The sequence below is a fragment of the Pseudoxanthomonas sp. genome (genome assembly GCF_027498035.1).
Classification (GTDB): Bacteria; Pseudomonadota; Gammaproteobacteria; order Xanthomonadales; family Xanthomonadaceae; genus Pseudoxanthomonas_A.
Window position 1 is genome coordinate 345,367 of the sequence record NZ_CP114978.1, and the last position, 922,746, is coordinate 1,268,112.

General features: G+C 65.7%; 747 protein-coding genes, 9 tRNA genes, 1 other RNA gene, 29 pseudogenes and 1 riboswitch (2 of these 787 cut by a window edge). Of the genes and pseudogenes, 346 read left to right on the forward strand and 440 right to left on the reverse strand.

What is annotated here, in order from left to right; translation table 11 throughout:
* A protein-coding gene (locus tag O8I58_RS01605; RefSeq protein WP_298320105.1) for a LysR family transcriptional regulator crosses the window boundary here: on the reverse strand, positions 1-721 show its 5' portion. Its footprint begins 248 nt before the window's first position; the window shows 721 of its 969 coding nt (coding positions 1-721); it begins with the start codon at positions 719-721; the stop codon falls past the left edge of the window.
* 122 nt (positions 722-843) lie between these two features.
* On the opposite strand from O8I58_RS01605, the gene O8I58_RS01610 reads away from it, so the two are divergent.
* From O8I58_RS01610 to O8I58_RS01655, 10 genes and pseudogenes are all read left to right on the forward strand, one after another.
* Entirely contained in the window at positions 844-1,902 is a 1,059-nt protein-coding gene (locus O8I58_RS01610) for a Rieske 2Fe-2S domain-containing protein (protein WP_298320107.1), read from the forward strand.
* Positions 1,899-2,879, forward strand: coding sequence for a PDR/VanB family oxidoreductase (locus O8I58_RS01615; RefSeq protein ID WP_298320109.1), 981 nt, complete (start codon positions 1,899-1,901; stop codon positions 2,877-2,879). The genes O8I58_RS01610 and O8I58_RS01615 overlap by 4 nt, the downstream gene beginning before the upstream one ends.
* 340 nt (positions 2,880-3,219) lie before the next feature.
* Positions 3,220-4,668, forward strand: coding sequence for an AtzE family amidohydrolase (locus O8I58_RS01620; RefSeq protein WP_298320111.1), 1,449 nt, complete (start codon positions 3,220-3,222; stop codon positions 4,666-4,668).
* The gene (locus O8I58_RS01625) at positions 4,668-6,248 is read left to right on the forward strand and encodes a gamma-glutamyltransferase family protein (protein WP_298320113.1); all 1,581 of its coding nucleotides are present in this window, start codon (positions 4,668-4,670) and stop codon (positions 6,246-6,248) included. Before O8I58_RS01620 ends, O8I58_RS01625 begins: the two co-directional genes overlap by 1 nt.
* Positions 6,242-7,579: pseudogene (locus O8I58_RS01630) on the forward strand (Zn-dependent hydrolase); the annotation flags it as partial. The gene O8I58_RS01625 and the pseudogene O8I58_RS01630, both read left to right, overlap by 7 nt.
* A 42-nt stretch (positions 7,580-7,621) precedes the next feature.
* A pseudogene (locus O8I58_RS01635) lies at positions 7,622-8,900 on the forward strand (alanine--glyoxylate aminotransferase family protein).
* A 14-nt stretch (positions 8,901-8,914) separates the two neighbouring features.
* Positions 8,915-9,295 (forward strand): oxalurate catabolism protein HpxZ, encoded by a 381-nt coding sequence (gene hpxZ / locus O8I58_RS01640; protein ID WP_298322634.1) that lies wholly within the window; start codon positions 8,915-8,917, stop codon positions 9,293-9,295.
* Positions 9,292-10,713, forward strand: coding sequence for an FAD/NAD(P)-binding protein (locus O8I58_RS01645; RefSeq protein WP_298320115.1), 1,422 nt, complete (start codon positions 9,292-9,294; stop codon positions 10,711-10,713). Before hpxZ ends, O8I58_RS01645 begins: the two co-directional genes overlap by 4 nt.
* Complete coding sequence (gene uraH, locus O8I58_RS01650) at positions 10,710-11,045, forward strand: hydroxyisourate hydrolase (RefSeq protein WP_298320117.1); 336 nt, start codon at positions 10,710-10,712, stop codon at positions 11,043-11,045. The genes O8I58_RS01645 and uraH overlap by 4 nt, the downstream gene beginning before the upstream one ends.
* 106 nt (positions 11,046-11,151) lie before the next feature.
* On the forward strand, positions 11,152-11,640 hold the full coding sequence (locus tag O8I58_RS01655; RefSeq protein ID WP_298320119.1) for a hypothetical protein: 489 nt from the start codon (positions 11,152-11,154) through the stop codon (positions 11,638-11,640).
* Positions 11,641-11,851: 211 nt separating this feature from the next.
* Here O8I58_RS01655 and mtnC read toward each other — a convergent pair whose 3' ends face one another.
* The 5 genes from mtnC to O8I58_RS01680 all read right to left on the reverse strand — a co-directional run bounded on the left by mtnC (position 11,852) and on the right by O8I58_RS01680 (position 16,934).
* A complete protein-coding gene (gene mtnC / locus O8I58_RS01660; protein WP_298320121.1) occupies positions 11,852-12,559 on the reverse strand; it encodes an acireductone synthase in 708 nt (235 codons plus the stop codon).
* Positions 12,559-13,116, reverse strand: a complete 558-nt coding sequence (locus O8I58_RS01665; protein ID WP_298320123.1) for a 1,2-dihydroxy-3-keto-5-methylthiopentene dioxygenase — start codon at positions 13,114-13,116, stop codon at positions 12,559-12,561. Before O8I58_RS01665 ends, mtnC begins: the two co-directional genes overlap by 1 nt.
* A gap of 110 nt (positions 13,117-13,226) precedes the next feature.
* A complete protein-coding gene (locus O8I58_RS01670) occupies positions 13,227-13,868 on the reverse strand; it encodes a methylthioribulose 1-phosphate dehydratase (RefSeq protein WP_298320125.1) in 642 nt (213 codons plus the stop codon).
* Between the two features lie 36 nt (positions 13,869-13,904).
* The gene (locus tag O8I58_RS01675; RefSeq protein WP_298320126.1) at positions 13,905-15,332 is read right to left on the reverse strand and encodes an amino acid permease; all 1,428 of its coding nucleotides are present in this window, start codon (positions 15,330-15,332) and stop codon (positions 13,905-13,907) included.
* 84 nt (positions 15,333-15,416) lie between these two features.
* On the reverse strand, positions 15,417-16,934 hold the full coding sequence (locus O8I58_RS01680; RefSeq protein ID WP_298320128.1) for an amino acid permease: 1,518 nt from the start codon (positions 16,932-16,934) through the stop codon (positions 15,417-15,419).
* Positions 16,935-17,097: 163 nt separating this feature from the next.
* Between O8I58_RS01680 and O8I58_RS01685 the strand changes: the two genes are divergently transcribed.
* Positions 17,098-17,658 (forward strand): NUDIX hydrolase, encoded by a 561-nt coding sequence (locus tag O8I58_RS01685; RefSeq protein ID WP_298320130.1) that lies wholly within the window; start codon positions 17,098-17,100, stop codon positions 17,656-17,658.
* Positions 17,659-17,821: 163 nt separating this feature from the next.
* Here the strand turns inward: O8I58_RS01685 and serA are convergent, their stop codons facing one another.
* Entirely contained in the window at positions 17,822-19,063 is a 1,242-nt protein-coding gene (gene serA, locus O8I58_RS01690) for a phosphoglycerate dehydrogenase (RefSeq protein ID WP_298322638.1), read from the reverse strand.
* Positions 19,064-19,202: 139 nt separating this feature from the next.
* Between serA and O8I58_RS01695 the strand changes: the two genes are divergently transcribed.
* The 3 genes from O8I58_RS01695 to O8I58_RS01705 all read left to right on the forward strand — a co-directional run bounded on the left by O8I58_RS01695 (position 19,203) and on the right by O8I58_RS01705 (position 22,848).
* On the forward strand, positions 19,203-20,591 hold the full coding sequence (locus O8I58_RS01695; protein WP_298320132.1) for a D-2-hydroxyglutarate dehydrogenase: 1,389 nt from the start codon (positions 19,203-19,205) through the stop codon (positions 20,589-20,591).
* An 83-nt stretch (positions 20,592-20,674) separates the two neighbouring features.
* Positions 20,675-20,986, forward strand: coding sequence for a DUF2388 domain-containing protein (locus O8I58_RS01700; protein ID WP_298322641.1), 312 nt, complete (start codon positions 20,675-20,677; stop codon positions 20,984-20,986).
* A complete protein-coding gene (locus tag O8I58_RS01705) occupies positions 20,983-22,848 on the forward strand; it encodes a DUF7844 domain-containing protein (RefSeq protein ID WP_298320134.1) in 1,866 nt (621 codons plus the stop codon). The genes O8I58_RS01700 and O8I58_RS01705 overlap by 4 nt, the downstream gene beginning before the upstream one ends.
* A gap of 134 nt (positions 22,849-22,982) precedes the next feature.
* Here O8I58_RS01705 and yeiP read toward each other — a convergent pair whose 3' ends face one another.
* The 3 genes from yeiP to O8I58_RS01720 all read right to left on the reverse strand — a co-directional run bounded on the left by yeiP (position 22,983) and on the right by O8I58_RS01720 (position 24,964).
* Positions 22,983-23,549: an elongation factor P-like protein YeiP gene (gene yeiP / locus O8I58_RS01710; RefSeq protein ID WP_298320136.1), complete on the reverse strand. Its 567-nt coding sequence runs from the start codon at positions 23,547-23,549 to the stop codon at positions 22,983-22,985.
* Between the two features lie 54 nt (positions 23,550-23,603).
* Positions 23,604-24,374: an SDR family NAD(P)-dependent oxidoreductase gene (locus O8I58_RS01715; protein ID WP_298320138.1), complete on the reverse strand. Its 771-nt coding sequence runs from the start codon at positions 24,372-24,374 to the stop codon at positions 23,604-23,606.
* Positions 24,375-24,475: 101 nt separating this feature from the next.
* Positions 24,476-24,964 (reverse strand): GNAT family N-acetyltransferase, encoded by a 489-nt coding sequence (locus tag O8I58_RS01720; protein WP_298320139.1) that lies wholly within the window; start codon positions 24,962-24,964, stop codon positions 24,476-24,478.
* A 137-nt stretch (positions 24,965-25,101) separates the two neighbouring features.
* On the opposite strand from O8I58_RS01720, the gene O8I58_RS01725 reads away from it, so the two are divergent.
* From O8I58_RS01725 to O8I58_RS01735, 3 genes are read left to right on the forward strand one after another with little or no spacing between them, the layout of a single operon-like run.
* Entirely contained in the window at positions 25,102-25,347 is a 246-nt protein-coding gene (locus O8I58_RS01725; RefSeq protein WP_298320141.1) for a FeoA family protein, read from the forward strand.
* Entirely contained in the window at positions 25,344-27,200 is a 1,857-nt protein-coding gene (locus tag O8I58_RS01730; RefSeq protein WP_298320142.1) for a ferrous iron transporter B, read from the forward strand. Before O8I58_RS01725 ends, O8I58_RS01730 begins: the two co-directional genes overlap by 4 nt.
* On the forward strand, positions 27,200-27,460 hold the full coding sequence (locus tag O8I58_RS01735; protein ID WP_298320144.1) for a DUF6587 family protein: 261 nt from the start codon (positions 27,200-27,202) through the stop codon (positions 27,458-27,460). The genes O8I58_RS01730 and O8I58_RS01735 overlap by 1 nt, the downstream gene beginning before the upstream one ends.
* A gap of 66 nt (positions 27,461-27,526) precedes the next feature.
* Here the strand turns inward: O8I58_RS01735 and O8I58_RS01740 are convergent, their stop codons facing one another.
* The 5 genes from O8I58_RS01740 to O8I58_RS01760 form a co-directional block, all read right to left on the reverse strand.
* A complete protein-coding gene (locus O8I58_RS01740) occupies positions 27,527-27,907 on the reverse strand; it encodes a hypothetical protein (protein WP_298320146.1) in 381 nt (126 codons plus the stop codon).
* Positions 27,904-28,425, reverse strand: coding sequence for a bactofilin family protein (locus tag O8I58_RS01745; RefSeq protein ID WP_298320148.1), 522 nt, complete (start codon positions 28,423-28,425; stop codon positions 27,904-27,906). The genes O8I58_RS01740 and O8I58_RS01745 overlap by 4 nt, the downstream gene beginning before the upstream one ends.
* Before the next feature lie 261 nt (positions 28,426-28,686).
* Positions 28,687-29,028 carry a hypothetical protein gene (locus tag O8I58_RS01750; RefSeq protein WP_298320150.1) on the reverse strand — a complete coding sequence of 114 codons (342 nt, stop codon included), beginning with the start codon at positions 29,026-29,028 and terminating at the stop codon, positions 28,687-28,689.
* A 210-nt stretch (positions 29,029-29,238) separates the two neighbouring features.
* Entirely contained in the window at positions 29,239-29,589 is a 351-nt protein-coding gene (locus O8I58_RS01755) for a hypothetical protein (protein ID WP_298320152.1), read from the reverse strand.
* Between the two features lie 138 nt (positions 29,590-29,727).
* Positions 29,728-30,903, reverse strand: a complete 1,176-nt coding sequence (locus O8I58_RS01760) for a thiolase family protein (protein WP_298320154.1) — start codon at positions 30,901-30,903, stop codon at positions 29,728-29,730.
* A 273-nt stretch (positions 30,904-31,176) separates the two neighbouring features.
* Between O8I58_RS01760 and O8I58_RS01765 the strand changes: the two genes are divergently transcribed.
* Positions 31,177-33,990, forward strand: a complete 2,814-nt coding sequence (locus tag O8I58_RS01765) for an autotransporter serine protease (protein ID WP_298320156.1) — start codon at positions 31,177-31,179, stop codon at positions 33,988-33,990.
* Between the two features lie 82 nt (positions 33,991-34,072).
* On the opposite strand, the gene O8I58_RS01770 is transcribed toward O8I58_RS01765, so the two are convergent.
* The 3 genes from O8I58_RS01770 to O8I58_RS01780 form a co-directional block, all read right to left on the reverse strand.
* Positions 34,073-35,173, reverse strand: a complete 1,101-nt coding sequence (locus tag O8I58_RS01770) for a Glu/Leu/Phe/Val dehydrogenase dimerization domain-containing protein (RefSeq protein WP_298320158.1) — start codon at positions 35,171-35,173, stop codon at positions 34,073-34,075.
* 274 nt (positions 35,174-35,447) lie between these two features.
* On the reverse strand, positions 35,448-35,672 hold the full coding sequence (locus O8I58_RS01775) for a hypothetical protein (RefSeq protein WP_298320160.1): 225 nt from the start codon (positions 35,670-35,672) through the stop codon (positions 35,448-35,450).
* 196 nt (positions 35,673-35,868) lie between these two features.
* The gene (locus O8I58_RS01780; RefSeq protein WP_298320162.1) at positions 35,869-37,092 is read right to left on the reverse strand and encodes an MFS transporter; all 1,224 of its coding nucleotides are present in this window, start codon (positions 37,090-37,092) and stop codon (positions 35,869-35,871) included.
* Positions 37,093-37,190: 98 nt separating this feature from the next.
* Between O8I58_RS01780 and O8I58_RS01785 the strand changes: the two genes are divergently transcribed.
* Positions 37,191-38,153, forward strand: coding sequence for a LysR family transcriptional regulator (locus O8I58_RS01785; RefSeq protein WP_298320164.1), 963 nt, complete (start codon positions 37,191-37,193; stop codon positions 38,151-38,153).
* A 136-nt stretch (positions 38,154-38,289) separates the two neighbouring features.
* Here the strand turns inward: O8I58_RS01785 and O8I58_RS01790 are convergent, their stop codons facing one another.
* Positions 38,290-39,483, reverse strand: coding sequence for a cation:proton antiporter (locus O8I58_RS01790; protein ID WP_298320166.1), 1,194 nt, complete (start codon positions 39,481-39,483; stop codon positions 38,290-38,292).
* 250 nt (positions 39,484-39,733) lie between these two features.
* Between O8I58_RS01790 and O8I58_RS01795 the strand changes: the two genes are divergently transcribed.
* The 3 genes and pseudogenes from O8I58_RS01795 to O8I58_RS01805 form a co-directional block, all read left to right on the forward strand.
* The gene (locus tag O8I58_RS01795; RefSeq protein WP_298320168.1) at positions 39,734-40,591 is read left to right on the forward strand and encodes a PA4780 family RIO1-like protein kinase; all 858 of its coding nucleotides are present in this window, start codon (positions 39,734-39,736) and stop codon (positions 40,589-40,591) included.
* Positions 40,592-40,808: 217 nt separating this feature from the next.
* Positions 40,809-42,557, forward strand: coding sequence for a M1 family metallopeptidase (locus tag O8I58_RS01800; RefSeq protein WP_298320170.1), 1,749 nt, complete (start codon positions 40,809-40,811; stop codon positions 42,555-42,557).
* A 172-nt stretch (positions 42,558-42,729) separates the two neighbouring features.
* Positions 42,730-43,386: pseudogene (locus O8I58_RS01805) on the forward strand (SGNH/GDSL hydrolase family protein); the annotation flags it as partial.
* A 7-nt stretch (positions 43,387-43,393) separates the two neighbouring features.
* On the opposite strand, the gene O8I58_RS01810 reads toward O8I58_RS01805, so the two are convergent.
* On the reverse strand, positions 43,394-43,639 hold the full coding sequence (locus tag O8I58_RS01810; RefSeq protein ID WP_298320172.1) for a DUF2789 domain-containing protein: 246 nt from the start codon (positions 43,637-43,639) through the stop codon (positions 43,394-43,396).
* A gap of 53 nt (positions 43,640-43,692) precedes the next feature.
* Positions 43,693-44,697 carry a cupin-like domain-containing protein gene (locus O8I58_RS01815; protein ID WP_298320174.1) on the reverse strand — a complete coding sequence of 335 codons (1,005 nt, stop codon included), beginning with the start codon at positions 44,695-44,697 and terminating at the stop codon, positions 43,693-43,695.
* Positions 44,698-44,848: 151 nt separating this feature from the next.
* Here O8I58_RS01815 and O8I58_RS01820 point away from each other — a divergent pair, with 151 nt between their 5' ends.
* Positions 44,849-45,118, forward strand: coding sequence for a DksA/TraR family C4-type zinc finger protein (locus O8I58_RS01820; protein WP_298320175.1), 270 nt, complete (start codon positions 44,849-44,851; stop codon positions 45,116-45,118).
* Positions 45,119-45,127: 9 nt separating this feature from the next.
* Here O8I58_RS01820 and O8I58_RS01825 read toward each other — a convergent pair whose 3' ends face one another.
* Both O8I58_RS01825 and O8I58_RS01830 read right to left on the reverse strand, forming a co-directional pair.
* A complete protein-coding gene (locus O8I58_RS01825) occupies positions 45,128-45,697 on the reverse strand; it encodes a mechanosensitive ion channel family protein (protein ID WP_298320176.1) in 570 nt (189 codons plus the stop codon).
* Positions 45,698-45,842: 145 nt separating this feature from the next.
* Entirely contained in the window at positions 45,843-46,367 is a 525-nt protein-coding gene (locus O8I58_RS01830; protein WP_298320178.1) for a DUF1993 domain-containing protein, read from the reverse strand.
* Between the two features lie 169 nt (positions 46,368-46,536).
* Here O8I58_RS01830 and O8I58_RS01835 point away from each other — a divergent pair, with 169 nt between their 5' ends.
* The 5 genes from O8I58_RS01835 (at position 46,537) to O8I58_RS01855 (ending at position 49,911) form a co-directional block, all read left to right on the forward strand.
* Positions 46,537-46,812: a hypothetical protein gene (locus O8I58_RS01835; protein ID WP_298320179.1), complete on the forward strand. Its 276-nt coding sequence runs from the start codon at positions 46,537-46,539 to the stop codon at positions 46,810-46,812.
* 131 nt (positions 46,813-46,943) lie between these two features.
* Positions 46,944-48,464, forward strand: a complete 1,521-nt coding sequence (locus tag O8I58_RS01840; protein WP_298322644.1) for a fumarate hydratase — start codon at positions 46,944-46,946, stop codon at positions 48,462-48,464.
* A gap of 79 nt (positions 48,465-48,543) precedes the next feature.
* Entirely contained in the window at positions 48,544-48,831 is a 288-nt protein-coding gene (locus O8I58_RS01845; RefSeq protein WP_298320182.1) for a hypothetical protein, read from the forward strand.
* 37 nt (positions 48,832-48,868) lie between these two features.
* Positions 48,869-49,504, forward strand: coding sequence for a glutathione S-transferase family protein (locus O8I58_RS01850; RefSeq protein ID WP_298320184.1), 636 nt, complete (start codon positions 48,869-48,871; stop codon positions 49,502-49,504).
* A 29-nt stretch (positions 49,505-49,533) separates the two neighbouring features.
* Positions 49,534-49,911 (forward strand): hypothetical protein, encoded by a 378-nt coding sequence (locus O8I58_RS01855; protein WP_298320185.1) that lies wholly within the window; start codon positions 49,534-49,536, stop codon positions 49,909-49,911.
* A 15-nt stretch (positions 49,912-49,926) separates the two neighbouring features.
* Here O8I58_RS01855 and arsC read toward each other — a convergent pair whose 3' ends face one another.
* From arsC to O8I58_RS01870, 3 genes are all read right to left on the reverse strand, one after another.
* Positions 49,927-50,283: an arsenate reductase (glutaredoxin) gene (gene arsC, locus O8I58_RS01860; RefSeq protein WP_298320186.1), complete on the reverse strand. Its 357-nt coding sequence runs from the start codon at positions 50,281-50,283 to the stop codon at positions 49,927-49,929.
* Positions 50,283-51,449 carry a phospholipase A gene (locus O8I58_RS01865; protein WP_298320188.1) on the reverse strand — a complete coding sequence of 389 codons (1,167 nt, stop codon included), beginning with the start codon at positions 51,447-51,449 and terminating at the stop codon, positions 50,283-50,285. The genes arsC and O8I58_RS01865 overlap by 1 nt, the downstream gene beginning before the upstream one ends.
* 177 nt (positions 51,450-51,626) lie before the next feature.
* Positions 51,627-52,112 (reverse strand): DUF456 domain-containing protein, encoded by a 486-nt coding sequence (locus tag O8I58_RS01870; protein ID WP_298320190.1) that lies wholly within the window; start codon positions 52,110-52,112, stop codon positions 51,627-51,629.
* 232 nt (positions 52,113-52,344) lie between these two features.
* Here O8I58_RS01870 and O8I58_RS01875 point away from each other — a divergent pair, with 232 nt between their 5' ends.
* Complete coding sequence (locus O8I58_RS01875) at positions 52,345-52,554, forward strand: cold-shock protein (protein ID WP_298320191.1); 210 nt, start codon at positions 52,345-52,347, stop codon at positions 52,552-52,554.
* Between the two features lie 112 nt (positions 52,555-52,666).
* On the opposite strand, the gene O8I58_RS01880 is transcribed toward O8I58_RS01875, so the two are convergent.
* Together O8I58_RS01880 and O8I58_RS01885 are read right to left on the reverse strand one after the other, a co-directional pair.
* Positions 52,667-53,149, reverse strand: coding sequence for a glycine zipper 2TM domain-containing protein (locus tag O8I58_RS01880; RefSeq protein WP_298320192.1), 483 nt, complete (start codon positions 53,147-53,149; stop codon positions 52,667-52,669).
* Positions 53,150-53,300: 151 nt separating this feature from the next.
* Positions 53,301-53,717 carry a hypothetical protein gene (locus O8I58_RS01885; RefSeq protein WP_298320193.1) on the reverse strand — a complete coding sequence of 139 codons (417 nt, stop codon included), beginning with the start codon at positions 53,715-53,717 and terminating at the stop codon, positions 53,301-53,303.
* 106 nt (positions 53,718-53,823) lie between these two features.
* Between O8I58_RS01885 and O8I58_RS01890 the strand changes: the two genes are divergently transcribed.
* Entirely contained in the window at positions 53,824-54,648 is an 825-nt protein-coding gene (locus O8I58_RS01890) for a tRNA threonylcarbamoyladenosine dehydratase (RefSeq protein WP_298322646.1), read from the forward strand.
* On the opposite strand, the gene O8I58_RS01895 is transcribed toward O8I58_RS01890, so the two are convergent.
* Both O8I58_RS01895 and O8I58_RS01900 read right to left on the reverse strand, forming a co-directional pair.
* On the reverse strand, positions 54,637-55,401 hold the full coding sequence (locus O8I58_RS01895; RefSeq protein WP_298320196.1) for a TatD family hydrolase: 765 nt from the start codon (positions 55,399-55,401) through the stop codon (positions 54,637-54,639). The two genes, O8I58_RS01890 and O8I58_RS01895, sit on opposite strands and share 12 nt — an antisense overlap.
* Before the next feature lie 5 nt (positions 55,402-55,406).
* Positions 55,407-55,631, reverse strand: a complete 225-nt coding sequence (locus tag O8I58_RS01900) for a DUF6116 family protein (RefSeq protein WP_298320198.1) — start codon at positions 55,629-55,631, stop codon at positions 55,407-55,409.
* A gap of 174 nt (positions 55,632-55,805) precedes the next feature.
* Between O8I58_RS01900 and O8I58_RS01905 the strand changes: the two genes are divergently transcribed.
* From O8I58_RS01905 to O8I58_RS01920, 4 genes are all read left to right on the forward strand, one after another.
* The gene (locus O8I58_RS01905; protein WP_298320200.1) at positions 55,806-56,627 is read left to right on the forward strand and encodes a glycine zipper 2TM domain-containing protein; all 822 of its coding nucleotides are present in this window, start codon (positions 55,806-55,808) and stop codon (positions 56,625-56,627) included.
* A gap of 314 nt (positions 56,628-56,941) precedes the next feature.
* Positions 56,942-59,602: a DUF3857 domain-containing protein gene (locus O8I58_RS01910; RefSeq protein ID WP_298320201.1), complete on the forward strand. Its 2,661-nt coding sequence runs from the start codon at positions 56,942-56,944 to the stop codon at positions 59,600-59,602.
* A gap of 23 nt (positions 59,603-59,625) precedes the next feature.
* Positions 59,626-60,174: a GNAT family N-acetyltransferase gene (locus O8I58_RS01915; protein ID WP_298320203.1), complete on the forward strand. Its 549-nt coding sequence runs from the start codon at positions 59,626-59,628 to the stop codon at positions 60,172-60,174.
* Positions 60,171-60,797: a glutathione S-transferase family protein gene (locus O8I58_RS01920; RefSeq protein ID WP_298320204.1), complete on the forward strand. Its 627-nt coding sequence runs from the start codon at positions 60,171-60,173 to the stop codon at positions 60,795-60,797. Before O8I58_RS01915 ends, O8I58_RS01920 begins: the two co-directional genes overlap by 4 nt.
* Before the next feature lie 21 nt (positions 60,798-60,818).
* Here the strand turns inward: O8I58_RS01920 and O8I58_RS01925 are convergent, their stop codons facing one another.
* Positions 60,819-61,682, reverse strand: a complete 864-nt coding sequence (locus tag O8I58_RS01925; protein ID WP_298322649.1) for a CAF17-like 4Fe-4S cluster assembly/insertion protein YgfZ — start codon at positions 61,680-61,682, stop codon at positions 60,819-60,821.
* A 39-nt stretch (positions 61,683-61,721) separates the two neighbouring features.
* Between O8I58_RS01925 and O8I58_RS01930 the strand changes: the two genes are divergently transcribed.
* From O8I58_RS01930 to O8I58_RS01975, 10 genes and pseudogenes are all read left to right on the forward strand, one after another.
* Positions 61,722-61,874 carry a DUF1674 domain-containing protein gene (locus tag O8I58_RS01930; RefSeq protein WP_298320205.1) on the forward strand — a complete coding sequence of 51 codons (153 nt, stop codon included), beginning with the start codon at positions 61,722-61,724 and terminating at the stop codon, positions 61,872-61,874.
* 72 nt (positions 61,875-61,946) lie between these two features.
* Positions 61,947-62,342, forward strand: coding sequence for a succinate dehydrogenase, cytochrome b556 subunit (gene sdhC / locus O8I58_RS01935; RefSeq protein WP_298320207.1), 396 nt, complete (start codon positions 61,947-61,949; stop codon positions 62,340-62,342).
* Positions 62,339-62,732, forward strand: a pseudogene (gene sdhD, locus O8I58_RS01940) (succinate dehydrogenase, hydrophobic membrane anchor protein). Before sdhC ends, sdhD begins: the two are co-directional and overlap by 4 nt.
* Positions 62,733-62,738: 6 nt before the next feature.
* Positions 62,739-64,532, forward strand: coding sequence for a succinate dehydrogenase flavoprotein subunit (sdhA, locus tag O8I58_RS01945; RefSeq protein ID WP_298320209.1), 1,794 nt, complete (start codon positions 62,739-62,741; stop codon positions 64,530-64,532).
* Positions 64,533-64,603: 71 nt separating this feature from the next.
* Positions 64,604-65,383 (forward strand): succinate dehydrogenase iron-sulfur subunit, encoded by a 780-nt coding sequence (locus tag O8I58_RS01950; protein WP_298320211.1) that lies wholly within the window; start codon positions 64,604-64,606, stop codon positions 65,381-65,383.
* Positions 65,384-65,457: 74 nt separating this feature from the next.
* Positions 65,458-65,724 carry an FAD assembly factor SdhE gene (locus O8I58_RS01955; protein WP_298320213.1) on the forward strand — a complete coding sequence of 89 codons (267 nt, stop codon included), beginning with the start codon at positions 65,458-65,460 and terminating at the stop codon, positions 65,722-65,724.
* 28 nt (positions 65,725-65,752) lie between these two features.
* Entirely contained in the window at positions 65,753-66,127 is a 375-nt protein-coding gene (locus tag O8I58_RS01960; RefSeq protein WP_298320215.1) for a hypothetical protein, read from the forward strand.
* A 48-nt stretch (positions 66,128-66,175) separates the two neighbouring features.
* Positions 66,176-67,438: a lipoprotein-releasing ABC transporter permease subunit gene (locus tag O8I58_RS01965; protein ID WP_298320216.1), complete on the forward strand. Its 1,263-nt coding sequence runs from the start codon at positions 66,176-66,178 to the stop codon at positions 67,436-67,438.
* Positions 67,431-68,138, forward strand: a complete 708-nt coding sequence (gene lolD, locus O8I58_RS01970; RefSeq protein WP_298320218.1) for a lipoprotein-releasing ABC transporter ATP-binding protein LolD — start codon at positions 67,431-67,433, stop codon at positions 68,136-68,138. The genes O8I58_RS01965 and lolD overlap by 8 nt, the downstream gene beginning before the upstream one ends.
* Positions 68,139-68,195: 57 nt before the next feature.
* A tRNA-Ala gene (locus tag O8I58_RS01975) sits at positions 68,196-68,271 on the forward strand.
* A gap of 46 nt (positions 68,272-68,317) precedes the next feature.
* On the opposite strand, the gene O8I58_RS01980 is transcribed toward O8I58_RS01975, so the two are convergent.
* From O8I58_RS01980 to rnd, 3 genes are all read right to left on the reverse strand, one after another.
* On the reverse strand, positions 68,318-68,857 hold the full coding sequence (locus tag O8I58_RS01980) for an Lrp/AsnC family transcriptional regulator (protein ID WP_298320220.1): 540 nt from the start codon (positions 68,855-68,857) through the stop codon (positions 68,318-68,320).
* 120 nt (positions 68,858-68,977) lie between these two features.
* Positions 68,978-70,936 carry a CocE/NonD family hydrolase gene (locus tag O8I58_RS01985; protein ID WP_298320222.1) on the reverse strand — a complete coding sequence of 653 codons (1,959 nt, stop codon included), beginning with the start codon at positions 70,934-70,936 and terminating at the stop codon, positions 68,978-68,980.
* 191 nt (positions 70,937-71,127) lie between these two features.
* Positions 71,128-72,207: a ribonuclease D gene (gene rnd / locus O8I58_RS01990; RefSeq protein WP_298320224.1), complete on the reverse strand. Its 1,080-nt coding sequence runs from the start codon at positions 72,205-72,207 to the stop codon at positions 71,128-71,130.
* A gap of 112 nt (positions 72,208-72,319) precedes the next feature.
* Between rnd and O8I58_RS01995 the strand changes: the two genes are divergently transcribed.
* Both O8I58_RS01995 and O8I58_RS02000 read left to right on the forward strand, forming a co-directional pair.
* Positions 72,320-74,182, forward strand: coding sequence for a formylglycine-generating enzyme family protein (locus O8I58_RS01995; protein ID WP_298320226.1), 1,863 nt, complete (start codon positions 72,320-72,322; stop codon positions 74,180-74,182).
* Positions 74,183-74,205: 23 nt separating this feature from the next.
* Positions 74,206-75,114: a M48 family metallopeptidase gene (locus O8I58_RS02000; RefSeq protein WP_298320228.1), complete on the forward strand. Its 909-nt coding sequence runs from the start codon at positions 74,206-74,208 to the stop codon at positions 75,112-75,114.
* Between the two features lie 65 nt (positions 75,115-75,179).
* On the opposite strand, the gene O8I58_RS02005 is transcribed toward O8I58_RS02000, so the two are convergent.
* The gene (locus O8I58_RS02005; RefSeq protein WP_298320229.1) at positions 75,180-75,917 is read right to left on the reverse strand and encodes a beta-ketoacyl-ACP reductase; all 738 of its coding nucleotides are present in this window, start codon (positions 75,915-75,917) and stop codon (positions 75,180-75,182) included.
* Positions 75,918-76,077: 160 nt separating this feature from the next.
* Positions 76,078-76,692, reverse strand: coding sequence for a TetR/AcrR family transcriptional regulator (locus O8I58_RS02010; protein WP_298320230.1), 615 nt, complete (start codon positions 76,690-76,692; stop codon positions 76,078-76,080).
* Between the two features lie 56 nt (positions 76,693-76,748).
* On the opposite strand from O8I58_RS02010, the gene O8I58_RS02015 reads away from it, so the two are divergent.
* Together O8I58_RS02015 and O8I58_RS02020 are read left to right on the forward strand one after the other, a co-directional pair.
* Positions 76,749-77,051, forward strand: coding sequence for a putative quinol monooxygenase (locus tag O8I58_RS02015; protein ID WP_298320232.1), 303 nt, complete (start codon positions 76,749-76,751; stop codon positions 77,049-77,051).
* Positions 77,052-77,117: 66 nt separating this feature from the next.
* Positions 77,118-77,495 carry a hypothetical protein gene (locus tag O8I58_RS02020; protein ID WP_298320234.1) on the forward strand — a complete coding sequence of 126 codons (378 nt, stop codon included), beginning with the start codon at positions 77,118-77,120 and terminating at the stop codon, positions 77,493-77,495.
* 177 nt (positions 77,496-77,672) lie between these two features.
* Here O8I58_RS02020 and phaR read toward each other — a convergent pair whose 3' ends face one another.
* The 3 genes from phaR to gluQRS all read right to left on the reverse strand — a co-directional run bounded on the left by phaR (position 77,673) and on the right by gluQRS (position 80,026).
* Complete coding sequence (gene phaR / locus O8I58_RS02025) at positions 77,673-78,197, reverse strand: polyhydroxyalkanoate synthesis repressor PhaR (protein WP_298320235.1); 525 nt, start codon at positions 78,195-78,197, stop codon at positions 77,673-77,675.
* Positions 78,198-78,336: 139 nt separating this feature from the next.
* The gene (gene phbB, locus O8I58_RS02030; protein WP_298320237.1) at positions 78,337-79,077 is read right to left on the reverse strand and encodes an acetoacetyl-CoA reductase; all 741 of its coding nucleotides are present in this window, start codon (positions 79,075-79,077) and stop codon (positions 78,337-78,339) included.
* 43 nt (positions 79,078-79,120) lie between these two features.
* Positions 79,121-80,026 (reverse strand): tRNA glutamyl-Q(34) synthetase GluQRS, encoded by a 906-nt coding sequence (gene gluQRS, locus O8I58_RS02035; RefSeq protein WP_298320239.1) that lies wholly within the window; start codon positions 80,024-80,026, stop codon positions 79,121-79,123.
* Between the two features lie 123 nt (positions 80,027-80,149).
* Here gluQRS and htpX point away from each other — a divergent pair, with 123 nt between their 5' ends.
* Complete coding sequence (gene htpX, locus O8I58_RS02040) at positions 80,150-81,040, forward strand: protease HtpX (RefSeq protein WP_298320241.1); 891 nt, start codon at positions 80,150-80,152, stop codon at positions 81,038-81,040.
* 85 nt (positions 81,041-81,125) lie between these two features.
* Here the strand turns inward: htpX and O8I58_RS02045 are convergent, their stop codons facing one another.
* Together O8I58_RS02045 and epmB are read right to left on the reverse strand one after the other, a co-directional pair.
* On the reverse strand, positions 81,126-83,207 hold the full coding sequence (locus O8I58_RS02045; protein ID WP_298320244.1) for an EAL domain-containing response regulator: 2,082 nt from the start codon (positions 83,205-83,207) through the stop codon (positions 81,126-81,128).
* 105 nt (positions 83,208-83,312) lie between these two features.
* Positions 83,313-84,359 carry an EF-P beta-lysylation protein EpmB gene (gene epmB, locus O8I58_RS02050; protein WP_298320246.1) on the reverse strand — a complete coding sequence of 349 codons (1,047 nt, stop codon included), beginning with the start codon at positions 84,357-84,359 and terminating at the stop codon, positions 83,313-83,315.
* Between the two features lie 104 nt (positions 84,360-84,463).
* Here epmB and efp point away from each other — a divergent pair, with 104 nt between their 5' ends.
* From efp to O8I58_RS02080, 6 genes are all read left to right on the forward strand, one after another.
* Positions 84,464-85,030, forward strand: a complete 567-nt coding sequence (gene efp / locus O8I58_RS02055) for an elongation factor P (RefSeq protein WP_298320248.1) — start codon at positions 84,464-84,466, stop codon at positions 85,028-85,030.
* Between the two features lie 4 nt (positions 85,031-85,034).
* Positions 85,035-85,706, forward strand: coding sequence for a TMEM175 family protein (locus tag O8I58_RS02060; RefSeq protein ID WP_298320250.1), 672 nt, complete (start codon positions 85,035-85,037; stop codon positions 85,704-85,706).
* A gap of 54 nt (positions 85,707-85,760) precedes the next feature.
* Positions 85,761-87,101 (forward strand): TRZ/ATZ family hydrolase, encoded by a 1,341-nt coding sequence (locus tag O8I58_RS02065; protein ID WP_298320251.1) that lies wholly within the window; start codon positions 85,761-85,763, stop codon positions 87,099-87,101.
* Positions 87,102-87,178: 77 nt separating this feature from the next.
* Positions 87,179-87,901 (forward strand): bifunctional 2-polyprenyl-6-hydroxyphenol methylase/3-demethylubiquinol 3-O-methyltransferase UbiG, encoded by a 723-nt coding sequence (gene ubiG, locus O8I58_RS02070; protein ID WP_298320254.1) that lies wholly within the window; start codon positions 87,179-87,181, stop codon positions 87,899-87,901.
* Between the two features lie 34 nt (positions 87,902-87,935).
* Complete coding sequence (locus tag O8I58_RS02075) at positions 87,936-88,619, forward strand: phosphoglycolate phosphatase (protein ID WP_298320256.1); 684 nt, start codon at positions 87,936-87,938, stop codon at positions 88,617-88,619.
* Positions 88,619-89,302 carry a phytoene/squalene synthase family protein gene (locus tag O8I58_RS02080; protein WP_298320258.1) on the forward strand — a complete coding sequence of 228 codons (684 nt, stop codon included), beginning with the start codon at positions 88,619-88,621 and terminating at the stop codon, positions 89,300-89,302. The genes O8I58_RS02075 and O8I58_RS02080 overlap by 1 nt, the downstream gene beginning before the upstream one ends.
* A gap of 103 nt (positions 89,303-89,405) precedes the next feature.
* Here O8I58_RS02080 and O8I58_RS02085 read toward each other — a convergent pair whose 3' ends face one another.
* From O8I58_RS02085 to yidD, 3 genes are read right to left on the reverse strand one after another with little or no spacing between them, the layout of a single operon-like run.
* Entirely contained in the window at positions 89,406-90,203 is a 798-nt protein-coding gene (locus O8I58_RS02085; protein WP_298322652.1) for a M23 family metallopeptidase, read from the reverse strand.
* A 47-nt stretch (positions 90,204-90,250) separates the two neighbouring features.
* A complete protein-coding gene (locus O8I58_RS02090; RefSeq protein WP_298320260.1) occupies positions 90,251-91,600 on the reverse strand; it encodes a dihydroorotase in 1,350 nt (449 codons plus the stop codon).
* Entirely contained in the window at positions 91,585-91,866 is a 282-nt protein-coding gene (gene yidD, locus O8I58_RS02095) for a membrane protein insertion efficiency factor YidD (RefSeq protein WP_298322655.1), read from the reverse strand. Before yidD ends, O8I58_RS02090 begins: the two co-directional genes overlap by 16 nt.
* 86 nt (positions 91,867-91,952) lie before the next feature.
* Between yidD and dksA the strand changes: the two genes are divergently transcribed.
* Positions 91,953-92,972: an RNA polymerase-binding protein DksA gene (dksA, locus tag O8I58_RS02100; RefSeq protein WP_298320262.1), complete on the forward strand. Its 1,020-nt coding sequence runs from the start codon at positions 91,953-91,955 to the stop codon at positions 92,970-92,972.
* Positions 92,973-93,055: 83 nt separating this feature from the next.
* Here the strand turns inward: dksA and metH are convergent, their stop codons facing one another.
* From metH to O8I58_RS02115, 3 genes are all read right to left on the reverse strand, one after another.
* Complete coding sequence (gene metH, locus O8I58_RS02105) at positions 93,056-95,743, reverse strand: methionine synthase (protein ID WP_298320264.1); 2,688 nt, start codon at positions 95,741-95,743, stop codon at positions 93,056-93,058.
* 155 nt (positions 95,744-95,898) lie between these two features.
* On the reverse strand, positions 95,899-97,011 hold the full coding sequence (locus O8I58_RS02110; protein ID WP_298320266.1) for a homocysteine S-methyltransferase family protein: 1,113 nt from the start codon (positions 97,009-97,011) through the stop codon (positions 95,899-95,901).
* A 10-nt stretch (positions 97,012-97,021) separates the two neighbouring features.
* Complete coding sequence (locus O8I58_RS02115; RefSeq protein ID WP_298320268.1) at positions 97,022-97,951, reverse strand: ArsR/SmtB family transcription factor; 930 nt, start codon at positions 97,949-97,951, stop codon at positions 97,022-97,024.
* A 123-nt stretch (positions 97,952-98,074) separates the two neighbouring features.
* On the opposite strand from O8I58_RS02115, the gene O8I58_RS02120 reads away from it, so the two are divergent.
* The gene (locus O8I58_RS02120; RefSeq protein WP_298320270.1) at positions 98,075-99,223 is read left to right on the forward strand and encodes an acyl-CoA dehydrogenase family protein; all 1,149 of its coding nucleotides are present in this window, start codon (positions 98,075-98,077) and stop codon (positions 99,221-99,223) included.
* 144 nt (positions 99,224-99,367) lie between these two features.
* Entirely contained in the window at positions 99,368-101,134 is a 1,767-nt protein-coding gene (locus tag O8I58_RS02125) for an endonuclease (protein ID WP_298320272.1), read from the forward strand.
* A 77-nt stretch (positions 101,135-101,211) separates the two neighbouring features.
* Here O8I58_RS02125 and O8I58_RS02130 read toward each other — a convergent pair whose 3' ends face one another.
* From O8I58_RS02130 to O8I58_RS02140, 3 genes are all read right to left on the reverse strand, one after another.
* Positions 101,212-104,406 (reverse strand): multidrug efflux RND transporter permease subunit, encoded by a 3,195-nt coding sequence (locus tag O8I58_RS02130; RefSeq protein ID WP_298320274.1) that lies wholly within the window; start codon positions 104,404-104,406, stop codon positions 101,212-101,214.
* A 12-nt stretch (positions 104,407-104,418) separates the two neighbouring features.
* Entirely contained in the window at positions 104,419-105,687 is a 1,269-nt protein-coding gene (locus tag O8I58_RS02135; protein WP_298320276.1) for an efflux RND transporter periplasmic adaptor subunit, read from the reverse strand.
* A gap of 81 nt (positions 105,688-105,768) precedes the next feature.
* Positions 105,769-106,389 (reverse strand): TetR/AcrR family transcriptional regulator, encoded by a 621-nt coding sequence (locus O8I58_RS02140; RefSeq protein ID WP_298320277.1) that lies wholly within the window; start codon positions 106,387-106,389, stop codon positions 105,769-105,771.
* 296 nt (positions 106,390-106,685) lie between these two features.
* Between O8I58_RS02140 and O8I58_RS02145 the strand changes: the two genes are divergently transcribed.
* The 4 genes from O8I58_RS02145 (at position 106,686) to O8I58_RS02160 (ending at position 113,968) form a co-directional block, all read left to right on the forward strand.
* Positions 106,686-111,755 carry an NAD-glutamate dehydrogenase gene (locus O8I58_RS02145; protein ID WP_298320279.1) on the forward strand — a complete coding sequence of 1,690 codons (5,070 nt, stop codon included), beginning with the start codon at positions 106,686-106,688 and terminating at the stop codon, positions 111,753-111,755.
* Positions 111,756-111,869: 114 nt separating this feature from the next.
* Complete coding sequence (locus O8I58_RS02150) at positions 111,870-112,637, forward strand: NAD kinase (RefSeq protein ID WP_298320281.1); 768 nt, start codon at positions 111,870-111,872, stop codon at positions 112,635-112,637.
* A gap of 2 nt (positions 112,638-112,639) precedes the next feature.
* A complete protein-coding gene (locus tag O8I58_RS02155) occupies positions 112,640-113,590 on the forward strand; it encodes a 5'-nucleotidase (protein ID WP_298320282.1) in 951 nt (316 codons plus the stop codon).
* A 6-nt stretch (positions 113,591-113,596) separates the two neighbouring features.
* Positions 113,597-113,968, forward strand: coding sequence for a hypothetical protein (locus O8I58_RS02160; RefSeq protein ID WP_298320284.1), 372 nt, complete (start codon positions 113,597-113,599; stop codon positions 113,966-113,968).
* A gap of 211 nt (positions 113,969-114,179) precedes the next feature.
* Here O8I58_RS02160 and O8I58_RS02165 read toward each other — a convergent pair whose 3' ends face one another.
* The 9 genes and pseudogenes from O8I58_RS02165 to ptsP all read right to left on the reverse strand — a co-directional run bounded on the left by O8I58_RS02165 (position 114,180) and on the right by ptsP (position 126,843).
* The gene (locus tag O8I58_RS02165; RefSeq protein WP_298320286.1) at positions 114,180-114,716 is read right to left on the reverse strand and encodes a DUF2939 domain-containing protein; all 537 of its coding nucleotides are present in this window, start codon (positions 114,714-114,716) and stop codon (positions 114,180-114,182) included.
* Positions 114,717-114,808: 92 nt separating this feature from the next.
* On the reverse strand, positions 114,809-115,411 hold the full coding sequence (locus tag O8I58_RS02170) for a biliverdin-producing heme oxygenase (protein WP_298320289.1): 603 nt from the start codon (positions 115,409-115,411) through the stop codon (positions 114,809-114,811).
* 61 nt (positions 115,412-115,472) lie between these two features.
* Positions 115,473-117,764 carry a TonB-dependent hemoglobin/transferrin/lactoferrin family receptor gene (locus O8I58_RS02175; protein WP_298320291.1) on the reverse strand — a complete coding sequence of 764 codons (2,292 nt, stop codon included), beginning with the start codon at positions 117,762-117,764 and terminating at the stop codon, positions 115,473-115,475.
* Positions 117,765-118,008: 244 nt separating this feature from the next.
* Positions 118,009-118,695: a DUF2461 domain-containing protein gene (locus tag O8I58_RS02180; protein WP_298320292.1), complete on the reverse strand. Its 687-nt coding sequence runs from the start codon at positions 118,693-118,695 to the stop codon at positions 118,009-118,011.
* A gap of 69 nt (positions 118,696-118,764) precedes the next feature.
* A complete protein-coding gene (gene sbcB, locus O8I58_RS02185; RefSeq protein WP_298320293.1) occupies positions 118,765-120,207 on the reverse strand; it encodes an exodeoxyribonuclease I in 1,443 nt (480 codons plus the stop codon).
* 49 nt (positions 120,208-120,256) lie between these two features.
* A complete protein-coding gene (locus O8I58_RS02190) occupies positions 120,257-121,507 on the reverse strand; it encodes a carbohydrate porin (RefSeq protein ID WP_298320294.1) in 1,251 nt (416 codons plus the stop codon).
* A 90-nt stretch (positions 121,508-121,597) separates the two neighbouring features.
* Positions 121,598-123,296: pseudogene (locus tag O8I58_RS02195) on the reverse strand (fructose-specific PTS transporter subunit EIIC).
* A 59-nt stretch (positions 123,297-123,355) separates the two neighbouring features.
* Positions 123,356-124,312: a 1-phosphofructokinase gene (gene pfkB / locus O8I58_RS02200; RefSeq protein WP_298320296.1), complete on the reverse strand. Its 957-nt coding sequence runs from the start codon at positions 124,310-124,312 to the stop codon at positions 123,356-123,358.
* Complete coding sequence (gene ptsP, locus O8I58_RS02205; protein ID WP_298320298.1) at positions 124,309-126,843, reverse strand: phosphoenolpyruvate--protein phosphotransferase; 2,535 nt, start codon at positions 126,841-126,843, stop codon at positions 124,309-124,311. Before ptsP ends, pfkB begins: the two co-directional genes overlap by 4 nt.
* 134 nt (positions 126,844-126,977) lie before the next feature.
* Between ptsP and O8I58_RS02210 the strand changes: the two genes are divergently transcribed.
* Entirely contained in the window at positions 126,978-127,964 is a 987-nt protein-coding gene (locus O8I58_RS02210) for a LacI family DNA-binding transcriptional regulator (RefSeq protein ID WP_298320300.1), read from the forward strand.
* A 12-nt stretch (positions 127,965-127,976) separates the two neighbouring features.
* Here O8I58_RS02210 and O8I58_RS02215 read toward each other — a convergent pair whose 3' ends face one another.
* From O8I58_RS02215 to asnS, 13 genes are all read right to left on the reverse strand, one after another.
* Complete coding sequence (locus O8I58_RS02215) at positions 127,977-129,338, reverse strand: FAD-dependent oxidoreductase (RefSeq protein WP_298320302.1); 1,362 nt, start codon at positions 129,336-129,338, stop codon at positions 127,977-127,979.
* A 33-nt stretch (positions 129,339-129,371) separates the two neighbouring features.
* The gene (gene kynU, locus O8I58_RS02220; protein ID WP_298320304.1) at positions 129,372-130,646 is read right to left on the reverse strand and encodes a kynureninase; all 1,275 of its coding nucleotides are present in this window, start codon (positions 130,644-130,646) and stop codon (positions 129,372-129,374) included.
* A 72-nt stretch (positions 130,647-130,718) separates the two neighbouring features.
* Positions 130,719-132,836 carry an FUSC family protein gene (locus tag O8I58_RS02225; protein WP_298322658.1) on the reverse strand — a complete coding sequence of 706 codons (2,118 nt, stop codon included), beginning with the start codon at positions 132,834-132,836 and terminating at the stop codon, positions 130,719-130,721.
* A gap of 19 nt (positions 132,837-132,855) precedes the next feature.
* Positions 132,856-133,386, reverse strand: a complete 531-nt coding sequence (locus O8I58_RS02230; protein ID WP_298320306.1) for a 3-hydroxyanthranilate 3,4-dioxygenase — start codon at positions 133,384-133,386, stop codon at positions 132,856-132,858.
* A 41-nt stretch (positions 133,387-133,427) separates the two neighbouring features.
* On the reverse strand, positions 133,428-134,093 hold the full coding sequence (gene can / locus O8I58_RS02235; protein WP_298320308.1) for a carbonate dehydratase: 666 nt from the start codon (positions 134,091-134,093) through the stop codon (positions 133,428-133,430).
* Between the two features lie 36 nt (positions 134,094-134,129).
* Positions 134,130-134,942 (reverse strand): endonuclease VIII, encoded by an 813-nt coding sequence (gene nei / locus O8I58_RS02240; RefSeq protein WP_298320310.1) that lies wholly within the window; start codon positions 134,940-134,942, stop codon positions 134,130-134,132.
* 65 nt (positions 134,943-135,007) lie between these two features.
* A complete protein-coding gene (locus tag O8I58_RS02245; RefSeq protein WP_298320312.1) occupies positions 135,008-135,511 on the reverse strand; it encodes a GNAT family N-acetyltransferase in 504 nt (167 codons plus the stop codon).
* Positions 135,512-135,558: 47 nt separating this feature from the next.
* On the reverse strand, positions 135,559-136,347 hold the full coding sequence (locus O8I58_RS02250; RefSeq protein ID WP_298320314.1) for an SDR family oxidoreductase: 789 nt from the start codon (positions 136,345-136,347) through the stop codon (positions 135,559-135,561).
* A 19-nt stretch (positions 136,348-136,366) separates the two neighbouring features.
* Positions 136,367-136,996, reverse strand: a complete 630-nt coding sequence (locus O8I58_RS02255) for an FMN-binding negative transcriptional regulator (RefSeq protein ID WP_298320315.1) — start codon at positions 136,994-136,996, stop codon at positions 136,367-136,369.
* 6 nt (positions 136,997-137,002) lie between these two features.
* The gene (locus O8I58_RS02260; protein ID WP_298320317.1) at positions 137,003-137,314 is read right to left on the reverse strand and encodes a hypothetical protein; all 312 of its coding nucleotides are present in this window, start codon (positions 137,312-137,314) and stop codon (positions 137,003-137,005) included.
* Positions 137,311-137,616 (reverse strand): hypothetical protein, encoded by a 306-nt coding sequence (locus O8I58_RS02265; RefSeq protein ID WP_298320319.1) that lies wholly within the window; start codon positions 137,614-137,616, stop codon positions 137,311-137,313. The genes O8I58_RS02260 and O8I58_RS02265 overlap by 4 nt, the downstream gene beginning before the upstream one ends.
* Positions 137,613-137,879, reverse strand: coding sequence for a hypothetical protein (locus O8I58_RS02270; protein ID WP_298320321.1), 267 nt, complete (start codon positions 137,877-137,879; stop codon positions 137,613-137,615). Before O8I58_RS02270 ends, O8I58_RS02265 begins: the two co-directional genes overlap by 4 nt.
* A 2-nt stretch (positions 137,880-137,881) precedes the next feature.
* Complete coding sequence (gene asnS, locus O8I58_RS02275) at positions 137,882-139,282, reverse strand: asparagine--tRNA ligase (RefSeq protein WP_298320322.1); 1,401 nt, start codon at positions 139,280-139,282, stop codon at positions 137,882-137,884.
* Between the two features lie 148 nt (positions 139,283-139,430).
* On the opposite strand from asnS, the gene O8I58_RS02280 reads away from it, so the two are divergent.
* From O8I58_RS02280 to O8I58_RS02330, 11 genes are all read left to right on the forward strand, one after another.
* Positions 139,431-139,769 (forward strand): HesB/IscA family protein, encoded by a 339-nt coding sequence (locus tag O8I58_RS02280; RefSeq protein WP_298320324.1) that lies wholly within the window; start codon positions 139,431-139,433, stop codon positions 139,767-139,769.
* A gap of 268 nt (positions 139,770-140,037) precedes the next feature.
* Positions 140,038-140,466: a 30S ribosomal protein S6 gene (gene rpsF / locus O8I58_RS02285; protein WP_298320325.1), complete on the forward strand. Its 429-nt coding sequence runs from the start codon at positions 140,038-140,040 to the stop codon at positions 140,464-140,466.
* An 11-nt stretch (positions 140,467-140,477) separates the two neighbouring features.
* The gene (rpsR, locus tag O8I58_RS02290; RefSeq protein ID WP_093137332.1) at positions 140,478-140,708 is read left to right on the forward strand and encodes a 30S ribosomal protein S18; all 231 of its coding nucleotides are present in this window, start codon (positions 140,478-140,480) and stop codon (positions 140,706-140,708) included.
* A gap of 129 nt (positions 140,709-140,837) precedes the next feature.
* The gene (gene rplI / locus O8I58_RS02295) at positions 140,838-141,287 is read left to right on the forward strand and encodes a 50S ribosomal protein L9 (RefSeq protein WP_298320334.1); all 450 of its coding nucleotides are present in this window, start codon (positions 140,838-140,840) and stop codon (positions 141,285-141,287) included.
* A 200-nt stretch (positions 141,288-141,487) separates the two neighbouring features.
* Positions 141,488-142,912: a replicative DNA helicase gene (locus O8I58_RS02300; protein ID WP_298320336.1), complete on the forward strand. Its 1,425-nt coding sequence runs from the start codon at positions 141,488-141,490 to the stop codon at positions 142,910-142,912.
* Between the two features lie 142 nt (positions 142,913-143,054).
* Positions 143,055-143,267 carry a hypothetical protein gene (locus tag O8I58_RS02305; RefSeq protein WP_298320338.1) on the forward strand — a complete coding sequence of 71 codons (213 nt, stop codon included), beginning with the start codon at positions 143,055-143,057 and terminating at the stop codon, positions 143,265-143,267.
* A 96-nt stretch (positions 143,268-143,363) separates the two neighbouring features.
* Positions 143,364-144,779: a cryptochrome/photolyase family protein gene (locus tag O8I58_RS02310; RefSeq protein ID WP_298320340.1), complete on the forward strand. Its 1,416-nt coding sequence runs from the start codon at positions 143,364-143,366 to the stop codon at positions 144,777-144,779.
* 197 nt (positions 144,780-144,976) lie between these two features.
* A complete protein-coding gene (locus O8I58_RS02315) occupies positions 144,977-145,633 on the forward strand; it encodes a YiaD family glycine zipper/OmpA-like lipoprotein (protein WP_298322663.1) in 657 nt (218 codons plus the stop codon).
* A 194-nt stretch (positions 145,634-145,827) separates the two neighbouring features.
* Positions 145,828-147,033, forward strand: a complete 1,206-nt coding sequence (locus tag O8I58_RS02320) for an MFS transporter (RefSeq protein WP_298322664.1) — start codon at positions 145,828-145,830, stop codon at positions 147,031-147,033.
* 264 nt (positions 147,034-147,297) lie between these two features.
* A complete protein-coding gene (locus tag O8I58_RS02325; RefSeq protein WP_298320342.1) occupies positions 147,298-148,317 on the forward strand; it encodes a carbohydrate kinase family protein in 1,020 nt (339 codons plus the stop codon).
* Complete coding sequence (locus O8I58_RS02330; protein WP_298320344.1) at positions 148,301-149,509, forward strand: AGE family epimerase/isomerase; 1,209 nt, start codon at positions 148,301-148,303, stop codon at positions 149,507-149,509. The genes O8I58_RS02325 and O8I58_RS02330 overlap by 17 nt, the downstream gene beginning before the upstream one ends.
* Positions 149,510-149,766: 257 nt before the next feature.
* Here the strand turns inward: O8I58_RS02330 and ssrA are convergent.
* Positions 149,767-150,167: a transfer-messenger RNA gene (gene ssrA, locus O8I58_RS02335) on the reverse strand.
* 335 nt (positions 150,168-150,502) lie between these two features.
* Here ssrA and O8I58_RS02340 point away from each other — a divergent pair.
* On the forward strand, positions 150,503-152,824 hold the full coding sequence (locus O8I58_RS02340) for a S8 family peptidase (protein WP_298320346.1): 2,322 nt from the start codon (positions 150,503-150,505) through the stop codon (positions 152,822-152,824).
* Between the two features lie 36 nt (positions 152,825-152,860).
* Here the strand turns inward: O8I58_RS02340 and smpB are convergent, their stop codons facing one another.
* Positions 152,861-153,355 (reverse strand): SsrA-binding protein SmpB, encoded by a 495-nt coding sequence (gene smpB, locus O8I58_RS02345; RefSeq protein WP_298320348.1) that lies wholly within the window; start codon positions 153,353-153,355, stop codon positions 152,861-152,863.
* 69 nt (positions 153,356-153,424) lie between these two features.
* Here smpB and O8I58_RS02350 point away from each other — a divergent pair, with 69 nt between their 5' ends.
* Together O8I58_RS02350 and O8I58_RS02355 are read left to right on the forward strand one after the other, a co-directional pair.
* Positions 153,425-153,853, forward strand: coding sequence for a type II toxin-antitoxin system RatA family toxin (locus O8I58_RS02350; RefSeq protein WP_298320350.1), 429 nt, complete (start codon positions 153,425-153,427; stop codon positions 153,851-153,853).
* A 5-nt stretch (positions 153,854-153,858) separates the two neighbouring features.
* Positions 153,859-154,113 carry an RnfH family protein gene (locus tag O8I58_RS02355; RefSeq protein ID WP_298322667.1) on the forward strand — a complete coding sequence of 85 codons (255 nt, stop codon included), beginning with the start codon at positions 153,859-153,861 and terminating at the stop codon, positions 154,111-154,113.
* 22 nt (positions 154,114-154,135) lie between these two features.
* On the opposite strand, the gene bamE is transcribed toward O8I58_RS02355, so the two are convergent.
* On the reverse strand, positions 154,136-154,534 hold the full coding sequence (gene bamE / locus O8I58_RS02360; RefSeq protein ID WP_298320352.1) for an outer membrane protein assembly factor BamE: 399 nt from the start codon (positions 154,532-154,534) through the stop codon (positions 154,136-154,138).
* Between the two features lie 116 nt (positions 154,535-154,650).
* On the opposite strand from bamE, the gene fur reads away from it, so the two are divergent.
* The gene (fur, locus tag O8I58_RS02365) at positions 154,651-155,055 is read left to right on the forward strand and encodes a ferric iron uptake transcriptional regulator (RefSeq protein ID WP_298320354.1); all 405 of its coding nucleotides are present in this window, start codon (positions 154,651-154,653) and stop codon (positions 155,053-155,055) included.
* 54 nt (positions 155,056-155,109) lie between these two features.
* Here fur and recN read toward each other — a convergent pair whose 3' ends face one another.
* Positions 155,110-156,777 (reverse strand): DNA repair protein RecN, encoded by a 1,668-nt coding sequence (gene recN / locus O8I58_RS02370; protein ID WP_298320356.1) that lies wholly within the window; start codon positions 156,775-156,777, stop codon positions 155,110-155,112.
* A 91-nt stretch (positions 156,778-156,868) separates the two neighbouring features.
* On the opposite strand from recN, the gene hrcA reads away from it, so the two are divergent.
* The 14 genes and pseudogenes from hrcA (at position 156,869) to recJ (ending at position 175,612) form a co-directional block, all read left to right on the forward strand.
* On the forward strand, positions 156,869-157,939 hold the full coding sequence (gene hrcA / locus O8I58_RS02375; RefSeq protein WP_298320358.1) for a heat-inducible transcriptional repressor HrcA: 1,071 nt from the start codon (positions 156,869-156,871) through the stop codon (positions 157,937-157,939).
* 44 nt (positions 157,940-157,983) lie between these two features.
* On the forward strand, positions 157,984-158,505 hold the full coding sequence (gene grpE, locus O8I58_RS02380; RefSeq protein ID WP_298320360.1) for a nucleotide exchange factor GrpE: 522 nt from the start codon (positions 157,984-157,986) through the stop codon (positions 158,503-158,505).
* Between the two features lie 155 nt (positions 158,506-158,660).
* Entirely contained in the window at positions 158,661-160,580 is a 1,920-nt protein-coding gene (gene dnaK, locus O8I58_RS02385; protein WP_298320362.1) for a molecular chaperone DnaK, read from the forward strand.
* A gap of 145 nt (positions 160,581-160,725) precedes the next feature.
* Entirely contained in the window at positions 160,726-161,865 is a 1,140-nt protein-coding gene (dnaJ, locus tag O8I58_RS02390; protein WP_298320364.1) for a molecular chaperone DnaJ, read from the forward strand.
* A gap of 182 nt (positions 161,866-162,047) precedes the next feature.
* Positions 162,048-163,907 carry a DUF3857 domain-containing transglutaminase family protein gene (locus O8I58_RS02395; protein ID WP_298320366.1) on the forward strand — a complete coding sequence of 620 codons (1,860 nt, stop codon included), beginning with the start codon at positions 162,048-162,050 and terminating at the stop codon, positions 163,905-163,907.
* An 88-nt stretch (positions 163,908-163,995) separates the two neighbouring features.
* Positions 163,996-165,102, forward strand: a pseudogene (locus O8I58_RS02400) (prephenate dehydrogenase); the annotation flags it as partial.
* A gap of 171 nt (positions 165,103-165,273) precedes the next feature.
* Positions 165,274-165,591, forward strand: coding sequence for a GNAT family N-acetyltransferase (locus O8I58_RS02405; RefSeq protein WP_298322670.1), 318 nt, complete (start codon positions 165,274-165,276; stop codon positions 165,589-165,591).
* A gap of 281 nt (positions 165,592-165,872) precedes the next feature.
* A complete protein-coding gene (locus tag O8I58_RS02410) occupies positions 165,873-167,078 on the forward strand; it encodes an aminotransferase-like domain-containing protein (protein ID WP_298320368.1) in 1,206 nt (401 codons plus the stop codon).
* A 10-nt stretch (positions 167,079-167,088) separates the two neighbouring features.
* Positions 167,089-167,802: a 4-hydroxy-tetrahydrodipicolinate reductase gene (gene dapB / locus O8I58_RS02415; protein WP_298320370.1), complete on the forward strand. Its 714-nt coding sequence runs from the start codon at positions 167,089-167,091 to the stop codon at positions 167,800-167,802.
* Positions 167,803-167,986: 184 nt separating this feature from the next.
* Complete coding sequence (gene carA, locus O8I58_RS02420) at positions 167,987-169,114, forward strand: glutamine-hydrolyzing carbamoyl-phosphate synthase small subunit (RefSeq protein WP_298320372.1); 1,128 nt, start codon at positions 167,987-167,989, stop codon at positions 169,112-169,114.
* Between the two features lie 127 nt (positions 169,115-169,241).
* Complete coding sequence (gene carB / locus O8I58_RS02425; protein ID WP_298320374.1) at positions 169,242-172,484, forward strand: carbamoyl-phosphate synthase large subunit; 3,243 nt, start codon at positions 169,242-169,244, stop codon at positions 172,482-172,484.
* Positions 172,481-172,957 carry a transcription elongation factor GreA gene (gene greA, locus O8I58_RS02430; protein ID WP_298320376.1) on the forward strand — a complete coding sequence of 159 codons (477 nt, stop codon included), beginning with the start codon at positions 172,481-172,483 and terminating at the stop codon, positions 172,955-172,957. The genes carB and greA overlap by 4 nt, the downstream gene beginning before the upstream one ends.
* A gap of 13 nt (positions 172,958-172,970) precedes the next feature.
* The gene (locus O8I58_RS02435) at positions 172,971-173,888 is read left to right on the forward strand and encodes a phosphoglycerate mutase (protein WP_298320378.1); all 918 of its coding nucleotides are present in this window, start codon (positions 172,971-172,973) and stop codon (positions 173,886-173,888) included.
* Positions 173,885-175,612: a single-stranded-DNA-specific exonuclease RecJ gene (gene recJ, locus O8I58_RS02440; RefSeq protein ID WP_298320380.1), complete on the forward strand. Its 1,728-nt coding sequence runs from the start codon at positions 173,885-173,887 to the stop codon at positions 175,610-175,612. The genes O8I58_RS02435 and recJ overlap by 4 nt, the downstream gene beginning before the upstream one ends.
* 140 nt (positions 175,613-175,752) lie before the next feature.
* Here recJ and O8I58_RS02445 read toward each other — a convergent pair whose 3' ends face one another.
* Together O8I58_RS02445 and O8I58_RS02450 are read right to left on the reverse strand one after the other, a co-directional pair.
* Complete coding sequence (locus O8I58_RS02445) at positions 175,753-177,264, reverse strand: glycosyltransferase family 39 protein (protein ID WP_298320382.1); 1,512 nt, start codon at positions 177,262-177,264, stop codon at positions 175,753-175,755.
* A 14-nt stretch (positions 177,265-177,278) separates the two neighbouring features.
* Positions 177,279-178,547 carry an acyltransferase family protein gene (locus O8I58_RS02450; RefSeq protein WP_298320384.1) on the reverse strand — a complete coding sequence of 423 codons (1,269 nt, stop codon included), beginning with the start codon at positions 178,545-178,547 and terminating at the stop codon, positions 177,279-177,281.
* A gap of 255 nt (positions 178,548-178,802) precedes the next feature.
* On the opposite strand from O8I58_RS02450, the gene O8I58_RS02455 reads away from it, so the two are divergent.
* From O8I58_RS02455 to O8I58_RS02475, 5 genes are all read left to right on the forward strand, one after another.
* Positions 178,803-179,678, forward strand: coding sequence for a LytTR family DNA-binding domain-containing protein (locus O8I58_RS02455; RefSeq protein ID WP_298320386.1), 876 nt, complete (start codon positions 178,803-178,805; stop codon positions 179,676-179,678).
* Between the two features lie 92 nt (positions 179,679-179,770).
* Positions 179,771-180,896, forward strand: a protein-coding gene (gene prfB, locus O8I58_RS02460) for a peptide chain release factor 2 (protein ID WP_298320388.1) whose coding sequence is annotated in 2 segments (ribosomal slippage) — positions 179,771-179,845 and positions 179,847-180,896 — 1,125 coding nt in all. Because the reading frame shifts where the segments join, the coding sequence is not laid out codon by codon here.
* 72 nt (positions 180,897-180,968) lie between these two features.
* Positions 180,969-182,492 (forward strand): lysine--tRNA ligase, encoded by a 1,524-nt coding sequence (lysS, locus tag O8I58_RS02465; RefSeq protein ID WP_298320390.1) that lies wholly within the window; start codon positions 180,969-180,971, stop codon positions 182,490-182,492.
* A gap of 430 nt (positions 182,493-182,922) precedes the next feature.
* Complete coding sequence (locus O8I58_RS02470) at positions 182,923-183,939, forward strand: HD-GYP domain-containing protein (RefSeq protein WP_298322673.1); 1,017 nt, start codon at positions 182,923-182,925, stop codon at positions 183,937-183,939.
* A gap of 3 nt (positions 183,940-183,942) precedes the next feature.
* On the forward strand, positions 183,943-186,132 hold the full coding sequence (locus tag O8I58_RS02475; RefSeq protein WP_298320392.1) for an ATP-binding protein: 2,190 nt from the start codon (positions 183,943-183,945) through the stop codon (positions 186,130-186,132).
* A 33-nt stretch (positions 186,133-186,165) separates the two neighbouring features.
* Here O8I58_RS02475 and O8I58_RS02480 read toward each other — a convergent pair whose 3' ends face one another.
* Positions 186,166-187,038, reverse strand: a complete 873-nt coding sequence (locus tag O8I58_RS02480; RefSeq protein WP_298320394.1) for a crotonase/enoyl-CoA hydratase family protein — start codon at positions 187,036-187,038, stop codon at positions 186,166-186,168.
* A 261-nt stretch (positions 187,039-187,299) separates the two neighbouring features.
* Positions 187,300-188,989 (reverse strand): annotated as a pseudogene (locus O8I58_RS02485) (long-chain fatty acid--CoA ligase).
* Positions 188,990-189,113: 124 nt separating this feature from the next.
* Here O8I58_RS02485 and O8I58_RS02490 point away from each other — a divergent pair.
* Positions 189,114-189,527: a nuclear transport factor 2 family protein gene (locus O8I58_RS02490; RefSeq protein ID WP_298320396.1), complete on the forward strand. Its 414-nt coding sequence runs from the start codon at positions 189,114-189,116 to the stop codon at positions 189,525-189,527.
* A gap of 57 nt (positions 189,528-189,584) precedes the next feature.
* On the opposite strand, the gene acnA is transcribed toward O8I58_RS02490, so the two are convergent.
* Positions 189,585-192,353 (reverse strand): aconitate hydratase AcnA, encoded by a 2,769-nt coding sequence (gene acnA / locus O8I58_RS02495; protein ID WP_298320398.1) that lies wholly within the window; start codon positions 192,351-192,353, stop codon positions 189,585-189,587.
* Between the two features lie 204 nt (positions 192,354-192,557).
* Between acnA and O8I58_RS02500 the strand changes: the two genes are divergently transcribed.
* The 3 genes from O8I58_RS02500 to acnB are packed head-to-tail and all read left to right on the forward strand — an operon-like array spanning position 192,558 to position 195,823.
* Complete coding sequence (locus tag O8I58_RS02500) at positions 192,558-192,776, forward strand: AbrB/MazE/SpoVT family DNA-binding domain-containing protein (protein ID WP_298320400.1); 219 nt, start codon at positions 192,558-192,560, stop codon at positions 192,774-192,776.
* Between the two features lie 15 nt (positions 192,777-192,791).
* The gene (locus O8I58_RS02505; protein ID WP_298320402.1) at positions 192,792-193,190 is read left to right on the forward strand and encodes a type II toxin-antitoxin system VapC family toxin; all 399 of its coding nucleotides are present in this window, start codon (positions 192,792-192,794) and stop codon (positions 193,188-193,190) included.
* A gap of 44 nt (positions 193,191-193,234) precedes the next feature.
* Positions 193,235-195,823: a bifunctional aconitate hydratase 2/2-methylisocitrate dehydratase gene (gene acnB, locus O8I58_RS02510; RefSeq protein ID WP_298320404.1), complete on the forward strand. Its 2,589-nt coding sequence runs from the start codon at positions 193,235-193,237 to the stop codon at positions 195,821-195,823.
* Positions 195,824-195,922: 99 nt separating this feature from the next.
* Here acnB and O8I58_RS02515 read toward each other — a convergent pair whose 3' ends face one another.
* The 59 genes and pseudogenes from O8I58_RS02515 to flgB form a co-directional block, all read right to left on the reverse strand.
* Positions 195,923-198,220, reverse strand: a complete 2,298-nt coding sequence (locus O8I58_RS02515; protein ID WP_298320406.1) for a sensor domain-containing protein — start codon at positions 198,218-198,220, stop codon at positions 195,923-195,925.
* Positions 198,221-198,222: 2 nt separating this feature from the next.
* Positions 198,223-199,293 carry a protein-glutamate methylesterase/protein-glutamine glutaminase gene (locus O8I58_RS02520; protein ID WP_298320407.1) on the reverse strand — a complete coding sequence of 357 codons (1,071 nt, stop codon included), beginning with the start codon at positions 199,291-199,293 and terminating at the stop codon, positions 198,223-198,225.
* Positions 199,290-199,889: a chemoreceptor glutamine deamidase CheD gene (gene cheD / locus O8I58_RS02525; protein WP_298320408.1), complete on the reverse strand. Its 600-nt coding sequence runs from the start codon at positions 199,887-199,889 to the stop codon at positions 199,290-199,292. Before cheD ends, O8I58_RS02520 begins: the two co-directional genes overlap by 4 nt.
* Entirely contained in the window at positions 199,886-200,740 is an 855-nt protein-coding gene (locus O8I58_RS02530; protein ID WP_298320410.1) for a CheR family methyltransferase, read from the reverse strand. The genes cheD and O8I58_RS02530 overlap by 4 nt, the downstream gene beginning before the upstream one ends.
* A 159-nt stretch (positions 200,741-200,899) precedes the next feature.
* Positions 200,900-203,257 (reverse strand): methyl-accepting chemotaxis protein, encoded by a 2,358-nt coding sequence (locus O8I58_RS02535; protein WP_298320411.1) that lies wholly within the window; start codon positions 203,255-203,257, stop codon positions 200,900-200,902.
* A gap of 93 nt (positions 203,258-203,350) precedes the next feature.
* Entirely contained in the window at positions 203,351-203,734 is a 384-nt protein-coding gene (locus tag O8I58_RS02540) for a hypothetical protein (RefSeq protein ID WP_298320412.1), read from the reverse strand.
* Positions 203,735-203,913: 179 nt separating this feature from the next.
* Entirely contained in the window at positions 203,914-204,393 is a 480-nt protein-coding gene (locus tag O8I58_RS02545; protein ID WP_298320414.1) for a chemotaxis protein CheW, read from the reverse strand.
* Positions 204,394-204,503: 110 nt separating this feature from the next.
* Positions 204,504-205,295 carry a flagellar brake protein gene (locus tag O8I58_RS02550; protein WP_298320415.1) on the reverse strand — a complete coding sequence of 264 codons (792 nt, stop codon included), beginning with the start codon at positions 205,293-205,295 and terminating at the stop codon, positions 204,504-204,506.
* Positions 205,296-205,583: 288 nt separating this feature from the next.
* Positions 205,584-208,238, reverse strand: coding sequence for a methyl-accepting chemotaxis protein (locus tag O8I58_RS02555; protein WP_298320416.1), 2,655 nt, complete (start codon positions 208,236-208,238; stop codon positions 205,584-205,586).
* A 108-nt stretch (positions 208,239-208,346) separates the two neighbouring features.
* On the reverse strand, positions 208,347-210,548 hold the full coding sequence (locus O8I58_RS02560; RefSeq protein WP_298320418.1) for a methyl-accepting chemotaxis protein: 2,202 nt from the start codon (positions 210,546-210,548) through the stop codon (positions 208,347-208,349).
* Between the two features lie 228 nt (positions 210,549-210,776).
* Positions 210,777-212,771: a chemotaxis protein CheA gene (locus O8I58_RS02565; RefSeq protein WP_298320420.1), complete on the reverse strand. Its 1,995-nt coding sequence runs from the start codon at positions 212,769-212,771 to the stop codon at positions 210,777-210,779.
* 34 nt (positions 212,772-212,805) lie between these two features.
* Positions 212,806-213,171 carry a response regulator gene (locus O8I58_RS02570; protein WP_298320422.1) on the reverse strand — a complete coding sequence of 122 codons (366 nt, stop codon included), beginning with the start codon at positions 213,169-213,171 and terminating at the stop codon, positions 212,806-212,808.
* On the reverse strand, positions 213,168-213,476 hold the full coding sequence (locus tag O8I58_RS02575) for an STAS domain-containing protein (protein WP_298322676.1): 309 nt from the start codon (positions 213,474-213,476) through the stop codon (positions 213,168-213,170). Before O8I58_RS02575 ends, O8I58_RS02570 begins: the two co-directional genes overlap by 4 nt.
* Before the next feature lie 371 nt (positions 213,477-213,847).
* On the reverse strand, positions 213,848-215,086 hold the full coding sequence (locus O8I58_RS02580; RefSeq protein WP_298320425.1) for a chemotaxis protein CheW: 1,239 nt from the start codon (positions 215,084-215,086) through the stop codon (positions 213,848-213,850).
* Complete coding sequence (locus O8I58_RS02585; protein WP_298320427.1) at positions 215,083-215,865, reverse strand: ParA family protein; 783 nt, start codon at positions 215,863-215,865, stop codon at positions 215,083-215,085. Before O8I58_RS02585 ends, O8I58_RS02580 begins: the two co-directional genes overlap by 4 nt.
* Before the next feature lie 122 nt (positions 215,866-215,987).
* Positions 215,988-216,797 (reverse strand): annotated as a pseudogene (gene motD / locus O8I58_RS02590) (flagellar motor protein MotD); the annotation flags it as partial.
* 10 nt (positions 216,798-216,807) lie between these two features.
* Entirely contained in the window at positions 216,808-217,548 is a 741-nt protein-coding gene (locus tag O8I58_RS02595) for a flagellar motor protein (protein ID WP_298320430.1), read from the reverse strand.
* A 152-nt stretch (positions 217,549-217,700) separates the two neighbouring features.
* The gene (locus tag O8I58_RS02600) at positions 217,701-219,443 is read right to left on the reverse strand and encodes a chemotaxis protein CheA (RefSeq protein WP_298320432.1); all 1,743 of its coding nucleotides are present in this window, start codon (positions 219,441-219,443) and stop codon (positions 217,701-217,703) included.
* A 4-nt stretch (positions 219,444-219,447) separates the two neighbouring features.
* A complete protein-coding gene (locus O8I58_RS02605; RefSeq protein ID WP_298320434.1) occupies positions 219,448-220,059 on the reverse strand; it encodes a protein phosphatase CheZ in 612 nt (203 codons plus the stop codon).
* Positions 220,059-220,451, reverse strand: coding sequence for a chemotaxis response regulator CheY (gene cheY / locus O8I58_RS02610; RefSeq protein WP_298320435.1), 393 nt, complete (start codon positions 220,449-220,451; stop codon positions 220,059-220,061). The genes O8I58_RS02605 and cheY overlap by 1 nt, the downstream gene beginning before the upstream one ends.
* A gap of 18 nt (positions 220,452-220,469) precedes the next feature.
* A complete protein-coding gene (locus tag O8I58_RS02615) occupies positions 220,470-221,219 on the reverse strand; it encodes an RNA polymerase sigma factor FliA (RefSeq protein ID WP_298320438.1) in 750 nt (249 codons plus the stop codon).
* Positions 221,216-222,100, reverse strand: a complete 885-nt coding sequence (locus O8I58_RS02620; RefSeq protein WP_298320440.1) for a MinD/ParA family ATP-binding protein — start codon at positions 222,098-222,100, stop codon at positions 221,216-221,218. Before O8I58_RS02620 ends, O8I58_RS02615 begins: the two co-directional genes overlap by 4 nt.
* On the reverse strand, positions 222,087-223,697 hold the full coding sequence (gene flhF / locus O8I58_RS02625; RefSeq protein ID WP_298320442.1) for a flagellar biosynthesis GTPase FlhF: 1,611 nt from the start codon (positions 223,695-223,697) through the stop codon (positions 222,087-222,089). Before flhF ends, O8I58_RS02620 begins: the two co-directional genes overlap by 14 nt.
* Before the next feature lie 133 nt (positions 223,698-223,830).
* A complete protein-coding gene (flhA, locus tag O8I58_RS02630) occupies positions 223,831-225,894 on the reverse strand; it encodes a flagellar biosynthesis protein FlhA (RefSeq protein WP_298322679.1) in 2,064 nt (687 codons plus the stop codon).
* Positions 225,895-225,911: 17 nt separating this feature from the next.
* The gene (flhB, locus tag O8I58_RS02635) at positions 225,912-227,042 is read right to left on the reverse strand and encodes a flagellar biosynthesis protein FlhB (protein WP_298320444.1); all 1,131 of its coding nucleotides are present in this window, start codon (positions 227,040-227,042) and stop codon (positions 225,912-225,914) included.
* Positions 227,043-227,108: 66 nt separating this feature from the next.
* A pseudogene (fliR, locus tag O8I58_RS02640) lies at positions 227,109-227,904 on the reverse strand (flagellar biosynthetic protein FliR).
* Between the two features lie 7 nt (positions 227,905-227,911).
* On the reverse strand, positions 227,912-228,181 hold the full coding sequence (locus O8I58_RS02645; protein WP_298320446.1) for a flagellar biosynthetic protein FliQ: 270 nt from the start codon (positions 228,179-228,181) through the stop codon (positions 227,912-227,914).
* Positions 228,182-228,185: 4 nt separating this feature from the next.
* A complete protein-coding gene (gene fliP, locus O8I58_RS02650) occupies positions 228,186-228,950 on the reverse strand; it encodes a flagellar type III secretion system pore protein FliP (protein WP_298320448.1) in 765 nt (254 codons plus the stop codon).
* A gap of 97 nt (positions 228,951-229,047) precedes the next feature.
* Positions 229,048-229,437, reverse strand: a complete 390-nt coding sequence (gene fliO, locus O8I58_RS02655) for a flagellar biosynthetic protein FliO (RefSeq protein ID WP_298322681.1) — start codon at positions 229,435-229,437, stop codon at positions 229,048-229,050.
* Positions 229,438-229,460: 23 nt separating this feature from the next.
* The gene (gene fliN / locus O8I58_RS02660) at positions 229,461-229,799 is read right to left on the reverse strand and encodes a flagellar motor switch protein FliN (RefSeq protein ID WP_298320450.1); all 339 of its coding nucleotides are present in this window, start codon (positions 229,797-229,799) and stop codon (positions 229,461-229,463) included.
* A complete protein-coding gene (gene fliM / locus O8I58_RS02665; protein WP_298320452.1) occupies positions 229,796-230,803 on the reverse strand; it encodes a flagellar motor switch protein FliM in 1,008 nt (335 codons plus the stop codon). The genes fliN and fliM overlap by 4 nt, the downstream gene beginning before the upstream one ends.
* Before the next feature lie 12 nt (positions 230,804-230,815).
* Positions 230,816-231,334 (reverse strand): flagellar basal body-associated FliL family protein, encoded by a 519-nt coding sequence (locus tag O8I58_RS02670; RefSeq protein ID WP_298320453.1) that lies wholly within the window; start codon positions 231,332-231,334, stop codon positions 230,816-230,818.
* Between the two features lie 296 nt (positions 231,335-231,630).
* Positions 231,631-232,926, reverse strand: coding sequence for a flagellar hook-length control protein FliK (locus tag O8I58_RS02675; RefSeq protein WP_298320454.1), 1,296 nt, complete (start codon positions 232,924-232,926; stop codon positions 231,631-231,633).
* A complete protein-coding gene (fliJ, locus tag O8I58_RS02680; protein ID WP_298320456.1) occupies positions 232,923-233,384 on the reverse strand; it encodes a flagellar export protein FliJ in 462 nt (153 codons plus the stop codon). Before fliJ ends, O8I58_RS02675 begins: the two co-directional genes overlap by 4 nt.
* Before the next feature lie 10 nt (positions 233,385-233,394).
* Positions 233,395-234,774, reverse strand: a complete 1,380-nt coding sequence (fliI, locus tag O8I58_RS02685; RefSeq protein ID WP_298320458.1) for a flagellar protein export ATPase FliI — start codon at positions 234,772-234,774, stop codon at positions 233,395-233,397.
* Between the two features lie 421 nt (positions 234,775-235,195).
* Entirely contained in the window at positions 235,196-235,801 is a 606-nt protein-coding gene (locus O8I58_RS02690) for a FliH/SctL family protein (RefSeq protein ID WP_298320460.1), read from the reverse strand.
* Positions 235,798-236,787 carry a flagellar motor switch protein FliG gene (fliG, locus tag O8I58_RS02695; RefSeq protein ID WP_298322683.1) on the reverse strand — a complete coding sequence of 330 codons (990 nt, stop codon included), beginning with the start codon at positions 236,785-236,787 and terminating at the stop codon, positions 235,798-235,800. The genes O8I58_RS02690 and fliG overlap by 4 nt, the downstream gene beginning before the upstream one ends.
* Before the next feature lie 10 nt (positions 236,788-236,797).
* A pseudogene (fliF, locus tag O8I58_RS02700) lies at positions 236,798-238,490 on the reverse strand (flagellar basal-body MS-ring/collar protein FliF).
* A gap of 15 nt (positions 238,491-238,505) precedes the next feature.
* Positions 238,506-238,877 carry a flagellar hook-basal body complex protein FliE gene (gene fliE, locus O8I58_RS02705; protein WP_298320461.1) on the reverse strand — a complete coding sequence of 124 codons (372 nt, stop codon included), beginning with the start codon at positions 238,875-238,877 and terminating at the stop codon, positions 238,506-238,508.
* A gap of 215 nt (positions 238,878-239,092) precedes the next feature.
* Complete coding sequence (locus O8I58_RS02710; RefSeq protein ID WP_298320463.1) at positions 239,093-240,538, reverse strand: sigma-54 dependent transcriptional regulator; 1,446 nt, start codon at positions 240,536-240,538, stop codon at positions 239,093-239,095.
* Positions 240,531-240,911 (reverse strand): response regulator, encoded by a 381-nt coding sequence (locus O8I58_RS02715; RefSeq protein WP_298320465.1) that lies wholly within the window; start codon positions 240,909-240,911, stop codon positions 240,531-240,533. The genes O8I58_RS02710 and O8I58_RS02715 overlap by 8 nt, the downstream gene beginning before the upstream one ends.
* 8 nt (positions 240,912-240,919) lie before the next feature.
* On the reverse strand, positions 240,920-242,320 hold the full coding sequence (gene rpoN / locus O8I58_RS02720) for an RNA polymerase factor sigma-54 (protein WP_298320468.1): 1,401 nt from the start codon (positions 242,318-242,320) through the stop codon (positions 240,920-240,922).
* Positions 242,321-242,518: 198 nt separating this feature from the next.
* Positions 242,519-243,151 carry a response regulator transcription factor gene (locus tag O8I58_RS02725; protein WP_298320470.1) on the reverse strand — a complete coding sequence of 211 codons (633 nt, stop codon included), beginning with the start codon at positions 243,149-243,151 and terminating at the stop codon, positions 242,519-242,521.
* A 148-nt stretch (positions 243,152-243,299) separates the two neighbouring features.
* Positions 243,300-243,890 carry a PilZ domain-containing protein gene (locus O8I58_RS02730; protein ID WP_298320472.1) on the reverse strand — a complete coding sequence of 197 codons (591 nt, stop codon included), beginning with the start codon at positions 243,888-243,890 and terminating at the stop codon, positions 243,300-243,302.
* A gap of 110 nt (positions 243,891-244,000) precedes the next feature.
* Positions 244,001-244,291 carry a hypothetical protein gene (locus tag O8I58_RS02735; protein ID WP_298320474.1) on the reverse strand — a complete coding sequence of 97 codons (291 nt, stop codon included), beginning with the start codon at positions 244,289-244,291 and terminating at the stop codon, positions 244,001-244,003.
* Entirely contained in the window at positions 244,291-244,716 is a 426-nt protein-coding gene (gene fliS, locus O8I58_RS02740; protein WP_298320476.1) for a flagellar export chaperone FliS, read from the reverse strand. The genes O8I58_RS02735 and fliS overlap by 1 nt, the downstream gene beginning before the upstream one ends.
* 24 nt (positions 244,717-244,740) lie before the next feature.
* A complete protein-coding gene (gene fliD, locus O8I58_RS02745) occupies positions 244,741-246,144 on the reverse strand; it encodes a flagellar filament capping protein FliD (protein ID WP_298320477.1) in 1,404 nt (467 codons plus the stop codon).
* 132 nt (positions 246,145-246,276) lie between these two features.
* Positions 246,277-247,482, reverse strand: a complete 1,206-nt coding sequence (locus tag O8I58_RS02750) for a flagellin (protein WP_298320478.1) — start codon at positions 247,480-247,482, stop codon at positions 246,277-246,279.
* 251 nt (positions 247,483-247,733) lie between these two features.
* On the reverse strand, positions 247,734-248,936 hold the full coding sequence (gene flgL, locus O8I58_RS02755) for a flagellar hook-associated protein FlgL (protein ID WP_298320479.1): 1,203 nt from the start codon (positions 248,934-248,936) through the stop codon (positions 247,734-247,736).
* A 2-nt stretch (positions 248,937-248,938) separates the two neighbouring features.
* Positions 248,939-250,783, reverse strand: a complete 1,845-nt coding sequence (gene flgK, locus O8I58_RS02760; RefSeq protein ID WP_298320481.1) for a flagellar hook-associated protein FlgK — start codon at positions 250,781-250,783, stop codon at positions 248,939-248,941.
* Between the two features lie 14 nt (positions 250,784-250,797).
* Positions 250,798-251,706, reverse strand: coding sequence for a flagellar assembly peptidoglycan hydrolase FlgJ (flgJ, locus tag O8I58_RS02765; protein WP_345781337.1), 909 nt, complete (start codon positions 251,704-251,706; stop codon positions 250,798-250,800).
* Positions 251,707-251,726: 20 nt separating this feature from the next.
* Positions 251,727-252,839, reverse strand: a complete 1,113-nt coding sequence (locus O8I58_RS02770; protein WP_298320483.1) for a flagellar basal body P-ring protein FlgI — start codon at positions 252,837-252,839, stop codon at positions 251,727-251,729.
* 75 nt (positions 252,840-252,914) lie between these two features.
* The gene (gene flgH / locus O8I58_RS02775) at positions 252,915-253,631 is read right to left on the reverse strand and encodes a flagellar basal body L-ring protein FlgH (protein ID WP_298320485.1); all 717 of its coding nucleotides are present in this window, start codon (positions 253,629-253,631) and stop codon (positions 252,915-252,917) included.
* A gap of 11 nt (positions 253,632-253,642) precedes the next feature.
* Complete coding sequence (gene flgG, locus O8I58_RS02780; protein WP_298320487.1) at positions 253,643-254,428, reverse strand: flagellar basal-body rod protein FlgG; 786 nt, start codon at positions 254,426-254,428, stop codon at positions 253,643-253,645.
* 161 nt (positions 254,429-254,589) lie between these two features.
* Positions 254,590-255,336 carry a flagellar basal-body rod protein FlgF gene (locus O8I58_RS02785; RefSeq protein WP_298320489.1) on the reverse strand — a complete coding sequence of 249 codons (747 nt, stop codon included), beginning with the start codon at positions 255,334-255,336 and terminating at the stop codon, positions 254,590-254,592.
* Between the two features lie 37 nt (positions 255,337-255,373).
* On the reverse strand, positions 255,374-256,600 hold the full coding sequence (gene flgE / locus O8I58_RS02790; RefSeq protein WP_298320491.1) for a flagellar hook protein FlgE: 1,227 nt from the start codon (positions 256,598-256,600) through the stop codon (positions 255,374-255,376).
* 46 nt (positions 256,601-256,646) lie between these two features.
* Entirely contained in the window at positions 256,647-257,342 is a 696-nt protein-coding gene (locus tag O8I58_RS02795; RefSeq protein ID WP_298320493.1) for a flagellar hook capping FlgD N-terminal domain-containing protein, read from the reverse strand.
* 20 nt (positions 257,343-257,362) lie between these two features.
* The gene (gene flgC / locus O8I58_RS02800) at positions 257,363-257,770 is read right to left on the reverse strand and encodes a flagellar basal body rod protein FlgC (RefSeq protein ID WP_298320495.1); all 408 of its coding nucleotides are present in this window, start codon (positions 257,768-257,770) and stop codon (positions 257,363-257,365) included.
* Between the two features lie 11 nt (positions 257,771-257,781).
* Positions 257,782-258,174, reverse strand: coding sequence for a flagellar basal body rod protein FlgB (gene flgB / locus O8I58_RS02805; protein ID WP_298320497.1), 393 nt, complete (start codon positions 258,172-258,174; stop codon positions 257,782-257,784).
* Between the two features lie 226 nt (positions 258,175-258,400).
* On the opposite strand from flgB, the gene O8I58_RS02810 reads away from it, so the two are divergent.
* Positions 258,401-258,616, forward strand: a complete 216-nt coding sequence (locus O8I58_RS02810) for a hypothetical protein (protein ID WP_298320499.1) — start codon at positions 258,401-258,403, stop codon at positions 258,614-258,616.
* A gap of 105 nt (positions 258,617-258,721) precedes the next feature.
* On the opposite strand, the gene O8I58_RS02815 is transcribed toward O8I58_RS02810, so the two are convergent.
* Entirely contained in the window at positions 258,722-259,666 is a 945-nt protein-coding gene (locus O8I58_RS02815) for a chemotaxis protein (protein ID WP_298320501.1), read from the reverse strand.
* 161 nt (positions 259,667-259,827) lie between these two features.
* On the opposite strand from O8I58_RS02815, the gene flgA reads away from it, so the two are divergent.
* From flgA to O8I58_RS02835, 4 genes are all read left to right on the forward strand, one after another.
* Positions 259,828-260,475 carry a flagellar basal body P-ring formation chaperone FlgA gene (flgA, locus tag O8I58_RS02820; RefSeq protein WP_298320505.1) on the forward strand — a complete coding sequence of 216 codons (648 nt, stop codon included), beginning with the start codon at positions 259,828-259,830 and terminating at the stop codon, positions 260,473-260,475.
* Positions 260,476-260,541: 66 nt separating this feature from the next.
* Entirely contained in the window at positions 260,542-260,865 is a 324-nt protein-coding gene (gene flgM, locus O8I58_RS02825) for a flagellar biosynthesis anti-sigma factor FlgM (protein WP_298320507.1), read from the forward strand.
* Positions 260,862-261,188: a flagellar protein FlgN gene (locus O8I58_RS02830; RefSeq protein WP_298320509.1), complete on the forward strand. Its 327-nt coding sequence runs from the start codon at positions 260,862-260,864 to the stop codon at positions 261,186-261,188. Before flgM ends, O8I58_RS02830 begins: the two co-directional genes overlap by 4 nt.
* A gap of 119 nt (positions 261,189-261,307) precedes the next feature.
* Complete coding sequence (locus O8I58_RS02835) at positions 261,308-262,519, forward strand: ATP-binding protein (protein WP_298320510.1); 1,212 nt, start codon at positions 261,308-261,310, stop codon at positions 262,517-262,519.
* A 62-nt stretch (positions 262,520-262,581) separates the two neighbouring features.
* Here O8I58_RS02835 and O8I58_RS02840 read toward each other — a convergent pair whose 3' ends face one another.
* From O8I58_RS02840 to O8I58_RS02845, 3 genes are read right to left on the reverse strand one after another with little or no spacing between them, the layout of a single operon-like run.
* A complete protein-coding gene (locus O8I58_RS02840) occupies positions 262,582-264,318 on the reverse strand; it encodes an EAL domain-containing protein (protein WP_298320512.1) in 1,737 nt (578 codons plus the stop codon).
* 4 nt (positions 264,319-264,322) lie between these two features.
* Positions 264,323-264,607 carry an ATP-binding protein gene (locus O8I58_RS19265; RefSeq protein ID WP_345781338.1) on the reverse strand — a complete coding sequence of 95 codons (285 nt, stop codon included), beginning with the start codon at positions 264,605-264,607 and terminating at the stop codon, positions 264,323-264,325.
* Positions 264,534-266,426 carry a PAS domain-containing sensor histidine kinase gene (locus O8I58_RS02845; protein WP_345781321.1) on the reverse strand — a complete coding sequence of 631 codons (1,893 nt, stop codon included), beginning with the start codon at positions 266,424-266,426 and terminating at the stop codon, positions 264,534-264,536. Before O8I58_RS02845 ends, O8I58_RS19265 begins: the two co-directional genes overlap by 74 nt.
* Positions 266,427-266,578: 152 nt before the next feature.
* On the opposite strand from O8I58_RS02845, the gene O8I58_RS02850 reads away from it, so the two are divergent.
* Complete coding sequence (locus tag O8I58_RS02850) at positions 266,579-269,368, forward strand: bifunctional diguanylate cyclase/phosphodiesterase (RefSeq protein WP_298320513.1); 2,790 nt, start codon at positions 266,579-266,581, stop codon at positions 269,366-269,368.
* 252 nt (positions 269,369-269,620) lie between these two features.
* Here O8I58_RS02850 and O8I58_RS02855 read toward each other — a convergent pair whose 3' ends face one another.
* From O8I58_RS02855 to O8I58_RS02875, 5 genes are all read right to left on the reverse strand, one after another.
* Positions 269,621-269,917 carry a hypothetical protein gene (locus O8I58_RS02855; RefSeq protein ID WP_298320514.1) on the reverse strand — a complete coding sequence of 99 codons (297 nt, stop codon included), beginning with the start codon at positions 269,915-269,917 and terminating at the stop codon, positions 269,621-269,623.
* Between the two features lie 95 nt (positions 269,918-270,012).
* A complete protein-coding gene (locus O8I58_RS02860) occupies positions 270,013-271,203 on the reverse strand; it encodes a methyl-accepting chemotaxis protein (RefSeq protein ID WP_298320515.1) in 1,191 nt (396 codons plus the stop codon).
* A gap of 165 nt (positions 271,204-271,368) precedes the next feature.
* The gene (hflD, locus tag O8I58_RS02865) at positions 271,369-271,983 is read right to left on the reverse strand and encodes a high frequency lysogenization protein HflD (protein ID WP_298320517.1); all 615 of its coding nucleotides are present in this window, start codon (positions 271,981-271,983) and stop codon (positions 271,369-271,371) included.
* Positions 271,980-273,101 (reverse strand): tRNA 2-thiouridine(34) synthase MnmA, encoded by a 1,122-nt coding sequence (gene mnmA, locus O8I58_RS02870; protein WP_298320519.1) that lies wholly within the window; start codon positions 273,099-273,101, stop codon positions 271,980-271,982. The genes hflD and mnmA overlap by 4 nt, the downstream gene beginning before the upstream one ends.
* Positions 273,098-273,559, reverse strand: a complete 462-nt coding sequence (locus O8I58_RS02875) for an NUDIX hydrolase (RefSeq protein WP_298320521.1) — start codon at positions 273,557-273,559, stop codon at positions 273,098-273,100. The genes mnmA and O8I58_RS02875 overlap by 4 nt, the downstream gene beginning before the upstream one ends.
* A gap of 142 nt (positions 273,560-273,701) precedes the next feature.
* On the opposite strand from O8I58_RS02875, the gene clpS reads away from it, so the two are divergent.
* A complete protein-coding gene (gene clpS / locus O8I58_RS02880; protein ID WP_298320523.1) occupies positions 273,702-274,022 on the forward strand; it encodes an ATP-dependent Clp protease adapter ClpS in 321 nt (106 codons plus the stop codon).
* Positions 274,023-274,131: 109 nt separating this feature from the next.
* A complete protein-coding gene (gene clpA / locus O8I58_RS02885) occupies positions 274,132-276,417 on the forward strand; it encodes an ATP-dependent Clp protease ATP-binding subunit ClpA (RefSeq protein ID WP_298320525.1) in 2,286 nt (761 codons plus the stop codon).
* A 159-nt stretch (positions 276,418-276,576) separates the two neighbouring features.
* On the opposite strand, the gene infA is transcribed toward clpA, so the two are convergent.
* The 4 genes from infA to trxB all read right to left on the reverse strand — a co-directional run bounded on the left by infA (position 276,577) and on the right by trxB (position 279,888).
* Complete coding sequence (gene infA, locus O8I58_RS02890) at positions 276,577-276,795, reverse strand: translation initiation factor IF-1 (RefSeq protein ID WP_014160711.1); 219 nt, start codon at positions 276,793-276,795, stop codon at positions 276,577-276,579.
* An 86-nt stretch (positions 276,796-276,881) separates the two neighbouring features.
* Positions 276,882-277,622 carry a leucyl/phenylalanyl-tRNA--protein transferase gene (gene aat, locus O8I58_RS02895; protein ID WP_298320530.1) on the reverse strand — a complete coding sequence of 247 codons (741 nt, stop codon included), beginning with the start codon at positions 277,620-277,622 and terminating at the stop codon, positions 276,882-276,884.
* The gene (locus O8I58_RS02900; RefSeq protein WP_298320532.1) at positions 277,619-278,797 is read right to left on the reverse strand and encodes a GNAT family N-acetyltransferase; all 1,179 of its coding nucleotides are present in this window, start codon (positions 278,795-278,797) and stop codon (positions 277,619-277,621) included. Before O8I58_RS02900 ends, aat begins: the two co-directional genes overlap by 4 nt.
* A gap of 137 nt (positions 278,798-278,934) precedes the next feature.
* On the reverse strand, positions 278,935-279,888 hold the full coding sequence (gene trxB / locus O8I58_RS02905) for a thioredoxin-disulfide reductase (protein WP_298320534.1): 954 nt from the start codon (positions 279,886-279,888) through the stop codon (positions 278,935-278,937).
* 254 nt (positions 279,889-280,142) lie between these two features.
* On the opposite strand from trxB, the gene O8I58_RS02910 reads away from it, so the two are divergent.
* The 5 genes from O8I58_RS02910 to crcB all read left to right on the forward strand — a co-directional run bounded on the left by O8I58_RS02910 (position 280,143) and on the right by crcB (position 287,074).
* Positions 280,143-282,509, forward strand: coding sequence for a DNA translocase FtsK (locus O8I58_RS02910; protein WP_298320535.1), 2,367 nt, complete (start codon positions 280,143-280,145; stop codon positions 282,507-282,509).
* Positions 282,510-282,601: 92 nt separating this feature from the next.
* Positions 282,602-284,530 (forward strand): DUF3857 domain-containing protein, encoded by a 1,929-nt coding sequence (locus tag O8I58_RS02915; RefSeq protein WP_298320537.1) that lies wholly within the window; start codon positions 282,602-282,604, stop codon positions 284,528-284,530.
* Between the two features lie 107 nt (positions 284,531-284,637).
* Positions 284,638-285,267 carry an outer membrane lipoprotein periplasmic chaperone LolA gene (lolA, locus tag O8I58_RS02920; RefSeq protein ID WP_298320539.1) on the forward strand — a complete coding sequence of 210 codons (630 nt, stop codon included), beginning with the start codon at positions 284,638-284,640 and terminating at the stop codon, positions 285,265-285,267.
* 41 nt (positions 285,268-285,308) lie between these two features.
* Positions 285,309-286,673, forward strand: a complete 1,365-nt coding sequence (locus tag O8I58_RS02925) for a replication-associated recombination protein A (protein WP_298320541.1) — start codon at positions 285,309-285,311, stop codon at positions 286,671-286,673.
* Positions 286,670-287,074 (forward strand): fluoride efflux transporter CrcB, encoded by a 405-nt coding sequence (gene crcB / locus O8I58_RS02930; protein WP_298320543.1) that lies wholly within the window; start codon positions 286,670-286,672, stop codon positions 287,072-287,074. Before O8I58_RS02925 ends, crcB begins: the two co-directional genes overlap by 4 nt.
* Positions 287,075-287,207: 133 nt before the next feature.
* On the opposite strand, the gene O8I58_RS02935 is transcribed toward crcB, so the two are convergent.
* Positions 287,208-288,251: an SAM-dependent methyltransferase gene (locus O8I58_RS02935; protein ID WP_298322686.1), complete on the reverse strand. Its 1,044-nt coding sequence runs from the start codon at positions 288,249-288,251 to the stop codon at positions 287,208-287,210.
* A gap of 346 nt (positions 288,252-288,597) precedes the next feature.
* Between O8I58_RS02935 and O8I58_RS02940 the strand changes: the two genes are divergently transcribed.
* From O8I58_RS02940 to O8I58_RS02955, 4 genes are all read left to right on the forward strand, one after another.
* A complete protein-coding gene (locus O8I58_RS02940) occupies positions 288,598-289,002 on the forward strand; it encodes a DUF4124 domain-containing protein (protein WP_298320545.1) in 405 nt (134 codons plus the stop codon).
* 246 nt (positions 289,003-289,248) lie between these two features.
* Entirely contained in the window at positions 289,249-291,864 is a 2,616-nt protein-coding gene (acnD, locus tag O8I58_RS02945) for a Fe/S-dependent 2-methylisocitrate dehydratase AcnD (RefSeq protein WP_298320547.1), read from the forward strand.
* Positions 291,865-291,875: 11 nt separating this feature from the next.
* Positions 291,876-293,057 (forward strand): 2-methylaconitate cis-trans isomerase PrpF, encoded by a 1,182-nt coding sequence (gene prpF, locus O8I58_RS02950; RefSeq protein ID WP_298320549.1) that lies wholly within the window; start codon positions 291,876-291,878, stop codon positions 293,055-293,057.
* 112 nt (positions 293,058-293,169) lie between these two features.
* A complete protein-coding gene (locus O8I58_RS02955) occupies positions 293,170-294,090 on the forward strand; it encodes a M14 family metallopeptidase (RefSeq protein WP_298320550.1) in 921 nt (306 codons plus the stop codon).
* Positions 294,091-294,105: 15 nt separating this feature from the next.
* Here the strand turns inward: O8I58_RS02955 and O8I58_RS02960 are convergent, their stop codons facing one another.
* Positions 294,106-294,693, reverse strand: coding sequence for a histidine phosphatase family protein (locus tag O8I58_RS02960; RefSeq protein WP_298320553.1), 588 nt, complete (start codon positions 294,691-294,693; stop codon positions 294,106-294,108).
* Between the two features lie 335 nt (positions 294,694-295,028).
* Positions 295,029-295,232, reverse strand: a complete 204-nt coding sequence (locus O8I58_RS02965; RefSeq protein WP_298320555.1) for a hypothetical protein — start codon at positions 295,230-295,232, stop codon at positions 295,029-295,031.
* A 265-nt stretch (positions 295,233-295,497) separates the two neighbouring features.
* Between O8I58_RS02965 and O8I58_RS02970 the strand changes: the two genes are divergently transcribed.
* From O8I58_RS02970 to O8I58_RS03030, 13 genes are all read left to right on the forward strand, one after another.
* Positions 295,498-296,940 (forward strand): Wadjet anti-phage system protein JetA family protein, encoded by a 1,443-nt coding sequence (locus tag O8I58_RS02970; protein WP_298320556.1) that lies wholly within the window; start codon positions 295,498-295,500, stop codon positions 296,938-296,940.
* Positions 296,937-297,575 (forward strand): DUF4194 domain-containing protein, encoded by a 639-nt coding sequence (locus O8I58_RS02975; protein WP_298320557.1) that lies wholly within the window; start codon positions 296,937-296,939, stop codon positions 297,573-297,575. The genes O8I58_RS02970 and O8I58_RS02975 overlap by 4 nt, the downstream gene beginning before the upstream one ends.
* Positions 297,562-300,987, forward strand: coding sequence for an SbcC/MukB-like Walker B domain-containing protein (locus O8I58_RS02980; protein WP_298320558.1), 3,426 nt, complete (start codon positions 297,562-297,564; stop codon positions 300,985-300,987). The genes O8I58_RS02975 and O8I58_RS02980 overlap by 14 nt, the downstream gene beginning before the upstream one ends.
* Positions 300,988-301,524: 537 nt before the next feature.
* The gene (tviB, locus tag O8I58_RS02985; protein WP_298320560.1) at positions 301,525-302,802 is read left to right on the forward strand and encodes a Vi polysaccharide biosynthesis UDP-N-acetylglucosamine C-6 dehydrogenase TviB; all 1,278 of its coding nucleotides are present in this window, start codon (positions 301,525-301,527) and stop codon (positions 302,800-302,802) included.
* A complete protein-coding gene (locus O8I58_RS02990) occupies positions 302,802-303,863 on the forward strand; it encodes an SDR family oxidoreductase (RefSeq protein WP_298320562.1) in 1,062 nt (353 codons plus the stop codon). Before tviB ends, O8I58_RS02990 begins: the two co-directional genes overlap by 1 nt.
* The gene (locus O8I58_RS02995) at positions 303,856-304,632 is read left to right on the forward strand and encodes a 4'-phosphopantetheinyl transferase family protein (RefSeq protein ID WP_298320564.1); all 777 of its coding nucleotides are present in this window, start codon (positions 303,856-303,858) and stop codon (positions 304,630-304,632) included. Before O8I58_RS02990 ends, O8I58_RS02995 begins: the two co-directional genes overlap by 8 nt.
* 168 nt (positions 304,633-304,800) lie before the next feature.
* Complete coding sequence (locus O8I58_RS03000) at positions 304,801-306,198, forward strand: TIGR03013 family XrtA/PEP-CTERM system glycosyltransferase (protein ID WP_298320566.1); 1,398 nt, start codon at positions 304,801-304,803, stop codon at positions 306,196-306,198.
* 37 nt (positions 306,199-306,235) lie between these two features.
* A complete protein-coding gene (locus O8I58_RS03005) occupies positions 306,236-307,141 on the forward strand; it encodes a TIGR04325 family methyltransferase (RefSeq protein ID WP_298320568.1) in 906 nt (301 codons plus the stop codon).
* 80 nt (positions 307,142-307,221) lie between these two features.
* A complete protein-coding gene (locus O8I58_RS03010) occupies positions 307,222-308,019 on the forward strand; it encodes a hypothetical protein (protein WP_298320569.1) in 798 nt (265 codons plus the stop codon).
* Between the two features lie 136 nt (positions 308,020-308,155).
* Complete coding sequence (locus O8I58_RS03015; RefSeq protein WP_298320571.1) at positions 308,156-309,076, forward strand: cupin-like domain-containing protein; 921 nt, start codon at positions 308,156-308,158, stop codon at positions 309,074-309,076.
* A 33-nt stretch (positions 309,077-309,109) separates the two neighbouring features.
* Positions 309,110-311,683, forward strand: a complete 2,574-nt coding sequence (locus O8I58_RS03020; RefSeq protein ID WP_298320572.1) for a non-ribosomal peptide synthetase — start codon at positions 309,110-309,112, stop codon at positions 311,681-311,683.
* 40 nt (positions 311,684-311,723) lie between these two features.
* Positions 311,724-316,367, forward strand: coding sequence for a type I polyketide synthase (locus tag O8I58_RS03025; RefSeq protein ID WP_298320573.1), 4,644 nt, complete (start codon positions 311,724-311,726; stop codon positions 316,365-316,367).
* A complete protein-coding gene (locus O8I58_RS03030) occupies positions 316,364-322,822 on the forward strand; it encodes a non-ribosomal peptide synthetase (protein ID WP_298320575.1) in 6,459 nt (2,152 codons plus the stop codon). The genes O8I58_RS03025 and O8I58_RS03030 overlap by 4 nt, the downstream gene beginning before the upstream one ends.
* Positions 322,823-322,862: 40 nt before the next feature.
* Here the strand turns inward: O8I58_RS03030 and O8I58_RS03035 are convergent, their stop codons facing one another.
* The 3 genes from O8I58_RS03035 to O8I58_RS03045 are packed head-to-tail and all read right to left on the reverse strand — an operon-like array spanning position 322,863 to position 327,351.
* Positions 322,863-324,050 carry a glycosyltransferase gene (locus O8I58_RS03035; RefSeq protein ID WP_298320577.1) on the reverse strand — a complete coding sequence of 396 codons (1,188 nt, stop codon included), beginning with the start codon at positions 324,048-324,050 and terminating at the stop codon, positions 322,863-322,865.
* A 5-nt stretch (positions 324,051-324,055) separates the two neighbouring features.
* Positions 324,056-326,164, reverse strand: a complete 2,109-nt coding sequence (locus O8I58_RS03040) for an NAD-dependent epimerase/dehydratase family protein (RefSeq protein ID WP_298320579.1) — start codon at positions 326,162-326,164, stop codon at positions 324,056-324,058.
* Positions 326,161-327,351: a glycosyltransferase gene (locus tag O8I58_RS03045; protein WP_298320581.1), complete on the reverse strand. Its 1,191-nt coding sequence runs from the start codon at positions 327,349-327,351 to the stop codon at positions 326,161-326,163. The genes O8I58_RS03040 and O8I58_RS03045 overlap by 4 nt, the downstream gene beginning before the upstream one ends.
* A gap of 534 nt (positions 327,352-327,885) precedes the next feature.
* Here O8I58_RS03045 and O8I58_RS03050 point away from each other — a divergent pair.
* The 8 genes from O8I58_RS03050 to O8I58_RS03085 all read left to right on the forward strand — a co-directional run bounded on the left by O8I58_RS03050 (position 327,886) and on the right by O8I58_RS03085 (position 337,424).
* Entirely contained in the window at positions 327,886-328,884 is a 999-nt protein-coding gene (locus O8I58_RS03050) for a polysaccharide deacetylase family protein (protein ID WP_298320583.1), read from the forward strand.
* Between the two features lie 60 nt (positions 328,885-328,944).
* Complete coding sequence (locus O8I58_RS03055) at positions 328,945-330,189, forward strand: O-antigen ligase family protein (RefSeq protein WP_298320585.1); 1,245 nt, start codon at positions 328,945-328,947, stop codon at positions 330,187-330,189.
* Positions 330,186-331,727 (forward strand): oligosaccharide flippase family protein, encoded by a 1,542-nt coding sequence (locus O8I58_RS03060; protein ID WP_298320587.1) that lies wholly within the window; start codon positions 330,186-330,188, stop codon positions 331,725-331,727. The genes O8I58_RS03055 and O8I58_RS03060 overlap by 4 nt, the downstream gene beginning before the upstream one ends.
* Positions 331,728-331,814: 87 nt before the next feature.
* The gene (locus tag O8I58_RS03065) at positions 331,815-332,906 is read left to right on the forward strand and encodes a glycosyltransferase (protein WP_298320589.1); all 1,092 of its coding nucleotides are present in this window, start codon (positions 331,815-331,817) and stop codon (positions 332,904-332,906) included.
* 91 nt (positions 332,907-332,997) lie between these two features.
* Positions 332,998-333,663, forward strand: coding sequence for a polysaccharide deacetylase family protein (locus O8I58_RS03070; RefSeq protein WP_298320590.1), 666 nt, complete (start codon positions 332,998-333,000; stop codon positions 333,661-333,663).
* A 42-nt stretch (positions 333,664-333,705) separates the two neighbouring features.
* On the forward strand, positions 333,706-334,932 hold the full coding sequence (locus tag O8I58_RS03075; protein WP_298320591.1) for a hypothetical protein: 1,227 nt from the start codon (positions 333,706-333,708) through the stop codon (positions 334,930-334,932).
* Positions 334,933-334,935: 3 nt separating this feature from the next.
* On the forward strand, positions 334,936-335,694 hold the full coding sequence (locus tag O8I58_RS03080; protein WP_298320592.1) for a glycosyltransferase family 2 protein: 759 nt from the start codon (positions 334,936-334,938) through the stop codon (positions 335,692-335,694).
* 53 nt (positions 335,695-335,747) lie between these two features.
* Positions 335,748-337,424, forward strand: a complete 1,677-nt coding sequence (locus tag O8I58_RS03085) for a hypothetical protein (protein WP_298320593.1) — start codon at positions 335,748-335,750, stop codon at positions 337,422-337,424.
* Here the strand turns inward: O8I58_RS03085 and O8I58_RS03090 are convergent.
* From O8I58_RS03090 to O8I58_RS03115, 6 genes are all read right to left on the reverse strand, one after another.
* Complete coding sequence (locus O8I58_RS03090) at positions 337,421-338,302, reverse strand: alpha/beta hydrolase family protein (RefSeq protein ID WP_298320595.1); 882 nt, start codon at positions 338,300-338,302, stop codon at positions 337,421-337,423. The genes O8I58_RS03085 and O8I58_RS03090 overlap by 4 nt on opposite strands.
* Positions 338,295-339,077, reverse strand: coding sequence for an alpha/beta fold hydrolase (locus O8I58_RS03095; protein ID WP_298320597.1), 783 nt, complete (start codon positions 339,075-339,077; stop codon positions 338,295-338,297). The genes O8I58_RS03090 and O8I58_RS03095 overlap by 8 nt, the downstream gene beginning before the upstream one ends.
* A 2-nt stretch (positions 339,078-339,079) precedes the next feature.
* Positions 339,080-340,393, reverse strand: coding sequence for an outer membrane beta-barrel protein (locus tag O8I58_RS03100; RefSeq protein WP_298320598.1), 1,314 nt, complete (start codon positions 340,391-340,393; stop codon positions 339,080-339,082).
* Positions 340,394-340,550: 157 nt separating this feature from the next.
* On the reverse strand, positions 340,551-341,192 hold the full coding sequence (locus O8I58_RS03105; RefSeq protein ID WP_298320600.1) for a P-loop NTPase family protein: 642 nt from the start codon (positions 341,190-341,192) through the stop codon (positions 340,551-340,553).
* Positions 341,193-341,323: 131 nt separating this feature from the next.
* A complete protein-coding gene (locus O8I58_RS03110; protein WP_298320601.1) occupies positions 341,324-342,874 on the reverse strand; it encodes an XrtA system polysaccharide chain length determinant in 1,551 nt (516 codons plus the stop codon).
* A gap of 29 nt (positions 342,875-342,903) precedes the next feature.
* Positions 342,904-343,527: an XrtA/PEP-CTERM system exopolysaccharide export protein gene (locus O8I58_RS03115; protein WP_298320602.1), complete on the reverse strand. Its 624-nt coding sequence runs from the start codon at positions 343,525-343,527 to the stop codon at positions 342,904-342,906.
* A gap of 370 nt (positions 343,528-343,897) precedes the next feature.
* Here O8I58_RS03115 and O8I58_RS03120 point away from each other — a divergent pair, with 370 nt between their 5' ends.
* A complete protein-coding gene (locus tag O8I58_RS03120; RefSeq protein ID WP_298320603.1) occupies positions 343,898-345,550 on the forward strand; it encodes a GMC oxidoreductase in 1,653 nt (550 codons plus the stop codon).
* Between the two features lie 20 nt (positions 345,551-345,570).
* Here the strand turns inward: O8I58_RS03120 and O8I58_RS03125 are convergent.
* The 3 genes and pseudogenes from O8I58_RS03125 to O8I58_RS03135 form a co-directional block, all read right to left on the reverse strand.
* Positions 345,571-345,714, reverse strand: a pseudogene (locus O8I58_RS03125) (transposase); the annotation flags it as partial.
* 310 nt (positions 345,715-346,024) lie between these two features.
* Positions 346,025-347,764 carry an amidohydrolase gene (locus tag O8I58_RS03130; RefSeq protein WP_298320604.1) on the reverse strand — a complete coding sequence of 580 codons (1,740 nt, stop codon included), beginning with the start codon at positions 347,762-347,764 and terminating at the stop codon, positions 346,025-346,027.
* 1,010 nt (positions 347,765-348,774) lie between these two features.
* Entirely contained in the window at positions 348,775-349,233 is a 459-nt protein-coding gene (locus tag O8I58_RS03135; protein WP_298320605.1) for a hypothetical protein, read from the reverse strand.
* 1,097 nt (positions 349,234-350,330) lie between these two features.
* Between O8I58_RS03135 and O8I58_RS03140 the strand changes: the two genes are divergently transcribed.
* Both O8I58_RS03140 and O8I58_RS03145 read left to right on the forward strand, forming a co-directional pair.
* Positions 350,331-352,301, forward strand: coding sequence for a TnsB C-terminal domain-containing protein (locus tag O8I58_RS03140; protein WP_298320606.1), 1,971 nt, complete (start codon positions 350,331-350,333; stop codon positions 352,299-352,301).
* Positions 352,298-353,179, forward strand: coding sequence for a TniB family NTP-binding protein (locus tag O8I58_RS03145; RefSeq protein ID WP_298320607.1), 882 nt, complete (start codon positions 352,298-352,300; stop codon positions 353,177-353,179). Before O8I58_RS03140 ends, O8I58_RS03145 begins: the two co-directional genes overlap by 4 nt.
* Before the next feature lie 1,036 nt (positions 353,180-354,215).
* On the opposite strand, the gene O8I58_RS03150 is transcribed toward O8I58_RS03145, so the two are convergent.
* Entirely contained in the window at positions 354,216-354,995 is a 780-nt protein-coding gene (locus O8I58_RS03150; RefSeq protein WP_298320609.1) for a hypothetical protein, read from the reverse strand.
* Positions 354,996-355,112: 117 nt separating this feature from the next.
* On the opposite strand from O8I58_RS03150, the gene O8I58_RS03155 reads away from it, so the two are divergent.
* Both O8I58_RS03155 and O8I58_RS03160 read left to right on the forward strand, forming a co-directional pair.
* Complete coding sequence (locus tag O8I58_RS03155; RefSeq protein WP_298320610.1) at positions 355,113-355,352, forward strand: type II toxin-antitoxin system RelB family anti-toxin; 240 nt, start codon at positions 355,113-355,115, stop codon at positions 355,350-355,352.
* 100 nt (positions 355,353-355,452) lie between these two features.
* Positions 355,453-356,890, forward strand: a pseudogene (locus tag O8I58_RS03160) (IS1182 family transposase).
* A 150-nt stretch (positions 356,891-357,040) separates the two neighbouring features.
* On the opposite strand, the pseudogene O8I58_RS03165 reads toward O8I58_RS03160, so the two are convergent.
* The 8 genes and pseudogenes from O8I58_RS03165 to O8I58_RS03200 form a co-directional block, all read right to left on the reverse strand.
* A pseudogene (locus tag O8I58_RS03165) lies at positions 357,041-358,697 on the reverse strand (electron transfer flavoprotein-ubiquinone oxidoreductase).
* 70 nt (positions 358,698-358,767) lie between these two features.
* The gene (locus O8I58_RS03170) at positions 358,768-359,676 is read right to left on the reverse strand and encodes a hydroxymethylglutaryl-CoA lyase (RefSeq protein WP_298322688.1); all 909 of its coding nucleotides are present in this window, start codon (positions 359,674-359,676) and stop codon (positions 358,768-358,770) included.
* A 5-nt stretch (positions 359,677-359,681) separates the two neighbouring features.
* Positions 359,682-361,652 carry an acetyl/propionyl/methylcrotonyl-CoA carboxylase subunit alpha gene (locus O8I58_RS03175; protein WP_298320611.1) on the reverse strand — a complete coding sequence of 657 codons (1,971 nt, stop codon included), beginning with the start codon at positions 361,650-361,652 and terminating at the stop codon, positions 359,682-359,684.
* 1 nt (position 361,653) lies between these two features.
* On the reverse strand, positions 361,654-362,439 hold the full coding sequence (locus O8I58_RS03180) for an enoyl-CoA hydratase/isomerase family protein (protein WP_298320613.1): 786 nt from the start codon (positions 362,437-362,439) through the stop codon (positions 361,654-361,656).
* 7 nt (positions 362,440-362,446) lie between these two features.
* Entirely contained in the window at positions 362,447-364,051 is a 1,605-nt protein-coding gene (locus O8I58_RS03185) for a carboxyl transferase domain-containing protein (RefSeq protein ID WP_298320614.1), read from the reverse strand.
* Complete coding sequence (locus O8I58_RS03190; RefSeq protein WP_298320615.1) at positions 364,051-365,214, reverse strand: isovaleryl-CoA dehydrogenase; 1,164 nt, start codon at positions 365,212-365,214, stop codon at positions 364,051-364,053. The genes O8I58_RS03185 and O8I58_RS03190 overlap by 1 nt, the downstream gene beginning before the upstream one ends.
* Before the next feature lie 76 nt (positions 365,215-365,290).
* Positions 365,291-366,112 carry an enoyl-CoA hydratase/isomerase family protein gene (locus O8I58_RS03195; protein WP_298320617.1) on the reverse strand — a complete coding sequence of 274 codons (822 nt, stop codon included), beginning with the start codon at positions 366,110-366,112 and terminating at the stop codon, positions 365,291-365,293.
* Positions 366,113-366,317: 205 nt separating this feature from the next.
* Positions 366,318-367,157, reverse strand: coding sequence for a helix-turn-helix transcriptional regulator (locus tag O8I58_RS03200; protein ID WP_298320619.1), 840 nt, complete (start codon positions 367,155-367,157; stop codon positions 366,318-366,320).
* A 323-nt stretch (positions 367,158-367,480) separates the two neighbouring features.
* Between O8I58_RS03200 and O8I58_RS03205 the strand changes: the two genes are divergently transcribed.
* Positions 367,481-368,293: a TetR/AcrR family transcriptional regulator gene (locus O8I58_RS03205; RefSeq protein WP_298320621.1), complete on the forward strand. Its 813-nt coding sequence runs from the start codon at positions 367,481-367,483 to the stop codon at positions 368,291-368,293.
* Here O8I58_RS03205 and O8I58_RS03210 read toward each other — a convergent pair whose 3' ends face one another.
* The 3 genes from O8I58_RS03210 to O8I58_RS03220 all read right to left on the reverse strand — a co-directional run bounded on the left by O8I58_RS03210 (position 368,294) and on the right by O8I58_RS03220 (position 373,193).
* Positions 368,294-369,466 carry an acyl-CoA dehydrogenase family protein gene (locus O8I58_RS03210; protein ID WP_298320623.1) on the reverse strand — a complete coding sequence of 391 codons (1,173 nt, stop codon included), beginning with the start codon at positions 369,464-369,466 and terminating at the stop codon, positions 368,294-368,296.
* Positions 369,467-369,549: 83 nt separating this feature from the next.
* Positions 369,550-371,580 (reverse strand): acetyl/propionyl/methylcrotonyl-CoA carboxylase subunit alpha, encoded by a 2,031-nt coding sequence (locus tag O8I58_RS03215; RefSeq protein ID WP_298320624.1) that lies wholly within the window; start codon positions 371,578-371,580, stop codon positions 369,550-369,552.
* Positions 371,577-373,193, reverse strand: a complete 1,617-nt coding sequence (locus tag O8I58_RS03220) for an acyl-CoA carboxylase subunit beta (RefSeq protein WP_298320625.1) — start codon at positions 373,191-373,193, stop codon at positions 371,577-371,579. The genes O8I58_RS03215 and O8I58_RS03220 overlap by 4 nt, the downstream gene beginning before the upstream one ends.
* Positions 373,194-373,463: 270 nt before the next feature.
* On the opposite strand from O8I58_RS03220, the gene O8I58_RS03225 reads away from it, so the two are divergent.
* Positions 373,464-374,447, forward strand: coding sequence for an amidohydrolase family protein (locus O8I58_RS03225; protein WP_298320627.1), 984 nt, complete (start codon positions 373,464-373,466; stop codon positions 374,445-374,447).
* Positions 374,448-374,601: 154 nt separating this feature from the next.
* Here the strand turns inward: O8I58_RS03225 and O8I58_RS03230 are convergent, their stop codons facing one another.
* The 3 genes from O8I58_RS03230 to O8I58_RS03240 are packed head-to-tail and all read right to left on the reverse strand — an operon-like array spanning position 374,602 to position 378,029.
* Complete coding sequence (locus O8I58_RS03230) at positions 374,602-376,743, reverse strand: flavin-containing monooxygenase (RefSeq protein ID WP_298320630.1); 2,142 nt, start codon at positions 376,741-376,743, stop codon at positions 374,602-374,604.
* A complete protein-coding gene (locus tag O8I58_RS03235; RefSeq protein WP_298320631.1) occupies positions 376,638-377,129 on the reverse strand; it encodes a nuclear transport factor 2 family protein in 492 nt (163 codons plus the stop codon). The genes O8I58_RS03230 and O8I58_RS03235 overlap by 106 nt, the downstream gene beginning before the upstream one ends.
* A 54-nt stretch (positions 377,130-377,183) precedes the next feature.
* The gene (locus tag O8I58_RS03240; protein WP_298320633.1) at positions 377,184-378,029 is read right to left on the reverse strand and encodes an SDR family oxidoreductase; all 846 of its coding nucleotides are present in this window, start codon (positions 378,027-378,029) and stop codon (positions 377,184-377,186) included.
* Positions 378,030-378,203: 174 nt separating this feature from the next.
* On the opposite strand from O8I58_RS03240, the gene O8I58_RS03245 reads away from it, so the two are divergent.
* From O8I58_RS03245 to O8I58_RS03345, 21 genes are all read left to right on the forward strand, one after another.
* Positions 378,204-379,052 carry an enoyl-CoA hydratase/isomerase family protein gene (locus O8I58_RS03245; RefSeq protein WP_298320634.1) on the forward strand — a complete coding sequence of 283 codons (849 nt, stop codon included), beginning with the start codon at positions 378,204-378,206 and terminating at the stop codon, positions 379,050-379,052.
* A gap of 53 nt (positions 379,053-379,105) precedes the next feature.
* Complete coding sequence (locus tag O8I58_RS03250; RefSeq protein ID WP_298320636.1) at positions 379,106-380,272, forward strand: acyl-CoA dehydrogenase family protein; 1,167 nt, start codon at positions 379,106-379,108, stop codon at positions 380,270-380,272.
* A 63-nt stretch (positions 380,273-380,335) separates the two neighbouring features.
* Positions 380,336-381,277, forward strand: a complete 942-nt coding sequence (locus O8I58_RS03255) for an acyl-CoA thioesterase (RefSeq protein ID WP_298320638.1) — start codon at positions 380,336-380,338, stop codon at positions 381,275-381,277.
* Between the two features lie 139 nt (positions 381,278-381,416).
* Positions 381,417-382,220 carry an enoyl-CoA hydratase/isomerase family protein gene (locus O8I58_RS03260; RefSeq protein WP_298320640.1) on the forward strand — a complete coding sequence of 268 codons (804 nt, stop codon included), beginning with the start codon at positions 381,417-381,419 and terminating at the stop codon, positions 382,218-382,220.
* The gene (locus O8I58_RS03265) at positions 382,174-384,111 is read left to right on the forward strand and encodes an acyclic terpene utilization AtuA family protein (RefSeq protein WP_298320642.1); all 1,938 of its coding nucleotides are present in this window, start codon (positions 382,174-382,176) and stop codon (positions 384,109-384,111) included. Before O8I58_RS03260 ends, O8I58_RS03265 begins: the two co-directional genes overlap by 47 nt.
* A gap of 16 nt (positions 384,112-384,127) precedes the next feature.
* Positions 384,128-384,922, forward strand: coding sequence for an enoyl-CoA hydratase/isomerase family protein (locus O8I58_RS03270; RefSeq protein WP_298320644.1), 795 nt, complete (start codon positions 384,128-384,130; stop codon positions 384,920-384,922).
* 14 nt (positions 384,923-384,936) lie between these two features.
* The gene (locus O8I58_RS03275; protein ID WP_298320646.1) at positions 384,937-386,832 is read left to right on the forward strand and encodes an AMP-dependent synthetase/ligase; all 1,896 of its coding nucleotides are present in this window, start codon (positions 384,937-384,939) and stop codon (positions 386,830-386,832) included.
* 10 nt (positions 386,833-386,842) lie between these two features.
* Entirely contained in the window at positions 386,843-389,062 is a 2,220-nt protein-coding gene (locus tag O8I58_RS03280; protein WP_298320648.1) for a 3-hydroxyacyl-CoA dehydrogenase NAD-binding domain-containing protein, read from the forward strand.
* Positions 389,059-390,237, forward strand: a complete 1,179-nt coding sequence (locus tag O8I58_RS03285) for an acetyl-CoA C-acyltransferase (protein ID WP_298320651.1) — start codon at positions 389,059-389,061, stop codon at positions 390,235-390,237. Before O8I58_RS03280 ends, O8I58_RS03285 begins: the two co-directional genes overlap by 4 nt.
* Positions 390,234-390,428, forward strand: coding sequence for a hypothetical protein (locus tag O8I58_RS03290; protein ID WP_298320653.1), 195 nt, complete (start codon positions 390,234-390,236; stop codon positions 390,426-390,428). The genes O8I58_RS03285 and O8I58_RS03290 overlap by 4 nt, the downstream gene beginning before the upstream one ends.
* A complete protein-coding gene (locus tag O8I58_RS03295; protein ID WP_298320655.1) occupies positions 390,425-391,585 on the forward strand; it encodes an acyl-CoA dehydrogenase family protein in 1,161 nt (386 codons plus the stop codon). Before O8I58_RS03290 ends, O8I58_RS03295 begins: the two co-directional genes overlap by 4 nt.
* Positions 391,586-391,641: 56 nt before the next feature.
* Positions 391,642-392,418, forward strand: coding sequence for an SDR family NAD(P)-dependent oxidoreductase (locus O8I58_RS03300; RefSeq protein WP_298320656.1), 777 nt, complete (start codon positions 391,642-391,644; stop codon positions 392,416-392,418).
* A gap of 42 nt (positions 392,419-392,460) precedes the next feature.
* Positions 392,461-393,213, forward strand: coding sequence for an electron transfer flavoprotein subunit beta/FixA family protein (locus O8I58_RS03305; protein ID WP_298320658.1), 753 nt, complete (start codon positions 392,461-392,463; stop codon positions 393,211-393,213).
* Between the two features lie 16 nt (positions 393,214-393,229).
* The gene (locus O8I58_RS03310; RefSeq protein ID WP_298320660.1) at positions 393,230-394,168 is read left to right on the forward strand and encodes an electron transfer flavoprotein subunit alpha/FixB family protein; all 939 of its coding nucleotides are present in this window, start codon (positions 393,230-393,232) and stop codon (positions 394,166-394,168) included.
* A gap of 146 nt (positions 394,169-394,314) precedes the next feature.
* Positions 394,315-395,691, forward strand: coding sequence for a carbohydrate porin (locus O8I58_RS03315; protein WP_298320662.1), 1,377 nt, complete (start codon positions 394,315-394,317; stop codon positions 395,689-395,691).
* A 160-nt stretch (positions 395,692-395,851) separates the two neighbouring features.
* The gene (locus O8I58_RS03320; protein WP_298320664.1) at positions 395,852-397,828 is read left to right on the forward strand and encodes a flavin-containing monooxygenase; all 1,977 of its coding nucleotides are present in this window, start codon (positions 395,852-395,854) and stop codon (positions 397,826-397,828) included.
* Between the two features lie 63 nt (positions 397,829-397,891).
* Entirely contained in the window at positions 397,892-398,857 is a 966-nt protein-coding gene (locus O8I58_RS03325) for an alpha/beta hydrolase (RefSeq protein WP_298320666.1), read from the forward strand.
* 44 nt (positions 398,858-398,901) lie between these two features.
* Positions 398,902-399,681 (forward strand): SDR family oxidoreductase, encoded by a 780-nt coding sequence (locus O8I58_RS03330; RefSeq protein ID WP_298320669.1) that lies wholly within the window; start codon positions 398,902-398,904, stop codon positions 399,679-399,681.
* Positions 399,682-399,908: 227 nt separating this feature from the next.
* Positions 399,909-400,631, forward strand: coding sequence for a CoA transferase subunit A (locus O8I58_RS03335; protein WP_298320671.1), 723 nt, complete (start codon positions 399,909-399,911; stop codon positions 400,629-400,631).
* Positions 400,631-401,320, forward strand: a complete 690-nt coding sequence (locus O8I58_RS03340) for a CoA transferase subunit B (RefSeq protein WP_298320675.1) — start codon at positions 400,631-400,633, stop codon at positions 401,318-401,320. The genes O8I58_RS03335 and O8I58_RS03340 overlap by 1 nt, the downstream gene beginning before the upstream one ends.
* A 250-nt stretch (positions 401,321-401,570) precedes the next feature.
* Positions 401,571-403,007 carry an IS1182 family transposase gene (locus O8I58_RS03345; protein WP_298318979.1) on the forward strand — a complete coding sequence of 479 codons (1,437 nt, stop codon included), beginning with the start codon at positions 401,571-401,573 and terminating at the stop codon, positions 403,005-403,007.
* 194 nt (positions 403,008-403,201) lie between these two features.
* Here O8I58_RS03345 and O8I58_RS03350 read toward each other — a convergent pair whose 3' ends face one another.
* The 5 genes from O8I58_RS03350 to O8I58_RS03370 form a co-directional block, all read right to left on the reverse strand.
* Positions 403,202-404,107, reverse strand: coding sequence for a hypothetical protein (locus tag O8I58_RS03350; RefSeq protein ID WP_298320677.1), 906 nt, complete (start codon positions 404,105-404,107; stop codon positions 403,202-403,204).
* Positions 404,108-404,324: 217 nt separating this feature from the next.
* Positions 404,325-406,967 (reverse strand): AAA family ATPase, encoded by a 2,643-nt coding sequence (locus O8I58_RS03355; protein ID WP_180312837.1) that lies wholly within the window; start codon positions 406,965-406,967, stop codon positions 404,325-404,327.
* The gene (locus O8I58_RS03360) at positions 406,964-408,091 is read right to left on the reverse strand and encodes a metallophosphoesterase family protein (RefSeq protein ID WP_102584495.1); all 1,128 of its coding nucleotides are present in this window, start codon (positions 408,089-408,091) and stop codon (positions 406,964-406,966) included. Before O8I58_RS03360 ends, O8I58_RS03355 begins: the two co-directional genes overlap by 4 nt.
* A 114-nt stretch (positions 408,092-408,205) precedes the next feature.
* On the reverse strand, positions 408,206-413,095 hold the full coding sequence (locus O8I58_RS03365) for a PDDEXK-like endonuclease domain-containing protein (RefSeq protein WP_298320686.1): 4,890 nt from the start codon (positions 413,093-413,095) through the stop codon (positions 408,206-408,208).
* A 129-nt stretch (positions 413,096-413,224) separates the two neighbouring features.
* Positions 413,225-414,304 carry a site-specific integrase gene (locus O8I58_RS03370; RefSeq protein WP_102584493.1) on the reverse strand — a complete coding sequence of 360 codons (1,080 nt, stop codon included), beginning with the start codon at positions 414,302-414,304 and terminating at the stop codon, positions 413,225-413,227.
* 105 nt (positions 414,305-414,409) lie between these two features.
* Here O8I58_RS03370 and O8I58_RS03375 point away from each other — a divergent pair, with 105 nt between their 5' ends.
* A complete protein-coding gene (locus O8I58_RS03375) occupies positions 414,410-415,357 on the forward strand; it encodes a DNA-binding protein (RefSeq protein WP_298320689.1) in 948 nt (315 codons plus the stop codon).
* A gap of 438 nt (positions 415,358-415,795) precedes the next feature.
* Here the strand turns inward: O8I58_RS03375 and O8I58_RS03380 are convergent, their stop codons facing one another.
* Positions 415,796-416,101, reverse strand: coding sequence for a hypothetical protein (locus tag O8I58_RS03380; RefSeq protein ID WP_298320691.1), 306 nt, complete (start codon positions 416,099-416,101; stop codon positions 415,796-415,798).
* A 420-nt stretch (positions 416,102-416,521) separates the two neighbouring features.
* On the opposite strand from O8I58_RS03380, the gene O8I58_RS03385 reads away from it, so the two are divergent.
* The gene (locus O8I58_RS03385; protein ID WP_298320693.1) at positions 416,522-416,785 is read left to right on the forward strand and encodes a DUF3653 domain-containing protein; all 264 of its coding nucleotides are present in this window, start codon (positions 416,522-416,524) and stop codon (positions 416,783-416,785) included.
* A gap of 63 nt (positions 416,786-416,848) precedes the next feature.
* The gene (locus tag O8I58_RS03390) at positions 416,849-417,193 is read left to right on the forward strand and encodes a chloride channel protein (protein ID WP_298320695.1); all 345 of its coding nucleotides are present in this window, start codon (positions 416,849-416,851) and stop codon (positions 417,191-417,193) included.
* Between the two features lies 1 nt (position 417,194).
* Here O8I58_RS03390 and O8I58_RS03395 read toward each other — a convergent pair whose 3' ends face one another.
* The 9 genes from O8I58_RS03395 to O8I58_RS03435 form a co-directional block, all read right to left on the reverse strand.
* A complete protein-coding gene (locus tag O8I58_RS03395; RefSeq protein WP_298320697.1) occupies positions 417,195-418,433 on the reverse strand; it encodes a zonular occludens toxin domain-containing protein in 1,239 nt (412 codons plus the stop codon).
* Position 418,434: 1 nt separating this feature from the next.
* A complete protein-coding gene (locus O8I58_RS03400; protein WP_298320699.1) occupies positions 418,435-418,779 on the reverse strand; it encodes a DUF2523 family protein in 345 nt (114 codons plus the stop codon).
* A gap of 2 nt (positions 418,780-418,781) precedes the next feature.
* Positions 418,782-419,456, reverse strand: a complete 675-nt coding sequence (locus O8I58_RS03405) for a virulence factor TspB C-terminal domain-related protein (RefSeq protein ID WP_298320701.1) — start codon at positions 419,454-419,456, stop codon at positions 418,782-418,784.
* An 894-nt stretch (positions 419,457-420,350) separates the two neighbouring features.
* Positions 420,351-420,560 carry a major capsid protein gene (locus O8I58_RS03410; RefSeq protein ID WP_298320703.1) on the reverse strand — a complete coding sequence of 70 codons (210 nt, stop codon included), beginning with the start codon at positions 420,558-420,560 and terminating at the stop codon, positions 420,351-420,353.
* A gap of 35 nt (positions 420,561-420,595) precedes the next feature.
* The gene (locus O8I58_RS03415) at positions 420,596-420,802 is read right to left on the reverse strand and encodes a hypothetical protein (protein WP_298320705.1); all 207 of its coding nucleotides are present in this window, start codon (positions 420,800-420,802) and stop codon (positions 420,596-420,598) included.
* A gap of 3 nt (positions 420,803-420,805) precedes the next feature.
* A complete protein-coding gene (locus tag O8I58_RS03420) occupies positions 420,806-421,078 on the reverse strand; it encodes a single-stranded DNA-binding protein (protein ID WP_298320707.1) in 273 nt (90 codons plus the stop codon).
* Complete coding sequence (locus tag O8I58_RS03425) at positions 421,060-422,148, reverse strand: replication initiation factor domain-containing protein (protein WP_298320710.1); 1,089 nt, start codon at positions 422,146-422,148, stop codon at positions 421,060-421,062. Before O8I58_RS03425 ends, O8I58_RS03420 begins: the two co-directional genes overlap by 19 nt.
* Positions 422,141-422,755 (reverse strand): hypothetical protein, encoded by a 615-nt coding sequence (locus O8I58_RS03430; protein ID WP_298320712.1) that lies wholly within the window; start codon positions 422,753-422,755, stop codon positions 422,141-422,143. Before O8I58_RS03430 ends, O8I58_RS03425 begins: the two co-directional genes overlap by 8 nt.
* Complete coding sequence (locus O8I58_RS03435; RefSeq protein ID WP_298320714.1) at positions 422,748-422,936, reverse strand: hypothetical protein; 189 nt, start codon at positions 422,934-422,936, stop codon at positions 422,748-422,750. The genes O8I58_RS03430 and O8I58_RS03435 overlap by 8 nt, the downstream gene beginning before the upstream one ends.
* 292 nt (positions 422,937-423,228) lie before the next feature.
* On the opposite strand from O8I58_RS03435, the gene O8I58_RS03440 reads away from it, so the two are divergent.
* The 3 genes from O8I58_RS03440 (at position 423,229) to O8I58_RS03450 (ending at position 426,811) form a co-directional block, all read left to right on the forward strand.
* Positions 423,229-423,615, forward strand: a complete 387-nt coding sequence (locus O8I58_RS03440) for a DUF3693 domain-containing protein (protein WP_298320716.1) — start codon at positions 423,229-423,231, stop codon at positions 423,613-423,615.
* A gap of 166 nt (positions 423,616-423,781) precedes the next feature.
* Positions 423,782-425,626: a copper resistance system multicopper oxidase gene (locus O8I58_RS03445; RefSeq protein ID WP_298322691.1), complete on the forward strand. Its 1,845-nt coding sequence runs from the start codon at positions 423,782-423,784 to the stop codon at positions 425,624-425,626.
* Positions 425,627-425,719: 93 nt separating this feature from the next.
* Entirely contained in the window at positions 425,720-426,811 is a 1,092-nt protein-coding gene (locus tag O8I58_RS03450) for a copper resistance protein B (RefSeq protein ID WP_298320717.1), read from the forward strand.
* 108 nt (positions 426,812-426,919) lie between these two features.
* On the opposite strand, the gene O8I58_RS03455 is transcribed toward O8I58_RS03450, so the two are convergent.
* From O8I58_RS03455 to O8I58_RS03475, 5 genes are all read right to left on the reverse strand, one after another.
* Positions 426,920-427,927: a bestrophin family protein gene (locus tag O8I58_RS03455; protein ID WP_298320718.1), complete on the reverse strand. Its 1,008-nt coding sequence runs from the start codon at positions 427,925-427,927 to the stop codon at positions 426,920-426,922.
* Between the two features lie 88 nt (positions 427,928-428,015).
* The gene (locus O8I58_RS03460; protein ID WP_298320719.1) at positions 428,016-428,642 is read right to left on the reverse strand and encodes a glutathione S-transferase family protein; all 627 of its coding nucleotides are present in this window, start codon (positions 428,640-428,642) and stop codon (positions 428,016-428,018) included.
* Between the two features lie 76 nt (positions 428,643-428,718).
* Positions 428,719-429,489 (reverse strand): SDR family oxidoreductase, encoded by a 771-nt coding sequence (locus O8I58_RS03465; RefSeq protein ID WP_298320721.1) that lies wholly within the window; start codon positions 429,487-429,489, stop codon positions 428,719-428,721.
* A gap of 163 nt (positions 429,490-429,652) precedes the next feature.
* A complete protein-coding gene (locus O8I58_RS03470) occupies positions 429,653-430,669 on the reverse strand; it encodes a LysR family transcriptional regulator (RefSeq protein WP_298320723.1) in 1,017 nt (338 codons plus the stop codon).
* Positions 430,666-430,935 carry a sigma-70 region 4 domain-containing protein gene (locus O8I58_RS03475; RefSeq protein ID WP_298320725.1) on the reverse strand — a complete coding sequence of 90 codons (270 nt, stop codon included), beginning with the start codon at positions 430,933-430,935 and terminating at the stop codon, positions 430,666-430,668. Before O8I58_RS03475 ends, O8I58_RS03470 begins: the two co-directional genes overlap by 4 nt.
* 174 nt (positions 430,936-431,109) lie before the next feature.
* On the opposite strand from O8I58_RS03475, the gene O8I58_RS03480 reads away from it, so the two are divergent.
* The 10 genes from O8I58_RS03480 to O8I58_RS03525 all read left to right on the forward strand — a co-directional run bounded on the left by O8I58_RS03480 (position 431,110) and on the right by O8I58_RS03525 (position 437,270).
* Positions 431,110-431,589 (forward strand): carboxymuconolactone decarboxylase family protein, encoded by a 480-nt coding sequence (locus O8I58_RS03480; protein ID WP_298320727.1) that lies wholly within the window; start codon positions 431,110-431,112, stop codon positions 431,587-431,589.
* A 62-nt stretch (positions 431,590-431,651) separates the two neighbouring features.
* Positions 431,652-432,086 (forward strand): cupin domain-containing protein, encoded by a 435-nt coding sequence (locus tag O8I58_RS03485; RefSeq protein WP_298320729.1) that lies wholly within the window; start codon positions 431,652-431,654, stop codon positions 432,084-432,086.
* A gap of 147 nt (positions 432,087-432,233) precedes the next feature.
* The gene (locus O8I58_RS03490; RefSeq protein WP_298320733.1) at positions 432,234-433,058 is read left to right on the forward strand and encodes a sigma-70 family RNA polymerase sigma factor; all 825 of its coding nucleotides are present in this window, start codon (positions 432,234-432,236) and stop codon (positions 433,056-433,058) included.
* Between the two features lie 203 nt (positions 433,059-433,261).
* Positions 433,262-433,654, forward strand: coding sequence for a MerR family transcriptional regulator (locus O8I58_RS03495; protein ID WP_298320734.1), 393 nt, complete (start codon positions 433,262-433,264; stop codon positions 433,652-433,654).
* A 100-nt stretch (positions 433,655-433,754) separates the two neighbouring features.
* Positions 433,755-436,025 carry a heavy metal translocating P-type ATPase gene (locus tag O8I58_RS03500; protein WP_298320735.1) on the forward strand — a complete coding sequence of 757 codons (2,271 nt, stop codon included), beginning with the start codon at positions 433,755-433,757 and terminating at the stop codon, positions 436,023-436,025.
* Between the two features lie 90 nt (positions 436,026-436,115).
* Positions 436,116-436,191 (forward strand) — tRNA-Ala (locus O8I58_RS03505).
* Positions 436,192-436,245: 54 nt separating this feature from the next.
* Positions 436,246-436,321 (forward strand) — tRNA-Glu (locus O8I58_RS03510).
* A gap of 55 nt (positions 436,322-436,376) precedes the next feature.
* Positions 436,377-436,452 (forward strand) — tRNA-Ala (locus O8I58_RS03515).
* Between the two features lie 54 nt (positions 436,453-436,506).
* Positions 436,507-436,582 (forward strand) — tRNA-Glu (locus O8I58_RS03520).
* A gap of 211 nt (positions 436,583-436,793) precedes the next feature.
* Entirely contained in the window at positions 436,794-437,270 is a 477-nt protein-coding gene (locus tag O8I58_RS03525) for a hypothetical protein (RefSeq protein ID WP_298320737.1), read from the forward strand.
* Positions 437,271-437,299: 29 nt separating this feature from the next.
* On the opposite strand, the gene O8I58_RS03530 is transcribed toward O8I58_RS03525, so the two are convergent.
* Together O8I58_RS03530 and O8I58_RS03535 are read right to left on the reverse strand one after the other, a co-directional pair.
* The gene (locus O8I58_RS03530) at positions 437,300-437,806 is read right to left on the reverse strand and encodes a DUF1249 domain-containing protein (protein ID WP_298320738.1); all 507 of its coding nucleotides are present in this window, start codon (positions 437,804-437,806) and stop codon (positions 437,300-437,302) included.
* A gap of 127 nt (positions 437,807-437,933) precedes the next feature.
* The gene (locus O8I58_RS03535) at positions 437,934-438,755 is read right to left on the reverse strand and encodes a posphoenolpyruvate synthetase regulatory kinase/phosphorylase PpsR (RefSeq protein ID WP_298320739.1); all 822 of its coding nucleotides are present in this window, start codon (positions 438,753-438,755) and stop codon (positions 437,934-437,936) included.
* Between the two features lie 161 nt (positions 438,756-438,916).
* Here O8I58_RS03535 and ppsA point away from each other — a divergent pair, with 161 nt between their 5' ends.
* Positions 438,917-441,292 carry a phosphoenolpyruvate synthase gene (ppsA, locus tag O8I58_RS03540; protein WP_298320741.1) on the forward strand — a complete coding sequence of 792 codons (2,376 nt, stop codon included), beginning with the start codon at positions 438,917-438,919 and terminating at the stop codon, positions 441,290-441,292.
* On the forward strand, positions 441,292-442,278 hold the full coding sequence (locus tag O8I58_RS03545) for a mechanosensitive ion channel family protein (protein WP_298320743.1): 987 nt from the start codon (positions 441,292-441,294) through the stop codon (positions 442,276-442,278). Before ppsA ends, O8I58_RS03545 begins: the two co-directional genes overlap by 1 nt.
* A 51-nt stretch (positions 442,279-442,329) precedes the next feature.
* Here the strand turns inward: O8I58_RS03545 and orn are convergent, their stop codons facing one another.
* Complete coding sequence (gene orn / locus O8I58_RS03550; RefSeq protein WP_298320745.1) at positions 442,330-442,902, reverse strand: oligoribonuclease; 573 nt, start codon at positions 442,900-442,902, stop codon at positions 442,330-442,332.
* Positions 442,903-443,195: 293 nt separating this feature from the next.
* Here orn and O8I58_RS03555 point away from each other — a divergent pair, with 293 nt between their 5' ends.
* The gene (locus O8I58_RS03555) at positions 443,196-444,248 is read left to right on the forward strand and encodes an acyltransferase family protein (protein ID WP_298320747.1); all 1,053 of its coding nucleotides are present in this window, start codon (positions 443,196-443,198) and stop codon (positions 444,246-444,248) included.
* Between the two features lies 1 nt (position 444,249).
* Here the strand turns inward: O8I58_RS03555 and tadA are convergent, their stop codons facing one another.
* Positions 444,250-444,774 (reverse strand): tRNA adenosine(34) deaminase TadA, encoded by a 525-nt coding sequence (gene tadA / locus O8I58_RS03560; protein ID WP_298320749.1) that lies wholly within the window; start codon positions 444,772-444,774, stop codon positions 444,250-444,252.
* A gap of 234 nt (positions 444,775-445,008) precedes the next feature.
* Between tadA and O8I58_RS03565 the strand changes: the two genes are divergently transcribed.
* The gene (locus O8I58_RS03565) at positions 445,009-445,446 is read left to right on the forward strand and encodes a DUF2753 family protein (protein ID WP_298320751.1); all 438 of its coding nucleotides are present in this window, start codon (positions 445,009-445,011) and stop codon (positions 445,444-445,446) included.
* Positions 445,447-445,459: 13 nt separating this feature from the next.
* Positions 445,460-446,071, forward strand: coding sequence for a superoxide dismutase (locus O8I58_RS03570; protein ID WP_298320753.1), 612 nt, complete (start codon positions 445,460-445,462; stop codon positions 446,069-446,071).
* A 131-nt stretch (positions 446,072-446,202) separates the two neighbouring features.
* Here the strand turns inward: O8I58_RS03570 and O8I58_RS03575 are convergent, their stop codons facing one another.
* The 6 genes from O8I58_RS03575 to O8I58_RS03600 form a co-directional block, all read right to left on the reverse strand.
* The gene (locus O8I58_RS03575) at positions 446,203-447,645 is read right to left on the reverse strand and encodes a TlpA family protein disulfide reductase (protein ID WP_298320755.1); all 1,443 of its coding nucleotides are present in this window, start codon (positions 447,643-447,645) and stop codon (positions 446,203-446,205) included.
* Positions 447,646-447,922: 277 nt separating this feature from the next.
* Complete coding sequence (locus tag O8I58_RS03580; RefSeq protein ID WP_298320757.1) at positions 447,923-449,371, reverse strand: hypothetical protein; 1,449 nt, start codon at positions 449,369-449,371, stop codon at positions 447,923-447,925.
* 40 nt (positions 449,372-449,411) lie between these two features.
* The gene (locus O8I58_RS03585) at positions 449,412-449,876 is read right to left on the reverse strand and encodes a c-type cytochrome (protein WP_298320760.1); all 465 of its coding nucleotides are present in this window, start codon (positions 449,874-449,876) and stop codon (positions 449,412-449,414) included.
* 5 nt (positions 449,877-449,881) lie between these two features.
* Positions 449,882-450,304 (reverse strand): hypothetical protein, encoded by a 423-nt coding sequence (locus O8I58_RS03590; RefSeq protein WP_298320761.1) that lies wholly within the window; start codon positions 450,302-450,304, stop codon positions 449,882-449,884.
* Positions 450,301-450,825 (reverse strand): cytochrome b, encoded by a 525-nt coding sequence (locus O8I58_RS03595; RefSeq protein ID WP_298320762.1) that lies wholly within the window; start codon positions 450,823-450,825, stop codon positions 450,301-450,303. The genes O8I58_RS03590 and O8I58_RS03595 overlap by 4 nt, the downstream gene beginning before the upstream one ends.
* A gap of 189 nt (positions 450,826-451,014) precedes the next feature.
* Entirely contained in the window at positions 451,015-452,097 is a 1,083-nt protein-coding gene (locus O8I58_RS03600; RefSeq protein ID WP_298320763.1) for a LysR substrate-binding domain-containing protein, read from the reverse strand.
* 549 nt (positions 452,098-452,646) lie between these two features.
* Here O8I58_RS03600 and O8I58_RS03605 point away from each other — a divergent pair.
* From O8I58_RS03605 to O8I58_RS03620, 4 genes are all read left to right on the forward strand, one after another.
* On the forward strand, positions 452,647-453,228 hold the full coding sequence (locus O8I58_RS03605; protein WP_298320765.1) for a YceI family protein: 582 nt from the start codon (positions 452,647-452,649) through the stop codon (positions 453,226-453,228).
* The gene (locus tag O8I58_RS03610) at positions 453,225-453,692 is read left to right on the forward strand and encodes a protein-disulfide reductase DsbD domain-containing protein (protein WP_298320767.1); all 468 of its coding nucleotides are present in this window, start codon (positions 453,225-453,227) and stop codon (positions 453,690-453,692) included. Before O8I58_RS03605 ends, O8I58_RS03610 begins: the two co-directional genes overlap by 4 nt.
* Positions 453,693-453,768: 76 nt before the next feature.
* Positions 453,769-454,305 carry a TlpA family protein disulfide reductase gene (locus tag O8I58_RS03615; protein WP_298320769.1) on the forward strand — a complete coding sequence of 179 codons (537 nt, stop codon included), beginning with the start codon at positions 453,769-453,771 and terminating at the stop codon, positions 454,303-454,305.
* A complete protein-coding gene (locus O8I58_RS03620) occupies positions 454,302-456,044 on the forward strand; it encodes a protein-disulfide reductase DsbD family protein (RefSeq protein ID WP_298320770.1) in 1,743 nt (580 codons plus the stop codon). Before O8I58_RS03615 ends, O8I58_RS03620 begins: the two co-directional genes overlap by 4 nt.
* A gap of 67 nt (positions 456,045-456,111) precedes the next feature.
* On the opposite strand, the gene O8I58_RS03625 is transcribed toward O8I58_RS03620, so the two are convergent.
* Both O8I58_RS03625 and O8I58_RS03630 read right to left on the reverse strand, forming a co-directional pair.
* The gene (locus O8I58_RS03625; RefSeq protein WP_298320771.1) at positions 456,112-457,233 is read right to left on the reverse strand and encodes an MFS transporter; all 1,122 of its coding nucleotides are present in this window, start codon (positions 457,231-457,233) and stop codon (positions 456,112-456,114) included.
* A gap of 19 nt (positions 457,234-457,252) precedes the next feature.
* Entirely contained in the window at positions 457,253-459,835 is a 2,583-nt protein-coding gene (locus O8I58_RS03630) for a TonB-dependent receptor plug domain-containing protein (protein ID WP_298320772.1), read from the reverse strand.
* Positions 459,836-460,868: 1,033 nt separating this feature from the next.
* Here O8I58_RS03630 and O8I58_RS03635 point away from each other — a divergent pair.
* Both O8I58_RS03635 and O8I58_RS03640 read left to right on the forward strand, forming a co-directional pair.
* Entirely contained in the window at positions 460,869-461,846 is a 978-nt protein-coding gene (locus O8I58_RS03635) for a hypothetical protein (RefSeq protein WP_298320774.1), read from the forward strand.
* 11 nt (positions 461,847-461,857) lie between these two features.
* Entirely contained in the window at positions 461,858-462,772 is a 915-nt protein-coding gene (locus O8I58_RS03640) for a hypothetical protein (protein ID WP_298320776.1), read from the forward strand.
* A 188-nt stretch (positions 462,773-462,960) separates the two neighbouring features.
* Here O8I58_RS03640 and O8I58_RS03645 read toward each other — a convergent pair whose 3' ends face one another.
* The 3 genes from O8I58_RS03645 to O8I58_RS03655 are packed head-to-tail and all read right to left on the reverse strand — an operon-like array spanning position 462,961 to position 464,412.
* Positions 462,961-463,434, reverse strand: coding sequence for a DUF6644 family protein (locus O8I58_RS03645; RefSeq protein ID WP_298320778.1), 474 nt, complete (start codon positions 463,432-463,434; stop codon positions 462,961-462,963).
* Positions 463,435-463,442: 8 nt separating this feature from the next.
* A complete protein-coding gene (locus O8I58_RS03650; protein ID WP_298320780.1) occupies positions 463,443-463,949 on the reverse strand; it encodes a DUF6644 family protein in 507 nt (168 codons plus the stop codon).
* 16 nt (positions 463,950-463,965) lie between these two features.
* On the reverse strand, positions 463,966-464,412 hold the full coding sequence (locus O8I58_RS03655; RefSeq protein WP_298320782.1) for a DUF6152 family protein: 447 nt from the start codon (positions 464,410-464,412) through the stop codon (positions 463,966-463,968).
* Positions 464,413-464,581: 169 nt separating this feature from the next.
* Here O8I58_RS03655 and O8I58_RS03660 point away from each other — a divergent pair, with 169 nt between their 5' ends.
* Entirely contained in the window at positions 464,582-465,202 is a 621-nt protein-coding gene (locus O8I58_RS03660) for a hypothetical protein (RefSeq protein WP_298320784.1), read from the forward strand.
* Between the two features lie 78 nt (positions 465,203-465,280).
* Here O8I58_RS03660 and O8I58_RS03665 read toward each other — a convergent pair whose 3' ends face one another.
* Positions 465,281-466,168 carry a LysR family transcriptional regulator gene (locus O8I58_RS03665; protein WP_298320786.1) on the reverse strand — a complete coding sequence of 296 codons (888 nt, stop codon included), beginning with the start codon at positions 466,166-466,168 and terminating at the stop codon, positions 465,281-465,283.
* 90 nt (positions 466,169-466,258) lie between these two features.
* On the opposite strand from O8I58_RS03665, the gene O8I58_RS03670 reads away from it, so the two are divergent.
* A complete protein-coding gene (locus O8I58_RS03670; RefSeq protein ID WP_298320788.1) occupies positions 466,259-467,254 on the forward strand; it encodes an NAD(P)H-binding protein in 996 nt (331 codons plus the stop codon).
* A gap of 51 nt (positions 467,255-467,305) precedes the next feature.
* Here the strand turns inward: O8I58_RS03670 and O8I58_RS03675 are convergent, their stop codons facing one another.
* Positions 467,306-468,058: a hypothetical protein gene (locus O8I58_RS03675; RefSeq protein ID WP_298320789.1), complete on the reverse strand. Its 753-nt coding sequence runs from the start codon at positions 468,056-468,058 to the stop codon at positions 467,306-467,308.
* 19 nt (positions 468,059-468,077) lie between these two features.
* A complete protein-coding gene (locus tag O8I58_RS03680) occupies positions 468,078-470,216 on the reverse strand; it encodes a TonB-dependent siderophore receptor (RefSeq protein WP_298320791.1) in 2,139 nt (712 codons plus the stop codon).
* Positions 470,217-470,387: 171 nt separating this feature from the next.
* Here O8I58_RS03680 and O8I58_RS03685 point away from each other — a divergent pair, with 171 nt between their 5' ends.
* Entirely contained in the window at positions 470,388-472,910 is a 2,523-nt protein-coding gene (locus tag O8I58_RS03685) for a PepSY domain-containing protein (RefSeq protein ID WP_298320793.1), read from the forward strand.
* 64 nt (positions 472,911-472,974) lie between these two features.
* Here O8I58_RS03685 and O8I58_RS03690 read toward each other — a convergent pair whose 3' ends face one another.
* Both O8I58_RS03690 and O8I58_RS03695 read right to left on the reverse strand, forming a co-directional pair.
* Positions 472,975-474,018 (reverse strand): aldo/keto reductase, encoded by a 1,044-nt coding sequence (locus tag O8I58_RS03690; RefSeq protein ID WP_298320795.1) that lies wholly within the window; start codon positions 474,016-474,018, stop codon positions 472,975-472,977.
* A 25-nt stretch (positions 474,019-474,043) separates the two neighbouring features.
* Positions 474,044-475,252, reverse strand: coding sequence for an MFS transporter (locus tag O8I58_RS03695; RefSeq protein WP_298320797.1), 1,209 nt, complete (start codon positions 475,250-475,252; stop codon positions 474,044-474,046).
* Positions 475,253-475,360: 108 nt separating this feature from the next.
* Between O8I58_RS03695 and O8I58_RS03700 the strand changes: the two genes are divergently transcribed.
* Positions 475,361-476,281 (forward strand): LysR family transcriptional regulator, encoded by a 921-nt coding sequence (locus O8I58_RS03700; RefSeq protein ID WP_298320798.1) that lies wholly within the window; start codon positions 475,361-475,363, stop codon positions 476,279-476,281.
* Between the two features lie 169 nt (positions 476,282-476,450).
* Here O8I58_RS03700 and O8I58_RS03705 read toward each other — a convergent pair.
* From O8I58_RS03705 to O8I58_RS03750, 10 genes and pseudogenes are all read right to left on the reverse strand, one after another.
* A pseudogene (locus O8I58_RS03705) lies at positions 476,451-477,441 on the reverse strand (XdhC family protein).
* Positions 477,438-479,646: pseudogene (gene paoC / locus O8I58_RS03710) on the reverse strand (aldehyde oxidoreductase molybdenum-binding subunit PaoC). Before paoC ends, O8I58_RS03705 begins: the two co-directional pseudogenes overlap by 4 nt.
* A gap of 2 nt (positions 479,647-479,648) precedes the next feature.
* Positions 479,649-480,599: an FAD binding domain-containing protein gene (locus O8I58_RS03715; protein WP_298320799.1), complete on the reverse strand. Its 951-nt coding sequence runs from the start codon at positions 480,597-480,599 to the stop codon at positions 479,649-479,651.
* Entirely contained in the window at positions 480,596-481,240 is a 645-nt protein-coding gene (gene paoA, locus O8I58_RS03720) for an aldehyde dehydrogenase iron-sulfur subunit PaoA (RefSeq protein WP_298322694.1), read from the reverse strand. The genes O8I58_RS03715 and paoA overlap by 4 nt, the downstream gene beginning before the upstream one ends.
* Positions 481,241-482,027: 787 nt before the next feature.
* On the reverse strand, positions 482,028-483,131 hold the full coding sequence (locus O8I58_RS03725) for a carbohydrate porin (protein WP_298320802.1): 1,104 nt from the start codon (positions 483,129-483,131) through the stop codon (positions 482,028-482,030).
* A gap of 171 nt (positions 483,132-483,302) precedes the next feature.
* On the reverse strand, positions 483,303-484,700 hold the full coding sequence (locus tag O8I58_RS03730) for a c-type cytochrome (protein ID WP_298320803.1): 1,398 nt from the start codon (positions 484,698-484,700) through the stop codon (positions 483,303-483,305).
* Positions 484,697-486,337 carry a GMC family oxidoreductase gene (locus O8I58_RS03735; protein WP_298320805.1) on the reverse strand — a complete coding sequence of 547 codons (1,641 nt, stop codon included), beginning with the start codon at positions 486,335-486,337 and terminating at the stop codon, positions 484,697-484,699. Before O8I58_RS03735 ends, O8I58_RS03730 begins: the two co-directional genes overlap by 4 nt.
* Before the next feature lie 77 nt (positions 486,338-486,414).
* The gene (locus O8I58_RS03740) at positions 486,415-486,954 is read right to left on the reverse strand and encodes a sugar dehydrogenase complex small subunit (RefSeq protein WP_298320807.1); all 540 of its coding nucleotides are present in this window, start codon (positions 486,952-486,954) and stop codon (positions 486,415-486,417) included.
* Positions 486,955-487,149: 195 nt separating this feature from the next.
* Positions 487,150-488,319: an L-dopachrome tautomerase-related protein gene (locus O8I58_RS03745; protein ID WP_298320808.1), complete on the reverse strand. Its 1,170-nt coding sequence runs from the start codon at positions 488,317-488,319 to the stop codon at positions 487,150-487,152.
* Between the two features lie 305 nt (positions 488,320-488,624).
* On the reverse strand, positions 488,625-489,587 hold the full coding sequence (locus O8I58_RS03750) for an SDR family NAD(P)-dependent oxidoreductase (protein WP_298320810.1): 963 nt from the start codon (positions 489,585-489,587) through the stop codon (positions 488,625-488,627).
* A 497-nt stretch (positions 489,588-490,084) separates the two neighbouring features.
* Here O8I58_RS03750 and O8I58_RS03755 point away from each other — a divergent pair, with 497 nt between their 5' ends.
* The gene (locus O8I58_RS03755; protein ID WP_298320812.1) at positions 490,085-490,564 is read left to right on the forward strand and encodes a TetR/AcrR family transcriptional regulator; all 480 of its coding nucleotides are present in this window, start codon (positions 490,085-490,087) and stop codon (positions 490,562-490,564) included.
* A gap of 207 nt (positions 490,565-490,771) precedes the next feature.
* Here the strand turns inward: O8I58_RS03755 and guaA are convergent, their stop codons facing one another.
* From guaA to folD, 3 genes are all read right to left on the reverse strand, one after another.
* A complete protein-coding gene (gene guaA, locus O8I58_RS03760; RefSeq protein ID WP_298320814.1) occupies positions 490,772-492,337 on the reverse strand; it encodes a glutamine-hydrolyzing GMP synthase in 1,566 nt (521 codons plus the stop codon).
* A 185-nt stretch (positions 492,338-492,522) separates the two neighbouring features.
* Complete coding sequence (guaB, locus tag O8I58_RS03765; protein WP_298320815.1) at positions 492,523-493,980, reverse strand: IMP dehydrogenase; 1,458 nt, start codon at positions 493,978-493,980, stop codon at positions 492,523-492,525.
* A 123-nt stretch (positions 493,981-494,103) separates the two neighbouring features.
* The gene (gene folD / locus O8I58_RS03770; RefSeq protein WP_298320817.1) at positions 494,104-494,979 is read right to left on the reverse strand and encodes a bifunctional methylenetetrahydrofolate dehydrogenase/methenyltetrahydrofolate cyclohydrolase FolD; all 876 of its coding nucleotides are present in this window, start codon (positions 494,977-494,979) and stop codon (positions 494,104-494,106) included.
* Positions 494,980-495,028: 49 nt separating this feature from the next.
* Here folD and O8I58_RS03775 point away from each other — a divergent pair, with 49 nt between their 5' ends.
* Together O8I58_RS03775 and O8I58_RS03780 are read left to right on the forward strand one after the other, a co-directional pair.
* The gene (locus tag O8I58_RS03775; protein ID WP_298320820.1) at positions 495,029-495,325 is read left to right on the forward strand and encodes a DUF1244 domain-containing protein; all 297 of its coding nucleotides are present in this window, start codon (positions 495,029-495,031) and stop codon (positions 495,323-495,325) included.
* A gap of 14 nt (positions 495,326-495,339) precedes the next feature.
* Entirely contained in the window at positions 495,340-496,134 is a 795-nt protein-coding gene (locus tag O8I58_RS03780; RefSeq protein ID WP_298322697.1) for an alpha/beta hydrolase, read from the forward strand.
* Between the two features lie 66 nt (positions 496,135-496,200).
* Here O8I58_RS03780 and O8I58_RS03785 read toward each other — a convergent pair.
* From O8I58_RS03785 to ndk, 12 genes and pseudogenes are all read right to left on the reverse strand, one after another.
* Positions 496,201-497,532: pseudogene (locus tag O8I58_RS03785) on the reverse strand (FAD/NAD(P)-binding protein); the annotation flags it as partial.
* A gap of 177 nt (positions 497,533-497,709) precedes the next feature.
* Positions 497,710-499,551 carry a monovalent cation:proton antiporter-2 (CPA2) family protein gene (locus tag O8I58_RS03790; protein ID WP_298320822.1) on the reverse strand — a complete coding sequence of 614 codons (1,842 nt, stop codon included), beginning with the start codon at positions 499,549-499,551 and terminating at the stop codon, positions 497,710-497,712.
* 177 nt (positions 499,552-499,728) lie between these two features.
* Entirely contained in the window at positions 499,729-499,974 is a 246-nt protein-coding gene (locus O8I58_RS03795) for a hypothetical protein (protein ID WP_298320824.1), read from the reverse strand.
* A 78-nt stretch (positions 499,975-500,052) separates the two neighbouring features.
* On the reverse strand, positions 500,053-501,153 hold the full coding sequence (gene moeB / locus O8I58_RS03800) for a molybdopterin-synthase adenylyltransferase MoeB (RefSeq protein ID WP_298320826.1): 1,101 nt from the start codon (positions 501,151-501,153) through the stop codon (positions 500,053-500,055).
* 27 nt (positions 501,154-501,180) lie between these two features.
* Positions 501,181-502,398, reverse strand: a complete 1,218-nt coding sequence (glp, locus tag O8I58_RS03805) for a molybdopterin molybdotransferase MoeA (protein ID WP_298320828.1) — start codon at positions 502,396-502,398, stop codon at positions 501,181-501,183.
* A 3-nt stretch (positions 502,399-502,401) separates the two neighbouring features.
* A pseudogene (gene der / locus O8I58_RS03810) lies at positions 502,402-503,806 on the reverse strand (ribosome biogenesis GTPase Der).
* Positions 503,807-503,967: 161 nt separating this feature from the next.
* Positions 503,968-505,155, reverse strand: a complete 1,188-nt coding sequence (gene bamB / locus O8I58_RS03815; RefSeq protein ID WP_298320830.1) for an outer membrane protein assembly factor BamB — start codon at positions 505,153-505,155, stop codon at positions 503,968-503,970.
* A complete protein-coding gene (locus O8I58_RS03820) occupies positions 505,155-505,793 on the reverse strand; it encodes a YfgM family protein (RefSeq protein WP_298322700.1) in 639 nt (212 codons plus the stop codon). Before O8I58_RS03820 ends, bamB begins: the two co-directional genes overlap by 1 nt.
* Before the next feature lie 63 nt (positions 505,794-505,856).
* On the reverse strand, positions 505,857-506,717 hold the full coding sequence (locus tag O8I58_RS03825) for a helix-turn-helix domain-containing protein (RefSeq protein WP_298320832.1): 861 nt from the start codon (positions 506,715-506,717) through the stop codon (positions 505,857-505,859).
* A gap of 11 nt (positions 506,718-506,728) precedes the next feature.
* Positions 506,729-507,481, reverse strand: coding sequence for a type IV pilus biogenesis/stability protein PilW (gene pilW / locus O8I58_RS03830; protein ID WP_298320834.1), 753 nt, complete (start codon positions 507,479-507,481; stop codon positions 506,729-506,731).
* Between the two features lie 52 nt (positions 507,482-507,533).
* Entirely contained in the window at positions 507,534-508,736 is a 1,203-nt protein-coding gene (gene rlmN / locus O8I58_RS03835; RefSeq protein WP_298322707.1) for a dual-specificity RNA methyltransferase RlmN, read from the reverse strand.
* 21 nt (positions 508,737-508,757) lie between these two features.
* Positions 508,758-509,183, reverse strand: coding sequence for a nucleoside-diphosphate kinase (gene ndk, locus O8I58_RS03840; RefSeq protein WP_298320836.1), 426 nt, complete (start codon positions 509,181-509,183; stop codon positions 508,758-508,760).
* Positions 509,184-509,400: 217 nt separating this feature from the next.
* On the opposite strand from ndk, the gene O8I58_RS03845 reads away from it, so the two are divergent.
* From O8I58_RS03845 to O8I58_RS03855, 3 genes are all read left to right on the forward strand, one after another.
* Positions 509,401-510,036: a TetR/AcrR family transcriptional regulator gene (locus tag O8I58_RS03845; protein WP_298320838.1), complete on the forward strand. Its 636-nt coding sequence runs from the start codon at positions 509,401-509,403 to the stop codon at positions 510,034-510,036.
* A gap of 28 nt (positions 510,037-510,064) precedes the next feature.
* A complete protein-coding gene (locus tag O8I58_RS03850; protein WP_298320840.1) occupies positions 510,065-512,437 on the forward strand; it encodes a 3-hydroxyacyl-CoA dehydrogenase/enoyl-CoA hydratase family protein in 2,373 nt (790 codons plus the stop codon).
* A gap of 97 nt (positions 512,438-512,534) precedes the next feature.
* The gene (locus tag O8I58_RS03855; protein WP_298320841.1) at positions 512,535-513,743 is read left to right on the forward strand and encodes an acetyl-CoA C-acyltransferase; all 1,209 of its coding nucleotides are present in this window, start codon (positions 512,535-512,537) and stop codon (positions 513,741-513,743) included.
* Positions 513,744-513,837: 94 nt separating this feature from the next.
* On the opposite strand, the gene galU is transcribed toward O8I58_RS03855, so the two are convergent.
* From galU to cmk, 8 genes are all read right to left on the reverse strand, one after another.
* A complete protein-coding gene (galU, locus tag O8I58_RS03860) occupies positions 513,838-514,740 on the reverse strand; it encodes a UTP--glucose-1-phosphate uridylyltransferase GalU (RefSeq protein WP_298320842.1) in 903 nt (300 codons plus the stop codon).
* Positions 514,737-516,644: a polysaccharide biosynthesis protein gene (locus O8I58_RS03865; RefSeq protein ID WP_298320844.1), complete on the reverse strand. Its 1,908-nt coding sequence runs from the start codon at positions 516,642-516,644 to the stop codon at positions 514,737-514,739. Before O8I58_RS03865 ends, galU begins: the two co-directional genes overlap by 4 nt.
* A 10-nt stretch (positions 516,645-516,654) precedes the next feature.
* On the reverse strand, positions 516,655-517,686 hold the full coding sequence (locus O8I58_RS03870) for an MraY family glycosyltransferase (protein ID WP_298320845.1): 1,032 nt from the start codon (positions 517,684-517,686) through the stop codon (positions 516,655-516,657).
* Complete coding sequence (lapB, locus tag O8I58_RS03875) at positions 517,626-518,804, reverse strand: lipopolysaccharide assembly protein LapB (protein ID WP_298320846.1); 1,179 nt, start codon at positions 518,802-518,804, stop codon at positions 517,626-517,628. Before lapB ends, O8I58_RS03870 begins: the two co-directional genes overlap by 61 nt.
* Before the next feature lie 4 nt (positions 518,805-518,808).
* On the reverse strand, positions 518,809-519,105 hold the full coding sequence (locus O8I58_RS03880) for a LapA family protein (protein ID WP_298320848.1): 297 nt from the start codon (positions 519,103-519,105) through the stop codon (positions 518,809-518,811).
* Positions 519,106-519,210: 105 nt separating this feature from the next.
* Positions 519,211-519,519 carry an integration host factor subunit beta gene (locus tag O8I58_RS03885; protein ID WP_298320850.1) on the reverse strand — a complete coding sequence of 103 codons (309 nt, stop codon included), beginning with the start codon at positions 519,517-519,519 and terminating at the stop codon, positions 519,211-519,213.
* An 85-nt stretch (positions 519,520-519,604) separates the two neighbouring features.
* Positions 519,605-521,296: a 30S ribosomal protein S1 gene (gene rpsA, locus O8I58_RS03890; protein WP_298320852.1), complete on the reverse strand. Its 1,692-nt coding sequence runs from the start codon at positions 521,294-521,296 to the stop codon at positions 519,605-519,607.
* Positions 521,297-521,452: 156 nt separating this feature from the next.
* Positions 521,453-522,133, reverse strand: coding sequence for a (d)CMP kinase (gene cmk, locus O8I58_RS03895; RefSeq protein ID WP_298320854.1), 681 nt, complete (start codon positions 522,131-522,133; stop codon positions 521,453-521,455).
* 175 nt (positions 522,134-522,308) lie between these two features.
* On the opposite strand from cmk, the gene ykgO reads away from it, so the two are divergent.
* The 6 genes from ykgO to O8I58_RS03925 all read left to right on the forward strand — a co-directional run bounded on the left by ykgO (position 522,309) and on the right by O8I58_RS03925 (position 526,900).
* A complete protein-coding gene (gene ykgO, locus O8I58_RS03900; protein WP_036206164.1) occupies positions 522,309-522,434 on the forward strand; it encodes a type B 50S ribosomal protein L36 in 126 nt (41 codons plus the stop codon).
* A gap of 177 nt (positions 522,435-522,611) precedes the next feature.
* Entirely contained in the window at positions 522,612-522,938 is a 327-nt protein-coding gene (locus O8I58_RS03905) for a hypothetical protein (protein WP_298320860.1), read from the forward strand.
* 121 nt (positions 522,939-523,059) lie between these two features.
* The gene (locus O8I58_RS03910) at positions 523,060-524,091 is read left to right on the forward strand and encodes an agmatine deiminase family protein (RefSeq protein ID WP_298320861.1); all 1,032 of its coding nucleotides are present in this window, start codon (positions 523,060-523,062) and stop codon (positions 524,089-524,091) included.
* Positions 524,092-524,203: 112 nt separating this feature from the next.
* Positions 524,204-525,088, forward strand: coding sequence for a carbon-nitrogen hydrolase (locus tag O8I58_RS03915; RefSeq protein ID WP_298320863.1), 885 nt, complete (start codon positions 524,204-524,206; stop codon positions 525,086-525,088).
* Positions 525,089-525,155: 67 nt separating this feature from the next.
* Positions 525,156-525,656, forward strand: a complete 501-nt coding sequence (locus O8I58_RS03920; RefSeq protein WP_298320864.1) for a GNAT family N-acetyltransferase — start codon at positions 525,156-525,158, stop codon at positions 525,654-525,656.
* A complete protein-coding gene (locus tag O8I58_RS03925; protein ID WP_298320865.1) occupies positions 525,656-526,900 on the forward strand; it encodes a TraB/GumN family protein in 1,245 nt (414 codons plus the stop codon). Before O8I58_RS03920 ends, O8I58_RS03925 begins: the two co-directional genes overlap by 1 nt.
* 110 nt (positions 526,901-527,010) lie before the next feature.
* Here the strand turns inward: O8I58_RS03925 and O8I58_RS03930 are convergent, their stop codons facing one another.
* The 3 genes and pseudogenes from O8I58_RS03930 to O8I58_RS03940 form a co-directional block, all read right to left on the reverse strand.
* Entirely contained in the window at positions 527,011-530,094 is a 3,084-nt protein-coding gene (locus O8I58_RS03930; RefSeq protein WP_298320866.1) for an efflux RND transporter permease subunit, read from the reverse strand.
* A 68-nt stretch (positions 530,095-530,162) separates the two neighbouring features.
* Positions 530,163-533,558 (reverse strand): annotated as a pseudogene (locus O8I58_RS03935) (efflux RND transporter permease subunit); the annotation flags it as partial.
* 10 nt (positions 533,559-533,568) lie between these two features.
* Positions 533,569-534,702, reverse strand: a complete 1,134-nt coding sequence (locus O8I58_RS03940; protein ID WP_298320869.1) for an efflux RND transporter periplasmic adaptor subunit — start codon at positions 534,700-534,702, stop codon at positions 533,569-533,571.
* 273 nt (positions 534,703-534,975) lie between these two features.
* Between O8I58_RS03940 and O8I58_RS03945 the strand changes: the two genes are divergently transcribed.
* Together O8I58_RS03945 and O8I58_RS03950 are read left to right on the forward strand one after the other, a co-directional pair.
* Positions 534,976-535,374 (forward strand): c-type cytochrome, encoded by a 399-nt coding sequence (locus O8I58_RS03945; RefSeq protein WP_298320871.1) that lies wholly within the window; start codon positions 534,976-534,978, stop codon positions 535,372-535,374.
* Positions 535,375-535,381: 7 nt separating this feature from the next.
* Entirely contained in the window at positions 535,382-535,837 is a 456-nt protein-coding gene (locus tag O8I58_RS03950) for a c-type cytochrome (protein WP_298320873.1), read from the forward strand.
* Between the two features lie 100 nt (positions 535,838-535,937).
* Here O8I58_RS03950 and O8I58_RS03955 read toward each other — a convergent pair whose 3' ends face one another.
* A complete protein-coding gene (locus O8I58_RS03955; protein WP_298320875.1) occupies positions 535,938-537,704 on the reverse strand; it encodes a hypothetical protein in 1,767 nt (588 codons plus the stop codon).
* Positions 537,705-537,719: 15 nt separating this feature from the next.
* A complete protein-coding gene (locus O8I58_RS03960) occupies positions 537,720-538,313 on the reverse strand; it encodes an NfuA family Fe-S biogenesis protein (RefSeq protein ID WP_298320876.1) in 594 nt (197 codons plus the stop codon).
* 115 nt (positions 538,314-538,428) lie between these two features.
* Between O8I58_RS03960 and O8I58_RS03965 the strand changes: the two genes are divergently transcribed.
* Both O8I58_RS03965 and O8I58_RS03970 read left to right on the forward strand, forming a co-directional pair.
* On the forward strand, positions 538,429-538,776 hold the full coding sequence (locus tag O8I58_RS03965; RefSeq protein ID WP_298320878.1) for a 4a-hydroxytetrahydrobiopterin dehydratase: 348 nt from the start codon (positions 538,429-538,431) through the stop codon (positions 538,774-538,776).
* Complete coding sequence (locus O8I58_RS03970; RefSeq protein WP_298320880.1) at positions 538,773-539,213, forward strand: energy transducer TonB; 441 nt, start codon at positions 538,773-538,775, stop codon at positions 539,211-539,213. Before O8I58_RS03965 ends, O8I58_RS03970 begins: the two co-directional genes overlap by 4 nt.
* A 24-nt stretch (positions 539,214-539,237) precedes the next feature.
* On the opposite strand, the gene O8I58_RS03975 is transcribed toward O8I58_RS03970, so the two are convergent.
* Positions 539,238-540,218: an RluA family pseudouridine synthase gene (locus tag O8I58_RS03975; protein ID WP_298320882.1), complete on the reverse strand. Its 981-nt coding sequence runs from the start codon at positions 540,216-540,218 to the stop codon at positions 539,238-539,240.
* 408 nt (positions 540,219-540,626) lie between these two features.
* Here O8I58_RS03975 and O8I58_RS03980 point away from each other — a divergent pair, with 408 nt between their 5' ends.
* A complete protein-coding gene (locus tag O8I58_RS03980; protein ID WP_298320884.1) occupies positions 540,627-543,959 on the forward strand; it encodes an Rne/Rng family ribonuclease in 3,333 nt (1,110 codons plus the stop codon).
* Positions 543,960-544,115: 156 nt separating this feature from the next.
* Here the strand turns inward: O8I58_RS03980 and O8I58_RS03985 are convergent, their stop codons facing one another.
* Positions 544,116-544,763 carry a response regulator gene (locus O8I58_RS03985; RefSeq protein WP_298320886.1) on the reverse strand — a complete coding sequence of 216 codons (648 nt, stop codon included), beginning with the start codon at positions 544,761-544,763 and terminating at the stop codon, positions 544,116-544,118.
* Positions 544,764-544,842: 79 nt separating this feature from the next.
* Entirely contained in the window at positions 544,843-545,322 is a 480-nt protein-coding gene (locus tag O8I58_RS03990; protein ID WP_298322710.1) for a DUF421 domain-containing protein, read from the reverse strand.
* A gap of 580 nt (positions 545,323-545,902) precedes the next feature.
* Between O8I58_RS03990 and O8I58_RS03995 the strand changes: the two are divergent.
* From O8I58_RS03995 to O8I58_RS04010, 4 genes and pseudogenes are all read left to right on the forward strand, one after another.
* Positions 545,903-546,319 (forward strand): annotated as a pseudogene (locus O8I58_RS03995) (TonB-dependent receptor plug domain-containing protein); the annotation flags it as partial.
* An 871-nt stretch (positions 546,320-547,190) separates the two neighbouring features.
* A complete protein-coding gene (locus O8I58_RS04000) occupies positions 547,191-548,246 on the forward strand; it encodes a TonB-dependent receptor domain-containing protein (RefSeq protein WP_298322713.1) in 1,056 nt (351 codons plus the stop codon).
* Between the two features lie 60 nt (positions 548,247-548,306).
* Positions 548,307-550,550, forward strand: coding sequence for a M28 family peptidase (locus tag O8I58_RS04005; RefSeq protein WP_298320888.1), 2,244 nt, complete (start codon positions 548,307-548,309; stop codon positions 550,548-550,550).
* Complete coding sequence (locus O8I58_RS04010) at positions 550,543-552,354, forward strand: amidohydrolase family protein (protein WP_298320890.1); 1,812 nt, start codon at positions 550,543-550,545, stop codon at positions 552,352-552,354. The genes O8I58_RS04005 and O8I58_RS04010 overlap by 8 nt, the downstream gene beginning before the upstream one ends.
* A gap of 180 nt (positions 552,355-552,534) precedes the next feature.
* On the opposite strand, the gene O8I58_RS04015 is transcribed toward O8I58_RS04010, so the two are convergent.
* The 3 genes from O8I58_RS04015 to serS form a co-directional block, all read right to left on the reverse strand.
* A tRNA-Ser gene (locus O8I58_RS04015) sits at positions 552,535-552,624 on the reverse strand.
* Positions 552,625-552,742: 118 nt separating this feature from the next.
* Complete coding sequence (locus O8I58_RS04020; protein WP_298320892.1) at positions 552,743-553,714, reverse strand: LysR substrate-binding domain-containing protein; 972 nt, start codon at positions 553,712-553,714, stop codon at positions 552,743-552,745.
* A gap of 119 nt (positions 553,715-553,833) precedes the next feature.
* Positions 553,834-555,114: a serine--tRNA ligase gene (serS, locus tag O8I58_RS04025; RefSeq protein ID WP_298320894.1), complete on the reverse strand. Its 1,281-nt coding sequence runs from the start codon at positions 555,112-555,114 to the stop codon at positions 553,834-553,836.
* A gap of 142 nt (positions 555,115-555,256) precedes the next feature.
* Between serS and O8I58_RS04030 the strand changes: the two genes are divergently transcribed.
* Entirely contained in the window at positions 555,257-555,925 is a 669-nt protein-coding gene (locus O8I58_RS04030; RefSeq protein ID WP_298320895.1) for an energy transducer TonB, read from the forward strand.
* A 148-nt stretch (positions 555,926-556,073) separates the two neighbouring features.
* Positions 556,074-556,631: an energy transducer TonB gene (locus O8I58_RS04035; RefSeq protein WP_298320897.1), complete on the forward strand. Its 558-nt coding sequence runs from the start codon at positions 556,074-556,076 to the stop codon at positions 556,629-556,631.
* Between the two features lie 177 nt (positions 556,632-556,808).
* On the opposite strand, the gene O8I58_RS04040 is transcribed toward O8I58_RS04035, so the two are convergent.
* The 16 genes from O8I58_RS04040 to O8I58_RS04115 form a co-directional block, all read right to left on the reverse strand.
* Positions 556,809-558,731, reverse strand: a complete 1,923-nt coding sequence (locus O8I58_RS04040; RefSeq protein ID WP_298320899.1) for a CocE/NonD family hydrolase — start codon at positions 558,729-558,731, stop codon at positions 556,809-556,811.
* 140 nt (positions 558,732-558,871) lie between these two features.
* Complete coding sequence (locus tag O8I58_RS04045) at positions 558,872-559,783, reverse strand: hypothetical protein (protein ID WP_298320901.1); 912 nt, start codon at positions 559,781-559,783, stop codon at positions 558,872-558,874.
* A complete protein-coding gene (locus tag O8I58_RS04050) occupies positions 559,783-561,075 on the reverse strand; it encodes a glycosyltransferase family 2 protein (protein ID WP_298320903.1) in 1,293 nt (430 codons plus the stop codon). Before O8I58_RS04050 ends, O8I58_RS04045 begins: the two co-directional genes overlap by 1 nt.
* A 332-nt stretch (positions 561,076-561,407) precedes the next feature.
* Positions 561,408-562,661 (reverse strand): glutamate-5-semialdehyde dehydrogenase, encoded by a 1,254-nt coding sequence (locus O8I58_RS04055; protein ID WP_298320904.1) that lies wholly within the window; start codon positions 562,659-562,661, stop codon positions 561,408-561,410.
* A 75-nt stretch (positions 562,662-562,736) separates the two neighbouring features.
* Positions 562,737-565,487, reverse strand: coding sequence for a serine/threonine-protein kinase (locus O8I58_RS04060; protein ID WP_298320905.1), 2,751 nt, complete (start codon positions 565,485-565,487; stop codon positions 562,737-562,739).
* 58 nt (positions 565,488-565,545) lie between these two features.
* Complete coding sequence (proB, locus tag O8I58_RS04065; protein WP_298320906.1) at positions 565,546-566,709, reverse strand: glutamate 5-kinase; 1,164 nt, start codon at positions 566,707-566,709, stop codon at positions 565,546-565,548.
* A gap of 40 nt (positions 566,710-566,749) precedes the next feature.
* Positions 566,750-567,010: a YciI family protein gene (locus O8I58_RS04070; protein WP_298320907.1), complete on the reverse strand. Its 261-nt coding sequence runs from the start codon at positions 567,008-567,010 to the stop codon at positions 566,750-566,752.
* A gap of 448 nt (positions 567,011-567,458) precedes the next feature.
* Positions 567,459-568,757 carry an argininosuccinate lyase gene (locus tag O8I58_RS04075; RefSeq protein ID WP_298320909.1) on the reverse strand — a complete coding sequence of 433 codons (1,299 nt, stop codon included), beginning with the start codon at positions 568,755-568,757 and terminating at the stop codon, positions 567,459-567,461.
* A 160-nt stretch (positions 568,758-568,917) separates the two neighbouring features.
* Positions 568,918-569,874 carry an N-acetyl-gamma-glutamyl-phosphate reductase gene (gene argC / locus O8I58_RS04080; RefSeq protein ID WP_298320911.1) on the reverse strand — a complete coding sequence of 319 codons (957 nt, stop codon included), beginning with the start codon at positions 569,872-569,874 and terminating at the stop codon, positions 568,918-568,920.
* Positions 569,871-570,482 carry a GNAT family N-acetyltransferase gene (locus O8I58_RS04085; RefSeq protein ID WP_298320912.1) on the reverse strand — a complete coding sequence of 204 codons (612 nt, stop codon included), beginning with the start codon at positions 570,480-570,482 and terminating at the stop codon, positions 569,871-569,873. Before O8I58_RS04085 ends, argC begins: the two co-directional genes overlap by 4 nt.
* Before the next feature lie 2 nt (positions 570,483-570,484).
* Positions 570,485-571,750, reverse strand: coding sequence for an acetylglutamate kinase (locus O8I58_RS04090; protein ID WP_298322716.1), 1,266 nt, complete (start codon positions 571,748-571,750; stop codon positions 570,485-570,487).
* A gap of 150 nt (positions 571,751-571,900) precedes the next feature.
* Entirely contained in the window at positions 571,901-572,998 is a 1,098-nt protein-coding gene (locus O8I58_RS04095; protein ID WP_298320913.1) for an acetylornithine deacetylase, read from the reverse strand.
* Between the two features lie 27 nt (positions 572,999-573,025).
* On the reverse strand, positions 573,026-573,469 hold the full coding sequence (locus O8I58_RS04100; RefSeq protein ID WP_298322719.1) for a GNAT family N-acetyltransferase: 444 nt from the start codon (positions 573,467-573,469) through the stop codon (positions 573,026-573,028).
* On the reverse strand, positions 573,469-574,665 hold the full coding sequence (locus O8I58_RS04105) for an argininosuccinate synthase (protein ID WP_298320915.1): 1,197 nt from the start codon (positions 574,663-574,665) through the stop codon (positions 573,469-573,471). Before O8I58_RS04105 ends, O8I58_RS04100 begins: the two co-directional genes overlap by 1 nt.
* A 27-nt stretch (positions 574,666-574,692) precedes the next feature.
* Positions 574,693-575,703 carry an N-acetylornithine carbamoyltransferase gene (locus O8I58_RS04110; RefSeq protein WP_298320917.1) on the reverse strand — a complete coding sequence of 337 codons (1,011 nt, stop codon included), beginning with the start codon at positions 575,701-575,703 and terminating at the stop codon, positions 574,693-574,695.
* Positions 575,704-576,001: 298 nt separating this feature from the next.
* Positions 576,002-576,535, reverse strand: a complete 534-nt coding sequence (locus O8I58_RS04115) for a hypothetical protein (protein ID WP_298320919.1) — start codon at positions 576,533-576,535, stop codon at positions 576,002-576,004.
* A gap of 140 nt (positions 576,536-576,675) precedes the next feature.
* Between O8I58_RS04115 and cysS the strand changes: the two genes are divergently transcribed.
* From cysS to O8I58_RS04130, 3 genes are all read left to right on the forward strand, one after another.
* The gene (gene cysS, locus O8I58_RS04120; RefSeq protein WP_298320921.1) at positions 576,676-578,043 is read left to right on the forward strand and encodes a cysteine--tRNA ligase; all 1,368 of its coding nucleotides are present in this window, start codon (positions 576,676-576,678) and stop codon (positions 578,041-578,043) included.
* Between the two features lie 137 nt (positions 578,044-578,180).
* On the forward strand, positions 578,181-578,621 hold the full coding sequence (locus O8I58_RS04125; protein WP_298320923.1) for a SufE family protein: 441 nt from the start codon (positions 578,181-578,183) through the stop codon (positions 578,619-578,621).
* Positions 578,618-579,871 carry an MFS transporter gene (locus O8I58_RS04130; protein ID WP_298320925.1) on the forward strand — a complete coding sequence of 418 codons (1,254 nt, stop codon included), beginning with the start codon at positions 578,618-578,620 and terminating at the stop codon, positions 579,869-579,871. The genes O8I58_RS04125 and O8I58_RS04130 overlap by 4 nt, the downstream gene beginning before the upstream one ends.
* Before the next feature lie 76 nt (positions 579,872-579,947).
* Here the strand turns inward: O8I58_RS04130 and O8I58_RS04135 are convergent, their stop codons facing one another.
* The 4 genes from O8I58_RS04135 to O8I58_RS04150 all read right to left on the reverse strand — a co-directional run bounded on the left by O8I58_RS04135 (position 579,948) and on the right by O8I58_RS04150 (position 582,132).
* Positions 579,948-580,157 carry a hypothetical protein gene (locus O8I58_RS04135; RefSeq protein WP_298320926.1) on the reverse strand — a complete coding sequence of 70 codons (210 nt, stop codon included), beginning with the start codon at positions 580,155-580,157 and terminating at the stop codon, positions 579,948-579,950.
* A gap of 100 nt (positions 580,158-580,257) precedes the next feature.
* Positions 580,258-580,956 (reverse strand): DUF2058 domain-containing protein, encoded by a 699-nt coding sequence (locus O8I58_RS04140; protein WP_298320928.1) that lies wholly within the window; start codon positions 580,954-580,956, stop codon positions 580,258-580,260.
* A 10-nt stretch (positions 580,957-580,966) separates the two neighbouring features.
* A complete protein-coding gene (locus O8I58_RS04145; RefSeq protein ID WP_298320930.1) occupies positions 580,967-581,203 on the reverse strand; it encodes a SlyX family protein in 237 nt (78 codons plus the stop codon).
* The gene (locus O8I58_RS04150) at positions 581,203-582,132 is read right to left on the reverse strand and encodes an FKBP-type peptidyl-prolyl cis-trans isomerase (protein ID WP_298320932.1); all 930 of its coding nucleotides are present in this window, start codon (positions 582,130-582,132) and stop codon (positions 581,203-581,205) included. The genes O8I58_RS04145 and O8I58_RS04150 overlap by 1 nt, the downstream gene beginning before the upstream one ends.
* A 327-nt stretch (positions 582,133-582,459) precedes the next feature.
* Here O8I58_RS04150 and O8I58_RS04155 point away from each other — a divergent pair, with 327 nt between their 5' ends.
* The 7 genes from O8I58_RS04155 (at position 582,460) to O8I58_RS04185 (ending at position 586,976) form a co-directional block, all read left to right on the forward strand.
* Positions 582,460-582,735: a hypothetical protein gene (locus O8I58_RS04155; RefSeq protein ID WP_298320934.1), complete on the forward strand. Its 276-nt coding sequence runs from the start codon at positions 582,460-582,462 to the stop codon at positions 582,733-582,735.
* A gap of 4 nt (positions 582,736-582,739) precedes the next feature.
* Complete coding sequence (locus O8I58_RS04160) at positions 582,740-583,099, forward strand: GntR family transcriptional regulator (RefSeq protein WP_298320935.1); 360 nt, start codon at positions 582,740-582,742, stop codon at positions 583,097-583,099.
* Positions 583,100-583,134: 35 nt separating this feature from the next.
* Positions 583,135-583,998, forward strand: a complete 864-nt coding sequence (locus O8I58_RS04165) for an ABC transporter ATP-binding protein (protein ID WP_298322722.1) — start codon at positions 583,135-583,137, stop codon at positions 583,996-583,998.
* Positions 583,995-584,990, forward strand: a complete 996-nt coding sequence (locus O8I58_RS04170) for an ABC transporter permease (RefSeq protein ID WP_298320937.1) — start codon at positions 583,995-583,997, stop codon at positions 584,988-584,990. The genes O8I58_RS04165 and O8I58_RS04170 overlap by 4 nt, the downstream gene beginning before the upstream one ends.
* Before the next feature lie 21 nt (positions 584,991-585,011).
* The gene (locus tag O8I58_RS04175; protein WP_298320939.1) at positions 585,012-585,803 is read left to right on the forward strand and encodes a DUF4097 family beta strand repeat-containing protein; all 792 of its coding nucleotides are present in this window, start codon (positions 585,012-585,014) and stop codon (positions 585,801-585,803) included.
* Positions 585,804-585,838: 35 nt separating this feature from the next.
* Positions 585,839-586,471, forward strand: coding sequence for a YggN family protein (locus O8I58_RS04180; RefSeq protein WP_298320941.1), 633 nt, complete (start codon positions 585,839-585,841; stop codon positions 586,469-586,471).
* A gap of 67 nt (positions 586,472-586,538) precedes the next feature.
* Positions 586,539-586,976, forward strand: coding sequence for a hypothetical protein (locus O8I58_RS04185; RefSeq protein ID WP_298320942.1), 438 nt, complete (start codon positions 586,539-586,541; stop codon positions 586,974-586,976).
* Positions 586,977-587,110: 134 nt separating this feature from the next.
* On the opposite strand, the gene O8I58_RS04190 is transcribed toward O8I58_RS04185, so the two are convergent.
* Entirely contained in the window at positions 587,111-587,992 is an 882-nt protein-coding gene (locus tag O8I58_RS04190; RefSeq protein ID WP_298320944.1) for a LysR family transcriptional regulator, read from the reverse strand.
* Positions 587,993-588,117: 125 nt separating this feature from the next.
* Between O8I58_RS04190 and O8I58_RS04195 the strand changes: the two genes are divergently transcribed.
* On the forward strand, positions 588,118-588,879 hold the full coding sequence (locus O8I58_RS04195; RefSeq protein ID WP_298320947.1) for an alpha/beta fold hydrolase: 762 nt from the start codon (positions 588,118-588,120) through the stop codon (positions 588,877-588,879).
* Positions 588,880-588,939: 60 nt separating this feature from the next.
* On the forward strand, positions 588,940-589,752 hold the full coding sequence (locus O8I58_RS04200; protein WP_298320949.1) for a hypothetical protein: 813 nt from the start codon (positions 588,940-588,942) through the stop codon (positions 589,750-589,752).
* Here O8I58_RS04200 and O8I58_RS04205 read toward each other — a convergent pair whose 3' ends face one another.
* Together O8I58_RS04205 and O8I58_RS04210 are read right to left on the reverse strand one after the other, a co-directional pair.
* A complete protein-coding gene (locus O8I58_RS04205; RefSeq protein ID WP_298320951.1) occupies positions 589,753-590,466 on the reverse strand; it encodes a Crp/Fnr family transcriptional regulator in 714 nt (237 codons plus the stop codon).
* A gap of 183 nt (positions 590,467-590,649) precedes the next feature.
* The gene (locus O8I58_RS04210; RefSeq protein WP_298320952.1) at positions 590,650-592,068 is read right to left on the reverse strand and encodes a class II fumarate hydratase; all 1,419 of its coding nucleotides are present in this window, start codon (positions 592,066-592,068) and stop codon (positions 590,650-590,652) included.
* A gap of 199 nt (positions 592,069-592,267) precedes the next feature.
* Between O8I58_RS04210 and purB the strand changes: the two genes are divergently transcribed.
* The 10 genes from purB to pilH all read left to right on the forward strand — a co-directional run bounded on the left by purB (position 592,268) and on the right by pilH (position 603,488).
* Positions 592,268-593,635, forward strand: coding sequence for an adenylosuccinate lyase (purB, locus tag O8I58_RS04215; protein ID WP_298320954.1), 1,368 nt, complete (start codon positions 592,268-592,270; stop codon positions 593,633-593,635).
* 222 nt (positions 593,636-593,857) lie between these two features.
* Positions 593,858-595,009, forward strand: a complete 1,152-nt coding sequence (locus O8I58_RS04220) for a ribosomal protein uL16 3-hydroxylase (RefSeq protein WP_298322725.1) — start codon at positions 593,858-593,860, stop codon at positions 595,007-595,009.
* The gene (locus tag O8I58_RS04225) at positions 594,990-595,433 is read left to right on the forward strand and encodes a GNAT family N-acetyltransferase (RefSeq protein ID WP_298320956.1); all 444 of its coding nucleotides are present in this window, start codon (positions 594,990-594,992) and stop codon (positions 595,431-595,433) included. The genes O8I58_RS04220 and O8I58_RS04225 overlap by 20 nt, the downstream gene beginning before the upstream one ends.
* 1 nt (position 595,434) lies before the next feature.
* Complete coding sequence (locus O8I58_RS04230) at positions 595,435-595,905, forward strand: DUF7931 domain-containing protein (protein WP_298320957.1); 471 nt, start codon at positions 595,435-595,437, stop codon at positions 595,903-595,905.
* Positions 595,906-596,103: 198 nt separating this feature from the next.
* Positions 596,104-598,932 (forward strand): 2-oxoglutarate dehydrogenase E1 component, encoded by a 2,829-nt coding sequence (locus O8I58_RS04235; RefSeq protein WP_298320959.1) that lies wholly within the window; start codon positions 596,104-596,106, stop codon positions 598,930-598,932.
* Positions 598,933-598,976: 44 nt separating this feature from the next.
* Positions 598,977-600,188, forward strand: a complete 1,212-nt coding sequence (sucB, locus tag O8I58_RS04240) for a dihydrolipoyllysine-residue succinyltransferase (RefSeq protein ID WP_298320961.1) — start codon at positions 598,977-598,979, stop codon at positions 600,186-600,188.
* A gap of 163 nt (positions 600,189-600,351) precedes the next feature.
* Positions 600,352-601,788, forward strand: a complete 1,437-nt coding sequence (gene lpdA, locus O8I58_RS04245) for a dihydrolipoyl dehydrogenase (protein ID WP_298320963.1) — start codon at positions 600,352-600,354, stop codon at positions 601,786-601,788.
* Positions 601,789-601,875: 87 nt separating this feature from the next.
* Positions 601,876-602,052, forward strand: a complete 177-nt coding sequence (locus tag O8I58_RS04250) for a hypothetical protein (protein WP_298320965.1) — start codon at positions 601,876-601,878, stop codon at positions 602,050-602,052.
* A gap of 40 nt (positions 602,053-602,092) precedes the next feature.
* The gene (locus O8I58_RS04255) at positions 602,093-602,686 is read left to right on the forward strand and encodes an LOG family protein (protein ID WP_298320967.1); all 594 of its coding nucleotides are present in this window, start codon (positions 602,093-602,095) and stop codon (positions 602,684-602,686) included.
* Between the two features lie 412 nt (positions 602,687-603,098).
* A complete protein-coding gene (pilH, locus tag O8I58_RS04260) occupies positions 603,099-603,488 on the forward strand; it encodes a twitching motility response regulator PilH (RefSeq protein ID WP_298320968.1) in 390 nt (129 codons plus the stop codon).
* A gap of 85 nt (positions 603,489-603,573) precedes the next feature.
* Here the strand turns inward: pilH and O8I58_RS04265 are convergent, their stop codons facing one another.
* Together O8I58_RS04265 and O8I58_RS04270 are read right to left on the reverse strand one after the other, a co-directional pair.
* Positions 603,574-604,461: a DnaJ C-terminal domain-containing protein gene (locus O8I58_RS04265; protein ID WP_298320970.1), complete on the reverse strand. Its 888-nt coding sequence runs from the start codon at positions 604,459-604,461 to the stop codon at positions 603,574-603,576.
* A gap of 119 nt (positions 604,462-604,580) precedes the next feature.
* The gene (locus O8I58_RS04270) at positions 604,581-605,024 is read right to left on the reverse strand and encodes an Hsp20/alpha crystallin family protein (protein WP_298320972.1); all 444 of its coding nucleotides are present in this window, start codon (positions 605,022-605,024) and stop codon (positions 604,581-604,583) included.
* A gap of 191 nt (positions 605,025-605,215) precedes the next feature.
* Between O8I58_RS04270 and O8I58_RS04275 the strand changes: the two genes are divergently transcribed.
* On the forward strand, positions 605,216-605,698 hold the full coding sequence (locus O8I58_RS04275) for a peroxiredoxin (protein ID WP_298320975.1): 483 nt from the start codon (positions 605,216-605,218) through the stop codon (positions 605,696-605,698).
* Positions 605,699-606,001: 303 nt separating this feature from the next.
* Here O8I58_RS04275 and pbpC read toward each other — a convergent pair whose 3' ends face one another.
* From pbpC to ligA, 7 genes are all read right to left on the reverse strand, one after another.
* Positions 606,002-608,332 (reverse strand): penicillin-binding protein 1C, encoded by a 2,331-nt coding sequence (gene pbpC, locus O8I58_RS04280; RefSeq protein ID WP_298322728.1) that lies wholly within the window; start codon positions 608,330-608,332, stop codon positions 606,002-606,004.
* A gap of 55 nt (positions 608,333-608,387) precedes the next feature.
* Positions 608,388-613,397, reverse strand: a complete 5,010-nt coding sequence (locus tag O8I58_RS04285) for an alpha-2-macroglobulin family protein (RefSeq protein WP_298320977.1) — start codon at positions 613,395-613,397, stop codon at positions 608,388-608,390.
* A gap of 128 nt (positions 613,398-613,525) precedes the next feature.
* A complete protein-coding gene (gene gyrA / locus O8I58_RS04290; RefSeq protein ID WP_298320978.1) occupies positions 613,526-616,228 on the reverse strand; it encodes a DNA gyrase subunit A in 2,703 nt (900 codons plus the stop codon).
* A gap of 314 nt (positions 616,229-616,542) precedes the next feature.
* The gene (gene mtnA, locus O8I58_RS04295; RefSeq protein ID WP_298320980.1) at positions 616,543-617,598 is read right to left on the reverse strand and encodes an S-methyl-5-thioribose-1-phosphate isomerase; all 1,056 of its coding nucleotides are present in this window, start codon (positions 617,596-617,598) and stop codon (positions 616,543-616,545) included.
* Between the two features lie 49 nt (positions 617,599-617,647).
* Positions 617,648-618,127, reverse strand: coding sequence for a DUF3011 domain-containing protein (locus O8I58_RS04300; protein ID WP_298320982.1), 480 nt, complete (start codon positions 618,125-618,127; stop codon positions 617,648-617,650).
* 146 nt (positions 618,128-618,273) lie between these two features.
* Complete coding sequence (gene epmA / locus O8I58_RS04305) at positions 618,274-619,245, reverse strand: EF-P lysine aminoacylase EpmA (protein WP_298320984.1); 972 nt, start codon at positions 619,243-619,245, stop codon at positions 618,274-618,276.
* Positions 619,242-621,725 (reverse strand): NAD-dependent DNA ligase LigA, encoded by a 2,484-nt coding sequence (gene ligA / locus O8I58_RS04310; RefSeq protein ID WP_298320986.1) that lies wholly within the window; start codon positions 621,723-621,725, stop codon positions 619,242-619,244. The genes epmA and ligA overlap by 4 nt, the downstream gene beginning before the upstream one ends.
* A 223-nt stretch (positions 621,726-621,948) precedes the next feature.
* Here ligA and opgC point away from each other — a divergent pair, with 223 nt between their 5' ends.
* Positions 621,949-623,070, forward strand: a complete 1,122-nt coding sequence (opgC, locus tag O8I58_RS04315; protein WP_298320988.1) for an OpgC domain-containing protein — start codon at positions 621,949-621,951, stop codon at positions 623,068-623,070.
* Positions 623,071-623,083: 13 nt separating this feature from the next.
* On the opposite strand, the gene zipA is transcribed toward opgC, so the two are convergent.
* From zipA to ugpC, 4 genes and pseudogenes are all read right to left on the reverse strand, one after another.
* The gene (gene zipA / locus O8I58_RS04320; RefSeq protein ID WP_298320989.1) at positions 623,084-623,812 is read right to left on the reverse strand and encodes a cell division protein ZipA; all 729 of its coding nucleotides are present in this window, start codon (positions 623,810-623,812) and stop codon (positions 623,084-623,086) included.
* Between the two features lie 140 nt (positions 623,813-623,952).
* Positions 623,953-627,456 carry a chromosome segregation protein SMC gene (gene smc / locus O8I58_RS04325; RefSeq protein ID WP_298320991.1) on the reverse strand — a complete coding sequence of 1,168 codons (3,504 nt, stop codon included), beginning with the start codon at positions 627,454-627,456 and terminating at the stop codon, positions 623,953-623,955.
* Positions 627,457-627,631: 175 nt separating this feature from the next.
* Positions 627,632-630,529, reverse strand: a complete 2,898-nt coding sequence (locus O8I58_RS04330) for a DUF748 domain-containing protein (RefSeq protein WP_298320993.1) — start codon at positions 630,527-630,529, stop codon at positions 627,632-627,634.
* A 74-nt stretch (positions 630,530-630,603) separates the two neighbouring features.
* A pseudogene (ugpC, locus tag O8I58_RS04335) lies at positions 630,604-631,697 on the reverse strand (sn-glycerol-3-phosphate ABC transporter ATP-binding protein UgpC).
* Between the two features lie 313 nt (positions 631,698-632,010).
* Here ugpC and glk point away from each other — a divergent pair.
* The 3 genes from glk (at position 632,011) to eda (ending at position 635,820) form a co-directional block, all read left to right on the forward strand.
* Positions 632,011-633,039 carry a glucokinase gene (gene glk / locus O8I58_RS04340; RefSeq protein ID WP_298320995.1) on the forward strand — a complete coding sequence of 343 codons (1,029 nt, stop codon included), beginning with the start codon at positions 632,011-632,013 and terminating at the stop codon, positions 633,037-633,039.
* 169 nt (positions 633,040-633,208) lie between these two features.
* Positions 633,209-635,119 (forward strand): phosphogluconate dehydratase, encoded by a 1,911-nt coding sequence (gene edd / locus O8I58_RS04345; RefSeq protein ID WP_298320997.1) that lies wholly within the window; start codon positions 633,209-633,211, stop codon positions 635,117-635,119.
* A gap of 41 nt (positions 635,120-635,160) precedes the next feature.
* Positions 635,161-635,820, forward strand: coding sequence for a bifunctional 4-hydroxy-2-oxoglutarate aldolase/2-dehydro-3-deoxy-phosphogluconate aldolase (gene eda / locus O8I58_RS04350; protein ID WP_298320999.1), 660 nt, complete (start codon positions 635,161-635,163; stop codon positions 635,818-635,820).
* 96 nt (positions 635,821-635,916) lie between these two features.
* Here eda and O8I58_RS04355 read toward each other — a convergent pair whose 3' ends face one another.
* A complete protein-coding gene (locus tag O8I58_RS04355; protein WP_298321001.1) occupies positions 635,917-637,521 on the reverse strand; it encodes a glycoside hydrolase family 68 protein in 1,605 nt (534 codons plus the stop codon).
* 374 nt (positions 637,522-637,895) lie between these two features.
* On the opposite strand from O8I58_RS04355, the gene O8I58_RS04360 reads away from it, so the two are divergent.
* Positions 637,896-639,350, forward strand: coding sequence for a glycoside hydrolase family 32 protein (locus O8I58_RS04360; RefSeq protein ID WP_298321003.1), 1,455 nt, complete (start codon positions 637,896-637,898; stop codon positions 639,348-639,350).
* Positions 639,351-639,357: 7 nt separating this feature from the next.
* Here O8I58_RS04360 and O8I58_RS04365 read toward each other — a convergent pair whose 3' ends face one another.
* The 9 genes from O8I58_RS04365 to O8I58_RS04405 all read right to left on the reverse strand — a co-directional run bounded on the left by O8I58_RS04365 (position 639,358) and on the right by O8I58_RS04405 (position 652,965).
* The gene (locus tag O8I58_RS04365) at positions 639,358-642,489 is read right to left on the reverse strand and encodes a discoidin domain-containing protein (RefSeq protein ID WP_298322731.1); all 3,132 of its coding nucleotides are present in this window, start codon (positions 642,487-642,489) and stop codon (positions 639,358-639,360) included.
* Positions 642,490-642,590: 101 nt separating this feature from the next.
* On the reverse strand, positions 642,591-645,584 hold the full coding sequence (locus O8I58_RS04370; protein ID WP_298321005.1) for a TonB-dependent receptor: 2,994 nt from the start codon (positions 645,582-645,584) through the stop codon (positions 642,591-642,593).
* Positions 645,585-645,993: 409 nt separating this feature from the next.
* Positions 645,994-646,830: a carbohydrate ABC transporter permease gene (locus tag O8I58_RS04375; protein ID WP_298321007.1), complete on the reverse strand. Its 837-nt coding sequence runs from the start codon at positions 646,828-646,830 to the stop codon at positions 645,994-645,996.
* Positions 646,827-647,708: a carbohydrate ABC transporter permease gene (locus tag O8I58_RS04380; protein WP_298321009.1), complete on the reverse strand. Its 882-nt coding sequence runs from the start codon at positions 647,706-647,708 to the stop codon at positions 646,827-646,829. The genes O8I58_RS04375 and O8I58_RS04380 overlap by 4 nt, the downstream gene beginning before the upstream one ends.
* On the reverse strand, positions 647,705-648,985 hold the full coding sequence (locus O8I58_RS04385) for a sugar ABC transporter substrate-binding protein (protein ID WP_298322733.1): 1,281 nt from the start codon (positions 648,983-648,985) through the stop codon (positions 647,705-647,707). The genes O8I58_RS04380 and O8I58_RS04385 overlap by 4 nt, the downstream gene beginning before the upstream one ends.
* 81 nt (positions 648,986-649,066) lie before the next feature.
* A complete protein-coding gene (locus O8I58_RS04390) occupies positions 649,067-650,713 on the reverse strand; it encodes a glucoamylase family protein (RefSeq protein ID WP_298321011.1) in 1,647 nt (548 codons plus the stop codon).
* Between the two features lie 481 nt (positions 650,714-651,194).
* Positions 651,195-652,214, reverse strand: a complete 1,020-nt coding sequence (locus O8I58_RS04395) for a LacI family DNA-binding transcriptional regulator (protein ID WP_298321013.1) — start codon at positions 652,212-652,214, stop codon at positions 651,195-651,197.
* Between the two features lie 173 nt (positions 652,215-652,387).
* The gene (locus O8I58_RS04400; protein ID WP_298322736.1) at positions 652,388-652,657 is read right to left on the reverse strand and encodes a BolA family protein; all 270 of its coding nucleotides are present in this window, start codon (positions 652,655-652,657) and stop codon (positions 652,388-652,390) included.
* A gap of 8 nt (positions 652,658-652,665) precedes the next feature.
* The gene (locus tag O8I58_RS04405; RefSeq protein WP_298321015.1) at positions 652,666-652,965 is read right to left on the reverse strand and encodes a YciI family protein; all 300 of its coding nucleotides are present in this window, start codon (positions 652,963-652,965) and stop codon (positions 652,666-652,668) included.
* A gap of 401 nt (positions 652,966-653,366) precedes the next feature.
* Between O8I58_RS04405 and O8I58_RS04410 the strand changes: the two genes are divergently transcribed.
* From O8I58_RS04410 to O8I58_RS04425, 4 genes and pseudogenes are all read left to right on the forward strand, one after another.
* Complete coding sequence (locus O8I58_RS04410) at positions 653,367-654,275, forward strand: segregation and condensation protein A (RefSeq protein WP_298321017.1); 909 nt, start codon at positions 653,367-653,369, stop codon at positions 654,273-654,275.
* Between the two features lie 59 nt (positions 654,276-654,334).
* Positions 654,335-655,243 (forward strand): annotated as a pseudogene (scpB, locus tag O8I58_RS04415) (SMC-Scp complex subunit ScpB); the annotation flags it as partial.
* Between the two features lie 41 nt (positions 655,244-655,284).
* A complete protein-coding gene (locus O8I58_RS04420) occupies positions 655,285-656,862 on the forward strand; it encodes a pseudouridine synthase (RefSeq protein ID WP_298321019.1) in 1,578 nt (525 codons plus the stop codon).
* 194 nt (positions 656,863-657,056) lie between these two features.
* Positions 657,057-657,836 (forward strand): ferredoxin--NADP reductase, encoded by a 780-nt coding sequence (locus tag O8I58_RS04425; RefSeq protein ID WP_298321020.1) that lies wholly within the window; start codon positions 657,057-657,059, stop codon positions 657,834-657,836.
* A 98-nt stretch (positions 657,837-657,934) separates the two neighbouring features.
* Here the strand turns inward: O8I58_RS04425 and O8I58_RS04430 are convergent, their stop codons facing one another.
* On the reverse strand, positions 657,935-658,417 hold the full coding sequence (locus tag O8I58_RS04430) for a glutathione peroxidase (RefSeq protein WP_298321022.1): 483 nt from the start codon (positions 658,415-658,417) through the stop codon (positions 657,935-657,937).
* Positions 658,418-658,626: 209 nt separating this feature from the next.
* On the opposite strand from O8I58_RS04430, the gene O8I58_RS04435 reads away from it, so the two are divergent.
* Positions 658,627-660,786: a M3 family metallopeptidase gene (locus tag O8I58_RS04435; RefSeq protein WP_298321025.1), complete on the forward strand. Its 2,160-nt coding sequence runs from the start codon at positions 658,627-658,629 to the stop codon at positions 660,784-660,786.
* A 103-nt stretch (positions 660,787-660,889) separates the two neighbouring features.
* On the opposite strand, the gene O8I58_RS04440 is transcribed toward O8I58_RS04435, so the two are convergent.
* The 3 genes from O8I58_RS04440 to O8I58_RS04450 form a co-directional block, all read right to left on the reverse strand.
* Positions 660,890-661,327 carry a hypothetical protein gene (locus O8I58_RS04440; RefSeq protein WP_298321026.1) on the reverse strand — a complete coding sequence of 146 codons (438 nt, stop codon included), beginning with the start codon at positions 661,325-661,327 and terminating at the stop codon, positions 660,890-660,892.
* A gap of 140 nt (positions 661,328-661,467) precedes the next feature.
* Positions 661,468-662,634 carry a fatty acid desaturase family protein gene (locus tag O8I58_RS04445; protein ID WP_298321028.1) on the reverse strand — a complete coding sequence of 389 codons (1,167 nt, stop codon included), beginning with the start codon at positions 662,632-662,634 and terminating at the stop codon, positions 661,468-661,470.
* Complete coding sequence (locus O8I58_RS04450; RefSeq protein ID WP_298321029.1) at positions 662,634-663,731, reverse strand: ferredoxin reductase; 1,098 nt, start codon at positions 663,729-663,731, stop codon at positions 662,634-662,636. Before O8I58_RS04450 ends, O8I58_RS04445 begins: the two co-directional genes overlap by 1 nt.
* Positions 663,732-663,835: 104 nt before the next feature.
* On the opposite strand from O8I58_RS04450, the gene fabR reads away from it, so the two are divergent.
* Positions 663,836-664,507: an HTH-type transcriptional repressor FabR gene (fabR, locus tag O8I58_RS04455; RefSeq protein ID WP_298321031.1), complete on the forward strand. Its 672-nt coding sequence runs from the start codon at positions 663,836-663,838 to the stop codon at positions 664,505-664,507.
* 217 nt (positions 664,508-664,724) lie between these two features.
* Here fabR and O8I58_RS04460 read toward each other — a convergent pair whose 3' ends face one another.
* From O8I58_RS04460 to O8I58_RS04520, 13 genes and pseudogenes are all read right to left on the reverse strand, one after another.
* Positions 664,725-666,365: an acyl-CoA dehydrogenase family protein gene (locus O8I58_RS04460; RefSeq protein WP_298321032.1), complete on the reverse strand. Its 1,641-nt coding sequence runs from the start codon at positions 666,363-666,365 to the stop codon at positions 664,725-664,727.
* Positions 666,366-666,420: 55 nt separating this feature from the next.
* A complete protein-coding gene (locus O8I58_RS04465; protein ID WP_298321034.1) occupies positions 666,421-666,978 on the reverse strand; it encodes a hypothetical protein in 558 nt (185 codons plus the stop codon).
* A gap of 199 nt (positions 666,979-667,177) precedes the next feature.
* A complete protein-coding gene (locus tag O8I58_RS04470; RefSeq protein ID WP_298321036.1) occupies positions 667,178-668,539 on the reverse strand; it encodes an NAD-dependent succinate-semialdehyde dehydrogenase in 1,362 nt (453 codons plus the stop codon).
* Between the two features lie 107 nt (positions 668,540-668,646).
* Entirely contained in the window at positions 668,647-670,197 is a 1,551-nt protein-coding gene (locus O8I58_RS04475; RefSeq protein WP_298321037.1) for an efflux transporter outer membrane subunit, read from the reverse strand.
* On the reverse strand, positions 670,184-671,764 hold the full coding sequence (locus O8I58_RS04480; protein ID WP_298321038.1) for an MDR family MFS transporter: 1,581 nt from the start codon (positions 671,762-671,764) through the stop codon (positions 670,184-670,186). The genes O8I58_RS04475 and O8I58_RS04480 overlap by 14 nt, the downstream gene beginning before the upstream one ends.
* Positions 671,761-672,957 carry an HlyD family secretion protein gene (locus tag O8I58_RS04485; protein ID WP_298321039.1) on the reverse strand — a complete coding sequence of 399 codons (1,197 nt, stop codon included), beginning with the start codon at positions 672,955-672,957 and terminating at the stop codon, positions 671,761-671,763. Before O8I58_RS04485 ends, O8I58_RS04480 begins: the two co-directional genes overlap by 4 nt.
* Before the next feature lie 139 nt (positions 672,958-673,096).
* Positions 673,097-673,942, reverse strand: a complete 846-nt coding sequence (locus O8I58_RS04490) for an ABC transporter permease subunit (protein ID WP_298321040.1) — start codon at positions 673,940-673,942, stop codon at positions 673,097-673,099.
* A pseudogene (locus O8I58_RS04495) lies at positions 673,939-674,890 on the reverse strand (ABC transporter permease subunit). The gene O8I58_RS04490 and the pseudogene O8I58_RS04495 overlap by 4 nt, the downstream one beginning before the upstream one ends.
* Complete coding sequence (gene potA, locus O8I58_RS04500) at positions 674,887-676,035, reverse strand: ABC transporter ATP-binding protein (protein ID WP_298321041.1); 1,149 nt, start codon at positions 676,033-676,035, stop codon at positions 674,887-674,889. Before potA ends, O8I58_RS04495 begins: the two are co-directional and overlap by 4 nt.
* Before the next feature lie 152 nt (positions 676,036-676,187).
* A pseudogene (locus tag O8I58_RS04505) lies at positions 676,188-677,321 on the reverse strand (polyamine ABC transporter substrate-binding protein); the annotation flags it as partial.
* Positions 677,322-677,419: 98 nt separating this feature from the next.
* Positions 677,420-678,784: an aspartate aminotransferase family protein gene (locus tag O8I58_RS04510; RefSeq protein ID WP_298321042.1), complete on the reverse strand. Its 1,365-nt coding sequence runs from the start codon at positions 678,782-678,784 to the stop codon at positions 677,420-677,422.
* Between the two features lie 311 nt (positions 678,785-679,095).
* Positions 679,096-680,481, reverse strand: coding sequence for a glutamine synthetase family protein (locus tag O8I58_RS04515; protein WP_298321044.1), 1,386 nt, complete (start codon positions 680,479-680,481; stop codon positions 679,096-679,098).
* On the reverse strand, positions 680,478-681,242 hold the full coding sequence (locus tag O8I58_RS04520) for a gamma-glutamyl-gamma-aminobutyrate hydrolase family protein (RefSeq protein WP_298321046.1): 765 nt from the start codon (positions 681,240-681,242) through the stop codon (positions 680,478-680,480). The genes O8I58_RS04515 and O8I58_RS04520 overlap by 4 nt, the downstream gene beginning before the upstream one ends.
* A 189-nt stretch (positions 681,243-681,431) precedes the next feature.
* Between O8I58_RS04520 and O8I58_RS04525 the strand changes: the two are divergent.
* The 3 genes and pseudogenes from O8I58_RS04525 to O8I58_RS04535 all read left to right on the forward strand — a co-directional run bounded on the left by O8I58_RS04525 (position 681,432) and on the right by O8I58_RS04535 (position 684,690).
* Positions 681,432-682,818: pseudogene (locus O8I58_RS04525) on the forward strand (glutamine synthetase family protein).
* Complete coding sequence (locus O8I58_RS04530; RefSeq protein WP_298321048.1) at positions 682,808-684,100, forward strand: NAD(P)/FAD-dependent oxidoreductase; 1,293 nt, start codon at positions 682,808-682,810, stop codon at positions 684,098-684,100. Before O8I58_RS04525 ends, O8I58_RS04530 begins: the two are co-directional and overlap by 11 nt.
* A gap of 128 nt (positions 684,101-684,228) precedes the next feature.
* Complete coding sequence (locus O8I58_RS04535; RefSeq protein ID WP_298321050.1) at positions 684,229-684,690, forward strand: bacteriohemerythrin; 462 nt, start codon at positions 684,229-684,231, stop codon at positions 684,688-684,690.
* A 31-nt stretch (positions 684,691-684,721) separates the two neighbouring features.
* Here O8I58_RS04535 and O8I58_RS04540 read toward each other — a convergent pair whose 3' ends face one another.
* From O8I58_RS04540 to O8I58_RS04570, 7 genes are all read right to left on the reverse strand, one after another.
* A complete protein-coding gene (locus O8I58_RS04540) occupies positions 684,722-686,005 on the reverse strand; it encodes an MFS transporter (RefSeq protein WP_298321052.1) in 1,284 nt (427 codons plus the stop codon).
* 200 nt (positions 686,006-686,205) lie between these two features.
* Positions 686,206-686,436 carry a formate dehydrogenase subunit delta gene (locus O8I58_RS04545; RefSeq protein ID WP_298321054.1) on the reverse strand — a complete coding sequence of 77 codons (231 nt, stop codon included), beginning with the start codon at positions 686,434-686,436 and terminating at the stop codon, positions 686,206-686,208.
* Positions 686,433-687,275 carry a formate dehydrogenase accessory sulfurtransferase FdhD gene (gene fdhD, locus O8I58_RS04550; RefSeq protein ID WP_298321056.1) on the reverse strand — a complete coding sequence of 281 codons (843 nt, stop codon included), beginning with the start codon at positions 687,273-687,275 and terminating at the stop codon, positions 686,433-686,435. The genes O8I58_RS04545 and fdhD overlap by 4 nt, the downstream gene beginning before the upstream one ends.
* Positions 687,276-687,279: 4 nt before the next feature.
* The gene (gene fdhF, locus O8I58_RS04555) at positions 687,280-690,168 is read right to left on the reverse strand and encodes a formate dehydrogenase subunit alpha (protein ID WP_298321058.1); all 2,889 of its coding nucleotides are present in this window, start codon (positions 690,166-690,168) and stop codon (positions 687,280-687,282) included.
* A gap of 9 nt (positions 690,169-690,177) precedes the next feature.
* Positions 690,178-691,728, reverse strand: coding sequence for a formate dehydrogenase beta subunit (locus tag O8I58_RS04560; protein WP_298321059.1), 1,551 nt, complete (start codon positions 691,726-691,728; stop codon positions 690,178-690,180).
* On the reverse strand, positions 691,725-692,261 hold the full coding sequence (locus O8I58_RS04565) for a formate dehydrogenase subunit gamma (RefSeq protein WP_298321060.1): 537 nt from the start codon (positions 692,259-692,261) through the stop codon (positions 691,725-691,727). Before O8I58_RS04565 ends, O8I58_RS04560 begins: the two co-directional genes overlap by 4 nt.
* 25 nt (positions 692,262-692,286) lie before the next feature.
* A complete protein-coding gene (locus O8I58_RS04570; RefSeq protein WP_298321061.1) occupies positions 692,287-693,945 on the reverse strand; it encodes an OFA family MFS transporter in 1,659 nt (552 codons plus the stop codon).
* Positions 693,946-694,129: 184 nt separating this feature from the next.
* On the opposite strand from O8I58_RS04570, the gene O8I58_RS04575 reads away from it, so the two are divergent.
* A complete protein-coding gene (locus O8I58_RS04575; protein WP_298321062.1) occupies positions 694,130-695,269 on the forward strand; it encodes a substrate-binding domain-containing protein in 1,140 nt (379 codons plus the stop codon).
* A gap of 136 nt (positions 695,270-695,405) precedes the next feature.
* Here O8I58_RS04575 and dapA read toward each other — a convergent pair.
* A pseudogene (gene dapA, locus O8I58_RS04580) lies at positions 695,406-696,306 on the reverse strand (4-hydroxy-tetrahydrodipicolinate synthase).
* Positions 696,307-696,581: 275 nt separating this feature from the next.
* Here dapA and O8I58_RS04585 point away from each other — a divergent pair.
* Entirely contained in the window at positions 696,582-697,061 is a 480-nt protein-coding gene (locus O8I58_RS04585; RefSeq protein WP_298321064.1) for a VOC family protein, read from the forward strand.
* A 319-nt stretch (positions 697,062-697,380) separates the two neighbouring features.
* Positions 697,381-699,357, forward strand: coding sequence for a TonB-dependent siderophore receptor (locus tag O8I58_RS04590; RefSeq protein ID WP_298321065.1), 1,977 nt, complete (start codon positions 697,381-697,383; stop codon positions 699,355-699,357).
* Between the two features lie 78 nt (positions 699,358-699,435).
* Here the strand turns inward: O8I58_RS04590 and O8I58_RS04595 are convergent, their stop codons facing one another.
* Together O8I58_RS04595 and O8I58_RS04600 are read right to left on the reverse strand one after the other, a co-directional pair.
* Entirely contained in the window at positions 699,436-700,932 is a 1,497-nt protein-coding gene (locus O8I58_RS04595) for an aldehyde dehydrogenase (RefSeq protein WP_298321066.1), read from the reverse strand.
* Positions 700,933-701,023: 91 nt separating this feature from the next.
* Complete coding sequence (locus O8I58_RS04600) at positions 701,024-701,572, reverse strand: type II toxin-antitoxin system RelB family anti-toxin (RefSeq protein WP_298322739.1); 549 nt, start codon at positions 701,570-701,572, stop codon at positions 701,024-701,026.
* Positions 701,573-701,788: 216 nt separating this feature from the next.
* Here O8I58_RS04600 and O8I58_RS04605 point away from each other — a divergent pair, with 216 nt between their 5' ends.
* Positions 701,789-703,087 (forward strand): omega-aminotransferase AptA, encoded by a 1,299-nt coding sequence (locus tag O8I58_RS04605; protein ID WP_298322742.1) that lies wholly within the window; start codon positions 701,789-701,791, stop codon positions 703,085-703,087.
* 577 nt (positions 703,088-703,664) lie between these two features.
* On the opposite strand, the gene creC is transcribed toward O8I58_RS04605, so the two are convergent.
* Entirely contained in the window at positions 703,665-705,101 is a 1,437-nt protein-coding gene (gene creC, locus O8I58_RS04610; RefSeq protein WP_298321067.1) for a two-component system sensor histidine kinase CreC, read from the reverse strand.
* A 3-nt stretch (positions 705,102-705,104) separates the two neighbouring features.
* Positions 705,105-705,791 carry a two-component system response regulator CreB gene (creB, locus tag O8I58_RS04615; protein ID WP_298321068.1) on the reverse strand — a complete coding sequence of 229 codons (687 nt, stop codon included), beginning with the start codon at positions 705,789-705,791 and terminating at the stop codon, positions 705,105-705,107.
* Between the two features lie 34 nt (positions 705,792-705,825).
* Here creB and rlmJ point away from each other — a divergent pair, with 34 nt between their 5' ends.
* The 7 genes from rlmJ to O8I58_RS04650 all read left to right on the forward strand — a co-directional run bounded on the left by rlmJ (position 705,826) and on the right by O8I58_RS04650 (position 713,232).
* Positions 705,826-706,683 carry a 23S rRNA (adenine(2030)-N(6))-methyltransferase RlmJ gene (gene rlmJ, locus O8I58_RS04620; RefSeq protein ID WP_298321069.1) on the forward strand — a complete coding sequence of 286 codons (858 nt, stop codon included), beginning with the start codon at positions 705,826-705,828 and terminating at the stop codon, positions 706,681-706,683.
* Between the two features lie 82 nt (positions 706,684-706,765).
* Entirely contained in the window at positions 706,766-707,350 is a 585-nt protein-coding gene (locus O8I58_RS04625; protein ID WP_298321070.1) for a GNAT family N-acetyltransferase, read from the forward strand.
* 86 nt (positions 707,351-707,436) lie between these two features.
* Positions 707,437-710,910, forward strand: a complete 3,474-nt coding sequence (gene mfd, locus O8I58_RS04630; protein ID WP_298321071.1) for a transcription-repair coupling factor — start codon at positions 707,437-707,439, stop codon at positions 710,908-710,910.
* Between the two features lie 67 nt (positions 710,911-710,977).
* A complete protein-coding gene (locus tag O8I58_RS04635) occupies positions 710,978-711,277 on the forward strand; it encodes a hypothetical protein (RefSeq protein ID WP_298321072.1) in 300 nt (99 codons plus the stop codon).
* Positions 711,278-711,422: 145 nt separating this feature from the next.
* Entirely contained in the window at positions 711,423-711,827 is a 405-nt protein-coding gene (locus tag O8I58_RS04640; RefSeq protein WP_298321073.1) for a VOC family protein, read from the forward strand.
* A gap of 234 nt (positions 711,828-712,061) precedes the next feature.
* On the forward strand, positions 712,062-712,475 hold the full coding sequence (locus O8I58_RS04645) for an MAPEG family protein (protein WP_298321074.1): 414 nt from the start codon (positions 712,062-712,064) through the stop codon (positions 712,473-712,475).
* 436 nt (positions 712,476-712,911) lie between these two features.
* Positions 712,912-713,232 carry a DUF3175 domain-containing protein gene (locus O8I58_RS04650; protein WP_298321075.1) on the forward strand — a complete coding sequence of 107 codons (321 nt, stop codon included), beginning with the start codon at positions 712,912-712,914 and terminating at the stop codon, positions 713,230-713,232.
* Positions 713,233-713,327: 95 nt separating this feature from the next.
* On the opposite strand, the gene O8I58_RS04655 is transcribed toward O8I58_RS04650, so the two are convergent.
* Together O8I58_RS04655 and O8I58_RS04660 are read right to left on the reverse strand one after the other, a co-directional pair.
* A complete protein-coding gene (locus tag O8I58_RS04655; RefSeq protein ID WP_298321076.1) occupies positions 713,328-714,167 on the reverse strand; it encodes a PdaC/RsiV family protein in 840 nt (279 codons plus the stop codon).
* A 36-nt stretch (positions 714,168-714,203) separates the two neighbouring features.
* A complete protein-coding gene (locus O8I58_RS04660; RefSeq protein ID WP_345781323.1) occupies positions 714,204-714,428 on the reverse strand; it encodes a GNAT family N-acetyltransferase in 225 nt (74 codons plus the stop codon).
* A 258-nt stretch (positions 714,429-714,686) separates the two neighbouring features.
* On the opposite strand from O8I58_RS04660, the gene O8I58_RS04665 reads away from it, so the two are divergent.
* Complete coding sequence (locus O8I58_RS04665) at positions 714,687-714,902, forward strand: hypothetical protein (RefSeq protein WP_298321078.1); 216 nt, start codon at positions 714,687-714,689, stop codon at positions 714,900-714,902.
* Between the two features lie 225 nt (positions 714,903-715,127).
* Here the strand turns inward: O8I58_RS04665 and O8I58_RS04670 are convergent, their stop codons facing one another.
* Both O8I58_RS04670 and O8I58_RS04675 read right to left on the reverse strand, forming a co-directional pair.
* Positions 715,128-715,733, reverse strand: a complete 606-nt coding sequence (locus O8I58_RS04670) for a rhomboid family intramembrane serine protease (RefSeq protein WP_298321079.1) — start codon at positions 715,731-715,733, stop codon at positions 715,128-715,130.
* Between the two features lie 39 nt (positions 715,734-715,772).
* A complete protein-coding gene (locus O8I58_RS04675; protein ID WP_298321080.1) occupies positions 715,773-717,350 on the reverse strand; it encodes a POT-type proton-dependent oligopeptide transporter in 1,578 nt (525 codons plus the stop codon).
* A gap of 272 nt (positions 717,351-717,622) precedes the next feature.
* Between O8I58_RS04675 and O8I58_RS04680 the strand changes: the two genes are divergently transcribed.
* From O8I58_RS04680 to dbpA, 4 genes are all read left to right on the forward strand, one after another.
* Entirely contained in the window at positions 717,623-719,839 is a 2,217-nt protein-coding gene (locus O8I58_RS04680; RefSeq protein ID WP_298321081.1) for a beta-glucosidase family protein, read from the forward strand.
* Positions 719,840-719,985: 146 nt separating this feature from the next.
* Positions 719,986-720,453, forward strand: coding sequence for a guanyl-specific ribonuclease (locus O8I58_RS19270; RefSeq protein ID WP_345781324.1), 468 nt, complete (start codon positions 719,986-719,988; stop codon positions 720,451-720,453).
* A complete protein-coding gene (locus O8I58_RS04690) occupies positions 720,450-720,881 on the forward strand; it encodes a barstar family protein (RefSeq protein ID WP_298321082.1) in 432 nt (143 codons plus the stop codon). The genes O8I58_RS19270 and O8I58_RS04690 overlap by 4 nt, the downstream gene beginning before the upstream one ends.
* A gap of 61 nt (positions 720,882-720,942) precedes the next feature.
* Complete coding sequence (dbpA, locus tag O8I58_RS04695) at positions 720,943-722,319, forward strand: ATP-dependent RNA helicase DbpA (protein ID WP_298321083.1); 1,377 nt, start codon at positions 720,943-720,945, stop codon at positions 722,317-722,319.
* Positions 722,320-722,511: 192 nt separating this feature from the next.
* Here dbpA and O8I58_RS04700 read toward each other — a convergent pair whose 3' ends face one another.
* From O8I58_RS04700 to O8I58_RS04715, 4 genes are all read right to left on the reverse strand, one after another.
* Positions 722,512-723,042, reverse strand: a complete 531-nt coding sequence (locus tag O8I58_RS04700) for an adenine phosphoribosyltransferase (RefSeq protein ID WP_298321084.1) — start codon at positions 723,040-723,042, stop codon at positions 722,512-722,514.
* 81 nt (positions 723,043-723,123) lie between these two features.
* Complete coding sequence (locus O8I58_RS04705) at positions 723,124-724,680, reverse strand: protein adenylyltransferase SelO (protein WP_298321085.1); 1,557 nt, start codon at positions 724,678-724,680, stop codon at positions 723,124-723,126.
* Between the two features lie 147 nt (positions 724,681-724,827).
* Positions 724,828-725,037, reverse strand: a complete 210-nt coding sequence (locus tag O8I58_RS04710) for a cold-shock protein (RefSeq protein ID WP_298321086.1) — start codon at positions 725,035-725,037, stop codon at positions 724,828-724,830.
* A 318-nt stretch (positions 725,038-725,355) separates the two neighbouring features.
* A complete protein-coding gene (locus O8I58_RS04715; RefSeq protein ID WP_298321088.1) occupies positions 725,356-726,246 on the reverse strand; it encodes a pseudouridine synthase in 891 nt (296 codons plus the stop codon).
* 74 nt (positions 726,247-726,320) lie between these two features.
* Here O8I58_RS04715 and O8I58_RS04720 point away from each other — a divergent pair, with 74 nt between their 5' ends.
* From O8I58_RS04720 to O8I58_RS04730, 3 genes and pseudogenes are all read left to right on the forward strand, one after another.
* Positions 726,321-726,869, forward strand: coding sequence for a YaeQ family protein (locus O8I58_RS04720; RefSeq protein WP_298321090.1), 549 nt, complete (start codon positions 726,321-726,323; stop codon positions 726,867-726,869).
* Positions 726,869-728,060: pseudogene (locus O8I58_RS04725) on the forward strand (NAD(P)/FAD-dependent oxidoreductase). Before O8I58_RS04720 ends, O8I58_RS04725 begins: the two are co-directional and overlap by 1 nt.
* Before the next feature lie 74 nt (positions 728,061-728,134).
* Positions 728,135-729,181 carry a LacI family DNA-binding transcriptional regulator gene (locus tag O8I58_RS04730; protein WP_298321091.1) on the forward strand — a complete coding sequence of 349 codons (1,047 nt, stop codon included), beginning with the start codon at positions 728,135-728,137 and terminating at the stop codon, positions 729,179-729,181.
* A 98-nt stretch (positions 729,182-729,279) separates the two neighbouring features.
* Here the strand turns inward: O8I58_RS04730 and O8I58_RS04735 are convergent, their stop codons facing one another.
* Positions 729,280-730,920 carry an alpha-amylase family glycosyl hydrolase gene (locus tag O8I58_RS04735; RefSeq protein ID WP_298322745.1) on the reverse strand — a complete coding sequence of 547 codons (1,641 nt, stop codon included), beginning with the start codon at positions 730,918-730,920 and terminating at the stop codon, positions 729,280-729,282.
* A gap of 44 nt (positions 730,921-730,964) precedes the next feature.
* A complete protein-coding gene (locus O8I58_RS04740) occupies positions 730,965-732,443 on the reverse strand; it encodes an MFS transporter (RefSeq protein WP_298321092.1) in 1,479 nt (492 codons plus the stop codon).
* 390 nt (positions 732,444-732,833) lie between these two features.
* Between O8I58_RS04740 and O8I58_RS04745 the strand changes: the two genes are divergently transcribed.
* The gene (locus O8I58_RS04745; protein ID WP_298321093.1) at positions 732,834-734,441 is read left to right on the forward strand and encodes an alpha-glucosidase family protein; all 1,608 of its coding nucleotides are present in this window, start codon (positions 732,834-732,836) and stop codon (positions 734,439-734,441) included.
* A gap of 490 nt (positions 734,442-734,931) precedes the next feature.
* Positions 734,932-737,703, forward strand: a complete 2,772-nt coding sequence (locus O8I58_RS04750) for a TonB-dependent receptor (protein WP_298321095.1) — start codon at positions 734,932-734,934, stop codon at positions 737,701-737,703.
* Between the two features lie 177 nt (positions 737,704-737,880).
* On the opposite strand, the gene O8I58_RS04755 is transcribed toward O8I58_RS04750, so the two are convergent.
* The gene (locus O8I58_RS04755; RefSeq protein WP_298321097.1) at positions 737,881-739,131 is read right to left on the reverse strand and encodes a multidrug effflux MFS transporter; all 1,251 of its coding nucleotides are present in this window, start codon (positions 739,129-739,131) and stop codon (positions 737,881-737,883) included.
* A 321-nt stretch (positions 739,132-739,452) separates the two neighbouring features.
* A riboswitch (glycine riboswitch) is annotated at positions 739,453-739,567 on the forward strand.
* 151 nt (positions 739,568-739,718) lie between these two features.
* Between O8I58_RS04755 and gcvP the strand changes: the two genes are divergently transcribed.
* The 3 genes from gcvP (at position 739,719) to O8I58_RS04770 (ending at position 747,446) form a co-directional block, all read left to right on the forward strand.
* Entirely contained in the window at positions 739,719-742,592 is a 2,874-nt protein-coding gene (gcvP, locus tag O8I58_RS04760) for an aminomethyl-transferring glycine dehydrogenase (RefSeq protein WP_298321099.1), read from the forward strand.
* 355 nt (positions 742,593-742,947) lie between these two features.
* Positions 742,948-744,867 carry a putative bifunctional diguanylate cyclase/phosphodiesterase gene (locus O8I58_RS04765; RefSeq protein WP_298321100.1) on the forward strand — a complete coding sequence of 640 codons (1,920 nt, stop codon included), beginning with the start codon at positions 742,948-742,950 and terminating at the stop codon, positions 744,865-744,867.
* Positions 744,868-745,070: 203 nt separating this feature from the next.
* Complete coding sequence (locus tag O8I58_RS04770) at positions 745,071-747,446, forward strand: GH92 family glycosyl hydrolase (protein WP_298321101.1); 2,376 nt, start codon at positions 745,071-745,073, stop codon at positions 747,444-747,446.
* A 113-nt stretch (positions 747,447-747,559) separates the two neighbouring features.
* Here O8I58_RS04770 and O8I58_RS04775 read toward each other — a convergent pair whose 3' ends face one another.
* The 6 genes from O8I58_RS04775 to lexA form a co-directional block, all read right to left on the reverse strand.
* Positions 747,560-748,324: a restriction endonuclease gene (locus tag O8I58_RS04775; protein WP_298321102.1), complete on the reverse strand. Its 765-nt coding sequence runs from the start codon at positions 748,322-748,324 to the stop codon at positions 747,560-747,562.
* Between the two features lie 114 nt (positions 748,325-748,438).
* Positions 748,439-749,017: an alpha-ketoglutarate-dependent dioxygenase AlkB family protein gene (locus tag O8I58_RS04780; RefSeq protein ID WP_298321104.1), complete on the reverse strand. Its 579-nt coding sequence runs from the start codon at positions 749,015-749,017 to the stop codon at positions 748,439-748,441.
* Between the two features lie 2 nt (positions 749,018-749,019).
* A complete protein-coding gene (locus O8I58_RS04785) occupies positions 749,020-752,286 on the reverse strand; it encodes an error-prone DNA polymerase (protein WP_298321106.1) in 3,267 nt (1,088 codons plus the stop codon).
* Complete coding sequence (locus O8I58_RS04790) at positions 752,283-753,710, reverse strand: Y-family DNA polymerase (RefSeq protein ID WP_298321108.1); 1,428 nt, start codon at positions 753,708-753,710, stop codon at positions 752,283-752,285. The genes O8I58_RS04785 and O8I58_RS04790 overlap by 4 nt, the downstream gene beginning before the upstream one ends.
* 104 nt (positions 753,711-753,814) lie before the next feature.
* The gene (gene imuA / locus O8I58_RS04795; protein ID WP_298321110.1) at positions 753,815-754,474 is read right to left on the reverse strand and encodes a translesion DNA synthesis-associated protein ImuA; all 660 of its coding nucleotides are present in this window, start codon (positions 754,472-754,474) and stop codon (positions 753,815-753,817) included.
* Position 754,475: 1 nt separating this feature from the next.
* Complete coding sequence (gene lexA / locus O8I58_RS04800) at positions 754,476-755,081, reverse strand: transcriptional repressor LexA (protein WP_298321112.1); 606 nt, start codon at positions 755,079-755,081, stop codon at positions 754,476-754,478.
* Positions 755,082-755,372: 291 nt separating this feature from the next.
* Between lexA and O8I58_RS04805 the strand changes: the two genes are divergently transcribed.
* On the forward strand, positions 755,373-756,308 hold the full coding sequence (locus O8I58_RS04805; protein WP_298321113.1) for an alpha/beta hydrolase: 936 nt from the start codon (positions 755,373-755,375) through the stop codon (positions 756,306-756,308).
* A gap of 35 nt (positions 756,309-756,343) precedes the next feature.
* On the opposite strand, the gene O8I58_RS04810 is transcribed toward O8I58_RS04805, so the two are convergent.
* Both O8I58_RS04810 and O8I58_RS04815 read right to left on the reverse strand, forming a co-directional pair.
* Entirely contained in the window at positions 756,344-757,774 is a 1,431-nt protein-coding gene (locus O8I58_RS04810; RefSeq protein ID WP_298321115.1) for an MFS transporter, read from the reverse strand.
* 149 nt (positions 757,775-757,923) lie between these two features.
* Entirely contained in the window at positions 757,924-758,832 is a 909-nt protein-coding gene (locus tag O8I58_RS04815) for a LysR family transcriptional regulator (protein WP_298321117.1), read from the reverse strand.
* A gap of 101 nt (positions 758,833-758,933) precedes the next feature.
* On the opposite strand from O8I58_RS04815, the gene O8I58_RS04820 reads away from it, so the two are divergent.
* Positions 758,934-759,770: an oxidoreductase gene (locus O8I58_RS04820; RefSeq protein WP_298321119.1), complete on the forward strand. Its 837-nt coding sequence runs from the start codon at positions 758,934-758,936 to the stop codon at positions 759,768-759,770.
* A 15-nt stretch (positions 759,771-759,785) separates the two neighbouring features.
* Here the strand turns inward: O8I58_RS04820 and O8I58_RS04825 are convergent, their stop codons facing one another.
* The 16 genes and pseudogenes from O8I58_RS04825 to hflK form a co-directional block, all read right to left on the reverse strand.
* Entirely contained in the window at positions 759,786-760,088 is a 303-nt protein-coding gene (locus tag O8I58_RS04825) for a UBP-type zinc finger domain-containing protein (RefSeq protein WP_298321121.1), read from the reverse strand.
* Positions 760,089-760,097: 9 nt separating this feature from the next.
* A pseudogene (locus O8I58_RS04830) lies at positions 760,098-761,772 on the reverse strand (FAD-dependent oxidoreductase).
* Between the two features lie 230 nt (positions 761,773-762,002).
* Positions 762,003-763,316, reverse strand: coding sequence for a glycoside hydrolase family 30 protein (locus O8I58_RS04835; protein WP_298322747.1), 1,314 nt, complete (start codon positions 763,314-763,316; stop codon positions 762,003-762,005).
* Between the two features lie 378 nt (positions 763,317-763,694).
* Positions 763,695-764,624 carry an alpha/beta hydrolase gene (locus tag O8I58_RS04840; protein ID WP_298321123.1) on the reverse strand — a complete coding sequence of 310 codons (930 nt, stop codon included), beginning with the start codon at positions 764,622-764,624 and terminating at the stop codon, positions 763,695-763,697.
* A gap of 334 nt (positions 764,625-764,958) precedes the next feature.
* A complete protein-coding gene (locus O8I58_RS04845; protein ID WP_298321125.1) occupies positions 764,959-765,417 on the reverse strand; it encodes a hypothetical protein in 459 nt (152 codons plus the stop codon).
* A gap of 666 nt (positions 765,418-766,083) precedes the next feature.
* A complete protein-coding gene (locus O8I58_RS04850) occupies positions 766,084-768,417 on the reverse strand; it encodes an EcoAI/FtnUII family type I restriction enzme subunit R (RefSeq protein WP_298321127.1) in 2,334 nt (777 codons plus the stop codon).
* Positions 768,418-768,430: 13 nt separating this feature from the next.
* A complete protein-coding gene (locus tag O8I58_RS04855; RefSeq protein ID WP_298321129.1) occupies positions 768,431-769,618 on the reverse strand; it encodes a restriction endonuclease subunit S in 1,188 nt (395 codons plus the stop codon).
* A complete protein-coding gene (locus tag O8I58_RS04860) occupies positions 769,615-771,063 on the reverse strand; it encodes a class I SAM-dependent DNA methyltransferase (RefSeq protein WP_298321131.1) in 1,449 nt (482 codons plus the stop codon). The genes O8I58_RS04855 and O8I58_RS04860 overlap by 4 nt, the downstream gene beginning before the upstream one ends.
* Complete coding sequence (locus tag O8I58_RS04865; RefSeq protein ID WP_298321133.1) at positions 771,064-771,771, reverse strand: hypothetical protein; 708 nt, start codon at positions 771,769-771,771, stop codon at positions 771,064-771,066. It lies immediately after the preceding gene.
* Positions 771,758-772,288: a MarR family transcriptional regulator gene (locus O8I58_RS04870; protein WP_298321136.1), complete on the reverse strand. Its 531-nt coding sequence runs from the start codon at positions 772,286-772,288 to the stop codon at positions 771,758-771,760. Before O8I58_RS04870 ends, O8I58_RS04865 begins: the two co-directional genes overlap by 14 nt.
* A 442-nt stretch (positions 772,289-772,730) precedes the next feature.
* A complete protein-coding gene (locus tag O8I58_RS04875; protein ID WP_298321139.1) occupies positions 772,731-775,403 on the reverse strand; it encodes a M1 family metallopeptidase in 2,673 nt (890 codons plus the stop codon).
* Between the two features lie 354 nt (positions 775,404-775,757).
* Complete coding sequence (locus tag O8I58_RS04880) at positions 775,758-776,924, reverse strand: pyridoxal phosphate-dependent aminotransferase (protein WP_298321141.1); 1,167 nt, start codon at positions 776,922-776,924, stop codon at positions 775,758-775,760.
* A 144-nt stretch (positions 776,925-777,068) separates the two neighbouring features.
* Positions 777,069-777,701, reverse strand: a complete 633-nt coding sequence (locus O8I58_RS04885) for a hypothetical protein (RefSeq protein WP_298321143.1) — start codon at positions 777,699-777,701, stop codon at positions 777,069-777,071.
* A gap of 210 nt (positions 777,702-777,911) precedes the next feature.
* Positions 777,912-779,204, reverse strand: a complete 1,293-nt coding sequence (locus O8I58_RS04890; protein WP_298321145.1) for an adenylosuccinate synthase — start codon at positions 779,202-779,204, stop codon at positions 777,912-777,914.
* A gap of 426 nt (positions 779,205-779,630) precedes the next feature.
* Positions 779,631-780,494, reverse strand: coding sequence for a protease modulator HflC (locus tag O8I58_RS04895; protein ID WP_298321147.1), 864 nt, complete (start codon positions 780,492-780,494; stop codon positions 779,631-779,633).
* Positions 780,491-781,633, reverse strand: a complete 1,143-nt coding sequence (gene hflK, locus O8I58_RS04900; RefSeq protein ID WP_298321149.1) for an FtsH protease activity modulator HflK — start codon at positions 781,631-781,633, stop codon at positions 780,491-780,493. Before hflK ends, O8I58_RS04895 begins: the two co-directional genes overlap by 4 nt.
* A 254-nt stretch (positions 781,634-781,887) precedes the next feature.
* Here hflK and O8I58_RS04905 point away from each other — a divergent pair, with 254 nt between their 5' ends.
* From O8I58_RS04905 to O8I58_RS04915, 3 genes are read left to right on the forward strand one after another with little or no spacing between them, the layout of a single operon-like run.
* On the forward strand, positions 781,888-783,690 hold the full coding sequence (locus O8I58_RS04905; protein WP_298321151.1) for a glycoside hydrolase family 15 protein: 1,803 nt from the start codon (positions 781,888-781,890) through the stop codon (positions 783,688-783,690).
* Positions 783,687-785,444 carry a glucose-6-phosphate dehydrogenase gene (zwf, locus tag O8I58_RS04910; RefSeq protein WP_298321153.1) on the forward strand — a complete coding sequence of 586 codons (1,758 nt, stop codon included), beginning with the start codon at positions 783,687-783,689 and terminating at the stop codon, positions 785,442-785,444. Before O8I58_RS04905 ends, zwf begins: the two co-directional genes overlap by 4 nt.
* A gap of 54 nt (positions 785,445-785,498) precedes the next feature.
* Positions 785,499-786,011 (forward strand): gluconokinase, encoded by a 513-nt coding sequence (locus O8I58_RS04915; protein WP_298321155.1) that lies wholly within the window; start codon positions 785,499-785,501, stop codon positions 786,009-786,011.
* A 231-nt stretch (positions 786,012-786,242) separates the two neighbouring features.
* Here O8I58_RS04915 and folP read toward each other — a convergent pair whose 3' ends face one another.
* From folP to rlmE, 4 genes are all read right to left on the reverse strand, one after another.
* Positions 786,243-787,142, reverse strand: a complete 900-nt coding sequence (gene folP / locus O8I58_RS04920) for a dihydropteroate synthase (RefSeq protein ID WP_298321157.1) — start codon at positions 787,140-787,142, stop codon at positions 786,243-786,245.
* A 152-nt stretch (positions 787,143-787,294) separates the two neighbouring features.
* Complete coding sequence (locus tag O8I58_RS04925; protein WP_298321159.1) at positions 787,295-787,465, reverse strand: glycine zipper domain-containing protein; 171 nt, start codon at positions 787,463-787,465, stop codon at positions 787,295-787,297.
* A gap of 95 nt (positions 787,466-787,560) precedes the next feature.
* Entirely contained in the window at positions 787,561-789,507 is a 1,947-nt protein-coding gene (ftsH, locus tag O8I58_RS04930; RefSeq protein ID WP_298321161.1) for an ATP-dependent zinc metalloprotease FtsH, read from the reverse strand.
* A 73-nt stretch (positions 789,508-789,580) separates the two neighbouring features.
* The gene (rlmE, locus tag O8I58_RS04935; protein ID WP_298321163.1) at positions 789,581-790,213 is read right to left on the reverse strand and encodes a 23S rRNA (uridine(2552)-2'-O)-methyltransferase RlmE; all 633 of its coding nucleotides are present in this window, start codon (positions 790,211-790,213) and stop codon (positions 789,581-789,583) included.
* Between the two features lie 101 nt (positions 790,214-790,314).
* On the opposite strand from rlmE, the gene yhbY reads away from it, so the two are divergent.
* Complete coding sequence (gene yhbY / locus O8I58_RS04940) at positions 790,315-790,620, forward strand: ribosome assembly RNA-binding protein YhbY (protein WP_298321165.1); 306 nt, start codon at positions 790,315-790,317, stop codon at positions 790,618-790,620.
* Positions 790,621-790,725: 105 nt separating this feature from the next.
* Complete coding sequence (locus O8I58_RS04945; RefSeq protein ID WP_298322750.1) at positions 790,726-791,058, forward strand: Mth938-like domain-containing protein; 333 nt, start codon at positions 790,726-790,728, stop codon at positions 791,056-791,058.
* A gap of 140 nt (positions 791,059-791,198) precedes the next feature.
* Here O8I58_RS04945 and O8I58_RS04950 read toward each other — a convergent pair whose 3' ends face one another.
* The 4 genes from O8I58_RS04950 to surE are packed head-to-tail and all read right to left on the reverse strand — an operon-like array spanning position 791,199 to position 794,063.
* Complete coding sequence (locus O8I58_RS04950) at positions 791,199-791,981, reverse strand: peptidoglycan DD-metalloendopeptidase family protein (protein ID WP_298321167.1); 783 nt, start codon at positions 791,979-791,981, stop codon at positions 791,199-791,201.
* A gap of 8 nt (positions 791,982-791,989) precedes the next feature.
* A complete protein-coding gene (locus O8I58_RS04955) occupies positions 791,990-792,604 on the reverse strand; it encodes a YqaA family protein (protein WP_298321169.1) in 615 nt (204 codons plus the stop codon).
* Positions 792,604-793,287: a protein-L-isoaspartate(D-aspartate) O-methyltransferase gene (locus O8I58_RS04960; RefSeq protein ID WP_298321171.1), complete on the reverse strand. Its 684-nt coding sequence runs from the start codon at positions 793,285-793,287 to the stop codon at positions 792,604-792,606. The genes O8I58_RS04955 and O8I58_RS04960 overlap by 1 nt, the downstream gene beginning before the upstream one ends.
* A complete protein-coding gene (gene surE / locus O8I58_RS04965; RefSeq protein ID WP_298321172.1) occupies positions 793,284-794,063 on the reverse strand; it encodes a 5'/3'-nucleotidase SurE in 780 nt (259 codons plus the stop codon). Before surE ends, O8I58_RS04960 begins: the two co-directional genes overlap by 4 nt.
* Before the next feature lie 94 nt (positions 794,064-794,157).
* Here surE and O8I58_RS04970 point away from each other — a divergent pair, with 94 nt between their 5' ends.
* On the forward strand, positions 794,158-794,694 hold the full coding sequence (locus O8I58_RS04970; protein WP_298321174.1) for a Smr/MutS family protein: 537 nt from the start codon (positions 794,158-794,160) through the stop codon (positions 794,692-794,694).
* A 109-nt stretch (positions 794,695-794,803) separates the two neighbouring features.
* Entirely contained in the window at positions 794,804-795,463 is a 660-nt protein-coding gene (locus O8I58_RS04975; protein ID WP_298322753.1) for a trimeric intracellular cation channel family protein, read from the forward strand.
* Positions 795,464-795,478: 15 nt separating this feature from the next.
* On the opposite strand, the gene truD is transcribed toward O8I58_RS04975, so the two are convergent.
* From truD to O8I58_RS05025, 10 genes are all read right to left on the reverse strand, one after another.
* Positions 795,479-796,516: a tRNA pseudouridine(13) synthase TruD gene (gene truD, locus O8I58_RS04980; RefSeq protein WP_298321175.1), complete on the reverse strand. Its 1,038-nt coding sequence runs from the start codon at positions 796,514-796,516 to the stop codon at positions 795,479-795,481.
* A complete protein-coding gene (gene ispF / locus O8I58_RS04985) occupies positions 796,513-797,004 on the reverse strand; it encodes a 2-C-methyl-D-erythritol 2,4-cyclodiphosphate synthase (protein WP_298321177.1) in 492 nt (163 codons plus the stop codon). The genes truD and ispF overlap by 4 nt, the downstream gene beginning before the upstream one ends.
* 4 nt (positions 797,005-797,008) lie before the next feature.
* Entirely contained in the window at positions 797,009-797,719 is a 711-nt protein-coding gene (ispD, locus tag O8I58_RS04990; RefSeq protein ID WP_298322756.1) for a 2-C-methyl-D-erythritol 4-phosphate cytidylyltransferase, read from the reverse strand.
* Positions 797,716-798,090, reverse strand: a complete 375-nt coding sequence (gene ftsB, locus O8I58_RS04995) for a cell division protein FtsB (protein WP_298321179.1) — start codon at positions 798,088-798,090, stop codon at positions 797,716-797,718. The genes ispD and ftsB overlap by 4 nt, the downstream gene beginning before the upstream one ends.
* A 45-nt stretch (positions 798,091-798,135) precedes the next feature.
* Entirely contained in the window at positions 798,136-799,428 is a 1,293-nt protein-coding gene (gene eno / locus O8I58_RS05000) for a phosphopyruvate hydratase (protein ID WP_298321181.1), read from the reverse strand.
* A gap of 468 nt (positions 799,429-799,896) precedes the next feature.
* Complete coding sequence (locus O8I58_RS05005; RefSeq protein ID WP_298321183.1) at positions 799,897-801,555, reverse strand: CTP synthase; 1,659 nt, start codon at positions 801,553-801,555, stop codon at positions 799,897-799,899.
* A 159-nt stretch (positions 801,556-801,714) separates the two neighbouring features.
* On the reverse strand, positions 801,715-801,981 hold the full coding sequence (locus O8I58_RS05010) for a hypothetical protein (RefSeq protein ID WP_298321185.1): 267 nt from the start codon (positions 801,979-801,981) through the stop codon (positions 801,715-801,717).
* 119 nt (positions 801,982-802,100) lie between these two features.
* On the reverse strand, positions 802,101-802,835 hold the full coding sequence (locus tag O8I58_RS05015) for a copper homeostasis protein CutC (protein WP_298322759.1): 735 nt from the start codon (positions 802,833-802,835) through the stop codon (positions 802,101-802,103).
* 5 nt (positions 802,836-802,840) lie between these two features.
* Entirely contained in the window at positions 802,841-803,842 is a 1,002-nt protein-coding gene (locus O8I58_RS05020) for a glycosylasparaginase (RefSeq protein ID WP_298321187.1), read from the reverse strand.
* A 33-nt stretch (positions 803,843-803,875) separates the two neighbouring features.
* Positions 803,876-804,985 (reverse strand): glucokinase, encoded by a 1,110-nt coding sequence (locus O8I58_RS05025; RefSeq protein WP_298321189.1) that lies wholly within the window; start codon positions 804,983-804,985, stop codon positions 803,876-803,878.
* Between the two features lie 181 nt (positions 804,986-805,166).
* Here O8I58_RS05025 and parE point away from each other — a divergent pair, with 181 nt between their 5' ends.
* The 14 genes from parE to O8I58_RS05095 all read left to right on the forward strand — a co-directional run bounded on the left by parE (position 805,167) and on the right by O8I58_RS05095 (position 820,715).
* Positions 805,167-807,056, forward strand: a complete 1,890-nt coding sequence (parE, locus tag O8I58_RS05030; protein WP_298321191.1) for a DNA topoisomerase IV subunit B — start codon at positions 805,167-805,169, stop codon at positions 807,054-807,056.
* A 206-nt stretch (positions 807,057-807,262) separates the two neighbouring features.
* On the forward strand, positions 807,263-807,988 hold the full coding sequence (pyrH, locus tag O8I58_RS05035) for a UMP kinase (protein ID WP_298321193.1): 726 nt from the start codon (positions 807,263-807,265) through the stop codon (positions 807,986-807,988).
* A gap of 66 nt (positions 807,989-808,054) precedes the next feature.
* Positions 808,055-809,071 carry a cation diffusion facilitator family transporter gene (locus O8I58_RS05040; protein WP_298321195.1) on the forward strand — a complete coding sequence of 339 codons (1,017 nt, stop codon included), beginning with the start codon at positions 808,055-808,057 and terminating at the stop codon, positions 809,069-809,071.
* Between the two features lie 82 nt (positions 809,072-809,153).
* Positions 809,154-809,711 carry a ribosome recycling factor gene (gene frr, locus O8I58_RS05045; protein ID WP_298321197.1) on the forward strand — a complete coding sequence of 186 codons (558 nt, stop codon included), beginning with the start codon at positions 809,154-809,156 and terminating at the stop codon, positions 809,709-809,711.
* Between the two features lie 27 nt (positions 809,712-809,738).
* Positions 809,739-810,485 carry a polyprenyl diphosphate synthase gene (gene uppS, locus O8I58_RS05050; RefSeq protein ID WP_298321199.1) on the forward strand — a complete coding sequence of 249 codons (747 nt, stop codon included), beginning with the start codon at positions 809,739-809,741 and terminating at the stop codon, positions 810,483-810,485.
* A complete protein-coding gene (locus O8I58_RS05055; protein ID WP_298321201.1) occupies positions 810,482-811,336 on the forward strand; it encodes a phosphatidate cytidylyltransferase in 855 nt (284 codons plus the stop codon). The genes uppS and O8I58_RS05055 overlap by 4 nt, the downstream gene beginning before the upstream one ends.
* Before the next feature lie 3 nt (positions 811,337-811,339).
* Positions 811,340-812,548: a 1-deoxy-D-xylulose-5-phosphate reductoisomerase gene (locus O8I58_RS05060; protein ID WP_298321204.1), complete on the forward strand. Its 1,209-nt coding sequence runs from the start codon at positions 811,340-811,342 to the stop codon at positions 812,546-812,548.
* A complete protein-coding gene (gene rseP / locus O8I58_RS05065) occupies positions 812,545-813,903 on the forward strand; it encodes an RIP metalloprotease RseP (protein ID WP_298321206.1) in 1,359 nt (452 codons plus the stop codon). The genes O8I58_RS05060 and rseP overlap by 4 nt, the downstream gene beginning before the upstream one ends.
* A gap of 89 nt (positions 813,904-813,992) precedes the next feature.
* Positions 813,993-816,488, forward strand: a complete 2,496-nt coding sequence (bamA, locus tag O8I58_RS05070) for an outer membrane protein assembly factor BamA (protein ID WP_298321210.1) — start codon at positions 813,993-813,995, stop codon at positions 816,486-816,488.
* An 86-nt stretch (positions 816,489-816,574) separates the two neighbouring features.
* A complete protein-coding gene (gene lpxD, locus O8I58_RS05075; RefSeq protein WP_298321212.1) occupies positions 816,575-817,594 on the forward strand; it encodes a UDP-3-O-(3-hydroxymyristoyl)glucosamine N-acyltransferase in 1,020 nt (339 codons plus the stop codon).
* Between the two features lie 14 nt (positions 817,595-817,608).
* Entirely contained in the window at positions 817,609-818,070 is a 462-nt protein-coding gene (gene fabZ / locus O8I58_RS05080) for a 3-hydroxyacyl-ACP dehydratase FabZ (protein ID WP_298321214.1), read from the forward strand.
* A gap of 3 nt (positions 818,071-818,073) precedes the next feature.
* A complete protein-coding gene (gene lpxA, locus O8I58_RS05085) occupies positions 818,074-818,859 on the forward strand; it encodes an acyl-ACP--UDP-N-acetylglucosamine O-acyltransferase (RefSeq protein WP_298321216.1) in 786 nt (261 codons plus the stop codon).
* Positions 818,860-818,877: 18 nt separating this feature from the next.
* Positions 818,878-820,098, forward strand: coding sequence for a lipid-A-disaccharide synthase (gene lpxB / locus O8I58_RS05090; protein ID WP_345781325.1), 1,221 nt, complete (start codon positions 818,878-818,880; stop codon positions 820,096-820,098).
* Positions 820,095-820,715 (forward strand): ribonuclease HII, encoded by a 621-nt coding sequence (locus O8I58_RS05095; protein ID WP_298321218.1) that lies wholly within the window; start codon positions 820,095-820,097, stop codon positions 820,713-820,715. The genes lpxB and O8I58_RS05095 overlap by 4 nt, the downstream gene beginning before the upstream one ends.
* An 83-nt stretch (positions 820,716-820,798) precedes the next feature.
* On the opposite strand, the gene O8I58_RS05100 is transcribed toward O8I58_RS05095, so the two are convergent.
* Complete coding sequence (locus O8I58_RS05100; RefSeq protein ID WP_298321220.1) at positions 820,799-821,137, reverse strand: hypothetical protein; 339 nt, start codon at positions 821,135-821,137, stop codon at positions 820,799-820,801.
* Position 821,138: 1 nt separating this feature from the next.
* Positions 821,139-823,388, reverse strand: coding sequence for a tetratricopeptide repeat protein (locus O8I58_RS05105; RefSeq protein WP_298321221.1), 2,250 nt, complete (start codon positions 823,386-823,388; stop codon positions 821,139-821,141).
* A 144-nt stretch (positions 823,389-823,532) separates the two neighbouring features.
* On the opposite strand from O8I58_RS05105, the gene O8I58_RS05110 reads away from it, so the two are divergent.
* The 5 genes from O8I58_RS05110 to O8I58_RS05130 all read left to right on the forward strand — a co-directional run bounded on the left by O8I58_RS05110 (position 823,533) and on the right by O8I58_RS05130 (position 830,937).
* Positions 823,533-824,177: a hypothetical protein gene (locus tag O8I58_RS05110; protein ID WP_298321223.1), complete on the forward strand. Its 645-nt coding sequence runs from the start codon at positions 823,533-823,535 to the stop codon at positions 824,175-824,177.
* A gap of 276 nt (positions 824,178-824,453) precedes the next feature.
* Entirely contained in the window at positions 824,454-828,023 is a 3,570-nt protein-coding gene (gene dnaE, locus O8I58_RS05115) for a DNA polymerase III subunit alpha (protein ID WP_298321225.1), read from the forward strand.
* A gap of 68 nt (positions 828,024-828,091) precedes the next feature.
* A complete protein-coding gene (locus O8I58_RS05120) occupies positions 828,092-828,958 on the forward strand; it encodes a hypothetical protein (protein WP_298321227.1) in 867 nt (288 codons plus the stop codon).
* A gap of 84 nt (positions 828,959-829,042) precedes the next feature.
* A complete protein-coding gene (locus O8I58_RS05125; RefSeq protein WP_298321229.1) occupies positions 829,043-830,002 on the forward strand; it encodes an acetyl-CoA carboxylase carboxyltransferase subunit alpha in 960 nt (319 codons plus the stop codon).
* 185 nt (positions 830,003-830,187) lie between these two features.
* Positions 830,188-830,937, forward strand: a complete 750-nt coding sequence (locus O8I58_RS05130; RefSeq protein ID WP_298321231.1) for a tetratricopeptide repeat protein — start codon at positions 830,188-830,190, stop codon at positions 830,935-830,937.
* Between the two features lie 264 nt (positions 830,938-831,201).
* On the opposite strand, the gene O8I58_RS05135 is transcribed toward O8I58_RS05130, so the two are convergent.
* The 11 genes and pseudogenes from O8I58_RS05135 to murJ all read right to left on the reverse strand — a co-directional run bounded on the left by O8I58_RS05135 (position 831,202) and on the right by murJ (position 844,848).
* Complete coding sequence (locus O8I58_RS05135) at positions 831,202-833,097, reverse strand: M61 family metallopeptidase (RefSeq protein ID WP_298321233.1); 1,896 nt, start codon at positions 833,095-833,097, stop codon at positions 831,202-831,204.
* Between the two features lie 181 nt (positions 833,098-833,278).
* A complete protein-coding gene (gene cyoD / locus O8I58_RS05140; protein ID WP_298322762.1) occupies positions 833,279-833,593 on the reverse strand; it encodes a cytochrome o ubiquinol oxidase subunit IV in 315 nt (104 codons plus the stop codon).
* A gap of 44 nt (positions 833,594-833,637) precedes the next feature.
* Entirely contained in the window at positions 833,638-834,258 is a 621-nt protein-coding gene (gene cyoC, locus O8I58_RS05145) for a cytochrome o ubiquinol oxidase subunit III (RefSeq protein WP_298321235.1), read from the reverse strand.
* A gap of 1 nt (position 834,259) precedes the next feature.
* The gene (gene cyoB / locus O8I58_RS05150; RefSeq protein ID WP_298322765.1) at positions 834,260-836,257 is read right to left on the reverse strand and encodes a cytochrome o ubiquinol oxidase subunit I; all 1,998 of its coding nucleotides are present in this window, start codon (positions 836,255-836,257) and stop codon (positions 834,260-834,262) included.
* Positions 836,258-836,499: 242 nt separating this feature from the next.
* Positions 836,500-837,342, reverse strand: a pseudogene (cyoA, locus tag O8I58_RS05155) (ubiquinol oxidase subunit II); the annotation flags it as partial.
* Positions 837,343-837,740: 398 nt separating this feature from the next.
* A tRNA-Thr gene (locus O8I58_RS05160) sits at positions 837,741-837,816 on the reverse strand.
* A 35-nt stretch (positions 837,817-837,851) separates the two neighbouring features.
* Positions 837,852-838,802, reverse strand: coding sequence for a 4-hydroxy-3-methylbut-2-enyl diphosphate reductase (ispH, locus tag O8I58_RS05165; protein ID WP_298321236.1), 951 nt, complete (start codon positions 838,800-838,802; stop codon positions 837,852-837,854).
* Positions 838,803-838,810: 8 nt separating this feature from the next.
* On the reverse strand, positions 838,811-839,314 hold the full coding sequence (gene lspA / locus O8I58_RS05170; protein WP_298322767.1) for a signal peptidase II: 504 nt from the start codon (positions 839,312-839,314) through the stop codon (positions 838,811-838,813).
* Positions 839,311-842,142: an isoleucine--tRNA ligase gene (ileS, locus tag O8I58_RS05175; RefSeq protein WP_298321238.1), complete on the reverse strand. Its 2,832-nt coding sequence runs from the start codon at positions 842,140-842,142 to the stop codon at positions 839,311-839,313. Before ileS ends, lspA begins: the two co-directional genes overlap by 4 nt.
* Positions 842,143-842,196: 54 nt before the next feature.
* Complete coding sequence (locus O8I58_RS05180) at positions 842,197-843,147, reverse strand: bifunctional riboflavin kinase/FAD synthetase (protein ID WP_298321240.1); 951 nt, start codon at positions 843,145-843,147, stop codon at positions 842,197-842,199.
* Between the two features lie 108 nt (positions 843,148-843,255).
* Complete coding sequence (gene murJ / locus O8I58_RS05185) at positions 843,256-844,848, reverse strand: murein biosynthesis integral membrane protein MurJ (protein WP_298322769.1); 1,593 nt, start codon at positions 844,846-844,848, stop codon at positions 843,256-843,258.
* A gap of 152 nt (positions 844,849-845,000) precedes the next feature.
* Here murJ and rpsT point away from each other — a divergent pair, with 152 nt between their 5' ends.
* Positions 845,001-845,270 (forward strand): 30S ribosomal protein S20, encoded by a 270-nt coding sequence (gene rpsT, locus O8I58_RS05190; protein ID WP_129469225.1) that lies wholly within the window; start codon positions 845,001-845,003, stop codon positions 845,268-845,270.
* Between the two features lie 170 nt (positions 845,271-845,440).
* Here rpsT and obgE read toward each other — a convergent pair whose 3' ends face one another.
* The 3 genes from obgE to rplU form a co-directional block, all read right to left on the reverse strand.
* Positions 845,441-846,508, reverse strand: coding sequence for a GTPase ObgE (gene obgE / locus O8I58_RS05195; protein WP_298321246.1), 1,068 nt, complete (start codon positions 846,506-846,508; stop codon positions 845,441-845,443).
* A gap of 171 nt (positions 846,509-846,679) precedes the next feature.
* Positions 846,680-846,940: a 50S ribosomal protein L27 gene (gene rpmA / locus O8I58_RS05200; protein ID WP_093138994.1), complete on the reverse strand. Its 261-nt coding sequence runs from the start codon at positions 846,938-846,940 to the stop codon at positions 846,680-846,682.
* A gap of 16 nt (positions 846,941-846,956) precedes the next feature.
* Entirely contained in the window at positions 846,957-847,274 is a 318-nt protein-coding gene (rplU, locus tag O8I58_RS05205) for a 50S ribosomal protein L21 (RefSeq protein WP_298321251.1), read from the reverse strand.
* A 297-nt stretch (positions 847,275-847,571) separates the two neighbouring features.
* Here rplU and uvrA point away from each other — a divergent pair, with 297 nt between their 5' ends.
* The 3 genes from uvrA (at position 847,572) to O8I58_RS05220 (ending at position 852,021) form a co-directional block, all read left to right on the forward strand.
* Positions 847,572-850,523 carry an excinuclease ABC subunit UvrA gene (gene uvrA / locus O8I58_RS05210; protein ID WP_298321252.1) on the forward strand — a complete coding sequence of 984 codons (2,952 nt, stop codon included), beginning with the start codon at positions 847,572-847,574 and terminating at the stop codon, positions 850,521-850,523.
* Complete coding sequence (locus O8I58_RS05215) at positions 850,520-850,957, forward strand: acyl-CoA thioesterase (protein WP_298321253.1); 438 nt, start codon at positions 850,520-850,522, stop codon at positions 850,955-850,957. Before uvrA ends, O8I58_RS05215 begins: the two co-directional genes overlap by 4 nt.
* Before the next feature lie 287 nt (positions 850,958-851,244).
* On the forward strand, positions 851,245-852,021 hold the full coding sequence (locus O8I58_RS05220; RefSeq protein ID WP_298321254.1) for an enoyl-CoA hydratase/isomerase family protein: 777 nt from the start codon (positions 851,245-851,247) through the stop codon (positions 852,019-852,021).
* Positions 852,022-852,126: 105 nt separating this feature from the next.
* On the opposite strand, the gene O8I58_RS05225 is transcribed toward O8I58_RS05220, so the two are convergent.
* The 3 genes from O8I58_RS05225 to O8I58_RS05235 all read right to left on the reverse strand — a co-directional run bounded on the left by O8I58_RS05225 (position 852,127) and on the right by O8I58_RS05235 (position 854,611).
* Entirely contained in the window at positions 852,127-852,984 is an 858-nt protein-coding gene (locus O8I58_RS05225) for a sulfurtransferase (protein ID WP_298321256.1), read from the reverse strand.
* The gene (locus tag O8I58_RS05230; RefSeq protein ID WP_298321257.1) at positions 852,981-853,781 is read right to left on the reverse strand and encodes a CoA pyrophosphatase; all 801 of its coding nucleotides are present in this window, start codon (positions 853,779-853,781) and stop codon (positions 852,981-852,983) included. The genes O8I58_RS05225 and O8I58_RS05230 overlap by 4 nt, the downstream gene beginning before the upstream one ends.
* A gap of 95 nt (positions 853,782-853,876) precedes the next feature.
* Positions 853,877-854,611 (reverse strand): FKBP-type peptidyl-prolyl cis-trans isomerase, encoded by a 735-nt coding sequence (locus tag O8I58_RS05235; protein WP_298321258.1) that lies wholly within the window; start codon positions 854,609-854,611, stop codon positions 853,877-853,879.
* A gap of 171 nt (positions 854,612-854,782) precedes the next feature.
* On the opposite strand from O8I58_RS05235, the gene O8I58_RS05240 reads away from it, so the two are divergent.
* The 3 genes from O8I58_RS05240 to nth are packed head-to-tail and all read left to right on the forward strand — an operon-like array spanning position 854,783 to position 856,631.
* Positions 854,783-855,565, forward strand: coding sequence for an enoyl-CoA hydratase/isomerase family protein (locus O8I58_RS05240; protein ID WP_298321259.1), 783 nt, complete (start codon positions 854,783-854,785; stop codon positions 855,563-855,565).
* Complete coding sequence (locus O8I58_RS05245) at positions 855,565-855,951, forward strand: hypothetical protein (RefSeq protein ID WP_298321261.1); 387 nt, start codon at positions 855,565-855,567, stop codon at positions 855,949-855,951. Before O8I58_RS05240 ends, O8I58_RS05245 begins: the two co-directional genes overlap by 1 nt.
* Complete coding sequence (nth, locus tag O8I58_RS05250; protein ID WP_298321263.1) at positions 855,948-856,631, forward strand: endonuclease III; 684 nt, start codon at positions 855,948-855,950, stop codon at positions 856,629-856,631. Before O8I58_RS05245 ends, nth begins: the two co-directional genes overlap by 4 nt.
* Positions 856,632-856,899: 268 nt before the next feature.
* Here the strand turns inward: nth and O8I58_RS05255 are convergent, their stop codons facing one another.
* The gene (locus O8I58_RS05255) at positions 856,900-858,144 is read right to left on the reverse strand and encodes a porin (protein ID WP_298321265.1); all 1,245 of its coding nucleotides are present in this window, start codon (positions 858,142-858,144) and stop codon (positions 856,900-856,902) included.
* 268 nt (positions 858,145-858,412) lie between these two features.
* Between O8I58_RS05255 and pstS (O8I58_RS05260) the strand changes: the two genes are divergently transcribed.
* Positions 858,413-859,429, forward strand: a complete 1,017-nt coding sequence (gene pstS / locus O8I58_RS05260; protein ID WP_298321268.1) for a phosphate ABC transporter substrate-binding protein PstS — start codon at positions 858,413-858,415, stop codon at positions 859,427-859,429.
* A 123-nt stretch (positions 859,430-859,552) separates the two neighbouring features.
* Here pstS (O8I58_RS05260) and O8I58_RS05265 read toward each other — a convergent pair whose 3' ends face one another.
* Positions 859,553-861,283, reverse strand: a complete 1,731-nt coding sequence (locus O8I58_RS05265; RefSeq protein ID WP_298322770.1) for a M14 family metallopeptidase — start codon at positions 861,281-861,283, stop codon at positions 859,553-859,555.
* Between the two features lie 561 nt (positions 861,284-861,844).
* On the opposite strand from O8I58_RS05265, the gene pstS (O8I58_RS05270) reads away from it, so the two are divergent.
* The 6 genes from pstS (O8I58_RS05270) (at position 861,845) to rnt (ending at position 867,747) form a co-directional block, all read left to right on the forward strand.
* Positions 861,845-862,942 (forward strand): phosphate ABC transporter substrate-binding protein PstS, encoded by a 1,098-nt coding sequence (gene pstS, locus O8I58_RS05270; RefSeq protein WP_298321270.1) that lies wholly within the window; start codon positions 861,845-861,847, stop codon positions 862,940-862,942.
* Positions 862,943-863,189: 247 nt separating this feature from the next.
* The gene (pstC, locus tag O8I58_RS05275) at positions 863,190-864,158 is read left to right on the forward strand and encodes a phosphate ABC transporter permease subunit PstC (protein WP_298321272.1); all 969 of its coding nucleotides are present in this window, start codon (positions 863,190-863,192) and stop codon (positions 864,156-864,158) included.
* Positions 864,158-865,009 (forward strand): phosphate ABC transporter permease PstA, encoded by an 852-nt coding sequence (gene pstA / locus O8I58_RS05280; RefSeq protein ID WP_298321274.1) that lies wholly within the window; start codon positions 864,158-864,160, stop codon positions 865,007-865,009. Before pstC ends, pstA begins: the two co-directional genes overlap by 1 nt.
* A gap of 19 nt (positions 865,010-865,028) precedes the next feature.
* Positions 865,029-865,859: a phosphate ABC transporter ATP-binding protein PstB gene (gene pstB, locus O8I58_RS05285; RefSeq protein ID WP_298321276.1), complete on the forward strand. Its 831-nt coding sequence runs from the start codon at positions 865,029-865,031 to the stop codon at positions 865,857-865,859.
* 214 nt (positions 865,860-866,073) lie between these two features.
* Positions 866,074-866,784, forward strand: a complete 711-nt coding sequence (gene phoU / locus O8I58_RS05290) for a phosphate signaling complex protein PhoU (RefSeq protein WP_298321278.1) — start codon at positions 866,074-866,076, stop codon at positions 866,782-866,784.
* Between the two features lie 306 nt (positions 866,785-867,090).
* Positions 867,091-867,747, forward strand: coding sequence for a ribonuclease T (rnt, locus tag O8I58_RS05295; protein WP_298321280.1), 657 nt, complete (start codon positions 867,091-867,093; stop codon positions 867,745-867,747).
* Between the two features lie 9 nt (positions 867,748-867,756).
* Here rnt and rhtA read toward each other — a convergent pair whose 3' ends face one another.
* The gene (gene rhtA / locus O8I58_RS05300) at positions 867,757-868,644 is read right to left on the reverse strand and encodes a threonine/homoserine exporter RhtA (protein ID WP_298321282.1); all 888 of its coding nucleotides are present in this window, start codon (positions 868,642-868,644) and stop codon (positions 867,757-867,759) included.
* Between the two features lie 101 nt (positions 868,645-868,745).
* Between rhtA and O8I58_RS05305 the strand changes: the two genes are divergently transcribed.
* Positions 868,746-869,288, forward strand: a complete 543-nt coding sequence (locus tag O8I58_RS05305; protein WP_298321284.1) for a type II toxin-antitoxin system RelB family anti-toxin — start codon at positions 868,746-868,748, stop codon at positions 869,286-869,288.
* Positions 869,289-869,332: 44 nt separating this feature from the next.
* On the opposite strand, the gene O8I58_RS05310 is transcribed toward O8I58_RS05305, so the two are convergent.
* From O8I58_RS05310 to rnr, 3 genes are all read right to left on the reverse strand, one after another.
* Positions 869,333-872,356: a ligand-binding sensor domain-containing diguanylate cyclase gene (locus tag O8I58_RS05310; RefSeq protein WP_298321286.1), complete on the reverse strand. Its 3,024-nt coding sequence runs from the start codon at positions 872,354-872,356 to the stop codon at positions 869,333-869,335.
* A gap of 21 nt (positions 872,357-872,377) precedes the next feature.
* Positions 872,378-873,127, reverse strand: coding sequence for a 23S rRNA (guanosine(2251)-2'-O)-methyltransferase RlmB (rlmB, locus tag O8I58_RS05315; RefSeq protein WP_298321288.1), 750 nt, complete (start codon positions 873,125-873,127; stop codon positions 872,378-872,380).
* A gap of 78 nt (positions 873,128-873,205) precedes the next feature.
* Positions 873,206-875,776: a ribonuclease R gene (rnr, locus tag O8I58_RS05320; protein WP_298321290.1), complete on the reverse strand. Its 2,571-nt coding sequence runs from the start codon at positions 875,774-875,776 to the stop codon at positions 873,206-873,208.
* A gap of 90 nt (positions 875,777-875,866) precedes the next feature.
* On the opposite strand from rnr, the gene O8I58_RS05325 reads away from it, so the two are divergent.
* From O8I58_RS05325 to O8I58_RS05370, 10 genes are all read left to right on the forward strand, one after another.
* Positions 875,867-875,953 (forward strand) — tRNA-Leu (locus O8I58_RS05325).
* 229 nt (positions 875,954-876,182) lie between these two features.
* A tRNA-Leu gene (locus O8I58_RS05330) sits at positions 876,183-876,270 on the forward strand.
* Positions 876,271-876,478: 208 nt separating this feature from the next.
* The gene (locus O8I58_RS05335) at positions 876,479-878,308 is read left to right on the forward strand and encodes an SLC13 family permease (RefSeq protein ID WP_298321292.1); all 1,830 of its coding nucleotides are present in this window, start codon (positions 876,479-876,481) and stop codon (positions 878,306-878,308) included.
* 74 nt (positions 878,309-878,382) lie between these two features.
* Positions 878,383-879,306, forward strand: a complete 924-nt coding sequence (locus O8I58_RS05340) for a LysR family transcriptional regulator (protein ID WP_298321294.1) — start codon at positions 878,383-878,385, stop codon at positions 879,304-879,306.
* Positions 879,307-879,767: 461 nt separating this feature from the next.
* Positions 879,768-880,331 (forward strand): sugar dehydrogenase complex small subunit, encoded by a 564-nt coding sequence (locus tag O8I58_RS05345; RefSeq protein ID WP_298321297.1) that lies wholly within the window; start codon positions 879,768-879,770, stop codon positions 880,329-880,331.
* Positions 880,324-881,949 carry a GMC family oxidoreductase gene (locus tag O8I58_RS05350; protein WP_298321299.1) on the forward strand — a complete coding sequence of 542 codons (1,626 nt, stop codon included), beginning with the start codon at positions 880,324-880,326 and terminating at the stop codon, positions 881,947-881,949. Before O8I58_RS05345 ends, O8I58_RS05350 begins: the two co-directional genes overlap by 8 nt.
* Positions 881,950-881,993: 44 nt before the next feature.
* Positions 881,994-883,322, forward strand: coding sequence for a cytochrome c (locus tag O8I58_RS05355; RefSeq protein ID WP_298321301.1), 1,329 nt, complete (start codon positions 881,994-881,996; stop codon positions 883,320-883,322).
* 43 nt (positions 883,323-883,365) lie between these two features.
* The gene (locus tag O8I58_RS05360) at positions 883,366-883,854 is read left to right on the forward strand and encodes a GlcG/HbpS family heme-binding protein (protein ID WP_298321303.1); all 489 of its coding nucleotides are present in this window, start codon (positions 883,366-883,368) and stop codon (positions 883,852-883,854) included.
* A 201-nt stretch (positions 883,855-884,055) separates the two neighbouring features.
* Positions 884,056-886,302 (forward strand): DNA topoisomerase IV subunit A, encoded by a 2,247-nt coding sequence (gene parC / locus O8I58_RS05365; protein ID WP_298321305.1) that lies wholly within the window; start codon positions 884,056-884,058, stop codon positions 886,300-886,302.
* A gap of 18 nt (positions 886,303-886,320) precedes the next feature.
* A complete protein-coding gene (locus tag O8I58_RS05370; RefSeq protein ID WP_298321307.1) occupies positions 886,321-886,980 on the forward strand; it encodes a thiopurine S-methyltransferase in 660 nt (219 codons plus the stop codon).
* Positions 886,981-887,236: 256 nt separating this feature from the next.
* On the opposite strand, the gene bfr is transcribed toward O8I58_RS05370, so the two are convergent.
* Positions 887,237-887,725 carry a bacterioferritin gene (bfr, locus tag O8I58_RS05375; protein WP_298321309.1) on the reverse strand — a complete coding sequence of 163 codons (489 nt, stop codon included), beginning with the start codon at positions 887,723-887,725 and terminating at the stop codon, positions 887,237-887,239.
* Positions 887,726-887,888: 163 nt separating this feature from the next.
* Between bfr and O8I58_RS05380 the strand changes: the two genes are divergently transcribed.
* On the forward strand, positions 887,889-890,324 hold the full coding sequence (locus O8I58_RS05380) for a penicillin acylase family protein (RefSeq protein ID WP_298321310.1): 2,436 nt from the start codon (positions 887,889-887,891) through the stop codon (positions 890,322-890,324).
* 17 nt (positions 890,325-890,341) lie between these two features.
* On the opposite strand, the gene O8I58_RS05385 is transcribed toward O8I58_RS05380, so the two are convergent.
* Positions 890,342-890,710 (reverse strand): response regulator, encoded by a 369-nt coding sequence (locus O8I58_RS05385; RefSeq protein ID WP_298321312.1) that lies wholly within the window; start codon positions 890,708-890,710, stop codon positions 890,342-890,344.
* A 240-nt stretch (positions 890,711-890,950) separates the two neighbouring features.
* Between O8I58_RS05385 and O8I58_RS05390 the strand changes: the two genes are divergently transcribed.
* On the forward strand, positions 890,951-892,012 hold the full coding sequence (locus tag O8I58_RS05390) for a right-handed parallel beta-helix repeat-containing protein (RefSeq protein ID WP_298321314.1): 1,062 nt from the start codon (positions 890,951-890,953) through the stop codon (positions 892,010-892,012).
* Between the two features lie 16 nt (positions 892,013-892,028).
* On the opposite strand, the gene O8I58_RS05395 is transcribed toward O8I58_RS05390, so the two are convergent.
* The 7 genes from O8I58_RS05395 to map all read right to left on the reverse strand — a co-directional run bounded on the left by O8I58_RS05395 (position 892,029) and on the right by map (position 900,701).
* Positions 892,029-892,652: a LysE family translocator gene (locus tag O8I58_RS05395; RefSeq protein WP_298321316.1), complete on the reverse strand. Its 624-nt coding sequence runs from the start codon at positions 892,650-892,652 to the stop codon at positions 892,029-892,031.
* Positions 892,649-894,343 carry an asparagine synthase B gene (gene asnB / locus O8I58_RS05400; RefSeq protein ID WP_298321318.1) on the reverse strand — a complete coding sequence of 565 codons (1,695 nt, stop codon included), beginning with the start codon at positions 894,341-894,343 and terminating at the stop codon, positions 892,649-892,651. The genes O8I58_RS05395 and asnB overlap by 4 nt, the downstream gene beginning before the upstream one ends.
* 264 nt (positions 894,344-894,607) lie before the next feature.
* A complete protein-coding gene (dapE, locus tag O8I58_RS05405) occupies positions 894,608-895,750 on the reverse strand; it encodes a succinyl-diaminopimelate desuccinylase (protein ID WP_298321320.1) in 1,143 nt (380 codons plus the stop codon).
* On the reverse strand, positions 895,747-896,109 hold the full coding sequence (locus tag O8I58_RS05410) for an arsenate reductase (RefSeq protein ID WP_298321322.1): 363 nt from the start codon (positions 896,107-896,109) through the stop codon (positions 895,747-895,749). Before O8I58_RS05410 ends, dapE begins: the two co-directional genes overlap by 4 nt.
* A 305-nt stretch (positions 896,110-896,414) precedes the next feature.
* A complete protein-coding gene (gene dapD, locus O8I58_RS05415; RefSeq protein WP_298321324.1) occupies positions 896,415-897,260 on the reverse strand; it encodes a 2,3,4,5-tetrahydropyridine-2,6-dicarboxylate N-succinyltransferase in 846 nt (281 codons plus the stop codon).
* A gap of 37 nt (positions 897,261-897,297) precedes the next feature.
* Positions 897,298-899,898, reverse strand: coding sequence for a [protein-PII] uridylyltransferase (glnD, locus tag O8I58_RS05420; protein WP_298321325.1), 2,601 nt, complete (start codon positions 899,896-899,898; stop codon positions 897,298-897,300).
* A gap of 26 nt (positions 899,899-899,924) precedes the next feature.
* A complete protein-coding gene (map, locus tag O8I58_RS05425; RefSeq protein WP_298321327.1) occupies positions 899,925-900,701 on the reverse strand; it encodes a type I methionyl aminopeptidase in 777 nt (258 codons plus the stop codon).
* A 651-nt stretch (positions 900,702-901,352) separates the two neighbouring features.
* Here map and rpsB point away from each other — a divergent pair.
* Positions 901,353-902,135, forward strand: a complete 783-nt coding sequence (rpsB, locus tag O8I58_RS05430) for a 30S ribosomal protein S2 (protein WP_298321328.1) — start codon at positions 901,353-901,355, stop codon at positions 902,133-902,135.
* 139 nt (positions 902,136-902,274) lie between these two features.
* The gene (gene tsf / locus O8I58_RS05435; protein WP_298321330.1) at positions 902,275-903,153 is read left to right on the forward strand and encodes a translation elongation factor Ts; all 879 of its coding nucleotides are present in this window, start codon (positions 902,275-902,277) and stop codon (positions 903,151-903,153) included.
* Between the two features lie 109 nt (positions 903,154-903,262).
* On the opposite strand, the gene O8I58_RS05440 is transcribed toward tsf, so the two are convergent.
* The 3 genes and pseudogenes from O8I58_RS05440 to radA form a co-directional block, all read right to left on the reverse strand.
* Positions 903,263-903,874 (reverse strand): HI_0983 family protein, encoded by a 612-nt coding sequence (locus tag O8I58_RS05440; RefSeq protein WP_298321331.1) that lies wholly within the window; start codon positions 903,872-903,874, stop codon positions 903,263-903,265.
* Positions 903,875-903,998: 124 nt separating this feature from the next.
* Positions 903,999-904,382, reverse strand: coding sequence for a DUF805 domain-containing protein (locus O8I58_RS05445; protein WP_298321333.1), 384 nt, complete (start codon positions 904,380-904,382; stop codon positions 903,999-904,001).
* 174 nt (positions 904,383-904,556) lie between these two features.
* A pseudogene (gene radA / locus O8I58_RS05450) lies at positions 904,557-905,949 on the reverse strand (DNA repair protein RadA).
* A 126-nt stretch (positions 905,950-906,075) separates the two neighbouring features.
* Here radA and O8I58_RS05455 point away from each other — a divergent pair.
* From O8I58_RS05455 to O8I58_RS05470, 4 genes are read left to right on the forward strand one after another with little or no spacing between them, the layout of a single operon-like run.
* Positions 906,076-907,005, forward strand: a complete 930-nt coding sequence (locus O8I58_RS05455) for an ankyrin repeat domain-containing protein (protein ID WP_298321336.1) — start codon at positions 906,076-906,078, stop codon at positions 907,003-907,005.
* Positions 907,006-907,037: 32 nt separating this feature from the next.
* Positions 907,038-908,345 (forward strand): tRNA lysidine(34) synthetase TilS, encoded by a 1,308-nt coding sequence (gene tilS, locus O8I58_RS05460; protein ID WP_298321338.1) that lies wholly within the window; start codon positions 907,038-907,040, stop codon positions 908,343-908,345.
* 31 nt (positions 908,346-908,376) lie between these two features.
* Positions 908,377-908,637 carry an exodeoxyribonuclease VII small subunit gene (locus O8I58_RS05465; RefSeq protein ID WP_298321340.1) on the forward strand — a complete coding sequence of 87 codons (261 nt, stop codon included), beginning with the start codon at positions 908,377-908,379 and terminating at the stop codon, positions 908,635-908,637.
* Complete coding sequence (locus O8I58_RS05470) at positions 908,627-909,505, forward strand: polyprenyl synthetase family protein (protein WP_298321342.1); 879 nt, start codon at positions 908,627-908,629, stop codon at positions 909,503-909,505. The genes O8I58_RS05465 and O8I58_RS05470 overlap by 11 nt, the downstream gene beginning before the upstream one ends.
* 58 nt (positions 909,506-909,563) lie before the next feature.
* On the opposite strand, the gene O8I58_RS05475 is transcribed toward O8I58_RS05470, so the two are convergent.
* From O8I58_RS05475 to pmbA, 4 genes are all read right to left on the reverse strand, one after another.
* A complete protein-coding gene (locus O8I58_RS05475) occupies positions 909,564-910,436 on the reverse strand; it encodes a DUF2971 domain-containing protein (protein WP_298321344.1) in 873 nt (290 codons plus the stop codon).
* A gap of 82 nt (positions 910,437-910,518) precedes the next feature.
* A complete protein-coding gene (locus O8I58_RS05480) occupies positions 910,519-910,698 on the reverse strand; it encodes a hypothetical protein (protein ID WP_298321346.1) in 180 nt (59 codons plus the stop codon).
* A 421-nt stretch (positions 910,699-911,119) separates the two neighbouring features.
* On the reverse strand, positions 911,120-911,497 hold the full coding sequence (locus O8I58_RS05485) for a DUF4870 domain-containing protein (RefSeq protein WP_298321349.1): 378 nt from the start codon (positions 911,495-911,497) through the stop codon (positions 911,120-911,122).
* A 119-nt stretch (positions 911,498-911,616) separates the two neighbouring features.
* The gene (gene pmbA, locus O8I58_RS05490) at positions 911,617-912,978 is read right to left on the reverse strand and encodes a metalloprotease PmbA (RefSeq protein WP_298321351.1); all 1,362 of its coding nucleotides are present in this window, start codon (positions 912,976-912,978) and stop codon (positions 911,617-911,619) included.
* A 75-nt stretch (positions 912,979-913,053) separates the two neighbouring features.
* Between pmbA and yjgA the strand changes: the two genes are divergently transcribed.
* Positions 913,054-913,614, forward strand: coding sequence for a ribosome biogenesis factor YjgA (gene yjgA, locus O8I58_RS05495; protein WP_298321354.1), 561 nt, complete (start codon positions 913,054-913,056; stop codon positions 913,612-913,614).
* Between the two features lie 38 nt (positions 913,615-913,652).
* Here the strand turns inward: yjgA and tldD are convergent, their stop codons facing one another.
* From tldD to O8I58_RS05515, 4 genes are all read right to left on the reverse strand, one after another.
* Positions 913,653-915,098 (reverse strand): metalloprotease TldD, encoded by a 1,446-nt coding sequence (tldD, locus tag O8I58_RS05500; protein WP_298321355.1) that lies wholly within the window; start codon positions 915,096-915,098, stop codon positions 913,653-913,655.
* Between the two features lie 45 nt (positions 915,099-915,143).
* Positions 915,144-919,145: a YhdP family protein gene (locus O8I58_RS05505; RefSeq protein WP_298321357.1), complete on the reverse strand. Its 4,002-nt coding sequence runs from the start codon at positions 919,143-919,145 to the stop codon at positions 915,144-915,146.
* Positions 919,146-919,253: 108 nt separating this feature from the next.
* Entirely contained in the window at positions 919,254-920,750 is a 1,497-nt protein-coding gene (rng, locus tag O8I58_RS05510) for a ribonuclease G (RefSeq protein ID WP_298321359.1), read from the reverse strand.
* Entirely contained in the window at positions 920,750-921,316 is a 567-nt protein-coding gene (locus tag O8I58_RS05515) for a Maf family protein (protein ID WP_298321361.1), read from the reverse strand. Before O8I58_RS05515 ends, rng begins: the two co-directional genes overlap by 1 nt.
* A 135-nt stretch (positions 921,317-921,451) precedes the next feature.
* Between O8I58_RS05515 and O8I58_RS05520 the strand changes: the two genes are divergently transcribed.
* Together O8I58_RS05520 and O8I58_RS05525 are read left to right on the forward strand one after the other, a co-directional pair.
* Positions 921,452-922,183 carry an SIMPL domain-containing protein gene (locus O8I58_RS05520; RefSeq protein WP_298321363.1) on the forward strand — a complete coding sequence of 244 codons (732 nt, stop codon included), beginning with the start codon at positions 921,452-921,454 and terminating at the stop codon, positions 922,181-922,183.
* 242 nt (positions 922,184-922,425) lie between these two features.
* A protein-coding gene (locus O8I58_RS05525) for a TonB-dependent receptor (protein WP_298321365.1) crosses the window boundary here: on the forward strand, positions 922,426-922,746 show its 5' end (the start). It continues 2,757 nt past the right edge of the window; the window shows 321 of its 3,078 coding nt (coding positions 1-321); it begins with the start codon at positions 922,426-922,428; the stop codon falls past the right edge of the window.

Genomic DNA, 922,746 nt, shown 5'->3' on the forward strand with positions numbered 1-922,746 from the left:
CGCCGACACCGCCACCGTCGCGGATCAGCGAGCGGATCAGGCGCGTGTCGTTGCAGGTGGTCACCCGGCGTGGATCGACGCCGTGGCGCACGTACAGGCTGCGGGTGCGTTCCTCGATCACCAGCGGCGCGGCCGGGACCAGCAGGCGCTCGTCCAGCAGCCGGCTCATGGCCAGGGTGCGTTCGCCGGCCAGCGCATGTCCCGGCGGCAGGACCGCGCCAACCGGGATGTCGATGGCCGCGCGGACTTCCAGGTTGCCGTGTTCGACCGGGTCCAGCAGCAGGCCGAAATCGACCTCGGCTGTGGCGACCAGCTCGCTGGCCAGACGGTTCTTGACCACGCGCAGATCAAAGGAGAAGCCCGGGTATTCGTTGGTGAGTTCGGCCAGCAGGCGCGGGATGAAGCCTTCGCCCAATGCATCGATCAGGGCGATGCTCACATGGCCGCGACGCAGGCCGCGCAGGTCGCCGACGCGCTCCAGCGTGCGGGTGTGCTCCTTGCGCCAGCGATGCAGGTCGCCCAGCAGCAGTTCACCGGCGGCGGTGAGCTTCATGCCGGTGGGCAGGCGCTCGAACAGCTCGGTTTCCAGCTGCTGCTCGGCATTGATGATCTGCCGGTGGATGGCCGACGCCGAGACATGCAGCACCTCGGCCGCCTTGCGCAGGTTGCCCTGGCGCGCGACCTCGATGAAGTAGCTGGCGAAGCGGGAGAAGGGGAGCATCCATCAGGCCTGTTCTGTTTTTCGCAACGCATGATTGAAAATTCTCTGATGGACTGCAACAGGCCCGGGTTCCAAGGTGAAGGCGTCTTCCCGATCCAACGCCTTCGCAGGCCGCCCGCACCATGCCAGCCACTGCCGCTTACGCTTCCAATCCCCACAGCCCGCTGCCGCCTGGCTGCACCTTCACCGAGTCCGACTGGCAGCTGCTGGCGCGGCAGTGGCATCCAGTGGCTAACGCCTCGGAAATCACGGGCGCCCCGCACAAGGCGGTGCTGCTGGACGAGACCCTGGTGGTGTACCGCGTCGATGGCGAAGTGGTGGTGGCGCGCGATGTCTGCCCGCACCGCGGCGTGCCGCTGAGCATGGGCACGCATGATGGCCAGGGCGTGGTCTGCCCGTATCACGGGCTGCGCTTTGGCGCCGGCGGACGTTGCAACCGGATTCCCTCCAGCCCCGGCCAGGCCATTCCGGCCAAGCTGCACCTGACCACCTATCCGGCGGTCGAGCGCTACGGCCTGGTCTGGACCTGCCTGGTGCCCGATGCGCAGGCCCCGGCGGCGTTGCCGACCATGCCGCACTGGGACGATGCCGGCTTCCAGCAGATCAACTGCCCGGCGTTTGACATCAACGGGTTTGCCGGGCGCCAGGTGGAAGGCTTCCTGGACGTGGCGCATTTCGCCTGGATCCACACCGACACCTTCGCCGACCCGGACAATCAGCTGGTGCCGGATTACACGCCGGTGGAAACCGAACACGGCTTCCGCGCCGACTACATCAGCAATGTCAGCAATTACGGTGTTGGCTTCCGCCACCTGGCACCGCCGGATTTCGCCTGGCTGCGCCGGTTCGAAACGCACCTGCCGTTCACCGCCTCGCTGACGATTCATTTCCCGGGCGAAGAACGCCTGGTGATCTTCAACGCGGCCTCGCCGGTGTCGGCGCGCAAGACGCGGCTGTTCGTGCCGATCGCGCGCAACTTCAACCTGCAGCAGCCGGTGGAGGAGGTGCACGCGTTCAACCTGCGCGTGTTCGAGGAAGACCGCGCCATGGTCGAGTTGCAGAAGCCCGAGCGCCTGCCGCTGGACATGGCCCTGGAAGCGCATATCCCGGCCGATCGCAGCTCGATTGCCTATCGACGCGGGCTGAAGAAGATGGGCTTCGGCGAGTTCTTCCTGGCATGAGCGGCGCCTCTCCATTGCTGGACGTGCAGGTCGATGCGATGAGTGCGCAGGGCGCCGGCAACCTGGCGCTGGAACTGGTCTCGACCAATGGCGATCCGTTGCCTGCGTTCGCGGCCGGTGCGCACGTCGACGTGCACCTGCCCAACGGGCTGGTGCGTCAGTATTCGATTGCGAGCACGCCGGCCGATCGCCTGCGCTACCTCCTGTGCGTGCGACGGGGGGCGGCCTCGCGCGGCGGCTCGGCCTTCGTGCACGAGCGCCTACGGGTCGGTGACCGGCTGCGGATCTCGGCGCCGCGCAATCTATTCGCCTTGCGCGAGGGCCGGCACCACGTGCTGGTCGCTGGCGGGATCGGCATTACCCCGCTGATGGCGATGGCCCATCGCCTGCGTGCCGATGGTTGCTCGTTTGAGCTGCATTACTACGCGCGCAGCCTGGATGAAGTCGCATTCCGTCGCCAGTTGCAAGCAGGCCTGGGGCAGGGCGCGGTGCACCTGCACTGTGCCGACCAGGGTCGCGATGCGCGCCAGGTGCTGCCAGAGGTCCTGGCCAACGGCCATCCCGCGCATCATCTTTATCTATGTGGGCCAGCTGCATTCATGGCGCATCTGTCCTCGGCGGCGCTGGCGCGTGGCTGGCCGGCGGACAATATCCATAGCGAGGCCTTCGCGCCGGTCGCGGCGGCATCGGCCGATGCTGACGCAGGCGAAACTGGTTTCGAGGTCGCACTGGCCTCATCCGGCCAGGTATTCACCGTCGCACCCGGGCGCAGCATCGCCTCGGTGTTGTCCGAGTGCGGCGTGGACATCAGCCTGTCGTGCGAAATGGGAATGTGCGGTGCCTGCCTGACCGATGTGGTGGACGGGATTCCCGACCATCGCGATACCGTGCAGAGCGAACAGGAAAAACTGAGCAACCGGCAGATGACGCTGTGCTGCTCTCGCAGCCACAGCCCGCGCCTGACCCTGGCGCTGTGAGCATGCCGCTGCAATCCGGCGCCATGAAAAAACGGCAGGACAGCCGTTTTTCACGGCCCAGCCGCCCGCAGGGTGGCGCACAAGGCAATGCTCCCAACTTGGCCGCCTGGCGTATTTGCCGTCATTCCCGCGAGAGCGGGAATCCAGGGGCGTTGACGTTGCTTCCTGTCCGTTTTCCGTCATCTGAACGAAAGTCCCTGGGTTCCCGCTTTCGCGGGAATGACGAGCAAGCGCGGCTAAGTCAGGCCCATTGGCGCACAGGGAGGTGCGCCATGAAAAAGCGCACCACAGCGGTCATGATGCATGGGCACCCAGCAGCGTACCCGCGGAGATTTTTTGCATGAGTGTCATTGAACGAGCGCCCGTGGGCGTAGGGCATGCCGACCCCGCAACGCGGCCTGGCGTCATCCAGAACCTGGCGCTGTTGGCCGATTACGGTGCCGCCCTGGCGGCGTTCGATGGGGATGGGCCGGTTGCGTCTGCCCCTGGCGTGGCCTCGCCACGCGCCAATACGGTGGGCGCTGGACATGCACCACTGATTGCCCGCATTCGGCAGGACAACCCGCGCTATCTGGCCTTTACCCGGATCTTCGATGTGGCCGCGGATGGCCAGCCGCCGGTTGTTCCTGCGATGCCCGCTCCGGCCTTGGCGGACGTGCCGTTCGCGGTCAAGGACCTGTTCGACGTGCAGGGCCTGCCAACCACGGCCGGTGCGGCCATGCGCGTGGACGCCGCACCGGCGTCGCGCGATGCCGAAGTCGTACGCCGCCTGAAGGCCGCTGGCGCCGTGCTGGTCGGCACCACCAACATGGATGAGTTCGCCTACGGCTTCGCCACGGTCAATGCGCACTTCGGTACCACCTGCAATCCGCATGACGTGTCCCGGCTTGCGGGTGGTTCCTCCGGTGGCTCTGCCGCGGCGGTGGCAGCGGGGCTGGTGCCGTTCGCACTGGGCTCGGATACCAACGGCTCGATCCGCGTGCCGGCCGCGCTGTGCGGTATCTATGGACTGCGCAGTAGCCACGGCCAGGTGCCGCTGGATGGCGTGTTTCCCTTCGTCGAGGCGCTGGACGTGGCCGGGCCATTCGCCCGTTCGCTCGACCTGCTACAGACCGTGCACGAGGTGATGGCCGATGCTTCGCTGGCGCCGGTTGACGTGGCCGCGCTGCGCATCGGGCGGTTGGGAGGTTGGTTCGATGCGAACCTCGATCCGGAACTGCGCACCGGCCTGCTCCAGGTTGCCGATGCGCTCGGCGCGAATGGTTTGATCGAACTTCCGCAGGCCCGGGCCTCGCGCATGGCGGCGTTCGTGATGACCGCGATCGAAGGCGCGCACCTGCATCGCGCGACGCTGCGTACGCAGCCTGATGCCTTCGACCCGGCGGTGCGCGATCGCCTGCTGGCAGGCCTGCTGCAACCGGCCGAGGTGCTGCTGGATGTGCAGCGCTTCGCGGCCTGGTTCCGCGCTGCGATGACGCAGCTGTGGGAACAGGTGGATGTGTTGATCGCCCCGGCCGTGCCCTGCGTGGCACCGCGGATCGACCAGGCCACCATCGAGATCGACGGCCAGCCGGTGTCGGCACGCGCCAATCTTGGCATCTTCACCCAGCCGCTCGGGCTGGCCGGTTGCCCGGTGCTGGCGGTGCCGTTGTGGCGGTCGGGCCAGCTGCCGCTGGGCGTGCAGTTGGTGGCCGCCCCCGGACGCGAAGATCGACTGTTCGCCGTGGCACGGCGCTTGGAAGCGCTGGGCCTGACCGGCGCACATCCGCCTGAAGAGGGTCACCCCTGATGCTGCACACCTTGCGTGCGCGCCGCGGCATCGCGGTCGCTCCCCATCATCTTGCCGCGCAGGCCGGGCGCGACGTGTTGCGCGATGGCGGCAGTGCGGTCGAAGCCGCGGTGGCCATCGCCGCGACGCTGGCGGTGGTCTATCCGCACATGACCGGGTTGGGCGGCGATGGCTTCTGGCTGATCCGCGAACCCGACGGCCGCGTGCATGCCATCGACGCCTGCGGCCGCAGCGCGCAGGCCGCGACGCTGGACTATTACGCGGGCCAGGACGCGATTGCCTGGCGCGGACCGGGCGCGGCCAATACCGTGGCCGGCACGGTGTCGGGCTGGGCCCAGGCGCTGGCGGGCGAGGGCAACGCGCTGCCACTGTCGCGGCTGCTCGAAGACGCGATTCACCATGCACAGGCCGGCGTGCCGGTCACCGCGGGCGGCGCGCAGATTGCCGCGTCCAAGGGTGCCGAACTGCGCGTGCAGCCCGGCGCGTATGCACGCATCTTCGAACCCGAAGGTCGCCCGCTGGGCGAGGGCGAATTGCTGCGCCAGCCGCTGCTGGCCGCAACGCTGCGACGCCTGGCCGAAGCCGGGCTGGATGATTTCTACCGTGGCGACCTCGCCAACGCGCTGGCCTCGGACCTGCAGGCGCTGGGCAGCCCGCTGGCCCTGGCGGATCTGCAGGCACATCGCGCGCATGCCAGTACGCCACTGTCGGTGCGCCTGCGCGAGGCCACGCTCTACAACCACGCGCCGCCGACGCAAGGCCTGGCCTCGCTGCTGATCCTGGCCTTGTTCGAGCGCCTGCAGGTCGGGCAGGGCGAAGGCTTCGCGCATCTGCACGGGCTGATCGAAGCGACCAAGCAGGCTTTCCTGATCCGCGACCGCGAGGTCGGCGACCCAGCCTGGATGTCGCTCGATCCGCAGGCGCTGCTGGACGATCACGCAGCGCTCGATGCGCTGGCCGCACGCATCGACCCGCAGCGCGCATTGCCCTGGCCGCAGCCTTCGCAGGCCGGCGATACCTGCTGGTTCGGTGCGATCGATGCGCGTGGGCAGGCAGTGAGCTGCATCCAGTCCACCTATTTCGAATTCGGCTCCGGGCTGGTGCTGCCTTCAACCGGCATCACCTGGCAGAACCGCGGCTGCAGCTTCCGGCTGGCGCCTGATGGCTGGAATGCCTTGCAGCCCGGGCGCAAGCCTTTCCACACGCTCAATCCGGCGCTGGCGGTGTTCGACGATGGCCGGGTGATGAGCTACGGCACCATGGGCGGCGAAGGCCAGCCGCAAACGCAGGCGGCGATCTTCAGCCGCTATGCGCGCTTCGGCATGCCGCTGCAGCAGGCCGTGTCTGCGCCACGCTGGCTGCTGGGCCGCACCTGGGGCGAGGATAGTACTTCATTGAAACTGGAAAGCCGCTTCGATCCCGCGATGATCGAAGCCCTCCGCGCCGCGGGCCACGCGGTCGAACTGCTGCCGGAATACACCGCGGTGATGGGCCACGCCGGCGCGCTGGTGCGCGAAGCCGACGGCACGCTCAGCGGTGCCAGCGATCCACGCAGCGATGGTGCGGTGGCCGGATGGTAAGCCCGCAGACTGCCGCGACTGGCGAGCGTGCCATCGCCCGCTGTGATGCCCTGGGCGTCGCGCCGTATTCCGATTCGGACACCGGTCTGTACCGGGCGTGGCTGAGTCCGGCCCACGCGGCCGCGCAGGAACAGTTGGCCGACTGGATGCGGCATGCCGGCATGGACACGCGGGTGGATGCGGCCAGCAACCTGATTGGCCGCTATGAAGGCACGTCCGCTGGCCTGCCGGCACTGCTGATCGGCAGCCATATCGACAGTGTGCGTGACGCTGGCCGCTACGACGGGCCGCTGGGCATCATGCTAGGCATCGAATGCGTGGCGGCGCTACATGCGGCTGGCCGGCGCCTGCCATTCGCTATCGAAGTGATCGCCTTCGGTGACGAGGAGGGTTCGCGCTTTCCTGCGTCGATGTTCACCAGCCGGGCTGTGGCCGGCACGTTGGGCGAGGACGCGCTGGATGGCGTGGCCGATGCCAACGGCATCAGCGTGGCCGAGGCGCTGCAGGACTGGGGCCTGGCGGCCTCGACGGTCCAGCAGGCAGCGCGTCCGCGCGAGGAAGTCTTCGCTTACCTGGAAGCCCATATCGAGCAGGGCCCGGTGCTGGAAGCCGAAGGCCTGCCGCTGGGCGTGGTCACCGGCATCGCCGCGCAGCTGCGGTTCGAGGTCTGCGTGCGCGGGCGCGCCGGTCATGCCGGCACCTCGCCGATGCCGCTACGCCATGACGCGCTCACTGCGGCGGCCGAGTGCGTGCTGGCGGTCGAAGCGGTCGCACGTGAGGCAGGGGGCTGGGACGGTGGAAACGCCCGAGGCGAAAGCCCCGCCGCGCGAGGCCAGATTCGTGACGATTCGCAGCCCCATGGCGGCCCCCATGGGGCAAGAAGCGGCGCGGATATGGACCGCGCAGCGGGGCTTGCAGCCCGGGCGGCTTCCGCCATCCCAGCCCCAAATGACCTGGTCGCCACGGTGGGCCGCATGCAGGTGCTGCCCGGCGCGACCAATGTCGTGCCCGGTCGGGTGCTGTTTTCGCTGGACGTGCGTGCAGGCGACAACGCCACGCGTGATGCCGGGGCCGCGGCGATCCTGCAGCGCTTCGAATCCATCGCTCTCAATCGCGGAGTGAACGTGCAGGCCGAGCAGGTCCAGGACCTGGCGGCCAGCCCCTGCGATCCGCAGCTCATCGACCTGCTGGAACAGGCGGTGGTCGCGCAGGACATCGCGCCGCGAAGGCTGGTCTCCGGCGCCGGGCACGATGCGATGGTGATGCGCGCCCTGTGCCCGACCGCGATGCTGTTCATCCGCTGCGACGGCGGCATTTCACACAACCCGGCCGAACGCGCAAGCGCGGCCGATGCTGGCGTGGCCGTGGCGGCCATGCTGGATTTCATCGAACGATTGGGAGCAGTCTACGTGGTCAGTGAAGTTTTTGGCGAGATCGATCCCCCACAGCGCCTGCTGATGGGCCCTGGCCCGGTCAACGCGCATCCGCGCGTGCTGCGTGCGATGTCGGCCGACCTGCTTGGCCAGTTCGACCCGGAAATGACCGCCTACATGAACGAGGTCATGGCGCTGTACCGGCCGATCTTCGGCACGCGGAATCCGTGGACCTTCCTGGTCGATGGCACCGCGCGTGCGGGCATCGAAGCGGCGCTGGTCTCGCTGGTGGCGCCGGGCGACACCGTGCTGGTGGTCAACTTCGGCCGCTTCGGCCTGCTGCTGACCGAGATCCTGGGCCGCATCGGCGCGAAGATGGAAACGGTCGATGCGCCATGGGGCGAGGTCGTCGCGCTGGATGCCATCGAGGATGCGCTCAAGCGCGTGCGTCCCTCGCTGGTGGCGACCATCCACGGCGATACCTCCACCACCATGGCCCAGCCGCTGGAAGGCTTCGGTGCGCTGTGTCGCCAGTACGGCGCGCTCTCATATGTCGATGCCACCGCGACCATCGGCGGCATGGAACTGGCGGCCGACCGCTGGGGCGTGGACGTGGTCACCGGTGGCCTGCAGAAATGCCTGGGGGGCCCTTCGGGTTCGGCGCCGATCACCGTGTCCGAAGCCGCTGCCGAGCGCATCTTCGCGCGCCGCCATGTCGAGCGCGGCATTTTGCGTGATGACATTGATGACGGCGACGGCCCGCGCATCCTGTCCAACTATTTCGACCTGTCCATGGTCATGGACTACTGGTCCGACAAGCGCCTGAACCACCATACCGAAGCCACCTCCATGCTCTACGGCGCCCGCGAGTGCGCGCGCATCGTGCTGCAGGAAGGGCTGGAACGCCGCTACGCACGCCATCGTGCCGCGGGCCGCGCAGTGACCGCAGGCGCACGCGCGCTGGGGCTGGAGGTGTTCGGCGACGACCGCTATCGCATGAGCAACGTCACCGGCATCGTGATCCCGGCCAGCGGTGGATGGCGAGGCCGTGCGCCGGCGCATGCGCGAGGATTTCGAGATCGAGATCGGCACCGCGTTCGGCCCGCTGCAGGGCAAGGTCTGGCGCATCGGTGCGATGGGCTACAACGCTGCCAAGCACAAGGTGCTGATCACCCTGGGCGCGCTGGAAACGGTCCTGCGCGCACAGGGTTTTGCCTGCGCCCCCGGTGCTGGTGTCGAGGCGGCGCTGGCGGCCTGGAACGCGGAACTCGGCGCATGACTGCAGGGCAGGGCATGGTGCTCAACGATGCCGCCGTGGTGGCCGAGGTCCGTGCGGCCTTCGACGCCTATGAACATGCATTGATGACAGACGATGTGGAGGCGATGGATCGGCTGTTCCACAGCGCGCCGACCACGGTGCGTTACGGCGTGGGCGAGGTGCTGTACGGCATCGACGCGATCCGCGCGTTCCGGGTCGGCCGTGGTGGTTCGCCGCAACGCACGTTGGCGCGGGTGGAGATCACCACCTTCGGTAGCGCGTTCGCCACCGCCAATGCCGAATTCTTCCGCGAAGGCGCCACCCGCCGCGGCCGCCAGAGCCAGAGCTGGGTGCGCTTTGCCGATGGCTGGAAAGTGGTTTCCGCGCATGTCTCGCTGGAAGGCACGCACGCATGAGCCTGGTCGAACTTGAAGCACGGCTGGCCCACGACCTGGCTTGGCTGGATCATGGCAAGCCGGACTGGGCGCGCCCGCGCACCCACGACGATGGGCATGTCTTCGATGTGGTGATCGTCGGCGGTGGGCAGAGCGGTCTGGGCGCAGCCTTCGCGCTGATGCGTGAGCGCGTCGCCAACCTGTTGGTCATCGACGAGAACGACGAAGGGCAGGAAGGCCCGTGGATCAGTTACGCGCGCATGGTCACCCTGCGCACGCCCAAGCAGATCACCTCGATCGACCTGGGCCTGCCGTCGTTGACCTTCCGTGCCTGGTGGGAAGCGCAGCACGGCGCGGCTGGCTGGGCGGCACTGGACAAAATCCCGCGCGAGGAATGGATGGCGTACCTGCGCTGGTATCGCCGCGTGCTGGTCATTCCCGTGCGCAACAACACCCGTTTGGCGCGGGTCGAGCCTGCGCCTGCGCTTGGCCTGCATCGCCTACACCTGAACAACGGCGAGGTGCTGCTGGCGCGCAAGGTGATCCTGGCGACCGGAATCCAGGGCGGCGGCCAATGGGCGGTGCCTAAACTGGTTTCCGAACGCCTGCCGCCATCGCTGTACGCGCATACATCTGGCCCGCTGGATTACGACGCGCTGGCGGGCAAGCGCATCGGCATCCTCGGCGGTGGTGCGTCCTCGTTCGACAATGCCCAGTACGCGCTGCAACGTGGCGTGGCGCAGGCGCATGTGTTCGTACGCCGGCCCGAGCTGCCGCGGGTCAATCCGATCCGGCACATGGAGCAGGTGGGGATCATCGCGCGTTTCCCGTCGCTGCCCGATGCGGACAAGTACCGGCTGATGGCCAGCTTCTTCGCCCGCAACCAACCGCCGACCAACGACACCTTTGCCCGCGCCGTGGCGATGCCCGGCTTCCACCTGCACCTGGGTGCGCCGTGGCTGGACGTGGCCGAACGCGATGGCCGGGTGCTAGTGGTCACGCCGCAGGGCGAGCATGTGTTCGATTTCCTCGCCATCGCCACCGGCCTAGTGACCGACCCGGACCTGCGCCCCGAGTTGCGCGAGATCGCCGGCGGCATCGCGCGTTGGCGCGACCGTTACCTGCCGCCTTCGGAGCTTGCCAATCCGTTGCTCGATGCGCATCCCTATCTGGGCCCGGGCTTCGAGCTGCAGCCGCGCACGGTCGAAAACAGCGCGTCATTGCACGGCCTGTTCGCCTTCAACTATTCGGCCCTGATCAACCTGGGGCTGTCTGCCTCGGCGCTGTCGGGCCTGAAGTACGCCTTGCCGCGCCTGGCCCAGGCCGTGGCCAACCAATTGTTCGTCGATGACCGGGAGTCGGTGCTGCACGACTTCCTGGCCTTCGACGAAGAGGAATTCACCGGCCAGTGGCCGCTGCAACAGGAATCGGCCGCATGACCAGTCTCTCCACCCATGTCCTCGACACCAGTCGTGGCCAGCCAGCGGCCGGCATCGCGGTCGCACTGTTCGACGAAGCCGGTGACGTGCTGTGGCAGGGCATCACCGATGCGGATGGCCGCTGCCCGGCGTTGCGCGAGTTGGCGCTGGAGTCGGGGCGCTATCGGCTGATCTTCGCGGTGGCTGCGTACTTCAGTGCGGCCGGTGTCGCGTTGCCGGAACCACCGTTCCTGGATGAGGTGCCGCTGGATTTCGGGGTTGCCGGGCAGGGGCATTACCACGTGCCGCTATTGGTGTCGCCGTTCGGATATTCGACCTACCGCGGTAGCTGAGCCAGCCCGCGAAGCGTAGGCCGGTGTTTCAGGCATCGATACAATGGGCGGCATGGCAGATCGTGCGCGGCGCGGCGGGCCGTTTCGAATCCCAGCGGTGTTCCCCATGATCAGCCTCCACGATGCGTCCCCCCTGGCCCGATGGCTGCTGCCGGCTGTGTGGATCGTGGTGGCGTTGTTGCTGGCCTGCTTCGGCTGGCGCTGGCGTCGTGGTCGGCGCAGCTGGGCATTGCCTTTGATTGGCGGTGTTCTGGTCGTGGCGTCGCTGGTCTGGATGTCGGCCGCGTCCCGTGTGCCGCCTGACGTGGGCCTTCAACCACAGGCCGTCGCCAAGCCGCCGCTGTCGCCGGAAGCGCAGCAGGTCTGGTCCATCGTCGTCCAGCGCTGCCAGGCCTGCCATTCGGACCACGCCACCCGGATGACCTGGGCCAGGTTCGGCCTGAGCCTCGACTCCATGGACGATGTCGAGAACAGCGCGCCGCGGATCTACAAGCAGGTGGTCGAACTGCAGGCCATGCCAATGGGCAACAACACGCAGATGACCCCTGAGGAGCGCGCGATCATCGCGCATTGGTACCAGGCGCGACCGAAATGACGGCTCTGGTCGACTGAGTCGGCACCAAGGCCCAGAAACACGAAACGCCCCTTGCGGGGCGTTTTTCGGTCTGCTGGCTTGCGAAGGCTGGCTGGCGGTGACCGGTGCACGTCGTCGCTGGCTTGAGCGGGCTGACGGCGTGGGCGCAGTCTAGCCAGCCAGGAAAATCCATGGCGAAATGCGAATCACTCTTGCTTGGGCCTGGGTTGGCTCAGGTTGCCGGGGTGATCTGGGCGAAGCTGGTCACGCGCGGATGGCCATTGGCTTCCGCGGTCGTGCGCGGCTGCGCGTAGTCATCCAGCCGATCGACCAGGATGGTCTGCAATCCGGCATCGCGTGCCGCATCCAGCTCGGCCACCACGTCGGACAGGAACAGGATTTCCGCCGGAGCCATGCCGATCCGCGCGACGATCTGCGCATAGCTGGGAGATTCGCGCTTGCCGCCGACCTCGGTGTCGAACCAGCCTGAAAACAGTGGCGTCAGGTCACCCACGTCGGTGTGGCCGAACAGCAGCTTCTGCGCCGGCACCGAGCCGGAGGAATACACGTACAGCGCCAGGCCATCGGCGTACCAGCGCTGCAGCGCCTTGGCTGCGTCGGGATACATGTGCGAGGTGAAGTCGGCATCGCGATAGCCGGCTTCCCAGATCAGGCCTTGCAGCGCCTTGAGCACGGTGTGCTTGCGGTCCTGGTCGATCCAGCCCCGCAGCATTTCGACGATGACCTCGTCCGAGCAGATGCCGCCGGCCTCGGTGGCCACGGTATCCAGCAGCTGGCGGATCTCGGGCTCGGCTCCACGTGCGGCGACGAAGCCCGGCAGCTCGCGGCGGGCGTAGGGGAACAGCACATCCTTGACGAACGAAATGCTGCTGGTGGTGCCCTCGATGTCGGTGAGGATCGCCTGGATGACGGTGCCCATCAGTGCGACTGGCTCGGCGTGTAGCGCGGGAAGCGCGCTGCAATCGTCTCGCCGGTGAAGTGACCGACCCAGCCATCCGGCTCGGTGAAGAAGCGGATTGCCACGAAGCTGGGTTCCTCGCCCATGTCGAACCAGTGCCGGGTGCCGTCGGGCACGGCGATCAGGTCGTCCTGTACGCACTCGATCTCGTAGACCTTGTCGTCCACGTGCAGGGTGAACAGGCCGGAGCCGGCGACGAAGAAGCGCACTTCGTCTTCCTTGTGGAAGTGCTCGTCCAGGAATTTGGCCCGCATCTCGGCGCGCGCGGGATGGTCTGGCGCGATGCTGACCACGTCCACCGACTTGAAGCCACGGTCGGCGACCAGCCGGTCGATGTCGGCGCGATACGCGTCCATGACCTCTTCGGGCGCGGCGCCCGGGGCGATGTCCTTGCCGGCTTTCCAACGTTCGAACAGCACGCCAATCCTGTGCAGCTCGGTGGCGATGAAATCGGGATCGAAGCTGGCGAACAGCGGGGTGTCCGGGTCAGCGTGATCGAAAATGCGAAGACGGCTCATGGCAGGGCTCCTGGCGGGGGGGCGAAGGCCGGGCGGGAAAGGGTAACAAGTGCGGGTTGGCGCCAGCGTTGCCGGGGTGCAACGCTGCGGGCAGATTCAACGGGCCTGGATCAGCCGCGACAACCCAGTTTGCGCAGTTCCAGTTCGCAGTGGAGCAGGAACTCGAAGGCTTCCAGGTGGCGGCGGGCTTCGGCCATCGTCCGGCCCCACGCGTACAGGCCGTGGCCGTCGATCAGGTAGCCCCACAGTGGACGCTCGTCGAGCAGGGCATCCACCTGCGCGGCCAGCACGTTCATGTTCTGGGTGTTGGCGAAGACCGGCACGTTCACTGCCATCTCGTGGGTGCTGTTGCCGCGGAAGGCCTTGAGCAGCTCGTAGCCTTCCAGCCGGATGTGGCCGGCGCCGGCATACAGGCGCGAGGCGATGGTCTGCACTGGCGAATGCGTATGCAGCACGCAGCCTATTTCCGGGAAGCGCTTGTACAGCTGGGTATGCAGCAGGGTCTCGGCCGACGGGCGCTTGTCGGTGGCCACCGGTGCGCCGTCGAAGTCCACGACCATGATGTGTTCGCGGCCCATGCGGCCCTTGTCCGCGCCGGAAACGGTGATCGCGGCATGGCGATCGTCCAGGCGCTCGGAGAAGTTGCTGCTGGTGGCCGGCGTCCAGCCAAGCGCGGCCAGTTCGGCCACGTTGGCGGTGATCTCGTCGGCCAGCAGGGCCAGGCGTGCGGAATCGTAGGGCAGGGCGTTCATCCTGCAATTCTAACGCGGACGCCTGGCCGTGAGGTTTCAGCCTGGGTTGCGCAGCCGACTGTGGCGGTAGCCGTAGGCGCCGTAGATCACGAAGCCCAGCACGGTCCAGATGATCATCAGCATCCAGTTGTGCCGGGTCATGGTCGACAGCAGCGTCATGCAGCTGGCAATGCCGGCCAGACAGATGATCCAGGCGAACGGAATCCGGAACGGGCGCGGCAGGTCGGGCTGGGTGCGGCGCAGGATCAGCACGCCGCCGCAGACCGCGGCGAAGGCGATCAACGTGCCCATCGAGGTCAGCTCGCCCAGGATGTCCAGCGGGAACACTGCCGCCAGCAGCGCGATGCCGATGCCGGTGATGACCGTATTGATGTGCGGCGTGCGGTACTTGGGATGGATCCGGGTGAACACCTCGGGCAGCAGGCCGTCGCGCGCCATGATCATGAAGATGCGCGGCTGGCCGATGATCATCACCAGCACCACCGACGACAGGCCGATCAGCGCGCCGATCTCCACGATCAGGCGCAGCCAGCCCAGTTCGGGATGTGCGGCCACCGCGGTCACCACCGGTTCGTTGGTGCCCAGCTGCGCGAACGGCACCAGCCCGGTCATGACCGCGGCCATGGCGATGTACAGCACCGTGCAGATCACCAGCGACAGCAGCATGCCGACGGGCAGGTCGCGTTGCGGCTTGGTCGATTCCTGCGCGGCCACCGAAACGGCCTCGAAACCGATGTAGGCAAAGAACACGATCGCCGCACCGCGCAGCACGCCGCTCCAGCCGAACTTGCCTGGGCCTTCGTTGGCGGGGATGAACGGGTGCCAATGGCTGGTGTCCACGTATTTCCAGCCGGCGAAGATCACCAGCAGGATCAGCAGCGTTTTCAGGATCACCATGGCCATGTTGATGGCCGACGACTTGCGGATGCCCACGTAGCAAAGCCAGGTCAGCAGCAGCACGATGCCGGCCGCCGGGAGATTGGCGATGGCGCCGGTTGGCTGCAGGCTGCCGTCCAGCGGTGCGTTGACCAGCGCCGCCGGCAGATGGATGCCGAACTGGTCGAGCAGGCTCAGGAAGTAGCCGGTCCAGCTCACCGCCACCGCTGAGGCGGATACGCCGTATTCGAGCACCAGCATCCAGCCGATGAACCAGGCCGCCGCCTCGCCCAGGGTCGCGTAGGTGTAGGTATAGGCCGATCCGGAGACCGGCACCATCGCGGCGAATTCGGCATAGGCCAGCGCACAGAAGGTGCAGCACAACGCCGCCAGGACGAAGGACAGCATGATCGCCGGGCCGGCGTGTTCGGCCGCGGCCTGGCCGGTGATGACGAAGATGCCGCCGCCGATGACCGCACCGATGCCCAGCGCGGTCAGGCCCCAGGGCCCCAGCGTGCGATGCAGTTCCAGCTGGCTTGCGTCCTGGGTGAGCTGGCCGGGATTCTTGATGCGGAGCAACTGCTTCATGACGTGATCCGTTGCGCGGGTTGGAAGAAACAACGGCCGTCTAGCGGCCGTTGTTCACAAGGCGAAGGAAAGGGCCGGGCCTTCTCAGGACTGGCTGTTGCCTGGCGCCAGGTGGCTGCGATTGCGGCTGTACAGGCCGTAGATGACCAGGCCGATCACCGCCCAGCCCGCGAACACCAGCTTGGCGACCATGCTCAGGTTGACGAACAGCAGCAGGCAGCCGGCCACGGCGAGCGGGCACACGATCCAGGCGAACGGGGTGCGGAACGGACGCGGGCGATTCGGCTGCTGCCTGCGCAGCACCAGCACGCCGATGGAGACCATGGCGAAGGCCAGCAGCGTGCCCGAGTTGGAGGTGTCGGCCAGCTTGCCCACCGGGAAGAAGGCACCGCACAGGGCCACGATCAGGCCGGTGGCCAGGGTGATGACGTGGGGCGTGCGGAAACGCGGGTGCACCCGCGACAGGCGTTCCGGCAGTAGGCCATCACGCGACATGGTGAAGAAGATGCGGGTCTGGCCGAACATCATCATCAGGATCACCGACGGCAGCGCCAGGATGGCAGCGACGCCGATCCAGTTGCCCAGGTTCGGCCAGCCGATCAGGCGCAGCACGTGGGCCAGCGGCTCCCTGCTGCAGACCAGTGCCTCGGAGCCGGCGCAGGCGGTCGCAAACGCAGCGCTGCCCGGCTCCAGTGGAATGCCGTCCGCACCCATGATCGGTTGTGCGCCGACCGCACCCACTGCGCCGTAGCCGACCAGCAGATAGAAGATGGTGCACACGGTCAGCGAGGCGATCAGGCCGATCGGGATGTTGCGGTTGGGGTTCTTGGTTTCCTCGGCGGCCGTGGAAATCGCATCGAAACCCACGTAGGCGAAGAAGATTGAAGCCGCCGCGCCCAGCACGCCGACGCCGCCCAGCGGGCTGCCCCAGCCGCCCGGCAGGAACGGGGTGAAGTTGGTGGTGTTGGAGGTCGCCACCGGCAGCGCGATCACCACGAACAGGGTCAGGGCCACGATCTTGATCGCGACCAGCACCGCGTTGACCTTGGCGCTCTTGGAAGTACCGATGACCAGCAGCCAGGTCACCAGCAGCGCGACCAGGAAGGCCAGCAGGTTGAAGCCACCGCCAGCGAAGAAGCCGGTCTGCAGATAAGCCGGCAGCGCCAGCGCGCCAGGCTCGACCAGGCCAAAGAGCGTGCTGTGCGCGAGCAGGCCATTCATGTAACCGGACCAGCCCACCGTCACGACCGCCGCGCCGATGCCGTATTCCAGGCCCAGCGCCCAACCCACGATCCAGGCGATGAGTTCGCCCAGCACGCCATAGGTGTAGGTGTAGGCCGACCCGGAGACCGGGATCATCGAGGCCAGTTCTGAGTAGGCCAGTGCGGCCAGTCCGCAGACGACGGCGGCGATGACGAAGGCGATCATCATGCCGGGGCCGGCTTTCTGGCCGGCTTCGGCGGTCAGCACGAAGATGCCGGTGCCGATGACTGCACCGATGCCCAGCATGGTCAACTGGAAGGCGCCGAGCTGACGATGCAGCGATTTTTTCTCGGCGGTTTCGAGGATTTTCTCAAGCGGCTTGACGCGCCAGAACAGCATTCGGTGTTCCCCAGGGTCGGTGAGACGGAAAGGACCCGCTTGCCCCCTTGGCGCGCGGATACGACCGCCGAACCTTACCCGGCATACTGTCTGTTGCACAAGTTACCTTGTGCCCTTGTCCGGCCGGTGACAATGACCCGACCGATCCACTTGTGAGTTTCCGATGCATGACCTGCTGCGCGCGCGCCTGGCGACGCAATTTGATGACTATTTTCGTCGCTGGCCGGCAGAAAAGCCGGCCGATGCAGGCTTTTCCGAATTGCTGTCAGATCCCGACCCGTTCGTGCGGGATCGACTGGAGGGTCACTTCACCGGTTCGGCCTGGCTGGTGTCGGCCGATGGGCAGCGCACGCTGCTGACCCACCACCGCAAGCTGGATCGCTGGCTGCAGCCCGGTGGCCATGCCGATGGCGACGCCGATCTGGCGAACGTGGCCTTGAAGGAGGCGTTGGAAGAATCCGGCGTCACCGGCCTGCGCGTGGACGGCGCGGCGATCTTCGACCTGGACCATCACTGGATTCCCGAGCGCAAGGGCGTGCTGGGGCATTGGCATTTCGACGTTCGCTACGTGGTCCATGCGGTGGGCAGCGAGGACTACGTGGTTGGCGAGGAGTCGCACGACCTGGCCTGGCGGCCGGTCAGCGAGGTGGCGCTTGAGCCCGATGAATCACTGCGCCGCATGGCCCGCAAGTGGCTGATGCAGCGGGACCAATTGGGCGATTGAAGCCTGGGCTTTGGCTTTTTGTAGAGCGGAGCTTGTTGCAATCCCCTTTTGGGGACTCCGCTGGGGCTTTCCCCAGCAACCTGCCCGAACAGCAGCGGAGTCCCCAAAAGGGGATTGCAACAAGCTCCGCTCTACAAGGAGCGCCGCTCCTTCATTGCATCGATCAATACAGCGTGCGCACCCGCAGGGTGCCGTCGACCGCGGCCAGTGCGTCCTTCAGGACCGTGGTCTGCGCTTCCGAGGCGGTCACGTCGATCACGACGTAGCCGACCTGCGGGTCGGTGCGCAGGAACTGGCCGTCGATGTTGATGCCCTGGCCACGGAACACGTCGTTGATCTGCGACAGCACGCCCGGCACGTTGCGGTGGATGTGCAGGATGCGACGGCTGCCTTCATGGCCGGGCAGGGTGACTTCGGGGAAGTTCACTGCCGACAGGGTGCTGCCGTTGTCGCTGTAGCGGACCAGCTTGGCCGCGACCTCGATGCCGATGTTGTCCTGTGCTTCCAGGGTGCTGCCACCGACGTGCGGGGTCAGGATCACCTGGTCCAGGCCGGCCAGCGGCGAGACGAACGCATCGCCGTTGCCCTTGGGTTCGACCGGGAACACGTCCACCGCGGCGCCGCCGACGTGGCCGGACTTCAGCGCTTCGGCCAGTGCGTCGATGTCGACCACGGTGCCGCGCGAGGCATTGATCAGGTGCGCGCCCTTCTTCATGCCGGCGATCTGCGCGGCGCCGAACATGTCCTTGGTCGACGCGGTTTCCGGCACGTGCAGGGTGACCACGTCCGAGTGCTCCAGCAGCTCTTCCAGGCTGGTCGCCGGGGTGGCGTTGCCCAGCGAGAGCTTGGTTTCGATGTCGTGGAAGATGACCTTCATGCCCATCGCTTCGGCCAGCACGCCAACCTGGGTGCCGATATGGCCGTAGCCGATGATGCCCAGGGTCTTGCCGCGCACTTCATGGCTGCCCAGTGCGGATTTTGACCAGCCGCCGCGATGGCACTGCGCGCTCTTCTGCGGGATGCCACGCATCAGCATGATCGACTGGGCGATGACCAGTTCGGCCACGCTGCGGGTGTTGGAATAAGGCGCGTTGAAGACCGGGATGCCGGCCAGTTCGGCCGCCTCGGTGTCCACCTGGTTGGTGCCGATGCAGAAGCAGCCCACCGCGATCAGGCGGCGCGCGTGCGACAGCACCTCTTCGGTCAGCTGGGTGCGCGAGCGGATGCCGATGATGTGGGCTTCGGCGATGCGCGCCTTGAGCTCGTCTTCCGGCAGCGACTTGGTGTGGAATTCGATCTGGCTGTAACCGGCCGCCTGGAACACATCGACGGCGGACTGGCTGACGCCTTCCAGCAGCAGGACGCGGATGTCTTCCTTCGGGAACGAGGTCTTCTTCGACATGATTGCAGGTAGGGGCAGGCCAAGCGGGGCGTCACTATGCCACGGCCCTTCTGAAGCTGCGCGGTGCGCCGGCTGGACGTGGCGTTGCGCTGCTGGCACGCTGGCGCACCTTCGATTTCCAGCGGTTTCACGCGCAACTTGTATGAGCGATTCCCTGCTTGATTCCCTGCATGCGGCGATGCCGGAGCTGCGCCTGAAAACCGATGCCGGCGACCTGGAACACTACGGCCGCGACTGGACCCGGCGCTGGACGCCGAACCCGCTGGCCATCGCGCTGCCGGGCAGCGTCGAGGAAGTGCAGGCGGTGATGCGCTGGGCCAGCGAACACGCGGTCAAGGTCGTGCCCTCGGGCGGCCGCACCGGGCTTTCCGGTGGCGCGGTGGCCGCCGACGGCGAACTGGTGCTCAGCCTGGAACGCATGAACAAGCCGCTGTCCTTCGATCGCGTGGACCGCACGCTGACCGTGCAGGCCGGCATGCCGCTGGAAGCCATCCACAACGCGGCGCGCGACGAAGGCTTGGTGTATCCAGTGGATTTCGCGGCGCGTGGCTCGTGTTCGATCGGCGGCAACATCGCCACCAATGCCGGTGGCATCCGCGTGATCCGCTACGGCAATACCCGCGAGTGGATCGCCGGGTTGAAGGTGGTTACCGCCAACGGCGAACTGCTCGATCTCAATCGCGCCCTGGTCAAGAACTCCAGCGGTTACGACCTGCGCCAGCTGATGATCGGTTCGGAAGGCACGCTCGGCATCGTGGTCGAAGCCACCCTGCGCCTGACCGATCCGCCGCCGCCGACCAACGTGATGTTGCTGGCGCTGCCGTCGTTTGAAGTGCTGATGGAAGTGTTTGCTGCGTTCCGCGAACGCCTGCAGCTGGAGGCGTTCGAATTCTTCACCGACATCGCACTCAAGCACGTGCTGGCCCACGGTGCGGTCAAGCCGTTCGACGAGGTCTATCCGTATTACGTGGTCACCGAGTTCGCCACCGGCGACGAGGCGAAGGAGGCTGCCGCGATGGCCGCGTTCGAGGACTGCATGGAACACGGCTGGGTCGCCGACGGCGTGATCAGCCAGTCCGATGCACAGGCCCAGCAGCTGTGGCGCCTGCGCGAAGGCATCACCGAGTCGCTGGCGCCGCACGTGCCGTACAAGAACGACGTGTCGGTGCGGATCTCGGCGATGCCGGCGTTCCTGCAGGAAACCATGAAGCTCCTGGGCGACGCCTATCCGCAGTTCGAAGTGGTGTGGTTCGGCCATATCGGCGACGGCAACCTGCATATCAACGTGCTCAAGCCGGCGGACATGGCGCAGGCGGATTTCGTCCGCGATTGCGAGCAGGTGACCAAGCTGCTGGCAAAGGCGCTCAAGGCGCACGAAGGCAGCATCTCGGCCGAACATGGCATAGGTCTGGTCAAGAAGGCCTACCTGGACAGCACCCGGAGTCCGGCGGAAATCGCGCTGATGCGGGGTATTCGCAAGGCACTTGATCCGGCCGGCCTGCTGAATCCGGGCAAGCTGTTCGACGCCTGAGCCCGGTCGCCGCAGTGCCGGCGGCCGGTCGGATGCAGTAGCCTTGACGGCAACTGTCCCTTGAGTCGAATGGAGCCATGAAGATGCGTCTACGCGTTGCAACTGTTTTGCTGCTGGCCTGCAGCGCGCCAGCTTGGGCTTCTTCGAGTGCTGGCGGAACTTCTGCTGCTGGATCCTCGGCTGGTTCCGCCGGCTCGTCCGCGTCGTCGGACAGCTCTTCGGGCAGCGACAAGTTGGTCCTGGAAGCGCGCGTGGACGCAGCGAGCTTCGTCGCCAGCAATGGCCAGATCCGCGGCGCGCGCCTTGAAGCCGCACTGCGCAATCTGCGCGAACGTGACGTCGCCACGCGCGACGCTTCCGACCTGCAGCTGGCACAGGCCATCCTGGCCCTGTGAGTCGTACGCGCCGGCTGCCGCGCTGGCGGTGGCTGGTGGCGTTGCTGTGTTTCGGCCTGTTGCCTTCGGCGCAGGCCGCGTTGCGCTGGCAGCTTGATCCGGCTGGACTGGACGATCGGCAACGTGCTGCAAGCCAGGCGTTGCTCGATGATGTTGCTTCGGGTTTGCCCTCTGTTTGGCGTGTAGCGCTGGGCGATGTGCCCGTGCAGTGGCGCGATGATCTACCCGAGCGCGTCCATGGGCGTGCGACCGGCAGCGGTCGGATCCTGTTACCGCGGCAGCTGCTGATCGATGGGATGCAGGGTGCTTCCCGCGATGCAGGTCCCGAGGCGCCTGCCTGGTCGGCAGCACGCGCCGCGCTGATCCATGAGCTGGCGCATCTGCTGGATCGCAGTGCGTCTGGTGGTTTTTCGCGGGATTCGCGCCTGCTGGATCTTGCAGGCTGGCAGGTCGGCACCTGGCCGCGGCTGTGGTTGCGCCAGCAGCGCAATCCGTTCACCGACCGTTCGCCGGACCGCTACGAACTGCATTCGCCGCGCGAGTACGTGGCGGTGAACCTTGAGCATTTCCTGCTGGATGCCGACTACGCGTGCCGTCGGCCTGCGTTGGCGGCGTACTTCGCACAACGCCTGGACATGCCGCTGAAGGTTGGCGGGTGTGCGCCTGGCCTGCCGTTCTTCGAGGATGAATCGGCCCAGCCGCTGCAGGTGCTGGACCCGGCGCGCATCTACGCGGTGGACTACCTGCTGGCCGATAGCGACAGCGAAGCGATGAGCCGTTGGGGCCACAGCATGTTGCGGCTGGTGATCTGCGCGCCCGGTCGGCCGCGCGGGCCGGATTGCCGGCTGGATCTGCAGTACCAGCGCGTGTTGTCGTTCCGCGCGTTCATTGACGACGTGCAACTGTCCAGTTGGGGAGGACTGACCGGTCGCTATCCTGCACGCCTGTACCTGCTGCCGCTGTCGCAGGTCATCGACGAATACACCCAGGTGCAGTTGCGCGGGTTGCGTTCGGTACCGCTGGCGCTGGATCAGGATGAAATCACCACGTTGCTGCAGCGCGCCGCACAGGTGCACTGGAGCTATGACGGTGGCTATCGCTTCATCACCAACAACTGCGCAGTGGAAACCTACAAGCTGCTGCACGATGGCGTGCCGAGACTGGTCGATACGCAGCTGTCAGGCATCACGCCGAAAGGCCTGCTGCGCAGGCTTGAGCGCACCGGCCTTGCCGATCCATCGGTGCTGGACGACCTGCCGCAGGCCGAGCGCGTGGGCTATTTCTTTCCTGCCGCCAGCAGCCATTACCAGGCGATGTTCGATGTGCTGCGCCAGGCGCTTCCATTGCCGGAAACTTCGGTGCGGGCCTGGTTGAAACTGCCGCCGGCGCAGCGCGCGGCGTGGATCGCACGGGCGGATCTTCGCAGTAGTGCGGCATTGCTGGTGCTGGAACAGGCCGCGCGTCGCCAGCAGGAACAGGCTGCACGCGATGCGCTCAAGCACCGGTTTCTTTCGGACAGGAAAGATGCCGCCGTCCGCGAGGGCGGCGTGCGCCTGCAGGCGCTGCTGGACGAAGAAGGATTCTTCGCACAACCGGCGCTGCTGCTGGCTGGCCAGCCGGGCTATGGATTGCCGCAGCAGGCCGAGCGCGCGGCCCTGGCATTGGACGCTGGTGCGCGTGCGACCAGGCAGCGCCAGGCGCGCCAGTCGTTGCAGGAAGATGCCAAACAGTGGTTGCCGCAAGCGCTGCGGGCAGACATCGATGGGACCGAAGCCAATCTGGAAGCACTGGGCGAACGTTTGCGCCGGCTCAATCGGGAATCAGGCGGGATCGAGCTGAAGCGCCAAGCGCCGCTTCCGTAGCCCGGGCAAGGCCAGAGGCCCCACCCGGGTCAGTATTGCCAGCGATGCATCCGCGGCTTTCATCCCAGCGCATCCCGGGTGCTCCGCTTACCCGGGCAATCGCAGCGCGTCATGCCGATGCAGCCAGGGCGGGCTCAGTCCGCGCGACCGCCGAACTCGCCGGTGGTGGTGTTGATCAGGATGCGCTCACCGTTGACGATGTACTCCGGGACCATGATCTCGATGCCGGTGTTGAGCTTGGCCGGCTTCGGCCGCTTGGTGGCGGTACCGCCCTTGAGTTCCGGCGGGGTCTCGACCACTTCCAGGGTCACATGCTGGGGCAGCTGCACGGCCACCGGCTGCTCGTCGATGACCTGCACATAGAGGCCGCTCAGGCCTTCGGTGATGTAGCCGGCGTCATCGCCGATCACCGCTGCGTCCAGCGTGTACGGGGTGTAGTCCTCGTCATCCAGGAACACGAATGCTTCGCCATCCATGTACGAAAACGTGGCCTGGCGGCGCAGCAGTTCGACTTCCGGCAGGTTGTCGTCGGCATCGAAGCTGGCATCGAGCTTGTTGCCGCCCGGCACGCTGTACATGATGAAACGGAAGCGCACGTTGCCGCCGCGACCCTGCGGGGACGAGCGTTCGATGTCGCGGATCTGGTAGACGCCGTTGTTGTACTCGACGACGTTGCCTTTCTTGATTTCGCCAGCCTTCATGGTGGTGGACCGTTTGCGTGTGGATTGGAAGGAAAGTGGGGTGTTGCGCGTGGGTTACTTGGGCGCCAGCCGCACCGCGCCATCCAGGCGGATGGTCTCGCCGTTGAGATAGCGCGAGGCCAGGATGAAAGCGACCGTGTCGGCGTATTCGTCCGGCTGGCCCAGGCGCGAAGGGAAGGGGATCGAAGCCGACAGCGACTGCTGCACCGCTTCGGGCATGCCATCGACCATCGGTGTCCAGAAGATGCCGGGCGCGATGGTCATCACCCGCACCCCGAAGCGGGCCAGTTCACGCGCCATCGGCAAGGTCATGCCGACCACGCCGCCCTTGGACGCCGCGTAGGCAGCCTGGCCGATCTGGCCTTCATAGGCGGCCACGCTGGCGGTGTTGATGATCACGCCGCGCTCGCCGTCATCGCCGGCGTCGTTGTGCTGCATCACGTTGGCCGCGGCCTTGGCCACGTTGAAACTGCCAACCAGGTTGACCAGCACCGTGGTGCGGAAGGTATCCAGCGCCATCGGGCCGTCCTTGCCCAGCACGCGGCCAGCGCCGAGGATGCCGGCGCAGTTCACTGCCACGTTGACCGTGCCCATGAATTCGCGCGCGGCGGCGATGGCCGCGGCGACCACGGTTTCGTCGGTGACATCGGTACGCACATAGCGCGCGTTGGCACTGCCGAGCGCGGCGATGGCGGCATCGCCCTTGGCGTCATTGACGTCCAGCAGAGTGACCTTGCCGCCGCCGGCGACGATGCGCTGCGCGGTGGCAAATCCCAGCCCGGAGACGCCGCCGGTGATCACGGCGCGGGTGTCGGTCAACTGCATGGAAGCTCCTGCGGCGAAGATGAAGCGGACATTTTACGGGATGCCCGCATCGCGCCTAGCGCGCTGCGGCATGGCTATCGTCGGCGGCAGGCGCCTGTGGGCTAGAGCTGCAGCAGGTACCAGCGGTCGCAGCCGCCATGTCCGGTGGCGCCCAGTGGCGCGTCCAGGCGGACGAAGCCGGTCTTCTCGTACAGGCGCATCGCTGCGTCCATGCCGTCGAGGGTTTCGATGTAGCACTGGGCAAAGCCGAAGCCACGCGCAGCGGCCAGGCAGGCGCGCATCATCGCCGCGCCGGCACCCAGGCCGCGCGCGGCGGGCAGGAAATACATCTTGCGTAGTTCGCAGATCGTGCCATCGCCGCCTTCCAGCGGGGCCACGCCGCCGCCGCCCAGCACCACGCCATCACGTTCGACCACGAAGTAGGCACTGCATGGCTGTGCGTAGGCGCGGCTGAGCCAGTCCACTTCCGGGTCGTTGATGGCGAAGCCCGCGCCGCCGGCGCCGAACTCGGGCATCACGCTGCGGATGATCGCGGCCATGGCGGCATTGTCATCGGCGCGGATGGGGCGGATCTGGAAGGCCAGGGACATCGTGGCGGGCGACAGGGGCGGGCGCGCATCGTACGCCAACCGTGGCCCGCAGCGTCCTGCGTGCTGGCGTGGTTGACAGGCGCTGGGCCATGGCGCAGTGCTAATATTGAGAACTGTTTTCATTTGAGTCCGCTCGCGTGATGTTGTCCGAACTGCCCAGGCGCACCCAGGCCTTTGTCGAAACAGTCGAAGACCACGGCCCCAATGACGCCATCGCCCGTCGTCTGCGCGAACTGGGCTTCGTGTCCGGCGAGCAGGTCGAAGTGGTCGCCCGCGGACCGATCGGCGCCGATCCGATCCTGGTCCAGGTCGGTTTCACCAGGTTCGCGCTGCGCCGGACCGAGGCCGCCCGCGTGCGCCTGCGCAACGGGGATGCGACTTGAACGCCACGTCCGCGCCGCATCGCCTGGCCCTGATCGGCAATCCGAACTGCGGCAAGACCGCATTGTTCAACCTGCTGACCGGCAGCCGCCAGAAGGTGGCCAACTACGCCGGCGTCACCGTCGAGCGCAAGGAGGGTCGCTTCCAGGGTGCCAACGGGCAGCACTACGCGCTGCTGGACCTGCCTGGCGCCTACAGCCTCAATGCTGCCAGCCTGGACGAGGCGATCACCCGCGACCTGTGTCGCGGCTTCCTGCCCGGCGAACCGGCGCCGGATGCGCTGGTCTGCGTGGTCGATGCCACCAACCTGCGCCTGAACCTGCGATTCGTGCTGGAACTGCTGCGCCTGGGCCGCCCGGTGATCCTGGCGATCAACATGGCCGACGCCGCGCGCCGGCGCGGGATCAGCATCGACCTGGGCGTGCTGCAGCGCGAGCTGGGCATCCCGGTGGTGGAGACGGTCGCGGTGCGTTCCAACGGCGCGCAGGCGTTGCTGGAACAGATCGACCGCCTCATCGCCAATCCACAGCCGCCGGCGCACGTGCTGCCCGACGATGCCGACCTGCACGCCGAGACATGGCGCCTGCTGTCGCTGGCGGTGACCATGCCCACGCGCACCGCGCATATCGACGACACGCTGGACCGCTGGCTGCTGCATCCGGTGTTCGGCCTGGTGGCGCTGGCGGTGGTGATGTTCCTGATCTTCCAGGCCGTCTATGCCTGGGCCACGCCGCTGATGGACGGCATTGATGCCGGCACCGCCTGGCTGGGGGCGTGGGTGGGTGGCGTGCTGCCCGAAGGCCCGCTCAACAGCCTGCTGACCGACGGCATCATCGCCGGCCTGGGCGGGGTGATCGTGTTCCTGCCGCAGATCCTGATCCTGTTCGCCTTCATCCTGGCGCTTGAGGAATCGGGCTACCTGCCGCGCGCGGCATTCCTGCTGGACCGGCTGATGTCCAAGGCCGGGCTGTCGGGGCGTTCTTTCATCCCGCTGTTGTCCAGCTTTGCCTGCGCCATTCCCGGGATCATGGCGACCCGTTCCATCCAGGATCCACGCGATCGCCTGGCCACGATCCTGGTCGCGCCACTGATGACGTGTTCGGCGCGGTTGCCGGTGTATGCGCTGCTGATCGGCGCGTTCATCCCGCAACGGGAAGTCTGGGGCGTGCTGAACCTGCAGGGCCTGGTGCTGTTTAGCCTGTATTTCGTGGCCATCGTCAGCGCGCTGGCGGTGTCGTGGGTGATGAAGCGCTGGCGCCGTGACAAGAGCGAGCACCCGCTGTTGCTGGAGCTGCCGTCCTATCGCATTCCACACCTGCGCGATCTGGCCATCGGCCTGTCCGAGCGCGCGGTGATCTTCCTCAAGCGCGTGGGCGGCATCATCCTGGCCCTGACCGTGCTGCTGTGGGTGCTGCTGTCCTTCCCGGGCGCACCGGCCGATGCCACGCTGCCGGCGATCGACTACAGCTTCGCCGGGCGGATTGGCCATGCGATGACCGCGGTTTTCGCGCCGCTTGGTTTCAACTGGCAGATCTGCATCGCGCTGATCCCTGGCCTGGCGGCGCGCGAAGTGGCAGTCTCTTCCCTGGCCACCGTCTACGCATTGTCCGGTGACGACGATGCCACCACCCAGGCGCTGTCGCCGCTGATCCACGATGGCTGGTCGTTGGCCACCGCGCTGTCGCTGCTGGTCTGGTACATCTACGCGCCCATGTGCCTGTCGACCCTGGCCACCATCAAGCGCGAGACCAACTCCTGGAAGCGCATGGCCTTTTCGGCCGGTTACCTGTTCGCGCTGGCCTACATTGCATCGCTGGTGACCTACCAGGTCGCCGTCGCACTTGGAGGTGGCTGATGGATCTGGCACTGCTCGCGCAGTACGTCGTGATCGCGCTGGCGGCGCTGGTCAGCGCCTGGGTCGTGGCGAAGAAGCAGTTCCCCAACGCCACGCGCAGGACGCGGGTCGCGCTGGCATTGCCGATGCTGCGCGAAGGACGGCCTGGCTGGTTGCGTGCCCTGGGGCGATGGATCGCGCCGCCGGTCGCCCAGGGCGGTGCAGGTGCGTGCGGTGGCTGCAGCAGCTGCGAGCCTTCCACACCCAGCAGTCGCAAGTAAGGCTGCACACGACAAGGGCCGCAGATGCGGCCCTTGTCGTCGATGGCTTCAGTAGCCAAGCTTGAATCAGGACAGCCGGCGCTTGCCGCGCGGCGCGACCCCGCCGGTATGGGGGAACATTTCGACCGCCAGTGAGAACGTGCGCTTGTCGCCCGCGCGCAGGGCGCCGACGCCGACCACATGGCGATCCACTTCCTGCCCTCGTTCGTCGCGGATCACCACGACGGCGGTGTATTCGTAGGCATCAGCATCGTGCGGGTGCAGGACGGTTCCCTCCACCCGCAGCGGCACCTGGCGCATGGCTTCGCGCTTGCTGACGGTGACGGAATCGTCGAAGCGCAGGTGGTGCTTGCACGAGGGGCACACGGCCGCAGTCTCCAGGATCACGGCCTTGCAGTGCGGACAGGCGCGGGTCGCGCCTGCCGTGCCGGGACGGACACTGCTCACGCTGCGTCGTGGTCCTTGTCTTTCTTCTTCTCGCTGCCGTCCCAGCCGAAGTCGGCCTGGCCACGCATGCGTGCGCCCGAGGCAACCGTCATCGTGCCGCACTTGACGTCGCCGGTGAGCGCGCCGGACGCCAGCAGCTCGACCTGTTTGGCCGCTTCGATGTTGCCTTCCAGCTCGCCTGCGATGACGACCTTGTTGGCCTTGACCCCCCCGCTGAGCTTGGCGCCTTGCTCGATGGTCAGGTCGCCCTGGACGTTGACGTCACCCTTGAACTTGCCGGCGATGCGGACGTGGCCGGTGCCCTCGATCTTGCCTTCGATGGTCAGGTCGGAGGCGATCAGCGATTCCTTGACCTCGCGGGTTGCAGGGCGGGGCGCGGACACGGGCGTCGGAGCAGGCGCGGCGGCAATGGGTTCGGGCATGGTGGGTACCGGGGCAGCGTCACGGATGGGAGTGGGGTCGGCGACGGGCGGTGGTGCGTCCTTCTTGCCGGACAACTGGTCTTTCCACATGGACATGTCGCAGGGTCTCCAAGTCGGGGAAACGGGACTATCGCGGCTATTACCACAGATGCGTTGTGACTGGCCTCACCAAATGGCCAGTAAAAGGCGCGTTTTCTGCCTTCCGATCATCCTAACGTCGCCGTGCGTCGCGCACGTGGCAGGCGCAGGTGGCGTGCGCGGCATGTGCATGCGTCGGGTGGCTTCGGAGCCGCAAAAAGAAAGAGCCCGCAGCAAGCGGGCTCTTTCAGGTGATGCAGATCAACGTCAGGCAGGCGATTACTTCTTCGCGGCGGCCTCGGCTTCCTTGGACACTTCCGCAGCCTTGTCGGCGGTGGCGTCGGCGCCTTCGGAAACGGCAGCGGCGGCATCGGCGGTGGCCGACTGTGCTGCGTTCTCGGTCTTGTCGGCAGCGGTGCTGGCAGCAGCGGCGGCGTCATCGGCGGCAGCCGAGACCTTGGCGGCAGCTTCGTCGGTCGCGGCAGCGGCCTTGTCGGCAGCAGCGGCAGCGTCCGAGGCGGCGCTGTCGGCGGTGGCCGAAGCGGCGTCCTGGGTCTTCTGCGAGCAGGCGCCCAGGGCCAGCACGGCGGCGATCAGCGCGATATTGAGTTTGTTGCTCATGGTGTTCCCCTTCAACGGTATGGAGTGGTGGTGTCGTGCGCGCAAGCCGTTGCCCGTCGGGGGAAGCGTGATTGCTGCAGCGCGCGAATTCTACAGATGGCCCAGTCAATGAAAAGTGGGTCGGGCGGCGCGCCATAAAAAAAGACCGCCGGTTGCCCGGCGGTCCTTTTGATCCATTCAGCGGGTGCCCATGGCACCTGCCGGAAGGGATTACTTCTTGTCGGCGTCCGAGGCAGCCTTGTCAGCCGTATCAGCGGCGTCCTGGGCGGTGTCCTTGGCGGTTTCAGCGGTCGCAGCAGCAGCGTCGGCAGCCTTGTCCGTGGTCGCGGCGCCAGCATCGGCCGCGGCGTCAGCAGCGGTGTCGGCGGCGGTGGCGGCGGTGTCGGCAGCAGCCTGGGCGGCGTCGGCGGTCGGGGTGGTCGCGGCGGTGTCAGCTGCAGCCTGCGCCTCGGTGGCGGCCTGCTGGGCGTCGGCCGATGCGTCGGCAGCGGCTTCCGGCTTCGAGCAAGCGGCCAGGGCCAGGCCCATTGCCAGCGCGATCAGCGTCTTGTTGATGCTCATTTGGTAAATCCTCGTCGATTAATTTGGCAACGCGCAGTTGCGCGCCGGGCGACATCATGACAATCCGGCTTGTACTGTCAAGCATTCGCTTGCGTATGGCTCACTTTCGTCAACTTTTCGTTAAACCGGAAGTGCGCCTCAAAGCAGTTCAACCGCAATGGCCGTGGCCTCGCCACCGCCAATACAAAGGGATGCGATGCCGCGCTTCTTGCCCTGCGTGCGTAGCGCGTGCAGGAGCGTGACGACCAGGCGGGTGCCGGATGCGCCGATCGGATGGCCCAGCGCGCAGGCGCCGCCGTGGACATTGACCTTCTCGCGCGGGATGCCCAGCTCCTTGATCGGCACCATCGCCACCACTGCGAATGCCTCGTTGATCTCGAACAGATCCACGTCATCGATTGACCAGCCGGCCTTGTCCAGTACCTTCTGGATGGCGCCGACCGGCGCAGTGGTGAACCACTGTGGCTCCTGCGAGAAGGTGGCATGGGCGACGATGCGGGCCATCGGCGTGATGCCGCGCCTGGCGGCTTCGTCCGCGCTGAGCAGGAGCGTGGCTGCGGCGCCGTCGGAGATGCTGGATGAGCTGGCCGCCGTCACCGTGCCGTCCTTCTTGAAGGCAGGCTTGAGCGAGGGAATCTTGCTGACGTCGGATTTGCCGGGCTGCTCGTCGGTGCTGAAGGTCGCTTCGCCCTTGCGGGTGATCACGGTGACCGGCGTGATCTCGCCGTCGAACGCGCCGGCAGCCTGCGCGGCCTGCGCACGTTCGACCGAGCCGATGGCATAGGCGTCCTGGTCCTGGCGGCTGAAGCCGTACTTGTCCGCGGTGGCTTCGCCGAACACGCCCATCGCCTGGCCGTCATAAGGATTGACCAGGCCGTCCCATGACATGTGGTCGATGGCCTTGAAGTCGCCGAAGCGGTTGCCGGTGCGTGAGTTAGGGATCATGTGCGGCGCGTTGGTCATCGACTCCATGCCGCCGGCGAGCACGATCTGTGCCGAGCCGGCCTTGATCAGGTCGTGGCCCAGCATGATCGCCTTCATACCCGAGCCGCACACCTTGTTGATGGTGGTGCAGCCGGTGGATGTGGGAATCCCCGCCGCCAGCGAGGCCTGGCGCGCCGGCGCCTGGCCCAGGTTGGCCGACAGCACGCAGCCCATGATCACTTCGCTCACATCCGCTGCGGCGATGCCCGATTCGGCCAGCGTCGCACGGATGGCGGCCGCGCCCAGCTCGGTGCTGGGCACGCCGGTGAACTGGCCAAGGAACGAGCCAATGGCCGTGCGTTTGGCCGCAGCGATGACGATGTCGCTCATGGGAAATCCCGTCGATTCAAATGGGCGGCCATTATCCAGCCGCGCTTTCGGGCGCGGCAACACGACCTTTGGCGTCGCCCGGTGGCTGTCTGTCCCGACCCGGCCAGGATCCGGGAAACCGCTACTCCAGCGGCATTGGGTGTTCTGGTTTGCGCCCTGGGGCTGGCGGGACTGGTCCTGTGCGGCGGCCCGGGCCTCGCTTCGTGTCGAAGTGTTGCGTTAGATTCTGCGCAGGACACATCGGCCCGGGGATTCGCTGGGCGAGGGGGCAACATGGGAGTGCGCAACTCGCCGGGAACGTGGCGGGCCGGCCATCGGGTACTGGGCACGCTGGCGTGTGCGGTGCTTTCTGCCTGCGGTGGTGGCGGAGGTGGCAGCAACGTCCGCGAAACGCCTCCTGCCACCACGCCAGTGCCTCCTGTCGTCACGCCGGTTGTCACCACGGCGAATCCGGCCTACAGCAGACACCTGACCTTGACCCATGCGGACGTCGCGCACGCGGCTGGATTCACCGGGGCCGGCACGGTGATCGGCATCGTCGATACCGGCGTCAACCGGACGCACCCGGCGCTGTCTCCCAGGGTGACGGCCAACCTCAACTACGTCAGCGCCAGCGACAACAACCTGGCCAAGGATGACGTCGTGGGACACGGGACCGCGGTGGCACAGGTCGCCGCCGGGGCTGCTTTCGGAGCCTGGCCAGGTGGTATCGCGCCGGACGCGACCGTGGTGTCGGCGCGGATCATCTCCGACCAGGAACCTACCGATGACGGTACCGGTCAGGGCAACGCGACCTCCGGCGCACTGGGTCTCGCATCGGTGCATGCCGCGTTGATCGCCCGCGGCGTCAAGGTGATGAACAACTCATGGGGCGGGGTGTACTGGACCGACCTTGCCGCCACCGCGCCCATTGCCGAGGAATACCGGCCGTTCGTGATCGACAACGGCGGCCTGGTGGTCTTTGCCACTGGCAACGATGGGAAATCGGATCCAAGCGACACCGCCGCGCTGCCCAGCAAGGCCGGGACCAATGGTTCGATGCCGGCGGCGGACCTGGAGCGTGGCTGGCTGGCCGTGGCCGCGTTGGATACGGACAACTCCACGCAGCTGGCGTCGTATTCCAATGCGTGCGGCGTGGCGATGCATTACTGCCTGGTGGCACCGGGCACGGTGGTGGTGACTGGGACTGATGACGGCCCGGCCGCGCCGACCTATTACCAGTGGACGGGCACATCGTTGGCTGCGCCGCAGGTATCCGGCGCGGCAGCCGTGGTCTGGCAGGCATTTCCCTATTTCAGCAATGACCTGGTGCGGCAGACGCTGTTGGGCACGGCGACCGACCTCGGGACGCCGGGTGTCGATGCGACGTTCGGTTACGGCCTGCTGGATGTCGGCAAGGCCATCGGCGGTCCGGCCAAATTCGACTGGGGCGATGTGTCGGTGTCCTTCGCGGGCAATTCCACCTGGTCCAACGCGATCAGTGGAAGTGGCGGCATTGCCAAGCTGGGCAGCGGCACGCTCACCCTGACTGGCACCAACAGCTACCTGGGGACGACGCATGTCGCAGCGGGCGCGCTGGTGGCCAGCCAGGCGCTTCCGGCCAGCGCCGTCGTGGATGCCGGCGCGCGATTGACGCTGTCCGGTGGCATCAATGGCAGCCTGAGCAACGCGGGGACCACGCGCTTCGATGGAAATGCCGGCGTGCGCACTGTCGCAGGCAACTTCAGCCAGGCGGCCAGCGGCGCGCTGGAGTACCAGGTCGGCACCCCGCTTGCGGTCGGTGGAATTGCGCAGCTGGCCGGCGGCCTGCAGGTATTTGGCGTCGCCGGCGGTTACGTGCGCTCAAGCCAGGAGACGGTGCTGACCGCGGCGCAGGGCCTGACGGGCCAGTTCTCGTCGCTCACTTCCGGCTCGGGCGTCTTCCTGGATGCAAGCTTGAGCTACACCAGCTCGCAGGCGCTGTTGAACATCACCCGGCTGGAGGTCACGGCGACCGCGGCTGCGATGGGCATCACCACCGCGGCGGTCGGCAGCGCGCAGCGCGTGGACCAGGCGCTGGACCGGATCGATGCGCAGGGCGCGGCGACAGTCGGCGGCGACTTCGTCACCCTGGCAGGAGATTTCCTGCACACGGCCTCGGCTGCGGCCGCGCAGCGCTCGCTGGCATCGTTGTCCGGCAGCGCGCACGCGGCGGCCGATAGCATGACGCTGGACGTGCTGGACATGCGTCGCCGTGCGTTGTCGCAGCACCTGCTGCAGCCGGGCGCTCCGCGGGGCGGGGCGTGGTACCAGGCGTTGGATGACCGGCAGGCGCGCGGCCTGGGCGTCAGTGCGTTCGACGTGGGGGGCTGGTTGCTTGGCAATGAAGTGATGCTGGCGCCGGGCACGACGGCAGGCATCGCGTTCGGCCAGCTCGATGCATCCAATAGCCGCAACGCGGACGGTGATCGCAGCCACGACCGGCAGACGCACCTGCAGGTGTATCTGGGCCAGCGCTGGGGTCGGTTCTACGCGATCGCCCAGCTCGGTGCCGGTGACTATCGCCGCCAGCTGCAGCGACAGGTTTACCTGGGTGCCGGCGCCTACGGCGTGGGCAGCGACGACGACGGCACCGTGCGCTTTGCCAGCGTCGAGGCCGGGCTTCCGCTTGCGTGGCGGCGCACGCGCCTGACGCCGTATGTCGGGGCCGACTACGCGGCGCTGTCGCGCGATGGTTTTTCCGAAGTCGGCGCGGGCGGCTTCGGTTTGGCGGCTGCTGGCGACCAGGCCCGCAGGACGCAGGCCATCGCCGGGCTACGCTTGGACCGTGCGATGGCCTGGGCCGGGATGGAGCTTGCGCTGTCAGGGCATGCGGAATGGCAGTCGGTGCTGTCGGCCGCGGGCTTCGAGCGGCAGGCGCGCTTTGTTGGCATCGATGCCTGGGGCCTGATGCCTGCTGGCGACGCGGCGGCATCCGGTGGCCTGTTCGGGGTGTCGTTCGATGCGCAGTTGCGCGCCGGGCAACGGTTGTCGCTGGGCTTCGATCGCCGCTTCGGGCCGCGTGGCACGCTGGGGATCGTGTCGGCCAGTTACCGGGTCGGTTTCTGATCCAGGCTCGTTTCGGCGACGTTGATTGAAAACAGAAATGCCGGCATTGCGCCGGCATTTGTGCGTGCTGATCAGTGGTCGATCAGTGGTCGCCGCGCAGGTGGCCCATGTAGCGCGGCGCGGTCCGGCCCAGTGGCAGCTTGAGCTTGCCGATGGAGGCGATGCGCGCTTCGGCGATGCGGTCGGCGGCGTATTGCGGGGCGATCTTTTCCTGCTCGGCCAGGTCGAAGATGCGGCCGACGTTGTGGTAAATGTTGCGCATCAGGCGCATGGCGCGTTCGCGGTTGTAGCCGTCGATTTCCAGCGACACGTTCATGACGCCACCGGCGTTCACGGCGTAGTCCGGCGCATACAGGATGCCGCGGCGCATGGCTTCCTCGCCCACCACGTGCGACATCTGGTTGTTGGCCGTGCCGCAGATGATCTTGCTGCGCAGGCGCGGCAGGGTCTCTTGATTGATCGAGCCTTCCAGCGCGCAGGGCGAAAACACATCGGCCGGGATGTCGTAGATCTCGTCCGGGGCGACGGCCTCGGCGCCGTATTCCTCCACTGCGCGGTCCACCAGCGCCGGGTTGAGGTCGGTCACGAACAGCTTGGCGCCGCGCTCCTTGAGCAGCTTCACGAACTCCATGCCGATATGGCCCAGGCCTTGGACGGCGTAGCTGTACTTGCCGATCTCTTCATTGCCGAAGCGACGGTTCAACGTGGCCATCAGGCCGTGCAGCGCGCCGTAAGCGGTGAACGGCGCCGGGTCGCCTGAGCCGCGGTGCACCTGGTGCACGCCGACGACGTATTCGGTTTCGCGGTACACGTGTTCCATGTCGTTGACATCGGTGCCCACGTCCTCGGCGGTGATGTAGCGCCCGCCCAGCGAGTCGACGTAGCGGCCGAACATGCGGAACAGCGCCTCGGTCTTGTCCTTGCCGGGGTCGCCGATGATCACCGCCTTGCCGCCGCCCACGTTCAGGCCGGCGAGGGCGTTTTTGTAGGTCATCGTACGGCTCAGGCGCAGTGCGTCGTGCAGCGCGGCTTCGGTACTGGCGTAGGGGCGCATGCGCACGCCGCCGAGTGCAGGGCCGAGCACGGTGCTGTGGATGGCGATGATCGCCTTCAGCCCCGTATCGGGGTTGTGGCAGAACACCACTTGCTCGTGGCCGGAGGTGTCGAGTGTTTCGAAAATCATGTGGGGTGAGCTCCATCCGCGCGACGCCGCAGTTGCGGCTATTCGTTTGGAACATTTCCTAAGTGACTGAAACCGAGAACAAAAAACAACGCCGCCTGGGTCTGGGCGGCGACGTTGTACGGCAACAGTCTAACGATACGGGCTACAGGCCGTGTTGGTTGCACCTGCATGCGCCCCCTGGCCTGGATCGGCCGGAGGCCGTCCATGTCTGGAAGCCACTGGCTGCCTGGTCGCTCAAGCGGGGCGTGCGACGCCGCGCCTGTCAGCTGGAGGGTCAGCGTGCAGTCGTGGCAGGCGCCGCCCCGGTGGCGCTGGCTGGCGCGTGCTTGTTCGTGGCATCGGCTTTCCTGCTGGCCAGCGCATCGCGCTCCTGTGCGGGCGTCAGTGGTTCGACCGTGCGGGTGATGGTGTGTTGTTCGCCATCGCTGATGGCGCGGGACAACGGGATACCGATGGCAAGCAGTGCAAGCGCAATGACCAGGGCAATCACAGCCTTCATGCGGACTCTCCGGGGTGGCTGGCGGGTTCGGCGGGCAGCGTGGATCGCAGAAGGCGACCACAGCGCCGGACTATCCGCGTCGCTGACAGGCCGGTCACGACGCGTCGCAGCATCGCGCTGGTGCGAAGTGCCAGGTCTAATCCGGACACAACGAACAACGGCGAGGTGAGCCTCGCCGTTCCAGCATATCGACCGGTCAGACTCGCCTGGGCCAGAGCCGGACCACCAGCGCGCTCAGCGACGTCAGCGTTGCCAGGCACAATACGCCCGGCCAGCCGAAGTGGCCCAAGGCAAGGCTGCCCAGCGCTGCGCCTGCCGACATGCCCAGGAACATGCCGGTGAACAGCAGGGCGTTGAGGCGGCTGCGGGCACCGGGATCGATGCCGTAGACGATGGTCTGGTGCGAGACCAGTGCGGCCTGCACGCCCAGGTCGAAGCCGATCGTGCCGATCACCAGCGCAACCAGTTGGACGTGCATGGGCAGCTGCGTGGCCAGCGCCATGGCGGCGAACGAGACGGCGGCCAGGAGTGCGCCGAGCCGGATCACCAGCTCCGGGCCGCGGCTGTCGGCGATGCGGCCGGCCAGCGGCGCGGCAATCGCACCGGCTGCGCCCGCCAGGCCGAACGCGCCGGCCGCCGCGCTGCCCAGGTGCAGCGGCCCGCCATGCAGCATGACCGCCAGGGTCGACCAGAACGCGCTGAAGCCGATCGCCAGGATGCCCTGCGCCAGGGTGGCGCGACGCAGCGCCGGATGCTGCTTCCAGAGCTGTACCAGTGAACCCAGCAGCGCGCCATAGCTGAGCGAGGTGGTCGGCTGGAACCGTGGCAGGCGGCGCCATGAGGCCAGGCCGACCAGGGCCATGCCGATGGCGGCGGCGATATAGACCGCGCGCCAGCCCCAGAGGCCTGAGATCAGTCCGCTGCCGACTCGCGACAGAAGGATGCCCAGCAGCAGGCCGGTCATGACCGTGCCGACGATGCGCCCGCGGTGTTCGGCCGGGGCCAGCGTGGCCGCGGCGGGCACAAAGTCCTGCGCCACCGTGGCGATGATCCCGATCGCCAGGCTGGAGGCCAGCAGCATCGGCATGCCCGGGGCCAGCCCGCCGGCCAGCAGGGCCAGCGCCAGCAATGCGCACTTGACCAGGATGACGATGCGCCGGTCGTAGCGATCGCCCAGTGGCGCGCACAACAGGATGCCCAGCGCATAGCCGAGCTGATTGAGCGTGGGCACCCAGCCGGCCACCTGGCTGGTGGTGCCCAGGTCGTCGGCGAGCACGCCGAGCATCGGCTGGCTGTAATAGAGCGAGGCCACGCTCATGCCGGCACCGATGGCCAGCAACAGGACCAGGCTGCGCGGCAAGGTCTCCGCGGTGGGTGCCCGCGCATCGATCGATGCATGCGGGTTTTGAATGGAAGACATGGAGATTCCAGGGGAGGGGAGGAGCCGGGTGCCATTGTCCCGGGCCCTCTCGCGGCGTGGTAGCCTCCGGCCGTTCAGAACGGTTATGCGTGGAGTGCATGAAAGAGTCGCCCAACCAGGCCGTCGACCGCATCGAATTGATGCAGACCTTCGTCCGCATCGTCGATGCGGGCAGCCTCTCGGCAGCGGCTGCGCAGCTGGGTGCCAGCCAGCCCACGATCAGCCGCCGGCTGCAGGCGCTGGAGCGTTTCCTCGGCGTCAAGCTGCTGCGCCGTTCCACCCACGCGATGAAGCTCACCGAGGATGGCGAGCGCGCCTACGCCCGTGCGCGCGAATTGCTGGAGGACTGGCACGCCATGGAGGCCGACCTGCGCGGCGCGGGCGATGCGCCGCAGGGACTGCTGCGCGTGGTGGTGCCACATGCGTTCGGCCAGGCCCAGCTGGTGACACCGCTGGTCGATTACCTCAGGCGCCATCCGCAGGTCACGGTGGAGTGGCTGCTGCACGACCGCCAGCCGGATTTCGTCGCCGAGGGCATCGACTGTGCGATCCAGGTGGGCGCGGTGGACCTGCCATCGGTGGTTGCGGTGCAGATCGCCGAGGTGCCGCGCATTGTGGTCGGGGCGCCCTCGCTGATCGACGAGGGTGGCGTGCCCCGGCATGCGCAGGGCCTGGCCGCGTTGCCTTGGCTGGCCATCCAGACCTTCTATCGGGACCAGGTCAGCCTGCGCCATCAGGTCAGCGGCGAGATGGTCCAGTTCCCGATCCGCCCGCGCTTGAGCACCGATAGCCTGTACGCATTGCGCAATGCCGCGCTGCTGGGGCTGGGTGCATGCATTTCGTCGGCGTGGGTGGTCGCGCAGGACGTGGCCGAAGGCCGCCTGCTGCACTTGGCGCCGGACTGGCGGGCCACGCCCTTGCCGGTCTATCTGGTCTATCCGCCCGCGCGGCACCAACCGGCCAAGCTGCGGCATTTCATCACGGCCATGCGCGCGGCAGGTTCGACCATGACCGGCGTGGAGCCGCTGCGGGAGCGGCCGATGCTGTCAGGCGAGCGCTGATTGGGGTGCCGGTCTCCGCCAGGTGGGTCGTGACCCTGACGCCTTGAATCCCACCGGCGCGATCAGGCCATCATCGGCGCTGACGTTCCGACGGGGCGGCGTTCGAAGGCGGCCACGCCGGAAGCGCCCGGGATGCTCAGCCGCGTTCCAGCCGTCGCAGGCGTGGGGTCGCCATCGGGATCGCCAGCATCGTGCTCATCACCGCCATCAGCAGCAGCGCGGTGAAGGTGGCATTGGTGATGATCGCCTTGTCCAGCAGGATGTTGGCGAAGATGATCATGATCAGCGCCTTGGTCTGCAGCAGCCAGCCGATCAGCGTGGCCTCGCCGGGCTTCCATTTCAGGATGCGCCCAGCCAGGTGGATGCCGGCCAGCTTGCCGGCCACCGCTGCCACCAGCAGCACCAGCGCGGCGACGAAGACGGTCGCGCCGCCGACGTTCCACTCGGTGCGCAGGCCTGTACTGAGGAAGAACACCGGCATGATCACCAGCAGCACATTGTGGCGCAGGCGGTCCATGTCGGCCTGGTCGAACCAGTCCGCGTCGATCACCACGCCAGCCAGGAACGCGCCGACCATGTAGTGCAGGCCGGACCAGTCCGCGCCGAACGCGCACACCGCCAGCCAGATCAGCATCACGTACCAGCGGTCGCGTTCGGGGATCGCGCGCATCAACTTGCGGAACAACACGCAGGCCACGGCGAAGGCGACCAGGAACCCGGCCTGGCGGCCGATCCGCTCCCAGTCCACCAGCACCAGCGCCAGCACGCCCCAGATGGCGATGTCGTCCAGGCTGGCATAGCGCAGGATCCGCTGGCCGATGGGCTGGCGCAGGATGTCGAGCTTCTCCATCAGCAGGATCAGGATGGGCAGCGCGGTCACTGCGCAGGCCATGCCCACGCCGACCACGAACTGCCACGGCTGGCCGCTCAGGCCGATCCATCCGGGGAAGCGCAGCATGCCGATTGCCGCCAGCCCGCCGAAGACCAGCGGCACGCCCAGCGCCAGGCCGGCGGTGATGCCGCTTTCGCGCCGGTTCGCCCAGGCCTTGCTCAGGTCCAGCTCGATCCCGGCAATCAGCACGAACAGCATCACCGCCCAGGCACCCAGCCCGTTGAGGATCTGCACGACCGGCGGGGTGAAGACGAAGTGGTAATAGCCCGGCAGCGCCGCACCCAGGATGCCCGGGCCCAGCAGGATGCCGGTGATGATCTGCACCACCACCAGCGGTGCGAAGTAATCGGTGCGGCCCAGCCGCCAGATCAGGAAGGGAACGCAGAAGATGATCGCCATGGCGATCAGGAAGACTTCCATGGTGCTGATGGGGTGCATTAAGTGGCGGCCTTGTCGTCCTTGGCCGCGTGGTGCGGCGGGCGCCATTATTGCCGTGGCGCGGCGCAGTGCAAGACGCTTGGAGGTGACCGTCCGGTATGGTTGATCCGTACGTGGCGCTGCACTCCAGTGGCATGGCGAAGGCCTGTCCCGGGACCGGGCTGTCAGTTCTGTGCAGGCAAAAGGATGCGACACTAACCGTCCCCACGCAGCGCGGTGTTGGTGCCGGCTGCCCAGTACACAGGACCCCATGAAGACCCCCAATGGACTGCAGGCGCTGATCGACGATGGCGTCATCGATGAAGTGTTGAGGCCTTTGAAGAGCGGCAAGGAAGCGGCCGTCTACGTGGTGCGCAGCGGGGACGAAGTACGTTGCGCGAAGGTCTACAAGGACATGGCCCAACGCAGCTTCCAGCAGCGCGTGCAGTACCAGGAAGGCCGCAAGGTCCGCGGCAGCCGCGAGGCCCGCGCCATGGGCAAGGCCACCAAATACGGCCGCAAGCAGGCCGAGGTGGCCTGGAAGAACACCGAGGTCGACGCGCTCTACCAGCTGCGCGATGCCGGCGTGCGCGTGCCCGAGCCGTTCGGCTATTACCACGGCGTGCTGGTGATGGAATTGGTCACCGATGCCGAAGGCTTTTCCGCGCCGCGCCTGGGCGAGGTCGAACTGGAAGCCGGGCAGGCGCGCGAATTCCACGCTGTGCTGGTCCGCCAGGTCGTGCGCATGCTGTGCTGCGGCCTGATCCACGGCGACCTGTCCGAGTACAACGTGCTGGTCGGCCCGGATGGCCCGGTGGTGATCGACTTCCCGCAGGTGGTCAGCGCTGGTGGCAACAATTCCGCCCGCCGGATGCTGCTGCGCGACGTCAACAACCTCACCGCCAGCCTGGGCCGCTGGGCGCCAGAGCTGCTGGACACCTGGTATGGCGAGGAGATGTGGGCGCTGTTCGAAGCTGGCGACCTGCTGCCGGACAGTCCGCTGACCGGTCAGTTCACCCCAGACGAATCCAGCGCCGACCTGGACAGCGTGCGCGATGCGATCAACGAAGCCCGCTTCGAAGCGCTGATCCGCCAGCAGGGTCGCGAAGCGGCGGCCGAGGAAGACTGAGCTTCACCCCGGCATCAATCGGCGCCGGGACGGCCAACTGGCCGGCAACCCTCGCCAGGGACTCGCAGCCGGCTTCGCGGTGACGGTGGGCGCAGCCAGGGTGCGACAAATCGGATTTCGATGACGGTCTCCGCGCAGGCGTGACTTCAGGCGCATGTCGGCTGGCCGGATCGCTGGCACCCTGTGCGCTGTTTTGTCCGAACCCGGTTGTCCAGCCATGCGCCATGCCCGTTCCGCCCTTGCCACCCTTGCCCTGGGCACGTTCGCCCTGGCGCCATACGCCCGGGCCGAACAGCTCGAACTGAGTGCGATGACCCGGGAAACCGGATTGCCGCGCGCGCCGGAGCAGCTGGCGGTGGTGTTCGAACATGCGGATCTGGGCTTCAAGGTGATCCCGGCCGAACAGCGCATCGAAGGTGACGCCACCTTGACCTTCAAGACCCTCAAGCCGCTGCGCGCGGTGGTGCTGGACCTTGATCGCGAGTACCAGGTCAGCCGGGTCGAGGCCGATGGCGTCGCGCTGTCCGCCAAGGCCTGGAGCAATCCGGAAGGCCGCATGCGCATCAGCCTGCCCAAGGCGGTGGCCGCGCAGCAGCAGGTCAAGATCCGGGTGGTCTATGCCGGCAAGCCGCATGTGGCCACGCGCGCGCCGTGGGATGGCGGTTTCGTCTGGTTGACCGCGCCGACCGGCGAGCCGTGGGCGGCCTCGGCGATCCAGGGCGAAGGCTGCGACCTGCTGTGGCCGTGCATCGACCATCCGCAGGGCGAGCCGCTGCTGGTGGACGAACACATCACCGTGCCGTCGCCGCTGGTGGCGCCGGGCAATGGCGTGTTCGTGGACATGCAGGAGCGTGATGGCTGGCGCACCTACCACTGGCGCGCGAAGAACCCGGATACCTACGCGGTGGCCATCAACGTGGGCCCGTATGAAGAGCTGAGTGGCACGTACAAGAGTCGCTTCGGCAATACGATTCCGCTGGCGTACTGGCATCTGAAGGGCAAGGAGGCGCAGGCCAGGGATCTGTTCGACGAGTTGCCCAAGATGCTGGATTTCTTCGAGCGCGAGATCGGGCCGTATCCGTTCGGTGACGAGAAGGTGGGCATCGTCGAAACACCGTACCTGGGCATGGAGCACCAGACCATCAATGCCTATGGCAATGACTACAAGAAGGACAAGTACGGCTACGACTGGTTGATGCAGCACGAGTTCTCGCACGAATGGTTCGGCAACCAGCTGACCAACACGGACTGGGACGACATGTGGCTGCACGAGGGCTTCGGCAGCTACATGCAGCCGATGTACCTGCAATACCTGCGTGGCGAGATGGACTACCACGCCGCACTGCTGGACCAGCGCGCGGCGCTGACCAACAAATATCCCATCGTCAGTGGCAGACCGCAGACCGAGGAATCGGTCTACAACCGCGAGCATGGCCCGGGCCTGGACATCTACTACAAGGGCTCGCTGATGCTGCATATGCTGCGTGGCCTGATCGGCGACGAGGCGTTCCTCAAGAGCATCCGCCTGGCGGTCTACGGCACTGACACGCCGCTGCCGGGCCATTTCCAACCGCGTTACGTATCGACCAAGGACTACATCGCCATCATCAAGGACGTGACCGGCAAGGATTACGGCTGGTTCTTCGATGTGTACCTGTATCGCGCCGCGCTGCCGGAGCTGCTGGCCGAGCGCGATGCCACCGGCCTGGCGCTGCGCTGGAAGACGCCGGACGCGATCGCCTTCCCGGTGCCGGTGGAGGTGCGCATCGGCGGCAATGACGGCAAGACGGTCACCGTGCCGATGGCCGATGGTCGTGGCCATGTCGACCTGCCGGCCGGCGAGCTGTACACGCTGGACCCGCAGTCCAAGCTGCTGCGCGAAGAGCCACGCTTTGCTGCTGCGCAGAAGGACGCCGCGGAACGCAAGGCCGTGGCAGACAAGAAGGCGGCCGATGCAAAGAAGTAACCGGGCGCGTAATCGCGGACCGCTGACGCCGCCGCGGCTAGACTGCGGCGGTCTTCAAGCCAGGAGTCGCGCGATGCAGCGTCTGTCTTTCCGCCGTTCCATTTTTCTGACTGTGCTGGGTACCGTGATCTGCACAACAACGCCGGCATCGGCACAACAGCCCGCACCAACGCCAGAGCAGGCACAGGCCATGCAGAAGCAGCTGGCCGATTGGCCGCAGCTGGCGCGCTACCGGGCCGAAAACGCGGCGTTACCGCCTGCGGCAGCCGGAACCCAGCGCGTGGTGTTCTTTGGCGACTCGATCACCGAGGGCTGGGGCAGGACCGGCAGCGAGACGTTTTTCCCAGGCCAGCCCTACGTCAATCGTGGCATTTCCGGGCAGACCACCGCGCAGATGCTGGTGCGCTTCCGCCAGGACGTGATCGATCTCAAGCCCGCGGTGGTGGTGATCCTGGCCGGCACCAATGACATCGCCGGCAACACCGGCCCGGCCACGCCGGAGATGATCCAGGACAACCTGGCCTCGATGGCGCAGCTGGCCAAGGCCAGCGGCATCAAGGTCGTCCTGGCTTCGGTGCTTCCGGCCAGCGATTACCCGTGGAAGCCCGGGCTGGAGCCAGCGCCGAAGATTCGCGCGCTCAACGCCTGGATTCGCCAGTACGCCAAGGCCAACGGCGCGGTGTACCTGGACTACTACGCCGCGCTGGACAACGGCCAGGGCGGCTTGTCGAAACAGGTTTCGGCTGACGGCGTGCATCCGGGTGCGGCTGGCTATGCGGTCATGCAGCCGCTGGCCGAAAAAGCCGTGCAGGCCGCGCTGGCGCGCTGACCCGGGCTCAGCTGCCGGGCGTGGCGTGCAGCGCCAGGTTCAGCTGATCCACGACCTCGGCCCAGTCGGCATCGTCGATCCGTTCTTCGCGCAGGAGCTGTGCCTGGGCATCGGACCAGAACGGCGCTTCTTCCAGGCGCATCGCGTCGGGCAACGGGGCGTGTTCGATGATGAAGGCGCGGATGCTGGCTTCATCGGAGGCAAGCCCCAGTTGTGCGAACAGTTCGGAAAACGGGTGGACGGTCTGGTCCATGGCGAAAGGCTCCGGTTGATGGGGGTATTCAGGGTGAAGGCATCAGCACGGCATCAGAGCGACTGCGCGATGCGGCGCTTGAGAGCGGCGATGGCGTCGGCATCCAGGGCGCCGAGCACGCCGCGACGTTCGGCGGGCAGGTGCGCGGCGGGGTCTTCATCGGCGAAGACATAGTGCGCCATCAGGGCGTGCCAGGCGGCGCGCTCCGCTGCCGGCAGGCCTGCAAAGGCCAGGCGCGCGTGCAGCAGTGCGGCGATGCCGGGTGAAGGCGGCCGGCCATCGGCCATCCGTGGTTGCCACCAGTAATTGACCAGGGCGTTGAGCGGGCCGAGCGAGCTGACGTGGTGCCACCACAGCGGCGGCAGGTAGAGCGCATCGCCGGGTTCCAGGACTGCTTCCAATCCGTGTTCCAGCGCCTGCTGCAGGCGCGGGAATCGCGGGTCGTCGGACCCATCCAGCGGCGCGAGGCTGATCGCAGCGCCGGTGGGTGCGAAGTCCAGCGGGCCGATATAGAGATTGCCGACCTGCTCGGGCGGGAACAGCGTGAACCGGCGTTGTCCGCAGGCCACCACGGCGATGTTGTGGAAGGCATCGAAATGGGTCGGCGTGGTGACCTGGTTGCCCAGCCACAGGCGCGGCGGCACGGCGGGCGGCAGGCCGGGGATCGCATGCGTTTCCAGCAAGGCGGGCAGGCAGGCGGCGATGGCTGCGCTCTGCAGCGCCACGCCTGGCGTCGGTTCCAGGGTGCGGCTGTACTGCGCCAGGCGCATGAGCACGTCGGTGACCGACACCTTGAAGTGCTGGTAGTTGAAGCCGTCCATCGCGGCGTTGTAGCCCACGCGTCCGCCGGCTTCTGGTGGCATCAACAAGGTGTCGACCGGCGTGCCGTTGTCGTGGGCGGCAAGTGCCTTGGCGAAGGCTGAATCCGATTGGCGCGCGGCCTGCACCAGCGGCCAGTCCGCGCACAGGCCGCGCAGCACCAGCGGCTTGCCCTGCGCTGCGATGGTAGGTAGGTCGAGCGCGCCTGGGGCCTGGCGTTCTTCGATGGCAGCGGGCATGCGGCGAATCGGCGGCGGTGGAACGCGCATGCTAGCGAAACCCGCGCCGTGGCGGATTCCCCGGTGTGGGATTGGCATTGCGGCGGATTCATGCCTGGCGGCGTATGGTCTTGGTCATCGAATGACCAACCGCCGATGACCGGAGGCAGCCATGGCGACCGGATGGGCCAACGAGGGCGCAGTGCAGGACCAGATCGATGCGACGGTGAAGGACGCGATCCAGCGCGCCCGCAGTCAGTTGCCGACCGGCCCGAGCCTGCTCAATTGCGAAGAATGCGATGCACCGATCCCCGAAGCGCGGCGCAAGGCCGTGCCTGGCGTGCATTTGTGCGTGGCCTGCCAGAGCGCGCATGACCAAAGCCAGGCTGGCGGAGCATCGGGCATCAATCGGCGTGGCAGCAAGGACAGCCAGCTGCGTTGAACCGGCTGCTTAGTGGTTCAGTGTGTGCGCCCCGCGCCAGCGACGGATGCCACGCTGGAAGAACCAGCTATTCGGCACCTGGATCGAGGTGGCCTGGCCGCCTTCGCCCGACTCCGGCTCCTGCAGCGTGGTGTAGAGCAGGTTGATGTCCATCACCTTGCCCTTGAGGCCCGGCTTCTCGCCGTTCTCCAGCAGCTCGATCATTTCGTAAAGGCGGAATGGCCGGGTGATGAAGATCAGGAAGGTGCAGAAGATGTTCGACAGCACACTCCACGCGGCGAAGAACGCCACCGCGCCCACGGTCGCAAAGCCGGTGAAGGCGCCCCACAGCACGCCCGCCGACACGCCAAGCTGCTGCAGCACCACCAGCGTGGCGGCCACCAGCAACAGCGTGTTGACCGCGCGACGCAGGCCCATCGCCAGCTCCGGCGGCATGTCGTAACGCTCGACGCCGCGATGGATCAGGCGTCGCGCCAACATCTGCAGCAGGCGCGTGGCCAGCAGGACCAGCAGGATCTGTGCGCCGGGTACGATGACACCCAGCCAGTCATGCATCCACAGGGGGAGGTGTTCTTTCATGGTGCGAGGTTCGATGCAATGAAGCCGCACATGATGACGCTGTGCCAGGGCACGGGCAAAACGCCAGCGGTGTGATCGCGTCAATCGAACAAGGCGCGTATCGGTACGCACCTTGCCTTGAATCGTCGGAAGGAACTCGCGTGCGTTACTCGCTGATCGGCGTTCCAATGGCGCCGAGGTAGTCCAGTTTGCCCAGCGGCGCGCCCTGGTTACGCAGGATGTCGTAGGCGGTGGCCACGTGGAAATGGAAGTTGGGCAGGCCGAACTGCAGCAGGTAGTCGGCGCCGTTGAAACGGGTCCCGAGCTTGCCGAACTTCAGGGTGATCTCACGTTCGCTGCCGGCATCGACCTGTTCCGGGGTCAAAGACGCTAGGTAGCTCACAGTGGCGGCAAGGCGCGCCTGCAGTTCGTCGAAGGTGGTTTCAGTGTCGGCCAGCCTGGGCGAGGGCACGCCGGACAGCCGCTCGCCGGTCCCCTTGGCAGTGTCGCTGGCACGCTGGATCTGTGCGGACAACGGCAGCATGTCCGGTGCCAGTCGGGCCTGCACCAGCGTGGCCGGGTCGATGCCGTGTTCGGCGGCGTGGCGTGCGCCGATCTCCAGCACGTGCCCCAGCTGACGCAGGCCGCGAAGCAGGGTGGGGATGGCGATTTGATGAAGGGACAGGGACATGGCGCGAGCCTGGAGGAAGGGAAGGGCGAAGCCTAGCGCCATCCTGTTCCCGTGTTGGCGTCCGCTGGAAAGATGCCGCGTTGCACGGGTTGGCCCTTGTCCAGGTGACATCTGCAGTGGCCCTTCCGGCATGTGCGTGGGCAGGGTGCGGCATGCACAATGCGCCAGGATGAAGCTGCTGCTGCCCCTGTTCTTCAACGCCCTCGCGCTGTTGTTGTTCGGCATTGGCCTGATCGGGCCATTGGTGCCGGCAGTCGGCACGCCCGATAAGTGGGCATTGCTGCTGTTTGGCGCGATGCCGATTGCCTGCCTGGTCGTCTGCGGCTACGTGGCCAACGGCTGGCCCGCACGGATCGCCTTCGTGCTGCAGGCCGTGTCGCTGCTGGCGGTGCTGCTGGCGCTCCTGGCGATCGAATCCGGCGCGCTGGGCGGCCCGGCGCGCTGACGCGATTGCGTCGCGGAATCGGGGCCGTCGGCCCGCTTTCGACTAAAATGACGGGATATCTTCTCCCCGCCAGCGTCGAGCCAGCCGTGAACCTCCACACCAACGCCGCCGTACCCGTGTCCACCGCGCCTGTGTCCATCAAGCAGGAAGACCTGATCCAGTCCGTCGCCGACGCGCTGCAGTACATCAGCTATTACCACCCGGTCGACTACATCAAGAACCTCTCCGCGGCCTATGAGCGCGAGGAGTCGCCGGCGGCCAAGGATGCCATCGCCCAGATCCTGATCAACTCGCGCATGTGCGCCGAAGGCCATCGTCCGATCTGCCAGGACACCGGCATCGTCACCGTGTTCCTGGAAGTGGGCATGAGCGTGCGCTGGGACGACGCCACCATGGGTGTCGAGGACATGGTCAACGAAGGCGTGCGCCGCGCCTACGCCTATCCGGACAACAAGCTGCGCGCCAGCGTGCTGGCCGACCCGGCCGGTAAGCGCACCAATACCAAGGACAACACGCCGGGCGTGGTCAACGTCAAGATCGTGCCGGGCAACACGGTCGATGTGATCGTGGCGGCCAAGGGCGGTGGTTCGGAAGCCAAATCCAAGTTCGCCATGCTCAACCCGTCCGATTCCATCGTCGACTGGGTGCTCAAGACCGTGCCGACCATGGGTGCGGGCTGGTGCCCGCCGGGCATGCTCGGCATCGGCATCGGCGGCACCGCCGAGAAGGCCATGCTGCTGGCCAAGGAAGCGCTGATGGAGCCGATCGACATCGTCGACCTGCAGGCCCGCGGCGCTTCCAATCGTGCCGAAGAGCTGCGCCTGGAGTTGTACGAAAAGGTCAACGCGCTGGGCATCGGTGCGCAGGGCCTGGGCGGCCTGACCACGGTGCTGGACATCAAGGTCAAGGATTTCCCGACCCACGCGGCCAACCTGCCGATCGCGCTGATCCCCAACTGCGCCGCCACGCGCCACGCGCACTTCACCCTGGATGGCAGTGGTGCGGTGATGCTGGAGCCGCCGTCGCTGGAAGACTGGCCCAAGCTGACCTACAACCCGCAGGGCGCGCGCCGTGTCGACCTGGGCACGATCACACCGGAAGAGGTCGTCAGCTTCAAGCCCGGCGAAGTGCTGCTGCTCAACGGCAAGCTGCTGACCGGCCGCGATGCCGCGCACAAGCGCATGGTCGAGATGCTCAACCGCGGCGAGACGCTGCCGGTGGATCTGAAAGGCCGCTTCATCTACTACGTCGGACCCGTCGATCCGGTGCGCGATGAGGTCGTCGGCCCGGCCGGCCCGACCACGGCCACGCGCATGGACAAGTTCACCGATCAAATCCTGGAACAGACCGGCCTGCTGGGCATGGTCGGCAAGGCCGAGCGCGGCCCGGCCGCGATCGAGGCGATCAAGAAGCACCAGTCGGTCTACCTGATGGCCGTCGGCGGTTCGGCGTACCTGGTGTCCAAGGCGATCAAGGCTGCCCGCGTGCTGGCGTTCGAAGACCTGGGCATGGAGGCGATCTACGAATTCGAGGTCAAGGACATGCCGGTGACCGTTGCGGTCGATTCGAGTGGTGAGTCCGTGCACAAGACCGGCCCGCGCAAGTGGCAGGCCAAGATCGGCAAGATCCCGGTGGTGGTCGAGCCGGCGTAAGCGCGCGGCCACAACCGTGCATCACGACAGGGCCGGCGTGCATACTCCGGCCCTGTTCTGTTTGTAACAGGAGGCTTTGATGAAAGGACGCATGACCTTCTGCGTGCTGTTGGCGCTGTTGCTCGGCGCCTGCGCCACCGGCGATGACAGGCGCGCACCGGCGTCGCTGCTCAGGCCGGCCACGCCCGCTGGCCAGGCCTGCGCGCGCCAATGCGATCTGTTGCGTGCGGCCTGCGATGGCACGCCCGTGCGCAATGCGCCGGCGACGCTTGGCGGTGGTCCGGACCCCAAGCCATCCGCCGCTTCGTGCAAGACCTCCTACCGCGACTGCGTGCTGGATTGCGGTGGTCGCATGGTGGGCGACTGACCGTTTCTTTTCCCAGCTGATGATCACCGAGATCCCCATGACCAACGCGTTGTATTACTCGCCCAGCACCGCCTCCCTGGTAGTCCATTGGCTGCTGATCGAACTGGATGTGCCGCACACGCTGCACGCGCTGGACTTCGACAAGGGCGAACAGAAAACCGCCGAGTATCTCAAGCTCAATCCGCAGGGCAGGGTGCCGACGCTGGTCCTGGACGGGCAGGTGCTGACCGAGTCGGCTGCCATCGCCATGCATCTGGCGGACCTGTACCCGCGGGCCAATCTCGCCCCGGCCATCGGCACGCAGGCGCGCGCCGCGTACTACCGCTGGATGTTCTTCTGCGCCTACACGCTCATGCCGGCGTACCGCGGCTGGTTCTATCCGGACGAACCGGCCGGCGCCGACAACGTCGACAAGGTGATGGCATCCGCGCGCGCCACGCTGGAACACGCCTGGCAGCAGGTGGCCGATCACCTGCAGGCACAGGGGCCATACCTGCTGGGCGAACAGCTATCGGCTGCCGATTTCGTGTTGACCATGCTGATGCGCTGGTCGCGCAACATGCCGCGGCCCACGGATGACTGGCCGGTGCTCAAGGCCTACGCTGATCGCATGAAGGCACGCCCGGCCTTCCAGGAAGCCTATCGGCGCGAAGGGATCACTGACTGGGTGTAACCCCGGATTACGGATACAAGGAGGTGACCATGAGGCAGCAAAAAAGGTTCTGGAATCCGCTGCTGCTGGCATCAATGCTGTTGCTGCTGGCAGGTTGCTGGGCACCGCAGGTCCATCGCCCGACCTCGGCGGCTGGCGCCATGTGCGCTGAACAATGCGACCAGCAGCGCTATAGCTGCAACAACACGGCCCAAGCTTCAGCGCAAGCTTCGCAGGGCAGCTGTCAGGCACGGCAGGACCACGTCGAGCAGCGCTGCTCGCCCTGGGTCAAGGATTCGGATAAGCAGCGCTGCCAGATCGTCAACAATCCCGGCGGCGGGACGTGTATCGACCCGAGCCCCGATTACAGCGGTTGTACCAGCACATGGCGCAGCTGCATCGTGTCTTGCGGCGGCTATTTCGAATAGCTGCCGAACACGGGCTCAAGCCGGCAGGATTTCCAGCACCTGTTCCGGCGGGCGGCACAAGCGGGTGCCACGTCCGGTAATGACGATGGGGAGATTGATCAGCGCCGGCCTGAGCAACATGGCCTCGATCAGCGCGGCATCGCTGATGCCGGGATCATCCAGGCCCAGTTCGGTGTAGGAAGGCTCCTTGGCTCGCATCAGGTCGCGCAGCGGCATGCCAGTGGCTGCCAGCGTTGCCACCAGCGTGGCGCGGTCCGGCGGATCGTTGATGTAATCGATGACCCGCGGTTCAAACCCCGCGTCGCGGATCAGCTCCAGCGCGCCTCGTGAGTTGCTGCAGCGTGCGTTGTGCCAGATCGTCACCGCCTGCATCAGTACCACTCCAGCAGCGAGATGCCCAGGCCGACGTAGGTGGCCTTGTGGTTGTAATCGATCAGGCTTTCGCCATAGCCGTGGAAGACTTCGATGTGGCCGCGCAGGTTGCGATCGATCGGAAAGCCCCAGGTCGCCTGCAGCGCGCCATGCGATTCATCGCCGCCACGCAGCGAATGCCGGCCCATCAGCGAGAACTCATGACCGTTGTGGCTGTAGGTCAGCGTGGCATCGCCACGGCCCATGTAGTTCTCGATGTCCGGATTGTCGTCGTCGTTGCCGTCGGGGATGCGGTACCAGGGACGCACGACGAAGGCCCAGTTCTCGCGGTCGAAGCCTACCTGTCCGATCACCCGGTTCCAGCTGCGCGACAGCGGATCGCCGCGGCCATTGGACTGGTGGTTGAGGCTCAGGCCGGCAAGGCGCCCGTGCCAGCCGCCGATCTCATAGTCGGTGCGGAACACCAGCATGACCTCGGGTTCGTAATTGGTCTCGCGGAACGGGCGGGAAGTCTCGCCGTTGTAGACCTGCCAGCGCGAGCTCTGGGTATAGGCACCCCAGATATCGCCGTTGTCGCCGAACACGTTCTCCACGAATTTGGTCTTGAAGCTGAGCTGGAACTTGGCTTCCAGGCTCTGCAGGTCCTGCGCCACGGTGACCGTGTTGTCCGGGTTGGGCGAGGAGGGCGTCTCGTTCTTCTTGCTGGTCCAGAACGCGGGCAGCAGGTAGACCGGCTTGTAGGCGCGCATCTGGAACACGCCCAGTTTGGAGTCGGCGGCCAGCTCCCAGCGGCTGTCCAACAACGAGCCCTTGCCTGCGTTGGCACGCACCGCGTCGTAGTCGTCGTCAGCAAACATCGCGCCTGCGCTGTGCTTGAAGCGCTCGCCGAGCGGTGCATCCGCCGGTGGCGCATCGAGGCTGCGTTGCTCCTTGGCCAATGCCTTGGCGCGGGCGGCAGCGGCATCGGCCTGCTGCGTGGTCGGCGCGCTGCGCTGGATCGCGGTGTCATAGCAGGACAGGCGCTGGGCATCGATCTCGATCAGTGCGCAGGCTTCGACCGTGGCCGGGTTGATGGTGGGCTTGCCACTCTGTGCCGCGGCAACGCCTGGCAGGGCCGCCGCACACAGCATCGAGAGCAGGCAGGGCAGGGGGCGTGATCGGCGCATGGGATGGTGACCTGGGAGGTTGATGGCCCGCAGTGTGCCGTGCGTCGACGGAGACTGTCAGCGTCGGCGTTCTGCATCGTGATGGTCTGGCGGCCTTCCCCGGGGAGCAGCGAGGCAGCTGGACAGGCATGGATTCTGGCAAATCCGATGCAGCCCAATGCGTGAAGACACTGGACTTCAGTAGAACCACATCACGAAAAACAGCGCCAGCATCGCGAATGCCAGTCCAACTTTGAGCACCATGCCGGCGATCAGTCCAATCCAGGTCGCCAGCCCGACCTTGGCTGCCTGGTGGAGCTCTCGGCCATGCAGCATCTCGCCGATCAGCGCACCGGCAAACGGTCCGACGAAAATGCCGATGGGCAGGAACAGCAACCCGGCGAAGGTGCCGATGACCGACCCGATGATGGCCTTGCGACTGGCCCCCACGCGCTGGGCACCCATCGCCGTGGACAGGAAATCCACGACCACCGACAGCACGGTCAGGATGGCGAGCACGGTCAGGGTCACCCAGCCGACCTGCTCGAATCCGCCAGCCCAGGCGGCCAGCAGCATGCCGGCAAAGGTCAATGGAAGGCCCGGAAGTACTGGCAGGACCACGCCAGCGATGCCACCCACCATCATCAGGGCTGCCAGGACGTAAAGGATCGTCTGTAATTCCACGCATTTATCCTGTCAGAACAGTGGTTTAGGTGAAGATGAACGCGTGTTGAAGGGCGTTGCATTTTGAAATGCGGCGCGTTACTGTCAAGCCGCTGCGCTTGCCAGGGTCACCGTGAATCGTGGCCTGATGCGGTAGATCCAGTGATCCGCTACATCGTTGTACCTCGTTTCCTCCTTGCAACCAGCCGCCAACCCAGGCGTAAACAACCCCCTGTTCCAAGGAGAGACGACAATGGCAGATCGCGAAACCGGCACCGTGAAGTGGTTCAACGACGCAAAGGGCTTCGGCTTCATCAGCCGTGAGAACGGTGAGGATGTGTTCGTGCATTTCCGCGCCATCCAGAGCCAGGGCTTCAAAAGCCTCAAGGAAGGCCAGAAAGTGACCTTCACCGTGGTGCAGGGCCAGAAGGGCCTGCAGGCTGATGCGGTGACACCGGACTGAGACTTGCTGCAAGCGACACGGGGGCGGTCGTTCCCCCGCGATCGCACCAGGAAAAACCCGGCATCCGCCGGGTTTTTTCATATGCCAGGCCTGATCTGGCTCCCGATCCGGATCAGCGGATGACGACCTTGCCGTTGACCACGCGCACATAGGTGTTTTCGCGCACGCCGGCCAGGTCGCGCTGGTTCACCACGATGCTGCGGCCATCGTCCATGCGCACGGTCACGTCGTAGGAGTCGCCAGTGACGCGGTTCTGGATGGCGTTGCCAGCCAAGGCGCCGCCGGCGGCGCCGGCGACGGCGGCGACATTCTTGTTGCCCTTGCTGCCGCCGGTTTCCTTGGAAATCTGGCGGCCGGCCACCGCGCCGACGATGCCGCCAAGGACCGCGCCGGTGCCGGTCGGCGCGGCGCGGTTGGAGGTGATCGTATCGATCCGGGTCACGATGCCGCAGTCGGCGCAGTAGCGCGACTGCGGCGCCTGGGAGTAGCCGCTGCCACTGCGGCTGCCGCCATAGCCGTAATCCGGCGAACTGGTGGCGCAGCCTGCCAGCGTCAGTGCGCCAGCGGCCATGAAGGCGAGGTTTCGAAATTGCATGCCAGGCTCCTTCGCCGTGCGGCGATCGATGACGAGGGTGGTGTGGTCACACCGGTGTCGCGCATCGTGTTGCCGGCGTCATGAACGCGGCATCAATCCCGATGGGGCTGGCAAGCCAGGCCGCGGGCAATCGCCCTGCCGGGCGTGGATGTCAGTGGGTGAAGTCGTCGTGGCAGGCCTTGCAGGCTTCGCCGATCTTGGCAAGCGTGGCCTGGGTGTCGGGGCAGCCGGCCGGTGGTGCGGACAAAGCACCATCCAGCGTGGCGCGCAACTGGCTGGCATGGGTGACGAAGCGCTGGTCTTCAGCTAGGTCCGGGAAGGCGGTTTCCAGGTCGTTGCCGACCGCACGCAGCGTCTGCAGGCGGGGCAGGGCATCACTGCTGGTGCAGCGGTTCTGGGCGATGTTCTGCTTCAGGACTTCGGTCTGCTTGTCCATCACGTGCATCACGCTGTGCGGGAACGGGTCCTTGCGCGCCTGTAACGCCCGCATGGCCATCACGGTGGCAATGACACCCACCAGCAGGCCAAGCAGAAAGAGGAACAGGAAACGTGATGCCTGGCTGGCCATGCGGCGGGCTCCGTGCTGGGGACTGGACGGATGGTACGACGCGCAGCGCCAAGGCCGCGACCCTTAAACTACCCGCATGAATGCCATCGCCTCCGCTGCCCCTGTCATCTCCACGGTCTGGAAAGAGCGCTTCGCCGGCGTCGATCGCCTGTATGGCGTCGGTGCGGTCGCGCGGTTCTCGCGATCCTCGGTGGTCGTGATCGGCATGGGCGGCGTGGGTTCGTGGGTGGTCGAAGCGCTGGCGCGCTCCGGCGTGGGCAAGCTGACCCTAATCGATGCCGATGACATCTGCCTGTCCAACACCAATCGGCAGTTGCCGGCCCTGGATGGCCAGTACGGACGCAACAAGGTCGTGGTCATGGCCGAGCGCTGCCGGGCAATCAACCCGGAGATTCAGGTCGAGGTGGTGGAGTCGTTCCTGGTGGCGTCCAACATGGAAGCGCTGCTCGGCGGCGCCCCGGATCTGGTGATCGATGCCTGCGACAGCTTCCGCACCAAGGTTGAAACCATCGCCTGGTGCCGCCGCCGCAAGCTGCCGATGATCACCGTGGGTTCGGCCGGTGGTCGTACCGATGCCACCCAGGTGCGCGTGCGTGACCTGTCGCGGACCGAGCACGACGCGATGCTCGCGCTGGTGCGCAAGAAGCTGCGCGGCGAGTTCAATTTCCCGAAGGGCGCGAAACGCTACTTCGGCATCTCGGCGATCTACTCGCTGGAGAATGTGCAGTACCCGCAGCCCGACGGCAGCGTCTGCGGCCTGCGTCCGGTGCTCGGCGCCGATGCGGCATTGAAGCTGGATTGCGGCGCAGGCCTGGGTGCAGCCACCCATATCACCGGAACCTTCGCTTTCGCAGCAGCGGGCAGGGCGTTGGAATTGCTGCTCAGGCCCAAACGCAGCGAAGCTGCGCCGGTCGAGGACTCAGGCGGGTAAACGGAACAGGCGCGTTGCGTTGTCCGAAGTCGCCTTGGCGATCACCTCGGGTGCGACGCCACGCAATCCGGCGATGGTGTCGCAGACCAGCGACAGGCGTGCGGGTTCATTACGTTGGCCGCGGTGTTCGGCATCGGGCTGGTCCGGTGCGTCGGTTTCCAGCAGCAGTTGCTCCAGCGGCATCGTCGCGGCCAGTCGGCGCAGTCGTTGCGCGCGTTCGTAGGTCACCGGCCCGCCCAGGCCAAGCAGGAATCCGTGTTCCCACAGTTGCCTGGCCTGCTCGATGCTGCCGGCATAACTGTGCACCACGCCACGCAGCGGGCCGAACTTGCGGATGGCCACGATCACCGCTTCGGTGGCCTTGCGTGCGTGGACGATGACGGGCAGGTCGAACTCGCGCGCCAGCGCAAGCTGGCCTTCGAAATAGCGCTGCTGGGTCGCGTGGTCCAGGTCTCCCACATGGAAATCCAGGCCGCATTCGCCGATGGCGACTGGGCGTTCGCGTTCGATCCAGTCGCGCAGATCCGCCAGGTGTTCCGGGCGGTGGGCCGACAGGAACATCGGGTGCAGGCCGTAGGCGGGAAACAGTCCGCTTTCAGGCCGACACACCTCGCGCAGCTTGGGCCAGCCGGCCGCATCGATGGCCGGGACGATCTGGCGCGTGACGCCGGCCTGCCGAGCGCGCACGATGACCTCGGCGCGATCAGCGTCGAACGCGCCGGCGTCGAGATGGCAATGGCTGTCGGTGAACATCGGGCTCAGCGGCTGGGGCGCTGCGGCGGCACGTCCAGCGGCGGCTGCTTGCGCTCCTTCCAGCTGGCCAGCAGCAGCGTGCCCAGGCCGAGCAGGATTTCATCGGCGAACGGCACCACGTCCGGCACCACCAGATCGATCGCGAACAGCAGCGCGGTGATCTTGAATAGCGTCGGATAGCGCAGTCTGCGCGCCCAGGTCAGGAACGGAAGCGTCAGGGGATTGGGCATGGGCACACCGCGTCGCGGGATGTCGGAATGAGGTGGAAACGCTAACACGCACCCCTGCGCGCAGCATCGTTCATGCGGCAGGCGGTTTCTCCTGTGTCAATCGATGCCTTGTTCAGCTTTGGGCGGCAACAATCCACGCCATCATCACTCGGGTCCACCCGCCCGGAGGTTTCCATGAAGAACACCACCACCATGATCCTCGTTGGCGCTGGCGCGCTGCTGTTCGGCGGCGTGGCCACTGCGGCCTACATGCAGCATCGGACGTCTGCCCAGACTTCTTCCACGGTGGAAGCCGAAGCGCCTGCGATTTCTGCGCTGGATACGACCGAAGCCCTGCCGGCCAGCGACGTGCCGACCGGCGCGGCCCTGCAGTACGCCGACGTGGTCAGCGTCAATCCCATCACCAAGAAGGGAACGCTGTACGCCACCGTGATCGGCACCGATCCGGTCCGTGAAACGACCACCACGACCACGCCGCAGGAAGTCTGCAAGGACGTGGTGGTCAACGAGCGCCTGCCTGAGCGCGACGGCAATGTCGGCGGCACGGTGGTCGGCGCGGTCGTTGGTGGCCTGCTAGGCCATCAGGTCGGCGGTGGCCATGGCCGCGACGCGGCGACGGTTGCGGGTGCGGCAGCCGGTGGGTTGATCGGCAATCGCGTCGACCGCAACCATGTCGGTGGTCGGGTGGTCCAGCGTACCGAGCGCCAATGCCATACCGAGAATGCGACGTCCGAGTCCTCGCACGTGACCGGGTACAACGTGACCTATCGCAACCAGGATGGCACCACCGGCACCATGCGCATGGATGAAAAGCCGGGCAGCCGCATTGCCATGGGCAGCGCCAGCAACATCACCGGGTACAACGTGACCTATCGCTATGAAGGGCAGGAAAAGACGGTGCGTCTGGACAACAAGCCGGATTCGGACCGCCTGCCGGTGATCGACGGCCGCGTGGTGACCCAGACTGCTTCGGTGGATGCCGACGGCAAGGGTTGATTGCCGCGTGAGTGGTTGAACGAAGAAAGCCGGCGCAAGCCGGCTTTTTTCATGGCGCACATCCCTGTGCGCCACCCTTGGGGCGGCTTCGCCGTGAAAAACGGCTGTCCTGCCGTTCTTTCATGGCGCACATCCCTGTGCGGCACCCTTGGGGTGGCTTCGCGGTGGAAAACAGCTGCCCTGCCGTTTTTTCATGGGTGCGGAGTTCTGGCGCAAGGTGCGCGGATACAATCGACAGGTGCCACCGGGGAAACCGGTCGCGACCGGCGTGGGCCAGTCCCGGCGGTTGCGGCGGAGGTGGCGAACGCGTCGTCATGAACACTGCCGGTTTCAAGGCCGGCCCTGGGGAATCGATGTTGTGGAAGTCTGGTGTGGCCGGGGTGCTGCTGTGGCTATGCGCCATGGTGCCGGGATGGGCGCAGGACCGGCCGACGATGGGGCCCTCGCCAGCGTGGGTGGTCGGCGAGGAACTGGTGGCGCGGGCCGGGCCGGCAGCCGATGGCGATGACCTGCGCTACGAGGTGGTGTCCGACCAGGTCGACCTGACCGCGGACAAGCCGGTCTGGCATCGTCATATCCGCTACCTGATCGTGCGCGAGCGCGGCCTGTCCGACGCAGGCAGCATCAGCATCGGCTACCAGCCCGATTACCAGTCGCTGGTGCTCAACCAGTTGGACGTGGTCCGCGAGGGCCAGCGCATCGACATGCGCGAACGCGCCCACTACGCGCGGCTGCGGCGCGAGGAAGACCTTGCCGCCGGGTTGCTCGACGGCGAGCTGACCTTGAACGTGACCGTGCCGGACCTGCGCGTTGGCGACCGGGTTGACTACAGCTTCAGCGTGGTCGGCGACAACCCGATCTTCGGCAATGCGTATTACGAAACCTATTCAGCCCGCTATGGCGTGCCGCTGGCGTTCCGTCGCGTGCGTGTTCGGACGCCGGCGGCGCGGCCGCTGTTCTCCAGGGTCACCGCGTCCGGTTTCGATGTGAGCCGCGTGCAGGCCGGCGGCATGGCGACGCTGGACATCACCGGGCGCAACCTGCCGGCCGTGCGCGCGCCGGATGAAACGCCGGAAGGGTTTGACAGCTTCGGCCGTATCAGCCTGTCCACGGTCAAGGACTGGGCGGGCGTGGTGGACTGGGCGGTGCCGTTGTATCCGCGGGCATTTTCCGACCAGGCCGTGGCGCGCGAGGTCGCACGCCAGCTCGCGCTCGATCCGTCCCAGCCGGAAGGCGCGCTGCTGCGGGCCGTGGCCTTCGTCCAGGGCCAGGTCCGCTACACCGGCCTGGACATGGGCGACAACTCGCACAAGCCGCATCCACCGGAAGACACGCTGCGCGACCGCTACGGCGACTGCAAGGACAAGGCGACGCTGCTGATCGCGCTGCTGCAGCTGGCTGGCGTGCGTGCCGAACCGGTGTTGGTCAACACCCGGCCGGGCTATGACCTGCAGGCCGCGTTGCCAGGCGCCAACGTGTTCGACCATGTAGTCGTGCGCGCGCACCTGCCTACGGGCGAGGTGTGGATCGATGCCACCCGCGACCGCGAAGAGGGTCCGCTGGCCGAACGTCGTGCGCTGCCGTTCCAGTACGGCCTGCCGCTGGTGGCCGGTGCGACCGGGCTGGTGGGTATCCCATATCCAGCGCCGTCGCGGCCGCAGGTCGAGGTCGCCGAACGCATGACGATCGGCCGCGATGGCGATCGCTACACCACCGGCTTCGATGTCGTGACCACCTACCGCCAGGGCCAGGGCGACGACGTGCTGGCGGCGTTCCGTAATGACGGTGCGGCCGAACAGGGGCGTCGCTACCTGCGCTACATGCGCGGCTTCTACGAAGGCATCCAGGCCAAGGGCGATCCGCGTGCGGACGAGGCAAGCGAGGGGGGCCTGACCACGCACGAGGCTTACACGCTGGGTTGGGACCAGGCCGACGGCGACATGGTCGATGTGTGGCTGTTCCAGTTCAACGACTGGATGAAGGAGATATCCACTGACGCGCGCACCACGCCGCTGGCGCTGCAGGGGCCACGTTTTGCCCGGCAGCGGGTGGAAGTCCAGGTGCAGGGGCCGCTGGACGTCCCCGACAGGCGCCAGGAGATCAGCAATCCCTGGTTCCGCTTCGTTCGCACCGAGCATGTCCAGGGCCAGGCACTGGTCATCACCGGCGAGTGGTCGCGCCTGGCGACCCAGGTGCCGGCCAGCGGGATCGCCCAGGCTGCCAGCGACATGGAAAAGGCGCGCGCGCTGCTGGTGTTCACCCTGGACATGGACAGCGGTGCCTCGCTGGGCAAGGCCGGCTGGCGCGACTGGGCCTGGCCGGTCGCGGGCGTCCTGTTGGCGATCGTGCTGGTGCTGGTGTGTTTTCCGATGCGCCGCGGCGTCACGCCGATGGCGATGTTGTTCGCACCGAAGGCCGCTGCGCCCAGGCTGCAGGGCCATGCGTGGGCCATGCGCGTGGCCTGGGCCGTCTATTTCGCGGTGACCTACGTCGACCTGCTGGCCCAGCACCTGGAGCCGGGGTCGAAGATTCCCGCGCAGTTCGTGGCGCTGGGTCTGATCTTTGGCGCGATGATCGGTGGCTGGCTGCGCGCGGCCCTGTCGGCGGGTTTCCTGCGGCTGTCGCTGAGCTGGCTGAAGTGCAGGGCCGCGCGGTTCGACGCGCTGCTGGCGGCGCTGGTGGCAGCGGCATTCCCGATGCTGCCTTTCACCCTGGGCGCGCTGGCGGCACTGCAGGGGCATGTCAGTTGGCTGCACGAGGACTTCCCGTCCGAATCCGCCCACCTGCCGGGCATCATGGTGGCTGGCGTGTTGCTGGTGATCGGCTACGGCTGGTCTTTCGTGGCTTCGGTCTGCGCGGTCGCTGGCGTGGCGTCCATCTCGCGTCGGCGTGCGCTGGTGGGCTTCCTGATTCCGGCGGCTGTCGTGTTGGTGCTGGTCGGCGTGGTGGCAGGCATCGTTAGACTGGCGCGCTGACTCTTTCGACCAGGGACCTATGCATGAGCGTGTTCGATCTCCAGCTTGAAACGGATCGCCTGCTGTTGCGCCCGCCGCGTGCGGAAGACCTGGATGCCTGGGCCGATTTCAGCGCCGACGAAGCGGCCATGCGCCACCTTGGCGGGACGATGCCGCGTTCGGTCGCCTGGCGCAGTCTGGCGACGGTGGTCGGCGCCTGGCACATGCAGCGGTTCGGCTTCTTCTTCGTGTTCGAGAAAAGCACCGGTGCCTGGGTCGGTCGGGTGGGTCCATGGCATCCCGAAGGCTGGCCGGGGACCGAAGTCGGCTGGGCGATCCGCCGCGACCACTGGGGCAAGGGCTACGCCCCGGAAGCTGCGCGGGCCACGATGGACTGGGTGTTCGCCCAGCATCCCTGGCAGGAGGTGATCCACACCATCGCGCCGGACAACCACGGCTCCAAGGCGGTGGCTGCCAAGCTGGGCTCTGGCCTGCTGCGCATGGGCACCTTGCCGGCGCCGTACGCAGGCCAAGTGGTTGAAGTCTGGGGACAGGCCCGCGCGCAATGGTTAGCGCAGGAGGCGGCGCGATGATCACCGTGTATGGCATGTCCTCGTCAGGCAACTGCCACAAGGTGCGGATGGCGCTGGAACTGCTCGACCGGCCCTATGCGTGGATCGAGACCGACAGCGCGGCGGGGCAGACCCGTACGCCAGATTTCCTGGCCAGGAATCCCAACGGTCGCGTGCCGATCATCGAACGCGAGGACGGGAGCGTCCTGGCCGAATCCAACGCGATCCTGTGCTGGCTTGGCGAAGGCACGACGCTGATGCCGGCCGATGCCTGGGAACGCGCGCAGACGATGGCGTGGCTGTTCTTCGAGCAATACAGCCACGAGCCGTATGTCGCGGTGGCGCGCTTCATCTGTGGCTGGACGCCGGCTGATTCACCGCGCCGTGCGGAGCTGCCGCGCCTGCGCGAACGTGCCGGTGAGGCGCTGGCGGTGATGGAGCGTCATCTGCAGTCGTACGACTGGTTCGGCGGGCAGGGCTTGTCCATCGCCGACCTGGCGCTGTTTGCCTATACGCACTGCGCCGACGATGGCGGGATTTCACTGGCTGCGTTTCCGCAGTTGCGTGCCTGGCTGCAGCGCATGTTGGCGTTGCCGCAGATCGAGGCGATGCCGTCGCCGCCGGGCTTGGTCGCGACCGCTTGAACGCCAGCCGCGCGCGGTGCTTCAGCGGGCCAGGCCGTCCAGCAAGGTGAGCTGTCGCAGTGCCTGGCTGGCGCTGTGCAGGTCGCCCGGCGGATGATCCAGCGGCAGCACAGCCAGCACAGGTCCGGGCACGTGGGTGCTGGCGCAGACCACCAGGCCAAGGTTGCGCCCGGTTTCTTCGACAGGGGCGCCCGGAATCAACACGGCATCGCTTTCAAGCAATGCCAGGCCACGCTTGGCCTTGCCCAGGAAGTGGGTGCGGGCCACGATTTCCTGGCCGGGATAACAGCCCTTCTTCACGCTGAAGGCGCGCAGGCGTTCCAGTGACAACTGCTGTGGCGTCCACTGTTCACGCTGGGACGCCTCCAGCCGCGGCAGGCCATGACGCAGGTCGATGTCGCGCCAGCGGGCGAGGGCGGCGGCATCGGTTTCCACATGGTGGGACGAGAGCCGCAGCGTGCGTGGCTGGTGCGCGCTGCCGACATCCAGTTCGATCTGGTCGCCCGTGACATGCATCAGCGCGCCCTGCGCGGCTTCGGGCGGGCCGAAACGCCCCTGGACCTGCAGGTCGGCCGGCACGTCCACCGTGACTTTCTTGCGGAAGACGAAGCGCTTGAGGGCCGTCGCCAACTCGATCGGCGGCATATCGGCCAGCACCAGCAGCAGTCGATCCGCAGCGACGCGCAGGACCGCGAACACCGCAATGACCCGTCCCTTGGGCGTCAGCCAGGCATTCCACTGCCAGCGGCCGTCGTCCAGCGCATTGAGATCATTGGCAAACTGGGCCTGGGCGAACGCCACGGCGTCTGGGCCCTGCAGCGCTACCACGCCGTGGTCGGATAGGGCAAAGGCCCGGTCACTGGGAATTTGGCGGTTGTCAGTCAAGAGCGCGAGGCTTAAAATTTTGTGCGTTGCGAGAATCACATGATAGGCCAAACACCTCCCGCCCCCGAGCCCGATCCTGAAACGCTGAAGCCCGAACAGGCGCCAGTGCAGAAGGAGTACGGTGGGCGCGACGGCCCCGAGCCGACGCGTTATGGAGACTGGGAAAAGAACGGGCGTTGTGTCGACTTCTGATGTCGATCATCACAGTGCCTTCCAGCCAACGCGGCCTTGAGTGACCGCCCAGCCGAGACAAAGAGCCACGCAATGGCGACACGTCAACGTCCGCTTTCCCCGCACCTCCAGGTGTACCGCTGGCAGATCCAGATGGCCACGTCCATCCTGCATCGTGCCACCGGCATCATCCTGGCCCTCGGCGCCCTGCTGATCACCGCCGCGCTTGTCGCCCTGGCCACCGGCCCGGATGCCTGGACCTGCATCAGCACCCATGCGGGCGCCTGGTATGGCCTGGTCTTCCTGTTCCTGTGGACCTGGGCCTTCACCTACCACTTGCTCAATGGCATCCGCCATCTGGCGCAGGATGGCGGCCTGGGCTATGCCATCGCGGCATTTACCCGTAACGGCTGGCTGGTCAGCGCCGGCAGCCTGGTGCTGGCCGCGCTGATCTGGGTGGGTGTGTTCGCGAAAGGAGGCTTCGCATGAGCGGCACCAAGCGTTACCGCAACCCGCTGAAGACCGCGCGCGGCCTGGGTTCGGCGAAGGAAGGCCTGCATCACTGGCTGCTGCAGCGCTATACCGCCGTGGCCCTGATCTTCCTGGCCTGCTGGTTCCTGTACTTCGTGATCAGCCTGATCCACGCCGATTACCTGACCGCGACCGACGCGATCGCCAAGCCGTGGAATGCCATCGCCCTGGTCGCCTTCCTGCTGGCCATGTTCTGGCACGCGCAGCTGGGCGTGCAGGTGGTGCTTGAGGACTACGTCCACACGCCACTGGCCGCGATCGCCTCGCAGACTCGTCGTCCGTTTCATCTGCATCCTCGGTGCGCTGGCCAGCGTCTATGCCGTGGTCCGCATCGCATTGGGGAACTGAGTACTCATGGCTTCCGCATACAAGATCACTGAACACAAGTACGACATGGTCGTGGTCGGCGCCGGCGGCGCGGGCCTGCGCGCCACGTTCGGCCTGGCCGCCAAGGGCCTGCAGACCGTCTGCATCACCAAGGTGTTCCCGACCCGTTCGCACACCGTGGCCGCGCAGGGTGGCATTTCCGCCGCGCTGGGCAACATGGGTGAAGACGACTGGCGCTACCACTTCTACGACACCATCAAGGGCTCGGACTGGCTGGGCGACCAGGATGCGATCGAGTACATGTGCCGCGAGGCCATTCCTTCGATCATCGAACTGGAGCACCAGGGCGTGCCGTTCTCGCGCACCGAGGAAGGCAAGATCTACCAGCGTCCGTTCGGTGGCATGACCACCCAGTACGGCGAAGGCCCGCCCGCCCAGCGCACCTGCGCCGCGGCCGACCGTACTGGCCACGCCATGCTGCACACGCTGTACCAGCAGTCGCTGGCGCACAACGCGCGCTTCATGATCGAGTACTTCGCGCTGGACCTGATCTTCGACGAAGAGGGTGTCTGCCGTGGCGTGCTGGCGCTGGACATGGCCGAGGGCACGCTGCATCTGTTCCGCGCCCATGGCGTGGTGCTGGCCACCGGCGGCTACGGCCGTGCGTATTTCAGTGCGACTTCCGCCCACACCTGTACCGGTGACGGCGGCGGCCTGGCCATGCGTGCCGGCCTGCCGATGCAGGACATGGAGTTCGTGCAGTTCCACCCGACCGGCATCTACGGCGCGGGCTGCCTGATCACCGAGGGCGTGCGCGGCGAAGGCGGCATCCTGCGCAATTCCAGCGGCGAGCGCTTCATGGAGCGCTACGCACCGCACTACAAGGACCTGGCATCGCGCGACGTGGTCGCCCGTTCCATGACCATCGAAATCCGCGAAGGCCGCGGCGTCGGCGAGCACAAGGACCACATCCTGCTCGACCTGACCCACCTGGGCCCGGAAGTCATCAACGAGAAGCTGCCCGGCATCGCCGAAAGCGCCCGCATCTTTGCCGGCGTCGACGTGGCGACCCAGCCGATCCCGGTGCTGCCGACCGTGCACTACAACATGGGTGGCATCCCGACCAACTACCACGGCGAAGTCGTGCGCAAGGTCGGCGACAACCCCGATGCCGTGGTGCCTGGTCTGTACGCCATCGGCGAAGCGGCCTGCGTGTCGGTGCACGGCGCCAACCGCCTGGGCTCCAACTCGCTGCTCGACCTGGTGGTGTTCGGTCGCGCGGTGGCCAACCGCTGCGGCGAAACGATCAAGTCCGGCGCGCCGCACAAGACCCTGCCGTCCGATGCCTGTGACAAGGCGCTAGGCCTGCTCGACAAGCTGCGCTACGCCAGCGGCGATACGCCGACCTCGGTGATCCGCGACAACATGCAGCGCACCATGCAGGCCGACGCCGCCGTGTTCCGCACCAGCAAGACGCTGAAGGAAGGCTGCGAGAAGATGGCGCAGGTGTTTGCCAGCTTCGAAAGCGTCAAGGTTTCGGACCGTTCGCTGGTCTGGAACTCGGACCTGATCGAAACCTACGAGCTGAACAACCTGCTGCTCAACGCGGTGGCGACGATCAACTCGGCCGAACAGCGCCACGAAAGCCGCGGCGCCCACGCGCACGAGGATTTCCCGGACCGCGACGACGTCAACTGGCACAAGCACACGCTGGTCAACGTCGACGACAAGGGCAATTGCAGCTTCGACTATCGCCCGGTGCACATGTACACGCTCAGCAAGGACGTGGACGTGGTCCCGCCGAAGCCGCGCGTTTACTGATCAATGCCGTGAATCGGCGCGCCGCAACCGCTGGCGCGCCGACTCCCCAATCCTCTACCCGGACCTAGGCCATGGCTGAGTTTGCACTCCCCAAGAATTCCAAGATCGGCAAGGGCAAGCATTTTCCTGCCCAGGGTGCGAAGAACACGCGCACCTTCAAGATCTATCGCTGGAACCCGGACGAAGACAAGAACCCGCGTACCGATACGTACGAAGTGGATCTGGACAAGTGCGGCCCGATGGTTCTGGACGCGCTGATCAAGATCAAGAACGAGATCGACCCGACCCTGACCTTCCGTCGCTCGTGTCGCGAAGGCATCTGCGGTTCGTGCGCGATGAACATCAGCGGCACCAACACGCTGGCCTGCACCAAGGCCATCGAGGAATGCGGCAAGGGCGAGGTTCCGATCTACCCGCTGCCGCACATGGACGTGATCAAGGACCTGGTCCCCGACCTGACCCATTTCTACGCGCAATACGCGTCGATCAAGCCGTGGCTGCGCACGCAGACCCCGGCACCGGATCGCGAGCGTCTGCAGTCGCCGCAGGACCGCAAGCAGATCGACGGCTTGTACGAATGCATCCTGTGCGCGTGCTGCTCGACCAGCTGCCCGAGCTACTGGTGGAACGGTGAGCGTTACCTGGGCCCGGCGATCCTGCTGCAGGCCTATCGCTGGATCATCGATTCGCGCGACGAGGACACTGGTGCGCGCCTGGACGACCTGGAAGACCCGTTCAAGCTCTACCGCTGCCACACCATCATGAACTGCGCGCGCACCTGCCCGAAGGGTCTGAATCCGGCCAAGGCGATCGCCGAGATCAAGAAGCTGATGCTGGCCCGCGCCGCCTGATCGCAGCGTACGTTCCACGCAACGCGCCCTCCGCTGGAGGGCGTTTTGCTTTCTCGCCCCTTTGGACTCCGCCCATGAGCGACGCCCCCGAACCCATCTTCGATCCGGTCATCAAGCGCCTGCGCTGGCGCTGCCGTCGCGGCATGCGCGAACTGGACCAGCTGTTCGAGCGCTACCTGGACCAGGCCTGGGCGACCGATTCCGAAGCGCAGCGGGCAGTTTTCCTACAGTTGCTGGAATGCGAGGACGATAAGCTCTGGCGCTGGTTCATGGGCTACGAAGATTGTCCCGATGTCGCGCTCGCACAGCTCATGGAAAGGATCCGCCAGCTGCCGGCTTGAGTGGCGTCCGTCGCGTCTTGTTGGCGCGATGGTTCTGGTGCTGGGTCTGCTGGGAGTCGTGTCGCTGGCCGGGAGTGCGTTTCCTGCCGGGGTTGCAATCGGGTTATCGGTGCTCGTTCTGGCTTACACCGTATGGTTGGCAAGTCGTTATCTGCGCCAGCCTGCCAGGACGCTGGCGATCGCCGGTGGCGCGCTGCCACCGATGCTCGATGGCGTCGTGTTGCAACGGTTCTCGCTGCAATGGCGCGGGCCGCTTGCCTTCGCTGCGTGGCAGGACGTGCAGGGCGCCAATGGTTATCTGATCTGGTGGCCCGACACGCTGGACGCGCGCCAGCGACGTGAACTGCGTCTGGCCGTGGAGGGTATGGCGGTATCCGCCGCCGTCGCCACAATGGCACCATAGCGGGCCAACGGGCCGGTAAGGCCTGGATTCCCTTCATCGCAGGGCGCAATGTTCAAACCCATTCCTGTCGCCATCGGCCTGCGCTACCTGCGTGCCAAGCGGCGCAACGGTTTCATCTCCTTCATCTCGCTGGCCTCGATCCTGGGCATTGCCCTGGGCGTGATCGTGCTGATCACCACGCTCTCGGTGATGAGTGGTTTCCAGCGCGAGATCCGCGACCGGCTGCTGCAGATGACGGCGCACGCCACGGTCAGTGCCGCCGGCCAGCCGATGCAGAACTGGCCTGAGGCGGTGAAGCTGGCCGTGAGCGATCCGCGCGTCGCCGGTGCCGCGCCCTATGTCGACAGCGAAGCGCTCATGACGGGAATGGGAACGCAGGGCCAGGGTGCAATGGTCCGCGGCATCATTCCGGCACAGGAAGAGCACGTCTCTGTACTGGCCAAGAAGATGGATACCGGCTCCATCGATTCGCTGCAGCCGGGCAAGTTCAACATCCTGCTGGGCAGCGAACTGGCCCTCTGGCTGGGCGTGCGGGTTGGCGACGTGGTCAACGTCACGACGGTCAACGCGGACAGCACGCCGATGGGCGCGATCCCGCGTGCCAAGCGCTTCACCGTCACCGGCATCTTCACTGTCGGCTACAACGACGTGGACAAGGGCATGGCGTTCGTCAACATGCAGGACATGCAGAAACTGATGCGCATGGGCGATGGCGTCACCGGTGTGCGCCTGATGCTGCATGACATGAATCAGTCCTGGCAGGTCGCCCGTGACCTGGCCGGTCGCCTGCAGCAACTCGGCCCGTATCCGTACCGGATCAGCGACTGGACCAGCGAGAACGCCAACCTCTACCAGTCCTTGAAGATGGAGAAGCTGGTGATGGGCATCCTGCTGTCGCTGATCATCGCGATGGGCGCCTTCAACCTGGTCTCCTCGCAGGTGATGCTGGTCACCGACAAGCAGGCCGATATCGCGATCCTGCGCACGCTGGGCCTGACCCCGCGCGGGGTGATGCAGGTGTTCATGGTGCAGGGCACGCTGATCGGCGTGATCGGCACCGTGGCCGGCGTGATCGGCGGCATCGCCCTGACCATGAACCTGGAGCGGATCCTGGAACTGATCGAACACGTCTTCAAGGTGACCCTGCTGCCATCGGACGTGTACTACATCACCGGCCTGCCGTATGACCTCAATCCGCACGAGATCGTGTTGATCGCCTTCATCGCGCTGGGCATGAGCTTCCTGGCCACGTTGTACCCGGCCTGGCGTGCGGCGCGCACCGATCCGGCCGAGGCCTTGCGCTATGAATGAGTCGAGCATGATCGAAGACACCGCCGTCATCCGCGCCGAGGCGCTGGCCAAGACCTACGCCGAAGGCAAGATGAAGACGCCGGTGTTCGACGGCCTTGAACTGGCGGTGGAAGCGGGTGAAACCGTGGCCATCGTCGGTGCGTCCGGCGCGGGCAAGAGCACCTTGCTGCACCTGCTGGGCGGGCTGGACACGCCCACCTCGGGCGAGGTCTACGTCGCCGGGCAGCAGATGTCCAAGTTGTCCAATGCGGCCCGTGGCCAGCTGCGCAACCGCGCACTGGGCTTCGTCTACCAGTTCCATCACCTGCTGCCCGAATTCACCGCGCTGGAGAACGTGATGATGCCGGTCGCCCTGGGCGGGCAGGACATCGCCAGCGCCAGGCAGCGCGCGACGGCGCTGCTGGAACAGGTGGGCCTGGGTCATCGTCTGGAGCATAAGCCGGGCGAACTGTCCGGTGGCGAGCGCCAGCGCGCTGCCGTGGCGCGTGCCCTGGTCAATCGTCCGGCCTGCGTGCTGGGTGACGAACCGACCGGCAACCTGGACGAGAAGACCGCCGCCACGGTGTTCGACCTGATGCTGGAGCTCAACCGCGCACAGAAGACCAGCCTGGTCCTGGTCACCCACGACCGCCGCCTGGCCGCGCGCCTGGATCGCACGCTGGAGCTGCATCAGGGCAAGTTGCGTTCGGTCGTGCTCTAACGGCCCTCCGGCCGAAAGTTGGCAAGCGTCGGGACGGCCGGTAGAATCCAGACCCACGGGGCCATAGCTCAGCTGGGAGAGCGCGTCGTTCGCATCGACGAGGTCAGGAGTTCGATCCTCCTTGGCTCCACCAAATACTGCAGTATCGACAGAGCCGGCCTTGGGCCGGCTTTTTCGTGTCAGGCCAGTCGCGTTTCCAGATCCGCCGGGAAGGCTTCGCCCGGCGTCTTGACCGGCTTGGTCACGATGTAGGTGTAGTAGCGTTCGATGCCGAGGTCTTCCTGTAGCAGGCCTTCCATGAAGGTCTGGTAGTGCTCGATGTCGCGGCACTGGATCATGGCGATGAAGTCGATACCGCCGCCGGTGGCATAGCAGAAGCCGACCTCGGGGGCATCGCACATGCGCTGGGCGAAGCTGCGCATGGAATGGGCGGTGTGGTGGCCCAGCACGATCTGCACCAGCACCTGGCTGGTCCGGAACATCCGCTGCCAGTCGATGATGGCGCGATAGCCGCGGATCAGGCCGGCGGCTTCCAGCTTGCGTACGCGTTCCCAGGCCGGGGTGATCGACAGGTTGATCTGCTCGGCCAGGCTGGATTTGGTGATGCGCGCATCGGTGGACAGGATGCGCAGGATCTTCAGGTCATGGCGATCCAGCCTGAGCCCATCGCTGGCGTGCAGGGGGCGCAGTTCATTGCTCAGGGCGGCATCGGAAGGCATGGACGGTGATTGCAATGATTGCGTATGTGACAGGAATGTCAGGATAAAGAAAAGTGGATGCTTCCGCCTGTCCGTGCAGTGGCGTGAGGCCCTGCAAGGACAGGCGTCGGTGCGTGCCGTTCAGTCCTTCGGCGTGGCGCCGCTGACCACTGGCAACACCACGGCACTGCCATCGGCGCCGCCGAGCTTCACCGTGATCGTCGCTTTGCGGTAGTCCTGCGGCTGGGCCAGGAAGATGTTGGGGACAAAGGTCTGCGGATTGCGGTCGTACAGCGGGAACCAGGTGGACTGAACCTGCACCATGACCCGGTGGCCGGGCAGGAAGGTGTGGTTGGCATTGGGCAGCGGGAAGTGGATGCCGACCGGGGTGTTCGCGGGGATCGCGCTGGGATGTTCGAAGCTGTCGCGGTAGCGGCCGCGCAGGATGTCGGCCGCGACCATCAGCTGGTAGCCGCCCATCTTCGGATCGGCCGGTGTCTGGTCGGGGTATACGTCGATCAGTTTCACCACGAAATCGCCATCGGTCCCGGTGGTCGACAAGCTCAGGTTGACCTGGGGGACGCCGCTGATGCGTAGCGGTTCGGTCAGCACGTCGGTGGTGAAGGTCAGTACGTCCGGGCGCGAGGCTGCCTGACGCTGGTCGGTGACCAGCCAGTGCGGCCACGGGTTGTCGCCGTAGCCCTGGCCCTGGATCGGGCGCGGCAGGAATGGCACGGGCTTGGCCGGGTCAGACAGGTAGTCGACGCTTGTGGCCGCCGCCTGCGGGGCGAAGCCCAGGCTGCCGTTGTCTTCCAGGTACAGCGGCTTGTTGCTGATGCTGCAGCCCTTGGCGCAGCCCAGCGGCCAGGCCTTCAGGTGCTCCCAGTGGTTTTCGCCGGTGCGGAACACGGTGACGGGCGCGACCTGCATCGGCGGCGCGTTGTCCATCAGGTAATGATCCAGGAACGGACGCAGCACTTCGCTGCGGAAGGTCGCCGCGGTGTCGCTGCCGAACTGGATATCGCCCAGATGGCTGCCGTCCTCGCGCTGGCCGCCGTGGTTCCATGGCCCCATCACCAGGTACACCTTGTCGTTGCCGGTGTCCTTGGGTTCGAGCGCGTTGTACACGGCCAGCGCGCCGTACATGTCCTCCTGGTCCCACAGCCCGTGCACCAGCATCACCGGGACTTTCAGCGGCTCCCGGGCCAGCAGTTTGTCGACGGCCTGTTCCTGCCAGAACGCATCGTAGGCGGGATGGGCCAGCAGCTTGCGGAAGGCGCCGTTCTGGTCCATGCCGCGCGACTTGCCGAGCAGGCCGGCGGCACCGGCTTTCAGGTAGAAGTCGTATTCGTCGCTGGAGGTTTCCACCCAGTTGATGGTGTTGCTGCGCGAGTTCACCTGGTTGTAGATGTAAGGCAGGCCGATCTGGCGGAAGGCGCCGTGATGGAACCAGTCATCGCCCATCCAGCCGTCGACCATCGGATTCATCGGGATGGCCACTTTCAGCGCCGGGTGCGGATGGAACAGCGCCATCAGGCTGGTGAAGCCATCGTAGGAAATGCCGAGGATGCCGACTTTGCCGTTGCTTTCCGGCACGTGCTTGACCAGCCAGTCGATGGTGTCCCAGGTGTCGGTGGAGTGGTCGACGGTGCTGTCGTTGAGCGGGCCGATCTGCGGCCGGTTCATCACGTAGTCGCCTTCCGAACCGTACTTGCCGCGGATGTCCTGCACGACCCGGATGTAGCCGTCCTTGTTGAACAGCTCGGGGAAGTTGTCGTAGCCCTCCAGCACCGCGCTGAGCCGGTTGCTCTTGGCCTGGTTGGTCATGCCGTCGGCGTCGTAGGGCGTGCGGGTCAGCAGCATCGGCGCACGGTGCGCGCCGGTGGGAATCAGGATGACGGTGTGCAGCTTGACCCCGTCGCGCATCGGGATTTCGACGATGCGGCGCTCGAAGTCGGCTCGCGGGGTGTTGGCGACAAAGTCCTGTGGACGGTCGCTGGCCGCGATGCCGGTGGTCTGGGCGGACGCGCTGGGGGCGAAGACCAGGCCGAACAGGACGGCCAGGCAGGCGGCAAGGGCAGGGCGTGGCAGATGGTGCATCCAACTCTCCGATGGCGACGGGGTGTCGCCACGGCGATGCGAAGGCGGGCGCGAGCCCGGCGCTGCGGATCCTGGTTGGACGTGGGACGTCGCAGCGTAGCCTGCCGCGGGGCCTCGGTGGAAGCGTTTACACGGATCCGGCCCCGGCGCGTTGGAGCACCGGGGCCCTGGTGTGTTTCAACGGGCATTCGTCAGCTTGCGGGCAGCAGCGGGGCCAGCACCGGTTCGAGCTGTTGGCGGCGCCAGCCGGACAGGGCTGCCGGCCACTGTCCACGATCCATCAGCGCTTCCAGCCAGCGACGCGAAGCCAGGATGCCGTCGGGCAGGCCCAGCTCGGCCGATTTGGCAGCGACTGCGTCCTGCAGTTTCTTCAGGCGCTGCTTGTCCTGGTCGGTGGCCTTGGCCAGTGGTGCGTCGGCTTCGTCGTCCAAAGGCGTGTTCAGTGCCTCCCAGATGGCGTCGGCCAGCTTCTTGGGGGCCTTGGGTTGCTGGTCGAGCCAACGGCCAAGTGCCTCGCGCGACGCCAGCGGGGTGCGTGCCAGGGTGACGGCCAGTTCGTTGTCCAGGATCCAGCTCTTGGGCCGGTCGCTGGCACGGGCCTGCGTTTCGCGCCAGCGCAGCAGGCGCAGCAGCAGGCGTTGCGCCTGGGAATCCAGGAACTGCGCGCTGCGCATGGACAGGTGCGGCCAGCGTTCGCCACCTTGCTCGCTGGCCTGGGCGACCATGCGTGCGCAGTCGGCGGCCAGCCATTCGCTGCGGCCCAGCGCCTGCAGCTTGGTCGTCAGCGTGTCGTAGATCGCGCCGAGATGGGTCACGTCGTCGGCGGCGTATTCCAGCTGTGCAGCCGACAACGGCCGGCGCAGCCAGTCCGAACGGGTCTCGCCCTTGGCCAGGGTGACGCCGGTGACTTCGGCCACCAGCTTCTGGTAACCCATGCCGCCGCCCACGCCGGCCAGTGCCGCGGCGATCTGGGTGTCGAACAATGGCGAAGGCTGCACGCCGCAGGCCCAGCCCAGCGCGACCAGGTCTTCGCTGGCGCTGTGCATGACCTTGACCACGTCGGGGTTGGACAGCAGCGGTGCCAGTGCTTCGTTCATGCCGGGCACCAGCGGGTCGATCAGCAGCGTGGTATCGCCGATGGCGACCTGGACCAGCGCCAGCTGCGGCCAGAAGGTCTTTTCACGGATGAACTCGGTGTCCATTCCCACCCAGGCGGGCAGCTGTTGCAGGTGCGCTCGCAGCGCGTCGGGGGTGTCGATCCAGATGGGCACGCAGGTCTCTTCGTTCAAAGCGGGATTGGCACGGCGGTGTTTGCCGGCTCGGGCGACAATAGCCTAACGTCCTTTGCCAACCCACGGCCTGGCGAACATGATCGGAGGAAGATTGCAGCGCATCGTTCCAGCCTTGCTGATGCTGTTCCTGGCAGGTTGCGGCGAGCGTCCTGCCGCGCCTGCACAGGCTGCCAGGCCGGCGGCTGCGCCAGCCGTGGCTGCCGTGCCACCCGCGCGCACGCCCAGCGTGACCGTCAGCGCCGATGCGTCCGCCGATGCTGGCCTCAACTGGGACCCACCGCAGGTCCAGCTCACCGCGGAGACCGCACGCGTGGCGCGTCGCGATGCGGCGGCAGCCGTGCGTGAAGGACGACTGTTCGAGCAGCCGCGCGATGCAATCCCGCTTTATCTGGCACTGCTGCGATTGGACCCGAAGGACCGTGTGGCCGAACGCGGCCTGGCGCGTGCAGCCAGCGCCTTGCTGGCGCAGGGCAGCCGCGCCCTGGCCAGTGCCGAAGACGATCGCGAGGCGCTGGCACTGGCCGTGCGGATCGCGGCGGTCCTGCGCACGGTGATCCCACAGGACACGCGCACCGATCCCTACCTGGAAAAGGTGGACCAGGCCGAGCAGTTGGCCCGGCTCAACGCCACCGGCGAAAGCCAGTTGCGCCAGGGCCTGTTGGGCGAAGGCGAGACATCAGGCGCGCTGGAAACCTTCCAGGCGGCCTTGGCGCTGGCGCCTGGGCGGTCACGGGCGACCCAGGGCCTAGCTGCCACCGAAAGCGCCTTCATCCGTCGTGCCGAAGATGCCGCGCAAGCCAGCGATTTCGGTGGCGCCGCGCGTTGGATGGGGTTTGCCAACGGCGTGCGCCAGGGCGCGCCGACGGTGAAGGATGCCTATGCGCGCATCGAGCATGAACGGGCTCGACAGGTCGCCGCATTGCGTGATGCCGGCGTGGCCGAATTGGTCACGCCGCTGGGCCTGAAAAACGCTCGCGAAAAACTGGCCGCGGTCCTGCGGATCGCCTTGCCCGGCGACACCGTGGCGGCCGACCTGCGCCAGCGCATCGACCTGGCGACCCATTACGGCCTGTTCCGGCCCGGGCAGGCCTTCACCGATGCGTTGGCCGGTGGCGGACGCACGCCGACGATGGTGGTGGTGCCGCACGGCGGATTCCGGATGGGCGCGGCCGAAGACGAACCGGGTGCGGCCGAAGCGGAGCAGCCTGCGCATTACGTGCGCTTCGACCGCGGGTTCGCGGTGTCGCGCAATCCAGTCACGGTGGGCGAATTCCGGCGTTTCGTGCAGGCCACCAATTACCGCGCCCGCGCTACGCGGCGCGGGCATTCCATCGTCTATGACGAGCGCAGCGGCAATTTCGTGCGCCGCAGCGGCGTGGACTGGCAGTCCGGGTACACCGGGCAGAAAGCCATCGACGACATGCCGGTGCTGCATGTCAGCGTGCGCGATGCCGAAGCCTACGCCGACTGGCTGGCCCAGCAGACCGGGCATGGTTACCGGCTGGCCAGCGAGGCCGAGTTCGAATACATCCTGCGCGCCGGGGGGCAGGGACGCTATCCGTGGGGCAACGAGAATCCGCCGCCCAAGGGCGTGGCCAACCTGACCGGCGGCAATGATGTCTCGCCCAGTGGACGGCACTGGGCCAATGCCTTCGTCGGTTATGGCGATGGCTGGTGGGGGCCGGCGCCGGTGGGCACCTTCAAGCCCAACGCCTGGGGCCTGTACGACCTGGGTGGCAACGTCAGCGAATGGGTGGCCGACTGCTGGCATGCCAGCTTCCGTCGTGCCCCGGCCGATGGCGCGGCATGGTTCAATCCCGGGTGCCGGGCGCGCGTGGTCCGGGGGGGGGCGTGGGCCAGTTCGCCGCAGCAGGCAAGGGCGGCGTGGCGGTCTTCGCAGGATTCGGACGTGACCAGCGCCCGCGTGGGCTTCCGCGTGGTCCGCGGCATCTAGGACAACACCATGAGGGCAGGGCCATGAACCAGGCTTACGGCAGCACCGGCATGCAGCGTCGTCGCGGTGGCGGCATCCGCTGGTGGATCCTGCTGGCCTTTGCAGGCTATGCGGCCTTTACCTGGTTCGGCAGCCGCAAGACCGATCCCTATACCGGTGAAGCCGCCCATTACGGCGCCACCCCCACGGAGGAATCCGAGCTGGGCGTGCAGGCCTACCAACAGGTGCTCGGCGAAGCGCAGCAGCAGGGCGCGCTACTGCCGCAAAGCGATCCCACCAGCCAGGAAGTCACCGCCATTGCACAGCGGCTGGTGTCGGTGGTGCCGCAGGTTGCCGCGGACCTGGCCAAACAGCACAACCAGCCCACGCCGGATCTGTCGGCCTACGACTGGCAGGTGAGCGTGTTGCGGTCCGACGAGGCCAATGCGTTCTGCCTGCCCGGCGGCAAGATTGCCGTCTACACCGGCCTGATCCCGATCGCGCAGACCCGCGACGCGCTGGCCGTCGTGATGGGGCACGAAATCGCCCATGCGCTGCTGCGCCATGGTTCGCAGCGCATGGCCCAGCAGAAGCTGGTGCAGATGGGACAGATGGCGGCGGGCGTGTCCGGCATGGACCAACAGACCATGGCGGCGCTGGGCGCCGGCGTGCAGTACGGGGTGGTGCTGCCCTATGGGCGAGGGCATGAATCGCAGGCCGATGAAGTGGGCCTGATGCTGGCGGCCGCGGCCTGCTACGACCCGCAGTCGGCGATCCCCCTGTGGGAGCGCATGTCCCAGCTCGGCGGTGGACAGCGTCCGCCCGAATTCGCTTCCACCCATCCCGACCCGGCCAACCGCATTGCGCGGTTGCAGGCGTTGATGCCCGAAGCACAGCAGTTCCACGATCGCTATTGCGGCGCGGGCAAGGCCACGCAGGACCAGCCGCTGTAGGAGCGCGCCGCCAGGGGCGCGACGGGTTCTTCCCGGGAAAGCCCCATCGCGTCTCCCGCGGAGATTCAGAACCCCATGTACAGCCCGCCATTGACCGGCAGGTTGGCGCCGGTGATGTAGCCGGCATCCTCTTCGCAGAAAAAGCGCACCGCGCGCGCGATGTCTTCCGGTTCGCCCAGGCGGCCGACCGGCACCGCGGACTGGGTCTTTTCAAGGACCGGGGCCGGCATGGCAGCGGTCATCGGTGTGCGCACAAAACCGGGCGAGACGCTGTTGACGGTGATGCCCTTGGCCGCGACTTCGCGCGCCAGCGACATGGTCAGGCCGTGCAGGCCGGCCTTGGCCGCGGCGTAGTTGGATTGGCCGAAATTACCGGTCTGGCCGCTGACCGAACTGATGTTGACGATGCGGCCGTAGCCGCGCCCAAGCATGCCGTCGATGGCGTGGTGGCACAGCTGGAAGGCGCTGGTCAGGTTGACCTGCAGCACCGCGTTCCACTGCGCGATCTCCATCTTGCGCAGGGTCGCGTCACGGGTGATGCCGGCGTTGTTGATCAGGATGTCCAGCGCGCCAAACCTGGCCTGCACGTGTGCCACCAGATCGGCACACTGGGCTTCATCCGAGACATCGGCCGGTTCGAAGTGCACCTTGCCTTCGGTGGCTTCAGAGAACGCCTGCAGGCGTTCGGCGCTGGCGGGCAGGTCGGTGGCGATCACGCTGTGGCCGGCGGCGGTGAGTGCGCGGCAGATCGCCGTGCCCAGGCCACCGATGCCACCAGTGACCAGTGCGATACGTGGGGGCATGCCTTTTCCTTGAGTACCTGATGAGGGGAGGCGCGGGTTGAAGTGGCCCATGAAGCACCTCGGCCAACTGCGGAATTTTAAGCGGGACGGCCGGCGCACTCCATGTTCGGTCGAGCCATCGACGCGGATCGAGCGCGCGTGGCGGTCTTCTCGACCCGCGCTATCGCCCCGGCAACGGGGCCTGGTGCAACAACGCCGCCGCAGCCGGCACGATGGCCCTCAGGGTGGCTACGCTCAGATCCACGACTGCTTCGCGATCAATATCCGGAGTGGCGCTTGTTTCGCGCGCCAGGGCGGTGACGAATTCCAGCCACGCCACGATGGCCGCGTGGGTCAGTGCGTCACCCTCCACGGACAAGGCGCGGGTCACCCTTTGCGCCAGGATCGCGTGGTTGGCACCGCGGATCCGCCCGGTCATGGCCGGCTGTGCATCGGCCTGTGCGTGCAGGTTCGGTGCCTTGTCCGACGCGGGCGAAAAGTGGATCAGATACGCACTGATCGCGCGGCGGATGTTCTCCAGCGGGGGCAGGGTGGCATCGAGCCGGGTTGCGGCCAGCAGTGCGTCGGCCTCCGCGCGCAGCACTGCTTCGAACAACGCGGCCTTGTCGGGGAAGTAGTGGTACACCAGCGCGCGGGTCACGCCGGCCTGCTTGGCAATGCCCGACATCGAAGCCTTGTCATAGCCGTCACTGGAAAAAATTCCACCAGCAATCCGCACGATCTGGTCGCGGCGATCACCGGGTTCAAGGCGCTTGGCGGTTCCGTTATTTGACATGTGTTAAATAGTAGAGGAGGCTGTCGGCCTGTTCAATTGGAATCAGGAGTGCTGCCATGCTCAGGACCGCATTGTTCGTTCGTCTCCAGGCCAAGCCCGGCAAGGAACAGGAAGTCCAGGATTTCCTCGAGGCCGGTCTGCCCGTCGTGCTGGAAGAGCCGGGCACCATCGCCTGGTTCGGTTTGCGTCTGGGCCCAAGCACCTTCGGCATCTTCGATGCCTTCCCGGATGAGGATGGGCGCCAGGCGCATTTGTCCGGAAAGGTGGCTGCGGCGCTGATGGCCAAGGCCGGCGACCTGTTCTCCGTGCCGCCGTCGATCGAGATGGTCGACGTATTGGCCAGCAAACTGCCCGGCTGAGCCGATGCGTGCCTGCCGGATGCCGCGGGCCCGGCAGGCGCTCCAATCCTTCACGAGGCGCTGCCCATGTCCATCAACAAGGTCGTCATCTGGCTCGTTGTCCTTGGCTATCTCTTCGTCAACGTCAGCATGCAGCTGGACTTCTTCGCCGGTCGCAACATCTTCGACAAGTACCAGCAAGCGAACGACGCCGTGCAGGCGCTTTCCATCGCCCAGCATGCGTACTACGCCAAGACCGCATTCCTGCTGATCCTGCTGATCCTGCTTGCGAGTAATGTCCGGTTTGGGCTGGGGTTCGGCGTGGCGTTCCTTGCCTATGCATTGACCATGCTGGCGTTCTTCGGCATCGGCGCGGTGACACTGGTGTATCTGGGTGCGGCCATCGCCTTGCTGGCGAGTTATTTGATCAGCCGCAGTGCTTCTGCAAAACACACGGCGGGCTGATTGATAGGTCGATGCTGGGGCGTGCCTGATCGCTTGATTCGCAGGGGACAAGCCCGGGGATAGCGTCCGAGCCTCCCGGCAGGGACACGATCCAGCCCGGGCTTGCGCATGCCGCCGCAGGGCATGAAAAAACCCGCGGCTAGGCGGGTTGATCACTGGATTAGCCGATGCCGCCACTCAGGAGCGGCGTGCCTTGTTCGGTTCGCGCTGGGGCGACTCCTTGGCGGTACCGGAAGTTGGCGTCGGGCGCGCGGTCGGGCGGCCCATGCCCGCGGTCATGTTGCGCTGGAATTCCTGCCAGATTTCCAGGTTGCGCTCGGTCAGCTGGTTCATCATGGTCCACGGCGTCTGGCCCAGCAGGTTGCCCATCTGCTGGCGGAACTGGGCCTGCTGATCCATGAAGATCTGCATGCTGCGCTCCAGGTAGTTGCCCATGAAGCCCTGCAGCGAATCGCCGTAGAACCGGATGATCTGGCTCAGCAACTGGGTGGACAGCACCGGCTCGCCGTCCTGCTCCTGCTCGCTGATGATCTGCAGCAGCACCAGGCGGGTGAGGTCTTCGCCGCTCTTGGCGTCGCGGACTTCGAATTCCTCGCCATCGACGATCAGCTGGCGCACGTCCTCGATGGTGATGTAGCTGGAGATCTCGGTGTCGTAGAGACGACGGTTCGGGTACTTCTTGATGATTCGGGTCGCAGCCATGTAGCGGTCACCTCAATCAATATGCGCGGAGCATGCGCCTGCGTTTTTTGCAGCGCAACCATACTTTTGGAGCGTTCCAGGTTCGGAACGTCCGTGCCTTGCGTGCGTCAGCGCACGTTTCGTGTCGGTGGTGCTGAAGTCACCAGCCCATGTACTGACCGCCGTTGGCCGACAGGTTGGCCCCGGTGATCCAGGCCGCTTCATCGGCAACGAAGAAGGCCACGGAATAGGCGATGTCCTCGGGTGTGCCAAGGCGGCCGGTGGGAATCTGCGCGACGATCTTGTTGCGGACATCCTCGGGTACCGCCATCACCATGTCGGTGCCGATATAGCCGGGCGAGACCGTGTTGACGGTGATGCCGAACTTTGCGTTCTCTTGTGCGAGCGAGATCGTGAAGCCATGCATGCCGGCCTTGGCCGCGGCGTAGTTCGCCTGGCCGTATTGACCCTTCTGGCCGTTGATGGAACTGATCTGGATGACCCGGCCCCAGCGGCGCTCACGCATGCCGCCGATCACCGGGCGGGTCATGTTGAACACCGAGTTGAGGTTGGTGTCGATCACCTCGCTCCACTGCTGCGCTTCCATCTTGTGGAAGGTGGTGTCGCGGGTGATGCCGGCGTTGTTGACCAGCACTTCCACCGGGCCGAGCTTGGCGGTGGCTTCCTCGACCATGGCCTGGGCCTGGTCGCCGAAGCACACGTCGCCGGGCACCAGCAGGATGTCCAGGCCTTCTTCGCGCATCTTCTGCTGCCAGGCCAGCGCCCGCGCGTGGTCGCGGTAATTGGTGGCAACGCGGTGTCCAAGGGTGGCCAGTTTTCGGCAGATGGCCGTACCGATGCCACCGGTGCCGCCGGTGACGAGTGCAACGCGGGAAGTCATGTGGGGAAGATCGCTGTAGGGAGGCGTGTGGCGCCCGGCGATTCTAGTCAGCCGCGCGGACAATCCCATTGTGCGGCGCAACGTAAATCGCGGGAATCGCCGGAAGCCGCGATGGTTCGAAGTGCTGCAACGCAGCCTGCAGCACCCCGGCCAGCGAATCGATGCCCTGCAGCGCATCGGCCGGCTGGCCCAGCATCGTCCAGGTGGAGACCAAGGCATCCAATGCGTGGTCCGCGTCCAGCGGCCGGGACGCGCCCGACTTGGACAGCTTGTGGCCGTCGGCGTCCAGCAGCAGGGGCAGGTGCAGGTAGCGCGGCGTGGCCAGGCCAAGCGCGCGCTGCAGCAGGATCTGGCGCGGGGTGGAATCGAGCAGGTCCGCGCCGCGCACCACGTCGGTGATGCCCTGCCAGGCATCGTCGATCACCACCGCCAGCTGGTAGGCCCAGCAGCCGTCTGCGCGGCGGAGGACGAAATCGCCGACGTCGGCCTGCACGTCCTGCCGTTGCAGGCCCTGCAGGCCATCCTTGAAGGTGACAATGCTGTCACCGCCAACGCGCAGGCGTATGGCTGGATCGGGTCGTCTGGTGCGTGCGACACAGTGGCGATGGATGCCGCCCGTGGCCGCGAGGTCGGCGCGGCTGCAGTGGCATTCGAAGGCCAGCCCCGCCTGCAGCAACCGCTCCAGTGCCGCGGCGTAGGCGGCGTGGCGGGCGTGCTGCCACAGCACTGGCAGGTCGCTGCGCAAGCCCAGGATTTCCAGCATTTCCAGCTGTGCGGCCGCCGCGCCTTGCTGTTCCCGTGGCGGGTCCAGGTCTTCCACCCGCACCAGCCATTGGCCGTGCGCGTGGCGGGCAAGCAGCCAGCTAGCGAAGGCGGCCAGTAGCGAACCTGCATGCAGCAAGCCGGTGGGCGAGGGCGCGAAACGACCGCGATAAGACGATGGGGGCATGGTGGGCGCGTGTGGTGAAGGGGCAGGAACGGCTGAACGCGCGGTCAGCTTGCAGCTTGAAGTCAAAGCACGCCGTCCACAAGATTCGTTGCAGGTTCCCCCCAATCTTTATCGGAGTTCACCGTGTTCACCCGCATCGCTCTTTTCATGCTGACCAACCTGGCCGTGTTGGCCCTGGCCAGCGTCGTGATGTCCCTGCTTGGCGTCAACGCGAGCAGCATGGCGGGCCTGCTGGTGATGGGCGCGCTGTTCGGCTTTGGTGGCTCCATCATTTCGCTGTTGATGTCCAAGTGGATGGCCAAGCGCGCCACCGGCGCGATGGTGATCGAGACCCCGCGCAACGAAGCCGAGCAGTGGCTGGTCGAAACCGTGCGCCGCCAGGCCCAGGCCGCCGGCATCGGCATGCCCGAAGTGGCGGTGTACGACGCGCCCGAGATCAATGCCTTCGCGACCGGCGCCAGCCGAAACAGTTCGCTGGTGGCCGTGTCCACCGGCTTGCTGCGGCAGATGAGCCGCGACGAGGCCGAAGCCGTGCTCGGCCACGAAGTCAGCCACGTCGCCAACGGCGACATGGTGACCATGGCGTTGCTGCAGGGCGTGTTGAACACCTTCGTGATCGTGCTGGCACGGGTGATCGGCGGCGTGATCGACAGCTACCTGTCGGGCAACCGCGAGAACAGCGGTCGCGGAATCGCTTACTACGCGATCGTATTCGTGCTGGAAATGGTGCTGGGCCTGTTCGCGACCATGATTGCCATGTGGTATTCGCGTCGTCGCGAATTCCGCGCCGACCACGGTGGTGCCACCCTGGCCGGCCGCCAGAAGATGATCGCCGCGCTGGAACGCCTGTCGGCCAACCACAGCGCCAGCACGCTGCCGGCGCAGGTGGAAGCCTTCGGCATTGCCGGTGGCGTCGGCCAGGGCCTGAAGAAGCTGTTCCTGAGCCACCCGCCGCTCAGCGAGCGCATTGCCGCGCTGCGCCAGGCCCAGCAGACCACCGGCACGGTGATGTAAGACCGGCGTCGGTGCAGGTGCCGGCCAAAGCAAAAGCAAAAGCCCGCCGGAAGGCGGGCTTTTTCATGTCGGTTTCCAGGCGCGCTCAGGCGCTGAAATCGAAGCCCATCTCCGGTGTTGCCTGGCCGACGAAGTGTCCTTCCACATAATCCAGCCCTGCGCCGAACAGCAGCGACATCGTGGCCGGGTCCTGGACGTGTTCGGCGATGGTGGTCATGCCGTCGCGCCGGGCACGGGTCGTGATCTCGCGGATCGTGTCCTGGGTTTCGCTGGCGCTGGCGTGATCTTGGCTGAAGCTGCGATCCAGCTTGAGGAAGGCCGGGGTGAAGTGGGCCAGCAGCTGGAACGAATCCAGCCCGGTGCCGAACTGCTCCAGCCCGACCTTGCAGCCCAGCTTGCTGGCCGAGGTCAGGAATTCCTGGGCGCTGCGCAGGTGGGTGAAGACCTTGGCCTCGGTGGTTTCCAGCCACAGCCGTTCGCCGGGCACGCCATGGGCGGCCAGTTCGCGGGCGATGACGTCGATCAGGCGTGCATCGCCGAACGAAGCCTGGCTGACCTTGACCAGCAGGCGGGCCGGACGACCGGCACGTTCGCGTTCGCCCAGCACGGCGATGGCACGGGCGACGACCCAGCGGTCGATGTCATCCAGCAGGCCGGCTTCCTCGGCAATGGCCAGGAAGGTCACCGGCTTGATCTTTTCGCCACCGACGGTCTCCAGGCGCAGGAAGGCTTCGTAGAAATCGCCGGCTTCGCCCATCAGCGGAATGATCGGCTGGTAATGCAGCAGGAAGCCTGGGCCATTCAACGCGTGGCGGACGAAACCCAGGATGCGCTCGACGCGCTCTTCCTCGGCGCGATCCACGGCGGCTGGATCGAAGATCTGCACGCTGTTGCCACCCAGGTTGGCCGCCGAGTGCAGGTTTTCGCTGGCACGGGCCAGCACCTGGTTGATGCTGGCGATCTTCTCGCCGATCTGCACGCCGCCGACGCTGAGCGTGGCGGTGACCGAGCGGGCGCCGATTTCAAAGACATGCGAGGCGAAGGCCGCCCGCAACGACTCGGCCAGTTCGGCGGTGCGCAGGTGGCTGCAGCGGCACAGCACCGCAAAGCCATGTTCGGTGAAACGGGCCGAGATCATGTCCGGATCCAGCACCTGGGCGAACCTGGCCGCCATCGCCGCGATCAGCGCATCGGCCGAATCCAGGCCGATGTCCGGCAGCAGGCGTGCGTAGTGGTCGGGCTCGACCAGCAGCAGGCCGTACTGGGCGCCATCGCCCAGGCCGACCTCGGCCACAGCGTCTTCCAGCGCGTGCAGGAACGTGGGGCGATTGAGCAGGCCGGTGACGACGTCGCGCTGGCGCAGGCCCTCGACCTCGCGCGCCAGTTCGGTATCCAGCTCGCGGTGGCGGAAGACCACCTGCACGCAGGCTTCGCCCTCGTAGGTGGCCGTGGCGAATTCCATGACCGCCGGGAAGGCCTCGCCTGCCTGCGTGCGCGCTTCGCATTCGTAGCGTGGCGGCGGCGGCTCGCCCTTGCCCAGGCGCTTGAGCAGCTGCTTGAACTCCTCAACCTCCTTGGGTGCGACCAGGTCGAGCAGCGACAGGCCCTCGACATCCTCGAAGGAGGCGAAGCCGAACATGTCCAGGTAGGCATCGTTGGCACGGATGTGCATGCCTTCATGGATGTAGGCGATGGGGTCGCGCGAGGAAGCGATCAGGGCATCGCAGCGGCGCTCGGTTTCGCGCAGCTGTGCTTCCAGCCGGCGCAGGCTGCGGCGCGCCTCGAGGTCCTCCCATTCGGTCCGCAGCACGCTGAGCAGGTGGTCCTGGCGGCTGCGCACGGCCACGGCGCGGGCGCCATGGACCAGATCGTCCACGACCGATGAATTGCCGGCGTCGTCGATCATCACGATCACCGGGATGTCCTTGCCACTGGCGGCCACCGTGGACAGCACCGTGTCCATGGGGATGGTGCGCGCGGTCTTGGCGGCCAGGATCAGGTCGACCGGCTGGTTGGCCAGCTGCTGGGTCAGTTCGATGGGGTCCAGCGGGCGCAGCGGGCGCACGGCGATGCCGTCGTTGCGGAAGTTGCTGACCACGGCTTCGGCGGCTTCGCCGCTGTCGTCGACGATCATCAACCGGACGGTGGTGTCTTTGCCGATCTGCATTGCGCTGGTTCTGTCGGGGGACGCCGTTTAATACAGGAACCCCGCCGGAGCGTCCATCCCGGCCCGGGCGCCCGGTCGGCCGGAATCATTCGCGTCGGAGCGCGCTCAGAGTGCGCGCTTGCCGGTGTCGCCGGGAATCTCGCGGACCAGCCGGGGCACCAGATAGCCGGACAGCCGCGCCGCCAGCTGTGCATGCAGCGACAGTGCCTGGGTGTCGGTGACCTCGAAGTGGGCCACGCCCTGGACCCGGTCCAGCTGGTGCAGGTAGTACGGCAGCACGCCCGCGGCAAAGCCACGTTCGGACAGTTCGGCCAGGGCATCGACGCTGTCATTGATCCCGGCCAGCAGCACGGCCTGGTTGAGCAGGGTGGCACCGGCGCCGCGCAGCGCGGCCAGGGCGGCGTCAACCTGCGCATCGAATTCGTTGGCGTGGTTGGCGTGCAGCACGAACGCCACGGGCCAGGGCAGGCCGCATAGCCATTGCAGCAGCGGTGCGTCCACGCGTTCGGGCAGGATCACCGGCAGGCGGCTGTGGATGCGTAGGCGCTTGAGATGGCCGATGCCGGCCAGCGCATCGGTCAGTTCGGCCAGCTTGGCCGTGGACAGCGACAGCGGATCGCCGCCGGACAGGATCACTTCGTCGATGGTGTCGTCCGCGCGGATCCGGGCCACGGCCTGCGACCAGTGATCGCGGGCGGCGGTTTCCTCGCCATACGGGAAATGCCGACGGAAGCAGTAGCGGCAATGGATCGCGCAGCTGCCGGTGGCCACCAGCAGGGCGCGGCCGTCGTATTTCTGGATCACACCGGTGGCCGAGCGCGCGGCGGCATCGCCGACTGCATCGAAGCCGAAGCCGGGCAGGACCCGCATTTCGGCATCCAGCGGCAGCACCTGGCGCAGCAGCGGGTCGTGCGGGTCGCCGTGGCGCATGCGGGCCACGAAACCGCGCGGGGCCAGCAGCGGGAACTGGGCCGTCGCGTCCGTCGACACGCCCAGCGCGGCCGCATCCAGGCCCAGCAGCTGCAGCAGTTCGGCCGCGTCGCGCACCGCCTGGCGCAGCGCCTGCTGCCAGGCGGACGGCTGCAGCGGGGCGGGGGGCGTGGTGGACGAAGCCGTGACCGGCTGTCTGGAGGCGTGTGCTGCAGGTATCATGGTGGCTTAAGAAGACAAGCGCCCGGCGGTTGCGGCGGGCTTTCCCATTGTATCCGGCCGGTCGCCACGCGCGGCGGGTTTGCCTTACCCGAGGAGTTTTGCCCATGGCCAGTTACGGCATGAACGACGTCAAGAACGGGATGAAGATCCTGATCAACAACGAACCCGCCATCATCACGGACACCGAGTACGTGAAGCCGGGCAAGGGCCAGGCCTTCACCCGCATGAAGTACCGCTTCATCCGCTCCGGCCGCGTGGTCGAGCTGACCATGAAGGCGACCGATTCGATCGAAGCGGCCGACGTGGTCGATACCGACATGAACTACATGTACAGCGACGGCGAGTACTGGCACTTCATGGACCCCGAATCCTTCGAGCAGGTCCAGTCCGACAAAGCCGGCCTGGGCGGCGCGGAGAAGTGGCTCAAGGGCGAGGAAGCCTGCATCGTGACGCTGTGGAACGGCACCCCGATCTGGGTCCAGCCGCCGAACTTCGTCGAGCTCAAGATCACCGAGACCGACCCGGGCGTGCGCGGTGATACCTCCGGCGGCGGCGGCAAGCCGGCCACCCTGGAAACCGGTGCCGTCGTGCGCGTGCCGCTGTTCGTCAACCAGGACGAAACCATCCGCGTCGACACGCGTTCGGGCGAATACTCCGCGCGCGTGAAGTAACCGGATGAAAGACCTGGGCGAGCTTGAAGGGCAGGCAGGCGAGCGCGGCCTGGTCGATCTGTTTCCGCATGACCGCGTCGTGTTCTTCAGCGACGCGGTCTTCGCCATCGCCATCACGCTGCTGGCGATCGAACTCAAGCTGCCGGACCGGGAGATGATCGAACACCTGGGCGCCAATGGCGCCTCGGGCGAGGTCACCGCGCTGTTCGTGTCCTACTTCATCAGCTTCGCGGTGACCGGCCTGTTCTGGGTCGGTCACATGCAGACCTGGCGCCATGTGCGCCAGGTCAGTGGCAAGCTGGTGTGGACCAACCTGCTGCAGCTGATGTTCGTGGCGCTGATGCCGTTCGCCACGCGCGAATATTCGGTCTACTTCGCCGGGGAAAGCCCGGGGCGGTTCGCGTTCTATGCGTTCGTGCTGGCGGGCATTTCGTTCTTTTCCTTCGTTTCGCGCCGGATCGTGGTGCGCCAGGAGCAACTGGCGGAACGCCTGGGGCAGGGGCCGGCGCGCTGGCTGGTCTGGCGTGGCCTGGTGCCGCTGGTGGTGTTTACCGCGACGATTCCGCTGGCCTTTGTCCTGCCGGTGTGGTGCGGCGGTTTTGTGTTCATGACGATTTTTCCCTGTCTTGCGCTGGTCAAGTGTCGGATCCTGCGTACCTCGCTGCCGGCGGCGTGAGCCCTGGCGCCATCCGGCGCGCTTTCCCCATTGCCCTTCTGGAGTCGATGTCCCGTGACCCAATCCGTCCCGGAATCCTGTGACCTGTTGATCGAGGCCGGCTTCGTGGTCCCCGTGGAGCCGCATGCGGTGGTGCTGGAAGACCATGCCGTGGCGATTCGCGACGGTGTGATTGTCGCGATCCTGCCCACGGTGCAGGCGCGTACGCGTTTCGCAGCGAAGCAGACCGTACAGCGCCCGGAAGCCGCGCTGATCCCCGGCCTGGTCAACGCCCACACCCACAACCCGATGACGCTGCTGCGTGGCATCGCCGACGACCTGCCGCTCAAGGTCTGGCTGCAGGAACATATCTGGCCGGTGGAAGGCGCGGTGATGGGGCCGGAGTTCATCGCCGACGGCATCACCCTGGCGATTGCCGAGATGCTCCGCGGCGGCACCACCTGCGTCAACGAGAACTACTTCTTCCCCGACGTGCAGGCGGCGACCTACAAGCACCACGGTTTCCGCGCGCGCATCGGCCTGCCGGTGATCGATTTCCCGACCGCCTGGGCCAGCAGCGACGACGAGTATTTCGACCGCGCCGGCGAAGTGCACGACCAGTGGCGCGACGATCCGCTGATCGCCACCGCATTCGCGCCGCATGCGCCGTACACGGTCAATGACGCCAACTTCGAACGCGTACGGATGCTGTCCGACCAGCTTGACGTGCCGGTGCACCTGCACCTGCACGAAACCGCACAGGAAGTGCAACAGTCGCTGGACCAGTACGGCCAGCGCCCGATCGCGCGCCTGGACCGGATGGGCCTGATCAACGATCGCCTGATCGCCGTGCACATGACCCAGCTGACCGAGGCCGAGATCCACCTGTGCGCCGAACGCGGCGTCAGCGTGGTCCATTGCCCGGAATCCAACCTCAAGCTGGCCTCCGGCTTCTGCCCGGCCTGTGCGCTGGCCAGGGCAGGGGTGAACCTGGCCATCGGTACCGACGGCTGTGCGTCCAACAACGACCTGGACATGTTCAGCGAGACCCGCACCGCGGCGATCCTGTCCAAGGCCGTGGCCCAGGACGCGGTAGCGCTGGATGCCTTTGCCGCACTGCGCGCGGCGACCTATGGCGGCGCCAAGGCGATCGGCTTCGACCATCTGGTTGGCACGCTGGAAGTCGGCAAGCAGGCCGACATCGCCTGCGTGGACCTGTCGGCGCTGGAAACCCAGCCGCTGCACCACGTCGTCTCGCAGCTGGTCTACGCCACCGGCCGCCACCAGGTGACCGATGTGTGGATCGCCGGGCGCGAACGCTTGGTCGACCGCCAGCCGGTCGGGATCGACATGGCCGGCGTGGTCGCCAATGCGCGCCAGTGGCGCCAGCGCATCGTCGGGCTGCATCCGCGCTGAGGCCAGCCTCACGCCAGACACCTGCGCGCAGGATCATCCTGTCCGTGCCTTCCGCGAAATCAGTGACGGAGTTTTCCATGTCCACCGCTACCGAGCGCCCGCAGGCGCGCAACTTCGATCAGGCCGAACTGGACAAGTTCGGCGCGCTGGCCACCCGCTGGTGGGACCCGGACGGTCCGCAGAAAGCGCTGCACGCGCTCAACCCGGTGCGCCTGCAATACGTGTCCACGCGCCTGCCGCTGGCCGGCAAGCGGGTGCTGGACGTGGGCTGTGGCGGTGGATTGCTGAGTGAAGCGCTGGCCGCGGCCGGTGCGCAGGTCACCGCCATCGACCTGTCGCCCGAGCTGCTCAAAGTCGCGCGCCTGCACAAGCTCGAATCCGGCGTGGAGGTGGACTACCGCCAAGTCGCGGTGGAAGACCTGGCCGAGGAGGCGCCGGAAAGTTTCGACGCCATCACCTGCATGGAAATGCTCGAACACGTGCCGGACCCGGGCGCGATCATCGAAGCCTGCGCGCGCCTGCTCAAGCCCGGTGGCCAGCTGTTCCTGTCCACGCTCAACCGTACCCCGGCCGCGTTCGCGCTGGCCGTGGTCGGCGCCGAATACATCGCCAAGCTGCTGCCCAAGGGCACCCACAAGTACGCCGATTTCATCAAGCCGTCCGAACTGGCTGCGTGGACGCGCCAGAGCGGCCTGCAGATGACCGATGTCAGCGGCCTGGTCTATGAACCCTGGCGCGGCGCCGCGCGCCTGAGCCGCCGCACCGAGGTCAACTACCTGGCCTGCGCGCTCAAGCCGTAACGCATCCACTTCCGCCAGCGCCCGCCAGCACGCCATGCCTGAGTTTCGTTTTCCCGATGTCGCCCTGTTCGATCTGGATGGCACGCTGCTGGACAGCGCGCCGGACATGGTCGCCACCGTCAACCGCATGCTGGCCGCGCGCGGTCGTGCGCCAATGCCGCTGGAAGCGCTGCGTCCGCACGTGTCCAAGGGCGCGCGCGCGATGTCCGGCGCGGCGTTCCTGGAGCTGTCCATCGCGCAGCGCGATGCACTGGTGCCGGAGTTCCTGGCGATTTACGCCGAAGAACTCGGCAAGCACGGCGTACCGTTCGAAGGCATCGAGCCGATGCTGCGTGCGCTGGAAAACGCAGGCGGCCGCTGGGGCATCGTCACCAACAAGCCCGAGTACCTGGCCCGCGACCTGATGCCGCTGCTGGGCTGGGAAACGCGTTGCGCGGTGCTGATCGGCGGCGACACGCTGAGCGAACGCAAGCCGCATCCGTTGCCGCTACAGGAAGCCGCGCGTCTGCTGGGCGCGGACATCGCCCAGTGCGTGTACATCGGCGACGACGAGCGCGACATCCAGTCCGCGCGCGCGGCGGGCATGGCGTCCATCGCCGCGCTCTGGGGCTATCGCCTGGCAGATGACGCGCCCGATGCGTGGCAGGCCGATGTGATGCTGGACGAAGCAAGCGACTTGCTCGACCCGGCCAACTGGCCGCAGCAGGCGCCTCGCTGATGTCCAACTCGGCCGCGTTGGACAGCTTCCTGGAGAAGTGGCGCACCCGATCGCCCGAATGGCAGCTGGTGCAAAGCTTCGTGCCAGCCCCGCAGCGCGAGATCGCCGTGGCCTGGTTCGCCCTGCTGCAGGAGCTGGCCGACGCGATGAACATCGCCGGCGATCCGCTGCCGGCCGATGCCAAGCTGGCCTGGTGGGGCGAAGAGTTGCGCGACTGGTCGCGGCGGCGTTCGCGCCATCCGCTGGGCCGCGTGCTGGAGCCCGTGTCCGCGCCGTGGGACACGCTGGCCGACGCGCTGCCCGCACTGCCGCTGATGCGGGCGCTGCCGGATTCGGCAGATGCTGCGCTGCCGCTGGTCCTGCCGCTGGCGCGTGCGGTTGCCCGGGTCGAAGCCGGATTGTTCCCCGGCGCGCGTCGTCCCGAGGACATCGACGCGCTGGCCGCGCAGTTGCTGTTCTCGCGCTGGATGGAAGTGCCGCCGCATGCCGACATGCCGCGTTGGCGCGACGCATTGCTGGCGCGCTGGCCTGCGCGCGGCGGCGGCCCGCGTCCACGCCGGATCATCAACGCCATCCTGCGCAAGCGCCTGGAGCGTCTGCATGCGGACGGGCAGGGCAGCACGCCGACCAAACCGCTGGCACTGGTCTGGACCGGCTGGCGCGCTGCCAGCGGCGGCGATTGATCCCTACCTTTTTGTAGAGACGAGCTTGTGGCGATCCCATCTTTGGGACTCGGCTGCTCTTCGGACAGGACGCCGGGAAGGCCCCAGCGGAGCAAGCTCCGCGCTACAGCTTCCGTTCCAGCACCAGCAGCGGATCGATGCGGGTATCGAACCAGCTCATGCCCCAGTGCAGGTGCGGCCCGGTCGCGCGTCCGGTCGCACCCACCGCGCCGATCACCTGGCCCTGAGTGATGCGGTCGCCGACCTTCACGTCGATCCGCGACAGGTGCAGGAAGTTGGAGCTGACCCCGTAGCCGTGGTCCAGCAGCACCGTGCCGCCGGTCAGGTACAGGTCCGGCGCAGCGAAGGTGACGATGCCTGCTGCCGGTGCTTTCACCGGTGTACCGGTCGGTACGGCGATGTCCATGCCCGAATGCCCGGCGGGCGAGGGCTGGCCGTTGTACACGCGCGCATTGCCGAAGCGGCCGCTGATGCGGCCCTGCACTGGCCAGATGAAGGCCGCGACGAAGTCGGTGCGGTCGTCGTCGCGGTCGCGCGCGGCGCTGACCTGGGCTTGTTCGCGCTGGATGCGGGCGGCGATCTCAGGCGGCGGGTTCACGCTCTTGGGCGGCACGCCATTGACGCGCTCGGTCGGCCAGTCACGCGCGGTGACGGCAATCGAAACCGACTGCGGCGCGGCACCAGGCGCGCTGACCTGGACCTGGAGCGGGCCGGTTTCGTTACGGCCCACGCCGAACACCACCGTGCCGTAGCCGCTGACCCGCAGCGACCGGCCCGCATAGCGCACCTGGCTACCTGGGGCGACCTTGCCGAACACCAGCGCGCCCTGCGACACCGAGGTCGGGAACACGGCCTGTCCGGTGGACTGGGCCTGCTGCGCTGTCGCTGTGAGGGCTGGCATTCCTGCGCTGCCGGCCACGGCCAGCAGCAGGGCCAGCAAGGCGCGCCTCATCGGTTGAATTCCAGCCGCAGCCCCTTCGGGGTGCCGACCAACTGCTCGCCGTTCCAGACCATGCGGCCGTTCACCCAGGTCGCGCCGATCCTGTGCTGGAAGGTGGTGCCTTCGAACGGCGACCAGCCGCACTTGGACAGGACGTCCTCGCGTTTGACGGCAAATTCCTCGTCATCGATCAACACCAGGTCGGCCCAGTAGCCTTCGCGCAGGAAACCGCGGTCCTTGACGTCGAACAACTGTGCCGGCGCGTGTGCGAACTTCTGCACGACCTGGGTGACCTGGATCTTCTTCTCGTGGACCAGTTCCAGTGCGGCCACCAGTGCGTGCTGCACCAGCGGCAGGCCGCCGGGCGCCCTGGCGTAGCTGGTCTGCGCTTTCTCTTCCAGTGTGTGCGGGGCGTGGTCGGTGGCCAGCACATCGATCACGTTCTCGGCCAGCGCCTTGATCAGCGCGATGCGGTCGGCCGGGTCCTTGATCGCCGGATTGCACTTGATCAGGTTGCCCAGGCGCGCGTAATCATTGCGGTCGAAGCGCAGGAAATGAATGCAGGTCTCGGCGGTGATCTTCTTGCGCACGCCGTCCTTGTTGACCAGCGGACCGGCCTTGAACAGCGCCAGCTCCTCGGCGGTGGAGAGGTGCAGCACATGCAGCCGGGTGCCGTGCTTCTGCGCGAGCGACAGCGCCAGGCGCGTGGATTTGATGCAGGCCTCGCGCGAACGGATGTCCGGGTGGAACTGCACCGGGATGTCATCGCCGTACTTCTCCCGGTACCTGGCCAGGTTGGCGTCGATCGTCGGCGTGTCTTCGCAGTGCGTGATGATCGGCACCGGCGTGTCGCGGAAGATCGCATCCAGCGTTTCGGGGTCGTCCACCAGCATGTTGCCGGTCGAGGCGCCCATGAAGACCTTCACGCCCGGCGTGGTTTTTGGGTCGATGCGCTGGATGTCGGCCAGGTTGTCGTTGCTGGCCCCCATGTAGAAGCCGTGGTTGGCCCAGGCGCGGCCCTGTGCGCTGGCGTACTTGGCTTCCAGCGCGTCGGCATTGAGCGTCGGCGGGTTGGTATTGGGCATGTCCATGAAGGTGGTCAGGCCACCGGCCACGGCTGCGGCCGATTCGGTCGCGATGTCACCCTTGTGGGTCAGTCCGGGTTCGCGGAAATGGACCTGGTCGTCGATCATCCCCGGCAGCAGCCAGCGGCCGCCGGCCTCGATCACGGTATCGCCCGCGCCGGGTGCGACCCTGGAAGCGATCTTCGTGATGCGGCCGTTCTCGAAACGCAGGTCACCGGTTGTCTCGCGCCCTTCATTGACCAGGCGCGCGTTGACGATCACGGTGGCGGGCATTTGCAGTTTCCTTGGCGCGAAGATGAATGCGGGGCGTCAGGGACGGGATCGTACCCGCCAGGGTGGAAGGGGTGGCAGCGGCCCACCCGGCCAGCGGCCATCCAGCAGCCGCGCAGCACGCCAAAGCGTGCGATCGCGTCCATGGCATAGACCGAGCAGCTGGGCTCGAAGCGGCAGCGTGGTCCCAACAGTGGGCTGATGAAACGCTTGTAGCCGCGCAATAAGACAATGAGTCCGCGCTGGAGCATGGCCCGATGATAAGCGATGGACCGGCCGCGTGGTTGCCCCCCCTGCGTGGGTGAGCTATAAAGGCCCGCTTTTCCCGGCCCGGGAATCATCAAGGACGCTGTTCGTGGCAGCCAAGAAACCCGCAAAAAAGGCCATCAAGGCCGTCAAGTCGCCCGCCGTTGCGAAGAAAGTCCCCGTTGCCAAGGCTCCGGCCAAACCGGCACCGGCGAAGAAGGCCGCGCCTGTGGCCAGCAAGAAACCGGCGGCCACCAAGACTGTTGCTGCGAAAAAGACCACGAGCACCGCCACAGCCGCCAAGCCTGCGGCCGTGAAAAAGCCGGCGCCTGCGCCGGTCAAGAAGGCCGCAGCAGGGAAGCCCGCGCCCAAGCCCGCACCGAAGCCGGTCGCCAAGACCGCTCCGGCCAAATCCGCTCCTGCCAAGGCCGTCGGCCGCAGCAAGGCCCCGCCGGCGAAGCCCGCCGCGACGCCTGCGCCTGCCGCGTCGCCTGCCAAGGCCGCTCCTGCAAAGAACACTGTGCCCGCTTCCAAGACCCCATCGAAAACCACCAAGACCACCAAATCCGTTGCGCCGGCCAAGCCTGTCGTGCCCGCCAAGCCAGCGGCCGCACGGGTGACCGGCAAGATCGCCGTTGCCGTCGTTGCCCGCACGACCGAGGCTGCGCCCAAGACCAAGGCGCGCAAGGTCGACTACGCCATCGACGAGGCCACCGGCCGTCCCCAGTTGCCCGCCGGCTACAAGCCCAAGGGTGACGAGGAGTACATGAGCCCGCTGCAGCTGGAGTACTTCCGCCAGCGCCTGATGAGCTGGCGCGCGGATCTGGTCGAGGAATCCAAGCAGACCATCGAGAACCTGAAGGACGAAGTGCGCGACGTGGGCGACGAAGCAGAGCGCGCCACCCGCGAAACCGAGAACTCGCTCGAACTGCGCACCCGCGACCGCTATCGCAAGCTGATCGGCAAGATCGACAGCACGCTCAAGCGCCTGGAAGCTGGCGACTATGGTTACTGCGTGGACACCGGTGAAGAGATCGGCCTGGAGCGTCTTGAGGCGCGCCTGACCGCCGAGCGCACCCTGGATGCCCAGGAGCGCTGGGAGCACTTGCAGAAGCAGCAGGGCGACTGACCGCCGCTGCGTCTGCGCAGAAAACGAAAAACCCCGCCTCGCGCGGGGTTTTTCTTGGCCTGCAACAGCGTGATCGAAGCCAATCAGTCCGGATCGTAATCCAGGTTCGAAGCCAGCCAGCGTTCGACCTGGGCCAGCTCCACACCCTTGCGCCTGGCGTAATCGCCGGCCTGTTCCTTGGATACGCGGCCGACCACGAAATACTGCGACTTCGGGTGGCTGAAGTAATAGCCGGACACCGCCGCGGTGGGCAGCATCGCGAAGCTTTCGGTCAGGGACATGCCGGCGTTGCCTGGCGCGTCGAGCAGGTCGAACAGCAGGCCCTTCTCGCTGTGTTCCGGACAGGCCGGGTAACCAGGGGCAGGGCGGATGCCGCGGTAGGCTTCAGCGATCAGCGCTTCGTTGTCCAGGGTTTCGCCGGTGTCGTAGCCCCAGAACTCGGTGCGCACGCGTTGGTGCAGGCGTTCGGCCATGGCTTCGGCCAGGCGGTCGGCCAGGGCCTTGAGCAGGATCGCGTTGTAATCGTCGAATGCGGCTTCGAAGCGGGCCACGTGCGGGTCGATGCCGATGCCGGCGGTGACCGCGAAGCCGCCGATCCAGTCCTGCTTGCCGCTGTCCCTGGGCGCGATGAAATCGGCCAGGCAGAAGTCCGGGCGTTCGACCGGCTTGTCCACCTGCTGGCGCAGGAAGCGCAGCGTGGCTTCGCCGTCGTGGTGCTGCAGCACCACGTCATCGCCGACGCTGTTGGCCGGCCACAGGCCGAACACCGCTTTGGCGGTCAGCCATTTTTCCTCGACGATCTGCTTGAGCATCGCCTGGGCATCGGCGAACAGTTCGCTGGCCTGGGTGCCGACCACTTCGTCGGTGAGGATTGCGGGGTATTTGCCGGCCAGTTCCCAGGCCTGGAAGAACGGCGTCCAGTCGATGACCTCGGCCAGTTCAGCCAGCGGGTAATCGTCGAACACGGTGATGCCGGGCTTGTTCGGCGTCGGTGGCGTGTAGTTGTCCCAGTCGCCGTTGAATTTCTGCGCCCGTGCCTTGCCTAGCGTGACCAAGCGCTTGGCGTCGCCGCGGTTCTTGTGGCGCTGGCGGATCTCGGCGTAGTCGGCATCGTTGGCGGCGACGAACGCGGCGCGCATGTCGCGCGAGATCAGCGACTGGGCCACGCCGACCGCGCGCGAGGCGTCCTTCACCCACACCGTCGGCGCGGTGTAGTGCGGGTCGATCTTCAGCGCAGTGTGCGCACGCGAGGTGGTGGCGCCGCCGATCATCAGCGGCATCTCGAAGCCCTGGCGCTGCATTTCGCGCGCCACGTGGGTCATTTCTTCCAGTGAGGGCGTGATCAGCCCGGACAGGCCGATGATGTCGGCGTTCTCGGCGCGGGCCCGATCCAGGATGGTCTGGGTCGGCACCATCACGCCCAGGTCGACCACCTCGAAGTTGTTGCAGGCCAGGACCACGCCGACGATGTTCTTGCCGATGTCGTGCACGTCGCCCTTGACCGTGGCCATGATGATCTTGCCGTTGGACTTGGCGACATCGCCGGTGCGCAGCTTTTCCTCTTCGATGAAGGGCAGCAGGTAGGCCACGGCCTTCTTCATCACGCGTGCGGACTTGACCACCTGCGGCAGGAACATCTTGCCGGCGCCGAACAGGTCGCCGACCACGTTCATGCCGTCCATCAGCGGGCCTTCGATCACGTCCAGTGGGCGGGTCGCTTCGGCGCGGGCTTCCTCTGTATCAGTCTCGACGAAGGCGTCGATGCCATGGACCAGGGCATGGGTCAGGCGCTCGCGCACGCTGCGGCTGCGCCATTCCAGGTCCTCGACCTTTTTCTCGCCCTTCTTGCCCTTGTAGCGCTCGGCGATTTCCAGCAGGCGCTCGGTGCCGTCCTTGCGACGGTTGAGGATCACGTCCTCCACGCGCTCGCGCAGTTCGGGATCCAGCTGGTCGTAGATCGGCAGGCCGCCGGCGTTGACGATGCCCATGTCCATGCCGGCCTTGATGGCGTGGTACAGGAACACCGAATGGATCGCCGCGCGCACGGTTTCGTTGCCGCGGAAGGAGAACGACACGTTCGATACGCCGCCTGACACATGGCAATGCGGCAAGGTGTCCTTGATGATGCGCGTGGCCTCGATGAAGTCCACGGCGTAGTTGTCGTGTTCCTCGATGCCGGTGGCCACGGCGAAGATGTTCGGGTCGAAAATGATGTCTTCCGGTGGGAAGTCCAGCTGGTCCACCAGCAGCCGGTAGGCGCGGGTGCAGATCTCGACTTTGCGCGCGCAGGTATCGGCCTGGCCGGTCTCGTCGAAGGCCATGACCACGGCTGCGGCGCCGTAGCGGCGCACCTTCAAGGCGTGCTCGATGAAGGCCGCTTCGCCTTCCTTGAGCGAGATTGAATTGACCACGCCCTTGCCCTGCAGGCACTGCAGGCCGGCCTCGATCACGCTCCACTTGGAGCTGTCCACCATCACCGGGATGCGGGCGATATCAGGCTCGGACATGATCAGGTTGAGGAAGCGCACCATCGCCTTTTCGGAATCGATCAGGCCCTCGTCCATGTTGACGTCGAGGATCTGCGCGCCGCTGTCCACCTGCTGGCGCGCGACTTCGACGGCTTCCTCGTAACGCTCTTCCTTGATCAGCTTGCGGAACTGCGCGCTGCCGGTGACGTTGGTGCGCTCGCCGACGTTGACGAACAGCAGCTCAGGGGTGATGAGCAGCGGTTCGAGGCCGGACAGGCGGGTGTAGCGGGGCGTAGGCGTCATGGCGGTTCTGCTTGGCTCGTCATTCCCGCGAAGGCGGGAATCCAGGGACTTTGGCTAGGTTGATCAAGAAACTGCGGGATCAGTGCGCATGGATGGCCAGCCATGCGGCTGTTGAGAAGCGCTCCGCCTTCGCGGGAATGATGGCGCTCTCTGGATCAGGCGGCCTGCGACAGTGGCTGCGGCAGCACCCGTGGCGCGATGCCGGCCACCGCTTCGGCGATGGCACGGATGTGGTCGGGCGAGGTGCCGCAGCAGCCGCCGACCAGGTTCAACAGCCCGGCCGTAGCGAACTCGTGCAGCGTCTCGGCCATTTCCTCCGGGGTCTCGTCGTATTCGCCGAAAGCGTTGGGCAGGCCGGCATTGGGGTGGGCGCTGACGTAGCAGTCGGCGACGGTGGAGAGCGTCTCCACGTGTGGACGCAGGTCCTTGGCGCCCAGTGCGCAGTTCAGCCCGATCGAGAGTGGCCTGGCGTGCATCAGCGAGGTGTAGAACGCTTCGGCGGTCTGGCCGGACAGGGTGCGGCCGGAGGCGTCGGTGATCGTGCCTGAGATCATCACCGGCAGGCGCGCGCCGCGCGCGTCGAACACTTCCTCGATGGCGAACAACGCGGCCTTGGCATTGAGCGTGTCGAAGATGGTCTCGACCATGATGGTGTCGGCGCCGCCGTCGATCAGCCCCTCGATGGCTTCGCGATAGGTCACGCGCAGCGCGTCGAAGCTGGTGTTGCGGTAGCCGGGGTCGTTGACGTCCGGGCTGATCGAGGCGGTGCGGCTGGTCGGACCGAGCACGCCGATCACGAAGCGCGGCTTGTCCGGTGTTTTCAACTCGATGGCGTCGCAGCATGCGCGGGCGATGCGCGCGCCTTCCTTGTTCAACTCGTAGACCAGGTGTTCCAGGTGGTAATCGGCCTGGCTGACCGAGGTCGCGTTGAACGTGTTGGTCTCCAGCAGGTCCGCACCGGCTTCAAGGTAGTCGGTGTGCACGCCGGCGATGATCTGCGGATTGCTGAGCAGCAGCAGGTCGTTGTTGCCCTTGAGGTCATGGCCGTGGTCGCAGCCGGGGCCGTGCACGTGGCCTTCCTCGGTGTGGGTGCTGTCGAAGCCGTCGGCGAAGCGCGCGCCGCGATAGTCGGCTTCTTCCAGGCGATGGCGCTGGATCATGGTGCCCATGGCGCCATCGATGATCAGGATGCGGCTGGCCAGCGCGTCCAGCAGCAGCTGGGCGCGTTCCGGATTGAGCCAGGGCAGGGTCTGGGTGGTCATGGTCATGCGCAAATCCTCACGGCTTGATGCCTGTCAGCGACAGCACTTCGAAATGCGGTGGACGGCGTTCGCGGGTGACGGTGTGCAGGTTGGTGGCGGTCAGGCCGGCCGCTTCGGTGAAGGCGGTCAGCTCGACGTCGGTGAAACCCAGGTTGACGTGGCCGTAGGCATTCACGACCGGCTGGTGTTCGTGGCGGGCCAGCGAGCTGATCAGCACCTTGCCACCGGGACGCAGCACGCGCGCGGCTTCGGCCACGGCGCGGGCCGGGGCGGTGGAATAGGTCAGTGCGTGCATCAGCACCACCAGGTCGAAGCTGGCATCGTCGAAGGGCAGGGCGTGCATGTCGCCTTCGCGCACTTCCACGTTGGGGAAGCGGCGCAGGCGCTCGCCGGCGGCGGCGACCACGCGGGCGCTGGTGTCCACGCACACATAGCGACTGGAGTGCGGCGACAGCAGTTCGGCCAGCACGCCGTCGCCGGAGGCGATGTCCAGCACATCGCGGGTTTCCAGCAGCGGCAGCGCGGTGCGCGCCAGCGCTTCCCAGGTGCGGCCCGGCGAGTAGTGGCGCTCCATGTCGCCGGCGACGGTGTCGGCCCAGTTCTGGGTGGCGGCGCGGGCGGCCAGGACTTCGGCCACGCGCTCGGCGTCCTGGCGTAGCAGCGGATCGTCACTGCCTGCCCGCAGGCTGCGCCAGAGATCTTGCTGGGCCGGATCCAGGTTGTCCTCGTCGAAGCGGTAGTACGCCGATACGCCGGCGCGCCGGTCGCGGACCAGGCCGGCGTCCTTGAGCTTGGCCAGGTGGGTGGACACACGCGGCTGGGCCAGGCGGGTGATCGCCGACAGTTCGGCCACGGTGAGTTCCTCACCGGCCAACAGGGCGAGCAGGCGCACGCGGGTGGCGTCGGCGAAGACCTTCAGGCGGGCCGACCAGGCTTCCAGATCCATGATCTATCTCTATATCGCGATACGGAGATATTTTGACGGCGATATGTGGTCGGGTCAATTCCATACGCGCCCGCATGGTGTGTGGCTACAATGCCGGAATCGCACCCAGAGGAGGGAAGGACCGTGGATTTCGGATACACCGAAGAGCAGTTGATGATCCAGGATGTGGCCCGCCGGATCGCGCAGGAAAAGATCGCACCCAGCGCCGAGCATTTCGACAAGGCCGGCGAATTCCCGTTGGAGAACATCCAGCTACTGGGTGAAAACGGACTGATGGGGATCGAGGTGCCGGAGGAATACGGCGGCGCGGGGATGGACCCGATCAGCTACGTGTTGGCGATGATCGAAGTGGCCGCTGGCGATGCCGCGCATTCGACCATCATGTCGGTCAACAACTCGCTGTACTGCTCGGGCCTGCTGAAGTTCGCCACCGAGGAACAGAAGCAGCTGTACGTGCGTGCCATCGCCGACGGCAGCCAGATCGGCGCCTTCGCCCTGACCGAGCCGCAGTCCGGTTCCGATGCCACGGCCATGCGCTGCCGCGCGGTGAAGCAGGAGGACGGCAGCTTCGTCATCAACGGCAAGAAGAGCTGGATCACCTCCGGTCCGGTGGCCAAGTACATCGTGCTGTTTGCGATGACCGCGCCGGACAAGGGGGCCAAGGGCATCACCGCTTTCATCATCGATACCGACAAGCCTGGTTTCCACCGCGGCAAGACCGAGCCGAAGCTGGGCATCCGTGCCTCGGCCACCTGTGAAATCGAATTCGCCGACTACGTGGCGCAGGCCAACGAGGTGGTCGGGGTCGAGAACGAGGGCTTCAAGATCGCCATGGGCGTACTGGATGCCGGACGCATCGGCATCGCCTCGCAGGCCATCGGCATCGCGCGTGCCGCCTACGAGAAGACCCTGGAATACGTGAAGGAGCGCAAGGCCTTCGGTGCGCCGATCGGCACCTTCCAGATGACCCAGGCCAAGATCGCCGACATGAAGTGCAAGCTGGATGCGTCGCTGCTGCTGACCCTGCGCGCGGCGTGGTTGAAGGGGCAGGGCAAGAAGTTCAGCAGCGAAGCGGCCATCGCCAAGCTCACCGCCTCCGAAGCGGCGATGTGGATCACCCACCAGGCCGTGCAGATCCACGGCGGCATGGGGTACTCGAAAGAGATGCCGCTGGAGCGCTACTTCCGCGATGCCAAGATCACCGAGATCTACGAAGGCACCAGCGAGATCCAGCGCCTGGTGATTGCACGCGGGGAAACAGGCCTGCGCTGAAACACCTGTGTCATGCCGTTGTGCAGGTGGCGCCGCAAGGCGCCATCTGCGTTTCCGGCGCCTGCGTTCCGTGGTGCATTCGAGGGTTTTTGCTTGGCGATGCCAGCCAGAATCGCCCGTTCCCCCGATGCAAAAGGAGTTGTCATGGCGTCACGCACAAGGTTGTCCCCGCTTTACCTCGGCCTGGGCCTCGCGTTCTGCACGCAGGCGCAGGCCGCGGTCTTCATCAACGAGCTGCATTACGACAACACCGGTGCCGATACCGGTGAGGCGATCGAAGTGGTCGCTACCGCGGGCGAAAGCCTGGCCGGCTACCAGCTGGTGCTCTACAACGGCGGCAGCACCTACGGTACCAGCACGCTGGGCGCGGGTTCGGTGGTCACCTGCGGCGGCAACGCCACCATCGCCACGGTGACCTATCCACGCGATGGCCTGCAGAACGGCAGTGCCGATGGCGTGGCCCTGGTCAACGGCAGCGGCGCGCTGGTGCAGTTCATCAGCTACGAAGGCCAGGTCACCGCCAGCAGCGGTCCGGCGGCTGGCAGCACCAGCAGCAACCTCCCGGTCAGTGAAGGCAGCAGCACCGCGGTGGGCACGTCGCTGCAACTGGGCGGCAGCGGCGCGGCGTATGCCGATTTCAGCTGGAACGGATCGGCCACGCAGACCTTCGGTGCCTGCAACGCGGGCCAGACCTTTACCGGCAGCGGTGGGGGCGGGGACACCAACACGCCGCCCAGCGTGGTCTCGACGACCCCGACCAACGGCGCAACCGGATTCCCTGCGGCAGGCGATCTTGAAGTCACCTTCAGCGAGCCGGTCACGCTGGCCAGCGGTGCGCTGTCGCTGAGCTGTGCGAGCAGTGGCAGTGTCGCGTTGACCTATGCCAGCAGCGGCACCGGCTTTGCGGCGTCGACCGATACCGCATTGGTGGCGGGCGAAAGCTGCAGCTTCACCGTCAACGCCTCGGCGGTCAGTGATGGCGAAGGCGCGCATCCGTCGGCGAACACCGTGGTGGCCTTCAATGTGGCCGATGCAGGCGGTGGCGGCGGCGATCCCGGTGACTACTACGGCAAGGTCAACACCAGCAGCCCCAGCCAGTTGCGCTGCTCGCTGTACGAAACGATCAAGGGCCACACCGCCTATCCGTACAGCGGTAGTGGGACCAATACCTGGTCGATCCTGGAAATCGCCGACGAGAATCCTGCCGACAGCAGCAAGGTCCTGGATGTTTACAAGAACCACAGCTACACCAAGGTCAGCGACCGGGCCGGCACGGGATCGGGGACCACCTACAACCGCGAACACACCTGGCCCAATTCGCTGGGCTTCGGCAGTGCGACCGGCGACATGGGCCTGCCCTATGCGCCCTATACCGACACCCACATGCTGTTCCTCACCGACAGCAGCTACAACGCCGATCGCGGCAACAAGCCGTATGCCGATTGCAGCTCGGGCTGCGGTGAGCGTGCGACCGAAGCCAACAACGGCGAGGGTGGTGGCAGTGGCGTGTACCCCGGCAATTCCAACTGGGTGAAGTCGCCGGATGGCAACCAGGGCTCGTTCGAAGTCTGGGCCGCGCACAAGGGCGATGTGGCCCGTGCGGTGATGTACATGGCCATCCGCTACGAAGGTGATGCCGACCCGAATACCGGGCAGAGCGAGCCGGACCTGGAGCTGACCGACGACCGCAGCAAGATCGTCATCACGTCCTCCTCGCCGGCCTACATGGGCCTGCTGTCCACGCTGCTGGCCTGGAGCGCGGCCGATCCGCCGGACGATGTCGAGCGCGAGCGCAACGAGGTGATCTACAGCTTCCAGGGCAATCGCAATCCGTTCGTCGATCATCCCGAATGGGCCACGCAGGCCTTGTTCACCTCGGCCAAGCCGGCGACCTGCCAGCTGGCCGACTGAGCCGGTTCGGTCCATCACGCCAAACACAAAAAAGCCCCGGCAATGCCGGGGCTTTTTTTGTGCGGGAAACGGACGGCTTAGTGGCCGCCGTGCCCCTGCGGCGAGCCTTCGCCGGCCTGGTCCTTGTGGGCTTCCAGGTATTCCTTGGACGGCTCGTCCATCTTGTCGCCCAGCATGCGGCGGACCACGATGAAGAAGATCGGGATCAGCAGCAGGCCCAGGAACGTGGCGAACACCATGCCGCCGATCACGCCGGTGGAGATGGCGTGGCGGGCGTTGGCGCCGGCACCGCTGGAGATGGCCATCGGCACCACGCCCATGATGAAGGCGAACGAGGTCATCAGGATCGGACGCATGCGCAGGTGCGCGGCGTTGACGATGGCATCGTGCAGCGTCTTGCCCTGCGCGCGCTCCATCACCGCGAACTCCACGATCAGGATCGCGTTCTTCGCCGCCAGGCCGATCACCGTGATCAGGCCGATCTTGAAGAAGATGTCGTTGGACAGGCCGCGCAGCAGCGAGAACGCAAGCGCGCCCAGCACGCCCAGCGGCACCACCAGCAACACCGACACCGGGATCGACCAGCTTTCATACAAAGCGGCCAGGCAGAGGAACACCACCACCAGCGACAGCACCATCAACAGCGTGGCGCTGTTGCCGGCCAGGATTTCCTGGTAGCTCATGCCCGACCAGTCGTAGCCGAAACCGGCCGGCAGCTGGTCGGTAACGATGCCTTCCATGGTGGCCATGGCCTGGCCCGACGAACTGCCCGGGACCGGCGCACCGTTGATGTTCACGGCCGAGTAGCCGTTGTAACGGGCCAGCGACGGCGGCAGCGAATTCCAGCTGGTGGAGACCACGTTGCTCAGCGGGATCATCGCGGCGTTGCCGCTGGCGTCGGTCTCGGTGCTGCTGGGCGTATAGAACTGGCTCAGCGACTCTGCGCCGGTGCGGAACGGTGCATCGGCACGCATGTTCACGCGCTTGATGCGGCCACCGTAGAAGAAGTCGTTGACGTACACCGGCGCCAGCATCAGCTGGATGGAGGTGTAGATGTCAGTGACCGACAGGCCCATCGACTGCGCCTGCACGCGGTCGACCTTGAGCTGCAGCTGCGGGGCGTTTTCCAGCGTGTTGGGACGCACCTGCATCAGGGTCTTGTCCTGCGAGGCGATGCCCAGCAGCTGGTTGCGTGCCGCCATCAGTGCATCGGCGCCGGCGCCGGTGCGGTCCTGCAGCCACATGTCGAAGCCGCCGAACTGGCCCAGGCCCTGGATGGTCGGCAGGTTGACCACGAAGATCTGCGCGCCCTTGACCGATTGCAGCGCGCCGTTGGCCTGGCCAATGAACTGGGTGATGCCGCCCGGGCGTTCGTCCCACGGCTTGAGCTTGATGAAGGCCATGCCGACGTTCTCGCCCTGGCCCAGGAAGCTGAAGCCGGAGATCTGGAACATGCCCTGGAAGCCATCGATCTTGCTCAGCGTGCCGCGGATCTGCTCCATGGCCTCGTTGGTCTTGGACAGCGGCGAACCCGGCGGCAACTGCACGATGCCCAGCGCGTAGCCCTGGTCTTCATCGGGGATGAAGCTGGTCGGCATGCGGCTGAACAGGAAACCGGTCAGCACCACCAGCACCGCGAACACCATCATCCAGCGCGGTGCATGGCGCACCTGTCGGCCGATGGTGCCCACGTAGGTGCGCTCGACCTTGCCGTAGTACTTCTCGAACGTGCGGAAGACGATGTTCTTCGGCTTTTCGTGGCTGTCGTGCGCGTGCTGCTTGAGGAAGCTGGCGCACAGTGCCGGGGTGAAGCCCAGCGCCAGGAACGCCGAGAAGCCCATCGAGATGGCGATGGTCAAGGCGAACTGCTTGTAGATCTCGCCCGAGGCGCCGCCCTGCAGGGCCGACGGGATGAACACCGCCGCCAGCACCACGGTGATGGCGATCACTGCACCGGTGATCTGCTCCATCGCCTTGACGGTGGCCTCGCGCGGCGGAAGTTTTTCTTCCGCCATGATGCGTTCGACATTCTCGATCACCACGATCGCGTCATCGACCACGATGCCGATCGCCAGCACCAGCGCGAACATGGTCAGCTGGTTGATGGTGAAGCCGATGATGAACAGGCCCAGGAAGGTGCCCAGCAGCGCCACCGGGATGACCAGGGTGGGGATGATCGTCGCGCGGAAGTTCTGCAGGAAGATCAGCATCACCAGGAACACCAGGATGATGGCTTCCACCAGCGTGTGGACCACTTCCTCAATGGAGATTTTGACGAAGGTCGTGGTCTCGTACGGCGTGAACCAGCTGACGCCCTGCGGGAAGCTGCCCGCCAGGTCATTCATCTTGGCGGTCACGGCCTCATACACGCTCAGTGCATTGGCGCCGGGCAGCAGCTGGATGCCGAACGCACCCACCGGCTTGCCGTCGAACTTGGTGTCGAAGCCGTAGTTCTGCGGGCCGAACGCCACCCGCGCCACGTCCTTCAGGCGGACCGTGCTGCCATCGGCATTGGCCCGCAGGATGATTTCCTCGAACTGCTCGGGCTGGGTGAAGCGGCCTTCGGCCGACACGCTGACCTGGAACGACTGGTCCTGCGGCGCGGGATCGGCACCCAGTGCACCGGCGGCGAACTGTACGTTCTGCGCCTGGATGGCCGTCAGCACCGTGCTGGCCGACATGTTGTAGCCCTGCAGCTTGCCCGGGTCCAGCCAGATGTTCATGGCGTACTCGGAACCGAAGTGCTGGGTGCTGCCCACGCCCGGGACACGGGCGATCTGGTCGAGCACGCGCGAGGCGATGATGTCGTTGAGCTGGTTGCGGTCGATCGCGGCGACGTTGGACTGCACCGCCACCACCATCAGGAAGCCGGCGTTGGCCTTGGCCACCACCACGCCCTGGTCGGTCACCTCACTGGGCAGGCGGGACTCGGCCAGCGAGACCTTGTTCTGCACCTGGACCTGGGCGATGTCCGGGTCGGTGCCGGTCTGGAAGGTCAGGGTGATGGTCGAACGGCCGGAGGAGCTGGACGTCGAGCTGAAGTACAGCAGGTTGTCGATGCCGGTCAGCTGTTGCTCGATGACCTGGGTCACCGAACGTTCGGCCGTGTCGGCACTGGCGCCCGGGTAGGTCGCGGACACCGTGATCTGCGGCGGGGCGACGTTGGGGTAGGACTCCACGCCGAGGTTGAGGATCGCGATCACGCCCGAAAGCGAGATCAGGATCGCCACAACCCAGGCGAAGACCGGATGGTTGATGAAAAACTTGGGCATCGGAGCGGTTCCTTACTTGGCCTGGCCTTCGGCCGGCTGGGCGTCATCGCCCTTCGCTTCGGGGGCTGCGGCATCGGCCTTGGGCTGGCCGGCCTGCGGCGCGGCAGCCGCCTGCGCGGGGCCGCCTGCCTGCTGCTTGGCCTGGGCCAGTGCCTGCTCGTACGGGATCGCCTTGACCTGGCCACCGTCCCTGGCCTTCTGGAGGCCCAGGGCGATCACCTGGTCGCCGGTGTTCAGGCCGCTGGTGATGATCCAGTCGCCGCCCTGTGCGCGGCTTTCCATCTGCACGTCCTTGCGCGAGACCTTGCCGTCCAGGCCCACCACCATGGCGTAGGCGCCGTTGGTATCGCGCTGGATGGCGGCCTGCGGCACCAGGAAGATGTTGCTGCGCTGGCCCAGGTCGGCCTGCACGGTGACGAAGCTGCCCGGCAGCAGCGCCTTCTGCGGATTGGGCAGGGTGGCGCGCAGCGAGACCGCGCCAGTGGCCTGGTCCACGACCACGTCGGAGAAGTCCAGGGTGCCGGTCTGGTCGTAGGCCTGGCCGTTGTTCATCAGCACCTTGACGCTGGTGTTGGCGGTGTCGTTGAGGCTGACATCGCCCTGGCCCTGTGCCTGGCGCAGCGCCGACAGTTCCGAGGAGCTCATCGAGAAGTTGATGTACAGCGGATCGATCTGGTCGACCGTGGTCAGCAGGGTGACGTCGCTGGAACCGACCAGCGCACCTTCAGTGACCTGCTGCTTGCCGGCGCGGCCGGAGATCGGTGCGGTGACGCTGGCATAGCCCAGGCTGATCTGGGCATTGGTCACGGCGGCCTTGGCCTGCTGCAACGAGGCCTGCGCGCTGCGCTCGGTGGCCTGGGCATCGTCCAGGTCCGACTGCGACACGTACTTCTGCGGCGCCAGCTGGCGCGCGCGTTCGGCGGCGACGTGGGCGTTGGTGTAGGTGGCCTGGGCCGAGGCAAGCTGGCCCTGGGCCGAGCTCAAGTCGGCCTGCAGCGGCGCCGGGTCGATCTTGAACAGCACCTGGCCTTCCTTCACGTCGGTGCCTTCGTCGTAGGTGCGCTTGAGCAGCACGCCGGCCACGCGGGCACGCACGTCGGCGCTGCGCACCGGTGCCAGGCGGCCGCTGAAGTCACGCACCAGCGGCACGGTCTGCGGCTGGACCTTGACCACGCCGACTTCCGGCGGCGGTGGCGCCTGCTGTTCTTCTTTCTTGCTGCAGGCGGCCAGTGCCAGCACGATGGCGGAGCTGAGCAGGAGCGAGCGGGTTGAGGCGGTCATGAGGAGGGAGCTCCGAGAAAACGTGGGTGGTGAAAGGAAAGATCGGACAAGGGAAGGAACGGACACTTGTGAAGGAGGGCTTCAGCAGTGAGCTGCGCGGGGAGGCGGTGCATACGCGCGGAGAAACGTGTCAACGGCCAGTTCGGCCCAGGTGTGCTGTGCTTCCGGCGTGCGTTGCGGGACGGAGAAGCGCTGTCGTTCCAGATCCATGCCCAGCATCATGCTCAACAATATTTCCGCTGCCACGTGCGGTTGGTCACGCCTGAGGCATCCGGCATCCATGGCCAGCGACAACCATGCGGCCAGGCGGGCCAGCAGGCTTTCGCCGCCATCGCGCCAGATCGAGCGCGCCTCTTCCGGGAACTGCGGTGATTCGGCACTGAAAAGCCTGATGCTGGCGACTACGTCCGGCGCGGAAATGCGCTCGAGGTGTTCGATGGCAAACGCCAGCAGCGGTTCGCGGACCTGACCATCGAAAGCCTCAAGCCGCGAGGTGGTGATGTCCAGGTGTTCCTGCATCAGGTCCTGCAGCAGCGCATTCTTGCTGCCGAACTGGGCGTACAGCGTTTGCTTGGAGCATCCGGCACGTTGCGCGACCGCGTCCATGCTCACGCGAAAGCCCTGTTCGGCCATCAACGCACGCACCGCGGCGAGAACCCGCTGGCGACGACCGGCGGTGGTGGTTGGATCGGGATAGCCCATGGGGGCTGGACTATACCGTCCAGTTTAGAATTTGAACACCCCGGAAATGCCTTGTGCACAAGCCTTTCGTGGATGTGTAAAGCCCGGGTGACGAATGGGTGACGGGTTGGACAGCCCTCGCGGATGTTCGTGTGGCTTTCACCGCGGGGACGAAGGTCCGGGGTTGCCGGGGTGCCAGCGCTGCCACGACCGGGTTGCACATGAAACGCACCCGAATCGTGATGCTGCGCAGCACGGCCGTCATCGGGCGCAGGCATACAATTGGCAATTACCTTCAACCGTGTGACTGCGACTGTATGAGTACCACTGGCAACAGCAGGCTTCGCGATAAATCCGCTTCCAAACCCAAGGCCAAGACGGCCGCCGCGACAGGTAAGAACAACAAGACCAGCAAGGGCTCCAAGCCCGCCGCCAGCCCACGTGTGAAACAGGCCATCGCCAAGGCCTCGCCAAAGGCGGGGGCCGCGCTGGTGGCGTTCTCGCTACAGCCTATCCATGACGCGCTCAAGGCGCGGCTTCCCGCCGCCAAGCGCGAGCAGGCGCGGATCTTCGCCGAAGCCTTCTACCGCCGCATGGAGCAGGACGAATACCCGCACCACAGCGCCGAAGGCTGGGCCGCGATGGCCATCGACATGCTGGAGTTCGCTCGCATCCGCAAGCCGGGCAAGGCCAATGTGCGCGTGTTCAACGCCACGTTGAAGGCCAATGGCTGGGAATCGCCGCATTCGGTGCTGCAGATCGTCAATGACGACATGCCGTTCCTGGTCGACTCGGTGAGCATGGCGCTGGCCGCGATGGGCGTGGGCGTGCATGTGCTGGGCCATCCCGTGGTGCGTTTCGAGCGTGACAAGAGCGGCAAGGCCACCAGCGTCGGTGAAGGCAAGGCCGAATCGTTGATGATGCTGGAGATCGACCGCCAGCCCGCCGATGTGATGCCGCGTATCGCCAAGGCGGTCGAGCGGGTGCTGGACGAAGTGCGCCAGATCGTGCGCGACTGGGGCACGATGCGCGAGAAGATGCTCGCCGTCTCCGAAGACCTGGCCACGCGCCGCATGCCGGTCAGCGATGCTTCGCGCAGCGAGACCCAGGAATTCCTGCGCTGGGCCGCGGCCGACCATTTCACCTTCTTCGGCTACCGCGAATACCGCGTGCAGAAGCAGGGGGGCGAAGACGTGCTGGTGCCGCTGGAAGACACCAGCCTGGGCATGTTGCGTGGCCATGCCTCCGGCAAGCCGCGCCTGACCCGCCTGCTGGCGGCCAACCTGCTCAATGAGGCAGGTGAAGCCGAGGCTATGATCCTGACCAAGACCAATGCGCGTGCCACCGTGCACCGCAAGGGCTACATGGATTACATCGGCGTGCTGTCGTTCGACGCCAACGGCCGGATCACCGGCGAGCAGCGCTTCCTGGGCCTGTTCACCTCCAGCGCCTACAACCGCCGTCCGTGGGAAATCCCGCTGGTGCGCGAGCGCCACGAACACGTGATGCGTCAGTCCGGCCTGTCGCCGAACAGCCATAGCGGCAAGGCGCTGCGCCACATTCTGGAAACCCTGCCGCGCGAGGAACTGTTCCAGTCCAGCCAGGACGAACTGGCCCGCACCGCGATGGGCATCCTGGGCCTGCAGGAGCGCGTGCGCAGCAAGCTGTTCCTGCGCCGCGACCGCTACGGCCGCTTCTGGTCGGCGCTGGTCTATATCCCGCGCGACCGCTTCAACACCGAACTGCGCCTGCGCATCGAGGCGTTGATGAAGGAAGCCCTGCATGGCGAAGCGGTGGACACCACCGTGCAGCTGGGCGAATCGCCGCTGGCGCAGCTGCACATGACCGTGCGTCCACGCCAGGGCGAAGACATCAGCGTCGATGCGGTCGAACTGGAAGTGCGCCTGACCCACCTGCTGCGCAACTGGCAGGACGACCTGCGCGAAGTGCTCATCCAACGCCATGGCGAAGCCCGTGGCCTGGGCCTGGCGGCCAGCTATGGCCGCGCCTTGCCGCAGAACTACATCGAGAACGTCTCGGTGCAGCTGGCGGCCGATGACGTTGATCGCCTGGCTGCGCTGGATGGTCCGTCCGACCTGCGCCTGAGCCTGTACCGTTCCAGCCTGCAGCGTGCCGGCGAGGGCGCGCTGCGCCTGAACCTGTATCGCCAGGGCCAGGACATCCCGCTGTCCGACGCGCTGCCGCTGATGGAGAACATGGGCCTGCGCGTGATCTCCGAACATCCGTTCCGACTGGATGTGGACGGCACGGTGTCCTACATCCAGGAATTCGAGGTCGAACCGGCGATTGGCGCGATCGATGTCGCCGCACGTGCCGGGGATTTCGACGAGGCCTTCGCCCAGGTGTGGCGTGGCGATGCCGAGAACGACCGCTTCAACCGGCTGGTCCTGCGTGCCGGCCTGAACTGGCGCCAGGTGGCGGTGCTGCGCGGTTACACCAAATACCTGCTGCAGACCGGCGTGCCATTCTCGCAGGGCTCGGTGGAAGACACGCTGGCCCGCTATCCACTGCTGGCCGCGCTGCTGGTGCAGATGTTCGAAGCACGCTTCGATCCATCGCTGGACCTGCCGGCCAAGGCGCGTAACGCCAAGCGTGCCGAGGCGCTGGTCGCCCAGTTGCAGGCCCTGGCTGGCGATGCCGATCAGGACACCATCAAAACCCTGCAGCGACTGATCGATGCCGCATCGCAGCCGCGCCAGGCCTGGTGCGATGCAGTGCATGCCGCGCTGGTCAAACTGCTGGATGGCGTTTCCAGCCTGGACGACGACCGCATCCTGCGCAGCCTGATGGGCTGCATCGAAGCCACGCTGCGGACCAGTTATTACCAGCTGGGTGAAGCCGGCAAGCCGGCGCATACGATCAGCTTCAAGTTCGATTCGTCCAAGGTGCCGGAGTTGCCCAAGCCGCGTCCGTACCGCGAGATCTTCGTGTGCGGCCCGCGCGTGGAAGGCGTGCACCTACGCTTCGGCGCGGTGGCCCGTGGTGGCCTGCGCTGGTCGGATCGCCGCGAGGATTTCCGTACCGAGGTGCTGGGCCTGGTCAAGGCGCAGATGGTCAAGAACACGGTGATCGTGCCGGTCGGCGCCAAGGGCGGTTTCTTCGTCAAGCAGCCACCGGTCAGTGGCGAGCGTGACGCGGTCCTGGCCGAGGGCATCGCCTGCTACAAGATGTTCATCCAGGGCCTGCTGGATATCACCGACAACATCGTCGGCGGCAAGATCATTCCGCCGACCGATGTGGTGCGCCATGACGTCGACGACCCGTACCTGGTCGTGGCCGCGGACAAGGGCACGGCGACGTTCTCCGATATCGCCAATGGCCTGGCCATCGATCATGGCTTCTGGCTGGGCGATGCGTTCGCCTCGGGTGGCTCGGTCGGTTACGACCACAAGGGCATGGGCATCACCGCCAAGGGCGCGTGGGAGTCGGTCAAGCGCCACTTCCGTGCGCTGGGCCGTGACAGCCAAGCCGAGGATTTCACCGTGGTCGGCGTGGGCGACATGTCCGGCGATGTGTTCGGCAACGGCATGCTGCTGTCCGAGCACATCCAGCTGGTGGCTGCGTTCGACCACCGCCACATCTTCCTGGACCCGACCCCGGATGCGGCGCGTTCGTTCGTCGAGCGCGCGCGCATGTTCCAGGTGCCGCGTTCCAGCTGGGCCGATTACGACGCCAAGCTGATCTCGGCCGGCGGCGGCATCTATCCGCGCACGCTCAAGACCATCGCCATCACCCCGCAAGTGCGTGCTGTGCTGGGACTGGACGAGAAGGTCACCACGCTCTCGCCGACCGAGCTGCTCAGCGCCATCCTCAAGGCGCCGGTGGACCTGCTGTGGAATGGCGGCATCGGCACCTACGTGAAGTCCTCTGCCGAGACCCACGCCGATGTCGGCGATCGTGCCAACAACGCATTGCGCGTCAACGGCCGCGACCTGCGCTGCAAGGTGGTGGGCGAGGGCGGCAACCTGGGCCTGACCCAGCTGGGCCGCATCGAGGCAGCCCTGGGTGGCGTGCTGCTCAATACCGACTTCATCGACAACTCTGCCGGCGTGGACACCTCCGATCACGAGGTCAACATCAAGATCCTGCTCGACGGCGTGGTCCAGCAGAAGAAGCTGACCGAGAAGGCCCGCAACACCTTGCTGGCCAGCATGACCGACGAAGTCGGCCAGCTGGTGCTCAACGACAACTACCGCCAGAACCAGGCGCTGAGCCTGATGGAACGCATGAGCGTGCCGCGCCTGGGGTCCAAGCAGCACTTCGTGCAGGTGCTGGAATCGCGCGGCCTGCTGGACCGTCAGATCGAATACCTGCCGTCCGATGCCGAGTTCGCCGAACGCAAGGCGCGCGGCCTCGGGCTGACCCGGCCGGAGCTGTCGGTGCTGCTGTCGTACGCCAAGCTGATCACGTTCGCCGAGCTGCTGGAAACCGACATCCCCGAAGATCCGTACCTGTCCAAGGAGTTGCAGCGCTACTTCCCGCAGCCGCTGCAGGCCAAGTACGCCGCGCAGATGGAGAAGCTGCGCCTGAAGCGCGAGATCATCGCCACGGCGGTGACCAACTCCACGATCAACCGCATGGGCGCCACCTTCCTGATGCGCATGCAGGAAGACACCGGGCGCGGCATCGGCGAGGTCGCCAAGGCCTACACCATCACCCGCGAAACGCTGGACGCGCGGGCGTTGTGGGCGCAGATCGATGCATTGGACGGCAAGGTCGCCGAGTCGGTGCAGATCGATGCCCTGCAGGTGATCTGGAACCTGCAGCGCGGCTTCACCCGCTGGCTGCTGACCCGTCCGGGTGCGATTCCGGCCATCGCCACCGCAGTGGAGCGTTACCACGACGGCTTCAACGACATCCGTGCCGCAGACGGCGTGCTGCCCGATTCGCTGCGTCCGGCCTACGAGGCCAAGCTGGCCGACTGGCTGGCCAAGGGCGTGCCCGATGCATTGGCTGGCCAACTGGCGGCGCTGCCGTACCTGGAGCCGTCGGCCGACATCATCGAGCTGGCCCGCGAACGCAAGCTCTCGCCGGTGGCGGTGTCCAAGGTCTATTACCGACTGGGTGACGCGCTGCACCTGCCGTGGCTGTTGACCCAGATCGACGCGCTGCAGGTCGATGGGCGTTGGCATGCGGTGGCCCGCGGCGTGCTGCGTGACGAGTTGCAGTCACACCTGCGGGCGCTGACCCTGCAGGCGTTGGCCCTGCCGGGTGACACCGCCGAAGCCAAGGTCGCCCGCTGGCTGCAGCGTGACGACGCGGCGCTGCGCTTCACCCTGTCGATGCTCGACGAGGTGGCTGCGCAGAAGTCGCTGGACTATCCGACCGCATCGGTCGCGGTACAGCGCCTGTCGCAACTGACGTAAGCACGTCAGTTCGCGGCGTTGCCGGATGACCGACGGGGCAGGGCGCCAGCGCCTTGCCCCGTTTCTCGTTGGCGGCGCCGCGCTTGCGCCGCATGCCGCGTTATCCTGCGTCGCATGACGTCCCCACGACTTTGCTTCCTGGCCAGCTCCGCCGAACCGGCGCAGCAGGCGCTTGCCGAACTCTCCGCCCGCTACGGCCAGTGCGCGCCCGACCAGGCCGACATCCTGGTTGCGTTGGGCGGTGACGGCTTCATGCTGCAGACCCTTCACCGCCACGGCCAGCTGGGTAAACCGGTGTTCGGCATGAAGCTGGGCACGGTCGGCTTCCTGATGAACCACCATCGCGACGCTGACCTGCTGGACAGGATCGCGGCGGCCGAACCAGCCAAGCTGCGGCCGCTGGAAATGACGGCCCAGACCGAGTCGGGGATCGAAGTGCATTCGCTGGCCTACAACGAGGTCTCGCTGCTGCGCCAGACGCGCCAGGCCGCGCAGCTGCAGATCGAGCTCAACGGCCAGACCCGGGTGGAGGAGATGATTGGCGATGGCGTGCTGGTGGCGACGCCGGCAGGCAGCACGGCCTACAACTTCTCCGCGCATGGGCCGATCCTGCCGCTGGACAGCAAGACGATTGCCCTCACGCCGATCGCGCCGTACCGGCCGCGCCGCTGGCGCGGGGCGATCCTCAAGGCCAGTACCGAAGTGCGTTTCCGCGTGCTGGACCCTTACAAGCGCCCGGTCAGCGTGACGGCCGATTCGCACGAATTCCGCGATGTCACCGAAGTCACCATCCGCGAGTCGCGCGACCGCACCGTGACGTTGCTGTTCGACCCGGAGCACAACCTGGAAGAACGCATCTTCAGCGAACAGTTCGTGATCTGACCATGGCCGACAACACGCCCCGTTTGCTTACCGTCGCGGTCACCTCGCGCGCTCTGTTCGACCTGGAGGAAAGCCACGCGCTGTGGCAGTCCGAAGGGCTGGATGTCTATGCGGCCTACCAGCGCGAACACGAGGATGACGTGCTCGCCCCCGGCGTGGCGTTCACCGTCGTGCGCAAGCTACTGGCTTTGAACAAAGGCGCGCCGGATGACCAGCCGCGCGTGGAGGTGATCCTGCTGTCGCGCAATTCGGCCGACACCGGCCTGCGCATCTTCAATTCCATCCAGCACTACGGGCTGGACATCGTGCGGGCCACCTTCACTGCCGGCGAACCGACCTGGCCGTACGTCAAGCCATTCGGCACCGACCTGTTCCTGTCGGCCAATCCGGATTCGGTGCGCAGCGCGCTGGGGCATGGCATCGCCGCGGCCACGATCCTGCCCAAGACGCCGGGCGAGCGCGCAGAAGAGGCCGCCGCGGCCGCGGGTGAACTACCGGCGGGGCGTCTGTCGACCCAGCTGCGCATTGCCTTCGACGGCGACGCGGTGATCTTCGGCGACGAGAGTGAGCGCATCTCGCGCGAGCAGGGCGTGGAAGCCTTCGGCGCGCACGAGCGCGAGAAGGCGCGCGAGCTGTTGTCAGGCGGTCCGTTCCGCAACTTCCTGTCCGCCCTGCATCAGCTGCAGGCGGTGTTTCCACCGGGTGAGAACGCGCCGATCCGCACCGCGCTGGTGACCGCACGTTCTGCGCCGGCGCACGAGCGTGTGATCCGCACGCTGCGCGAGTGGGGCGTGCGCCTGGACGAGGCGCTGTTCCTGGGTGGTCGCCACAAGGGGCCGTTCCTGGCCGCGTTCGGTGCCGATATTTTCTTCGACGATTCCCAGCACAACATCGACAGCGCCCGCACGCACACCGCCGCCGGGCATGTGCCGCATGGTGTGGCGAATGAGTAGGCGCGCATGAATGCGAAGCGCGTTGCCCTGTTGCTGTTCGCCTTGGCATCGCTTGCCAGTGGTGTCTTGAGTCAGTGCCCCATTCCGGCACCGGTGCAGGAGCCACTTGGGATTGCCTTGCTGATTCTTTCGGCTGCCGCCATTTTCATTTGGTTCCGCGCCGACGCGAAGAAGCGTGCGTATCGTGCTTCGCCCTTCCTCAACGTTGCGGTCTTTGGTCTCGCGGCGTTTGCGCTTCCTTACTATTTCTTTCGCTCGCGCGGCTGGAAGCGAGGGCCGCTTTCCGGCCTGGGCGCTGTAGGCAGCTTCATCGCCAGCTGTTTGCTGACGATGCTCGGTGCACTGCTGACTGCCTGGATGCGTGGAACCCTGCAGTAGATCGCTCAACGTCAGACCTCTGGTCGGTCGCGATGTGAGCTGGAAGAACGGCCTGTTCCCCGACGATTGAATACAGGTGAACCTGTTTCAAGGGAATGCACGATCTACATTTCCGTCGTCCCCGCGAAAGCGGAGATCCAGTGTCTTGGCTTGCGGAAGCTTGAAGTCGCTGGATGCCCGCGTTCGCGGGGACGACGATTGTTCGCAAACCTCAACGTGGCAACTGGATATCCACCAGCTTCCACACAATGCCCTGGCGCTCGAACACGAAGGTCATCGGTGCGTCGCCGTCGGTTTGCGTGGTCGCGGTAAAGCGCGACAGCGAGTTGTAGTGGCCTGACACTTGCTTGAGTGGTTCGGCCGGGCGCGGCGGGCCGTAGGTGTCGCCGTTGGCGGTGTCGCCCGTCGCGCGTTTCCACACCGAATGGCCCTGCAGGATTGCGGCGATGCCGGTGGGTGTGACCATTGCATCGACGCCGATCCCGGCGGCACCGCCGGCCAGTGACAGGGCGATGGAACCCAGGAAGCTCGACTGCGTTTCGATGCCGGCCGCACGCACGATGCGGTCCTGCAGCTGCGCGCGCAGGTTGATGCGCAGGGTGGGGAAGTCGACGTAACGCTCCAGCTTGCCGGTGTCCTGTTCGGCCAGCGCGTTGCGGATGCCGTGGATGGCGATGTACGGCCCGGCGGCGACGAAGCCGCCGCAGGCCAGCAGCAACACGACGACCAGCGCGATCCATGGCTTCATAGCGATGTTGAGCGGCAACGGGACACGGCTTCATCGTGGCCCATGCACGCCCGCCGCGGCAATCACGACGGGGTTCATGCAATGGGCAAAGTTCAGGCGGGAACCGGTGCGGGTTGGGCGTAGGACTGCAGCAGCTGGCCGAAGCGCCGGAAGGCTGCGCGTGCGCCTTCGATGATGGCGTCGTGCTGGCTGGAAGGTACGACCTCGTCATCGAGCGCGGCTACGAAGCGCCGCCAGGCATTCGCGCGCCCGCCGTCGTACGCCGACAGGTTGCGGGCGCCGAAGGTGGACGACAGGCCAAGCCTGGCCTGGGCTTCCTTCAGCAGGAAAGCCGCGCCCAGGGTCGAGCCTTCGGACACGTACAGCCAGCCCAGCGCTTCGGGCATCGCGACCTCGCAGGTGGCCAGCGATTCGTGCGGGACTGGCATGTCGAGGTCCTGCAGGTCGCGCAGGGCATCGTGTTCGCGTCCGCGCAGGGCAGCATCGTGGATCACCTGCTGGATGCCGGGGCGGTCGAGCAGATGTTCGATATCGCGCTGGAACAGGTACTGCACCGCCAGGAAACCGGCGTAATGCATGCGGCTGGAAAACGGTCTGGCCTGCTCCATCAGGTCGTGCATCTGCAGGTGCAGGGCTTCGGTTTCGTGCTTGAGGCGCTGCGACAACAACGGCGCGTGTGCGGGGGAAGCTGACATGGGGGTTCTCCGGAACGGATAAGAAACCGGCCCGGGCGCGAACCCGGGCCGGTGCGCAGCTTTAGAAGCTGTAGCGCAGCGAGGCGCTGATGCTGCGGCCGGGCATGGTGTACAGGTCCACGGCGCTGCTGCTGGACACCGCGTCGTTGAGGCCGTTGCCGCTGATCAGGTTGCCCAGGCGGCCGCCCTGCAGGTTGCCCCAGTCCCAGTACTTGCGGTCGGTGAGGTTGTTCAGGCCGACGTTGAGTTCCAGCGCATCGGTGGGGCGGTAATGGGCGAACAGGTCCACCTTGCCGTAGCCCGGCGGCCGGAAGTACGTGGTTTCGCTGAGCTGGCTGTGGCGACGCACGCCGGTGCCGACCAGCTCCGCGCCCCAACGCTCGCCGCTGTAGCCCACGCCCAGCACGGCCTTGGCCGGGTCGACCGTGTTGAGCGGGGTGTAGCCGGTGTTGCCAGGTTCGATCAGGCGACCGTTGGCGAGCGAGGCGCTGGCGTTGATCGACCAGCCGGCCAGCGCGGGATTGAAGTAATCCAGCTGCAGCTGGCCGCTGGCTTCGATGCCCTTGACGATGGCGTGCTTGGCGTTGACCGCCTGGAAGGCTTGGGTGACGAAGGCGTTGGGCGCCAGTGCGATGACCCAGGCCGGGATGTCGGCCGTGGCCAGCTGGTAGCCATTCCAGATGAAGTTGTCGTAGTAGGTGTAGTAGCCGCTGATGTTGAACCAGCCCGCCGCGCCGTTGCCGCGCAGGCCGATTTCGCCGCCCTTGCTGGTTTCTTCCTTCAGGTCGGGATTGGGCACGTAGGCGATGTTGTAGGCGGCGGCGCGCTCTGCCCAGGCGCCGTCCAGCTCGTTGTAGAGCGGGGCACGGAAGCCTTGGGTGTAGTTGAAGTACGCGCCCAGATTTTCGTTGAACTTCCACTGCACGCCGAGCTTGGGCGAGGCATGGGTGGTCGAATAGGACGATGCCGTCGAACCGGTCTGGCTGTAGTACAGCGCGTCGCTGCCGGGTTTGTATTCGTAGTGGTCAACGCGCACGCCGGGGGTCACGGTCAGGCGGCCGTCGAGCAGGTCGATCTTGTCCTGCGCAAAAACAGCGATGCGATCGGTGTCGCTGTTCGGGAACAGGTGCAGCGGATAGCTGCCGGGCACGTAGGGCGAGGTGCTGCCGGTAACGCCGGTGGTCTTGTTGACGCCGTAGCCGCCCACATACGATTTCGGCGTGGTGCGCGACAGCTCCAGGCCATAGCTGAGGGTCTGTGCGACGCTGCTGTCCTGGCCGAGCGACTTGGTCGCCACCAGCCTGCCGCCGTAGACGGTTTCCTGCGTGGGCAGGCTGCTGTAGTAGCGGCGCACGGTCGCGGTTTCGGTCTGGGTGTTGGTGCGGGTGCTGGTCTTCTGCCAGTACGCGGTCCAGTCCAGGGTGTCGGCCAGCAGGCTGTCCAGCGCGTTGTAGCTCTGGCCGAAGTTCAGCTTGAAGCGGCGGTTGCTGTCCTGCGACAAGTAGTAGGTGGCCGCGGTGGTCAGGCTGGCCAGGCTGTTGGAGTCGGTATCGGTGCGCGCGCTTTCCACGCTGACGAAGTCGCGGCGGCCGCTGTCGGCGTTGTGCACGTACTTGGCCAGGAAACCGCTCTGCGTGTATTCCAGCGGTTCGGCGCGGGTGCGCGTGCTGCCGCTGCCGCCGACGGTGCCTTTGTTGTCGGTCTCGTGGCCTTGGCGATAGTTGGCCTGCAGCAGCAGGCTGTCCGCGGCGTCGCCGAAGGCCAGGGTGGCGGTGGTGCCGCGGCTGTTGTCGCTGCTGTCGTAGGACTCCTTGACCACGCCGCCGAAGGATTTGCCCGGTTGCAGGTAATCGGTGGGGTCCTTGGTTTTCAGGCTGACCATGCCGCCGAGCGCATCGGACGGATACAGCGCCGAGGCCGGGCCGCGCACGATCTCGGCTTCCTTGATGTTGTCCATGTCGATCTGGTTGCGGCCCGCGCGGAAGCTGCTGCCGGCGACGCTGGCGCCGAACGATGCAGGCAGTGACGCACCATCGATTTCGATCCGGGTGCGGTTGCCCGACAGGCCGCGGATATTGAAGCTGTCCAGGCCGAAGCGGCCTGCCGTGCCGACCACCGAGACGCCAGGTTCATAACGGACCAGGTCGCGGATGTTCTGCACCAGGTAGCGGTCGATCTGCTCGCGGGTGATGACCGAGACGGTGCCGGGCGTGTTCAGCTTGATCGGCGCACTGATGCCGGTGACCTGCAGGGTGGGCAGGTCGGTGGCCTGCGGCTGCACATCGGCAGGGGTGTCTGGCGTATCGGCGGCATAGCTGGGCGAAGCCAGCGCGGCCAGGACGACAACACTCAACGGGGACAATTTCAACGCGTAACGCATGGCTTCCACTCTTGAGAAGGAGAAGGCGCGCGTGCGAGGAGAAGACTCCGTGGCTGGCCAGCCGGGGATAGGGGTGCCGGGTGCCCGATCGGTCGGGCGTGTCAGCGGGAAATGCTGATCGGCTTCGGAAAGTTTAACGCGGGATGGGCTTCAGGTTGGTGGCGGCCTGTGACACCGACCGTTCCATCGCGTTTGCGCGTGGACGGGATGGCCCGCCCTAGAACTCAAGGTCCAACGCTGCGCACATGTAGTCGACGAACGGCGCCAGTGCAGCCAGGTCGGCGGCGATGGTCTGGCGCAGCCTGGGACTGGTCATGGTGGCATCGTCCAGTGAACGCCAGAACACGAAGTTCTTGTGCTTGAGGTCGTCGATGAATTCGAAATCCGCGGGGAATCCGCGCGGTGGGCGGCTCAGGACCTCGGCTTCCTCGAAATCGAATTTCCTGCGGAACGCAGGCGCGTGTGCGGCGGCTTTCCAGGTCATTGGATTGTCGAAGATGAACTGTCGCACCTTGCGCAGCGTGTCCGCTTCCGGGTGCCACAGGCCCGCGCCGACGAAGCTCTCGCCTGGCTGCAGGTGCAGGTAGAACGACGGCGCCGGCACCTGCTTGCGTCGCTCGTGGTACAGGCGCGCGCCCTGCCAGGACTTGTACGGCGACTTGTCGTTGGAAAAGCGCGCATCGCGATAGATGCGGAACAGCGAGCCGCCCACGGTCTTGGGATCGGAGCGGAACTTGTCGCTGACCGCGGCCAGGTCCGGTTGCAGGTCGGTGAGCAGCCGCAGGAACGGCTGGCGTACGTGGTCTTCGTACTTGGCCTTGTTGGCAGCGAACCAGGTCTTGTCGTTGTGGCGCGCCAGGGCCTTGAGGAACTTGAAACTGGCGTCGGAAAAATAAGTGGCCATGCGGCGTTCGGTGTCGTGCGATGTGGTGGTCAGGATGCCCGTGCGCCGGCTAAACCGGCGTGGACGCGTTCAGAGTCCGGCTTGCAGGGTGCGGCCATAGGCTTCCAGCTGGTCCAGCAGGACTTGTTTGGCGCCGTCATCGGCATGGCTGGCGCGCAGCGCGACCAGCTCCTCGAAGAAGCTGTCGAACCCATATTCGGAGACCTGCGTCGCTGGTGCCAGTCGCTGGCGGCGATAGTCGTCCCAACGCGCCTGGTCGGTGGCGTCCAGGGTCTGCGGCCAGTTGCGCGCGCGATAGCGGAACAGCAGCTCGTCCAGGCGCGGGTCCTTGAAGCCGAACGGCCGCGTGCCCAGTTGCGCTGGCGGCGTGGTGCGCACGTCGGTGAGTTTGCGCTTGTCGCCTTCGGCCAGGAAACCATCGTAGATCGACGCATCCGGATCGGACGGTGCATGCGCGCGCTCGCTGCCGAACACCTTGCGCACCTTCTCGGCCACCAGCGGCGCCTGCGCGCGCAGCAGCTCGGCTTGCGCTTGCACCGCGGCCGGGTCGATGCCCAGGCGTTCGAAGTCGGCCTCGCGCAGGTAATTCCATGGCACCAGCGCCGGGCAGCGGTTGAGGTGGACCTCTTTGAGCGGCACCCGGCGCACGTCCTCGGGCAGGTCGGCGCGCGGCGTGTACAGGCGGTCGGCGATGTCCTGCGGGTCCAGATCGAGCAGGGCCTGGCCGGCGTCGCCTTCCAGGTCCAGCACGATGATCCGGCTATCGATGCGCGGATGGCGCGCGACCGGCAGCACCGGCGCGGCGCACAGGCGGCTGGCCGGGTAGCGCATCGACACGTGCAGCACCGGCGTCATCGTCGTGGTGTCGAGCAGGCTGGCCGCGAAGCGCTTGTTGCGCAGTTGCAGCGCGTAGTCCCACAGCCGCGGCTGCGCGTTGCGCATGGCGCGCGCGATGCCGACGGTGGCGCGCACGTCGGACATTGCTTCGTGCGCATCGCCGGTGCGCACGTCGTTGGCCAGCGCCAGATGCTCCAGCTTGAAACTGGTCGCGCCGTCTTCGCGCTTGGGCCAGTGCACGCCTTCCGGGCGCAGTGCATGGAACAGCCGCGCCACGTCCAGCAGGTCCCAGCGACTGTTGCCGCCGCGCCATTCGCGCTCGTAGGGATCGAAGAAATTGCGGAACAGGCCGTGACGCACGAACTCATCGTCGAAGCGCAGCGTGTTCCAGCCCAGCGTGCAGGTTTCCGGGCGCGCCATCTCCTCGAAGATGCGGGCGATGGCATCGCATTCGGGCACGCCTTCGCTGAGTGCATGTTGCGGGGTGATGCCGGTGATCAGCGTGGCGACCGGCGAGGGCAGCAGGTCGTCGGCGGGTTTGACGTAGAAGGTGACCGGGTCTTCGACCGGATTCAGCGCTGCATCGGTGCGCTGGGCGGCGAACTGCGCGATGCGCGTGCGGCGCGGATCCTGGCCGAAGGTTTCCAGGTCGTAGAAGAGAAAGCTGTCGGGCATCGTGGGGAGCCGGATGGAGGCGCCCCTAGTATGACTGCCGCGCCTGCGCTTACAGGCTCCAGTCTAGGCGCAGGCCGGCGACCAGCGCGTTGGGCAGGTCGTGCAGGCGGGTCGGTTCGTTGAACTGGTCCGGGTGCACGATGTAATGCAGGTTTGGCGCGATCCGCAGCTTGGGCGTGATCGCGATGCCGTAGCTCAGTTCCATCATCACCTGGCTGGCGTGCGGGGTGCCGGTGCCGCCAGCGGCGGCGCGGGCCAGGCGCAGGTTCTCTAGCGCGATGTCGCTGTAGGTCTGCTGGGTCACCACGAAGGCGATGTCGTCCTGCGGGCGGCTGGCGAACGTGCCGCGCTGGACCAGCCCGGCCATCAGGAAGCGGTCTTCGATCAGCTGGCCCGAGGTGCCCTTGAGGGCCGCGCCGAACACGGTCAGGCCGCCGTCCTGGTCCCCGCTGAGCTGTTGTTCGAACCGTGCGTAGAGGCCGGAACGGCCGTGGCTGCTGGCGTAATCCAGCCCGCTGAGCAGGGCTGGATTGCCGTTGGCGTCGCGCAGCGGATCGCTGTAGCTGGAGTTGTCCTGCCAGCCGCCGAGTTCGTAGCTGGCCTTGCGCCCGGTCGAGGCGGTGCGCTGGTAACCGACCGCATACGGCACGACCCAGCCGGTGGCCTGGTGCGTGCTCCACTTCAGGCCGTGTTCGCCGTCGTCGGCCTGGCTTGGATCGACCTGGTAGGCGCCGACGTGGACGTAGACGTTGGGGGTGACCCAGGCCTTGGCATCGGCCATCCAGCTCGAGACCGGCCACCAGGTGAAGTTGCTGGTGCGGAACACGTAGGTCGGATTGCCACAGGCCGAGTTGCCCTGGAAGTACTGGCACAGGTCCGAGCCCAGGAAGTGGATGTTGGCGACGCTGCGGCCGGCTTCCAGCACCAGCCGGCCATCCAGCAACTGCTGCTCCAGGGTCAGGTTGGCCAGGCGCGTGCCCTGGCCGCCGTAGATTTCCTGCACCGAGGTGCTGTTGCCGGTGCTGCTGTTGGCCAGGTTGGTGCCGTGGCGATTGGTGCCATAGGCCTTGAGGGTGGCGCCGTGCCAGCCCAGTGCCTTGTCCAGGTCGACATCAACGCCAAACATCAGCTGGCCGGCATAGGCGGTGCCACTTTGCTTGCCGCCATCCAGGGTGGCGGCCGCCTCACCGGTGTAGGCGAGCTTGGGCGTGAACGCGCTAGCCGTGTCTTCTTCGGCATGGGCCAGCGGGGAAAACGCCAGCACGATGGCGGCGGGCAGCAGGCGGGAGGAAAAGGACATGGCGGCCTCGTGGAATGGAAGGGCGGGACGTGCAGCGCCTGGCCCGGCACCGATCGGGCCAGCCAGGCGTTGCGACACGCAGGAACGGGGTCAGGCGGCGACGGGTTTCTTCAGCAGGCGCAGGGCGATGGCCGTCACCGCCACGCCGGCCACGAGTGCGACCAGGTAGATGCCAAGGTGGGTGACCGCATTCGGAATCGGCAGGACGAACACGCCGCCGTGCGGCACCTTCAGTTCGACCCCGGCCATCATCGAGATGGCCCCGGCGACGGCCGAGCCCAGGATCAGGGCCGGGATAGTGCGCAGCGGGTCGCGCGCGGCGTAGGGGATCGCGCCCTCGGTGACGAATGCCAGGCCGAGCACGCCGGCGGCACCGGCAGTGCCGCGTTCCTCGGCGGTGAAGCGGTCGCGGAACACCCAGCAGGCCAGGGCGATGGCCAGCGGCGGGGTCATGCCGCCGATCATCGTCGCCGCCATCGGCGTGTAGACCTGGCTGGAAATCAGCGCGGTGGAAAACGCATACGAGGCCTTGTTCACCGGGCCACCCATGTCCACGGCCATCATGCCGCCGAGCAGTGCGCCGAGCAGGATCGCGCTGCCGCCCTGCATGCCGCGCAGCCATTCGGTCAGGACGGTCAGCACGTGCGCCACCGGGGTGCCGATCACGAACATCAGCAGCAGGCCGACCAGCAAGGTGCCCAGCACCGGCAGGATCAGCACCGGTTTGAGGCCTTCCAGGCTGCGCGGCAGGCGCAGCAGGCGGTTGAGCCAATACACGCCGTAACCGGCGATGAAACCGGCCAGGATGCCGCCGATGAAGCCGGCGCCCATGTTCGCGGCGACCACTCCGCCGATCATGCCCGGCGCGATGCCGGGCCGGTCGGCGATGGAATAGGCGATGTATCCGCCCAGGGCCGGCACCATCAACAGGAAGCCGGCCTTGGCACCGATCTGGAACAGGCTCCAGGCCAGCGTGCCCTGGTGGGCGTCATCACCGGCGTAGATCCCGCCCAGCGCGAACGCCAGCGCGATCAGCAGGCCACCGGCGGTGACGAAGGGCAGCATGAACGACACGCCGGTCATCAGGTGCTTGTACGGACCGCTGCCCTTGGCCTGCTGCGGGCTTGCGCCACCCTGCTGGCCGGCGGCGTGCACCTGGGCTTCGGCCAGGGCCTTGCGGATCAGGTTCTGGCCATCGTTGATCGCTGGCTTGGTGCCGCCCTTGTACAGCCGCTTGCCGGCGAAGCGCGACAGCTCCACCTCGCGGTCGGCGGCGATCAGCACCAGGTCGGCATCGCGGATCTCCTCGGCGGTCAGTGCATCCTGGGCACCGACCGAGCCTTGGGTCTCCACGCGGATCAGGTGGCCCAGCGCCTTGCCGGCCTGCTGCAGGCCTTCGGCCGCCATGAAGGTGTGGGCAATGCCGGTCGGGCAGGAGGTGACCGCGACGATGCGCTTGGCATCGCCAGCCGACGGCTTCGGCGCCACGGCAAGCGGGAGCGCCGCCAATGCGGTTTCTGGATCGTCCAGGGCCGCGCCCAGGCTGGTCGTGGTGATCGTTGCGTTGCCGAAGCGTGCGGTCAGCGCATCGCCCGCGCCCACCACCAGGACGTGGCTGGCCTCGCGGGCCTGGTGTTCGTCCAGGGCACCGGTTGACGCCCTGGTCGGTGCGGGTTTCGATGTCCAGCGCCAGGCCGCGCTGGCGGGCGGCACGCCGCAGCGCTTCGGCAGCGAGGACGGCCTCGATGCTGCGTTCGCCGGCGGCGATGACCACGATGGAAGCTTGCATGGGGTACTCCTGGTCCAAGGTCGTTTCCGCAGCGGGCGACAACCCGGTGCGGCAAGGGGTCAAGCCAGCGGCTCGATCAGCACGTCGTCGGCCCAGCGGCGGACCTGGGCTGGGTCGAGTTGGCGCTGGTCGCCGCTTTCCAGCCGGCTCATCGAAAAGGCAGTGGCCAGCCGCGCGCAGGCGGCCAGTTCGAAGCGGGGCACCAGCAGCGAAGCGGCCAGGCCAGCGACCATCGCGTCGCCGGCGCCGACCGTGCTGCCGCGGGCCAGCCGCGGTGGTCGCGCCACCAGTGCGCCGTGGGCGTCGACGAACAGCGCACCATCGGCACCCATCGAAACCACCACCAGGGCGATGCCGCGGTTGACCAGCGCATGCGCTGCCGCCAGCAGGTCGGCGCGCTCCGGTAGCGCGCTGCCGGTCCAGGCTTCCAGCTCGTGCCGGTTGGGCTTGACCGCATACGGCAAGGCGCCGGCCTGGGTATTCAGGGCCGCGGCGAGCGCCGGGCCACTGGTGTCCAGCAGGACCCGTGCACCGGCCGCCGCGGCCTGGGCCTGCAGGCGGGCCCAGGCCGTCTCCGGCAGGCCGGCCGGCAGGCTGCCGGACAGCGCGACCGGCACGCCCGGCGCGAGCAGGGGCGCCAGCTGCGCGCTGACCGCATCCAGCTGGTCCGCATCCAGCTGCAGGCCGGGCAGGTTGATGTCGGTGGTCTCGTCGCCGCCGTCCTCGACCAGCTTGATGTTGGTCCGGGTCTGGCCGGGCGCGCGCAAGCAGTGGTCGGCGATGCCGCGTTGTTCGAACAGCAGGCGGAAGCTGCCGTCGTTGTCCGCGCCAAGTACGCCCGTGGCGGCGGTGGCCACGCCCCAGTCGGCCAGGCAGGCAGCGACGTTGATGCCCTTGCCGCCAGCGTCGTCACGCGCACTGCGGGCGCGGTGGACGTGGCCTGGTTGCAACCGATCCAGGCGCACGGTCTGGTCGATGGCCGGGTTGAGGGTGACGGTGACGGCGTGCGGGGTCATGCCTGCTCCTGTTCCAGGGCGCGGACCTGTGCGGCGTCCTCGCAGGCCAGCGCCTTGCCGGCCAGGACCTGCAGATCGGCCAATGAGGCCGCGCGCAGGCGCGACTTCACGCCGGGAAGGTCGTTGGGGGTCATCGACAATTCGTCCACGCCCAGCCCAGCCAGCAGGGCCGCGCCGAACGGATCGCCAGCCAGGCCGCCGCAGACGCCGACCCAACGGCCGTGCAGGCGCGCGCCATCGACGGTGGCACGGATCGCGCGCAGCACGGCGGGATGCAGGCTGTCGGCCTCGGCGGCCAGCTCCGGGTTCTGGCGGTCGATGGCCAGCACGTACTGGGTCAGGTCGTTGGTGCCGATCGAGAAGAAATCGGCGTGGCGGGCCAGCACGTCGGCCTGGGCGGCGGCGGCCGGCACCTCGATCATGATGCCGATCTCCACCTGCGGCGCGTCCAGCGCGACGCGGATGCGTTCGCAGATCGCGCGCAGCGCGACCAGCTCGGGTACCGAGGTGATCATCGGGAACATGATCGACAGCCGTGCGCCGTCCCGAGCGGCGCGGTACAGCGCACGCAACTGGGGTTCCAGCAGGTCCGGGCGGCGCAGCAGCAGGCGCGCGCCGCGCACGCCGAGGAAGGGGTTTTCCTCGCGTGGCAGATCCAGGTGCGCGACCTGCTTGTCGCCGCCGATGTCCAGCGCCCGCACGATCAGCGACCGGCCGTCCAGCGCTTCGGCCATGGCCTTGTAAATGGCGTACTGCTCGTCTTCGTCCGGGGTGCTGGCGCGTTCCAGGAACAGGAACTCGGTACGCATCAGGCCGACGCCTTCGGCACCCTGTTCAAGCGCCATCGGAACCTGTTCGGGCAGGTTGACGTTGGCGCCGATGTCGATGCGGTGGCCGTCGCGGGTGCAGGCGGGCTGGGCGCGCTGGGCGGCTTCGTGTTCGCGGATGCGCTGCTGCTCGGCGATATGCGCGCGGGCCGAGGCCAGGTCGGCGTCGGAAGGGCTCAGGTACAGGCGGCCGCTGCTGCCGTCCAGGATGGCGGGTGTGCCTGCGGCGACGGCCAGCAGGTCGGCGCCACCGGCCACCAGCGCGGGCAGGCCCAGGGTGCGCGACAGGATCGCGGTATGCGAGGTCGGCCCGCCCTGTGCGGTGGCCAGGCCAAGCACGCGCGCGGTATCCAGGTTGGCGGTCTCGGAGGGCGACAGGTCGCTGGCGAGCAGGATGCAGGGGGCGTCCGGAAGATCAGCCAGGCCACCACCGGCGGCGGCCGGGTCCAGCTGGCCCAGCACCCGGCGGCCCACGTCGCGCAGGTCGGCCGCGCGACCGGCCAGGACCGGGTTGCCCAGCGCCGCCAGCCCTGAGGCGATCTGTTCGATGGCCTGGTGCCAGGACCATGCGACGCCGTGGCCTTCGACCATCAGCTGGCAGGTGCGGGTGATCAGGTCGGTGTCGCCGAGCAATGCGGCCTGGGCCTTGAAGATGGCCGCATCGGATGCGCCGAGCCGGCGCCGGGTGCTGTCTTCGAGGGCGGCCAGCTGCTGGCCGGTGCGTGACAGTGCGTCCTGCAGCTTGGCACCGCCTTCGCCGAGCGGGGCCGGCCGGTCGACGATCTCTTCCTGGCTGCCGCGCAGCAGGAAGACTGGGCCGATGGCCAATCCGGGGCTTGCCCCCAGGCCGACGACCGCGGGCGTGGCGTCGGGTGGCGTCCAGCCGGAGACCGGCGCTGCCTTGCGTTGCGCGGCACGCTCGGCGTCGGCTTTTTCCTGCGCTGTCAGCCCATCCATGGCCTTGCGCAGGGCGCTCAGCAAGGCCGGGGCGTCGTGGCCTTCGGCCGAAACGGTGATGGCGTCACCCTGGCGCAGTCCCAGCTGGAGCAGGCCGACCAGGCTCTTGGCATCGGCCGCCTGATCACCGGCACGGACCTGGGCGCGGGCGCTGAATCCGCCCGCGGTTTCGGCCCAGCGGGTAGCCGGCCGGGCATGCAGGCCGTTGGGGTAGGCGATGGTCCAGTCGAAATGCTCGGCCAGGTCGCTGGCGACCGTGCCGCCTGGCGCCGCCGGGACGTCCCCGGACAGCGCCTGGACGATGTCCGATGCCTGGGTGGTCACGAACAGGCGCTGCAGTGCGGCCTCGTCCTGGATCAGGCGGGTCAGGCGCCGCAGCAGGGTGATGTGGGTGTCAGACTGGGCCGCGATGCCGATGACCAGCCGGGTGACCTGGCCCGGATTCCATTCCACGCCTTCGGGCAGCTGGAGCACGGCGATCCCGTCGCGGCGGACCAGGTGCCGGTCGTCGCCCACCCCGTGCGGAATCGCCACGCCGTGGCCCAGGAACGTGTTGGCCAGCTGTTCGCGGCGGCCCATGCTGGCTTCATAGCCGGGCGCGACGCAGCCCGAGGCGACCAGCAATTGCGCGGCCTGGGCGATGGCATCGGCCTTGTCGCGAGCCCGTGCATCCAGGCGGACCAGTTCGGGACTGATGGGGGCGGTGGCGGGCAGGGATGACAAGGCAGACTCCGGGGGGTAGTGCATCAGGGTTGTATTGGGAACGTTCCCAATCAGGATTTCAATGTGCAGTGCACAAAATCCGCCTAATCAATTGGGGTTAGCATGTGTGGAAACGCAGGTCATCCCGGGATCGGGCATTTGATTTGGGAACGTTTCCATTGAGTATCAGCATCAACGATGTCGCAGATGCGGCCGGGGTTTCCAAATCCACGGTCTCGCGGGTCATTGCCGGCGGCTCGGTCAGTAGCGAGGTTCGTGCCCGGGTGGAAGCAGCGATCCGCCAGACCGGTTACCGCCCCAACCTGCAGGCGCGACGGTTGCGCTCGCGCCACACCGGCATCGTCGGGGTGATCGTGGCCGACATCCGCAACCCGTTCTTCACCGCCCTGATCGGGGCCGTCGAAGAGGCCGCCTATCGCGCGGGGCTGCGCGTCACCTTGTGCAATACCGATGAGGACCCGGAGCGCGAGGCGCTATACCTGCAGCTGATGCAGGAGGAGCGGGTCAGTGGCCTGATCTTCGCCCCGACCCGCACGACCATCGGCTGCCTTGACGGGTTGCCGCAGGACTTCCCGGCGGTGCTGGTGGACCGCGCTGGCGCAGGTGGGCGTCACGATGCGGTGGTCCTGGACAACGCAGCAGCGACTACGACCCTGGTCTCGCACCTGGTCGAGCGGGGCTATCGCAGGATTGGCGGGGTGTTCGGCAGCACCAGCAATACCGCGTCCGAGCGCCGCGATGGCTATCTTGCCGCGATGCAGGCGCACGGCCTGGCCGCGGACTACCGCGAGGTGGCGCCGCAGGCCGAGGCGGCCGAAGACGCGGTGGGCCAGTGGTTGCGCGGACCCACCGCGCCCGAGGCGATCCTGGCCAGCAACAGCCTGTTGACCATGGGCACGTTGCGGGCCGCGCGTTCGGTGGGGCTGCGGATTCCCGACGACCTGGCCCTGGCCGGTTTCGACAACGAGCGCTGGACCGAGCTGGTCGCGCCGGGCATCACGGTGATCGAACAGCCGGTCGAGGACATGGGCCGTGCGGCCGTGGCCCTGATGCTGGACCGGATGCGCGCCCCCGACCTGGCCGTGCGTCGGCTGGTGTTGTCCGGTCGTTGCATCGTGCGGGGCTCGACCGACGCGCGGACCTGAGCGCGTTGCGGGTCAGGGCACCTGCAGCGGCGGCAGGCGTTCGTGCACCGTCCGGGCAAGGGCGTCCAGGTCGATCTGCGCAAGATCGGCATGTCCGCGCGTGGCCTGCTGCAGGAGTTCGCGCTGGATCTGGCTGCGTTCCAGCGCCACCGCGTACGGAATGCGCATGAAGGTGACCATCGTGTAGTGCGGCACGAAACGGTCCGGGTGGCGCTGCTGCAAGACTTGCTCCAGCTGGCGTTGCAGCAGGAAATCCGCATCGTCCACGCGGTCGCGCATCTCGGTATAGTTCTCCAGCGCCATCGCCTGGATCGCGGCGGCGTTGGGTTTGCGCTCGGCTTCGAAGGCGGCGAAGGCGCTGGCCAGGTTGTCGCGCGCTTCCAGTTGCGCGGCCAGCGCCACGCAGTCTTCGAACGCGCAGTTCATGCCCTGGCCGTGGAACGGCACCATCGCGTGCGCCGCATCGCCCAGCAGCACCGCGCGATCGCCCAGGTGCCAGCGGTCCAGGTACAGCGTGCCGAGCAGGCCCGGCGGGTGGTGTTCCCAGTCACGTTCCAGGTGCGGGATCAGCGGCAGCGCATCGGCGAAGTCGCGTTCGAACAGCGCGCGCGCCTCCGCGCCGCTGCGCACGTTGGCAAAACTGGTCGGCCCCTCGTTCGGCAGGAACAGGGTGACGGTGAAGGTGCCTGCGTCATTGGGCAGGGCGATGCACATGTAGTCGCCGCGCGGCCAGATGTGCAGGGCATTGGCTTCGATCTGGAAGCGGCCGTCGGCGCCTGGCGGGATTTCCAGTTCCTTGTACGAATGCCCCAGGAATTCACCGCGCTCGCCCAGCGGGCTGGCCCGGTTCATCGCCGCGCGCAGTGCCGAGCCCGCGCCATCGGCGCCGATCAGCGTGTCGAAGCGGATGTCATGCGGCGAGTCGTCGCGGTCGTCGATGAAACGCGCATAGCCAGCCGGGAAATCGACCGTGTGCAGGCGCCGGTAGAAGTGGATCTTCGCGCCGGCGCTTTCAGCCAGGTCGAGCAGGGTGATGTTGAGGTCGGCGCGATGGATCGACCAGATCACCTCGCTGTCGTCGCGGCCGTAGCGCTGCAGCTGCTCGCCGCCACCGGCGAAGTGGACCATGCGTCCGCGCATCATCACCGCGCGCGCCATTACCGCGTCTTCGGCATCGGCCTGGCGCAGCGCATGGCGGCCGCGTTCGGCCAGGGCCAGGTTGATCGAACGGCCGGATTCATAGCCATTGACCCGTGGATCGCCACGGCGTTCGTAAACGGTGACGTCCCAGCCTTTGCGTGAGAGCAGGATGGCGAGCAGGCTGCCGGCCAGGCCGGCGCCGATGATGGTGATGGCGCGCGAGGATGCGTTCAATGCGATGTCTTCGGGGAAGGGGCGCGGCTGCGGTCAGACGCCGCGCCAGGTCTCCACTTCCTCGACGAAGCGGTAGATGTCCTTGAAGCTGTTGTACAGCGGCACCGGCGAGATGCGGATCACGTCCGGTTCGCGCCAGTCGCCCAGCACGCCGACCGAGACCAGGTAGTCGAACAGCTCGCGGCCTTGTTCGCGGCCACCGGCCACGCGCAGCGAGAGCTGGCAGCCGCGGCGTTCGGGCTCGGCCGGGGTGATGATTTCCAGCGTGTCCAGCAGGCGTGCTTCGATCAGCTCTTCCAGGAAGCTGGTGAGCTTTTCCGACTTGGCCCGCAACGCGGCCATGCCGCCGGCCTTGTCGACCAGCTCCAGCGAGGCCAGCAGCGGCGCCAGCGCCAGCACCGGCGGATTGCTCAGCTGCCAGCCTTCGGCGCCAGGCGTGGGCTTGAACTCGGGCGCCATCAGGAAACGGGTTTCCTTTTCGTGGCCCCACCAGCCGGCAAAACGCGGCAGGTCGGCCTGCGCATGGCGCTGGTGCACGAAGGCACCGGCGACCGCGCCCGGACCGGCGTTGAGGTATTTGTAGTGGCACCACACCGCGAAGTCTGCATCGGCGTCGTGCAGGGCCAGCGGCAGGTTGCCCACGGCGTGGGCCAGGTCGAAGCCGACCGTCGCGCCAGCGGCATGCGCCAGGCGGGCGATTTCGGTCAGGTCGAATGCCTGGCCGGTGCGGTACTGGATGCCCGGCCAGAGCACCAGGGCGACGCGTTGGCCGTGTTCGGCAATGGCGCGCTCGATGGCGGCCATCGAAATGGTGCCTTCGGCTTCGTCCGGCTGGACCTCGATCAGGTCGGTGTCCGGGTTGAAGCCGTGGAAGCGGATCTGCGATTCCACCGCGTGGCGGTCGGACGGGAACGCGCCGGCTTCGATCAGGATCGCAGGCCGTTGTGACGTGGGACGGTAGAAGCTGACCATCATGAAGTGCAGGTTGGCGGTCAGCGTGTTCATCGCCACTACTTCGCCCGGTAGCGCGCCGACGATGCGGGCCAGCGGCTCGCGCACCTGCTCGTGGTAGGTCATCCACTGTGCCTGGCCGCGGAAGTGGCCTTCCACCGCTTCGTGCGCCCACTTGTCCAGCACCTGTTCGACCGCCTTGCGCGCGCCCTTGGGTTGCAGTCCCAGCGAGTTGCCGCAGAAATACGCCTGGTCGGTGTGCTTGTGCCTGGGTAGCAGGAACTCATGACGGAAGCCGCGCAGCGGATCGGCAGCGTCCAGTGCGATGGCATGGGTGCGGGAAAGCGCGTGGGTCATTGCAGTGGTTCTGTCTGGACGTGGGTCGAAAGGGACGCAGGGAACGTGCCATCTCCAGCGTGGCCGGGCAGTCTACCCGGCGACCGTGCCGGTCACCGTGGCCGCCGTCCTGTTTCCCGGTGTGCTGCTTCGGCGCAGTAGATGGGTCAGGGTATCCAGGCTGTCTGCGATGCGGTCTGCCGCATCCAGCAGGGCGGCACTGACATCATCGGTGTGTGGGATCGCTTCGGCCAGCCTGCGTTCGTAGGGGCGCAATGCAGGGATCTCGGAGAACTTGCCGGTCTGGCGCAGGTAGCGCACCTGGGCGCCCAGGGTCTGGTCGACGGCGGCGCTGAAGCTGGTCAGTTCCGGCCGTGCAGGCAGGTGTCCGCCCTCGCGCAGTTGCGCTTCCAGGATGAGCGGCGCGCGCATCAGGCGCGTGGCATTGGCCAACAGCGACTCGGCCAGTTCGGCCTCGCCGCGGTTGCCCTTGCGACGGGGTTCGGCGCGTAGCCGGTCGATCGAGGCACGGACATTGGTCCGTGCCACGCGGGCGGTGCCACGGGTCTCGTCCAGCACGTCCACCCGCCCGGCCAGCAATGCGCTGAGATGGCGCTGGTCGGCCTCCAGCAGGGCGGCCACCGTCCCGCGCCCGCGACTGCCCTCCCAGGTGGGCCACAATGCATAGGCGACCATCGCCACCGCGCTGCCGATCAGGGTGGCCAGGACGCGGTCCAGCAGTGCGGTTTCCGGCGCATATCCTTCGAAGGACAGCATCAGCACCACCATGCTGGTCAGCAGCATGACGGCCAGGCCGTAGTTCACCTGGGTGGTCAGCCGGAATCCGAAGCAGAACACCCAGAACAGCAGCAGCCGGACCACCGAGCCATCCATCGCGTAGTGGATCAGCGCCGTGCCGGCGACCAGGCCTGCCAGGGTGCCGGCCATGCGCCCGGCACCGAAGGTGAGGGTGGCGCCGAAGTCGGGCTTGAGCACGATGGCCGTGGTCATGGGGACCCAGACGCCATGCGGGATCTGCAGCGTGCGTTCGAGCAGCAGTGCCACCACCAGGCTCACGGCACAGCGCACGGCATGGCGGAAGGCGACCGAGGACCACTTGAGGTTCGCTTTCAGCGTGACCCAGGCCGAGTTTGGCCGTAGTGCGCGCGGCAGGCGCGCTTCGGCCTGCTGGGCGTTGATCTGGCCCTGGCTGCTGGCCCAGTAGCTGTTGCGCACCAGGGCGCGTAGTTGACCAGCCAGGCCTGCGGCGCGGCCGACGGCCAGCTGCAGCAGGCGTCGGTCGCGCAGGCCGGTCGCCGCGGCGGCGGCCTCGCGCAGCGCCACGGCCTGGGTCTGCACTGCGACCAGCCCGCCCTCTGCGGCTGTGGGGGCGGCCGGTTCGCGCATGCTCTGGGACAGATGGTCCAGCACCAGCGCCGCCTGTTTGAGCAGCAGCTCGATGCGTTCGCCTGCGCCGGCATCGTCCAGCCGCGCATGGACATCGGCTAATGCCAGCAGGTCCACGCGGACCCGTTCGCACAGTTCGGCCATGATCCGGAACGATTGCAGCGCCACGCCGCGGGTGTGGTGCTGGCCATGCAGCAGTACCAATGCATCCTGGGCGGCCTGCATGGTCGGCGATGGCTGGCTGGCATCGGGACGTGTGCGCGCGGTGATGGCCAGCTGCTGCAGGATCGTGGCCAGTGCGAAGCGCTCGGGACGGTAGCGCTGCAGTGGCCAGGCAGCCACCGCCATGAGCATTTGCAACAGGCCACCGGAAAAGATCAGTAATGCGATGCCCGGTGCCTGCGCAGCGCCCAGGTGCATGTTGGCGCAGATCATCAGCAGGATCATGCTGGCCAGGCCATTGCGCGTGGCCAGCGGGCCCAGCGCCACTGCCAGCCCGCCACAGAAACCCACCGCCAGCACCGCCAGCGTCAGCGGCGCCGTGTAATCGCCCAGCAGCACGCCCAGCCCGCCGGAGGTACCAGCGATGGCTGCAGTCAGCAGCATCCGCCGCATGCGCAGGCCGTAGGCGCCGGGCTGGTCCGAGGACATGGTCTGCAGCGCGCCGGTGGCCACGCCCAGGCCGATGGCTGGTGCGCCCAGCCACACACCCAGTGCCAGTGGCGCGAACACCGCGAACGAATTGCGCAGGGCGACCCGCACCGGCACGTCGCGCGGTTTCAGGCGGAGCAGGGTACGCAGGATCGGGGACACGACGACCGGCTCAGGTGTCCGGCATCACGTAGCGGTCTGGAGCCGGATTGACGTGGCCGCAGGCCGTGCAGGTGCGGTGTTCAAGCGAGGCGTAGAAGCGGTCGAACACCGGCGGGAAGTCGGTCTCGATATTGCGCAGGTGGAAGAATTCTTCGTAAAGCTTGTGGTTGCAGGCCTCGCAGAACCACAGCAGGCCATCATCTTCATGCGGCAGGCGCCGGCGTTCGACCACCAGCCCGACCGAGCCTTCCATGCGTTGCGGTGAATGCGGCACCCGCGGCGGCAGCAGGAAGATCTCACCGGCGTTGATCGGGATGTCGCGTGCGGCGCCGTCCTCCTGGATCTTCAGCACCATCTGGCCTTCCAGCTGGTAGAACCACTCCGGGCCTTCGTCCCAGTGATAGTCGGTGCGGCTGTTCGGCCCGCCCACCACCATCACGATGAAGTCGCCCGCGTAGATCACCTTGTTGCCCACCGGCGGCTTGAGCAGGTGCCGGTGTTCCTCGATCCAGGCCTGCAGGTTGAGCGGGGCGGGCAGCATGGGGTTCCTCCGCGGAACGTGGTGCGTGGAAGGCGTGCCGGTTATTCGTCGCGCTTGCCCGACACCGGCATCGAGGCCAGCGCACGGTCGTAGGCGGGTTGCAGGTCTTCGGGTGCCGCCACGTCCATGCCCAGCTCGCGGACCCGGCCATCGGACAGGCTGTAGCACCAGCCATGCACGGATACTGCCTGGCCGCGCGACCAGGCATCCTGGATCACGGTGGTGTGGCAGACGTTGGCGACCTGTTCGATCACGTTGAGTTCGCACAGGCGGGCCAGGCGCAGGGCTTCGGTGCCGACCTTGTGCAGGCGCTCGGCGTGCTTGCCGAAGACATCGCCCACGTGGCGCAGCCAGTTGTCCACCAGGCCCACGCGGCGGCCGGTCATGCTGGCCTGGATGCCACCGCAGCCGTAGTGGCCGACGATCAGGATGTGCTCGACCTTCAGTACGTCCACCGCGAACTGGATGGTGGACAGGCAGTTGAGGTCGCTATGCACCACCAGGTTAGCCACGTTGCGGTGGACGAACACTTCGCCTGGGTCCAGGCCCAGGATCTGGTTGGCCGGCACGCGCGAATCGGAGCAGCCGATCCACAGGTAGCGCGGTGACTGCTGTTTGGAGAGGCGTTCGAAGAAGCCGGGATCTTCCTGCTTGATCCGGTCGGCCCATTCACGGTTGTTGCGCAGCAGATCGTCGAGTTCACTCATGGCCCGATTATTGCAGATGCGCGCGACACGGGGCCGCTACTGCTGGCAATGCGGGCAGTCGTACAGGCGGCGCCCGGCCAGCTCGCGCCGGCGGATCACTGTGCCGCAGTCCTGGCACGGCTCACCGGCCAGATCGAAGGCTTTGAAGGCGAAGCCGTCCGGGGTATCGGTGATGTAGTCGGCCTTCATGCCCGCTGCCTTGCGGATGCCGCGGCTGCGATAGCTGCGGCGCGGCACGTCCAGCAAGGCCTTGGCCAGCAGGTTGCGTTCGTCGACCGACAGGCCGGCCGCATCGCGGGTCGGCGCGATCCCGGCTTCGAACAGCACTTCCGAACGCAGGTAGTTGCCCATGCCCGCCAGGAAACCCTGGTCCAGCAGCAGCGCCGCCAGCGACATGCGCAGGAAGCGCGGTTCCTGCAGGCGTCGGGCCACCGCTGCGGCGGTCAGGCGCTTGTCCAGCACGTCAGGCCCCAGCCTGGACAGGAACGGATGCCTGGCCAGATCCGCGTTCTTCCACAGCGCGATGTCCGATGCCGAATACAACAGGATCGCGGCGTCCTGCGTTTCCAGCACCACGCGCAGGCTGCGCTTGGTTTCCGGGCGCTCGCCGGCCCTGGCGATCTGCCACACGCCATAGAGCTGGTTGTGGGTGTACAGCGTGGTGCCGTTGTCGAAACGGGTCAGCATCGCCTTGCCATGGGTGTCGATGGCGGTGATCCGGCAGCCGACCAGCTCCGGCGCCCTGGCCTTCAATGCAGGTGGGTAGAACCAGACTGCTTCGAGCGGCTGGTGGCCAACGGCCTTGAACAGGCGGTCGGCGGCGCGGCGGATTTCGGGACCTTCAGGCATCGGGCTTGGTTCGATGGAACAACTGAGGAGCGGAATGTCCCGGTACTACCCATGCCGACAGTCATTCAGTCCGGCACATGAAGGCTCCGGCGATAGTGGTCGAACGCGACCCCGCGAAACTTTCCGGAGGTCATCACCGCAGATCCAACGCGGGTAAAGCCGTTCTTCTCCAGCACCTTGATCGAGCCTGTGTTCTTCGTGAGGCAGGTGCTGTTGAAGATGCAGAGATTCAATCGATCAACCCCATGGGTCATTGCCAGCGCGACGGCCCTGGTGCCGAAGCCCCGTGATTGCCAATCGTGGGCGATCCAGTAGTCCAGCTCGGCAGAGCGTGCCGCCATGTTGATCTTGTTGATCGAGACCAATCCCCTGAAGGCGCCAGCTTCGGTCACTGCGAAGATGCAAGCGTCCCCCGAGCTGATCCTTGGTGATACCGCCGAAAACCACTGCGCGGCGCCATCTGCAGGGTAAGGCGAAGGCACCATGCTCAACCTCCCGACTGAAGCATGCGATGCATGCTTCTGCACGTCAGCAAGGTGTCGCTCCGAAAGTGGTTCCAGCTGAATCATTCGATTGCCTTGTTCACCGTCGAGAGATTGCGCCGGGCATGCGCGTCCTAGATCGACTGCAGTCTGCCACCGTCCACCGCCAGGCTGATGCCGGTGATGTAGCTCGCGGCAGGACTGGCCAGGAACGCGATGGCCGCGGCCACCTCGGAGGCATCGGCAACGCGACGCAGGGGGACGGTTGTCGCGATGGTCTCGATCACCTGTTCGGCCGTGCCGCCGCCAGCGGCCATGCGGTCGGCGACGATGTGGTTCATGCGCGCAGTGCGGGTGAAGCCGGGCAGGACATTGTTGACGGTGATGTTGTCCGGACCCAGTTCGCGCGACAGGGTCTTGGCCCAGCCAGCGACCGCGCCGCGGGTGGTGTTGGAGACGCCCAGGTTCGGAATCGGTTCGTAGACCGAGGTGGACACCACGTTGACGATGCGGCCCCAGCCGGCCGCGCGCATGCCGGGCAGTACCGCCTGCACGCGGGCCTGGTTGGCCAGCAGGTGGTGGCGGAAGGCGGTCAGGTAGGCGTCCAGGTCGGCCTCGATGGCCTTGCCGCCGGGCGGACCGCCGCCGTTGTTGACCAGGATGTGCACCGGTCGTTCGAGTGCCAGTGCTGCCACGGTGTCGCCTAGTGCCTGGGTCTGGCCGTCGTCACCGACGCGCCAGCCGTGCACCTGGCCTTCGATCACCAGCGGCAGTTCGGAGACGACCTGTTGCAGGACCGGTTCGCGTCGCGCCAGCACCGTGACATCCGCGCCAAGCAGGGCCAGTTCGATGGCGGTGGCCTTGCCGATGCCATCGGAGGCGCCGCACACCAGGGCATGTTTGCCGGAAAGATCGAGGTCCATGCAGGGTCCTTGAAGCGGATCAGGTGGTGCTGTGCAGGCGTGCACGCATCAGGCCCGCGACTTCGCGCGCCTGAGGGTCGTCCCGTGCGACCAGATCGTCCGCGACAGCCACGATGTTGGCTTCGGGATGGTTCTGGCTGAGCTTGAACTTGAGGTCCGCCTGGGTCACCTGCAGCCGGAACCCGACGATGCCACGCAGTTGTTTCAGGTGATCGTCGCGCTCGGGCTCGAAGCGCCAGTCGCGACCGACGCGGGTTTCAAAGTGCAGGCTCAACCGCTGGACCAGGTCGGCCAGCGCGGCGGTGTCGTCGAAGGTTTCCAGCGTGCCATGCAGATGGGCGACGGCGTAGTTCCAGGTTGGCACGCGCGCGGCGGCTTCCTTGTCCGGATAGGCCGATGGCGACACATAGGCGTGCGGGCCATGCACCACGGCCAGTGCATCGCCGGTGTGGCGCGCCTGCGGGTTGGGGCGCGCCCAATGGCCTTCGATCAGGATGTGTTGCGCGTTGCGCGTGTACAGCACCGGCAGGTGGTTGACTTCCGGCAGCCCATCCGCCGCGCGGGTGATCAAGGTGACGAAAGGATCGCGCCCGATCAGGGCATCCAGCTGGCTCAGGTCGGTTTCAGCGAAGGCAGGTCGCAGGTACATCCGGGCTCAGGCGCGGCCGCCCAGCGACTGCACCATCAGCGCACGCAGGTCGGCATCGCTGTCGGCGTAGGGCGGCACGACTTCATGCAGCGAGAAGCCGCGGACCAGCGCGTCTTCCTCGTCCAGGCCGTCATAGGCGACAAACTCGGCATCGAACAATGCCGCACGGGCGCTGTCCTCGCTGTCATAGGCCAGGGTGTTGCCGTCGCTGTCCAGGACCTCGGCGGTGCCGGCTTCCAGCAGGCGCATGCGTGCCCAGATCAGGGTGTGGCCCAGGGTGGCCAGCCACCATTGGACGCGCGTGGTTTCGTCGTTCATTTCAGGATCTCGAAGGCAAGCCACAGCAGCCCGGCCATGCCCAGGCCCAGCACGATCACCATGACGGAAACCCGTGCCGGTGTTGCCAGGCCGTTGAGCGAACGGTCGTCCGCGCTGAGGTAGTCGCCGCGCATCAGCCAGGCCAGCGCGGCAGGTTTCATGAAGGCGCCCGGGCCCAGTTGCTCGGCGATGTCGGGGTGACGGTCGCGCACGTGCACCAGGGTCAATGGCCAGAAGATCACCAGCGCGCAGAAGCCCGCGATCGCCGTGGCCACGAACAACAGGGCGAAGAACAAGATCACGCCAGGATCAACCGGGATACAGCGGGTGCGAGCACCGAGCACACCGCCAGCAGGCAGGCCCAGAACAGCGGCTTGCGCAGCCCGCGCATTGCCGCACTGACCTCCGGGTCGGCCTTCATCGCCTTGGCCTTGACGCCTGCCTGCTGCTTGCGGGTGATCAGCTTCTGCAGCTGCAGGCTGCGGGCGATGCCAACCATGCCCAGCAGGAAGGCGCCCATGCCGATGATGAAGGTCACCACCTGGATGATCAGTTCCGGCGACATGCTCAGAACTCCGCGCTGCCCGGTGCGCGCGGGTACGGGATTGCGTCGCGGATGTTGCTCAGCCCGCACACGTAGACCACCAGGCGGTCGAAGCCCAGGCCGAAGCCAGCGTGCGGCACCGAACCATAACGGCGGAAATCGCGATACCAGCCGTAATGCGCCGGGTCCAGGCCGAACTGCGCCATGCGTGCGTCCAGCACATCCAGGCGCTCTTCGCGCTGGCTGCCGCCGATGATCTCGCCGATCCCGGGGGCCAGTACGTCCATTGCTGCGACGGTCTTGCCGTCGTCGTTCAGGCGCATGTAGAAGGACTTGATGTGCTCGGGATAGTTGGTCACCACCACCGGGCGGCCGACGTGTTCCTCGGTCAGCCAGCGCTCGTGCTCGGTCTGCAGGTCCAGGCCCCATTCGACCGGGAAGTCGAACTTCCTGCCCGAGGCCTGCAGCAGCTTGACCGCATCGGTGTAGTCGATGCGCTCGAACGGCGAGTTGATGAAATTCTCCAGCTTGCTGATCGCATGCTTGTCCACGCGCTCGGCGATGAAGGCCAGGTCGTCGGCACGTTCATCCAGCACCGCGCGGAACAGGTACTTGAGGAAGTCCTCGGCCAGGTCCGCATTGGCAGCCAGGTCGTTGAATGCCACTTCCGGCTCGATCATCCAGAACTCGGCCAGGTGCCGGGTGGTGTTGGAATTCTCCGCACGGAAGGTCGGGCCGAAGGTATACACCTTGCTCAGCGCCAGGGCATAGGCCTCGGCATTGAGCTGGCCGGACACGGTCAGGAAGGTTTCCTTGCCGAAGAAATCGCGGCTGAAATCCACCTCGCCCTTGGCGTCGCGGGGCAGGTTGACCATGTCCAGGGTCGAAACCCGGAACATCTGGCCTGCGCCTTCCGCATCGGAGGTGGTGATGATCGGCGTGCTGACCCAGTTGAAGCCGTTCTGGTGGTAGAACCTGTGCACCGCTTGCGACAGGCAGTTGCGGATGCGCGCCACCGCGCCGAACAGGTTGGTCCGCGGGCGCAGGTGCGCGACTTCACGCAGGAACTCCAGCGAATGCGCCTTGGGCTGGATCGGATAGGTCTCCGGGTCCTCGACCCAGCCGACCACTTCGACCGACTCGGCCTGGAGTTCGAAACTCTGGCCCTGGCCCTGCGAGGCGACCAGCGTGCCGGTCGCGATGACCGCACAGCCGGCGGTGAGGTGTTTCACCTCGGATTCGTAATTGGACAGGGTATTGGGCGCGACCACCTGGATGGGCGCAAAGCACGAACCGTCACTGACGTTGACGAAGGACAGGCCCGCCTTGGAATCGCGCCGCGTGCGCACCCAGCCACGTACCGTCACTACGCCGCCGGCCGGGAGCTTGCCCGCCAGCGCATGTTCGACGCTTACCACCGTCATGTCTTGAATCCTGGCCTGTTCGGCGCGATCTATGGAACGCGCAAGTCTACCGGTTGCCTGCGCCACGGGCACGCTCCGTTCACCTGGCGGCGCAGCCAGGCAGAACCCCGGCGCTATAATCGTCACAGCAATTTCGAAGGCACCCTCCATGGCCATCACCCTGACCCCCATCGCCCACCAGCGCGTCCAGCGCTTCGTCCAGACCACGCCCGGTGCGCTGGGGCTGCGCTTCGGCGTGACCAAGACCGGTTGCTCGGGCTGGGGGCATATCACCGACCTGGCCCGCGACCAGCGCGATGGCGACACGGTGTTCGAATACGAGGGGGTGAAGATCTTCGTGGACGCCGACAGCCTGGCGCTGGTGGACGGCACGCAGATCGACTTCGGCAAGCAGGGGCTGGGCGAGACCTTCCTGTTCAGGAATCCCAATGCCACCGCCGAATGCGGCTGCGGCGAGAGCTTCACGACCTCGGTCGACGCGGCCTGAGGCCGGGCAGGGCGCCGAGCTGCACTTTTGTAGAGCGGACCTTGGTCCGCTGCTCTTCAGTGGAGCCGGGAAAGCCCCAGCGGACCAAGGTCCGCTCTACAAACCGCCGGCACGATCCGCGCGGATTGCATGCAACTCCTTGACCTGACATAATTTCCTGCTCCCTCGGGCCGCCATGGCCGTGGGTCCCTTGCTCCACCGCATCCACGCGGGGGGCTGTCCGGCGGGTTCCACGCGGAAACCGCCTTCATCCGAAAGGAAATACAACATGCGTTTCTATGAAATCGTGTTCCTGGTCCATCCGGACCAGAGCGAGCAGGTGCCGGCCATGGTCGAGCGCTACAAGGGCATCATCGAGAGCAACAACGGCAAGATCGTGCGCCTGGAAGATTGGGGCCGTCGTCAGCTGGCCTATCCGATCCAGAACCTGGTCAAGGCCCACTACGTGCTGCTGAACGTCGAAGTCGACCAGGCCACCCTGGCCGAGCTGACCGAAACCTTCCGCTTCAATGACGCCATCCTGCGTCACCTGATCATGAAGCGCGATGGCGACGTGGCCGACACCGAGATGTCGATCATCATGAAGAGCAAGGACGAGAAGGGCGACAAGCCCGAGCGCGGCGAGCGCCGCCGTCGTGACGACGAAGGCGATGCCGCCAAGTCCGACGACGATTCCGACTCCTCCGAAGCCGCCTAAGGAACACTGACATGTCCAAGTTCTTCCGTCGCCGCAAGTTCTGCAAGTTCACGGCCGAAGGTGTGAAGGAGATCGACTACAAGGATCTCAACACCCTGCGCCAGTACCTGACCGAGACCGGCAAGATCGTCCCGAGCCGCGTCACCGGCACCAAGGCGCGCTACCAGCGCCAGCTGCAGACGGCCGTCAAGCGCGCCCGTTTCCTGGCCCTGATCCCGTACACCGACAACCACGACGTGTAAGCGGCGTCCCGGTGGGTACCCGCAGTCGATGCGGGTGCCTGGCGGGATGCGCTGCATGTTCCACCGTCCATTCGGACAGCACCAGTTGCGGCGCCACTTCGCGCCGCTAACGAATACGGAGCTATTGAAATGAAGCTGATTCTTCTGCAGAAAGTGACCAACCTCGGCGTCCTGGGCGACCAGGTCAACGTCAAGCCGGGCTACGGCCGCAACTACCTGGTGCCGCAGGGCAAGGCCGTGCCGGCCACCGCCGCCAACGTCGCCGAGTTCGAAGCCAAGCGCGCTGACTACGAAGCCAAGGCCAAGGCCATCCACGACGACGCGTCGGGCCGTGCTGCCAAGTTCGAAGACGCCAGCGTGACCGTGGCGGCCAACGCTTCGACCGAAGGCAAGCTGTTCGGTTCGGTGGGCGCGCGCGAAATCGCCGACGCCTTCACCGCTGCCGGCAAGCCGCTGGAAAAGAGCGAAGTCATCCTCACCGATGGCGCGTTCCGCAACATCGGCGAATACGACGTGCTGATCAAGCTGCACGCCGACGTCGAAACCACCGTCAAGGTGGTGGTCGTCGCCGAAGCCTGATCCGGGCTTCGCGGTTTGACCGAAACGGGCGCCGTGAGGCGCCCGTTTTTGTTGGTGGATACGGTATTCGCAGGCGCTGCGACGCACCGGGGCCAATGTTTGCCCACCGGTTATCCACAGGGTTATCCGTACCGGCGGCCGCGCCCCGTGACTACCATGGCGCAGCGCTGCCGGCGCCTTTCGTTTTCTTCGAGTTGACCATGGCTTCTCCCCGCCGCGAACGTGATCGCGACCGTGACCGCGACTTCCGCAACGATCCCAGCGATGCCCGCATGGATCAGCTGCGCATGCCACCGCACTCCATCGAGGCCGAGCAGGCGGTGCTGGGTGGCTTGATGCTGGTCACCGATGCCTATGACAAGGTCAACGACAAGCTCAACCCGAATGACTTCTACCGGCGCGATCACCAGCTGATCTATCGCGCCATCAGCGAGCTGGCCGAGCGCAGCCGTCCCTACGATGCGGTGACCCTGGGCGAATGGTTCGATGGCCAGGGCCAGTCCGACCTGATCGCCGGCGGCGCCTACCTGATCGAGCTGGCCAGCTCGACGCCGTCAGCGGCCAACATCAGCGCCTACGCCGAGATCGTGCGCGACAAGGCGGTGATGCGGCAGCTGATCGACGTGGGTACCGAGATCGTCAATAACGGCTTCCAGCCCGAGGGCCGCGAAAGCTCCGAGCTGTTGGCCAATGCCGAGCAGAAGGTGTTCGCCATCGCCGAAGCGGGCTCGCGTGGTCGCACCGACTTCGTGGCCATGCCCAACGCGTTGAAGGACGCGTTCTCGCTGCTGCAGGACCGCTTCAACAATGGTGGCAGCATCACCGGCCTGCCGACCGGCTACACCGAATTCGATGGCATGACCGCCGGCCTGCAGCCGACCGACCTGATCATCCTGGCCGCGCGTCCGGCGATGGGTAAGACGACCTTCGCGTTGAACATCGCCGAGTTCGCCGCGATCAAGTCGAAGAAGGCCGTGGCGGTGTTCTCGATGGAAATGTCGTCCTCGCAGCTGGCCTTGCGCCTGATTTCCTCCAATGGCCGCATCAACGCCACCCGCCTGCGCAGCGGCCAGCTGGAGGACGAGGACTGGAGCCGGGTCACCGCAGCGATCCGCATGCTCAAGGAAACCAAGATCTTCATCGACGACACGCCGGGCCTGTCGCCGGAAGTGTTGCGTTCCAAGTGCCGCCGGCTCAAGCGCGAGAACGACCTGGGCCTGATCGTGATCGACTACCTGCAGCTGATGAGTGTGCCGGGTAACAGCGAGAACCGCGCCACCGAAATCTCCGAAATCAGCCGCTCGCTCAAGGGTCTGGCCAAGGAGCTCAACGTGCCGGTGATCGCACTGTCCCAGCTCAACCGCTCGCTGGAAACCCGAACCGACAAGCGCCCGGTGATGGCTGACCTGCGCGAGTCGGGCGCGATCGAGCAGGACGCAGACATGATCGTCTTCATCTACCGCGACGATTACTACAATAAGGAAAATTCGCCGGACAAGGGCTTGGCCGAGATCATCATCGGCAAGCACCGCGGCGGTCCGACCGGTTCGTGCAAACTGAAATTCTTCGGCGAATACACCCGCTTCGACAACCTGTCCCACGACTCGGTCGGTTCGTTCGAGTAAGCGGCCGGGCTGGGTTTCAGGCGCGCCTGGCCCGGTTTCGTCGCCCGCTGCGCGGCTTCGTCGCAGCACGGTTGCCATGGGCGGGCCTGGGGCGCAAACCTGGGGCGGAGAGGGCAGCACGTCGCTGCCGATGGAGCCTGTCATGACGACCCTGTTCGCGCTCGGCGTGTGGTGCCTGTTGTTGGTGCTGTGCTGGCCGCTGGCGCTCCTGGCCCTGGTGGCCTGGCCGGTGCTGTGGTTGCTGAGCCTGCCGTTGCGGTTGGTCGGCATCACTTGCTCGGCGCTGTTCGCGTTCCTGCGGGCATTGCTCATGTTGCCGGCGCGCCTGCTGGGTGGCCGCGCGCTCGCCACCTGAAGGATGCTGCCGGGCCGTCGCAAACGTCCCGCTTTCATCGTCGTGCGTCGACGCAGCAGGCATCATGGGCGTTCGCTTTATTGATCGAACGTCCACATGCCTGCTGCGCTTGTCTGGTTCCGCAATGACCTCCGCCTGGCCGACAATCCTGCGCTGCAGGCTGCGCTGGAGACAGGATTCGAGCCGATTCCCGTCTACATCCCTGCGCCGCATGAGGAAGGGAAATGGGCGCCGGGCGCGGCCTCCAACGCCTGGCGGCATCGTTCGCTCAAGGCGCTGAGCCACGACCTGCACCAGCGCGGCTCGCGCCTGGTGGTACGCCAGGGCGACAGCAGCCAGGTGTTGCGGGACCTGATCGTTGAAAGCGGTGCGCAAGCGCTGTTCTGGAACCGCAAGTACGAACCGGCGACCCAGCCGCGCGATGCGGCGATCAAGCAGGCCTTGCGCGCGCAGGGCTTCGAGGTGCGCAGCTGCAACGCCACGCTGCTGGTCGAACCCTGGGACGTGCAGACCAAGGCGGGTGGGCCGTACAAGGTGTTCACGCCGTTCTATCGCAACGTGATGGCATCGCTGCGGGCACGCGCCCTGTACGACGCGCCGACCAGCTTGCCTGCGGTGCCTGACGCGCTGAAAGGTGAGGGGATCGAGATGCTCGGTCTGGCGCCCAGGCTGACGTGGGACCGTGGCTTCTGGGATACCTGGACGCCGGGCGAAACGGGCGCGCACGAGGCGTTGGACGTCTTCATCGACGGCGCGCTGCGCGGCTACCTGGACCAGCGCGACCTGCCGGATCGCGTCGCGACCTCGATGCTTTCGCCACATCTGCACTTCGGCGAGATCGCGCCGTGGCGGGTGATCGCGCAACTGGAAGGTGCCCGCACCGCGAAGCTGGATACCGATATCGACGGCTTCATCCGACAGCTGGTGTGGCGCGAGTTCGCCTATCACCTGATGCACCATTTCCCGCAGACGGTCGAAGAAAACCTCAACCCGCGTTTCGACGGTTTCGCATGGGAACCGGCCACGCCATCGAAACTGCAGGCCTGGCAGCGCGGCATGACCGGTGTGCCCATCGTCGATGCGGGCATGCGCGAGTTGTGGCACACCGGGGTGATGCACAACCGCGTGCGGATGATCGTCGGCAGCTTTCTGACCAAGCATCTGCGCATGCACTGGCTGGAAGGTGCGCGCTGGTTCTGGGACACGCTGGTCGACGCGGATCTGGCCAACAACACCCTGGGTTGGCAGTGGATCGGCGGTACCGGCGCGGATGCAGCGCCGTATTTCCGCGTGTTCAACCCGGTGACCCAGGCGCAGAAATTCGATCCGCAGGCGCGTTACATCGGCCGCTGGGTGCCGGAACTGGAGGCGCTGCCGGTCAAGGTGCGTTTTGCGCCATGGGAATCGCCCGAACTGCTCCGGCAGCTGGCGCCGTCGTATCCACGTCAGCCGATTGTCGACCTGGTGCAGGGACGCCAAGCCGCACTGGCCGCTTATGCAGGAACGGGTTGAGCGGTCCGTACCGGGTGTCCTGTTTCGCCTAACTGAACAGGTGCCGGTGTGGCGCCGTGGGCTTCATCCCGTTTTCCGCCGCGTGACGTTAATTTGCACGCACTGAAACATTGGGGCCACCCCCGAAGCGAGGAATCATGCGTATGCAACCGAATCCGTTCCTGTCCCGCGCGATGCTGTGCGGCGTGCTCTCGGCCATGCTGCTGGGTGGTTGCGCCACCTATACCGGACAGACCAACGATCCAAACGATCCAAACCGCACCCGCAACAACGCCCTGATCGGTGCGGGCATCGGCGTGGCGGTGGGCCTGCTGAGCGGGCACGACGCGACTTCGCGTCGCCAGCACGCCTTGATCGGTGCCGGCGTGGGTGGCCTGGCCGGTGGCGCCATCGGTGTTTACCAGGACCGTCAGGAAGCGGAGCTGCGTCGCCAGACCGCCGGAACCGGCATCAACGTCAGCCGCGATGGCGATGTGATCAAGCTCAACCTGCCGGACGGCGTGACCTTCGACTTCGGCAAATCGACGCTGAAGTCGCAGTTCTACCCGGCGCTCAACAACGTGGCCGCCACGCTGAAGGAGTACAACCAGACCATCGTGGAGGTCAGTGGCCATACCGACAGCATCGGTAGCGACGCCGCCAACCAGACGCTGTCCGAAGCGCGGGCGAACTCGGTCGGTGATTACCTGATCGGCCAGGGGCTGATGCGCCAACGCTTCGAGATCGTCGGCATGGGCAAGCGCTATCCCATCGCCAGCAATGACACCGATGCGGGCCGTGCGCAGAACCGCCGTGTCGAGATCCGCGTGCTGCCGGTGGAACAGGAGACGTCCTCGCAGGTTCCGCGGGGCTGAGTCGTCCTGCAGAAAATCGACATGGGACGGGCCGCACATTGCGGCCCGTTTCCGTTTGGGCAAGCGGTTGAATTGATGGGTTTCCGGCAGGCCCGGTGATTTGGCCTTCAGGTGCGACGCAGAAGCTGCATGCTGCACTGCGTCATAATGGAGGTCGTATCGAATAAGGGAGACATGCCTTGGAACAGCCAATCATGACCGACCTGGGGACGACCGCACCGGCCGTCTCCCGACGCGTGTACGGTCTGGTGCTGTTCGCGTTGTCCATGGGCGGCTTTGCCATCGGCATCGGCGAATTCGCTTCGATGGGCCTGATGCCGGATATCGCCCGCGGGCTGTCGATCTCCGAAACCCAGGTCGGCCACTTGATCAGCGCCTATGCGCTGGGCGTGGTGGTCGGCGCGCCGATCCTTGCGATCTTCGGCGCGCGCTTGCGCCGACGGACGCTGCTCTTGTTGCTGATGGTGTTCTACGCGCTGGGTAACGCGGCCAGCGCGTTCGCACCGAATTATCACGCCGCACTGGTGTTCCGTTTCATCGCCGGCCTGCCGCACGGCGCCTACTTCGGTGTGGCCGCGTTGGTGGCGGCCTCGATGAGCGCGCCCAACCGCCGTGCCGCGGCCGTCAGCCGGGTGCTGATGGGCCTGAGCGTGGCGATGCTGGTCGGCAATCCGCTGGCGACCTGGCTGGGGCAGGTTGCCAGCTGGCGCTATGCATTCGGACTGGTGGGGATGGTGGCGCTGCTGACGGTGGTGCTGGTGTTCCTGTTCCTGAAGCCCGACCCGGACGAGCCGCGCCAGAATCCGTTGCGCGAGCTGCGTGCCTTCAACCAGGCGCAGGTCTGGTATGCGCTGGCCATTGGCTCGATCGGCTTTGCAGGCATGTTCTGCGTGTTCTCCTACCTGGCGCCGACCCTGATCAATGTCACCCACCTCAGCGAGTCCTGGGTGCCGATGGCGATGGCGGCATTCGGCGTGGGCGGCATGATCGGCAACGTGGTCGGTGGCTGGCTGTTCGACAAGCTGCAGTTCCGCGCCGTGGTGGTGATGCTGGTGTGGTCGATCGTGGTGCTGATGCTGTTCCCGATGGCCGCGCATTCGCTGTGGACCATCCTGCCGGCGGTGGTCGCGGTGGGCACGATGGTCGGCCTGTCGCCGGCGTTGCAGACGCGGCTGATGGACGTGGCCTCCGGCGCGCAGACGCTGGCCGCGGCCTCCAACCATGCGGCCTTCAATGTCGCCAACGCGCTCGGTCCGTGGCTGGGTGGGCTGGCCATTGGTGCAGGCATGGGTTGGACCGTGACCGGCTACGTCGGTGCAGCCACGGCGCTGGTCGGGCTTGGGATCTACTTCCTGGCGCAGCGTTCGGAAGGACTCGCGCGGGCCGAAGCCTGCGCCTGAGGTTCTTCCTGCAAGCGCAGGACGAGTACCACGGGTGGGAAGGCGCTGAAGCGGCATCGAGCCGGGCACCTGATCGGCGGCAGGGATTCCGGGCCGCCGTGGGCATTCGCATTGCTGCGTCGCACGGTGCTTCTGGTGCGGGATCAAGCAAAATTCAGGGCCCACGTACCATTGGCCCGTGCGGTTGCGGTCTTTGGCCCGCAGATACGGGATGGCGCGACGGCATGAACATTCCTTCCTGTACGAGCCCTATGGATCCAGCCGATGTCGAGTGAATCCCCGTCGTCCCGCGCGGCACCGAACATCGTCTGCTTCGGTGAAGTGCTGATCGACATGCTGGCGCAGCCTCCGGTCGAGGGCCGTGCGCGCACGTTCGAACAGTACGCCGGCGGTGCGCCAGCCAACGTGGCCGTGGCGACGGCGCGGCTGGGCGCGCGCAGTGAGTTCGTCGGCATGCTCGGCAAGGACATGTTCGGCGACTTCCTGCAGGACGAACTGACCAGGGCCGGCGTCGGCATCGGCTATACCGTGCGCACCGACGCAGCCAAGACCGCGCTGGCTTTCGTGGCGCTGGATGAAACCGGCGACCGTAGTTTCAGCTTCTATCGCCCGCCGGCCGCGGACCTGCTGTTCCGCGAGGAACATTTTGAGGCGGCCTGCCTGGCACAGGCCGATGTCTTCCACTTCTGCTCCAACAGCCTGACTGATCCTGCCTGTGCGCAAGCCACGTTTGCCGGCGCTGCCCGCGCGCGCGATGCCGGCGCGGTGGTGAGCTGCGACCTCAACCTGCGGCCGGCGCTGTGGCCGGCCGATGTCGATCCCATGCCGACGCTGTGGCAGGCACTTGCACTGGCCGACCTGGTCAAACTTTCGCGCGAAGAGCTGCAGTTCCTGGCGCGTGCTCCGGACCAGGAGGATGTCGTAGTCCAGCGGCTGCTCGTCGGCCGCACGCAGCTGGTGGTGGTCACCGACGGTGGCGGTGACGTGACCTGGGCCACCCGCGATGCCGAGGGCAAGGTCGCATCCTTCGCCGTGCAGGTGCGCGACACCACCGCGGCAGGCGATGCCTTCGTCGGCGGATTGCTCGTGCGCTTGGTCGAGCTGGGTGGCGCGGGGCAGGGCTTTGCCGGCTTCTGCGCCGATATCGAACGGCTGACCCAGGCCATCCGGTTCGGCGCGGCGGTCGGTGCGCTGGCGGTGACCCGGAAAGGCGCCTTTGCCGCCATGCCCGACCGGTCCGACGTCTTGTCCTTGCTCCAGGAATCCAATGAAGACAGCCACTGAGCCAGACTTCCGTTCCGCCGCGTTCCTGCGCAGCCACATCGCGCAGACGATGGCCTTCTACCATCCGCGGGACATCGATCCGCGCGGCGGATTCTTCCAGTATTTCAAGGATGACGGGACGGTGTACGACGCCGGCCATCGTCACCTGGTCAGCAGCACGCGCTTCGTCTTCAACTACGCCATGGCCTGGCGTGAGTTCGGGGACCCGGCGTACCACGCGGCCATGCTGCACGGCCTGCGTTACCTGCGCGAGGTGCATCGCAATCCACTGGCAGGCGGCTACATCTGGACGCTGCGCGACGGCAAGGCGGAAGACAGCACCAACCACTGCTATGGCGTGGCATTCGTGCTGCTGGCCTATGCATGCGGCCTGAAAGCCGGCGTGGAAGACGCGCGTGCATGGCTGGACGAAACCTGGCAGCTGCTGGAACAGCGCTTCTGGGATGCCGGAGCAGGTTTGTATCGCGATGAAGCCGACGCCGACTGGAACTTCAGCAGTTACCGCGGCCAGAACGCGAACATGCACATGTGCGAGGCCATGCTGGCGGCCTACCAGGCCAGCGATGATCGCCGCTATCTGGAGCGTGCCTTGCTGCTGGCCGACCACATGACGCGCCGGCAGGCGGCCAAGGCCGATGGCCTGGTGTGGGAGCACTACGACACTGACTGGAACGTGGACTGGGACTACAACAAGGACGATCCCAAGCACCTGTTCCGCCCATGGGGTTTCCAGCCCGGCCACCAGACCGAGTGGGCCAAGCTGCTGTTGATCCTGGACCGTGAGCTGAAGGGTGCGGTGGAGTGGCTGGTGCCAACCGCGCGCCATCTGTTCGACACCGCCCTTGCATGCAGCTGGGATGAGGTCAACGGCGGCATGGCCTATGGCTTCGCACCGGATGGTTCGGTCTGCGACGACGACAAGTACTTCTGGGTGCAGGCTGAAAGCCTGGCCGCCGCGGCGCTGCTGGCTCAGCGCACGGGTGATGACGTGTACTGGCAGTGGTACGGCAAGCTGTGGCAGTACGCCTGGGCGCACATGATCGACCATCGATACGGTGCCTGGTATCGCATCCTGCGCGCGGACAACAGCAAGTACAGCGACGAGAAGAGCCCCGCCGGCAAGACCGATTACCACACCATGGGCGCCTGCTACGAGGTGTTGGAGTCGCTGCGCGCGCACGGCCAGCCTTGATACGCGCGACCGGGGTTCCTGGGCCGTATTGATCGGGGGTGCGGAGGCCTTCTGGAGTCGTCTCCGCGGATTGGTCAGCGCGTTCGTCGGAGCTGTGGCGATGAGGGCGCCGCCGGGCGGGTTCAATTCCCCCCACCTCCACCAGATTGGCGGTGAACCCAAAGCGTCGCTTCGTGGCGCATTCTCGAGCAACAAAAAAGCCGGAAGCCATTCTTCAATGGTCTTCCGGCTTCCTTGTGTCTTGCGACAACAGCATTTGGTGGAGGTGGGGGGAATTGAACCCCCGTCCGAAGGCACTCCATCCCCGGTACTACATGCTTAGCTCACCGTTGGATCTCGCCCTGGAGCAGCACGGTGTGCAAAACGCACCCCAGGACCAGCCTGTTTTGGTTAAGCGATGACTGACAGGCAGCCGTCAAAGCCGGTTCCGTGATAATGACCCTACATCCACGAGCACGGGCACAAGTGGTTTCGGGGGTTCGCCTTAGGCGGCTGTAGAACTACAACTCAACACTGCTGTTTAGGCGGCGAGAGCGAAGTCCGAACCGTAGTTGTCGTCGTTGGCAACTAGAAGTTTGCAGCTGGATTTACGAGGAAAGCTACCCCCTCGGCATGCACCAGGTAATTTCGCAACCCCCGTCGAAGCCAGTGCACCCCCGGTTTCGAACAAGGTCGGAAGATCATCCCGATGCGTGCAGTGTAGGGGCGCGGGACACCTGTCACAAGGCGTGCGACGCAGCGCGGTTAGCCTGCGGTTGCGTGGCCGAGCGTCGTTGGGGCCGGCGTTGGTGATGACGCATCCAGGATGGGAGATCCGACATGGCCAGCAAACGACCGGCACGCCCCCGCGCGGCCGCCAAGACTCCGGCAGCAAAGAAGACGGCGACAACGGCCGCGAAAACCGCGCGCAAGGCGGTCAGGAAGGCCTCTGGGCGCGCCGCGGCGCCCCAAGGCGCGCCCGCGCCCGTCGGCGCCCTGGCCAGCAGCGGCTACATGGCCGGGGCCCAGGGGCAGGCGATGACCGTGGTGTACATCCACGGCATCGGCAACAAGCCGCCGGCCGAGGTGCTGCGCTGCCAGTGGGACCAGGCGCTGTTCGGGCGCGCCATGGGCGAGCGCACGCGAATGGCCTATTGGGTGGATCGCCAGCGCTATCCGGTCCCCGAGGCTGGCACCTGCAGCGATCGCGATGAGGGTCCGACCATCAGTCAGTCCGAGCAGCGCGTGCTGTCGACCTTCGGCCTGGCGCCGGCCGGTGGCGACCTGCATGCGCTGGTGGAGGCACTGGCCGGAACACCGCAGGAGCGCGCGAAGCTCGAGGCGATCCTGGCCGACGTGCAGGCAGGCGCGGCGCCGGATGCGGCACTGGGGCCAGGCGCGCGCGGCTTATGGTCAGGCCTGAACGAGATCCTGCTGCGGCTGGTGTCGGCGGCCTTGCTGCAGGACGTGCATGACTTCTTCTTCGTGCCGGCACGACGCGAGGTGATGGAGCGCAGCCTGCGCGAGCGATTGATGGCGGGCGGCGGGCCATTCGTGGTCGTGGCCCATAGCCAGGGCTCGATGATCGCCTATGAGGTCTTGCGCAAGCTCAAGGCTGCCGAGTGCGACGTGGCGCTGTTCCTGACGATTGGATCGCCGTTGGGGTTGCCGGCGGTGCGCAGCATGTTCAAGCAGGACATCAAGAAGAAAAAGCTGCCGTTCCCGCCGTGTGTGCGGGCCTGGTACAACGTCGCCGACCGGCTGGATCCGGTTGCGCTGGACGGTGACCTGAGCGATGACATCGAAGGCGCTGGCGATCGTTTCACCAATTTCACAGGGAGCAGGATCAACCCCGACGCGCCGCGTAATCCGCATTCGGGCTCCGGCTATCTGTCGATTCCCCAGGTGCGCAGCCATGTGCGTGCGGTGGTCGGCACTGGTTTCGACCAGCCAGTCACCAGCACGGTGGTGCTCAAGGACCTGTCCGATAGGATGGAAGCGCATGGCAGTGCGATGCGCCATGAAGTACTGATCGAGCTGGACCAGCTTCCCGCCGGCATGCGACCGACGCAGGCGCGCCAGGCCCTGGTCGATCAGATCCGCGCCCTGGCTGCACCGGAAACCGGCCTGTCCGGCGAGGCGCTGGACGAGGCGATCTGGCTGGAAGATTCGATGGAGCGTTTCGTCTCGGCGCAGCTCACGCGCTTCGAGATCGAGTCGCTGCGCAGCCAGTACAGGACGCTCAATTTCAAACGCCTGTGGCGCGACGCCGGCAAGCGGGCGCTGCTGGACCGCTCGCGTAGCGTGATCCAGGCCGATGCCGCGCAGAACGCCTATCACGCGCTGGGGCAGGGGATCGGCTGGGCGGTGCTGGATACGGGGATTGCCGCCGGACACCCGCATTTCCATGAGGCTGGCGTGCGCGATGTCGTGGTGGCGCAATGGGATTGCACGGTGCGCGGGCGTCCACGCGAACTCAGGCGCAGTGACGGCCGCGACTTCAGTCACCTGGACAAGGCGGGGCATGGCACGCATGTGGCCGGGATCATCGCTGGCCATTGCTCGGCGCCATTGCCGGGTGGTGACGGCAAGACGTGGGTGGATTTCACCGCAATCGCGCCACAGGCGCAGCTATACGGTTTCAAGGTGCTCGACGACCAGGGCAATGGCCGGGATTCCTGGGTGATCAAGGCCATCCAGCAGGTCGCGCGGATCAATGACGAGGCCGGCCAGTTGGTGATCCATGGCGTCAACCTGAGCCTGGGCGGCTGGTTCGATGCGGAAAGCTATGGCTGTGGCTTCACGCCGCTGTGCAATGAACTGCGCCGGCTGTGGCGGCAAGGCGTGGTGGTCGTGCTGGCGGCGGGCAACGAAGGCCTGGCCTGGCTGATCCAGCAGGACGGCATGGCGCTGGCGGCCAACATGGACATGACCATCGGTGACCCGGCCAACCTGGAGGAAGCCATCGCCGTGGGTTCGGTGCACAAGACCAATCCGCGCAGCTACGGCGTGTCGTATTTCTCTTCAAAGGGGCCAACGGCCGACGGGCGCTGCAAGCCGGACGTGGTGGCGCCGGGCGAGAAGATCATCTCGGCGCACTTCGGCTACAAGGCCAGGGATCGGAGCACCTGGATGGTGGAAATGAGCGGTACCAGCATGGCTGCGCCGCATGTGTCAGGGTTGATCGCGGGTTTCCTGTCGGTGCGGCGCGAGTACATCGGCTTCCCCGACAAGATCAAGGAGGTGCTGATGAACCACTGCAACGACATCGGCCGCGACCGCTACATGCAGGGCCGCGGGATTCCGAATCTGGTCAAGATGCTGGCCGAGACCTGATGCCAGGCGCGGGCCTGGTCGCTAGCCAGCGCGCGATCAGGCGTCGCGGTTGTGCCGGCGCATCACGCGCTGCTTGTCGCGCGCCCACTCGCGATCCTTTTCGGTCGCGCGCTTGTCGTGGGTCTGCTTGCCCTTGGCCAGTGCCAGTTCCAGTTTGACCTTGTTGCCCTTCCAGTACATCGCCGTGGGGATCAGCGTGTAGCCGTCGCGCTCGACCTTGCCGACCAGTACGTCGATCTCGCGACGGTGCAGCAGCAGCTTGCGGGTGCGGCGGTCATCGGCGAGTACGTGGGTGGAGGCCTGGATCAGCGGCGTGAACTGCGCGCCGAACAGGAACAGTTCACCGCTGCGCACCACCGCATAGCTTTCGCCGATGTTGGCGCGACCTGCACGGATCGACTTCAGCTCCCAGCCCTGCAGCGCCAGTCCGGCCTCCATGCGTTCCTCGAGGTGGTACTCGTGGCGCGCGCGCTTGTTCAGCGCGATGGTGCCCGTGCTGTTTGCTTTATCCTTGTCCGACTTCTTTGCCATCCGTCCATTGTCGCTGATGGAGACGGCTGGAGCGAGTCCGCATTTACACAGGCTTCCCGCACTCCCACGATGCCCACCATCCGCCGCAGCGCCCTGGTCGAACATCCGGCCGAATTCATGTTCGACCTGGTCAACGACGTCCAGGCCTATCCCCGTCGATTCGGTTGGTGCGACAAGGCCGAGATCCTCGAATCGACCGACACGCGCATGGTGGCGCGCCTGGACCTGGGGCTTGGCGCCTTGCGCACCTGGTTCACCACCGAGAACACCCTGGAGCGTCCGGGTCGGATCGACATGAACCTCAAGGACGGCCCGTTCCGCAAGCTGCATGGGCTGTGGGAGTTCCAGGCGCTGGGCGAAGGTGTCAGCAAGGTCAGCCTGACCCTGGATTTCGAGCCTTCCAGCCGCCTGCTGGGGCCGGCGTTCACGCTGGGATTCCAGGGGCTGGCCGACCGCATGGTCGATGATTTCGTGCGGACCGCAGACCGCGGCGGCTGATGCCGATGCAGATCGAAGTGGTGCTGGCTTGGTCGCGGGGCTATCGCGCCGTGACACTGGAGCTGCCAGAAGGGGCCTGCGTGGCCGATGCGTTGAACGCCGCCGCGTTTGAAGAAGCAGGGCTGGCCACGGGGATGTCCGTGTTCGGCGTCAATGCGACGCCGCAGACCGTATTGAATGATGGCGACCGCGTCGAATTGCTGCGGCCGCTGCTGATCGATCCGAAGGAAGCCCGCCGGCGTCGCGCCGCCGGGCCGTGAAGCCTTTGCTCAGGTCAGGCGATCAACCGCCGCCCTGGCCCTTCTTCTTGTCCTTGGCCAGGTTCGGTCCGAACTGGCGGACGCTGTTGCGCGCGAGCTGTTCGTCCTGGTTGGGGAAGTAATCGCCATCCCACTTGGTCACCTGGTCGTTGTCGAAGTACACCGTGAAGTTCTTCATGTGCACGTGGCCCAGGCGGCCGGTGCGTTCGGTGGCGGTGTAATCCCAGCGCTGCGCATGGAACGGATCGGCGACGGACGGCGTGCCCAGCAGTGCCAGTACCTGCTGCTTGCTCTGGCCAACGACCAACTGGTCCACGTCCGCCTTGTCCACCAGGTTGCCCTGATAGATAGGCTGCTTGTAGATGATGCCGCAGCCGGAAGTGGCGAGGCCGATGGCGGCGATCAACAGGTAATTGCGCATGGAGAAGGGCGTCTGCGATAGGGCGGGAACGAGCTTTGCGATGATACACTGCGCCCATCGCCGCGACCCAATCGCGAGGCAGCTGGCGCTAAACCGCCAATGAATGGGAGCCCCCGATGGAATCGCAGGATCTACGCAAGGTTGGCCTGAAGGTCACCCACCCGCGCCTTCGCATCCTGGCACTGCTGGAAGAAGCCAAGCCGCGCCACATGACCGCTGAAGACATCTACCGCTCCCTGATGGGCGTGGGTGATGAAATCGGCCTGGCCACGGTGTACCGCGTGCTGACCCAGTTCGAGGCCGCCGGCCTGGTGCTGAAGCACAACTTCGAAGGTGGCCAGGCCGTTTACGAACTGGACCGTGGCGAACACCACGACCACATGGTCGACATCGAGTCCGGCAAGGTCATCGAGTTTTCCAGTGACGAGATCGAAGCGCTGCAGGAGAAGATCGCCGCCGAACACGGTTACGAGATCGAGGAGCACTCGCTGGTGCTGTACGTGCGCAAGAAGCGCAAGTAAGTCCAGTTCAGTGCCTGCATTGGAAGGCCGGGGCAACCCGGCCTTTTGCTTGGGTCAGGCGACCGATTCCAGCAGCTTGCCAGCTGCGGCACGGGCCTCGGCGCTGATTTCCACGCCGCCCAGCATGCGTGCCAGTTCTTCCTGGCGGGCCTTGGCATCGAGTGATTCGACCGACGACTGGGTCATGCCTTCGACCGGCGCCTTGCTGACGCGGTAATGGGCGTGGCCCTGTGCGGCGACCTGTGGCTGGTGGGTCACGCACAGCACCTGGCGCTCGCGACCCAGGTCGCGCAGCTTCTTGCCGACGATATCGGCGACCGCACCACCGATGCCCGAGTCGACTTCGTCGAAGATCATGGTCGGCACCGCGTCCGAGCCCAGCGCGGCCACTTCGATGGCCAGCGAGATACGCGACAGCTCGCCGCCCGAGGCGACCTTGCGCAGCGGGCGCGGCGGCTGGCCGGCATTGGCGGCGACCAGGAGTTCGACGCGTTCGGCGCCCTGCGGATCGGGCCGGTCGGCGTCGTTGGATTCGAGCTGGACCTCCAGCTTGCCGCCACCCATGCCGAGTTCGCCGATCAGCGCACTGGTCTTCTTGGCCAGGCTGGTGGCGGCCTTGGTGCGGATCTTGGTCAGCGCGGCGGCGGCAGTGCGCCAGGCCTGGCGGGCGGTTTCGAGTTCGGTGTTGAGGCCGGCCAGGCGTTCGCCAGCGCCGCGCAGGCCTTCCAGTTCGGCCTCGATCCGATCCGCGACTTCGCCAAGCTGCTCGGGTGTGACCCGGTGTTTGCGGGCCAGGTCGTGCAGACGGGTCAGGCGGCGCTCGGCGCGTTCGAACTGGTCCGGGTCCACGTCCAGCTCATCGCGGATCTGACTGAGCAGGCCCAGCGCTTCGTCCATCTGGATCTGGGCGCTTTCCAGCATGCTGTCCACTTCGCCCAGACGCGGCTCGTGGTTGACCACGCGGGCCAGTTCGCCACGGGTCTGCAGCAGCAGGCGGCCCGCCGAAGGGCCGTCCTCACCGGACAGTCGGGCCAGCCCGTCGTCGCAGGCTTGGATCAGGGTGGAGGCATGGGCCTGGCGACGGTGCGCCGCGACCAGGTCCTGGATCGCGACCGGCGACAGGTCTTCGCGGCGCAGCTCGTCCAGTTGGTGCTGCAGGTAATTCAGGCGGTCGGAGACATCGCCGGCCGCGGTCAGGCGTTCGCGCTCGGCCAGCAGCGTGTTCCAGGCGCTGGCGGCTTTCTGCACCGCGACCAGTTGCGCCTGCGAGCCGGCAAAAGCGTCCAGCAGCGCCAGCTGGCTGCCCTTGGACAGCAGTGCCTGGTGCTCGTGCTGGCCGTGGATTTCCACCAGCAGCCCGGCCAGTTCACTCAGCTGGGACAGGGTCACGCTGCGGCCGTTGATCCAACTGCGTGAACCACCATCGGCGCGCAGCACGCGGCGTAGCTGGCACTGGCCGGACTCATCCAGCGCATGCTCGGCCAGCCAGGTCAGGGCAGGGGCTTTGGGCGGAAGGTCGAATTCGGCCGACAGCTCGGCGCGCTGGGCGCCGTGGCGGACCACGCCGGCATCGGCGCGCAGGCCGGACAGAAAGCCCAGCGCGTCGACCAGCAGTGACTTGCCGGCGCCGGTCTCACCGGAGATCACGGTCATGCCAGGGCCGAATTCCATGTCCGTGGCGCGAACCACGGCGAAGTCTTTGATGGTGAGGTGTCGGAGCATAGTCGGGCGGCATTGTAGGGCCAGTCGGCGCACAGGCTGAGACTGGCAGCGACAGGTTGCAAAGGTGGCGCCCGGCCGCTATCTATCGACCATGAATTCCCGAAGTCCCGACCTGGATGCGCGCTCGCGGCAGTTGCTGCGGACCCTGATCGGCCGCTACATCCACGACGGCGAACCGGTCGGGTCGCGCACCCTGGCCCAGCACGCGGGCCTGGATGTGAGCGCGGCGACCATCCGCAACATCCTCGCCGACCTGGAGGATGCCGGGCTGCTGACCTCGCCGCACACCTCGGCCGGGCGCATCCCGACCGCGCAGGGCTACCGGGTGTTCGTGGATAGCCTGGTCCAGATGCAGCCGCTGGCCGAGCGCGAAGTCGCCCGCCTGCGTGCCGAGCTCCCGGCGGGCACCGGCACCCAGGCGCTGCTGGGCAATGCTTCGGAGTTGCTGTCGGCGATGACCCATTTCGTTGGCGTGGTCGGCGCGCCCAGGCGCGAGCAGTTCGCCTTCCGCCATATCGATTTCGTGCCGCTGGACGGGCGCCGGGTGCTGGCGATCCTGGTCTTCGCCGACAACGATGTGCAGAACCGGGTGATCGAGCCGCGGCGCTTCTACGACCCGTCCGAGCTGGAGCGGGTGGCCAACTATCTGAATGCGCATTTCGCCGGCCGGCCCATCGCCGAGATCCGGGCCACGCTGCTGCGCGAACTGCGCGCGGCCCGCTCGGAGATGGAGGGTCTGCTGGCCCACACCGTCGAGCTGGCCGAACACGCCCTGACCCCGTCGGACGACGACATGGTGCTGGCCGGCCAGACCCGCTTGATGGGCGTGCAGGATCTCTCCGACCTGGATAGGTTGCGCGACCTGTTCGAGACCTTCGCCCGCAAGCGCGAGATCCTGCAGCTGCTCGAACGCACCATCAGTGCGCCGGGCGTGCGCATCTTCATTGGCGAAGAAACCGGCCTGGCGCCCATGGACGGCGTGTCACTGGTGGCCGCGCCGTACCGGGCCAGCGGCCAGGTGTTGGGGGTGCTGGGGGTGATCGGGCCGACCCGGATGGCCTACCAGCAGGTGATCCCGCTGGTCCAGGCGGCTGCCGATGCGCTCGGTGCGGCAATGCTGCGTCCCGGGGATGACTTGAATCCGTCCGCGCCGACCCAATAAGTGGGGCTTGCGGCGGATTGGTCCCGCCATGATGGAACTCCTCGATGACTTCAAACGAACACCAGGCCAGCGTTGACGCGGCCGCCGACGCTCCGCAGGACGCCGAAACGCTGCTGCTGGCGCAGATCGAAACCCTGCGCAACGAGCTCGACCAGCTGCGCGCCTCGGTCCTGCTGGACCGGGCCGACCTTGAGAACCAGCGCAAGCGCGTGGCCCGCGACGTGGACAACGCCCGCAAGTTCGCCAACGAGAAGCTGCTGGGCCAGCTGATGCCGGTTTTCGATAGCCTGGATGCGGGCCTGACCGCCGCCGGTGCAGAACCCAGCCCGCTGCGCGAAGGCCTGGAGCTCACCCAGAAGCAGCTGCTGAAGGTGGCTGACGACAACGGCCTGACCGTGCTCGACCCGACCGGACAGCCGTTCAACCCGGACCACCACCAGGCGATCAGCCAGGCGCCGGCCCACGAGGCGGCCCCGGGCAGCGTGCTGCAGGTGTTCCAGAAGGGCTATCTGCTCAACGACCGCCTGCTGCGCCCGGCGCTGGTGGTGGTCGCGGCGCACGACTGATCCATCGTCTGCGTCCCGCCGGCGGGTAACCGGCCGGAATTTTGTGTTCCACGGGCGCTTGAAGCCCGTCATCACATCCCTATATCAGGTTCATCGACCGGGCCGAGTGCCTGGTCCCGACCCGACAAACTTTCGCTTTTTACGGAGCTAGCACCATGGGCAAGATCATCGGCATCGACCTCGGCACGACCAACTCGTGCGTGGCCATCATGGACGGCGGCAAAGCCCGCGTCATCGAGAACTCGGAGGGTGACCGCACCACGCCTTCCATCGTCGCCTACACCAAGGACGGCGAAGTACTGGTCGGCGCCTCGGCCAAGCGCCAGGCCGTCACCAACCCCAAGAACACCTTCTACGCGGTGAAGCGCCTGATCGGCCGCAAGTTCACCGACGCCGAAGTGAAGAAGGACCTGGACCTGGTGCCGTACGGCATCCTGGCCCACGACAACGGCGATGCCTGGGTGTCCAGCAGCGACGGCAAGAAGATGGCGCCGCAGGAAATCTCCGCGCGCGTGCTGGAAAAGATGAAGAAGACCGCCGAAGCCTACCTGGGCGAGACGGTCACCGAAGCGGTCATCACCGTGCCGGCCTACTTCAATGACAGCCAGCGCCAGGCGACCAAGGACGCCGGCCGCATCGCCGGCCTGGACGTCAAGCGCATCATCAACGAGCCGACCGCCGCGGCCCTGGCCTATGGCCTGGACAAGGGTGACAAGCAGGACCGCAAGATCGTGGTGTACGACCTGGGCGGCGGCACCTTCGACGTGTCGATCATCGAGATCGCCAACGTCGACGGCGAGAAGCAGTTCGAAGTGCTGGCCACCAACGGCGACACCTTCCTGGGTGGCGAAGACTTCGACGCCCGCGTCATTGACTACCTGGTGGAAGAGTTCAACAAGGACCAGGGCATCGATCTGCGCAAGGATCCGTTGGCCCTGCAGCGCCTGAAGGACGCCGCGGAGCGCGCCAAGATCGAGCTGTCCTCCAGCCAGCAGACCGAAGTGAACCTGCCGTACGTCACCGCCGACGCGTCGGGCCCGAAGCACCTGAACATCAAGCTGACCCGCGCCAAGCTGGAGTCGCTGGTCGAAGACCTGATCAAGAAGTCGATCGAGCCGTGCCGCACCGCGCTCAATGACGCCGGCCTGCGTGCCAGCGACATCGGCGAGGTGATCCTGGTCGGCGGCCAGACCCGCATGCCCAAGGTGCAGGCGGCGGTGACCGAGTTCTTCGGCAAGGAGCCGCGCAAGGACGTGAACCCCGACGAGGCCGTGGCGCTGGGCGCCGCGATCCAGGGCGGCGTGCTGGGCGGCGACGTCAAGGACGTGCTGCTGCTGGACGTCACCCCGCTGTCGCTGGGCATCGAGACCCTGGGCGGCGTGTTCACCAAGATCATCGAGAAGAACACCACCATCCCGACCAAGGCCTCGCAGACCTTCTCCACCGCGGAGGACAACCAGTCGGCCGTGACCGTGCACGTGCTGCAGGGTGAGCGCGAGCAGGCCCGCTTCAACAAGTCGCTGGCCCGCTTCGACCTGTCGGGTATCGACGCCGCGCCGCGCGGCATGCCGCAGGTGGAAGTGTCCTTCGACATCGACGCCAACGGCATCCTGCACGTGTCGGCCAAGGACAAGAAGACCAACAAGGAACAGAAGGTCGAGATCAAGGCCGGTTCGGGCCTGTCGGACGACGAGATCGCCCGGATGGTCGCCGATGCCGAAGCGCACCGTGACGAAGACAAGAAGTTCCAGGAACTGGTCGTGGCCCGTAACCAGGCCGATGGCCTGATCCACGCCACCCGCACCGCGATCACCGAGCACGGCGCCAAGGTTGGCGGCGATGTGATCGGCAAGGTCGAGGCCGCGCTGGCCGATCTGGAAACGGCAATGAAGGGCGACGACAAGGCGCAGATCGAAGCCAAGTCCAAGACCCTGGAAGAAGCTGGCCAGTCGCTGTACGCCGCTGCTTCGGCTGGCGAGCAGGGTGCGCCGGAAGGTGGCGCCGGGCAGGCCAACCGCGCCGCCGACGACGTGGTGGACGCCGAGTTCACCGAGGTCAAGGACGACAAGAAGTAAGCGTCTGTCCACGATCGGCAACAGCTGACGAAGGAGCGGGGCCACGGCTTCGCTCCTTCGGCTTTTCCAGCGTCGCAGGCGCGCCCGGAAGCTGGGCGTGCGGCGAGGCAGGCTTTACCCATTCAACGCAGGCTTCCATCCGGCAATGAGCAAACGCGACTATTACGAGGTCCTGGGCGTCGCCCGCACCGCCACCGACGACGAGCTGAAAAAGGCTTACCGTCGTTGCGCGATGAAGTTCCACCCTGACCGCAACCCCGGCGATGCAACGGCCGAGGCATCGTTCAAGGAGTGCAAGGAGGCCTACGAGGTCCTGTCCGATGGCGGCAAGCGCCGCATCTACGACCAGCATGGCCACGCCGCGTTCGAACACGGCATGGGCGGTGGTGGCGGTGGTGGTGCCGGGTTCGGCGGCGCCGACATGGGCGACATCTTTGGCGACATCTTCGGCAACATCTTTGGCGGTGGCGCCGGTGGTGGTCGTGCCGCGCGTCGCGGGGCCGACATCGGCTACGTGATGGAGCTGGACCTGGAAGACGCGGTCGCGGGTACCGAGAAGCGCATCGAGATTCCCACGATGTCCGCCTGCGAGCCCTGCCACGGCAGCGGCTCGGAAGACGGCAAGACCGAAACCTGCACCACCTGCGCCGGCCGCGGCCAGGTCCGCATGCAGCGCGGGATCTTCACCATGCAGCAGGCCTGCCCGCATTGTGAGGGTCGCGGCCAGGTGATCCGCAATCCCTGCAAGACCTGCCACGGTGCCGGTCGGATCGAGGAAGAGCGCGTGCTGTCGGTGAAGATCCCGGCCGGCGTGGACAGCGGTGACCGTATCCGCCTGTCGGGCGAGGGCGAAGCCGGCCCGGCCGGCACGCCGGCGGGCGATCTGTACGTGGAGGTGCGCGTGCGTGAGCACGACATCTTCCAGCGCGATGGCGACGACCTGCACTGCGACGTGCCGATCCGCATTTCGCAGGCCGCGCTGGGCGACACCGTGCGCGTACCCACGCTGGGTGGCGAGGCCGAGATCCGCGTCCCGGCCGAAACCCAGACCGGCAAGCTGTTCCGCCTGCGCGGCAAGGGTGTCAAGTCGGTGCGCAGCCGCTCCACCGGCGACTTGTTCTGCAAGGTCGTGGTGGAAACCCCGGTCAACCTGACCGCCGAACAGCGCGAGCTGCTGCAGAAGTTCGAGACCACCTTCGTGGGTGAAGACGCGCGCAAGCACTCACCCAAGTCGGCCACGTTCCTGGACGGGGTCAAGGGTTTCTGGGACCGGATGACGTCCTGACCTGCCTGGCCTCTGGCGGATGACGATGAAGCGACCTGGTGACAGGTCGCTTTTTTCGTTGTGGCCGGCGTGATCAGGCGTTGCATCGGTTCCGCTGGAAGTTCGTCGGCCGCCTTGGCATGCTGCCTCACCGCCCGGACCGGGCGGCCATGGATGCCAAGGGGCAGGGAATGTTCAAAGGAATGCATCGATGCCTGACGGTGATGGCGCTGGCCTGGCTCGCGCCGGCACATGCTAAGGAACAGCCGCTGCAGGTCGAGCACGAACGCGTCAATTACCTCGTGCAGGCCGACGGCACCTTCGTGATCGAGCGCGAGGTTGCGGTCAAGGTGCTGCTGGAGAGTGGACTGGAGGCGGCGCGCGATGCATCGGTGGACTACAGCACCAGCATCCAGACCGCCAAGGTGACTGCCGCCTACACCTTGAAGGCTGACGGTCGGCGCATCGATGCGCCGCCGGGAAATTTCCAGGTCAACGCCAGCGCCGGCCGCGATGGCGATTCGCCGTTCTATTCCGACCAGACGGTGCTCTCGGTGGTATTTCCCAGCCTGGCCGTCGGAGATACCACGGTCTTCGCCTATCGGGTGGAGGCACTCAAGCCGATGTTTCCGGGGCAGTTCTCGATCATCAACAGCTACAACCCGGCCACCTACTACGGCCAGGTCGAGGTGAATTTCGACCTGCCTGCGTCCATGTCAGTGCAGCATCAGGCCTGGCAGATGCTGCAGGATGACGAGCAGACCCACGGCGACCGTCGTCAGCTCCGTTGGCGCTGGAAGAACACCGCGCCGGTCGACCCGGAAGCACTGCGCGACAGCACCTTCGATGTCGAGCGCTATCCAGGTTATGCGGTATCGACGTTCGCCAACTACGCCCAGATCGCGCAGGCCTATGGCGCGGAGGCTTCGCCCAAAGCGATTCCCGACGCCAAGGTGCGAGCGTTGGCACGACAGACCGTCGGCAAGGAGAAGGATCCGCGCCAGCGCGCTCGGCTGCTGTATGAGTGGGTCTCGCGCAACATTTCCTATGCCGGTAACTGCATCGGGCTGGGGGCGGTAGTGCCACGTGACCTGGACGTGATGCTGGAGAACCACATGGGCGACTGCAAGGATCATGCGACCCTGCTGCAGGCCCTGCTGAAAGCCGAGGGCATCGACAGCACCCAGGCGCTGGTCAACGCCGGTAGCGCCTACCGCCTGCCGTCCGTGCCGGTGGCTTCGGTCGTCAACCACGTCATCAATTACATTCCGGCGTTCGATCTCTACCTGGATTCCACCGCCGGCAACGTGCCCTTCGGGACATTGCCATCGGCGGTGGCCGGCAAGCCTGTGTTGCTGGTGGAGGGGCATGATGACAGTCGGCGCACGCCTGTCACGGCAGCCAGCGGGAACTGGCAACGCACCCGGACCGTGGCCGATATCGCGCTGGATGGCTCGGTGCACACGCGCATGCGGGTTGAGCTGGGAGGCGCCATGGCGTCCGGATTACGGGAACAGTTCCGCCAGCTGCAGCCCGAGGACGTGGACAAGCTGGTCAGCACCTTCTTCCGTGGCATGGGCCTGAGTGCGACGGGGAAGGTCCGCTATGAGGATCCGCAGGCGTTGTCGGACAGCTTCTGGGTCGAAGCCGATTTCGATGTGCAGTCGCTGCTGACGGTACCGGGTGGCATGACGCTGTCGCCGTGGTTCATGGCGACGACACCCATCTCGCAAATAGTGCGCAGCCAGGCCGGCATGGCCGAAGTGCCGGAGGGCGAAAGCAGCTGCGGTGGCCTGCGGGCCGAGGAGGATTACATCTTCCGCCTTGCGGCAGGACTGCATGCCGCCGCCCTGCCGCCGGCGCTGCTGGTGGAGGAGGGCAACCTGACCTACCGCGCCGAGGTCCTGCAGCAGGGACGCGAGGTGACGTTGCGACGTGTTTTCGACGACCGCACGCCTGGCCCGACCTGTTCGGCGGACTACAACCAGGCGCTTGCCGCGGTGCTGCGTCGTATCGTCCCGAATGTGAAGGCGCAGGTGGTGCTGCTCCCGGACGTGCAGTGACCAACTGACGGGATCGCAGCCGCTGCCGGCCCGGGTCGGCTGCAGCCAAGGCATAGAATGACGCCCGGTTTCCCCGGGCGTCTTTCTTTTGCACACATCGTCTCCTGTCATCGGCATCGTCGGTAGCGCTGGCGCGTATGGGCGCTGGCTCGCGAGGTTCTTGCAACAGCACCTTGGCCTGCGGGTGATCGGCCACGATCCGGCCGATCCGGACTCGCACCCGCCTGAAGCCTTGATCGACCAGGCGCAGGTGCTGATCTTCAGTGCGCCGATCCGCATGACTGCCGGCCTGATCCGCGATTACGCACGCCTGGCCGCTGGTCGCGAGCGCGGCCAGCTGTGGATGGACTTGACCTCGATCAAGACCGGGCCGGTCGCGGCGATGCTGGAATCGCAGGCCGAAGTCGTGGGCCTGCACCCGATGTCCGCGCCGCCCAAGACACCGACCCTCAAGGGCCGGCCGATGGTGGTCTGCGAGGCGCGACTCGATGCCTGGCGCCCATGGCTGCAGACCTTGCTGGATGCGCTGGAAGCCCAGTGCGTGCGGACCACGCCGCAGCACCATGACCAGGTGATGGCGCTGGTGCAGGCGTTGGTCCACGCCGGGCACCTGGCCCAGGCCGGCGTGTTGCGCCGCTATGCGGGGCAGGTGGGTTCGCTGGCGGAGTTGTTCCCGTACCGCTCGGCCTCGTTCGAAATGGACGGCGCGATGATCTCGCGCATCCTCTCGCTCAATCCGGCGATCTACGAGGACATCCAGTTCGGCAACCCGCATGTCCCGGGCGTGCTGGACGCGCTCGTGGAAGAGTTGTCCGGCCTGCGTGACCAGGTGGGCGCAGGCGATGAGGCGGCGCGCGCTGCGTTCCGCCAGCACATGCTGGCCGACAACAAGGCGGCGGTCGGTGCCGAGGCATTGGCCGACGGCAATTACCGCTTCGAACGCATCGGCTACCTGCTCGCCGACCTGGCTGAACCGTGCAGCCTGTCGGTGCACCTGCCGCTGGACCAGCCCGGCTCGCTGCGCGCGATGCTGCATGTGTTCGAACGACACGGGGTGAGCATTGCCTCGCTGCATTCGCTGCGCAACCCGGCCGGCGAAGTGCATTTCCGCCTCGGCTTCGATAGCGGTACCGATCTGGTTGCACTGGCTGCGGCCGCCGACGAGGTGGACGCCAGCGGTATCGGCAGGGTGCTGGATCGCAACGTGTTTGCCGCCAAGGTCGAAACGCCATCGGCAAGGATCGGGATTGCCGACCTGCAGCGCCGGCCGGCGACCGAGGCCGACATCGAAGGCTTGCTCGCCTTGCGCGAAGCCACGATGCGCGAGCACATGCTCAACTCGGGCGTTGATGCGTCGGCCGAAAGCATGCGCAGACGCCTGCTCAAGGGCTACGAACATGCCAGGGTGCTGCTGCACCAGGGCCGCATTGCCGGCCTGCTGAAGCTGGATCGCAGCGGCGCGGACTACGTGGTCATGCAGATCCAGGTGGCGCCCGAACTGCAGGGGCATGGGCTGGGCAAGACGCTGCTGCTGGAGTACATCGAAGAGGCGCGCAGTGTCGGCAAGGACGTGACCCTGCACGTACTCAAGGCCAATCCGGCGCGCGGGCTGTACGAGCGGCTGGGCTTCGTGGTGGAGGGTGAGGACGCTGAAGAGTTCCACATGCGGCTGTCGATGCATTGAGTCGCGTGGCCAACTTCATCCACAGAAGCTGTGGATGAAGTTCCGCACAAACCTGTGGACAACTTTTGCAGGCCGCGCGGGGCAAGGATCTCCACCGGTTTGATCAAATTTTCGCCAACAAGGGCGATTGGCCGGCTTGTCGTCGAAGTGCCAGCACGCCGGTGGCGCGACGTGGTTGAAAACGCCCGAGGCCGATGCTGGGAGGGTCGCTGCTTTTCCGCACAACTCGGGCTGCGGATTCGTGCAGGCGCTTCCTGCAGGCTGCGCGGTATCCTTGGCCGATGAATACCCAGATCACCCTGTCCCAGCGCGCCCTGGCCCTGACCAGTTCGGCGATCCGCGAAATCCTCAAAGTGACCGAGCGCCCGGAGGTGATTTCCTTCGCCGGCGGCCTGCCGTCCGGCTCGACGTTCCCGGTCGAGCGCATGCGTGAGGCCACGCTCAAGGTCCTGGCCGATGCGCCGCAGGCCGCGCTGCAGTACGGACCGACCGAAGGCTATCTGCCGCTACGCGAGTGGGTGGCCGCGCGGCTGGCCCGCAATGGCGCGCCGGTGAGTGCGGCCAATGTACTGATCGTCACCGGCTCGCAGCAGGGCCTGGACCTGCTGGGCAAGACCCTGATCGACGAGGGCAGCAAGGTGCTGGTGGAAACGCCGAGCTACCTGGGTGCGTTGCAGTCGTTCTCGCTGTTCCGCCCGCAGTTCACGAGCATGCCGTCGGACGACGAGGGTATCGACACCGATGCGCTGACCCCGGAGCTGCTGGACGGCGCGCGCTTCATGTACTGCCTGCCGAATTTCCAGAATCCCACCGGCAAGCGCATGCCGCTGGAGCGTCGCAAGGCACTGGTGGCCAAGGCGCTGGCTGCCGGCGTGCCGGTGGTCGAAGACGATCCGTACGGCGAACTGAGCTATGGCGGCGAACTGCTGCCCAGCCTGCTGTCGCTCAATCCCGAAGGCGGCATCTACATGGGCTCGTTCTCCAAGATCCTGGCGCCGGGCCTGCGCCTGGGTTATGTGGTCGCGCCCGAGCCGCTGTATTCCAAGCTGGTCCAGGCCAAGCAGGCCACCGACCTGCACACGCCGTCGTTCACCCAGCGCATCGTCTACGAAACCATCCAGGACGATTTCCTGGAAGCGCACATCCCAACTATCCGTGATCTCTACGGCAGCCAGTGCCAGCTGATGCTGGCTGCGCTTGAACAATATTTCCCGGTCGAAGCGCAGTGGACCAGGCCTGATGGCGGCATGTTCATCTGGGTCACCCTGCCCAAGGGCGTCGACACCACCCGGCTGCTGGCCAAGGCGATCGCGCAGAACGTGGCCTTCGTGCCGGGCGCGCCGTTCTACGCCAACGACCCGCAGGTCAACACGCTGCGGCTGTCGTTCGTGACCGTGCCGGCGGCCAGGATCGAAGCGGGCATGAAGATCCTGGGTGAGCTGGTGAAAGCCGAGATCGCCGCGCTGCCTGCCGCCGTCGCGGCCTGAGGAAGAACCAATGACAACTCCCTTGCGCGTGCTGATCCACGGCGCCTCCGGCCGCATGGGCCAGGCACTGCTGCGATTGGCGGCAGAGAATGACCAGCTTGACGTCGTGGCGGCGGTCACCCGTCGCAACCCGGCGGCCCGGGCGGTTGATGGGGTGGCGTATTTCGCCGCCAGCGAACTGGCCGGCGTGCCCGAATTCGATGTCGCCATCGACTTCAGCCTGCCCGAGGGCTTCGATCCGGTGCTGGCCCTGTGCGTCGTGCGCAAGGCGGCGCTGGTGTCGGGGACCACGGGCTTGTCCGAAACCCAGCTGTCTGCCTTGCAGGCCGCATCGGCCGGCATTCCCATTGTCTGGGCCTCGAACTTCAGCCTGGGCGTGGCGGTGCTGGCCGAACTGGTTGAACGGGCCGCCGCGGCGCTGCCTGGCTGGGACTGCGACATCGTCGAATCCCATCACGTCCATAAACAGGACGCGCCCTCCGGCACGGCCCTGACCCTGGGGCAGGGCGCCGAACTGGCTGGCGCCACGCCACGCTATGCCAGCCTGCGTGCCGGCGACATCGTCGGCGAGCACCTGGTCCAGTTCACCGGACTGGGTGAGCGCGTGGAGCTGACCCATCGCGCCACCAACCGCGACATCTTCGTGCGCGGTGCCTTACACGCGGCGCAGCGCCTGGTGGCGCGAAGCCCCGGCCTGTATCGGGTTCGCGACCTGCTGGACTGAATCGCGTCTGCGATCTGTTCACGTAACTGCAAAAACGGCTGGCGCCGGACCGGGCCGGTCCGTACAATTCGAACTCGCCTGTTAAACACATCGCCTCGGACCGGAGAAACACCGTGTTCGCGGTTTCTTGCAGCCGCAAGTTGACGTGGACGCAGGGTTTCCTCCATTCCCAAGGCGACCTGCAGTGACCCAACCCGCAATCCTGGTTCTCGAAGACGGCACCGTGTTCGAGGGCGAATCGGTCGGCGCAAACGGACTGTCCGTCGGCGAGGTGGTGTTCAACACCGCCATGACCGGCTATCAGGAGATCGTCACCGACCCGTCGTATGCACGGCAGCTGGTGACGCTGACCTATCCCCATATCGGCAACACCGGTTTCACCGATCAGGACGACGAGGCCGCCAAGGTCTGGTCCGCAGGCCTGATCGTGCGCGACGTGCCGCGCCGTCCCAGCAACTGGCGCAGCCAGGTGTCGCTGCAGGACTGGCTGAATGCGCGCGGCGTGGTGGCCATCTCCGGCATCGACACCCGCAAGCTCACGCGCATCCTGCGCGAGAAGGGCGCGCAGAACGGCGCGGTCATGGCTGGCGAGATCAACGTGGAGCAGGCGCTGGAAGCGGCGCGCAAGTTCCCGGGCCTGAAGGGCATGGACCTGGCCAAAGTCGTTTCGACCGAGAAGAGCTACGGCTGGACCGACGGCCAGCTGGACCTGGACACCGGCACGCCGGTGCAGGCGCAGGCCAGGTTCAAGGTCGTGGCCTACGACTTCGGCGTGAAGCTCAACATCCTGCGCATGCTGGCCGAGCGCGGCTGCGAAGTGACCGTGGTGCCGGCGCAGACCCCGGCGGCCGAGGTGCTGGCGCTGAAGCCGGACGGCGTGTTCCTGTCCAACGGTCCCGGTGACCCGGAACCCTGCGACTACGCCATCGACGCCATCAAGGTGTTTGTCGACAAGAAGATCCCGACCTTCGGCATCTGCCTGGGCCACCAGTTGCTGGCGCTGGCCGCCGGCGCGAAGACCCTGAAGATGGGTCACGGCCACCATGGTGCCAACCACCCGGTGATCGACCTGGATTCTGGCCGGGTGATGATCACCTCGCAGAACCACGGCTTCGCGGTGGACGAGGCCAGCGTGCCGGCCAACGTGCGGGTGACCCACCGCTCGCTGTTCGACGGCACCAACCAGGGCATCGAGCTGACCGACGCACCGGCGTTTTCCTTCCAGGGCCACCCGGAAGCCTCGCCCGGTCCGAAGGACGTCTCGCCGCTGTTCGACCGCTTCGTGTCGATGCTGCAGCAGCGCGCGGGATGACGTGCCTCGTGCCGCCTGAGCGCGGCGCGTCCTGAGGTGATGTCCGCGCAGTTTCAGCGGGCATCACCGACCAGATTCACGGGCGCGCGACTTTCGCGCGACCAGACCGACTTGACTGAGGGAAGACATGCCAAAGCGCACCGACATCCAGACCATCCTGATCATCGGCGCCGGCCCGATCGTGATCGGGCAGGCGTGTGAGTTCGACTACTCCGGCGCGCAGGCGTGCAAGGCGCTGCGCGAAGAGGGTTACCGCGTGGTCCTGGTCAACTCCAACCCGGCCACGATCATGACCGACCCGGAGATGGCCGACGCCGTCTACATCGAGCCGATCAACTGGCAGACGGTCGAGAAGATCATCGCCAAGGAAAAGCCGCAGGCGCTGCTGCCGACCATGGGTGGCCAGACCGCGCTGAACTGCGCGCTGGACCTGGCCGACAACGGCGTGCTGGAGAAGTACAACGTCGAGCTGATCGGCGCCAAGCGCGAAGCCATCATGATGGCCGAGGACCGCGAGCTGTTCCGCGTGGCCATGGCCGAGATCGGCCTGGAATGCCCGAAGGCCGAAGTGGCCCGCACGTTCGAGCAGGCGGTCGAGATCCAGGCCAAGGTTGGTTACCCGACGATCATCCGCCCCAGCTTCACCCTGGGCGGCACCGGTGGCGGCATCGCCTACAACCGCGAAGAGTTCGAAGAGATCATCAAGCGCGGCCTGGACCTGTCGCCGGTGCACGAAGTGCTGGTGGAAGAGTCGGTGCTGGGCTGGAAGGAATTCGAGATGGAAGTTGTCCGCGACACGGCGGACAACTGCATCATCGTGTGCTCGATCGAAAACCTGGACCCGATGGGCGTGCACACCGGTGACTCGATCACCGTGGCCCCGGCCCAGACCCTGACCGACAAGGAATACCAGCGCCTGCGCGATGCCTCTATCGCGGTGCTGCGCAAGATCGGCGTGGACACCGGCGGCTCCAACGTGCAGTTCGGCATCAACGCGCATAACGGTCGCGTGGTGGTGATCGAGATGAACCCGCGCGTGTCGCGTTCCTCGGCGCTGGCCTCCAAGGCCACCGGTTTCCCGATCGCCAAGGTCGCGGCCAAGCTGGCCGTCGGCTACACGCTGGACGAATTGAAGAACGAAATCACCGGCGGCCTGACCCCGGCGTCGTTCGAGCCGTCGATCGACTACGTCGTCACCAAGATCCCGCGTTTTGCCTTCGAGAAGTTCCCGCAGGCCGATTCGCGCCTGACCACGCAGATGAAGTCGGTCGGTGAAGTGATGGCCATGGGCCGCACGTTCTCCGAATCGCTGCAGAAGGCGCTGCGTGGCCTGGAGACCGGCAAGGTCGGCCTGGACCCGACCGGCCTGGACCTGGGCAATGAAGACGACATGGCCTCGCTGCGCCGTGAGCTGAAGGCCCCGGGTCCGGAGCGCCTGTTCTACGTCGGCGATGCCTTCCGTGCCGGCATGAGCGTGGAAGAGATCCATGCGCTGTCGTTTATTGATCCGTGGTTTCTGGACCAGATCGAAGACCTGATGAAGGACGAGGCCCGCGTGGCGGCCGAAGGCCTGGGTTCGCTGGACAAGGCGCGCATGCGCAAGCTCAAGCGTGCCGGTTTCTCCGATGCACGCCTGGCCCAGCTGACCGGCACCGACGAAACCGCCGTGCGCGTGTTGCGCAAGGCGCTGGGCGTCAAGCCGGTCTACAAGCGCGTGGATTCCAGCGCGGCCGAGTTCGCTACCGACACCGCGTACATGTACTCGACCTACGAGGACGAGTGCGAAGCCAACCCGACCAATCGCGACAAGATCATGATCCTGGGCGGCGGTCCGAACCGGATCGGCCAGGGCATCGAGTTCGACTACTGCTGCGTACACGCGGCGCTGGCGCTGCGCGAGGATGGTTTCGAGACCATCATGGTCAACTGCAACCCGGAGACCGTGTCGACCGATTACGACACCTCCGACCGCCTGTACTTCGAGCCGCTGACGCTGGAAGACGTGCTGGCCATCGTCGAGCTGGAAAAGCCCAAGGGCGTGATCGTCCAGTACGGCGGCCAGACCCCGCTGAAGCTGGCGCGTGCGCTGGAGGCCAACGGCGTGCCGGTGATTGGCACCAGTCCGGACTCCATCGACCTGGCCGAGGACCGCGAGCGCTTCCAGCAGCTGGTCGACAAGCTCGGCCTGAAGCAGCCGCCGAACCGCATCGCCCGCAACGACCAGGAAGCGCTGCTGCTGGCGCGCGAGATCGGCTATCCGCTGGTGGTGCGCCCGAGCTACGTGCTGGGCGGCCGCGCGATGGAAATCGTCTACGGCGAATCGGACCTGGCGCGCTACGTGCGCGATGCGGTCAAGGTGTCCAACGAGTCGCCGGTGCTGCTGGACCGCTTCCTTGACAATGCGGTCGAGGTCGACCTGGACCTGATCGCCGACCGTACCGGCGCGACCCTGATCGGCGGCCTGATGGAACACATCGAGGAAGCCGGCGTGCATTCGGGCGACTCGTCGTGCTCGCTGCCGCCGTACTCGCTGTCGGCCAAGACCCAGGACGAGCTGCGTCGCCAGGTGATCGAGCTGGCCAAGGCGCTGAATGTGGTCGGCCTGATGAACACCCAGTTCGCCATCCAGACCAATGACGACGGCGAAGACACCATCTACCTGCTGGAAGTGAACCCGCGTGCCTCGCGCACCGTGCCGTTCGTGTCCAAGGCCACCGGCATGGCGCTGGCCAAGATCGCCGCCCGCTGCATGGCCGGCAAGACCCTGGCCGAGCAGGGCGCGACCAAGGAAATCGTGCCGGACTACTACTCGGTGAAGGAAGCGATCTTCCCGTTCGCCAAGTTCCAGGGCGTCGATCCGATCCTCGGGCCGGAGATGCGTTCGACCGGCGAAGTCATGGGTGTGGGCCGCAGCTTCGGCGCGGCCATGGCGCGCGCGCAGGAAGCCGGCGGCATCAAGGCGCCGGCGCCGGGCAAGGCGTTCGTTTCGGTCCGCGACCCGGACAAGCAGCGCGTGCTGCCGGTGGCCCAGGCCCTGGTCGAGCGCGGCTTCACCCTGGTGGCCACCGCCGGCACCGCGGCGTTCCTGCGCGAGCATGGGGTGGCATGCGAACTGGTGGCCAAGGTCACCGATGGCCGCCCGAACATCGTCGACCTGATCAAGAACGGCGAGATCGTGTATATCGTCAACACGACCGAAGGCCGCCGCGCGATCTCCGATTCGTTCTCCATCCGTCGTGAGGCGCTGCAGCAGCGCCTGACGTATTCCACCACCATCGCTGGCGCGCGTGCGCTGGTGAACTCGCTGGAGTTCCGTGGCACCGGCCCGGTCCTGGCGCTGCAGGAACTGCACAAGGAGTTGCAAGCATGAGAGCCCCCATTACCAAGCAGGGCGCAGTGCGCCTGCGCGAAGAGCTGGACCACCTGAAGTCGGTCAAGCGTCCGCAGGTCATCGCCGACATCGCCGAGGCGCGTGCACACGGTGACCTGAAGGAAAACGCCGAGTACCACGCCGCGCGCGAGCAGCAGGGCTTCATCGAAGGCCGGATCAACCAGCTGGAAGCCGAGCTGTCCACCGCCGAAGTGATCGACGTGGCGGCGTTGAACGCCGGTACGCGCGTGGTGTTCGGCGCGACCGTCATCCTGGCCGATGTCGACACCGACGAAGAGAAGAAGTACCAGATCGTGGGTGATCTGGAAGCGGACATCAAGCGCTCGCTGATCGCGATTTCCTCGCCCATCGCTCGTGCCCTGATCGGCAAGAACGAAGGCGACAGCGTCGTCATCCAGGCCCCGGCCGGCGAGCACGAGTACGAGATCATCAGCGTCTCCTACGGCGCCTGAGTCGCGCACCGGGATGGCGTCGGCCACGCTGCTGCTGCCGGCACGCACCCAGCTTGCCGGCACCCTGAGTCCCGAAGCCGGCCGAGCGCTGGCCCGGGCGGATCGTGAAGCGGGTGACGCAGGCGAGCGCGAGCAGCTGCGTCGCCAGTTCCAGCTGAGCCCGGACCACTGGCCGGTCGCGGCGTTGACCCGCCAGCTCGACGCGGGCGATGCGGCGGATGCGCGCTGGCTGCGGGCCGATCCTGCGTTCCTTGCGCCGGACATGATGGGCGCGCGCCTGCTCGCACACGGGCCCGCGCTGGGCCTGACGATGGAAGACGTCGACGCATTGCTGCCGGCGCTGCGCCCACTGTTCGGCGATGCCGGCTTCGTCCTCGATGCACCGGAGCCGGCGCGCTGGTATCTGCGGCTGTCGTCCGACGCGCCGCTGCCGGAGTTCGCCTCGCCCGACGACGTGGTGGGTGATGACTTGTTCGGTCATCTGCCGCAGGGCGATGCCGGCCGGCGCTGGCGCGCCTTGTTCACCGAAGTCCAGGTCACCCTGCACCAGCACCCGTGGAATGCCAGGCGCGTGTCCGAGGGCAAGCCTGCGGTCAATGGCCTGTGGTTCTGGGGTGCGGGCCGCTTGCCCGATGTCGTGAACACGCCGTTCCGCCAGGTGCGCAGCCGCGATGACATCGTGCGGGCGCTGTCCTTGCTGGCGGGTGTCCCGGACCAGGTGGAAGGCGAAGTCGATGCGCTCATCGACCTGCGCCACCTGCGTTCGTTGCAGCTGTTCACCGACGACGCGCTGACCCCGTTGCTGGCCGAACTGCGCCGCGGCGAACTGTCACGCGTGGTCCTGGATTTCCAGGACGGCGTGCGTTTGGTGCTGGAAGCCGGGCAGCGCTGGCGCGTCTGGCGTCGTGCTCTGGCACGCCTGGACGCATGAGCCACCTCACACGCATTACCCGGCGCACCTCGAGCGGTTCCGGTACGTGGCCGGCATCGATGTCGCCGCTGCTGCAGCGTGTGTACGCCGGGCGCGGCGCACTGGATAAAAGCCAGGCACGCCCGCGGCTTGCCCAGCTGCACGCGCCGGAACTGCTGTCCGGCATGGACGCAGCCGTCGCGCTGCTGGCCGATGCCATCGCCAACGACCGCCATATCGTCGTGGTCGGCGACTTCGACTGCGACGGCGCCACTGCCTGCGCGGTGGCGGTGCGCGGACTGGTGATGCTGGGCGCGCGCCATGTCAGCCCGGCCGTGCCCAATCGGGTGACCCATGGCTACGGCCTGTCGCCCTCGCTGGTTTCGGAACTGGCCGAACTCAAGCCCGAACTGCTGGTCACCGTGGACCATGGCATCGCCTGCCATGCCGGCATCGCCCAGGCGCGTGCGCTGGGCTGGCAGGTGCTGGTCACCGACCACCACCTGCCAGGTCCGGCACTGCCGCAGGCGCACGCCATCGTCAATCCGAACCTGGCCGGCGACGACTTCCCGAGCAAGTCGCTGGCTGGCGTCGGCGTGATGTTCTACGTGTTGTTAGCGCTGCGAAGGAATCTGCGCGCTAGTGGCATGTTGCCCGCGCCCGAGCCTGACCTTTCCACGCTGCTGGATCTGGTCGCAGTCGGCACCGTGGCGGACCTGGTGCCGCTGGACGCCAACAACCGGGCGCTGGTCTCGGCGGGTTTGCGCCGGCTGCGCGCGGGGCAGGGCTGTGCAGGACTTCGTGCCTTGATCGAAGTCTGTGGCCGTCGCGCGGAAACCCTGAGTGCCTCGGATATCGGCTTCGCCATCGCGCCACGCCTGAATGCCGCTGGCCGCCTGGAAGACATGGCGCTGGGCATCGCCTGCCTGCTCTGCGACGAGGACGCGCCGGCGCGCGAGATGGCCGGCATCCTGCACGGCATCAACGCCGAGCGTCGCGGCGTGCAGCAGCAGATGACCGATGCGGCCGAGCTGGCGTTATCGAAGGTGGCCGCGCTGGATGGCGATGTGCCGCTGGCGGTGTGCCTGTTCGACGCCGACTGGCATCCGGGCGTGGTCGGGCTGGTCGCCTCGAAGATGAAGGACCGCGTGCATCGCCCGGTGATCGCCTTCGCCCCGGCCGAGCCTGGCAGCACCGCGCTGCGGGGTTCGGCGCGTTCGATTCCCGGCTTCCATATCCGCGATGCGCTGGCGGCGGTGGATGCACGGCATCCGGGCCTGATGCAGAAATTCGGTGGGCACGCGATGGCTGCCGGCCTGAGCATGGAGCTGGCCAACCTGCCGGCGTTCGAGGCAGCGTTCCGCACCCATGCGGCCGGTGCGCTCGACGACGCCATGCTGCAGGCCGAACTGCTCAGCGACGGCGAACTGCTGCCGCATGAGTTCGACCGTTTCCACGCCGAAGCACTGCGCGATGGCGGGCCGTGGGGGCAGGGCTTCGCCGAGCCGCTGTTCGACGGCACGTTCGAAGTGGTGGACTGGCGCGCGGTGGGCGAGCGCCACCTCAAGCTGGTGCTGCGCTGCCCACAACGCGCGCAGCCGCTCAACGCCATCCACTTCAACGGGCTCAAGCCCGAAGCGCCGCCGGCCCGCGTGCACATCGCCTACCGCCTGTCGCCGGACGACTACCGCGGCGGCGATGCGATCCAGCTGATCGTGGAGCACCTGCAGCCTGCGCTGGCCTGAAGGGCTTCGGCAGGACCTTGCGGTGCTTGTGGATGTGGGAGCCACTTCAGTGGCGATGAGGCATCGCCAGTGAAGCCTCATCCGGAAAAGCTCCATCGCCACTGAAGTGGCTCCCACATCCATTCCAAGCGTACGCAGGATCAGCCGAAGCGAGGTTTTGTGCCCCAGATCTGTGGCGAGATCGGCGGGATGTCGCGGCAGACGAAGATCTCGTAGCCGCGTGCGGATTCCTCGTTGTCCACGCCTTCGCGGTTGCGGAACAGGCCCTGCGAGATGCAGCGGGCGACCGAGCCGCGCTCGTCTTCGGCCGTGTTGCCCAGTTCGATGATCACGCGTGGCGGCGGCTCGCCAGGGCCGCGATACCAGGCGCTGTTGGTCCGGCTGATCACCGGCGGCAGCCCCAGTGCCGGGCCATAGAGGCTCATCGCGCCGACCTCGCCGTAGTTGTTGGCCAGGATCACCGTCCGAGCGCGCTCGTCCGCCGGCAACGCGCGATAGATGCGCGCGACGCGTTCAGCGAGTTCACGCCACCCGATCTGTTCGGCGAAGGTGTCGTGGAGTCCGCGCGAGAAGCGCCAGACGGACGAGTTGACAGGTGCAACCGGCAGCGTCCCCAGCGCACCCAGCAACAGGCCAAGCACCAGCAGCAAGGCCACCGTGGCGCGCAACAGCCGCGCACGCAGCAGCGAGACATGCGACAGCCACTGCTCGATCGCCACGCAGCCTGCGGCCAGCAGCATGGGGTACCCCGGCGCCATGTAGTAGCCACGCCCACGGGTGAGCGTGAACAACGCCAAGGGCACCAGGTATAGCCACGCCAGCACCCGATAGGGCCGCATGCTCCTGGCGAAGGCGACGAAAGCCAGCCCGGCCAGCCAGATCGGAAGTGTGAAGACGCTGGCACTGGCGTACAGCTGCTCAGGGAGGAACATCGTCGTCCGCCCCTGGTTGATATCGCGCGCGTGGATGTGGGCGACGAAATCCAGGTAGATGAAATCATGGCGGACCTGCCAGGCCAGGTTCGGCAGGAACAGCACGAACGCCACGCCCACGCCCAGCCATGGCCAGCGTGTTCCCAGTTGGGGCCGCAGCGGTCCGGCCAACACCCCGACGCCCAGGCCGATTGCCCATAGCACGATGGTGTAGCGCGTCATCAGGCCCAGGCCGAAGACCACGCCCAGCAGCAGCCAGTAGCGCAGATCGGCGCCATTGGCCAAGCGCAGGATCAGCCACGCCGCCGCAACGCCCCATAGCAGGTCCAGTCCGCTGTACATCAACATGCTGCTCATTAGCAGGCTGAAGGGCATGCACGCGGTGGCAACCGCCGCGGCCACCTGGGCAAGGCGGCGGCCGCCCAACTCCCGTGCGATCAGTCCAGAAAGCACCATCACCGCGCATTGCGCGATGGCGGCGGCGACGCGGAAGCCGCTCAGTGAAGACCCGAACACCGCCAGTTCCAGATGAGCCAGGAACGGCACCAGCGGTGGATACGGCACATAGCCCCAGTCCAGGTGCCTCGCGTCATCGAGCACCTGCAGTTCGTCGCGGTGGAATCCATAATGACCGTTCAAGCAGATGTGCAGTGCCAGACGCAGCAGGGCAAGCAGGATGAGGATCGGGAGCGCGCTGCGCGGCCGGGCATGGGGGGGCATGAGGTGGATCGAGGTCATAGCGATGGCTCTTGGGAGGGGGCAGCGGACGGTCGAAGCGTGCACTCGGGTCGTGACTCATCCCGAGAGGGGATCATGTCCAGCCGCCGGTGCCGTCGAGCGGCAGCGGCTGACTGGCGTGGACGGGCCCTGGCCTTCAGTCCAAACAGCGGCCGCAGCCACCTGACACGCCGGATCAGGCGCTCATGCAACAACAGACAGCCAGCCACGGTGCCGACGATCAGCAGGGCTGGTTCCAGAACGGGGCCCAGGTGTTGTGGCACAAGCCAATAGGCCAGCGCGACGATCAGGGTCTGGTGGAGGATGTACCAGGGGAAGACGGCCTCGATGCAGTAGGGTAGCCAGCGGAAGGGTCGGTCCAGCCATCGACGGGCCCAGCCGAAGATGGCCAGCAGCGCCATCCAGGTGTAAGTCACGCGGGCCATGCGCTCGACCCCGTACCAAGGTACGTGCATCACCCAGGCCGGCATCGGCTCGTGCGGCGGATACCGTCCCAGCCAGCGCAGCGCCAGCTCGATCATGATCGCCATGCCTGCGATCCGCAGGGTCCGCCAGCGCAGGCGTTCAACCCATGACCAGAACCAAGGGCTTGCTGACAGCAGGTAACCCAGCAGGAACAGTGGCAGCGATTCGGCATGCACCGTCCAGTCGCCGGACAGGACGTGGGTTTCCGGATAGCGCGGTGCCAGCACCAGGCGCACCCACGCCAGCCAGGCAATCGGCACGAAGGTCAGCAGCCAGGCGGTCGTACGCGGCGAACGGGGTCGCAGCAGCCCGTCGCTCAGCCGCCGCAGCAATGGCATGAGCACGATCAGCAGCATCGTATACAGCCAAAGGTAAGCCACGTACCACAGGTGCGCCCAGGTCAAGCCGCCCACGCCGGGGTCCAGCTGCCAGTAGCGCGCCATAAAGTCCCACATTCCAGGCGGCAGGTGCCCGTCTGCGCGGCCCTGGCAATACACCTGGAACGCGGCGACCACGAAAATGCCGAACCACAGTGGAACCTGCAGCCGCCAGGTGCGCAGCGCGGCAAAGCGCCAGCGGCGCTGTTCCACCTTCGCCAGCCCGATGGCGACGCCGGAAATCATGAACAGCAGCGGCATCCGCCAGCGGTTCATCGCGATCATCGGCCACTGCAGCCATTCGGTGATGTAACTGCTCTTGAAGTAGGTCCACTCGGCCACGTAGACCATGCCGCAGTGATAGAGGATGAGCAGCGCGAAGGCGATGACCCGCAGGGCATCGATGTCGTGGCGACGTGGCATGGTCGGTTCTGGCAAAGGGACGGTGGCCAACCTGCGGTGCGCTCACCCGATGCGCGAGCGCCAAGTGACTGATCGGCCGAAGGATGTGACCAACCGTGGGCGGGCAGGGACGAATGGGGGCGACAGCGTGCGGGCCTCGCAGTCGGTATCGCGCGTGGATGCGCAGCTAGCAGCACACTGCAGGCACCGCCTTCGCCTGCGGTGCATGACCGAGGCCACATGCCGCATGCCGTTCGCGCTGGCTACCATCGGCGGATGTCCAATCCTCCCATCGAAGCTGTCGCGCCTGCCCTGAATCCACGCCGCCGGCGCTGGAGCGAGTGGTTGTTCTGGGGAGTCTCCTTGCTGGTGTCCACGATCGGCAATGCGTTGACCGCGCTGATGGATGCCAGGCGCAACGGCCACGACTTGCACCTGTGGGAGCCGATGACCTGGGAGCTCACCAGCAACGGGATAGTGCTGGTCACCCTGCCTCTGCTGCTGTGGGCCTGTGAACGCTGGCCGCTGCATGCCGATACCTGGCGCCGGCGCCTGCCGCTGTACCTGGCGAGCAGCCTGGCTTGGTCCATCGTGCACGTTAGCAGCATGTTCTGGCTGCGCGAGTGGGTGTACTGGCTGCGCGGCTTCCACTACCACGATGATGCTTCGCTGCTGACGCGCTACACCTACGAATACCTCAAGGACGCGCGGACATTCTTCCTGATCGTGACCCTGGCCCACTTCGTGGATTGGTTCGACAGGCGGCGCAAGGGCGAGGCGCTCCTGCTGGCTGCGCCCGACGAAGGCCCCGCCGTCGAATCGATCGAACGCCCGGAGCGGTTCCTGATCCGCAAGCTGGGCCGCGACTTCCTGGTTGCTACGGCCGATGTCGAATGGGTCCAGGCCTCGGGCAACTACGTCAACCTGCGCGTGCGCGGTCACGACTACCCGCTGCGCAGCACCCTGGCCGGGCTGGAGGCGCGGCTGGACCCCCAGCGATTCGTCCGCGTGCATCGCAGCTACCTGGTGAACCTGTCGCAGGTGGCGTCGATCGAACCGCTGGACAGCGGTGATGCCCGCGTTCACCTGCACGACGGCACCGCCGTGCCGTGCAGCCGCAGCTATCGGGCCGCGTTGCGCGAACTGGCCTGAGCGCCGGCGGCGCTGGTGCCCCGGAGCGGCGATCCGGGCTGGACCGGGCAGACTTGCTAGAATTGCGCTCTTGCCTTCAATTGCCGCAACCCATGATCGAACTCAATCCCGTCCGCCACCGCATCGCCGAACTCACCGGACGGCTGGCGTCGCTTAGGGGGTTTCTTTGACTACGACGCCAAGCGTGAGCGTCTGGAAGAAGTCGAGCGCGAGCTCGAAAACCCCGATGTCTGGAACGACTCCGAGCGCGCCCAGGCGCTAGGTCGCGAGCGTTCGCTGCTCGACAAGACCGTCAACGGCATCCGCGACCTGACCGAAAGCCTGGTCGGCGCCGGCGAGCTGCTGGAACTGGCCGAGATGGAAAGCGACGAGGACACCGCGCTGGCGGTGGTTGCCGACGTGGACCGCATCGCGGTGAGCGTGGACAAGCTGGAATTTCAGCGCATGTTCTCCGGCGAGATGGACAACACCAACGCCTTCGTCGACATCCAGGCGGGTGCCGGCGGCACCGAGGCCCAGGACTGGGCCGAAATCCTGCTGCGCATGTACCTACGCTGGGCCGAATCGCGCGGTTGGAAGACCGAGCTGATGGAAGTCTCCGGCGGCGAAGTGGCGGGCATCAAGTCGGCCACCGTGCGCGTGGAGGGCGAGTACGCCTACGGCTGGCTCAAGACCGAGATCGGCGTGCACCGGCTGGTGCGCAAGTCGCCGTTCGATTCTGACAACCGCCGCCATACCAGCTTCACCTCGGTGTTCGTCTCGCCGGAGGTGGACGACAACATCGAGATCGACATCAATCCGGCCGACCTGCGTACCGACGTGTATCGCTCGTCCGGCGCCGGCGGCCAGCACGTCAACAAGACCGAGTCGGCGGTGCGTATCACCCACATCCCGACCAACACGGTCGTGGCCTGCCAGACCGGCCGCAGCCAGCACCAGAACCGCGACAACGCGATGAAGATGCTGGCCGCCAAGCTCTACGAGCTGGAAATCCAGAAGCGCAATGCCGAGAAGAACGCGCTGGAAGCCACCAAGTCCGACATCGGTTGGGGCAGCCAGATCCGCAACTACGTGCTGGACCAGTCCCGCATCAAGGATCTGCGCACCGGCATCGAGCGTTCCGATACGCAGAAGGTGCTGGACGGCGACCTGGACGAGTTCGTCGAGGCCAGCCTGAAATCCGGCCTGGAAGCCGGCGCCAAACGCATCGACGCCTGAGCCAGCGCGCCTGGATTCCGGGTGCGCATTTTGAATATCCACTCCCATAGACAAGAACATCCCCACATCGCCATGACCGAACAGCCCGCCGCGCCGCAGCCTCCCGTCGACGAGAACAGCCTCATCGCCGAGCGTCGCGGAAAACTCAATGTGCTGCGCGGGCAGGGCATCGCCTACCCGAACGACTTTCGTCGTGACGTAGTCGCAGGTGACCTGCAGGTCGAATTCGCCGACGCGGAGACCTTTACCGCCGAAGTGCTCGAAGGCCTGGACCGCCACGTCAAAATGGCCGGCCGCCTGATGGCCAAGCGGGTGATGGGCAAGGCCAGCTTCGCCCAGATCCAGGACGAGTCCGGTCGCATCCAGCTGTTCCTGCAGGGCAACGTGCTGGGCGACGCCTATACCGCGTTCAAGGGTTGGGACGTAGGCGACATCATCGCCGTCGAAGGCGGTCTGACCCGGACCAAGACCGGCGAGCTGTCGGTCAAGGCCACGGCCATTCGCCTGTTGACCAAGTCGCTGCGCCCGCTGCCGGACAAGTGGCATGGCCTGAGCGATGTGGAGCAGCGTTACCGCCAGCGTTACGTTGACCTGATCGTGACGCCGGAGGCGCGCGAGGTCTTCATCAAGCGCTCCAAGATCATCCGCGCCATCCGCGCCTGGCTGGACGCGCGCCGCTTCCTGGAAGTGGAAACGCCGATGATGCATTACATCCCCGGCGGCGCCACGGCCAAGCCGTTCACCACCCACCACAACGCGCTGGACCTGGATCTGTACCTGCGCGTGGCGCCCGAGTTGTACCTCAAGCGCCTGGTCGTGGGCGGCCTGGAGCGCGTGTACGAGATCAATCGCAACTTCCGCAACGAAGGCGTGTCCACCCGACACAACCCGGAATTCACCATGCTGGAGTTGTACGAGGCCTACGCCACGTACCACGAGATCATGGACCTGACCGAAAACGTGATCCGCGACGCGGCGCTGTCGGTGCTGGGCACCACCCAGGCGCGTTGGGACGGTGCCGACATCGACCTGGCCCCGGCGTTTCGCCGCTGGCGCATGGATGAAGCGGTGCGTCATTACAACCCGGAAATTTCCGCCACCGACTGCACCGACCGCGCTGCGCTGCTGGCCCATTGCGAGCGCCTGAAGATCCGGGTCAAGCCGTCCTACGGCTGGGGCAAGCTGCTGCTGGAGATCTTCGAGGCCACGGTCGAACACACCCTGGTCCAGCCGACCTTCATCACCGACCACCCGGTCGAAGTCTCGCCGCTGGCCCGCGCCAGCGACACCGAGGCCGGCTACACCGACCGCTTCGAGCTGTTCATCAACGGCAAGGAGATCGCCAATGGCTTCTCCGAGCTCAACGACCCGGAAGACCAGGCCGCGCGTTTCCGCGCCCAGGTCGAAGCCAAGGACGGGGGCGACGACGAAGCCATGCATTTCGACGCCGACTACATCCGCGCCCTGGAATACGGCATGGCCCCGACTGGTGGCCTGGGTATCGGCATCGACCGCCTGGTGATGCTGCTGACCGGGGTCGACTCGATCCGCGACGTCCTGCTGTTCCCGTACATGCGCCCCGAAGCGCAGGGTTGAAAAGTGACGTATGGGGGCAACAGCCGCCCCCTTTCCCGCATGGCAGGGGCTGGCGCGGGGCTGGATAGTCCAGCGTGACCGAAGGAGGCCGGCGGCCGGATCCATCCGTTTTCATGCGGTTTGCGTATGGATTGACAGGCGATCCGGCGGCCTGGTGCAGGCCGTCGGCATGGTGAGCATAGGTGGCATGTTTCGTGCTTGACATTCCGGCGTACCGTGGGAGGGCCGTCGTTGTCCAGGTCGCCATCCCCGGTGTTTCCCTTATAGTCCCCGTGCAGCCTCGCTTTCCCCCGAGAGGTAGCGTCATATGCTTACGCCCAGCCGCGTTTTCACCGCGGTCTCCTCACCAACGGACCAGCAGCACTGGCCCAATGGTGCAGGTAGCGAATTGAACATCGTCATCGTCGACGATCAGGCGTCAGCGCGCACGATGCTGCGCCACGTGATCGAGGACATCGCCACGGAGCTGGCCGTTCATGACTTTGGCGATCCCCAGGTGGCCCTGGACTGGTGCAGCAACAACCGCACCGACCTGCTGCTGCTGGATTACCGCATGCCGGGCATGGATGGGCTGGAATTCGCCCGTCGTTTCCGCCGCCTGCCGATGCACCGCGACATTCCCGTGATCCTGATCACCGTGGTTGGCGACGAGCCGATCCGCCAGGCCGCGCTGGAGGCGGGCGTCATCGATTTCCTGGTCAAGCCGGTGCGTCCGCGCGAACTGCGCGCCCGTTGCCGCAACCTGCTGCAGCTTCGCCAGCAGTCCGAGAACATCAAGCAGCGTGCGCTGTCGCTGGAGCAGCGCCTGCTGTCCAGCATGCATGAGGTGGAAGAGCGCGAGCGCGAGACGCTCTCGCGCCTGGCCCGGGCCATCGAATACCGCGACAGTGGCACCAGTGCGTTCCTGGAGCGCATGTCGCGCATCGCCGCGCTGGTGGCCGAACAACTGGGCATGAGCGAAGAAGACGTGCGTGCCATCGAGCTGGCTGCGCCGCTACACGACATGGGCAAGATCGCCATTCCCGACGCGGTGCTGATGAAGCCGGGCCCCCTGGACGAAGACGAGTTGGCGATCATGCGTCGCCATCCCAGGATCGGCCACGAACTGCTCAGCGGCAGCCAGAACCGCTTGATCCAGATCGGCGCGATCATCGCGCTGCGCCACCACGAGCGCTTCGACGGCAGCGGCTACCCCGACGGCCTGCGTGGCGAACAGATTCCGATCGAAGCCCGCATCGTCGCGGTCGCCGACGTGTTCGATGCGCTGATTTCGGCCCGTCCCTACAAGCCGGCCTGGACCCGCGATGCTGCGCTGGCCTATCTGTATGCACAGCGCGGCCGCCTGTTCGATCCGGTCTGCGTCGATGCGTTGTTCAGTGGCCGCGAGCGGCTGGACACCATCTGCGAACGTTATTCCACGTTACAGGCCCGGCCGGGACTGGAGTAGACCATGGGCGCGATGCTGGCCAGGATCAGTGAACGGTTGGCGCTGCGCCAGGACAGCGAGCACGGCCAGGCCCTGATCCGCATCCTGATCTTCAGCGGCGTCATCGTTTACCTGCTGGCCTGTGCAGCCGCCAGGATCCTGGAACCCCAGGTCTACGTTGAGTCGCTGGTCATGAGCCTGATGGGCGTGGCTAGCGGTGCGATCATTTTCCTCTGGATCCTCAGCCAGCCGGGGCGTTCGGACATCCGCCGCGCGGCCGGCATGCTGACCGATTACGGCCTGATGTGTTCGGCCATGGCCATGAAAGGCGAACCGCTGGCCTGGCTGTACGTGCTGGTCATGTGGGTCACCATCGGCAACGGCCTGCGCTTCGGCAGTCGCTATCTGATCGCCGCCATCGCCATGGGCTGTGCCGGTTTCGGCGCGGTCATCGTGACCAACGATTTCTGGCTGGACAACATGAGCCTGTCGCTCGGCTTGTGGGTCGGGCTGATCGCGATCCCGCTCTACCTGTCGGGCCTGCTCAGGAAACTGACCAGCGCCACGGCCGAGGCGCGGCGCGCGAACGAGGCCAAGAGTCGCTTCCTGGCCAACATGAGCCACGAGTTCCGCACACCGCTCAACGGCTTGTCGGGCATGTCGGACCTGTTGAGCACGACCCAGCTGGATACCGAGCAGCGCGAGTGCCTGGCCACCATCCAGGCGTCGACCCGCAGCATGCTGGCCCTGGTCGAGGACGTGCTGGACATCTCGGCCATCGAGGCCGGCAAGCTGCGCCTGGATGAAACCGAATTCTCGCCGCGCGAGCTGGTGCAGCATGTCGGTTTCATCATGCAACCGCAGGCGCGGACCAGGCACCTGGACTACGTGGTCGATATCGCCCCCGACGTCCCGCACAAACTGCTCGGCGATGCGCGGCATCTGCGCCAGATCCTCATCAACCTGGTCGGCAACGCAGTCAAGTTCACCGAGCGTGGCGGCGTGCGGATCCATGTTTCGATGGAGCAGGGCGCCGACCTCGCCTCGTCCATGCTGACCTTCACCGTGATCGACACCGGCATTGGCATCCCGGCGCGGCTGCAGGCGCGCTTGTTCGATGCGTTCGAACAGGCCGACGTCAGCCTGGGGCGCCGCTACGGGGGGACTGGCCTGGGGACGACCATCGCGCGTGGCCTGGTCGAAGCCATGGGCGGCACCATCGGCTTCGAAAGCCAGATGGGACTGGGCAGCACGTTCTGGGTCAAGCTGCCTTTCAAGGCAGTCGAGGGCAGCCCGGCCGCCACCGCACGCGGTCCGTCCATCCTGGAGGCGGTGGAAGATATCCCGGAAAACGTCATCGCTTTTTCCGATCCGTTCCTGCGCCATCGGGCCCGGGTTCGCAGCATGCAGATCCTGGTGGCCGACGACCACGAGGCCAATCGCATGGTCGTCCAGCGCCTGCTGCAGAAGGCCGGGCACCGGATCACCTGTGTTGGTGGCGGTGAAGAAGTGCTCGATGCGCTGGAAGTGTCTGACTACGACGCGGTGATCATCGACCTGCACATGCCCGGCGTCAGCGGCCTCGACCTGCTCAAGCAGCTCCGCGTGATGCAGGCGGGGGGCAGCCCGGATACGCCGGTGATCGTGCTCAGTGCCGACGTCACGCCCGAATCCATCAGTCGCTGTGAACAGGCCGGTGCCCGTGCGTTCATGGCCAAGCCGGTCGTGGCCGTGCGGCTACTGGACGTGCTGGCTGAAATCGCGGGCAACGCCAGGTTCGCCGCGCCCATGCGCCAGCAGCTGGAACGGCCAACGGTGCAGATCCCGCATGACGAGATCCTGGATCCGGGTGTGCTCGATGAACTCGGCGCATTGGGCATGGGGGAGGCGTTCGAGCGCGAGTTCATCAGCCAGTGCCTGTCCGATGCCGAACGCTGCATCACCGCCATGGCCGATGCGATGGAACACCGTCAGCCAGACAGCATCCGTGACCATGCGCATGCCTTGAAGGGTGTGTCGAGCAACCTTGGCCTGAGCCGACTGGCCGCATGTAGTGGCGAGTTGATGCGGTTGAGCGACTGGCAGGCATCGCAGGAATGGCGGACGCGTCTGGCGGTCATCAAGGCCGAGCTCGCACACGCGCGCACGGCCCTGGAGATCCGGGACAGGAACAAACTGCAGCAGGCACGCGAGAGCCGTAACGAATCGCTCTGACCCAGCCGCGATTCGCGCGGGCTCTTCTGGCCCTCAGGCGGCGCGCGCGGCGGAGCGGCGCTCCTGGGCGCGCACGATCCGCTCCATCATCCGCAATGACTTGTCGCCCAGCGCCAGTGCGGTGTCGACCCAGACTTCGGTGATGTCCATCAGCTCGTCGTAGCTCACGCGTTGGCTGATGTTGCGCACCTGGTTCATCGCAAGATGGGCGTGCGGGGCCCGCTGCTGCTGGCGGACCAGGTCCTGCACGGCTGCGACGCCCTGACCCTTGCCGACCAGGATGTCGACCACGCCCATGCGGTACATGTCCTCGCTCTTGTACATCACCCCGTCCAACACCAGCTTTTCGGCCAGTTGTGGTGACACGCGCTTGCACAGGAACGAGTAGGCGCCCATGCCGGGGAACAGGCCGAACAGCACCTCCGGCAGGCCCATTTCGACACCTTCCTCGGCGACGATGGTGTGGCAGGCCAGCGCCATTTCCAGGCCGCCGCCCAATGCATCGCCCTGCAGCAGGGCGATGGTGCGGACGTCACCACCCAGCCCGGTCTGCAGGATGTTGACCCCATCGACGCAGCGACGTGCGTACTGCAGCAGGTGCTCGCGATCGCGACTGCGGATCAGTCGGCCAAACAGCTCCAGATCGCCGCCCAGGTTGAACGCGGAGCCTTCCGATGCAAGCACGAAGTGGCGCAGGCGTCCTGCCTGGCGCTCGTGCGCGCTGCTGGACGTGATGGAGGACGTGAAACCCCACATTTCCTCGAGCAACTCGGGACGGAAGCACGGACGGGCCCCTGCCGGCGCGTCGTGGTGCATGTAGAGCCAGTGGCAATTGTTGTCGGGCGAGGACTCGGTGCGGATGGTGTTGAAATCGCGCGCGCGGTGAAGCTTTTCGATGGTGTTCATTGGGGCGGTCCTTGGGGGTATCGAAGGGAGGCGCTACGCCGGGGGTCGTCGCGTAGCCGATCCTACACCTGAACCAAGGAGCGAAATCTTCAAAAAAAACGCCATAAGTCAATGACTTATGGCGCTTCTTCTGATTCCGCTTTTGTTGTGACGTACGTCACACAAGATGGATCCACTTCTCGTCACCTGTTCCTTCGCCCGGCATGATTCCCCGGTTTGAACGGAACGCCCGCGCATCGCCGGGGGTAGGGCGAGTCCGGCTCAGTGCGCGGTTTTTTCCTGTTGGCGCAGATCCTTGCGCAGGATCTTGCCGACATTGGTCTTGGGGAGTTCGGTGCGGAATTCCACGTGGCGCGGCTGCTTGTAGCCGGTCAGGTTCTCGCGGCAGAAGGCCTTGACCTGCTCGACGGTCAGGTTGGGGTCCTTGCGCACGATGAAGATCTTCACTGTTTCGCCCGACCGTTCGTCCGGCACGCCGATCGCCGCGACTTCCAGCACGCCGGGCATGCCTGCGACCACGTCCTCGACCTCGTTCGGATACACGTTGAAGCCGGACACCAGGATCATGTCCTTCTTGCGGTCGACGATGTAGAAGAAACCCTTCTCGTCCATGCGCGCCATGTCGCCGGTGTGCAGCCAGCCATCGGCATCCATCACCTTGGCGGTCTCGTCGGGACGGTTCCAGTAGCCCTTCATCACCTGCGGGCCCTTGATGCACAGTTCGCCGACCGCATCGCCACCAGCCTGCACGAGGTTGCCGTCGTCATCCTTCAGGCAGCAGTCGGTGGACGGCACGGGCAGGCCGATCGAGCCGTTGTAGCTGGCCAGGTCGATCGGGTTGATGCAGGCTGCCGGTGAGGTCTCGGTCAGGCCGTAGGCTTCGACCAGGGTGACGCCGGTGACCTGCTGCCAGCGGTCTGCCACTGCGCGCTGCACGGCCATGCCGCCACCCAGGGTCAGGTGCACGCGGCTGAAATCGATCTTGTCGAAGTCGGGTGTGTTGAGCAGGCCGTTGAACAGCGTATTGACGCCGGTGATGGCGGTGAACGGCGCCTTGGAAAGCTCCTTGACGAAGCCCTTCATGTCGCGCGGATTGGTCACCAGGTGGTTGAGGCCGCCGAAGCTTCATGAAGACCAGGCAGTTCGCCGTCAACGCGAAGATGTGGTACAGCGGCAGCGCGGTGATGATGTATTCCTCGCCTGGACGCGCCTTGACGCCGATCCAGGTGGAGGCCTGCTGCATGTTGGCCACCAGGTTGCGGTGGGTCAGCATGGCGCCCTTGGCTACGCCGGTGGTGCCGCCGGTGTACTGCAGGAAGGCGATGTCCTCGGGCCGGATGTCCAGCTTCGGCAGCGGCTTGCCCTTGCCCAGGGCAAGCGCGTCGCGGAAACGCACCGCGCCGTTGATCTCGTAGTCCGGCACCATCTTCTTGAGATAGCGCAGCACGAAGTTGACCACCGGACCCTTCGGGAAGCCGAGCATGTCGCCCAGCGCCGTGGTGATGACGTGCTTGACCTGCGAGCCGGCCAGCGCCTCGGCCGCGGTGTCGCCGAAGTTGTCGATCACGATCAGTGCCGCGGCGCCGGAATCCTCCAGCTGGTGGTGCAGTTCGCGGGCGGTATAGAGCGGGTTGACGTTCACCACGGTCAGCCCGGCGCGCAGGATGCCGAAGATCGAGATCGGGTACTGCAGGCAGTTGGGCATCATCACCGCGACGCGGTCGCCGCGCTTGAGCTTGAGCTCATGCAGCAGGTAGCTGGCCATCTGCTGGCTCAGCACGTCGATCTGCGCGTAGGTGAGGACCTTCCCGAAGTTGGAGAACGCCGGGCGCTCGCGGAATTTCTCGATGGCCGTTTCCAGCACGGAGGCGACCGAGCGGAATTCCTCGACGTCGATTTCGCGCGGGATGCCGTTGGGATAGCTGGCAAACCATGGCCGGTCTTGCGTCATCTTGTCTGCCCCTCCCAGGGTGCTAAGGTCGGGCGCCGCCGGTGGATCCGGCGTCCCCCTGAAAAATGTGGCGATGAGCATACCGGCAGGAAGCACAAACCGGAATCTTTCAATACGTGTCCGCATGGTGCTGTTGGCCGGGTTGTCACTGTTGACGCTGGCCGCCTGCAGCCGGCCAGCCCCCGAGGCCCGCCTGCGTGCCGATATTTCGGCCATGCAGGCGGCGATCCAGGACCGCCAGCCTGGCGAGGTGATGGACCGGGTGGCCGATGACTTTTCCGGCGATGGCGGCATGGATCGAGAGGCACTGCACAACCTGCTGCGCGTGCAGTTCCTGGCCAATGCCGACATTGGAGCGACGATCGGCCCGTTGGACGTGACGTTGCGGGGCGATCACGCCACGGTGCGCTTCAGCGCGCTGCTGACCGGTGGCAGCGGGCGCTGGGTTCCTGACCAGGCAGGCGGCTACCAGGTCATCACTGGCTGGCGCCTGGAAGAGGGGGACTGGAAGCTCTACACCGCGCAATGGTCGCGCTGAACTGAAACGACGAGGCCCCGCACGCGCGGGGCCTTGTTCAAGGCAATGACAATCGTGTCAGGCTGCTTTTTTCGCAGCCAGCTGGCGCAGCACGTAATGCAGCAGGCCGCCGTGGCGGAAGTACTCCACTTCCTTGGGCGTCAGCAGCAGTACGCGGACTTCGAACTTCACCTCGCTGCCGTCGGCCTTCTTCGCAACGACCTGTGCGGTCTTGGAGTCGCCATCCTTGAGCCCTGTGACGTCGACGACTTCCGAACCGTCCAGGCCAAGCGACTGCGCGTTCTGCCCATCCTTGAACTGCAGCGGGAGGACGCCCATGCCGACCAGGTTGGAGCGATGGATGCGTTCGAAGCTCTCGGCAATAACCGCCTTGATGCCGAGCAGGTTGGTGCCCTTGGCCGCCCAGTCGCGGGACGAACCCGTGCCGTATTCCTTGCCGGCCAACACCACCAGCGGCACGCCATCGGCCTTGTACTTCACCGCCGCGTCGTAGATGGCCAGCTTCTCCGGCTCGCCGCCGGCCTTGGGGTAGTACAGCGCATTGCCGCCTTCCTCGCCGCCGAACACCAGATTCTTGATCCGGATGTTGGCGAAGGTGCCGCGCACCATCACGTCATCATTGCCGCGACGGCTGCCGTAACTATTGAAGTCCGCCGGCTGCACGCCGCGCGCCTGCAGGAAACGGCCCGCCGGCGAGTCCTTCTTGATGTTGCCGGCGGGCGAGATGTGGTCGGTGGTGATCGAGTCGCCGAACACACCCATCACCCGTGCGCCATGCACGTCGTCGATGGTGCCCGAGGTTGCCGACATGCCGTCGAAGTAGGGCGGGTTCTTGATGTAGGTCGAGTCGCCGTCCCAGGCGTACAGGCTGCCGTCGGGTGATTCGATGCTGTTCCAGCGGCTGTCGCCCTTGAACACGTCGGCATAGTTCTTCTTGAACATCTCCGGGCCGATGGTCCTGGCGATGAAGTCGCCGATTTCCTTGTTGGTCGGCCAGATGTCCTTGAGGAAGACCGGCTGGCCATCGCTGCCGGTGCCCAGCGGCTGGCTGGTCAGGTCGATGTCGGTGGTGCCGGCGATGGCATAGGCGACCACCAGCGGCGGCGAGGCCAGGTAGTTCATCTTCACTTCCGGATGCACGCGGCCTTCGAAGTTGCGGTTGCCCGACAGCACCGAGCTCACCACCAGGTCGCCCTTGGCGATCGCGGCCGACACGTCGTCAGGCAGTGGCCCGGAGTTGCCGATGCAGGTGGTGCAGCCGTAGCCGACCAGGTAGAAGCCGAGCTTCTCCAGGTCATCCATGACGCCGGCTTTCTTCAGGTAGTCGGTGACCACCAGCGAGCCCGGGCCAAGCGAGGTCTTCACCCACGGCGCGGCCTTGAGGCCCTTGGCCACGGCATTGCGCGCCAGCAGGCCGGCGCCGAGCATCACCGCCGGGTTGGAGGTGTTGGTGCAGGAGGTGATCGCGGCGATGACCACCGCGCCATCCTTCAACTGCCAGCCGGCGCCGCTGTCGGTAGTGGACTCGGTCTGCGATTCCCTGGCGCCGACCGCGGTGCCGCCGCCGCCCTCGTTGGCCAGGCGGTCTTCCTGCCTGCTGTCGCTCTTGCGCTTGTTGTCGCGGGCTTCGGCGAAGGGCACCAGGCTGTCGCGGTAGTTCTTCTGCATGTCACTGAGCAGCACGCGGTCCTGCGGGCGCTTGGGGCCGGCCAACGAGGGCTTCACTTCACCCATGTCCAGGCTCAGGGTGGTGCTGTACTCGGCGTGCGGGCTGGATGCGTCGTGCCACAGGCCCTGGGCCTTGGCATAGGCCTCGACCAGGGCGATGTGGTCTTCGCTGCGGCCGGACAGGCGCAGGTAATTCAGCGATTCCTGGTCCACCGGGAAGATGCCGCAGGTGGCGCCGTATTCCGGGGCCATGTTGCCGATGGTGGCGCGGTCGGCCAACGGCAGGTGCTGCAGGCCCTCGCCGAAGAACTCGACGAACTTGCCGACCACGCCCAGCTTGCGCAGCATCTGGGTGACGGTCAGGACCAGGTCGGTCGCGGTCGCGCCTTCGGGCAGCTTGCCGGTGAGTTCGAAGCCGACCACCTGGGGGATCAGCATCGATGAGGGCTGGCCGAGCATCGCGGCCTCGGCCTCGATCCCGCCCACGCCCCAGCCCAGCACGCCGATGCCATTGATCATGGTGGTGTGCGAGTCGGTGCCGAACACCGTATCGGGATACGCGTAGTGCACGCCGTCCTTGTCCGCGGTCATCACCACGCGGGCCAAGTTCTCCAGGTTGACCTGGTGGACGATGCCGGTGCTGGGCGGCACCACCTTGAAGTTGTCGAACGCCTTCTGGCCCCAGCGCAGGAAGCCATAGCGCTCCTTGTTGCGCTGGAACTCGATCTTGCCGTTGAGGTCCAGCGCGTCGGGCTTGCCGAACACGTCGACCTGCACCGAGTGGTCGATCACCAACTCGGACGGGATCTGCGGATTGATCTGGTCGGCATCGCCGCCCAGCTTGACCACCGCATCGCGCATGGCGGCCAGGTCGACCACGCACGGCACGCCGGTGAAGTCCTGCAGCACCACGCGGGCCGGCATGAAGGCGATCTCGGTGTCCGGTTCGGCCTTCGGATTCCAGGTGGCCACGGCGGTGATGTGCTCGGGGGTGACGCTGACGCCGTCTTCGCCGCGCAGCAGGTTCTCCAGCAGGATCTTCATGGAGTAGGGCAGTCGCGCGATGTCGTACTGCTTGCCCAGCACCGGCAGGCTGAAATAGGTATAGGACGTACCCGCGACTTGCAGCTGACTGCGGGTCTTGAAGGAATCACTCATGCTCAGGCTCCTGTTGACTTGCCTCGTGGCCTGGATCGGGCGCGGGGCTGGCTGTTCGATGACCACCTAATGCTGTTCAGTATCGGCGCTCCGGCGTGACAAGTGGGTGTCTGCCGAGGGCTTCCGCCGGCCCGGTGGTCTGGTCCGGCTAACAGTATGGAACTCCAAGTATGTATAATCTGTGCATACTTCAAGGGGCATTCCATGGAAGCCACCGTGGCCGAACGCGGCCAGATCACCCTCCCCAAGGCCGTGCGCGACGCGCTGGGCCTGACCAAGGGCACGCTGCTGAAGGTTGAACTCGACGGCAGCCGCATCGTGCTGCGCAAGAGTGTCGACGACGCCATTTCCAAAGCGCGCGGACGCTTTGCGCTGGATGGGCTGGAAGCGCCCAAGGCCGCGCGCGAGCCGTCCAAGCCGTAAACCAGAGCGCGCGACGTGATTGCCATCGATTCCCCCGTGCTGGTCGACCTGCTGGCCGACGGTCCCCAGGCCGACGCTGCCGAAGCCTGCCTGCGGCAATGCCTGGCCAACGGCCGCGTGGTCGTCTGCGACGTCACCCTGGCCGAAGTCTGTGGCGCGCTGCGCAATGGCGCCGAGGCATTGGGCGTGCTGGAAGAGATGGGCATCCATTTCAACGCGCTGGAAGCCAAGTCCGCACTGCGCGCCGGTGAAATGCAACGACGCTATCGCCAGCGTGGCGGTGGCCCGCAGACCCTGCCGGATTTCTTGGTCGGGGCGCATGCGCTGCTGCAATGCGATGCGCTGATCACCTACAGCCAGCCGTTCTATCGCGATTACTTCAAAGGCCTGCGCCTGATCGTGCCGCAGGTCTGAGTTCCACACCCCTCATTTTTGTACGTACTCATCGGGAGTTGACCATGTTGGAAGCCTATCGCCACCACGTTGCCGAGCGCGCCGCGCTGGGCATCCCGCCGCTGCCGCTGACCGCGCAGCAGACCGCCGAGGTCATCGAACTGCTGAAAAACCCGCCGGCTGGCGAGGCCGAGTTCCTGGTCGACCTGATCACCAGCCGCGTGCCGGCCGGCGTGGACGATGCCGCCAAGGTCAAGGCCAGCTACCTGGCCGCCATCGCCTTCGGCACCGAGCAGAACGCGCTGATCAGCCGCGCGCGCGCCACCGAGCTGCTGGGCACCATGTTGGGCGGCTACAACGTGCACCCGCTGGTCGAGCTGCTGGATGACGCTAGCGTCGGCGCGATCGCCGCCGAAGGCCTCAAGCACACCTTGCTGATCTTCGACGCCTTCCACGACGTCAAAGAAAAGGCCGACGCCGGCAATGCCAACGCCAAGTCCGTGTTGCAGAGCTGGGCCGACGCCGAATGGTTCACCAGCAAGCCGGAAGTGCCGCAGAGCATCACCTTCACCGTGTTCAAGGTGCCCGGCGAAACCAATACCGACGACCTGTCGCCTGCGCCTGACGCGACTACGCGCCCGGACATCCCGATGCACGCGCTGGCCATGCTGAAGAACAAGCGCGACGGCGCCGACTTCGTGCCTGAAGAAGACGGCAAGCGCGGCCCGATCAAGTTCCTCCAGGACCTCGTGGCCCGCGGCCTGCCGGTGGCCTACGTCGGCGACGTGGTCGGCACCGGTTCGTCGCGCAAGTCGGCGACCAACAGCGTGCTGTGGTTCACCGGCGAGGACATCCCGTTCATCCCGAACAAGCGCTTCGGCGGCATCTGCCTGGGCACGAAGATCGCGCCGATCTTCTACAACACCATGGAAGACGCCGGTTCGCTGCCGATCGAGCTGAATGTCGATCAGATGAACATGGGCGATACCGTCGAGCTGCGCCCCTATGAAGGCAAGGCGCTCAAGGACGGCCAGGTCATCGCCGAGTTCAAGGTCAAGTCCGATGTGCTGTTCGACGAAGTGCGCGCCGGTGGCCGCATCCCGCTGATCGTCGGCCGTGGCCTGACCGCCAAGGCGCGCGAAGCGCTGGGCCTGCCGGTGACCGACCTGTTCCGCCTGCCGCAGCAGCCGGCCGATACCGGCAAGGGCTACTCGCTGGCGCAGAAGATGGTCGGCCGTGCGATCGGCCTGCCGGAAGGCCAGGGCGTGCGTCCGGGTACTTATTGCGAGCCGAAGATGACCTCGGTCGGTTCGCAGGACACCACCGGCCCGATGACCCGCGACGAGCTGAAGGACCTGGCCTGCCTGGGTTTCTCGGCCGACCTGGTGATGCAGTCGTTCTGCCACACCGCGGCGTACCCGAAGCCGGTGGATGTCAAGACCCACCACACCCTGCCGGAGTTCATCTCCACCCGCGGCGGCATCTCGCTGCGTCCGGGCGACGGCGTGATCCACAGCTGGCTCAACCGCATGCTGTTGCCCGACACCGTCGGCACCGGCGGCGACTCGCACACCCGTTTCCCGGTGGGCATCTCGTTCCCGGCAGGTTCCGGCCTGGTCGCGTTCGCCGCAGCCACCGGCGTGATGCCGCTGGACATGCCGGAGAGCGTGCTGGTGCGCTTCAAGGGCAAGCTGCAGCCGGGCGTGACCCTGCGTGACCTGGTCAACGCGATCCCGCTGTACGCGATCAAGGCCGGTCTGCTGACCGTGGCCAAGCAGGGCAAGAAGAACATCTTCTCCGGCCGCATCCTGGAAATCGAAGGTCTGCCGGACCTGAAGGTCGAACAGGCATTCGAGCTGTCCGATGCCTCGGCCGAGCGTTCGGCCGCCGGTTGCACCGTGCACCTCAACAAGGAGCCGATCATCGAGTACATCAACAGCAACATCACGCTGTTGAGCTGGATGATCGAGCAGGGCTACCAGGACCCGCGTTCGATCCAGCGCCGCATCGACAAGATGAAGGAATGGCTGGCCGACCCGCAGCTGCTCAAGGGCGATGCCGATGCCGAGTACGCCGCGGTCATCGACATCGACCTGGCCGACGTGCACGAACCGATCCTGGCCTGCCCGAACGACCCGGACGACGTGAAGACCCTGTCTGAAGTGGCCGGCGCGACCATCGATGAAGTGTTCATCGGTTCGTGCATGACCAACATCGGCCACTTCCGTGCCGCGTCCAAGCTGCTGGAAGGCAAGCGCGACATCCCGACCAAGCTGTGGGTCGCGCCGCCGACCAAGATGGACGCCGCCGAGCTGACCAAGGAAGGCCACTACGGCACCTTCGGCGCGGCCGGTGCGCGCATGGAAATGCCGGGCTGCTCGCTGTGCATGGGCAACCAGGCGCAGGTGAAGGAAGGCGCGACGGTGTTCTCCACTTCGACCCGCAACTTCCCGAATCGTCTTGGCCGCAACTCGAATGTGTACCTGGGTTCGGCCGAGCTGGCCGCGATCTGTTCGCGCCTGGGTCGCATCCCGACCAAGGCCGAGTACATGGAAGGCGTGGGCGTGCTGGATGCCTCCAGCGCGGACATCTATCGCTACATGAACTTCGACCAGATCGAGGACTACAAGACTGGCGAGAAGACTGCCGCCTGATCGGTCGCAGGTCGCACGCAAAAAGCCCGGCAAATCGCCGGGCTTTTTGTTGGGCCGATCCACAACCGGCATCGCTGGGTCGTTGCTGGTGCTGGCCGCTTACGCGCGCCTGCTTTCGATCCACAGCTCCAGTGTGTCGGCGGGTAACGGCCTGGAAAACAGGAAGCCCTGCAGCACCTCGCAGCCCAGTCCCGCCAGCAGCTTGCACTGGCCCTGGGTTTCGACGCCTTCGGCCACCACGCGCTTGCCGAGGCTTTCGCCAATGCGCAGGATCGAGTTGGTCAGGGTGCGTGCCGCCGCACTGCGTTCCAGGTCACGGATGAAACTCATGTCCAGCTTGAGTTCGTCGATGGGAAGCCGGTGCAGGTGGCTGAGGCTGGAGTAACCAGTCCCGAAGTCGTCCAGCGACAGCGAGATGCCCGCGGCCTGGATCGATTCGAGGTTGCCGAGCACGGTGGACTGCGGCGACAGCATGACGCTCTCGGTCATTTCCAGGACCAGGTCGCTGGGTGACAGCTGGTGCTCGGTCAACAATGCCTGCAGCTGCGCGGGCAGGTCGGGATCTTCGAAGTTGATCGCCGAGAGGTTGATCGAGATCTTGGGGACCTGGACGCCGCGGGCGCGCCAGTCGCCCATTTGCCGGCATGCGCGCGACAGGACCCAGCGGCCCAGTTCGCCGATCAATCCGCATTCCTCGGCCATGGGAATGAAGCGCCCGGGCGAAATCGAGCCGAGCTGGGGATGGGTCCAGCGCAACAGCGCTTCGACACCCAACAAGGAGTGCGGCGAGGTGCTGGCCAGCTGGGGCTGGTAGTGCAGTTCCAGCTGGTCGCGGCGCAGCGCATCACGGAGCGCGGCTTCCAGCGCCAGGCGCTCCTGCGCCAGGCGATTCATTTCGGCACTGAAGAAGCAGAAATTCCCGCCACCGCTGTCCTTGGTGCGGTGCATCGCCAGGTCCGCATGGCGGATCAGCGTATCGATGTCATGGCCGTCGCCGGGAAACATGGCCACGCCGATGCTGGCGCTGGGCTGCACGGCGACCCGGCCGACGATGGCCTGTTGGGCGATCGCGCCGAGCAGGCGTTCGGCCATGCCTGCTGCCTGTTCGGCGGCACATTCGGGAAGCGCCACGACAAACTCGTTGCCAGCCTGGCGCCCGACCAGGTCATTGGCATTGAGCGTCTGTCCGATCCGCTTGGCCACATCCCGCAGCAGGCCGTCCCCGGCGGCGTGGCCCTGGGTCTCGTTGACCCGCTTGAAACGATCCAGGTCGATGAACAGCACCGCCATGGACTGGCGGCGCAGTTCGGCGTTCACCATCAGCTGTTCGGCGCGGGCACTGAACATCATGCGGTTGGGCAGGCCGGTCAAGGCATCGTAGAACGCCAGCTTGTGGATCCGGTTGCGGGTCTGGTCGCGCTGCAGGGCGAGCGAGCACAGGTGCAGGCAGATTTCGGCGAGCCTGATGTGCCAGGGGTCCGGCGCGCGCGGCTGGCGGTAGTAGAACGCGAATGTGCCCAGCACGTTGCCGCCGTTGGATTTGATCGGACTGGACCAGCAGGCATGCAGTCCGTATGTCTCGGCCACGAACCGGAAGTCCTTGAACAGCGGATCGGTCCTGGTGTCATGGACAATCACCGTCTGCCCTTGCCAGGCGGCCGTTCCGCAGGCGCCGGCACCGGGTCCGGCCTTGAGGCCTTCGATGTAGTGGCTGTACTCGGGCGGCAGGCTCGGCGCGGCCTGGACATGCAGGCATCCGGCGCCGTCCAGCGTGATCATGGAAGCCAGCAGGGAGGGGGCGATGCGCTCCAGCTCCCTGCAGATCATGTCCATGACATCCGCCAGTGGCTCGTCCCGCATCAGCGCGGTGAGCGCATCCTTGTGCAGGACCTCGTGCATCTTGGCCTGCGTGATTTCGGTCAGCGTCGAGACGCAGTACGCCACCGCGCCATCCTCTCCGCGGATGGGGTTGAAGACCACCGACACCCACAGCGGGGTCCCATCCTTGCGATACAGCAGCAGTTCGGACTGGGTGGGCTTGAGTCCATCGGCATGCAGGCGCAGCCGGTCGACCTCGTCCCGGTTGGAGTGCGATTGCGCCAGCACCTCGGATGGCCGTTTGCCGACCACGTCCTGTTCGGCATAGCCGAACATGCGCGTGAAGCCGGCGTTGGCATAGCGGATTTCCGACGTCGCGGCAGTCACCAGGATCGCGCAGTCGGTGTTGTCCGCGGCCAGGGTCAGGGCCGCGGCGCGCAGCGCATCGTCGGGCCGGTCGTAGCGTGGCGGAGGCGGGGCCTGTGCGGTTTCCGGCATGGCCAGGGGCATGTCCTGGCCATCGTCACCCGGACCATCCGGCCCGCCGTTGCCCGCAACCACTGGAGCGCGGGGCAGCATGGCTAGTGGCCCTGGCCGGACAAGGTGAGCAGGCGTTGTGCGATACGGTCCAAAGGTAAGACCTCCTGTACGGCACCCAGCTTGCAGGCGGCGCCTGGCATGCCCCACACCACGCTGGTGTGCTCATCCTGCACTAAAGTCGCCGCGCCTGCCTCCTTCATATCAAGCAGGCCGCGGGCGCCGTCATCGCCCATCCCGGTCAGGAGGGCGCCGACCGCGTTGCCGCCCGCATTCTGGGCCACCGAACGAAACAGCACATCCACCGCCGGCTTGTGCCGGTTGACCGGGTCCGTGTCGTCCAGCCTGCAGCGCCAGCGGGCGCCATCGCGGATGACGCGCAGGTGCTGGCCGCCGCGGGGCAGGTAGGCATGGCCCGGGAGAATCGCCTCGCCGTCGCTGGCTTCGCGCACCGACATGGCCGAATGGCGATCCAGGCGTTCGGCGAAGGCGGCACTGAAGCTGGCCGGCAGGTGCTGGGTCAGGACCACGGCCGGGGCGTCGGCCGGCATGCCTTCCAGCACCACGCGCAGGGCTTCGGTCCCGCCGGCCGAGGCACCGATGGCGATCAGCCGGTCGGTGGTCCGGAAGCGCGGCGCAGGCCCGGGCGTGGGCGCGACCGGTTCCAGGCCATGTCGGGTGACCGGGCGGGCGAGCGGACGGACCCTGACCTGGGCGGCCGCCTTGACCTTGCCGATGATTTCATCGGCATAGGCCTGCAGGCTGCGTGCGACATCGAGCCTGGGCTTGGAGACGAAGTCGATGGCGCCCAGTGCCAATGCCTGGAAGGTGGTATCGGCGCCGCGTTCGGTCAGCGAGGAGATCATCACCACCGGCGTGGGGCGCAGGCGCATCAGGTTGGCCAGGAAGGCCAGCCCATCCATGCGCGGCATCTCGACATCCAGGGTGATCACGTCGGGATTGAACTGCTTGATCTTCTCGCGCGCGATCAGTGGATCGGCGGCCGTGCCCACGACCTCGATGCCGGCATCCCGGTCCAGGATTTCGGCCAGGATCTGCCGGACCACCGCCGAGTCGTCGACGATCAGGACCCGGACCGGGGGCTGGATCTTCACTCGAACAGCTCCACGCCACCGGTGACCGGCGCCCTGGACAGGCGCGCACGTACGGCCGATTCGGCCGCCACCAGTTCCGCCTCGTGTGCGTGTGGAAGCTTCTGGACGACGACCCTCCCGGTCGAGGGGAAGAACCAGATCTTGCGTGGGTGGATGCCGCACAGGTCCTCGGCCAGGATCGGGATGTGTTCGGCCAGAAGGTACTGGCGGACGAACTCGGCGTTGCGCGTGCCGACGGGATTGCTGGTGAAGCCCTTGAGCACGTTGGCGCCGCCAAAGACCTTGGCTTCCAGGCGCTTGCGGTGGGCGCCGCGCTTGAGCAGGTCGTTGATCAACAGTTCCATGGCATAGCTGCCGTAGCGTGCAGGTGCGCCATCGCCGATCTGTCCTTCCGGCAGCAGGAAGTGGTTCATGCCACCGATCTTGAGCAGCGGGTCGCGGATGCATGCGGCGACGCAGGAGCCGAGCGTGGTGGTCAACGCGGTGTCGTCATCGACGCTCAGGTACTGGGTGGGAAGCAGTTTGGCGGCGATGGTCTGGAAGCGCGCATCGTGGTAGCGCATGACGTCATCGGCCTTCAGCGCCGCGTTGCTCATCGTGCTGCTCCACCCTGGCGGACAGGACGGTACAGGGTCCGTCCGCACGGCTGGATCAGGTCGGCCGCATGCAGGTAGTTTTCCGAATGGCCGGTGTAGAGCAGGCCATCATCGCCCAGGTGGGCCACCAGCCGCGACAGGATCGCCCGTTGGGTGGGTTTGTCGAAATAGATCATCACGTTGCGGCAAAACAGCGAGACATACGGTCCATCCACTGCGTAGCGCGGGGCCAGCAGGTTGAGCGGACGGAACTCGATCAACTGCCGCAGCTGCGGGACCACCCGGCATTTGCCTTCGTTCGGACCGGCGCCCCGGTGGAAATACTTGCGCTTCATCGCCTCGTCCAGCGAGGCGATGCGCTCCATGGGATAGACGCCGCGCGATGCGGTTTCCAGTACCTGCGTGTCGACATCGGTGGCCAGGATCCTGACCGGCGGGGTCAGCGTCCCGAAGGTCTCGCAGGCGGTGATCGCAAGGGAGTAGGGCTCTTCCCCGGTGGAGGCGGCGCACGACCACAGCTTCAGCGTGCCCTGGCCGGTGCGGCGCTGCAGGTCTTCCCTGAGCTTTTCGAAATGGTGGGGCTCGCGGAAGAACGAGGTCAGGTTGGTGGTCAGTGCGTTGGTGAAGGCCTGCCATTCCTGTTCGTCATTGCCTGCTTCCAGTTGGTCCAGGTAGTCCTTGAACGCACGCAGTCCCAGGCTGCGAAGGCGGCGCGACAGTCGTCCATAGACCATGTCGCGCTTGGCTGGCACCAGGGCGATGCCGGCGCGCTGGTAGATCAGGTCGCAGACCCGGCGAAAGTCGCGATCGGCGAATTCAAATTCGCGCGACTCCGACGGGGTGGGGGACATTGCAGCCATGGATAAGTGCCGGAAGTCGGATGTCCGTTGTATCGGCCGCTGCACGCCAGGTCTTGAGGTCGATCGTGCCCACGGATACGCCGGCGAAAAAACGGAAGCCCCGGTCATTGGACCGGGGCTTGGCCTGGGTGGATCGCTGGTAGCGAATTCCTAGAACTCCTGCCACTCGCCATCGGCCAGCGCGACCTGCCTGATCTGTTCGGCCATGCGCGCGCGCGCGGGCTTGCTGGATTCGGTGGTGTGCGACCTGGGCGCGGCCGGGCGTGCCTGTGGGGCAGCGACCGGGGCGGGTAGCTCGTCCAGCTTGAAGATCGACACGGCCTGGGCCAGATGCGTGGCCTGCTCCTCCATCGAGCGGGCGGCGGCGGTGGCTTCCTCGACCAGCGCGGCGTTCTGCTGGGTGGTCTCGTCCATCTGGGTGATGGTCAGGTTGACCTGCTCGATGCCGGAGGACTGCTCCTGCGAAGCGGCGGAGATCTCGCCCATGATGTCGGTGACCCGCTGCACGGAGGCGACGATCTCGGCCATGGTCTTGCCGGCCTTGTCGACCAGCTTGGTGCCGTCGGCCACTTTGGACACCGAGTCGTCGATCAGTCCCTTGATTTCCTTGGCTGCGCCGGCCGAACGCTGCGCCAGCGTGCGCACTTCGCTGGCGACCACGGCGAAGCCGCGGCCCTGTTCGCCGGCCCGCGCGGCTTCCACGGCGGCATTCAACGCCAGGATGTTGGTCTGGAAGGCGATGCCGTCGATGACCGAGATGATGTCGGCGATCTTCTTGGAAGACGATTCGATGCCGGTCATGGTCGTGACCACCTGGCTGACCACCTCGCCACCCTTGGCCGCGACATCGGCCGCACCGACGGCAAGCTGGTTGGCCTGGCGGGCGTGCTCGGCATTCTGCCGGACGGTGGAAGTCAGCTCCTCCATGGAGGCCGCGGTTTCCTCCAGGTTGGCGGCCTGCTGCTCGGTCCGCTGGGACAGGTCGCTGTTGCCTGAAGCGATTTCGCCGGCAGCGGTGTTGATGGCGCTGGAGGACTGCTTGATGCGCCCGACGATGTCGGCAAGCTGCTCGGCGGTGGCGTTGGCGTCATCACGCATCCGCGCAAACACACCATGGAAATCGCCGTTCATGCGCACGGTGAGATCGCCTTGCGAAAGGGCCGCCAACAGGCCGGAGATCTGCTCGATGCTCGCCGCATTGGCATCCAGCAGCTGGTTGAGCTGGCTGGCCAGCTCCAGGAAGAAACCCTGCTTGTTGTCGGTGCGGATGCGCCGTTCCATTTCACCGGCGGCGGCAGCCTTGACGATGGAGGCGACTTCTTCCTCGACCATCACCTCGACGGTGCGGTCTGCCCACTCGACGACGAAGCCCTCCGACTGACCGGCCTCGTTGAGGATCGGGTTGACGACCAGGCGCATGGTGCGCCCACCGACGCGGATCTGGGCCTGGTGGGTGCCGGTGAGCTGGTCGAGCATCCTGGCCTGCCGCTCGGGATGCTTGTGGAACAGGTCGATGTTTCGGCCCAGCAAGCTGGAGGCATCGAAATCGGGAAGGTCGCGGCGGATGTCCGACTCCGCGTCGTGCAGCAGCGCGATGACGGGCTGGTTGACGTAGATGATGTTGCGCGCGCTGTCGGTCAGCATCACGCTGGTGCTGACGCTATCGAGCGCGGTGCGGATCCGCAGGTTTTCGCTGGCCACAATCTGGTCGTGCTCGATGCGCTCGCGAAGGTCCTTCTGCATCCGTCGCAGGGCCAGCATGAGGTCACCGATTTCATCGTGCCGGTCTACGCCGATATGGCCATCGAGCTTGCCGGCGGAGACCTCGTTGGCCACCTTGACCGCACCGCGCATGGCGCTGGCCAGCGAACGGGCGATCAGCCACGCCAGGACGACGCCGCCGGCAATGCCCGCCGCCAGCAGGATGATCACCAGGCTGGACGATGTCGCATAGGCACGGTGGGCACCCGCGTTGGCCGCGGCGGCCTGGCGGTCGTTCTCGGCGATCAGCTGATCGATGTCCTTGGCCAGGGCATCGTGTTCCTTCTGGTTGTCGCCGATGAAGGTATCGATGGCGTCGTCGAGCAGGTCGAGGTCAACCATCTCGGTGATCGATGCATACGAGGCCTGGGTCTTCTTCCAGTCCTGGACGATCTTGTTGAAGAGCGCGCGTTCGTTGTCGTTGGAAATGTCGGCGGGGTATTCGGCCATCAGCTTGGCGAGCTGGGCTTCGATCTGCTGCTTGCGCTTCTTGGCATCGGCCTTGACCGTGGCGCTGCTGCGGATCAGGCCCTGGTAGCTGGCGTTGCGGTACTCGCCGACCAGGCTGCGCATCTGACCGCCGGCGCGCACGCTGGGCACCGTGCGGGTGGAAACCTCGCTGGCAACGTTGTTGATCGTCCTCATGCCGACGTATGAGGCGATCCCCTGGACCAGCATCAACAACAGCACCAGGCCGAAAGCGAACATCAGCTTGGGCATGAGTTTCAGGTTTTTCATCCACTGCATCGGTCTTTCCTTTTTTGCGGTCGCCCGTCGTGAAGCGCTGGAAGCAATCCCACGGCCCCGGGATGGCGCCGTGGGAGGTCGAGCCGGCTCTGTTTACTTGATCGTTGCGAGCTTCAGCTCGGACGGCGAGCTGACTTCGATCTCAGCCCGCTGGCTGTCGCGCAGGATCTTGCCGATCACGCACACATCCTTGCCTTCCAGGGTCTCGGGTGGGAAGCCGAACTTGGCGCGGTTGGCGCCGTCGATGCGCGCGGAGAACGTATGGCGCGGGAACATGCCGCCCATGTACAGGAACGTGGGTTCGCCTTCGGAGTTCTGGGCGTACTTGGCCTTTTCGACCTTGCCGCAGACCATGCCCTCCTTGCCGACGTAGCGTGTGGCGACTTCTGCCGGAATCATCTCCTGGGTCTGCGCAAACGTTGCCATCGGGATGCTGGCCAGAAGGACGAGCGGAATCAGCGAAAGCAGGCACTTCATTGGGGTTTCTCCGTATCAGGGTGGGGCGTGGGCCTTGTCGGATCGGTGCAATCGGCCCTGCGACCTGACAGCTATCGGCGCTTCCGTACGATCCTGAAGCGCGAAATGAGTGACGCAGCTCTCGGTTACCGAGTGCGGTCGGATCGCTATCGGGAAATTCCCGACAGGCTGGCCTCGGCTCAGGCGGCTTCGCTGTCCGAACGCACCAGGTCGGCACTGTCCAGCAGGGTTTCGATGTCCAGCAGGATCAGCATGCGGTCGTCATGCGTGCCGATGCCGCTGATGAAGCGCGTGTCCACGGCCGCGCCGAACTCGGGCGTGGGGCGGATCTGGTCTTGATTGAGCGGGATCACGTCCGAGACGCTGTCGACCACGATGCCGACCACGCGGTCTTCCACGTTGAGCACGATCATCACGGTGAACGCGTCATAGCGGGCTTCCTTGAGGCGCAGCTTCAGGCGCAGGTCGATCACCGGGACGATGGTGCCGCGCAGGTTGATCACACCCTTGATGTAGTCCGGTGCGTCGGGGACGCGGGTCACCGCGTCGTAGCCACGGATTTCCTGGACCTTCAGGATGTCCACGCCGTAGTGCTCCTCGCCCAGTGCAAAGCTGAGGAATTCGCCACCATTCTGGGCGGCCGGGTTCTTGCTGTTCATTGATGACTCCACGAGCGTAAGCGGATGGTGGCGGGGACCGGGGAAGCGGCATGCGCTTGGTCAACATCGGCGGGCGGCCTGGAGACTTGAGTCCCGGTCACGGGTGCGGCTCAGAACACGCCGCTTTTCCTGGCGCTGCGCTGCCGGTCCACCCGGAAGATGTAGCGCTGGATCGATGCGTCGGCGCCGCGGGGCAGGGCGCCAAACTGCAGTCCGACCCGGGTGTAGTCGGCCCCGCTGGGGGTGGTCTGCCTGAGTTGGCTACAGACGGTGAGCGACAGGCGGATCGGTGGCTGGTCGGGGAGCATGAGGATGCAGTCGGGATAGGTCTGGCGCAGCGCGAGCTGCGGCATGTCCGCGGCCAGGGCAATGGCCATGCCGCCACCGCTGATGTCCACCACCCGGAGTTCGAGCTCGCAGGGCGCTTCGCCTGGATCGCCTGGAATCTGCAATCTGCAGATGGGGGATTCGGTGATGGGGGTTTCCAGCCGGTAGAACTCGCGGCGCTGCACGTAGTACAGGCTTTCCGGCAGCGGGACCCGGAACGCCACCTGGCCGTCCCGGTCGATCCGTTCAATCTCTTCGACCCGGAAGCGGAGCCTGACGTGGTTGAGCTGGGCAAAGCAGAGCAGATGGCTGGCCTGCGCTGCGGCACGGTTGGAGGCTTCGTTATGGCTGCCGTCCAGCAGGATCCAATCGCTGTCCTCGTCGGCTTGGAGCAGTGCGGTCGGGAAGGACTGGTCCCGCCCGGCCACGTGTGCGGTGATGGTCGAGCGCTGTTCGATCAAGTCCTGCAACAGGCGTCGGACCTGGCGCGGATTACGCACCAGGTATCTGTCGTCAGCCTCCGCCGGGTCATGGGCCAGGCTTGCAGGCAAATCGGTGGCACTGCCTTCGTGCATGGGATTTCGCTGGTTCAGGGGCACAGCCTACGTGGGCAACGGAACACTTCGCCCTTGTTAACGGCTGCGTCCCCGACTTGTTGAGGGTGTTGGAAGGAGATCGGTTGCCGGCGCTGGCTGCCCCGTCACCGCTGCACAGAAGGCGACCCCGGCATGACCGGGGTCTGGTTGAGCGCCTGTTCTGTCGGCAACCATGCGCTGGGGCGCGTGCTTGCCCGGGCCATGGCTGCATCGCCTCAAGACGCTGCTGTCCGGGCAGGAAAGCAGCGTGTCATTCGAGGCAGGGGCCTAGAACTCTTCCCAGCCGGCCTCGGCCGGCACCGGCACGTTCCTGCGCGGCGGTTGCGAGGACGCAGGTGGCGTGGAGGTCCATGCCGTGACCAGCGTCTTGATCGGCGCCGGCACATTGGCGGGCTTGGGCGCTGTCTTGATGCTGGCGAGGGCCTGTGCTGCGCCGTGTTCGATCTTGAAGATGGACACCGCATCGCTGAGCTGGGATGCCTGTTCTTCCATGGCGCGTGCGGCGGCAGTGGCTTCTTCGACCAAGGCGGCGTTCTGCTGGGTCGCTTCGTCCATCTGGGTGACGGTGAGGTTGACCTGCTCGATGCCGGCCGACTGCTCCTGCGAGGCAGCGGAAATCTCGGCCATGATGTCGGTGACCCGCTGCACGCTGCCGACGATCTCGCCCATGGTCTGGCCAGCCTTGTCGACCAGGGCCGAACCTTCGGCGACCTTGCCGACCGAGTCGTCGATCAGCGACTTGATTTCCTTGGCCGCGGCAGCCGAGCGCTGGGCCAGGGTGCGCACTTCGCTGGCGACGACGGCGAAACCGCGGCCCTGTTCGCCGGCGCGGGCGGCTTCGACCGCGGCGTTGAGTGCCAGGATGTTGGTCTGGAAAGCGATGCCGTCGATGACCGAGATGATCTCGGCGATCTTTTTCGAGGAGGTCTGGATGCCGGCCATGGTGGTGACGACCTGGCCGACGACTTCGCCGCCCTGCGAGGCGACCGTAGCGGCGCCGATGGACAGTTGGTTGGCCTGGCGCGCGTGCTCGGCGTTCTGGCGGACGGTGGAGGTCAGTTCTTCCATCGAGGCGGCGGTTTCTTCCAGGCTGGCCGCCTGCTGCTCGGTCCGTACCGAGAGGTCGCTGTTGCCGGCTGCGATCTCGCTGGATGCGGTGTGGATGTTGGCAGAGGCACCCTGGATCTGGCTGACGATCTCGGTCAGGCGTTCGACCGTGCCGTTGGCGTCGTCGCGCATCTGCGAGAACACGCCGTGGAAATCGCCACGCATGCGTACCGTCAGATCACCGTCGGCGATGGCGCGCAGCACCGTGGAGATCTTGTCCAGGTTGTCTTCGGTGGTCTGCATCAGGCCGTTGATGCCTTCCACCATGCCGCGGAAGTCGTGCTGGTAACGGTCGGTGTCGCCGCGATGGGAGAAGTCACCCGCGGCGGCGGCCTGCGCCAGTCGCGTGATTTCGGCATTGATCGCCTGCAGGCTGGCCTTGGTGGTCTGCATCGCGGCGGTGATCGCGGCCTTCTCGCCGGGCAGGACTTCCATGTCGGTGCTGAGGTCGCCGATCGCGTACTGCTGCATCACCTCGACCAGGCGCTTCTGCACGGCCACGTGGGCCGCTACCAGGGTATTGGTGTCCTCGACCATGCGTCCGTAATCGCCGGGGAATGCGCTGGCGTCCATGCGGTAGCTGATCTCGCCGGCCTCGTGGCGCTGGGCCATCGAAGCCTGCGCCTGCATGACCGCCTGCAACTGCTGTTGCATGCGCTCCATCGCGTCGAGCAGTTGGCCCAGCTCATCATCGCGCTGGTGATGGATCCGGCTGTCGAGGCGACCGGCCGCCACGGCGCTGGAGACGCGCACCGCCTCGGCCAGCGGCTTGAGCACCTGGCGACGGACCAGCAGGTACAGCGCGGCACTGAGGACCAGTGCCGAGAGCAGGCCGACCAGCAGGATGGTCCACAGCACCGCGCGTGCCTGCTGCATCACCAGCGACCGCGGCACCGAGACGCCGAGCGCGAAGGACTGCGGCGCGTCGCCGATGCGTAGCGGGACGAACGTGCGCAGCTCGTCGCCGCCACCCTGTTCGACGCGGTCGCTGAATACTTCGCCCTTGCCGATGGCGGCGAGCATGGCCTGGGTCCCGGCATCGTCGAGGGTCTTGCCGATGCTGGATGCATCGTTGCCGGCCAGCACGACGCCGGCTGGCGAGATCAGGCTGACATGGCCTTCGCCCATCGGGCGAAGTTCAGCGATGCGCTGCTGCAGGGAGGACAGGGCGAAATCGACGGTGACCACGCCGACGAACGTGTCCTTGTCGATGATCGGCGTGCTCAACGTCGTCATCAGCACGTTCTTGTCGCCGATCTTGTAGGTGTACGGTTCGACCACCACTGGCTGCCGGCGCTCGCGCGCGAGCAGGTACCAATCGCCGTCGCCCGGCTTTTCGTAGTCACGCAACGGCTCGCGGATCTGGGTGCCGTCCTGCCACGCCCAGTAGGTCATGAAGCGGCCAGTCGCGTCATGCCCTTCGCTGCCGGCGAAGTCCTTGTCCTTGCCATCGAAGGCCTCCGGTTCCCACAACGTACTCATGCCCATCCATTGCGGGTGTGCCTGCAGCTGGTGGTGCAGCAGCTCGGCTGCGGCCGCACGGTCCAGACCCTCGCCGGAGCGCAGGCTGAGGAAGCTGTTGGCCACCGAAGCGCTGGTATCGAACGCCATGCCCATCTCGCCAGCGATCCGCTGCGCTTCCAGTTTGGCGAGGTTCTGCATGCTGGCGCGCGAGGTCGCCATCAGGGCATCGCTGCTGCGCCAGTAGCTGATGGCGGCGGTCAGGCCGAAACACAGTGCCGCGATCAGCGCGGTACCGAGCATCAGGCGGGTGGCAACGCTCCCGCTGCGACGGGAGGAGAGGATTCTGTTCATGGGGGTGACCTGTATCGGGAGACATCACGGACGGCCATGTCGGCCGCCCGTGCTATGAAAACCGCACCGGGCTGGTACGGGGAAAGAGCGGGACGCGTTTCAGTCGCTTTAGGCCAATGTCAACGCCGGTTGCGGTGACCGAGCGGGCCTGGATGCCGCGGCGTGAGCGATGGGAAGCAGCGATACGCGCGGGCCGAGATTCAGCGCCTGCGCATCCAGCCGGAAGACGGCGACCGCATCGCTGAGCTGGGACGCCTGTTCTTCCATGGCGCGTGCGGCGGCGGTGGCTTCTTCGACCAGCGCGGCGTTCTGCTGGGTCGCTTCGTCCATCTGGGTGACGGTGAGGTTGACCTGCTCGATGCCGGCCGACTGCTCCTGCGAGGCAGCAGAAATCTCGGCCATGATGTCGGTGACCCGCTGCACGCTGCCGACGATCTCGCCCATGGTCTGGCCGGCCTTGTCGACCAGGGCCGAACCTTCGGCGACCTTGCCGACGGAGTCGTCGATCAGCGATTTGATTTCCTTGGCCGCGGACGCCGAGCGCTGGGCCAGGGTGCGCACTTCGCTGGCGACGACGGCGAAGCCACGGCCCTGTTCGCCGGCACGCGCAGCTTCGACCGCGGCGTTGAGCGCCAGGATGTTGGTCTGGAAGGCGATGCCGTCGATGACCGAGATAATCTCGGCGATCTTCTTCGAGGAGGTCTGGATGGCGGCCATGGTGGTGACGACCTGGCCGACGACTTCGCCGCCCTGCGAGGCGACCGTAGCGGCACCGATGGACAGCTGGTTGGCCTGGCGCGCGTGTTCGGCGTTCTGGCGGACGGTGGAGGTCAGCTCTTCCATCGAGGCGGCGGTTTCTTCCAGGCTGGCCGCCTGCTGCTCGGTCCGTACCGAGAGGTCGCTGTTGCCGGCCGCGATCTCGCTGGAGGCGGTGTTGATGTTGCTGGCCGCAGCCTGGATCCGGCCGACGATCTCCGTCAGTCGTTCCACCGTCGCGTTGGCGTCATCACGCATGACTGCGAACACGCCGTGGAACTCACCCTCCATGCGCGAGGTCAGGTCGCCGTCGGCAATGGCACGCAGGAGGGTGGAGAGCGATCCGAGACTGCCATCGGCGGTGGACATCAGCAGGTTGAGGCTGCTCACCATGGCATGGAACTCGTACTGGAACTGTTCGGCGTCGCCGCGCACGCTGAAGTCGCCCTTGACCGCGGCGTTGGACAGGCGTGCGATCTCCCGGTTGATCGCACCGAGATTCCGCTTGACCATGTCCATGGATTCGCTGATCGCGGCCTTTTCGCCCGGCAGTCGCTCCATGTCGCCACTGAGGTCGCCGATGGCATAGCGCTGGGTCAGGTCGACGACCTGCATCTTGACCGCGATGTGTTCTGCGACCAGCGCGTTGACTCCTTCCACCATGCGCCGGTAGTCACCCGGGAAGCGCGTCTGATCGATGCGGAAGCTGATCATGCCGGCGCCGTGTTGGCGTGCCATCTCGCTTTGCGCGGCCATCACGGCCTGCAGCTGGGCCTGCATGGTCCGCATGCTGTCGAGCAGCTGGCCGGATTCGTCACGGCTGGTGCTGGTGATGCGGTTGTCGAGCTGTCCCTGCGCGATGGCGCTGGCGACCCGGGTGGCCTCGCCCAGCGGGCGTGCGATCGCGCGTGCGATCACCCAGCCGAGCAGGGATGCCAGGATCACGATCGCGGCCATGACGCTGGCCACCCATCGCGTCGTGCGCTGGTGTATCACATTGGCTTCCAGGATTTCCCGGTCCAGGGCCTTGGTGTTGTAGGTGGCCAGCTCCTTGAGCATGGCGAACAGCAGGCGCCGGCCCTCGAGCGAGGTGCTGTAGGACACCTGGCGGCCGGTCGCGAAGTCGCCGGCGGCGATGGCCGCGGCAATCCTGTCATGGGTGGCGAAGTACGCGGTCAGTGCCTGCCTCATCTTTTCGTAGAGCGCGGTCTCTTCTGCGCTCGAATTGATGGAGAGCTTCCGATAGTCGGCCTCGTCCTTCTCCACCTGCGCACGCGCGTCGGCAAGACGCTTGGCGTACTCGGCGACTTTCTCCGGGTGGCCTTCTTCGTCGAGCTGGGAGAGCTCAAAGATGCGGTATTCGCCAAGCGTCGCGTGCATGCTGGACAGGTGCTGCACGGATGGCATCCAGTTACTGCTGATCTCGCTCAATTGCCTGTTGGACGCGTTCATGCGCGCCAGCGAAAAGAAACCCAGCGCGAGTGTCATCAGGGTCGTGATGGTGAAGGCCAGGAGCAGCTTCTTAGCGATCGGCAGGTGATAGAACCATTGCATTGGAGCTTCCTTTCACAGGTCTTGGAGGCGTGATGGTCGATGGCGTGGCCGGGCACAGGCGCGGACTCCAACCACGTGCGGTGGCTGGGCCCATGGGGGATATCGGCAAGCCGTCGGGGGGCTTGAGCGTCCTTGCTTCGCCGCCGCGGCGTCCGCTTTCCGTGCGGCGGAACCGCCCTGGAGCTTGGCCAAAAAGAAAGCCGGCGATGCCGGCTTTCGTTGGGTCGATCAGGCGGCGTGCGGTATCCGCAATGTGCGGACCAGTCCGCCGATATCCACGATCAGCGCGACCCGGCCATCACCAAGGATCGTGGCGCCGGAAATGCCGGCGATGCGGCGGTAGTTGTTCTCGATGTTCTTGACCACGACCTGCTGCTGGCCAACCAGCTCGTCCACTTCCAGGGCGATCTTCTGTCCGTCGGCCTCGACCACCACCACCAATGGCTGGCCCTGCGATGCGCGGCCGTAGCCATAGGCATCGCTGAGCGAGACGATCGGCAGGTATTCGCCGCGCACGCGCAGGACCCGGCCTTCGCCGCCCATCGTGCGGATGTCGTCCGGCTTGGGCTGCAGGGCCTCGAGCACGTAGGCCAGCGGCAGGATCACGGTTTCGCCAGCGACCGACACGGTCATGCCATCGAGGATCGCCAGGGTCAGCGGCAGGCGGATCAGTACGCGCGTGCCATGACCGGCATTGCTTTCAAGCTGGACTTCGCCGCCGAGCCCCTGGATGTTCCGTCGCACCACATCCATGCCGACGCCGCGACCGGACAGGTCGGTGACCGCCTCGGCGGTCGAGAAACCCGGCGCGAAGATCAGGTCCCACACCTGGGCGTCGCTGGGGTTGTCCGACACGGCGATGCCGCGCTCATGCGCCTTTTCCAGGATCCTGGCGCGGTTGAGGCCGCGGCCGTCGTCGCTGACTTCGATGACGATGTGCCCGCCCTGGTGCGAGGCCGCCAGGGTGATGGTGCCGGTCTCGTCCTTGCCCGATGCACGACGTGCTTCCGGCAGTTCCAGGCCGTGGTCGATGGAATTGCGGACCAGGTGCACGAGCGGGTCGGCGATCTTCTCGATGAGGCCCTTGTCCAGTTCGGTGCTCTCGCCGATGGTGCGCAGGCGGACCTGCTTGCCCAGGCGGGTGGAAAGGTCGCGGACCAGGCGCGGGAAACGCCGGAAGACAGCATCCACCGGCAGCATGCGCACGCCGATGACGGCTTCCTGCAGGTCGCGCGTATTGCGCTCCAGCAGGTCCAGGCCGGCGAACAGCTGCTCGGCGTGGGCGGGATCCAGGCCACCGGAGACCTGCTTGAGCATGGCCTGGGTGATGACCAGTTCGCCGACCAGGTTGATCAGTGCATCGACCTTGTCGACACTGACCCGGATCGAGGTCTCGGCTTCCTGCGCGGCCGCGTTTCCAGCCGGTGCATTGGCGGCCACGGTGGCCGCCGGTGCGGAGGTGGTGGTGTCCGGGGCTGGCGCAAGCACAGGGGCCGGCCCGGTGGCCAGGTCCGGCGACGGGACTTCGCGGATATCCAGTTCGCAATCGTCGACGACCCAGGCGAAGGTGTCCTCGATCGCGCTGCGCGGAATCTGACCGACCAGGCCCAGGTCCCAGGCCAGGTAGGCTTCGAGCGGGTCAAGGTCGCCGAAGCCGGGCAGGCGGCCGCTGCGGCAGGCGACCTGCAGTGGGCCGAGGTGTTCGAGCTCGCGGAAGATGCGAAGCGGGTCGTTGCCACTCATGAACAGCGACGGCGCAGGGGTGAAGCCGATCTGCCAGGCCTGCGGTTCGGCCGACTGGTTGCTTGCCGGGATGGCTGCGGCGGCCGGCGCGGCCCCGGTCATCGCCTGCTGCAGCTGGGCGTGGATGGCCTGGACTGCGACAGGGTCGGCGGGCGTGCCATGTTCGGCTTCGCGCAGCAGTGCGCGGAGCACGTCCACCGAACCCAGGATCGCGTCGATTGCCTGCGGCTCGATCTGGCGCTTGCCCGAACGTAGTTCGTCGAGCAACGTTTCCAGCACATGGGTCAACCCGGCCATGGCATCGAAGCCGAAGGTCGCCGCGCCGCCCTTGATCGAATGCGCTGCCCGGAAGACGGAGTTGATGACCTCCGGATCGCGGCTGCCTTGTTCCAGGGCAAGCAGGCCGGCTTCCATCGCATCCAGCCCTTCGCGGCTTTCCTCGAAAAAAGTGGCGTGGAAGCGTTGCAGGTCCATGCTCATGGCGCGCGGTCCGGATCGTTGGGGAAGGTGTGGCTCAGCCCAGGACTTTCTGGACGGTGGCGACGAGCTGCTCGGGATTGAACGGCTTGACCAGCCAGCCGGTGGCGCCGGCGGCCTTGCCTTCGGATTTCTTGTCGGCGGCCGATTCGGTGGTCAGCATCAGCATCGGCGTGAACTTGTATTCGGCCAGCTGGCGCAGTTCGCGGATCAGTGAGATGCCATCCATGTTGGGCATGTTCACGTCGGTGACCACGGCATTGAACCGGCGGCCCTTGGCGCGGCCGAGCGCGATGGCGCCATCTTCGGCTTCCTCGACCGAAAAGCCGGCGGAGGTGAGGGCGAAAGAGACCATCTGGCGCATCGACGCCGAATCATCCACCACCAAAATACATGCGCTCATGCAGCGTTCTCCACGGAATTCAGTTTGTCGGTTGTTGCGGGCAGGCCCAGCGCATCGCTGACCCCCAGGAGCCGTGCCGCGTCGCGGAACGTGTCGTTGCAAGCCTGGAAAACGGTGCGTTTGCCATCCTTGCGCCGGGTGTCGATGAAGGCGCACAGCACCTGCACCGAAGCGGTGTGGATGCGACGCACCTGGCCTGCATCCAGTTGCAGCTCCGCATCGGAGGCCAGCAGCGGTGCCAGCTTCTGTTTCAGATCGGCGCTGTTCTCGATGCCGAGGTCATCGCCAAGTTGAACTGTGCTCATCGCGGCCCTGCAGGGAATGGTTCTACCGCAGGTATCGGCCGGGGCCTGGGGATCTTTAGGGCGATGCGGCTGGCGCTGGAGCGCCACATGGCCGTGACGGGGTTTGACGGTAGAGCCGAGCTTGCTCGGCTGCTCTCCGGCCCGGTCATGGGGGAAGCCCCGGCGGAGCAAGCTGCGCTCTACACACAGCCGGTTCGCGGGATCCCTGTAGAGACGAGCCTGTGGCAATCCCCTCTTTGGGACTCGGCTGCTCTTCGGCCAGATCATCGGGAAAGCCCCAGCGCAGCAAGCTGCGCTCTACATGATGTTCCGCGTGGCAGGTCCCTGGATTGCTGTTTGCGCGGGAATGACGGGCAATACGCCGGCCATCGCTAATGCAGCAGCTGTTCGGCATCGAGCAGGATCATCGGCGGCCCTGCCACCCGGGCCACGCCGCGGAACAGGTCGTTGGAGATGCGGCCGATGCGGGCGGTATCCGGCAGTTCGATCTGCTGGTCGGTGAGCGTGGCGACGTCTTCGACCGCCGATACGCGCAAGCCGAGGGCCTCGCCGTTTTCTTCCAGCACCACGATCCGGGTCAGCATGTCCATCTCGACCGGTGCCGCACCCAGGTGCAACCCCAGGTCGATGACGGGCACGACCTGGCCGCGCAGATTCATGATGCCGAGCATCGACGCCGCGGTGCCACGCAGTGGCAGCAGCGGCACCGGGAGCACGACTTCCTGCACCTTGAGCAGTTCCAGCGCATAGGCCTGTTCGCCGCAACGCAGGCGTAGCCAGCGGGTACTGCGGTCGGGGGCGCGTCGATTGCGCGGCGGTGCCGCTGCATCGACGGAGGAGCCTTGCGGCATGAACGACTGCAGATCGACCAGCGGCACCTGCGGTGCGAACGCATCGCGGGTGCGTTCGGCCTGGGCGCGGTGCTCGGGCGGATGCACCATCGAACCAGCTTGCTCGGCCTGCATGGCAGCATCGGCGTCTGCTTCGGCGAGGTTTTCCGCGGCGGTCGACAGGATGCCGGCCAAGGCTGGATCGGCGTCGGCTTCAGCCAGGACTGCGGCGGCGAGTTCCTCGGGCGTCGGACCTTTCCGTTCTGGAGCGGGCGCCTGGATCGACAGGATCCCGGCCAGGGCTGGATCGGCATCGGCTTCAGCCAGGACCGCGGCGGCGAGCTCCTCGGGCGTCGGGCCTTTCCGTTCCGGCGCAGAGGCCTGGGTCGACAGGATGCCGGCCAAGGCCGGATCGGCATCGGCTTCAGCCAGGACTGCGGCGGCGAGTTCTTCGGGCGTCGGACCTTTCCGTTCCGGCGCAGCGGCCTGGGTCGACAGGATGCCGGCCAAGGCCGGATCGGCGTCGGCCTCAGCCAGGACTGCGGCGGCGAGTTCTTCGGGCGTCGGGCCTTGCCGTTCCGGCGCAGCGGCCTGGGTCGACAGGATGCAGGCCAGGGCCGGATCGGCGTCGGCTTCGGCCAGGACTGCGGCGGCGAGCTCCTCGGGCGTCGGGCCTTTCCGTTCCGGCGCGGGCGATGGCGCGATCTGCTCGGCGGCGACGATCTCGTGCAGCAGTCCTTCCAGGTAGTCGTCAATGACGCCGGGCGATGGGATGCTCATGCAGCCTGCTCCATCGGCACCGCGTCGCTGGCGATCAGCCACTCCAGGGCGCGGCGGTAGGCGGCCAGGCCACGGCCGGCATACCCGCTTGGCATCGCCGCCAGGGTCAGCGCCTTGACGTTGCAGATCTTGGTATCGACTGGAATCGCATCGCTCCACACGCGATCGCCGTAGCTGTCCTGCATCTGGCGCAGGGTGTCGTTGCCGGCGCGCGTGCGCTTGTCGAACAGGGTCGGCAGGATCGACGTCGGCAGCGGGCGGCGACGTGAGCGTTCGACCATGTCCACGGTCCGCACCATGCTGGTCAGGCCGTGCAGGGCCAGCGGTTCGGCCTGGGTCGGAATGATGACCCGGTCGGCGGCGGCCAGCGCGTTGATCATCAGCAGGCCCAGGGTGGGTGGGCAGTCGAGCAGGATGTAGTCGTGCTGGCCGGCATGCCGGGTCAGCGCCTGCTGCATCGCCAGGCCCAGGCCAGGCTGGTTGGCGCTGCGCCGTTCCAGGGTGGCCAGGGCCGTCTGCGCACAGACGTAGCCGAGGTGCTCGACCTCGCTTGCCCTGGCCAGGCTGGACAGGTCGGCGGGCGGCGTGGCGAACAGGTCGAGCACGCCACTGGGCGGTGGTTCGGCCGGCACGTCGAACGCACGGGTCAGCGAAGCGTGCGGATCCAGGTCGATCATCAGCACGCGATGGCCCAGCATCGCCAGGCCACGGCCCAGCGCCAGGGTGGTCGTGGTCTTGCCCACGCCGCCTTTCTGGTTGGCAATGGCCCAGATGTGCATCAGTTCACTCCTTCAATGGCGGTGGAGATGGCGCCGTGGCCGGTTCCGGCGCCTGCGGATGCAGCGGCGGGAATCGGTGCCGTTGCGGCGGCGTGCAGGACGGGTGCGTCGGCGGCCGGTTCGCTGCTGTCGGCCAGGATGACCAGCACCACGCGGCGGTTGGCGTTGCGCCCGGCCTGGCTGTCGTTGTCCTGGCGCGGGCGGAATTCGCCGTAGCCGATCATCGACAGCCGCGAAGGCTGCAGGCCCTGGTCTGCGAACAGGTGCACGACGCTGGCGGCACGCGCGGCCGACAGTTCCCAGTTGGAGGGGAACTGCGGCGTCGAGATGGGCTTGTTGTCGGTATAGCCCTCAACGCGGACGCCATTGGGCGCATCGCGCAGGACGCCCGCCAGCGCGTCCAGTGTGTGCCGCGCGTCCTGCTCCAGCGTGGCCGAGCCGGTGGCGAACAGGATATCGCTGTTGATCTCCACCTCGATCCACAGCGCTGAGCGGCGCACCGTGATCAGCTTTTTGTCAATCAGCAGTGACAAGGTGCGGTCCAGTTGCCGTGCTACCGCATCCAGCTGCCGTTGCGCGCGCGCCAGTTGGCCCTGGTCGCGCAGGGAGGCCGCCAGCGCCACGGGCGAAGCGGAGGTCATGCGGTTGGGATCGGGCAGGGAAATCGGTGGGCTGGACTTGATCGGCGTCGGCCGCTGTCCGCCGGAGCCTTGCACCGTGTGATCGCCGACCTGGACCGGGGCGACGGTACGGGGCGCGCCGCCGAAAGCAGTGCTCATCGCGTCGGCCATGACCCGGTACTTGGCTTCGTTCACGGTGGACAGGGCGTACATCACCACGAAGAAGGCAAGCAGCAGCGTCATCAGGTCGGCATAGGGGATGGCCCAGGCTTCGTGATTGGCGTGCTCTTCGTGCGGACGCTTGCGGGCCATGGTCACCGGCTCAATGCAGGAAGCCGGCCAGCTTCGATTCGATGTTGCGCGGGTTTTCGCCCTGCGCGATCGCGATCAGGCCTTCGATGATCATTTCGCGCTCGCCACTGCGGTGGTGGATCACGCTCTTGAGCTTGTTTGCCATGGGCAGGAACAGCAGGTTGGCAGAAGCGATGCCATAGATGGTCGCGGTGAAGGCGGCTGCGATGCCGTGCCCCAGCTTGCTGGGATCGGCCAGGTTCTTCATCACTGCGATCAGCCCCAGCACCGCGCCGATGATGCCCATGGTCGGTGCATAGATGCCCATGCCTTCGAACACCTTGGCGGCGGCCAGATCCGCATGTTCCTGGCCACCGACGTCGATTTCGAGCATGTGCCGGATCGATTCGGGTTCCACGCCGTCGACCAGCATCTGCAGGCCCTTGCGCAGGAAGGGGTCGCGCTGGCCCTCCACGTGCGACTCAAGGCCAAGCAAGCCGTTGCGACGCGCGATGTTGCTCCATTCCATGATCTGGGCCAGCAGTGCATCGCGGTCGCTGGCCGGTGGCTGGATGATCCAGCGGGCGATCTGGAACGCACGCCGGAATACCGCCGGCGGGGTGTGCAGCAGGATGGCGGCGATGGTGCCGACGATGACGATGACGAACGCAGCCGGCGACCACAGCGCCGAGAGGCCGGCACCCTTGAGGATGCTCCCGCCGACAAGCGATGCGATCGCCAGCAGCAGTCCGGTAAGGCTGAGTTTGTCCATGCAGCAGATATCGGCAGAGATTCAGGGGACTTGATGGGGCCGGGATTTCGGGCTCCGGCCCCGGTTCAGGCGTTCGTGGGGTGGGGCTTGGTCCGCCATGAGAGACCATTGCGGCGTGGCAGGCGGGCCAAGACCCGCGCTATGGCGTTGCGCTATTCCTTCAACCCGTCCACGTCGAGGATCAGCGCCAGGCGACCGTCGCCGATCAGGGTGGCGCCGGCATAGCCAGGCAGGCCGCGCAGCGCACGGGGCAGGGGCTTGATGACGACTTCCTCGCGGCCGTGCACCTGGTCCACGACCAGCCCCATGCGTGACTCGCCGGCCTGCAGGATCACCACGGTCAGCAGCGGGGGTTGCGGAGCGTCGATGTTCAACCAGCGGCGCAGGTCCACCACCGGCAACGTGTGCGATTGCCGGTCCAGGACCGCGCGGCCGTCGAACCAGCCCAACGAGCGCTGCGGTGCATGCAGGACCTCCATCACGCGTGCCAGCGGCAGGGCATAGACCGCATCGCCGGCCTGGACCAGCAGCGTCGGCAGGATCGCCAGGGTCAGCGGCACGCGGATCGTGAAGCGGCTGCCGCGGCCAAGCTCGGACTGGATCTGGATCTGCCCGCTCAACTCGCGGATGCGCGACTGGACCACGTCCATGCCCACGCCGCGGCCGGAGATGTCGGTGACCTCGGTCTTGGTCGAGAACCCCGGCAGGAACACCAGTTGCAGGCATTCCTCGGTGCTCAGGCGTGCGGCGGCTTCCGGGTCGATCAATCCTTTTTCGCGTGCCTTGGTCCGCAGGCGCTCGGGGTCGATCCCGGCGCCGTCATCCTGGACTTCGATGCTGACGTAATCGCCTTCCTGCCGGGCCGACAGGCGCACGTGGCCACTGCGCGGCTTGCCCGAGGCCGCGCGCAGGTCGGGCGCTTCGATGCCGTGGTCGATCGAGTTGCGCACCAGGTGCACCAGCGGATCGGCCAAGGCCTCGACCAGGTTGCGGTCCAGCTCGGTCTCGGCGCCGATCAGTTCCAGCTCCACTTCCTTCTGCAGGGTGCGGGCGACGTCGCGCGCGACCTTGGGAAAGCGCGAGAACACCTTGCCGACCGGCTGCATGCGGGTGCGCATCACCGCCGACTGCAGGCGCGCGGTGGCCACGTCCAGGCCGCTGACGGCGCGGTCGAGTTCCTCGTCGCGCAGACGCACGCGCAGGGTCTTGAGCCGGTTCCTGGCCAGGACCAGTTCGCCGATCAGGTTGACGATCGCATCCAGGCGCTTTGTATCAACGCGCACGGTCTGTTCCGGCTCGCTGGGCTTGCTCGCCACCGGCGCCGGTTTGGCCATCGGCCTGGCCGGCACAGCAGCGGGTGATGGCCGCTGGAGTGGCGTCGGCGACGGCGCGGCTTGGGCCTTGGCCGGGCCATGCAGCTGGTCGAGCAGCGCCTCGAATTCGTCATCGTCGATCAGGTCGCCACCGCCAGTGATGGCACCGGCCACGAGGGCGGCATCGGACGTCGCCGGGTCTTCCTCGCTGGCGGAAAACTGGGCGATCAGCTGGGCGGGCGCGTGGGCGGGCGCATTGCCGCGGCCAAACGCATCGAGCATCGCCTGCAGGTAGTCCAGCGATTGCTGGGCGGCGTCGAAATGGCGCGCCTGCAAGATGGCCTCGCCCGCACGGGCCATGCCCAGGGTTTCCTCGGCGGCATGGCACAGCTCGACCATGGCGTGGATCGCCAGGAAACCGGCGCCGCCCTTGAGCGTGTGGAAGCCACGGAACACCGCGTTGAGCTGTTCGCTGTCTTCCGGCGCCTGCTCCAGTGACACCAGCTGCTCGCCGAGCCGGTCCAGGATCTCCTGGGCTTCGATGATGAAGTCGGCGGCGATGTCGTCGGGCACGGCGCTCATTGCGTTACAGCCCCAGGCCAGACAGCAGGTCGTCGGCGTCGTCCTGCGACACGCCGTGGCGATCCAGGCCGGCGAGGACCGGGCCTGCCAGGGCGCCATCCGCTGTCGGCTTCTCGTCCTTGGGCGGGAGTCCGAGCGCGCCAAAGCCTTCATGCACGCGGCGCACGATGCCGGCCACGCGCCGGATGATCTGGCCGGTCAGGTCCTGGAAGCTCTGCGCCAGGGCCATCTCGGTCAGGTTGTGGCGGATCTTGTCCAGGATCTCGCCCTGGTCACCGGTCAGGCCGCCGGCGCGCAGCTGTTCGGCCAGGGCGCGGCATTCCTCGGCCAGGTCCAGGGTGCGGTGGCTGGCCTCTTCGGTCATCGCCACCACGTGGTCCAGGCGCGAACAGGCATCGTCCAGTTCGCCCGCGGCGGCCGGGACGGTCGGCAGTTCGCCCAGGGCTTGCCCCAGTTCGCGCGCCAACCGGCTCAGCCCCTGCATCATCGGTCGCGTGCGCCAGGCGGCGAGGGTGTCGATCTCCCGGCGCCAACCGGCTTCGTCGCCGCTTTCCAGGGCATCGAGCGCACCTTGCAGGCGTTCGATCAGGGCGCTGCGTTCGGCAGTGGCTTCCATCACGCCGCCGCGCCGAGGCGTTCGAAGATCTTGCCGAGCTTTTCCTGCAGCGTCTGGGCGGTGAACGGCTTGATGATGTAGCCATTCACGCCGGCCTGCGCCGCTTCGATGATCTGTTCGCGCTTGGCCTCGGCCGTCACCATCAGGACCGGCAGGTGCTTGAACTTGTCGTCGGCACGGATGCTGCGCAGCAGGTCGATGCCGGTCATGCCGGGCATGTTCCAGTCGGTGACGACGAAATCGAAGGTGGACGCGCGCAGCGCCGCCAGGGCGCTGTTGCCGTCTTCGGCCTCGGCCGTATTGGTGAAGCCCAGATCGGCGAGCAGGTTCTTGACGATGCGCCGCATCGTCGAGAAATCGTCCACGATCAAAATCCGCATGTTCTTGTTCAACAGTGACTCCATTGGTTCCTAGGTTTCATCTTCCAGGCCCGAGTCGACCATCTGGAACGCCTTCAGGCGTCCGCGCAGACGGACCGTGGCCTGGCCGTGGATCTGACAGACGCGCGATTCGCTGACACCGAGCACCGCGCCGATTTCCTTCAGGTTCAACTCCTGCTCGTAGTACAGCGACAGGACCAGTTTTTCGCGTTCCGGCAGCTGGCCGATGGCCTTGCCCAGCTCGCGGCCGAACTCGCGCCGTTCCAGCAGCTGCTGCGGGTTGGGGCCGCCCTTGGCGATGGTGTCCAGTTCGCCGTGGTCCTCCACGCGGGACTCCAGGCTCAGGACATGGCCGCGGGAGGCGTCTTCCATCAGGCGCATGTAGTCGTGCAGCGGCATGTCCAGCGCGGCCGCCACTTCGTTGGCCGCCGCCGCCCGGCCGGTGTGCTGCTCGATCCTGCGGATGGCCGCGGCCGCGTCGCGGGCACGGCGGTGCACCGAGCGCGGGACCCAGTCGCCGCGACGGATCTCGTCGATCATCGCGCCGCGGATGCGGATCGAGGCGTAGGTCTCGAACGAGGCACCTTGCTCGGCGTCATAGCTGCGCGAGGCCTCGAGCAGGCCGATCATGCCGGCCTGGATCAGGTCGTCGGTCTCGACACTGGCTGGCAGGCGCGCGGCCAGGTGGTGGGCGATGCGCCTGACCAGGTCCGCGTGCAGGGTGACGTAGTCGTTGTCGCTGTTGCGTTGGACGGCACGGTACTGGGCGGCGCCCTTCATGCGGCCACCCCGCGATTGAGCATGCGTTCGACGAAGAATTCGACGTTGCCGCGGGGCGCGGTGGGCGCCTGCCAGCGCGAGGTGCGGCGTGCGATTTCGGAGATCGCCTGCGCTGAAGGGCTGGCCGGGTAGGCCTTGACCACGGGCTGCTGGCGCTGCACGGCCAGTCGCAGCCAGTCGTCCTGCGGCACGCAACCCAGGTAATTCAGCGACACATCGCCAAGGAATTTCTCGCAGACCCGGCTCAGCTTGTCGTACAACAGCCGCCCTTCGTTGGGCTCGCGGACCATGTTGGCCACGATCTGGACCCGGTCCACGCCGCGTTCGCGCGAGAGCACCTTGATCAGGGCATAGGCGTCGGTGAGCGAGGCCGGCTCGTCGCAGACCACCACCACCGCGTCCTGCGCGGCCTGGCAGAACGTCAGCACGCTGTCGGTGATGCCGGCCGCGGTGTCGATCACCATCACGTCCAGCGGGCGTTCCAGTTCGGAGAACACGTTGATCAGCCCGACATGCTGGGCCGGTGGTAGCTCGGCCATGTGCCGGCGGCCGGATGCTGCGGGGACGACCATCAGCCCGTTGGGCATGTCGATCAGGACGTCTTCCAGGGTGCAGCGTCCGGCCACCAGGTCGGTCAGGGTGAACTTCGGGGTCAGCCCCAGCAGCACGTCGACGTTGGCCAGCGCCAGGTCGGCATCCAGCAGCAGGGTCCGCTTGCCCATGTCGGCCAGGGCCATGGACAGGTTGACCGAGAGGTTGGTCTTGCCCACGCCGCCCTTGCCGCCGGTGACGGCGATCGTGCGTACCGGCCCCAGCGGCTCGCGACGCGTGGCCGACAAGGGGAAGGCGTTGGTCAGGTTTGCGTAATCACGCGATGGCATGGGTCTGCTCCGGAGTACAGGGCTTATCGGCATCGCGCCGCAAATCTTCAAGGCGCAATACCAGGCTGGGGGCATTGGCGCGGTGCAGGTCGTCGGGGACGCGCTGGCCGTCGGTCACCCAGGTGATGGGCAGGCGGTGGTCGACCACCACCGACAGGGCGCTGCCGAAGCGGCCGGTTTCATCCAGCTTGGTCAGGATCACGCCCTGGGGTGCGGCCCCGGCGAAGCGGCGGACCACTTCGTCAAGGTCGGAAAAATGGGCGTTGGCCGGCAGCACCAGCAGGCAGCGGACTGCTTTCGAGCCGCGCAACCAGTTCAACTGGGCGGCCAGGGCGCGGTCGCGCTGGCCCATGCCGGCGGTGTCGATCAGCACCAGCTTGTAGTCGCTCAGGCGCTGCAGCAGCTGTTGCAGGCTGGCGTCGCTGTCGGCCTCGTGCACGGCGATGCCCAGCTGGCGGCCGTAGCTGTGCAGCTGTTCGCGGCCGCCGACGCGGATGGTGTCGGTGGTGACCAGCGCCACGTCGCGCGCGGCGTGGCGTTCGAGGAAGCGCGAGGCCAGCTTGGCGATGGTGGTGGTCTTGCCGGCACCGGTCGGGCCGACCAGGGCAATCACGCCACCTTCCTCGAGCGGGTCGGTGGGGGCGATCGGCAGGCGCTGGGACAGCAGGCCCAGCATCAGTCCGCGGCCGCGGTGCAGTTCCAGGTCCGCGGGAATTTGCATCACCACGTCACGGGTCAGCCCGGCGTCGAAGCCGTAGTCCTCCATCAGCTCCAGCGCCTGGGCACGCACCGGCGAGCCGCGCAGGCGTTCGTCGGTGAGGCGGTTCATCTCGCGCTCGATCATCTGGCGCATCAGGGCCAGTTCGTCGCGTAGCTGGACCAGCTGTGCATCGCTCTGCGGCGACTGGAACCCAGGCACCGCCGCCGGCAGTGCCTGCGGAGCAGGGCTGGCCTGGATGGGGGCGAGCACTGGCGCCGGGGTAGCAACCTGCGCGACCGGTGACGCCGGGGCCTGCTGCGCCTCGGGAGACGGTGCCTGGATCACGTCCGCCTGCGGTGGCGCCGACACCGGCGCGTTGAGGAAGATCTCGTGGGGAATCATGAATTCGGCGAAGGGCTTGCCTGGGCTGGATGCATTGGCGACCGCATCAGTCGGTTCCCTGGCCGCGGGAGCGACGGGCGCTGGCGTAGCAACGACGGTCGGCATCGGAACCGGAACTGGAACTGGAACCGGAACTGGAACTGGAACTGGAACTGGAACTGGAACTGGAACCGCCGCAGGGGCAGGGCGCTTCGCCGAGTACCGCTCGCTGATCGCAGCCATCATCGCCATGGCCGCGTTGGGTGCGGCCTTGGTCGAAGTCCGCGGTGCTGGATTGGCGGCCGAGAATGCGGCCTTGGGCGGCGTGGGCGCGGCAGGGCGGACCGAATCCAGGGCTTGTTTCACCAGGGCTTCGTCGTAATTGTTGGCCGCGACGATCTCGATGCCTTCCTCGGTCCTGCGGTTGGACAGGATCACCGCGTCCGGGCCGTGCTCATCGCGGACCATGCGCAGGGCGGTGCGCATGTCGGGGGCTACGAAACGTTTGATCTTCATCGCTGGAAACCGGAACTCGGGAAGAGGGTGTGGGACATGACGGGGCGTAGCGGAATGCGGTGGGGCGGCGGGCAGCGTCTGGTGGTCCTGGTCGATGTCATCGTCTTGTCTCCATGCGGTGCCAAGGCACCGGTCAACTGATCGTTCCCACCAACTTCAACCGCTTGTCTTCCGGAACCTCGCTGTAGGACAGGACCGACAACGAAGGCACGCTGTGCCGGACCAGGCGCGCCAGCGCGGCGCGGACCTGGGCCGGGACCAGCACCACTGCGGGCTCGTTCCTGGCCTCCTGCTTGCTGACGCACTCGGCCAGGCTCTGGTGCAGGCGTTCGGCAAGGCCGGGTTCGAGCGCAGCGCCGTTGCCCTGGGTTGAGTCCTGCAAGACACGTTCCAATTGCGGGGCCAAGGTGAACACCGGCAGTTCCGGCGCCATGCCCGCGATTTCCTGGACGATGAAGCGGCCCAGCGCGTTGCGGACCGCAGCCGTGAGCGCGCCGGGTTCCTGACTCTGCGGGGCGTGTTCGACCAGGGCTTCGACGATCTTGCGCAGCTGGCGGACCGGGATCTTTTCGATCAGCAGGTTCTGCAGGACGCGCACGATCACCGACAGTGGCAGCGCCTTGGGGGTCAGGTCCTCGACCAGCTTGGGTGCGTTCTTGGCCAGGGTGGCGAGCAGCTGCTGGACTTCTTCGTGACCCAACAGTTCCGGCGCGTGCTCACGGATCAGGTGCGACAGGTGGGTGGCGATGACCGTGGCCGGATCGACCACGGTATAGCCCATGGTTTCGGCCTGGACGCGCTGGTACGACTGGATCCACACCGCATCCAGCCCGAACGCCGGGTCCTTGCCGGCGATGCCGTCGATCGTGCCGATTGCGCCGCCCGGATCCAGTGCCAGTTCGCGGTCGGGGTGGATGTCGGCCGTGGCGACCGGAACCCCGTGCACCAGCAGTCGATAGGCGCCGGCCGGCAATTCCAGGTTGTCGCGGATGTGCACCGGCGGGATCAGGAAACCGATGTCCTGGGTCAGCTTGCGCCGCACGCCCTTGATGCGCGCCATCAATTCGCCGCCCTGGGCCTTGTCCACCAGGGGGATCAGCCGGTAGCCCACTTCCAGGCTGAGCGGATCGATCGGGCGCAGCTCGTCCCAGCCCAGTTCGGCGCTGACCTGCGCGCCGGCAGTGCCGGCCGGTAGCGTGGGATTGGCCTTGGTTGCTTCCTGGACAAGGCTGCGCTTCCACATCTTCCAGCCGAGCAGGCCCAGGATCAGGGCCAGCGTCAAAAAGGCGACGTTGGGCATCCCGGGCACCAGGCCGACCAGGCCCAGGATGGCGGCGGCCACCGCCAGTGCCTTGTGCTGGCCGAACACCTGGCCAACCATCGCCCCGCCCATGTCCTGCGAGCGCGAGGCGCGGGTGACCAGCATCGCCACGGCCGAGGACACCAGCAGCGCCGGCAGCTGTGCGACCAGGCCATCGCCGATCGACAGCAACGTATAGGTCGAGGCGGCCTGCGCGAACGACATGTCGTGCTGGAGCATGCCCACGGCCATGCCGCCGAGCAGGTTGATGAACAGGATCAGGATGCCGGCGATGGCATCGCCGCGGATGAACTTGCTGGCGCCGTCCATCGAGCCGTAGAAGTCGGCTTCCTCGCGGACTTCCTCGCGCCGGGCCTTGGCGTCCTCGCGGGTCAGCAGGCCGGCGTTGAGGTCGGCATCGATCGCCATCTGCTTGCCGGGCATGGCGTCGAGGATGAAGCGCGCGGTCACTTCCGACACGCGCCCGGCGCCCTTGGTGATGACCACGAAGTTGATGATGGTCAGGATCGCGAACACCACGATGCCCACCGCGTAGTTGCCGCCGATCACGAACTCGCCGAACGCCTCGATCACCTTGCCGGCGGCGCCATGTCCGTCCTGGCCGTTGAGCAGGATCACCCGGGTGGAGGCCACGTTCAGCGCCAGGCGCAGCATGGTGGTCATCAACAGCACGATCGGGAAGATGCTGAACTCCAGCGGGCGCTGCACGTACACCACCGCCAGCAGCACCATCAGCGAGATGGCGATGTTGAAGGTGAACAACGCATCCAGCACCGGCGCGGCCAGCGGCACCACGACCATGGCCAGCATCGCCATCACGATCAGCGGCGCGCCCAGCCCGTGCTTGATCATGTCCATGACCTTGCGCGGGTTCATCTGTGTCACCGGCCGGCTCATGGCGTGGCCCCCGGCGCGAATTCATCCACTTCCAGCGGCGGCAGCGGTGGCATCGGACCGCTGCGCCAGGCGCGCAGCTGGTAGACGTAGGAGAGGATCTGGGCCACGGCCGAATACAGTCTCACGGGGATTTCCTTGCCGAGTTGGCCTTCCCTATACAAGGCGCGTGCCAGAGGCGGCGCCGAGACCACGGCAATGCGATGCTGCTCGCCGACCTCGCGGATGCTGAAAGCCAGTTCGTCCACGCCCTTGGCCACCACGATGGGCGCACGCATGCGTCCGCCTTCGTATTTCAGCGCCACCGCGTAGTGGGTCGGGTTGACCACCACCACGTCGGCGGTAGGGACGGCCTCCATCATCCGCCGCTGCGAAAGCTGCATCTGCATCTGCCGGATGCGGCCCTTGACCTCCGGGCTGCCCTCGCTTTCCTTCATCTCGCGACGGACTTCCTCGCGGGTCATCTTCAACCTGCGCAAGTGATTCCACTTCTGGTACGGCGCGTCGATCGCAGCCAGCAGCGCCAGCGCGCCGGCGGTGTAGAGCAGCAGGTGCAGGGCGAAGCCCAGGCCGTGGCCGATGGCCTGTTCCAGGGGTTGGCGCAGCAGGCCGCGCAGCGCATCGAGCTTGCCGACCAGGAACAATGCGACGGCCCCGCCGACAAACAGCATGCGCAGCAGCGACTTGAGCAGTTCGGCCAGGCTCTCCGCGCCGTACAGGCGGGTCAGGCCACTGATCGGGTTGAGCCGGCTGAACTTGGGAACCAGCGATTCGCTTGAGAAACGCAGGCCGCCCATCAGCAGCGGGGCGATGAAGCCTGCCGCCACGCACACACCCAGCAGCGGGAGCACCACCCACAGCAGTCCGAGCAGCAGTTCCCCGGTGTGGCCGAACAGGGCGCTGGGGTCGTTGCGCAGGCCCAGGTCCGGACTGAGTGCGGACTTCATCCACGCCACCGCACCGGCGGTCAGCAAGCCGGACATGCCCATCATCGCGAAGATGCCGACGCTGAAGACCGCTGCGGTCGCCAGCTCCCGCGAGCGCGGGATGTCGCCCTGGTCACGGGCCTGCTTGAGGCGTTTTTCGGTGGGCTGTTCGGTGCGCTCGCCGGCTTGCTCGTTCTCGGACATGGCGGGAGGAAGGCGGGGGAAGGAAGCCTGCCCTGATGCAAGGGCTGTTCCATCCCGTGGTTCCTCCTACGGGCCGGTGACCTGCCGGGCGGCGTCGAAGGCTGCGTCGAACAGGCGTTGGCACCGGCGGTCCCATCTCGCCGGCCATCACCGCCAGCAATGCCAAGCCCAGCAGGACCGCGACCGGCAGGCCCAGCTGGATCGGATTCAATGCCGGAGCGGCCTTGGCCAGGGCGCCGAACGCCAGGTTGACTGCCAGCATCGCCACCATGACCGGCAGGGCCAGCGTTACCGCGCCACGCATCACCGCCATGAAGAATTCGGGCGCCACCGCCAGCATCGCCTGCACGTCCGGCAGCGCCGTCCCGATGGGCAACGCCTTGTAGCTGTCCACCAGCAGCGAGACCACGGCCAGGTGGCCGTTGGCGGTGAAGAACAGCAGGCCGAATGCCAGGTAGAACCACTGGCCGGTCACACCGGAGGTCACGCCACGCAGGGGGTCGGCCATCTGCGCAAAGCCCAGGCCGGTGCTCTGGGACACCAGTTCGCCGGCCATGGCACCGGCTTCGAAGATCATCCGCAGCATGAAGCCCATGCTCGCGCCGACCGCCAGTTCACGCGCCACGCTCAGGACCACGGCCGCGTCGAAACCGTTCCAGTCGGGTACGGGCGGCAGGAGTGGCGCCAGCGCAATGCCCAGTGTCCCGGCCAGGATGACCCGGATCCTGGCCGGCACCGCTCGGCTGCTCACCAGCGGCATGACCATGAACATCGCGCCGACGCGCAGCATGGTCCACAGGACCGCACCGATCATCGCGAAGGCCTGCTGGCCATCGATGACCATCTGCGTTGCCGAATCCATCCCGCGGCTATCCGATCAGGTGCGGGATGCGCTGGAACAACATGGTGGTGTATTCGACCAGCCGCGCCAGCAGCATGCTGCCGGTGGCGAACAGCATCGCGGTCAGGGCGATGACCTTGGCGACGAAGGCGATGGTGGGTTCATTCAACTGGGTCGCCGCCTGGAAGACACCGATCACCACGCCGACCAGCAGCATCGCCAGCAGCAACGGGCCTGCGATCCACAGGACCGTGATCAGGGCATCGCGCAGTTCGGTCAGGGCCAGTTCGGGACTCATCGGCTCAGACCCCGTTGAAGCTGGCGGCCAGCGTGCCGACGGTCAGCACCCAGCCATCGACCAGCACGAACAACAGGATCTTGAAGGGTGCCGAGATCAGCATCGGCGACATCATCATCATGCCCATCGACATCAGGACGCTGGCCACCACCAGGTCGATGATCACGAACGGGATGAAGATCAGGAAGCCGATTTCGAACGCGGTCTTCAGTTCGCTGGTCACGAACGAGGCCACCAGGACCGGGAAGGGAATCGCATCGGGCCCGCTGTAGGTGCCGTTGCCGGCCATGCCGGCGAAGGTCATCAGGTCGGCCTCGCGCACCTGCGCCAGCATGAACGCACGCAGTGGCTGGGTGGTCAGGGTCCAGGCGGTGGTGAAGTCGATCTGGCCATTGAGGTAAGGCCCCAGGCCCTGGCTCCAGGCTTTGTCCCAGACCGGCATCATCACCATCGCCGTCAGGAACAGGGCCAGGCCCATCAGCACCTGGTTGGAGGGCGTCTGCCCGGTGCCCATGGCCTGGCGCAGCAGGCCCAGCACGATGGTGATGCGGGTGAAGGCGGTCAGCACCAGCAGCATCGACGGCAGCAGGGTGATGGCCGTCATCAACAGCAGTGTCTGCAACGGCAGGCTGACCGACTGTGCGCCGACCTTGCCGACGGTTACATCGGGGAGCGCAGGCAACTGCGCGGGTGCTGCCTGGGCCAGCGCCAGTGCCGGCACGCAGGCCAGCAGGAGGATCGACAGGGGAACTATCCAGCGACGGAGCATGAGGGTTACACCAGGAAATTCGGAAGTCTTGACCAGCGTCATTCCCGCGAAAGCGGGAATGACGGCGTGTGGAATGACGAGCGCGCGGAAGCGGCCATCACCTGCGCAGCTTCTGCTTCAGCATCTGCGCGAAGTCGGGCAGTTGCTTCAGGTCCGGCAGCCTGGCCGGTGGCGTCTCCGGCAACGATTCCGGCAATGCATGCAGCATGGCGATGCCACCGGCCGACACGCCCAGCAACAGCTGCTCGCCGTTGACCTCGATCACCACGACCCGTTCCTTGCTGCCGACGGCCAGGCTGGCGACCACACGCAATCCCTGCGCCGGGCGGAAGCCACTGCCAGGCATGCGCTTGAGCAGCCAGGCCAAGCCGATGATCAGGCCCAGCACCAGCAACAGCGCGAAGACCGCGCCGAGCAGGCTGGGCGGCGACGGCGCGGCGTTGCCGACGCTGGCCGCGTGCGTGGTCGCCTGGCCGGCGACCGCCAGGACGGCGCCGTCCAGATGCAGGCTCACCGCAGTCTCCGGATCCGCTCGCTGGGGCTGACCACATCGGTCAGGCGCACGCCGAAGCGGTCGTTGATGGTGACCACTTCGCCATGTGCGATCAGGGTGCCGTTGACGTAGACATCCAGCGCCTCGCCGGCACCGCGGTCCAGTTCCACCACCGAACCCTGGTTGAGCTGCAACAGGTTGCGGATCGGGATGCGTGAGCGGCCGACTTCCAGCGACAGGGTCACCGGAACATCCAGGATCAGGTCCAGGTTGAGGTCGTTGGCATCGGCTGTCGAATCGGCCTGCAGCGTGTCGAACTGGGCGGCGGTGGCGCCTAGGTTTTCGTTCTGGCTCATGAGGCCTGTTCCTGGATGGTGCCGCGGCGCGGGTTGGTGCCGGGCGGTTGGTTGGAAGTGATCTTGATGGCGTTCTGGCCGTGGGAAATGCCGAATTCGCCGGTGAACAGCGGGACGCCCTCGACGCACAGCGGGACCTGGCTCGGCAGGTCGATCGGGAGGATGTCGCCGACTTTCAGCCGGGTCAGTTCGCGCAGGCTCAGCTGCTTGCGGGCCAGCACGCTGGAGAGGGTGACCTCGGCCGCGTTGAGCTGTTCGCGCAGCATCACGTTCCAGCTTTCGTCGCGGTCCACCCGGTCGCTCTGGATGCCTGCGTCCAGCAGGTCGCGGATCGGTTCGAGCATCGAATAAGGCAGGGTGACGTGGATCTCGCCACCACCGCCCTCCAATTCGACATGGAACCGGCACACCACCACGTACTCGCGCGGGGTCACGATGTTGGCGAAGTGCGGGTTGATCTCCGAGTTGATGTACTCGAAGTCCACGTCCATCACCGGCGCCCAGGCTTCCTTGAGATCGGAGAAGGTCTGCTTGAGCATCAGTTGGATCACGCGCATCTCGGTGGCGGTGAATTCGCGCCCTTCGATGCGGGTGTGGAAGCGTCCGTCACCACCGAAGAAGTTGTCGACCACGGCGAACACCAGGGTCGGTTCGAACACGATCAGGCCGGTCCCGCGCAGCGGCTTGAACTTGATCAGGTTCAGGTTGGTCGGCACGTATAGCGAGTGCATGTACTCGTTGAACTTGACCAGGTCGATGCCGCGCACCGACAGCTCGGCCGAACGCCGGATCAGGCCAAACAAGCCGATGCGCCAGAGCCGTGCGAATCGCTCGTTGACCATCTCAAGGGTGGGCATGCGCCCGCGGATGATCCGGTCCTGGCTGGAGAAATCGTACTGGCGTGCCTCGCCCGGAGCCGGCGGTGGTGGCTGGGTGTCCACCACGCCGGCATCGACGCCATGCAGCAGGGCATCGATTTCATCCTGGGAAAGCAGGTCACTCATGTCCGGTGCGCCTCACTGGGTCACGAAACTGGTGAACAGCAGGTCGTCGATGCGCTTGCTGCCGGTCTCGGTGGTCATCAGCTTCTGCGCCTCGGCCAGCGCGGCGGCCTGGAGTTTCTTGCGCCCGGCGATGTCGGCGATGTCGGCGGCCTTCACCTGGGAGAACAGCATCAGCAGGTGGGCGCGGATGGCAGGCGCGTTGTCCTGGATCTGCTTGAGATCCTCCGGGTCGCGGGTGACCAGCTGGACTTCGAGTTGCAGGTAGCGCGGGCCGTCATCGGTGCCGTCGAGGTTCACCACGAAGGCCGGGTCCATCGCGAAGTACTGCGCCGGCTTGGGCAGCGCTTTCTGGCTGGACTGCGCCTTGTCGTGCCCGGACGAGGGCTTCTGGACCAGGAACCAGGTGCCGCCGGCAGTACCCAGGACCAACAGCACGGCTGCCCCGATGAGCATGGGCTTGCTTGGCTTGCTGCCCATGGCGGCAGGCTTGGCGTCGGCGGATTTTTTCGACTTGTCGGCGGCGGTTGCCACGGATTGCTCCAAGGGGACTCAAGACCCTCGTGGATGCAATTGGCGTGCCGAAACAGGCCAGGCGGCGCAACGGGAACGTGACGGAGACTTGACGCGGGTCTGCCGGGGGACGGGGAGGCGGGCGAAGACGAAGACCGGGGCTGCCAGGGAGTGTCGGAATAACGACTGAAAAACCCGCGGCCGCGTCTCCCGGGTAAGCACAGCGCCTCCGGGTGCCTTGCCGACAAGTCCCTCCGGTGCGCTGCGCTTACCCGGACGACGGAACTATGTCGGTGGGTCCCTGGGCCACGACGGGATCAGGCATAGGCGTCGAGCAGGCCGCGGCGACGCGCGACCGCCGCCGGAATTCCGGCGGTGCCCTGCAGCAGCTCGTCCGCCGCGTCCGGACTGGCGCTGTCGCCGGCAGCGAACGACTGGCCCTGCGAGGCCTGTTGTTGCTGCTGGCCGACATCGGCCTGGCCGAGCTGGAATCCATGCTGGCCCAGCATCTCCCGCAGGCGCGGCAGGCTGTTTTCCAGCGCGTGGCGCACCTCGGCCTGGGCGCTGAGGAAGCTGGCATTGACTTGGTCGCCGTTCAGATGGAGACGGACCTCGACCGGGCCCAGCTCGGCGGGGCTGATCTTGATATGGGCGTGTCCGATCTTCTGGTCGGCCAGCCAGCTCATGCGCGCGCCCAGTGCGTCGTCGAACTGGTCGCTACGCAGGTCCGGGGTCGGCGTGGGCGAGCCACTGAATGGCGTGGCGCTGTCGATCACGCGGCTGGTGGGCATCGCCGCAGGCAGCGCCTGCAGGTTGATCGGAGCTGGATCCGTACCGGCACCAATGGCGACATCATCGGTCCCGTTCTCGGCCGTGCCTCCCAGTGCAGCCAGGGGGGCCAGCGGCGAGGTGGCCGTTGTCTCCGCGCCGCTGATGGACGTGCCGGAGGAGGCAGCGCCCCGGGCCAGCAACGCTGCGGATGCAGCCGCGCCGTTGGCGGCGGTGCCGGAGGAGGTGCCGGCGGAACTCGCAGCCTGGGCCAGCAGCACACCGGGACCTGCCTGGGTGGTTGCCGCGCCAGGCGCCCCCAGCTGGAGGCCCGGGAGTACGGCGACGCCTGCGGCCGCAGCGCCGGCTGCATTGCCCGCCAGGCCCGCCGCGGTCAATGACCCGCCGGCGGCGCCGGGCATCGCCGTGTTGAGCACCGGTACGACGGCCATGCCAATGCCGGCCAGGCCGACGGGGGGCCACGCATCGTCATCGTCGCGATCCTCCTGGGCTACGGCTTTCGCTCCGGGCTTGCCGGCGGAGGTTTCGCTGGTTTCGCTGGCCTGGTCCTGCGTGGTGGATGCGCCGCGGCTGCGCCCGGTCCTGGCCGGGTCAGGCTGGCGCGCGGGCGCCGCGGGCTGGTCCGGCCTGTCGTCCCGGGAAGCGGCCTTGTCCTGCGGTTTCCGCTCGGTTTGCGGCCTGGTCGGTGGTGGCGCGGGGGTGTCGCTGTCCATCATGCTGGCGAAGTCGCGGGTGCCGGTTCCGTCCTTGTCCGGGTTGTCGTCCCTCGCTGCGGACAACAAGCTGGCCCGGCCACTGCCGCCCAGGGCGGTAAGCGCGCTCATGGCTTGTCTCCGTTGTCGCTTTCGGCGGCGGCCTTGGCCAGGCGTGCGCCGCGCGCGCCCAGGTCATCCATTTCGCGCTGGATGCGACGGTCATCGACCTTGCGCTCCTGGGCGCGGTAACTGGCGGCCAGCTGCTCCAGCACCTGCTTGTCGCGACTGGCCAACAACAACCGGCTTCGTTCCATTTCGACGTTCTCCCGGTTGCGGTCCACGGTCTGGGACTGCTGCTGGACCGCGCTGTCGAGGCGGTCCAGGAACGCCCGCCGGTTGGCCAGCTGGGCCAGGCTGGTGGCAGCCATCTGGCTGTTGGCGTATTCCTCGGCGTATTGCCGTAGCTCTTCCAGTCGCGACTCGTGGGTCGTCAGTGCGCGCTGGCGTTCGGCCAGGGTGCGCGCGGCTTCGTCTTCGTGCTGCTGGGCACGCTGGAGCAAGGGATCGATACGCTTGGATTGCATCATGGCTTAGCTCTCAATTCTCACGTTCGACCAGCCGCTGCAACGCGGCTTGGCTGTGGGGCAGGTCGGCGGCCCTGGCGACATCCTGGCCGAGGAATTCCACGATCTCCGGCCAACGTTCCAGCGCTTCATCCACGGCTGGGTCGTTGCCACGCTGGTAGGCGCCGATGGCGATGAGGTCGCGGTTGGACGAGTAGGCCGACACCAGCCGCTTGAGCGCGCGGATGCGCAGGCGCCAGGGTTCATCGGCGATGTCCTGGACCACGCGGCTGACCGAGGATTCGACGTCGATGGCCGGGTACAGGCCCGAGTCGGCGACCCGGCGCGACAGCAGGATGTGGCCATCGAGGATCGCCCGGGCGGCGTCGGCGATCGGGTCCTGCGGATCGTCGCCTTCGGTCAGTACGGTGTAGAAGGCGGTGATCGAGCCGCGACCCTTGGCGCCGTTGCCGGCGCGTTCCACCAACGCCGGCAGCTTGGCGAACACGCTCGGCGGGTAGCCGCGGGTGGTGGGTGGTTCGCCGACTGACAGGCCGATCTCGCGCTGGGCCTGGGCGAAGCGGGTCAGCGAATCCATCAGCAGCAGCACGTTCAGGCCCTGGTCGCGGAACCATTCGGCGATGGCAGTGGCGCGGTAGGCGCCATGCAGGCGCGCCAGCGGCGGGCGGTCGGCCGGGGCCGCCACGACCACCGCGCGGCGCAGGCCTTCCTCGCCCAAGGTGGTCTCGACGAAGTCGCGCACTTCGCGGCCACGTTCGCCGATCAGCCCCACCACGATCACGTCGGCGGCGGTGTAGCGGGTCATCATCCCGAGCAGCGTCGACTTCCCCACGCCCGAGCCGGCGAACAGGCCCACGCGTTGGCCACGGCCGATCGGCAGCAGCGCGTTGATCGCGCGCACGCCCACGTCCAGCGGCTGGGTGATGGGTTCACGCGCCAACGGATTGATCGCGACGCCGGCCATGCCGACCGAGCCTTCGGCGCGGATCGGGCCCTTGCCGTCCAGCGGCACGCCATCCGAATCGATGACCCGGCCGAGCAGGCCTTCGCCAACCTCGACGCCGCCACGCCGATGCAGCGGCACCACCCGGGCATTGGGCAGCAGGCCGTGCATTTCGGCACTGGGCATCAGGTAGGTGCGCTCGCCGGAAAAACCGACCACTTCGGCATCCACCCAGCCGTCGTCCACGACCTGGACCTTGCAGGTCGAACCCAGCGGCGCTTCGCAGCCGACTGCTTCCAGGGTCAGGCCGACCGCGCGACGCAGGATGCCTTCGCGGATCAGGCCACGGCCATGGCTGGCGTCCAGGCCGATGCCCCCGAGCCGCGTCGCCAGGCGCAGGTTGCGCGCAGCCAACCAGTCGGCGGGCGTGGTGCCCATCAATGCGCTCATGGGGCAGGGCTCCGGGTTGCATTGCACATTGGCGGCAATGGCGGAGCGTCGATGCGTTGGCTGTTCGAGGCGACGGCCAAGGCAGCGGCTTTCAATAGCCGAATGGCTGTTAAAGACCTCGGATAGATGATGAAAGAAGCAGCTCTTGTAGTTGCTGTTGCTTTTTGCTGTTGATCTGCGGGGTGTGCTTGACCAGCCTTCGGCTGTTGAGAAGCGCTCTTTTGGTCACTTTTCTTTGCACAAGCAAAGAAAAGTGACTCGCGCCCGAAAGGGCGTGAAAGCCGTTGCGGTTGCTTCAACCAAAAACGGCATGGATGACCAGCCATTGCGGCTGTTGAAGAACCTCTCCCGCCTACGCGGGAGTGGCAATGGAGAGAGGGCGCGAAAAGCCTCTGAACGATCCGCCCACCGACCACGCCACTCACGCCCCCACCCCCGACTTGCGCATGACCATCTCCAATGCCGCACGCAGGCGTGCATCGAGGGTGCCGTCGATGCGCACGGCTTCGGCATGCACGCGCAGGTCGCCGCGGCTGAGGGTCAGGTCGGGCACCAGCCGGGTGCCCTCGGCCATCAATCCAAGCAGCGGAGCCAATGCGCCGATGTCTTCCGGATGCAGGCGGACTTCGACGCTGCGCTGGGCGCCGCCGACCGCGTCCAGTGCTTCGGTCACCAACGCCTGCAGCAGGGCCGGATCGGCCTGGTAGGCCGGGCCGATCAGGCTGCCGGCAATGCGCACGGCGAGGTCGCCCAGTGCGCCGAGCACCTCGTTTTCCAGGTGGGCCAGCGGACGGGAGAAGTTGTCCAGGATTCCATCGATCTGCGCGGTGAGGCGGCGGATTTCGGCCTGGCCCTGGGACAGCCCTTCGGCATGGCCGCGCTCGAATCCTTCGTGCTGTGCCGCCTCTTCGATGGCCTGGATTTCCTCCAGGCTGGGGGGGCGCAGCGCCGGGACTTCCTCGACCACCTCGGGCGGCGGCGGCACGTCAAGCTCAGGCGCCAGCCAGCGCACGACATCGTTGCTCATACCATCGCCTCCGCACCGCTGCCGCCCAGGCTGATCAGGCCTTCATCGGCCATCCGGCGCACGATCACCAGGATCTCCTTCTGCGCGGCTTCCACGTCGGCCAGGCGCACCGGGCCGCGTGCCTCCATGTCCTCGAGCAGGATCTCGGCGGCGCGCTGGGACATGTTGCGGGTGATTTTTTCGCGCACCTTGATGTCGGCACCACGCAGGGCCAGGCCCAGGCGCTCGCCGGAAACTTCGCGCAGCATGGTCTGCAGCCCGCGGTCGTCCAGTTCGACCAGGTTGTCGAACACGAACATCAGGTCCTGGATGCGTCCGCCCAGGTCGGCGTCGATCTTGCTGATCGCCGCCAGCACGCCCTGGTCCTGGCCGCTGTCCATGAAGTTGAGGATGTTGGCCGCGACCTTGACCCCGCCGACGTTGGACGATTTCAGGTTCTGGTTGCCGGAGAACTGGCGTTCCATGATCTCGTTCAACTCGCTCAGGGCGTTGGGCGGGATGCCGTCGAGGGTGGCGATGCGCATCAGCACGTCGGCGCGGCTGCGCTCAGGCAGCAACTTCAGTGCTTCAGCGGCCTGGTCGCTGTCCAGGTGGGCCATCACGATGGCGATGATCTGCGGATGCTCGTTGCGGACCAGGTCGGCGACCGCGCGTGGATCCATCCACTTCAGCGTGTCCAGGCCGGTGGTGTTGCGGCCCAGCAGGATCCGGTCGATCAGGCCGCCGGCCTTGTCCGCGCCCAGCGCCTGGACCAGCACGTTGCGGATGTAGTCGTCGGCGCCGACGCCCAGCGAAGTCTTGGTGCCGAGCTCGGTATTGAATTCGTCCATGACCCGCTCGACCTGCTCGCGCGAGATGCCGGTCATGGTCGCCATGGCGATGCCGATCTTCTGCACCTCCTTGGGGTCCATGTGCCTGAGGACTTCGGCGGCATCGGATTCGCCCAGCGACAGCAGCAGCACGGCGGCGCGCTGGACGCCGGTGATGGCGGTGGCATCAGGCTTCATTGGCGACCCATCCCTTGACGACCTGGGCCACGCGCTTGGAGTCGGCCTTCACTGCTTCGCGTGCAAGGCGCAGGCGTTCCTCATAGGCGTCGGGCAGGGCAATGCTGGACTTGTGCTCGCCGATGCTGGCGGTGTCTTCGGCAAGCGCCAGCATCGGGTCATCATCCTGCAGGATCGAGACGCTGGCCGTCTGCGGTTCGGCCCTGTCCTTCTTGTTGGCTGCCGGGGTGGCGCCGCTGATCTGGCGCAGGGCCGGGCGCAACACGCCAAAGGCCAGGGCCAGGACCACGACCGCGCCAAGCAGCAGGCGCAGGGCATCGCGCATGCGCGGGTCTTCCCACCATTTGGGTGCGTCCTGCGTCTCGGTGGCGGTGCGCACGAACGGCGCGTTCATCACCGACACCGTATCGCCGCGCTCGGCGCTGAATCCGACCGCCTGCTTGACCAGGCCCTCGATCCGGGTCAGCTCCGCCGCGTCCAGCGGCTGGTCGGTGACCTTCCCTTGCGCGCCTGGGCGCGGCACGTTGTCGATCAGCACCGCTACCGAGACGCGCTTGATGCGCCCAGCGGGCTGCCGGGTGTGCTGCAGGGTGCGGTCCAGCTCGTAGTTGCGGGTGGCGTTCTTGGTGGTTTCGGTCGGCGTCGCGGCAGTGGCCTGCTGCGCGTTGGTGCCAGTAGCAGGCGTGGCGGGCTGACCAGGCTTGGCGGTCGCCGCCGGCGTGTTGCTGGTCGCACCGGGAATACCCTGCGGGCCGGCCGCAGCGGTGCTGCTGTCGCTGACTTGTTCGCTGCGCAGTTTGGGCGGATCACCGTTGTACAGCTCGCGGGCTTCCTCCACGACCGAGAAGTCCATCGTCCACGCTGACCTCGGGATTGACCCGGCCAGGCCCGGTCATGGGTTCAAGCAGTTCGCGAATGCGCTGGTTGTAGGAACTCTCCTGGCGACGCACCTGATCGAACTGGGCCGCATTGAGCGCCGCATCGCTGTTCGGGTCGGAGATGGTGAGCATGCGGCCGCTCTGGTCGACCACGGTGACGCGTTCGGGCGAGAGATCCGGGATGCTGGAGGCGACCATGTTGACGATCGCATCGACCTGGTTGCGTTCCAGCGTGTTGCCGCCACGCAGTTCCAGCACGACCGAGGCGCTGGCCGCGTCACGCTGGCGGGTGAAGGCGCTGGGCTTGGGAATGGCTAGGTGCACCCGCGCCTCGCGCACTGGGCGCAGGGTGGAAATGGTGCGCGCCAGCTCGGTTTCCAGCGCGTGCTGGTAGCGGGCGTTTTCGACGAACTGGCTGACGCCGAAACCCGGGTCCTTCTCCATTACCTCGAACCCCATCCGCCCGCTGTCGGTCAGGCCGGAGCCGGCCAGCTTCAGGCGTGCGTCGTACAGGCTGGACTGCGGGACCGTGATCGCACCGGTGGCCTGGTCGATCTTGAACGGGATCTGCGCGCTCCGCAGCAGGTCGGTCGCTTCGGCCGTGCCTTTCTCGTCAAGGCCGGTATACAGCGGGGCGTAGTCCGGCTTCTGCGACCAGAAGAACACGAACAGCCCGGCCGCAACCGCCAGGGCGATCATCGACATCAGGCCGATGCGGCGGGTGATCTGCAGGCTCTGCATGCGATCGAACCAGGCGCCGGCCTTTTCGCTGTTGAGGGTGTCTTTGGTGAGGGCGAGGGCCATCGGGATCTACCTTGCTTACAGCGGCATGTTCATCACGTCCTGGTAGGCCTGGACGAGTCGATTGCGGACTTCCACGGTGGCGCGGAACGCCACCTGGGACTGTTGGGCGGCCAGCATGACCTTGGCCAACCCGGCGTCGGGGTCGCCGAGTTCGAATGCCCTGGCAAGGTCGCTGGCTTTCTGCTGGGTGTCGTTGACGCCGCTGATGGCGCCACGCAGGGTGTCGCTGAAGCTGGGCGCATGTGTACCGGAAACTCCCTGATCACCGACCAGCCCCTGGATCTGGTTTCCGCGCGCCACATCGCCGACCTGGCCGGGCGCGCTCTGGCTGACCTGGCTCTGGTAGCTGCGGATCTGCGAAAGGATCGAACTGATGGAATCGCTCATCGAGGGGGCTCGTGCCAACAGGGCACTTCCCTCAATGCAAGTGGCGTGCCGAAACTGCGGCGGGTTTCCGGCGCGGTCGCGTTTGTTCGTCGGGCGGGTACGCGCAGCGCACCCGGGAGACGCCTATCGGGAAAGCCTCCCAGGGGCTACTGCACTTGCCGGGTCGACGGACAGAAAGCCGGACGGACCCGTCACTGCAAGGCGTTATCGCCGGCTCAGCTGACCAGTTCGACCTGGTCGCGGTCGACGCCATATTTGCGCAGCTTCTCGACCAGCGTCGTACGCCGCAGGCCCAGCAGTTGTGCGGCATGTGCGACGACGCCCTGGCTGCGTTCCAACGCTTCGCTGATCAGGGACAGCTCGATGTTGGCGATATGCCCGCGCAGATCGATGCCATCGTCGGGCAGGCCGGGAGGGACGATCGTTTCCGGTGCGGCCGCCGGTTTTTCGACGCTCGCTGCGCGGGCCGGCGAGGGCGCAACCTCTGCAGCGGTCACGTCGTTGAAATCGCCCCGATAGCGGGCAGGCAGGTCCTGCACGCGCACCAGGCCCGCGGGATGCAGGACCGCCAGGCGCTCGACCAGGTTGGTCAACTCACGCACGTTGCCTGGCCACGGATAGCTGCGCAGCGCGAACAGGGCTTCGTCGGTGAAGCGGACTTCACCGCGGCCGGTCCGGGCCAGCTGTGCGGCAATGGTCTGGAACAGGGCCGGCAGGTCATCAGCACGGTCGCGCAGCGCCGGCATCTCGATCGGGAACACGTTGAGGCGATAGAACAGGTCCTCACGGAACTGGCCCTTGCCGATGCACGCTTCCAGGTTGCGGTGGGTCGCGGCGATCACCCGCACGTTGCAGCGGATGGTCTGGCCGCCGCCGACGCGTTCGAAACTGCGCTCCTGCAGCACGCGCAGCAGCTTGACCTGCATTGGCAGGCTCATGTCGCCGATTTCGTCCAGCAGCAGGGTTCCACCCTCGGCCATCTCGAAGCGGCCCTTGCGCGCACTCAGGGCACCGGTGAAGGCGCCTTTCTCGTGGCCGAACAGCTCGCTTTCCAGCAGATCCGCCGGGATCGCCCCGCAGTTGATCGCCACGAACGGACCATCGCGACGTGGCGACTGCTGGTGGATCGAGCGGGCGACCACTTCCTTGCCGGTGCCCGATTCGCCCAGCACCAGCACCGTGGTGTCGAACGGGGCGACCTGGTCGATCAGTCGGCGCAAATGGGTAACCGCCGGACTGCTGCCGGTGGGGCCATGGTTCTGGCTGGCGCCGGCCTGGTGTTCGGCGTCCAGGCGCTTGAGGCTGGCGCGGCGCAGCAGGGTCTCCAGCTGGGCATAGCGAAGCGGTGGATCCAGCGGCCAGACGTTGGCCTCGTGCAGGCCATGGGCGGCGGCGAACGCGCTGTTGTCGCCGCCCATCAGCAGCACCGGCGGTGGAAGTGGCGAGCGTGCCAGCCAGTCGAAGAAGGCCCCGCCCTGCGGTACCTGGTCGGCCGAACCGACCATCACCGCCAGCCATTCGTGCTGGCGGTGGCGATTGGGGTTGAGGTCGGCGATGTCGGTGATCCAGCGCGGATTGAAATCCATGAATTCGAGCAACGCGACGGTGCGCTCGGCGCGCACGGCGTCGTCGTCGATCACAAGGATGCGGGATTCACTCATGCTCTCTCTCCACCAGATCTTCCAGAATGGGCATGACTTCCTGGATATATGAAAGTTTGCTGACGAAGTTGTCAGCCCCCGCGCGCAATGCATGTTCGCGGTGCTCTGCGTCGTCGAAATGACTGGCGATGACGATGTATGGCGCATCATCTTGCGACTTGATCAAACGGGTGGCCTGAAGCCCTCCCATCTCTGGCATTGCCAGGTCCATCAGGATCACCGCCGGGCGCAGCGCTTCGGAGCGCTCGATCGCCTCCAGGCCATTGCTGGCGCTACCGACGACCTGCAGCCAGTCGAGCTTGCGGAAGTGGCGCATCGCGGCGTTGATGAAGCCTTCGTGGTCGTCGACCAGCAGAACGGTGAGCTTGCTCATGGGAATCCTTATCCGGTGCGCGCCAGCAGCGCCTTGGTGGGCCGGCGGCGCTCGCGGGCCGGCGCAATGTCGAGTTGCTCGCGGTATTTTGCGACGGTTCGGCGGGCGATGTTGACCCCCTGGCGGGCCAGCAGCCCGGCGATGGCCTCGTCGGCCAACGGCCGCCCATTCGGTTCCGATTCGATCAGGCGCCGCACCATTGCCTTGACTGCCGCGCCGGAGACGCTGGCACCTTCCAGGCGCACGGCGAAGAAATGCTTCAGTTCGAAAGTGCCGCGCGGGGTCTGCAGGTATTTGCCGCTGGTGATGCGCGAGATTGTCGATTCGTGCATACCGATCTCCTCGGCGATCTCCTTCAGGGTCAGCGGCGCCATCGCCTCGTCGCCCTGTACCAGGAAGGAGGCCTGGCGCTCGACGATGGCGCGGGTGGTGCGCAGCAGGGTCTCGTAGCGCATCGACAGGCCGCGGGTCAGCCAGCGCGCTTCCTGAAGCAGGTCGCGTAGCGGTTGCGCGGCTTCGCCGGCATTGGCCAGCGCCCGCTCATGCATGGGATTGACGCCGACCCGGTGGGTGGTCGCCGGGTTCAGCGCCACCCGCCAGCTGCCGTCGGCGTGCCAGGCGACGACGTCGGGAATCACACTGACATTGCTTTCCGGCAGCAGGTCATCTCCGGGCCGCGGTTGCAGCGACAGGATCAGGCGGACCGCTTCGCGCACATCGTCGGCCTCAGCGTCCAACTGCTGGGCAATGCGCGGGTAGTCGTGGCTGGCCAGCAGGGCCAGGTCGCCGTCCAGGATGCGCGTGGCCAGGTGGCGTGCGGCGACGCGGCCGGGCAGGGCGGTCAGCTGGGCCTGCAGGCATTCGCGCAGGTCGCGCGCGGCCAGGCCGGCCGGCTCGCCGTGCAGCAGGCGTTGGCGGATCGCTTCGACCTTATCGATGGTGATGTCATGGCGCGCGCAGGCCAGCAGCTGCAGATCGGCCAGCGGTGCGGTCAGGTAGCCGGCGTCATCGGTCTGTTCAAGCCAGAAGGCCGCTACCGCCAGCGCGTGCTGGTCCAGGTCGAGCGCCAGTTCACGCAGCACGCGCACATGCGGATCGCTGGACTCGCCGGCGGCCACGCGCTGCATGCGGTCGTCGCCTGCGTCCCAGCTGCTGCCGTGCACGTCCCACATCGAGCTTTCGGGCAGTTCATCGAACGCCGCGGTCTCCAGCGCCGGATCGCCGTCGGCCGACGATTCGGCGTTGGCGTCGGTGGTTTCCTCCAGCTCAAGCAGCGGGTTGGTCTCCAGCGCGCGACGGATCTCCAGCTCCAGCTGCATGCCGTCCAGTTGCAGCAGGCGGATCGACTGCAGCAGCTGCGGCGTGAGGTGGAGCTGCTGTCCAAGTTGGGCTGAAAGGGTCGGTTTCATGCAATGTCCAGACACACCGGCGCGGGCTGGTGCCATGGAAGCATCTTCCCTCTTATGGTGACGACTTTTGCATCGGGGCCGCATGTGCAGGGGTAGGGTGAATCCCCTACGAGGCGTGGGTAATTCCCCTACATGCCGGGGAGGGCGCCGACTTTCCCCGCCGGATTCACGACGCTTTGCAGGGCGCTCGCGCTGCGATCAGAGCAGTTCGTTGTGATGCTTGGCGGCCAACAGGACCAGGTCATTGGCGCGACGGCAGCCGAGCGACTCCATCATCCGCGCGCGGTGGGTTTCGACCGTCTTGACACTGATTCCCAGGTCCGCCGCGATTTCCTTATTGCTCTGGCCACGGCCGATTTCACGCAGGATCTCGCGCTGGCGCGGCGGGAGTGCGGCAATGCCGACCGGTTTTTCGCGGCCCAGCATGGGCGCGATCATCCGTAGTGAGATCTGGGGGCTCAGGAACAGTTGGCCCGCGAGGGCCGCGCGCAACGCCAGTTCCAGTTCCTGCGGCGCGGCATCCTTGACCACGAAGCCCGCCGCGCCACGGTCCAGCGCGTCACGCACATGCAGTGGGTCGTCGTGCATCGACATCACCACCACCCGCATCCTCGGCGCGACGCGCAGGATGTCGGTCATCGCGTCCAGGCCGCTGCGGCCCGGCAGCGACAGGTCCATCAGCACGACATCCGGCCGATGCAGCGTGGCCATGTCCAGCGCCTGCTGCGCATTGCTTGCCTCGGCCACCACGTCGATGTCGGCAAAGGCCTGCAACAGGCGCGACAGGCCGGCACGAACCAAGGTGTGATCGTCGACGATGATGACTCGCACGCGCGAGGGCCTCTCCTCTGTAAGCCTGATACCTTAGTTGATGCGCACCAGGGTGCCTACCTTGGATGTGTCGTCCCCGGGTGCGGCGACTCACCCGACCCAGTTGAAATGGCTGGGAAATGCACGTGGAGCGCGGGTATTTGCCGGTTCAGCGGGCGGGTTCCCTGCGGCGCGCGTCGGCGACCTGGCGTCGATGCAGGCGGAACAGGTGGCGTTCAAGGACTTCTTCCAATCCAGGCGCCAATGCGGCAAAGCGCAGCCACAGGAAGAAGCTGCCAGTGCCGGTCTCGGACTCGGTCAGCAGGATCACCGGGAGCTCGATGTGTTCGGGCAGCCAGTCGCAAGGTTGCAGCCGCACCAGCCCGGCGGCCCCGGCGAATGCGCCGCTGCGCGCGCCGGTTTCCAGGCGGATGCCGCGGCGCGACCAACGCACCGGACGCAGCGGCAGGCTGCCTTCGGACTTGCGCGCAAGCCGGCCGACCATCACCAGCAGCAGGTCGAGCTTGGCTTCCACCCGCTGGACCTGCAGTGGCTGCTCGCTGCGCTCTTCGCGGAGGTCGTCGCTGCGCAGGTCTTCGATCTGGGCAATGCTGCGCAGCGTCGACTCGGCCAGGCCGGGACGCGGGGAAACCGAACCGGCCTGGAATTCGGCTGGCAAGGGCAGGTCGCAGGTGATCGCGTCGTGGAACAGTTCGGCATCGGCCTGGGTCGAGGCAGCGGCATTGGGCGGAAGGTTCATGACCGGTTTCTCAGTTTCAGTGGTCTTCCCAGGAGCATGGCGGGTGAGGGCGGTCGTCGCCCCGCGCCACCTGTCCGGACTCAGCGCAGAACAGGGCCGTACGCGCTAGATCAGCGCAGCGTCGCGTAGGAGCGTATCGCCTGGCGCGCCTTGTGCGCGTTGTGCAGCCACTCGGAGGCTTCGTCGCGCATCTGGCCCATGAGCGACAGGAGTTCGGCCTGGGCACGGAGCAACTGCTGGCATTCGTCGTGTGACAACGACGAGGGTGCTTGCGAGAAGCAGTCGCGGACTGCCTCGTCGTAGTTGTGCACGCGCCGTTCCAGGCTCGGATAGTCCTGCGCATGCAAGGCTGCGCAGATCCCTTCCAGATCACCGATCAAGCGTTGTGCGGCCAGGCTCATCATGCAGGTACTGGCGTCTGCCGCGGCTGGTCACGGGCACTCTGTGGAATCGCATTCCATGCCCCGGCGATTTCCTCCAGCAGGCCGGAGACTTCGTCCAGCGCAGCGCCGTCGTTGTGCATGTTGGCTTCCGTGAGCCGGCGCATCGCATAGCTGTACAGATCGGACAGGCGACCGGCGATGTCCCCGCCTTGCTGGTGGTCCAGGGAGGCATTGAGGTGCGAGACGATGGCGCAGGCATCGGCGATGGCCTTGCCCTTGCCCGGGATGTCGCGGCGTTCCATGCAGGCCCGCGCCAGGCGGATGCGCTTGCACGCTCCGTCCAGCATCAGGCTGATCAGGCGATGCGGGTCCTCGCCCAGGGCCGCGCTGCTGACGCCGGTCTTGCGATAGAAATCTGCGATGTTTCGGCTGGCACCATGCATGGCATGTGTCCTTGATGTTTGGGGTTAGCTGGACTTCTTCGAGCTGCTGGAGCTTCCGGAGCTCATGCCCAGGCTGTCGATCATCTGGGTCAGATAGCTGCTCGTGGTGGACATCTTCGCCATCGTCGCTTCCATCGCGGTGAACTTGGCCTTGTAGCGCGCTTCGACCTTCTGCATCCTCGCGTTCAGATCCGTGGTCTGGTCGGCGAGGTCCTTGATCTTGTTGTCCAGGCTGAGCGTGCGCTGGGGGATGACGCCGGTATTGCTCGTAAGCATGTTCTGCATCAGTGTCTTCATGTCCTTGCCGAAATCGGCATCGGCGCCGAACACATTGCTGACCGCTGAAGGATTGGCATCCAGTGCTTCGGACAACTTGCCCGCGTCCAGGGTCATCGCGCCGGTCTTGTCGGTGGTGATGCCCAGTTGCGTCAGCGCGGCGTAGTTGCTGCCGACCAGGCTGCGCAGCTGCGATTCGAGGTTGCGCACCAGCGAATCACCGGTCAGCGCGGCTTGGGTCTGGGCCTCGACGTCGAACGCGCTGACGGTGCCGAGGATGGTCAGCGCAGCGTTGTAGGCACTGACGTAACTGCTCACCGCGGTGCTGACCGCACTCTGGTCGGTCTCCACGGCGAGGTTGTAGGCGCTGCCTTCGGTGGTCTTGGTCAGGGTCAGGGTCACCCCATCGAGCACGTCGGTCAGCGTGTTGCTGGCCGAGGTCTTGGTGTAACCGTCGACCTTGATCAGTGCGTCCTGGGCAGCCGTGGTCTGGCTCAGGCCAACGCTGCTGCCGTCGCTGGCGGTGACGCCAGGGTAGGTCAGCGCCGCCAGCGCGGCATCGCTGCTGCTGACCTGGATCGCATTGGCTTGGCCGGTATCGGCGGCGGTCAGCACCAGGCGGTCGCCGTCATCGGTCCTGACCACGCTGGCAACCGCGCCCTGTCCGCTGGTCTTGGCATTGATCGCCGCGGCGATGTTGGCCAGGGTGTAGTCGGCGTTGATAGTGACGTCGTAGCTGTGATCGCCGGCAGTGATGGTCAGCGTGCCGGCACCGACTGCGGCATCGGCGGCATAGGCGGCCGAGGTCAGCTTGTGCTTGGTCGCCAGCTGGCTCACCTCGATGTCATAGCTGCCGACGCTGGCACCGGACGCGGCGACGGCGGTGAAGCCTGCACCTTCGGCCACGGTGGCGGTGCGCGCATTGCCGCTCTTGCCGCTGTCAAGGCCTTCGAGCGCGGTCTGCACCGCCGACAGTGCGCTGGACACCTTGCCCAGCGCGGAAATCTTGCCGTTGGCACTGCTGGTCGCCTTGCTGATGCGGGTATCGGCACCAGCGCGTTCGGCGGCCACCAGCTTGGTGACCAGGGTCTCGGTGTCCACGCCGGAACTGAGGCCCGAAAAACTGATGGTGCCGGTATAGACCGAACTCATGCGCACTCACCTCCACCGACGCGCGAACGCCGCCTGGTGAGGGCGGCGACGGGTGGTTGTGGGCGCGATGGGTTCAATGGCGTTTCCGGCAAGAGGAGTCCGCCGGAGGGGGTGTCCCTCCGGCGGATTCGGTTACTGCAGCAGCTTGAGCACGTTCTGGGTCGACGCGTTGGCCTGGGCCAGCATCGCGGTACCGGCCTGCTGCAGGATCTGCGTGCGGGTCAGTTCGGCGGTTTCGGCGGCGTAGTCGGCATCCATGATGCGGCTGCGCGAGGACGACAGGTTTTCCGAGGTCGTGGACAGGTTGGCGATGGTCGAGGTGAAGCGGTTCTGGATCGCACCCATGTCGGCGCGGGCCGAGGTGACCGACTCCAGCGCGTTGTCGATGATTTCCAGCGCCTGCGACGCACCGGTGAAGCTGGTGATGTCGACCGACTTGGAAGTCGTCGCGGCGGCGAGCGTGGTTTCGGCGACGCCGGTGACGGTTTCGCCATCGACGGTGGCGTCACCGGTGTAGGGATCGCCAGCGGCGGCGGCAGTACCGAACGAGAACGTCTGCCCGGCCTTGACCGAGGACAGGGTGATCGCACCGTCGTCGCCGACCGAGGCGAATACTCCAGTGGTGTCCAGCTTGGCGTTGATCGCGGCGGCGGTGGCCTTGCTGATCGAATCGCCGGCGGCGACGCTGAAGTCGCCCAGGGCGATGTTGCTGGTGTTGCCATCGGCGTCGGTCACGGTGATGCCGAGGCCCGAGACCGTGGTGTCGGCGGTGGCGGCATCGGCGGTGCGGGCGGCCAGGCTCGCGGTTTCCGAGAACTGGGTCTTGCCCAGCGAATCGACGTTCGCATCGACGATGCTGCCGACCTGGATGGTCTGGCCGGCGTTGGCGCCGACCTGGAACAGCGCGCCGGAGAAGCTGCCGTCGAGCAGGTTGGTGCCGTTGAAGTTGGTCTGGTTCGCAACGCGGTCGATTTCCGACAGCAGCTGGGTGACTTCGGCCTGCAGGGCGTCGCGGTCGGTCGAGGAGTTGGTGGCGTTGGCCGACTGCACCGACAGCTCGCGGATACGCTGCAGGTTGTTGGTGATTTCTTCCATCGCGCCTTCAGCGGTCTGCGCCAGCGAGATGCCGTCGTTGGCGTTGCGCGAAGCCTGGTCCAGGCCGTTGATCTGGGTGCTGAAGCGCTGCGAGATCGCCAGACCTGCGGCGTCGTCTTTCGCGCTGTTGATGCGCAGGCCGGATGACAGGCGCTGGATCGTGGTGGCCAGGCTCGATGAGGAGTTATTCAGATTCCGCTGAGCGTTCAGCGACATCACATTGGTGTTGATGACTTGTGCCATGGTGTTATCTCCTGTAGGGATTTGACCCGGCGGAAAGCGGTCCGGCCGGCGTTGCAGTGAGCCGGGTGGACTACCCTCGCTGCTGCTGACACTAAATAACGGCGACCAGTCAACAACCTTTAATGTTTTTTTGGGGCAACTCCGAAACAGGGGGGAGGGCGTGCCCGCGCGACGTCGGCGACGTTTCGCTACAGGGGTGGGGCACGGGCGTGGCGTGGCGTACATGGGATGCGTGTGCGTGAAGGCGCGGCTCAGAGCTGCTTGAACAACGACATCTGCTGGATCTGCGCGAACACGCGCTGCGCCGCATCCAGTGCGGTGCTTTCCTGGCTATAGCGGCTGAGCGCCTCGGCGTAATCGAGGTCGCGGATGCTCGACAGGTCGGTCTTGGTGGCGACCGTACGTGATGCATTCAGATCGTTGGCGTTGTCGATCGCGCTCTGCCCGGCGCCGCCTTCGGCGCGTGCATCGACGAAAGCCTGCTGCGCGGTCGAGATGTCGCGCAGGCCGGACTGCAGCGCGTTGTGCTGCGCTGCACGCTGCGCATCGGTGGTGGTTTCGGTGCCGAGGGTGGAGGCCAGTTCCTTCAGCGTGGAAAAAATATCGCGGGTGCCGGAGGGCGCGATCGTGAACGTGTCGCCGGCGGCAGGTGCGCCTTCCAGTCGCATCTGGATGCCGCCGTAGGCGATGGTGTCGCCGTCGCTGTAGCGACCGCTGTCGAGCACGCCGCCACTGGCGTCGCGCACTTCGTAGGTATCGGGCGCAGTGAACACCACGTTATAGGTGGCGCCGTTCCAGGTGTCCGAATTGGTGATGCCGAAATCCAGCAGCAGGCCGGTGCCGGTGTTGGCGGCGCCGACGCTGGTGTCGACGGTGCCGGTGCCGGTGCGTACGCGCATGAACACTTCGCTGCCGGGCAGGGTGTCGTTGATTCGCAGGCCGGAGGCGACCTCGACCTGGCGCTGGGTCTGGTCCCCGTTGTAGACCACCTTGCCGCCGCTCAGGGTGAAGGGTGCATTGCCATCCTGGGTGCCACCGAACAGGTAGCGGCCACTGCCGTCATCGCTGTTGGACAGGGCCAGCAGCTGGTTGTAGATGGTGTTGAACTCGTTGGAGATGGACTTGCGGTCGGCGTCGGACAGGCTGGCGTTGTTGGCCTGCACGCTGAGCGTCCGCACCCGCGTCAACAGGTCGCCGGCCTGGGCCAGCACGCTTTCCTGCTGGTTCAGGCGACTCTGCAGCTGGGTGGCGTTGTCGCCGTACTGGTCCAGCCGCGCCAGGCTGCGATCCATCTGCTGCGAACGGCCTGCCCCGAGCGGATCATCGGCACCGGTGACCATCTTCGACCCGGTCGAGACCTGCTGGTAGGTCTTGGCCAGCTCGCGCTGCTTGGCCATCATCAGGTTGAGTGAGAACTGGTACTGGCCATTGGTCGAGATGCGGGTATTGCCCATGGTCAGACGGCCTGTAGCAAGGTCTGGAAGATGTTATCGGCGCTGGCGATGATTTTTGCAGCGGCCTGGTAGGCCTGCTGGTACTTGATCAGGTCGGCGGCCTCCTGGTCCAGATTCACGCCCGAGATCGAGTCGCGCGCGGCCAGGGCCTGGTTGTTGATGGTCTGCTCGGATTCATGCGCGTTCCTGGCCTGGGACGCAGCCGAAGCCACCGTGGTGGTGAAGCTGGACAAGGCGGCATTGAGGCTCAAGTTGCCACCATCCAGCGGCTTGGAATCGTCCAGTACCGCCATCCGCAGCACATTGCCGTTGTCGCTGGAGCCGGGGGCGGTGGCGCTGATGCTGAAGCTGTCGCCGGCCGCCGGCGCCCCATCCAGGGTGAAGCTCCAGCCGTTGGCCGAGATCGTGTCTCCGGGCGCGTAGCTGTAGGGCCCGCCGCCATCGACGGTGTACTGCCCCGCATCCAGGAACTGGACCTCGGCGCTGTTCTGCAGGCTGGCGTTACCCGGGTCGACGACACTGAGGTTGGCCACCGTGGCATTGCCGACATTGTCCAGGTCGGCCTTGCCCTGAACAGCGCGCGCCGCGGCGATCATCCCGGGGTCACTGAACGCCACGCCCAGCGTTCCGGCGCTTCCGCCGGTCGGCTTGATCATGAAACGGTCACCGGCTGTCGCGGTGCCCGAGACGGTGACCGACACGCCGTTGATCACCAACGGGTCGGCAGCGGTACCGCTGCCGGCCAGCGGCAGGGCCACCCCGGTATCGGCGCGCGAGGCCGACCAATTGGTCCCGTCGAAACCCAGGACCAGGTCGGTGCCATCCAGCTGGGCAACCTGAGCCACGCTCGCTTGCAAGGTCGCGCTGCCGAGATTGTCGGCATGGGGGCTGACCGTGGGGGGGCTCACAGTGAACATGTCCACGCCGCGCTGGCCATAAATGTCCACGCCAGCCGCCTGGGCCTGGTTGACGCTGTCGGCCACGGCCACCGCCATGCGCCCCAGGGCGTTGACGGCCGGGTCCAGCACGTTGCTGCGGAATTCCAGCGTTCCGCCCAGCGAGCCACCCAGTGCGCCGTTGCCAAGCGGGATGGTCTGGCCTTGCGCGACCAGCGCCAGGTTCAGACGATCGGAATGGTACGGGTCCTTGACGGTGGTCAAGGCCATCGCCGTGGTCCCGACCACCAGCGCCTGGCCGCGGCCGCTGTACACGTTGATGGAACCGTCGTCCTGGCTTGCGGTCGTGCCGCCGGTGAAGGACACCAGCTTCTCGATCAAGGCATCCCGTTTGTCCAGGGCTTCCAGCGCCGGACTGTCGGTCTGCGAGATCTGCCGGTTGAGCTTGGCGATCTGGCTGGTCAGGTCGTTGACCTGTTTCACGCTGTCACTCAGGGTCGAATCCACGTCGTCGGACATCGAGTCCAGGCTGGCATCGAGCTGGTTGAACCGGTTGGCCAGGGTGCCAGCACTCTGCAGCACGGCCTGGCGCGAGACGTTGGAGGAGGGATCGCTACCCAGGCCGCTGAGCGCATCGAAGAATCCCGACCAGACCCCGCTCAAGTTGGTGGTTTTGTCCGAGAGCAGGCCATCCATGTTGCCACTGAGGGTGGACAGCCGGTCCAGCCGGTTGAGTTCTCCATTGCTGTCCAGCACCCGCGCGGTGGCCAGCGAATCGGTCGTCCGCTTCACGCCCTGGACCTGTACCCCATCGGTGCTCAGCGTGGACAGGTCGGTGACCTGACGGCTGTATCCCGGCGTATTGGCGTTGGCGACGTTGTTGCTGATCGTGGCCAGCGAGCGCTGGTAGCCGAGCAGGGCACTGGTGCCGGTTGAGAACAGGTTGGGCATGCGATGTGCTCCGGTTACCTGCTGGCCAGCAGGTCACGTGGCGTGTCGACCGCCAGTGCACGTTCGAGGGTGGGACCGTTGGCGATGGCGTGGATCTTGCGCGCATAGCCTGGGTCGGTGGCGTAGCCAGCCCGCTGCAGTTCGCTGGCAAAGCGCTTGACGTCGCTACCAGCCTGGAGCGCGTGCTGGTAGCGCGGGTTGCTCTTGAGCAGGCGCACGTAGTCGGCAAAGCTTTCGGCAGCCGAATCGTAGGCACGGAAATCGGCACGTTCGCTGCGTCGCTGGCCGTCCACGTATTCGTGGGTCGCAGTGTTGACCCGGGAGCCTTGCCAGCCGCTGGCCTTGATCCCGAACAGATTGTTGGCGCTGTTGCCCCGGTCATCGCGGATGCCGCGACGGCCCCAGCCGGTTTCCAGCGCGGCCTGTGCGACCAGGGCGCGTGGATCCACGCCCAGCTCCTGCGCGGCCCGGCGTGCGTGCGGCCAGATCTTGGCCACGAAGTGTTCGGGCGTGCCGGCGGGAAATTTGGACGGGTCGGATGCGGCGATCCGACCGACCTCGTCGCACGCAGATGGGTCAGTGGCATTGGCCTGCGCGCCCGCATCACCGGACCGGCTGCTGTCACGGACCGGGGTGAGCATGACAGGTGTCCCCGTGGCGTCCGATGCGGCCTGCTCGGCCCCCAGCTGGCGCGAGATCTGCGAGGCCAGCCCCAGGCCCTTGCCCTGGCTCAGCAGGTCGGAGAGCTGGCGATCGTACAAATCGTGGTAGACCTGGTTCTCCTGCGGAAACAGCGAGTCACCGAAGCTGGCTTCGCGCATGCACTTGACCAGCATCTGGGTGAACTGGCTCTCCAGCTTCCGGGAAACATCGTCGATGCGGCTTTTCTGCGGCGGAAGCCCGGACGTCGTACCCAGCGGCATGGCGGGGCGATCAATGTTCATCAGATCACCTCCAGGTCCGCCTGCAGCGCACCGACCTGCTTGAGCGCTTCGAGGATCGCGATCAGGTCGCCCGGCGCGGCACCGATATCGTTGACTGCCTTGACGATCTGCTCCAGGGAGACCCCGCCCTGGAACTTGAACATATGGCCACCCTGGGCGGTCGCCGACACCTGCGATTGCGGCGTCGCGACGGTGTTGCCGGCAGAGAAGGCATCTGGCTGGCTGACCACGGTGGACTCGGACACGGTGACCGTCAACGAGCCATGGCTGACCGCGGCCGGCATGACCCTGACCGCCGAACCGATCACCACCGTGCCGGTGCGCGAATTGACCACGATGCGGGCCGCGCTCTCGCCGGGAGTGAGTTCCAGGTTCTCGACCTGGGCCAGGAAGTTGACGCGCTGTCCAGCGCCACTGGGCGCCTGCATGCTGATGGTGCCGCCGTCGATGGCGGCGGCGCTGTCGGGACCGAAGGTTTCGTTCAACACCGCCACCATGCGCGAGGCCGTGGTGAAGTCAGGCTGATGCAGATTGATGGTCAACACGTTGCTGCCGCCGAAGATGTCGGGCAGGGCGCGTTCCACCGTGGCGCCATTGGGAATGCGGCCGACGCTTGGCACGTTGACCGAAATGCGCGAGCCATCCTTGCCTTCGGCGCCGAAGCCGCCGACCACCAGGCTGCCCTGGGCGATCGCGTAGATCTGGCCGTCGATGCCCTTCAATGGCGCCATCAACAGTGAGCCACCGCGCAGCGAAACCGAATTGCCGATCGAGGAGACGGTGATGTCGATCGGCTGGCCGGGCTTGGCGAAAGGCGGCAACTCGGCGTGGATCGCCACCGCTGCGACGTTCTTCAATTGCGGATTGACGCCCGAAGGCAGGTTCACGCCCAGCTCGTTGAGCATGTTGCGCAAGCTCTGGACAGTGAACGGGGTCTGGCTGGTCCGGTCACCCGTGCCATCCAGGCCAACCACCAGGCCATAGCCGATCAACGGATTTCCACGCACGCCGCCGATGTCGGCGATGTCCTTGATGCGTTCTGCCAAGGCCGGGCCAGGCAACAAGGCCAAGGCCAGCACCAGAAAGGGAAGCGGCCACCATCTGGCTGCCATCGTCTTGCCGGCAGCCTGGAGGCGGACATCCTGGACGTCTTGTCGTGTGGTCGGACTCATGGTGGAACTCGACACTCAATAAGGATAGGCGGATGACTGGAAGAACTTCGCCAATGGACCGGGAGTGTTGGACTGGGCCAGGGGGCCACGGCCGCGATAGGTGATGCGGGCGTCGGCGATCAGGCTCGAGGACACCTTGTTTTCGTTGGAGATATCGGCATCGCGGACCACGCCTTCAACACGGATGTATTCGTTGCCCTGGTTCAGGCTCAGGTTCTTCTCGCCACGGATGACCAGATTGCCGTTGCCCAGGCGACGGATAACCGTCACGGTGAGATTCCCGCTGAGGGTATTGCTCTGGCTGCTCTTGCCGCTGCCGTCAAAATCCCGGCTGGCATCGACCTGGTTCTCCAGCAGGTTGCGCCCCCTGAGCGTGACCCCCTTGCCTGCGATGGTGGGTGCGGCCATGTCCATGGTGCTGTTCTTGCTTGTGGTGGTCGCCGCATCGGTCTTGGCCGAGGTGGTTTCTTCCAGGACGATGGTCAGCAGGTCGCCAACGTTGCGCGCCCGCCGGTCGCCGTAGATGTTGAGTTGGCCAACACCGTCCTGGCGATAGATCGAGCCGGCCATCGGCGCATAGACAATGGCCGTCTGCTCCACCTGCTCCTGTTCCTTGCGTTCCTTTCTTTCGTTGAGTTTGTTGAGGCCAAGCGAAACCAGCGGAATGCTGAGGCAGCCGCCCAGCAGGATGGGCAGCGACAGTGCGGCAACGGGGAGTACGAATCGTTTCATGTCACGTCGCTTCAAACGTTGTTGTTGAGGTAGCCGAGCATGGAGTCGGTCGTGGAAATCGCCTTGGCGTTCATCTCGTAAGCGCGCTGGGTTTCGATCATGCTGACCAGCTGCTCGACGGTGTTGACGTTCGAGCCTTCCAGCGCGCCCTGGACGATGCTGCCCAGTCCATCCAGCCCGGCGGTGCCTGCCTGGGCCGGGCCGGAAGCGGAGGTTTCCTGATAGAGGTTCTGGCCCATCGCCTGCAGACCGGGAGGGTTGATGAAGTCGGTCAGGCTCAGTGTCCCGACCTCGGTCCCGGTCGCACTGCCTGCGACCTGGGCGGTGACGGTGCCGTCGGCGCCGATGGTGATGCTCTGCGCGCCTTCCGGGATCTGGATGCCGGGCTGCACCGGGTAACCGCTGTTGGTCACCAGCGCGCCGTCGGCATTGACGTGGAAGCTGCCGTCGCGGGTATAGGCCGAGGTGCCATCAGGCATCTGTACCTCGAAGAAGCCGCGGCCGTTGACCATCACGTCCAGCGCGTTGCCGGTCTGCTGCTGGCTGCCCTGTTCGAAATTCTTGGCGGTGGCCACCACGCGCACGCCGGTACCGAGCTGCAAGCCAGTGGGCAGGGCGCTGGACTGGGAACTGGCCCCGCCCGGTTGCCTGACCTGGTGGTAGAGCAGGTCTTCGAAGTTGGCGCGGTCGCTCTTGAAACCCGTGGTGTTGGCGTTGGCCAGGTTGTTGGAGACCACCGACATCCGTGTCTGCTGCGCGTCCAGTCCGGTCTTGGCGACCCACAAAGCCTGATTCATGTCCTCGCTCCTCGGTGCGGCGTCGGATTTGCGCCGTCATGGATAGGCAATGCAAACGCTGTGCCGAAAAGCGGTGGGCAAGGGGGAGTAGCCGTCGGAGGCCAAAAAAAAGCCGGGGCATGCCCGGCTCCATTGACGCTTTGTTTCCGCCTGCGATGTCCTCAACTGCCCAGACGCAGCAGGGTGTTGGCCGACTGGGCATTGTCATCACTGGCCTTAATCACTTTCACCTGCATTTCAAACTGACGCTGCAGCTGGATCATCTGCACCAGCGCGTCGGCGGTATCGACGTTGCTGCCTTCCATGACGCCAGTGGTCAACACGCTGCCCTGCGCGCGGGGCAGCGGTGTTTGCGGGCTCGCATTGCGCATCAGTCCATCCAGGCCACGGGTCAGCTGCTTCTGTCCGGCCGCGACCGTGCGCAGGCGGCCGATCGTGGCCATCGTTTCCGGACCCTGTCCCTGCGGGACGATGGAGATCGTGCCGTCGTCGCCGATCTGCATTGATTCGTGCGGTGGCACCACCATCGGCACGCCGTTGTCATCCAGCACAGGCCGCCCCGCACTGAGCAGCTGGCCATTGGGCGTCAGCAACAGATTGCCTGCGCGGGTATAGCCTTCTCCGCCATCGGCGGCCTGAACTGCAAGCCAGTGGTCCTGGGACAGCGACACATCCAGCGGATTCCCAGTGACCTGTTGCGAGCCGGGACGGTTGTTGAAGCCAGTGTCGCCCAGCACCGAATCCACCCGCGACGGATAGCCGTTGCCAGGAATCCGGTAGGCCTGGGTATTGGCCAGCGCCTCCTTGAATCCCGGGGTGTCGGCATTGGCGAGATTGTGCGACACCGACGTCTGCGCCTGCAGGCTGGCGCTGGCTCCGGTCATCGCGACATAGGCGGCCTTGTCCATCAGCGAGATCTCCGCGGCACTGGCAACGATTCAGGCATCAGCGGGAGATGTTGATCACGGTCTGGGTGATCTCGTCCTGGGTGGTGATCATCTTGGCGTTGGCCTGGAAGTTGCGCTGGGCCACGATCATGTTGACCAGCTGCTCGGTCAGATCCACCGTGGAGGCTTCCAGCGCGCCGGACTGGGTGCTGCCAAAATCCGAGCTGCCCGGGGCGCCGGTGCGTGGCGTGCCCGCCGAGGTGGTCGCCGCCCAGCAGTTGTTGCCCTGCGGCTGCAAACCCTGCTTGTTGTTGAAGTTGGTCAGTGCGATCTGACCCAGCAGCTTCTTGTTGCCGTTGTTGTAGCTGGCATAGACCATGCCATCGGCCGCGATCTCGAACTTGGACAGGCTGCCGGCCGCATAACCGTCCTGGCTCAGGTCGTTGACTGCAAAGGCTTCGCCATACTGGGAAGAGTCGCCTACCTGCATGCTGATGCTCAGGCTTCCGGCACCACTGGCGGGGGTGTAGCCATCCAGACTGATCGTGCCGTTGGCCGGGCTCAGCAACTTGCCGCTGTCCGAATACGTCAGGGTCGTCGGCGTGGCGCTGACCGAGGTGCCGTCGATCGCCGTGTACTGCTGCCACTCGTTGGCGTTGGCGGTCTTGACGTAATACATCGTCATCACGTGCGAGACGCCCAGTGAGTCGTAGACGGTGACCGACGTGGAGTAGTTGTAGCTGTTGGCGTTGGCCGGGTCGAAGGTCGCGACCGCCGGTGCGCTGGCATTGGCGGGCAGGGTGACGTTGGCGCTGACCGAACTGGTGGGATTGGGCGAACTGTCGGTCGTGCTCAACTTCAGGTTGGTCATGCTTGCGGTGCTGACCGTGGCGCCATCTTCGTTGGGAGCGAATACCTGCAGGTTGTAGCCATCGGGGGTCACCACATTGCCGTCGGCGTCCATCTGGAAGTTGCCCGAGCGGGTATACAGCGCGTTGCCGTTGTTGGAAACGTTGAAGAACCCGTTGCCGGAGATCGCCACGTCCAGGGTGTTCCCGGTGTTGTCGATGTTGCCCTGCTTGAACTGCTGGGCCACGTCCGCAGTCCGCGCGCCGCTGCCGACCGCGTTGTTGGCCACGCCATAGGTGCCGCCCATGAAGATGTCGGCGAATTCCGCGCGCGATTCCTTGAAGCCGGTGGTCCCGGTGTTGGCGATGTTGTTGGAGGTCACGTTGAGATCGGCATTACTGGCACGCAAGCCGGACAGTGAAGTGTTGAAGCCCATGGCGATTCCTCGGGAAAGTAGGGTGACGGCCGGTACCGGCGCGGAACTAGCTGATGCGTTGCACTTGGGCGAGCGGGATGCTTTGTCCGCCGGCCAGATTCAGGGTGACCCCGTCCTTGCCCAGGCTGACGCTCTCGACGGTGGCCTGGGTCTGGGTGTCCAGCGGGATCGGCCGACCATCGCTACCGGTCTGGGTGGCGGTCAAACGGTAGTTGCCAGCGGGCTGGCGATGACCTGCATCGTCCTTGCCGTCCCACGCGACCTGACGCGCCCCGGCCGGACCGGCATCCAGGACGAAGCTGCGGACCGGCACGCCGTTGCCATCCTTGACCACGACATTCACCGCGCCCGGTCCGTCGACCTTGAGCGAGGCATTGGCTTCGCCGTCCGCGGGAAGTGACAGGCCTGATCCCGGGACCTCCACCTGCCGGCCGATCAAGGCCGCGCCACGCAGCGCCTGGTCCGAACCGTTGACGCCGAGGAACTGGTCGGCCTTCTTGTTCAAGTCACTCAGGCCCTGCACGGTCGAAATCTGCGCCAGCTGGGCCAGGAAGGCGCCGTTGTCCATCGGGTTCAACGGATCCTGGTTCTTCAACTGCTGGGTCATCATCATCAGGAAGTCGGCCTGGCCGAGCTTGTCCTTCTGCGTGTTTTCATCGGCCTGCTGCCGTTCGGCCACGCTCTTCCTGCTGGTTGCAGTCAAGCCCAGGCTGGAGAGGGCATCGGTGGAGATCGCGTTCATCGGTGGAATCCTCGGTCGCCTCAGCGACCCATTGTCAGAGTGGCCAGTGCCAGATCTTTGGCGGTGTTGAGCATCTCAACGCCTGCCTGGTAACTGCGCGAAGCGGAAATCATGTTGACCATCTGCGCCACCGGATCGACATCGGGCGCGTAGACGTAGCCGTCGGCGTCGGCCAGCGGATGGCCGGGCTCATAGCGTTTGATCGGAGCAGCTTCGCTCTGGCTGATCTCCTTGACCCTGACCCCGGTGAGGCTGGAGTCCTCGCGATTGGGCTGGGCCTGGAAGATCGGTTCGATCGGTCGGTAGACCTGGTCGGGCGAGGACGCCACCGAATCGGCGTTGGCCAGGTTGGAGGCAATGGTGCTCAGTCGCACCGATTGCGCCTGCAGGGCCGAGCCGGCGACATCGAAGATCGGCAGGTTGCTCATGGCGTGGCTCCTTACTGGCCGGTGATCGCGGTCAACATGCTCTTGACCTTCGATTCGAGGAACGAGAGCGAGGCGCGGTATTCGAGCGCCGCACGACCGTAGGCCGCGCGTTCGGTATCGGGATCGACCGTATTGCCGTCCAGGCTGGGCTGGACCGAATCACGGTTAAACAGGAATGCCCCAGGCCCACTGTCTGCAACCGCGATATGGCCCGGGTCGGTGGTCGCCAGCCCTCCTTGCTGCTGGCCGGCGGCCTCAAGTGCGGCCTTGAAGTCCAGATCCTTGGCCCTGTAACCCGGCGTGTCAGCGTTGCTCAGGTTGCTGGCGATGAGCTTCATCCGTTCCTCGCGCAACGGCAGCGCGCTGGCCTGGATGCCGAGATAGGCCGAAATGGGGTTGGGCATGGAGGGCCTCGGGCGTGAGTGGCTGCCTGGAGAAAGCAAGCGCTGTGCCAAAGCCGAGACCAGGCCAATTGGCAAACCTCGTGATGAATGTCAATTTGGGCTAAAGATGTTCGCCAATGGCTCCGATAACTTCCCGTGTGTCACTTCATGTCAATTGATGCCTTGATCGCCCGAGTGTGGCGACCTGTCGTCAGCTTGGCTGGCCGTTCTTTACAGGAGTAGGGACTTGGGAATCGTTTCTTCAGCCGTTGGGCATACCGTCGGCGCCGCGTGGCAGGCAGTGAAGGGCACCGTGCAGGGCGCGTTGCATGGGGACGTCAAGGACATCGCCAGGCTCGCCGTGGTGGCTGGAATGGCCAACGGCAGCATGACGGTAGGGGCCGGCGTGACGGCGCTGGCGGGCGAATCGGCGATCGGATCGCTGTTGGACGTGTTTGCCTGAAGCCACGGCCCGGTAGGGCCCGGGTGCTTTCGATATCCGCGGGAGGGCTGGTGTCAGCCCTCCTCATGACGGTCGGCGGGCCCGGGTGGCGCGTCTGTGGAGCCGTCAAACGGCTCGCGCAACGTCCTTCAGTCGTGTCAGCACGAATGCAGCCAACTCATGGGCACTGTATTTGGCCACGAAGGCATTGGCGCCCACCTGTTCAACCATCGCGTTGTTGAAGACGCCCGACAACGAGGTGTGGAGCAGGACGTACAGCCCGGCCAGGCCGGGATTGCGCCGGATTTCCGTCGTCAGCGTGTAACCGTCCATCGTTGGCATTTCGATGTCGGAAATCACCATGGCATAGCGGCTGGCCGGATCCTCGCCCGAGGCCAGTACCTGCAAGAGGTGGTCCAGCGCCTGGCGGCCGTCGGAAAGCAGCGTGGCGCCCACCCCAAGCTGGTCAAGCACGCTGCGGATCTGCTGGCGCGCCACGCGTGAATCGTCCACCACCAGGACCTGCAATTCGCGCCCGGCGGTGTCCAGCACCAGCGAGGGATCGAGCCGGATGTCGGTATCGACGTTGGCGATGTCCGCCATGACGCTTTCCACGTCGATCACCTGGATCAGCTCGCCCTGGAAGCGCGTCACCGCGGTCAGGTACGTGGCTGCCGAGCCGAGCTCCGGCGGTGGGTGGATGTCCTCGACGGCAATGTTGACGATGCGTTCGACGCCGCTGACCAGGAAGCCCTGCACCGAGCGGTTGAACTCGGTCACCACCACATAGCCCGGGATCGCGTCCGTACCCGGCTCGCGTTCGGGGTGGCCAATCGCCAGGCCCAGGTCGAGCACCGGCACCGAGCATCTGCGGATGTCGGCCACACCGGCAAACTGTGAAGGCAGGCCCGGCACCCGGAACAGGTCAGGGCGGCGCAGGACCTCCTGGACCTTGAAAACGTTGACGCCAAAAAGTTGGCGGCCACCCAGCCGGAAAAGCAGCAGGGCAAGGCGGTTGTGCCCCGCCAGGCGCGTGCGCTGATCAATGCGGTCAAGCAGGTCATGTGACATGCACTGGATATCGACCACCAGCCGGCCGAACTTGAGGCGGGAAATCCGGGGCTCGGAAATGGCGCATGGGAAGGACGGGCGGCCGCTGGTGCGCGTTCGACCCAGTTCCGGCACGCCGCTTGCAACCAGCGTCCACTGACTTCCCCCGCATGGAGCCATCAATGCGCCTGATCCTGCTTGTCCTGTTGTTGATCGCCGCCCCGGCCTGGGCAACCGGGCAATTCCAGACGGTGGAATCCATCCGTGCCGCCGCTCTGTCCACGGTCGGCCCGGACGCCGACGCCGAGGCCACGCTCGACCCCGGCTTGCGCATGCCGGCATGCCCGGTGGCCTTGCAGGCCCAGCCCACCGGCCAAAGTACGGTGGAAGTGGCCTGTCCCCAGGCATCCGGATGGCGGCTGTTCGTGCCAGTCAAGGTCCGGAGGAACCAGGACGTCCTGGTGCTGAACCGGGGCCTGGCAGCGGGAGAGATCATTGCCCTGGCCGACATCACCATCGAAAAGCGTGATGCCTCGCGTATTGCCGGTGCAGTCCTGGCTGATCCGGGCGAGGCAGTTGGCAAGGCCGCGCGCCGGGTACTGCCGGCGGGCACCATGCTGTCGGCCGGCGTGCTGGTCTCCCAGCGCCTGGTGCGACGCGGAGACATGGTGTCGCTTGTGGCCCGCTACGGTGGGGTGGAGGTCCGCATGAGTGGACGGGCGCTGGCCGACGCAGGCCAGGACGAGCGGGTCGCGGTGGAGAATTCATCCTCGCGGAAGGTGATCCAGGGCATTGTGCAGGCCAGTGGCGCGGTCCTGGTGACCCGCTGAAATTTCTCCTAAAGTCGGCGCGCAAGCCGCCGCTATCACCTCCGAGTTGAAAAGGACATGTCCGTCATGAATCAGAAAATCGAAGGAAGCCTGCCCGGTAGCGCCTTGCTGCGTACCAGCAAGACTTCCGCAACGGCATGGGATGGTTCTTCGTCCGCGGTCGTCACCGATATTCCGAGCATCAGCGGCGACAGCCTCAAGCTGACCGGCCAGGCCGCCAACCTGCAGGCGCTGCAGCGTGACCTGGGGCAGGCTTCGCCCATCGACAGCAGCAGGGTCGAGGCGATCAGGAACTCGCTGCAGAACGGCAGCTACAAGATCGATCCGGACGCCATCGCCAGCGGCATGCTGAGCCTGGATCAGCAGTTGAGTGGATCGTCTGCGTGGTGATCGAGCCGTTGCAGCGCCTGGGTGAGGCCCTTGCTGGGGAGCGCCAGGCCTTGCTCGAGCACGATGTCCAGGGGCTGATGCAGGCCACCCGGGACAAGCTGGAAGCGCTGCGTGCGCTTGAGGCCGATGTCCCGCGCGATCAGCGCGAGCGCCTGCTCGAACTGGCCGATGCCAATCGCGCGAACGGTGTACTGCTGGCGCGGCGCCGGCGCGAGGTCAACTGGGCCCTGCGACACCTGGGGCGCAGTGAAAGCGCGCCGTCCTATGACGCCAATGGGCAGTCCACCACGCTGCAGGCCAGCCGCTCCCTGGCCATCGCCTGAGTCCGTCGGCGGATCGCGCCGACCGGGTATATTGCGGCTTCGTTCGTCATCCGTTGCCGCTCGTGAACTCCGCAGATCCCGACCAGACAGAACCGGCAGCCTTGCCGTCGCGCAGGACGATGCTTGCCCTGGGCGAGTTGATGTACGAGGGCGTGATGCTGTTCCGTGCCGATGGCCGGCTGGTGCTTGCCAACAGCGCCGCACGCAGCCACCTGTGCGAAGTCGATGCCGACCGGGCCGATGACCCGCGCACGCTGGGCGAGCGCCTGACCGAACGCCTCCCGAACGACGCGCTGTTGCAGGCCAGGACCAATGGTCGCTGGAGTGGCAGCCTGCCGGCCGAGGACCGTGTCGTCCTGGCCCATCTGTACTTCCATGACGACGATGAGGGCGGACACTATCTGGTCCTGATCCAGGGTGTCGAAGGCCAGGAAGGGTTCGAACAGGAGTTGCAGCAGCGCCATGCCGAGCTTCGCCAGGCGTACATGCGCCTCAATGGCGCACAGGACAAGCTGCTGCAGTCCGAAAAGATGGCCTCCATCGGCCAGCTTGCCGCCGGCGTCGCCCACGAGATCAACAACCCGATCGGCTACGTGCACTCCAACCTGGGCAGCCTCCAGGAATACCTGCGCAGCCTGTTCACCCTGATCGAAGCCTACGAACGCGCCCTGCGCGCGCCCGATCCGAAGGCGCTGCTGAGCGAGATCGACGACATCCGCACCCGCTTCGACATCGACTTCATCAGTCGCGACCTGCCGCAGTTGATGGCCGAATCGCGCGAGGGCATCGAACGCGTCACCCGGATCGTGCGCGACCTGAAGGATTTCTCGTACTTCGACCAGGCCGAATCCTGGAAGCTGGTGGATCTGCACGCGGGCCTGGAATCCACGATCAACATCATCTGGAACGAGCTCAAGTACAAGGTCACCCTGCAGCGCAATTATGGCGAACTGCCGCTGGTGGAATGCCTGCCGTCGGAGTTGAACCAGGTCTACATGAACCTGCTGCTCAACGCCGGTCATTCAATTGGCGAGCGCGGCACGATCACGGTCAGCACCGGCCAGGAGGGTGACCAGGTGTGGATCGAATTCAAGGATTCCGGGGCCGGGATCGCGCCGGACCTGATGCAGCGGATCTTCGATCCGTTCTTCACCACCAAGCCGGTTGGTAGCGGGACCGGGCTGGGCCTGTCGATCTCCTACGGCATCATCAACAAGCACCATGGCCGGATCGATGTCACCAGCGTGCTTGGCGAAGGCGCGTGCTTCCGCATCGTGATTCCCGCACGCCAGCCGGCAACGAAAAAGCCCGCGTTGCCCGCACAGTTCTGATCAATCCGGCACCTACATGACCAAGGCAACAGCCTGGCCGCGGTCCGCAAGAATGGTGGTGCCTAGTCGCGCGATGCCAATGGAAGGTCGCGGCGCTGCTCGTCATGGGTGCGGAACGCCTGCTGGATGTGCGTGCGCAGTTCGTCGTCGTCCCAGGGCTTGGTCAGGAAGCGATAGATCGCGCCGCGGTTGATCGCGTCGGTGACCGTGGCCAGGTCGGTGTATCCGGACAGGACCAGGCGGATGGTATCGGGGTAGAGCATCTTGACCCTGCCCAGGAACTCGGTGCCGCTCATGTCCGACATGCGCTGGTCCGACAGGATCACCTGGACGTCGTTGGTGGCCAACAGGTCGAAGGCATCGCGCACGTTGCCGGCGGCAAGGATCCGATAGCCATCGCGGCGGAACAGGCGTACCAGCGACCTCAGGACATTCTCTTCGTCGTCCAGCAACAGCAGGGTCCGGTCCGGGTGCGTCTCGGTGAACGATTCCGGCCGCAGGTAACGACGCCGCAGGGCGCTGCCTGCGGTCTCGGCCGACATCGGCTCGCCGAACAGGTAGCCCTGGAAGATGTCGCAATCGTTGCGCCGCAGGAAGCCGAGCTGTGCCTGGGATTCGACCCCATTGGCCACCACGACCATGCCGAGCTGGTGGCCCATCGCGATGATCGCGCGGACGATGGCCGCCTCGCGGTTGCCGCCCGGGGCGCTGTTGATGAAGCTGCGATCGATCTTCAGCTTGTCGACCGGGTAGCGCACCAGTGCGGTCAGGCTGGAATCACCCGTGCCGAAGTTGTCCAGGCTCAGGCCGATGCCTTCCGTGCTGAGATTGGCCAGCGTTTCATGGACGAAGTTGACGTTCTTGGTCAGCGCGCTCTCGTTGATCTCCAGGATGAGTGTCTGCGGCGGGACACCCGTGGCCTGGAGCGCCGCCATGACTTCACTGAAGAACGTGGGGCGCAACAGCTGCAGCGTGGACACGTTGACCGCGATGGTGAAATCGTCGAAGCCCTGGTCGCGCCATGCCCGCGCCTGCCGCAGCGCGCCTTCCATGACCCAGGCGCCGATCTGCACGATCACGCCCAGGCGCTCGGCGGTGCGCATGAAACGTTCCGGCACCAGCATGCCCATGGTGGGTGATTGCCAGCGCACCAGCGATTCCATGCCGACGACCCGGCCGTCCCGGGCGCTGACCATGGGCTGGTACCTCAGGCGCAGCTCGCCATTGGGAATGGCATCGACGATCTGTCGTGAAATGGTCTGCTCGTGGTGGGTACCGGGCTGGCCGTCGGTCTCGAACACGCGCACCGTATTGCCGCCCTCGCGCGCGGCCTGCGACAACGCATCCTCGGCATAGTCCAGCAGTGTCGATACCCGCGTCGCATGCTCGGGACACAGGCTCATCCCGATCTTGCCCGTCATGAACAGGTGGTAGGGCAGGACCGACAGCGGAAGCTCGATCTGCTGGCGGATTTCCTCGGCAAACACGTCCGGTGGCGGTATGTCGCCGCGGCGGGGAACGGCCATCAGCAGCTCGTCGCTGCCGTGGCGCCACAGCAGGCCGCGCCCACGCAGGTGCTCGCGCAGGCGCTCCATCACCAGCAACAGCGCCTGGTTGCCGACCTCGCCACCCATCGCTTCGTTGATCGAGGCGAAATGGTCGATGTCGATATGCAACACCATCACGCCATGGCCCTCGGCGAGTGCGCGATCAACCATCTCGACCAGCGCTGGATGGCCCGCCCCGAGACGCAGGGGCATCTGGTCGCCCTGCGGGGCTGGTGAAACCGGATTCCACATCCTGTCAGTGCTCCACAATCGCTGTCGGTGCCGTCGCCATGGCATAGGGCAGGTGGAGCATGATCCGGGTGCCCGCGCCCGGCGCTGAATCGATCAGCAAGGTTCCCCCGACGCTCTGGGCGCGTTCGCGCATCACGATCAGGCCCAGCCCGCGCGGTCCCTTGGGATCAAACCCATCGCCATCGTCGACCACCTCAAGACGCAGATGGCCGTCATCATCGCGCAACGCCAGTTGCACCTGTCCGGCACAGGCGTGCCGCAGGGCGTTGGTCAGGCCTTCCTGCGCGATCCGGAAGCACGCCTGTTCGACCTCGCCACTCGGCCGGGAGGGAAGCAGCTGGACGTTCCATCTGCAGGTGGACCGCCGATGCGCGGAACAGCATGCTGGCCTGCCAGCGCAGCGCTGCCTCCAGGCCCAGGGCGTCGAGCTGCGGGGGACGCAGCAACATCGACAGGTTGCGCAGCTTGGTCATGCTGCCGTCGGCAAGCGAGATGATCTCCTGCAGGTCCTCCTGCCGCCGCTGGGCGTCGGTTTCTTCCAACGCCGCATGCGCCGACAGCTTCATCGCGGTGATGGCCTGGCCGATATCGTCATGCAGGTCGCGCGAGATGGCGCGGCGCTCGTCTTCCTGCAGCGAGAACAGCCGTCGCGCCATGGCGTGGAGTTCCCCGTTGCTCAGGGCGAGCGCATCGCGCATCCGCTCCGGCTCGCTCAGGTCGCGCACCAGCAGCAGCTTGCAGTTGCGGCCGCTGTAGCGGACATCGCCGAAGGACAGGCCCGCCTGGAACAGCACGCCGTCGCGGCGTTGCATGCGGACGGTGATCCCTGGCTCGCTGCGCTGATGGGAGGCCTGCAGCTGGTCACGCACGCGTTCAAGGTCCTCCTCCAGGACCAGATCGTGCAACGCCTCGCCCAGCAGGCTTTCCGGCGCGCAGCCAAACTGCCCGGCGCACGCAGCATTGATGTAGAGCACCAGTTCCTGGTCCAGGATCACCACGCCGTCGGGCAGCACCCGCACCAGTTCGCGGAACTGCTCCTCGCGTTCCCGCAGCAGGCGCCTGGAACTTTCGTGTTCGGTGACGTCCTGCAGCGTCCCGCGGATGCACGGCACGTTGTCGTCCCGTGTTGATCCCGCACGCAGGTGCAGTGTCCGCTGGCGGCCATCGGCGTCGGTGATCGGCACGAGCATGTCCAGTTCCACGGGCGCTTCACCCTGCATGTCCCGCAGCACCTGGCACAGGTGGGCCTGGGTCCCGGTATCGAAGGACGCCAGCAGCGCCTCGAAACCATGATGGCGACGGTCATCAGGCGGGATGGGCCTTCCGAGCATGCGGTAGACCTGTCGCGAATACCTGCCCAGTCCGCTGGCCGGGTCCAGTTCCCAGGAGCCGAGTTGTGCGATCGCCTGTGCTTCTTCAAGGCGTTGCAGTGCCTGGTCGCGCCGCATCTGTGCGTCATGCTCGGCGTTGCGGTCGTTGATCACGAGCAGTCCGGCAACTGTGCCCCGATGATCCAGCGCGTTGCTGCGGGCCTGGACGACACGCAGGCTGCCGTCACGACATTGCATCGGCCCGTCCATCACCTGCACCGGGTCCGCACCATCGTCGGTTTTTTCAAGGCCTCGATGCAGGCGCAGTTCCGTGGAAGGTGGCCAAAGCTGCTGGACGTCCAGGCCGATGAGCTGATCGGACGGCCAGCCGAAGAACGCAGCCGCAGCCAGGTTGGCCTCGATCACATGCAGGTCGTTCAGGTCGTAGACGAGCATGGGATTGGGATTGGCCTGGAACAGGGCGCTGCGGCTGGCCTCGGCGCTGGCGAGTTGAAGGCGCACCCGCAGTGCGCTTCGCACCCGCGCCCTCAGGAGCAGCAACAGCACGATGGCTGTTGCCACCAGGAACATGGCGTTGCTTGCCAGCTGCGACACACTGGAACGTTGGCGCCCGGGCATGAAGCGCGTCATGAGCCAGTCGCCGCCGATGATCCAGAGCAGGCCGAGCGACAGGTAACAGGCAACGATCAGCCAGATGCCCTGACGGGGCCAGTAGTGGCTTCGCCCTGCAGGCGGCTGCCGGGAAACGGAGGGCGAATCTGCGTGACCTGTGCGCATGTCCGGGCTGCCTGGCGCGGCTGTCTTCATCCCGTCTCATCTTAGCGGCATCGGTGAGGCCAATCACGGCGGCCAGGCGCTCAATTAACCGCGGCAGGCGCCGATATCGATTTCGTCCGCCAGCCCCAGGGCGGTGCAACGGAGTCACCCACTTGGATCACGGCGTCATCTCAAGCCTGCTGCAGCACCCCCTCACGTCGGCCTTGCTGTTGCTGGCCCCGGATGGTCGGCCGCTGGCGGCCAATGCGGCGGCGCAGGCCATGGAACTGCCGCGGACCGTGGAAGCCTATGCGGGCCTGCTGTATGAGCTTCGCGCTTGCCTGGACGACGGCCAGCCGATGCTGCCCTGTACGCTGCCGGGAAGTGGCGGAAGGCGCCTGGATGGCTGGCTGCGCGCGGTCCGCGACGAGCAGGGAGCACTGCTGGCCTACACCCTGAGCGTGCCCGAGCCCGTCGCCAGCGAAGGTGCGACGCGTTGGGAGGTCGCACTGGAAAGTTCGGAGCAATGCCTGTGGGACTGGGACATCCCCAGCGACACCTTCTTCCGCTCTGACCGCGGGAAGCAGGTCCTGGGCCAGGACGACCGTGCGCTCGCCAACGGCCTGAATGCCATGCTGCAACTGGTCCATCCCGATGATCAGCGCAATGTGCGGGATGCGGTCCAGGCCCATTTCGACGGTCGCACGCCGCGTTATGCGAGCGAGTTCCGTATCCGCCACAACGATGGGCAATGGCGCTGGATCCTGGATCGCGGCCGCCTGGTTGCACGCACCGCCGACGGCAGCCCGCTGCGCATGGTGGGAACCCATACCGACATCCATGAGCAGAAGCTCCTGGAACAGCGCCTGCGCGATCAGCAGGTCATGCTGCGCGATGCACAACGGGTCACCAACACTGGCAGCTGGTCGTGGGACGTGGAACAGGACCAGGCCTGGTGGTCGCGCGAATTCCTGGCATTGACGGCGCCCACCGATGGCCAATTTCCAAACAGCCGTGGCTGGCTGCGCCTGCTGAGTCGTGAATCCGCCGCGCAGCTTGCCGGCGCCTGGCGGCGGCTGAAGCGCGAAGGCAAGCCGGTGAACCTGGATATCGAGCTGGTGGCCAACCGGGCGTCGCCGTTGCACCTGCGCCTGTGGGCGCAACCGATGCTGGACCGGGCCGGGCGCATCAACCGGGTCCTGGGCCAGGTCCAGAACATCACCGAACAGCGCCAGACCGATGCATTGATCCGCTGGCGGACCGAGCTGCTCAACCGCGTCTCGGCGCTGGGCAGGATCGGTGGGTGCGAAATCGAAGTCGACACGCGCCGCATCCAGTGCACCGAGGAGTGCTACCGCATCCATGGATTGCGCAAGGAGCCGGTTGCGCTGGACAGGCTGCTGTCCCTGTACACCCGGGACTCGCAGGATGCGTTCGAAGCGGCCCTGTCGCGCATCGCGCAGGGCGGACTGCCCGAACAGCTGGACCTGTGTTTCCACCGGGCGTCGGGGCAGCGGCTCTGGGTGCAGGTGCTGATCGAACTGGATAACCGGGACGGACTGCCGCAACGGTTCGTGGTCCTGTTTCGTGACATTACCCGCGAACGCGAGAGCCGCGAGCGCATCGAACTGCTCGCCCATTACGACGCGCTGACCGGCCTGCCCAATCGCACGCTGCTGCGCAGCCAGGTCGAGCAGGCAATGCAGGAAGCGGCCGAGCGGGGCAGCACCCTGGCGATGCTGTTCGTCGACCTCGACGGCTTCAAGAGCATCAACGATTCCTTCGGCCACGCCACCGGCGATGCGCTGTTGAAGCTGGCGGCCACGCGCATGCATCAGCAGCTGCGGACCAACGATCTGTTCGGCCGGTTCAGCGGCGACGAATTCGTGGTGGTCCTGCGCGACCTGGCCGAACCGGAGGATGCAGGCCATGTCGCGCGCAAGTTGATGGCAGCGCTGGCCGAGCCGCTGGACAGGAACGAACTGGTCATCAAGCTGGGCGCGAGCATCGGCATCGCCCTGATGGAGGACGGGCGTCGGGACTTCGACAGCCTGCTGCAGGCTTCGGACGCTGCGATGCATGCCGCCAAGGAGTCGGGTCGCAATGCCTGCCAGTACTACAGCCAGGATGTCCTGCAGCGGACGCAACGACGCCTGGAGATCGAACGCGCACTTCGCGGCGCGCTGGATCGCGACGAATTTTCACTGGTCTATCAGCCGCTGGCACATGCCGCCGGTGGGCGCGCGCCGGCGGTCGAGGCCCTGCTGCGCTGGCACCGACCCGACCTTGGCCATTGCAGCCCGGTCGAGTTCATTCCCATCGCCGAGCAGTGCGGCGAGATTGTCCGCCTGGGTGACTGGGTGATCGGCGAGGCATGCCGGCAGGCCGCGGCGTGGGCCAGCGCGGGACTGCAGCTGGAGCGGATCTCGGTGAACGTCTCGGCGGTGCAGTTGCGCGACCGCGGCTTTGCCGAACGGGTCATCGCGCTGTGTCGTTCCCACGGCTGGCCACCGACCCGGCTGGAGCTGGAGCTGACCGAATCGGCGCTGATCCGCGACACCGAAGCGCTGCGTCGTTGCTTCGAACTGTTCGAGGAGCATGGCGTGCAGCTGGCGGTGGACGATTTCGGGACCGGATTTTCGAACCTGCATTACCTCAACCGGTTCCCGGTGCAACGCCTGAAGATCGACCGCAGCTTCGTGCAGGACATGCTGCAGGACAGCGGGACCGCCAAGGTCACCCAGGCCATCGTCCAGCTGGGTCACGCCCTGGGCATGGAAGTGGTGGCCGAAGGCGTGGAAACGATGCAGGAAGAGATGCTGCTCCGCGAGCAGGGCTGTGACGAGATCCAGGGCTATCTGTACTCACGCCCGCTGCCATCGCGCGAGATGGGGGCCTTCCTGCGCGCCCACCACGACCAGGTTTCGTCCGCGTTCCGTCGGCCAGCGCTGGTCGCTTCCTGACCAGGCAACGCCTGGCTGCAAGGGATGCCGCGGCGTCGGGCACGGCGTCTGGTCGCGGCTTGGTCGCGATTCGCGTCAGACGCGTTGAAAGCCGGCGTCCGCGACGACACATCGAGACGGCGATTCCGACAGGTTCGCCGCCCGGGTAGGGCCATAGGCGGCACCCGGGGGCACGTCGCCTGCGAGCCCGGTCCCGGGTGCGCGTTGCTTACCCGGGCTACGCTTTGAATCGTGGGAGGTCGCTTCAGGGATTCACTCGGGAAGTTCGACTTCCGCGATGTTGCTGCCGGTCAATCCCATATCCCAAGCCAGCCCGAGCCAGACCAGGCTGTCATCGGCCACAGGCGCATCGGCGTTGCCCCGGTGCGTGGAGCGCATGTCTTGCAACTCGGCCCGGGCCAAGGTTTCCAGCTGTTCCAGGACCGCGCGGCGGGGATTCATCGTCAATGCTTCCCCGGCTTTGCCAGGGCCCGACCTTGTGCGGCGCGCTTCGGAAAGCACCGTGTTCCCGGCTGCGGCCGCCAAGGGCAGGGCATTGAGCGATGGCATGGGGTTGGACCTTCTGTCGCGATCAGAAACGACAAACCCCGGCCTGGACCGGGGACTTGTCGTCGCATGGGGCGAAGCTGCAATCGGGCGGGTCCTCAGAACAACTCGACCGTGCCGGCGCCCATGTTCTGCTGTGCCACCGCCTTGTGCGGCGGGCGCTCCCATTCCACGCGCATCTCGCGCAGGCGCGTCCCGACCCGCTGTAGTGCAGCGACCAGTTCGCCGTCCGGGGCGCCACCATGACGGTGCAACAGTTCCTGCAGTCCAACGGCCTCGCGATTGATCGCGGTCAATCGGTCCAGGTGGGTATGCACGCCACCCAGTGCCTGGGTGGCGATGTCCTCGAACTGCAGGGCGCGCACCGCGTCGGCCACGCTGCTGTCGATCGCACGCCCGCATTCTGAAATCTCGCGCATGCCATCGCCCAGCGACCTGTTGATCGCAGCGACGTTGTTCAGCATCGAGGCAGCCTCGACGCGCGCCTCGCGGGAACGATCCATGTCGCGCGACGCCATGTGCGAGACCGTTTCCCGCACCTTGGCGATGGCATCCTTGGAGCTGTGCGCGAGCTTGCGGATCTGTTCGTTGAACGTGGTCGAACGCTCGGAGAGGTTGCGCACCTCGTCGGCGACCACGGCGAAGCCGCGGCCGGCCTCGCCAGCGCGTGCGGCCTCGATCGCGGCATTCAATGCCAGCAGGTTGGTCTGGTCGGCGATCGACTTGACGTCCTCGAGCAAGGCGAAGATGCCATCCAGGTGCTGGGCCATTTCGTCGATGTGATGGACCGTGGTGGTGCTCTGGCCGCTGACCTGTTCCAGGGCTTCGACCAGCTGCTCCATGCGGGAGCTGGCGTGCTGGGCGAAGCGGGCCACATCGACACCGGCACCGCCATCGTCGCCCGCGCGGTCGACGATCCGGGCCAGTGCCTGACTCTGTTCGCGCGACTTGCGGTTCATCGCCTCGAAGCTGCCGCCGAGGCCGGAGACGGCTTGTCGGATCAGCTCGCGGGCCCGCTCGATTTCGCCGCGCGAACCTTCGATCTCGTTACCCACGAAACTGCGCAGATCGGAAAGCAGCTGGTCCTGCTCGCGCATGACCTTGGCCTGCTCGGGTGACCGCCGGGTCTGGCTGTAGGTCATCCACGCACCGAACCCAAGCCAGCTCAACGTCATGGTGGTGAGGATGGCCCAACGGGCTGGCGCTGGCCAATCGAAGCCAACGGAAACGGGAAACAACAACGTCAGGACCAGCGGGGCGGCCAGACGGATCAGCGGGCGTGAATACATGGACGTTCTCGGCAAAGTCACGAGTGCTGTATCGGCCATGTGTCCCGGGTCTTTAGCAGGCCGCGAAGACGAGGCCTGCATTCCCGGCGGTGCGCGCGCAGAAGGACCGGACGCCGCCTGGCGCGGCCTTCGTTCGCAGCTGACGGATCGTCGGGAAGCGTTGCGTCAGGCGCCCAGCCAGCCGCGTGCCGCCTGCGCCATCGCCCTGCGGGCGAACACGAAGTCCCACAGGCTGCCGCCCAGCTGGCGCCACAGCACCGCCGCGCGCACGGCGGCCAGCAGGATCGCGCGGATTTCCGAGACCACGCCTGGCTGGGCGAGGTAATGCGGGTTGCCCTGGACCATCACCCGCGGACGCAGATGACTGATGGTGTCAGCGTAGAGCGTGCCCAATGCCATCAACACGTCCGGATGGGTGCTGCCGCGCTCGCTGGCCTGGGGAGCGATCTCTTCCAGGCCACCGGTGACGGCCTGGACGGTGTCTTTTTCGTGGATGAAGCGGCGCTCGACCTGCAGCACGGCCATGGCCAGGCGGGGCAGGGACGGGTCCTTGTTCTCGCCGCCAAAATAATCGCGCACCAGGCGCAGGCCCGGGCCAAGGTTGGCCGCGCGGTCGTACACCGCTTCGGTGGAAGGCGCATCCATCCGGAACACGCTGTCCAGCACCGCGCCGGTGGCGCTGTTGTCCGAGTGCCCGGTTTCGGCGATGCGCCGCACCTGGGCCAGCGCCTGGGCCAGCGCCGCCAGCGCCAGGACGCGTTCGCTCAGGGGCGCGCTCATGCCGCGCGCTCCTGTTGCAGGCGCACTTCCAGCGGCGCATTGGTGGTCGCGATCACGGCGCCGCCCAGGCAGTCATCGCCGTCATAGAGCACCACGGACTGGCCGGGCGTGACGGCGCGTTGCGGGCGTGCGAATTCGATATCCAGTGTTCCGTCCTCTCGTACGTTGACCGTGCAGGCTTCGGCAGCCTGCCGGTAGCGGGTCTGGGCACTGCAGTCGAAGCGCGCCGCGGGGGCGCTGCCTGACACCCAGTGCATGGGCTCGCTATGGAGTTGCGTGGAATGCAGGTAAGGGCTGCGGGTGTCCTGATCGACGTACAGCACATTGGTCGCCACATCCTTGCCGACCACATACCAGGGCGCCGCGGCGCGTCCGCGCACGCCGCCGATGTTCAGGCCTTCGCGCTGGCCAAGGGTAAAGAAGAACACGCCCGGATGCTGGCCGATGACCGCACCGTCAGGATCGCGCATCTCGCCGGCCTTGGCCGGCAGGTACTGGCCCAGGAACTGGCGGAAATCACGCTCGCCAATGAAGCAGATCCCGGTCGAGTCCTTCTTGTCGTGTACCGGCAGGCCGGCGTCGCGGGCGATCCCGCGCAGGTCCGGCTTGTGCAGGTGGCCGATCGGAAACAGCGTCGCAGCCAGCTGCTCCTGTCCTAATTGATGCAGGAAATAGCTCTGGTCCTTGCCCGCATCGGCGCCGCGCAGCAGGTGCCAGTGCTTGCCGCGCTGTTCGACCCGCGCGTAGTGGCCGGTGGCGATCTTCTCGGCGCCCAGCTCGCGCGCGGCGTCGATGAAGTGCTTGAACTTCACCTCGCGGTTGCACAGCACGTCGGGGTTCGGCGTGCGGCCGGCGGCGTATTCGGCCAGGAAGTGGGCGAACACCCCATCCCAGTATTCCTTCGAGAAATCGCGGAAGTGGAAGGGGATGCCCAGCCGCCCGCACACCGCCACCGCATCGCGCCGGTCGTCCTCGGCGCGGCATTCGCCGGAGCCATCATCCGACCAGTTCTGCATGAACAACCCGGCCAGCGGCTCGCCGGCCTGGACCAGCTGCAGGGCGGCGACCGACGAATCCACGCCACCGGACACACCCACCATCACGCGCGGCGTACTCATGGCACCTGGTTCACGGCGGACAGGGGAAACCGGCGCCCGGCCAGATAGTCTTCGACCACCTGCCAGACCAGCGGGCTGCGATGGCGCTGGCGTGTCTGCTGCAGCTCGTCCGGCGTCATCCAGACCGCACGCACGATGCCCTCGTCCAGCGTCAGGGCCGGGTCGTGCGAGACCGGGTCGGCGGCGAAGGCAAAACGCAGGTAATGGCGCCCGGTCTCGGCCTTCCACTGGTAGGCGCCGACGAACTGGGTCAGGCGCACGGTCCAGGCGCTTTCCTCCCGCGTCTCGCGCACCGCGGCGTCCTGCAGGCTCTCATCCGGCTCCAGGTGACCGGCGGGCTGGTTGAGCACCAGCCAGCCTTCGGCGTGTTCTTCGACCATTAGCAGCCGACCATCGCGCACCACGATGGTCGCCACGGTGGTGTCGGGTTGCCAGAAGCGATCGGTCGTGAACGTCATTGCGGACGCGCCATCAGGAAGATTGGCCCGATATTGGGACAGTTGCGCGTAAATCCATTGCGGGCATGCAAGCGACGGACATTCTTCATCCGGCAAATTGTGCGTGCGCAGACGCAGCCAGTCCAATCCGTATAATTCACGCATGCCCCAAGCCCCCCAACATGAGCACGATCACGGCGTCCTGGTCGAAACCGGCAAGCCGGAAGTCGCGCCACCGCCGCTGTACCAGGTCCTGCTGCTCAACGACGACTACACCCCGATGGATTTCGTCATCGAGGTGCTGCAGCAGTTCTTCAATATGGATATCGAGAAAGCCACCCAGGTGATGCTGCACGTCCACACCCGCGGCCGCGGTGTGTGCGGCGTCTACACGCGTGAGGTGGCAGAGTCCAAGGTCGCCCAGGTGAACGAGTTTTCCCGGATGAGCCAGCATCCTTTGCTGTGCACGATGGAACAGTCCTGACCCCGGTCGTAGGCCAGCCCACCGCTGGCTGAACACAGCAGTTCAAACCCGTTGTGGAAATTCCCGCTACAGGCCGCATATTGTTGGCATCAGCAGTTGGGAGCGATCCATGTTCAGCAAAGACCTCGAGCAGACCATCGGCCAGTGCTACAAGCGCGCCCGCGAGGCGCGCCATGAGTTCATGACCGTTGAGCATCTCCTGCTCGCATTACTCGACAACCCCTCCGCCCAGGCCGTCCTCAAGGCCACCGGCGCCGATACCGCACGCCTGCGTACGGACCTGGACCAGGCCGTGGAGGCCTCGGTCTCGCGCTTGGCAGAAGATGACGGGCGCGACACCCAGCCCACCCTGGGCTTCCAGCGCGTGCTGCAACGGGCCGTGTACCACGTGCAGTCCTCGGGCAAGAAGGAGGTCACCGGCGCCAATGTGCTGGTGGCGATCTTCGGCGAGAAGGATTCCCACGCGGTCTATTTCCTGAACCAGCAGGACGTGACCCGCCTGGACATCGTCAACTACCTGTCCCATGGCATCGCCAAGCAGGGCGAGGGCGAACCGCAGGCCTCGTCCGGTGAATCCACCGAAGGCAAGATAGAGGGCGGCGAAGGCGAGGCCAAGGGCGACGCCCTGGCCGAATACGCCAGCAACCTCAACGAAGCCGCGCGCAACGGCAAGATCGACCCGCTGGTCGGCCGCGCCGAAGAGATCGAACGCACCATCCAGGTCCTGTGCCGCCGCCGCAAGAACAACCCGCTGTACGTGGGCGAGGCCGGTGTCGGCAAGACCGCCCTGGCCGAAGGCCTGGCCAAGCGCATCGTCGACGGCGAAGTGCCCGAGGTGCTGGAAGACGCGGTCATCTACTCGCTCGACCTGGGCGCGCTGGTGGCGGGTACCAAGTATCGCGGCGACTTCGAGAAGCGCCTCAAGGCGGTGCTCAGCGCGTTGAAGAAAGTGCCCAACGCGGTGCTGTTCATCGACGAGATCCACACCATCATCGGTGCCGGCTCGGCGTCGGGCGGCACCATGGATGCGTCCAACCTGATCAAGCCGGCGCTGGCGTCGGGCGAGCTGCGCTGCATCGGCTCGACCACCTTCCAGGAATACCGCGGCATCTTCGAGAAGGACCGCGCCCTGGCGCGCCGCTTCCAGAAGATCGACGTGGTCGAGCCGACCATCAGCGAGACCTACGAGATCCTGCAGGGCCTCAAGCCCAGGTACGAGTCGCATCACAACGTCAGCTATGCCGACGAAGCGCTACAGGCCGCGGTCGACCTGTCGGTCAAGCACATCGGCGACCGCCTGCTGCCGGACAAGGCCATCGACGTGATCGACGAGGCCGGCGCCCGCCAGCGCCTGTTGCCGGAAGAACAGCGCAAGACCCTGATTGATATCGAAGAGATCGAGACGATCGTCGCCAAGATGGCGCGCATCCCGGCCAAGCAGGTCAGCGCGACCGACAAGGACGTGCTGCAGCACCTGGACCGCAACCTGAAGATGGTGATCTTCGGCCAGGACCCGGCGATCGAATCGCTGGCCTCGGCGATCAAGCTGGCGCGCTCGGGGTTGGGCAATCCGGACAAGCCGATCGGCAACTTCCTGTTCGCCGGTCCGACCGGTGTCGGCAAGACCGAGGTCACCAAGCAGCTGGCGATGCAGCTCGGGATCGAGCTGGTGCGCTTCGACATGTCCGAATACATGGAGCCGCATTCGATCAGCCGCCTGATTGGCGCCCCTCCGGGCTATGTCGGTTTCGACCAGGGTGGTCTGCTGACCGAGAAGGTCGTCAAGAACCCGCATTGCGTGCTGTTGCTGGATGAGGTGGAAAAAGCCCACCCGGACATCTTCAACATCCTGTTGCAGGTCATGGATCGCGGCGTGCTGACCGATACCAACGGGCGCGAGGCGAACTTCAAGAACGTGATCCTGGTGATGACCACCAACGCCGGTGCCGCCCAGGCTTCGCGTCGCTCGATCGGCTTCACCAAGCAGGATCATTCCACCGATGCGATGGAAGTGATTCGTCGCGGCTTCACGCCGGAATTCCGCAATCGCCTGGACGCGATCGTGCAGTTCCAGGCGCTGGGCTTCGACCACATCCTGCGCGTGGTGGACAAGTTCCTGATCGAGCTGGAAATGCTGCTGCACGAAAAGCACGTCACGCTCTCGGCCACGCCGGAAGCGCGCGACTGGCTGGCCCAGCACGGGTTCGACCCGCAGATGGGTGCGCGCCCGATGGCGCGGGTGATCCAGGACAAGATCAAGCGCCCACTGGCCGACGAGCTGCTGTTCGGCAAGTTGATCGGCGGCGGCCGGGTCAGCATCGATGTCAAGGACGACGAGCTGGTGGTCACCGCGCAGTCCGAGCCCGAGCGCCTGCTGCCGGCCACGGTCGAGTAATCGGGGCCCAGTCGGCAATGAGAAAAAGCGGCGCAAGCCGCTTTTTCTTTGCGTGGCCATCAGGACAGGAGGGCTGGCTCGCCACCTGGATATCGGTGGGCAACCCATGCAAAAAGGCAGCCCGCTGGGCTGCCTTTCAAAAACAAGCCGCCGTGCGGCTTATTTCATGCGGTAGGTGATGCGCCCCTTGGTCAGGTCGTAAGGCGTCATTTCCACCTTGACCTTGTCACCGGTCAGGATGCGGATGTAGTTCTTGCGCATGCGACCGGAGATGTGGGCGATGATTTCATGTCCATTTTCCAGCTTGACGCGGAACATGGTGTTGGGCAGCGTCTCGGTGACGGCGCCTTCGAATTCGATTGAATCGTCTTTCGACATGGAAGCCTGCTGAGAGTGCGGCAACGGAAGCGCTGCCCGCGAAGCCGCGCATTATACCCCGCTTGCGTCGCCACCGCAAAATTGCGTTAAGCGGCGCCCAACAAGGCCGCCGGGATATCGCCGACGCGCCTGGTCCAGGCCTCGGCAGTACCTTCCAGTTGCACCTGGCCTGCCACCAGCGCCAGGAATTCGGCGCGCGGCCACTGCTCGGCGCCCATGCGGCCAAGATGGTCGTTATCGACCTGCGCATCGATCAGCGGCCAGCCCCAGCTGCCCAGCACATGCGCCAACCCGGCCAGGGCGGCCTTCGAGCCACCAGAGGCGGCGCTGAACATGCTTTCGCCGAAGAACATCTGGCCGATGGCCACGCCATAGATGCCGCCGACCAGTGTCCCGGCATCCCAGACTTCCAGCGAATGCGCATGGCCTTGCCGGTGCAGCGCCACGTAGGCATCCAGCATCTGCGCGGTGATCCAGGTGGCATCCTGGCCAGGCCGTGGCGCGTTGGCGCAGGCCATCATCACCCGGGCGAACGCGGTATCGGCCCGCAGGATCCAGTCACTGCCGCGCAGCTGGCGCCTGAAGCGCGCACTCAGGTGCACGCCATTGGTACGGAACACGGTGCGCGGATCGGGCGACCACCACAGCAGCGGTTGGCCATCCGAGTACCACGGGAACACCCCGGCGCGGTAGGCGTTGAGCAGGCGTTGCGAGCTCAGGTCGCCGCCCACGGCCAGCAGTCCATCGGGCTCACGCAGCGCCAGGTTCGGGTCGGGAAAAGGCGCGCCGGGCGATGCATCCAGCAGGAAAGGCAGGCGCCGGCTCATCGGCCACCTTCTTCCTGCGCGACTGCCGTCATTGATCGCTCCACTTCAGCGGTCCCTTCGCGGAACGGCGAGCGTCCGGCCAGGATCGTCGCGTGTTGCCGCACTGATGCATCTTCTTCCCGGCACCAGCGCCCCAGTGCCTCGCGGAACGAAGGGTCGGCAATCCAGTGCCGGCTGCGCACGAAGGTCGGCAGGAAACCGCGCGCGATCTTGTGCACGCCCTGCGCGCCGGGTTCGAAGCGGGTCAGGCCCTCGCGCAGGCAGTAATCGATACCCTGGTAATAACAGGTCTCGAAATGCAGGCCGGCCAGGGTGGCATCGGCACCCCAGTAGCGGCCGTAGAGCGTGTCGCCACCGCGCAGGCACAGCGCACCGGCGACCGGGTGGCCTTCGTGTTGGGCCAGGAACAACACCAGCGCCCGCGGCATGGCCAGCGCCAGGTGCTTGAGGAATTCCGGGGTCAGCGCGGGCGAATTGCCATATTCCTGGAAGGTCTGCAGGTAGAAGCCATACATGGCGTCCAGATCGTCATCGCTGGCCTCATCGCCATGCAGCACGCGAAAGGTCACGCCAGCCTTGGCGACCTTGGTCCGCTCCTGGCGGATGTTCTTGCGATGCTTGTGATCCATCGCGCCCAGGAAGGCATCGAAATCGGTCCAGCCCGCCATGTTGTGCCATTGATACTGGACATCGGTGCGTGGCAACCACTCGGCGTCGAAATCGGCGTCTTCTGCCGCCGCATGGAAATTGACGTGGGCCGAGGACAGGCCGTGTCTGCGGACATGGGCGGTGATGGCGTGCACCAGTGCCTGGCGCGCTTCCGGGGTCCTGGCCAGCAGGCGCGGGCCGGTCACGGGCGAGTAGGGCACCGCGCACAGCCACTTCGGGAAGTAATCCTCGCCATAGCGAGCATAGGCATGCGCCCAGGCGTGGTCGAACACGAACTCGCCGTGTGAGTTGGTCTTGAGATACCCCGGCGCGGCGCCCACCAATCGCTCGCCATCCCACAGGGTCAGGTGCTGCGGCGTCCAGCCCCAGTCGGTACGCAGGCAGCCTGTGCGCTCAAGCCCGGACAGGAAGGCATGGCGAACGAAGGGGTTGTCATCGCCAAGCAGTGCATCCCAGGCTTCGGGCGCGATGCCGTCCAGCGACCGCAGCCAGCGGGTCTGCATCATTCGGTAGTCAGCACGGAGAAGGGCCGGAGCAGCGTCATCAGCACTCGACGATCAGGCGGGAACCGCAGTATGCCGTGGGCTATGGTGTGGGCCGTACGCCCCGGCCGGGCACTGGCGCGCCCAGCCGGGTGAGCGGATCAGGCGCCCTTGTCCAGGAAGCGCTCGGCATCCAGCGCGGCCATGCAGCCGAAGCCGGCCGAGGTGATCGCCTGGCGGTAATGCTGGTCGGCCACGTCGCCCGCGGCGAACACGCCCGGCACCGTGGTCTGGGTGGCGTTGCCATCCAGACCGGACTGGATGGTCAGGTAGCCGTTGTTCATGCCCAGCTGGTCGTCGAACAGGCTGGTGTTGGGGGTGTGGCCGATGGCGACGAAGAAGCCGTGCACGACCAGGTCCTGGGTGCTGCCGTCCAGCACCGACTTCACGCGCAGACCAGTCACGCCAGCCTCGTTGCCCAGCACTTCGTCCACGGTGTGGTGCCAGACCGGCACGATCTTGCCAGCGTCGATCTTGGCCTGCAGCTTGTCCTGCATGATCTTCTCGGCGCGCAGGGTGTCGCGGCGGTGGACCAGGTAGACCTTGCTGGCGATGTTGGACAGGTACAGCGCTTCTTCCACGGCGGTGTTGCCGCCACCGACCACGGCTACGTCCTGGTCGCGGTAGAAGAAGCCATCGCAGGTCGCGCAGGCCGACACGCCGCGGCCCTTGAAGGCCTCTTCCGACTCCAGGCCCAGGTACTTGGCGGTGGCGCCGGTGGCAATGATCAGCGCGTCGCAGGTGTATTCGGCGCTGTCGCCGATCAGCTTGAACGGGCGCTGGGTCACGTCGGCGGTGTGGATATGGTCGAAGATGACCTCGGTCTCGAAGCGCTCGGCATGGGTCTGCATGCGCGCCATCAGGTCCGGGCCCATCAGGCCGTGGGCGTCGCCCGGCCAGTTGTCGACTTCAGTGGTGGTCATCAGCTGGCCGCCCTGCTGCAGGCCGGTGATCACCACGGGCTTGAGATTGGCGCGCGCGGCGTAGACGGCGGCGGTCCATCCGGCCGGGCCGGAGCCCAGGATCAACAGGCGGCTGTGCTTGGAAGTGCTCATGTATACTCGAAATATTGGGGTTAAAAGCACGGAACAGACGCGATCTGGACCGCTGCGGACGGGCCATAGAGTGGCGGTGCAGGCAAGTCGAATCAAGGCGCGCAGGTGGAATGCTCCGGCCGCATCGCATTGGAACAGGGTCGCATGACGCCTAGTGCCGGCCTGACGGGCCCGACTGCAGGCCTCACTGAATTTCGCGCGCGATTCGTTTACTATCAAGCACTAACGAAATATTCCTGAGGTCGGATCCCAAGGTGGCAAAAGCGCTCCCGGAACGCGGCAAATCCAAAGGCGCCCCCGCCGCGCGCCGCACCAAGCCGTCCACGCCCCCCAATCCCGGCCGCCAGCGTTTGTGGCGCGACCTTGCATTGATCGTGATCGCGCCGGTGCTGCTGTACCTGCTGGCCTGCCTGTTCACCTATTCGCCGCAGGACCCCAGCTGGACCAACACCAGCAACCTGACCGCGCCCATCCACAACATGGGCGGCAAGGTCGGCGCGATCGTCGCGGACCTGCTGCTGGGTTTCTGTGGCTACGTGGCGTTCCTGCTGCCGGTGATCCTGGGCGCGATCGCCTGGATCGCGCTGTTCGGCATGGACAAGGATGGGGATGGCGAAGCGGACCTGGGGCCGGCGCTGCGCCTGGTGGGCATGGTCGGTTTCCTGATTTCCTCGACCGGGCTGCTGTTCGTGCGCCATATCTCGGCCACGGACTTCTCCGCTGGCCCGGGCGGCATCCTGGGCCGGCTGGTGGGGCGTTCGTTGACCGTGCTGTTCGGCGACCTGGGCGGCAACCTGTTCCTGCTGGCGCTGTTCCTGGTGTCGGTGACGCTGGCCACCGGGCTCTCATGGTTCGCCCTGATGGAACGGATCGGGCAGGGCGTGACCGCGTTGCCGGCGCTGCTGCGTCGCGGTGGCAAGCAGGCCGAGGACTGGCAGAAGACCCGCGTCATGCGCGAACAGCGCGAGGAAGTGCGCAAGGTCGATGCGGTCAAGCAGGCCAAGCGCGAACCGGTCAAGATCGAGCCGCCGGCCGCGCCAGTGGTGGAAAAGAGCGAGCGCGCCAAGCGCGAGACCCAGATCCCGCTGTTCCACGGCACCGGCGCCACCGCCGATGGCCTGCCGCCGCTGGCCCTGCTGGACGATCCCAAGCCGCAGGCCAAGGGCTATTCCGAGGAAACCCTGGAAACCCTGTCGCGCCAGATCGAGTTCAAGCTCAAGGACTTCCGCATTGATGTGCAGGTTGTCGGCGCTTATCCGGGACCGGTGATCACCCGCTTCGAACTAGAGCCGGCGCCGGGCGTCAAGGTCAGCCAGATCAGCTCGCTGGACAAGGACATCGCCCGTGGCCTGTCGGTCAAGGCGGTGCGCGTGGTCGACGTGATCCCGGGCAAGTCGGTGATCGGCCTGGAAATTCCCAACACCAGCCGCGAGATGATCTATCTCTCCGAGCTGTTGCGCTCCAAGGAATACGACAAGTCCACCAGTCCGCTGACCCTGGCGCTGGGCAAGGGCATCGCCGGCCAGCCATCGGTGGCCGACCTGGCGCGCATGCCGCACCTGCTGGTCGCCGGCACCACCGGTTCGGGCAAGTCGGTGGCGGTCAATGCCATGGTCCTGAGCCTGCTGTACAAGGCCAGTCCGAAAGAACTGCGGATGTTGATGATCGACCCGAAGATGCTCGAACTGAGCGTCTACGAAGGTATCCCGCACTTGCTGGCGCCGGTCGTCACCGACATGAAGGAGGCCGCCAACGGCCTGCGCTGGTGCGTGGCCGAGATGGAGCGCCGCTACAAGCTGATGAGTGCGGTCGGCGTGCGCAACCTGGCCGGCTTTAACAAGAAGGTGACCGACGCGGTCAACGCCGGCCAGCCGCTGATGGACCCGCTGTTCAAGCCGAACCCGGACCTGGACGAGATGCCGCGCCAGCTGGACACGCTGCCGTTCATCGTGATTTTCATCGACGAATTCGCCGACATGATGATGATCGTCGGCAAGAAGGTCGAAGAACTCATTGCCCGCCTGGCGCAGAAGGCGCGTGCGGCCGGCATCCACCTGATCCTGGCCACCCAGCGCCCATCGGTGGACGTGATCACCGGCCTGATCAAGGCGAACATCCCGACCCGCATCGCGTTCCAGGTCAGCTCCAAGATCGACTCGCGCACCATCCTCGACCAGTCCGGCGCTGAGACCCTGCTGGGCCATGGCGACATGCTGTACCTGCCACCGGGCACGGCCATGCCGGACCGCGTGCATGGCGCCTTCGTCAGCGACGAGGAAGTGCACCGCGTGGTCGAGCACCTCAAGGCCAGCGGCCCGGTCAACTACATGGAAGGCGTGCTGGAAGAGATGCAGTCGATGGGTGACGGCGTGATGGTCGGCCCGACCGGCCTGCCCGAGTCCAACAGCGGCGGTGGCGACGAATCCGATCCGCTGTACGACGAGGCGGTGAAGATCGTCACCGAAACCCGGCGCGCGTCGATCTCCGGCGTGCAGCGCCGGCTGAAGATCGGCTACAACCGTGCCGCGCGCCTGGTCGAGGCGATGGAAGCAGCCGGCGTGGTCTCGCCGCCAGAACACAATGGCGACCGCAGCGTGCTGGCTCCACCGCCGCCGCGCTGAGCGGCGGTCATCGACAAACCCGTCAGGTTCAACGCAGGAACCATCCCCGTGCGGGACACTCCAAGGTGAGCCCAATCCCCGGAACGCACGTGATGTCCCGTCTGCTGATCCTGCTGTGCGCCTGCCTGCTGCCGGTGTCCGCCCTGGCGCGACAGGAGGCCGGGGCAAAGACTTCCAGTCCCGAGCCGGTCGCAGCGGTTGAAGCCAGCAACAACTTCAGCTTCGTCCGCTACCTGGCCGACTACGTGGTCGCGCCGGACTACACCAGCACCGAGACCGACGAATACGAAGTGCTGGTCCGCACCAAGGCCGGGGTCGAGGCCTGGAGCCAGGTGCGTCTGAGCTACAGCGAGAAGATGGAACGGCTGGAAGTGCTGGCCGCCTACACCATCACCGCCGATGGCCAGCGTCATGACGTGGCGCCGGACCGCATCTACACCCAGGAGAGCTATTCCAGTGCCTCGGCGGCGATGTACGCCGACCGCAAGGTCAAGGTCATCGTGTTCCCGAACCTGGCGCCGGGCACGCGCGTGGTCTACCGCTACCGCACGCACCAGGTGCAGCCGTACTTCGCCGGCTATTTCAACCTGTGGGAAACCTTCCCGTTGATGCAGCAGTACGACCAGGCCAGGGTCACCCTGACCGCGCCGGCGTCCATACCGATGCATCTGGAAGCTACGGGCATGCAGGGCGGCAAGCGCAGGGTCGAGGGCGGCAATGCGCACTGGGAGTGGAGCTACAGCAACCGCACGCCGATGGACCCGCAGGCCTGGAGCGTGTCGGCCTGGGAGTTCAGTCCCGGGATCATGGCCAGCACCTTCGACAGCTACGGCCAGCTGGGTCGCGCGTATCAGCGGGCGGCGGGTGAGGCGGCGAAGGTCACGCCGGAAATCCAGCGGCAGGCCGATGCGATCACTGCGGGCATCGACGACCGTCGCGCGCAGGCACAGGCGATCTACGAATGGGTCGCGGCCAACATCCGCTACGTGGCGGTCTACCTGGGCAACGGCGGGCTTGAACCGAATCCGGCCGCGTCGATCCTGGCCAACCACTACGGCGACTGCAAGGACCACACCGTGATCCTGGAGGCCTTGCTGGCGGCAAAAGGCATTGCCAGTTCGCCAGTGCTGATCGGTGCCGGCGGCGGGCCGACCCTGCCCAAGGGCGTGGTCCTGGGGCGCTTCAACCACGCGATCACCTGGGTGCCGGAGTTCAGCCTGTATCTGGACTCGACCAGCCCGTATGCGCGCTTCGGCCAGCTGCCTGCGTCGGACCTGGGCGCACCGGTGGTGCACACGGCCGATGGCGTGGTGGCGCGCACGCCAGCGAACGACCCATCGCGCAGCGCCTATCGCGCGACCAGCACTTTCGATTTCGATGCCAAGGGCAATGTCAGCGGGCAGACGACGATCGACAGCGGCGCCAGTGGCGAGATCGGCCTGCGCGGAACCTTCTCGCAGCTGACCACGCAGAACCGCCAGCGCATCGAGGACTCGATCATGGCGTCGTCGGGCTTGAACGGGCAGGGCCGCCTGCGCCTGCAGGGCCAGGCCGAGGACCTGGACCACCCATTCGGCTACGGCTTCGATTTCAGCGCGCAGGACGACGTGGATTTCAGTAGCGTCGGTGGCATGACCCTACCGGACATGCCGGGTGCCGATTCCATGCGTGAGCTGTATTCGAAAGCCGTGGCCGAAACCAACCTGACCCCGTTCCAGTGCAACCAGACCCTGCGCGAGGAAACCTATGTGCTGCGTTTCCCGACCAGTGTGCCGGTGATCGCAATCCCACGCGATGCGCATTTCGAGAACACGGCGGGCCGCTACGACGTGACCTGGGCGCGCGACGGCCAGCAGATCACTGCCACCCACCGGCTCACGCTCAATGCCATCCATGGCGCCGACCAGCTCTGCCAACCGGCCGATTACCCGGCGTTCCGCGCGCTGTACCAGGATGTGCGACGCGGCTTCCGCGGCCAGATCCTGTACGGCGATCTGTCCACGGTGCAGACCGCGCGCTGAGCGATGCGCGCATGGCTGAATGGCGGCCACGGGCAGCCATGCGTCGTGGCATGCGGATTCAGACTGGACGCGTCAAACTTGGCACATCGAAACAACAGGGGTTTCCCATGATCCGCATGCTGCGATTGGCCGTCCTGGGCACGGCGCTGCTGGCCGGCACCGCCTTGGCCGGTGCACGCGACGAGCTGACGACTTTCACCACGGGCTTGAAAGGGCTCGATGGCCAGTTCGCGCAGAAGACCTTCAACGGCAACGGCAGCCTGAAGGAACGCTCCAGCGGCCGGGTTGCGCTGTCCACGCCGGACCTGTTCCGCTGGGAGTACGCAAAGCCCTACGAGCAGCTGATCGTCGCCGATGGCAAGAAGGTGTGGCTGTATGAGCCCGACCTGCAGCAGGTCACCGTGCGCGGCCAGGGCAACGAGGCCGAGTCCAGTCCGCTGGCGGCGCTGCTCAAGCCGAAGGAGCTGGACGCAAAGTTCGACGTGTCCGAAGGTCCGGCCGAGCAGGGCCTGCAGTGGATGACCCTGACGCCCAAGCGCGATGACTCGGCGACCGGTTTCCAGATCGCCAAGCTGGGCTTTTCCAACGGCCAGCTGATGCGCATGGACGTGACCGATGCAGTCGGCCAGCGCACCGAAGTGGACTTCACCAACTGGAAGCGCAACCCATCCTTCGCCACCGGCACCTTCAGCTACAAGCCTGCCGCCGGCGTGGACGTGGTCGGCGACGGCAACTGACCCGTACCGGGCAAGCGGCCACGCCGCGATAGAATAGGGCCGTGGCCAGAGCCAAGACCTTTCCCAGCGATACGCCAGACCTGCTGAGCGTCGACCGCAGCGCGATGCAGCCGCTGGCCGAGCGCATGCGTCCGCGCACCCTGGACGAAATGGTTGGCCAGCGCCGGCTGCTGGCGCCGGGCACCGCGCTGCGCCGCGCGGTCGAATCCGGCCATGTGCATTCGATGATCCTGTGGGGCCCGCCGGGCTGCGGCAAGACCACCCTGGCGCTGTTGTTGGCGCGTTATGCCGATGCTGAGTTCAAGGCGATCTCTGCGGTCCTGTCCGGGCTTCCGGAAGTGCGCCAGGTGCTGGCCGAGGCCGCGCATCGGTTCGCCGAAGGCCGGCGCACGGTGTTGTTCGTCGACGAGGTCCACCGCTTCAACAAGGGCCAGCAGGATGCGTTCCTGCCGCATATCGAGCGCGGTACGATCCTGTTCGTCGGCGCCACCACCGAGAACCCTTCGTTCGAGTTGAATTCCGCGCTGCTGTCGCGCTGCCGCGTGCATGTGATGGAAGCGGTGTCCGCGACCGACATTGCCCAGGCGCTGCGACATGCACTGGATGATGGCGAGCGTGGCCTGGCGGGGCAGGCGTTGAGCGTGTCCGATGCCGCGCTGGCGCAGATTGCCGGTGCCGCCGATGGCGACGTTCGCCGTGCACTGACCCTGCTGGAGATCGCCGCCGAACTGGCTGCAGACGAAGCCGGTGAGATCACCGAAGCGACGCTGGTGCAGGTGCTGGCCGACCGCACGCGTCGCTTCGACAAGGGCGGCGAGCAGTTCTACGACCAGATCTCGGCGCTGCATAAATCCGTGCGCAGCTCCAATCCCGATTCTGCGCTGTACTGGCTGACCCGCATGCTCGATGGCGGCTGCGACCGCGCTTATCTGGCGCGCCGGTTGACGCGCATGGCGGTCGAGGACATCGGCCTGGCCGACCCGCGCGCGCAGCAGATGGCGCTGGAAGCCTGGGACATCTACGAGCGCCTGGGCAGCCCCGAAGGCGAACTCGCCCTGGCCCAGTTGGTGCTGTATCTGGCGTCCACCGCCAAATCCAACGCGGGCTACGCCGCCTTCAATCTGGCCAAGCGCGAAGTGGCCGAGACCGGCACGCAGGAGGTCCCGATGCACCTGCGCAACGCGCCGACCAAGCTGATGAAGGGCCTGGGCTACGGCGACGGTTACCAGTACGACCACGATGCCGAAGGTGGCATCGCGCTGGACCAGACCGGCTTTCCCGATGCGATGGGCGAGCGGATCTATTACGAACCGGTCGAGCGTGGCCTGGAAATCAAACTCAAGCAGAAGCTCGATGCCCTGCGTGCCGCCCGTGCGCAAGCGCGGGCCGGGAAAGGAAAAGCATGAACCCTGCGATCTGGTGGCAGCAGCTGGCGCTGGTCATGACCGGCGGCGCGCTCGGCGCCGGCCTGCGCTTCTGGATCGGCGGGCAGATGCTGCGCCAGTTCGGCAGTGGGCTTCCTTACGGCACCATCGCGGTGAACTTCCTTGGCTCGCTGGTGGGTGGCTTCCTGGTGGTATGGCTGGAAGATCGCGGCCAGCCGGCGCTGTACCTGCGCGCGTTCCTGATCGTGGGCATCCTGGGCGGCCTGACCACGTTTTCGTCGCTGATGATGGAAAGCCTGATCTTCGTGCGCACGGGCCGCGGAATGGCCATGCTCGCCAACTTGGGCATCAGTCTGGCGGGCGGTTTGTTGCTGGTGTTTGCCGGTGCCTGGCTTGCGAGCCAGCTGCGGCCTTCGGCCTGAAGTCGCTTTCCTGTAGAGCGGACCTTGTTGCAATCCCCTTTTTGGGACTCCGCTGAAGCTTGCCCTGGGTCTGGCCGAAGAGCAGCGCAACAAGCTCCGCTCTACAAGGGCGCAGGAGCTGCACTGCACGGCTTCAGCGTTTGAAGCGGTAGTGCGCCACCATCCATTCGTTGCCATTGGCATAGCCGAACAATTCCGCGCAGGCCATCCAGAACATGCGCCAGCGCTGATACCAGCGGCCGGCATCAGCCACGCCGTAAGCCTGGCGCATCAGGCCCATGACCTGGTCGTGGTTGGCGTCCTGGTTTTCCAGCCAGGCGTTGGCGGTCTTCTGGTAATGCGTCCCCGGCAGCAGCCAGCGCTCTTCGATGGTCAGCTGTTCCTGGAACTTGAGTAGCGTATCGGCCGCCGGCATCAACCCGCCGGTGAAGAAGTGCCGGCCCATCCAGGGGTCATCGCCTTCGGCCTCGAACAGGTACAGCAGCTCGCGATGGCAGAACAGATGCACGAACAGCTTGCCGCCGGGCTTGAGCCAGCCGGCCACGCGCGACAGCAGCTCCTGGTAGTTGCGCATGTGTTCGAACATCTCGATCGAGACCACGCGGTCGAAGACCGCCTCCGGCAGCTGCAGCGCATTGATGTTGGCGGTGATGACCTCGACGTTGAAGATCGCGCGTTCGCGGCAGCGGGCTTCGATGAATTCCTTCTGCAGGCGCGAGTTGGACACCGCGGTGATCGTCGCCCGCGGATAGCGCTCGGCCATCCACAGTGTCAGTGAGCCCCAGCTGCAGCCCAGTTCCAGGATGTGGTTGGCGTTAACCAGTTCGGCGCGTTCGCAGTACAGGCGCAGCATCTTCTCTTCGGCCTGGCTCAGGTCGGTGGTGGTGTCGTCCCAGAAGCAGCTGCTGTACTTGAGGTTCTTGCCCAGGCACAGGCGGAAGAACTCCTGCGGCAGCTCGTGCTGCTGGCGGCTGGCGCCCTGGGGTTCCACGGCGATGGCGTCTTCGCGCAGGCCATCCAGCCAGGCCTGTTGGCGCGCGAACACCGCATCGGTGCCACCCTTGCGTTGGTCCTTCAGGCGCTGGGCGCACATGCGGCGGATGCCCATGCGCAGCAGGGCATCGGGCAGGCGGCCGGACTCGGCCAGGCGCGTAGCGAGGTTCTCGCGGACTTCCATTTCCTCGGAAGCAGGCGTTTGCACGGACATCAGATTCTCCAGGAGCAATCAGTGTTTTAGAGGCGGGAAGCGTGCCGATGGCACGCCTCACCCACGCCGCAACCTTGCAGCGATGACGCCTCGGTGTGTCCAGATCCCCGCGACACGGTACAGGAAGCCCCAGCTGGGTGCATTTCCGCATCGCAGCGGCGGTCGCCCACGCTGCCCGCGGGGCGGTGTCGCGCCGGAGGCTGCAGCTAACGCAGTCGGGCTGTTGTCTGACCCGCAGGCGCGTCCCATGCTGATGGCACGGGCGGGCTGGATCATTCAAGTTGACGGCACCCCGTGCGCGCAAAGGAATGCCGCGATGAGATTGATCCTGCTGCTGGGACTGTGCCTGTTGACGGAAGGTGCCGGCGCACAGTCCGTCTACAAATGCCGTGATGCGGCCGGCACCGTCGTCTACCAGTCCGATGCCTGTGCCGGGATCACCGAGAAGCAATGGACGACGGACCCCAACATCGGAGCGACCACGACAGAGCGCAACGCGGCCGAGCGCAGCATCGAGCGCGACCGTCAGTACCTGAAGTCCAGCAACCGCGTTCCCGCCGCGCGCAGTACCCGACGTTCCCATGCGCCACGGGCCAGCGCGCCCAGTCCCTGCGAACGCGCGCGCCAGGCGCGTGCAGCCGCGCACGAGCGCAAGGGCGTGCGCTGGTCCTACAGCGACGCTTCGTCCTGGGATGCACGGGTGTTCAAGGTCTGTCGCTGACTTCAGCGCGCCGTGCCCCTGGCGCTGATCGCGACGAAGCTCGCCTTGGCAGGCGTTGCTTCTCGTGAGGTGGAGCTGACGGCAGATAGATTGATTATCGAAATCAAGATTGATCAATGCGTTTCCAGGTGCCAGATTGCCGCCTGCGATGTGGATGCACCAGATGCGGAAGGACGATGCGCCAGACGGCCCGTCGGTCACCTGCGATCCAGACGCCTTGTCCTTTTTCGTAGATCAGATCCGACCATGAACACCGCCCACCGCAAGCCCTTGCCTGGCACCCAGCTGGACTATTTCGATACGCGCGCGGCGGTCGATGCGCTGCAACCCGGCGCCTACGACACGCTGCCCTACACCAGCCGCGTGCATGCCGAAAACCTGGTCCGGCGCTGCGACCCGGCGCTGCTGGATGCGGCGCTGATGCAGCTGATCGAACGTCGGCGCGACCTGGATTTCCCGTGGTTCCCGGCGCGCGTGGTCTGCCACGACATCCTGGGCCAGACCGCGCTGGTGGACCTGGCCGGGCTGCGCGATGCGATTGCGGAGCAGGGCGGCGACCCGGCCCAGGTCAATCCGGTGGTGCCGACCCAGCTGATCGTCGATCACTCGCTGGCGGTGGAATACGCCGGCTTCGACAAGCAGGCGTTCGCCAAGAACCGTGCGGTGGAAGACCGCCGCAACGAAGACCGGTTTCATTTCATCGACTGGACCAAGCGCGCGTTCAAGAACGTGGACGTGATTCCACCGGGCAACGGGATCATGCATCAGATCAACCTGGAGCGGATGTCGCCAGTGGTCCACGCCATCGACGGCGTGGCGTATCCGGATACGCTGGTCGGCACCGATAGCCACACCCCGCACGTGGACGCGCTCGGCGTGATTGCCATTGGCGTAGGCGGATTGGAAGCGGAAAGCGTGATGCTGGGCCGCGCCTCGTGGATGCGGCTGCCGGACATCATCGGTGTCGAACTCAGCGGCCGGCCGCAGCCGGACATCACCGCCACCGACGTGGTGCTGGCGCTGACCGAATTCCTGCGCAAGGAAAAGGTCGTCGGCGCTTACCTGGAATTTTTCGGCGAAGGCGCCGACGCGCTGACCATTGGCGACCGCGCCACGATTTCCAACATGACGCCCGAATTCGGTGCGACCGCGGCGATGTTCTACATCGACCAGCAGACCATCGACTACCTGCGCCTGACCGGTCGCGAGGATGCGCAGGTCAAACTGGTCGAAACCTATGCCAGGACCACCGGGCTGTGGGCCGATGCACTGAAGACCGCGCAATACGAGCGCGTGCTGCGCTTCGACCTGTCCGGCGTGGTGCGCAACATGGCTGGCCCGTCCAACCCGCACAAGCGCGTGGCCACGGCCGAGCTGGCCGCGCGCGGCATCGCCGACGAAACCAAGCTGGAGGCTGGCAAGGCCGAACAGGCGCAAGGCCTGATGCCCGATGGCGCGGTGATCATCGCCGCCATCACCAGCTGCACCAACACCTCCAACCCGCGCAACGTGATCGCCGCCGGCCTGATCGCGCGTAATGCCAACGCGCGTGGACTGACCCGCAAGCCGTGGGTCAAAACTTCGCTGGCGCCAGGCTCCAAGGCCGTGCAGCTGTACCTGGAAGAAGCCAGGCTGCTGCCGGAGCTGGAACACCTGGGCTTCGGCATCGTCGCCTTCGCCTGCACGACCTGCAATGGCATGAGTGGCGCGCTGGATCCGAAGATCCAGCAGGAAGTGATCGACCGCGACCTGTACGCCACCGCGGTGCTGTCAGGCAACCGCAACTTCGATGGCCGCATCCATCCGTATGCCAAGCAGGCATTCCTGGCCTCGCCACCGCTGGTGGTGGCCTATGCGATTGCCGGCACCGTGCGCTTCGACATCGAAAAGGACGTGCTGGGCCTGGATCACGACGGCAAGCCGGTCACACTGAAGGACATCTGGCCCAGTGATGCGGAGATCGATGCCATCGTCGCCGCGAGCGTCAAGCCCGAGCACTTCCGCCAGGTCTACGACCCGATGTTCGCGCGCACCGCGCAGACCGGCGCGAAGATCGATCCGCTGTATGCGTGGCGCCCGCAGAGCACCTACATCCGGCGTCCACCGTACTGGGAAGGCGCATTGGCGGGCGAACGCACGCTGCGTGGCATGCGGCCGCTGGCGGTGCTGGGCGACAACATCACCACCGACCATCTGTCGCCATCCAACGCGATCCTGGGCAGCAGCGCGGCCGGCGAATACCTGGCGAAGATGGGCTTGCCGGAGGAAGACTTCAATTCCTACGCCACCCATCGCGGCGACCACCTCACTGCTCAGCGTGCGACCTTCGCCAATCCGAAACTGATCAATGAAATGGCTGTGGTAGACGGGCAGGTCAAGCCCGGTTCGTTGACCCGGATCGAACCGGACGGGCAGGTCACGCGCATGTGGGAAGCGATCGAAACCTACATGGAGCGCAAGCAGCCGTTGATCATCATTGCCGGTGCCGACTATGGCCAGGGCAGTTCGCGCGACTGGGCTGCCAAGGGCGTGCGCCTGGCCGGCGTGGAAGCCATCGTCGCCGAAGGCTTCGAACGCATCCACCGCACCAATCTGGTCGGGATGGGCGTGCTGCCGTTGGAGTTCAAGCCCGGGACCGACCGCAAGACGCTGGGCATCGACGGCACCGAAACCTTCGACGTGATCGGCACGCCGACGCCGCGTGCCGACCTGCAACTGGTGATTCATCGCAAAGACGGCGCGCGCCAGGAGGTCAGTGTGACCTGCCGCCTGGACACGGCAGAAGAAGTCGCCATCTACGACGCCGGCGGCGTGTTGCAGCGCTTCGCGCAGGACTTCCTGGCCTCGGCAAAAGCGGCTTAAGGATCAAGGGCATGGCATTCGCAGCACAGATCAGGATCCCTGCCACCTACATGCGTGGTGGCACCAGCAAAGGCGTGTTCTTCCGGCTGCAGGACCTGCCGGCCAACGCGCAGGCCCACGGAGCCGAACGCGACCGGTTGCTGATGCGGGTGATCGGCAGTCCCGATCCGTACGGCAAGCAGATCGACGGCATGGGCGGGGCGACTTCTAGCACCAGCAAGACGGTGATCGTCTCGGCCAGCCACCGGCCCGATCACGATGTCGACTACCTGTTCGGCCAGGTGTCCATCGACAGTGCATTCGTCGACTGGAGCGGCAACTGCGGCAACCTGTCGGCGGCGGTCGGTCCATTCGCAATCAGCAATGGCCTGGTCGATCCGGCGCGCGTGCCGCGCGATGGCATTGCCACCGTGCGGATCTGGCAGGCCAATATCGGCAAGACCATCATCGCGCACGTGCCGATGGTTGCAGGCGCGGTGCAGGAAACCGGCGACTTCGAACTCGATGGCGTGACCTTTCCCGCGGCCGAAGTGCAGCTGGAATTCCTCGACCCGGCCGATGATGCAGAAGGCGACGGCGGGGCAATGTTCCCCACCGGCAACGTGGTCGACACGCTGGAAGTGCCGGGCGTCGGCAGCTTCGACGCGACCCTGATCAACGCCGGCATTCCCACGATCTTCCTCAACGCCGCCGACCTCGGCTACACCGGTACCGAACTGCAGGACGCCATCAATGGCGATCCACAAGCGCTGGCCAGGTTTGAAACCATCCGTGCCCATGGCGCGGTGCGCATGGGCCTGATCGATGACGTCAGCGAAGCGGCCAAGCGCCAGCACACGCCCAAGGTCGCCTTTGTTGCGCCACCTGCGGGCTACACCGCGTCCAGCGGTAAAGTGGTGGCACTGGGCGATGTCGACCTGCTGGTGCGTGCGATGTCGATGGGCAAGCTGCACCACGCGATGATGGGCACGGCTGCCGTGGCCATCGGCACGGCGGCGGCCATTCCCGGCACGCTGGTGAACCTGGCTGCCGGCGGCGGCAAGCGCCAGGCCGTGCGCTTCGGCCATCCCTCCGGCACCTTGCGGGTTGGCGCCGAAGCGACCCAGATCGATGGAAGCTGGACCGTGCGCAAGGCGATCATGAGCCGCAGTGCGCGCGTGTTGATGGAAGGTTGGGTACGCGTTCCGGGTTGAGGTCACGGCTTCGAGACAGGGGCAAGGCGGGCAAGGCCATGGAGGAGGGTGCACGCCGCAAGGCATGCGAAAATCCAACCATCCGTCTTTCCCGAACTCCGCGAGCCAGCTCATGAATCCAGCGACGCCTTTCCCCATCGGTACACCCGGCAAGCCTTGGGGCACGGCCGAAAAGGCCGAGTGGCGTTCACGCCAGGTCGTCCGGCGCAGCTACCAGCAGGAAGTCGTCGAACCGATCAAAAAATTGCGCGATCACTTCGATGTCCTGCAGTACGGACAGCTCGACTATGCGCCGGACCAGTTCCCTTTGTACGCCGTGCGCAGCCGCGACTGGGACGACACGCTGCCCACGGCCCTGGTCACCGGCGGCGTGCACGGCTATGAAACCAGTGGCGTGCAGGGTGCGCTGCAATTCCTGAGGCAGCATGCAGCCGACTATGCCGGGCGCTACAACCTGCTGATCGCGCCCTGCATCAGCCCCTGGGGTTACGAGCGCATCCAGCGGTGGAACGCCGATGCGGTGGATCCGAACCGTTCGTTCCATGCGGACAGTCCGGCCCAGGAGTCGGCCGCCCTGATGCAGCTGGTCGCGCCACTGGATGGACAGGTCCTGGTGCACATCGACCTGCACGAAACGACCGACAGCGATGAATCCGAATTCCGTCCCGCGCTGGCTGCCCGCGACGGCGTGCCCTATGAACCGGACGGCATTCCCGACGGCTTCTACCTGGTGGGCGACAGCGAGAACCCGCAGCCGGCATTCCAGCAGGCCGTGATCGCGGAGGTGGCCAAGGTGACCCACATCGCGCCAGCCGACGGCAACGGCCAGATCATCGGTTCGCCGGTGGTGGCACCGGGCGTCATCAACTACACCGTCAAACGTTCGGGCCTGTGCGCCGGCGTGACCAATGCCACCTTCACCACGACCACCGAGGTCTACCCGGACAGTCCGCGGGCCACGCCACAACAGTGCAACGACGCGCAGGTCGCCGCCGTACGCGCCGCGCTGGACTACGCGCTGGCGCAGGGCTGAAACCGCCCGGGTCCGTCAGGGGCCGGCGTTCCAGCGCAGGATCACCGGCGCGCCTTCGTGCCGGACATCGACGCCGAGCAAGCTGATCGTTGCCGGATCAAGCACCAGGTGCCGGCCCAGTTCGATGGGCTGGCCGAGCCATCGCGCCGTCAGCACGCGTCCGAAATGTCCATGCGTGAACAGCGCCACGTTGCCCGTCAGGCCGCGCAGGCGTTCAACCAGGTGATCGGCGCGGGCCGCGACCGCCAGTGGCGTTTCGCCGCCAGGACAGCCGTCGTGCCAGATCTCCCAACCGGGCCGGTCGGCCAGGATTTCAGCCGAGCGCCGGCCTTCATCCTCGCCGTAGTCCCATTCGGCCAGGTCCGGATCCACGCTGGCCAGCGCGCTCAGGCCGGCCAGCGCGCAGGTGTCCTGGGCCCGGCGCCGCGGGCTGCTCAGCACGGTGGAGAAGGAGACGCCAGCCAGCGCCGGTGCCAGTTCGCGCGCCATCTGCTGGCCACGCGCGGTCAGCGGGATATCGGTACGCCCGGTATGACGACCGGACAACGACCATTCGGTCTCGCCATGACGGACGAGGAAGATCTGCAGTGGCGCGATGGACATCGAAGACGTGCTGGTTTGATGGTTCAAGGGACGGATGCCAGGGCAATGGCATGCCAGCGTCGCACACGCCGTGTCATGACGCCCACGCCTTTGGAAGCGCGGCAGCACGCGTACGCTAAAAATATGCGCTGTTGAACCTGGCGGTGTCCTGGCATTCCGCCAGGTGGAAGCCGCACGGGCCTTCGCCCTGATCGAGCCATCTGAGTGATGGTCGATGAGGTGATTGCGGCGAGGTCAGGCGCGCGCCCGAACCCGATCAGGGTTGCCCAACTCGCTCGCCATGAAAGCTGTGGAGCGTCGTTGCCCGTGGACTGAACCAGGTTGATCTGGCTCCTTCAGAAAAGCGCCATCTGTGCGGTGCTGGATGACTGGATGAATCGCGCACGTTTGGTTGAGCGGGTCGCATGTCGAACCTGCGGGTTGCCGGGGCTGCTCTTGCCGCCGGCCTTCGCATGGCCGGTGCCGATTGTGCGATTGAGGCCCGAATCAGGACCAAACCACAGATCCAATTGGTCGACGTTGGGCTTCCGTTGTTCCATGTTCGATATGCAGCGCCGCTCGGTTTGGCCAGGAAGCGACGTTGTAGAGCGGAAAAATGGGGTGCGGATCATAGAGGGTCCAGATCAATGCGACAACGCTGATGCAGGTGCCGCGACGTGCGCCCGCATCGAGGTCTTCCGCGGAAGCTGAAACACGCCTCCAGTTGCGGCGCTGCCCCGATCGGATGGAATGGGGCGACGGGGTGTCCCAACTTTGCGAAGATGTGCGCCATCGATCGATTGGGCCCACGCACGGAGGGGCGACTTGAGCAGCACAGGGACTTCAATTTCGCTTTTCAAGCTGGTTCCTGGTGAGTTGTTCCGGCCGCTGGCCTCTCCCAATCGCGAACATCACTGGCTGTTGCTATGCCGACTGTTCGACGAGTTCTTCGGCCCCGACGCACCGATGCCGCCCAGCGTGGGCCTGCCCAGGCGGGACATTACTGCGGCGATCGAGCGCTACCTGCTGACCGACGACCCCTGGGAAACCGAGGAAGGCGACGTGCCCGATGCACCGCTGCCGGCGCGCGCGCAGACCTTGTACGAGCGCTTCCGCAGTGCGGGCTGGCTGCGGCAGGAGCGGGTGGGCGCGCGCGAGATGGTGTCCATGCCGCCACTGGTGGCCCAGCTGCTGTCCACCCTGATCGACTTCAGCGAGCACGGGCCGACGTTCGTGTCGGCCAAGGTGCGCTCGATCGAGCTGCAGCTACAGCAGGTGGTGGAGGGCAGGGCCGGCGCCGATGCATTGGACGAGGCGGCCGACCAGGCACGCAAGCTGCTGGTGTCGCTGTCCTCGATGAGCCTGCAGGTGCGCGACCTGATGCCCGAGCTGAGCAAGGCCGAGAGCACGGCGCAGTTCGCCCGCCAGTGGTTCGAGCGCTACGTGGGTCAGTTCTTCATCGGCGACTACGCCGACCTGCACCGGGCCGACCATCCGCTGGCGCGGCGCAGTTCGATCCTGGCCATGGTCCAGCAGATCGAATCGACCGGGCTGCGAGACCGCCTGCAGGCCTGGTACGGCGAGCATCTGAATGGCCATGATCCCGAGCGCGCCAGCGGCCGCCTGCAGCGCAGCCTGCGCCGCCTGCACGAGCTGGACCGGATCGGCGAGTACCTGGGACGCCTGGATGACGACATCCGCCAGGCCAACCGTCGGGCGTTGGCCTTCATCGACTATCGCCTGCGCGCGCCCGACAAGCTCGACGTGCTGCTGCAGCGCGCCTGTCGTGGTGCGTTGAACGCGCCGGAAGATGCCCTGCGCATGCCGGTCGGGCCGGGCGGATTGATGAATGCCGAACGCCTGCGTGCGCCGCGCCAGAAACCCCAGCCCATCGCCCGCAGCGCCAACGCCAGCCAGCAGCCCACCGCCGAACAGCTGGCCCGCCTGAGCCTGCTGCGGCGGATCAAGCGCGCGCGCCTGGTCACGCCCGAGGACATGGCGCGCTATGTCGGGCGCCACCTGGAACAACAACCGCGCATCGACTCTTCGGAACTGAGCATCGACTCGATCGAGGACTTCCGGGCCTATCAGACGCTGATGACCCTGGCCCTGCGCAGTCATCGCCAGGGTGGCCTGCGCCGTGACGATCCGCTGGGACGGCTGCTGCGCGGGTTCCGCGTCGAGCTGGTGCCTGCGCTCGAACCGCTTGATACGCCTTACCTGAGCGCCTCGCGCTTTGTCATTCACCGGACGCCCAAAGCCGCATGAAACGCAGTTGGAACACCCTCAGCCAAGCCTCCAATGGCCTGTATGCCGTGCAGGACTTCGAGCGCGCCGCCTACCGGCTGGTGACCGAACAGGTCCTCTATGCCAGCGACCGCAATGCGCGCGTGGCCTACCACCTGATCGAAGCGCATCTCGAGGACTTCAAGTCCGCGCTGGAACCGCTGGGCATCGTGCTGGAGCGCAACGCCCATTACCGCTACGTGGTGGCCCTGCCGCGGCATGGCGAAGGCAGCCCGGTCTCGCTGGAGGAGACGATCCTGCTGCTGATCCTGCGCCACCGTTACGACCAGTCCATGCGCCAGGGCCAGATCGAAGACCTGGGCGAAGTGGTGGTGGACCTGCCCGCGTTGCAGGAGGCTTATCCGGCGTTCGCCGGCCGGCAGATGCCAGAAGTGGGCGCGTTGCGCCTGCTGGCACGTTCGCTCAAGCGCTGGGGCGTGTGCCGCCTGGTGGAAACCGAAGGCGACGACCCGCAACCCTTCCACCTGCAGGTGCGCCCGGCCATCGTGGAGATCGTGGGCGAGCACTGGCTGCAGCGTCTGGACCAGCACAACCGCGACGATCAGGACGGCCAGGGCGATGCTCCGGCAAGCGAGGACGACGATGCAGCTGCTTGAACGCGTCCACCTGGTCCAGTTCTTCCTGTTCGAGGCCCAGACCCTCCAGCTCGATCCCACCAGCGCGATCATCGCGCCCAACGGCGCGGGCAAGAGCGCGCTGCTCGATGCGCTGCAGATCGTGCTGCTGGGCGCCGACCGCAGCCGGATCCGCTTCAACGCCCAGGCCGGCGGCAGCAGCCGCGCGCGCTCGATTCGCGACTACTGCCTGGGCGTGTACCGCAGTGGCGATGAAGGCCGCAAACGCCGCACCGCCACCACCTACATCAGCCTGGTGTTCCGCGACCAGGAGACCGGCGAGCCGCTGACCGCCGGTATCGCGCTGGGCGCGTCGGTGGACGAGCCCGACCATCGCGTCCACGGCCTGTACCTGCTGCCCGGCGTGGCCCTTGCACTCGAAGACCATCTGGAACGGGTCGATGGCAAAACCCTGCCGTTGGCCTGGGCTTCGTTCCGCGAGCTGGGCGCCAGGCTGTGCAAGCAGGCCGGCACCAAGCAGGAGCTGCACACCACCAGCGAGCGCTTCCTCAAGGACCTGCTGTTCCGCCTGCGCGCCTCGCCGACCCTGCACCCGGACCTGGGCGCCTATCGCAAGGCGTTCTCCAACGCGTTGAACCTGCAGAAGCACGAGGACATCGACCTGTTCGTGCGCACCCTGGTGGCCGAAGACCGGCCCACCGAGATCGCGCGGTTCCGCGCTCTGCTGGAGACCTTCCGCCAGATCAAGGACAAGATCGAGCAGGTCGCCCGGCGTATCGAGGTGGCCGAAAAGGTCGACGAGCAGTACGGCAAGATCGCCGCCCAGGCCGAGCGCGCCGCCTCCAGTCGTGCATTGGAGGCCGAGTACCGGCGTGACCTGCTGGGCGAACAGGTCGAGCAGGCCGATCAGCAACTGGCCCGGGCCGCCGAAGAACTTTCCACCGCCGGGCGCGTGCTGCAGGAGGCCCGCAGCGGTCGCAGCAGTGCACGCCAGGCCTACGAGCAGGCCCAGCAGCGGCTGCAGGGCACCCATGGCTTCGCCGACCAGGCGTCTTTCGATGCCATTGCCGGGCGTGACCGCGACCAACTGGTCCAGCGCAAGAAAGACCTGATCCGCCAGCTCGCCTATGTGCGCGACCAGCTGCAGGCCGTGGCCGGATTGAAGCTGGACGCGCTGGATCCAACGGCATTGGCCGAGGCCGTGGCGCCCTGGCAGCAGTGGCTGGAGGAACTGGGCGCGTTGGCCGGCGATTCGGAAATTCCGCTCTCGCCCGAAGCGCTGCATGCCCAGGCCTTGGCCGCGCTGAAACAGAGCGCGCCGATCCTTGGCGCGGTCGCCCAGCACGCCCGCCTCAGTCACGCCGCATGGGAAGAAGCCAGCGCCCGCCGCGACAGCGCCAGACGCAACCAGGGGCGTGTCAGCGCGGGCCAGTCCGAGCTGCGTCCGGATGTCGTGCGGCTGATGAACTACCTGCACGATGAAGGCATCGAGGTGCGGCCGGTCTGCGACCTGGTTCGCATCACCGACACTTCCTGGCAGCCCGCCATCGAAGCCTACCTGCGCAGCCACGTCGAAGCGCTGCTGGTGCCAGCCGAACACGAGGAGCGCGCGACCCGGCTGGTGCGCTCGCTCCAGGGCGGCCGCGCCGTCTATGGGGTGAAGCTGGCCCTGAGTACCCACGCCAGGGCGGGCAGGGCAGAACATCCGGCGGTCGATGCGGTCGCCAGCCTGATCGCTGGCGACAACGCCGAGGCGGTGGCCTACCTGCGCCGCCAGCTGGGCGAGCTGCGCCAGGTCGACAGCGACCAGGACGTGGTGCGCACCCGCCAGGGCCTGACCCGCGATGGCCTGGTGGCCAAGGGCGGCGGCATCGAGCGCCGACGCCTGCCGGCCGCCTCCGAACTCAAGATCGGCGCCACCGACAGCCGCGAGCGGCTGCGCAGCCTGCGTGAAGAGCTGGAGACGGCCGAACAGGACGTGCGCAGGTTGGAGCCGGCCTATCGCCAGGCCGAAGCCCTGCAACAGGCACTATCGCGCTTCGCCGATGCCGATGAAGTTGCCCTGTCGATCCACGACGGACTACTGCAGCACAAGGATGCCGAAGCGCGTTACCGGATCACCCGCGAGAGCCACGCCGCCCAGCTGGATCCAGACCTGGTCCAGCTTTCCGAACAGGTCCGCGAGCTGCAGGCGCGGGCGGGGCAATTCGACCTGCAGATCGAACAGCTTGCCGGCAAGGAAGCGGTGGCTCAGGGCAACCGCGATGCTGCGGAACGCCTGCTGGCCGCGCTCCGCTCACAGGAGGAGTTCTACTCCAGGAATGCCGTCGCAGCCTTCAACGATCCTGACGTCAATCCCAACCGGGTGGAGCGCCAGCGCGAGGAGCTCGACGAAAAGCTGCCCTCGCTGGAGGACCGGGTCAAACGCTGCGAGGAACGCGCCCGCGATGCGGACCGCCAGCTTGCCGCACTGGTGCCGGCCGCCTGGAGCGAGCTGGCCCAGTACGCCAAGGATCACGGCAGCACCTTCGATTTCGCAGCCGATGCCTGGCGCCCGGCGCAAGGGTTCCTGAAGAAGGAACTCGACCACCTGCGCGGAACCGAGTTGGCCCAGTACCAGGCGCAGGCGGCCGAAGCCTATGGCACGGCGGTGGAGACCTTCCGCACCAACGTCGCTTCCACGCTGTACGACAACTTCTCCAAGCTGCGGCACCAGATCAATACGCTCAACCGCACCCTGCGTTCCAGTCCAGCGTTCTCCAATAACGAGCGCTACCAGTTCCACTTCGAGGTCATCGCCGAATACCAGGAGCTGCACCGCTTCATCCAGCGGGCAGCCGATCTCAATGGCGAGGACGGCCTGTTCGGCACCGCCGGCGAGGTGCCTGCGGCCTTCCATGATCTGATCGAGGACAGTGCCCAGCCCAGGATGGCTGCTTCGCCGCTGGATGACTACAGGCGCTTCTTCAAGTTTGAAGTCCAGATCAAGCAGGATGACCGCGTCATCGGCACCCTCAGCGAGCGCATGCGCTCGGGTTCGGGTGGCGAACATCGCGCGCCGCTCTACGTGATCGCCGGCGCCGCGCTGGCCGCCGCTTACGGCAAGAGCGATGCGCATCCCGGCGGCATGGGACTGATCCTGCTGGATGAGTTCGGCGACAAGATCGATGCACAGAATGCCCGCGCAACGACCAACTACCTGCGTTCGCTGGGCCTGCAACTGGTGCTGGCCGCGCCCGATACGGCACAGGGCACGTTGAGTGGCGTCATGGACAGCTACATCGAACTGTTCCGCGACGGCGACCTGTTGCAGGTCGAACGCATCGAGGTCAAGGCGGCCGCACGCGAACTGCTGCTCAGCGACCAGTTCGATCTGCACCCGGAGCTGCTGGCAGCCGAGACCGATCGCATCAACGCCGAGCGCAATGCCTGAGCATGGCGTTGGCCAGGGCCACCCTGGAGCGGCTGTTTCACCGCGGCGAACGCGCACGCCTGCGCGACGGCGATGCCGTGGTGTCCCTTGACCCACCCCCGGCAAACGGGGCCAATCTGAAGTAGACACTTCGCCCCGCATGGCTCCGTAGCGCGAGCAGCCAGGCGATGCAGGGGGCGCGTTTTATTTAGAGGAACAGATGGCGTACGCGCTTACGCCAGTCGGGCTGGGGAGGGCCTTGGGCGAGATCTGTCCTGCGGATGCGGCGCCGAAGAGGGGCGGAATCCCTGCCGGCTGATACCCCTGGAAACCGGAAAACCGCGGTGCGCCTACGGCGAGGGCATCACCTGCAGTGACCGATCCAGGTCTCGCAGTTTCCATGCGAGGCCTGCGGCCGCGCCGCCCGATTTCATGCATGTGGCCCGTCGCGTCGCGCCCGCCTGTCCGGCCGCGATGGGTTCAGGCGTTGTGGCGTATGCGACATGAGGCATGGGTCTTTCGCTTCCTGTTCCGCAATGACCGTCACGGACGTATCGCATGCAGAATCTGGAAGGCAGCAGGATCGCCATCATCGGCCTGGGTTACGTCGGGCTGCCGTTGGCGGTGGAATTCGGCAAACACTATCCAACGCTCGGTTTTGACATCAATGCCGCACGGGTCGAGGAACTGCGGGCTGGCCGGGACAGCACGCTTGAAGCGAGCGCGGCCGAGCTGGCAGCCGCCAGGCAGCTGAGCTTCAGTACCCAGCTGGAAGATCTTCGCAGCTGCAACGTTTACATCGTCACCGTGCCCACGCCGATCGACGCTGCCAAACGCCCCGACCTGACGCCGCTGGTCCGTGCAAGCCAGACGCTTGGCCAGGTGCTCAAGCCTGGCGACGTGGTGATCTATGAGTCCACGGTGTATCCCGGCTGCACCGAAGAGGTCTGCGTGCCGCTCCTTGCCCATGGCTCGGGGCTGGTCTTCAACCGCGACTTCTTCGCCGGTTACAGCCCGGAGCGGATCAACCCCGGCGACAAGCAGCACCGTGTCACCTCCATTCTCAAGGTCACCTCAGGTTCGACGCCCGAGGCGGCTGACTTCGTGGATCGCCTTTACGGATCGATCATCACCGCCGGTACCCACCAGACCAGCTGCATCAAGGTGGCCGAGGCGGCCAAGGTGATCGAGAACACGCAGCGCGACCTGAACATCGCACTGGTCAACGATCTTGCGATCCTGTTCAACAAGCTTGGCATCGACACCCTGGAAGTGCTGCAGGCGGCCGGCACGAAGTGGAACTTCCTGCCATTTCGGCCTGGGCTTGTCGGTGGCCACTGCATCAGCGTCGATCCGTACTACCTGACGCACAAGGCGCAGGAGGTCGGCCATCACCCGGACGTGATCCTGGCCGGACGACGCACCAACGACGGCATGGGGCCATACATCGCCAGCGAGGTGATCCGGCTGATGGTGCGCAAGGGCATCAATCCGGTGAGCGCCAGGGTGCTGCTGCTGGGGTTGGCCTTCAAAGAGAACTGTCCGGACCTGCGCAACACCCGGGTGATCGACATCATGCGTGCGCTGCACGGCTACAGCGTCCAGGTTGACGTGCACGACCCCTGGGTTGACGCCGCCGAGGCCGTGCACGAATACGGCCTGTCGCTGATGGATCAGCCCGCGCCAGGCGATTACGACGCGGTGGTTGTGGCTGTCGGGCACAAGCAGTTCGCGGCATTGGGTGCTGAAGGCGTACGCGCCTTCGGCAAGCCCGACTCGGTGATCTATGACGTGAAGTACGTGCTGCCCCGCGAGGCAGTGGACGGGAGGCTCTGATGGCGACGCTGAATGCCTTGTTGCCGCACGACATACGGTCGCGCGTGGCTCAGGAAACCGGAATCTGGCTGGTCACCGGCGCCGCCGGTTTCATCGGCTCCAATCTGGTCGAGACGCTGCTGGGACTGGGCCAGCGCGTCGTTGGCTTGGACAACTTTTCCACCGGGCACCAGCGCAATCTGGATGAAGTCCAGCGACTCGTTGGACCGCAGGCGTGGGGGCGCTTCCGTTTCATCCGCGGCGACAGCTGCGATATGCAGGTCTGCCGGGCAGCCTGCGCTGGCGTGCGCCATGTGCTGCACCAGGCCGCGCTGGGCTCGGTGCCGCGCTCGATCGAGGACCCGCTGGATACCCACGCGTCGAACGTGACCGGCTTCCTCAACATGCTGGTGGCGGCCAGGGATGCAGGGGTTGAAAGCTTTACCTATGCCGCATCCAGTTCCACCTACGGCGATGAGCCGAGCCTGCCCAAGCTTGAGGACGTGATCGGACGGCCGCTGTCGCCCTATGCGGCCACCAAGCTGTTCAACGAGCTTTACGCCGAGGTCTTCGATCGCTGCTATGGCTTCCGCGCGATCGGCCTGCGCTATTTCAATGTGTTCGGGCGCCGCCAGGACCCGAACGGCGCCTACGCCGCGGTGATCCCGCAATGGATCGCCACGATGCTCCGCGACGAAGGGGTTTACATCAACGGCGATGGCGAAACCACGCGGGATTTCTGCCACGTGGCCAATGCAGTGCAGGCCAACCTGTGCGCCGCGCTGGCGACGGACGACAACCGCAACCTGGTCTACAACGTGGCGGTCGGCCAGAGCAACAGCCTGAATGGCCTGTTCGATGGACTGGTGGCGCAACTGGAGGCCGTGGGTGTGCGCTATCGGCAACGCCCCGTGTATCGCGACTTCCGCGCCGGTGATGTACGCCACTCGCTGGCTGACATCCGCCGCGCCACCGAGCGGTTGGGCTACACGCCCACCCACACCCTGCCTGAAGGGCTACGCGAGGCGATGCCATGGTACGTGGAGTTCATCGCCGAGCAGGCGGCCTGTTGCAGTGCCTGATGCCGCTCGCGCCACGGTGAACCAGGCTGCGGCAAGCCTGCAATTCGTGGCCCGCGCACGACGGGCCATGGAGGCCACGGGGCTGCGCCCTTGCAACGTTGGTGAAGTCAGCATCGTGCTCTTCGACACGGTGGCCTGGGGTGAACTTGAACCCGACGCGTACCGGCTACTGGACGCCAATGAGCGCCGCCGTGCCGCGCGCTTCCGGTTTGAGCGCGACCGATGCACCTACGTGCTCGCGCACGCCATGTGGCGCGTGGTGCTGGGGATTTCCCTCGACGCGCCTCCGGGCGAGGTGCCGCTGCATTTCCTGCCTACAGGTCAACCGCACCTTCCCGGCACCCGCTTCACCACCAGCCTGAGTCACAGCGGCCCGGTGGTGCTCATTGCCGTGGGGCTGGTAGGAGCCCTGGGGATCGACGTCGAGCGCTGGCCATCACGCGTGTCGATGGACGCCCTCCTGCAGGTGATCTGCTCGCCCGAAGAACGCGGCCCATTGGGTGCGCTGCCGCCAGATCAACGCGAACGCGAACTGCTGCAACTCTGGACGCGGAAGGAAGCCTTGCTCAAGGCATGGGGCACCGGGCTGGAGCAGGCGCCTGCCAGCTTTTGGTCTCCGCCGGGCGGGATTTCCGTTCCGCCGCAGGGACTGATCGGGGTTCCATGCAAGGCGATTGATCTGACGCTTGCCGAAGGACACCTGGGCGCGCTTGCCGTATCGCTGGATGTCGCCCGATACCGGCTCTACACCGTGGCTCGCAACGCCTGACCAAGCGGCGGCGTGCCCCAAGCCCAGCAGAAAAATCAGTTCAGGTGTCCGCACCCGGATTCAATGCCCGTATCACCCAGTTGTACATCGCTATTTCATGGGGTAGGGACCGGTCCCCGGGGGGAGTGGCCTTCAGGTGCGGTGCTTTGATGATGAGTGGGGTGGGGCATGCGCCGTTTCGTATACGGACAAGCTGCTCGTTGGCTTCTGTTTCTTGGCGTTATCGAGTTGATGCTGCTGAGCGCCTCGATGTACGCGGCAACACATTTGCGTCTGCGCACGCCCGAGGAGTTCGATCAGTCCGTCCATTTCCTGCCGGCACAGGCGCTTCTGTTTGCGGTGCTGATCATGCTCGGCCTTGGGGCACTGGGCCAGTATCAAACCTACATGCGGGCAAGCTGGTTTGGCCTGCTTGCGCGTCAGGCGATCGGGTTTGGACTGGGTGGCTTCGGCCTAGTCGTGGCGTACTACGTTGTCCCGCAAGCCTACGTGGGGCGCGGCGTGCTGGGTATTGCGCTGGTCATTGGCTTCCTGGCCGTCACCGCCTTTCGTGCTGCTTTCATGCGGTTGGTGGAGATCGAGGCCTTCAAGCGCCGCGTGCTCGTGCTGGGGGCAGGCGAGCGTGCGTCGCTGATCCATTACCGCCTGCGCAGGCGCAGCGACCGACGGGGATTTTCCGTCGTCGGTTTCGTGCCTAGTCCGGGCGAAACGGTCGCCATACCGGCCGAGTTGCTGGTGACGCCGGAAAAACCGCTCCGCGAGTGGGCCGGGTTGCGCAGGGTGGATGAGATCGTGGTCGGGGTCGAGGATCGTCGCGGCAGTGTGCTGATGGAGGATCTGCTCGAATGCTGGCAGACCGGCATCGTGATCACCGACCTGACCACCTTCTTCGAACGTGAGGCCGGTCGCGTGCAGTTGTCCCTGACCCATCCGTCCTGGCTGGTTTACTCCGGCGGCTTCCACGCCACGCCATTACGTTTGTTCACCAAGCGCAGCTTCGATCTGATTGCTTCACTCACCGTGCTGATGCTGACCTGGCCGTTGATGCTGCTGGTGATGCTTGCCATCCGCATCGAGTCCGGCGCAGGCCAGCCGATCCTGTACCGGCAGGAGCGGGTCGGTATGCGCGGACGGACGTTCTGGCTGGTGAAGTTCCGCAGCATGCGCACCGATGCCGAACTGGATGGCGTGGCGCGCTGGGCCCGCGCAGGCGACGAGCGTGTGACGCGTGTCGGTCGCTTCACGCGCAAGGTGCGCCTGGATGAGTTGCCACAGCTCTGGAACGTATTGAAGGGCGAAATGAGCTTCATCGGGCCACGACCCGAGCGTCCTCAATTCGTTGCTGATCTCGGCAGGAGCATCAGCTACTACAACCTCCGCCACTGCCTCAAACCAGGCTTGGCCGGCTGGGCGCAGCTGCGCTATCCGTACGGAGCCTCCGAAGACGATGCAGCCGAGAAACTGAAGTACGACCTGTACTACGTCAAGAACCACAACCTGCTTTTCGACCTGCTGATCATGATTCAGACCGTTGAAGTCGTGATTTTCGGAACGGGCGCGCGTTAGGGCCATTGGCCAGCCGGTTCCAGTAGCGCGCGTGTGCATGAAGGCCCAGGGCATCGCCGCCGTGACGTCGTCTTCGATCGATGGACCGCAACAATTCCAGGAACAGTGTCAGATGCCAACGAAGGGAATTTCAGGAAACCTCAGGCGCATGGCCCATGACGGCGCCGAGTTGCCCGGTGTCCGGCTGCTGGCAAAGCCGGTGTATCGATTGATGTTCGACCGCGGAGCGCTGTCTTCGAATTCCTACTACGGCGTGTATCCCAGCCATGACGCGGCGCTCGCCCAGGCGCCGAAGACCCTGCCCACGGGCTATGACCTGCCGCGTGCGGCAGATCTCTACCACGAGCGGCTGGACAGCATCCTGCCAAGCGACTATCCGGTCCTGTTCTGGCTGTCGCAGATCTTCCTGTCAGGTCAACGCACGCTCTTCGACCTTGGTGGGCACATTGGAATCAGTTACTACGGCTTCCAGTCCTACATCGATTATCCCGATGACCTGCGCTGGCTGGTTTACGACCTGCCAGCGCTGGTGTCGGCCGGGCGTGAGTGGGCCGGCCAGCACGATACCGGTCGCAGGCTGGGCTTCACCCAGTCCCGCGAGGATGCCGATGGCTGCGCCATCCTGCTGGCGAGCGGGGTACTCCAGTATCTCGACTTCACCCTCCCGGAAATGCTGGGTTCCCTGCGGAATCCGCCCCGGCACGTGCTGGTCAACGTCACGCCGTTACATCCGGACCGGAGTTTTTTCACCCTGCAACGGATCGGGGAACTTTCCAGCTGCCCCTACCGGGTGATGGCCGTACCGGATTTCGTCGACGAGATGAAGGCGCTGGGCTACACGGTGGTCGATCGATGGGAGTCCTTCGAGCGCTACATGCGGATTCCGTTCGAGGGCGACCACTCGATCGACCGCTACTACGGCTTTTATTTCCAGCGTAGCTGACGACATCAGGAAAGGAAGGGAAAGACGTGAATGGTCAATGCGAACATCCCAGGGCAAGGCACCGGGCGCCTTGGGTCGCCATGGCCGTCGCGCTGCTCCTTGCCGCGAGCGGCAGCTTTGCAATGGGCTTGACCGTGGATCCGTTGGCGGCGACGAAAAGCCCATCCCTTGGATCGCACACCCTGCTTGTGCAAACCGACGGCGAGGGTGTCAACCCTGCGATCACCGCACCCGTTTCGACGCAGGAAGCAGGGAGTTCGCTGCTTGTCCTTGTCGGTGGATTCGCAAGCAATGCCAGCCTTCCATCCGACACCTATGGCAACACATGGGTGCGCCGGGATCCGGTCGTGACCTACAACGGGTATGGCGGGCGCTTCAACACCGCCGCGTACGTGGCGCTTTCGGCCAGGGGCGGCGCAGGCCATCGGGTGCGCCTTGCCAAGGAGGGTGAGGAGGCCGGTGAAATCACCGCGCCCTTCATCGAGATCCGCAATGCAGGCGTCCTCCAGGACGTCGCCCAGAACTATCCAACGCCCGACCTGATGAGCCGACTCACCGGGAAGGTCCGGCATGTGCTGGATGGTGCGAACGAAAACGGCGGACGCGCCGACCTGACCAGTGCCAGCGTGACCACGACCGGGCCGGCCACCCTGGTGGCGGTGTGGTGGGGCGATGCGTACGTCTATCGGATGACGGCCGTCCCCAACAATGGCTTCAAGGTGATCGACCGCTTCCTTGAGCTGCCGCCGAACAGTGGCGTGCAGTGTGCCGTGGCAGTCAGGCAGGTGGATCGGGCTGGCAGCTATCAGGTCACCTGGAGTGGCACGCCGGCGCAGGGCGCAATTCTGTGGTTGTTCGCGTTCCAGGCAAAACGTTAGCGGAGTCCCGATTCGCAGCCACGGGAGTTCCTGTTGCGCCTGGCACGGCGATCAAACATCCACGCGGCGCGATACAGGACGTATTCGATGGAAGTCGCCACCGGCCAGGCCGGTGGCTGCAGAGAGGTGGAAACGCATGGATATGAAATCCAGTCTGGTTGATGTCGATTGGTCGTCGTTCGAACCCTGGCGCATCCAGCCGGTCAGGCACCGGCTCATGCAGCACGACTTGCTGCGTTTTGATGCATTGGTTGAACTCGGCAAGCGACTGGAGGCGCAGCGCTGCATCCGCACCCACGGCAGCGAGGCGAGCGCGGGAACACCCTTCAACGCCGCGCCCGACCTGCACCCCAATGCACGGTCGGCAGTGGAAACGCTGCAGCAGATCAAGAAAGCCAAGGCGTGGATGTCGCTCCTGAACGTGCAGGTCGATGCGACCTACCGGAGCCTGGTGGACGAGGTGCTTGACGAACTGAAGCGTGGGATCGATCCGGTCGACCCGGGCATGTGCTACCGCGGCGGCTGGATCTTCATCACTTCGCCAAACACGGTGACGCCGTTCCATTTCGACAAGGAACACAATTTCATCCTGCAGGTGCAGGGTCGGAAGACCCTGTATGTCTGGGATCGAAGTGACACGGTCGTGGCCAGCGACCGCGCGCGTGATCGCTTCCATGCCAGCCATGAGCGCGACCTGCTGGTCTGGAAGGAAGCATTCCGGGAACGCGCGCAGGTGTTCCATCTCGAACCGGGCATGGGTGCTTACATGCCCTCGACCAGCCCGCACATGGTCGAGAACGGCGACGAGCCTTCGGTCACCGTCAGCTTTACTTACTACACCAACGCCACCCGTCGGGACAGCCAGCTGCACAGGGCGAATGAGCGCGTGCGTGCCCTGGGGTTGCAACCACCCGGTGTTGGCGAAAGCGCGTTACTGGATGCGTGCCTGCTTGCCGGCTTCAGCACGGGCGCCGGTGTCCGTGACTGGGTCCGTCGCCTGGCCGGAAAGCCACCACGCTCGGACCGGTCACCCTATGCCTGCGTAGGGCGCCACTGACCTTCCTTCATCCCCGTTCGGGACGCCACGGACATGAGCCTCTCACTCGATCATTGCTGCACCGCGCAGGCCGATAGCTCGCTGCTGGATGTCCTGGTGCGCACGACGCCAATGCAGGGCGAACCTGTGCCGCGCCGGCTTTGCCGCCCGCTCGAATTGCAGGTGCCGGCCGCGCTCGCTGAACGTGCGGACCGGCTCGACATGCCGCTGGCCGCGATGCAGACAGCGGCCTTGGCCATCCTCGTCGCCCGCCTGACAGGGCAGTCGCATGTATCGATCACCGCGGCCGATGGCGCGGCAAACTTCGAGGTACCGCAGGCCGGCCCGCTCGACGCCTGGTTGGCGGGTGCCGGTTCGGTGCAGCGTGATGACGCAGGGATGCCTGCGCCAACCACGCCCAGCATCATCGGCCGATGGACGGACGATCCAGCACTCGATGCCTCGCTGGACACGCCGCTGCTGTGGACGATCCAAACCGGCGACAGCGCGATGTTGCAGCTACGCTTCCTCTGCCCGGTCATCGACAACGGGATGGCGGCGCTGCTGGCGGACGCTCTCGCCCAGGTGTTACGCGGGCTGGCGGTCGCACAGGATCTCAACGAGGTCCAGGCGATGGACATGGCCGAGCACCATCGCTTGCTCCAGGCGTGGAACGCGACTTCGGTCGTTCGCAGCGGACCGTGCAGCGTGCACGGTCTGTTCGGCGAGGTCGCCCGGACCCATCCGTTGGATGTCGCAGTCGAATGGGCGGACGGACGGCTGTCTTACGCAGCGCTGGATGCACGCGCCGAGCACGTGGCGCACGGCCTGCGCGCGTCTGGCGTCGTCGCCGGGGACATCGTCGCGTTGCTGCTGGATCGCTCGCCCGACGCCATCGTCGCGCTGCTGGGCATCCTCAAGGCCAGCGCCGCGTATCTCCCGCTTGATCCTTCGCATCCGGCCGAGCGCCTGGCCTTTTCGATCAACGATGCCAATGCCGCCCTGGTGATCGCGGCCCGGGAAGACCTCGATCTGCCCGGCGTCGTCGCGCGCGTGGCCAGCCTGGCCCAGATCGAAGCCCAGGCCGCAGATGCGCCTGACCCGGCGCCCACGGTGGACGGGCATGCGCTGGCCTACGTGATGTACACCTCCGGCTCGACCGGAACACCCAAGGGCGTGGAAATCCCACACCAGGCGATCATCCGGCTGGTATGCGGGGTGGACTACGTCGATCTGGCCGACAAGCCGCGCGTCCTGCATGCGGCGCCGCTGGGTTTCGATGCCGCCACGCTGGAAATCTGGGGCCCGCTGCTCAACGGCGGAACCTGTGTCATCCATCAGGAATGCATCCCCAGCGGCAAGCGCCTGGCTGCGACGATCAGTCGCCATGACGTGCGCATTGCCTGGCTCACTTCGGCGTTGTTCAACGCCATCGTCGATGAAGACGCGCAGGACCTGCGCGGGCTGGCGCAGCTGTTCATCGGCGGGGAAGTGCTGTCCGTCGCACACGTGCGGAGAGCACAGGCTGCTTTACCCGGGCTGGCGATCATCAATGGCTACGGGCCGACCGAATGCACGACGTTTTCGACGACCTATCCCATCCCGCATGGGTTGCCGACAGCACTACGCGCGATCCCGATCGGTCGACCGATCGCCGACACCACGCTGCTGGTATTGAACGCACGTGGCGAGCCAGTGCCGGTCGGCGTGATCGGCGAGCTGTACATCGGTGGCCTGGGGCTGGCGCACGGCTACCTGGGGCGTGCCGAACTGACCGCCGAGCGCTTCGTCATGGACCCCACGGGGGCTTCCCAGGCGCGCTTCTACCGCACCGGCGACCTGGTGCGCTGGTTGCCCGAAGGCGTACTCGACTTTATCGGGCGGGTGGACGGACAGGTCAAGATTCGCGGCTATCGCATTGAAACCGGTGAGATCGAAGCCGCCTTGCAGCGGATCCCGGGCGTGCGTGCGTGTGCGGTACTGGCGCGCGAAGACCGGCCGGGCCAGAAGCGGTTGGTCGCGTATTACGTTGCCGACGATGCGGCGCCCGCCGTGCCGCAGCTGCGGGCCGAGCTCTCGCGCCAATTGCCGGAGTTCATGGTGCCGGTGAGCTGGCTGCGGCTGGAGGCGTTGCCGGTCACCGCCAACGGCAAGCTGGACCGGCGCCAGTTGCCGCAACCGGATCGGGGCCGGCCGGAGCTTGCCCGTGCCTACAGCGCGCCGATTGGAGCGGTGGAGCAGGCCATCTGTGATCTGTTCGCCACGTTGCTGGGGCTGGACAACGTTGGACGCGAGGACAATTTCTTCGAACTCGGCGGTCACTCGCTGCTGGCCATGCAACTGGTTGCGCGCCTCCATGCCGAGCGCTCGCAGGCACCCACCATCACCAGCTTCTTCGGCGACCCGACCCCGGCAGCGGTGGCGGCCAGCATCGAGGGCAGGGCGAGCCGGACGGTCGCCGCCGAACGCCTGGCGCAGCCGCGCGACCCAGCCGCTGCGCAGGAGCCGGTCGCGATCATCGCCATGGCGGGCCGTTTCCCCGGTGCGTCGGATGTGGAGGCCTTCTGGCGCAATCTCTGCGCAGGCGAGGAGTCCATCAGTTTCTTCTCACACGGCAGAGGAGCTTGATCGCTCCATTCCCGCGGCACTGCGGAACGATCCGGCTTACGTGCCGGCGCGCGGCATCATCGACGGGGTCGAGGACTTCGACCCGGCGTTCTTCGGCATGCTGCCGCGCGAGGCAGAGCTGATGGATCCGCAACAGCGGATTTTCCTGGAGCTGTGCTGGGAATGCATGGAGCGCGCCGGGCAGGTCCCGGACGCCCAGACCGCGCCGGTGGGCGTGTTCGGCGGCATGTACAACGCCAGCTATTTCCAGCACCACCTGCAGCCGCGGCCGGACCTGATCGACAAGCTCGGCGCCTTCCAGGTCATGTTGGCCAATGAAAAGGATTACCTCGCCACCCGGGTGGCCCATCGGCTCAACCTGACCGGCCCGGCCGTCAGCCTGAACACCGCATGTTCGACCTCACTGGTCGCGATCTGCCAGGCCCTCGATGCGTTGCGTGCCGGCCGCTGCGGCATGGCGTTGGCCGGCGGTGTTTCGATTACCTGTCCACCGCGCAGCGGCTATCTGGCCCAGGCGGGGACCATGCTGTCGGCGGACGGCCACACCCGCAGCTTCAGTGCCGATGCCACCGGCACGGTCTTCAGCGACGGTGCGGCGGTGGTGCTGCTCAAGCGGCTGTCCGATGCGTTGGCCGACGGTGACCCGATCCACGCGCTGATCCGCGGCGGCGCGGTCAACAACGACGGCGGCAGCAAGGCCAGCTTCATGGCGCCCAGCAGTGCAGGGCAGGCTGCGGTCATCGCCATGGCCCATGCCGATGCGGGCGTCGAGGCGCGCAGCATCTCCTACGTCGAAGCGCACGGCACCGCCACGCCGATTGGCGACCCGATCGAGCTGGAAGGACTGACCCGTGCGTTCCGCCACGGCACCGCCGACGTCGGCTTCTGCCGCCTGGGTTCGGTCAAGAGCAACGTCGGCCACCTGGTGATGGCCGCCGGTGCCACCGGCGTGATCAAGACCGCGCTGGCGCTGGCCGAACGGCGGCTCCCGGCGTCGCTGCACTACGGCGCGCCCAACCCGTCGATCGATTTCCCCGGCTCCCCGTTCGTGGTCAACGACCAGCTATGCGAGTGGGTGCCCGAAAGCGGGCCGCTGCGCGCGGGAGTGAGTTCGTTCGGTGTCGGCGGGACCAACGCGCACCTGGTCATGGAGGAGCCACCGGCGCGGCCGGCTTCCGATACGGCGGAAGGGCCGCAACTGCTGGTGCTCTCGGCACGTAGCGCGCAGGCACTGGGCGTTGCCGCGGCCAACCTGGCCAGGGACCTTGAAGCGCGGCCGGACCTCAATCTTGCCGACGTCGCCTGGACCCTGGCGACAGGGCGCAAAGCGTTCACCCATCGCGTGAGTCTTGTTGCCAGCAACCTGCCCGAAGCGGTCTCCAGCCTGACCAGTCTGGAGACGGCCGCGGCGGTGGCCCGCAGCCATCCTGCCAAGCCTTGCGACGTGGTGTTCCTGTTCCCGGGGCAGGGTGCGCAATACGCGGGAATGGGACGCGAACTGTACGCAAGCGAGCCGGCCTTCCGATCCGCGTTCGATGACTGTGCCGAACTGCTGCGCGACGCGCTTGGCTTCGACCTGCGCGAGCGAGTCTTTGCCGATGACGCCGATGCGCTGCTGCCCACCGCCGTCATGCAGCCGGCCACCTTCGCCATCGAGTACGCGCTGGCGAGGCTGTGGATGCACCTGGGGCTGACGCCGGCGGCGATGATCGGGCACAGCGTCGGCGAGTTCGTGGCAGCGACGCTGGCCGGGGTGTTCGAGCTGAAGGACGCGTTGCATCTGGTTGCCCGGCGCGGCGCGCTGATGCAGGCGATGCCCGCAGGCGGGATGTTGTCCGTGCGGTCGCCATGGGCTGCGTTGGAAGCGCGCCTGCCGGAGGATCTGGCCCTGGCGGCGGAAAATGCGCCAGGCGCCTGCGTGGTGGCCGGCACGCATGAGGCCATTGCACGCTTCCAGGCCGTCCTGGAGGCCGAGGGCGTCGCCTGCCGCCCGCTGCGCACCTCGCATGCGTTCCACTCGGCCATGATGGACCCGGTGCTGGCACCGTTCGGTGCCGCGGTGGAAAGCGTCGCCCGCCGGCCGCCACAGCTGCCGTTAGTAGCGACCGTCACCGGCGATTGGCTCAGCGCGGATGAGGCCATCTCGGCCACGTACTGGACCAACCACCTGCGCAACCCGGTGCGCTTCTCAACGGCACTCGGCCGCACGCTGGAAGCGCCTGCGCGTGTCTTCCTGGAAGTCGGCCCACGCGCGACGCTGGGCACGCTGGCACGACAGCAGCTGGGGGCACAGCGCAACCACCTGTCGACGCTGGCATCGCTTGGCGACACCCCAGACAGCGAGCGGGCGACCCTGCGCCAGGCGGCTGGACAGCTGTGGTGCCGCGGCGTGGCGATCGGCCCGGAGGCGTTCGACCGGCGCCAGGTGAGGCGTCGCCTGCGGCTGCCGACCTATCCGTTCGAGCGTCAACGTTACTGGGTTGAGGCACGTCCCGACCAGGCGCCTGCCGCCACCGCCGTTCCGCCAGTCCAGCCCATCGCGCCACCGCAATCCATGGAGTTTCCAATGCCGACGCCTGCAGCCTTCGATACCGGTCGCCGGGCCAACCTTGTCGCCCAGCTGAAAAGCACCTTCGAGGACGTGGCGGGCGTCGATTTTGGCGACGCCGATGGCGCGACCCACTTCATGGAGCTGGGGCTGGACAGCTTGATGCTGACCCAGATGAGCCTGCACCTGTGCAAGGTGTTCCCGGTCAAGGTCAGCTTCCGCCAGCTGATGGTTGAGTACGCAACGCTCGACCGGTTGGCGGAGCTGATCGATGCGCAGTTGCCGGCTGAGTCGGCACCGGCACCGGCCGCAGCCACGCAGCCAGCAGCCATGCCGATACCGGTTGCAGCGCCCTCGGTGCAGACACTGCCGCAGGGCGCTCCGCAGCAAGGCTACGTGCAGCAGGTGATCGAGCAGCAGATGCAGTTGATGGCCCAGCAACTGGCCTTGCTGGCCGGCCAGGGCACTGCCGCGCCTGCGTCTTCCGGGCCTTCCACGAGCGTGGCTACCACACCTGCTGCGGTGGCCGCGCCGGTCGAGGCTGCTGCCGCTACCGTGGTCGACGAGGAAGCGGCGCTGGCCCACACCCGTTACGACATCAAGAAGGCGTTCGGCGCGATTGCACGCATCGATACCGGTGCACATGAACTGTCGGCGCACCAGCAGGCCCGGCTCGACCGCTTCATGCAGCGCTACGTGGCGCGCACGCCGAAATCCAAGCTGTACACCCAGACGCACCGGCCGCACATGGCCGATCCGCGCGTGGTCAATGGCTTCCGCCCGATGCTCAAGGAGATCGTCTACCAGATCGTGATCGAGCGTTCCAAGGGCGCACACCTGTGGGACCTGGATGGCAACGAATACGTCGATGCACTCAACGGTTTCGGCATGAGCCTGTTCGGATGGCAGCCGGATTTCGTGCTCGATGCGGTGCGTGCACAGCTCGACCTGGGCTACGAGATCGGTCCGCAGCATCCGTTGGCCGGCGACGTGGCCAAGCTGATCTGCGACATCACCGGGCATGACCGCGCTGCGCTGTGCAATACCGGCTCCGAGGCCGTACTCGGTGCGCTGCGCATTGCCCGTACCGTGACTGGACGCGAGACGGTGGTGCTGTTTTCCGGCTCATACCACGGCATCGTCGATGAGGTGATCGTGCGCGGCACGCGCAAGCTGCGCGCGGTGCCCGCGGCCCCGGGCATCCTGCGCAACACGTCGGAACACGTGCTGGTACTCGACTACGGCACGCCCGAGTCGCTGCAGATCATCCGCGAACGCGCGCACGAGCTGGCCGCGGTGCTGATTGAACCGGTGCAGAGCCGCCGGCCGGACTTCCAGCCGGTCGAGTTCCTCAAGGAGGTCCGCGCGATCACTGCGGCATCGGGGACGCTGTGCATCTTCGATGAGATTGTCACCGGCTTCCGCGCCCATCCGGGCGGCGTACAAGGGCTGTTCGGCATCCAGGCTGACCTTGCCACGTACGGCAAGGTCGTCGGCGGTGGTTACCCGATCGGCGTGATCGCGGGCAAGCGACCGTACATGGATGCGCTCGATGGCGGGGCGTGGGAGTTCGGCGACGACTCGCAGCCAACCGTGGGCGTGACCTATTTCGCCGGAACCTTCGTGCGCCATCCGCTTGCGCTGGCTGCCGCCAAGGCCGTGCTGGAGCACATCAAACAGGAGGGCCCCGGACTGCAGGAACGCATCAACCAGCGCACCGCGGCGCTGGCCGCCGAGCTCAACGACTTCTGTGACGAGCGCGGCGCGCCGATTGCGATCAAGCAGTTCGCCTCGGTGTGGAAGACCCAATTCCTGGAGGACCATCCGTTGCAGGACCTGTTGTTCGCGATGATGCGCAGCCGCGGCATCCACATCCTCGACAACTTCCCCTGTTTCTTTACCAGTGCGCATAGCGAAGCGGACTTCGTCGCCATCGCCAATGCCTACAAGGAAGCGGTGGTGGAGCTGCAGGACAGCGAATTCCTGCCGCGCCGCGCGGCGACCTCGCGCACGGTCATGGAAGCGACCCAGCCACCGCGACCGGACGCCCGGCTGGGCCGCGACCCGCAGGGCAATCCGGCCTGGTTCGTGCCCGATCCGGCGCAGGCCGGCAAGTACATGCGGGTGGGCGCATGAACCCCGGGGCGCCCGCATCGGCCACGCTCACTGCGGTCGACTACGACCCGTTTGCGTCGGTCACGCTTGAGCGGGTGGTGCCCAGCACCGAGGCGCAGCGCGAGATCTGGCTCGCTGCGCAACTGGGCACCGATGCCTCGCTGGCCTACAACGAATCGGTCAGCCTGCGCCTGCGTGGCAGGCTCGACAGTCACGCCCTGGACGGCGCGCTGCATGACCTGCTGGGCCGGCACGATGCGCTGCGCGCCAGTCTTGGCCCGGATGGCGAAACGCTCTGCATCCTCGACCAGCCGGCGTTGACGCTGGCCCTGGTCGACCTGGGTGACCTGGACGATGCCGCACGCGACAGCGCGCTCAACCAGCGCCTGCGCGCTGTCGTGGAAACGCCATTCGCGCTGGAGCAGGGGCCGTTGCTGCGGGCCGAACTGCTGCGCCTGGGCGCGGACGACCACCTGTTGCTGCTGACCGCGCATCACATCGTGTGCGACGGCTGGTCGTGGTGGGTGATGGTGCGCGAACTGGCGGCGCTGTACGGTGCCCGCACGGGCACGGCGGGCGAGGCGCTGCCGCCAGCCGAATCATTCGCCGACTACGCGCTGGCGCTGGCTCGCCAGCCCGATGCCAAGGTGCTGGCCGACGACCAGGCTTACTGGTTGGCCCGCTATGCCGAACTCCCATCGCCGCTGGACCTGCCGACCGACCGGGCCCGCCCGCCACGACGCAGCTTTGCCTCGGGGCGGGTCGATCATGTCCTCGACGCGGCGCTGGTCGGCGCGCTCAAACGGCTAGGTGCGCAGCGGGGTGCCAGTCTCTTCGCCACGCTTCTCGGCGGATTTGCCGCCACGCTGGCCCGGCTTGCCGGACAGCAGGAGGTGGTCGTGGGCATCCCGGCGGCCGCGCAATCACTCGACGGCCACGATCATCTGGTCGGGCACTGCGTCAATCTGCTGACACTGCGTTGCACGCCCGATCCGGCAGCGCCGCTGGCGCAGCTGCTCGACGCCACCCAGACCCTGCTGCTCGATGCATTGGACCACCAGCGCTACACCTTCGGTACCCTGCTCAAGAAGCTCGGTATCCCGCGCGATCCAAGCCGGTTGCCACTGGTCAGCGTGCTGTTCAATATCGACCAGGCGCTCGGCCAGGAGGCCGCCGCCTTCCCCGGCCTGATGCTGGAGTTCGCCAGCACCCCGCGCAGCTACGAGAACTTCGAGTTGTTCATCAACGCGGTGCAGGAACGCGGTCAGCTGCGGCTGGAGTGCCAGTACAACCGTGGCCTGTTCGATGAAGCCACGGTGGCGCGCTGGCTGGCTGCGTACGAGACCCTGCTGCGCGGTGCGACCGCACATCCCGATGCCTTGCTGGGCGACCTACCACTGGTCGACCAGGACGGCCAGCGCCAGCTGCTGGCACTGCAGCCAGCGGCCACGCCGATTGCCGCGCGACGGGTGCACCAGCTGTTCGAAGAACAATGCAAACGCACGCCTGACCGTGTCGCCGTGCGCTGCGGCGATGACGCACTCACCTATGCCGAGCTGGACGCGCATGCCAACCGCCTGGCGCAGCTGTTGCGCAAACACGGCGCGCATGCGGGTGCGCTGGTGGGCATCGCACTGGACCGTGGTATCGACATGCTGGCCGCCGTGCTCGGCACGCTGAAGACAGGCGCCGGTTACGTGCCGCTCGACCCGGAGTTTCCCAGCGAGCGACTCAACCATATGGTCAGCGATGCCAGCCTGGCGGTGCTGCTGACCCAGGCTGTGCACGCCAGTCGCTTCGACCTGCGCGGGCGCCCGGTGCTGGCGCTGGACCAGGTTGGCGAAGTGCTCGCGGCATTGCCGGCGACGCCGCCAGTCGACGAGGCCACCGGCGAAGACCCCGTGGCTTACGTGATCTACACCTCGGGTTCGACCGGCCAGCCCAAGGGCGTGGAAATTCCCCATCGGGCGGTGGTTAATTTCCTCGCCAGCATGACCGAACGGCCGGGGCTGAAGGCGGATGATCGGCTCGTGGCGGTGACCACGCTGTCCTTCGACATCGCCGTGCTTGAGCTGTTCGGGCTGTTGGGCGTGGGCGGGGAGGTCGTGATCGCCCGGCGCGAGGAGGTCATGGATGGCGAGGGACTCAAGCGGTTGCTCGCCCGTGGCCAGGCCACCGTGATGCAGGCCACGCCAGCGACCTGGCGCATGTTGCTGGAAACCGACTGGACGCCGGCGCCAGGCTTCCGCGCGCTCTGCGGCGGCGAGGCACTGGCACCGGACCTGGCCGAACGACTGCTCGGCCGGTGTTCCGAGGTCTGGAACCTGTACGGCCCGACCGAGACCACGGTGTGGTCGACCTGCTGGCGCGTGGAGCGTCCACGCGATGGCATCGTCATCGGCACGCCGATCGCCAACACCACGGTGTGGGTCCTCGACGAGCAACGACAGCTTTGTCCGCTGGGCGTGCCCGGGGAACTCTGGATTGGTGGCGCCGGGGTGGCGCTGGGCTACCGTCACCGCTCCGAGCTCACTGCCGAGCGCTTCGTCCCCGATCCCTTCGCGGATCATCCAGGTGCACGTATGTATCGCACCGGCGACCGCGGTCGCTGGCGCGCCGACGGCACGCTGGAACATTTCGGTCGGCTCGATTTCCAGGTCAAGCTCCGCGGCTTCCGCATCGAACTGGGCGAAATCGAGGCGCGCTTGCTGAGTTTTGCGGGGATCGCCGACGCCGTGGCCGCAACCCGCGAGCTTCATCCCGGCGACGTGCGCCTGCTCGCATACGTGATCGCGTCGTCCGCAGCCACAGTCGATGAAGCCGCGTTGCGCACGCACCTGCGCGGGACGTTACCCGAGTACATGATTCCCCAGCATGTCGTCGTGCTGGAGGCGTTGCCGCGGCTGCCCAACGGGAAGATCGACCGCGCACGGCTGCCGGCACCGGTGGAGGGGCAGGTCGGTGCGGGCGCGCATCTTGCTCCGCGCGATGCGCTTGAACAGCGCGTCGTGGCGGCCATGGCGGCGGTCCTCGGCCATGAGCCCGGCGTCGAGGACAACTTCTTCGAACACGGCGGGCATTCGCTGCTCGCTGCCCAGCTTGTCGCACGACTCAACCGCGAGCACGACGTCGCGCTGCCCATGCGCACGGTGTTCGAGGCGCAGACCGCGGCAGGGCTGGCCGCGGCCGTGCGTGCTGCCGGCGCCGCGACAACGGCCACCGGCCACACGCGCATCGAACGGCAGGCCGACCGACATCGCGCACCGCTGTCGCTGATGCAGCAGCGACTGTGGTACCTGGAACAACTTCATCCCGGCCGGGTGGTCTACAACACCCCATCGGCGCACCGCCTGCGTGGCCCGATGGACGCGCAGGCGTTTGAGCGCGCACTGCAGGAAGTCGTCGACCGCCAGGCGATCCTGCGCACGTCGATCCAGTCCGGGGAAGGGGCCCCGGAACAGCGCATCCACGACGCGCTGCAGGTGCGTCTACTGCCTGTCGAGCCGTTGCCTGGGGCGTCGCTGCGGGAGCGCGAGTCGGCACTCATGCAGCGGCTCGATGCGCTGATCGCCGAACCCTTTGACCTGGCCAGCGCACCGCTGTTCCGTGCGCGCTTGTTCCGCCTGGACGAGCAGGACCATGTGTTTTTCTTCATGGCGCACCACATCGTCTGGGACGGGTGGTCGTTCGACCTGCTGTACACGGAATTGTCTGCCGCCTATGCCGCGTTCTGCGCGGGGCTGCCCATGCCGTTGCCACCACCGGCGATTGCCTATGGCGATTTCTCCGCCTGGCAGCGTGAGTGGATGCAGGGCGAAGAACTCGAGCGCCAGGTCGCGCACTGGTGCGAGCGCCTGGCCAATCCACCCGAGCCATTGGAACTGTCCGCCGCCCGTCCACGTCCGGCCCGTCCGACGGGCGAGGGCGGCACCGAATGGATTCGTCTGCCGGCAGCCGGCATGGAGGCAGTACGCACGTTGGGTCAGCAGAGCGGTGCCACCTCGTTCATGGTGCTGCTGGCGGCCTACTGCGTCTTCCTGCACCGGAGCAGCGGCCAGCGCGACCTGGTCGTCGGCGTCCCGGTGCGTGGGCGCGAGCGTGCCGAGCTGGAAACGGTGATGGGCTTCTTCGTCAACGCGCTGCCGTTGCGGTTGGAAATCGATCCGCAGGCCTCCTTCATCGAGACCGTGCAACAGGTGCGGGCCGTGGTCCTGGATGCGTTCGCCTTTCCGGACGTGCCGTTCGAACACCTGGTCAGGCGGTTGCGACTGCCGCGCGACGAAAGGCGTTCGCCCATCTACCAGGCCAGCTTCTCCTTCCAGGACGTGCGCCATCGCAATCTGTCCTGGGCGGACCTGCAACATGAGCATCTTCCGGTGTTCCAGGCTGGCGCAGCGGACGACCTCGGCCTGTGGTTCATCGAGCAGGAGAACGGCCTGCTCGGTGGCCTCACCTACAACACCGACCTGTTCGACACCGACGCAGCCATTCGCCTGCGCAACAACTACGAGGTCTTGCTGGCCGCGGCGCTGGCCGATCCGGCACGTCCGGTTTCCCGGCTGGCGTTCCTGCCGGACGACGAAATCCTGCAGTTGCAGGCCTGGAACGCCACGGACGCGCCCATTCCCACGGAAAGCCTGCATGGGCTGGTCGAGGCACAGGCACGGCGCACGCCGCAACGCATCGCACTGCGCGACGCCCATGCCGTGTTGACCTACGCCGAACTGGACGCGCTTGCCAACCTCATCGCGCATGCGTTGCACGCACGCGGGGTGCGACCGGGCGCGCTGGTCGGTATCGCGCTGGAACGCGGGGTCGACATGGTTGCCGCGCTGCTGGGTGCACTCAAGACCGGCGCGGGCTACGTGCCGCTGGATCCGGCGTTTCCGGCCGAACGGCTGGCCTTCATGATCCAGGATGCCGGCCTGGCCGCACTGGTCAGTGACCAGCCGTCGCTGTCGCGCTTGCCGGTCACCGACCACGCCTTGCTGTTGCTTGATGAGCCCGAGTCGCTGGACGGCTTGCCGGCCACCGCATTCCAGATGGATACGGAAGTCGATGCCGATGCCATCGCGTACGTGATCTACACCTCTGGCTCGACAGGTCAGCCCAAGGGCGTGGAAATTCCGCACATCGCCGCAGTGAACTTTCTCGCCAGCATGGCCGAGCGGCCCGGGCTGCACGCGGACGACAGGCTACTGGCCGTCACCACCTTGTCCTTCGATATCGCGGTCCTGGAACTGTTTGGCCCCCTCAGCGTGGGCGGCGAGGTGGTGCTGGCCAGGCGCGAAGATGCGATGGATGGCGAGGCACTCAAGGACTTGCTCGAGGTGAGCCGATGCACGGTCATGCAGGCCACGCCGGCAACATGGCAGGTGCTGCTGCAGGCCGGCTGGTTCGCAGGCCCGGATTTCCGCGCGTTGTGCGGCGGCGAAGCGCTGACCCCGGAGCTTGCTACCCAGCTGTTGGCCAGCTGCAGCGAGGTCTGGAACCTGTATGGCCCGACCGAAACCACCGTCTGGTCGACCTGCTGGCGCGTGCAGCATCCACGCCGGAGCATTGCCGTCGGCACGCCGATCGCCAACACCACCGTGTGGATCCTCGACGAGCAGCACCAGCGATGCCCAGTCGGGGTGGCCGGCGAAATCTGGATTGGTGGCGCGGGCGTGGCGCGCGGGTATCGACACCGCCCGGCGTTGACCGCGGAGCGCTTCGTCGCCGACCCGTTTACGGATCGACCGGGTGCACGCATGTACCGCACCGGCGATCGCGGTCGCTGGCGCGCCGATGGCATGCTCGAGCACCTGGGTCGCCTCGACTTCCAGGTCAAGCTGCGCGGCTTCCGGATCGAGCTGGGCGAGATCGAGTCCGTCGCCCGGGAGGAACCGGGCATGGACGAGTGCGTGGCCGTGGTCCATGAGGTCGAGGCGCACGACCGCCGGCTCGTGCTGTACCTGGTCTCTGCCGAAACGGACAACGATCTGCTGCTACGTGTTCGCGCCAGGCTGGCCCGGCAGTTGCCCGGCTACATGCAGCCGCAGCACCTGGTGATGCTGCCGGCGTTGCCGCGGTTGCCCAACGGCAAGACCGACCGCAAGGCACTGCCAGCACCACAGCTGCAACCAAGCGCGACTTCGGCCATGGTCGACGCAACCTGGCTGGAAGATGCCGATCCGCGCCAACGCTATCTTGCGGCGCTCTGGTGCGAACTGATCGGGGTGGGGCAGGTGCTGCCCAGCGACAACTTCTTCGATACCGGTGGCCATTCGCTGCTGGCGATGGAACTGGCAGCGCGGGTGCGGCTCGAAACCGGGGTGCGCATCAACCTGCTGGATATCGCCACCGGGACACTGGCTTCGCTGGCCGCGGAGCTTCCCGAGGGCGAGGTTGCACCACCAGCGTCACAACCCGAGCAGCCGTCCACGTTGGGCGGCCGCCTGCGCCGATGGGCAGGGCTCAGTCCGCGTGCCCGCTGATGCGGTCGGCGTGCGTGCTTGATCCGAAGCTCAGGTGCTGTCACGCCGGCTCGGCCGGCCCGCGCTCGCGCGAAGGCTGGTGCGAGCCCGTCTCGACCACGGCCTCGGCGCATTGCTGCAAGGTTTCCTCGGCGACACGGCGCCAGCCACGGGAGAAGCGGCCAGACAGCGCGGCCTCGTCCCAGTCGCGTTGCAGGGCCGTCTCCAGGCCGCGCGCCAGATCCATGCTGTCCCGCGGACGGATCAACACGCCATTGGAGGCATCGACCACTTCCGGAATGCCACCGACGTTGGTGGCAACGACCGGCCGGCCGCAGGCGAGGGCCTCGACCAGCACGTTCGGATGGCCTTCCGAATAGCTCGGCAGCGTCACCAGGTTGGCCGCGGCCATCCATTGGGCAACCGCCTCCGGCGCCAGCGGCCCGGCAAGCTGCACGTTTGCGGCACCGGCGGCCAGGGCGCCAAGCTCGGCCTGCATCGGGCCACCGCCGACCAGCACAAGCTGCAGTTTCGGGCGGCGGGTGGCGAGTTCGCGCACGGCCGCCAGGAGTTCGCGCAATCCTTTTTCGGGAACCAACCGGCCGACATAGAGCACCAGTTCCGCATCCGGCGCGATGCCGAGCGCCTGGCGTGCGGCTGCCTGGCTGGCGAGGTGGAACGTCGCCGCGTCGCAACCATTGGCAATGACGCATACCCGTGAAGCCTCCGCGCCATAGCGCGTCACCGCCAGCCGGCCGAGGTCCTCACTGACGACCAGAAGGCGCCGGGCGCCTCGCACCACCCGGCGGGTCAGGTGCCGGCTGATCACATCGCGCACACGAATGTCCGAGCCACGCGCACCGGCCACCAGCGGGACGCCGGCGCGCCGTGCTGCCAGCATCGCGCCATACGCGTCTGGGTAGAGCCAGTAGGAAAGCACTACGTCGGGCTGGAAGCGCGACAGCGCATCGCCGATCGCGTGGGCGCACAGGCGGCCATTGAAGGGCCGGGTCACGCCGGGGAGGGCCGCATAGGGTGGATATTCGACTTCGCAGTCGAGCCCGGCGGGTGCGCCGGGTGCATGCGCGACGTAGCTGCCGGGCTGCGCCCAGCGAGGATAGACGGCGATCGGGCTGACCACGCGCACCGTCGCAAGCCGTGCCAGCTGCTGCACGGTCTGCACGATCGGACGCCCGCGGGTTGGCTCGCCCTGGATCGGGAACTGCGAGGTGACCACCAGCACGCGCATCGTCGCTAGGCGTCCAGCGTGCCGGGTATCGCTTTGGCGGCCGGTGCGGCGTGTTCGGCGAACATCGCCTCCAGCCCACGGCGCAGCCCGATGCGCGGCTGCCAGGACAACGTGGTCCGCGCGGCGTTGATATCGAAGTTGGCCAGCGGGCGCAGCGAGCGGACCCGATAGCGGGTCAGTGGCACGCCGCGTCGGAGCATCCAGCCCAGCAACTCGACGCCGGTGGCCAACCCCATGAACGCGAAGGTGGGTAACCGGACCAGCCGCAACCTGCTGCCCAGTTTTCCCTTGACCATGTCCAGATATTCGCCCTGGGTCACCGTGTGCGGATCCACCAGGTTGAAGACCTGGCCGGTGGCGGCCGGGTTGTCGGCGGCCAGCAGCAGGCCGTCGACCACGTCGTCAACATGGACCAGCGGCAGCGTCTGCGCGCGCGCGCCCACGGCGATCCAGAGGCCGGCAATCGCCAACGTTCCATTGGGCGTGACCTGCTCCGCGCCGGGGCCGACGATCTGGCCCGGGCGCAGGATCGTCGCCGGCAGCTGGTGCTCGCGAATGGCCTCCAGCACCATCGACTCGGCGGTCAGCTTGGTCTGCGTATAGGCGCCGCGCTCGCGGGGGCGCGGTTCGTAGGCCGAAGCCTCGGTCACCGGCCGGGCCGGATCGCGCCCAGCATGATCGAGCACGCTGAGCGAGCTGACGTAGACCAGCTTGCTGGTCGCATGGCGCCTGCAGGCATCGATCACGTTGCGCGTTCCCCAGATCGTGCCGGCCTCGAAGTCGCGCGGGTCACCGCGCATGGCGGCGCCGACGTGATAGACGGTGCGTACGCTGGCAATCGCATGTTCGACGATGCGCGGATCACCCAGGTCCCCGATCACCACCTGCAGGCCCTGCATCGCATCCAGCGCTGCACTGGGTGAGCGCACCAGCACGCGGACGCGTTCGCCACGCGCGCGCAGGGCGGCGACCACGCGGCGGCCGAGGAATCCGTTGGCGCCGGTCACCAGCGCATCGGCGGGTTCGAGCGCGGCCAAGCGTGCTTCAAGTGCATCGGTACGTTCGGCGTCGGCACGCACGCAGGCGTCTTCCATCAGTGCGATCGGGCGGCGGCCATCCTCGGCGCTGACCGGGGGGGGCCTTCCCTCATGGAGTGCGCGCGCGAATTCCTCGGCGCCGCGCTGGATGCCGGGCGAGGCGCGCAGGCGGCCGGTGGCGAAGCGCAGCACGTTCCAGGGGATGCGGAACACATCGCGCAGGCTGAGGAAAAAGGCGGTCACCATGATGCCGATGAATTTCGGGCCCGGCAGCAGCCGCTGCTGACGGCAGATCTGCAGGAAGCGATCGGCTTCGACGGTGCCGTGCGTGCCATGCACGACCAGGCGGTTCTGCATCGGCCGGGCGTTCCACGAAAGCAGCATCCGTCCCGTTCCCCTGGCGCAGGTGGCGGTGGCATGCCACTCGTCAAATCCAAGGTTGGGCCTGCGGCCGGTTGCGCGGTAATGCACCTCGAGCTGGCTGATGGGACCAAGCAGCGATTCGAGGACGTACAGGCTATGCACGCCCAGGTCGCGGAACGGATAGGAACCTTGCCGGACCATCGCCGGTAACGGGCCACCCGCATAGGCGGGATAGTCCGAGCTACGGACGATGTCCACCGCCAGTGTTTCGCCGCAAGCCCCGGAGGCCACCAGCTGCCGCGTCCGCATGATCACCGGGTCGAAGTGATCGGAGTGATCGACCGATAGCACCAGCCCCTTTGCCCGCGCGCATTCAATCATGGCATCGCACTCGGCCACAGACTCGGCCATGGGCTTTTCGACAAACACGTGGCAGCCCAGCTCGAGTGCCTGCAGTGTCAGCTGGCAGTGGCTCGACGGAGGCGTGAGCACGTGCACGGCATCCGGATGCCGTGTCTCGACCAGTTCGTCCAATCCTGAAGCGACGAACCCGATATCGAAAGCCGTCGCCAGCGTACGTGCGGCTTCGAGGTCTGGATCGCAGATTCCGACCACCTCGACAAACGGCAGGCGGCAAAGCGCCGCCAGGTGATGGCGCGCCACGTAGCCGGCCCCGACGATGCCGATACGCACATGTTGCTGCTTGGATTTCATCCCGGTTCCCCTTCCATGGCGCGATGGCCGTTGCGTGCGGCGAGTGCCATGCTGACGTGGCCAAGCACCTCGTGAACACGGTTGTCCCAGGTCTGGCCGGCCACGGCCGCCATCCGCGCCGCCGCGGCACCCGGGGGGTCCTCATGCACGGCTTTTTCGAGTGCGGCCAGGAACATTTCCTTGCCTTCGACGATCTGTACCCATTGGCTGAACCTTTCGATTTCGGCATTGCTGACGCTGACGATGGGTTTGCCGGTGGCGAGGTATTCACGCAGCTTGAGCGGATTGGCGTTCTCCACCTGCCGGTTGTGCTTGTAGGGGATGATCGCCACGTCGAAAGCCTTGGCCCAGGCCGGCAGATCCTGATACGGCTGCGCGCCGACAAGCATGACGTTGGGCAGGGCACGCAGCACCGAGACATCGGTGGCGACGTGACCGACCAGCAGGAAGGTCCACTGCGGGCGCATGCGCGCGAGCCACGCCACCAGTTCCAGGTCGATCCACTCGTGGATGGAACCGAAGTAGCCCACGACCGTGCCCTGCAGGCTGGCAGCGGCTTCCGGCAACGGGGTCGCCGGATCCATGGCGCGTGCAAACAGCGCGACATCGACGCCGTGGGGTGAGAAGAGCGTGTGAGCATTGACGGCCTGCTTGGACGCCAGCAAGGCCGGCGGCGCGACGAAGACCAGGTCTGCGCAGCGGGTCAAGGCATCGTCACGCGCGCCGATGACGGCGGCATCCACGCCTGGATGGGCGGCGTAGTCGTCAATGCAGTAGTAAACGCACAGGTCTTCGCCGAGCCGTTGTGCAAGAAAGCCAGGGTGTGGCACCACGAACCAGGAAATGTACCGGGCAGTGCCCAACGCGCGCATCGCCCTGCGCACGGCCCAACGGCCGAAGACACGGTTGAGCAGGTCCACGCCCGGCACCCGCCGGAAAGGCAGCTGCGGCACCGTACATAGCCAGAAATTGGGCCCAAGCCGGGCAGGGGGGCGCAATGCGGCGCCAAGCTTGCGCAGGGCGCGACGAACATCCCGGCCACTCGCCTGCGGCGCGCGCATGCCCGGCGAATCGACATAGAGCAGCGGTGCCACTCCCGCCAGGCGCGTGGCGAGGTGATGGCTGCTGGTGCGGTTCTCCGCATGCCAGTCATTGCCGAAATAGACGATGCCGTCATCGCCTAGCATGCATGCGCCGCGACGCCCGCGCACAGCGACATCCCCTTGTCACGCACCAGGCGGTGCCGGGCGATGGCGATGGGGTGCGCGCCGAGACTGTCCCTTCGCATGCCGATCCGCATCCAGTAAATCCCCCTGTCCATAAGCAGCCCGGGCAGGCCGCCAGGCTTATTGCAGTCAACGCGGGCTGGTGCCAAAACCGGCAACCGAGGCACGGATCGGCCCCGATCAATGCCGATGCGGCAGATGGATTCACATCTGGCCTGAGGACGCCGGTTACGGCGTTGTCCCTGACGAGATCCAGGGTGCCTCCGGCCTTGGCCGCGGCAGGCACGCGCCGCACTCTTGGCATGGGGATACCGCGATGGGCCCAAGGTCGGGCATTTCTGAAACTGGTGCATGTCGTGCACCCCGTCATCCCGGGGTGTCGGTGACGCAGGGGGCATTGCATTGACCGCTGAAGCAGCCAATGGACTGGAAGCACCGGTTCCGCAGCGTCCGGGTAAACGACAGCGGCTGGCTGCCATATGCGGCGCAGCGGGCATGCTCCCCGGCCTGACCTCGCTCCGCCAGGTCCTGCGCAAGGACCTACGCATCCTTGCCTACCACCGGGTGCTCCAGGTAGACGAGCCGACGGCCTTTGCATTCGATCTGAACGAAGTCAGCGCCTCGCCCGCGCAGTTCTACGCGCAGATGCAGCTGGTGAAGCGTCATTACGACCCGATACGCTTCCACGATGTCCTGGTCGCTGGAAGTGGGGGCGCGCCATTGCCACCCAGGCCGCTCATCGTCACCTTCGATGATGGCTATGACGACAACTACCACGTCGCATTCCCGATCCTGCGCGAACTCGGCGTGCCGGCGATGTTCTTTGTTTCCACCGGGCATATCGACAGCGGGCAGCCGTACGCTTACGACTGGCTGGTGTACATGCTGTGCCGTACCGGCGCCAGGCGCCTGTCGGTCAGTGAGCTGGATTTCGATCAACCGATCCCTGAAACATTGACCGGCCGGCGGGCGCTGGCCAAGGAACTACTGTTCCACCTCAAGGCGCTGGATGCGGTCACCCAGGCCACGGTGATCGCCCGCCTCGGGGAGGCCTGGGGCATGCGGCCGGAAAAACACGCGCAATGCCGCCCGATGACCTGGGATCAGTTGCGGGAAATGCACGCGGCCGGGATGGAGGTCGGCGCGCACGGCGTTCACCACCACATCCTTGCCAAGCTCGCCCCGGCCGCGATGATCGCCGAGGTGCACGATTCGATGCGCACGCTCAGGCGCGAACTTGGCGCACCTGTCGATGTGATGTCCTATCCGGTTGGCGGCCCTGATTCGTACAACGCACAGGTGATCGACGCCGCCAGGCAGGCCGGCTTCCGCATGGCATGCAATTACGTCACGGGGGTGAACCGACTGCCGACCGCTGCGTACTTTGAACTGCAGCGCCTTTCCGTCGAGAGCGAAATGGACCTCGACTGGTTCGCGGCCATGACGGCGTTGCCCGAGGTGTTCGCCCATCGCAAGCGCGTGCGGCTTGGCTAGGCATTGGTACGAACCCCTGGGCAGGCGCTGACATCCATGTTTTTCCTCATCGTGATCTACGTGGTGCTGGTGCTGCTGCGGCCACAGGAATATCCGGCACTGGAAGGCGTGCAGCTTCCCTTGCTGCCGGTCACACTGGTGCTTGCCCTCCTGGCCTGGCTTGTCTCGCGCAACAAGTCGCTGGGCGCTCCCCAGTACCGCCTGCTTGGCGGCTTCCTGGTCGTGATGATGCTGTCGGTCGTGGTCAACGGCTGGTATGGCGGGTTCCTGGCGGAACTGCTGCGCTTCGGGCCGATCGTTGCGGCATTCGTGATCCTGTCCAACGCCGTCACCAGCACGCGGCGCCTGTTTTTCGTGATGGGGGCGGTCGTGCTGTGCGCGACGGTGCTTGCACTGCATGGCGTCGAGCAGAAGCAGACGGGGATCGGCTGGACTGGCGTGCCGCTGATCCAGGACGGGCGCATCCAGTACGTCGGCATCTTCAACGATCCCAATGATCTGGGGATGCTTTTTGTCCTGGCGCTGCCGATGGCGATGTACCTCAGCGCCCGTGGCGGCGGCTTCGGGCTGCTGCGGCTGTTCTGGCTGGGTGCCGGCCTGATGCTGCTGTATGGCATCTACTTGACCGATTCACGTGGTGCGCTGCTGGCTGTTGCGGCCGTGCTGGGCATCTGGCTGTGGCGAAAGCGCGGCATCGTGGTCGCGGCGCTGCTGGGCGGCACGTGCCTGGCGGGCCTGTTGCTTCTGCCCTCGCGACTGCAGGACCTCAGCCCTGACGAGGAGTCCGCCAGCGGCCGGGTCGATGCCTGGTACGAGGGATTCCAGATGTTCATCTCGCATCCCCTGTTCGGGGTCGGCGCGGATAACTTCACCGACTACAACAACCTCACGGCGCACAACTCGCTGATCCTCGTGCTTGCCGAGACCGGGATCGTCGGCTTCACCCTGTGGCTGGGATTCATTGGCTACTGCTTCCGGATGATGCTCGCCGTGCTGCGGCATGCGCCGGACCTGCCGGACGCGAGCGCCGTTGCCGCATGGAAGACCGAGCGCGCGGTCGCGATGACGCTGCTGCTCTCGCTGAGTGGCTGGCTGGTCACGGCCTTCTTCCTGAGTCGCAGCTACGCGCTGGTGCTGTACCTGCTCGCCGCGCTGATGGTGGCCGCCTACGCAAACGCGCGCCGCCGGTTTCCGTCGCTGCCCGCGTTCGACCTCGGCCGCGACTGGATGCGCCTGGGCCTCATCGCCGTGACGACCGTGGTCGGGCTCTACCTGGTGGTCCGGGTGTTGCTGGCACTCCAATGAACCGATCCCCAAGCGCGCTGCGCAATACGCTTTTCTCGTCCGCCGGGATCTATACCGAGTATGTCCTGGGCATGCTCACCTCGATCCTGATCGCGCGCCACCTGGGCCCGCATGGCTTCGGGGTGTACAGCATGGTGATCTGGCTGGTGTCGGTCGGCATGACCATGACCAACGCCGGATCATCCACCGCGCTGATCAAGTTCGTCGCCGAGCTTCGTGGTGGCGGCCGGCAGGAACTGGTCCAGCCCTTGCTGAAGTACCTGCGGCGAACCCAGCGGACCTGCCTGCTGCTGGTGCTCGTCGCGGCGGCGCTGTTGTCGGCGTTCGCCGGCGCCAGGTTGCTGCCGGAATTCAACCGGCTGGCATTGTTCGCCCTGCTTGCGCTCACCATCAGCCTGCGCGCGCCGTACATGTTCAACATTTCATTGGGCAAGGGGCTGGAGAATTTCCGCGCGACCGCCACGGTGGCCATGGTCGCCACGCCGCTCAACCTGGCCATGGTCGTGGCCGCATGGTGGCTGGACGCACCGATGCATGTTTTCCTGGCGGTGTTTGCGATCTCAAGCGCGGTGTTCTACGGCGTGTCGCATTACCAGACCGCGCGGCTGGTACCGGTGTCCACGGTGGCCCAGCTGCCTCCTGAACTGAAGCAGCGCGTGGTGCGCCACATGCGCTACGCGGCGGTCACGGTCACGGTCGGATTCGTCGCGGCGAGTGACGTCGGGGTGTTGCTCCTGAACCTGTTCGCTTCTTCCGAGGCGGCCGGCCAGTTCAAGGTCGCGTTCCAGCTCTCTGCGGGTGCGGCACTGTTGCTGCCCGGCGTGGTGGGTGCGTTGATGCTGCCGATGATGGCCAATGCGCTGAGCCAGGGGTTGGCCATGGCTGGGCGGCGCTTCGTCGGCGCGACCTCCTACCTGATGCTGTTGGCCGCTCCGCTGGTCGGGTTCGGCCTGGTGTTCGCGCCTGCGGTGATCGGCCTGCTGTACGGCGCCTCCTATGCCGCGGCGGCGCCGATCTTTGCCACGTGCCTGTTCGGCGCCGCGTTGGGGACGGTGGCGCAGGCGGGCTCCAGCCTGCTGCTCAGCGCGGACCGGCAACGCAGCATCATGCTGCTGGTACTCGCCAATGCGGTGGTCAAGCTGCTGCTGGACGTGGTGCTGACCGTTCACTACGGGCTGGTCGGCGCGGTTGTTTCCTACACGATCACCAGCCTGCTGACGGCCGGGGCGGTCCTGGGGCTGGCCATGACCACCAGCGGGCTGGGGCTGGACTGGTCGCGACTGGCGCGGATCGTGGCTGCCGCCGCGCTGGCGGCTTTGGCCGCTTTTCCCGTTCGTGAGGTGTGGACACCGTTTCCAACGCTGGCGCTCGGCGGTGCCTTGTTCGCCGGGGCCTACTTCCTGCTGACGTTCGCACTGGGGTGCTGGAGCGGGGACGACATCGAGCACATGCAGCGGATGCATCGCCGGGTTCCCCAAGTGCCTGGCGTCGCAGCCCTGCTGGCCTGGGCCGACAGGCGTGCCTGCAGGGGGTCCTGACGTGTGCCTTGTCCAGTTGAACCGGGAGCTGCCTTGAACATCACCCACTTCGTCGAATCGCTTGATCGTGGCGGCCTGGAGCGCGTCGTGATCGACCTGGTGCGGATCCAGCGGGAAGCCGGCCACAACTGCCAGGTGGTCTGCCTGTTTTCCGCTGGTGCCCTTGCCGGTGAACTCACGGCGCTCGGCGTGCCCGTACTCAGCTGTGAAAAACGTCGCGGCCTGGACCTGCGGGCCATGCTCGTGGCCCGGCGTTTCCTGCGACGGCATGCGACCGAGATCCTGCACACCCACAACGCCATTTCGCACTACTACGGGGTACTGGCATCACGGGGGCTCTCGCTTCAGCGGGTCATCAGCACGCGCCATGGCATGGGCGCGACCCGTGCCGTCGCCCAGCGCGGCTCGCGTGGGCGTTCGTGGCGCGATGACAGGCTGGAATGGCTGTATGGCAAGTCGATGGCCTGCACCCATGCCGTCGCCGCCGTCTGCGAGGCCGCACGCGATGAATTCCAGCAGCGCAAGGACCTGCCCACGCAGAAGATCGTGGCGGTCCCGAACGGCATCCACGTTGAGCGGTTCGAGCCAACATCGGCGGAAGCCCGGCAGCGGTTGAGGCAGACCCTTGGCGTGTCGGAAGACACGCGCCTGGCGGGCTTCGTTGGACGACTGACCTGGGCCAAGGACCATGCGACGCTGGTTCAAGCTTTCCGGCTGGTCCGCGAACAACTGCCCGACACGGCCCTGGTGCTGATCGGCGATGGGCCGCTGCGCCCAGCGCTGGAGGCGCTTGCGCAATCGGAGGGCATCGCCGATCGGGTGTTCTTCCTGGGTGATCGCAATGACATCGACGCCTTGCTGCGCGGGTTGGACCTGTTCGTCATGTCCTCCGTCACGGAGGGCTATTCGGTTGCCTTGCTGGAGGCCTGCGCCTCGGGGCTCCCCATCGTGGCGACCCGGGTCGGAGGGAACCCGGAGATCGTGCGCGATGGCATCAACGGCGCGCTGGTCACGCCGGGCGTCCCCCCCGAGCTGGCTGCGGCGATGGTCGGCATCCTCGGCAACGAGACCCGCGCGCTCAGGATGGGCCGGGCCGGTCGCGACTGGGTCCTGCAACACGGTTCGCTGTCTGCGATGGCGGCGCGCTACGCCGAGATCTATGGCTGCGCGGCTGCCTGAATTCACGCCGGTGCCGCGCGGAAGCCGTCCTGCCAACCATCAATGCTGTATGCCCATCAATGGAAGCCCGATGAAATTACGATCCAGGAAGATGCAGGTGCTCGGCTGGCTCCCAGAGAAGCTGGTCTCGGTGCGCGGTGACCCCGCGGGCAGGGCGTTGTACCTGACCTTCGACGATGGCCCCGACAGTTCCTGGACACCGGCACTGCTGGATCTGCTGCGCGCGCATGAAGCCTGCGCGAGCTTTTTCCTGGTTGGGCGCAACGTCGAGCGGCACCCAGGACTCGTGCAGCGGATGGTCGATGAAGGGCATCGGCTGGGCAACCACTCCCATACGCATCCCCAGTTCAACCATCTGTCCCTGGCCCGGCAGCTGGAGGAGATCGATGTCACCGATCGCCTGCTGGCCGGTTTCGATGGCGTGCGCAGGCATCGTTTCCGCCCGCCACGCGGCGTTGTCTCCCTGCCTTTGACGCTGCACTTCGCGGCACGGCGACGCAACCTGACCTACTGGTCCTATAACAGCATGGATTACCTGAAAAGCCCGCCTGAAGAGCTGATCGCACGGATGCGGGCCATGCCGCCCGTGGCCGGCGAAGTGATCCTGATGCACGACGACGGCGGCTGTGCGATCCAGATGCTCGAGACGCTGCTAGGGGAGTGGACGGACGCCGGTTTCAGCTTCCGTGCGCTGCCCCAGGCCCGCCAGCTTGACGAACGTCCTGCGCATGGCGCGCCCGCGCGCTCGGCGGGTTGAGTTGACCCCGCGCGTGCCACCCCAGCCAAGGAACCGCCGATGATGATCAGCCATACCGCTGCGTTCGCACTCCTGCTTGCCGGACTTGTCGTGTTGGCGGCGCTTGCAGGCTACGCACTGCTGCGCATGCGGAACATGCATCTGTGGATAGGCAGCTATCTGCGTCGCCGGCCGACGCAGACGGCGACCGGGCCGATCCATGTGATGTTCTGTTTCGTCGACCATTTCGAGCCGATGTGGGGCAAGGTGGACCTGCCCACCCAGCGTCGCCGCGTGGACCGCTGGTGCCAGGACTACCGGACGCTGGCAGACCGCCATCGCGACGCCGACGGACGGCCGCCACAACATACTTTCTTCTATCCGGAAGAGGAGTACGCCGAGGAGCATCTGGACAAGCTCGCTGCGCTCTGCGCGGAGGGCTACGGCGAAATCGAGATCCATCTGCATCACGACAACGACACCGAAGACAACTTCCGCGAAACGATCGACCGGTTCTCCAACACGCTGCACGAGCGCCATGGCGCCTTGTCCCGCGACCCGGACAGCGGGCAGCTGCGCTTCGGCTTCATCCATGGCAACTGGTGCCTGGACAACTCACGCGCCGACGGCCGCTGGTGCGGCCTCAATAACGAGCTGATCCTGCTGCGCGAACTGGGCTGCTACGCCGACTTCACACTGCCCTCGGCGCCCAGCGACACCCAGACGCGCACCGTCAACGCAATCTATTACGCCACCGATGACCCACTCCGGCCCAGGTCGCACGATTACGGCGTGGCGGTGCGTGCCGGCGGCAGTGACAGCGGCGACTTGTTGATCGTCCAGGGTCCGCTCGGCTTGAACTGGCGTGAGCGGAAGTGGGGCCTGCTTCCGCGCATCGATAGCGCCGATGTCCGTCGATCCTGTCCGCCGACGCCGGAGCGCGTGGACGCCTGGGTGCGCACCGGCATCCATGTCGAAGGACGACCCGACTGGGTGATCGTCAAGATCCATACCCACGGTACCCAGGAGCGCGACATGGAGACCTTGCTCGGCCCCTCGATGGATGCCATGCATGTGCATCTGGAGCGCAGTTACAACGATGGCAGCAAGTACGTGCTGCACTACGTCACCGCGCGCGAGGCCTACAACATCATCAAGGCGGCCGAATCCGGTCACACAGGCGACCCCGGCCAGTTCCGCGACTTCAAGCTTCCGCCGCCGCCGCATTCCCCCTGGGGCCAGGCAGAAGCGGATACGACCGAGGCACGTACCGGTACCGGCTTCGCATAGGGGATGGACGCGATGCAGCCATCTGTCGTCAGCGTGGTGATGCCTGTTTATAACGCCGAGCAGTGGCTGCGTCATTCGATTGGATCGGTGCTTCGGCAGACCCATTCGTCGCTGGAACTGATCGCCATCGATGACGGATCGAGTGACCAGTCATGGGACATCCTTCGCGAGTACGCCCGCCTGGACCCGAGGATCAGGCCCATCCAGCTGGAAAGAAACGGCGGTGTCGCCGCCGCACGGAACGCCGGTATTGCTGTGGCAACCGGCGGCTATATCGCGTTCCTCGACAGCGACGACTGGTGGCACCCACGCAAGCTGGAATGGCAGCTTGCGCAGATGATCGCCGCGGGCGCGCGGGTCAGTTACGGTGCGTACGATCGAGTCACCCTGCATGGGCGCCTGCTCTCGCAGGTGCGACCGCGCCGGGAAGTCCACTACCGCGACATGCTCAAGAGCAACCATATTGGCCATCTGACCGGCATGTACGCGCGCAGCTTGGGCACCGTCGAATTCCGGCGCGTCGGCCATGAGGACTACGTCTTCTGGCTCGATCTGGTGCGGCGTGCCGGGCGTGCCATCTGCATCAGCGCCCCGACACCGCTGGCGTCGTACCTGGTGCGCGATGGATCGGTCTCTTCCAACAAGCTCCGTGCGGCCGCATGGCAATGGCAGATCTATCGACGCATCGAACGGCTCGGTTGGCCGAGGTCCGCGTTCTACATGTGCCACTACGCGTGGCACGCCATACGCAAACGCCATTGATGCACTTGCGAAATTTGGTTCGATTGCCCAGGTCGGCAGCATGAGGAACTCCGATGACACGTCTTCGCGCGGTGGTATGCATGGCGCTGCTGTCCGTAGCAGTCATGCCGACGGTCCGGGCTGCGGTGAAGCTCGATCTTTCGTATGTGGAAAAAAAATCGGTCGAGTACCGGCGCTTCAAGAGCTATGTCGATCGTGCGGTGGCGGGGGATCCGGCGTACGGATTTTCAGCGACGGATGCGGCATACATGTATCGCCTGACCGGCGAGCGGCCTTATGGCCTGCTGGCCGTGCGCATGGTCGATGACCAGGTCAGCGCTGCCGAAGCGGCGATGGCCAATGGCCAGGCGCCTCCCATCGCCGATGATTCATACCTGTACGTCGGCCCGATGCTCCGCGACCTCGCGCTTGCCTACGACTGGTGCGGCGACCTGGTGACGCCCAGGCAGAAATCCCGCTGGAAATCCTATGCAGACCAGGCGGTGGCCAATGTGTGGCATCCCTATGTGGCCCGCTGGGGCGGACACTGGCTGCCCGGCAACGGCTGGGCCATCGACGATCCGGGCAACAACTATTTCTACAGCTTCCTGGAAGCCACCATGTACTGGTCGCTGGCCAGCGAGAATTCTGCCTGGGACAACCTGCTGCAACGGGACCGACTGCCCTTGCTGACTTCGTACCTGGCCACGTTGGCAGGCGGCGGCAGTCGCGAGGGAACCAGCTATGGCGCGTCGTTCCGCACGCTGTTTGGCCTGTATCGCCTATGGCGGGATAGCAACGGCAAGGACCTGGCCAATGCCAACGCGCACCTGACCGACACCATCCATTATTGGGTCCATGCCACGGTCCCGACCATGGACCAGTTCGCGCCGATCGGCGACCAGCCGCGCGTATCGGTCCCCGAGCTCTACGACTACGAGCGCCAGCTGATGCTCGAAGCCCGCGCACTGACGCACGATGCCGCGGCGGCTGGCGAAGCGTCCTGGTGGCTGCACCACATCTCGATCAAGGAGATGACCAATAGTTTCAATAGCCGGCATGACCTGCTGTCTGCTGGCAAGGGCGGTGCCGCGCCGAATGCGTTGGTCTATCACGCGAGCGGAGTAGGGCAGCTGTTTGCCCGCACCGACTGGAGCAGGAAGGCCGTGTGGCTGAATTTCAGCGCCGGGCCTTATGACCAGAGCCACGCCCATCAGGCACAAGGCGCGGTGACCCTTTTTGCAGGCGACTGGCTCACCGTCTCGGAGAATATCTGGAGCCATAGCGGCATCCAGCAGGGGACTGAAACCAATAACGTCGTGCGCTTCGAGCGTGGCGGCAAACCGGTGCCGCAGGTCAGCCCGACCACGTCCTCACTGCAACTGGTCAGTACCGGCGCGAACGGGGAAGTCCATGCCGTGGCCAATCTGACCCCTGCATACGGAGGAAATCCCGCGGTGCGCGGCTGGCAACGCGCCATCGATTTCAAAGGTCGTGCCCTGACCGTCCATGACACCTTCACTACCAGTCCCGGTACCGAGGCCGTCTTCCAGCTCAACGTGCCGACCAAGCCGACGATCGAAGGCAACATCGCGACGGCGGGCGCGCTACGGGTCACGGTCCTGTCGCCGGCCGGCGCAAGGCTGACGGCGGTCGACTGGACCAAAGTGGACAAGGACTACACCCGCGGCTGGAGGCTCGATGTGCGCGGGCCGGGCAATCAGTTCATCGTGAAGCTGGAGGCCAACTAGCGCAGTTGAGAAGCGTATGCAGGCGCCCGTGCAATCGCAGGCTCCGGCAGTTCATCGCGCGCAACCTGGGGGAAATGCAGGCACAGCCAGTGTTCGATGGTATCGAGCAGCCGCCGGCGGTCATCAGCCAGGATGTAGGTATGGTCAACCTCTCCCAGGAAGCTGACGCTGATGCCCGGATGGGCCGCCAGCGTCCTTCCATAGCACTCGCCAAACTGGCGTTGGTGGTTGAAATACCAGCTGGCCCCGCCGCTGTAGATGAAGCAGAGCTTGAGCCCGCGCTGGACCATCCCGGCCAGTTCATCCCGTACGCGCGCCTGTGGGGGAAATTCGACCCGGAACTGCGAGCCTGTGGACGCAGCAGCCGCAGCCGGGGGCTGTAACCGCCGTGCAAGCGCACGCAGCACGCGCGACGGGTCCAACAGGCGTGGCAGGTAGTGTCGAACCTTGAATCCAGCGGTGGGATAGGCATAGCCATCCAGGAAGACAGCGCCAGCCACTGCCTCATCGCCCTGGGCGACGAGGTGGGCGTTCTGCGCGCCCGAGCACAGGCCGATCAACACGAAGCGGCTGCAACCCGCCTGCTTGCGCAGCAAGGCCATGGCACTGGAAACGTCACTTCGCACCTGCTGCTCGCGCGACTGCGATTCGTTGCTGGCACCGCTGTCGCCCACCGTCGACAGGTCGAAGCGCAACGTCGGGAAGCCACATGCATTGAGCCGCCGGGTCATCTGCACGTGCATGCGAAACGGCCCGACGCGGTGCACCAGCCCGGCATTGAGCACGATCACGCCGGTCGTGCGCGAGTCAGAGGAGGGATAGCCCACGATCCCCAGCAGGTGCTGGGCGCGGCCGAACCGGGTGGCATGCTCATGCATAGGTTGACTCCTTTACGCGACGGGTCACGATGTCGATCAGCTCGTGTGACTGGATCATGGTTTCCAGCCCCGCCAGGTCATCCCACGGCGTGGGCAGTGAAAGCGAGGCGACCTCGGCACCGGTCCTGCTGAAGCGATGTGTGGGCGCGGTTGCGTCGGTCGTCGCGGAATGCAGGACCAGCATGCGTCGTTGCGGCAAATCAAGCCTCAGCTCGGCCAGCTGCCGCCGAAAGGACGCGCCGGTGGCAAACCCCTGCCATTGGCCCGCCAGTGCCGCGGCCGGCCGTGGTGCCGCGAAGCGATTGAGGTCGAAGCGGAGCGCGGCTTGTAGCTCATCGAGCGCATCCACGTGGGCCGGGCCGTCCAGTATCGGATCCCACACGATGAGTTGTTCCAGGCGCGCACGCTCGGCGGCGGCCAGCGCGAGGCTTCCACCGAGCCGGGTGCCGAATCCGATGATGTGCTGGCAGCCGCTGCGCGAGCGCAGCCGCTCGGCGGCCGTTGCAACATCAGCCAGGCAGCGGGACCACTCGACCTCTTCGCTGGCCCCGGCCGAGTCGCCCGTGCCGTAGTAGTCAAAGCGCAACACATCCACCCCGATGCCGGCGAGCGCATGCGCCAGCTGACGGTAAAGCCGGTGGCAGCGAATCAGATCCTGGCCCAGCGGTGGGCACAACAGCACGCCGATGCCGTGCTCAAAGGAGCCCGGATGATAGATGCCGAACAGGTCCTGCGCGGCGCCGAAGTGGCAGGGTATCTCGAGCTGCGTCTGCATGATCATCGGTTGTAGAGGATGCCGAAATAAATCTGGTTCTCGTGGTAGTCCTGCTCTGCCTGGTTGCTGCTGCGCTGTTGATGGAGCAGGGAGATCCGCCAGCCCCAGCGTGGGTTCAGGCGCTTCACGATGTCCAGGCCATAGTTGATCGTGTTGTCGCGACGATCGATGGTGTCGTAGGCCAGTCTTTCGTACACGCTGACCATCGACAGCGTCAGGGTGGGACGCAGCTTGTAGCTGATGTTGATGCCGGCGCCGCGGGTTTTCTGGTCGAGCGTGGGATCATTGATGTAGCCAAGCCTGCGGTAGAGCGGGGCAGCCGTCAGCGTCAGCCGCTCGCCCTGGAAGGTATAGGCCAGTCGGAACCGACGCTCCAGGTAGACCTGGGCATCAACGGTGGTGTTGCCCACGTCGACACCTCTGCCGGTGCCCTCCAGGATTCCAGTCGGCGCCTGCAGCAACATGTCCTGGGCGGCATCGGAGTATTCGCGCGCCGCCGACAAGGACAGTGTGCTGCGCTCGGTCGGGCGGTAATTCATGGTCAGGCGCTGCAGCGGCCCGGAAGCCGTTGGCATTCCCGTTTGCTTGAAGTCCAGCTGCGACCAGCCCAGACCCAGATCGATCTGCAGGTGCGAAAGCTCGCTCACGTAGCCAGCGAGCAGTTCACGACGATCGTAGTCCGGAGTCGCGGCCAGCTCGGTCAGCGAAACCTGCTGGACCTGCAGGGTCATCGACAACCGGTCGGTTGCATTCATGTCCCTGGTGATGCCCAGCGACTCCTGGGTCCGGTGCGAATTGAAATCCTTGGTCTTCTCCGCGTAGCTGCTGATGTAATGCACAGCGGCCTGGCCGCGCGTGGCCCCGCCCAGCAGGAAGTGGAATACGGGGCCGAAGGTGAACACATTCGTCTGCTGAAGATTGTCCGGCCCGGTGCTGGCCAGCCGGTCGATTGGCTGCACGCCGGCATAGTCCCGCATCTCCAGGTCCAGCCTTGCCGGCAAGATCGTCCAGTTGGCCTGGCCTGCCAGCTGCAGCTGGACCTGATCGGAAAATCGTTGGCTCAGGTAATTGCGATATTCCAGGTTCCCGGCAACGTTGGCCTGCAGGTCGGCCCCCTGCTGCAGGTAGGAAAAACTCATTCCCGGTACCAGCACCGATTCGCTTATCGGGTCCTGCGCCGTCAGGGCGATGTTGTCGCTGTGTTCGACACCGCCGTAGAGGGTGTAGTTCAGCTGACCGGCGAGCAATGTGCCCGGCATCGTCGTCGCCGCCAAGGCCAACCCGACGCCGCTCGCGAGCTTGAAGTAGTCCGACATACTGCTCTCGCTGAAAGTGACGCGTGGGCAAACAGTTCGGTGGAAGCATCGCGGCTTCGTCAGCATCGACGGAGCCGCGTAGAGCCGCTTGCGTTCTTTTTTTCCCATCCAGATCGGCTAACGCGATTCGCTGCGCCCGGCGCCATCGGGAAGATCGTCAGGGCGCATGGTTGAAGACCACGCCTGCGACCTTGCCAGGCGCGAAATTCGCGACCGCCTGGCTGATCGCCTTGGGTGTGTCGCGACCGTAGCCGGCCACGACCACCACGAAATCGGCCAGATCGGAAAGGATGCGTGCGTCCGGCGAGCCGCCGATGGCCGGCCCATCCAGGAAAATGTAGCGGTCCAGATAGCGGCCGCGCAGCGACTTCAGCGCAGCCCGCATGGGCGCCGACGAGAAGTATTCGCCGCCGTTCTCGCGCGCCGTACCTGCCGGGATCAGTCGCAGGCGGGGGATGCCAGTCGGATAGATCATGCTGGGGATTCCGCGGCCCGGCGAGTCAAGGAACTCGATCAGTCCACCAGAGATCGGTTCCACATCCAGGGCCTTGTGCTGGGCCGGGTAGCGAAGATTGCAGTCGATCAACAGACTGGTCTTGGCGACATCGAAGGCAAATGCAGCTGCGAGGTTGCGGGCCACGAAGCTGCTGCCCGAGCGTGGGCTGACCGCCGCCAGCAAGGTCACGAAATTGTCCCCGTTCGCCAGGTCCAGCAGGCGGGTCCTGATTTCTCGGAAGGCATCCGAATGCGGGCGCGCCGACTCATCACGATGGATCAGCCGCAGTCGATCAAACTGCATGGGCGCCAACATGGTCGTCTCTGCCATGCGCGTGATGACATGACGCGATGATGGCCGGCGGACCAGTCCGGTTTCGCGAACCTCGTCCGTGCTTTCCGGCGCTTCCATGTCGTGCGTTGAATCCCTGATAGTCACGTCATTCCCCGATGCTTGAGCAGAAAAACGACCAGATAAGCCAGAACAACCGAGAGCACGATCCCCAGCAACAGGGTGTTGTGGATCGCGTGGCGGCGACGATCCTGGGCGTTGGGGTAATACGGCACGGTGGCCAGCACGGTCAGTCCAGTCAGACGTTCTAGTTGCTCTGCAGAACGGAGCCTGGGGTCATACCGGACAACGCCAAACAGCAGCGCCAGCGGAACGGCGATGGCCAGCGCCATGCCGGCGAGGCCAAAGTGCATGAAGCGCAAGCCCGAAGGCACCAGCGGCAGGGTGGCTGGGTTCTGGACAACCAGGTTCAAGCCACGCTGGCGCGCGTCGAGATTCATGGAGACCCGTGCGTTTTCGCGCCGCTTCAGCAGGTCCTGATACACGTTGCGGTTGACGTCATAGTCACGGGTGAGCTCCGAGGTGACATTGGCCGTCGCGGCAATGTGTCTGCTTCGCTGCAGTTCGGCCCCGAGCATGGACTCGGATACGCTCAGGCGCGCGCCAGTGGCTGCAAGGTCGGCACGTACGGCGGACAGGCGGCTCTTCAGCTGCTGGTACAGGGGGTTGAACTGTGCGTGGCTGTCCAGCGCGATGGGTGTGCCCGCTGCCTGCGCGCTCAGCTTGCGCTGCCTGGCCTGCGACACCTGATGTTGGATGTCCTCCATCTGGTGCCGTATGCGAACCACGTCCGGGTAGTCGGATGTATAGCTCAGCAACAGCTTGTCCAGCTGTGCCTGGAGTTCGGCCAGCTGTGCCTGGTAAATGCCTTCGGTGGTCTGGACCGCAGAGACCTCGGACTCGCCCGATAGCTGGGCCAGCATCGAGGACTCCTGCGATCGCTTTTCCATCAGGTCCATTCGCGTGTTCTCGACCTGCGCGCGCAGGTCGTTGATGCGCGAGAGCGTCGCCACATCGCTGCCGGGGCGGGCGTCGGCATCCGCTTCGCGGTACTTCTTCAGCTTGTCTTCGGCGCCGGTGAGCTTCAGGCGGTAGGCTTCAACCTGGCTGTCGATGAACTCGAATGCCTCTCGGCTCTCGCGCTGTTTCGAGGCCAGGCTCTCGCTGATGAACTTCTGCTCGAACTGCCTGGTGACTTCATAGGCCCGCCGCGGGTCAGAGTCGAAGTAGGTGATTGTCAAGAGATTGTCGCGCGATAACTGCACCGTGGTCCGCGCCTTGATGCCTTCGATGATGCGTTCTTTTTCCACCGGCGAGGGATGGTCTTCAGACCAGCCGCCTGCGCCGAAAGCGGCGTCGATGACCTTGGTTCCCAGGATGACTGCGCGCGCAATGCCAGCACGATCCGCATTGCCGGTCGGCGTTGCCGCACCTTCCATGAGCGGGGTGATGATGCTCTTTTCCTGCGCCAGAATCGTCGTCGAGGCGACATACTTCTTCGGCCACAGCAAGCCTGCCACCAGCGCCGCGAGCGCGATCGCCGCGAATATTCCGCCGATGGCAAGGCGGTGGCGTCGTGCTTCCGCAAACAGTATCGGTGCCAGGATGGGGAGCGAGTGGTTCTGTTCTTCCATGGCGGCGTTGTCCCGGGATGCGTTGTTGTTCAAAAGGCGCGCTGTGGAACGGTCACCACATCACCTGGCTGGACTGGGTAATTGGTTTCCAGCTCGCCTTTCTGCAGGATCTTTCCCAATCTCACTTCGTAAGATTGCGTGGCACCGTCGCCGCTATGCCGGTAAAGCTCTGTCCTGTCGGGGGCGGCAAACTCGTTCGTACCGCCAGCGGCGAGGACTGCATCGAGGATGGTCATTCCTTGCCGGTAGGGCAGGGACACGGGGTTGCGCACCGCACCAGTGACGCGAATGCGCGACAGGTACTCGTGGCTGCGCAGCTCGGTAAGAATCACCGCGACCTGGGGGTCCCGCACGAACGACTTGAGCTTCTCCTGGATTGCGGCTGCCACCGCGTCGGGCGTCTCGCCACCGGCCTGGACATCGCCAATCAGCGGAACCGTGATCTTTCCATCCGGACGGACCGGCACGGTGACGCTGAGGTCCGGGTTCTGCCAGACGGAAACCTTGAGCTGGTCGTCTACGCCAATGTGGTAGGCGGTGACGGCCATGACGGTGTTGTCGATCTGCGGCGCTGCGAGCGATCCTGGAGAAGATGCGCAACCTGCCAGGAGATTGATGAGCAACAACGCAGCAATGCGGTAGAAGTTGGTCATGGCCGGACACCTGACTGTTGCGAGGTCTCGGCGGCGGCATAGCGTACCGACGCTACTAAGCGATGTTTCCGAAGCATGGTTTCACCCCTGTTTTTTCCAAGTTCTTGAACCTGCTGGGCCAGCGCGACACTGAAAGCCCCGTTGCCCAAGCCTGTAAGCGCTTTCTGAGGTCGCGTTTCCAGCAGCCCCACGCTTGCAAGCTTGAAAAGCCAGGTTCTCACCGACCAAAACCTCGAAGTACTGGTCACAGAAGCCGGCGAGAGTCCGCTTTATGCCGTGTCCAACGTAGGTAGCTGCGAAATGCGGCAAGGGTCCAGAAAAAAATTTCGTATCCGGTTCTTGGCAGCGGTCGGGGAATTTAAGAAAGAAGATGATCGTCGACTATCTTGAGGATTCGGCGACAGCCGAAAATGCTGCGGATATCTGCATTGTCGGCGCAGGGGCAGCCGGCATTGCGATTGCGCGCTCGTTCATCGGTACATCGTTGCGCGTGTGCCTGCTTGAAGGCGGTGGCCTGACGGGCGAGCTGCGAAGCCAGGCGCTATACCGAGGTCAGTCGGTGGGCGCTGTACCGTTGGATCCGGCGACATCACGGATGCGGGCGTTCGGAGGCAGTTGCAACCTGTGGGGCGGGGGCTGCATGCCACTGAATCCACTCGACCTCTGCGCGCGTGACTGGGTCGCGCATAGCGGTTGGCCCATTACCGCGACCGAGTTGGAGCCGTATTACTTGCGTGCCCTGGAAGTCTGTGGGCTCCCGCGGCGCCAGATCGACGGCAGCGGCAACGGCTTCGATGCCTTGCCCGGGCTCCCGCCAATTCCCTTCGATCGGGACAAGCTCAACAACCAGATCTTCATGCGCACACCGCTCCTGTTCGGCCGTGACTATCTGGCTGAAATCGAACGCGCGCCGAACGTCACGGCGCTGCTGCATGCCAACCTGCTCGAGCTGAATGTCACGCCCGATGGCCGCGCCATACAGGGCGCGACCATCGGCTCGCTCTCTGGAAAGCGGAGCGTGGTGCGGGCACGTCATTTCGTCCTTGCCTGTGGCGGAATCGAGAACGCACGGCTGCTGTTGCTCTCGGACAAGGTGCTTCCTGGCGGCCCGGGTAATTCCCATGGCTCGGTCGGGCGCTACTTCATGGATCATCCGAGCGGGAAGCTCGGCGCGGTGGTGGGCGGCAGAACCGATCAGCTGGCGCGGCCGTACGATCGAGCGCGTGCACGCGGCACCGCCACGTTTCCGGAAATATGTCTGTCCGAGCAGGCGCAACAGGCTCACGGGCTGCTCAACGGGCGAGTGCACCCATTCGTGGAGGAGGGCACCGTGCCACGCGGACTCGCCGCCTTGCGGGGGCTGCGCACGGGCAGGCGAGTCGCGCCCCCTGACGAAGGCAGCCTGCTCGAGGCTGAGCTATGCGCGGCCATGCGCAACAGCGCATTGCCTGAGTCCAGGGGGGCGACGGGGACAACAACCGGGCTTCTGCTACAACTCGCCCTGGGCATGGGCGACGTGGCGCGCGCACTGGCGCGCAAGCGGGCTGGAAAGCCGGCTGTGCGCAGCAGTCACCTCGTCCTGGTTGGGTATTTCGAGCAGGCCCCCAATCCGGAAAGTCGCGTCAGGCTCGACCATGAAGTCGATGCACTCGGACAGCGAAAAATCTGCATGGACTGGCGCCTGAACGCACTCGATCGCCACACCTACCGCAACGCCGCCAGGCTATTCGGACAGGAACTGGCCAGGGCCAGTGGGGGGCGCTTCGAGCCCGAGCCATGGGTCGCCGCCGGTGACGAGACACCTCCGCAGGTTGAAGGCACCGGGCACCACATGGGCACGACCCGGATGGCCGAAGACGCACGCCATGGCGTGGTCGATCGAGACTGCCGCGTGCATGGCATGGACAACCTGCATATCGCAGGCAGTTCGGTGTTCCCGACGGGCGGCTGGGCGTTCCCCACGTTTACGATCATTGCACTGGGCCTGCGCCTGGCCGAACGGCTGCAAGCCCTGTGCGGTTAGGTTGAGGTCGCAGCTTCATTGATGCCGCCGGACTTGCTCTTCCACTGGTAATACGTCGCTGTGCTGATCCCGGCTTGGCAGCAGATATCCTTGACCGGTAGGCCTGCATCAGCCTGCTTGAGCATGGCTACGATCTGCGACTCGGTGAACTTGGATGTACGCATGAAACCTCCTGGCTGGGGAAAGATGCCAGAAAGTTCTACTTATACGGTGTCTGTCAGACGGGGGGGGCTTACCGAAGCAGATACATTGGCTGCGAAACCGTCACCATCGTGCTCCGCGTGTAGCCAGGACCAGCCTACTTCCACGAAGTCATAGCCGGGGCCGTGGCTATCGCTGGCAAAACAGGTAGCAGGGAGCAGTGCTGAGGCAATTGCCACGGTGGCAAGAAGACTCTTTTGCATAGAACACCCCGCAATCAATCGTATGACTTTGGACGCGCGGCCAACATGTGGCCGCGCGTGCTCGGTGTGGCTAAAGTGCTACATAGATGGCCTTGCCTTCTTTGATCGTTTCGACCACTTTGATGTCCTTGATCGCGTCCGGATCAACCTTCAATGGATTCTTGTCAAGGATGACGAGATCGGCCAGCTTGCCCGCTTCGATAGAGCCCTTGCTGCCTTCCTCGAAATATTCATATGCGGCATTGATAGTTATGGCTTTGATGGCATCCAACGGGCTAATTCTCTCATCGGGCCCCAACACCTTGCCGCTGCGAAGCTTGCGATTGACGGCGGTCCATACGACCATCATCTGGTTAATTGGCACCACGCTAAAATCGGTGTGATTTGTTGGCTTTAGCCCCAGCGTTAGCGCAGTCTGCATCGGGCTAATAAAGGACGCTTGTTCCATCCCTCTATTCTTGATATGAGCTTCGCCGAAGAAGAACGTATGCTCCGTGTAGAACGATGGAATCATTCTGTAGTCAAGATACTTCTGGAGCTGGTCTTTTCGAACGAACTGAGAGTGGATGATGACCGTGCGACGGTCCCTCTCGGCAGCGCCAGTGATTGCGAACTCATGGCCATTCAGGACTGCGTCAATGCCCGCGTCGCCGTTCGCATGTGCAATGACCTGCAACCCCTTGTCGTAGCAGGTCTTGAACATTCCATTGAGGGTGTCCTGCGGGAAAGTGGGCTCGCCTTTCCAGTCTTTTTCGCCACCTGGCCCGCCGGTTAGGTAGGGAGTGGTAAAAAACGCGGTCTTCCCTTGTGGTGATCCATCGGCGAGGATCTTGCAGCCACCGAGCTTCAGGCGCTTTTTATAGGTGCCGAAGGTGCTCGCGGGGTGCACCTTGAGAACGTTCTCTAAGTCGCCAATGAAAGGGTAGGAGATCACGTCGATGAAGAGCTCGCCACGATCTGCCGCCCTCTGGAGTACCTCGACCTGCGGAGCCATAGATGCGCCGTCTTGGGCAGTGGTGACGCCGGCAGCGGCATACAGATCTTGAGCATATTTGATCTGACTTGGCTCTTGGTCTGGAGAAGACGCAGGCAATTGCTCATGCAAGGGAATCCAAGCCGTTTCCATCAACAGGCCTGTGGGCTCCTGACTTCCAGGCCTACGCGCGATAACGCCGCCGGCTGGAGTCTTGGTAGCGGCCGAAATGCCAAACTTCTTCAGCGCGGCCGAATTAAGCACCGCTCCATGCGTTGACACATGTAGCACTATCACCGGATTGTCTGGAAATGCGGGGTCCAGATCATCGCGGGTAAGCGGATGGTCACCAGGAAGCATGTTGTCGTCGTACCCATACCCAAGAATGATTTCGCCGGGCTTCTTTGATTTCGCCTGAGCAAATCGCTGCAACTCCGTGACGATTTCCGCGGCTGTGCTGGCAGGGCCCACCGGAGGCGCGGTAACGTTAGCTTGGTCCTCCATCGCCATGCCGTTGATGAAGTGGCTGTGTGGGTCTATGAAACCCGGCAGCAATGTCTTTCCCTTGAGATCGATCATCTTTGTAGCGGCACCCGTTGAACTCGCGGTGAGCTCGCTGAGACTGCCTACAGCGACAATCCTACCGTCCTTGATTGCGATGGCTTCAGCAGTAGGCTGCGCATCATTGACGGTGACAATGTCGCCTCCGAAATAGATCGAGTCGGCGGAATTCTGGTTGACTGCCGTAGTAGTTGGAGGCACTGCGTCGGCTTGTTCTTTGGAACAACCGGCTAAAAGAACGGCGGCGAGACTTATTCCGATGGCAACAGTTTTCAAAGTGGATCTCCATGCAGGATTGATTTAGGCCAGCGGCATCGTCACTTCCAATTATCAAACCAAAATGAGCGACATGACCTAATCGAATTTTGGAAAATCTGGAGCTACAGGCACCTTAGGTTCGCCAACTGCGATTAGGCGATTGCAGTGTATTGAGGTCTCTGGTCTGCTCCCCAGCAGTGAGACGCCCCGCCGGAGATTATGGCATTGACACGCGTTCGTTTTGCTACGAATTTCACACCCCGACCCTTGGTAGCCAGTAACGGGGCTAGGACCAGCTGACCGGCAGAGCTACCCAGATATCAGTTGCCCGCCTAAACCCGATTCAAACGAAGCCCCGCAGCTCATTGGGGCTGCAGACAACAGTGCTGGGTTAGAGCGGTTTCAACACTGACGTCGGGAACAATTGAGCGCGACGTTTCCGTTCCGCCAGGGCCGCGGCTCTCTGGGGCCTTCTACTTAAGGCGTTCTAGGGTGGTGCGGTCGCTAACTTTCCTAACCGCCCGCTCAGGACCCGCAATGCCCTCGATGTCGTCTATTCCAGCAAACGCCGCTGGATCAGTGTTTCGGCGACCTCATTGTCGGCGCACAGCGCTGCTTGGCCATCGTGTTCAAGCGTGTCCGCGGAAGAATGCCACCAGTAGAGCGGGGTTTGGTGCAGAGCCGTACTTCTCGGAGGTGAATGGTAAAGCGGTGACTTAGTCGGATGACGCGCAAAAATTCACAGCTTTACCGAGCCCGGTTGCAGGATCGACTGGGTAAAATTGCCTAATTTTTTCGGCATAGCGTTCATCGTGTACCACTAGTGTCTGCGTGTGTTCAAAGCTGCTCAGAAACATCTGCATTGATTGCCCAGACTCTCCGCCGGGATTGCCCAAAATTCTCTGCGGTGAACAGCGCCCACGCCCAGATCGTGACACTCCTGCAGCAGTACGGCGACGGGTTCACCCCCAAACAACTGGCGGCGATTCGTCGCCGTCTGCGCCCGCAGCGGTGAGCAGGGACTGGGGTTATTCCTCGTCCCCGTCGAACTCGACGAGGGCTGCACGCAAGACCGCAGCAGGATCGGTCCTGAGCATCTCCTCAGGAGTCGCACCATCCAGCAAAACGTGGCGAGTCATAAACCACTCCACCTCACCCCAGCCGGTCGAACGCCCCTGATCATCCGTAATAAACGGCCCTTTTTCCCGCATGACCGTCAGGATGTCGTGCAACTCGCTGATGGGCTGGCCATCTTCCCGGAACTGCCACGTGGGGTAGCGGTACTGGGACGAGGGCGGATCCGTGAATACCGCGAGAAGTCGCCATTGCCGACGCAGCTCCGTCGCCACTGACCGGACGCCTTCGCGGGTAGGATCAATCGCCTTGGACACTACTGCCGCCACTGGCCACTGCGCCGCCAACCTCGCGCGTTCTTGCGCAGCGGCAAGTTCGATCGGCAGTAAGTGATCATAATCGGAGGTCACCATCTAGCCTCTGCACCCCGTGGGGAAAGTCCCTGTCATGAAACGGGCAGCACGCGCTCCGGCGCGGCGCTTAACGTCTCCTTCGGATTCGTTCTATGCCCTTGGCCTGGAGCGAATCTGGCGCCTCCGCGGGGACTCGTGTGCGGATAGTGGCAAATCCCCAACAGAATTTGCAGCCTAACCTAAGTAAGGCAGGTGCGAGTTGGTGTCCCAATGGCATGAATTTCTGCGTGAGTTCCTGGTCGATTTGGTGTTCTGCCTGGGAAATGCAAGAACCCTGCGTCCGGGTAGGAAGAAGTTCTGCAAAGAACAGCAGTCAACAACAACAGCCGTTGTCCATTGAAGCTCACTAGTTCAAATGGGTTCTTGGCAGTAATCGTCGATCATTACGCGAAATGTTATTTATCCATTAATCCTGATCGAAAATGGGCGTCAATGATCAAAACTTAGTTCCGCGCACTCTTGTCGGCGTTTTTAAACGTTGTCGCGTGCCAAAGAGCAGCTAAGTGCTTGATTCTGCGTGCATACAGAGATCGTAGACCGTCTTCAGCATGGCGAAAAACCCATGATGCGACGCTATAGCGGCAAAAAGCTCACGGAGCGACAGCATAAAAAAACAAAGAGACTCATTGACCGTGAACTCGCTTTGGCGCGCAAAGTCGACAGTGAAATCACAAGCTGTCTAAAGCATGAATGAATTTTGGCACTGAGCCACTGCGCAAAACCAATCGTCCGCGCAGTAGGAGTTGTGAGTTTTACAGCGCATATAGCCAACATCGCGGCATAACTGCGAAGGAATGCGTCATGCCCACCCGCCTGACGTTTCACATGAGGACTGGCAAACCAGTGACGAATCGCATATTCGGCTGACTGTGATAACAATTGGAAACCTAAGCGGCGCATCGACGCTATTTCGGAGGCTTAGAAATGCATATGAGCTGATTATCGCACTACATCTTTAGGCAGAAAGCAGAAAAGCCCGAGCCGGCAAGCTCGAGCTTTTCAAAGACCATACAGTTTGCGCCGTATGGGGGCAGCCTGCCAGTTCATCCCCTCGTCGTCAAGAGGGGCGGGAGCTATTTGCCTCATTGGAGTCTGAGATGAAGAAAAAAAAGAGAATCACCGGTTCAACCTCCACATTTGAAGTTGTTGCAGGGGCGAGGGCAGCGTATTTCAACCGAGGCGTCGTCGTCGTCTCCATCTCATCCGGCGACCTTATCCAGGTCCGGTTTATGGGTAGCGATGAAGTTGTCTGGGCGAGCGTGGCTGACCTGGCTCCTTATTTGGAGGACGCACAAATGCGCGTCATTCCGCACCTTACGTGCGCAGACCCTGTCCTTGAAAAGCGATGCGCAGACTGGGCGTCCGGATTCAAGGGTATGGAGAGCAAATCTGGAAGTCACTCGCTAAGCGAACTGGCAAAAGCGATGGGCGTAAGCCTCCGGACTGCCCAACGGCGTTATCGAATATTCCGGAGTGACCCGAGCCCCGGCGCTCAAATAAATACCCCGCCTGGACGCGCACCCGGCACAAGGTCTCTACCTGCACCGATCGAGAAGATTGTTGATCTGGCGACATCTGAAATTTACGAATCTCCTGAGAGAAAGCCAATAAGCGCAGTAAAACAGCGCGTTGACGAACTCTGTGAGGGGGCTGGTCTTTCGGCGCCGTCATATTCTGCCGTAAGAGCCAGAATCAGATCTCAGCACGGGATCAAACAAATGAGAAAAAGATATGGCATGCACAAAGCTGATGCACTGCTAAAGCCGGCGACGACGGGTCTCGTCACTAGCCGTCCACTTGAAGTTGTTCAAATAGATCATGCCAGAGTGGATGTGCACGTCGTTCATCCCGAGACACGCCAAGTGATAGGAAGACCTTGGATAACACTAGCGATTGATGTGTATACGCGGTGCATCATGGGCTTTCATCTTTCTCTGGATGCGCCAAACCATACCGCCGTGGGATTGACGATTTCCCATGCCTGCCGGCCAAAGCAAAACTGGTTAAAAGAAATTTCGGTAAGCGTTGATTATCCGATGTACGGAATGATGGAGAGCATCCACTGGGATAATGCCAAAGAATTCCACACGAAGGAGGTAAAGGCTCAGTGCCAGAGGTTTGGAATTGGAGTTAATATCAGGCCAGTCAGGAAGCCTCATTACGGCGCCTACATTGAAAGGCTCATTGGAACATTCAGTAGAAAAGTAAAACTTCTGCCTGGAACATCATTCTCCAACGCTGTCGAGAGGGGTGACTATGATTCCGAAGAATCAGCCGCCCTCACGATGTCCGAGCTAAACAGCTGGATCATCCTTGAGCTTGCCGGAAAGTATCACAATGAACAACACCGAGGGCTACAGGGCGCAACGCCAAGAATGATGTGGGATGAGGCATGGAGAAAAAAAGACGGAAGTATTGAATTGCCCCGTCTGATAAGTGACCCGAAGTCTTTCTTCATTGGCTTCCTTCCAACCACTGAACGCATGGTAAGGACTGACGGCATCAGCCTCAATACACTCCGCTATTGGGATTCAGCATTGAGTGGCTTCATTGGAAACAAAAAAAAATACATGTTTCATAGTAACGATCGAGACTTGTCTCGAATCTTCATGGCGGATGGCGACTCCTATATAGAAATTCCTTCCGTAGATCGTACGATGGGTTCATTTTCGAAGCATGAGCTAAACGCCGCAAAGCGCTCTCTTCGAAAAGAAGCCAAAGGCGAGTTTAGCACGAAGCGTATTTTTGAAGCTTTACGGGAGCAGCGTGAACTGGTCGACAACGCCTTGACGGAGTCAAAGCGAGCACGTCGAGATCATGCCAAGCGAAAAGCAAACGAGGCGCAGAAAATACCCGGTTCGGAACATGACTCGCCTGTCGATAAGGACCCGGTCAACTTCGACCAAGAAGTTGAAGTGCCTGTCTACGCTGCCGGCCTTGAATTTGGCAGCCCTATTACCTACAAGCCGTTTCCAATTGGTTCGCCTCCATACGTAAAAAAAATTAACTCGCATATCTACGACGAGGAAGTTGCCGCGACGAACAGTTCATTGGAGGATCTGCCTTGAATTCATTCGCTCATCTTGCGCCTGAGGTGGAAGTCCATATGGAATCTCAAGGCAGCCGCATCTCATTTCTTCGACAAAAGAACTTTCCGTACGTCCACAATCACTATTCGAATGCGGCTCTAGCTTGGCTCGCCGACGCTTACGAGCATGAGTATGGAAAAGGGCGTCCGCTGGGCCTTCATATTGTTGGAGATTCAGGAATGGGGAAGTCCAGAATATTCAAGTTTTATAAGGATTCGCTGGCTTCCGAAAGCAGGGATGATGAAGGAAGGAAGTATCAGGGCGTGATGCACGTCGAAGTTTCCTCTACGGGCAGTCATGTTGATTTATGTAATCTTTTAGCTGATGCGTGCGTGCCTGACTTCAAGTTGCGTCGCGGTGTGGGCATGGATAAGGAGCTCTGCAGGCTTCTCAAGCAATTTGGAGTGAGGCAAATATTAATAGACGAAGCAGGAAATTTTTTAAATGGTGGCCCGAAGTCAGTAAGCATCTGTCTGTCCACGCTCAAGTCGCTAAGTAACGCGGGATTTGCATTGTCCATTGCAACGACGATGAATTGGCGGAACGTCTTGGCGTCCGATGAACAACTTGGATCCCGTTTTACACACCTGAAGCTATCTCGCTGGGAAGAATCGCTTTCTTTCCGGTCATTTTTGAAAGGGGTCGAGAGGTATTTGCCGTTGCCGTCACCGTCTGGGCTCGATAAGCGAGAGCATCTACGTTGGCTCTTGAGTCATAACTTCTGCACGACCGACGACATCCTGCGCGTACTCATACGCGCCAGCATTATCGCGATCTCTGAAGACGAGCCGTGCTTGTCTCGCTCAATTCTTGAGCGAGCCGAGCTCCTTATGACTCCGAATCCGGCGGTGGGTTAGTGGACTTTGAAAAATATCCGGTGTTGGCTCTTCCCGCAGAGGGTGAGTCGTTTTGCTCTTGGTCTAGCGCTACCCGCTTACTTCTAGGGTTCGACGAAAAATCGTGGTTGGAAATCATTGGTTCTGATATCCGCGAGCCCGAGCGGCCAGCCCGCGGAATCACCTGGACAGGGGTACCAGCGAAAATTGGATCAATTTCCGAGGTGCCGGCGGCTTTCAGGAGCTTGCCGGAGTATCGGCGCCGTCATTGCGCAATCTGCTTTATTGATCAGCTTGGCAACAGACGCTGGCCCACCATGTGCACCTGGATTGACGTACGCAGCATTGCTTGTTCCAAGCACATGCTGCTACTACAGCCGGCGATGCCATCCAGCCCAGACTATGTGCATAGAACATTAGAGGCTGACGATGAAATCTACGATGTCTTCATGTGGCTCGAAGAATGGAAATCTCTTGAAAGGAGCCGCAATATTGCTGATCGAGTTGAAGCACATTGGCGAAGAGATCTGACTACGGCGTGCACCCGTAATTGGTCTAACTATCATGACCACGGACTAGGCACTCTGATCCTTTGGGAATTGCATTCGCAAGGATGGTCTATCGGGATCGGAGGTGGGAGAAATCCTCCGAATCGGCCTGCGCGTTCCGGGCACCTGACCTCCTCTGTGCGGCTCGGGGCCTTCATCGCCGCGTATCGGCTCTGGCTTATATTTAGAGCTTCAGGCTCGACTTTGGAGTATGCACGAGTTCCGGATCCCGGCCGTCGTGCGTGGGGCTGGCTGCATGCGCGATGGCGGCGTCGGGCTTTCCCTGAGCGAAATGCGCAGCTGCGTGCATTCTGCATGTTGAGCCGTTAGAGGTGGCTGCAGTAAGACTGGGGCGCTGGAGCGAAGAACTTCGACGGTTGTTGTCCGAGACAACACGGCTCTCCTCTTAGCCATCCGTGGCGAAAAGGCACCTAAGCGCGACCGCTATCCCCCTGAGCCGCTTTTCGCGCCCGCGTTTGGTACAACGCCCAGTAGCGACGGGTGACGGACTAGCCATGCCTTGGTTTCGGCGGTGGGGGTTTGCTCCAGAAGAGTCTTCCCATTGGCATGACACGTTCCAAGAAAATCTCAAGCAGTAGCGGGTGTCGCCAGTTTGAATCTGGCACAAAGCAGTAGTCGTCTTCGGCAATCTCATTTGCAGCCTGCTTGGCGAAAAGCCACCTTCCACGACGCTGGATCTGCGTTTCTAGCATCGAGTAGGCTGCGGTAGCATCGAAGTTCTCCCGTAGGAGGCATGCGGCCGCGTGCCGCAGTCCCGCCCAGGCCAGGTAGCGGCGTCGGCCAAGCGAATAGGGCGCCCATTCGCGCCTTATTGAGGCGATCAATGGGTTCGGATCTAGATTCGCCATTTGGTGACGCTGTAATAGGTGGAGAAGATAGGCTTCACTATCGGCGTCGACCAAAAGACTCCATAGGGCTTCACTCGATGAACGGTCATCCTTGACGCGCAGCTGCAACGCTTGTTCTAGCGCTCGCTGCAATGCGCCGGCAGGCGTGCCATGGTCGCGATTGAGCCAACTTATTGGGTCGTACAATGCGCGTTGCGCATTGGGAGTATCGCTTGAACAGCGCGCCAGAATCCCAGCGTCTTCGAGCGTTTGGAGCAGATCTAGTGTCAGGGGCAGTCGCGCGGTGATTGGTCGCGGTTCGCGAGTTGCGAGCCCGATCGCGCACCACGCCGCCGTCCCAATCAATCCAATTCGCTCAGAGGCGCGCAGCAGTGCCGGGTGCGGCTTAAGAGAAGTCAATTGAGTGCGGACACGAGCCACGCGTACCTCACGGTGTCTTGGGACAAGCGTAGCAACTGGCTCGTATCAAAGCCACATGATTTTCATGTAACCGGTGGCTAGCTCATAGATTGCTTGTCGCGTTCAGCGACGACAGCAATGGCCACTAAGACGATCTATCAGGAGCACTATCGCGGTCTGGTGCTCAAGCTGCGGGAGATGAGGGAGCGGTCTGGCGCCTCTCAGGGCGAGATCGCCCGAAAGCTCGGCTGGCCTCAACAGCGGATTTCAGCTATCGAAGCTGGAGCGCGGCGCCTGGACGTATTGGAATTTATCCAGCTTACGCAGGCACTTGGGCTGTCCAATAGTGCGGCAAGCCGCCTTCTTTTCCCGAGCTGATTAGGCGCCGTTATCGGGGGTAGGGCCGCTTCCGACCGAGGCTGTGTGAAAACCCAGGCATCGCTGGCAAGATCAAGACACTCTTCGATTGGTGCTGATCATGAAGCGATTCGTCGATGGCGTGGATCGGACCCAGGCGCTTCTCCTGCCTGATCGGCTCGAGGATTACGTCCACCAGGACAATCCCGTTCGCCTCGTCGACGCCTTCGTGGATGCGCTGGATCTCGGGTCACTGGGCTTCGAGGCCGCCAGCCGCGCCGCTGGTGGCCGACCCGCTTATCACCCGGCCGCGCTGCTCAAGATCTACATCTATGGCTACCTCAACCGGGTGCAGTCCAGCCGCCGGCTGGAGCGCGAGGCGCAACGCAACCTGGAGGTGATCTGGCTGACCGGACGATTGGCACCGGACTTCAAGACCATCGCCGACTTCCGCAAGGACAACGGCGCCGCCATCGTGGCGGTGTGCAGCCGCTTCACCACGCTGTGTCGCAGGATGAAGGTCTTTTCGCATGCCGTGGTCGCGATCGATGGCAGCAAGTTCAAGGCGGTCAACAGCCGCGATCGTAACTTCACAGTCGGCAAGGTCAGGGCACGGCGCAGCCAGCTCGGCGAGAGCGTGGCCCGCTATCTCGCCGAATTGGATCGGGCGGACCGCGATCCGGCACTGCTGCCCGAGGCGCGCGTCCCGCAGCTCCGCGACAAGCTGGCCAAGGTGCGAGAGCAGATGGCGGCGCTGGATCGCATCGAACAGCAGTTGCAGGAAGCGCCCGATCGCCAGATCTCGCTGACCGATCCCGATGCTAGGTCGATGACCTCGACGGGGCGCGCCAACGGCACGGTGGGCTACAACCTGCAGGCCGCGGTCGATGCCGAGCATCACCTGATCGTGGCCCACGAGGTCACCAACATCGGACATGATCGGACGCAGCTTGCGCCCATGGCACTCCAGGCCAAAGCCGCGTTGGGCACCGGCCACCTGACCGCACTGGCCGATCGTGGTTACTACAACGCCCCACAGATCCTGGCCTGCGAGCAAAACGGCATCATCCCGCTCGTGCTCAAGCCGCTGACCTCGAACAGCAAAGCCGAAGGGCGCTTCGACAAGCGGGACTTCGTTTACGAGCCGGCGCTGGATGCCTATCGTTGCCCGGCCGGCGAGCAGGCCACGCATCGCTTCACCAGCGAAGAAAACGGCCTGACGCTGCGCAAGTATTGGTCATCCGCCTGTCCAGACTGCTCGATGCGCGACCAGTGCACCACAGCGCGCTACAGGCGAATCAGCCGCTGGGAGCACGAACACGTGCTTGAGGCGATGCAGATTGCGACTCGACGCCAGGCCGCAGGTCGCCGTTGCGCGACGGCAGACGGTCGAGCATGTCTTCGGCACCCTCAAGGCGTGGCTGGGCACCACGCCGCTACTAACCAAGACGTTGCCGAAGGTCGGAGCAGAGATCAGCCTGGCGGTGCTGGCCTACAACATGAAGCGGATGATCAAGATCATCGGCATGCCTGGCATGTTGAGAGCAATCGCGGCCTGAGAGTGGCGATGCCATCGTCCGCACGGACATGGCGTATGCATGGGCAACTCGGCCGCGCTGGGTGGTCAGGCGTTTTTACACAGCCTCGACCGCAAGCCGACATTCGGGCAGACGGATGGACAGTTCAGTTGAGGCAGGTCCCGGTCGAGATCACATGTTGGCGTAACTGGGGCCGCCGCCGCCTTCAGGGGCGATCCAGACGATGTTCTGGGCGGGATCCTTGATGTCGCAGGTTTTGCAATGCACGCAATTCTGCGCGTTGATCTGCAGGCGCGGTTGGCCTGCTGTCCTGGTCCACGATCTCGTACACGCCGGCGGGACAGTAACGCTGAGCTGGTTCGGCGTAGCGCGGCAGATTGTGCCGGACAGGCACGGTGGGATCTTTCAAGGTCAGGTGCGGAGGCTGATCTTCCTCATGACTGGTGCTGGACAGGAATACCGACGAAAGTCTGTCGAAGCTGAGCTTGCCGTCGGGCCTGGGGTAGACGGTAGGCTTGGTATTGCTCGCCAGCTTCAGGGTCTGATGATCGGGGACGGTATCGCGGATAGTCCATGGAAAGTTGCCGCCAAACCAGTTCTGCTCGATGTAATTCAGGCCACCCCCGAGGACTGGGCCGAACCTATGCAGGTGGCTACCAAAATTGCGGCTTGTGCGCAGCTCCTGGTGCAACCAGCTGGCCTTGAATTTTTCGCTGTATGCGGTGAGTTCGTCACCACCCTCGCTGCCGGAAAGCAGTGCATCGGCTGCGGTGTCTGCTGCCAGCATGCCCGACTTCATCGCGGTGTGGCTGCCCTTGATCTTGGAGAAGTTGAGCGTTCCTGCGTCATCGCCGATCAACAGGCCGCCTGGAAATGACATCTGTGGCAGCGAGTTCAAGCCACCCTTGACGATGGCGCGTGCGCCGTAGCTGGTCCGTGATCCGTTTTCCAGCGCCTGCTTGGCGATCGGATGGTGCTTGAATCGCTGGAATTCCTCGAAGGGAGACAGGTAGGGGTTGCGATAGCTGAGGTCAACGATCAGGCCGACGAAGACCTGATGATTCTCGGCGTGATACAGGAAGAAGCCGCCGGAGCTGTCGCTGTCGAGTGGCCAGCCGGTGCCGTGCACGACCAAGCCCGGGCGGTGGCGTTCCGGCTCGACGGTCCACACTTCCTTCAGTCCAATGGCGTAGTGCTGTGGATCGGCATCGGCCGCAAGGTTGAAATGCTCAATCAGCTGCTTGCCCAGATGTCCACGACAGCCTTCGGAAAAGAACGTGTATTTGGCGCGCAATTCCAGGCCGGGCGTGAACTCGGGCTTGGGCTTTCCGTCGCGGCCAACGCCCATGTCGCCGATGGTGACGCCGCGGACAATGCCGGCATCGATGATCGGAGTCTGAGCCGCGAAACCCGGGTAGATCTCCACGCCTTGCGCCTCGGCCTGGGTGGCCAGCCATCGGCACAACTGGCCCAGCGAGATGATGTAATTGCCGGTGTTGTGCATCGGCTTTGGTATCAGCCCACCCGGTATGCGGATGGCTTTTTCGGCGCTGGTGAAGAAATACACCTCGTCACGTGTCACAGCCGTTTGCACAGGGGCGTGGAGCTCTCGCCAGTTTGGGATGAGCTCGTCCAGTGCGCGCGTCTCGAAGACCGCGCCCGAGAGGATGTGTGCGCCCACCTCGCTGCCTTTTTCCACCACGCAGACGCTCAATTCGCTTCCCGCCTCGGCGGCGCGCTGTTTGAGGCGGATCGCGGCGGATAGGCCCGCGGGGCCGGCGCCGACGATCAGCACGTCATAGGTCATTACGTCGCGTTCGATTGACATCAGGAGCTACTCCGTTGGCTGCACGGCATGGCGTACAGGTGATCCCGGGACGGCAGACGCGCGCGCGCGATCAGGTCGCCGGCGTGCCGCCGCCTGCCAGGGCCTGGGCAACGCGCGAGCGGGTGGGGCTGCCGAGAAACTGGCAGATGAAGTCTCCGGCAGCGGCCAACCGCTCAAGATCGATACCCGTCTCGATCTCCAGGCCGTGGAGCAGGTACACCAAGTCCTCGGTCGCCACGTTGCCCGAGGCGCCGGTGGCGTAGGGGCAGCCGCCCAAGCCGCCGACGGAAGCGTCGAAGATCGACACCCCGGCCTGGAGCGAGGCCAGCACGTTGGTCAGTGCTTGGCCATAGGTGTCGTGGTAGTGCCCGGCCAGCTGGTTTAACGGGACACGTCGGGACACGGCATCCAGCATGCGCCGGGTCTTGCCGGCAGTGCCCACGCCGATGGTGTCGCCCAGGGAGATTTCGTAGCAGCCCATGTCGTAAAGCGCGGAAGCCACTTCGGCAACCGCGGAAGGCGCCACTTCGCCTTGATAGGGGCAGCCCAGCACGCAGGACACATAGCCGCGCACCGGAATCTGCTCCGCGCTGGCGCGGGTCATGACTGCTTCGAAACGCTGAAGGCTTTCGGCGATGGAACAGTTGATGTTTTTCTGCGAGAACGCTTCGGAGGCGGACCCGAACACCGCCACCTCCCGGGCGCCTGACGCGACCGCGGCTTCGAACCCCTGCAGGTTGGGCGTCAGGACTGGAAAGTGCACGCCTGCCCGTTGCGGCAGGCCCTGCATCACCGCCTGATGATCGGCCATCTGCGGGACCCAGCGCGGGGACACGAAGGCCGTGGCCTCGATATGGCGAACTCCCGCCATGACCAGACGCTCGATGAGGGCCAGCTTGATCTCGGTTGGCACGATCTGGCCTTCGTTCTGCAGGCCGTCGCGTGGACCGACCTCCACGATCTTCACCTTTGTTGGCAGTGCGCTCATGTGCTGACCTCGAAGTCCACCAGCGAGGCGCCTTCTACCACTTGTCCATCAACTGCGCAGCGATAGGCGAGCACCTGGCCGTCCGCGGGTGCCACGATACTCATCTCCATCTTCATCGCCTCCATCACCAACAGCGCCTGGCCTTTCTTGACCTTTGATCCTGCATCGACGAGCAGCGCGATGATCTTGCCGGGCATGGGCGCGGTCAGGCCGCCTTGCACATCCTCTTCGTCGCCAGCGTGGGTCAGGGGGTCGACATGGGTAAGCGTGTAATGAACTCCCCGCAGGAACACATGCACCTGCGGCTCGAGCCTGACCACCGTGGTTTCAGAGCTTCGATCGCCCACTGCCACACGTGAACGTGTGGATGAAAGGCGCTGCAGGGTGGCGTGCACGCCGTCGACTAGATAGTGCGGTCCCGCGTAACCAAGGCGCACCTGGACCGACTGGTCGCCTGCAGAGAATGCAAGCAGGCGATGGTGGGTGCCGTTGAGTCGCCATCCATCCGCGCTGTCCCAGGGCGAATGCGGTTCGCGCGCGTTTGCATCACGTTCATGCGCTGCGAGCGCGAGCGCAGCCACTTCGAACACCTCGACCGGCGGTTGCTGCGGCGTGGAAGTGAGGGCATTGCCGGCTCGCTCGATCAGGCTAGTGTCGACATGTCCCTGGCGGAACACCGGGTGATCGATGAGCCGGGACAGGAAGGCGATGTTGTGCCCAACCCCGACGATCTGGAGCTCGCCCAAAGCCTTGAGCATCCGCTCGATGGCAGCCTCGCGCGAGTGGTCCCACACGATCAGCTTGGCGATCATCGGGTCATAGTGGGGCGTGATCCGGTCGCCTTGCTCCACCCCGGTATCTAGGCGCACGTGAGGAGAAGCGAGTGGCGCGCGAAAATGCACGAGGCGCCCGATCGACGGCAGGAAACCTTTCTCAGGCTCCTCCGCATAGATCCGCGCTTCGATGGCATGCCCGTTCAACGGCACCTGCTGTTGGGTCAGCGGCAGGGCTTCGCCGGCGGCCACGCGTAGCTGCCACTCCACCAGGTCTTGTCCAGTGATCATTTCGGTGACCGGGTGTTCGACCTGCAGGCGGGTGTTCATTTCCATGAAGTAGAACGCACCGCCCGGTTCGACAATGAATTCCACGGTTCCGGCGCCGACATAACCCACCGCGCGCGCCGCATCGCAGGCCGCGCGCGACATGGCCGCACGTTGTTCGGCATCCAGGCCGGGCGCCGGAGCTTCTTCGACGACCTTCTGATGGCGACGCTGCGCTGAGCAGTCGCGCTCGTTCAAGCTGATGGTGTTGCCGTGTTGGTCGCAGAACACCTGGATTTCTACGTGCCTGGGCTGCTGCAGGTATTTCTCCAGCAGCACGCGGTCGTCGCCGAACGAGGTCCTGGCTTCGCGTTGGCAGGACTCAAGCGCGGCCAGGAAAGTTTCGCTGGACTGGACGACGCGCATGCCCTTGCCGCCACCGCCAGCCGAAGCCTTGATCAGCACTGGATAGCCCATGCCATCGGCCGCGGCTTGCAGCACGCCGGGAGCCTGGTCTTCTGCGTGATACCCCGGCACCAGGGGAACGCCAGCACCGGCCATGAGCGTCTTGGCTGCAGACTTGCTGCCCATGGCGCGAATGCTTTCAACGGGCGGGCCGATAAACACGATGCCGGCCTCGGCGCAGGCGTCGGCAAACGCATCGTTCTCCGACAGGAAACCGTAGCCTGGGTGCACCGCCTGCGCGCCGCTGTGGCGCGCGGCTTGGATGATGTGCTGCACCCGCAGATAGCTGTCGCGCGAGGCGGCAGGACCAACGCAAAACGACTCGTCGGCCAGCCTCACATGGCGCGCGCCAGCGTCGGCTTCGGAATAGATCGCAACGGTGGCGATCCCCATGCGGCGGCAGGTCTGGATGATGCGGCACGCAATCTCACCGCGGTTGGCGATGAGGATCTTGGTGAACATATCAGTTGCCCCACATTGGCTTGCGCTTTTCAAAAAATGCCGCGATGCCCTCGCGGGCCTCCGCGCTGGCACGTGCATCGGCGATGCGTCGTGACGTGTCGGCCATCAAGGCTTCATCCAGTGGATGGCCGGCGACGTCGGCGATCAGTCGCTTGCATCCGGACAACGCCTGCGGCGCCCCCAGGAGCAGGGCGTCAAGGAGCTGCCTGATCCTGGCATCGAGCACATCGGCGATGCAGACTTCATGCACCAGGCCGACGCGAAGTGCCTGCTCGGCGTCGAAGCGTTCGCCGCTTAGGAAGTAGCGGCGTGCGGCCCGCTCGCCCATGGCCCGGATGACGTACGGTGCGATCGTCGCAGGCAGCAGGCCGATGCGCACTTCGGTAGTCCCGAAACTGGCAGCCGGTGTCGCGACGGCGATGTCGCAGGCGCTTGCCAGGCCGGTTCCACCGGCCAGCGCAGCCCCATGGACCCGTGCGATGGTCGGCTTGCGCAGGCGGTAGAGGGCACCGAGCATGGCCGCCAGCCGACCGCTGTCCTGCAGATTTTCAGCCTGGCTGAAATCGGCCATGCGCCGCATCCAGTCCAGATCACCACCCGCGCAGAAGCTCTTTCCACGACCGCCCAGGACGACGGCGCGGACAGTGTCGTCGGTATCCAGCTGTACGAACGCCTGGTGTAGCTGCGCGATGAGGTGCTCGTCGAATGCGTTGTGCACCTGCGGGCGATTGAGCCAGACATGGGCCACGCCATCGGCACGTTCGATCTGCACAAGGTTGCCGCTCATATCGCGCTCACATGCGGAACACGCCGAAGCGTGTCGGTTGTATCGGCGCGTTCGCCGCGGCGGCCAGTCCCAGGCCCAGCATGCGCCGGGTCTGTGCCGGGTCCATGATCCCGTCGTCCCAGAGGCGGGCGGTCGCGTAATAAGGGCTGCCCTGGACATCGAACTGCTGTTGCGTCGGCGCCTTGAACGCGGACTCCTCCTCGGCGCTCCAGCTTTTGCCCTGGCGTTCGAGCGCATCACGACGAACTGTGGCCAGCACCCCAGCGGCCTGCTCACCGCCCATCACCGAGATCCTCGAGTTCGGCCACGTCCACAGGAACCTCGGTCCATACGCCCGACCGCACATGCCATAGTTCCCGGCCCCGTAGGAGCCACCGATGAGAACCGTGAATTTCGGGACCTGGGTCGTGGCGACCGCAGTGACCATCTTGGCGCCGTGGCGGGCGATGCCTTCGTTTTCGTACTTGCGCCCGACCATAAAGCCGGTGATGTTCTGAAGGAACACCAGCGGAATGCTTCGCTGCGTGCAAAGTTGGATGAAGTGCGCCGCCTTGATCGCAGATTCGGAGAACAGCACGCCATTGTTGGCGAGGATGCCTACCGGATAGCCATGGATGTGTGCAAAGCCGGTGACCAACGTCGTGCCGAACCGGGGTTTGAATTCATCCAGCCTCGAGCCGTCCACCACGCGTGCGATGACTTCGCGCACGTCGAAGGGCTTGCGCGTGTCGGCCGGGATGACGCCATACAGTTCGTCGGGATCGTAGCGCGGGTCTTCACTGGACTGCGGCGGCGCGCTGTCGGGTCGAGCGCCGAGATTGCCGACCAGGCTGCGCAGGATCGACAGCGCATGGCGGTCGTTTTCCGCCAGGTGGTCGGCAACACCGGAAATGCGGGTATGCACATCGGCGCCACCCAGGTCTTCGGCGCTCACGACTTCACCAGTGGCGGCCTTCACCAGTGGCGGGCCGCCCAGGAAGATGGTGCCCTGGTCGCGCACGATGATGGCCTCGTCGGACATCGCCGGTACGTAGGCGCCGCCGGCCGTGCAGGAACCCATCACGCAGGCCAGCTGCGGGATCCCCAACGCCGACAGGTTGGCCTGGTTATAGAAGATCCGTCCGAAATGCTCCTTGTCCGGGAACACCTCGTCCTGCATCGGCAGGAACGCGCCACCGGAGTCGACTAGGTAGACGCACGGCAGATGGTTCTCGAGCGCGATCTCCTGCGCCCGCAGATGCTTCTTGACGGTGATGGGGTAGTAGGTGCCGCCCTTGACGCTGGCATCGTTGCCGACGATCACGCACTGCCGGCCCTGGATGCGGCCGATGCCGGCCACCACGCCCGCCGAGGCGATCTCGTCGTCGTACATGCCATGCGCGGCCAGCGGTGCAAGTTCGAGGAACGGTGCACCTGGATCCAGCAGCAGGTCAATGCGATCACGGACCAGCAGCTTGCCGCGTGCGGTGTGCTTCTCGCGCGCCGCTTCCGGCCCACCCAGGCAGGTCTTGGACGTCTTGGCGCGCAGTTCCTCCACCAGGCGCAGGAGCGCGCTGCGATTGGTCCTGTATTCGTCGCTGTTGGTGTCCAGCCTGGAAGTCAGCGCCGTCATTACCGGGTCTCGCTGAAGAGCTCGCGACCGATCAGCATGCGACGGATCTCGGAAGTGCCCGCGCCGATCTCGTAGAGCTTGGCATCGCGCCACAATCGTCCAGCGGGGAACTCGTTGATGTAGCCGTTGCCGCCCAGGGCCTGGATCGCCTGGCCTGCCATCCAGGTGGCCTTCTCGGCGCTGTACAGGATCGCGCCGGCGGCATCCTTGCGCGTGGTCTCGCCACGGTCGCAAGCCTTGGCCACTGCATAAACGTAGGCACGGCAGGCGTTGAAACCGACGTACATATCGGCCAGCTTGGCCTGCATCAACTGGAATTCGCCAATGGATTGGCCGAACTGCCTGCGTTCGTGGACGTAGGGCAACACCAGGTCAAGACAGGCCGCCATGATGCCCAGCGGACCACCGGACAGGACGACGCGTTCGTAATCCAGGCCGGACATCAGGACCTTGACGCCGCTGCCGACGCTGCCCAGCACGTTTTCTGCGGGGACTTCGCAGTCCTGGAACACCAGCTCGCAGGTGTTCGAGCCGCGCATGCCCAGCTTGTCCAGCTTCTGTGCAGTGCTGAATCCGGGGAAGTCCTTTTCAATGATGAAAGCAGTGATGCCCTTGGATCCGGCCGAGACATCGGTTTTGGCGTAGACGATCAGCGTCTGCGCGTCCGGGCCGTTGGTGATCCACATCTTGTTGCCGTTGAGCAGGTAGTGATCGCCGCGCTTGTCGGCCCGCAGTTTCATGCTGACCACGTCCGATCCAGCGCCCGGTTCGCTCATCGCCAGGGCGCCGATGTGCTCGCCACTCACGAGCTTGGGCAGGTACCTGGCTTTCTGTTCGGGAGTGCCGTTCTTGCGCAACTGGTTGACGCACAGGTTCGAATGCGCACCGTAGGAAAGCCCGATCGAGGCCGAGGCGCGTGAGATTTCCTCCATGGCCACCGTATGCGCGAGGTAGCCCAGCGAAGTGCCGCCATATTCCTCCTCGACCGTGAGTCCAAGGACACCTAGCTCCCCTAGCCGGGGCCAGAGAGCGTTGGGAAATGCATTGTCGCGGTCGGTCTGCGCAGCGAGTTGGGCGATTTCGCGCAGGGAGAAGGCGTGGACGGCCTCGCGCAGGCTGTCGATGTCAGGACCCAGGTCGAAGTTGAGCGATTTCAAGGTCATGCGGGGGATCCTTTGTGGGAGATTCGGATCGAAAGTGACCCTGTGTTGGCACACGTCGGCGAGCGGATGCGTGCGCTCAATTCGCGCTTGTTGCGTCCCCGTCCGGGGGCGCACTGTCCGGCCACTGGAACTGGCCCGGCTCTCGGCGCATGAAGCGACCGATGGCTTCCTGGGCGTGGGCCGAGGTGAAGGCAATGCCTTGAGCGCTGGCTTCGGCGTGCAGCAGGGTGCCCAGATCCATTTCGTAACTGCGTGCCAGCAGCATCTTGGTTAGGGAAAACGCCACGGGTGATGTGCCGGCCATGGAACGGGCGTACTGCGTCGCTCTGGACATCAGGTCCTGCGCGCCGGTGACTTCGAGGACAAGTCCAAGATCGCGCGCCTGGGCAGCGTCCAGTTCCCTGGCCGAATAGATGAGCTCACGGGCGCGCGCCATGCCGATCAGCCTGGGCAGCGTGTACAAAATCCCGAGATCAGGCACCAGACCGACCTTGGCAAAGGACAGGCAGAACCGCGCGCGCGTAGATGCGATCACCAAGTCGGCCGCCATGGCCAGGCTGAATCCCGCACCGAAGGCGACACCGTCGACGGCGGCGATGACTGGGCGATCGAACTCCAGCAGTTTCCGGTAGGTGCGATGCTGGTCGAGCATCCGCGCCCTGAAACGTTCCGCATCGCTGTCGGCCATCGACGACATGGCAGAGATGTCGCCGCCGGAGCAGAAATCGGTGCCTGCCCCCACAAGCATCAAGGCGCGTACCTGCGGGTCCTGGCCCAGCCGATCAAGCGTCTGATCCAGTTCCATCCGCATGATCGGACTGAGGGCGTTCTTGCGGCCCGGGTTGGACAGACTGAGCGTGGCGATGCCGTCTTCTACGCTCGTCTCTACATGGGTCATCGTGCGCCTCTCCGAACGGTCTGGTCACTGGTTCGGATCATGGGGTTGCTCCAGGCGACTCACCGTCGCCCTCCTGGTCGATCGGCGGCGCTGCGCTCGCAGGGCTTGCCGTGACAACGAGGCTATCGGCTCGCTGCCAGGCTTTGCTTGTGTGCAGTAGCTGGATGCCCCAAATGAGAGGCAAGCCGGGTGTCACCCGGAGCCTCTAGACCGTGGCGGCGGCCCCATCCAGCAGGGTCAGCTTGCGGCTGCCCATGAAGATCGAGCGCGGTGACAGCCCGTAGTAACGACGCATCGAATGGCTGAAATGCGAGGAATCCGGATATCCGGCATCCAACGCGATATCGACCATGTTGGCCTGCTGGGTCACGCAACGCAGGATGCTGCGTGCGCGTTTCCAGGCGCGGTAGTGACGAAAGGAGATGCCGATCTCCGATTTGAACAGATGCAGGAACCGCGAGACCGACAAGTGAATGCGCGCGGCGCAGTCGGCCGCGGAAATCTGGCCTTCGGGACGATCCTGCACCGCCCTGAGAACGTGGTGGATACGTGGATCGACCTTGCGCTCGGCAAGGCATTGGCCGAAGAAGAAGTTGTCGAACTTCTGGGTGTCGCCAAAACCATAGCCTGGACTTTCGATGAAACAGTCAACCGAACGGCGCAGCGCGTCAGGAACATCCTCTGCCTGGTCGCACATCCGCATGAAGGCCAATGCGTGTCCCAGATCTACCGATTCCGGCTCGATCAGGAGCGCACAGATCGTGCCCCTGTCGGAGGACAGCTGGTGGCAGGCGTAAGGGGGCACCACCGATAGCCAGGCAGTGTGCTCGGTCCCGTCCATCAAGAGGCGATGCGGACGATCAAGAGACAGATAGAGCGTGTAGGACCCCAGCGTGCGGGGCGAGGGTTGCCCGACCAGCCCCACATAGACCAGTCGCTCGGGGTGAATCCACATGGCCTGTCGCCGGTGAAGCGGTGCCGGACCCTGGGCAAGATGCGCCGGTGAGAGCTGGGTCATGGCACCTGCAGCGGTGAAAGCATTCATCATTTCCTCCTGGTGACTCGCGGCGCGATCAACTCAGCCGAAATGTCCATGCGGTGGGGGCACATGGCGGCAACACGTCCCGACATTCCGTGGAGCGTGCTTCAGGTAAGATACTAGTTGATTGACCAGCAAGTTTGAACACAACTTTAGCTGGGTGGCGGTGCCGGATGCGTGGGGTGTTGGCGGCCACGCGTGAAACGGGCGTTTCGCAGGGGCTTTCAGCTTGTTGGCGTGTCAATCATGCTGGGCGCATGCCGGCACGGGAGTCGACTTCTTACCCATACGCCTGCGCATCCTGCAGGCTTGATCAACGATGGATGCCGATGAGTTACAAGAAACGTCCTCCTGCTGACGTCCGAACGCCCGTCAAACATGCCAGGATCCTGCGTCGGGCACAGGTCAAGGCTGAGGCAACGGCGCCGCTTTCGGCCGCGGCGCTGGCCGACAAGTCGCCGACCCGCCGGACCCAAGAACAACGCCGGTTGGAAGCCGAGGCACGCCTGCTGGACGCCGCGTTGTTACTGGTTGCGCGCAAGGGTTGGGCGGGGATGACACTGGCTGAAGTGGGAACGGCGGCGGGCTACAGTCGTAGCCTGGTCGCACACCATTTCGGCAGCAAGCCCAAGTTGCTGCAGGCGCTGGCCATGCATATCGGACGCAATTTCATCGCCTCGTTCGGCCAGCGGCTAGAGAGCAGCGAAGGGCTGCCTGCCATCGCGCAATTCATCGAGGCCTACCTGGGGCGGAGCCACGCCGAATGGACCAACACGCGTGCGCTGCTGATCCTGATGGCAGAGGGCACCACTGACGATTCCGAAGCTGGCGCCAACCTGGCCGCCTACAACGAGCGCTCGATCAAGTACTTGCGGCGGCTGTTTGACATCGGCATCCAGAACGGCGATGTGCGTGCCGACATCGATTCCAAGGCCGCCGCGACGTTGCTGCTTGGCTCGCTGCGCGGCGTCATGCTGCAGAGCTTCCAGCAGAAGACCATCGTGGACCTTCCACGTCTGCGCAATGAGGTGGTGACGATGTTCCTGCGCTATGCGGCGAGCCGCCCCGCGGAAGCGCTGGTGCAATACCAGTGTGGGTGGGGCGGGGCGGACACCCCGCCGGGCGCAGGGGCCGCGAAATGATCAGGGTCGCCCTGGACGCTTGGGCAGGATGCCCATCTTCTTGCAGATGATGTTGAGCAATACTTCGTCGGCGCCGCCGCCGATGGACACGAGTCGCAGGTCGCGCCATGCGCGCGACACCGGGTTGTCCCAGGTATATCCCATGCCACCCCAGTACTGCAGGCAGGAGTCGGTCACCTCGCGGCACAGGCGTCCGGCCTTGAGTTTGGCCATGGAGGCGAACTCGGTCATGTCCTGGCCTTCCATGTGCAGTTGGGCTGCCCGGTAGACCAGCGAGCGCAGCAGCTCCACCTCGGTCTTCAGTTCGGCCATGCGGAAGTGAACGACCTGATTGTCCAGCACCGATCCACCGAACACCTTGCGCTGACGGGTGTAGTCGATGGTCTGGTTGATGACGTTGGTCATCGCGGCCAGCCTGCGGGTGGCACCACTGAGCCGCTCTTCCTGAAACTGTTCCATCTGATAGGTGAAGCCCTTGCCCTCTTCGCCGATGAGATAGCGCTGTGGAACGCGCACATCATCGAAGAAGACCTGCGCCGTGTCGGAGAGCCACATGCCCACCTTGCGGATCTTCTGTGTGGTGATGCCAGGCCGCAGTTTTCCGTTCTCGCGCAGTGGGACGCAGATCAGCGACTTGTTGCGGTGGATGTCCTCGCCGCCGGTATTGGCCAGCAGGCACATCCAGTCGGCCTGCATGCCGTTGGTGATCCACATCTTGGAACCATTGATGACGTAATCGTCACCATCCTTCACCGCACGCGTCTTGATCGAGGCGACGTCCGACCCGGCCCCGGCTTCAGAAACCCCCAGGCAGACGACCGAATCCCCGGCAATCGTTGGTTTCAGGAACACCTCCTTCAATTCATCGCTGCCGTGCCGGGTCAGCGCCGGAGTGGCCATGTCGGTCTGGACCGAAATGGCCATGCCGATGCCGCTGGCGCTGACGTTGCCGATGGCTTCGCAGAAGGCGATCTCGTAGCTGTAGTCCAGGCCCATGCCGCCAAACTCGGTCGGCTTGTTGACGCCCAGAAACCCAGCGTCGCCGAGCTTCTTGAAGAGTTCATGCGCAGGGAAAATCTCAGCTTCCTCCCATGCGTCGATATTGGGCTCGATTTCGCGGGCGATGAACTGGCGAACGCTGTCCTGCAATGCGACGTGCTCGGAAGAAAACATGAAGACTCCTGACGGGTTGCTGATGGGTTTCAAGCCGCCCCGACAAGCAGGGCCGCCGTTGGACTTGTGCAACGGTGCGGCTGTCATCCGGGAGGCAGGCTTTCGATCTCCAGTTCGGCCAACAGGCTGCCCGAGGTGACCTGCTCGCCCACGCTAACGTGCACCGCGCTCAGCACCCCGGTTGCGGGGGCATGGTGGACGTACTCCATCTTCATCGCCTCGACAGTGAGCATGGGCTGCCCCTTGGTGACTGCGTCACCTGCCTTGATCAACACGTCGACTACCCGCCCGCTGATCGCGGCACGCAACTTGTCTCCGGCGGGCTTTTCGTCCTGCGAGCTGGTGGCCGCTCGGGTCCTGTCGATCAGCTGCACCACCCGTCCAAGCTGCTGCAACAACAGCACATCGCCATCGCGCCAGTAGCTGGCACTTTCGGCAAGACCATCGCAGCTGAAGCGCACGCGGTCCTGGGTCGTGGCGATGATGTTCACGCTGAAGGCCTGTTCCCCCATGTCCACACGCCAGGTCTTGCCATCGTCGGGATTGATGGAGGCGGTGCGCTGCAGGCCGGCATGCTCGAACGCGAGCACTGCAGCGCGCGGCGCCCATAAACTTGGCGACGTCGCTGGCGCAGACCCGGCTTCATCGCGGGCCAAGAGCAGGGCGCCCAGGGCGAGGCTGCGCTCGACGACCGCGGCATCGACTTCGAGCAGTTGGTCCAGGTGGTCGGCAATGAACGCGGTGGTGGCCCCCCCTGCGGCAAACACAGGGTGTTCCAGGCAGCGCAGGAGGAATGCCTGGTTGGTGGTGAGGCCCAATGCAACGGCTGCCTCCAGGCCAGTAACGAGTTTGCGACGGGCTTCTTCGCGGGTACGACCGTGGCTGACCAGCTTGGCCACCATTGAATCGTAGAACGGTGATACCACCGCCCCCGGGAACAACGAATCCTCCACGCGCAGGGTCGATGGCATCTGCCAGCGCAGCATGGTGCCGTTGCACGGCATGAAGCCGTTCTCCGGGTCCTCGGCGCAGAGCCGGACCTCGATGGAATGGCCATCGCTGACAACCTCTGACTGCGACAGCGGCAGGGGTTCGCCTGCAGCGACACGCAGCTGCAGCTCCACCAGATCCAGCTGGCTGACGAATTCGGTAACCGGATGTTCGACCTGCAACCGGGTATTCATTTCCATGAAATAGAAATCGCCGTCGCCATCCAGCAGGAATTCGAGCGTGCCGGCCCCTTCGTAGCCGATCGCCTTGACCGCGGTGACGGCTGTTGTCCCCATGGCCTGGCGGGTGGCTTCGTCGATCGCGGGCGAGGGCGCTTCTTCGATGACTTTCTGGTGCCTGCGTTGGACCGAGCAATCGCGCTCGCCGAGATGGATGGCGTTGCCATAGCGGTCGGCGAGGATTTGGATCTCGATGTGGCGCGGCTTGACCACGGCGCGTTCGAGAATCACGTGGCCATCGCCAAAAGCGTTCTGTGCTTCAGAACGCGCGCTGCGCAGCAGGTCGGCGAACTCGTCGACAGAGCCCACCAGGCGCATGCCGCGTCCGCCGCCGCCCGCGGTCGCTTTGATCATGACCGGAAAACCGATGCCCTTGGCCTCGGCCAGCATGCGTGCATCGGATTGGTCCGGGCCTTGGTAACCCGGGACGCACGGCACGCCCGCCGATCCCATGATGTCCTTGGCGCCGGCCTTGTCGCCCATGGAGGTAATCGCATCGGGCGAAGGCCCGATGAACACCAGTCCGGCGTCCCTGCAGGCCTGCGCGAATGCAGCGTTCTCGGCGAGGAATCCATAGCCGGGGTGCACTGCATCGGCGCCGCTGCGTTTGGCCGCGTCGATGATCGCAGCCACGTTGAGATAAGACGCTGCCGGCGCAGCCTCGCCGATGCACACCGCCTGGTCGGCTTCGCGCACATGTCGTTCGCCCGCATCCACGGTCGAATGCACCGCGACCGTGCGGTAACCCATGCGGCGCGCGGTCCGGATCACGCGTAGCGCGATCTCTCCGCGATTGGCGATCAGGATCTTGCTGAAAGGAGTCGACAGGAGGGCCGCGGGAATCACGGTCGTCGAATGGACAGGCGTCGAACGTGGCGTGTTCATGGGCGGCCAACACCGAACTGGATCGGGTGTGTCTGGCGGGACGAAGCCTCGCGACAGATGGCGAAGACCTCGCCAAGCAGGGCGCGGGTATCGCGCGGATCGATGACGCCGTCATCCAGCAGATGGGCGCTGGTCGTGAACACATCCAGCTGGGATGCATAGTGCTCGATGATGCGTCGCTCCATCGCATCGAGCTTGTCCCTGTCCACTTCGCCTTTCCGGCGCATTCCGGCCTCGGCGACGATGCTCATGGTCTTTGCGGCCTGCTCGCCGCCCATGACGGCGGTCTTGGCATTGGGCCAGGAAAAGCAGAACCGGGGATGCAGTCCCCGGCCGCACATGGCGTAATTGCCTGCGCCGAAGGACGCGCCACAGTAGAGCGTGACCTGGGGAACGCTGGCATTGGCGACGGCCTGCAGCATCTTCGCGCCGTGCTTGATGCTGCCGGCCTGCTCGTATTCGCGGCCGACCAGAAAGCCGGTGGTGTTGTGCATGTACAGCAATGGCGTACCGGACTGGCAGCACGCCTGGATGAAATGGGTGGCCTTGGCGGCGCCGTTGGGATCAAGCGGGCCATTGTTGGTGATCACGCCCACCGGATGGCCGTGCAGGGTGAAGTGCCCGGTGACGGTGGCCGGGCCGTAGTTCGCTCCGAATTCCAGGAAGCGCGAGCCATCGGCAAGCCGCGCGATGATTTCGCGCATGTCCACAGGGCGACGGTGGTCGGTGGGCATCAGCCCAAGGAATTCCTCGCCGTCATAACACGGAGGTTCGAACGTGCGTGGCTGCGGCACCTCGCCGCGATTCCAGTCCATGTTGGCCATCAGCTCGCGCACGATGCGGATGGCGTCGCGGTCGTCCTCGGCCAGATAATCGCCCAGGCCGGAGACACTGGTGTGCATGACGGCACCGCCGAGTTCTTCTTCGGTGGCGATTTCACCCGTGGCCGCCTTCAGCAGGGGTGGGCCGGCGAGGAACGCGCGCGTGCGGCCCCGCACCATCACCGTGTAGTCGGACAGGCCGGTGCGATAGGCGCCGCCGGCGGTGGATGATCCATGGGTCACCGTCACGATGGGAAGGCCGGCGGCCGAGAGCCGGGACATGTTGCGGAACTGATTGCCTCCGGCCACGAATTCCTCGACGCGATAGGCCATCAGGTTCGCGCCTGCGCTCTCCACCAGCTGCAGGTAGGGCAGTTTGTTTTCCAGCGCGATTTCCTGCATGCGCAGGACCTTGTTCAGGCCCATTGGTTGCAGGGCGCCGGCGCCGATGCCTGAATCGGTCACCATGATCATGCAGCGCACGCCGGACACGAAGCCGATGCCACCGATGATTCCGCCGCCTGGCACGCTGTCCGCCAGATCGGGTTTGTCCAGGCCTAGTCCGGCGAGTGCGCTGAGTTCGAGATACGGCGTGCCGCGATCAAGTAAGACGGCAAGCCGTTCGCGTGGTAACAGCTGACCACGTTCGTCAAACTTGGCTTTCGACTTGCCCGAGGTCGTCGAGCTCCTGTGCTCGTATTCGCGAACGCGGCCCAGCAGCCTCAGCATCTCGTCGCGATTGGCCTGGAAGGCCTGGCTGGACGGGGAGACGTTCGATTCAATGATGGCCATCTGATGTCCCAATACTTTTATCCAGCCTACGAAAGCAGCACCGGTCTGCGCTTGCGGAGACTGGCTGCGTTGGCTTCAAACAGGCCGATGGACGTTGGTTGGTGCGTCGAGGTAAGGCCGGCCGCGGGGCGAGCTAGCGCTTGGACGCAAGAATTCCCTGCATGGGCAGGCCCATAAGCTCAACCGATTCGCCGGCACGGTGTCCGCCGGCGGCCGCATCGCTCTGCAAGAGGAGTAAAGGCATTGGACAGAAAGCAATGGCGCGCTCAGGTGGTTGAAACCGCCCTGGAGCCAGATCTTCCCATCATCGACGCCCACCACCACGTCTGGGTCGGAGAGCCCTTCGGGCATTTCGAACTCTACGACCCGGAGTGGCTGTATGCGGACCTGCAGACGTCCGGCCACAACGTGGTCAAGACGCTCTATGTCGATTCCCATTCGGGCTACCGCGAGGACGGGCCCGAAGCACTGCGGGTCGTGGGTGAAACCGAGTTCGCCGACGACATCGCCAACGAGGCCGTGCGCCGCGGTGGCAAGTCCGCCGGAGCATGCGCCACGATCGTGGCCAGTGCCGACCTGATGTTGGGCACGGCGGTCGGCGAGGTGCTCGATGCGCATCTGGCCACCTCGCCCAGGTTCCGCGGGATCCGCCACATGACAGCCTACGTCGACGAAATGCCGCCGCTATTTCCCGGTGCGGTGGGTGGCATGATGCTGTCTTCCGAGTTCCGCAAGGGTTTCACCGAGCTCGCCGCGCGCGATCTGGTGTTCGATTCGTTCCTGCTTGCGCCGCAGCTTCCCGAGCTCACCGATCTGGCCAGGCAATTCCCCGACACGCGCATCGTGCTCGACCATGTCGGCGGACCGATGGTGATCGGACGGTACGACGGGCGCCTCGACGAAGCCTTCGCCGACTGGAAACGCGACATGGCCGAACTGGCCAAGGCGCCCAACGTCAGCGTCAAGTTGGGTGGGCTCAACATGGGGATCGCCGGCGTTGACGCCTTGGCGCGCGAACAGCCCTTCAGCTCGGAGGAAATGGTGCAGGCGCAGCGCGACTATCTGCTCACCACCATCGATCTGTTCGGCCCTGCGCGATGCATGTTCGAAAGCAATTTTCCCGTTGACATGTACGGCATCTCCTACACCGTGGTGTGGAATGGCTTCAAGCGGCTCACCGCTGGCTTCTCGCCGGAAGAACGGACGCAGCTGTTTTCAGGCACTGCGGCACGGGTGTACCGCGTCGACGCGTAGTCGCTCTCCGGCGCGGACCCGACGTGCTCGGCAGGGCGTTGCCGGGCGCTCCTTGCGCTGTCGATGTAACGGAATGACAGCAGCAGCGACGCCCGGAATCGTCCGGGTCGTGGCTGCTGGCATGGCCTGAAATCCTTTGGTCGCCGCGCTTGGCCTAGCGAACGGTGTAGGCGTCGAAATCCGGATCGCGCAACATCGCGAAGTAGGTGGACCCACGCCAGGGCGCATTGGTCACCGAGCGGCCCTGCTCGGTAAGGTAGTAGAAGCCCTTGCCGAATGCCTCCCAGATCACCTGCTTGTTCGCTTCGGCAAGCCGGTCGTTGTAGTCGGCGAAAGCTTGCGGGCGGCATTCGACGCTGGATCCGCCACTTTCGATGGTATGCACCATCAACTTGAGCGCGTAGCGCGACCAGCACTCGGAAGCGGAATAGAACGAGCCTGCACGGGCCTGGGCGTTGGGTCCGTAGAACATGAAGAAGTTGGGAAACCCCGGTGCCGTCATGCCCATGTAGGCGCGTGGACCGTCCGGCCTCCACAACGCGGCGAAGGTGGCGCCGTCGCGGCCGACGTATTCGACCGGCCACATGTAGCTCATCGTCGAAAAGCCCACGGCGCAAACGATCAGATCGCAAGGATAGGTCGTGCCGTCCTTGGCGACGATCGCATCGCGGGTGATATGGTCGATGGGGTCGGTCACCAGCTCGACATTGTCGCGCAGCAGCGCGTCGTACCAGCCATTGTCCACAGTTGGCCGCCTTGCCAGCGGGGGATAGCGCGGCATCACTTTTTTGACTAGGTCGGGCCGGTCGGCCAGGCGTTGCTCGATGAACGCAGCCACGTTCTTGTGCAGTTCGTCGTTGCGCTGGTTGATCACGCCGCCTTTTTCAAGCCATTCCGGATCGAACTCCTGCAGGCCTTCCAGCTGTGCGTTCAGGTAATGCATCGCATAGCTGTGCCAATACCAGAACAGCGGATAGTGGTCGAAGAGCCACTGCATCTGTGCAGGGATCTTGTCGCGGTATCCCTCCATCGGCAGCACCCAGTTCGCCGTGCGCTGGAAGACATCCAGGTGCTCGGCATGGCGTGCCAGGTAGGGCATCAGCTGAGCGCCACTGGCGCCGGTGCCGATCAGCGCCGCGCGGCGTCCGCCGAGTTGATAGTCCGGGTCCCAGTTCGTGGTATGGCGGATGGTTCCTTCAAAGCTGCCGATGCCCGGGATGTCGGGAAGCTTCGGGGTCGAGAACAATCCGCTAGCGGCGATGACGAAGTTCGCACGCAGCTGCTGCTCGCGTCCGTCGTCTCCGATCAAGGTCAGGTCCCACTGCGAGACCGCTTCGTTCCAGATGGCCGAGCGCAGCTCGGTGTTGAAGCGGACCTTGCCGGCGATATTGAACTTCTCGGCGCAGTGCTTGAGATACGCCTTGGTTTCCGCCGCCGCGGCGAAGAACTCCGTCCAGGGGTAACGCTTCTCGAACTTGTACTGATAGATCAGGCTGCTGGAGTCGACCCGTGCTTCCGGATAATTGTTGAGGTTCCAAGTACCGCCAATGTCTCCCTGGCGTTCGATGACGGTATAGGGAAGCCCGAGTTGTTCCAGATGCACCGCTGCCGAGATCCCGCTGATGCCGGCGCCGATGACCGCGACATGGAGCTGATCGACCTGCGACTGCGGGGGCTGTTTGTTCCAGCGCACCTCGCGGGGAAACGGTTCGAAACCTGCTTCCTCATAGCCGAGCAGGAACTCGTCTTCAGTCAGCGGACCATGGCCGAAAAGCTCCATCGTCCGGCGGATGCGGGCGCTGTCCATGAGCGCGGCTTCATCAAAGTTGTCAGGGTCGTGCGCAAGGAAATACTCCAAGGCGCGTTGGCGCATGGCCTCATGGTGCTCGGTAGCCAGCGAATACGTCGAAAGCGCACCCGCCCATACCGGAGTTACTTCGACCGGCAGGCTAGCCAAGTCAGGATCCCCGGTGAGGTGATACAGCACCAGCCTCAGGACGTTGGGGTCTGCCACCGCCAGCGCGGACTTGATCGCGTCGACATCCGCATCCGGACGTGGGGATACGTCGTCGATCTTGGTCGGGCGTGTGTTCATGCGTACTTCTCCTCCAGCCACCGGGCGAAGCTGCGATGTCGATGACCGTGTTCTTGGGTGATGCGGGGGATTTTGTGTGGGTCTTTCGGGCCGGGTCAGCGGACGGCCGACCGCCGCTGAGCGACGATCTCCCTGGCGCGCTCGACCAGCTGTTCTCCGCTCTGGTGGATCATCTCGGCCCGCAGGACGCTGATCTTCCATCCATCCTGCGTGCGGACCAGGGCGTGGTAATAGGTCGCTCGCGCCTCCCACACCTCGTTGCCAAGCACGTGGATGGCGTGGCACTGCGAGCGTGCGAGGGCCGAGTCGCCGGTGACCGTAATCTGGAAGTTGGTGATGCAGTGCTGGCGCCGCTCAAAGCCAGGCAGGAACGCGGAAAGGTTCCTGGCATGTTCGTGGATCGGGATGCCCGCACTGCCAGGGCCTGACAGCGAGCTGTAGTCGATGACCGCGTCCCGGGTGAACTGGGCCAGGGAGCGGGCACCTTCATTGAGGTCCGAGTGCAGGGTCGACGCACTGACCACATCCTGGATAGCGATGCGGTCCTCCACGGCCTGCAGGCGCGCGGCAAGCGCCTCTGCGTTCATCGCGTGACCGCCCGCTGCATGGAGCCGGTACCACGGTGCTTGACAGGACAGGTATCAGCCATGTGCGTCCATCTTCCAGCCTTCGACGAAGTAGTCGATGTCCGGGTCCTGCCCGGGCGTGGCCAGGTACGGGGCGAAGTCTTCGGTGCCGGCCTCGCCCAGCACCTGCTCGTCCAGCACGAAGCGGCCAGTCATCGTTTTCGCGTCCGAGCTCAGGATGTGGTGCGCAGCATCAGCCATGATCTCCGGCAGGCGACCGCGGATGCCCAGGCTGGGATCAAGCCGTTTCAATGCTGCGGTCGCGATCACCGTGCGTGGCCAAAGCGCATTGACTGCGATCCCGGCGCCGGCAAGCTCGTTGGCCATCCCGAGCGCCAGCAGGCTGACGCTGTATTTGGACATGGTGTAGGCCACATGCTGGCCAAACCATTCCGGCCGCAGTTCCAGCGGCGGGGAAATCATCAGGATGTGGGGATTGGCGGCCTGCTTCAGGTGCGGGATGCACAGCTGGCTGCAGAGGTAAGCGCCGCGCACGGTGATGTCCATCATCAGGTCGTAGCGCTTCATAGGCGTCTCGACAGTCCGCGTATGCGCGATCGCCGCGGCATTGTTCACCAGGATGTCGATGCCACCGAAAGCCTGCACGGCCTGCTGGACCGCCGCGGCCACCTGCTCGTCGTTGCGAACATCCATCACGACCGCCAGCGCCTTGCCGCCGGCCTGTTCGATCTCGCGCGCAGCGTCGTGGATCGTCCCGGGCAGCCGCGGGTCGGGTTCGGCGGTTTTGGCAGCGACGATGACGTTGGCGCCATCGCGCGCAGCGCGCAGCGCAATGGCTTTGCCGACGCCGCGGCTGGCGCCGGTGATGAAAAGGGTTTTCCCGCGGAGACTATGTGCCATGTCCGATCGTCAAGGCCTGGAGAAAGGGAAAGCGAACCGGACGATAGGGCGCGCCGAGCGCGCCATCTTGCGTCAATGCGCTGCCAGGGTGGCCATTCCCCGCCGCTCCCGGCGCAGCGCTTGGACGCAAGACCACGCCCGGACCGGAATCTACCTTGCCGCGAATCCCCCGGATTGCACGCACGTGTCGATTCCGATGCCCGGTTCCGGCCAAACATGAGGAACACCGCCTCGATGGCAGCCCATCACCACCTGCAGGTCGAGCTTGTGGACCATGTCGCCACGCTGACTTTCCAATGCCCGCCCCAGAATTATGTGAGCCCGGCATTGGTCGGCGACCTGGCCGATGCGTTGACCTCATTGGACAACGACGACGCATGTCGTGTGGTGGTGCTTGCCTCGCGCGGCAAGAATTTCTGTGCCGGTGCGGATTTCAGCACGGGCGTAGCCGACGCTCGGGTCACCCAGGCCGGTTCGGGAAGCATCAATCCCATCGCGCTCTATCGCCAGGCCATGCGTCTATTCGACACGCGGAAGCCGCTGGTCGTCGCGCTGCAGGGCGCCGCCATCGGCGCGGGCGCCGGACTCGCGCTGGTCGCTGATTTCCGCATTGCGGCCGACGACGCCCGCATCAGCTTCAATTTCAACCGGATTGGCATCCATCCTGGCTTCGGCCTGAGCTTCACGCTGCCGCGGGTGGTCGGGCAGCAAAAGGCGGCGCTGCTGTTCTATACGGGGCGTCGGATCGTGGCACAGGAAGCGCACCAGATGGGTCTGGTCGATGACGTAGTGGCTGCGGCCGATCTACTGCAAGCGGCACAGAGGCTGGCTGCGGACATCGCGGTTTCCTCTCCTGTGGCGGTGCAGAGCACACGTGCCACGCTGCGTGCGGGCCTGGCCGACCAGGTGCGCCAGGCCAATGCGCGCGAACTCTCCGAGCAGCAGCTGCACTTTCGATCGTCCGACTTTGAGGAGGGCGTGCGCGCCATGTCCGAACGCCGTCCGCCGGTCTTTGGCGGTTAGAGCGTGTGCCGAGCGGTCTTGGTCTTGTTCTACTTGAATCCCAGGAGTGAATCGTGAATTTTCAGCTCGACCCAGACCACGAGGCGCTCAAGGATCTCGTCGCCCGCTTCGTCCGTGACGAACTGCTGCCACTGGAGCCGGCGGTGCTGGCCCGCGAAGCCGAGACCGGGCGCCTGGCGCTGACGCCCGAAGAGCACGCACGCCTGGATGCCAATTCCAAGGAGCGGGGGTTGTGGGGCCTGGATGCCCCGGCGGAGATGGACGGCATCGACCTGCCTGTCGTGGCAATGGTGGCGGTCAACGAGGAAATGGGGAAATCGATCACCCCTTATGAACTTCCGCCCGATTCGCCCAACCTGCGCATGCTGCTCAAATCCGCCAGCGATGCCCAGCGCGCCGCGTACCTGGAACCTTATGCGCGAGGCGAGACCGTATCGTCGATGGCCATCTCCGAGCCAGGCGCGGGCGCCGATCCTTCGGCCATGACCACCCGCGCCGAGCGTGATGGCGAGGACTGGGTCATCAACGGCCGCAAGATCTGGATTACCAGGGCCGAGCAGGCTGACTGGAGCATCGTCATGGCGGTGACCGACAAGAGCAAGGGCACCCGTGGCGGCATATCAGCGTTCATCGTCGACAAAGGAACGGCTGGCCTGATCATCGAGCGTCGAATCCCCATGCTCGGCGGCCACAGCACCTATGAAGTGGTTTTCGACAACTGCCGCGTGCCGGCCAGCCAGATGCTCGGCCCGGAGGGCCAGGGCTTTGCGCCGATGCAGGCGCGGCTGTCCAGCCGGCGCCTGCAGATGGCCGCCTGGTGCACGGGCATCGCCCAGCGGGCGCTTGATCTGATGTGCGAATACGCCGCCCAGCGCAAGACCTTCGGCGCGCTGCTCGCCGACCGTCAGACCGTGCAATGGTGGGTTGCCGATGCAGCCACCCGCATCCATGCCTGTCGGTTAATGACCTACGAAGCCGCTGCCAGAGTGGACGCTGGCGATGAGGCGCGGGTACAGCTTTCGATGATCAAGGTCTTCGCCACGGAGATGGCCTGGGAGGTGGTGGACCGTGCGATGCAGGTGTACGGTGCCATGGGCATGACCAAGGAAATGCCTCTCCAGCAGATGGCCAACAATGTCCGGCTCATGCGGATCTACGAAGGTCCGAGCGAAGTGCACCGCTGGGTCGTCGCGCGCGACCTGCTTGGGGGCCGTCGCTGATGCTGATGCACACGCTTCATCCCGATATCGCCAAGCTCGAAGGACCGCCGGTCGGCAGCCGACATGGTGGATAAGGCGCTGATAGCCACGGACGATCGCCCGTCCCTGGCAGCGTTGATGAAACTCCATGCCACTGACGGCGCGCACGTGGAAGGCAGGCATCACCACACCAATGCCAGGCAGGTGATCTTCGGCGGCCAGATGCTTGCCCAGGCATTGAGCGCGGCGGCTGCGCGTGCGCCGTCCGATGCCTTCGCTCACAGCTTGCGGGTGGACTTCCTGCGCCCAGGACTGGCCGACCGGGCCCTGCGTTACGACTGCGAAAGCCTCATGTCGGGGCGCAACATCACCGTCGTTCGGGTGGTGGCCAGCCAGGACGAGCGCCTGGTCATGCAGGGGACTACCTGTTTCCAGCGCCCCCAGTCCGGGCCTGACCACCAGCGCCCGTTCCCCGATGGCATTCCGGAACCGGACCAGCTGCACGAGCTCGGCGATGTGCTGTTTCGCAACGCGCATCGGGTCGACGCGGGTATCCTGGCGGCAACCTATGCGCACATCGTCGATGTGCGCCTGTGCGAGGGCGAACAGGCGCTGTTCCAGCGCTTTCCGGTCCCGCATCTGCGCTATTGGGTGCGGGTGCGCCATCCGCTTGAGACACCGCTGCAGCATCAGGCCGCGCTGGCCTATTTTTCAGACCTGTGGTTCTCGCTGACGGCGCTATGTATCCACCAGGACAACCAGATCGATGGCCAGCTCCAGACGATTAGCCTCAACCACACGGTGTGGTTCCATACTCCAGCGCGGGTCGACGAATGGCTGCTGGTCGACGCGCAGTCGCCATTCGCAGGCAACGCCCACGGCCTTACTGTGGGTTGGGTATATAGCCGCGACGGCACGCTGGTAGCGACGCTGGCACAGGAAGCACTGTTCCGTCGGCCCAGCACCGAAGGCGGTAATCCAGGGATCAGCACGTTGACGCAAGATCGCGGTGCGGCAGGTTCATAAGCTGGTGTGAGACCACGGCGGAACGTGAGCGATTTGATGGATCGCCAGCAGCATCCGCCAGCTGCAAGTCGTCGCCCAGGCAACGAGGAGCCCCATGACCAAACCCGCCACTGCTGCTGGCCTGCCCCAGACGCAGACCTTGTTGCTGGAACGCGAGCGCAGCTGCCTTCAGATCACGCTGAACATGCCGCAGGTGCGCAATGCGCTTTCGGCGCAGATGTGGCAGGAACTGGCGGATGTCTTCGATGTGATCAGGGACGAGCGTTCGATCCGCGTCGTGGTGTTGCGCGGCGCGGGTGGCCACTTCAGTTCAGGCGGCAATACCAAGGAACGCAACGCCATCGGCGCCAACAACAATAGCGTCCCGTCCCAGCAAACGGCCGTCGCCGAGCGCAATCGTTTCGGCGGCAGCGTGCTGGCGCGCATCGACCATGCGCCCCAGGCTGTGGTCGCGGTGGTGCAGGGCAGCGCGTTGGGGGGTGGGATCGGCCTAAGTTGCGCGGCCGACATTGTCCTGGCGGACCACAGCGCAATGTTCAGGCTTCCGGAAGCCGGCATTGGCGTGATCCCGGCGCAGATTGCACCTTACCTGGTGCGGCGTATCGGCCTGTCGCAGGCGCGTCGGCTGGCGCTGAGCGCGGCGACCGTCAGGGCGCCCGAGGCCTTGCAGATCGGACTGGTCCACCAACTGAGCGATGGTGCCGAAGCACTCGAGGCGAGCGTCTCAGCCGTGCTGGCCGATATCGACCGTTGCGGTCCGCACGCAATTGCCGCAAGCAAAGCATTGTTCCGGCATGCCTGCCAGGCCGATGCCACCGGCATCGACGCCTACATCGACACTGCGGCCGAGCTGTTCGCTGCGGCCTACTGCAGCGATGAAGGAAGCGAGGGCGCCAATGCGCTTGCCCAGCGCCGTCGCCCGAACTGGCAGGCACCTGCGTGAGTCTGCGCTGGCCGCAATCGGCAACCCAGGCTTGCGCAGACGCCCATGCGCCCTGCGATCTGCCAGACCCATCAGGGATACAGGCAACACCATGAGCGAACGCATTATCCGAATCGGTGGCGCTTCCGGCTTCTGGGGAGACTCGCCGGAAGCATCAATGCAGCTGGCCCAGGCCGGGGTGGACTACATCATCTTCGACTATCTGGCCGAGGTGACGATGGCGATCATGGCACGTGCTCGCGCCAAGGATCCCGCGCTTGGTTACGCGACCGACTTCGTGCGTCCGGTCATGGCGGCCCTGCTGCCGGGCTTGGCGGGCTCGGGCCTGAAGATCCTGGCCAATGCCGGCGGAATGAATCCCTATGCCTGCCGCGATGCACTGCAGCTACTGGCCGGCGAGCTTGGCGTCACGCTGAAGGTCGCCGTCATTACCGGCGATGACGTGATGCCGCAGTTCGAGGCTGTGCGTGAATCCGGTGCGCGCGAGATCGACAGTGGTGAGGCGCTGCCGGAAAAGGCCTGGAGCGCCAACGCCTACCTCGGTGCTGTACCCATTGCCGCTGCGCTCGCCGCAGGCGCCGATGTGGTGATCACCGGACGATGCGCAGACAGCGCGCTGGCGCTGGGCCCGCTGATCAAGGAGTTCGGCTGGTCGCTCGAGGACTATGACCGGCTCGCGGCGGGAAGCCTTGCCGGCCACATCATCGAATGCGGCTGCCAGGCGACGGGCGGGAATTTCACCGACTGGCGCCAGGTCGATGGCTGGAACGACATGGGCTTCCCGATCGTTGAGTGCTCGGCCGATGGCAGCTTTGTCGTCACCAAGGCCGCTGGCACCGGGGGGCTGGTCAGCCCGCTGTCGGTCGGCGAGCAGGTCGTCTACGAAATCGGCGATCCGCAGCGCTACGTGCTGCCCGACGTGGTCTGCGACTTTACCCAGGTGCAACTGGAGGCGGCTGGCCCCGACCGAGTGCGCATCAGCGGCGCGCGCGGCACCCCGCCAACCGACAGTTACAAGGTCAGTTCCACCTTCCAGGACGGTTATCGCTGTACCGCGATGTTCACCCTGTGCGGGCGCGAAGCCAAAGCCAAGGCGCAGCGGGTCGCCGATGCGTTGTTGGCGCGTACCCGCCGCTTGTTCGAACAGCGCGGCCTGGGCGATTACATGCGCACCAGCCTCAAGATCCTGGGTACCGAAGACCAGTACGGTCCGCACGCAAACCCGGCCCTGCAGCAGTCGCGGGAGGTAGTCCTCAGGCTGGACGTGCAGCATCTGGAGCGCGAAGCGGCGGCGATCTTCGCGCGCGAGATCCCGCCCGCCGGACTGGCCATGGCACCGGGACGCTGCGGGATGATGGGGCGTCCAAACGTGCAACCGGTGATCGGGCACGCCGCCTTCCTGTTGCCGAAGACCAGCCTGACGGTACTGCTCGACGTGGATGGCGAACGTCGGGAAATTTCCATCCCGCCCGGCACCGCGCCGTCGATCGCAACGACATCGGTCGCAGCTGGCCCAACCGGTCCGGTTTACGACGGGCCGACCAGGCGCGTTCCTCTTTACGAACTGGCCTGCGCCCGCAGCGGCGACAAAGGCGACAGCGTCAACATCGGCGTCATCGCACGCGATCCGCGACTGTTGCCGGTCCTGCGCGCCGAACTGTCCGCCGAGCGAGTGAAGGATTACCTCTCCCACCTGGTGCTTGGCACGGTGGAGCGGTGGGAGCTGCCCGGGATGAACGCATTCAACTTCCTGCTCAGGCAAGCGTTGGCGGGAGGCGGCACGCGCTCCCTGCGCAACGATCCGCAGGGAAAAACCTTTGCGCAGATGCTGCTCGACATCGAACTGGACGTGCCTGTCCAGTTGTTGCCGCTGCCTGCCCAGTCCGACTAGTCGAAGGAGAGCGTCCTTGAAGTATTCCGATTACCAGCACCTGCAGTTCGAGCGCAGGGGGCGCGTCCTTGAAGTGGTCATGAACCGGCCGGACAAGATGAATGCGGTCGATGAGCAACTGCACGGCGAACTGGCGCGGGTGTTCACCGATGCGGCGCATGATCCTGAAAGCGATGTCATCGTGCTGACCGGCGCGGGCAAGATGTTTTCCGCTGGCGGCGACATCGAGTTGCTGCAGCGGGGGATCGATGACCCTGCCTTCATGGAAGCGATGGCGCTGGAGGGAAAGCAGCTGTTGTTCTCGCTGCTTGATTGCGAAAAACCGGTGATCGCCAAGGTCAATGGCCACGCCACGGGGCTAGGCGCGACGATGGCGCTGTTCTGCGATGTGATCTTCGCCGCCGACCATGCACGCATCGGCGATCCCCATGTGGCGGTGGGGCTGACCGCGGGTGACGGCGGTGCCGTGATCTGGCCACAGCTGATCGGGTACGCGCGGGCCAAGGAATATCTGATGACCGGCGAGCTGGTTTCGGCGGTCGACGCGGCGCGCATCGGGTTGATCAACCACGCCGTTCCGGCGGCCGAGCTCGACGCGCGTGTGGCCGAGTTCGCAGACCGCCTGGCCGCAGGTGCGGGTCGTGCGATCCGCTGGACCAAAATGGCCATCAACATCCGCCTCAAGCAGGTTGCGCAGTCGGTCATGGATGCGTCAGTGGCCTACGAGTTGATGTCGTCACGGACGGCCGATCACCAAGAGGCTGTCAATGCCTTCAGGGAACGCCGTAAGCCGGTCTTCACTGGCCGCTGAATTGGAGGTGTGGGATGGATACGCACGCAGGCCGAAGTGTGGGCAGTGAGCTCGAAGACCCGCAGCTAGCGCTGCCCAGCGCGTTGCGCGGGCAGACGATGGCGCGCCTGTTTTGGGCCCGCTGTGCGGAGCGCGGAAACAAGATTGCGCTGCGGCGGACACGGAACGGGCATCGTCGCCAGGTGAGCTGGCGCGAGTATGGAGACAACGCACGCCTGACAGGCGTGGGGCTCCTGTCGCTGGACGTGGGCGGCCAGGACGTGGTTTCCATTTTGGCCGAGGGTTGCCCGGAATGGCTGTACGCGGACTTCGGCACGCAGGGAATCGGCGCCATCTGCAACGGCATCTACACCACCAGCAGCGCCGAGCAGGTCGCGCATGTCCTGCGCGACAGTGCGACCGTGCTGTGCATCGTCGATGAAAGGAAACAGCTCGACAAGGTGTTGGCTATCCGCGACGAATGCCCAAGCCTGCGTTGGATCATCGTTATCGATCCAGCGGCACTAGAGGGGATCGACGATCCGATGGTGGTGAGCTTCATCGACCTACTGGCGATGGGAAGGCGATTCGACCTGGAGCATCCGGGCTTCTGGGAAGAAAGACTGGCCTCGGGACGACACGAGGACATCGCGATGCTGGTCTATACCTCCGGGACGACCGGGCCGCCCAAGGGCGCGATGCTGACCAATACGAGCCTGATCTTCCTGATGGAAACCGAGCCCAGCGTCATGGCGCAGGGTCCTGACGATGAGTTCCTGAATTTCCTGCCGCTATGCCACACCGCGGGCCGGCTGCTGTCGGCGATCTTTCCCGTCAGAAGCGCCTGCGGGGTCACCTTCGTAGAACGTGCCGATACGCTGGCCGCCGAGATGAAGGAGTTGCAGCCAAGTCTGTTCTTCGCACCGCCCCGCCTGTGGTCCAAGATCCATGCCGGTGTCGAAGCTTCAATGGTGAAGGCGTCGGCGTCGCGGCGGCTGGCCTACGGGCTCGCATTTTCGGTGGGCTACCGCCGGGCGCGCTGGCTGGTGGCGCACCGTCCGCCGCCGCTCTGGATCAACCTGCTGTACGGCCTGGCCGATCGCTTGGTCTTCCGTGGACTCAAGCACAGCGTTGGCCTGGGTCGGTGCACCTCGCCACTGACTGGCGCGGCGCCGATCCCGTCCGAGGTCGTCAATTGGTACGTCGCCCTTGGCATCGAGTTACGTGAAGCCTACGGACAGACCGAGGCGACCGGGCTGATCGCCACTACGCCGGACGGTAGCTACAAGGTCGGCACAGCAGGGCGACCGCTGCCCCATACCAAGGTCAGACTTGGGGACCGTGACGAGATCCTCGTACAGGGTCCCAATGTGTTCAAGGGTTACTACAACCAGCCGGAGAAATCGAAAGAGACCTTGGCCGATGGCTGGCTCAAGACCGGCGATGTCGGGCGCTTCGACGGTGACGGCTGGCTGTATATCGTCGATCGTCTTAGCGACATCATTATCACCGACGGCGGCAAAAACATCTCACCCACGGAAATCGAGAACAAGCTCAAGGCGGCGCCGTATATCGCCGATGCGATCGTCATCGGCGACCGGCGGCCCTACCTCACTGGTCTGATCGTCATCGATTTCGAAAGCGTCGCCCAGCACGCCCGCGAGAAGCACTTCGCGCTCGCTGATTTCGCAAGCTTGAGCCAGGCCCCGGAAGTGGTCGCCCTGATCGAGCGATCGGTAACGACCGTGAACCAGCAACTGTCGCGAGTGGAAACGGTGAAGCGTTTCAGGCTCATTGATCGACAGCCGACGATCGAGCATGGCGACCTGACAGCAACCGGCAAACTCAAGCGCAGCATCTTTACGCAGAAGTACAGCGCGCTGATCGACGACATGTACGCCGGCAAGCAAGACGAACCGGGCGCCCAGTAGGCACAAGACGGTGCCGGGCACCGTCGATATGGTCATCAGCAAGTGGCGGCACCTGCCGCCACGCAATGCAGGCAACTGCATTTCCATGAAGACGGGCAGCAACAGCAACCGTCAAGAGAGAGCAGGCTTAGCGATGGCATCGGCGACGCAACCAACGGTTGAGGGCATCTCCATCGCGCTGCTCGATCGCCCGCCAGTCAATAGTCTGGGACATGCGCTTCGGGTCCAAATCGCATCGGTGATCGAAGCGGCCAACGATGCTCCGGAGATCCGGGTCATCGTGCTTGTCGGTGCAGGCCAGGTTTTCTCCGGCGGCGCGGACATCCGCGAGTTCGGTACTCCGGCCAGCACGGCCGAACCGACCGTGCGCACGCTGATCGGAATGATCGAATCGAGCAGCAAGCCGGTCATTGCTGCCATCGAGGGCTTTGCGCTTGGCGGCGGGCTTGAACTGGCGCTAGCCTGCCATTTCCGCGTGGCCACGCGGGAGGCAAAGATCGCATTGCCCGAGGTCAAGCTGGGGTTGATGCCGGGCGCCGGCGGCACCCAGCGCCTGCCGCGCCTGATCGGCGCGGAAACCGCATTGAACATGATCATGACGGGGCAAACGCTCGGCGCAGTCGAACTTGAGGAGTCGGGCTTGTTTGATGCCCTCATCGATGGCGATCTGATCCAGGGCGTGGTCGCCTTCGCCGCCGAAGTGGCGGCCGGGAAACGCGAAGCGATCCTTGCCCGCAATCGTGCGGTCGTTCTCGACAACGCCGACGCGTACTTCGAGTACGCACGTCGCAGCCTTGCGTCGAGCACGCGACAGTCCGAAGCACCACTGAAATGCATCGATGCGGTCGCCGCGGCGGTGGGCAAGCCATACGACGACACGCTGGAGCGGAAGGCCTTCTTCGAGCTGGTCACAAGCCCGGTCTCGCGAGCGCTACGCCATCGGTTCCAGGCAGAGCGCGCGTGTTCCAAGATCGCAGACCTGCCGCCGGGCACGGCCACGCACGCGGTGGAGCAGGTGGGTGTCATCGGTGCTGGAACGATGGGCGCCGGCATTGCCATGGCGATGCTAGACGCAGGCATTCAGGTGCTGCTCATGGACCAGCGCAGGGACGCACTTGAGCGCGGCATCGAGGCCATCCGCGGCAACTACGGACGATCCCTTGCCAAGGGCAAGGTGAGCGCAGAGCAGGTGGAGCAACGCCTGAATCTGCTACGCGGCGTGCTCGACTACCAGGACCTGGCCGGGGTTGACCTGGTCATCGAAGCTGTATTCGAAGACATGGCGGTCAAGGAATCTGTCTTCAGCACGCTGGATGCGGTGATGAAGCCCGGCGCGATCCTGGCGTCCAATACCTCGACCCTGGATCTTGACCAGATCGCAGCGTTCACCAAGCGGCCGCAGGACGTAGTCGGGCTGCACTTCTTCAGCCCGGCCAACGTGATGCGCCTGCTTGAAGTGGTGCGAGGTCGGCAGACCGGCGACGCGGTGCTGGCGACGGTGATGCAGCTGGCCAAGCGGATCGGCAAGATCGCTGTGGTGTCGGGGGTCTGCGACGGATTTATCGGCAATCGCATGTTCGGACACTACACGCGCGTGGCCGGCCTGTTGGTCGAGGAAGGCGCCAGCCCGCAGCAGGTGGACCGGGCGTTAGAGGCATGGGGCATGTCCATGGGACCGTTCCGCATGGGCGACATGGCCGGCCTGGACATCGTACTGGCCGTGCGCAGCCGGCACTACAAGACACATCCTGAATGGAAATTCCCGCGCTCGCTCGACCGCCTGTGCGAACTCGGCCGTCTAGGTCAGAAGACCGGGAAGGGTTGGTATCGCTATGCATCGGGACAACGGGTGGCGCTGGCTGATCCGGAAGTGGATGCACTCCTCGACGAATACCGGCGCGAGCAGGGCATCGCGCCGCGGCTGATGAGTGACGAGGAGATCGTGCAGCGCTGCATCTTCGCGCTGGTGAACGAGGCCTCGGCGCTGCTGGAAGAGGGCATCGCGCAGCGCGCCTCGGACGTGGACGTTGTCGCACTGAATGGATACGCCTTCCCCGCCCACCGCGGCGGGCCGCTGTTTTACGCGCAAGAGCAGGGTCTGTACAGCGTGGTGCGTGCAATGAAGCAGTTCGGTGACCAATCCGGCGATACCTTCTGGAAACCATCACCGTTGCTGGTCGGTCTGGCGGAAGCGCAATCTTCTTTCAGCAGCATCGGAGCTACGCCATGACCGAAGCTGTCATCGTGTCCACCGCGCGGACCGGGCTGGCCAAGTCCTTCAAGGGCGCGTTCAACATGACCCACGGCGCCACGATGGGCGGGCATGCGATCGCGCATGCGGTCCAGCGCGCAGGTGTCGATTCAGGCGAGGTCGATGACGTGGTCATGGGCTGTGCGAATCCGGAAGGCGCCACCGGCCACAACATTGCCCGCCAAGCTGCGTTGCGCGCCGGACTCCCGGTGACCGTCGCGGGCATGACGGTCAACCGTTTCTGCTCGTCCGGGCTGCAGGCCATCGCGACCGCGGCGCACCGGATCATCGTGGACGGCGCTCCGGTGATGGTGGCCGGCGGGGTGGAGTCGATTTCCTGCGTGCAGGGCCAGCAGAACCAGTTCATGAAGCACGATCCCTGGCTGGTAAAGCACAAGCCCGACATCTACATGTCGATGCTGCAGACCGCAGAGAACGTCGCTGCGCGCTACGGCATTCCGCGCGATCGCCAGGACGCGTACGGCGTGGCCAGTCAGCTGCGCGCGGCCAAGGCGCAGGCCGAAGGTCGCTTCGATGCGGAAATCGTTGCAATGACCACGCGCATGGCGGAGACGGACAAGGCCAGCGGCCACATCGTCACCCGTGAAGTCACCATCGCCCACGACGAAGGAATCCGCGCCGATACCACCACCGAAGGCGTGGCCAGGATCAGGCCGGCGCTGCCGGGTGGGAGCGTGACCGCGGGCAACGCCAGCCAGTTCTCCGACGGTGCATCGGCGTGCGTGCTCATGGACGCGCGGCTTGCTAAGCAGCGTGGGATCGAGCCGCTCGGGATTTTCCGCGGTTTCGCGGTCGCCGGCTGTGAACCCGACGAGATGGGTATCGGCCCGGTTTTTGCGATTCCAAAATTGCTCAGGTCCGCCGGGCTACGCGTGGAAGACATCGGGCTGTGGGAACTTAATGAAGCCTTTGCGGTACAGGTGCTGTACTGCCGCGACCGGCTGGGCATCCCGGACGATCGACTCAATGTCGACGGCGGCGCCATCGCCGTGGGACATCCCTATGGTGTCACCGGTTCACGCCTGACCGGGCATGCGCTGATCGAAGGCAAGCGCCGGGGCGTGCGACATGTCGTGGTGAGCATGTGCATCGGCGGTGGCCAGGGCGCGGCGGCGCTGTTCGAGATCCCATGAACGTCGATTCGATCCAGCGCTCCAGTCCGGTGGTGCGTGCTCTTCAACAGGCAACCGCACCCCGCGCTCAGGCGGTGCGCAAGCTGGATCATCAGGAGGCCCGCCCATGTGGGCTGGGCGCCCTTTACCGGATCATCAAGTCCACCTTCCCGATGCGGACTCCCCGCCGGGACATCTGGAGAGTTGCATGATTTTCAATGAGTCAGAACAGATCACGGCGCTGCGCGACATGATCCGGAAGTTCCTGGAGCGGGAAGCGCCGCTGGAACGTGTCGCGGAATGGGACCGGCAGGACAAGATGCCGCGTGAAATCTTCGATGCGATGGCCGACCTGGGTATCTGCGGCCTGATGGTGCCGGAAGAATACGGCGGCCTGGGCGTTGACGTGGTGGCCACCATGGTGGTGGTCGAGGAACTGGCACGTCGCTCGATCTCGATCGCCACGATTTACCTGATGAATGTCTGTTACGGCAGCATGGATATCCTGGCCTTCGGCAGCGAAGCGCAGAAGCAGGAATTTCTTCCGCGACTTGCCGCCGGTGAATTGATCTTTTCGCTTGGACTGTCCGAGCCTGACGTCGGCGCCGACCTGGCCAGTGCCAAGGTGACTGCGCGCCGCGAGGGCGAAAAGATCATCATCAATGGCACCAAGCGCTGGTGTACCGGCGCCAATATGACCGACTACATCTATGCCCTGGTGCGCTCGGGCGAGCCGGATGCGCGCCACAAGAATCTGTCGTTCCTGATCATCCCCACCGATGCGCCTGGCATCAGCATGAGCCACTGGCCGACGATGGGCTTCCACGGGATCGCCACCAACGATGTGATGTTCGATGACGTCGAAGTGGGACTCGACGCGGTCGTCGGCGGCGAAGAGGCATGGAATCGCGGCTGGCAGATGCTCACCAGTGCTGCCCTGGAGGCAGAAAAGCTGGTGTGTGCCGCCACTGCCCTGGGCATCGCCACCCAGGCGGTCGAGGACGCCTGGCAGTACGCGCAGGAGCGCAAGCAGTTCGGCAAGCCGATCTGCACGATCCAATCGATGCGCCATCTGCTGGCCGAGGTGCAGACCCAGCTGCTGGCCGCGCGCCTGATGGCGCACAACGCCGCCCAGCTCACCAACGCCAATCTGCCGTGCGCCGCGCAGACCTCCATGGCCAAGAACTTCGTGACCCAGACCTGCGTGGAGATCGTCCTGACCTGCCAGCGCATCCTTGGCGCTTATGGCTATGCGACCGAGTTCCCGATGGAACGCTACGTGCGCGACGTGCTCTGCACCCGCATCCTGGGTGGCTCGACCGAGATCCACAAGAACAACATCGCCAATCGACTGGGGCTCCCAAGGTAGTCAGGCAGTCACCAGACATTCAACGGCGCCGTGTCGCCAAAGCATAGGTCCAGCACATGAATACATTGATCGGAAAGAAGGCCATCGTTACCGGCGGAGGCTCAGGGATCGGGCGCCAGATCTGCCTGCAGTTCGCCGAGGAAGGGTGCGATGCGCTGGCGATCTACGACATCAACGAGGACACCGCGAACGAGACCGCGCAGATGATCGCGGCCAACAGCAAGACGCGCTGCTTCGTGTACCGCGTGGACATCTCGAGTTTCAGCGATGTCGAGACCGCCACCGCCGCGTTCGTCGAATCTTCTGGCGGTGCGCCGGACATACTGGTCAACAACGTCGGCTGGGACGTCCCGGCGCCGTTCCTGGAAACCGACCCAGCGTTCTGGAAGAAGATCGTCGACATCAACCTGATCGGCGTGTTCAACATGCACTCGGTCGTGCTGAGGCTGATGGTGGACAACGGCGGCGGCAAGGTCATCAACATCGCCTCCGATGCCGGGCGCCTGGGCGCTGCGCTGGAAGCGGTGTATTCGGCCTGCAAGGGCGGAGTGATTACGTTCACCAAGTCCATCGCGCGCGAAATGGCGCGCCACAACATCCTCATCAATACCGTCAGCCCGGGTGCGACCAACACGGCCGGTTATGAGCATGTGCGCGGCCTGGCACCCGACGCAGACAAGTTCGAAAAAGCATTGCTCAAGCTCACCCCGATGAAGCGACTGGGCGAACCGGCCGAGTGCGCACGTCTTGTCACTTTCCTGGCGAGCGACCACGCGTCTTTCATCCTTGGCCAGACCATCAGCGTGTCGGGCGGCCTGACGATGGTGGGCTGATCCGGTGTCCACCGGAACACATCGCCAACCAGGAGAACTGCAGTGAAGGCAATCGTGTGCGTCAAGCGCGTCGTTGATTACAACGTCCGGATCCAGGTCAGGCGGGATGGCTCGGGCGTGGTGACTGACAACGTCAAGTTCTCAATGAATCCCTTCGACGAGATTGCGGTCGAGGAGGCCGTGCGGCTCAAGGAAAAAGGCGAGCTGACCGAAGTCATCGTGGTCAGCATCGGCGGCCCCAAAAACGAGGAGACCCTGCGCTCGGCGTTGGCTTTCGGCGCGGATCGCGCGATTCACATCCGTGATGAGGGGGATATCCAGCCATTGACCGCTGCGCGCGCTTTCGCCGAAGTGTTCAAGCGCGAGGACGCAACGCTGCTCTTGGCCGGTAAACAGGCCATCGACGACGACGCCAACCAAACCGGGCAGATGGTGGCTGGCCTGCTGGATATCGCGCAGGCCACGTTCGCCAGCAGTGTGACGTTGGCGCCGGACAAGGCGACGGTGACCCGCGAGGTCGATGCCGGCCTGGAGACGCTCGAGGTCGACCTGCCCGCGGTGATCACCGCGGACCTGCGGCTTAATGAACCGCGCTACCTGAAGCTGCCGGACATCATGAAGGCCAAGAAAAAGCCGCTCGAAGTGGTCACTCTGGAAGAACTGGGGGTGGAGCGGCACGCCGGATTGAAGACTCTCAAGACGTTCGAGCCGCCCACGCGCAGCAAGGGCGTCATGGTCTCGACGCCTGCAGAGCTCGTAGCAGCCCTCAAGAGCAAAGGGCTGTTGCCGGCATGAACAACGGAGCCAACCCATGAGCAAGATTCTTGTCATCGGCGAGGTGTCCGACGGACACCTGGATGCTGGCGTCGCCAAGGTCGTCGCAGCGGCGGCGCAGATCGGCGGCGAGATTGAAATCGCCCTGTTTGGTGTGAACCTGGGCGATGTCGCTGCTGCGGCTGCCAAGCTTGACGGAGTCGCCAAGGTGCGCACCTTCGAATCGGAAGGCAATGCACACATCCTCGCTGCGACCTACGCGCCGCAGATCGTCGAGCAGGCAGCGGACTACAGCCACGTGCTGTTCGCCGGCAATGCCTTCGGCAAGGACACCGCGCCGCGCGTGGCCGCCATGCTAGGCGTGCAGCAGATTTCAGAAATCATGGTCGCGCACAGCGCGACGAGTTTTGATCGCTCAACCTATGCCGGCAACGCCATCGTGACGGTCGAGGCGCCGACCGGGTCAGCCATCGTGGCGACCGTGCGCCTGGCGTCTTTCACCGCGGTGGGGTCAAGCGGGAGCGCACCGATCGAAGCTTCGAGCAGCTCCGCGGCGCTCCCCACGCATACGCGCTTCCTGGAACTGAAGGCGCAGAAGAGCGAACGTCCTGACCTTCAGGTCGCAAGAACGGTCGTGGCGGGGGGGCGCGCGCTCGGCAGCGGCGACAACTTCCAGATGCTCTATTCCCTGGCCGACAAGCTCGGCGCGGCGGTGGGTGCCTCACGCGCGGCGGTCGACGCTGGCTACGTGCCCAACGACCTGCAGGTGGGCCAGACCGGCAAGGTCATCGCGCCCGAGCTGTACATCGCGATCGGCATCTCCGGAGCAATCCAGCACCTGGCCGGCATCAAGGATGCCCGCACCATCGTGGCCATCAACAAGGACGCGGACGCGCCGATCTTCGAGATCGCCGACTACGGCTTGGTCGGTGACCTGTTCAAGCTGGTGCCCGAACTGGAGGGCCTCGTGTCCTGAGCATACGCATCGTCGTCTGACCTGGTGCGCGGTGGGGCGCGTCGGGTCAGCGGCGACAACGGCTTGTCCATGCGAATGAGGGTTTGCGTGGATCCCGGGCTGGACCGGCAGGTTCAGAAGCGGCGCCCGCCCGGTGGGCCGACAGCTTGACCGGCGTTTCTCACAACGAGGGCGCCCAACTGGGAGGAGGGTGTATGAAAATCAACGGTAGCAGCAGTGGCGCGGCCGGAAGGTTCGTCACGGCTGGCGCAGTCCTGGCAACATTCATGGTCCACGCCCCCGCACACGCGCAGGCGACGACCCCGGAGGAGTACGCGCGCTTCGACGCGTTGGGTGAGCCAGGCCTGGCAATCTCCTATCCACCGGCCATCGAGTCGCTGCTTGGTGACAACGGAGGTTGGAGGACCTCCCTGGCAGACCACGATGCGTCGCTGACCATCCGCGGATCGTTCGTGCAGAACTACGACGTGCTGCAGAACAATCCGCACAACCCGCAGGTGTATGCGGGTCAGAAGTTCACTTCGCAAAGCAACTCGATCTATCCAACCTACACACAGGGGCTGGGCGCGATCGGGCTGCCCAACTCCAAGCTGATCGTGGGCTTGATCTCCTATGCCTCATCATGGTCGGCGAGCCAGGGCTCCAGTGAAGTGGTGCCGCATTTCCAGAAGCTCGCGTACTACCAGAGTTTTTTCGACAAGAAGCTTGAGATCAAAACCGGCTATTTGCCGAACTACACCGAGTTCATCGGCGTATTCACCGGCGGCAGTCCGCTGCTGACCACCGGCCTGTCGAGCCTGGTGCCGATCGAGGTGGGCCTGAGTGCAGACCCGGCACCATCCCCGACATTCAACCTGACGCTGCATGGCCCGCGCGATCTTTACTTCAAGGGTGGTGTGCAGCGCAGTTCAAGCCCATTGGGTCAGGAGTACCAAGCCGGGCACGACGGCCCGCTCAACCTGCGCTACCGGGCCGAACGCGCATCGGCACTTTATATCGGCGAATTCGGGCAACGGCGCGAGGCCGGGCCGGATACGGGCAGCCGCTGGGTGCGGGCAGGTGCGCTGTACAACACTTCGGACTTTACCAATCTTGAGAACGGCCGCTACACCAACAACCATACCCTGTTCGCGCTGGGTGACTTCCAGGTGGCTCAGCCCTACAAGTCCATGCCTTACCGCGGCATCTTCGTCGGCGGCTCGGCCTTTTACGCCAAGGACGAAGTCAACGTCATCTCCGAATACTACGAGTTGCGTCTGTACAGCGTCGGTTTGATCGAGAGCCGTCCTGCCGATGGCATGACCTTCAACATCAACCGCAGCACCTATTCGAAAGTGGCACGCAGGACGATCGGTGCCGGTCTCGATGCACCGGCGGGGCAATTCCAGGTGACGGTTAGTTACGCGGCGCGCCTGGCGCGTGGCTTGTACATCTCTCCAAGCCTGAGCTATGTGCACGGGCCGGCATTCGGCGATTACAACGATGCCGCAGTGGTGGGCGTGAACCTGTTCGTGCAGCTATAGGTGCGCGCGGTGTGGCAGGCGACGCGGCCGGCCACCGATGCTTCGTGCGAAACATGCAACTGCGCGCCGCGGCGCAGCCACTCCGTGCCCGTGCCAGGGCACGTCGTCACTTCCAACGTGTCCATCGGGGTCGTACCGGATGGACCAAGCAGGAGGAAACATGGCCTATTTTTCAAACGTGCCCACCTTGTCTGCCGAACACGCTGGCTCCTCCGTCAGGTGGGAGCTGCTGAGCGCGACCGACGAAGAGATCGAGCGCTCGCTCGCCTATACCGACCCGATGGTGCTACGTGGGTTGGTCTACCAGCTCACCGGCGATGAGGAACTGCTGCAGACCCAGGTCGCCAAGACGCGGTTCTTTTTTGCTGAAGCGTATGGACCGGCAAGTCTGCAGGATGTTGAAACGATCAAGGCCAAGGCATTGGCCTTTCTGAAAGCCTACCGCGATCAGGGCGCCGGCGAGATCGGGATCGGCCCACCCGAGCGGCTGCGCAAGTCCATGGAACTGGTGGTCGGCGAGCCGATCCCCGATCTGGAGGCTGGCATGTGGACCGAGGAAACCGCCCTCGATCCGTGGTCCAGGGCTGCCGAATGGCCACGCGCTCCCTCGCCGGAGCAGCTTGAGAAGTTCTCCGTGATCGTCATCGGCGCTGGCCTTGGCGGCTTGAGCGCCGCGGCCCAGCTCAAGCATGCGAACGTTCGCTACAAGGTGATCGAGAAGAATCCGGCCGTCGGCGGCACCTGGTACGAGAACCGCTACCCGGGCGCACGCGTCGATACGCCCAGTCGCGCGTATACGCACATCTTCGGCGCCGAGTTCATTTTCGACTACGCGTTCGCGCCGCAGGCGGAAAACGAGCGCTACTTCAACTGGGTGGCGGACAAGTTCGCGCTTCGGCCGGACATCGAACTCAACACCGAAGTTCAGTCCATGGCCTGGGACGAAGGGCAGGGCGTCTGGAAGATCGAGGCGATCGGCCCTGAAGGTCCAGTGAGCTACGAGGCCAACGCGGTGATTTGCGCATCCGGCCTGCTCGCTCGCCCCAGCCTGCCGGCGATCGAAGGCATGGACCGGTTCGGGGGAGATGCTTTCCATACCGCGCGGTGGCCGAATGATCTCGACCTAGCCGGCAAGCGCGTCGCGGTGGTGGGAACCGGTGCGACCGGGTACCAGATGGTGCCAGAACTGGCCAAACTGGCTGAACACACCACCCTGTTCCAGCGCAAGCCGCAGTGGGTGTTCCAGCTGCCGGGTTACACCAGCAAGCTGCCTGTTGAAGCGACATGGCTGGACCGCAATCTCCCTTTCCACACCAATTTCATGCGATTGCGGACCAACTGGCTCACTGGAGAGCACGTCTATTCGCCGATCTTCAGCATCGATCCGGAATGGAAGGATCCACACAGCCGGAGTGCATTGAACAAGGAAGTGCGCGATGCACGCATTGCCTACATCCAGGAAAAATTTGCCGGCCGCCCGGAGTTCATCGACAAGATGATCCCGCCGCATCCGCCGTTTTCCGCGAGGCCGCTGCTGGTCGATGAGAGTTACAACATCTACGACGCCCTGCTGCGTGATGATGTCACCTTGGTCGACAGCGGCATCGACCGTGTCACCCCGCGCGGTATCGTCGCCGGCGGCAAGGAGCATCCTTTTGATGTGATCGTGTGGGCCACCGGCTTTCGTGCCAATGAACTGTTGTGGCCAATGAAGATTACCGGGCGATCGGGAATCACCGTCGAAGAACTCTGGTCCAAGGATGGTGCGCGCGCTTGGGTCAGCGGCAGCATGCTGCCCAAGTTCCCCAACTTCTTCATGCTTTACGGGCCCAACACCAACCCGGCCGCAGGCGGAGGCATCGTCAACCACGAAGAGATGGTGACGCGCTTTGCCATTGAATGGGTGCAGAAACTCATCGTCGATGGAAAGCGCTCGGTCGAGGTCACCGAGCCGGCGTACTGGCGCTACAACGGGCTGCTGGATCAGCGCGAGGCCGGCAAGACCTATACCGACGCACGGGCGAAAAGCTTCTTCATGAATCGCTACGAACGCTCGTCGGTGATGCTGCCGTTCGCGCCCAGCGAGTTGTGGAACTGGCTGCGCCACGCCGACGCCGACGAGTTCCTGGTCACCTGACCTGCACACACCCGTACGCGGCGCGGGCAAGCCCTCGCTGCAGATCCCAAGTAGGAGAACCCAATGTCCGTCCTTGAACGTCTGGATCCCGAGATCCTGCCCGTCGTGAAGATGGTGCCGGTGATCGACATGGCCGATATTCCCGCCGCCCGCGCCGCGCTGCATGCCATGTACGCCTCGGTCGGCAGCCCGCCACTCAACCCTGCAATCAGTCGGGAGGACCACCTCGTACCCGGCTGGGAGAGCGATCCGGAGGTGCAGTTGCGTGTGTTCCGCCCTATCGATGCGAGCGAAACGCTGCCGTGCTTGTACTGGATCCAGGGCGGCGGTTACGTGCTGACCGCGCCAGACTTGGACGATCAGTGGTGCGAAACGATCGCCAACGACCTTCGCTGCTCCGTGGTGTCGGTGGGTTGGCGGCGCGCGCCCGAGCATCCGTTCCCAGCCGCGAGCAACGACTGCTATGCCGGCTTCGCCTGGACGATGCGAAACGCAGAAGCGCTGGCGATCGATCCCGGGCGGGTGGTCATCGGTGGCGCAAGTTCGGGCGGTGGGGCGGCTGCTGCACTGGCCCTGCGAATCCGGGACGTCGGCGAATTCAGTGTGGCCCACCAGCTTCTGGTCTATCCGATGCTGGACGATACGAATTCATCACCCTCCAGCCACAGGATTACCGATCCCGAGCTCTGGAACCGCCAGAGCAACGAGCTTGCGTGGCGCGCTTATTTGGGCAGCAGTTACGGTAGCTCGGATATTTCGCCGTATGCCGCGCCAACGCGGGCGTCGGACCTTGCAAGGCTACCGCCTGCCACGATCCTCACCGGCGAACTGGACCTATTTGTCGACGAGAACATTGCCTACGCGCAGCGCCTGCTGCACGCCGGAGTAGAGATGGAACTTCACGTCTATCCCGCTGCGCATCACGGCTTCGACCGCCACAACCCGGGCGCCGGACTGTCCCGTCGCTTCTTTGGTGATCGTGACGCCGCCTTGCGCAGGGCGATGTGGAAGCAGCGCGCACAGGCTTAAAAAGGCATTTAAACGTATTTCTCTTGTCTTACAGGAGTTAGGTGATGAGTTCACTGAGTCTGAAGAAAAAAGTTGCAGCGGTGACTGGCGGCGCAAGCGGCATCGGCGCCGCCTGTGTACGCCGCTTGGCGCGGCTGGGCGCAACGGTGGTCATCCTCGATGTGGATCTCGAGTCAGGTCAGGCACTGCAGGCCGAGCTAGGCGCGCCGCATCTCTACCGCAGCTTGGACGTGTCCGACCCGGCGGCGTGGAAAACAGTCCTTGACGAGGTCGAAGATCTGCTGGGACGTGTGGATATCCTGCATCTCAACGCCGGTGTCATGAGCCGGCCCCGCGGTGCGCCGTTGCTCGACGACCCATTGAAGTGGTTCACGCAGGACGCTTACCGCAAGGTGCGCGGCGTGAATCTGGATGGCGTGGTCTACGGGATCGAGGCGGTGCTGGGAAGAGGCGGATGTTCTCGTATCGTGCTCACCGCCTCTGGCGCCGCGGTTAGTCCGCTGGCCATGGATCCTTTCTATACCGCGACTAAGCATGCCGAGCTGGGCTTGGGCCTGGCTCTGGCGCCGACGCTCGCTGAAAAAGGCATGAGGATCGACGTCATCTGCCCCGGTGCCGTGGATACACCAATTACGGCGCCGGACATCCGGGCAATGCCACTGAAGCAAGAGTCGCCCGAGTTCATTGCTTCTGCGCTGGAGCAAATCCTGGCCTCCCCCAATGCACCAAATCATGCTTGGCTGGCTTACAGCGAAAAGGAAGGGGTGCGGGCCTATGTCCCGACGGGCGCTCAAGCGGCGTTGGATGTGGTTGATCGGCAGTAATGAAAATGGTCCTCGTGTCTCGATAGCGCAGCATCGCGACCTGCACTCTGCTTGATACGTTTGATGACGGTACTGACGACTGAGGGGACTTTTCATACCCGTGGGAAGTCACTCAAATGCTGTCGGGTTAAATACTGCGACCGCAGATCGTCCTGTAGCGAGTCTTCTGCTTGGTTGATGTGCAATCGTTGGATCTCTCGCGGTCGCTATCAATCATGGGAGTTTCCATGCAAGGCCAAGGATTTCGCAAAGTTTTCCAAACCGCGTCTGCGGCTCTTCACGGTCTTGTCGCAGACGGCCAGATCCTGGCGGTGGGCGGCTTTGGCCTGTGCGGGATGCCCGAGCAGCTGATCAGCGCGCTGCGCGATATCGGGGTCAAGGACCTGACGGTGATCTCCAATAACGCGGGCGTGGACGGCTTCGGGCTGGGCCAGCTGCTGGAGACGCGCCAGATCAAGAAGATGATTTCTTCCTATGTTGGCGAGAACAAGGAATTCGCGCGCCAGTACCTGGCCGGCGAGCTGGAGCTGGAATTCAACCCGCAGGGCACGTTGGCCGAGCGCCTGCGCGCGGGCGGGGCGGGCATCCCGGCGTTCTTCACCGCCACTGGCTACGGCACGGTGATCGCCGAAGGCAAGGAAACGCGCGAATTCGACGGCAAGCACTACATCCTGGAAACCGCGCTGCACGCCGACATCGCCCTGGTCAAAGCCTGGAAGGCTGACACCGCCGGCAACCTGGTGTTCCGCATGACCGCGCGCAACTTCAACCCGGCCTGCGCGATGGCCGGCAAGGTCTGTGTTGCCGAGGTCGAGGAGGTGGTCGAAGTCGGTGCCATTGATCCGGACCAGGTGCACCTCCCTGGCATTTACGTCGACCGCATCGTGGTCAACGCAAACCCTGAGAAACGCATCGAACAGCGCACCGTGCGCGCGCAGGAGACACACTGATGGCCTGGACCCGCGAACAGATGGCCGCACGCGCCGCCCAGGAACTCACCGACGGCGCCTACGTGAACCTGGGCATCGGCCTGCCCACGCTGGTGGCCAACTACATTCCAGACGGCGTGGACGTGTGGCTGCAGTCGGAAAACGGCCTGCTCGGCATTGGTCCATTCCCGACCGAAGACGAGATCGACGCCGACCTGATCAACGCCGGGAAACAGACCGTCACCGCGCGCAAGGGCGCCAGCTTCTTCGGCAGCCACGATTCGTTCGCCATGATCCGCGGCGGCCACATCGACCTGGCCATCCTGGGCGCGATGCAGGTCAGCGAGAAGGGCGACCTGGCCAACTGGATGGTGCCCGGCAAGATGGTCAAGGGCATGGGCGGCGCGATGGACCTGGTTGCCGGCGTCAAGCGCGTGGTGGTGATCATGGAACACGTGGCCAAGGACGGCGGCCACAAGATCCTGCCCGCCTGCGACCTGCCGCTTACCGGCGTGGGCGTGGTCAACCGGATCATCACCGACCTGGGCGTGTTCGATGTCACGCCAGAGGGGCTGGCGCTGGTGGAGTTGGCGGAGGGTGTTACTGCTGAAGAGGTGTCCTTAAAGACAGCCGTTCCAATAAGAAGCTACGGAATGGCTGTGTCTGGCCGAGGCTTTATGAGAATTCTTGCGCCGATGCCACGAGCTTGAGTTCTCACGCCTCAAAAAAAAAAGGAAGACAAACTCAGAAATCGTTGTAAAGACCGTTGACCGGTCGTTCTTTGATCAAATTCCTGAGCCCCTAGCGCTTTAACACAACCTCGGACGGAAGCACACGCACAAGGGCAGGGCGGTTAGGGATGTTTATCAGCGGTAGGGCGGATGTCCGCTTCTGGCCGAGGCTGTGTGAAAACCACCACGTCACTGGCAATATCTGAGCATCACTTGATTGGTGCCGGGCATGAAGCGATTCGTCGATAGCGTTGATCGGTCCCAGGGACTTCTGCTCCCTGATCGGCTCGAAGACTACGTCCACGAGGAGAACCCGGTGCGGGTGGTCGACGCGTTCGTTGAAGCGCTCGACCTGAGTGCCTTGGGCTTTGAGGCGGTTGATCGTGCCGCTGGCGGCCGGCCCGCCTATCACCCGGCCGCGCTGCTCAAGATCTACATCTACGGCTATCTCAACCGCATCCAGTCCAGCCGTCGCCTGGAGCGCGAAGCGCAGCGCAACCTCGAACTGATCTGGCTGACAGGACGATTGGCGCCGGACTTCAAGACCATCGCCGACTTCCGTAAGGACAACGGTAGTTCCATCGTGTCGGTGTGCAGCCGGTTCGTTGCGCTGTGCCGGAGGATGAAGGTCTTCTCACATGCAGTGGTCGCAATCGACGGTAGTAAGCTCAAGGCGGTGAACAGCCGAGAGCGCAACTTCACCGCTGGCAAGATCAGGGCGCGTCGCGAACTGTTGGACGAGAGCGTGGCCCGCTATCTGGCCGAGCTGGATCGGGCTGACCGTGATCCAGCGCTGCTGCCAGAGGGGCGTGTCCCCCATCTGAAGGACAAGCTGGCCAAGGTGCGTGAGCAGATGGAAGCGCTCGATGCCATCGAGCAGCAGCTCAAAGACACACCCGACCACCAGATCTCGCTGACTGATCCTGACGCACGCTCGATGACTTCGAGCGGACGTGGCACCGGGACTGTGGGCTACAACCTTCAAGCCGCGGTCGATGCTGAGCATCATCTGATCATCGCCCATGAGGTCACCAACGCAGGTAACGACCGCGCCCAGCTCTCGGCCATGGCCATAAAAGCCAAGGATGCGCTCGGCGCCGAACACATCACTGCGCTGGCCGATCGCGGCTACTTCAATGCGCCGGAGATCCTGGCGTGCGAGCAGGCTGGCATCATCCCGCTGGTGCCCAAGCCACTGACCTCGAACAGCAAAGCCGAGGGCCGGTTCGACAAGCGGGACTTTATCTACGACCCGCGAGCTGATGCCTATCAATGCCCAGCGGGCGAAGCCGCCACCCATCGCTTCACTACTGAAGAGAATGGCCTGACGCTACACAAGTATTGGTCATCGGCCTGTCCTGCCTGCCCGATGCGAGCCAAGTGCACGACCGGCCGCTACCGACGCATCAGCCGATGGGAGCACGAGCACGTGTTGGAGACGATGCAGCTGAGGCTCAATGCCAGGCCACAAGTCGCGGTGACGCGAAAGCAGACCGTGGAGCATGTGTTCGGCACGCTCAAGGCTTGGCTGGGCACTACGCCATTTCTGACCACAACCCTTCCAAAGGTCAGAACAGAGATCAGCCTGGCCGTCCTGGCCTACAACATGAAGCGCATGATCAAGATCATCGGAATGCCGGGCATGCTGAGAGCAATCGCAGCCTAGGCGTCGAACTTCCGTACTTGTCACAGTTGTCTGATCTGGACGCACCAGTGACGCTGAAACATCGGCGAAGAGTTTTTACACAGCCTCGACCGGAAGCGGACCCTGGCCCACGGGTAGGGCAGGGGAGCTGCTATCCAATATTAGGATTAGATGGATTTATCGTGGGTAGGGAGAGAGCAGTTTTCCTCCCCGAGTCATGCCTGCTCGGGGGTTTGCGGATCACCTGTAGGGTCAAACACGAACCGCTGCCCGGGAACCAGATTGAAATTGCAGTCTCCCGGCGGAAGTCCGTTTAGTCTCAGGAGAATGATGGCTTCGCCTTTCTTCGCCAGGTCGTTCAGAATCTCTTCCTCAAGCTTCTCGAAATGCGACAGCATGTGGAGAAACCCAGAGAGAACTTCTTCGCAATCTTTCAGCAGTTGTTGCTTCGACTCTCCTACGGTGCGGATGTTGAGCGTCTGGATTTCGGAATGGGCGGCCTGGGAGTTTCGTAGCTTATTCACAAAATTCATGTGATCCATTGCGCAATGGTCGAACTCAAGGCACAGATGAAATGGGTGCGCTAGCGTGCCTATCAGCGAAACCAAATGCGGGTCTTTCCCGTTCTCCTTCTTGCATGCAGGACAGGGAGACTCCAGCAGAGCGCCGAGCGCTAAGCGCTTGTATCGCGATTCAGTGAAGTTCGTGCAATAGAGCAACTGCTTGATCGCGACCTCGCAAACTCTAGCGGTATAGAGAAGCACGTCGTTGTATAGGCGAAGTCGCTCGACTTCTGCGTCCACCTCGGTGTGATCCGGTGTCGGGCTGGTGGCGTAATCGTGATAGGCGTTGATAGCCCGACTCAGGACCAAAGAAAGCGCGGATCCGCTGTAGCTGTATGGATTCGTGTAACGCCCCTTGATTTCGCGGTCGGAGTTGGAGATATATGAGAGTTGGCCGCGTTGCATCATCCAGGCCCGCATCTCGCGAGCCAGCGGAAGGAAATTGATACCCTCGATCTGCTCGCCTTCCCAGCGGAACGCGTGCGGACGGTAACTCCACGAGAGATGCTTTCCATGCCACTCGCGTTCGGGCGGTCGCTTGGTGCTTTCGGCATTCATGATGCAAGAGTAGTCCGAGCATTCTCAATGAGAAAGAACTGGCTTAAGGTAGTCGCCATAGCCTGCCATTGGCTGAAAGGGAGCGTCAGTGGGGCAGGGGACTACGAAGCCGTATCGGGGGTAGTGAAGCCCAGGTGCTTAACTCAATCTTCCGCGGGGCGGGACCGAACCCCAGACGTTGAATTGGCCGCGTGAGTAGGATTGTCAAAAAAACCCATCACGTGCCAGGTTGCAAAGCTTCAGCAAGATCGCGGACGGGCGTGCCCAAGTCGCGCCAGCGGTCCGGATGGCAGGTCATCATTAGCACCTGATGGCGTTGGGATGCGTCGTACAACACGCGCTTGAGCCGATCGAGACGATCCTTGTCGGAGTGGACCAAGGCGTCGTCCAAGACAAGCAGGGTCGGGGCTCCCGACTGCTGCAGCAGATCGGCGTAGGCGAGGCGGCAGACCAGCCCCAACTGCTCGCGCGTGCCGAAACTCTGTTCCTCGTAGTCGCCGGCGTTGCGGCCTTCCGTGGTGACCAGGCCACCCGGTAGCAGACCGGCATCCATGACGAGCTGCTGGTCTGGGAAGAGCAGACGCAAATAGTAGTCGACTCGGGATTGCAGGGGCGCCAGCAGGCGCTGCTGCACCGCGGCGCGGCGACGCTCCAAGATTTCGAGCAGGTGCGTTAGTACCTCGATCTGGCGCTTGAACTGGCCTACGCGAAGCGTCAGTGAGGCGTGCTGCACACGCAGCTGATCGCGCTGCTCTTCCAGGCCGTCGGCGCCCACGTGTTGGATCTCGGCACGCACCTGGGTCATGCGATCACGAGCAGAGTCGAAGCGTCTGCGCTCAGCCTTGGCGCTGGCATCGAGGCGGTCGACGTCGAGCTTCAGCTGGTCAGCGTTCAATGCAGCAGCTTGCGATTGAAACTCGCGGAGCTGGGTGGCGGCGTCGCGGGCGTCCGCCTGGGCTTGGAGCAGCCGAGCGTCAACATCGCGAATCTCATCCTGGCGGGTCGGGGAATCCACGCGGGCCTGCAGCTCCGTGACGGCCGCGGTGGACTGGTCGCGTGCAATCTCGGCTTCGCGCACATGCTGCTGGTGCCGGGAGCGTTCCTCACCGGCCAGCGTGAGGGCGTCCTGTGCGTGGCGCTGGGCATCCTGGGCTTCAACTAGGGGCAGCGTAGTCTCGGGGGGCGGCGGCAGGTCGGCTAAGCGCGCGGCGATCGCCATGCGGTCGGCGTCGAACCGGTCGAGTTCGAGGGCGAGGGCTGGGATGCCCTCGGGCGCCGCGGCGCGCAGTTCGCCGCGCGCCACGTCAGCGGCATGCTGGGCGGCACGGTACGCCTCGGCCTTGGCTTCAGCCTCCTGCAGGCTGGCTACCCCTGCTGCCGTGAGAGAGGCGGCAAACGCCTCATTGGCGTGGGTGCGGCGCGAGACGAGGGCATCCAGATCTTCGCCGCCAGGTCGCACCTCCAGGCGACCCAGGCCCGGCAGCTCGATGTCCACAGGAGCGGTTACCAGCAGCTCGCCGTCGCCGGCGAGGGTGTCGGTGCCGGCGCGCAACTGGATACCGGGATCAAGGGTATAGCCGACACGAGTGCTGACCGCCTCTAGCCGCACCACGGCATCCCGCAGCTCCGCTGATCGTTCACGGATGGCCTCGAGGTCTTGGGGGTGGAGCAGCGTGGCGGCGGCTTCGGCCTGCCGTGCCTCGAGCCGCCCCTTGGCCTCCAGTGCCTGCGCATGGCGCGTGTGCAGGGCGGCGTGCTGGTGTTCGAGTCGGCCCTGTTGGCCGGTCAGGTCCGCGCGGGTGGCAGCGTCCTGGGCCTGCTGAAGGGCTTGGGCTGCCTCCTTCATGGCGTGATCGGCGGTGGCGTAGTCGCCCTGGACCTGCGCGGACCTTGCCTGCATGTTCCCGAGGGCGTCGGTGGTGTTGGTGAGGCGCGTAATGGCCGAGGCCAGCAAGGACTCGGGTTCACGCAGTTCGCCAAGGCGATTGGTAAAGAGGGTGATGCGGTTGCCGGCGTCCTCGCGGCGCTGTTCCTGGGCTGCAATTGCGCCGTGCAAACGGTCCGCCTCGTCTAGTCCGGATTGGGCCTGGCCGCGCTGGGCCTCCAACTGCTCCCACGGGCGGGCGGATTCGAGTTCGCTCACCGTCGCCTGCAGGCGGGTTAGATCGTCGACTTGGCCGCGGTAGCGTTCGATGCGGGCATCGAGGCCCTGCAGTTGCTCGGTGCAGGCGGCCAGCTCGTTCCTGGCGGTGGCATAGGGGCCGCGTGGGTCATTGCGGGCGCCGGTGACCAGCGCGTCCTTCTGCGCGCTCAGGCGATCGATGACCGCATCACCGCCGGTGCTTGCGATGTTGCCCACTAAGGCCTGCAGCGCGCCCTGCAGGTGGCTGTCGGCGTGTTCCACCTGCGCGTGGACGTCCTGCCCGGCACCCTGCTGGACCCAGAGGAGGCCGGGGATGCCCCAGTTGTCGTCGCGGCTGGCGCCGCGCCGGGCATAGCTGTAGCCGATGAGGGAGGCGAGGTAGTCTTCCGCGTCCTCGCCGTCCAGGGTTTCGCGGGCGTAAGACAGGGAGCACCGCTTGGTCGCGAGGAAGCTCTTTTCCAGATGGTAAGGCGTGCCGGCGACCGTGAAGTCGAGCTGGATGGTCGGGGCGACGCCGCCGGCATCGCGCGGGCGCAGGTGGTCAACCGAGCTGGACTTGTAGCGCTCGAGGAAGGCGGCACGGATGGCGTCCACAAGGGTGGATTTGCCTGTCCCGTTGGGTCCGGAGAAGACGTTGAGGCCCGGCTCCAGGTCCTCGAGGACGACAGGTGCTCGGAACATGCGGACGTTCTGCAGAGCGATTCGCTGGAGCTTCATGCCGCCGCTCCCGTGGTGTTGACGCCGCGCATAGTAGTGGCCAGCAGGATCAGGCTGTCCCGGGCCATGTCGCCGGCGTCGCCGTCGAGCGTCTGGGTCGTGCGCAGCTCGTTTATCGCATCAGCGAGGTACCCATCGGCACGCAGGCTGGCGATGTCCTCGGGGGAGGGGAGCAGTTGCAGGCCGGCCAAATCCCACCGTAGCGCCAAGGCGCGGCCCTGGGCGCGGGAGATGGCGCGCTGGAGGCGTTCGTGGCTGGCCAGGTCGACAGCGCCGGTGACTGTAAGGTCAACGACGTCCGCGCTGGACAGGGTTTCGAGGGTGGCTTCGAGCGCATCGATGTCGCTGGCTACCTGCAAGGCGGTCTCGATTTGGCGCCACTGGTGGCGGCCAATGCGAACGGCGCGGACCTGCGGCTCCTGGCCGGCCTCAATCTCCACGATCAGCACGTTACCCGGGTCATTGCCGCGGAAGCGGTCCTGTTCGTGGGTGCCGCTGTACCAGGTGCGGGCGTCGATCCGCGCGGTGCCATGCCAGTCGCCCAGCGCGAGGTAGTCGAGGCCGGCACTGGCAACGCGGCCGGCGGCGATGGGGTTGGCGGAGTCGATGCCGTCGTGCAGAACTCCCTGCACGCTGCCATGGGCCATGCCGATACGAATCACACCGGGGAAGCGCGGCGCGTCTTCAAACCATTCGGTGAGGTCGGCGAAGGTATTGCGCTGGGTCAACGGGGCAGGGAGTACCACGGCCCTACCGTCCAGCAGCGGGACCGGCGCTGGGGTGAGGCAGAGAACGACGTTGGCAGGAACGGCGCCGAGGCGCTGTGCGCGGGTCCAAACCGACTCGATCAAACCGGCGTCGTGGTTGCCGGGCATGAGCAGCCAAGGACCGGGGTAAGGCTCCATGGCTCGGAACGCCTGCTGAATCGTCTTGTCGGCAACGGTCTGGGCGTCGAACACGTCGCCGGGGACGAGCACGGCATCAACCTGCTCAGCCGTGGCGAGTTCCGCGATCGCGCGGATGCCGTCGATGCGCGCCTTGGCCAGGAGGGCGGCATCGTCCGGCTCGAAACCTCCAAACTGCTTGCCGATCTGCCAGTCGGCAGTGTGTAGAAGTTTTGGCATTTGAATTGTTGCGCAATATGTACTTGATGGGACGATATACAGAGAAGTCTGCCGCCTGAAAAGCTGACTGGTATCCCTCAAATGCCGATCTTTCTGGAGATCAACTTTGGTGATCTAAAATGTTCTTGACACGCTGCTGAGATCGCCCAAGGATCGAACATCCTCACGGAAAGCTTCGTAGCTTCTGAACTGACTGTGCAGACTTTGAGGTGAAACTTGCGAGCCAACGGGCTCGATGCCGTATTTATCTAGTGTGGCGACCAGATCGTCCAGAACTGCGTTACGCGCAGTCACAAAGGTGGAAGCAAAGCACCGCCAGAACTTCCATCCTGCACGCTCTAAGATCCGCTGGCGACGCATGTCATGCTGCCACTGATCCGGACCGTGGTACTGATCCCCATCGCATTCGACGGCCAGTCGCGCGTCGCCAGCGCCTTCTACCACCAGATCAATTCGGTAACTTCCCACCCTAACCTGCGGGCGTACGCGATAGCCACGCTCTACAAGCGCGTCGTACATCTCGCGCTCAAAAGGCGATTCACATAGCTTCCTCAGATCCGCGACCTCCTCCTCGTTCTGAAGGTAAGGGGAGCTGAAGTGCTGAATGAGGCCAGCCCGAAGCTTGTCGGCTGGGCTCAGCTCTTCCGGGGTGATGCTGCGGACCAAGTACATCCGATCACGGGCGCGCGAGGCCGCAACGTTGTAGCGCTGGCGGAACATCTCCTGAGAGGAGGCTTGGGCACGCCCAGAGACCACCATAGAAAGAAACATGATGTCTCGCTCTTTGCCTTGGAAGGTTCTGGCATCGCCGAAGGCCATGTGATGCTTCTCGATCGTCGATTCGCCAAGTTCCGCAGCGACCTTGTCCCAGACCAGCTTCGCCTGCTCGCTACCTACCAGCGAGACCACGCCAATGGTTCGCCTGGACATGTTTGGGTCTTGGGTGATCTTCCTGATCTCTTCCAGGATGAACCTGGCTTCGCCCTCGTTTGTCTTCCCGTTCCCGCGGGCGCCGTCCAGTACATGGACGTCCACAAGGGGTGGGTCCAGTCGCTCAGAGGAGCGGGGCAGGCGCAACGGGCGGAGTTCGTGGTTGTAGAACTCGCGCTTTGAATATTCGATGATTGGGCCGACACAGCGGAAATGCTCGCGGAGCATGACTTGGCCATGCGCGAAAACCACCTTGAACAGGTCATAGATGGACTTGTCCGGCGACATCTGCGGACGATACAACCCTACCTGTCCATTCAGAAATTGGTTCATCAGGCTACGAATCTTGTCTTCTTCCAGTCCCACCCCCTCAGGTGACACCTGCTGATCGTCGCCCACGATCAGGATCTTCTTGGCGCGAAGAATTGCAGGGAGTGCAGTCAAATCTGACTGGGATGCCTCGTCGATGATGACAAGGTCGAACGCTCCCAGAGCAACCGGCAAGGATTCGCTAACGCGATAGTGGGGCATGATCCAGCATGGGATCGCTGGACTGGCCTGATCAGCTGCGTCGCGTGCATCCTTTCGGAAGCGGGGGGCCCTTACGCCCGTGCCCTTTCCGATGCGCGTAATGGCGACGCGATAGGCCTCCAGTGCGGAGCGAACAGCCGGTGAAGCTTTCTCCGCCATCTGAAGCCAAGTGCGTTTAGTAACCGTGGCTTGATAGAGACGGGCAAGGTCCGACTCCATTTCGGCGCGCTTCTGTGAAAGTTGCTTCAACGTCTCCCGTCCATCCATGGATTCCACCAGGGTCAGCAGGCGACGTCTGCGCCACAGCGATCGCCAGTTGTCAGGCAATAGGTCGTCATGCGCTGAGGTAACTGCCTCAGTGCGCAACCGCTTGGCCCATCGTGGCGCGCCCGATTCCTTGATCTTGTCGGTTAGGAAAACGACTGTATGAAGGTGAGGGAACTGGCTGTGCTGACGTCGAAGCTCGGCCATCAGCTCGGACCATTGGGCCTGAATCTCTGTGTCTTGAACGTGCGAATCGCCCAGCTGTTGATCGAAGAACCTAGAAATTCGCTGCGTAATGTTGCTCTGGCAATCTGCGATCGCTCGATAGAAGGTCTCTCTCATCTGCCACGTGGACGCCAGCCTGTTGCGACTCAGGTTGTGATCGAGAATCTCAAGTGCCTTTTCAAGCTTCGCGGACTCATAAGGTGTTTGTCCCGAATGGGGCCAAGCGGGAAGGAGCGCGGGGAGGCTGGAGGAGAGGGTCTTCTCTTCGCGCAGTATCTTTTGGAGCGAATCGAACGCGGACAAGAAGCCGGGCGCCTTGGAGATGACCTCTTCCGCCTTCGATAGATTGGGCAGATGCAGATCCGGTGCGACTGCGTTCCAGCGCACCAACATAGATGAGCAATCCTGACGAAAACGCACAAACAGAAGTACGTGATTCCAGTCCTCGTCGCTGGTCGGGGCTCTGCCAACCACCTGAACCTGGTCAAGAAGCTTCTTCTGCACTGACTTCCCAAACATGCCGGCGAAACCGAATGCCTTCTTCCCCTGTGACAGGTTATCAACAGCATCTGCCAGCTCAGGGCTTTCCATGAAGTCTTCAGGCAGGAGTACCGGGCGCGACAGGAACTGGGTGCGGCTACCGACCAGGCTGAGGATGTCGGACCTCAGCGTTTGAAACACCGTAAGCAGCACATCCTTGTTGGCGGTCCTTCGAAGGAAAGACTCGAGCTCGGGTAACCATGCATACCCGTGTTCGTCGAGGTTCCTACGTGAACTCTGGAGTCCTACAACTTGGCTCCTTGCTTCGATTGCCGCATTGATCGTTGCAGCGTCCATGTCTCGGAGGGGCGGCAAGGTCGCCGACTCAACCATGGCATTCAAGGTGGCCAGCTGCTTCATGTCCTGGTGAAGTTGCAGCAACCGCTCCGTCGGTGGGAATGAGTCCAGTGCTGGAAGGGTCTGGTCGAGTAGAGCCAGGTCCTGGCCCAGGGCGCTGCGCGCATCCCGCAGTGCCACGATTTCGGCATCGCCAAACGCAGGCGCATGCATTGCTTCAATGGTCAGCGCGTCAGGAATCCATGCTGCCTCGTCTGGATGAGCGGCTACCTCGTGGGCCACGTCTAGCGGCATGAGCTTCTGGCCGTCGAGCTGGATGGGCTCAAGGTTCTTGTTCGCCCAGCGAGCGATTTCCTGCTCGGTCTTGGCGATGTGCGCGTGAAGTTGGTCGATACGCTGCTCAAGCTGCGTGACTTCGCGCCGGAGTTCTACTCGATTGATCCGGGATACTTCGGCCGAAATCTTTCGAATCGAGTGCTCGAACTGCTTCATTCCTTCAGCTTCGCTGCTGAGCAGACTGATGGCTAAGGGGCGGATCTCTTCCGGGAGCTTCTCCTGTAGTACGGCTAGCGCCGGATCCCTCATCGACGTGACCAGGACCCGCTTGCCGGAGGCAAGATAGTGCGAAATTACGTTGGCGATCGTGTGGGTCTTGCCGGTGCCGGGAGGTCCTTGGACTACAACGCCATCATGGTGATCCAGCATTTGTACGATCTGGACCTGCTCGTCGTTATAGGGCATCGGAAAGTAGAGGTCCTTCGCCTTAACTTCGGTGCAAGCGTTCGGATCGATATTCGATAGACCCCGGTAGATGACCGGTGTCTGGTCCTGGCTGTCGACAGATGGGTTGGCAACCAGGGCCAATGTGGCGGGGGAGAGCGTCCCCAGGTTCAGACCATCGTCAATCAGTTTCTCGAAACGTTCCAAGTCCTGAATGAAAAGACTTGAGGTGCGCGCTCGCGCGAACAGCGCCCATGTGTCAGTAATCTTCAGGTTCTCGTCGGCTTTGGGTAGCTGGCGATCATCGGGGGTGGTCTGATCCGGCCAATAGATGCCGTTGGGGTCCAAGAGGCTCGCTGCACTCTTCAACAGGGGCTCGAAAGTGCTGAAAGCGAAAGGGCTGAACTGATCGGCCATGCTGGAAAAGAACTGCTTTCCAGCACGTGCCACCTCGGACACACCGAGGTTGTCCATAGACGTGTAGATATCCAGTTCCAGACGCGGATCAGGTGAGCGCGGACGGACTTCGATGGCGTGCGTCGATTCGACGACGGACAGCTCCACCAGTTTGGTAATCAGTGGGTAGGTGATCTTGCCTCCAGGGCGCTCCCATACGGCATGACCTATTCCCATCACCAGTTCTAGGGGCGAGTCCACAAGGTTCCCCTGCAGCATCTGGTGGGCTGCGAACAAGGAGGCATACTTGGAAATCGTCTTTCGGACTTCCTTCTCGGCGTCTGCCCACGGCCGCCAGATCTGGGCTACATAGGTCGCTAGCTCTGCGTCGAGCTGTGCCTTGATCGGTAAGGTGTGCACCGAGATAGGCTTCGCTTGGTCCGCTGGGTCGGGCGGATCAATTCCGAGGTCCTCAACGGTCTTGCGGTCAACAACTGATACGGTGCCCGGCTCACTAGCCGGGTTCTTAGACTGCAAGATTAGAGCCGCCAGGAGCTTGGTCTTTGGAACCGGAGGGGCGCTTTCATGCAAGCGCTCCACGCGCAGCCAGACATCGTCCTCTGCCGAACCTTTGTCAAATTCGATGCCTGGAAGGCCCCTGAGTTCGTGTTCATAGGCCTTGAAGGATCCATGCTGCTCCACAGTCCGCGGTGGCGTTCCCTTCAACTTGGCGGTTTGTACAACATAGGCCAGCAGGCCCTTCAAGCGATCGATGATGTTCGGATCGGTCATGGTCTTGGCAACTTGAGTATCGATAACTTCTGACGTCGGCGCCGTCGGACGCAGGCCAGCACCTACTTCGGTCAGGGGCGGGGCTGGTGGTGACAAGGCTTCGTTCGGCATGACGGGAGCATTCTCCGGACCTTGATCACGGAGGTGCTTCTGCACTTTGAGCGCAAGCTGTCTAGCCAGTTCGGTTTTTCGGTGTGAAAGCTCGTGCTCAAGAGCTTTTAACGTAGCCGTGTCGCAACGCGAGATGGAGTCCTTGAGAAGCTTCTCCAAATCGCGTGAGCTTGTACTGAAAAACGGCCGGATGTTCATGACTCCCCTGATTGGTGCCAACCTGAGCAAGCGGCTGCAGCCTATCCTTCCCCTACAGTCCCAGCTTTCCTAACAGGCATTGCAATGCCTTATCCCCTTAGTGACTTTGAGTCATACGGCGGCTAATTTCTACTTCAAGAGACGACCAGCAGGATTATCCTCTGCCGCGCCCGACTGAAAATACCCAATCACGCTCGCCACCGACCGGTGCTCGGTCATCGCCATCACTGCGGGCAGCGGCACGCCTTGCTTTCCCGCCTCGGTCACGAACCCCGACCGCAGGCTGTGTGCCCCAAAATCCCCCGCCAAGCCCGCCAAGTGAGCCCGGCGCTTCACGATGGTAGCCACTGACCCGGGGAGCAGGGCAGGGCCGACCCGCCCCTTCCAGACCCGCCGGAAAATCGCCCCCTCATGGATCCCCGCCGCCTCCAGCCAGGCGGTGAGCGCGTCGGCGCTGCGTCCCAGGATCGGCTTGTCTGGGCTCGAGTCCGCCGTCACCCCGGCCTGCTGGGTCTTCGAGTACTCCAGCCGATAGATGTAGCCGTCCTCGCCGACCTTGCGCAGATCGCGCATGTCCGCGGCCGCGATCTCGCTGCGCCGGCGCCCGCCACTGGCAAACCCGAAGCAGAGCAGGGCACGGTCACGCAGGCCTTCCAGCGAGTTGTCGCAGGTGGCCAGCATGAGTTCGAGCTCGGTTCGGGTAACCGCCGTTTTCTTGGTTGGCCGCTCGCCACGCTTGACCGCCGCCCTCCGGGCGCGGCTCAGCAGGGTACGGACACTGGGCAGCTCGCACGGGTTGGCCAAGCGCTTGAGCTTATGCGCCGTGGACAGCACAGCCACACGCTGGACCACGGTTGACAGCTTCAGTGGCCCGATCTTGGCCTTGAGGCCAGCGGCCACCAGCGCCTGGTCGATCGCCGGCGGAAGCTCGCAGACCAGGCCGGTCTTGTTCTTGCGCTGGATGTGGTCGACCAGGAACTGGATCACCACGGCCTCGCTCGCCGGCAAGGCTAGTTCAACGCCATAGCGGGTCTGGTGCCAGCCGGCCCAGTAGCGCAGGGCGGTGGCGTAGCTGCGGGTGGTGTTGGCCGCCGCCGCTTCGGCGAGCAGTTCACGCACTGCGTCGGCGGCCTGTTGGGCCAGCTGCTCGGGGAGCACCAGGCTCGCGGCCGTCGCTGCCACCGTGGCTAATGTGCTATTTCGCTTCATACTATGTAATGTACGTTATGAAATAGGGCGCGTACTAGTGATAATCATCACTTATCGCGAGTACGGAATCAACAGAGCAGGGCGCCGCAGTAGGAGGCAATTTCCATGGCCAGAGGCATCACAGAATCAGACGTTCACGCCGCTGCTGATGCGCTGGTAGCCAGCGGCGAACGGCCGACCGTCGAGCGCGTCCGTGCACACCTGGGAACAGGCTCGCCCAACACCGTGGTGCGTTGGCTTGAGACCTGGTGGCAAGGACTGGGCGACCGGCTGGAGGCTGATCGAAGTGCACGCTTGGCCGTGGCGGATGTCCCAGTAGAGGTGGCTGAGCTCACTGGGAAGTGGTGGATGTTGGCCCTTAACCAAGCACGGGTGTTAGTGACCAAGGAGCTTTCGGGCGAGCATGCCGCCCTCGTTGAGGCACGTCAGTTGCTCGATCAAGCCCGCGAGGCGTCGGCTGCGGAGACCGCCACGATCCTGTCGAAAATCGATGCTTCGAGAGCAGAGGAGCAACTCGCTTTGGCCCGTTCTAAGGAGCTTGAGCGCTTGGTAGAGCAACTTCAGCGCCAAATTATCGAGGTCACCAGTCAACGGGATGCGGCCACGGACCGGGTTAACGTGCTTGATCAGGCTCGCGAGAGTCAGTCCAGGGTGATGGAAATCCAGGCTGAAGCGGCTCGCTCCGAGCGAGACCGAATGGCAGAACACGTTCGGGCAACTGAAGATCGAGCGCACGCAGAGATTGATCGCGCCAGGCAGGAATCAAAGGATCTGCAGGCTCAAATTACCAGCCTGACGAAGCAGCGAAGTGCGTTCGAGCAGAGTCAGGCCGAAAAACATGAGAAGGCGCTCAGCGACCTAGCTGATGCCAGGCGGGCACTTGCCACTCATCAGGCAAGAGCGGATGCGTTAGAGAATCAGCTGACCAAGGCGATGGACCTGCCGGATGCACTCAAGCGCGCCTTGGAACAGTCGTCCGCTAGACCCGCGAAGCGATCACGTGCGGCTCGAACACCTCAAAGGGCCAAAGCGGCACAGGAGACTGGGGAATGACTCGTGATGTAGGGCCCGCCAAGTTAAACAGGTCAGAAATGAATCCTGTGGATCACTGGCGCGAAGTCGAGCGTGCCGCCCGCGTCGAACTTCGCCGCCGGGCCGATGCGGCCTTTGAAGAGATTGTTGCGATCTTGAAGCAGCATGCCAATAGCCTGGATGTCGCACAGAAGGCCAGGATTCGGTCTTTGCTCAAGCGTTGAGGTTCACTAGCGCTATTTCCACGGCAGACAAGGAAAACAGTGCACTTCGGAGTGCGAGATGTGGAAAACCTTGCATCCATTAGCGCGACTCCCCAACGACGAGCACCCTTGACTGCGGTAAACGAACACCGGGAGTGCGTTGGTGAACCATCCACGAGTGCACTGCGCACCAGTAATTGCGAGGCGCAGCCGAGTGACTCACAAGATCTGATCAGCAATCATTTAATACTGCGGATCAAGGTTCACGGTGATTAGCCGGGTCGGCCATTAAAGCGTCCGCATAGTTGATGGCGCAGATGTCCACACCTACGCGGAGAGGCTCAATCACATCCTCGGTGGTGAGTGCAGTGTTCAGCATGTTGCGGGCCGTTTCTACCATGGCGCTTCGTAGCGCCTCTAGGCGTTCTTGGTTGGCAGTCGAAAGGTCTTTTGCCTCTCGCAACATTTGCATCTGAAGGCCCGCCAGTTGAGCGAAGCGTTGACGATGGTAATGCATCATGTCGAACTCAATGGCTTGGATGAGGGCCTCATTGCGCGTCATGGCATCGATTCTGATACGGAGCAGGCCCGAGCACAACCTTGGCGACTGTATGCCGCAACCTGACATTTGATCGTGTCGTAGCAGGTTGCTAGACCAGCTAATGCCATATCGCGTCGTACTTTTAAGTCATTGATTGATATAGATCAGGGGTTAGGGCCGTTTGCAAAGAGTAGAAAAGATGTGCGCCAATCGTGTCGTTTTCTACGAAGAAATCCCTTATGAATCAAAGGCGCGAAGGGATATCGGCTAAGACGACATCATTGGAAATTCCCGACAACTCTTCCGTAGCCGCAATTTCAGTGCCAGCCATTCCATCAATGCGGGCCAGACGTAATTTCGCATAATGTATATTATGTTCAAGCACTGGGTGGCACGGAACCTGCGGCGCCCCTGGCCCAAACCGCAACGGATGCTCACCGCATGAAGGATCGAAATCTGACCGGCCCCTGGGCCGGTTTTTCGTTTGAGGCCGGCTTCCTGGTCACGCCAGAGGGCCGACGCTTCGACCCGGTCGACCTGCGCTGGCTGTCGCTCACCTGCAACCTCGCGCAGGAATGGCGCCTGATGATGGACGAGGCCGCACAGGAAGCCGCTGAAAGCCGTTCGGCAGTGGTGACCACGCTGCGATCCCGACTGGCCCATCGGCGGCGCCTGTCGTGCGCTAGGCGCGTCCAACGAGGATAACGGCGTCCCCGCAGGGGCACGCCCCTGCACCCCTGCTAGGATCGCGCCTTTCAGGGGGACGACATGGAATTCGAACGGGAATACCGCAGGCCGCCACCGGTCAAGCAGCGGGACGATCTTTGGTGGCAAATCGCCCTGGGCATCTTTGTCGGGCAGATGATGACCGGCGCAGTCGCCGGAGTGCTGGCCCTGATGATGGGCGCTTACATAGCAAACGAGAACGAAAAAGCGACTGCCCCAATCGTGAAGCAACTAGAGCGCACCGTCGAAGAAATACGCGCCCCAGCGGCACAACGATGGCACCAGCGCCCACACAGACCCCTTTCAGACGGCGAACGCTGCATCAAAGGCGAGCGGTTCCGAAGGCTGGAAAACGGCTGGGCACAGGTCTACAACGACCCGTGCTAGATCACATCGAACTGTAAACGACCTGCTTGGGTGCCACGCCGATATCGCCATAGGTCGCCATCTGCTTGCCGGTGATGACCGACCCGGCACCGACCGCCGCCCCACCCTGCGGCGGCTGCTGGACGGCCTGCGCGGGCACGTCCTGGCGCTGCTGGTTCGGCTGCTTGTACGGGTTGTAGGGCATGCCCAGACGCGCCACGCGGCGGCACTGCGCTTCATCCAGTTCATAGACGGTCGCCTGCTCGGTGATGCAATGACATCCGCCTTCGCTATGTTGGCCGTCCGCATCCAGACCGGCCCGACTCGCCATGCAGAACACCTGGGGATCAGCGGTGACGCCACGCTCATCGTAGATAACCGCCGTCCAGGGCGCCGTACCAAACCGCGGCAGGTGGTCTTGCGCGTACTCGGTGAGGTTCTTCCATTTCGGCTGAGGGCGAACATCCTTGGCGGCAGCTGAGGCCGACTCATCCGCAGTGGCCGGGCCCGGCAAGCCGGGCTCCGTCCTGTGCGTCTGATCGGCTCCCAATGTGCCGGCAAAGGTGGATGGCTTGAGGCGGGCGTAACCAAACCACCCGCAGGCGATGGCGAGGACCGCCAGCAGCGGCAGCGCGAGAACCTTCAACGGGATCTTGCGTTTGATCGTGTGCACTTCGGCCGACTTGTATGCACCGTAGGTGCTGGCCGGGATTGTCCGGGTCGTGGCCTGGGCAAGCTCGCGCTTTGCCTGCGACTTCACGTCCTCCTGCAATTCCTGCCAATGGAACACCTCGATGATCGTGGTGCCGAACTTGCGCACCGTGTGGAAATGGTCAGCGATCAACGGGCGCGCAAACGGATAAATCTGGTTCGGCCCCTGAGAGGTCCAGACCATGTCGATCCCGCGATGCCGATGCTCGGCCAGGCCAAGCACATGTGCAGGCGTCGCCTGCCGGCTGGCGTCGTGCAGATGCCCAAACCACTTCCACGCCTCGTCAATGAAGATAAGAGAGCCATTCGGGACCACATGGGCGTCGCAGCCCGAATCGTCCTCCGTGTCATGGCAGCGGCAGACGTGCCCAGGTCGAATGGCGTTCCACTCCTTCGGGTCTTTCAGAACGGTTGCCAGCCCTGGCTGCAGGCCGTCGATGCCGCCCGCGAAAATAGGCCTATCCGCTGCCTTCGCTGCCGCCATCAAGCGCTCCATCATGAGCGCGGTTTTTCCGTTACCGGGCTTGCCGGTGTAGATCTCGATTGGCATGTCAGACGGCCTTTACCGGAGGCTTGGCACCGAAGCCCTTTTTGAACAGGAACAACCTGCCCTGCAGAATACTGTGCTTGGTCGCGTAGGCCGAAATGACCATCGTCAATGCCTTGTCGAGCTTCAAGACGCCAGCCCATGCAACAGCCGTTGCGCCCATCGTGCCCGACCCGCTGCCGAACGAATGCGCTGCATTGGTGAGCGCATCCATCGCAGGTTCAACCACGATCTTCAATGTGCCCCAGTTGATCCCGAGCCACGCCATCGCGGTCATGATCCACAGACCGATGCGCGATTTGATAAGCCACCCGAAGGCGGAAACGAGTAATCCCCAAACGACCGGCATGGCTATGTCTCCGATCCGCCGCTGATGATCCGCAGGCAGAGCAAGGTGGCAAAAATGATGACGAGCTGACCGCCCAGGTTGACCCAGCTGCAGAACACGGACGTGTCGAAATGAATGCTTTGCCCCATGACACTCACGTCCGGGATGGTCGGGCAACTGCTGGTCCAGCCGAACCCGCTATCGTCCAACTCCCCTGCCTCACCGCCTGCACCATTGCTGCCGCCAGTACCATCACCATCGGCGAACGCAGCATCGGGCGAACCTTCCTCGCCCATGTCGCCACCCGAAGTGATCGCATCGGCGATCTTCTTGGTATTCGGGTCGGTGATGCCACTCCCCTCACCGTCAGCCATCTTTTCCAAGGCGCACGCAGCACGCCACTGCATGATCAGCTGGGCGTACTCATCGGCCTTACAGTTGCGCCCCGTGCACACGGGCAGCGCACCGCACGCACCGCCCGTGATCTTGGTGTCATTGCGCGTATTGCAATCGATTCGCCACTGAATGCGAGCCTGACCGCAGGCGATGGCGTCGCCCTGGCACGATGGCGGCGCGTCGCACCCATCGCCACCGCTAAACGATGGCTTATCCGAATCCGGGTCGCCATCCTCGTCCGCATCACTATCGGCGACGCCATCACCATCGACATCGGCTTTACACGTGCCGTCCTTGCCCAACGCCTTGCCGAGGCCGCAAGAATCATTTTTGACACACGACCCGTCCGGGCCTTTCGTGGTGCCAGCGGGACACACGTCATTGTCGTTTTCGCACTCATCCTTGGAATTTGTGTGCTGCCCAGAGGGACACGTCTCGGCCTTCTTGCAGACGCCATCGACCTTGGTCTGACCATCCGGGCACTCCGGAACAAGAGGTTCACAAGCCTCAGAGTCGTCAGGCCCAGGAATAACCGCAGATCCCTCGCTCCCATCTGGACATGTCCAATTGGCATTGTCACAGGTCGCACCAGTCGCGATCCCTGTAGAGCCACCACCCTCGTTAGGCGCCCATGAAGTAGTACAGCCGTTCACGCACTGAGTAGAACCGGCGCGAAATGTATAGCCAAGATGCGATGCGTTGGAGCGACTTAAACAAGTCTTCCCCTCAACCCAAGACCGAGTGCGGACGTTATACCGAGCCGTAGAGCCGCAAGGGACAACAGCTGCTTGATAACTATTGCCAGTCAACACCACAGCACCAGCACACCAACCAGTCGCACCACTATTAGCAGCAGCGACCAGTTTAGAAGTAAGCGAATTTGCCGCAGCAAATGCGGCACCCTGGTCATCGCATACCTGAGAAATGACATCAACACTAGACGAACACGTAGACGCGCGAGCCGTACCAAGGCCGAGAGCCGCAAACAGCAGCGCTACAACAACCAGTGCCAAACGACGCGCAACCGCGCTCACGAAGATGCGAGCAAGCCAGCGCATCAGTCATCCCCGCCGAAAACGATATACAGGGCTGCAACGAAGGCACCCAACCAAATCCATCCCTCCACGTCGCACCCCTTTATGCCGTCCGAAAAAGAAACCGGCGCGCGGGTATCGGACCCAACGCGCCGGCAGTGGTTACATCGCGCGACGCACCCACTTGTAGACCTTGATGCCGACCATCACGACCAGCACCGCGCCGCCGATGGCAGCAATCGGGGCAGCCGCGCCGCTGATCTCGGTCACCACTTCGGCAACATCGACAGCCGCGAACGCGGGTACGGTGGCGGTAGTGGCGACGGCCAGACCGGCCAGGGCCGGCAGCTTGTTGCGAAGGCTCTTGAACATGATTTCTCTCTCCTGACGGCCTGGGCGGAATTGCCCTAGTTGGCCTGATTGATGAACTTGCGAATCTGCCGAAAGACGAACGCCACAGCCCACAACAGCGCAATGGCTTGCCCGATGGCCTGGGCATCCGCGATGGTCATCGTCGGCAGCGCGACGACCTGCGGGGTGTAAATCGGAGACGCACAGGTCTGAGTGCTGACATCCAGATCAGCATCGGCACACGACAGCACCCAGACCGTCATGCGTCAGCCCTTCGCCGGAACGGCTTTGTGACTCAGCGGCACCAGATCGACGTAACGCTTCAACGTCAGGTCGCCGAACGGGCCCAGCGCGAAGCTCTTCGGGTCGATGTCGTACTCGCCCGGGGTGTACGCAGGACGGCTACCCAGGCCGACACGGAACGGCAGTTCGAAACCATTGCCCAGGTCCAGACCAACGGTCTGGCTACGCATGATGGTCTTGGTCTTGTTGTTCAATTCCTCTTCGACCTGGGCGGTCTTCACGCAGCAGATAGGCATGACAATTCCTCGCGCAACATGCGCTCTAGTGGTTCACCCTTTGGGATGCCACGGAAACGCCCGGGGTGACCTTCGCGGACGACGTGGGTTTCCAGAAATTCGCCCCATGAGTCATGGAAGGCGCCCCTGAGAACGTTAAGGGTCGGACCGATCTGACGCTTGGCCCAACGCACCATTGCGAGGCCCGATGCTTCGACCGTCTTGCGCGTTGTCGCGAGACGGGAACACAGGCCAGTGATGAGATCGCGCAGCACGCCGTAGCTGCCGCGCAGGTAGTCGCCCGGTGATGTCAGGACATCAAACGGGATGGACATGTGCTTGCCGTACAGGCGCACCTCAGCGCGCACCCACCTGGAGAACTTGTCCCCTAGCTGTTTGCCTTTCTCGTAGACGCACAGCTCCTTGTGGCCCTTGGCGCCTACGTAGAGCGTGTTCCCGGTGTTGTAGCCCTCATCGCTCAAGAAGCGATGACGCGGCGGGCAGCCACCTTCGGCGAACTCGCCACGCTGGGCAGCCGCGCGAAGCGCATGCACGTCCAGGCGTTCGCCTTCGTAGTCATCGTGTGCCACGTCTACGCGGCTGATGCGGGCCTTCATGTCCTGCAAGTGCATGCGGCAGGTGTGCCAGTTCTTCACCCACTTGCAGCCGGCGCCGGAGAGCGACACACACACCGAATCGCGATTCCCGCCCAGGCCGATACGACCCACCACTTCGCCATCGCGGTCGACCAAGATCGAGGACTTGGCGTAGTGCTGCCAACGCTTGTCGCGGATTGCGAGCGCGTTCACTTCACCGCTGAAACCGAAAAGCGTTCCGAGCAAGTTGTCGAGGTTCGTCAGGCGGCGCTCTTCGAGCGTTTCATAAGGGACCGTCAGGGTCAGGAAGTCGATCAGGCAGTTATCGCCCGACTGACCCTTTTGGCCCGTGTTACTACTGGGGCCAACCGCACCACCCTGCCCGTCCGCTTTTCCTGCGTTTGCCCGGGAGAAGGTGCGTACTACTTCACCAGCACACCCACGAACGGCGCGGGGTGCCAGCGAGGCGCGATCATGAGAAGACAGATCAGACATGGCGCACCGCCTTTGCCTGGCCACAACGAACCGCCAGGTCAACGAGCCAGGCTGCCAGCTGCGGCGGCGTATGTTCGCGCTCCGCCTTCGACACCTCCGGACGCCAGGTCGAATCACCCTTGCGGATGCGCGTTCCATCCTTGCGAGTACGCATCTGCGCAATCACATGGGTGGCCTTGCCCAACCGAAGCGGCACAGCCGGCACATCCCCAGGCTCACAACCGCAGACGTACAACAACGTCGGCTTATCAGCACGATGGCCGAACGCCGATTGCAGAATCGGCCAGGTGAAACCACCGAACGCATCACGCGCACCAGGCTTGGGAAGGCCGGCTACCGGCCACAGCTGCGAAGCCACCGGATGCTCAAGCACACCACCGAAGCGGCGGACCTGGTCAACTGCGAAGAATGCCAAGTCACGCTCACCATCACGCGGCTTCGCCAGGCCACGAAAGCTGCCCCAGGCCCGGCACGGCGGGTGCGCGACGACAGGCGCCCCACCCTGCCAAGTCAACGCGTCACGCTCGAAATCGTAGACATCGCATTGCGGCATCAGCTTGTAGTTGCTGTCTGCACGCGCAAAGAGGACTGCAACCAGGTCAGACACGGGGCAGCACCTTCGCGGCGACAACCTTGGCGGCGCATTCGATGAAATCCCGCTGCATGCGGAACTCGGCCATGCGGCGTGCATCGTGGATGGCGGCAAGGCGGGAGAAGAACAGCACCACGCCGAAGGCGATGGATGCCAGTGAGCCCATCAAGGCCAGGAAGATCAGCACGTCACTCATGCGGCACCGCCGACAGTGACAACGCGAAGCACACGACCCGCGAGCCAATCCGCGCACTCACGACGCAGCAAGTTCAACTCACGAAAAGCAGCGTTGCGGCCCCAATTCGTGGAAAGAACGCGCCAGCTGCCCGGAAGGACTTCGACTTCGACAAAGCTCATGCGATTCCCCTGCCCCAAGCGCCCCAAGAAAACCGGCCGGGGCTTGGGGTCCCCGTACCGGTGGTGTGCAGGAATCCCTGCACACGGAGGACTGTATAGTTGCGCCTGAACATCACTGTCAAGGAAAACCTATGCAGACGGCTGCAAATAAATTGCTTGACAAAGTCAAAGAATCGTGCGCGCTGCCATCAGACAACGTGCTTTCACAGCGATTGGGCGTTACGAGAGGACTACTCAGCGGATGGCGACACGACCGCTACCCGATACCGGACAACACCATTGCCGAGCTATGCACGATGGCGAAGCTGGACGCTCCAATTTGGCTCGCAGAGATCCACGCCGAACGCGCCACAAGCAAGGCTGAAAAAGCCATGTGGAGAACAGCGTTGGACAGGCTAAGCGCGGCCGCCGCGGTGGTCGCGCTGGTGTCGATCGGGGTCGCGGGAATGGCGCCTGAAAAGGCTTATGCATCAACGACTTATGCCGCCGAGAAATCGCATAGTCTGTATATTATGTAATTAAACAGATGCTGCCCCGGTGACATTGGATCCACGCAGGTCAATCAACCGCATCGGATGGCTGCTTCGTCATCTTTGATGTGCCCTTACGCCTTGACTGGACCTGGCTGCAGACTCTGCATACTTGCCTGCCGTTTGCTACTGCGCCTGGAGTTGTTGGATGTCGATGGATGGTTTTGAGCCGAGGCGGTTCGCAACGACGCGGCGCAGGTTTGTCACGGGCAGCGGTCTGGCACTGGCGACTTCGGCGCTTTCGTTCCCGGGCTTGGTATCGGCGCGTTCCGTTGGCCAGGCCGTGTCATCGCCGCCCGTGGTTCCAGAGCTCCGCGGCAGTCACTTCGAACTGTCCCTCGGCGCGCTACCGGTCAACATCACCGGACGCCCGTCCCAGGCCGTGGCGGTCAATGGCTCGTTGCCAGGACCGACGCTGTACTGGCGCGAAGGCGACGAAGTCACCCTGAAAGTCACCAACCGCCTGGGTGTGGATACCTCATTGCACTGGCACGGAATCGTGCTGCCGGCAGTGATGGACGGCGTCCCGGGCCTGAGCTTCCACGGCATCGGCCCTTCGGAATCCTATCTTTATCGATTCACCTTGAAGCAGTCCGGGACGTACTGGTATCACGCGCACTCCAGCCTGCAGGAAGCCAAGGGGGCCTTTGGCGCCATCGTCGTGGCGCCGGCCGGACCGGACCCGGTTACCGCTGACCGTGACTACGTGTTGCTGCTGTCCGACTGGAGCGACGAGAACCCGCACGCCATCGTGCGCAAGTTGAAACTGCAGCCGGATTACTACAACGCCCACAAGCGCACGGTCGGTGATTTCGCCCGCGATGCACGCCAGCAAGGTTTCAAGGCCGCCGTGCAGGATCGCCGCATGTGGGGCCAGATGCGGATGAGTCCGACTGACCTGGCCGACGTCACCGGGCTGACCTATACCTACCTGGTCAACGGCGCCAGCCCGGACGCCAACTGGAGCGGCCTATTCAAGCGTGGCGAACGCATCCGCCTGCGCTTCATCAATGGCTCGGCGATGACATTCTTCGATGTGCGGATCCCGGGCCTGAAGATGACCGTGGTCGCTGCCGATGGCCAGCCGGTGCATCCGGTCAGCATCGACGAGTTCCGCATCGCCGTAGCCGAAACGCTGGATGTGATTGTCCAGCCGCAGGAAGACCAGCCCTACACCGTGTTCTGCCAGGCCATGGATCGCAGCGGCTACGCGCGCGCCACCCTGGCGCCCCGCCCTGGCTTGCAGGCACCGGTGCCCGCACTCGATCCGCGGCCGATCCTGACGATGGCCGACATGGGCATGAGCATGGACATGCACGGCGGCATGGCGCATGGCGCGATGCCGGCGGCGCCACAGGTCCATATGGACATGGACCACGCCGGCATGAACCACAGTGACATGCCCACCATGGATCACTCGAGCATGGCTGGCATGGATCACGGCGCAGGAATGACCGGCATGCCTGTGCATGCACTGAACATCCAGCACCCCGCCAGCGAATCGAACAATCCCGCCGTGGACATGCAGACCATGGCACCCAGTCGTGCGCAGGACGATCCTGGTATCGGCCTGCGCGGCAATGGGCGGCGCGTCTTGACCGCTGCCGACCTGCACAGCACCTTCGACGATCCCGATCCGCGCGAACCTGCGCGCGACATCCAGCTGCACCTGACCGGCAACATGGAGCGCTATGTCTGGGGCTTCGACGGCATTCCGTTTTCCAAGGCCAATCCGGTTCGGCTGAACTATGGCGAACGCGTCCGCATCGTGCTGGTCAACGACACCATGATGGAACACCCGATCCACCTGCATGGCATGTGGAGCGACCTGGAAGACGCCGATGGCCAGTTCCAGGTGCGCCGCCACACGGTCAGCGTGCCGCCGGGCAGCGTGCGCAGCTATCGGGTCAGTGCCGATGCACTGGGACGCTGGGCCTTCCACTGCCACATGCTGCTGCACATGGAGTTGGGCATGTTCCGCGAGGTGCAGGTCGCATGAGTTCCCTGCACCGCTATTGTCGATTGGCGCTGGCCAGTGCGCTTGGCCGTGATTTGCAGCAATGCCCTGGCCCAGCAACACGATCACTCAGCCATGCAGATGCAGGACATGCCGGGCATGGACATGTCATCCATGCAGGATGACAACAAGCAGGACGACAAGAACAAGCCCGTCGCCAAACCCGCCGCCAAGCCGCAGGCAAGCAAGCCTGATCCGCACGCTGGCCACCACGGCATGAGCATGCCGATGGATCACAGCCAACATGCGCCAGCGAGCCCGGAAAAGACCGGTGCCCCAGCGAAGGCCAAGCCAAAATCGAGCCATGCCAAGCCAGCGAAAGCCAAATCGGCGCCACCGGCATCCGACCCGCATGCCGGCCATGCGATGCCGGCCGGAATGCCGATGGACATGCCCATGGACATGCAGGACGGTGCCGCGATGGGTCATGCCGGCCACGGCGCACATGCCCCCTCGCCTGCCGTGCTGCCCCCGCCGACACCCGAAGCACTGGCTGCCGCATTCCCCGACCTGGGTGGCATGGACATGTCCCTGCACATGGACGACAACCCCACGGTTGCGGTCCTGCGCGCAGACCGGTTGGAGCATGTCGAAGGCGGCAGCACCGCGTGGGATGCGCGCTTCGGTATCGGTGGAAATTTCGACAAGTTCTGGCTGCGCAGCGAAGGCGAACAGACCCGCGGCGAACAGGCACAGGGCGATGTGCAGCTGCAGTGGTCGCACGCGACCGGCCCGTGGTGGGACCGCGTGGTGTCGCTGCGCAGCGATTTCGGTCCCGGCCCATCGCGGCAGTGGGCAGGCATCGGTGTGATGGGCCTTGCACCGTACAAGTTCGAGCTGGAGGCGCACGTCTACGCGGGGGAGCAAGGACGCCTGGCTGCACGCTTCGAAGGCGAGTACGAACTGCTGCTGACCAATCGCCTGATCCTGACGCCCCGCGTGGAGCTCAACGCCTACAGCAAGGACGATCCAGCCAATCGCATCGGCAAGGGCTTGAGTGACGGTGAAGCCGGCTTGCGCCTGCGCTATGAATTCACGCGCCAGTTCGCCCCCTACGTGGGCTATGCGTGGAGCCGCAGTTTCGGCGACACCGCTGATCTTGCGCGCGCCCATGACGAAGCCGCGCTGGACCACGGCTGGGTCGCCGGCCTGCGCTTCTGGTTCTAGCCGTGCGACGGGGATGAGTCCGCAGATTCCCGCGCCGTTGCCGCGGGAATCTGCCCGCCAGGCGATGGCCGATGGCCCGACAGCTCGGCTTACGTAAAACCCTGGCAATCAGAGCACGATTGGACTGCTGGGCCCAGCATGCTCCGGAACGTCGAACTCGCCAAGCAACTGGCGCAGTTCCACCTCAAGCGAGACGCAGATCTGCGAGATGGGCACGTCGTTTGCACCGCCTTCGAATGGGTTGGCGCTGCTCTCGCCCACCTGGTCCAGCGCTGCGTACATCCAGCAGATCAGGGCGCTCAACGGGATCGCAAGCCACACCATCCGGCCAGCCATGAACCCGTCGACAAGCCGATTCAGCGGTTCGAGTTCGTTGATCATGCCCAAGGGCAGGAGCAGGCACAGGATCCTCACGAAGATCGTGTTGACGATGGCGTACTGCCTTGGGTACGGGTAGTTCTTGATCTGCTCGCTCTTTGCTTGCAGGTCCTGGAATTCCCGCAGGATCTTCTGCAACTCGACGAAAAAGCTGGCTGGAATCCCACCTGCCGCGAGCATTGCCTTGAGCGCTTCGCTCTGCAGGCTCAGGACATGCGCCGCCTTGGCCTGCGACACCAGGATCTGGCTTCGCTCCTGCGGGGCCACGTATTTGGAAAGCTCATCTTCAAGCGTGCTTTCCTTCTCCGGGAAGCTGTAATGCTTCCGGTATTCGACATTGGGCGCTTGCTGCAACGTTTCCCATGCCTTGCTGTCACGCATCTGGTAGCGGAGTGCGGTCAACCATGCGAGATGTCGATAGACCAGTCGCCTGCCCTCCTCGGCATCGGGCACGTAGTCGCGACTCATCGCTCCCCATAGGCGACTCATTGCAGCGATGGAAGCCCAGACCCGCTGTGCTTCCCATGTCCTGTTATAGGTCTGGGTGTTCTTGAACCCAGCCATCAGCGCGACTGTCGTACCCAGCATCAGGACCACACCCCATGGGATTGCCAGCCACCTGTAGCCGGCCATCTGGTAGAGCAGCACCGGGATGATGCTGAGGACGACAAGGGCATAGAGCGACCGTCGTGTCCAGAAGACGAATTCGGAAATCCTGTAGGAATGTCCAGTGTGCATCGCAGCAGACTCCATGCGCGGGAAGTGTGGGAACGGCGGCGCGCAGCGGATGCGGCGGCAGCGGAAAGACCGGGCGAATCTGCGCCTTTCAGGCGACTCGCAACCCCGGTTCGCCCTCTTCGTGGGCGATCGCTTCGGACACGCTGGCATCGTCCGACATGCGTTCCATGAAGCGCCGCAGGTTGGCGAACGCATCCAGCGGGATGTGCTTGCGTGCGGCCCATCTGAGCATGACGAAGAGGTAGGGATCGGCGACCGAGCGCATGCCAGTGAGCCACGCCTTGCCCTCCAGCTGCCGGTCGAGGATGGACAGGTGTCCAAGCACCTGTTTCCTCGCCTGTTCCGCCAGCGGTTCGATCATTGCCTCCCCGGGCAGGAATCGCGCCGGTGAGAAGAGTGGCTTGAATGCACCGTGCACATCGGAGTTGAGGTAGGCGAGCCATCGCAGGGTCTGGGCCCGCCCCTTTGCACCATCACCAAACAAGCCGGCCCCAGGGGACTGTGCAGCGACATAGTCCAGGATCGCCACATTCTCGGAGAGCACGAAATCCCCGTGCACCAGCAACGGCACGACGCCACTCGGATTCAACGCGAGATAGGCCTGCGATTTGATGGATTCCCCGTCCATGCGGATGGCGTCGTGTTCCACACCCACCCACTTCAGGACGATATGCCCTGCGAGCGAACACGCCCCTGGCAAGTAGTAAAGCTTCATGTTCATTCCTGTGCGTGCAGGCGGGAGGGGCTGCAAGGAGCACGGCTTGGCGCCGGCGCGAGCCCATCGATGAATTTCAGGTATGGGCCGCCGCGCCGGCCAGTCCGGATCGCGCTACCCACTGGTCGAATGTGATCGAACCCAGCCAGGGCATGCCTGATGGAACGAGCGTGTCCTGCTGAAGCCTGGCGCCGAAGTAACGCGCATCCGCGTCGCTGACGACTTCGCGCTGGTCACCGGTGGCATCCATGAAACGCCGTGCCAGGTCCGATAACGACATGCGCTCAGGGCCAGCGATCTCGACGATGCCGTTCTGCGGCGCCTGCAATGCGATACGCGCCACAGCCTCAGCCACTTCTTCGGCAGCGATCGGCTGGATCAGCGCGGGCGACAGGCGCACCTGGCCGCCTTCGACAGCTGCGTTGACGATGCCCGGCAGGAATTCGAGGAACTGGGTCGAGTGCACGATGGTGTAAGCCACGCCGGACTGGCGGATCAACGCTTCCTGGGCGATCTTGCCGCGGAAATACCCACTTTCGACCAGCTTCGCGGTGCCGACCACCGACAAGGCGACATGGTGGCGCACGCCCGCCCGCGTTTCGGCGCCCAGCACATTGCGGCCTGCGGTCTGGAAGAACGACAGCACGGCGTCGTCCGCGAACGAAGGAGAATTGGCCAGGTCCACCACGATGTCCGTGCCAGCCATGGCGTCGTCCAGCCCGGCACCGGTGAGGATGTCGATGCCCGTGGAAGGCGCGGCGGCCAGGACCTCGTGTCCCTGCTCGCTCAATCGCGAAACCACCTTGCTTCCGATCAGTCCGGTACCGCCGATAACCACGATCTTCATATTGCACCTCGATCCATGCAGTGAAATGGGAACGCCCGCCGGCAATGGCCAACGAGCGGGGAAATGCTAGGAGCGTCGAGCAGGCGCAAGTAGCCCTCGCACGGTCCGCACGGTGTTGCCGGCAACGCACCAATGCCCGTGCTCATCCGTGGATGTCGTGGCCTCAGGGCGCATGGGTATCCGATTCATGACCCGTGCCGTGCTGGCCTACCCGTGTAGCGCAGCCAAGGTCCAGGGATCGCACCTGCTGGCTGATGAAGTCGATGAAGACGCGGATGCGCTTGGGCAGCTGCTGCCGACTCAGGTAGCACAGGTAGTGGCCACCGTCGTCCGGTGCATAAGGCCGCAGGCAGGACACCAGCTGGCCACGACGCAGGAGATCGCAGACCTGGAAGGCCGGCATCTGGGCCAGCCCCTGCCCTTCGAGCACGGCCTGCAACATGAGTTCGTCGTCGTTCAACACGATGTCACCGGCCGGCGAAACCGTCTGCGCGCGTCCATCGACACTGAAATCCCAACTACGAAGGCGCCCATTGGCCAACCTGCGATTGATGCAGGCGTGCGTGGCCAGCTCCGCCAGCGAAGTCGGCAAGCCGTGGCGCCCGGCGTACCCGGGTGACGCGCACACCAGCCGTTGCATCGGGATCAGTTGCTTTGCGATGAGTTGGCTGTCATCCAGCCGGCCGTCGCGGAACACCACGTCGATCCGGTCGACCGCCAGGTCGACGGAACGCTCGTCCAGCAGCAACTCGATACCAACGGCCGGATAGCGCAGGCGGAACTCCCCCAACAGCGGCGCCAGCACCTTGCGCCCGAAGGCATGCGTGGCGCCGATGCGCAGTTGCCCGCGCGGCGGTCCATCGCGCAGGTCGCGGATCTCATCCAGGGCCTGCACGATGCGGTCGACGCCGGGGCGGCAATTGGCCAGGAACAATTCGCCCTCACTGGTCAAGGACGTCGACCGGGTCGTTCTGGAAAACAACCGTGCGCCCAGGTGTTCTTCCAGGCGCTGCACGCTCCGGCTGACCGCCGACCTGCCCACGCCCAGCCGGTCGGCGGCCCGCGCAAAACTTCCCTCCGTCGCCACGGTGATGAAGGCGACCACGCCTGCATAGCTTGCGGAGAAGCTGGCCAACGGTGCATCGGGACGATCGATGGAGACGCGGGTCATCGTATTCATGGACAAGGCCCTGCCCGGCCGCAAAGCGGTTGCATGCGGGTTGCTGCATGCGCGCGTGCACGCGCCACATGGTCCCGGCAGGTTTCCACCGGCAGGCCCAGCACGCATGCGATCTCGTCGTAGCTCGCCTCGAAAGCCTCGTGCAACAGGAACGCCGCCCGAACCTCCGGCGGCAGCGCGGCCACGGCCGTGAGGAATGCGAGCCATATCCGATCCCCTGCAGAGATCGCAGGGTTCGGCATCCCGTCATCTTTGGTGCTGGACATGACCCAAGGTCGGACGAGCGCATGCATCTGTGACATGCCGGTGCATTGGTGCCTGGCGCTCAACATGGCGCGTCCCTGCGCCGGTCTAGCCGCTGCCGCAGGCGCCGCCTAGATTTTCCCGGGACCAGAGCGCATCCGCGCCCGGCGGCCATCACTCGACATGGAGATTCCAACGTGAGCCAACGCATCGACTACCAGAAGCAATCCCCCGAACTGTTCAAGAAGTTCGTCGAGTTCAACCTGCTGGTGAAGGAGTCAGCGATCGAGGAATCGATCCAGGACCTGGTCTCCATCCGCGCCTCGCAGATCAACGGATGCACGTTCTGCCTGGACATGCACGTGAAGCAGGCCACCATCCATGGCGAACGCGCCTTGCGCCTGCACCACCTGGCAGGCTGGCGTGAATCCACGCTGTTTATCCCGCGCGAACGCGCCGCGCTGGCATGGGCGGAAGTGCTGACGCAGCTTCCCGCGCAAGGCATCCCGGACGAACTCTACGAGCGCGTGCGCGGCCAACTGTCGGAGAAGGAGCTATCGGATCTCACCTTCCTGGTGATGGCGATCAACGCATGGAACCGCGTCAACGTCGGCTTCCGCACCGTCCCGGGCAGCTACGACAAGGCCTTCGGCCTGGACAAGGCCAAGTTGTCCTGACCCGCACCCCGCGCTTTCCGCGGACGCGCGCGCGAGCCGCTGCAACGGAACCTGGAGTTCTCATGCGTACTGTTTCCCTCTCCCTCTTGTGCCTGTCGGCGCTGTTATCGTCTGGCGCTTCGGTGGCCCACGACACGGCGCGCCACGATGCGGGCCACGACAACACCCCGCTCCCCATCGTGACCCCGGTCATGACCCGGACACTGCCCGACTACCCCGGCAAGGAAGCGCAGATGATCACGGTCGAGTACCCCCCGGGCGCCGCAGACCCGGTGCATCGTCATAACGCGAACGGATTCATCTATGTCCTCGATGGATCGATCGTGATGGGCGTCAAGGGCGGCGAAGAGGTCACCCTGACGGCCGGGCAGAGTTTCTACGAAGGGCCTGACGACATCCACACGGTCGGACGCAACGCCAGCATGGACAAGCCGGCGAGGTTCCTGGTGCTGTTGCTGAAGGACGCCGGCAAGCCGGCGGTGATTCCGGTCCCCTGAGGGCTGCACCGGCATCCGGCGGACCAGCGGTCCGCCGGGATCGCCTTGCGTCACAATCGGGCTTCGTGATCCGACCTTTGATGTATGGAATGTGCAACTGAGGTTTTCACCCGACTTCGCCCGCGCCTGCTCGGCGTCGCGTACCGCATGCTCGGCTCCGTTCCGGAGGCCGAGGACGTGGTCCAGGACGTCTGGCTGGGCTGGAATGCGATGCCCCTGGGGGAGGTGGCCGATCCGGAGGCCTGGCTGGTCACCACCACCACGCGACGCTCCATCGACCGGCTTCGCCTGGCACGCGTCCATCGCGAGCACTACGTCGGCATCTGGCTGCCCGAACCGGTGATCACCGACAGCCCGATAACCCCGGAGGAATTGCAGGAATCGGCCAGCGACCTCTCGCTGGCGTTCCTCATCGTGCTGGAGCGCCTGGCCCCCGAGGCGCGCGCGGCCTATCTGCTCCGGGAAGTCTTCGATGCGGACTATCCCGACATCGCGGCCACGCTGGGCAAGAGCGAGGCGGCCTGTCGCCAGATCGTGCACCGCGCGAAAAGCCAGCTGCGCGAAGAACGCCCGCGCTATGTCGTCTCGGCCGCGGCACACCAACGTTTGATGCAGCGGTTTACCCAAGCCTGGTCCAATGCCGACTTCAAGGCCATGAAGAACATGATGGCCGAATCGGCAACCCTTGTAGGCGACGGCGGCGGCATCGTCACCAGCTTCCCCAAGCCGATGGTCGGGGGCACCCGCATCGCCCAGTTGCTCTTCGCCTGCACACTCCGTCGCAGGCATGAACTGCGCCTGGAACCGGCCTGGATCAATGGTCGACCAGGCCTGCTCCGCTACTTCGGCGACGCGCTGGAATCTGCGCAGTCCTTCGATACCGATGGGGAACGCATCCTCCGCGTCTACGTGCAGCGGAACCCGCAAAAGCTGCGGATGATCCAGTCCAGGCGGAACGTCGTCCTGAACTGACCACTTCGCCCGGCGTACCAACGACCGCCATCGCTGGCGATGGCGTCCTCCTCCCGCGCATCGATGCAGGAATGAGTTGCTGCATGGGTCGCACGCCTCGGGATGTCCCGGATGGACAAGCAACTGGGCCATCGCAAGCAAACCCTTGACTCTTGACCAGACTCAAGGGTGCACACTGGGCGTAGTCCACTTTGGAGCGCCCCATGAACATTGGTCAGCTGGCTCGCCAGACCCAGGTGCCGATCGACACCATCCGCTATTACGAGCGCCAGCGCCTGCTGCCCGAGCCACCGCGTTCGGCTGGTGGCTATCGTCGCTATGCCGAAGACGATATCGCCAGGCTGAATTTTATTCGCCGTGCCAAGGGCTTAGGATTCACTCTTGAAGAGATAGGCGAGCTTCTTTCGATCAGCGCGGGCCGAGGCGACATGGCCGACGTCAAGGAAGCAGCCAGCCGCAAGCTGGTCCAGGTCGAACAGCGCATCGACGAACTGGCGCGCGTGCGTGATGCGCTTCGGCTGATGGTCGATGCCTGCCCCGGCCATGGCGCCCTGCGCGACTGCCCGATCGTCTCGGCCCTGCGTGAGGAAGGCTGAGATGTCTTCCTCCAATCAAACCACGCACGGCGGGAAAAGCTGCTGCCATTCCCACGCAACGCATGACCACGCCGGTCCCGCCACAACCGCCACGGCACCGATGACCGACCCAGTCTGCGGGATGCAGGTCAACCCGGACACGGCCAAGCATCGCGCGGAGTTCGAAGGCCAGACCTACGTCTTCTGCCACGCCGGCTGCCAGCAGAAATTCAGCGCCGATCCACTGCGCTATCTGCAGCCATCCACGCGCCAGGAAACCCCTGCCCCGCCTGGCACCCAGTACACCTGCCCGATGGACCCGGAGATCATCCGCGACGCGCCCGGGACCTGCCCCAAGTGCGGCATGGCACTTGAGCCAATGATGCCGTCGCTGGACGAGGCCGAGAATCCCGAACTCACCGACTTCCGTCGTCGCTTCTGGTGGACGCTGCCACTGAGCGCGGCCACGGTGGTGCTGGCCATGTCCGGACATCTGCTGCCCGGCCTGTCGAACGGCACGCTGGCGTGGGTGCAGGGCGTGCTCGCCACGCCGGTGGTGCTGTGGGCCGGCTGGCCGTTCCTGCAGCGCTGGGTGCAGTCGATTGCCAACCGCAGTCCCAACATGTGGACGCTGATCGGTACCGGCGTCTCGGCCGCTTATCTCTACAGCCTGGTAGCGCTGCTGGCGCCGCAGGTGTTTCCGGCCTCCTTCCAGATGCATGGCCGCGTGGAGGTCTATTTCGAGGCCGCCGCCGCGATCATCAGCCTGACCCTGCTCGGTCAGCTGATGGAACTGAAGGCGCGCGCCCAGACCTCGTCCGCCATCCGCGCCCTGCTCGGCCTGGCCCCCAAGACCGCGCGCCGCATCGATGCTGACGGCAGCGAGCACGATGTCGCACTGGATGCGCTGCAACCCGGCGATCGCCTGCGCGTGCGCCCGGGTGAAAAAGTCCCGGTCGACGGCATCGTGCGCGAAGGTCGCTCGCACCTGGACGAATCCATGCTCACGGGCGAAGCGGTACCGGTTGCACGCGGACCAGGCGATGCGGTCATCGGCGCCACGCTCAATGGCCAGGGCGCGCTCATCATCGAAGCGACCCGCACCGGCGGAGACACCATGCTGGCGCAGATCGTGCAGCTCGTTGCCCAGGCCCAGCGCACGCGCGCACCGATGCAGGCCATGGCCGATCGCGTCGCGTACTGGTTCGTGCTGGCCGTGATCGGCGTGGCGGTACTGACGCTGCTGGCCTGGGGGCTGTTCGGTCCACCGCCGTCGTGGACCCACGGCATCCTCAACGCGGTCAGCGTGTTGATCATCGCCTGCCCTTGCGCGCTGGGTCTGGCCACGCCGATGTCGATCATGGTCGCCAGCGGCCGTGCCGCGCATGTCGGCGTGCTGTTCCGCGATGCGCAGGCCATCGAGCGGCTGAGTTCGGTGGACACGCTAGTGGTCGACAAGACCGGCACGCTCACCCGCGGCAAGCCCACGTTCGGCAGCGTGCAGGCATTGGCGCCGCAGACCGAAGACGAGGTCCTGCGGCTGGCCGCCAGCCTGGATGCGGGGAGTGAGCATCCGCTGGCGCAGGCGATCGTGACCGAAGCGCACCATCGCCAGCTGGCACTTTCCAGCGGTGGTGACATGACTTCGGACACGGGACTGGGCGTGCGTGGACGCGTGGACGGACACGCCCTGCTCCTGGGCAGTCGTGCGCTGATGCAGGCCGAACAGATCCCGGTCGAACTGCTGGAGGCAGCAGCAGAAGCGCTGCGCCAGGACGGCGCCAGCGTCATGTTCCTTGCCGTCGACGGCGCGCTTGCTGGCTTGATCGCCGTCGTCGATCCGATCAAGGACGGCACCCCGGCCACCATCGATGCCTTGCACGCGCTGGGCTTGCGCATCGTGATGGCCAGCGGCGATGCCAGCACCACCGCACGCGCGGTGGCCGCCAGACTGCAGATCGACGAGGTTCACGCCGAAACCAGTCCGCAGGACAAGGCGCGGCTGATCACGGACCTGCGCAGCCAGGGACGCGTCGTGGCCATGGCCGGCGACGGCATCAACGACGCGCCCGCGCTGGCCGCGGCCGATGTCGGGATCGCGATGGGCACCGGCACCGATGTCGCCATGTCCAGCGCACAGGTCACGCTGGTCAAGGGTGATCTGGGCGGCATCCTCCGGGCGCGGCGCATCTCGCAGCAGACCGTGCGCAACATGCGCCAGAACCTGGCCTTTGCCCTGTTCTACAACGGACTGGGCGTGCCGTTGGCAGCTGGCGTACTGACGCCGTTGCTGGGCTGGAAGCTGTCGCCGATGTTCGCCGCACTGGCCATGAGCCTGAGTTCGGTCTCGGTGGTGAGCAACGCCCTGCGCCTGCGCGGCAACAGGGATTGAAGCGGCATTGTTCCGCGGATGAAAAAAGTCGCGCATTCACGCTTGCGGAACCTCGAATCGATCATTAGAATGCCGGGCTCCCAAGACACCGGGGCCATAGCTCAGCTGGGAGAGCGCCTGCATGGCATGCAGGAGGTCGGCGGTTCGATCCCGCCTGGCTCCACCAAGTTTCAAGGGTTGCAAGCACTAGGCCTGCTTGTGATTCGTAAGTTTAGACAGCGTCCCCATCGTCTAGAGGCCTAGGACACCACCCTTTCACGGTGGACACCGGGGTTCGAATCCCCGTGGGGACGCCAGCTACAACGAGGTAAAGCGCAGCGTTGATCCGCTGCGTTTTTTCTTGGCAACATCGGGGCCATAGCTCAGCTGGGAGAGCGCCTGCATGGCATGCAGGAGGTCGGCGGTTCGATCCCGCCTGGCTCCACCAAGTTTCAAGGGTTGCAAGCACTAGGCCTGCTTGTGATTCGCAAGTTTAGACAGCGTCCCCATCGTCTAGAGGCCTAGGACACCACCCTTTCACGGTGGACACCGGGGTTCGAATCCCCGTGGGGACGCCATAAGTCAGCACGAAAGCGCAGCGGATATCCGCTGCGCTTTTTTGTTGCGCGTACGATCGGAACGTTGAGTGGAAGACAGCCGCATTAGCCATGCATGAGGCAACGGCTCGTCGTCTTCATCGGATCAACATCGGCGGTTCATGAAAATAAACGGGCATCCGTCGGGATTGCCTGTTGGTGCACCTTCCACAGACTCGCGTGAGGAGCATTGATGTCGAAGTCCGCAAAAGTCGCCGCCGGGCGCCATGAGGCCGCCTTCGCCAGCTGGATCCGCAGGAACGGCTACGCGCCCAGCGACGGGGTCAGCGTGTTCCTTGAGTTATCGGACTACTTCCGCAACGAGCTTGCGCTTCTGGACGAGACGGCACGCGTCACGCTCACCGACGAGGCGCGCACCTTCCTGCAGCAGCGGAGCACCGAAGACAGCTTCACCATGCAGTTCCCGACCGTCTATCTGTGCAAGGACAAGCAAGGTCGCCGGTTGCGCTACACCGTCACCCTGACCATCGGCGAGGACCATGCCGACTGGCTCGGACGGGTCTGGGCTGGCAACGAATACCTGGGCGAAGTCGCCGGCTCAGGTGGTGGCCCGAAGGCGAATTACCTGGCCCTGGCCCGCGCGCATATCGAATCGCAGATCGACTGCCATGACGCCATCGTCAAGCGGCCGCTGCCGGATTTCTGGTAGCCCCAAAGAACCAGGGCCTGTAGCCCGGATCAGGCGGCGTCGCCGGCCTCGGCCGGTTCGACAACCATCTCCTGATCCACCCGGCGCAGCGTGGCGACGCCGTGGCCGCGCTCGGCCAGGTATTCGACCCACTTACCCAGGAAAGTGTTCATGCGCATGCGATGGCTGATCAGCTCCGCCGGCGGCGGGAACATGCCGATCACGTCCTGCCAGCGACGACCCACGTAGCAGTGGGTGGCTTCGGCCTGGCGTGCATCGCGGTAAACCCGTACGAAGGCCGACGGGTCGGGTTCGCCGGTCTGCGGATCGATGATCCCGTAGGTGATGCGCAGCTCGACCGTGTAGCGATGCGTCTCGATGACGTCCAGATGCACATCCAGCCCGTCGCCGATGCTCGATACGTAGCGCCCGGGCACCAGGTCCGACGGCGCGAACAGGCGCGCCAGACGGCCGTAGTTTTCCGCATACAACGCCATCAGCCAGCCGAAACGACCCAGTTTGGGCAGGCGTGCGGCACGGGAAAGGGTTGCGGGCATGGTTCGATCCTACACGCTGTCCGACGTCAACGGCAGCATTGACGTCCCGCGTGTCCAGCCCTTAATTTGAGGGTCCGTACGGCGTTTTCCAACCCACGGACGCGGCGCTCCGCCCCACTTCCCGGATTCAGAACATCTCGCGCTGCAGGCCCAGCGTGGACATCACCTTGCTGGCGATTTCCTCGATGGAGGTATGCGTGGTGCTCAGCGTGGGCAGGCGTTCGGTGGTGAACATGCCTTCGGCCGCCGCCACTTCGCGACGGCAGGTCTCGGCCTTGGCATAGCTGGAATTGGGCCTGCGTTCCTGGCGGATCTGGCACAGCCGCTCGGGGTCGATGGTCAAGCCGAACAGCTTCCTGCGATACGGACGCAGGCGCGGCGGCAGGCGATCGGTTTCCAGGTCTTCGTCGGTCAGCGGGTAGTTGGCCGCCTTGACCCCGTAATGCAGCGCCAGGTAGACGCAGGTCGGCGTTTTCCCGGCACGTGAAACCGCGACCAGGATCAGATCGGCTTCGTCGTAGTTGATCGCGATGCCATCGTCATGGGTCAGCGCGAAGTTCATCGCGTTGATGCGCCGGTGGTAAGCCTCGAAATTGACGATGCCGTGGGCCTGGCCCACGCGCGACTGGCGCATGGCCCCCAGCTCCAGCTCCATCGGGTTGATGAACGGCGCGAACACGTCAAGCATCAGCGCCCCGCTCGCCTCCAGCAGGTGGGCGATGGCCGGATCGACGATGGAATGGATCACGATGGGCCGCGCGTCGTGGCGGATCCCTGCTTCGCGGATCCGCTCGGCCGCCTCGCGCGCCTTGTCGATGTCGTCGACGAAGGGAATCCGGTCGGTGATGAACGAAAATCCGGAGAACTGGGTGAGCAGGCTGTGCCCGATGGTTTCAACGGTGATTCCGGTTCCATCTGAAACATAAAAGACCGGTCGGACACTCGACATTACGTTCATCCTTTGGGCTGGACATTGACGATACCAATATCGCACCATTGCTTGTGCAGTGCGATATCGGCCTGCATCATTGGCACACCTTCTCCCCCCTCTCTGGGCCGCGGTCCGACGCAATTGCGAGCGGAACCCAGGTCCCTCAAGGAGCGTAGCGCTTGAACCAGAACATCCTGTGGCTGCATGAGCTTGGCCTGTCCGACCTTGCCCGCGTCGGCGGCAAGAATTCCTCACTCGGCGAAATGATCGGCAACCTGGCCCAGCTGGGCGTTTCGGTTCCCGGCGGCTATGCGACCACGGCAGAAGCGTTCAAGGACTTCATCGCGCACAACGACCTGTCCAAGCGCATCTTCGACAAGCTGGCCACGCTGGACGTGGAAGACGTCGGCGCACTGACCGCGGCCGGCAAGGAAATCCGCACCTGGGTCATCGACGCCCCGCTGCAGCCGGAACTGGATGCCGACATCCGCAGCGCCTACAGGCAGCTGTGCGATGAGAACGGTGGCGGCGAAGTCGCCGTGGCCGTGCGTTCCTCGGCCACCGCCGAAGACCTGCCCGATGCGTCCTTCGCCGGCCAGCAGGAAACCTTCCTCAACGTGACCGGCGCCGACGACGTGGTGCACAAGGTCAAGGAAGTGTTCGCCTCGCTGTACAACGATCGCGCCATCGCCTACCGCGTCCACCACGGCTTCAAGCACGAGGACGTGTTCCTGTCCTCCGGCGTGCAGCTGATGGTGCGCTCGGACGTGGGTTCGTCCGGCGTGCTGTTCACCCTGGACACCGAGTCCGGTTTCCGCGACGTGGTCTTCGTGACCTCCTCGGTCGGCCTGGGCGAGATGGTCGTGCAGGGCGCGGTCAACCCGGATGAGTTCTACGTCTACAAGCCCAGCCTGGCTGCCGGCAAGCCGGCGATCCTGCGCCGCTCGCTGGGCAGCAAGGCGCTGCGCATGGTCTATTCGGATGTGCCCGGTGAACGCGTGCGCACCGAGGACACCCCGGCCGAACTGCGCAACACCTTCTCCATCAGCGACGAGGACGTGCAGGAACTGTCCAAGCAGGCGCTGGTGATCGAAAAGCATTACGGCCGCCCGATGGATATCGAGTGGGCCAAGGACGGCGTCAGCGGCAAGCTGTTCATCGTGCAGGCGCGCCCGGAGACGGTGAAGTCGCGCAGCAATGCCACCCAGATCGAGCGCTTCGCGCTGTCCTCGAAGGACGCCAAGGTGCTGGCCGAAGGTCGCGCCGTCGGCGCCAAGATCGGTGCCGGTGTGGCCCGCGTGGTGCGCTCGCTGGAAGACATGGACCGCGTGCAGCCGGGCGACGTGCTGTTCGCCGACATGACCGACCCCGACTGGGAGCCGGTGATGAAGCGCGCCTCGGCCATCGTCACCAACCGCGGCGGCCGCACCTGCCACGCCGCGATCATCGCGCGCGAGCTGGGCGTGCCGGCCGTGGTCGGCTCGGGCAACGCGACCTCGCTGGTGCAGGACGGCCAGGAAGTCACGGTCAGCTGCGCCGAAGGCGATACGGGCTTCATCTACGACGGCATCCTGGAATTCGAGCGCACCACCACCGACCTGGGCAACATGCCACCGGCGCCGCTGAAGATCATGATGAACGTGGCCAACCCGGAACGTGCCTTCGACTTCGGCCAGCTGCCCAACGCCGGCATCGGCCTGGCGCGCCTGGAAATGATCATCGCCAGCCACATCGGCATCCATCCCAAGGCGCTGCTGGAATACGACAAGCAGGACGCGGCCACCAAAAAGAAGATCGACGCCAAGATTGCCGGCTACGGCGCGCCGGTCGACTTCTACGTCAACCGCCTGGCTGAAGGCATCGCCACGCTGACCGCCTCGGTGGCACCGAATCCGGTGATCGTGCGCCTGTCGGACTTCAAGTCCAACGAGTACGCCAACCTGATCGGCGGCAGCAACTACGAGCCGCACGAAGAGAACCCGATGATCGGCTTCCGCGGTGCCAGTCGTTACGTCGATCCGTCCTTCACCGACGCCTTCGCGCTGGAGTGCAAGGCCGTGCTGCGCGTGCGCAACGAGATGGGCCTGGACAACCTGTGGGTCATGATCCCGTTCGTGCGTACGTTGGAAGAAGGCCGCAAGGTGGTCGAAGTGCTGGAGGCCAACGGCCTCAAGCAGGGCGAGCGCGGCCTGAAGATCATCATGATGTGCGAGCTGCCGTCCAACGCGCTGCTGGCAGATGAGTTCCTGGAGATCTTCGACGGCTTCTCGATCGGTTCCAACGACCTGACCCAGTTGACCCTGGGCCTGGACCGCGATTCATCGATCGTGGCGCACCTGTTCGACGAGCGGAACCTGGCGGTCAAGAAGCTGCTGTCGATGGCCATCAAGGCCGCACGTGCCAAGGGCAAGTACGTCGGCATCTGCGGCCAGGGCCCGTCGGATCATCCGGAACTGGCCGAATGGCTGATGCAGGAAGGCATCGAATCGGTGTCGCTGAATCCTGACACCGTGGTCGATACCTGGCTGCGCCTGGCCAAGCTCAAGGCCGCGTAATGGCGTTGGGTCTGACGAATCTGGCGGGGGCTGCAGCGACTGCTGCAGCCCAGGCCGCGGCAACCACGGCCACGGCGCCTTCTACCGCTGCAAAGGCATTTGACTGGTCCACGGTCGATTGGACGGGGTACCTGGTCAACTGGGCGGCCGCACTAGTCATCGTGCTGGTCGGCATGTGGCTGGCCAAGCGCCTGAGCGTTGCGCTGGAACGCGCGCTGTCCCGGGCGCGCGTGGAAACCACGCTGAGCAGCTTCCTGCGCAACGTGTCCTACGCAGTGCTGCTGGTGCTGGTGTTCGTCACTGCATTGACCAAGATCGGCGTTCCGGCGACCTCGCTGGCCACCGTCCTGGGTGCGGCCGGCCTGGCCGTGGGCCTGGCGTTGAAGGACTCGCTTTCCAACATCGCCTCGGGCGTGATGCTGATCGTGCTGCGTCCGATGCGCGAGGGCGACCACGTGATCGCCGGCGGGCAGGAAGGTGTGGTCGATGAGATCCGCGTGTTCCAGACCAGCCTGCGTGCGTTCGACCAGCGTGTGATCACCCTTCCCAACAGCACGATCACCACCGCACCGATCATCAACTATTCCACCCTGCCCACGCGGCGGTTGGAGCTGACGGTCGGCGTGGGCTACGGCGACGACCTCAAGCAAGCACAGGCGATCCTGCTGGAGATCGCGCAGCAGAACCCGCTGGTGCTGAAGACCCCGGCACCGTTTGTACAGGTCACCAACCTGGGCGAAAGCAGCGTGGACCTGATGCTGTTCGGCTACGCCAACAACGGTGATTTCGGTAGCGCCAAGAGCACGATGATCGAAGCGATTCGCAACCAGCTGCTGGAGAAGGGCTTGTCCATCCCCTACCCCCAGCGCGACCTGCACGTGTATCACCACGATGCCGACGGCAAGCCGCTGTCCGAACTGCTGGCCAAGTCGGTCACCGACGATGGCGACCTGGGCAAGGGCAAGCCGTTCGTGTCGGGCAGCTGATGCCCTGAACGATCAAAGAAAAAGGCGGCCTGCGGGCCGCCTTTTTTTGTCTCAGCCCGCGTCCTGCGGAAGGGCCAGCGTGGCCAGGTGGCGCCGGTAGTGGCGTAGCTCGTTGATCGAGTCATGTACATCGCTCAAGGCGGTGTGCGAGGACTGTTTCTTGACGCCTTCCAGCACCTGCGGCGCCCAGCGGCGCGCCAGTTCCTTCAGCGTGCTCACGTCCAGGTTGCGGTAGTGGAAATAGCGCTCCAGGCGCGGCATCAGCCGATGCAGGAACCGGCGATCCTGGCAGATCGAGTTGCCACTCATCGGCGAGGCGTTGTCCGGCACCCACTTCAGCAGGAAATTCACCGTCTCGGCTTCGGCCTGGCCCAGGGTGACGGTGCTAGCGACGACGCGGTCCCACAGGCCCGAACGGCGATGCTGGTTGCGATTCCACTCGTCCATGGCCTCAAGCGTGTCGAGCGAATGGGCGATGGCGAACTCCGGGCCTTCGGCCAGGATATTGAGTTGCGAATCAGTCACCACCGTGGCGATCTCCAGGATGGAGTCGTTGTCGGTATCCAGCCCCGTCATTTCCAGATCGATCCAGATCAGGTTGCTGTTATTTGGGACTGGATTCATGACTTGATGCATTCGCGCGATGGTCGTTCATCATACCGCAGGCCTTCGCTCAGGCCTGAGCTGGTAGTGTCGAGGCGGCCGATTCCGGCACCGTTGTGCGTTTCATCGGGACGAGGCGCTTGTCCTGCCATCGCGCCACCACTGCATCCTGCAGTGAACCGGACGATGACGCTACCGTGGAACCCGGCATGCAGACCCCCCCACTTCTGCAGGCTGCATCAGGCACGTCGAGCTTGTCCGCAGATCCTGTCACTCGCACTTCCACCGCCGTGGCGCGCAGGAAGAAGGAGCACATGCCTGCGCTGGATGGCCTGCGCGGGCTGGCCGCGATCTCGGTGGTGATCGCACACCTGCCGATCAAGACACAGTTCTGGGAGAGCGTGAGCTTCGGCGAATGCGGCGTGTTCCTGTTCTTCGTGCTCAGCGGCTTCCTGATGGCGCACCTGCACCTGCAGGAGCCGATCAACCGCACCAACGTGCAGCGCTTCTGCGTGGCGCGCGTGGCCCGCATCGTGCCGCTGTACTACACGATCGTACTGGCTGCGTTTGCGGTGTCGGCACTGACGCAGGCGGACTTTCACTACCGCATGGATCTGATGGGCCTGGCCCGATTGCTGGCATTCGTTGGCTCGGTCGATGTGTTCTGGTCGGTGGGGCCGGAGTTCCAGTTCTATGGGTTTTTCCTGTTGCTGTGGTGCATTCCAGGCCTGCAGGCGCGCACGCGGACGATCGCAGTGACGCTGCTGGGGGCGTTCGTGGTCGCCAGCTATGCGTCCTCGCCGTACCTGCCCGGCATCCTGTTCGTCTCCAAATTGCATATTTTCCTGGGCGGCGTCGGCATCGCCTTGCTGCGCCACTGGTGGACCACGCGCAGCCCGCCCACGGCCCGCATCATCCAGATGCTCCAGCTGCTCGCCTGCGCGGCGATCCTGGTGCTGCTACTGCCCTACCCGCGCATGCTGTTGCCGCTCTTCCCCGCGGCCGATGTTGCACAGATCAGTGGCTGGTACTACGCCGACCTGCCACGCGTCGCGCTGGCGGCGCTGATCGTGCTGGCGTTCTCCTACCGAAGCACGCTGTCAGATGCATTGCTGGGCAATGGGCCGGCCAGCGAACTGGGCCGATCCAGCTTTTCCATCTACCTGCTGCACCGGCCGGTGATCGATCTCATGACGGCGCTGCATCTGTTCGACCGCCTGAATCCCTGGGTGTCCGGCCTTGGCTGCATCCTGGCCACGGTCCTGCTGGCCTCACTGGTCAACCGCGTGCTGGAAACACCCGCGCGCCTGTGGCTGATCGGCAAGTTCAGCCCGCCACGCGCGCAGTCCCTGCCCGCGCGCCCATGAGTCAGTCCAGCAGCGGCCTGCCACGCTTGGCCCGGAAGTAATTGGTCAGGCGGCGACTGGCTTCTTCGGCCAGTACCCCACCGGTGACCTCGACCCGATGGTTATGGCGCGGGTCGCCGAGCAGGTCGAACACGCTGCCGGCCGCGCCGGTCTTGGGATCGGCCGCCGCATAGACCACCCGGGCCACGCGTGCGTGGACCATGGCCATGGCGCACATCGCGCACGGCTCGAGGGTCACATACAGCGTGCAGCCGACCAGTCGGTGGTTCTGCAGGTGCAGCCCGCCCTGGCGCATGGCGACGATCTCCGCGTGCGCGGTCGGATCGTGGTCGCAGCGGTTGCGGTTCCCGCCCTCGCCGATGCATTGGCCATCCGCATCCAGCAGCACCGCGCCGACCGGGATTTCGTCGCGCTCGTGCTGGGCGATATCGGCCAGTTCAAAGGCGCGACGCATCCACCGCGCGTCCTGCTCCAGGACATCGGCATCGGAGACGTGCGGGACAGATGGGGCGGGAGGTGATTCCATGCGGACGTGCAAACAGGATGGCAGGCGACGGCGCAATTCTAAGGCGACTCCACGATGCACGTGCCCGATGGACCCGCGTTTCACGCATCGCTGCCCGCACCGGTGGATAATGCGCACCGGAAACCCCGCTTCCCATAGCTGACGTGCAGCCCTCGGTCGCTTCATCCATGACCTGATGCTGTAGACGCAACGACGACTTCGATGCCCCGGCGGCACGTCATTGCGTACAGGTCCATGCCACAGCAGCCCAGCAACCCACTGCACCACTGGCAAGCGCTCACCCGCGCCGCCAACGAAGCGTTTGTGCAGGAGCGCCTGGGCGAGGCCATTGCCCTCTACCGGCAGGCGCTGGACGCGGCGGAGTTGTTGCTGCATGTCGCGCTGCCTGCCGATGCCGCGATCGCCGCCTACACCGTGTCGCGCCTGAACCTGGCCGAGGCATATGTCCGTGCTGGCGATACCGAACGGGCCGCCGGTGAACTGGCCGGGGTCCACCTGCACCTGCTGAAGATGGCCGCGGACCCGACCCTGGGCCAGGACTGGCGCGCCGCCGCCCTGTGCCACAGCCAGCGCAGCTATCTGGAACTGCAGCACTTTCTCCGCACCCACGAACATCCCGGCATCGCCCGGCTGCTCCAGGCATCCCACCCACCTGTTTCCACCCTGAACTGACCGGGAGCTTCCCATGCCGCATACCCTGCCCACCCTGCCCTACGCCTATGACGCGCTGGAGCCGAACATCGACACCAAGACGATGGAGATCCACCACACCAAGCACCACCAGACCTACGTGAACTCGCTCAACGCCGCGCTGGAAGGCACCGAATGGGCCGAGCTGCCAGTCGAGGAACTGGTCTCGCGCATCGGCGAGCTGCCCGACAAGATCAAGGGCGCGGTGACCAACCACGGCGGCGGTCATGCCAACCATTCGCTGTTCTGGACGGTGATGTCGCCCAAGGGCGGCGGTGCGCCCGTCGGCAACGTGGCCAAGGCCATCGACGCCGAACTCGGCGGCTTCGATGCCTTCAAGAAGGCCTTTACCCAGGCCGCCATCACCCGCTTCGGCAGCGGTTGGGCCTGGCTGGTGGTGAACAAGGACGGCACGCTCAGCGTCGAAAACAGCGCCAACCAGGACAGTCCGCTGATGCAGGGCCAGACCCCGATCCTGGGCCTGGACGTGTGGGAACACGCCTACTACCTGAAATACCAGAATCGCCGCCCCGAATACATCGACGCGTTCTACGCCGTAGTCGACTGGAACGAAGTCGAGCGTCGCTACAACGCCGCCAGGGCCTGATCGTTTCAACCAGCCCGCATACAGGAACGCCGCCCGTGAGGGCGGCGTTTTCGGTCAAGCCCGGCGCTCAGCTCATCCGGCGCCTGCGATCGCGCGACACGACCGACGCACCCTAGCAATCGGCGTGCGCCTCAGTGGCCGTCCGAGTAAGCCACGGACTGGACGGCGGGCTTGCCACTGTCGTTGTCGGTCAGGGAAGGCTGCTCGGACAGCAGCGATTCGATGGTCGAGGTGAACTCTTCCTGCAGCTTCTGGTGGTAGGCGGCGCTGGCCGGCGAGGCGAATCCCGAATGGATACGCTTGACCTTGCCATCGCGACCGACGAACACGGTTGCAGGCCAGGTGTTCAGGTTGACCAGCTGCGGCACCTTCTCCCACATCTGGGCCGGGGTACCGGCGATGAGATAGTCGTACTTCACACCGTAGTGTTCGACCAGGCGCTTCTGGCGGGAGAGATCCTGCAGCTGCTCGGGTTCTTCGAAGTCGAGGGCGACGATGGCCAGCCCCTTGTCGCGGTACTTCTTGTCCAGTTCCACCAAGTACTGGACCTCGTCGTGGCAGTTCGGGCACCAGGTGCCGGTCACCACGGCCAGGACCACCTTGCCCTTGAAGCGCGGATCATCCTGCGAGACGTTCTTGCCGGTCAGCGCATCGGGGAAGTTGAAGGCGAACTTCTCGTTCGGATCGCGGACGGTGGTGTGCGCCGCGTAATTGGCGGGCTCCGGAAAGCCCTTCTGGCGCGCCACCTGCGGGCGATAGGCCGGCGAAGTGTCCGATGCATCCGAGCCGCTGTAATCCGTTGCCACCGCGTGCGTGTCCACGGCGCGGCCGGTGCTGGTCTTGACCAACAGCGTGCCGTCGGTTTGCGGGGTCAGCGTGTAAGCGGCGAATCCGCGTGCATTGGCCTGGCTCAGCACCCATTTTCCGTCGCGATAGAAACCGTCGTACGCGCCGCCATCGCCATCCACGCGCAGGATCGAGGCGGAGGCATCCTGACCATCCTGCTGCACCAGCAGGCGCAGGCTGCTCTCGCCCTTGGTGTTGGGCGCACTCAGCGGGATCTCCCACTCGCCATTGATGTCAGGCGCCTTGGCCAGCGTGTCCTTGCGGCGCTGCACGGCAGTGAACGTGTAGGCGCTGCCCGGCACGGTCTTGCCATCCAGGTTGCGCAGGTTGCTGTCCTTGGACGACACCGCCAGGGTGCCCTTTAACTGGCCGTCGACCAGTTCCGCATGGACGGTGCGGTCGATGACGCCCAGCAGGCGCGCTTCGGCCACCGTCAGATCAATCGCAGTGTGGCCGTTGCTGGCCACCGAAGCGCTCACCTTGCCCGGCAGCGGCTTGCGATTGGAGAAGAACGCGCCCTCCAGGTCGCCGTGCTGCCCAGCTGAAAAATCCAGCCGCAGTGGAATCACCTGGCCTTTCTCGTCCACGGCCTGTGCATCCCATGCGCCGACCAGCGCATGGGTGTCCGGCACCTGCCTGGCTTGCGCGGCGAAGGCGATCGATGCGACCGCGAGCATCACGGCGGCGCTGGCCACCCGCTGCCGTGCGATGTTCCCCAACATGGTCATCTTGATTCTCCGTTGAATTCCAGCAAGTTCATGGATGAAGGCCGCCTGGCGACCGGTGGATCGGCATGCGTCAACCCACCCCTGCCGGCAACGCCGGATGGGGATTCGAATCAACGCACGCGTGAGGATTTGCTCCCACAGCCGACGTGTTCTTCCGGTCGCCTGCGGTACAAGGCGCAATGCCCTGTGAAGCTGGATTCAAGCTATCACGCGGTTTCCGGGTGCCAAATCGCGGGAATGCATATCCAGATATCCCGCGCCGTCAGCGCCTGCGGCCTCAACGTGCCGCCACCTGTGCATGACCCGTACGCAGACCGTGCGCGACGGCATAGTCCTGCCATGACCTGGGCAGGCCGCGTTTTGTTTCCAGCAGGATCTGCAGGATGTCCTTGCGTTCCTGCGGGGTCAGATAAGCGAAGTCGCCACTGTCATCGACGCCGGACAGGATCTCGAGCAGCCGGTCATACACATAGGACTTGGCAGGTTCGGGAATCTCGTCGAAGGCTTCGCTGTAGATGAGGTAGCTGCATGGATAGCGGAAAATCCGTGACTTCAGATCGAAATCGCGCAGCGACCGTCGCTGCGAATCCCACGGTCCCTTGGCGGCAAAGCTGCGTGCGAACGCCGAATCCTGCAGCTGCGCGGAGATATCGTCCAGCGGTGCCTCATTGTCGAACAGCAGGTACTTGATCAGCCTATCGGCCGGCTTGGTGTATTGCGCCTGCACCCGCTCGGGAAGCTCGACCTTGGTCGGATCGCCACCATCGGGATTGGCCTTGCTCCATTCGTACAGCGCGATGCGCGTCTTGTAATTGGTCAGGGTGATCAGGTTGTGCATCTGGGTCTGGTGGGCCAGTACCAGGTGCGCCACCGCGTCGCTCTGCGCGCTCAGGTAAGCCTTCGGATCGAAGGCCGACACCTCCAGCGCGGTGAGTTTGCGCGAGGCATCGTTGCCGTCGCTGGGCGGCACGTCCTCGGCCACCACTGAATTTGCAATCGTCTTGCCCTGCGCAATGCCCGAGACATACCAGCCGCCCCAACGCTCGCTCAGCGGGCTTTCCTGGTCGGTGATCAAAGTGCGCGAGGCCGTCGCCAGCACGCCCGCCCGGGTCGGATACACCGACTGCAGCAGGACCCCAGGCACACCACGCGTACCAGCTGCGATATGGCATTGGGTGCAGTCCAGCTCGGCGCGTTCGAAGCGCGGACGTTCGCCCTTCTTCTCGTCAAGCAGATAGAAGATCGCGCCCTGCATCGGATCGAAGGAGACCAGCTCGATCGCCTTGCCGTCATGCACCGCACCGACGTAGACATCGTCGTTGTAATAGAGCGCGCGTGGATGCTCAGGTGCGATCTTGGTGTACTGGAAGCTGGTCTTGGAGAACACCAGGGTCTGCGAATCGTATGGAATATCCAGCAGCTTCAGCACCGATCGCAGGTAGCCGTGGCCGGGCTCGTAATCCAGCGCGACCTTGCCGGCTTCCAGCTGCTTTTCGAGCTTGGCCACCGGATCGTTGAGCGGCGCGGTCCGGTAGTTGATCGGCTCACCGCTGAACGGCACGAAGCCCTGGTTGGTCACCGCGATCTGCGCGCCGGCATCAGTGAGCGCCAGGCTGCCCAGCGCCACCACCAGGGCGGTTGCCAGGACCGAGGCACCCAACCGGGTCAGGCGTGCGGGCGGAGACGGCTTCGATACGTCTGCCGCGGTTTCGCGACTGTGCTGCATGGGGGGCTCCGTGGGCGAAGTCTTGGTCGCTTGCGACTGGCTATTCGGGTGCGGACGGCTTGGCCTGGCCGCGATGGCATCCGACGCACTCAAAGGGTTCGGCGTAACGCCGGTCGCCCAGCCTGGCCAGATACGTGTCGTTGATCTGATCGGTCATCTGGATCATCGTCCGCGCACGCTCCTTGACCGGGTTGTGATCGGTCGCGTAGTCGACATCGCCGGTGTCGCGATCCTTGTCGTGGCAGTAGCTGCACTCCACGCCCAGCTGCTCGCGATACGCACGCATGCGCTTGCGCAGGTCACGACGGGAGATGTCCCTGGGCAGCACTTTCAGGTTCTGGGGCGTGTAGTCCTCTGCCAGGTCATCGGCCGCGGCCTGCACATTGGCGGCATGGCCGGCAGCGAGCGGCGGCCCCAGCAACAGGATGGGAAGTGCGATGACCACGCCCCACCGCCAGCGCCTGAGCCGCGGTGAAGCGCCGGTGGTGATGTCTCGATCTGCCATGCGCACTAGGGGTTGTATCTGGAATGGCAGCTTTTGCAGGACGCCGACAATGCCTGGTAGGCCGTCGCCGCTGCCGGCCAATCTCCAGCAGCAGATGAGCTCCCCAGCTGTGCGGAGAGCGCCTGGGCTTTGCGTGCGAACCCCACTGCGTCCTTCGTGGCTGGATCCCTGGCGTAGAACGCTTCGACCTGCGCCAGAAGCGCCTGCAGCTTGGTGGCCGCTGCACCGGTGCGCGCGGCATCCTGCCTGGCCAGCTGCTGCTTCAGTGCGGCATGCAGGTCGTCGATGTCGTACATGAGGTCTTCATCGATCGTCTCGACCGCCAGCGCCGGTGCGGCCAGGCTGGCGACCAGCAGGCCAAGCAGCGCGGCATGGCGGATTACCGACCGCCGCCCGTTGTCGACGCGCCACCAAACCCGCGCACTCACTGCCGGGCCCCGCCAAACGACATCGTCGCCAACACCCGCTCCTTGCGCACGTAGTGATGCCAGAGCGCGAAGCCCGCATGGCCGGCGACCAGCGCAAGAAACAGATACTGGGCGACCAGATGGAATTGCCTGGCGAGCTGTCGCGCGTCTTCACTGACGGGAAGCGGCGGCAGTTGGACCAGCCAGAACAGATCCAGTGGCTTGCTGTTGAAGACCAGCCCGCTGACCGGCATCGCCAGCAGCACCGCATACAGCAGGTAATGCCCTGCGCGGGCGGCGTGATCCAGCGGGACATTCGCCTGCGCCGGACGCGGCGTACGCCAGCGGACGAGCAGCCGCGCAACTGTCAGCAGCAGGACCAGGATGCCGAGCGACTTGTGCAGCGTCATCACGTTGCGCCGACTGCCCAGCATGCTTCGGTAGAACTCGTCCGCATACGGAAGGCTCACGAGCACGGCGACCAGCAGGAACGTGGCCCAGTGAAGGAAAACCTGAGAGGAACGGTAGCGATGCGTTTGCATTAATTGGTGCGCGACGGCGGTTCCTGATGGCGGCTGGAGTGTAGCGACGGACCTCCGCGCACCTGCCAAATCATTCAACATAAGCTCATGCCGCGCGCTGTCTTCCTTGCGAAGAAACACACATGCACACGGGCATCCGCAGTACGTCGCCAGCAGCGGCGGCGCGGAAAAATCCGCCAGCACCAGGCGTCAGCAGCTGACGCCGGAAGGCGCTTCCAAACGGTGCCGGCCAGGGGAGTCGCCCAACCCCGCGCCAGACCCTTCGTCCGCCTTCGGCGGTTCCCAATCGGGGATCTCCGGCGACTTGCCGATGCGCGTCCCGCGCAATCGCGCCGACAGCGCCGTGGTCGAGAGATGCGGCGCGAGCAGGTGAACCAGTGACTCCACGCAGTCACGCAGCGGACGGTCGCCGGGCACGATCATCCAGGTCGTTCCACCATCGATCTGCTCCGGCGCGGGAAGCTGCAGCAGGTCGTCGTCCGATTCGACGATCGTGACCTGCGGCAGGATGCCAACACCGGCGCCATTGCGCACGTAGGCCTTCACCAGGTCGGCGTTCGGCGTGCTGATCGACAGTTGCGGCTGCAGGGCGTGACCTTGATAGGCACGCTGCAGGAAGGACGGCACACGATTGGCGGACGCATGCCCGATGAGGGGATGCTCGATCAAGTCGGACAACGTGGGTGGCCTGCCGAGACGCGCCAACGGATGCCCCGGCAACACGACCAGGCTTCGCTTCCACCGGTAGATCGGGATGGCGATTTCCGCGACCGGCGCTTCGCCGGAGGTGCTATGGATGATGAGGTCGGCGCGCAGTCCAGCGACTCGGCCTTTGCGCCTGGGCACTGGTTCCTGCAGCACGAGCGATAGCCTGGGATACAGGCGGCGCAGCGCGGCCAGCGGTGCGGGCAATAAATACCTGGCCTGGGTATGCGTGGCCGCGATCACCAGTGCGCCTGCCTGTCCTGCATCCTCGTACGCACCGGAATCACGGATCGACGCCACCCCATCCAGCACCGTCCGCGCGCGCCTGACCACGCCTGCCCCGGTCCTGGTCAGCGCTTCGAGCGCGCGCCCGCGACGCAGCACCAGGTTCAGGCCGAGCTCCTGTTCGATCTGCTTGATATGCCCCAGCAGAGCGCGTTGGGAAACACCGGCGTGGATCGCCGCGAGATCCAGTCTCAGGTCGGCATCAGCGATGGCGACCAGGCATTGCAACTGCACCAGATTCATGGAAGACCTCCCCCATGCGCTCGCCGAACACCCGGGCATGCGCTTGCCGATGCCAGCCGTTCTGCTTGGCTTGAATTGAACCAGCGACCTTGATCCACGAACTCGATTCCCCACTCCCGGTTACGAAGCCTGTTTCCGGTTCGGATGCCCCCTGCATGCGATGTCCAAACCGCGCCCGAAGGCTTGGCCGGAGTAAACAGGCGCGTTCATGTGCGGGCAAATGTCCGTTGCTCATGTGGAGATAGCAGGTGCTGAATGACCGGGCCGGGTGAACCCCGCTCCGACGGTGCGCGGCAATGTGCGTTGCACGGCATTTCATATATGCAGATAACGAGCCGTTCGAACGCGCCTCGAATTTTTCGTCATCCGGCGCGCAACAATCATCGCCGGTGCCACGCATGATGGCGCGGCATGCGGAAGCATCACCTGCCCTACGAACCTGCAGTGGCAGCTCCGCTCGCTGCGTTGTCATGTGCATCGCTTATGCAACGCCACCGCATCTGCCACCGGTGCCGCCCAGGCGCGCCGTTGGCGACTCCCTGCATCAGCCCCGTGCCGATGCAACTCCCTGCAATCGTGAGGAATTCCATGCGTTCTCTGCTTTCACTGGGCCTGGCCCTGTCTGCGCTGGCTGCCGCTCCCGTCGTCGCCGCGCCCGCGACCTACCAGCTCGATCCCACGCATACCGACGTGTTGTTCACCTGGAATCACAACGGTTTCTCGTTCCCGACCGGGCGCGCTGCGATCGGTACAGGCACGCTGGTGTTCGACGACGCCAATCCGAAGGCATCGCACGTCGAGGTCACCTTGCCCCTAGCCCAGGTCGAGACACATGTGCCCAAGCTCAACGATGTGCTCAAAAGCGAGAAGCTGTTCGACGTAGCCAAGTATCCGGAAGCCAGCTTCCGCAGCACTGCGGTCAAGGCGACGGGCAAGGGCAAGTACGAGATCACCGGCGATCTGAGCCTGCATGGCGTCACCAGGCCGGTGGTGCTGGATGCCACCTTGAACAAGATCGGCGAACACCCCAGCCGCAAGGTGCCGACGGTAGGCTTCAACGCGACCGCGACGATCAAGCGCAGCGAATTCGGCATTGAGTCGTTCCTTCCCAATATCGCCGACGAAGTGAAGCTGCACATCACCAGCGAGGCCTCGGAGGCCACGCAGTGAAGCCAGCGGCAGGCATGGCCGCGGCCGCGTTGCTGCTTGGGTCCTGCATCGCCCAGGCGCAACTGCCCGGCGCGGCGCCGGGCGATGCGAAGGTGGTCTTCGCGCCCCGCATCGCATCGACGCCGGATGGCGGACGCGAGTTGGTGCTCGATGCCAGCATCGCCGAAGGCTGGGTGCTGTATGCATCGGATTTCGAACAGCCGGACGTGGGTCCGCAGGTCGCACGGCTGACCGCGAAGGACGGCACGGCGACCGATGGCGCGCTCGCTTCGGTCGCTGCCAAGGAAGGGCACGGCTCCAACTTCGCCGGCGACTACCGCTACACCTACTTCACCGACAAGGGGCAGTTCCGGCAGCGACTGGCGAGCCGGGATGGACCGGTCAACGCGGAGATCCGCGCGCAGGCGTGCTTCGAGGAAAGCGGCCTGTGCGAACTGGTCCGCCAGCGCATCGCAGTGCGCTGAACGCGACCGCCAGCGACTCGTCCACCACGCCTGCACGGCGCTGCCGGCACCGACGTCCTTCTTCGCAAGCCTCAACATGACATTGCCACACTTCAAATTTTCGCTGACCGTGCTCGCACTGATCGGGGCGTCGCTGCTCAGCCACGCCGTCACCGCCAGCGCCGTGCAACCGGCGGCGACGCTCCAGCAGGCGCCATCGCTGCGCCTGCCTGACCTGGCGGGCGTGCCACGGGACTTGAGCCAATGGCGGGGACGCCCGGTGCTGCTCAACTACTGGGCCACCTGGTGCGGTCCGTGCCTGAAGGAACTGCCGGAACTGGAAGCTTTTTCCAGGACGCAGGCAGCGCGGCCGGGCGGCATCCAACTGGTGGGCGTCGCCCAGGACGACGCACAGCCCGCTGCCGCCCTGGCCAAGCGCCTGGCGCTGAGCTACCCGCAACTCGTCGAAGCAGACGGTCCGCCCGGAAGCGCGGCGGCATTTGGCAACCCGGATGGCACGCTGCCCTTCTCGGTGCTGATCGACGCACGGGGCCGGGTCCTCAAGATCCACCATGGCCCGCTTGATGCCTCCGAACTCGCGCGCCTGTCGGCGTTGGTCGAGGCATCGCGATGACGCACCTGAAGTTGCTCCTGGCGCTGGCCCTGCTGTCATGCGCCGCGCGTTTGCCTGCCGCAGAGACCGACAGCCTGCTTCCGGTCGACCAGGCCTTCAGCCTGCAGCGACAGGTCCTGCCCGATGGCCAGGTGAACCTGCGCTGGAACATCGCGCCAGGCTATTACCTGTATCGCCATCGCACGCGTGTCACCGCGCCGGAGGGCCGCCTGGACCTGCCCGAGGGCGAGCATCACGACGATCCGTACTTCGGCCCGGTCCAGACCTATCGCGGCCAGCTGCAGGCCCAGTGGCATCCGGTGCAACGTGGCGCGGCCACGCTGGATCTCCAGTACCAGGGTTGTGCCGACGCAGGCGTCTGCTATCCGCCGCAACGTCGCCAGGTCGCTTTGCAGGGCGCGGCTGACTGGACCATCGTCCGCGGTGCCGCGACCACCACCGCAGCCGCAGATGCGTCCGCCACATCCACTGGACCGGCAGCCACACCTGTTGTTACCGCAAGCGCCGGCAAGGAAGCAGCTCCGGCCGACCGTCCGGGTTCGCAGCTGGACGCCACCTTCTGGCTGGCCATCGGCCTGGCGCTGCTGGGCGGCCTGGTCCTCAACCTGATGCCGTGCGTCCTGCCGATCCTGTCGTTGAAGGTCCTCAGCCTGGCCAACAGCGGCGCCAGTCCCGGGCGCGCACGCGCGCATGCGCTGTCGTACACCGGCGGCGTGCTGGTCTCGTTCGCATTGGCAGGCATCGCGGTGCTGTCGCTGCGCGCATTCGGCCACGGCGTCGGCTGGGGCGCACAACTGCAGCAGCCGCTGGTCGTGGCCGGGCTGGCCTATCTGATGGTCGCCCTGGGCCTGGGACTCTCCGGCGTTTACACACCGAGCGGCGCGTTCGCCGGTGCCGGCCAGGGCCTGGCCAGCAAGCCAGGCCTGGCTGGCGATTTCTTCACCGGCGTGCTGGCCTGCGTGGTCGCCAGCCCTTGCGTGGCACCGTTCATGGGCACGGCACTGGCCTATGCGTTCGTGGCCCCACCGACGCTGGCACTACTGGTGTTCCTGGCGCTGGGACTGGGCCTGGCGCTGCCGTTCCTGCTGGTCGGCATCGTCCCTGCGTTCGCCCGGTTCCTGCCGCGACCGGGCGCATGGATGGACACGCTCAAGCAGGTCCTGGCCTATCCTCTCTACCTCACCGCCGCCTGGCTGCTCTGGGTCCTGGGCAAGCAGCGCGGCGTGGACGCGCTGGTCCTGGTGCTCGGTGGCAGCATCATGCTGGCGGCGGGCCTGTGGTGGTTCGAACGCCATCGCTGGCAAGGGCGCACCACGTTCGCGGTTTCAGGATTGCTGGTTGCCGTCGCCGCGCTTGCGCCGCTGTGGATCGTGGCCTACAGCCAGCCCGCGAACACCAGCCGTGTCGTGTCCGATGACGCCTACACCCCACAACGCCTGCAGCAACTGCGCGACGAACGCCGCACGGTGTTCGTCAACATGACCGCCGACTGGTGCGTGACCTGCAAGGCCAACGAACACGCAGTGCTCGACACCAGCGCCTTCAAGACCTTGCTGCAGCAGACCGGCACCGTCGCGTTGCGCGGCGACTGGACCAGTGGCGATCCGGCCATTACCCGCTTCCTGGATGAACACGGCGCGGTCGGCGTCCCACTGTACGTCGTCTATCGCCCCGGACAACCACCACGCGTGTTGTCCGGGCTGCTCAACCAGGACCGCCTGGCCAGCGCGCTGCGCTGAAGCCCTGCCCTCCGCCACCGCATGCGCGCGGACCATGCCCGCGTGCCACGGCAGCCCTGGTGCCAGCTCACCCCGGCCTTCGCGCTTCCATCAGGAGGAATCCGCCTGCCGCGAGCGCGACCACGCCGGCCAGGCCAAACATCGGCAACAGCGCTTGCGAGGCGCCCACCAGCACGGGGCCGACGATGCTGCCGACTGTATAGGCCAGCGCGATCGCGGTCATTGCCGGCGAGACCTGATGCATTCCGGCCCGCTTGCCGGCTTCGATGACGGCAAGCGTGTTGGCCCCACCCACGGCCCCGCCCCATAGGAACAGCACCACAGCCAACAGGCCTGCATGCGCGGTGCAGAACGGAATGGCGACCGCGCCGCCCAGTACGACCGACCCGATGAGGCGCTGCGCGATGCGATCACCGTATCCGTCCGCCAGCCAGCCGACCGGAACCTGCAGCAGCGTGCCGCCCAACCCGAATCCAAACAGGACCGCAGCCGCGCCCAGTGCCCAGTTGGCCTGCTGCGCCATCAGCGGAAGGAACGAGATCGCGGAGGTTTCGGCCAGGCCGGCGAGCGCCCCGGCCGCCATGAGCATTCGCAACCCGCCACCGCGCGCCGCATGGGCCGGCATTGCGGAGACCTCCGTGCGTATTCGCACATCGGCACGCCATAGCGCCAGCAACAGCAATGCACTTATCGCCAGCAGCGCCGCACAGACCAGCAGCGGCACCCGGCTCACTGCCAGCACGATGGGACCAGCGGCGATGCCACAGCCCATGAAGGTCTCGTGCATGCCGATCGCGCGCCCCCGGATCTCGGCCGGTGCAACCGCAGTGATCCAGGTATCGCAGGCGATCCAGCGCAGGATGAGTCCAAGGCCGGAGATGAAGTTCAGCCCGAACAGCGCCAGCGGATCGGCTACGGATGCCATCCCGAACAACGGCAGCGCGGACAACGCGAGCCCGGCCAGGGTCGATGTCACGAATCCCGCGCGGTTCAACACCGCCGGGACGCCGCGCCCGAAGATCAGAATCGCGACCCACGGTGCGGCAGCGACGCATCCGATGCTGGTTGGCGAGGCGCCCGCCGCTTCAAGCCGCAAGGCCAGCGCGGGAGGCACGGTGCCGATCTGCACCGTCTGCGCCAGGAATGACACCGCGTTGATCAGGGCCAGATGACGCCAGGACGTTCGCATGACGCCGCCGGGATCCGCATCAGAAGGCAAAGCTGATCCGGCCGTACCAATAGGCGCCTACCGTGCTGACGCGGTCGGCGGTGTTATAGACCTCCTGCCAGGCAGCGAGGCTCGATGCTGTCAGCGCCTGGTCCGGCTGGAAGCGGGTCTTCTCGTTGAACAGGTTGTCCACGCCCAGTCCCACGCTCCAGCCGCCGCCCACGTCGTAGCTGCCGCTGATGCTGGTCAACAGGCGTGGATCGATCTGGTACTTGTAGCCGTTGCTGAGCTGCCTGAGTGGACCGAAGTACTGGAAATTGAGGTTCAACCCCAGCGCACCGCGGTTCCAGCCGATGCCTGCCACCTGTGTGTAGGCAGGCGAGCCGTAGCGCAGGCTGTATTCGGTGCTCTGGGTCAGCAGCGAGAGGTTGGGCAGTGCCTGCAACGCCTGGGGAACCTGCGCGACCTTGGTGATCTCGGTCCTGCTGGCGTTGATCGCGTAGTTGTAGCGGAAACGTCCCCAACGGGTGTCCTGGCTGGCTTCCAGGGTCAGCTCCACGCCGCGCGTGCGCGTATCGCCGATGTTGGTGAAGTACTTGACGAAGTACGCCTGGCCATCGGGAATGGTCACACCGGCATTGGCCAGCAACGCATCGATGGCCGCCTTCTGGTCCGCCGTCAGCACCGCACCGCTGTAGTCGGTGACCGCATCGGGATTGGCGGCGTTGTAGCCGACATAGCTGGAGGCTCCCAGTTGGTCGCGCACGTCGATCTGGTAGAAATCCACCGCCGCATGAAAGCCCTGATTCGGGTCATAGGTGAAGCCAACGCTGTAGTTGTTGGCCTTTTCCGGCTGCAGCGGCACCGCACCGAGTGCACGGGCGGCGGCCGAATTGACCGACGCGGTCAGATAGCTCGCCGTGGGCGAATTACTGGTCACCTGGTAGTACTGCGCAGCCAGGCTGGGCGCATGGAAGCCGTTGCTGACCGTGGCGCGCACGCCGAAGCTGTCGCTCACGTCGAACCGGGTGGAAATGCGGCCAGTGGAAACATCGCCGAAGTCGGAGTGGTCCTCGTAGCGGCCGGCCAGGTCCAGGAACCAGCGACGTGTCACGTTGGCCGAGGCGCCCACGTAGACCGCCTTGCTGTTGCGCGTGGCCCGTGCCGAATCCGCCGGCTGGAAGCCGATGAAGGCCGAGGCGCCGGAGCCGTAATAGGACTCCCATTGCCCTGGAGAACGGGCATAGCGCTCGTACTGGTATTCCAACCCAGCACTGAAATCCAGTGGCGAATCCAGGAACCCCACTTCAAACGCACGGCGTGCATCGAAGTTGCCGATGTACTGCTGGTAGTCGACCTTGCCATCGTAGAAGTCGGTAGGGCTGCCCGGATAGGTCAGGCTGTAGTTGACCGAATCGCGCGTGTAGGTGCGGATGGTGTCGCGGTTGCCGGTCACGCTGGCATCCAGACTCCATGCACCGAAGCTGCCTTTGATGCCCGTGGTCCCGGTGTATTCCTGTTCCTTGGTCTGGATCACCGGTGCGAAGCCATCCGGCCAGACCGACAGTGCGCCGGCGTTGTTGCTGAACACCGTATTGGGCAGGCGGAAGTTCTGGATCGCCTCGGCGGTGCGGTCGCTGACGGTTGCGGTGGCGTAGAAATCCAGCGCATCGGAGAGGCTGCGGCCAGCATTGAGCGACAGCGATTTCAGGTCGTACGCGGGCGAGCTGTAGATGGTCTGCGCCTGTGCGTTGCGCGTTGCTTCGGCGGGGTTTGCCGTGGTGCCGGCAGGCAAGGTGTTGTTTGCGCCCAGCTTGACCAGGTTGCCGCTGCCGTCCACCGCCGGATAGCTCAGATAGCCATCGCGGTAGGCCAACGACCGGATGGCATGCTCCTGGTTGGTGACCTCCGCAGCGATGTCGAGGAATCCATCCTGTCCCCAGGGCAGGCCGAGGTTGGCGCGCAGCGTGGTCCGTGCGCCGTCACCCGCAGTGCTCTGGCCGCTTTCCACCGAAACACCACCGCCGCGCGATTGCGATTTGAGGATGACGTTGATCACGCCGGCAATCGCGTCCGATCCGTAGATCGCGGATGCGCCATCGCGCAGCACTTCGACGTGGTCGATCGCCGATACCGGGATCAACGCCAGGTCGGTCCAGGCATGGCCGGCGAAGGTCCCCGAGCTGGCATAGGCACTGGTGTTACGGCGTTTGCCATTGACCAGCACCAGCGTGTAGCCCGGCGAGAGGTTGCGCAGGCGGTAGCCGCGAATCAGGCTCTCCTGGTCACCCTGGTAGCCACCGTTCTGGCTCAGCGAAGGCAGCGCGTACTGCAACGCTTCCAGCAGGCTGCCCTTGCCCGTCGCGGCCAGGTCTTGCGCGCTCACCACGTCGATGGGCGTCGAGCTGTTCTTGACCGTGCGCGTGCTGCTGCGCGAGCCGGTCACCAGCACCGCATCCAGGGTCGATGCAGCGGTATTCGAACCGTCGGGCGATGGCCCGGAACCGGATCTGCTTTCCTGGGCCGGGCTGGACCAGGCAGCGACCATCGCCCCGAGCAGCGAGGCCAGAGGAAGGATGCGGGGCGATGTCTTTGCAGCGTTGCGGACAGTGCTGTGCTTCATGGAGGCAAGGATCCGAGTCGGTGGATTTGGACGACGCAGTCGCCAACGCTGCCGGCTGACGCCGGCACCAGTGACTGCACGTGGAGTTGCTCCGGTCCCCGCCCGTGACCACTCCCGCAAGACGCCCGCGGAGTCGATCAATCCAGGCGTGACACCCATCTGCCAGCGGTGCCTGCGTCCACCCCCAATCCGTGGAAGTACTCGAAATGCATCCAGTGTGTTCCGGCCCCATCGCTCGCGGACAGGTGCCGTCATGCCGTGGGCGAACGCGTGACCGCCCTCGCCCCTCGCCTGCCCTGGCGACCACCCTTCAGGGCTAGCACGTTGTCGCGTCCATTCGCGGCTGCATGCCGGGACTGCCGCCATCGGTTCCCACAGCCGATGGCGGCAGCCCTGCACACAGCCAATCCCGCTGTACCCATGTCCTTGCCACCTGGCCGATCAGATGACGCAAACGAAAGGCAGCGTTTTTATGACGCAGTTGCCTGGCCTCGTCTACGCCCGATCGTGCGTTTCTCCATAGCCGTCGGTTCTACGCTCATATGCATCCACGTCGGAGTCGCACCGTCGCGTGCAGTCCTTTCGTGGAGCACGCATAAAAATGGCGCGCGACGGAGACGCATCCGTCGCGCGCCAACGAGTCTCGTGACCGGTGAATCCGAGAATCTCTGAAAACGCGGGCATCCAGTCGGTCGCGCTGGCCGGCCGTGGGAGGGCCCGGCCGGCCAGCGCAACGCGCCTGTGCAGGCTCCCTTCTGATGAGCCCGGCTCCAATAAACGAATCCGCGCTGTCATTGGCAAATTCCACGCATGCATGTACTGATTCCCGCCGCGTGCTGGACGGTGGCCGAACGCAACGGACACCTCCTTCGATCTGCATATGGGGATAAACATTGCGAATAAGGAATCGGCCACTGCAGTCGCCCCGTCGAATCCGTTCGCTCCTAAAGTTGACTGGCAGGACAGCCTGAAGGAGGACGCCTCCCAGGTGCGCGATGCCCTCCTTCAATCACCAGCGATCCGAATGATCTCCATGCGCTCCCGCACCCTCGTCCTGATGATCGCCGCCTCGTCCCTGCCCGCCCATGCGCAGTATCGGGACGAGGCAAAACCCGATGGCATCACCGCACGTTCCGAGCAGCTTTGGCTTGGCCAGCCCTACACGGGACAGGTGGTCGCGACGCCACGCGGCGCCGATGGCCATCCTTCGCTCAGCGGCACCTGGCAGTTACTGCACGAGGACGGAAAGCCCGACGGCAACCTCGGCAAGGATCTCCCGCACTTCGCCCTGCCGTACACCGCACAAGGGCGCGAACAGCTGGCGGCCAACGACAAGGTCGTTGACCCTGAAGCGCGCTGCATCATCACCGGCATTCCACGCGCACTGACCGGCGTGCTTCCGTTCGAGATCATCCATACGCCCAAACGCCTGGCGACGCTTCATCAGCTCGGTTGGCATCGCTGGGTCTGGCTGGACGGACGGCCGCTGGCCCAGGATCCCGATCCGCGCTTCAGCGGCAACGGCGTCGGGCATTGGGAAGGCAACACCCTGGTGATCCAGTCCAACGCCTTCCACGACAGCAGCGACGGCAACGCATGGCTGGACGACAACGGCAACCCAATCAGCAGCAAGGCGCTCCTGACCGAGCGCTGGACCCGGCCTGACCGCAACCACCTCACGCTCGAACTGAACTACAGCGACCCGGTCTACTACAGCGCGCCGGTGCGCTATACGCGCCACTTCGTGCTGAGCGCGCAGGAACACCTGCGCGAGTTTTCCTGCGAGTGGAACAGCTGGTGGGTGACCAACAACCTCGAGCCAGGGCCCGGAAGGATCGGTGCCAATGGCAATCGCGGCTTTGGCCCTGACAACCAGATCGTGCCGGACTACCCACTGGGTTCGGTGCTGGACGATTCGCGCGGCACCGACTACTGGCTCTACAGGAAGAACAAGCCCAAGCCTTCCGACCTGCCCCCAACGCCAGCCAACGCTCCGGTGCGCACCCAGTGAACGGATCCACCATGTCCCAACGCACCCGCATCCGCATCAAGCGCGGCCTCGCCACGGCAGTGCTGCTTGCCCTCGCCGTCCAGCTGCACGCGCAGACCAAGGACCCAAGCGGACGGGCGACGCCTGCCGATGCCTCCGATGAAGACCTGTTCAAGCCACTGGACTACAAGGGACCACCGCTGCCATCGCCGCGGCTCGCCAACGGCAAGCCCGACCTGAGTGGCTTCTGGCAGGGCCAGCGCACGCCCGGCGTGCCTGGCGGCAACCACGGCAAGGACCAGCCCGGTTTCATCCTGCCCTATAGCGAAACCGGCAAGCGCGCCCTGATCCACAGCCAGAACCACCAGCGCGACCCGGAAGCCATCTGCCTGCCCGGTGGCATTCCACGTCACAACGCCAGCGGCCTGCCGTTCGAGGTCCTCAGTACCCCGGAGACCTTCGCCACGTTCTACCACTACACCACGCGACGGGTCGCCAGCATCGGACCCAGGCGCGCGTTACCGGCCAACCCGACGCCCACCTACTTCGGCACCAACGTGGCCTACTGGGACGGTGACACGCTGGTGATCGAGACCAGCGGCCTGCGCGACTCGTCCATCGACCAGGTCTGGCTCGACGAGAACGGCAACCCGACCAGCAACCAGACCCGGGTGACCGAACGCTGGACGCGCCCGGACTATCACCACCTGACCCTGGTCGAGACGGTCGACGATCCGAAGTACTACCGCGAACCCTTCCAGTTCACCCGGACCTGGAACTACGCAGGCGATGGCCGTGGCCTGGGCGAATACGCGTGCAACGAGAACAACCTCGATGCCGATCATCTCGGACCCGGCGCTGGCGTGATCGGGCCGGACGGCAATCGCGGCTTCGGCTACGACGTGCCGCTGCCGGAAAACCCGCCAGGCCCGGAAGCCTACGAATAGGGAGAAGGTTCGCCCTCTCCCCGACGCCCGGCATGCCGCCTGTACAACGCAGGGCCGCAACACTGACTTCCCGCAATGCCCGGGGCAGCAATCGCGTGCCGCGGACCTGGCATCGGCTGCACGAGGATTCCGCGTATCTCCCAGCGGCCTGCCGAACGGGCGCGGCCAATGCCGACCGGCTAAGGCAGCTAGAGCAGTCCGACCACGCGCCCTGCCGCGGCGGTGGAGATCCAGAGCAGCGCCGTCACGGCGGCGACCACCTTGGCGCCAACGCGTGGAGTGGCCTGGGCGCGCGCGAGGCGGTGGACGAGGTGCTGCAGGACCAGCGCGGTCAACAGCAATGCCGCCTTCGCGCGAAAGGCCGGGTTGACGTAGTACTTCAACGGATCGGCAATCAGCAGCCAGCCACCGCTCAGGACCACGATTGCCAGTCCGCTCCACAACCACGGACGCAACTCGCCGACCACCTGGGCCGGCGTTGCACTGCGTACGCCGATCCCCAGCACGCGCAGGTCAGTCAGCAGCGCCGTTCCGCCCAGCAAGGCGATGCCCGCCAGGTGCGCGGCCATGAAGCCGCCGAAAAAAAGGTAATGGGCTTCGTTGAATGTCTGGCTGATCGCCGTGTGCGACAGCCATTCGAACAAGGCATGCGGTGAGGCCATTGGCGCGCTCAGAAAATGAAGGCGATCATGCGGCCGCTGACAATCACGCCCAGCCACAGGGTCAGCGAGGTCGCACCCGCGATCCGTGCCTGCCAGGGCGGCGCACGACGCGCATCCCACGCCACGCGATGGCGGCGTTGCAGCAGGTGCCAGGCCACCAGGTTCACACCTGCCAGGACCAGCAGCACCAGCTTGGCCAGCAAGGCAGGATTGGTATAGATCCGCGAGGCCTGCGGCAGGAACAGCAGCACGCCGGAACTGAAGGTCAACAGCGCACCGATCCAGCTGAAGGGCAGCACCTGCGCACTCAAGCGTGAAATGGGCAGCTGTGGAAATGCGAGGCCCAGCAACCGCAAGTCCACAACGGCGACGCTGCCGACCATCAGCAGCAGCGACAGCACATGCAGCACATCCAGCGCCGGGAACAGATACAGCGATTCGCGCAGGTACTGGCTGACAGGCAGGTCGTACAGCCTTTCGAAGAAAGCCTGCAACTGCGGACTTGGATCGGGCATGGCGACGTTCGCCGGGTCAGGACCTGGCAGCGGCGGGCGCCGGCTCCTGGCCCTTGCCCTTGTCACCCGGGCCGCCGTCGCCGGGCGTGCCGCCGTTGATCACCCGTCCGTCCGGCAGGGTCACCAGGCGTCCATCCACCAGGCGCACGCCGGGCTTCTTGGTCAGGTAGCCATCCACGATCAGGGTGTCGCCGATCTTCAGGTCGCCCTGCTTGAAGCCCCGTCGCGAAAGCGCGCCAGGTCCGGCGCCTTCCACCGCCCAGTTGCTGACCTCGCCCTTCGAATTGACCACGTCCAGGTGGAAGTAACTATGCGGATTGGTCCACTCGATCTTGGTCAGCTTGCCCTTCAGGCGCACCGGCTTGTTGGCATCGTAGAGCGCGGCGAAGGAATGGTGCGCCTGCGCGCTGGCCGCAAGGATCGTCAACGCCAACAGGCCGGAACGCAGCAGACGCTTCTTCATGTGCAATCACGCTAGGGACGAGCCCGCATCGTAAGCAGTGACTGCCGTACCCAACTAATGACGGAAAGTTTCCGGGACATGCCACCGCATCCCGTTGTAGCCCTGGAATACCTGGCCAACACTTTCGACAGGAATTCTTCTTGCCTTGATCGGGCCCGGAGCGAGCGTCTTGCGCCACAACCACCGTCTCACCGCCTTGCTGGGCATGGCCATGATCGCGTTCACCGCGTGCAGCGCGCACGGCCCAGCGCCATCGGTTGCATCCGACCATCCTGCTCCCGCACTCGCCGCACCGCCGGTCGAGGCGCTGGTCACCTTGCAGGACCTGATGCTCAACGAGGTCGATGCATCGGCGGACGCGATCTGGGACGCAACCGGCAGCATCACCACCAGCGCGGGCACCATCGACCGCAGGCCGCGCACCGATGCGGACTGGGACGCCCTGAGACGTCACGCGATCGTGCTGCTTGAATCCACCAACCTGCTCGTCATCCCGGATCGCAAGGTCACCGATGCACCCTTCCCGTCCGACGGGCCCGGTGTGTTCAGTTCGGCCCAGATCCAGCAGCAGATCGACGCAAACCGCAGCGAGTTCAACGGGCTCGCCCTGGGCCTGCGCCAGGTCGCGCGCGCGCAGTTGGAAGCCATCGACCGCCGCGATGTCGACGCGCTGCTCCAACTCGGCGACGCGATGGATACGGCCTGCGAAGCCTGCCATCGCGTCAACTGGTATCCCAATGAAGTCGTCCCGGCGCTGCCACGGGATCCGCCGCCACCGGCCTCGACCTGAGCTTCCCTGGCCACCAACGAAATGCCCCACCGGTTACTGGAGCGGCTGCGCTCCGGACCGCCAGCGATCCGTACGGGATCAGCCTGCGTAGGCTAAGAGTCCCTCGGCCAGGGCATCGAACGTGACACGGCAGGCCGCGTTGTTCCGCAGCCCCTCATGCATGGTGATCCAGGTTTCCAGCTGGATTGAAAACTGATCCGCCAAGACGCGCACCAGGGCCGGATCACGCGCGGCGACCAACGCCTGGCACGCACCGATCCCGGCGCCACTCCTGATCAGCGCCAGCTGGGCGACGTTACTGTCGGTCCGCAGTGAAAAAAGCTCGCGACCGAAACCGCGGACCGACTGCTCCACCTTGCGGATGAACGCCGACGCCTGGTCGTAGCCGATGACCGCGTGGTCGGCCAGCGCATTGATCGAAGCTGGCGTGCCATGGCGTTCGAGATAACGCGCATGGGCAAACAATCCGACGTCGATCACGCCCACCCGGCGGGCGATCAGTTGCAGCTGATCGGGCTGCACCATGCGCACGGCGATGTCCGCTTCGCGACGCAGCAGATCCTGCACCCGGTCGGTCAGCACCAGTTCGACCTTCAATTCCGGATACCGCGCACGCAGCTGCGTGATGATCGGTGGCAAGACCTCCACGCAGATGACATCGCTGGCCGAAACACGGACCACGCCCTGTACCGCCTGCCCGCCGCTTGATGCGGCGCGCTCCAGGGATGCGGCGGTATGGTCCATCGCTTCTGCATGCGCGCGCAGGGAAAGCGCCACCGCGGTCGGCATCAGGCCCACCTGTGAGCGCGTGAAAAGCACCACGCCCAGCGCCTGTTCCAACGCGGCGATATGCCTGCCAACGGTGGGTTGGGTGATGCCCAGTGCGCGCGCGGCCCCGGACAATGTCCCTGCTTCCAGCACGCCCAGGAAGGAGCGGTAGAGTTCCCAGCGAATCGTCGAGGCCATGCGGAAATGTATAGCCGCTACACCATGCCCGGCAATTCCTTTCGGATTGCGCCGCGCCCACGATGGACTTCAATGACGAAGGAGATCGCGATGGCAACGCAAGACACGGCACTGGTGCTCGGCGCCACAGGTGGCATTGGCGGGGAAGTCGCCCGACAGTTGGTCGATGCAGGATGGACGGTACGTGCACTCAGCCGCCGACATGTCCCGGTGGGGGATGACACACCAGGCATCAGCTGGATCACCGGCGATGCCTTGAACAGGCACGAGGTCATGGCTGCAGCCGAAGGTTGCAGCGTCATCGTGCATGCGGTGAATCCACCGGGCTATCGCCGCTGGGCGTCGCTGGTGCTGCCGATGCTGGACAACAGCATCGAAGCGGCCATCGCCCAGGGCGCGACGCTGGTACTTCCGGGTACGACCTACAACTTCGGCCCCGATGCCTTCCCCGTATTGACCGAGGATTCGCCCCAGCACCCCCTCACCCGCAAGGGCGCCATCCGGGTCGAACTGGAGCGGCGACTGTTCGATGCCACCGGCAGTGGTGCGCGCGTCATCATCGTGCGTGCCGGCGATTTCTTTGGGCCCAGGGCGGGCAACAACTGGTTCTCGCAAGGACTGGTCAAGCCCGGGAAACCCGTCGGGAAAATCATCTATCCAGGCGCCCCGGGGATCGGTCACCAATGGGGTTACCTACCGGACGTGGCGCGCACCATGGTCGAACTGCTCGCGCGCAGGGAAGCACTTGGTCCGTTTTCGTGCTTCCACATGGCCGGCCACTGGGACGGCGATGGCACCGCACTGACCGGCGCGATCTGCCGCGCCGTCCATCGCCACGCGGGCCGCCCAGCACGCGTGGTGGGGCTTCCCTGGTGGCTGCTAACCCTGGCTTCGCCCTTCGTGGAAACCTTCCGTGAAATGCGCGAGATGCGCTATCTGTGGCAGACCCCGATCCGGATGGACAACGCGAAACTGGTGGCTACGCTGGGCTACGAACCGCACACGCCAATTGACGAAGCCGTCGTGGCGACGCTGGTGGGGATTGGCGCACTCGATCCGATGCCCGCAGCACCGGGCCTGGCCTGATATCGCAGCCTTGTGGAAGGTGGCGTCCCGGTCGCAGGACGCCGCCATTGCCTATGGTTCAACCGACCATTCGACCGCGGCATCGAACAACTTGAGCCCATCCGGGCTCAGGCTGGAGAACGTGTCGTTGTCCAGGAACAGCGCGACCCGGCGCGCCGGTGCGACGAAGTCGTAATCCATCGTCGCGCCCTTCTCGTAGGCGAATACCACCGCCTTGTCGGGTTCACCCGGCAGCGTGGCGATCACCGTCGCTGCACGTGCCGGCACGCCCCAACCCATCATCACGTCACGCGGGTACACATAGGTCTTGCCGTTGGGCACGCCGCCGGCCAGCGCATGCGGTGCGTTGATGATGCGGATGTAGTGCTCCTTCTCCACCTCGCCGTAATCCACGCCCTTCCTGCGGCCGGTCAGGCGCAGCGAATCCATCAGGTCGTTTTCCCAGGTCAGCAGCGGCACCTTGGTGTCCTTGAAGGCGGTGTCGGCCATCTCGCGCGACTGCACCACCGAAGACAGCACCACCAGGTCGTAGCCGGCCGCCCGCGTCGGGTCCACGGTCTGGTCGACGAAGGTCACCTTGAAACCCAGGGCTTCCAGGTGCGCGGCCACGATCCTGTCGGCGGCCAGGCCCTGTTGCTGGATCTGCCGATGGCGCTCATTGGCACCGGGCACTTCATCCAGCCGGGTGACGTAGAACACGCGTTTGCCGGCGTGCGCGGCCGGTTCGGCCCGGGCCGAACCGAACGAAAGCAGCAGCGACAACACCATCGCAAACTGCACGGCGGCTCTGGTCACACGTTGCATTGCAGGAAGCTCCATCGGGTCAGAAGTCGAAGGTGACATTGAAGTTCAGCGTGCGCGGCAGGCCGACGGCGAGCTGGCCGCTGCCGGCCGCACTCCAGTAGCGCTTGTCGCTGAGGTTCTCGACGTTGAGCTTGAAGGTGGTTGGCACCCCATGCAGGCGCATGGCATAGGCGGCGCCGGCAATGTAGGTCGTGTAGCCCGGGATGCTGGCGCGGTTCTGGTCGTCGATCGGGCGCGAGGCCATCGCGAACGCACCAGTGCTCACCGACAGGCCTTCAAGGAACGGCACGCGATAGTTGAAGAACAGGCTCGCAGTGCGCTTGGGCGTGTTGTTGGGCGTGTTGCCTTCCAGGCTGGCAGTGGTCGCCTTGACGATCTCCGCATCCAGCAGCATGCCGGTGACCACGGCCGACAGGTTCTCGGTCAGGTTGCCCTGCGCGGAGAACTCCAGGCCCTGGTAGCGCGCCTGGCCGTTGAGCGCATAGACGCCGCTGTCATCGGTATCGGCCGAGGCCTGGTCCAGGCGGAACACGGACGCCGACAGCAGCGTGCCGTTGTCCATGCGATAGCGCGCGCCGACCTCCTTCTGCCGACTGACCGCCGCGGGCAGCGCCTGGCCGGCATTGATCGCCGCGCTGGGCGCGGTACCGCCGGATTCCAGGCCTTCGACGTAGCTCGCGTAGATCGTGGCCTTGGGCGAGAGCTTGTAGGTCACGCTGAAGGACGGCGTGGTCGCGCTGGTATTGTAGGAATCGGCATTGAGCTGGCGCGTGCCGTAGCGCGCATAGCGCAGCGCGCCGATGACCTGCCATCGGTCACCCAGCTCCACCCGGTCCATGGCGTAAACGCCGCTGTCGCGGATGGTCTGCTCGTAGAACGCGCGATCGCGCAGCGTGGTCTTCGAACCGGTCGGCGAGCGCGTCAGTGAGGTAATGGTCACTGCGTCGTACATGTTCTGCGCGGCGGTGTACATGTAAGTGTTGAAGCTGGGCTGGTAGAGCTTGTTGGCATCGGCACCGACCTGCAGGTGATGGATTGCCGGACCGGTGTGGAAGACGCCCTCGACGCTGCCGCGATAGTTGGTGTTGGTGTATTCCTGGCCCTTCTGGTCGGCGCCGTAGACGGTGCCTTCGCCCGTGGTCTTGTTGTAGTTGTCGAAGATCCACAGCCAGCGATCACGGCGGGTCACCGACTGGCCGGCGCTGAAGCGTGCCGTCCACAGGTCGCTCAACGCGTACTCACCACTGAGCAGGTGCGTGGTGGCATCGGACAGCGTGTCCTTGCCTTTCATCGACAGCAGCTTGCTGGCGTCCGGCAGGCTCGGCAGCGTGATCACGCCGTTGACCGCAGCCGGCGGGACGATGGCCGCCTGCTCGGTGATGCGCGCGCGGATGCGCTCCACGTCGTAATGCAGGCTCAGGCGGCTGTTGACGTCCCAGTCCAGCGCGGCGCTGGCCATCTTGCGGTAGCCGTTGTCGCCGTCGATGGGCAAGTGGATGTTCTGGTCCACGGCGTTGACGCGGATGCCGAACTGCTTTTCGCTGCCGAAGCGGCGGCCCACGTCCAGGTGCACCTGGGTCCCGCCCTGGTCGTCGGCCGACAGCGACACCGAGGTGATCGGCTTGACCGTCGCGCGCTTGGTGACCAGGTTGACCACGCCGCCCGGCGTGACAAAACCGTAGTACAGGGCCGCGGCGCCCTTGAGCACTTCCACGCGCTCCTTGTCTTCCATCGGGATCGGCACATTGTTGTCGAACGGCAGCACCCCGTTGAACAGGTAGCTGGCGCGGTTGTCCAGGTTGATGCCACGGATGGAGAGCTGGTCGTAGGCCACCCCGCTCTGCTGCTGGCGGACCACGCCGGCCACGTTGCGCAGCGCGTCGTACAGCCCCGTCGCGCCCTGCGCGTCCAGCAGGTCGCGCGAAACCACGTTGATGTTGGCCGGCACGTCCAGCATGTCCATGCCGCGATACGGGCCAGTCTGGCTGTCGGGCACGGTGAAGCCGTTCTGGCGCAGGCCGACGACCTTCACCGCATCCAGGTCGGCCTGGGTGGGCATATCGGCGGCAGGAATGGCCGGCGTTTCGGATTCGGAGGCAAACGCAGGCAGCGCCGCAAGCAAGGCCAGCGGCAGCAGGCGGGGAACGAGTCGGGACATGGAGAACCTGTGGTGTGGAGATGGGCACACCGCGCCGTTCTTCCGTGACATTAGATGCGAATGCGTCGCATTAGTCTAGAATGATGCACTGCCACAAACAATCGCCGACCACAGGCCGCCCGTGCATACCGACAGCTTTTCCACATTGAAAACGGCGCCCGGGTTTTCCCAGTGATCAAGAACATCCTGTTCCAGCTGCACTGGTTCCTCGGCATCACCGCCGGCACTGTCCTGGCGCTCATGGGCATCACCGGCGCAACGCTATCGTTCGAGGACGAACTGGTGCGATGGACCACGCCGGCAACCGACACCATCGCCGCGCAGCAGCGCGCCGGCCTGGCGCCGCTGACGATGGAGCAGCTCGTCGTGAAACTGCGCCCGTCACCGAAGGCCGAGCTGACCCGCTTCAATCTCGACCCTGGCGGCGAGCGCCTTTCGAGCATGCGCTTCAAGGGCGTCGATGGCAGCGTGTACTTCGACCCCTACAGTGGCCAGGCATTGCCGGAACCCACTCTGGCGCCGGTGCTGCAGTTCATCGAAGACCTGCATCGGCGCCTGGTCGCCGGCGAGGCCGGCAAGCAGGTCACCGGTGCCTGCGTGATCGTGCTGGTGTTCTTCTGCCTGTCCGGGCTGTACCTGCGCTGGCCGCGTCGCTGGTGGTCGCTGCGCGAGTGGTGGCAGGTGCAGTGGCAGCGCAGCGGACGCAGCTTCCTGTGGAGCCTGCATTCGGTCGTCGGCACCTGGTGCCTGGTGTTCTATCTGCTGATCGCGCTCACCGGCCTGTACTGGTCGTACGACTGGTACCGGACCGGTTTCGTGGCGGTGCTCGGCGGTGAACCACGCAGCGAAGGCCGGCCGGCCGGAAAGCCGGCCAGGGGCATGGATCTGAGCGCCGTGCAGCACGCCATCGACCAGCTGCCTGGACTGCCGGGCCTGGCGTACGAACTGCGCTTCCCCAATCGTCCGGGCGCGCCCCTGACTGCGCGCTATCGCCAGGCCGATGCACCGCATCCGCGCGCATTCGACAGCGTGGACATTGATGCCGCCACCGGCCAGATCCTCAAGCGCACCCGCTATGCCGACCAGCCGCTGGGCAGGCAGCTGATCACCAGCGTGTTCGCACTGCACTCGGGCAGCTTCTTCGGCCTGCCCGGGCGCGTGCTGGTGATGCTGGCCAGCCTGTGCATGCCGCTGTTCCTTGTCACCGGCTGGATGTTGTACCTGGACCGGCGTCGAAAGAAACGGCAGGTGCGTGACTCGCGCGCCGGCCTCTCACCCGGACTGGTCAACGACGGCGCTGTAGGCACCCCATGGCTGGTGTCCTTCGCCAGCCAGAGCGGCTTCGCCGAGCAGCTGGCCTGGCTCACCGCCGGCCAGCTGCGTGCGGCCGGCCTGGCCGTGCAGGTCGAACCGATTGGCCACCTCGACGATGCACTGCTCTCCAGGACGCGCAATGCGCTGTTCGTCCTCAGCACCTTTGGCGATGGAGAAGCGCCAGACACCGCACGCGCCTTCGAACGCAGGTTCCTGGACAAGCTGCATGCCTTGCCCGAACTGGGTTACGCGATGCTGGCGCTGGGCGACCGGCAGTACACGCGTTTCTGTGGATTTTCCCGGCGCGTGGAGACCTGGCTGCATGCACAAGGGGCGCGTCCCCTGTTCCCGCCGATCGAAGTCGACCGCGACGATGCGGAGGCACTCGCGGCCTGGCAACAGCAGCTGACCGGCATCACCGGCCTGCAGGCGCAGACGCCGCTCGTGCAGCAGATCCCCTGGCAGGCATGGACACTGCGCGAGCGCACCCAGCTCAATCCCGGCAGCGCAGCCGGTGAGATCTGGCATGTCGCCCTGGTCCCGCCCGACGGTGTGCACTGGAAAGCCGGCGACATCCTTCAGATCGCGCCCTGCAACAACGATGTACAGATCGCACAAGCGCTCGCATGCGCAGGCCTTGCACATGCCGAAGCCGTCCTGGTCGATGGCAGCCATCTCCCACTGGCACAGGCCCTGGCCACGCGCGCCCTGCCCCCACCCGGGCCAGGCGCGCAGCAGGTCGTCGATGCACAGGCGTGGCTTGATGCCCTTCCAGCCTTGCCGCACCGCGAATATTCAGTCGCCTCGATCAAGGAAGACGGTGCTGCGGAGCTGGTCGTGCGCCTGACCACCACGCCCGATGGACGCCATGGGCTTGGATCGGGCTGGTTGTGCCTGCATGCAGCACCTGGGACGGCGGTGCAGGCCCGGATTCGCAGCAACAACGGCTTCCATCGCCTGGAGGACCGCGCGCCGATGCTTTTGATCGGCAATGGCACCGGCATCGCCGGCCTGCGCAGCCTGCTCAGGGAGGCGGACACCGCCGGCCATCACGGCCACTGGCTGATCTTCGGCGAGCGCACTGCAAGACACGACCACCTGTTCGCCGATGAGATGCAGCATTGGCAGCAGCAGGGGCACCTGGCCCGCGTCGACCTGGCGTTCTCGCGTGACCAGCCGGAACGGCGCTACGTGCAGCATCAACTGGCCGAAGCCGCGACCGAGTTGGCGCAATGGGTGAACGCAGGCGCGTCGCTGTATGTCTGTGGCTCGCTGCTGGGCATGGCCGAAGAGGTCGACCACACCCTGCGTACGGTCCTGGGCGACGACACCGTCGAGCAGCTGCTGGCATCCGCGCGCTATCGTCGGGACGTCTACTAGCGATACGCCGAACCGTGGGGGGAGAAGCTGGTCTTCGCTCTAGATCAACGACCGGGCATCCCCTTCAACCTCCCACCTGCACCGCAAGCGGGCTGCGCTCGCTGAACTGTCCGCGCCAGTAGGGGTAATACGGATACGGCGCATCCACCAGACTGGCCGCGTCCAGCCGCGCCAGCTGCCCGGCATCCAGCGACCAGCCGACCGCGCCGAGGTTGTCGCGCAACTGCGCCTCGGTACGTGCGCCAATCAGGACCGTGCTCACCGTCGGCCGCTGCAGCAGCCAGTTGATCGCGATTTGCGGAATCGTATGGCCGGTTTCGCCGGCAATCGCATCAAGCACGTCAACGATGCCGAACAGGCGTTCGTCATCGACCGCAGGTCCGAACGCGGCGGTGTCGTGCAGCCTGCTCTGCTCCGGCAGCGCCTGGCCACGGCGCAGCTTGCCGGTCAGCCGGCCCCAACCGAGCGGACTCCAGACCACCGCGCCCACGCCCTGGTCGATGCCGAGCGGCATCAGCTCCCATTCGTAGTCGCGGCCGGCCAGCGAATAGTAGGCCTGGTTGGCGACGAAGCGACTCCAGCCATGTGCGTCGGCGACCGACAACGACTTCATCAGCTGCCAGCCGGCGTAGTTCGATGCACCCAGGTAGCGCACCTTGCCGGCACGCACCAGGTCGTCGAGCGTGGACAAGGTCTCCTCCACCGGCGTCATCGCGTCGAAGGCATGCAGCTGCAGCAGATCGATGTAGTCGGTGCGCAGGCGCTTGAGCGAAGCCTCTACCGCGCGCAGCAGGCGGAAGCGCGAAGCACCCGCATCGTTCGGCCCATCACCCAGGCGCAGGCCGGTCTTGGTGGAGAGCAGCACCTGATCACGGCGGCCCTGCAGCGCGGCGCCGAGGATCTCCTCCGACGCGCCATCGGAATACACGTCGGCGGTGTCGAACAGATTCAGGCCCGCGTCCAGGCACAGATCGACCATGCGCCGGGCCTGTTCGACGCCGGTATCGCCCCAGGCCGAAAACAGCGGTCCCTTGCCGCCGAAGGTGCCGGCACCGAAGCCGAGCACGGGGACTTTCAGGCCGGAACGGCCGAGGAAACGGGTGTCCATGGATATCTCGCAGTAGGAGGATCGATCAGCCGGCCTGTGCACAGGCCGGCGCAACAGCACCGCGGCGTTCGGCCCGCACGCTGAGCAGCGCAATGACCAGCCCCACGCTCGTGATCAGCGCTGCGACCCAGGGTGTCGCCGGCAGGCCCAACGCACTGGCCACCACGACCCCACCGACCCATGCACCCAGCGCGTTGCCCAGGTTGAAGGCAGCGATGTTGAGGCTGGAAGCCAGGTTCTGGCCCGCGCCCTGTGCCTGGTCCAGCACCCGCAGCTGCAGCGGCGCGACGGTGGCGAATGCAGCCACGCCGAGCAGGCCGACGAAGGCGATCATCGCGATCTGCGAATGCAGCACGAAGGTCATCAGCACCAGCACCACCGCAAGGGCGACCAGCGAGCCGATCAGCGTGGGCGTGGGGCGACGGTCGGCCAGACGACCACCAAGCAGGTTGCCGACGATCATGCCGACGCCGAACACCAGCAATACCGGCGACACCGCAGCCTGGCTGAAGCCAGTGACCTCCACCAGCAGCGGCTGGATGTAGGTGAATACCGCGAACACGCCCGCATAGCCCAGCACCGTCATTGCCAGCGCCAGCAGCACCTGCCTGCGGCCCAGCACCGCCACTTCCTCGCGCCAGTGCACGGCCCTGCCCGCGCCGGCCGAGGCCGGTACCCACCACGCGACCACGGCCAGGGCGATCACACCGATCGCGGCCACCGCCCAGAACGTCGCCCGCCAGCCGAAGTGCAGGCCCAGCCACGCACCGGCCGGCACCCCAAGCAGCGTGGCCACGGTCAGTCCGGCGAACATGATCGAGATCGCCGACGCCTTGCGCTCGGCCGGCACCAGTGAGGTCGCCACCACCGCGCCGACACCGAAGAAGGTGCCGTGGGCCAGCGAGGTCAGTACGCGCGCGGCCATCAACATGGTGTAGTCCGGCGCCAACGCGCAAGCCAGGTTGCCCAGGGTGAAGATCGCCATCAGCGCGACCAGTACCGCTTTGCGCGGCAGCTTGGCGGTGGCAAGGGTCAGCACCGGGGCACCGACAAACACGCCCAGCGCGTAGCCGCTGATCAGCATGCCAGCGGCGGGAATGGAGACGCCGAGGTCACTGGCCACCTGCTGCAACAGGCCCATCAGCACGAACTCGGTGGTGCCGATGCCGAATGCACCGATGGTCAGGGCATACAAGGCGGCGGGCATGCGCGATGCGGAAGTCGGAGGAGACACGGGGGACGCTCTGTCTGCAGAAGGAAGGGCGACCATCCTGCGCATCCACGCTTGCCACTAAAACCACTATTATCCTGAATCACTTTCAATTATTTATTGATAATGGCCATGGACCGGATTGGCGACATCGCCCTGTTCCTGCGAGTGCTGGACCTGGGCTCCATCACCGCCGCAGCCCGCAGCCAGGACCTTTCGGTCGCCGTGGCCAGCCAGCGCCTCCAGCGCCTGGAACGCGACCTGGGCGTGCGCCTGTTCCACCGGACCACCCGCCGGCTACATCCCACGGCCGAAGGCCAGGCTCTGGCCGAGCGCGGCCGCCCGCTGGTGGAAGAGTTCGAGGCGCTTGGCGAAGGGCTGCGCGAGCGTGCGGTCGGCGTCACCGGAACGCTGCGCGTGACCCTGTCCGCATCCTTCGGGCGGCAGTACGTCTCGCCGCTGCTTCCGGCGTTCCAGGCACTGCATCCACAGGTCAGCATCAGCGCGCATCTGAGCGACGATCTGGTCGACCTGGTGAAAGACGGATTCGACCTGGCCATCCGCATCGGTCCCATGGAGGATTCGGGCCTGGTGGCCCGGCCGATCGCCTCCAACCACCGCGTCCTGGTCGCCTCGCCCGATTACCTGCGCCGTCGCGGCGTGCCGCAGCACCCCGACGAGCTCTCGAACCACGACGGCATCCTGCTGATGGGCCGCACCGGGCGGCAGGACACCTGGCAACTGACCGCGCCCGACGGGGAAACGTTGCGGGTCCGCATGCGCAGCAGGTTCGAAAGCAATTTTGGCGAACTGCTCAGGGACGCCGTGGTGGCGGGCCAGGGCATTGCGCTGCACTCGCTCTGGCACGTGGCGGACGACCTGCGGGCAGGACGCCTGGAGGTCGTGCTGCCCGCGTATCCACCGCCTGTTTCGCAGATCAATGCCGTCACGCCGGCACGCCGCCTGCAACCACCGCGGGTCCAGGCGTTCGTCGACTTCCTGGCCGGGCGATTCATGGCTCCTCCGTGGGAGCATCAAGGCGATGCCATCTGAGACCAGCGACCTGGCCGATCACGCCGGGCAGTCGGCGATATCCCCCGCCTGAATCGAGGCGGCCAACACGCGTGGCCTCGCAATGGTGGTCCATCCCAGGCCGGGCTTCCCCGCTACGGCCATGCTTCTGACGCAGACGCTTGCGGCAGCAATCGCTCCATTGCCTGGCTCAGCGCCCCTTCTGTTCGATGGCCTCGATTGCCTCGGCGATGATGCCCATCGCAATCCCGTGTGGCGTTGAGCCGGCCACCCGTTGCCCCGCCGGCATCCGGAGCCTGCCCAGGTCCGCATCCTGCACACCCAGTGCCTGCAACGCTGCCAGGCGCCCCCTGCGCTTGCCACGACTGCCCAGCACCCCGATGCAGGCGGCCTCCGATGCCAGGCCCGCCTGCATGATCTGCAGGTCGGCGCTCGCATCGTGCATGAGGCTGTAGATCGCCGTGCGGTCGTCAAAGCGAAGCGCTGCCAGCGCGGTGTCCAGGCGCCGCCGTTCGTAGTGCGACACAGGGAGCCCCGGCGGCGCGGCAACAGGCCCATCGGGTCGCACCACATGCAGGTCGATCCCGAACCGCGGCGCCAGTTCGACCAGCGCGAGTACCGCCGGGTCCGCGCCAAACACGACCAGCCTGGGCGGCACCTGATGGACCTGGAGGACTTCGTCGCGCTCCGCTGCCTGGGCCGCACCCAGGTAGCGAACGCTGCCGGAACCGCGATGCAGCGCCATCCGCAGGGGAAGGCGAAGCTCGCGATGGTGCCAGCGACGGGCCAGGTAATCGCCCAGATCCGGCAGTGGCCTGACCAGGATGCCAATCCGTCCACCGCAGCTGAGCTGGATGTCCAGGATGGGACTGTCCTGCCCGTAGTCCAGATAGCGGGACTGGCCATCTGACGATGCAGGCCATGGCTTCCAGGGCTACGGCGGCTTCAACGCATCCGCCGGACACGTAACCGGCCACTCGTCCGTCGCTGCAGATCGCCATCTCACTGCCCACCGGACGGGGGGCAGATCCCTGCACGTCGATCAGCGTCGCCAAGGCGCACTGCAGGCCCTGCTGATGCCATTGGCCCAGGACTGGCAACAGGTCCGCAACCAGGCCGTAGCTGGGCCACTCCGGCCACGGGTTGGTGGTTGGGAAACTGGGCGCGAGCCGGGCGTTCATGCAGTCAGCGGGCCAGGCATTGCAGCCAGCAACTTGTCCAGCGTGACCGGATAGTCGCGCACGCGCACACCGGTGGCGTTGTAGGTCGCATTGGCGATGGCTGCGGCAACGCCGCAGATGCCGAGTTCGCCCACGCCCTTGGCCTTCATCGGCGAAGTGGTCGGATCGGTCTCATCCAGGAAGATGACTTCCTGGTGCGGGATATCCGCATGCACCGCCACTTCGTAGCCGGCCAGGTCGTGGTTGACGAAGAACCCCAGCCGCTTGTCGACCACCAGCTCTTCCATCAATGCCGCGCCGGCACCCATCGCCATCGCACCGATCACCTGGCTGCGCGCGGACTTCGGGTTGAGGATGCGGCCGGCCGCGCACACCGCCAGCATCCGGCGGATGCGGATTTCGGCCGTGGCGCTGTCCACGGCCACCTCGACGAAATGCGCGCCGAAGGTGGACTGCTGGTACTTCCTGGCCAGGTCACCGAACTCGATGCTGTCCTCCACCGTCAGGTTGCCCGCTGCCGCCGCATCGGCCAGCGCCAGATGCTTGCGGCCCACCGATACCCTGCCATCTGAAAACTCGGCCTTGGCCGGGTCCAGTCCAAGCTTGCCAGCGACCGCCTCGCGTAGCTTCATGCAGGCCGCGTAGACGCCGGCGGTGGAACTGTTGGCACCCCACTGCCCGCCCGACCCGGCCGAGACCGGGAACGCCGAATCACCCAGGCTGACCTTGCACCTGCTCCAGCCGCAGGCCCATGACCTCGGCGGCGGTCTGGGCGATGATCGTGTAGCTGCCGGTGCCGATGTCGGTCATGTCGGTTTCGACCGTGACCACGCCCTCGCGATCCAATGTGACGCGCGCACCGGACTTCATGTTGAGGTTGCCGCGATATGCCGCGGCCACGCCGATGCCGATCAACCAGCGGCCTTCGCGACGGCTTGCCGGGGTGGCGCTGCGCTTGTCCCAGCCGAATTGCTTGGAGCCGGTCTGCAGGCACTCGATCAGCTTGCGCTGCGAGAACGGCCGCTCCGGGTTGGCCGGATCGACCTGGGTGTCGTTGAGGATCCGGAACTGGATCGGGTCGAGCTTGAGCTTCTCGGCCATCTCGTCCATGGCGATCTCCAGCGCCATCAGGCCCGGCGCCTCGCCCGGCGCACGCATCGCATTGCCTTCGGGCAGGTCCAGCACGGCCAGGCGCATGGCGGTCATGCGATTGGCGCCGGCGTAGAGCAGTTGGGTCTGGGCGACGGCTGTTTCCGGGCCGCCGCCTTCCAGGTCGCCCGACCAGCTTTCATGGCCGATCGCGGTGAGCTTGCCGTCGGTCGTGGCACCCAGGCGCAGGCGCTGGATCGTGGCCGGGCGATGGGTGGTGTTGTTGAACATCTGCGGCCGGGTCAGGTTGACCTTGACCGGGCGGCCCACGGCCCTGGCGCCGACCGCGGCGAGAATCGCATCAGTGCGCACGAAGAGCTTTCCGCCGAATCCGCCACCGATGTACGGCGACACCAGGCGCACGTTTTCCTTCGGCACGTCGAGCGTCGCCGCCACGTCACCCACGCTCCAGGCGATCATCTGGTTGGAAGTCCAGAGGGTGAGCTTGTCATCCTCCCAGCTGGCGATGGATGCATGCGGCTCCATCATGGCGTGGGAATGATCGGGCGTGGTGTAGGTCGCATCCAGCTGCACCGGTGCAGCGGCGAACGCACCGGCGAAATCGCCGACCGCTGTGTCTCGATCAGACGCGCCGCTGGGCATGGTCGCGCTGCTACGCGCGGCGGCCAGATCGAACGCACCAGGCTTGCGTGCGTAATCCACCTTCACCAGCTGCGCGGCGGCGCGCGCCTGCTCAAAGGTCTCGGCCACCACCAGCGCGATGGCCTGGTGGTAGTGCTGCACCTCCGGCCCGCCCAGCAGGTGCGCGGTGTTGAATTTGCCCTTGCCCAGCTTGCCCGCGCTGGCGGCCGTGACGATGCCCAGCACGCCCGGCGCGGCCTTGGCTGCAGCCAGGTCCATCGAACGGATCTGGCCCTTGGCGATCGTCGCGCCAACGACGAATCCATAGACCTGGCCGGGCACCACGTCGTGGCGCTCATATGCATACGGCGCGGTGCCGGTGGTCTTGAGCGGACCATCGATGCGATCGTGCGGTTTGCCGATGACCTTGCCCTGGTCGATCGGGTTGGTCGTGGCGGGGGTATCGAATCGCATGTTCAAGCCCTCGCTTCAGCAATGATCGCGCCCAGCGCACGCTCGGCCAGCGGCACTTTGAAGGCATTGTGTTCGGTTGGCCTGGCATCGGCCAGCAGGCGGTCCACCACGGCCTTGGCACCGTTGGGGAACTGCGCATCGGCGGCCGCATCGCGCCAGGGTTTGTGCGCCACGCCACCCAGCGCGACGCGACCGGTGCCGTCGGGCTGCACGATCGCGGCCACCGACACCAGTGCGAACGCGTAGGAGGCCCGGTCGCGGACCTTGTGATAGACCTGTTTTCCGCCGACCGGCCTGGGCAGGGTCACCGCAGTGATCAGCTCGCCGCGCTCCAGCGTGGTCTCGATATGCGGCGTGGTGCCGGGTGCCTTGTACAACTGCTCCAGGGCAATCGTGCGGGTCTTGCCGCTGGCCTGCAGCGTTTCGACCTTGGCATCCAGCGCACGCATGGCCACGGCCATGTCGCTGGGATGGGTCGCGATGCAGGCCTTGCTGGTGCCGACGATGGCCAGCATGCGGTTGAAGCCTTCCAGTGCGCCGCAACCACTGCCCGGCAGGCGTTTGTTGCAGGGCTGGCTGGTGTCGTAGAAATACGGGCAACGGGTCCGCTGCAGCAGGTTGCCCGCAGTGGTGGCCTTGTTGCGCAGCTGGCCGGACGCGCCGGCAACCAGCGCACGCGAGAGCAACGGGTAATCGGTCCGCACGACCTTGTCGGCGGCCAGGTCGGTGTTGCGTACCAGTGCGCCGATGCGCAAGCCGCCATCGGCGGTCTTCTCGATGCTGTCGAAGCCCAGTCCATTGACGTCCACCAGATGCGTGGGCGTTTCGATCTGCAGCTTCATCAGGTCGATCAGGTTGGTGCCGCCGGCAATGAACTTCGCATTCGGCGTCCGGACCAGCGCCGCGGCCGCGTCGGCCGGTGATGAAGCACGTTCGTACGTGAAGGCTTTCATGCGCGCGCTCCCGACACTTCGGTGATCGCTTCGACGATGTTGGAGTACGCACCGCAACGGCAGAGGTTGCCACTCATGCGCTCACGCAGTTCGGTCGCCGTCACTTCCATCGTCGCGTTGAGGTCCTCGCTGACGTGGCTGGGAATGCCCTGCTTGATCTCGTCCAGCACCGCCACCGCCGAACAGATCTGGCCTGGCGTGCAGTACCCGCATTGGTAGCCATCGTGCTTGACGAACGCCGCCTGCATCGGATGCAGTGCACCGGGCTGGCCCAGGCCTTCGATCGTGGTGATCTTCGACCCTTCATGCATCACCGCGAAGCTCAGGCAGGTATTGATGCGCCGGCCATCGACGATCGCCGTGCAGGCGCCGCACTGGCCGTGATCGCAGCCTTTCTTGGTGCCGGTGAGCTTGAGATGTTCGCGCAGCGCATCCAGCAGCGTGGTGCGTGTATCCAGCTCAAGCGCGACCGGTTTTCCGTTGACCTCGAAGGCCACGCGCTGGGTGGTGACCTGCTCGGGGGCCGGTCCCGCCAGCGCAGCGCGGGCGGGACCGGCCATGAGGCTGCCAGAGGCCGCCGTCGCCACCGAAGCAGTTCCGGCCTTGAGCAGGACGCGACGGGTGATCTTCAGATCGTTCAATGGAGTCTCCATGCCTGGCTGAACCTCTTGGCTAGGTGGGAAAGAAACTGGGCCGGCAGCATTCGGCTGCGCACGCGAAATTGGACTTGCGGAAACGAAACGGCAACGCGCGACCCAAGGCGAGCGCAACACCCCCGATTCTAGGCGTCTGAAACCGCGCCGTTACGCCGTCGAACGACTAAGTCCTATTCGCCTGGCTCATCAATCCGCCTTGCTGACAGGCCTGTCATCGCCGTGAAGCCTGCCGCGCCATCTCCGCCGAAGCCCGAGGCTCCACGGTCACGCCGGGCCATGCCGCTGCACGGGACAGAGACGCCAGTTCCAGTCAATGCATCGTGAAACCCAGCGCTTGCCTGGAGCAGCGCCGATCAAGTTTCTGACAAGCCCATCGGACCGCCCGCGCAGGCGGTGCCGGCCCACCCGCGGAGGAGCATTGCGCGCCCCCGCCACCGGACCCGGCACGCGGCATTCCTGGAGCGGATGGAAGGATTGGTTTTGGTGCCGTGGCGGGTATTGCCCGCGCTGGGCGTCTCGCCCCTGGCAGGACCGCACACAGCATCAGTGTGGACGGTCGCACACGTCTAGCGCGCGGCCACAGCCTCACCAGCGACCTCAACGCCGGGCGGCGGGTGCTACGCGAAGCGCATCCAGTCGTGACGATGCCGCCAGGTTTCGGACAGGCCCCGCACTGGCGGTCGAAGACACGCCAGTGATGCCGCTGGAACCGAAGGGCCGGAAGCTGGGTTGCCCGAGCGAACCGCGCCCGATGCAAGCCATCGAAGCCCGCTTAGAGCGTGGCCTGCGCCTGCAACACAAACACCCAGCTGTCCGGCCTGCTGGCATAACCGCCCGGGCGGGTCACGTACTGCAGTGCAGGACGCAGGATCAACCAGCGCCTGACCTGCACGCCGTAGTTCAGTTCGACGAACTGCTCGTCAGTCTGCACGTCCTTGCCGGTCAGGCGCTGGTAGTCGGCCAGCCGGCTGGAGACATCCAGCCGGTTCCAGGCCAGGCTCAACGCATCGTCCTCGCGCGAGGCCACCAGGCCACGCCAGCTCAGGCCGGCTTCCCACGAATAACGCAGCAGGCCGGTCTTCGCATCGGCCTGGGTGGCCACGCCGAACACGGATAGACCACGCACAGTGTCACCTTCGGGCTTCCACACGCGCTGGGCTGCCTGCACGTACGAACCACTGCGATGCGAGGCATACGGCGCGGCTGGATTGCCGATATCGGCCGCGTTGGAGGTATCCAGGTAATAGCCGACTTTGTAGGTGCCGGTGTAGTCGTAGCCGGTCTTGCCGTGGGTGAAGCCCACTTCCACCGGCAGGAAGATGCCGGTCTTGCCTTCCGCCGAAATCCGGAAGCCATTGCCAGCCTGCTTGCGCGTCGGGTTGACGTCGTACACGCCAGCCTGCGCGTACCAGCCCGAAGGATCGGCCCACTTGACCCGCAAGCCCCACTGGCCGGTCGGATTGTCCAGCCAGCCCGAGCTGTAGATTGGCCCCAGCGGATGGCCGCACTGGGCGTTGTTGTTGAAGTTGCAGGTGTACGGCAGGCCACCGTAGTCGTTGCCCATCGAGTAGAAACCGCCCTTCAGGCTGAGCCGCTTGGCCAGGAAGAAGCGCTCGTAGGACAACTCGTTGAAACGCAGGTTCTGGCCCTGGCCCCAGAACGCCTGGTTCTGGACGTACGAGCCGGTGGAACGGTCGTTGACCGCGTTACCGAAGCGGTCGGAGAACACCACCCGCATCGTGCCGTCGAAACCGAACAGCTTGCCGGTGTCGATGATCGCGCCCAGGTCGAAATGCTCGGCCGTGGACCAGCCGTTGCCGCGATAGCCGTTGCTGTTGACGCCACTGGCCACGACGATGCGCGCGGTCGGCGTCACGCCGCGGTCCTGCAGCCATTTGCGCGCGTCCCAGTCCGCAGCTGAGCGGCGTCTGGGCGATGGTATCGACCGACTTCTGCTTGGGCTTCGGGCGCTCGGCCTCCTCGGCCTGCGCCGTCAGGCTGAAGGCGGCCAACATGCCGGTAACGATCAGATGGTGGTGCCTGCGGTTCATACCTTTCCTTTCTGCTGCTTGCTGCGACGGGCGCGACGCACCAGCAGCACCAACGCGATCAATGCGAGCACGACCACGATCACGGCCGGCAACCAGAGCTGCCCGAGCTTGGCAATCAAGGGCTTGTCGCCCCCTGCCCGCATGAGGGTGACCTGCGCGGCGGTGACCTGGTCACCGGGGCCGAAGTTCGTTCGCACATAGCTGGCGACCGAGGCCACTTCCTCGTCGGTCAGCGGCTGCACGTAGGAACCTTCGGAGAAATGCGGCATCAGCACGTGCTGGTCGCCGACTTCCCGATCAACGCCGTTGACGATGGCCGCCACCAGGTTCTGCGGACTGGCCATGCCCACGGTGGTGTTGTGGACCAGCGAGGGGTAATAGCCGTCATGGCTGCCCTCGCCACGGGCGCCGTGGCAGCTCGCGCACAGGCCCGAATACAGCACCTCGCCCGACGAGGACGATGCCCCCGTCCCGCGCACTGGCTGTTCGCCCGGGCTCTTGCTGGCATCGCCCCAGTCGAAGGCGGCGCGCTCGACACCGGTGTCGGACACCGCAGGCACGGTGCGCAGATAGGCCACGATGGCAGCGATATCGTCATCGTGCAGCTTGGACAGGCTGTTGGTCACCGCCTCGGCCATGCCGCCACCAGCCTGCGCCTTGCCGACCACGCGGCCGGTCTTCAGGTACTGCGCCAGTTCGGTATCGCTCCAGCCACCGATGCCACTGATCTTGTCCGAAGTGATGTTGGGCGCGTACCAGTCACCCAGCGAGCCGCCGGCCAAAGCCTTGCTGCCCACTTCCTGCATCATCAGGCCACGCGGGCTGTGGCAGCTGGAGCAGTGTTCCAGCCCCTCCACCAGATAGGCGCCGCGGTTCCACTGCGCGTCCTTGGACGGATCGGGCTTGAAGGTCTGCTTGTCCAGGAACAGCAGGTTCCAGCCCGCCATCGACGCGCGGACACTGAAGGGAAACGGCAGGTCGGTCTGCTGCGCCGCCTCGTCCACCGGCTTCACGTCCTGCATGAAGTAGACGTACAGCGCGTGCACGTCCTCATCGGTGAGCTTGGCGTAAGCGGTGTACGGCATTGCCGGGTACAGGTGCGCGCCGTCCTTGCGCACGCCCTCGCGCACGGCCTTGGCGAAGTCGGCTTCGGAATACTCACCGATACCGTGGCGCTTGGACGGCGTGATGTTGCTGGCCCAGATCTGGCCCAGCGGCGAACTGATGGCGTAGCCGCCCGCATAGGGCTTGCCGCCCTTGGGGCTGGTATGGCACGCCGCACAGTCGGCGGCCACGGACAGGTAGCGGCCGTGTTCGACCGCATCATCGGCACGCGACACCTGGCTGGCCGCAGCCAGCATCAGGGCCACGGCACCCACGAAAAACCTGTTCATGCGGCACGCTCGATGGCGTCAGCCGCCCGCAGTGCCAGTGCCGCCATGGTCAGGGTGCTGTTGACCACGCTGGCCGAAACCATCGCGCTGCCACCGGGCAGGTACAGGTTGGGGTGGTCGTGCGCACGGCAGTCGATGTCGACCACCGAATCGCGCGGATCGGCGCCCATGATGGTCGAACCCATGATGTGGTTGTTGGCATTGAGCGCGGTGGTGATGACGAACTCCTCGGCATTGAACAGCGAGCCGATGTGGCGCAGCTGCTCGCAGGACTTGTCGTAGCCCTTGCGTGCGTAGTCGCCCAGCGAGTAGTGGATGTCCGGGCACGGCAGGCCATGTCCGTCCACGCGCGTCTTGGACAGGGTCAGGCGGTTGTCCGGGTCGGGCAGCGGCTCCAGGCTGATCGACAGGTCCACGCCATACACCGCGCGGCGGCGGATTTCCGCATCCAGCGCATCGCCGACCAATCCCTTCTTCAACGCCTGGTCGGTGGCGGCAGCCACGCGACTGATGTTGTTGAGGATGATCTTGGTGGAGGAATACTCGGAACGGAACGCGCCATCGCGCGGCCCGACCATGCAGCTGGACTGCGCCGGGCCACGGCCCAGCCACATCGGCCGGTCGGCGATGAACGAGCAGTGGAAACCCGAGTGATCCATCATGTTGCGTCCGACCTGGTCGGACGAATTGGCGATGCCGGTCGGGTTCTGTTCGTTGGCCGCCATCAGCAGCAGGCGTGGGGTTTCCAGCGCATTGCAGGCGATCACGAAGTTGCGTCCGGTCGCCTTGTGGCTGACCTTCTGGTTGTCGTACCAGTGCACGGCGGTCACGCGGTTCTGCGCGTCGGTATCGATGCGGTAGACCACCGATTCGGCCAAGACCTTGGCGCCCTGCCGTTCCGCCGCTTCGACGGTGTGGACGCCGTTGTACATCGCGCCGATCGGGCAGATCGGCTGGCAGTTGTTGTTGCCGCAGCAGGCAGGACGATCGTTCCATGGCTTGACCATGCGGCCCTGCGGAATCGGCACCAGGTTGTAACCGTGCGGATTGACCACTTCGGCGAACGCCGTATCGCCATTGCCCCACGGAATCATGTCGGCCAGGTACGGCTTGGAGCGCTCGGACGGGCTCTGCTTGGCCGGGTCGTTCGGGCCGGACACGCCCATCGCCTCCTCGGCACGGCAGTAGTACGGCTCGATGTCGTCATAGCTGAGCGGCCAGTCGCGGCCAACGCCATAAGCAGACTTCATCCGGAAATCGACCGGCAGGTGGCGCCAGCACGACGCGGCCCAGTGCCAGGTCGTGCCGCCCACCGCCTTGATGAAGCCTTGGCGGAAGCTGTTGGCATCCGGCCCGGTCAACGCCACGTAGTCGTTGGCCGGGTAGTACAGCGGCGCGGTCGCGAACGGCGACTGCGGGTACGGCCCCTGGAAGTCGCTGCCCAGGCGGCGTTCGAAGCTGGCATCGCGCCAGTTCTCGACCACATCGGAGCGGTTCAAGCGTGGGCCGGCCTCCAGGACCAGCACCGACTTGCCTGCACGGACAAGTTGGTTGGCGATCAGGGCGCCGACGACGCCAGAGCCGACGATGACGACGTCAGCATCGGCATCGCCGTCATGGAAAGTGGGCACTTTCATGGGGAGGATTTCCAGATTTTTTCAAGAAAGGGGTCTGCGCGCCTGACGCGTGCAGGGATCGAAAGACCGGGCAGCAATCAGCTCTGCGAGCGCAGCGGTGCAGGAACGGGGGCGGTCCACCAGGCCGGGCCACCCATGGCATAGGTCGGCGGGGACAGGCCATCGTCGGTCGGACGCTGCATCAGCGCGTCGCGATAAGCCACGGTGATGGCAGTGACGCCCTTGCCGACCGTGCCGGTGTACCAGGCAGCGATGATGGCCAGCGCAGCGGGCTTGGCCTCCCCTGCCGTCTCGACCAGCGCGGCCGGATCAGTGGACGTCTCGGCCAGCTTGGCCAGCACGGGGAACTGCGCGTGGAGTTCGGGCTGCAGCTTGGCAAACGCCGCTTCAATCCGGACGGCGGTCGCCGGGTTGAGATCCGTTTTCCCGGTCAATACACGGGACAACTTCAGGAACTGCTGGTCCACGACAGTCGAAGGCCCGGGCGCTCCGACAGCGGTCAGCGCGCTCCCGCCGCAGGCGACGAGAAAGGCGACCGAACCGGCGCCTATCAGGAAATCTCGACGGGTCAGGGATTCGAAACGCTTGCCTTCCGGTTCGCTCGCGGGGGTATCCATTGCTGTGGGTCGCCTAGTGGTTGCCTGAGCAAATATTACAAATAAGCCATTTCCGCCGCACGCCTTTCCTGATGCCTTTTCGTCAGTATGTCACCTGCACAGACACCTCATAACACAAGAAAACCACCAATGGCAGCGCCCAGATTCCCGGGGATCGAGCGCCCCCCGGACGGTGCCCGATGATTGCCCCACCGCTCAATCGGCCGGGTGGGATGCATCCAGCGTGGGCGCCGGCGCGATCGGCGCGCGCACGAGCAGATAGGGCGGCTGGCGCAGGTCACGACCGCCATTGAAACCCGGCAGACGATCCCACTGCCCCAGGGTCACGTAGACGTACTTGTCGGTGGTGGCGATCCCATCGGGCCAGACGATGCGCGGATCGCGCACCACGGTGTCCAGGTGCCCATCGGGCCAGCGCCGCAGGATGGCATCGTGCTCGCCATCGGTGATGTAAAGCCGGCCCTGCGCGTCGGTCGCCATGCCATCCGCGAAGCCCTTCTCGCCCAGGTCGCTGACCGCCGCGCCCAGCGTCGCCTCACTGGCGCTGAAGTCAGACAGCAACGCCGTGGGAATGCTGTACAGCGCACGGCTCGTCAACGGCGCGTAGTACAGCGTCTTCGAATCCGGACTCAGCGTGATCGCATCGGCACCGCCCACCGGAAAGGTCGGATGCCTGGCGTCATAGCGCATCGGCTTGCCATCCAGGATCGCCATGAATCCGGCTTGCGGCTGCGTGGACACATGGTGCTCCAGCACCCGGCGCTGGCGACCACTGGCCAGGTCGACCACGACCAGGGCCGGCGAGGTGCCGAACGAGGAATCACTGATGTAGGCCGTGCCCTTGTTCCCATGGGTCAGGTCGACCCGCAGGTCGTTCATGTGGCTGTCCTGCAGCAGCGCGGGCGCCTTGAGCACCACCTTGGCAATCACCTTGCCGGTGTCCGGGTCAAAGCCCACGACCTTGGCCGCGCCATCGGGAATCCCGCCGATGCCAGCGCGCTTGCCGTCGTCGATGACCCACAGGTTGCCGCGCGTGTCGGTGGTCATGCCATGGACCGACACCAGCCACTGCGCGAATGGGGCCTGCGAGGGCAGGCTCATCGCACGCGAGGGAAAGGGCACGAGCTTGCCGTCGACCAGTTCGGCCAAGGTCACCCCAGCGTGGTTGTCCGCATGCCGCGGAAAACCGACAAACACGCGACCTTGCGGCGTCACCGCGATGCCGGAAGGACCAGGCCCATTGAAACGGGCGACCACTTCCAGTGAACCGGCCGGTGTTGCCGCAGGATCGGAGGCGTCATCGGCAAAGGCTAGCGGCGTGCACAGCGCCAGCGTGCAGACGGCCAGGAACAGCAGTGATTTCATCGTGGGGCTCGCATGGTGTCCGCCACCAACCGGCAGCGATGGAACCCCATTGTGCAAATCCCGGCGCCCAAGTCAGGCAATGGCCTGCTTGGGCTTGCCGCAAACACGGCAATATCGCCTTGCCACGCCCCCCCTCTGGTGGCTTCGCCGGCGTCCGTGCCCCAGGACCGGGGAAACACCATCAGTCGACCCCGCACCTGGCCGGCCCACCGCGCGTGCGAAGCCATCCCCCGATGATTGCGGCGTTCGAGCGCGCTTCCCGGATCGACCGAATTGCCCACGACAAGATGTCCGAAGCGCGCACGCTATACAGGTGTTTTTCCCTCGGAACCCTGGGAATCAGCAAGACGCTGCGAGTCATCCCAAAGCTTCGCCGCACTTGCTTCGTTGTATGAAGCGACAGAAGACTTCGTCACCGACAGCTTCCCGTTACTGGACTGCAGATATTTTCCAGACACATGTGCATAGGCCGGGTCGATGGCAATCCTGGCCATCGACGCTCCTGAGAAATCCAGACGGCCCTGAGTAATCCCCATCATTTTTGATGCCAGCCGCATCGCCGACGTCTTGCTCAACCACTGAAGTGGTGCGGGCAAGCCACGCATCAGGCCAGTCTCGGGTATCGATCCTGGGTCGTATGCGATAGACGAGGTCGACCTGCCTGCTCTGCGCAACCTTCGATCAAGTTCGTACGCACACAGGATCATGCACAGCTTCGAGGTCGCATAGCGTTGCCCGAACGTCGACGAAGTTGCGCCACCCCTTCCCAGTCGCGCCAATGCCGAGACATCTGCGGTGAGGGCCTTGCCAACCAGCTTCCCGTCGCTTGTGTCGGGATCGTGCGTGCCGCTGGCGACGAAGACAATACGCCCCTCATCGGTCAACGATTCGAGCAGCAACTGCACAAGCAGGAAATGCCCAAGATAGTTGGTTGCGAAAGTGATTTCATATCCATCAGCGCTGAAGGCAACCTCCCCCGGAAAGCTCCCGCCAGCATTGCAGATGACGGCTTGTAACCGACCCATCTCGCCGTTCCGGATCTTCCCTTCACATATTGCAGCTGCGCGCCGAACAGAATCCAGCGAAGACACATCCATCTGCAGGGCATGAACCTTCACACCGAAGACTGATCGCAGCTCACTCGCTGCGTCCCCAATCCTTCCCAAATCACGACCGGCGATCACAAGGTCGCTTCCCATCGAAGCCAGTTGCTTTGATGCCTCGAAGCCCAGGCCGGAGTGACCACCAGTTATCAACACTGTAGACATGCTTTTTCCCATGGATTGGTTATTGATAAGTACGCTTCCAGCGCGGAACGTCACGCGTCCCGGAATCGCGCCGTCAGACTCATGACCAAGTTCCGGCTGCCCCCCCCCCCCGGTGCAATACGTACGTCAAGAGCAACTCGACATCCGCACGCGACCAATGGCTTTATCCAACTGCCATATCAGGCCTAAGCATAAGCACCACTGCCTGCAGGCCCGGGAGGGCGGCTGGAATTCGCGGCGGCATCGCGACGAATATTGTTCATGCCCGATCAGTTGAATAAACATATGCAGTCAATACAATATGAATAATTCTTCATATTTACTATTCGCATATGCGAACAACTGGAAAGCCAGATATATCCGCTAGAAAAAAGCCAGCGCAAGCGAGATCCAAGGCCACGGTCGACGCGATATTCGAGGCAACTATTCAGGTTTTGCTAGGCGAAGGCCTGCAGCGGCTAACAACGATTCGAGTGGCCGAACGAGCCGGAACGTCCGTGGGAACGCTCTACCAGTATTACCCCAACAAGCAAGCCCTGCTTTTCGCAGTCGTAGAACGCCATGTCGGCGAGGTGGGAAGTCACGTGGAGCAGGCCGCGGAGTCGGTCCACGGCAAGTCACTACCGGAGATTGTGTCTACGATCGTCAATGCATTCGTCATGGCGAAAATTGAACGCCTCGATGAGGCACGCGCCTTATATGCGGTTGCTGGCGAACTTGACTCGCGCTCACTAGCCACCGAAACGGAGAAGCGGGCACTCGCGATACTGAGCGCTGCGTTGCGCACGGCAAAAGATGTGCAGTTCAGCGACCTGCCCACCGCCGCCTATATGTTCCTGGCCGCGATGGTGGGGCCAACCACGTACATGATCGAAAATGGCGCACCAGCTTCCATCGTAAGGGCCTGGAGTGGGCAATTGGCGTCGTTGTGCCTGGGCTACCTGGAGCGCGTGGCGCATTCGACCGGGGAAGGCTGACCCAAGGCCTCTTTCACCAGTTGATTCACGTTTTCACAAACTCGAGCGACGCCTGCCAGTGAGTTCGACACCCCTGCCAGGCGCCACCGTCAACCTGTTCCGCTGGTTAGCGATAGTCATCGATGGCTGTCGTGAAGTAAATCTTTATAAATTAAAGAATTACATCAACCTTCCGATACTGAGCGATAGTCCCCGAAGGACCTGATTTCACTCCCACTCGATCGTCGCCGGCGGCTTACCGCTGATGTCGTAGACCACGCGCGAGACCCCGCGCAGTTCATTGATGATGCGGTTGCTGACGGTCCCGAGGAAGTCGTACGGCAGGTGCGCCCAGTGCGCGGTCATGAAGTCGATGGTCTCCACCGCACGCAGCGCGATCACCCACTCATACGCACGCGCATCACCGACCACGCCGACCGACTTCACCGGCAGGAACACCGCGAACGCTTGGCTGGTCTTGTCGTACAGGTCGGCCTTGCGCAGCTCGTCGATGAAGATCGCGTCGGCCTTGGCCAGCAGCTCGGCGTACTCACGCTTCACTTCGCCCAGGATGCGCACGCCCAGGCCCGGGCCCGGGAACGGGTGGCGGTAGACCATGCTGCGCGGCAGGCCGAGTTCGACGCCGAGGCGGCGCACTTCGTCCTTGAACAACTCGCGCAGCGGCTCGACCAGGCCCAGCTTCATGTGCTCGGGCAGGCCGCCGACGTTGTGGTGGCTCTTGATGACGTGGGCCTTGCCAGTCTTGCTGCCGGCCGACTCGATCACGTCCGGGTAGATGGTGCCCTGCGCCAGCCACTTGGCGTTGCTGAGCTTGTTGGACTCCTCGTCGAAGATGTCCACGAACAGGTTGCCGATGATCTTGCGCTTGGCTTCCGGGTCGGCCACGCCTTCCAGCTTGCTGAAGTAGCGATCCGCGGCATTCACGCGGATGACCTTGACGCCCATGTGCTCGGCGAACATCGCCATCACCTGGTCGCCTTCCTGCCAGCGCAACAGGCCGGTATCGACAAACACGCAGGTCAGCTTGTCGCCGATCGCCTTGTGCAGCAACGCGGCGACCACCGAAGAATCGACGCCGCCGGACAGGCCCAAGATCACTTCATCATCGCCGGCCTGCTCGCGCACGCGGGCGATCTGGTCGTCGATGATGTTGGCCGCGGTCCACAGCGTCTGGCAGCCGCACACATCGACCACGAAGCGTCTCAGCAGCGCCTGGCCCTGCAGGGTGTGGGTGACTTCCGGATGGAACTGCACGCCGTACCAGCGCTTTTCTTCGTTCGCCATCGCAGCGACCGGAATGCGATCGGTGGTGGCGGTGATGGTGAAGCCCGGCGGCGCGACGGAAACATGATCACCGTGGCTCATCCACACGTTCAAACGCGGCTCGCCGCCGTGATCGCTCAAGCCCTTGAACAGCGCATCGGGATTGATGACGTTGACTTCGGCATGGCCGAACTCACGCTGGTCGGCTGCTTCGGTCGCGCCACCCAGCTGCGCAGCCAGGGTCTGCATGCCATAGCAGATGCCGAACACCGGCAGGCCGCTGTCGAAGACTTCCTGCGGTGCGGCGGGCGCGCCCGGCAGCGTGGTCGACTCCGGGCCACCGGACAGGATGATGCCCTTGGCGCCGAAGCCGGCAATCTCGGCCGGGTCGTGGTCCCACGCCCAAATTTCACAGTACACGCCGATCTCGCGGATGCGGCGAGCGATCAGCTGCGTGTACTGCGCGCCGAAATCGAGGATCAGGATCTTGTCGGTATGGATGTTGGTCATCGGCCTGGCGCACTCTTGAAGACTGGATATGACGACGCGCGCAAACCTGGATCCGCGCGCGTCACTTTGAATTCACCACTACAGCCGTCCCTGGGAAAAACATCCCGGCTTTCGGAACCACCGGCCCAGCTGTCCATGGCCGGGCGTTCGCCAACGTGCGAAGCGTGCCTCGCAAGCGCGTTGCCTTATCCCGCCCTGTAGTTCGGCGGCTCTTTGGTGATCTGCACGTCGTGGACGTGGCTCTCGCGCTGGCCGGCGCCGGTGATCTTCACGAACTGCGGCTTGCTGCGCATGTCCTCGACCGTGGCACAGCCGACATAGCCCATGGTGGCGCGCAGGCCACCGACCAGCTGGTGGATGATGCCGCCGACCGAACCGCGATACGGCACGCGGCCTTCGATGCCTTCCGGGACCAGCTTATCGGCATCGGAAGAGTCCTGGAAATAGCGGTCCTTGGAGCCCTTCTCCATCGCCGCCAGCGAACCCATGCCGCGATAGCTCTTGTAGCTGCGGCCCTGGAACAACTCGACTTCGCCCGGAGCTTCCTCGGTGCCGGCCAGCAGGCCACCAATCATCACCGTAGACGCGCCAGCGGCCAGCGCCTTGCCGATGTCGCCCGAGTAACGAATGCCACCATCGGCGATCAACGGAATGCGGTCCTGCAGTGCCTCGGCCACCATGTTGACCGCGGTGATCTGCGGCACGCCCACGCCTGCAACCACGCGCGTGGTGCAGATCGAACCCGGGCCGACGCCAACCTTGACCGCATCGGCGCCCGCATCCATCAGCGCCAGGGCCGCATCGCCGGTGACGATGTTGCCGCCGATCACCTGGATCTGCGGATAGGTCTTCTTGACCCAGTTGACGCGATCCAGCACGCCCTGCGAATGGCCATGCGCGGTATCGACGATGATCACGTCCACACCGGCGGCGGCCAGCGCTTCGACGCGCTGCTCGGTGTCGCCACCGACACCGACCGCGGCGCCGGCCAGCAGGCGGCTGGTCGCGTCCTTGGCGGCGTTGGGGCTGTCGGACTTCTTCTGGATGTCCTTGACCGTGATCAGGCCGCGCAGCGCGAAGCTGTCGTTGACCACCAGGATCTTCTCGATGCGATGCTTGTGCAGCAGCTCCAGCACTTCCTCGTCGCTGGCGCCTTCGCGCACGGTCACCAGGCGATCCTTCTTGGTCATGATGTGGCTGACCGGATCGTCGAGCTTCTTCTCGAAGCGCATGTCGCGGCTGGTGACGATGCCCAGCAGCTGGCCGTCATCGACCACCGGTACGCCGGAGATGTTGCGGGCGCGGGTGAGCTTGAGGACTTCGGCGATGGTGGTGTCCGGGCCGACCGTGAACGGCTCGGTGATCACGCCGGATTCGAACTTCTTGACCCGGGCGACCTCGGCGGCCTGTTCGGCGACCGTCAGGTTCTTATGGATGATGCCGATGCCACCCAGCTGGGCCATGGTGACGGCCAGGCGGTGCTCGGTGACCGTATCCATGGCGGCCGACAGGATCGGCAGTTTCAGGCGCAGGTCGCGGGTCAGCCGGGTATCCAGCTTGACCTCGTTGGGCAGAACGAGCGAGTGGGCGGGGACGAGGGAAACGTCGTCGTACGTCAGTGCTTCAGCCAGGATGCGCAGCATCGGGCCACCTAACCAGTGCTTGGGAAGCGCGACATTCTACCGCACCGCGGCAGTCTTTTTCCTGCCTTCCTGACCGAATGCAGCGTTGGACGACCGGTTGAAGGTGCCGGCTGGCGGGACCGTTCAGCCAGCGTCGCTGGCGTCTGCGGCTTCCAGCGTGTTCTGCATCAGGGTGGCCACGGTCATCGGGCCCACGCCGCCGGGCACCGGGGTGATCCAGCTGGCGCGCTCGGCGGCGGCCTCGAAACCGACATCGCCGGTCAGGCGGCCGTCTTCCAGCCGGTTGATGCCCACGTCGATCACCACCGCGCCGGGCTTGACCCATTCGCCGGGGATCAGGTGCGGGCGGCCGACCGCCACCACCAGGATGTCGGCATCGCGCACGCGGGCTTCCAGCACGTCCTTCGGGGTGAACTTGTGGCAGCTGGTCACGGTGCAGCCGGCGATCAGCAGTTCCAGCGCCATCGGCCGGCCGACGTGGTTGGACACGCCGACGATGGTCGCGTTCTGGCCGCGCACCGGCCGGTCGGTGTGGCCCAGCAGGGTCACGATGCCGCGCGGCGTGCACGGGCGCAGGCCGAATTCGCGCAAGGCCAGGTGGCCGACGTTTTCCGGATGGAAGCCGTCTACGTCCTTGCGCGGATCGATCCGGTGGATCAGCCGGCGCGCGTCGGGGATGCCTGGCAGCGGCAGCTGGACCAGGATGCCGTGGACCTTGGGATCGGCATTGAGCTGGTCGATCAGGTCCAGCAGCTGGGCCTCGGTGGTGCCGGCCGGCATGTCGTAATCGAAGGCCTCGATGCCCACTTTTTCCGCCGCCCGACGCTTGTTGCGCACGTACACGGTGCTGGCCGGGTCGCCACCCACCAGCACCACGGCCAGCCCGGGGCGCGCCCTGCCGGCGTCCACGCGCGCATCGACCCGCGCCTTGAGCTGGTCCAGGAGCTCTTCGGCGATGCGGCGGCCATCGAGGATGCGGGCGGGCGTGGGAGCGGTCATCGAGGCGCGGTGTAGAGTTCGTGGCTCCGTATTGTCCCTGATTGCCGCAATGACCGACACCACGCAGTTCGAAGCCGCCGCCTTCCGCCGCCTGCTGCAACACCTGAACGTCGAACGCCACGACGTGCAGAACATCGACCTGATGATCCTGGCCGGCTTCTGCCGCAACTGCCTGTCCGACTGGTACCGCGAAGCCGCCGAGGCCGCGGGCACCCCGATGACCAAGGACCAGGCCCGCGAGACCGTCTACGGCATGCCGTTTCCCGAATGGAAGGCCAGGTACCAGACCGAGGCCACGCCCGAGCAGCTGGCGGCGTTTGCCGCCACGCAGGAAAAACACGGCTGAGCGGCGCCACCCCGATGCGCTGGCTGGCGGTGATCCTAGCACTGGTCGTCCTGGGCTATGTCGCGCTGTGCGCACTGGTCTACGTCAAGCAGCGCAGCCTGATCTTCTACCCGCAGTACACGCAGGTGGCGCCGCGCAGTGATGACCTGCAACTGAAGCGCGATGGCCTGGTGCTGCGTGGACGGGTGCTCAACCCGGGCCAGTCACGCGCCCTGCTCTACTTCGGCGGCAATGCCGAGCGGGTACAGGATTCGGCCGATGAACTGGCACGCAGCTTTCCCAGCCACACGATCTACCTGCTTGCCTATCGCGGTTATGGCGCCAGCGGCGGCGTGCCCTCGCAGGACGCGCTGTTCGGCGATGCGGTGGCGCTGTACGACCATGTGCGCCAGCAGCAGCCGGATGCGCCGGTCGATGTAATCGGTCGCAGCCTGGGCAGCGGCGTGGCCTCTTGGGTCGCCGGCCAGCGACCGGTGCCGCATCTGGCGCTGGTGACGCCGTTCGATTCGCTGGTCCATGTCGGCCAGCTGCATTACCCGTGGCTGCCAACGGGCTGGCTGATGCGCGAGTGCTTCGACTCGGCGAAGCACCTGGCCACACATCACGGCGACACGCTGGTCCTGCGCGCGGGTCGCGACACGGTCGTGCCGCCTGCCGCAACGGCCGCACTGATCGCTTCGCTTCCCGCCGATCGACTGCAGGTGGTCGCGTTCGCACACTACGACCACATCACCATTTCCGCCGCGCCGGATTACTGGCCGGCGATGGCGAGGTTCATGGGCTCCACCGTCGCCAGGCCTGCGCCCTAGCCCGCCTCGCGCAGCGCGGACGTCGCATCTGCACTGCTGCCCACGGTCAGTCCGCGCCTGCTGTGAAAGTAGGCGTGCCGCCAGGGTCCGGGCCGCATTGCGCAACTCGGGCACGGCAGTGATTTCCCACAACTGGCCACGCAGCAGCGGACCCAGGCAATACAGTCCATGGACCGGCGTGCCGAAGGAATCGCGCAGCTGCAGGTGGCGGTCGGCATCCACGCCCAGGCCGAGTGGATCGGCACCGAGCAGACCCGAATCGCGCAGGGTCGCCACCAGCGGATGGCTGCTGCGCTCGATGTCGGTGTCCAGGCCGGTGGCGCGGATCACCACGTCGAAATGGCCCAGCCAGGTGCTGTCGCCACCGCGCGGCCGGACCAGCGCTTCCACGTCGTGCACGCCAACCCTGGCACGCAGCAGTCGGCCGGCCAGCACCCGCAGCTGCCCCGTGGACTTCGCGGCCTGCAGTTCCTTGGCCACGCTCGGCGCGACCCGATGACGCATCGCCTCCCAGTGCGAGCGCAGATGGCGCAGGAAGCGCGCCCGCGCCTGCAGGTTCAATCCACGCCAGAACGGTTGCAGGTGCGGACGCAACGCATCGACCACGCGCCGCCAGTCATCGACCACGGTCGAGAGCTGGCGAAGGGTGCGAACCAGCGTGCGCAGGTCGTGGTCGCGCAACGCGTGGTGCACGCCCGGCGGTAGTTCCAGCGGCGCACCTGGCACGTCCAGATGCGCCTGCGGCAGCAGGCCGTGGCGCGACAGCGCGGTAATCGGGCCGCGATGGTCGCGCTTGCGCAGGGTCAGCACGACATCGGCCATGGTCAGGCCGGCGCCGACGATCAGCAGTCGCGCACCCGGCGGGATCTTGTCGATGGCACCGTCCTGCCAGGGCCAGCCGATGTAGCGCGGGTCCACGGCCAGGCGCGGGCCGACACCGGCCAGGCGCTGCGGCGGCAACGCGCCCACGGTCAGCACCACCACATCGCTGAAGAAATCCTCGCCATTGGCCAGCAGCACACGGAAGCCACCGGGCGTGCGGTCCACCGCGATGACTTCCTCCTCGATCCGGGCAAAGCCGCTGGCGCCATCGGTGGCCTGCTGCAGGTGCGACTGCAGGTACTCGCCGTAGGCCAGCCGCGGCAGGAAATCCAGGCGGCCGCGCTCGCCCAGGGCCAGCGTATCGGCGAATCCGGCCGGTGCCTGCGCATCGGCACCCAGATCCTTGGCGCGGACGTTGAGGACGTGTTCCGGTCGTGCTGCGCCGTAGGCGACGCCGCGGCCGAAGGTTTCAGGCTGGCCCACCAGGGTCACCCGCGTCTCCGGCCCGCCCTGACGCAGCAGCTCCGCAGCCAAAGTACTGCCGCAGAAGCCGGCGCCGATCAGGGTGATCTGCATGGGAATGCCTCCTCTCTCCAGGGGAGGTGCGAGTTGATCGCAGCCGGGCCGCATCATGCGTAAAGGTCTGGTTAGCCTGAACGCATCCGACCAGCACCGTTGGACATACCCTCATGCCACACCATCATTACCGCCGCTGGCCATCTGTCATCGACGGTACGTTCTGCGCGCGGTGGATCAGGTCTCGCGGGCGTCGGGCTCTTCCAGGTGGATCGGGCTGGAGGGGTTGAGCACCTGGCTCTCGCGGCGCGGCGTGGTGAACGGCGTCGGCGTGGCCGGCGCGGTGTTACCGATGATGAGCTGCCTGCCCGCACGCACGTCGCCCGCGGCGACTTCCAGGTCGAAGCGTTCTGCATCCAGGCGCCGCACTTCCTCGGCGCTGCGCTCGGCATCTTCCTCATCCACGCCCAGTTCGATCAGCGCGGCCATACCGAAGCGCACGGCGGATTCAAAGGTTTCGCGGATCTGGTAGTCCACCCCGGCCTTGACCAGCGCCAGCGAATGCTCGCGGTCGAACGAACGTGCCAGCACCTTGGCCTGCGGGAACTCGCTCTGTGCCAGCTCCACGATCTGGCTGGTCACCGCGCGGTTGTCCGTGCAGATCGCGATCGCGCGCGCGGTGGCCGCGCCGGAAGCATGCAGCACGTCCAGCCGGGTACCGTCGCCGAAGAAGATCTTGAAGCCGAATTCGCCGGCGCTCTGGATCATGTCGATGTCGTTGTCGATGATGGTCACGTCGATGTCGCGCGCCAGCAGCGACTGGCTCATCACCTGGCCAAAGCGACCGAAACCGATGATCAGCACGCTGCCGCTCTGGTCGTGAACCTCTTCAATGCCTTCCATCGACGCGGTGGTCTTGGGCATGAAGCGGCGCGCGCCGATCACCACCAGCGGCGTCAACACCATCGACAGCACCACGATGGCCGTCATGTTGGCGCTGACCGTCGCGTCGATCAGGCCTGCGGCAGCCGCAGCGGCGTACAGCACGAAGGCGAACTCGCCGCCTTGCGCCATCAATACCGCGCGATCCAGCGCTTCACCATGCGAACTGCGGGTCAGGCGCGCGATGGCGTAGATGCACAGCGCCTTGGTGATCATCATCGCGATGACCATCGCGAACACCAGCTTCCAGTTGGCCGCCACCACCGCCAGGTCCAGCGACATGCCCACGCTGAGGAAGAACAGGCCCAGCAAGATGCCGCGGAATGGCTCGATGTCCGCTTCGATCTGGTGGCGGAAGGTGGACTCGGACAACAGCACGCCAGCCAGGAACGCGCCCATCGCCATCGACAGGCCGCCCAACTGCATCACCAACGCCGCACCCAGCACCACCAGCAGCGCAGCGGCGGTCATGACCTCGCGCGCCTTGGCCCGTGCCAGCAGCCGGAACAAGGGATTGAGCAGCCAGATGCCGGCGGCGATCAGTCCAGCCAGGCAGGCAATACCGACACCGATCGAAGCCCAGCGCGAATGCTCGCCGCCCTGCGCCGGCAGCGGCGACAGGAACGCGATTAGCGCCAGCAACGGCACGATCAACAAGTCCTCGAACAACAGCACTGAAACGATCTTCTGCCCGCGCGGCAGGGCAATGTCACCACGCTCACCCAGCAGCTGCATCACGATGGCGGTGGAGGTCAGCACAAAGCCCGCCGCGCCCACAAATGCGACGGCACCGTGCAGGCCGAACGCCAGGCCCACGCCGGTCAGCGCGGCGGTGCACAGGGCGATCTGCAACGTACCCAGGCCAAAGATCTGCCGGCGCAAGCCCCACAGGTGCGAGGGCCGCATCTCCAACCCGATGACGAACAGGAACAGCACCACGCCCAGCTCGGCGGTGTGCAGGATCGATTGGGGGTCGGTGAACCACTTCAGCCCGAATGGACCGATCGCCAGACCACCGGCCAGATAGCCGAGCACCGAGCCCAGGCCCAGGCGGCGAAACAACGGGACGGCGACCACCGCCGCACCCAGCAGGGCGACGACGCTGACCAGTTCACTCGATTGGGCGGCTGCACTCATGCAGGGAGTTTAGCCGTGGCCGCACCATCAAAACCCGCATTTGCGCGAAAACGTGCCTGCATGGCCGCTGCAGTTCCAGCGACGTGCTCCGATGGAGCAAAGATCAGGCGCGATCCCACCGAAGAACGCACATTCGTACAAGACCGGATGCACGGCACGATGCAGGGAATCGACGGTTCAGCGCCGCGCGCGCGCCAGCCACCACGCCGCGGCCACCGGCACCACGAAGATCAGCAATTGGATCGGCGCTTCTTCCTGCAGCGCGTAGCCATGCGCCAATCCGACGCGCAGGTTCCAGGCCACCGCCAACAGCCAGACCACGGTGAAGGCCGCAGCGCCTTTCCGGCGATGGGCCTGCGGGCAACGAAACACCGCGCCCACGGCGATCAACAGGCCGGCAAGAATCAGGATCAAGGTGCGCATGGTGGTCTCGATGCCCGCGGTGACCGGGCTGCGCGCGCACGGTAACGCAAGCACTGGCGTGCAGGAAGCCGCGCGCCTTCAGTCGCGTGCCACCAGCGGCGCGCACACCGGGCAGGACGGGTCCGGCTTCAATCGCAGTTCGTGGAAGCGCATCGACAGCGCGTCGAAGTTGAGCAGCCGCCCAGCCAGAGAATCGCCGATACCCAGCAGCAGCTTGATCGCCTCGGTCGCCTGCAGCAGGCCGATCACGCCGGGCAGCACCCCGAGCACGCCGGTCTCCGCACAGTTGGGCGCCAGCTCCGGCGGCGGCGGCGAGGGGAACAGGCAGCGATAGCACGGCGCCTGGCCGCGCTGGCGCCCCGCGTCGAACACGCTGACCTGGCCTTCGAACTGCTGGACCGCGCCGTAAACCAGCGGCTTGCCCAACCGCACGCAGGCATCGTTGAGCAGGTAGCGCGTGGCGAAGTTGTCGGCGCCATCGATCACCACGTCCACGTCCTGCATCAGGCGCTCGACATTGTCAGCCGTGACGCGCGCTTCGATGGCTTCGACCTGCACGCCGGGATTGAGTGCGCCCAGCGCAGTCGCCGCCGACTGCACCTTCGCCATGCCGACCCGCGCGTCGGCATGCAGGATCTGGCGCTGCAGATTACTGCGATCCACCACGTCGTCGTCGGCGATGCGCAACGTGCCGACCCCGGCGGCGGCCAGGTAATACGCGGCCGGCGAGCCGAGCCCACCGGCGCCGACCAGCAACACACGCGCGGCGCGCAGCTTCTGTTGCCCCTCCTCGCCCACCTGCGGCAGCAGCAGGTGACGCGAATAGCGTTCAAGGAAGTCGGCGCGCTCGCCATCCAGCGCAGGCTTGACCAGCGGCAGGCCGTCGGCGATCCAGCGCGTGGTCCCGCCTTCGATGGACGCCACCTGTGCGTAGCCCGCCGAGGCCAACGCCTGTGCGACCGCCAGCGAGCGGCCGCCGAACTGGCAGATCAGCAGGATTTCGCGCGAGGGATCAGGCAGATGCATGGCCGGGTCTGCGACCAGCATCGCCTGAGGGATGCCCAGTGCGCCTTCGGCCTGGCCGCTGGCCCGCTCGTGCGCTTCGCGGACGTCGATCAGCATGGCGCCGGCAGACTGTCGTTGCCGCGCCTGTGCTGGTGTGAGGTGTTGGATGCCCATGCGCGCAGTATCGCGCGCCAGCGGTGCTTAGTAAGGCAGCACCACAACCGGCGTGCCGGCTGCGTACTGCCGTGCGCCGGCTTCCAGCACGATCAGCGCATCACTGTCGGCCGCGCCGCGCAGCTGGTGCGAGGCTTCGGCGGGATTCGGTTCGACCAGCAGCACACCATCGTCACTGGAAGACAGGCGGCCACGCAGGAACTCCAGGCGCTCGTGTGACTTGTTCCAGTCACTGGCCAGGCGTGCGGTAAAACGCGGGCGCGGTTCCGCCCTGCCCTGCAATCCGTCCAGCAGCGGCCTGCCCAACGCCAGGAAAGTCGCCAGCACCGACACCGGATTGCCAGGCAAGCCCAGCAGCAGCGCCTTGTCCAGCGCGCCGAACAGTACCGGCATCCCGGGCTTCATCCGCACCTTCCAGAAATGCACATGCCCGTGCGCCTGCAGCAGGCCGGGCAGCAGGTCCTTTTCGCCGGCCGAAACACCACCGGCGGTGATGACCACATCGAACGCGCTCGCGGCATCGCGCAACGCGGTTTCCACGCGCTGCGGATCGTCGGGAAGCCTGGGCCAGGCGACCGGTTCCAGGCCGAGCTGGCGCAGCAGGCCCATCAGCAGGTCACGATTGCTGTCGTAGATCTGCCCCGGCTGCAGCGGCATGCCCGCTTCGGCCAGCTCGTCACCGGTGGAAAACACCGCCACCGTGGGGCGCTGCGTCACCGCCAGGTCAGCGTTGCCGAGTGCAGCGGCCAGCGACACGCGCGCAGGGGTCAGGACCTGGCCGGCGCGCAACACCTGCTGCCCATCCTCCACGTCCTCGCCCGCGCGACGGATGTCGTTGCCAGCCCGGATGCCGGCCGGCACGGTGACCTGCGCGCCATCGAGATGGGCCAACTCCTTCATCACCACCGCGTCGGCACCGACCGGCAGCGGTGCGCCGGTGGTGATGCGTGCGCACTGCCCGGCCTGCAACACCAGCCCGGCATCGATCCCGGCGAACTGTTCGCCCACCAGTGCCAGCGTTGTCGGCACATCGTCGGAAAGATCGACACTGCGGACCGCAAAGCCATCCATGCGGCTGTTGTCGAACGGCGGCAGCGGGAATCCGGCCGTGACCGGCTGGCCCAGCACCCTCCCATCCACCCGCTGGATCGCCATGCGCGCAGCGGGCAGCTGGCGCTCGGCGGCCACGCGCTGGACGATTTCCAGCGCCTGGGCGTAGTCGATCCGGGTCGGAAATTCGACCAAGGCTTACTTGCCGCGTCCCTTGACGTGACGGATCAGGCGCTTTTTCTTGGCGACCTGGCGCTCGGTCAACACGTTCTTCTTGCCTTCGTAGGGATTGGACCCTTCGCGGAACAGGAACCGGACCGGCGTACCAACCAGCTTGAAACGCTTGCGGAAGAAGTTCTCCAGGTAACGCTTGTACGACTCCGGCAGCACTTTCAAGCGGGTGCCGTGGACAATGAAGGTCGGCGGATTCTCACCACCCGGATGCACGTAGCGCAGCTTGGACACATGCCCGCGGATACTCGGCGGCGGGTTGGTTTCGTAAGCGATCTCCAGTGCGGTATTGACCTCGCTGGTGCTGAACACCTTGGTCGCCGACGCATGCGCGCGGTGCACGGCCTTGAACAGTTCGCGCAGGCCCGAACCATGCTTGGCCGAGATACGCACGTTCTCCGCCCACTCGACGAAATTCAGCTTGCGGTCCAGCAGTGACTCGGCCGTCTGCCGCTGGTACTCGGTCAGGCCATCCCACTTGTTGACGGCAACCACCAAGGCTCGGCCGGCATCCAGCACCGCGCCCAGTACGCTCGCATCCTGGTCGGTCACGCCTTCGGTGGCATCCAGCAGCAACACCGCGACCTGGCACTGTTCGATCGCCTGCAGGGTCTTGACGATGGAGAACTTCTCCACCGCCTCGTCCACCCGGCCCTTGCGGCGGATGCCGGCGGTATCGACCAGGCGGTACAGCTTGCCTTCGCGCTCAAGATCGGCGGCGATGGAGTCGCGCGTGGTGCCCGGGCACCTCCGAGGCGATCATGCGTTCTTCGCCCAGCAGGCGGTTGACCAGGGTCGACTTGCCCACGTTGGGGCGGCCGACGAAGGCCACGCGCATGCGGTTGGGATCGTCGTCCAGCGTCTCGCCGGAACCTTCTGCCGGCAGGCGCGCCTGGACGATCTCCATCAGCTCGTCCAGACCCTGGCGATGCGAGGCCGACAGGGTCAGCACATCGGAGAAGCCATAGCGGGCAAAGTCGGCGCGGGCGTTGTCCTCGTCGACGCCATCGATCTTGTTCAGCACCAGCAGCGTCGGGCGCGCGGTCTTGCGCAGCCATTCGAGGATCTCGTCGTCCAGCGCCGAGGCGCCCTCGCGGGCATCGACGATGAACAGCACCAGGTCGGCCTCGGCCGCCGCGCCGCGCGCCTGGCGGGCGGTGGCGCCAGACAGGCCTTCCTCGTCACCGGCGATGCCACCGGTGTCGACCAGCACGAACGGGTGCTCTGGGTCCAGGCGGCAGACACCGTAGTTGCGGTCACGGGTCACGCCTGGCTGGTCGTGCACCAACGCATCGCGGGTACGCGTGAGCGCATTGAACAGCGTGGACTTGCCCACATTGGGGCGGCCCACAAGGGCGACGAGAGGCAGCAGCATGAACAGGGACCAGAAGGCGTGAAACGAATGGGCACCCGTGACTGGAGGCTGCTCCGGAAACCGGATTCAGCCTTCAACGGGCGCGTCGAAGCGGCACAGGATACGAAAACGGGGAGCCGGACGCATGTTCCGGCTCCCCGCGGGTTCGCAAGCCTGGCTTATTTGATGCGGAAAGCGGTCAGCTTGCCGTCGGTGTTCTGTACCACCAGCACGCCGTCAACCACCACCGGCTGGGCGCGGATCGGGTCGCCACCGGCGCGTTCACGGGCGGCCAGTTCGCCGTTGTCCATGCGCAGCCAGTGCAGGTAGCCGTCGAAATCGCCAACCACGGCGTAGTCGCCCTGCACCACCGGTGCGGTCAGCGAACGACGCAGCAGCTTCTGGTTGGACCACAGCGAACCGCCGCTGGACTTGTCCAGGGACCACACCGCTCCACCCTTGTCCGACAGGATCAGGCTGGATGCCCCCACGCCCAGCCCACTGACGCCGCCGTTGTCGCGGTTCCAGATCGGGCGGCCGCTCGGACCGTCGATGGCGATGGTCGCATTCTTGTAGCTGGATGCATAAAGCGTGGTGCCGTCCAGGACCGGTGCTCCGTCCACATCGGCCATGCGCTCCAGTTCGGTGCGACCCTCGGGCTGGCCGACCGTCTGATCCCACAGGGAATGCCCATCGGCCAGCGCCAATGCGCTCATGGTGCCGTCGTCGTTGCCGACGAAGACCATGCCCGGACCCAACGTCACCGGGCCATTGCCGCGCACGATCAGCGGCGGCTGTTCGCGATTCCAGAACCAGCGGCGCGTGCCGTCGGTCACCTGGTAGCACACCACCTGGCCGTCATTGGCGTGCACAAGCACATTGCCCTGGCCGATGACCGGCGGAGCGATGACTTCGTTGCTGGCCTGGGCGGTCCATTTTTCCTCGCCAGTGGCAGGGTCGAGCGCGATCACCTTGCCCGACAGCGTGCCGATCACCACCAAGCCTTCGCCTGCGCCGACGGCAGACACGCGGTCTTCCTTCATCTTGTGGTGCCACAGCTCCTTGCCGGTCTGCAGGTCCAGCGCACGCACGCCACCTTCGATGGCGGCCGCATAGACGTGGCCGTCGAACACAGCCGGTCCCTGCCGGGTACCGAGCAGCTTTTCACCCTTGCCGGCACTGGCTGACCAGAGCTTCTCGATCTTGACCGTTGCTTCGAACTTCTCCAGCGGCAACGGCTCGACGGCAGCCTTTTCGGCAGCCTTTTTGTCGTCGGTGAACCAGCCCTTGACCGTCGTGCAACCGGACAGCACTGCGACCAGCGCGACCACGGCGGCGGCGCGCTTCATATTGACAACCACTTTCATCAGTTCGACTCCGCGAGCCCGGGCACTGTTCCGCCGGCATTGGTAAGTTTGACTTCCACCAGGCGGCGCTGCGGCGAGGCAACGTCCAGGCTGGTCAGAGCCTTCAGATAGGTGTCACGCGCCTCGTTGCGCTTGCCGGACAGCGCAAACGCATCGCCCCGGGCTTCCAGCGCGGAGGAGCTGTCATATGGAGCCAGCAGCTTGAGCGCTTCTTCCGGCTTGCCCGAACCGTTCAACAGGCGGGCAGCGTGCAGGTCGGCATATGGCTTCATCGACGAGTCGGCCGGAACCGACTTCAATGTGGCCAGGGCGACATCGATCTGATTGGCCTTCACCTGTGCCTGTGCGAGCTGCAGGGCGGCGAGCTGGGCGTATACCGAATCGCCATCCTTCTGCAGTGCAGCCACCTTGGCCTGTGCATCCTTCAGATCGGTCCCACCGATGGACTTGGCCGCCGCGGCATAGTCGCCGTAGCCAGCCTGGGCTTGCTGGTCCTGATGCTGGCCCCACCATTTCCACCCAAAAATCAGCGCCAGTCCGAGCGCGATACCGCCGATCAAGCCGGCGCCGTTGTTCTTCAGCCAGGTGCGGACGCGCTCACTCTGTTCGTGCTCGTCCAGCAGGTCATCGATTGCCATGCGTACTCTCGCCCCGCGACGGTGCGGGGTCATCTAAATTGCGACTGTTGGACCCTTCGCGGGTCAGTCCTGGACCGGCGCGAGTGATCCGTCGGAGGATACCGCAAAGCGCGCCACGTTGGCCCGCTGGTACGGCGTCAGGTCCACCGTACTCCCGCCTTGCTGAACCTGAACCGCGGTCGCATTCCCCAGTTTGATCCTGGCGACTTGACCCGCCTGGAAGCTGCGCTCCTGGCCAGCCTTGAGCAGGCCGCGTTCAATGCTCTGGCCCTGTGGACCTTCGATATCCACCCAGCTGTCGCCAGTGAAGGCGAGCTTCAGCGCGGGCGTAGGCTCGACTGCCGGCACGGGCTCGCGTGACAGGCGTGGCCCCATCGACGCGGTGATAGGTGCGTTGTCAACTTCGGCCGAGGCCGCCGGCAGCTGCTCGCTCGTTGCTGGCAATGAAGCCGACGTGGTGGACGATTCAACTGGCGCCTTGGGCATGACGTCCAGCGATGCGGTCTTCAGGACTTGCTGCCCTGCCCCGTTGGACACCAGCAGCCACACCGGGACCGCGAAGAAGCACAGCGTGATCACCACATAAACCGCTCGCCGGGAAGCGCTTTCGAAGATGCGCTGGTAACGCGGGGTATGGGTATAGCTGACCAGCTCCACCGGCCGGACGGCCTGCAGGGTGGACTGGTCCAGATGCTCGTCCACGCTCACGCCCAGCAGCTTGGCGTAGCTGCGCAGGTGGCCGCGCACGAAGACCGGGGCACCCAGCTGCTGCCAGCGACCACTTTCGATCGCATCAACGACGCGGGTGGGAACCTTCAGCCTGCTCGCCGCCTGTTCCAGGGTCATTCCCTGCTGCTGGCGGGCGTGACGCAGCGTCGCGCCAGTCTCCATCTGCTGCCCGTTTTCGGGCGCGAAGTGGGTCATGTTCCGATCCATCATGGCCTTGCACTTTCCCCTGGGCGTCCCGCAGTAGCATCCGGGAACTCCGCCCTTTGCCGCTGTCGATATTTCTCGGCCGCTGCCATGTCGCCGAGCTTGGATTCAATGTCAGCTGCGAGTTGTAACACGCCTGCATCCACTGGTGCAGCTGTCAGCCTGCGTTCGATGAAGGCCCGCGCAGCCATGTAATGCCCCAGCCGGTACTCGTTACGGGCCATCGACACCAGTGCGTAGGCATTCTTCGGGTCCAGGGCGAGCGCCTTGCGCAGGTCCGTTTCCACACGCTCGTACTGCCCGGTCTGCAGCGCGCAGCCGCCCGCATTGGCCAGAGCGCCAGCCGTGCCGCCATAACCTGGCGTGGCAATCGACCGGTCAAACCAGACCAGCGCCTCGGCCGCAAACCCGTTGCCACACAACCACGCACCATAGTTATTGAGCATCCCGCCATCGTTGGGGGAAAGCTCTGCCGCACGTCGGTAGCGCTCGCCAGCCTCCTTGGACTGTCCGCGGCGATCGGCGATCACCGCCAGCAGCGTGTAGGCAGCGGAGGATTGTGGATTGAGCTTGAGCGCCTTTGAGGCCTCACGCTCGGCGGTCGCAAGATCGCCCACGCGCAGGCGCTGCTGGGCGAGGCCCAGGCTGTCCTGTTCTTCCAGCCGCCGCCGGGTGGCCTTGCCGTCCTGGACGCTGTATTCGGTTGGTGTGGAGGTGACCTCCCTGATGCCGCCCTTGGGGCGAACAAAGGTCAACCTGGAGCAGGCAGTCCCCAGTATCGCCACCGCCAGCACTACCAGGAGGAACTCAGGCCGCCGCATCACCCAGGCCTTGCTCGCGCAACTGGCGGTTGAACTCGGCCTGCCGGCGGGTGCGATCCATCACCTGCCCCTTCAACTGACCGCAGGCCGCATCGATGTCGTCACCGCGGGTGCGGCGAACCATCGTCAGCACCTGCTGGTCCAGCAGGATCTTCTGGAAGGCGCGAATGTCGACATCTTCCGAGCGCTGGTAGCGCGTCCCCGGAAACGGGTTGAACGGGATCAAGTTGACCTTACCTGCTTCGCGCGACTGCATCTGGTTGCTGAACTGCCGCATCAACCGTGCCAGCGAGCGGGCGTGCTGCGGCTGGTCGTTGACACCCTTCATCAGCGTGTATTCGAAGGTGATCGAATCACGCTTCGGACTGGCCTTGAGGTAACGCGCGCAGGCAGCCATCAGCTGCTCGACCGGATACTTCTTGTTGAGCGGCACCAGTTCGCTGCGCAAGGCATCGTCGGCCGCATGCAGTGACACCGCCAACGATACGTCGCTTTCGGTGGACAGGCGATCGATCATCGGCACCATGCCGGCAGTGGACAGCGTGACGCGCTTGCTGGCCAGGCCGTAGCCCAGGTCGTCGCGCATGACACTCATCGCGCGCACGACATTGTCGAAATTGGCCAGTGGCTCGCCCATGCCCATCATCACCACGTTGGTGAGACGGCGGATCTGCGCCGGCACGTTGCCCAGGTGGCGCGCCGCCACCCAGACCTGGCCGATGATCTCGGCCGTGGAAAGATTGCGGTTGAACCCCTGCGTGGCAGTCGAGCAGAACTGGCAGTTCAGCGCGCAACCGACCTGCGAGGACACGCACAGCGTGCCGCGGGTTCTATCCGGGATGTAGACGGTTTCGATGGCGTTCTTGCCATCGGCGCCCATCGACAGCAACCACTTGTGGGTGCCGTCGGTGGAAGGCTTGTCGAACACGATGTTCGGGACGATGACCTCGGCATGCTGCTGCAGCTTGACGCGCAACACCTTGCCCAGGTCGGTCATCTCGTCAAAGTTGGTGACATAGCGGTGATGGATCCACTTCATCACCTGGTGGGCGCGGTAGCGCTTCTCGCCGAGGGTTTCCTCGAAGAAGCGCTCCAGCCCGACGCGATCGAGATCGAGCAGGTTCTGCTTACGCAACGGCGCAGCGGCGACAGCATCGCCGGTGGTCGTCACGCTTGGAATCGACACGATCTCGTTCACGGCAGCACGACCTCAGCGCGAAGCGACTTCGGTGGAAGCGAACCAGTACGCCACTTCGATCGCTGCATTCTCGACCGAGTCCGAGCCGTGGGCAGCATTGGCATCGATCGAATCAGCGAAGTCAGCGCGGATGGTGCCCGGTGCAGCGTCCTTCGGATTGGTGGCGCCCAGCAGGTCGCGGTGCGCCAGCACGGCGTTCTCACCTTCCAGCGCCTGGATCATCACCGGGCCGGAAATCATGAACTCCACCAGTGCATTGAAGAACGGGCGTTCCTTGTGGACGGCATAGAAACCTTCGGCCTCGCGGCGCGACAGCTGCTTGTACTTGGCGGCCACGATCTTCAGGCCGGCCTTCTCGAAGCGGGCATAGATCTCACCGATGACGTTCTTGGCAACGGCATCGGGCTTGATGATGGACAGGGTGCGCTCCAGCGCCATGGGGTCTTCTCCGAAGGGCGGGCCACTCGAGCCCGAGGTTACATGAAAAAACCCGCGTGGGAACGCGGGCTTAGGTTTGATTGCTGTGCAAATTCTAACGTATCAGCCGTAACGATGCAGCCCTGGGGCTCGGGAAACTTTGCGGCAATGCAGCATGACTTGGGCGACCTCCTGGCGCAGACTCAAACAAGCGTTTGATTCACCCCAGCAGAGAGCCATGGCCAACGGCACCCAATTCAGCACCAAGGACCGCATCCTCGGCTCGGCCGAGGAGCTGTTCGCGCTCCACGGATTTGCCGGCACTTCGCTGCGGCAGGTCACCACGCGCGCCGATGTGAACATCGCGGCGGTCAACTATCACTTCGGCTCCAAGGAAAACCTGGTCAACGAGGTCTTCCGCCGACGCATGGACGTCATGACCGCGGCGCGGCTGGGCCAGCTGGAAACCGCGCTGCAACAGTCGCCGGGCAAGCTGGAGGCGATCCTGGCAGCGTTTGTCGAACCGGCACTGGCGATGGCCCAGGACGGCCAGGGTGGAGGCGCCTTCGTCCGGGTCATCGCGCGCGCATATGCGGAAAAGAACGACAACCTGCGCAAGTTCCTGTCGGATCACTATGGCCATGTGTTGCGCGATTTCGGCAGGGCCATCGCCGACTGCCTGCCGACGCTGAGCAAGGAAGAGCTGTACTGGCGCCTGGACTTCCTGGCCGGCGCGCTGACCTACGCCATGGCCGATTTCGGCCTGATCAAGCGACCGCCCGGCGTGGCCGAAGCCGCACACCGCGAGCGCGCCGCCCGCGAACTCATCCGATTCGCCGAGGCCGGGCTTCGTGCCGGCACCGTCGAGTCGTAATTTCAACTAAAACAAAGGTTTGTTGAATATGTCTGAGAAATTACTTGTTCGTCGTGCCGCAGTCCTTGGCGCCGGCGTCATGGGGGCCCAGATCGCGGCGCACCTGACCAATGCTGGCGTGGACACCGTTCTGTTCGATCTGCCCGCCAAGGAAGGTCCTGCCGATGGCATCGTGCTCAAGGCCATCGCCAACCTGGGCAAGCTCTCGCCTGCCCCGCTGGCCGGCAAGGGCCTGGCCGAGGCGATCACTCCGGCCAACTACGAATCCGGTCTGGACCAGCTGCGCGACTGCGACCTGATCATCGAGGCCATCGCCGAACGCATGGACTGGAAGCAGGACCTGTACAAGAAGATCGCGCCGTTCGTGGCCGACCATGCCGTGCTGGCCTCCAACACCTCCGGCCTGGGCATCAATGCGCTGGCCGACGTGCTGCCAGAGCAGCTGCGCCACCGCTTCTGCGGGGTGCACTTCTTCAACCCGCCGCGCTACATGCATCTGGCCGAACTGATCCCGGCCAGGACCACTGACGCTTCCGTGCTGGAAGGCCTGGAAACCTTCCTGGTCACCACCCTGGGCAAGGGCGTGGTGTATGCCAAGGACACCCCGAACTTCATCGGCAACCGCATTGGCGTGTTCTCGATCCTGTCCACGATCCACCACACACAGGAATCCGGCCTGGGCTTCGATGAAGTCGATGCGCTGACCGGCCCGCTGGTCGGGCGTCCGAAGTCGGCGACCTACCGCACCTCCGACGTGGTCGGCCTGGACACTATGGCCCACGTCATCAAGACCATGGGCGACACCCTGCCCGACGATCCCTGGCATCAGTATTTCAAGTCACCGAAGTGGCTGGACGCGCTGATCGCAAAGGGCGCGCTGGGCCAGAAGGTCGGCGCCGGCATTTTCCGCAAGGTCGGCAAGGACATCGTGGTCCTGGACCTGGGCAAGCAGGACTACCGTCCCGCCGACCGCAGCGCTGCACCGGAAGTGGTCGAGATCCTGAAGATCAAGAACCCGGCCGAGAAATTCGCCAAGCTGCGCGAAAGCCAGCACCCGCAGGCGCAGTTCCTGTGGGCAACCTTCCGCGACCTGTTCCATTACAGCGCTTATCACCTGGCCGACATCGCCGAGACCGCGCGCGACGTCGACCTGGCCATCCGCTGGGGCTACGGCTGGTCGCTGGGCCCGTTCGAGACCTGGCAGGCCGCAGGCTGGAAGCAGGTCGCACAGTGGATCGCCGATGACATCGTGGCCGGCAAGACCATGTCCAGTGCGCCGCTGCCGGACTGGGTGTTCGACGGCCGCGACGGCGTTCATACCGCCGACGGCTCGTACAGCCCGGTGCAGAACGCCAAGCTGCCGCGCTCGGCGCTGCCGGTGTACAAGCGCCAGCGTTTCCCCGATCCGCTGCTGGGCGAGAAGTTCCCGCAGGGCGAGACCGTGTTCGAAAACGATGGCGTGCGCATGTGGCACGACGGCGACGACGTGGCCGTGGCCAGCTTCAAGACCAAGATGAACACCGTCTCCGACCAGGTGCTCGATGGCCTGCAGGAAGTCGTCAGCCGTGCCGAGAAGGACTTCAAGGGCCTGGTGATCTGGCAGCAGAAGGAACCCTTCTCTGCCGGTGCCGATCTGGCCGGTGCACTTGGGCTGCTGCAGGCCGGCAAGGTCGACGCGTTCGAGGCGATGGTCGCCAACTTCCAGGCCACCAGCCAGCGCATCAAGTATTCGCTGGTGCCGGTGGTGGCAGCCGTACGCGGCCTGGCCCTGGGCGGCGGCTGCGAATTCCAGATGCACAGCGCCAAGACCGTGGCCGGACTCGAGAGCTACATCGGCCTGGTCGAAGCCGGCGTTGGCCTGCTGCCGGCCGGTGGCGGCCTGAAGGAACTGGCGGTGCGCGCCTCCGAGGCAGCCGGCCCGGGCGGCGACGTGTTCGCCGAGCTGAAGAAGACCTTCGAAACCATCGCCATGGCCAAGGCCTCCAATTCCGCGGTCAATGCCAAGGAGCTGGGCCTGCTGCGCGCCACCGACAAGGTGGTGTTCAACGCCTACGAATCGCTCTATATCGCCAAAAATGAAGCGGCGGCGCTGGCCGACAGCGGCTATCGCCCGCCCATGCCGGCGCGCCGCATCCAGGTCGCCGGCGACGTGGGCATCGCCACCTTCAAGATGTTGCTGGTCAACATGCTGGAGGGCCGCTTCATCAGCGACTACGACTACGAGATCGCCACCCGCATCGCCACCGTGCTGTGCGGCGGCGAAGTGGATCGCGGCGCGCTGGTGGACGAGGAATGGCTGCTCAAGCTGGAGCGTCGCCACTTCGTCGAACTGGCCCAACAGGAAAAGACCCAGGCGCGCATCGGCTACATGCTCAAGACAGGCAAGCCGCTGCGTAACTGACCCAAGGCGCGGGTCGCCGCAAGACAGCGGCCCGCCCTCCTCTTTCGCGTTTGTCGGTTGCCTGCATGGCAGCCAACCACTTTCAGGACTGACTGAAATGAGCAAGCAGATTCAAGAAGCCTATATCGTCGCCGCCACCCGTACCCCGGTCGGCAAGGCGCCCAAGGGCGTGTTCCGCAATACCCGTCCCGACGACATGCTCGCGCATGTCCTGAGGTCGGTCGTCGCCCAGGCCCCGGGCATCGACACCTCACGCATCGATGACGCCATCATCGGCTGCGCCATGCCTGAAGGCGAGCAAGGCATGAACGTGGCGCGCATCGCCGTGCTGCTGGCCGGCCTGCCCGACGTGATCGCCGCGCAGACCATCAATCGCTTCTGTTCGTCCGGCCTGCAGGCCGTGGCGCTGGCCGCCGACCAGATCCGCCTGGGCAATGCCGACCTGATGCTGGCCGGCGGCACCGAGTCGATGTCGATGGTGCCGATGATGGGCAACAAGGTCGCGCTGTCGCCGTCGGTGTTCCGCGATGACCACGTTGCAATTGCCTATGGCATGGGCATCACCGCCGAGAAGGTCGCCGAGGAATGGAAGGTCTCCCGCGATGACCAGGACGCGTTCGCCCTGGCCTCGCACCAAAAAGCCATCGCCGCGATCCAGGCAGGCGAGTTCAAGTCCGAGATCACGCCCTACGAGATCCACTCGTATCAGCCCAACCTGGCCGACGGCAACACCATTGCGCTGCGCAAGCTACTGGTCGAGAACGACGAAGGCCCGCGTCCGGATTCGTCGATCGAAGGCCTCGGCAAGCTGCGCCCTGTGTTCCGCAACGGGCAGTTCGGTGGCAGCGTCACGGCCGGCAACTCCTCGCAGATGAGCGACGGTGCCGGCGCGGTGCTGCTGGCCTCCGAACAGGCGATCAAGGATTACGGTCTGACCCCGTTGGCCCGTTTCGTCAGCTTCTCGGTGGCCGGCGTGCGCCCGGAAGTGATGGGCATCGGCCCGATTGCCGCGATCCCCAAAGCCCTCAAGCAGGCCGGCCTGACCAAGGACCAGCTGGATTGGATCGAGCTCAACGAGGCCTTCGCCGCCCAGTCGCTGGCGGTGATCCGCGACAGTGAGCTGGATCCTTCCAAGGTCAACCCGCTGGGCGGCGCCATCGCTCTGGGCCACCCGCTGGGCGCGACCGGCGCGATCCGCACTGCCACGATCGTCCACGGCATGCGTCGCCGTCAGCAGAAGTACGGCATGGTCACCATGTGCATCGGCACCGGCATGGGCGCGGCTGGTATCTTCGAAGCGCTCTGATTCAAGCCCCGTCGGTTGCCGGCCCGGCTCGGCAACTCATAAGAAAAAGGCGGCCATCAGGCCGCCTTTTTCGGTTCCGGAGAATCCGACTACGTTAGTCGGACTCGCGAACGCCGAGTTCCTTCAGCGCGCTGCGCATGGCTTCGGCCGCTGCATCACCAATCTTCTCGCTATGCAATGCGTAATGAATCGTCGCTTCGACCAGGCCGATGTGGGCACCGCAGTCGAACCGCGTGCCCTTGAAGCGATAGGCATTGACTGGCTTCTGCTTGAGCAACGTCGCAATGGCATCGGTCAGCTGGATCTCGCCTCCGGCGCCGGGCTTGGTCTCTTCCAGCAGCTTGAAGATGCTGCCATCCAGTACATAGCGCCCAACCACCCCCAGATTGCTCGGCGCATCGGCCGGCTTGGGTTTTTCGACCATCGCATTGATCTTGCCGCTGCGGCCATCGAACGCCTCGGTGGCGACGATGCCATAGCTAGCCGTCTTTTCCGGATCGACATCCTGCACCGCGATCTGGCTGGCCCCCGTAGCGGCATGCGCGTCAGCCATCTGCTTGAGTGCCCCGTCACCAGCGCGATTGACGATCAGGTCATCGGGCAGCATCACCGCGAACGGTTCGTCGCCAACGATTGATTTGGCACACAGCACTGCGTGGCCAAGACCCAGTGCTTCGTTCTGAGTGACAAAGATCGCACGCACGCCCTTGGGCAGCGGATTGCGCACCTTTTCCAGCAAATCGAGCTTACCGGATGCCTCAAGCTTGTCCTCAAGTTCGTAGGCCTTGTCAAAATAGTCGCCAATCGCATGCTTGTAGCGGTTGGTGACGAAGATCAGCGTATCGCAGCCTGCTTCAACGGCTTCGTCGACCGCGTACTGGATCAACGGCCTGTCGATGATGGGCAACATTTCCTTCGGCACCGTTTTGGTGGCTGGCAAAAAGCGCGTGCCTAGCCCGGCGACGGGAAAAACTGCCTTGCGGATACGTTGGGTCATCGTTGCGTCCTAACCTCTCGGGGGGGGAATGGCACGACAGTGCTGATCGCCTCGTGCTCCGGCGCCGGACTGAACTCCGGAATCGCCGCATGCAGTACGCGGGTGATTGCATCGTTGTCGTAATCAGCCACAGCTTGCCGCAGTTGATGCAATGCACGCGTGATGGATTCACGGGAGACTTCACGAGCACGCGCTTCCAGGATCTTGGAATGCACCGTCGGCCGATACAGTTCTTCTGCATGGAACAGGGTTTCATGCAGTTTTTCGCCAGGACGCAGGCCGGTGTAAGCAATGGCGATATCGCGACCGGGTTGCTTCCCGGCCAGGCGGATCATCTGCTCCGCCAGTACGCGGATTGGAATCGGCTCACCCATGTCGAGTGTGTAGATCGAGGCATGGGCCGCACTGGCAGCGGCCTGCACGATCAGCTGGCAGGCCTCCGGAATGGTCATGAAGTAGCGCGTTACTTCCGGGTGGGTCACCGTCACCGGTCCACCGTTGCGGATCTGATCGCGGAACAAGGGAACTACCGACCCCGCCGAATCCAGCACATTGCCGAAGCGCACGGTGGTGAAGCGCGTCCCACCCCGCTCATCCAGGCTCTGACACGCCATCTCCGCCAAGCGTTTGCTTGCACCCAGCACATTGGCCGGATCCACCGCCTTGTCGGTGGAGATGAAGACGAAGGTACCCACCTTTGCGTCGCGACAGGCACGCGCCATGGTCTCGGTCACCAGCACGTTGTTGCGAATGGCTTCGCGCAGCTGCCCTTCCAGCAACGGCACATGCTTGTAGGCTGCCGCATGGAAGACCGCATCGGGCCGCGCGATCTTCAAGGCATGTGCGATCGCAGCCGGATCCCCACAATTGCCGAGGAATGGCAGGATTTCCAGATCGGGGAATGCCCGCGTCAACGCTTCATGCGACTTGATCAGCGCCAGTTCGCTGATTTCAAGCAGAGCGATGCGTTGCGCGCCATGGCGCGCACATTGCCTGCACAGTTCCGAACCAATCGATCCACCGGCACCAGTCACCAGGACAGTGCGCCCGCCCAGCCAGCCGCGGATCAGCTTCCAGTCAGGCGTCACTGGCTTCCGGCCAAGCAGATCGTCGATGGCCACTTCCTTCAGCTCACCGGGCATGGAGCGACCTTCCAGGACATCCACCAGGCGCGGCACGGTCCGGAACGGCAGGCCGGTGCCTTCGCAAATGGAGACCACGCGCTGCATGGCCATCGCATCCAGTGACGGCATGGCAATGACGATCAGCCGCGCCGCGGTCTCGCGTGCGATGGCTGCCGCGTCCGACAGCTGCCCCAGGACCGGCACACCGCGCAGCTTGGTCCCCTGAAGACGCGCGGCATCATCGAGGATGCCCACCGGTTCCCAAGCGCCGCTGCTTCGCAGATCTCGCAGTAGCGCTTCCGCGGCGCGCCCGGCACCCAGGACAAGGACACGCTTGGCGCCCACCTCGGTCACATCACGGGTCTGGGTATCCTTCCAGGCGCGATACAACAGGCGCGGTAAGCCAAGCAGGCCGACGAGTGCGAATGGATAAAGCACGAGCGCAGCGCGCGACACCGCATCGAGGCGGTTGTAGATGACAAGCCCCATCGCGATGGCAAGCAGGCCGATCAGCCCGGCTTTGAAGATGTTCCCCAGGTCCGGCACGCTGGCAAATCGCCAGAGCCCGCGGTACAGGCCAACTCGCCAGAACACCAGGCCCTGCGCCACCAGCACGATGACCGATTCTGTCGACCACCAAGGCAGGGATGGCGCCCCGGGCACCATCGCGTAACGCAACCACTGCAGGCCATGCCAGCACAGCCAGACCATCGCCAGATCGTGGCAGATGATGGCTGTTCGCGGCAGCGAGATTGCAAGGCGCGTGCGCCATGACTTCATTCGGCAGTCCTCATCCTTGGGGTGGCTTCCCGGCTTGCTGCTTTACCCATGCTCCTGCAGCAGCTAAACAACAGAGCGCCAGGATACCGAAACCAGACAGAACGGTTCCCTGCCAGGTGGTCAGCATGAGGAACGTAGCGATCAGTGAGAACAGTGCACAAGCGATCGTGACTCGGCTATGTCCCAGGCGACGGGCAGCGCACTGGTAGGCATGCGTGGTGTGCGGTTGCCACCACGCTTCGCGTCGAAGTACACGACGAAGCAACGTGAAGCCTGCGTCAACACAAAAAACAACAAGTGGCAGCAACGCGACAAACGGCGACCCCGCATGGGCCAGGCTCAAGGTTGTAAGCGCTGCCAGAAGATAGCCGAGCGCCCCGCTTCCCACATCACCCAGGAAGATGCGCGCGCGGGGGAAGTTGAATGGAAGAAACCCCAGGCACGCCGCACATACTGCCCATCCAAGCAAAGCCCAGGGCGCGGGAAGCAGCAGCGCAAAGCCGGCCGACGCAATGATGGCCTGGCTGCTTGCCAGTCCGTTGATGCCATCCATGAAGTTCCAGATGTTGATCAGGCTCACAGCCAGGAGCCATCCCAGCACCACCTGCCACCACGGAAGCGCCTCCAGCGCCAGCGCCGCCGCGAGCAGCGAAGCAGCAAGCAGATGAACTGCGAACCGCAGCGAGGCCGGCAAGGGGCGATGGTCATCCAGCCAACCGATTCCGGAGACAAGGAGCAGCCCGGCACAAAACAGGATGATCGCCATCAGGTGCGCCGGCCAATACAGGGCCAGCCACACGCCAGCCGCCAGCACTGGAATCACGATCGCAATCCCACCACCGCGCGGTGTCGGAAGTGCATGGCTCCGCCGTGCCCCGGGGCTATCGAGCAGACCGCGATGCAGGGCGTAACGCCGCGTCATCCATGTCAAGGCCGCAGCAGCAAGCAGATGCAGCAATAGCCACGGCACCAAACCCGGCATCAGACGACGGCGTAATTCAGCAAGGGTTTCACTGTGCCCCATTCCTTGCAGCTGGGGCATTGCCAATGATGGGTGCGCGCACCAAATCCGCAGCGCGTGCAGCGATAGCTGGGATTGCGTACCAGCAACTGGTCGGTGATGTGCTTGAGGTCATGCAGCGTCGCAGTGGAATCGGCGCCTTCGGAGAGGGTGAGGTCGATCAGCGCCGCTTCGCCACGCACTGAAGGACGGTCCTTGAGCTGTCGGGCCAGATAGATCCGCGCTTCATGCAACCCATCGTGCTTTTCAACCAACTTGGTCAGGGCCAGCACCGGGGCGATGCCACGGTAGTGCTCACACATCTCAGAAAGGAATGTGCGAGCACCCGAAACATCACCGACCTTTTCGTAGCTGGCAAGCAGGCCCGGCAGGATCTCCGGCAGATAATCCGGGTCGTGGCGCGCGGCGCGCTCGAACGCACGGACCGCAGCTTCCGGATTGCCGACATCCGCTTCCAGCCGCCCTTCCAGGATGCCGGCACGCACCGATTTGGCATCTGCCTGGTAAGCGCGCGCGAGCGCACTGCGCGCCGAGTCGATGGCATGGGCGGTGCGATAACGCTCGGCCAACTCACACTCGAACTGTGCAACCAGCTTGCCCATCGGCTCGCCGGTCACTTCTTCGAAGCGAGTGGCATTGTCGATGGCCTTTTCCCAGTCTCGCTCGGCCTGGTAGATACCGATCAAGTGGCGCAGCGCCTGTGGCGCGCGTTCGTCGATCCGCGCCAGGTCGGTGAACACCGTTTCCGCGCGATCCAGCAAGCCGGACTTCATGTAGTCCTCGCCCAGCGCCAACATGGCCTGGACGCGCTGCTGGTCGCTTAGGTCGCCGCGCTGGACCAAGCCCTGGTGCAGGCGGATCGCACGGTCGACTTCGCCACGACGACGGAACAGATGCCCCAGCGCAACCTGTGTTTCGAACGTTTCCTTGTCCAGTTCGGCGATGTGCAGGAACAGCTCAATCGCCTTGTCCGGCTGTTCGTTGAGCAGGTAGTTCAAGCCACGGAAGTAGGTGCTGGACAGGTGGCTGACCTGGGAGACGTTATGCCGTTGACCGCCGCGGCGCCCGATCACCCAGCCAATCAATGCGGCCAGAGGCACGAACAGGACAAACCAGAACCACTGGTTGAGAAACTCCATCGACTCAGACTCCACTGCCAGGGGGGGCGTCGGTTACGCCACGCGGCGTGGTGGATGCAGGGGCTGCCGACAGCTTGCCCGCCTTGCGCAGACGCGCATACAGCGGCCAGGCGACGGTGGCCAGCACGATCAGTGCACCGATGCAGACACCGGCCAGCAGCGACACGATGATGGCCACGCCCGACATCGTGTTGACCTGGGCAAAGATCAGGTTGAGGTGGACGTCTTCGGTGTTGAGAAAGCCCACAACGAGCCCGATGGCCAGAAAGACCAGGGCGATGATCAGGCGAAGAATGTTCATGGGATCCCTCCGGAGCATTGGGCCTAGCTTAGCTGAGGTAGACCCGGGGGAAGGTAAAACGCGACTGTCGAATGACAGCCCGCGGAGGAACACGCGACAGGCGACTTACTCGCTGCCGATTTCCTCGATCGGGCACACGGTGCTGACGCGTTCGCGCAGCTCCTTGCCCGGCTTGAAATGGGGCACGTGCTTGGCAGGCAATGCAACCGGATCACCGGTCTTCGGATTGCGGCCCATGCGCGGCGGACGGTAATGCAGTGAGAAGCTGCCGAAGCCACGGATCTCGATCCGCTCGCCACGCGTCAGTGCGCCCCCCATCATCTCCAGCAGCGACTTGACCGCGAGGTCCACGTCGTCCGGCTTCAGGTGCGGCTGTTTGCGCGTGAGGATCTCGATCAGTTCGGATTTCGTCATCGGCTGCTGTGTGGAACGTTGGACATGACCACAGCCGGCCCGGACGAACCGGGCCGGCGTGGCATCACGCGTACGACAGACTTACTTACTCGGACTTGCCGCCGTCCAGCTGTGCGCGCAGCAGCGCGCCCAGGCTGGTGGTACCGGTGGAAGCTTCGGCCGTGGTCTTGTTGTACTCAGCCAGCGCTTCGGCGGTTTCCGCCTCGTCCTTGGCCTTGATCGACAGCTGCAGGGTGCGACCCTTGCGGTCCATGCCCATGAACTTGGCTTCGATCTTGTCGCCGACCTTCAGGTGCTGACTGGCATCGTCCACGCGGTCGTAGGAGATGTCGCGGGCCATCACGTAGCCCTCGACGCCGTCGGCCAGCTCGATGGTTGCGCCCTTGGCGTCCACTTCCTTGACCACGCCTTCGACCTTGGAGCCCTTCGGATTGGCCGCCATGTACTGGCCGAACGGATCCTGCTCCAGCTGCTTGACGCCCAGGCTGATGCGCTCGCGCTCCGGGTCAACCGCCAGCACAACTGCTTCCAGGGTGTCGCCCTTCTTGAAGTTGCGCGCGATGTCTTCGCCAGTGGAGTTCCAGCTGATGTCCGACAGGTGGATCAAACCATCGATGCCGCCGTCCAGGCCGATGAAGATGCCGAAGTCGGTGATCGACTTGATCTGGCCGGACACCTTGTCGTTCTTCTTGTGAATGGCCGCGAAGGTTTCCCACGGATTGGCGGCAACCTGCTTCATGCCCAGCGAGATGCGGCGACGCTCCTCGTCCACGTCCAGGACCATGACTTCGACTTCGTCACCGACCTGCACAACCTTGGACGGGTTGACGTTCTTGTTGGTCCAATCCATTTCGGACACGTGCACCAGGCCTTCGACGCCCGGCTCGATCTCGACGAATGCGCCGTAATCGGTGACGTTGGAGACCTTGCCGTAGACGCGGCTGTTGGACGGATAACGACGGGCGATGTTGTCCCACGGATCCTCGCCCAGCTGCTTCAGGCCCAGGCTGACGCGGTTGCGCTCGCGGTCGTACTTGAGCACGCGCACTTCCAGCTCCTGACCCACTTCGACCACTTCGGACGGATGGCGCACGCGTTTCCAGGCCATGTCGGTGATGTGCAGCAGGCCGTCGATGCCACCCAGGTCGACGAATGCGCCGTAGTCGGTGAGGTTCTTGACCACACCCTTCAGCACCACGCCTTCCTGCAGCTTGTCCATCAGCGCCTCGCGCTCCTCGGAGTGCTCGGACTCGACGACGGCACGGCGGGAAACGACGACGTTGTTGCGCTTGCGGTCCAGCTTGATGAGCTTGAACTCAAGCTCCTTGCCTTCCAGGTAGCCGGGATCGCGCACGGGGCGCACATCAACCAGCGAACCAGGCAGGAACGCGCGGACGTCCTTGATGTCGACGGTGAAGCCGCCCTTGACCTTGCCACTGATACGGCCAGTGATGGTCTCGTTCTTCTCCAGGGCTTCTTCCAGCTCGTCCCACACCATGGCGCGCTTGGCCTTCTCGCGCGACAGGACGGTTTCGCCAAAGCCGTTCTCGAGGGAATCCAGCGCGACCTTGACCTGGTCGCCCACACCCACATCGATTTCGCCGGCGTCGTTACGGAACTGTTCGATCGGCACGATGCCTTCGGACTTCAGGCCGGCGTTGATCACCACCACGTCATTACGCACCTCGACCACGGTGCCGACGACGATGGCGCCCGGCTTCAGCTTGGCCAGGTGCGCCTGGCTCTGCTCAAACAGTTCTGCAAATGATTCGGTCATTGTTGAATACTCAGTTGGACACACGGACAGGTGACTGCCTTTCGGCCGTTGCCCCTGTCCACCCGTTAAGGCACCAAGACGGCTGCCGTGTGTAGTTGGTTGGTTAACCACGCAGGCGACATGCCTGCATGGAGCGGATCTGCCGCGAAGGACCTTTCAGGCCGCGGACGCCGGCACCAAAGCCAGCACCCGTTGGACGACGGCATCGATGCCAAGTCCGGTCGTGTCGATGAGGACGGCGTCTTCGGCCGGCCGCAGCGGCGCTACCGTGCGCTGGGCATCGCGAGCGTCGCGCGCGAGGATCTCGCGCAGCAGACCGTCAATTGTCACCGAAACCCCCTTGTCTTTCAACTGCTTATAGCGACGTTCCGCGCGCTCCTCCGCGCCGGCCGTCAGAAAGACCTTGAACGGGGCATCCGGAAAGATGACCGTCCCCATGTCGCGACCATCCGCAACCAGGCCTGGAGCGGCCCGAAACGCCCGCTGGCGCTCCTTCAGCGCGGACCGGACCTCGGGAATGGCAGCAATGGCCGAGGCCACGGTGCCAGTGGTTTCCAGGCGCAGCTCATCCGTGGCATCAACCCCGTTCACGATCACCCGCATGTCCGCGCCGACCTCTTCACGGAAGGCCACGGTCGTATCGAATGTGCAGCGCACCAGGGCCGCAGCGTCCGACAGGTCCAGGTCGGCCCAGCTGGCTGCCACGCCCACGGCACGATAGAGCGCACCCGAATCCAGGTAATGCCAACCCAGGCGCGCGGCCGCCAGGCGGCTGACCGTCCCCTTGCCCGCCCCGGAAGGGCCATCGATGGTGAGCACGGGAATCGATGAAGTCATTACTTGTACCTGTCAGCGTGGAAGCATGAAATTATGTCCGAACCCGCACCCGCCCCGCCTCCAAATTCCGCCGCGCCAGGGAAATTCATCCAAGCAGTTGAATCCCATGGAAAAGGCAGGTTAGAATAGGCGGCTTAGTGCTGTTCCATTCACTTTTTCGCCGAGGTTTCACATCATGAAGGTCCTGTCCTCCCTGAAGTCAGCGAAGAACCGTCACCGCGACTGCAAGGTGGTTCGCCGTCGTGGCAAGGTCTTCGTGATCTGCAAGTCCAACCCGCGCTTCAAGGCTCGCCAGCGCTGAATCCTGGCGCCTGCGCGGTACCGAAAAACCGCCCTTCCGGGCGGTTTTTTGTTGTTGCCAGCCATGACGGCACGGCCATCGGGCCGACGCCGACGTGTGTCAAAAGTCGCTCCAGATGATTTTTTGTCGCCGGCTTTTCCTCTGCTATAAAGATCGCCTCAACCGGGGAGCCCTGCCATGAAGCGTCACCTGTACGTGCTGTCTCTGATCGCCCTGACCAGTCTGAGCGCACAGGCATGGTCGGAAACCCTGCTGGTCGACCGCGCACGCGACCCGGCGTCGAACCTGCCCGTCCGCGGCCTGACCACTTCACAGGTGGAAGCCAAGTTCGGCGCCCCGCAGCAGCGCATGGATCCTCGTGGTGGGCAGAAGCGCCAGTGGCCGACGATCAACCGCTGGGTCTACCCGCAGTTCACCGTGTACTTCGAAAAGAACAAGGTGATCGACGTGGTGACCAACAAGGCCAGCGCCGACGAGATCGGCCCCAAACCGCCCATCCGCTGAAACCCCGCGGCGCGACTGCCCAAGGCAAGGCGCCGCCTGCCTGCCCCGTCATCAAGACGACGCAGCGCATCCTTTGAAATGTGAGCCGGTGCCCTGTCCCGGCCCAGCCTATGGAGTTCCGATGACCGATGTCCGTTTCCCCGCGGAGTGGGAGCCCCAGTCCGCGATCCTGATCGCGTGGCCGCACGCTGGCACCGATTGGGCACCGCGCCTGGAATCGGTCGAAGAGACCTATATCGCGCTGGTCGCCGGGATTACCCGCTTCCAGCCGGTGGTGATCTGCGTGGCCGATGGCGACCTGCAGATCTACGCAGAAGCACGTCTGCGCTCGGCCCGCGTGGACATGGGCCGCGTGCAGTTCATCGAAGCCCCGTACAACGACACCTGGTTGCGCGATTCCGGCCCGATCAGCCTGCGCGGCAAGGATGGCTTCAAGCTGATGGACTTCCGTTTCACCGGCTGGGGCGGCAAGTACGAGGCCTCGCTGGACGACCTGCTGGTCGGTGCACTGACCGGTGCGGGCGTGTTCCGCGATGCCTATGTGCAAAGCGTGGATTTCGCACTGGAAGGCGGCGGCATCGAAACCGACGGCGAAGGCACCCTGCTGACCACCTGGCGCTGCCTGCATGAGCGCCACCCGGATGCGACCCGCGAACAGATCACCGCGACCCTGCAGTCGACCCTGCAGCAGGACCGTGTGCTGTGGCTGGACCACGGCTATCTGGAAGGCGACGACACCGACGCGCATATCGACACCCTGGCCCGTTTCGCGCCGGACAACGCGATCGTCTACCAGGCCTGCGACGACGTGTCGGACGTGCACCATGCCGAACTCACCGCCATGGGCGATGAGCTTGCCGCGCTGCGCACCACCGATGGCCAGCGCTACACGCTGTATCCGCTGCCGTGGGCACAGCCGGTGCTGGATGACGGCCGCCGCCTGGCCGCCAGCTACGCCAATTACCTGATCCTCAACGGCGCAGTGCTGATGCCGGCCTATGGCGATCCGGCCGATGGCCCGGCCGCCGACGTGCTGGCCAAGGCGTATCCGGGCCGCGAGATCGTGCAGATTCCCTGCCGCGCGCTGATCTGGCAGAACGGCAGCCTGCACTGCGTGACCATGCAGCTACCCGAAGGCCTGCTGGCGCAGTGAACTTCCGCGCCCCTGCATCGCTCCAATCCGGGCGATGCAGGCCTGGCGCCCGCCAAGGCCTCTGTACCACCCGCGTTACCATCCCCATTCCCCTGCCGTACTGCTGAACGCCATGACCCGTGACCGCTTGCCCGTTGCCCTGATCCAGGAAAAGAACCACGGCGATGCCGATGCCAACCTGACGGTCATCGAGCAACGCGTGGCTGAAGCGGCCAAACGCGGCGCCAAACTGGTGCTGCTGCAGGAACTGCACAACGGCGCGTACTTCTGCCAGCACGAATCGGTGAACGAATTCGACCTGGCCGAACCGATTCCCGGCCCCAGCACGCAGCGCCTGGCTGCCCTTGCCAGGCAGCACAAGGTGGTGCTGGTGAGCTCGCTGTTCGAGCGTCGCGCCGCCGGCCTGTATCACAACACCGCCGTGGTCTATGAGGCCGACGGCAGCATCGCCGGCAAGTACCGCAAGATGCACATCCCGGACGACCCAGGCTTCTATGAGAAGTTCTACTTCACCCCGGGCGACATCGGCTTCAAGCCGATCGACACCTCGGTCGGCCGCCTGGGCGTGCTGGTGTGCTGGGACCAGTGGTACCCGGAAGGCGCACGCCTGATGGCGCTGGCCGGTGCGGACCTGCTGCTCTACCCGACCGCGATCGGCTGGGACCCGGACGATGCGCAGGACGAGAAGACCCGCCAGCGTGACGCCTGGGTGCTGAGCCATCGCGGCCATGCCGTCGCCAATGGCCTGCCAGTGCTGAGCTGCAACCGCGTCGGCCATGAAGCATCGCCAGTCGGCGCCTCGGGCATCGATTTCTGGGGCAACAGCCACGTGCTGGGCCCACAGGGCGAATTCCTGGCCGAAGCCGGCACAGCGCCGGAAATCCTGAGCGTGGAAGTCGACCTGCAGCGCAGCGAGCACGTGCGCCGCATCTGGCCGTTCCTGCGCGATCGCCGCATCGATGCGTACGGCGACCTGACCAAGCGCTACATTGATTGACTGGGCTGCGCGCGCAGCCTGCATGAACGTCGCCACGCCAACCATTCGGCCTGTCCGTGCCGCGGACATGGCCGCCATCACCGCCATTTACGGCGTGCAGGTGGACAGCGGTGTGGCGACCTACGAAATCAATCGCCCTGATGTGGCGGAAATGCAGCGACGCATGGAAGCCATCGTCGCCCAAGGCTATCCCTATCTGGTCGCCGAAGACGATGGGCAACTCGCCGGCTACGCCTATGCGACCAGCTATCGCGCGCGCCACGCCTATCGCTTCACCGTGGAAAACACAGTGTACGTGGATGCCGCCCACCAGGGGCGTGGCATTGGCGCCGCGCTGCTGCAGGCTTTGATCGACGACTGCACGGCACGCGGCTTCCGCCAGATGATTGCAGTGGTGGGCGAAGCGGCCAACGCCGGCTCGGTGCGCTTGCACGAACGCCTGGGCTTCCGCACTGTGGCCGTGTTCCAGGGCATCGGCCGCAAACACGGCCGCTGGCTCGATACCGTACAGATGCAGCGTGCGCTGGGTGACGGCGACGCGTGCGATCCCCTTGATGAGTTGAACTGATGACCACCCCCGATTCCCCCGCCCTGCCCGCCGCGTCGGCATCTGCAGCAGTCCTCGACGACGTCGTCGAACAGCCGATGCGGGTGGTCGAACGCGACGGCGTGCGCTACACCCTGCTCGGAACCGCGCACGTCTCCAAGGCCAGCGTCGAAGCCGTGCAGCAGGCCATCGATTCGCATCCCTACGATGCGGTCGCAGTGGAACTGGACACCCAGCGCCTGCAGGCGTTGAGCGATCCCGACGCGATGGCCAAGCTGGACCTTGTGCAGGTAATCCGCAAGGGTCGCGTGGCCCTGTTCGCCGCCAACCTGGCGCTGGCGGCCTATCAGCGCCGCCTGGCCGAACAACTCGGCATCGAGCCCGGCGCCGAACTCAAGCGCGCAGTCACCGCGGCGCAGGAACACGGCATGGCCGTGCACCTGATCGACCGCGAAGTCGGCCTGACCTTCAAGCGCGCATCGGCCAAACTGGGCTTCTTCGGCAAGCTCAAGCTCGGCACCGGCCTGCTGGGTGGCCTGTTTGCTTCGGAAGAAGTCGGCGAAGCGGAGATCGAGCAGCTCAAGCAGGGCGACATGCTGGAAGCCAGCTTCGGTGAATTCGCCAAGGAAAGCCCGGCGTTGTTCGAAGCGGTGATCGCCGAACGCGACCGCTACATGGCCGCCAGCCTGCGCCAGACCGCTGGCGATGCGCGCGAAGTACTTGCCGTGGTCGGCGCCGGCCATCTGCAGGGCCTGGCAAAACACCTGGCCGAAGACAACGACGATCCGGCCACCGTGCGCGCGGAACTGGAATACGTCGAAACCAAGCGCAAGCTGCCCTGGATCATGATGCTGCTCAGCCTGCTGGTGCTCGGCGGGATTGCCTGGGGCTTCTACAGCGGCGGCATGAAGATGGGCAGCACGCTGCTGCTGCAATGGCTGGCATTGACCGGCGGCCTGGCCGGCCTGGGTTGCCTGCTTGCCGCGGGCCATCCGCTGAGCATCCTCGCGGCGATCATCGCCGCCCCGCTCAAGCCCTTCCGTCCGGGCCTGCCGGCTGGTGCGTTCAGCGCGTTGGTGGAAGTCCATCTGCGTAAGCCCGCGTACGGGGACTTCCTGGCCCTGCGCGACGATGCGCAGACGCTCAAGGGCTGGTACCGCAACCGCGTGTGCCGCGTGGTGCTGACCTTCCTGCTGACCAACCTGGGCAGCATGATCGGCTTCTGGATCACCGGCGCGCTGATTGCCGGCAAGCTGCTGCACTGAGCATCTGCAGCCAAACACCGTCCAGAACTTAGCCCGGATAAGCAAAGCACATCCGGGATCGGCATTGTAGGAAGTCCCTCAGGCGCGGCTACGCAGCCAAGCCCCGCGCTTCAGACGGCGTCGGTCAGCAACGGATCCTGAGCCAGGCCACGCGCGCGCCGCACCAGCCGCGCCATGCCGGCACTCAGGTCGTCCAGGATCGCGTAGATGGTCGGCAGGAACAGCAGGCTGACCACGGTCGAGAACGCCAACCCACCGGCGATCGCACGCGCCATCGGGAAGTACGGCGGGCCGTCGCCTCCCATCTGGGTACCGCCCATGGCGATGGGCACCATCGCCAGGATCGCCGTGCCCATGGTCATCATGATCGGGCGCAGGCGCTCGCGACTGCCTTCCACCAGCGCTTCGGTACGTGTGCGGCCGCCCCGGCGCAAGGTGTTGATGTGTTCGATCATCACGATGCCGTTGTTCACCACCACGCCCATCAGCACTAGGATGCCGATGAAGGACATCACGCCGAATGCCGTGCCGGTGATCCAGAACAACCAGAACACGCCGAAGATCGAGAACACCACGCCGGACATGATCGCCGCCGGGAACAGCAGCGATTCGAACACGGCCGCCATCACCAGGTAGATCATCAGCAGCGCGATCACCATGTTGAACAGCATCTGCTTCATCGCCTCGCCATCGTCCTGGTAATCGCCACCATCAAAGGTGTAGTGGTAACCCGGCGGGAACGCCATCGCCTTCAAGGTCGCTTCCATCGCCTCGCGGCCCTTGGGCGCAGTGACCTTCTCGGCCAGGTTGGCAGTGATGGCCAACGTGGTCTGTCGATTGGTCCGGGAAATCTGCGTGGCAGAAGGCGCCACGTCCACGCTGACCATCGACATCAGCGGCACGCTGTGCCCGTCCTTGGCCCGCACGCTGAACTGCTCCAGGTCGGCGATGGCGTACTGCTCGGCACCGGCGAAGCGCAGGGTCACCGGGACTTCGGTGTCGCCGCGGCGCAGCTCGCGCAGCTGGCCACCACGCAAGGCGATGTTGACGAACGTCGCCACGTCCTGCGCGGAGAAGCCGAACGCCGCCGCGCGCTCGCGGTCCACGCGCACTTTCAGCTCGCTGCTCTGGTCACCGGCATCGACGCGCACATCCCGCAGCTCAGGGCGGCTGGCCAGCGCCGGCAGCACGTCGCGGGCGATCTCCTGCAGCACCGCCGTCGAATCACCGGTCAGCTGCACCTGCACGCCGTCCTTGTTGCCGCCGTTGTTGCCATTGCCGCTCCCCAGCACGATGTCGGCACGGGCGGATTTGGGCATGTCCTTGCGCAACGCCTCGATGCGACGCTTGGTTTCGTCCGGGTCCATCGTGTCGAAGGTCACCATGGTTGAGGCCCCTTCGGATTCGCTGAACCAGGAATAGATCTGGGTGATGCCCAATGCCTTGCGCTGGCGCTCCAGCGACTGCTCCACGCGGCCCACTTCGGCCGACATCTGGTCACGCGTATAGGACCCATGGAACTGATACTGGACGCGCGTCTCGCCGGCCGAGCCGCCGCCGAACATATCCATCTCGGTCAGCTTCATCGGCACGATGCTGGCCGCCACGATCAGCACGATGCCCAGCACGCTCCAGCCGCGGTGCTCCAGCGTCCAGCGCAGCAGGCGCGCGTAACGGCGCTGCATCCACGGAATCAGCCCGCGTTCGGAGCGCAGCTGCGGCGGGGTCTTCATACGCGCCGACAGCATTGGGATCAGGCTGATCGCCACCAGCCACGAGGCCAGCAACGAGACCGAAATCGTCACCGCGATCTGCGCCATGAAGATGCTGATCTCGTTGGTCTCGCCGAATAGGTTGGGCACGAACACGATGCAATGGCACAGCGTGCCGGCCGACAGCGCGATGGCCACGTGCCGGGTGCCCAGCAGCGCGGCCTTGACCGGCTCGCCGGGCATCTTCTCGCGCTCCTGGAAAATGCTCTCCACCACCACCACGGCATTGTCCACCAGCATGCCCACGGCCAGCAGCAGGCCCATCATGGTCAGGATGTTGAGCGTGACCCCGGCGAAATACATGAAGCCCAGCGTCATCACGAAGCAGATCGGGATCGCCAGGGTCACCATCAGCGTCGAGGGCCAATGGCGCAGGAAGAAGAACAGCACTGCGATCGACAGCAGCAGGCCGATGCCGCCGGCTTCAGCCAGTTCCAGCAAGGACGAAGTCACGTTCTTGCCCTGGTTCTCCATCACCTTGACCTGCACGTCGCGCAGCTCTGGCTGGGCGCGAATGGCTTCGACCTCAGCCAGCGCATCGCGCGAGACCTGGACCAGGTTGGCGCTGCGTTCCTTGAAGATGTCCATGCCCACCGCCGGCTTGCCATCCAGGCGGCGGCCGTAATCCATGCGCGAGGGCTTGAGCTGCACGTTGGCGATGTCGCCCAGGCGCAGGCCGCTGTCGGCGATCACCAGCTCGCGCAGCTGCTGCAGGTCGGCAACCTCGCCCATCGGCTGGACGCGCAGGCGCTGGCCGTGGTCGTCGATCTGCCCGGCCGAGATGGAAAAGTTGGCCGCCTGCAGGCGCGTGGTCAGGTCGTTGAGGTTGAGCCCGTGCGCGGTCAGGCGATCCGGTGCGATGGCCACTTCCACTTCGTTCGGCGCCGCGCCGGAGACTTCCACGCGGGCCACGCCGGGGATGCGCTCCAGTCGCCGCTTGAACTCGCGTTCAATCATGTCGTAGGAGGTGGTCATGTCGCGGTCGCCGGCCAGGCGCACGCGCAGGATCGCCTGGTCACTGCTGGACCACTTGAACACCGAGTAGCGTTTCAGGTCGTCCGGCAGGTCGCTGCGGATCGCATCGATGCGCTCGCGTGCATCGGATGCGGCGATGGCAATGTCGCGGTCCCAGTCGCTGAACTCGATGAAGATGCTGGCCGAGTCCGCCGTCGCGGTGCCGCGCAGACGCTTGATCCCCGGCATGATCGCTAGCGCCTCTTCGGCCGGACGCAGGATGTTGCGCTCGACCTCTTCCGGGGTGGAGCCCGGATACGGCAGCTGCACGAACAGGAACGGCGCGGAGATGTCGGGGAAGGCTTCCAGCGGCAGGCGCACCGCCGCGATCGCACCGATCACCAACAGTGAGATGAAACACATGACCGTCGTCACCGGCCGACGGATGCTGAGCGCGGCGATGCTCATGCAGCGGCTCCCTGCGCCATGCCGTCGTCATCGTTGTCCGGCGCGGGTTTTGGCGCACGCGCCAGCTCGCGGCGATCCAGCAGGTCATACACCACCGGGATCACCAGCAAGGTCAGTAGCGTGGAGACCAGCAGGCCACCGATCACGGTGATCGCCATGGGCGCGCGCACTTCCGCACCTTCGCCCGACGCCAAGGCCAGCGGCAGGAAGCCCAGCAGGGTGCACAGCGTGGTCATCACGATCGGCCGCAGGCGCGAACGTGCGCCTTCCACCAAGGCCTGCGCCTTGGCCATGCCGGCTGCGCGCAGCTGGTTGACCGAGTCGATCAGGATGATCGCGTTCTTGGTCACCAGGCCGACCAGCAGGATCAGGCCGATGAACACCACCACCGACACCGGCGAACCACTCAGTTTCAGCGCCAGCACCGCGCCCACCAATGCCAATGGAATGGTGAACAGGATGACGAACGGATGTAGCAGCGACTCGAACTGCGAGGCCATCACCAGGTACACCAGGAACACCGCCAGGCCGAACGCGAACAGCAGCGAGCGGACCGAATCCGCGAGTTCCTCGCCCTGCCCGCCGATATGCATCGACACGCCGGCACCCAGCGGATGCTCGGCGGCCAATGCCTGCACCTCGCGCACGGCACCGCCCAGGTCGATGCCCTGCAGGCCGGCCGAGACCAACGCCACGCGGCCCTGGTCGGCACGATGGATCTCGCTGGGACCGGTGGTGGCGACCACATCGGCGACCGCATCCAGCGTCACCGGACGGCTGCTGGACGGATTGACGATCAGCCGGCGCACGTCTTCCACCGATGCGCGGTCGGCGGCCTGCGCCCGCACCAGAACATCGATCTTGCGATCACGGAAGCTGTAGCGCGTGGCCACCTCGCCGCGCACCTTCTGCACCACTGCATCGGCCACCTGGCGCGTGGTCAGGCCGAGCGCGCCCGCGCGTTCCTGGTCGAAGCGGATCTGGATTTCGGGAAAGCCCTGCTCCACCGTCGAATGCACGTCGGTGTAGTGCGCGTTGCCGCGCAACAGCTGGGTCAGACGCTGGCCGGCCTGCTCCAGCGTGACCAGGTCCTGGCCGCGCAACTCGACTTCCAGCGGCGTGGACAGGCTGAACAACGCCGGCCGCGCGAAGTCGACCTGCGCGCCCGGCCAGGCCTTCATCGATGCACGCAGCAGGGCCGACTCGCGCGCTTCGACCTGCGGGCTGCCGCCGTTGGCCATGACCACGGTCAGCTTGCCGATGTTCTCGCCGCTTTCGGTCGGGTTGGCATCCAGCCGCGTTCCGCTGCCGCTGACGCCGAAGATCGCGAAAATGCCATCGTCCTTGACGTGCTTTTCCTGCAGCGTGCGCAGCACCGCATCGGTATCGCGCAGCGGCGTGCCGGGCGGCAGTTTCACCGTCATCTCGAAACGGTCCTGCGCCAGTTGCGGAATCAGATCGGTCCCCAGGCCCGGTACCAGCGCCGCAGTTCCGATCAGCGCCAGCGCCGCCAGTCCCAGCACGCGCCCCGGATGCGCCAGCGCCGCCGGCAACATGCGCAGGTAGCCGCGTTCGATCCAGGCATACGGCTTCATCGCCCAGTCGCTCAGGCGACGCATGACCGGACCAACGACGGCCGCCACGCCGCGCGCCAACCGCACGACCAGCCAGGCGATGCCGAACACCAGGCCGCGCACCCCGGCACCGATGCCGCGCCCACCCAGGGCCAGCGGTTTCTGCCAGCGCGCCTGCGGTTTCCATTGCGGATGTGGCGCTTCGGGCGCAAAGCCCAGCGGCGCCTGCCCGCGCAGTGAACTGAGCATCGGGATCAGGGTCATCGCCACCACCAGCGAGATCGCGATGGCAATCGCCACGGTCAACGCCTGGTCGCGGAACAGCTGCCCGGCGATGCCTTCGACGAACACCAGCGGCAGGAACACCGCAATGGTGGTCAGCGTCGATGCCACCACCGCCATGCTGACCTCGCGCGTACCGGCGATGGCGGCCTGGACGATGCTTAAGCCCCGTTCGCGCGCCTTGGCGATGCTTTCCAGCACCACGATGGAGTCATCCACGACCAGGCCGGTGGCCAGCGCCAGGCCGCCCAACGACATCACGTTGAGGCTCAGGCCCAGCCGATCCATGAAGAAGAACGTCGCCACGATCGACACGGGCAGCGACAGGCCGATCACGAAGGTGCTCCAGCCATCGCGCAGGAACAGGAAGATCACCAGGATCGCCAGCAAGCCGCCGATCACCGCATCGCGCTTGACCTCGCTGATGGCGTGTTCGATGAAGTGCGACTGGTCATCCAGCGTGTCCAGCGACATATCCGCTGGCAGCTGTCCGCGGATGCGCTCCAACCGCTGCGACAGCGCCTTGGCGGTGGCCACGGTGTTCGCGTCGCCTTCCTTGTAGATCGCAAGTTCGACCGCTTCGCGACCAGCCAGGCGGATCACTGCTTCGCGCTCCTTGTAGCCCTGGCGCACGCTGGCCACATCCCGCAACCGCACCGGCATGCCGCCCGCGATGCTGGTGGTGTCCGACGACGATGCGCTCTGCACCGATGCAGACGCCGCGAGCACTTCAGCCGAACCACTGGACGCCGCAATCGCCGCCAGCTGTGCCGCCGCATTGGCCGCAGCGCTGTCACCGGCATTGCGTGTGGTCAGCAGCAGGTTGCCGATGTCGTCCACGTCACCGAACTGGTTGACCGTGCGCACCAGGTAACGCTGCGTACCCTGCTCCAGGCGACCGCCGGACAGGTTGACGTTCTCGGCCTTCAAACGATCGATCACGGTCGACAGTGGCATGTGTAGCTGGGCGAGTTTCTGCTGGTCGATGTCGACCTGCACCTCGTCTTCCAGACCACCGCCGACCTTGACCGCGGCGACGCCTTCGACCGGCTCGAGCTTCTTCTTCAGGTCTTCATCGGCGTAACGGCGCAGCGAAGTCAGCTGACGCTGGGCGCCCACCGCATCGTCGGCCGGCACCTTGGCCGACAGGGCCAGGCGGATGATCGGTTCGGTCGAGGGATCGAAGCGCAGCAGCACCGGCGCACTGGCTTCCAGCGGCAGCTGCAGGGCTTCGAGTTTGTCGCGCACCTCCAGCCCGGCCTGGTCCATGTTGGTGCCCCAGGCGAACTGCAGCACCACATCGCTCTGGCCGGTGCGCGAAACGGACGTCAGCCGGCGCAGGTTCTTGACCACGCCCACCGACTCTTCCACCGGCTCGGACAGCAGCGTCTCGATTTCCGCCGGCGCCGCGCCGGTGTATTCGGTGCGCACGGTCAGCGTCGGATAGCTCAGGTCAGGCAGCAGGTTGACCTTGAGGCTGCCCAGCGCGATGAAACCGAACAGCAGCAACGTCACCGTCACCATCGCCACGGTCACCCGGCGGCGCACCGCCAGGGCGACGATGCCGCCACCGGCATCTTCGTGTGTTTCCCCATTCCCCGGATGCATGGGTCGGCCCTCAGCGCTGCGGCGTGGCCAACGCCACGCTCTGCCCGGAAGGCGCTGGTGGCGCGTCGATCACGGTGACCGCACTGCCATCGCGCAAGGCCACCTTGCCGGCGGTCACGACTGCATCGCCAGCCTTCAGGCCCTTGCGGATTTCCACCCATGACCCATCGACATAACCCGGCTGCACCGGCGTGCGCACGGCCTTGCCGGCGCGGACCAGATACACGGCCGGATCGCCGTCGTCCAGCAGCGCCGCACGCGGGATCACCAGCGCATCGGCGCGATGGTCGTATTCGATCCGCAGGCGTCCGAACATACCGGCCTGCAGCTGCGTGTCGCCTTCGCCGTCAAAGGCGCAGACCACGCGGAAGGTGCCGCTGCCGGCATCCACCACCGGCGCCACGCGATCCACCTTGCCGGTGAAGGCCTTGCCCGGCAGCGCGTCGGCCAGCAGCGACACGGGCTGGCCGGCACGCAGCGTCGCCAGTTCGCGCTCGGGCACGTTGAGCGTGGCCTCCAGGCGCGAGCGATCGACGATGCGGATCACCGGTGTGTTGATCTGGACGAAATTGCCCGGCTTGATCGACCGCGACGCGACCACCCCGGAAATCGGCGCCACCACCGTGGTGTAGGACAGCTCCAGGCGGGCCAGGCGATTCTGTGCGCGCATATCTTCCAGGTCGTAGCGCAGCTGGTCGACGTCGTTGGCGCTGATCATCTGCTGGTCGACCAGCTTCAGGGCGCGCTGGTAGCTGTTTTCCAGCTTGCGCACCTGGGCGTCGGTCTGGGCCACGGCCAGCTGCGCGCGATCGGCATCCAGGCGGATCAGCGCCTGCCCGGCGCGGACCTGTTGGCCTTCTTCGACCAGCACCGCCAGCGCGACGCCGGAGGTCTTGGCGATTACCTGCGACTCGGCCCGTGGTTCGAGTGTCGTCGTCCCCGAATAGCTGGCCGCCACCGCGCGATGGCTGGCCTTGACCGCCTCGACTGGCACCGCGTCGGCGGGCTTGTCCTTCTTTTCTTCCGCGCTCTTGGGATCGGCGCCATCGGCTTTGTTGCAGCCTGGCAGGGCCACCAGCGAGGCCAGGACCAGGGCCACGGCCCCCAGTCGGACGGAAGAACGGATCGGGAGGAATATCGACATGGCGGCTGGTCAGGGGTGGTGTTGTAGGCAACTACATCACCAAATCAATGAAACGCCATGCGCCGAAGGTCATGGTGACCTGCGTCATCCCGTGTCGGCACGCGACACACGGGAGTGATGCGCTCCCGCAGGCTCGAAACGCACGTAAGTTGTTGCGTCGCGTCAATTTTTTCCCGGCGGCAGCCTTGCCGGAGAGGCTGAACGGCAGGCTATACTCGCCCCAAGCCAAGCGCCTCGGATGAGACGGGACGCGCGCAAATCTCGGAACACAACATGACGCGACCGCTGTTGTCCGCCGCTTGTTTCGCCCTGCTGCTCACTGGCGTGATTCCCGCCAGCCAGGCCCGCCAGGACGCCAAGGAACCCGCCCCACCCGCTTCGACTCCAGCCCCGGCCGCCACACCGGCACCCGCCGCGCCCGTGGCCAACCTGGAAACCGGCAAGCAGCTGTCCTACACCTGCCAAGGCTGCCACGGGGTCACCGGTTACAAGAACGCCTACCCCAACTACCACGTGCCGCGGATCGGCGGGCAGACGAGCGAATACCTCGTCCAGGCACTGACCGAGTACAAGGCCGGCAAGCGCAAGCATCCAACGATGCAGGCCCAGGCCCAGAGCTTCTCCGACCAGGACATCACCGACCTGGCCGCCTACCTGTCCAGCCTGAAGTAAGCCGACCATGCGCATCGCCGTCCTCGTTCCGCGTCTGACCCTTGCCCTGGCCGCAGCATTGGCCCTGGCCGCCTGCTCCAAGATCGAAACCACCGACACCGCAGCGACCGACCCCGGCCATGCCAGTGGCGAACACGGCAGCGGCTCGTCGGCCGGCCTGCCGCCGGGCAACATCGCCGCCGGCGAGAAAAAGGCACAGGAAAAAGGCAAGGCCACCGGCCAGAGCTGCGTCGACTGCCACGGTGCTGAAGGCAACAAGCCGATCGCACCGAACTACCCGCACCTGGCCGGCCAGTACGCCGACTACCTGGCGCACGCACTGCAGGCTTACCGCACGGGCGACCGCGAACAGGCACTCATGACGCCGCAGGCAGCCAACCTGAGCGACCAGGACATCGCCAACCTGGCGGCCTACTTCGCCTCGCGCAAGGGTGAGCTGCGCGACCTGCACGGTCTGGATTGACGGGCGGTTCTCTGCCGCGTCGATGCAATGAAAAGGGCCTTGCGGCCCTTTTTCATATCCCGTTCGCCTGTTCCCGGCCCACGGAACGATGCCGCCGCACTCAGCTGCCTTCCGGGATCGGCGTGCGCTTGACCGGAATCTCCGGCGGCGGACGCGCGGTGGCTGGCTGCTCGTTCATGTTCGGATCGAACAAACCACAGGCGCCGCCGGCCTGCAGTACCGAGACCACGCACTTGATGCGTTTGCTGGTGCCGGGGATCGGGATCTCCATCTCGCTGATGCCGGCCTGCACCCAGTCCTGCAGCAGCGAGCCGCCGGGAATCCAGTACTTGTCGAACATCGTGGGTTCGTAGCCGAACGCCGGGCGTTCCAGCCATTTTCCCGCGCGGTCGGCATCGATCCTGGCCTGCTGGCGCGAACCGGGGACACCGGGTTTGACCGTCCGGCCGCCGGCCGTATCGCCAGGCAACTTCGCACTGCCATCGGCATTGAACAGCCCCTTCAGGCCTTCACCCGCACCCGCCTGGTTGCCGGGCGTCACCTGGCTGGAAGCGCCCCAGTCATCGGCGGTCTTCGGGCCCGGCGTGCCCAGGCGATCGCTGGGGCTGGCCCCCGCGCCCGGCGTATTGGCAATACTGCCGGCAGTGTTGCCACCACTGATCGGCGACGGCGGTGCGCCGGTGCTGGCGGTGTTGCTGGAGTTCTGCGCGGCACGCCCCTGTTCGGCCTGGGCAGCGGCAGGTTGGGCGCTGCTTGAGGTCGATTGCGAGGCTGGCGACTCAGGCGCCCTGGCGCTGGCTTGCGCCTCTGCCGGTGCATCCGGTGTCGGAATCTCGCGTATCCGCGCCTGCGTCGGTTGGCTGCCTTGAAGCTGCACCGTCGCCGCTGCGGTGGCGCGCATCGGCCGCAGCGCCGGTGCCTGCACGGTGACCTCCGGTGCGGGCATTGGGATTTCGCGCTGGCGCACCTGCGCCTGTGGCACCACAGGCGCATCCATGGGTCGCGGCGCGACCTGCTGCACGGCCACCGGCTGCTGGTCCTGCACGATCTCCACTTCGCGGACACGTGCAGCGGTCTGCGGCATCTGGATCTGCGGCACGCGCAGCTGGATCTGGGGCGGCGTCACCGGTGGCAACACGAAGTCCTGGGTCGGCTGCGGCGTTTCGGTGACCTGCAACGGCTGTTCGGCGGGCGCGGGCTGCGGCGGCTCGGGCCTTGGCTGAGGTTCTGCCGGTGCTGGCTGCGCAGCGACTTCAGGCTGTGGCGGCGGCGTGGCCGGCGCGGGCTGGGCTTCAGCAGGTTCGGCCGTCGGCGCATCAGGCGTGGTCGACGCAGCCGTTGCGCGGCGTGGCTGGCTTGTGGCTTTCGACGCGGTTGCAGGGGCGGCGGCCTGCGCGCCGGTTTCCGGCGTCTGCGGACCCGCACCGCCACCCTCGCCCTGGGTGCCACGGCCGATCAGGGTCAGCTGCACACGCGTGCCGTCGGCCTCTTCCGCCGGCCTGGGCATGGTGATCAGGCTGACCAACAGCAGCAGCACCAGGAACCCAAGGTGCAGCAGCAGGCTGCCGAGTCCACCGAGCCAGCGCGTACCGCGTTCCTCGCGCGGCGGCGGGTCCCAGTGCTGCCACAGCAGCGAGCGCAACGCGCGCCAGCGCGTCATCGGCACGACCCTGGCTGGTGTCGGGCGCGGACGCAACGCAAGCTCGGCGATCAGCGCATCGATCGGCTCATAGGTGAGGCGACCATGGCGCTGCGGGGCATTACGCAGCCAGATGCCCCAGCCATGCGGCAATCCCGTGGTTTTTTCGACAATGGGCCTGGGCCTGCGCGGCAGCAGGAACGCGATGATCTCGGTGGCAGTCGTCACCGGGGCAGCGAATGCTTAGGCGGCGTCGCGAGGCATGTACGGCGCGGCGCCGGTGTCGTGATCGGTGGCATCGCGCACCGCGGTCACGCCGGGGACACGCGTCAGCAAGGTCTTCTCGATGCCCTGCTTCAGGGTGACATCGGCCATGCCGCAACCGTGGCAACCACCGCCGAAGCGCAGGAACACCACGCCATCGCCGGTCACTTCCTGCACCGCCACGCGGCCGCCATGCGAGGCCAGTTGCGGGTTCACTTCATGCTCGACGACCCAGCGCACGCGTTCGACCAGCGACGCGCCTTCGGCCGGCGCCTTGCCCTTGATGTGTGGCGCCTTGATGGTCAGCTGGCTACCGGTGCCCTGGGTGACGTAATCGATCTCGGCACCATCAAGCCACGGCACGCTGGCCGCATCGACATAGATCGTGAAGCCGTCGCAATCCACGGCCCATTCGTCGCCGGCCAGTTCGCGCGGCTCGGCGAATTCCAGCCGGGCATCGGCACGCGGCGTGCCGGGATCGACCGCACTCAGGCGCACGCCAAGACCTTCGCTGGCCTCACGTTCGATCAGCTTGCGGAAATGGGTCTGGGCGGTGTCGGAGATCTGGATCATGGACGTATTCTACCGACCCCGCCGCCGACCGGTCAGAACAGTGTGGTCACGGTGGGGAATGTTACGTTCAGCCACCCGGCACCCTTGCATCACGCCCGCCCGCAGGAGACCTCCCATGTCCGATCTCGTTCCGCTTGCCGCCGCGCACTGCCTGCCGCGCAGCGGTGCCGAACACCGCCTGGGACAGGCGCGGGTGGCCGAACTGCTGCCGCAACTGCCTGGCTGGGAGCTATCCGAACAGGGCAAGGCGCTGATCCGCACGTTCAGATTCCCCGATTATTACCGCACCCTCGCCTTCGTCAACGCGCTGGCCTGGATCGCCCATGGTGAAGACCACCACCCGGACCTGGGCGTGCACTACGACCGGGTCGTGGTGCGATTTTCCACCCATGACGTGGGCGGCCTGAGCGAGAACGACTTCATCTGCGCCGCGAAGGCGCAGGCACTGGAACCCAATCAATGAACACTGTTTCCAACCTGCTGGTTTCCCTGCGCGGCGCGCTGTGCGTGTCCGCCGTCCTGCTGGCTGCCGGTTGCAGCCAGCAGCCCGAAGCCGAAGCCCCGGCCGAACCCATCGCGACCGAACTGACCGCCGTGGAAACCCCGCCGCCGCAGTACCCGATGGACGCGGCCTGCAACGGCAATGGCGGCACTTCGACGCTGAAGGTCACCGTCGGCACCGAGGGCGTGCCGACCGACGTCATCGTGTTCCGGGGTAGCGGCAACGACGCGCTGGACGATGCCGCCGTCACCGCGGTGAAGGCCTGGACGTTCAAGGCCGCCACCCGTGGCGGCCAGCCGGTCGCCCAGACCATCAACGTGCCGGTGAACTTCCCACCGCCGCAGGTTCGCCCGGATGCGTGCTTCTCGCTGGACGAGAAGAAGCCGGCGCAGCCATAAGGATGTCGGGCAACGCGTTGGCTGTCAGGCCAGCGCGTCCAACGCCGCGGCCAGGTCATCGGCCAACGGCGCGTTGAGCACGTAAGGCGTGCGGCCGCTGTCCAGCGAAAATTCCAGCGACGCGGCATGCAGGAACAGCCGCTTCAGCCCTGCCTGCTCGCGCAACCGCTTGTTGGCTTCCGGATCGCCGTATTTGTCGTCGCCGGCCACCGCGTGGCCGATGTGCTGGGCGTGGACGCGAATCTGGTGGGTGCGGCCGGTCTCGATCAGCACTTCGCAATAGGACTGGCCGCCGCGGCGTTCGAGCACCTTGAAGTGGCTGACGCTGGGCTTGCCGCCGTCATTGACCTGGACGTGGCGCTCGCCGCCCTGGCGCAGGCCAACCAGCAGCGGCGCGTCCACGGTCATGGTGCCGTCGGGCATGCGCCCGGTCAGCAGGGTCAGGTAGCGCTTGCGGATGCCCTTGTTCGGACCGGCATCCTCGCGCAGCAAGGCCTGGAGTTCGGTCAGGGCCGAGCGCTTCTTGGCCAGGATCAGCAGGCCGGAGGTGTCCCGGTCCAGGCGGTGGACCAGTTCCAGCGACTGGTTGGGCCGCAGGGCGCGCATGGTCTCGATGGCGCCATGGCTGATCCCGCTACCGCCATGGCTGGCCACGCCGGTCGGCTTGTTGATGACCAGCAGGCGCGCGTCCTCGAACACAATCGCCGCCTCCATCCGGGCGAGAAAACCAGCCGGCGGAGCTGAACCGGGCCCGGTTTCGTCCAGGTTGACCGGCGGCACCCGCACCTCATCCCCGGCCACCAGCTTGCGCTCGGCCTTGGCCCGGCCCCCGTTCACCCGCACCTGGCCACTGCGGACCAGCTTGTAGACCAGGCTGCGGGGGGCGCCCTTGAGTTGGCCCAGCAGGAAATTGTCCAGCCGCTGGCCCTCGCGGTCCTCAGGCACCACCACAGTGCGGACGGTGCTGCGCGCGGGGGGATTTTCGGAGCGTGGGGGTGCAGTCATTTGTCCATCTTGTCTGTTACACTCGGCTTGCGAGATAAGGGTTTGATTTCGCAGGGAAGTTGCATCACGGGCCAGAAGCCCAGCTTTCCTCGCGAAGCCCGGCACAGTACGCGACCACCGTCCTCGGGATGGCCATGTTAGCGGCTCGCCGGCAGACCCCGACACCCGCCGGGTGCGTCAGACATCCGAGCTGAACACGTCCCGCGCGGCATTCCGGCCTGATGGCCGGGCAGCCGACGGTCCCGCAACACCGATAGCAACAACAAGCGCTCCCGCGGCTCGCCGTGGTGTCGAAGCGCTGGAAGCTCCAGATCGCCCCACCCGCGCTGCGCGCGAGGGGCGGCCGAACGTTCCAGAGGCAAGAACGCCATGGCGTTTGTCGCGCGGTAGAGCGCGAGGAACGCAACAATGAAACGTATGTTGATCAATGCCACGCAGGCCGAAGAGCTGCGCGTGGCGATCGTCGACGGCCAGACGCTCTACGACATCGATATCGAGCAGCCGTCCAAAGAGCAGAAGAAGTCCAACATCTACAAGGGCCGTATCACCCGGCTCGAGCCTTCCCTGGAAGCAGCCTTCGTCGATTACGGCGCCGAGCGTCATGGCTTCCTGCCGTTGAAGGAAATCTCCCGCGATTACTTCCAGTCCGGCGTCGACCACAACAAGGCCGGCCTGCGCGAACTGCTGCGCGAGGGCCAGGAAGTGGTGGTCCAGGTCGACAAGGACGAGCGCGGCAACAAGGGCGCCGCCCTGACCACGTTCATCTCGCTGGCCGGCCGCTACATGGTGCTGATGCCGAACTCGCCCACCGCCGGCGGCGTCTCGCGCCGGATCGAGGGCGATGACCGCGCCGCACTGAAAGCCGCCATGGACGCGCTGACCATCCCCGACGACATGGGCGTGATCATCCGCACCGCGGGCGTCGGCCGCGACGCCGAAGAGCTGCAGTGGGACCTGGATTACCTGCTGAGCGTGTGGAAGGCCGTGGCCGAGGCCGCCCTGGCCAAGCCGGCGCCGTTCCTGATCTACCAGGAGTCGCGCCTGATCGTGCGCGCCCTGCGCGACTACCTGCGTTCGGACGTGGGCGAGATCCTGGTCGACACCGAGGAGCTCTACGCCACCGCCCAGGAGTTCATGCAGCAGGTGATGCCGCACAACCTGCGCAAGCTCAAGCACTACACCGACGACATCCCGCTGTTCAACCGCTTCCAGATCGAATCGCAGATCGAAGGCGCCTACGAGCGCAACGTGCGCCTGCCCTCTGGCGGCTCGATCGTGGTCGACCAGACCGAAGCGTTGACCGCCATCGACGTCAACTCGGCCCGCGCCACCAAGGGCGGCGACATCGAGGAAACCGCGTTCCACACCAACTGCGAAGCGGCCGAGGAAGTGGCCCGCCAACTGCGCCTGCGCGACCTGGGTGGCCTGGTGGTGATCGACTTCATCGACATGTCCTCGACCAAGCACCAGCGCGAAGTCGAAAACCGCCTGCAGAACTCGCTCAAGTACGACCGCGCCCGCGTCCAGTTGGGCCGGATCTCGCGCTTCGGCCTGATGGAAATGTCGCGCCAGCGCCTGCGTCCGAGCCTGGGCGAATCCAGCCAGATCGTGTGCCCGCGCTGCGATGGCCACGGCCGCATGCGCAGCGTCGAATCGCTGTCGCTGTCGATCATCCGCGTGGCCGAAGAGCACGCGATGAAGGACAACACCGGGCAGGTCCTGGTGCAGGCGCCGTTGGAAATCGCCAACTACCTGCTCAACGAAAAGCGCAGCGCGCTGCGTGAGATCGAGCAGCGCCACGACTCGCCGATCATCATCGTCGCCGACGAGCAGCTGCACACGCCGCATTACGAAGTCACCCGTCTGCGCGAGAACGAGCTCGGCGAAGAGTCGACCAAGCCCAGCTACCAGCGCGGCACCCCGCGCAAGCTGCCGGTGCATGCCCTGACCAAGGCCCAGCTCAACATCCCGGTTGCGCCGGCCGTGACCACGGTCAAGCACGCCGCGCCTGCCCCGGTCCGCCAGGAACGCGAAGCGCCCGCGCCGGTCGAAGCCGCACCTGCCCCGAGCGCTCCGACGCCAGTCGTCACCGCAGCACCCGGTGGCGTGGTCGGTTGGCTGAAGCGCGTGTTCGGTGGCGCCGAAGCGCCTGCCCCGGCGCCGACTCAACCGCAGCGCAGTGAAGCGCGTCCAGCCCGGACAGACCGTGGCAGCAATAACGGCAACAGCCAGCAGCGTCGCGAAGGTGGCCGCAACCAGGGCGGCAACAACGCCCGCGGCGGCCAGCAGCAGAGCGGCCAGCAGCGCCGTGGCGACCGCGACAGCCGCAACAAGGACAAGGACGCCACACCGGCGCAGGCCAACAACAACGGCCAGCAGCAACCACGCAATCGCGGCGAGCAGCAGCCCAAGCAGAAGCAGCAGAACCAGCAGCCGAAGGTCGCAAGGCCGCAGAACGATGGCCAGAATCCGGGCCAGCAGCAGGGTGGTCGCGGTCCCAAGCCGCCACGCGAATCGCAGAAGCCCGTAGCAGAGGTCGCGGTCGAGACTGTGGCTGCGGCCGCAGCGCTGACTGCGATCCAGCAGGAACAGGACGTCGCCCAGCAGCCAGCGGTTGCGGTCCAGCCGCAGGTACCCGTACAGGCGAAGGAGCCCAAAGCCGAGGCACCTGCCGAACCGCGCAAGGACAAGCCGCCGGTCGTGCAGGACAACACCCAGGCGCAGTCCGATGTCGACGCAGATGAAGGTGATGATCAGGACGGCGACGGCAACCAGGCCGACGGTGTCGATGAAACCGGCACCCCGCGCCGTCGTCGCGGCCGTCGCGGCGGCCGTCGCCGTCGTCGTGGCAATGGCGAGAACGCCGGCACTACGGGTGAGCAGGGCGAAGCTGATTTTGGCGGTGACGAGGAACCAGGCGTCGTGCCCTCCTCCTCGCAGCCCGAATTCGACTTCGACGATGCGGAACCAACCGTCGCAAAGCCGAGCCGGCCACGCGCCCAGCAGGCCGATGCCACCAGCACCACCGCAATCGCCGCGGCCAGTGCAACGGTCGTCGTCGCTGAAGCAGCTACCGTCGAAACCGCCGCACCCGCGCCGGTTGAAGCAACTGCGCCAGTCCTCGTAGCGACTGCCACCGAGGTGCACGCTGTCGAAGCAGCTGCTGTCGAAGCGCCGGCCGCCCAAGTGCCGCCGCGCGTGTCAGCCGCGCCGATCACCCCTGCCGTGGTGGCCGAAGTGACGCCGCCGACCACGTCGGCCGTGCCGAAGAGCGAGCCAGCCGAGCGCTACACGAGCGAGGCGCCGGCCGAAATCGCGCCGGCCAGCATCGAACCGCCGCCGGCCGCAACCGTCGCCAGCGAAATCCAGGCTGCGCCCGTCGTGACCTCCGAACCTGCCGCCTCCGATACCGTGCCGGCTGCCGTCACGCAGGAAGCGCCTGTCGCGGCACAGCCGGACCTGCTGGTGGAAGCCGACGTCGCGCCATCTGTGGCCCAGGTCGAAGCCGAGCAGGCTGCCAGAACACCGGCAGACGTCGAAACCATCGCACCGGCCAAGCCGAAACCGGCCGCACCTGCCACGGGTGGTTCGCTGTTCTTCACTGCCGACGCGGACACGCCACGTTCGGTGACGCGCCACCTGTTCGAACCGGTGGCCGCACCGCGTCCGACACAAGGCGAAGGTGAAGCCAACAACGACGACACAGCAGAGAAGCCCGACGACGGCGAACGCAGCGCCTGATCACAGGCGCTGCGACCGATCCAGGCATCGCGCCTGGAGTACGGACCAGGAAAAAGGCGGCCATCGGCCGCCTTTTTCTTTTAATCGCAATCTTTGTGCGGAAGACCCCAATCGTCCATGTCGCACTCGACGGTTGCTGCAAGATGGCGCCAGTGCCTAGACCACCTTCGCCGGATCGACCAGGCCGTACTGCGCGGCCAACCGGGCCAGCGCGACCGTATCGGTCACCTGTGCCTTCTGGAACAGCCGCGTCTTGTGCGTGCTCACCGTCTTGGGGCTCAGGCTGAGCCGCCGTGCGATATCTTCCTGGCGCAGGCCCTGGATGAGCAGCATCGCCACCTCCAATTCACGCGGTGACATGTCGTCGAACGGTGAAGCCTCATCGCTGACCGCGGACATGGCCAGGTGCTGGGCAACATTGGCCCCCAGGTAACGCTTGCCCCTGGAGACATCACGAACCGCACGCAACAGCTCCGTGGCATCCCCGCCCTTGCCCACATAGCCCGAGGCGCCGGCTTCCAGCAATCGCTTGGGCAGCGGGCCATCTTCCAGCACCGACACGATCACCACGCGGCTACCGAAATTTCCACGCACGATGCGTTCGGTGACGTCCAGGCCACTCAGGCCTGGCAGATGCAGATCGCACAACACCACGTGCGGCTTGAGTTTGCGGATGGCCGGCAGCGCATCCTCGCCGTTGTCGGCTTCGCCGACCACTTCCATGTCGGTCTGGCCGGCCAGAATCATCTTCAGGCCCGTGCGCACCAGCGCGTGGTCATCCACCAGAAAAATCCGAATCGTCATCCCTGCTATCCCCCTGTCAGCCGCAGTTCCATCCCCGGCCGGAGCCTAACCCCGCCCTTGGGGCACGGCAAGCCAATCCCTAGCCGCGTTTCTTCAGAACCGTGATGCGGCCCGAAGTTTCAAGGATTGCCAGATCGATTTCGACATCATCGCGACAATCAGCCGCCCGCTTGGAGGTTTCGAAATCGGCGTAGCTCACATTGCGCTTCACCAGCTGCTGCCAGTCGATACAGCCATCGCGCGCCAAGACCACCGGCCTGCCCTGCACGAGCACATCCAGTTTCTTGCTGCGCGCAGTGGCGAAACCGACCATCCAGTTCAAGGCCAGCAGCACCGCAGCCAGCAACAATCCGCCAAGCAGCGAGGTGTCTTCGCCGATCAACGAATTCTGCACAGCTGTGCCCAACAACACGATGACCAGCGCATCGAACGGCGTGCTCTGGCCCAGGGCCCGCTTGCCGGTCATGCGCACCATCAGCAGCACCACCACGTAGACCGCCACCGCGCGCAGCACGAACTCCCACCACGGCATCGCCAGATCCAAAAGAATGTGCTTCATATCCGTCCCTCGCCACCGGCACGTTGATTGACCGGTCTCATGGCGCAGCTTGGTGAACAAGCCTCGCAGGTCGCGTGAAGCCCGCCTCGCCCGCGCAGTTACCCACCAGAACGACTCGAATCGCTTCGCCGATCCCGACACGCAACGCCATCATTCAACACATCAGCAGGCATCGATCGATCACGTACGAGTGCGTCACTTACGCAGCCTTTGCGCATGCGCAGATGTTCATTGCGCATCGTCATATGCATGACCGAACTTGACCGCGCACTGTCGCGATACGTGGTTCTGTCAACGGAATCCGGATGCTCAAATGACGCGGCACCTCCATTGCCCCGATCACGCAGTCCGCAATGCGGACATCACGCGATGCACGGGAATTCCGGCGATCAACATGCGACCACCTTGCCGGCTCGATGGATGTGCATGACATTCATCCTCGCTGTCGTCGTGCCACCAGCGGCCTTCCAGCCCTGGCCACGACCGAATCCAGAGCCATCGTTTTTTGGGGAACCACGTGAACATCTTCCGTACCAGCAATATCACTGCGCTCAACCTGGCGCTGTTCGCCAGCCTCGGCATGGCGCTACCCGCCGGCGCACAACAAGCCGCATCCGATGCGGCAAGTGACACCGCTTCACGCACGTTGGATACGGTCATCGTCACCGGTACCAGCAGCAAGGAGCGCACGGCCAGTGAGTCGCTGCAGCCCATCGACATCATCTCCTCCGATGCCCTGCAGCAGACCGGCGCTTCCAGCCTGGCCGAGGCGCTGTCGCGCCTGGTGCCTTCATTGAGCTTTCCGCAACCGGTCACCATCAGCGGCTCGGAAACGGTCAAGCCGGTGACCCTGCGCGGGCTGTCGCCGGACCAGGTGCTGGTACTGATCGATGGCAAGCGCCAGCACGCCGGCGCGCTGCTCAACAATGGTGGCGCCATCGGCCGTGGCTCCAATCCGGTCGACCTCAACGCGATTCCCATCGCGGCGATCGAACGGGTCGAAGTGCTGCGCGACGGCTCCTCGGCGCGCTACGGTTCGGACGCGATCGGTGGGGTGGTCAACATCATTCTGCGCAAGGGTGCCAAGGGCGGCAGTGTCTCGGTCGGCTATGGCGGCTACAGCCAGGGCGACGGCCTGCACCGGCAGTTGTCGGGCAGTACCGGCTTCACGCTCGGCGACAAAGGCTGGCTGCGCGTCAGCGCCGATTTCCAGGACAACGACTACAGCAACAACGCCGGCCCCAACCTGTCCAGCCAGTCCGTCGGCACCGAGGCCTACGGCAAGCAGACCGCGCGGTTGGGCGACCCGGCAGTGCGCTCCAACAAACTCGGCCTCAATGGCGAATACGACTTCAGTGACGCCGCCCAGTTGTACGGCTTCGCGCTACTGCGGCGCGACCACGACGAGACCGCGCTGGTCTACCGCAACGCCACCGCCAGCAACAACGTGATCTCGATCTATCCCAACGGCTACCTGCCGCTGTCGCACCCAGCCATCGCCGACCTGTCGGTCGTGGTCGGGCTGAAGGGCCAGTTCGACAATGGCTGGCGCTACGATTTCTCGCTCAACCACGGTTACAACAGTTATCAGTCCACGTTCGTCGGCATCAATGCCGACTACTACAACGACTACGGTTGGACGCCGTACTACAGCACCGGCGCCACCTACAAATACACCCAGGACGTGGCCAACCTGGACCTGAGCCGCGACTTCGAAGTGTCCTGGCTGGCCAGCCCGCTGACCCTGGCCTTCGGCCTGGAGTATCAGAAGCAGACTGACAAGATCAGCGCCGGCGACCTGTACAGCCAGTACGGCGCCGGCGGCAGCATCACCGGCGACAGCTACGGCCAGTGGAAGCCGCCACGACCTGGCCGAATACCTCAACCTGGAAGCCAACATCACCGAGCGACTGTCTTCGGCCTTCGCCCTGCGCCACGAGAACTACAGCGACTTCGGCGGCAACACCAGCGGCTCGCTGTCCGGCCGCTTCGACTTCACGCCACGGGTAGCGCTGCGCGGCACCGTGGCCACCGCATTCCGCGCTCCGACCCTGGTGCAGGAGCACTACGCGCAGATCACTTCCCAATACGTGGACTCGGCACTCACTGAAACCGGCACCTTCCCGGTCGACTCGACCGTGGCGAAATTGCTCGGCGCCACCCAGCTCAAACCGGAAACCTCGCGCAGCGCCTCGGTGGGATTGGTGCTCAACCCGCTGGATCCGTGGTACCTGACGATCGATGCGTTCTTCATCAAGATCAAGGACCGCATCAACCTGTCCTCCAATCTGGACGTCTCCAGCGACACCGTCGCCGACTACCTGGCCGCCAACGGCGTCACCGCCACCTACGACGCAGTGCGCTATTTCACCAATGCCGTGGACACCCGTACCCGTGGCGTCGAAGTGGTGAACCAGTACGGCTGGACGTTCGGCAATGGCCAGAAACTCGACACGGTGCTCAGCTGGTCCTACAACGACAACAAGGTGACCAAGGTCCACGACACGCCGGCGATCCTGTCCGAGCTGGGCATCACCGGTACCCTGGTGGAACGCCGCGAGCGCTACGGCATGCTTGGCGATTCCAACCCACGTACCAAACTGGACCTGGGGCTTGACTACACCATCGACTCGCACTGGTCGACATCGGCCAACGTCAATCGCTACGGCTGGTACAAGACCTACAGCAACAGCGGCGTGCAGTACGACCAGTGGTTCGGCCCGCGCTGGACCCTGGATCTGAGCGCCAAGTACGCCGTCGGCAACTGGGACTTCAGCGTCGGTGCCAACAACATCACCGACACCCGCCCGGGTCGCGTGTCGGCGATCAACAACACCACCGGCGCCTACGTCTACAGTCTGTACTCGCCGTTGAGTTGGAGCGGCCGCTACGTCTACGGGCGCGTCGGCTACAGCTGGAAGTGATGTCCCCGGGGGGGGCAGCGACGCGCCCCCCCGCCCCTGTTTTCGTTCCATGGAGAACCTATGCGCGCTTCGCTAGCCCGCCTGCTCGGCATCGGCCTGACCGCCTGCCTGTCCACCACCGCGATCGCGGCCGCCACGTCCGCCGACACAGCGTCGGCGGATGCCCCTTATGGCTTTCTCGGCAGCCATGGCCAACGCCTTGCCACGCTGGAATCGGATTTCGATGCCCAAGTGAAGCCGGCGCAGATCGATGCCTGGCTGCAACAGCTGACCTCCGCACCCAACCATCTGGGCTCGCCGCACAATCTGGAGAACGCGCGCTTCATCGCCGCCCGCTTCAAGGAATGGGGCTTCCAGGTCCGCACCGAAAAGTTCGAGGCGCTGGTGGCCTACCCGCTGGAGCAGCACTTGCAGCTGGTCAGGCCGAACGCGCAGGAGATCGACCTGGCTGAGCCGCCGGTCCCCGGCGACGCCAGCACCGCCATTACCGAAGGCACCATTCCCGGCGCGGAGGCCTATTCGCCCGACGGCGATGTCACCGCCCCGCTGGTCTACGTCAACCAGGGCATCGCCGCCGACTACGAGGAACTGGCGCGGCGCGGCGTGGACGTCAAGGGCAAGATCGTGATCGCGCGCTCGACCGGTTCGGGCCGCATGTTCAAGCCGCTGCTGGCCGAACAGCACGGTGCGGTCGCCACGATCATCTTCTCCGACCCGATCGAAGACGGTTACACCAAGGGCGATGTGTACCCGGCTGGCGCCTGGCGCCCGGAGCGCGGCGTGCAACGCGGCACGCTGATCGTCAAGGACGCGCTGGACCGCAAGGCTGGCGATGCGCTGATCAGGAACAAGCGACCGGAGAACCTCAACGGCCCGGTGCTGGCTATTTCGTACGCCGCCGCCAAGCCGCTGCTCAGCGCGCTGCAAGGACCGACCGGTCCGGCCAACTGGCAGGGCGGACTGCCCATCACCTATCACCTGGGTGGCCAGGATTCGACCCAGGTGCGGGTCAAGACGCGCTCGGACTGGGGCTGGCGCACGTTGTACAACGTCATCGCCACCCTGCCGGGCAGCGAGCATCCGGAGCAGGAAGTAATCCGCGGTGTACATCACGATGCCTGGGTGTTCGGCGCCTGGGATCCCCTGGCCAACACTGCCGCGATGCTGGCCGAAGCCCAGGCCATCAGCGCCCTGCACCGCGCCGGCTGGACACCCAAGCGCACCCTGCGCTTTGCCAGCTGGGATGGCGAGGAACTTGGCCTGCTCGGCTCGCGCTGGCACGTACAGCAGGATCCGGACGGCACTGCCAAGCGCGTGGTGTTCTATCTCAATGGCGACACCACCAGCCGTGGTTACCTAAGCATCGGCGGCAGCCCGGCGATGTCCACGCTGCTGCACCAGGTCGCCGCCGGCATCAAGGATCCAGAGACCGGCGTGTCCATCGCCCAGCGCCTGCGCGGCAAGCAGGCCTTCGATGCGGCCAAGGCCGATCCATCGGTGCTGGCGCCGGACAAGGACGCACTGCTGGAGCCGTTGACGTCGGGATCGGACTTCAGTTCGTTCGTGCACAAGCTCGGGGTGATGTCGATGCACAGCCGCTTCGGCTATGACCGCGACGGCGACGAGGAAAGCGTGCCGATCTACCACTCCGCCTACGACACCTACGCGCACTACCAGCGCTTCGGCGACCCGGGCATGGCCTATCTGCAGGCGCTGGCGCAGGTCAACGGCCACCTGCTGCTACGCGTGGCCGATGCCGACCTGCTGCCCTGGCATTACGCCGAGCTGGCCGATGCACTGGACGGCTATGTCGATGCGATCGAACGCGACAACACCAAGCAGGAAGTCGCTCGCCGCCAGCGCCAGCACCTGCTCGAACTGGATGCCTATCGCCTGGCCGCCGACCCTTCCAAGCATGTCGGCAATCCGCCGCCGTTGCCGGCCGGGCTGGCGCAACTGGACCTGACGCCGCTGCGCGCGGCCGTGGCCGCCCTGCACACGACCGCTGCGCAATACGACCAGGCCTACGACACGCTCGACAGCCGTGTCGGCAAGGCCCAGCTGGCAACAGCCAATCGCCACCTGGCGGTACTGGAACAGCACTTCATCGTGCGCAAGGGCAAGCAGTCGCGCACGCTGCTGTACGCCGGCGCCGGCGAGCCGTTCCCTGAAATCCGCAAGGCCGTCCAGACCGGGGATGCACAAGCCACGGCAGCCGCAATCAACGAAGCCGCCGCCGCAGTCAAGGCCGCTGCCGCCGAACTGTCCCAGGCCACCCAGGCATTGGAGGCCGGCCGTGGTTGAGCTTCGTAGGTTCCCGCGTCGCCGCCTGCCCTGGGCGCTGTTGCTGCTGCTTCCAGTGACGGCACTGGCAGCGGCCGATGCCACGAAGCCGGCCGCATCGATCACCGCCATCGTCAATGCCGAGATCTTCGACGCGCTGGGTCATGCGCCCTACCGCGGCACGTTGCTGATTGCCGAAGGACGCATCGTCGACCTCGGCCGCGATGTGCAGGCGCCCGCTGGTGCCCGGATCGTCGATGCCCATGGCCAGGCGCTGCTGCCTGGCTTGATCGACGTGCACACGCACTGGACGCCCGCTGGCGAACCCGAGCACGTGCCGCAGATCGCGGCGGCCTATCTGGCCGCCGGCGTCACCACGGTCAATGACTTCAACGAAGCGCCCGAAGCCTTCGCCCCGTTGCGCAGCTGGCTCAAGGAACTGGCCGCGCCGCACGTCAACCTGGTCGCGCGGATCGGCACCACCAATGGCCACGGCGCCGACTGGGCAGATGTGCACACCACCGCACTGGCAGATACCCCGGCACAAGCGCGGCGTGTCGTGCAGGGCCTGCTGCCCTACGCGCCCGATGCGATCAAGGTCTTCCACGACGGCTGGCGCTACGGCGTGCTGCCCGACAACGCCAGCGTCAACGAACCCACCCTGGCGGCACTGGTGGACGAAGCACATGCGCATCACCTCAAGGTGCTGACCCATACCGTCACCATCGACCGTGCCGACCAGGCCGCGCAGGCCGGCGTGGATGTGCTCGCGCACATCCCGCAGGACCGACCGATCGACACCGCCACCCTGGCCGCACTGCGCAAGGCCGGGACCGCGGTGGCTCCCACGCTGGCGGTCTACGAACCGATCAAACCCGGCCAGCCTGCCGACAGCCGGCCCGATGCAGCCGCACTGGCACTGCGCCGGGCGCGCTTCGCCCAGGCCCAGCGCAACGTCAAGGCGCTGTTCGATGCCGGCGTGCCGATCGCGGTCGGCACCGACGCCGGCATGCCGGCCACGCGCCACGGCGTGTCCACCGCGCACGAAGTGGAACTGCTGGTGCAGTCCGGCCTGTCCCCAAGCCAGGCGCTGACCAGCGCCACCCGCATCAGCGCACAGGTGCTGGGCCTGGCGCAGGACCGCGGCACCCTGGCCAAGGGCCAGCGTGCCGACCTGATACTGGTCGATGGCCAGCCCTGGCGCGATGCTTCCGACCTGCACAAGGTCCAGCAGACCTGGATCGACGGCCGCCTGGTCCATGCCGCCGGCCAGCCGTGGCCGTCTGCGAACCTGGCGCAATCACAGGCACCGCTGACGGCTGCCGCACGCATCGACGATTTCGAACGCAGCGACGGCCGCTCCAGCCAGGACACGCTGCGCGTCTATCAGAGCGAAACCGGTCAGGGCCGTAGCCAGGCAATCGCGGCACTCGTCCCACGCGGCGACAAACCAGGCCAGGCGCTATCGGTCAATACGCGCCTGTCAGCCAGCGACACACCCGAAGCCGGCGTGGTCGTGCCGTTGTCCGCGGGTTCGATCCGACCAGTCTCGGCAGCTGCCTTCCACGGCATCGAACTGGACGTGCGCGGGCACGGGGCCCTGCTGCTGCAGGTCAACACACTGCATGGCAGCTGGCAGGCACCGCTGGCTGCAAGCGATCAGTGGCAGCACGTACGCATCGCCTTCGACCAGCTCAAGCCAGCCAGCCGCAGCGACCAGGCCCAAACCTGGTCGACAAACGAACTGATCTCCGTCGCCGTCCTGCATCACGACGCGCCATTGGCCACCGGCTGGTTTGCCCTGGACGACCTGCAGTTCTATTGAGCATCGGCACGGACGTCGAACTGGCCTTGATCGATCATGCGGAAATCGGGCGTGCCGCAGCACCCATCAACGTCCAAAGCGAACGCTACCCGCGCACCTGATGGACATCGTAGGACGCTGATCCCGGCACACACCGCAGAACAAAAAAGCCCCTGATCCCAGGGGCCTTCTTCTTTGATCTGGCGGAGAGAGTGGGATTCGAACCCACGGTAGGCTTGCACCTACGGCAGTTTTCAAGACTGCTGCCTTAAACCACTCGGCCATCTCTCCGGGTTGCTCCGGTGGCACCGATGATGCTGCCGGAAAGCGAAACGCCCGGGATCACTCGCCGGGCGTCGCATTCTCGCATGTGACACGTGCAGGTGCACTGCCCTGCACGCATGTCTGGTCAGGAGGCCTGGCGCAGGCCCAGTTCGACCAGGCGCTCCACGCACTTGCCGCCACAATCCAGGCGCGAGTCCTCGATCTGCTGCGGCAGGTGTTCGGCCAGGTAGTCGATGAACACGCGCACCGCCGGCAGCAGGCCGCGGCGCGAGGCGAATACCGCGTGGCAGATACCCTGCGGCAACGACCAGTCGGGCAGCACCACTTCCAGTTCGCCGCTGCGCACGGCATCGGCGCACACGGTTTCCGGCAGCATCGTGATGCCGTAACCGTCCTTGGCCATCGCCTTGAGCAACGGGAAGTCGAAGCCGGCCAGGCGCGGCTGCAACTCGACGCGGCGGACCTCGCCTTCCGGACCGTGCAGTTCCCAACGCTGGCGCGCTTCGTCCTCGCTCATGGACATGGTCACGTGCTGGGTCAGGTCTTCCGGGGTCTGCGGACGGCCTGCGCGTTGCAGGTACTTGGGGCTGGCGACCAGCAGCTCCTGGATCTGGCCGAAGCTACGCATCACCAGGCTGCCGTCGTCGTCCAGCTTGGCGCGCACCCGCAGGGCGATGTCGTAGCCCTCGTTGATGATGTCCACGCGGCGATTATTGACGTGCAGCTGCAGGCGAACCTTGGGGTATTTGTCCAGGAACGCCGGCAGGATCTTGGGCAGCTGCATCTGCGCCACCGCGACCGGAACGCTGACCCGGACCACGCCACGCGGCTCGGCCGAGAGCCGGTCCACCACTTCGCGGGCGGCCTGGGCTTCGGCCAGCATGGTCTGGGCGTGGCGATGCACGCTCATGCCGACATCGGTGACCGCGAAGCGGCGCGTGGAGCGCTGCAGCAGGCGCACGCCCATGTCGGTTTCGAGCTGGCTGATGCGTCGGCTCAGGCGCGACTTGGGGATGCCGAGTGCGCGTTCGGCCGCGGCGAAACCGCCGTGGTCGACGACCATGGCGAAGTAATAGAGGTCGTTGAGGTCCTGCATGGTGCCATCCCGAATCTGGAACGATTCGGGCTATTTAAACACCCGCATCCCGCAGGCACAACGAACTTGGACCAAATCGGGCGGGATTCACCTCCCCGCCCGTGGGTCAATCGCGCCGATCAGGCGATGCGATCGATTCCGCCCATGTATGGGCGCAGTGCTTCGGGCACGTCAATGCTGCCGTCGGCGTTCTGGTAGTTCTCCATCACCGCGATCAGGCAGCGCCCCACGGCCACGCCCGAACCATTGAGCGTGTGCACGGCCTCCGGCTTGCCGGTGGCCGGGTTGCGCCAGCGGGCCTGCATGCGACGGGCCTGGAAGTCCTCGCAGTTGGAGATCGAGGAAATCTCGCGGTAGGTCTCCTGCGACGGCAACCAGACTTCCAGGTCGTAGGTCTTGGCGGCCGAAAAGCCCATGTCGCCCGAACACAGCAGCATGCGGCGGTACGGCAGGCCCAGGGTTTCCAGCACGACCTCGGCGCAGCGGGTCATGCGTTCGTGCTCGTCGTAGCTTTCTTCCGGGCGGCTGATGGCGACCAGTTCGACCTTCTCGAACTGGTGCTGGCGGATCATGCCGCGCGTATCGCGACCGTGGCTGCCCGCTTCGGCGCGGAAGCACATCGAGTGCGCCGTCATGCGCAGCGGCAACGCGCTGTCCTCGACGATGGTGTCGCGGACGATGTTGGTCAGCGGTACTTCCGAGGTCGGGATCAGATAGCGCTTGGTTTCGTTGACCTCGGTCGAGAACAGGTCGTCCTCGAACTTGGGCAGTTGGCCGGTGCCGCGCATCGAATCGACATTGACGATCACAGGCACATTGGTTTCCTGGTAGCCGTGCGGACCGGTGTGCAGGTCCAGCATCAGCTGCGCCAGGGCGCGGTGCAGGCGCGCGATCGGGCCGCGCAGCACGGTGAAACGCGCGCCCGACAGCTTGGCCGCGGTGTCGCCGTCCAGCCAGCCATTGCGGGCACCCAGCTCGACGTGATCCTTGACGGCGAAATCAAACGTGCGCGGCGTGCCCCAGCGATGTTGTTCGACGTTGCCGGCTTCATCGGTGCCCGGCGGCACGCTGGCGTGCGGCAGGTTGGGCAGGCCCATGGCGATGGCGTCGATCTGCGCGCGCAGGTCGTCCAGTTCGATCTCGGAGGCCTTGAGTTCCTCGCCGAAGCCGGCGACCTCGGCCATCAGCGGTGCGACGTCCTCGCCCTTGGCCTTTGCCTGACCGATTGCCTTGGAACGGGTGTTGCGCAGGTTCTGCAGCTCCTGCGTGCGGACCTGCAACTGCTTGCGGCGTGCTTCCAGGGATTCCAGCGCGGACACGTCCAGTTCGAAACCGCGCGTGTCGCGCAGGCGCTGGGCAAGGTCGGCGGGCTGGTTACGGAGCAGGACGGGATCAAGCATGGGTCAGGACGGGTCGCACGTGGAAGAGCCCGGGATTATCGCCTTTTCCGCCGGTCGGCGCCCGCACAGCCAGCTTGCGGTCGGGATCGGGCCAGTGGGCTGTGCAAGAATCGCAGCCTCCACTGCTCGCCCTCCAGTCGCCATGTCACGTGCCACGCCCCGCGCTTTCACCTTCCGCCTGCCGCATCGTGCGTTGTGGATTGCACTGGGGGCGTTCGCAGCCGGGTTGCTGCTGTTCGGCATCGTCTACCTGGCCAATCGCAAGGACGACACTTTCTACAGCGTGAAGCCAGCCGACAAAACCGGTGAGGCCGCCGCGATCGAGCCCCTGCCCGAGCCGATGGCCGCGCAGGACAATGCCAGCGGCATGCAAGCGCCGTCAGCCGATGCGCAAGCCCAGGCCAATGCCCCGCAGTCCGGTGACAACACCAGCGCCTTCCCCAAGCCGATGCTGGAAGATTCCCCGGACAACGCTGCCAACGGCACCAACACGCCCAGCACGAACACGCCGCCGCCCGCACCTTCGGCAGACCGGGCCACGCCGCTGCCCATCGATGGGCAGAGTCCGCCACCGACCTATCCCGTCGCAGCGCTTCGTCGCGGCGAAACCGGTACGGCCGTGTTGCGCGTCCAGGTCGATGCACAGGGCAATCCCGGCGGCGTGGCCCTGGTCCAGCGCAGTGGCTCGCGTGACCTGGATCGGGCGGCGATGGAGGCCGTGCGCAAATGGCACTTCCAGCCAGCCGTACAGGATGGCGTGCCCCTCGCAGGCAGCGTGGACATCCCGGTGGAGTTCAACCTGCAGCGCTAAGCTGCGGCGTACGTGAACATCGCTTCGCAACACTGAACGCCCACGGGCGTGTGCAGACGTGTTTTACCTGCATGTCACGTCATGAGAACGAAATGCTGCCGACACTCCAACGCACACGCCACCCGGCGTATTCGCAAGGAGACACGACATGTCCCGATCGCAGACCGAGATCGACGCTGAGCTGCAGCACGGCACTGCCGAGCAGCAGCAGGACAAACCCACCAATCCGCTGATCTGGCTGTTGCTGCTTGCCGCCGTCCTGGTCGCCGGCGTCTGGTGGTTTGGCGTGCATCGCGGCAACGAAGCCCCGATCACCGCCGATACCACGACACCCGGCATCACCCAACCGCAGGCCGATGCCAGCGTCCCACCCGCCAAAGCCGCCAAAGCCGAGGCATCCCGCAAGGAAGCCATCAGGAAGCCCGTGATCGCCAACCGTGCCCCATCGCTGATGGCCGGCACGGCACAGCCGAAATATCCGCCGAGCGCCTTGCGCGCAGGCGCCAGCGGCACGGTGACGTTGAACGTTCAGGTCGATCCGCAGGGCAGGCCATCGGAGATCAGCATCGCCCAGCGCAGCGGTAACCGCGACCTGGACCGTGCTGCGCTGAAAGCCGCCAATGACTGGCGTTTCCAGCCCGCCATGCACAACGGAAAGGCCGTGGCCGCTGCGGTGAAAGTGCCGGTGGAGTTCTCCGCGCAGTAATACCGTAGCGACGGCGAGCGCGTTATCGAATCGTCAGTGACGAAAACAGGCCCCGGCGCGGCGATGCGTCGGGGCCTGTTTGTTGTTCAACGACGCGAATACGAAAACCACCAACAGCCAATCAGGATTTCCCGGAGACCCACCACACCGGCACCGTGGCCGGCATGGCGACAGCGCTTATTCAACCGGCAGGCTGATGAAGCTCGGCTGCTGCGGGGTGTGCCAGATGCGCTGGGTGGCTTTCTGGTAATCGCCCGGCTTGGCGAAGAAGATGTTGTCGACGAAGGTCTGCGGGTTGCGGTCATACAGCGGGAACAGGCTGGACTGCACCTGCACCATGATCCGGTGGCCCTTCTTGAAGGTGTGGTTGGCGTTGGGCAGGTCGAAGTCGTAGGCCAGCGTCGCGTTCGGCGTGATCGCCTTGGGATGTTCGAAGCTCTCGCGATAGCGGCCGCGGAAGATCGTCAGTGCCACCGGCAGTTCATAGCCGCCCATCTGCGGGTCGGACGCCACTTCATCCGGGCCGACATCGATCAGCTTCACCACCCAGTCGCTGTCGCTGCCACTGGTCGAGGCCTGCAGGTTGACCTGCGGCCGGCCGGCAATCTTGACGTCTTCGGTCAGCGGCGCGGTCTCATAGGTCATCACGTCGGGACGGCCATCGACGAAGCGCTGGTCGTGCACCAGCCAGGTGGTCCACATGCTGCGATCGGAGAAATCCACCGGGCGCGGCACGAACGGCACCGGCTTGGCCGGGTCGGACACGTACTCGTCGTATTCGGCCTGGCCTGCGCGCGGCGCATCGAAGGACAGCTTGCCGCCGGCCTCCAGGTACAGCGACTTCGGCTTGATCTTGCAGCCTTGCTCGCAGACCTGCGGCCAGGCCTTCAGGCGGTCCCAGTGGTTTTCACCGGTGTTGTAGATCAGCACTGGCGGTGTGTCGGCCTTGGGTGCGCCATCCATCAGGTACTGGTTGAAGAACGGCAGTAGTACGTCGCGGCGGAACTGCAGCGCGGTGTCGCCATCCCACTTCAACGCGCCCAGGCTGCTGCCGTCATAGTTGACTTGGCTGTGACGCCATGGACCCATAACCAGATAGTTCTTGTCGTTGCCGGTATCGCGCGCTTCCATCGCCGCGTAGCTGTGGTTGGCGCCGTACATGTCTTCCTGGTCCCACAGGCCCTGCAGCCACATGGTCGGCACCTTGATCGGCGTCGTCGCCATGACCTTGTCCAGCGCCTGGTCCTGCCAGAAGGCGTCGTAAGTCGCGTGTTCGGTCAGCTTATGCCACCACGGCAGCTGGTCCAGGCCAGCGGCCTTGGCGTAGTCACCAGCCGAACCGGCGCGCAAGAAATTGCTGTAGTCGTCATAGCCTTCGCGGGCGATGGCGCTGCCCTTGCCGCGCTTGCTCAACTGGCCGGTGAAATAGTCGAAGTTGACCTGGCGGAACGCGCCATAGCTGAACCAGTCGTCGCCCATCCAGCCATCGACCATCGGGCTCATCGGGTTGGCGACCTTCAACGCGGGATGCGGGTTGGTCAGCGCCATCACCACGGTGAAGCCTTCGTACGACGAGCCGAGCATGCCGACCTTGCCGTTGGACTCGTGCACGTTCTTGACCAGCCAGTCGATGGTGTCCCAGGCATCGGTGGCATGGTCGACGTTGGTGCCGTTGAGCGGGCCCTTCAGCGGCCGGGTCATGACGTAGTCGCCTTCTGAACCGTACTTGCCGCGGATGTCCTGGATCACGCGGATGTAGCCGGCGTCGACGAAGACTTCATCGCCCTGCGCCAGCAGGTCGCGCATGTGCGGCGAATCCATCCGCGAGGTGCGGCCGTCGGCGTTGTACGGCGTGCGCGTCAGCAGCATCGGCGCGTGCGTGGCGCCCTTGGGAATCACGATGACGGTGTGCAACTTGACCCCGTCGCGCATCGGGATTTCCACCACGCGCTTGATGTAGTCGTTGGCCGCGTCCGGCACGACGAAGGTCTTGCCGGTAATGTCCGGGGTCATCGGCGTGGTCTGCGCCAACGCGGTCATGGGCAGTGCCGCGGCAAGCAGCAGGGACAACAGGGAAGGACGCAGCGCAGGCTGATGCATCGACCGATAGCTCCAGGCAGAAAATGACGGAGCCGACAGTCTATGCGGAGCCACCACCGGCCGGCACCCCGACTGATGGCACCCCACCAGGCAGGCCTTCCAACGCTTTCGGCGCGCTGCCGGCCTGCGCTTGCACCACCTCAGAATGCGTAGCGCAACTGCAACTGCATATAGCGGTAGTTATAGCCGCTGTCGCTGCTGCCGTTGATCGCCGGGGTGTCGGTATAGCCGGCATCCAGCCGCAGCCAGGCCTGTTTCCAGCGTGGCGTCTCCACCCCGAACTCCAGCAGGCGCGCCTGTCGCCAGGCGTCATCGCCGCTCTGCTGCCGGCCCAGGCCTGCCCGCGCATACCACTGCGTCCCGCCGATGTAGCGGCGCCAGGCCAGCACGCCCATCGCCTGCCGATACGTGCCCGGCGCATAGTAGTCGCCTTCACCGGTGTGGCTGTCGTGGTAGTAGCGCGTGCGCAGCTGCATGCTGATGCCCTGCTGTGGCAGCAGCGCGTAGACCAGGTTGGCGCGCAGGTGGCTGCGCAGGTTGTCACCCACGCCGAAGTCCTGCAGCGCCGCGAGCGTGGTCGCGCTCCAGCGTTCGGACAGGGGCAGGTCCAGCGCGCCACCGGCATAGGTCTGCACCCAGCCGTTACGCACGCCGCGCTGGGTCTCCAGCACATCGCGTTCGACGAAGAACTCCTTCCGGTAGGCGTCCTCGCTGTGGATGGAGGCATTGCCCAGCAGGCGATGGCCATTGCTGCCCACATCCCCCTCCCAGCGCCAGGCGCCAGCCAGGCCTGCGCCAGACAGATAGACGCGCTGTTCCTGCTTGTGCCAGCCGTCGCCGGAGAAGCGCGCGTCCTGCACCTGCACCCCACTCCACTGATCCGGCGCGACATAACGCCAATCCCAGCCGAGGTTGCTCTTAAGCGTCTGGTTGCCGTCGGAATCGGAACCAAGCACCAGGTCCGCCCGCACGGCCTGGTGCGCGCTGTCGTCTGCAGCAAAGGCCGGCGCACCCAGGGCTGCCAGCACGGCGATGGTGATCAGGTTCCGCATCACTTGGTCCCCCAGGTCTTGCGCAGGCCCAGGGCCTCCTTGGCGTAACCCAGCACGCAGACCGGCTGCAGGATCATGGTGTAGGCCAGGCTGTAGAACAGGAAGCCAACGAAATTGCGGCGCACCTTCAGGCTCTGGCTGCGGAACATCAGCGATTGCACGCGGAAGATGATCAGGTTCCAGATCATCGCCAACGGCAGGACCAGCAGGGTCATCGGCCCGGCAATCCAGTAGACGCCGAACAGCGCCAGTACCACGCCTGGAATGAAAGCGATGGTGTAGACCAGGTCCAGCGGCAGGAACAGCAGGTTCCACCAGATGAAGAGCGTGGTCATGCGCGGCTTGAACAACAGGCCGCCGTGGCGGGCGAAGGCCTCCATCAATCCACGTGACCAGCGCTGGCGCTGGCGCGAGAACTGCCCCAGCGAGGTCGGCACCTTGGTGAACAGGCAAGCATCTTCGCAGTAGCCGATGCGTGCACCGGTCTTGAGCAGACCCCACGACAGCACGATGTCCTCGCCCACGCATTCGGGCCAGCCACCGACTTCGTTCAAGGCCTCGCGCGTGTAGAGCGAGAACGCGCCCTGCGCCACCAGCGTGCCGTGATACATGCTCTGGATGCGTTTGACCGCCGCGATGCCGTGGAAGTAATCCCACTCCTGGCTGCGGGTCAGCAGGTTGACGCGCGAGTTGCGCACCAGCACCGCGCCAGCCACCGCGCCAGCCACCGCGACGGTGCCCTTCGGATCGGACAGGAAGCGGCCCACCAGCTTGCGCAGCGCATCGGCGCGCAGGCAGCAGTCGCCATCGACGGTGATCACCAGGGCCTGCGTGGTGTCGGCCAGGCCACGATTGAGCGCCTTGGACTTGCCACCGTTACGCACCTGCTCCAGCACCCGGATCTGCAGGCCCGGCCGTGCATGTTCGCGCGCAGCCGCCTGTGCGATGGGCAGGCTGTCATCGGTGGAGCCATCGTCGATGACCACCACTTCCACCTCACCGGTGTAGTCCTGCCGGGCAAAGCTGGCCAGGGTCTCGGCGATGTTGGTGCCTTCGTTGTAGCAGGCCACCAGCACGCAGATCGGCGGCTGTGTCTGTACCTGCAGGCGAGGCGGACGCCGATCGGCCAGGACCGAGCCGATCAGGAATGCGTTCATGAAACCCGGTACGTACGCGATGAACGTGATGACGACCAGAGCGCCGACAAAACCGATCGGCTTGGTCAGTTCGTGCAACCAGCCCAGCGACAGATAGACGCTCAGCCCGGTCCAGAGCACGGAGAAAAACAGCACCAGCGCATATTTCAGGCGGACCGGAACGTAGAAACGACGGGGCGTCGGAGTGAGCTCCGCCGCAGTAAGCGCCTCTCCGGCTGCGACGGGCGCCAGCGCAAGGGTGGAACAAGCGACATCAGACATTGCGGGATCGGCCAGGGGATGGATTTCATCCCCGTGTCCGCAGCATTCATGCCAACCATGAAACCCCGGAATCACGCGTCCTTAACGCCCTGACCCATCCTCGCAGCGATGAAAAATGTGACGTAACGCAAAAAATTGACGCGTAAGGTCACATGCCAACCGACCCTGTCCCCACCAGCTTCCTCCGCAACAACCGGCGATCCGGCCTACACCAGCGCCCGCGTCTGGCCTTGCCCCTGCACCACGAAACGTTCGACGGTGAGCGCTTCAAGCCCCATCGGGCCGTAGGAATGCAGGCGCGTGGTGGAGATACCGATCTCCGCGCCCAGGCCAAGTTCGCCACCATCGGAGAAACGCGAGGACGCGTTGACCATCACCACTGCGGCCCGCAGTGCGGCGACGAAGGCTGCGGCGTTGGCCTCATCGCGCGTGGCGATGACTTCGGTGTGGTCTGAGCCGTAGTGGCGGATATGGGCGATGGCTTCGGCCAGGTCGGGCACCACGCGCACGGCCAGGATCAGGTCCAGGAACTCGGCCGCGTAGTCCTCATCGGACGCAGGACCGGCTTCGGCCACCAACACGCGCGTGGCTTCATCGCCACGCAGCTCCACCTTGCGCGCCAGCAGCGCCTTGGCCGCCAGCGGCAGGAAGTCGCTGGCGATGTCCTGGTGGACCAGCAGTGTCTCCAGCGAGTTGCAGGCGCTGGGCCGCGACACCTTGCCGTCCACCAGCAGGCGCACGGCCAGTTCAAGGTCCGCGCTGGCATCGACGAACAGATGGCACACGCCCTTGTAGTGCTTGATGACCGGCACGCGCGCATGCTCGGCGACGAAGCGGATCAGGCCTTCGCCACCGCGCGGGATGGCCAGGTCGACGATGTCGTTGAGCTGCAGCAGTTCCAGCATCGTCTCGCGACGCAGGTCGGTGACCAGGGTCAACGCGGCTTCGTCGATGCCGGCGGTGCGCAGCGCGCCCTTGAGCGCTTCGGCAATCGCGGTATTGGAATGGATGGCTTCCGAACCACCGCGCAGGATCACGCCGTTGCCTGCCTTGATGCACAGCGCCGCGGCATCGGCGGTCACGTTGGGGCGGGCTTCGTAGATCATCGCGATCACGCCCAGGGGCACGCGCACCTTGCTGACCTGGATGCCGTTGGGGCGCACATCCTGGCGGGTGACCTGGCCAACCGGATCGGGCAGCACGGCCACTTCACGCAAGGCCGCAGCGATACCGGCGATGCGTTCGGGGTTTAAGGTCAGGCGGTCGAGCATGGCGCTGCCGATGCCCTTGTCGCGCGCAGCCTGCAGGTCGAGTGCATTGGCGGCCAGGATCACGTCCTGTCCGGTCTCCAGCGCCGATGCCATCGCGTTCAACAGCACGGTCTTGGCGTCGGACGAAAGCTGGGCCAGCGCCTGTGAAGCTTCGCGGCAGGCCAGCGCCTGGGTCTTGATGTCAGTCATCTCGCTCACTCGTTGACGGTGCCGTCCTGCAATGGGGCGGCATCATGATAGGACCAATGCGGTTGCAGCCAGCCACTAGCGGGCAGCCGACTGCGACAGGACTGCCCTGGACCCAGCCAAGGCCAGCAGGGCGCGGCTGCGACGATTGTCAGCGCCCCAGCGTTGTTCGGCGATGGCCGCGGCCGGCGCTGCCAGCCGCGCAGCGGTGGCAGCATCGCCGCGCTTCGCCGCCAGCGCGGCCTCCAGCCAGACCGCATCGATGGCGCCGGTCGCATAGACCGGTGCGTGGACTTGCCGGTTGAGCGCGTCGAGTCGCGTCAGCGCCGCGCGCGCGGCAGCGTCCTGCCCATCGACCAGCTGCGCCTGTCCCATTCCGGACAGCACGCTGGCGCGCAGGTCGGTGAGTTCGGTCGGTGGTCGCCGTGCCAGTTCACCATCGATCTCGCTATAGCGCTTCGCGGCCTGCCGGGCCTGGCCACGACGCGCCGCCAGGTCGGCCTGCAGATTCAGTGCCTGCAGACGGTTGCCGACCGCCCACGAGGCGCCAGCACGCGCCCGCTCATCCAGCTGGGGCATTGCGGCATCGACCAGGCCCGCAGCGTCATCCAGGCGATCCTGGTCCAGCAAGGACTCGACCAGCGACAGCTGCGTACTCAGATGGAAATCCGGCGCGATGGCCGCGAACGTCGAGGAAATCGACAGCGCCCGGCGCAAGGCCTGCTCGGCGTCGGCTGGATGGCCGATCTGGATCAGGGCATCGCCAAAGAAGGCCAGCAGGCCGGCCAGGCCAGGCCCGCTTTTGCCATAGGCGCGATCGTAGGTGGCAATGGTGGCGCGGTAGCGTTCCACTGCACCGTTCGGGTCGGTGCGGATCGACACCAGCGCACGCACGAAGCGGTAGTACAGCAGGCCGGCATCGTTGTCGGCACCATATAGTTGGGTCGCAAGGGCCAGCGCCTCGTCGGCCCGGGCGATCGCACCGGCATCGTCGCCGCCCGAGGCCTGCGCCATGCTCAGTGCCGCCAGCGCCTGGACTTCCAGTTCGCGATCCGGCGTGGGAGCCGCGCGCAACGTGGCCAGGATCTGCGACAGTTCGCTGCGAATCCGGTCCAGGGGCATCTGCCTGACCGCGATTTCCGAATACAGCCGGTTGATCCGCACCCGCAGGATTTCATCCTCCGAAGCACCCGGCGCCTGCTGCAACAAGGCGATGGCCTCGGCATCGATGGACGCGGCCGATTCCAGGCCGACCACCATCGAATGCGCCCGCCCCAGCGCCGCCAGCATCCGGCCGCGCTCCAGTACATCGGCCGTATCGCTGGCCTGCAGGGCCCGCGCCCGTTCGAGCACCGGCAGCGCCTTGTCGCCACGGTCCAGCGCGTTGTAGGCGCGGCCAATCGCCAACATCAGCGAGGCGCGCACAGGCGCGGACATGCCGCGATCCGCATCAAGATCGGCGACACCCTTGTCCAGCACCTCGGCCACGGTGATGCGTTCACCGCGCTTGCGCACCGGGTCTGCGTTCTCGAACAACCCGCTCATGAAACCCGCCAGGGCCTGTGCGGTGTCACGCTCCCGCTCGACGCGGTGCAGCTGGCGCTCGCGTTCGATCCAGAACGCGGACAACAGGCCAATGACCAGCACGGCCACCGCCACCTGCGCGCCATGCCGTTTCAGGTACAGCCGCGCGCGGTACCAGAGTGCGCCACGTCGCGCCTCGACCGGGCGGGATTCGAGGAAGCGCTGCAGGTCCCGCTCCATCTCCGCGGCAGTCGCGTAGCGGTCGGCCTTCTGCGTGCGCATCGCTTTCATCACGATCGCATCGACGTCCGCGGGAATGCGGTAGTCGGCGCTTCTGCCCGGTGCCTGGCCAGCGGTCCGTCGGCGGCTGGGCGGCAGCAGGCGCCCGGTGACGATGGCGTTGGACATGGCCAGCAGCGAATCAGCCGCACCGAACGGATGTTCGCCGCAGGCCAGTTCGTACAGGACTGCCCCCAACGACCAGATGTCGCTGGCAGTGGTCAGTGATTCGCCACGCACCTGCTCCGGGCTGGCATAGGCCAGCGTCAGCATCCGCTGGTCGGCGGCAGTCTGCATCGCCGGCTCGGCCCCGTCCTCTTGCAGCAGCCGGGCGATGCCGAAATCCAGCAGTTTCGGCTCGCCCCGCGCGTCCACCAGGATGTTGGCCGGCTTGATGTCACGGTGCACCACCAGGTGCTGGTGCGCGTACTGCACCGCCGCGCAGACCCGCGTGAACAGATCCATCCGTCGTTCCAGCGGGAGCTCCCTTTCGCGGCACCAGACATCGATGCGCTGGCCCTGTACGTACTCCATCGCCAGATAGGGCTGGCCATCGGCCATGGTCCCGGCATCGATCAGGCGGGCGATGTTGGGATGGTCCAGGGCAGCCAGGATGCGTCGCTCCTCGGCGAAGCGACGCATCGCCAGCGGGTCCTGTCCCGCGCGCGCGTTCAGCAGCTTGAGCGCGACATGCTGGGTCGCACCGTCCATGCGTCGCTCGGCCAGCCACACCGTGCCCATGCCGCCCTCGCCGAGCCGACGCAGAATGCGATAGTCGCTGCCCCCGGCAGCGATGCGCTGGCCGCTGCGGTCGACGCTGGCATCAGCGTCATGAAGCACCAGCGGAGGCAGGCCGGCCGCGGTCTCTGCCTCGATCGCGGCCAGCAGCCATTCGGCCTCCTCGCGCAGTTCCGCATCGCCCGCGCACTCGGCCGCGAAATGGTTGGCCCGGTCCTGCGCCGGCAACTGGCTGACGGCGATCGCAATCGCCTTCGCACGTTCGTAGAGGGCCCGCTTGTCGCTCATGCCATCGTGCTGCCAGTGAAGGATTGGAATAGGGTCGGCCAGGCCAGTGCCTGGCCACTCAGGACTGGAGCAGCACCAGATCGTCGCGGTGGATCACGTTCTCGCCATAGCTATACCCCAGCACGGCTTCGATGTCGCGCGAATGGCGACGCGCGATGCGGCGGATGTCCGCGGCCGAGTACTGGGCAATGCCACGTGCCAGTGCATGATCACCCTGCGCATCACGCAGGCAGACCAGCACCATGTCACCGCGACGGAAGTCGCCCTCGGCCGCAGTCACGCCGCCGGGCAGCAGCGAGGCGCCCTTGCCGGTCATGGCGTTGGCCGCGCCAGCATCGACCAGGATCCTGCCCGGTTCGACCGGCGCATGCCGCAGCCAGCCCTTGCGCGCGGCGATGCGGGTCTGCGCGGCGTGGATCCGCGTGCCACTGAGCAGGTCCTGCGCCAGGCCGCGCACCACCTCTGCATTGCGGCCGTTGAACAGATAGGTCTCCACGCCGGCCGCGCCGGCCTTGGCGGCAGCCTCCAGCTTGGTCCGCATGCCACCGGTGCCGACACTGCTACCGCTGCCACCGGCCATGGCGAACACCTCCGGCGTCAGCGCCTGTACCTGGTCGAGCGGTCTGGCCAGCGGATTGCTGCGCGGATCGGCGGTGTACAGGCCATCGATATCGGTCGCGATGAACAAGGCATCGGCGTCCACCAGCGCGGCGACGATGGCGGCCAGGTTGTCGTTGTCGCCCAGCTTGAGTTCGTCCACCGAGACGGTGTCGTTCTCGTTGATCACCGGCAGCGTGCCCAGGCGCAGCAATTCCAGCAGCGTAGCCCGCGCGTTGAGATAGCGACGGCGGTTGCGCAGGTCGTCATGGGTCAACAGCACCTGCGCGACCGGGCGCTCGAAGAACCGCTGCCACAGCGCGATCAACTGCGCCTGCCCCAGCGCCGCCAGCGCCTGGCGCGCAGCAATCGGCGCCCCCGCTTCGGCTGCCCTGGGCACGATCCCGCGCCCAGCCGCGACCGCACCGGAAGACACGATCACTACCTCGCGCCCGGCCTGCACGTTGGCCGAGACGAACTGCGCCAGCCCCAGCGCGAACTTCGGCGACAGGCCCACGCCATCGGCAGCCAGCAGGCTGCTGCCGACCTTCAGCACCGCGCGGCGCCAAGTGGGAATCGACTGCGTGGTGAAAGGCGTGGCAACCAGGGAAGCGGTGTCGTTCATACGCTCGATCAGTGGGAGGTGAGTGCAACAAACACCGGGATCAGCCCGGCGTGTTCCATTCGTAGACGGTCAGTTCGGACGCATCGCGCAACACCAGCGGATCAGTCGCGACCAGCGCCCTGGCCTGTTCCAGGCTGTCGATGTTCTTCAGGATGTAGGCGCCACCGCTGCCATCGCTGAAATTGCCGGTGCGCTCCAACTGCCCTTCGACCTTCAGGTTGATCAGCCAGTCCTTGTGCGGACCGACCACGTCAGGCGGAAAGTTTTCCTTGCGCCTGGCCATCACCAGATACAGCTTCATATGTGGTCCTTGTGGTTCGTGCGACTCGCACGATGACCTTCATCGCAGAAGTCGCTGGATCCCCGCCTGCGCGGGGATGACGATCTGAAACGAAGCAGCGAAGTCCTGTCACTCAAACTCCTTTCGCCACGCTCGTTGCTATTGCTATTGCTATTGCTATTGCTGTTGCTGTTGCTGTTGCTGTTGCTGTTGCTCAGATGTTGACCTTGATCTTCAGCGCCTTAAAGCGGGCCGAGCACCGGAGCGGTGGCGGGCCGTAGAGGCGCCCTTGTCTGAGCGTAGCGAGTTTGGGCGCCGTGCCCGGCATCGCGAGGAGCGGAGGGAACCGGCCGAAGGCCGGCTCGTGTCGGCGCCTGCGGTTTTGGCTACTTTTGCCAAGACAAAAGTAGCTCGCGACGCCAGGCGTGAAAGCCTTGCTCTTGGCTGCTCAACCCGACGCCAGATGCGCTCAAGGTTCCAACACCTCCCACCGCGCCACCAACACCTCCAACTTCAAATCCGCCGCCGCCCCCGGCGACACCCGCGCCGCCAGGCTGCCTTCCGGCGTACGCCCCTGCCCTGCCGTATCGGACGCTGCCGCAGCCGCCTTGTAGGCATCGCGGAATGGCACGCCCGCCACCGCCGCCTCGACCGCCACGTCGGTCGCATACATGCCCGAATCAATCCCGGCGCGCAGCTTGTCTTCGCGCCATTCCAGGTTGGCCAGCAGCGCCGGCAGCAGTTCCAGCGCGGCCAGGCCACGGCCGAAGCCATGCACGATCGCGCCCTTGGATGACTGCAGGTCGCGGTGATAGCCCGACGGCAGCGACAGCAACTGTTCGATCTCTGTGCGCGCGGCGGCCACGCTGGCGTGGGTCGCGCGCATCAGTTCGATCACGTCCGGATTGCGCTTGTTGGGCATGATCGAACTGCCGGTGGTGTACTGCGCCGGCAGTGCGACAAAGCTGTATTCGGCACTGGTGAACAGCGACAGGTCCCAGGCAATCCGACGCAGGTCGAGCGTGGCCGCACCCAGGGCTTCCAGCGCGGCCAGCTCGAACTTTCCGCGCGAGAGCTGCGCGTAGATCGGCGAAACCTGCATGCGCGCGAAGCCGAGTTCGGCGGTCGTGTGCGCACGGTCCAGCGGCAGGTTGACGCCGTAGCCGGCCGCGGTGCCCAGCGGATTGCTGTCCACCAGCTTGAAGGTGTCGGCCGCACGCGTGGCGTTGTCGATGAAGGCCTCGGCCCAACCGGCCCACCACATGCCCGCCGAGGACACCACGGCGCGCTGGATGTGGGTATAGCCAGGCAACGGCAGGGCTTCCTCGGCAGCGGCACGATCCAGCGCGACCTTGGCCACCTCGCGGCTCAACTGCGCCACGCGCTGCAGCTTGTCCTTCAACCACAGGCGCGTGGCGACCAGGATCTGGTCATTGCGGCTGCGGCCGGTGTGGATCTTGCGACCAGCATCGCCCAGGCGTTCGGTCAGGCGCGCTTCGATGGCCGAATGGCAGTCCTCGAAGCGGTCATCCAGCACGAATGCGCCGCTACGGAAATCAGCAGCCAGCAGGTCCAGCTGCTCGCTCAGCCCAGCCAGCTCTTCCAGCGACAGGATGCCGATGTGCTGCAGGCCCTGTGCATGCGCCTTGCTGGCCGCGATGTCGTACAGGAAGAATTCGCGGTCCAGGATGACGTCGTCACCGGCCAGGAACGTCTGGATCTTGGCATCGACCGCAACGCCGGGTTTCTGCCACAACAGGTCTGCCATCGGTGTTTCTCCTGCGAAAGCGGCGGTACGAACCGCGCTTGGATTGGATGGTGGTACTTCGCCCTTGTAGAGCGGAGCTTGTTGCAATCCCCTTTTGGGGATTCCGCTGCTTTCCGGGCAAAGGCCCAGCGGAGCAAGCTCCGCTCTACAAAATCAGGGGTCAGTGCGGGATCGCGGTCAGCTCATCCAGGCCCAGGGCCAGGTTGAGGTTCTGCATCGCCTGGGTGGCGGCGCCCTTGAGCAGGTTGTCCAGGGTCGACACGATCACCACGCGCTTGTTGCCAGGTGCGGTAGTGAAGGCACCGATCTGCACGCCATGCTTGCCGGCGATCTGGCTCACCCACGGCGCGTCATCAACCACTTCGAGCAGCGGCTCGCCGGCATAGCGTGCTTCGAAACGCGCCTTGACCTCCTCGCGTGCCATCGGCTGCAGCAGCCACAGGTTGACCGTCATGGTGATGCCGCGGAAATGCGATGCCACGTGCGGCATGAACTCCACTGGCACACCCAACTGGGCGGAGACTTCGCGCTCGTGCATGTGGTTGGCCAACGCGTACGGCATCAGGTTGTCGTGCAATAGCTCCGGGTTGTTCTTGTCCGAAGGCGTGGTGCCGGCACCGGAATACCCCGACACGCCGAAGCACTGCGGCGGCCCGGCCAGCTGGTCCAGCAGCGGCGCGATCGCCAGCTGCATTGCGGTGGCGTAGCAGCCCGGGTTGCTGATGCGCCTCGAACCGGTGTATTTGTCGCGGGTCAGCTCCGGCAGGCCGTAATACCAGGACGGATCGAAGCGGTAATCGGCCGACAGGTCGACCAGGATCGTCTGCGGCGCCACTGCGTCGATGGCTTTGACGTAGGGCTCGGCCTTGCCGTTGGGCAGCGCCAGGATCACCGCGTCGGCGCCCTTGGCCGCGGCCGCGTCGGCATCCAGGTTTTCGTAGCGCAGCGTGCCGGTGTAGGCGTCGCTGTGGTCGGCCACGGCCTGGCCTGCGAGTTCGCGCGAGGACACGAACGCCAGTTCCAGCTGCGGGTGCGCGGCAATCAGCTTGATCAGCTCCGCGCCGGTATGGCCACGGGCGCCGATGATGCCAACCGTGTACGAGGTCTTGGAAGTCATGCGTGTTTGTCCAGGCGGTGCTGCAAGTGGGCCCTGACAGCCGGCCATTCGTGATCGAGGATCGAAAAGATGACGGTGTCGCGGATCGAACCGTCGGCGTGACGCTTGTGGGCCCGCAGCACGCCATCCTGGCGCGCACCGAGCCGCGCGATGGCCGTGCGCGAAGCGTGGTTGAACCAGCTGGTCTCGAACACCACCGACGCCGCGCCCAACGTATCGAAGGCATGGCCCAGCAGCAGCCGCTTGGCCTCGCTATTCAGGCCCGTGCGCTGCACGCGTGGCGCATACCAGGTGTAGCCGATGCTCAGCCGCGGCACGGTCGCATCCAGGTCGTAGAAGCGCGTGCTGCCAGCGACCTCGCCCTGCGCATCCAGCACCACGAACGCCAGGCATTCACCACGCGCCTGCGAGGCCAGCGTGGTGGCGATGTAGCCGTCGATCGCCTCGGCCTTGGGGACGCCGGTGTACCACAGCGCCGGCAGCACGCCGTCGGCGACGATCGCGCGCAGGCCATCGGCGTGTTCGGCGCCCATCGGCACCAGCGTGACATGCTGACTGCGCAGGGTCGGCACGCTGCGCCAGGTGTCAGGGAGTTGCGCAATGCCCATGCTCAACCTTCCAGCGTGGGCTGGCGCGTCGCGCAATGGGCCACGCATTGCTGGATCTGCTCGAAGTTGTCCATGCCGTACCAGAACACCTTCCACTTCTCCTGCTTGAAGCAGCCGTCGGACTCGGCGTAGTAGAAGATGTTGATCTGGTTGTTGTGGCGCGAACGCCAGAACAGCTGCGGGGTTTCCTCGCGCATCACGTTCCAGACCGCGCGGCCCAGGCCTTCGCCCTGCGCATCGTCGGACACGGCGAACTTGTCCAAGTACACCATGCCGTCGCCATCGGTGAGGATGATCGCGGTGCGGTAGTTCTCGCTCACATACGCGCGCAGCAGCTTGGTTTTCTCGAAGTAATCAGGCACCAGGCTGCGGCGGAAGCTGGATTCGATCAGCGCCTTCAGTTTGGGCAGGTCCAGTTCATCCCACGAGGTCGCCCTGAGGACACGCTCGCCGCGACGGACCAGCGTGCCCGAGCCCTTGTGGGTAAACAGTTCCTTGGCCAGGTCCGCGGGCCGGGTGATCGACACCGACGACTCCATCGGCAGCTTGTCCAGCAGGTCCTTGATCTGTTCGATCTTGACCTTCATGCCACCGTGGATCCACGGCTGGGCGATCAGGTGGTCGTATTCGGTGGACAGGTTGATCGAGTCGATCACCTTGCCCTGCTCGTCCAGCAGGCCACCGGTGCCGGTGAGGAAGATGATCTTGTACGGCTGCAATTCGCGCACCAGCTCGTTGGCGGCGAAGTCCGCGTTGATGTTGAGGATCTGCCCGGACGGAGTTTCGCCCAGGCTGGTGATCACCGGGATCGAACCGGCCTGCAGGCTGGCTTCGATCGGCGCCAGGTTGACGCCCTTGACCTCGCCGACCAGGCCGTAGGTGTCCTGGTCGAGGTAATCGGCCTCGAACACGCCGCCGGTGATCGACGTGGCGCGCGCACCGGCGGCCTGCAACGCTTCGACCAGTTTCAGGTTGGAGGCCTGGAACACCTTGCGCACGATCGCCAGGCCTTCGGGCGAAGTCACGCGCAGGCCGCCGACGGTCTGCTTGACGATGCCGGCGGCAGACAACTCGGCATCCAGTTGCGGGCCGGCGCCGTGCAGCACGATCGGGGTCAGGCCGACTTCCTGCAGGAAGGTCAGCGACGAAGTCAGGTCTTCCAGTTCGTCGCGCAGCACCGCGCCGCCCACCTTCACCACCGCAAAGCGTTTGGCATCGAGCTGCGAGAAACGCTTGAGGTACTGGCTGATTTCCTTCGCGCTGGCCATGCTCGAAAGCAAGCGCACGATGGTCTGGCGGGTCTGGGCGTTGGTGACAGTGATGTTCACGGTGTGCGGCGGGACTCTTGAGGGTGACGGGCGGCGCGAAGCCGTCGGCTTGTGCAAAGGGACGAACGGATCAGGCGTGCGGCAGGCGGATCACGGCGCGCCATTGATGATCTTGTGGACCGATTCGGCGTAGCGCTGCAGCTGCTCCAGCGTCACGAACTCATCAGCCGTATGCGCCTGGGCGATGTCGCCCGGGCCGTACACCAGTGCGGTGTAACCGCCAGCGGAAAACAGCGAGGCCTCGGTCCAGAAGTCGACCGCGTTGCCGATCGGCAAGTCCAGCGCATCGGCCACGTCGCGCGCGGCCAGGCGCTTGTCCTCGGCGCGGGCGATGTCGCCCGAGGGCAGGCTCGGGCCGCGGAAGGTCTCGGCGAAGCTTGCTGCAGCCGGCTCGGCGAAACCGGCAAAGGTTTCCAGCAACTGGTCCACGTCCATCGATGGCAACGGACGAAAGCCGAATCGCAGCTCGGTCGCCGGCGCGATCATGTTGGCCTTGATCCCACCTTCGACCCGGCCGATGTTGAAGCGCAAGCCGGTCAGCCCACCGAAGCGCGCATGGCTGAGCGATTCGACATGGTCCAGCGCGCGGCCACCCCAGCGCATCGCCTGGTGCAGCGCACTGGCCGACGGATCCTGCTTGCCCGATGCGTGGCCCGCACGCCCGGCGAAATGCATCAGCACCGAGCTGATCCCGCGATGGGCCAGCACCGCTTCGCTCATGGTCGGCTCGGCGACCAAGATCGCCTCGTACGGCAGCCCATGGGCCAGGAACGCGGCGATGCAGCGCGGATCGTTGGCTTCTTCGTCGGACGAAAACAGGAACGCCGCATCGCCATCACCGGCGTTGGCCGCGGCCAGCAGCGCCGCCGCCGCGCCCTTGATGTCACACACGCCCAGGCCGACCACGCGATCAGGCTCACGGCGCATCACGTGCGGATCGGCACTCCAGTGCGGCGAATCGGGCACGGTGTCCAGGTGCACGTTGAACAGGTACTTCGGCGTGCCACGCACCGCGTACAGGCTGACTGCACCCGCACCGTGGTCGATCACTTCCACGTTGAACCCGGGCAGGTTGGCGCGCAGGTAATCGAAGATGCCATCGGTGCCGATCGCACGCGGCGGATTGCGGGTATCGAAGGACACCAGCTGTTCCAGGTGCGTCAGGGTACTGTCGAGAAGCGTGGTCATTGCAGAAGTCTTGTGTGGCGCGAAAGGTCAGGCCGTGGCCCGGGAATAGATGTCGATGTCGACGATTTCCATCAGCCGTTCCGGGCGTTCCACCACGGAAAACCCGTGCTGCGCGTACAACCCGTGCGCATCGAAGGTGGCCAGCATGAAGCGGCGCAGGCCCTGCAGCTGCGGATGGCCCAGGATCGCAACCACCAGCTGCTTGCTGTAACCCTGGCCTCGATGCTCGGGCAGCACGAACACATCGGCCAGATAGGCGAAGGTCGCCAGGTCGGTGATCACCCGCGCGAACGCCACCTGGCCCACGCCATCGAGGTAACCGCCGAAGCACAGCGAGCCGTCGATGGCCCGCTGCACCACGTCCAGCGGAATCTGCCTGGACCAGTACGCGTTACGCAGGAATCCGTGGATCAGGGGAACGTCGAGTTCCCCCTTGTCATTGCTGATGCGCAGCACGGTCATGGCGTCGATCAGCCGTGGTTGACCTGGGCGTACAGGGTGGAGCTCATGCCGAACAGCTTGATGAAGCCCTCGGCTTCCTCCACGCCCCAGTCGGCCGACTGCGCGTAGGTGGCACCCTTGGCGTTGAGCAGGTGCGGCGACTTCACCGCCACGGCCTCGACGCGACCACCGTCGCTGCGCAGCACGACTTCACCGTTGACCTTGGCCTGCGAAGACTTCAGGAAGGCTTCGATGTCGGACTTGAGCGGGTCGTGGTAGAAGCCTTCGTACACCAGCTCGACCCACTTGCGCGCCACTTCCGGCTTGAAGCGGTTCTGCTGCTTGGTCAGCACCGCGTCTTCCAGCGCGCGGTGCGCGGCCAGCAGCGAGACCAGGCCCGGGGCTTCGAACACGATGCGGCCCTTCAGGCCGATCACGGTGTCGCCGGTATACACGCCACGGCCCACGCCATAGGCCGCGAACAGCTTGTTGAGCTTGGCCAGGATCTTCTCGCCGGCGAGCTTCTCACCATCAATCGCGACCGCTTCGCCTTCGACGAAGGTCAGGGTCACCGACAGCGGTGCTTCGGGCCATTCGGCGCGGGTCGCGCACCAGCCGCGGGCACCTTCGCCCGGGGCTTCCCAACGGTCGATCTCGCCACCGGACATGGTCAGGCCCAGCAGGTTCTCGTTGATGGTGTAGGCCTGCTGCTTGGCACGCACGCCGAAGCCACGGTCTTCCAGGTACTTCTGCTCGTAGGCACGGGTCTGGGTGTGCTCCTTCTGGATCTCGCGGATCGGGGCGACGATCTCGTAGTCACCCAGCGCCTTGACCGCCAGGTCGAAACGCACCTGGTCGTTGCCCATGCCGGTGCAGCCATGCGCGATGGCCTTGGTGCCCAGCTCGGCGGCGCGCTTGAGCGCGGCATCGACGATCAGGTAACGGTCGGACACCAGCAGCGGGTACTGGCCCTGGTAGCCCTCGCCAGCCCACACGAACGGCTTGACGAAGCCATTCCAGATCGCCGGGCCGCCATCGACGGTGACGTGGCTGGCCGCACCCAGTTCAGCGGCGCGCTTCTCGATGAAATCGCGCTCCTCGGCATCCACGCCACCGGTATCGGCGAACACGGTGTGCACGGCGTAGCCCTTTTCCTGCAGGTAGGGAATGCAGAAGCTGGTGTCCAGGCCGCCGGAGAAGGCCAGCACGATGTCTTTCTTGCTCATGATCGAAACGTCCGAAGAAGTGGGGGTTTATTGCGAAATCAGGGCGGCCATGATCGCCTTCTGCACGTGCAGTCGGTTTTCGGCCTCATTGATGGCGATGCACTGTGGCGAGTCCATGACCGCGTCGGTGGCTTTCACGTTCCGGCGCAGCGGTAGGCAGTGGCTGAAGACGCCGTTGTTGGTCAGGGCCATCTTGGCTTCGTCCACGATGAAGTGCTTGTAGTGGTCGCGGATCGGCTTTTCCGGACCCCAGTTACCGAAGTACGGCAGCGCGCCCCAGCTCTTGGCGTACACGACGTCGGCATTGGCGTAGGCGCTGTTGATGTCGTGGCTGACCTGGATCGAGCCGCCGCTTTCGTCGACGTTGTCCTGGGCCCAGCCCATATAGCGCTCATCCAGGATGTAGTCCGGCGTCGGGCACAGCAGGGTCACGTCCATGCCCATGCGCGTGGCAATGGTCAGGGCCGAATTGGCCACTGCGGTGTTGAGCGGCTTGGGATGGTAGGTCCAGGTCAGCACGTATTTCTTGCCGCGCAGGTCCTGGGTGCCGAAGTGCTCCTGCAGCGCCATCACGTGGGCCAGCTCCTGGCACGGATGGGTGATGGTCTCCATGTTGATGACCGGCACCGGGCAGTACTTGGCGAAGCTCTTGAGCACGCGGTCCTGGCGGTCGATCTGCCAGTCCACGAACTTCGGGAACGCACGCACCGCGACGATGTCGGCATAGCGCCCCAGCACCTGCGCCACTTCGGCGATGTGCTCTTCGGTATCGCCGTCCATCACCGTGCCCAGGTCGAACTCGATCGGCCACGCGTCCTTGCCCGGCTGCAGCACCACGGCATGGCCGCCCAGCTGGAAGGTGCCCAGCTCGAAGCTGGTCCGCGTGCGCATGGAGGGATTGAAGAACACCAGTGCCACGGACTTGCCTTTCAGCTCGCTGCCCAGCTTGTTGCGCTTGAACAGCGCAGCCTGGGTCAACAGGGCGTCCAGGTCCGGGCGGGACCAGTCCTGGGTGTTCAGGAAGTGCTTCATGGCCATCGAATCATCCTTACTGCGTGGGCGGCGCGCGATGCGCGGTTGCGGTTGAAACTTCTTGGTAACGCGAAAACGAAAAAACCCAGCCTGTTGGCTGGGTTTTTCCGGTAAACAAGCGACGACCTCCGGTGACCCAGCTAGTTGCAGGTTTCCGGTCGACGAGCACGCGATGTCATTCCCGAGGCCATCCGGGCGGAACTTGCGTACTGGTGCGAAGAGGTCTTCATAGGGCGCGCATCCTCGCATGGGCCATGACCGTGGCGCAAGGCCTGGCGCGCGTCACTTCAAGCGGCATGACGCGCTAGGGGTTGCCCGCGCGGATCTGGCCAGGGGCGTACGGCATCACCGACACGCGGATCCGCAACCGGTTGCCGGGATCTTCGGCCAGGCGCGAACGGTATTTGGTGCCCTTGTAGACGTAGTCCACGTCATAGGCGATCGGGCTGCGGAATTCGCGCTCGACCGTGACCATGCGGCAGTTCTGCCCGGTCGCCACCGGCGCAGGCGATGCATTGGCATCAGCCCGTGCCGCATCCTTGTCATCCTTGTCGTCACTGCCAAAGATGCCCTTGACCGAATCGACCATGCGCGCGATCCGGCCCTCCTCCTTCGGCTTGTCGCCGCTGGCTGCGTCCTTGGACGCATCGGCAGGCGGATCGCATTGCTGCTCGGTCCGGGTGGCGCGCAGGACCTGGTAGACCGGCTCGACCGACAGCACCTGGGCATAGTCGATGCGCACGTTCTCCATCGGAACCACCGTCGCCTGCTGGGCAAACGCGGCCGGGACCGGGGCCGACAGACAGGCAAGCAGGAGGGCGCGGAAAGCTCGGGGCATGCAGCAACACTATAAGCAACTGACGACGGGGTCGACGACAGCACAGTGTAGGCAGCGCGGAACACTCGGGGCTGAATCCGGGCTGTCAGCGATCCTGGCGGCTCGCTAGAATCGCAGACCTGCTTCCAACGCCTGCCCCCATGTCCCTGCAGCTGTTCAACACCCTGTCGCGCACCGTCGAACCCTTCGCCCCGTTGGAACCGACCTGCCCCACCCTGTATGTGTGCGGCCCGACGGTCTACAACTACGTGCATATCGGCAATGCGCGCGGCCCGGTGGTGTTCGGCGTGCTGGCCCAGTTGCTGCGCCGGCGCTTCGGCAACCTGCGCTACGCGCGCAACATCACCGACGTGGACGACAAGATCAACACAGCCGCAGCCGAACAGGGCGTGCCGATCTCGACCATCACCGACAAGTTCGCCGCCGCCTATCGCGCCGACATGGCCGCGTTGGGCGTGGTACCCCCGGACATCGAGCCGGAAGCCACCGCGCACATCCCGCAGATCATCACCATGATCGAATCGCTGATCGACGGCGGCCACGCCTATGCCGCCGAAGGCCACGTGCTGTTCTCGGTGAGCTCGTTCGCCAAGTACGGCCAGCTGTCGGGCCGCGATCCGGAGGAAATGCTGGCCGGTGCGCGCGTGGACGTAGCACCGTACAAGCGCGATGCCGGCGATTTCGTGCTGTGGAAACCCTCCATCGATGCGCTACCCGGCTGGGAATCGCCATGGGGCCGCGGACGCCCGGGCTGGCATATCGAATGCTCGGCCATGGCCGCCGCGCACCTGGGCGAAACCATCGACATCCATGCCGGCGGCGTGGATCTGCAATTCCCGCACCATGAAAACGAAGTGGCGCAGAGCGAATGCGCGCATGGCGGCCGGACCTTCGCCCGGTTCTGGATGCACAACGGCATGCTCAACTTCGGCGGCACCAAGATGAGCAAGTCGATCGGCAACATCGAACGCGTGCACGACCTGCTGCAGCAGCACCCACCGGAAGCGCTGCGCTACGCGCTGCTGTCGGCGCATTACCGGCAACCGCTGGAATGGTCCGATGGCCTGATCGAGCAGTCCGTGCGCACCCTGGACCGGCTGTACGGCACGCTGCGCGACCTGGCGGACGTGGAAGCGGAAACCCGCATTCCGGCCAGCATCGAAGCGGCACTGGATGATGACCTCAACACCCCGCAGGCACTGGCCGAAGTGGCGCGCATCGCCGGCGAAGCCCGCAAGGCCGACGAAGGCCAGGACCGCGAGACATTGAAGTCGCAGCTGCTTGGCGCAGGCCTCGCGCTTGGCCTGTTGCAGCAGTCGCCGAGCGCCTGGTTCAACCGCGGCACCTCCAGCGACGACGATGCCCGCATCCAGGCGTTGGTCGAGGAACGCAGCACCGCCAAGGCGGCGCGTGATTTCACCCGCGCCGATGCCATCCGCCAGCAGCTCGCCGACGAAGGCGTCTTACTGGAAGACACCGCCCAGGGCGTGCGCTGGAAGCGCGCTTGACCTACTACACACTCGTCATCCCCACGAAAGCGGGGATTCACGGCCTTTCCTGACAAGCCCTGCGCACGCAGGATGCCCCGGCCAAGCCACTAGGTTCCCGCCTTCGCGGGAATGACGACTTAAAGAGATCCACCGACGTGACTAACACTGTGTTCCCGCTCGAACCCACCGCTGCCGATGCACAGGCCGCGATCAAGGAAGAGTTCGCCTTCTTCTCCGACTGGGCCGAGCGCTACCAGTACCTGATCGACCTGGGTCGCAAGCTGCCCGCGTTCCCGGAGGAGTGGAAGACCGAGGAACACCGCCTGCTCGGCTGCCAGTCGATGGTCTGGATCGTGCCGCAGGGCAACGCTGGCAAACTCGAATTCCAGGCCGTCAGCGATTCGGCCATCGTCTCGGGCCTGATCTTCCTGGCGCTGCGCGTGTACTCGGGCCGCTCGGCGCAGGAAATCCTGTCGACCGATCCTGACTACATTGCCGACATCGGCCTGGCCAAGCACCTGTCGCCCACCCGCAGCAATGGCCTGGCCGCACTGCTGGCCTTCATCCGCGAGACCGCCAAGGCGCAAGCCGCGTGAGTACCCCAGCCCCGGCTGGAACCGAAGTCGCTGCCCGCGAAGTCCTCACCCAACCCGGATTCCTGCGCACGCTGGCCTATCGCATCTGCGCCATCGTGTCCTACCAGGTGGTCTCGGTCGCCGTGGGCTGGCACATCTACCAGATCACCGGCAACACGTTGGCGCTGGGGCTGATCGGCCTGGCCGAAGTGCTGCCCTTCGTCTGCGTCGCGCCGTTCGCCGGGTATCTAGTCGACCACCTGCCCCGCCGCAGGCTGGGCATGGCCGCCTGCAGCGGCTTGCTGCTGACTGCCGTGATCCTGCTGTCGGTCAGTCGCGGCTGGCTGCCGTTCAAGGGCGTGTGGCCGATGTATGCAGCAGTCTGCCTGACCGGCATGGTCCGCTGCTTCCTGACCCCGGTGTACAACGCGCTGTTCGCCCGGGTGCTGCAGCGCAGGCAGTACGCGCGCGGCACCAGCATCGCCAACGTATTCTTCCAGTCCGGGCTGGTGCTCGGCCCGGCGCTGGGAGGCGGGCTTGTTGCCTGGGGCGGAACGACGCTGGCGTATTCGGTGGCCGTGATCCTGGCAGCCCTTTCCATTGGCGTGCTGTATCCGCTCAAGGTCGAGGAACCCATCGCCACCGGGCCGCGCGCGCCGGTCTTCAAGAGCATCGGCGAAGGCATGCGCTTCGTGTTCTCCAACCAGATCATGCTGGGCGCGATGGCGCTGGACATGTTCTCGGTGCTGCTGGGCGGCGCGGTGTCGATGCTGCCGGCCTTCATCCACGACATCCTGCATCACGGCCCGGAGGGGCTGGGCATCCTGCGCGCCTGCCCCTCTCTAGGTGCCGTGGCTGCGGGACTCTGGATCGCCCGCCATCCGATCGACAAGCACGCCGGACGCATCCTGATGATTGCGGTGGCCTGCTTCGGCCTGTGCACCATCGCGTTCGGCCTGTCGCGCAGCTTCTGGCTGTCGGCGGCAATCCTGGTGGCGTATGGCATCTGCGACGGCATCTCGATGGTGCTGCGCGGGACCATCATGCAGCTGGCCACGCCAGACGAAATGCGCGGGCGCGTGTCGTCGATCAACAGCATCTTCATCAGCTCGTCCAACGAGCTGGGCGCCTTCTACGATGGCGTGATGGCCCGCTTGCTGACCCTGGTGCCGGCCATCGTGCTGGGTGGGTTCGTGACCCTGTGCGTAGTGGCGATCACTGCCGTGAAAGCCCCGAAGCTGCGCGATCTGGCGATCAAGGATCTTCAGTAACGCGAAGGGCCACCGCTGGGTGGCCCTTCGACTGAATCAACCCGTGCCGCAAAGCGACACCGGCTTGCGCGTCCTATCAGGCCGCGACCTGTCGCAGTTGCCGATTGATGCGGACCAGTTCACGACCCGCCAGCACTGAGAAGATCAAGCCTGCTACAGCGATCGCCAATACGAACACATCCCGACTTCCGAAATGCGTCGGGGGCGCGACGGCGGCAGCAATGCTGGAAAAACCGAGCAGCAACGTGGCCAGGACCACGAGTAAAACGCTTGGGGCAACTTTCATATAGACACTCCCTGTGTGGACTTTCGAGTCGACCGTTCCGCCTTGCACAAGCAAAGCGTGGCAGCCGCATCATGCCCGCAACTGCTGGGCGTCGTGATCCTTACCAGATCAAATCATCCGGTACCTGGTACTGCGGATCCGCATATGGATCCTCTTCCGGCGTGGCATTGGGGTCGACCTTCAACGCCACGGCCTGCGGGAAGATTCCCTCCACTTCTGCCAGCAACGCCGCATCCACCAGCAGGTAACGACCGGCTTGCTGGACGATCCCCAGCTCGCCGGCGTTGAGCGCGGTGAGCTGCTCAGCCGTGACGTGGATCCGCTTGATCTTGCCGCCGTACGGAAAATGGCGAACGACTTCGGCAGCCGCATCGTTGAGCGTCTTGCCCTGGATCAGGGCATCAACCTTGGCCCGCGCCTCGCGACGCAGACGGGCTTCTTCCTGTTTGACGCGCTCGGCTTCGATGCGCTCGTCCTTCTCGCGCTGGGCACGGATCGCATAGGCCTTGGCCAGATCGATGTCCTCGCGCGAACGGGCGGGCTTGCCGTGGCTCGGGCGCGGCTGACCAGCGGGTTGACCACTCGGTCGGCCCTGCTGTGACTGGGGACCACGCCCCTGCCCACCCGGCTTGCCACCGGCATTCGGACGGCCTTCGTGCTTGCCGCCAGCCGGTCGTTGGCCGGCGTGTTGCGGGCGCCCCTGCGGCTTGCCGCCCGGCTTGCGGTCGGGCGTACGCTCAGGCTTGGGAGCGGGCTTGAAACCCAGCCCCAGCAGCTGGTCTCGCAGTGAATCTGTCATCAGGCTTCAATCAGTAGTGCGGGGGCGGCGGCTCTTCGCCCGGGTCTGCATAGAGTTCGGTGCGGACCTTGCGCAGGTCCGACAACAGGTGGCCAATCATGCCGGCATTGCGATTGCCTTCAGCGCGCGCATCGGCCAGAGCTTCGCTCAGCTCGGCCAGGGCATGCTCCTGGAAGGCAAGCCTGGTCTCCAGTTCGACCAGGCGTTGCTCCAGCGCATCAGGCAGCGTGAGGTCTGCCTGCTGCATTACTTGACGATGCCGATCAGCTCGACATCAAAAGTCAGCGTGGCGTTGGGACCGATCGGGCCACCCTGGGTGCCGGCTTCGCCGTAACCCAGCTGCGAGGGAACCCAGAAGCGGTACTTGGAACCGACCGGCATCAGCTGCAGGCCTTCGGTCCAGCCCGGCACCACGTTGGCCAGCGGGAAGCTCGCCGGCTCGCCGCGATCGTAGGAGCTGTCGAACTTCGTGCCGTCCAGCAGCTTGCCTTCGTAGTTCACGCGCACGGTGCTGGCGGCGGTGGGACGCTCGCCGCTGCCCTGGCGCAGGACCATGTACTGCAGGCCCGACGCGGTGGTGACCACGCCCTTGACGGTCTTGTTCTTGGACAGGAACGCAGCGCCTTCGTCACGGTTGCGCTGCGACAGGCCAGCCTGACGCTCACTGGCGTAGGACTGCACGACCTGCTGCGCCTCGGCTTCGGTCAGCAGCGTGGTGCCCTTGGCGAACACGGTGCGCACGGCCTGCATCAGTACCGGCAGTTCCACTTCATCCTTCAACGGCGCCAGCTTGGGGCCGATCATGTAGCCGCCGATCAGCGAGCCCACATGCTGCTTGTTCACTTCCGGCGGCTGGGTGCCCGGCGGCTGGCCCGGCGGGGTCTGGCCGGCTTTGGCCGCCAGGTTGGCGCGCAGCGCCGTATCGGTAGCCTGGGCGTCAGCTTCGCTCAGTGCGGGCTTGTCACCCTTGAGGGCGCCCTGCAGGGCGGTCTGCAGGCTGGCCGGATCGATGTAGTCGGCGACCGGAACGAACGAACGGCCGATATCCATGCCGATGGCATAGCTCACCTTGTCGCGCTGGTTGTCCAGCGTCTTCTTTTCCTGCGCCACTGCGTTTCCTCCGATCAGGGCCGAGGCCAGGCACACGCCCGCCACCCAAGTGCCAAACGATTTCATCCAGTGCATTCCTCATGCGACGAAAAGCGCCGGTGCAGCCGGCGCAACAGACGCACATTGTGGCATGTGCACACGCAGCAGGCATCGGTGCCCACGGCGCTTGGCTGCAGGGAACCCGCGCCATTGGTTCGCATGAACCGACAAGGCACGGACCTGGAGCACACCGGCGTCCCGCCAGGGACAGCCGCGCGGCGCGGACTCCGGCGATCCGGCTGGCCATCCCCCTGCCTTTAGTTGGGTGAATGAAACAAGCCAACCCTATTGACGGCCCTCTCTTTGGTGTTATAGTTGACTACAACACCACTCACCCAACGCAGGGGGCGCGCAATGGACAGCAGGCTCAGGTATCCAGGAAAGACCTGGCTCGGACTGACCTTCCTGGCCTTGGCCATGGTCGGCCTGATGGCCCAGCTCCATCCCCAGCGGGCCGCGGCGATGCCGGCGGCCCTCGAATCGGCCTCTGCGGACGTGGTGCTCAGGCCGGTGCTGGAATCAAGCACCGACCCGACCCCTTCCCCAGCCCAGGACGGCGTCCACCACCGGCGGCCCGCGCTGTCGATGCCCTACTTCTCATTCGCCCGTCTGTTGCGACCCGGGAGCTGAACCCATGACACCCATCCAGTGGAGCGACGGCGCTCCCATCTATCGCCAACTCAAGGAAAAGGTCATCGCCATGATGCTCGACGGTGAACTCAAGCCCGGCGACGCGCTGCCATCGGTGCGCCAGGTGGCGGCCGACTACCAGCTCAACCCCATCACCGTTTCGCGCGCCTACCAGGAGCTGGCCGACGAGGCCCTGGTCGAGAAGCGCCGCGGCCTGGGCATGTTCGTCACCGAAGAAGCGGCCAAGAAGCTGCTGGCGACCGAACGCGAACGCTTTCTCAACGAGGAATGGCCGGCAGTCGCCAAGCGTATCGCACGCCTGGGACTGACGATCGAAGACCTGCCCAAGGGGGGCGACGCATGAATGCCATGACCCAAGACGCGCTGAACCAGGACGCGATGGTCCAACCGGTCATCCAGGCCAACGGCCTGCGCAAGACCTACCGCAACAAGGCCGCGCTCGATGGCGCCAGCTTCCAGATCGAATCCGGCCGCATCGTCGGCCTGATCGGCCCCAACGGCGCCGGCAAGACCACCGCGCTCAAGGCGATCCTGGGGCTGACTGCGTTCCAGGGCGAGCTGAGGGTGCTGGGCAAGGACCCGCGCCACAGCCGCGACGCACTGATGAACGATGTCTGCTTCATCGCCGACGTGGCCGTGCTGCCGCGCTGGATGAAGGTGAAGGAAGCGATGGATTTCGTCGGTGGCGTGCATCCGCGCTTCGACCGCGCCAAGTGCGAACGCTTCCTGGCCGGCACCCAGCTCAATCCCAACCTGCGCGTGCGCGAAATGTCCAAGGGCATGATCGTACAGCTGCACCTGGCGCTGGTGATGGCCATCGACGCGCGCCTGCTGGTGCTGGACGAACCCACGCTGGGCCTGGACATCTTGTACCGCAAGCAGTTCTACCAGCGCCTACTCGAGGATTACTTCGACGAGGACAAGACGATCATCGTCACCACCCACCAGGTGGAGGAGATCGAGCACATCCTGACCGACGTGATGTTCATCCGCGACGGCAAGATCGTACTGACCTCGGCGATGGACGATGTCGCCACCCGCTACACCGAAGTCATGGTCTCCGAGGCCACCGCCGCCCAGGCCCGCGCGCTGAATCCCATCGACCAGCGCGCCCTGCCCTTCGGCAAGACCGTGATGCTGTTCGACGGCGTCCCTCGCGAACGGCTTGCCGCTTTCGGCGAAACCCGCAATCCCGGCCTGGCCGACCTGTTCGTGGCCATCATGAAAGGAACCTACGCATGAACGCCCCTGCCCGCACTTTGACCAAGCCCGGCGTGTTCGGCTGGCTGCTGCGCCGCGAATACTGGGAGAACCGTGGCGGTTTCCTCTGGGCCCAGGTGATCACTGCCGGCATCGTGCTGGTGTTTGCCGCGCTGGGCGCGGTGATCGGCGCGATCAAGGCCCGCGGCCATCTGGGGGGCGAGAATTTCAACGCCGACATGATGGGCGCACGTGAGGTATTCGGCGCGACCGGCGACTTCGCGTTGCTGGCCGGCTTCACCATTGCCGCGGTCGTGGTCGCCTTCGTGGTGTTCTTCTACTGCCTGGGCAGCCTATACAACGACCGCAGCGACCGCAGCGTGCTGTTCTGGAAATCGCTACCGGTCTCCGACGCGATGACCGTGGCCTCCAAGCTGGTGTGGGCGCTGCTGCTGACCCAGGTCGTCTCGCTGATCGTGGGCCTGCTGATGGGCCTGGGCCTGTGGGTGATCATCGCGTTGTCATCGACCGGAGCCGGCATGCCGGGCTCCGGTGCGATCTTCACCGCCTCGCATCCGTTCCAGGTGATCGGCACCATGCTGGCGACCCTGCCGATCTACGTGCTGTGGTCGCTGCCGGCGATCGGCTGGCTGATGCTGTGCTCGGCCTGGGCGCGCCGCGTGCCCTTCCTGTGGGCGGTGCTGGTGCCACTGCTGGTCTGCATCGTGATCAGCATCATGGGTGCGATGCCGGGCCTGAGCCTGCCGCTGGCTGGCGTCTGGTACGTGGTCATGTATCGCGGCCTGCTGAGCGTGCTGCCGGGCATCTGGATTCCCGCCGAGATGGCGCGCCACGAAACCCTGGAAAGCGCCACCCAGCAGGTACAGAACCCGAACGACGCCCTGCAGATGGTCCTGCACCACACCAGCAATCCGTCCATCTACGGCAACCCCGACCTGTGGATCGGTGCCGCGGTAGGCGTCGCGCTGATCGTGCTGGCCGTGGTCATCCGTCGCCGCCGCGACGACGCCTGAACCCCTCCAAGGAGCCTGTCCATGAAGTCCACGCATCGTTCCCTGCTGATCCCGGCCCTGGCGGCCGTCCTGCTGGCCACACCGCTGCTGGCCAGCGCGCAGGACGCACACTGCAAGTTCTCCGAGCCACGTTCGCTCAAGCTGGATCTGGCCGGCGCCAAGTCGGTACTGTTCGAGGTCGGCTCCAATGACCTCAAGCTCAAGGCCACCGCGGGCGCCGACAGCGCCCTGGCCGGCCGGGCCTGCGCCAGCAGCCAGGACCTGCTCAAGGGCCTGACCGTGACCCAGAAGCGGTCGGGCGACAAACTCGTCGTCAGCCTGGCCGAGGACCGTCCCTTCAAGATCAGCTTCGGCAGCAGCTACTCCTACCTGGACCTGACCGGCACGGTGCCCAATGACGTGCTGGTCCAGCTGGACGTGGGCTCGGGCGACGCCTCACTGAGCGGCGCCAAGGCGGCCAGCGCCGACGTGGGTTCGGGCGATGTCGACCTGCGCGACATTGCCGGCCTGGTCACCACCAAGATCGGCTCCGGCGACCTGAAACTCGATGGTGCCGGCGCGCTCAAGGTGCTGAGCATCGGCTCGGGCGACCTGGAAGCCGCCCGCGTCACCGGCAAGGCCGAGGTCGGCAGCATCGGCTCCGGCGACGTGAACCTGAGCGATGTCACCGGCGATGTCGAGGTTGGCTCGATCGGCTCGGGCGACCTGACGGTCCACGGCGTGCGCGGCAACCTGACCGTGCACAGCCGCGGCAGCGGCGACATCGACCAGCGCGACGTGACCGGCACGGTCGACGTGCCCAAAGAACACTGACCTTCTGCCGTTTCCCTCCATTCGGACACCACGCCATGAAGACCACACTGCTGCGCACCGCAGTCGCTGCAACCCTGCTGACCCTGGCCGCCTGCCAGCCCGGCACCGGGCCTGTTGCCCAGGGACTCAATGAGGCCCAGAAAGGACTGGAAAAAGCTTCCAAGGAAATGGATGAAGCCAGTGATGAAGTCGCAAAGGCCAGGAAGGAGCTGGCGACGGAAAACCTGAAGGTCGGCAGCGATGGCAATAGCAAGGGCCTGCCGAAGGCCGAAGTCACGCCGAGCGGTGAACTGCTGATCGATGGCAAGCCCATCGCGATGACGCCCGCGCAGAAGGCCGCTGGACTGGCCTACCGCACCGAGCTACAGGGCGTGGCAAGTGACGCCATCGGCATCGGCATGGCAGGCGCCAAGCTCGGCATCGATGCCGCGGCCAGTGCCATCAAGGGACTGATGAGCGGCCAAGGTGGCGAAGCGGCCGGCAAGCAGGCCGAGGCGACCGCCAAGGAGAAAATCCAGCCGCTGGTCGAACAGCTGTGCAAGCGCATGCCCACGCTGCTCAAGACCCAGCAGGCCTGGGCCGCCGCGCAGCCCGAGTTCCGCCCCTACGCGACCATGGACCAATCCGATGTCGACGACTGCAGCGACAAGCAGGACTGGAATTTCTGACGAAGCCACGGCAGCCCGCCGGCGCAGCCAGCACGGCGCCGGCCGGGCGATCGCTTACAATCGATCCATGCGTATCTCGACCAAGATCACCTCCCTGGCGCTGCTGGCAGCCCTTTCGCTGGCGGCCTGCGGCGGTGGCGACAACAAGGCCGCGCTGTCCCGTGCCGAACGCGCCAAGCCAGCCACCTCGGTGACGACCATGGAAGTCAGCATGCGCCAGCCACCGGGCGCGGCCGTCAGCATCGGCCCCGATGGCACGCTGAAACTCGACGACGTGGTGTTGCCACAGCCCGCGGAAAAGCAGCAGGCGTTGCAGAATTACTTCGGCCAGCTGCAGATGCGCCGCCAGCAGGTCCTGGACCAGTTGCAGGCCGGCGGTGGCAAGCCGATCACCATCGCACCGGATGCGCAGATCAAGCAGCTGCAGGAAGGCTTGCTGGCCGACTTCCCCGAACTGCGCCCCTACAAGGGCAGCCTGGATACGATCCGGCTGGAAGCACGCTGAACCTGCACCGGAATTGGTGACGCACCGATGCTGATGGCGCCAGCAGCCATCCGCTGGTGGGTGCTTTGGGCTGTGCCCGCGTAGCGACGCATCCAGGCGCTATCGCCAACCGAATCGATACCTGTCCTTGAGGCTCAGCCGAAAGCGGCCAGGGCGAAATCAAGAAAGCTACGTAGCTTGGGCGTCATCCGCCGATCCGGCGCGAAAAGCATGTGCAGTTCACGCGCGGGTGCCTCGTAGGCGGTCAACAGGCGCTGCAATCGACCAGCCTCCAGATCATCGCCAATCAACGCGGTCGGTTGGAGCAACAGGCCGTGCCCGGCAATGGCGGCGGCCCTGAGCGCCTCACCGCTATCGGTCGTAAACCTGCCCGTGATCGGAACCGACATCCGCCCTTCAGGGCCGACAAACGTCCATTCGGTGCGCATGGATGTATGCGAGAAGATCAAGCATTCATGCTGATTCAACTCTTCTGGCCGCGTCAGTGGCTGGCTGCGCCGGATATAGGCAGGTGATGCGCAAAGCACCAGCTGCAGGGGCGCAAGGGCGCGGGCCTGCAATCCGCTGTCTGGCAGCTGCCCGGTACGGAAGACAACATCAAAGCCCTCGTCGAGCAGATCGACGGTCCGGTTGGTGAGGCTCAGGTCGACGGAGACCTCCGCATGCTCCCCCAGGTATTCGGGAAGCTTCGGGGCCAAGGCGTGGCTGCCGAAAGTGATGGGGGCACTGATACGGAGCTTGCCGCGTGGGATCGCGCGCGACTCGGCCATCAGCGCCTCGGCCGCCTTCATGTCCAGAAGGATGTTCTTGGCCCGCTCGTAGAACAGCTGGCCGCTTTCGGTCAGGTTCTGGCGTCGGGTCGTGCGATTCAGCAGCTTGATCCCCAGATTGGCCTCAAGCGCCTGAATCTGCTTACCCGCGAACTGGGGGGAGATATCCAGTTCAACCGCAGCTGCCGAGAAGGAGCCCAGTTCCACGGCTCTCACAAAAACCTGCATGGCGTCGAGGCGATCCATTTGAATCCAATTGATTCCAGTGATTGTTCGGGAAGCTAATTTATCCCATTCCATTGCCTATATAGAGTGGCCACCTCGCAACCAAACCAGGTTGCGCCGCCCCTTTCAAACAGGATGGAAATGTCATGCAATCACTTGTCAAAAGTGCACTTTTCGCGGCTGCGCTGAGCAGCGGCGCGGTCGAGCCCGGCCCGGAGGTGGAAAAACCCACGGTCGTCCTGGTCCATGGCGCCTTCGCAGATGGCCACGCCTGGGACCGGGTCATCCCGCTGCTGCAGGCCAAGGGACTGAACGTGGTCGCCGTCCAGAATCCGCTGTCTTCATTCGAAGACGACGTTGCCAAGACCAAGCGCACGATCCAGGCACAGTCAGGCCCGATCGTCCTGGTCGGCCACTCCTATGGCGGCGCGGTCATCACCGATGCTGGTGAAGACGAGCACGTGAAGGCACTGGTCTACGTCGCCGCATTTGCCCCTTCAAATGGGCAGTCGGTCAGTGATCTTTCCAAGGATTACCCCACGCCTTCGGGCTTCAATCATCTGAACGCTGACAAGGACGGCTTCCTGACCCTGACGCTGGAGGGCGTCCAGCACCACCTCGCCCAGGATCTGAGTCCGGAGGACGCAAGGTTGCTGGCCGCCACGCAGAACCCGACCAACAGCGCAAACTTTTCCGGAAAGGCGACGGCAGCGGCCTGGACCAGCAGGCCGACCTGGTACGTAGTGAGCGAGCAAGACCACATGCTGGACACGGGCCTCCAGAAGGACCTGGCAAAGAAGCTTGGTGCCAAGGTCGTCAGCCTGCAGGCAAGCCACGTCCCCCAACTGTCGCAACCCCAGAAGGTAGCCGAGGTGATCCTCGCCGCCGTGGATCAGGTTTCCAGGTAAGGACTTCGCCGGAGCGCGCTCCATGGCGCTTGGAGCCGCAAGGACAGCGAGTCATCGCGCATGCGCACTGGCCAGATGGGCGCGTCAGGAGCTTGCAGCGGGCAATTGCTCAAATGCGACGATCACTTCGTGGGCGTTGGTGGACCATGGGCCCTGAACCCGGAACAGGACCTGCCCATGTACGTCGGACACCTTGCCATCGGCCTCGCGCTGAAGGCCCGCTACCCCCAAATACCCACCCTCCCGATCCTTCTCGGCGTCGGGTTCCTCGACATCCTCGATGGGCTGTTCATCGTGCTGGGCTGGAACCAGGTCACGCCCAACCTGCTGGCCGGCCCGTACCTGTTCTTCGACCTGACCTTCATCGATTGGGATCACTCTTTGCTTGCTGCCTTGCTGTGGTCCGCCGTCTGGGGATGTTTGTTCCTGAAGGACAAGCGCGTGGCATTGATGGCATTCGTCGCGTCGTTCTCGCACTTCGTCGCCGACTGGCCCATGCACAACAGCGACTTGGCGCTGTTCCCATACTCCGTCGCGCACCTGGGATTTGGCCTGTGGGGCAAGCTGGGAACCCTCTCCTGGGTGCTTGAAGGAGCGTTCGTCGCCGTGCTTGCAGCTTATGCGTGGATCGCCAGTGCCAGGCGCGGCGTCAGCCTGTTGTGGCCATGCGTCGTACTTGCGCTGAGCTTCGTCAATCTTTCGCCATGGCTCTCGCCGATGAAGCACGTCGCCACGCTCGGGGAACCGGCAGCCCATCTGGTGCATGGCCTTCTGGTCACGCTGGGGTTCCTGGTCCCGGGCTTGCTGCTGACGTGGCTGGTCAACCGGGCCGAACGCTGCCGGACGCTGCCTTCGCCAGTCCGGCACGCCTGATCAGCCGGAGTGCCTGATGGCCTCCAGGGCCGCCTGATCCAGCACCTCGATGAATCGGTAGCCCAGGTGCAGGACACGGTGCTGCTCCCACACCCTGAGTTGCCGGTTGACCGTGGCCCGCGATACCCCCAGCTGCGAGGCAAGGTCTTCCTGCGACAAATGGATCCGAGGTGCCCGGGCGGCAAGAAGCCGCCCCGCCAGCTTCGCGGACAGCGAGCACAGCAGCATCTCCTCGTTCCATGCCAGGACCTGTCGATACCGGGCGCAGACCAGCCGCGTGACCGCAAGCAAGACCTTGTTGTTTGTATTGACCAGTTCCAGGAAGACCTGTGCCGGAACGACCGCGATCCTGCAGTCGTCCTGTGCATCGGCCCGGAATACGCGCGCCTGGCTGTCCAGCAAGGGCGTCTCCCCGAACCATTGACCAGGCCCGAGGGTCGTAACCATCGGCTGGCGCCCATCCGAATCGAGCAGGGACACGCGCACGCGTCCATCGACAACGCCATACATCGCCGTAGGCGCTGACCGTGCGTCGAACAACGCCTGCCCGGCCACGTAGGTCCTGGTGACGGCGGCGGACAGGAAAATCCCTGCCACGTCGTCCGGCAACATGCCATCGGGCGTCATCGGCCTAGCCTCCACTCGGCATTCCAGATCCCGGAAAATCTCATCGTCAATCTGTCCAGTTGGAACGGGCACCAGGTTGCGATGCATTGCTCGCAACCCGGTGATTTACACGCCGCGCATGGGTCCGTTTTCGCGACACGGACACGCTGCCATGCCGCCAAAGCAGTCGTATTGCTTCAGCAAGGGGGATCGACTCCACCCAGCCGGGCCCGGCGCAGCGCACCGGGCATTCAACCCGCCCGCACGGCATGCCGCACAAACGGGCGGGTGTCACCCGTGGATGCCGCCCTTGGCCAGTGCAGCGGGGTCCAGCAGCGGCTTGAGTTCGGCTTCGGTCATGCCGGTGACTTCGATTGCCACTTCCAGCACCGGGCGGCCCTGCTTGTAGGCCTGCTTGGCGATGGCCGCGCCCTTCTCGTAACCGATCACCGGGTTCAAGGCGGTGACCAGGATCGGGTTGCGCTCCAGTGCGGCGCGCACGTTGTCCTCGCGCACGGTCAGGCCGGCGATGGCCGAATCGGCCAGCAGGCGCGACACATTCGACAGCAGCTGCACCGATTCCAGCAGGTTGGCGGCGATCAGCGGCAGAGTCACGTTGAGCTGGAAGTTGCCGGTCTGCCCGGCAATGGTGATCGCGGTGTGGTGGCCGATCACCTGGGCGCAGACCATCACCGTGGCTTCGGGAATCACCGGGTTGACCTTGCCCGGCATGATCGAACTGCCCGGCTGCAGTGCGGGGAGCTCGATCTCGCCCAGGCCGGCGAGCGGACCGGAATTCATCCAGCGCAGGTCGTTGGCGATCTTGATCAGGGCGACCGCCAGCGCGTTGAACTGGCCGGACAGCTCCACCGCGTCATCCTGCGCGGCCAGGCCTTCGAACTTGTTGGCGGCGCTTTCGAACTTGGTGCCGGTCATCCCGGTCAACGCCTTGGCGACCTGCTTGCCGAAGCGTGGATCGGCGTTGATGCCGGTGCCGATGGCCGTGCCGCCCAGCGGCAGCCGGCGCAGGCGCTTGAGCGCGTCGCTGATCCGGTCTTCGGCGGACGCGAGCTGGGCCGACCACGCGCCGAATTCCTGGGCGAAGGTCAGCGGCATGGCATCCATCAGGTGGGTGCGGCCGGTCTTGACGATCCTGCCCAGCGCCTTGCCTTTGGCATCGATGGTCTTGCGCAGGTGCTTGATCGCCGGCAGCAGGTCTTCCACGACGGCCAGCTGCGCCGAGACGCGGATCGCAGTGGGGACCACGTCGTTGGAGCTCTGGCCCAGGTTGACGTGGTCGTTGGGGTGCACGGCCGCCTTGCTTTTGCTGTCGGCCTTGCCCTTGCCCTCCCTGGACAGGCCCGACGCCAGGTTGGCGATGACCTCGTTGGCATTCATGTTGGACGAGGTGCCCGAGCCGGTCTGGTAGATGTCGATCGGGAAATGCGCGTCGTAAGCGCCCTCGGCCACTTCAAGCGCGGCCTTGCGCACCGACTTGGCGGTGGCCTTGGGCAGCAGGCCCAGCTCGGCATTGACGTCGGCCGCGGCGGCCTTGACCAGGCCCAGCGCACGGATGAAGCCGCGCGGCATCGGCCGGCCGGAAATCGGGAAGTTCTGCACGGCGCGCTGGGTCTGTGCGCCCCACAGGGCGGCCTCGGGAACCTGCAGTTCCCCCATGCTGTCGTGCTCGAGTCGGACCTTCTGTGACATCAGCGTGTTCCTCTTGAAGAAAAGGCTACGGCTGGCACGCGGTGGTCAGTCCGCAACGGCTGGCTGGAAGTGGCGAAGGATACGCCGCGGGGCGTGGCCCCGGCGACGGGGGTAAACTGTGCGCCCTTTCGAAGGGCCTGCCAGGCAGCGTTCACGCGCCGGCGCCCGCACCGCTTTCCCCTTACGCCAGCCACCTGCAATGACCAACGCCACCCTGCTCGCCCTGTCCCCGCTCGACGGCCGCTACGCCTCCAAGGTCGACGCGCTGCGCCCGATCTTCTCCGAATACGGCCTGATCCGCGCCCGCATCAAGGTGGAAGTCGAATGGCTGCTGGCGCTGGCCGCCGAGCCGGGCATCACCGAGCTGGCGCCGTTCGCCCCGGCCGAGATCGCCAAGCTGCGCGCCCTGGCCGAGGACTTCAGCGTCGAGCAGGCCGCGCGGGTCAAGGAGATCGAACGCACCACCAACCACGACGTCAAGGCCGTTGAGTACTTCATCAAGGAGCAGCTCAAGGACGATGCCGCGCTGGGCCCGGCGCTGGAATTCGTACATTTCGCCTGCACCAGCGAGGACATCAACAACCTGTCCTACGGCTTGATGCTGGCGCAGGCGCGCCACAGCGTGCTGCTGCCTTCGTACGAAGGCATCGCCGCCAGCCTGCGCAGCCTGGCCCACGCCCACGCCGACCAGCCGATGCTCTCGCGCACCCACGGCCAGACCGCTTCGCCGACCACCCTGGGCAAGGAACTGGCCAACGTGGTCGCCCGCCTGGAGCGCCAGCTCAAGCAGATCGCCGGGGTGGAACTAACCGCCAAGATCAACGGCGCGGTCGGCAACTACAACGCGCACGTCATCGCCTATCCGGACGTGGACTGGCCGGCCTTCGCCCAGCGTTTCGTCGAAGGCCTGGGGCTGGTGTTCAACCCGTACACCACCCAGATCGAGCCGCACGACAACGTCGCCGAACTGGGCGATGCCAGCCGCCGCGCCAACACGATCCTGGTCGACCTGGCGCGCGACATCTGGGGCTATATCTCGCTGGGCTACTTCAAGCAGCGCTTGAAGGAAGGCGAAGTCGGTTCTTCGACCATGCCGCACAAGGTCAACCCGATCGACTTCGAGAACGCGGAAGGCAACTTCGGCGTGGCCAATGCCCTGTTCGAGCACTTCAGCGCCAAGCTGCCGATCAGCCGCTGGCAGCGCGACCTGACCGATTCCACCGTACTGCGCGGCCTGGGCACTGCGTTCGGCCACAGCCAGGTGGCGCTGGACTCGCTGGCCAAGGGCCTGGGCAAGCTGGAACTCAATCCGCAGCGCCTGGATGCCGACCTGGATGCCGCCTGGGAAGTGCTGGCCGAAGCGGTGCAGACCGTCATGCGTCGCCATGGCCTGCCCAACCCCTACGAACAGCTCAAGGCGCTGACCCGCGGCCAGGGCATCACCGCCGAGTCGATGCGCAGCTTCGTCGAATCGCTGGACCTGCCGGCCGATGCCAAGCAGCGTTTGCGCGATCTGACGCCAGGCGGCTACACCGGCCTGGCTGCCGAGCTTGCCGAGGCGATCTGATCTGGTGACGGCGCGCCGGCGGGTTGCTTCTGCAGCAACGCGGCGCGCCCTCCACGCTGAAGGCAGCACTGGGTTCCCGCCTTCGCGGGAACGACGACGGGTTCCCGTGCAAGCGGGCATCGAACAAATGACCTCATGACGACTTCCAAGAAAAAGCCCGCTACCACCACATCCGCCCTGCCGCCGATCGAGGTCGATGCCGCCAAGCTGGCACCACTGGGCATGACGCCGCAGCTGTTCCTGCGCCGCTACTGGCAGAAGCGCCCGCTGCTGATCCGCAATGCATTCCCCGATTTCATCTCGCCAATCGAACCCGGCGACCTGGCCGGGCTGGCCTGCGAGGAAGCCGCACTGTCGCGCCTGATCACCTACGACCGCACCACTGACGGCTGGTCGGTGCGCAGCGGCCCGTTCCAGGAAGAGGAATTCCCCGGCATGCCCGACCATGACTGGACCCTGCTGGTCCAGGACGTGGACAAGTGGGACCCGGACATCGCCGCGCTGCTGGAGGCGTTCGACTTCCTGCCGCGCTGGCGGATCGACGACATCATGGTCAGCTTCGCCGCGACTGGCGGCTCGGTCGGCGCGCACGTGGACCAGTACGACGTGTTCCTGCTGCAGGCCCACGGCCACCGCCGCTGGCAGATCGACGCCGGCCCAAAGCCGCCGCTGGGCTTCCGCGACGATGTCGAACTGAAGCTGCTGCGCGAATTCACCCCGACCCACGAATGGGTGCTGGGCCCGGGCGACATGCTGTACCTGCCGCCGGGCGTGCCGCACCACGGCGTGGCCGAAGATCCATGCCTGACCTTCTCGGTCGGCATGCGCGCGCCCTCGTCGGCCGAACTGATCGCCGACTACCTGGACACGCTGGTCGCCGATGCCGACGAATCCACCCGCTACCAGGACCGCGACCTGGCGCCGCCGGCCGATCCCAACGAGATCGATGCCACCGCCATGGGTCGGGTGGTCGAAGCGCTGAACACCCTGCGCATGAACGACCCGGACCGGCTGGGCGAGTGGTTCGGCCGCTTCATCACCACCTACCGCAGCGACGGTGAAGCAGCGGTCCCCGAAGAAGCCCCGTCGCGGATCGAGCTGGAAGTCGCGCTGGAACAGGGCGCGGTGCTGCAACGCCACCCGATGACCCGCATGGCCTGGCGCCGCGCGAGCAAGGGCGCGGTGCTGTTCGCCAGTGGCCAGGCACTGCCGATGAAGATCACCGATGCACGCCTGCTGGCGGCGGTCGGCGAGCTCGATGGCGCGCTGTACCAGACCTTAGGCGAACAGGGCCGCCAGGCGCTGCTGGCTCTGGTAACGTCCGGCCATTACGTGCTGCCTGGGACTGACGCCGATGAGTACGACGACCACTGATTTCACCCTGCGCCCCGCTTCGTTCACCAACGACCGCGAGGCCCTGCGGGCCGTCCGCGAAACGGTCTTCGTCGCCGAGCAGCACGCCCCGCCGGATACCGAATGGGATTCGATGGACCCGGTCGGCGACCATATGCTGGCCATCAACGCCACCGGCGCACCGATCGGCACCGCCCGGCTGACCCCGGACGGTCGCTTCAGCCGGCTGGCCGTACTCAAGTCCTGGCGTGGCAAGGGTGTCGGCGAAGCCCTGCTGCTGGCCATGATCGACAAGGCCCGTGCCCAGGGCTGGACCCAGCTGACCCTGTACGCCCAGGTCGCGACCGAGGGCTTCTACAAGCGTCACGGCTTCGTGGTCGAAGGCGCACCGTTCGACGACGTCGGCATCCTGCACCAGTCCATGCGCTTGAAGCTGCGCGACTGACGTGGAAATCGAGCACCAGGCGCAGGCCATCGACACGGTGGCCGCCCTGGCCGACGCGACGCGCAGCTTGCTTTGTATCTATACGCGCGAACTCGATCCCGGCCTGCTCGACGCCCCAGCGGTCCTGGACGCATTGCGCGCCCTGGCCGTGCGCCATCGTGGTGCGCAGGTCCACATCCTGATGCAGGACCCGGATGCGCCCCAGCGCGCCGGCTCGCCCTTGATCACCCTGGCCCAGCGCCTGCCCAGCAGTTTCGTCCTGCGCGTGGTCGACGAGCCGGTGGACCGCGGTTATGCCGGCGCGTTCGTCGCCAGCGATGGTGGTGGCTATTACTTCCGCGCTCTTGGGCACCGTTTCGAAGGCGAGGCCGAACTGGATGCCCCGGGCCGCAGCCGTCAGTTGCGCGATGAATTCGCACGCTTCTGGGAGCGGGCCCGGGCCTGCACCGAACTGCGCGCGCTGGGTCTCTAACCAGCGCAACTGGCAATGTCCCGCATAGTGGGTCATTGCCCCAAACCATCCTGACGATCCCGTCCATGGACCCGCCCGGATTCAGGCCGAAGCCTATAATTTGCTGGTTTCGCGGCGCCAGTACGCCTTGACCGGCGAGTTTCCAGGCTGTCCCCGCCAGTGCTTCCCAACCCACAAAAGACGCCGTAGGCAATCACCGTGGACAATCTTCTCAAGCAGTTTGCGCAGTCCTCCCAACTCAACGGCGGCAGTGCCGCTTATGTCGAAGACCTGTACGAGCAATACCTGGTCGCCCCTGACAGTGTTGACCCCAAGTGGAAGGCCTTCTTTGATGGTTTCGAAGGTCGCGAGGCCGGCGACGTGCCGCACTCGGTGGCCATCGAGCACATCACCCAGGCGTCCAAGCAGGCCGCCAATGCCGCCAACGGCGCGGCCCCGTCCGACGAGCGCGAGCGCCATGTCGGCCGCCTGATCACCGCCTACCGTTCGCGCGGCCACCTGGGCGCCAAGCTCGACCCGCTGAACCTGACCGAGGCGACCAATCCACCGGACCTGACCCTGGACTGGCACAGCCTGTCCGAGCGCGACCTGGACAGCGAATTCAGCACCGGCGGCGTCGCCGGACAGCCGCGCATGGTGCTGCGCGACCTGCTCGCCCGCCTGAAAGCCACCTACAGTGGATCGATCGGCGCCGAGTTCATGCACATCCCGGACCATGACCAGCGCCGCTGGATGTACGAGCGCCTGGAAAAGGCCGGCGGCCAGTACGGCCTGGATACCGATACGCGCAAGCGCACCCTGGAGCGGATCACCGCGGCCGAAGGCCTCGAGCGCTACCTGCATACCAAGTACGTCGGCCAGAAGCGCTTCTCGCTGGAAGGCGGCGACTCGCTGATCCCGATGATGGACGTGATCCTGCGCCGCAGCGGCAGCGACGGCGTGCGCGACATCGCCGTGGGCATGGCCCACCGCGGTCGCCTCAACGTGCTGGTCAACACCCTGGGCAAGAACCCGCGCAAGCTGTTCGACGAGTTCGAAGGCAAGTTCGAGCATGCCCACGACGACCGCGCCAGCAGCGGCGACGTGAAGTACCACATGGGCTTCTCGGCCGACATCTCCACCCCGGGCGGCCCGGTCCACCTGGCGCTGGCGTTCAACCCCTCGCACCTGGAAATCGTCGACCCGGTGGTCGCAGGCTCCGTGCGTTCGCGCCAGGAGCGCTACAGCGACGCCGAGCGCAAGCACGTCCTGCCGGTCCTGATCCACGGCGACGCCGCGTTCGCCGGCCAGGGCGTGGTGATGGAACTGCTGCAGATGTCGCAGGCCCGTGGCTTCGCCATCGGCGGCACCGTGCACATCGTCATCAACAACCAGGTGGGTTTCACCACCAGCGCCCGCGACGACGCCCGTTCCACCCTGTACTGCACCGACGTGGCCAAGATGGTCGCCGCCCCGGTCCTGCACGTGAACGGCGATGACCCGGAAGCGGTCGTGTTTGCCGCCAACCTGGCCTACGACTTCCGCCAGACCTTCAAGAAAGACGTGGTCATCGACCTGATCTGCTACCGCCGCTGGGGCCATAACGAGGCCGATGAACCGGCCGCGACCCAGCCGGTGATGTACCAGGTGATCCGCAAGCACAAGACCACCCGCGAGCTCTATGCCGAACAGCTGGAAAAAGCTGGCGTCATCGGCGCGGGCGAAGCCAAGGCGATGGTCGACAGCTACCGCGACAAGCTCGATTCGGGCGAGTACACCACCGACCTGGCCAAGCCCGAGCGCGATCCGCTGGCCATCGACTGGTCCAAGTACCTGTCGGGCAAGCTCTCCGATCCGGTCGACACCACGGTCAAGCCGGCCAAGCTCAAGCAGCTGGCCAAGATCATCAACACGATCCCGGAAGGCGTCACCCTGCATCCGCGCGTGGCCAAGATCTACGAAGACCGCGCCAAGATGACCGCCGGCGACCAGCCGGGCGACTGGGGCTTCGCCGAGAACCTGGCCTACGCCACGATCCTGGCCGAAGGCCACACCCTGCGCCTGGTCGGCCAGGACGCCGGTCGCGGCACGTTCTTCCACCGTCACGCGATCCTGCATGACCAGAAGACCGACAGCTATTACCTGCCGCTGCGCCAGCTGGTCGACGACCCGCAGGACGCCACCGTCATCGACTCGCTGCTGAGCGAAGAAGCGGTGATGGGCTTCGAGTACGGCTACTCCACGACCGACCCCAATGCCCTGTGCATCTGGGAAGCGCAGTTCGGCGACTTCGCCAACGGCGCCCAGGTGGTGATCGACCAGTTCATCGCCGCCGGCGAGGCCAAGTGGGGCCGCATCACCGGCCTGGCACTATTCCTGCCGCATGGCTACGAAGGCCAGGGCCCCGAGCACAGCTCGGCCCGCCTGGAACGCTTCCTGCAGCTGTGCGCGCTGGAGAACATGCTGGTCTGCGTGCCGACCACCCCGGCCCAGTGCTTCCACATGATTCGCCGCCAGATGCGCATGACCACGCGCAAGCCGCTGATCGTGATGACGCCCAAGTCGCTGCTGCGCCACAAGCTGGCCGTGTCGTCCCTGGACGAACTGGCCAACGGCGAGTTCCAGCACCTGATCGGCGATGCCAAGGCCGACCCGAAGAAGGTCAAGCGCGTCGTCGCCTGCTCCGGCAAGGTCTATTACGACCTGCTGGAAGATGCGACCAAGCGCGAGCAGGACGACGTGGCCATCATCCGCGTCGAGCAGCTCTATCCGTTCCCGCGCGAAGCCCTGACCGCCGAGATGAAGAAGTACGGCAAGGCCACCGACCTGGTCTGGTGCCAGGAAGAGCCGCAGAACCAGGGTGCCTGGTACCAGATCAAGCACCACCTGCAGGCCTGCCTGGGCAACAAGCAGGAACTGCATTACGCAGGTCGTGCCCGTTCGCCCTCGCCGGCGGCCGGTCACATGGCCGAGCACGTCGCCGAGCAGCAGCAGCTGGTCGCCGACGCGCTGGTCAACGATTTCGGCAACGACGTCGTCGCCGAATAAACACACCCGATACCTACCCCAAGAGAAATCTAGGACGCTCCCGCATGGCCACCGAAGTCAAAGTTCCGGTACTTCCCGAATCCGTTTCCGACGCCACCATCGCCAGCTGGCACAAGAAGGTCGGCGATGCCGTCAAGCGTGACGAGAACCTGTTGGACCTGGAGACCGACAAGGTCGTCCTGGAAGTGCCCTCGCCCGTCGATGGCGTGCTGAAGGAAATCAAGTTCGCCGAAGGCGACACCGTCACCTCCTCGCAGCTGCTGGCCATCATCGAAGAAGGCGCCGTTGCCGAAGCCGCACCGGCCAAGGCTGAAGCCGCCGCCCCGGCCGCCAAGGCCGAGGCACCGAAGGCTGCCGAAGCACCCAAGGCCGCCAAGGTCGAGGCCCCGAAGGCCGCCGGCGACACCGCCAGCCTGCCGCCGGGCGCACGCTTCAGCGCGATCACCGAAGGCGTGGATCCGGCCCAGGTCGACGGCACCGGCCGCCGCGGCGCGGTGACCAAGGAAGACATCGTCAACTTCGCCAAGAACGGCGGCGTGGGCAAGGCCGCAGGCGCACGTCCGGAAGAGCGCGTGCCGATGACCCGCGTGCGCAAGACGATTGCCCGACGCCTGATGGAGTCGAAGAACTCCACCGCGATGCTGACCACCTTCAACGAGGTCAACCTGGCCAAGGTCTCGGCCGCGCGCAAGGAGCTGCAGGACGAGTTCCAGAAGGCCCACGGCATCAAGCTCGGCTTCATGAGCTTCTTCGTCAAGGCGGCCGCCAACGCGCTGCAGCGCTTCCCGCTGGTCAACGCCTCGATCGACGGCGACGACATCATCTATCACGGCTACAGCGACATCTCGATCGCCGTGTCGACCGACAAGGGCCTGGTCACGCCGGTCCTGCGCAATGTCGAGCGCCAGTCCTTCGCCGATGTCGAACAGGGCATCGCCGACTACGCCGCCAAGGCGCGCGCCGGGAAGCTGGGCCTGGACGACCTGCAGGGCGGCACCTTCACCATCACCAACGGCGGCACCTTCGGCTCGCTGCTGTCCACGCCGATCATCAACCCGCCGCAGAGCGCCATCCTGGGCATGCACGCCATCAAGGAGCGTCCGATCGCCGAGAACGGCCAGGTCGTGATCGCGCCGATGATGTACCTGGCGCTGTCCTACGACCACCGCATCATCGACGGCAAGGATTCGGTGCAGTTCCTGGTGGACATCAAGAACCAGCTGGAAAACCCGGGCCGGATGCTGTTCGGCCTGTAAGCAAGTCCTGCACACCCCGCGCCGTTGACCGGCGCGGGGTTGCTTCCAGGGTCCGCAGCTGCCATCTGGATAGCTGGCATTGAGCCAACGGACGCCTCTCCTCTTTCCGCCCGCATGGGCACCTTCTCCGTAGACGGGGAAGCGCAAGGCAAAGGATTCGAACATGGCAGAGAACTACGACGTCGTCGTCATCGGTGCCGGCCCTGCCGGTTATCACGCGGCCATCCGTGCCGCACAGCTGGGCCTGAAGACCGCGTGCATCGACGCGGCGCTGGGCAAGGACGGCAAGCCGGCCCTGGGCGGCACCTGCCTGCGCGTGGGCTGCATCCCGTCCAAGGCGCTGCTGGACTCGTCGCACCAGTACCACAACATGCTGCATCAGTTCGCCGACCACGGCATCAGCTTCAAGGACGCGGCCATCGACGTGCCGGCCATGATCTCCCGCAAGGACAAGATCGTGAAGCAGTTCACCGGCGGCATCGGCATGCTGTTCAAGGCCAACAAGATCACCCCGTACTACGGCTTCGGCGAACTGCAGCCGGGCAACGTGGTGAAGGTCAAGCAGCACGATGGCGAAACCATCGAGCTCAAGGGCACCAACGTCATCATCGCCGCCGGCTCGGATTCGATCGAGCTGCCGTTCGCCAAGTTCGATGGTGAAGCCATCGTCGACAACGTCGGCGCGCTGGACTTCACCACCACGCCCAAGCGCCTGGCCGTGATCGGCGCCGGCGTGATCGGGCTGGAGCTGGGCAGCGTGTGGAAGCGCCTGGGCGCCGAGGTCACCGTCCTCGAAGCGCTGCCGGACTTCCTGCCGGCCGCCGATGCCGAAGTGGCCAAGCTGGCCGCCAAGGAATTCAAGAAGGAAGGCATCGACATCCGCCTGGGCGCCAAGGTCTCCAAGGCCGAGGTCACTGGCAAGGCCGGTGCCAAGCAAGTGGCACTGACCTACACCGATGCTTCCGGCGAACAGTCGCTGGTGGTGGACAAGCTGCTGGTGGCCGTCGGCCGTCGCGCCGCGACCAAGGGCCTGCTGGCCGAAGGCACCGGCGTCAAGGTCAACGAACGCGGCCAGATCGAGGTGGACGCGCATTGCCACACCGGTGTGGACGGCGTGTGGGCGGTCGGTGACTGCGTGCGCGGCCCGATGCTGGCGCACAAGGGCTTCGAGGAAGGCATCGCCGTGGCCGAGTTGATCGCCGGCCTGCCGGGCCACGTCAACTTCGACACCATCCCGTACGTGATCTACACCGCGCCGGAAATCGCCTGGGTCGGCAAGACCGAACAGCAGCTCAAGGCCGAAGGTGTCCCGTACAAGACCGGCAGCTTCCCGTTCGCCGCCGTAGGCCGTGCCGTGGCCATGGGCGAGCCGACCGGCTTCGTCAAGGTCATCGCCCATGCCGAGACCGACCGCGTGCTGGGCCTGCACCTGATCGGTCCCAGCGTGTCCGAGCTGGTCCACGAAGGCGTGTTGACCATGGAGTTCAGCGGTTCGGCCGACGACCTGGCACGCATCTGCCACGCGCACCCGACCCTGTCCGAAGCGATCCACGACGCCGCCATGGCCGTCAGCAAGCGCGCCATCCACAAGGCAAACTAAGCGGCCACGGTCGCTGGTCGAAGGAGGCTTCGTCTCGCGACGGAGCCTTCTTTCGTTTCCGGCACGCCCCCTCACACAGGCCCGCACATGGCATCGACCACGCAACGCAAGATCGGTGCAGGCGCCCTGTGGTTCGCGGGGCTGGCGACATTGGCCGCCGCGCTGCTCATCCGTCAGCCACTGCTGCTGCCGGTTGGCGCGATCCTGATCGGGCTTGGGCGCACCGCCATGACCCGCATCCTGCGTCGCACGCTGCCGCGTTGAGCATCTTTCTTTCCAAGTTCAAGCAAGAGGAAACACCCATATGAAATCCGTCTGCGTCTATTGCGGCTCCAATGCCGGCAGCAAGCCGATCTACGCCCAGCGCGCCGCCGAACTCGGCAAGCGCCTGGCCGCCGATGGCCTGCGCCTGGTCTATGGCGGCGGCAACGTCGGCCTGATGGGCACGGTGGCCAATGCCGTGCTGGAAGCCGGCGGCGAAGTCACCGGCGTCATCCCGCAGCAGCTGGCCGATTGGGAAGTGGCGCATCGCGGCCTGACCAAGCTGGAGATCGTCGGCTCCATGCATGAGCGCAAGGCGCGCATGTTCGAGCTGGCCGATGGCTTCGTCACCCTGCCCGGCGGCTTCGGCACGATGGAAGAGATCTTCGAGATGCTGACCTGGCGCCAGCTCGGCATCGGCAACAAGCCCTGCGCGTTCCTGGACATGGACGGCTTCTATGCGCCGCTGATCGGCATGATCGATCGCATGGTCGACGAGCGTTTCCTGCACCCGGCCCAGCGCGAGGACCTGTGGTACGGCGAGGACATCGACCAGATGCTGGGCTGGATGCGCGACTACACCCCGGCGCAGGCGTCCAAATGGATCGACGAAAAGCGGCGCCAGACGCTGGTCTGATCGCCGCGCCCGGCTGGCCCGGCGATCACCGGCCGCGACCAGCCCGGTGGAACCTGGTCGGCGGATTCGACCAGGGAATGAGCATGGACGGTACCAGCCAGCCGTTTGCCTTCCCGCCAGCAGCGCTTCGCGGCACTGCTGCCTGGCGCTGCATTAAGCGCGGGCTGCCCAGCCTGCGCGCCCCTTTCCTGCAGGCGACCGCTGATGGCCAGGCCAGCCTGGCGATGCCGGTCCAAGACGTCTCCACCCAGCCATAAGTGTGACGCCCCTCATCCTTCCGTCGCCAGGCCCCAGGCCACGGCGCAGCACCGGCGGACGAACGGAACATCGGCTGCGCCGGCCGGTCATCGGCGTATTACGCTGCGCATGAACTGCCTCTACAATCGGCGCGGGGACAATCAGGGGGTACTGCATGGCACGGATTTTGATCGTCGACGATTCACCGTCGCAGCTGCTGGGCATCCAGCGCATCGTGGAAAAGCTGGGGCATGAGTGGATCACCGCCGAGGACGGCGCGCAGGGCGTCGAAGTGGCCAAGCGTGAGTTGCCGGACATGGTGCTGATGGACGTGGTGATGCCGAACCTCAACGGATTCCAGGCCACCCGCCAGCTCAGCCGCGAAGCGACGACCAAGCACATCCCGGTGATCCTGGTGACCACCAAGGACCAGGACACCGATCGCATGTGGGGCATGCGCCAGGGCGCCAAGGCCTACCTGACCAAGCCGTTCTCCGAGGACGAACTGTCCGAGGTAATCGAGCGCATCCTCAGCGCTGGCGAGGCACCACCATCGGTCGCCTGATCATCAGGCCGGCATCAACACTTCAACGTAGAACGGGCGCCGCAAGGCGCCCGTTCCGTGTTCCAGCCCACCCAAGACCACGATCTCAACCCTCAGCGAACGCCTTGGCCAGCTTCTCGTAGGCCTTGCGCTGGGCATCGGTCTCCGCACGTGGCGCGGTGATCTCCAGCTCGACGATCTGGTCGCCCACCGGCGTCCCCGGCAGGCCACGTTCGCGCAGGCGCAGCTTGCGCCCGGCCTCGGACCCGGCGGGGATCTTCAGGTCCACCGACCCACCCAGGGTCGGCACGCTGACCGTGGCGCCCAGTGCGGCTTCCCACGGAGTCAGCTGCAAGACATGGATCACGTTGCGGCCGTCCACCTCGAACTGCGGATCGGCAGCGTACTCGATTTCCAGCAGCAGGTTGCCGCCGCCGTTGCCCTGCCCGGTCAGGCGGATCGCCTGGCCCGGCTTGATGCCCTTGGGCACGCGCACGTCCAGCTGCTTGCCATTGACGGTCACGCGCAGGCTGCTGCCTTCGTACACCGCCTTTAGCGGCACCGACAGCTTGGCCCGGGTGTCGCCGCGCGGCGCCTGGCCACCGGCGAACCCGGCTCCGCCGCCACCGCGTGCACGCTGGCCGAACAGGTTCTCGAAGAAATCACTGAAGCCGGCACCGCCACCGCCCGCTCCGCCGAAGACCTCGTCGAAGTCATAGCCCTGCCCCGGTCCGCGCCCGCCGAAATCCTGCGGCTGGTATTCCTGGCCCGGACGATAGCCGCGCGCCTTGAGCTGGTCGTAGGCCGCGCGTTTTTCCGGATCGCGCAGCGCCTCGTAGGCCTCGTTGACGGCCTTGAACTTGTCCTCGGCGTCGGCCTCCTTGCTGACATCCGGGTGGTACTTGCGCGCCAACCGGCGGTAGGCGGTCTTGATCTCCGCCTCGCCTGCCGTGGGTTCGACGCCAAGCGTCTGGTAGTAATCCTTGAATTCCATCGCATCTCCGCAAGAAAGCCCGCAGCCTCACGGCCACGGGCTTGATCCTGGGCCTGATGCGGTCAACCGTGCATCACGCCCGTCATGCCGACCCGTGCATCCGGGCCAAGGCGTACAGGTTACTGGATCGACTCGCGTCCGACCTGGATCCGGCGCGGCGATGCTTCGGCCCGCTTGGGAATCACCACCTCCAGCACGCCGTTGCGACCGCTGGCCACGATGCCATCGGCATCGGCGGTGTCCGGCAACATGAAGCTGCGGGCGAACGCGCCATGGCGTCGTTCCTGGCGCGAAAAACGCTGGTCTTCGGCCACCTCCGGTGCGGCGCGCTCACCGCGGATGCTCAGCACGTCCCTGTCCATCTGCACTTCGATGGCCTCCAGGTCCACGCCCGGCACGTCGACGAAAATCACGAAGCGGCTGGCTTCTTCCTTCACGTCCACGCGCGGCGACCAGCTGGCCTGTTCAGCGGCCTGGTTGGCCTGCACGAAACGCTCGATGACGCGGCCCAGATCGGCCTGGGCCGGGCGACCCGCCCAACCGTGATAGCGCACAAAACTCATTGCAGTTCTCCTGTTTGGTTGCCTGCGCGGATCAGGTCCGCGCGGCAGGGGGCCATGGCCGCCATGAGCATCAGATAAGCGCAGGCCGCGCGTTTTCAAGGCTTTTGACACGGCCTTTCCGTGGACACTCCTAGGGTTGCGTTCATGCGCGGACCACTGCGGTGCGCGCCATTCCAGGGACTTCCAGACCGATGACCATCCAGCGCGGCGACCGCGTTCCCGAAGCCACCGTCACCCGCATCCGACAGGGCGTGGAGAAGATCGATACGCCCACCCTGTTCCAGGCGCACAAGGTGGTGATGTTCGGCGTGCCCGGCGCGTTCACGCCAACCTGTTCCGAACGCCACCTGCCCGGCTACATCGAGCACTTCGCCGAATTCCGCAAACGCGGCATCGAGGTCTACTGCATCTCGGTCAACGACGCGTTCGTGATGAAGGCCTGGGGCGATGCCGTCGGCGTTCCCGAGGGCCTGCAAATGCTCGCCGATGGCAGTGGCGACCTGACCAAGGCACTCGGCCTGGACATCGACCTCAGCGGCAACGGCATGGGCCTGCGCTCGCGGCGCTATGCGCTGTATGCCGAAGACGGCGTGGTCGAGGCGCTCTGGCTCGAAGCCCCGGGCGAATTCAAGGTGTCCTCGGCCGAACATGTCCTGGCGCAGCTTTCCAGCTGATCCATCCTTTCCACTCAGGCACGAGGCAGGCCAACGTCCGGGACATCCCGCCAGGACGCGTTGGTCGGCCTACTGGAGAGCTGGGTCGACGAGTGCGGCAGCAGCAGGGCCAGACTTCAGGAAACTGGAAAAGGCTATCCGCTACCTGTCATTCCCGCGCAAGCGGGAATCCAGGCGGGCATTGCTTCGGATTGCGGCAGACTGCTCCAACTGACAGCGTCCTGGCATGGATTCCCGCCTGCGCGGGAATGACGAAAAAAAGCAAAAGCTGAAAGCTTTTTCCTGCCCCCCATCCCCGCCCCCTCAACGCAGCACTTTGAACCGCAAGGTCGTCCACGCGCCACTGGCAGCCAGGGCGGTGAGCGTGTGTTCGCCCAGCGTGTCGAACGCGGCTTCAAACGTGCGCGAGCCCTGGGTTTGCGCGATCCAGCGCCCATCCAGCAGCCATTGCACGTCGGTCTCGGTGCCCAGGGCACGCAACTGCACGGTCGCCGGTTTGGGGCTGCCGGGCGCACGCGCGAGCGTTGCGCGGTCGTTGAGGCCCTCGATGCGCAATGACGTCAGTGCCTCACGTCCGTCTTCGGCACAGTCCGGCGCCAGGGGCGGCAGACGCGAAGCCGTGCGCTGGAACGCCGTGAGCCAGGGCGATGCCAGCACCGGCCACTGGGCGATCTGCATGCTCTGCGCGACATGCGGGCGCGTGCATTCGGCGGATAGCCGTTGTCCGGTTGCCACATCGCGCTGGAAGGTCTGCAAGCCGCTGTGCCACAACCGCGCCTCGCGCTCGGCGAAAGTAGGCGGCACGTTGCCGTCGAAGGTCCAGGCCTGCATGCGTTTCTGGCACAACTGCGGTGCCGCTGGATCGGGTGGCAGGCCCAGCGGCCAGCAGATCTCGCGCTCGCTCACGCTGGCCGGTGGCGGGGTCTGCAGTGCATCGCCGGCCGTGCGCGGCAGGCTGTCGATCACCTCGAACATCAACGGCAGCGCCGTCACCGCACCGTACTGGCCCGGCAATGGCGTGCCATCGGGGCGCCCCACCCACACGCCCACCGTGTAGCGCCGCGTGCTGCCCAGCGCCCAGGCATCGCGGAAGCCATAGCTGGTGCCGGTCTTCCAGGCCACCTTCGGTCGACGACTGGTATCGAACGTATCCAGCGCATAGCCAGGACGCGGATTGGCATCGAGCATTTCCCGCACGATCCAGGCCGCCCCCGGCGCCATCAGCCGACGCTCCACCTTCGGGTCCTGCGGCCGGTAGCGCACGCGCCCGGCCAGGCCATCGCGGTTCAAGCCTGCGAACGCGCCGACCAGGTCTTCCAGCCGCGCGCCGGCACCGCCGAGGATCATCGCCAGGTTGGGCGCCGCGCCGCTGGGAAACTGCAGGTCCACGCCGGCGTTGGCCAGCCGCGCGGCAAACCGCGCCGGGCCGACGCGATCCAGCACATCCACCGCCGGCACGTTGAGCGACAGGCGCAGGGCTTCGGCCACGCCGACCGGGCCGTTGTAGGACAGGCCGAAGTTGCCCGGCCGATAGCCACCAAATCCCTGCGGCGCATCCACCAGCAGGCTTTCCGAATGGATCAAACCATCCTCCAACGCCAGGCCGTAAAGGAAGGGCTTGAGCGTGGAGCCAGGCGAGCGCCAGGCGCGAACCATGTCGACGTGACCCAACCGCTTGGCATCGCCGAACTGCACCGAGCCCACGTAGGCGCGCGCTTCCATGGTGGCGTTGTCCACCACCAGCAATGCGGCCGATGTCCGATCAGGAAGATTGGAGAAATACGCCGTGACGCGCTGTTCCAGCGTGCGCTGCAGGTCGGCATCCAGCGTGGACACGATGCGGGTGGCGTTCGGTTCCGCCGCATGCAGGCGCTGGGCCAGCAGTGCCGCCGACAACGGTGGCGCGAGCGAACGCGCCACCACCGGCTCGATCAGCGCGTCCTCCATCTGCGCGTCGCTCCACAGGCCGAGCGTGGCCATCCGTCGCAGGACCTTGTCGCGCGCCACCCGCGCGGCTTCCGGATGACGGTCCGGGCGCAGCCGGCTGGGCGACTGCGGCAGTACGGCCAGCAGCGCAGCTTCGGCATGCGACAACTGGCTGCTGGGCTTGCCCAGGTAGGCCCAGCTGGCAGCCTCAACGCCTTCGATGGTGCCGCCGAAGGGCGCGCGCTCCAGGTACAGCTGCAGGATCTGCGCCTTGCTCAGGTGCGCCTCCAGCTGCACCGCCCTGAGCACCTGCGCCGCCTTGCCCCAGGGCGTGCGGGTATCGACGCCATCCAGGATGCGCGCCACCTGCATGGTCAAGGTAGAGCCGCCGGACACCACGCGTCCGTGCACGACCAGTTGCCCGCCTGCGCGCACCATTGCCACCGGATTGATGCCCGGATGCCGCCAGAACCAGCGGTCCTCGTATCCCAGCAGCGCCTGCAGGTAGAGCGGCGAGACCGATGCCCGGCTGGCCGGATAGCGCCACACGCCCTCGCTGTCGGCAAAGGCACGCAGCGGTGTTCCATCGCGTGCAACGACCAGCGTCGATGTCCCCAGCGACGCTGGTAGCCGCGGCGGGAACACCAGATCCAGCAGCAGCAACGCCGACAACAGCGCCACCGTGCCCCAGCGCAGCCAGGGCAACATGCGATGCCACCAGCGCCGGCGCGTGGCCGGCACCGGCTTCAGCGGTGACGACACGTCACGGCTGCACCACCTGGATGCTGGACGGCGTCACCTTGCCCACGCCGCGCAGGTCCGGGCGGTACATGTCTTCCACCAACGGCGGCGGTACCAGATACGTGCCCGGTGTCACCGCGCGCACCAGATAGAACACCCGCGCCGTGCTGCCGCGCCCGAGCTTGAGCGCCGCGACATAACGGTCATCACGGAACTCCTCGTGCTGCACATTGGCGGCGCTGTCGCGGTCGCCGATGTTGATGCCATCGACCACCACATCGGCCCACTGCTTGGCATCGCCCAGATTGAAGTTCTCGATCTCCAGGCCTGCCGGCAACAGGTCGGTCAGCAGCGCATCGGACATCTCGGTATTGGCCGTGATGCTGACACCGACGATCAAGGCATCGCCTTCCTTCAACACGCCACCGGTCCACGGCTTGCCGTCGGTGGTGAAGTAGCGTCGCTCCACGCCGATCACGCTGGCATCGTAGGCCGGTGCCGTACGTGGAATGCCCGCGACCTCCAGGCTTGCGAATGCCGGCGGCGTTCCCTGCGGATCGAACTGCACGCCCTTGGCCAGCACGCTGCCGTCGAAATCACGCGCGGTGATGCGCTGGTCGCTGACCGCGCTGTCCTGGCCATCGACATGCCACGTGCCGGAGATCGTCCCGGCGTGCCCATCGCCCAGCAGTGCCTTGCCCAAACGACCGATGGCGATCTGCTCCTGCGTGCTCAGATAGAACCAGGGGCGCTTGCGGCGTTCATCCAACTCGCGGCCCAGTGCCACTACCTTGTCGTCGAACCCCGGCGTGGTGAGTTTGCGTTCGCGCACCATGGCCAGCATCAGCGCATCGTCGCGCAGCACCGTGCCGTAGTCGCCGAGCCACGATGGGCGATCGCCATCCTTGCCGAAGCCTTCGTCGATGGCGGCCTGGCCGCGCTTGCGATCCCCCTGCAGGCTCAATGCGATACCCAACTGGACCAGCGGCAGGCCGCTCATCGCATCCTTGCGGTCGTTGTCGTACATCGCCCGCAGCGTACCCAGCGGCGCGCGCCCGACCCGCGCCAGCGCGTAGCCGGCGTAGGCCTTGCTGGCGAACTGCATGTGCTTGCGGAACTCGTAACCGTAGTACTGATCGCCACCGGAGAGCAGGCTTTCGTTGAGCCGGTCCAGTGACTTCTGCAGCACGGTCTCGGGAATCGCGAAGCCGCCATCGCGCGCATCCAGCAGGAAGTCAGCCACGTAGGCCGTCATGTACGGCGACACCGAACCACCTTCGCCGCCCCACATCGAGAAGTTGCCATTGCCGATCTGCATCGAGGCGATGCGGCCGAACGCGCCCTCCATGCGTTCCTTGCGCTTGGCCGGGGTGAGCCCCTTGACCCCCATCAGGTCCGCCGTGGCCTGGTCCAGGATCAGCGCGGCATAGCCCTTGCTGGTGGTCTGCTCCAGGCAGCCGTACGGGTACTTGAGGACATCTTCCAGCGCTGCGGCGAACGGCAGCGGCGGCAGCGCGCTGACGACCAGGCGGCCGTTGACCGAACCCTCCATCAGGCCATCGGCGAAGCCGGCATCCATGGTGATCGGTGCCAGCGGATCGACCATCTTCGCCTGCGTGCGCACCACCGCCGGCCAGCCCGCGCGCACCGGTACGTCCAGCTTGCGGTCCACCTTGTAGCCGGTACTGGTGCCATCCACGCGGATGCGCACCTGGGCCACGCCATAGCCCTCCTTGGCCTGCAACGGGAAGGACAGCGTGTTCTTCACCCCGTCGGCCAGTTGCAGGTTGCGGCTACCCTCGCCAATCGCCAGCGGACCCACGCCTTCGACCAGCACCTTGAAGGCGCCAGCCTTGCCGGTGAAGTTCTGCACGTCCAGGGTGACCGTGCTGCGGTCGCCCGGCGCCAGCACGCGCGGCACGCTGGCCTCGGCCACGATGGGCGCGCGGACCACGGTTTCCTCGGACTTGCTGCCGTACTTGCTGTCCGAATACACCAGTGCCGAGACCCGCAGGGTGCCGTTGAAATCCGGCACCTTCAATTTGATACGGGCAATGCCCTTGGCATCGAGCTTCACCGGGCCGGAGAACAGGTCCACCGTCTGCACATGTGCGGTGGGGCGCCGCGCCTGCGGCAAGGCGCCCAGGCCCATGTCACCGCCGAAACGGATCTTGGCCATGCTGCCTTCGAAACTCTCGATCACCCGGCCATAGACGTCATAGGCATCCACCGCCAGGCGGCGCTGGGCGAAGAACCACGCAGTCGGGTCCGGCACCGGGTAGCGGGTGATATTGAGGATGCCCACGTCCACCGCCGAGACGGTGACATGCGCCACCTGCCCGGCCAGCTGCGGCACGCCCACCGTGACCGGCAGGTCCTGTTCGGGCTGCATCAGCTTGGGCACCGATACGCCCACGGCCACCTTGCGGTCACTGCGGTCCATCGGCACGAATGCCACGCCCACCGCACGCGCCGGGGTGATCTTGGACGGCGCACTGCCGCCACGGAACACCAGCGCGGTGATGTAGACGTCGTGGCGCTCCCAGTCCTCGGTGACGGGGATGGAGAAGGTGCTGCCGTTCTTGGCCTCGATCTCCTTGGTGTAGATCATGTGGTCCGACTCGACCAGCAGCAGGCCCTTGCCCTCGTGCGGCGGCGTCACGGTCACCTTGAGCGTGTCACCGGCCCGGTAGGCGGTCTTGTCCAGTGCCAGCTTGACCTTGTCCGGGCGCGCGTCCAGCCCGCGGTTTTCGTCATCCCAACCCCAGCCTGCGTAGAACGGATAGCGCGTCACCAACCCGTTCTGCGGATCGGTCACTTCCAGTCGATAGCCACCCCATTCCACCGGGAACTCGACCTTGGCGGCGGTCTCCCCGGTATCGACAGTCTTCTCGCCGGCCTTCTCGAAACGCTGGACGTAGTCGTACTTCCAGCCGGTGTCTTCGTCGTAGCTCCAGTGGTATTCGCGCACCTCGCGGATCAGGGCGACCTTCAGCCCCTTGCCAGCCACGCGCTTGCCGGCGGCGTCGTACCGCGCGACCTCGAACGCCGCCGTGGTGTTGGCACCGGAACCATCGGTGTCCTCGAACAACGGCCGCACACCGATCAGCGCCGGGGCCGGCCACAGCACGCGCTTGAGCACGCGGTTGACCGTGCGCCCACCGCTCTCGTACACGCTGCCGGCGATCATCGCACTGACCGGCGTGTTGGATTTGACCTCCGAGGGCCAGTCCACGTTCTGCGAGAAATGGCCCTTCGCATCGAACTCGCCATCGGCCACGTCACTGGCATCGCGCGGCAGGGTCACGGTGGGGTCGCCGAAGAACCAGCCCGGCAGGTTGTCCAGCGGGTGCTGTTCCACCGCCACCGCCAGCTTGGCGGTAAAGCGATTGCCGGCAGCCGGCGCGCCATACAGGTACGCGGCATCGGCCGCCAGCGGGATCGGCTGGCTGGGCTTGAGCGTGGCCGGCGCGGACAGGTCCAGCTTCAGGCGCTCGGGCAGGAACTCCTCGATCCGCAGGCTCATGCCTTCGATCACGTCCTTGCTGGCCGGGTCGGTGCGGAACTCCACCTGCCAGCGTCCGGTGGGCGCTTCGTTGGGGATGATCTGTTCGAACTGGAAGTAGCCCTGCTCGCCTTCGCTCAGCTTGGTTTCGCGGAAGGTCTTGCCGTCGGGCTGCTTCAGGCGCAGGTACAGCGGCTGCCCGGCCTTGACCGGCTTGCCATCGTGATCGCGCAACAGGGCCGACACGCGCACGGTTTCACCTGGGCGATACAGGTCACGGCCCGACCAGGCAAAGACATCAAACCACGCGTCCTTGCGGCCGGCCACCGCGAACTCGCTCAGGTCCAGCGCAGGCTGGTTGAAGGGCAGCATCGCCGGGTCATGGCCGTGGCTGGCCACCAGCACGTGCGTGGCGTCCAGCGTATAGCGCAGCAAGGCGTTGCCGTTGCCGTCGGTCTGGCCCTTCAGGACTACCTGCCCCTTCTTGTCCAGGATCTTCAGGTCGGCCTTGCCGATGGCCTCGCCATTGGCCAGCGAGGCGGTGTGCACGAACAGCGTGTCCTTGTAGGCGCGCGCATGCAGGCCCAGGTCGGTCACCGTGAAATACGTGGCCTGGATGCCGCCGGAGAATTCGGTGGGCCGACGCATCACGGCCACGTACAGCCCCGGCTGCTGCAGTTCCTTGATGTCCTGGATGGGCAGGTAGCTCAACACCCGCTCGTTGGGCTTGCCATCCAGCGCGAAGCGGTTCACGTAGACCGGATCGGCCAGGTCACCCAGCGGCTTGTTGCTGCCGTAGTTGCGGTCCAGGTCCCAGCCATCGTTCATGCCACCGTTGCGGAACTGGGCAAAGAAGCGCGGCAGCGCGTCCTCATGCACGCGCAGGAACTGCACGTCCACCTCGGGTACGTTGAGCGCCACCACCGGCAGGCCACGCGTGTCCTTGGCCGGCAGCACGCTGCCCAGCGAGGCGAAGCCCACCACCGGCTTCATCGGCCCGGTCTGCACCTTGCGCACGATGCCTTCCGGCAGGGTCGATCCGTCGGCGGCCTTCAAGCCGGTATCGACCTTGATGTTGTATTCGCTCGCCGGGTCCAGCGAGGGCGCGCGGATGATGGTCGGGTCTTCGTCGTCCAGCACCCAGCTGGTGCGCACGACCGCGTCGTTGCCATCGGTGATGTGCAGGACCGCGTCGAAATCCTGGTCCTGCACCAGGGCGCGGCTGAACTCCAGCGCGACGGCGGTTTCACCACTGACCTGGTCCGGGTAGGCCGCCACCAGGCCGAAGCCCTTGACCTCCACCCGTTCGACTTTGACCGCTTCACCGGACACCTTGGGCAGCTCGCCGGTCTTGTTGCGGTCGCAGCCAGTCAGGGCCAGCAGGCCAAGGGCAGCGGCGAGCAGCAGGCCGCGCCAGGGGCGTCGCGCGTGCGCTTGGGTTTCCCGTCGGGTGGCCGAAGCCAGGTGCGCATCCTGCGCGATGGTCTGCTGTGGCGCGCGCGCGCCGCGACCTTGCGTGCTGTCCATGTAACGCATTCTCCTGCCTGATTTTGCGCGGAATTATAGACGCGGACGAACCGCAGAAACGACGCTGCCGCCCCGTTTCAAGGGGGCGGCAGCGAAGGTGCATCACTTCAAGCTGGAACGCCGGTGGCTCAGGCTTCCGGCTGGGCCTCACTAGAGGCGACGACGCCATCGGCCGCGGCTTCCAGGTCTTCGTCTTCTTCCAGCGACGCATCCAGGCGTTCGATCGCCTGCAGCTTTTCCTTCTTGCCCAGGCGGATCAGGGTGACGCCCTGGGTATTGCGGCTCACGGCCGAAATCTCGGTCGAACGCGTGCGCACCAGCGTGCCACCATCGGAGATCAGCATGACCTCGTCGCTGTTGCCCAGCAGCAGCGCGCCGACCAGCTTGCCGTTGCGGGCATTGGTCTGGATGCCGATCACGCCCTGGGTGCCGCGGCCCTTGCGCGGGTAATCGGCCAGCGGGGTGCGCTTGCCGAAGCCGTTCTCGGTGGCGGTCAGGATGTAGCAGCCGTTCTCGTCCTGGGTGGTTTCCAGAACAGCCTCGTCGCCGGCGGTCTCGACTGCTTCGTCGACCACATCTTCCGCGGCCTCGTCGCTGCCGGCACCGGCGGCGCGTTCGGCCACGATCAGGCTGACCACGTCCTCGCCCACAGCCAGCCTGATGCCGCGCACGCCGGTGGCGGTGCGGCCCATGGAACGCACGGCCTCCTCGCCGAAGCGCACGGTCTTGCCGTTGGAAGCGAACAGCAGCACGTCACGCTCGCCATCGGTCAGGGCCACGCCGACCAGCGCATCGCCTTCGTCCAGGTTGATCGCGATCTTGCCGCGCGCCAGGCGATAGGCGAACTCGGTCAGCGGGGTCTTCTTGACCGTGCCGTTGCGGGTGGCGAAAAACACGAAGCGGCCTTCGTCATACGCGCGTACCGGCAGCACGGCCTGGACCTTCTCGCCGGCTTCCAGCGGGATCCAGTTGATGATCGGACGACCGCGCGCGTTCGGCCCGGCCTCGGGCAGCTGGTGCACGGCCAGCCAGAACACGCGGCCCTTGCTGGTGAAGGTCAGCAGCGTGTCGTGGGTGTTGACCAGCCACAGCTGGTCGATGAAATCCTCGTCCTTGGTCGCCGCGGCGTTGCGACCACGGCCACCGCGCTTCTGCGCGCGGTAGCTGCTGGCCGGCTGGCGCTTGGCATAGCCCGAATGCGACAGGGTCACGACCATGTCTTCCGGCGCGATCAGGTCGAGGATGTCGAAGTCTTCCTCGCTCTGGCGGATCTCGCTGCGACGCGGATCGCCGAACTCGGCCTTGACGTTCAGCAGCTCCTCGCGGATCACCTCCTTCAGCACCTCCGGATTCTCCAGGATGCGGATCAGGCCGGTGATGGTTTCCAGCAGCAGGCGGTATTCCTCGGTGAGCTTTTCCTGCTCCAGGCCGGTCAGGCGGTGCAGGCGCATTTCCAGGATCTGGCTGGCCTGCACTTCGGTCAGCTGGTAGCGGCCCTGCAGGAAACCCACGCCGCTGGGCAGGTCTTCCGGTCGCGAGGTTTCGCTGCCCGACGCCGCCAGCAGCGAGCCCACCAGGCCCGGTTCCCAGGTCTTGGCCAGCATGCGCTCGCGCGCTTCGCCCGGATTGGCCGAGGTCTTGATCAGCTCGATCATCTCGTCGATGTTGGCGAGCGCGACCGTCAGGCCTTCCAGGATGTGCGCGCGGGCGCGGGCCTTGCGCAGTTCGAAAATGGTCCGGCGGGTCACCACCTCGCGGCGGTGGCGCACGAAGGCTTCCAGCATCTGCTTGATGTTGAGCAGCTGCGGGCGGCCATCGACCAGGGCGACCATGTTGATGCCGAACACCGACTCCATCGGCGTCTGCGAGTACAGGTTGTTGAGGACCACCTCGGCCGATTCGCCGCGCTTGACCTCGATGTAGATGCGCATGCCGTCCTTGTCGGACTCATCACGCAGTTCGCTGATGCCTTCGAGCTTCTTTTCCTTGACCAGCTCGGCGATCTTCTCGATCAACCGCGCCTTGTTCACCTGGTAGGGAATCTCGGTGACGATGATCGCTTCGCGGCCGGTGCGGTCGTCGACTTCCACGTCGGCCTTGGCGCGCATGCGCACCCGGCCACGGCCGGTGCGGTAGCCGGCGATGATGCCGGCGGTGCCGTTGATGATGCCGGCGGTGGGGAAATCCGGGCCCGGGATGTATTCCATCAACTGGTCGATGTCGATCAGCGGGTTGTCGATCATGGCGATCAAGCCATCGATGACTTCGGACATGTTGTGCGGCGGGATGTTGGTCGCCATGCCCACCGCGATACCGGCCGAACCATTGACCAGCAGGCTCGGGAACCGGGTCGGCATGACCGTCGGCTCAAGCTCTTTTTCGTCGTAGTTGGGCTGGAAATCGACGGTTTCCTTGTCGATGTCGGCCATCATCTCGTGGGCCAGGCGCGACATGCGCGACTCGGTGTAACGCATCGCGGCAGCGGAGTCGCCGTCGACCGAACCGAAGTTGCCCTGGCCATCGACCATCATGTAGCGCAGCGAGAACGGCTGGGCCATGCGCACCAGCGTGTCGTACACCGACTGGTCGCCATGCGGGTGGTACTTACCGATCACGTCACCGACGATACGGGCGGACTTGAAGTGCTGCTTGTTGCTGTGCGCGCCGAGTTCGTGCATCGCGTACAGGACGCGGCGGTGCACCGGCTTGAGGCCGTCCCGGACATCGGGGAGTGCGCGGCCCACGATCACGCTCATGGCGTAATCGAGATAGCTCTTGCGCATCTCGTCTTCGAGGTTGACGGGGATGATTTCCTTGGCGAGATCAGCCATTCGATGTCCGTGCTTGTCTTCGGTGCGTCAGGCCAAAACCCGGGCTGCCACAGGCTGCGTGGCGACTGGATTCCGGAGGGGTTTTCAAGCGCGGAATTGTACCACGCGCAGCCACCCGGATGCGGCCCGGGATACGGCGAAAATCAAGCACTTGCGCGTGGAACCTGGCTTATGCGGCCGCTTTGCGCGGCATGTTCCACCATGCCATTCCGGCATCGGATCGTGCGGGAGCGGCGCATCGCCGCGACGAGGTTTCCCGATCAAACCCCATCGCAGCCACGGGCCGCGCCTCCACGGCAATCGAACGCGTGCCTTCAGCCGAAGGCTGCGCGCATCTTCGCCGTGGTGGGCTGCTCGACCACGCCCCTCTCGGTCACGATGGCATCGATCAGCTCGCCCGGCGTCACGTCGAAGACCGGATTCCAGGCGTTGATGCCTTCGGCCACGATGCGCACGCCGCCGATGCCGTGCAGCTCGCCCGGATCGCGCTCTTCGATCTCGATCAGGTCGCCGCTGGCGGTGTCCATGTCGACCGTGGACGAAGGCGCGACCACCATGAACTTCAGGCCGTGGTGGCGCGCGGCGATGGCCAGCTGGTAAGTCCCGATCTTGTTGGCGGTGTCGCCGTTGGCGCAGATCCGGTCAGCGCCGACGACGACCCACTGCACCGCGCCGGTCTTCATCAGGTGCGAAGCGGCCGAGTCGGCAATCAGGGTCGCGTCGATGCCGTCCTGCTGCAGCTCCCACACGGTCAGGCGCGCGCCCTGCTGCCACGGCCGGGTCTCGTCGGCGAACACCTTGAGGATCTTGCCCTGGGCCACGCCGGCACGGATCACGCCCAGTGCCGTACCGAAGCCAGCGGTCGCCAGCGAGCCGGTGTTGCAATGGGTCAGCACGCCACTGCCCTGCCCGATCAAGGCCGCGCCCAGTTCGCCCATGTGGCGGTTGGCGGCCAGGTCTTCGGTGGCGATGGCCTCGGCTTCGCGTTCCAGCACCGCCATCCAGTCGGTGCCGGCGGGCTGCAGTACGCGGCGCATGCGCGCCAGCGCCCAGGCCAGGTTCACCGCGGTCGGGCGTGCGGCGTTGAGGCGCTGCAGGGCCGGTTCGATCTTCAGTGATGCCTCGGCGCCATCGGCAGCCTCAATCTCGCGCCCAGCCAGCACCGTGCCCCAGGCCGCCGCAATGCCGATCGCCGGCGCGCCGCGGACAGCCAGCGAATGGATGGCGGCGGCCACATCATCGCTGGTGGCACAGGTCACATGCTCCACCACGAAGGGCAGCTTGCGCTGGTCCAGCAGTTCCAGGGCGTCACCGGTCCACAGGATCGGACGGATGCGGTCGTAACGGGCGTAGTCGAAAGTGTCGTTCATCGGCGCATTTTACCCGCGACGATGTCGCAATCCGAATGCAGGACCGCGATCAGCGGACGCGGAACAGTCCGCGGCAGCCGCCATCGACCCAGACCCCGTCGTCATCCCAGCCCCAGGTCTTGCCTTCCTCGCAAGCCATGTCCGACATCTGCCGGACCAACTCAACCGTCTCGACAGTGACCTGTGCCGGGCAGTATTTGCGCGCCTGGTCGGTGGATTCGCAACGGACCACGCGGTGCTTGAGGTCGAACTCCCCACCATCGTCATCGCCTGCGCCACTGACGAACTCACCACGGCAGCCATGGTCGACCCACACGCCGAAGCGGCCGTAGTCCCAGGTGCGTCCCTTGACGCAGGGCATGTTCGACAGCTGCTTGGTCAGGCGCACGCCGGCCGAGGCGTCCACGTCGCAATATTTCAGGTCCTTGTCCTTGGACTCGCAGCGGAAATGCTGCACGGGCACGTCGTCCAGCGTCTTCTCATGGCCGCCGAACAAACGCCCCACCGTGGCGCAGCCAGGCAGAGCCATCGCAGTACACGCCAGCAGGCTTACACGGACCCAACGACTGCTCGACACGGCCTTCCCCAGAACGCTACGCAAACTCGAAACTCCCTGCCGGTGTGGTTCATGCCAGCACAATTACGTGTTTACGGTCCGTGTATTCCCAGCGTGTGTCAGGCCCCCGCGAAATCGAAAGCCAGCACGTCGGCGATCCGGGAGGTTCCCAGCATCGCCATCAGCAGCCGATCCATCCCCACTGCCACGCCGGCGCAGTGTGGCATGAGTGGCAGGGCGTCAAGCAAGTGCCCATCGCGCGGCGGCTGAACAAGCCCGCGCGCGGCACGACGCTGGTTGTCGCGGCTGAACCGGGCAGCCTGTTCAGTGGCATCGCGCAGCTCGTGATAACCGTTGGCCAGCTCCATCGCGCCTAGGTACAGCTCGAAGCGTTCGGCCACTGGCGGGTCGCCTGCGCGGATCTGCGCCAGCGCCGCCTGGCTGGCCGGCCAGTCATGCACGATCGTGATCGCATCGGCGGAGAAGTTCGACTGGATGTGGTGGGTCACCAGCAGGTCGAGCCAGTCATCGCGACCCAGCCCTTCGCCATCGATCCGTACCCCGCCCAGCGCCGCCTGCAACTGCTCCACGCTGGCGGTGAACGGGTCCAGCCCCAGGCTGCGCTGGAACAGGTCGCGATAGGTCAGCGACTCGACCGAGGCCGTACGCCCGACCAGTGCCAGTGCCTGCTGGACCAGTGCAACCGTTTCATCAGCCAGGCGCTGGTGGTCCCAGCCCACCCGGTACCACTCAAGCATGGTGAACTCGGGATTGTGGCGGCCACCGGCCTCGCCATTGCGAAACACCCGGCCAAGTTCGTAGCAATCCCCGATGCCTGCCGCCAACAGCCGCTTGAGCGGATATTCGGGCGAAGTGCGCAGCCAGCGCGTGCGCGCGCCGGCACTGACATGACCACTGAAATCGGTGGTGAAGCTGTCGATGTTCGGCTCGGTGTTGCCGGCCTGCGACAGCACCGGCGTTTCCACTTCCAGCACCTCGCGCTCGGCGAAGAACGCCCGCACCAGCGCGTTCAGGCGTGCGCGCAGGCGAAGCGCGTCCAGCGAGGCATTCGGACGCCATGCCTGGCTCATGCGTGCCGCTCCAGGAACGCCAGCAGCCGCGCTTCGTCCCAGACCTCGATGCCCAGGTCCTGGGCTTTCTTCAGCTTCGAACCGGCTTCGGCGCCGGCAACGACGAAGCTGGTTTTCTTCGACACGCTGCCCGTCACCTTGGCGCCCAGCGCTTCGAGCTTCGCGCCGGCTTCATCGCGGCTCATCGCGTCCAGGCCACCGGTCAGCACCACGGTCTGCCCGGTCAACGGGCCGGTTTCGACGGCAGCCTGCTGCGGCGTGATCGCATCCAGCCTGGCCAAGGCCTCGGCGGTGCGGCGCAGCAGCTGCACGTGCGCATCGTCTTCCAGCCACGCGGCCAGTGCGCCCGCCGTGTCCTTGGGTAGGCCGATGCCGATCAACGTTGCCGCTTCGGCATCGACGATGTCGTCCACATCGGGCATTGCCGCGGCCAGCGCTTCGGCACGCACCCTGGTGAGCTTGGGGATCTCGATGTCGGCCAGCAGCGTCGCCAGGTCCAGGCCGTCGCGCAGCAGGCCGCTGGGCGCATGGGTGTCACCGATCTGTACACCGCGCGCCAGCAGGTCATCGATGGCCTGCTGGTTGCCCTCCTGGGCGAAGAAGCCCCCCAGCGAACGCGCCACCTCGCCGCCGACATCGGGCACGCGCTTGAAGACCGGCCAGGGCAAGACCCGGATCAGCGCCAGGTCGCCAAACCACGCCGCCAGGGCCTTGGCCGTGCTCTCGCCGACGTGGTCGATGCCCAGTGCGAACAGGAACCGCTCCAGCGTCGTCTGGCGGCTGGCATCCAGCGCCTCGACCAGGTTCTCGGCCCACTTGGTTGCGATCTTCCTGCGGTTCCAGTCGAAGGTCGGCAGGCCGGCGCGCAGCAGGTCTGCCTGCCAGGTGTCAGGCGCTTCGTCGGTGTCGCCGCGCACCTGGGCCACCTCGGCTTCCAGCCTGGCGTAGGCGCCACTGGCCAGGTGCTCGCGGGCCTCGCGCAGAAAACCTTCAGGCGTCTCTGCGCCGGTGACCAGCCGCAGTTGCAGCAGCATGTCCAGGTCGAGCTTGTACAGGTCGGCCACGCCCTGGACCACGCCGGCATCGACCAGCACTTCGATGAATTTCTCGCCGAGGCCATCGACGTCCATCGCCTTGCGCGAGACGAAATGGCGGATCGCCTCCTTGCGCTGCGCCGGGCAGCTCAACTCGCCGGAACAACGCCAGGCCGCAGCGCCTTCCTCGCGCACGATGTCCGAACCACAGACCGGGCAATGGGTCGGCATCTGCCAGGCTTGCGTGCCTGCGGGCCGCTGGGCTTCGATCACGCTGACCACTTCGGGGATCACGTCGCCGGCGCGACGCACGATCACCGTATCGCCGATGCGCACGTCCAGTCGCGCGATCTGGTCGGCGTTGTGCAGGGTCGCATTGGTCACGATCACGCCCGCCACCTGCACCGGCTCCAATCGCGCCACCGGGGTGGCGGCGCCGGTGCGGCCGATCTGGATCTCGATGTCCTTGACCGTGGTCGATTGCTCCTGCGCCGGGAATTTATGGGCGATCGCCCAGCGCGGCGCGCGCGAGACGAAACCCATCTCGCGCTGGCCCTGCGCATCGTCCAGCTTGTAGACCACGCCGTCGATGTCGAACGGCAGCGCGTCGCGGCGCGCGCCGATGTCGCGATAGAAGTCCAGCAGGCCCGCGGCGCCTTCGACCAGTTTCGACAGGTCGCTGACCGGGAATCCCCACGCACGCAGTTGCTGCAACATGCCCGAGTGGCTTTCGGGCAAGACCCCGCCTTCCACTGCACCGGTGCCGTAGGCGTAGAACGCCAGCGGCCGCTGCGCGGTGATGCGGGCATCCAGCTGCCGCAGCGAACCGGCCGCACCATTGCGTGGATTGGCCAGCACCTTGCCGCCATGCAGCCGCGCCTGTTCGTTGTACGCCTCGAACGCGGCGCGGGGCATGTAGACCTCGCCCCGCACTTCCAGCACGTCGGGCCAGCCCTCGCCACGCAGCTTGAGCGGAATGGCCTTGACCGTGCGCAGGTTGGCGGTGACGTCCTCGCCGGTGGCGCCATCGCCACGGGTGGCACCCTGGACGAACACGCCGTGTTCGTAGCGCAGGCTGATGGCCAGGCCGTCGAGCTTGGGTTCGGCCGAGAACGTCAGCGTCCTGCGGCCCAGCTTTTCGGCGATGCGGCGAACGAAGTCAGCCACCTCTTCATCGTCGAAGGCATTGCCCAGCGACAGCATCGGGATGGCGTGCCGCACTTCGGCGAATTTCGATTCTGCCAATGCGCCGACGCGCTGGGTCGGCGAATCGGGTGTCACCAGTTCCGGATGCGTCGCTTCCAGTTCGTCCAGTGCACGCAGCAGGCGGTCGTACTCCGCGTCCGGGATATTCGGCTCATCCAGCACGTGATAGCGATAGCTGGCGTCGTCGAGCTGCTGTCGCAGTTCGGCGATGCGGGCCGCAGGATTGGTCGCGTTGGTCATCGGCTGATTTTACCCGGGCTGGCGATTTCACGATGCCATGCAGCCACAGCTTCGACTGACCCGCGTACAGGCGGAGGCGCGATGCGGCTACAGGCGCAGGCATCGGTCACCAAGCCGATGAGTCCCGCGCCCTGGCAACAACGCGGGTCCCGTGACTGGCCTGGCATGCTTGCCACCTGCGTTGCTACTTCTTGAGCGTCACTGCGCCCAAGGAGGACCTCCCGTGGCGTCCCGCCCGCCCGAACGCATGGTGCCGCTGGATTTCATCCGCGGCATCTGCCTGATCGTCATCACGCTCAACCACTATTCGTTGCTGACCCAGTTGCTGGGCTATCCCGGCAAGGCGCTCTGGACGCCCACGACGCTGGGGTATTCATCCTCGGCCGAACTGTTCTTCTTCATTTCCGGCTATCTGGTGGGCCTGATCTACGCGCAGCCGGGCATGTCGGCCGGGCTTTCGTTCGTACGCCTGAGCCATCGCGCCGGGCATCTGTACCTATACAACGCGCTGGCGTTCCTGTGCCTGCTGGCGCTATGTGGCGTGCTGCCGGAACAACTGGCCACGCAGCTGCGGATGCACGACCTGGTCTGGACACCGCACCAGGCCGCACGGGCCTTCCTGCTGCTGCGCGACAGCCCGCCGCTGCTGGACGTACTGCAGATCTACGTGATCTTCCTGCTGGCCTGCATCCCGCTGGTGCCCCTGGTGATCCGCTGGCCCCGGACCGTCCTGGCCGCCTCGCTGGCGCTGTATGTCCTGAGCCAGTGGCAGTCGGTGGCCGCGTCGCTGGGCCAACCGGGAGAATCGGGCTACTTCAACCGCTACGCCTGGCAGCTGTTGTTCATCGGCGGCATCGTCGGCGGGCGCCTGCAGGCCTTGCAACACCTGCAGGATGCGGCGCGTCACCCGCGCATCGCCTTCGCGCTGCTCTCCACGCTAGCGGCGATGACGGTGTTCTTCCTGATCGACCGCAAGGTGATGCCGCTGACCGACATGCGATGGTGGGACAAACGTGACCTGGCGCCGCTACGGCTCGCACATGCGGCACTGGTGCTGTTCGCCTGGTTCTGGCTGTGCGGCGTCTTGCAGCAGACGAGGCTGCACCGCTGGGGCGGACACCGGATCGTTGAAGCCTTCAGCACCCTGGGCCGGCAATCCCTGGAGATGTTCACCTTCGGCATCGCACTGTCGTATGCCGGCGCGCTGCTGCTGCGCGCGCTGTCGCTGGGACGGATGACCTACCTGGCCATCGCCGCGCTGCTGGTCCTGCTGATGTGGCTGTTCGCCCGCTACCTGCGCTTGCGGCACCTGATGGCGAGGACACCGCAGGCCCCGGCCACCTGACCGGAGCGCCGATTCACCAGCGCGGGGTCTTGCTCAGCGGCGGGGCTTCATGCTGTCGGTCGTAGCCGCGCAGTTCCTCGCGGATATGCTGGATACGCTGGCGGCCAAGCGCGTTGCGGCTGTCGTCCAGGACCACGCCATCGAGCAGTTCGGCCATGCGCTGCACGTTGGGCAGCATCATTTCCCAGGCGTCCAGCGCGGTCATCGGTGCCGGCAGGGTCAGGAAGAAGGCGATCGCCGGGGTTTCCAGCTCACGGATCGCAGCCATGTCGAAGCTGCCCGGCTGCATGATGTTGGCCATGCTGAAGACCGGGCCGCGCTCGGGGTGGCCTTCGATCAGGCGATGGAACACGTTCATGTGGCCGAAGGTCAGGCCGGTCTTCTCGGCCGCCACCACGATGTCCTCGCCGCGCAGCGTCTGCCCGGATTTGGCGGCCACGTACAGCGAGATGATCTTGTCGAAATCCGCACCCGGGCGCTTGCCCAGGTCGTTGTCGGCGGCACTGGTATCGGCCAGGCCCAGGTCGGGCTGGATCACGCCCTCACCGCTGTAGTCGCCCTGCCCGCTGTGCCCGGCGTTTTCGCCGCCCAAGCTGGGCTCCACGCGCGAAGCTTCGCGTTCGCCCGACTCCAGGCGCCGGCCCTGTGGCGGCTTCTTGGGCCGACCGAACAACACCATGGCCGCGATCAGGATGACGCCCACCACGGCGATGCCAATCCGCAGCATCATCACATCCGACATCAGCAGGCGCTCCTTTTCCGAAACAGGCGCGATGGTGCCACGCTTGGCGCGAGGCATCCATCCCCGATGGGGCGAAGCGTGAGTGGAACCAGCGAGAAGTGAGGAGCGAGCGGCAAGGCAGTTCCGCTCACTCCGGGCGCTCAGGCCGCGCCAGCCAGACGCGAGGCTTCGGCCAGGTCCACCGAGACCAGGCGCGAGACACCGGGTTCGCGCATGGTCACACCGGAGAGCTGGTTGGCCGCTTCCATCGTCGCCTTGTTGTGGCTGACGAACAGGAACTGCACCTTCTCGCTCATCTCCTTGACCATCGCCGCCAGGCGGCCGACGTTGGCTTCGTCCAGCGGCGCGTCGACCTCGTCCAGCAGGCAGAACGGCGCCGGGTTGAGCTGGAAGATGGCGAACACCAGCGCCACCGCGGTCATCGCCTTCTCGCCGCCGGACAGCAGCGAGATGCTGGACACGCGCTTGCCCGGCGGGCGCGCCATGATGGTCACGCCGGTGTCGAGCAGGTCTTCGCCAGTCAGTTCCAGATATGCATGGCCACCACCGAACAGGCGCGGATACAGCGCCTGCACGCCGGAGTTCACGCGGTCGAAGGTGTCCTTGAAGCGGCCGCGGGTTTCGCGGTCGATCTTGCGGATGGCTTCTTCCAGCGTCTCCAGCGCCGCGGTCAGGTCGGCGTTCTGCGACTCCAGGTATTCGCTGCGGGTGCTGGCCTCGCCGTATTCGTGGATGGCAGCCAGGTTGACCGGCTCCAGGCGCCGCATGCGGCCGTCGATCTGCTGCACGGCCTGTTCCCAGTCGGACAGCTTGGCCACCTCGGGCAGGGTTTCGATCACCGCGGCCAGCACGAAGCCGGCCTGCTCGACCGCGCCGGACAGCTGCTCAGCCTTCAGCACCAAAGCCTGCTGGTCCAGGCGGCGCTGGGCAATGGCCTCACGCTGGGCCAGCGCCTGTTCGTCGCGCTGCTGGCGGGTCTGCTCGTACTGGCGCAGGCCGATGTCGATGCCGTCCAGCGCGGTGCGCGCCTCGGTCAGCACACGTTCGGTGCGCACACGCTCGTGCAGCGCGTTCTCACGCTCGGATTCCAGCGACGACACCGGGTCGCCGCCTTCGGTCAGCTGCAGGGTGATCTCGCCCAGGCGCGAATCCAGCTGGCCACGCTGCCCCCCCATGCGTTCCAGCGCCTGGGTCAACGAGACAACCTGGGTGCGCTGCGATTCCAGGGTCAACGCCAGCGCGTGGGTGGCCTCGCGGGTGGCGCGTGCGGCTTCGCGGGCCGCATCGCGGGCGGTGAAGATGTCACGGCGCTCGGCATCCATGGCGATGCGTGCGTCTTCCTGGTCGGCCATGCGGGTGACCGCGTCTTCCAGGCGCAGGCGCGCTTCGGCGGCCTGGTCGCGGGCTTCTTCCAGCGCCTGTCCCAACTGCGCCAGCTCGCCGTCGATGCGATCGATCCGGTTGCGGGCCGCATCGACCTTGCCCTGCTGACCTTGCAGCTGGCCAGCGAGTTCGGATACGCCGCGGTGCGCGGTGTACAAGCTGCGCTGCGCTTCTTCGCGGGCCTGCTCGCCGGCAAGCGCGGCTTCGCGCAGGCTGGCCAGTTCCTGCTCGGCCTGCGCTTCGCGCGCCTGCAGGGTTTCGATCTCGGCGCGCAGTGACTGGATCTCGCGCTCGCGCAGCAGCGCGCCCTGCTTGGATGCGCCGGAGCGCTGGATGTGCACCCAGCCCTCGCCCAGCCGCTCGCCACCGCGGGTGATGACCGCATCGCCGGCCGGCAACTGCGCCTGCAGCGCGCGCGCAGCGGCGAGGTCCTCGACCGCATGCAAGCGCGACAACAGGCGACGCACGGCCAGCGGGCCCTGCACCTTGGCTGCCAGCGAAGTCGGCGCGAAGGCTTCCGCGCCCTCCTGCGGCGAAACCAGCGCGATCCGCCCTTCGCCCAGGTCGGCCAGCGCCTCGACCAGCGATTCCGGCGATTCGACCAGCACGCCTTCGATCAGGCGGCCGAGCGCGCCTTCCACGGCGTTTTCCCAGCCGGCTTCGACGGTAAGCGCTTCACCCACGCGCGTGGCCGAATCCAGCCCACGCGCCTTCAGCCAGGCCACGGCCGCGCCCTGTTCCTGGCCCAGGGCGGCCTGCTGCAGGGTTTCCAGCGACGACAACCGGCCGCGCGCGGCCTGGGCGCTCTTGCGCACATCGGCCTGCTGGGCCTGCAACGTGCGCTGGCGTTCGCTGAAGCCATCGACGTCCTGCTTGCGCAGTTCGACCGCTTCGGTCAGCTCGTCCAGCGCGGCCTTCTTGATTTCGTGCTCTTCGAACAGCGCCTCGTAAGCCGAAGCCAGCGCTTCCAGATCCAGACCAGCACGCTCGGCAGTCAGTGCTTCGCGGCGGCGATCCGATTCCAGCGACTGGCGATCCAGATAATCGACGCGGGTCCGCTCAACCTCACCGGCGCGCGAGGACTCGGCGGTAGCGCGGCCATGCGCTTCCCAGCGCGCCTGCCAGTCGGCCAGTTTGGCCTCGGCCTCGCGCAGCGCGTCCTGGCGCATGACGTCCTCTTCGCGCAGCTGCTCCAGCTGCGGCTCGGCTTCGTCCAGTGATTCGCGCAGCACCGCCAACCGCGCGCTGTCGCTGTCGATATGGCTGCCCAGCTCGGCCAGCTGCGCCTGCGCCTCGGCCTGGGCCTTGAACAGACGGCTTGAGAGGTCCTTCTGGTGCTGGATCTGCTGTTCGATGCGAGCCAGGTTGCCGCCCACCTGATAGACGTCGGCCTGGGCGCGGTTGAGCGTTTCCACCGCTTCGTCGCGGCGCAGGCGGTCGCCTTCGATCTGGGCTTCGGCTTCACGCTGTTCGGCGATCAGTTGCTGCAGGCGGGTTTCCTCGACCGACAGGCCTTCGCGCAGGCCGGTGAGTTCGCCATCCAGGCCACGGTATTCCAGCGCCTTCCACTGTGCATCCTTGATCCGGCGCTCTTCCTGCAAGGCCTGGTACTGCTCGGCCTGGCGCGCCTGGCGCTTGAGGTGTTCGAGCTGCTTGTCCACTTCCTCGCGCAGGTCGGTCAGGCGTTCGAGGTTCTCGCGGGTGTGGCGGATGCGGGTCTCGGTTTCCTTGCGGCGCTCCTTGTACTTGGAGATGCCGGCGGCTTCTTCCAGGAAGACGCGCAGGTCTTCCGGGCGGGCCTCGATGATCTGGCTGATCATGCCCTGCTCGATGATCGAGTAGCTGCGCGGGCCAAGCCCGGTGCCCAGGAACAGGTCGGTGATGTCGCGGCGGCGGCACTTGGTGCCGTTGAGGTAGTAATTGCTCTGACCGTCGCGGCTGACGGTGCGCTTGACCGAGATCTCGTTGAACGCGGCGAATTCGCCGGAGATCGTGTGGTCGGAGTTGTCGAAGATCAGCTCGACCGTGGCTTGCGACACCGGCTTGCGTGCAGACGAACCGGAGAAGATCACGTCGGTCAGCGAATCACCGCGCAGGCGGCTGGCCGAGCTTTCGCCCATGACCCAGCGCACCGCGTCGATGATGTTCGACTTGCCGCACCCATTGGGGCCGACCACGCCGGTCATGTTGGTCGGCAGGTGCAGCGTGGTGGGATCGACGAAGGATTTGAAACCAGACAGCTTGATCGTGGACAGGCGCATGCGACGTAGGTTTCCGGGACCGCGGTGCTGGGGGCAACACGCGCCGTCTTAGATGAGGATCAGGGTGATGTCTGGCACTTAACCCATTGACCAGGCTTGGAAATATTGCGCACGCGCCAGACGCCGATTGGGCAGTATAACGGCCATGACCGGCGCCGGCCCGGGCGCCGACGGCCTATTCCAGCCCCAGTTCCAGCCGGACCGCACCGGCCTGGACGACCGGCGCCTTGTTGGTGGTGATGAACACGCGCGCCGGGTCCAGCTTGCCGCCGGCCAGCAACGCATCCTGGATCGCGTCGGCACGGGCGCGCCCCAGCGACTGCAGGTCTGCCGGCGCCGGAGCGTAGTGCGCCAGCAGCGCAGCCTGCAGCCACGCGGCTTCGGCCTGGTCGCGCGCCTGGTGCCGCTCCTTGCGCGTCGCGTCGGCCGCGTCGGTGCTGGGCTCGGCATCCGGTGGTTCTGGCTTGTGCCCCAGCACCTGTCGATAGAGCTTGCTCAAGAGCTTGACCTGGTCGTCGGCGGGCAAGGTATCCAGCGCGACGGCATCGCCCTCGCCCGCCAGCGCCGCCTGCAGGCGCTGCTGCGCCAGTGCCGCATCGTCGGTCCCGGCGACGGTGCCGGCTGGAATGTCCAGGCGCAGCGTCGGACGGTCGGCCAACCCTTCGGCCAGGGACGCCAGATGCGCGCCGGCGGCTTCCGGGAGCACGGACGAGCCCGGCGCGAAATCGACGAACTGTGCATCCTCGGCCCCGGCAAACAGCGAACCCAGGAACGAGAACGGCGCCATCACCACCTTGGTCAGCACGTTCTTGATCACCTGCCAGATCACCGGGCCGATCCGGAACTTGGGGTCGTCCAACGTCCCGGTCACCGGCAGGTCCAGGTCGATCACGCCATGGCGATCCTTGAGCAGCGAGGTCGCCAGCCGCACCGGCAGCGACACCTTGTCCTTGCTGTCAGTGGCCGCGCCCCACTCCAGCTGGTCAAGGATCACGTGGTGCGAGGCCTGCAGCTTGCGGTCGTCGATGCGGTAATGCAGCTCGGTGGTCAGCTTGCCCTTGGCGATCGAATACCCGGCAAACCGGCCCGAATACGGGTTGAACAACGGCAGGTCGATGTTGCGGAAGGCCACCGCGATGTCGGTGTGCTTGTCGAACGCGAACGGCCGGGTGCCACCGGTGATGGTGACCGGCGAATACTGGTTGATCACCTGCCCCTTCAGGTCGATGTCGGCGACCGAATCGGTAGCCGTGGACAGGCCGCGCACGCGCCCGCTGAGCTTGTCGATGCGCGCGGAGAAGTTCGGATCGATGGAGTAATCGGCGAAGGCCACGGTCGCGTCGCGCAGGGTCAGCTGCCCGATGCGCAGCGGCATTTCGGCCTGGGCGGGCGTACTGGACTTCGCGACCGGCGTCTCACTGGGTGCAGACAAGATGCTGACCAGGTTGACCGAGCCATCCTGCGACACCAGCACCCGTGCCGAGGCCTTGTCCGCCCGGATCTCGCGGATCGTCAAGGCATCGGGCGCAGCGCTGTAGTCGATGCCACTGATCTGGACACGCTCCCAGGACAGGAAATCGCGCCCGTCCGCGCGCTCGACGATATTCAGGCCGGTGACCGCGCCATCGCCCTTGAAGGACAGGTCCGGCCCGGGCGCCCCGGTCGGCTGCATCACCAGCTTGCCCGCGGCCTCGACACGGCCGGACTTCAATGTCAGCGCCGGATACCGCGGCAGGTAGCCCAGCAGCGACTGCAACGGCAAGGCGCCCAGTTTCACCTGCAGGTCCGCCGCCAGCGTATCGGGCACCAGCGTGCCCTGCAGTTCGACCGGCGTGGTCTTGTTGAGCGTCGCGCGCACCTCCACCGGCAGCGGCCTGGCCAGGTCCAGACTGGCGTCTTTCACCGTCACCGCCAGCGGCGCCAACTGGAACCGGGCAGCTGGCCGCACCGCACGATCGTCGAACACCGCATCGCCTCCCTCCAGCGCGAAGCGGCCGACATTGACGGTCCACCCGGAATCCGCGTTGGCCGGTGCTGGCGTTGCATTGGCGGCGGGCGGCGGGCTGGCCAGCAGGCGCTCAAGGTTGAGGTGACCGTCGGCTTCGCGCCACAGCTGCGCCTTCATGCCGTCGATGCGGATTGCGTCGATCTGCACGGCATGGCGCCCCAGCGACAGCCGGGTGTTGTCCAGTGCGGCACTCGGCAACACCACCCAGTCCTGTTCCACGCCACGCGCACGCAGCGCAAGCTGGTTGGCGCGCGCCTCGGCCAGGGTGATCTCCAACTGCACGCCTTCCGGCCCGGCGCCGGTGAAGTCATACCGCCCAGCCAGCTCCAACGTGCCATCGGACAGCTGCATCGGCAGGCTGTCTTCGAGGAAGGCATACACGCTGCGCGCCTGCAGCGCCGAGATGCGGAAGGCGCCGCTGGACGCCAGTGGTTGCAGCGACAGGTTGCCACTCCAGCCGAAGCGCTCGCCCTGGGTGGTGCGGGCACCGAAGGTGAAGGTGCTGCCGGTATCGGTGGTGCTGAAATTGCGCAGGGTGAAATCGATGGGCGACAGGGTTTTCTCTGGCTTGACCCGCCGGCTCCAATCCGCGAAATCGACCTTGCCGCCAGTCACGGTGAGCGACCAGATCTGCAGCGACGGCAGCGGGCCATCGTCCTTGGACGGGGGAGACAGCTCGGCCAGGTTGAGCGATCCATCCGGGCGGATCAACGCATGCGCATACGGCCCGTCCAGGATGATCTCGCGGAACACGTAGGCGCGCCGCCACAGCGACGACACCTGGAAATCCGCATGCAACCTGCGTAGCGCTACCAGCGGACGGCTGTCCTTGCCAGCGGCATCGCCGACGGCGATGTCGGCCACATCAAGCTGGAAGGTAAAAGGATTGAACCGGATCTCGCCCAGCGTCAGCGGTTTGTGCAGGACCTGGCTGACGTAGTCGGTGGCCTGCGAGCGCAGCACCCGCGGCAGCGCCCAGAATCCCAGCGCCGCGTAAAGTCCGACCAGCGCCAGCGCAGCCACCGGCGCCCAGAGGAACCACCTGGATTTCGTCCAGAACGCCATGACGATTCCCGACACCAAGCCTGGCCGGCATCATGCCTCACAAACCTGCCACGTTCACACCGCGGCAGTGGCCGTCAGCGCGTGGCGATGCTCAGACCTGATGCCGGATCGAACACATGCAGGCGGTCCACCGGCAGTGCCATGGACAGGCGATCGCCGATCTCGGGCGAAGCCTGCGGGGCCACGCGCGACACCAGCAGCTGCGGACCGAAGCGCAGGTGCAGGAAGGCCTCGTTGCCGACGAATTCCACGCCCTCCACATCTGCCTGGAAAGCGGCTTCACCCGTGCCCGCCAGCTGCAGGTCTTCCGGACGCACGCCAACCACCACCTCGCGACCGATCCATTCGCTCAACGCGGCAGGCAGCGTGCCGAGCAGTGCTTCCTGGCCGTCGGCCTGGACCAGCTTGGCGCGGTCTCCACCTTCAAGGCGGCCGTGCAGGAAGTTCATCGCCGGGCTGCCCAGGAAACCGGCCACGAACAGATTGGCCGGACGGTCGTAAAGCACTTTCGGCGTATCGATCTGCTGGATCTCGCCATCCTTGAGCACCACGATCCGCTGGCCCAGCGTCATCGCTTCGACCTGGTCGTGGGTGACGTAGATCATGGTGGTGCCCAGCTGGCGATGCAGGCGCGCGATCTCGGTCCGGACCGCGAGTTGCGCAGCTTGGCATCCAGGTTGGACAGCGGCTCGTCCAGCAGGAACACCGCCGGCTCGCGCACCAGTGCCCGGCCCAGCGCCACGCGCTGGCGCTGGCCGCCGGACATCGCCTTGGGCAGCTTGTCGAGCATCGAGGTCAGGCCAAGCGTCTCGGCCGCGGCCTTGATCCGGGCGTCGATGGTGGCCTTGTCGTGCTTGCGCAGCTTCAGGCCGAAGGCCAGGTTTTCGGCCACGGTCATGTGTGGATACAGCGCGTAGGACTGGAACACCATGGCGATGTCGCGGTCCTTCGGCGCCACTTCGTTGACCACCCGGTCACCGATCTTGAGCGTGCCGCCGCTGATCTCCTCCAGGCCGGCGATCATCCGCAGCAGGGTGGACTTACCGCAACCGGACGGACCCACCAGCACCATCAGTTCGCCATCGGCGACCTCGAAGCTGGCTCCCTGCACGGCGACCTGGCCGTTGTCGTAGACCTTGCGGACCTGATCCAGCTGCACACTCGCCATCGTCACTCCCGTGGGCGTTCAAGAACTTGCTGCGATGCAACGGAACCTCCCCGCGCACCGCACTGCAAAAAGGTGACGCCTGCCCCCGTGACGGAAGCCGGCGTAGCGCGGTATTCTGCCATGTAAGCGTTTTCATCACGCAATCATTTCATCATCGACACTGCCGGAGGGGGCCATGTCGGAATCATCACCGCATTCGTATGCGGGACCTCGCCTGAACGGGCCACGCGCTAACATCCGCCGCGCCCAGCGGTCGGCACCCGCCGTCAGTGCTGGACGTGTCGTTTCCCACCCAGCCTCAGGACTCTCCCGCATGACCTCACCCGACCCCGCGCAGTGCGTCCTGCTGGCCGATATCGGCGGCACCAACGCGCGCTTCGCGCTGGCCGACACCTCCGCCGACAACCCGTTCCTGGCTGACAGCACCCGGGAATACGTGGTGGCCGAGTTTCCTTCGCTGGCCGATGCGGCCAAGCACTACCTGGACGAAACCGGCTCCAAGGCCCGCAACGGCGTGTTTGCCGTGGCCGGCCGCGTGGATGGCGACGAAGCCCGCATCACCAATCACCCATGGGTGATCAAGGTGCCGCGCATGCGCAGCATGCTGGGCTTCGAAGGCATCAAGCTGATCAACGATTTCGCCGCCCAGGCCATGGCCGTGTCGCTGCTGGGGCCGGAAGACGTAGCCCAAGTCGGCCCGGCGCGCTGGAAGCCGGCACCGCTTTCCAAGAAGCGGACCTATGCCGTGATCGGCCCGGGCACCGGCCTGGGCGCTGGCGGCCTGCTGATCCGCGACGGCAAGCGCATCGCCCTGGAAACCGAAGGCGGCCATGTCAGTTTTCCGCCCGGCAATCCGGAAGAAATCGAGATCCTGCAACGCCTGTCGCGCCAGTTCGGCCGCGTCTCCAACGAGCGCCTGATCTGCGGCCCGGGCTTGGTCAACATCCACCGCGCGCTGAGCGAAATGGCCGGTGAAGACCCCGGTCCGCTGAAGCCATCGGACGTGACCTCGCGTGCGGCCGAAGGCGATGCCCGCTGCCTGCAGTCGCTGGACGTGTTCTTCGCCGTGTTCGGTGCGATTGCAGGCGACCTGGTGCTGACCCTGGGCGCCTGGGACGGTGTCTTCCTGTGTGGCGGCCTGGTCCCGCGCCTGCTGCCGCAGCTGCAGCGCTCGGGCTTTCGCCAGCGCTTCGAGCACAAGGGCCGTTTCTCGCCGGCGATGGGCAATATCCCGGTCCTGGCCAACCTGCATCCGCAGCCAGGCCTGCTCGGCGCGGCCGCCACGGCGGTGGAAACCTTCGGTGCGCCACGCGAAACCCAGGCCACGCCTGCGAAAGCTTGACTGGACTCGTATTGGTACTCTTCCGCCAGCCCACCTGGCGGGTTGGATCGCGTTAGAATCCGGCATAACGTCGCGTTGACGATGAACTGACCACCAACTGGTATTGCTAGTGGTCTCCTCAACGGAACACGCGACTTCCCTTCCTGATTCAGTCACAAGCTGCCAGCCAATGACCCTGCACCCGCGTATCGAAGCCGTCACCGACCGCATCCGTCGCCGCAGCGCGCAGCCGCGCCAGGCCTACCTGGACGGCATCGACGCCATCCTCAGCGCCGGCCCGCAGCGTACCCGCCTGAGCTGCGGCAACCTGGCCCACGCCTTCGCCGCCAGTGGTCCGACCGACAAGGGCCGGCTGCGTGCGGATGTGACGCCCAACCTGGGCATCATCACCGCCTACAACGACATGCTCTCGGCCCACCAGCCGTTCGAGGCCTATCCGGAAATCGTCCGCAAGGTGGCCCGTGAACTGGGCGCCACCGCGCAGGTGGCCGGCGGCGTGCCGGCCATGTGCGACGGCGTCACGCAGGGCCGCCCGGGCATGGAGCTTTCACTGTTCTCGCGCGACGTGATCGCCCAGTCCACGGCGATCTCGCTCAGCCACGACATGTTCGATGCCGCCCTGTACCTGGGCGTGTGCGACAAGATCGTGCCGGGCCTGCTGATCGGCGCACTGGCGTTCGGCCACCTGCCGGCGGTGTTCGTCGCCGCTGGCCCGATGACGCCCGGTATCCCGAACAAGGAAAAAGCCGCGGTGCGCGAACGCTACGCCGCTGGCGAGGCCACCCGCGAGGAACTGCTGGAAGCCGAGTCGGCCAGCTACCACGGCGCCGGCACCTGCACCTTCTACGGCACTGCCAATTCCAACCAGACCCTGCTCGAAGCGATGGGCCTGCAGCTGCCGGGCAGCTCGTTCGTCAATCCGGATACGCCGCTGCGCGATGCCCTGACCCGCGCCGCCGCCGAACGCGCCCTGCACATCACCGCGCTGGGCGAGGACTACCGCCCGATCGGCCACCTGATCGACGAACGCGCCATCGTCAATGCGATCGCCGCGCTGATGGCCACCGGCGGTTCGACCAACCACACCATCCACTGGGTGGCCGTGGCGCGTGCAGCCGGCATCATCCTGACCTGGGACGACATCGACGAGATCTCGCAGACCGTGCCGCTGCTGGCCCGTGTGTACCCGAACGGCGAGGCCGACGTGAACCGCTTCGCCGCGGCCGGCGGCACCCAGTACGTGTTCCGCGAACTGCTCGACGCCGGGATGATGCACGACATCCCGACCATCGTTTCCGGCGGCATGCGCGCGTTCTGCGACGAACCGCGCCTGAGCGAAGGCCGCCTGGCCTACGCACCGGGCATCACCAGCAGTGCCGATGAAGCCGTCGTGCGCCCCGTGTCCAACGCGTTCGAAGCCCAGGGTGGCCTGCGCCTGCTGCGCGGCAACCTGGGCCGTTCGCTGATCAAGACTTCGGCCGTGAAGCCCGAGTACCGCCGCATCCATGCACCGGCCGTGGTCGTGGACGATCCACGCAGCCTCAACAAGCTGCACGCCGCCGGCGTGTTGCCGCACGACTTCGTGGCGGTAGTGCGTTACCAGGGCCCGAAGGCCAACGGCATGCCGGAACTGCATTCGCTCGCCCCGCTGCTGGGCCTGCTGCAGAACCAGGGCCGGCGCGTGGCGCTGGTCACCGATGGCCGCCTGTCCGGCGCCTCGGGCAAGATCCCCGCCGCCATCCACATCACCCCCGAAGCTGCCGCCGGTGGCCCGCTGGCGCGCCTGCGCGAAGGCGACATGATCCTGCTCGATGCCGAAGCCGGCATCCTGGAAGCACAGGTCGATCCGGAAGAATGGAAGCTGCGCACCCTCGCTCCCGATACCGCCAGGCCCTCGCATGACATGGGCCGCAACCTGTTCGCGCTGAGCCGCGCACAGGTCACGCCTGCCGACCAGGGCGCGCTGTCGATCTCCTGCGGCCCGCCTTCGCCCGAACACGGCTGGGAAGTGGACGCCGAGTACGAGCTGGGCCACGTACCCGCTGCCGCAGGCGCGCCCCACGAATCCAAGGACGCCTGACCGGCGCCGCGCTGCTCTCTTTTTCCGCACAGGACACATCGATGACTCTCTCCAAGCGCCAGCAACAGACCGAAGCCCTCCTGTCCTCCGCCGGCATCCTGCCGGTGGTCGCCGTGGATACCCTGGACCAGGCCCGCGGCGTCGCCAACGCGCTGCTGGAAGGCGGCTTGCCGGTGATCGAACTGACCCTGCGCACGCCGATCGCGATGGAAGCGCTGGCCACGCTGAAGAAAGAGCTGCCTGGTTTCGCCATCGGCGCCGGCACGGTGCTGACCATCGAGCAGATCGACCAGTGCGTGGGCGCAGGCGCGGACTTCATCGTGACCCCGGGCACCCCGGCGCACATGGCCCACGCGCTGGCTGCCGCGCCGATCCCGGTCGTTCCCGGAGCGGCCTCGCCGACCGAACTGCTGACCCTGCTCAACCTGGGCTTCAACGTGTGCAAGCTGTTCCCGGCCACGGCCGTGGGCGGCCTGCAGATGATCAAGGGCCTGCACGGCCCCGTGCCGCAGCTCAAGCTGTGCCCCACCGGCGGCATCACCGAGGCGACCGCTGCCGAATACCTGTCCCAGCCGAACGTGGTCTGCATCGGCGGCTCGTGGATGGTGCCGAAAAACTGGATCCAGGCCGGCGACTGGACTTCGGTCCGCGACACCGCCGCGCGCGCGGCGCAGATCGTCAAGCAGGTCCGCGGCGGCTGATCCGAGCGCAGTCGCAGTACGAAAAAAGCCGCCCGAAGGGCGGCTTTTTTTTCGCGGATGACCGGGATTTACGAAACCGCTTCATGCATCGCCCGCTCAGCCATCGGCATCCCGCCCGCTCAGCGACGGCAAGCTCCGCGACAGCGGGAAGTTCCAGGGGAACGGCAGGTTGGACGGGATGTCGCCATAGCCACCAAGCCCGCCCGTGCCGTAGCTGGTGTCCAGCGACGAGGACGCACCTCTGATCTTGATCCGCACCGTCGGAGCGTAGGCACCACCGCGCCGCGTGCCGATGGCATCGATGAACGAGGTCACCAGGCCACCTGGCATCACGTAGTGCGAATAGGACTGGAAGGTGCGCGGATTCTGGTCCGGGTCCAGCGCGTACGGCTCGCCTACCGGGCTGTTGAGGTCGGTGGGATTGCCCAGCACCAGCCCGCTGCCCGCATTCATCGGCTGGAAGTCACTGCGGATGCCGTTGCCGACGAACCCCATGACCCCATCCGGCCCATCCATGCCCGCGGCGTAGGTCGAACGGTGGGTGATGGTGAACAGGTAACGCTTGCCATCCTTGAAATAGATCTGCGGACGTTCGGTCTGGTCGTTGACGCAGTTGGCCGACAGGATCGGCGGCAGGAATTTCCATCGCGTCAACGCACGATTGGTGGCCACGGCCAGGCCCACGTTGGCCATCTGGTACACCGCGCCGGAGTCCATCACCTCTTCCAGGTCCTCACGCTCGGGATCGTTGGCCGCATAGCCAAGGTCGGCCTCGGTACAGGCACGTGCGCCACGCTCGACCGCCGAATTCCCCTCGAACACCATGAAGACCTTGCCCGGGTGCGCAGGGTCCAGGAAGGGAAACGGATCGCGGAAGTTGTAGTACGGATTCTGCGCACCGGTCTGGTAGTACACGCCATCGGGTCGCAGCAACGCGAGATGGTCGTTGAAACCGGAGAACCAGACCCGGTTGCGGTTGGCCATGATCCGACCATCGGTCCTGGCGATGATCGCGGTTGACGGCGTGATGTCCTCGTCATTGGCATTGCGATTGAAGGCCAGCGCGGTGTAGTACACGCTGACCCTGCCATCCACGCCCAGCAGCCGCGCCGAGCCGGACCATTCCGCATTCTGCGACAGCGGTATGTTGCCGAAGATGCGCACGCTGGAGCCATCGGGAAACACGTGGCCGCCGTAGATCCAGCCGCCATCCCGCGGGCGCCAACGTGCCGGGATCCCCGCACGTCGATAGAAATAGCCGATGCGCGCATGCGTATGCCGGTCGTCGAAGCTGTAGCCACCACTCTGGTCGGCGGTGAGCGAGAAGATCACTTCCCAGCCGCGGAAGCTGATCTGGTTGGCGTTGAAGTCGGCCAGGGGCCAGGTGTCCCAGACCCAGACGCTCGAATTGGTCTGGGGGAAATCGGCCGGGATGTCGGGCATGGTCAGCCACGACGGCATCGAGTTCTGTCCGGTGGGGACGTTGAGATCGGACATGCCCTGGATCTGGCGTGCGTCGGCGCGCGTCCAGCGTGCGGTGAAGTTGCTTGCCGGATCATGAGCCTGCTGGCTATGGAACGTCGGCTCGGGAACACCTTGTGCGGAGACCGACTGCAAGGAAAACAAGGATGCGGTTACCAGCAACGCTGCGGAAACCACGCTGCAGAGCCGCGCCTTTTTCTTATCGTGACGATAGGACATGGCGGCTTCCTCGTGAGATGAATGCGTGCCCAACACAAGCCGGACACACGCGCACTGCTATCACTCGGAATCGCCTTCCACAAGCGAAATAAAAACTCTACTTCGGCCGTTACACGAGTTGTCACGCGCTGCTGAAATAGCTGAATTTTCAGCCCATTTTTCGCAATTAACTGCGCGCAGCGCTGGCATTTCAACCTAAACTTTTTCGCAAAATCACACCAGGGAACGCCGCGATGAAATGCATTGCCGCACGCCTGTTCCTGCTTTGCGCAAGTTGCTCCCTGCTGTGCGCCTGTTCCAGCCCTGGACAGCCGCCTGAACCGGGCACCCCGCAATGGCGCCCCGCCCTGCACTACACCCCAGCACGCAACTGGATGAACGACCCGAACGGGCTGGTGTTCTTCGAAGGCCGCTATCACCTGTTCTACCAATACAACCCGCAGGCGGCCGAATGGGGAAACATGTCCTGGGGCCATGCTTCCAGCGCTGACCTGCTGCACTGGACCGAACATCCCGTGGCAATGGCCAACACGCCGCAGGAAGACATCTTCTCCGGCTCGATCGTGCTCGATGCACACAACCGCTCGGGCTTGGGCAACGGCGATTCGCCGGTGCTGGTGGCGCTGTACACCAGCGTCTACAAGGAAGGCACCGGCCACGCGCCCGGCACCCAGGCACAGTCGCTGGCCTACAGCACCGATGGCGGCACGTCCTGGCACAAGTACGCTGCCAATCCAGTGCTCACCCTGGCCCCGGAATCCAAACAGTTCCGCGATCCCAAGGTCTTCTGGCATGCGCCATCGGACAGCTGGATCATGGCCACGGTCGTGGCCGATGCACAGGTGGTCAAGCTCTACCGCTCGCGCAACCTGCGCGACTGGGAATTCCTCAGCGACTTCGGCCCGACCGGCTACACCCGTCCCGGCATGCTCTGGGAAATGCCCGACCTGTTCCCGCTGCCGCTGGACGGCGATGCAGGCAAGGCCAAGTGGGTGATGATCGTCAACGTCAATCCATGGTCCATCGCCGGCGGTTCGGGCACCCAGTATTTCATCGGCCATTTCGACGGCACCAGGTTCGTGGCCGAGGACGTGGCCACGGCCGGCTCGGACCCGGCGCGTTACCGCTGGCTGGACCATGGCGCGGACTACTACGCAGCCGGCACCTTCGCCAACGCCCCCGCAGGCAAGGCCATCACGATCGGCTGGATGAGCAACTGGGACTATGCAAGCCAGGCGCCCACCCGGCCCTGGAAAGGCGCCATGGCGCTGCCACGCGAACTGTCCCTGCGTACGGTCGAAGGCGTGCCGCGGCTGGTCTCCACGCCGGTGGAGCAATACACCCGGCTGGTGGCGGCACACCAGGCCACGCAGTGGCCGGACATCACCCTGGACGGCGCCAGCCGCGACCTTGGCCCGCAGGCACGGGGTCAGGTGTTGGACATCGCACTGCGCCTGCATCCTTCGTCGGCGCAGCAACTGGGCATCGTGGTGCGCGCTTCAGCCGACGGCGCGCGCGGGACCAGGATCATCCTGGACCCGGCTGCGAAGACCCTCACCGTGGACCGCAGCGCGGCCGGCGAAAGCGGATTCTCGCCCAAGTTCAGCACGCGCCACATCGTGCACGTGCCGCTGTCCGGCGAAGGCGAACTGGCGCTGCACATCGTGGTCGACCGCGGTTCGGTGGAAGTCTTCGCCGCCGATGGCAGCGTGGTCGTCACCGACCTGATCTTCCCTGATCCCGCCGACGACCATGTGCGGCTGTTCGCGCAAGGCGGCCGCGCCGAGTTCCGCGGCCTGCAGGTCACCTCATTGCTGGCGGATGAGTGACCGCGCCTCAGGGCGCGGCCACCTGCACGTTCGCCGGCAGCGCGGTGACGCGCAGTTCGTTGCCATTCCATTTGGCCGGCTTGCCGCCGACCGTGGTCTTGCCCGGCACGCTGGCGTACGGCCATTGCAGCACCAGGCCGCCCTTGGGCAGCTTGATCCCGGTTGCCGGCACGTCCAGCTGCAGCGTTCCGGCATCGCGCTTGAGTGAATAGCCCAGCGGTCCATCCGGCGTGCGCAAGCCGGAGATGGCGATGCCCTGCCCGTCCAGCCACGCCGCCGGAATGCCTGCCGCCAGCACGATGCTGTCATCGCTCTCGCGGGTGTAGGCAAACATGTCCAGCGCGGTGCGGACGAAGTCCGAACCGACCCATGCGTGCGGCAGGTCGCCGACGAAGAAGGGTTTTCGCGGCGTGTGCGACACCACCTCGGCCCACTGGTTCCATGCCAGCGGCGTGCGATGACCGAAGAAGAACTGCACCGCGTCGTCGGCCCGCTCGCGCCAACCCAGCCGCACGAACGCAGCCACGTTGCGCCATTCGTAGGGCGTGTAGTCCTTCCACTCGCGCCTGCCGTCGGCACGCTTCTCGAAATCGGTCCAGTAACGTTCGAAGGTGTTGTTCAACAGCGGCTGCGGCAGGTTGGCCTGTTCGCCGGCCGGGGCCAGGCCGATCGTGGTCGAGGTCGAATCGAAATCGCCCAGCTCGGCCGAACCCGGCAGGAAATCCAGGTTGTGCTGCTTGGCCGCCAGCTTCAGCGAAGCCATCAGGTCGGCGTGGAACTGGTCGCGCGAGGCGGCCATGCGCCTGGCTTCGTCGGTCTTGCCCAGCAACCTGGCCAGTTCGACGGCGTCCTTGTACCCGCGCAACGCCCAGAAGTTGTCCCAGTACGAATGCACGGGCTTGGCCGAATAGCCCTCGTGGCTGATCGACACCGGCATCATCCCGTAGAAGGCCGGATTCTTCGCGCGATTGGCCTCGGTGCGCTCGGACAGGCGCAGCTTCTCCATGTAGCGGTACGCGCCCTCCACGTGCGGCCACATGCGCTGCACGAAGGCCTTGTCGCCGGTATAGCGCCAGTAATCGGCCACCGCGAAGATCAGCTCGCCGTGGCTGTCGTTTTCCGGCACCGGATCGCTGCCGCGACGGTCCACGCAACACGGCACCATGCCGTCCTTGAACTGGTATGGCGCGTACCAGTCGATGTACTCGCGCACGACCTCCGGCCGGCCCATGCGCAGCAGGCCTTCGGAAATCATCGCGCCATCGCGGATCCAGCTGCGGTTGTACGAGCGCGTGCCCGGCTGCAAGCGCGGTCCGACACGCGAGATCAGCATGTGCGCGGTCGACGTGCGCAAGGTATCCACCAACGGCTGGCCAGCAGCCGGCACGGTGAACCTCACCCGGTCCAGCTTGTCGCGCCAGACCTTGGCTACCGCATCCTGCCGCGCCTGCGCGCTGCAGTCAGCCGCGACCACGGTGGTAGCGCACTTCGGCTTGCCGGTCATCGGAATGCGCAGGTCGAACTCGCGCGTTTCGCCCGCTGCCAGGGTGAGGTCGTAGACGAACGCGCCTGATGCCAGTCCAGTTTCATCCACCACACTGGTGCTGTCCGGCAAGGCATCGCCGGCCAGCTGTGCCACGTCCATGCCGCCGTCGAAGGTGCTGGCGAACACCGCATCGGGCGCCTGCGAGGCGAATACGCGCGGCGTGCCGTTGACGCTGGCCGCCTTGCCGGCGAAGGACAGCGTGTCGATCCGGCTGACCCCGCCCTGCACGCTCAGGAACTGGGTCGGCGGATTGACCTGGAATGGTCGCAGCGCCAGCGCCAGACGATAGCTGTGCGAGGCATTGCCCGGATTACGCAGGCGGTAGCGCACCACCAGCTGCGAATCGGCCGGCGTGCCATCGGCAAACGCCGTGGTGGTCAGCTGCAGCGATGGATGGGTCCATTCCACGCTGGGAATCGGCAGGTAACCGTCCTGCAGGGTCTGTTTCTGCTTCACGTCGGCCCAGCTCAGCAGGCGGCCGTCGGTGACCACGAACGGCTCGACACTGAACCCGCCGCGGCCCACTTCCACCGCGCCGTCCTCGCCGATCAGGCCCTGCTCGGTACCGCCGTCCAGGCCGATGATGGTCCAGTACGGCTGCTGGCCACTGAAGCCACGCGGGAACCAGCCCCGGGGCGAATTGGATGCCACCGACCTGACTACATCATTGGGCGTGGCCGAGAACGCCAGCGGCAACACCTGCAGTTCGGCCAGGCCGAACGAGGCATGCGGCCCCTGCACCGGCAGCACGCGCACGTAGCGCGCTTCGGATTCCGGCAGCGCGATCCAGTCGGCGCCGCCATTGCCATCGACGACCGAGCGCACGTCGCGCCACTGCTGGCCGTCATCGGACAGCTGCAACAGGTAATCGGAGGCGTATTCGTCCTGCTTCCAGACCAGCTTGAGGCCGCCGAATTCGCGTAGCCTGCCCAGGTCCAGGGTCAGCTGCGGCTCACTGGCGGCATCGAAATCGGCGTACCAGGCCGTCTCCGGCCTGCCGTCCACGGCCTGCAGCGCACTGCTGCCGACATTGGCAGCAGAGACGCTCGCACTGCCCATCAGCGGCGAGGTGTCTTCGGCCGGCAGCGGCGTGAACGTCAGCGCATCCAGGCAGACCGAGCCCTTGCCGCCGGCATTGTTGTAGATGGTGAATTCGAGTTTTGCGCTCTTGCGCAACGTCTTGTCCGGGTCCGGACCCCAGGCCTTGTCGATGTGACGCTTGCGATAGGTGACCTGCGTCCAGTCTTCCGGGAAATCGTAGCTCGGGCGATTGACCCACCACACGTTGTCGCCGGAGGGATCGCTGAGCTTGAACTGCAGATCATTGGCCGGTGAGTGGCCACGGATCTTGAAATCGAAGCGGTAGTTGTCCGGATAATCGATCTGGACCTCGCGCTGCACGCCGGCATAGCCGGACACGCCGTGATAGTCGTAATCCAGGCACAGGGCCTTGCCGCCCTCTGCTCCGGGCACCACGCGCAAAGCCGCGGTCACCTGGTTGGAGGTGACCACTTTCCAGGTGGAGGGGTCATCGAAGCCGTCGATGATGCGCGCGCCGCCGGCGGCGCCCTGGGCCGATGCCGATACGGCCATGCAGGCCAGCGACAGTCCCGCGATGGTTCTGATCATCCCTCACCCTTTCATGACCGACATGGAAACCGGAGGCCGCCGATGCGGCCTCCGGGGAACACCTTTTACCAGTTCAGGCCGAAGGAAAGCTTGAAGGTGCGCATCGGCGAGGCCAGCAGCCCGGTCGGTGACGCATACGCGGTATTGAGGTCGCTCGAGGTGCCGGTGTCGGTGCTGTAGGTCGAGTAGTTCACCCAGTTGAACAGGTTGATGATGTCGGCGCGGACGTTCATCTTGATGTTCGTGCCGGTATCGAGCTCCTTGTTCAACGCCAGGCTGAATTCCTTGTAGCCGAAGGTGTTGTCAGGCGTGAACTGCTCGATGTAGCACTGCGAGCTGCCCGACAGGCAGTTGTAGCCATACACCGGCGTCTGGCTGGCCAGCGACAGCTTGCCCGACAGGCTGATGTCGTATGGCAGGTCGTAGATACCGGTGACGACCAGACGGTTCTTTGGAATGCCCGCGGCCTGGTGCCAGCCGTAGCCCGCCATCGATTCGTAGTCCAGTGAATAGTGTTCGCCGAACGCACGGTTCTCCTGGGCATCGGAGAACGTATAGGCCACGCTGACACCCCAGCCCGATTCCTTGTCGTAAGGCTTCTCGATCTTCATCGCCAGCTGGTTGTTGCGGGTCTCCAGGCCATTGGTGCCCAGCACGATCGCGCTGTAACCATCCGGCGAATCGCTCGGCGCGCCCGAGGTGGTGCCTGCGGCCAGGAACGAGCCGTCCGCCAGGCGGTTGCCGCGCAGGAACACGAAGCCGTCATGGCTCTCGATCCGGCTCAGCGACACGTCGGTGAACCAGTCGTTGTTCCAGAAGTGCAGCGTGTTACGCATGCCGATGCTGAACTGGTCCGAGTACGGCACCTTGATGTTGTTGTCGATCAGGTAGATCTCGCGACCACCACCGCCGGTCGAGCTACTGGACAGCGCAGCCAGGCCTTCCGCGGTTGCATAGCTGTCGTCCCATGCCACGCAGGGCGAGCCCAGGCACGGGTTGTTGGCACTGCTGAAGTAATAGCTGTAGGACTTGAAGCTGTTGTTGAGCTGCTCCAGGGCCAGGTAATCGAACAGGTTGCGGTCGTAGGCGCGGCCTGCACCGCCGTAGATCACGTGCTCCTGGTCGCCGAACAAGTCATACGACGCGCCCAGACGGGGCTGCCACGCATTCTTGAACGCCTTGCGGTTGCTGCCGGTGCTGATGTAGTCGTTGATGTTGTAGTTGGCGTTGTCCAGGTTGCTCCAGTTCTGCAGCGCGCTGGCCACGTCGCTTGGCGTGACGAAGTTCAGGAACGACGGGGTCTTTTCATAGTCGTAGCGCACGCCCAGGTTCAGGGTCCAGTGATCGTTGATCTCCCAGTCGTCCTGCAGGTAGACGCCGTACTGCTTGTTCTTGGAAACGACCGAACCACCACTGCTGTCGTCGCCCCAGCTGACCTTGTACGGCGTGTCGGTGTCAGTGAGGATGTTGTAGTAGTACTGCGGGTTGGCCGGGTTGATCTGGGTCGAATCCAGTTCCACCGACTTGTACTTGAAGCCCACCTTGAAGGTGTGGCTGCCGTGCCACTCCATGCTGTCCAGGGTCAGGTCATCCTGCACCGCCCAGCCCTTCTGGCCCTTGTCCTGGTAACTGCTGCCCGCACCGGCGGTCAGGATGGTGGTCTGCTCGCTCGCGGTGCTGGTCCCGCTGGCATCGGTGGTGTAAGGCGCATAGGCAAGCACATAGCCGACGCCATCGGTCAGCGGGTCCTGGTGCCAGAACGCGCTTTCGTAGCTCAGGTTGAACTCGTTGAGGAAGCGCTGGCCGCTGTACTGCCAACGCAGGTTGGCGCGCTTTTCTTCCTGGCCGTTGCTGCTGCCATGGCTGTAGGTGGTGGTATCGCCGATGTCGGACAGCTCGTCTTCCTTGCGGTACTTCGCGGTCAGCTCGAACAGATTGTTGTCACCGATGGTCCAGTCGATCTTGCCGAAAGCCAGGTCTTCCTTGAACGGCGTGCTGTAGCTGGTCACCAGGGACTGCAGGGATTCCGGCAGTTCATCCACGCGATCGGAATAGATCGAGCCCGGGATGACCGTGGTCGGCGTGGTGTACTCCTTGTTTTCATACGCAATGAAGAAGTGCGCGCGGTCCTTGAGGATCGGCCCACTGAACGTCGCGCCCCACTCGGTTTCGGCGAAATCATCGCGCTCACCGGCCTTCTTCTCGAGCGGACTTTCAGCGCGCCAGCTGTCGTTGGTGGTGTCCCAGAAAAAGCTGCCATGGAAATCATTGGTGCCTGACTTGGTCGAGGCCACGATCGCAGCACTGCTCACCTGGTCGTACTCGGCCTTGTAGTTGGAGGTGATGACCTTGTACTCACCGATCGCCGACTGCGGGAACGGGTTGCCGCGGCTGGAATCCTGGCCGCTCACGCCGCCGGTCAGCACGTAGCTCTTCTGGCTGATGCCATCGATATAGACGTTGGTGCCATCGGCCGAGGTCGCGCCCGAGCGCATCTTGGTATTGCCGTCGCTGCCGCGGATGAACTGCACGCTGGGCACGGTGTCGGCGACTTCCAGGAAGTTGCGCGTGGCCTGCGGCAGGCGTTCGATCTGGACGTTGGAAATATAGGTCGCGTTCTCCGAGGTGCGCGTTTCCACCAGTGCCGACGGGGCCGCGGTCACCTTGACCGCACCCAGGTCGGTGGCATCGCCCGCAGGTGCAGCGGCCGTCTCGCCGAGGTTGAGTGTCGCGGTCTGGCCGACAGCCAGGGTCACGGTCTTGCTGCTCGCCTGGCCGTTGCTGACCACATCGACCTTGTACGAACCCGGCGGCAGGCCTGCGGCGTTGTAGGCGCCATCGGCAGCAGCCTTGACGGTGCGGCTGAAACCGGTGGCGATGTTGGTCACGGTGATGGTGGTATCGGCCGAGGCATCACTGACCTGTCCACGCAAGGTGGCAGCGGTCGACTGGGCCATGACGGGCGCGGCGCCCAGCAGCATGCAGCCGGCCAGCGCGCAGGCCAGTACGGAACGATTGAAACGACGGGATCCAGCGTGGGGGATGGATTGAACTGACATTAAAGAACCCTCTCTTTCTTATTGTTGATCGTCAGACACTCCCGGGATCCCAATGGACCCGGGCAACGGTTACGGCACGCGGACGTGCCCTCCCAACTCCACGGCGCAAGGCCGTGTTCCGTGCGGGTCGATCTGCGTCGACCCCGCGCGATATCGCATCGCCAACTGGCGACACCTGATGCCCTCATGCGTCACTGCGCGACAGCCGGATTGCGTGACCGACGCACGCTGACGCAGATTGCGGGCAGCAGAAACCCTGGTGCCGACAACGCACCCAGGCGAAAAAATCTCCTATGCAATGGCCGTCGCGCGCCGCGCGACGACGATGTCGACTCAGATCAAACGCGCCTCCGCGTACTCCGGAACAGACTTGGGAGCACGCACGCATCGATACGACGGGATGAGAATCTCATCCCTTTACGCTTCCCAACAGCAGACCTTGGATGTAGTAACGCTGCAGCAACAGGAACAGCGACAGCACCGGCACGATCGTGACCACGGCACCGGCCATCATCATCTCCACGTCCATCACGTGCTCGCGCGACAGCGAGGCCAGCGCCACCGGCAACGTGTACTTGTCCTGGTCGGTCAGCACGATCAGCGGCCACATGAAGTCGTTCCATGCCGCCATGAAGGTGAAGATAGACAAGGTGACCAGCACCGGCTTGAGCATCGGCAGCACGATCTGGAAGAAGATCCGCATCTCGCCGGCACCATCCATGCGTGCCGCTTCCAGCAGTTCGTCGGGAATGCTGCGCGCGTACTGACGCACCAGGAAGATCCCGAACACCGTCGCCAGCGCCGGCACGATCACGCCGCCAAAGCTGTTGACCAGGTGCAGCTGCTTCATCAGCAGGAACAGTGGCAGCATCGCCACCTGTGCCGGGATCACCAGCGCGGCCATCAGCACCTGGAAGAGCCGCTCGCGCCCGACAAAGCGCAGCTTGGCGAAGGCATAGCCCGCCATCGTGTTGAACAACAGCGAGCCCAGCGTGATCGCCACCGATACCAGCAGGCTGTTGACGAAATTGCGCGCCATGCCCGTGCGCTCGAACAGCGCGTGGTAGTTGGCCAGGGTCGAGCTGCTGGGCAGCATCGGCGGAGGGAAACGACTGGCCTCGCCGGGCGGCATGAACGACACCGACACCATCCATGCCAGTGGCGCCAGGCTGATGATCGCGATCACCAGCAGCGCGCCATTGACCAGGATCGCGTTCCAACGGGTGCCACCGACTTCGCGGCTCATACCAAATCCTTTTTGCGGCCGAAGCGCAGCATCACGGTGGTCACCGCCAGGATGATCAGGAACAGCAGGAACGCCACGGCCGACGCGCGACCGAGGTTCCACCACTTGAAGCCTTCTTCGAACATGAAATACAGCACGCTGACCGTGCTCTGCAGCGGGTCGCCGCGGGTCATGACGTAAGGTTCGGCGAACAGCTGGAAGTAACCGGAAATGGTGATCACGCCGACCACCAGCAGCACCGGGCCCAACATCGGCAGGGTGATGTGCAGGAACTGCTTCCAGCGGTTGGCGCCATCGATGCGCGCGGCCTCGTACAGGTCCTGCGGGATCGCCTGCAGGCCGGCCAGGAAGATCACCATGTTGTAGCCGAAGTTCTTCCACACCGCGAACAGCATGATGGTCGGCATGGCCCAGTGCGGGTCGCCCAGCCAGTCGATCGGCGAGATGCCGATGTGCTCCAGCGCGTAGTTCACCAAGCCATAGCGGGTATGGAACAGATAGCGCCAGATCACCGCCACCGCGACCAGGGTGGTCACCACCGGCGCAAACAGCGCGGTGCGGAACAGCGCCTTGAAGCGCGCGGCCGGGGCATTGAGCAGCAGCGCTGCGCCCAACGAAGCGGCGATGGACATCGGCACGCCCAGCAGGACGAAGTAAGTCGTGTTCCACAACGACTTCCAGAACATCGGCGTCTGCAGCAGGTCGATGTAGTTGCCCAGCGCGACAAAGCGCAGGTTGTGCAGGTCGGCCAGCGAATACAGGTCGAAATCGGTGACGCTCAGGGCCAGTGCCGACAGCACCGGCAGGCCGAAGAACACGCCCAGTACGATCAGCGACGGCCCGGCGAAGATCCAGCCGGCGAGTGAGTTCTGCTTCATGGGGTGGCCCTCGCCGTTGGGACATCGCTGCCGGTGGCGTGGTCGCGTTCGTACATCCAGCGACGCTTGGCCAGGATGTCGTCCACGCGTCCGTCCAGGTCGTTCAGTGCCTTGTCCTGCGACTCACCGCCGCGGACCACGCGCTCGGTCGCCAGGCGCATTTCCTGCACGATCCGCTCCCACTCCAGCACCTTCGGCGTCGGCTTGACGCGTTCGAGTTGTTCGGCGAACGCGCGGGCCAGCGGATCGCCTTCCAGCTGCGGTGTCTGCCAGGTGCTGCGGCGCGGCGGCAGGTCGCCGATCAGGGCGTGGAAGCGCTGCTGGATATCCGGGCGCGACAGGAATTCGACCAGCTTCCAGGCCGCTTCCTTGTTCCTGGAACGCTGGAACAGCACCAGGCTCGACCCGCCGGCGATGCCCGCGCCCGGACCATGCGGACCTGGCAGCGCCATCGTGCCCCACTGGTCCTTCAACGCCTCTGGCGCGCGGTTGCGGAATTCGCGGATGTTCCAGGGACCGGAAAAGTAGAACGCGAAGTAGCCGTTGAAGAATTCATCCCAGACGTTGGAGACCTGGGTTTCGGACAGCGGTGGCGCCCAGTGCTGGGTGAAGGTGTTGGCGTAGAACGCCAGCGCGCGGCGGAACCCCGGGCTCTGGAAATTGCCGCGGTTGTCATGGTCGCGCAGCAGCGGGTCGTCCTGCTGCAGGCCCAGCGAGAGCTGCTGCTCGAACTCGTTGAGCGGCATCAGGATCGCGAAACGGTCCTTCCCCACGTGCGCCTTGATCTGCGCCATCGCGGTGTTCCACTCGTCCCAGGTGTTGATCGGCAGCTTGACCCCGGACTCGCGCAGGATGTCCTTGCGGTAGTACAGCAGCCGCGTATCGACATACCAGGGAATACCAACCAGCTTGCCGTCGATGACATTGGTTTCCCAGATGCCCGGGAAGTAATCGTCCTGCTTGACCACCGTGGAAGCCTGCACGTAGGGCTCCAGCGGCGTCAGCGCATCGAGCGCGGCGAACTCTGAGATCCAGGTATTACCCAGCTGGCAGATGTCCGGCAGCGTATCGGCCGCGAACGCGGTCAACAGCTTCTCGTGCGCAGCGGTATTCGGGATCTGCTGCATGTCCACGTGGATGCCGGGATTGGCCTGCTCGAATTCGGGCAACAGCGTGCTGATGACCTCGCCTTCGCGGCCGATCGCCCAGAAGGTCACGGTGGTCTGGCCCGCCGGCGCCCGGTTGCAGCCGGCCAGCAGCGAGATGACCGCCACCATGCCCAGCCGCCGCCAGGTGGCAGCGCGCTGCTGGCGCGCCGATGCCGCCGTTGTGAAACGTGAAAACAACATGGTCAGGCCTTACTCCGGCTGCTGCGGACGCTGCGAGGTTTCGTTGGCATCCTGCTTGGGCACGCGCGATTCGGCCGTGCCCAGCGCGCGCGCGGTGGCTTCGTCCATCTTGCCTGGCGTGTCGGAGGCGTCGGGCTTCTTCTCGGCGGGCTTGGGCGTTTCGCCCTCCTCCGCCGCCAGCCAGCCACCCTTGAAACCAGCCCGCTCCAGACCCTTGCGGATATGCGGGTTCTTCTTCATCACGTTCCAGACGAAGTCGTCGCGGTAGTTGGCGATCATCGCCAGGATCGGGCCCTGGTCGATGCCGATGTAGTCACTGGCGACCCAGCCGTTGTCCGGCACCACGCGACCGGTCTTGATCGGGATGTCGTAGGTGAAGCTGCGGTTGAACGAATCCAGGAAACCGTAGCTGGAATACAGGTAGTCGCCGTAGCGCTTGTGCATTTCCTCGGTGGCCGGGATCACGATCTCCGGTGCGAACGGCAGCGAAGAGATCGCCGCGGTCGGTGCGATGGTACCGTCGTCGAAATTGTCACGCAGGCCCGCGCCGCGCGCCGAGTAATGGCGGAACTCGCGCTGCTCGCCGCGGTAGTCCTGCAACGTCTGCTGCGGGCCGTCCGAAGCGGTCAGGCCCCACACGTTCTCGCCGTAGTCCTTCCACTTCATCGGATTGGCAATCGCGTACTGGCGGTGTGCATAGGCGGCACGACGACTGTTCTCGAAGTAATCCATGCCGTGCTCGCGCATGAAATCGTCCTGGATGCCGCGGAAATCCACCCAGACATGCGTGTACTGATGGGTGAACAGCGGGCCATAGGACAGGTATTCCTGGTTCTGGTAGACGCCCCAGATCTCGTTGTAGGTACGCGTCCACACCTGCCAGGCATCCGGCTCCACCGCATGCGTGGGCGAGCCCAGCGCCAGGATGTAGACCATCATCCCCTCGCTGTATCCGGTCCAGTCGTGGTTGATGAAGCCGCTCTCCGGAAACCAGCCCATCGAGATTAGCGGCGAACGCGGCTGGATCCAGGTCCAGTCCACGCGGCGATAGATCTGTTCGGCCAGGTCGCGGATCTGCTTTTCGCGCGGATCGTCCTGGTCGTAATACGACTGCGCGAACAGCACGCCCATCAGCAGCAGCGAGGTATCCACCGTGGACAGCTCGACCCAGGTGTTGAAACGCTCACCGGTCTGCATGTCCAGGAAGTGGTAGTAGAAGCCCTTGTAGCCAGCGGTGCCGGTGGGCTGCTTGCCCTGCTTGAGCCCCTCGAGGAACTTCAGCGTGGTCAGCGTGCGGTCCACCGCCTGGCTGCGGCTGACCCAGCCGTTCTCGATCCCGATCGGATACGCGGTCAGCGCATAACCCACCGATGCGACCGAGGCGAATGGACGCGATGGATAACGGTCCGGCGTCATGCCGTTGGTTTCGTTGGTGGTATCCCAGAAGAACTGGAACGTGCGCCGTTCGATATCGCGGAACAGCGGCGGCAGTTCGGGCTTCTTGTCTTCCACAGGCAGCTCCACGGGCGGACGACCGGTGACCTTGACCGGCTTGACTGGCGTGGGTTCTGGCGCCTTCTGGCAAGCCGCCAGCAACACCACCAGCACACCGACAGTGGCCGGAAGGAAAGACGGAAGGAACCGGCGCGTCTTCAAGAGTGGATATCCATGAAATGGGGTACATCCGCAGATAAGGGTCGGTGAAACAGCGTAGATGCAGGAGGAATTGCCCCCGATTGGGGCAACCCGCCGGGGGCGGTCAGGTTAGCAGTCCACACCTGGTGAGACCTTGTATCTGCGGGTGATGTATGGGTTGTTGGCTGCCCCGGTGTCGGTATCGAAATCGACCCGGTCCATTACGGTGGAACGCACCGCCAGCGGACTGACGCACCGCCATCGCGATGGTGTCTTGGCCAGTGCTGTCGATCTTGGCCGACGTGGGCCGGGCCCGCACAACGCCAATCAGCCGACCACTGCCAGGCGGGCAGCTGGGCAGCCTGCGCGCGGGTCGTTGGATGTTGCTGGTATGCGTCATGTGTCGGCCCTCCCGGGGCTTGCCCAAAACGTGACTATGGATTTGGAAACAAACAGCCGATGGCGCTGCATCGGAAGATTCGCGCCCTTCATGCGCGCGGCGTCATTCCCTCATGGCAGGTGCGGAACTGCGCACGACCAGTTCGGGAACCAGCGGTGCAGGGGCGGGCGCGGACTGGTCCTTGGCATCGATGTCCTGCAACAGACGCCGCAGGGCGTTGGCGCCCAGTTCGGCAATGCTGATGCGCATGGTGGTGAGCGTGGGATGGACGAAGCGCGCTACCGGCACGTCGTCGAAGCCGGCCAGGGCGATGTCGTCAGGCACCCGCAGCCCGGCCTCGTTGAGTGCGAACAGGCAGCCCAGCGCCATCATGTCGTTTGCAGCGAAGATCGCATCGGGCCGCGGCGTGATCCGAAGCAGCGCGTTGCCCGCCTCCATGCCGGAAGCCTCGTCGAAATTGCCCGGCAGCACCTGCGCCTGGGCATCGGGAAGCAGTTCGGCCAAGGCATCGCGGTAGCCACGCAGGCGTTCGGCGGCGTCGAAGTTGCCTTCGGGACCGCCGATGAAGGCGATGCGCCGGTGCCCCGCGTCCACCAGGTGCCGCACCATCGCCACGGCGCCGCCGTGGTTGTCGATGTTGAGGACCGGATAAGCCTCGTCGGGCAGATGGGTATTGATCAGGACTGCCGGCAGCCCGGCTGGCAGATTGTCGGTTAGGAAGCCGGGCTGGTCGGCATACGGCGACAACACCAGCAGGCCATCGACCCGGCCGCGCATCGCGCGCAGCGCAGCGCCCTGCTCTTCCTGCGCACCGTGGTAGCTGGAAACCAGCAGGTGCTCGCGACGCTCGCGAGCCACGCCATCGATGCCACGGATCAACTCGGAAAAGAACTCGCCGTACAGGTCAGGCAGCACCACACCGATGGTCTGGGTGCTGCGGCTGCTCAGGCTGCGCGCAGCGGCATGTGGCTGGTAGCGCAGCCGCTGGGCGGTTTCCATGACCAGCCGACGCACGTCCGGGGCCACGTTGTGGTGGCCGTTCAACGCCCGCGAGACGGTGGCGACCGAGACCGATGCCTCGCGTGCCACGTCTTTGATGGTGATGGTTCCGCTTCGCGACACGGCCGCCCTCCGCGGTCATGATGAGCCCAATGGCGCGGACTGTAATCGCTTCCACGCCTTCAAGTAAACCCGACGTTCGGCGAATGCTAAACACGAGTCGGATCAAGAGCTTGCGAAACTCGAAAACGTTTCCATGACTCACACTGCCGTCACGGCAGGACAGGCATGCGCCATCAAGCGCCCCTTTCGGCCTCGTCCGGGGTCAGCGCATCGATGCTCAGGGCATGGATGTCGGTCTGCATCAGATCGCCCAATGCGGCATACACGGCACGGTGCCGGGCCAACGGCAACTTGCCGGCAAACACGTCGCTGACGACCCTCACCCGGAAGTGGCCACGCCCATCACGGGCACCGGCATGGCCGGCGTGCAGGTGGCTTTCGTCTTCCAGCGCCAGCTGCGCCGGCTGCAGGCCGGCTTCCAGCGCCGCCCGCATGCGCGCCATCCGTTCGCTCACGGCAGCACCTTCAGGAACGGACGCACATCCACGCGGGCGTAAGCGCCGGAGAGTGTGTACGGGTCGGCATCGGCCCAGGCACGGGCATCTTCCAGCGAGTCGAATTCGGCGATCACGATGCTGCCACTGAAGCCGGCCGGACCCGGATCCGGCGAATCGATGGCCGGGCACGGGCCCGCCACCAGCAGACGGCCGGCGTCCAGCAGCGCCTGCAGGCGCGCCACATGCGCCGGGCGCACAGGCTGGCGCAGGGCCAGGGAGTCGGGAACGTCGTGACCTTCGATGGCATACCACATGGCAAAAGACCTGCGCTGTTTGAACGGCCGTCGATTGTACGGACCTGGCCCCCCTGGACACGCGCACGGCCAGCCCGTACTCTTTGAGCCAATTCGGCACGGCACGACCTGCAGCGGCCGTCGTCCAGACCCCACCGGGGCTTGCAGACGACCATCCAACCGCTGCCACGCGCGTTTCGCAGCCAGACCACCTTCTCCAGGTTCCCCGCCGCCACCCCCATGGGCGTGCGCTGCCTTGGACTTACGTGCGAAGCGCTTTCGCCACGCAAGGCTTTATCACTGCATGACCCACGCGCAGCCCTCCCGGCCCGCGTGTTTGACCTGCAATCCGCATGTTCCATGGCGCAGCCGCGCCGCGGACAGCTCCAACCGTAGTGTTGACGCGACACGGCCCGTACCTGATGACATCGCAACCCGCGCCCAGCGCGACCGCTTCCACGGACACCAGCCCGCAGACGCCGCAGCAGCACGAAATGCCGCTGGCGGTGGTCCATGGCCAGCCGGTGCTGCAGATCCCGCAGGATCTGTACATCCCGCCGGATGCGCTGGAAGTGATCCTGGATGCGTTCGAAGGCCCGCTCGACCTGCTGCTGTACCTGATCCGCCGGCAGAACCTGGACATCCTGGATATCCCGGTGCTGGAAATCACCCGCCAGTACGTGAATTACATCAACGTCATGCAGGAGCTGCGCTTCGAGCTGGCGGCCGAGTACCTGGTGATGGCCGCGATCCTGGCCGAGATCAAATCACGCATGCTGCTGCCGCGCCCGCCGGCGGTGGAAGGCGACGAAGGCGACCCGCGCGCCGATCTGGTGCGCCGCCTGCAGGAGTACGAGCGCTTCAAGCAGGCCGCCGAAGACATCGATGCCCTACCCCGCCAGGGCCGCGACACCGCAGTGGTCCAGGCGCACGTGCCGGACCGCGCGGCGATCAAGGTTCCACCGGACGTGGACCTGAAGGAAATGCTGCTGGCACTGCACGACGTGCTCAAGCGCGCCGAGCTGTTCACCGGCCACGCGATCAAGCGCGAGGCCCTGAGCGTGCGTCAACGCATGGGCGATGTGCTGGCCAGGCTGGAAGACGGCAAGTTCCACCGATTCGAGGCGATGTTCACAGCCGAGGAAGGACGCCTGGGCGTGCTGGTGAGCTTTCTGGCCGTGCTGGAACTGGCCAAGGAACAGCTGCTGGACATCGTGCAGGAAGCACCGCTGGCGCCGATCTACGTCAAGTCGCTGGCGCTGGGCAATACCAATGAACCGCTGCAGTTCTCCAGCGAGTTCGACGACTCCGATGCGGCCAACGACGCATAACCCGGCCGCTACGGCTGACCTGTCACGCCCGGGTTGAGCCCGGCCTGAAAAGACACTGCATGCAAGACGAAGCCTTCGACCACGAATCCGACGCCTCCGCCCCGGCCGCCGCCGACCAGGGACTGATCAACCGCATCGTCGAGGCGGCCCTGCTGGCCTCGAACCTGCCGATGACCACGGCCCAGCTGGAAAGCCTGTTCCCCGAGGAGCACCCAGCTCCGGACGGCAGCATCGCCGCGGCCCTGGAACAGCTGGCCGCCGCCTGCGCCGAGCGCGGCGTGGAGCTAGTGGAAGTGGCCAGCGGCTTCCGCTACCAGGTCAAGGGCGAGGTCCACGGCTGGGTCAGTCGCATGTGGACCGAGCGCAAGACCCGCTACACCCGCGCCACCCTGGAAACCCTGGCGCTGATCGCCTACCGCCAGCCGATCACCCGCGGCGAGATCGAACAGGTCCGCGGCGTGGCGGTCAGCAGCAACATCATCCAGGCCCTGGAAGAGCGCGAATGGATCCGCGTGGTCGGCCACCGCGACGTCCCCGGCCGGCCAGCGCTGTTCGGCACCACCCGCGGCTTCCTGGACTACTTCGGCCTCAAGCGCCTGGACGAACTGCCGCCATTGTCCGAGTTGAAGGACATCGGCGAACTGGATCCGCAGCTGCCGTTCGCGAGCGCACCGATGGCGGCCAAGGCCGCAGCGGAAGGCCAACCGGCCGATGACACTGGCAGCGACACGCCAGCGTCGAACGACACCCCCGACGCCGTCGCGGAAGCGGCCGCCGATACGCCGGCACAGGATGTGCAGGCACACGAAGGCGAGGATGCCGATGCCGGGACCGAGCCACAGGACCAAGACCCCGTGGACGCCGACGAATCACCCGATGCCCCCGCACCTGCGGACGATATCGGAAACACCGCGCTGGACGCCGATCAGGATGACGACGCGGACCACACCCAGACTTCCCAACAACCCCAAGAAGACGACGCCGAAGCGGTCTCGTCGGAGCAGAAACCATGAGTGACACCCCCCGCAACAAGCTGTCGCTGAAGCGCGACGCCGCCGCAACCCCCGAAGTCCGCCTGGAAGAGCGCCTGCACAAGGTGCTGGCGCAGGCCGGCCTGGGCTCACGCCGCGCGCTGGAGCAGCGCATCGCCGATGGCCTGGTCAAGGTCAACGGTCAGACCGCGCAGATCGGCATGTCCATCGGCAGCGGCGACAAGGTCGAGCTGGACGGCCGCAGCTTCGTCGCCAGCGCGCTGACCGAAGCGCCGCGCGTGCTGATCTACAACAAGCCCGAAGGCGAAGTGACCACCCGCGAAGATCCCGAAGGCCGCCCGACGGTGTTCGAAGCGCTGCCAGCCCTGAAGGGCGCGCGCTGGATCGCCATCGGCCGCCTGGACATCAACACCACCGGCCTGCTGCTGCTCACCACCGACGGCGAGCTGGCCAACGCGATGATGCATCCGTCCTACGAAGTCTCGCGCGAGTACGTGGTGCGCGTGCGTGCGCCGGAAGGCCAGGACACCGTGTCCGACGAACTGGTCGAACGCCTGCGCAAGGGCGTGGAGCTGGAAGACGGCCCGGCCAAGTTCGATGAAGTCGACCGCATTGGCGGCACCGATTCGCACGACTGGTACCGCGTCGCCCTCAAGGAAGGCCGCAACCGCGAAGTGCGCCGCCTGTGGGAATCGCAGGGCTGCCAGGTCAGCCGCCTCAAGCGCACCCGCTACGGCACCGTCGAGCTGCCGCAGCCGCTGCTGCGCGGCCAGTCGCAGGAGCTGGCCGAAACCCAGGTCAACGCGCTGCGCAAGACCCTGAAGCTGGAAGACGGCACGCCGGCCGCACTGACCCTGCAGCCGGTGATCGGCCAGCGCAAGGCCGCCAAGACCGTGGTCCACGCCCGCGGCGCCGGCAATGCCTACGTCAACGGCCACAACACCACCGCCGACGAAGGCCGCGAACTGCGCCGCTTCGACAACGTGCGCGAAGACCGCGGCCGCGGTGGCCGTGGCAAGCCCGGTGGTTTCCGTGGCGGCCTGACCGTCACCGGCGAAGCGGCGGCCAACCAGTCGCAGAAGCCGTTCAAGACCCGCGCCGCCAAGGGTCCCAAGCCGTTGCCCGATGGCAACCCGGCTGCCTTCCGCAGCTGGTACGTGCCCGATGGCGTGGACACCGGCCCGACCGGCCACCGCAATGCCGGTCCGGGTGGCCCGAAGAAGCCCTACGGCGGCAAGCCGGGCGGTCCGCGTCGCGGCGGCCCGGGCGCTGGTGCCGGCGGCGGCAATCCGTACGGCGGCGCTGGTGGTGACGGTCCGCGCGGCGGCCAGGGCCAGCAGCGCAAGGCCAAGCCGTACGGTCATCCGGGCAATGCCCCGAGCTTCCCCTCCGACCATGCCACCCCGGGGGCCTATAACCCGTACGGCCAGCGCCAGGCGCGTCCGGGCGGCGGCGGTAACCGGCCGGCCGGTGGCAATCGCCCTGGCGGCACCGGCCCGCGTCCCGGTGCCAATCGCGGCCCAGGCGGCAACCGTCCCAGCGGCCCGCGTGGCGGCGGCGGTGGCCGCGGTGGCTCGCGCGGCGGTCATGGCTGAAACCCGCTTCACCCGATGGGGCCGGCCCCGGCTGCCCCATCCGTGACCAGCCGGCGTGCGCCCCTGACCGCATGACCGGCACGCCTTGCCGCGGTGGCTGACAACCCGGCAAGGCACGCCAAAGATGAGAACCACTCTCATCATCCCGGTTATACTCGGGCCTGGTACATCCCCACCGCTACGACGATCTGCCCATGTCTTCCGCTTACGGCGCCGAAACGGTGCTTGAGGTCCGCCACTGGACCGACGACTACTTCAGCTTCACCACCACCCGCAACGAAGGCTTCCGCTTCGAGAACGGCCAGTTCGTCATGATCGGGCTGGAAGGTGAGACCCGGCCGCTGCTGCGCGCCTATTCCATCGCCAGCGCCAACTGGGAAGAACAGCTGGAGTTCTTCAGCATCAAGGTGGCCAATGGGCCGTTGACCTCACGCCTGCAGCACATCAAGCCCGGTGACAGCGTGCTGGTCGGCCGCAAGCCCACCGGCACCCTGCTGATCTCCGACCTGCACCCGGGCCGCAACCTGTATCTGCTGGGCACCGGCACCGGCATGGCGCCATGGCTGAGCGTGATCAAGGACCCGGAGACCTACGAGCGCTTCGACAAAGTCATCCTGACCCATGGCGTGCGTTTCGAAAAAGACCTCGCCTACCGCGATTATTTCGAGAACGAACTGCCACGGCACGAGTTCCTGGGCGAGCTGCTGCGCGACAAGCTGCTGTACTACCCGGCCGTGACTCGCGAACCGTTCCGCAACCAGGGCCGCCTGACCGAGCTGCTGGCCAGTGGCCAGATGGCGCAGAGCCTGGGGCTGGAACCGATCGATCCCTCGCGCGACCGTTTCATGATCTGCGGCAGCCCGCAGATGCTGGCCGACCTGCGCGCGCTGCTGGACAGCCGCGGCTTCGAGGCCTCGCACCGGATCGGCAATGCCGGGCATTACGTGTTCGAACGCGCCTTCGTCGAGAAGTAAGCCGAACGCGCCAGGCGCCGATCAAAACGCCGCGGCCTGGTCCGCGGCGTTCTGCTTTTTTGGGGTTGGCGAGGCATTGCGCAGGCCGCGTGCGGCCATCAACCCAGCGCTTGCTCGATCTCGCGCGCCAGCGACATGGGCGCCTGACGTGGCCCGAAGCGCTTGATGACCTGGCCGTTGCGGCCAATCAGGAACTTGGTGAAGTTCCACTTGATCCGTTCGGTGCCCAGCACGCCAGGCTTGTCGTGCTTGAGGCGCTGCCACAGCGGATGGGCCTCCTCCCCGTTGACCTGCACCTTGGAAAACATCGGGAAGGTCACCGCGTAATTGAGGCTGCAGAACTGGCGGATGTCCGCCTCGTCGCCCGGCTCCTGGTGGCCGAACTGGTCGCAGGGGAACCCCAGCACCACCAGCCCGCGGTCGCGGTACTGCTGCCACAGCACTTCCAGGCCACCGTACTGCGGCGTGAAGCCACAGCGCGAAGCGACATTGACGATCAACAACACCGAGCCTGCCCAGTCCGACAGCGGCTGCGCGTGCCCGTTGATGTCGGTCGCAGAAAATTCGAAGACTCCGCGCATGCAGCTACTCCCCAACGTGCGTCGCCGCGATCATAGGCGCTGCGGGAAAGCCCTGCCAGCCGGGCTGCGGATTGCGCCATGCCCGCGCGCCACCGGTCCCGTGCAACGGGTCGATGACAGCTGCGTCATGCAGGACTTTGGTCATGCGGGCCCGGCGGGCGCGCTGGGTTAGCCTCTGCGGTCATCCTTTCCGCTGGAAGCTGCACCGCATGACCACCCGCCTCGCCCTGGCACTCGCCATTGCCCTTGGAACCACCATGCCCGCCTACGCCCAGACCGGCACCCCGGCCAGCACCGGCCAGTCCGCCAATCCGTTCGACGCGCAAAGCACCCTGCCGCTGCATTACCCGCAGTTCGACAGGATCAAGGACGCGGATTTCGCGCCGGCCTTCGACGCGGGCATGGCAGCCCAGCTGGAGGAAATCGACGCGATCGCCGACAACCCAGCCAAGCCGACCTTCGACAACACCATCATCGCGATGGAAAAGAGTGGCCAGGTGCTGGACCGCGCGACCACGGTGTTCTTCAACCTGGTCGGCACCGACACCAACCCGGTCCGCGAAAAGCTGCGCAGTGACTATTCCGGCAAGTTCGCCGCGCATCGTGATGCGATCTCGCTCAACGGCAAGCTGTTCGCACGCATCCAGGCGCTGTATGACACGCGCACCCAACTGGGCCTGGATGCGCAGGGCGTGCGCCTGGTCGAGAAGTACCACACCGATTTCGTCCGCGACGGCGCCCAGCTCTCCGATGCGGACAAGGCCAGGCTCAAGGACATGAATGCCGAACTGGCGGCGCTGGGCACGCAGTTCAGCCAGAACGTACTGAAAGAGGTCAACGCATCGGCCGTGATCGTCGATGACGCCAGCCAGCTCGATGGCCTGACCGAATCGGAAGTCTCCACCGCTGCCGACGAAGCCAAGTCGCGCGGACTGGCCGGCAAGTACGTCATCACCCTGCTCAACACCACCGGCCAGCCACCGCTGACCAACCTCACCAACCGCGCGCTGCGCGAGAAGATCTACACCGCTTCGATCAACCGCGGCAGCCGTGGCAATGAATTCGACAACACCAAGCTGGTGTCGCGGATCATGACCCTGCGCGCGCAGAAGGCGAAGATGCTGGGGTATCCCAACTACGCCGCGTATTCACTGGAAAACCAGACCGCCAAGACCCCGCAGGCGGTCAACGAGATGCTGGGCAAGCTGGCACCGGCCGCAGTAGCCAACGCCAGGCGCGAAGCGGCCGACCTGCAGGCGATGATCGACAGCGAACAGAAAGCCGCCGGCAAGCCGACTTTCGAACTGGCCGCCTGGGACTGGGCGTTCTATAGCGAGAAGGTGCGCCAGGCGAAGTACAACTTCGACGAGTCGCAGCTCAAACCGTACTTCGAGATGAAGAACGTGCTGGAAAACGGCGTGTTCCATGCTGCCAACCAGGAATACGGCCTGACCTTCAAGGAACGCACCGACCTGCCAAAGTACCGTGAGGACACCTTCGTCTACGACGTGTTCGATGCCGACGGTTCGCAGCTGGCGATCTTCATCTTCGACCCCTACGCACGGGCGTCCAAGCGCGGCGGTGCGTGGATGAATTCGTATGTGTCCCAGTCCGAACTGACCGGCGACAAGCCGGTGGTCGCCAACCACCTCAACATTCCCAAGCCACCGGCCGGCCAGCCGACGCTGCTGACCTGGGATGAAGTGACCACCACCTTCCATGAATTCGGCCACGCGCTGCACGGCATGTTCTCGGACGTGAAATACCCGTACTTCTCCGGCACCGCGGTGCCGCGCGACTTCGTCGAATTCCCCTCGCAGGTCAATGAGATGTGGGCCGACTATCCAAGCGTGCTCAAGCACTACGCCAAGCATTACCAGACCGGCGCGGCCATGCCGCAGGCACTGCTGGACAAGGTGCTGGCTGCGGCCAAGTTCAACCAGGGCTTTGCCACCACCGAGTACCTGGGCGCGGCAATGCTAGACCAGCGCTGGCACCAGATCAGCGAAGACCAGGTGCCCGACGCGGCTGGCGTGATGGACTTCGAAGCCAAGGCGCTGGCTACCGACGGCATCGCCTATGCCCCGGTGCCGCCGCGCTACCGCACGCCCTACTTCAGCCACATCATGGGCGGCTATTCGGCCGGCTACTACGCCTACATCTGGTCCGAGGTGCTGGATGCCAACACCCAGAAGTGGTTCGAGCAGCACGGTGGCCTGAGCCGCGCCAATGGCGACCGCTTCCGCAAGACCCTGCTGTCGCAGGGCGGCAGCCAGGATGCGATGAAGCTGTTCCAGGACTTCGCCGGCCATGCGCCGCAGATCGAACCATTGCTGGAAAAACGCGGCCTGGATGCGAAGGCCGAATAAGGCGCCGCGCATGCGCGCTGCCTGAGCGCGGCGCGTGCAGCACCCGGCAAAAAGCCCGGCCAATGGCCGGGCTTTTTTGTTGGCCCGGGCGCTGCGCCCGGCACTATTTCCTGGGTGGATCGATGATGCGTTGGCCATCGCCAGCCGGCACGGTGGAATAGACCCGCCCGGTCTTCGGATCCATCACGCGATTGGGCGCCACCTGCACCGCACCGGTGACCATCTGGCCACGCGCGTCGGTGACATGGATCGGCTCGGGTGGCGCCTCCGGCTGGGTGGAAGCTGGCTGCTGCGGGCGCTGGATCTTGATGCCGGTGTCCGCGGCGACGCTGGGCGTGGCGCTGCGCTGCGACGCGTCCGCGCGCACCGACGATTTCTGGACGGCCTGCGGGGCCTGCAGCGTGTTGCCGGAGCTGCTGTCGGAACTGCTGCCCAGCCGGATCGGCTCGACCTTGGCCGGCTGGTTGAGCTGCTGCGCGCCGACCACCAATGGGGTGGCCAGCAACAGCGCGAAGAACATACGAACGATGCGAGCCTTCATGGCAAGGCGCTCCTCTGTGTCGATGCCTCGACAGTAGCGCCGCAGGACTGCATCGGCCATGACCGGCGCCCCGGTACCACGCAAACACGACGCCATGGTCCCGATGCAAAAACGGCGCCCTGCGGCGCCGTTTCGTCGACTCAACCTGCCTGCCGGACGGGTTCTGCCCCACCCATGTCCAGCGCGTTGGCGGGCTTGCTGGTCAGCGCGACCTGTCGGCGCGGCTTGCTGGGGAAGGCGTGCCGCAGGATCCGCCACATCACCTGGCCGAACTGCTTGAACAGCGAGCCGGTGTTGTAGTGCTGGCCATAGCGCTGGCAGATCTCGCGCACCTCGGCCGACATCTCGGTGTAGCGGTTGGCCGGGATGTCCGGGAAAAAGTGGTGCTCGATCTGATGGCTCAGGTCGCCGGTCAGCACGTCGATCGCCGCGCCCCCGGTGATGTTGGACGAACCACGCAGCTGGCGCAGGTACCAATGGCCGCGCGTCTCGTTGCGCACCACGTCCTTGGGGAAGGTTTCCGCATCGGCGGTGAAGTGCCCGCAGAAGATCACCACGTAGGTCCAGATGCTGCGCAGCACGTTGGCGACGATATTGCCCAGCAGCACCGGCAGGAAGAACGGACCGGCCAGCGCGGGGAAGATCAGGTAGTCCTTCAGCATCTGGCGGCCCATCTTGCGGCCGACCGGACGGAACTGCGCGCGCAACTGCTTGAAGGTCATCTTGCCGGCGAACAGGCGGCCCAGGCGCAGGTCCTGGATCGCCACGCCCCACTCGAACAGCAGGCAGAACAGCACCGCGATCGGCGGCTGCAGCAGGTTGAACGGCTTCCACTTCTGCTCGGGGAAGATGCGCAGCAGGCCGTAGCCGATGTCATCGTCCAGGCCGCGCACGTTGGTGTAGGTGTGGTGGCGGAAGTTGTGGGTTTTGCGCCAGTTCTCGCTGGTGGCGACGATGTCCCACTCGTAGGTGCGGCTGTGCAGCTGCGGGTCGCCCATCCAGTCGTATTGGCCGTGGATCACGTTGTGGCCGACGGTCATGTTCTCCAGGATCTTGGACAACGCCAGCAGCAGCGTGCCGGCGATGCACAGCGGCCACAGCAACACGGGCACGAACGCGCCGCCCACCGCACCGACGAACAGCGCGATGCGGCCCAGCGCACCGGTCCAGCGCACGGCCGAGACCGAGCGGCGGATGTAGCGCGCATCGGGCGCACCCAGCTTGGCCACGGTGCGCGCGCGTACGGCGTCCAGCTCGTCGCCGAAGCGCTGCAGTTCGTCCTGGGAAAGCGGGCGGTTCTTGTGCATTACAGGTCCAGGGTCAGATCGGTGGCCGCGGCGCTGATGCAGATGCGCACGGTGGCGTCGGGTTCGGCCGAACGCGCATTGGTCTGGGTGTCGCGGGTGATGCCGGTGCTGCGGGTACAGGCGCAGGTGTTGCACAGCCCCATGCGGCAGCCGGAAGCGGGCCGCACACCCTGCTCTTCCAGCGCCTGCAACAGGGACCGATCACGGGGCACGGTCAGGGTGCGCCCGCTGCGTGACAGCAGGACTTCGACCGTGCCGGCTTCACCGGGCAGCGCCTGCGGCGGGGTGAAGGCCTCGGCATCGAAACGCTGCACGCGGCCTTCCAGCAACCCGCGGGCGCTGTGCACGAACCCATGCGGGCCGCAGGCGAACACCTGGCGCTGGTCCAACTGGGCCACCAGCGCGGCCAGGTCGGTCTCGCCGATGCGCGTGGCGAAGGTGCCGCGGCCGTCGTCTTCGCGGGTGAGCGCGACATGCAGCTTGAAACAGGCATGTTTGGCGGCCAGCGCCTGCAGTTCATCGGCGAAACACAGTTCGGCACGGGTGCGGGCCCAATACACCAGGTCCAGTTGCACCGGCATGCCGGCGGCGTCCAGCTGGCGCAGCATCGCCATCAACGGAGTGATGCCACTGCCGGCGGCCAGGAACAGCCACGCCCCTTGGACCGCAGCCGGCAAGGTCATGCCGCCGAATGCCGTGCCCAGGTCGAACACTTCGCCCACGCGCGCATCGCGGCACAGGTGGCGGCTGACCCGGCCCCCGTCCACTTCGCGCACGGTGATCTCGATCTGGTCGCCCGCCACGGCGCTGGGGCTGTAGCTGCGGCTCAGGCGGGCGCCTTCGACTTCCACGCCCAGGTTCACGTGCTGGCCCGGACGTAGCCCAGCGAAGTGCCGGTTGGTCTGCAGCACCAGCGTCACCGCATCGGACGAGGCCTGGCGGCGGGCCTTCAGGCGCGCCATCGGGCGCTCCCATGTCCACAGCGGGTTGACCTTGGCGCTCCAGAAGTCGAACACGGCCGGATCCACCAGCGCGCGGGCGACACGAAACGCCCCGGACAGCGGGGCACGATTACGACGGGGCAGGACGGCAGTCATGAGGGCGCACTATACAGACGTGAAAACGAATGTCTATACACTTGTATATTCACCGAAAGGCTATGATTCATCCCGCCTGACATCCGGCGAAGGACTCGCCCGCCATGCCTCCCACGGAAACCGCCATCGACACCACCGCTGAAGACGCCGCCCCCGCCCGCCGGGCCGGCATCTCGCGCCAGGACCTGCTGGCGGCTGCGCTGCGCCTGGTCGGCCCGCACCGCAGCCTGACCTCGCTGAGCCTGCGTGAAGTGGCCCGCGAGGCCGGCATCGCGCCCAATTCGTTCTATCGCCAGTTCCGTGACATGGACGAACTGGCCGTGGCCCTGATCGACCTGGCCGGCCGCTCGCTGCGCCAGATCATCGGCCAGGCCCGCCGCCGCGCGCTGCGCGCGGACAGCAGCGTGATCCGCCTGTCGGTGGAGACTTTCATGGAGCAGCTGCGCGCCGACGACAAGCTGCTGCACGTCCTGCTGCGCGAAGGCATGGTCGGCTCGGACGCGTTCAAGGCCGCGGTCGAACGCGAACTGACCTATTTCGAGGATGAGCTGCAGGTGGACCTGGTCCGCCTGGCCGCCGCCGACGGCGCGATCCTGCACGCACCTGCGCTGGTATCCAAAGCGATCACGCGCCTGGTGTTCGCCGCCGGCGCCAGTGCCATGGACCTGCCACCCGAACGCGACCCGGAGCTGGTGGACCAGCTGTCGACGATGCTGCGGATGATCCTGACCGGGTCACGGGCGATGGCCGTACAGGATCCGGCGCCGAAGGCGTAAGCAGCCGCTGCTGCATCACCGATGCGAGCCCGGCATCCCGCTCGTACGGAAGACCCAATATCGTACGAGCCGCTTCAGCGAGGGCCTTCCCGGCAAAGGCCACATCACCGCTGAAGCGGCTCCCACCGGTAGAGCGGAGCTTGCTCCGCTGGGGCTTTTCTGATGCTTCGACCGAAGTTCAGCCGAGCAAGCTCGGCTCTACAGAAGACTGTTGTTCCTACGGTAATGCCCGCCCGATCAGCATCCCGAAATCCGCGCTGACCGGCAGCGTCCCCATCGCCAGACCATGGGCACCGCCCAACCGCGAACGACAGAACAACTCCGCCGCCGGGCTGCCTGTGCGCAACAACACGCAGGCCTGCAACAGCAGCGCCAGGCGTTCGACCAGCAGGCGTGATCCGGCTTCAACGGCCTGCCCTTCTGCAAGCTGCGAAGCGATGGCATCGAACTGGCGGTCGTAGTCGCGATCCAGGCCGCGCGCGGATGCCAGCTCGGCCAGTAACGCTTCGCCGCATTCGGGCTCCCTGGCCAACGCGCGCAGCACGTCCAGGCACTGGATATTGCCGCTGCCTTCCCAGATGCCATTGAGCGGCGACTGGCGGAACAGGCGCGGCAGGATCGACTCCTCCACGTAACCAGCACCACCCAGGCACTCCTGCGCCTCGTTGACGAAGGCCGGCGCGCGCCGGCACAGCCAGTACTTGCCGATGGCCGTGGCCACGCGGGCGAAATCGGCTTCGCGCGGCTGTTGCGGCGAACGGTCCACCGCGCCGGCTACGCGCAGGCACAGGGCCAGCGCAGCCTCCCATTCCAGCGCCAGGTCGGCCAGTACGTTGCGCATCAACGCGTGTTCGGCCAGCGGCTTGCCAAAGGTGCTGCGGTGGCGCGTGTGGTGCAACGCGTGCGCCAGGGCCATGCGCATCTCGGCAGTAGCGCCCAGCATGCAATCCAGGCGCGTGAGCATGACCATCTGCAGGATGGTGACCACGCCGCGGCCTTCCTCGCCGATGCGCCGCGCCCAGGTGCCGGTGAACTCGACTTCGCCCGAGGCGTTGGCCCAGTCGCCCAGCTTGTCCTTGAGCCGCATCAGCCGGAACGCGTTCTTCCCGCCGTCCGGCATCCGGCGCGGCATCAGGAAACAGGTCAGGCCCGCGGGCGCCTGCGCCAGCACCAACCAGCCATCGGACATCGGCGCGGAAAAGAACCACTTGTGTCCGACCAACGTGTATTCGCCGTCGGCCGAAAGCGCCGTGGCGCGGGTGGCATTGCTGCGCACGTCCGAGCCACCCTGCTTCTCGGTCATGCCCATGCCCAGGGTAATGCCAGGCTTGTCGGCGATGGCGACGTCACGTGGGTCGTAGTGCGGCGCGGCCGCCTTGTCGGCCCATTCACGCAAGGCCGCTTCGCGACGCAACACCGGCACCGCGGCATGGGTCATGGTCAGCGGGCAGCTGGTGCCGGCTTCGGCCTGGTGGTGCAGGTAGCTGAGCGCGGCACGCGCGACATGGCCGCCTGGCTGCGGAGCGTGCCAGGACAGGCCCGCGACGCCGGCCTGCTTGGCCGCCTGCATCAGGCGATGGTAGGCAGGATGGAACTCGACCAGATCGATGCGCTGGCCGAAGCGGTCATGGGTCTTCAGCCGCGGCTTGTCACGGTTGGCATCGAAGCCGAGTGTGTACAACTCGTCACCCGCCAATGCGCCGTAGCGCGCCAGGGGGTCGAGGAAACCGTCTGCGCCTTCGCGGGCGATGCCCTCGCGCAGCACGATATCGTCGGTCCATAGATCGCGCGGACCGAACTCCGGCGGCTGGTTGTCCACCACGTGCGTTTCGAACGGTGCTGCCTTGCCTGGTTCCATGATGACGTTCCTCCCTGCGCGCATTGTGCCGCAGCGCATGTTGCCCATGCGCCCATCAACTGCCGTGCTGGAACGTGATCACCTTGACGTCCACATCCACGCACTCCGGGTCCTGGCAGACGCCGTTGATCCAGACCTGACCCGAACCCAGCATCACGCCGTTCTGGCTGACGAACAGCCGGGCGTAGCGCTGCTCGGCGATTGCCCTGGCCACGGCCGGGGTCACGATGTCGTCGCAATGCTCGACGAAGGCCCTGGCGTTCCTGATCCGGAGTGTCCCGGTCCTGCCCGTTGCTTCCAGCGGATAGCGCACCAGCGCCGCCACCCCGGAGCAGTCCCCGCCCGCCACCGCCACCTGCAGGCGCTCCAGCATGGTCCGGTAAGCCAGGTGGCCGCCCAGGACCCTGTCGATGCGCGCGTCCATTGCCGCCACGTCTGCAGGGTCGGCGAGCGCTTCGGGTTCGGCTGCAGATTGATCCGCAGGTGTCGGCACCGCGACGGGGAGCGACGGTGCGGAAATGAGAGGGGCCTCCGGGGTGTTCTCCCCGGCCCCATCCCGGGCGCAGGCCGCCAGCGCGATGGCCAGCAGCGTGGGCAACAACAGCGGCTTCATCCGGATCCTCCCTGGAGATGATGGCCTGCACCGTGCCCAGCCAGGCGTTGGCATGACGCGGTGGCGCGGCGGTCAGGCGGCATGGGGTCAGTCCCATCTTCCGAGACGGACGAACCCGGCAGTGTCGGCCTCCGCACAGCCACGCCCACCCTGCACGACTGCGGCGAACGCGCATGACCGCACGCGCCCGGCAGTTCGATCAGCTCACGTAGATCGTCTTGATGTTGGTGAACTCGTGCATGCCGTGGTTGGCCAGTTCACGGCCGTAGCCAGAGCGCTTGGTACCGCCGAACGGCAGGCGCACATCGCTGCGGACGATGGCGTTCACGAAGGCCGCGCCGCACTGCAGCTGCTGGGCGATGCGTTCGCCGCGCTTGGCGTCTCCGGTCCACACGCTGCCCCCTAAGCCGAAGCTGGTGTCGTTGGCCACGCGCACGGCTTCGGCTTCGTCCTTGACCCGCAGGATGCTGGCGACCGGGCCGAACAGTTCTTCGTCATAGGCCGGCATGCCCGGCCGCACGTTGTCCAGGATCGACGCTGGGTATTCCGCGTAGCCATCACCAGGCTTGCCGCCCAGCAACACCTTGGCGCCGTTGGCGACGCTGCCGGCGACCTGCTGGTGCAATTCGTCACGCAGGTCCTGGCGCGCCATCGGTGCCAGCGTGGTGGCCGCATCGTTCGGATCGCCGGTCTGCAGCTTGCCTGCGGCCTCGACGAAGCGCTGCACGAAGGCATCGGCAATCGCATCGACCACGATGAAACGCTTGGCCGCGATGCAGGTCTGGCCTGCGTTGTCGAAGCGCCCCTTCACCGCCGCTGCAACGGTCTTGTCCAGGTCGGCATCGTCCAGCACCACAAACGCGTCACTGCCGCCCAGTTCCATCACGCACTTCTTCAGCACGCTGCCAGCGGTGGCAGCAATCGACTTGCCGGCGCGTTCGGAACCGGTCAGCGTGATCGCGGCAATGCGCGGGTCCTTGATGACCGCGGCGGCCTGGTCGTTATCGATATGCAGCACGCCGAACACGCCTTCCGGCACGCCACCTTCGCGCAGCGCATCAGCGATGGCATCAGCACAGCGCGGCACGTTGGTCGCGTGCTTGAGCAACACGGTGTTGCCCACCATCAGGGTCGGTGCCAGGAAACGGAACACCTGCCAGATCGGGAAATTCCACGGCATCACGGCGAACACGCAGCCGATCGGCTCGTAGCGCACGTAACTGGACTGCGCCTCGGTCTTGATGGCTTCGTGCTGCAGATACCTGGCGGCGTTGTCGGCGTAGAAGTCGCAGGCATCGGCGCACTTGTCGATCTCGGCCAGCGCCTCCTTCTTCAACTTGCCCATCTCGGCGGTCATGGCCTGCTGGATGGACTCGCGCCGGGCACGCAACGCCTGGCCGACGTTGCGCAGCACCACGCTGCGCGCGTCCAGCGGCCGCTGCGCCCATTCCGGGAAGGCCACCTGTGCGGCGTGCAGGGCGGCCTCGACGGCGTTGGCGCCCATCAGCGCCTGGCGGTGTTCGACCTGGCCGGTGGCGGGGTTGGGAATCTCAGTGATCATGGGTGTCTCCACATGCTTGAAATGCAGGCCGCCATGATCCTCCTGGCGCCGTGACCGAGCCGTGCGCGGGCTTCTGGACCTTGCCGCGAACGCAGCAAAACCGCGGTTCAGCGGCGCGCGCTGTCCCGCTGGGCGGAAACAGCGCCCGGCGGCGGCGCGTCCTGCCAGCCCAGGCCCAGGCTCTTCTGCAGGGCGACGTAGTCCACGACCAGCTGCAGCTGCGCCTGCGCGGCGCTGTCCTGTGCAGTGAGCTGCTGGCGCTGCACATCCAGCAGATCGATCAACGAAGACGCACCGGCGTCGCGGCGCTGCTGCATCAAGGTGGCCGCCCGATCCGCCGAAGCCTGCGCCTGGGTGGCGACCAGCACCTGCCTGCGCGCCGAGCCGAAGTTGGACAGTGCGGTGTTGGCATCCTGCAAGGCAGCCAGCACGGTCTGTTCGTAGGACGCGGCGCGGCCTTCGGTGCCAGCGCGGGCCTGCGCCACCTGCGCGCGGATGCGGCCGAAATCCAGGATCGACCAGCGCAGCACCGGCGCCAGCACGGTCGCCGCCGACCCGGCGCCCAGGTCACCGGGCGAGGTCGCGACCGAGGCCAGGCTGCCGTACAGCGTGACCTGCGGGAAATACGCCGACAGCGCTTCGCCGATCTGCGCGTTGGCGCCAGCCAGTTCGCGCTCGGCCTGGCGCACGTCGGGGCGACGGCGGATCACCGAAGCCGGGTCGTCCACCTTCACTTCGGCCGGCAATGACGGCAGCGGTGCGACCGAAGCCAGGCGCGCGTCCAGCGCACCAGGCGCCTGGCCGATCATCAATGCCAGCTGGTCCAGCGCTTCGTCGCGCCGGGCTTCCAACGGCAGCAGCAGCGCCTGCTGCTGTTGCAACTGGCCGCGCACGCGTTCGACCTGCAGGTCCGAAGCCGCGCCACGGCTGCGACGCTGCGTGGTCAGGTCCAGGATCTGCTGCGCGGCCTGGAGGCTGTGCCCGGCGATGACGATGCGCGCCTGCAGGCCACGATAGTTCGCGTAGACCTGGCCGATCTCGGCCGCCAGGCGCACCTGCGCGTCGGCCAGCTGCGCCTGCGCCGATTCGGCCTGCGCCGCGGCGCCTTCCAGCGCCCGGCGGCGACGGCCGAAGAAGTCCAGTTCCCAGCTGGCGTCGAAACCGGCCACGTACAGGTTGGAATCCATGTCCAGGTCCTGGGTCGCCTGGCGGATGGCGGTCCCCGTGGCCGGATCGGTGGCCTGGGCAATGCCCTCGCCCGCATCGCGGATGCCGTCCTTGACCGAGTCCGGCGCTTCCACGCGCGCATACGCGCCCAACGCGCCGACCTGCGGCAGGCGCTCGGCGCGACGCTGTGCGGACAGGCCACGGGCCGCGCGCACCTTGGCTTCGGCCGCGCGCAGGTCGGGGCTCTGCGCGAGCGCGGTGTCGATCAGCCAGGTCAACTGCGGGTCGTCGAGTTCGCGCCACCACTGGCTGGGCGGCGGTACGTCGACCACGCCGGCATTGGCCGCGCGATGCAGCTGGGTCGCGTTGACTGCATCGGGCGCGACATCGGGGCGCACGTAGTCCGGCCCCAGCGCGCAGCCGGCCAGCAGCAGCGGGATCAATGCGGCCAGCGCAGGACGCGCGCGGCGCGGAAAATCAATGCATCGCAAGCGGCACCCCTTTCGGCAAAGGCTTGAGCAGGAAGGCCAGCGGGATCGAGCAGGCCACCACTACCCCGAAGATCCAGAACAGGTCGTTATAGGTCATCACCAGCGCCTGCAACTGGACGATGCGGGCCAGCGCGCCAACCGCCTGCAAGGCGCTGTCCGCGCCACTGCCCTGCAGTGCACCGGCCAGGCCATGGACGAAGTCCTGGCCCATCGGCGAATTGGCCGTGGTCGCACTGCCCAGCACTTCGACGTGATAGGTCAGGCGGCGCTCCTGGAAGGTGGAGATCATCGCCAGCCCGATCGAGCCGCCCAGATTTCGCGCGGCGTTGAACAGGCCCGACGCATCGCCGGCCAGGTGCTTGGGCACCGAGCTGATCGCCGCCTGGTTGAGCGACATCATCGCCAGCGCCAGGCCAACGCCCTGCAGCAGCTGGCCGGCGACGAACGAGGCGCCCACGCTGGTCGAGGTCAGGTCCATGTTGATGAAGCAGGCAATGCCGAAGCACAGCAGGCCGCTGACCACCAGGATGCGCACGTCCACCGTTTCCAGCAGCTTGGGCATGAACGGCATCACCAGCACCGTCGGGATGCCCTGCAGCAGCAGCACGTAACCGGACTGCTCGGTGTTGTAGCCGGACACCATCGCCAGGAACTGCGGGATCATGTACATCACGCCGAACAGGATCATGCCCACGGCGAGCATCATCATGAACACCGCGCCGAAGCTGCGGTTGAGCAGCACCTTGAGCTGGATCACCGGTTCACGGCTGAAGAACTGCGAGAGCAGCAGCGCAGCGAAACCCGCGGCCGAGACCAACGACAGCACGATGATGAATTCCGATTCGAACCAGCGTTCGCGCTGGCCTTCTTCCAGCACCACCGTCAGTCCACCCAACCCGGCGGTCAGGCCGAAGATGCCCAGCCAGTCGGCCAGCAGCAGCCCGCCCCAGTCGGCCTTCTCGTGCTGCAGGCCCAGCAACAACAGCGCCAGCAGGCCGATGCACACCGGCACGTTGAGGAAGAATGCGTAATGCCAGCTGACGTTCTCGGTCAGCCAGCCACCAAGCAGCGGGCCGATCACCGGCCCCATGATCACGGTCATGCCGAACAGCGCCGTGCCCATCATCTGCTGCGCCGGTGGCAGCCGCGTGGCGACGATGGTCAACGCCGTGGGAATCAGTGCGCCGCCGGCAAAACCCTGCCCGATGCGGCCGACGATCATCATCGGTAGCGAGGTCGACAACCCGCACATCACCGAGAACGCAGTGAACAACACCGCGCAGATCACCAGGAAATTACGCAGGCCCAGGGTCCGCACGAACCAGCCGGTGAGCGGGATCATGATGATCTCGCTGACCAGGTAGGCCGTGGAAATCCAGGTGCCCTCGGTACCGCTGGCGCCGACTTCGCCCTGGATCGTGGGCAGCGCGGCATTGACGATGGAAATATCCAGCGTCGCCATGAACGAACCGATGGTGCCGGCAGCCACGGCCAGCCAGGCGCCGGCATCGGCCTTCTGCGACACCGCTGCCTGGGTGCCGCCCGCATTGGCGCCGGTGGCGCTCACGGGCGTGCCGGTGCCTTGTCGCCCTGGTGGTCCGCTTCGTCCTGGGTCTTGTCCTTGGCATCCCTGGCCGACCGCGTATCGACCGTGGCGGTCACCGACATGCCTGGCACCAGCACCTTGCGCGCTTCGGCGCCGGCATCGACGCGGATGCGCACCGGCACGCGCTGCACGACCTTGGTGAAGTTGCCGGTGGCGTTCTCCGGCGGCAGCAACGCGAACTGCGAACCGGTGCCGGGTGACAGGCTTTCGACATGGCCATGCAGGGTCACGCCGGACAGCGCATCGACTTCGATCTCCACCGGCTGGCCTTCGCGCATCAGGCCGACCTGGGTTTCCTTGAAGTTGGCCGTCAGGTACAGCGCATCGACCGGCACGATGGTCATCGTGCGCGTACCGGCGCTGAGGAACTGGCCGACTTGCACGGTCTTGTCGCCCAGGCGCCCGGCGATGGCCGCCTTCAGGTGGGTGTCTTCCATCGCCACCTGGGCCTGGTCGACATTGGCCTGGGCCTGCTTGAGGCCCGCCTGCGCCTGCTCCAACTGCGCTTCGCCAGCGGCAATCTGGCTGTCGGCACCGTTGACCTGCGCCAACGCCGCGTCGTACTGGGCCTTGGCCTGGTCGCGCTGCTGGTGCAGTTGTTCCTGGTGTTCGTGGGTGTCCGCACCGGACGCGGCCAGCGGTGCGAAGCGCGCGACTTCGGCATTGGCGAACTTGAGCTGCGCCGCGGCCGAGACCACCTGCGTGTGCGACTGCACCGATTGCGCGCGATAGCCATCCACAGCCGCCTGCGCAGCCACGATATCGGCCTGGCGCACGGCTACGGCGGCCTGCGCCTGCTCCAGCTGGGCGCGGTACGTGCGGTCATCGATCTGCAGCAACGGCTGCCCGACCTTGACCCAGGCGTGGTCGCTCACATAAACGGCGGTGACGTAGCCATTGACGCGTGGCGCGACCGCGACCGAATCAGCCTGCAGGTAGGCGTCGTTGGTTTCCTGCAGGTAACGCCCGACCAACAGGTGGTGGACCAGCCACACGATGAAGATCAGCACGGCCAGCAGGCCGATCACGATCAGCGTCCATTTCACTTTCGGGTTTTTCAGCGGCGATGGCTTCTTGTCATCGCCTTGTCCGTTGTCCTGCCCGGGGTCGCGCGCATCATCGTTGCGGCGGTCATCGTCGTCGTGGCTGCTCAAGGTCGCGAATCCTGCAGGAGAAAGGTGCCCATGCCGCCCGCCTGTTCCCAGCGCCGGTCGACATGCCTATCGGCCACCGGAGGTCAGATCACGATGGCCACATCAGTTTCATAAGTGAAACCCGAGGTCCCACTTCCTGTCAACCGTTGTCCTGCAACGCAAGCTGCATGTCCAGCTTGCGGCGCTTCTCGCTGCGGTACATCAGCCACCAGCCGATGAAGGCACAGACCGACACGATCACGATCATCAGCGTCGCCAGCGCGTTGATCTTGGGGCTCAGTCCCAACCGCACCGACGAGAACACCTTCATCGGCAGCGTGGTCGAGCTGGGGCCGGAGACGAAGCTGGCGATCACCACGTCGTCCAGCGACAGGGTGAAGGCCAGCAGCCAGCCCGACACCAGCGCCGGGGTGATGATCGGCAGGGTGATCAGGAAGAACACCTTGATCCGGTTGGCGCCCAGGTCCATCGCCGCCTCTTCCAGCGACTTGTCCAGCTCGGCCATGCGCGAGGACACCACCACGGTGACGAAGGCCAGCGCGAAGGTCGTATGCGCGATCCAGATCGAGATCATGCCCTTGGGCTGGAAATGGAAGATCTCGCCCAGCGAGACGAACATCAGCAGCATCGACAGGCCGATGATCACGTCGGGCATCACCAGTGGCGCGGTGATCAGGCCACCGAACAGCGTCTTGCCCGGGAAGCGGCGCATGCGGGTCATCACCAGCGCCGCCATCGTCCCCAGCACCACCGAGGCAGTCGCCGTCCAAAACGCAATGCGCAGGCTGACCCAGGCCGCATCCAGCATCGAATCATCGCGCAGCAGTTCGCCGTACCACTTGAACGAAAACCCCGCCCAGACCGTGGCCAGGCGCGAACTGTTGAAGCTCCACACCATCAACAGCAGCACCGGCAGATACAGGAAGGCGAAGCCCAGGCCCAGGATGGTCCAGGTGGGCCAGCGTGCGCGGCCGACGACGCTCATGTCAGCCTCCCTTCGATCTCTTTCTGCTGGACGCGGTTGAAGATCACGATCGGGATCATCAGCAAGAGCAACATCGCGATCGCCACCGCCGAGGCCAGCGGCCAGTCGCGGTTGGCGAAGAACTCGTTCCACAGCACCCGGCCGATCATCAGCGTGTCCGGCCCACCCAGCAACTCGGGAATCACGAACTCGCCCACCGCCGGGATCATCACCAGCATGCAGCCGGCGACGATGCCGGCTCCGCGACAACGGCAGGGTGATCTTGACGAACGCCTTCCACGGCCGCGCGCCCAGATCGTAGGCCGCTTCCAGCAGGCGCCCGTCATGCTTGACCAGGTTGGTGTAGAGCGGCAGCACCATGAACGGCAGATAGCAGTAGACGATGCCGATATAGGTTGCCAGCGGCGTGTACAGGATCTGCCGGCCCTCGATCCAGCCCATCGACTGCAAGGCGTCGATCACGCCGATCTTCTCCAGCAGCTGCCCGACCGGCCCGCTGCTCTTGAGGATGCCGATCCATGCATACACGCGGATCAGGAACGAGGTCCACGACGGCAGCACCACCAGCATCATCGCGATATTGCGGCCGGACGGGGGCAGCTTGGCAATGACGTAGGCCATCGGGTAGCCGACCAGCAGGGTCAGAAAGGTCGCGATGGCCGCGATCTTGAGCGAACTCCAGTACGCGGCGATATAGCCGTTCTGCAGCGCGCCCAGCTGCAGGAAATTGGACAGGTTGAGCTTGAGCGCGACCTCGGCGTTTTCCACTTCCAGGATCGGCGTGTACGGCGGCATCGCGATGGCCAGCCGCGCGAAGGAGATCTTCAGCACGATCAGGAACGGGATGGCGAAGAACACCAGCATCCACAGGTAGGGAATGCCGATCACGCCCCAGCGCGGGCCGGGCGTGATCCTGCGCAGCAGTTCGTAGACGGTGGGCGCGCTCATTGGGTCAGCACCACGCCTTCGTTGTCACCCCAACAGACCCAGACCTCGTCGCCCCAGGTCATGCCCTCGCTGGCCCAGCGCGCCTGGTTGGCGAAGTTGGCCATGATCATGAAGCCGCTGGGCAGGCGCACGTGGAACACCGAATGACTGCCGAAATACGCGATGTCCTCGATCCGGCCGTGCGCCTTGTTGTTCGGCTGATCCGGTTCTTCCTTGCTGATCTGCACCTTCTCGGGCCGCACGCCGAAGCCGACATCCTGCCCTTCGTAGCCGGAGACGCCGTGGCCGACATAGATCGGTCGCTCCAGCGCGGGCGAACGGATGGTGACGTAGTCGGCCATGTCCTCGTCGATCTTCCCGTCGAGCATGTTCACCGAGCCGATGAACTCGGCGGCGAAGCGACTGGTGGGTGATTCGTAGATTTCATCGGGGGTGCCGACCTGGCGGATGCGGCCGGCATCCATCAGCGCGATCCGGTTGGCCATGGTCATGGCCTCTTCCTGGTCATGGGTGACCATCACGCAGGTCACCCCGGTCTTTTCGATGATCGAGACCAGCTCCAGCTGCATCTGGGTGCGCAGCTTCTTGTCCAGCGCGCCCATCGGTTCGTCCAGCAGCAGCAGCTTCGGCCCCTTGGCCAATGAGCGCGCCAGCGCCACGCGTTGTTGCTGGCCACCGGACAGCTGGTGCGGCTTGCGCCTGGCCAGCTTGCCCAGCTGCACCAGCGCGAGCATTTCTTCCACGCGCCTGGCGATATCGGCCTTGGCCATGCCGTCCTGTTTCAGGCCGAAGGCGATGTTCTGTTCGACCGTCATGTGCGGGAACAACGCGTAGGACTGGAACATCATGTTGATCGGCCGCTCGTACGGCGGCAGGCCTTTCAGTTCCTGGCCATCCAGGACGATGCGCCCGGTCGTCGGATGCTCGAACCCGCCCAGACAGCGCAGCAGCGTGGACTTACCACAGCCCGAGCCGCCCAGCAGCGCGAAGATCTCGCCCTTGCGGATCGACAGGTTGGTGTCGTCCACCGCCAGGAAGCCATCGAATTCCTTGCGCACGTTCTCGATGCGCAGATACCCCTCTGCACCCGGCAAGGGTGATGGCCCGTGGCCTGCAACCGCCTGCTGCTGTTCCACTGCTGCCATGTCGATCCCCGTCAGTGCCTGGTGTCGCGCGGCGCGCGTGGCGCCGGCGGTGCGTGCTTGCGTTCACTGGCGCATGCGCGGACGTTGCATCCGCCGCATGGCAAGCGGGGCAGGCCTTGATGGCCCGCCCCGCGGCGTCTTACTTCTTTATTGGTCTTCAGGTCAGTCCACAGCTTGGTGTACTGCTTGTCCACTTCCGGCGGGATGATGGCGAAGGTGAACAACTTGGCGGCCACTTCCGGCGGCGGATAGATCGTCGGGTCGCTGGTGATGTCCTTGCTCATCAGGTCCTTGGCCTTGGGAATGGCATTGGGATAGCTGATGAAGTCGGAGTTGTTGGCCATCACCTGCGGGTCCAGCAGGTAGTTGATGTAGGCGTAGGCGTTGTCGACGTTCTTGGCGTCCTTGGGGATCGACAGCATGTCGAACCACAGCGGCGCGCCTTCCTTCGGGATCGAATAGGCGATGTTGACGCCATTCTTGGCTTCGGTGGCGCGGTCGCGCGCCTGGATCACGTCACCCGACCAGCCCACCACCAGGCAGGTGTCGCCGTTGGCCATCGCGTCGATGTACGAGGACGAATGGAACTGGCCGATGGACGAACGGATGGTCTTGAGCAGCGCAGCGGCTTTCTCGATCACCTTCGGATCGGTGCTGTTGGGATCTTCGCCCAGGTAGTTCAAGGCGATTGGCACGATCTCGCTGGGCGTATCCAGGAAGGTCACGCCGCAGTCCTTCAGCTTGGCCAGGTTTTCCGGCTTGAACACCAGGTCCCAGGTGTTGGTGATGTCGGTGCTGCCGAAGGCGGCCTTGACCTTGTCCACGTTGTAGCCGATGCCAGTGGTGCCCCACATGTACGGCACCGCGTACTGGTTGCCGGGGTCCTGCTTTTCGATCCGTGTCATCATTTCCGGATCGAGGTTGGCGATATTGGGAATCTTGCTCTTGTCCAGCGGCAGGAACACGCCCGCCTGGATCTGGCGGCCCAGGAAATTCAGCGTCGGCACGACCACGTCGTAGCCACTGGAGCCGGCCAGCAGCTTGGCTTCCAGCACTTCGTTGCTGTCGAACACGTCATAGGTGACGCTGATGCCGGTGGCCTTTTCGAAGTTGGCGTTGGTGTCCTCGGCGATGTAGTCCGACCAGTTGTAGACGTTGACCACCTTGGCACCCGTGGCCGGTGCAGCCCCCTCGCCCGCGGCAGGCGCCGCGCCTTCCTTGCCGCCACCGCCGCAAGCCGCCAGCGTGGCGCTCACCACCATCACACCCAGGATTCGCAACTTCATCGTGTCTCTCCACTTGCGCCCCATCGGTGTGGGGCATTGGCAGGAAGTGCGTCCCGCGCTGGTTGCGGGCCGCTCGTTTGATCCCTCCCCAGGGAACGTCAGACTCCAATGGCCTCGGCCGTGTCCTCCAGTGCCGCCCAGGTCTTTTCGTACAACTCGTCGACCTGTTCGCGGGTGATGACCAGCGGTGGTGAGAGCAGCATCGAATCGTAGGTGGCGCGGAGGATCAACCCGTGTCGCAGCGCGTTGTCACGGCAGAGCGCCCCCACTGTACCGCGCTCTTCGAACGTTGTGCGCTGACCCTTGTGCGGGACCAGCTCGAGCGCCCCCATCAACCCGGCGATACGCGCCTGGCCGACCAGGCGGTGCTCACCCAGTTCGGCCCAGCGCTGGGCCAGGTACGGCGCGATGTGGGTCCTGGCGGTTTCCACCACCTGTTCTTCCTGCAGGATGCGGATGTTCTCCAGCGCCACGGCCGCGCAAACCGGATGGCCGGAGTACGTGGCGCCATGGGCCAGCTCGCCGCCCTGGGTCTTGAGTACGCCGGCGACGCGGTCGTTGAACATAGCCGCGCCCAGCGGGATGTAGCCGGAGGTGATGCCCTTGGCAATCGTCATGACATCGGGCGTGAAGCCGAAATATTCCGAGCCGAACCATTCACCGGTGCGACCGAACCCGCAGATCACCTCGTCGGCCACCAGCAGTACGTCGTACTTGCGGCAGATGCGTTCGATCTCAGGCCAATAGGTGCGCGGCGGGATGTACACGCCAATCGCTCCCATGACCGGCTCACCGATGAAGGCAGCCACGCGCTCGGGCCCGAGTTCCAGGATCCTGTCTTCCAGCCGGCGCGCAGCGACCAGGCCGTATTCGTCTTCGGACAGATCACCGCCGTCGTAGAACCAGAACGGCGGCTCGATGTGGGCGATGTCCGGGATCGGCAGGCCACCCTGCTTGTGCATGCCTTTCATGCCGCCCAGGCTGGCGCCGGCCATGGTGGTGCCGTGGTAGCCATTGTGGCGACCGATGAAGATGTTCTTCTGCGGCTGGTCCTGCACCGCCCAGAAGTGTCGGACCAGGCGCAGGATGGTGTCGTTGGCTTCCGATCCGGAATTGACGAAGAACGCGTGGTTCAGGTCACCCGGCGTCAGCTCGGCCAGCTTGGCCGCCAAGCGGATGGTCGGCTCGGTCGTGCACTGGAAGAAACTGTTGTAGTACGCCAGCTGCGTCATCTGCTTCGACGCGGCCTCGCCCAGTTCGCTACGCCCATAGCCGATGTTGACGCACCACAGCCCGGCGAAGGCATCGAGCAGCTTGTGGCCTTCGGCATCCCAGACGTAGCAGCCCTCGCCCCTGGTCAGGATGCGGGTGCCCTTCTGCGCCAGCGCGGCGTTGTCGTTGAACGGATGCAGGTGGTGGGCTGCATCGAGGTCCTGGAGGATGCGGGTTTGTTGGGTGTCCATCTCGACCTCTTGGAATGTGTAGGTGTGGCTCTTGCTTTGCCGTTGCCTGTGCTTTGCAGTTGATCCTTGCGCCTTAAAGCAAGCCGAGCACCGCAGGTGAAGCGGGCCGAAGAGGCGCCCTTGTCTGAGCGAAGCGAGTTTGGGCGCCGTGCCCGCTTCGCCGAGGAGCGCAGGGCACCGATGCGCAGCATCGGCCTGCGTCGGCGCCTGCGGTTTTGGCTACTTTTGCCAAGACAAAAGTGGCTCGCGCCGCGAAGCGGTGCGAAAGCCCTGGCCTTGCACTTCCGGGAACAACGACGCGGGCGGACACCTCAGACATTCAACAAAAGAAACTCGCGTTCCCACGAGCTGATCACCCGGAAGAACGTCTCGTATTCCTTGCGCTTGACCGAGATGTAGGCGCGCACGAAGCGCGGACCCAGCAGGTCCTGCAGCGGCTTGCAGCCCTCCAGTTCGTCCAGCGCCTCGCCCAGCGAGCGCGGCAGCTCGAAACCCTTGTCCTGCGCGCTGGTCGCCAGCGGCTTGGTCGGGGCGAGCTTGCCCTGGATGCCCAGCAGGCCGCAGGCCAGGGTCGCGGCCATGGCCAGGTAAGGATTGGCATCGGAACCGGCGAAACGGCTTTCCACGCGCGTGTTGTCCAGCGTGTCCTTGGGTACGCGCAGGCCGCAGGTGCGGTTGTCGTAGCCCCACTGCACGTTGATCGGCGCGACCTGGCCGATCGCCAGGCGCCGGTAGGAATTCACGTTCGGCGCGAAGAACGCCATGGTCAGCGGCGCGTACTTCTGCAGGCCGCCGATGTAGTGCAGGAAGGTCTTGCTCTCCTTGCCTTCCTCCTTGCCAGCGAACACGTTCTTGCCGGTCTTGCGGTCCAGCACGCTCTGGTGGATGTGCATGGCGCTGCCAGGCTCGTTCTCCATCGGCTTGGCCAGGAACGTGGCGTAGATCCCATGGCGCAGCGCGGCCTCGCGCATGGTCCGCTTGAACAGGAACACCTGGTCGGCGCGGCTCAGCGCATCGGCATGGGTGAAGTTGACTTCCAGCTGCGCGGCACCTGATTCGTGGATCAACGTGTCCACGTCCAGTTCCATCGCATCGCAGTAGTCGTACATCAGGTCCAGGATCGGGTCGAATTCGTTGACCGCGTCGATGGAATACGACTGGCGCGCGGTTTCCGGGCGACCCGAACGACCGGCCGGCGGCAGCAGCGGGAAATCCGGGTCGGTGTTCTTCTGCACCAGGAAGAATTCAAGCTCCGGTGCGACCACCGGCTGCAGGCCGGCGTCCTCATAGGCCTTCAGCACGCGGCGCAGCACGTTGCGCGGTGCCAGGTCATGCGGCTCACCGTCCTTGGTCCAGCAATCGTGGATCACCTGCGCGGTCGGGTCGGCGGCCCACGGCACCATGCGCACGGTCGCCGGGTCCGGCCGCAGGAACATGTCCGAATCGGATGGGCTGGTCAGCTCGTAATAATCGTCCGGATAATCGCCGGTGATGGTGGTGGCGAAGATGCCTTCGGGCAGGCGCGTGCCGTAGTCGTGGCTGAACTTGTCGGCCGGGATGATCTTGCCGCGGGCGATGCCGGTGATGTCCGGCACCAGGCATTCGACCTCGGTGATCCGGCGCTCCTTCAGCCAGCGCCGCAGGGAGTTCTCGGGCTGTTCGATCGGGGTGGATTTCTGGGTCAGGCGGCGGCTCATGCGAAGACGGATTCCTGGTGAAGGCGGGCACGGGCGCGGCAGGCATCGCCGAACGCGCGGAAGATGCCGGCGTAGAACGCGTTCTGCGTGACCTTCCACTCGGGGTGCCACTGCACGCCCAGCAGGAAGGTGCCGCCGGCATGACGGAAGGCTTCGATCAGGCCGTCCGGCGCGGTGGCTTCAACGATGAGTTCATCGGCCAGGCGTTTGACGCCCTGCCCGTGCAATGAGTTGACCTGCTGCTGCGTGCCGCCGAACGCAGCCAGCAGGCCGCCGGGCGCCAGGGTCACAGCGTGGGCTGGACCGTATTGCACGTCCAGTGGGGCGTCCTTGTCCTCGCGGTGGTCCATCAAGCCAGGCACCTCGTGCACCTTCTGGTGCAGCGCGCCGCCCAGCGCGACGTTGACCTCCTGGAAGCCGCGGCAGATCGCCAGCACCGGCACGCCCGCCGCCAGGGCCGCGCGCACCAGCGGCAGCGTGGTGCCGTCGCGTGCGGGATCGTGCAGGTTGCCGCACCAGCTGGGTTCGTCGGAATAGTGGTGCGGTTCGATATTGCTGACCGCGCCGGTCAGCAGCAGGCCGTCCACGGTGTCCAGCAACAATGCCGGATCCAGCGCCGGGACCAGCGTCGGCCAGAGCAGCGGCACCCCGCCGGCGCCATCGACCACCGCGCGCACGTACTTCTCGCCGACGGCCAGGAACGGGTGCAACCCGATCTGCTTGCGGTCGGTGGGAACTCCGATCAGCGGCGGCTTGGCCATGCGTGACTCGGCTCGCGGGGGCTTCACCGCAAAGTAGCGTGGCCGTTTTATTTTTACAACACACCGGCCCGTTCCCCGACCATTTACTGGCCCGGATGGCCTTTTTTGGCCCCGGAAATTTTCGCATGTTGAGTATTCTTGACAGCACCGGGCCCTGATAAGCTGGCCCGAACCGCTGCCGAGGCCGCCATGACCGCCTTTTCCGACGCCTCAGACGACGCCCTGCGCGCCCGCGACGCGGCCACCCTGGCCGCCCTGCCCGACCTGGAAGCCATCGACCTGCTGCTGCCGGACATGAACGGCCTGCTGCGTGGCAAGCGCATCACCCGCGACGCGCTGGACAAGATCTACAGCGACGGCGTCTGCCTGCCGATGTCGCTGATCGCCACCGACATCACCGGCAACACAGTCGAGGAAACCGGACTGGGTTACGACATCGGCGACGAGGACCGCATCTGCCGGCCGGTGCCCGGTTCACTGCGCCCGGTGCCGTGGTCGCCGCGGCCGATGGCGCAACTGCTGCTGGCGATGGAAGACGGCGCCGGCGGTGTGTTCGAGGCCAATCCGCGTGAAGTGCTGCGCCGGGTGGTGCAACGCTTCGCCGACAAGGGCCTGACCCCGGTGGTGGCGATCGAGCTGGAGTTCTACCTGTTCGACCGCCTGCCCGGCAGCGATGGCCGTCCGCAGACGGCGGTCAACCCGAACACCGGCGCGCGCAACGATTCCACCCAGGTCTATTACATGGAAGACCTGGACGACAACCGCGGCTTCATCGATGCGGTGTCCACGGCATGCCGCGCGCAGGAGATTCCCGCCGATACCGCCGTGGCCGAGTACGCGCCAGGCCAGTTCGAGATCAACCTCAAGCATCGCGCCGACGCGGTGCGCGCCTGCGACGAGGCGCTGCTGCTCAAGCGCACCATCAAGGCCGTGGCGCAGCAGACAATGCCTGCAGGCCAGCTTCATGGCCAAGCCGCATGTCGAACAGGCCGGCAGCGGCCTGCATGTGCATGTCAGCGTGCTGGACCGCGACGGCAACAACATCTTCGCCGGCACCGAGGCCGCACCGGCCGACACCTTGAAGCATGCCATCGGCGGCCTGCAGCGCAGTGCGCGCGACACCATGCTGCTGTTCGCCCCGCATGCCAACAGCTATCGGCGCTATGTGCTGAACGCGTTCGTGCCGCTGGGCGACACCTGGGGCTTCAACAACCGCACCGTGGCCATGCGCATCCCGCACAGCGATGCGAAGAACACCCGGATCGAACACCGCATCGCCGGTGCCGATGCCAACGTCTACCTGGCCTGCGCCGCCGTGCTGGCCGGCATGCTGCACGGGCTGGAAAACCAGTTCGATCCGGGCCCGCCGATCATCGGCAACGCCTACGAGCAGACCGAAAACCGCAGCCCGTACTGGCGCCAGTCGATCGACGATTTCCTGACCAGCGACTTCATCGCCAGCCAGTTTGGCGAACGCTTCCGCCATATCTACGGCCAGCAGAAGCTCAAGGAACTGCGCAGCTTCGAAACCCAGGTGACCGACCTGGAATACGCCTGGTACCTGCGTGCGGTCTGACGCCGCGAACGCTGCCTACCCACCCAGCTGGTACGCCGCCAGCGCTACGCCCCTGCCCGCGCAGCCGACGCTGGCCGGCCGGATCGACTGCGATGTCTGCATCCTCGGCGCCGGCTATACCGGCCTGGCCACTGCGCTGGAGCTGGCCGAAGCCGGCTATCGCGTGGTGGTGCTGGAAGCCGAACGCATTGGCTGGGGCGCTTCCGGCCGCAACGGCGGCCAGGCCATCGTCGGTTTCGGCTGTGGCGAGGAGAAACTGGAATCGCTGGTCGGCATCGACGATGCGCGACGCATGTTCGACCTGTCACGCGAAGGCCTGGACTGGATGCACGCACGCATCGCCCGCCACGGCATCGACGCGCATTGGCGGCCGGGCCACGCCACCGTCCCACTGAAGGCCCGCCAGCAGCGCGATGTGCAGGCGATGGTCGAGCACTTCAACACGCGCTATGACCATCCGGTGGAATGGTGGGACCGCGAACGCCTGCGCGGCACGCTGGCCAGCGACCGCTATCTGGGCGCGCTCTACGACCCGGTCAGCGGCCACATCCACCCGCTGGCCTACGCGCTGGGCCTTGGCCGCGCCGCCATCGAAGCGGGCGTGCAGGTTTACGAACATTCCGCCGTGACCTCGCTGGTGCGCGGCGCGCGCCCCGTGTTCAAGACCGCGCAGGGCGAAGTGCATTGCGATTTCGCAGTGCTCGCCGGCAACGCGTTGCTGCACGGGATCGCGCCGGAACTGGAATCGCGGATCATGCCGGTCGGCACCTATATCGCCGCGACCGCGCCGCTGGGCGAAGCCGGCGCGCAGGCGTTGATCGGCAACGACATGGCCGTGGCCGACACCGCCTGGGCGCTGGACTACTACCGGCTCAGCCATGACCACCGACTGCTGTTCGGCGGCCGCGCCAGCTATTCAGGACGCGATCCCGGCGACCTGCACGCGATCATGCGCAAGCGCGTGACCGGCGTGTTTCCGCAGTTGCAGGGCGTACCGCTGGAGTATGTCTGGGGCGGCTTCGTCGACATCTCGCTCAACCGCGCGCCGCACTGGGGCCGGCTGCAGCCGAACCTGTATTTCGCCCAGGGCTTCTCCGGCCACGGCGTGGTCGCGACCGGACTTGCAGGCAAGCTCATCGCCGAAGCCATCGCCGGCCAGGCGCAGCGGCTGGACCTGTTCGGGAAGATCCGCCACGCGCCCTTCCCCGGCGGCCAGGCGATGCGCACGCCGCTGCTGGTCGCGGCGATGAGCTGGTACAAGCTGCGCGATGCGCTGTGGTAGCGGCTTCGTGCAGCGCATGCGCTTGCGGTGCAAAGCCGCGACCTTCATTGATTCCGATCAAGGCGGCAACAGCACGGCCTGAATAGAGTGCGCGCCACGCCGGCGGTTCCGGCGCAGGAGCACATCCCATGGGCTTGCTGATCTGGCAGGACGACCTGGACACCGGCATCGACGTGATCGATGCCCAGCACCGACGCATCGTCGAGATGATCAACCAACTGCACGCCGCCCAGCAGCGTGGCTCGCGCGATGGCGTCGGCGAGGTCATCGCCGAACTGGTCGACTACACGTTGTCGCATTTCGCTTTCGAGGAAGAGCTGCTGGAAGAAGCCGGCTACCCCTTCACCGCCGCGCACCGTCGGGTGCACGAGGTCTTCATCAAGCGCGTCTCCGAGTACCGGCTGCGCTTCGACGCTGGCGAAGATATCGCCGATGAGCTCAAGACCCTGCTCTCGCGCTGGCTCTTCAACCATATCCGCAACGACGACAAGGCCTACAGCCAGACCGTGCGGCGCCACCTGGACGCCTTCTCCCGCACCCACCAGCACGGCAGCTGGCTCAACCGGACCCTGTCGCGCCTGTTCGGCTGAGCAGGCGCGACCTCCGGCGGAACGTGTGCGATCAGCGCCTGACGCTGTCGTGGCGACGGATCGCCAGCAGGGCCAGGATCGTGATCACGCCGGCCGCGCTCAGGTAGAAACCGACCGACCGCACGCCATAGGCATCGGCCAACATCTTGGCCACGTACGGCGCCGGCGCCGCACCCAGCACGCTGGCCAGGTTGAACGACAGCGACGAGCCGGTGTAGCGCACTTCGGTCGGGTAGACCTCCGACAGCAGCGTGCCGACCGGGCCGTAGGTCCAGCCCATCACGAACAGGCCGATGCACAGGAAGGCGATCACCAGGGCCGGATGCCCGCTCTGGAACAGGACCGGGAACAGCAGACCGAAGATCACGATGCCGATGCTGGCCACCAGCATCGCGCCGCGCGCGGTGCGGCGGTCGCCGAACTTGGCCGACAGCGGGATGCCCGCAGCAAAGAACAGCATGCCCACCATCTGCATCAACAGGAACTCCTGCTTGCTGTAACCCAATGCACCGGTGCCGTAGCCCAGCGCGAACACGGTCATCAGGTAGAACAGGACGAAGGTCGCCAGCGCGCCCAACGTGCCCAGCACCAGCGGCCCCAGGTGCTGGGAGAACACCGTGCGGAACGGCAGGCGCAGGCGTTCGTTGCGCTCGATGGCTTTCTGGAAGTCCGGGGTCTCGTTGATGCTCAGGCGCACCCACAGGCCAACGATGACCAGCAGCGCCGACGCGATGAACGGCACGCGCCAGCCCCAGGCCAGGAACTGCTCCGGGGTCAGCGCCGCGCCCATGGCCAGGAAGGTCGAGGCCGACAGCAGGAAACCCAGCGGCGCGCCCAGCTGCGGGAACATGCCGTACCAGCCGCGCTTGCCAGGAGGCGCGTTTTCGGTCGCCAGCAGCACCGCGCCGCCCCACTCACCGCCCAGGCCGATGCCCTGGCCGAAGCGGCACAGGGTCAGCAGCAGCGGAGCCAGGATGCCGATGCTGTGGTAGGTCGGCAGCAGGCCGATCACCACCGTCGAGATGCCCATCGTCAGCAGCGCCGCCACCAGCGTGGCCTTGCGGCCGATGCGGTCGCCGAAATGGCCGAACAGCGCCGAACCCACCGGGCGCGCGACGAAGGCCACTGCGAAGGTCGCAAGCGAAGCCAGCTGCGCGGCCACCGGATTGTCCGGCGAGAAGAACAGGTGCGGGAACACCAGCACCGCGGCGGTGGCGTAGATGTAGAAATCGAAGAACTCGATGGTGGTGCCCATCAAGCTGGCCAGCAGGACGCGGGACGGCTTGTTGGCGGGGACGGCGGCGGTGGAGGACATCTTCAGGATTTGTTCCGGTAACGAAGCGGGCGGATTCTGTCACGTTTGCCCTGTTACGGCGGCATTGGTTGCAGCCGTGACTGTTGCCCGCAGGTGCGCGTGGCGCTCAGAGGCCGAGAGGCCATCGAACGCCGTAGCGAAGGCATCGCCACGCGCCCATGGCGGCGGCGGCAGTCGGCGGGCAGTTGCCTCTCAACCACTCAAGCATCCAGCGCTTCCACCGCCGCGTGGGCCAGCGGTTTGAGTCCCCCGCCGCCATCGCGCACGTAGCGCAGCAGCTTGCGGCGCATGCCGGGCTCCCAGAACCGCACCAGGTGCTGGCGGACGCCTTCCACGCCGACCGCCTGGTCGGACTCGGCTTCGAAGTACGCCGCGATGTCGTTGGCCATCTCCACCAACCGTGCAATGCGCTCGCTGCCATCGCTGCTCATGTGCAGGTCTCCTGCCCGATCAGGCGCCGGGGATGGGTGTAGACCGCTTGGCCGTCGTCACGGGCAAACCCCAGCAGGGTCAAGCCGGTGCGCTGCGCCAGCGACAGGGCCAGTGCGGTCGGTGCGGAAATCGCGGCCATGAACGCGATACCGGCGCTGGCCGCCTTCATCGCCATCTCGTAGCTGGCACGGCTGGTCACCACCAGGAAGCCCGACTGTGGATCGAACCCCGCGCGATGCATCGCGCCGATCAGCTTGTCCAGTGCGTTGTGGCGGCCCACGTCCTCACGCACCAGTACGATGCGGCCATCGGCCAGCGCCCAGCCCGCCGCGTGGGTTGCGCCGGTGCGGGCGTTGAGCGGCTGCTGGCTGCGCAGCTCGCGCAGGGCACGCTGCAGGGCGGTCGTCGTCACTGCGATCCCCTCGCCCACCGGCGCAGGCGAGCGCAACGCAGCTTCGAGCAGCTCGCTGCCGCAGACGCCGCAACCACTGCGGCCGCTCATGCTGCGACGGCGGCTTTGCAGGATCTGTTCGCGATCGGCGGGAATGCCCACCCGTACTTCCACGCCTTCCAGCAGGTGTTCGACCGATATCACCTGCGCGTCGTCGATGCGCTCGACGATCCCTTCGCTCAAGGCGAACCCCTGCGCGAAATCTTCCAGATCGGCCGGCGTGGCCATCATCACCGCGAACGGTGCATCGTTGTAGACGAAGGCCACCGGCACCTCTTCGGCGATGTTGTCGTCCAGCTGCAGTGCCCGCGCGCCGCGGTGGCGGGCCACGCTGCGCACGACGCTGCCGGCGTCTTCGGTCGGAACAGGGACTTCGTGTTCGCTCATCGCCCTAGTCTGCCGCAGGCAGCAGCTGCTCCTGCAAGGTGTCGAAGGCTTTGTGACGCTGCTGCCACTCCGAGGGCTGGCTCACCCGCGTGACCTGCACCGCGGTGACCTTGTATTCCGGGCAATTGGTGGCCCAGTCCGAATTATCCGTGGTGATCACATTCGCGCCCGAACCAGGGAAATGGAAGGTGGTGTAAACCACGCCCGGCTGCACCCGGTCGGTGATGCGCGCGCGCAGCACGGTGTCGCCGGCCCGGCTCTGCACGCCCACCCAGTCATCGGCGGCGATGCCGCGCTCCTCGGCGTCGTGCGGATGCAGCTCCAGCCGGTCTTCGTCGTGCCAGGTGGAATTGGCCGTGCGCCGGGTCTGCGCGCCGACGTTGTACTGGCTCAGGATGCGCCCGGTGGTCAGCAGCAGCGGGAAACGCACGTTGACCTTCTCCCGCGTTGGCACGTACGGGGTCAGCATGAACTTGCCCTTGCCGCGCACGAACTGATCCACGTGCATGGTCGGCGTGCCTTCCGGGTGTTCGGCATTGCACGGCCACTGGATGCTGCCCTTTTCCTCCAGCAGGTCGTAGCTGACGCCGGTGAAGGTGGGCGTCAGCCGGGCGATCTCGTCCATGATCTGCGCCGGATGGGTATAGGCCATCGGGTAGCCCATCGCGTTGGCCAGCAGCTGGGTGATCTCCCAGTCGGCGTAGCCGGCCTTGGGCGCCATGATCCTGCGCACGCGCGAGATGCGGCGCTCGGCATTGGTGAAGGTGCCGTCCTTCTCCATGAAGGAACTGCCCGGCAGGAACACGTGGGCGAACTTGGCGGTTTCGTTGAGGAACAGGTCCTGCACCACCACGCATTCCATCGCGCCCAGCGCCGCGGTGACGTGCTGGGTATTGGGGTCGGACTGGCCGATGTCCTCGCCTTCGATGTACAGGCCCTTGAACTCGCCATCCAGCGCCGCTTCGAACATGTTGGGAATGCGCAGGCCTGGCTCGTCGTGCAGCGACACCTTCCATTCGGCTTCGAACAGGCTGCGCACGGCTGCGTCGCTGACATGGCGATAGCCGGGGAACTCGTGCGGGAACGAGCCCATGTCGCACGAGCCCTGCACGTTGTTCTGGCCGCGCAATGGATTGACGCCCACGCCCGGCCGACCGATGTTGCCGGTGGCCATGGCCAGGTTCGCAATTCCCATCACCGCGGTCGAACCCTGCGCGTGTTCGGTCACGCCCAGGCCGTAATAGATCGCGGCATTGCCGGCGCCCGCATACAGGCGCGCGGCGCGGCGCACCAGCGCGGGATCGACGCCAGTATCAGCCTCCAGCACTTCCGGCGAACGCGAGGCATCGGCCACGTAGGCACGCCACTTGGCGAACGCCTCGGCCTCGCAGCGCTGTGCGATGAAGTCCTCGTCGGCCAGCCCTTCGGTCACGATCACATGCGCCAGCGCGTTGAGCATGGCCACGTTGGTGCCTGGGCGCAGCTTCAGGTGCACATCGGCGGCGCCATGCGGCGTCTTGACCAGGTCGATCCGGCGCGGATCGATCACGATCAGCTTGGCGCCCTGGCGCAGGCGACGCTTCATCTGCGAGGCGAACACCGGATGGCCGTCGGTCGGATTGGCACCCATCACCAGGATCACGTCGGCGAACTGCACCGAATCGAAGTCCTGGGTGCCGGCCGATTCGCCCAACGTCTGCTTCAGCCCGTAGCCGGTCGGCGAATGGCAGACCCGCGCGCAGGTATCGACATTGTTGTTGCCGAAACCCGCACGCACCAGCTTCTGCACCAGGTAGGTTTCCTCGTTGCTGCAGCGCGAGGAGGTGATGCCGCCGATGGAGAACCTGCCGTAGGTCGCCTGCAGCCGCTTGAACTCGCTGGCGGTGTGGGCGATGGCTTCTTCCCAGCTCACGACCTTCCACGGATCGGTGATCTTCGCGCGGATCATCGGCGTGGTGATGCGGTCCGGATGCGTCGCATAGCCCAGGGCGAAACGGCCCTTGACGCAGGAATGGCCGTGATTGGCATGGCCATCGGCGTTCGGGACCATGCGTACCAGCTGGTCGCCCTGCATCTCGGCACGGAACGAGCAGCCCACGCCGCAATAGGCGCAGGTCGTCACCACGCTATGGTCGGCCTGGCCTCGCGTGATCAGCGATTTCTCAGACAGCGTCGCGGTCGGGCAGGCCTGCACGCAGGCGCCGCAGCTCACGCATTCGGATTCCAGGAAGGCCTGGTCCTGCCCGGCCGATACCTTCGAGTCGAAGCCACGTCCCTGGATGGTCAGCGCGAACGTACCTTGCACTTCGCTGCAGGCGCGCACGCAGCGCGAGCAGACGATGCACTTGGATGGATCGAAGCTGAAATACGGGTTGGAGCCGTCCTTGCCGACGAACAGCGGATTGACGTGACCATCCTGGCTGACCGGCTTGACGTGGTTCGCACCCTCGTAGCCGTAGCGCACCTCGCGCAGGCCGACCGCGCCAGCCATGTCCTGCAGTTCGCAGTGGCCGTTGGCCGGGCACGTCAGGCAGTCCAGCGGATGGTCGGAGATGTACAGCTCCATCACCCCGCGCCGGATCTGGCCCAGCTTCTGCGACTGCGTGCGCACGACCATGCCTTCGCTGACCGGCGTGGTGCACGAGGCCGGGTAACCCTTGCGCCCTTCGATCTCGACCAGGCACAGCCGGCAGGAACCGAACGCGTCCAGCGCGTCGGAAGCACACAGTTTCGGAATCTTCGTGCCCATCAACGCAGCGGCACGCATGACCGAGGTGCCTTCGGGCACATCGATCCACGCGCCGTCGATGGACACGCTGACCTTCTTCAGCGGCTGCAGTTGGATCAGCTGCGGATTCGGGGTACCAAGATCGGTTTCTGCGATGGAACGCATGACGCCCTCCTAGGCAGCGCTGGGCTGCCGGACGCGATCGAAATCTTCAGGGAAATGATCCAGTGCGCTGAGCACCGGGAATGGAGTCATGCCGCCCAGCGCGCACAGCGAGCCATGCAGCATGGTGTCGCACAGGTCGCGCAGCAGCGCTTCCTGCACCGCGCCGTGGGTGGCGAACCGATCGATGACTTCCACGCCGCGGGTCGAACCGATCCGGCACGGGGTGCACTTGCCGCAGGATTCGACCGCGCAGAATTCCATCGCGTAGCGCGCCTGCTGCAGCATGTCCACGCTGTCGTCGAACACCACGATGCCACCGTGGCCGATCATGCCGCCGACCCTTGCGAAGGCTTCGTAATCCAGCGGCGTATCGAACAGGGATTCGGGCAGGTACGCACCCAGCGGCCCGCCGACCTGCACCGCACGGATCGGCCGGCCACTGGCCGAACCGCCGCCGTAGTCGTACAGCAGCGTGCGCAACGTGCTGCCGAAGGGGAGTTCGACCAGGCCACCGCGCGCGATATTGCCGGTGAGCTGCAGCGGTAGCGTGCCGCGCGAACGCCCGGTGCCATGCGCCTGGTACGCCTGCGCGCCATCTGCAAGGATCGCCGGCACCGCGGAGAACGTGATCACGTTGTTGATCACGGTCGGCTTGCCGAACAGGCCCTGGATCGCCGGCAGCGGCGGCTTGAAACGGACCATGCCGCGCCTGCCTTCCAGGCTTTCCAGCAGCGCGGTTTCCTCGCCGCAGATGTAGGCACCGGCACCCAGCCGCACTTCCAGGTCGAAGCGCTTGCCGGAGCCGGCGATGTCCGCCCCCAGCCAGCCGCCGGCGTAGGCATTGGCGATCGCTGCATTCAACGCGCGCCAGGCATGCGGATATTCGCTACGCAGGTAGATGTAGCCCTGGGTGGCGCCGACCGCCAGGCCAGCAATCGCCATGCCTTCGACCAGGCACAGCGGGTCGCCTTCCATCAGCATCCGGTCGGAGAACGTGCCCGAGTCGCCTTCGTCGGCATTGCAGACGATGTATTTCTGCGGCGCGGTGGTGTCGTGCACCGTCTTCCACTTGATCCCGGTCGGGAACGCCGCGCCACCGCGTCCACGCAGGCCGGCATCGGTCACGGCTTGCACGATCTGATGCGGCGCCATTGCCAATGCCTGCTGCAATCCACGCCAGCCGCCGTGCGCGGCGTAGTCCTCGACATCGAGCGGATCGATCACGCCGACGCGCGCGAACGACACACGCTGTTGATCTTTGAAGTAAGCGTGTTGGGTGATGTCGCCCAGGCGCAGCGCGTGTTCGCCACCTTCAAGCCAGCCGGCATCGAACAGCGCGACCACATCCTCCGCTGCGACCGGCGCATACGCGATGCGACCAGACGGCGTTGCCACTTCCACCAGCGGCTCCAGCCACAGCAGGCCGCGCGAGCCGTTGCGCACCACGCGCACCTCCACGCCGCGCGCGTCTGCTTCGCGGACGACAGCCGCTGCGACCGCATCGGCGCCAACCGACACGGCGGCCGCATCCCCCGGCACGTAGACCGTCACGGCGCTCATGCTGCGTGCTCCACGCCGTGCGCGCAGGCATGGACCAGCGCATCGAATCGCGCTGGCGTGATCCGGCCGTGCAGCTGCCCGTCCAGCAACATGGCCGGCGAGAGCGCGCAGTTGCCCAGGCAATACACCGGTTCGACCGTGAACTGCCCATCGTCGGTGTGGTGCGCCGTCGCCGACAAACCCAACCGCGTGCGCGCATGCGATTCCAGCCCGCGCGCGCCCATCGACTGGCAGGCCTCGGCCCGGCACAGCTGCAGCACGTGCCGCCCCGGCGGCGCACTGCGGAAGTGGTGATAGAAGCTGAGCACGCCATGCACGTCGGCACGGGTCATGTTGAGTGCGGCGGCAATCGGCGCCACCGCACCTTCGGGCACATGGCCCAAGGCGTCCTGCACCGCGTGCAGGATCGGCAACAGCGCGCCGGGACGCATGCGGTGTTCGGCGATGGCGGCCTCCACCGGTGCGACCTGCCCGGCGTCCAGTACCGGGACGACTTCAGTGACCGATTCAATATGCCTAGAGCGCTTGCCCATGGGTCTGGTCTCCGTGTTCGCGGCGCTAGTGGAACAACACGAACGCCTTCTGCAGCGTCATCCATACGCCCCACAGCAGCGGCACGCCGACGGCGATCCAGGAAATCGCCACCAGCGCACCCTGCCCGCCCGCCACCGCGACCGGTGCGCCACCCGCGGTCACGATGGCCGCCGCGGGCGGTTCGGTCTCGCGTAGTTGTGCCTCGGTCATGTGGTACTTCGGATTGACCGGGCGGATCGCCAGGTTGCACAGGAACCCCAGCAACAGCAGGCCGGCCAGGATGTACATGGTCTGGTCGTACACGCGGGCCGGCGGCAGGCCGCGACCCAGCTGCCAGTCGCGCAGGTAATTGACGATCAGCGGGCCAAAGATGCCCGCCGCCGCCCATGCCGTGAGCAGGCGGCCGTGGATCGCACCGACCATGCGCGTGCCGAACATGTCGGCCAGGTACGCCGGCACGGTGGAAAAACCGCCGCCGTACATCGACAGGATGATGCCGAAGCCCAGCACGAACAGCGCCACGCTGCCGGTCGTGCCCAGGTGCGGCGCGGCGGCGTAAAGCACCATGCCCAGCACGAAGAACACCGCATAGGTGACCTTGCGGCCGATCTTGTCCGACAGCGAGGCCCAGACGAACCGGCCTGCGATGTTGAACAGGCTCAACAGCCCGGTGAAGGCCGCGGCGATGGTCGCCAGGCTCTTGAGCTGGGCTTCGTCCAGGTCACGGAAACCGGCATCCACGCCGATCAGGCGCCCGCCGAACACTTCCTGCAGCATCGGCGAAGCCATGCCGATCACGCCAATGCCGGCGGTCACGTTCAGGCACAGCACCGCCCAGATCAACCAGAACTGTGGCGTGCGCCAGGCCTGCTGCAGATGCACCTGGGCCGTGGTGATCATCGTGTTGGCGCTGGAGGCCGGCGGTGTCCAGCCAGCGGGCTGCCAGCCGGCCGGCGGTACCCGGTATCCCAGCGCGCCGCACATCATCGCCACGAAATACAGCAACCCCATCACCAGGAAGGTCTGCCACACCCCGACCGAGGTCGCGCTGGCGAAATGCTTCATCAGCAGGTCGGCCAGTGGCGAACCGATCATCGCCCCGCCGCCGAACCCCATGATCGCCATGCCGGTGGCCATGCCGCGCTTGTCCGGGAACCACTTGATCAGGGTCGATACCGGCGAGATGTACCCCAGGCCCAGGCCAATACCGCCGATCACGCCCGAGCCCAGCCACATCAACCACAGCTGGTGCGCATACACGCCCAGCGCCGAAATCAGCAGGCCACCGCCCCAGCACACGGCCGCGACCACGCCAGCCTTGCGTGGACCTGCACGTTCCAGCCAGCCGCCCCACAGCGCCGCCGAGCAGCCCAGCAGCACGAAGAACAGCGTGAACATCCAGCCCAGCATCTTCACCTGCCAGTCGCAGGTGGTGGTGAACAGCTGCGACAGCGCACTCATGTCGGCCGGGCACGCCACCGGCGCGGAAACACCAATGGCCTTGGACAGCGGCAGCCAGAACACGCTGAAGCCGTAGGCCATGCCGATGCTCAGGTGGATGGCCAGGGCCGCTGGCGGGACCAGCCAACGGCTGAAGCCAGGCCTGGCGACGATGCGTTCGCGCGACAGTCGTCCAGGCGCGACGATGCCGGAACCTGAAACGACGTCTGGTGTGCTGGCCATGAACCCTCCCGAGGTAGTGGCTGGCGATCAGGCGCCATCGGAACCCTGCATATGTTCCCGATGACATAAGACGCGTGGGGTACGTCGGAGTTTAGTCCTGCCGATTGCCGCATTGCGGCGTTTCAAGCTGCGCCGATGGTCGAATAATCGGCTCTCCAGAACCGATAGCACCGGTGGGTCGGGCGTGCTGCCCCGCACCACCCGCCACGGGAGCCAGCGCATGTACAAGGTCGATATCCGGCCGCAGTGGACCCTGCAGTCCGTCGATGGCCGCGAACTGCCGCCACGCCTGATCGATCTTCTGCTGGCCGTGCATGAGACCGGTTCGCTGGCCGCGGCCAGTCGCCAGGCCAACCTGTCCTATCGCTATGCCTGGGGCATCCTGCGCCAGGCCCACGCGCTGTTCGGGATGCCGCTGCTGCACTCCACCCGCGGACGCGGCGCCAGGCTCACGCCCCTGGGCGAACGCCTGGTCTGGGCCGACAGCCGCATTGCCGCGCGCCTGTCGCCGATGCTCGACAGCCTGGCCACCGAGCTGGAAGCCGAGCTGGCCCGCGTACAGGCCACCGAAGCCGCGCCGCTGCGCCTGCACGCCTCGCACGGCTTTGGCGTGGAAACCCTGCGCAAGACCATGGCCACGCTGGAACGGCCGCTGGACCTGAAGTACCGCAGCCCGGATGACGCCCTCACCGCCCTGCGCGCCGGGGCCTGCGACCTGGCCGGCCTGCACCTGCCCATCGGCGGACTGGAAGGCGAGCTGCTGCGCCACTACCAGGACCGGCTGGACGACAGGAACGACCGCGTGATCCACCTGGCCATGCGCCGGCAGGGACTGGTGGTCGCTCCGGGCAATCCCAAACGGCTGCGCGTGCTGAGTGACCTGCTGCGCGACGACGTGCGCTTCATCCATCGCCAGCCTGGTTCGGGCACGCGCCTGTTGCTGGAATGCATGCTGGCCCGCGAAGGCCTGCCGCTCTCGGCGATCCATGGCTGCGACGTGGAAGAGCTCACCCATGCCGCGGTTGCTGCCTACGTCGCCAGCGGGCTGGCAGACGTCGGGCTTGCGCTGGAACCACCGGCGCGCCGCTATGGCCTGGACTTCGTGCCGATGATCACCGAGCACTACTTCTTCCTGTGTCAGGAACCGGTCCTGCTCAGCGGCCAGCTGCAACCGTTCCTGGAGCTGCTGCGCAGCGACGACTTCCAGCACGCGATGGGCCAGCTGCCCGGCTACGACCCCAGCTATTGCGGCACGGTGCAGACCCTGCGCGATGCATTCCCGTCGATGGCCGCGGCCAAGCCCGAAGCCGCCGCTCTCCTGTAAAGCGGAGCTCGCTCCGCTGGGGCTTTCCCGAAGATCTGACCGGAAGGCAGCGGAGTCCCCAAGATGGGATTGCCACAAGCTCCGCTCTACAGACAGCAGCGCGCCGCGACAGAAGGCAGCGCGCTGCGAGGTGGCCTTACGAAAGCAGCCCCGCCTCGCGCAGCGCGGCTTCCACCTTGGCCTGGTTGGATGGCTCCAGCTCGGTCATCGGCAGACGCAGGGTGCCGCCGCAATGGCCCAGGCGCGACACCGCCCACTTCACCGGGATCGGATTGGCTTCGACGAACAGCTGCTTGTGCAGCGGCAACAGGCGCAGCTGGATCGCCATGGCGGTCTTGACGTCGCCCGCCATCGCCGCCGCGCACAGCTCGCGCATCAGGCGCGGCGCCACGTTGGCGGTGACGCTGACGTTGCCATGGCCGCCGGCCAGCATCAGCGCCACGGCCGTGCCGTCGTCGCCGGAATAGATCGAAAAGCCCTCGGGCGCTTCGCGGATCAGCCATTGCGCACGCTCGATATTGCCGGTGGCTTCCTTGATGCCGACGATGCCCGGCACCTGCGCCAGGCGCAGCACGGTGTCGTGCGCCATGTCGGCCACGGTCCGGCCGGGCACGTTGTAAAGCACGATCGGAAGTTCGCCGGTGGCCTCGGCAATCGCCTTGAAATGACGGTACTGCCCTTCCTGGCCGGGCTTGTTGTAGTACGGCACCACCTGCAGCTGGCTGTCGGCGCCCACTTCCCGCGCGAACTTCGCCAGCGCGATCGCCTCGGCGGTGGAATTGCCGCCGCAGCCGGCCATCACCGGCACCCGGCCCGCGGCCTGTTGCACCGTCACCCGGATAATTTCGCAATGTTCTTCCACGTCCACCGTCGGCGACTCGCCGGTGGTGCCGACCACGCCGATGCAGTCCGTGCCCCTCGGCCACATGCCAGTCCACGAGTTTGCGCAGCGCGTCGTAATCGACGCTACCGTCCTCGTGCATGGGAGTGACGAGCGCGACGATGCTGCCGCGCAGGGGGGCGTGGGAAGTGGTCATGAAGGCGATCAGGCGTGACAGGAAAGAAGAGCGCAGATTCTAAGCGCCGCGGCGCAACATCGCGCACCTTCAAACTGTGTCCTGCAGTCCACGACAGCGGTCTCAACTGAAACCATTCCCCCCGAAGGACGACCTGCCATCCCGCGTGTCGATTTCGGTCGCACTGACGCGTCGAGGGTATAGACAAGCGCAGGCATGGCACTTGCCGCCCGTCATCCGCGACCACGCCCTTCGTGTCCGCGGCCGGCGGCTTTCCCAACCGAAGGAGAACGCCCGTGATCCCCAAGAACACCCTCTGCCTCTGGTACGACGGCACCGCCCTGGACGCCGCCGAGTTCTACGCCAGGACCTTTCCCGACAGCATCGTCGGTGCGGTGCATCGCGCACCTTCCGATTTCCCCTCAGGCAAGCAAGGCGACGTGCTGACCGTCGAGTTCACGGTCATCGGCATTCCCTGCATCGGCTTGAATGGCGGCGCGGCGTTCAAGCACAGCGAGGCGTTCTCGTTCCAGATCGCCACCGATGACCAGGCCGAAACCGACCGGCTATGGGATGCGATCGTCGGCAACGGCGGCCAGGAGAGCGACTGCGGCTGGTGCAAGGATCGCTGGGGCCTGTCCTGGCAGATCACCCCGCGCGCATTGACCGAAGGCTTCACCGACCCGGACCCGGCCGTGGCCAAGCGCGTGTTCGAGGCGATGATGACCATGCGCAGGATCGACGTTGCGAAGATCGAAGCGGCGCGCAGGGGCTGAGCCCGCAGCATCCAGATGGACCGGACCCGATCACGGGTCCGGTGTAACGCTCCGCACACCGTCAGCCGCATTCATGCGCCGGTACGGGAAATGCCCAGGACATGGCATTGCAGCAATCAGGCATCGCCGCTTATTATTAATGCGAATTATTCGCATCAAGGCCCCTCCCCCCATGCTGTCTCCCCGCCCCTCACGACTGTGCGTGAGCCTGCTCGCGTGCCTGACTTTCCCTTCCTTCGGCGCCCTCGCGGCCGATCCTGTCCCTCAAGTCGTGGCATCAGGCCAAACCGACCCAGCGCACGACCTGGATACCGTGCGCGTGAAGGGACACCACGGTGGTTTCCATGGCAAACGCCCAACGCAGGTTGGCAAATCCACGCTGCCCGCCGACCAGCAGCCGGCGTCGATCAGCGTGGTCACGCGCGATCTGCTGGACGCTCAACAGGCGCAGTCGCTCGCCGACGCGCTGCACAACGTGCCGGGCGTGGTCAGCAACACCTTCGGGCGTCGTGGCTGGGATGACCTGATCATCCGCGGCCAGGTCGCTTCCGATTCCCTGTTCGTAGATGGCCTGCGCACGGCCGCGTCCAACCGCGTAGCCGAGCAGTTGTTCGGGTACGAACAGGTCGAAGTGCTGAAGGGGCCGGCCTCGTTGATGTATGGCCTGGTGCTGCCCGGCGGGTTGGTGAACATGGTCAGCAAGCGTCCGCGGACCGAAGCCTTCGGCCGTATCGACACCACCCTGGGCAGCCACGGCCTGGTCCAGGGCACGGTGGATGCCGGCACGCCGCTGTCGGCCAACGGCAAGGTCGCGCTTCGCGTCAACGCGCTGGTTTCCAACAGCAACGACGCCACCGCGCATGTGTGGTTTCGCAACCGTTTCATTGCGCCATCGCTATCGCTCGATCTGGGCGAGCAGACCGACCTGGTTCTGCTGTCCAGTTTCCAGGAGCGCGACTACATCCGCCAGCAGGGTTTGCCGCTGGTGGGCTCGGTCCTGCCCAACGCCAACGGCGCGATCCCGCGTAACACCTTCATGGGCGAACCCGGGCAGGACCCGTACCATGCGCGAGAGACGCGCATCGGTTACGCCTTCAGCCATCGCTTCGAGAGTGGATGGACGCTCAACCAGAACCTACGCGTGCAGGATTTCTCTGTGACCGGCCAACTGGTCGCCAATGGCGCCATGGGGACCGACCAGCGCACGCTGCGGCGCACGGCCACCGACCAGGCCTGGGATGGCAGGACCCTGTCGATCGACACCCATGCCTGGCGCTCGTTTGTTGCAGGCACCAGCCGGCACGACGTGACCGCAGGCGTGGACTACCTCGACACTTACGAGGACGCGGTGTCGTTCACCTGCACGGTCGGCAGTCTGGATGTATTCGCGCCGGTCTACGGCAGCCAGATCACCTGTCCAGATACGCCTCGCACCGACAGCCGCACCTACGTGGAGATGCTGGGCCTCTATGTGCGAGACCAGATCCACGTCGGTGACCGCTGGCTGATCAGCGCGGGCCTGCGTCGCGACTACACCACCACCCGCAGCAACAACCATCTCACCGGCGTCAGCGAGCGCGATCCAGCCGATGCGACCACCGGCTCCCTCGCGGTCATGATGGACCTGACTCCGATGGTCCATCCCTATCTGAGCTATTCCACCTCGTTCTATCCCAACACCGGCACCGACGTAAATGGCAACACATTCGATCCCGAAGCGGGCCGGCAATGGGAGGCCGGAATCAAGTTCAACCTGCTTGGCGGGAGTTCCTCGTTGACCATCGCGGCGTTCGACCTGCGCCGCCAGAACGTGCTGGAAACCGATCCGGTCAACGACGACTACAGCATCGCCGTGGGCGAGCAACGCAGCCGGGGCGGCGAGATCGGCATCACCGCCGACCTTGGAGCGGGCTTGAGCATCAATGCCGGCTACGCCTACATCGATGCGCAGATCACCAACGATGGCGGCGCCGATCCAACGACCGTCGGCGACGGCCTGAACAACGTCCCGCGGCACAGCGCCACCGCGTTCCTGCGCTATCAGCTGCCGTCAACGTGGTCGCGCTGGTCCGTCACCGGCGGCGTCCGCGGCGAGGGCGAGCGCCCGGCCTACACCTACACCCTGCCAGGCTACGTGGTCGCCGACCTCGGCCTGCGCTATGAGACTCCCCGATGGAACGTCGCGCTGAGCATCAAGAATGTCTTCGATACCTACTACTACAGCGGTGGCCTGGCAGCAGCCGTAGCCCTGGGTGACGACCGCACGACGATGGTGAACGTGGGCTACCGGTTCTGAAACGCATTGGGCGCCCCTAGGCTGCTGCGATCCGCGCGCTGGGACATCGAGCTCGCCAGGCTGAAGCAGCGGCCGCGATCAGCCTTTCAGGTTGATCCACGTCGCCTTGATCTCGGTGTACTTGTCGAAGGCGTGCAACGACTTGTCGCGGCCGTTGCCTGACTGCTTGTAGCCGCCGAAGGGCGCGGTCATGTCGCCGCCATCCCAGTAGTTCACCCACACGCTGCCGGCGCGCAGTTTGCGGGTCACGCGATGCGCGCGGGCAATGTCCCTTGTCCACACCGCGGCAGCCAGGCCGTAGTCGCTGTCGTTGGCGAACTTCAACGCCTGCGCTTCGTCGGTGAAACCGATCACCGACAGCACCGGCCCGAAGATCTCCTCGCGGCTGATCGTATGCCCGTGCTGTACGCCATCGAAGATGGTTGGTTCGATATAGCAGCCGCCTTCCACGACCTGCGCCTGCTTGCCACCGAGTGCCAGGCGCGCACCTTCAGCCTGGCCCTTGGCGATGAAGCCCATCACCCGCTCGACATGGCCGGCATCGACCATCGCGCCCATCGCCGCACCAGGCGTGAACGGATGCTGCGGTTGCAGCTTCCGGCCGGCGTCCACCACACGCGCGACGAAGTCCTCGCGGATCGATTCCTCCACCAGCAGGCGCGATGCGGCCGTGCACACCTCGCCCTGGTTGTAGAAGATCGCCGAGGCCGCTGCCTGCGCGGCCTTGTCCAGGTCCGGCGCATCGGCGAACACGATATTCGGACTCTTTCCGCCGCACTCCATGTAGGCGCGTTTCATGTTCGACAGGCCGGCGCACTGCAGCAGGCGCTTGCCCACCGCGGTCGAGCCGGTGAACACCAGTCCATCCACATCCATGTGCAGCGCCAGCGGTTCGCCGGCGGTCTTGCCGAAGCCCGGCACCACGTTGAACACCCCCGCCGGGATGCCCGCCTCCATCGCCAGTTCGGCCAGGCGCAGCACGGTCAGCGGCGATTTTTCCGAGGGCTTCAGCACGACCGAATTGCCCATCGCCAGCGCCGGCGCCAGTTTCCAGGTGGCCATCACCAGCGGGAAATTCCACGGCACGATCGCACCGACCACGCCCAGCGGCTCGCGGGTGATCATGCCCAGCTCGTTCGGCCCGGTCGCGGCGACTTCACCATAGACCTTGTCGATGGCCTCGCCAGTCCAGGCCAGGCAGCGCGCCGTCGCGGGCACGTCGTAGCCCAGTGCATCGTCGACCGGCTTGCCCATGTCCAGCGATTCCAGCAGCGCCAGTTCATCGGTGTGCGTCGTCACCAGTTCGGCGAAGCGCTGCAACACCTTCTTGCGATGCACCGGCGTGGTGTTGGACCAGTGTCCAGCCTCGAAGCTGCTCCGCGCCGCCAGCACGGCCTTGTCGATATCCAGCTGGCTGCCATCGGCTACCTTGCCCAGCAGGCGCCCGTCGATGGGGCTGATGCAGTCAAACGTGTTGCCGTTGACCGCATCGACGAACTTGCCGTCGATGAAGGCCTGAGTGCGGATGGTGAGGCCCGCGGCCTGGGTCTTGCGGGATTCCAGCGTGGCGGTCATGGCAGTTCCTGTTGACTCGAGCGGACTGGGAAGTGACGTATTCAATGATCCTGCGAAAGCGAGTCTGGTCGGCGAATCCACACAGCGCCCACTAGAACGTTGCCGGCGTATTGGCGCTGACGATGACCGCGTCAGCCTTGCCGAGATTGCGGAAGCGATGTGGCACCCGGCTTTCGAAGTAATAGCCTTCGCCGGCACGCAGCACCCGCACCTGGTCGCCGACGGTCACTTCAACTTCGCCCGACACCACCACGCCCCCCTCCTCACCGGCATGGGCCAGCATTGCGTCACCGGTATCGGTGCCCGGCGGCATCACCTCGCGCAGGATGCACATCTGGCGCTGGGTCACACGCTGGCCGACCAGGAAGTAATGCACGCCGTTACTGCCGACGTCCGGCGTTTCCTGGGCCGAGTAGAACGGGCTGTCGGGTGGGCCAGCATCCATGTCCAGGGTGAAGAAATCGGCCAGCGAGATCGGGATGCCGTCCAGCACCTTCTTCAACGAACTCACCGACGGGCTGACCTTGTTCTGCTCGATCAGCGAGATGGTGCTGTTGGTCACCCCCACGCGCTTGGCCAGTTCACGTTGGCTCAGCTGCGTGGACGTCCGTACCTGTTGCAGGCGTGCACCGATGTCCATCGACTCATGGCCCTCGACCGTGTTGCGGATTCTTGACACTTGAGGCCGCATTGAGCCTCCCGGAGGCCCTTGTTGTAAAGTTTTTTCAACGCGATACGCTAGCCTGACCCGCCCGCCAGGGCCGCCCCCGGAGTGAGCATGAGCGCCGACTCGCTGTCCCTGAACGCCGGCTACGCCGCCCATTACGCCGAACTGGGCACCCAGGTGCCAGCCTCGATGGATGCGTTCTGGATGCCGTTCACCGCCAACAAGGCGTTCAAGGCCAAGCCGCGGCTGCTGGCCAGTGCCGCGGGCATGCACTACACGGACGTGGATGGCCGCGAGATCCTCGACGCCTGCGCCGGCCTGTGGTGCGTCAACGCCGGCCATGCGCGGCCACGCATCGTCGAGGCGGTCAAGCAGCAGATCGGCACGCTGGATTTCGCACCCAACTTCTCGATGTCCTCGCCGCTGCCGTTCGTGCTGGCCGAGCGCCTGGCCGAACTGACCCCGGGCAACCTCAACCACGTGTTCTATACCAACTCCGGCTCAGAGTCGGTCGACTCGGCGTTGAAGATTGCCCTGGCGTATCACCGCGCACGCGGCGATGGCCAGCGCACCCGTTTGATCGGCCGCGAGAAGGCATATCACGGCGTCGGCTTCGGTGGCATCTCGGTCGGCGGCCTGCCCAACAACCGCAAGTGGTTCGGGCCTGGCCTGCCATCGGTGGACCACCTGCGCCATACGCTGGACATCGAACGCAACGGCTTCTCGCAGGGCCTGCCGCCACATGGCATCGAATGGGCCGAAGAGCTGGAGCGCGTGATCACCCTGCACGATCCGTCCACGATTGCCGCGGTGATCATCGAGCCGATCTCCGGCAGCGCCGGCGTAATCCTTCCACCTGAGGGTTACCTCAAGCGCATCCGCGAGATCTGCACCAAGCACGGCATCGTGCTGATCTTCGATGAAGTCATCACCGGCTTCGGCCGGGTCGGCAAGGCCTTCGCCTCGCAGCGTTTCGGCGTCACGCCGGACATCATCACCGCCGCCAAGGGCATCACCAACGGCTGCGTGCCGATGGGCGCAGTGTTCGTGTCCGAGGATATCTTCGAGGCGTTCACCCACGTACCGGACAACGCCATCGACCTGTTCCATGGCTACACCTATTCCGGCCACCCGCTGGCCTGCGCCGCCGCGCTGGCGACGCTGGACACCTATGCCGAGGAGAACCTGTTCGAGAAGGCCATCGACCTGGGCGACTATTGGCAGCAGGGCCTGCATTCGCTCAAGGGCCTGCCCAATGTCATCGACATCCGCAACTTCGGCCTGATCGGCGCAGTCGAATTTGCCGCCCGCGACGGCGCACCCGGCGCGCGTGGTTTCGAGGTCTTCCGTCGTGCGTTCGAGGATGGGCAGATGCTGACGCGCGTCACCGGCGATGTGATCGCACTGTCGCCGCCGCTGATCATCGAGAAAGAGCACATTGACCGGATCTTCAATGTACTGGGGGATGTGATTCGGGCGACGGCTTGAATATCAGGACGCTCGCTTTTTGGTGAGAGGCTTTCGCGCCGCTTCGCGGCACGACCTACCTTTCTTTGCTTGTGCAAAGAAACGTAGGCCAAAGAAAGCACACCCCGAGCGGCACGCCCGCTCCGCGGGTTCGCTACGGGCCGAGGGATTTGAAGGCAGGAGCCGAGAGCAGCGGAGCAAGCTCCGCTCTACAAGAGCGACATCGCGATCATCTGACAGGACACATGAACCGTAGAGCCGAGCTTGCTCGGCTGCCCTTGCCCTTGCCCTTGCCCTTGCCGTTGCGGTTGCGGTTGCGGTTGCGGTTGCTCAGCCCTTGATCTTCAGCGCCTTCAAAGCGAGCCGAGCACCGCAGTTGGAAACGGCCGAAGAGGCGCGGATGTCTGAGCGCAGCGAGTTCCGCGCCGTGCCGGTTCCAGCGAGGAGCACAGGGGACCGCCGCATAGCGGCGGATCGCGTCAGGCGCTGGCGGTTTTGGCTACTTTTGCCAAGCACAAAAGTAGCTCGCGCCGCGCAGCGGCGTGAAAGATCTTGCTCGAAAGCTTGCTCAAATAAGGACCAGATCAGGACTGACTGATCAAACTCGCGGTAATACCACCACCGCCACCGCCCCACCCTCGACATTCCCCAGCGACACACTCCCGCCGTGCAACCGCACGACTTCCCGCACGAACGGCAATCCCAACCCCGTCCCACGCTGTCCCGTCGTCGGCGCCGCCAATGAATAGAATCGCTCGAACACGCGTGTCAGCGCGTAATCCGGCACACCCGGCCCACCATCGCGCACGCTGATCTTCAACTGCTCGCCGCCCACCACCGCAGACAACCAGATCTTCCCGCCACGCGGCGAAAACGCGATCGCGTTGTCCAACAGGTTGGACAACGCCTGGCGCAGCAGGAAACCATCGCCCTGTACCGCCAGGCCTTCGGCAACGTCGACCTCCAGCGCCACCTCCGCCGAGCGCAACCGTGTACCCACCGCTTCGGCCACCTGTGCGAACAGATCGGACAGCACCACCCGCTCGCGGGTCTGCAGCCAACCGTGCTGTTCGACTTCAGCCAGCGCCAACAGCTTGTCGATGGTCTCGGTCAGGCGCTGCTGCTGGTCCAGGATGTTGCGCGCGAAGCGCTGGCGCTCGGACTCCGGCAGCGGCTCCTGCAAGAGTTCAGCCGCGCCGCGGATACCGGCCAGCGGACTCTTCATCTCATGGGTCAGCGACTGCACGTACTGCTCGACGTAATCCTTGCCGGCCAGCTTGCGGCGCATCGTTTCCAAGGCCTGGCCCAGGTCGCCGATCTCGTCGCGCCGCGGCTTTGGGGGCGCCACCGGCAACCCGGCACTGACCGCCTGGGCGTAGCGGTTGAGCCGACCGATGCCGTGCGCCAGCCACCAGGTGATCAGCAGGCCGATCAGCGCCGATAGCCCGATCAGCCAGCCACCACGCTGCAGGATGCTTTTCTGGCTGGCGGCAATGAACGGCTCGAAGGTGCGGTTGGGCTGGGACAGCGTCAGCACGCCGATCAGCTGCTTCGGCGTCACGCCCGGTGCGTAGACCGGCGCGGCCACGTGCATCACCGTATGCACCGCATCGTCTGGCGACTCGGGACTGGAACGCGCGCCGTACTCACCGCGCAGGGTGCGGTAGACATCGTTCCATCGCGAGTTGTCGCGCCCCACATCGCGCCCGCGCGAATCGAACACCACCACGCCATGCACATCAGTGATGCTGACCCGGTAGTCGACCCGCTTCTTGGGAATCTGCCAGATATGCGCATCTACCTCGCGATCGGCGGCCGCTTCCATGTCGCGGGAGAATCGCCCACCGTTGATGTGGCCGGCGGCCAGATCTTCGGCTGCCATCACCGCCAGCACGTTGGCGGTATCGACCAGCGTGGACTCCATCGCCTGGCGCACGCCCGGTTTGACCTCACCGACGAACACCCGCATCACGAAGAACGCGGCCAGGCCGGTGATCAGGAAGAATCCCAGGAACAGCCGCAAGCCAATACGCACGGCCTACAGCTCCAGCGAATAGCCGATCCCGCGATGCGTGCGCACCGGATCGGGATCGACGCCAGCCGCACGCAGCTTGGCGCGCAGCGTCTTGATATGGGTGTCCACGGTGCGGTCGGCGCTGTCGGCGTCTCGGTCCCAGCCACGGTCCATCAGCTGGGCCCGGCTCAGGATGGCGCCGGGGCGCTGCAGCAACGCGGCCAGCAGCGCGTATTCGTAGCGGGTCAGGTCCAGCACCGTGTCGCGGAAGCGGATGCGGTGGCCTTCGCGATCAACGGAAAACCCGCCGGTCGCAGGCAGCTCGTCCGCCTGCACCACGCCACTGCGACGCAGCCTAGCGCGGACCCGCGCAACCAGCTCGCGGGGCGAGAACGGCTTGGCCATGTAGTCATCCGCGCCCAGCTCCAGGCCCAATACCCGGTCGATCTCGTCGTTGCGCGCGGTCAGGAACAACACCGGCACCTCGGAAAACCCGCGCAGCTGGCGGCACACGTCAAAGCCGCTGCCGTCGGGCAGCCCAACATCGAGCACCACCACATCCACCCCGCCGGCGCGCACGCGCGGGGCGACCTCGCGCGCTAGTTGCACGTGCTCGGCCTGCAGGCCTTCGCTGCGCAGCGCGTAGAGCACGGCGTCGGCAATGGCGGCTTCATCTTCGACGACCAGCACGTTGGGCATGGCGCGCAGCATAGCCGCGGCCCGCCGCGACCTCTATGCTTTGCGCATGAATTACCGACACGCCTTCCACGCCGGCAACCACGCCGATGTCCTCAAGCACATGGTGCTGGTCAACCTGCTGGAGGCCATGGCGCGCAAGGACAGCCCGTATTTCGTGCTGGACACCCATGCCGGCCGCGGCCACTACCTGCTGGCGTCGCCCGAAAGCCGCAAGACATCCGAGGCTGAAGAAGGCGTGCTCAAGCTGTTCGGCCAGCCGAAACTGCACGAGAGCATCGAGCGCTACCTGCGCGCGGTGCAGTCGCACAACCCGGTCGGTGCGCTGGTGGCCTACCCCGGCTCGCCGCTGCTGGTGGCCCAGCACCTGCGCGAACAGGACCGCCTGGCTGCCTGCGAGCTTCAGCCGGAGGAAGCCTCGGCGCTGCGCGACCTGTTCCACCGCGACAGCCGCGTGGCCGTGCACAACCGCGATGGATATGCCGCGATCAAGGCGCTGCTGCCACCGCGGATCGGCGAGACCAAGTTCGGTCGCGGACTGGTGCTGATCGATCCACCGTACGAAGCGCAGGACGCCGAATACCCACAGATCATCGCTGCCGTGCGCGAAGGCATGCTCCGCTGGCCGAGCGCTACCTGGGCCATCTGGTATCCGATCAAACAGCGCCGCACCCTGCAGCCATTCCTGCGCAAGGCCGCCTCGCTGCCCGCCAAATCGATCTGGCTGGCCGAACTGCAGGTGCGCCCGGACGACTCGCCATTGCGCCTGGCAGGCAGCGGCATGCTGCTGGTCAATCCGCCATGGCAGCTGGAACAGGACATCGCCCCGGCCCTGCCCATCCTGCAGAAACTGCTGGGCGAGACCGGCGCCACGACCCGCATGGAATGGCTCAAGCGCCCCGAGTAAGGCGCGGCCCGCCATCACCGGCGATGAGGTGTAAGCCGGATGTCAAATCGGCTTTCACCCCAGCCGTGCAAGCATCGAATCCATGACAGGGCAAAAGCGACTGCCGCCATGGCATGAGAGATTCCGGCTGCGGGACGGCCGGGAGCTGCTGATCCGTCCCATCCGGCAAGAAGACGCAGCACCGATCCGCGGGGCATTTTCGCTGCTGGAGCCTTACGAGATCCGCCAGCGTTTTCTCACGGCCATGGCCGAACTTCCCGCGGAACAAGCCGCACGCCTGTGCAGCCCGGATCCCCGGACCGAGTTTGCACTGGTCGCAGCCGAGCCGCTGCCACCGGGCGAAGCGCTGGTGGGTGCGGTCGCCAGGGCACGCGTGCCGGCCGGCGCCCGCCATGCCGAATGCGCCATCCTGGTCAGCCGCTTCATCGGCGGCCAGGGCGTGGGCAGGCACCTGATGCGACGGCTGGTGAAGTGGGCGCGCGGCCGCAACCTGCAGCAGTTGCACGCCGAAGTGCTGGACGACAACCAGCCGATGCTGCAGCTGGTGAAGTCACTGGGCTTTCGCATCCTGCCCGGCCAGGACACCGCCGGTCTTGCCCGCGTGGTGCTGGACCTGGACACGGCCGCCGACAAAGCCGGCGATCCCGAGCCGGTTCCCGCTGGTTGAGCCAACCCTGACGCGTGCCTCTGGAGCCAAAGCCGGCGCGGGCTCACAGCCCCCTGCCGCCAGCGGCAAGCTAAAATGCAGGACTGATGAGCAAGCCCCCCATTTCCCTGCCGCTGCCGCGCGCCGGCCAGTCGCGCGCCTGGTGGCGCGCTCCTTCGTCCCCGACCGCCCTGGCCTGGTATATCGCCCAGGCCGCGCGTGCGCATGATGGTCCGCTGCTGGCCATCGCCGCCGACAACCAGGCCGCGCACCAGCTCGAGTCGGACCTGCACACCCTGCTCGGGCCGGAACCGGACCTGCCGGTGCTGCCCTTCCCGGACTGGGAAACCCTGCCCTACGACCGTTTCAGCCCACATCCGGACATCATTTCCCAGCGCCTGTCGGCCCTGAACCGCCTGCCCACGCTGGGCCGCGGCGTGGTGGTGGTGCCGGTGCAGACCTTGATGCAGCGCCTGCCGCCGGTGGCGCGCATGGCCGGCAGCAGCTTCGACTACAAGGTGGGCCAGACACTCGACTTCGACGCCGAAAAGCGCCGCCTGGAAGCGGCCAGCTACCGCAACGTGCCGCAGGTGCAGGACCCGGGCGACTTCGCTGTGCGCGGCGGCCTGCTGGACGTGTACCCGATGGGCGCCAAGGCGCCGCTGCGGATCGAGCTGTTCGACGAGAACATCGACACCATCCGCGCCTTCGACCCGGAAACCCAGCGCTCGCTGGAGAAGACCGACGCCATCCGCATCCTGCCCGGCCGCGAAGTGCCGCTGGACCCGCGCAGCGTCGAAAAGGCGATGAACATCCTGCGCGAACGCTTCGACGTGGATACGCGCAAGAGTTCGCTGTACCAGGACCTGAAATCCGGGATCGCCCCGGCAGGCGTCGAGTACTACCTGCCGTTGTTCTACGAGCAGACGGCGACGCTGTTCGATTACGTCGGCCCCAAGGCGTTGCCGCTGCTCGCCGAGCCCGCGCTGGCCAACAGCGATGCTTTCTGGCTGCAGGCACAGTCGCGCTACGAACAGCGTCGCCACGATGTCGAACATCCGGTGCTGCCGCCGGACGAGCTGTACCTGGCGCCCAATCCGCTGCGCGAAGTGCTCAACACGCTGCCGCGCATCGAGCTGTGCGGCCCGGCACATCCGCGTTTCGAAGAGTCAAAGCCGCTCGGCGATGTCGCCTTGCCGCCGCTGCCGCTGGCGCCGCGCGACGCACCGGCCGGCGAAGCCTTGAAGTCGTTCCTGTCCGGCTATCCGGGCGGCGTGATGATCGCCTCCGACTCAGCCGGCCGGCGCGAAGCGCTGATGGAAGTCATGCAGTCGGCCGGGCTGGTACCGGAGGTCGTTGCCGACTTCAGCGCGTTCCTGGCCAAGACCGGCGGCAAGGCCAAGCCGTTCGCCATCGCCGTGGCCCCGCTGGAAGACGGCTTCGCGCTGGAAGACCCGCGCATCGCCGTGCTGACCGAGCGCCAACTGTTCCCCGAGCGCGCCAACCAGCCGCATCGTCGGCGTCGCAGTGGCAAGGAGCCCGAGGCGATCATCCGCGACCTGGGCGAACTGTCCGAAGGCGCACCGATCGTCCACGAAGACCACGGCGTGGGCCGTTACCGCGGCCTGGTGACCCTGGAAGCCGGCGGCATGCCGGCCGAATACGTCGAGATCGAATACGCCAAGGGCGACCGCCTGTACGTGCCGGTCGCGCAGTTGCACCTGATCAGCCGCTATTCCGGCGCGTCGGTGGAAACCGCGCCGTTGCACTCGCTCGGTGGCGAAGCCTGGACCAAGGCCAAGCGCCGCGCCGCGGAAAAAGTGCGCGACGTGGCCGCCGAATTGCTGGAAATCCAGGCCCGCCGCCACGCGCGCGCCGGCCTGGCGCTGGACGTGGACCGGGCGATGTACGAGCCGTTCGCAGCGACCTTCCCCTTCGAGGAAACCCCTGACCAGCTGCACGCGATCGATTCGGTCCTGCGCGACCTGGCCAGCAGCCAGCCGATGGACCGCGTGGTCTGCGGCGACGTTGGTTTCGGCAAGACCGAGGTCGCTGTGCGCGCCGCCTTCGCCGCGGCCAGTTCCGGCAAGCAGGTCGCGGTACTGGTGCCGACCACGCTGCTGGCCGAGCAGCATTTCCGCAACTTCAGCGACCGCTTCGCCGACTGGCCGCTGCGCGTGGAAGTGCTGTCGCGCTTCAAGACGGCCAAGGAGATCAAGGCCGAACTGGCCAAGCTCGCCGAAGGCCAGCTGGACGTCATCGTCGGCACTCATCGCCTGCTGCAGCCGGACGTGAAGTTCAAGGACCTGGGCCTGGTCATCGTCGACGAGGAACAGCGCTTCGGCGTACGCCAGAAGGAAGGTCTCAAGGCGCTGCGTGCCAACGTGCACCTGCTGACCCTGACCGCCACGCCGATCCCGCGCACGCTCAACATGGCCATGGCCGGACTGCGCGACCTGTCGATCATCGCCACCCCGCCGGCCAACCGCATGGCGGTGCAGACCTTCGTCACCGTCTGGGACGAGGCGCTGCTGCGCGAAGCCTTCCAGCGCGAGCTGTCGCGCGGCGGCCAGGTCTATTTCCTGCACAACGACGTGGAAAGCATCGGCCGCATGCAGCGCGACCTGCAGATCCTGGTGCCCGAAGCGCGCATCGGCGTGGCCCACGGCCAGATGCCCGAACGCGAGCTGGAACAGGTGATGCTGGGCTTCCAGAAGCAGCGCTTCAACGTGCTGCTGTGCTCGACCATCATCGAATCGGGCATCGACATCCCCAATGCCAACACCATCATCATCAACCGCGCCGACCGCTTCGGCCTGGCCCAGCTACACCAGCTACGCGGCCGCGTCGGTCGCTCGCACCATCGCTCCTACGCCTACTTGGTCGCGCCGGAAACGCGCTCGCTGACCGACGATGCGCGTCGCCGCCTGGAAGCCATTTCCTCCATGGACGAACTGGGCGCCGGCTTCATGCTGTCCACCCACGACCTGGAGATCCGCGGCGCCGGTGAACTGCTCGGCGAAGACCAGAGCGGCCAGATGGCCGAGATCGGCTTCAGCCTGTACACCGAACTGCTGGACCGCGCGGTGCGCTCGATTCGCAAGGGCCAGCTGCCCGACGCGGACGCCGGCGAATCGCGCGGCGCCGAGATCGGCCTGCACGTACCCGCCCTGATCCCCGAGGATTACCTGCCGGACGTGCATACGCGCCTGACTCTGTACAAGCGCATTTCCAGCGCGCCGGACGTACACGAGCTGCGCGAGCTGCAGGTGGAGATGATCGACCGCTTCGGCCTGCTGCCCGACCCGGTGAAATACCTGTTCGCCACGGCCGAACTGAAACTCACCGCCGACGAACTTGGCATCCGCAAGCTGGAACTGGGCGAACACGGTGGCCGCATCGTCTTCGACAGCAAGCCCAAGGTCGATCCGATGACCGTGATCCAGATGATCCAGAAGCAGCCGCGCATCTACGTCATGGACGGGCCCGAGAAACTCAAGATCAAGCTGCCGCTGCCCGATCCGGCAGACCGGTTCAATGCCGCCAAGGGCTTGCTGGCTGCGCTAGCACCGGCGGCCTGACCGCTCGATTGATCCGTCGCCCCGTTCCAGGGTCAGAATGAACGCCAATTCAGATGAACGAGCGGCTATGGACAGTCATGCAATGCACCCCACAGACCGCCGGGTGAAAGCCGGCTTTCGAGCGACCATGGCCACCTGTGCCGGCGCCGCCTTGCTCTTGGTCCCGGGCGTGAATGCCATTCTCTTCATCGGCTTGATGCTGCCGCTGTGGATGATCAACAACCTGGGCGTTCCAGGCCTGGGGGAGGAGCTCAACGGATTCTTTGTTCCCAGCCCCATTGGATGGACGTTGGGCGCGGTCATCGCCTGGTCGATTTTCTTCTACGCCTTCAATAAATTCCTCAAGAAGCGCGAGTCACCTCACTGATTGCGCCGATCCGGACTCACGCCTTTCATCCCGACCCCGTTGCATCGCGCGGCCACGCCACGCACCAACGCTTGACTTGTTCGCCACGTCTGAACAGAAAATCCCAACGCCACAACGGCGATGACAGTCACCTGAGGGATCAATCGTGGCAAAAGTTACCGGAATCGGTGGCATCTTCTTCAAGAGCCGGAACGACAGCGCCGCGCTGGCCGGCTGGTATCACAAGCACCTGGGCATGCCGCTGGAAAGCTGGGGCGGCGCGGTGCTGCGCTGGCCCGATGACACTGCCGAGGACAAGGGACTCACCGTGTGGACGGTCGCGGACAAGGACAGCCAGTGGTTCAGTCCCAGCGATTCGGTGCTCATGATCAATTACCGCGTCGACGATCTCGATGCATTGATCGAACAACTCCGCACCGATGGCGTGCAGATCGTCAGCGGACCGGAATCCCACGAAAACGGCAAGTTCGCCTGGATCATGGATCCGGAAGGCAACAAGGTCGAACTGTGGGAACCGATGGCGAGGAATGAGAAGAACAAGGGCGCCTGAGTTCCGGCATGCGCCGAGCCGGCGGTTCGAGCGTGGTGGTTATGGATCACAGTCAAAGCGCCCTGCCAGCAGTAGTGAGCGATGCCTTCAGGTGCCCTGCAGAGCGGAGCTTGTGGCAATCCCATCTTGGGGACTCCGCTGCTCTTCGGCCAGTTCATCGACACAGCTCCAGCGGAGTCCCCAAGATGGGATTGCCACAAGCTCCGCGCCACAACGCGAAGGTCGTAAACCAACATGAGCCCCGTCCTCTTATTTCCCATGGCCGCCCACGTCTTCTGGGCGGCCTTGTTGTACGTGCTGCTGACACTTGCGAGGGCGCCTACCGTCTGGGGTCTGGGTCGCCGCATCGACGGCACCAATCCCTGGGCGGCGCTGGAGCCGCGCATCAGCGCCAACCTGTCCAACCAGTTCGAATGGCCGCTGTTCTTCCACGTCGGCTGCATTGCACTGCTTCTACTTCAACCTGTGCCGGGTCGGCCTGCGTTGATCCTTGCGTGGAGCTTCGTGGCAGGCCGCATGCTGCATAGCGCCGTGCAGCTCCTGACCACCAACATCCGTCTGCGCGGCCTGGTCTTCACGCTGAACTTCCTGGCAGTGCTGGGCCTGTGGGGCCTGATCGTGCTCGACGCACTTCAACCCCGCGTCTGAGGAAGTGGCGCTTGCATTGGGCCAGGGCGCCGATGCGTTCCTCGCCCCCAACCCACTCGACACCCAATCGGACATGTCCTGCACGCGGCGCGCTGGCATCACCACCCTGTCATGGCACAGCGGCCAGCAGGATCGACGGATCGCGCAGGCATGCGGATCTTCAGTGGACTGATCGTCGCGCGCGGCAACAGCAGCCACGGCCATCGCCACACAACGCGATGACAGCGCAGGCAGCCATCGATTGCAGGGAAAATCCATGACGCGTCGTGTGCTGTGACCGCTCGCGCGGCATGAAATGTGATTTGATTCTCGCTTCCACGTCGAACCTGAATGTTTTACAAACATTCAGTTGCCATGCATTTCACGTCACGACCGATAGCGTCGTCATTGCCGCGCGACTCTCCCCCGACCGCGCGCCAACCAGGACGGATACCTAATGATGGCTTTGAAGCACGGACACGACGACACACACGAACAACACCGCTGGTCCCGACCAGTCAACGAAACCAGCGACGCGATGGATCTCACCCCAGGCGTCTTCGAGCAGGAAGATCCACGGGCCATTGCCAGGTCCCTGAAACACTCAGCCGAATCCAGCACCCGCCGCAAGGCACCGCCCTTCCGCTCGGCCATGTCGATGCTGGTGTTCTATATCAACCGTGCGGGCAAGCATCTGCCGCAACAACGCGTGGATATCCTGGAACAGGCCAAGGACGAGCTTCGCGACCTGTATGGCAAGCCGCGCAAGGCAGCTTGACCCCACGCCCGCCTGGCCGCACGCAACGCTGCGGCGCAGGCTCCCTTCGATGAATCCATCTCGACGCGCCGGCCGCCCAATCGCGGCCGTGGGCGTTACTTGAGGAACAGCGGGGCGTATTCGGGCGCGACGTAGGGCTGCAGCACCTGTGCCGGCACATCGACGGTCTGGGTGCCATCGGCGTACGGACCCACCTGATAAGGCGGGAACACGAAGCGGATGGCGGCAATGCGGCCATCGGCATTCACCACCGGCTGGAACTGGCTGAAGTTGGCCAGGTCCGGCCCAGTGCCCTCGTCGATCATCTTGTTGGACGACTGCAGCAGTTGCGCACGGTCTTCCGGCGCCATGTCGTCCCCGTCGGCACGCAGCGAAGCGCTGGTGTGCAGCTGCTCGCGCACGTAGCTGCTGACGGCCTGCAGGCCTTCGGGCGACGGCAGCATGGCCTGGGTGGTCAGCATGGCCTGTTGCCTGGGCAACCAGGTGAAACGGGCCACCAGCGGCTCGCCGTGCGCGCCGCCGGTATAGCGCCCGCCATCGGCGGCGACGGCGACGACCTCCGGGGTTTCGGCCACCACCTCGAAGGCCAGCGACAGCTCGTAGGGCGCCACTGGCTTTTCGCCGCCCAGCCCGTTGACGGCCTGCATCAATTCAGCGCGCGCGGCCGTGGCGTAATCGCCCATTGCCTTGGCCAACCCCGGGTACTGATTGGCCTGCGGTGGATAGCTGATGCCAACGACATAACGTGGGTCGGACTCGGCCACATCGCTCAGGGCGGTCGCTGCCGACGGCGATTGGGTCGAGGCTTCGGCAGGCGTCGAGGCCACAGGCGACGCCGAGGTTGCAGGCGTGGACGGCGGCTGGTTGCAGCCGGCCAGCAGGCTGGCCAGCAACAGCGATGCGATGATGGTTTTTCCGTTTCCCACGTCCGACATCCTCAAGAAGACAGGCCTGCGAAGTTTACCCATCTGCTAGTCGGCCGATGCGGCGACCAGCGTGGCGTATTCGGGATGGCGGCGCACGAAGGCGGCTGCGTAAGCGCAGGCCGGCACCACCTTGAACCCCTGCGCCCGTGCGTATCCCATCGCGGCATGGGTCAACGCCGCGGCAATCCCCTGGCCGCGCAGCGCTTCGGGCACGCCGGTATGCGTGATCAGCAGGCGACCGTCCCGCAGTTGGTAATCCAGGACGGCCATCTGGCCTTCCATGTCCAGGCGGAAGCGGCTGGCCTGTGGCTCATGTTGGGGGTGCCCTGCATCTGGTTTCCTCGAATCTGGGACGACGGACGACAGGCCACGAATACCGCAGGACCTGACAAGGTTGGACCAACTGCGTCACTTTTCGGCAAGAACCCCATGCCAGCGGGCTTTCCGGAGTGCCCAAATGCCAACCATATTGCTTGGCACGATTCCTGCGAAGTCATTCCCCGTAACCATTGGAACAGGGGAAGTGCGATGAGCCACATCGAAGATGCGTATCAGAGCAACAACGGACCGAGCGACTTCACGCTGCTCGAAGGCCTGTACCAGCTGGCCGTGACCGGACACACCCAGGACTGGGAATTCGAGCGCTTGAACAATGCCGTCTATGAGCGCCTGATCTCATCCTACGGAAGCGAAGACACCACGATCGCGCAAAGCACGCAGAACGTGAGCGCCTTCGCCGGCTGATCCGCGAAGTCCGCCCAAGAACACCTGCTTCAATCCTGCTACAAACGGGCAACCTGGTTGCCCGTTTTTTTTTCGCCGCAGAAAGGCCAATCGCGGCGTCAGCCGCGATCGCTCCGCACAATACTCCTGGCTGTCCGCGCGCGGCCGTGGATGGCACGCGGGGTCATCAGCAGCACTACGTCATGCGCACCGCGATTCTCAGCTGCCAACACACGTGGCGGACCCTCAGAACGTCGGGTGACACATCTCGTAGAGGAAGTTCTGCAGCACATCCGGCGCCATGATCAGCATGAACATCAGGCCGTAGGCCGCGCCGGCCAGGTGGGCACTGTGGTTGATCCGGTCGCCACCACGGCGGTCCATCCAGATGCTGTAGGCCACGTAGAGGATCGCGAACAGGATCGCCGGCATCGGGATCACGAACACCAGGATCTTCGACCACGGTGCCAGCAGGATGAAGGCGAACAGCACCGCCGACACCGCACCCGAGGCACCCAGGCTCATGTAGTTGGGGTCTTTCTGGTGCTTCAGGTACGTGGGCAGGATCGCCACCACCAGCGCCGACAGGTAGAACAGCGGGAACACCCACAGCGCGCCGGTCTGGCGCAGCATGAAGCCTTCGATCTGCCGGCCGAAGAAGAACAGGGTGAACATGTTGAAGAACAGATGCATGAAGTCGGCATGGATGAAGCCGTGCGTGACCAGGCGGTCGTACTGGTGTTTCTTGGCGATGGCCGGCGGCCAGAGGATCAGGCGGTCGGCAATGCGGCGATTGTTGAGGGCCAGCAGCGACACCACGGCGGTGACGGCGATGAAGATCAGAGTGAACATCGAATTCCTGGTGATGGGGAGCGTGGCTGACCCGCCCGGTCAGGCGGTGCGGTAATTGTCCTGCATCGGGTAGCGCCGTGCGTACCAGGCGAAGGCCAGCGTCGCCAACAACGCGAACCCGGCGAAGAAGAACATCAGGAACGCTGTTTCGCTCAGGCCCGAACCGGCGATCCGCAGGGTCACGGCCTCGTTGCGCACGCCGGCGTTGGTCAGCAGCACCCACAGGCTGCCGAAGGTGCTGGCCAGGTACCAGAACGCCATGATCACGCCCTTCATCGCGGCCGGCGCCTGGCTGTAGGCAAACTCCAGTGCGGTGGCCGACAACAACACTTCGCCCAGGGTCAGCAGCGCATATGGCCCGACCTGCCAGGCCAGCGACACCGGCATGCCGGCATCCATTTCCAGCTGCAGGGCGCCAGCGAACAACCAGGCCAGGCAGGCGAAGCCGATGCCCGCGCCCATGCGCCGCAGCGGCGTGGGTTCGATCCCGACCCGGCGCAGCAGCGGGTAAACGACCAGGTTGTTGAACGGGATCAGCAGCATCACCAGCAGCGGATTGAGCGCCTGCATCTGCGCGGCATCCCTGACCAGCCAGCTCGGCCACCAAGCCAGGTGATGCGGGATCAACATCGCCTGGCCCTGCACCACCCAGGTCGAGGCCTTCTGATCGAACAACGAGAAGAACGGCGTGGTCAGCGCGAACACGATCAGGATCCGCAGCACCGCGCGCGCGCCATCGACAGCCGCGTTGGGATGCACCCTGCGTGCGCGCTCAAGCTGCAACGACGCACCGATCCCGCCAAAGGCAATCACCAGCCCCAGCGCCAGGCACGCCGCGGCGACGAATCCCAGCACCGGGATCGCAGCCAGTGCGCACAGTGCGAGCAACACACCGATGCAGGCCACGACCAGCCCCGGCCTGCCCTCCGCTGGCGAGCGCGCGACCAGCGCACTACGCACCACCTTGAGAAAGGCATCCGGATCGGCCGCCGATGGCGGCACGTTGACGTACTGCCTGCGGCCCAGCCAGAACACGAACGTGGCGATCAGCATCAGCACGCCGGGAATACCGAACGCCACCGCCGGGCCGTAGGCGCGCAGCAGGATCGGCGTCAGCAGCGAAGCGAAGAACGAGCCGAAATTGATGATCCAGTAGAAGGCGTCGAACACCATCCGCGCCAGGTGCTTGTTGGTCTGGTCGAACTGGTCGCCGACGAACGACACCACCAGCGGCTTGATCCCGCCCGAACCCAGCGCGATCAAAAACAGCCCGGTATAGAAGCCCTGCCGGTTGTCCTCGAAGAACGCCAGGCAGGCATGGCCCGCGCAATAGATCAGCGAGAACCACAGCACGGTCTTGTATTTTCCCAGGTAGCGGTCGGCCAGCCAGCCACCCAGCAGCGGGAAGAAGAACACGCCGATCACGAAGCTGTGGAAGACATCCTTGGCCATCCCCGCGCGGTCGGCCTCGGGCGCGTACAGCAGCAGGGTGCTGATCAGGAACGAGGTCAGGATGTTGCGCATCCCGTAGAAGCTGAAACGCTCGCAGCCTTCGTTGCCGATGATGAAAGGGATCTGGCGCGGCAAACGGGCCGCGGGCTGCAAGGCGTCGGTCATTGCGGGTGTTCGTGCCGGGATCGCCCAAGCCTACCCGACACCCAGCGGTGCTTCGCTGACCGCCCTGTCATCGTGACCACGCGCCATGTGCCTTTGGTCGAGTCGGCGGATCGCGCCGGTGCTGGCATCATGTAGGCCTGCGTTGAAAACGATTACACCCGATACTCCCGCGTCGCCGCCCGTTGTTTGCCTGCCGCCCCCGAGGCGCTGGCGACAGCGACATGCAGCCCGGGCTTCCCACACATCCGCCACCTTCCCGGGAGGGAAACCGCATGCCGATCAACCCGACGCCACTGGCGCTGCTGCTGGCCATTTCCGCTGCCCTGCCCAGTGGCGCCCAGGCGCAGGACGTGACCAGCACGTCCCCATCCGACACGCCGGCCTGGCTGGACCGCAGCCTGTCGCCCGATGCGCGCGCACATGCCTGGGTGCAGGCCATGACCGAGGACGAAAAGTACCGCCTGCTGCGCACCGAGTTCGGCTTCGACTCGGACAAGCACAAGCAACCCGTGGGCGGTTATGGCGGTGCCGGCTACATGCCGCCGATCGAACGGCTGGGTATTCCGGCCATCCAGGAATCCGACGCCGGCCAGGGCGTGGCCCATCCGGGCGCCTCGGGCCAGGGTTCGACCGCCCTGCCGGCGATGCTGGGCGTGGCCGCCAGTTGGGACCCTCAGGTCGCCCGTGCCGGCGGTGAGATGATCGGCCGCCAGGCACGGCAGAAGGGCTTCAACGTGCTGCTGGCAGGCGGGGTCAACCTGGTACGCGACCCGCGCAATGGCCGCAACTTCGAATATGCGGGCGAAGACCCGCTGCTGGCTGGCACCATCGTCGGCAACGCCATCGCCGGGGTGCAGTCCAACCACGTGGTGTCCACGCTGAAGCACTTCGCGATCAACGACCTGGAAACCAACCGCAACTTCCACAGTTCCGACATCGACGAGACCGCCTTCCGCGAATCGGACCTGCGCGCGTTCAAGATCGCCTATGACATCGGCCAGCCCGGCGCGGTGATGAGCGCCTACAACAAGGTCAACGGCACCTATGCCGGCGAGCACGACTGGCTGCTCAACACGGTGTTGAAGGGCGAATGGAAATTCCCCGGCTACGTGATGAGCGACTGGGGCGGCGCCCACAGCGCGGCCAAGGCAGCGCTGGCAGGCCTGGACCAGCAGTCGGCCGGCGAGGTGTTCGACAAGCAGGTGTGGTTCGACAAACCGCTGCGCGCAGCCGTGGCCAAGGGTGAAGTGCCGCAGGCGCGGATCGACGACATGGCCGAGCGCGTGCTGCGCACCCTGATCGCCCACGGCGACGTGGACTACCCGATCAGCGTGCCGCAGACGGTGGATTTCGACGGCGACGGCCTGGTTTCGCGCAATGCTGCCGAAGCCGGTGCGGTCCTGCTGCGCAACGAAGGCGCGATCCTGCCACTGTCCAGTGGCGCGAAAACCATCGCGGTGATCGGCGCCCATGCCGATGCCGGCGTGTGGAGCGGCGGCGGTTCGTCGATGGTGCGTCCGCCGGAAGGCAACGCCGTGCCGAACCTGGAGCCGACCGGCTGGCCTGGCCCGGTGATGATCCTGCCCGATTCGCCGCTGAAGGCCCTGCGCGACGCCGCGCCGGATGCACAAATCAGCTACGACGATGGCAAGGACCCAGCCGCAGCTGCCGCCCTGGCCGCCAGGTCCGACATCGTCATCGTCGTCGCCCAGCAATGGGCCGCCGAAAGCCTGGACACGCCCAGCATGACCCTGAGCGATAACCAGGACGCGCTGATCGAAACGGTCGCCAAGGCCAACCCGCACACGGTCGTGGTGCTGCAGGCCGGCAATCCGGTGCGCCTGCCGTGGTTGAACCAGGTGCAGGCCGTGCTGCAGGTCTGGTATCCGGGCAGCCGCGGCGGCCAGGCCATCGCCCGCCTGCTCACCGGCCAGGCCGAACCCAGCGGCCGCCTGCCACTGAGCTGGCCGAAGAACGAAAGCCAGCTGCCACGCCCGGTGATCGTCGGTTCCGGCGCCGGCAACAAGGCCAAGCCCGACACCAACATCGACTACAACATCGAAGGTGCCGACGTCGGCTATCGCTGGTTCGCCCGCAAAGGCTTCCGCGCGCAGTTCCCGTTCGGCTACGGCCTGGGCTACACCAGCTTCCGCTACAGCAACCTGGTAGTCCGCCAGGACGGCACGCAGGTGGTGGCCGAACTCGACGTCACCAACACCGGCGCGCGTGCCGGCCACGCCGTGCCGCAGCTCTACGCCAATGCACCGGACGGCAGCGCGTTGCGCCTGGTCGGCTGGCAGAAGCTGAGCGTTGCGCCGGGCGCAACCCAGCACGTCAGCGTCACCATCCCGGCCGAGCGCCTGGCCCGTTATGACATCGGCATCCACGCCTGGAAGGTGCCTGCCGGCCAGTACCGGATCTGGTTGGGCAGCGATGCCGCGACATCGCTGGACGAGGCCAGGATCGAGCTGCCGGCGCAGACCCTGTAAGCCAGCTGGCGTCTCCGGCACCCGCCGGGGACGCATCGTCAAGCTGCCCCGCGGATCGGACGATCTGACCGGCGGTCCAGGCCGCCCGTTTACAAGCAGGTGCCAGGCGGGGACACTTCGGCCCTCAACCTGAACAGGGAAAGGGCATGTCGCATCGGGAATCGCGCCCGCGTCCGCAACGGGGCGCCCGCACCTGGGTGAGCCTGCTGGTTGCCGGCGCGGTGGCCGTGGCTGTGTCCTGGTTCCAGGGCCATCCCGGCACGTCGGATCCGCAGGCCGGCACTACGGTGAGCGGATCGGCAGCCGGTGTTTCCACCCCGGCGCGCAGCGATGCCCTGCCGGCGTTCCTTCCCACCGAAGCCCGGCAGACCCTGGCCCTGATCGCACGCGGCGGACCGTTCCCACATCCACAGGACGGCGGCGTGTTCGGCAATTACGAAGGCCGCCTGCCCACCCAGCCGCGCGGCTGGTACCACGAATACACGGTGGACACGCCGGGCCTTGCACACCGCGGCGCCAGGCGCATCATCACCGGTGGCAATCCGCCGCGTGCGTACTGGTACACCGACGACCACTACGCCAGCTTCCGTCCTTTCCAGGCCCCGGGGCCATGAGCAGCCACGATCCGCATCTGGAAGACCCCGGCCACGCCGGCGTGTTCTTCGTCAGCGGCCAGGACCTGGACGTGCTGGCGGCGTTTGCCTTCGACGCACAGCTGCTGGTCCGGCGCATCGACTTGATGGGCGTGCGCGACAAGCGCACCCTGCTGCTGCGCGTGGCGGTGGCGCTGGATTTCCCCATGTCGTCGGGCCGCAACTGGGACGGCCTGCTGGACAGCCTGCGCGACCTGTCATGGCTGCCAGCGCCCGGCTACGTGCTGCTGCTGGAGAGCGCGGGCGAAATGCACGCCCACAACGAATCGGATTTCGACATGCTGATCGCGATCCTGGACGAGGCCCAGTCGGCCTGGCGCGCGCGCGACGTGCCGTTCTGGGCATTCCTGGCGCTGCGCGACAAGGACATGGCCGAGCTGGAAGACTAGGAGCGTGTCATCCATTCGGCCTCGCGCTTCGCAGCCACGCGCGAAGCTGCGATCATGGCGGATGGAAGACTTCTCGACTCTGCCGCTGTCCGACGCGCTGCGGCGCGGCCTCGACGCCGCCAACTACACCCAACCCACCGACATCCAGGTCCGTGCCCTGCCGCCGATCCTGGAAGGTCGCGACGTCATTGCCCAGGCCCCGACCGGCAGCGGCAAGACCGCCGCGTTCGCGCTGGGCCTGCTGACCCGCATCGATACCGGCCTGGTCAAGACCCAGGCGCTGGTGCTGTGCCCGACCCGCGAACTGGCCGACCAGGTCGCCCGCGCCGTGCGCCGGCTGGCGGTCGGCCTGCCCAATCTGAAGGTCACGCTGATCTGCGGCGGCATGTCGCTGGAACCGCAGATCGCCTCGCTGGAGCACGACCCGCACGTCATCGTCGGCACCCCCGGCCGCGTGCAGGAGCTGATGCGCAAGAAGGCGCTGCATCTGAACGGCGTGCGCGTGCTGGTGCTGGATGAAGCCGACCGCATGCTCGACATGGGCTTTGAAGACCAGATCCGCGAGATCGTCGGCCGCACCCCGAAGACGCGCCAGAGCCTGCTGTTCTCGGCCACCTGGCCCGATGCGATCCGCGCCATCGCCCAGGACAGCCTGAAAGAGCCGGTGGAAGTGGCTTCGGACGAAACCACCACCGTGGCACCGGCCATCTTCCAGCGTTTCTGCGAAGTGGAACCGGCCATGCGCCAGAAGGCGCTGGCCGGCCTGTTGCTGCAGCAGCGCGTGGAACCGGCCGTGGTGTTCTGCAACACCCGCAAGGACGTGGACGAGGTCGCCAATTCGCTGCAGGGCTTCGGCTTCTCCGCACTGGCGCTGCACGGCGACATGGAACAGCGCGACCGCGAGGAAGTGCTGGTGCGTTTCTCCGGCGGTAGCTGCAACGTGCTGGTCGCCAGCGACGTGGCCGCGCGCGGCCTGGACGTGGAGGACGTCGCGGCGGTGTTCAATTACGAACTGCCGACCGACACCGACACCTATACCCACCGCATCGGCCGTACCGCGCGCGCCGGGCGCAGCGGCCTGGCCTTCAGCCTGGTCACTCCGCGCGAACTGCCACGCGCCCGCGCACTGGAAGAACTCGCCGGCACACCGCTGGAATGGATGAAAACCCCGCTGGCCACTGGCCGGCCGAGCCAGCCGCCACGCGCGCCGTTCGTATCGCTGCGCGTGGATGGCGGCAAGAAGGACAAGCTCCGCCCGGGCGACATCCTCGGCGCATTAACCGGTGACGCCGGCCTGCCGGGCAGCGCCATCGGCCGAATCATCATCGGGCCAGTGCGCAGCTATGTCTCGATCAAGCACGAGCAGGCCGACAAGGCCGTGGCCCGCCTCTCGGCCGGCAAGATCAAGGGACGCAGTTTCCGGGTACGCGCGATCTGATCGATCACGCACTTCGTAGAGCGGACCATGGTCCGCTGGGGCGTTATCGCAACCTGGCCGAAGCGCAGCGGAGCGAGCTCCGCTCTACAACACGCGTGTTGAAAACGTCCCGAAGCCTTTCGTAGAGCGGACCTTGGTCCGCTGGCGCCTTACACCGTGATCCGTCCGCAGGGCAGCGGACCACAGCGGCCATCACGGATACCGCAGCGTCGCGGTCAGCGGCAGGTCGGCCTGCCAGCGGCCACGGCCGCCCAGGGACTGCAGTTCGACCAGCACCGCCGCGCCGAGCACGTCACAACCCTGCTGGCGTGCCAGCGAAAGCGCGGCATGTAGGGTCCCGCCCGAGGCCAGCACATCGTCGACCAGCAGCACGCGCGAGCCAGGCGACAGCGCATTCTCCTGGATTTGCAGGCTGTCCCGCCCGTATTCCAGGCCGTACTCGACCGTCAGCACGTCACCCGGCAGCTTGCCCGGTTTGCGTACCGGCACGAACCCGCACTTCAGCGCACGCGCCAGCGCGGCACCCAGGATGAATCCACGCGACTCGATGCCCAACACCGCCTGCACACCGGCTTCGCGCCATGGATCGGCCAGCGCGCCGGTCGCCGCGGCAAAGGCCGATGCATCGGCCAGCACCGGGGTGATGTCCTTGAACAGGATCCCTGGCTTGGGGAAATCAGCTACATCGCGGATCAGGCCCGCCCACTCGGTCTCGCCGGACATCAACACGCTCTTGCTCTTGAATGAAGCGCAGATCCTACTGCACCCGGCCGCGACTGCCAGCCCGGGCTGTCGCATCGGCGGTCACGAGCTACACGACAACATCGAACATCCGGCCCTCGAACGCGCCCAGTCAGGCCGTTTCCGGGCGAACGCCTCCTTGCCGGGCTGGTCGTCATAGGGATGGCGCAGCACGTCCAATAGTTCGTGCACGCCCGCCAGATCACCCGCATGTGCGCGATCGATGGCTTCCTGCGCCAGGTAGTTGCGCAACACATAACGCGGATTCGCCGCGCGCATGCGGGCGCGACGTGCGGCTTCGTCGCCATCCAGCGCACAACGCCGTGCATAGCGCTGCAGCCACTGGCGAAAGGCGTCGGCATGCACGTCGTACTTGGCGCCGTCGTAGAAAGCGTCCCGCAGGGCGTCCAGCGCTTCGGCGCCTGGCGGCTGTTCGCCCAGGGTGCGGAAGAACAGCGTCATGTCGACCTCCCCCGACTGCAGCAGCGCCTGCAGATCGCCCATCAGGGCCAGGTCTTCAGGCAGGCATCCGGCCAAACCCAGCTTGGCGGCGGTGTTTTCCTGACTCGTAGCGGCATATGCATCGGCATAACCCTGCAAGGCGCCCTGCAGCGGCGCTGCGTCGGTGAACAGCGACGACAGCGCGCCTGCCAGCCGGCTCAGGTTCCAGAATGCCACCTGCGGCTGCCAGCCGAAGCGGTAGCGACGGCCCTGCGCGTCGGTGGTGTTCGGCGTCCAGTCCAGGTCGAAATCGTCGATCCAGCCGTAGGGGCCGTAATCGATGGTCAGGCCGGTGATGGACAGGTTGTCGGTATTCATCACGCCATGGACGAAACCCACGCGCATCCAGTGCGCCATCAGCGTCGCCGTGCGCGTGCAGACCTCGGCGAACCAGGCTGCATCGCGCGCTGCGCTGGCAGGGCCGTCCAGATGCGGAAAATCGCGGGCGATGGTGAAGTCCACCAGCTGCCGCAACAATGCGGTGTCGCCACGCGAGGCCGGCAACTCGTAATGCCCGAACCGCAAGAACGATGGCGCGACCCGGCAGACCACCGCGCCGGGCTCGGGTGCCGCATGTCCGTCGTAGAACATGTCACGGACCACGGCTTCGCCAGTCCCGACCAGGCACAACGCCCGCGTGGTCGGCACGCCCAGATGCGCCATCGCCTCGCTGCACAGGAATTCGCGGATCGACGAACGCAGCACCGCGCGACCATCGGCGAACCGCGAATACGGGGTCGGGCCAGCGCCCTTGAGCTGCAACTCCTGGCGTGAGCCATCCGCCGCGATCACCTCGCCCAGCGAGATCGCCCGGCCATCGCCCAGCTGTCCGGCCCAGTTGCCGAACTGATGGCCACCGTAGTTGGTGGCGTACGGCGCCATCCCCGGCAGCAAAGCATTGCCACCGAACACTTGCGCGAACCCGGGATCGCCGATGTCCTGCCCGGTCAGGCCCAGCAAGGCCGCCACCTCCGGCGACCAGGCCAGCACCCGTGGCGCGGCCACAGCCGTTGGCGCGACCGCGGACCAGACGGCGCCCTGGACCTGGCGCGCCTGCGACCCGTTGACCGGATCACCCGGCAAGTCCCGCAGCAGGCGATTGTCGAAGTTCAGTTGCATGCGCACAGCCTACCCGCCCGCCAGGCAAGGGCGTCATCAGGGGGCCTTTGCGCGGCCAGCAATCGCCCCTACCCCGAAAAAGAGACAAAAAAACGCCGGGACAAGCCCGGCGTTCTTTCGATGCGTTTGACGCGATGAAGCGGTCGATTAGACCGGCTGCACCTGGTCAGCCTGCATGCCCTTCTGACCCTGCACGGCCACGAAGGTGACAGCCTGGCCTTCCTTCAGCGACTTGAAGCCGGTGCCCTGGATCGCGCGGAAATGCACGAACAGGTCCGGGCCGCTCTGCGGGGTGATGAAGCCGAAGCCCTTGGCATCGTTGAACCACTTGACGGTACCGCTCTGACGATCGGACATTTTTACTACTCCTGAAACATTAATGGGTAATCGCAACCACGAAAGGCGTGGTCGAGACTGGGTTTGCAGGCGTAGGAAAAACGCAAACGATGTAGCCGATCTAACGATCTACCGCATCAGGTCTCACGATTTACGGTGAGCCTGGCAAGCACAGTGGGCGCACCATACGCAGGTTGCCGACAAAAAGCCAACACAATTGCGGCCCCGTCCTTGGGGCCTGGAATGGAATTGGGCGGGCCGCCTGCTTGAAAGCCTTCAAAAAAAACAAATTTCAAATAATTTCAACAAGTTACAATGAATAAGAAACACACCAGCCGTTCATTTCCAGAGTGAAAGCCCGCTTTCAAAATGCCGCATCGCACCACTGAGCGGGTCGGTGAATGCCAACGAACGGGCGAGCAGTTTCAGCGGATGCGCGAAGTCTTCAGATCCGACAGCTGGCGGCCCGAGCCCCGGATAAAGGGGGTCGTTGCGGATCGGCACGCCCAATGCAGCCATGTGGACACGCAGCTGGTGCTTGCGCCCGGTGACCGGCGTCAGCGCATAACGCCAATCTCCCTCCCCCCGTTCCAGCACGTCGATGCCAGTCAGGCTATTGGGTTCGCCCATCACTTCCTGCATCCGGAAGAACGGCTCCCCCTGCACCAGCCTGGAGCGGTGTTCGAGGGGAAACGCCGCCCCGTGCATGGCCGGCGCCAGCGCCTCGTAGCGCTTATGGATGCGCTGCTCGCGAAACAGCGCCTGATAGGCCGCCCGGGATGCCGGATTCGTCGAAAACAGCACCAGGCCGGCGGTTGCCCGGTCAATCCGGTGCAACGGCACCAGCGCATCGCAGCCCGGACGCTGCCGTAGTCGCGTCAGCAGGGTTTCACGAACAAAGCGCCCCGAGGGCACGACCGGCAGGAAATGCGGCTTGTCCGCCACCAGCAGATGCGCATCCTGGTACAGCACCGCTTCCATGAACGGGATCGTCGCTTCATCGTCCACCTCGCGGAAATAGACGATGTCCTGCCCGACCCGCCAAGGATCGCCTGCCGCCAGCACCCCGCCATCGGGCTTCTGCACGCGCCCGCGCGCGAAACGGTCCTCCCATCGCGCCTCCGGGATGGCCGGAAAGCGCGCGCACAGCCCTTCCAGCAGCGTCGCCCAGGGACCGGGCGCGAGCTGCAGGCGGCTGGGCAGCGGTGTAAAGGCCTCGGGCCGTTCCATCAGCAAAACCACGCTGGTCGCGAATCAAAAGTCACTAGCCATTATCATGGCGTTTGTTTTTCACCGGCACCCGCATGGCTCTTTCCGCCACGATCCGCAAGGTCGAGCTCCAGATCAGCGACCTTGACCGTAATCATTACGCCAGTCACAGCCTCACCCTGGCCCAACACCCCTCCGAAACCGACGAACGCCTGATCGCCCGGCTGCTGGCATTCGTGCTGCATGCCGACGAGCGACTGGAATTCGGCCGGGGCCTGAGCAACGAGGACGAACCAGACCTGTGGCGGCGCGACTACACCGGCCAGATCGAGCAGTGGATCGACCTGGGCCAGCCGGATGAATCCCGCCTGCGCAAGGCCGCCGGACGTTCGCGCGAGGTGGTCGTCGTCAATTACAGCGGCAACCCGGGCGATGTGTGGTGGCAGAAAAACGCCGCTTCGCTGCGCCGCATGAAGCAGCTGACCGTGATCGACCTGCCGCATGCGCAGATCAAGGAACTGGCCGAACGCATCCAGCGCACCATGCGCTTCGATGTGCTGGTGCAGGACGGCGAAACCCAGCTGATGGGCGATGACCTGCAGATGGTGCTGGTGCCGTCCGTGCGCTATTCACCGCAGGGCTGATGTCCAATCCGTTCACCCATGACGTGCTGGTCATCGGCGGCGGCGCGGCCGGGCTGATGTGTGCGGCCACCGCGGCGGGCAACGGCCGTTCGGTGCTGGTGGTCGAACATGCCAACCGCGTCGGCAAGAAGATCCTGATGTCCGGCGGCGGGCGCTGTAATTTCACCAATACCGGCACTACGCCGGCCAATTACCTGTCGGCCAATCCGCACTTCTGCCGCTCGGCGCTGGCGCGCTACACGTCGCGCGACTTCATCGACCTGGTTGAGAAGCACCGCATCGCCTATCACGAGAAGGAACTCGGCCAGCTGTTCTGCGATGACTCATCCAAGCAGATCGTGGCCATGCTGCTGGCCGAATGCGAACGCGCAGGCGCGCGCATCGCCACCAGCTGCAGTGTCGAGAAGGTCGCGCCGAAGGACGGCGGCGGCTACACGCTGCACACCTCGCAGGGCGTGTTCGGCGCGCCATCGCTGGTGGTCGCCAGTGGTGGGCTGTCGATTCCCTCGATGGGTGCATCGGGCTTCGGCTACGCGCTGGCCAAGCAGTTTGGCCACGACGTGCTGGCCACGCGCGCGGGGCTGGTGCCGCTGACCCTGAGCGGACGCCCGCAAGAGCAACTCGCCGACCTGGCCGGCGTCGCCCTGCCGGTGCGCGCGCAGTGCGGCAAGACGGCGTTCGAGAACGCAATGCTGGTGACCCACCGTGGCATCAGCGGTCCGGCGATCCTGCAGATCTCCTCGTACTGGCAACCCGGGCAAGCCCTGCACCTGGACCTGCTGCCGGGCCGCGATGCGCTGGACGTCCTGCAGCAGCAAACGCGCCGAACGCCCCGCGGCCGAACTCAAGACCGTGCTGTCCGATCTGCTGCCGCGGCGCTTCGCGGTGCGCCTGTGCGAACTGTGGCTACCGAACAAGCCGATGAAGCAGTTCAACGAGCCGCAGCTGCGCGAAGTGGCAGACGTCCTGCGCGCCTGGCCACTGGTTGCCAGCGGCACCGAGGGCTACCGCACCGCGGAAGTGACACTGGGCGGCGTCGATACGCGCCAGGTCTCGCAAAGCACGTTCGAATCGAAGCTGGCACCGGGCCTGCATTTCATCGGCGAAGTGCTCGATGTCACCGGCTGGCTGGGCGGCTACAACTTCCAGTGGGCCTGGGCCTCAGGCCACGCCGCCGGCATGGCGGTCTAGCCGCGACACATTGCCGCAACGCAGCATGAGGGATTCGCGGCCCGTGGCATGATCGACGCACTGCAACACACTGCGTGATCCCTGTGCATCTACCGATCAAGGGCAAGGCCACTTCGCTCGATATCGCATATCGGGCCGGCGTCTCCCAACCCACCGTGTCGCGCGCGCTGCGCGGTAGCCCGATGGTCAACGAAGAGACGCGCCGACGCATCCTGGCCATTGCAGAAGAGCTGCATTACAAGGTCGACAAGAACGCCTCCAACCTGCGCACCCAGCTGACCGGCACGCTGGCATTGCTGTTCTTCGAAGACCCGACGCCGGACGAATCGGCGATCAACCCGTTTTTCCTGTCGATGCTGGGCTCGATCACCCGCGCCTGCGCCCTGCACGGCTATGACCTGTTGATCTCCTTCCAGCAGCTGTCCGAGGACTGGCAGGCCGACTACGAGGACAGCAAGAAGGCCGACGGCCTGATCCTGCTGGGTTACGGCGACTACCTGCAATCGCGCATCCGCCTGGAACGCCTGCAGCAGCAGGGCACGCGCTTCGTGCGCTGGGGCGCGGTGCTGCCGGGCCAGCCGGGCGTGTCGATCGGCTGCGACAACTTCCAGGGCGGGCACGACATCGCCGCGCACCTGATCGGCCAGGGACGTTCGCGGATCGCCTTCGTCGGCCATGCTTCGGCGCACTACCCCGAATTCCAGGAGCGTCATCGCGGCGTGATCGCGGCAATGGCCGAAGCCGGCGTGCAGGCCGACCCCGCCCTGCAGATCGATGCCGAAACCAGCGAGCAGTCCGGCTATGAGGCCGCACGCCTGCTGCTGGAACGCGGCGTGGCCTTCGATGCCCTGTTCGGTGCCAGCGACCTGATCGCCATCGGCGCAATGAAGGCGCTGCTGGAGGCCGGCCTGCGCATTCCCGACGATGTGGCCGTGGCTGGCTTCGACGACATCCCGCTGGCCGGCTTCGTCGCGCCCGGCCTGTCCACCGTGCAGCAGGACACCCGCCAGGCCGGCATGCTGCTGGTCGATACGCTGCTACAGCTGATCCATGGTCAGCCGGTGGAGAGCCAGACGATTCCGGTGAAGCTGGCGCTGCGTGGGTCGAGCCGCTGCTTGTAGCGCGGAGCTTGTTGCAATCCCATCTTGGGGACTCCGCTGGGGCTTTCCCGACGACCTGCCCTAAGCGCAGCGGAGCAAGCTCCGCTCTACAAAAAAACTTAATCGCGCAGGCGCCGCGCCATGTCGTCGGCCAGGCGCGCGCGCAGTGCGGCATTGGTCAGCGCCTGGTCGTAGAACAGCACGCGCACGCCGTGTGCTGGCACCTCCAGCGTCAACGTCTCGCCGATGCGCACACGCTTGCCGTCGAAGGCATCGCGCCAACTGCCTTGCTGCAGTTCCTTGTCCAATGCAACCGTGCCAGCACGGTCACCCTTGTTCAGCAGCACCAGCGCGGTCTGCGTGGTGCCGTCGTGTTCGTAGACACGGTAGAAAGCAGCGGTGTCGCCCTTGATCGCCAGGTCCAGCATCAGGCCGCGCTGCAATGCGACCGAATCACGGCGCAGCGTGGCGATCCGCTTGAGGTTGCGATAGATCGGGCTGTCCTTGCCCGCATCCACGCGTTCCTGGCCGTAATAGTTGCGATTGCCGGCATGTTCGGCCGCGCCGCGCATGAAGCCGGTCTCCGAGCCGTAGTACACCGCGGGAATCCCGCGCACGGTGAACAGCCAGTTGTTCGCGTCGATGAAACCCGCATCGGTGGCATCCAGGCGTGCCATGTCGTGGTTGTCGTAGAAGGTCACCAGGTCGTACGGATTGGCGTACGGACCATCTTCCAGATACAGCGCCTTGGCGATTTCCTCGTAGCCGCCGCCCTCCTTGCCGAAGACCCTGGACAGCTTTCCGCGCATCGGGAAGTCCAGCACGCTGTACGCCCCGTTGCGCGGCAGCGTGTGCCCGGCGATGGTGGCCGCGTCGTAGTCGAAGGCCTCGCCGAACATGAAGAAGCCCGGATGCCTGGCGCGGATGCGGTCGGCAAACTTCTTCCAGAAGCTGTGCGGCATCCAGCCGATCGTATCCACCCGGAACGCAGCCGCGCCCTGCCCGATCCATTGCTCGTAGGCGCCGGCCAGGTAATCCAGCACGGCCGGATTGTCCTCGGCCAGGTCCGACAGTTCGGCCAAGCCGCCACCGGTGTTGTAGAAGGCATGCATCGGGTTGTGCTTCGGATCCAGCCTGGATGGATCCAGGTTCTGGTGGTCGGCGACCTTGTGGCCGTCCTTGTCGAAGAGCTGGCCGAACTGCGGCTGCACCTTCGGCATGGAATACGCGGGCGAGCCATGGTTGCCGACGATGTCCAGCACCACGTCCAACTGCGCGTCCTTCATGCCCTTGGTGAAGCCGGCGAAGTCCAGGCCAGGACTCGGCAGGTGTTCGTCGAGCTTGTAGAAGTTCACGCCCCAGTAGCCGTGATAGCCAGTCTTGCCCTGGTCGGTTCCGACGCTGCCCCAGGTGACTGGCTTGCCGCCAGTGAAGGCCTGGTCGGGATTGTCGACGATGGGCGTGACCCACACCGCACTGAAACCCAGGTCACGGATATAGCCGGCATTGTCGAGGACGCCTTTGAAATCGCCGCCCATGTAGCCGATGTTGTCGCTCTGCCCCGCCGGTGCGCCCTGCACGGGAAGATCGAAGGTGCGGTGTTCACCGCCCTGGTCGCGCTGGTCGTTGGACGGATCGCCGTTGACGAAGCGATCGGTCATCACGAAGTAGATCGCCTCCTTCGCAAACGGCTCCAGCGTGCCGTAGAAATCCTGTGGCGCCGCTGGCTGCGCCGAGGCAGGCAGCGACAGCGCAGCCATGGCAACAAACAGTGCGCGCGGCAATCGGGCGTGACGGATCATGACTAGGCCTCTCGAAGTGGTTCGTGCACCCGCAGCGTGCACAGGCCGGCCACGACCAGGCTCAGGCCACCGACGGCCAGCGCATTGATCGGTGCGCCGCCCAGTACGGTCTTGACCAGCAGCCCCAGGATCGAGGCGGCGACCAGCTGCGGGATGACGATGAAGAAATTGAAGATGCCCATGTACAGGCCCATCTTGGCTGCCGGCACGCTGTCGGACAGCAGCGCATAGGGCAGCGACAGGATCGAGGCCCAGGCAAAGCCCACGCCGGCCATCGACAGCAGCAGCCAGTGCGGATCGCGGAACAGCAGGAACGAGATGAACCCCGCGCCACCCAGGCACAGGTTGAGCAGATGGCTCCAGCGCAGGCCGATCGCACGCACCATCCACGGGATCACGATGGCCGCCACGGCGGCGAAACCGTTGTAGGCGGCGAACAGCACGCCGACCCAGTTGGCGCCCTCGTTGTACGCGGCCGAGGTGGTATCGCTGGTACCGAAGTGGGTACTGGTGACCGCATCCGTGGTGTAGATCCACATCGCGAACAGCGCGAACCAGGAAAAGAACTGGACCACCGCCAGCTTGCGCATGGTGACCGGCATCGCCATCAGGTCGTCGACGATGGCCGCATACATGCCGCTGCCCGCATAGCGCCGGCCCAGCAGCAGTGCGCCGCCCACTGCCGCGCCACCGCCCAGCACGTAGAGCTGCTTGTCCAGGCCAAACGCCGCGACCAAACCGCAGCCGACCAGGCCGATCACCAGGGCGGCCCACCCGATCCGCGTGCGCAGCACGGCGCTGGTTTCACCGTTCATGGTGAAAACCGCGGTCTTCGACTCGACCTCATTGGCCAGTTGCCCCGGCGGATCCTCGCGCGTGGTGAAGACCGTCCACAGGATCGTTAGCAGCAGCACCGCGCCGCCGAAATAGAACGCATAGCGCACCGTGTCCGGCACCTGCCCCGGCCCGGCGGTATTGGCCACGCCGAAGTGGGCCAGCAGCCACGGAAGCAGGCTGGCGATGACCGAGCCGATGCCGATGAAGAAGCTCTGCATCGCATAGCCCGAGGCGCGCTGGCGCGTCGGTAGCAAGTCGCCGACGAAGGCGCGGAACGGCTCCATCGAGATATTGATCGATGCATCCAGCACCCACAGCAGGCCGGCGGCGATCCACAGCGCGGGTGAATGTGGCATCGCAATCAATGCCAACGTTGCCAGCACCGCGCCGATCAGGAAATACGGACGGCGCCGGCCCAGCCGCGTCCAGGTGCGGTCGGACAGATAGCCCACGATCGGCTGCACGATCAGTCCGGTCAGCGGTGCGGCCATCCATAGTACCGGGATGTCGTCCACCGACGCGCCGAGCGTGTGGAAGATGCGGCTGACATTGGCGTTCTGCAGGGCAAAGCCGAACTGGATGCCCAGGAAGCCGAAGCACATGTTCCAGATCTGCCAGAACGACAGGGTGCGGGTGCGAGTCATGGTGAGTGTTGGATCCCCTGCCGACAGCACATGCCGCATGCCTGGGCGGTCACGGGTCGGCAACGTCATGGTGACCGCTGGCCATGCGCTTGCCATGCTGCAGTGCACACAAAACAGCGAACAGCACGATCACACTTTCCGCGCTTTCGATTGGGCACCGGATTTACAGAAACAGCTTGATTTCAAGGCAATTCCGATCGCTCGACCACGACTGCGATACACAAAAATCCGCTCGATGCAGTCCCCGAGGCATGCGCCGTCTGCATACGTATTCATGGCCATGCAGGCCCGATGTCCCGCGACGGCCAAGGCCTTGCGTGGAATAGTGGCGCCCGCTTCGGCCTGGCACGGATGCGTGCGCACGACCTTTCAGGAATACGGGGAACAGCAATGAACAACTGGTGGCGCGGCGCGGTGATCTATCAGGTCTATCCGCGCAGCTTCAAGGACACCAATGGCGATGGCGTGGGCGACCTGCCCGGCATCGTCGAAGGACTGGACTACATCGCCAGCCTGGGTGTGGACGCAATCTGGATCTCGCCGTTCTTCAAGTCGCCGATGGCCGACTTCGGCTACGACATCGCCGACTACCGCGATGTCGATCCGTTGTTCGGCACGCTGGCCGACTTCGACGCACTGCTGGCCAAGGCGCACCGGCTTGGCATCAAGGTGATGATCGACCAGGTGCTGAGCCATTGCTCGGACCAGCACGCCTGGTTCCAGGAAAGCCGCCAGAGCCGCGACAACCCGAAAGCCGACTGGTACGTGTGGGCCGATCCGCAGGAAGACGGCACCCCACCGAACAACTGGATGTCATTGTTCGGCGGCGTGGCATGGCGTTGGGAACCGCGACGCGAGCAGTACTACCTGCACAACTTCCTGGGCGTGCAGCCGGACCTGAATTTCCACAACCCGGCCGTGCAGCAGGCCACGCTGGACAACGTGCAGTTCTGGCTGGACCGCGGCGTGGACGGCATGCGTCTGGACGCAATCAACTTCTGCTTCCACGACACCGAGCTGCGCGACAACCCGCCCAAGCCCAAGGAAAAACGCGTCGGCCGTGGCTTCAGCCCGGACAATCCGTACGCCTACCAGTACCACTACTACAACAACACCCGGCCGGAGATGCTGCCGTTCCTGGAGCAGCTGCGGGCCCTCATGGACCGCTATCCGGACGTGGCCGCGCTGGGCGAGATCTCCTCGGAAGATTCGCTGGCGACCACGGCCGAATACACCGGCAGCAAGCGCCTGCACATGGGCTACAGCTTTGAACTGCTGGTCGACGACTTCAGCGCCGCCTACATCCGAGACACCGTGTCGCGGCTAGAAGCTGCCATGGACGATGGCTGGCCATGCTGGGCGATTTCCAACCATGACGTACCGCGCGCGGTCTCGCGCTGGGGCGGCGGCGGTGACGATGCATTCGCCGCGCAGCTGGTGGCAATGGTGTGTTCGCTGCGCGGTTCGGTGTGCGTGTACCAGGGCGAGGAACTGGGCCTGACCGAAGCCGATGTGCCGTTCGAACTGCTGCAGGACCCCTACGGCAAGACCTTCTGGCCGAACTTCAAGGGCCGCGATGGCTGCCGCACGCCATTGCCGTGGCAGGACGCCGAGGGCGGCGGTTTCAGCACGGGCCCATCGTGGTTGCCAGTGCCTTCCGAACACAGCGCCCGCAGTGTGGCGGTGCAGGAAGCCGATCCGGATTCGGTGCTGCAGCATGTGCGCGCGTTCCTGCACTGGCGTCGCCAGCATCCGGCGCTGGTCCGTGGCGGCATCCGCTTCCTGGACACGCCCGAACCCGTGCTGGCTTTCGTGCGCGAAGGTGAAGGCAGCGCGGTGCTGGTGGCCTTCAACCTGTCCGCCGCACCCGTGCAGTGGCCATTGCCGCAAGGGTTCAACGCCACGCCACTCGATGGCCATGGCCTGCGTGAGGCCACGCTGGAAGCGGGCACGGTTTCGCTCCCTGCACGCGGCAGCTGGTTCGCGGCGCTGGCATGAGCCTGCGGATCATCCACAGCCGCATACCGGGAGCGCTTTCCAGCCTGGTCTAGCGTTGCCGCATCGTCCATCAGCGACGCCACGCATACACGCCGATCGATGCAGCAGATTTTTTCGTCCCATCCATCCCGTGCTGGAAGCAGCACACCTTGTTCGCCAGGCATGGAAAGCCGCATCACCGAAACGGCGCACGGCGCGCAAACAGCGTCGTGCGATGCAACAACCACCGCGGCATCACCGATGTAACCGCTTCCCACGGGACATCGGTGCTTTCGATATCGCGGTTAAAGGGCGCGGCGCCCGAGCAGGACAGGAGTTTTTCTGCCGCAACGCCATGAATACGTATGCAGCACGCTGCATCCAGGCAACCCGGCACTACCATCTGCACCCATTCGAAAAGGCCTTGTTTTTACGCCTTCGCGAAACGCCGGCAACCCGGGGGGACGCCGGTCCATCACTCATGCAGTACCAACATTGACTGGAGGGGAAAATGTTGACTCCCAAGCGCAACCTGCTGTGCGTGGCCCTGGCGTCTGCGATGACGCTGACCATTGCCCAAGCCAACGCGCAGAACGCCACGACCGACACGGCCGGCGATTCTGCGACCACCAACACCGACGATACGACCAACCTTGACCGGATCACGGTCACCGGCATCCGTCGCGGCATCGAAGAAGCAATCTCGGTCAAGAAGGATTCGACCTCGATCGTCGAGGCGATCTCGGCCGAGGACATCGGCAAGCTGCCCGACGTCAGCATTGCCGAATCGCTGGCCCGCCTGCCCGGACTGGCGGCGCAGCGCGTCGGCGGCCGCGCGCAGGTCATCAGCGTCCGCGGCCTGTCGCCGGACTTCGCCACCACCCTGCTCAACGGCCGGGAAATGGTCAGCACCGGTGACAACCGCAGCGTCGAGTTCGACCAGTACCCGTCCGAACTGATCAGCGGCGTGACCGTCTACAAGACCCCCGACTCCGGCCTGGTCGGACAGGGCCTGTCCGGCACCATCGACATGCAGACCGTGCGTCCGCTCAGCTACCAGGACCGCGTGATTTCCGTCGGTGGGCGCTACCAGAAGAATTCGCTGGGCAAGGCCGGCGGCATCGATCCTTACGGCAACCGCTTCAATGCCAGCTATATCGACCAGTTCGCCGACCACACCATCGGCCTGGCCATCGGCTACGCACATTCGGACATGCCCAAGCAGGAGAACCAGGTCGGCCTGTACGAACCGTGGCAGGCGGTGGGCGACGGCTGGCGGCCGGGCGTGGACGCCGGGACGTTCTACTCAGACGGCATCAAGGCGCTTCGCCGCACCGGCAATGCCAAGCGTGATGGCGTGATGGCGACGGTGCAGTTCCGTCCCAACAATGCCTGGACCAGCACCCTGGACATGTTCTACACCAAGGCCAAGGAATACGACACGGCCAACCAGATGGAAATCCACCTGGGCGACTTCAACGGCGGCTATGACAGGCTGGATGTCACCGATGCCGTCGTGAACCAGAACGGCACCTTCACCGGCGGGGTGGCCAACAACGTCTATCCGCTGGTCCGCGGCATGTACAACTACCGCGAAGATCGCATCAAGGCGTTCGGCTGGAACAACGAAGTGCAGCTTGGCGGCGTCAAGCTCACCGCCGACGTCAGCTGGTCCAAGGCCGAACGCGACGAGATCAGCCTCGAGAACAACCTGCAGCTGCTGCCCGCACCGCAGCTGGACTCGGTCACGCTAAACTATGGCGGCGGATCATTCCCGCAGTTCACCCCGGGTCGCGACTACTCGGACTACAACTCGCTCTACATCACCAACACCATCTACGGCTCGGGTTACGGCAAGGTCCCGCACGTCGAGGATGAGCTGAAGGGCTATCGCCTGGTCGCCAGCATCCCGGTGCCGGATGGTTTCACCTGGCTGTCCGACTTCGACGTGGGCATCAACTTCGCCGACCGCCAGAAGGACAAGTCGCAGGCCGAGGGCAACATCCTGCTGGGCGACCAGGGCGATACCACCATCGCCTCGGACCTGCAGTACGGCCTGGTCAACCTGGGCTTCGCCGGCGCCGGCTACATCCCCAGCTGGGATGTGCCCGGAGCCGTGGCGCGCTACATGACCTTCAATCCAACCACCACCGAGTCCTACCTGATTCCCAAGCAATGGGCGGTCAGCGAGAAGATCACCACGACCTTCCTGCGCGGCAACATCGATACCGAGATCGGCTCGATCCCGGTGCGCGGCAACATCGGCATCCAGGCCCAGCACGTGGACCAGTCCTCTGCGTCGAATTACTGGGACGATTCGCAGGATGTCGGCAGCCAGGTCATTCCGATCAAGGCCGGCAAGACCTATACCGACTTCCTGCCCAGCCTCAACCTGGCCTTCTCGTTGCCCGCCGACCAGACGCTGCGCTTCGCCCTGGCCCGCCAGGTCGCGCGCCCGCGCGTGGACCAGTTGCGCGCCTCGCTGGAATTCGGCGTCGACACCAGTACCGGCAAGCCTGGCGCCAGCGGCGGCAACCCGAACCTGGACCCCTGGCGCGCCAATGCACTGGACCTGTCCTACGAGAAGTATTTCGGGACCAAGGCCTACGTGGCTGCCTCGTTCTTCTACAAGCAGCTCAAGAGCTACATCTTCACCCAGACCCGCGACGGCTATGACTTCACCGACCAGGTTGCCGCCTGGCTGGCCGCCAACGGCGACACGGTCACGGTCCCGGTGCAGACCACAGGCAACTACAGCGCGCCGTTCAACGGCAAGGGCGGGACTCTGCGCGGTGTCGAACTCACCGCCTCGATCCCGCTGGACCTGTTCAGCGATGCACTGGAAGGTTTCGGCGTCGTGGCCAGCGCCGGCTTCAACGACAGCAGCATCAAGATCAAGGACCCGGACAGCGCGTCCAGCGTCGGCTCGGGCGACATCATGCTGCCCGGCCTGTCCAAGCGCGTGTACAACTTCACCGCGTATTACGAGCGCAATGGCTTCGAGGCGCGCGTGAGCCAGCGCAAGCGTTCGGACTTCATCGGCGAGATCGGCAACTTCTCCGGCGTGCGTACGCTGCGCTACGTGGAGGGTGAAGACATCACCGATGCGCAGCTCAGCTACAGCTTTGGCGAGCAGACATCGTTGAAAGGCCTGAGCCTGCTGCTGCAGGCCACCAACCTGACCAACTCCAAGTACCACACCTACGCCGAGACCAAGGACCGGCCGCTGGAAACCATCGAATGGGGCCGCACCTATCTGGTGGGCGTGAACTACAAGTTCTGATCCATCCGCACGACAGGCAGAGAAGAAGGCGTCGCCGCAAGGTGGCGCCTTCTGCGTTTGTGGGGCGGCGCTTGCTCCGCGGCCCTATTTTGTAGAGCGGAGCTTGCTCCGCTGCCTTTCGGACAGATCACGGGGAAAGCACTAGCGGAGCGAGCTCCGCTCTACGGGAAGGCGGCACTACGCGCCATCGGCCGGTTCCAGGCGTGGGGTGATCGCGTCCTGGCGCGGCAGGCGGCGGCCGGCGCGGCGATCGGCCTTCCAGCACAGCCAACCGGCGACGAAGAAAGCCGTGGCGCCCAGGGCCAGCTTCAGTGGATCGTGTGCGACCAGCGGCGACAACACGCCGGCAATGATCGCGTTGAACGTCAACTGGACAAAGGCCTGCAGCGACGAAGCCAGGCCGCGCTGGCGCGGATACAGGTCCAGCACCGCCAGCGCCAGGATCGGAAACACCAGGCCCATGCCAGTGCCGGCGACGAAGATCGGCAGCACCGCCCACGGCACCTGCAGCCGATCGACGCTGGCCGCGTAGGCAACGCTGGCGATGCTGGCCACGCCGCAGCAGATGAAGCCCACGCGCACCTGCCCGGCCGGCTTCAACTTGCCCGCCATGCGCCCGGACAGCCACGAACCCAGGGTCATGCCGCCGATGGTCGGGATGAACAGCCAGGCAAAGTCCTGCTCGGTCTTGCCCAGCAGTTCCATCACGAACACCGGTGCCGAGGCGATGTACAGCCAGATCCCGCCAAACATCAGCGCGCCGGCCGCGGCCAGCCGCTGGAAACGCCGGTCCAGCGCAATCGACGTATAGCCCCGCCACAGCCCGCCCACCGACAGCGGCGTGCGCGCGGCGACCGGATGGGTTTCCGGCAGCCACACCATCGTGGCGAGCAGCAGCACCGCACCGAAGGCCACCAGGAACCAGAAGATCACCGGCCAACCCGCCCCGGCACCCAGGATCCAGCCGCCGATGATCGGCGCGATCGCCGGGGCGATGCCGAAGATGATCGAGACCTGGCTCATCAGCTTCTGCGCCAACGGGCCGTCGTAGAGGTCGCGGATCACCGCCCGGCCGACGATCATGCCGGCGCCGGCCGAAAAGCCCTGCAGCGCGCGGAACGCCAGCAGCGTCGGCAGGTCACGCGACAGCGCGCAGCCCACCGACGCCCCGATGAACACGACCAGGCCGCCCAGGATCACCCGCCGGCGGCCGAACGCATCGGACAGCGCGCCGTGGGCCAGGCTCATCACCGCATAGGCCAGCAGGTACACGCTGACCGTCTGCTGGATCGCCATCTGGTCCACGCCCAGGCGCTGGGCCAGCTCCGGAAAGGCCGGGAAGATCGTGTCGATGGAGAACGGGCCAAACATCGCCAGCCCCGCCAGCAACAGGGCGAGACGACGGGTCGAGGTGGCGGGCAACGGCATGGAAGATCCTGGGGAAAGACGGCCGCCCCGGCAAGCGGAAACGGCAAGGCGCAGGCCGCGCAAGCAACGCGCGACCCGGAGGCGACAGGGGAAAGTGTGTAAATGATAGGCGCTGGGGCGGCTTGCGGTCACGATCCATGCGCCGGACAGGCCTTTCCGTGACCGCATCAGCACACGCGCACGCCCAGGCATACGCGCGCGTGGCCGGCCCGTATAATCGGCGGGCAGTTCAGGTGGGAGAAGCGGCGCAGGCCTTCACGGCCAGTGCCGCTGCCGAAGGCGCAACGCCCGTAATCGCTCAGGCCCGATACCACCGCAGGCAACAAACACTCTGGAGAGACCGGTCGGCCCATTGGGTTGGCACCGGCGCCGAAGGGGCACGAAGCGGCTGGCACCGCGCTTCCAAACTCTCAGGCAAAAGGACAGAGGGGCGCGAGAGGATGTCCCGATCCGATCGTCATTCCCGCGAGCGTGGGAACCCAGCGACTTTGCGGCCATGCCGTGGAGGCACTGGATCCCCGCGTTCGCGGGGATGACGGGTCGAAGATCCGGGGCGTCCGTTTCATACCGCGTGCCCCACCCTTCGGATGCCTGCCATGTCCCAGAACACCCCCTCGCTGCGCGACCTCGAACACCATTCCGCGTTCGTCGAACGCCACATCGGCCCCAACGACGCCGAAATCGCGCAGATGCTCGACGTGGTTGGCCATCCGACCCTGGAGTCGATGACCGACGCCATCGTCCCGGGCAAGATCAAGTCGCCGGCGCCGCTGGCGCTGCCCGAAGCGATCACCGAAGAAGAGGCACTGGCCAAGATCCGCCGGATCGCGCTGAAGAACCAGGTCTTCAAGTCCTTCATCGGCCAGGGCTATTCCGGCACCCACACGCCGAAGGTGATCCTGCGCAACATCCTGGAAAACCCGGCCTGGTACACCGCCTACACGCCCTACCAGGCTGAAATCTCGCAGGGCCGCATGGAAGCGCTGATCAACTTCCAGACCCTGTGCGCCGACCTGACCGGCATGGAGATCGCCAACGCCTCGCTGCTGGACGAAGCCACCGCCGCGGCCGAAGCGATGACCCTGGCCAAGCGTTCGGCCAAATCCAAGTCGGACGTGTTCTTCGTGCATGACGCGGTGCATCCGCAGACCCTGGAACTGCTGCGCACCCGCGCCGAGCCGCTGGGCATCGTGCTGGAGCTGGGCACCCCGCAACAGGCGATGGAAGCGGAGGCCTTCGGCGTGCTGCTGCAGTACCCGGACACCTTCGGCCACATCGGTGACTACAAGGCGCTGGCTGACGCGGTGCACGCGCGCCACGGTCTGGTCGCGGTGGCGACCGACCTGCTGGCCCTGACCCTGATCGCCGCACCTGGCGAATGGGGCGCTGACATCGTGGTCGGCAACTCGCAGCGCTTCGGCGTGCCGTTCGGTTTCGGCGGTCCGCATGCCGCGTTCATGGCCTGCCGCGATGCGTACAAGCGCTCGATGCCGGGCCGCCTGATCGGCGTGTCCATCGACTCCCAGGGCAACCCGGCCTATCGCCTGACCCTGCAGACCCGCGAGCAGCACATCCGCCGCGAAAAGGCGACCTCCAACATCTGCACCGCACAGGTGCTGCTGGCAGTGATGGCCTCGATGTATGCGGTCTACCACGGCCCCGATGGCCTGACCCGGATTGCCAAGCGCACCCATCGCCTGGCCGCGATCCTGGCCGCCGCGCTGCGTGGCGCCGGCGTCACCGTTGGCGAGCACTTCTTCGATACCCTGCACGTCAAGTCCGTCGATGCCGATGCGATCCACGCCAAGGCGCTGGCCGCCGGCATCAACCTGCGCGTGATCGACAGCGAGGCACTCGGCATCAGCCTGGACGAGACCACGACGCGCGCCGATATCGTCACGCTGGCGGGCCTGTTCGGTGCGAGTGCAGACGTGGACGCGCTGGATGCCGCCACCGCCGATGCGCTGCCGCAAGGGCTGCTGCGCACCAGCGCGTTCCTGCAGCATCCGGTGTTCAACACCCACCACAGCGAGCACGAACTGCTGCGCTACATGCGCGCTTTGGCCGACAAGGACCTGGCGATGGATCGCACCATGATCCCGCTGGGCAGCTGCACCATGAAGCTCAACGCCACCGCCGAGATGATCCCGGTGACCTGGCCCGAGTTCGGTGCGATCCATCCGCTGGCCCCGGCCGCGCAGTCGACCGGCTACAAGCAGTTGATCGACGAGCTGGAAGCGATGCTGGTCGAATGCACCGGCTATGACGCAGTGAGCCTGCAGCCCAACTCGGGCGCGCAGGGCGAATACGCCGGCCTGCTGGCGATCCGCGCCTACCACCGCTCGCGCGGCGAAGGCCATCGCGACATCTGCCTGATCCCCGAATCGGCCCACGGCACCAACCCGGCCTCGGCGCAGATGTGCGGCATGAAGGTCGTGGTCACCAAGTGCGATGCCAACGGCAACGTCGATGTCGAAGACATCCGCGCCAATGCCGAGAAGTATTCCGATCGCCTGGCTGCGCTGATGATCACCTACCCGTCCACGCATGGCGTGTTCGAGGAAGACGTGGTCGCCATCTGCGAGGCCGTGCACGCGCACGGCGGCCAGGTCTACACCGACGGCGCCAACATGAACGCCCTGGTTGGCGTCGCCAAGCCCGGCAAGTGGGGCTCGGACGTGTCGCACCTCAATTTGCACAAGACCTTCTGCATCCCGCACGGTGGCGGCGGTCCGGGCGTGGGCCCGTGTGCGGTCAAGTCGCATCTCGCTCCATTCCTCCCCAAGACCCTGGGTGGTGAAGGCGAAGTCGGCATGGTCTCGGCGGCGAGCTTTGGCAGCGCCTCGATCCTGCCGATCAGCTGGATGTACATCACCATGATGGGCACCGGCGGCCTGCGCAAGGCCACCCAGGTGGCCCTGCTCAACGCCAACTACATCGCCAAGCGTCTGGCACCGCACTACAAGACGCTCTACACCGGCCGCAATGGGCTGGTGGCGCACGAGTGCATCCTGGATGTGCGTCCGCTGGAGAAGGCCACCGGCATCAGTGCCGAGGACGTGGCCAAGCGCCTGATCGACTTCGGCTTCCACGCCCCGACGTTGAGCTTCCCCGTCGCCGGCACGCTGATGGTGGAGCCGACCGAAAGCGAATCCCAGCACGAGCTGGATCGCTTCATCGACGCGATGATCCAGATCCGCGAGGAAATCCGCGCGGTCGAGGACGGCCGCCTGGACCGCGAGGACAACCCGCTCAAGCACGCCCCGCACACCGCCGTGCAGGTCTCGGGCAGCGAGTGGACCCACGCCTACCCGCGCGAGCTGGCCGCCTTCCCACTGGCTTCGCTGAAACAGGCCAAGTACTGGCCGCCGGTGGCGCGCGTGGACAACGTCTACGGCGACAAGAACATCATGTGCGCCTGCATCCCGGTCGATGCATACAAGGATGACGTGGAGGCCTGACCGGCCTCGCATGGACACAAGAAACCCCGCCATGGCGGGGTTTCTCGTTGATGGGCCATCGACAACCGCTCGGGCCCGCCGTCCTCCCGGCCACTGGACCCACCACGTCCCCAACCGGCAATCACTCTGCACCTGCCTGCGCAAAGACCCGCAGGTCGGGCAATGACGCAACGCGTCACATCGAACGCCCAGCCGCTGGCGGGCCAGGCCGCAGGGCAGCGACCGATCACCCGCAAGCACCCGCCTGTTCCTGCGAAAGCCAGCGATGGCAGCGCCTGGCGCCGGTAACGGGGGTTCCAGGCGTGGCACGTTACTTGCGACGCCAGACCAGTCCCCTCGTGGAACCGGTGGCCGCATGCTCCTGCCCTCCCACCCTATGACCGGAACCTACAACGCCCTGCTGGTGCTGGCCTCCTTCGTGGTGGCGGCCGTGGCGGCCTATGCGGCACTCAGCATGACTGGCCGGATCACGGCCAACCGCGGGCGCATTGCCAGTTGCTGGCTGGTCGGCGGCGCCTGCGTCATGGGGCTGGGGGTGTGGTCGATGCACTTCATCGGCATGCTGGCCTTCAAGCTGCCCATCCCCCAGGGATACGACCTGCTGATCACCGGCTACTCGCTGCTGATCGCGGTCGGGGCATCGGGTTATGCGTTGTGGATGGTGACCCGGCCTGCCCTGCCGAGCGGCCAGCTGCTCGGTGGCGGCCTGATCATGGGCTGCGGCGTCGCGGCGATGCACTACGTGGGCATGGCCGCGATGCGCATGCAGCCAGGTATCGATTACGACCCGCTGTGGTTTTCACTTTCGGTGCTGATTGCCATCGCAGCATCGATTTCCGCCCTGTGGATCTTCTTCCGGCTGCGCAGCGAAACAAGGGGGCAACCGCCGTTCCTGCGCATCATCGCAGCGGCGGTCATGGGGTTTGCGATTGCCGGCATGCATTACACCGGCATGGCGGCGGCGCGGTTTCCCGCAGGCGCCATCTGCGGCGCGGCCGTCAAGGACGGTGCGTCCCCGCACTGGCTGGCCAGCCTGGTGGGAACCTTCACTTTCGCCATCCTGGGCATCGCGCTGGTGGTCTCGATGCTGGACCGCCGCCTGCAGGAGCGCACCACCCTGCTGACCGAATCCCTGATCAAGGCCAGGCACGAACTGACCCACCTGGCCATGCATGACAGCCTCACCCGGCTGCCCAACCGCGCACTGATGGAAACCCGGTTGTCGCAGGCCATCGACGACGCACAGCGCGGTGGCAGTCGCTTCGCGGTGATGTTCATCGATCTGGACGGCTTCAAGGGCATCAACGACACCTACGGGCACGAGGCCGGTGACCAGCTGCTGCTGCAGCTGGCTTCCAGCCTGATGGAAAGCCTGCGCCCGGAAGACACCATTGCACGGTTGGGAGGCGATGAATTCGTCGTGCTCACCACCATCGAAACGCCCGAAGACGCTGCCAGCACCGCGCAGACGCTGCTGCGGCTGGCCTGCCTGCCACTGAAGATCGATCGACTGGAGATCGCCATTTCTGCCAGCATCGGTGTGGCGCTCTACCCGGACAACGGCCTGCAGGCGCAGGAACTGCTGGCCCACGCCGACGCGGCGATGTATGCGGTCAAGGAACGTGGCCGCAACGGCTACCAGCTGTTCAAGCCGGACATGCGCAAGGGCACGCATCAGCGCATCACCTTGGCCCAGGATCTCCGCCAGGCCCTCGATGGCAGTCACCTGCAGCTGGATTACCGGCCCAGGCGCCGCACGCCCGAAGGTCCGGTGCTGGGACTGGATGCCCTGGTCCGCTGGCGCCATCCGCAGTACGGGCAGATCCCGCCTGCCGATTTCATTCCGCTGGCCGAGCATTCGGGCCTGAGCCTGGAACTGGGTCGATGGGTGCTGGAGGAAGCCTGCCGCCAGCTCGCCCTGTGGCGGAGCGAAGGCCATCTGCCGGGCAGCATGGCCGTGAGCCTCTCGCCGACCCAGTTCCGCTCGGAACTGCTGCACCACGACATCAAGGACGCACTGCAACGCCACGACCTGCCCGGCTCGCTGCTGGTGCTGGGCGTCTCCGAATCGGTGGCCATGCATGACCCCGCCGGCAGCCTGTCCATCTTCAAGCGCCTGTCCGACCTTGGCGTGAGTCTTTCCATCGATGACTTCTACACGGGCTACGCCAGCCTGACGCAGCGCCGGACCATGCCGGCCAGCGAACTGGCGATCGACCGGGATCCCATGCGCGATGCAACCTCGCCCCCCGGCAACGCGCCGACTACGCACTGACATCGTCCCCTGCGGTTGCCGTGATGCACGCAGCAACGCGCCCGCAACCTTGCCGCGACGCTGATCAGATGCGCCGACGCGTGCGAGTCAACGCATCGCGCCCCGGGCATCGACCATCGTCGTAGTGCCTCATGCCATGTCCCGGGACGTGCGGAATCGCGTGATAGGGTCCGTGTCCTTCACCAATTCCCGGGATCAGGTGCATGCGACGTTCACACGCCTCCAATGGCCTTGGCCGCAAGGCCATCCGTGCGCTCGGCCTGGCCACCTGCCTGGCCGCGTTACCGGCATTGGCACTGGCCGCCGATCGCTTGAGCAGCGCGCAGCAGGATGCCTTCGACGCAGTCGATCCCTTCATCGGCACCGCCGGTGAAGGCCACACCTTTCCCGGTGCGACGGTGCCGTTCGGCATGGTCCAGCTCTCGCCCGATACCCAGATCAAGTCGCGCAAGGATGGCTATGGCTGGGCCGCGGGCTATCGCCATGACGACAACACCATCGTCGGCTTCTCGCACACGCATTTTTCCGGCTCGGGGCATTCGGACCTGGGCGATTTCCTGGTCATGCCGACCACCGGCGATGTGAAGCTGGAACGCGGCGATGTCACCCAGCCGAACAGCGGCTACACCTCCCGCTTCGACCACGCCACCGAAACTGCCAAGCCCGGCTACTACGCGGTGACGCTGGCCGATTCGGGCGTGCGCGCCGAACTGACCGCCACCGCGCGCGTGGGCCTGCACCGCTACACGTTTCCTGCAGGCAAGCCGGCGCACGTGATCCTGGACCTGCGCACCAGCATGTACGACTACCCCGGCAAGGTGCTGTGGTCGCGCGTGCGCGTGCGCCCGGACGGCACGGTCACCGGGTTTCGCGAGACGCGCGGCTGGGCGCCGGGCCGCCAGCTGTATTTCGCCATGCGCTTCTCCAAGCCGCTCAAGGGCCAGTCGCTCAACGACACCGAGCAGGACGTGATCTACAAGGGCTTCGCCACGCCAGCCGACAAGGACCCCACCCAGCGCGCACAGATCGAAGGCCGCCAGCTGGTCGGCGCGTTCGATTTCGGCAACGAAGGCGGCCAGGTGCTGGTGAAGGTGTCGATCTCGCCGGTGAGCGAGGAGAACGCCATCGCCAACATGGAGGCCGAAGCACCTGCGTGGGATTTCGATGGCGCGCGTGAGGCCGCCAGGACGCAGTGGGCCACGGCCCTGGCCGCGGTCGAGGCCAAGGGCAGCAAGACCCAGCGCACCCAGTTCTACACCGCGCTGTACCACACGTTCCTGGGACCAACGCTCTTCATGGACGTCGATGGCCGTTATCGCGGGCCGGATAACGCCGTGCACCAGGCCAAGGGCTGGACCAACTATTCGACCTTCTCGCTGTGGGATACCTACCGCGCCCTGCATCCGCTGCTGACCCTGGTGCAGCCGCCGCAGCACACCAACGACATCGTCAATTCGCTGCTGGCTTCGCGCCGCGAAAGCCCGTACGGGATCCTGCCTGTGTGGGCGTTCAACGGCCTGGAAACCTGGTGCATGATCGGCTACCACGCCGTGCCAGTGATCGCCGATGCCTACATGAAAGGCATCCGTGGCTACGACACAAAGGAGGCCCTGGACGCGATGGTTGCCAGCGCCGACTACGGCCCCTACGACGGCATCGCCCAGTACCGCGAGCTGGGCTATGTGCCGATCGACGAAGAAGGCGAAGCGGCCAGCAAGACACTGGAATATGCGTTCGACGACTGGACGATTTCGCAGGTCGCCAAGGACATGGGCGATGCCAAGGTCGCCGGCGAGTTCGACAAGCGCGCCGGCAACTGGAAGCACGCCTTCGATCCGTCGACCGGCTTCATGCGCGCGCGCAAGCGCGATGGCGCCTTCCGCGAGCCGTTCGACCCCACCGCCAGCGGCTACGGCAGCGACTACACCGAAGGCAACGCCTGGCAGTACTCGTGGTACGTGCCGCAGGACGTGGCCGGCCTGGTCCAGGCTCACGGCGGCGCCGACAGGCTGCTGGGCAAGCTGGATGAGGCGTTCGATGCAAAGGTGGACCCGAAGATCTTCGAGCACATGGAAGACATCACCGGCCTGATCGGCTGGTACGCACACGGCAATGAGCCGGGCCACCACGTGTCCTACCTGTACGCCTATGCCGGCCAGCCGTGGCGCACCCAGCAGCGCCTGAAGCAGATCATGGACACCCAGTACAAGGCCACGCCCGATGGCCTGGCCGGCAACGACGACCTGGGCCAGATGTCGGCCTGGTATGTGTTCACCGCGCTGGGTTTCTATCCGGTGACCCCGGGCAGCAACCAGTACGTGATCGGCCGGCCGTTCCTGCCGCAGGCCACGCTTGACCTGCCGGGCGGCAAGCGCTTCACCGTGGTGGCCGACAAGCTGGACGACAAGCACACCTACGTCGGCAGCGTCACGCTGGACGGCAAGCCACTGGACCGTGCCTACATCACCCACCAGGAGATCCTGGCCGGTGGCGAACTGCGCTTCACCATGCAGGCCCAGCCCAACAAACAGTGGGCGACCGACCTGGGCAAGCTGCCGTACTCGCAGTCATCGAACTGACGGCTGCGTCCACGCACTGGAATGCAGAAGGGCTGGTCGCAAGACCAGCCCTTCCTGCTTATCGAAGCCGGTGAGCGTCATCACTGTGGGCCAGCGCGACGTGAAAGCCCGGATCAGAGACGCGGTGCAAGCGCCTGATTGAAATTGGCCGGCAAGCCAGCGCTGGTATCGAAAGCGGCCGGGCGCGCTGGCGAAGCCGATTCAACCGAGGCCTGTCGATCCAGCACGCTCACGCGCGAAGGCAATGCAGCAGCGCGCCAGGCATTGGCCGATGCCTGGGTAAACGCGGTGTCGGCAGGACGCGCCGGGCGCAGCACGTCGAAGAGCTGGCCCTGGAGTGCCGGGATCGAGGCAAACAGCATGGTCACCGCCATCGCCATGCCGCCGGTGCCGATGGCCGCGCGCAGCGGCCAGGGCGGGCGCGTGGCTTCGCGCAGGGAGCGCGCCGGCGGGCGCACCGGTGCCGGCCGGGAGACACTCGCACCTGATTCCAGCAATGCGTCCAGGCCGCGTTCGTCCACCAGTTCCAGCTGCGCGTGGTGCAAAGCCGCCTGGTACGCAGACACCATGAACCCGGCTGCGCCAATCAACACGCCACGGACTGCACCGGCTTCGAACACATCGATGGCCAGCTGGCGAACCGCGCCCTGCGATACGGCGCCCTGCGCGCGTGCATAGGCGTGGACCAGCACCTGTTCGCGTCCCTGCTGCAGCAGCAGGACGACATCGGGCCGATTGGCGCGTTCCAGCGCTGGCAGCGCGAGCACCTGCACCTGGAACTGCCGCGCACGGTAGGCCGCAGCCAATCGGTCTGCACCGATTGCCGGCATGCCGCCGGCACCGGCATGACGCCGGCTGTGTGAGGTGACGTACTGCATGGGAACCCCTGTTCCTGAGCCATCCTGGGCGGATGGCCTGCGATTGATGTACGGCAGCGTAGGCCCTGCCACAAGCAACCGGTCGTCCCGCATCAGTAAATCCCAACCGCTGTCTCACTCCGTTCGTGCGCGGAATACCACACTCATCCGCGGCACGGCCGGGCGCGCGGTTTTTGGAATGCCATGTTCGTGAGTGAGCTGGGAGGCGTGGCTCATCACCAGCAGGCTGCCCGGCATCAATTCCAACGCCAGCGTTTTCCGCGCACCGGCCTTGGCACGGATGTGCATCCGACGGGGACTGCCCAGCGAGATCAGCGCAATCGGCTGGCCCGGTTGCAGCGTGTGCAGCGTGTCGTTGTGCATGGCCACGCTGTCGCGCCCATCGCGATATAGGTTGAGGCCAACACTGGTATAGGGTGCCGCCACCCTGCCCTGCACGCAGGCCAGCATCGCGGCAAGCGGCAGCTGCGGCGGCAGTGCATCCAGGCCATAATACGCCTGCAGGCGCGGCACGTCGACGATGCGGTCGTACATCGGGCGGCGCTGGTGGATCCATTCCACGCCAGCCACCAGCGTGTCGAACCATCGCGTCGCCTGCGCCTGGTCGATGACACCGGGCCAGTAACGGATGCCGCCTTCGGCATCGTCGACCACGGTCAGCGACGTTGGCGCGAACAGATCATCACACTGCACGTTCAATGGAAGTCCCTCGAGGCAACGTTGAGCTCGCCCAGCCAGTCACTCAGGTCGCGCAGGTCGGCGGCGATCAGGTGTTCGACGCCGTCCACGCGTTCCCAGCGTCCGCGCACGGCCAGCAGCCGCGATTCCAGCAGCGCGCGGCGCTGGCGCAGCGCCACATGCGGCCACACGATCACGTTGACCATGCCGTGCTCGTCTTCCAGGGTGACGAAGATGGTGCCCTTGGCGGTGCCCGGGCGCTGGCGCTGGGTGACCAGCCCGGCCACGTGCACGCCGCTGCCGTGGCGCCGGTCCTGCAGCTCGTGCAGGCCCACGATGCGCTGCTGACGCATGCGCGGTCGCAGCAAGGCCATCGGATGCACTTCCAGGCTCAGGCCGACGCTGCGGTAATCGGCGGTGATCTCCTCGCCGATCCGTGGCGCCGGCAGGTCGACCTGCAGCTCATCCGGACTGCCAGGCAACAGGGGACGCTGGCGCTCGATGCCGGCCACCGCCCAGCGCGCGGCGTTGCGGTTGCCGGCCAGTGACTTCAATGCGCCGGCTTCAGCCAGGGCACTACGTGCTTTTTCATCCAGCTGCGCGCGCAGGCACAGGTCTTCAACGCTGGAAAACGCTCGCTGCTGGCGTGCAGCCATGATCGCCGTACCGGCAATCTCGGACAGGCCGGCGACCTGGCGGAAGCCAAGCCGGATGTCCGGTTGCTCGCCTTCGTCATCCTCGCTTCGCCACGCGCGCCCACCGACCAGCGTGTTGTCCCAGTCGCTGTGCAGCACATCGACCGCCAGCACACCGATCGGCCTGCGCCCGGCTCGGCCACGGCGCGCGTCCTGCACGATCTGGCTGGCCGAATAGAAGCCCATCGGTTGCGCATTCAACAGGCCGCAGGCGAACGCCGCCGGTTCGTGCCGCTTCAACCAGCAGCTGGCATAGACCAGCTTGGCGAACGAGGCCGCATGGCTCTGCGGAAAGCCGTAGGAGCCGAAACCCTTGATCTGCTCGAAGATCTGGTCGATGAACTCGGAGGCATAGCCTTTTTTTTCCATCTTTTGCCGAATGCGGACACGATGCGGCTCCATGTCGCCACCGCGCTTCCAGGCGGCCATCGAACGACGCAGGCCATCGGCTTCGTCCGGCGAATAACCGGCGTGGATCACCAGCTCCATCACCTGCTCCTGGAACAGCGGCACGCCCAGGGTCGGACCCAGGATTGCCTCCACGCCCTCCGATGGATATGCAGGCGCTTCAAGCCCCTGGCGACGACGCAGGTAGGGATGGACCATGTCGCCCTGGATCGGGCCCGGGCGCACGATCGCCACTTCGATCACCAGGTCGTAGAACTTTGCAGGCTTGAGCCGCGGCAGCATCGCCATCTGCGCGCGCGATTCGATCTGGAACACGCCGACCGTATCGGCCAGCTGGATCAGCCCGTAGGTCTGCGCGTCTTCGGCGGGAATCGTGGCGATCCCGTAATCGCGACCGCGATGGATGCGGATCAGATCGAGCGTCTTGCGCAGGCAGGTCAGCATGCCCAGCGCCAGGCAATCGACCTTGAGCATGCCCATGGTTTCCAGGTCGTCCTTTTCCCACTGGATGATGGTGCGGTCGGCCATGGCCGCGTTTTCCACCGGCACGACGGTGGACAGCGTCTGCTCGGCGATCACGAACCCGCCGACATGCTGCGACAGGTGTCGCGGCTTGCCTTCCAGCTGGAAGGTCAGCGCCAGGATCTTCATGACCAACGGATTGGCGGTGTCGAAACCGGCCTCTTCCAGCCGCTGCTCCATCGGCGTTTCACCGTTGCCCCAGCCGAAGCAATTGGCCAGCAATGCGATCTGATCCGGCGGCAGGCCAAAAGCCTTGGCCACGTCACGCACCGCGCTCTTGCCGCGGTAGGCAATCACGGTCGCGGCCAGGGCGGCGCGGTGGCGTCCGTACTTTCCGTAAACGTACTGGATGACTTCCTCACGCCGCTCGTGCTCGAAATCCACGTCGATATCCGGCGGCTCGTTGCGTGCCTTGGACAGGAAGCGCGAGATCAGCAACCGGTTCTCATCGGGGTCCACGGCGGTGATACCCAGCGCAAAGCACACCGCGGAGTTGGCCGATGAGCCACGCCCCTGGCACAGGATTCCCCGCGAGCGCGCAAAGCGCACCACATCGTTGACCGTCAGGAAGAACGCCTCGTACTTGAGCTCGGCGATCAGAGCCAGCTCCTGCTCGATGTCAGCACGGACCTTGGCGGAAAGCGCCAGCCCCCGCTTGCCCCATCGTTCGCAGATCCCCGCCTCGGTCAGTTCGCGCAGGTAACTGGTCGCGGTGTGAGCGGCCGGCACCAGTTCGGCTGGATAGTCGTATTTCACGTCACGCTTGAGATCGAAACCGCTGCAGCGACGCGCCAGCTCCGCCGTCGCCTGCAGCAGTTCGGCCGGATAGATGTTGCCCAGCGCGCGCCGCGAACGCAGATGGCGTTCGCCATTGCGGAACAGCAGCGCACCGGATTCGGCCAGCGGCACGACATGGCGGATGGCAGTCACCGTGTCCTGCAGCGCACGATCGCGGCGGTTGGCCATGTGCACATCGCCGCTGGCCAAGGGCGTCATGCGTAGTTGCCTGGCCATTGCCAGCAGTTCGGCAAGGCGGGCGGCATCGTCCCGTTCGCGCAGCAGCTCCACGGCCAGATGGGCGCGCGCACCGAACACCTGCTGCAGCCACTGCCCGTCTTCCACTTGAGGCGCCGCACCGGGCAGCCATAGCGCGAACAGCTCAGGCGGCGCATCGCGGAACTGCGCTTCCACGTCGGCACGCGTCAGCGTGTAATGCCCCTTGGTCGCCGCGCGCCGCGCGGTGGTGATCAGCGCGCACAGCTGGGTATAGCCCTCACGCGTTTCCACCAGCAGCACGAACCGGGTGCCATCGACCAGCGTGAACTCGCTGCCGACGATCAGCTGCACGCCGGTGGCTTGCGCCCCTTCCCAGCCGCGCACGATGCCGGCCAGCGAGCATTCGTCGGTGATCGCCAGCGCCTGGTAACCGCAGTGTTTGGCGCGCTCGAACAGGGCTGCCGCGTCGGAGGCACCACGCAGGAACGAGAAGTCCGACAGGCAGTGCAGTTCGGCATACGCCGGCAGCCCGTCGTCTTCCGCGTCATGCAGCACATCGTCGTTGGCAGCCTGCTGCAGGCGTTGCGCCATGCGCCAGGCACGCGGCATGCGCCCGCCGGGGCTGCCGTGGCCCATGCCGTCGAAAGCATCCTCCCAATTCATGCGAACCAGCCGTGCAGCATCCAGCCGTCATGCCGGCCGGGGGGAACGAACGCCCAGGCGCGCTGGCCGCGCGCGGTTTCCACCACGTAGTAGTCGCGGCGCGCGTCGTCGTCATCCCACCAGCCACTTTCCAGCCGCTCGGGCCCGGAGACGATCCTGGGCATGCCATGCAGCGGCACCGGCTGCGGCAGCAGCCAGGTCGGCCGCGGCGGGCGCGCCGGTGCGTCTTCCACGCCGCGCGCCGGCGGATCGCCGATGGCCTTGCGCCAGGCGCGTTCCGGGCGCGGGTCGCCAGCCGGCTCGACCCGATACACCGCTGCATCGCCCAGCCGCGCGCGCAGGCGTTCGCGCAGCTGCGGCCATTCCACCGCCTGCTGCGAACGCTGTTCGAACAGATCCTTGGCCGCGGGCACGAACGGCGGAAGCTCGCGCGCCAGCAGACGCATGGCGACCACGGGCTTGGGGATGGAGACGCGTTCGAGCCGGTTGCGCGCCAGTTCGAACAGCATCGCCGGCATGCGCTCCGGCGCCAGCAGGCCGACATCGACATCGGTCTGCGCGCCTTCGTGCTCCAGGCGCAGGACGAAGCGCTGCACGCCACCGTCGCGGATCGACAGGTACGTGCACAGGTCGCCGATCAGGCGCCGCAGCGGGAACAGCAGCGCGGTATGGGTTTCCACTTCGTAACCCAGCTCCACGCGCATGTCGAAACGGTCCGGCGGCGCGTAGCACTCGAGCGGGTCGTCGGCACTGCCATACAGCTTGTCCAGGTGCTCCAGCAGCGGCAGGCCGAAGCGACGACGCAGTGCGTCGCGTGGCAGCGCGCGTACCGCAGCCAGCGTGCGCAGGCCCATGCGATGCAGGCGTTCGCCGCCATCGCCGGGCAAGGCCGCGCGGCGCACGGATACCCGGTCCAGCACCTCCTGCAGGCGCTCGGGCCGGGCGATGGCCATGCCATCTTCCAGTCCGGCCAGCACGCGCGCCGCGCGCGGCGTGGGCGCCAGCGCGAGCCGATGCCGGAAACCCTGCGCGTCCAGTTCACTGCGCAGACGCTGGGCGAAACGCGGCCATGGGCCGAACAGCTTGAAGCTGGCGCGCGCTTCCAGCACCACCGCATGCGACCACTGCTGGCTGACCAGCGAGCTGTGCCGGTACGCCCAGGCCGCGAGGAAGCGCTGGGTCCGCGCTTCGTCCTGCGGGTCGTAATCGACCGTGCGCACCTGGGTCATCAAGGCATGCGCGGCCGACAGACGCATGCCGGCTTTCAGGCCGGACTGCGCGGCCGCGGCGTTGACCGAATGCAGCGTGCGCAGCTGCGCCGGGCCTTCGACCAGCGCCAGCGGTTCTGCGCGCGCGTCATCGGGCAACCGGCGCAGGACGGCGTCCAGGGCCAGGTGCGGCAGCAGGATGCAGGCCCACAGCATCAGCGTGCCTCCGTACGGGCCTGCGCCAACAGCACGAACCAAGCATCAGGGTCGGGGCGGGAAGCCGGATTCCACGGCGGGCAGTGCATCGACATGGCCGGCCTTCAATGCGCCAGCCGCAGCGGCTGCGAAGGCACCTGCCCACCGCGGCATTTGCGCACCTGCCAGGCATCGTCCTGGCTGCGGTATTCCAGCCGCAGCGCCGCCGGCGATGCGTTGACCGCATGGCGCCGGTCGCGCAAGGCGAAGGCGCAGCAATCGCCGCTGTCGGCCGCCACCTGCAACCGGCGCAATGCGCGTTCGTCGGCGCGACGCGGCCAGCCCAGCACCGCCGCGCAAGCACCACTGCGCAGGCATTGTTCGAACGCCCACAGTGCATCGCGCGGTTCGGCCTGGACCACGTCCAGCAAGCCCAGTTCGATGCCGCCGCGCTGCCACGCGGGTGCATACGGAATGTACGGCGGGGCCACCAGCACCACCCGGCCTCCGGCAGCGGTCATGCGCGCCAGCGTAGGCAGCAGCAGGCCGATTTCACCCACGCCATCGGCCGGCAGCAGCAGTTCGGTCAGCGCGCGGCGCGGCCAGCCACCCTGCGGCAGCAGCGCATCCAGGGCAGCGTGGCCGGTGGGCTCGCCATCGTGATGGAGCGATGCCCCCTGCCCCGCGCGCCAGACCGTGCGCGCGGACAGCAAGGCATCCAGCTGCAGCGCCTGCGCGACGGCGCCAGCCTGGTCATACATCGGACGGGCAGGCACTTCGCCCATCTCAGCCCTGGCGCACCAGGCCGCAGTACAGGCCTTCGATGGCGAAGTCCGCACCGGCCGGGACCACGATCGGCGCGTGCGCCGGGTTGCGCGGCAACAGGCGGATCTGGCGTCGGCCGCGCTCCAGCCGCTTGATGGTGATTTCGCCATCGACGCGCGCCACCACGACCTGCCCGTCGCGCGCCTCGCTGCTGCGGTGCACGCCGACCAGATCGCCATCCAGGATGCCGTCGTCGATCATCGAATCGCCCTGCACCTGCAGCAGGTAGTCGGGCTTGAGCGAGAACAGCCCGCGGTCCAGCCACAGCTGCTTGTCCAGGCCGATGTCCGCGCCAATCGGCACGCCCGCCGCAACCCGGCCCAGCACCGGCAATGAGAGCAGCGCCTCGCGCCTGGCCGCGCCCGGCAGGCGGATGCCGCGCTTCTGCCCGGGTTGCAGCACGATCAACCCGGCATCGGCCAGCGCCTGCACGTGCTTCTGCGCGGCATTGCGCGAGGCGAAACCGAATGCGGCGGCAATCTCGGCCAGGCTGGGCGCATGGCCATGGGCCGCCTGTTCCTGCAGGAAGGCCAGCACCGCGGCGCGTTTGGGGGGCAAGATTTCCATGGGTGTACATTTGTACACCACATCTGTCGCACGGGGCGAGATACGCCCGTCGACGATGGCCGCACAAGATGACCGTTCTGACCGGAAATGCCCCAAGGCCACGGAAGCCCGTGGGTTCTGCCGATAATTGCAGCGGCCGTCGCGGCACCCGGGGAACCGGTAGACCGCGACGGTGTCGCCAGCCAGCCGTCGGGCCATTGCCGACGCAGCCACACCTGCCCCCAGCCGGATTCCGCCTTGCATCCACATGCATGCCGGAACTGCACCCACGGCTGTTCCCACGGAGCCTGCATGTCCACCTGTCCCATCGCTTTCCCCACGCCCACCAGGCCAACACGGGGGCTGTCATTCCGCTGGCTGAGTGCCCGCCTGGCCGCCGCCCTGCTCTGTCTCTGCGCACTGCCGGCCGTGGCCGCCGCGGAAAAGCCCAAGCCCGGTCCTGGCTATGTGATGCCTTCGACCGAAGTCTTCGACCTGACCTCCGAGCAGGGCGAGGCCTATCGGATCTTCGTGTCCTATCCGGGTAGCGGTGAGCCTCCCAAGGACGGCTATCCGGTGCTGTACGTGCTGGATGGCAATGCCTATTTCGGTGCCTTCGCAGCGGCGCGCTGGGTGCAGGAATTCCTGCCGGTGGGCCAGTCGATCATCGTCGGCGTCGGCTATCCCGGCGATGCGGCCTGGGACGTGCGCCGCATGAACGACTACACCCAGCCGCTGCTGGACCCGCCGCCCAAGCAGTGGCGCGACCTGGCCAAGTACAAGAGCGGCGCGCGCAAGCCGTTCCTGGATTTCCTGACCGGCAAGCTGCGCACCGAAATCGGCCGCCGCTACAACGTCGACGACAGCCGCAACGCCTTGTTCGGCCACTCCTTCGGCGGCCTGTTCGCGCTGTACACGCTGTACGAACGGCCCGATGCGTTCAACGCGATCATCGCCGCCAGTCCGTCATCGGAATGGAACGAGCAAGGCATGCTCGCCGAAGAACGCGCCTTCAGCCAGCGCCTGAGCGGCGGTCAGATCGACCGCACCGCCAAGCTGATGGTGGTGGTGGGCGACCAGGACAAGGACGACGATCCAGAACCGGCACGGGCGCTGGTTGATCGGTTGGACCGACTCTCCGGGTACGGCATGCGCGTGCGCCTGCACCGCTATGCCGATGAAGTGCATGTCACCGTGCCCGCGCGTTCGGTCACCGACGTGCTGCGGTTTTCCTTCGAGATACGCTGAGCCGCGCGTTCGCGCCTTGCTTGCGCGCGCAGGACTCAGGTCTGCGGGCGCGGCATGGCCTTGGGCTCGTGGACTTCCTCGCCGGGCCTGGCGTGGCCAGCCATCTCCGCGCCTGCATCGGCGGACAGTTTGCGCATGGACAGCGTGGAGCAGGCCGAGACCAGGCCAATCACCAGGAAGGCGACGGTGAAGTTGATCGGCGCGGCGGTTTCGGTGCCCGTGGCCACCGCCGCCACGGTCAGGGCATAACCACCCAGCGTGATGCCCAGCGACAATGACACCTGCTGCGCCACCGCCGCCAGGCTGGTGGCCTGGGACATGCGCGACTTGTCGATATCGGCGTAGATCACCGCGTTGAGGGCAGTGAACTGCAACGAGCGGAAGCACCCGCCCACCAGCAACACGCCCAGCATCAGCAGGTAAGGCGTATCGGCGCGGAACAGGCCATAACCGCATAGCATCACCGACGCCGCCAGCGCGTTCCAGACCAGCACCCGGCGGAACCCATAACGGTTGATGATGCGCGCGGCCAGGGTCTTCATGAACATCGCCCCGGCCGCTGACACGAAGGTCACCGCACCCGATTGCAGCGGGTTCAAGCCGAAGCCCAGCTGCAGCATCAGCGGCAGCAGGAACGGGATGGCGCCGATGCCGATGCGGAACAGCGAACCGCCGATCACGCCGATGCGAAAGGTCGGCACCTTCAACAGGCCCAGGTCGATCAGCGGGTGCGCCACCCGCCGCGCGTGCAGCACGTACAGCACCAGCAGCCCGCCCCCGGCGGCCACGCAGGTCAGCGCCCAGCCGGTGCCGATCATGTGCCGCCCCAGCGTGGCCAGCCCGAACATGCCCACCGCCATGCCGCTGCCGGACAGCAGGAAACCGGTCCAGTCCAGCCGCTGCACCGGTTCCTTGAGCAGCGGGATGTGCTGCCACGCCAGCCAGATGCCCAGCAGCCCCATCGGGATGTTGATCAGGAAGATGAAACGCCAATGGCCCCAGGTGGTGATCGCACCGCCCAGCAACGGACCCAGGATCGGCCCCAGCAGCGCCGGAATGGTCAACCAGCTCAGCGCACGCACCAGCTCGCTCTTGGCCACGCTGCGCAACAGCACCAGCCGTCCAACCGGGACCATCATCGCCCCGCCCATGCCCTGCACGAAGCGCGCCGCGACCAGCCATTCCATCGACGTGGACGCGGCACAACCGACCGAACCCAGCAGGAACACGCCGATGGCCGACATGAAGGTGGGCCGCGCCCCGAATCGGTCAGCCACCCAGCCACTGATGGGGATGAACACCGACAGCGCGATCAGGTAGCTGGTCATCGCCAGCTTCAACACCACCGGCTCTACTCCCAGTTCCGCAGCCATGGCCGGCAGCGAGGTTGCGATGGCCGTGGAATCCATGTTCTCGATGAACAAGGCCGTGGCAACGATCAGGGGGAGCAGGCGTTCGGGTTTCAACGGACCAGGGGGTGAGTCAACGCAGGCATGGATTGTCGCCGATCCCGCATCCCCGCCGCGTGAGCCACGGGCGTGCCAGACCCATTGGTCGGTACAACACGCCGCGGCCGTACTGCATGCACAGCGGCCAATACTGGCCCTGGACTACATCACTCCTGCGACATCCCGGGTGCCTCGCAGCATGTGCGCATCGTCTGCACGAAATTCGGCACGATCCGTCCATGTTCGCCGGGACGCGTACATACGGCCAGCCGCACGGTCGGCGCGACACCTTCGATACGCAGGTAATCCACGCCCGTGACCTGCACCTGTGCCATCGACGCCGGCACCAGCGAGACACCAAGCCCGGCGGCCACCAGGTTCACCGCCGTGGAAAACTGCGGCGCCTCCTGGCCCATCACCGGTTCCAGCCCGGCCTGCCAACAGCAGGCGATGACCTCGTCGAACAGGCCCGGGCCCGCTGTGCGCGGAAACAGCACCAGCGATTCGCCCGCCAGGGCCGACAATGGCGCCGATGCCCGTCCCGCCAGCCGATGTCCCAGCGGCACCGCGATGCGCATCGGCTCGTCCAGCAGCGCCCACGCATCCAGCTCGTCCGGATCGTTGCGCCCCAGACGTACCAGCGCTACGTCCAGCGTCGCCTGGTGCAGGCGCTCCAGCAATTCGCTGGTGGCGGCTTCGGCCAGCGACACGGCCACGTCCGCATGTTCGGAAGTGAAGCGGCGAATCGCTTCGGGCACGGCCGCGATGAATGCCGCTGACGCGGTGAACCCGATCCGCAGGCTGCCCACCTGCCCGCGTCCGCCACGACGCGCGGCCCCCAGCGCAACGTCAGCCTGTGCCAGCAGCGCCTGCGCTTCAGGCAGGAAGGCCTGGCCCGCTTCGGTCAACTCGGCCCCTTTGGGTGTGCGCAGGAACAGCGGCGCCCCGATTTCTTCCTCCAGCACGCGGATCTGCTGGCTCAGCGGCGGCTGGCCGATCCCGGCACGCGCGGCAGCGCGGGTGAAGTTCAATTCTTCGGCAACCAGCAGGAAATAGCGGACGTGGCGGAGTTCCATCTTGATTGTAAAAACCAACCGATATCAGTGGCTCCATATATTGGACTGCAGGGCACCATCGGCGCCAGACTTTGCGCCCCCTCTTCAACACACCGCCCCTCATGTCCAAGATCCTGCTCATCACCGGCGTCAGCTCGGGCTTCGGCCGCGCCTTCGCCCAGGCCGCGCTGGATGCCGGCCATACCGTCGTCGGCACCGTCCGCGACGCCGCCGCACTGAACGCCTTCCAGGCCCTGTCATCCGGCCGCGCGCATGGCGTGCTGCTGGACGTCACCGACTTCGACGCCATCGACCCGGTCGTGCAGCGCATCGAGGCACAGATCGGCCCGGTCGATGTGTTGGTCAACAACGCCGGTTATGGCCACGAAGGCATCCTGGAAGAGTCGCCGCTGTCAGAGATGCGCCGCCAGTTCGACGTCAACGTGTTCGGCGCGGTGGCCATGACCAAGGCCGTGTTGCCGGCCATGCGCCAGCGTCGCCGCGGCCACGTCATCAACATCACTTCGATGGGCGGCTTCATCACCATGCCCGGCATTGCCTACTACTGCGGCAGCAAGTTCGCGCTGGAAGGCATCAGCGAGACCTTGGCCAAGGAAGTGGCCGGTTTCGGCATCCATGTCACAGCGGTCGAACCGGGCTCGTTCCGCACCGACTGGGCGGGCCGTTCGATGGTCCGCACCGAACGCGCGATCGCCGACTACGACGCCTTGTTCGACCCCATCCGCAGCGCGCGCGAAGCCAAGAGCGGCAAACAGCTCGGCGACCCGGTCAAGGCCGCACAGGCCTTGCTGCAGCTGATCGAACTCCCGGATCCACCGGTGCACCTGCTGCTCGGCTCAGACGCACTGGCGCTGGTCACGCAGAAGCTGGACGACCTGCGCGCGGAGATTGCGCAATGGGAATCCCTGACCCGTTCGACCGATGCGCCGATGCAATAGCACCCGCGCGCAGCGTCAGACAAAGCGTGGGATTGGCCCCAGCTGCGGGGTCTGGTCGGGCAGTTCCACTTCCACGTCATCCACGTAGCACCAGCCCCAGCCTTCGGGCGGGTCGTAGCCCTCGATGATCGGGTGGCCGCTGGCGTGCCAGTGCGCGCGGGCGTGGCGATGTGGCGAGTCGTCGCAGCAGCCCACGTGCCCGCAGATCCGGCACAGGCGCAGGTGCACCCATGGGCTGCCGATGGCCAGGCATTCCTCGCAGCCACGCGCACTGGGCGTGACTTCGGCGATTTCATCCAGATGCGTGCAGCGGCTCATGGCGACTCCTCAGGTGACGGTGGCCGGCGGCGCCTCGATGGCGGCCAGGTACTGGTGGATCTGCGAAACCACGGCGGCGCCCTCACCGACCGCGGCCGCCAACGCGCTTGACCGAACCGGCGCGCACGTCGCCGATGGCGAACACGCCCGGCCGGTCGGTGTGCAGCGCCGCCACGCCGTCGGCACCGGTCACCACGAAGCCGGCCGGGTCCAGCGTGACGCAGTCCTTGAGCCAATCGGTATTCGGATCGGCCCCAATGAACAGGAACAAATGGCGCAGCGCGCGACGATGGGTTTGCCCGGTCGCACGTTCGCGATAGATCGCGCCGGCCAGCGCGCCCTGTGCATCGGCCTCCAGCGAGACCAGCTCGGTGCCGGTATGCAGCTCCACGTTGGGCAGCGCTTTGATGCGGTCGATCAGGTATTTGGACATCGACGCTTCCAGCCCCTTGCCACGGATGACCAGGTGCAGCTTTTTGACTTTGGGCGCCAGGTACACCACCGCCTGACCGGCCGAATTGCCGCCACCCATCAGCGCGATCTCTTCGCCCGAACACATGCGTGCCTCGATCGGCGATGCCCAATACGACACACCCGAACCTTCGAAACGCTCCAGGTGTTCCACCGCTGGCCGTCGATAGCGCGCACCGGACGCGACCACCACCGTGCGCGCCTGCACGGTCACACCACTATCCAGCTGCAGGCGCAACGGTGCATGCGGGTTATCCCTGGTGGCCTCGCAATGCAACGCCTGCACTTCCAGCGGCAGGGCGATTTCCGCACCGAACTTGAGCGCCTGGTTGAGCGCGCGCCCGGCCAGCGCCTGGCCGGAGATGCCGGTAGGAAAACCCAGGTAGTTTTCGATCCGTGCCGAAGCGCCGGCCTGCCCGCCCATCGCGCGCAGCTCCAGCACCAGCACCGACAGGCCTTCCGACGCTGCATACACCGCCGTGGCCAGCCCGGCCGGACCCGCGCCAACCACCACCACGTCGTACACCGTGTCCGGGTCCAGTTGCGGCGTCATGCCCAGGCACGCCGCGGCCGCCGCATTGGTCGGGCGTTTGAGCACCGTGCCGTTGGGGCAGATCATCAGCGGCAGTTCGTCCGTCTGGATGCCCAGGCGCTCAACCAACGCCCGGCCTTCCGCATCCTGGGTCGCATCCAGCAGTGCATTGGGATAGCCATTGCGGGTCAGGAAGCCCTGCAGCCGCACCAGCTGCGTTTCGCCTGGCTGGCCGACCAGCACCGAGCCGACCGCATCGCTTTCGATCAGCCCCACCCGGCGCAGGATCAGCGCCCGCATCACCACTTCGCCCAGCTCGGCCGCACCGATCAGCAGTGCGCGTAGGTGCACCGCATCCAACGGCATTGCCGTGCAGCCCTGCGCCCCGGCCACGCCGCCCGCCAGCGAACTGCGCCCGGCCAGCTGGCTGACTTCACCGGTGAAGCTGCCCACGCCGTGTTCGACGATGGCCTGCTTGTGGCCCAGCCCATCGTGGCGGGACACCACGATGCTGCCGGCCAGCACCAGCCACACTGCCGCGGCCTGCTCGCCCACGGAAAACACCACCGCGCCCGGGGGGAACACCTGCTCGGGCCCACTGGCAAAGCGCCGCGCCGTGGCCATCTGCGCCGCATCCAGCGCGGGAAACATCTGGTGCTGCCGCGTATCGATCAGGGCCATGCAAAGGTCTCCGTGCGCCAGGCAGCCATCCACGCCGCAAGCGCCCTTTCTACCACCGCCCCGTGATGGCTTCTTGTACGCCTGTGCGGTGCCGGGGTCGCCCACAGCGATGCGCCTGCGCGTACGGAAGGGTGAAGAACACAGTTGCCACACAGCGCAGGAAGGCAAAGCTCAAAAACAAAAACGCCCCGTAGTGACGGGGCGTCCGTGCTGCTCGTGCTGCCCCTGGATCAATACACCAACGTCTGGATCGCGTGCGCCGGGATCTCCACCTGGGTGGATGCATCACCCACGTAGTAGTTGTAGGTGATCGCCTTGTCGCTTGCATTCATCACCACCGTGGCCAGCTTGTTGTCCTTGTTGAGGAACGAGGTGGTGGCCAGGTTGCTGCGGCTGCTGGCAGCGCTGACGCGCTGGGCGTCGGGGCGGATGAACTTGGAGAAGTGGCCGATGTACCAGTACGGCGGCGTGTACAGCAGTTCGCCGGTACGGGTGTCGGCCTGCAGCGGGGCGAAGCAGTAGTTGCCCACATGGTTGGGGCCGCCCTTTTCATCCAGCAGGATGTTCCAGTCGGTCCAAGCCACGGCGCCGCCGTTGAAGTCGTGGATCATCGAGGTGCCGTAGCGCTCGCCGTTGGCCCAGTCCTGGATGCGGGCGAAGTCGAACTTCTCGATCGACGCCTCGGTCAGCAGCAGCGGCTTGTCCGGGTAGGCATTCGACACCACCGCCAGGTTGTCGGTCATCGGCTCGAAGCCGGCCCAGGTCTCGTACCAGTGGAAGCCCATGCCCCAGGCGTACTTGGATGCTTCCGGGTCATCGAAGATCGTGTTGGCGCGGTGGACCATCATGTCGCGGTTGTGGTCCCACACGATGATCTTCTTGTCGCCGTAGCCGGCCTTGGCCATCACCGGCCCAAGGTGGTTCTTGAGGAAGTCGCGTTCTTCTTCGGCCGAGAACTGCATCGACTCCCAGGTCTGGATGGCCATCGGCTCATTCTGCACGCTGATGCCCCAGATCGGGATGCCTTCCTTTTCATAGGCGGCAATGAACTTGGTGTAGTACGTGGCCCAGGCATCGGCGTACTGCGGCAGCAGGTGGCCGCCCTTGAGCATGGTCTTGGTGTCCTTCATGAAGGCCGGCGCGCTCCACGGGCTGGCGAACATCGGCAGCGTGCCGCCCGCCGCAGCGATGGCCTGCTTGATCATCGGGATGCGGTACTTGCGGTCGTGGTCGATGCTGAAGGACTTCAGCGCCTTGTCGCCTTCCTTGATATAGGTGTAGCTGGCGCTGGAGAAATCCGAGCTGTGGATCGTGGTGCGCGCCCAGGTGTAGCCGATGCCCTCATTGGGGTCGTAATAGGCCTTCATGAATTCGGCCTGCTTGTCCTTGCTGAGCTTGGCGTAGGTTTCCGCGGCCGAATCGGTGATTGCCCCGCCCACGCCCAGCACCGTCTGGAAACGCTTGGTCGGATTGACGAAGATCGAGTTCTCCACTTCGGTCAGCTTGTGCCCGGCCTGCAGCGGCGCAACCTGGCTCTGCACCATCTGCTGCGCGGCACCCTTGGCGCTGGTGTACACCGTCACCGCGCCACCGGCCGGCGTGTAGGCCACCGTACTCACCTGCGCCGCATACACCGGCGCGGCCGCCAGCAAGGTGCCCAACGCGGACAAAAGAATGGTCTGCTTCACGGTGCCCTCCCAGGCGACTTGGTCGGCCCGGAGGATACCCGCCCGCGACCATCGAAGCGATGCGCCTTTGATCGTTGTAGAGCGGAGCTTGTGGCAATCCCCTTTGGGGGACTCCGCTGGGGCTTTCCCAGCGATCCGGAAGAAGCGCGGCGGAGCTTGCTCCGCTGGGGCCTCTCCCACCAACCGAACCAAGAGCAGCGGAGTCCCCAAAAGGGGATTGCCACAAGCTCCGCTCTACGGGTGCAATGCGGAGTCAATCCCCTGCGCATCCAAAAACGCCAACGCCCTGGCCAGCGTGTCCGCATACGGCGACACGCCGATCCTCGGATCGACCTGGTGCTGGTGATGGAAGCCGTGATCCTGCCCCACATATTCGTCGAGCCGGCACACCTGGCCAGCTGCACTGGCCCGCTCGCAGAAACGACGCACCGTGTCGATCGGCACCGTGCGGTCGTCCTGGCCGTGGAAGATCAACGTCGGCGGCAACGCCTGCACCGGCAGCACGCTGGGCGAGATGCGCCGCGCGATCAACTTCAGCGCCATCGGTGCCTTGGAGACCAGGTCCACCGCCGGATTGAACAACACCACCGCCGCCGGTTTGCGCGCGGGCGTGGCTTTCATCGCCGTGGTCAGCGCCAGATGCCCACCGGCCGAACCACCACACAACACGATCCGCTGCAGGTCGATGTCCAGATCGTCCGCGCTGTCCCGCAGCCACGCATAAGCGGCCTGTGCATCGCGCAGCGAATCCAGCGGCGTGGACCCATCGCGGCACTTCACCCGGTAATCGGCCAGCACCGCTACGTAGCCACGCGCGGCGAACGCGCGGGCCTGGTCCTGGAAGGACGTGATGTCCCCCACCCGCCAGGCCCCGCCGAAGAAGAACAGCACCGCCGGCCGCGGCGATGCCTCTCCGGCCGGCGCGAACACATGCAAACGCAGATCGCGCCCCTTGGCCTTGCGATAGGTGAAGCTGCTCGCGCCCGGCAACGTCTCCGGCTGCGGCGCAATGGCCTGGCAGGGGTCGAACAACACCTCCGCGCCCGCACCGGGCCCGACACCCGCAACGACCTTCACCGGCAGGCGCCTGCTGCGGTAAGCCAGCACCACCAGCGCACCTGCCGCCAACGCCGCGCCAATCCAGAAGGAAGTGGATTTCTTCATGGACGGCATCGTAGCGGCGCAGGCGTGAGTACGGCGGTCGCATCAGTTGCCGCAGCCAGTCGGCGCCGGCCACCACTTCCAGTTATCGCGATTGATCGACAACACACCCATCGCCACCAAGCGTCATGCCCCTTGTTGGGCGGAGCTTGTGGCAATCCCCTTTTGGGACTTCGCAGCCCTTCGGCCCGATCATCGGCGAGGCCCCTGCGAAGCCCCCGAGATGGATTACCGCATGCTCTGCCCTACCGAACAGCGGCACGCCATTGCGGCCAATCCCCCATGGAAAAACGCCCCGCATTGCGGGGCGTCTTCGTTCCCGCGAATCGTGCGGGGATCAGGCAGTCGCAGGGCTGGCCGCGGCCGGCTTGGCACGATTGAAGCGGGCCGAGAGCATCTGGCGCAGGCTGTCCAGGCCGGTGCCCTTGCCGGCGACTTTCAGCACCGCATAGCCCTCCAGTGCGTTGGTCATCAGATCACTGCCAACGATCATCGCGGTGTCGTCCAGCTTTTCATTCAGGCGCTCCAGACGTTGCATGCGCGGGCGCAACGCATCCAGCAGGGTCAAATCGCGCTGGAAGGCCAGCACATCGAAGTTGCGCGGCAGCACCTCCGGGTTCTGGGTGAAGGCCACCACCGCCTGCCGGCAGAACGCCTCGGACTTGTCGCCCATCTTGGTCAGCCCGCGACGCTGGTCCGGAGTGAGCCCCTGCAACCCAGCCAGCTGCGTCTCCAGCGTGGCCAACGCCCCGTCAATGGCGGCCAGTGCCTCGGCGGACAATTCCATATCGATCATGTTTTGACTCATTGCGCCCTGCTCCTTGTCGATCCCACCGGCCCGCTTGGCCGGCGCCGCCATCTGAACGCACCTGCCGCCCGACCAGGCATCAGCCGGCGCCGCACCGGCACACCGGCCAACACCTCGCCGCCGTGTCAGAAAAGTCCGAGGGCCGCGCGCGCCGGCCAGCAATCCGCCCAACGCAGCCAACACGACGCCGCAGGAAGCCCGCAGGCCACCATAAATGCCTGGCATGCCGCCAGAGTTTCCCGGCACCCGACCCAACCGGCCAGACCAACCACCCCCTCCCCGCCAGGCGCCGCCGACGCAACCCGGATTGCCAGTCTCAAAGCCCCAATCGCACGCCGCAACGCCTTGCGCGCAAGCGGCCAAGCCTTGCCCGCACACCATCAAGGCTGGCCCGCAAGCCACCAACCCCGAACCGCCGCCCGCTGTTGCTTGCGCGCAGGGCCACATGGTTGCGAGCAACGCCCGGCACCTTGCAGCCGCAAAGTTTTTTGCCTTGCGCACAAAGTGGAAAGGCTTGCGGGCGAACCGAAAAGCCCGGCGCCTGGCGTGAAACCGTTGCGGGCAAGCTTCCCAATCAGCGAAGCGCAAGGCAAAAAGCCTTGCGCGCAAAGCAGTAACTCCCAATGCTCGAACACATTGGATTGCGTGAAGCAACTAGCGAAACAAGTGCCGCTGGATACCGACGAATGCGCTACGGATCGCTTCCACGCTCCCCAAGGAACGCTTTGCGTCGTTGATGCCGCCGTAGCGGATGCGCAGGAAGTCGCCCACCTTGTTGGGCGCCAGCTCACCAATCCCATTCAATTCATACGCCCCAAGCACGTAGTCCAGGAAGCTGCGCATCTCGCGCTCGTAGCCATCCATTCCAGTTTCACGAGCGCTGCGCACACGCTGCGAACGTGCGAGAGGCGCCAGGGTGAAGCGCACATAGCCCAGCACGTCAAAGATGTCGCTGTTCGGCGCGTCGATCAGCCGGCGCATGTCCTCCAGCCGGTCGCTGTCGTAACCGAGCTCAGTCAATCGACGCATAAAGGCTTCGCGCCGCTCCGGGTCGCTCCAGACGTCGCGCAGTTCATCCTCTGACGTCACCAACTGGCCCAGGTCACCGAACAGCTGATCCATGAACTCCTGGGCGGTAATCATCCGGCCCTGCCACCAGTACGTTGTCGCGCCGACGTAGCGGATACGCCGCACGTTACCGTCGGACAGACGCACGACCACTTTCTCGGGACGGGGCGGCTCCTCGACGGAGTCGCCCCCGGTCGGCCCATGCGGCGGATAGGCGATGTCTTCCGGATCACGCGGCGGACGCGGCTGGCCCGGTGCTTCCGGCGGCAGCGGCTCGCCATCCCATTCCGGGTCGCTGAAGTGCGCGTAAGCCTTCACGAAGTCATAGATGGTGAAGAAATCCTTGCCATCGAAGGTGCGCGTCCCGCGCCCGATGATCTGCTTGAACTCGATCATCGACTTCACCGGTCGCAGCAGCACGATGTTGCGCACGTTCAGCGCATCCACGCCGGTGGAGAGCTTCTGCGAGGTGGTCAGGATGGTCGGCAGCGTCCGCGTGTTGTCCTGGAAATCCTCCAGGTGCTTCTCGCCCAGCTTGCCGTCGTCGGCCGTGACCCGCTGGCAATACAGCGGGTCCTGGTTGTCCTTGACCTGGTTGATCAGGTCACGCACGCGCGCCGCATGTTCCTGCGTGGCGCAGAACACCAGCGTCTTCTGCCGCTGGTCGATCTGGTCCATGAACTCGTTGACCCGGCTCAGCTCGCGCTGGTCGATGACCAGCCTGGTATTGAAGTCGGCTTCCGAATACACCTTGTCCCGGTCGATCTCGCCGCTGATCACCTGGTCCTCGTCGGAGAACTGGTAGCTGTCCAGCGTAGAGGCCATCTGCCGCACCTTGAATGGCGTCAGGAAGCCATCGCCGATGCCTTCCTTTAGCGCATAGGTGTAGACCGGCTCGCCGAAGTAGGCGTAGGTGTCCCCGTTGACATCGCGCTTGGGCGTGGCCGTCAGTCCCAGCTGCACCGCCGGCTTGAAGTAATCCAGGATCGCGCGCCAGGTGCTCTCGTCATTGGCACCGCCACGGTGGCACTCGTCGATGACGATGAAATCGAAGAAGTCCGGCTCGTAACCTTCGAAGGTGAACTGCGGCGCCTCGGATGCATCGCCGCCGGTCATGAAGGTCTGGAAGATGGTGAAGAACACGCTGGCGTTGCGCGGGATCTTCTTCTGCCGGCGGATCTCGTCCGGGCTGATCCGGCATAGCGCATCGGCCGGGAACGCATTGAAGGCGTTGAAGGCCTGGTTGGCCAGGATATTGCGGTCAGCCAGGAACAGGATGCGCGGGCGCCGCACCGGGTCGCGGCTCAGGTTCCACTTGGACTGAAACAGCTTCCACGCGATCTGGAAGGCAATCGAGGTCTTGCCGGTGCCGGTGGCCAGGGTCAGCAGGATGCGCTCGCGCCCCTGCGCGATGGCGTCCAGCACGGCGGTGATGGCGTTGTGCTGGTAGTAGCGCGGCTGCCACTTGCCGCCGCCGGTCTCGAACGGCACCGCGCCAAAGCGCTCGCGCCAGTCATTGCCCTGCGGAAAGCAGCGCAGCCACAGTTCCTCCGGCGTCGGGAACGGCAGCACAACATCGCCTTCCGCGCCGGTCTGCATGTCGATGCCATACCAGCCGATGCCGTTGGTGGCGTAGCCGAAGCGCGCCTGCAGCAGGCCGGCGTACTGCTTGGCCTGCCCGACGCCTGCGGTATGGCCCAACCCTGCACGCTTGGCCTCGATCACTGCCAACGGGCGACCGCGATAGCTCAGTACGTAATCCGCGGACAGTGACGCGGCACGCTGGTTGCCGCTGAAGATCCGTCCCGGTGAAATCGTCAGCTCGCGGGCCACATGCGAGCCGGGCACCACGCCCCAGCCGGCGTCCTTCAGCACGGGGTCAATGCGATTGGCGCGGGTATCGGCTTCCGTTTCGATCATGGCGACGTCCGTATCAGCTGGTCAGTTGGCCTGAAAAGGCTTGTTGCAGGAGGGATTGGCGGAGGGCAGCGATGTCTTCGAGCTTAATCACGAATTCTGCTTCGAGACGAGCTGCCTGCGCCATGATTGAATCGATCTTCTTCACTGCCGCTCTTTGCACATCCAGCCCAGGCAACTTAAATTCATAGCGAAACAGGTGATCTCGATTCACTTTTGGCATTCCTGCCCGGTCCGATCCAGAGATCGCGTACGCGGTAAAGCGATTGGCCAAAAGAATGTGGAACAGAAAATTTCGATCCATCTCTGGTGATGGCAAAAGCGGATAGACGTCCGCACTGCATAGGCCGCGAAAATCGGGACGAGCTGCCTTTCTTAGGTAAGGGCGAATTTTGCTGTAAAGAATCATCCGCTCATCGAAGAGGAATTTCCCAGATTTAAGCCCCTCTTCCTTCGCTGTCTGAATGTCAACCAATGCATCGGATCCAGAGATCATGTTTCCTGCACCCAAGTGCGGCATATCGATGAATTGCTGCAGCCTAGGATCCACAAGCATTGAATCGATGGAAGCCACGTCTGCAAGATGAACTGCACCTCCAGAACTCTCTGCCTCCTGCAAAACAGCCTCCTTAGCAGTCTCCATCAGATTACGTGCATCAAAGAGATTGGCCTCAGCATTTGCGCGGGCGCGATCAAGGGCGGCGAAGGCCTGATCGAGCACCGCCACGATCCGCTTCTGCTCATCCAGTGGTGGCAGAGGAATCGTCACTCCTGATACAAGTTCGATGTTGAGATTGCGAACTGTGGAGCCTGCTGCACGACTATCGAACTGAGAAAAAACTTGCGGAGAACTTAAAACGAAGTAGAGGTAGGCCTGATCAATACGGGAATAATCCGGCTTCAAGACCAACCAACCATCGTGGACGCATCCAGATGTTCGCAAGATGTAGGGGCGTCCGAAACTCATCGAGTTCGAAAGCAGGAAGTCACCGTCCTCGACCCACCTCGACTTGCTCAAGCCTTCAGGAATGATCTTCTCAGATGTTGAGTCGATGTATCTGCCGCCCTTCTCAGTGTCACCGATCTTGATCCAATTGATGCCATCCGGGCGATCAGTGATGAATTTTTTTATGGGTCGCGGAGAGCCGCCACGAGCAACTTCTGCGAGACTTGCAATCGTTACCTGCTCCCATCCCTCAATCACAACATCCCCCGAATCTCTTCCAAGATCGCCCTCGTTTCTTCATCCCGCGTCAGCATATCGGCAATGATCTGCTCGGGGCTGCGCAGGGCTTCGGCTTCTGGTGCGTTCGGATTTTTGACCGCCAGATCGCAGGTCGCCGAGCCGATGGCTTCGACGTCCACCGCCCAGCTTTTCGGAGACTCCACCTTGGCCGCCTGCAGCATCACGAACTCTTCGAGGTCGGCGTCATTGAGCGGATTGGTCTTGCCCAGGCTGCGGCCGGGATCCAACTGGTAGTACCAGACCTTGCGCGTGGGCGCGCCACGTTCGAAGAACAGCACCACGGTCTTGACGCCCGCGCCCTGGAACGTGCCCTGCGGGCAATCCAGCACGGTGTGCAGGTTGCAGGTGGCCAGCAATTCCTTGCGCAGCTCGACGCTGGCGTTGTCGGTATTGGACAGGAAGGTGTTCTTGATCACCACCGCGCCACGTCCGCCGGCCTTGAGCTTGCGGATGAAGTGCTGCAGGAACAGGTAGGCGGTCTCGCCGGACTTGATCGGGAAGTTCTGCTGCACCTCCTTACGCTCGCCGCCGCCGAAGGGCGGATTGGCCAGCACGATGTCGTGGCGGTCCTTTTCGCGGATCTCGCGCACGTTTTCCGAGAGGGTGTTGGTGTGGCGGATGTTGGGCGCATCCACGCCGTGCAGGATCATGTTCATCAGGCCCAGCACGTAGGCCAGCGACTTCTTCTCCTGCCCGTAGAAGGTCTTGTTCTGCAGCGTGCCCCAGTCCTTGGCCGACAGGTCATCGCGGTTGAGATATTCGAAGGCCTCGCACAAAAAGCCAGCCGAACCGCAGGCGCCGTCATAGATGGTTTCGCCAATCACCGGCTTGACCACCTGGATCATGGCGCGGATCAGCGGGCGCGGCGTGTAGTACTCACCGCCATTGCGCCCGGCGTTGCCCATGCGCTTGATGCGGGTCTCGTACAGGTCCGACAGCTCGTGCTTGGCCTGGCTGCTGCCGAAATCCAGCGTGTCGATGATCTCCAGCGCATCGCGCAGCGAATAGCCCGAGCGGAAGCGGTTGTCGATCTCGGAAAACGCCTCGCCAATCTTGTACTCGATGGTATCCGGGTCTTCGGTCGATTCACGGAACGACTCCAGGTACGGAAACAGCTGCCGGTCGACGAACTCGATCAGGTCCTTGCCGGTGACCGCATTCGGATCGGGCTTGCCGTCCTCGGTCTTGGGTGCAGCCCAGGTTTTCCACTGGAATTGCGCGTCGATGATGGGCTCGTACGCGCGCCCTTGCAGCGCAGCTTCATCGGCCCACTCGCGCTCCATGTCGTCCAGGTATTTGAGGAACAGCAGCCAGGAGGTCTGTTCGGCGTAGTCCAGCTCGGAGGCAAGGCCTTCGTCATTGCGCATGACGCGGTCGAGCGAATTGAATGCGTTCTCGTACATCTACTTCCCGTCTTTTTTGTGGCCTGACGCCATCTGGCGCAGGCGTTGGATGATGACAACCGCACGATCCGGGTCGGCAATGAGCCCCGGCAGGCAGTTGATGAAATCAGGGTCGGCCAACAGGCCGGTAAAGATGGTGGCAACGGCTTGCTGCAGGGCTGGCGATGCCGAAGCAAGTTCTTCGACAAGTTCAGGTCGACCGTCGACAACGTTAAGCACGTCTTCGAGGTCGTGGCTGGACAGGACATCGCCCTTGCCACGGCTCAGAAAGGCTTCCAGCTTGGTGGCGACAAAGGCTGGCGCACTCACCAAACGAATCGTCAGGCCGTTGCGCAGCAGCACCTGCTGCGCTGTGGCAATGGCTTCGTCGTACCAGCGGTTGGTGAAGCCAAGCACCGACGCATCGGTGGGCATCAGATCGAATAACACGCCAGATGCGTTGTGCTGCCACCGGCAGATCACGCCGCTGGCGGCGTCGCGGATGAAACCGCGCTGCTCCAATTGCGCTTCAACCCGGTAAAACTGCATCAAGGTGTCAGCCTGCACGATGGCATCGACATCCAGCGTGGGCCGGACGCTCTCGGCCAACGGGTCGGTCAGCAACAGTCCCGCCGTTGAACCACCGACAAACACGACCTGATCGCGCAGGTCGCCGAGCGCTTCGGCAATCACCTCCAGATGGGGAAGATTGGGATCAGGCCGCTGCATCGAGGGGCTTCAAGGCATCGGACAGGAGCTGTGCGGCCAGTTCGCGCTCACGCACACGGCCGATACGCAAGGCATCCAGCAACGCCAGCAGGCGATGCAATGCAGGGTCGGCCAGCGCTGCTTGCGGCGCAGTCCGATAAATCGGTGAAACCGATGGACCGCGCGCGCTTCCTTGCGAATGTGCCCATACCGGCGTGTCGCTCTCGCTATGCAGCAAGCTGGAAAGCGGCTCGGCCGCATGTGCGGTTGGCACGCCGCGCTTGACTGGCCCCACTTCGGCCGGGAACGCATAACGGACGCCGTGAACCAGGAACTCCTGCAACGCCGGGCCGATGGGCGACCAATCACCCCTGCCCCGCGCGTTCACCAACCCCGCGGCCGTGGCCCGTTTGACGCTGGCATGGACCTCGGCGGCGCTCATGGCCAATTCCTGGGCAAGCACGGCAAAGGTGAACTTCCGCTCCGGATGGGCGGCCACCTTCAGCAGCACCAACAGTTCTTGGGGTTTAAGATCCATGACTCATATTCGCTATTCGCGAATAGCGAATATTGCCGATCAATACCTACTTCTGCAAGAAAAAATGAAGGCTCTGCACGCATTGCATCGTGATGCCGCATCCATCGGCCGGAGCAACTGTCTCAAATCCGTAGGGGCCTTGCTGTAGAGCGGAGCTTGCTCCGCTGCTCTTGGTTGGTTTCGTGGAAAGAGTCCCAGCGGAGCAAGCTCCGCTCTACGGGTGGGAGCCGCTTCAGCGGCGATGTGGGCTTGCCGGAAAGCCCTTCGCCGCTGAAGCGGCTCCCACGATGCCGGATTTTCTGTAGGGCCATGCCCCGTGAAGGTGGCGTCTGCGAGAGGTCATGCGTACCCCGCACGCTCCGGCACATCCACATGCAACGCGAACAGAGCCAAAAAGAAGGCTCCCAATGGGAGCCTTCCTTCACGCCACTGGCGCTAAACCTCAGCCCTTCTGCTGCTTCAACCACGCCTCGATCTGCGGCAGGCGTTCGGCGCGGAGTTTGACGCGGGTCTGGATGCCGGTCATGGCGCTCTCGGCGGCGCGGCGCGAGGTGGGGGCGATGTACTGGTCGGCATAGGCCTTGATCTTGTCGACCATCTCCAGCTTGGTGGAGCCGGCGCCCAGGCGCGGGTAATAGCGGGCGCGCGAGGTGGAATCGACCAGCTTGTCGACCTGTTCGCGGTGGCTGACGGCAAAGTCGAAGGCCAGGTCCGGATGTTCGCGTGCGACGGTGCCGATCATGCTGGCGCCGTTGGTGGCGCCGGGCTCATCGGTCAGGGCCATGTCCAGCGCCTTCTGCGCCAGCGCGTCGTCCTTGGCGTAGGCCAGCAGCTCGTAGTCATCGTCGCGGATCATCGACGAGGTTTCCTGCTTGGCCATCGCATGCAGCGTGTCCCAGGTGGCGGCGTCGGCGTGGCGGGCGACGATGCCCAGCACGGTCCGGCGCAGTTCCGGCGACAACGTCTTGGGGTCAGCCTGGAAGGCAGCAAAGCGGCGACGGGCTTCGGCCAGGACCTGGGCGTCGCCCATGTTGCTGAGGATGGCGATCAGGCTGGAACGCAGCTGCTTGGTGGTGGACGAATCATCGGCGCGGTTGTCCCAGCCCAGTTGCTGGAACTTGGGCGACAGGCGCGCGATGGCGTACTTGCGCCAGGCGGCCTGGGTCTTGGCATCGCCGTCGAACATGTCGTCGAAGCCGCCCAGGGTGCCGGCCACCAAGCGCCACAGGTCGGGCGAGGCGTCCAGCGGCACCTTGGTGGTCAGGTCCAGCATGTCGCTTTCCGGCTGCAGGCCCACGGTGGCCAGCGCGCCGGCGTCCATCATCACGCCCAGCTGGTCGACCACCGGCAGCTTGGTGAAGCCGGCGCTGAGGGTCTTGAACTGCGCGGGTGCGTACAGGGTGCGGAAGTAGCCCTTCTGGCCGGCGTTGATGACGATGGGCGCGTCGCAGCCGGGCAGTTTGACCGTGGCGGTGCCGTCGACCAGCACGCGGACTTCCTTGCCGTCTGCGCCGCGCACGGCCACCGGGACGTGCCACTTCAACGGGACCTTGTCGGGGCGGTCGACGGTGAATTCGCCCTGGGTCAGGGTCAGGGTGGCCTGGCCGTCGCTGCAGGTGGTGCTGGCCTTGATCAGCGGGATGCCCGGCTGCAGGGTGAAATCGTGCGCGACCTGGGTGAAGTCCCTGCCCGGGGCGGCCTTGTCGATTTCCTGCCACAGCTCATCGGTGACGGCGTTGCCGTGCGCGTGGGCCTTGATGTAGGCGCGCACGCCGGTGCGCCAGTTGTCGGAGCCAACGTAGTCTTCCAGCATGCCGATCACGGCCGAACCCTTGCCGTAGGTGATGCCGTCGAAGGCCTGGCTGGCCTGTTCGACCGTGGCCACGTGCTGCACCACCGGATGGGTGGTGGCATAGGCGTCCTGGCCCATGGCGCCGCGGCTGGTGTAGGCAGCGTCGGTCTTGTCGATATCCCATTCCGGATGCAGTTTCTGGCTGGTGCGGCCCTCCATCCAGGTAGCGAAGCCTTCGTTGAGCCACAGGTCGTCCCACCACGCCATGGTCACCAGGTCGCCGAACCACTGGTGGGCGATTTCATGGGCGGCGGTGGTGAACACGCGCTGCTGGTCGTTGACGTTGGACACGGCCGGGTCCAGCAGCAGCGAGTATTCGAAGGTGAAGATGGCACCCCAGTTTTCCATCGCGCTGAAGAACTGGCTCTGGCCCGGCGCGGCGATGTTGTCCAGCTTGGGCAGCGGGTAATCGACGCCGAAATAATCGTTGTACTCGTGCAGCACGTCGCGGCCGGCTTCCAGCGCGAACTGCGCCTGGGACACCTTGCCCTTCTGCGCGATCACGCCGATCTCGGTGCCGTTGTCGGCCTTGGTGGTGGCACGTTCGAAATCGCCCAGGCCGAAGAACAACAGATAGGTCGACATCTTCGGCGAGGTCTGGAAGGTGGTGCGCTTCAACCCACCGCCGATGTCCGTGGACGTGGCGATGGGCATGTTGCTGACCGCCATCTCATCGGCCGGCACGTTGACGCTCAGGTCGAAGGTGGCCTTGAAGTTCGGCTCGTCCCAGGACGGGATGAAGCGGCGCGCGTCGGAGTTTTCGAACTGGGTGTACAGGGCGCGCTTCTGGCCATCGGCGGTGGCGTAATCCAGCGCGAACAGGCCGTTGGCCTGGGTGTTGATGATGCCGCTGTAGTCGGTGGCCAGCACGTACTTGCCCGGCTTGAGCGTCTTGTCCAGGGCGAAGCTGGCGGTCTGGGCGTCTTCATCCACGCTGACCTTGGCGGCCAGCGGCTTGCCCTTGGCGGCCGCCACGGTGCTGTGGGCGAAGCTCAGGTTCGCGGCCTGCAACACGATGGTGTTGGTGGGTTCCAGCACCTCGATGTCGATCCTGACCTTGCCGTCGAAGGTCATCTTGTCCGCGTGCGGAGTGATCTCCACCGCGTAGTGGCTGGGCCTGGCGGTACGCGGCAACTGGGTGGTCACCGTTGCGGCGCTCGAGGCGACCTGCGCGGCGGGGGTGGCGGGGCCGGACTGGGCGGCGGCGGTCAGGCTTGCACCGGCCAGTGCCAGTGCGATGGCGGTCACCAGGGTCTTGCGCATGGAAATCCTTCGGGAATGGGTGGCGCGCATGGCGCCGTTGGATGCCCCGATGATCGCCCCGCCCCACCCCGGCCCGACACCGCCGGAAGTCATGTCAGGTTTGTCAGGAACGCATGCCCCCGTGGCGGGGTTCATGCATGGGCGGACGCGTTGGCGTTGGCGTTCCGTAATGCACGCCCCGGCCCTTTGTAGAGCCGAGCTTGCTCGGCTGGGCCGTTACCAACAACCTGGCCGAAACGCAGCGGAGCGAGCTCCGCTCTACAAAAGCGCGGTCCCGGCTTTCTGGATTGCCACGCGCTCCGCTCTACAAGAGCGTGCGCGATGCTCTCGCTGCGAGGCAGCGGCCTGACGGCGCTATTGCCGCAGGAAGCGGGCCAGGCGTGCGGCGCCCTCTTCAAGGCGCGCCACCTCCCGCGAGGCGAAACACCAGCGCAGCCAGCCTTCGCCCGCGGTGCCGAAGGCGCTGCCAGGCGCCAGCCCCAGCTGCGCTTCGATGACCAGGCGCTTGGCCAGGGCCAGCGAATCGGTGTGCCCGGCCAACCGCAGCAGCACGTACATGCCGCCATCGGCCGGCACGATCTCCACGCCTTCCAGTGGCGCCAACGCAGCGACCAGCGTGTCGCGGCACTGGCGGAAGTGATCGACCAGCGGCGCGACGGTGGCCGAGGCCTCGATTGCCGCCAGCCCGGCGCGCTGCACGAACACTGGCGCGCACGAGGTGTTGTATTCGATCAGCACCCCAACCTGGCGCTGCAACGACGCCGGCACGGTCAACCAGCCCAGCCGCCAGCCAGTCATCAGGAACGCCTTGGAAAAACTCTGGACCACGACCAGGCGGTCGTCGGGTTCGGAGAGATCCAGGAAACTCGGCGCGGCCGCGGCGCCAGGCACGTAGTACAGCCGCTCGTAGACCTCGTCGGCCAGGATCCAGGTACCGGTGCGACGGCAGTGCGCAAGGATGACCTGCTGCTCGTCGCGGGTGAGCGTCCAGCCGGTCGGATTGTTGGGCGAACTGAGGATCAGCAGACGCGTGGCTGGCGTGATCGCTTCGAGCAGTTCCTCCAGGTCCAGCTGCCAGCCATTGGCCGCAGGCGACAGGCTCACTTCAACCACGCGCGCACCCAGCAGGCGTGGCTGCCAAACCAGGTTTGGCCACACCGGCGTGATCGCAACCACTTCGTCACCCGCTTGCAGCAGCAGTTGATTGGCGATCATCAGCGCGCTGACGCCAGAAGAAGTGACTGCGATCCGGTCGGCACCGACCGTGCCATGCAATGCCGAGGCATAGCCAGCGATGGCCTGGCGCAGCTCCAGCAGCCCCAGGTTGTGCGAATAGAACGTCTCGCCGCGTTCAATCGCCTGCACGGCCGCGGCACGGACTTCCGGCGCTGTCGGCATGTCCGACTCACCGAACCAGAACGGCAATACGCCAGCCTGTCCAATGCCCACGTTGGCCACTTCGCGGATCTGCGATTCAGGCATGTCGGCGATCAGGGGCCGGATGCCCAATGTGTTGCTCATGTGGAACCTTTCAACTCAGTGCACCGTGGGGGGCGATGCCTACACAACACTGAATCTGCTGGGACGCCCCAAGTCAAGCGCGCCGCCGACGTCGATTCAATCTCCGCTGACCAGCCGCCCGGCAATAGCAGACAACCGTATCGATCAATCCTGTGCCGGCGCGTCACCGCCAGAACCAAACCGCGTACTGCGACTTAGTAGCACAAGCGGCAGCCCAGCCAGTAGAAGCAACACGACGAGCACAGGCCAGAAGAAAAAGATCCACAACCACGCGTAGCCCGGATCACTGACCTTGAAACCCATCGCTGATTGCAGGCAAAGCTCGATACGCTCGCCGCGTATCGCATCGCCGACATCGAGAACTGAAACACTCAAACGGGAATGTCCCCGTGGCAGCGAGTTTGGCGCAGCTGCATCAGGCCAAGAAAATCGATGTGCATCACCATCATCTACAAAGCGAACAAGGCCACGGGTCAAGATATCTGCACCCTGCCCACCCACCGGCAATGCCTCAAGAATTTCGACTGAACTTGAGGTGCGGACCCGCAGCAGGACCCTGGAACCAGGGGCATCGAAAAAGAGTGCACGCCCATCCTCCGCTTCCATGTTCGAACTCCATTCCCCGAGTTCAGGGCGCGGCGCTTGCCCACGCTCGAACCACAGCTCCAGTTGAGGCACGCTGGGACGCAGGCGGAATATCGGGATCTCGACAGACTGACCAACTTCAAGCAACAGCGGTACGACTATGGCTTTCGTAGCAACGTGATGAGCCCACATGCCCAATCCAAAAAGCAGCCATGCCAATCCCCATGCCGCCCATCCAAACCTTAGCCATCGTCGCATTCCAGTGCCTCCATTCCATGCAGTAACACGATAACCGTTGCCGCCATCGACCGCGCCGGTCGACACTTTCTCATCGGAGATACGGCGAGAACAAAAAAGCCCCGGCTTTCACCGGGGCTTTTTCAGTTCAACCATCGCGGTGGATCAGGCGAAGGGATCCTGCAGGATCATGGTGTGGTCACGGTCCGGGCCGGTGGAGACGATGCTGATCGGGCAGCCGGCCAGTTCTTCCAGCGCGCGCAGGTAGGCGCGGGCCGCAGCCGGCAGCTTGTCCCACTCAGTGATGCCGTGGGTGTTCTCGTTCCAGCCCGGGAACTCCAGGTACACGGGGGTGCATTCTTCCCAGCCCTGCGCGTCCAACGGGGCGTACTCGCTGCGCTTGCCGCGGTATTCGTAGGCAATGCAGATCTTCAGCTTCTCCATGCCATCCAGCACGTCCAGCTTGGTGATGCACAGGCCGGAGATGCCGTTGATGGCCACGGCGCGCTTGAGCGCGACGATGTCCATCCAGCCGCAGCGACGCGGACGGCCGGTCGAGGCGCCGTACTCGGCACCACGGTCACGGATGCCCTGGCCAACGTCATCGTCCAGCTCGGTCGGGAACGGGCCGCCACCGACGCGGGTGGCGTAGGCCTTGGCGATGCCCAGCACGTAATCCAGCGACTGTGCGCCCACGCCGGTGCCGGCCAGTGCGCCGCCAACGGTGGTGTTGGAGCTGGTGACGTAGGGATAGGTGCCGTGGTCGATGTCCAGCAACGCGCCCTGGGCGCCTTCGAACAGCACCCGCTTACCCTGCTTGCGCAGGTCGTGCAGGATGCCGGCCACGTCGGACTTCATCGGCTCGACGTACTCGCCGAAGGCCAGCGCCTCGTCGTAGGTCTTCTGGAAATCGACAGCTTCCACGCCCAGGTACTTGGTCAGCACGAAGTTGTGGTAATCCAGCGCGGTGCGCAGCAGTTCTTCCAGCTGCTTGGGGTAATGCAGGTCGGCGATGCGGATGCCGCGACGCGCCACCTTGTCTTCGTACGCCGGGCCGATGCCGCGACCGGTGGTGCCGATGGCCTTGCCGCCAGCGGCCTTCTCACGAGCCTGATCCAGGGCGATGTGGTACGGCATGATCAGCGGCGCGGCCGGGGAGATCTTCAGGCGCGAACGCACTTCCACGCCATTGGCTTCCAGCTCGCTGATTTCCTTCTGCAACGCAGCCGGGCTGATCACCACGCCATTGCCGATCAGGCACAGCGCGTCATCGCGCAGGATGCCCGACGGGATCAGGTGCAGGACGGTCTTCTTGCCCTTGATGACCAACGTGTGGCCGGCATTGTGGCCGCCCTGGAAACGCACGACCGCACCGATTTCCTCGGTGAGCAGATCGACGATCTTGCCCTTGCCTTCATCGCCCCACTGGGCACCGATAACGACGACTGACTGACCCATGACGGGTAACTCCTGTTGTGTTGCGGCCATCGGGGCCGCGGACGGGGACCGGGCCTGGGGTTGGCGGCTTCGTGTTGGCCAGGTGCCATCGGGGCGCCTGCGCGAAGTGCCGTGTCCAGACACGGAAAAAGCCAGAAGGGTCTGCTCTGTGGGAGCGCCCGGCCGGCTTTTGTGCATTATCCGGGTTTTGGGTGGCGGGGGCCACCATGGGCATGGGAAATTTTGTTCAGGTTGCTGCCTTGGGAGCATCAGCGACCTTTTGCCTTTCGTAGCGCGCGCTCGCTTCGCTGGGGCTTTGCCCGTGTACCGACCGAAGCGCAACCGGGCAAGCTTGGCTCTACAAAAGCCGAGCCCTTGAATGAAGCGAGGCGCCCGAAGGCGCCCCGCTCGATCACGTCCATCGCGAATCCTCGCGATCAACCCATCTCAACGATCATTCTTCAGGTACTGCAGGAAGGGATCGCTCTTGTCCAGCACGATCACCGCGTTGCCATCGGCGAACGAATTCCGGTACGCCTCCAGGCTGCGATAGAAGGCGTAGAAGCCCGGGTCGGAGGCACTGGCCTTGGCGTAGATCTGGGCGGCTTCGGCGTCGCCTTCGCCGCGCTGGCGCTGGGCATCGCGCTCGGCTTCGGCGGCGATCACCACCTGCTGGCGGTCGGCCTCGGCGCGGATGGTGCGGGCCTGTTCCTCGCCTTCCGCACGCAGCGCGCTGGCCACCTGCTGGCGCTGGGCGCGCATGCGGTCGTAGACCTCGCCAAGCACCTTGCTGTCCTGCGGCAGGTCGATCTGCTTCAGGCGGATGTCCACCAGCTGCATGCCCAGGTTGCCGATGGCCTGGTTGATCACCTTCAGCTGGCCGGCAATGATCTCGCTGCGGTCACCGGACACCAGCTGGGTCAGGGTGCGCGAGTTGATCTCGTTGCGCAGCGAGTTGGTGATGATCGGGGCCAGGCGCTTGTTGGCCGTCTCCGCATCGCCACCGGTGGCACGGAAGTAGGCGCGCACGTCGGAGATATAGCCGATGGCGAAGAAGTCCACCGACACGTCCTTCTGCTCGCTGGTGAAATAGCGCTCAGGCGTGGTGTCCAGGATGCGGAAACGGCGGTCGAACAGGCGCGCCGATTCCACCACCGGCAGCTTGAAGTGCAGGCCAGGCTTGAGGTCGGCACGCACCACCCGGCCCAGGTTGAGCACCATGGCGGTCTGGTCTTCGCGCACTATGAAGACCGAACCCATCAGCCCCAGCAGGACGGCCACGATCACGGCCACGATCACGGAAGTCTTCATTGGCGGGCCTCCTCGCGGCCAGTAGGTCGCGGCGGACGCAGGTTGTCAGACGTTGAAGATGCACTGCTGGCGCTGCTGTCCACGGTGGGCAGCAGCGACTCCATCGGCACGCGCGGCAGGCTGGATGCCGGCGGCAGCTTACCGGCCTGCGCGCCCGCGTCCATCGGCACGTAGATCAGCTGGCGGCCATCGGCACCGACGACCTTGCGGTTGTGGGCCAGCACCTGTTCGACCGTTTCCAGCCACAGGCGCTTGCGCGTGGTTTCCGGGGCTGCCGAATACTGCTGTTCCAGCAGGGTGAAACGGTCGGCGTCACCCTGGGCATTGGCGATGGCCGCTTCCTTGTAACCCTGGGCGGCGGTGCGGGTGCGCGCGGCTTCACCACGGGCCTCAGGGACCACGCGCGCGGCGTAGGCCTGGGCTTCGTTGACCAGGCGTTCGCGACTCTGCTGGGCGCTGTTGACGTCGTCGAAGGCAGGCTTCACTTCATCCGGCGGACGCGCGTTGGGCAGGGTCAGGTCGGTCACGACCAGGCCGGAACGATAGGCGTTGAGCGCCGCCTGCAGGCGGTCCTTGGCCGCGGTGGCCAGCGGACCACGCTTGTTGAGCACGTCTTCCAGGGTGGCCCGGCCAACCTGTTCGCGCACTGCGCTCTGGGCGGCCTGGGTCATGACCTCGTCGGCGGCCGCGGTGCCGTACAGGTACTGACGCGGGTCGTCGATGCGGTACTGCACGTTGACGGTGACGTTGACGATGTTCTCGTCGCTGGTCAGCACCGGCAAGGTGTTGCTGAAGGTCTGGATGGTGGTCACGGCCACGTTCCGGACGCTTTCGATGGGCCAGGGCCACTTCAGGTTGGGACCGGGCTGCATGATCCGGACGAACTGGCCGAAGCGCAGCACGACGCCGCGCTGCTGTTCGCCGATCAGCTGGAAGCTGCTGAAGGCCACGACCAGCACCACGGCCACGCCGATCCAGCGCAACGGGCCACCGTTGCCGTTGCCACCAAGCAAGTTGCGCAGCTGGGCCAGCACGCCATCGAGGCCATCGCGTCCAGGCTTCCAGGAATTGCGCCCCCTGCCCGGCCCGCTGCCGTTTCCGTTGTCTCCCGAACCGCTACCAGGGGTGTTCCAGGCCATGCCCACTCCGAATTGATGAAGATGCACGTGCCTCCGGGAACCCCGGGGCACAGCGCGACCCGATTCTACTAGGTCGCCACCGGCATGCCGGCTGACAGCCCTGTCATGGCGTCGCAACCCAGCCAGCACAAGGCCGGAAGACGTCATATCTGCGCGATCTATGCCTTGCTTCGCCATCGCGCCACAAGGCCATCAGCACGCGGGGATGACATGGGCGCTGCTAGGAATGTCCCGTTTTCAACGGAACAGGCCGCATGTCCACGCCGATTGAACACTACGCGATGCTGGGCGACTGCCGCAGCGCGGCCCTGGTTTGCCGCAACGGCTCCATCGACTGGCTGTGCCTGCCCCGTTTCGATTCCGAAGCGGTGTTCGCCGCCCTGCTGGGCACGCCCGAACACGGCCGCTGGCTGCTGTGCCCACAGGATGAAGCCGCCACCAGCCATCGCCAATACCGCGACGGCAGCTTGGTGCTGGAAACCACCTTCGAAACCGACACCGGCGCCGTGCGCGTGGTCGACTTCATGGTCACCAGCCAGAACGGCAACCCCCACAGCCACCTGGTGCGCTGCGTCGAAGCGGTGCGCGGCCGTGTGCCGATGCGCACTGAACTGGTGATGCGCTTCGGCCACGGCCACATCGTGCCGTGGGTGACCCAGCAGGACGATGGCCTGCGCGCGGTGGCCGGACCGGATCAGCTGGTGCTGCGCTCGCCGGTGCCAATCAAGGGTCGCGACATGACCTCGCAGGGGCACTTCACCCTGGACGAAGGCGAGCGCACCTGGTTCGTACTCAGCCACGGCCCCTCGCACCTGGATGCCCCGGAGGCAGTCGACCCCGAGGACGCACTGGCCATCACGCTAGCGTTCTGGGAGGACTGGTCCAACCAGTGCGCCCCGGCCGGGCGCTGGAGCGCGCAGGTCAAGCGCTCGCTGGTGGTGCTCAAGGGCCTGAGCTACCTGCCCACCGGCGCGATCATCGCCGCCCCCACCGCCTCGCTGCCCGAACAGCTGGGCGGCGAACGCAACTGGGACTATCGCTACTGCTGGTTGCGCGATAGCAGCTTCACCCTGCTGGCGCTGATGAACGCTGGATTCCACAACGAGGCCGGCGCTTTCCGCGACTGGGTCAAGCGCGCGGTGGCCGGCACGCCAGGCCAGCTGCAATCGCTGTACGGCGTGGGCGGCGAACGCCGGTTGCCCGAATGGTCCGCGCCATGGCTGCCTGGCTACGATGCATCGCGGCCAGTGAACTTCGGTAACGCCGCCGCCGATCAATTCCAGCTGGATGTGTACGGCGAACTGATCGCCTTGTTCGAGATCGCGCGCCTGCGCGGCATGCCGGCCGGTGCGTATGGCAACCAGCTGGAGCGCGCCTTCCTGCTGGAACTGGAGAAGCGCTGGCAGGAGCCGGATGAAGGCATCTGGGAAGTGCGTTCCGGGCGACGCCACTTCACCCATTCCAAGCTGATGGCCTGGCTGGCGCTGCACCTGGCGGCGCAGAACGACCAAAGCGGGTTCTGCGACCAGGACCGCCAGCGTTGGCGGCAAACGGCTGACACGGTGCACGCGCAGATCCTGGCACGCGGGCTGCATCGCGACGGCTACTTCGTGCAGAGCTACGACAGCGAGGAACTGGATGCGGCACTGCTGCTAATGCCGATGGTGGGCTTCCTGCCAGCCGACGATCCACGTGTGATCGCCACGGTCGATGCGATCAGCGAGCGACTCACCGTCGATGGCCTGGTCAAGCGCTATAGCACCCATGGCGGCGTCGACGGCCTTCCGGCCGGGGAAGGCACGTTCCTGGCCTGCAGCTTCTGGCTGGTCGAAGCGCTGGTGATGATCGGCCGGATCGATCGGGCCACCACGCTCTACGACCACTTGTGCGGCCTGTGCAACGACGTCGGCCTGCTGGCCGAGGAATACGACCCCAAGGGCCAGCGCATGCTCGGCAACTTCCCGCAGGGCTATTCGCACGTGGCCCTGGTCAACGCCGCCTACCGCCTCACCCACCTCCACAACGCCAAGCGCAGCAGCCCAGAGGTTCTTTCATGACTGACACTACATCCCCCGGGGTGCGCGCCGCCGATGCTCTCGCCCCGCCCTGCCTGCTGGTGCTGTTCGGCGCGCGTGGCGACCTGGCCCGACGCCTGGTGATCCCCGCCCTGTACAACCTCAAGCGCGCCGGCCAGCTGGACGAACGCTTCGCCATCGTCGGCTTCGACCACGGCGTCAGCAGCGAAGCCGGCTGGCGCAGGACCATCGGTGCTGCACTGCGCAAGCAGGCGACGTCGCAGGGCGGCGAATTCCAGGCCGATGGGATCGATGAAAACACCTGGCGCTGGCTGAGCAAGCGCATGTACTACCAGCGCGGCGACTTCACCGCGGCCGCCGACTACCGCGCGCTCAAGAGCCGCCTGAGCGAACTGGACGGCAAGCATGGGACGCAAGGCAACGTGTTGTTCTATCTGGCCACCGCGCCGCGTTTCTTCGGCGCGGCGGTCAATGAGCTGGGCCGCGCGGGCCTGGTGAAGCAGGCCGGGGACGGCCCCTGGCGCCGGGTCATCATCGAAAAACCCTTTGGCCACGACCTGGACAGCGCCCGTGTGCTCAATGCCCAGGTCGCGCAGGTCCTGGCGGAAGACCAGGTGTTCCGCATCGACCATTTCCTGGGCAAGGAAACGGTGCAGAACATCCAGGCATTCCGCTTCGCCAATGGCTTGTTCGAGCCGGTCTGGAACCGCGACCGCATCGACCATGTGCAGATCACCGCAGCCGAAACCATCGGCGTGGAAGGCCGCGGGAATTTCTACGAACCCACCGGCGCGCTACGCGACATGGTACCCAACCACCTGTTCCAGCTGCTGGCAATGGTGGCGATGGAACCGCCATCGGAGTTCACGCCCGCGGCCATGCTGCGCCGACGTTCGGAAGTGATCGAAGCAGTGCGCCCGCTGGCCCCGCAGGACGTGGTGCGTGGCCAGTACGCCGCCGGCACCATCGGTTCGGACGCGGTGCCGGCCTACCGCGACGAGGACACCACGTCCAGCACTTCGGAAACCGAAACCTACGTGGCGATGAAACTGGCCATCGACACCTGGCGCTGGGCGGGCGTGCCGTTTTACCTGCGCACCGGCAAGCGCCTGCGCACGCGCACCACGGAGGTGGCGATCCGCTTCAAGCCCGCGCCGCTGGCGCCATTCCGCAACACGGCCGTGGGCGGTTACGGGCCTGACTGGCTGGTGCTGCACATCCAGCCCGATGAAGGGATCTCGCTGCAATTCGACGTCAAACGCCCGGGCTATCCTGTGGCGCTGGCGCCGGTCCGCATGGATTTCCGCTATCGCGACTGGTTCCCGCAGGAAAACACCGTCGGCTACGAGCGGTTGCTGCACGACTGCATGCGTGGCGAGGCGGCATTGTTCCAGGATGCAGCGATGGTCGATGCGGCCTGGTGCATCGTGCAGCCAGTGCTGGACGCCTGGGCCAGGCAGCCGGCGACCGAATTCCCCAACTACGCCGCAGGCAGTGCCGGCCCGGTCGCCGCCGACGCCCTGCTGGCCCTGGATGGCGGCCGTACCTGGCGCGCATTGACCCCGGGCCGTACGCGCCCGCCACATCGCCCACGCCAGCAGGGCGAAGCCAAGGCCGCCGCGGGAAAAGCCACATCGCCCGAAGGCACGAACGCGACCAGGGAAGCCCCCAGGAAAGTCACCGGCAAAGCATCCAAAGCCACGGCTTCAAAGAAAACAGCCGCGAAAAGAACCACGGAAAGAAATGTGCGCAAGCGCACCACTTCGTCGACCTGAGCATGCTGTGCTGACCCTGGAAACACTCGGGACGACGCAATCGGAGCCAAAGCCATGAATACACCCAGGACGCTGGTGGTGATGGGCGTCTCCGCCTCGGGCAAGACCACCGTGTCCAACGTGCTGGGCGCGGAGCTGGACTACCGCGTGCTGGATGCCGACGATCTGCACCCGGCCGAAAACGTGGAGAAGATGCGCGAAGGCATCGCGCTGACCGATGCCGACCGCCTGCCCTGGTTGAAGAAGGTCGCCGCCTGGATCACCGACCAGCACGCGGCGAATGTCGGCGTGGTGGTGTCGTGTTCGGCGCTCAAGCGCAGCTATCGCGACGTGCTGCGCAAGGCCGATCCACACATGGCTTTCATCTGGCTGGACGTGGACCGCCAGACGCTGGAAGCGCGGCTCAAGCACCGGCGCGGCCATTTCATGCCCGCCAGCCTGCTCGACGACCAGCTGGCGACACTGGAGCCACCAGGCAGCGACGAACGCGTGGTCCGCGTAGTACCTGACGGCCCGGTCGAAACCACCGTGGCCCACGCGCTCGGGCGCCTGTCGGACCTGCGCTAGGAAACGACGGGGCAGTCGCTTCTGCCTGCCATCCCGCCGTGCCCGACGCCATATCGCGGCTCAAGTAGGATCTGCCGTGTGGCATCGCGCAAGAAACCACCGACCGTCATTCCCGCAAAAGCGGGAATCCGGCAGCACTGGCCCATTGAACGCAAAGTCGCTGGGTTCCCGCTTTCGCGGGAACGACGAACACGGAACTGATGGAACAACACGCCAGCGGCTTCGCGCGTTTCAATCCTCGTCCGGCCAGCGGATCTGCGGCCTGACTGACTCCTGGCGCGGCATCGGCACCGCATCAACAGCCGCCCACACCTTCAGCGCATCGACCGTGGCGGCCACATCGTGCACGCGCAGGATCATCGCCCCGCGCTGGGCAGCGACCAGATGCGCGGCGACCGAGCCAGCGACGCGTTCGGCCGGCACTTCGCGCCCGGTCAGCTCACCGATGCTGCGCTTGCGTGACAGTCCGGCCAACACCGGCACCCCGAGTTCGGTGAAACGCTGCAGCTGGGCCAGCAGGCGCATGTTGTGCGCCGTGGTCTTGCCAAAGCCAAAGCCCGGATCGAGCACGATCCTCTTCTTGTCGATACCACTCATCTCGGCCGCGAAGATGCGTTCGGCCAGGAAGCGGTGCACCTCGCCCACCACGTCGTCGTAATCGGGCGCGTCCTGCATGGATTGTGGCTGGCCCAGCATATGCATCAGCACCACCGGCACGCCGAGTTCAGCCGCCGCTTCCAGCGCACCTTCTTCGCGCAGGCCACGGATGTCGTTGATCATGCCGGCACCGGCAGCCACGGCCGCGCGCATCACCTGTGGCTTGAAGGTATCGATGCTGATTGGCAGCGTGGTTTCGCGCGACAGGCGTTCGATCAGCGGCACCACGCGGCGCAGCTCTTCTTCCAGCGACACGGCCTGCGCGCCGGGACGGGTGGATTCACCGCCGATATCCAGGATATCCGCACCTTCGGCAGCCAGCTTCAGGCCGTGTGCGACGGCGGCTTCCAGCGTGTCGTGCTGGCCGCCGTCGGAAAAAGAATCCGGCGTGGCATTGACGATGCCCATCACCCGTGGGCGATCCAGGCGTAACACGCGGCCGGCGCAATCCAGCTGGACCGAGGTATCGAACATGGCGACTCCGACGTATGCGTGACTGCGCATGATACGCAAGGCGTCATCCTCGCCAGCACTCAGCGCAGCCGCGTCAACCCATGTTCAACCTGTGGAATCCCTGGCGATGCACCTCCAACGAAGGTCCAGGCCTTCCGGCACAGGCGTGCGACTCAGCGCGGGCGTTTCTTCTGGCTGAGCTTGAAGGCGCCCAGCGCCGCGCCAAGCCCGGCACCGATGGCCAGACCCACGCCGATGTCGTGCATCGCCACGCCAAAGGCCAGGCCGATGGCGGCACCCAGCACGATCCCGATTCCCAGGCTCCAGGCAGGACTCTTGGTCATATGTTCCTCGTCGCAAGCGGCCGGAAGGCTGCGGATCAAGAAAAAGGCCGGGACGATGCCCGGCCTTTTCATTCAACGACCAGAAGGCCCGCGCTTCAGGTCTGCGCAGCCGGCCCTGCGATGGGCGGCAATGGACGCTTGGGCGTACCGGCCCCGCTATCGTTGCCATCCTTGCCATTGCCGGTCTTGGCCCAGCCCATCGGCGGCGGCGGATCACGCCCTTCCATGACCGCGTCGATCTGTGGCACGTCGATGGTTTCGTATTCCAGCAACAGCTTGCCCATCGTGTGCAGCTTGTCGATGTTCTCGGTCAGGATCTTGGTGGTGCGCTGGTAGGCGTTGTCCAGAATGGCGCGAACGACCTCGTCAATCTTGCGCGCAGTGTCGTCCGAGACGCTCTTGTGCTGGGTGACCGAACGACCCAGGAACACCTCATCGTCTTCCTCGCCGTAGGCAATCGGCCCCATCTGGTCGCTCAGGCCCCACTTGGTGACCATGTTGCGAGCCATCTTGGTGGCGCGCTCGATGTCGTTGGATGCGCCAGTAGTGACCTTGTCCGGCCCGAAGATCAACTCTTCGGCGACGCGGCCGCCGTACAACGAGCACAGCTGCGATTCGATCGCGGTGCGGTTGTAGCTGTACTTGTCACCTTCGGGCAGGTACATGGTCACACCCAGCGCGCGGCCGCGCGGAATGATCGTGACCTTGTAAACCGGGTCGTGCTCGGGCACCAGGCGACCGACGATGGCGTGACCGGCCTCGTGATACGCGGTCAGGGTCTTCTCGTCCTCGCTCATGGCCATCGAGCGGCGCTCGGCCCCCATCAGGATCTTGTCGCGGGCACGGTCGAAGTGGTCCATGCGGACTTCCTTCTCGTTGCCACGCGCAGCGAACAGCGCCGCCTCGTTGCACAGATTGGCCAGATCCGCACCGGAGAAACCGGGCGTGCCGCGCGCGATGGTCATCGGCACCACGTCATCGGCCAGCGGCAGCTTGCGCATGTGGACCTTGAGGATCTGCTCGCGGCCCTTCACGTCCGGCAGGCCGACCACGACCTGGCGGTCGAAGCGACCCGGGCGCAGCAGCGCCGGGTCCAACACGTCGGGGCGGTTGGTCGCGGCGATGATGATCACGCCCTCACCGCCCTCGAAGCCGTCCATCTCGACCAGCAGCTGGTTGAGGGTCTGCTCGCGCTCGTCGTGACCGCCGCCCAGGCCGGCACCGCGATGGCGGCCGACGGCGTCGATTTCGTCAATGAAGATGATGCACGGCGCGTGCTTCTTGGCCTGCTCGAACATGTCGCGCACGCGGCTGGCACCGACGCCGACGAACATCTCGACGAAGTCCGAACCGGAAATCGAGAAGAACGGCACCTTGGCTTCGCCGGCGATGGCCTTGGCCAGCAGCGTCTTGCCGGTACCGGGCTGGCCGACCATCAGGATGCCGCGCGGGATCTTGCCGCCGAGCTTCTGGAACTTGGTCGGGTCGCGCAGGAATTCGACCAGTTCGCCGACCTCCTCCTTGGCCTCGTCGCAGCCGGCGACGTCGGCAAAAGTGACCTTGACCTGGTCCTCACCCTGCAGCTTGGCGCGCGACTTGCCGAAGGACATCGCGCCCTTGGCACCGCCGCCACCGCCCTGCATCTGGCGCATGATGAAGATCCAGAAGCCGATGATCAGGATGACCGGCAGGAAGTTGAGCAGGATCATGCCCAGCGAAATGCCGTTGTCCGGCTTCTCGCGGCTGATCTGCACGCCCTTGTTGATCAGGACGTTGACCAGGCCGTCGTCCTTCGGGCCGTACACCACGCCCTGGGTGGTGTCGCTGCGCTTGTAGCTGATGGCGTTGGTCACCATGTCGCTGTCATTGGTGAAATCCACCGAGCTGACCTGCCCGTTGTTCACTTCCTGCAGGAACTGGCTATAGGTGGCCTGCCCGCTTCCCGGACCCGCGCCTGAACGCGGCGAGAAGCTCTGAAACACCACCATGAGCACCACCGCCACGACGACCCACAGCAGCAGGTTTTTGGTCAAGTCATTCATCCTCATGGGCCTCGGTATTCCTCTGACGCTGTCACGTTAACGCGAAATGTCGTTGCCGGCCCGTGGACCGGTCTCACTTGGGCTGGGTGCGCTTGCCCTGCCCGAGTGCGTAAACCTCCGGAGACCGCTTGCGCGAGGCATCCGGTTTGCGGATCACCACGCGGTCGTAGCGCCGGCGCATGTCACGGATGTAATCGTCGAACCCCACGCCCTGGAACAACTTGATCAGGAACGCACCGCCGGGTTTGAGGTGGCCGTCGGCGAAATCGATCGCCAGTTCGGCCAGATGCATCATCCTCGGCTGGTCCACCGCATCCACACCGCTCTTATTGGGGGCCATGTCGGAAAGCACAAGGTCTACCTGTTGCCCGCCGAGCATCGCTTCCAGCTGCGATAACACGGCCTGCTCCCTGAAGTCTCCGTGAAGGAATTCGACCCCGGCCAGCGAGGGCATCTCCAGGATGTCCATCGCGATCACCGTGCCACTGCCCCCCATCTCCTGGCGCACGTATTGGGACCAGCCGCCCGGGGCGGCACCCAGGTCGACCACCGCCATGCCCGGCTTGAGCAGGCGGTCGCGCGCGATCAGCTCCTCCAGCTTGTAGGCCGCACGCGAGCGCAGGCCCTCCTTCTGCGCCTTTTTGACGTAGGGGTCGGCGAAGTGTTCTTTGAGCCAGCGCTGGCTGCTTTGACTGCGTTTGGCCATGACGGATGCCGAAGGCGCGGCGTGCGGCGCCACGCAATATTCAAGGAGAGGATGGCGCCCATGATACGCTGAACACCCGTCACCACCTTAGTCCCGTCTGCATGTCAGTAGTCCTTACCTCTGCCCAGAACCGTTTCCTGCGTGGGCAGGCCCACGGGCTCAAGGCTGCACTGCAGACCGGCGGCAAGGGCCTGACCGATGCTTTCTTCGCTGAACTGGAAGAAGTGCTGGAGCGCCACGAACTGATCAAGGTGAAGCTTGCGGCCGAAGACCGTGAAGCCCGCGACGCCATGATCCAGCAGGTCGCCCAGCGCATGGAGGCCGCCGTCGTGCAGCGCATCGGCCACGTGGTCGTGCTGTACCGCCCCGGCCGCGACAAGCGCAACATCGTCCTGCCGCGGGCCTGATCGCCCCGGCATCGTTCCGGGCCTGGCGGCCTCCCGGGGCCGAGCGCCCGCCACGGGAACCCCCCATGCCAGCTCAGCCACGAACGCCCCGATTACGCTTACAGCCTGCGTGCGGCCGACGGCCGCAGCGCCAAGGTCAACGATCAGGTCCTGCACCAGAGCTTCATCCTGACCCCGGCCACCCTGCAGACCGACTGGCCCGTCACCCAGGCCGAAACACTGGATGCCGCTACGCTGCAACCGCTGCTGGCCCTGGACCCGGAAATCGTGCTGCTCGGCACGGGCGCGCGCCAGGTGTTCCCGCCGGCCGAGGCCATGGCCGCCTGCCTGACCCGCGGCGTGGGCATCGAAGTGATGACCAACGACGCCGCCGCGCGCACCTTCCACATCCTGGCCGGCGAAGGCCGGCGCGTGGTGGCTGGGTTCATCCTCGGCTGAGCACAGTGGCTCCCTGTAGAGCGGAGCTTGCTCCGCTGGGGCTTTACCCGAGAACTGGCGGAAGAGCGGCGGAGTCCCAAAAAGGGGATTGCCACAAGCTCCGCTCTACAGGAAACGGGCCGGCCGTTGCGCTGAAACGGTTACCGCGCCGGCAGATAGCCCTGCGGGTCGACCGGCTTGCCGTTGTAGCGGATCTCGAAGTGCAGCATGTCGCGCGAGGCGCCGCTGCGGCCCATCTCGGCGATCTGCTGGCCAGCCTTCACATTCTGGCCTTCGTTGACCAGGCGCTTGCGGTTGTGGCCGTAGGCCGACAGCCAGGTTTCGCTGTGCTTGACGATGATCAGCTCGCCGTAACCCACCAGTCCGGCGCCGGAATACACCACCACGCCATCGGCCGAGGCACGCACCGCGTCGCCGCCGTTGCCGGCGATATCCACGCCCTGGTTGGCGGCATCGCCGGCGACGAAGCGGCCCACGATCTGGCCATCGGCCGGCCAGCGCCACTTGATGTCGCTTTTGACTGGCGGCGCAACGACCACCGGCGCGGCGGTCGGCGGCGTAGCCGGCCGGCCGGTTGCCACGGTGGTTCCCGCAGGACGTGCGCCACCGGGCGGATACAGCTTCAACGACTGGCCCGGATAGATGGTGTACGGCGGTGGGATGCCGTTCCAGGCGGCCAGGTCGGAAGCCACGATCCCATTGTCAGCCGCGATGCGGTAGAGCGTCTGCCCGCGCTGGACGGTGGCGCTCTGCCCATACTTGGGCTTGGACACCGGACGTGGCGCACTGGCGCCACTGGCACCGCGACTGGACGGACCATTGGTCCGGGTGACGGTACTGCTGCAGGCCGCGACCAGCGTGGTCATGCCGACGATCAGCGCCACCTGCGCGGCACGTGTTTTCAGGGACACAACCAGGTCCATGCGAATGCTCATCCGTACTTTGCCCTCCACGCCAGCACACCAATCACCACCAGCAACAGGACGCTGGCGATCCAGCCCACCGGTTCGATCCAGCGCCGCAGCGCCGCTTCCGCACGTTCACCACCCAGGCGCAGGGCCAGGGCAATCAGGAACACGCGCTTGCCGCGACCCACGATCATGCTCGCGATGAACGGTAGCAGCGGCACTCCGACGATGCCTGAGGCCCACGTAAATATCTTCAGCGGGATCGGTGTGAACCCGGCCAGCACCAGCAGCCAGAACGCGCGCCAGGGCGACTGCGCCACCAGTTCGCGCAGGTGCGCCACCTGCCCGTCCACCGCGTCGCGCCAGCCCATCGCATCGATCAGCGGCTGCACGGCGGTGTAGGCGAAATGGCCCAGCGCATAGCCGATCAGCGCGCCCAGCAGCGAACCCACCAGGCTGATGCCGGCGAACGAGAACGCACGCTTGGGTTGGGCCAGGCACATCGGTGCCAGCATCACTTCCGGCGGCACCGGGAAGAAGATCGCTTCGATGAAGCTCAGGCCGAACAGCAGGCGCGGCGCCTGGCGATGGCGCGACCACGCGATGGCGCGGGCGTACAGCGGTCCGAAAAGCTGCATCAGTCGAGGGTTCCCGAAAGCAGGGGGACAAACATGGCCGGCGCCAACGTGGCCTGCCGCAGGGTGCCGTCCGCATCCTTGCTGACCTGCACCAACGCCTGCGACGACGCACCGCCGACCGGTGCCACCAGCACCCCGCCCGGCGCGAGCTGCTCGATCAGCGCCGAAACCAGCGCCGGGCCGGCAGCGGTGACGATAATGGCGTCATAAGGCGCATGTTCCGGCCAGCCGATGCGGCCGTCGTCGTGCTTGCTGCGCACGTTCATGCCGAGCTGGCGCAGGCGCTTGCGTGCCAGGCGCAGCAGGTCGCCGATGCGCTCGACCGTAAAGACTTCCAGGCCCAGCGCAGCCAGCACGGCCGCCTGGTAACCCGAACCTGTACCGACTTCCAGCACGGTCTTCGGATTGCGATCAGCCAGCAGCACCTCGGTCATGCGCGCCACCACCCACGGCTGGGAAATGGTCTGGCTGTGGCCGATCGGCAGCGCGGTGTCCTCGTAGGCACGGGTGGCCAGCGCTTCGTCCACGAACAGATGGCGCGGCACCGTGCCGATGGCGTTGAGCACGTGCTCGTCGGCGATGCCGGCTTCGCGCAGGCGCTGGACCAGGCGGTCGCGCACGCGCTGCGATGTCATGCCCGAACCGGCAGCCTCGGCGGGCTGCAACCGCAACCGTGGCGTCATGCCGACGGCTCCAGGCTGGCGGTCAGGCCGCCGACCCAGCTGGCTACCGTTTCCAGTGCCTGGTAGCGGGTCAGGTCGACGTGGATCGGCGTGATCGAGATGCTGCCGTGGCGCACGGCATGGAAATCGGTACCGACGCCGGCGTCCTGTTCCTGTCCGGCCGGGCCGATCCAGTACACGGTGCCGCCACGCGGATCGTTCTGCGGCATGCAGGCCTCGGACCGGTGGCGGTTGCCCAGCCGGGTGACCTCGAAGCCCTCCACCTCGTCCCAGGCCAGGTCCGGCACGTTGACATTGAGGATGGTATTGGCCGGCAGCGGGTCGGACTTCAGCCGGGCCACGATCTGTACCGCGGCGCGTGCGGCAGTCTCGTAATGCCTGGCGAGGTGGTCGCGGGTGACCAGCGACACCGCCACGGCGGGCAGGCCCAGGAAACGCCCTTCCATCGCCGCCGACACGGTGCCCGAATAGATCACGTCATCGCCCAGGTTGGCCGAATTGTTGATCCCGGACACCACGATGTCCGGATCGAAATCCAGCATCCCGGTCAGTGCCAGGTGAACGCAGTCGGTCGGCGTGCCGTTGACGCGGATGGTGCGTTCATCCAGCTGGCGCGTGCGGATCGGCAGGTCCAGGGTCAGCGAGTTGCTGGCGCCGGAGCGGTCGCGGTCTGGCGCCACCACCCACACGTCGTGGCCGGCGGCCCGCAGGCCTTCGGCGAGAATGCGGATTCCGGGGGCGTCTACGCCGTCGTCGTTGCTTACAAGTACGCGCACTGAACTTCCTTCGATGATGCCCGCCCGATGATACCGGATCGACCAGAACGCTTCGCCCTTGCACGACGCGCGCGGCCACGTAACCTTCCATGCCATGAGTGATCCGCGCGACGAAGACGACGACGCCAGCCTGTTCCGCGAGGCCATCGGCCAGGTGCGGCGCATGGACGACGCGCCGACACCGCCGCGCAAACCACGCCCGCGCCCGGTCGCGCGCATGGCCCAGGCCGATGAACGGGCCGCCACCAGCGAATTCCGCCTGGCCCTGGAAGCCATGCCGATCGGTGCCGGCGATGTGCTGTCGCACCGGATCGAGGCATTACCGACCAGCATTTTCAATCGGCTCAAACGTGGTCAGTTCTCGGTGCAGGACGAACTGGACCTGCACGGCGCCACCGCCGGCCAGGCCGAGACCGCGTTGCGCCATTTCCTGCGCGATGCCCAGCGCAGTGGAACGGCTTGCGTCCGCATCATCCACGGCAAGGGCCTGGGCTCGGACGCGGAGATCCCCGTGTTGAAGAACGTGGTCGATCGCGTGCTGCGCCATCGCAGCGACGTGCTGGCGTTCCACTCCGCGACACCGGCACAGGGCGGCACCGGTGCGGTGGTGGTGTTGCTGGCGGCGCGATGACGGAAAAGCACCCACCAATGTGCCAAACCGACGGCAGTGGAAGTCGGGATGAGGCGCCTGAGTTCACCCCTTCAGACCCGACCAATGCAGGCTCACGGTCATGATCACCATCCACGCCGTCATTGATGTCCTCGACCTGGGCGGCACGTTCGTCTTCGCGATCAGCGGAGCGGTCGCCGCCGTCAATCGCCGGCTCGACCTTTTCGGGATTCTCGTGCTGTCTTTCGTGGCTGGGAATTTCGGCGGCATCAGCCGCGATGTGCTGATCGGCGCAGTGCCGCCAGCGGCACTGGCTGACGGGCGATATCTACTGGTCTCCGCCTTGGCCGGCATCATCACGTTCCTGTCCTATGCCGGCGTCGACCGGCTGCGCAGCCCGGTGCTCCTGTTCGACTCGGTGGGCCTGGCGTTCTTCGCCGTTGCCGGTGCGCAGAAGGCGATCACGTTCGGGCTGAGTCCGGTAATGGCCGCGCTGCTGGGCATGCTGACCGGCATCGGCGGCGGCATCATGCGCGATGTGCTCCTTCGGGACATCCCCCAGGTACTGCGCTCGGATCTCTATGCGATTGCCGCATTGGCAGCCGCCTCGGTCGTCGTCATCGGCAATTCGCTGGGCGTGCCCTATGGCGTCTCGGCAATCGCAGGCGGCGCCCTGTGCATCGGTATCCGCTTCATGGCCATCAGGTATGGCTGGAATCTGCCTGTTGCACGCCTGTCCGCGCAGAAGCGCGCCGGGATAGAGCCGCCCGATGACAAGAAGGCGCCCTGACACCAAGGCATGCCGTCAACGGATGCGATTGGCCTCGTGCACGGCGCCCAGTTCGTGCAACAGCGCGGTGGCGTAACTGCCGGGCAGCAGTGTGAAACGCAGCGTCAGCGTGGTGGCATCGACCCAGTCCCACTGCAGGTCGGCCGCCTGCTGGCGCAGGGCGCGGCGCTCCTGTTTCAGGCGTGCCGCTTCCAGGCCGGCACGCAGCGCGGGGCCGTCGCCTTCGGACAGCACGCGCAGCTCCAGCGCGGCGCATTCGCCCTGCGGACGCAACTCGCCCTCGCCCCATTGCGGCCCGCTGGGATGGATATCGAAATCCGCCAATCGCTGTGCCAGCGTGTCGTTGAAAGCCTCCGGGCCGAACACGCTGCGACTGCCAGCCAGCATCCAGACCTCGCCCTCCAGCCCGCGTTCCCAGCTACCGTCATGTACACGCGCGGACAGCACGCGGTTGAACAGTTCTGAACGCGCGGCCGACAGCAGCATCGAACGCTGCTCGCGCTTGACCTTGCGCCCTTCGAACATCGCCAGCGCCTGGTTGACGTTGTTGCCGCCACGCCCGAAGCGCTGCTCGCCAAACCAGTTGGGCAGACCACGCGCGGCGATATCCCGCAGACGCGCGTCGATGGCGGCTTGATCGCCCTGCACCTGGCGCAACACCAGCGTGAAGCGATTGCCGGCCAGCGCACCGCGCGGCAGCTTGCGGTTGTGCCAGGTCGAATCGACGACTTCCAGTTGTTCGCCGGCCAGCGTCGCCAGCTCCGGCGCAACCCGCTTGGGCAGGTGCACGCTGAAGCGCTGGGTGGTAACCGCGTGGCGATCCTTCATGCCGGCATAACCGATGCCAACCTCACCGATGCCCGCCCACTGGGCCAGCCTGCGCGCCACGTCCGAAGTATTCAGGCCACGCTTGCGCAGGGTCAGCAGCAGGTGTTCGCCCTCGCCATGCGCGGCGAAGCCGTCGATCTCGTCAACCTGGAAATCTTCGAGCTCACTCCGGAACACTGCCTCCAGTACCGGCGGGCCGAAGGCCAAAGGGAGCGCCTGGCTCACACCCGCACCAGCAGCACCACGGCCTGCGCCGCGATGCCTTCACCGCGACCGGTGAAGCCGAGTTTCTCGGTGGTGGTGGCCTTGACACTCATCGCATCGACATCGATGCCCAGCACGCTGGCCAGGTGCGCGCACATCGCCACCGCATGCGGGCCGACCTTCGGCCGCTCGCACATCACGGTGACATCGGCATTGCCGACCTGCCAGCCGCGCGCGCGCAGCAGGCCATCGCAATGACGCAGGAAATCGGTGCTATCGGCATCCTTCCACTGCGGATCGCTAGGCGGGAAATGCCGGCCAATATCACCCAGCGCCAACGCACCCAGCATGGCATCGCATAGCGCATGGATCACCACGTCGCCATCGCTATGGGCCAGCACGCCACAGCTGTGCGGCACGCGCACCCCGCCAAGCATCACGTGGTCGCCGTCGGTGGCGAAGGCATGCACGTCGAAGCCCTGGCCGATGCGGATCTGGGGAATGCTCATCTGATCAATGGTCCGAAGCCGTCACCCGCAGCGACAGGATGTAGGCGAAGCGATCCAGGTCGGCCGGCGTGGTGATCTTGAAATTGGTTTCGCTGCCTTCGATCAGCAGCGGGCGCAGGCCCTGGCGCTCCATGGCCATGGACTCGTCGGTGACGTCGATGCCGGCACCCGCCGCGTCATCCAGCGCGCGGGTCAGCTGCAGGCGACGGAACATCTGCGGAGTCAGCGCACGCCACAGCCGCTCGCGCGGCTCGGTACCATCCACGCCGCCATCGTCGCCGGCGCGCTTGAGCGTATCGCGCACCGGCGCAGCCAGCAGCGCGCCGACCGGATCTTCGCGACCGCGTTCGATCAACTGCTGCAGGTCTGCATCAGTCAGATTGGGACGCGCGGCGTCGTGGACCAGGACGAAATCATCGGCACGCACCTGATCCGGCAACACCTGCAATGCGGCCAGCACCGATGCCGCGCGGGTGCCGCCGCCGACGCAGGCGATCACCGGCTTGCCACCAAATTCGGTCCAGCCCGGCCACCACGGATCGTCCGCGGACACAGCCACGACCGCGCCTTCAATCAACGGATGCGCCAGCAGCGTGGACAGCGTCCAGGCCAGTACCGGCTGACCGGCCACGTCCAGGTACTGCTTGGGAATTTCACTACCGAAACGCAGCCCGCGGCCTGCCGCAGGCACGATCACCCACACCCCGTGCATCAGTTGCCCTCGGCCGCCGCGGCGGCCTCTGCATCAGTGGGTTCCTGCGGTGCCTGTGGAACCGGGGGCAGCGCTGCACCGGCCTGGCCCTCCGGTACATCGACCACCCGATAGAACTTTTCACCGGGCTTGATCATGCCCAGCTCGCTGCGGGCGCGCTCTTCCACGGCGGCCTCACCGGACTTGAGGTCTTCCACCTCGGCCGCCAGCGCGGCATTGCGCTGGTGCAGGCCTTCGTTCTCGCGGGCCTGGCTGGCCACCTGCGCGCGCATGGTGATGACCTCGCCCGAGCTGCCACGCCCGAACCACAGGTGGTACTGCAGGAAGGCCAGCAGCAACACCAGCACCAGCAGCAGCCAGCGCGGCTTGGCCATCTCAGTGCCTCAAGGAAGTGAAATGGCCAGCGCCCATCGCCCGACTCAGCGCTTGAGCGAGATGAACGCGTTGCGGCCGGCGTAACGCGCGCCCTTGCCCAGCGCTTCCTCGATGCGCAGCAGCTGGTTGTACTTGGCCACGCGGTCGCTGCGGCACAGCGAGCCGGTCTTGATCTGGGTGGCGGTGGTGGCCACGGCGATGTCTGCGATGGTGGTGTCTTCGGTCTCGCCCGAACGGTGCGAGACAATCGACGCGTAACCGGCGTGGTGGGCCATGGCGATGGCTTCCAGGGTCTCGGTCAGGGTGCCGATCTGGTTGACCTTGATCAGGATCGCATTGGCGGTCTGCGACTCGATGCCTTCCTTGAAGATCTTCGGGTTGGTGACGAACAGGTCGTCGCCCACCAGCTGGACCTTCTTGCCGATGCGGTCGGTCAGCTGCTTCCAGCCGGTCCAGTCATCCTCGGCCATGCCGTCTTCGATAGTAATGATCGGGTACTGCGCGGCCCAGTCGGCCAGGAAGTCGACGAACTGCTCGCTGGTCAGGCGCTTGTTTTCGCCGACCAGGTTGTACTTGCCGTTGTCGTGGAACTCGGACGAAGCCACGTCCAGGCCCAGCAGGATGTCTTCGCCCGCGGTGTAGCCGGCCTTGCCGATCGCTTCCAGGATGGTATCCAGCGCTTCGACATTGCTGCGGAAGTCAGGCGCAAAACCACCTTCGTCACCGACCGCAGTGCTCAGGCCATGCCCCTTGAGCACGCTCTTGAGCGCATGAAAGATTTCGGTGCCGGCGCGCAGCGATTCGGAGAACGAATCGAAGCCCACGGGCAGCACCATGAACTCCTGGAAGTCCACGTTGTTATCGGCGTGGGCGCCGCCGTTGATGATGTTCATCATCGGCACCGGCAGCTGCACGTCCGACTCGCTGGTGTCGGCCAAGTGCTGCCACAGCGGCTTCTTGTTCGAAGCGGCCAGCGCATGCGCATTGGCCAGGGAAACGCCGAGCAGCGCGTTGGCGCCCAGGCGGCCCTTGTTCTCGGTACCGTCCAGATCGATCAGGCGACGGTCCAGGCCTTCCTGGTCGGCAGCATCAAAGCCCTTCAGCGCCTCGGCAATCGTGGTGTTGATATTGCCGACGGCCTTGGTGACACCCTTGCCCAGGTAGCGGGTCTTGTCGCCATCGCGCAGTTCCACCGCCTCCTTGGCGCCGGTGGAGGCGCCGGAGGGCACGGCCGCGCGGCCAAAGGAACCATCAGTGAGCGTGACTTCTGCTTCCAGCGTGGGGTTGCCACGGGAGTCGAGGATTTCGCGGGCGTGGATCTTGGCAATCTGGGTCATGGGATCAGTCTTGGCTCTGTCGATCGAATGAGGGAAGTTGACCGCGCCCGGCATGGCCGAAGGAAGTCAGGAGCGCACCCGCGCAACGCCTCATCACGATGGCGTGCGCGTTCGCGAGCGAAGCGATTGTAGAGCGTGCAGGCCAACAATGCGGCCCCGAGGCTGGCCAGCATCACACCGCCGGTGGCAGCGCTGGTGGATTCGATGATTCTGGATGCCGGCAAACCGCCTTCGGCGACACGCTGCCAAAGGCCAGGCAGCAGGTGCGTGGCGATCAATTCAACGGCAAACGTGGCGAGCACCCAGCCCACCCCCTGGCGATGGCACAGGCCGGAAAAGCCATGCGATGGGGGCTCGCCAGCGGGCATCAGGCCATGACGCGCTCGTGCGGGGCAGCACGCTTGCCAGCTGCCGGACCTGACGCAACGGTTGCTCCAACCGACACGCTAGGTCCGACAGCCAGCGGGGTCACGCGCGCGCTTCCTTGAGCAGCTTGCCGCCAGCCTTGCGCTCGCGCGCAGCGCGGATGAAACCGACGAACAGCGGGTGGCCGTCGCGCGGCGTGGACAGGAACTCCGGGTGCGCCTGGCAGGCCAGGTACCATGGGTGCTTGTCGCGCGGCAGTTCGACCATTTCCACCAGCGTGTCGTCCATCGACTTGGCCGAAATCACCAGGCCGGCGTCTTCCAGCTGGGTGCGGTAGCGGTTGTTGAACTCGTAGCGATGCCGATGACGCTCCGCCACCACGTCGGCGCCGTACATCTCGCGCGCCAGCGTGCCGGGCTTGAGCCGCTGTTCCTGCAGCCCCAGGCGCATGGTGCCGCCCAGGTCGGAACGCTCGTCGCGCTTTTCCACATCGCCGGTGGCGGTGCGCCATTCGGTGATCAGACCGATCACCGGGTGCGGCGACTGCTTGTCGTTCTCGGTGCTGTTGGCACCTTCCAGCTTGCAGATATGGCGGGCGTAATCGACCACTGCCGCCTGCATGCCGTAGCAGATGCCGAAGTACGGCACCTGCTGTTCGCGGGCGTACTGGGCGGTGGCGACCTTGCCTTCAAAGCCACGGTCGCCGAAGCCACCGGGCACCAGGATGCCGTCCACGTCGTCCAGCGCGCCGGTGCCTTCCTCGATGTCCTGCGATTCCAGCCACTTCAGGTTGACCCGGGTGCGCTGGCGCAGGCCGCCGTGCTTGAGGGCCTCGCCGACCGACTTGTAGGCGTCCTTGTGGTCGATGTACTTGCCGACCACCGCGATGGTGACTTCGTCCAGCGGATTGACCGTGGCGTCGACCGCGGCTTCCCACTCGTGCAGGTCGGCTTCCTTCTGCGCCGGCAGGCGCAGGCGGTCGACCACGAACTGGTCCAGACCCTGCTCTTTCAGCCCCAGCGGAATCTTGTAGAGCACGTCCACGTCGCGCAGGCTGATCACCGCGCGTTCGGAGACATTGGTGAACAACGAGATCTTGCGGCGTTCGCTGTCCGGGATTTCCTGCTCGGAGCGGCACAGCAGCACGTCGGGCTGGATGCCGATCGAACGCAGTTCCTTGACCGAATGCTGGGTCGGCTTGGTCTTCAGCTCGCCAGCCGCGGCGATGTACGGCACCAGGGTCAAGTGCATGAAGACCGCCTTCTCAGGACCGCGCTCGGCGCGGATCTGGCGGATGGCTTCCAGGAACGGCAGCGACTCGATGTCGCCCACGGTGCCGCCGATCTCGATCAGGCCCACGTCGTAACCGGCCGTGGCCTCGTCGATGCTGCGCTTGATCTCGTCGGTGATGTGCGGGATGACCTGCACGGTCGCGCCCAGGTAGTCGCCGCGGCGCTCCTTGCGGATCACGTTCTCGTAGATGCGACCGGTGGTGACCGAATTCTTGCGGCTCAGGCGCGTACGCACGAAACGCTCGTAATGGCCCAGGTCCAGGTCGGTTTCGGCGCCGTCATCGGTGACGTAGACCTCACCGTGCTGGAACGGGCTCATGGTGCCCGGGTCGACGTTGATGTACGGGTCCAGCTTCATCATCGTGACCTTCAGGCCACGCGCTTCAAGAATGGACGCCAGGGACGCGGCGGCGATGCCTTTGCCCAGCGAGGACACTACGCCGCCGGTCACGAAAATCAGGGGAGTCATGGATCGGGGCTCCTGGAAAGCGATAGTTTACAGGGTGCAGCGCCTGCGGCCAAACGCCACGACACACGCGACGTTCCACCAGGCAGGCATTGACGGATGAAAAAACGCACGCCCCGACTGGCGGGGCGTGCGCGATTTGGTGCTTGGAAACAGCGGGCATTACTGCTTGCGCGTCTCCTCTTCCTCTTCTTTCCGCGGGGTGGGATTGGCCTTGGACTGGTCCTGGGTTTTCAGGCGCTGGTCATTGGCAGCACGACGCGCAGCGCGCTTTTCAGCTTCGCTGCGGGTGTCCTCGGTCTTGGCCGGGGCGGAGGAAGTAGCCGCCTTGCTTTCGGCCTGCGGGCTGCCGGAAGCAGCCATCGCAACGGCGGCAGTGGACAGTGCCGCAACGGCACCAGCCAGCAGCAATACGGTTCGGGATTTCATGGAATGACTCCTGGATGAGGAACCTCGGGGCATCGCAGCGGCGCGGGCGCCTTCTGCAACGGGCCAAAGCCTACGCCTGACGGTTTAGCGCGGCCTGAATGCCCCGAACGCCGGGCGCTTCAGGCCAGTGAATCAAGCCGTTCGCGCAACTGGCGGACCATATCTGCGTCGGTCCGCCAGAAGCCGGGCTCCAGGCCCGTGGGCGCCGGACCACCGACACCTGGCAGGCGCAGCTTGGCCGAAGCATGGAATTCGCTGACGCCCGCCCGTTCGGCAAGCGCTTCCAGCGTGTCCGGGGTGATGCCCGCGCCAGCCATCACCGCCAACCGCCCCGCCGACTGGGCAACAAACCCCGTGATCGCAGCCGCACCGGCCGGCGCACTGTCGCGCTGGCCCGAGGTCAGCAGGCGCTCGCAGCCCAGGCCGATGACCGCCTCCAATGCACCAACCGGATCGGCCACGCAGTCGAAGGCCCGATGGAAGGTCACGCCCAGCGGCCCAGCCGTCTGGATCAGCCCCGTGCAGCCGGCCACATCCACCAGCCCCCGCGCATCCAGCGCGCCCAACACCACCCCATCGCACCCCAACCGCACGCACAGCTCGACGTCCCGCCGCATCACTTCCCATTCGGCGGGCGAATAGACGAAGTCGCCGCCGCGCGGACGGATCAGCACATACAGCGGGATGCGCAGGCGGTCGCGGGCCACGGCCAGGGTGCCGTAGGACGGCGTGGTACCACCTTCGCCGAGGTTCTCGCACAACTCCACCCGGTCGGCGCCACCAACCTGCGCGGCCAGCGCCGATTCCAGGGAACTAGCCGCGATTTCCAGGGTGTACCGACCGCCCGCGACCACCGGACTCACACCTGTTCGGTCGCGTAGATGGACTGCGAGGGCAGCAATGCATCCTGCCTGCCGGCATCGCAGACGGCGTAGACGAAGCCCTTGTGCAGCGCGAACGCGCCGACCTCGCCACGATTGTTCATGGCCAGGAAGCACACCTGCAGTTCCTTGCTGGCCTCCGGGCGCTTGTGCACGACCCGCGCGATGGCCTCGCGGCAAGCGTCGGCCGGCGAATGGCCCTGCCGCATCAGTTCCACCACCAGGAAGCTGCCCACGTTACGGATCATCTCCTCGCCCACGCCCGAGGCGGTGGCGCCGCCGACGTCGTTATCCACATACAGGCCAGCGCCGATGATCGGGCTGTCGCCGACCCGGCCATGCATCTTCCAGGCCATGCCACTGGTGGTGCAGGCGCCGGCCATCCTGCCGGTGCTGTCGATGGCCAGCATGCCGATGGTGTCGTGGTTTTCGGTGTTACCCGGAATCGCGCGCCGCTCGACGTTGATCTCCGGCTTGTACTGCGCCGTCCTGAGCCATTCGCGCCAGGCTTTTTCGGCCTCGGGCGTACGCAGCGACTGCTTCTTGAAGCCCTGGGCAATCGCGAACTGCTGGGCGCCCTCGCCCACCAGCATCACGTGCGGGGTGTTTTCCATGACCTTGCGCGCGACCGAGACCGGGTGATCGATGTCCTCGATCGCCGCCACCGAACCGCAGCGGCCGTCGCCATCCATGATGCAGGCATCCAGGGTCACCACGCCGTCACGATCCGGATAGCCGCAGCGGCCGACCGTGGAATTGCACTGGCCGGTCTCGGCCCAGCGCGCACCGGCTTCCACCGCATCCATCGCATTGCCGCCCCTGGACAGCACTGCCCAGGCAGCCTGGTTGGCCGGCACACCGAAATCCCAGGTGGACACGACCCTGGCGCCGGTAGCGAATACCTGGGCGCGCAGCGGCGGCAACATCGCCGCACCGGTGGCCAGGACCGTGGTCTGCAGGAAACTGCGGCGTGAGGGCATGCGGGGTCCTTGACGTTGTGGGAGTGATGAAACCTAGGTAGCAGTGAACCGTAAACCGTTGGCCTGGTGCCAGGCGGCCGCGCCGATCACGCCCAGCCAGCCGTGGTCGATGCAGAACACCGGCACCTGCCGCAGCGCAGGCGCCAGCACGCCCTTCTCCAGGAACCGCTGCATGAAACCGCCGCGCGCGAGGTAATGGGTGATATGCCCGGCGATGCCGCCCGCCAGATAGACCGACTTCGCGCAGAAGGTAATCGCCAGATCGCCAGTGAAACTACCCAGCCAGCCACAGAAAACATCCAGACACTCCTGCGCCAGCGGGTCATCGCCGGCATCGGCGGCAGCTACCAGCTCTGCCGGCAGCTGCCAGCGCGGGGCCGCGCCTGCCCGGTCGCAGAGCGCGCGATACAGCGTCATCAGGCCGGTGCCGGACAGGATGCGCTCGGCATCCACATGCGCGAACTGCTGTTGCAGGCCCTGCAGGATGCCCATTTCCAGCGGATTGCCCGCGGTCAGCGAAGCGTGGCCGGCCTCACTGGGCAGCACGCGATACCCGGACGGATCGGACACCAGCAACGCCGCACCCAGGCCGGTACCCGGCCCCAGCAGCAGCGCCGGCAGATCGGCCAGACCGATCCCGGGGCCGTGCAGCGCGGTCATCTGGGTCTGCGAGACCTGCGGCAGCGCCCAGGCCAGCGCCTGGAAATCGTTGATCAGTTCAAGCTGGTCGAGCCCGGCGCCGACACGCGTCTCCGGCAGCGATACAGCCCAGGGCAGATTGCTGTTGAGCAAGATGTCGCCCTGCAGGACACCTGCAATGGCGACCACCGCCGACACTGGCGGCGCTCCCAGCCCTTCGGCCTGCAATTCCTCGCCAAACCGGCGCAACACGGCGGCCAGGCTGGGGAACTCAGCGCAGGCATAGCGGCGCTGGCCGACGATTTCGGCCATGCCCTGCTCACCCCGGGCCAGACCCAGCCGGGCAAAGGTGCCGCCCACATCTGCGGCGATGAACGCACCGACGCTGCTGCCTTTCAAATCGCCCACAAACTGCGGCGCGGTACTGTCCACCACCCGATAACTCTCCTGTGCCGTGACCTCGCAGCGACCGCCGCGCACCGGAGTTGGCACGCGGACCGGCATGGCGCGCCGTCCTGGCCCGATTGTATCGGCCAAGTGCGGCTTTCATGGTGCCGGCGCCTGCCAAGCACGCATGCGTCGCACCGGTTGCGCCGCGGCAGATGGTCGTCACGGACGTGCAAAACCCCGCCCCAGCCCGCACACTTGCCCGCCTTCGTGGCCTCCACACGACCTGATTGAACGCATGAATACCCGCTACAACGCCGCCGATATCGAAGTCCTCTCCGGCCTGGACCCGGTCAAGCGCCGCCCCGGCATGTACACCGACACCGCGCGCCCGAACCACCTGGCGCAGGAAGTGATCGACAACTCCGTCGACGAAGCCCTGGGCGGCCACGCCAAGATCGTGGAAGTGACCCTCTTCAAGGATGGCAGCGTCGAGGTGGCCGACGACGGCCGCGGCATGCCGGTGGACATCCACCCGGAAGAAAAGATCCCCGGCGTCGAGCTGATCCTCACGCGCCTGCATGCCGGTGGCAAGTTCAACAACAACAACTACACCTTCTCCGGCGGCCTGCACGGCGTGGGCGTGAGCGTGGTCAACGCGCTGTCCACCCTGGTGGAAATCCACATCAAGCGCGACGGCAGCGAGCACCGCATCACCTTCGAAAACGGCGACCGCGCCAGCCCGCTGGAAGTGGTCGGCAGCGTCGGCAAGAAAAACACCGGCACCCGCGTGCACTTCTGGCCCGATCCGAAGTACTTCGACACGCCCAAGATCAACGTGCGCGCCCTGCGCCACCTGCTGCGCGCCAAGGCCGTGCTGTGCCCGGGACTGACGGTCAAACTGTTTGATGAGGCCAGCGGCGAGCGCGAAAGCTGGCACTACGAGGACGGCCTGCGCGATTACCTGAAGGGCGAGATGGGCGAGCGCGAACTGCTGCCCGCGCAGCTGTTCGTCGGCAGCCTGAAGAAGGAGACCGAGATCGTCGACTGGGCCGCGGCCTGGGTGCCCGAAGGCGAGCTGGTCCAAGAAAGCTATGTCAACCTGATCCCCACCGCCCAGCACGGCACCCACGTCAACGGCCTGCGCTCGGGCCTGACCGACGCGCTGCGCGAGTTCTGCGACTTCCGCAACCTGCTGCCGCGCAACGTCAAGCTGGCGCCGGAAGACGTCTGGGACCGCGTCACCTTCGTGCTGTCGCTGAAGATGACCGACCCGCAGTTCTCCGGCCAGACCAAGGAGCGCCTGTCCTCGCGCCAGGCCGCCGGCTTCATCGAAGGCGCCGCGCACGATGCCTTCAGCCTGTGGCTGAACCAGCACGTGGAAACCGGCCTGCAGATCGCGCAGCTGGCCATCGACCGCGCCAGCGCACGCCTGAAAACCGAAAAACAGATCACCCGCAAGAAGATCACCTCCGGCCCGGCCCTGCCCGGCAAGCTGGCCGACTGCATCAGCCAGGACCTGTCGCGCACCGAGTTGTTCCTGGTCGAAGGCGACTCGGCTGGCGGCAGCGCCAAGCAGGCCCGCGACAAGGACTTTCAAGCCATCCTTCCGCTGCGCGGCAAGATCCTCAACACCTGGGAAGTGGCTTCGGGCAGCGTGCTGGCCTCGGAGGAAGTCCACAATCTGGCCATCGCCATCGGCTGCGACCCGGGCAAGGACGACATCTCCGGCCTGCGCTACGGCAAGGTCGTGGTGCTGGCCGACGCCGACTCGGACGGGCTGCACATCGCCACCCTGCTCAGCGCGCTGTTCCTCAAGCATTTCCCGGCGCTGGTCGATGCCGGGCACGTATTCGTGGCGATGCCGCCGCTGTTCCGCGTGGACGTGGGCAAGCAGGTCTTCTATGCGCTGGATGAAGAAGAAAAGCGCCTGCTGCTGGAAAAGATCGCCCGCGAAAAACTCAAGGGCCAGGTCAACGTGACCCGCTTCAAGGGCCTTGGCGAAATGAACCCCTCGCAGCTGCGCGAATCGGCGATCCACCCGGACACGCGCCGCCTGGTCCAGCTGACCGTGGCCGACGGCGACGACACCCACGGCCTGATGGACATGCTGCTGGCCAAGAAGCGGGCGGGTGACCGCAAGAGCTGGCTGGAGACCAAAGGCGATCTGGCTTCGCTGGAAGTCTGATCCTGGCGTTCGCTCACCTTCCCCCGTCAGCAGGAGCGCCCCATCGGCGCGATGGAGCTTCCCCGATGAAGCCCATCGCGGGCATGGCCCGCTCCTACGCAGGAATGCTTCGGCCATGTCGCCATTGCATCGATGGAACCTGACGCACCCGGTGCCGGTCGGCTAGACTTGCCGGCGTTTGCCCACGTCCAAAGAGATCACCCCCGATGACCGCGCCCCTCGCCTATCGCCGCATCCTGCTGAAACTTTCCGGGGAGGCGCTGATGGGATCAGAGGATTACGGCATCGACCCCAAGGTCATCGGCCGGATCGCCCGCGAAATCATTGAAGCCCGCGATGCCGGTGCCGAAGTCGCCCTGGTGATCGGCGGCGGCAACATCTTCCGCGGCGCCGGCCTGGCCGCCAGCGGCATGGACCGGGTCACCGGCGACCAGATGGGCATGCTGGCCACGGTCATCAACGCACTGGCCATGCAGGACGCGCTGGAAAAGCTCGGCGCCAAGGTCCGCGTGATGAGCGCACTGAAGATCAACGACGTGTGCGAGGACTACATCCGCCGCCGCGCCGTGCGCCACCTGGAAAAAGGCCGCATCGCGATCTTCGCCGCCGGCACCGGCAATCCCTTCTTCACCACCGACTCGGGCGCGGCGCTGCGCGCGATCGAGATCGAGGCCGACCTGTTGCTCAAGGCGACCAAGGTCGATGGCGTCTACGACAAGGATCCGCGCAAGTTCCCCGATGCCAAGCGCTTCGACACCCTGACCTACGACGAAGTGCTGGGCCGCGGCCTGGAAGTCATGGACACCGCTGCGTTCGCGCTGTGCCGCGACAGCGCGGTGCCGCTGCGCATCTACGACCTGGGCGTGCCGGGCAACCTGATGAACATCCTGCGCGGCGAGAACATCGGCACGCTGGTGGCAGGCCGCAGCTGATCCGCCAACAGGCGCGACACGTGCCTGTAATTGTGTCCGCGGCGGCAGCACAGCACGCTTGCCGCCATGTCGCACGCACATCCCCACGATCACGCGGGCCACAGTCACGACCATGCCGGTCATGACCATGGCCCTGCGCACGCGCCCGCTGGCGGGCACGGCCATTCCCACGATGCAGGCACGCGCGGCTACGCCGTGGCGATGCTGGTCAACCTGGGCTACACCGCGCTGGAGGCCGGCTACGGCTTCCACACCAATTCGCTGGCCCTGCTGTCCGACGCCCTGCACAACCTGGGCGATGTGCTGGGCCTGGGGCTGGCCTGGGCCGCGGCTGCCATGGCGCGGCGCACGCCCACGGCCAGCCACACCTACGGCTGGCGCAAGGCGACCCTGCTGGCACCACTGACCAATGCCATCGTCCTGATGGTGTTTTCCGGCGGACTGGCCTGGGAGGCGGTGCGGCGCTTCAGCGAACCGCCCTCGATCGCCGCCCTGCCGGTGATCGTGGTGGCCGCCATCGGCATCGCGGTCAACCTGGGCGCCGGCTGGCTGCTGCATGGCAGTGGCGGGCATGGGCATTCCCACGGTGGCCAGGACCTCAACAGGCGCGGCGCGATCCTGCACCTGCTGGCCGATGCCGCGGTGTCGCTGGCCGCGGTGATCGCCGGCCTGGGCATGTGGTGGCTGGGCTGGGAATGGCTGGACCCGGCCACCGCCCTGCTCGTGGGCGTGGTGATCGCCGTGGGCACCTACGGCCTGCTGCGCGAGAGCTTTTCGGCCGCCATGGACGCGGTCCCCGACCACATCGACCAGGCCGCGGTGGGCGACTTCCTGTCCGGCCAACCCGGCATCACCGCCATCCATCACCTGCACATCTGGCCGCTGGGCGCGGGCGAAGTGGCGTTGACCGCGCACCTGGTCCGCCCGGTTGCCGACGACGACGATGCCTTCATCGACGCCACCGCGAAGGCCCTGGCCAATCGCTTCGGCATCAGCCATGCCACCCTGCAGTTGGAACGCGGCCAGGCCTGCACCCAACCCTGCCATGGCACCACCGCTGCCGGTCCCGTGCACGACCACTGACCTGCCGGTTGCCGCGTCGCGAATCCGACCGGCACTAGCTTTCGCCTATAATCCCCGGTTTGACGAATCTCGGGACCCAGCGATGCTGAACGACATCAAGAAAGACGCGCAGGCGCGCATGAACAAGAGCATCGAGTCGCTGCGTCACGACCTGACCAAGCTGCGCACCGGCCGCGCGACCACCGCGCTGGTCGATCACCTGAAGGTCAACTACTACGGTTCGGACATGCCGCTGACCCAGGTGGCCTCGGTCGTGGTGAGCGACGCACGCTCGCTGACCATCACCCCATGGGAAAAGCAGATGGTCTCGGCGGTGGAGAAGGCGATCCTGGGTTCGGACCTGGGCCTGACCCCGAACACCGCCGGCACCGTCATCCGCATCAACATCCCGGCCCTGACCGAGGAACGCCGCAAGGACCTGTCCAAGGTCGTCCACTCCAACGGCGAAGACTCCAAGGTAGCGATCCGCAACATCCGCCGCGACGCCAACCAGCAGGTCAAGGATCTGCTCAAGGAAAAGGCGATCACCGAGGACGACGAGCGCGGGAGCGCCGACGAGATCCAGAAGATCACCGACAAAGCGATCAAGGATGTCGATGAGGTGGTCAAGGCGAAGGAACAGGAACTGATGGCGGTCTGAGCGGGTCACACCACCTTCGTGACCGCCATGCCTCCCAACCTGCCCCCTGTCCCGCGCCACCTGGCCATCATCATGGATGGCAATGGGCGCTGGGCCGAACGCCGTCGTCGCCCGCGCATGATCGGCCACCGTGCCGGCGCGCGCGCAGTGAACCTGTGCATCGATTTCTGCCTGGATCGCGGCGTTCAGGCACTGACCCTGTTCGCCTTCTCCAGTGAAAACTGGGGTCGCCCAGCCGAGGAAGTCGGCGCGTTGATGAAGCTGTTCATGGGCGCACTGGAACGCGAGGTGGACGAGCTGCACCGCCGCGGCGTGCGGGTGCGCTTCATCGGCCAGCGTGATCGCTTTGCCCCAGGCATCGTCCAGCGCATGGATGCCGCCGAAGCGCTGACCATCGCCAACACGCAACTGACCCTGGTCATCGCCGCCAGCTACGGCGGCCGCCAGGACATGGCGCTGGCGGCGCGTGCGCTGGCCGAGGAAGTGGCCGCCGGCCGGCTCAAGCCCGAAGACATCGACGAGGCCCGCCTCGGCGCGCAGGTGGCCCTGGCCGACCTGCCGCCACCGGACCTGTTCATCCGCACCGGCGGCGACCACCGCATCAGCAATTTCCTGCTGTGGCAGCTGGCTTACACCGAGCTGTGGTTCACCGAAACCTTGTGGCCCGACCTGGATGCCACGGTCCTGCAAGCTGCGCTGGACGACTTCGCCATGCGCGAACGCCGCTTCGGCCTCACCGGGGCCCAGGTGGCCGCGCACGGAACCACCCCATGACCCGTACCCGCGTCCTCGCCGCCCTGGTGATGGCCCCGCTGGCCATCCTGGCCATCCTGTTCCTGCCCACGCCGTGGATGGCCGCACTGGCCGCGGCCACGTTCCTGGTCGGGCTGTGGGAGTGGCTGAAGCTGGCCGAGATCGACGACACCTTGTCGCGCACCGTGCTGCTGCTGCTCAACCTGGCGCTGATGGTGGTGCTGACCTGGGCCAGCCGATCCAGTAGCGGATTTTCGCCGGTGCTGTTCCAGATCGTGTCGCTGGTGGGCGCGATCTGGTGGCTGGCGGCGCTGCTGTGGCTGCGCTTCTACACCTTCGCCTCGGATCACCAGACCTGGGCACGGCTGTTCAAGCTGGCTGCTGGCACCCTGGCCATCGTTCCAGCCTGGTGCGCGCTGTGCCTGATCCATTCGGGCAATTTCGCCAACCTCGGCAGCCTGCAGGAACACCTGTGGCTGCTGACCGCACTGGCCATCGTCTGGGCCGCCGACAGCGGCGCCTATTTCGCCGGCCGCGCGTTCGGCAAGCGCAAGCTCGCCCCGCGGATCAGCCCCAACAAGACCATCGAAGGCCTGTTCGGCGGCCTGGTGGCCGGCGTGATCGTCGGCCTGCTCGGCGGCTGGCTGGCGGGCGTTGAAGCTGGCCAGGTGGCGGCACTGGCCGTGGCCAGCGTGGCCACGGTGCTGATCTCGGTGGTCGGCGACCTGTTCGAGAGCCTGCTCAAGCGCCACGTGGGCGCCAAGGACTCGGGCCATGTGATTCCCGGCCACGGCGGCGTGCTGGACCGCATCGACGGCGTGGTCGCCGCGCTGCCGGTGTTCCTGATCGGCCGCGAGTTGCTGGGCTTCTAGACCATGCAGACCGCTTCGCACACCAGACGCACCGTCGCCGTCCTGGGCGCCACCGGCTCGATCGGCACCTCGACCTTGGACGTCATCGCCCGCCATCCCGACACCATGCGCGCCAGCGTGCTGGCGGCCGGCAGCAATGTCGATGCACTGGTCGCGCTATGCCGCAGCCACCGCCCCGAGCATGCCGTCATCGCCGATGACAGTCGCTTCGCCGAGCTGCGCGACGCACTGGCCGCCGCCGGCCTGGACACCCAGGCGCACGCGGGCAGCGATGCGCTCGACGCGCTGGTCGCCAGCGACGCCTGCGACACAGTGGTCGCCGCCATCGTCGGCGCAGCGGGACTCTCATCGACCCTGGCCGCAGCGCATGCCGGCAAACGCCTGTTGCTGGCCAACAAGGAGTCGCTGGTCCTGGCCGGCGCATTGCTGATCGCCGCCGCGGAAGCCTCCGGCGCACAGATCATCCCGATCGACAGCGAGCACAACGCGGTCTTCCAGTGCCTGGGCTCGCGCGAAGCCGGCGCCCAGGTCCGCAGGATCGTGCTGACCGCCTCGGGCGGGCCGTTCCGCGGACGCAGCCGCGCCTCGCTGGAGACGGTGACCGTCGCCCAGGCCGTGGCCCACCCCAAGTGGTCGATGGGCCCCAAGATTTCGGTCGATTCGGCCACGCTGATGAACAAGGGCCTGGAGCTGATCGAGGCCGCGCACCTGTTCAATGTCGGCCGCGACCGCCTGGATGTCCTGGTCCACCCGCAGAGCCTGGTGCATTCGCTGGTGGAGTTCATCGACGGTTCCACCCTGGCCCAGTTGGGTTTGCCGGACATGCGCACCGCGCTGTCGATCGGCCTGGGCTGGCCGCAGCGGATCGAATCCGGCGTTGCCGGACTGGACCTGCTCCGCCACGGCACCCTGGAATTCGAAGCCCCTGACATGGACGCTTTTCCCTGCCTGCGGCTGGCCTGGAGCGCACTGGAAGCCGGTGGCGCCGCCCCGGCCGTCCTGAACGCAGCCAATGAATCCGCTGTTTCAGCCTTTCTTCAGGGCAAAATCGGTTTCCTAGCGATCCCTGCATTGGTCGAGGATGCCCTCGCCGCCCATGCCCACGCCCCGGCCGACAGCCTGGACGCGCTGCTGGCGGCCGATGGCCTCGCACGGCAATTCAGCCAGGGCTGGATCCATCGCACCACCACAGGCCAAGCCCGTTCCGCATGAGTGAAATCGCAGGCTCCATCTGGTGGATGATCGTCGCGCTCGGCGTGCTGGTCACCTTCCATGAGTACGGCCACTACTGGGTCGCGCGCCGTTGCGGCGTGGGCGTGCTGCGTTTTTCCGTGGGCTTCGGCAAACCGATCTGGTCGCGCCGCAACAAGCACGGGACCGAGTTCGCCATCGCCCCGATTCCGCTCGGTGGTTACGTGAAGATGCTGGACGAGCGCGAAGCCGATGTTCCGGCCGAACGCCTGGGCGAAGCCTTCAACCGCAAACCAGTCCTGCAGCGCATCGCGGTGGTCGCCGCCGGCCCGATCGCCAATCTGATCCTGTGCGTGGCCCTGCTGTGGGCCATGTTCGTGATCGGCAAGGAAGATTTCGCCCCCATCGTGGGGCGTGTCGACGGCGTCGCCCAGCAGTCCGGCCTGCGCCCCGGCGACCGGATCCTGGCGTTGGACGGCCGTAGCATCGCCACCGCGACCGAAGCCACCATGGCCCTGATTGGCGCGGCCATGGATGACCGGGACGTCCAGGCCCAGATCGAAGATGCCGCCGGCAACCAGATCGAACGACGCGTGCTGACCTCGCACCTGCCCGCTGGCTTCGACCAACAGAACGTCACCGGCGACCTCGGCCTGCGCTGGCAGTTCGCGGTAGAACCGGCCGAAGTCCGCGAGGTCGCGCCCGGCTCGCCCGCCGCCGGCGCCCTGCAGGCCGGCGACCTGATCACCGCCATCGACGGCGAAGCCGTGGATGCGGCCGATGCGCTGCGACCGATGGTCCAGCGCCTGGGCGCACGCGGCGGCGAAGTCATGGTCGAAGTCGAACGCGAAGGCAGCCGCCTGGCGCTGCCGCTGCAGCCGCAGCGTATGACCGACCCCAACACACACGCCCAATTCTGGGGATTGGGCATCGCCCTGGGCCGCAGCACGCCGCCGGCCTACGATGCGCTGCAGCGCTACGGCCCACTGGCCGCAATCCCGGTCGCGGTGCGCCAGACCGGACAATTGGCGTCCGATTCGCTGGGCATGATCCGGCGCATGGTCACCGGCCACGCTTCCCTTCAGAACGTGTCAGGCCCGGTCACGATTGCCAAGGTCGCCAATGCCTCGGCCGAGCGTGGACTGACCTGGTTCCTGCAGTTCCTCGCACTGCTGTCGCTGAGCCTGGCCATCGTGAACCTGCTGCCAATCCCGGTCTTGGACGGCGGACACCTGCTGTATTACCTTATCGAGTTGGTCAAGGGCAGCCCGCTAAGCGAGCGGGCCATGGCCGCTGGTCAGTTCGCTGGCCTGGCCATCCTGGCCGGCCTGATGGGGCTGGCGCTTTACAACGACATCCTGCGCCCGGTGATCTGATGCTCTCCACTGCTCCACTTTTGGCCGCCATCCGGCGGCCCACCCCCTGCGGGGGTCTTTCCGAAACCAGTTCTCCGACGGATGTGATGATGACGCGACTCCCGACCCGCCGCCTGCTTGCCCTCGCCCTGGCCTCTGCCATCGCGACTCCGGCCTGGGCCCAGTCGACCGACCTGAGCGCACCGGCCTTCGGGACGCCGCAACAGCAGCAGTCCGCCTCGCCTGCCGCGTTCGGCATGCAACTCCCTGCGGCATCGCCTTCGGATTTCGTCGTCAGCGACATCCGCGTCGATGGCGTGCAGCGCATCTCCAGCGGCACGGTACTGACCTACTTGCCGATCGAACGCGGTGACACGGTCACCCAGGCCAAGATCGGCGATGCGATCCGCGCGCTCTACCACACCAGCTTCTTCGAGGACGTCCAGCTCTCGCGCCAGGGCACGATCCTGGTGGTCACGCTGAAGGAGCGCCCGGCGATCAACAAGCTGACGCTGACCGGCAACAAGGACATCAAGACCGAAGACCTGACCAAGGGCCTGAGCGACATCGGCCTGTCCGAAGGCGGCACCTTCGACCGCCTGGCCCTGGACCGGGTCACCCAGGAACTGGTGCGCCAGTACAACAACCGCGGCAAGTACAACGTGCAGATCACCCCGACGGTGAGCCCGCTGGACCGCAACCGCGTGGACGTCACCATCTCGGTCAAGGAAGGCAAGGCGGCCAAGATCCGCCACATCAACCTGGTCGGCACCGAGAAGTTCGCGAACGAGGACATCACCGCCGGCTGGGAATCGCAGGAGCACAACTGGCTGTCCTGGTACCGCCGCGACGATCAGTACTCCAAGGAAAAGCTCTCCGGCGACATCGAGAAGCTCAATTCCTGGTACCTGGACCGTGGCTACGTCGATTTCAGCCTGGATTCGACCCAGGTGGCGATCAGCCCGGACAAGAAGGACATGTTCCTGACCGGCGGCGTGACCGAAGGCGAGCAGTACACCGTCTCCGACGTGAAGGTCAGCGGTGACACCATCCTGCCGCAGGATCGCGTGGAAAAGATGGTGCTGGTGCGCAAGGGCCAGATCTTCTCCCGCCGCCTGCTGGAGATCACCTCCGACTCGATCACCGCGACCCTGGCCAACGTTGGCTATGCCTTCGCCCAGGTCAATCCGATCCCGACGGTGGACCGCGAAAAGCGCACCGTGGCCATCAACATGCAGGTCGTTCCCGGCCCGCGCGTCAACGTGCGCCGGATCGAGTTCAAGGGCAACGCCCGCACCGGCGATGAAGTGCTGCGCCGCGAAATGCGCCAGTTCGAAGGCGCCTGGTATTCGCAGGCCGCGATCGACCGTTCCAAGGTCCGCCTGCAGCGCCTGGGTTACTTCGAATCCGTGGACGTGACCACCCAGCCGGTGCCGGGCACGCGCGACCAGGTCGACGTGATCTACACCGTCAAGGAAACCACCTCGGGCAGCTTCACCTTCGGCCTGGGCTACTCGCAGCTGGGCGGCGTCACCACCTCGGTGCAGCTGTCGCAGAACAACTTCCTGGGCGGCGGCAACCGCGTGGCGGTCGAGGCTTCGCGCAGCTACTACACCGATCGCTATTCGTTCTCCTTCACCAATCCCTACTTCACCGACGACGGCGTATCGCTGGGCTACAACCTGTCCTACAGCAACACCGACTATTCGGACTACAACACCGCTTACTACGACACACGCAACATCGCCGCGCAGGCGATCCTGGGAATCCCGCTGAGCGAAAGCGACAGCGTGTCGCTGATGTTCGGCATCGACTCGACCCAGGTCAGCACCTACGACGGCTATACCCCGCAGGCGATCATCGACTACGTCAAGGCACTAGGCAGCCGCACCTTCCACGCCTGGCGTTCGCAGATCGGCTGGGCCCGCGATACCCGCAACGACTATTTCATGCCGACCCGCGGCATCTACCAGCGCATCTCGGCGGAAGTCACCCTGCCCGGCTCCACGGTGGAGTACTACAAGCTCAACTACGAATTCTCCAAATACTGGTCGTTGAGCCCGGCCTTCGTGCTGCGTACCGGTGCCGAACTGGGCTACGGCGATAGCTACGGCAAGGACACCACGCGCACGATCTGCACCGTGTCCGACACCAACCTGGCGGCCACCGACTGCAGCAACGCGGGCGCGGTCGCAACGACCTACACCGCCAGCGGCCTGCCGTTCTACGAGAACTTCTACGCCGGCGGCGTGCGCTCGGTGCGTGGTTTCGAGGACAACACCCTGGGTCCGCGCTCGGAAGCCACCGCGTACTACAGCGACGGCCAGCCGCTGGGTGGTTCGCTCAAGACCATCGGCCAGCTCGAACTGATCTTCCCGAAGCTGTTCGACTCCAACGCCGCGCGCATCTCGGCCTTCGTCGACGTGGGCAATGTCTACAACGGCTACAGCGAGTTCCACGCCAACGACCTGCGCGCCTCCACGGGCGTGGCGCTGTTGTGGCGCGCGCCGGTCGGCCCGATCTCGATCAGCTATGCCATCCCGCTGAAGACCCAGACCGGCGACGAGATCGAACGCCTGCAGTTCACCTTCGGCGGATCGTTCTAGGTTTCCGCGCCCGCACTGGCATGACCAAGGCCCGGCTTGTCCGGGCCTTCGTTTGTGCGATGCGGGCTCAGGGTAAAATGCCGCGCATGAGCACACTCCCCCATACCGCTGGCGACCTGGCCCAGCGTTTCGGCCTGGAACTGCATGGCGATGCCGCCGCCACCGTGACCGGTGCGGCGACCTTGGCCGCTGCACAGCGCGGGCAGCTGGCATTCCTGGCCAATCCGCGCTATGCGGACCTGCTGGCGACCACCCAGGCATCGATCGTGATCGTCAGCGCCGACCATGTGGAAGGCGTGCGCGGCACCGCGCTGGTCGCCAAGGACCCGCACGTGGCCTTCGCCAAGGTGTCCGAGCTGTTCGAATCCACATTCACGCGTCCGGCCGGCATCCATCCCAGCGCGGTGATCCATCCCAGTGCGCAGATCGCTGCCAGCGCCAGCATCGGAGCGCACGTCTGCGTCGGTGAAGGCAGCAGCATCGGCGAGCGCTGCGTGATCGGCCCGGGCTGCGTCATCGGCGAACACTGCAGCGTCGGCGACGACTGCGAACTGGTCGCCCGCGTCACCTTGGTCCTGCGTGTCCGCCTGGGTCGCAACGTACGCATCCATCCGGGCGCCGTGCTGGGCGCGCAGGGGTTCGGCATGGCCATGGAACACGGCCGCTGGCTCAACGTGCCGCAACTGGGCGGCGTGGTGGTCGGTGAAGACTGCGAGATCGGCGCCAACACCTGCATCGACCGCGGCGCACTGGAAGACACCGTGCTGGAAGAGGATGTCCGCCTGGACAACCAGATCCAGATCGCCCACAACGTCCATGTTGGTGCACATACCGCCATGGCCGCGCAGGTGGGCATCGCAGGGAGTGCGAAGATCGGCCGCTATTGCATGCTGGCCGGCAAGGTGGGCGTGTCAGGCCACCTGGAAATCTGCGACAAGGTCACCATCCTGGCCATGTCGATGGTCGCCGGCCCGGTCACCGAGCCTGGCGTCTACGCCTCATCCCTTCCCATCACCGACGTCCGCACCTGGCGCAAGAACGCAGCGCGTTTCCGCCAGCTGGACGCGCTCGCCCGGCGCATCCCCGCCGCCAGCAAGGACTCTTAAGAACCACCATGGTCATGAACCTAGAACTGCCTCTCGACATCGAAACTATCCAGCAGCTGCTGCCACACCGCTATCCGTTCCTGCTTGTGGACCGGGTGACCGAGTTTGAGCCAGGCAAACGCCTGCTGGCCTACAAGAACGTCTCTTTCAACGAGCCGTTCTTCAATGGCCATTTCCCCGAGCGCAAGGTCATGCCGGGCGTGTTGATCATCGAGGCACTGGCGCAGGCCGGCGGACTGATCACCCAGATCGGCTACGGTGAGGAAGCCAAGAACAAGCTGTTCTACCTGGTCAAGGTGGATAACGTGAAGTTCAGTTGCCCGGTGGTGCCTGGCGACCGCCTGGAGCTGGAGGCCAAGGTCAAGCGCACGATCCGCAATATGGCCCTTTATGAATGCGTGGCGCGCGTGGACGGCAAGCAGGTCGCCTGTGCCGAGATGCTGTGCGCCGAAGTCGACAAGGCCAAGGAGGAGTAACCGATGACCGATACGCTGATCCACCCCTCGGCCGTCATCGACCCTGGCGCGAAACTGGGCACTGGCGTGCAGGTTGGCGCGTTCACGTTGATCGGCGCCGATGTCGAAATCGGCGACGGCACCATCATCGGCCCGCACTGTTCGGTCACCGGCCCGACCCGGATCGGCCGTGACAACCATTTCGTCGGCCATGTCGCCGTCGGTGGCCAGCCGCAGGACAAGAAGTTCGCTGGCGAACGCACCGAACTGGTGATCGGCGACCGCAACGTGTTCCGCGAATTCGTCACGCTCAACCGCGGCACGGTCACCGGCAACAGCGTCACCCGCATCGGCGACGACAACTGGCTGCTGGCCTACACGCACGTGGCGCACGACTGCATCGTCGGCAACCACTGCGTGTTCTCCAACAACACCACGCTGGCCGGCCACGTCACCATCGGCGACTGGGTGATCTTCAGCGGCTTTTCCGGCGCGCATCAGTTCTGCCGCGTCGGTGACCACGCCTTCATCGGCATGGGCGCGCTGCTGGGCGGCGACGTCACGCCCTTCACCATGGTCGCCGCCGACGAACACGGCCGGCCGCGCGGCATCAACAGCGAAGGCCTGAAGCGCCGCGGTTTCGATGCCGAGCGCATCTCGGCGATCAAGCGCGCTTACCGCACGCTGTACGTGGCCGGGCTGCCGCTGGCCGAGGCCCAGCAGCAGCTGTCCGAGCAGGCGCAGGGCAGCGAGGACGTCAAGGCGATGCTGGATTTCATCACCAGCGGCGAGCGTCGCCTGCTGCGCTGAAGCGCTCGCAAGCACGCCATGCACACCGTCAACACCCCAGCCGCGCGGACGCCGGCCGGACCCACTACCAGTACCGCCGGCACACGCCGACTGCGGTTTGCGCTGGTCGCGGGCGAGGCGTCGGGCGATGCGCTCGGCGCGGATCTGATCGCACAGCTCAAGCAGCGCCATCCCGATGCACAGTTCGCCGGCATCGGCGGCGACAGCATGCGCGCGGCGGGCCTGGACAGCTGGTTCGATGCCAGCGAACTGGCGGTGATGGGCCTGGCCGAGGTGCTGCGCCACCTGCCGCGCCTGCTCAAGCTCCGCAAGTCGCTGCGCCAACGGGTGCTCGACTGGCAGCCGGACGTCTTCATCGGCATCGATGCACCGGACTTCAACCTGGCGGTGGAACGCTGGCTGAAAACCCGCGGCCTGCGCACCGTGCATTACGTCAGCCCCTCGGTCTGGGCCTGGCGCGAAAAACGTGCGCAGAAGATCGGCCGCAGCGCCGACCTGGTGCTATGCCTGTTCCCGATGGAGCCGCAGATCTACGCACGCCACGGCATCGACGCGCGCTATGTCGGCCATCCGATGGCCGATGCGCTGCCGCTGGCACCGGACCGCGCCGCCGCGCGCACCACGCTCGGCCTCAATCCGAAGACGCCGGTGCTGGCGGTGCTGCCCGGCAGTCGCCTGGGCGAAATCAATCGCCTGGCCGTGGACTTCATCGAAGCCGCGCGCCTTGTCGCCGAACAGGTGCCGCACCTGCAGGTCGTCATTCCAGCCGCCAATGCCGACTGTCGCGCTGCGTTGGAGCCGTTGCTGGCCGCCTCACCGTTCCCATCGCCGCGCCCGCGCCTGCTCACCGGCCTGGCCCGCGAGGCGATGGTCGCCAGTGACGTGGTGCTGCTGGCCTCGGGCACCGCCACGCTGGAAGCGATGCTGGCCAAGCGGCCGATGGTCGTTGGCTACAAGGTCGCGCCGCTGTCGGCATGGATCGCACGCGCGCTCGGCCTGCTGAAGGTCAAGCGCTTCGCCCTGCCCAACGTGCTGGCCGGCGAAGACCTGGCACCGGAGCTGATGCAGGAAGACTGCACACCGCAGGCCCTGTCCGCCGCGTTGCTGCACTGGCTACGTGACCCGGAAGCCGTCACGGCGCTGCAACCGCAGTACCTGAAGTTGCACGAACAGTTGCGCCAGGATGCCTCCGCACGCGCCGCCGATGCGATCGACGCGCTGCTGTCCACCACACCATGAGCGCCATCGCCCCCGCCTTGCTCGTCGCCGGCGTCGATGAAGCGGGCCGCGGACCACTCGCCGGCCCGCTGACCGTGGCCGCGGTGGTGTTCGATCCGGCGCGTCCGCGGATCAACGGACTGGATGATTCCAAGCAGCTCAACGAAGCCAAGCGCGAACTGCTCTACGACCGCATCGTCGAGCGGGCGCTGGCCTGGCATGTGGTGGTGATTGAGGTGGCCGAGATCGACCGGCTCAACATCTTCCAGGCCACGATGCTCGGCATGCGCATGGCGGTGGAAGCGGTCGCGCACGTGGCCGGCGTGGCCCATATCGACGGCAACAAGGTCCCGCCCGGCCTGCCCTGCCCTGGCCATGCATTGATCGGTGGCGATGGCCTGGACCGCGCGATCATGGCCGCTTCGATCCTGGCCAAGGTCACCCGCGACCGGATGATGCTGGACCTGCACGCGCAGCATCCCGAATACGACTTCGCCCGCCACAAGGGCTACGGCACACCCGCCCACCTGGCCGCGCTGCGCCTGCATGGCCCCTGCGTACACCACCGGCACAGCTTCGCGCCGGTCCGGGCGGCCGCGCGTGGCGAGCGCGAAGTAACGCAGCCGGCCCTGCTTTAGCCAGGCGCGCCGGGCGCCGGGAGACTGCTTGCTCCTGCTCGACGCCGCTGGCCCACGAAACGCACCACGGCCGCGGCAACCGGCTAATTCCCGCCTGTCCGCACCGGCCGGCCCGGGCCGACCACGATGGCAGCGCTGGGCGGGCGCGACAGTTCGGCACTGATGGTCAGCACCTGGTCCTGGCCGATCCGCCGGATCAGCAGCATCTCCTCGATCTTCGGCCTGGGGCCGGACCCAACCCTCGGCGCCGAGGCGATCGTGACCCGCAGGTCGAGGACGCGTCCTTCGCCCAGCGGAACCTGGAAGCCCTGCTCGATGGCCGGGTCTTCGGACGTGCCGGCCTTCGGCCTGGTCGTGCCCGCGGGGACTTTGCGGGCGGTTGTCCCGGCGCTTGTGCCGGCATGCTTGCGAGCGGTAGCCATCTCATTCTCCTGGCGTGGGTGGTGTGTTGCGGTCGGTGGAAAGGGATTGCGGCGCCTGAGTGGGCGCGATGGCGATGGCCGGGCGCAGGGCCGCGTTGCCGCTGATCCGTTGTTCGACGATGCCCGCGGCCCGGGCCGCGGCGATGCGCCGGGCGGCCTGCCCGGGATCGCCCAGGGCTACCAGGGTCTGGGCGTTGTACAGCGCGACCTCGCCAGGCTCGCTGCCCAGCGCCTCGGCACGGGCCATCAATTGCCGCGCCAGTGCCGGTTGCCCCAGGTTGGCCTGATACCAGGCCAGCGCCGCCAGCACCTTGGCGTCGTCGGCCTTGATTTCGACGTAGCGCTGGGCCCGCTCGGCCGCCTGGGCGAAGGCCTGCTTCGCCTGGCGTGTGCTGGCCGGGTCAGCCAGTTCAGCCTGGGCCAGGTTGCCCCAGGTGACGTAGTCCGACGGATCCATCTGCACGGCGCGCCGCTGCAGCTCCACCGCTTCGGCGTACCGCCCGGACAGGTACTTGATCTCGCCCAGGTTGGTCAGCGCGACATAGCCCGGCTCGATCGCCAGCGACCGGACCAGTGCGCGCTCGGCGTCCTGGACCTGGCCCGCGGTCAGGTAGACGCCTCCCAGGTAGCTCCACAACAGCGCGTTGTCCGGCTGTAGCGCCACCGCCTTGCGATAGGACGCGATGGCCGCGGGCAGGTCCGAGGCCAGGAACTGCCGGTAGCCGATCTGGGCGTGGATGCTGCCATCGCCGGGGCGCAGCGCCAGCGCCCGGTCGAAGTAGTCCATCGCCAGCGCAGTGCGCCCCTGGTCGGCATGCATGATCGCGATGCCGGTGTACGCCGCGGCCCGGCTGGAAGGATCGGATTCGGCCTTGAGGTAGTACTCCACCGCCTTCCCCTCGTCGCCCTGGGCCTGGTGCAACTCGGCCAGGGCCAGGTTGACTTCGCTCATGCCCGGATCCATCGCCCGGGCCTGCTCGCAGCTGGTGCGGGCACGGACCAGCGCGGTGGCATCGCGACGGTTGACGAAGTCGGCGACCTGGGCGCGGCAGATCCCGGCCTGGGCGCGCGAGAAATCCCGGTCGGCGGCCAGGGCCTGGCTGAACAGCGCTACTGCATTCGCGGAGCCGGCCTGCGGGTCCGGCCGCGACAACTGCTCCAGGCCGCGCAGATAGGCATCGAAGGCGACCACGTCGCGGGTCGGTTCCAGCCGCCTGGCGATGGCTTCGCGTCGCTGCGGGAACGCGCCGGTCAGCGCGCGGACCACTTCATTGGCGATTTCGACCTGGGTGTCGAACACGCCGGCCAGTTCGCGGTCGTAGCCGTGGCTCCACAGCGTGTAGCCGGTCGCGCAGTCGAATAGGCGGGCGTTGATCCGCACGCGCCGGCCTTCACGTCGGACGCTGACGTCCAACACCGTGGAAACCGCCAGCAGCGCGCCCAGCGCCTTCACATCGCCCCGCTGCGCGGCCACCGCCGCCGGCGAAACCGGTGCGGCGACCGTCAACCCCTTCACGCCGGCCAGCGCGTCCTGCATCTCCAGCGCCAGGCCCTCGGTGAAGTAGTCGTTGTCGCGGCCCCCACCCAGGTTGGCGAACGGCATCACGGCGATGGACGGATCGCGCGGCGGCGTGGTGCGATGCTCCCGCCACCACCATGCACCCGCCGCGAGCACCACCAGCACGGCAGCCAGCGCTGGCCAGCGCCAGCGGGACGCACCACGCCACCGGTTTCCGGCAGCCGACCCGACTACAGCCGGGTGCGGCTCGATCGCCTCTCCATCGACTGCGACTGCCGCCGCCAGGCCTGCCGGCGCATCGGCCGCCGTGTCCTGCGGTGGCATGGGTGGGAGCGCGTCGCCATCCGCCGCGGCCGGCAGCCGGCTGTCCTGCTGCGGTTCGCCGACGACAAGCTCGCCGATGAAGCGATAGCCCAACGCATGCTGGGTCTGGATGAAGCGCGGATGCTGGGCCTGGTCGTCCAGGACGGTGCGCAGCTGGGCGATGGCCCGGGTCAGCACGCCCGGGGTGACGTGCCGGTGCCCCCAGACCTGGTCCAGCAGCTGGTCACGCGGCACCAGCGCATCGGCCTGGCGGAGCAGTTCCAACAGCACGGCGAAGGCCTTGGGTTCGAGCAGTTGCAGCTGTCCGCCACGCACCAGAGTGTGGGCCGAGGCATCCACCACCACGTCGGCGAAGCGGTAGCGCTCGCCCGGGTGCGTGCCCGTGCTGGTGACCTCGGACGATCCCATCGGCACTTCCTCACGATTCCCTCATGGACCTGCGCGAAGGCAGGCACAAGGCTCGTCCGTCCCTCATGACGGCCCGGGGCGCCAGCAGCAGTCTGTGTCCACGCCGGAATCGCCGGCGCCCAACCGCCAAGGGAGCACCTATCAATGAACACCAACGCAAATTCCCTGTCGCCCCTGCCACGCCTGCTGGCCCTGGAACCAGCCACCGGCCAGGCCCGTCGCCGCCACGTCGGCCGCGCCCGCCTGGACAGCGTGGCCCTGGACAACTTCAACGACCTGCTGCGGCGCCTGGGCTGGTCGGGCGCGCCCCTGCAGCACGACCAGATCGCCAGTGCCGCCCGCGAACTGGTCGATGCCCGCCACCCCGGGACGCCGGACTGCATCGTCCAGCGCATGCACCGGGCCGAGGTCCTGGCGCGGATGGCCACCGACACCGCCTGGGAGATTCCCGACCAGGCCCGGCCTGCCCTGGAGGCGGTCCTGGCCTACACCCACCGGCATGACGGGCTGATCCCGGGCTGGGTCCCGCAGGTGGGACACCTGGACGAGGCCATCGTCATCGACACCGCCCTGCCCCAGCTGGCGCGCGAGCTGGACAGCTATGCGGGCTTCTGCCGCGTGCGCCAGGCCGAGGCCTGGTTGCGCGGTTGTGCGGAGGAAGCCGTCCCCTTGCGCCGTGCCGAGTGGGAAGCCGCGCGCGACACACCGGGGATGCGGCGCCGGCAGCGCGAGCAGGTCATCGCCTCCAGCTACGCGCCACCACCGGCAGTGCTGTTCCGCGTGCACTGAATCGCCGGAGTCGGCCAGTTGCCGTTCCTGCCGAATGAGCCATCCCCCGCCCCTTCCCCCCGCAACAAGCGGCGGGAGAAGGGGCGGGTCTCAGGTTGGGAAGACAGTTGCCCATATTTCGGGTTCGCTGCTCCACGCATCGGGCAGGGCCATCCCCGACAAGCCATGCGCCGGGGGATTGGGCAGGAATGCCAGCCCTGTCGCATGCGGCCCGCGTGCCTCGCGCCGTCATGTCAAGCCTCGTTTGCCTCCGCCGCCTTGCGTACACTGACCCGGATGTCATCGCGCTTCATCCACCTGCACCTGCACACCGAATTCTCGCTGGCGGATTCGACCATCCGCGTACCCGAGAAGCCGGACGAAGGCTTCCCGGCCAAGGCCAAGCGGCCCAACCTGGTGAGCGCCGCGGTGCAGCTGCAGATGCCGGCGCTGGCGGTCACCGACCGCAACAACCTGTTCGCGCTGGTCAAGTACTACAAATCCTGCGAGGCGGTCGGCATCAAGCCCATCGCCGGCGCCGACGTGAGCATCGTCGAGGAAGACGGCACGCCCTGGGCGATCACCCTGCTGTGCCGCGACCACGGCGGCTACCTGACCCTGTCGCGCCTGCTGACGCGCGCGTGGATGGAAGGCCACCGCACCGACGGCGTGGCGATCGACCCAGCCTGGCTGCGCGACGACACCAGCGGCCTGTTCGGCATCATCGGCCGCAACAGCCAGGCCGGGCGCCTGGCGTTCGGCAACCGCCACGACCTGGCCGAGCAGAACCTGGCCGACTGGCAACGCGCCTTCGGCGACAACCTGCACCTGGAACTGACCCGCACCGGCCGCGAGGGCGAGGAAGCGTTCAACGCCTTCGCCCTGCACGCTGCCGCGGCGCGCGGCCTGCCGGTGGTGGCCAGCAACGATGTGCGCTTCCTGGAGCCTGCCGGCTTCGACGCGCACGAAGCGCGCGTGTGCATTTCCTCCGGCCGGGTGCTGGACGATCCGCGTCGCCCGCGCGACTACAGCGCCGAGCAATACCTCAAGTCCGCCGAGCAGATGTCCGAACTGTTCGCCGACGTGCCCGATGCGATCGACAACACCTGGGGCCTGGCACAGCGCTGCAACATCGAGCTGCGGCTGGGCACCTACTTCCTGCCTGCCTATCCGGTGCCGGACGACGAGACGCTGGACAGCTGGATCCGCAGCGAATCGCGCCGCGGCCTGGACGCGCGCCTGGAAAAGAATCCGCTGGCCGAAGGCAAGACGCGCCAGGACTACGTGGACCGGCTCGAATTCGAGCTGGACACCATCATCAAGATGGGTTTCCCCGGCTACTTTTTGATCGTGGCCGACTTCATCCAGTGGGGAAAGAACCAGGGCATTCCGATCGGTCCTGGCCGTGGTTCCGGTGCCGGCTCGCTGGTGGCCTGGGCGCTGCAGATCACCGACCTGGACCCGCTGCCGTACAACCTGCTGTTCGAGCGATTCCTCAATCCCGAACGCGTGTCGATGCCCGACTTCGACATCGACTTCTGCATGGACCGCCGCGAAGAGGTCATCGACTACGTCGCGCGCAAGTATGGCCGCGACCGCGTCAGCCAGATCATCACCTACGGCACCATGGCGGCCAAGGCCGTGGTGCGCGATACCGGCCGCGTGCTGGGCTTCCCGTACGGCCTCGTCGACGGCGTAGCCAAGCTGATCCCCAACATCCTGGGCATCACGCTCAAGGACGTGATGGGCGAAGGCAAGGAAGGCACCAGCTCGGAAATGGCCTCGGGCGAGCTGATCCAGCGCTATCACGACGAGGACGACGTCCGCGACCTGATGGACCTGGCCCGCCAGCTGGAAGACCTCACCCGCAACGCCGGCAAGCACGCCGGCGGCGTGGTGATCGCACCCTCGCCGCTGTCCGATTTCAGCCCGCTGTTCGCCGAACACGACGAAGGCATGCTGGGCAAGAACCCGGTCACCCAGTTCGACAAGGACGACGTGGAAGCCGTGGGCCTGGTGAAGTTCGACTTCCTCGGCCTGCGCACGCTGACCATCATCGACTGGGCAGTGAAAGCCATCAACGTGCGCCACGAACGCGCGGGCATCCCGCCGGTCGATATCGCCGCGCTGCCGCTGGACGACAAGCCGACCTACACCGGCATCTTCGCCAACGGCAACACCGGCGCGGTGTTCCAGTTCGAATCCTCGGGCATGCGCCGCCTGCTCAAGGACGCCCGGCCGGACCGCTTCGAAGACCTGATCGCGCTGGTGTCGCTGTACCGCCCCGGCCCGATGGACCTGATCCCTTCCTTCAACGCGCGTAAGCACGGGCAGGAAGAGATCATCTACCCCGACCCGCGCACCGAAGCGATCCTGAAAGACACCTACGGCATCATGGTGTACCAGGAGCAGGTCATGCAGATGGCGCAGATCGTCGGCGGCTACTCGCTGGGCGGCGCCGACCTGCTGCGCCGCGCGATGGGCAAGAAGGTGCCGGCCGAAATGGCCAAGCACCGCGAGATCTTCCGCACCGGCGCGGCCGAAGGCGGCGTCGACGGTCCGAAGGCCGACGAAATCTTCGACCTGATGGAGAAGTTCGCCGGCTACGGCTTCAACAAGTCGCACGCCGCCGCCTACGCGCTGGTCAGCTACCAGACCGCGTGGCTCAAGCGCCATTACCCCGCCGAGTTCATCGCCGCCACGCTGTCCTCGGACATGGACAACACCGACAAGGTGGTCGGCTTCCTGGCCGAGGCGCGCGGGCTGGAGCTGGACGTCCTGCCGCCCGTGGTCAACCACTCCGATTACATGTTCGTGGCGACCGATGCCAAAACGGTGCGCTACGGCCTGGGGGCGATCAAGGGCGTCGGCCAGGGCGCGTGCGAGGCGATCGTGGCCGAGCGCAAGGCCGGCGGCGAATTCCGCAACCTGCTGGATTTCTGCAAGCGCGTCGGCTCGGCCAAGCTCAACCGGCGCACCCTGGAAGCCATGATCAACGCCGGTGCGCTGGATGAGTTGGGCCGCAACCGCGCCTCGCTGATGCTGCAGCTGCCCGAGGTGATGAAGGCAGTCGACCAGCTTGCCAAGAACCGCAACGCCGGCATCGTCGACATGTTCGGCTCCAGCGCGGCGGGCGACGACATCCACATCGAGCTGGCCGAATGCGACGAAGCGCCGCTGGCGCACAAGCTGCAGGCCGAACGCGACACGCTGGGCCATTACCTGTCCGGCCATCCGATGGACCCGTATCGCGAGGACCTCAAGGCACTGGTCGGCAACGACCTGGGCAGCCTGGAGGCCATCGTCGGCAACCCGTTCAACGGCGGCGGTGGCGGCGAGAAGAAATGGCGCCCCGGCGTGGTCGCAGTGCTGGCCGGCAAGGTCGTGGCCGTGCGCCAGAAGGGCGACAGCCAGAGCTTCGTCACCCTGGAAGACGGCCGCGGCCGGGTGGAATGCAGCGCGTTCTCCGATGCGATGGGCGAGTTCGGCCACCTGCTCACCCGCGACCGCATCCTGGTGGTCAAGGGCGACCTGCGCGAAGACGAATTCAACGGCGGCTACGCGCTGCGCCTGCGCCACTGCTGGGATTACAGCCAGCTGGTGCAGCAGGCTCAGAAGCTCTCGATGCGCCTGGACCTGCGCGTACCCGGCGTGCTGGAGCGGATCGAAACGCTGCTGGCCGAACGCCGCGCCGGCAGCACCAGCCTGCGCATGGACCTGCTGCTGCCCGGCGGCGTGGCCGGCATGCTGGAGATCAACGGCGACCACGCCGTGCGCGTGGATGCCGACCTGGTCGGCACGCTGCGCGAGCTGCCCGGCGTGCGTACGGTCAAGATGACCATGGACAAGCGCCCCTGGGCGCACTGACCGACCGATCCCGTGCGTCCAACGACGGCGGCGCTGCTTCACTCCCCTCCTGAACTCCCTATCTCGCCATGCGTTATCTCGTCCCGTGTTTCTGTCTCCTGCTGCTGGCCGCGTGTAGCCAGTCACCACAGCGCTTCCGCTTCGACAACCCAGGCACCCAGGCACTTGCCATGCAGGTGGATGGCAAGCCGCAGACCATCCCCGCGCATGCGGAGCTGGTCATCGACCTGGCTCCCGGCGCCCATACCCTGGAAACCAGCCAGCTCGGCCGCGTGCCTTTCGTGGTGTATGCCGGGCATGACGGCGCGCTGGTCAATCCCACCCTGTCCGACTACGTGCTGGTCGACGAGGTCTACTGGACCGATGCCGCCAGGCCCGTCGAATTCGCCGGCACGGACAAGGTGCAGGTGCAGGGCGTCGAAGTGACCGGGCGCTTCGGCCTGACCCATGCGCTGTTCATCGACAAGGACTGGGATTTCGACGTGCATGTGCCGTTCCCGGAAACCGCCAGCGCCCCTGCCGTGGATGCCTCCGGTGGCCGCCGCATGCGCAAGATCTTTGCCCCGGACGACTTTGTCGCCTATTACGAAGCCACCCACGACGCGCCAGGATATTTCGCCGCCCACCGGCCCGCCGACTGGCAGGCGCCGGTGCGTTCGGCATCATCCGAAGCCCCCCGCCTGCCAGCGCTGGCGCCGATCTACGAACCCCATGCCACGGCCATGCGCAAGCTGGTGGACGACTACCTGCACGCCACCGATCCCGCCGAGCAGCAGCGCCTGCGCAAAGCCTATGTGCCGACCCAGATCGCCTTCACCCACGCCACCGCGAGCCTGGGTCCGGACTTGCCGGTGATCGAGCACACCCGGATGAATGACTTCGTCACCGGCGTCAGCCGGGTCATGAACAGCGCAGCGCTTGTCACGCCCCGTTGAGCGGCCAGCCTTCCGGACGGCCGCGTACGGGCCCGGAATCGGCATTCGGCTAAACTCCCTTCCTTACGTTCACCACGGCTTGTCATGAACCCGAACTACCTCGACTTCGAGCAACCCATCGCCGACCTGGAAGCCAAGATCCAGGAGCTGCGCAGCGCCAGCGCCGGCCCGGCGGTCAATGTCGATACCGAAGTGCGTGCCCTGCAGGACAAGCTGCGCGTGCGCACCGCCCAGATCTTCCGCGACCTGACGCCCTGGCAGGTTTCGCAGCTGTCGCGCCACCCGGCCCGTCCCTACACCGCCGACTACATCAAGGTGTTCTGCGACGAGTTCCAGGAACTGGCCGGCGACCGCGCCTTCTCCGACGACAAGGCAATCATCGGCGGCCTGGGTCGCATCAACGGCCGCGCGGTGATGATCATCGGCCACCAGAAGGGCCGCGCCACCAAGGAAAAGATCCTGCGCAACTTCGGCATGCCCAAGCCGGAGGGTTACCGCAAGGCGCTGCGCCTGATGAAGATGGCCGAACGTTTCGGCCTGCCGATCCTGACCCTGATCGACACCGCCGGCGCCTGGCCGGGCATCGACGCCGAAGAGCGCGGCCAGTCCGAGGCCATCGCCCGTAACCTGATCGAGATGGCCGAGCTGAAGGTGCCGATCATCTGCACCGTGATCGGCGAAGGTGGCTCCGGCGGCGCGCTGGCCATCGGCGTGGGCGACCGCACGATCATGCTCGAATACAGCACCTACTCGGTGATCACCCCCGAAGGCTGCGCCTCGATCCTGTGGAAGGATGCCGGCAAGGCCAAGGACGCAGCCGAGCAGCTCGGCCTGACCGCCAAGCGCCTGCACGGCCTGGGCCTGGTCGACAAGGTCGTGCGCGAACCCACCGGCGGCGCCCACCGCAATCCGCGCGCCATGGCCACGCGCCTGAAGGCCGTGCTGGTCGGCGAACTGGAAGCGATGGACAACGTGCCGGTCGACTCGCTGCTGCAGCGCCGTTACGAACGCCTGCGCGGCTACGGCGCCTACGAAGTCGCCTGAGCCTGTGTTGCGCTCCCCTGCGTCGATGTCAGGCTGACTCGGCGCGGAATCCGGGAGCACCCCGCCCGCCATGCAAGGGAACCTGCAGGCGGGCCACCGGTCAGTGACCGGTGCGTTCCACATCCACCTGGGCCGCGCGATCCGCCACGATCCGCACCGCCCGCCAGACCGGAGTGTCTTGCCGCATGAGCCCCATCCTCGTTCTGTCGATCCTGCTGCAGATCGCCTGCTGCGTGCACGTCGTGCGCAGCGGCCGGCCGCTGTACTGGATGCTGTTCCTGATGATGTTTTCGTACCTGGCAGTGCTGGTGTACGTGGTCGCCGCGGTCATCCCCGACCTGCGCGCCGGCCCGTCCGGCCAGCGCGCCATGCGCAAGGTCCGCAACCAGCTGGACCCGGGCCGCGGCGCACGCGCCGCCAGCCGCCAGCTGCAGGTCGCCGACACACCGGAAAATCGCCGCCGCCTGGCCGAAGAGAGCCTGCGCACCGGTGATTTCGCCAGCGCCGAAGTGGCCTATCGCGGCGCCCTGAAAGGCCTGTATGCCGACGACCCCGACCTGATGCTCGGCCTGGCCCAGGCGCAGCATGGACTCGGCCAACCCGCCGATGCGCTGCAGACCCTGCAGTCGATGTGGTCGGCAAACCCCAACTATCGTTCGCATGAGGCCGACCTGCTGCACGCCCGCGTGCTGGCCGACACCGGCGCACTGGAAGAAGCCCTGCAGCGTTTCGACAGCGTCGCGCGCGGCTACCCCGGCGAAGAAGCACGCGTGCGCTACGGCCAGCTGCTGCGCCAGGGTGGCCACAACACCCAGGCCGCCGAACAGTTCCGCGAAAGCCTGCAGCGTTCGCAGACCGCGCCCGGCTATTACAAGCGCGAACAGAAAACCTGGCTGGACATCGCCAAGCGTGAGCTGGCCGCGATCGGCGGCTGAGCCGTCGAACGCTTCGCACATGCAGCGCTGCATCTTCCTGTAGCGCGGAGCTAGCTCCGCTGCGCTCCGGTCAGATTCGCGGTGAAGCTCCAGCGGAGCAAGCTCCGCGCTACACGAGTTCAATGTCTGACTGCCCCCCGGTGATGCATACGTACATCGCGCCCCGATACTCAAAAACCCAAAGAAAAAGGCCGCATCGCGCGGCCTTTTTCTGTCTACACCAGCAGCCACGCTCAGGGCGCAGCCGCGTTGGTCGTATCCGGCTTACTTCGCCTTCAACAGTTCGCTCAGCGTGTCCGTAGTGCCGGCGATGCGTTCCAGCGACGGGTACTGCAGGCCGCCGTGGTAATCGATCTTGAAGGTCTCGTAGCGGTCGAAACGCTTGACCAGCAGTTCGATCGGCGCCTTGTCGGTCTTGGCCGCGGTCACCGCGTCCTTGATCGCATCGCCGGAGAACGCCAGGCCGTTGACTGCCACGATGCTCATTTCCGGGGCCAGGCCGGCCTGGAACGCCGGGCTGTCCCACAGCACATCGCCCACGTTGCCGTCGTTGCCCACCGAGAAGCCCAGCGAATAGGTCAGGTTGACGTACTTGCCGCGGGTCTCGCCCGACTTCACCGCCGCGTTGGGCTTGTCGTTGAACACCAGCTTCCAGCCGCTGGCTTCGATGCCACCGGTCAGGCCTGTCTTGCCGTCCAGGCGATCACGCAGGAAGGTGGACCAGTCATACGGCGCAATGCCGTTGAGCGTGGCCACCACTTCGTCGAAGTCATACGGCTTGACCGCGTAGCTGCCGTTGTCCATGCCGAAGAATGCCTTGGCGAAATCGTCGATCGACTTCTTGCCCTTGCTCAGCGCACGCAGCTTGGCATCAGCCTCCAGCCACACCATCTGGCCGCCGGAATAGTAGTCCTCGCTCAACTGGTAGTTGCGGTAGGCCTGCGGCTGGCGACGGTTGATGGTCGGGTCGTTGGTCGTGTCCTGCAGCGCACGCCAGGCCAGGCCGGGACGGCCCTTGGCATAGGTCGCAGCGACGTTGGCCAGCGAATCGATCGCCTGGTCCTTCGACCACAGGCCCGAGCGCGCCGCCAGCACGTAGCCGAAGAACTGGGTCTGGCCCTCGTATACCCACAGCAGGCTGTCGCCCATGGGCACGTTGAAGTTCGGCGTGGCCAGGTCCGCGCCGCGGCGGAACTTGCCATTCCAGGAGTGGTTGAACTCGTGCGGCAGCAGGTCGCGGCCACCCCAGGTTTCATCCCACTTGGTGAAGTAGTCCGGGCTGCCGCTGTTCTCGCTGGAGCGATGGTGTTCCAGGCCGATGCCACCCAGCTGATTGGTCAGTGCCAACAGGAAGTCGTAATGGTCGAAGTGATGCGCGCCATAGAGCTTGTCCATCTGCGCGACCAAGGCCTTGTGCTTGGCGATCTGCTCGGGCTTGGCCTCCAGCGACTTGGCCTGGTCGGCGAACACGTTGAGCTTCACCGGCGCCTGGCCCGTGGTCAGGTCGAACTGCTTGTAGTACTTGCCGGCGAACAGCGGCGAGTCCTGCAGCACGTTCCACTTGAGTTCCTTGAACTGCACCGTGTCGCCGGTCTTGCTGGCGGTCTCCGCGGCGGTGGCATACGACCAGCCGGCCGGCAGCTTGACGCTGGCCTGGACCGGGATCTGGCGACTGTAGTAACCAGCCGGATACAGCGTGGTCAGGCTCCACTGCAGGTTGAGCATGTTGGGCGTCATCACCACCCGGCCCTGGTTGGGGGCCAGCGGCGAGAGGTACTGGAACTCGACCTGCAGCTCGCTCACGCCTTCCGGCACCTGCACCTTGAACGCGTACACGTCGTACTGGTCGCGCTTCCACTCCAGCTTCTGGCCGTTGGCGGTAAAGGTGAGCCCGGCGACCTTGTTGATCTGGCCGCTGGGGCTGTGGTTACCGGGAATCCACTGCGGATACAGCAGGGTCAATTCACCGGGCTTGACCGGAAGGGTCTCGCGCACCTTGAAGATGCGACGCCCCAGGTCGGTGGCGTCCACGTCCACGCGCAGCGTGCCCGGATACGGGATGTCCTGCGGCGCAGGCGTCTGCGACATGGACTGGGCCTGGGCAGTACCGGCCAGTGCACACAGCACGGCCAGCGCGATCGGTGACGCGGGGATCTTCATGACAACTCCGGAGCGGATTCGAGGGAAAGCAGGTCAACCTCCGATGCTATCGCCTGACCACCCGCCGGGGTTCCTGCCATAGGTCATGGTCGGTGCACGTACTGGCTGCAGCGCCTTCGCCAATGCAAGAAGGCCGCCCTTGCAGGCGGCCTTCTTCAGACAAACCGATGGAGCGGCTGCCTCAATGCATCATGTTGGCGTTCATGTTGTGCATGACCCACAACGAACCCACGATCACGATGCCGATCACCAGCACGGTGAACACGAACACCATGATGTTCCAGCGCTGGGCCGCGGAGCGGTCCATGTGCAGGAAGTACACCAGGTGCACCACGATCTGCACCGCCGCCAGGACCGCCACGATCGCCGCGGTGACGCCAGCCGGGAAGAACCCGGTCATCGCCAGCGCGAACGGAATCACGGTGAGCACCACGGCCCAGACGAAGCCGATCAGATAGGACTTCACGCTGCCGTGGCTTGCACCGGCATCGTGCATGGCGCCGTGCGCGTGGTCATTGGAATGATGGACAGGACCGCTCATCACAGGGCTCCCAGCAGATAGACAACGGTGAACACGCCGATCCAGATGATGTCCAGGAAGTGCCAGAACAGGCTCAGGCACGACAGGCGCGTCATGTTCTTCGGCGTCAGGCCGCGCATCAGGACCTGGATGACCACCACGGTCATCCAGATGATGCCGGAGGTGACGTGCAGGCCGTGCGTGGCCACCAGGGTGAAGAACGCCGACAGGAACGCACTGCGATCCGGACCGAAGCCTTCGCTGATCAGGTGATGGAACTCGTAGACCTCCATGCACAGGAAGCCGGCACCCAGCAGGAAGGTCACGAACAGCCAGCCCAGCAGCTGGCCCTTGCTGCCCTTGTGGGCACCGATCATGGCCAGGCCGAAGGTCAGGCTGGAGAACAGCAGCAGGAACGTCTCGCCCAGGACGAACTTCAGGTCGAACAATTCCTTGCCGGTCGGTCCGTCCACGGTGGAACCGGACAGCACGGCATAGGCGGCGAACAGGCCCGAGAACAGCAGGCAGTCGCTCATCAGGTACACCCAGAAACCGAACACGGCATTGCCGCCGGCGTCGTGGTGACCGTGATCGTGACCGGCGTGGTCGTCGTGGTGACTCATCGAAGTACTCGCGGACATGTCAGAGGGCTCCCGTCTTGGAAGCACGCAGGGCATCGAGCTGGTCGTAGCGCGCGTTCTCGATGCGCGCCACTTCCGCGGCGGGCACGTAGTAATCGGTGTCTTCGTCGAAGGTGCGGACGATGTAGCTGCCGATCATGCCGACCAGGCCAATGATGGCCATCCACCAGATATGCCAGATCATGCCGAAGCCCAGCAGCACGCTGAACGCGCCCATGAACACGCCGATGGAGGTGTTGCGCGGCATGTGGATGTCTTCGAAATGGGTCGGGCGCTGGTAAGCGGTGCCGGCCTGCTTGTCCAGCCAATGCTGGTCAAGGCCGCGGATCTCCGGGACATGCGCGAAGTTGTAGAACGGGGCCGGCGAAGAGGTTGCCCACTCCAGCGTGCGGCCATCCCACGGGTCACCGGTCAGGTCACGATTTTCGTTGCGCTTCCAGATGCTCCAGCCGATCTGGATGATGTTCAGCGCAATGCCGCAGGCGATGATCACCGCACCGAAGGCAGCCACGTAGAGCCACGGCACCCATTCCGGATTGTTGTAGGTGTTCAGGCGACGGGTCATGCCCAGGAAGCCCAGCACGTACAGCGGGGTGAAGGCGGTGAAGAAGCCAACGATCCAGCACCAGAACGAGGCCTTGCCGATCTTGTCGACCAGCTTGTAACCGAAGGCCTTGGGCCACCAGTAGGCCAAGCCGCACAGGCAGCCGAAGACCACGCCACCGATGATCACGTTATGGAAGTGCGCGATCAGGAACAGGCTGTTGTGCAGCACGAAGGACACGGCCGGGATCGCCATCATCACGCCGGTCATGCCGCCGATGGTGAAGGTGACCATGAAGCCCACGGTCCAGTACATCATCGAGGTCATCTCGAGACGACCGCGGAACATGGTGAACAGCCAGTTGAAGATCTTCACGCCCGTGGGCACCGCGATGATCATCGTGGTGATGCCGAAGAACGCGTTGACGTTGGCACCCGAGCCCATCGTGAAGAAGTGGTGCAGCCACACGAGGAAGGACAGCACGCCGATGGCGCTGGTGGCCCATACCATCGAGGTGTAGCCGAACAGCGGCTTGCGCGAGAAGGTGGAGACCACTTCGGAGAACACGCCAAAGCACGGCAGGATCAGGATGTAGACCTCCGGGTGGCCCCAGATCCAGATCATGTTGATGTACATCATGGCGTTGCCGCCACCGTCATTGGTGAAGAAGTGCATGCCCAGGTAGCGATCGGCCGCCAGCAGCGCCAACGTCACGGTCAGGAACGGGAACGCAGCGATCATCAGGATGTTGGTGATCAGCGCGGTCCAGGTGAAGATCGGCATGCGCATCAGGGTCATGCCCGGGGCGCGCATCTTGAAGATGGTCGCCACGAAGTTGATGCCTGTCAGGGTCGTACCCAACCCCGAGATCTGCAATGACCAGATGTAGTAATCGACCCCCACCCCCTTGCTGTATTGCAGCTCGGACAACGGCGGGAACGCCAGCCAGCCGGTCTGGGCGAACTCGCCCACGAACAGCGACAGCATGATCAGCACCACGCCCGCCACGAACAGCCAGAAGCTCAGCGAATTCAGGAACGGATAGGCAACGTCGCGTGCGCCGATCTGCAGCGGCACGACCAGGTTCATCAGGCCGGTAATGAACGGCATGGCCATGAAGAAGATCATGATCACGCCGTGCGCGGTGAAGATCTGGTCGTAGTGGTGTGGTGGCAGGATGCCCTCGTTGCCGCCATGGCCCAGGGCCAGCTGCAACCGCATCATGATGGCGTCGGAGAACCCGCGCAGCAGCATGACCAGCGCCACGACGATGTACATCACGCCGATCTTCTTGTGGTCGACCGTGGTCAGCCACTCACGCCACAACCAGCCCCACAACTTGAAATAGGTCATCAGACCCAGCACGACCAGTCCGCCCAGCGCGACGCCGGCGAAGGTCGCGATCAGGATCGGCTCGTGGTAGGGAATCGCCTCGAGCGTCAGTTTGCCCAGCAACATTAGTGTTTCTCCTGCGGATTCTGCGTCTCACCCGCCGGCGCCTGGGCGTCGTCGTGGTGCATGTCTTCCATGCCAGGCATGGAATCCATCGAATGCATGTCGTGGCCATCGGCCTGGCCCGCGCCCGGCACGGGCGTGGTGTAACCGCCGTCGTGCGCGAGGGCCTGCGCGGCAGCCTCGGTCCCCGGCGCTGCCGGGTTGTCCATGCCAGGCATCTTGTGCCCGCCCTTGCCGTGCGAACCCATCATGTATTTGGCGATGATGGTGTTAAACAGGTCAGGCTGGGCCGAGGCGTAGTACGCCACGGCGTTGTTCTCGCTGGGCTTGGCCAGCTCGGCGTAGGCCGCTTCGTCCAGCGGCTTGCCCGATGCCTTCACCTTGGCGACCCAGGCTTCGAAACCGGCCGGATCGGTGGCGATGGCATTGAAGTGCATGCCCGAGAAGCCCTGGCCGCTGTAGTGCGAGGACAGGCCGCGGAAGGTGCCCTGCTCGTTGGCGATCAGGTGGAGCTTGGTCTCCATGCCGGCCATCGAGTAGATCATCGTCCCCAGCTGCGGGATGAAGAACGAGTTCATCACCGAGTCGGAGGTGATGCGGAAGTTCAGCGGAGTCTTTTCCGGGAACGCGATCTCATTGACCGTAGCGATGTCCTGGTCCGGGTAGATGAACAACCACTTCCAGTCCAGCGACACCGCCTCGATGGTCACCGGCGGGACATCCGAATCCAGCGGACGGTACGGATCCAGCGCGTGCGACGAACGCCACACCAGCACGCCCAGCACCGTGATGATCACGCATGGGATGGCCCACACGACGATCTCGATGGGCGTGGAGTGATGCCACTCCGGCTCATAGCGGTTCTGCTTGGAGGCCCGGTAGCGGTAGGCGAACACCAGGGTCATCACGATGACCGGCACCACCACCAGCAGCATCAGCACCGTGCAGGTGACGAGCAGGTTGCGCTCGTCAATGCCGATCTGACCCTTCGGGTTCAGGATGGCGGACTGGCATCCGCCGAGAAACAACACACTTGCCAGCAAAATCCATGGACTCAGTCGTCCAGGAAGCTTCAGCAGGGACATGGTCTATCCAGTTGCGAGAAGAAAATCGGCTACCTATGCAGACGGCCGTTCCTCTGGTCGCCCGCAACACTGTCGCGCGTCAGATCGCCCTAAGGGACCGGATGCAAGCGGGGCAAGTGCTAGAACCACACTATTTTATGCTGCCCCGCAGCATCTTAGGAATCCCTTGCCCGATGCTTTTCCGTCAGCCTTGCCGTGATCTCGGCCGTCAAACGGCCGGGATCCGGAACATTCCGTATCGAAATGCTCGGGAGGCGCCGCTGTACGCGACACACCGGGCAAGTCTAACCCGGCCCCCGTCAACTGAACCGCCCACGATCACATCCAGCCCCCGATCCACCGAAGGATGGATAAAAAAAGCCCCGTCAACCATGCGACGGGGCTTTTTGAAATCGTGCTGGTGCCGGAAATAGGAATCGAACCTACGACCTACGCATTACGAATGCGCCGCTCTACCAACTGAGCTATTCCGGCGGGAGCGCGAATTCTAGGGATCGCATCCGGGTTGGTCAATTGACCAGTTGCAGGCGCAGCTCCTTGGGCAGGGCGAAGACCATGCTTTCCGGCTCGCCAGCCAGCTCGCTGACATCGCCGGCGCCGAGTTCGCGCAGGCGCGCGATGACGCCATCGATGAGCACGTCGGGCGCCGACGCGCCCGCGGTGACGCCGACCTTCTTCTTGCCGGTGATCCAGTTCGGATCGATCTCGTGCGCGCCATCGATCAGGTGGGATTCAACGCCATCGCGCTGGGCCAACTCGCTGAGGCGATTGGAATTGGAGCTGTTGGGCGACCCGACCACCAGCACCAGGTCGCACTCCCTGGCCAGGTCGCGCACCGCGTCCTGGCGGTTCTGGGTGGCATAGCAGATGTCGTCGTTCTTCGGCCCCTGCATGGCCGGGAACTTGGCCCGCAGCGCGCCAATGATGCCCACCGTATCGTCCACCGACAGGGTGGTCTGGGTGGTGTAGGCGAAGTTCTCCGGCTGCTCGATCTCCAGCGCGGCGACGCCGGCGATGTCTTCGACCAGGTAGATGCGCCCGGTGCCGCGTTCGCGGTCCCACTGGCCCATGGTGCCCTCCACTTCCGGATGCCCGGCGTGGCCGATCAGGACCACGTCGCGGCCGGCCCGGCAATGGCGGGCTACTTCCAGGTGCACCTTGGTCACCAGCGGACAGGTCGCGTCGAACACCTTCAGCCCGCGACGCTCGGCTTCCTGGCGCACGGCCTGGGACACGCCGTGGGCGCTGAAGATCACGGTGTTGTTGTCGGGCACTTCGTCGAGTTCTTCGACGAAGATCGCGCCGCGGCTTTTCAAGTCATCGACCACGAAACGGTTGTGCACCACCTCATGGCGCACGTAGATCGGCGCGCCGAGGGTCTCGATGGCGCGCTTGACGATCTCGATCGCACGGTCGACACCGGCGCAAAAACCACGGGGATTGGCGAGCAGGACGTCCATGCCCACCATTATCCCGCTTTGGGCCGGCGTTTGCCGTCAAACAGGCTGAACACTGCGATCCCCACCGCGCCGCAGACGATGGCCGAATCGGCGATGTTGAACGAAGGCCAGTAGTGGTCGCCCACGTACCACTGGATGAAATCGACCACGTGGCCATGCATCAACCGGTCGATGACGTTGCCCAGCGCGCCGCCGATCACCAGCGCGTATGGCAGGGCCACGCGCCAATCGCCGCGGGCGGTGCGCGCCAGCCAGGTGCCCAGCAGGCCACAGACGGCCAGCGCCAGCGCCGTGAAAAACCAGATCTGCCAGCCGCCAGCATTGCTCAGGAAACTGAACGCTGCGCCAGTGTTGTAGGTGCGGTACCAGTTCCAGAAGCCGTCGATGACCTTGACTGCCTGGAACTCCGGCAGGCTCGCCAGCACCCAGGCCTTGGACCACTGGTCCAGGCCAATCACGATCGCCGACAGCACCAGCCAGACCAGGGCGCTCGGCTTGGGACGGGCGGTCAGAACCATTGGCGGTCCTCGCCAGCACCGTCCACGTTTTCCACGCAGCGCCCGCACAACTCAGGATGCGCGGCATGGGCACCGACATCGGCCCGACGCTGCCAGCAGCGCACGCACTTGGGCTTGGTGGTCGGCTCGGCCAGCACGAACACCTCATCGGCCTGCGCCGGCGTCACCGTGACATCGCCACTGATGAACAGGAAGCGCAGTTCATCGCTCAACGCCGCCCAGCGCGCCGCCGTGCCCTCGCCTGCCGTGATCGCGATTTCCGCATCCAGCGCCGCACCGATGGCGCCACTGGCACGCATCGGCTCCAGCACCTTGGCGACCTGTTCGCGCAGGGCCAGCAGCTGGTCGAAGTCGGCCGCCGACAGTTTCGCGTCAGCCGGCAGCGGCGCCAACCCGTCATAGAAGGTGGAGAACAACACGTTGTCCACGCGCTTGCCCGGCAGGTAACCCCACATCTCGTCGGCGGTGAAGCTCAGGATCGGCGCGATCCATCGCACGAAGGCTTCGGCGATGCGGTACATCGCGCTCTGCGCGCTGCGACGGCCACGCGAGTCCTCCGGCATCGTGTACAGGCGGTCCTTGGTGACGTCCAGGTACAGCGAACCCAGGTCGACGCTGCAGAAATTCAGCAGCGCCTGGACGATCGAGGCGAAGTCGTAGCGCTCGTAGGCAGCCTTGATCTTCTCCTGCACTTCCCAGGCGCGGTGCACGATCCAGCGGTCCAGCGCGACCATGTCTTCCAGCGGACGCAGGTGCACGGCCGGGTCGAAACCATGCAGGTTGCCCAGCAGGAAGCGCGCGGTGTTGCGCAGGCGACGATAGGCATCGGCGTTGCGCTTGAGGATCTCCTGCGACAGCGACATCTCGTTGCTGTAGTCGGCCGAAGCGATCCACAGGCGCAGGATGTCCGCGCCCAGGGTCTTCATGATGTCCTGCGGCTCGATGCCGTTGCCCAGCGACTTGGACATCTTGCGGCCGTGCTCGTCCACGGTGAAGCCATGGGTCAGGCACTGCTTGTACGGGGCCGCCTTGTCGATCGCCACGCCAGTCAGCAGCGAGGACTGGAACCAGCCGCGATGCTGGTCCGACCCTTCCAGGTACAGGTCGGCCGGCTTGCCGAAACCACGCTCAAGCAGCACGCCCTCGTGGGTCACGCCCGAGTCGAACCAGACATCGAGGATGTCGGTGACCTTCTCGTACTGCGCGGCCTCGTCACCCAGCAACTCGCTGGCATCCAGGTCGTACCAGGCATCGACGCCAGCCCGCTCCACCTGCTGCGCGACCAGCTCCATCAGTTCGACCGAGCGCGGATGCGGCTCATGGGTTTCGCGATTGACGAACAGGGCGATCGGCACGCCCCAGGTGCGCTGGCGGCTGATGCACCAGTCCGGGCGCCCGTCGACCATGCTGGCGATGCGCGCCTGGCCCCAGCCCGGGAACCAGCTGACATCCTTGATCGCGGCCAATGCATCGCTGCGCAGGTTGGCCTGGTCCATCGAGATGAACCACTGCGGCGTGGCGCGGAACACCACCGGCGTCTTGTGGCGCCAGCAGTGCGGATAGCTGTGGGTCAGCGGATGGAAGGCCAGCAGCGAACCGTTGGCGCGGGCCAGTTCGACGATGGTGTCGTTGGCCTTCCAGATGTGGGTGCCGGCCAGTTCGGTGCCGTCGAACGCCGGCGTGGACGGCAGGTACACGCCGCGCCCGTCGACCGGATTGATCTGGGCAGCGGTGTACTTTTCGATCAGCCCGTACTTCAGGCCGACCGCATAGTCCTCCTGGCCGTGGCCGGGCGCGGTGTGCACGGCGCCAGTACCGTCCTCGGCCGACACGTGGTCGCCCAGGATCAACGGGATATCGCGCTGCGCATAGAACGGATGCGCCAGCACCAGGTTTTCCAGCGCCACGCCCTTGGCGCGGCCCTTCACCACAACTTCGGTCACGCCGTAGCGCGCCAGCGCGCGCTCGGCCAGCGCCTCGGCGATGACCAGCCAGCGCGGCGCGCCGTTGCGGGCCGGGCCTTCGACCAGCACGTAATCCAGGTCCGGGCCCAGGCTGACCGCCAGCGAGGCCGGCAGCGTCCAAGGCGTGGTGGTCCAGATCGGCACCGCGACCTCGACGCCTTCCGGCACCTGCGCACCGAATGCGGCGGCCAGCGCCTGCGGATCGCGCGCGGCATAGCCGACGTCGACCGCAGGGGAGACCTTGTCCTGGTACTCGATTTCCGCCTCGGCCAGGGCCGAGCCGCAGTCGAAGCACCAGTGCACCGGCTTGGCGCCACGCAGCAGGTGGCCATTGGCCACGATCTTGGCCAGCGCGCGGATCTCGTCGGCTTCGAAGCGGAAATTCAGCGTCTTGTACGGGTTGTCCCAATCGCCGATCACGCCCAGGCGCTTGAAATCGCGGCGCTGGATGTCGATCTGTTCTTCGGCGTACTCGCGGCACTTCGCGCGGAACTGCTTTGCGTCGAGCTTGGTGCCGACCTTGCCCCACTTCTTCTCGACCGCGATCTCGATCGGCAGGCCGTGGCAGTCCCAGCCCGGCACGTAGGGCGCATCGAAGCCGGCGACATAGCGCGACTTGACGATGATGTCCTTGAGGATCTTGTTGACCGCGTGGCCCAGGTGGATCTGGCCATTGGCATATGGCGGACCGTCGTGCAGCACGAACAGCGGCCGGCCCCTGACGTTTTCACGCAACTGGGCATAGAGGTCCTGGTCGTACCAGCGCTTGAGCGTGTCCGGCTCGCGCTTGGGCAGGTCGCCACGCATCGGGAACTCCGTGGCGGGCAGGTGCAGTGTCGCTTTGTAATCGGTGCTCACGGAAATTTCGGTTCTCGGCGTCTGTGCTTTGGGGAGTTCAATAACCAGCGCATGTCACGCGGTGGCCCTGAAGCGCTCGGTGGAAAGGAGTTGCCGCGCGGTGGCGGCGTCGCGCTGCATCTGCACGGTCAGTGCATCCAGCCCGTCGAATTTCTCTTCGTCGCGCAGCTTGGCGACGAACTCGACCCGCAGGTGGCGCCCGTACAGGTCGCCGTTGAAATCGAACAGGTGCGCTTCCAGCAGCGGCTCCACGCCCTCCACCGTCGGCCGCGTGCCGAAACTGGACACCGACGGCCACGGCCGCTCGGTCAGCCCATGCACCCAGGTCGCATAGATGCCCGACAGTGCCGGGATCTTGGGGAAGCGCAGGTTGGCCGTGGGGAAACCCAGCGTGCGGCCCAGCTGCTTGCCACGCACCACGCGCCCGCCGATGAAATACGGCTGGCCCAGCAGGCGTTCGGCATGGGCGAAGTCGCCCTGGCGCAACGCAGCCCGGATGCGCGTACTGGACACGCGTTCGCCATCGTCGCAATGCACCGGCGCGATCTCGCCGGCGCTGAAGCCCAGCTCCGCACCCATCGCCTGCAGCAGCGCAAGATCGCCGCCGCGCTTGTGGCCGAAGCGGAATTGCGGGCCGATCCATACTTCGCGCGCCTGCAGCCGGCCGACCAGCATCTTGCTGACAAAATCCTCCGCCGACATCGCGGTCATGCGCCGGTTGAAGCGCAGCAGCCCCACCTGGTCGGCACCGGCATCGATCAGGCCTTCGAGCTTGGCGCGCGGCAGGCTCAGCCGCGGCGGCTGGGCATCCGGCAGGAAGAACTCACGCGGCAGCGGCTCGAAGGTCAAGGCCGTCATCGGCAGACCCAGCACCTGCGCACGCATCCGGGCCTGGCGCAGCAGCGCACGGTGGCCCAGGTGCAGGCCATCGAAGGCGCCGATGCACACTACGCTGCCACCGGGGGTCAGCGCCCCGCCTTCGACGTCACGAAACAGCCTGCTCATTGCATTGGGAAATCGGACGGCACCGCGACGTGCGCGGACCCGCCCTCAAAGTCTCGAGGGGAAGCCCATGAAGTATAGCCGTGACGCGCCAGCACAAGCCCCGCCCGTTCAATGCTCGCGCAGATCACGCGGACGGAAGCCCAGCGCCACCTGCACCACACCGTAGGTCAGGCCACCGGCGGCCACCAGGGCCAGCAGCGAACCGATGCGGTGCCACTTGTCCATGCCGGTGAACGCCGGCAGCCAGTGCAGCCCCGCCCCGACCACCGCCGCCATCGCCAGGCACGACGCCACCAGCCGCAGGACGAACCGCCCCCAGCCCGGCCGGCGCTGGTACACCCCGCTCTGCCCCAGCCAACGCCACAACAGCCCCAGGTTGATGTAGCTAGCCACGGCACTGGCCAGGCCCAACGCCAGATGCAGGCCCGGGGTCTTGGCCAGCGCCGCGGTCACGCCCAGCGCCCGCACCTCGGGCTTGACCATCAGCTGGTACAGCACCGCCAGGAACATCAGGTTCAGCGCCATGTTGGCGATCAGGGCGGCCACGCCAGCCCGCACCGGTGTACGGGTGTCCTGCCGCGCATAGAACGCCGGCAGCACGATCTTCAGCAGGGCGAACGCCGGCAGGCCGAAGCTCAGGCCGAACACCGACATCGCCGCCATCCGGGTATCGAAAGCCGTGAACTTGCCGTACTGGAACAAGGTCGCCACCAGCGGCGTACTCAGCAACATCAGCCCGACCATCGCCGGCACCGCGATCAGCAGCGTGGTCCGCAGCCCCCAGTCCAGGGCATTCGAAAAGCCGACGCCATCGGTCTTGACGTGATGCCGCGACAGCGCCGGCAGGATCACCGTGCCCAGGGCCACGCCAAACACGCCCAGCGGCAGCTCCAGGAAGCGATCCGCCTGCGACAGCCAGCTCTGCGAGCCAGCAAACAGGAACGAGGCGATTACCGTATCCAGCAACAGGTTGATCTGTGCCACCGACGAGCCGAACAGGGTCGGCACCATCAGGGTCAGCACCCGGCGCACGTCCGGATGGCGCCAGCCCCAGCGCGGCATGGTCAACAGGTTGATCCCACGCAGCGCCGGGATCTGGAACAGCAGCTGCAGCGCGCCGGCCGCCAGCACCGCCCAGCCCAGCGCCAGGATCGACATCCCCATCGCCGGGGCCAGCCACAGCGCGCCGGCGATCATGCATAGGTTGAGGATCACCGGCGTAATCGCCGGGATCGCGAAGCGATTGAAGCTGTTCAGCGCCCCGCCCGACAGCGCGGTCAGCGACACGAACAGCAGGAACGGGAAGGTCAGCCGCAGCAGCTCGACGATGGTCCCGAACTTGGCCGGGTCGTCCATCGAGCCGGGATTGAAGATCATCGCCACCTGCGGGGTGAAGATCAGGCCCAGCGCCGTCACCAGCAGCAGGATCCCGCCCAGGGTGCCGGACACCCGCGCCATCAGCTCGCGCAGGTCCGCGTGCGGTCGGGTTTCCTTGACTTCGGTGAACACCGGCACGAAGGCGGTGGAGAACGAGCCTTCGGCAAACAGCCGGCGCAGGAAGTTGGGAATGCGGAAGGCCACCCAGAACGCATCGGTCACCGCATTGGCGCCGAAACTGTAGGTAATCGCCTGGTCGCGCACCAACCCCAGCACCCGTGAGACCATGGTCATGCTGCTGAAAGACAGCAGGCCGCGTAGCATCTTCGGCGAGCTCACGCGAGCACCTCTGGCGACCGGAAACCCCAATCTGTCGGGCCAACGCCCGCCTTATTGACCCAACTGCTTGAATAGCCCATAATTTCCCGTTCGTTTTTCCGCCCGCCGTCAACCCCAAGAATTCCTAGGATCCCAACGTGGCCAATATCAAGTCCGCCAAGAAGCGCGCCAAGCAGACCGTCGTGCGCAACGCGCGCAACGTCGCCCAGCGCTCCATGCTGCGCACCGCCGTCAAGAAAGTCATCAAGGCACTCGATGCCAACGACGCCGCTGGCGCCGAAGCCGCCTTCGCAACCGCCCAGCCGATCCTGGATCGCTTCAGCGCGCGCGGCCTGATCCACAAGAACAAAGCTGCCCGTCATAAGAGCCGCCTCACCGCGCGCATCAAGGCCCTCAAGGCCGCTTGACCCCTGCTTGACGGCAAGGCAAACAGAAAACCCGGCCACGGCCGGGTTTTTTGTTGCCTGCAGATCTGCAGCGGACAGACGCGCACGATCACGCGCACAGCAAAACGCCGGCAACCCACGGGCCGCCGGCGCAAAGTCCATCACCGCGATGCAGGTCATGCCGACTGTCCTCAGCCGGCGCTCTGCACAGCCTCGAGCGCGTCTTCGCGCTGGCGATCGAAGAAGGCCATCACGTCCTTCATGATCGGGAACGTGCCTTCGCGCGAAATCGCCGAGGTCACGTACCAGGGACCAGTCCAGCCCAGTTCGGCCACGACCGCCTTCGCACGCTCGGCCGCCTCGTCCTCGAACATCAGGTCAGCCTTGTTCAGCACCAGCCAGCGCGGCTTGTCCAGCAGCTCCGGGTCGTGCTTGCGCAGCTCGTTTTCGATGGCGCGCACCTGCTCGGCCGGCGACACGGTCACACCGGTGTCGGCGAACTCCTCGGCCACCGGCGCCATGTCCACCAGATGCAGCAACAGGCGGGTGCGTTGCAGGTGACGCAGGAACTGCGCACCCAGGCCCGCACCTTCGGCAGCGCCCTCGATCAGGCCGGGAATATCAGCGATGACGAAGCTGCGATACGCCTCGACGCTGACCACGCCCAGGTTCGGATACAGCGTGGTGAACGGGTAATCCGCCACCTTCGGCGTGGCCGCGGACACGGCGCGGATCAACGTGCTCTTGCCCGCATTGGGGAAGCCCAGCAGGCCGACGTCGGCCAGCAGCTTCAGCTCCAGCTTGAGCAGGCGCTCTTCACCCTCTTCGCCGGGCGTCGCCTTGCGCGGAGCGCGGGTGATCGAGCTCTTGAAATGCATGTTGCCCAGGCCGCCCTTGCCGCCACGCGCCACCAGCAGGCGGTCGCCATGAGACACCAGGTCACCAATGATTTCATCGGTGCCGACATTGATCACCATCGTGCCGACCGGCACGGTGATGGTCAGGTCTTCGCCACCCTTGCCATAGGCCTGCCGACCCATGCCGTTCTCGCCGCGCTGGGCCTTGAAGTTCCGCTGGTGGCGGAAGTCGACCAGGGTGTTGAGGTTCTCGTCGGCCTGCAGCCAGATGCTGCCACCACTGCCGCCATCACCGCCGTCCGGACCACCCAGCGGGATGAACTTCTCGCGGCGAAAGCCGATACAGCCATTGCCGCCATTGCCGGCGACGACCTGGATTTCGGCTTCATCTACGAGTTTCATGGGATCTGGACCAAATATAAAAGGATTGGCCAGCGCGTCTCGCGCACCGGCAGGAAATTCTAGCGGTTGCAGCCCTGCCAAGCCCAACCAGCGCAGGCACCACGCGAGGCGGCCACCTGAGAAACGAAAAACCCCGCCGAAGCGGGGCTTTCGCGGCGGTGTCGCGAAGGCTTACGCCTCGGCCAACACGCTCACGGTGCGGCGCTTGTTGGCGCCCTTCACCGAGAAGTCCACCTTGCCATCGACCAGCGCGAACAGCGTGTGGTCGCGGCCCAGGCCGACGCCCTGGCCCGGATGGAACTGGGTGCCACGCTGGCGGATGATGATGTTGCCGGCTTCGATGGCCTGGCCACCGTAGACCTTCACACCCAGCATCTTCGGGTTGGAATCGCGGCCGTTGCGCGAGGAACCTACGCCTTTTTTATGTGCCATGAGTTCTTCTCCTTACTTACTTGCTGCCACCGGCAATGCCGGTGATCTCGATTTCGGTGTAGTACTGACGGTGTCCCTGCTGCTTCATGTGGTGCTTGCGGCGGCGGAACTTGATGATGCGGACCTTGTCGGCACGTGCCTGCGACTTGACGGTCGCAGTGACGGTGGCGCCCTTCAGCGCGTCGCCCAGGGTGATGCCGTTTTCGTCGCCCAGCATCAGCAGGGTGTCAAACGTGATTTCTTTACCGACTTCGGCGTCCAGCTTCTCGACGCGCAGGGTTTCGCCCTGCATAACGCGATACTGCTTGCCGCCCGTGACCAGAACTGCGTACATGGGTGCTTCCTTTAGTGTTGGCTTTTCGTAGTTATTCTCATGCCTGTCGCCCATCGAGGGGCGGACAGAAGCGGAATGATAGCCGGATCAGTGACTTGGAGCAAGTCACCCCATGGACCGGGGGTAAATGCCGGGACGCCACTCGCCCAACGCGGCCGGCAGGCCCGGAAGCGCCCGGCGCGCCCTTCCCAAACACATCAATTGCCCCCATACAGGGGACTCGCTAGGCTGATCGATTCGCGACGAATCGACACCCATCGGCGCTCCCCTTCCCTGCACAGGCCAGACCCCACAGGCATGGACAGTATCCGCATCCGCGGCGCACGCACGCACAACCTCAAGAACATCGACCTCGATCTGCCGCGCGACAAGCTGATCGTGATCACCGGCCTGTCAGGGTCGGGTAAATCCTCACTGGCCTTCGACACCATCTACGCCGAAGGCCAGCGCCGCTACGTGGAGTCGCTGTCGGCCTACGCGCGCCAGTTTCTGAGCGTGATGGAAAAGCCGGACGTGGACCACATCGAAGGCCTGTCGCCGGCGATCTCGATCGAGCAGAAATCCACCTCGCACAACCCGCGCTCGACCGTGGGCACGATCACCGAGATCTACGACTACCTGCGCCTGCTCTACGCACGCGTGGGCATTCCGCGCTGCCCGGACCACGGCTATCCGCTGGAGGCGCAGACGGTCAGCCAGATGGTCGACCAGGTGCTGGCACTGGACGGCGAGCAGCGCTGGATGCTGCTGGCGCCGGTGATCCGCGAGCGCAAGGGCGAGCACGCCCAGGTCTTCGACCAGCTCCGCGCACAAGGCTTCGTGCGCGTGCGCGTGGACGGTGAACTGTACGAGATCGACGCGGTGCCGCCACTGGCCCTGCGGGTCAAGCACACCATCGAAGCGGTGATCGACCGCTTCAAGCCGCGCGAGGACATCAAGCAGCGCCTCACCGAAAGCTTCGAAACCGCGCTGAAGCTGGGCGATGGCATGGCCGCGGTCATGTCGCTGGACCATGCCGACGCCGCGCCGCATCTGTTTTCGTCCAAGTATTCCTGCCCGGTCTGCGACTACTCGCTGCCCGAACTGGAACCGCGCCTGTTCTCGTTCAACTCGCCGGTCGGCGCCTGCCCAAAGTGCGATGGCCTGGGCGTGGCCCAGTTCTTCGACCCGACCCGCGTGGTCGTGCACCCGGAGCTGGCACTCTCGGCCGGCGCGGTCCGCGGCTGGGACCGGCGCAATGCGTACTACTTCCAGCTGATCGCCTCGCTGGCCAAGCACTACGGCTTCGATGTCGATGCGCCGTGGATGATCCTGCCGGAGAAGGTGCAACAGGCCGTGCTGTACGGCAGCGGCGAGGAGCTGATCAATTTCACCTACCTCACCGAGTCCGGCGGCCGCACCCAGCGCAAACACAAGTTCGAAGGCATCCTGCCGAACCTGGAGCGCCGCTACCGCGAGACAGAATCGGCCGCCGTGCGCGAGGAACTAGCCAAGTACATCAGCGAACAGGCCTGTCCCGAGTGCCATGGCGCGCGCCTGAACCGTGCCGCGCGCAATGTATTCGTCGCCGACCGCCCGCTGCCGGAGATCGCGGTGCTGCCGGTGGACCAGGCGCTGACGTTCTTCAAGGACATGAAGCTGGTCGGCTGGCGCGGCGAGATCGCCACCAAGATCGTCAAGGAGATCGGCGAACGCCTGGGCTTCCTGATCGACGTCGGCCTGGATTACCTGACCCTGGAGCGCAAGGCCGACACCTTGTCCGGCGGTGAAGCCCAACGCATCCGCCTGGCCAGCCAGATCGGCGCCGGCCTGGTCGGGGTGATGTACGTACTGGACGAGCCGTCCATCGGCCTGCACCAGCGCGACAACGAACGCCTGCTCGGCACCCTCACCCGTTTGCGCGACCTGGGCAACACGGTGATCGTGGTCGAGCATGACGAGGACGCGATCCGCGCAGCCGACTACGTACTGGACATCGGTCCGGGCGCGGGCGTGCATGGCGGCGAAATCGTCGGCCAGGGCACGGTCGAAGACCTGCTGAAATCCCCCCGCTCGCTGACCGGCCAGTACCTGTCGGGCAAGCGCAAAATCGAAGTGCCCAAGACGCGCCACAAGCCCAACCCGAAGATGACCCTCAAGCTGACCGGGGCCAAGGGCAACAACCTCAAGGGCGTGGACTTGGAGATCGGCGCGGGCCTGCTGACCTGCATCACCGGCGTGTCCGGCTCGGGCAAGTCGACCCTGATCAACGACACGCTGTATTCACTCAGCGCCAACGCCATCAACGGTGCCTCGCATCCGGTGGCGCCGTTCGGCGAAGTGCACGGGCTAGACCTGTTCGACAAGGTCGTGGACATCGACCAGTCGCCAATCGGCCGCACGCCGCGCTCCAACCCGGCCACCTACACCGGCCTGTTCACCCCGCTGCGCGAGCTGTATGCGCAGGTGCCGGAATCACGTGCGCGCGGCTATTCACCCGGCCGCTTCAGCTTCAACGTGCGTGGCGGCCGCTGCGAAGCCTGCCAGGGCGATGGCCTGATCAAGGTGGAAATGCACTTCCTGCCGGACGTGTACGTGCCCTGCGACGTGTGCCATGGCAAGCGCTACAACCGCGAAACGCTGGAGATCCTCTACAAGGGCTTCAACATCAACGACGTGCTGGAAATGACGGTCGAGGATGCGTTGAAGCTGTTCGAGCCGGTGCCCTCCATCGCGCGCAAGCTGGAAACCCTGATCGACGTCGGCCTGAGCTACGTCAAACTGGGCCAGAGCGCGACCACGCTGTCCGGCGGTGAAGCACAGCGCGTCAAGCTGTCCAAGGAACTCTCACGCCGCGACACCGGGCGCACGCTCTACATCCTGGACGAACCGACCACCGGCCTGCACTTCCACGACATCGAGCACCTGCTGGCCGTGCTGCACAAGCTGCGCGACGACGGCAACACCATCGTGGTGATCGAACACAACCTGGACGTGATCAAGACCGCCGACCAGGTGGTGGACCTGGGTCCGGATGGCGGCCATCGCGGCGGCACCATCATCGCCACCGGCACGCCGGAAGAGATCGCAGCCAACCCCGCATCGCACACCGGCCGCTTCCTGGCCAAGCTGCTGCCCGAAACCGCCGCCAAGGCCACCAAGCCCGCCGCGATGGCCAAGGCCGACGTACTGCCGCCACGCATGGCCGCCAAGGTGGCCGCCAAGCAGGCCGCAGCGAAGAAGAAAATCAAGAAGAAGGTGTCGTCATGAGTGATGCAAACGAAACTGCCGGCGTGCCGCGCCCGGTGCTGGCCCGCGTGCCGATCAACGTGCGCTGGCGCGACATGGACGCCTACGGCCACGTCAACAACGCCAAGTACATTTCCTACCTGGAAGAAGCACGCGTGCGCTGGCTGCACGGCGTCATGGGCGGCGCGAAGATGGGCACCGGCATCTCGCCGGTGGTAGCCAACACCCACGTCAACTATCGCCTGCCGATCGTGTGGCCCAACGACATCGTGGTGGAGCTGTTCGTCGAACGCATCGGCAACAGCAGCGTGACCATCGGCCACCGCATCGTGGCCGACAACGACGACACCGTGCTGTATTCCGACGGCCATGTAGTCGTGGTCTGGATCGACACGGCCACCGGCAAGAGCGCGCCGCTGCCCGATGCCGTGCGTGCGGCAAGCACGCTGGCCTGAGCCGTCGCGCCACGGCCCTGGCTCCGCTGGGGCCTCCCCGCAATCCGACCGAAGATCTTCTATGTAGAGCGGAGCTTGTGGCAATCCCATCTTGGGGGCTCCACTGGGGATTGCCCGCGATCCAGCCGAAGCGCAGCGGAGCCCCCAAGATGGGATTGCCACAAGCTCCGCTCTACAGGTGCAGGTGCACCGACCGACGCGCGGGCGCCATGCTCGCCAAGGCATCCATACCTCACCGCACGGCGGGCTATCATCCCGAACCGATCGCTTCTGGGAGGAAGCCCGCGATGTCAGAGCTGGTCCAGGTCATACAACACGGCGGCGTGCGCGAACTGCGCATGGACCGCGCACCCGTCAACGCACTGGACGACGCGCTCTGCGCGGCCCTGTTGCACGCGCTGCAGTCAGCCGTCGATGCCGATGTCGCCGGCATCGTGCTGTCGGGTAATGCCAAGGTGTTCTCCGGCGGACTGGATGTTCCGCACCTGCTCTCGCACGGCGATGACCGCAATGCACTCCACGCGACCTGGAAAGCCTTCTTCGATGTCGCCGCGGCAATCGCGGGCGCACCGATGCCGGTGGCCGCCGCGCTCACCGGACACGCCCCTGCGGGCGGCTGCGTCCTGGCGCTGTGTTGCGACTACCGGGTGATGACGCGCAGCACCGATCCAGCGCGTCCACTGCAGATCGGCTTGAACGAAACCCAGGTCGGCCTGGCCGTCCCCGACGGCATCCAGCGCCTGATGCGGCGCGTGATCGGTGCGCATCGCGCCGAACGCCTGCTGGTCGCGGGTGCGATGATCCCGGCGGAGCACGCGGCGGGAATCGGTTTGATCGATGCACTGGCCGACGATGCCGAAGCCACGATCCAGCACGCCATCACCTGGCTGCAGGCGATGGCACGCCTGCCCCAAACCCCATTGCGCAAGACACGCCACATCGCCCGTGCCGACGTGCGCGAAGCACTGGACAGCGTCGTCCTGGATGATTTCATCAACGATTGGTTCCAGCCCGACACGCAGGCCGCACTGCAGGCGATGGTGGCGCGGCTGAAGAAGCCATAGCCATGGCCTGCAGTTCGTCAGCCAGGAAAGGCCGAAGGCCGCCGCCGGCACGTGCTGCAGCTTGATCGAGGCCCGGATGCGCTTCGCTTGTCCGGGCTGCCGGGCTCAGGCAGTAACGGCCACCGGACGCGCCGGATCGGAAATCCAACCACTCCACGACCCGGTATAGATCCGCGGCCCTTCCAGGCCGGCATGCTCGAACGCCAGCAACAGATGGCAGGCCGTCACGCCGGAACCACACATCAGCACCACGTCGGCCGGCGCGTGCGTCCCCAGCAATGGCTGCAATTCGGCCCGCAACGCATCCGCATCGCGCAGGCGACCATCGGCCACGTTATCGAGATACGGACGATTCACCGCGCCAGGCACGTGCCCGGCAACGCGATCCACCTGTTCCTCCCGCCCGCTGTAGCGCGCTTCCGCACGCGCATCCACCAGCCAGCCGGGTGCATCGCCCAGGCGTGCTGCGACGTCAGCATCACCCACCGTGCGCGAAGTGTCGTACCCACCCGGATACGCAGGTCGCGGCTGCGGCACGGGAATTTCGTCGGTTTCCGGCAGCCCCGCGGCATGCCATGCAGCCAGCCCGCCATCGATGACTGCAACGTTGGGATGGCCGAGCAGGCGCAGCATCCACCACAGGCGTGCGGCCGCCATGCTGCCGTCACCGCTGTCATAGACCACGACCTGGTGCCGTGGCGCGATGCCCCATTGCCCGAGCCTGGCGGTGAACGCATCCGCATCCGGCAGCGGATGCCGGCCCTGCCCCTGCGCCACCCTGGACAGATCGGCAAGGTCTTCATTGAGATCGGCATACACCGCATGCGGCAGGTGTGATTCCAGGTAGCCTGCACGGCCCGCGTTCGCATCGGTCAACACGAACCGTGCATCGACGATGCGCAGGTCCGGGTCATGCAGATGCAAGGCGAGCAAGGTTGGATCGACAAGCGTGGTCCAGTTCATGCGACGGCCTCCAGACGGCGACGAAGGTTGTACAGGATGGCAGCCGTCGCGCCCCAGATGCGCTGCTCGGCCCAGTCGTATTCCAGCACGGTGCGCTGGCGACCCTTGAATTCCAGTTCGACGCTGCGCAGGTTCTCCGGCGCCATCAGGTAATCCAGCGGCACCTCGAAGACCTCCGCCACTTCACCCGGATTGGGCACGGCGATGAACGTCGGATCGACCACGGCCACCACCGGCGTCACCAGGAAACCGCTGACCGTGGCGAGCGTGTCGAGCAGGCCGATCGGCTGCACCTGGGCACGCTTGAGTGCGATTTCCTCGTCGCTTTCGCGTAACGCCGCGGCGACCGCATCGACATCGCCGGCGTCGACCCGGCCACCGGGAAAACTCACCTGCCCGCCGTGGTTGCGCAGGCCATCGTGGCGACGCGTCAGCAGCACGGTGGTGCCCTGCGGTCGCGGCACCAGCCCGGCCAAGACAGCTGCTGGCGAGGAAGGCCGTGCACTGAGCAGGCCTTCCAGCTCGGCGGTGTTCCAGCCCTGCGTGGCGAGGGCGGCATCCAGCGGATGCAGCGCGCGCTCCAGCGCGGCATGTTCCGGCAGCAGGGTATGAAGATCGTGGGACATGCACGCGCGGTCGGGCAGACGTTCCATCAGAGCCTTGCGGGCATCATCGCCCATCTGCGACCACGCTGCGATTTCATCCAGCGTCCGCAGGCAGCCGCCGCACACGCCGTCACCGCGCATCCTGCAGAGACCGATGCAGGGAGACAGGACTGCGGGCGTTGCCACGGACATGCAGGAACCATCCAGGAGAAAGGGGAAGTGGAGTCGTAAACGACGATGCGCCGGACAAGCCGGCGCATCGTCAGGTCACGCATGAAGCCAGCGACTTACTTGACGCTGATCAGCTTGACGTCGAACACGACGGCCTGGTTCGGGCCGATCGGGGACTGCGGGGTGTTGCCGTAGGCCTTGTCGGCCGGCAGGGTCACTTCCCAGCGCGAACCGGCCGGCATCATGACCAGTGCATCACGCAGGCCCTGCAGCGGGATCTCGCTGACCTTCAGGCTGGCCGGCGGCGGTGCGGCGGTCTGACCTTCCTGCGGGCTGAAGGTGTCGACGAAGGTACGACCGTCGGACAGCGAACCCTTGTACTGCAGGGTCACGGTGCTGGCCTGGGTCGGCTTGGCGCCGCTACCAGCTTCGACCACGCGGTACTGGACGCCGCTGGGCAGGGTCTGCACGCCGGCCTTGGCCTTGTTCTGTGCCAGGAAGGCGTCGGACTTGGTCTTGTTGGCGGCAGCAGCCTGTTCGAAAGCAGCCTTGGCCTTGGCCATCTGGCGCGCTTCCATCTGCTGCACGGCGGTGCGGAGCTGGTCGACCGGCACGGTCGGTTCCTTCTTCGCATAACCTTCCTGGAGTGCCTTCTGCACGGTGGCCAGGTCGATCGATTCGCCGCTTTCGATCAGGTTGCGACCCAGGTCATAACCCAGGGCGTAGCTGAGCGAGTTGCGATCAGGGGCAGGAGTGGACGCCGATGCAGCGGCGGGCGAGGTCTGTGCGGCAGCGGTGCCTGCAGCCAAGGTCATGGCCAGCACGCTGGCAGAAAGCAAACGCAACTTCATGTCTTACAAACCTCCGGGGTTTTGGGAATGGGTCCACAACGGGCGACCCAGGTTGACGCGCTAGGATAGCCCCGGCTGCACTTAACGGCCAGTGAGGCATAGCGGGCATTGACCGGGGCCCGTGACGGAAAGTTCCGGGTTTACATTTTATTTACGAAATAAGGGCTTTTTATGGCGCAAACCCCTGTCCTGGTCATTGATTCCGGCCCCGTCCGCCGCATCACCATCGACCGTCCCGACAAGCTCAACGCGCTCAACGCGGCCACCATCGCTGCCCTGACCGAGGCCTTCCAGGTCGCCGAAGCCGACCGGTCGGTCCGCGTGATCGTGCTGACCGGCGCCGGCCAGAAAGCCTTCGTCGCCGGTGCGGACATCAGCGAAATGGCCGAAATGGATGCGATGGCCGGTCGCGATTTCGGCCTGCGCGGCCAGGCCCTGATGCGCACCATCGAAACCTGCACCAAGCCGGTGATCGCGCGCGTCAATGGTTTCGCCCTGGGTGGCGGACTGGAACTGGCGATGGCCTGCCACCTGCGGATTGCTTCGGACAACGCCAAGGTCGGCCAACCGGAAATCAACCTCGGCCTGATCCCGGGCTTCGGTGGCACCCAGCGCCTGCTGCGGCTGGCCGGTCGTGCAGCCACGCTGGAACTGTGCCTGCTGGGCACGCCGATCACTGCGGCCAAGGCGCTGCAGTTGGGCATCGTCAATGAAGTCGTGGCCGTCGAAGACCTCGACACGCGCGTGGACGCCCTTGCCGGACAGCTGGCCGCATCGGCGCCACTCGCCCTGCGCGGCATCCTGGAAGCGGTCATCCACGGCGGCGAGTGTTCGCTTGGCGAAGGCCTGCAGTTCGAAGGCGCACAGTTCGGCCTGATGTTCGCGACCGACGACATGCGCGAGGGCACCACGGCTTTCGTCGGCAAGCGCAAACCACAGTTCACGGGACGCTGATGCAACAGCCGCAACACCACACCCACGACTGCGCGCGCATCCACGCGTTGGCCGCGCTGATCGATGGCGATGCCATCGATGCAGCGCTTGAAGCCGGTCTGATGGAGGTGCGGGTCGACGCGTCGTGCAGCGATTGCGCAACAGCTGCGCAGCGGGTGGCCGCAGCGCAAGCACGCCTGCGCTTCAACTGGGCAGCACGCGAACGCTATCGCGCGCGCACCGCACGCCTGCAGCGCCGTGCTGCCGAACGCCAGGCACGCCGTGCCCCAGCCCCGATTCTTACCGAAACCGAAACCAAGACCGTGACCGCTCCTTCCCTGCCCCCTGCCGTCGCTGCCGCGCTGGCCCGCGCCAAGGCACGCGCCGCAGCGCGACCCGGTTCGTGAGTACCCCCCTGGCACGCCGCTCGCGCACGTTGACGCGAGCGGAGATCGAAGAGCTGTTCTCGCGCCTGGCCGAGCTCAATCCCAACCCGACCACCGAGCTGGAATACACCTCGCCGTTCGAACTGCTGATCGCGGTGATCCTGTCCGCGCAGGCCACCGACGTGGGCGTCAACAAGGCCACGCGCAAGCTGTATCCGGTGGCCAACACGCCGCAGGCGATCCTGGACCTGGGCGAGGAAGGCCTGAAGCGCTACATCTCCACCATCGGCCTGTTCAACGCCAAGGCCAAAAACGTCATTGCCACGTGCCGGATCCTGGTCGAGCAGCATGGCGGCGAAGTTCCGCGCCAGCGTGAAGCACTCGAAGCCCTGCCCGGCGTCGGTCGCAAGACGGCCAACGTGGTGCTCAATACCGCGTTCGGCGAATCGACCATGGCCGTGGACACGCATATCTTCCGCGTCGCCAACCGCACCGGGCTTGCGCCCGGCAAGGACGTGCGCGTGGTCGAGGACAAGCTGGTCAAGGTGATCCCGGCACACTACCTGTACAACGCGCACCACTGGCTGATCCTGCACGGGCGCTATGTGTGCAAGGCGCGCAAGCCGGACTGCCCGCAGTGCGTGATCCGCGACCTGTGCCGCTTCAAGGACAAGACGCCCGACAGCGCGCAGCCGCGCTGAGCGGTGGTGGTGGTGACGAACAAGAAGAGCCGAATGCCCTTGTAGAGCGGAGCTTGCTCCGCTGGGGACTTTGTGGCGATCTGTCCGGAAAGCAGCGGAGCAAGCTCTGCTCTGCAAGGCATTTGCGGCGCCCTGTTCGAAAAGCAGCGGAGCAAGCTCCGCTCTACAGGGGGAGCAAAGCGACCCGCACTGGTGACGCCAGGAAAGCCAACGGCGGCGGAGCTTTCGCCCCGCCGCCGTTGGCGACATTCCGACAATGACGCTCGGATCAGAAGGAGACGTCACCCCACACACCGAACTCCTTGGTGTGCAGATCGATGCTAGTGTCGTTCTCGTTCTTGGTGTCCTTGTACACGGCCGCCAGCTTGAAGCCCTTGGTGACCGGGAATTCGACGCCCAGGTTGAAGTACTTGTTCTGCAGGCTCGGGTCGACGTCCTTGCTGGTGTCGGCCTTGTCGTAACGGGCGAAGGCGTTGATGCCGGTGGCGGTCAGCGGCACGCTGCCCCACACCGACCAGCCATCGGCCTTGTCGTCGACCACGTTGGTGACGGCCCAGTTCTTGGCCTGGAACCATTCGGCGCCCAGGCGGAAGCCCGACGGTGCGGCATAGGCGGCCATGGCGTTGATGCGCTTGGCGGTCTGCGGCGGATTGACGCTCTCGGTTTCCTGGCCACGTTCGCCCGAGTAACCACCCACGGCGATGATGGTGTTCGGCGTTGGCGCAAAGCCGGCGCGTGCTTCGATGTCCACGCCCTTGCTGCGGCTGAAGTTGCGATAGCCGCGGCCATTGACCACCGACACCTGGTAGTTGGCCATGCCGCCGGCGATATCGCCGCTGGCGTGCACACCCCAGTCGGCCGAGGTGCCATAGGACAGGCGGTCGGTCAGCGTGTTCTCGACGTAGCGCATGCCGTAGAACTTCTCGGCGAACGGAATCCACGGCATGTCCGCCGAACCGATGCGGACCACAAAGGCGTCGTCGAACTTGCCCTGCAGGTAGGCCTTCTTGACGAACACCTCGGTGTTGCTGATGGCCGACAGGTACTGGAAGTCGGTGGTCAGGTTGGCCGACCAGACGTCGTTGAACTTGTGGTCGACGGTCAGGTAGAAGCGCTTGACATCGAAGCCGGTGCCGCTGGAATCGGTCTTGCTGCCGTTGTTTTCCTGGTTGATGTTGGACGCATCGAAGAACATGCGGCCGCCGATCTTGGTGTCGTTGACCAGCTTGGTCAGCTTGTCCACGCTGTCCTGCGTCTTCTGCGTCGTCTCGATGGCCTGGGCCTGGGCGACGTTGACATCGGACTGGGCATCGGCCTGCGCCTGCTGGGCATCGCTCTGTGCTTTCAGGGCATCGAGCTGGGCCTGGAGCTGGGCCACCTGGGCCTGCAGCTGGGCCATCTGTTCGGCGGTCACTGCCTGGGTCTTGGTCGCTGCGGACGCATTGCCTGCAAAGGCAAGGCTGGACAGCCCGAGACCCGCGACAATCGCGGTAGCGAGCAGATTGGAACGCATGAGAACTCTCCACGAGGTTGGGTTGGATGAGGCAGTGCCGGCCCCCTCATGCGAAGGGTCCGGCGCTGAACGATGTGAAGATTCCGTCAAGTTCGTGACAGCCGCGCGTCATCGAAATGTCAGGAAAAAGACACGCCGGAGCCGGGCTCGCACCGAAGGGCTGTCATGTTTCTGAAACCCCAGTGCCTCGAAACCATCATCGAACGGTCGTGCAATGGCGCCGCTGCCACTGCCGTGGCGACGACTCCATCCATCCGAGGACTCAACCGTGACTTCCCTTCCCAAGGCCCGCCTTGCACTGGCCTTTGCTCTGGCCTCCTGCGTGTTCGCCGCCAACGCGACCGACGTGACCGGCGCCGGCTCCAGCTTCGTGTATCCCGTGCTGTCCAAGTGGTCGGCTGCCTATGCCGAGAAGAGCGGCAACCACGTCAATTACCAGTCCATCGGCTCCGGTGGCGGCATCGCACAGATCAAGGCCGCTACGGTTGATTTCGGCGCCTCGGACAAGCCGCTGGACGCCGCTGACCTGGCCAAGTCCGGCCTGGGCCAGTTCCCGGTGGTGATCGGCGGCATCGTGCCCGTGTTCAACGTGGCGGGCGTCGCCCCGGGCGCGCTGAAGCTGGACGGCACCACGTTGGCCGACATCTTCCTGGGCAAGATCACCAAGTGGAACGACCCGGCCCTGGCCGCGTTGAACCCGGGCCTGGCCCTGCCCGACCTGCGCATCACCGTCGTGCACCGCTCCGATGGTTCGGGCACCAGCTTCAACTTCACCAACTACCTGTCCAAGGTCAGCCCGGACTGGAAGTCCAAGGTCGGCGAAGGCACGGCCGTCACCTGGCCGACCGGCATCGGCGGCAAGGGCAACGAAGGCGTGTCGGCCTACGTGCGCCAGATCAAGGGTGGCGTCGGCTACGTCGAATACGCCTACGCGCTGCAGAACAAGCTCTCCTACGCCGCCATGCGCAACGCCGCCGGCAAGACCCTGCAGCCGAATGCCGAAGCCTTCGCCGCCGCCGCTGCCACCGCGGACTGGAAGTCGGCCAAGGACTTCAACCTGATCATGACCAATGCGCCTGGCGCCGACGCGTGGCCGATCACCGCCACTACCTGGGCGATCATGTACAAGAAGCCCAAGAGCGCCACCCAGACCAAGGCCGCGCTGGACTTCTTCAAGTGGTCCTTCGAACAGGGCCAATCGCAGGCGCAGGCACTGGACTACGTCCCGCTGCCGCCGTCGCTGGTGCAGCAGATCGAAGCCTACTGGGCCAGCAGCATCAAGTAAGCCGCCTCGCGGCAAGCCCTTCCGGCGGCATCTCTCTCCCCGCCGACAGGACATGCCATCGAGACAAGAAAGGCCCGGGATCTCCCGGGCCTTTTCTTTTGCGCCATGAACGCCCTGCCCGCCTTATCGGGCGATGCGATAGACCGGATAGAGGTTCAGTGCCGGCTCGGCCGAGGCATGGCGCCTGGCAAAAAAAGCCAGCCGCTGGGCCGGGCTTGCAGCGAAAGCCGCATCACTGGCCAGGCGCGCCTGGAAGGCTTTTGCCATCTCCGGATCGCGCAGCTGCTCGCGCGCGACGGCTTCGGCGACATAAGCCTCCATGTATTCCTGCTGCTGGAAACTGCTGTTGAACATGCCCCAGGCCAGCAGCGAATCCGGCCCCAATGGTTCGAACAGCGTCACCACCAGCCGCGCCTTGGGCTGGGCGATCGGCACGTACAACGAACCAACAGCCACGTCGCGCGATTCGCCGGCCCATTGCCCGGTGACGGTGGCGCGCTGGCGGCTTTCGAAGGTCTTGGCCGCCAGCTCGACGGTAGCCGCGTGAAACACTTCCACCGGCGCACCCGGGCGCGCCGCCTCCAGCCGTTCGTAACGCACGCCATGTGCATCCAGCAGGTCCGCGACCTTGGCCGCATACGCCGCCGGCACGATGTAGCCAGCGCCCGGCGCGTCGGCTGACACCGTCGGCACCACCTTGTCGTACAGCGGCACCTTCCATACCTGCGGCTTGCTGTCGTCGTACTGGGTCCACAGCCCGCCGGACACATCCGACGAGGTCCGGGTGTAGGCGTAGCCAAGGAAATCGATCGTGCGGAATGTTTCCGTCGCCTTGAAATCCAGCGGCACGGTCAGCGGCGCGCCACTGCTGGCCAGCTGGTCGGCGGCCTGTGCCTGCTGCAGCCAGCGCGCGCCGTCGCGCGCGGCCATCGAAGCCAGGTCGATGATGGTGTTGCGGGCAATCTCCACGCGCTGGGCGTAGGTCTTCCAGGAATGGGTTTCCAGCAGGATGCTGTAGCGGTTGCGCAGCTGGAAATAGCCGGTGGAAAACCGCGGCAGGTACACATTGTCCGCAAAGCCCGAGGTCGGATCGTCGTTCTTGAGCAGCGAGGGATAGAACGGCAGCGGCGTGGAGCCCTGCTTGCGCAGCTGGCCCAGCAGACCATCACTGATCTTCTGGCCGAGCTGCATCAGCCCGGCATCGCCTTCGTGCAGCGGCTCCATCTGGATCGAAGCGTCATGCTGGAACTTGGCACCGTCGGTGGCGTGGATGTCCAGGGTGACGATCGGGTCCCAGCGGTTGACCAGGTCCAGCATCGCCCGCGTCTCGGGGGCATCGACCTTGATGTAGTCGCGATTGAGGTTGAGGTTCTGCGCGGTGGCACGCTGGCCCATCTGCGCCGGGCCATTCTGGTTGGGGCGGTTCCAGGCGCGGAAACGCTCGTGGCCATCGACGTTGTAGACCGGCACGAACACGATCACCACCTGGTCCAGCACCTTCGGCGCGACCTTGCCTTCCAGCATCTCGCGCAGGGCAATGAAGCCGGCGTCCTTGCCTTCGATCTCGCCGGAATGGATGCCGCCCTGCACCAGCAGCACCGGCACATCCTTGCGACGCGCCTGGTCGGCGCTGAGCACGCCGGTGCGGCTCACGACCATGGCCAGCAGCGGACGCCCTTCGGGCGAGACGCCGAAAGTTTCCAGCCGTACCGCTTGCGGATAGGCCTGGGCGAAGCGTTCGATCAGCGGCTGGAGTTCGTCATAGCGGCCGGTGCGGATGAATCCACTGCGCTCGCCTTCGGTGGTCAATCCCGCGCTGGCCGATGCAGCAGCCGCCAGCGCCGGCAGGGACATCAAGGCCAGCAGCAGGACAAGACCAGGCCGGAACGCATTGGGCAAACGTCGTTGTGACACAAGGGATCTCCGAGGCATGACGGTGGACGCACGCGCATGACCCGGGCACTCGGCCGGCGACGTGGCGGAAGCAGGAGCATTGTTCATGCACGGCATCGTGTCCACACGGCAGCGCGCGCCCCGGCGGTTGCGCGATATCGACTACTCCGCGCTGTCGTTCGCCGATGCTACGCGCCGTGCCAGGCCGGCAACGGCATGGAGGGCCATGCCCTGCCGCCCCGTACTCGGCCAGGCCGGCGTGCCACGACACCGTCACCGGGATGTCATGCACACGCAGGTTCCCGTCGGACAGGTACGCGATGGACCAACCCGCGGGCCGGCTGTCCAACACGTCACTTCGCTGGGCAATCGGCCATCTGCCCGGCCATCGAAGGGTTTCGCCGGCAGGACGATGCCCGCGGGAACGGCCATCCGTCACGCCGTCATGACCCTGTAACAAAACCATCATCCAATAGCGTCACCTGCTGGCTGCACCGGCAAACGTCCATATTGGAGTTCCAGATGAAGCTCAAGTCGGCCCGCGTGGCCCTGCTGTCCCTGTCCGTCGCCCTGGCCGTTGCCGCGTGCAACAAGCCCGCCGACCAGGCCAACACGGCCGCTGCGCCCGCGACCGGCGCCACTGCTGCCGCGCCGGCCGCGCAGAACCCCAACGCCGCGCAGGTCTCCGGCGCTGGCGCGTCCTTCATCTATCCGCTGGTGTCCAAGTGGTCGGCCGACTACGCCACCGGTACCGGCAACCAGGTCAATTACCAGTCGATCGGCTCCGGCGGCGGCATCGCCCAGATCAAGGCCAGCACGGTCGATTTCGGTTCGTCCGACAAGCCGCTGTCCTCCGAGGAACTGGCGCAGGCCGGCCTGGGCCAGTTCCCGTCGGCCATCGGCGGCGTGGTCCCGGTGGTCAACCTGGAAGGCATCGAAGCCGGCAAGCTGCGCCTGACCGGCGAACTGCTGGCCAACATCTTCCTGGGCAAGGTCGAGAAGTGGAATGACCCGGCCATCGCCGCGGCCAACCCGGGCGTGCAGCTGCCCGACGCCAAGATCAGCCTGGTCCACCGCTCCGACGGTTCGGGCACCAGCTTCAACTTCACCAACTACCTGTCCAAGGTCAGCCCGGAGTGGAAGACCAAAGTCGGCGAAGGCACCTCGGTCCAGTGGCCCGGTGGCGTGGGCGGCAAGGGCAATGAAGGCGTGGCTTCGTACGTGAAGCAGATCAAGAACTCGATCGGCTACGTCGAACTGGCCTACGCACTGCAGAGCGCGATGCCGTACACCTCGATGCAGAACGCCGCCGGCCAGTGGGTCGAGCCGAATTCGGAATCCTTCGCCGCCGCGGCCGAAAGCGCCGACTGGGCCAGCGCCAAGGATTTCAACCTGGTCATCACCAACGCGCCGGGCGAGAAGGCGTGGCCGATCACCGCCACCAACTTCATGCTGATGCACAAGCAGCCGGCCGATGCCAAGCGCAGCGCCGAGACGCTGGCATTCTTCAAGTGGGCCTTCGAGAACGGCCAGAAGCAGGCCGAAGAGCTGCATTACGTGCCGCTGCCGGCGCCGCTGGTGACCCAGATCGAAGCGTACTGGGCCGCTGAATTCAAGTGACGCTCCGGCCCGTGCGCATCGCGCACGGCTTTGCCGGATCGTCATCCCCGCGAAAGCGGGGATCCAGGGACGTTGCAGTTGCCTCTGTTTTTGCCTTCCCGCTTCAAACAAAAGCACAAGCAAAGTCCCTGGATCCCCGCCTACGCGGGGATGACGACCTCGAAAATCTCCGTCTTTGCGGTAACGACGCACTGAAACATCCCTGCCGCACGCTTCCCCGATCCCTCACGCGAGCTCACCGCACCGCATGAACGCAGCTACGCTCCCCGCCACCGCCAGCAGCACCCGCGATACGCGTGATGCGCGCGCCGATCGCATCTTCCGCTGGATCCTGGTCGGCACCGTCGCCTTCGTCCTGGTCGCGCTGGCCAGTGCCGCCCTGTCCATGCTCTGGGGCGGCCGACACGCGCTGCTCACCCAGGGCTTCAGTTTCATCACCTCCACCGAATGGAATCCGGTCGAGAACAAGTACGGCGCGCTGGCGCCGATCTACGGCACGCTGGTCACCGCCCTGATCGCCATGCTGATCGCCGTGCCGGTGAGCTTCGGCATCGCCTTCTTCCTGACCGAAGTGGCGCCGCGCTGGCTGCGCGGTCCGATCGGCACGGCCATCGAACTTCTGGCCGGTATCCCGTCGATCATCTACGGCATGTGGGGCCTGTTCGTGCTGGTCCCGATGATGACCGAGTACGTGACGCCCTGGCTCAACGACACCCTGGGCGAACTGCCGGTGATCGGGCCGGTGTTCCAGGGCCCGCCGCTGGGTATCGGCATCCTGACCGCGGGCTTCGTGCTCGCGATCATGGTGATCCCCTTCATTTCATCGGTGATGCGCGAAGTGTTCCTGACCGTGCCCACGCGCCTGAAGGAATCGGCCTACGCGCTGGGCTCGACCAAGTGGGAAGTGAGCTGGGACATCGTCCTGCCCTACACCCGCTCGGCCGTGATCGGCGGCATCTTCCTCGGCCTGGGCCGCGCGCTGGGCGAAACGATGGCGGTGGCCTTCGTGGTCGGCAACAGCGTGTCGCTGTCGGTGTCGCTGCTGATGCCGGGCACCACCATCGCCGCGCTGATCGCCAATGACTTCGGCGAGGCCACCGAAACCTACCGCTCCGCGCTGCTGCTGCTGGGCTTCGTGCTGTTCGCGGTGACCTTCGTGGTGCTGGCAGTGGCCCGCTACATGCTGCTGCAGCTCTCGCGCAAGGAGGGCAACTGATGTCCGCCTCCGCGCTGTACCTGCGCCGCCGCGTCGTCAATGTCGTCGCGCTGCTGCTGTCGTGCGCCACGGCGATCTTCGGCCTGGTGTTCCTTGCCTGGATCCTGTGGACCCTGCTGGCCAAGGGTGTCGCCGGCATCAACCTCAACCTGTTCACCATGAACACGCCGCCGCCGATGCAGGACGGCGGCCTGCTCAACGCCTTCTTCGGCAGCGCGGTGATGTGCGTGCTGGCCATCGTGATCGGCGCGCCGCTGGGCGTACTGGCCGGCACCTGGCTGTCCGAATACGGCAACGCGCGCAAGGCCGGCACCGTGGTGCGTTTCGTCAACGACATCCTGCTGTCGGCGCCGTCGATCGTGCTGGGCCTGTTCGTCTACGCGATGGTGGTGTCGGTGATCGGCTTCTCGGCGCTGGCCGGTGCGATCTCGCTGGCCTTCATCGTGCTGCCCGTGGTCGTACGCACCACCGACGAAATGCTGCGCCTGGTGCCGGCGCAGATGCGCGAGGCGGCCCTGTCGTTGGGCGTGCCGCAGTGGAAGGTCACCGTGCAGGTGCTTTACCGCAGCGCCTCGGCCGGCATCGTCACCGGCATCCTGCTGGCCCTGGCCCGTATCTCCGGCGAAACCGCGCCACTGCTGTTCACCGCCTTCGGCAACCAGTTCTGGAGCACGAACGTGTTCCGCCCCATGGCCTCGGTGCCGGTGGTGATGAACCAGTTCGCCGGCAGCCCCTATGAATCCTGGCAGACGCTGGCCTGGGCCGGCGCGCTGGTCCTGACCGTGTTCGTGCTGCTGGTCAGCCTGGGCGCGCGTTTCTTCCTGCTGCGCAACAGGATCTCCAATGACTGACTTATCGATGGATCCCACCATGAACGATATCCAGCACGCCGCTCCCACGCCGCGCCTGACGCCCGTCACCACCGACCGTGGCGTGCTGCCGCCGGCTGAAGTGAAGCTGGAAGCCCGCGGCCTGGACTTCCACTACGGCAGCTTCCACGCACTGAAGGGCATAAACCTGCAGATCCCGGAAAAGCGCGTCACCGCGCTGATCGGCCCGTCCGGCTGCGGCAAGTCGACGCTGCTGCGCATCTTCAACCGCATCTACGCGCTGTATCCCAAGCTCAAGGCCAGCGGTGAAGTACTGCTGGACGGCGAGAACATCCTCTCGCCCAAGTACCCGATGAACCGCCTGCGCAGCAAGGTCGGCATGGTGTTCCAGAAGCCGGTGCCGTTCCCGATGACCATCTTCGAGAACGTCGCCTACGGCATCCGCCACCATGAAACGCTCAACAAGGCCGACATGAAGGACCGCGTCGAGCAGGCCCTGCGCCAGGGCGCGTTGTGGGATGAAGTGAAGGACAAGCTGGGCCAGAGCGCGCTGGGCCTGTCCGGCGGCCAGCAGCAGCGCCTGTGCATCGCCCGCGCCGTGGCGTTGAAGCCGGATGTGCTGCTGCTGGACGAGCCGACTTCGGCGCTGGACCCGATCTCCACCAGCCGCATCGAGCAGCTGGTCGAGGAACTCAAGCGCGACTACACCATCGCCATCGTCACCCACAACATGCAGCAGGCCGCGCGCGTGAGCGACTACACCGCCTTCATGTACCTGGGCGACCTGATCGAACACGACGTCACCTCGACCATCTTCTCGCGTCCGTCCAAGCAGCAGACCGAGGATTACATCACCGGTCGGTTTGGGTGAGCGATCGCGCTTGGCCGATGCTTACCGGCATCGGCTGCGATCGCGAACGCCCGGCCATGGATGACCGGGCCGGTGTTGAACCAAGACAGGATGTCCCGCCACGGATGGCAGCAGCACAGCAGCACACACGCCGACTCGGCATTGCCGCGTGGCCAGTTGCACACGACAGCTCAAGACCCGGCGCACTCCACGCTTTCCAGGACTCTCCAAACCCATGAACAACCTCCCGCACGAACATATCGTCAAGAGCTATGACGAAGAGCAGCGCCGGCTGGCCGGCGAGATCCTGCACATGGGCGAGATCGCCGTGGCCCAGCTGGAAGCGGCGCTGGACGTGGTCGAGCGCCGCGACGACCGCGCCGCCCAGCGCATCATCGCCAATGATGAAGCCATCGACGCGCTTGAGTCGCAGGTCAGCCACGACGTGATGCAGCTGGCCCTGCGTGGCCCGATGGCGCGCGACCTGCGCGAAATCCTGGCCGCCCTGCGCATTCCCACCGACATCGAGCGGATCGGCGACTACGCCGCCAACGTGGCCAAGCGTTCGATGGCGCTCAACGCCCTGCCGCCGGTGCCACATGCGACCGGCCTGCGCGCCCTGGGCCAGCTGGCCGCGCAGCTGGTGCGCGATGCCCTGGCCGCCTACCGCGACAACGATGCCGAGCTGGCCGTGCAGGTGCGCGAACGCGATGCCGAGCTGGACGCGCTGTACACCGCGCTGTTCCGCGAACTGCTGACCTACATGATGGAAGACGCGCGCAACATCACTCCGTGCACGCACCTGCTGTTCATGGCCAAGAACCTGGAACGCATCGGCGACCACGCCACCAACATCGCCGAAAACGTCTGGTTCCTGGTGCAGGGTGACAAGCCGCTGCCGCCGCGCGACAAGCGCGACCAGACCGCGTTCACCGGCGCGCTCTGAGCCGCCACACGGGCGGGTTTCGCAAGATTGAACGCGATGGCCACCAGGCCAGCGTGGAGCTCACTGCAACAACGGGCGCGTCCTTCGGGGGCGCGCCTTTTTCATGGCGCACATCCCTGTGCGCCACCCTTGGGGCGGCTTCGCCGTGAAAAACGGCTGTCCTGCTGTTTTTTCATGGCGCGTATCCCTGTTCGTCACCCTTAAGGCGGCTTCGCCGTGAAAAACGGCTGTCCTGCCGTTTTTTCATGGGCGACCGCCTGCAGGCAGGAAACCGAAGGCCTGACCCGGTCTGCTAGGCTTTCATCCATGCAAGACACCCCTGTGCCTCCCTCGCCCGCCGCACCGACTTCCGTTTCGCCCATGGCCCGCCGCTTCCGTGGCTTCCTGCCCGTGGTGGTGGACGTGGAAACCGGTGGCTTCGACTGGAACCGCCACGCACTGCTGGAAATCGCCGCGGTGCCGATCGACCTGGATGACCAGGGACGCTTCATCCTGGGTGACACCTCGTGCGCGCACCTGGAACCGGCGCCCGGCCTGGAGATCGATCCCAAGTCGCTGGAGGTGACAGGGATCGTGCTTGACCACCCGTTCCGCCTGGCCAAGCCTGAAAAGGAAGCGCTGGACCATGTGTTCGCGCCGGTCCGCGCGGCCGTGAAAAAGCACGGCTGCCAGCGCGCGATCCTGGTCGGCCACAACGCGCATTTCGACCTGAACTTCCTCAATGCCGCGGTCGCGCGCACCGAACACAAGCGCAATCCCTTCCATCCCTTCAGCGTGTTCGACACGGTGACCATGGGCGGCATGGCCTATGGCCAGACCGTGCTGGCGCGTGCGGTACAGGCCGCCGGCATGGAATGGAATTCGGAAGAAGCGCACTCGGCCGTCTACGACGTCGAGCAGACCGCGCGCCTGTTCTGCAACATCGCCAACCAGTGGCCGCGCCCGCGCGCCGCGGGCGGCTGATACCCGGCGTCAGTCGGGCACAGGCGCCGTCACCGGCGCCCTGGCCCCCAGCGTGGCGCCGGCAGAAGCGGCGATCACTGCCACGATCGCCAGCCACTGCAGCGGACGCAGCTGCTCGTGCAGCAGCAACATCCCGCACAGCGCACCCAGCGCCGGCTCCAGGCTCATGAGCATGCCGAAGGTGCGCGCCGGCAGCCGGGTCAGCGCCATCATTTCCAGCGAATACGGCAATGCCATCGACAGCACCGCCACGCCCAGCGCGGCCGGCAGCAAGGCCGGCGTGAACAGCGCCATGCCGGCATGGGCCACGCCCCACGGCACCGCCACCACGCAGGCAATCGTCGAGCCGAGCGCGACCGTCTGCGCGCCGTGTTCGGCACCGGCCTTCTGCCCGAACAGGATGTACAGCGCCCAGCACACGCCCGCGCCCAATGCGCAGGCCATGCCGACCGGATCGAGCGCCGCCTGCGAACCCGGCCACGGCACCAGCAGCAACAGCCCGGCAATCGCCAACCCCGCCCACACCAGGTCACGCGGACGGCGCGAACCCAGCACCGCCACCGCCAGCGGCCCGGTGAATTCCAGCGCCACCGCCAGGCCCAGCGGCACGGTCTGCAGCGCGATGTAGAACAAGGTGTTCATCGTCCCCAGCGAGAGCCCGTAGCCCAGCAGCATCGGCCAGGGCAGCGCGCGCCAGTCCATCTTCCACGGCCGGAACACGACCCACAGCAGCACCGTGCCGAATCCGAGCCGCAGCGCGGTCGCACCGGTCGCGCCGATCGCCGGGAACAGGCTCTTGGCCAGACTGGCGCCGGCCTGGATCGAGAGCATCGACACCAGCAGCAGCGCCACCGGATACAGGATGGAAGATGTACGGAACGATGAAGGCGCGGACACGGCGGAACCTGATGACTGGATGGAGACGTGATTGCGCATTATATTGCGCAACACCCCGCCAAAGCGAAGTGCAAAATCATGCGCAACCGGCATCAAACTGCATGAGCGTGCTGGAACACGTCGCCGGCAACCTGCGCCGCCTGCGCCAGCTGGCCGGACTGAGCCAGCAGGCCCTGGCCGAAACCTCGCAGGTCAGCCGCCGGATGCTGGTCGCGATCGAATCGGGCGACGCCAACGTCAGCCTCAATACGCTGGACCGGCTGGCCGAAGCGCTGGGCGTGCAGTTTGCCGACCTGCTCAAGGCCGAAGACATCGCCGGCCAGCCGCGCGTGGATGCGCTGGCCTGGCGCGGAAGCGACCCACGCTCGCGCGGCATGCTGTTGTCCAGCGTGCCGGCGGTGCACCAGGTGGAGCTGTGGCAATGGACGCTGATGCCGGGCGAGCGCTACCGCTCCGGTGCCGACCCTGCGGGCTGGTGCGAGCTGCTGTACGTGATCGAGGGCCGGCTCACCCTGGAGCAGAACGGAAACGAACAGCACCTCGACGCCGGCGAGCACCTGGTCTTCCCCAGCGACACAGGCGACTACAGCTACCACAACGCCGGCGACATCCCGCTGCGCCTGGTCCGCAACGTGGTGTACTGACCGCAGTCGATCGTCGATACCGCGCGTTGCTGCGCCGATGCGGGTCAGTCGTGTTCGATCCGGTCGCGACCGTTGCGCTTGGCGCGATACAGCAGGCGGTCGGCGCGCTGGTAGAGCGAGGCCGGTGACACATCGGCATCTTCCAGCTGCACCAGGCCCGCGCTGAAGGTGATCTGCAGCACGGCGATGTTGCCCCAGCCAGACTGCGCATGGAACAGCTCGCGCAAGCGCATGCAGGCCTGCATCGCCTGTTCCAGCGCGGTGTCGGTAAACACCAGGCAGAACTCCTCGCCACCGCTGCGTGCCGCCATGTCGGCATCGCGCGCGTGGCCCACCAGCAGCGCACCGACCTGCTTCAACACCGCATCGCCGATGCCGTGCGAGTGCTGGTCGTTGACCTTCTTGAAATGGTCCACGTCCAGCATTGCGATGCACAGCGGCAAGCCGCTGCGCCGGGCCCGGGCGATCTCCTGCGCCAGGCGTTCGTCCAGCGCGCGGCGGTTCGGCAGGCCGGTCAGCACGTCTTCACGCGCCTGGCGCTCGAAGGCTTCGGACTGCAGCCGCAACTGGTGCAGCAGGCCGGTCTTTTCCCTGTCTGCATCGCGCAGCTGTTGCGCCTGCACCTGCAGGTCGCGGGTGCGTTCGTCCACCAGCCGCGTCAGGCGTCCGGTGCTGGCCCGGTAACGATGGATGCGATAGCGGTACAGCCCGAACAGCAACAGCCCAATCACCAGCAGCGCCGCCACCTGCACGCTGCGGCGCTGCCACGGGAACGGTTCGATGGTGAAGCGCAGCACGGCCTCGCGATCGCTCCACGCGCCATCGGGATGCGCAGCAGATACGTGCAGGGTGTAGTCGCCCGGCGGCAGGCCGACGAACTCCACGCTGCGCTGGCGACCGCGCTTGACCCAATCGGCCGCCAGCCCTTCCAGGCGGGTGCGGTATTCGGTGCGCTCCGGCAGCAGGTAGCTCAGGCCGACGTAGCTCACGCTTAGGCGATGACCGCCCTCAAGCGACAGCGATGCGCGGTTGCGCCATGGCAGCGGCACGCCGTCCTGTTCGACCTCGTCGATCACCACCGGTGGCGCGGGACGCTCGCGAAACCACTGCAGCCGCCTGGGATCGACCGTGGACACGCCACCGGCGGTGGCCACCCATAGCGTGCCGTCGTCGCGCACGACCGCCGTGGGACCCGAGCTGCCGTTGGCCTGCGAGTTGGCCATGCCGTCCATCTCGTTGTAGTTGGTCATCACCACGCGTGGCTGCACGCCATTGGCCACGCGCTCCAGGCTCTGCCAGTCAGTGCGCAGCACGCCGCGGTTGCTGGTGATCCACAGATGGCCTGCATGGTCCGGGAGCAGCTGGAACACCGCATCCACCGGCACGCCCTGCTCCAGGCCCACGCGCGCCAGCTTGCCGGCGCGGTAGCGGTACAGGCCGCGATCACTGCTGATCCACATTGCATCGCCGATGCGGGTGAACCCGAACACACTGCGGCCACCGCCCAGCTGCTCCAGTGGAATCGATTCGACCTTGTCCCCGCGCAACACCAGCGCGCCTTCCAGCGTGCCCACCCAGACCGCGCCGGGTTCGCTGTACACCGCTGTCGTCAGCGCCACCGGCAGCGCAGGCACGGGCGGCGCCACCACCCGGTCGCCCTGCACCGATGCCAGGCCACGCTGGGTCGCAAGCCAGACCACGTCATCCGCACCGATGCTGATGCCACGCACCGTGCCGGCCGCCAGCCCCTGCTGCGGACCGTAGCGCTGGACCCGGCCATCGGTCGCCACGCGATACAGGCCATCGTTGGCCGTGCCCACCCACAGCGTGCCATCGCGTTGCTGGGCCAGGCTCAAGGCCGAAGGCGGCTTGCCGGTGTCGGTGGGCAGATCGAGATGGGTAATGCTGCGACCGGCCGCGATGCGGTCCACGCCGGTGGAGTTGCCGACCCACAGGTCGCCATGGACATCCTGCAGGACCGCGCGCACGTAGTCCGAACTCAATCCGTCGCGCGCCGTGGTGTTGGTGAACAGCGTTTCGCGCAGGCGGAACAGGCCACCATTGGCGCCGACCCAGATGCTGCCCTCGGCATCTTCCTTGAAGCTGGTGATGCGGCCACGCGGCAATGGCAGGGCCGATGACAGGGTCTCGATGCCATGCCGGCCGATGTGCAGCACGCCGACGCTCTCGGTGCCGATCCACAGTTCGCCATGCCGGTCCTGCAGCAGCGCGGTCAGGCGCCCGGCATCGGGCAGCCGGTGCTGCATGACCAGCTTGCCGTCCTGCAGGCGATAGAGGCAATCCCGCGCCACCACCCACAGCGCGCCGTCCGGGGCCTGATAGGGCCAGGCCAGCCCCGGCGGCAATCCGTAGGCTCCGGACACCACATGCGTCCTGCCATCCACCTCGCGCACGACCAGGCCCTGTTCGCTGCCCACCCAGACGCGGCCCTGTGCATCGACCAGCATGTGCGCGTAGGCCGTGCGCAGCGGCGAATCGGCCGTTGGCGCTTCATAGACGTAGCGTCCGTCCGGGGTCAGGTACGCCAGCCCGCGCCCTTCGAACAGCATCCACAGGCGCCCCTGGTGATCCATGGTCATCGCCGACAGCAGCACCTCGGGCGCATCGGCCGGGCGCTGCCAGATCCTGAACTTGCCGTCGGGTCCATAACGGCTGACGTTGCCGCGCGAATCGCTCAACCACAGCGCGCCCTTCGGATCGACATACAGCGCACCGATGCCGTTGTCGGCCAATGCCGGCCGGGTGCTGCGATCAAAGGTGGTGAACTCCAGTCCGTTGTAGCGGACCAGCCCTTCCCAGGTGGCAAACCACAGGTAGCCATCGGCGGTCTGGGCGATGTCGCGGATCGAGTTGTGCGGCAGGCCGTCGCGCGAGGTCCACAGGTCGATGGCGTCATCGCGCAGCGGCGGCGATGGCGCCAGGGTGGATGCGTGCAGCACGCCAGGCAGCCAGAACGCGCATATCAACAACAGGCAGGCGCAGGCCCGCAGCGGCGTCATCCGCTGCAGCTCGCGCTGTGGTTCGTGCGTGCGTCCCCCGACCCGCATCCTGCTTTCCCCTGGCGCGGACTACAGCCCGCGCTGGCGGACCGCCTCGAACAGGGTCACGCCGGTGGCGACCGAGACGTTGAGGCTTTCGATATCGCCCGGCATCGGGATCTTGACCAGGCCGTCGCAGTGCTCGCGGGTCAAGCGGCGCATGCCGTCGCCTTCGCCACCCAGGACCAGCGCGACGTTGCCCTTCAGGTCGATCGAATACAGCGAGGCTTCGGCTTCGCCGGCCAGGCCGTAGATCCACACGCCAAGCTTCTGGATCTCGCGCAGCGCGCGGGCCAGGTTGGTGACCGCGACCACCGGCAGGCGATCAGCCGCACCGGCGGACGTCTTGCGCACGGTGGCATTCAGGCCGACCGACTTGTCCTTGGGGATCACCACCGCGGTCACGCCGGCGGCGGCGGCACTACGCAGGCAGGCACCCAGGTTGTGCGGGTCCTGCACGCCATCCAGCACCAGCACCAGCGCGCGACCTTGCGCGGCCTCGATCAGGCCGGGCAACTCGGCTTCGTCCCAGGTTTTCGCGGCGGCATAGCGCGCGGCCACGCCCTGGTGGCGCACCTGCCCACCCACGCCGTCCAGCGCCTGGGTGTTGACCTTGCGCACCTCGATGCCCTTGCGGCGTGCGTTCTCCTCGATCTCGGTCAGGCGCGCGTTCTTGCTGCTGCCGTCGATCAGGACTTCACGCACGTTGTCGGCGTCGTTCTCGATGGACGAGGCCACCGCGTTGACACCGACGATCCAGGAATTCTGCTTGCTGCTCATTGCGTCTTCAAAAAGTAAGGGGCTTTGCGGAAAGGACGACGGCGACCTCGGTCGCCGCCATCCTGCATCGGGTGGATCTCAGTATTTCTTCTTCGGGCGCTTGGCCGGGAACGCGCGCGGCGCATCCTCGCCAGCTTCGGCACCGTCCTCGCCACGCTTCTCGACCAGGCGGAAGTCGATCTTGCGTTCTTCCATGCTGGCCTTCATCACCTGCACGGTAGCCGCATCGCCCAGCCGGAATTCGGTGCCACGGCGTTCGCCTGACAGCGTCTTGCGGATCGGGTCGAAGTGGTAATAGTCGTGCGGCAGCTGGGTGACGTGGACCAGGCCATTGACCTTGGACTGGTTCAATTCCACGAACAGACCGAAGCTGGTCACGCCGCTGATCACGCCCTCGAAGATGCCACCGACGTGCTGCTCCATCCACGCAGCGCGGTAACGCTCGTCAACCTCGCGCTCGGCCTCGTCGGCACGGCGCGCACGTTCGGAACACTGCAGCGACAGCGCGGCCATCTGGCGCGGCGAGTACTGGAACTTCTCGGCCTTGCCGCCGGTGAGCGCGTACTTGATCGCGCGGTGCACCAGCAGGTCGGGATAGCGGCGGATCGGCGAGGTGAAGTGCGCGTACGCATCCAACGCCAGGCCGAAGTGACCCGCGTTGTCCGGCGTGTACACCGCCAGGCTCTGGCTGCGCAGCAGCACCGATTCCAGCAGCGCCACATCGGGACGCTGGCGGATCCTCTTCAGCAGCGCAGTGAAATCGCGCGGCTCGACCTTGCTCCAGGCCGGCATCGACAGCTTGAATTCCTTCAGGAATTCCAGCAGGTCGGCGTACTTGGACTCCGGTGGCCGCTCATGCACGCGGTACGGCGCCGGGATGCCCTTCTCCAGCAGGTAGCGCGCAGCCTGCACGTTGGCCGCGATCATGCATTCCTCGATCAGCTTGTGCGCATCGTTGCGCACCTGCATGCCGGCCTGGGTGACTTCGCCACGGTTGTCCAGGACGAAGCGCACTTCGCTGGTCTCGAACTCGATCGCGCCGCGCTTCTCTCTTGCCTTGGACAGCAGGCCGTACAGCTCGTGCAGGCGCTTGACGTGCGGCAGCACGTCCGGGCCGATCTCGGCCTGCGCCTGCGCGTCGTCCTCGCCCACGGCCTTCCAGACCTGGTCGTAGGTCAGGCGCGCGTGCGAACGCATCACTGCCTCGTAGAACTTGGCCGTGCCGATCTCACCGTTCTTGTCCACCTGCATGTCGCAGACGAAGCACATGCGGTCGACCTTCGGATTCAGCGAACAGATGCCGTTGGAGATCGTCTCCGGCAGCATCGGCACCACGAACCCGGGGAAGTACACCGAGGTCGCACGCTTCTGCGCTTCGTCATCCAGCGGCGTGCCGGGACGCACGTAGTGGGACACGTCGGCGATGGCCACCACCAGGCGATAGCCCGAGCGGTTGCTGATGCGCAGGCCCTTGCGGTTGGACTCGCAGTAGACCGCGTCGTCGAAATCCTTGGAGTCGGCGCCGTCGATGGTGACCAGCGGCAGGTCGCGCAGGTCCACGCGGCCGCCGATCATCGACGGCTCGACCGTCAGTGGCACGGCAGTGGCTTCGGCCAGCACCTCCGGCGGGAATTCGTACGGCAGCTCGTGGCCGTGGATGGCGGTTTCCACCACCAGCGACGGGGTCAGCTTGTCGCCCAGCACGGCAATGATCTTGCCGATTGGATCGCGGCGACCGTCCGGTGCATGGGTCAGTTCCAGCACCACCAGCTGGCCGTCGCGCGCATCGCCGCGCGCATCGGGCGGCACCATGATGTTGCGCTGCATGCGCTTGTCGTCGGGCACCACGAAGCTGACGCCGGACTCCATCGCAAAACGACCGATCAGGCGGTTCACGCGGCGCTCCAGCACCTCGACGATGGCGCCTTCGCTGCGGCCACGCCGGTCGACACCAGTGATGCTGGCCAGCACGCGGTCGCCGTGCATGACCTTGCGCATTTCGAACGGCGGCAGGAACAGGTCGTCGCCACCGGCCTCGGCACGCAGGAAGCCGAATCCTTCCGGATTGGCGATCACCACGCCAGCCACAAGATCCATCTGCTCGGCCGGTGCGTAACCGCCACGGCGGTTGAGCAGCAACTGGCCATCGCGGACCATCGCGTTGAGGCGCTTGCCCAGCGCTTCGAAACGATCGGGTGCGGTGAGATCCAGCTTGCCAGCCACTTCCTCGGCGGTCAGCGGACCATCGCTGGCCGACAGCGCGCCCAGGATCACCTCGCGGCTGGCGATGGGCTGCGCATAGCGCTCGGCCTCGCGCGCGGCGTGCGGATCGGTGAAGCCGGCCTGGCCGACGCCCTGTGCTGGCACCACCACGCGCGGCGCGCCGCGACCGCGACGTTCGAACGGACGCGGGCCACCGCTGTTGTCATTGCCGGGGCGTGGTCCTCTGCGACGTGCACCACCATCGGCGGCAGGTTTAGCGCCCTTGCCCGGGCCCTTCGACGGCGCCGCCATCGACTCGGGCATCCATGGTGGCAACTTGGACTTGCCGGCACCCTTCTTGCCACCTGCGCCCTGCGAAGCCTTTTTCGAGGCCGGGGCCTTGTCCGATGGGGGTTTGGGCCCGCCAGTTCCAGTCTTTTTTGTCATGCCTCATGTTACACCCGGACCGGGTTTCCACCTTCGCGCAAACTTCGCGTTGACTTTCCCTGGATCGCACTGCAACATACGCGCCGCCTTGCCCAGATGGCGGAATTGGTAGACGCACTAGCTTCAGGTGCTAGCGGGGGCAACTTCGTGGAGGTTCGAGTCCTCTTCTGGGCACCAAGTCGAAAAAAAACCCGCGCAAGCGGGTCTTTTTTTGCCTGCGATCCGACCATCCCGCATGACCACCGCACCTTCCACACGACTTGAATGGGTGGCAGATCCACGCAGGCAGCGACGACATCGCCGTACCAGCGCACCTCGATCTGCAGTGCGATGCGCATCGCGCGAAAAAGTTTCAAAAAACATTTGACACCCTGCCGTCACATCCGCAGAATGCGCCCCCTGAGTCGCCCGGGTTGGCGGAATTGGTAGACGCACTAGCTTCAGGTGCTAGCGGGGGCAACTCCGTGGAGGTTCGAGTCCTCTCCCGGGCACCATGACTCAGATAAAAAACCCCGCCACAAGCGGGGTTTTTTGTTTTTGCCATCCTCGGCGGGAACTCCCGCGGGCCATCGCTGCGCGACGTCAGAAACTTGCTCCAGGCAGTTTTTGTTGCCGGATGCTCGCCTCCCCACCATCACCGACGCGGTGTTCGCGTGGCCCTGTGCGATAAGGGCCGCCGCTGTCCTTCTCAGGTGTCCGCACTTGGAACCCCAACAGATCCTGTTCCTGGCCATCCTGGCCGTCACCCTGGTCCTGTTCGTCAGCGAGAAGCTGCGCGTGGACCTGGTGGCGATACTGGCGATGCTGGCCCTGGCGCTCACCGGCATCCTCAATCCACGCGAAGTGCTGTCCGGCTTTTCCAGCGAACCGGCGATCATCGTGGCGGCAGTGTTCGTACTGTCTTCGGGACTGACGGCCACCGGCATCACCGACCGGATCGGCCATGCCATCGGCAAGGCAGCCGGCGGCAGCGAATGGCGCACGATCGCGGTGGTGATGCCGGCAACCGCGACGCTGGCGGCGTTCTCGCACCACCTGATGGTGACGGCGATGATGCTGCCGATCCTGATGCGGCTGGCGCGCGAGCAGAAACTGGCCGCCTCGCGCCTGCTCATGCCGATGTCGCTGGCCGCCTCGCTGGGCACCACGCTGACCCTGATCAGCGCACCGGCATTCCTGCTGGCCAACGACCTGCTCAAGCGTTCGGGCCAGGAAGGCCTGGGCCTCTTCGCCATCACGCCCATCGGCGCGGCGCTGGTGCTGATCGGCACGGCCTACATGCTGCTGGGCCGTTGGCTGGTGCCCAAGCGTTCGGGCGAAGCCAGCAGCGAAAGCTTCATGCGCCTGGAGCGCTACTACACCGAACTGGTGGTGGACGAGGACTCGCCGTGGATCGGCAGGACCCACGGCGCGTTCCGCACGCATTTCGACCAACGCCTGCAGGTGGTGGACTGGCTGCGCTACGGCATGCGCCGCCGCAACCAGCACGTGGACAGTCCACTGCAGCGCGGCGACGTGCTACTGGTGCGCGCCTCGCCTGACGAGATCGCCTCGATCAAGGACGAGCCAGGCCTGTCACTGCACGCGGTGGTCAAGTACGGCGAGCAGCCCAGGGACGCGGAAGACCGCAAGACCGACCTGCTGGGCGAGGAACAGCTGGTCCAGGCGGTGGTCGCGCCCAACTCCGAATTCGTCGGCCGCAGCGTGGCCAGCATCGATTTCCTGCATACGCTGGGCGTGGTGGTGGTCGGCCTGTGGCGCAAGCAGGGCTGGCTGCACGGCGAGCTGTCCGAGCTGGTGCTGGAGGAAGGCGACCTGCTGGTGCTGTGGGGCCGGCAACAGACCTTCGGCAAGCTGGCACAACACCATGGCTTCCTGATGCTGATGCCGTTCGAGGCACAGAAGCGCACCCGCCAGCGTGCGCCGCTGGCCCTGGCGATCATGGTTGGCGCGGTGGTCGCTGCCGCGACCGGCTGGCTGAGCCCGCAGATCGCGTTCCTGACCGGCGCGGTGGCGATGGTGGTCACCCGCTGCGTCGGCGTGGAACGTGCCTACGAGGAAATCGACGTACGTATTTTCGTGATGATCGCCGGCGTGATCCCCTTGGGACTGGCGATGGAGAAGACCGGCACCGCGGCATGGTTCGCCGGCATCCTCAGCACACACGCCCAGCACTGGAGTGCGTTGACCCTGCTGCTGGTGATGTTCACCAGCGCCGCACTGCTCACCCAGATCCTGTCCGACGCGGCCACCACGGTGCTGCTGACGCCGATCGCCTTGGCCATGGCCACGGCGCTGGGCGAACCGCCGACGCCGTTCGTCATGTGCATCGCGATGGGCGCGGTGGCCTCGTTCCTGACGCCCATCGGCCACCACGGCAACCTGCTGATCCTCAATCCAGGCCAGTACACGTTTGGCGATTTCCTGCGCGTGGGCGTGCCGCTGACCATGCTGATCGCCCTGACCACGGCCTGGATGGCGCGCTGGCTGTGGATGGGCGGCCCGCTGCTGCCGTTCGGAGCGGGCAATTGATGCGATCGCGGCAAGTGCCGGTGCCACACTAGCGTCCCCACGATTGCCCTGCGTGCCGGCGGCGCGCATCGTCCATGAATCACGACTACCACGTCGGCGACCTGCGGCTGTTCTGCTCGGTCGCCCGGCATTCCAGCTTCATCGGCGCTTCGACCGAGCTGGGGTTTTCCTCGGCCTACATCAGCAAGCGCATCGCCGCGCTGGAGCGCCAGCTCAACGCCAAACTCTTCGACCGCACCACGCGCCAGGTGCGCCTGAGCGAGGCCGGCGAAGCGATCCTGGACTGGGCCCAGCGCATCGTGGCCGCCTCGCGCCACATGGACGACGCGGTGCTGGACGCGCAGACCGCGCCGGCCGGGCGGATCAGCATCGTCACCAGCCCGCGCCTGGCGCGCCGGCGCATCGGCCCGATCGTGCAGGCTTACCGCAAGGCGCATCCGGCGGTGGACGTGTGGCTGGAAGTCACCGACCAGCCCGCGCGCGAACTGGACGAGCGCTACACCATCGACATCCGCATCGGCCCACCGACCGAGAACCACCTGGTCGCCCAGCACCTGTGGCGCGGCCGCCGGATCCTGTGCGCGGCGCCGGATTACCTGCAACGCCGCGGCACGCCCAAGGCCTTGCAGGAACTGGCCCAGCACGACTGCCTGCGCTATCGCGACCGCGAACAGGTGTTCGGCCAGTGGCGCCTGAGCGGCCCGCATGGCGACGAAGTGGTGAAGCTGGACGGCGGCATGGGCTGCAACGCCACCGACGTGGTGGTCGACTGGGCGCTGGCCGGGCTGGGCATCATGCTGATGTCCGACTGGGATATCTGGGGCGAACTGCAGCGCGGGCAGCTGCAGCAGGTGCTGCCGGACTACGCGCAGGACGCCAACATCTGGGCCGTGTGCAGCAGCACCGCCGCCCACACTCCGCGCATCCGCAGCTGTATCGCCTTCATCAAGGCGCAGCTGGTCGAAGGACCGCTGTCGCTGTCGCCCGAATCCGGCTGAAAACAGGCAATTGGCAGGTTCGCGTCAGGAATCGGGCGATTGCTGCCGCGCTGTTGATTCTGTCTTTCCGAACCCGTCGCGAACCTGCGATTCAGCTGTTTTTCCGCATGCCACAATTCACATCGCCGCTGGAACACCGTCAGTTCGACGCTGCGCGGCGCCCTCGCACACAGGAACAAGCCAGGCGTTCCGCGCAAGCGGACACCACGCCCCAGTCGATTGATGCCAAGCGTCCGCTCGCCCCGACCACCGCGTAGCTGCCCGCGCCCTGCCGGCGTGACGCGGATCGAACGACGCAGCACTCGGCATCCGCTCGCCGCCGGGCCGCCCGCACCGGGCTGAGCGCCTCCTTCCGATCCCGATCCTCATCCAGCTCCGCGTTCGCGCGGGGTGACGGCCAGTCTTTGCCTGCACGCACAGCAGGCGCGTCGTCGCGGCACTACTTCAACAAGGAACTCTCGATGGTAAGCAGACGCAATTTCCTGCTGGCCGGCGGCGCCGGACTGGGCGCCGGCGCCACCCTGCTGGCACTCGGCGGCAGCGGCGCGGCGACCGCGGCAACACAACCGGCCACCGCCGCCGCGCTCGATACGTTGGCGCCGGCACCGAGCGCCTTCGTCGCGTTGGCCGACACCCTGTCCGGCCGCATCGGCGTGGACCGGGTGCTGGTCAACCGCACATTCCACAGTCTGTCCAGCGTGCTGCCGGACCTGGACGCCGCCGCCGCGCAGCTGGCCCAGGCGCTGCCGCAGGTGGCCGACATCACCGACCCCGCCGCGCGCCTGGCTGCGCTGGAAACGCGTGGCGCCGCACTCAAGGACCTGTTCCTGCGCATGAACACCGCGCTGTACCTGGGCACGGTCGAAGACAGTCACGGCGATCGCCAGTGCATCAGCTTCGAGACCAGCGCCAGCAACCAGGTCATGGCCGACATCGTGCAGCCGCCCAGCTACTGCACCGGCAGCCCGAACTTCTGGGTCGACGCACCCGCCACCGTTTCGCAGGACGTCCCCGCCCATGTCTGATGCCTCCAAATCCCTGTCGGCCGATGTGGTCATCGTCGGTGCCGGCACTGCGGGCGGCGCAGCTGCGGTCAAGCTGCTGGCCCAGGGCCTGAGCGTGCTGATGCTCGAAGCCGGCGGCCCGCTGGACCAGGCCGAACTGGTCTCCAACTATCGCGCCGGTGCCTACAAGAACAACCACATGGCGCCCTACCCGATGCAGCCGTGGGCGCCGCATCCGAACTTCATCCCGCATGACAACGGCTACCTGATCCAGAAGGGCCCGGCGCCCTACACCGCGCAGTACATCCGCGGCGTCGGCGGCACCACCTGGCATTGGGCCGGCCAGGCCTGGCGTCTGATCCCCAACGACATGCGCCTGCAGTCGCTGTACGGCATCGCCACCGACTGGCCGATCAGCTACGAAGAGCTCGAACCGTTCTACATGGAAGCCGAACGCGAGATGGGCGTGTCCGGCGGCGGCCCGCTGGCCGGTGGCGACTATGGCTCGCCGCGCAGCGCGCCATATCCGATGGACGTGCTGCCGCTTTCGTACGGCTTCGAACGCCTGCGCCAGCGCTACGACAGCCTGGACCTGAAGGTGGTGCCCGGCCCGCAGGCGCGCAACAGCACGGTATACGACAACCGCCCGGCCTGCTGCGGCAACAACAACTGCATGCCGGTCTGCCCGATCGGCGCGCAATACAACGGCAGCATGTCGGTGCGCCGCGCGCAGAAAATGGGCCTGCACCTGGTGCCCAATGCGGTGGTGTTCAAGATCGAGACCGGCGCGGACAACCAGGTCCAGGCGGTCCACTACATCGACCAGCACAAGCAGGTCCACCGCGTCACCGGCAAGCACTTCCTGCTGACCGCCAACGCGATGGAAACGGTCAAGATCCTGCTGATGTCCAAGGACGGGCGTAACCCCAACGGCGTGGCCAACGCCACCGACCAGGTCGGCCGCAATCTGATGGACCACCCGGCCAGCGCCGCTGAATATCTGGCCGACGAGCCGCTGTACCTGGGCCGTGGCCCGATGTGCCCGGGCAGCATCAACAACACCCGCGACGGCGATTTCCGTGGCGAGCGTTCGGCAATCCGCATCGACGTGCACAACGACAACCCGACCCGTTACCTGACCGAGAAGTACGTCACCCAGGGCTATTACGGCAACGAGCTCAACGACAAGATCAAGCACGATGCCGAGCGCTTCGTGCTGCTCAAGTCGATGTTCGAAATGCTGCCCGACCCGGAGAACCGCATCGTCCTGAGCGACCAGAAGGACGCCTGGGGCATCCCGAAGATGGAAGTGCATTACCGCTTCCCGGAATACGTGCACAAGGGCTACGACGTATGCCGCGACCTGTTCGAACAGGCCGTGCGCGCCACCGGCGGCACCCAGGCCAAGTATTCGGACCGCGGCACCTACACCAACAGCCAGCACATCACCGGCACCCTGCGCATGGGCAGCGATCCCAACACCTCGGTGTGCAACAAGCTGGCCCAGGCCCATGACCACAAGAATCTGTTCTTCGGCGGCACCGGCGTGATGCCCACCGCCTCGACAGTGAACTCCACCCTCACCGGCGTGTCGCTGTCGCTGCTGGCAGCCGACAGCATCATCAAGGCGGCCGCATGAGCGCGCCCTCCATGAAACAAGTCCGCTCTCTGCGTTCGGTTCCCATGCGTGCACGGGGACGTGCGCGCACCCGTACCCTGCTGGGGCTGGGCGTGCTGGCCGTGGCGGTGATCGTCGGTACGACGTTTGCCATCACCATCGCCCGACAGTCACAGCTGCACATGCCGACCCAGCAGGTCGGCGTGGACCAGGCGACGCTGGTGCAGCGCGGCGCGTACGTCGCACGCGTGGCCGACTGCGTGGCTTGCCACACCACCGACAAGGACAAGCCCTACGCCGGCGGCGTGGCCTTCGATACGCCGTTCGGCAAGCTGTATTCGACCAACATCACCCAGGACAGGACCGACGGCATCGGCAGCTTCACCGATGAGGAGATCGTCGGCGCAATCCGCAACGGCATTTCCAAGGACGGCCGTCGCCTGTATCCGGCGATGCCGTACACCTCCTACACCGGCATGTCCGATGCGGACGTGACCGCGCTGGTGGCCTACCTGCGCACGATCACGCCGATCCAGCAGGCGCCGCCAGCCAACACGATGGGCTTCCCGTTCAACCAGCGCTGGGCGATGGCGTTCTGGAACGTGCTGAATTTCCATGCCGGCCGGCAGGAAAAGGACCCGGCCAGGAGCGAAGCCTGGAACCGCGGCGCCTACCTGGTGCAGACCATGGAGCACTGCCAGGAGTGCCACACTCCGCGCAACTTCATCCAGGGCCTGTCCGGGCCGACGCTGTCCGGCGGCGACCTGGGCCCGTGGAATGCCTACAACATCACCTCCAGCGTCAACAGCGGCATCGGCGGCTGGAGCGATGCGGACATCGCGGGCTACCTGAAGACCGGCGAAGTCCACGGCAAGGTCAACGCCAATGCCGGCGGCCCGATGGCCGAAGTGGTCGAGAACAGCACCAGCAAGCTCGATGACGCCGACATCGATGCCATGGTCACCTACCTGCGCACCGTGCCGGCCGCCGAGAACAAGGACAACGCGCAACCGCGCTTCGCCAGCGGCAGCGCCTACACCGGCATCGACCACGTGCGTGCGCTGGGCCGCAGCTACGACGCCAGCAGCGACGCGATGGACGGGCAACTACTGTTCAACGCCAACTGCGCCACCTGCCATACCGTCACCGGCAAGGGCGTGGGCGAATATCCGCGCCTGATCGGCAACACGGTGCTGGGCGACAACGACACCCGCAACGTGACCGCGGTGATCCTGCATGGCCTGCATCGCAAGGTCGGCGACCACGAGGTGTTCATGCCGGGCTTCACCGACCTGAGCGATGCACAGGTCGCCACCTTGGGCAACTTCCTGTTCAAGCAGTTCGGCAATGCGCGGACCACGCTGACCGCAGACGACGTCCGCAAGGCGCGCTGATCCGCGCCTTGCTTCCCCACTTTTTCAACCCCCGGAGACATTGATGATCGGACGTATTCTTCTGGCAGGCGCCTTCTCGCTGGCCAGCATCACCGCCGCATCGGCCGCCGAGTCGAAACTCACCCTGCCGGCCAAGCCGCAGCTGACCCTGGCCGCCGCCCAGACCATCGCCGACACCGCCACCAAGTACGCCAGCGCCCAGGGCTGGACCGGCTCGGTCGCCGTGGTCGACGCGGCCGGCTACCCGATCCTGGTCAACAAGATGGACGGCGCGACCGCCGTCAGCGCCGAACTGGCCATACGCAAGGGCAAGACCTCGGCGCTGTTCGGCGTGGCCAGCACCAACATGGAAAAGCGCATCAACGAAGGCGGCCCGGCGCTGCTGGCGCTGGGCGTGACCACCCTGGCCGGCGGCCAGCCAATCATCGTGGACAAGCAGGTGATCGGCGCTGTGGGCGTCAGCACCGCCGTCGGCGCGCACGACGATCCCATCGCCGTGGAAGCCAGCCACGCGCTGGACGGCAAGCTCTAGAACCCGCGCAGGCCGCCACGACGGGCGCCGGACGCGCGTCGTGGCGCCAGGAATTATCCGAAGGCAGGCGCCGCAAACGCCTGCCTTCGGCGTTTCCGGGGCTGGCGGATCGCCCGCTGAAGCAGCCAATTCATGCCAGTCGCGGGCGCTGCGACGGCCGGGCGGCTAAAATCAGCGGGTTCACACGACCGCAGTGCCCGCATGACCGACGAGACGATCCGCCCCACCTTCCACGGCTTCGAGCAGATCCCGCTGCGCGAGTACGCCGAGCGCGCCTACCTGGACTACTCGATGTATGTGGTCCTGGACCGTGCCCTGCCCTTCATCGGCGACGGGCTCAAGCCGGTGCAGCGCCGGATCATCTATTCGATGAGCGAGCTTGGACTCAGCGCCGCGTCCAAACCGAAGAAGTCCGCACGCACCGTCGGTGACGTGATCGGCAAGTTCCACCCGCACGGCGACAGTGCCTGCTACGAAGCGCTGGTGCTGATGGCCCAGCCGTTTTCGTACCGCTATCCGCTGATCGAAGGCCAGGGCAATTTCGGCTCGCCGGACGACCCCAAGTCGTTCGCGGCCATGCGCTACACCGAATCCAAGCTCACCCCGATCGCCGAAGTGCTGCTGGGCGAGCTGACCCAGGGCACCACCGACTGGTCGCCCAACTTCGACGGTACCCTGGAAGAGCCGACCTGGCTGCCGGCGCGCCTGCCGCACCTGCTGCTCAACGGCACCACCGGGATTGCCGTGGGCATGGCCACCGACGTGCCGCCGCACAACCTCAACGAAATCGTCAGTGCGCTGATCCGCCTGATCGACGACCCGGAAGCCACCGTCGCCGACCTGTGCGAACACGTGCGCGGCCCGGACTATCCGACCAGCGCCGAGATCATCACCTCTCAGGCCGACCTGCGCACGATGTACGAAACCGGCCACGGCAGCGTGCGCGCACGGGCGACCTTCCAGAAGGAAAACACCAACATCGTGGTGACCGCGCTGCCCTACCAGGTCTCGCCGTCCAAGGTGATCGAGCAGATCGCCGCACAGATGCGCGCCAAGAAACTGCCCTGGCTGGAAGATATCCGCGACGAATCGGACCACCAGAACCCGGTGCGCGTGGTGCTGATCCCGCGCTCCAACCGGGTCGATGCCGACCAGCTGATGGGCCACCTGTTCGCCACCACCGACCTGGAAAAGAGCTACCGGGTCAACATGAACATCATCGGCCTGGACGGCCGCCCGCAGGTCAAGAACCTGCGCAGCTTCCTGAGCGAATGGCTGGGCTTCCGCTACAGCACGGTGACCCGTCGACTGACCCATCGCCTGGAGAAGGTCGAGCGTCGCCTGCACCTGTTGGACGGCCTGCTGACCGCGTTCCTCAACCTGGATGAAGTGATCCGCATCATCCGCACCGAGGACGAGCCCAAGCCCGCGCTGATCGCACGTTTCGCACTGAGCGAGGAACAGACCGACTACATCCTGGAAACCCGCCTGCGCCAGCTGGCCCGCCTGGAAGAAATGAAGATCCGCGGCGAGCAGGACGCGCTGGCCAAGGAACGCGAAAGCCTGATCGCCATCCTGGGTTCGGCCACCAAGCTGCGCAAGCTGGTCAAGGACGAACTGCTGGCCGACGCCAAGAAGTTCGGCGACGAGCGTCGCTCGCCGCTGGTCGCCCGCCACGCCGCGCAGGCGCTGGACGAAACCGAACTGGTCGCCAGCGAGCCGATGACCGTGGTGGTCTCGGAAAAAGGCTGGGTACGCGCGGCCAAGGGCAACGATATCGACACCGCCAAGCTGGGCTACCGCGACGGCGACAGCCTGCTGGCCGCGGTGCGCGCGCGCAGCAACCACCAGGTCGCGTTCTTCGATTCAACCGGGCGCAGCTATTCCACCGCGGTGCATACGCTGCCCTCGGCGCGTGGCAACGGCGAGCCGTTGACCGGGCGGTTCTCGCCAGCCGGCGGCGCGGCGTTCCAGGCACTGGCCTCGGGCGAGAACGACACCCGCTTCGTGCTGGCCTCCAGCCACGGCTACGGCTTCGTGACCCGCTTCGAAAACCTGACCAGCCGCAACAAGGCCGGCAAGGCAATGCTCAACCTCACGCCCAATGCCAGGGTGCTGCAGCCCGCACTGGTGGCCAATACCAGCAGCGACCGCATCGTGGCAGTGACCAGCTCCGGCAACCTGCTGGCCATCGCCGCCAGCGACCTGCCGGAACTGGACAAGGGCAAGGGGAACAAGATCATCGACATCCCCAAGGCCAAGCTGGCGACCGAGCACGTGGTGGCCATCGTCGCCATTGCCCCCGGCGGCACGCTGCAGATCCACAGCGGCGCACGCACCATGACCCTGTCGTTCAAGGACCTGGATGTCTACACCGGCACGCGCGCCACGCGTGGGATGCTGTTGCCGCGCGGGTGGCAGAAGGTCGACGGGCTCGATGTCATTTAAGGCGCGGGCACGACGCTGATGGACGCCGATTTCTGGCTGCAGCGCTGGAACCAGGGCCAGACCGGCTTCCACCAGGCGCGGGTGATGCCACTGCTGGAGAAGCATTGGCCGGCGCTGGCGCTGCCAGTGGGCAGCCAGGTGTTCGTACCGCTGGCCGGCAAGTCGCTGGACATGCCGTGGCTGGCCGCACAAGGCCATCGCGTACTCGGCATCGAATTGTCACCGCTGGCGGTGCAGCAGTTCTTCACCGAACACGGCCTGCAGCCGCAGGTGCATGAAAGCCGCTACGGCGTGCATCACGTGGCCGGCAACATCGAACTGATCTGCGGCGATGTGTTCGCACTCGATGCCAACGCCTTGGCCGGTTGCGCAGCCGTGTATGACCGCGCGGCGTTGATCGCCCTGCCCGAGCCGATGCGCGAACGCTATGTCAGCCAGGTGTACGGGGCGATGCCCGCTGGCGCCCAGGGCCTGCTGATCACCCTGGAATATCCGCAGGCGCAGAAGGCCGGGCCGCCGTTCTCAGTGGTGCCGATCGAGGTCGATGCGTTGTTCGCCGACCGCTGGCAGGTCGATGCGCTGGAGCGTCGCGACATCCTCTCCTACGAGCCCCGCTTTGCCGCCGCAGGCGTGACGTCGCTGGAGACGGCGGTGTATCGCCTGCAGCGAGACCTGTAGAGCGGAGCTTGTGGCAATCCCCTCTTGGGGACTCCGCTGGGGCTTCCCCATGACCTGACCGGAAAGCAGCGGAGCAAGCTCCGCTCTACAGGGAGCATCTCCGCCGCCCTGCTGCCAGATCACGGGAAAGCCCCAGCGGAGTCCCCAAGAGGGGATTGCCACAAGCTCGGCTCTACAAAGCATCCAGGGCAATGCCATTGCGCACACAAAAACGCCGGGCTTGCCCGGCGTTCTCGTTCACCACACCTGTGCGTGGTTATTCCTTGGCCAGGCCCGCGCCGTCCATCTTCGATGTCTGGTACAGCGCCAGGCCGATGCGCTTGATCAGGCCCAGCTGCTGCTCCAGCCACCAGGCGTGGTCTTCCTCGGTGTCGCGCAGCTGCGCCAGCAGCATGTCGCGGCTGACATAGTCCTTCTTCTCTTCGCAGAGCTTCATCGCGGCAGCCAGGTCGGCGCGCACCTTGTACTCGGTCTGCAGGTCGGCTTCGAGCATTTCCACCACGGTCTTGCCGGGGCTGAAGGCATGCGGCCGCATGTCCGGGTCGCCTTCCAGGAACAGGATCCGGCGCAGGATCGCGTCGGCGTGCTCGGTCTCCTCCTCCATCTCATGGCCGATGCGCTCGTACAGCGCCATCAGGCCCTGGTCTTCGTAACGACGCGAATGCAGGAAGTACTGATCGCGGGCGGCAAGCTCGCCACGCAGCAGTTCGATCAGGCAGGCGACGACTTCGGGATGACCTTTCATGGTGGGCTCGACTCTGGAAACTGCGTGCATGGTGCCGGATCGCGACGGCCAGTGTTCTAATCGGAATCACTTTCACTTGCAGCCCGATTGCCCCCTCCGGTTTCGCGGCAGCACTCCATCATTCCCCCCACAGGCCGGCGCGCCCCGGCCGCACGAGTAGCGCATGACCCGCTGGATCAAATGGAGTCTCCTGACACTGCTGGGCCTGTCGGTGCTGGCGGGATTGCTGGCCTGGGCCTTGCTCCGCGGCAGCCTGCCCATGCTGGAAGGCCAGCAGAGGCTGCCCGGCCTGTCCGCCCCGGTGACCATCGCCCGCGATGCGCTGGGCACGGTGACCATCGACGCGGCCAGTCCTGCCGACGCCGCGCGCGCATTGGGCTACGTGCATGCACAGGAGCGCTATTTCGAAATGGACCTGATGCGCCGGACTTCGGCCGGTGAACTCGCCGCGCTGTTCGGCCCGCGTGCGTTGCCAGTGGACCGACAGCATCGACTGCACCGCATGCGCGCCCGCGGCGAAGGCGACCTGGCCGCCTTCGCCAGCTCGCACCGCGGCGAACTGCAGGCCTATACAGCCGGCGTCAACGCCGGCCTGGCCGACCTGGCAGTGCGCCCCTGGCCGTACCTGCTGTTGCGCCAGGCGCCGCAGCCCTGGACCGATGCCGATACGGTCCTGACCGGCGATGCCATGTATTTCGACCTGCAGGACGCCGACGATGCACGCGGCCTGGCGCTCTGGCAGCTCAAACAGCAGCTACCGGCCGCCCTGTTCAGCCTGCTCACGACTGAAGGCAGCGACTGGGACGCGCCGCTGCAGGGCGGCCCACGCGCCACTCCCACGCTGCCGGATGCCGGCAGCGTGGACCTGCGTGAACTGCCTTCGCCCGACCACACCGCCGCAGCGCCGTCGGAAGCGCTGGCGCCAGGCAGCAACAATTTCGCCATCGCCGGCAATCTGACCGCCGATGGTCGCGCGATCGTGGCCGACGACATGCACCTGGCCCTGCGCGCGCCCAATCTGTGGTTCCGGGTGCGCCTGCGCTACGCCGACCCGCAGGCGGCCGGCGGCAAGGTCGACGTCACCGGCTTCAGCCTGCCCGGCCTGCCCGCCGTCATCGTTGGCAGCAACACGCATGTGGCCTGGGGCTTCACCAACGGCTATGCCGCGACCGCCGACCTGTTCCGGGTCACGCCATGCACCACGCTACGTACACAAGGCTGCGCCGCTTTGACCGTGCACCACGAGCGCATCGCGGTGGCCGGTGCTGCCGACGAAGCCCTGGACGTGCGCGAGACCGAACAAGGCCCGCTGGTCCAGGACCTGCCCGACGGCCAGGCGCTGGCCCTGCGCTGGGTGGGGCACCTGCCCGGGGCGCTCAACCTGGGCCTGTCCGAACTGGCCCGCGCCGGCGATCTGGACGCGGCATTGCGGGCGACCGACGGCATCGCCGTACCCGCGCAGAACCTGCTGCTGGCCGATGCCTCCGGCCGGATCGCCTGGCGCCTGCTCGGCCCGCTGCCGCAGCGCACGCCTGGCTGCGGTTCCGAACGGCTCGTCCTGCCCACCGCTTCGGCCGCCGTGGATGACACCGGCAAGGCCGCCACGCCGTGTCCGCCCTGGCCGATCTCGACCACCCAGGCCACTGCGCTCACGGATCCGGCCGATGGCCGGCTGTGGACCGCCAACAACCGCGTTGCCGATGGTCCGTTGCTGGCAACCCTGGGCGATGGTGGTTATCAGCTTGGCGCGCGGGCGCAGCAGATCCGCGACGACCTGCAGCGCCTGGAGCAGCCAGATGAACGCGCCCTGCTGGCGATCCAGCTGGATCGGCGCGCGATCTTCCTGCAGCGCTGGTGGGCGTTGCTGCAGACCGAGGCCAAGGCCGCGCCAGCCGGTTCGGCACTGCGTGAACTGGGCAGCGCCGCCGCGCACTGGGACGGCAGTGCCAATGTCGATTCGGTGAGCTTTCGCCTGGTCCGTGCGTGGCGGCTGGCCGTACAGGCGCGGGTCGAAGACGGCCTGACCGCCCCCGCCCGCGCCAGGCTGGGGCCGGACTTCACGATGCCCGACCTCCCGCAGTTCGAAGGCGTGCTGTGGTCGCTGCTGCAGCAACGGCCCGTCAACCTGCTGCCCCGCCGCGACAGCTGCGCAGCGATGGCATCGGCACCGAAGGACTGCAACGACACCCAGGGCTGGAGCCGCCTGCTGGAAGCCGCCGCTGCCCGGGTCCGCGATGACCTGTCCAAGGACGCACCGCTGGACACCCGCACCTGGGGCGAACACAACACCGCCAGGATCTGCCATCCCCTGGCGGCCGCCCTGCCCTGGCGGGCCAAGCGACTGCTGTGCATGCCGGCCGACCCGTTGCCCGGCGCGGGCGACATGCCACGCGTGCAGGCACCGGGTTTCGGCGCATCCGAACGCATGGTGGTGTCGCCCGGCCACGAGGCCGACGGCATCATCCACATGCCGGGTGGGCAAAGCGGCCATCCGCTCTCGCCCTATTGGGGCGCCGGCCACGAGGATTGGGTCAGCGGCAGGGAAACGCCTTTCCTGCCGGGCGCAACCCAACACACGCTGACCCTGCAGCCACAATGAGGCCTGGCTGACCTGCTTCAGGGCAGGCGGGCCTCTTCGGTCAACGCCGACATCAGGCCGCCGAACTGGTACGGCTTGGGCAGAAAACGCACGCCACGTGGCAGCGGCGGCAGCTGCGACTGCGCATAGCCCGACGTCAGCACCACGGCGATCTGCGGATGCTCGCGCGAGATCATTTCCACCAGCTGCACCCCCGACAGCCCCCTGGGCATCAGCACATCGCTCACCAGCACATCGAAGCCCTGGTCATGGATCAGGATGTCGATGGCTTGTGACGCATCCAGCGCGGTCACCACCTCGACGTCATACCTGGCCAGTCCTTCCTGCAGAACGCGCAGTAATTCCGGGTTGTCATCGACCATCAGGATGCGCAGGTGTCTTGCCATGGCACTCATCGAACTTCGGCGGGGCGTCTGACGGGCATGGGCGCACTATGGCCAGGCCGGCGACAAGAAAACGTGTTCTTTCAAGCACCGATGAACGCCGGCTGGCCCGGCCGGCCGCAATCCCGCCCTGTAAAGCCTGGATGCACGCTGCGCTGATGATCGTGCAGTGACAATGCTGCTGCACCGCCGCACGAAGACCGTGGCGTGCGCTGACTCCCCCACGCGACAGGTCTCGCTCGAATGACACAACGCTCCTGGCTTTCCACGTTCCCGCTGCCCTGTGCCGCGTTGCTGGCAGCGGCTTTCGCCGCACCGCCGGCCGATGCGGCAGCGTCCGACGACCGCGCAGCCTGCACCGCCAAGGTCGGTCCCGAAGACAACCTGCAGGGCGCGATCAACGCCCTTCCCGGCGACGGGCAGCCTGCCGTGCTGTGCCTGTCCGCGGGCGACTACCAGCTGCAGGGCCTGATCTCGCTCCTGCGCGACAACACCACCCTGCGCGGCGTAGGCCCGAAGACCGTGTTGCACATGCGCGATGGCGTGCAGCAACCATTACTGGTGGTAGGCGATTCGGCCGAGCAGGTGCCGGCGCAGCCCATCCAGAACATCACCATCTCCGACATGGCCCTGATCGGCGGCAAGGCGGAAAAGGAATTCATGCCCGAGCGCCCGTACCTGAGCAATAGCGCTGTGGTCGTGCGCCGTGGCATCAACGTGCGCCTGACCCGGCTCAAGGCCAGCAACTGCCGCAGCGCCTGCCTGCTGACCGAGCAGCACAGCAGCGACATCACCATCGACCACAACGAGGTGTTCGGTGCGATCTGGGATGGCGTGTCGTTCAACAGCACTTCCAGGGTGGACATGCATGACAACAACGTGCACGACAACGTCGCCGCCGGCATCACCGCCGAAGAGATCAACGACAGCCAGATCCGCAACAACGTGCTGGCCAACAACGGCAGCCAGGGCGCCTACCTGTCCAACTCACGCAACAACCTGTTCGTCAACAACACCTTCAGCGGCAACCACGGTGCCGGCGTGTTCCTGACCTGCGCGATCCGCTTCCGCAACGCCGACGGCAGCACCCAGTGCTGGGACAACAGCGTCAGCCAGAACAACACCTTCGATGCCAATCACTTCGACAAGGACCCGTTCACCTACACCATCGGTGTGGATAAGGCCGCCAATTGCACCAGCGAGGCCTTCAAGCCCAATGTCTGGAAGGCCAGCAACCAGGCCACGGCCTCAGGCGTGGACATCGACCCGCAGCGCTACGGCTACTGCGTGCGCCACGAGCCCTGAGCAACCAGTGCCCTGCTCAGGGTGCACGCAGCAGAAGGCGGGTTCCCAATCCCGCCATCAGCGCCGCACTGCAACGGTCCAGCGGACGCCGCGCCCGCAACCACCATCGCTGTGGCAGTGGCGCGGACAGTGCGCAGGCCACCAGCGCGAACCACAGCGCATCGATCGTGAACGCCAGCGCCGGCAGCACGAGGTAATCCGTTGCCGCACGGACCGGCGGCAGCAGCGCCGCGAACATGCTGGCGAACACCAACGCCGTCTGCGGGTTGCCCAGCTGGGTCAGCAGGCCCAGTACGAAGGCACCGCGCGTGCCACCCTCCAGCGCTGACGCGGCAACACCTTCATCGGCCGGGTCGCGCTGCCACATCCGCCAGGCCAGCCACAGCAGGTAGGCGCCACCGGCGACCGACAGCACCCGGTGCAAGGCCGGCACGCGCTCCAGCAGCGCCTGCAGACCGCACAAGGCAAGCAGGGCGAACACGGCACACCCAAGGCCCATGCCCACCGCAGCCGCCAGGCCGGCGGCGCGCGAACGCGTCGCCGCCAGCCGCGCGACCAGGATGAAGCTGGCACCGGGACTCATCGCCCCCAGTGCCAGGACGCCGGCGACGGCCAACAAGGCGCCGCCGGACTCGCTCACGAGGCCAGCGCCTGCGCGTGTACGCCGGCAATCGCGCGACCCGACGGATCGGCCGCGTTGGCGAAGCTGGCATCCCAGGCAATCGCCGCCGGCGAGGAGCAGGCAATCGACTTGCCACCCGGCACGGTCTCGGCCGCGGCCGGCGACGGGAACGCCTGCTCGAACAACGTACGGTAGAAGTACGCCTCCTTGGTCAGCGGCGGATTCACCGGGAAGCGCTTATCGGCCGCAGCCAGTTCGCGATCGGTCACCTGCGCCTCGGCGTGCGCCTTCAGGCCATCGATCCAGCCATAGCCAACGCCATCACTGAACTGCTCCTTCTGGCGCCACAGGATGGAATCGGGCAGATAGCCTTCGAACGCTTCGCGCAGCACCGCCTTCTCGATGCGCTTCTTGCCATCGGCACCGACGGTGATCATCTTGTGCGAGGCATCCATGCGCATGGCCACGTCCATGAACTCGCGGTCCAGGAACGGCACGCGCGGCTCCACGCCCCAGGCCATCATCGACTTGTTCGCGCGCAGGCAGTCGTAGTTGTACAGCGCGTCCAGCTTGCGGATCAGCTCCTCATGGAATTCGCGTGCGTTCGGCGCCTTGTGGAAGTACAGATAGCCACCGAAGATCTCGTCGCTGCCCTCACCACTGAGCACCATCTTCACACCCATCGCCTTGATCCGGCGCGCCAGCAGGAACATCGGCGTGGACGCGCGGATGGTGGTCACGTCATAGGTTTCGATGTGCTTGATGACTTCCGGCAGCGCGTCCAGGCCTTCTTCGAAGGTGTATTCGAAGCCGTGGTGCACGGTACCCAGCGCATCGCCGGCGATCTGCGCAGCGGCCAGGTCCGGCGAGCCCTTCAGGCCGATCGCGAACGAGTGCAGGCGCGGCCACCAGGCTTCGGTCTTGTCGCCATCCTCGATGCGGTGGCGTGCATAGCGCGCAGCCACGGCCGCGACCAACGACGAATCCAGGCCACCGGACAGCAGCACGCCGTAGGGCACATCGGTCATCAGCTGGCGATGCACGGCGGCTTCGAAGGCTTCGCGCAGTTCCTGCTTGGAGACTTCGACATCCTTGACCGCATCGTAGTCGCGCCACGGGCGCTTGTAATACTGCTTTAGCTCGCCGGTGGCGGTGTCGTACCAGTGGCCCGGCGGGAACTGCGCCACATCGGCGCAGGCTTCGCTGAGCGACTTCATTTCCGACGCAACGCGCAAGCGCCCTTCCTTGTCATGCCCCCAGTACAGTGGGCACACGCCCATGGTGTCGCGGGCGATGATCGCGTGGCCGGTGGCCTTGTCCCACAGCGCGAAGGCGAAGATGCCGTTGAGGCGGTTGAGGAAAGACTCGACCGAATCTTCGCGGTACAGCGCGTTGATCACCTCGCAGTCCGAACCGGTCTGGAAGGCGTAGGGCTGCTTCAGCTCGGCCTTGAGTTCGGCGTGGTTGTAGATCTCGCCATTGACCGCCAGCGCCAGCGCGCCGTCCTCACTCAGCAGCGGCTGCGAACCGCCGGCCGGATCGACGATGGCCAGGCGCTCGTGGACCAGGATCGCACCGTCATCCACGTACACACCGCTCCAGTCGGGTCCGCGGTGACGCTGGCGCTGCGAGCACTCCAGGGCCTGACGGCGCAGCGCGCCAAGATCATCGCCAGACTGCAGGCCGAAGATGCCGAAGATCGAACACATGGGGAAACTCCTGGGATATGCCTTACAAAGAAGGTGATGTGAGGGTAAGGATGGGCTGGCAGTTCAGACATAAAAAAAACCCGCATCCTGCGATGCGGGTTTTCTGATTCCTTGGCTGTTCCGTTCTTTGCCTAGTCGCAGACCCGCATCGGCCGCGCACGATTGTTCGCGCGCAGATTATTGCGGTTGTTGTTGTTCACGACGTTGGCGCGGCTGGACAGCATGTGAGCGAACTTAACCCGGGTGTTTGTTGCAGCGCAACTGTTACGCCAGCAACCGTTCGATCAGGACCCGGTACAGGTCCGGCAGCCGTTCCAGGTCGGCCACGCGGACGTGTTCATCGATCTGGTGGATGGTGGCATTGACCGGGCCGACCTCGATGCACTGTGCGCCCAGCGGCGCGATGAAACGCGCATCGGACGTACCGCCGCCGGTGCTCTCTTCCGGCGCGCTGCCCGCGAATTCGCCCAGCACCTCGCGCGCGACGCTGCGCAGGCGGCCTTCCGGCGTGTAGAACGGCTCGCCACTGCGGTGCCACTTCAGCGCGTATTCCAGCCCGTGCCGCTGCAGCAGCGCGGCAATCTCGGCCTCCAGTTTCGGTGCATCCCAGTGCGGGTTGTAGCGCAGGTTGAACAGCACCTGCAGCTCGCCCGGGATCACGTTGCTGGCGCCGGTGCCGGCATGGATGTTGGACACCTGCAGGCTGGTCGGCGGGAAGCTCTCGTAGCCATCGTCCCAATGGCGCGCGGTCAGCTCGGCCAGCGCGGCGGCGGCCTGGTGGATCGGATTGCGTGCCTTGTGCGGATAAGCGACGTGGCCTTGTACGCCCTTCACGGTCAGCGTGCCGGTCAGGCTGCCGCGACGGCCGACGCGCAATAGGTCACCCAGCGTGTCGGTGGACGATGGCTCACCGGTGATGCACCAGTCGATGCCCTGCCCGCGCTCGGCGAACACCGTGGCGACATGGCGCACGCCATCAATGGCATCGCCTTCCTCATCGCTGGTCACCAGCACGGCGAGCGTGCCTGTGTGCTGCGGATGGGCAGCGACGTACTGCTCGGCGGCGACCACGAATGCCGCGACGCTGCCCTTCATGTCGGCGGTACCGCGACCATAGAGATTGCCATCGCGCACTTCGGGCTTGAAGGGATCGCTGGCCCACGCTTCGACCGGACCGGTCGGCACCACGTCGGTATGGCCCAACAGCACCAGCACCGGCGCACCGCTGCCATGGGTGGCCCACAGGTTGTCGACCGCGCCGAAACGCAGGTGTTCGCAGTTGAAGCCAGCTGCCTGCAGGCGCCCGGCGATCAACGCCTGGCAACCCGCGTCGTCGGGCGTGATCGAAGCGCGCGAGACCAGATCGACCGTCAGATCGAACACATCGCTGTTGGCCGGCGCGCTCACGGCGCGATCCCGAAGCGGGCCTTGAAGCCGTTATCGGAAAAGCCCTGGCTCAGCGCCCCGTCATCGGTGATCACCACCGGGCGACGAATCAGCTGCGGATGTTCGCGCAGCAGCAGCTTCCATTCGGCATCGCTGCCGGGCGCCTTGCGGTTATCCGGCAGCTGCCGCCAGGTGGTCGAGGACTTGTTGACCAGCGTATCGAAGCCGCCGGCCTTGCCTGCCCATTCGACCAGCGTCTCCGGCGAAGGCTTGTTGTCACGGTAATCGACGAAGGCATACGCGACACCGAAACGGTCCAGCCACTTGGTGGCCTTCTTGCAGGTATCGCAGTTCTTCAGTCCGTAGATGGTGGCGGTCATGCGGCGGCTCTCGGATTGCGTGGACTCGCGGGCGAAAGGTCAGCGCAGCGGATGCGCCGGGACGCCCTCGTGGGTGGCCTTCATCGGCAGGAATGACCCTACGCGTCGAAGGACATGCGTTGGTTGGGCGTGACGCGATGGTGGCCATCGGCATCGCCCAGCGGGTGACGATGGTAGACGATGCGGCAACCGTCGTCCGGTGGGTGCAGGCGCGGGCGCGATCTCCCTGCACACCGTCCGACGGCACCCAAAAGCCAAGGGCCGCAATCGCGGCCCTTGGCATCAAACAGCAGGATGTCGAACGATCAGTCCGCCAGGCCGCGCAGCAGGTCGTTGACGCTGGTCTTGCTGCGGGTTTTCTCGTCGACCTGCTTGACGATGACCGCCGCGTACAGCGAATGCGACCCATCCTTGGCCGGCAGCGAACCGGACACCACCACGCTGCCCGGCGGCACGTAGCCGTAGGAAACCTCGCCAGTGGCGCGGTTGTAGATGCGGGTGGACTGGCTCAGGAACACGCCCATGCCGATCACGCTGTGGTGGCCGACGACCACGCCTTCAACCACCTCCGAACGTGCACCGATGAAGCAATGGTCCTCGATGATCGTCGGTGCAGCCTGCAGCGGCTCCAGCACGCCGCCGATGCCGGCGCCGCCAGACAGGTGGCAGTGCTTGCCGATCTGCGCGCACGAACCCACCGTCGCCCAGGTATCGACCATCGTGCCTTCGCCCACGTGGGCGCCGATGTTGGTGAAGCTGGGCATCAGCACCACGTCCTTGCCGAAGTACGTGCCGCGACGGGCGACTGCACCCGGCACCACGCGCACGCCGCCGGCCTTGAACTTGGCCGCGTCATAGCCGGCAAAGCGCGCTTCGACCTTGTCCCAGAACGGCGCCGGCTCGGCCTCCACCACGGCCATGTCGTTGACCCGGAAGTACAGCAGCACGGCTTTCTTCAGCCACTCGTTGACCTGCCAGCCGCCCTCGGCCTTGGGTTCGGCCACGCGCAGCGCACCGGACTCCAGTCCGTCGATGGCCGCGTACACGGCCGGGCGCACCTGGCCGCTGATCTCGTCGGCGGTCAGGTCGGCGCGGCGCTCGAAGGCGTCTTCCAGGGTGGACTTGAGGGTTTGGATATCGACTGCGGACATGGAGCGGGGGTTTCCTGGAGATGGGAGGAGAAGTGAATCAGGCCGCGGCTTCGAGCCGCGCACGCAGGGCCTCGCGCAGGGCCTCGCGCTTGTCGTCGGTCAGTGGCTGATCGGCCTCGTCACTGAGGTGGAACACGTCCTCGGCGCGTTCGCCGAAGGTGGCGATACGCGCATCGTGCACGCGCAGGCGCTGCAGGCGCAGCACCTGTGCCAGCTGTGCCAGCAGGCCCGGGCGGTCTGGCGCGACCAGGTCCAGCACGGTATAGCGGCCATCGAGCGTGTTGCCGAACTCAAAACGCGGCGGAAAGCGGAAATGCCGCAGCTGGCGCGGCACGGTGCGCTGGGACACGCGCACCTGGTCCAGCGCGCCATCCAGCGCACGGCGCAGCGACGCGACCACCGTCGCCGGATCGGAATTGGCGTAGGTGTCGGCGGGGAGGATTTCGAAGGTATCGAACACCGTGCCGTGCGGCCCGACCAGCACACGCGCCTGGTGGATGCCGAAACCCAGCCGATCCAGCGTGGCTACGATCGCGGCGAACAGGCCATCGCGGTCGGGCGAATGGACGAACACCTCCATCGCCACCGCGTCCTCGTCGATGTGCCGCACCTGGACCAGGGTCTGGCCCATCTGTACGTCCACCAGCGCCCCAGCCTGCCAGGCCAGCTGCTCGGGCCGGAAGCGCATGAAGCTTTCCTCCGGCATTTCGGCGAACTGGCGCGCGATGGTCTCCGCGTCGAAGCCCTGCTGCTGCATCAGGGTGCGGGTGGCCTCGCGCCCTTCGACCACCCGCTGCTCCACGGCTACCGGTTGCTCCAGGCCTTCGCGCAGGACGCGCCGGGTGGCGAAATACAGGTCGGCCAGCAACCGGTCCTTCCAGGCATTCCACAGCTTGGGACTGGTGCCGGCGATATCGGCGCAGGTCAGCAGGTACAGGTAGTCCAGGTGCTCGCGGTCGCCGATCACGGTGGCGAAGCGATGGATGACTTCCGGGTCGGCGATGTCCTGCTTCTGCGCGGTGACCGACATGCGCAGGTGCTGTTCCACCAGCCAGGTCACCAGCCCGGTATCGGACGCGTTGAGCCCGTGCGCTTCGCAGAAGGCGCGCGCGTCGACCGAACCCAGCTCGGAATGATCGCCACCACGGCCCTTGGCGATGTCATGGAACAACCCGGCCAGCAACAGCAGTTCCGGCTTGCGCAGGCGCGGCCAGACTTCATGGGCGATCGAAAAGCGCTCGTCGGCGCGGCCGCTGGAAAACGCGGCCAGGTTCCGCAACACCATCAAGGTGTGCTGGTCGACCGTATACACATGGAACAGGTCGAACTGCATGCGCCCTGACACCTGCGCGAATGCCGGCAGCCACTGGCTCAGCACCCCCAGGCGCGCCATCCGCGCCAGCGTGTCCACCGCGCGCGGCCCACGCATCAGGGCGAGGAACTGCGCGCGTTGTTCGGCGGTCGCGCCGGTGTAGGGCTTCAGCGTCGGCAGCGCCTCGGCCAGCGCCCGCGCGGTCCGCGAGTGCAGGCCACTGATCCGTGGCTGTGCCGCCCAGATGGCGAACAGACTGAACACGTCACCGACATCGCGCGGCCACTGGGCGCCGCTGGCGGCCAGGTAATTGCGGTGCAGCTCGAAGGCCTCGTCCAGCGCTTGCGGCACGGCCTCGCCTTCGAACTGCTCTTCGAAGCGCTGCAGCAAGCGGTCGCTGATCCGCCGCACGATGGCCGCGCTGCGGTAGAAGCCCTGCATCATCTGTTCGACCGCCAGGCTGCCCGGCGCGTCGGCATAGCCCAGGTGCGCGGCCAGGGTCTTCTGGTAATCGAAGCGCAGGCGCTCCTCCGGCCGGCCGGCCATCAGGTGCAAGCCATAGCGCAGCCGGCCCAGCACGCGTCGCTCGCGCGCCAGTGCCGCAGCTTCGTCCGGGCCCAGCTGGTCCATGCCGACCAGGGCTTCCAGGTCGCGCACGCCAAAGGTGCGCAGCGCCATCCAGCCCAGGGTGTGCAGGTCACGCAGGCCGCCCGGACCATCCTTGATGTCCGGCTCCAGGTTGTCGGAGGTATCGCCGAAGCGCGCATGGCGCAGGCGCATTTCCTCGCGCTTGACCGCGAAGAACTCACGCGGCGCCCAGACTTGGTCTGGCGCGACGGCCTGCGCCAGTGCCTTGCGCGCACCCTCGCCGGCAATCAGCGGCCGCGCCTCGATCAACGCGGTCAGCACGGTCTGGTCTTCGGCGGCCTCGGTGCATTCCTGCGGCGAACGCACCGCATGGCTGAGCTTCAGGCCGACATCCCAGACCAGCGCCAGGCAGCGGGCCAGCGCTTCATGTCCGCGCTGCTGGGCATCGGAATCACCCAGCACCAGCACGTCCACGTCCGAATGCGGAAACAACTCACCACGGCCATAGCCGCCAACAGCGAACAGCGACAGACCAACGTCGGTCGGGAAACAGCGGCGCCACGCCTCGCCGAGCAGGTGGTCGACCGCGCGCGCGCGCAAGGCAAGCACGCGATCGATGCGATCGACATCGTCGAAACGACGCGCAAGCTTTTCATCCGTTGCCGCCAGCGCGGCACGCGCCTGCTGCGACCACTCGCTATCGCAGGAGGGCTCGGCGCTCAGGGGCGGCCGCTGCACGGCATCGTTCGCGGCCGCCGACTGACTCACAGGTCGTTGTCGTCGCCCGGCACCCGGGTCAGGATTTCCACGCCATCTTCGGTCACCGCCACGGTGTGCTCCCACTGCGCCGAGAGCTTGCGGTCCTTGGTGACCACGGTCCAGCCATCGGGCAGGGTCTTGGTGTAGCGGGTGCCTTCATTGATCATCGGCTCGATGGTGAAGGTCATGCCCGGCTTGAGCACCACGCCATCGCCAGGACGCCCGTAATGCAGCACCTGCGGTTCGTCGTGGTACACGGTGCCGATGCCGTGGCCGCAGTACTCGCGCACGACGCTGAAGCGTTCGCCCTCGGCGTACTGCTGGATCGCATGACCGACATCGCCCAGGGTCGCACCCGGCTTGACCGCACGGATGCCACGGAACATGGCTTCGCGCGTGACATCGACCAGGCGCTTGGCCATCACCGACGGCGTGCCGACGATATACATGCGGCTGGTATCGCCGTGCCAGCCGTCCTTGATGACGGTGACATCAATGTTGACGATGTCGCCGTCCTTGAGGACCTTGCCTTCGTTCGGGATGCCGTGGCAGATCACGTTATTGACCGACGTGCAGACCGTGGCCGGGAAGCCACGGTAGCCGACATTGGCCGGGATGGCGTCCTGCACCTTGACGATATGGTCGTGGCAGATGCGGTCCAGCTCGGCGGTGGTCACGCCTGGCTTCACGTGTGGCGCCACGACCTGCAGCACTTCGGCGGCCAGGCGGCCTGCGACGCGCATTTTTTCCAGATCGGCGGCGGATTTCAGTTGGATGCTCATGGCACCCATTATCGCCGATTCCGCCCCTGCCTGAACGGAACGATGTTGTATCGATACAGGAACGCGACAAGCGCGTCGGCCGCTAGCCCGGCCATGGCCCGATGCCGCCCACACCCGACCCGGTCGCACGATTTCCCCGAGCCCCCCCCATGCCCACGACACGGCCAAAAGTGACGCACGCGGTACGCCGCATGGGCGCGGGAGTGCCAACGGCGTCTCATTACCGGCAGGCCTCAGGCCTGTTCAGGCGTTGGCACGCAGCCTGCTTACCCAAGGGCAGGCCGCGCATGTCGCGCTGGCCACATCCCCCGGAACTGCACACCGCCATGCGCCTGACCTCTTCCCGCCGCCTGCTGCTGCTCGTCATCCTGATGGCCGCCGCCCCGCTCTTTTCCTGAACACCCCTGGCACTGGCGTGATTTGCGCCACTGCCCGCCGCGCGGCTATAATCCGCCGGCTCTGCAAGGCCACCAGGCCTGCATAGACCGCCCACGCCGGGCGTCACCGGCGAATACACACCTGCTGCCAACACCCGTGCCGGGGTGCCTTCGCAAGAAGGTTCGGCCACGGAAGCAGCAGGGAGGCCCAACCCCGGAACCATCAAAACCGCATCCAAATACGCGGTTGGTTCCACTGCCTTGGAGTTTTGCAATGTCCCAGATCACCATGCGCCAGATGCTGGAAGCCGGCGTCCATTTCGGCCACCAGACCCGCTACTGGAACCCCAAGATGGCGCCGTACATCTTCGGCGCCCGCGGCAAGATCCACATCATCAACCTGGAAAAGACCCTGCCGCTGTTCGTTGACGCGATGAACTTCATCAGCGCCATCGCCCAGAAGCGCGGCACCGTCCTGTTCATCGGCACCAAGCGCAGCGCCCGCGATTCCATCAAGGAAGAAGCCGAGCGTTGCGGCATGCCGTTCATGACCCAGCGTTGGCTGGGCGGCACCCTGACCAACTTCGCCACGGTGAAGAAGTCGGTTGCCCGCCTGAAGGAACTGGAAGCCGCTGAAACCGACGGCACCTTCGAGAAGCTGGTCAAGCACGAAGTGCTGGGCCTGCGCCGCGAGCGCGAGAAGCTGCTGGCCTCGCTGGGCGGCATCAAGGAAATGAACCGCCTGCCCGACGCCCTGTTCGTCATCGACATCGGCCACGAAGACATCGCCATCAAGGAAGCCAAGAAGCTCGGCATCCCGGTGGTCGCCGTGGTTGACTCGAACTACGACCCGGCCCTGGTCGACTACGCCATCCCGGGCAACGACGACGCCATCCGCGCCGTGCAGCTGTACGCCCGCGCCGCCGCCGACGCCGTGCTGGAAGGCAAGGCTGCCTCGCCGAACAACGCCACCGTGCGCGAAGAAGAGTTCAGCGAAGGCAACGCCGAAGCCAAGCCGGCCCGTCGTGGCCGCAAGAACGACGAAGCCGCCGCCTAAGGCGTCATCGTCGTGCAACGCCGGCGCGGCATGTTCGCGCGTCGGCCCCAGCGGCGGGCTTCAAGTCCCGCCGTTGTCGCTTGGAGTGGCGCGAAGCGCCTTCCAACCCAATACCCAAGCAAACACTGAGGTCATCACCGTGGAAATCACTGCTTCCCTGGTCAAGGAACTGCGCGAGCGCACCGGCGCCGGCATGATGGAGTGCAAGAAGGCACTCACCGAAGCCGGCGGCGACATCAACGCCGCTGCCGAAGCCCTGCGCAAGTCCGGCGCTGCCAAGGCAGACAAGAAGGCTGACCGTGTGGCCGCCGAAGGCCGCCTGGGCCTGGCCCAGGACGGCGGCAAGGCCGTGCTGGTCGAAGTCAACTCGGAAACCGACTTCGTCGCCAACGACATCAACTTCAAGACCTTCGTCGACACCGTTGCCGCTGCTGCACTGGCGTCCGGCGCTGCCGACGTGGAAGCACTGAAGTCGGCCAAGCTGGCTTCGGGCCAGACCGTCGAAGAAGCCCGCGCCACCGCGATCCAGACGCTGGGTGAAAACATCCAGATCCGTCGCCTGGCCAAGGTCGACACCACCGGCAACATCGGTGCCTACGTGCACACCAACGGCAAGGTCGGCGTGCTGGTCGAGCTGATCGGTGGCGACGCCGAACTGGCCCGTGGCCTGGCCATGCACGTGGCTGCCCTGAAGCCGCCGCACAACAAGGCTGCCGACGTGCCTGCCGACTTCGTCGAAAAGGAAAAGGAAATCGAACTGGCCAAGATGTCCGAGAAGGACAAGTCCAAGCCGGCCGACATCCTGGAAAAGATCATCAGCGGCAAGATCAACAAGATCGTCAGCGAAGTGACCCTGTACGGCCAGAACTACGTGCTGGACGGCGACAAGACCGTCGAGCAGGTGCTCAAGGCTGCAGGCGGCGACGTCGCCGGCTTCCAGCTGCTGGTGGTGGGCGAAGGCATCGAGAAGGTGGTGGAAGACTACGCCGCCGAAGTGGCCAAGGCGATGCAGGTCTGACCCAGCCTCGTTCCTGGTTGCATGCATGAAAGAAAGGCCGCGGGAAACCGCGGCCTTTTTTGTTGCGCCATTGGGCGCGGTCGGCGCGCTGAAAGCCCCCGGAGGGCCCTCACCTGGCCAGTTCGATCTCCGGCATCCGCGAGGTCTTGAGCGCATTGATCTCGTCGACACGCTTCTGCTTGAGCCCCTGCAGCATCGCCGTGACCGCCTGGTCGCCGTAGGCACGACGCGTGATGCCGAACATCCGCGTCCCCTGCCCACTGGTGTCGGTCACATAGCGGTGCGCGCTCCACTCGACGAAAACCTGGCCATCGTCGCCGGTGGCGGACATCAACATATCAACGGTTGCCTCCGTACCATCCGCGCTGATGACCACCTCTGAATTGGCGACCGGATCGCTTTTGCGGCGCTCCTGCACCTGGGCATCAATGGCCAGTGCCATCTGCGATGCATTCGCCCCTCCGATCCGGACGTCAATCATCAACATATCCCGATATCGCTCAACATCCTGCCCCGCAGGGACGTATTCCTGCTTGTAAAGATCGGGCGTGGGGTGCGAACTCCAGGACAGTTCGAACGACTGGCCGGCAAAGCTCAGTGGCCCTGGAACCCCGAGGCGCTCGACGGCCGGTTCGGCCGCATACAGTGGCGCGGCCACCTGCCAACTTCCCAACAGCAAGCACAGCGCGGACAGGGACAACAGGCGTGAACGCTTTTTCATGATCGACTCCTTGATCGCTGGAAGGCACCGCACCCTGCGATGCCCGTACTTGCCAGCATAGTGCAGGAAGCAAAAAGGCCACCTCACGGCGGCCTTTTCCTGTGTCAGGCAGTGGATGGAGTCCTTACTTGACGGCCTGGCCGAAGCGGTTCGGACCGGGCGTGCCTTCCATCATCATCATGACCATCACGATGAAGCCGCCGACATAGGGGACGAAATTGATCAGGACGAACCAGCCGGACTTGTCCATGTCGTGGAAGCGGCGCACCTGCACGGCCAGGCTGGGGAGCAGCAGCGCCAGGATCAACAGCATCATCAACGCGAAGCCCACGTAGCTCAGTGCGCCGGGACGTTCGGCAGGCGACACCAGGGCCGCGCCCAGGACCATCACCATCACGGTCGCCAGCAGCGCCACCATGTAGAACAGGAGGAACATCCAGTACTCCTTGCGACGCGAGCGCCCGGAAAAATCCGCATAGCGCTTCAGCGGCATCAACATCCACTCCATCCCATCACTCCTTGCAGTTCAAACGACATGCATGGGTGGCGGGCACCGCGCTGCGATGCCTCGCATCCATGCGGGGCGCGCATATTAAGCCGTGCAGCGGAAGAACGACCAGCCGGGCGATCACACTTCATGCATGGCCGTACTCGCCAGGCGCGACTTCAACCATGTGTCGACTCAGCCGAACGCCGCTTCCAGCGCATCTGACAGGCGTTCGACGGCGACCACTTCCATGCCCTTGATGCTCGTCGCCTTGGGCGCGTTGGCCTTGGGCACGATGGCGCGCTTGAAGCCGTGGGTGGCCGCTTCCTTCAGGCGGTCCTCACCGTTGGGCACGGGCCGGATCTCGCCGGACAGGCCGACTTCGCCAAAGGCAATCGTCTTGTCGGCCAGCGGCGCATCGCGCAGCGAGGACAACACCGCCAGCAGCGCCGGCAGGTCTGCGGCGGTTTCCTGCACGCGGATGCCGCCGACCACGTTGATGAAGACGTCCTGGTCGCCCACCATGATCCCGCCGTGGCGATGCAGCACCGCCAGCAGCATCGCCAACCGGTTCTGCTCCAGGCCCACGGCGACGCGACGCGGGTTGGACAACGGCGAAGCGTCGACCAGTGCCTGCACTTCCACCAGCAGCGGACGCGTGCCTTCGCGCGTCACCATCACGCAGCTGCCGGGTTGGCGGGTGCTGCCGCCGGACAGGAAGATCGCCGAAGGATTGGAGACTTCCTTCAGGCCCTTCTCGCCCATCGCGAACACGCCCAGTTCGTTGACCGCGCCGAAACGGTTCTTGAAGGCACGCAGCAGGCGGAAACGGCTACCCGACTCGCCCTCGAAATACAGCACCGCATCGACCATGTGCTCCAGCACGCGCGGGCCGGCGATGCCGCCTTCCTTGGTGACGTGGCCGACCAGGAACACGGCCGTGCCGGTCTCCTTGGCATAGCGCACCAGGCGCGCGGCGCTCTCGCGCACCTGGCTGACCGAACCGGGCGCGGCGGTCAGGGTTTCGGTCCACAGGGTTTGCACCGAATCGGCGACGATCAGCTTGGGCCGGGCGGCCGAGGCGTGCTGCAGGATGTGTTCGATCCCGGTTTCGGCCAGCGCATTCAACCCGTCTAGCGGCAAGTCCAGGCGGATCGCCCGACCGGCAACCTGGGCCAGCGACTCTTCACCGGTGACGTACAGCACCGGCAGCGTGGCGGCCATGCTGGCCAGCGCCTGCAGCAGCAGCGTGGATTTGCCGATGCCCGGATCGCCGCCGACCAGCACCACCGCGCCTTCCACCAGGCCGCCGCCGAGCACGCGGTCGAAGCTCACCGATGCCGGTGGACACGCGCACTTCCTCACCGTTGCGCACGTCCTTGAGCGCGGTGATCTTCGGCGCTTCGGTCTTGCCCGCCCACCCGGAGCGCCGCGCGGCCGGAGGCGCGCCACCGGCCGGTTCCAGCACAATCTGCGACAGCGAATTCCACGCATTGCACTCGCTGCACTGGCCCTGCCACTTGTTGTACTCAGCGCCGCATTCGCCGCAGACGTAGGCGGTGCGCGCCCTGGAGGTGGCCTTGGCCATGAAGCGATCCCTTGGAAATCCGGCGGCCACTGTAGCGGTGGCGCGTCTCCTGGGGCGAGACCCGCACGACCGCAGCGCGAAGGTTTTAACGTAGTGATCAACGTTCATCCCCCCAAAACCAGGCTCTTGGCCGCCCTCATCCAGCCCTCGACCCGCCCGCGCTGGCACCCGCGCATGCTGCTGAACGTGCTGCTGGCGCTGCCGGCAGTGGCGGTGTGCGTGTACGTGCTGCTGCCGATGCCAGCCATCCCCCGCGCCGACCCCGAGCGCGATCCGGCGGCCTACTTCAGCGGTGATGGACTATTGATGGCCCGCGCGGTGGACCGGCGCGACTGGAACGCCATCGACAAGATGGTGCACGAACGCGGGATCGACCCGGACACGCTCTTCGACCGCCTGGGCCGGCCAATCCTGGCCTGGCCGGTCATCACCCACAACCCCGAAGGCCTGCACCTGCTGCTCAATGCCGGCGCCACGCCCGATGCGCGCATGCAGTCGATGGGCGTGGCTGCGGAAAGCGCCCTGGTGCCGGCCGCGTCGATGTCCGATTCCAGCTACCTCACCGAACTACTGATGCGCGGCGGTGACCCCAACGGCCGCAACGCCGCTGGCCAGCCGCTGCTGTATGTCGCCTTCGCCAGCGGCCACTGGGACAACGTGCAGGCCCTGGTTCTGTCCGGCGCCGACCTGGACACCACGCTCTATACCGGCAACGGCTACGACACCGTACTGAGCTGGTATTCGCGGATCGGCCGCTTCGACCGCCTGTACTGGCTGCTGGAACACGGCGGCGACCCGACCCGCCGGATGCACGACCTGCCAGGTTCGCGCCTGGCCGGGACTGCCGATTCCAACGAAGGCCGCATGCCGATCGTAGAAGACGTCTTCTACGCCACCGCGCTCCCCCGGATGCGCGACTGGCAGCAGGCCTGCCAAGCCTGGCTGCTGAACCACAACATCGGTCGCCCTCCGATGCCACCGGCGCTGCGCATGCGTGAGCGCGAACACGAGCGACAACAGGCGCAGGAAAGCGGCAACAACGAGATCGCACTCTAGGGCGACGCGGACTGACGTGGCACCATCGCAGGATGTCCGTGCTGCTCGATCCCCTTTCGCATGTGCCCGTCGGCGCGCCCACCGCGCGTTTGCATGTGGCGCTGAGTGGCGGACTGGATTCGAGCGCACTGCTGCATGCCATCGCAACGCAGTGGCGCGGCCGGCGCGAAGTCCATGCCATCCATGTGCACCATGGCCTTCAGGCGGACGCCGATGCTTGGGCCACGCACTGTGCGGCGCTGTGCGCCTCGCTGCAGGTGCCGCTACAGGTGGTGCGCGTCACTGTTGATCGCAGCGCTGGCGAGGGCCTGGAAGCGGCCGCACGTCGCGCGCGGCACGCTGCCTTCGCGCAGGTGATGGCGCCTGGCGACGTGCTGGTCGCCGCGCACCATCAGGACGACCAGGCCGAGACCTTCCTGCTGCGCGCCCTGCGTGCTTCCGGGCCGGATGGCCTGGCGGCCATGCGGCCGTGGCGCGTGTTCGCCGACGGCTGGCTGTGGCGGCCGTGGCTGTCTGTTTCGCACGGCGAGATCGCAGGCTATGCCCAGGCGCAGGGCCTGCACTGGATCGAAGACGGCAGCAATGCCGACACCGCGCTGGATCGCAATTTCCTGCGCCATCAGGTGTTGCCACTGCTGCGCCAGCGCTGGCCGCACGCCGATGCCGCACTGGCGCGCAGTGCCGCGCTGAATGCGCAGGCCAGCGAGCTGCTCACCGAACAGGACCAGGCCGCATTGCACGCCGCACGCACCGCGGACCCGATGATGCTGTCGGTCACTACCCTGCAGGCCATGGACGCCGCCCGACGCGCACGCGTATTGCGCCTGTGGATCGCGCAGTGCGCGCTGCCGCCGTTTCCCGCACGCGGCGTTGCCCAGGTCGAGTCCAGCCTGCTGATCGCACGTACCGATGCGCAGGCATGCTTTGAATGGGACGGCGCCTGCCTGCATCGCTGGGGCGATCAGCTGCATGCAGGCCTGGCCATTGCGCCACTCGCCCTTGATTGGCAGGCCGAATGGGATGGCCGCCAGGTACTGCAACTTCCCGCTGGCGGCCGGTTGCAACTGCGCGGCATCGGCGCGTTCGACGCACCGGTCCACGTCACGGCCCGCCGTGGCGGGGAGCGCATCACCCTGCCCGGCCGCCGTCACTCGCACGCGCTCAAACACGTCCTGCAGGATGCCGGCATGCCGCCGTGGCGACGGCTCCAGCTGCCACTGCTACGCGATGCGCATGGCGAGGTCCTGGCGGCGGGCGATGCCATCTATTCGAGCGGATTCGCCCGCTGGCTGCAGGAAAATGCAGCCTCCCTGCACTGGTCGCCGCCCGGCCGCGATTGACCCACCGGCACCTCGCCCCCACACTTTGCGCATGGCAAAGAAACCCGCAGCCGACGCCTCGCCCGTGGCGCATTTCGAAACCTCGCTGGACGAGCTGGAACAGCTGGTCGGGCGCATGGAACAGGGCGAATTGAGCCTGGAAGAATCACTGGCCGCCTACGAGCGTGGCGTGGGCCTGTACCGCAGCTGCCGCACCGCGCTGGAGCAGGCCGAACTGCGCGTGCGCCTGCTCAGCGACCCCGACCGCCCCGAGTCCGCCGAACCTTTCGCCCCGTTGCCCGATGGCGAGTGAGGCCGTGTTCGCACGCTGGGCGCAGCGTGTCGAAGCCTCGCTCGAATCGGCGCTCCCCGATCCCGACCTCGCCCCGCAGCGATTGCACGGGGCCATGCGCCATGCCGTGCTCGGCGGCGGCAAGCGCATGCGTCCGTTGCTGGTCTATGCGGCGGGCACGCTGACCGGTGCCGATGAAGCCGTGCTCGATGCGCCGGCCACTGCGGTCGAGCTGATCCATGCCTATTCGCTGGTCCACGACGACTTGCCGGCAATGGACGACGACGCCCTGCGTCGCGGCCAGCCCACGGTGCATATCGCCTTCGACGAAGCCACCGCGATCCTGGCTGGCGACGCGCTGCAGACCCGCGCGTTCGAAGTCCTGGCCGGCAGCGATGCCGGCGCGGTGCTGCGCGTGGCCTGGCTGCAGACCCTGGCCCAGGCCAGCGGCGTGGCCGGCATGTGCGGCGGCCAGGCGCTGGATATCGACGCGACCGGCGGCGTGCAGCCACTGCAGGCCCTGCAGCGCATGCACGCACTCAAGACCGGCGCCCTGATCCGCGCCAGCGTGCGCCTGGGCGCCCTGGCCGGCGGTGCCGATGACGACACCCTGCGACGCCTGGACACCTTCGCCGACGCCCTCGGCCTGGCCTTCCAGGTCCGCGATGACATCCTCGATGTCGAATCCAGTTCCGAAGCGCTCGGCAAGACCGCCGGCAAGGACGCGGCACAAGCCAAGTCGACCTATCCCGCCCTCCTGGGCATGGACGGTGCAAAGGCGAAGCTGGATGCGTTGGCGGTGCAGATGAAGGAGTCGCTGGCGCCGTTCGGCGCGCGAGCGAATGCGTTGGCAGCGCTGGGCGAGTTTGCGGTCAAACGCGGGCACTGATTCCGCAGCAAGCTTGAATCAAGTCGACCTGCGAAGCGGGTTCGGCTTGGATGAGTTGTTAGGCGGCGTCCGCGACAATCCTGATTGCAAAGCAAGATTCATCCGGAACGCACCTAAGTAGTTTGATGTGTGACATCGCGCTGTTGCTGGAAATTGCCTGCCGGGCTTGATCTGCGAGTGTGGTTGACGCCCTCACCCCAAGAATAACTGCCTTGATTGAGTAAGGTGGCAGCTGGAACAGATGAATGTCCTCGCCGTTAGCATTAACTAGGTTGTGCGCATCTTTGAGCGGGCGAAGAACCCTCCACTCTCGTTCATACGACCACTCCTTGCTTTTGACCAAGAACATCTCCGTACCGTCCAAGTCGATGAGAGACGCACTAGGACGGACATCTCGATAGCGAACCTGGCGCAGGTGGCCAAACTCATCTTGATCTGTGCGGCGGGCGTTGAAGTACGGATGTCTCGAATCCAACTCCAACACAAACCCTGTATGGCTCATTCCGTAGTGAGCCCACATGAGAAGGCTATCCGGAATCTCACATAGCGAAAGGACACCCAAGACCTCATCCATCTTGGCGGGAATCGCTGGGATGAGTCTGTTTGATACAGCGCCGAGCATTGCGAGAAACTGTCCTTGCTGCTGTTGCATCAAGGGGGTTGCAAACCGCACCCACTGCTGAAGTGAAAATCGTGTCCTCAGTGCCGCGGGGAGGCTGCTATATGCGGCTTCAAGTTCACTGGGAATTGCCGCAGCAAAAGAGGCAACCGCCGCTTCATTCGAGGCAAGTTGCGTAATCTCGGGCCTTCCTTCGAACGGATCGTTGAATGCTCCTAATGGCGTGTAGCGAACCAGTTGATCGGACAGAATTCCGATACGGGCTGGGGAAAGGTACTTGAATACCCTCTCCGGTGCGCCGTGATCTTCCATAGCCGCCTAACGCCTGAATTAAGCCGAGCCGCGAAGCGGTTTCGGCTTGAATGAATTGTTAGGCCGCAGCCTAGCAGCTTGACTACTCGCCGTTGCAATTGGTGACGGAAAGCTCAAGGGCGGCGTCATTGATGTCGACAAAAAGCCGACTCCCATCGGTGAACTGGATAACGATCTCTCTTGGGCGATGACGCCAGATAGTCTCAACTACCCGTCCGGCCAGCAGCTTGGTAGCACCTTCTGCTTCTTCTTCAAGCGTCATGGAGTTTCCTTTGCGGCCTAACTACTAATAGACCCCGAAATGGGGCGTATGCGGCGATTCTGCTAGCCGCTTGAAGACGGGTCAATCAGGAGATTCGAACTCGCCGGGTGTTAGCGAATCATCCTCACGCACGAGATCAGATACGTCATGTTCTTGGTGTGGCGGCGGGACAGCCATATCGGAGAATGCGGTATCGCTGCCGCCATATCCGGGACGCTGCTTCGGGTAAAAGCATCGGTGTGCAACTTTCCGACTGCTCCCCGCAGTTCGCTTTTCCAGATCAGCCACAGGACACCCACGTCGTCCGCGATAGAACCTTGTTGCCTGAAAATCGCTGATCAACAGGGTGGCGCACAGGGAGGTGCGCCATGAAAAAGCCCGGCACAAGGCCGGGCTTTCTTTCAATGCAATGACGCACTGGTTACTTGATCAGGCGCAGCGCGAACGGGTAGCGATAGGCCTGGCCTTCGTTGGCCTTGATCCCGGCCAGGATGCACAGCACCAGGTTGGCGATCCAGACCAGCGGCATCAACAGGAAGCCAATGCCGATCACGCCCAGCACGCTGCAGACGATGTAGGCGAGGAACACGGTGATCTGGAAATTCAGTGCTTCCTTGGACTGGTCGTTGAGCCAGGCTTTGGCCGGGTTGTCCTTGTTCACCAGCCACAGGATCAGCGGGACCACGAAGCTCACCACGATGCCGGTGAGGTGGACGATCAGGCCAACGACCCGATCTTCCTGCGGGGCCACGCCAGCCGGCGGTGGCGGTGGAGCGGTGACGTTCTCGAACTCGTTCATGAGCTTTGTCATTCCTGGATTGGGTGGCCGAACGTTCCGGCCGTGAGCTGGACGCGGCCAACTGTCGTGGGCCGCGCAGTGCGCGTCAATCCCCCGGACGACACATATCCCAAACTACGTCATTGCCCGCCAGCAACGGTCATGCGCCCGACCAGCACCGAACCCATGGCGATATGCGAGCGCGGGTCCAGGTCGGTGCCCACCGCTTCGATGTTGGCGAAGATGTCCTTGAGGTTGCCGGCGACGGTGACGTTGTCGACGGGGAAGGCGATTTCGCCGTTCTCGATCCAGAAGCCGCCGGCGCCACGCGAATAGTCGCCGGTCACCGAATTCACGCCCTGCCCCATCAGTTCGGTCACCAGCAGGCCGGTGCCCATGCCCTTCAGCATCGACGCCAGGTCACCGGCGTTGGCCGCAATCTTCAGGTTGTGGATGCCGCCGGCATTGCCGGTGCTGCGCAGGCCCAGCTTGCGCGCCGAATAGCTGCCCAGCACGTATCGCTGCAGCACGCCGCCGGTGACCAGCGCCGAATCGGCCGTGGCCACGCCTTCGGCATCGAACGACCCCGAACGCAGGCCCTCGCGCAGCAGCGGCAGTTCGTCGATGGAAAACCAGTCCGGGAAGATCTGCTTGCCGACGTGGTCCAGCAGGAAGCTGGCCTTGCGGTACAGCGCCCCGCCACTGACCGCACCCAACAGGTGGCCGATCAGCGAGCGCGCGACTTCGGCGCTGTAGAGCACCGGGTACTGACCGGTGGCCAGGTCGCGTGGCGCCAGGCGGGCGACGGTGCGTTCGGCCGCGCGACGGCCGATGGCGTCGGGCGCTTCCAGCAGCTCGCGCGCCAACGCCGTGGAGTACCAGCCGTCGCGCTGCATGCCTTCGCCGGTGCCGGCAATCAGCGCGCAGCCGATCGAATGATGGGTGCCGCGGTCGCGGCCGATGAAGCCGTGCGAGTTGGCATAGACCGACAGGCCATGCCCGCTGCTGACCGAGGCGCCATCGGAATTGGTGATGCGTGCGTCGGCATCGCGGCCGGCGGCCTCGCAGGCCAGGGCCAGGTCGACTGCCGCGTCGGCATCGAGCTGCCACGGATGCCAGCCACCCAGGTCCGGGAAGTCGCGCGCCATGCGGTCGGCGTCGGCCAGGCCGGCGGCCTCGTCGTCTTCGGTGTAGCGGGCAATCGCACAAGCCTGCTCGACCGTAGCGGCCAGGCTCTCTTCGCGCAGGTCGCCGGTGCTGGCGCTGCCCTTGCGCTGGCCGAAGTAGACCGTCACCCCGATGGCGCGGTCCTGGGTGGATTCGACCGTCTCCACTTCGCCCATGCGCACATTGATGCTCAGGCCGCGGTCTTCACTGCAGCTGACCTCGGCCTGGGTGGCGCCGCGGCTGCGGGCCATGTCCAGCAGGCGCTCGGACAGGCCGGCCAAGTGCTCCATCCGCTGGCTGCTGTCGTCCTGGATGTGGGAAGTGAGTGCGTTCAATGGCTTATCCTATGTCTCTATTCGATTGACCCGGCGCGCGCCTTACGCAGCGCGCCTTTGAAGAAGGTGTGATGTATGCGTGGACGCGATCCGGAAAGCGGCGAATTCCGCGGCCCCAGCCGTACCCAGCAGCGCCAGGGCGCGCTGGAAGTGCGCTCGCTTGCCGAACAATTGGTGGCCTTGACCCCGACGCAGCTGGCCAAGCTGCCGCTGAGCGAAGAACTGGCCGACCACGTCGCCGACACCAAGAAGGTGACCTCGCACATCGCGCACAAGCGCCAGCTGCAGTTCCTGGCCAAGCAGATGCGCAAGGAAGACGACGAAACGCTGGAAGCCATCCGCGACGCGCTGGATGTCAGCGGCGACGCTGCGCGCATCGAGACCGGCCTGATGCATCAGGCCGAAGGCTGGCGCGAGCGCCTGCTGGACGATCCGGAGGCGCTGACCCAGCTGCTGGACGAATACCCGGAGGCCGACCGCCAGCGCCTGCGCCAGTTGATCCGCAACGTGGCCGAGGAGCGCAAGCGCAACAAGCCGCCGGCGTCCTACCGCGAGCTGTACCGCGAAGTCCGCGGGCTGCTGTCGGCCGCTGAAGACACTGGCGACGACGCGCCGGACGACGACGAAGAAGAATGACCCTGGCAGGCGCGTTGCGGGCGTCATCGCCGCGCGCCTCAGGCCTTGGTGCCGCCCACGGTCAGCCCGTCGATCAGCAGTGACGGCTGGCCCACACCGACCGGCACGCTCTGCCCGTCCTTGCCGCACACGCCGACGCCTGCATCCAGGGCAAGATCATTGCCGATCATGCGGACCTTCTGCATGGTTTCCGGGCCGTTGCCGATCAGCGTGGCACCCTTGACCGGCGCGGTGACCTTGCCGTCCTCGATCAGGTAGGCCTCGGTCGCGGAAAACACATACTTGCCGCTGGTGATGTCGACCTGGCCGCCGCCGAAGTTGACCGCGTACAGGCCCTTCTTGACCGAACGGATCATCTCCTGCGGATCGTGCTGACCGGCCAGCATGTAGGTATTGGTCATGCGCGGCATGGTCAGGTGCGCGAAGGATTCGCGGCGGCCATTGCCGGTGGGCTGCATGCCCATCAGGCGCGCGTTGAGGCTGTCCTGCATGTAGCCGACCAGCACGCCGTCTTCGATCAGCGTGGTGCACTGGGTGGGCTCGCCTTCGTCATCGACGTTGAGCGAACCGCGTCGGCCTTCCAGCGTGCCGTCGTCGACGATCGTCACGCCCTTGGATGCCACGCGCTCGCCAATGCGACCGGCGTAGACGCTGGTGCCCTTGCGGTTGAAGTCGCCTTCCAGGCCGTGGCCGACCGCTTCGTGCAGCAGCACACCCGGCCAGCCCGCAGCCAGCACCACTGGCATCACGCCGGCTGGCGCATCGACCGCTTCCAGGTTCACCAGCGCCTGGCGCAGCGCCTCGCGGGCGAACTCTTCCGGCTTGCCGCCGCCCAGCAGCTCGGCATACGAATAACGCCCGCCGTAGCCGGCGTAGCCCGATTCGCGGCGGCCGTTCTGTTCGACGATCACCTGGATGTTCAGGCGCACCAGCGGGCGCACATCGGAGGCCAACACGCCATCGCTGCGCGCGATCAGCACGGTGTCCACGCCGCCGGACAGACTGACACTGACCTGCTGCACGCGCGGATCGGCCGCGCGCAGGAACTTGTCCACCGCCCGCAGCGCGGCAACCTTGTCGTCGTTGCCCATCGCATCGACCGGATCTTCCGGCGCGTACAGCGCGCGGCCCTGGCCACGCACCAAGGTGCGCGGCGCGTGGCTGGCGCCATCGCGGGCGATCGCACGCGCCGAGCCAGCAGCAGCCAGCAGCGCGGCCGAATTGATGTCGTCCGAATAGGCAAAGCCGGTCTTCTCGCCGGAAATCGCGCGTACGCCCACGCCCTGTTCGATCGAGTGCGCGCCGTCCTTGACGATGCCGTCTTCCACCGTCCAGCTCTCACGGCGTGCGTGCTGGAAATACAGGTCGCCGAAGTCGATACCTGGTCCCAGCAGGGTGCCGAAGGCGCGGTCCAGGCCGGTCTGGTCCAGGCCGGCGGGCAGCAGCAGGCGGGATTCGGCAAGTGCGAGTGCGGATGTGCTCATGGGGCAATGATCGGGTCGTGAAGGGGGAATGCAAGCCGCGCGCGTTCAGCGCGGCTGTGCAGGTGTTGCGGTGACAGGCGCCTGCGTCGACGGCGCGGCCTCCGGTGCAGGCGCGGCAGCCGGTTCGTCATGCTCGCTGACCTCGACCTTCGGGTCCTTCCAGGGGCCGGTGACGTGGTAGGTCTTGGCGCCGATTTCGCCCAGCGGCTTGCGCAGCACCGCGTTGGCGGCCGCGCCCACCGCCGCGCCGACCGGGCCGCCAGCCACCGCACCGACCACCGTCAACAGGTTGCCCGAACGCGGCAGCACGTGGATGGTCTGGTCGAAGGTCTGGCCCTTCAGGTCGGTGCTGCCGCCAATGCGGATCTCCGCCGCGGGGCCATCGATCACGGTGTTGCTGGTCTGCGCCTGACCATTGGCGAAAGCAACATCGCCACTGATCTGGTTGAAGGCGAAACCCTTGGAGAAGAAGTCGCGGAAATCCAGCATCAAGCGGCGCGGCAGCTGGGTCAGGCTGAACAGGCCAAGCACGCGGCCGGCGCCGGGCTCGACTTCCAGCAGCGCGCCATTGTGGGCATCCATCTTGGCGCTGCCTTCCAGTCCAGCCAGCGAGAACCCGGCGGGACTGGACAGCCAGGCCAGATCCAGGTCGACCTTGCCGGTGCCGCCACGCACGCGGCCGGTGAAACCCAGGCCGTCCATCAGGTCACCCAGGTTCTGGCTGTCCACCTTGGCGACCAGATGGGTGCGGGCGCTGCGGCCGCGACCGGTCCAGTCGCCGGTGACGTCGATCTTCTGCTGCGCCGAACGCATCTGCAGGGTGTCGATGCGCAGTCCGCCCGGCACCTTGCTCGTGCGCAGCGTGGTCTTGCCCAGCTTGGCATCGCCAAAATGCAGGTCGCCCACATCCAGGGCCAACGGCGACAGGACGGAGGGGTCCAGATCGTCTTCCAGCGGCGTCGAGGCCTTGTCGGATGCGGTTGCAGCGGTCGACGGCGTCGTGGTTCCAGGCGAAGCCAGCGGCGTGGCCGAGACCCAGAACAGCCGGTCCAGCTGGCCCTGCACCGGCGCATTCTCGTCGTCCGGCACGTGGACGCTGCCGAACAACGCGTCGCCATCGAGCTTCACATCCAGCGATGCGTGCGCCGGCGTGACCTGCACGCGCGTGGCCGGGAAAGCGCCGCCGATCAGCAGCAGCTTCTGCGCGGTGATGTCGATCCCGCGCAGCTTGAGCGGCTGGCTGCCGGCCGGTGGCGTGACTGGTGACTGCGCTGGCAGGGCCGGATTGGCCACGACCTGCGGGCTGCTGAGCGCCGCGGCCGCCGCACCGGCCTTGACCAGCGCCGCGTCGGCCGGCGCACTACCGGACGCACGCGCCAGTGCGATCCAGCCCGCGACATCCAGCGAGCTGGCCGTACCACCGGCGCTGAGCCCACTGGCCGGGACCGGCTGGAGAATGCTGCTGTGACCCAGCTCGATCCGCACCCCGGTGTCACCCGCGCGTTCCTGCGCACGCAACGCCATCAGCTTGCCGAAATTCACATCCACCCGGCCGGTGTCCAGCGGCAGCTGCACATTGACGCTGGCCGGCAGCGACTTGTTCGCTGGCTTCTCCAGCGGCGCAGGCAGCTGCAGCGTGGTGCCGACCAGATCGGACTGCGCATTGATGCGCACCGTCGGATCGCCCCCGTTGGCCGGCGGCGCGCCGACGCCTACGTTGATCGTCCACGGCGAGCGCCCGTGCAGATAGGACTGCAGCCAGGTGATTTCGGGCACGCGCTGCAGCAGCTCGTCGCTGGTCAGCGGCGCCTGCAGCTGGGCCTCGAACACGTTGGCCTTGTCCTGCGCCGCATCGCCAGCACGCAATGCGAGCTGCCCGGGCTGGCCGGCACGGTTGATCGCCAGCGACGGCGCATCGAAACCGCCATCGGTGAAGCCCGCCGCACCGCGCACGTCGGCGAAATCCAGGTCCCAGGTCGTATCCAGCAGATGCGCACCTTCCAGCACCACATGGCCACCGATCTTGCGTTCCACCGTCGATTCGCTGCGCAGCGGCAGCTGCATCGTGTAATCGACCTTGGCCGGACCGGTCGCGGTCAGCCCCTTGATCGAACTGCCATAGGCTTTCTGCAGCGGACTGTGCCGGACCAGTGACAGCAGCCTGGCCGCATCGTCACCACCGGCCGCGTCGATCTTGAGCACGGTTTCGTGCCAGTCGGCGATGCCACCGGCGATGCGCCGGATCGGCACCTCGCCCAGCTTGCCCTTGCCCGACAGGTCAAAGCCGTTGTTGACGAAGCGCACGTGCGCATCCAGGTCGGTCATGTCCGGCCAGTCGGCCTGGAACCGGATGCGACCGTTGTCGATATCGGCCTGCGCATCGAACAAGCCCTGGTTGTGCAGGAACGGCCAGTCATCCAGGTCACCGGTCACCAGCCCGGTGCCATGGCGCACCATGCCGCCCTGCATGGCCATGTCCAGCCAGTCCAGCGAGGCCTTGGACATCAGATGGTGCACCCAGAAGCCACGCGCGGCCGGCACCGGGGTGTCATGCACGTCGGCGGCGATGTTCAACCACGGCCGGGTGAAGTCGCTCTGGAACCACACGTCCCCGCGCACATCCAGGCCGAAGTCCGGCCCGGTCACCACCAGCGATGGCGTACCGGCCTTCCAGCCCGCCCCTTCGCGCCAGGCCGCCAGCGTGCCCTGCAGGGTGGCGGTGTGGACCACGCCGAAACCGGCCGGCCAGTCGAACCGCAGCGGCACGGCCTGATCCAGCACCAGCGCCACGCCTTGTTCGTCACCGGTCAACGTACCCGCCAGGCCAGTCAGGCCCGGTGCGTGTCCCACCGGCGAAAAGCCCAGGCCTTCGACCTGCGCCGACAGCCACAACGGCCCCTGCACGGTGCCGGCTACCTGCACTTTGGACAACGCGGCGTGCGGCTTGGCCTGCTGCAGCCAGTTGCGCAGCCCGGGGCTGAGCTTGTCGCTCATCGCCAGTGCCTGCAGCAGTGACGCAGCCTCCAGATGGTCAGCGACCAATGCCGAATGCGCGCCGCCGGCCAGGGTCAGGCCATCGACACCCTGGGTGCCGCCCTTGGCGCCCAGTCGCAGCTGCGGCACATCCAGCCGCCAGCCATCGGCCTGCAGCTGGAAGCGTGCCCGGCCGCGGATTTCCTCGAGGCTGGTCGAATCCGCGCCGTCCAGGGTCGCCAGCTGCACCTGCTGCAGGCCCAGATCGGCCTGCACCTGCGACAGGCGGTGGGCCTTCAGCTGCGCCCAGGCATGCAGGTCGCCCTGGCCGCCACGGATCTGCATGCCGGCCAACCCGGACAGCGCCGACCAGTCGGCCAGCCGAAGGCCCTCGCCCCGCAGATAGGCGCGACCGTCGCCGGTCTGACGGTCGAACAGCGCCGAGGCCTCGATCGGCTCGCCGCCTGCACGGCTGCCCTGCAGGCGCAGACCCGCGTGGACCTGCCCGCCCTGCACCCGCAGGCGCAGGTCGATGTGCGGCAGCTGCAGGTCCCAGCCCAGCGACGGCGCCAGCACGTGCAGGCGACCGTCGACCACCTGGAGTTCGCCCAGGCCATCGAGTGTCTTCAGCGGGTCGCCCCCGGGCTTCTGCCCGGGGAACCCACGGACCGCCCAGCTGCCGTCATCGGCGCGCTCGACTTCAAGGGCGATGTTGCGCAGGCGCAGTTCGGTGAAGGCCCGGCCCGGCAACAGCCCGGAATACAGCGACACCAGCACTTCGGCCTGGCCGATCTGCAGGCCTTCGCCCTGGCCATTGCCGGCGCCGATTTGCAGGCCATCAAGTTGCAGCAGTGGACCGCGCCGGGTCCACGCAGTCTTCAAGGCCTTGAAGGTGATCGGCCGCCCCGCCTGCTGGCTCATCCAGGCCGCGACGCGGTCCGGATGGCGCTCGGCCAGCGGCAACAGCTGGCTGGCCACGCCCAGCACCACCGCCACGCAGACCAGCACCACGGCCAGCGCGTACCAGGCCATGCGGCGCAGGACGCGCAGGCGGTGATGAAAAGCAATCGGCATCAGGAGGAGCGGGCCAGCGACGGACGCGGGAAAGATTCAACCAACAGCATGACGATCAACCCCGTGCCAAGGCCTGAATCCCCGGATGACGGCGCAGCTCGCACGCCGTCACAACAGCACGACATCGAACTGCTCCTGCAGGTACTGCGCATCGGCCTGGAAGCGGATCGACTTGCCCAGGAATTCCTCCAACTCGGCCACCGCCTGCGATTCCTCGTCGGTGATGCGGGCCACGACCTTGGGCGAGGCGATCACCAGCAGCCGCGCCGCTTCGAACTGGCGCGTGGCCCGGGTGATCTCGCGGAAGATCTCGTAGGTCACCGTTTCGGTGGTCTTGATGGTGCCGCGCCCGCCGCATTCACTGCAGGGCTCGGACAACTGGCGCTCCAGACTTTCGACCGTGCGCTTGCGGGTCATTTCCACCAGGCCCAGTGGCGAGAAGTCGTACACCGTGGTCTTGGCGTGGTCGCGCGACAGGCCTTTTTCCAGCGTCCGCAGCACCTGGCGCTTGTGCTCGGCATCGGACATGTCGATGAAGTCGATGATGATGATGCCGCCCAGGTTGCGCAGCCGCAGCTGCCGGGCCACGGCCTGGGCCGCTTCCAGGTTGGTGCGGTAGACGGTTTCTTCCAGGTTGCGCTGGCCCAGGAACGACCCGGTGTTGACGTCGATCGTGGTCATCGCCTCAGTCTGGTCGATCACCAGGTAGCCACCGGATTTCAGCGGCACCTGCTTGTCCAGCGCGCGGCCGATTTCGTCTTCGACGCCATACAGGTCGAAGATCGGCCGGTCGCCGGCATACAGCTCGATCTTCTCGGCCAGCGGCGGCATGTACTTGGCGACGAACGCCTGCAGCCGCTCGTAGGTCTCGCGCGAATCCACCTTCACCTTTTCCACATCCTTGCGGATCAGGTCGCGCACCGCACGCAGCGGCAGGCTGAGGTCTTCATACAGCAGTGCGCGCGGGGCCATCTCGCCGACACGGCGGTTGATGACGTTCCACACGCGTGACAGGTAAGCCACGTCCTCGGCCAGCGCTTCGGCCGGCTGGCCTTCGGCGTTGGTGCGGATGATGTAGCCCATGCTGCCGTGCTGGGAGGACAGGTCGGTAACCAGGGTCTTGAGGCGGGCACGTTCGGCCTCGTCCTCGATCCGCGCCGATACGCCGATCACCTTGGATTGCGGCAGCAGCACCAGGTAGCGCGAGGGAATGCTGATCTGGGTGGTCAGGCGCGCGCCCTTGGTGCCGATCGGGTCCTTGACCACCTGCACCACCACGTCCTGGCCATCACGCACCAGTTCCAGGATCGAGGCGGTCGTCGACGGCCCGGGCGGCAGCGCGACATCTTCACCCGCCACCACATTGGACGGCGGCGCGGCGCGGACGATATCGCTGGCATGCAGGAAAGCCGCGCGGTCATGGCCGATCTCCACGAACGCGGCCTGCATTCCAGGCATCACCCGCTGCACCTGGCCCTTGTAGATGTTGCCGACGATGCCCCGACGCCAGCCGCGTTCGATGTGCAGCTCCTGCAGCATGCCGTTTTCCACCACCGCCACCCGGGTTTCCCGCGGGGTGACGTTGACCAGGATCTCCTCCGACATCAAAGCACTCCGAATTGCGCTAGCAGGCCTGCTGCGTCGTGCAGCGGAAGGCCCATTACACCGGAATAGCTTCCGGAAAGGTGGCTGATGAATGCCTCGCCGCTGCCCTGGATCGCATAGGCGCCGGCCTTGCCCATCGATTCGCCTGTCGCCACGTAGCGCGCGATGGCCGCCGGGGTCAGGTCGCCGAAGGTCACTTCCGACACATTGAGGACCTGGGCATGGCGTCCGGCCGCCACCAGCGAGACCGCACTGGCCACCCGATGGATGCGCCCCGACAGGCGCTGGAGCATGGCCGCGGCGTCAGCCGCATCGACGGGCTTGCCGAACACCGCGTCATCCAGGATGACCTCGGTATCCGATCCCAGCACGATGGCACCCGGCCGGTCGGCGACCAGCCCGAACCCCGCCTGCGCCTTCTCACGGGCGACCCGGCACACGTAATCCAGCGCTGCTTCTCCAGGCTGGCGTTGCTCGGGAATGTCCAGGGTCAGCACGTCGAAGCTCACCCCAAGACGGGCCAGCAACTCGGCGCGCCTGGGGGATTGGGAGGCGAGAAACAGCATGCGCTCAGGATAACCCGCAGCGCCTTCCTGAATGGGGGCCTCGGTCGCGGCCTCCCCACCAACCCCAACCGGGCAGACGGCCCGTTCATTCCCCCGGCAATACCCTCCCGCTACCGCATCAACAAGGACACCACCATGCGTACCACCCGCCTTCGCCCGCTGCTGATCGCCCTCGCATTCGCCCTTGGAGGCACCGCCATGACCGCATCCGCCCAGGCCGCTTCCAGCTACACCCTGCCGGCCGACGGCACGCTGCTGTCGGTGTCCTCCCAGGCCGAAGCCAGCCGAGCACCGGACATCGCCACCATTTCAGCCGGCGTGGTCACGCAGGCACCCGACGGCAACACCGCCATGCGCCAGAACGCCACCCAGATGACCCAGGTCATGGCCGCCATCAGGAAGGCCGGCATCGCCGACAAGGACATCCAGACCAGTGGCGTCATGCTCAACCCGCAATACGACTATCGCGACAACCAGGCGCCGAAGATCACCGGCTACCAGGCCACCAACACCGTCAACCTCAAGGTGCGCGACATTGCCAAACTGGGCCAGGTGCTGGACGCTCTGGCCGCACAGGGCGCCAACCAGATCAACGGCCCGACCTTCGAGATCGACCAGCCCGACCCGGTCTACGACGAGGCCCGCCTGGCCGCGCTCAAGAAAGCCGAGACCCGCGCCGAGACCTACGCCAAGGGCCTGGGTCTGAAGGTCCGCCGCATCGTCAGCATCGCCGAAGGCAGCGCCGGCGGCAGCCCGCGCCCGGTCATGATGATGGCCCGCGCCAAAGCCGCCGACAGCACCCCCGTCTCCCCTGGCGAAACCACGCTTTCAGTCAGCATCGACGTGGTGTTTGAACTGGGGCGTTGATCACAACACCCAGCCTCAACCCAGGAAAAGGCGCCCTTGTGGCGCCTTTTTATCGCAACCAGCACGTCATTTCATGTGACTGAACGAGTCGAAATTGAAAAATTTCGGCCAATTTTTTTGATTCATTAATTCTTCGTGACTTGAACGGCAAAGAACGCTAAATTCCGGTTAACCGTATGTCACTCATTGACACATATGACACACGGGACCCTTTAGTTCATACCGTAGTCAGGAGAGAGACTGTGGCAGTCAATCGCACCAAACAAGCGATGCAGCGCACCGCACTCAGCGTTGCCCTTGGCATGTGTTTCAGCACCGTAGCGTTCGCGCAGTCGAATACAGCGGGCGCGATCTTTGGGCAGGCCGAAGCTGGATCCTCAGTGCAGGTCACCAACCCGTCCACGGGGTTCTCACGGTCGATCACCGTTGGGAACGATGGCAATTATCGTTTTTCTGCACTCCCCACAGGTACCTACACGGTGACCTATCAGGGCCCAGGCGGGACCGCCACCACCCGGGAAGGCATCGCGGTCAGCGTAGGTACCGGTACGCCCGTCAATTTT

Excerpts from the sequence above, each read along its gene's own strand:
- O8I58_RS03915 (WP_298320863.1), top strand. The coding sequence starts at position 524,204 with ATGACCCGTGACCGCTTGCCCGTTGCCCTGATCCAGGAAAAGAACCAC.
- O8I58_RS03675 (WP_298320789.1), bottom strand. The coding sequence starts at position 468,058 with ATGCAACGTGTGACCAGAGCCGCCGTGCAGTTTGCGATGGTGTTGTCG.
- O8I58_RS04805 (WP_298321113.1), top strand. The coding sequence starts at position 755,373 with ATGTCCACCTGTCCCATCGCTTTCCCCACGCCCACCAGGCCAACACGG.
- O8I58_RS03020 (WP_298320572.1), top strand. The coding sequence starts at position 309,110 with ATGAGCCTCTCACTCGATCATTGCTGCACCGCGCAGGCCGATAGCTCG.
- O8I58_RS03135 (WP_298320605.1), bottom strand. The coding sequence starts at position 349,233 with ATGGTGACCTCCGATTATGATCACTTACTGCCGATCGAACTTGCCGCT.
- moeB (WP_298320826.1), bottom strand. The coding sequence starts at position 501,153 with ATGGGCATCCAACACCTCACACCAGCACAGGCGCGGCAACGACAGTCT.
- O8I58_RS03240 (WP_298320633.1), bottom strand. The coding sequence starts at position 378,029 with ATGGCACATAGTCTCCGCGGGAAAACCCTTTTCATCACCGGCGCCAGC.
- O8I58_RS04770 (WP_298321101.1), top strand. The coding sequence starts at position 745,071 with ATGCGACGTTCACACGCCTCCAATGGCCTTGGCCGCAAGGCCATCCGT.
- O8I58_RS03355 (WP_180312837.1), bottom strand. The coding sequence starts at position 406,967 with ATGAAGCTCCAGCGAATCGCTCTGCAGAACGTCCGCATGTTCCGAGCA.
- O8I58_RS02835 (WP_298320510.1), top strand. The coding sequence starts at position 261,308 with ATGCTTGCCCTGGGCGAGTTGATGTACGAGGGCGTGATGCTGTTCCGT.
- O8I58_RS02615 (WP_298320438.1), bottom strand. The coding sequence starts at position 221,219 with ATGAAGGGCGCCGCCCAGTACCGTGCCGTCCAACGCAACAGCGACAAC.
- O8I58_RS03115 (WP_298320602.1), bottom strand. The coding sequence starts at position 343,527 with ATGACCAACTTCTACCGCATTGCTGCGTTGTTGCTCATCAATCTCCTG.
- fabR (WP_298321031.1), top strand. The coding sequence starts at position 663,836 with ATGCCTCCCACGGAAACCGCCATCGACACCACCGCTGAAGACGCCGCC.
- O8I58_RS02990 (WP_298320562.1), top strand. The coding sequence starts at position 302,802 with ATGGCGACGCTGAATGCCTTGTTGCCGCACGACATACGGTCGCGCGTG.
- O8I58_RS03265 (WP_298320642.1), top strand. The coding sequence starts at position 382,174 with ATGCGCTTGCCCAGCGCCGTCGCCCGAACTGGCAGGCACCTGCGTGAG.
- O8I58_RS05105 (WP_298321221.1), bottom strand. The coding sequence starts at position 823,388 with ATGGGATCGTCCGAGGTCACCAGCACGGGCACGCACCCGGGCGAGCGC.
- O8I58_RS04755 (WP_298321097.1), bottom strand. The coding sequence starts at position 739,131 with ATGCCGTTGCCCGCCACCTCGACCCGTCGTCTCGCCCTGTTGCTGGCG.
- O8I58_RS02770 (WP_298320483.1), bottom strand. The coding sequence starts at position 252,839 with ATGGCAGCCAGATGGTGGCCGCTTCCCTTTCTGGTGCTGGCCTTGGCC.
- hflK (WP_298321149.1), bottom strand. The coding sequence starts at position 781,633 with ATGGCCTGGAACACCCCTGGTAGCGGTTCGGGAGACAACGGAAACGGC.
- O8I58_RS03690 (WP_298320795.1), bottom strand. The coding sequence starts at position 474,018 with ATGGACACCCGTTTCCTCGGCCGTTCCGGCCTGAAAGTCCCCGTGCTC.
- ndk (WP_298320836.1), bottom strand. The coding sequence starts at position 509,183 with ATGGCGCTGGAGCGCACCCTGTCCATCATCAAGCCCGATGCCGTTGCC.
- O8I58_RS02490 (WP_298320396.1), top strand. The coding sequence starts at position 189,114 with ATGGTGCTGTTGGCCGGGTTGTCACTGTTGACGCTGGCCGCCTGCAGC.
- O8I58_RS03645 (WP_298320778.1), bottom strand. The coding sequence starts at position 463,434 with ATGGCCTCACCGCATGCCTTGTTCGAATGGCTGTCGCACACGGCGATC.
- O8I58_RS01610 (WP_298320107.1), top strand. The coding sequence starts at position 844 with ATGCCAGCCACTGCCGCTTACGCTTCCAATCCCCACAGCCCGCTGCCG.
- O8I58_RS04170 (WP_298320937.1), top strand. The coding sequence starts at position 583,995 with ATGAACGCCCCTGCCCGCACTTTGACCAAGCCCGGCGTGTTCGGCTGG.
- flhA (WP_298322679.1), bottom strand. The coding sequence starts at position 225,894 with ATGAACCCGCGCAAGGTCATGGACATGATCAAGCACGGGCTGGGCGCG.
- O8I58_RS01895 (WP_298320196.1), bottom strand. The coding sequence starts at position 55,401 with ATGTTCACCGACAGCCATTGCCATCTCGACGCCGGCGCGTTCGACGCT.
- O8I58_RS02315 (WP_298322663.1), top strand. The coding sequence starts at position 144,977 with ATGCTGCTGGGTGGTTGCGCCACCTATACCGGACAGACCAACGATCCA.
- O8I58_RS05245 (WP_298321261.1), top strand. The coding sequence starts at position 855,565 with ATGCAACAGCCGCAACACCACACCCACGACTGCGCGCGCATCCACGCG.
- O8I58_RS04085 (WP_298320912.1), bottom strand. The coding sequence starts at position 570,482 with ATGGGCATTGCGCAACTCCCTGACACCTGGCGCAGCGTGCCGACCCTG.
- O8I58_RS04650 (WP_298321075.1), top strand. The coding sequence starts at position 712,912 with ATGATGGCTTTGAAGCACGGACACGACGACACACACGAACAACACCGC.
- O8I58_RS02540 (WP_298320412.1), bottom strand. The coding sequence starts at position 203,734 with ATGAAGTGCCTGCTTTCGCTGATTCCGCTCGTCCTTCTGGCCAGCATC.
- flgM (WP_298320507.1), top strand. The coding sequence starts at position 260,542 with ATGAATCAGAAAATCGAAGGAAGCCTGCCCGGTAGCGCCTTGCTGCGT.
- O8I58_RS03880 (WP_298320848.1), bottom strand. The coding sequence starts at position 519,105 with ATGAACATTCTTCGCCTGATCATCGCCCTGGTCTTTCTGGCCATCGGG.
- O8I58_RS04895 (WP_298321147.1), bottom strand. The coding sequence starts at position 780,494 with ATGAAGACTTCCGTGATCGTGGCCGTGATCGTGGCCGTCCTGCTGGGG.
- O8I58_RS02675 (WP_298320454.1), bottom strand. The coding sequence starts at position 232,926 with ATGAGCGCGCTTACCGCCCTGGGCGGCAGTGGCCGGGCCAGCTTGTTG.
- lolD (WP_298320218.1), top strand. The coding sequence starts at position 67,431 with ATGAATGAGTCGAGCATGATCGAAGACACCGCCGTCATCCGCGCCGAG.
- cheD (WP_298320408.1), bottom strand. The coding sequence starts at position 199,889 with ATGAGCAACGCGGCGCTGAAGGCCGATGACGTCATGCGCTACCACGAT.
- O8I58_RS04705 (WP_298321085.1), bottom strand. The coding sequence starts at position 724,680 with ATGCAACTGAACTTCGACAATCGCCTGCTGCGGGACTTGCCGGGTGAT.
- ispH (WP_298321236.1), bottom strand. The coding sequence starts at position 838,802 with ATGGACGTCCTGCTCGCCAATCCCCGTGGTTTTTGCGCCGGTGTCGAC.
- O8I58_RS03715 (WP_298320799.1), bottom strand. The coding sequence starts at position 480,599 with ATGAAAGCCTTCACGTACGAACGTGCTTCATCACCGGCCGACGCGGCC.
- O8I58_RS01745 (WP_298320148.1), bottom strand. The coding sequence starts at position 28,425 with ATGTCCATGTGGAAAGACCAGTTGTCCGGCAAGAAGGACGCACCACCG.
- uppS (WP_298321199.1), top strand. The coding sequence starts at position 809,739 with ATGCCTCCCAACCTGCCCCCTGTCCCGCGCCACCTGGCCATCATCATG.
- O8I58_RS03205 (WP_298320621.1), top strand. The coding sequence starts at position 367,481 with ATGAGTTACAAGAAACGTCCTCCTGCTGACGTCCGAACGCCCGTCAAA.
- O8I58_RS04510 (WP_298321042.1), bottom strand. The coding sequence starts at position 678,784 with ATGGACACCCAACAAACCCGCATCCTCCAGGACCTCGATGCAGCCCAC.
- uvrA (WP_298321252.1), top strand. The coding sequence starts at position 847,572 with ATGGACAGTATCCGCATCCGCGGCGCACGCACGCACAACCTCAAGAAC.
- O8I58_RS03350 (WP_298320677.1), bottom strand. The coding sequence starts at position 404,107 with ATGAATGCCGAAAGCACCAAGCGACCGCCCGAACGCGAGTGGCATGGA.
- O8I58_RS02605 (WP_298320434.1), bottom strand. The coding sequence starts at position 220,059 with ATGGAAGCCACTGCCGAACGCAGCGCCCTGATCGAACGCCTGCAAGGT.
- eno (WP_298321181.1), bottom strand. The coding sequence starts at position 799,428 with ATGACCCAGATTGCCAAGATCCACGCCCGCGAAATCCTCGACTCCCGT.
- O8I58_RS03075 (WP_298320591.1), top strand. The coding sequence starts at position 333,706 with ATGATCAGCCATACCGCTGCGTTCGCACTCCTGCTTGCCGGACTTGTC.
- O8I58_RS03375 (WP_298320689.1), top strand. The coding sequence starts at position 414,410 with ATGGCCAGAGGCATCACAGAATCAGACGTTCACGCCGCTGCTGATGCG.
- O8I58_RS01820 (WP_298320175.1), top strand. The coding sequence starts at position 44,849 with ATGGCGACCGGATGGGCCAACGAGGGCGCAGTGCAGGACCAGATCGAT.
- rlmE (WP_298321163.1), bottom strand. The coding sequence starts at position 790,213 with ATGGCCAAACGCAGTCAAAGCAGCCAGCGCTGGCTCAAAGAACACTTC.
- O8I58_RS02795 (WP_298320493.1), bottom strand. The coding sequence starts at position 257,342 with ATGAACGCGATCTCCACCGATGCCCTCTCCAGCCTGGGCTTGACTGCA.
- cysS (WP_298320921.1), top strand. The coding sequence starts at position 576,676 with ATGTCCCTGCAGCTGTTCAACACCCTGTCGCGCACCGTCGAACCCTTC.
- pyrH (WP_298321193.1), top strand. The coding sequence starts at position 807,263 with ATGACCGCGCCCCTCGCCTATCGCCGCATCCTGCTGAAACTTTCCGGG.
- O8I58_RS02060 (WP_298320250.1), top strand. The coding sequence starts at position 85,035 with ATGAAAGACCTGGGCGAGCTTGAAGGGCAGGCAGGCGAGCGCGGCCTG.
- O8I58_RS04680 (WP_298321081.1), top strand. The coding sequence starts at position 717,623 with ATGCCGATCAACCCGACGCCACTGGCGCTGCTGCTGGCCATTTCCGCT.
- O8I58_RS02965 (WP_298320555.1), bottom strand. The coding sequence starts at position 295,232 with ATGGAACAACGGAAGCCCAACGTCGACCAATTGGATCTGTGGTTTGGT.
- O8I58_RS03085 (WP_298320593.1), top strand. The coding sequence starts at position 335,748 with ATGACACGTCTTCGCGCGGTGGTATGCATGGCGCTGCTGTCCGTAGCA.
- O8I58_RS02000 (WP_298320228.1), top strand. The coding sequence starts at position 74,206 with ATGAACCAGGCTTACGGCAGCACCGGCATGCAGCGTCGTCGCGGTGGC.
- O8I58_RS04435 (WP_298321025.1), top strand. The coding sequence starts at position 658,627 with ATGACCACCCGCCTCGCCCTGGCACTCGCCATTGCCCTTGGAACCACC.
- rnt (WP_298321280.1), top strand. The coding sequence starts at position 867,091 with ATGCAAGACACCCCTGTGCCTCCCTCGCCCGCCGCACCGACTTCCGTT.
- O8I58_RS01770 (WP_298320158.1), bottom strand. The coding sequence starts at position 35,173 with ATGATTTTCGAAACACTCGACACCTCCGGCCACGAGCAAGTGGTGTTC.
- hflD (WP_298320517.1), bottom strand. The coding sequence starts at position 271,983 with ATGAGCGCGCCCCTGAGCGAACGCGTCCTGGCGCTGGCGGCGCTGGCC.
- O8I58_RS03905 (WP_298320860.1), top strand. The coding sequence starts at position 522,612 with ATGAAGCGTCACCTGTACGTGCTGTCTCTGATCGCCCTGACCAGTCTG.
- O8I58_RS02555 (WP_298320416.1), bottom strand. The coding sequence starts at position 208,238 with ATGAACAGAATCCTCTCCTCCCGTCGCAGCGGGAGCGTTGCCACCCGC.
- O8I58_RS04515 (WP_298321044.1), bottom strand. The coding sequence starts at position 680,481 with ATGAGCCGCCGCCTGACCCAGAAATCCACCCCGATCGAACAGCCCGAG.
- O8I58_RS04400 (WP_298322736.1), bottom strand. The coding sequence starts at position 652,657 with ATGGCGCGCATGCGGGCGGCGCTGGAAGCCGGCCTGCAGCCGGCGCAG.
- O8I58_RS04430 (WP_298321022.1), bottom strand. The coding sequence starts at position 658,417 with ATGCGCGGAGTCTTCGAATTTTCTGCGACCGACATCAACGGGCACGCG.
- O8I58_RS03220 (WP_298320625.1), bottom strand. The coding sequence starts at position 373,193 with ATGGCCATCATTGAATCGAACGTCTCCCCGTCCAGCCAGGCCTTCCAG.
- O8I58_RS03740 (WP_298320807.1), bottom strand. The coding sequence starts at position 486,954 with ATGGATACCCCCGCGAGCGAACCGGAAGGCAAGCGTTTCGAATCCCTG.
- cyoC (WP_298321235.1), bottom strand. The coding sequence starts at position 834,258 with ATGTCCGCGAGTACTTCGATGAGTCACCACGACGACCACGCCGGTCAC.
- O8I58_RS04845 (WP_298321125.1), bottom strand. The coding sequence starts at position 765,417 with ATGATCGATATGGAATTGTCCGCCGAGGCACTGGCCGCCATTGACGGG.
- O8I58_RS03095 (WP_298320597.1), bottom strand. The coding sequence starts at position 339,077 with ATGCAGACGCAGCTCGAGATACCCTGCCACTTCGGCGCCGCGCAGGAC.
- O8I58_RS04605 (WP_298322742.1), top strand. The coding sequence starts at position 701,789 with ATGGATGCGTTCTGGATGCCGTTCACCGCCAACAAGGCGTTCAAGGCC.
- O8I58_RS01625 (WP_298320113.1), top strand. The coding sequence starts at position 4,668 with ATGCTGCACACCTTGCGTGCGCGCCGCGGCATCGCGGTCGCTCCCCAT.
- O8I58_RS02645 (WP_298320446.1), bottom strand. The coding sequence starts at position 228,181 with ATGAGTCCCGAACTGGCCCTGACCGAACTGCGCGATGCCCTGATCACG.
- O8I58_RS04265 (WP_298320970.1), bottom strand. The coding sequence starts at position 604,461 with ATGGAATTCAAGGATTACTACCAGACGCTTGGCGTCGAACCCACGGCA.
- pilH (WP_298320968.1), top strand. The coding sequence starts at position 603,099 with ATGGCACGGATTTTGATCGTCGACGATTCACCGTCGCAGCTGCTGGGC.
- O8I58_RS03700 (WP_298320798.1), top strand. The coding sequence starts at position 475,361 with ATGGACCGGATTGGCGACATCGCCCTGTTCCTGCGAGTGCTGGACCTG.
- serS (WP_298320894.1), bottom strand. The coding sequence starts at position 555,114 with ATGCTTGATCCCGTCCTGCTCCGTAACCAGCCCGCCGACCTTGCCCAG.
- yhbY (WP_298321165.1), top strand. The coding sequence starts at position 790,315 with ATGTCAGTAGTCCTTACCTCTGCCCAGAACCGTTTCCTGCGTGGGCAG.
- O8I58_RS04105 (WP_298320915.1), bottom strand. The coding sequence starts at position 574,665 with ATGAGCAAGAAAGACATCGTGCTGGCCTTCTCCGGCGGCCTGGACACC.
- O8I58_RS01825 (WP_298320176.1), bottom strand. The coding sequence starts at position 45,697 with ATGAAAGAACACCTCCCCCTGTGGATGCATGACTGGCTGGGTGTCATC.
- O8I58_RS02435 (WP_298320378.1), top strand. The coding sequence starts at position 172,971 with ATGGCGTCGGCCACGCTGCTGCTGCCGGCACGCACCCAGCTTGCCGGC.
- ftsB (WP_298321179.1), bottom strand. The coding sequence starts at position 798,090 with ATGGCCAAGCCGCGCTGGCTGCTGCTGGTGCTGGTGTTGCTGCTGGCC.
- O8I58_RS04145 (WP_298320930.1), bottom strand. The coding sequence starts at position 581,203 with ATGCAGCAGGCAGACCTCACGCTGCCTGATGCGCTGGAGCAACGCCTG.
- pbpC (WP_298322728.1), bottom strand. The coding sequence starts at position 608,332 with ATGTTGCCCTGGCTGCGCTGGGGCACGGTGGCGCTGTTGTCGGCGTTG.
- fdhF (WP_298321058.1), bottom strand. The coding sequence starts at position 690,168 with ATGCGTTCCATCGCAGAAACCGATCTTGGTACCCCGAATCCGCAGCTG.
- pstA (WP_298321274.1), top strand. The coding sequence starts at position 864,158 with ATGTCCGCCTCCGCGCTGTACCTGCGCCGCCGCGTCGTCAATGTCGTC.
- O8I58_RS03230 (WP_298320630.1), bottom strand. The coding sequence starts at position 376,743 with ATGGAAGATCAGCGTCCTGCGGGCCGAGATGATCCACCAGAGCGGAGA.
- O8I58_RS04820 (WP_298321119.1), top strand. The coding sequence starts at position 758,934 with ATGTCCAAGATCCTGCTCATCACCGGCGTCAGCTCGGGCTTCGGCCGC.
- O8I58_RS03395 (WP_298320697.1), bottom strand. The coding sequence starts at position 418,433 with ATGCCAATCGAGATCTACACCGGCAAGCCCGGTAACGGAAAAACCGCG.
- fliE (WP_298320461.1), bottom strand. The coding sequence starts at position 238,877 with ATGAGCGATTCCATCAGTTCGATCCTTTCGCAGATCCGCAGCTACCAG.
- O8I58_RS01790 (WP_298320166.1), bottom strand. The coding sequence starts at position 39,483 with ATGCACCCCATCAGCACCATGGAAGTCTTCCTGATCGCCATGGCGATC.
- O8I58_RS01750 (WP_298320150.1), bottom strand. The coding sequence starts at position 29,028 with ATGAGCAACAAACTCAATATCGCGCTGATCGCCGCCGTGCTGGCCCTG.
- O8I58_RS04060 (WP_298320905.1), bottom strand. The coding sequence starts at position 565,487 with ATGAGCGACAAGCGGGCCCTCTACGAACGTGCGAAGGCGATTGCGATC.
- glk (WP_298320995.1), top strand. The coding sequence starts at position 632,011 with ATGACCTCACCCGACCCCGCGCAGTGCGTCCTGCTGGCCGATATCGGC.
- fliM (WP_298320452.1), bottom strand. The coding sequence starts at position 230,803 with ATGAGTGACCTGCTTTCCCAGGATGAAATCGATGCCCTGCTGCATGGC.
- O8I58_RS03825 (WP_298320832.1), bottom strand. The coding sequence starts at position 506,717 with ATGACCCACTTCGCGCCCGAAAACGGGCAGCAGATGGAGACTGGCGCG.
- O8I58_RS02845 (WP_345781321.1), bottom strand. The coding sequence starts at position 266,426 with ATGCGCACAGGTCACGCAGATTCGCCCTCCGTTTCCCGGCAGCCGCCT.
- O8I58_RS04595 (WP_298321066.1), bottom strand. The coding sequence starts at position 700,932 with ATGACCGCCACGCTGGAATCCCGCAAGACCCAGGCCGCGGGCCTCACC.
- O8I58_RS04885 (WP_298321143.1), bottom strand. The coding sequence starts at position 777,701 with ATGTGGGCTCATCACGTTGCTACGAAAGCCATAGTCGTACCGCTGTTG.
- O8I58_RS05380 (WP_298321310.1), top strand. The coding sequence starts at position 887,889 with ATGACCCGCTGGATCAAATGGAGTCTCCTGACACTGCTGGGCCTGTCG.
- O8I58_RS05130 (WP_298321231.1), top strand. The coding sequence starts at position 830,188 with ATGAGCCCCATCCTCGTTCTGTCGATCCTGCTGCAGATCGCCTGCTGC.
- O8I58_RS03640 (WP_298320776.1), top strand. The coding sequence starts at position 461,858 with ATGTCCCAACGCACCCGCATCCGCATCAAGCGCGGCCTCGCCACGGCA.
- O8I58_RS04825 (WP_298321121.1), bottom strand. The coding sequence starts at position 760,088 with ATGAGCCGCTGCACGCATCTGGATGAAATCGCCGAAGTCACGCCCAGT.
- O8I58_RS03630 (WP_298320772.1), bottom strand. The coding sequence starts at position 459,835 with ATGAAGCACAGCACTGTCCGCAACGCTGCAAAGACATCGCCCCGCATC.
- orn (WP_298320745.1), bottom strand. The coding sequence starts at position 442,902 with ATGAATCCAGTCCCAAATAACAGCAACCTGATCTGGATCGATCTGGAA.
- O8I58_RS05135 (WP_298321233.1), bottom strand. The coding sequence starts at position 833,097 with ATGAAGATCCCCGCGTCACCGATCGCGCTGGCCGTGCTGTGTGCACTG.
- O8I58_RS04355 (WP_298321001.1), bottom strand. The coding sequence starts at position 637,521 with ATGTCCTATCGTCACGATAAGAAAAAGGCGCGGCTCTGCAGCGTGGTT.
- O8I58_RS04715 (WP_298321088.1), bottom strand. The coding sequence starts at position 726,246 with ATGGAACGGCCCGAGGCCTTTACACCGCTGCCCAGCCGCCTGCAGCTC.
- acnD (WP_298320547.1), top strand. The coding sequence starts at position 289,249 with ATGAACACCGCCCACCGCAAGCCCTTGCCTGGCACCCAGCTGGACTAT.
- O8I58_RS03175 (WP_298320611.1), bottom strand. The coding sequence starts at position 361,652 with ATGTTCACCAAGATCCTCATCGCCAACCGCGGTGAGATTGCGTGCCGC.
- O8I58_RS04405 (WP_298321015.1), bottom strand. The coding sequence starts at position 652,965 with ATGTGGTATGCCATCGAAGGTCACGACGTTCCCGACTCCCTGGCCCTG.
- O8I58_RS01910 (WP_298320201.1), top strand. The coding sequence starts at position 56,942 with ATGAACACTGCCGGTTTCAAGGCCGGCCCTGGGGAATCGATGTTGTGG.
- O8I58_RS03030 (WP_298320575.1), top strand. The coding sequence starts at position 316,364 with ATGAACCCCGGGGCGCCCGCATCGGCCACGCTCACTGCGGTCGACTAC.
- O8I58_RS03320 (WP_298320664.1), top strand. The coding sequence starts at position 395,852 with ATGGCCTATTTTTCAAACGTGCCCACCTTGTCTGCCGAACACGCTGGC.
- lolA (WP_298320539.1), top strand. The coding sequence starts at position 284,638 with ATGATCCGCATGCTGCGATTGGCCGTCCTGGGCACGGCGCTGCTGGCC.
- metH (WP_298320264.1), bottom strand. The coding sequence starts at position 95,743 with ATGACGCCTACGCCCCGCTACACCCGCCTGTCCGGCCTCGAACCGCTG.
- O8I58_RS04445 (WP_298321028.1), bottom strand. The coding sequence starts at position 662,634 with ATGCACAAGAACCGCCCGCTTTCCCAGGACGAACTGCAGCGCTTCGGC.
- O8I58_RS01980 (WP_298320220.1), bottom strand. The coding sequence starts at position 68,857 with ATGCCTTCCGATGCCGCCCTGAGCAATGAACTGCGCCCCCTGCACGCC.
- O8I58_RS05350 (WP_298321299.1), top strand. The coding sequence starts at position 880,324 with ATGTCTGATGCCTCCAAATCCCTGTCGGCCGATGTGGTCATCGTCGGT.
- ligA (WP_298320986.1), bottom strand. The coding sequence starts at position 621,725 with ATGACCAACGCGACCAATCCTGCGGCCCGCATCGCCGAACTGCGACAG.
- O8I58_RS01965 (WP_298320216.1), top strand. The coding sequence starts at position 66,176 with ATGTTCAAACCCATTCCTGTCGCCATCGGCCTGCGCTACCTGCGTGCC.
- O8I58_RS02135 (WP_298320276.1), bottom strand. The coding sequence starts at position 105,687 with ATGACCGCCTCAACCCGCTCGCTCCTGCTCAGCTCCGCCATCGTGCTG.
- O8I58_RS05005 (WP_298321183.1), bottom strand. The coding sequence starts at position 801,555 with ATGACTCCCCTGATTTTCGTGACCGGCGGCGTAGTGTCCTCGCTGGGC.
- O8I58_RS05240 (WP_298321259.1), top strand. The coding sequence starts at position 854,783 with ATGGCGCAAACCCCTGTCCTGGTCATTGATTCCGGCCCCGTCCGCCGC.
- O8I58_RS04270 (WP_298320972.1), bottom strand. The coding sequence starts at position 605,024 with ATGAGTTTTGTGCGCTATCACGGTTGGGCGGGTCGCCCGGCCCAGGCC.
- O8I58_RS04465 (WP_298321034.1), bottom strand. The coding sequence starts at position 666,978 with ATGAAGCCGCTGTTGTTGCCCACGCTGCTGGCCATCGCGCTGGCGGCC.
- O8I58_RS03795 (WP_298320824.1), bottom strand. The coding sequence starts at position 499,974 with ATGCGCACCTTGATCCTGATTCTTGCCGGCCTGTTGATCGCCGTGGGC.
- O8I58_RS03850 (WP_298320840.1), top strand. The coding sequence starts at position 510,065 with ATGTCTGAGAAATTACTTGTTCGTCGTGCCGCAGTCCTTGGCGCCGGC.
- O8I58_RS05255 (WP_298321265.1), bottom strand. The coding sequence starts at position 858,144 with ATGCGTTCCAATCTGCTCGCTACCGCGATTGTCGCGGGTCTCGGGCTG.
- O8I58_RS03000 (WP_298320566.1), top strand. The coding sequence starts at position 304,801 with ATGCGCCGTTTCGTATACGGACAAGCTGCTCGTTGGCTTCTGTTTCTT.
- O8I58_RS03440 (WP_298320716.1), top strand. The coding sequence starts at position 423,229 with ATGCAGACGGCTGCAAATAAATTGCTTGACAAAGTCAAAGAATCGTGC.
- rlmJ (WP_298321069.1), top strand. The coding sequence starts at position 705,826 with ATGAATTACCGACACGCCTTCCACGCCGGCAACCACGCCGATGTCCTC.
- O8I58_RS03730 (WP_298320803.1), bottom strand. The coding sequence starts at position 484,700 with ATGAACAGGTTTTTCGTGGGTGCCGTGGCCCTGATGCTGGCTGCGGCC.
- O8I58_RS04370 (WP_298321005.1), bottom strand. The coding sequence starts at position 645,584 with ATGTCAGTTCAATCCATCCCCCACGCTGGATCCCGTCGTTTCAATCGT.
- O8I58_RS02250 (WP_298320314.1), bottom strand. The coding sequence starts at position 136,347 with ATGGACCTCGATCTTTCCGGCAAACATGCCCTGGTGTGCGGCGCCTCC.
- O8I58_RS04560 (WP_298321059.1), bottom strand. The coding sequence starts at position 691,728 with ATGAGCGCCGTGACGGTCTACGTGCCGGGGGATGCGGCCGCCGTGTCG.
- dbpA (WP_298321083.1), top strand. The coding sequence starts at position 720,943 with ATGGAAGACTTCTCGACTCTGCCGCTGTCCGACGCGCTGCGGCGCGGC.
- sdhA (WP_298320209.1), top strand. The coding sequence starts at position 62,739 with ATGGCTTCCGCATACAAGATCACTGAACACAAGTACGACATGGTCGTG.
- ftsH (WP_298321161.1), bottom strand. The coding sequence starts at position 789,507 with ATGAATGACTTGACCAAAAACCTGCTGCTGTGGGTCGTCGTGGCGGTG.
- O8I58_RS03470 (WP_298320723.1), bottom strand. The coding sequence starts at position 430,669 with ATGAATACGATGACCCGCGTCTCCATCGATCGTCCCGATGCACCGTTG.
- O8I58_RS05370 (WP_298321307.1), top strand. The coding sequence starts at position 886,321 with ATGGACGCCGATTTCTGGCTGCAGCGCTGGAACCAGGGCCAGACCGGC.
- O8I58_RS04075 (WP_298320909.1), bottom strand. The coding sequence starts at position 568,757 with ATGGCAGACCTGTTGTGGCAGAAACCCGGCGTTGCGGTCGATGCCAAG.
- O8I58_RS03530 (WP_298320738.1), bottom strand. The coding sequence starts at position 437,806 with ATGCCCGCAACCCTTTCCCGTGCCGCACGCCTGCCCAAACTGGGTCGT.
- O8I58_RS04675 (WP_298321080.1), bottom strand. The coding sequence starts at position 717,350 with ATGACCGACGCCTTGCAGCCCGCGGCCCGTTTGCCGCGCCAGATCCCT.
- O8I58_RS03385 (WP_298320693.1), top strand. The coding sequence starts at position 416,522 with ATGAAGGATCGAAATCTGACCGGCCCCTGGGCCGGTTTTTCGTTTGAG.
- hpxZ (WP_298322634.1), top strand. The coding sequence starts at position 8,915 with ATGGTGCTCAACGATGCCGCCGTGGTGGCCGAGGTCCGTGCGGCCTTC.
- O8I58_RS02565 (WP_298320420.1), bottom strand. The coding sequence starts at position 212,771 with ATGAGCATGGACCTGCAACGCTTCCACGCCACTTTTTTCGAGGAAAGC.
- O8I58_RS02130 (WP_298320274.1), bottom strand. The coding sequence starts at position 104,406 with ATGCCCAAGTTTTTCATCAACCATCCGGTCTTCGCCTGGGTTGTGGCG.
- O8I58_RS03790 (WP_298320822.1), bottom strand. The coding sequence starts at position 499,551 with ATGAGTGCAGCCGCCCAATCGAGTGAACTGGTCAGCGTCGTCGCCCTG.
- O8I58_RS03580 (WP_298320757.1), bottom strand. The coding sequence starts at position 449,371 with ATGCAGCACAGTCGCGAAACCGCGGCAGACGTATCGAAGCCGTCTCCG.
- O8I58_RS03195 (WP_298320617.1), bottom strand. The coding sequence starts at position 366,112 with ATGACCCATGTAGAGACGAGCGTAGAAGACGGCATCGCCACGCTCAGT.
- O8I58_RS02935 (WP_298322686.1), bottom strand. The coding sequence starts at position 288,251 with ATGGAAGTCCGCGAGAACCTCGCTACGCGCCTGGCCGAGTCCGGCCGC.
- O8I58_RS02620 (WP_298320440.1), bottom strand. The coding sequence starts at position 222,100 with ATGCCATCGCGTGATTACGCAAACCTGACCAACGCCTTCCCCTTGTCG.
- nei (WP_298320310.1), bottom strand. The coding sequence starts at position 134,942 with ATGCCTGAAGGTCCCGAAATCCGCCGCGCCGCCGACCGCCTGTTCAAG.
- O8I58_RS02010 (WP_298320230.1), bottom strand. The coding sequence starts at position 76,692 with ATGTCAAATAACGGAACCGCCAAGCGCCTTGAACCCGGTGATCGCCGC.
- O8I58_RS03140 (WP_298320606.1), top strand. The coding sequence starts at position 350,331 with ATGAAGAAAAAAAAGAGAATCACCGGTTCAACCTCCACATTTGAAGTT.
- O8I58_RS04225 (WP_298320956.1), top strand. The coding sequence starts at position 594,990 with ATGAGTACGACGACCACTGATTTCACCCTGCGCCCCGCTTCGTTCACC.
- ptsP (WP_298320298.1), bottom strand. The coding sequence starts at position 126,843 with ATGCACTACCCCCCGGAGTCTGCCTTGTCATCCCTGCCCGCCACCGCC.
- O8I58_RS03495 (WP_298320734.1), top strand. The coding sequence starts at position 433,262 with ATGAACATTGGTCAGCTGGCTCGCCAGACCCAGGTGCCGATCGACACC.
- O8I58_RS01960 (WP_298320215.1), top strand. The coding sequence starts at position 65,753 with ATGGTTCTGGTGCTGGGTCTGCTGGGAGTCGTGTCGCTGGCCGGGAGT.
- O8I58_RS04600 (WP_298322739.1), bottom strand. The coding sequence starts at position 701,572 with ATGGACATCGGTGCACGCCTGCAACAGGTACGGACGTCCACGCAGCTG.
- O8I58_RS01905 (WP_298320200.1), top strand. The coding sequence starts at position 55,806 with ATGAAGAACACCACCACCATGATCCTCGTTGGCGCTGGCGCGCTGCTG.
- O8I58_RS03615 (WP_298320769.1), top strand. The coding sequence starts at position 453,769 with ATGACATTGCCACACTTCAAATTTTCGCTGACCGTGCTCGCACTGATC.
- O8I58_RS04210 (WP_298320952.1), bottom strand. The coding sequence starts at position 592,068 with ATGTCACAGAAGGTCCGACTCGAGCACGACAGCATGGGGGAACTGCAG.
- O8I58_RS03500 (WP_298320735.1), top strand. The coding sequence starts at position 433,755 with ATGACCGACCCAGTCTGCGGGATGCAGGTCAACCCGGACACGGCCAAG.
- O8I58_RS03035 (WP_298320577.1), bottom strand. The coding sequence starts at position 324,050 with ATGCGCGTGCTGGTGGTCACCTCGCAGTTCCCGATCCAGGGCGAGCCA.
- O8I58_RS03015 (WP_298320571.1), top strand. The coding sequence starts at position 308,156 with ATGGATATGAAATCCAGTCTGGTTGATGTCGATTGGTCGTCGTTCGAA.
- uraH (WP_298320117.1), top strand. The coding sequence starts at position 10,710 with ATGACCAGTCTCTCCACCCATGTCCTCGACACCAGTCGTGGCCAGCCA.
- fdhD (WP_298321056.1), bottom strand. The coding sequence starts at position 687,275 with ATGAGCGAACACGAAGTCCCTGTTCCGACCGAAGACGCCGGCAGCGTC.
- mtnA (WP_298320980.1), bottom strand. The coding sequence starts at position 617,598 with ATGAACGACACTTTCGACTACGCCCGTTACGACCGCATCCGTCCGATC.
- O8I58_RS03210 (WP_298320623.1), bottom strand. The coding sequence starts at position 369,466 with ATGTTTTCTTCCGAGCACGTCGCATTGCAGGACAGCGTTCGCCAGTTC.
- O8I58_RS04540 (WP_298321052.1), bottom strand. The coding sequence starts at position 686,005 with ATGTCCTCCACCGCCGCCGTCCCCGCCAACAAGCCGTCCCGCGTCCTG.
- O8I58_RS04030 (WP_298320895.1), top strand. The coding sequence starts at position 555,257 with ATGTCACGTGCCACGCCCCGCGCTTTCACCTTCCGCCTGCCGCATCGT.
- O8I58_RS03990 (WP_298322710.1), bottom strand. The coding sequence starts at position 545,322 with ATGAAGCACATTCTTTTGGATCTGGCGATGCCGTGGTGGGAGTTCGTG.
- O8I58_RS01780 (WP_298320162.1), bottom strand. The coding sequence starts at position 37,092 with ATGTCTTCCATTCAAAACCCGCATGCATCGATCGATGCGCGGGCACCC.
- O8I58_RS04155 (WP_298320934.1), top strand. The coding sequence starts at position 582,460 with ATGGACAGCAGGCTCAGGTATCCAGGAAAGACCTGGCTCGGACTGACC.
- O8I58_RS03555 (WP_298320747.1), top strand. The coding sequence starts at position 443,196 with ATGCCTGCGCTGGATGGCCTGCGCGGGCTGGCCGCGATCTCGGTGGTG.
- O8I58_RS02190 (WP_298320294.1), bottom strand. The coding sequence starts at position 121,507 with ATGTCCTTTTCCTCCCGCCTGCTGCCCGCCGCCATCGTGCTGGCGTTT.
- imuA (WP_298321110.1), bottom strand. The coding sequence starts at position 754,474 with ATGGGCGAAGTGCCTGCCCGTCCGATGTATGACCAGGCTGGCGCCGTC.
- O8I58_RS03485 (WP_298320729.1), top strand. The coding sequence starts at position 431,652 with ATGCGTACTGTTTCCCTCTCCCTCTTGTGCCTGTCGGCGCTGTTATCG.
- rpoN (WP_298320468.1), bottom strand. The coding sequence starts at position 242,320 with ATGAAACCGACCCTTTCAGCCCAACTTGGACAGCAGCTCCACCTCACG.
- gyrA (WP_298320978.1), bottom strand. The coding sequence starts at position 616,228 with ATGGCTGATCTCGCCAAGGAAATCATCCCCGTCAACCTCGAAGACGAG.
- fliI (WP_298320458.1), bottom strand. The coding sequence starts at position 234,774 with ATGAGCGCATTGATGGGCACCACGCCCGCCGACTGGTTGGCTGCGCGC.
- creB (WP_298321068.1), bottom strand. The coding sequence starts at position 705,791 with ATGCTGCGCGCCATGCCCAACGTGCTGGTCGTCGAAGATGAAGCCGCC.
- O8I58_RS02150 (WP_298320281.1), top strand. The coding sequence starts at position 111,870 with ATGACGTCCCCACGACTTTGCTTCCTGGCCAGCTCCGCCGAACCGGCG.
- O8I58_RS02975 (WP_298320557.1), top strand. The coding sequence starts at position 296,937 with ATGAAACGCAGTTGGAACACCCTCAGCCAAGCCTCCAATGGCCTGTAT.
- O8I58_RS03970 (WP_298320880.1), top strand. The coding sequence starts at position 538,773 with ATGAACACTGTTTCCAACCTGCTGGTTTCCCTGCGCGGCGCGCTGTGC.
- O8I58_RS04880 (WP_298321141.1), bottom strand. The coding sequence starts at position 776,924 with ATGAGCAACACATTGGGCATCCGGCCCCTGATCGCCGACATGCCTGAA.
- O8I58_RS04160 (WP_298320935.1), top strand. The coding sequence starts at position 582,740 with ATGACACCCATCCAGTGGAGCGACGGCGCTCCCATCTATCGCCAACTC.
- O8I58_RS03945 (WP_298320871.1), top strand. The coding sequence starts at position 534,976 with ATGACGCGACCGCTGTTGTCCGCCGCTTGTTTCGCCCTGCTGCTCACT.
- rpsF (WP_298320325.1), top strand. The coding sequence starts at position 140,038 with ATGCGTTTCTATGAAATCGTGTTCCTGGTCCATCCGGACCAGAGCGAG.
- O8I58_RS04750 (WP_298321095.1), top strand. The coding sequence starts at position 734,932 with ATGTTGACTCCCAAGCGCAACCTGCTGTGCGTGGCCCTGGCGTCTGCG.
- O8I58_RS03120 (WP_298320603.1), top strand. The coding sequence starts at position 343,898 with ATGATCGTCGACTATCTTGAGGATTCGGCGACAGCCGAAAATGCTGCG.
- O8I58_RS04135 (WP_298320926.1), bottom strand. The coding sequence starts at position 580,157 with ATGAAAGTTGCCCCAAGCGTTTTACTCGTGGTCCTGGCCACGTTGCTG.
- tviB (WP_298320560.1), top strand. The coding sequence starts at position 301,525 with ATGCAGAATCTGGAAGGCAGCAGGATCGCCATCATCGGCCTGGGTTAC.
- hrcA (WP_298320358.1), top strand. The coding sequence starts at position 156,869 with ATGAATTCCCGAAGTCCCGACCTGGATGCGCGCTCGCGGCAGTTGCTG.
- rplI (WP_298320334.1), top strand. The coding sequence starts at position 140,838 with ATGAAGCTGATTCTTCTGCAGAAAGTGACCAACCTCGGCGTCCTGGGC.
- O8I58_RS19270 (WP_345781324.1), top strand. The coding sequence starts at position 719,986 with ATGTCGCATCGGGAATCGCGCCCGCGTCCGCAACGGGGCGCCCGCACC.
- O8I58_RS01785 (WP_298320164.1), top strand. The coding sequence starts at position 37,191 with ATGAAAGAGTCGCCCAACCAGGCCGTCGACCGCATCGAATTGATGCAG.
- bamA (WP_298321210.1), top strand. The coding sequence starts at position 813,993 with ATGACGCGACTCCCGACCCGCCGCCTGCTTGCCCTCGCCCTGGCCTCT.
- O8I58_RS03595 (WP_298320762.1), bottom strand. The coding sequence starts at position 450,825 with ATGCAAACGCATCGCTACCGTTCCTCTCAGGTTTTCCTTCACTGGGCC.
- O8I58_RS01695 (WP_298320132.1), top strand. The coding sequence starts at position 19,203 with ATGAGCGATTCCCTGCTTGATTCCCTGCATGCGGCGATGCCGGAGCTG.
- guaA (WP_298320814.1), bottom strand. The coding sequence starts at position 492,337 with ATGACCAACATCCATACCGACAAGATCCTGATCCTCGATTTCGGCGCG.
- parC (WP_298321305.1), top strand. The coding sequence starts at position 884,056 with ATGACCGACGAGACGATCCGCCCCACCTTCCACGGCTTCGAGCAGATC.
- O8I58_RS02840 (WP_298320512.1), bottom strand. The coding sequence starts at position 264,318 with ATGTGGAATCCGGTTTCACCAGCCCCGCAGGGCGACCAGATGCCCCTG.
- O8I58_RS02405 (WP_298322670.1), top strand. The coding sequence starts at position 165,274 with ATGCGCAGACGCCTGCTCAAGGGCTACGAACATGCCAGGGTGCTGCTG.
- clpA (WP_298320525.1), top strand. The coding sequence starts at position 274,132 with ATGTTCAGCAAAGACCTCGAGCAGACCATCGGCCAGTGCTACAAGCGC.
- O8I58_RS02595 (WP_298320430.1), bottom strand. The coding sequence starts at position 217,548 with ATGGACAAACTCAGCCTTACCGGACTGCTGCTGGCGATCGCATCGCTT.
- O8I58_RS03325 (WP_298320666.1), top strand. The coding sequence starts at position 397,892 with ATGTCCGTCCTTGAACGTCTGGATCCCGAGATCCTGCCCGTCGTGAAG.
- O8I58_RS03390 (WP_298320695.1), top strand. The coding sequence starts at position 416,849 with ATGGAATTCGAACGGGAATACCGCAGGCCGCCACCGGTCAAGCAGCGG.
- O8I58_RS02860 (WP_298320515.1), bottom strand. The coding sequence starts at position 271,203 with ATGTATTCACGCCCGCTGATCCGTCTGGCCGCCCCGCTGGTCCTGACG.
- galU (WP_298320842.1), bottom strand. The coding sequence starts at position 514,740 with ATGACCCAACGTATCCGCAAGGCAGTTTTTCCCGTCGCCGGGCTAGGC.
- O8I58_RS01850 (WP_298320184.1), top strand. The coding sequence starts at position 48,869 with ATGACCAACGCGTTGTATTACTCGCCCAGCACCGCCTCCCTGGTAGTC.
- dnaK (WP_298320362.1), top strand. The coding sequence starts at position 158,661 with ATGGGCAAGATCATCGGCATCGACCTCGGCACGACCAACTCGTGCGTG.
- O8I58_RS03885 (WP_298320850.1), bottom strand. The coding sequence starts at position 519,519 with ATGACGAAATCCGAACTGATCGAGATCCTCACGCGCAAACAGCCGCAC.
- gluQRS (WP_298320239.1), bottom strand. The coding sequence starts at position 80,026 with ATGCCCCCATCGTCTTATCGCGGTCGTTTCGCGCCCTCGCCCACCGGC.
- tadA (WP_298320749.1), bottom strand. The coding sequence starts at position 444,774 with ATGGAATCACCTCCCGCCCCATCTGTCCCGCACGTCTCCGATGCCGAT.
- O8I58_RS04195 (WP_298320947.1), top strand. The coding sequence starts at position 588,118 with ATGCAATCACTTGTCAAAAGTGCACTTTTCGCGGCTGCGCTGAGCAGC.
- O8I58_RS04365 (WP_298322731.1), bottom strand. The coding sequence starts at position 642,489 with ATGGCCGTATCGGCATCGGCCCAGGGCGCCGCCGGCGGCGCGCGCATC.
- O8I58_RS03295 (WP_298320655.1), top strand. The coding sequence starts at position 390,425 with ATGATTTTCAATGAGTCAGAACAGATCACGGCGCTGCGCGACATGATC.
- O8I58_RS01720 (WP_298320139.1), bottom strand. The coding sequence starts at position 24,964 with ATGTCCCTGGCCTTCCAGATCCGCCCCATCCGCGCCGATGACAATGCC.
- fliN (WP_298320450.1), bottom strand. The coding sequence starts at position 229,799 with ATGAGCCAGAACGAAAACCTAGGCGCCACCGCCGCCCAGTTCGACACG.
- O8I58_RS01810 (WP_298320172.1), bottom strand. The coding sequence starts at position 43,639 with ATGGACCAGACCGTCCACCCGTTTTCCGAACTGTTCGCACAACTGGGG.
- O8I58_RS02585 (WP_298320427.1), bottom strand. The coding sequence starts at position 215,865 with ATGCACATCTGGGCCATTGCCAACCAGAAAGGCGGCGTGGGCAAGACC.
- flhF (WP_298320442.1), bottom strand. The coding sequence starts at position 223,697 with ATGAAGATCAAACGTTTCGTAGCCCCCGACATGCGCACCGCCCTGCGC.
- rpsB (WP_298321328.1), top strand. The coding sequence starts at position 901,353 with ATGTCCCAGATCACCATGCGCCAGATGCTGGAAGCCGGCGTCCATTTC.
- O8I58_RS02230 (WP_298320306.1), bottom strand. The coding sequence starts at position 133,386 with ATGCTGCCCGCCCCGCTCAACCTGCAGGCCTGGATCGAGGAACACCGG.
- O8I58_RS03680 (WP_298320791.1), bottom strand. The coding sequence starts at position 470,216 with ATGTCCCGACTCGTTCCCCGCCTGCTGCCGCTGGCCTTGCTTGCGGCG.
- O8I58_RS01755 (WP_298320152.1), bottom strand. The coding sequence starts at position 29,589 with ATGAGCATCAACAAGACGCTGATCGCGCTGGCAATGGGCCTGGCCCTG.
- O8I58_RS03980 (WP_298320884.1), top strand. The coding sequence starts at position 540,627 with ATGAAACGTATGTTGATCAATGCCACGCAGGCCGAAGAGCTGCGCGTG.
- O8I58_RS05355 (WP_298321301.1), top strand. The coding sequence starts at position 881,994 with ATGCGTGCACGGGGACGTGCGCGCACCCGTACCCTGCTGGGGCTGGGC.
- O8I58_RS03300 (WP_298320656.1), top strand. The coding sequence starts at position 391,642 with ATGAATACATTGATCGGAAAGAAGGCCATCGTTACCGGCGGAGGCTCA.
- O8I58_RS03445 (WP_298322691.1), top strand. The coding sequence starts at position 423,782 with ATGGATGGTTTTGAGCCGAGGCGGTTCGCAACGACGCGGCGCAGGTTT.
- eda (WP_298320999.1), top strand. The coding sequence starts at position 635,161 with ATGACTCTCTCCAAGCGCCAGCAACAGACCGAAGCCCTCCTGTCCTCC.
- O8I58_RS04095 (WP_298320913.1), bottom strand. The coding sequence starts at position 572,998 with ATGACCACGCTTCTCGACAGTACCCTGACGCACCTGGAACAGCTGGTG.
- O8I58_RS03400 (WP_298320699.1), bottom strand. The coding sequence starts at position 418,779 with ATGCCGGTCGTTTGGGGATTACTCGTTTCCGCCTTCGGGTGGCTTATC.
- O8I58_RS05440 (WP_298321331.1), bottom strand. The coding sequence starts at position 903,874 with ATGAAAAAGCGTTCACGCCTGTTGTCCCTGTCCGCGCTGTGCTTGCTG.
- O8I58_RS05010 (WP_298321185.1), bottom strand. The coding sequence starts at position 801,981 with ATGAAATCCCGAACCGTATTGCTGCTGGCTGGTGCCGTTGCGGCACTG.
- O8I58_RS04710 (WP_298321086.1), bottom strand. The coding sequence starts at position 725,037 with ATGTCCGATCGTCAGAGCGGTACCGTCAAGTGGTTCAACGATGCCAAG.
- O8I58_RS04115 (WP_298320919.1), bottom strand. The coding sequence starts at position 576,535 with ATGCCCCGAGCTTTCCGCGCCCTCCTGCTTGCCTGTCTGTCGGCCCCG.
- mtnC (WP_298320121.1), bottom strand. The coding sequence starts at position 12,559 with ATGGGCACCGTCATCCAGGCGATCCTCACCGACATCGAGGGCACCACC.
- O8I58_RS02330 (WP_298320344.1), top strand. The coding sequence starts at position 148,301 with ATGAAGACAGCCACTGAGCCAGACTTCCGTTCCGCCGCGTTCCTGCGC.
- flgJ (WP_345781337.1), bottom strand. The coding sequence starts at position 251,706 with ATGCCGCTGGGTACGACGTCCGGGCTTCCGCCGCAGAAAAGCCGCATC.
- O8I58_RS01955 (WP_298320213.1), top strand. The coding sequence starts at position 65,458 with ATGAGCGACGCCCCCGAACCCATCTTCGATCCGGTCATCAAGCGCCTG.
- lexA (WP_298321112.1), bottom strand. The coding sequence starts at position 755,081 with ATGGAAATCTTGCCCCCCAAACGCGCCGCGGTGCTGGCCTTCCTGCAG.
- O8I58_RS03735 (WP_298320805.1), bottom strand. The coding sequence starts at position 486,337 with ATGAAAGTGCCCACTTTCCATGACGGCGATGCCGATGCTGACGTCGTC.
- O8I58_RS04545 (WP_298321054.1), bottom strand. The coding sequence starts at position 686,436 with ATGAGCAGCGATGGCAGCGAGCGCATTGCACGGTTGGTGGAGATGGCC.
- O8I58_RS03545 (WP_298320743.1), top strand. The coding sequence starts at position 441,292 with ATGGCGTTGGGTCTGACGAATCTGGCGGGGGCTGCAGCGACTGCTGCA.
- O8I58_RS04950 (WP_298321167.1), bottom strand. The coding sequence starts at position 791,981 with ATGGACCTGGTTGTGTCCCTGAAAACACGTGCCGCGCAGGTGGCGCTG.
- ubiG (WP_298320254.1), top strand. The coding sequence starts at position 87,179 with ATGTCCACCGCTACCGAGCGCCCGCAGGCGCGCAACTTCGATCAGGCC.
- O8I58_RS02110 (WP_298320266.1), bottom strand. The coding sequence starts at position 97,011 with ATGACCATGACCACCCAGACCCTGCCCTGGCTCAATCCGGAACGCGCC.
- O8I58_RS04875 (WP_298321139.1), bottom strand. The coding sequence starts at position 775,403 with ATGCGCAAGACCCTGGTGACCGCCATCGCACTGGCACTGGCCGGTGCA.
- O8I58_RS03605 (WP_298320765.1), top strand. The coding sequence starts at position 452,647 with ATGCGTTCTCTGCTTTCACTGGGCCTGGCCCTGTCTGCGCTGGCTGCC.
- can (WP_298320308.1), bottom strand. The coding sequence starts at position 134,093 with ATGAGTGAACTCGACGATCTGCTGCGCAACAACCGTGAATGGGCCGAC.
- O8I58_RS03380 (WP_298320691.1), bottom strand. The coding sequence starts at position 416,101 with ATGACGCGCAATGAGGCCCTCATCCAAGCCATTGAGTTCGACATGATG.
- O8I58_RS05230 (WP_298321257.1), bottom strand. The coding sequence starts at position 853,781 with ATGTCCGTGGCAACGCCCGCAGTCCTGTCTCCCTGCATCGGTCTCTGC.
- O8I58_RS02690 (WP_298320460.1), bottom strand. The coding sequence starts at position 235,801 with ATGAGCAACGATGTCGTGCGCTGGCTGGCGCCTGAGCTTGACGTGCCG.
- O8I58_RS02480 (WP_298320394.1), bottom strand. The coding sequence starts at position 187,038 with ATGAACACCATCGAAAAGCTTCACCGCGCGCGCGATTTCAACACCATC.
- ispF (WP_298321177.1), bottom strand. The coding sequence starts at position 797,004 with ATGAGCATTCCCCAGATCCGCATCGGCCAGGGCTTCGACGTGCATGCC.
- O8I58_RS04520 (WP_298321046.1), bottom strand. The coding sequence starts at position 681,242 with ATGGCCAAGCCGCCGCTGATCGGAGTTCCCACCGACCGCAAGCAGATC.
- O8I58_RS02115 (WP_298320268.1), bottom strand. The coding sequence starts at position 97,951 with ATGGATCTGGAAGCCTGGTCGGCCCGCCTGAAGGTCTTCGCCGACGCC.
- O8I58_RS04425 (WP_298321020.1), top strand. The coding sequence starts at position 657,057 with ATGTCTTCCGCTTACGGCGCCGAAACGGTGCTTGAGGTCCGCCACTGG.
- O8I58_RS04625 (WP_298321070.1), top strand. The coding sequence starts at position 706,766 with ATGACAGGGCAAAAGCGACTGCCGCCATGGCATGAGAGATTCCGGCTG.
- O8I58_RS02410 (WP_298320368.1), top strand. The coding sequence starts at position 165,873 with ATGAATACCCAGATCACCCTGTCCCAGCGCGCCCTGGCCCTGACCAGT.
- O8I58_RS02340 (WP_298320346.1), top strand. The coding sequence starts at position 150,503 with ATGGCCGGGGCCCAGGGGCAGGCGATGACCGTGGTGTACATCCACGGC.
- O8I58_RS05485 (WP_298321349.1), bottom strand. The coding sequence starts at position 911,497 with ATGAACGAGTTCGAGAACGTCACCGCTCCACCGCCACCGCCGGCTGGC.
- O8I58_RS05235 (WP_298321258.1), bottom strand. The coding sequence starts at position 854,611 with ATGAAGTTGCGTTTGCTTTCTGCCAGCGTGCTGGCCATGACCTTGGCT.
- O8I58_RS03960 (WP_298320876.1), bottom strand. The coding sequence starts at position 538,313 with ATGATCCAGATCTCCGACACCGCCCAGACCCATTTCCGCAAGCTGATC.
- O8I58_RS04035 (WP_298320897.1), top strand. The coding sequence starts at position 556,074 with ATGTCCCGATCGCAGACCGAGATCGACGCTGAGCTGCAGCACGGCACT.
- asnS (WP_298320322.1), bottom strand. The coding sequence starts at position 139,282 with ATGACGGTGGTAAGCGTCGAACATGCGCTGGCGGGCAAGCTCCCGGCC.
- O8I58_RS04175 (WP_298320939.1), top strand. The coding sequence starts at position 585,012 with ATGAAGTCCACGCATCGTTCCCTGCTGATCCCGGCCCTGGCGGCCGTC.
- O8I58_RS04645 (WP_298321074.1), top strand. The coding sequence starts at position 712,062 with ATGAGCCCCGTCCTCTTATTTCCCATGGCCGCCCACGTCTTCTGGGCG.
- O8I58_RS04275 (WP_298320975.1), top strand. The coding sequence starts at position 605,216 with ATGACCATCCAGCGCGGCGACCGCGTTCCCGAAGCCACCGTCACCCGC.
- yeiP (WP_298320136.1), bottom strand. The coding sequence starts at position 23,549 with ATGAAGGCTGGCGAAATCAAGAAAGGCAACGTCGTCGAGTACAACAAC.
- fliJ (WP_298320456.1), bottom strand. The coding sequence starts at position 233,384 with ATGATGCAATCCAAGCGTATCGATCCCTTGCTCCAGCGTGCCCAGCAG.
- lpxD (WP_298321212.1), top strand. The coding sequence starts at position 816,575 with ATGAGCACACTCCCCCATACCGCTGGCGACCTGGCCCAGCGTTTCGGC.
- O8I58_RS02445 (WP_298320382.1), bottom strand. The coding sequence starts at position 177,264 with ATGCCCCCCCATGCCCGGCCGCGCAGCGCGCTCCCGATCCTCATCCTG.
- O8I58_RS04005 (WP_298320888.1), top strand. The coding sequence starts at position 548,307 with ATGCGCGCTTCGCTAGCCCGCCTGCTCGGCATCGGCCTGACCGCCTGC.
- O8I58_RS02735 (WP_298320474.1), bottom strand. The coding sequence starts at position 244,291 with ATGAGCCTGGCCGCACAACGCTTGATCGGTGATCTGGAAGGGATCTGC.
- edd (WP_298320997.1), top strand. The coding sequence starts at position 633,209 with ATGACCCTGCACCCGCGTATCGAAGCCGTCACCGACCGCATCCGTCGC.
- O8I58_RS04165 (WP_298322722.1), top strand. The coding sequence starts at position 583,135 with ATGGTCCAACCGGTCATCCAGGCCAACGGCCTGCGCAAGACCTACCGC.
- O8I58_RS01800 (WP_298320170.1), top strand. The coding sequence starts at position 40,809 with ATGCGCCATGCCCGTTCCGCCCTTGCCACCCTTGCCCTGGGCACGTTC.
- O8I58_RS02310 (WP_298320340.1), top strand. The coding sequence starts at position 143,364 with ATGCCTGCTGCGCTTGTCTGGTTCCGCAATGACCTCCGCCTGGCCGAC.
- O8I58_RS02470 (WP_298322673.1), top strand. The coding sequence starts at position 182,923 with ATGCTGCGCCACGTGATCGAGGACATCGCCACGGAGCTGGCCGTTCAT.
- O8I58_RS03235 (WP_298320631.1), bottom strand. The coding sequence starts at position 377,129 with ATGAACGCAGAGGCGCTTGCCGCGCGCCTGCAGGCCGTGGAGGACCGC.
- parE (WP_298321191.1), top strand. The coding sequence starts at position 805,167 with ATGAATACCCGCTACAACGCCGCCGATATCGAAGTCCTCTCCGGCCTG.
- O8I58_RS01880 (WP_298320192.1), bottom strand. The coding sequence starts at position 53,149 with ATGCAATTTCGAAACCTCGCCTTCATGGCCGCTGGCGCACTGACGCTG.
- O8I58_RS02600 (WP_298320432.1), bottom strand. The coding sequence starts at position 219,443 with ATGAGCGCCGTGCCCGACGACATCGCCGCCGACTTCATCATCGAAGCC.
- O8I58_RS03910 (WP_298320861.1), top strand. The coding sequence starts at position 523,060 with ATGACCGATGTCCGTTTCCCCGCGGAGTGGGAGCCCCAGTCCGCGATC.
- O8I58_RS05410 (WP_298321322.1), bottom strand. The coding sequence starts at position 896,109 with ATGACCGCCACCATCTACGGACTGAAGAACTGCGATACCTGCAAGAAG.
- O8I58_RS04360 (WP_298321003.1), top strand. The coding sequence starts at position 637,896 with ATGAACGACCCGAACGGGCTGGTGTTCTTCGAAGGCCGCTATCACCTG.
- O8I58_RS01670 (WP_298320125.1), bottom strand. The coding sequence starts at position 13,868 with ATGAACGCCCTGCCCTACGATTCCGCACGCCTGGCCCTGCTGGCCGAC.
- O8I58_RS01875 (WP_298320191.1), top strand. The coding sequence starts at position 52,345 with ATGGCAGATCGCGAAACCGGCACCGTGAAGTGGTTCAACGACGCAAAG.
- O8I58_RS01775 (WP_298320160.1), bottom strand. The coding sequence starts at position 35,672 with ATGAAGGCTGTGATTGCCCTGGTCATTGCGCTTGCACTGCTTGCCATC.
- O8I58_RS04570 (WP_298321061.1), bottom strand. The coding sequence starts at position 693,945 with ATGGCCAGCACACCAGACGTCGTTTCAGGTTCCGGCATCGTCGCGCCT.
- O8I58_RS03475 (WP_298320725.1), bottom strand. The coding sequence starts at position 430,935 with ATGTCCAGCACCAAAGATGACGGGATGCCGAACCCTGCGATCTCTGCA.
- O8I58_RS04765 (WP_298321100.1), top strand. The coding sequence starts at position 742,948 with ATGCTCCTGCCCTCCCACCCTATGACCGGAACCTACAACGCCCTGCTG.
- O8I58_RS04690 (WP_298321082.1), top strand. The coding sequence starts at position 720,450 with ATGAGCAGCCACGATCCGCATCTGGAAGACCCCGGCCACGCCGGCGTG.
- O8I58_RS02300 (WP_298320336.1), top strand. The coding sequence starts at position 141,488 with ATGGCTTCTCCCCGCCGCGAACGTGATCGCGACCGTGACCGCGACTTC.
- O8I58_RS03820 (WP_298322700.1), bottom strand. The coding sequence starts at position 505,793 with ATGGCAATCGATGACCTGCTGGACGAGCACGAACAGAGTGAGCGCGTC.
- O8I58_RS03620 (WP_298320770.1), top strand. The coding sequence starts at position 454,302 with ATGACGCACCTGAAGTTGCTCCTGGCGCTGGCCCTGCTGTCATGCGCC.
- O8I58_RS02455 (WP_298320386.1), top strand. The coding sequence starts at position 178,803 with ATGTCCAATCCTCCCATCGAAGCTGTCGCGCCTGCCCTGAATCCACGC.
- O8I58_RS01615 (WP_298320109.1), top strand. The coding sequence starts at position 1,899 with ATGAGCGGCGCCTCTCCATTGCTGGACGTGCAGGTCGATGCGATGAGT.
- O8I58_RS04375 (WP_298321007.1), bottom strand. The coding sequence starts at position 646,830 with ATGAGCCGCGAAGTCGGTGGCACCCGTTGGAACGCGATCCTGGTCAAT.
- fliP (WP_298320448.1), bottom strand. The coding sequence starts at position 228,950 with ATGCTCCGTCGCTGGATAGTTCCCCTGTCGATCCTCCTGCTGGCCTGC.
- O8I58_RS02260 (WP_298320317.1), bottom strand. The coding sequence starts at position 137,314 with ATGAACGACGAAACCACGCGCGTCCAATGGTGGCTGGCCACCCTGGGC.
- O8I58_RS04150 (WP_298320932.1), bottom strand. The coding sequence starts at position 582,132 with ATGAAATCGTTTGGCACTTGGGTGGCGGGCGTGTGCCTGGCCTCGGCC.
- O8I58_RS02165 (WP_298320286.1), bottom strand. The coding sequence starts at position 114,716 with ATGAAGCCATGGATCGCGCTGGTCGTCGTGTTGCTGCTGGCCTGCGGC.
- O8I58_RS04190 (WP_298320944.1), bottom strand. The coding sequence starts at position 587,992 with ATGGATCGCCTCGACGCCATGCAGGTTTTTGTGAGAGCCGTGGAACTG.
- O8I58_RS05470 (WP_298321342.1), top strand. The coding sequence starts at position 908,627 with ATGGCGAGTGAGGCCGTGTTCGCACGCTGGGCGCAGCGTGTCGAAGCC.
- O8I58_RS03865 (WP_298320844.1), bottom strand. The coding sequence starts at position 516,644 with ATGAAGTCATGGCGCACGCGCCTTGCAATCTCGCTGCCGCGAACAGCC.
- O8I58_RS03950 (WP_298320873.1), top strand. The coding sequence starts at position 535,382 with ATGCGCATCGCCGTCCTCGTTCCGCGTCTGACCCTTGCCCTGGCCGCA.
- O8I58_RS02575 (WP_298322676.1), bottom strand. The coding sequence starts at position 213,476 with ATGAGCACAGTTCAACTTGGCGATGACCTCGGCATCGAGAACAGCGCC.
- cyoD (WP_298322762.1), bottom strand. The coding sequence starts at position 833,593 with ATGCACGATGCCGGTGCAAGCCACGGCAGCGTGAAGTCCTATCTGATC.
- O8I58_RS01865 (WP_298320188.1), bottom strand. The coding sequence starts at position 51,449 with ATGCGCCGATCACGCCCCCTGCCCTGCCTGCTCTCGATGCTGTGTGCG.
- O8I58_RS05515 (WP_298321361.1), bottom strand. The coding sequence starts at position 921,316 with ATGCTGTTTCTCGCCTCCCAATCCCCCAGGCGCGCCGAGTTGCTGGCC.
- O8I58_RS03335 (WP_298320671.1), top strand. The coding sequence starts at position 399,909 with ATGCAAGGCCAAGGATTTCGCAAAGTTTTCCAAACCGCGTCTGCGGCT.
- rpmA (WP_093138994.1), bottom strand. The coding sequence starts at position 846,940 with ATGGCACATAAAAAAGGCGTAGGTTCCTCGCGCAACGGCCGCGATTCC.
- O8I58_RS05385 (WP_298321312.1), bottom strand. The coding sequence starts at position 890,710 with ATGGCAAGACACCTGCGCATCCTGATGGTCGATGACAACCCGGAATTA.
- O8I58_RS03930 (WP_298320866.1), bottom strand. The coding sequence starts at position 530,094 with ATGAGCATCGCCGCGCTCAGCATCCGTCGGCCGGTGACGACGGTCATG.
- flgB (WP_298320497.1), bottom strand. The coding sequence starts at position 258,174 with ATGCCCAACCCCATTTCGGCCTATCTCGGCATCCAGGCCAGCGCGCTG.
- asnB (WP_298321318.1), bottom strand. The coding sequence starts at position 894,343 with ATGTGTTCGATCTTCGGCATCTTCGGCCTGCAGTCTGGCGATGATCTT.
- O8I58_RS05110 (WP_298321223.1), top strand. The coding sequence starts at position 823,533 with ATGAACACCAACGCAAATTCCCTGTCGCCCCTGCCACGCCTGCTGGCC.
- O8I58_RS05040 (WP_298321195.1), top strand. The coding sequence starts at position 808,055 with ATGTCGCACGCACATCCCCACGATCACGCGGGCCACAGTCACGACCAT.
- lpxB (WP_345781325.1), top strand. The coding sequence starts at position 818,878 with ATGCACACCGTCAACACCCCAGCCGCGCGGACGCCGGCCGGACCCACT.
- rng (WP_298321359.1), bottom strand. The coding sequence starts at position 920,750 with ATGTCGGAGGAGATCCTGGTCAACGTCACCCCGCGGGAAACCCGGGTG.
- O8I58_RS02155 (WP_298320282.1), top strand. The coding sequence starts at position 112,640 with ATGGCCGACAACACGCCCCGTTTGCTTACCGTCGCGGTCACCTCGCGC.
- O8I58_RS04740 (WP_298321092.1), bottom strand. The coding sequence starts at position 732,443 with ATGACTCGCACCCGCACCCTGTCGTTCTGGCAGATCTGGAACATGTGC.
- tilS (WP_298321338.1), top strand. The coding sequence starts at position 907,038 with ATGTCCGTGCTGCTCGATCCCCTTTCGCATGTGCCCGTCGGCGCGCCC.
- O8I58_RS04665 (WP_298321078.1), top strand. The coding sequence starts at position 714,687 with ATGAGCCACATCGAAGATGCGTATCAGAGCAACAACGGACCGAGCGAC.
- O8I58_RS02320 (WP_298322664.1), top strand. The coding sequence starts at position 145,828 with ATGACCGACCTGGGGACGACCGCACCGGCCGTCTCCCGACGCGTGTAC.
- O8I58_RS02180 (WP_298320292.1), bottom strand. The coding sequence starts at position 118,695 with ATGGCCACTTATTTTTCCGACGCCAGTTTCAAGTTCCTCAAGGCCCTG.
- O8I58_RS04655 (WP_298321076.1), bottom strand. The coding sequence starts at position 714,167 with ATGTCGGACGTGGGAAACGGAAAAACCATCATCGCATCGCTGTTGCTG.
- O8I58_RS05345 (WP_298321297.1), top strand. The coding sequence starts at position 879,768 with ATGGTAAGCAGACGCAATTTCCTGCTGGCCGGCGGCGCCGGACTGGGC.
- O8I58_RS04110 (WP_298320917.1), bottom strand. The coding sequence starts at position 575,703 with ATGGCCATGAAGCACTTCCTGAACACCCAGGACTGGTCCCGCCCGGAC.
- recJ (WP_298320380.1), top strand. The coding sequence starts at position 173,885 with ATGAGCCACCTCACACGCATTACCCGGCGCACCTCGAGCGGTTCCGGT.
- pstB (WP_298321276.1), top strand. The coding sequence starts at position 865,029 with ATGAACGATATCCAGCACGCCGCTCCCACGCCGCGCCTGACGCCCGTC.
- O8I58_RS04860 (WP_298321131.1), bottom strand. The coding sequence starts at position 771,063 with ATGTACGAGAACGCATTCAATTCGCTCGACCGCGTCATGCGCAATGAC.
- O8I58_RS05520 (WP_298321363.1), top strand. The coding sequence starts at position 921,452 with ATGCGTACCACCCGCCTTCGCCCGCTGCTGATCGCCCTCGCATTCGCC.
- O8I58_RS04745 (WP_298321093.1), top strand. The coding sequence starts at position 732,834 with ATGAACAACTGGTGGCGCGGCGCGGTGATCTATCAGGTCTATCCGCGC.
- O8I58_RS02160 (WP_298320284.1), top strand. The coding sequence starts at position 113,597 with ATGAATGCGAAGCGCGTTGCCCTGTTGCTGTTCGCCTTGGCATCGCTT.
- O8I58_RS04460 (WP_298321032.1), bottom strand. The coding sequence starts at position 666,365 with ATGGAACCAGGCAAGGCAGCACCGTTCGAAACGCACGTGGTGGACAAC.
- O8I58_RS03420 (WP_298320707.1), bottom strand. The coding sequence starts at position 421,078 with ATGCCTATCTGCTGCGTGAAGACCGCCCAGGTCGAAGAGGAATTGAAC.
- O8I58_RS01715 (WP_298320138.1), bottom strand. The coding sequence starts at position 24,374 with ATGCAGTTGACCGACACCCGCGCCGTGATCACCGGCGGCGTCTCCGGG.
- O8I58_RS03585 (WP_298320760.1), bottom strand. The coding sequence starts at position 449,876 with ATGGCAGATCGAGACATCACCACCGGCGCTTCACCGCGGCTCAGGCGC.
- O8I58_RS04385 (WP_298322733.1), bottom strand. The coding sequence starts at position 648,985 with ATGGTGGCGGTCATCTCGCTGCTGGCCGGCTGCAACCGGGCGCCGGCG.
- potA (WP_298321041.1), bottom strand. The coding sequence starts at position 676,035 with ATGGCAGCAGTGGAACAGCAGCAGGCGGTTGCAGGCCACGGGCCATCA.
- rplU (WP_298321251.1), bottom strand. The coding sequence starts at position 847,274 with ATGTACGCAGTTCTGGTCACGGGCGGCAAGCAGTATCGCGTTATGCAG.
- O8I58_RS04180 (WP_298320941.1), top strand. The coding sequence starts at position 585,839 with ATGAAGACCACACTGCTGCGCACCGCAGTCGCTGCAACCCTGCTGACC.
- O8I58_RS02560 (WP_298320418.1), bottom strand. The coding sequence starts at position 210,548 with ATGCAATGGTTCTATCACCTGCCGATCGCTAAGAAGCTGCTCCTGGCC.
- O8I58_RS01665 (WP_298320123.1), bottom strand. The coding sequence starts at position 13,116 with ATGAGCCGTCTTCGCATTTTCGATCACGCTGACCCGGACACCCCGCTG.
- O8I58_RS02730 (WP_298320472.1), bottom strand. The coding sequence starts at position 243,890 with ATGAACCTTCCGCCCAATGCCGCTGCCTCGACCCAGGCCGATGCCGAA.
- O8I58_RS01830 (WP_298320178.1), bottom strand. The coding sequence starts at position 46,367 with ATGTCCCTGTCCCTTCATCAAATCGCCATCCCCACCCTGCTTCGCGGC.
- O8I58_RS04205 (WP_298320951.1), bottom strand. The coding sequence starts at position 590,466 with ATGCATCGCAACCTGGTGCCCGTTCCAACTGGACAGATTGACGATGAG.
- rlmB (WP_298321288.1), bottom strand. The coding sequence starts at position 873,127 with ATGAGCAGCAAGCAGAATTCCTGGATCGTCGGTGTCAACGCGGTGGCC.
- O8I58_RS03925 (WP_298320865.1), top strand. The coding sequence starts at position 525,656 with ATGACCACCCCCGATTCCCCCGCCCTGCCCGCCGCGTCGGCATCTGCA.
- pstC (WP_298321272.1), top strand. The coding sequence starts at position 863,190 with ATGAACGCAGCTACGCTCCCCGCCACCGCCAGCAGCACCCGCGATACG.
- O8I58_RS03575 (WP_298320755.1), bottom strand. The coding sequence starts at position 447,645 with ATGACCATGTTGGGGAACATCGCACGGCAGCGGGTGGCCAGCGCCGCC.
- O8I58_RS04020 (WP_298320892.1), bottom strand. The coding sequence starts at position 553,714 with ATGCAGGACCTCAACGACCTCTATTACTTCGCCATGGTCGTCGACCAC.
- bamB (WP_298320830.1), bottom strand. The coding sequence starts at position 505,155 with ATGAAAGTGGTTGTCAATATGAAGCGCGCCGCCGCCGTGGTCGCGCTG.
- O8I58_RS01915 (WP_298320203.1), top strand. The coding sequence starts at position 59,626 with ATGAGCGTGTTCGATCTCCAGCTTGAAACGGATCGCCTGCTGTTGCGC.
- O8I58_RS04635 (WP_298321072.1), top strand. The coding sequence starts at position 710,978 with ATGGACAGTCATGCAATGCACCCCACAGACCGCCGGGTGAAAGCCGGC.
- O8I58_RS02960 (WP_298320553.1), bottom strand. The coding sequence starts at position 294,693 with ATGTCCATCGCGCCACTGCAGATCTTCCTCGTCCGTCATGGCGAGACC.
- O8I58_RS04255 (WP_298320967.1), top strand. The coding sequence starts at position 602,093 with ATGAAATCCGTCTGCGTCTATTGCGGCTCCAATGCCGGCAGCAAGCCG.
- O8I58_RS03625 (WP_298320771.1), bottom strand. The coding sequence starts at position 457,233 with ATGCGAACGTCCTGGCGTCATCTGGCCCTGATCAACGCGGTGTCATTC.
- O8I58_RS05465 (WP_298321340.1), top strand. The coding sequence starts at position 908,377 with ATGGCAAAGAAACCCGCAGCCGACGCCTCGCCCGTGGCGCATTTCGAA.
- ykgO (WP_036206164.1), top strand. The coding sequence starts at position 522,309 with ATGAAGGTCCTGTCCTCCCTGAAGTCAGCGAAGAACCGTCACCGCGAC.
- O8I58_RS03750 (WP_298320810.1), bottom strand. The coding sequence starts at position 489,587 with ATGTCTACAGTGTTGATAACTGGTGGTCACTCCGGCCTGGGCTTCGAG.
- dnaE (WP_298321225.1), top strand. The coding sequence starts at position 824,454 with ATGTCATCGCGCTTCATCCACCTGCACCTGCACACCGAATTCTCGCTG.
- O8I58_RS04470 (WP_298321036.1), bottom strand. The coding sequence starts at position 668,539 with ATGATCACTGAGATTCCCAACCCCGCCACCGGCCAGGTCGAACACCGC.
- O8I58_RS04330 (WP_298320993.1), bottom strand. The coding sequence starts at position 630,529 with ATGGCGTTCTGGACGAAATCCAGGTGGTTCCTCTGGGCGCCGGTGGCT.
- O8I58_RS05215 (WP_298321253.1), top strand. The coding sequence starts at position 850,520 with ATGAGTGATGCAAACGAAACTGCCGGCGTGCCGCGCCCGGTGCTGGCC.
- rnr (WP_298321290.1), bottom strand. The coding sequence starts at position 875,776 with ATGACAAAAAAGACTGGAACTGGCGGGCCCAAACCCCCATCGGACAAG.
- O8I58_RS03050 (WP_298320583.1), top strand. The coding sequence starts at position 327,886 with ATGCTCCCCGGCCTGACCTCGCTCCGCCAGGTCCTGCGCAAGGACCTA.
- O8I58_RS02980 (WP_298320558.1), top strand. The coding sequence starts at position 297,562 with ATGCAGCTGCTTGAACGCGTCCACCTGGTCCAGTTCTTCCTGTTCGAG.
- smc (WP_298320991.1), bottom strand. The coding sequence starts at position 627,456 with ATGCGCCTGTCCACGATCAAGCTGTCTGGTTTCAAATCCTTCGTCGAT.
- O8I58_RS02350 (WP_298320350.1), top strand. The coding sequence starts at position 153,425 with ATGCCCACCATCCGCCGCAGCGCCCTGGTCGAACATCCGGCCGAATTC.
- O8I58_RS03110 (WP_298320601.1), bottom strand. The coding sequence starts at position 342,874 with ATGGAAGAACAGAACCACTCGCTCCCCATCCTGGCACCGATACTGTTT.
- O8I58_RS02245 (WP_298320312.1), bottom strand. The coding sequence starts at position 135,511 with ATGATTCAGCTGGAACCACTTTCGGAGCGACACCTTGCTGACGTGCAG.
- O8I58_RS03870 (WP_298320845.1), bottom strand. The coding sequence starts at position 517,686 with ATGCCCCAGCTGCAAGGAATGGGGCACAGTGAAACCCTTGCTGAATTA.
- O8I58_RS01680 (WP_298320128.1), bottom strand. The coding sequence starts at position 16,934 with ATGCTGTTCTGGCGCGTCAAGCCGCTTGAGAAAATCCTCGAAACCGCC.
- O8I58_RS05360 (WP_298321303.1), top strand. The coding sequence starts at position 883,366 with ATGATCGGACGTATTCTTCTGGCAGGCGCCTTCTCGCTGGCCAGCATC.
- purB (WP_298320954.1), top strand. The coding sequence starts at position 592,268 with ATGACCAACGCCACCCTGCTCGCCCTGTCCCCGCTCGACGGCCGCTAC.
- O8I58_RS01655 (WP_298320119.1), top strand. The coding sequence starts at position 11,152 with ATGATCAGCCTCCACGATGCGTCCCCCCTGGCCCGATGGCTGCTGCCG.
- O8I58_RS03310 (WP_298320660.1), top strand. The coding sequence starts at position 393,230 with ATGAGCAAGATTCTTGTCATCGGCGAGGTGTCCGACGGACACCTGGAT.
- O8I58_RS05220 (WP_298321254.1), top strand. The coding sequence starts at position 851,245 with ATGTCAGAGCTGGTCCAGGTCATACAACACGGCGGCGTGCGCGAACTG.
- aat (WP_298320530.1), bottom strand. The coding sequence starts at position 277,622 with ATGAGCCGGCGCCTGCCTTTCCTGCTGGATGCATCGCCCGGCGCGCCT.
- dnaJ (WP_298320364.1), top strand. The coding sequence starts at position 160,726 with ATGAGCAAACGCGACTATTACGAGGTCCTGGGCGTCGCCCGCACCGCC.
- O8I58_RS05480 (WP_298321346.1), bottom strand. The coding sequence starts at position 910,698 with ATGACGCTTGAAGAAGAAGCAGAAGGTGCTACCAAGCTGCTGGCCGGA.
- O8I58_RS03060 (WP_298320587.1), top strand. The coding sequence starts at position 330,186 with ATGAACCGATCCCCAAGCGCGCTGCGCAATACGCTTTTCTCGTCCGCC.
- epmB (WP_298320246.1), bottom strand. The coding sequence starts at position 84,359 with ATGATACCTGCAGCACACGCCTCCAGACAGCCGGTCACGGCTTCGTCC.
- O8I58_RS03415 (WP_298320705.1), bottom strand. The coding sequence starts at position 420,802 with ATGACGGTCTGGGTGCTGTCGTGTGCCGATGCTGATCTGGATGTCAGC.
- O8I58_RS04055 (WP_298320904.1), bottom strand. The coding sequence starts at position 562,661 with ATGACTGACATCAAGACCCAGGCGCTGGCCTGCCGCGAAGCTTCACAG.
- O8I58_RS03255 (WP_298320638.1), top strand. The coding sequence starts at position 380,336 with ATGGTGGATAAGGCGCTGATAGCCACGGACGATCGCCCGTCCCTGGCA.
- O8I58_RS04925 (WP_298321159.1), bottom strand. The coding sequence starts at position 787,465 with ATGACCAAGAGTCCTGCCTGGAGCCTGGGAATCGGGATCGTGCTGGGT.
- carB (WP_298320374.1), top strand. The coding sequence starts at position 169,242 with ATGCCAAAGCGCACCGACATCCAGACCATCCTGATCATCGGCGCCGGC.
- yjgA (WP_298321354.1), top strand. The coding sequence starts at position 913,054 with ATGCGTGGACGCGATCCGGAAAGCGGCGAATTCCGCGGCCCCAGCCGT.
- O8I58_RS05340 (WP_298321294.1), top strand. The coding sequence starts at position 878,383 with ATGAATCACGACTACCACGTCGGCGACCTGCGGCTGTTCTGCTCGGTC.
- O8I58_RS04565 (WP_298321060.1), bottom strand. The coding sequence starts at position 692,261 with ATGGGCAAGCGCTCTAGGCATATTGAATCGGTCACTGAAGTCGTCCCG.
- fur (WP_298320354.1), top strand. The coding sequence starts at position 154,651 with ATGGAATCGCAGGATCTACGCAAGGTTGGCCTGAAGGTCACCCACCCG.
- O8I58_RS02045 (WP_298320244.1), bottom strand. The coding sequence starts at position 83,207 with ATGCAGATCGGCAAAGACACCACCGTCCGGTTGATGATCGTCGACGAC.
- O8I58_RS04735 (WP_298322745.1), bottom strand. The coding sequence starts at position 730,920 with ATGGCTGCGCTGTCGCTGCCTGCCTCGGCGCAGCCAGCGGCGCCACAG.
- folD (WP_298320817.1), bottom strand. The coding sequence starts at position 494,979 with ATGACCGCTCCCACGCCCGCCCGCATCCTCGATGGCCGCCGCATCGCC.
- infA (WP_014160711.1), bottom strand. The coding sequence starts at position 276,795 with ATGTCGAAAGACGATTCAATCGAATTCGAAGGCGCCGTCACCGAGACG.
- O8I58_RS03465 (WP_298320721.1), bottom strand. The coding sequence starts at position 429,489 with ATGAAGATCGTGGTTATCGGCGGTACCGGACTGATCGGAAGCAAGGTG.
- O8I58_RS05390 (WP_298321314.1), top strand. The coding sequence starts at position 890,951 with ATGACACAACGCTCCTGGCTTTCCACGTTCCCGCTGCCCTGTGCCGCG.
- O8I58_RS01845 (WP_298320182.1), top strand. The coding sequence starts at position 48,544 with ATGAAAGGACGCATGACCTTCTGCGTGCTGTTGGCGCTGTTGCTCGGC.
- O8I58_RS01645 (WP_298320115.1), top strand. The coding sequence starts at position 9,292 with ATGAGCCTGGTCGAACTTGAAGCACGGCTGGCCCACGACCTGGCTTGG.
- O8I58_RS02855 (WP_298320514.1), bottom strand. The coding sequence starts at position 269,917 with ATGCCATCGCTCAATGCCCTGCCCTTGGCGGCCGCAGCCGGGAACACG.
- gcvP (WP_298321099.1), top strand. The coding sequence starts at position 739,719 with ATGCCTGCCATGTCCCAGAACACCCCCTCGCTGCGCGACCTCGAACAC.
- trxB (WP_298320534.1), bottom strand. The coding sequence starts at position 279,888 with ATGAGCACTTCCAAGCACAGCCGCCTGTTGATCCTGGGCTCCGGCCCG.
- pstS (WP_298321270.1), top strand. The coding sequence starts at position 861,845 with ATGAAGCTCAAGTCGGCCCGCGTGGCCCTGCTGTCCCTGTCCGTCGCC.
- O8I58_RS03185 (WP_298320614.1), bottom strand. The coding sequence starts at position 364,051 with ATGACGGCGCTGACTTCCAGGCTGGACACCAACAGCGACGAATACAGG.
- O8I58_RS01735 (WP_298320144.1), top strand. The coding sequence starts at position 27,200 with ATGGATCTGGCACTGCTCGCGCAGTACGTCGTGATCGCGCTGGCGGCG.
- O8I58_RS04440 (WP_298321026.1), bottom strand. The coding sequence starts at position 661,327 with ATGAAGGCTCGCATCGTTCGTATGTTCTTCGCGCTGTTGCTGGCCACC.
- frr (WP_298321197.1), top strand. The coding sequence starts at position 809,154 with ATGCTGAACGACATCAAGAAAGACGCGCAGGCGCGCATGAACAAGAGC.
- sbcB (WP_298320293.1), bottom strand. The coding sequence starts at position 120,207 with ATGCCCGACAGCTTTCTCTTCTACGACCTGGAAACCTTCGGCCAGGAT.
- O8I58_RS04870 (WP_298321136.1), bottom strand. The coding sequence starts at position 772,288 with ATGGATCTTAAACCCCAAGAACTGTTGGTGCTGCTGAAGGTGGCCGCC.
- O8I58_RS04140 (WP_298320928.1), bottom strand. The coding sequence starts at position 580,956 with ATGACAGATTCACTGCGAGACCAGCTGCTGGGGCTGGGTTTCAAGCCC.
- O8I58_RS01920 (WP_298320204.1), top strand. The coding sequence starts at position 60,171 with ATGATCACCGTGTATGGCATGTCCTCGTCAGGCAACTGCCACAAGGTG.
- O8I58_RS03775 (WP_298320820.1), top strand. The coding sequence starts at position 495,029 with ATGACCGACACCACGCAGTTCGAAGCCGCCGCCTTCCGCCGCCTGCTG.
- O8I58_RS04915 (WP_298321155.1), top strand. The coding sequence starts at position 785,499 with ATGAATACACCCAGGACGCTGGTGGTGATGGGCGTCTCCGCCTCGGGC.
- O8I58_RS04300 (WP_298320982.1), bottom strand. The coding sequence starts at position 618,127 with ATGGCTCTGCCTGGCTGCGCCACGGTGGGGCGTTTGTTCGGCGGCCAT.
- O8I58_RS04890 (WP_298321145.1), bottom strand. The coding sequence starts at position 779,204 with ATGGGTCAGTCAGTCGTCGTTATCGGTGCCCAGTGGGGCGATGAAGGC.
- O8I58_RS03635 (WP_298320774.1), top strand. The coding sequence starts at position 460,869 with ATGCGCTCCCGCACCCTCGTCCTGATGATCGCCGCCTCGTCCCTGCCC.
- O8I58_RS03200 (WP_298320619.1), bottom strand. The coding sequence starts at position 367,157 with ATGAATGCTTTCACCGCTGCAGGTGCCATGACCCAGCTCTCACCGGCG.
- O8I58_RS03435 (WP_298320714.1), bottom strand. The coding sequence starts at position 422,936 with ATGAGTGACGTGCTGATCTTCCTGGCCTTGATGGGCTCACTGGCATCC.
- O8I58_RS01685 (WP_298320130.1), top strand. The coding sequence starts at position 17,098 with ATGCATGACCTGCTGCGCGCGCGCCTGGCGACGCAATTTGATGACTAT.
- O8I58_RS03045 (WP_298320581.1), bottom strand. The coding sequence starts at position 327,351 with ATGCTAGGCGATGACGGCATCGTCTATTTCGGCAATGACTGGCATGCG.
- phbB (WP_298320237.1), bottom strand. The coding sequence starts at position 79,077 with ATGACTTCCCGCGTTGCACTCGTCACCGGCGGCACCGGTGGCATCGGT.
- O8I58_RS05305 (WP_298321284.1), top strand. The coding sequence starts at position 868,746 with ATGAGCGTGCTGGAACACGTCGCCGGCAACCTGCGCCGCCTGCGCCAG.
- O8I58_RS03565 (WP_298320751.1), top strand. The coding sequence starts at position 445,009 with ATGCCACAGCAGCCCAGCAACCCACTGCACCACTGGCAAGCGCTCACC.
- O8I58_RS02005 (WP_298320229.1), bottom strand. The coding sequence starts at position 75,917 with ATGCCCCCACGTATCGCACTGGTCACTGGTGGCATCGGTGGCCTGGGC.
- O8I58_RS03410 (WP_298320703.1), bottom strand. The coding sequence starts at position 420,560 with ATGTTCAAGAGCCTTCGCAACAAGCTGCCGGCCCTGGCCGGTCTGGCC.
- O8I58_RS02815 (WP_298320501.1), bottom strand. The coding sequence starts at position 259,666 with ATGTCACATGACCTGCTTGACCGCATTGATCAGCGCACGCGCCTGGCG.
- kynU (WP_298320304.1), bottom strand. The coding sequence starts at position 130,646 with ATGACCCACGCGCTTTCCCGCACCCATGCCATCGCACTGGACGCTGCC.
- O8I58_RS02900 (WP_298320532.1), bottom strand. The coding sequence starts at position 278,797 with ATGATGCAGACCCGCTGGCTGCGGTCGCTGGACGGCATCGCGCCCGAA.
- O8I58_RS05025 (WP_298321189.1), bottom strand. The coding sequence starts at position 804,985 with ATGCCGGTCCGCGTGCCAACTCCGGTGCGCGGCGGTCGCTGCGAGGTC.
- O8I58_RS02015 (WP_298320232.1), top strand. The coding sequence starts at position 76,749 with ATGCTCAGGACCGCATTGTTCGTTCGTCTCCAGGCCAAGCCCGGCAAG.
- O8I58_RS01700 (WP_298322641.1), top strand. The coding sequence starts at position 20,675 with ATGCGTCTACGCGTTGCAACTGTTTTGCTGCTGGCCTGCAGCGCGCCA.
- tldD (WP_298321355.1), bottom strand. The coding sequence starts at position 915,098 with ATGAGCACATCCGCACTCGCACTTGCCGAATCCCGCCTGCTGCTGCCC.
- O8I58_RS02940 (WP_298320545.1), top strand. The coding sequence starts at position 288,598 with ATGAGATTGATCCTGCTGCTGGGACTGTGCCTGTTGACGGAAGGTGCC.
- smpB (WP_298320348.1), bottom strand. The coding sequence starts at position 153,355 with ATGGCAAAGAAGTCGGACAAGGATAAAGCAAACAGCACGGGCACCATC.
- sdhC (WP_298320207.1), top strand. The coding sequence starts at position 61,947 with ATGGCGACACGTCAACGTCCGCTTTCCCCGCACCTCCAGGTGTACCGC.
- O8I58_RS04410 (WP_298321017.1), top strand. The coding sequence starts at position 653,367 with ATGACATCGCAACCCGCGCCCAGCGCGACCGCTTCCACGGACACCAGC.
- dapB (WP_298320370.1), top strand. The coding sequence starts at position 167,089 with ATGACAACTCCCTTGCGCGTGCTGATCCACGGCGCCTCCGGCCGCATG.
- O8I58_RS03845 (WP_298320838.1), top strand. The coding sequence starts at position 509,401 with ATGGCCAACGGCACCCAATTCAGCACCAAGGACCGCATCCTCGGCTCG.
- O8I58_RS03745 (WP_298320808.1), bottom strand. The coding sequence starts at position 488,319 with ATGAAATCACTGCTGTTCCTGGCCGTCTGCACGCTGGCGCTGTGCACG.
- O8I58_RS03460 (WP_298320719.1), bottom strand. The coding sequence starts at position 428,642 with ATGAAGCTTTACTACTTGCCAGGGGCGTGTTCGCTCGCAGGGCATATC.
- O8I58_RS03455 (WP_298320718.1), bottom strand. The coding sequence starts at position 427,927 with ATGCACACTGGACATTCCTACAGGATTTCCGAATTCGTCTTCTGGACA.
- O8I58_RS03275 (WP_298320646.1), top strand. The coding sequence starts at position 384,937 with ATGGATACGCACGCAGGCCGAAGTGTGGGCAGTGAGCTCGAAGACCCG.
- lapB (WP_298320846.1), bottom strand. The coding sequence starts at position 518,804 with ATGGAGTTTCTCAACCAGTGGTTCTGGTTTGTCCTGTTCGTGCCTCTG.
- O8I58_RS04090 (WP_298322716.1), bottom strand. The coding sequence starts at position 571,750 with ATGGCCAGCGCGAAGGAAATCAGCCAGTACCTCAAGCGTTTCTCGCAG.
- O8I58_RS04835 (WP_298322747.1), bottom strand. The coding sequence starts at position 763,316 with ATGGTGCAGAGCCAGGTTGCGCCGCTGCAGGCCGGGCACAAGCTGACC.
- O8I58_RS01900 (WP_298320198.1), bottom strand. The coding sequence starts at position 55,631 with ATGCCCAATCCCCTGACGCTTCCGTTCCTGACCTGGGCGCGCAGACTG.
- O8I58_RS03975 (WP_298320882.1), bottom strand. The coding sequence starts at position 540,218 with ATGACTGCACCCCCACGCTCCGAAAATCCCCCCGCGCGCAGCACCGTC.
- flgE (WP_298320491.1), bottom strand. The coding sequence starts at position 256,600 with ATGGGCTTCAACACTTCACTGTCCGGCTTGCGTGCCAGTAATGCCGAT.
- lpdA (WP_298320963.1), top strand. The coding sequence starts at position 600,352 with ATGGCAGAGAACTACGACGTCGTCGTCATCGGTGCCGGCCCTGCCGGT.
- O8I58_RS04905 (WP_298321151.1), top strand. The coding sequence starts at position 781,888 with ATGTCCACGCCGATTGAACACTACGCGATGCTGGGCGACTGCCGCAGC.
- O8I58_RS05225 (WP_298321256.1), bottom strand. The coding sequence starts at position 852,984 with ATGAACTGGACCACGCTTGTCGATCCAACCTTGCTCGCCTTGCATCTG.
- O8I58_RS02170 (WP_298320289.1), bottom strand. The coding sequence starts at position 115,411 with ATGTCAGCTTCCCCCGCACACGCGCCGTTGTTGTCGCAGCGCCTCAAG.
- O8I58_RS02255 (WP_298320315.1), bottom strand. The coding sequence starts at position 136,996 with ATGTACCTGCGACCTGCCTTCGCTGAAACCGACCTGAGCCAGCTGGAT.
- proB (WP_298320906.1), bottom strand. The coding sequence starts at position 566,709 with ATGAACGACACCGCTTCCCTGGTTGCCACGCCTTTCACCACGCAGTCG.
- O8I58_RS01620 (WP_298320111.1), top strand. The coding sequence starts at position 3,220 with ATGAGTGTCATTGAACGAGCGCCCGTGGGCGTAGGGCATGCCGACCCC.
- O8I58_RS05100 (WP_298321220.1), bottom strand. The coding sequence starts at position 821,137 with ATGGCTACCGCTCGCAAGCATGCCGGCACAAGCGCCGGGACAACCGCC.
- O8I58_RS04970 (WP_298321174.1), top strand. The coding sequence starts at position 794,158 with ATGAGTGATCCGCGCGACGAAGACGACGACGCCAGCCTGTTCCGCGAG.
- phoU (WP_298321278.1), top strand. The coding sequence starts at position 866,074 with ATGAACAACCTCCCGCACGAACATATCGTCAAGAGCTATGACGAAGAG.
- O8I58_RS03780 (WP_298322697.1), top strand. The coding sequence starts at position 495,340 with ATGCGCTGGCTGGCGGTGATCCTAGCACTGGTCGTCCTGGGCTATGTC.
- O8I58_RS05445 (WP_298321333.1), bottom strand. The coding sequence starts at position 904,382 with ATGGAGTGGATGTTGATGCCGCTGAAGCGCTATGCGGATTTTTCCGGG.
- rpsA (WP_298320852.1), bottom strand. The coding sequence starts at position 521,296 with ATGACCGAATCATTTGCAGAACTGTTTGAGCAGAGCCAGGCGCACCTG.
- O8I58_RS02080 (WP_298320258.1), top strand. The coding sequence starts at position 88,619 with ATGTCCAACTCGGCCGCGTTGGACAGCTTCCTGGAGAAGTGGCGCACC.
- O8I58_RS04960 (WP_298321171.1), bottom strand. The coding sequence starts at position 793,287 with ATGACGCCACGGTTGCGGTTGCAGCCCGCCGAGGCTGCCGGTTCGGGC.
- O8I58_RS04535 (WP_298321050.1), top strand. The coding sequence starts at position 684,229 with ATGGGCTTGCTGATCTGGCAGGACGACCTGGACACCGGCATCGACGTG.
- O8I58_RS03090 (WP_298320595.1), bottom strand. The coding sequence starts at position 338,302 with ATGCATGAGCATGCCACCCGGTTCGGCCGCGCCCAGCACCTGCTGGGG.
- O8I58_RS03105 (WP_298320600.1), bottom strand. The coding sequence starts at position 341,192 with ATGCAGTTTGATCGACTGCGGCTGATCCATCGTGATGAGTCGGCGCGC.
- O8I58_RS01765 (WP_298320156.1), top strand. The coding sequence starts at position 31,177 with ATGGGAGTGCGCAACTCGCCGGGAACGTGGCGGGCCGGCCATCGGGTA.
- fabZ (WP_298321214.1), top strand. The coding sequence starts at position 817,609 with ATGAACCTAGAACTGCCTCTCGACATCGAAACTATCCAGCAGCTGCTG.
- O8I58_RS03535 (WP_298320739.1), bottom strand. The coding sequence starts at position 438,755 with ATGTCGAGTGTCCGACCGGTCTTTTATGTTTCAGATGGAACCGGAATC.
- flgH (WP_298320485.1), bottom strand. The coding sequence starts at position 253,631 with ATGAAACGATTCGTACTCCCCGTTGCCGCACTGTCGCTGCCCATCCTG.
- O8I58_RS04700 (WP_298321084.1), bottom strand. The coding sequence starts at position 723,042 with ATGTCCGGCGAGACCGAGTGGGCGGGCCTGATCCGCGATGTAGCTGAT.
- O8I58_RS01930 (WP_298320205.1), top strand. The coding sequence starts at position 61,722 with ATGATAGGCCAAACACCTCCCGCCCCCGAGCCCGATCCTGAAACGCTG.
- phaR (WP_298320235.1), bottom strand. The coding sequence starts at position 78,197 with ATGGCTGCGACCCGAATCATCAAGAAGTACCCGAACCGTCGTCTCTAC.
- O8I58_RS02280 (WP_298320324.1), top strand. The coding sequence starts at position 139,431 with ATGGCCATCACCCTGACCCCCATCGCCCACCAGCGCGTCCAGCGCTTC.
- O8I58_RS02535 (WP_298320411.1), bottom strand. The coding sequence starts at position 203,257 with ATGCAGTGGATGAAAAACCTGAAACTCATGCCCAAGCTGATGTTCGCT.
- O8I58_RS01815 (WP_298320174.1), bottom strand. The coding sequence starts at position 44,697 with ATGCCCGCTGCCATCGAAGAACGCCAGGCCCCAGGCGCGCTCGACCTA.
- O8I58_RS02715 (WP_298320465.1), bottom strand. The coding sequence starts at position 240,911 with ATGAGCAAGCTCACCGTTCTGCTGGTCGACGACCACGAAGGCTTCATC.
- O8I58_RS02075 (WP_298320256.1), top strand. The coding sequence starts at position 87,936 with ATGCCTGAGTTTCGTTTTCCCGATGTCGCCCTGTTCGATCTGGATGGC.
- bfr (WP_298321309.1), bottom strand. The coding sequence starts at position 887,725 with ATGAAAGGTCATCCCGAAGTCGTCGCCTGCCTGATCGAACTGCTGCGT.
- O8I58_RS02550 (WP_298320415.1), bottom strand. The coding sequence starts at position 205,295 with ATGCACGAAGGCAGTGCCACCGATTTGCCTGCAAGCCTGGCCCATGAC.
- dapD (WP_298321324.1), bottom strand. The coding sequence starts at position 897,260 with ATGTCCGCAGTCGATATCCAAACCCTCAAGTCCACCCTGGAAGACGCC.
- O8I58_RS02710 (WP_298320463.1), bottom strand. The coding sequence starts at position 240,538 with ATGAGTGAATCCCGCATCCTTGTGATCGACGACGACGCCGTGCGCGCC.
- O8I58_RS04720 (WP_298321090.1), top strand. The coding sequence starts at position 726,321 with ATGGCTCTTTCCGCCACGATCCGCAAGGTCGAGCTCCAGATCAGCGAC.
- O8I58_RS04850 (WP_298321127.1), bottom strand. The coding sequence starts at position 768,417 with ATGATCGAAACGGAAGCCGATACCCGCGCCAATCGCATTGACCCCGTG.
- O8I58_RS04045 (WP_298320901.1), bottom strand. The coding sequence starts at position 559,783 with ATGCGGAACCTGATCACCATCGCCGTGCTGGCAGCCCTGGGTGCGCCG.
- O8I58_RS03285 (WP_298320651.1), top strand. The coding sequence starts at position 389,059 with ATGACCGAAGCTGTCATCGTGTCCACCGCGCGGACCGGGCTGGCCAAG.
- O8I58_RS04380 (WP_298321009.1), bottom strand. The coding sequence starts at position 647,708 with ATGAAGCAGAACTCACTCGCCGGCTGGATCTTCGCCGGGCCGTCGCTG.
- O8I58_RS03070 (WP_298320590.1), top strand. The coding sequence starts at position 332,998 with ATGCAGGTGCTCGGCTGGCTCCCAGAGAAGCTGGTCTCGGTGCGCGGT.
- O8I58_RS03985 (WP_298320886.1), bottom strand. The coding sequence starts at position 544,763 with ATGACGATTCGGATTTTTCTGGTGGATGACCACGCGCTGGTGCGCACG.
- O8I58_RS03040 (WP_298320579.1), bottom strand. The coding sequence starts at position 326,164 with ATGAAATCCAAGCAGCAACATGTGCGTATCGGCATCGTCGGGGCCGGC.
- O8I58_RS01835 (WP_298320179.1), top strand. The coding sequence starts at position 46,537 with ATGAAGCTGCTGCTGCCCCTGTTCTTCAACGCCCTCGCGCTGTTGTTG.
- O8I58_RS03330 (WP_298320669.1), top strand. The coding sequence starts at position 398,902 with ATGAGTTCACTGAGTCTGAAGAAAAAAGTTGCAGCGGTGACTGGCGGC.
- O8I58_RS05475 (WP_298321344.1), bottom strand. The coding sequence starts at position 910,436 with ATGGAAGATCACGGCGCACCGGAGAGGGTATTCAAGTACCTTTCCCCA.
- O8I58_RS03340 (WP_298320675.1), top strand. The coding sequence starts at position 400,631 with ATGGCCTGGACCCGCGAACAGATGGCCGCACGCGCCGCCCAGGAACTC.
- O8I58_RS02090 (WP_298320260.1), bottom strand. The coding sequence starts at position 91,600 with ATGCCCGCCACCGTGATCGTCAACGCGCGCCTGGTCAATGAAGGGCGC.
- fliS (WP_298320476.1), bottom strand. The coding sequence starts at position 244,716 with ATGCATGGTGCCAGCCGAAACATCGCAGATTTCTATCGCAAGACCGGC.
- O8I58_RS02515 (WP_298320406.1), bottom strand. The coding sequence starts at position 198,220 with ATGCTGCCCCGCGCTCCAGTGGTTGCGGGCAACGGCGGGCCGGATGGT.
- flgA (WP_298320505.1), top strand. The coding sequence starts at position 259,828 with ATGCGCCTGATCCTGCTTGTCCTGTTGTTGATCGCCGCCCCGGCCTGG.
- O8I58_RS03940 (WP_298320869.1), bottom strand. The coding sequence starts at position 534,702 with ATGTCGATATTCCTCCCGATCCGTTCTTCCGTCCGACTGGGGGCCGTG.
- O8I58_RS02475 (WP_298320392.1), top strand. The coding sequence starts at position 183,943 with ATGGGCGCGATGCTGGCCAGGATCAGTGAACGGTTGGCGCTGCGCCAG.
- O8I58_RS03450 (WP_298320717.1), top strand. The coding sequence starts at position 425,720 with ATGCAGATGCAGGACATGCCGGGCATGGACATGTCATCCATGCAGGAT.
- efp (WP_298320248.1), top strand. The coding sequence starts at position 84,464 with ATGGCCAGTTACGGCATGAACGACGTCAAGAACGGGATGAAGATCCTG.
- folP (WP_298321157.1), bottom strand. The coding sequence starts at position 787,142 with ATGTTCGATACCTCGGTCCAGCTGGATTGCGCCGGCCGCGTGTTACGC.
- O8I58_RS04790 (WP_298321108.1), bottom strand. The coding sequence starts at position 753,710 with ATGCTGTGGGCCTGCATCCTGCTGCCGCACCTGGCCCTGGACGCCGTC.
- O8I58_RS03155 (WP_298320610.1), top strand. The coding sequence starts at position 355,113 with ATGGCCACTAAGACGATCTATCAGGAGCACTATCGCGGTCTGGTGCTC.
- O8I58_RS04490 (WP_298321040.1), bottom strand. The coding sequence starts at position 673,942 with ATGAGCGTCGTCGGCCGCGCACGCTGGCCCACCTGGACCATCCTGGGC.
- O8I58_RS01950 (WP_298320211.1), top strand. The coding sequence starts at position 64,604 with ATGGCTGAGTTTGCACTCCCCAAGAATTCCAAGATCGGCAAGGGCAAG.
- guaB (WP_298320815.1), bottom strand. The coding sequence starts at position 493,980 with ATGCTGCGCATCCTGGCTGAAGCACTGACGTACGACGACGTTTCCCTC.
- O8I58_RS05055 (WP_298321201.1), top strand. The coding sequence starts at position 810,482 with ATGACCCGTACCCGCGTCCTCGCCGCCCTGGTGATGGCCCCGCTGGCC.
- O8I58_RS05095 (WP_298321218.1), top strand. The coding sequence starts at position 820,095 with ATGAGCGCCATCGCCCCCGCCTTGCTCGTCGCCGGCGTCGATGAAGCG.
- flgK (WP_298320481.1), bottom strand. The coding sequence starts at position 250,783 with ATGCCCAACCTGTTCTCAACCGGCACCAGTGCCCTGCTCGGCTACCAG.
- O8I58_RS01885 (WP_298320193.1), bottom strand. The coding sequence starts at position 53,717 with ATGGCCAGCCAGGCATCACGTTTCCTGTTCCTCTTTCTGCTTGGCCTG.
- O8I58_RS04040 (WP_298320899.1), bottom strand. The coding sequence starts at position 558,731 with ATGCATCAGCCTGCGCTGCGTCCTTCCCTGTTGTCCCTGCTGCTTGCC.
- lpxA (WP_298321216.1), top strand. The coding sequence starts at position 818,074 with ATGACCGATACGCTGATCCACCCCTCGGCCGTCATCGACCCTGGCGCG.
- O8I58_RS02530 (WP_298320410.1), bottom strand. The coding sequence starts at position 200,740 with ATGTCCCCCACCCCGTCGGAGTCGCGCGAATTTGAATTCGCCGATCGC.
- O8I58_RS03360 (WP_102584495.1), bottom strand. The coding sequence starts at position 408,091 with ATGCCAAAACTTCTACACACTGCCGACTGGCAGATCGGCAAGCAGTTT.
- O8I58_RS02305 (WP_298320338.1), top strand. The coding sequence starts at position 143,055 with ATGACGACCCTGTTCGCGCTCGGCGTGTGGTGCCTGTTGTTGGTGCTG.
- greA (WP_298320376.1), top strand. The coding sequence starts at position 172,481 with ATGAGAGCCCCCATTACCAAGCAGGGCGCAGTGCGCCTGCGCGAAGAG.
- lysS (WP_298320390.1), top strand. The coding sequence starts at position 180,969 with ATGACCGAACAGCCCGCCGCGCCGCAGCCTCCCGTCGACGAGAACAGC.
- O8I58_RS02270 (WP_298320321.1), bottom strand. The coding sequence starts at position 137,879 with ATGTCGCCGGAACTGATCATCCAGGTGGTGACCTTCATCATCGGCATG.
- O8I58_RS05125 (WP_298321229.1), top strand. The coding sequence starts at position 829,043 with ATGAACCCGAACTACCTCGACTTCGAGCAACCCATCGCCGACCTGGAA.
- O8I58_RS04775 (WP_298321102.1), bottom strand. The coding sequence starts at position 748,324 with ATGCAGTACGTCACCTCACACAGCCGGCGTCATGCCGGTGCCGGCGGC.
- O8I58_RS04840 (WP_298321123.1), bottom strand. The coding sequence starts at position 764,624 with ATGAAGAAATCCACTTCCTTCTGGATTGGCGCGGCGTTGGCGGCAGGT.
- rpsR (WP_093137332.1), top strand. The coding sequence starts at position 140,478 with ATGTCCAAGTTCTTCCGTCGCCGCAAGTTCTGCAAGTTCACGGCCGAA.
- O8I58_RS03370 (WP_102584493.1), bottom strand. The coding sequence starts at position 414,304 with ATGAAGCGAAATAGCACATTAGCCACGGTGGCAGCGACGGCCGCGAGC.
- prpF (WP_298320549.1), top strand. The coding sequence starts at position 291,876 with ATGGCATTCGCAGCACAGATCAGGATCCCTGCCACCTACATGCGTGGT.
- O8I58_RS01795 (WP_298320168.1), top strand. The coding sequence starts at position 39,734 with ATGAAGACCCCCAATGGACTGCAGGCGCTGATCGACGATGGCGTCATC.
- O8I58_RS02020 (WP_298320234.1), top strand. The coding sequence starts at position 77,118 with ATGTCCATCAACAAGGTCGTCATCTGGCTCGTTGTCCTTGGCTATCTC.
- clpS (WP_298320523.1), top strand. The coding sequence starts at position 273,702 with ATGCCCCAAGCCCCCCAACATGAGCACGATCACGGCGTCCTGGTCGAA.
- O8I58_RS02750 (WP_298320478.1), bottom strand. The coding sequence starts at position 247,482 with ATGGCACAAGTCATCAACACCAATGTGATGTCGCTGAACGCTCAGCGG.
- O8I58_RS03365 (WP_298320686.1), bottom strand. The coding sequence starts at position 413,095 with ATGAACATCCGGCCGTTTTTCAGTACAAGCTCACGCGATTTGGAGAAG.
- O8I58_RS02125 (WP_298320272.1), top strand. The coding sequence starts at position 99,368 with ATGGCGTCACGCACAAGGTTGTCCCCGCTTTACCTCGGCCTGGGCCTC.
- O8I58_RS03215 (WP_298320624.1), bottom strand. The coding sequence starts at position 371,580 with ATGAACACGCCACGTTCGACGCCTGTCCATTCGACGACCGTGATTCCC.
- O8I58_RS02875 (WP_298320521.1), bottom strand. The coding sequence starts at position 273,559 with ATGACGTTCACGACCGATCGCTTCTGGCAACCCGACACCACCGTGGCG.
- obgE (WP_298321246.1), bottom strand. The coding sequence starts at position 846,508 with ATGAAACTCGTAGATGAAGCCGAAATCCAGGTCGTCGCCGGCAATGGC.
- O8I58_RS03525 (WP_298320737.1), top strand. The coding sequence starts at position 436,794 with ATGTCGAAGTCCGCAAAAGTCGCCGCCGGGCGCCATGAGGCCGCCTTC.
- zipA (WP_298320989.1), bottom strand. The coding sequence starts at position 623,812 with ATGTCGGATGTGATGATGCTGCGGATTGGCATCGCCGTGGTGGGCGTC.
- O8I58_RS03650 (WP_298320780.1), bottom strand. The coding sequence starts at position 463,949 with ATGCCCGATCCAAGTCCGCAGTTGCAGGCTTTCTTCGAAAGGCTGTAC.
- O8I58_RS04185 (WP_298320942.1), top strand. The coding sequence starts at position 586,539 with ATGCGTATCTCGACCAAGATCACCTCCCTGGCGCTGCTGGCAGCCCTT.
- O8I58_RS05180 (WP_298321240.1), bottom strand. The coding sequence starts at position 843,147 with ATGAGCAGGCTGTTTCGTGACGTCGAAGGCGGGGCGCTGACCCCCGGT.
- O8I58_RS05060 (WP_298321204.1), top strand. The coding sequence starts at position 811,340 with ATGCAGACCGCTTCGCACACCAGACGCACCGTCGCCGTCCTGGGCGCC.
- argC (WP_298320911.1), bottom strand. The coding sequence starts at position 569,874 with ATGACTTCCAAGACCTCGTACACGGTTGGCATCATCGGCGCCCGTGGC.
- O8I58_RS04070 (WP_298320907.1), bottom strand. The coding sequence starts at position 567,010 with ATGAAGCTGTATCTGGTGATGGCCAGGCGCAAGGAAAACTTTCCGCCT.
- O8I58_RS02140 (WP_298320277.1), bottom strand. The coding sequence starts at position 106,389 with ATGGGCTATCCCGATCCAACCACCACCGCCGGTCGTCGCCAGCGGGTT.
- O8I58_RS02500 (WP_298320400.1), top strand. The coding sequence starts at position 192,558 with ATGGAAGCCACCGTGGCCGAACGCGGCCAGATCACCCTCCCCAAGGCC.
- crcB (WP_298320543.1), top strand. The coding sequence starts at position 286,670 with ATGAACCCTGCGATCTGGTGGCAGCAGCTGGCGCTGGTCATGACCGGC.
- epmA (WP_298320984.1), bottom strand. The coding sequence starts at position 619,245 with ATGAGCCAGGCATGGCGTCCGAATGCCTCGCTGGACGCGCTTCGCCTG.
- O8I58_RS02325 (WP_298320342.1), top strand. The coding sequence starts at position 147,298 with ATGTCGAGTGAATCCCCGTCGTCCCGCGCGGCACCGAACATCGTCTGC.
- O8I58_RS04865 (WP_298321133.1), bottom strand. The coding sequence starts at position 771,771 with ATGCAGCGGCCTGATCCCAATCTTCCCCATCTGGAGGTGATTGCCGAA.
- fliD (WP_298320477.1), bottom strand. The coding sequence starts at position 246,144 with ATGAGTTCGGTCTATACCGGCACCATCAGTTTTTCGGGCCTCAGTTCC.
- O8I58_RS04420 (WP_298321019.1), top strand. The coding sequence starts at position 655,285 with ATGAGTGACACCCCCCGCAACAAGCTGTCGCTGAAGCGCGACGCCGCC.
- O8I58_RS02085 (WP_298322652.1), bottom strand. The coding sequence starts at position 90,203 with ATGCCAGCCCTCACAGCGACAGCGCAGCAGGCCCAGTCCACCGGACAG.
- O8I58_RS02785 (WP_298320489.1), bottom strand. The coding sequence starts at position 255,336 with ATGGACAAGGCCGCCTATGTCGCGATGACCGGAGCCAGCGCCAGCCTG.
- recN (WP_298320356.1), bottom strand. The coding sequence starts at position 156,777 with ATGCTCCGACACCTCACCATCAAAGACTTCGCCGTGGTTCGCGCCACG.
- O8I58_RS03965 (WP_298320878.1), top strand. The coding sequence starts at position 538,429 with ATGTCCGATCTCGTTCCGCTTGCCGCCGCGCACTGCCTGCCGCGCAGC.
- O8I58_RS04250 (WP_298320965.1), top strand. The coding sequence starts at position 601,876 with ATGGCATCGACCACGCAACGCAAGATCGGTGCAGGCGCCCTGTGGTTC.
- O8I58_RS03290 (WP_298320653.1), top strand. The coding sequence starts at position 390,234 with ATGAACGTCGATTCGATCCAGCGCTCCAGTCCGGTGGTGCGTGCTCTT.
- O8I58_RS01855 (WP_298320185.1), top strand. The coding sequence starts at position 49,534 with ATGAGGCAGCAAAAAAGGTTCTGGAATCCGCTGCTGCTGGCATCAATG.
- O8I58_RS02955 (WP_298320550.1), top strand. The coding sequence starts at position 293,170 with ATGAATCCAGCGACGCCTTTCCCCATCGGTACACCCGGCAAGCCTTGG.
- O8I58_RS02450 (WP_298320384.1), bottom strand. The coding sequence starts at position 178,547 with ATGCCACGTCGCCACGACATCGATGCCCTGCGGGTCATCGCCTTCGCG.
- O8I58_RS03665 (WP_298320786.1), bottom strand. The coding sequence starts at position 466,168 with ATGGCCTCGACGATTCGCTGGGAACTCTACCGCTCCTTCCTGGGCGTG.
- O8I58_RS04285 (WP_298320977.1), bottom strand. The coding sequence starts at position 613,397 with ATGGACAGCACGCAAGGTCGCGGCGCGCGCGCGCCACAGCAGACCATC.
- O8I58_RS03005 (WP_298320568.1), top strand. The coding sequence starts at position 306,236 with ATGAAGGCCCAGGGCATCGCCGCCGTGACGTCGTCTTCGATCGATGGA.
- acnA (WP_298320398.1), bottom strand. The coding sequence starts at position 192,353 with ATGAGTGATTCCTTCAAGACCCGCAGTCAGCTGCAAGTCGCGGGTACG.
- O8I58_RS03010 (WP_298320569.1), top strand. The coding sequence starts at position 307,222 with ATGGCCGTCGCGCTGCTCCTTGCCGCGAGCGGCAGCTTTGCAATGGGC.
- O8I58_RS05120 (WP_298321227.1), top strand. The coding sequence starts at position 828,092 with ATGCGTTATCTCGTCCCGTGTTTCTGTCTCCTGCTGCTGGCCGCGTGT.
- flhB (WP_298320444.1), bottom strand. The coding sequence starts at position 227,042 with ATGTCCGAGAACGAGCAAGCCGGCGAGCGCACCGAACAGCCCACCGAA.
- O8I58_RS03655 (WP_298320782.1), bottom strand. The coding sequence starts at position 464,412 with ATGAAGAAGCGTCTGCTGCGTTCCGGCCTGTTGGCGTTGACGATCCTT.
- O8I58_RS03490 (WP_298320733.1), top strand. The coding sequence starts at position 432,234 with ATGCTCGGCTCCGTTCCGGAGGCCGAGGACGTGGTCCAGGACGTCTGG.
- O8I58_RS04815 (WP_298321117.1), bottom strand. The coding sequence starts at position 758,832 with ATGGAACTCCGCCACGTCCGCTATTTCCTGCTGGTTGCCGAAGAATTG.
- rseP (WP_298321206.1), top strand. The coding sequence starts at position 812,545 with ATGAGTGAAATCGCAGGCTCCATCTGGTGGATGATCGTCGCGCTCGGC.
- O8I58_RS05310 (WP_298321286.1), bottom strand. The coding sequence starts at position 872,356 with ATGCGGGTCGGGGGACGCACGCACGAACCACAGCGCGAGCTGCAGCGG.
- bamE (WP_298320352.1), bottom strand. The coding sequence starts at position 154,534 with ATGCGCAATTACCTGTTGATCGCCGCCATCGGCCTCGCCACTTCCGGC.
- cmk (WP_298320854.1), bottom strand. The coding sequence starts at position 522,133 with ATGACTTCATCGATTCCCGTGCTCACCATCGATGGCCCTTCCGGGGCG.
- O8I58_RS02355 (WP_298322667.1), top strand. The coding sequence starts at position 153,859 with ATGCAGATCGAAGTGGTGCTGGCTTGGTCGCGGGGCTATCGCGCCGTG.
- murJ (WP_298322769.1), bottom strand. The coding sequence starts at position 844,848 with ATGCTACGCGGCCTGCTGTCTTTCAGCAGCATGACCATGGTCTCACGG.
- O8I58_RS02145 (WP_298320279.1), top strand. The coding sequence starts at position 106,686 with ATGAGTACCACTGGCAACAGCAGGCTTCGCGATAAATCCGCTTCCAAA.
- O8I58_RS01675 (WP_298320126.1), bottom strand. The coding sequence starts at position 15,332 with ATGAAGCAGTTGCTCCGCATCAAGAATCCCGGCCAGCTCACCCAGGAC.
- O8I58_RS03425 (WP_298320710.1), bottom strand. The coding sequence starts at position 422,148 with ATGTCTGATCTGTCTTCTCATGATCGCGCCTCGCTGGCACCCCGCGCC.
- pfkB (WP_298320296.1), bottom strand. The coding sequence starts at position 124,312 with ATGACCCCGCACGCCGTCACCGTCACCCTCAACCCGGCCATCGACCAG.
- O8I58_RS04785 (WP_298321106.1), bottom strand. The coding sequence starts at position 752,286 with ATGAATTGGGAGGATGCTTTCGACGGCATGGGCCACGGCAGCCCCGGC.
- map (WP_298321327.1), bottom strand. The coding sequence starts at position 900,701 with ATGAGCATCCAACTGAAATCCGCCGCCGATCTGGAAAAAATGCGCGTC.
- O8I58_RS05505 (WP_298321357.1), bottom strand. The coding sequence starts at position 919,145 with ATGCCGATTGCTTTTCATCACCGCCTGCGCGTCCTGCGCCGCATGGCC.
- O8I58_RS03600 (WP_298320763.1), bottom strand. The coding sequence starts at position 452,097 with ATGCCCGGGTGTTCGGCGAGCGCATGGGGGAGGTCTTCCATGAATCTG.
- O8I58_RS03080 (WP_298320592.1), top strand. The coding sequence starts at position 334,936 with ATGGACGCGATGCAGCCATCTGTCGTCAGCGTGGTGATGCCTGTTTAT.
- O8I58_RS04955 (WP_298321169.1), bottom strand. The coding sequence starts at position 792,604 with ATGCAGCTTTTCGGACCGCTGTACGCCCGCGCCATCGCGTGGTCGCGC.
- O8I58_RS03100 (WP_298320598.1), bottom strand. The coding sequence starts at position 340,393 with ATGTCGGACTACTTCAAGCTCGCGAGCGGCGTCGGGTTGGCCTTGGCG.
- mnmA (WP_298320519.1), bottom strand. The coding sequence starts at position 273,101 with ATGAGTACGCCGCGCGTGATGGTGGGTGTGTCCGGTGGCGTGGATTCG.
- O8I58_RS04450 (WP_298321029.1), bottom strand. The coding sequence starts at position 663,731 with ATGACTGCCGTCCTGCCCCGTCGTAATCGTGCCCCGCTGTCCGGGGCG.
- O8I58_RS03920 (WP_298320864.1), top strand. The coding sequence starts at position 525,156 with ATGGCCGCCATCACCGCCATTTACGGCGTGCAGGTGGACAGCGGTGTG.
- O8I58_RS05020 (WP_298321187.1), bottom strand. The coding sequence starts at position 803,842 with ATGCCCTCACGCCGCAGTTTCCTGCAGACCACGGTCCTGGCCACCGGT.
- arsC (WP_298320186.1), bottom strand. The coding sequence starts at position 50,283 with ATGCAGGCGGTGACGATCTGGCACAACGCACGCTGCAGCAACTCACGA.
- O8I58_RS02395 (WP_298320366.1), top strand. The coding sequence starts at position 162,048 with ATGCATCGATGCCTGACGGTGATGGCGCTGGCCTGGCTCGCGCCGGCA.
- O8I58_RS02570 (WP_298320422.1), bottom strand. The coding sequence starts at position 213,171 with ATGAGCGCATGTATTTTGGTGGTGGATGATTCGGCGTCGATGCGCCAG.
- O8I58_RS04200 (WP_298320949.1), top strand. The coding sequence starts at position 588,940 with ATGCGCACTGGCCAGATGGGCGCGTCAGGAGCTTGCAGCGGGCAATTG.
- flgC (WP_298320495.1), bottom strand. The coding sequence starts at position 257,770 with ATGAGCAACCTGCCGATCTTCGATGTCGCCGGCTCGGCCCTGCAGGCG.
- O8I58_RS05265 (WP_298322770.1), bottom strand. The coding sequence starts at position 861,283 with ATGTCCCTGCCGGCGCTGGCGGCTGCTGCATCGGCCAGCGCGGGATTG.
- O8I58_RS02545 (WP_298320414.1), bottom strand. The coding sequence starts at position 204,393 with ATGAACAGCAAGAACCCGGCCGCCCAGAATGGTGGCGAATTCCTCAGC.
- O8I58_RS01985 (WP_298320222.1), bottom strand. The coding sequence starts at position 70,936 with ATGCACCATCTGCCACGCCCTGCCCTTGCCGCCTGCCTGGCCGTCCTG.
- sucB (WP_298320961.1), top strand. The coding sequence starts at position 598,977 with ATGGCCACCGAAGTCAAAGTTCCGGTACTTCCCGAATCCGTTTCCGAC.
- mfd (WP_298321071.1), top strand. The coding sequence starts at position 707,437 with ATGAGCAAGCCCCCCATTTCCCTGCCGCTGCCGCGCGCCGGCCAGTCG.
- O8I58_RS04220 (WP_298322725.1), top strand. The coding sequence starts at position 593,858 with ATGACGCCGCAGCTGTTCCTGCGCCGCTACTGGCAGAAGCGCCCGCTG.
- flgG (WP_298320487.1), bottom strand. The coding sequence starts at position 254,428 with ATGAATCAGGCTTTGTGGGTCGCCAAGACCGGACTGGACGCGCAGCAG.
- O8I58_RS04660 (WP_345781323.1), bottom strand. The coding sequence starts at position 714,428 with ATGGCCGTCCTGGATTACCAACTGCGGGACGGTCGCCTGCTGATCACG.
- O8I58_RS02580 (WP_298320425.1), bottom strand. The coding sequence starts at position 215,086 with ATGAGCATCCCATCGCCCGGCGTCATTGACGACTACCTGGAAGGACTG.
- O8I58_RS03345 (WP_298318979.1), top strand. The coding sequence starts at position 401,571 with ATGAAGCGATTCGTCGATAGCGTTGATCGGTCCCAGGGACTTCTGCTC.
- O8I58_RS03190 (WP_298320615.1), bottom strand. The coding sequence starts at position 365,214 with ATGACCTTGAAATCGCTCAACTTCGACCTGGGTCCTGACATCGACAGC.
- acnB (WP_298320404.1), top strand. The coding sequence starts at position 193,235 with ATGTTGGAAGCCTATCGCCACCACGTTGCCGAGCGCGCCGCGCTGGGC.
- O8I58_RS03570 (WP_298320753.1), top strand. The coding sequence starts at position 445,460 with ATGCCGCATACCCTGCCCACCCTGCCCTACGCCTATGACGCGCTGGAG.
- O8I58_RS03180 (WP_298320613.1), bottom strand. The coding sequence starts at position 362,439 with ATGAGCGGCAACCTTGTGCAGATCGAACGTGCCGATGGCGTGGCCCAT.
- O8I58_RS02915 (WP_298320537.1), top strand. The coding sequence starts at position 282,602 with ATGTCCCGTCTGCTGATCCTGCTGTGCGCCTGCCTGCTGCCGGTGTCC.
- O8I58_RS03855 (WP_298320841.1), top strand. The coding sequence starts at position 512,535 with ATGAGCAAGCAGATTCAAGAAGCCTATATCGTCGCCGCCACCCGTACC.
- zwf (WP_298321153.1), top strand. The coding sequence starts at position 783,687 with ATGACTGACACTACATCCCCCGGGGTGCGCGCCGCCGATGCTCTCGCC.
- O8I58_RS04670 (WP_298321079.1), bottom strand. The coding sequence starts at position 715,733 with ATGTTCACTCTGATCTTCATCGCCGTCACCGCCGTGGTGTCGCTGCTG.
- grpE (WP_298320360.1), top strand. The coding sequence starts at position 157,984 with ATGACTTCAAACGAACACCAGGCCAGCGTTGACGCGGCCGCCGACGCT.
- flgL (WP_298320479.1), bottom strand. The coding sequence starts at position 248,936 with ATGGGCAATACCCGCATCTCGACCAATGGCCAGTACCAGTTCTCACTC.
- O8I58_RS03670 (WP_298320788.1), top strand. The coding sequence starts at position 466,259 with ATGGCAACGCAAGACACGGCACTGGTGCTCGGCGCCACAGGTGGCATT.
- O8I58_RS01760 (WP_298320154.1), bottom strand. The coding sequence starts at position 30,903 with ATGAGCGACATCGTCATCGCTGCGGCCAAACGCACGGCCATTGGCTCG.